The sequence below is a fragment of the Amycolatopsis alba DSM 44262 genome (genome assembly GCF_000384215.1).
GTDB classification, from domain to species: domain Bacteria; phylum Actinomycetota; class Actinomycetes; order Mycobacteriales; family Pseudonocardiaceae; genus Amycolatopsis; species Amycolatopsis alba.
In genome coordinates this window covers 7514642-8437387 of the sequence record NZ_KB913032.1, presented here as the reverse complement: position 1 = coordinate 8437387, position 922746 = coordinate 7514642, and the positions used below count along the sequence as shown (strand labels likewise).

Here is a 922746-nt window from a genome sequence, read left to right as displayed (position 1 = left end):
GCCGGGGACGGCACCAACCGGTGATCGCGGAGTTCGGCGACGTCGCCTGCCACGGCGCGGGCCAGTTCGAGGTCGTGGGTCAGGATCAGCAACGCCGTCCCGGCACCGGAAAGCGCCACCAGCCGGGCGGCCAGCACGGCTCGGTTCGCCGGGTCGAGACCGCTGGTCGGTTCGTCGAGGACGAGCACGCGGGGCCGGGTCACGAGCGTGGTCGCGAGGGCCATGCGCTGCTGCTGACCGCCGGACAGCTGATGCGGGAACCGTCGCCACAGATCCGGATCGAGGCCCGCTTCCACCAAGGCGGTCCGGGCCGCCGCCAGCCGTGCGGCACGGCCGCGATGACGGATCGCGGCCAGCTCGGCCAGCACGGGCCCGCACCGTCGGACCGGGTCCAGCACTGCCGACGGCTGCTGCGGCACGTGCCCGACGACCCCGGCCCGGACCCGGCGCAGCTCGGAAGCGGTGCGGCCGAGCAACGGGGACCCCGCCAGCCGGATCGAGCCGGACAGCTCGATCCCCGGCCGGGCGCGGCCGGTCGCCGCCAGGCCCAGGGTGGTCTTTCCCGCGCCGGACGCGCCGAGCACGACGAGTACCCGGCCCGGTTCGAGGGCCAGCGAGACGTCGTCGAGCAGAACGGTGTCCCCGGCGCGGGCGGACAGGCCGGTGATCTCCAAGACCGTCACGAGAACACCCGCCGGGCACCGAGCAGGCGGTCGGTGACGAGGTTCGTGCCCACGCACAACGCCATCAGCAGCGCGGCGGGCACGAGGACCACCGCGGGCGCGGTGTAGAGGGCTTCGCTGTTGCGTTCGATGACCACGGCCCAATCCGGGGAGTCGGACGGCAGGCCGAGACCGAGGAAATTCGCCGACGCCAGCAGGTAGAGCACGACGCCGAGCCGGGTGCCCGCGTCGGTCGCGACCGGGCCGGTGATCCGCCGGGCGACGTACCCCAGCTGGACGCGCCACCAGGATTGTCCTTGCAGGGTCAAGGCTTCCACCGCGGTGCGGCAGCCAGGCGCCAGCGCGGCGGCCCGTACGACGCGGGTGACCGCCGGCAGCTGGAGGGCGGCGACGGCCGGGACGAGCACGGCGGGTCCGCGGTGTCCGGTCGCGGCGAGCACCATGAGCACCAGCAGCGACGGGAACGCCAGCACGAGATCGAGAAAGCGCATCACCGCTTCGTCGGCCAGCCGCCCGCGACCGGCCGCGACGAGGCCGAGCGGGACTCCGATCAGGTACGCGAGCCCGAGCGCGGCGACCGTCATGCCGATCACGGGAAGCCCGCCCGCGAGGATCACCGCGAGCGCGTCGCGGCCGAGGACGTCGGTGCCGAGTGGATGGGCGGCGTCCGGTGGCTGCCACGGCGCGCCGACGGATCCGGCGGGTGCCGCGATGACCGGCCCGGCCACCGCGACCAGCAGCGGCACCGCGAGCAGGACCCACCCGAGCGGCCTGCTCACCACGTGACCAGCTCCCGGCGCGGGGTCAGCCGGTGCGAGACCAGGTCGGCGACGAGGTTCCCGGCCACGACGACGCCCGCGAACACCAGCACGTATCCCTGGACCTGCGGGATGTCCCTGTTCTGCACGGCCTCGACGAAACCGGTGCCCAGGCCGGTGATCGCGAACAGGGATTCGACGATCACCGCGCCGGTCAGCAGCCCTTCGACGGCGCGGGCGAGCTGCTGCACGGCGGGTGCCGCGGCGGCGGGCAGGAGATGCCGGAGCACGACGGTGCGTTCGGGCAGGCCGAGCAGGCGCAGATGCCCGGCGACCTGTCCCGCGGTCTGCTCGGCGATGCCGACTCGGACCTGCCGGGCGACGTCGCACAGCTGACGGCTGACGAGCACGATCACCGGCAGTACCAGCACGTCGGGACGCGTGGCCGGGTCCGTCCCGGCGGCGGTGGCCGGGAACAGTCCCAGGTGGACCGCGAATCCCGCGACCAGCAGGAGGCCCAGGACGAACTCGGGTATCGCGTGCAGGAACACCGTGACGGCCGTGAGTGCCCGGTCGGTCCGCGATCCCTCGCGCAGGCCGCATACCACCCCGGCACCCAGCGCGAGCGGCACGAGCACGAGCAGCGTGACACCCGCGAGCAGCGCGGTGGCGGCGAAGCGGCGGGTGATCTCGTCGGTCACCGGCGCGCCGGTCACGAGCGAGTGGCCGAGGTCGCCGGTGACCAGCCCCGAAACCCAGTGCCCGAACCGGTCGAGGAGCGGCTGATCGAGACCCAGCCTGCCGCGCACCGTCGCCACCTGCTCGGCGGTGGCCTGCTCGCCGAGCACGACCGAGGCGGCGTCACCGGGAAGCAGCGCGGTGACGGCGAACGTGGCGACCAGCACGACCATCGCCTCCAGTACCGCGAATCCCAGCCGGCGCAGGGCGTAACCGGACACGTCAGGACAGGCGGGCGCGGTCGAACCTCGCCCAGTCGAAGGTGTTCGGCGGCGCGGTGACCACCCCGGACACCCGCTTCGACGTCGCGATCGTCCAGGTGCTGAAGCCCCAGGCGAGCAGGCCGCCGGAGTCGTGCACGATCCGCTGCGCGTCGGCGAACAGCGCCAGCCGGGCCTGTTCGTCCGCGGTCGCGGCGGCGCGGTCCATGAGCGCGTCGAACTCCGGCGAGGCGAACCCGTTGACGTTGTTCGAGCCGCCCGTGCGGAAGCGCTGGTTGAGGAACGTCGGCACCGGCAGGGTGGCCGTGCGGGTCAGCGCGGCGACCCCCTTGGTCTTGGTTTCCCCGAAGTAGGTGCTCGACGCGCGGGTGTTCGGCGTGACGTTCAGGCCGATCTCCTTGAGCTGCTGGGAAATCAGCGTCGCCGCGGTGGGGAAACCCGGATCGACGTCGCTGGTCTCGACGGCGAAGGCCAGCCCTTCGGCGCCTGCCTGCCGCACGAGCGAACGAGCCAGCTCGACATCGCGCGGGCGCTGGGCGATCCCGGTGGCGTACCCGCGGAGGCCCTTGCCGAACAGGTCGTTGCCGATCTCGCCGCGTCCGGCCAGCGCGACGCGGTTCAACGCCTCCCTGTCCACTCCGGACAGCACGGCGCGCACCAGCCTCGGGTCGGTGAACGGTGGCTGGGTCAGGCGCAGGATCAAGCCTTGCATCGTCGTCCCCCTGGCTTCGAGCAGCGAGACCCGCCCGTCACCGGCCAGCCGTGCCGCGGTACCGGCCGCGAGATCGTGGGCGTAGTCGACCTGCCCGGACAGCAAGGCGTTGACGCGCGCGGTTTCGTCGTTGACCGGGACGAATTCCAGCTCGTCGATGCCCGGCGCGCCGTCCCAATGGGACTCGTTCTTGCGGAACACCGCCGGGCCGCCGGGGGTGAACGAAACGAAGCGGAACGGGCCGGAGCCGACCGGCGCCGTGAAGTCCGTCGTCCCGGCGGGCACGATCTCCGCGCCGGGCGCGCCCCAGCCCGCCGGGAACTCGAAGTCGGGCGCGGCCAGGACCAGCTCGACTTCGCCGGGCGACAGCGCTTTGCTGCGGCCGAAGTCCACCTTCGCGAAGTACTGCCGGGACGAGGAGGCCAGTGCGGGATCGGCGATACGCCGGAAAGTGTGGAGGACGTCGTCCGCGGTGACCGGGCGGCCGTCGTGGAAGGCCGCCTTCCGCAGCCGGATCCGCCAGCGCGTTCCCGACGGGTCGCTTTCCCAGGACTCGGCCAGCCGCGGGCGCAACGACGTGTCGGCGTTGTAGGCGACCAGCGTGTCGAAGAGCGCCTTGGCCCGTGCCTGGTCGACGAAAAGCGAAACCTGGGAGGGGTCCAGAGTCTCCTTCGACCCGCCCGCGGAGAACGCGACGCGCAACCGGCCCGTGTCGGCAGGCCCCGCTCCGCAGGCGGCCAGCGGCGTCAGAGCGGCCAAGGCGAGCAGCCGCCGACGGGTGAGCGGATGACGCGACATGTGCACCTCCGGGACGTCGAGCACTGTCCCTGGCGCGCGATCGCGCGTGAACGGGACCCCGCTCCGCGCTCCACGACAGTTGGGGTTGGCAGCGCCCGGCGGGCAGTCCGGCTCACGGCGTACGGCCGTTCACGGTTGCGGGTCAGCGCCGGATTCACACCGGCTTCCCCCGACGGGCGCCTTCTTACGTTGTGGCGCACACGGTAACCCATGGCCGGGGTGTGCTAGACAGGATCAAGATCACGAAGGGGAGCACGGTGGACGAGAAGCCGGCGGCGGACTGGGTACGACGGTGGGACGTCCAGCAGGAACGCTATGTCGCCGACCGCGAAGAACGCTTCACCGTGTTGATCGACGTCGTCGAGCACGTCTGCCGCGACGTCGCCGAGCCGCTGGTGCTGGACCTCGGCTGCGGCCCCGGTTCGCTGGCCACCCGGCTCGCCCGGCGGCTGCCGCACGCGCGGGTCGTCGGCGTCGACAACGATCCGTTCCTGCTCGCCCTCGCCCGCGCCACCCGGCCGGAGCACGCGGACATCGAGTACGTCCAGGCCGACCTCGCCGAGGACGGCAGGCTGACGGGGCAGGTGATCGACGCCGCGGTCTCGACGACCGCGTTGCACTGGCTGCGTCCCGACCGGCTCGCCGTCGTCTACCGCGAACTCGCCGTCGCGCTGCGGCCGGGCGGAGCACTCGTCAACGGCGACCACCTCTACGACGAACAACCGGCGATCCGCGACCTCGCCAAGGCGGTCAAGGACCGTCGTGCCGCCAGGGCCGGGGTCGAGGCCAACGAAGACTGGAAGAGCTGGTGGGCCGGGTCGCGGCCGATCCCGCGCTGCGGGAGGAGTTCACCGCGGCCGAGCTGGGCGGCAGCTCGACCGGCTACGGCAACCGGCTCAGCCCGCAGGAGCACACCAGGCTGCTGCGGGACGCGGGCTTCGCGGAGGTGGCGCCGGTGTGGCAGTCCGGCGACGACTACGTCCTGGCGGCGGTGCGCTAGCCGCCTTGGGTGTGGTCCGTGAAGGCCTCCTTGAGAGACTCTGAGTCCCTCAAGGAGGCCTTCACGGACTCTGGACCGCTATCGGGCGGTGGCCGGGCGGTAGCGCACGTTGAGGATGGTCGCTTCGCCGTGGTCGTTGAGCAGGACGAGTTCGACGGGTGCGCCACCGGCATTGTCGAACAGCCGGATCCCGTCGCCGAGCAGTACCGGCGCGATGTGGAGGTCGATCTCGTCGATCAGTCCACGTTCGAGGAGCTGGCGGCCGATGTCGGCGGAGAGGATCTCGAGGTTCTTGCCGCCGGCGGCGTCAAGCCCGATCCGGACGGCCTCCGCGACATCGCAGTTCAGGAAGGTCGTGCCGTCGGTGGGCGGGGCGTCTTCGGGATGGTGCGTGAGAATGAAGACCGGGCCCTGCCAGCCGCCGTAGGTGCCGCTGGGTTCGGGGAAGGCGTCGAAGCCGTCCCGTCCGCCCAGCACGGCGCCGGTCGTCTCGACGTATTCCTCGATGAGACCGGGCCGTCCGACGCCGGTCATCCAGTCCATCGCGTGGTTCGGTCCCGCGACGAAGCCGTCCAGTGACATCGTGAAGTGCCAGAGCACTTTGCCGTCGGCGGTTCGCGGTTTCGTGTCCGCTATCGCCGAGGTGCGCGAGACGACGCGGGATTCCCCGTCGGACATGCTTGGTCCTCTCCGTGATCGCGGTGTGAGAACAGGCTAGTCGCGCACGTTTCTCCGGGCGAGGCTCCTGGCTTGCCCTTCGTGGATGTCGCTCACCCACTCCCAGCCGGGCTCGGCCGACGGGCCGATGCGCGGGTCGTCGGGTGTCCGGCCGTCGCGCAGGGCATGCACGTACGCCCGGTCCTGGTCGATCCGTGCGCGTATCCGGTCACCTCTGCCGACGGATCCGTGACCGGGGACGAGGACATCGACCTCGTCCGCCACACCTTCGAGCATCCGCAGCCCGGCGAGGTACTCCTCGATCGGGTCATTGGTGTCGCCGAAGGTGTCGAGCATCGGGATGAAGACATCGGAGAGCATGTCGCCGCCGACGAGCACCCCGCGTTCTTCGATCACCAGCGCCGCGTGGCCAGGGGAATGCGCCGGATGCTCGATGATCCGGACGCGAGGGCCGTCCCAAGGAAGATGCGTGGTTCCGGCGGGAAGTCCCGTGATGAGGCCGAACAGGTCCAGCGGTGTCTCCTCGGCGATCTCCGGCGGCAACCCCTCGGCGGCGCGGACCATCCAGTCCGGGTCCGACCGCAGATCCCGCATGCGTGCCGCGCAGCGGGCTGTCCCGTAACGGGGTGCATCGCCGAGTTCGGCGTGCCAGAGCACGTGATCCCAATCGGGATGCGTCGAGAAGCCCGCCACGACGGGCTGGTCCGACTCGGACAGGTCGCCGGCGAGGCAGGCCATCTCTCCGGCCGTTATCCCAGGGTCGACGAGTAACACGCCGGCCTCGCCCTGCACGACAACGGTGTTGTTCCGCAGTAATTCGCTCTGGTGGATCAGCACACCCTCCGCGACCTGATTCAGCATGGGGACATCATCCAGGAACTGTGGCCGGTCGTCAGCCGTCGACTTCGATCTGCGAGGAAGTGATGATCTGTCCACCGAGGACGGTCAGGACCGAGCGGGCGGAGAGCAGTTCCCGCCCGCTCGCGGTGACCGGATCCCGGTCGAGGACGGCCAGGTCGGCGAGCCGGCCGGGCGCCAGCGTCCCTTTGCGGTCCTCGGCGTGTTCCAGCCACGCCGGTCCGGTCGTCCACAGGCGCAGCGCCTCTTCGCGGCTGAGCCATTTGTCTTGCGACAAAAGGGAAAACGGGTTGGGTCCCGGCTCGCCGGTGAAGGTGGCGACCCCGCGCCGCCAGTCCGGTTCGGTCACCGGGGCGTCCGAGCTGTCCGCGACCGCCACCCCGTGGTCGAGCAGCGTCCGCGCGGGGAACGCCTCGCTCCAGCGATCCTCGCCGACGATCCGGACCATCGACGGACCGCTGAACGTCCGCATGAGCGAGCTGGTGATCACGCCGGTTCCGGTCCTGGCCAGGCGTTCGTGCACTGCCGGCGACAGGAAGGTGCCGTGGATGAGCACGTGCCGCGCGTCCGGCCACGGGTCGGCGGCCGCGGCGGCCTCGATGGCGTCGACCACGGCGTCGGCCGCGCGATCGCCGGTCACGTGGACCTGAACGCGCACCCGGCGCCGATGGGCGGCGGCGATCAGCTCGTGCAGTTCCCGCACCCGGTCCGGATCGCCGGATCCGGCCGTGACGAGACCGCCGTGCCCGCCATCGGGATACGGCTGGTGCATCCAGGCCGTGCAATGCGTCGGGACGCCGTCGGCGAACAGCTTGATCCCGCCGATGCGCAGCAGATCGTCCCCGGTACCCAGGTCCGTGCTGTCCAGCGCCCGGATCAGGTCTGCCACCGGAGTCGTGGGAGACGGCCAGTTCCAATGCAGCAGCGCGGTGACCCGCAGCGTCATCCGGCCTGCCGCGTGCAGCTCCCGGTAGTCCTGCCACAACCCCGGCGGCACGATCGGATCGGTGACGCTGGTGACGCCCAGCCGGTTCAGCCGGGCCATCGTCCGCGCGGTCGCGTCCAGCCGTTCCTCCCGGCTCGGCTGCGGCACCAGCCCGGCCACGAGTTCCTGCGCGCTTTCCACGAGTATCCCGGTCGGCTCACCGGCGGCGTCCCGGACGATCTCTCCGGCCGTCGGATCCGGTATCGCCGCGGTGATCCCGGCGCGCTCCAGCGCGGCGCTGTTGACCCAGACCGAATGGGACGAGGCGTGGTGCAGCACCGTGGGCCGGTTCCCGGTCACGCCGTCGAGCCACGCCCGCGACGGTGTGGCGCGGCCGTCGGCGAACTCGGCGACGGTGGTCTCACGCCAGCCGCGGCCGACGATCCACTCGTCCGGCGGCGCGGCGTCCAGCGCCCGCCGGACCTCGTCGAGGCTCGCCGCGGCCGCCAGGTTCACGCAGAACTCCGGTCCGGCCGAGGCGTACCAGGCCAGATGCAGATGCGCGTCGTTGATCCCCGGCAGGACGGTCCGTCCCCGCAGGTCGATCGACGGCGTGCCGGGGGCGGCCGCGGCGGAGACCGTGTCGTCGTCCCCGACCGCGACCACGCGCCCGCCGGACAGCAGGATCGCCGTGGCATTCCCGAGTCCGGCGTCGAAGGTGCGCACGAGACCACCGCGCAAAAGCAGGTCGGAAGTCATACCGCTGTCCTTTCCGCGGCGGGAACGGCCGCCTGATGATCCGGATGCCACGCCACGGTCACGGCGTCACCGGGACGATGGTCGTGCGCCGCGCCCGCGGCCAGTACCGCGCAGCCGCGCGCGCCGTCGGCGTACCGCAGCCAGATCCGGCTGTGGTCGCCCACGTAGACGATGTCGGTGACCTGGGCGCCGACCCGCTGATGCCCGGACGGCACCGGATCGGCACGCGGGTACAGCGTCAATCGTTCCGGCCGCACGATCGTGACCTCGCCGGGCGTGAGGGACAGGGCGTTGGACTCGCCGACGAACTGCGCGACGAACAACGTTTCCGGGCGCTCGTAAAGGTCTTCGGGCGTGCCGACCTGCTCGATCCGGCCCTCGTTGAACACCGCGATCCGGTCGGACAGGGTGAGCGCCTCCTGCTGGTCGTGGGTGACGAACAGGAACGTCATGCCCAGCTCGCGGTGCATCCGGGCGATTTCGCGCTGCAACTGGTCGCGCAGCTTCTTGTCGAGAGCGCCCAGCGGCTCGTCCATCAGCAGCGCCCGAGGCTGGTAGACCACGGCGCGGGCCAGCGCGACCCGCTGCTGCTGACCGCCGGAAAGCTGACGGGGCAACCGGTCCCGCATCGCCGACAAGCCGACCAGTTCCAGCACCTCGGAGACCCGGCGGTCGATCTCCGCCTTCGGCCGTTTGCGCTGGATGAGCCCGAACGCGACGTTGCGGGCGACCGACATGTGCGGGAACAGGGCGTACTGCTGGAACACCACGCCGAGATCGCGCCGGTGTGGTTTGAGCCGGGAGATCTCCTGGCCGTCCAGGGTGATCGAACCCGCGGTGAGCGGGGTGAACCCGGCGATCATCGACAGCATCGTCGTCTTGCCCGAACCGGACGGGCCAAGGAAGGTCATGAACTCGCCGTCGGCGATGTGCAGCGAGACGTCGTCCACGGCGGGACGGCCGACGCCGGCGTACGCCTTGGTCACGTTGGCGGTGGTGATACCGCGGTGGTCGTCAGTCATGGTGGCTCCGTCGGCGCAGGAACGTGGGCACGAACAGCAGGATCGTGGTGAACACGACGATCAGGCTCGACGCCGCGGCGATGGTGGGGTCGATCTCCAGGACGATCGACTCGTACATCTTCACCGGCAAGGTCTTGATGGCGGGCGTCTGCAGGAAGAGGGCGACCACGACCTCGTCGAAGGAGGTCGCGAAGGCGAACACGAAACCCGACAGGACGCCGGGAGCGATGATCGGCAGCACGACCTTGCGCAGCGTCGTCAGCTTCGGCGCGCCGAGACTCGCCGCAGCCTTCTCCACCACCGGGTCGTAACCGGCGAGGCTGGTCTGCACGGAGGTCAGCACGAACGGCACGCCCAGCACGGCGTGCGCCAGCACGAAACCGAGCATCGTCCCGTTGAGCTGCCACCGCAGGAAGACCCCGTAGACGGCGACCGCGATGACGATCCCCGGCAGGATCATCGGCGCCATCAGCAGCTGCCGCACGACACCGCGGCCGCGGAACCGCGCGCGGTCGAGACCGAACGCGGCCGCCACCCCGACGACCGTCGCGAGCACCGCCGCCAGCAGGCCGACCTGGACCGAGTTGGCCAGGGCGGCGAGCCACTGCTTGCTGCCGAAGAACTCGCCGTACCAGCGCCACGACCAGTCGTCCGGCGGGAACTGGAAGGTCGAGCCCGCGCCGAAGCTCATCGGGATCACGACGAGGGTGGGGGCGACGAGCACGAACCCGACGACGGCGACCCACGCGCGCAGACCCCAGCCGAGGGTCCGCTGCCGGAGCGCGGCCCTGGTGATGGACGGGTTACCGGCCACGGTCGGCACCTCCCGTCGCGCCTGCGCCGAGCGGCGCGGCCACCCGGCTGAGCACGGCCAGCACCACGAGCGTGACGACCAGCAGGATCGCGCCGAGCGCACCGGCCCCGGCGAAGTTCAGCAGATCGTTGACCTGGGTGCCGATCACCTGCGCGGCCAGCGCCTGCTGCGGCGTGCCGAGCAGCGCCGGGGTGATGTAGAAGCCGAGCGACATGATGAACACCACCGACACCCCGGCCAGCACCCCTGGCATCGACAGCGGCATGTACACCCGCAGGAAGGCGACCGGGCGGGAGGCGCCGAGACTGCCGGCGGCGTGGAGCAGGCTCCGGTCGATCCCGGACATCGAACTGTGCAGCGGCAGCACCATGAACGGCAGCATCACCTGCACCATCGCGACGGTCACCCCGGCCACCGAACCCAGGAGTACCACCCCGTCGACACCGATCGCGGCGAGCGCCTTTTCGAGCACGCCGCCGCGCTGTTCGAGGACGTACCAGGCGAAGTTGCGGGCCATCACGCTGGTCCAGAACGGCATCAGGACCAGCAGCGTCAGCACCGTCCTGGCCCGGCGCCCGACCAAGGTCATCGCGTAGGCGTACGGATAGGCGACGATCAGCGTGGCGACGGTGATGATCAGCGCGGTCCGCAAGGTCCGGAGCACCACCCGGATCTGTACCTCGTCCCCGAGGACGGCCAGGTAGTTGCCGACGCCGAAACCAGGTTCGGTGAAGCTGCGCCAGAGGATCGCGGCGAGCGGGTAGAAGAAGAACACGAGCACCACCGCCGCGGCGGGGAACAGCAGCCAGGATGCGGAACCGGGCCGCCGCGTTCTCTGCAAGGTGGTCATCCGGTCCTCCAATCCGACCACGCCTTGACGAGCGCCGTCCGGTTCGCCGCCCACCAGCGCACGTCACTGAGCACGCGCAGGTTTTCCTTGCCGTCACCCCAGATGTCGAGCTCCCGCCCGATCGGGGTGTTCGGCGCGGGTGCGGCGGTGTTCGCCGGTCCGACGCCCGCGGCGGCGGCGAAGGCAGCGGCCTGACGCGGTTCCGAGGCGAACCGGATCAGCCGTTTGGCTTCCTCCGCACGTGGCGTTCCCTTGGGCACGACGAGCACGTCCCAGGTCACCGGCACGGGAATGCCGGGCACCACTTTCCAGTTCGTCGCGCCCGCTTTCAGCAGCGAGAACGCGCGGGCGCTGACGATGAGCGCCATGTCCGCCTGCCCGCCCGCCATCCGCTGCTGCTGGTCGCCGTAGGTGGTGGTGATGGTGAGTTCCGGCCGGATCCGGTCGTACAGTGACAGCGCGCGGGGGACGTCGAGCGGGTACAGCTTGTCCCGTGGGACGCCGTCGGCCAGCAGGGCGGCCTCGATCGTGCCCACACTCGGGTCGCCGCCGTAGATGATGCGCCGTCCGGGAAACGCCTTCGGATCGAAGAAGTCGGCCATTGTGGACGGTGGACGGGCCCCGTAGGCCTTGGTGTCGTACATCAGCATCATGCCGAAGAAGGCGTCCGGCACACCGCAGTCGGTCAGCGATCCTTTCGGGAAGCCGGCCGCCAGCGGTCCCATGTCGACGGGTTCCAGGAGGCTGCCGCAGACCGCGGCGGCCGCAGAGGCGTCGGTGTCCACGACGTCCCAGGTGACCTTCCCCGCCTCGACCATCGCCTTCAGCTTGGCGTTGCTCGACGGGCCGTCGATCGTGACCGCGGTCCCGGTCTGCTTCTCGTACGGGTCCAGCCATGCCGAGCGCTGACCCGCCTGGTACGCGCCCTGGCCGTAGGAGACGAACACGAGCGAATTCGGGCCGCCCTCGGAAATGGCGCATCCGGTGACGAAGAGGGGAACGGTCAGCGCGGCGGACAACAGCGTCGGTATCCGGCGTCTCATGGGCGTTCTCCGCTCAGCTCGCCGCGGCCGCGACGTGGCGGCACAGCACGTCGGCCAGGGTGTCGAGCTGGTCCTCGGTGATGACCAGCGGCGGCGACAGCACGATGCTGGTGCCGGAGGCCCGGACGACGACGCCGTCCGCGCGGCAGCCGGACTGCACCGACGCTGTCGGCACGCCGGTGAACTCGATGCCGAGCATCAGGCCGACCCCGCGGACCTCGCGCACGTGGGGGAGCGCGGTGAGCGGGTCGAGCCGCGCGCGCAGGCGGGCGCCGAGGACGCGGGCGCGTTCGAGGAGGTTCTCCCGCTCGATGATGTCGAGGTTCGCCAGCGCGACCGCGGCGCCGACGGGGTGACCGTTGTAGGTGAACCCGTGCAGGAACGTGGCCCCGTCGGCGAGTTCGAGCACCCGGTGGCCGATCAGCACCGCGCCCATCGGGACGTAGCCGCTGGTGATGCCCTTCGCGGTGACGATCATGTCCGGCTCGATGCCGAAGTGCCCGCTGCCGAACCAGTGCCCCGTCCGGCCGAAGGCGGTCACGATCTCGTCGACGATCAGCAGGATCCCGTTGCGGCGCAACACTTCCTGCACGCGGGGCCAGTACCCGTCCGGCGGTGGCACCATCCCGCCGACGCCCAGCACCGGTTCGCCGATGAACGCGGCGATGCGGTGCGCGCCGATCTCGGCGATACGCTGTTCCAGCTCCGCGACCAGCACGTCCGCCGCGTCCTGGTCGTATTCGATGGCGTGCGGCTTCCCGAGCCATTCGATGTCGGGCAGCAGCGGGCCGAACCCGGCGCGCAGGCCCTCGATCCCGGTCGCGGCGAGCGAGGCGCCGCCCATGCCGTGGTAACCGCCGGTCCGGGCCAGCACCACCGTCCGCTCCGGGGAACCGGCGTGGTGGAAGGCGAGCCGGGCGAGTTTGATCGCGGTCTCGTTGCCCTCCGAACCGCCGTTGGTGAGGAACACGCGTTCCAGGCCGGCGGGCGCGAGCGACAGCAGCCGTTCGGCGAGACGGATCGACGGGGTGTTCGAGTAGTCACCGAAGGACGAGTAGAACTCCAGGCGGCGGATCTGCTCGGCGGCGACGTCGGCGAGTTCCGCGCGGCCGTGGCCGACCGGGCATTGCCACAGGCCGCAGGTCCCGTCGATGTACCGGCGGCCTTCGGTGTCCCACAGCAGGGCGCCTTCGCCGCGGTCGAGGATGAGAGGTTCGGCCGGGGCGCCGATCGTGGTGTGCGGGTGCAGGAGGGTGCGCCGGTCGAGGGCGGCGAGATCGGTGGTGCTGGTCATGGAAGTCCTTCCTCTGCTCGGGGTGCTCAGAACCGCAGCGCGACGGCCTTCGTCTCGGTGTAGGCCTCGATTCCTTCGGCGCCGCCTTCGCGTTCCTGGCCTGAGTTCTTCTGGCCGCCGAACGGCAGTTCCGGGCGGACCGGAGCCGGGTCGTTGACCCCGATCACGCCGAAGTCCAGCCGGTCGAGCGCCCGCCAGACGCGGCGCAGGTCGCTGCCGAACAGGTAGGCGGCCAGTCCGTAGTCCGTGGCGTTGGCCAGGGCGATCGCTTCGTCGTCGCCGGTGAACGTGGTGACGGCCAGCACCGGGCCGAACGTCTCCTCGTGGCTGATGAGCATGTCCGCGGTGACGCCGGTGAGCACCGTCGGCCGGAAGTAGTGGCCGCGCAGCGCCGGATCGCCGGACTCCCAGCGGCTGCCGCCGATCAGGACCCTGGCGCCTTTGGCGACCGCGTCGGCGACCTGGTTCTCGACCTTCGCGAGTCCGGCCTTGTCGATCAGCGGACCGATCGTGGTGCCTTCGGCGTCTCCGCGCCCGAGGCGCAGCGCGGCCGTCTTCTTCTCGATCAGCGCGAGCAGGTCGTCTCGCACGCTCTCGTGGACGTAGAGCCGGTTCACGGCCGTGCAGCTTTGGCCGGCGTTGAAGAACTTCGCGGTGACCACGCCGGTGGCGGCCGCTTCGAGGTCGGCGTCGGCGAAGACGATCGCGGGGGAGTGCCCGCCCATTTCGAGCGATGTGCGGCGGAGCGTGTCGCCGGTCTGGCGGAGCAGGCCCAGGCCGACTTCGGTCGACCCGGTGAAGCTGACCTTGCGCAGCCTGCGATCGGCCAGCAGCGCCCCGACGAGTTCCGCGGGCCGGGTCGTGGTCAGCGACTGCAGCACGCCCGCCGGGAGGCCGGTCGCCTGCACGATGTCGAGCAGGGCGGTCGCGATGAGCGGTGTCTGCTCGGCCGGTTTGGCGATCACCGGGCAGCCAGCGGCCAGCGCGAGGCCGACCTTGCGCAGCAGCATGCTCGCCGGGAAGTTCCACGGCGTGATCGCGAGGACGGGGCCGACGGGGGAGCGCAGCACCAGGCCGGGACCCGCGGCCGAGGCCGGGGTGACACGGCCGTAGGCGCGCCGTCCCTCTTCCGCGGCCCACTCCAGCATCCGTGCCCCGCCGGTGAGTTCGCCGTTGGCCTCCGCGAGCGGTTTGCCGTTCTCGCGGCTCAGCAACAAGGCGAGTTCACCTTGGCGTGCGCGGATTTCCGCGGCCGCGGCGCGAAGGTGACCGCTGCGGGTTTCCGGGTCGGTGTCCGCCCAGCCGCGGGCGGCGGCGGCCGCGGCGTCGAGCGCGGCGAGAGCGTGGGTGACGTCCGCGTCGGCCGCCTGACCGAGGACGTCGAGGCTCGCGGGGTCCACGACGTCGAACGTCGCCGGGGCGGAATGCCGGCGACCGTCGATCAGCAAGGTCGCGGCAGCGGTGTCGGGCATCGGAAGGCCTTTCGCTTCAGGGATGCGCCGAGTCTGGCCCCCGAGTGTTGATTAAGTCAACACCTGAACCGGTTCTGAAAGTCTCAAAAGGACAGTGCGGAGTTGTTGCCCTGCAATGAAAAAAGGCAGTACTCGCTGCCCGATGGCACGCTGGGTGCGTGTCATCGGGCAACGGTACTGCCGTCTTAGTTGTGGTTCGCCAAGATGACGTGCAGGGCTTCGAGAGCCGGGCCCGGATCGACGTCCGGATCCGCCACCTGATGCAGGAACATCCCGTCGAGGGCGTAGAAAACGAGCTGCGTGAACCCGTCGTCGGCGGTCAGTTCCTTGCCGACGGCGGCGAGGTATCCGCGATAGAGCCGCCGGACGACCGGACGCAGCTCCGGGCGCCGGGCGGACTCCACGATCAGCTGATACTGGAAGATCTGGATCTCCGCGCTGTCCCGGTACCGTTTCCGGATCTCCTCGCCGTCGGCGAACACTCCGGTGCGAGCGCCGATCAAGCCGTTCTCCGCGCTCTCTTCGAGCACCCAGTCCAAAGAGGACTGGAGAAGGTCGTCGATCGAGGAGAAATGGTGCTGTACCGCGCCTGTGGTGCATCCGGCCGCTCTGGCGACCGCGCGATAGGTGAGACCGCGAAGTCCTTCTCGCGCCACGACTTCGACCGCCGCGCGCTGGAGCGCCCGCTTCATCTGGAACCTCCTTGTGCGAGGAGGCTACATTACAGATGTAATGTCGCGCCACTGCCTGGCGGGCCCAAGTCCGTGAAGGCCTCCTTCCCTACCCTGAAGGTAGGGAAGGAGGCCTTCACGGACTTCGTGATCGCCACATTCGCCACATCCGCCCCGGACGCAGCAGCGGTCACAGCGGCTGCGTAGGAAGGTCTCCTTGTCCGAGAGCGGAGTGGCCTGGCGGCGGTGGAGGAATCGGGACCACTCACGACCGCGCGTCAGGGGTGGAGCCGGGCGACGGCCGCGTCGTACTCCTCGGCGATCCGCCGCACGATGTCGGCCGCGGGCAGCACGTCGGTCACCAGCCCGGCCGACTGGCCCGCTTCGACCTTGCCGTTCGTCAGATCGCCGTCGAGCGCGGCGTCTCGCAGGGACGAGGCCGTGAACGTGTCACGTCGCCGTTCGAGGTCGGCCGCGGAGTTCTCGAGTTCGGCCATCCGGTCGGTGAAGTCGTTGGCCAGCGCGCGGATCAGGCCGAGGTCCCGGCCGACCGTGCGGGTCGAGCCGATCCCGGCGGCGACCACGGCGGCCTTGTAGTCCGGATGGACGGTGGCTTCGGTGCTGGCGAGGAACCGGGTGCCGAACTGGGCGGCACCCGCGCCGAGGGCGAGCATCGCGGCGAGGCCGGCGCCGTCGGCCAGGCCACCGGCCGCGACGATCGGCGTGTCCGGGACGGCGGTGGCGACAGCGCGGGTGAGGACCAGTGTCGTGACGAGGCCGGGCGGCGGATGCCCGCCGGCTTCGGCGCCGACGACGACGAGCCCGTCGACACCGGCGTCGACGGCCTTCTTCGCGTGCTCGGTGCTGGCGACCACGTGCAGGCAGGTCGTCCCGACGTCGTGGAAGCGGGCGAGATAGCGCCGCGGACCGCCTTGCGACGCGATCAGCACCGGTGGGCGGCGCGCGAGCAGTAATTCGATCACTTCCTCGGCGCCCGCCCGGTAGAGCGGCAGGTTCACCGCCCACGGTGACTCGGTGCCGTCGGCCATTTCGTCGAGGGCGCGGGTCAGGTCCGGCAGCCGCATCGGCCCGGCGGCGAGCACCCCGAGCCCGCCGGCGTTGCTGACCGCGAGCGGCAGCGCCGAGCACGACGAGGCCCACGACATCCCCGCCTGCACGATCGGCAGGTCGATGTCCAGCAGCGCGGTGACCGGGGTGCGGATCCGCCTCATCGGACGGACCCGAGCAGGGCACGGGCGTGCTCCGCGAGCTGGTTCTTCCGCACCTTCGAACTCGCCGTCATGCCGATCCCTTCGAAGCCGTCGACGATCCGGAGATGGTGCGGCACCTTGAAACCCGCCATGTTCGCCTTCGCCCAGCGCAGGAGTTCGTCCTCGGTCACCGCATCGGGCTCGCGGAGGACGACGAACGCGAACGGGACCTCGACAAGCCGCTCGTGCGGCACCCCGACCACGGCGGCCTGCCGGACCGCGGCATGACGGTGCAGCACGTCCTCGACGTCGGCCGGGGCGACGTTCTCGCCGCCGACGCGGATGATGTCCTTGGTGCGCCCGGCGAAATGGAGCCTGCCGGACCGGTCGAGCAGGCCGACGTCCCCGGTGGACAGCCAGCCGCCGGTGTCGATCGCGGCGGCGGTCTGCACGGGATCGTCGAGGTACCCCCGCATGACGTTCCAGCCGCGGACGAGGATCGCGCCAGGGGTGCCCGGCGCGCAGTCGTGGTCCCCGTCGAGCGCGCGGATACGGACCTTCACCCCTGGTTCGACGGCCATCGCGCCGGAAGCCCGGATCTCCTCGGGTTCCCACCAGCACGACTGCGCGACGTTCGGCGACGCCTCCGACAGGCCGTATCCCGCGACGCATTCACGAGCGCCGAGTTCGTCGATGACCCGACGGATCACCGTTGGTGACGCCGCGACCCAGGCGCCGCGCAGGCGGAGTTTCCGCGTCGCGCGGTCAGGATGGTTGAGCAGCATCATCGCGATGGTGTCGTTGCCCGAGAAATGCGTGCAGCGTTCCTCTTCCAGCAGGCGCAAAGCCTCTCCCGCCTCGAATTTGGGCATGGCCACCAACGTGACGGCGTGCTGGAGGCTGGCGAGCACTGAAAGAGTGCTTCCGGCGACGTGGAAGAACGGGCGTGCGCTGAGGAAGCGGTCGGCGGGGCGGAACCCGAGCCGGGCGCCGGAAAAGTACGCGTTGGCGCACATGTTCCGATGGGTGAGCAGGACACCCTTGGGCCGGGAAGTCGTGCCCGAGGTGTACTGCACGAGCAGCACGTCGTCCGGTTCCGCGGTGGCCGGGACGTCGCCGTCGGCGGCGGCGAGGAACGCCTTCCACGACGTCGTACCCTCCGGCACTTCCGTGCCCAGCACCACCACGGAGGTCAGGTCGGGCAGCGTGGCGCAGCGCCCGTCGGTCCCGAGACCCAGTTCGCGCAGCATCGCGACGAAGTCGACGCGCAGCACGCGGTCCGCGACGAAGAGCGTGGAAACCTTCGCCTTGGCCAGCATGTACCGCACCTCGTCGGCGGTGCACCGGGTGTTGACGGGCACGGCGACGGCGCCGAGCGAGCCGATCGCCACGAACAGCGCCACCCAGTCGGGACCGTTGCCGAGGCAGACACCGACGCGGTCACCCCGCCCGACGCCGTGTGCCGCGAGCGCGGCCCGGATCCGGACGACGTTCCCGGCGAGTTCGCCGTAGGTGACGCGGGACTCGGCGGTGACGACGGCCTCGACGTCCGGCGCGGTCAGCGCGGCACGCTCCAGCGCCTCGTGCGCGGTGAGCGGGCAGACGGTGCGCAGGTCCATCATTCGGCCTCCTTGGTACCGGCGCCGGTGAAGCGGTCGATGCCGTCACGCCAGTCGCCGGTCTCCAGATTCTGCTCGATCGCGGCCATCTCGATGCGGACGCCGCGGTCGAGGTCGGTTTCGGTGCCGAGATCGACCGCGCGTTTGGTCAGCGCGATGGCGCCCGGCGGCGCCTTGGCGATGTTCTGAGCCGTTTCGTCCCCGATGTCGGTCAGCTCCGCCGGGGGAACGACGCGGACGACGAGCCCGAGGTCGCGGGCCTCTTCCGCGCCGACCGGGCGATTGGTGAACAGCAGCTCCTTGGCGCGGCGCGGCCCGATCGCCCTCGGCAGCCGCTGGGTGGCACCGACCGTGCCCCAGTGCGGCTCGGGAAAGCGGAAGGTGGTGCCCTCGGCGGCGATGGCGAAATCGGCGGCGAGCGTGATCTCGCCGCCCGAGCCGACGACGGCCCCGTGCACCAGCGCGATCACCGGACGGCGACAGGCCGCGATCGCGGCGTAGGCGGCGAACGAGGCCGCGCGGCGGCGGCGCACCCACGACGCGTCCTTGCCGGTGCGCTCCTTGAGATCGGCCCCGGCACAGAACACCGGCCCCTGCCCGGAGAGCACGACGACCCGGACCGACTCGTCGGCGTCGATCTCGTCGAACGCCGCGCGCAGCTGAAGGCACAAGGGCAGGTCCACGGCGTTGCGCGCGGCCGGGCGGGCCAGTCGCAGCCGGGCGATCCCGGCGGTGACGTCGAGCTTGATCCGCTCGTCCACTCAGATCACTCCTTCGCCGCTCAGCGCGGCGATCTCGGCCGGGCCGAAGCCCGCGTCCGCGAGCACGCTCTCGGTGTCGGCGCCCAGCAACGGCGGGCTCTCCAGGTCTTCCGGCCGCGCCCCGGTTTCCCGCAGCGGCGTGCGGATCGCGGGGAACGTTCCCTCGGTGGGGTGGGAGAAGGTGCCGACGACACCGCGCGCCCGCGCGTGCGGATCGTCCAGTGCCTCGCGAACGCCGCGGACCTCGCCGACCGGCACGTCGGCCGCGCGCAGGTCCTCGACCAGCCCGCCGCTTTCGCGGGAAGCGATCGCCGTGCGCAGCGCGGTCATCACCCGGTCGCGGCGGGCGACCCGTCCGGAGTTGAGCCGGAGCGCGCTGTCGGAACCGAGTTCGTCGAGGCCGAGCACCCGGCACAGCGGCGCCCAGTGCTGGTCGCTGCAGCTGATGTGCACCCAGCGGCCGTCCGCGGCCTCGAAGGCGGCGGACGGGACACGGCCGGGGTGCTGGCTGCCGGTCCGCGCCGGATCCTCGTCGAGGGCGAACAGCCGGGCGGCGTTCAGCGCGTGCAGGCTGAGCTGGACGTCCATCATCGACACGTCCAGGTGGCGTCCGCGTCCGGTGGCGCTCCGTCCGGTCAGACCGGTCAGCGCGGCGATGACCACCCAGAGCCCCGAGGTCAGGTCCGCGGCCGGGATCCCGGTCTTGACCGGCGGGCCGTCCGGTTCGCCGGTCATCGCCATGACTCCGGACAGGGCCTGGAACACGGTGTCGTACCCCTTGCGGGAGCGGTCCGGGCCGGTCTGCCCGAACCCGGTGGCGGACACGTACACCAGACCGGGGTTGCCCGCGGCCAGCTCTTCGTAGCCGAGGCCGAGCCGGTCCATGGTGCCGGGCAGGAAGTTCTCGACGACGACGTCGGCACGGGCGGCGAGACGGCGGGCGACGTCGCGGCCGCGGGTGTCCTTCAAATCGAGGGTCACCGAGCGTTTGCCCCGGTTGACGGCGAAGAAGTAGGCGCTTTCCCCGGCGGGGAGCCGGGGCTCGAAACCACGGGTCTCGTCGCCCGAGCCCGGCCGTTCGACCTTGATCACCGTCGCGCCCAGTTCGCCGAGGATCTGCGTGGCCATCGGGGCGGCCAGCACACGGGAGAAGTCGAGCACGGTGATGCCTTCGAGCGGCGGCGTCACCGGCGGAACCCCCGCATCAGGGCGTTCACGTCCTGGCCCGCCCGCACGGCGGCGTCGGTCGGCAGGTCGCCGACCCGGTAGAACAGGTCCTTGGCGGCGCTCAGCGCCCGTGGCTCCACCGCCGCCCATCCCGCGGCGATCTCCAGCGCGCCGGAGAGGACGTTCTCGGCCTCGACGACCCGGTTGACCAGGCCGTGTTCGAACGCTTCGGCCGCCGTGAGCAGCCTGCCGGTGCTGATCAGCTCGAACGCGAGTTTGCGGCCCAGATGCCGGACCAGGCCGGTCATCACCAGGGCCGGGACGAGGGAGTGCCGCAGTTCCGGGTAGCCGAAGCGCAGGTCGGTGCCCGCGACGACCATGTCGGCGCCGATCGCGAGGCCCGCGCCGCCGCCGACCGCCGCGCCGCGGACCGCGGCGACGACCGGGACGCCCATCCGCTGCATCCGGGTCTGGAGCCCGGCGGTCAGCGCCGCCCGCTCCAGCACGGCGTCGGGCTGCTCCGGCGTGAGGGCGGAGAACTCGGAAAGGTCCGCGCCGGCGCAGAATCCGCGGCCGTTGCCGGTCAGCACCACGGCGCGGACGCCGGGGTCGCGGTCGGCGTCGTCGAGCGCGTCCCGCAGCGTGCGGGTGAGGGCGGTGTCGAGCGCGTTGAGCTTGTCCGGGCGGTTGAGGGTGAGGACGCGGACCCGGTCGTGGTCCTCGGTGAGCAGGATTCCGGTCATCGGCGGGTTTCTCCTTGTGTGCGGGCGAAACCGGCTCGCGCGACCATGCTGTGCAGCGGGCGGCCGAGCGCTTTCTCGCAGGCGGCGGACGACTCGGCGAGCGCGTCGGGGTCCAGCCCGGTCCGGACGCCCATCGCGTGGAAGAGATCGACGAGGTCTTCGGTGCAGACGTTCCCGGTCAGCCCGGCGCCGTAGCCGATCGACGCCGGATGGCCGCCGACCCCGCCCATCGCGCTGTCGAAATGGCGGCAGCCCGCGTCCAGCGCGGCCACCGCGTTGGCGATGCCCGCGCCCCGCGAGTTGTGGAAATGCGCGATTAGCGGCAGCCCCGGATGGGCCAGGGCGAGCCGCTCGAACAGGGCTTTCACGGTCTTCGGCGTCGCCACCCCGGTGGTGTCGCCCAGGGTGACCGCGTCGGCGCCCAGCTCGGCGAACCGCGCGACGTCCTCGGCCACCCGCCCCTGGTCGACGGCGCCTTCGAACGGGCAGCCGAACGCGACGGACACCACGCCGATCAGGCGGAAACGCTTGTCCGCCAACCGGATCATCTCCGCGACCCGCTCCCACTGCGCGGCGCGCGTGGTGCGCAGGTTCCGTTCGGTGTGGCTCTCGCTGGCCGAGACCAGCAGGCTCAGCTCCCCGGCCCCGGCGCCGCGATCCAGATCGGCCAGCGCCCGCGTCACCGCGCGGGGATTGGGGCAGGTCGCCTTGAACGCCACACCCGGCCGGTGGCCGAGGGAGGCGAGCACCTCGCTCGCGTCGGCGAACGCCGGGACCCGCTCCGGGTGGCTGTAGCTCGTGGCCTCGACGCGGGTGAACCCCGCGCGGGCGAAACCTTCCAGCAGGGCGACTTTCGTCGCGGTGGGGACGAACGCCGGCTCGTGCTGCAGCCCGTCCCTGGCGAAGCACTCACAAATCGTGACCCCGTCGGTCATCGAGTCACCTCCTGTCGGTGACTCCAGAACTACTCGCCGACAGTTGATAATGTCAACACTTAGGGTTTCGTGTCACGTTCGCGCTCCTCCTGTTCGATGACGAGCGCGGCGTCGGCCAGCTTGTCCAGTGCGCGTTCGAGGACCTCGGCCTCGGTGGAGGTCAGGATGCCGAGGAAGGCGGCGTCGCGCTCGTTCGCGGCGACGATGAGACCTCGGTACACGGTGAGGCCGTCCTCGGTCAGCGCCAGGCGGGAAGTGCGGCCGGAGGCGGCCGTGCGGTTCACCAGTCCGCGTTCGACCAGCTTCGCCACCACCCTGCTCATCTGCGCTTTGTCCAGGCCGGCCCGGCGGGCGAGCCGGTTGAGGGTGAGTGTCGGGTCCGCGGCGATGAGGGCGATCGCCCGCCATTCGCCGAGGCTCACGTCGAACTCCCGGCGGTAGCGCAGTGCCGCTGAACGCGACAGGGCGGCCGACGTGCGGGAGAGTCGGTAGGACAGCAGCTGGGAGATCGGGACGAGCTCGTGTCCGTCCGGGCGTTCGGTCATGCCGGGCATCCTACCCATCGGACGCCAAGTGTTGACAGTATCAACACTTGCGGCGCATGCTCGCGTCGTCCCCGCCGCAGACAAGGGAGTCGAAGAACGTGGCCGATCCCAGCCCAGCAATCGAACAGTCCGCCGCGCCGGTCGACCGGCAGGCCACCTACCGGGCGATCGCGCTGCGGATCATGCCCTTGCTCGTGATCTGCTACATCGTCAGCTTCATCGACCGGACGAACATCGGCATCGCGCAGGAGGGCCTCGAACGCGATCTCGGTTTCGGCCCCGCGGTCTACGGCCTCGGCGTGACGGTGTTCTTCGTCGGGTTCATCCTCTTCGAGGTGCCGAGCAACGCGCTGATGGCACGGATCGGGGCGCGCAAATCCCTGGTGCGCATCATGGCCTCCTGGGGTGCCGTGACCGTGGCGACGATGTTCGTCCAGGACGAGTACACCTTCTATGTGGCGAGGTTCCTGCTCGGCGTCGCCGAGGCCGGGTTCTTCCCAGGGGCGCTGTTCTATCTGTCCCGCTGGTTCCCGTCGGCGCGCCGGACCCGCATGACCGCGATCTTCTTCATCGGGGTGCCGGTTTCCGGGATCGTGGGTTCGGTGATCTCCGGCGGCATCATGCACAGCCTCGGCGGTGTCGCCGGGCTGGCGGACTGGCAATGGCTGTTCCTCGTCGAGGGGATCCCGCCGATCCTGCTCGCCCTCGCCGTGCTGTGCTGGCTCGCCGACGAACCCGAGCAGGTCCGCTGGCTCACTCCCGCGCAGAAGGCGGCGGTCCGCGCCGACCTCGACGCCGATCAGCGGCTCAAGGGAGGCGCCGGTGGCACAGCGACCCACATTGGGCTTCGTGCGGCACTGAGTGACCCCAAGGTTTGGATCCTCGGGGTGTGCGCGTGCGGCGCGTACACCCTCGCGAACGCGGTTTCCTTCTGGGCGCCCAGGATCATCGCCGACGCCGGCGTGGGGGACGTGCTGAACCTGGGCCTGTTCTCCGCCGTGCCGCCGCTGGCAGGGATCGTCGCCATGCTGATCGTCGGACGGCATTCCGACCGCACCCTCGAACGGCGCTGGCACGCCGCCACCGCGTGGATCGTCGCGGCGCTCGCGATGTTCGCGATTTCCCTTTTCCACGGCAATGTCCTCGCGGTCGTGGTGCTGCTCGCCGTCCTCGCGGCGGCGCACTACTCGGGGCTGACGGTGTTCTACTCGATTCCGTCGATCTATCTTTCGGACCGCGCGGCCGCGACCGGTATCGCCGTCGTGACGTCGATGGGCTCCTTCGCGGCCGCCGCGTCGCCTTCGCTGCTCGGGTTCATCCAATCCGCGACCGGGAGTCTCGGTCTCGGGCTGCAGATCAGCAGCGGGATGGTGCTGATCGCGGTGGTCGTCCTCCTTGTCGGTGTCCGGGCGGGGGACCTCAAGGAGAAGAAGTGAGGGTGGGCAAGGGTGCGCGGGTGGGGTTCAGGGCGATCGCCTGATGCCGGAGCGGGCGGCGGACAGCTGCCCGCTCCGGCGCGGGTCACGAGCAGCAACCTGCGGGCTGCGTGGCCTTGTCCGTCCGGCCGGTGCCGGAGGTGCAGCAGGTGGCCGGGGTGGTGAGGGTAGCGCTGTCGGTGCCGAAGGTCTGGGAGTCGGCCTTGACGGTGTAGACCTCCCAGGGTTCCTGGCCGGGGCCGTGGACCCAGACCTTGTCCTGGACGGCGTAGCAACAGGTGGCGTCGTCCTCGGTCAGCGTTTCGAGTCCTTCGCCGGTGAGGCGCTTGCTGGCTTCGCTGACCTGGTCGGTGGACTCGACTTCGACGCCGAGGTGGTCCATGACGGTCGCCTGGCCGGGCTCGCCTTCCAGGAGCACGAGCTTGAGCGCGGGTTCGGCGATGGCGAAGTTGGCGTAGCCGGGGCGAAGTTTGGCCGGTTCGGTGCCGAAGAGCTTGGAGTAGAAGTCGATCGAGCCTTCGAGGTCTCCGACCCGCAGTGCGAGCTGCACCCGTGACATCCCATCCTCCTTGGATAGACGTTCATCGAAACAGTGGATGCGACTTAGATTGGCTTCTACTTAGAAGTCTGTCAAGATAGACACATGTCGAAACAGCTGCCGATCGTCGCGATGGACGCCTGCTGCTCCCCATTGGCCCGCGAACCGCTGACCGAGGCCCAGGCCGTCGAGCTGGCCACGCTGTTCAAGGCGATGGCCGACCCCGTCCGTCTGCGGCTGCTGTCGCTGATCGCCTCCCACGACGGGGGCGAGGCGTGTGTGTGCGACCTGACCGACGCGTTCGACCTGACCGGCCCGACCATCTCCCACCACCTCAAGGTTCTGCGCGAGTCCGGGCTGATCACCGGGCAGCGGCGTGGGACCTGGGTCTACTACCGCGTCCACCCCGAGGTCCTGGCCCGCCTCTCGGCCGTGCTCGTCCCTGGCGACGCCACGGTCCCGGCATGACCGACCAGCACGGTGGGGTGGTCGGGAAGCTGTCCACCCTGGACCGGTTCCTGCCCGTGTGGATCGCGGCCGCCATGGTCGCCGGGCTCCTGGCCGGACGCTGGATCCCCGGCCTGAACACCGCGCTGTCCGCGGTACAGGTGGACGGGATCTCGCTGCCGATCGCGCTCGGGCTGCTGGTGATGATGTACCCGGTGCTCGCGAAGGTCCGCTACGACCGGCTCGGCACGGTCACCGGCGACCGGCGGCTGTTGTGGCCGTCGCTGGCGCTGAACTGGCTGATCGGCCCGGCGCTGATGTTCGCGCTCGCGTGGCTTTTGCTGCCCGATCTCCCGGAGTACCGGACCGGGCTGATCATCGTCGGCCTCGCCCGCTGCATCGCCATGGTCATCATCTGGAACGACCTCGCCCGCGGCGACCGCGAGGCCGCCGCCGTGCTCGTCGCCTTGAACTCGGTGTTCCAGGTGATCGCGTTCGGCCTGCTCGGCTGGTTCTATCTTTCGGTCCTGCCCGGCTGGCTCGGTCTCCCGCAAGCCGACCTCGCGGTGTCCGGCTGGCAGATCGCGAAAAGCGTGCTGATCTTCCTCGGCATCCCGCTCCTCGCGGGCTACCTCACCCGCCGCCTAGGGCGTGTCCTGTAAGTGATCTAGCTGGGGTTCGGTTGGATTGCGGTCGTGGTTGGTCGTGGTGAGTTGACGGATAAGGCATGGGCGGTGATCGAGCCGTTGCTGCCGCCTCAGCAAGGTGGTGGGCGGCGGTGGCGGGATCATCGCCAGGTCATCAACGCGATCCTGTGGAAGTTGCGCACTGGAGCGCCCTGGCGTGACCTGCCTGATCGTTACGGGCCTTGGAAGACGGCGCATGAACGGCTGCGGTTGTGGACCAAGGACGGCACCTGGGACCGGATTCTCGACCGGGTGATCGTCAAGGACGACGCCGTCGGCGACCTCGAGTGGATCGTTTCCGTCGACTCGAGCGTGGTTCGGGCGCATCAGCATTCCGCCGGCGCCCGGAAAAAGGGGGACGCAGCGACGGAATCGAAGCCCTCGCCCTCGATGGGGAAGGACTCGGGCGGTCCCGTGGCGGGCTGAGCACCAAGATCCATCTCGCCGTCGACGGACGAGGCCTGCCGATGCGGTTCCTGCTCACCCCCGGCCAAGCCGGAGACAACCCGGAGCTGGTTCCGCTGCTGGACGGCATCACCGTCGCCCGGATCGGTCCCGGCCGGCCACGCTGCCGACCGGAGACGGTGATCGCGGACAAGGCGTATTCGCATCCGTCAACCCGCCGGGCGATGCGAGACCGGCGGATCAGGTTCGTCAGTCCGGAACGGGACGACCAGGTCGCCCGCCGCGCAGCCAAAGGCCGCAGCGGCGGGCGACCACCAGCGTTCGACGCCGAGGTCTATAAGCAGCGCAACGTGGTCGAACGGTGCTTCAACCGGCTCAAACAGTTCCGCGACCTGGCCACCCGCTACGCCAAACGCGCCGCCTACTACCAGGCCGAACTCACCATCGCCGCGATCATGCTCTGGCTCCAATGACTTACAGGACACGCCCTAGGCGAACACACGAAAGGCCGCACCTGGTACGAAACCCGGTTCCTGCCCAGGATCGGCCCGGCCGCGCTCTACGGGCTGCTGTTCACCATCGTGGTTCTCTTCGCGCTGCAAGGAGAACAGATCACCGCGCGGCCGCTGGACGTCGTCCGGATCGCGGTCCCGCTGCTGGTCTACTTCGGACTGATGTGGGCCGGGTCCTATGCCTTCGGCCGCGCCGTCGGCCTCTCCTACGAGCGCACCACCACGCTGGCGTTCACCGCCGCGGGCAACAACTTCGAACTCGCCATCGCCGTCGCTATCGCCACCTTCGGCGCGACCAGCGGGCAAGCGCTCGCCGGGGTCGTCGGGCCGCTGATCGAAGTCCCCGTCCTCGTCGCGCTCGTCTACGTCTCCCTGGCGCTGCGCCGCCGCCACACCCGCGTGGAGGTCACACCGTGAACACCCCCGAAGTCCTGTTCGTCTGCGTCCACAACGCCGGACGCTCCCAGATGGCCGCAGCCCTGCTGCACCACCACGCCGCCGGACGCGTCACCGTCCGCTCCGCAGGATCAGCACCAGCGAACGAGATCAACCCCGCCGTCGTCGCGGTCATGGCCGAACTCGGCATCGACGTCTCCCGCGAATTCCCCGAAAAACTCACCACCGACGCGGTCGAGGCCGCCGATGTCGTGATCACCATGGGCTGTGGCGACGCCTGCCCGATCTTCCCCGGCAAGCGCTACCTCGACTGGCAACTTGACGACCCCACCGGCCAAACGCCCGAGCGGATCCGCCTGATCCGCGACGACATCGACCGCCGCGTCCGCACCCTGTTCGCCGAGTTGATCCCCGCCCTGCCCTGAGGTTCCCCACGGTCGGGAACTGCCACGTCAGGTGAAATCGCGATGCCAACTGTCAACTGTCGCCACTGAGTGAATGCGGCGGGAGTGAACCACGCGCGGAGATTCCCAGGATCTGTCAGGCGCCGGAAGTCCGGCGGTCCTGGACGCGGCGGGCGACCGCCAGCGCGATCGGCGCCGCGAGCCAGCACAGGTACGCGCCGGTGTCCTCGGTCAGGAACGCGACGGGAATGGAGACCCCGAAGACCGCGGCCAGGCAGACGCTGCGCGTGAGGCTTTGGGTGAACACCCGTGGCGGGCCGTCCGTTCCGTAGAGGTGTTCGCGCCGGATCTCCCGGATGATCAGGGCGAACGACGCGGACGCCAGGACCTGCACCACCGCGTACAGGCTGAACCGGACCGGGAAGGCGCCTTCGGCGGTGATCACCCGTGTCGCGAACGGCATCAGGACCTGCATGAACAGCCACAGCAGGGTGAGACTGACCAGGCGGCCGCTCAGCGAGCGGACATGCGGGAAGATCTCGTGGTGGGCGCGCCAGTGGGCGGCGATCACCATGAAGCTGAGCGCGAAGGCGAGATACTCCTTGCCGTGGGCCGCCGCCGAGCCGAGCATGGCGCCGTTGGTGTCCCCGTGGGGGATCGGGAGATCCAGGGCCAGCAAGGTGAGCGCGATCGCGATCACCGCGTCGACGAAGATGGTGAGCCGCTCGGCGGCGGCCTTGCTGATAGGCGTTGTCATGATGAGGATCAGCTCCCTTCGGTGTCAGACGGCGATTTTCGCGGCCGCGAGTCGCTGGGACCGCACGGCCAGGATGATCATGACCGCCGGGATCAGGATGTCGTTGGCGAGGACTCCGCCGGTGTTGCCGGGGGCGTGGTCACCGTTGAACCACTGGTAGACGTGGCCGATCACGGCTCCCCAGAGGAACATTCCGCCGCCGAGGCCGATGGTGATGCGTTCGCGCGCGGACGCCGAGGCGGCCCGGAAGCCCATGACGGCCAGGCCGAGGTTGGCGAAGGCGATCTCGAACATGAAGGGCGTCCGGTCGAAGCCGATCGCCGTGGCCATGACGTCCGGGAAGGCGAGGAAGGCGACCGTCATCCACAGGCTGCCGCAGCCGAAGGCGCCGATGGCCCACCAGCGCTGCCAGATCTCGAGCCGTTCTTCGGGCGAGGTGGCGCGGCGGGCCCGGATGGTGGCTCCGATGGCGGGCACCACGATCCAGACCAGCGGGAAGGCGGATTGGGCGAGGTAAGAGAAGTTGTCCATGGCTTCAGTCTTACCTAGTTAATATTAACTCGTCAACACTCTGGTATGGTGAGCATCGTGGATGACGGACTCGCAGACCTGTTGCACCGGGTGGTCATGCTGATGGGCGAAGCCGCCCGGCGGCGCACCGATGACCCCGGCGGTTTGACCTACAGCCAGATACGGCTTCTGGGCACGCTGGAGGAGATCGAGCCGGCGACGCAGCATCGGCTCGCGCAGGCGCTGTCTGTTTCGGACCCGGCGATCAGCCGGGCGCTGCGGCCGCTCGAAGCGGAGGGCCTGGTGCTGATCACCGTCGACCCCGAGCATGCGCGGCGGCGGCTCGTCCACCTCACCGAACTCGGCCGGAAAGCCTTTCATACCGCCGGAAAGCCGCTCTACGACGAGTTCCGTGCGGGACTCGAAGCGGCAGGCTTTCCTTACGAGCGCTACCTCGAGGACACCCTTCGGCTGGCTGAGATCCTCGCGTCCGACTGAGGACGGGTGCTGCCGCCGGTCGGGAACCGGCGGCAACACCCACGGGTCGTTCAGCAGCTGAGGTACGGATACACCCAGTCGCCCCAGTCCCCGGCGGAGCCGTCGCCCGCGTCGTCGACGGCGAGCGCGAGTACTTGCACTCCCTGTACCGGTACGACGAGATACTGCGTGGCGTCCCCGTGGTGCATGTCCCCGGTGGCCTCCAGTTCGACGCCGTCGCCGAGCACCCGGAATCCGAGTGTCCCGTTCGGTCCCCGGTCGTCGACGCCCACGGTCACGGTGAACTGTTTGCATTTACCGCCGAGGTAGTACTTCACGACCGACGGCGCGTGCGCGCCCAGTCCGCCGCGCGGGGAGACCTTGCCGTTGATCGTGAACGGGTGGCCGTTGTCGACGCTGTCCCGCTCGACCGGGCCGAGGCCGTTCTCCATGGAGATCCACGGCATGGTGTTGGGCGATCCGCCGGAGTCCGGTGCGAGCATGAGCGGTGCCTCGGCCGACGCGGTCACGGTCCGCGGGCCTCCCGTGCTGTCGTACGTCACGGTGGCAGGCATCTTGAACGGCTGGGTGGCGGTCCCGGTCGGGTGCAGTGTTGTCGTGGTCTTCCACGTTTCACCCGGTGGGAGGATCTCGATGTTCGCCTCGGTGGGGCCGTCGAACTGCCATTGCGCGGGCTCGGTCAACTGCAGGTGAGAATGGTAGACGGGCGTGGCCCCGTTGTTGGTGAGCTTGACCGTGGCGGTCACCGGCTGGGACGGCGGTACGGAGTCGGGCAGGTCGAAGGTCAGTGATGTCCGCGGTGCGATGGACGCGTACCTGGGCCATACGCGCAGCACGGTGGCGGCGTGCCGCCCGACGGTTCCGCCGAGCGCGCCCCTTGTCACGGTCTCGTCGCCCGTCCACAGGTCGCGTACGCGATATCCGGCCGAGTCGGGGAGTCCCGCGTCGGCAACGGAAGCGGTGATCGGCGCGGCCAGCTCACCGCGGTTGAGCAGTACCAGCACGGCGGATCCATCGGACATCGGTTTGGTCCAGACCTCGGTCCAGCCGGTGTCACGGACCTTGTGCCCGGCGACGCCGGCCCAGTCGCGCTGGACGGCGATGATGTCGGGGTTCTTCATCTCGGCGGCGGGGAGCGTGGTTTCGGCCGTCAGCGCCATGTCCGCCACCAGCGGCGCGTTGAGCACCGCCCACAGCCCGAGTTTGGCCTGGCGTTCCGCGGTGTTGAGGTAGCTGAAGGTGAACGAGCCCGGCATGTTCCAGCCGCCAGGGCCTGCGTATCCGTCGAGCCCGAACTGCTTGTCGAGACTCTTCATCGAGAAACCGAAGTCGGAGGTCGAGCCCGAGCCGTAGGTGCGCCACACCTGCGCTCCGGCGGCGCGTGCCCACAGCCATTGCTTCTGGTCGCGGTCGTAATCGTCGATCTCGAGCGTGATCGGACGGCCGGTGCGCTTGATCGCGTCCGCCATCTTCTTGACCCGTGCGGGCGCGTCGCCGTTGACGCTGTAACAGGTGTCGTAGCGCAGGTAGTCCGCGCCCCAGTCGGCCAAGGTCCGGGCGTCGAGGTCCTCGTTGCCGAGCGAGCCCGCCGCCTGGCCGCTGCAGGTCTTCGCGCCCGTGCCGCTGTAGAAACCGATCTTGAGCCCGCGCGAATGCACGTAGTCGACCAGCGCCGGGATGCCGGAAGGGAAACTGGCACGGGCGGTGAGCTTGCCGTCGGCGTCACGCTCGGCCGCCTGCCAGCAGTCGCCGAGCATGACGTACTCGTATCCGGCGTCACGCAGCCCGGAGTCGACCAGCTGGTCTGTCGCGGCTTTCACGACGTCCTCGCTGAACCGGTTGTAGATGCAGTAGGGATCCCCGGTCGCCCAGGTGATCCCCAGCGGGGGTCTCTCTCCCGGAACCGGATCGGATGGCGTATCGGCCGCCGCGGGGACGGCGGTGGCTGTCAGTAAAAGGGCGCAGAAGAGCACCAGGATTCGTCGCATTTTTCCCTCCAGCGAAAGACAAGACGCCCAGGATCGTCCTGCCGTGGGAGAACGGTCAAGCGTGCTGCAGTCTCGATTGCGTCCGCGTAGGCGGGACGGGTGACCTGGTGCCTGCTACCGGCCGACTTCGTCCGTCATACCCAGCTCGGCCGCCCGGCCTGGAGCGTCCCGATGTGGTGCGAACGGTCGATCAGGTGCGTGATGTCCGCGTACGGGTCGGCATCGAGTACCAGCGCGTCGGCGACGGAGCCGACGGTGATCGTCGCCTGCCTGCCGATCTTCTCGGCCGAATGCCGGGTGGCGGCCGCCAGGACCGCGTGCAGCGGCAGGCCCGCCTTCGCCAGCAATCGCAGTTCTCGCAGCAGGGCGACGGGCGGGGACGGCATCAACATGGCCACGTCGCTGCCTGCGGCGATCTTCACTCCCGCGTCGTGCATCAGCCCCAGTGTGCGCATCGCGTAGTCGAACCGGACGTGGGACTCCTGCGGGGAATGCCAGGGGAAGTGGTGCCCGTAGATCGGACGGCCGGTGATCTTCGGGATGTCCTCGTGGGTGGCGGTGCCGTCATCGACCAGCGTCTGCAGGTAGCCCGCGTCGCCGTTGTACGCGATCTGCTCCCAGGTGACCAGGGTGGGGCAGTAGTAGGTGTTCGTTTCCGCCAGCAGCGCGGCGACATCGCGGGCTTCCGCGGTACTGCCGGGATCCTGCGGCCGGAAAGCGTGTTCGATGCCGTCCGCGCCCGCTGCCACCGCCTCCTCCAGATCGACGCGTTCGTGGATGTGCACGAGTACTCTCTTGTTCTTCTCGTGTGCCGCCGTGACGATGGCTTCGAGGGCGTCGAAGGACAGCTTTTCCGGCGCGCCGGGCTCGCCGTCGTAGATGCACTTGATGAAGTCGACCTGGTCGGCCAGTTCGAGTGCTTGTTCGTAGGCGGTGTCGGGGTTGTCGGTCTGGTGGGCGATGGGGGCACGTTCCGGATCACTCAGGACCGGCCATCCTGCGATCCCGGTGAACACCGGTCCGGCGAAGAACAACCTGGCGGCGGCGCCGGTGATGGTGTCGCGGTGTTCGCGGGCCGCGAGTTCGACGTCCAGCGGACCGCCGAGATCGACGACGCTGGTCACCCCGAAATCCAGGAAATCGGTGAGCAGCCGGGAGATGTACGCCGCGCGTTCGTTCTCGGGCCTGGCGTACGCGTGCCCGCCAAGGTGGGTGTGGCTCTCCCACAGGCCCGGCACCAGGTAGCCGCCCCGCGCGTCGATCACGGGGCTGTCGGCGGCGTCGGTCACCGGGCGGATGGCGCTGAACCGTCCGTCGGTCACCACTACCTCGACCTCGGCGGCCTGCCCGTCGACGACGGTCACATTGCGGATGATCACGGGTGTTCCCCTGTCTGATGGTCCAACTGCATAGGAACCTATGCAGTTGGACCATATAGGTACCTATGCACTCAATCAATAGGACCCTATACACTTCTCGGCGTGACACTCCCCAGGTTCGACAACGCGCCCGCCGCGTGGATCAACATCGCCTCGCGCGCGTTGTCCCGGATCAACGACCAGCGACTGCGGCCGCTGGGGCTGACCTTCGCGCAGGTACCCGTGCTGGGGGCACTGAGCAAGGCGGACGCGCTCTCCCAGAAGGACTTGGCGGCGCTGGCCAAGGTCGAGCAGTCGTCCATGGCCCAGCTGCTGGCCAGGATGGACCGTGACGGCCTCATCCGGCGGACCCCCGCCGAGCATGATCGGCGGGTCAGCCTGATCTCCCTGACCGAGAACGGCCTGGCGAAGCTCGCGCAGGTGCATTCGGCGCTGCTCGAGACCAACGATCAGGCGTTGAAAGGCTTCAGCGCAGAAGAAGTCGACCGCCTGGTGGTTCAGCTGAAAAGGCTCGTCGCCAATCTCGAGGAAGATGCTCCATGACAGCCTGCGGCTAACGGTCACCCTCGCCGCCGTCATCGGGCAGCCGCCGGAACTTGATCCGGACGTACTCGCCACGGGCGATCACCGCTCCGCTCGCGGGTTCCTGCCCCACGACGCCCCAGGTTCCCGGCCAGGTCAACGCGCCCAGCGGTGGCCCGTCGATGTCCTTGGAGGCGACCACGAGCCCGCGCTCATGCGCCAGCGCCCGTGCTTCACGTACGGGCAACCCCACCAGCTGCGGAACTCGGACTCCCGTGGACGCCACCCACTCGACTATGCCCAAAGCGGGCCCTGCTGGCCATGCGGTGATCCGGTGACGAAGCTTTGAGGGTAAGACAGACATGCCGTTGGGGTGTGCGTTCGGGTTTCCGCGAAGGTCTCTCGGGTTCATGAGGTGGTTGCAACGCTCTGAGTTGCCGCGTGAGGTGAAGGTGGGGTCTGGGAGTTCGTGCAGTCTGGTGGAAAGTGGCTTTCGCGGTATCCGGGGCCGACTTTTGAGTGCCCTGGCTTTTCGATCGGTTGTTCACGTGTCTGGTGAGGCCACCGAGCGGTTCGAGGATTCCCGCCCAGCTTCGGGTGGTCTATCGCGGCATCGCTGATGATGGCGCGGCCATGGGAAGCTTCGAGAAAAGCGTAGGGGCTGCCACTGACTACAGCTGTCTGCTCGCCGAAGCGCAGGCTGTCGATCTTGAAGAGCGGTTGGCTTCGATGTTCGGGATCTGGTTCTTCTGGGTGTGGGCGTGCCGAGGGGCCCGTCGCCGGTGATGGTGGCGGGCTCCTCGGGTTTCAGCGGTGGTTACGGCGAGGCTTCTGTAGCGGGTCCAAATATTGCGGCGGGATGAATTCGGGCCTCCCATCGGTGGCTATGCGAACCTGCCAGCCGGATTGCCCGTGGACGACCATGTGGTGATAGCGGCACAGCAGGCACAGATTGGCCAGGTCGGTATCGCCGAGATGACCCCACGGAAGAATATGGTGAGCCTCGCAATGCTTGGGTCTGCGATGACAACCGGGGAAAGCACAGCCGTGATCCCGAAGGTTCAGCGCCCGGCGTTGCGCGGGGGTGACGGTACGGGCGGCACGGCCGATATCGAGCGGCTCACTCTCCGACCCGAGCACCGCAGGAATGATCTTCGCGTCACAGGCCAGCATCCGGGCATGACGTGCAGTGATCTGCGAGACCTCATCAACACACGCGTATCCCAGTCCCGACGTCAGGGTCTCCAGAGGAATGGTGACCACGATCGTGGTCCGGTCCCCGGACAGGGTCGGTGCCTTGTCGTTGGTCATGGCGTAGTGGATGGCGTCGAAGAGTGCGTCGCCGTGGCGTTCGCCGGGGGTGCGGGGGTCACGGTTGCCGTCCTCGTCGACAGGTCTTCGCTGCCCCCAGGTCTCGAACAGGGCGTTCGCACGAGCCCCGAACTCCGGATCCAGCAGACCGTTCAAGCGCCACCAGCCGTCGTCACGTTTGCGTAAGTGCACCTCACGCGACGGTGGTGTGAGGTCTTCGTCTTTCGGCTCGTTGCCATCGGGATCGAGGTGGCCCAGCAGTTCAGCCCCGCCGTTGACGATCTGCTGCGGACCAGCATGGCGGGCGAGGTTGACCAGGATCTGTTCCGCCCCTGATCGGTCTTCCGCGGACACGTCGGCCGGGATTTTCTTCAGTACCGCCAGAAGAGGATCCAGCTGTTGAGGGCCGAGGTCGCCCTCGGCCGCAGCCGCACCTGCGATGGGCGCGAAAGCCGGAGCGGGGGTGCCGTCCAGATTCCGTCCCTCGTTCACCGCCAACGCCCGCGCCACAGTGTCGCGGGCTTCCTTCGGGCTGATCCGGGCGGTTTCGGCGAACCAGCCCGCCGTCGAGCCATGCCCGAACAACTCCATCGGACCACGGGACTCGATCTCCACCAGGAACTGCCCGACCTCGGCCAAGGCTTGGCGTGCCAACGACATGCGCTCGACCACACCGTGCGCGAGTTCCCGCGCACCGGCACGCCACAGCTCGTGTGGCGGTTCGAGGATTCGTTGACTGGACACCCCACAAGAATACCAAGAATCGAACAGATGTGCGAATATGAAAAGGTTTCCAGGAAGTGGGTTGAAGGTGTTTCGCATTCATTGACTGTGCTTATCGGGGGTGAGGTGACGTGTTCTGTCGGGTGGTGAGGTGGCGGTAGGGTTCTGGTGCGGGAGTAGGCGTGGGTGGCGTTTCGGGCTGGGTGAAGGGGACTTTCGCCGCATGCCACGAGGGGAAGGCTCCCTTCGCGTCACGCCCGCAGAGGTTCCGGTGCCTCAGCGTCGAGTTGCCGATCCCGAGTAGCCGATCCCGACTGGCCCGAACACATTCGGCGCACATCTCAACGGCACGACCACGTTTGCCTTACCCCTCAAGAGAACCGTCCGTACCGCTCACGACGCAGCACCGAACCAGCGCCCGGCGGCCTCCCGCAGCCCCTCCTGGTCGGGACGCGCCTCGGAAGAGGCCCACGCCACATAGGAGTCCGGGCGGAGCAGGAGCGCGCGGACGTCGGTGTCCGCCGACGCCCGGACGATCTCGACGCCCTCGACGTGCAGGCCGCCGTCCTCGGTGAGGTCGATCAGCAGAGGTTTCGCGCCACGGGCCAGTTCGGCGAGGCGGATCGTGCCGCCGGGTGTGCGGAGATCCAGATCGGGCGCGAGCCGTCCGGCGAGCGGATGGGCGCCGTCGCCGACCGGGTGGCGGAGGTCCGCGCCCGCGACGAGGTCGGCGAGCACCCGCACGACGCCGGGTTGCGTCAGCAGCTCGCTGAAGAGCCAGCGCAGACCGGTCACGTCTTCGCCGGGGGAGAGCAACGCGGCCTGGGTCCGGGAGTAGGTGATCGCCCGGTCGGCGGCGGGGCGGCGTTCGGTTTCGTAGGTGTCGAGGACGTCGGCGCCGCCGGTGATCGCGGCCGCGAGTTTCCAGCCGAGGTTGATCGCGTCCTGCATGCCGACGTTGAGACCGGTGCCGCCCGCGGCGAAAACGTGCGCCGCGTCGCCGACGAGGAACACCCTGCCGTCCCGGTAGCGGTCCGCGACGCGGGTGTTGCCGCCGTTGATCCGGCGCAGTACGTGCGGGCCGTCGCCGGACGGCGGTCCGATCGGGACGGCGGCGCCCAGAACACGCTCGATGCTGGCCCGCATCTCGTCGAGCGTCATGGGCTCGGTGGTCGCGGGTTCGTCCCATTCGACGGTCGACACCAGCGGCGGGCGGCCGGGCAGCGGCGCGTAGGAGAAGCCACCGCGGGCGGTGCGGATGGGCAGGAACGGCAGGATCGGATCGTGCCCTGGCACGATCAGTGCGCCGGTCGCGGGGTCGACCTGGCCCGAAGGGATGGTCACCTGCGCGGCCCGGTTGGTCGACCGGTCGTGGGTGACACCGGGAAAGCCGATGCCGGCGGCCTTCCGGACGGGACTGTGCGCGCTGTCGGCGCCGACCACGTGCCGGGTGCGCAACTCGTAGAGACCCTCGGGACCGTCGACGGTGAGTGTGACGCCGTCGTCGTCCTGGATGAGGCCGGTGAACTCGTGCCCGCGGCGGACGTCGGCGCCGAGCGCGATCGCGCGTTCTTCCAGTACCTCCACGGTTTTCACCTCGGGCACCGCGAGGTTGTAGACGGGGCTGTCGTCGAGAAGGCTCAGTGCGAGCGGCATCGCCGCGAACATGAAGTAGCCGTCGTTGGGCCGCGGCGGGCCGGTCTGGCCACTGAGCGGTTCCCACAGTCCTCTGCGGTCCGTCAGCCGGACGATCTGTCCGACGAGGCCGTTCGACCTCGGCACTCGGCTGGGCTCCGTGAGCCGTTCCAGCACGATCGGCCGGACACCGCCGAGCGTGAGTTCGCACGCGAGCATCAGACCGTTGGGTCCACCACCGACGATGACCACGTCCATGGCCGTTCCTCCTCCGGGTTCGGGTTGTTCGGGCATGACGAACAGCCCGTCGAGCGGGCGTGGTTCAGGGAGCGGGGGTCAGCGAGGTTCGGGCAATCCGGCGCGGATCCCGTCGAAGACCTCGTCGAGCAGAGAGAGCAGCGGCCGGCCGGGGTCGCGTGCCCAGTGGGCCATCGCCGTACCGAGCCCGGCGGCGACCACCGCGGCCACGGTCTGCGGGTACAGCTCGTCCGCGCCGGTCCCCACGCGGTCGGCGATGGCGGCGGTCAGTTCGTCCTGCGCGGCGGCGTGGGCACGGAACACCTCGTACTGGACGGCGGGTTCCGCGAGCAGTTTCCGCAGTCCCGCCCCGTTGCCGCCAGATGCGGCGGCCGCGCCCGGCTGCGGCAAGAACTGCAGGACGACCGCCTGGGTGAGCGCGTGCCAGAGCGGTTCGCTCGCCGGACGTTTCCGCAGTTGCTCGCCGATGCGCCGCCCGCGCTCGACGTGTGCGGCGACGACGGCCTCGGCCTTGCTGGCGAAGTAGTTGCGGAAGGTGCGGTCGGAGACGTTCGCCGCCGCCGCGATGTCCTCGACCGAAACCGCGTCCAGCCCGTGCTCCAGGGCCAGCCGGATGGTCGCCTGGCTCAACGCGAGCCGGGTCTCGCGCTTCTTGCGCTCGCGCAGCCCGCCGTCTTCCGTCGTCATGTCACCGACCCTAGCCAAACTTTCCAGCTTTGCAAAGTTTCCGGTTTGGAAAGTTTTTGTCACCCGCCCGCGCACAGAACCTGCGCGGTGGGTTCGTCGCGTGGATCATGAAGGTGTCGCCGCCGGAATATCGAAGGGGTCTTTGATGGCCAAGCCCAACGTCGCCGAGCAGTTCGTCCAGGTCCTGGTGCAGGCCGGGGTGGAGCGGATCTACGGCGTGGTCGGTGACAGCCTGAACCCCGTCGTCGACGCCATCCGCCGGACGCCGGGCATCGAATGGGTGCACGTGCGCAACGAGGAGGCGGGCGCGTTCGCCGCGGCCGCCGAGGCCCAGCTGACCGGACGGCTCGCGGTGTGCGCGGGCAGCTGCGGCCCCGGAAACACCCACCTGGTGCAGGGTCTTTACGACGCGCACCGCACCGGCGCGTCGGTGCTCGCGCTCGCCTCGCATATCCCGTCCGGCCAGATCGGGACCGGGTTCTTCCAGGAGACCCATCCCGAACGGCTGTTCGTCGATTGCAGCGGTTACTGCGAGCAGATCAGCGGTCCCGCGCAGATGCCGAGGGTGCTGCGGATCGCCATGCAGCACGCGCTGGCCCGCGGCGAGGTGTCGGTGCTGGTGCTGCCTGGCGACGTCGCGCAACTCGAGGCCACCTCGCCCACCGGGACCGGAGCGCCGGTCACCGAGCGCGGGACCGTCGTGCCACCCGAGTCGCAGGTGACGCGGCTCGCCGAACTGATCAACGAAGCAGGAACCGTCACCGTGTTCGCCGGCGCCGGGGTGCGCGGCGCGCATGCCGAGGTGATGGAGCTCGCCGGGACGGTCCAGGCGCCGGTCGGCCACAGCCTGCGCGGCAAGGAATGGATCCAGTACGACAATCCCTACGACGTCGGCATGAGCGGCCTGCTCGGGTACGGCGCCTGCTACCGGGCCATGCAGGACGCGGAGCTGCTGCTCCTGCTGGGCACCGATTTCCCTTACGACTCCTTCCTTCCCCAGGCTCGGACGGTGCAGGTCGACCACGACGCGACCCGGCTGGGCAGGCGCACCCCGCTGGAGCTGGCCGTGCACGGCGACGTCGGGGAGACGCTGCGAGCCGTGCTGCCGCTCCTGCGGCGCAAGACCGACCGGGTGTTCCTGGACCGCATGCTGCGCGACCACTGCAAAGCACTGGAAAACGTCGTCGACGCCTACACCCGCAACGTGGACCGGCACGTTCCCATCCACCCCGAGTACGCCGCGGACATCCTGGACGAGCTGGCCGCGGACGACGCGATCTTCACCGTGGACACCGGTATGTGCAACGTGTGGGCCGCCCGGTATCTCACCCCCAACGGGCGCCGCCGGGTCATCGGCTCGTTCCTGCACGGCACCATGGCGAACGCGTTGCCGCACGCCATCGGCGCGCAGTTCGCCTACCCCGGACGGCAGGTCGTGTCGATGTCCGGCGACGGGGGACTGGGCATGCTGCTCGGTGAACTGCTCACCGTCGCCCTGCACGACCTCCCGGTCAAGATCGTGACCTTCAACAACTCCTCGCTGGGCATGGTCAAACTGGAGATGCTGGTCGACGGCCTGCCCGACTACCAGACGGATCACCGCCAGGTCGACTTCGCCGCCATCGCCCGCGGTGCCGGTCTCCGCTCCGAGCGGGTGACCGACCCGGCCCGGCTGCGCGCGGCCCTCAAGGAAGCGCTGAGTCACGACGGTCCCGCGCTGGTGGACGTCGTGACCGACGCGAACGCCCTGTCCGTCCCGCCGCACATCACCGCCGGGCAGCTCGGCGGCTTCGCCTTGGCCGCGAGCAAAGTCGTCCTCGAAGGCGGAGTCGGCCGGATGATCGACCTCGCCCGCGCCAACCTCCGCAACATCCCGCGGCCGTGACCAAGGCGCGGTGATCGGAACACCGGGAACTTTTTCCCGCGCTCGTACGACTTTTGGGGCATGTCCTTCTTTGACGGCGCGCGCCGCGCCGGGCGGCTGATCCCGCGCGTCCTGGTGGCAGGCGCGCTGGTGGCCGTCGCCGCGGCCTGCGGCATCGGTGCCGCCCCGCGTACCGACCGGCAGGCGGCGGCGAGCGCGTTGCCTCCCGCCACGGCGAAACCCACCACGTATCCGCTGACGATCGACAACTGCGGGCGCAAGATCACTTTCGACGCGCCGCCGAAGCGGGTGGTACTGCTCAACGGCACTTCGGTGGCCGAGGTGGAGAGCTTCGTCGTCCTCGGGATCCAGGACCACATCCTGGCCAACAGCCAGTCCTACGAAGTGTCGGACGACCCGTCCTTCGTGGACAGGATCAAGGCGATCCCGAAGGCGAACCTGAAGCTCAACGAGAACTTCGAGGTGCCGCGCGAACAGGTCCTCGCGCTCAAGCCGGATCTGGTGATCTCCACCTGGGCGGGCGGTTTCGACGACAAGGTCGGCTCGATCACCCGCGATCAGCTGGACTCGGCGGGGATCAAGAGTTTCGTCACTCCTGCCAATTGCGCGAACGGTGATCTCAACGCCCGGCCGGAAGACAAGGAACGGTACGAGAAACAGTCCGTGGAGTCGTCGCACGAGCTGCTCTTGAGCCTCGGCGAGATCTTCGACGTCCAGCAGCGCGCCGCCGACTACGTGAACAAGGCCCGCGCCGACATCGCGGCCATCCAGAACGAGGTGGCGGGCAAGGAACGCAAGCACGTCCTGGTCGTCTATCCGGGCATGTCGATGATGAACGACAACGGACTGCCCGCGGTGTTCGGCGGCGGGCTCTCCGACGACATCGTCGACCGTGCGGGCGGGGTGAATCCGTTCGCGGGCAAGACGAACACCCAGCTCGCCGAGATCAACGCCGAAGCCCTCGCCTCGGCTCAGGTCGACGTGCTGGTCGTCGGGTTGTTCCAGCCGGGGGAGAACGCGGAAGCGATGGCCAAGGACCTGTTCGCGAAGTTCCCTTACTGGCAGGCGTCGAAGACCAAGACCTTCACCAGTGTCTCCGACAGTTTCTACCTCGGCCCGCTCAACACGGTCGCGATCCGGAAGATCGCCGATGCCACGCATTGATCAGCGGCGCCCGCATCTGGTGCAGGGCAAGGGTTTCACGATTCTGCTGGCCGGGCTGGTCGTCGCGCTGGGACTGGCGATCGCCTTCTCCGTCGGCGTCGGCACCGTCGACGTCCCGGTCGGGCGGGTCGTCGGCGTGGTGTGGGCACACCTCACCGGTGACACGACGGGGCTGGATCCGTTGACCGATCAGATCGTGTGGACGTTCCGTACCCCACGGGTACTGCTCGCGGCGGTGGCGGGCGCCGGCCTGAGCCTGGCGGGTCTGTGCCTGCAGACCCTGGTCCGTAACCCGCTCGCCGACCCTTACACCTTCGGCGTGACAGCCGGCGCGTCGCTGGGCGCCGTCGTGGTGATGACGACCGGGATCGCCGCGGCGATCGGGGTGGCGGGCGGCGCGTTCGTCGGCTCCTCGGTGAGCTTGTTCGTGGTGTTCGCCATGGCGCAGCGCGGCGGCAGGCTCGTCGGCACCAGCCTGGTCCTGGCCGGGGTCGCGGTCGCCTATCTCGGCATGGCGGGCACCGGCCTGCTGCAGTTGCTGGTCGATCCATCGGAACTGCGCGGCGTCATGTTCTGGTTGCTCGGCTCGGTCGCCGGGGCGTCCTGGGCCGATCTCGCGATCCCGGCGGCCGCGACCGCGGTCACCGGGCTGTGGCTGATGAGCCGGGGCCGGATGATGAACGCGCTCGCCACCGGCGAAGACACCGCCGCCGGTCTGGGGGTCGACGTCAACCGCTTGCGGATCCTGTTGCTCGTGGCCGCGTCCCTGCTGACGGCGACCGTGGTGAGCGTCGCGGGCGGGATCGGCTTCGTGGGCTTGGTGGTCCCGCACGCGGTGCGGCTGGTCGTCGGCCCGGACCATCGCAAGGTGATCCCGGTGTCGCTGCTGGGCGGCGCGGTGTTCCTGGTGCTGGTCGACCTCGCCACCCGCACGGTGAACAAGCCGAACGAGATGCCGATCGGCATCTTCACCGCGGCGCTCGGCGCGCCGTTCTTCCTGATGTTGCTGCGTGGCCGGAGGAGAGCGCTGCGGTGAAGATCCAGATCCAGGACGTGTCCGTGCTGATCGACGACCTCCCGATCCTCGGCGACGTGAACGTGGCCGTCGAAACCGGGACCGTCACCGGGCTCATCGGCCCCAACGGTTCCGGGAAGAGCACCTTGCTGCGGTGCGTGTACCGCGCCTTGAAACCGGTGCGCGGGTCCGTCCACATCGGAGAGGCCGACGTCTGGCGTGGCACCGCGCGTGAAGCGGGGCGGCGCACGGCCGTCGTCGTCCAGGACCACGATCTCGACAACGGTTTCTCGGTCGAGGAGACCGTCCTGATGGGACGGACACCGCACAAGGGCATCCTGGAAAGGGACAACGCGGGCGATCGCGACATCGTGCTCGACGCGCTCGACCGGGTGGGGATGGCCTGGGCCGCCCGCCGGGTCTTCACCCGGCTTTCCGGCGGGGAGCGGCAACGGGTCCTCGTGGCGCGGGCGCTCGCGCAGAAGACCCCGGTCCTGCTGCTGGACGAACCGACCAACCATCTCGACATCGGCGCCCAGCTCGGCCTGCTCGATCTCGTCCGCGAGCTCGGCTTGACCACGGTGGTCGCCCTGCACGACCTCGACCACGCCACGACCTACTGCGATCACCTGGTGCTGCTTCAAGCGGGCCGGGTGCTGTCCGCCGGACTCCCCGCGGACGTGCTGGAACCCGATCGCGTGGCCGCGGTGTTCGGGGTGCGCAGCGCGATCGTGCCGCATCCGATCACCGGCCGCCCGCATTTCGTCACCGCGGCCACGGCGACCTAGGAGAGCTGCTCGTTGTAATCGGGCAGCTTGAAGCCCTTTTCGTAGTTGCCGCCGGTGAAGTCACCGGGACGGTTCCCGACGTTGGCGATGATGGTGTACCCGGCGGCGGCGTACTCCTTGCGGCAGCGCTGTTTCGTGTCGGTCGCGTGCGACTCCGAGCTCTTGCGCACGCAGACGCGGTCCACCGGGTAGCCGGCGTCGGTGAGCGCTTCCTTCGCGCTGCTCGCGCTGCTGCGGTAACTGGCCACCAGCACCGAGACACCCTTCGACTTGGCGTGCTTGATGAACGCCAGCACGTCCTCGGTCGGCTTGCCGGCGTGGTAGTAGGTCTCGAGCGCGGTGTTGTCGATGTCGGTGACGACGGCCAGTTTCGTGCCGCCCTTGGCGATCCGCTGGTCGAGGTACGCCGTGCCGCCCTGCATCGCCGTGTGCACATCGGACAGCCAGGTCTGGTAGCTCGGTACCGAGCTCGCGGAAGCCTGCGGAGTCACGAAACCGAACACCGCGCAGGCGAGGGCGGCGGCGGCCAGGACGCGGGTGCCTCTGCTGTTCACTGTGGACCTTCTTTCGTCGCGTTTTCCCTGTGCTGCGGGAACTGTGCGTCTCGAACATAACGAGACGGCTCCGCGTGGGAAACCTCCGGCGAAAGAATCCGTAAACAGAGAAACGCTATTCCCAGGTCCAGTGCAGACCATGGGTTCCGGGGGCCGCGTTCCGTCGCGAAACGCGGATGGTGTGCCCGTCGTCGGGGCGTACGGTGACCCATCCGGTGGTCCGGTTTTCGGGTGTCCGGATCCGCCACGTCCGGCACGCGACAGGCACCGCTGCAGGGGAGAAGACGACCTCGGCGTGGTAGCGACCCACGGCTTCCGCGATCCTGCGGTGGTGATTCTCGGCGACGATCGGCCTCGGGTACTCCTGGACGAAGCCGATGGCCAGCCGTTCGCCGCGCCGCAAGGTCTTGTCCAGCACCAATTCCGTCAGTGAGAACCCCTCTTCTTCGAGAGTGAGCACTGTGCCGGGGCGACACCCGCTGCCCTCGGCGACCAGCGGCGGCGGAACGCCCGGTTTACTCCTGGCCGCGAAGATCATCGTGTTCGTCCGGTCCTGCCTGGCCTCGATGAGTTCCCGCACCACGAGGCGGCCGGTGTAGCGGTCCGGCCGCACATGGAACGTCTCGTGCAGCTCGATCTTGCGGACCGGGTTCGTCAGGCTGTCCCGGAATTCTTCGAGCAGCGGCGGCAGAAAAGCCGGATGCCCCCATGCCCGATGCCGGCGTTGGAGCGGTAGCGCGGAAGGCACGCCGCGACCCCGCGGCCGCCGGGAACCGACCAGCCGCCGCAGGGAGCCCGCCTGCACCGCGAGCACCTCTTCCAGGATTTCCACCGCCCGAAGGGATTCCTCCCGTTCCGGCACGCTTCGGCCGCTCTGCCAGTGGCTCAGCGTCATCGCGCTCACCGAGGCGCCCCTGGCCTGGAGGCGGTAGTGCAGTTGCCGGAGGCTGAGGCCGCGGGCCTGCGCCGCCATCGACAACGCGCGGCAGAACGGTCCGGTCCGCAACGCCTCGGCGAATTCGTCGTTTCGGGTCATGGCTCACCTCGCCACGACAGTCTGCGACCAAGGCTCCGGGCACACCACCGTCTTTCGGATGGCGGAAATCGGTCACCGGATTCAGTCGATGAGGACGTTCTTGTAGAAAAGGTTCGCGTAGCGGTTGATGTCACCCATGCTGCTGCGCGACCCGAAGCCCAGGTACAGCCGGGTTTCCCCGGCAAGGCTCCGGTAGATCCCGAGGCCTTCCGGCTCGCGGTACACCAGCGACTGCCCCGCCTTGGTCAGCGCGCGGCTCTTCACCTTGCCGGTGTTCATGTCGATGCACGTGACGTAGGAGTTGATGTCCGCGGGGTTCTCGTGGCCGGTGCCGTCCAATGTGTACAGATATTGGCCGTGGATCGTGTATCCCTGGAACGTCACCGGCGTATCGGCCAGCGCGGGCTGCGCGAAGTGCGCCAGCGGTGCGCTGAAGTCACCGGCCGCGGCCGACGCGAGCGGGTAGACGCTGATGAACATCTTGCCGCCTTCCTTGCGGCGTACCGCGATCCGCTTGGTGATCGGATCGGTGGCGCAGGTGATGGTGTCGCTGCCGGTGAGGAACTTCTTCACCGAAGGCCTGCCACCGTTGACGAACTTGAACCTGGCCAGCGCCGTCCCGCGACCGTCACCGGTGGGGCCGTTCGAGTCGCATTCCATCCAGATGTAGGAGTCGGTGCCCACCGGTTCGACGCCGATCGACACGCCGTGCCCGGCGTTGTCGAGATGCATCGAGCCCAGGATCTCCCCGGAGAAGTTGACCTGGGTGACGCAGAGGTCGTCCCCGGTCCCGCCGTTGCGGGCGTTCACGATGAAGATGCGCACGTTCTGGTTGTCGAAGGCGAACCCCTGCATCACGTGGTGCGACTCGTGCAGGAGCTTGCTGCGGAACTCGTCGTAGGACGGCTCGGTGAGGTCGAACCGCTTGGACGCCGGCACCGCGGTGATCGCGGCCGACGCCGGTCCGGCGAACGTCGCGCCGGTGCCGAGCAGCGCCGTCGTCGCGGCGAGACCACCGCCGGCGCGCAGCAGCGAACGCCGGGAGAACGTGGATCCGACAAGGTCCTGGTGCACCTGCTCGGGCATGAGCGCTCGCCTTCGTCGAGGTTGGCCGTCCGGGCGAAGATTCTTCAAGCTCGTACAAGATCCGTACAAATCGGTCGTGAACCCGGCCGATCGGGCGATTGCCTGATCGGCTCGCCTCGGCTGGCCGATAGTCCCCGAAAGCGTCGGCGCCCGCCGGGGGAGCCGTAGTTTGGTGTTCGTCGCACAAAATGCGCGGTGTGGGGAGGAAACCTGATGGTGTCGGGCATTGCGAGCGCTCCGTCGATGTCACCGCGGCGGGCGCGGTTCGTGCGGAACTGGACCGGCAGGCTGGTCGCGTTCGGCGAGTTCATCGACGGCTACGACCTGCTCGTCATCGGCGCCGCCGTCCTGTTCCTCAAGCCGTCGTTCCACCTCACCGCGTCCGAGGTCGGGCTCGTGACCGCGGCGGCGTTCGTGGGCACGGCGCTCGGCCTGGTGGTTTTCGGTGATCTGTCCGACCGGTTCGGCCGCAGGCTGATCTTCATGATCAACCTGGTGGTCTTCGTGGTGGCGTCCCTGGCCGCCGCGTTCGTCCATGACGTGTGGCAGCTGGTCGCGGCCAGATTCGTGCTCGGGGTCGCGGTGGGCATGGACATCCCGACTTCGCACGCGTTCCTCGCCGAGATCGCGCCCAAAACCCGCCGAGGCCGGATCGCTGGCAGCTTGCCCAACATGATGTGGCTCAGTGGTGCCATCACGTCGGTGCTGCTCGCGCTGGCGCTGCGGCCGTTGTTCGGCGACGAGACGTGGCGGTGGCTGTTCGGCCTGGCCGCGCTGCCCGCGGCCGCCGTGCTGGTGGCGCGGCAGTTCCTGCCGGAGTCGCCCCGATGGCTGAGCGCGCGCGGCCGGGTGGAGGAGGCGCGGCGGATCTACGACGCGCTCGGGTTGGAACCGCCGGAACGCGAGGTCGTGGAGAAGCGGAGCTACCGGATGCTGCTGGCAGGCGGTGCGTGGCGGCGGCTGGCGACGGTCACGGCGTTCTTCGCGATCCAGGCGTTCGGCGGCGCGGTGGCGACGGTCGCGGGACCGCTGATCATCAGCAGTACCGGCATCGGCGTCTCCGACACCCTGTATTTCTCCCTGCTGGGTTTCGTGGTGGGGCTGATCGCCGTCGTGGCGGGCGCCGCGATCATCGACCGCGTCAACCGGCGCTGGCTGGGCGTGTGGACCTGTCTGGGCGTGTTCGCCGCAGGGCTGGGCATCGCGTTCACCGGCGAGCGGGCAGGCGTCGGACTGGTGGCCTTCTGGGTCGTGTACGCCATGCTGACCTGGTTCGGCCCCGGCGTGCTGTCCTGGGTGTGGAGCACCGAGGCGTTCCCCACTTCGCTGCGGGGCCTGGGATCCGGGATCGCCCAGTGCGTGACCCGGCTCGCGATCGCGCTCAACGTGTTCCTGGCGCCCATGCTGGCGCAGAAGCACGGCATCACCGTCGTCGCGTGGTACGCCTGCGCGTTCCTGGTCAGCGCGGTGATCGTGCTGGTGTCGCCGTGGCTGGCCACCACCGGTGCCGAACTCGAGGAAACCAACGGTGTCGAGTCCGGGAAGCCCGCGTGACGATGAACGACTCGGGCTTCAGCGGAACCCGGCCGCGCCAGGCCAGGCAGGCCAACACCGCCGCCGTGCTTCAGCTGCTGGCACAGCGCGGTCCGCTGGCGCGCGGTGACATCGCGAAGGAGCTGTCGCTCAACCACGGCAGTGTCAGCAGGATCATCGAGCCTTTGCTGTCCTCCGGAATCGTCCGTGAACTCGCCGAGCGGTCCACCCGGCTCGGCAGGCCACGGGTGCCGGTGGAGCTGGACCGGTCCGCCCGGTACGCGGTCGGCGTGCACCTCGGCCTGGAGCTGACCACGGTCGGGCTGACCGATCTGGCCGGTCGCGGCATCGGGACACGAGCCGAGAACCGCGATCCGGCGGACAGTGCCGCCACCTTGCGGCGCGCCGCCGAACTGGCCGCCGAGATGGCGGGCTCCGCGCCGGGCCCGGTGCTGGGCATCGGAGTGACCGTCGGCGGTGAGGTGAACCGGGCGGACGGCCGGGTCGTCCGCAACGACGTCCTGGGCTGGGCCGACGTCCAGGTCGCCGACCGGTTGCGGGCACGGACCGGGCTCGAAGTCGTGGTGGACGCCAACGTTCCCGCGCTGCTGGGCGCCGAGCTCACCTTCGGCGCAGGGCCGAGCCGACACAGCGTGCTGTACCTGTTCATCGGCAACGTCGCGGAGACAGGATTCCTCGGCAGGCCGACGACGAGCCCGGACAGTGTCATCCAGGGCAACTTCGGCCGGATCCTCGTACCCGATCTGACCGGCGGCGGTCACGCGCGCTTCGGTGAGTGCGGGACGGATGTGGCCCTGCTCGCCGCCGCTCGATCCGCCGGGCTCGCGGTGACCTCGCTGACGGACCTGATCCGGCTCGCGGACACGGATCCGGTCGCGATCGGGCTCCTCGAAGCGCGCAGTGCCCAGGTGGCCGTGGTGGCCGACACGGTGTACGACCTGATGCGCCCGAGCATGATCATCCTCGGCGGGAGCGGTGCGCCCTCGGAGCGATGGCTCGACGCGGTGCGCGACCGCGTCGAGACGGCTCCGCCGCGGTCGCTGGTCGTCCCGCGTTCCGGTGCGAATCCCCTCGTCACCGCGGCGGCGGGACTCGTCGTACGCGCCTTCCTCACCACCGGAATCACCGAATGAGAGGGATGTGGCCATGAGCGGAGTGGTGGTGCTCGGCGGCGCGGGCGGTATCGGCTCGGCGGTGGTGCGCGCGCTGTCGGCGGAGGGACGGCGGGTCGCGGTGGTGGACATCGCGCCACCACCGGCCGACCGGACCGGTGTGCCGTGGATCCGCGGCGACGCGACCGATCCCGCCGTGATCGGGGCCGCGTTCGACGCGCTCGGCAGCGTGACCGGGCTGGTGCACTGTCTGCTGAGTGAGCATCGTGCCCCCTTCGCCGAGCAGACCACGGACGCGCTGCGCAGGGTGCTGGACGTCGGCGCGGTGTCCGCGCTGGAGCCGTTGCAGCAGCTGGTGGCCCGTGCCGGGGGAAGGCCGTGCGCCGCGGTGCTGGTCAGTTCGATCCACGCGGGTCTGGCCTGGGGAGGGCAGGCGCCGTACGCGATGGCCAAGGCCGCGCTGGAGGCTCTCGGCCGCGCGGCCGCGGTGGAACTGGGACCGCGCGGGCTCCGGTGCAACGTCGTCCGGCCAGGGTTCGTCATGGTGCCGCGTAACGAGCATCGCTGGCGGGACGCGGCCACTCGCGACGCGCTGACCGGGGTGCAGCCGCTCGGCGAGCTCGCTCAGCCGGACGACATCGCGCGCGTGATCGCGTTCCTGCTCGGTGATCAGGCGCGTCTCGTCTCCGGTGAGACCGTCACCGTGGACGGCGCGATGACCGCCGCCCTGCCCGAACCGACCGGTTAGGCGTCCAGGGAATTGCCGATACCGTGCGGGAATGAGCGACGAGATCCTGCCCGCCATCGCGGGAGAGGTGCTGACCGACGACGCGGACCTCGACGGCGCCGGAAAAGACTGGGGAGATCTGGTGCACGCCAGGCCCAGGCTGGTCGTGCGGCCCGCGTCGGTCACCGACGTCGCCGTGGTGCTCCGGTTCGCCGTCGCGCGGGGCATACCGGTGGCCGCACGGGGCGCCGGGCACTCGCCGTACGGTCAAGGCCAGGCCTCCGGCGGGATCGTGCTGGACATGACCTCGCTCCCGCCCCGCCGGACGGTCACGGGTGACCTGGTTTCCGTCGACGCGGGAGCCCGCTGGCGCGACGTCCTCGACGCGACTCTCCCGCACGGCCTGACACCGCCTGCCCTCACCGACTACCTGGACGTGACCGTCGGCGGCACACTGGTGATCGGCGGGGTGGGCGGTGCCGCGCACCACCACGGCATGCAGACCGACACCGTGGCGGAACTGGAAGTGGTCACCGGTACCGGCGACGTGATCACCTGTTCCCGTGACGACAACCGGAAACTGTTCGACGCCATGCGCGGCGGGCTCGGTCAATGCGGGGTGATCACGCGGGCCACCCTGCGGTTGACACCGGCTCCGGCACGGGCACGGCGCTGGAAGCTGTTCTACGACTCCCTGCCCGCGTTCCTGGCGGACCAGCGTGAGGTGGTCCGGGACGGCCGGTTCGACTACGTGGAAGGCCAGCCCCTTCCCGTCGACGGCACCTGGCGGTACATGCTCGAGGCGGTGGCGTACTACACGCCGCCCGCTTCCCCCGACCAGGAAGCGCTCCTGAGCTCCCTGAGCTTCCTCGACGCGGAAACCTTGGACACCACCTACTTCGACTTCCTGAATCGCGTGGCGGACGGCGAGGCACTGCTGCGCGCGGAAGGCAGCTGGTTTCACCCGCATCCGTGGATCGACACCTTCCTCCCGGACAGCGCGGTCGAGCAGGTCGTGGCCGAAACACTCGCCGCCACCGGCGAAACCGAACTGGGGGCCCTGGGGCTGATCCTGCTCTACCCCGTGCGGACCGACCGGCTGAAGACACCGCTGTTCAAGGTGCCCGACGGTGAACTGGCATGGCTCTTCTCCTTGCTGCGCACCGGTTCCCCGATCGATCCGCTGCACAACGCACGGCTGATCGAGCTCAACGTGGACCTCCACCGCAAGGTGCGCGCGCTCGGCGGGAAGACCTATCCGTCGACCGCGATACCGAGATCCACCGCGGATTGGCGTGCACACTTCGGCTCGTCCTGGCCCCTCCTCGCCGAGGCCAAGGCGCAGTACTCGCCGACGAACCTGCTCAACCCAGGGCAGGGCTTGCGGCTCGTCGACGACGGCGCGTAGGAGCTGGTCGTCGCTCAGCCGGACCGCCGGTCCGTGGTGATCGGCCGGGTATCAGCCGCGGGTTTCGATCGACAGATCGCCGCTGTTGAACGCGCGGCCCCTGTCGCTGGCGAGCAGGTCGTGCGGGTAACCGAGTTCGATCGCGCTGGCCTGGTCGAGGCGGGCCAGCTGGGCGGCGGTGAAGCCGACCTCCAGCGCGCCCAGATTGTCCTCCAGCTGCGCGGGGGTGCGCGCGCCGATGATCGGTGCCGTCACGCCAGGGTTCTGCAGGGTCCAGGCCAGTCCGACCTGGCCGGGTGGGCGGCCCATCTCCGTGGCGACCTCCTTCAAGACGTCCGCGATCGCGAGGTTGCGTTCGGTGACGTCGCCGTTGGCGATGTTGAAGCCCTTGCGGGTGCCGTCGGCGTCGGCCTTCGCCGCGGTCAGGTCGTCACGGCTGTACTTGCCGGCGAGCACCCCGCCTGCCAGCGGTGAATACGGGATCACTCCCAGCCCCAGCTCGCGTGCCATGGGGATCAGGTCCCGTTCCGCGGTGCGCTGGACCAGGTTGTATTCGACCTGCAGCGCGACCAGCGGCGACCAGCCGCGCAGATCGGCGATCGCCTGCATACGCGACACCTGCCAGGCCGGGACGTTGGACATCGCCACGTACAGGACCTTGCCCTGGCGGACCAGGTCGTCCAGGCCGCGCAGGACCTCGTCGACCGACGTCGTGAAATCCCACACGTGCAGGTAGAGCAGATCGAGGTAGTCCGTGTTCAGCCGTCGCAGACTGGTTTCCACCGACGCGAACAAGGTCTTGCGGTGACTGCCCCCGGAATTCGGATCGCCCGGCCGGCTCAGCGTCGAGTATTTCGTTGCCAGCACCAGGCTCTCGCGGTTCTCGCGGGTGAATTCGCCCAGCAGCCGCTCGGAGCTGCCGTCGGTGTAGGTGTTCGCGGTGTCGATGAAGTTGCCGCCGCGCTCGACGTAGAGATCGAACAGCTTGCGCGCGTCGTCCTGCTCGGCGCCCCAGCCCCACTCGGTGCCGAAGGTCGCCGCGCCCAGCGCCAGCGGGGAGACCCGCAGCCCGGAGCGGCCCAGCAGCCGGTACGTGTCGAGGGTGAGCGACATCGTGGCCTCCTGTGCTCGTGATCGGTTGTCGAAAGCAAGTCTGCGATCACCGCGAGCCGGGGATAAGGGAAAGAACTTCCTGGGAAAGGCAGTCCTACCCTGCTGCGGATACGATCCAGGGGCCTGCCGTCGCGTCGGCAGGCCCCTGGATCGCGCCGCGAAGAGGTCGCCGAACCCGTTACGCACTCACGAGGCCGCACGGATGGCGAGCGTGCGGTTCATGGCATCGAAGTGGCGTTCTGTTTCCCACAGCGTACTTTCCGCGAAGGGGACGGCCACGCCGGTGAAACGCTCGGTCTGCACCAGACGGGTGCGGTCCTGCCCGAGCGCCAGAAGGGTGAACCCGTGCTCGCCGTCGGCGATCCAGCCCGGACCGAGTTTGCCGAGCCAGCGCCGACCGGCCAGGAGGTGTTCTTGTCGGACCCCTTCACTAGCATGCGTGGCTGTGACGACATCAGCGGGCGAAGCCTCTTTGGAACCCCTGCTCGTGGGCGATATTTCCGGGCGCTTCTACGTTCCCGCGTACCAGCGTGGCTACCGGTGGGGCGAGGTCGAGGTACGGCGGCTGCTCGACGACATCTGGGGAAGCCGTGACAGGCCGTACTACCTGCAGCCGGTGGTGGTGAAGCGGTATGGCGAGGAATGGGAGCTGGTCGACGGTCAGCAGCGGCTCACGACACTGTTCCTGATCTTCCAGTACATGAAGGCCGCGGGGCTGCAGAGTTCGGGCGCCGACTACAGCCTCCGATACGAGACGCGAGTGGACAGCGCCGCGTACCTGGAGGAGCTCGATCCTGGACGGAGCCAGGAGAACATCGATTTCTTCCACATCCACGAGGCCTATCGGTGTATCGCCGCCTGGTTCGACGACCGCGGGAGCCGGCGCCAGTATGTCGCCAACAAGTTCTATGGCGCGCTCTTCGAACACGTCCGGGTGATCTGGTACGAAGCCGTCGGCGATCTGGACGCGGCGACGCTCTTCACCCGGCTCAACGTCGGCCGCATCCCGCTGACCGATGCCGAGCTCGTGAAGGCCCTCCTGCTGTCACGCAGCCGCGGCAGCGTCGGCGTGACCGATCGCGCGCTCGAGATCGCGGCGCAGTGGGATGTCATCGAGCGAGATCTGCGCGATCCGGAGTTGTGGGCGTTCATCACCGGCAAGGGGGCGCAGGACCCGACGCACATCAGTCTGCTGCTGGACACGATCGCGGGCGGTCCCACCGGCCGGAGCCGTCCGCCGTTCCATACGTTCGAGACTCTTCGGGAGCGGATCGAGGCCGCCCCTCAGGAGGTCTGGAACGAAGTGGTCGACCTGCACTCTCTCGTGCTCGGATGGTTCGAGAGCCGGAGCCTCTTCCACAAGATCGGTTTCCTCATCACCCGGCGGACCTCGTTCAGGGACCTGATCGAGCTCTCCAAGGACAAGCCGAAGTCGCGGTTCGAGGCGGAGCTCGACAGGCTCATCCGCGAAGACCTGGCGCTCTCCGAGGCCGGCCTGCGGGACCTGAGCTACCACAGCGACAAGGCGCCTCGGGCGTTGCTGCTGATGAACATCGAGACCGTGCGACGGCGCAAGCACTCCTCGGAGCGGTATTCGTTCCGGGAACACGCGATCGGCGCCTGGTCCCTGGAGCACGTGCACGCGCAGAACGCGGAACGGCTCAACCGCGCGGAGCAGTGGAAGGAATGGCTTCGCTTGCATCGCCGGGCACTGGTGGCGCTCGACGAGATCGGCCAGGCCGAGAAGGAACCGATCCTGGGCAAAGTGGACGAGGTGCTCGCGAAGCCGGTCATCGCCGCGGCCGACTTCCGTCCGCTGGAACTCCGGCTCACCGAGCTGCTCTCGGTCGGGGCGGACTCGAGCGACGGTGGAATGGACTCGATCGCCAACCTCGCGTTGCTCGACGCGGGTGACAACAGCGCGCTGAGCAACTCGGTGTTCGCGGTCAAACGGGCTGCGGTTCTCGACCGCGACCGGAAGGGGTCCTACATCCCCGTCTGCACCAGGAATGTGTTCCTGAAGTACTACTCGCCTGCTGACGAGCATCAGATGTACTTCTGGAGCCCGCAGGACCGGGAACACTACCTCGACGAGATGGTCTCGGTTCTTCGCGACTATCTGCTGTCCGACAGGGAGGCCTTCCTGTGAAAGGGTTTCTGACTTCGTACGCCGGGATGTTCGAGGCGCACGCGCCGGGGATCGGCAGCATCGAGATACCGCTCATCCAGCGCGACTACGCGCAAGGACGCCCGAGTACCTGGGTGGGGGAGATCCGGGCCGACTTCCTCGAAGTCCTCCTCGACGCGGTGGCCGGGGGTGAGCCCGTCGGGCTCGACTTCGTGTACGGCAAGATCGAGGGCACCACGTTCCATCCCCTCGACGGGCAGCAGCGACTGACCACATTGTTCCTGCTGCACTGGTATCTCGCCTCCGCGGCGGGTGAACTTCGTCCGGAGGCGGCCTGGACTCGTTTCTCCTATGCGACACGCGCGAGCGCGCGGTTGTTCTGCGAGCGGCTGGCCCTCAATCCGCTGCCGCAGGACGAAGCCGTGCCGTCCGTGTGGATCATCGACCAGGCGTGGTATCTGCACGTGTGGCGGAACGACCCGACCATCCAGGCCATGCTCGTCATGATCGACGCGATCCACCGGGACATCGGGCGCCTCCATCCAGATCTGGACGCTCACGCCGCGTGGCAGCGTCTGACGCACGCCGAATCTCCCGCGGTCTCGTTCTACCTGCTGCCGTTGGACGACATGGAGTCCGACGAGGATCTGTACATCAAGATGAACTCCCGCGGGAAACCGCTCACCCCGTTCGAGACCTTCAAGGCACGGTTCGAACAGGACATCCGGCATTCGGACCGGGCCGACGAGTTCGCGCACAAGATCGACGGTTCATGGTCGGATCTCCTGTGGCCGTACCACGGCGGCGACAACATCGTCGACGATGAACTCGTCCACTACATCAGGTTCATCACCGAGCTCTGCGAGCTGCGTGAGAACCGGCCGGCGTCGGAGGACCGGCTCGTTCGCCGCGCACGCGCCGTTTTCGGGCGGGAGAACAAGCGGGCCGACGAGCATCTGAACTTCCTGTTCGGCGCCTTCGACAGCTGGCGGGACGGCGAGCACATCGAGGAAACCTTCGACAAGGTCCTGTCGACGGCGCTCCCCGGTCAACCGCGGTATGACTCGCGGAAGGTTCTCCTCTTCGGCGCCTCCGGCGTCAACTTGTTCGAGCAGTGCCTTCGACGAGGTGTCTTCCACCGCCCCTTCACCTTGCAACAGACCCTGTTCCTGTACGCGGTCCTGCTGCATGTCATCGAAGGCACCGAAGAGTTCCCGCGCAGATTGCGGGTTCTGCGGAATCTCATCGCGGCCTCCGAAGATGAAATGCGCCGGTCCAGCATGCCTGCGTTGATCGCGGACGTGGAGGAGGTCATCGTCCACGGCGATCTCGGCGCGGTGACCGGGTTCAGCGGTAACCAGGTCGAAGACGAACGCCGTAAGCAGAAATTCCTGAATGCCTGCCCCGAGTTCGAGGATGCGCTCTTCAGGCTGGAGGACCATCCGATCCTCCGCGGCACCCTCAGCGCGTTCGAGCTCGACAGTGACAGCTTCCGTCACCGGGCGGAAGCCTTCGAGACCGCGTTCGGCAAACCGTTGTATTGGCGGGACCTGACCGGTGCGCTGCTCGCCACCGGCAACTACCAGCGTCGACGGCCGAAATCATCGGCCTGGCAGTTCGGGACCGGCTCCACTGGTCAGGAGTGGGTGTGGCGCTATCTCCTCGCGGAGACCACGTTCGACGCCCTCGCCACGACTCGGGCCGTCCTGGGTGAGTTCCTCGACGGACTGGCGGCGTCCGGCAGCGGCGCGGCAGAGTATTTCGGGACGGTGACGGGTGAATGGCTCGCCGAGCGGGAAACGGCCGAGGTGTTCGACTGGCGCTACTACCTGGTCAAGTACTCGTCCATGCGGGAGGGCGCCACAGGCATCTACTACGGCGTCGACGGGGAGCTCGGCTACTCCCTGTGCATGCTGCGCACCAAGCAGCGCAACGGAAACTACCGTGACCCGATCCTCCTCGAGGTCTGGAAATCCAGTGGCGCCGGTGATCGGGTCGCCGACCCGTGGTTCACCGGATACGAGACCAACCCCCGTTGGCTGCGGCTTGAGCGCAGCAGCGTCGGCATGCGTAGTGTGAGCGACGGATTCGAGCTCCAGGCCCCCGAGGACGAGGCGCTGCGAGCGAAGTTCGACGACATCTGCAGGCGGCACGACGTGGAAGAAGCGGGCGATCGCCTCGTGGTGAAGGCACCCCAGCGCGACCACGGTGACGGCCCCGTCGACTCGGCGGACCGCGTGGTCCTCGGCGCGGCCTTCCTCCGTGACCTGGTGGCCGCCGGTCTCTAGCCGGTCATTGGCGCGAACAGCGTCCGGATGGTTTCGATGGCCAGTCCGCGCAGCCAGGCGTGGGCCCCGTCGTCGTCGTAGCGCTGGTGCCACAGCAGGTACAACGAGACCTCCGGCATCGGGAACGGCAAAGGCAGCGTGAGCAGGCCGAGCCGGTCCCTGGCCGCGCGGGTGACCATGTCGGGGAGGGTGACCGCCAGGTCGGTGCCGAGGGCGAGTTGCAGCGCGAAGGCGGCGGTTGGTCCGGCGGCGACGACACGTCGTTCGAGGCCGTGCGTGGCCAGGGCGTCGTCGATCGGGTCGCGCAGGCTTCCGCGACGCGAAATGGTGACGTGCTCGGTGGCCGCGTAGCGCTCGGGGCTCGGTGTGCCTTCGGCGAGCGGGTGGCCGGGCCGGACGGCGACGACCAGCCGGTCCGTGCCGACGAGACGGTGGCGGATGTCGGGGAACGCCGGACGGCCGGAGCTGGATTCGAGGTCGACCTCGCCTCGGCGCAGCTCGGCGTCGTCAGTGCCGGGTTCTGCGGAGAGCCGCAGTCGAACGCCAGGCGCCTGCCGGTGCACGGCGGTGGTCAAGGCGGTGCCGCAGGCCGCGGTCAGGGTGTCGTGCCAGCGCACGGTGAACACCCGGTCCAGCGCCGCCAGGTCGAGTTCTCGCTGCGCGGAAAGAAGGTGGTGGGCCTGCTGCACGAGCGTGTGGACCTCGGCCCGCATGGCCAGCGCGCGGCTGGTGGGGACCATGCTGCGGCCGGTGCGGACCAGGATCTGGTCGCCGGTCGCCTTGCGGATGCGGCCGAGGGAGCGGCTCATCGCCGGTGCGGTGACGTGCAGGCGGGCCGCCGCACCGGCGACGCTGCCCTCCTCCAGCAGGGCGTCCAGTGCCGTGAGCAGATTCAAATCCAATTGCATGAGAGTAACTCTACAAGTGAAAAGCATGCACTTGTCGTTAATCATCGGCGGGCTTAGTTTCGAAGGGCGGGGCCGAGAGAATCTCCCCGCTTCCACTCTTCCCAGGGAGCCCCCATGAACTCGCTTTTGCCCGCTGTGACGGCCGCGGTGAAGACCTCCGGTCTCACGCTGCGCGACCGCTTCACCTCGCACGCCCGTGGCGTGAGTTCGACCGAGATCGTCGACGAGATCCATGCCAACGACGACGCCGTACTGGACGTGCTGCGGGAACCGCTGCTGCGGGCCAGGGACGGATCGCAGTGGGCAGAGGACGAACTGGCGGGCGGCGCGCTCCCGCCGGGGGAGTGGTGGGTCGTCGATCCCGCCGAGGGCAACATCAACCACGTCCACGGCATGGGGGACTGGGCGGTCACCGCCACCCTGGTCCGCGACAACCGGCCGGTGCTCACCGTCGTCCATCTGCCGCTGACCGGCGACACCTACACCGCGGTCGCCGGCGCCGGTGCCCGCCTCAACGACCGGCCCCTGAAGGTGTCGGCCAAAACCGACCTGGGCGCCGCGCTCATCGGCACCGGACAGGCCAAACCAGGTGAGGACGAGCGCACTCTCCGGCGGATCGGCGACTCCGTCACCGCCATGCTCGTCAACGGCCTGGTCGTGCGCGTTTCCGTGCCCGCCACGATGCAGCTCATCCACGTCGCCGCCGGACGCATGGACGCGTTCTGGCAATTCTCCGACGTCCGCTCCGGCCTGGTCGCCGGCGCGCTACTGGTTTCCGAAGCCGGAGGCACCGTCACCGATCTGGCGGGGGAACCCTGGCACACGGGCAGCCGCGACTTCCTCGCCGCTGCCCCCGGCGTCCACACCGCCGCGCTGAAGGTCCTGTCGCCCCTCGTCTGATCGGACGCATACCGTAAGGAGCACCAACTCATGACCAGCATCGGCATCCTGGGCGCAGGCCGCGTCGGGACCACCCTGGCGGGCAAGCTCGCCGCTGCCGGACATCAGGTCACCCTGGGCGTCCGGAACGCAGATGGCGCCGCGGCGCTCGCCGGCCCGCGGATCACTTTCGCCGACCAGCGCACCACCGCCCGCACCACGGACATCGTGATCAACGCGACGCCCGGAGACAGCTCCCTGGACCGGCTCACCGGCCTGCGCGCGGAGCTCTCCGGAAAGATCCTCGTCGACGTCTCCAACGCCACCCTTGACGGTGACGACGGCCTGCCCGGCGACCTGTGCTACCCCGGCAGCAGCCTCGCCGAGAAGCTCCAGGCCGGGCTTCCCGCCACACAGGTGGTCAAGACGCTCAACACCATGAGCTTCATGGTCATGACCACGCCCGAAACCCTGGCCACGCCACCGACCGTCTATGTCTCAGGCAACGACGAGAAAGCGAAGAAGACCGTCACCGGTCTGCTCGGCGACCTGGGCTGGCAGCCCGCGTGGATCGAGGATCTCGGTGACATCATCACGGCTCGCGCGACCGAGGCCATGATCCTGGTGGTGCCCCACGTCCTGCGCCGACACGGTTTCCGGCCCTTCGCCGTCTCTCTCGCCCGCTGACCGGCGAGTCATCCGGTCTGTTCGAGACCGGTTCGATCGGCGGCGGCCACGTGTGCGGGGCTTCTGCCCACATGCCATTCCAGCACGGCGAAGGTCGCACAGATGGCCGCGCTCACGAGAATCACGGTGGTGCCGACCGGGTGCAGGGGCACCATTGCGGCCGCGGCGCCGCCCGCGACGGCGGCCGCCGCGTTGGCGATCGCGCCGGACTGGACGATCGTCGCGGTGCTGCGACCCCGAACGGCGCGAACCAGCAGTATCGAGAAGACGAAACAGCCGATTCCGATCAGGACAGCGAGAAACCACGGTTGTGGGAGCGGCAGGCCCAGTGCCGAGGCGAAATCCTGACTTGTGAGCAGACAGAACGCCAGCCCGAGCACACCGTCCCAGACTACATCCGCGGACAGGACGATTCGGGTTGTTCGAGACAGTTCATAAGTGGTCATTCCGCCTCCAGTTCCGGAAACATCGGTTTCGGTGACACATCAGTGATGTGACGAACCGAGTGCCATGGTGTCGAGGTCGACGGGAAAGTCGCGCAGAAGATCGGCTGCGCGCAACCATCGGTCGAGATCGGTGATCAGCGTCGTTTCCTGTTGGGCATTCTCGGAGTCTTCCAGCGGGGGCATGTGACGGTGCTCGGCGAGTTTGAGCACGATGCCGACGATCCGGTCGATCCGGTTTTCGAGAAAGCCCTCGGGAGTTTCGACGGCGTGCGGAACCCCGGCCCAGGCCGCAAGGACCACCGCGACGACGACGGCGCGTCGTTCGTTGTCGTCGATGTCCTTGCGATAAGCCTGATTGATCGTGTAGCGCGAAAGTGCCATGGGAACTTCTTGCTGAATGCGGAGGAGTGCGTCCTCGAAGTCGATCATCAGCTGGTACACCAAGATCATCGGGCGCCAATGGTGCAGGAGCAGTCGCTGCAGTCGTTGGATCGCCGTCAGGTGTTCGAGTGAAACCTGCGCCACCAGTAACCGCCTGATCGGTTCCAGGCGGCGCAGGAGACGCGTCCCGTCCAGGCGTTCTCGGTGCCAGGACTCGATCGCCGGAAGGACGGATCCGATGAAGATCAGTGTCGGCGCGGCGGTGATCAGCGGATCCGACACGGATTGTTGGGTCCACGCCGGTATCCAGCCCACCATCTCGGCGGTCTGATAGGCGGCACTGTGAAGGCAATACAAGACTCCGACGCCGAATCCCGCCGCACTGATTCGCAGGCCCGCACGCAGCCATGCCTTGGTGGGTTCGGGTGACTTGGCTGCCCAATGCCAGGCGCGCACCGCGTGGGTCATGGCGGAAGACGCCAGAGTCGCCATCACGACCACCCACGCCAAGCCGACGAGGATCGGTACGTGACCGGGCACCTCCAGCCGGCTTTGTGGTCCCAGTACGAAGTCGGGGTGGTCGGGGTCGGTGGAGAACAACGCGAACGCGACAAGGAACGCGGCACCCATCAGTGCGGTGATCCTGCGGGTGGCCAGCCTGGCCTGGTTCCGCGAGGTGGCCACGGCGCGGATCGCGAAGATGTGCACCATCAAGCAGCAGGCGATCGTCAGGGCCCATTGGGTGGGCCAGAACAGGTTCCAGCCCGCCTTGTAGGCCAGCACATCGTGCACCGGGGGGATCTGCAAAGCCACCGCGAGCGCCAAGAACAAGGACGAGAGCGACAACGCCGCCGAAGGCTTGGCCCGCCATGACTGCAACAGCCGTTGCCGGAAGAACAAGGCTGCGACTATTCCCATTCCGACTACGGCTGTCAACGCGAATGTCATGGGCAATCACCTGGTCAAAGCTTGCCGTGGTCGTCTTCTTCGACCTGGGTACCGTGATTCACGGTCCGGCTACCGGGTTTCACGGGCAGCCGTTGGACAGGAGGCGGTGGAGGCGGTCCGCTTCCGGCTTCGCATCGTTCTCTCCGTTCATCGGTACGGTCAGGCCGAGCCGGTAGGCCATGACCACCGCGAACCGTTCCGCGTCACGTTCGTGTTTGTCCTGGAATTCGCCCACCCGGCAGCTGCGTCCCACGAGGTGCCGGATCAGTTCGCTGCTCAGGTTGGGCAGATCGGGGCGCAGCAACTGCGCGAGGGCGTCTTTGATCACCGGGTCGCTCACCAGCATCCCCGGATGGTGCTCCATCGCGTGGAACAGCTCGTGGTGAATGACGTGCAACTGGTGGATCAGGCTGGTGTCGGCCCGGTAGAATATGTAGGCCGTGTTGTTCAGCCGTACGGTCATACCGGTCAGCATCGAGCCACTGCCCGGCAGTGCCGCGGGGAGCGGCAGCAGCCGGGTGGGCATGCCACTCACGTCGGTGAGCAGGACCTGGTAAGCGTCATGAGTGAACGGACGCGGGAGGACAATGCGGTCGGCAATTCGACCGGCATGTGCCTGTGGGCGGCGACTGGCCAATTGTCTGGGATACTTCATAGCGCTTCCGGCTGTGGCGCAAGAGTAATGGGTTCGCTTGAATGTTGTGCTTCGAGCCATTGCGCCAGCGCCAAGGCGACTTGCCGCTGCGCTTCGGCCGCTGTCGTCACGCCGAGAAGGCGGAGTTCGATGGCTATGCCGTTCTGATCCACGGTATCCGCGTTCGTGGTGTCGATGACGCTGATTCCGGCGGTGGAGATCCATTCGATGAGGTTGTCGCGCACGCCGGTGATCTTGTCCTGGTCGGCCTTCGTGGTCGCAGGCAACAGAAAAGTCGTGTCGACCTTGAAGAACTTCGCCAGGGCCAGCAGCACCGGAAGGCTGGGGTTGACCTTTTCGTCGTGGCGCAGCTTGCCGAGATAACTTGGCGTGATCCGCACCCCGTAGCGTTCATCGAGTTGCTGGGCGACCCAGGTGTTCGTGTATTGCGGGCGCCCTTGCGAATCCGTATCGCCGGAAGACGAACGCCGCTGGTCGGCGCTCGCCTTGCGCCATGCTTGCGGGTCTTCGTCCTTCAGTGGGCGAACCGCCATCCACAGCAGGTTCAGCCGCTCCCCGAAAGTCAGCTCGCTCGCCGGTTTGCCCGCGAGGGCAAGGACATCCTCGGGGGCGATCTCATCGTGATCCGCGCTCGACCGGTTATGCATGATTCCCTTTCGGAAGCCCCCAAACGCTAGAAATTCCCAGCCAGGATAGAGCATGCCAGCTCCCGCGCGGGTTCCTCAACCGACCCGGTGTGAAAACGGGGAGAAACCAGCTGATCTTGGGCCATCCAGGTGCATCCCGGATGCGGTGGTGTGCCGGACACTCGGCGTTGTAGTAGCCTGCGGGTCCATCGTTGCTCTGGACTGACAGTCCAGTGGCACCCGGCAGATCAGTGTCACATCGACGGTGGTGGGGGTTGCGATTGATCTTTCCTCTGATGCTGTCCCCCTGGTCAGGCACGTGATGTCGGATCGGGGAGTGCTGTGTGCGGCTCGATCGCCAGAGGTGTTCGTTCAGCTGTCGTCGACGGTGGAGGTGTGCGGGTTGCGACGGAGTGACCGGACCGCTCGTGGCCCGATCCGAACGCGGCGCGCGATGGTCGGCCCGGACACTGCCGATCCCGCTCCGGACCGGTCGGCGCTTGTACGTGAAGGCGAGTTTTCTGGGGTGGCAACCAAATTCCTAGGGGGGAATTGTGAGTTTCGAACTCGATTCCGGATCGGCCGGTAAACCTTTACGAAACGGTGTCCCCGTGTTGTGGCATCGATCGGACGGCGGACTGGACAAGATTCCGGTGGAGGTCGTTCCGATCGACTCCCTGCTGCCTGCGGATTCACCGCGAACGGCCGGTGAGAACTACGAGCACGCCCAGGTGCTGGCGGAATCGGATGCGATTCTGCCGCCGATCGTCGTGCACCGGCCGAGCATGCGGATAATCGACGGGATGCACCGGTGGCGTGCGGCGGTACTGCGGGGCCAGCGCGAGATCAGGGCTCAATTCTTCGAGGGCGACGAAAAAGACGCCTTCGTGATCGCCGTCGAGGTGAACGTCTCCCACGGGCTACCGCTTTCGCTGGCCGACCGCACGGTGGCCGCCGCGCGGATCATCGGTTCGCATCCACAGTGGTCGGATCGGGTCATCGCGGAGGCCACGGGGCTCGCCGCCAAGACGGTGGGGGCGATCCGCAGACGGTCGACTGAGGAAGTTCCTCAGTCGACCATCCGGGTCGGGCGGGACGGGCGGGTGCGACCGCTCAGCAGCGCCGAGGGCCGACGCCGGGCCGGTGAGCTGATGATGATCAATCCGGATGCCCCGATCCGGGAGATCGCCCGACAGGCAGGGGTGGCGCCGTCGACGGCGCGGGACGTCCGGGATCGCCTGCGTGCCGGGCAGGACCCGGTGCCGCCCAGGCAACGCGGTTTCGAGCGGCCGTCCGCCGAGCGGCGACAGGATCGGAGCGGTGACCGGATTACGTGGCCTGAGCGGCCGGTGGACCAGCTTTCCGTTCTCCGGACGCTGCGCAAGGATCCGTCGCTGCGGTTCAGTGAGGCGGGACGCATGCTGCTGCGCTGGCTGGACGCGCATATCAACGGGATGACCGAGTGGGAACGGGTCGCCGCCACGGTGCCGGCGCATTGTTCCGGCACCGTCGCCGAACTCGCCTATGCGAACGCCAAGGTCTGGCGTGAACTGGCGGTGCGGCTCGAGCGGCGCGGCGACGCGGTTCACGCCGACGTGGACGAAGCCTGAGTGCGTTTTCGATGAATTAGAGTGACGAGTACGGCACCAATGATTTCCATGATAAAAGGCACTTCGCCAAGAATGCGGTGGAGGTATTCGTGTCGAGCGACCACGCCGAACAACGTGCCCGGCCGCCGGATCGGCGCTTTTCGCTGCTGGGGTCCGTCGAACTCCGCCACGACGGTCGCGAGATCCGGCTTGGCGGAAAAGGGCTCGCGATCCTGGCAGGCCTTCTGCTGAAAGCGAATCAGCCGGTGAGCGCCGCGGAACTGATGCGGATCGTCTGGGACGACCCGGCGAACGGAAGCCGTACGGCACTGCACGCGCTCATCTCCCGGCTGCGTCAGACGCTGGGGGACCGGGTGTTCGTCCGCACCGTGGAAAGCGGCTACCTGGTCGAGGTCGCGGCAGGCGAGCTCGATCTACGGGACTTCCACGCCGAGGTCGAGCTCGCGGACCAGGCCGCACTGATCGGGGACTCGCTCGCCGAGCGCGGGCATCTGTCGGCGGCGCTGGCACTCTGGCGCGGGCCCGCGCTCGCGGGCGTGCCGTCCGAGCGGCTCCGGCAGGAGCACGTCGCGAGGCTGGACGAACAGCGGCTGTGGGTGCTGAGCAGGCGGATCGATCTGGACATCGAGGCGGGCCAGAGCGCGGCGGTCATCGGTGAGCTTCGCGCGCTCGCCGCCGAGCATCCCGCGGGGGAAGGGTTCGCGGCGCAGCTGATGACGGCGCTCTACGGCTGCGGGCGGCGGGCCGAAGCGCTGGACGTCTACCGGAGCCTGCGGTCGGTGCTGGTGGAGCAGGTCGGCATCGAACCCGGCGCCGCGGTGACCAGACTGCACCGGGAGATCCTGGCCGGTGAACCGGACCGGGTCCCGGCGGCCACGCGGTCGAACGGCGGGTTGCCCGCCTCTCGTGCGGAGCATCCGGTCGGGCCGCTGCCGATCGCGCCGGAGCGGATGATCGGCCGGGACAGCGAGATCCGTGAACTGGTCGATTGGCTGTCCCTCCGGCCCGAGGGTGCGGTGGCCGTCGTTTCCGGGCTGCCGGGCGTCGGCAAGAGCGCGGTCGCGATCGAGGTCGCGCATCGCCTGCGCCGGCATTATCCGGACGGGCAATGGTATTTCCGGCTCGGCGACGGTCCCGGCCACGAGCAGCCCGGCGACGCACTGGCAGGCCTGCTCCTGGCCTCCGGTGTCCGTCGCGAGCTGCTTCCCCCGAAGACGCCGGACCGGGCCGAGGTCTTGCGCCGACGGGTGGCTGGCCGCCGGATCCTGCTTGTCCTCGACGATGTGGCCGATGCCGCGCGAGTCGTGCGGGCGTTACCCGAGAGCCCCGGCTGCGCCGTGCTGGTCGTCTCCCGCGCTCCGGGCACCGAGGTACCGGACGCCTTGTGGCTGCGGCTGAAACCGCTCGCCAACGCCGCGGCCTGTGAGCTGCTCGAACCCGCGCTGGGCGCCGAGCGGATGGCCGCCGAGCCTGATGGCGCGTACCAGCTGGCGAGGGTGTGCGAGGGACTGCCGCTCGCGCTCGATGTCCTCCGCGAACGACTGCTGCGCCGGCCCGCGGAATCGCCGTCGGCGCTGGGCGGTCTGCTGCGCGATCCTCGTACCTGCTTGGGCGAGCTCAAAGTGCGGTCCGCGTTCGCGGCCAGAGTCTCCACTTTGGACAGTCCGACGCGACTGGCTTTCCGGCGGATGGGTTTGCTGCCACCGGGGGAGTTCGGCGCGTGGAGCCTGGGGCTGCTGAGCGACGGCGACGGAAGATGGCTGACCAGGCGGCTGGCCGAAGCGGGACTGGTGGAGCCGGTGGGGCCGGACGAAGAGGGAGAGCCGCGGTACCGCGCGCACGGGCTGGTCGCGTTGTACGCCCGCGAACTGGCCGAGGCCGAACCGGGGGAGGTCACCCGCCAAGCGGTGCGCAGGCTGATGAACCGGCTGCTCGCGGTCGGGGAGGCCGTGCGCAGGAGCAAGGAGACAACCCCGATCCGGCCGCAGGTTGACGGAATCACCGGAGATCCCGAATTGTGGGTGCACCGGAACGGAGTTCTCTTCTTGCACATCGTCCGGCAGGCGCGCGTGTTCGGCTGGAAGGCCGACGTGGAGAGCCTGATCGACGTGCTGGTCACCGTGCCGCAGCGGGCGGTGACGGATACCCCGTGGGAAGCGGGGTTGCCACAGTGACGCGGCGGTGGGAGAACCGGTTCTACGCGGCGGTGCTCCGGCGCGAGACGAACTCGTATCCGGTGAGCGCGGAATGGGATCCGGCCCGCTTCCACGGGCACAAGTACTGCCTGGTCGTGTCCTACCGGGCGAACGGGGAGCCGGTCGCCACCCCGGTGTGGTTCGCCCGCGCCGCGGATCGCCTGTACTTCCGCACCGATGCCGGCGCCGGGAAAGTGCGGCGCCTGCGCCGAAATCCCGAGGTGCTGGTCGGCCCCTGCGGTGCGCGCGGCGGTCTCCTCGGCCCGTTGGCGACGGGCCGGGCCCGCCTGCTCGATCCCGCCGAAGCCGAACGGGCCGAGCGGGAACTCCGGGACGCCTACGGATTCGGCAGGCGCCTGTACGAGCGCTTTTTCGCGAGCCGCGACGGAATCTACGTGGAGCTGGCGGCGCCTCCGGCGGCCGGGAAGCCGGTGGACTGGGCGACGGGTTCGAATTCAGCAGATGTCGAGGATGGGGAGCTTCTATGACTGAGGAATCGCAGCATCCAGGACGGGACGGCGTCGCCCACGGGCCGGTGATCGACTACGACCAGCTCCGGAGCCTGGTCGAGCAGGCCGTGCCGTTCAACCGGTTCACCGGGGTGGAACTCGTGGAACTCGCCGACGGGCGGGCGAAGGCCAGGCTCGGGCTGGTCGACGACCTCCGGAACCACGTCGGCACCATGCACGCCGCCGCGCTGTTCCAGGTGGCGGAGTTCGCCGCGGCGTCCGCGTTCGTCGGCGCCTTCGCGGTTCACATGAACAAGGTGACCTTCGTCGCGCGGAAAGCCGAGATCGACTACAGCGGACCGGCCCGTGGCGACGTCGAGGCGATCGGGAAACTGACCGGGGAGACCGCCGAGGTCCTGCGGGAGGTGTCCGAGCGCGGGCACACCCGGACCGGTGCGGTGGGCGAGGCACGGGATCCGGACGGCGTCGTCGTCGCGACCGTGCGGGTGACCTTCGACGTGCGGCCCCTGGACGAACCGCTCGCGGTCGACCTGCCCGTCCGGGAAGGCGCCCGATGATCCCGCTCGAACGACTGGAGCTAAGCCAGGACCGGCTGCCCGATCGCTGGTACAACGTGGCCCCGGATCTGCCGAGGGCCCAGGACGAAATGCTCGACCCGGCCACCGGGGAGCAGGCGAGCGACGACTACCTGGAACGCCTGCTGCCCAGCGCGCTGGTGGCCCAGGACCGGTCGATCGAACGCTGGATCGCCATTCCGGAAAAGGTCCGTGACGCGTACCGGGCCTGGCGGCCGACCCCGCTGATGCGGGCCCGCGCGCTGGAGAACTACCTGGACACGCCCGCTGAGATCTACTTCAAGTACGAGGGCGGCAGCCCTTCCGGCAGCCACAAGCTGAACTCGGCCCTCGCGCAGGCGTACTTCGCGAAGAACCAGGGCATCCGGCGGTTGGTCACCGACACCGGCGCCGGACAGTGGGGCAGCGCGCTCGCGCTGGCCGGGGCGCTTGCCGGGATCGAGGTCGGGGTGTACATGGTGCGCGCCTCCTACCATCAGAAGCCCTATCGGCGGCACCTGATGGAGTCCTTCGGGGCGCGGGTCGAGCCGAGCCCCGGCACGGGCACCGAGTTCGGCCGGAAGCTGCTGGAGCAGGACCCCGGCCATCCGGGGAACGAGGGGACGGCCGTGTCCGAGGCGCTCGAAGTCGTGCGCGCCGACCCGGACTCCCGGTTCTCCATGGGCGCGTTCGCCAATCACGTGCTGCTGCACCAAACCGTGGTCGGGCTGGAGGCACGCGAACAGCTCGACGAGCTGTGCCGCGAACCGGACTACCTGATCGCGTCGGTCGGCTGTGGCTCGAACATGGGCGGGTTCGCGCTGCCCTGGGTGCCGGACAAGCTGAGCGGTGCGGTGAACACGCAGATCATCGCGGCCGAGCCCGCCGCGTGCGCGACCCTCACCAAAGGCACCTACCGGTACGACTACCCGGACGCGGGAGGCACCGGGCCGATGGTCCGCACGTACACCCTCGGCCACGACTTCAGCCCACCGCCCATCCACGCAGGCGGGCTGCGGTACCACGGTGCCGCGCCGCTGATCGGGTTGCTCCGCCACGAGGGCGTGCTGGACGCTGTCGCGTATCAGCAGGTGGAGGTGTTCGAGGCGGCGCGGATCGCCGCCCGGCTCACCGGTCTGCTGCCCGCCCCGGAGACCGCGCACGCGATTCGCGCGGTGTTCGACGTGGCCCGGCGCTGCCGGGAGGAGCGGCGCAAGGCCACGATCGTGTTCTGCTGGAGCGGCCGGGGGGACCTGGACCTCGGGGCGTACGGGCGGTTCAACGCCGGTGAGCTGCGCGACGTCGAGTCGTTCGCCGAGGAACGGGCCGAACTGGCCAGGGGGCTGGCGTCATGAGGAGCTACGACCTGTTCATCGACGGCCGTGCCACCGCGGGCAGCGGCTGGACGTACGTCATCCGTGCCGCGGCCTTCCTGGACGATCCGGCCACCGCCTTCGATCTCAAACGCGGCCTCGAACTGGGTCTCCGCTCGCCGGAGGAGGCGGGGAAGGACCTGGTGGGGCGGTGCGCGCTCAGTTCGGACGAGCAGGTGGCGGCCGCGTTGCGAGCCGCCGCGCGGGCGAAGCCGCTGATGGCCGCCGTCCCGCTCGAGGTGCGACGGCAGGTCGGCGACGACTTCCACCGGTCCGTCGGTGAGCACGCGGAGGAGTTCGTGGATCTCCTGGTGGCGGAAGGGCATCCGCGCAGGCTCGCGGAATGGGAGACGAGCGGGGTCCTGCGGGGGACCGGCCCGGAGACCCTGGACTGGCAGTTCGGCCAGCTGCGACAGGAGGAGGAACGCGACGGCCGCCTGCTCGTCCTCGCCCGCAAACCGGACGGCGTGGTCTGCGTCAACCCGCCGCAGAACGCCGCGGGGTCGAACTCGGGGCTGGGGATCATGGCCCTGCTCGGCGGGAATTCGCTGGTGGTGAAGGCGCCACGGGCGACGCCGATGAGCGTGATGTTCCTGTACCAGGAGATCCTCGCGCCCATTCTGGACCGGCACGGCCTGCCGGGCGGAGCGATCAACCTGGTCAGCGGGGACAGCAGGAGGATCCTGCGGCAGTGGCTGAACAGCGAGCTGACCGACGACCTGATGTTCTTCGGGGACAGCGCCACCGGGCTGAAGCTCGGCCAGGACTGGGTGGCGAAGGGCAAGAAGGCCATTCTGGAGCTGTCCGGGAACGACGGGGTCGTGGTGTGGCACGACGCCGATCTGGACGCGGCCGCCGACGCGCTGAGCGAATGCTTCCACGGTTCCAGCCAGATCTGCATGGTGCCCAAGTACGCGGTCGCGCATCCGGCGATCGCCGAAGAACTGATCGAGCGGGTGGTCGACCGTGCGCGGTCGATCCGGCCGGGTTATCCGGACGATCCCGAGGTGCTGCTTTCACCGGTGCTGAAACAGGATCTGTTCTTCGACTTCCTCGCCGAGGCCCGGCAGGGCGGGGCGGAGGTGCGGTGCGGTGGGCGGCGCCTGGACGTGCACGGCCGTCCGGCGGACGGCGGGCTGTTCCTGGAACCCGCCGTGCTCCGCGTCCAGGGCCTCGCCAGGGCACGGGAACTCCGCTGTGTCGCGGAAGAGACGTTCTTCCCGATGCTCCCGATCGTCGTCCCCGAAGCGGGTGCGGACCACGACCTGCTCGACGACGTGATCGCCTTCGTCGACACGAACCGGTACGGGTTGCGGAACTCGCTGTGGACGGGGGACGACGCGGTGACGACGGCGTTCACCGAGCGGGTGGGCAACGGCGGTCTGTTGCGGGTCAACGACTCCCATATCGCGTTCGCGCCGGTCCTCGCCACCCACGGCGGGACCGGCCGGACCGGCGGGCCCTACGGTGAACTGCACTATCCGATCCTGCGCACCACGCACCTGCAGGGCATCAGCATCCGGAACAGTCCACGGTGAAGCCACCGGAACAAGGGGGGCGGCCCCCGGTCATCGGCCGGTCAGCCGGTCGACGACCGGGGCGAACCGCTCCATGTCTGGCTCGGGTACGACCCAGTAGGAGTAGCCGTACTCCGCCCGCCGTTCCTCCAGCGAGGTGCAGATCTCGTCCACCGTGCCGACCAGGAACGCGGGCGATTCGGTCAGCTCCTCCACGGTCAGCGGGGAATGGGCGGCGATGTTCCGGAAGGTCTCCGCGCGATCCGGGACCACCTGGCAGACGACGACCAGGCATTGGAGTTCGAGCGCGTCGAACCGGTCTCCGGCGGCCTTCCGGACCCAGCCGGATCGTTCCGCGTACGCCTTCGCCGTCATCGACTTCACCACATCCAGGTCGATGGTCCCGGAGGTGAGGCGCGCGTTGAAGCTCACGATGTCCGCCTCCCTGGCCGCCAGCGACAGCAGCCTCCGGCTGCCGCCACCGATGATCACCGGCGGATGCGGGGTGGATTTCGGCAGGGGCGGGCCGATTCGCGCGTCGACGGTGTAATGGTCGCCGTCGAATTTCGCCGCCCCGGTCGCCCAGAATTCCTTCATGATCGCGAGGGCTTCCGTCATCCGCTCGATACGCACGCCCGGCGGGTCGTAGGGAATGCCGAGGCTGTCGTAATCCTCCTTCTTCCAGCCCGCGCCGAGGCCGAATTCGACCCGGCCGTCGCTGGCGTTGTCCAGCGCGGCGATCTCCTTGGCGAGCAACAGGGGATTCCGGTAGTCGTTGCTGAGCACCAGGGAACCGACCTTGAGCGAACTGGTCGCCTCGGCGGCGATGGTCAGGGAGACCAGCGGCGCCCAGTGGTCGCTCAGATGATCCGGGATCAGCAGCGCCGAATAGCCCAGCTCCTCCATTCGGCGAGCCTTGGCCCGCCATTCCTTCCCGTGGCCGGCATTGCGAATCTGCACCGCGAAACGGAACTGTTTCATGGCGCGGATTTTAGCCGCCTCATTTGAGCCGCGCGACGGGCGAGCGACCACCGGCGGCGGTGAGCCGGAGGTCAGAGCACCTTGGCGAGGGCCTGACCCGCCTGCCTGCCGGAGAACAGGCAACCGCCGAGGAAAGTGCCTTCGAGCGAACGGTAGCCATGCACCCCGCCGCCCCCGAAACCGGCCGCCTCGCCCACGGCGTAGAGACCGGGAAGTGGTTCGCCGTCGGCTCGCAGAACCCGGCCGGACAGGTCGGTTTCCAAGCCGCCCAAGGTCTTCCGGCTGATGACGTTCAACCGGACGGCGACCAGCGGACCGGCCTTCGGGTCGAGCAGCCGATGCGGGGTGGCCACCCGCACGATCCGGTCACCGAGATAGCGGCGCGCGCCGTGGATCGCGGTGATCTGCAGGTCCTTGCTGTAACCGTTGGCGAGCTGGAGATCGCGTGCGATGATCTCGCGGCGTACCTCGGCGGCGTCCAGCAGCGGTTCGTCGGTGAGCCCGTTCATCTTGCCGATCAGCTGGTCGAGATCGTCCGCCTGCACGAAATCCTCGCCCCGGTCCAGGAATGCCTGTACCGGCGGCGTCGGGCCGGGCAGGGCCCGCTTCAGCGTCAGCTTGAGGTCCTTGCCGGTGAAGTCCGGGTTCTGCTCCGAGCCGGAAAGGGCGAACTCCCGTTCGATGATCTTGTGGGTGAGCACGAACCAGGAGTGGTCGTATCCGGTCCGGCGCAGATGTTCGAGCGTGTCCAGGGTGTCGAAGCCGGGGTACAACGGCGTCGGCAAGCGCTTGCCGGTGGCGTCCAGCCACAGGGACGACGGGCCCGGCAGGATGCGGATACCGTGCTGCGGCCAGATCGGATCGTGGTTGGTGATGCCCTCCACGTAGTGCCACATCCGGTCGCGGTTGACCAGGTTGGCGCCTGCCGCCTCGCTGATGCCCAGCATCCTGCCGTCGACGTGCGCGGGCACGCCGGACAGCATCTTCTGCGGCGGCTCGCCGAGCCGGGCGGGCCAGTTCTTGCGGATCAGCTCGTGGTTGCCCCCGATGCCGCCGGACGCGACCACCACCGCCTGCGCCCGCAGCTCGAACTGGCCGGTCTCGGTCCGGGAGCTCCGCTCGCCACGGGCCGCGGTGCTCGGCTCCAGGACGGCGCCGCGGACACCGTCGACGACGCCGCCGGTCTGGGTAAGCTCGTCGACGCGATGCCGGAACCGGAGCTCGATCCGGCCGCGGGCGGCGGCTTCCCGCACCCGCCGCTCGAACGGCGCGAGCACGCCCGGCCCGGTGCCCCAGGTGATGTGGAACCGGGGCACCGAGTTGCGCGCCCGTTCCGCCCAGCCGATCGCCGGGAAGAACCGGATTCCCTCGTCGTGCAGCCAGGAGCGCATCCCGCCCGCCGCGAATTCGACGTACGCGCGGGCCCACTGCCGCGGCCAGTTGTCCTCGGCGCGATCGAAACCGGCCGCGGTCACCCAGTCCTCCCAGGCCAGTTCGAAGGAGTCCCGCACCCCGACGCGGCGTTGTTCGGGGGTGTCGACGAGGAAGAGACCGCCAAGGGACCAGAAGGACTGACCGCCGAGGGAGGCTTCGGGCTCCTGGTCGACGATGGTCACGTGCCGTCCGGCGTCGGCGAGGGTGGCCGCCGCGACCAGCCCGGCCAGGCCCGCGCCCACCACGATCACGTCCGTGTCCATACGGTTCTCCCATCCGAGCCGATCAACGCAGATGAGGGTGGACGCTATCTGGTCGCCGGCCCCGCGGCGAGCGCGGGCTGCCGATGGGAGGCTTCGTTCAGCGCGGGGTTCCCCGGCTCAGAACTTGCACGGAAGGTGCTTGACGCCGTTGATGAAGCTGGACCGCAGCAGGTCGGGCTCGCCGTCGGCACGGATGTCGGGCAACCGGCCGAGCAGTTCCCGCAGCAGCACGGTGATCTCCGTCCTGGCCAGCTGGGCGCCCAGGCAGAAATGCACGCCCGCGCCGCCGTAGCCGACGTGGGGATTGGGACGGCGGGTGATGTCGAACTCCTCGGGGCGGTCGAAGACCTCGGCGTCCCGGTTGGCCGACCAGTAGAACAGCAGCACCTTGTCCCCGGTGCGGAACGGATGCCCGTTCAGCTCGTGGTCGCAGGTCAGCGTGCGGCGCATCCACATCACGGGGGAGGACAGCCGGACGATCTCCTCGGTCGCCCCCGGCAGGTGCTTTCCGAGGTCGCCGGTGAGCAGCGCGCGCTGCGCGGGGTTGTCGGTGAGCAGGATCAGGGCGTACGAGATCGCGTTGCGCGTGGTCTCGTTCCCCGCGACGGCCAGCAGGGTGAAGAACGCGCCCAGCTCCTGATCGGTGAGTGCCTCGCCGTCCACATTGGCGTTGACCAGTGCCGAGGTGAGATCGTCGGCCGGCGTCTTCCGGCGGAACTCCGCGAGCTCCCTGGCCAGGTCGTGCATGGCCTGACCGGCGCCGAGTACCCGGCCCACCCGCTCGGCCGCGTTCTCGGAGAGGAGTTCGGGATCGAATCCGCCGACGATGGTGTTCGTCAGCTCCAGCACCATCGGATGGTCACGTTCGGGGATGCCCATCATGTCGCAGATGAACTTCAGCGGCAGCCGCGCCGCGACCTGGGTGACGAAGTCTCCGGGGCCGGTGTCCAGGAGGTCGTCCACGATCCGGGTGCTGGTCTCCCGGATCTGGTCCTGGAACCGCTGGAGCATGCGCGGCGCGAACGCGCGGGAGACGATCCGCCGGATGGTCGCGTGCTTCGGATCGTCCATGTTGATCATCGAGCCGAAGTACTCGTTGTACTCGGTCGGCAGATCCTGTTTGGAGATCGCGCTGGGCGTCGAGGCGAACACCTTCGCGTCCCGGCTGGCTTCGACCACGTCGGCGTGCCGGACCAGCGCGTAGTAGCCAGGACCCGGCGGAATGGTGCCGTAGTCGACCTCTTCGAAGAACAGCGGACGCGCCTGCTCCCGGAGCCGGGCGAACGCGGCCGCCCGTTCCGGGAGCGGACGTTTCCAGAATTCCATTTCGGACAGCGAGAAGTCGATCGTGCCCCGCTCCGGCATTCGGTGCCTCCCTTGGCTCAGTGCTCAGCGCCGCTTCCGAAGGAGCGGTTCTCGATGTCCCCGACCACCAGGGTGAACGCGATCGCGAGGTCGGTGCGGCCGAGCCGGTCGCCGAGCTCGTCCCTGACCACCACCGAATCGGCCAGCTCGGGCGGGACCCGCCGGTCGCTGAGGAAATTCCGGTAGCAGAACCGGCCGCCCGGCTTCGCGGTGCGCGTGACCTCGCCGAGGATGTTCGCGAACTCCTCGGGGGAGGTCCAGCCGGCGATGTCGGAGAGCGAGTACTTGGAGTACGTCTCGGCGGGCGTCGCCGCGAGGACGGTGTCCAGCGAGCCGGTCACGATCTCCACCGCGTCCAGATTGGCGCGCACGGTGTCGTAGTGGTCCGGCGACAGATACGGCGGGACAGCGCGGTTGTCCAGGTACCGCCCCAGGATCAGCAACGCGAGCAGATGGTTTTCCGCCGCCAGGTGGTGACTCAGCACGTCCCGCAGGCAGGTGTTGAGATAGTCCGCCAAGGAGACGCCGCGTTCGATGAACGCGTAGTAGCTGGGATCGTGCAACAGCAGCCGGGTGAGCCTCGGCCGCGCCAGCAGTGCCAACGCGGCACGCCAGCGGGGCGTGTCCCATTCCTCGTCGAAGAACCGGAGCTGGTCTTCGAGCGAGGTGTGCGCGAACAGGCGGCGGGTCTTCCCAGGGCGCAGCGTGCGGATCAGCGGGCCGATGTAGCGGGCGTAGAACCGTTCGTGCGCCCCGCTGTAGAGCACCCCGCGACGGATCACGTGCGGGTTCCGGTCCCAGAAGTCACGTGCCCGATCGGACAGCGAGCCCCGCAGGTCCTGGTAGCGGTCCAGCCGCCGTTTGCTCGGGGCGAGCCCGATGAACTCGGCGAACCCGTGGCAGGGCAACGCGCGGATACCGGCCATCTTGAGTTCGAGCAGGTGGTTCTGCAGCGGGTTGGCGTCGATCGAGACGATCTTCTTCGGGCCGCCGAGCAGGAGGTTCAGCGTCCGGCAGCCGCTCCCGGTCACGGACAGCACGACGTCGTCGGGCTCCAGGCAGAGCCCCTTCAGCTCGGACCAGGAGTCCTCGTCGCAGGTGCTGTACAGGATGGCGCCCTGGGTCAGGAACTGCCGATCGGCGGGTGCGGCCCGGTAGTCACCGAGCGAGAGCGGCCGGAGGATCCGGTCGGCGGCGCTCATCGGGCCTGCCCGGACACGGTGGCGAGATAGGCGCGGGCGCGGGCCAGCGCGCGGTCGCGGACGTAGCGCGGTGCGCCGCCGCCCGCCGGGACGCAGGCCTGGATCGCGCGGTCGATCCGGTTCCGGAACTCGTCCGCCACTTTGTCCAAAGTGGACTCACCGGTGACCAGCAGGCCGAAGGTGACGGCCGAGCCCGCGTTGGCGATGAAGTCCGGCAGCACGGTGACTCCCCGGTCCTCGAGCGCCTGTTCCGCTTCGACGGTCAGCGGATCGTTGGCGCCCTCGACGACGAACCGCACGTCGGGATGCACCGAAGCCAGGTTGCCGGTGGTGATGCTCCCGGCCGTCGCGGCGGGGACCAGGACCGACGCCGGCAGGCTCAGCCAATCGTGGCCGGGGAGCAGGCGGGTGCCCGCCGGCAGCCGGTCCCGGTCGATCTCGCCCGAGCCGACACGGGCCGAGGCGAGGAACTCCGGGCTGAAGCCATCCGGATTGTGCACCACGCCGTGCACGTCCGACACGGTGACCACGGAGAGTCCCGCGTTGGCGAGCGCGACGGCGGCCGCGTGGCCGACACTGCCGAATCCCTGGACGGCTGCCCGTTTCCCGTGCAGGGTGGCACCGGTGACCGCGGCGGCCGCCTCGAGTGCGTGGACGGCGCCGCTGCCGGACAGGGTGCCGGCGAACTCTTCGTTGAGCAGATGCTCGACGGTGATCCCGTCGGGTACGTCGAGCACCTTTCCGCGTTCGGCCGCCTTGGCCACCACGAAGGAAATGAGATCGATCCCGAGGCCCCGGTAGATCGCGACCACATCGGACGCGGTGCTCCCGCTGTCCTCACCGAGCAGGTACTTGCTGCGCAGGAATGGTTCGAGCGCCAGCGCGGCCTGGTCGAGTGCCGCCTTCCGATCGGCGCCGGGTTTCAGCACCACGGCCGATTTGGCGCCGCCCAGCGGAATCCCGCCGGAGGCGAGTTTCAGTGTCATCAGGCGAGCGAGTTTCGCCACGTCGGCTTCCCCGACGTCCGGTGCGATGCGGATTCCCCCGGCGCACAGTCCTCCGATCACGGAGTCCGCGACAAGGTGGACGTCGACTTCGCCGGAAGACCACGTATATCTGAACATGCGTCACCCTGATTCGGTCGCGACGTTCACAAGTTTTCGGTCAACAACTTCGGGAAAGGCTAGCAGCGGAGCGCGAAACGCCGCTTACACGACGCTGACATCGTTCTCACAAATGGCTTTCATCGGACCGGTTTCCTTTCTGCTGATCAAGTGTGTCTTGACAGTTATCGGACGGTCTCGGCAAGCTGAGTGTCGTTCCGGAATTCGTCCCTGCGCACTGACGACCGGACCACTTTTCGCCGGTGTGTTCCACGCTTTCGGCGAGGCGACGAAAGACGGCGCTCGAATCGGGCGCGGAACAAGACTTCGTCAATGGGGGTATTGCGTCATGCCGTTGTTCGTCACGTCCACGGGAGCCCCGCTGTCGGGTGAGGTGCACATCCCGAGTTCGAAGTATCACGCACATCGGGCGCTCATCCTCGCGTCGCTCGCCGAGGGCACCAGTCATATCCGGGGACACAGCGATGCCCGGCATGTCGAGTTCACCCGGCGGCTGCTCCGCGGGCTGGGCACCGGCATCGTGTCCGGCGCGGACGGGGTCACGGTGACCGGCCGCGGGTACCGGCCACGCCGGGATCGGCTGTCCGTGGGCAGTTCCGGTACGACGCTGTACTTCATGACCGGGCTGGCCGCCCTCGCCGACCGGCCGGTGACCCTGGTGGGGCAGCGGTATTTCCAGCGCAGGCCGATCGGCCCGTTGCTCGCCGCGCTGCGCTCGCTCGGCGTCCGTCTCGAATCCGCCGACGACCGGCCGCCGATCACCGTGTTCCCCGGCAGGCCGCGGGGCGGGACGGTCCGCATTCCGGGGTTGCTCTCGCAGTGGGTGTCCGGCCTGCTGCTGCTCGCGCCGTTCGCGACCGGGCCGACCGTGATCGAGGTCGACGGAGAACTGAACGAACGGCCGTACCTCGACCTCACCCTGGACCTGATGGCGAAGTTCGGGCTGCACGTGGCGGCTTCGGCGGACCGGCGGCGGTTCGAGATCGAACCGGGCCAGACACCCCGGCCCGCCGACATCACGCTGCCTCCCGATCTGGGTTCCGCGGCCTTCGGGCTGGCCGCCGCCGCGATCCAGGAATCGGACGTGCGCTTCCGGGGCCTGTCCTCGGCCGACCCGGATCTGGTGGATCACCCGGAATCGGAGTTCCTTGGCGTCCTCGACGGGATGGGCCTGACGATGGAACCGGATCCGGCGGGCGGCGGGCTCCGGGTGCGCCACGACGGTTCGCCGCTGGCACCGTTCTCGGTGGACTGCCGGGACATGCCGGACATGCTGCCGATCCTGGCCACCCTCGCCACGTTCGCCGACGGGACGTCGACGCTGCGGAATCTGGAACACGTACGGCTGAAGGAATCCGACCGGGTCCAGGCGATGCTGCAGCTCAACCGGATGGGCGGACGGCTGCAGGTCGAGGAGGACCGGCTGCTGGTCACCGGGGTGGCCGGGCTGACCGGGGCCGAACTGTCCTCGTTCAACGACCATCGCGTGCTGATGGCGCTCGCGGTCGCCGCCTCCCGCGCCCGCGGCCGTACCTCGATCAAGAACGCCAACGCCTACCGGCTCTCCTATCCGGATTTCGTCCGGGACCTGGCAGGCATCGGTGTGCCGCTGTCGGCCGGGCCCGCGGACGGCCCCGTGCCCGCCGCGCCGGAACCCGATGAGACGACGATCGTGGCCAGGGTGGCCGAGCTGGCCCGCCGTCGCCCGCGCGATCGGGCGCTGGTGGAGGTGCGACCGGACGGCGAACGCGAGCTCAGCTGGGCGGAGCTCGACGACCAGGCCGCCAGGGTGGCCGCCTTCCTGCGCAAGCTGGGTGTCCGCACGGGGGACAAGGTCGCCTATCAGCTTCCGAACTGGAGCGAGTTCGTCGTCATCACCCTCGCCGTGCTCCGGACGGGGGCGATCTGCGCGCCGCTCATGCCCCTTTTCCGGGAACGTGAGCTGCGGCAGACCCTGGGCAGGGCCGGGGCGAAGGTGCTGTTCATCCCCGGCACTTTCCGCGGCCGGGACTACCGCACCGAGGTCCGCTCCGTGATGACCGAGGACCTGGCCCCCGGCGCGGGGCTGCCGCTCGAAGACGTCATCGTCGTGTCCCCGCCAGGGGGCCGGCCGCGGTTCGCCGACGACGGCGTCCTGCGCTGGCACGATTTCGCGAAAGTGATCGAGGAGACCGAACCGGACAAGACGGCCTCCCGGTGCTTGCCGGACCGGACCGCTCAGCTGCTGTTCACCTCGGGCACCACCGGCGAGCCCAAGGGAGTGCTGCACCGGCACCGGTCCCTCGACCTGGCGGCCGAGGCCCAGATCCGCCGGGCCGCCCTCGGGGACGGGGACGTGGTGTTCGTGCCTTCCCCGCTCGCGCACCAGACCGGCTTTCTCTACGGCATGTGGCTGGCCATCGCGCTCGGCGTCCCGCAGGTGCTCCAGGCCGAATGGGAGCCGGCGCTCGCGCTGGACGCGATCCACCGCTGGAAGGTGACCTTCGTCCAGGCCGCGACTCCGTTCCTCGCGGATCTGGTCGAGGAGTCCGGGCGGGGCCGGGGCCCGAGGTCCGGGCCGCGGACGTTCGTCGTCACCGGCGCGTCGGTGCCACGGGCCCTCGCCGAACGGGCACGGGCGAACTGGGGGACCGCCGTCGGGGGCGCGTGGGGGACCACGGAAACCTGCCTCGGCACCTCGTTCGCGCCGGACGATCCTCCCGCCGGGCAATGGGGAACGGACGGCCGGGCGGTCGACAAGGTGGAGATCCGGGTGACCGGTGACGACGGCCGGAACCTCGGGCCGGGCGTCGAAGGGAACTTCGAGGTCCGCGGCGAGACGATGTTCGAGGGCTATCTGGACCATCCGGAGTGGACGGCGGCCGCGTTCACCGCCGACGGCTGGTTCAAGACCGGCGACCTGGCCGTCATCGAGGACGGCTACCTCCGCATCACCGGCCGGGTCAAGGACGTGATCAACCGCGGCGGCGAGAAGGTCCCGGTCGCCGAGGTCGAGCAGATGCTGCACGACCATCCGTCGGTGGCGGAAGGCGCGGTGGTGGCCATGCCCGACGACCGGCTCGGGGAGCGCGCCTGCGCCTTCGTGGTGCTGCGGCCCGACTCCGAGCTGAGCTTCGCCGCGATGCGGAAGTTCCTGGACAGCCACCGGCTCGCGAAGACCTATTGGCCCGAGCGCCTGGAGATCATCGATTCCTTGCCGCGCAACGCCATCGGCAAGGTGCAGAAGACCGTGTTGCGGGATCGGGCCCGCGGCCTGCGGCCGCACGACGACAAGGAGACATCCGGTGAAACCGAAGACGTCCTCGGCCGTTGACGAGGCCTCGTTCTCCGCGGTGAAGGCGGGGATCGCCGAATTCGTGGCCGGGCAGGGGGAACGCTACGCGGACCAGATCGAACGGGACGGCCGGGTTCCCGAAGAACTGCGGGCCGATCTGTACGAACGAGGGTATTTCGGTCTCTGCGCCCCGAAGGAGTACGGCGGGCAGGCGATTCCGTTCGACCGGTACCTGGAGCTCATGGAGCTGTTCTCGATGTCCCACGGCTCGATCCGGATGATCGTGCACGTGGCCAACGGCGTCTGGCGGGCCATCGACCGGTTCGCCACCGCCGAGCAGCGACGGCGGTTCGTCGTTCCCGCCGTGACCGGTGATCTCCGGGTCGCCTTCGCGCTCACCGAGCCGACCGCCGGGACCGGCGCCGATCTGCGTTCCACGGTGACCAGGGTCGGTGACGACTACCTCCTCACCGGCGAGAAGCATCTGATCACCTTCGGCGTGGCCTGCGACTACTGGCTCCTGTTCGCCAGGATGGCCGGTTCCGAGGGCAAGGAGGGCACGATCGCCCTGATGGTGGACCGCCACACCCCAGGGGTGACGGTCACCGAGATGCCGCCGACGATGGGCGTGCGCGGCACCGACCACGCGCACCTGGTGTTCGACAACGCCCCCGTCCCGGTCGCGAACCGGCTGGGTGAAGAGGGGCGCGGCCTGGAGGTCGCCTTCGGGGGATTCCTCACCCCGAGCCGGATTTCGGTGGCCATGAGCTGTGTCGGGCTGGCCCGACGGGCGCACGAGCTCGCCGTCGACCACGCGCTCGGACGGGAGACCTTCGGCAGGAAACTCGCCGAACGGCAGGCCGTGCGGTTCATGATCGCGGAGAACGCCACCGATCTCGAGGCCACGCGTCAGCTCGTGCTGCACGCCGCCCGCCACTGGCAGTCGGGCGGCCCGGACGCGGAAGCCCTGTCGTCGATGGCGAAGCTGCACGCGGTCGACGCGCTGACCAGGGTCACCGACCGGTCACTGCAGATCCACGGCGGCATCGGGTACTGGGCGTCCAGCCCCATCGAGCGGGTGTACCGCGACGCCCGCGCACAGCGGTTCGAAGAAGGCACCAACGAGATCCAGAAGACCGTGATCGCGCGAGCGGAACTGGGGCGACGGAAATGAACGGATTCACCGACCGGGTCGCGCTGATCACCGGGAGCTCCCGCGGTATCGGCCGGTCGCTCGCCCTGAAGCTGGCGGGCGCGGGGGGCCGGGTGGTCGTCAACTACAAGAAGAACGCGGACCTGGCCGCCGAGACCCTGGCCGAGGTGGAGCGCCTCGGCGGCAAGGGGATCACGGTCCAGGCCGACGTCGAACGGCCGGAGGACATCACCAGGCTGTTCGACCGGATCGGCGACGAGTACGGCAGGCTCGACTTCTTCGTGTCGAACGCCGCCGCGAGCGTGTTCAAGAAGATCGAGGACCTCGGACCGCACCATCTGGACCGGTCCTACGCGATGAACGTCCGCGCGTTCGTGCTCGGCGCCCAGCGGGCGGTCCGGCTGATGGGCGACGGCGGCCGGATCGTCGCGCTCAGCAGCTACGGCAGCATCCGCGCCTATCCGACCTACGCCGCCCTCGGCTCGGCCAAGGCCGCGCTGGAGGCGTGGGTCCGGTACATGGCCGTCGAATTCGCCCCGCTCGGGGTGAACGTCAACGCGGTGAACGGCGGGATCATCGACACCGACTCGGCGAACTTCTTCTACCGCGTGCCGGGCATGCCGCCACTGGCGGACGTGCTGGCGAAGATCCCGAAGGGGCGGGCAGGCACCGCGCAGGAGATCGCCGACACGGTGGCGTTCCTGCTCTCGCCGGAGTCGGCGTACATCACCGGGCAGTCCCTGGTGGTCGACGGCGGCCTCAGCGTGATCGCACCGCCGTTCTACGCCGACGCGGCCCCGCCGCTGGCGTTGCCCGGTGGCGATCCGGACCGAACGCCGGCGTGACCGGCGTGTCGTTCGATTCGGTGTTCCGGCCGGGGAGGATCGGGACACTCTCGCTGCGGAACCGGATCGTGATGGGCTCGATGCACCTCGGGCGCGAGGCGGACGCCGACGACGGCCGGGCGCTCGCGGCGTTCTACGCGGAGCGGGCGGCCGGTGGCGCGGGTCTGGTGATCACCGGTGGCTGGGCGGTGAACCGGGCCGGGGCGGGCGGGCCGGATTACGGGTTCGTCAACGAACGGGCCGGTCGTTCGGCGCTGACCAGGGTCGCGTCGGCGGTGCGGGAAGCCCGCGGCAGGATCGCCCTGCAGCTGTTCCACGCCGGCCGGTACGCCCCGGCGGGCTCGGCGGGAGCGGAGCCGGTCGCGCCGTCGGCCGTGCCCTCCAGGTTCTCCGGGGTCACGCCGAGGGCGCTGACCGGACCGGAGATCCTGGCGACGATCGAGGATTTCGCCGAGGCGGCCGGAAACGCGCGAGCGGCCGGTTTCGACGCCGTCGAGATCATGGGTTCGGAGGGTTATCTCCTGAACCAGTTCTGCTCCCCGCTGACCAATCGCCGCGACGACGAGTGGGGCGGGGACGCCGATCGGCGCATGCGGTTCGGCCTGGCCGTGGTCCGGGCCGTCCGGGCGGGGGCAGGCCCCGGTTTCCCGATCATCTTCCGGCTCTCGGGCGACGATCTGATGGCAGGCTCCAGTACCGCGGCCGAGGTGGCCGAATACGCGCGGCGGCTCGTCGACGCGGGTGTGGACGCGCTCAATGTCGGGATCGGCTGGCACGAGTCCCCGGTGCCGACCGTGCAGGCGCTCGTCCCGGCTGGCGTCTGGATCCGGTACGCCGGGCCGATCAAGGCGGCGGCCGGTGCGGTGCCGGTGATCGCGGGCAATCGGATCAACCGGATCGAGCTGGCCGAGCCGGTGCTGCGGGCCGGGAGTGTCGACTTCGTCTCGATGGCACGGCCGTTCCTCGCCGATCCGGGGTTCCCGCGGAAGGCGCGGTCCGGGCGTCTGGACCTGGTCAACGTCTGCATCGCCTGCGACCAGGCGTGTATCGACCGGTCGTTGCGGGGCAGGCGGGTCTCCTGCCTGGTGAACCCGCGCGCCGCCAGGGAACTCGACCTCGAAGCCACCGCTCACCGGGCGGGCGCCGGCACGGTGGGCAGGCACCGGTTCGCGGTGATCGGCGGCGGGCCCGCCGGCTGCGAATCGGCACGGGCGCTCGCCGAACTCGGGCACGAGGTCGAGCTGTTCGAGGCCGCGCGCGAGCTGGGCGGGCAGTTCCGGCTGGCCCGGACCGTGCCGGGAAAGGCCGACTACGGCGGCACGATCGCTTACTACGCGGCGGAACTCGCCCGTCTCGGCGTCCGGGTGCGGCTGAACCGCCCGATCTCCGGACGCGAGGCCGGGCACCTCGCCGGATTCGACGGCGTCGTGCTCGCCACCGGCACCCGGCCGCGCCGGGCCCGTGTCCCGGACTCCGGGCATCCGCTGATCGTCGACTATCCGGCCGCGTTCCGCCGATGGCCATCCGGTACCCGGACCGCCATCGTCGGCGGCGGCGGGGTGGCGCTGGATCTGGCGCATTTCCTCAGCCACCGCGGGGAAACCGGCGACGGACACCGGGAATTCCTCGCCGACCACGGGCTCGTCCCGGACGACAGGCCGGAGTCCCGGAATCCTCGGGTGACCCTGCTGGGCCGCGGCCCCCGGTTCGCGCCGCGGATCAGCCCGTCCACCCGGTGGGCACTGCTCGACGCGGTCCGGCGGTCGGGCGTCGAACTGATGCCCGGCGTGGTCTGCGAGCGCACCGAGGCCGGTGGTGTCCGCGTCCGGGACGCGAATGGTGAGCAGCGGCTGGTCCCGGCCGATCTCGTGGTGTTCGCGACCGGCCAGGAGCCCGAGGACACGCTCGTCCCGGTGCTGGCCGGGCTCGGCGTGCCGTATCGCGTCGTCGGCGGCGCCCGTGCCGCCGGCGGGCTGGATGCCGTGCGCGCCACCGAAGAAGGGCTCCAGGCGGCCGGTGAACTGGCGGGCCTCGCCGGGGCCGCCCGGAAACGAACGATCAGGGTGCTGCCATGACGCGGCGATCGGAGGCTTCGGTGGAATCGGGTTCGGTCGCCGCTCAGCAACCGGATTGGCCGGATCCGGCGGAGGTGGCCCGTGCCTATTCGTGGCTGGTCGAGTCACCGCCGTTGACCTCCCCCGAGCGGATCAGGCGGCTTTCCGCGGCGCTGCGCCGGGTCGAATCGGGGCACGCTTTCCTGGTGCAGGCGGGCGATTGCGCCGAACCGTTCGGGCCGGAGGCGGTTGCGGCGGCCGGCGAGAAGTACCGGCTGCTCGGGGCGATGGCGACGATCCTCAGCGGACGGCTCGGGATACCGGTGGTGACGGTGGGCAGGATCGCCGGGCAGTTCGCCAAGCCGAGATCCCGGCCGACCGAGCTGGTCGACGGGGTCGAGCTGCCCGCGTTCCGCGGTCTGCTGGTCAACTCGCCGGAACCCGATCCGGCGGCCAGAGTCCCCGATCCGCGCCGCCTCCTGCGCGGCTATTCGACCGCCGCCCTGGTCCGGGCCGAGCTCGCGCGGCTCGCCGGAGACGCGCGTTCCGCGCCCTTCGGCGAGTCGTTCCGGCGGCCCGACGGGAGCTGGGCGCACCGGGGTCTCTGGACCAGCCATGAGGCGCTGGTGTTCGACTACGAGCGGCCGCTGATCCGCCGTGACCCGGAGTACGGGGAGCGTTTCCTGCAGACCACCGAGCTTCCGTGGCTCGGGGAACGCACCCGGCAGCTCGGCGGGGACCATGTCGCGATGCTGGCCGAGATCGCCAATCCGCTGGCCTGCAAGATCGGCCCGGCCATCGAGGAAGCGGAGCTGATCGCCCTCTGCGATCGGCTCGATCCGGCGCGCGAGCCGGGCAGGCTGACGCTCATCTGCCGGATGGGCGACCGGCAGGTCCGGGAAACGCTGCCCGCGCTGGTGCGCGCGGTACGCCGTTCCGCCCACCGGGTCGTCTGGGTCTGCGATCCGATGCACGGCAACACCCGGCCTGCGTCGGCAGGCGGCCGGAAAACCCGGTGGTGGTCCGAAATCGTCTCGGAGCTGGACGGCTTCCTCGACGTCATGGACGGCGAGGGAGCCCGGCCGGGCGGCGTGCATCTGGAGGTCACCGGCCGGGACGTCGCGGAGTGCTCCGGAGGTCCGGAAAGACCGCCGCGCCTTGGCTTCGAATCGCTCTGCGACCCGCGGCTGAACGGGGCGCAGTCCATCATGCTGGCCGAACGGCTTGCCGACCGCCTCGGGCACCGGGCCCCGGCGGCGGCACTCGATCTGATAACCGAGGAGTGAGCGTCGTGAGGCAGGTCGTCATCACCGGTATCGGGGCCCTGACCCCGGTGGGCAACGACGTGAAGTCCACCTGGGAGTCCCTTGTGGACGGAAAGTCCGGGATCGGCCCGATCACCTCGTTCGACGCTTCGGCCCTGCCGGTGCGGATCGCGGGCGAGGTGTCCGGGTTCGATCCGAGCACCCTGCTGCGGCACAAGATCCGGCGGCGGACCGATCGGTTCTCCCAATTCGCCGTCGCGGCGGCAAGGGAGGCTGTCGGCGACGCGGGGCTGGAGATCGGTGAAGAGAACGCGCACCGCGTCGGCGTGGTGCTGAACAACGCGGTGGCCGGGGTCACTTCGATCGAGCGCAACGTACTGGCGCTGGCCGAACGCGGGATGCGGGCGGTGAGCCCGACCTTCGTGCCCGGCATGATCCCGAACATGGCCGCCTGCGAGGTGGCGATCGACCTCGGGGTCCACGGCCCGGTCACCGCCAGCGTGCTGGCCTGTGCCAGCGGGAACTACGCCGTGCTGGAGGCCCGGCGGCTGATCCTGTCCGGCGAGGCCGACGTCGTCATCGCCGGTGGCACGGATTCCGCCATCGCCGAGGTGATGTTCGCCGGACTGTCCACCATGGGCGCACTGTCGCGCCGCAACGACGACCCCGCCGCGGCCAGCCGTCCGTTCGACGCCGATCGGGACGGATTCGTCTACGGCGAGGGGGCGGTGGTGCTGGTCGTGGAGACGCTCGAGCACGCACGGGCCCGCGGGGCCATGCCGTATGCCGAAATCGCCGGTGGCGCGCTGACCACGGACGCCTTCCACGTCAGCGCGCCCGAGCCCAGCGCGGCGTACGCGGCGGAGTCCATCCGGCAGAGCCTGGTGCGCAGCGACCTGGCCCCGGCCGACATCGACTACATCTGCGCGCACGGCACGTCGACGCGGGCCAACGACCGGGTGGAGACCCAGGCGATCCGTGCGGTCTTCGGCGCCGAGGCCGGCGAGGTGGCGGTCAGCTCACCGAAATCCATGGTGGGGCACCTGATCGGCGCCGCGGGCGCGCTCTCGGTGATGGTGTGCGCGCTGGCCGTCCGGGACGGGATCGTCCCGCCGACGATCAATCTCGAGAACCCCGACCCGGAATGCGAACTGGACCATGTGGCGCACCGGCCGCGCCCGGTCCCGGTGCGGGCCGCGCTGGCGAACGCCTTCGGTTTCGGCGGGCACAACTGCGTGGTGGCGATCCGCGCGGTCTGAGCCGCGGATGGGCCCGCCCGATCGGCGGGCCCATCCGGTGAACGTGGCCGTCAGCCTGCCGTCGGCGCCACGTCCTCGAAGGTGACCCCGCCGGATTCGAACCTCGGCCGCAGGTCGCCGAACGAGAACAGCTCTTCCACGCCGAACGCTCCCGTGGCGGGCGTGCTCGATTCCAGGAGGGCCTCGGCGAACGCGACGGTGCCCGCGACGGTGAGCCGGTAGTCGCCGATGCCCCGGACCAGCCGGGCGGCCAGCAGGCGGCCGTCCCGCCGGACCTCCACGCGGTCGCATTTGGCCTCGGTGGTGAGTTCCTCCGGCACCTTCAGCCCGGCGGTGAACAGGAACTTGGGCAGCAGTTTCAGCATTCCGGCGGAGTTCAGGCCGAGCAGGAACCGGTGGAACCAGTTCTCCAGGAAGCAGTACGACACGCTCGCCGTCCGCCCGGCCGCGGCCTCGCCGAACGCCCCCGACGCCGCGTCGCCGACCGCCATGCACCGCCGGACGCCGTAGGGCGCGGCCAGCGCGAAGGTGTCCGTCGGATGGCGGCCGCGGCTGGTCAGCATCGGGTAGGCGAACTCGCCGACCGCCTGCGGGCCACCGGACTCGTTCAGCGAGAACGTCATCACCAGGCGCACCTCGTCGGCGTCGGGATGCCGGGCGAGCAAATCGGCCGCGACCACCGAGTTGATTCCGGGGGTGAGGCCGCCGTGCAGGGCGACCAGCCCGCGAGCGTCCACATCGGACTCTTTCAGCCTGGCCCGGTCGGCGGCGCTAAGATTGGAGACGTTCACCAGCCGCCCGCCCTCGGCGAGCACCGTCCGCTCGGCCGCCAGCCGTTCGTCGCGGACACAGTTGATCACCAGTTTCGCGGAGGCGCAGGCGGCCGACACCGCGGCCTGGTCCCGCAGGTCGACCAACCGGAAGCCAGGGCCGTCCGACGGCCGCCGTCCGGCGCGCACGACTTCGTACTTGTCGGACAAGGCCTTCGCGACGAAGGTGCCGAGCACTCCCTGAGCGCCGAGCACGAGCACGTCGGGGCGTTCACTCATCGAGCAGCCTTTCTTTCCGTTGTCCTGATGCTCCGCTCAGGCGAGCTCGAGGTCGGAGCCGGCGTGGTAGGCGGCGAGCGGCCCGGCCACCGAGCGCCGCGACGGCGGGTGGAAGCCGAAAGCGTGCACGGCGGCGGCGAGATAGGAGATCTCCGAGGTGCCGATGAAGGCCATGCCGCCGAGCGCTTCGATCATGGTCGCCGCCGCCCTGGTCAGCGCGCCGTGCAGCGCGGTGCGGGTGAACAGCAGCCGGGCGGAGATGTCCTGGCCGCGCTCGCCGTCGTCCATCGCCCTGGCGATGCCCTCGATCGCCGACATCGCCGCCTCCAGCTCGCCTGCCGCGCCGGAATAGGTCGCGGGATCGGCTTTGCCACTGAGCAGGAGCCGTTCCAGCAACGCCGAGGCCGCGCCGAGATAGGTCGAGGAGATCATCAGCCCGAACCAGAGGAATCCGGTCAGCTCATGCTGTCCGGTCGGGTCTTCGACCTCGTTCAGCAGTACCAGATCGCCGGGCACCACGACGTCGTCGAGGACCACCTCGTCACTTTCCGCCCCGGCCAGGATCCAGCTTTCCCAGAACGGCCGCCGGGCGATCCCCGGTGTCCCGGCGGGAATCAGGGCTATCCCGCGCCTGGCGGCCCCGCCGTCCTCGACGGACACGGTGGCGAGCAGGAGGTCCATCGAACGGGACAGGCTGCACGGCTTCTTGCTGCCGTTGATCACGTAGTCGCCGCCGCGCCGTACCGCGCGCATGGTGGGCGCGAACACGCTTCCGCCGGTCCGTCCCTCGGCGAACCCGGAGGCGAGCAGCAGGCGTTCCCGCACCACACCGGCGATCAGCTCGCGTTCCGCCTCGGACGCCTCCTGGCAGTGTTCGAGGAGGGTGGCCAGGGACAGATGGTGCATGGTGGTCCCGGCGGCGAGCGAGGGCGAGGCGGTGCCCAGCGCCCGTTGCACCTGTACCGCGTCCAGCGCCCGTGCGCCCAGCCCGCCGAGTTCGACGGGCGCGAGCAGCGCGGTGCCGTCGGCTTCACGGAACAGGCGGATCGACTCGTTGCCGGGGCGTTCCAGATCGAGGAGCGGGACGCCTGCCAGCTTGTCGGCCAGGGCGGGCAGAAAGCGGCGGAGCGTGGCGCGTTCACGGGAGAGCAATTTCGTCTCCGGTTTCATCGATGTCTTGCCTGCCTCGGCCAAGGTCATTTCGACGGCCTCCTCTTCTCTCTGCCGATGGGACGCAGCCTACCCGGAATCTTGAATCGGCACGCTGTCGCGGAATGTGCCGCCATGCTAGCTTTACCGCATTGGCTCGGTATTGATCGGAAGAAATTTCGACAATTCACGTTCATCGGTGAATCGGTTTTGGGAGAGGTTCAACGTCATGCAGTCCCGCAAGCTGGCCGTCGAGGGTGCCGTCGAGTTCACCCCGCAGGTCTTCGCCGACGACCGCGGCGTCTTCGTCTCCCCGCTACAGGAGCCGTCCTTCGTCGCCGCGGTCGGGTTTCCGCCCTTTCCGTTGGCGCAAGCCAGTTGCAGCCGGTCGAAGCGGGGTGTCGTCCGTGGCGTGCACTTCACCACGACCCCGCCCGGCTGTGCCAGGTACGTCCACTGCCCGCGGGGCAGGGCGCTGGACTACGTGGTGGACATCAGGGTCGGCTCGCCGACGTTCGGCCGCTGGGAAGCGGTCGTCCTGGACGCGGAGAGTCTCCGGAGTGTCTATTTCCCGGTGGGCGTCGGGCACGCTTTCGTCGCCTTGGAGGAGGACACGACGATGTCCTATCTGATGTCCGCGAGCTATGTCGCGGAAAACGAGCTGGCGATTTCCGTGTTCGATCCGGAACTCGGGCTGGACATTCCGGACTGGGTGGACCCCATTCGATCCGCCCGTGATCTGGCCGCCCCCACGCTCGCCGAGGCCAGGGAAAAGGGACTGCTTCCCGAATATCGTGAATGTGTCCGGGCGGAGAACGGGTTCAGCCGGTGACAAGGCCTCTGGTGGTGGTGCTCGGTGCCTCCGGGTACATCGGCTCGGCGGTCACCGCGCGGCTGGCGGACCGGCCGATCCGGCTGCGGGTGGTGACCCGGCGGCCGGATCCGGTCCGCGTGGGCGGGCGGGCCCGGATCGAGGTGTGCGCCGCCGACCTCACCGACCCGGCCGGGCTGGCCGCGGCGGTCGCGGACGCCGAGGTCATCGTGCACCTCGTCCTCTACACCGGCGGCAAGACCTGGCGGGCGGCCGGGGAAGCGGACGGCGAGCGGGTCAACGTCGGCCTGGTCCGCGATCTCGTCCGGGTACTGGGGTCGGCGCCGCGGTCCCGGCAGGCACCGATCGTGCTGTTCGCCGGTTCGACCTCCCAGCCGGAGTCCGGCGGGGTGGCCCCGGACAATGTCTACGATCGGCAGAAACTGGCCGCGGAGCGGATCTTGGCCGAGGCCACCGCCCAAGGGGTGGCGCGCGGCATCACCCTGCGGCTGCCCATGGTCTTCGGGCATACCGCGGCCTCGGGCGGGGGCGGGGGAGTGCTGTCGGCGATGGTGCGGCGCGCACTCGCCGGCACGCCCCTCACCATGTGGCACGACGGGTCGGTCGAACGGGATCCGCTGCACGTCGACGACGCGGCGCGGGCCTTCGCCGCCGCGCTGGACCATGCCGACGCGCTGGCCGGACGGCACTGGGCGGTCGGCTCCGGCCGGGGCCGTCGCGTCGACGGGATCTTCCGGGGCATCGCCGGTCTGGTGGCCGAGCGGACCGGCCGTCCGGCGGTGCCGGTGCTGTCGGTGCCGCCGCCGGGGTGGGCCACCGCGGCCGATCTCCGGAGCGTGGTGGTCGACACCTCGCCGTTCACCTCGGTGACCGGCTGGTCGCCACGGATCTCCTTGCGGGACGGGCTGGCGCATACGGTCGCGGCCCTGGCCGCCGAGCCGGCGCCGGGTGGCACTGGTTCACACCAGCCGGGGCTTCGGCACGTAAAGGATCCATTTCCCGCCGGCGGCGCGGAAAGCCTGTTCCTTGGCCATGATCTCGTCCGCGTGATTCCAGGCGAAGAGTAGGGCGACGTCCGGGTACGGCTCGCCGAAGGTGTCGGCAGGCCGGACCGGGATATGCGATCCGGGCGTCACCCGGCCCTGTTTGGCCGGGGTGGTGTCCACAATGGACGAAACGAGCCCCGGTCCGATCCCGCAGTAGTTCAGCACGGTCGCGCTCTTGGCCGTCGCCCCGTAACCGACGACCGTCCGGCCCTGCGCGCGGAGCCCTTCCAGCAGGGCCACCAGTTCGTCGCGGATTTCGCGGACCCGGACGGCGAAGGCGTCCAAGGTCGCCGGTTCGTGCAGGCCGAGCGTCAGTTCCTCGTCCGCCAGTTCGGCGACCGACGGGGCCGGTTCCCGCCGCCCGGCCCGTGCGATGGTGTACCGCACCTCGCCGCCGTGCACCGGAAGGCGTTCGACGTCGACCAGTTCGAAGCCGAAGCGCCGCGCCAAAGCCTGGACGGAGCGCACGCTGAAGAAATAGAAGTGCTCGTCGTAGATCTGGTCGAACGAGGTCTGCTTGACGATGTCGCCGAGATAGGGATCCTCGAACACGAACACGCCGTCCTCCGCGAGCAGCGCGGCAACCCCTTCGAAGATCGATTCGGCGTACGGGATGTGGCACATCGTGTTCGCCGCGTAGATGACGTTCGCCGGGCCGTCCTCGCGGTGGATGTCCACGGCCACCGAGTGTTCGAAGAAGTCGGTCCGGACCCGGACCCCGTTCGCCCTGGCGATCTCGGCCACGCCTCCGGAAGGCTCGACGCCGAGGTGACGGCGTCCGGCGTCGCCGATCGTGCGGAGCATGATCCCGTCGTTGCAGCCCAGTTCGACCGCGAACGAGTCCGGCGCGGCCAGCTCGGTCTCCAGGAAATCCCGTGCGGTGCGCTCGAAATGCTTGCGCATCACGGAGGAGCCGGAGGAATGGTACGGGTAGTCGTGGTGGAACATGCGGTCTCGTGGCACTTCCTCCATCAGCTGCACCATCGAGCACGAGGTGCAGCTGCCGACGGCCAGCCGGAAGAAGAACTCGTCGCCCGGATCGGCGGGCCTCCGGAAGGCGTCCGACAGGGGCTGGCTTCCGAAGTCGAGGAATTCGCGCAGGTTTTCCCCGCAGACACGGCAATTCGGCATGGCGGTCAACGTACCTTCCGCACTCGGTGCGGCCCAAGTTTCCCGATTCCGGTGGTCGACTGGGGAAATTCCACACTCGACCAGCGGACTGGACGCGAATGCCCGCCCCGGCTTCGATGGGGCCATGCCGGTGCATCAGATCGATCCGAGCTCGTATCCGGACAGCGAGCTGTCCCAGCATCTGCTGACCGTTCGCGGGATTCAGTGGGCACATGGCGTGCACGGGGATCCCTACGCGCTGATTCTCCGGGACCAGGATCCCGATCTTCACCGGCTGTACGGGGAACTGCGGGCCGGGCCGTCGTTGCGGCAAAGTCAGCTCGGCGCCTGGGCGACCGTGAGTCACTCGGTGGCCCGCGCGATTCTCGGCGACCGGCGCCTCGGACTGTCGCATCCGGACACCGGGCCGGACGATCGGACGCTCTACGCGCTGGGCTCGCGGGTGCCCCCGCAACACGTCCTGACCCTCGACGGGGCGTTTCTCGGACTGAGCCATGCCGATCACGACCGGCTGCACGAGTTCGCCCGACCGGCCCTCGGCGTGGCCGCGGTGGATCGTCATCGCGACGCCGTGGCGGGGGAGACCGCCGCGATCGCCGGCCGCCTGGGCGGCGAGTTCGATCTGATGACCGGTTTCGCCCGTCCGGCCGCGGTCGCCGCGACCGCGGCGCTCTTCGGGCTGACCGCCGAAGAGCACGCACGGCTCGGCCTGCTGTGCCCGGACGCGGCCACCGCCCTCGACGCCCTGCTGTGCCCGCCGACGCTGGCCACCACCCGTGCGCTCGTGACGTCGATCGAGGGGATCCAGGAGCTGTTCTCCGGGCTGATCGAGCGCCGGTCGGGGAGCGCGGGCGACGACGCGCTGAGTGAACTGCTGCGCGGTGCCGAGGGGCCACCGTACGAGGATGTGCTGGCGGCGGCCGTGCTGACCGCGGTGGTGGGCGTCGAAGTGAGCGCGAACCTGGTCTGCGACGCGGTGCTGGCCCTGCTCGATCACCCGGAGCAGTGGACGTCACTGTGCGAAAGCCCGGAACTGGCCGTCGGCGCGGTGGAGGAGACCCTGCGCTACCACTCGCCGGTCCGGCTGGAAAGCCGGATCGCGCTCGAGGACCTCGAACTGGCCGGTCAGGTGATCCGGAAGTCCGAGCAGGTGGTCGTCCTCGTCGAGGCGGCCAACCGCGATCCGGAGGCCTTCGCCGATCCGGACGACTTCCTGATCACGCGGCCGGACGTGGCCGGTCACCTCACGCTGACCGGCGGCCTGCACACCACCTTCGTCGCACCGCAGGCCCGCCTGCAGGCCGTGGTGGCCCTGCGGACCCTCGCCGCCCGGTTCCCCCGGCTGCGCCGGACCGGCCCGGTGATCCGTCGCAGGAGATCCCCCGTCGTGCGAGGTGTCGCGCGATGCCCCGTGGCCGTCGGCCAGAGCTGAGATGAGAGGTGCCATGACCACCTTCGTGTGGGACTACTTGCCGGAATACGAGCGGGAACGGGACGACATCCTCGACGCGGTCGAGACCGTGTTCAGATCGGGACGCCTGGTGCTCGGCGAAAGTGTCCGGGGGTTCGAGACGGAGTTCGCCGCCTATCACGGTGTGCCGCACTGCGTGGGCGTCGACAACGGCACCAACGCGATCAAGCTGGGGCTGCAGGCGCTGGGCGTCGGCCCCGGTGACGAGGTGATCACGGTCGCGAACACCGCGGCGCCGACCGTGGTGGCCATCGACGCGGTGGGCGCCAAACCGGTCTTCGTCGACGTGCGGCCCGGCGACTACCTGATGGACACCGGCCAGGTGGCGGCCGCCATCACCGGCCGGACCCGGTGCCTGCTGCCGGTCCACCTGTACGGCCAGAGCGTGGAAATGGCCCCGCTGCGGGAACTCGCCGCCGCGCACGGGCTGGCGATCCTCGAGGACTGCGCACAGGCGCACGGCGCGCGGCATCACGGCGCGCTGGTGGGCTCCATGGGCGACGCGGCCGCGTTCTCCTTCTATCCGACCAAGGTGCTCGGCGCGTACGGCGACGGGGGCGCCACCGTCACCGGTCTCGACGAGGTCGAGCGCAACCTTCGACGGCTCCGGTACTACGGCATGGCCGAGCGCTACTACGTGGTGGAGACGCCGGGACACAACAGCAGGCTCGATGAGGTACAGGCCGAGATCCTGCGCCGCAAGCTGACCCGGCTGGACCGGTACGTCGCCGACCGGCGCGCGGTCGCGCGCAGGTACGCCGAGGGACTCGGTGACACCGAACTCGTCCTGCCCGCCACCGCGGAGGGCAACGATCACGTGTACTACCTGTACGTGGTCCGCCATCCCCGGCGTGACGCGATCATCGAGGCCCTCAAGGCCCACGGGATCGCGCTCAACATAAGCTACCCGTGGCCGGTGCACACCATGACCGGATTCGCCCACCTCGGCTACCGGAACGGCGCCCTGCCGGTCACCGAGGCGCTGGCCGGGGAGATCTTCTCGCTGCCGATGTACCCGGCGCTCGCGCCGAGCGTGCAGGACAAGGTGATCGGCGCCCTGCGCGAAGTGCTGGCCACCTGCTGATCTTTCCTTTGTGGTGGCGGGTCTCCCGCCTCGCTCAGCTCGCCGGGGGCGGGGCGGTGAGGCTGTGCAGGCAGGCCACCAGGCTCCTCGCCTGGATGTTGACATAGTGACTGTGCCGGAGCAGATGGACCAGCTGGTGCAGGGGCAGCCAGCGGAAATCGGGATGGTCGAGTTCCCGGTCCTCGTCCGTTTCGACCACGAGGTAACGGTTGCGCGCGTGGTAGAACCGCCCGCCCTCCTCGGAAAGCGTGGCGTCGAAACGGATCCGGTCCTCCGGCGCGGTCAGTACCTCGTCCAGGAAACGCGGCCGGGCGGCCGTCGGCAGATGGTCGTAGTTCTCCGGGACGCACTGCACGGTCGGGGCCAGTTCGGCGACGTCGAGGTAGCCGGGTTCGAGCCGCGCGTGCACCAGCGCGTGGAGCACTCCGTCGACGCGTTTGACCAGGAACGCCACCACACCCGTCCGGTACGCCCGGATCATCGGCTGCGTCCACTCGCCGACCTCGCGCCCTCCCGCCCGCACCCGCACCCCGATCACCTCGAAGAACCGGCCGTTCTCGTGCGTGATCGCGTCGTCGGTCCGGCGCCACCCCGCCAGCCCGGCGAGCGGCACGAGCCGGGTGTGCACTTCGGAATGGGTGCGGACCTCGGTGATCCAGCTCAGGATGTCCACTGTGGAATGACGGCTGCCCTCGTCCTCGCTGCAGGACCGGATGACCGAAGCGCGGAAGTCGTCACCGGCCGGGGCGAACGCCTCGAGCAGGCCCGCGCCGGAGAACGGCAGGCAGGACAGCACCGTCCGGGAGTCCATGTTCACCAGGTCCCCGGCGGTGAGCAGGCTGTGCAGCTGCCCCAGGGTCAGCCAGCAGAAGCCGTCGAGGACCTCGACTTCTTCGGTGACTTCGAGGACCACGTTGCGGTTGCGCTTCCGGTAGAACCAGGAACCCTGCTCGGACTGCCGCACGTCGGTGAGCACGCCGTGCCGGGCGGACCTGAGGAAATAGTCCAGATAGGGCACCGGTTTCCCGTGGTGTGCACGGGTGTAGTTGCTGCGCGTTGCCTGCACGGTCGGCGAGAGCTGCAATCCGTTGTGGTTGCCCGGTTCGACCTTCGCCTGCATCAGGAAGTGCAGGACGCCGCCGAACCGTTTCACCAGGATGCCGAGAATGCCGATCTCCGGCTGGTTGATGATCGGCTGGCTCCACCGCTCGACCGGGCCGCCGGGCACCCGGACCTCCAGTCCCTCGACGGTGAAGAAGCGGCCGTTGTCATGCCCCAGGTTTCCGGTGCCGGGATCCAGACGCCAGCCGGACAGTCCGGGTAGCGGGATCCGGTCCACCTCGGTGTAGAACCGCTGCCCCAGGTCGGCGAACCACCGATGGAAATCCGCGAGCCGATGGACGTCCCGTGTGCCGCTGAGCACGGATTCGGCGAGTTGCCATGGACGAGATCCGCCGGATCCGGCAGAGGACTTCTTGGCGAGCGCGGAAATATCCACCATCGGGAACTCCTAATCAGGGAAGTCCCGCTCACGCTAACAAAGCCGGGCCGGAATCGGGAATTTCGCGAACAGCCGGAGCCTGTACAGCCGAACACGGCTCTCGTTAGACTCTTCACGTCCTCTTCTCTCGATTGTCGTCACCTTAATCACAAGAATGGGAGAAATCTGTGCGGGTCCTGTTCACGGTGCTCGCGGTAAGGGCGCATCTGTACAATCTGGTCCCGCTGGCGTCGGCGTTGCGGGCGGCGGGGCACGAGGTCCGCGTCGCCAGTCAGCCCGATCTGGCTGCCGAGATCACCGGCGCAGGCCTGACCGCGGTACCCGTCGGCGACGAGCTCAATCTGGGCCCCGCTCTGCAGGGCTCCGGCGGCGCGAAGTTCAGCAGCGGGCAGTTCCAGAGCCTGAGTCAGGGGATGACCGAGGCCCGGCCGGAACGGCTGACCTGGGAACACGTGCTCGGGGAGTTCACCATTTCCTGCCTGCAGTACGAATACCTCGGGAATCTCTCCGTGTCGGACGATCTCGTGCGGTTCGCCCGTGCGTGGAAGCCGGACCTGGTGATCTGGGACGGGCTGTCGTTCACCGGCCCGGTGGCGGCCCGTGCCAGCGGCGCCGCGCACGCCCGGATGTCGTTCGGGCTGGACTACATCTCGCGCATGCGGGGCGTCTTCCTCGACCTCCTGGACCGGCAGCCGCCGGAGCACCGCGAGGATCCGGTGGCCGAATGGCTGTCCGGCAAGCTTTCCCGCTACGACTGCGAGTTCAGCGAGGAACTGCTCGTCGGCCAGTGGACGGTCGACCCGGTGCCCGCCTGGATGCGGCTCCCGCTCGACCTCGACTATCTGCCGGTGCGGTACGTGCCGTACAACGGCAAGTCCGGCCTGCCGGACTGGCTGCGCCGCCCGCCGGAGCGTCCCCGTGTCTGCCTGACCCTCGGCACCTCGGGACGGGAAGTGATCGGCGGAGACGGGGTCTCGGCCGCCGACCTGCTGCGCTCGGTGTCCGATCTGGACATCGAGGTCATCGCCACGCTCAACGAAGACCAGCTCGGGCCGCTGCCCGATGTGCCGGACAACGTCCGGGTCGTCGATTTCGTCCCGCTCGACGAACTCCTGCCCACCTGCTCGGCGATCATCCACCACGGCGGCGCGGGAACACTGAACAACGCCGTGGTGCACGGCGTGCCGCAGCTCGTCATCCCCAGCCTGGTGTGGGACGAGGTGGACATGGCGCGCAAGCTGGAGGAACGCGGAGCCGGCCTGGCTCTGGCGGTCGATTCGCTGTCCACGCAAGAGCTCAAGAGCCGACTGTCCAGGCTGCTGCGGGAGCCGTCGTTCCGGGACCAGGCCGAGGAGATCCGGCGGGAGATGCTGGCCACGCCGAGCCCGCGCGATCTCGTCCCCGAACTGGAGAAGCGAACCGCCCTGCACCGCATTTCCTGATCCCTTATCGGCCGGTTGTAAGTGATTTGTCAGTGCCATGCAAGAGTTCGCCGATGCGGCGATGCTAGTCTTCGAAACAACGCCCGCTCGAGAAATCATATTGTCCGAGTTGGACGGCATTTCCGATCGCATGCCCGATTTCAGGGAGAATGATTGTGAGCAGGTCGAATCATGTCATCGATCGCATTGGTGAGGACGAGTCGGTCGGCCGTTTGCGCGCGCTCGAATCCGAGAATCACGCGCCCTATTTCCGCGTCGTCGAATCCACCACCGCGCCGGTCGTGCACATCGAAGGCCACGAGGCGCTGATGCTCGGTTCGGCCAATTACCTCGGCCTCGCCGAGCATCCCGCGGTCATCCAGGGCGCACGCGACGCGCTGGACCGCTACGGCACCACGATCACCGGCAGCAGGCTGCTCAACGGCACGATCGATCTCCATCTCGCGCTCGAAGCGGAGATCGCGGACTGGTACCGGACCGAGGCCGCGATCGTGTTCACCACCGGCTATCAGGCCAATCTGGGCGCGATCGGCGCGCTGGTCGGCCCCGGCGACACGGTGGTGGTGGATGCCTCGGCACACGCGTCGATCCTGGACGGCTGCCGGTTGTCCAGGGCGAAGATCCGCATGTTCCGGCACAACCGGCTGGACAAGCTCGAGGACACCCTGAAGCGGGCCGCCGGTGACGGCGGCGGCGTACTCGTCGCGGTCGACGGCCTGTACTCGATGAAGGGGGATCTCGCTCCGCTCGACGGCATCGCCGCGCTGTGCCGCGAATACGGCGCGGCATTGCTGGTCGACGAGGCGCACAGCGCGGGCGTGCTCGGCGAGCGGCGCACCGGCGCCGCCGAGTTGTTCGGGGTCAACGCGGACGTCGATGTCCAGATGGGGGCGCTGTCCAAGGGACTCGGCTCCACCGGCGGGTTCGTCGCGGGCTCCCGTGACGTCATCGACGCGCTGCGGGCCGGAGCTCGGTCCTTCCTGTTCACCACCGCCGCCGTCCCGTCCTCGCTGGGCGCCGCTCTCGCGGCCGTCCGCCTGCAGCGCAGCGAAGAGGGCCGGGCGATCGCCGAGCGCACGCTCGCCAACGCCCGCCAGCTCTGGGAAGGGCTGCGGGACGCCGGTTTCGACGTCGGCGAGCCGTCGCGGCTCCCGAGCGGCGAGGAGATCGTGTCCCCGATCGTGCCGGTCCTGGTCGGCGACGATCTTCGTGCGGCGACCCTGTGGCGCCGGTTGTTCGACAGCGGGCTGTTCGCCAGCGCCGCGATGTTCCCCGCGGTCGCCCGGTCCGAGGCGTTGCTGCGGTTGTGCGTGATGGCGACGCACACCCGTGAGCAGATCGATCGCGCCGTGAAGACGTTCGCCGACGTCGCCGCGGAACTGCCTCGATGAAAGTTGCCGTCACCGGAGCGACCAGCGACTTCGGCGCGGCGATCCTGCCCGCCCTGTGCGCCGATCCCGAGATCGACGAGGTGATCGGGCTGGGGCGGCGGCCGCCGCGGCTGTGCCATCCGAAGCTCCGGTCGCGCCGGCTGGACGTGCGATCACCCGAACTGGCCGGGGTTTTCGACGGCTGTGAGGCCGTTCTGCACCTTGCCTTCGTGGTGGAGGAGATCCGGGACAAGGCCGAGATCCACGACATCAACCTGCGCGGCTCGCGCAATGTGATCGATTCGGCCGCCCGCGCGGGGGTCGAACGCCTCGTGGTCGCCTCCAGCGTCAACGCCTACGGCGTGGGGGACCTGCCCAAGCTCGTCGACGAGGACGTCTTTCCCAGCGGCAGCCCGGATCACTATTACTTCTACGACAAGGCCGAGGTCGAGCACTACGCGGAATGGTGGCTGCGCAGGCATCCCGGCGAGATGGCGATCGCCCTGCTCCGCTCGCCGTACGTCATCGGCCCGAGCTTCGGCAACGACGGCATCGACGCGCTGACCGCACCCGTCCTGATGCTTCCGGAGGCCGGCCGGGCGGGCTATCAGTTCCTGCACCAACGCGATCTCGCGGACGCCTTCCACCGGGCGGCCAAGCTTTCCCTCGTCGGCCCGTACAACCTCGGCACGCAGGACTGGATCAGCGCGCGGGACCTGGCCCGTATGCATGGCCAGCTGCTGGCGGGCGTGCCGGAGAAACCGGCAAGGCGGATCGCCGACGTGCTGTTCCGGCTCGGCCTGTTCCCGGCGTCCGGGCAGTGGGTGGTGCCAGGGGACACCTGCGTCGACGGCAGCAGGTTCCGGGCGGCCACGGGCTGGGCGCCCGCACTCACCTCGTCCGAAGCAGCCGCGATCATGGTGCTGCACAAGGGGCGTCCGGTACTGCCCGCCCGGTATGCCTTGTCCGGTAAAGCCGCTTGCGAGCGCGCACTCGAACCCGCGACGGAAATCCTTGCCGGATGGGTGGAAACCGTCGGCGGGATACGAGCCCTGGTCGAAGAGTCAGGTGGTCTCGAAAAGGCTCTCGGCCGTCTCGAACACGTGCAGCGGCCGGTGCCGTCAGGTTCGGTCCACCTGGAGGTGCATCCAGCCGAGGGGGTTCGCCTCGGCACCGTGGTCGTGTCCGCCGGGCCGGGGCTGCACGCGCGGTGGTGCACTCCGCTCGCGATGTCGCTCGCCCGGCACGGCGTCGAGGTGGTGCTCGTCGATCTGCCGGGGCACGGGCTCAGCACCGGGCGGCGTGGCCGCGCGGACCGCGAGGCCGTCGCCTCGGCGCTGGCGGCGGCGATCCGGTACGCGAGTACCCGGTCGTCGATGCCGCCCTATCTCGTCCGGCCCGAACCGGTGGCCCGGCGACGTCGATCAGGCGGGCTGCTCGCGGTGACCGGACAGCCGCCGCCCCCGCATGTGCTCGGGTGCCTTCACGGGAACGCCGATCCTCTCGTCGTCCGCCGGGCGATCGCGCGGACCGCGAAGGACCAGGCGGCAGGCGCCGTATTGCCGCCGGTGGCCGGAGTGATCCCGGTGGCCGGTCCCAGCGTGGCCCTGGCGCCCGGCGGTTTGACGCCGGTCCGGGACGCGGTGCTGCGGGTCGTGCGCGCGTCCGCCGGACGGCAGGCGCACGCGCGGGAGGAGGTCCAGTCATGATCGAGTTGTCGAAGGCGGCGGACTTGACGGCGGCGGAGGTGGGCGGCAAGGCCAGGATGCTCGGCCTCGCCATCCGGCAAGGCTTTTCGGTGCCTGCCGGGGTGGTCCTGCTGCCCGGCGAACCGCCGGATTCCGTGGAACTGGAACGCCTTCTCGGCCCCGGCCCGTTCGCGGTGCGCTCTTCCGCCCCTGACGAGGACGGCTCGGACGAGTCGCAGGCCGGTCGTTACGACACCCGGCTCGACGTCCGCACGACCGGGCTGGCCGCCGTGGTGGACGAGCTAGGGCGGATACCGCTGATCGTGCAGGCACTGGTCGCCGCGAAGACCGCCGGGGTCGCCTTCTCCCTCGATCCGCTCACCGGGGACGACAGCACCTGTGTCATCGAGTCCGTGCCGGGACGCGGGAACGCGCTGACCGACGGCGAGGTCACCCCGGCCACCCTGCGCGCTTCCCTGCTGACCGGTCGCTTGCGCGGCTCCCTGGCGGGGTCCGGGCTCGGCCAGGACGAGGCCACCGCGGTGATCGAGCTGGTGCGCGCGGTCGCAGGCTGGCTGGGCTACCCGTGCGACCTCGAGTGGGCCTTCGACGACGAACGGCTGTGGCTGCTCCAGGCCCGGCCGGTCACCGCCGCCCGCTGGCAGCCCCTGCCAGGACAATGGACCTCGGCGAACTTCCGGGAGACCATGCCCGGCCTGGTCACCCCGCTCAGCGCGTCGATCACCCTCGGCCGGGTGTTTCCGCAAGCCCTCACGGAATTCCTGCGGGACATCGGGCTCGAGGTGCCCGGCCGCCCGGTGGTCGAGGGACGGCGGTGCTACGGGCACGCCTACTGGCGGGTCGACGAGTTCAAGAAGACCCTGCTGCAGCTCCCCGGTTACATCGAGCGGTCGTTCGACGAGGGGCTCGGCCTGGTCCCCGGCTACCACGGGCAGGGCGAGCGGTGGTCTCCCGCACCCGCCACTATCCGGCGGGTGCCGAAGATCGTTCTCGCCGTGTGGCGGCAGCACCGGCGGATCCTGCGCGAGGCCATGGCGTACCAGGCCGGGGACGCAGGCCGCGATCGGCGCTGGCTCGCCGTCGCCTGGGCGGATCTGGCGGACCCGGAACTGCGCACCGAGTTCCACGGCGCGCTGCGGCTGCACGAGCGGACCTACCGGCAGTCGCTGAGAGTTTCGTTCATGGCCGAGCAGTTGCAGGAGCTGTTGCGCGCGTTGCTGGAGCAGGTCGGCGGCCGGCTGGACGAGCCGCCCCGTGAACTGCTCTTGATGGACGGCCTGGGGCCGCTGGCCACCGGCGCGGCGGGCCGGGCGCTGGAGGAGCTGGCCGGTCAGGCGGCCGACATGGCCGAGGAGGTGCTGGCGGCGGCCGAGACCGAGGCGCTGCCCGACGGCCTCGGCACCGGACTGGCGGCGTTGTCGCAGGAGTTCGGCTACCTGGCGGACGGCGACGACGAGCTCGCCCGTCCCCGATGGGACGAGGATCCGGGAACCGTCCTTTTGCTGTTGAAGGCCGCGGTGCGGGCGGCGCAGGCGGGTCCCAGGGCGGTCCCGCCGGAGCACGCCCGGTCCCGTGCCGAGGAGGAACGCCGGGTGTTGCGTGCCGCCGGGCCGTGGACCCCGGTTCTGCGGGGAGTGCTCGGCGCCGCCCGCGAGTACAGCCGTACCCGCGAGGTGCTCCGCGTCTCGGCGACACGGGCGAACCGGATCCTGCGCCGGGCCTGCCTGGGACTGGGCGGCCGCTGGGCGGAACTGGACCTGCTCGACGCGCCGGACGACGTCTTCTGGCTGACCCTCGACGAGGTCCTGCGTGCCCTCGACGACGATCTCGAGGGCGGTGACTTCAAGGCGCGCGTCCGGATGCGGCGCGAGCACGCGCGCTGCTTCCGCAACTGGGAGCCGCCGTCCGCGCTGGGCGCGATGCCCGTGCGGCCGTCTCCGGTGCGGGGGCGCACGTTGACCGGCATCGCCTGCTCGGCCGGGGTGGCCGAGGGGCCGGTCCGGATCCTGCGCAGCGTCGCCGAGATCGGCGACTTCGAGGCAGGCGGCATTCTCGTCGTCCAGAGCGTCAACCCTGGCTGGGCTCCCGCCTACCTGGCGGCGAGCGGTCTCGTCACCGAACAGGGCGGCCTGCTGTCCCACGGCTCGATCCTGGCCCGCGAGCGTTCGCTGCCGGCGGTCATCGCGGTGGGAGGCGTCCTCGAGCGACTGCGCGACGGGCAACTCGTGCGGGTGGACGGAACGGAGGGAACGGTGACCGTGCTGTCATGACCGGTTATTCGGGGGCGGACCACACCGCCGAGACTTTCACCTTGCTGGAACGGAATCTCTCACCGCATCGCGCCGCCGCGTACCGGGCCATGGGTGGGGTACCCGCTCAGGCGGGCGGCGCGGGTGCGGAAATCCATACCTACGACGGCCGTGTCCTGCTGGACTGCCGCAGCGCCGGCGGTGTCTTCGACTTCGGTCATCGCCCGCCGTCGATCACCGCGGCGTTGCGCGACGCGCTGGAGTCCCGTGACATCGGTGACTGGATGCTGCCGTCCCTGCCGCGTGGCCGGGCCGCGGCCGCCCTCGCCTGCCTGCTGCCGGAAACCCTGCCGTACAGCTTCTTCACCGCCAGTGGCAGCGAGGCGATCGAGTTCGCGGGCAAGCTGGCCCGGCTGGCCACCGGCCGTCGCGGAGTGGTCTGCGCCGAGCGCGCCTATCACGGCCAGGTCGGTCTCGCGCTGGCGATGAGCGAAGGCCCAGGGCCTTCGGCACGGGAACAAGACGTGGTCCGGGTTCCCTTCGGTGACATCGATGCCTTGCGTGCGGCGGTGGGGGAGGACACCGCGCTGGTCTGCCTCGAAACGATCCCGGCCTCGGCGGGCGTGGTGCTGCCGCCGGATGGCTACCTCGCCGAGGTACGGCGGCGCTGCGACGAGTCCGGCGCGCTGTTGCTGCTCGACGAGGTCCAGTCCGGCCTCGGGCGGACCGGCCGGATCTGGGCCGCCGAACACTGGGACGTGCGACCGGACCTGCTGGTGACCGGCAAAGGTCTGTCCGGCGGCGTCTATCCGGTGGCGGCGTGCAGCTTCACCGAGGAGATCCAGCGGTCGCTCGCGGACGATCCGTTCTTCCATCCGTCCAGCTTCGGCGGCGGGGAACTGGCCGCGGCCGTCGTCTGTGCGGTGGTCGAACAGGTCAGCAGGCCAGGGCTGCTCGACCAGGTTCGCGCGACCGCCGCCGTCCTGCGCACCGGGCTGGCGGAGGTGGTCGGTCGCCATCCGTCGGTGCTCGCGGAGGTGCGCGGGCTCGGGCTCATGCTGGCGCTGGAGACCCGTGACGAGCACGGGGGGCTCGCGCTGATGCGTGCGGCGATCGACCATGGCGTCCTGGCCACGGTCGCGCACAACGCGCCGAGCACGCTGCTCGTCATGCCGCCGCTGATCATCACCCCGGCTCAAGCCGGAGCGGTGATCGAGCGCTTGGACAGCGCCGCCCGCACGGTGGCGACCGGGTCCACCGGACCGGCCCTGCGCCTGCCGATTTAGCCAGGAGCCGCATGTCGATCTCCGTCGGAAAGGGAGGACAACGTGGTTACTCCGGTTTTTCAGTTGATCACCGGTCAGCTCTCGGATCAGTTCGGAATCCCGCCGGAGCTGGTCACACCCGAAGCGACCTTTGCGGAGATCGGCCTCGATTCACTCGCGCTCGCCGTGTTTTCCGTGGTCATCAGTGAGAAGTACGGTGTCGATCCCGGCGAGCTGGTTCTCGGCAGCAGGCTCGCCGAGGCCATCGCACTGATCGAAGCGGACCTGGCGCAGGAAGAGAAACCGGTGCGATGACATCGTCGCGCGTGAAGCGGCCGCGCAGGTATCCGCTTGCGCTGGTTCGGCGGGAACTCGGCACCGCTCGCGACATCAAGGTCTACCGGGAGGTCGGCTGAGCCACCGGTTGCGGTCCACGAAGGACAGTCGTGTCCAGCGTTCTCCCAATCCCCAGGTATTCCCGGAGGCGGTCGCGGCGAGCACGATCAGCACGAGCGCGTAGATGAGGTGGTAGTCGATGACCGGGTTCGTCGACATGGTCGGTTCGCCCGCGGTGTCGGTGCGGCCGGGTGGCCATGTTCGCTTCGCTTGACGAACCCGTACCGGGTACGACCGCCTGCTGCTTACCCGGCATCTCGGCCATCCGGGGCACGCTCGACGAGCAGGCCGAACGACGTCGGTTCCGGCGCAGGCGACGACGGTGGCAGGCTCGGCTCCGATGTTCGTGGTGCCGGAACGAGACGCCCGCCGGCATCGGGTTCCTGTCTGGGCAGCAAGCCGGAGGCGTAGCCGGCTTGGAAGTAGGCGACGGTGTCGGTCAGGATGCGGTTCATCAGAGCAGCTTTCGCGGGGTCGGGCTTCGGTTGCCTGGTCGCGGTGAGAAAGGCCGCCCACCACGGGACGAGGTTCCCGAGCTTCGAGGCTGCGTGGCCGTCCAACGGTGCCAGCACGTTCGCCACCCCGGTGCCGATATCGGCGGGGGTGGGGTTCTTCGCGGCCACTTCGTCCTGGACCAGTTCGATGAGCAACGGGTTGTCGGCCAGGTCGATCGCCCGCACGGGTTCGGGGGCGACGGTCTGGTCGGGATTCGTGTCGAACTGTGGTGGGACCCGGCTGACGTAGGTGACCCGGTGCAGCAGACGCCACGCGCCTTGCCCGGTGAACTGGACGTTGCGCAGGGCCACCGCGTCCGGGTCGCTGCTGGAGTTCAGCCATTCCTTGTCGATCACCTGGTGGTAAAAGGTGTCGCTGTTGTCGGCGGAAGGGGGCAGGTAGAACGACATGAATCGGTAGGCCTCGACTTTGCCGGGACAATAGCCGGGGGTGTAGCCGTCGCCGGGGCGATAGCCCTGCAGCATCGGATCGCCCGGACAGGTCACAGCCAGCGACAGACCTCGCGACCGGTTCTCCGATTTGCCGACCTGGACCTTGAGATGCCCGCCGAACAACGCGTCGATCGAACCGAACAGGCCGACCTGGGCGGTGAACGTGATTTCGCCGGACAGACCGGTCAGATGCGTGTAGTCGTCGAATCCCGTGTAGACGCGTTCGTGGACGGCGGAGAACTGCTCGGTCTCCGTGTGCAAGCCGCCCGACGCCGTCCAGACGTAGCGATTGGCGATTCCGCGCGTCGGGATGTCTTGGCCGAAGTCGTAGAACTGCTTGTGCTCGACCCGGTCCAGACCGGCTTCGCCCGCCTCGCCGCGGCTCTCCGCGTTGAACTGGTCGTACCTGCTCCGCATGGCTTTGTCGGACGCCGTTATCTTCGCGGCCAGGCGGTAGGCCTCGGCGGGCTTGAAGTAGCTGCCCCTGGTGACGTCGGCCTGCGGGTAGTCCGGGTCGTTGACCAGTCCCACTTTCCCGTCCAGGGTGCCGTTCTTCGCGTACCGCGGGTCGATCTGGAAGGTGATGATGTTGCGATCCGGCGGGATGCCCAGATTCGGCAGCACCATCTTGCCGATCATCGCGCCGGTGGAGCGCAGCCGCATCGCGTACAGGTCGGCGGTCATCGACTCGACGAGCGCGTAGCCGAGGTTCAGCGGCTGGTACCGGCGGCCGACCGCAGGGTTGAGATAGTCCGACCGGTCCGCCTGAGCCGGTTCCCACATTCCCCTCAGCCCCAGCGTGTCCGTCGTGGTGCGGGTCCACGCGGACAGGTACGTCTCGTCGTGCTGGTTGGCGATCTCCAGGTTCGATTTGTGCCGGACACCGACCTTCCCGGTGCCGCCGGTGAGCAGATGCGTCCACGCGAACACCGTCGCGCTGTCCGCCCATTTCGCCGCGACCCCGGCTTTCGCGTCGATTTCCATCTTCAGCCGGGTCCGGTAGTCGGACGAGGTGAAGTTGACGGATGTGCTCTCTTCGGACCGCAAGGTGACCGTGGAAGCGTCCTGATAGGAGTTGTAGCCGAAGGGGCTGTCGTAGAGCGGGCGCGACAGGTTTTCGCTCGGCACCGGCGGCGCGCCCTCGATGTAGCCGGTCAACGTGGGGCGGGTCTGTACCTGACCCAGGTACACCAGATCCGTCTCGCCCATGCCGTAGGCGGTGGACAGCCTGAGAGTGGTGTCCTTGAAGAAGTAGGCGCGGCGCATCACCGCGTACGGTGTGCCGTCGCCGTGTGTCTCCATCTCCGGGTACTCGACCACGGCGGCCCTGCCGGACAGCGGACGCTGGAACCGGGTCCGCGAGCCTTGGTAGACGTTGGTGACCTGGGGTCCTTCATCGGCGACCGGTGCGGTGGAACCGACATAGCGGGGCGCGCCGACGAGATGCCCGTTCGCGCCACGCCCGGTGAGGTCCGCGCTGGTGCCGTCCAGTGACCAGTAACCGACCAGGTCCGCCTCGTCACCCTTCAGCTTCCGGTACAGCGTGGACGTGATCTGGGAAGTGGTGCGTGCGGAGTCCCAAAGCCGTACCTCGGCCAGCGAACCGTTGATGCTGTCCTGGAACTTTCCCGCGGTGCGCGCGGAGGCGCCGACGGTGCACTGGTCGTAGCCGCGGTAGCCGACTACTTCGTCGGCGGGGGCGGGCATCACCAAGCCGACCAACCGGCCGTCGTGATAGCACCGGTAGCGGGCGATGTTCTGCATCACGCCCCACAGATCCGTGTCGGTGAGCCGGAAGTCGTTGTCGTTCACCGTATCCGCGGCGACGTCACCGGAACCTTCGGCGAACCACCACGCCGAGACCACGCCGTCATCGGCGTCGGCGGCTTGTTCGCGTCGCATCACCGACCGCACCTGGTCTGCCGACAAGCCTGTCGACCAGAAGCGCAGCCCGGTCAGAGAGCCCGCGAAGCGTGCTTGCGCTTCCGGGGCCACCCGGCCGGTGTTCGCGGGCGGGGTGCCGATGCCGACCGTCAGTGGCGCCGCGGAGTCGACCGACGTCACCGTGCTGGTCCCGCTCAGGGTTGTCTGCGCCGTTCCCCACGCGGCGCCGTCGACGTAGATCGTGAGGACGCACCGCAGGACTTGTTTGCCGCTCACCGTGACCTGAGCGGAGGTCAACGTCACCGCGAGGTGCAAGGGAGCCCAGTCCGGGAAACCGGCCCGGCTCCGCACGGTCAGCTGGGTCCGGCCGCCCGTCGCCGGATTGACGAGGCCGACGGTGCAGAAAGGACAGCCGTCGGCGGTCAGCGCGAGCCGGAAGGACTGGTCCTTTCCGGACTTGCCCCAGTGCGACAGGATGGTCCGCTGCAGTCCCGTGGAGTCGCTGGTCTGTACCCAGCCGTCGATACTGAACTCGCGGTCGAACGTGAGACCGCCGGGTTCGTCGCAGATCCCGTAGGCCGGCCGGGCCGATGCGGAGCCCGCGAGGTTCAGATTCAGGGCACCGGCGGCCTCATAGGCGACGGCGACATGGTTCCACTCGCGGGGACGCATATGCGCGAAGGCATGGACGGGCGCCGCGCCGCCGACGCCAGCGACGATGCCGACGAACGGGTTGTCGTCGCTCGAGCGGACCGCCTGATCCTTGGAGAGCTTGAGCTGCGCGTCGAGGGCCGACCCGGTCGCGGTCGCGTGGTTGGCGAAGACCGACTTGTCGGTGGTGTGCCCCTCGGCCAGTGACCAGGTCCCGGCCAGTCCCGGTTCGGACCCGCCGAGCGAGGCCGCCATCGTGTACCGCAGGTCCTCGGCCGTCCTGGGCAACGACCACAGGCGCACCGCCGAGAGCGCGCCGAACACACTGACGTGAGGGCCGATCCGCGCGCCGATGGCCAGTGACGGGGAAGTCGATTTCGACGGCGATCGCAGCTGGACGTTCTGCGCGGTGCCTGCCAGTACGGCGTTGACGTAGATCCGCAGCGTCCAGATCCCGTTGTGCCAGGACCCCGTCGCCGCGACATGTGTCCAAACTCCGGAGGGAAGCGGGGTCGCGGCTGTGAGGTAGACCGGTTTCGAACTGTGGCTTTGCCGTTGGTAGCCCAGCGAAAGGTGCCGTCCGGCGTCGAGGCCGAAATTGACCAAGGGCGCGTTCTTGCTCTTGGCGTCGCAGACCTGCAGGATGCTGCCGAGCCGGTTCGCCTCAGGGCAGGGCTTCGGGTCCGGCTTGACCCAGGCCTCCCAGGTGAAACCGGCCGGGCCGGGGGTGAACACCGGGTTCGACGGCACCGCGAGGTAGGAGCTTTTGGCGTTGTTCTTCTGTTTGAACGCACCGAATCGCACGGTGGGCAGCCCCGCGACGCCGAGGTAGTACGACCGCGAGAGCTCGCCCACGTCTTTCGCCGGACCGTTGTCGTAGGTGATGACCGTCGCCGGGTCGCTGCCCTCCGGCCGGATCCAGGATTCCATGGTCCAGGTTCGCCGTGGCGCCAGCTGGGCGTTGCTCAGCGCGACGCTCATCGCCTGGGAGCCGCTGAGCCTGAGCGCCTTCGCCTGGTGCGCCGCCAGCCACTTGCCGTTGTCGCCGGTCACCGTCCTGGTGCTCGTGCCGTCCACCGCCCGCGGTTCCCGGCCGAACAGCGGGGCTTCCGGCAGGACCGCGGTCAGGGCGAGCATCGCCCGGCCGGTGGTGTCGTCCGGCGGGGTGGGGGTGAGCGTACGTTTCCGCCAGCCGGCCGCGCTGACCTGCCCGACCGCCAGAGTGCCCACGGTGACCGGCTCGAGCACATCGAACAGCAGGGAACCGCCTCGCAGATCCAGCGCGGTGGTGAATTCCTGGTCGGCCACCGGCCCCGGTCTCGGGTCGGGGGAGATGTGGCCGAACACGGCTTGGGCGCTGCTCCACGACCGCAAGCGGGCGACGAAGCCCGCCTGGTCACGCGGAACGTCGTCGAGCTTGACCTCGGGTCCCGCGCCGATGACGAGGGACACCGCGCAGTGTGCCGGGTCACCCTCCGCCGGCGAGATCGTGAATGACAGGTTTTCGGTGGTCTTGCCTACGAGCAGGATGCTGCCGCCGGTGGTGCTCAACGCGTAGACGGGCGTGTCCGCGGGCGGGCGTTGATAACCGTAGGTCCCCGGATCCGCGTCACCGCCGAGAATCAGCGCCGCGTTGGCCGTGCCTGCCGGCACCGTCCGCCAGGTCTGCACCGCGGTGAAACCGGCGGCCGTGGTGTAGCTCAGGGTCAGATCCACGGTACCTCTCGCCGCCGCCGTGACCTCGACCCTGGACAAGGGCAGGTCGGGGCGATGGGAGATCAGTTCGAGCCTGCCCGCCGACGTCAAGGGCAGTCGTGCCGACGGCTGGTGGCCCAGGAAGTCGTAGAACGGCCGGGCCCCGGACAGGACGGCCTTGTCGGCGGGGTCGTCTGAGAACGACCCGTTGAGGATCGAGACCATGGTCCGGACGTCTCGCGGTAGCCCGCCCCAGTTCTCGCGCGGCAGGCCGGCGGCGGCGCCGTAGTCGATCGTCACGTCACAGAGATCCGGTGCGGTGATCCCACCGCGGACACAAGGCGCGACGGTCACCTCGACATCGTCGAAGGTGCTGCCACTGCGCCGGGCGATCATCGTGAACGTGCCGGTCCGGTCGTCGTCGGTCGTCCAGGGCAAGGTGATCTGGGTCCTGGTCACCGCGGGGTCGTAGTGGGCGACCGCGAACGCGTCGGTGCCGGATGAGCCCGTGCGTTCCGGGAAGTAGCAATGCACGAGCCCGTCGGCGCTGTCGAGGACGGCGGGTGCGGCGGCCGGCCTCGGCGTCCCCAGCAGAACGGCGCCGACCGTGCCGGATCCGGCCGAACGCACCGCTTTGCCGGGGACAGGGTGGTCGCCTGCGGCCGGAGTGAAACCGCCGTGGTCCAGCGTGCCGTCGATCAGGACGCAACCGATGCCCGCGGGGAACGCCGGGACGGTGCCGTCCGGCAGCACACCGAAGTCGTAGACGGCCAGCGCTCCCGGCAGTCCGGCGCCGGCGACCGGGACGGTGACACCCAGCCGGACGGCCCGGCGCAGGCTCGACGGCAGGTTCGGCGCCGCACCGGTCCGTTCCTGCTCGGCGTACAGGCTCGCGCTCACCCCGGCGGTCGGTGTCAGCGTGGTGCTCTTGCCCGAGTTCCACAGTGCGGGGGTGATCGTGAATCGGTGCGTGAGCGCCGGGTCGAGTTCGATCCCGCCCGTGCTGTCCTGGGGGTAGGACACGAAGGTGAGTACTTCGCCGGTGACCGCCACGATGTGCCAGCGGCTGACGTCGGCCTCCGACGTGGGCGCGAGCGCGACGTCGAACCCGCCGCCGGTGATGCCGGACAGGGCGGGAAGTTCGATGGTGGGTTCCTGGAACGGCTCGTCGTTCATGGTGCGGAAGCCGAGTTCGTCGCCGGGACCGGCAGGCGCGTCACGGCGTCCGCTGCGCCGGTAACGCACCTCCCACACCCGTCGCAGCTGCCACCCGCCCTGGTTCTCGCCGTCACGTGAGCCGCTGGTCCGCTGCCGCGGCGCCTGCACCAGCGCGAAGCGGTCCACGTAGAGACTGCCCGTGGCGGATTGCCGGAAGCACGAGATGTACCGGCCGTCGGTGACGGCGCGGAAAGGCGCGTCCGCCGGCCGGGGGACGGCGGCGGCCGCGCCGACGGTGATCAGGTCCATGCCCGCGATCCGCAGCAGTGGGCGGCTTTCCGCGGCCGGGAGGTCGTTTTCGGCCAGGCGTAGTTCGTTCCAGCCCGCCCATTCGTCCGGTGCGCCGGGATCCGCGCCGGAGATACGCACGTTGTAGTACAGCGTGTCCACCGCGGTGGCGGGTCTTCGGGCAAGGACCACCACCGTTCCCGCGATACTGAGCCCGACCGGATCCACGACCGGGATGCCGTTGCAGTCGGGCGAGGGCCAGGATTGTTCCGAGGACGTCATGACCATCCCTGAGCTAGCTGGGCGAAGGAATCTTTTATGGGAAGTGTCATGTTATTGCGCTCGAAACCAGGGGACATCTCCCCGCACTGATGAATGAGGAGTCACGCACCGTTTCCCCGATGAGGTAATTGAACCCATTCGGGGAGGTGGCTTGGCATCAGTGTGTTTCCCGAAAGCGCCCGCGGCAGTAAGAATGGGATCACACGGCTGAGAACGAGGAGAGCGCGCGATGAAACTTCGTACTTCGAGCAGTCTGGTCGTGCTGGTGGCGCTCGGCGCGGTCGTGCCCGCTCCCGGCGCTTCCGCGGTGATCGGCGGCTCGGTCAGCGACTACGCGCCATGGGCGGTCCGGATGGTGGTCGACGACACGCCCTTCTGCACCGCGACCGCGATCAGCCGTGAGTGGATCCTCAGTGCCTCGCATTGCTTCTTCGAGGCGGGCGAGCAGATCGACGATTCCCGCATCCGGTTCCGGGTGGGCGCCCTCGACCAGCGGAACGGTACGGTCGTCCGTCCGGTGCCCGGCAGCACTCATGGTGTCGGGATCGCGGACATGATGCTGATCAAGGTGCCGCCGATGGATGTCATGCCTGCCCGGCTGCCCGCCCCGGACTCCGTGCACCCCGGACAGATCGTGCGGCAGTACGGCTGGGGCGCGACATGCCGGGAGGACGAGACCACCTGCCAGTCCGACGTGCTCAAGGAGGCCGACCAGCAGGTGCTGGCTCCGGACCAGCCGCGCTGCGAACGGTTCACCCCGCCCGGCGGCGGGGACGGCCGGGACTTGTGCCTCGGCTGGGTCACCGGCATTCCCGGTGGAGGTGATTCCGGCGGACCGGTGATGGCCACCGGTCGGGGGGAGCGGGACACCATCGTCGCGGTGGAGAACGATTCGGACCGGGATCACACCGCGGGGGCGGGCAACGTTTCCCTCGTAGTGGCCGAGATCCACAAGGTGATCGGTACCTGATCCGGCGCCGGACGGCCGACGAGCGGTGTGTCCGCAGAGGTTCGGCGTGCGCGGTCATTCGGGCTTCTCGGGAAGGCGGCCACTCTTCCGCTTCCGGCGTTCGAGAGCGCTCATCAGCACTATCGCGCTCAGTTCGGCCGCGGGTGCCCCCGCGAGGTGCAGCAAATCGCGAACCGATCCGGGTTCGATCAGAAGATTGCCGGTCATGATGGTTACGCAGAGCATGATCAGGACGATGATTCGTTGTCGGCTCGTGTGGTCCATGTCTGTATGTGTGCGGAAGGCCGCTGGTCTGCCCGAAATCGGCGGCGCAATGCCGATGACACCCGAACGGGCTATGGATCAACCGATCGAGTGAAGTCTTGGGTAATCGGGGAAGGGAACCGGTTTTCGGCGCACCTACTCCGTGAACGCAGACCCGCTTGATGGAGGAATGCTGTGACGCATGTTCATGATCGGACGAGCGCGACACCGGCCGCGGCCGGTTCCCATGACGAGCACCGCGGGTTCGCCAGGGAGGTCATCGCTTTCAACGCCGCTCCAGAGGGTGGCCGTGCCCTTGCCTTCGAGCGGATCATGATGTCGCACGCGGATTACTTGATCAGATACGGCCGATCCACTTCGGGCTTGGACGCGGACTCGGTCCGGGACGTGGTCATGTCCACATTCCTCGACGCCTGGAAAGGGTTAAGTGCGATCGAGGACCCGCAAGCGATTCGACGCTGGCTGGTGACGATTCTCAAACGTAAGTTGCTCAAGGTTCACAAGCTGAGTTCGCGCGAGATCGTGGATGGGCTTGTACCGGAAAAGGCTTCTCGTGCAGCGTCGGCCGAGTCGTTTGAGGAGAAGTACGGGAACAGTCAAATCAGCCAGGAGATCCTTCGGCTCGTCGCTCTCATCGCGAAGACACTGCCGGAGAACGAGAGAAAACTTTACGACCTGCGTTTCCGTCAGGGGGTCGGCATTCGACAGCTGGAAAGCGAGCTGGGAGTACCTGCCCAGACGGTCTACAGCCGTACTCGTCGCATGGTGACCAGGCTGGCCAAGGCTGTCGAGGCAGAGGTGCTGGTCCGGGACCTCGGGAAGGGCTGGAACTGCAAAGGGCTGAAGACGATTCTCGAAGAAGCCCGTCATGTGGTCTCGGACTCCGAGGTCATGCCTGCCGACTTGTGCAAGAAAGTCACGAGCTTTCTCGATAACCACGCCACACGATGCGCGGAGTGCGCCGAGTACGACAAGGTTCGCGATCTGTTTCGCGCGCACTGGAAGCCGGCGCTGGTCGTGGCGCTCACGCTGGGGGGCTTCTGGCAGCTTCGCGATGCCGATCCGGACGTCGATGTCGAACTCGTTTCCGCCGAGCATGACATTGCCGCGCGTCCGCGCGATGTGCGCTCGGCAGGGCGTCGCGTCCTGAGCAGGTCGATCGCGGCCGTTCCTGCTGTCGCAGGCTTGGCGCTGCTCCTGGTGATTCCTTCGAAAGCCGGGATCGAGAGCCTTCTCGGCGGCGTTCCGTCGCCCCAGCCATCCGCGACCGCCGCGCCGGCCCTGGTCACGCCCACGACGCCGGGACAGCGGCCTGGCGCTGAGCCGTGGCACGGCGAACAGGGGGAAGTGCCGCCGGAGGTCCCCAGTTCCGGCGCGCTGCCGGGTGATGTCCCCGCCGCCCTGATTCCGGCCACGCCACCGCCTCCGGGAGCGCTGGTTCTCACCCCGCCGGTGATCGACCTCCCTCTCTACGCGACGACGGCGACCATGGGAATCACCGCGGGCAGCGATATGTCCTGGACGGCGATCGCCACCGACCCCGCGATTGCCATGGCGTCGGCCGGCGGCGCACTCGCCACGGGGCGCACCGTGCCCGTCAAGATCACCGTCACCCCGAACGCCGCGGCGTCTCCCGGCGCCGGGATCGTCGTCACGTCGTCGGCCGGGCAAAAGGTCACGGTACCCGTGCGCTGGCAGGTACCCGGCCGCATCGGGGTCACCGCGCCACGCATCGACTTCGGTGAGCAAGCCTCCAGCGCCACCTTCAGCGTCATCGCGACCAAGGGGAATCTGACGTGGTCGACGTCCTCCCCGCACCCGGCGCTGAGCGTCAGCCCGGCCCGCGGTTCCCTGACCGCCGGGAAGGGCTCGATCGTCACCGTCCGCTTGACCCGGCCGATCGGCACCGGTGGTGAAGTCCCGTTGCGCGTGACCACGCCGGACGGGCAACAGAGCACGGTGATGGTGCGCTGGCTCCCGAGTCCGGGAATGCTGCGCACCAGCACCGGCGCCGTTCACATCGGGTCATCGGAGTTTCAAGAACGGTTCACGGTCGATGTCACCGGTGGCGCGAACACCTGGACGGCGACGGTATCCGCACCCGGATGCACGACGCCCAGGTGCAGGCTCTACCTCGACCGGACGTCGGGATCGGGAAGCGGGGAGATCATCGTCCGGCTGGAACCACACCCGTCCCGTGACGACCCAGGTGCCTACAGCACGGGAACGATCACCCTGACCACCCCCGACGGGCAGCGGGCCACGGTCCGCGTGACATGGGACCCCTACGAGCCCGGATGAATCCCCTGATTCATCGCCAAGGAAGGGAGACCGTCACAGCTGCACGAGGCCCCATTGCTGGTGCCAGCCGCCGTGGCAGTCCCAGGTGAGGACCGGCGTGCCGGGCGCTGTCGAGGCGGCTTGGACTTCCAGGCAGAGGCTGCTGTGGCGGGCCTGGAACTGGTAGAACCCGTTGTGCAGGTCGATCACGCTCCATTGCTGGTGGGTGCCGCCGTGACAGGTCCACTGGAGTGCTCGCGCACCGTGTGAGCCCGCGTGGTCGACTTCGAGGCACTGGCCGGTGTGCTCCACCACGAGCCGGTAGTAGCCCTCGGTCACCGGGTAGAGGCGCCACCGCTGGTGGTTGGCACGGTGGCAGTGCCACTGGAGAGTCGGGGTGCCCGGCTGAAGGCCGGCGGCCTCGACCTCCAGGCACAGGCCGCTGTGCCGCACCCAGACCGAGTAGGGCCCCGGTGGAATCGCCTGTGCCACAGCGGGTGCGAAAAGCGCCACCAGCGCGGAAATCAGCATCGCCAGTCCGATGCCACGTCTGATTCTGGCCATTGTCCAGTCACCTTTCTGCAGATGTGGGAAAAGGCCGATCCGGACGCCGCTGACCGGCCGGTACAGGGGAAACGGTCAGCCTCGCGACGACTTACCCAACATGACATCGGCGGCGGTGACCGAGGAACAGGACGGTCCGGTGAGCGGACCCGACGCGTTCTCTCGACCGGGATCGCTGGAAGCCGCCCGTCCGCCGGATTCGGGTCAGCCGTTGGTTCAGCATAATTCTCCGTGTGGTGGCTTTGTTTCTGCCCGAGGACGGACTCGGCCGCACAGGGGGACCGTGATGCGGTACAGGCAAGAGGCAATTCGCGGTGACATCGACAAGACCGGCGGTCGCGGCGTTTTGGAGGGCGCTTTCCTGCTGTTGGACGAACTCGCCACGGTCGGCGAGGCAGGCCTGACCCGCCTCGCCGCTGGTGCGGGATTGCCGAAGAGCACGACTCACCGGCTGCTGAGCCAGCTGGTCGAGCTGGGCGCGGTTCAGCGCCGGTCCGGGCGTTACCGGATCGGGCCCCGGACGCTTCGGCTCGGCGCGGCCTGGCCACCTGGCCGGGTCCTGCGCACGGCCGCGCTGGGTCCGATGCGGCAACTGGCGGCGGCGACCGGCGCGAGCGTCCGGCTGAACGTGTTCCTGTCCGACGAGCACCGGGGGCTCCCCAACCTCTGGATGTACGGTGAGGCGGACCGGCCGTGGCCGGCTCCGGGACACCGGACGCACCCGGCCGGATCGCTTTCGACGGCACCCACCTCGAACCAGATCACCTCCGCCGCGTTCGCGCAGTTCGTCGCGGAGCTGCACGGCAACCACGTCGCCCTCGACAACCGGCAGCCCGATCGGCCGGTGTTCGCCGTGATAGCAACGGTTCGCGCGCCCTCGGGAAGGATCGTCGCCGCGATCAGCGCCGGCGTTCTCGACGACCGCCGGCTCTCCTCGCTGACTCCGGCCGTCCAGCGGGCCGCACGGCTGGCCAGCGCCAATCTGGCCCGGCATCCCGCGGTGCGGCCAGGCTGAGCCCGTTTGACATGCTGCCGGTGTGACACCAACGGAAACCCGGCCTGTCCAGGCCTACGCCGGCCAGGTGAGAGGGCTGGTCCTGGTGTGTCTGGCCGGTGTGCTCTGGGGCACGATCGGCCCGGCGATCCCGGTCGTGCACGACATGTCGGGTCTCTCGCCGGTGACCATCGGCGGGTACCGCGCTTTCGTCGCCGTTGTCGTCCTGGTGATCGCTGCTGCCCTGATGCGGCGGTTGCGCGACTGCGCGCGGCTCGGGCGGCGGCAGTGGCGGCGGGTGACCGCGGTCGGGGTGTCGACGGCGATCTTCCAGCTGTTCTTCTTCCTGGCCGTCCTGTGGGCCGGGGTGAGCGTCACCACCGTGGTGTGCCTCGGGTTCGCGCCGGTGCTATTGCTGATCACCGGCAGTGTCCGGCGTCGTCGCCGTCCTTCCGCCGGCCAGTTCCTCACGGTCACGGTCGCCGTGGCAGGGCTCCTGCTCGTCAGCGTCGCCGGCAGCCCTGACGGCGACGCGCCGCACCCGGTTCTTGGCGTGTTCGCCGCACTCGTCTCCGGAACTGCCTACGCTCTCTCCGCCGAAGCCGCCGCGCCGCTGTCGCTGCGGCTCGACACGCTCACCATGACCACGACGACCACCTGCGTCGCCGCGATGGTCCTGGTTCCCGCCGGACTGATCGTGCCTGCGACGAGCGGGGAGGGGGTCTGGACCACCGACCTCGGGTCGTGGGCGCTGATCGGCTACCTCGGAGCTGTGACGATGGCGCTCGCCTACGCGTTGCTGTTCACCGGCCTGCGGACCACGGCCAGCGGCGCGGCGGTGGTGGCGACCCTGCTCGAACCGGTCACCGCCGTCGTGATCGCCGTCGTCTTCCTCAGCGAGCGGCTGACGGTGGCCGGGGTCGTGGGTGTCGTGCTGATCATGGCCGCGATCGGCAGCCTGGGAAGCCGGTCGACGGAACCCGCGCCGCAGTGATCTGTCCACTTGGAACAGTCCGCCCTTGCTGGCCGTGGAGCACGTCGGCGACCACCGGCGGAGCGGGACTGGCCGTCGACACGGCGCGAAATCGCCCGCACCCGACTTTCGGGCCTACAAGCCGGTGCGAGAGGGCCCTTACCATGATGTGGTCTAGACCTCTCATGAGGAGGAACTTGCGATGAAGTTTTCCCGCTCCGCCGTCAAAGTGGCGATACTGACCGCCGTGCTCGGCACGGTCTCGGTGTTCACCGCCGTCCCCGCCCTCGCGCACGGCTCGATGGGCAAACCGATCAGCCGGATCATGCAATGTTTCCAGGAGGGTCCGGAGAACCCGCGGTCCGCCGCGTGCAAGGCCGCCATCGCGGTGGGTGACAGCTGGCCGATCTACGACTGGGACGAGGTCAACATCGGCGACGCCAGCGGTCACAGCCGCGAAATCATCCCGGACGGCAAGCTGTGCAGCGCCGGCCGTGGCAAGTACAAGGGGCTCGACCTGGCCCGCAACGACTGGCCGGCGACCACGCTGCCGGGCAGCGGCCCGTACACCTTCCAGTACCAGCTGACCGCCGCGCATCCGGGCACCTTCGAGCTGTACGTCACCAAGCCGAGCTACGACCCGACGAAACCGCTCAAGTGGTCCGACCTGGAAGCCACCCCGTTCTACAAGCAGGACAATCCGCCGATCGCCGGCAATGCCTACCAGCTCAAGGCGAACCTGCCCGGCGGGCGCACCGGCAGGCACCTGATCTACTCGATCTGGCAGCGCCACTGGCCCGACTCCGGCGAGGCCTTCTACTCCTGCTCGGACGTGATCTTCAACTGACCCCACGGCCCGGCCCGCCACTGCGATCGGCGTGGCATCCGGGTGGGACACGAAGGCCTCCGGTCGTGAAGCGGTCACTTCACAGCCGGAGGCCTTCATCTGTCAGCGGCGCTCCGCGGCCAGCAGATCGAGCAGGCCGGGGAGCCGTCGGTTGATTTCCGCCCGGCGCAACCGGATTCCCTTCCGGTTCCCGTAGTTGATCTCGTGGATGAGTCCGGCCTGGCGCAGAACCCGGAAGTGGTGCGTCTGCGTCTGCTTGGACACCGGGAGATCGAACGAGTTGCAGGTGTGCTCGCGGTCGCTCTCGTCCGCCGCCAGCTTCACGATCACGGTGCGGCGATGCTCGTCGGCGAGCGCGCGGAACACCGTGCCCAGATCGGCGTTTCCGGCGTCGTCCTCGGTCGGGCCTGACCCGGTCATCGCCTCACCCCCTTCAGGTACGTCTTGCATCGTACCTTACGGCCGTGTTTGACTGAAGGTACGACGAGTGACGTACCTGAGGCTTGCGCACGAAGCAGGACTGCGGGCGCTCGTCGCTTCCCTCCTCCGAAAGGTTGCGGCCATGACGCCTTCCCGCGTCCTGATCCAGGGCGCCGGTATCGCCGGCCCCGCTCTCGCCTACTGGCTGGCCCGGCACGGGTATCGGCCGACGGTCGTCGAGCAGGCCGAAGAGCTGAGATCAGGCGGCAGCGCCATCGTCGTCAAGGAACCGGCGCTGACGGTCGCCAGGAGCATGGGCATCCTCACGCGGTTGCGCGAGGTCGCCACCGGCTCGAGCGTCCTCTCGCTCCTCGATCCGGGCGGGCGGCAGCTCCTCCGGGTCCCGACGACTTCGCCGCGGTCGGTCGAAGTAACCCGATCCGACTTGTCCACGGTGCTCCACCAGGCGGCACGGGACGACGCGGAGTTCCTCTTCGACGACACGATCGCCGGCCTCCGGCAGGATCGAGCGGGGGTCGACGTCACCTTCCGCCGGTCACCGCCACGCCGTTTCGACCTGCTCGTCGGCGCGGATGGCATCCATTCCCCGGTGCGCGGCCTGGTCTTCGGACCGGCGGAGCGGTTCACGACCGGCCTGGGCATGTACGGCGCGACGGTGCCGGTGGAGCCCAGTGCGCTCGATGACCCGGAGGCGGCCGTGATGCTGACCGCGCCCGGCCGGATGCTCACCATCCACCCGTCACGGGGGAAGCCACTCGCGATGTTCACCTTCCGCGGAGGGCGGGTGCCCGGCTACGACCGTCACGACACCGCTCTCCACAAGCGCATGGTGGCCGAGGCGTACGCGGATATCGGCTGGCGAGGCCCCGAACTGGTCGAGGCGTACCAGAACCACCCCGCGCCCTTCTTCGATCCGCTCGCCAACGTGCGGATGGACAGGTGGTCGCGCGGCCGCGTGGCGCTGCTCGGCGACGCGGCCTCGGCGGTGGCCCTGCTCGGCGACGGGTCGAGTATGGCGATGGCAGGCGCGCACACACTGGCCGAAGCGCTCGCGGCACATCCCGGTGACCATGCGCGAGCCTTTCAGGCGTACGAGGCGAAGCACCGGCGGCAGGTGGACCCGAGGCACCGGCGCGTCGGCCTCGTCGCCACTCTGCTCGTCCCGCGAACTCGGCACGGGCTGGCGCTGCGCAATATCGCCGTCCGAGCCGTCGGCCTCGCCACCCGCACTCGAAACACCTTGCCCGCCAAGCAGAACAGCCGGGTCTGAGCGGTCGGTGCGGGAGCCGGGCTCCTCGGCCGTCTCAGGTGCCTGGAAGATCTTGACGTTCTGGTGCTTGAATCTCGGTCGCCGGTTTCTCCTGCTCGGCGGCCCATGACGCCAAGAGGGCCAGACCGTCCGCGGTCGCGGTGCCGGCGGGCGCGGTGTAGACGGTCAGGAGCAGGCCGGGGTCGGCGGGCAGCTCCATCGACTCGACGTCAAGGTCGAGCCTGCCCACCGCCGGATGGTGCAGGCGCTTGCGTCCGGACCGGTGGAGCCGGACGTCCTGAGATGCCCAACGCTGCCGGAAGAGGTCACTGCGTGTCGATAATTCACCGACGAGGGCGATCAGCTCCTCGTCGTGTGGATCGCGCCCGGCTTCCATGCGCAGCTTCGCGGCCACATCGCCGGCGATGCGGTCGTAGTCGACGAAGAAGGTTCCTGCTGCCGCGGGATCCAGATACACGAACCGTGCGGTGTTCGCCGTCCGGCGCGTGTCGGCCAGTACCGGTGAGTACAGCGCTCGGGCGAGGTGATTCGTGGCCAGCACGTCGTAACGGCCGTTGCAGATCCACGCCGGCGCATCGGTGATGGCATCGAGCACCTGCTGAAGCGCCGGACGCACCGTCACAGCGGGGCGACGGCGGCGTGGACCGCCGGGCGCCCTGGACTGCCGTGCGAGGTGGAAGAGGTGATCGCGCTCGGCCTCGTCAAGGTGCAAGGCGGAGGCCACCGCGTCGAGCACCCCGTCGGAGGTGCCGGCGAGGCTGCCGCGCTCCATTCGCACGTAGTAGTCGACCGATACCCCCGCCAGGAGAGCCACCTCTTCGCGACGCAGACCTTTGACCCGGCGGTTGCCGCCGTAGACCGGCAGTCCGGCCCGCTCGGGTGTGATCCGCGCGCGACGCGAGCGGAGGAATTCCTTGATCTCAGAGCGCAGATCGATCTTGGCCACCCGCTCACCATAGGCGCGGTACGCAGGCGGAGGGAGGCTCTGCCGGTACCCCCGACTCCTAGGTACCCGACGCGGTCGTGGCGATGCCGCCGTCGACCGGGATGACGGTACCTGTGAGATAGGCGCCGGCCCGGCTGGCGAGGAACACGGCGGTGCCTGCCATGTCGTCGTCGCGGCCGAGCCTGCGCAGAGGGGCCTTCGCCGCGATCGTGTCGCCGATGGCGTCGAGCGTTGACGCCATCATCTGCGACGGGAACGGCCCTGGGGCTACCGCGTTCACCGTGACGTGCTGGGGGCCCAGTTCCCTGGCCAGCACCCTGGTGAGTTGATGGAGTGCCGCTTTGCTGCTGGCATAGGAGTAGTTGGGCGACTCGGCGACGTGGACGGCGGCGATACTGCCGATGTTGACGACCCGCGCGGGATCATCGATGGTGCCCGCCCTGCGCAGTGCGGGGAGCAGCGCCTGCACCAGCCAGAACGGCGACTTGAGGTTGAGGTCGATCACCGCGTCCCAGGCCTCGTCCGGGAATGTCTCCAGCGGCTCGCGCCACATCGCTCCCGCGTTGTTGACGAGGATGTCCAGGCGTTCCGAGCCGTCCATGACGAGATCGGCGAGGCGCTGACATTCGTCGTGCCTGGACAGGTCGGCGGGGATTGCTCGAACGTCGCCGAATTCGGACAGCAGATGCTGTGCCTCCGCACACGCGTCCGCCTTGCGTGAGCTGATGACGACGCGCGCGCCCGCACACAGAAGGCCGCGCGCGATCATCATCCCGATGCCCCTGGTGCCGCCCGTGACAAGTGCGTACTTCCCACTCAGATCGAAAAGGCCCGAGTGAGGGATGGATTGGCTGTCCGCCATGGGTATTCGTTCTTTCTGTCGTGGGAGCATGCGGCTGAAGTGAACTGATGAGGTGAAGCCGCAGCGTGTTTCCCTGGAATGTTGCCGGCGCGTTTTCGTTCCGGAGCCGACTCAAACAGGTTGGCAGGTGTCTTGGACGTCCGGGAGACCCTGGTGATTCAGGTACTGCGAGGGCCCCCTTGCCAGGTCGACCTGGCATCCGCTGGTGCGCGTGCCGGTAGCCGCGATCAGGCGATCCTGCGCGCGGCAGCGCCGTTGTGGAGGAAGTGGGCGCGACCGTGTTCGTCGCGGCCGACCAGGGACAGGACTTGGTGGCCGTCGGACTTCGGTTCGGCGGTGATGATCGAGCTGTCGTGGAGCCGCACTACCTCGATGCGGTCCTCGGGCTTGCCGAGGAAAGACTTCGCGAGTTCGCTGCGAGGTCGGCGGATGAGGAACGCGCGGTCGTTCTCGACGGTGAGTGTGTGGTCGTACAGGCTGGTGCGGTAGGTGCCGCACCAGCGATTCACGTCGATGGGGGCGGGCCTCGCGGGCGGCACCGGCAGCGGCGTCGTTTCGACGCCGGCGAGGTCTCCGAGCACACGGCCGAAGATCTCGTAGGCCAGCGGATCAGCACCCGAACTGTTGGTCAGCACGACAACTGCCACACCGGCCGACGGGGCGACACGCAAGAAGGCCTTCTGTCCCTTGGAGACGCCGGTGTGGCCGACGACGCCGTCCCGGTAGAGCATCCAGCCGAGTCCCCAGCCGAGGATGCCGCCGCCGAAGTCCGGGACGGACTCGAGCTGGGGGTCACGCAGTGCCGCGAGCGCGGGGTCGGTCAGGTGCAGGCGGACGAACGTCAGCAGGTCTCGTGCGTTCATCGCGAGATGGGAGCCACTGGGCGTGGAGAAATAGCGGACCGCCCAGCTCTTGGTGGGCGCGAGCTCCCCGTCTGTCTGGACATGGCCGACCGCGGCGCGGTGCAGGATCGCCTCGTATGTGGTGGTGGCGACGGTGGGCAGGCCCAGCGGTGTCACGATGCGCTCGCGGAGCGCGTCGTGGAAAGGCTTGCCGCGCAACACCTCCACGAGCCTGCCAAGGACCACGTACCCGCTGTTGGAGTAGGAAAAGAGGGCGCCGGGCGGGAGAAGGTGGTCCGCGTCGGCGAGGGTGGCGACGAACTTCTCGATCGCGTCGTCGTTGCGTCCGGTATCGGTGATGTGCTGGCCGTCGATGCCGCCGGTGTGGGTGAGCAGGTGGCGGGCGGTCAGGCTCTCGGTGGCGGCCGGGTCGCTCAGCCGGAAGCCGGGCAGATAGTCGCGAACAGGCCGGTCGAGATCCAGGACGCCGTCGGACACCAGTTGCCGGATCAGCGTGGCCGTCCAGATCTTGGTGATCGAGCCGATCTTGAACACCGAGTCGGGCGTGGTCTCGACACGGGTGTGCAGGCTCAGCACGCCGGCGGCCTCGTCGTGAATCTCCCCGTCGGCGAGTACCGCGACCTGTGCGCCCGGTACGTCGTACTTCGCGATGAGCTCGCCCAGGTTCCACTCCACCCCTTCAACCTAGCTTCACCCGCTTGCCCAGTCAGGAGCGGCGGCAGAAGACCGCTGGCTGACGGCAGGTCCGCCGCGTGGTGTGTTCGGCGAGGAATTCGTCAGGAAGAACTCGAGGGCATCGCGGAATCGGCCGTCGACACGTTCGTGCGCGCGTACGGTCCGTAGGCGAAACGCCGCGCTTAGTCCAAAGAGGACTCACGGGTGCCGGATGGCTCATGGCCATCGCGGTGAAACCGGGTTCCGGCTCAGCTCGCCTGGTCCCGCCACGGCGCGGGGTCGACGCCGAAGGTCCGGCGCAGCCCGTCCGCCCCGGCCTCGGTCACGTGCACCATGCGCGGGGCCGTCCCGTGCCGGATCCAGCCGAGCGTGAACATGCGCTCGGTGACCGCCGCGGCCACCGAGCCCGCCAGATGGTGCCTGCGCTCGCTCCAGTCAACGCAGTAGCGGATGGGGGCGCGGCGCACCGGCAGCGTTTCCGGGTCGACGCCGAACGACCGCAGCGTGTCCTTGCCCGCGTCGGTCAGCTCGTAGTCCATGTCCCGGCCGTAGGAGGCCGGGCGGTCCTGTTTCGCCCCGACCTTGCGCCTGCCGGAGATCAGCTCGCCGTCGACCAGCGCCGCCATCAGCTCCACGCCGAGCTTGCCCGCCACATGGTCGTAGCAGGTCCGCGACCGGCGCAGGGCGTTCGTGCGGGTGCTCTGGCGCAGCGTGCTGATCGGCAGCGGCGGCGCGATCACCGCGAGCGCTTCGAGCGCCGTGGTGATCTCCGTGCTCGCCAGGCGGTAGTTGCGGTTGCGGCCGTCGCGCTCGACGACCACCATGCCCGCGTCGAGCAGCCTCGTCAGGTGCGCGCTGGCCGTCGGGCCGCGCACGCCGGCCTCCGCCGCGAGCACGGTGGCGCTCAGCGCGCGACCGCCGGAAAGCGCTTTGAGGATGCGGGCCCGTGAGCCGTCCGCGATGAGCGCGGCGGCACGGGCGATGTCCGGTTCGCCGTCCACGGGAGCAGCCTAGCGCGTGCACACTTCGATGGGGAGCGAAGCGTTTTGCGGCGACCCTGAGCGGTATGGATCTGCACACCGATGGGGTCGCCACGACTCGGCCGCCCCTCGTCGTCGCCCCGTTGCTCGCACTGAGCCTCGGCTACTTCCTCGTCATGCTCGACGTCACCGTCGTCACGGTCGCGGTGCCGGAGATCCAGCGCTCACTGGGCGCGACCCCGGCGGGGCTGCAGTGGGCCGTCGACGGCTACAGCACGATCTTCGCCGCGCTGCTGCTGCTCGGCGGCGGCCTCGGCGACCGGCTGGGGCACCGGCGGATCTTCCTCACCGGCATGGGGGTCTTCACCGCCGCTTCCGTGGTGTGCGCGGTCGCGCCGGACACCGCCCTGCTGATCACCGGCAGGCTCCTGCAGGGCGCCGGCGCGGCCCTGCTCGTGCCGACCTCGCTCGCCCTGCTCGCCGCCGCCTACCCGGATCGCACCGTCCGCGCGCGGGCGCTGGGGTTCTGGGCCGGCGTGGCCGGGGTGGCGTTCGCCGCCGGCCCGGTCGTGGGCGGCGTGCTGGTGTCCGGGCTGAGCTGGCGCGCGGTGTTCTGGATCAACCTGCCGATCGCCGTCCTCGGCGTCGTGCTCACGCGCCGCCACGTACCGGCCCCGCCGAAGCCGGACTCCGGGCGACGGGTGGACGTCGTGGGTCAGGTCCTCGCGATCGCCGGCCTCGGATGCGTCGCGGCCGCGTTGAACGAGGCCGGTTCGGCGGGCTGGACCTCCACACCGGTGCTCGGGGCGTTCGTGGTCGGGGCGCTCGCCTTGGTCACGTTCGTCGTCACCGGCCGGAATCTCGAACGCCGCGGCCGGTCGCCGCTGCTCCCGCCGTCCCTCTTCCGGCACGCCGGGTTCGCCGCCACCGCCGCCGTCGGGGTACTCCTCAACCTCGGCTACTACGGCATGCTCTACCTGAGCACGCTGTACTTCCAGAACCAGCGCGGTTTCGACGCCATGACCACCGGCCTGGTCCTGCTGCCGACGGTGTGCATGGCGCTGATCGCGGCCCCGCTCTCCGGCAGGCTGACGGCACGGTTCGGTCCGTACCGTCCCATGGCGGGCGCGCTCCTGCTCGGTGCTGCGGGCTTCGTCGGCTGGCTCGCCGCGGGCCCGGACACCCCGTACACGGCGCTGCTGTTCGCGCTCGTCGCCACCGGCCTCGCGACGCCGATGACCGTGCCCGCGGCGACCGCCGCGATCATCGAGTCGGCCCCCGCCGAACACGCCGGGGTCGCCTCCGCGGTCTTCAACGTGTCCCGGCAGATCGGCAACGCGGTCGGCGTCGCGTTGTTCGGCACGCTCGCGGTCACCCTGTCCGACCCGTACCTGGGGCTGCACATCTCCGCGGTCATCGCCGCCGTGGCGTTCGCGGCCGCGGCGGCGCTCGCGTTCCTCGCGGGCCGCATCCGCACCGTTTCCTGCTGAGAGAAGAGGACAGCGCAGGACAGTTCGAGTGGCGATCAACGGGTCCGGTCGCACGGGCCTGACCACCATCTGCCCACTCGCCTGCGGCGGCTCGCGGACTACGTGGTCCGTTTCACTCGCCGCCCCCTGAAGAACGGCTGGCTGCCCACACTTGGCTCCCGCAGCACCAACCGCGAAGCATGTCACGAAAACACGCCTGAGTATGACTACGAGAATCACTCAAGCGGGGGTCGCCGGAGGCATGCTTGTACTCTACCTAGGGGCTAGGTAGAGTACAAGCATGGGTAGTCCGCGTAAGCCTCGGATGACTTTGCCGACGCAGCTGGTTCTGCGAGCGTTGATGGGGGATCCGTCGAGAGAGTTGTACGGTCTGCAGATCTGCGCCGAGGCCGGGTTGCCCAGCGGGACTGTGCATCCGATCCTGGCTCGGCTGGAAGGCATCGGCTGGTTGTCCAGCCGATGGGAGGAGGCCGACACTCACGAGGAGGGAAGGCCTCGACGCCGGTACTACCGGATAGATCCGGTCGCTATGGGGCTGGTTCAAGCGGCGTTGCTGCGCTGTGAGAATTCGGCGACGAGGATCAGCCGCCTGCGGTCGAACTTGGCCGAGGGGGCGTCGTGAACAACGACGGCCGCTTCGGGTTCTTCGCCCGGACACTCGCGGGCGATCGCACGATCCTCGTGGAACTGGACAGAATTCTCGGTCAGGCGCACGCGGTCAACATCGACTTCCGAGGTGCCGCGCGGAGTCGGTTGCTCGATCGGGTCGGGCTGCTTCTGTACGGTATCGAGCGCGAGTTCTACTTGCTCGACGGGATCGACCCACGTGCGGCGAACGATCACGCGCGCGCGGGTGATCTCGTACTCGCTATCGGCCGCCTTCTCGCCCAAGCCCGTGAAGGTGCCTTCGCTTTTGGTCGAGCGCTGGAGCGAGCGAGTGCTCCTGACCTCGACAAAGGGTTCGAACTCGACGTTCGCGTGGCCCTCGGTCAGGCATTCGACGGTTGTGTGGCTCTCGTGGGCGAACTCGAAAGGAGTTTCGCGCAACCGTTCACTCAGGACTCTCCTGAGTGTGAGCAAAGCCGACGGCCGTCGGCTTGGATGTCGTGGCGCATCCTGAACCTGGCAGTCTGTGTCCTCCCCAGGGAGGAACGTCGGCGCTATCTCGACGAGTACGCCAGCGAACTCCATGACCTGACGCAAGTCGAAGGCCTCTCCGGGCGTACTCAAATCGGTTACGCGCTGCGGCTGCTGGCGCGCACACCGGCGCTGGTCTTCGTGTTGCGCTCCTCGGCTTCCCAGGCGTCGCAACGGCGAATCCATGCCGAGTCCAGCCCTTACCGGGTGGAGAACACATGAGGCGTACGCAAGTGGCCGTTCACCGGACAGTGCTCGTCGTGGACGTCGAGGAATATGGCCAGGAATGGCGGACGACCCGGCATCAGCTCGCCGTTCGTGAAGGTCTGTACCGAGCTTTGCGACGGGCGTTCGATGACGTTGGGCTTCCTTGGGAGGACTGTCGGGTGGAGGACCGCGGCGACGGCGCCTTCGTTCTGGTCCCGGCGCAAGTGCCCAAGGGGCCACTGGTCGAGGCGTTGCCGTACTCACTCGCGGATGCGCTGCGACAGCACAACAAAGCCCATCCGGCCGAAGAACAGATCCGGCTGAGAATGGCTCTGCATGCCGGCGAGGTGGCGTTCGACGACCAGGGTGTGACCGCGCCCTCGATCAACCGGGCATTCCGGCTGATCGAGGCGCGGCCGGTGAAGAAGGCACTGCGTGAGTCGCCGGGGGTGCTCGTGGTGATCACCTCCGAATGGTTCTTCGACGAGGTGGTGCGTCACAGTGGTGTCGTCGACCCTGCGACGTTCCGGCAGGTTCAGGTCGCGGTGAAGGAAACGTCGACGACCGGTTGGATCTTCCGACCTGATCATCCGTATCCCGTGGGCCACGACCTCGTCGGTCCACCCGTCGGCTTACTTCGGATCGCGCGAGCGACGTGAGTTTCTCTGTTACTGGCTGGTCGCGCGGTGAATAAGTTGTGGTCGTCTGCTCCATTTGTCGATTGCGCTCGCCGGTACGACCGGTCGGCCCCTGGCACGCATGGCGGGAAATGATTCCGAGTCGATCGTGCGATGGAGTGTCATGGGGTGATTGCAGATCCTTGGCGGATCCCCCAGTTTCCGGGAGGTAATGCGAGGCGTTTATCAGCCGCTTTCGTAATAGGCATCGCATAACACGTCGGGTCGTGGATCCACCCGCTGGAGAGCCTGCTCAGCTCGCGAAATGAGGCCTGTCGGCTCATGCGCCACAGGTGGCTGCCGGGCAAGGAGGTACTCAGGCGCGCGGGATTCGGGGGCGCCTGGTCCACCAGGACGTCCAAGTCCTTGTCGGGGGACTCGTAACCGAAGACCGCGCGCAGGTAGATGGGTGCGAGCACGACATCGAAGATGCGGGCGACTGTCGGCGGCTTGCCACCCGCCGCCTCGACCCGGTCGAGCGCCTGCTGCATCTGGGCGGTGCGCTGTTGCAGATACCGGTCGGAGCGGGCTTGCCGTCGGCGAACGGGGAGGTGGCCGCGGCGAGCGCGTGGAACAGCGCGAACCCCTCACGCGTCTTCACCTGCCCGGCGACCGCTTGTGCCCAGCCGAGCAGATCGCGGCGCAGGTCACCGCTGTCCGGGAACGGCGACTCCTCGTTGAGCTGCGTGACCGCGACATCGAGCACCAGCGATTCGATCCGCCCCCAGCGCCGGTAGATCGTCACCTCACGCACACCCGACCGTTCGGACACGTCCCGCACTGACGGCTGGTCATGCCCTTCGGCGAACAACTCGCGCACCGCGGTGTGCACCGCGGCGCGCGTACGGGCCGTGCGGCCTCCAGGGCGAGTGTCTGCCATGGAGTCAGGCTAACGTCCGCTTCGAAGATCGACAGCAAGCTCCCGCCTGCGCCAAGCGGTCATCGCCGCCGCCGAAGAGCTGCCGATGAACATCAGGCGCGGCAAGAATCGATGAGCATCGCGAGGTGTTTGCCCGCGACCGGCAACGGTGTCCGACGGATCCAGCATCGTCTCGAACGTGACCACGATGGACCACATCATCCACGCCGCCGCGAGCCGGGGCATGGACCCCGGCCCGCTCGGCGCAGTCCGCCCCTTCGCTCAGGCCGTCATCGACGCGGGCCACGGCGCCGACAACATCGCCCGCCTCACCCGGCACTACCTGGACAATCGATGAGCGCATCACCGAAATCCGAGGGGATCCGTCCGTCGTGAGCGCGACGCCGGAGTCATCCGGCCGTGCCCTCGAGGTGTGCCTTGATCAGTTCCAGGCCGGGCTGGATGCGGGCAGGGTCCTCGACCGGGTGCGGGCCGGGCGGCTCGGTGTCCGGGACCAGTCGTTCGAACAGGCGGCAGAACAGGGTCGTTCCATCGCCGAGGTCGAACGTGGTGAAGGTGGCGATCGCGTGCATCGACGGGGCCAGGGAGCCGTCTTCGAGCACGTCCCGGCCGACCACGGTCCACAGCTTGCCGGGGACCCGCGCCACCACGGTGTAGAGCTTCGGCTTCTCGTTCAGCTCCGGCCGGATGGTTTCGAGCAGTACGTCGCCCATCTCGGCGGGGACGCCTTCGGTGCCGCGTCGCACCTCGGTGCCGAGTGCCATCGGCAGCCATTTCGGCAGGTTCGACCAGGTGGTCACCCAGTCGTACACGTCCTGTACCGGGCGGTTGATGACGATGCGGTTCTCGACGAACCGGATGTTCAGGTTGTCCGGGATCTGGGGGACATACAGTTCCACTGGCATGACTTTCTCCTTTGTCTGATCAGGTGCGAGGTCTTCCGGCGCGGTCACCGGGAAGGTGCGTGCTGTCCGGTCATGAGCGCGGCGAGGTCGTCCGGTTCCAGGAACGACGGTGGCGGGGGCGGGCCCCAGCTGAACAGGCCTTGGGCGCCCTCGAAGACTTCCGGGGTCCAGATCTCGTCCTCGGGGATGCAGTCCATGTCGGCGTAGTACTCGCTGAAGTTCCCCGCCGGATCCTTGAGATACCAGAAGAAGTTGGAGCCCGCGTGGTGCCTGCCGAGGCCCCAGACATGTCGCTCGGGGTTGCCTGCCAGCATCGCCGCCGCGCCGCGCCCGACGTCGTCGATGTCGTCGACCTGCCAGGACGTGTGATGCAGGAAGTTCACCGGTGCCGCGAGCGCCAGCACGTTGTGGTGATCGACCGAGCAGCGCATGAAGGCGCCCTTGTTCCCGATGTAGTCGCTGACCTTGAAACCGAGTCCCTCGGTGAAGAACCCCATGGTGGCTTCGAGATCGGTCGTGCCCACCACGCAGTGGCCGAGCTTCTTGGGCCGGATCGGGTCCTCACGCAGCACTCCGGGCGCGCGGCCGAACCGCTCGATGCGACCGGGCCCGTTGTAGGGGGTGGCCGGGACTGGCCGCTGCACGATTCTCGGCGCGATCTCGACGCGGACGGTGAACCCGGAAACCGGCTCGATCGCGGTGACCGCGGTGCCGTCCGTGCCGCCCGCCACGCCGAGGCGACCAAGCCGTGACGCGGCCCGCGCGACGTCGTCGACATCGTCGACCCCCACCCCGAGTTCGAGCACCCGCCGGGACACGGCGTGCCGGACCCGCAGCTGCTCGCCGCCTTCGCGAGTACTGAAGGCCCCGCCGCCGAGGTGGGTGAGCCCGAACTCGGAGTAGTAGGCGATGGTTTCCGCGACGTTCGGGACACCCATGGTGACACGGGTGAGGCGGTGCATGCCCATGTCAGTCCTCCTGTGCGGCAACGAATTTCTGGCGCATCTCACCGATGCCTTCGATCCAGCTGACGAGGTGCTCGCCTGCCCGCAGGAACCGCTTCGGCGTGCGGCCCATGCCCACGCCCGCCGGGGTCCCGGTGAAGACGAGATCGCCCGGAAACAGGGTGATGGTCCGCGACAGTGCGGATACCAGCCTGGCGACCGGGTAGATCAGTTCGCGGGTGCGGCCGTCCTGCACGGTCTCGCCGTCGACCGCGCAGCCGAGCGCCAGGTCGTCCCGGTTCGCCAGATCGTCCGGCGTGACCAGCCACGGCCCGACCGGCGCGAAGTTCGGGAAGGACTTGCCCAGGCTGAACTGCGGGGCGGGGCCGGCCAGTTGCGAGACGCGCTCGGAGAGATCCTGCCCGATCGTCACCCCGGCGACGTGGTCCCACGCGTCGGATTCCGCGACGCGGCTGGCGGTCCGGCCGATGACGGCGACGAGTTCCACCTCCCAGTCCACGTCACCACCGGCCGGTAACGCGACCTCCGCGTCGGGGCCGGTCAGCGCGGAGACGAACTTGGTGAACGTCGGGGGAAGTCCTTCCGGTGCCTCGAAACCGGACTCGGCGGCGTGGGCGTCGTAGTTCAGGCCGATCGCGATGATCTGCCGCGGGGCCGGTGAGGGAGAGCCCAGCTGCGCGCGGGTGAAGACGACGCCGGGTTCGGCGGGCGGCTGTTGCGCCCAGGCCCGGAACCCTTCCCAGTTCTCGTAAACGGACTCGAGACCGGGGCCGAACTTGCCGCCCGACGCGGTTTCGACGTCGATTCCGGTGTCGTCGGCGGTCAGCAGGACCGCGCGTCCATCCACATTGGCCAGTTTCATGACTTCACCTTTCCGGGATCCGACCTGGAACAGCCGACCGCGGCGATCCGCCGCATCGGGCTTGAATTCGAAACTAGAGCCAAACTTTCGAAAGTTCAACCGAGATTCGTAAAGTGCTACGCTGGGGGCATGACCAAGAGCGGCGGAGCGACCCGCACCGACGGCATCCACCAGGCGTTGCGCGCCGACATCCTCGCCGGTCGGCTGATACCGGGCGACCGGCTCAAGTTCCCGGACCTGGCCGACCGCTACCAGGTGAGCGTCGGTGCCACCCGCGAGGCGCTGACGAGACTGGTCGCCGAAGGGCTGGTGGTGGCCAGGCCGCGTCAGGGTTATCTGGTCCGCCCGCTGTCCCATCAGGATCTGGCCGAACTGACACAGGCGCGGGCGGAGATCGAATCCCTGGTACTGGGGCTCTCGGTGCGGGAAGGCGACACCCGCTGGGAGGCCGATGCCGTTGCCGCGCACCACTTTCTGGAACGCGCGCCGTATCGCGACCCGGCCGATCCGGACCACCTGTCCGACGAATGGGTGCAGGCACACGCGGCCTTCCACCACACGCTGCTGGCAGGCTGCCGCAACCAGCGGCTGCTCGACGCGGCGCGGTCGTTGCGACAGGAGGCCGAGCTGTATCGGCAGTGGTCGGTATCCCTAGGCAACGAACCCGGCCGCGACGTCGCCGCCGAGCACCGAGCACTACTCGACGCCGTGCTCGCGCGCGACGCCGATCACGCGCAGGAGCTGCTGCGTGACCACATCGCGCACACCGCCCGGCTGTTGATCAGCTGCGCGCCCGATCAACCCAACCAGGTCGGGGGAGGAGCGGCCTAGAGGTCCTCAGCGGCGAATCACCTCTGGCCCGTCGCGACCGGCTGGTTTCCCGGTGACGGAGCGTGCGCCCGTGCGGCTGCCGAGGATGTTTTCACGACGACATTTGTCCAAGACCGGTCGTCGGCGACCGTGCACCATCGCCGCATGAGAGAGAACGGTGTCGAGCGTTCGCAGGGGATACACGTGGTGCGCGACGGTCCGCGGCAGGCGCCGCCGCTGTTGCTCATCCACGGATCGGGGGCTTCGGGTGCCTCGTGGAGCCCGGTGGTCCCGGCCCTTGCTGCTCACCACCACGTCATCCGGGTCGACCTCCCAGGCTGTGGCCAATCCCCACCTTCGCCGCCTTACGACGTGCCCACGCAGGCGAGCCGAGTAGCGGCGGTACTCGACGACCTCGGCCGAGGTCCCGTCACCGTCGTCGGGCACTCCAGCGGCGGCTACGTCGCCACCGCCCTCGCGGAACAGCGCCCCGACCTGGTGCGCTCAGTCGCGCTGATCAGCTGCGGCCCACGTCCCGGCGCGCTGCTTCCCCAGCCGTTGATCCTGCGGATCCTGCTGGGCCCGCCGTTCGGCCCGCTGATCTGGCCGAGGCGCTCGGATGCGGTGATTCGCAAGGGAATCGGGGCAGCGGCCGCTCGCCCGGTGGACGTACCCGACGATGTGGTCGCCGATCTCAAACACATCTCCTATGGCACGTTCAGGACGATATTGCGCCGCAACACCGAGTACATCGCCGAGCGTGGCGTGCCCGATCGTCTCGCCGCCCTCACCGTTGAGGTGCTGGCGGTCTTCGGTAGCGCCGACCCTCGCTGGGACCCGTCGTCGGTGCGCCAGTACGAGGTGGTGCCCAACGCTCGGATCGAACTGCTGTCCGGTGTCGGACATCTTCCCATGTTCGAGGCGCCTGAGGCGATCAGCGAGCTATTGCTGAGCTGGACCTCGCGGGAACGGGCCGTGGACGTCACTGATCTCTAGACTGGTCTTGTGCTGTCGACTGGAACACCGCCGGACTGGGACACGGTGGACATCGCGGTCCCGCGCCGGTCGGAGCGGCTGCCGGGGATCAGCATGGCCGGGTTCCGCCAGAGTCTCCCCGCCCCCGTGGACATCGCCATGGTCGCGCATCCCGGCGTCACGTTGCTTGTCGACCTGAGCGAGGGAGAAGGCATCGTCTGCGACAGCCGCGGCCGGCGCGAGCGCGGCAGTGTCGTCATCGGGCTCATGCCCGGCGATCTGCGGGCAGGTGGTCACGTGGGCGAATGTCTCCAGCTCCGGCTGGAGCCGGACGTCGCGGCCGCGGTGCTCGACGCGTCACCTGATCTCAGCGGGGCGATGGCACCCCTGGCAGACGTCTGGGGCCGCGACGCCGCGCGGTTCGAGGACCGGTTACGTGCCACCGCGTCCTGGGACGAACGGTTCAGGATCGCGGCTGAGGTCGTGGGTCAACGGATGCGCGCCCGCACGCCGGTCGAACCGGAAGTCGCCCACACCTGGCGGCGGACGCTCACGAGCCGAGGGCGGATGCAGGTCGACAGCCTGGCAGGCGAGGTCGGCTGGGATCGCAAGCACCTGTGGTCCCGCTTCCGGTCCCAGCTCGGAATCAGCCCCAAACGAGCCCTCCGACTGGTGCGGTTCGACCACGCCGCCCACCTCCTCGCGGCCGGTCACGCCGCCGCGAGCGTCGCCGCCGAGTGCGGTTACGTCGATCAGTCCCATCTCCATCGCGAGGTCAAGGCGTTCACCGGGCTCACTCCGTCGGCCGTGGCCGTCGCGCCGTGGCTCGCCATCGACGACGTCGCGTGGCCGACGTCATCACCAAACCGCAGCCCTGCGACAGCCGGCCGATACATCCCTGAGTGTCGTTAGAGCTGCCCGCTTCCGAAAAAATCGAGCCGACCATCACCGGAGACCAGCCAGAACGGTCGATCTACTCCTGTCCGGTACCCACCCGATCCACCACATGGCGACCGTCCGCTCATACCGCTGGTCGCGCGATCGCGAGAACGTCCAGTCGCGGCCGTGGTCCGGATGTCTTGGGTTGGCTTGTCGGAACGCGGCGGCCTTCGACGTCATCGACACGGCCGGGGCGAGCGCACCGGCGGCGCTCATCTCACGCCCCCGTCCCGGCAAGGCTCTGGCCGATCGGCAAACCAGGGGATGGGCGCGCCGAGCACCAGCGCGATCAGCACGGGTCGCGATCCCGCCGACTAGCAGCGAATCCATTCGGTTGGGCCAGCTCAGTCTCGGAAGGTGCCGATGGGGAGCAGCGGTGCCCAGTCGCGGATAGGATAGGCCCCAATTCCAGGTTCTGTCATAACCCGGTTGATCGCGGTGTGGACCGCGCGACTGACCGAGATGCCGGTCGTGCCGAGCGATGCGACAACCCACTGCGCGAACTGGTTGCCGACAGGTGTGTCTCCATACTCCCCAACCGTGGCCAGCACTTCCAGCGATCCCCGCACGAGGGCAAGAGTCGCCACTGTGACGGGGTCGGTCATGGCCTGACCGGGGACGCCGCCTCCCCAGCAGGTAATGAGGCACAGGCGCTCCGGTGGAGTACCTGTCAGGACGTCCACCGGCAATAGCCACGTGTTGATGTCGAGTTCGAGGTAGTGACCTATTCCGTCGGAAAGCCTGCCGTGACCGACACAGATGACCGTGTGCGCACCGTCCGTGAGCCGGGTCTTCGCTTCCTGTGCCGAACCGACTCGCTCTATCCTCCATTGTGGATCGACCAGTAAGCTTCCCAGCTTCAGCTCCGCCATCATCGGGTTGGCCCAGAAGTAGCTCGTTCCCCTAGACGCACGGGGAGCCCTCTCGCGCAAGATCCGTTGCACGCCGAGCGAGGGGCAGACCGCGTACTCGGAGGCCTGTCCTAGCGGTAAGCCGGGTCGGATCGGGACGGCACTCCAAGGGACCAGCCAGAGCTCGCCGACGGGGAGGATCAGCAGCCGTCCAGTCTGTTGTGACAGGCGTTCTCGCAGGCCGCTTGGAAGGAGCTCGGCGAGGCCGATCATCTCGTTCAGACGGAGGTCGCTGCGTTCCTGGCTGTCCTCCTGTAGCAACTCCAGCAGTTTTGTGCAGTCTTGAGGCAGCCTTACGGTGTCCAGGTGCGTCTCGCCTTTGTCGTTTCGCCAGAGCCGGTGAAGGAGCTCGGGGCACGCCGGGTCGAGGGCCAGCTGGAGTACATCGCACGTCGCCGGAAGGTGTGACAGCAGCTCGTCGCCGTCGTCCTCTTGCGGCGGGTAGACAGCGGCCAGAAGGTCATCGACGGCCGTTTTCGCTGGTTCGCGCGTGCCGCCCTTGATAGCGAGCGTGCCCATCAATCGGGCGATTCGTTCCGTGCGTGTGGTCTCGGGTGGCAGCTCCATCCCGCTGGTTCCTGTCGGACGGGAGAGCGAGAGCCACCGCTGGTCGGCGCTCACGAGCACGTGTTGCAGGATCGTCAGGTCGTCGGTAACGCCAGGCCTGATCTCGGCGCCCGCCAGCCCAGCGAGCCTGCGCCCGGCCAGCCCGTCCGCGACCACGGCGAACACGGGGGCGGAGCCGCGTGCCACGGCAGCCCGTAGTGCTTGCGCGTAAATCTCCGCGAAGCGGCGACGGTACTCGTGTTGTGCTGCTGGATCGTGGTTGGCGGCACGATACTGCTCGATGGCGTAGACTGCGGCGACCCGGTCGAGGAGACCGGAGTCCCCGCCCTCCTCTTGCGCGAGTCGCTCCCTGCTTTCCGCGAGCCTCGTCAGAGCGGTGCATACACCCAGTAGGTCACCTACAGCGCGGTATGCCGTCACCGCTTGCTCGAATAGTTCGACTGCCTGCGGCCAGGATTCGCGGGCGCGGGCGAGACGTCCGTAGTTCTGGATCGCGTGCGCCTTCGCGCCGGTCAGCCCATGCTGCGCCGCGATGTCGTGCGCGGCCCGAAACTGGATCTCGGCGGCATCTGGGTCGCCGAGCCCGAGCAGAAAGTCCCCGAGGTCTTCGAGTACGTTGACCGTGCCAACCTTGTCACCGTCCGCGGCGAACGATTCAGCGGCTCGCACCAACCATTTCCGGGCGTCGACGGGTCGTCCCACCCGGTTGTACAACGTGCCGAGGCGTTGTGCGGCGTGAGCTTGTCCGGTGGCCGTCCGGATCTCGGTGAACACGGCGAACGCCTTCTGGTAGTGCCGCATCGCAGTGGCGGTGTCACCGCGGCGGTCGGCGCATTCCGCGAGGCCCTGGATGGCGTTGCCCAGGTAGACCGGGTCGGCGAGGTCTTCGGCCAGCTTCTTGGCCTCTTCGAACAGATCAGTTGCGCGTACGGCCGAATGGTAGGTCAGTGTCAGGTATCCCAGTGGGATGAGGCTGCGAACGCGTCCGAAGCGGTACCCGGAAGCGTCGGCTCGGATAGTGGCCGCTTCGTAGTGTTCGAGTGCCCGGTCGGGGTCCTGGACCGAGCGCCGGGCATCCCCAAGTCCGATCATGGCGTTGACCACGGCGATCTCACCGAACGTGTCGTCGGCCAGTTGGCCGCACAGTTGTTCCGCTGATTTGAAATGGCCGGTACGCAGTTCTTGATCGATTTCCGTTTCGAGCAGGAGTGCACGTCGCCACTGTTCCGGTGGCACCGGGTCGATCCGGATCTCTGTGCTGAGCGAATCGAGAAGGTGCCGATACCGAGAACGCAGCGCGATCGCGCCAGGCGGGTTGAGGCTCTCGAGAAATTCCTTGCGTGCACCGGGTTCTGCGTGCCACGCTTGGAAGATCACGTCGGTTGCCGGATGCTCCGTCACGTCGCCTTCGTACGCGTCGCCGCCGGTCATTCAAGCCCCTTTCGCTCGCAGAGATCAGTCTGTCACGGGTCGTCTCTTCGCTGTGGATAGACTCCCGCGAAACGCGGAGGCTAGGGGAGACTGAGATGTCGGAAATTTCCGCCTGGGAATCGGACGCAGCCGGGACCGAGGAACTGTACGCAAGCGTTCCGGTCGCTGGGGCCGACACGCGTTACGAACTGGAAAGCCGAATCGGTTTCGGGAAAATCGAGGTGCACGTCCCAAGTGACGAGAGCGTCGGCGAGTTCGCGAGCCTGGTGGACCGGGACCGGTGGGAGTTCTCGCGGATCGAGCTCCCGGTCGCACTGGAGCCTCTTGAGCACGCCCGCTATCGGGAGGTCGAGGTCACGATCACCTTCACCGACCCGGAGACCGTCACACACAACCTTGAGCTGCGAGAGACCTCGGGCGTCGACTCGGTCGTGGCATTCACGCGGGGGGCGGGACGCGCACGGGCGACGTGGGCGATCACGCCGGTGGAGCCCAGCGGCAGACTCGGTTCCCTGAAGCTGATTTGCCTCGTTCAGCACCCGCAGGGGGTGGTCACGACCGATCTTCTCGTGGAAGCGGAAGCGAAGATCGTGAAGACCATTGTGGTGTCGCTGACCCGTCACGCGACCATGAAGGAGCCGCAGCGCTACCGGCTCTCCTTCGACCGAGCCACGCTCACCCGGCTGCCTGGAAGCGTGGGGGAGCGCGCTGCGGCTGCCTCGCCCAAGATCTACGCCGACGCCGAGCCCCAGGACCGCACGGTGATCGTGTTTCACGGCCGGAACCGCAAGGCGGTTGACGAGGTGTTTGCGTTCCTGCGCTCGATCGGCCTGGATCCGCAAGAATGGAACCACTTACTGGAGCGCGTGCCGCAGGGATCGCCGGCCATTGCCGACGTGCTGGACGCGGCAATGAAGGCCGGGTGGGCGTTTCTCATCCTGATGACGCCGGACGACGTCGTGTACCTCAAGCCCCAGTTCGCCGCCGGCGACCACGACGATGAGCTTGCGCCCATAGGGCAGGCCCGTCCCAACGTGCTGTACGAGGCAGGCCTCGCCATGGGCACCTACCCCAATCGCACGGTGCTGACCGAGTTCGGCCGGGTGCGGTCACTCACCAACCTCGACGGTCGTTATGTCATCCGGCTCACAAACTCAGTGCCGTCTCGTCAGAAGCTGGCCCAGGCACTACGGCGAGCAGGATGCACGGTCGACCTGACCGGCAACCGCTGGCAAACCGCCGGTGACCTCACCCCACCCGAGAGCGACATACCGCCGCCGGCTGGCGCGGGAACGGTGCAATCCGGTCACAGCGATGATCGCGGGGCACGGCCTGCTGAGCCCACAAGCCAGGACGAGCGACTTACGTTCGGAAACGTGACAGTCAAGGTCGGTAGCCTCGGCCGGAAGGTCGTCCACGGCGAAGTCACCTGCAACATCCCAACCCTGTCGTTTGCCACCTTGGACGCGGTCTTCTATGACGAGAAGGGTGGCATCGTCGGGGCCGCTTCGGGCACAATCAGTGCGATGTCCAAGGGACAGAAGAAGAGCTTCCACATCGACGTCATCGACGACATGACGGGCTACGCCGAAGTACGGATCCAAGCCGACACTGTCCTACCGTAGCGTCTGAGGATCGGCGACAATCGGGAGATGGCTGAGCGCGCGGAGGCGACGGGCTCGTCGTCTCGTTCGCCGGTCAGCAACCATGTCGACACGGTCCATGGCACGGTGGTGCAGATCGGTTCGGTGCACGGTGGCCTCCATCTCGGCCAGGCGCCGATGCCGCCTCGCCAGTTACCGCTGCCGGGAAGCAGGCTGATCGGACGGCGACCGCAGCTCGCCGAACTTGAAAAGATCGCGAACGGCGGCATCGTGTTGCTGACCGGCATGGCAGGAGTCGGCAAGACCGCGCTTGCGGTGCGCTGGGCACGCGATTCGATCGCGCAGTTCCCGGACGGCCAGCTGTACGTGGACCTTCGTGGCTACGGCCCCGGTGGCCCGCTGGACCCGCATGACGTCCTCGGCGAGTTCTTGCGCGCGTTCGGCTGGGTGCACGCCGATCAGGCTGTCACCACATCCGAGCGGATAGGGGCCTTCCGAACCTTGACCGCCGAAAGGCGTCTGCTGGTACTCCTCGATAATGCCAGCAGCATCTCGCAGATCTTGCCGTTGCTTCCTGGCGGAAACGCCTGCACTGTCCTGGTCACCAGCCGTGCGGTCTTGACCGAATTGGCTGTGCACCATGAGGTGAGTACGCTCCGGGTGAAGCCACTGACCGAAGCTCAGGGCTCCGAGTTGCTGACCGACACCGTGGCCGGGTCGAAGGTCGCGGACCGCACCAAACTGCTTCGTGCCTGCGGCGGTCTGCCGTTGGCGATTCGCATCGCCGGAGTCAGGCTGGCGGCGCGCCCCGGTGTCCCCGCCGACCAGGATCTCTTGAGTTTCCTAGACGCAGGTGGAGGCGAAAGTTCTGCGGTACGCAAAATATTCTCCTGGTCCTACCGTGGCCTGACCGAAGACGAGGCGGCTGCGTTCCGGGTGCTCGGTGTCCACCCCGGAAACCAGATCGAGCCATCTGCACTCGCTGCAGCTGTCGATCGTCCACTGAGTGACGGGGCGGACTTGCTGCAGGCGTTGGCAAGGGCAAACCTCATGTTCGAGACCAGTCCGAACCGCTATGAAACCCACGATCTGCTGCGCGCTTACGCTGCGGAACTAGCCTCGGACGACCGCATAGCCACGCTCACCCGCTTGTATGACTTCTATCTGCGGGTCGCCGATTACGCGGACGACCTTGTCTCGCCGTTGCGTTTCCGTATCGAAAGACGTCAGCCTCCTCTGTATGGGCCGCTTTTCGCCGATCGAGTGGCCGCGCTGTCCTGGTTGGATGCCAACTTGCCCACCTTGACGGCCCTGTGCGGACCCGGCGACCACGTCCACGATGAATACCGATGGCGTATGGCTTTCGCGGTCCGCGGCTACTTCTACTTTACCAAACGTCTCGATGTGTGGGTGGCCACCCACACATGTGCCGTCGCGGCGACGGAACGCCTGGGAGACCGCTGGGCCGAGGCTACGACACGCACCAATCTGGGGATGGCGCTGGTGATCAAGGATGATCTCGAGGCGGCGGAGAGCCACTACCGGTTCGCTCTCGGTGTCTTCACAGAACTGGGTGACAGTCGCAGCCAAGCCGGCTCGTTCGCCAATCTCGCCGCAGTGCTACGCCGTCGAGGCGAGCTCCAAGAGGCGTTGCGCCACCAACACGAGGCACTTACGCACTACCGGCGCATCGGAGCCGGTAGGCACGTCGCCATCACGCTGCGCGTGATGGCGAGTGTCGAAACAGACCTCCAGTTGTTCTCGCAAGCTCGCCGACATGTCGAAGAGGCAATTGACCTCGCCCTTGGGCACGAACTGCACTTCGAAGCCGCACAAGCGTTCAACAGCCTGGGCATCATCCAACTCAGAAAGGGTGAACTCGTCGGTGCGGAGATCGCTCACCGCACGGCCGTCGGCTACAGCATATTGGCGGCGAGCAAGCACGAGGAAGCGACAACGTACCACCGCCTCGGGGTCCTGGCCCGTGCCGACGGAGACAGCGATCGCGCGAAGCATTGGTGGCACAGCGCAGCGCGCCTGTTCCGTGAGATCGGATCGGCGAGCGCCGACATCGTGGCAGCCGACCTTGCAGCGATGACCGATGAACAACCGTGACGTTTGTGACTTTTATTGCTGGATTCACAGTGCCGTCCGGAAAACAGCGGCTGTGGGGTTGCCTAAGTATGTCGCCGGGGATGGCGGACCCGGCGCACAAAGGAGGAGGGGTGCGCTGGATCCAAGGACACCGTGCCACACGTCGAACAGGTGTTCATCTCGGCGGATCGTTCGTTTGCCCGCGATCTAGCGCAGGGTGAAGGACATCAGGGGATCAGGCTCCGACGATCAGCATCAAACGTGGGCAGGTGTATCGCCTGGAGGTCCCGGAACGCAGGGATCAGCGGTGAGACGCTCAGCGCTCACCGTGTCGCTCGAAGCCTTCGGGGCCGAATCCGTGCACCATCGCGACAACGAGAGCGATGAGCAGCATGAGCGCGCCGATCACCGCCGCCGCGATCACGATCCGGCGGAACCCGTCCCAAGAGGACAGAGGTATCAGCGGCGAGCTGGCGGCGGACCGACGTGAGGATCGCGAACCAGCCGCCGCCGGTCACCGTCGGTGCCGGTTCGGGGAGATCCACCGTGATGGCGGCGAGTTCGTCCCGGAATCGGACACCTTCGAGATCGACCAGGCGGGCTTCGATTTCGTCGATGGTCAGCCGTCCTTCACCGGCGGCGTCGTGCAGCGCCCGCCGCGCCTCCTCCCGCTCGGAGTCGGAGCACCGGATACGCGGCGGATCGCTTTGCACGGCAGGGGTTTCGAGGATCTCGGGCACGGCTTCCTCCGTCGATGAATTCCGGGACACGGTGATATCGAGATCAACCGCGTCCCGGAGCTCGCAAGGCCGATGCGGATTAACTTTCGATGAGAGTCCGGGCTCTCACGACCTGCTTCGGCTACAGTCACTCTGTGTCATGAAGCTGTACGGGAGGCACGGGTGCATTTGGTGATCGTCGACGACGAGACCGCGGTCCAGGACTCGCTGTCGCGGACACTGCGGTTCGAGGGCTACACCGTTTCCGTGGCCGGAGACGGTGCCGCCGGACTCGAACTGATCCGGGCCGAGCGCCCCGACGGGGTGCTGCTCGACGTCACCATGCCCGTGCTCGGCGGCCTCGACGTCTGCCGTGCGCTGCGCGCCGAAGGCGACACCGTGCCGATCCTGATGCTCACCGCCCGCACCGGCGTGACCGACCGGGTCGCCGGGCTGGACGCCGGCGCCGACGACTACCTGGTCAAGCCGTTCGCGTTGCAGGAACTGCTGGCCAGGGTGCGTGCCCTGCTGCGGAGGACCGACTACAACCACGCGACGGCACCGGCGGCGACACCGTCCGGGCTGAAGTTCGCGGACGTCACGCTTGATCCGGCGACCCGCGAGGTGTACCGCGGCGGGCGGCCGTTGCAGCTGACCAGGACCGAATTCGCGATGCTGGAGACGTTCCTGCGCAGCCCGCGGATCGTGCTGACCCGTACCGCGATGTTCGAGCAGGTCTGGGGCTACGACTTCGGCACCGCTTCGAACGGGCTCGACGTGTACGTGAGTTACCTGCGGCGGAAGCTGGAGGCCGACGGGGAACCGCGGCTGTTGCACACCGTGCGGGGGGTCGGCTACGTGATGCGCGAGGAGCCGCTGTGAGGCGGCCTCCTCGCTGGCGGGAGCTGTCGCTGAGGGGCAGGCTCGGCGTGCTCGTGGCCGCGGCGGTCGCGATCGCCGTCGTCGGTGTGTCGGCGATCGCCTGGAGCATCACCAAGGCCGACTTGTACCAGCAGTTCGACGCGCGGCTCGAGTCCTATGCCCAGCTGGCCGCCAAGTCGTCCACCCCCGAGGAAGCGCTGGCCACGCTCAGCTCGGCCGACCAAAGTCAGTCCGAGGACGGGCACGAACGAGCAGGTGGCGGACTGACCGTGCAGTTCCTGTCCGCCGCCAACGTCGGAACCGGCACGGCTGGCGCGAAGTCGCTCATCCCGGTCACAGACCTGGACCGATCGGTAGCGGCCGGGACGGTCGACCGGGTCTCCGACGTCCGGAGCATCGACGGCGACCGGTTCCGGGTGTGGACGGCCCAACGACCGGGCGGCGGCGCCGTCCAGGTCGCCCAGGACGCCGAAGAAATCGAGGACACGTTGGAGCGCCTGGGTTTCTGGCTCACCATCGTGTCGATGGCCGGTGTGCTCGGTGCGACCCTGGCCGGGCACCTGATCGCCAGATCGGCGTTGCGGCCGGTCGACGACCTGACCGCGGCTGCCGAAGATGTCGCTCGCACCCAGGAACTTTCCCCGGCCATCGACATCGGCGCGCGAGGCGAGATCGGCAGGCTGGCGAGGGCGTTCAACCAGATGCTGAGCGCGCTGAGCAACTCGCGGGCCGAGCAACGACGGCTGGTCGAGGACGTCGGCCACGAACTGCGCACGCCGTTGACCAGCCTGCGCAACAACATCGAACTCCTCATTCATGCCGAAGCACATCCCGAACGCAGCCTGCCCGCCGTGGACCGATCGAAACTGCTGGCCGACCTTGACTTCCAAGCCGTCGAACTGACCGCACTGATCGGGGAACTGGTCGATCTGTCCGGGGGAGAGCGGCCGAGTGAACCCGAGGTGCGGATCGACCTGGCCGACGTCGTGCGCTCGGCCGTCGACCGGACCAGGTCGCGGTGGCCGCGTATTCAGGTCATCGCGGAGTTCACCGATGCCGAGGTGCTGGCCCGCGAAGCAGGCCTGGAGCGGGCGGTGCTGAACGTGCTCGACAACGCAGCGAAGTGGTCGCCGAAGGGCGGCACGGTGACGGTGACCATGTCGCGCAGTGCGGAAAAGGTGCGGGTGCGCGTCGAGGACGAAGGTCCGGGCATCGCCGACGGAGACCTCCCGCACGTGTTCGAGCGCTTCTACCGGGCCGACGCGGCCCGCGCGCTGCCTGGCTCGGGGCTCGGCTTGGCCATCGTCGACCAGGTGCTCACTCAGCACGGCGGGCGCGCTGAAGCCGCGAACGCCCCGTCCGGTGGCGCCCGGTTCGACCTCTTTCTGCCGGACCCGCGCGCAGGTATCCGCTAGGAGAACCGGGGCACGGCCTGGTTCTTAGTAAAACTCAGTAAGACCTTCATGGAATTCTCATGGAGGTTCGGCAGCGTGGAAGGCATGACCTCCCGTGCCGCGATCATGCCCGACCGCCACGACCTGGCGTTGCTCAGGCTCTCCCGACCCGCACCGGCACTGGCCTGAGCGCCGGGAAAGCGATCACCTCCGGCATGAATCCCCTGAGCGCGACGTCGTGGCTGTCGAGCCTCGGCACCGCGGGCGTTTTCCTCGTCCTGTTCGCCGAAACAGGTCTCCTGATCGGGTTCTTCCTGCCCGGTGACTCCCTGTTGTTCACGGCGGGGCTGTTCTGCACCACCAGCGCCTCGGCCACCGTGCACCTGTCGTTGCCGATGGTGCTGATCGCCGCGATCGCCGGCGCCCTCCTCGGGGCGCAGACGGGATTCGTCCTTGGCCGCCGCGGTGGCCAAGCCCTGCTGGCCCGCACCGAGAACCGGCACCTGCATCGAGGGCTGAACAGAGGCGAGGAACTGTTCACCCGCTACGGCCACGCGAAGGCCATCGTGATCGCCCGGTTCATCCCGGTCGTCCGTACTGTGCTCAACCCGCTGGCCGGAATTCTCGCTGTGCCCACTCGTACCTTCACGCTGTGGCAGATCGCCGGAGGTCTGTTGTGGACAGTGGGCTTCCGCTCGCGGGCTACCTGCTCGGCTCCGGCGTTCCCGGCACCGACCGGAGGGCACGTGGGTAGTCAGGCCATGCCGACGACCTCCGCGACGCGGCGGGCGTACCTCATTCTGGCGGTCGCCGCGGTGGCGGTCTTCCTGCTCACCCTGCTCTCGGCGACCGGAGTACTGCCCTGGGCGGCGGGACTGGACCTCGATGTGCACCGGTGGCTGGTCACGCACCGCCCGCCCGCGCTCGCTTCCGCGGCCAGGGCGCTCACCGCGACGGCGTCTTCGGCCGTCACAGCGCCGCTGGTGCTCGTGGCCGCGCTCCTGCTGACCGAGGGCGGCGCGCCGGTTCGGCTGCGGCGCGCGGCGATCATGGCGGTGACGACGCTGATCGCGATGCTCTGTCGATTCGGCCTGTCCCAATGGGTCGGACGGTCCTGGCCACCGGTATGGTCGGCCGCCGCGGTCTACACCGTCCTGATCGCGTGGACACGGGTCGAACTCGGGGTGCACTGACCCACCGACGTCCTCGGAGGCATAGCGTTCGCCTCCGTGTGGCTGTGCCTGTTCTTCCACTCGACAAAGGAATCTACTTGAGCGTCATCGATATCGGACAGTCCGTGGTCCTGGGCATCGTCGAAGGCCTGACCGAATTCCTCCCGGTCTCCTCGACCGGGCATCTGAAGATCGCCGAGGGGCTGCTCGGCATCCCTGTCGGCGACCAGGCTGTCGTCGGCTTCACCGCGGTGATCCAGATGGGCGCGATCGCCGCTGTGCTGGTGTACTTCTTCCGCGACATCGTCCGGTTCGCGACGGCCTGGGGACGTGGTTTGGTCAACGCCCAGGCGAGGCAGGAGCGAGATTACAAGTTCGCCTGGTGGGTGATCTTCGCGACGCTGCCCATCGTCGCGGCGGGACTGCTGCTCCAGTCACTGGTCAAGGGCCCGCTCGCGTCATTGTGGGTCGTCGCTGTCTCGTTGATCGCCGGCAGCGGGATCATGTGGGCGGCGGACCGCTACGGAACCGGCAAACGCGCCGAAGCCGACACCACCCTGCCCGACGCGATGCTCGTCGGCGGCTCGCAGATCCTCGCCCTGCTGTTCCCTGGCTTCTCCCGGTCCGGGGCCACGATCTCGACGGGGCTCCTGCTCGGCCTCGACAGGGTCGCCGCGACACGGCTGTCGTTCTTCCTGTCGATCCCCGCTCTGACCGGCGCCGGACTGTACGAACTGAAGGACGCGCTCGGTGGCGGCCTGGACCCGGTACCGCTGCTGATCGGCACCATCGTCTCCTTCGCCGTCGCCTATGCCGCGATCGCGTGGCTGCTCAAGTTCGTGGCACGACACACGTTCACGGCCTTCATCGTCTACCGCGTCATCGCCGGACTCGTACTGCTCGGCCTGATCACCACCGGCGTGCTGAACGCCTGATCAGGCCAGTACCGATTCCCTGGTGTTCTCGACCCCAACACGGGGCAGCCGATCCCTGGGAAAGGCCCCGATCCGACCCGGAGTGCGGAACCATGAAAGATTATGTAGTCGGATGGCAGATCGAGGCTTTTCGCGAGTCGGATGAGCGCCTGGCCTGGTCCTTGGATCTACCTTTCGGGACCAGCCAGCATGCTCTGGAGACCTTGCTCGGCATGGACGACTTGTCCATGCCCGAGGGGTATCCCGTTACCCTGGAACAAGTTCGTGCCGTCCTGGACAACTTCGCTGCGCCGGCGGATACCGTTGGGCCGCTCGACGACGTCAAGTACTCGTACTTCCTCAGCGCCTTCGCCGACACGCGTACTGCCTAGGGCCAGACGGACGAGAGACCGGCCGGGAACGTCGATGGCTCGCGGCTGGGATGTGGCCGGTTCCGATCCGATCATGCCTGGCAGTCTCCCCTTCAGCGCCGGCAGCCAACCGAACACGCCGCTGACCGTCAGACTGTCAACAAGCGCGCCCAACTGGCTTCGGCTCAGGCTTCCATGAGGTGCACATTGGCTGCCGTGGCGGCTCCGGAACTACTGCTGGCGCTCGTTGTGCTCGACTGTGTTCCCGGCCGAGTCTTCCGGTCCGCTTCGGCTATCGCTGCGGAAGCGGTGGCTGCCGAAACGTGAGCGGCGATCGACTCCATTGGGCCGACAGGATCGTGTCCGCCAACGCCGCCGTCGAGCCCCGTGCCGTTCCCCCGTGACTCAGCACGAACGTCACCGATCCCGGATCGGGCAACCCGCTGATCGGGACCAGCCCGTCCGGGACCACGGACGCCGCGAACAGGCCGACGCCGAGCCCCGCTTCGAGTGCGGCCCGCAGGCCGTTGAGTCGTTCGCTGACGCAGCCGATCCGCCACTGGACACCGTTACGGCGCAACGCGTTCAGCGCGCGGGCCCTGGTGACGCTCGGCTCCGGGTAGAGGACCAGCGGCAGCGGCTCGCCAGGGATCAGGTCCAGACCGGGCGAGCGCACCCACACGAGCGGATCTCGTCGCACGCCCTGTCCGGAGTCGCGCTTGGCCAGCACCAGGTCGAGGTCTCCGTCGGCGAGCCGGGAGTGCAGCACCTCGCTCAGTTCGACCGACAGTTCGAGGTCGATCCCTGGATGCGCGCTGCGGAACCGGCCGAGGACGTCCGCGGCGTGGCCGAGCAGGAAGTCCTCGCACACCCCGAACCGGACCCGCCCGCGTGGGCCCGGCCGGGAGAAATATCGCAGTGCGCGGTCCTGCTGGTCGAGGATGCTACGGGCGAAGCCGGTCATCGTCTCGCCGTCGCCGGTGAGCCGCACGCTGTGCGTGTCGCGCTCGAACAGCACGCTGCCGAGCGCCGTCTCGAGGCGGCGGACGTGCTGGCTCACCGTCGACTGCCCGAGAGCCAGCCGGCGGGCGGCTTCGGAGAATCCGCCCGCCTCGGCCACGGTGAGAAAAGTGCGCAGCAGCACCGGATCGATCACTACTCCGGAGTACCACTGTCAGTGCGCGACCGTCTACCATGTGTGTGCGCTGCCACTACCGGCGGCGGGTGATCACCACCGGCTTGAGGTCCTTGGGGACCGCGGCGAACGCGGACACTGGAACCCCGAACGAGGCGGCGAGGATCTCCCTCGGTAGCGAGTTCAGCGTCCCGACAATGCCGATGTCGTCGTTCGGCTCCCCGGTACTGGTGTTGAACATGACGAGCACGTCCAGGCCTTCGGTGGTGCTGGAATTCGCGAAATAGTGAAAGAACCCCTGCGGGGCGAAGACGAGTTCCCCTGCACTCGCGCTGAAAACTTCGTTGTGGTAGCTGCCGTCCTCGTGCGTGCCGAGAATGCTCCAGTCCGCCTTGCCGGAAATGATGTAGGTCAGCTCCCACGCGGACGGGTGCCAGTGCGGTTCGCGGACCCCGCCGGGGTCGAGGTGCACCAGGTACACTGAGCCCTGCTGACCGGCCAGCACCGGGAAGTTCTTCTCGTGGGCTCCGCGCAACGTCCCGCCGTCATGGACGGCCGGCGCGGATTTGGCGAGTTGGAAAACATACACCGGCGTGGTCGTTTTGGCCGGTTCCACCGTGCTCGCCCCCGCCGTCCCGGTCGCCCCGAGCGCAGTCGCGGCGGCGATTCCCGCACCCGCGCCGAGCGCACCCCGCCTGCTGATTTCCGACATTCTCTCCGCCTTTCCCAAAACGAGGAAGATTAGCTTCCTGTGATTCTTCCGAAAATACGGAGAACGGAAAGTGCCTCGCGCGGATCACTGCTATCGCGCGCCGCGATGAGCGGCCGCGCTGCTGAAGCTGTGGAACAACGACATTTCCGGCGCGCCCGGTCTGAGGCCGCGGTGGCGGAGACGGACAACCCGCTGCGGCCAGGTCTGGAACCGACGGTCGGTGACGCGGCCGAGTTCGGGCGCCGCTGGTACCGGACACCCGCGGCGAGCACCTGCCTGCCGCTGCGTCGCACGGACGCCGAGCCGCTGTTCGGCCGCTGGACCGCCGCGCTGCTCGCCGCACTCGGCGGCCCCGATCCTCGACCCCGGCACCACGCTCACGCCGGCAAGGCGCTGGGCGGCGCCATTGTCGCGTTCGTCCGATCCGGTGATTGTCGATAGAAGCCTTCACCGAGCGTAACAATCAAAGGACTGGCTTCGACGACAACGGAAGCACGGGCCCGAGGTGGCCCCTTTCTGACAGTTGTTTCCGGAAGGCGGTCGCGGGTGAAGCGGTCTTTTGGCTGTGCTCTGTTCATAGTCCTGTCCCTGGTCGCCTCGTTGTTTGTCCCTACCCCGGCGACGGCGGATACGGTCGGGGTGACCGGCTGGACTTTTCCTTCGACATTCCGGGACGGGCGCTTCTTCGACCACGTCGAGAACGTCTATCAGCGGGACGAGGTCAGTGCCCGTGCCACGGAAGGATCTGGCCTGCTGGGCATGTCCGGCTTCGCGCCGGTATCCATTCCCGCTATGGCCACCGTCACCAAGGTCGAACTTCGCTTTCACATGGCAGCCGGGATCACGACCACCTACCGGTTTCAGCACCAGACGTCCGCCGGGTACTCGGACTGCGTCGATTCGGCCCATCCAGGTTATTACCGGAACTTCTCTCCGACATCCGCCGGCATGACTGACTACATCGGCGAGTACACCGACCGGGACTGCCGTCTCGACGCCAACGTGATCCGCTCCGGCGACTACTGGGTGGAGATGGTCCGGTCCAGCGGCGACGCCGACTACGCCATCGACGACGTCTCGGTGCGGTTCACCTACTCGGTCGCCTCCGCGCCGCCAGAACCGGCCCCTCGGTTCGTGTACGTCGCGCTCGGCGACTCGTACCAATCAGGCGAGGGTATCGGCAGCCAGGAACTCCCCACCGACCGCTACCTCGCCGAGGCATATGAGACGCCCGTCAACACCGTTGGCGGCAGCAACACCTACAGCAACGCCCTCGGCGGCGACTCCTGTCACCGGTCGACCGCTAACTACGCGAAGCTCAACCGCGACCTCTACGCACCGGGAGCCGACGTCGTCCTGATCGACGTTACCTGCAGCGGCGCGAAAATCGCCGCCGATGAAGCCAAACCGGGCATCGTCGGCGACGTCGGCGCCGGAGCTCCTGATCCGGCCGGACAGATCGGGCAGGCCGAGAGACGACTGCGAGCCATGGGACTGTCGCTCGCCGATGTCGACCTGGTCACCGTCGGCATGGGCGGCAACGACGCCGGTTTCGGCGACATCGTCCACGCTTGCCTCCTCGCCACCCTCGCATCCCGCCTCATCGACGCGGCCAGTCTCCCGGAACCCGTTCGCGTGCTTCTTCACGGCATGGCGAGTTGTGCAAACATCGACAGCCTCATCTTCCGGACCGGCAACCGCATCGATGCTCTGCCCGCGAAACTCAACTGGGCCGAAGAACAGATCTATCGTGAGTTCCCCGCCGCCAAGATCCTTCAGCTCAGCTACCCCGACCTGCTCCCCGATCCTGGGTACGCACCAGAATGGTGCGGAGGAATCACCCGCGGCGACCTCGCTTACGCCAAATCGCGCGTGCGCGCCATCAACAATACGATCCGCGACACCTCGCGGGATTACCGGCTGAGCGACCCACGCTACCGCTGGGTGGACCTCGGCGATTCCCTCGGGCCCAACACACTCTGCCCGACCAGCGGAGTCGTCACCGCGAACGGCATCAGCGAAACGCGATTCACTCAGGAACTCGGCCGGCTTCTCCACTTCGGCGCCGGTGAAATCACCACTCTCGGCCTGTTGGAGGCACTCCAGGCCGCGTACGACAACTGGCAATCCTGTCTGACCGGCAACCTTGGCGACTGCGGTGCCAGACCATGGCAACTCGTAGAGAACGCATTCCGCACGTTCATCCAGTACCTCGGAGACCAGGAAAAGGTCATCATCCGCAACCTCGTCGGCGGAGCCGGCAGCTCGGAAGCATCGGACGTCGTCCTCGACCGTGCCGCCGGCCTCTTCCATCCCAACGGCAACGGTGAGGCCATCATCGCCTGCAACGTCCATCGCACCTACCAGCGCTCAGGAACCGGTGGTTGCGCACCCGCTTGACCCACGTCCGACCTTGCCATGGCCGCCGCGAACCGCGCGAGCATGCCTCATGAAATGAAGACTGTCGGCTCACGCACGGCCGATTCGCCGATATCCGCTCATGCCGACGGGTGAATGTTAGGAGTGCGTCGCATGATCTGCCGCCGACTGAGTGACACGCGATGCTGAACGTAGCGCTGCGAGCTACCGTTGCGATCCCCGCAGCAGAGCTAGCCCGGTGTCGTCCGGGGAAGGACATCGACTGCAACCGCGTCTCCAGCGGCGACCGGGACAAGGACGAGGAACTGGCGGCAGGCTGGACCTCGGTCCGGGCTGCCGACCTCGGCTTCGTCCTCACCCGGTTGACGGATCTGGACCGCGCTGACGGCGCCGACCCGCTGGCCGGCCGCCTGGACACCGGCCGGGTCGCCGCGACCGGCCACTCCCTGGGAGGCGCCGCCGCCCTGCAGGCCGTCCGGAACGACCACCGGTTCGCGGCCGTCATCGATCTCGACGGCTACCCGCACGGCCCGGACTCACACTCACGCAGGCCATCACCAGGGGAATCGACCCGCGCTACCTGCCCCGCCTCACCGAAGTGCTCGAACGCGGCACCGCGCCGAGCTACCGGCTCACCATCTCCGGCGCGGCCCACCTCACCTTCACCGACGGCCCCCTGTACCTGCCGCCGGTGCCCTCGATAGTCGGCTCACTGGGCCGCACCGAAAGCCCGCGGGTCGTCGCCGCGGCCACTGACCGGAACGGCCACCCAACCGGCGGTCCGCTGGGTGAAGGTGCGCTTGTTAATGTCGGAAATCCGAGATGACGGCAAGGCAGCTTGGGGGACAGGTGCTCACTCGTCGACTGTTCGGTGCAGGGGCCGCGCTGGTGCTCGCTGGGGGTTTTCTCCTGACGGGCACGGGGGTAGCCGCCGCGGACTCGTGGATTTCCGTGGAATACCAGGACTCCGGCTCGTATCCATTCACCAGGGGCGACGCGCGGTTCTACCCCGACGTGCTGAACGAGCAGGTCGAGGTCTGCGACAGGATGGATGACGGGCTGACCGTGTCCGCTCAGCTCCGCTTCCACGGCGCGGTCCAGCTCGAGGTGACCGATCGCACCGGCGCGGACATCTTCTGCGCCAAGCAAAACCTGGACATACCCGAGGGCACCCCGGTGTCGCTGCGGGTATGCGTCCAGAACCTGGACTGCACCGCGTGGCACGACGGCGTCTCATAGGCCGTCTGGGGCCACAGGGACGATCTAGCGTGAGGCCGGAGTCGTGACGCGGGCATCGTCGAGAAGCAGTGGTTGCCAGTCGGCGGTACCTGTTCGGCCGTGTCCAGGGTCGATGCCGGTGAACACGCGTCCGCCCACGCGCACGCGAATGTGCCGGGCGTGCCAGTCGACAGCCGCGCGTTGCCGGACCCGCCCGGTGCAGCGCCAGGTCCGATCGGCGAACCGTACGACCGTGGAGTGGCCGTGGATCTGACCGAAGGGTACGACACCGCGATAGCCCATCCAGGGTTCGTGCAGCGCCGCGCCCGATTCCGCCCACAAAGGACCCGCGTTGCCGTCGCGGCCGTGTTCACCGACGTCCCAGATCAGCTCGGGACGCGCGTTGAGCAACTCCGCGGCCTCGGTCGCCGACGTCGGTTCTCCCAGTCGCTGCCAGCAGGCGAGTGTCAAACCGGCGTGAGTGACCAGCAGGTCCTCGCCGTCTGCGGTCCGGACGGCCTCGGCCACACGCAATCGCCCGTCAGCCCACCATCCTCGCAGCCGAGCGATGTCGCTTTCCGCGAGCGGCTCGCGCCAGAAGACGGCGCCGCCGGGTAAGTACTGAGCCTCGTGATTTCCGGCGAGCTGGATCCATCGTCCCCCGTCCAGCAGTTCCGCCACGATGTCGAGCACGCCGGCGCTGTCTGGGCCGCGATCGACGAGATCGCCCACCTGAATCACGGTGAGGTCCGATGGACATCCTCGTTCGGTGACACCGAGCCGGGCCAAAGCCCGGCGCAGCTGATCCGGATGTCCACCGACATCGCCGATTGCCGCGATTCTTCCCATGACCACCCCCAAACCAGCCGTCAAGAACAAGAGTACGGATTCTCGAGCCCGGACGGCCGTGTTCAGTCCAGCTGGCGGTCTTCGCGCGTCCTCTTGGTGAGGGACCTGCTGACGTAGATCAGTCCACCGGTCAGGACCACGATGTCGTCGAAGTAGACCGGGTCGGGCAGGAGATCGAACGGGAACACCGTGTAGATCAAGGAAAGCCAGTAGGCGACCTTGGTCGGGACCGGAGTGTCCGGCCGATGGACCTGGCGGTGTTTCCGAACCAGCTTGATCCCGAGGAAGAGTGCGATCAGCACGAAGACGATGATCAGCACAACGGCCACGACACCGAGCGTCGACCACAGAGACTCCACGCGATCCCCTCACATCACGACGACAATCGGAGCAGGGCACACGGTAGCCCACCGGCTCATCCGAAGGTGGACGCTACAGCCGTAGAAGTTGCCAGGTGTACCACGGCTTCTCGGTCGAGGTCACGGTCGGCGTCAATGTCGCTGTCGAAGCCAGTGAAGCGGTCGGTGCGCCCGTCGCTGCGGTGCGTCCCTTCGGGGAATCCGGCAATCGCCGCACCTGCGCTCGTCAGTACGAAGCAGGCGGATCCGAGCATCCGGATAGGCTACGCGCGAGGCCGTACAGCGGTGATCTTGCGGATTCAGCGGACACGAGGGGAAGCGCGACCTCGCGAGCCCTAGTGTATGACCGGTCCCGGCGATCGTGAAACCATGAGGTAGCCGACCTGGGAGGAGCCTGTCACGCAGGCTTAAGTGTCTGTGCTGGATGGCCAGGTCTGAATCAGCCATCGCTCGTGTCGGTAGTCGAGATCCGGGAAGTCTGCGTTCTCGGCGGGGGCGCTGGTGCGGAAGGCGCGTAGCTGGAAAGGGCCGGGAACGGGCAGTTCGATGATGACGTCCGCCGGCGAGCCGGTCACGGAGCCGAGGACGACGCGCCCCGTGTCCACGGTGAAGGACCCTTCGAAACGATCTCCATCCGGAGACGCGGGCGGGGTGGGTTCCCATGTCCAGAGTTCGAAGTCCACCTCGACGTCCGTCATATCACCCAAGGTGAAGAACTTGCCTCCCCCGTGGCCGCTGACAGCGATGGCCCCGTCAGTCTTCGGAGGCAGGTCTGAGGCCCGAGCCTCGGCGGACTCGACGTCGAACAGCACGAACTGGTGATAGTCGACCCAGGGGCTTCCGCTCTCGCGGAGAAGAAGGGTTGGTTCGATCATTGTGGTCCTTGCTGTGCGTGGGTGATGGCGAGAATATCCGCGGGCGGCGGGGCTGCACCGCATCGACACCAGCGAGAACGAGCCGCAGTACAAGGAGAACGGCAAGGTCAAGGACGGCGCCTGCTATCTCAAAGACAGCTACAAGGACGTGTTCGCCCTCACCGGACTTCCCGCACCCGGCGGGCCAGGCCGGCCGGAATCCGGGTGCAGGACTGCGACGAATACCCCTTCGTCAGCACCAGGGAAGGCGCCGCCGGCAGCTACTGGACCCAGGGCACCCACCGCTGGGACGGGCCGTGCCGTACGGGGAAAACCGTTCCGCCGGCGGCGCGCTGATCCAGTACTACGTCGACGACCGGATGCTGCGCTACGACGGCCAGTGCTCCGAACCTGAGAACGACCGCTTCTACGTGGCGATCAAGTAGGCCGCCCGCCGGGCTGCACACTCGGGAAGCCCGAGACCAGACGGTTCTCGGGCTTCCCGAGTTCCGCGCCGCGCTGCAGGACCGTGCGTACCTGTGGTGTGGAGCGGCTGTACGCAACAGCAGTTTCGCTCTGATTTCTTGCCGGTTAGTACTGCAACGGCACTCGATCGGCCACGGGCGAACAGTTCCACGGTGGCGTGACCGATGGCGCCGGTCGCGCCGGTGATTCAACGCGACTTTTGCCGGCGAGGCGTGCGGGCATGTGATGTCTCTGTTCTCTCTTGTGGTTGCCGGGGAGTCAGGCGGCGGTGTAGCCGCCGTCGGCGGCGACGACCGCGCCGGTGATGAAGCTGGAGCGGGGCGAGGCCAGGAAGCCGATCACCTCGGCGATCTCTTCGGGCTGCGCGACCCGGCCCAGGGGGTGGGCGTCGCCGAACGAGCGCAGATACTCCCGGCTGTCGGCCCGGAAGTTGTCGAGCATGTCGGTCTCGATCACCCCTGGCGCGACGACGTTGGCGCGGATGCCGTGCGGTCCGCCCTCCAGCGCGAGGACTTTGGTCAACTGCGCCAGCGCTCCTTTGGACGCGCTGTAGGCTGCGGCTTCGGCCAGGCCGGCAGTGCAGGTGAACGACCCGACGGTGACGATCACGCCCCCGTCGCGTTCGCGCATCGCCCGGAACGCCTCCCGTGTGTGCAGGAACGCCCCGCGGGCGTTGATCGACATCAGTTCGTCCCAGTCGGCCGCGGTGGTCTCGAGGATCGGCTTGTTCACCGATCGGCCGGCGTTGCTGACCAGGATGTCCACACTGCCGAACCGGTCGATCGCCGCGGTCACCGACCGCACCGCGGTGTCCTCCTTCGACACGTCGCCGACCAGGGTGGACACGCCGGTGAACCGGGTGGCGAGATCGTTCACCTCGGGGCGGAGGTCAGTGGCCAGCACTTGCGCGCCGTGGGCGTGTAACCAGGCGACCGTCGCCGCACCGACGCCGCGGGCGGCGCCGGTGACCAGCGCGACCTTGCCCGCCAGCTCATTGCCCACGCTCATCGCCGCGCCTGCTCGCGGTAGAGGACGAGATGCTCGTGGTGGAGCACGTCATCGCGGATGTCGCCCGTGGCGGTGAACCCGGTGTCGTCCACGTAGCCGAGGTGGCTCCCGGTCACCGTGTAGCGACCGGTGTAGGCGTTGCGGCGTGTGCCGCGCGCTTCGTCGTAGCGCCCGTCAGCGCGCAGTTCTTGCCGGATATGGCCGTCCGCGGTGACCCACATGCCGACCACGTCGATATCGTTCGTCATACCGACCAGCGTCGGTGACGGCGAAAAGCGATGGCAGGACGTGTGGTGGCCGGGTGTGCCGCACCCACCCAGCCGGACCGGCCGCGTGCCCGGACTACGCCACCCGCGCCGAACACCTGACCAGCAGGGAAATGGTGTTGTGCGCGTCCCCGCCGACTCTCCAGAGTGAACCGATACGGGCGACCCGCATGCTCGCGATCATGATCTGCCCGGCCCCGGAACGGCACGAGGCCGTCGTCAAGCACTGCGTGAATCCACTCCTTGGCGAGTACGTCAGCAACCTGACCAAACAACGACTCGAGGCGGCGCTACCAGACACCTGGTTGAGCTGATCGACAGCGCAACCCAGGGCTCGGCTCCGTTGCCGCACCGGGGTGTGCTCTACGCCGAGGTGGTGGTTGGGTCTCATAACCACCTTGTCAAGTTCACCCACCCGAGTTTCGGGATCGTGCTGCTCACACGGACGAAGGCATCCTCGTCGTCGGTGTCGCGGTCCTCGCGTTCGGTTGGGCACCTCGTGCGGTCGCGGCGTGGGCGTGCTCCCGGTTGCCGGCGGCTTTCGGGCCACCGTGACCCTGCAGAGCATCCGCTCACCTGAGCGGCTCAGGTATCTCTCGTCATACACCCACCTGGCCTGCGTGCCCCGCGAGCCACCCGACTGGGCTGAGGTCGGCCTACTCTTGCTTGTCATCGGGGTGGTGATAGCGCTTCGCTATCACCGTAGGGACTTGCGCACCTGATCTGCGCGTCGTGGACTGGAACAGATAGCCCGGCTCCGCCACTGTTAACGCCGCCAGGGCGCGAGTGCGACTTCGGTCGCGGTCCTCATCGCGGTCTGCAGGGCGACAGGGTCGGTTCCGTCGGCGTCGTCGAGCAGGGCCTGGAGAGCGCCGGCGACCGCGCCGACGAACGCCCCTGTCAGTGCCGCCGCCCTTATCGGGTCGATCTGGTCGGGGAAGGCGTCTGCAAGATGTTTCGCGATCTCACGTTGCGCGCGGAGCTGCTCCTGGAGCGCGCGGCCGCGGACGGCTGGCACGGTCTGGATCATCCGGAGTCGCAATGCCGCCAGGGGGCTGACCAGTTCGTCGCTGGTGGCCGTGACCTCGCTCAGGGCTCGCAGTAGCACGTCGGCAGGACCTTCGTCCGGTTCGCGAGTGGCGATGGCGTCGACGGCGGCTTGTACTCGCTCGTCGGCGTCCGGGAACAGCAGCTCTTCCTTGCCGGCGAAATAGCTGAAGAACGTCCGTGCGCCGATCTCCGCGGCCGCCGTGATGTCGGCGATCGTCGTCTCGTCGTAGCCCTTGCGCTCGAAGAGTTCCGTCGCCGCGTCGATCAGTGCCTGGCGGGTGCGTGCTCGCTTTCGATCACGGAGGGACATGCCGGGCAGCATACGCGTGGCGGCAGTGAGTGCAAACTTGCGGTCATTGCTGATCTGCACTCACTGCTGATAAGGTGGCTCGGTATGGATGACGTGCTGATCTGCGGCGCAGGGGTCGCAGGCTCGACTCTCGCCTACTGGCTGGCGCGTAACGGCTTGAAGGTCACTGTGGTGGAGCGGGCCCAGGGGATGCGCTCCAGCGGTAATCCCGTCGACGTTCGCGGGCCGGCTTTACCGGTTGTCGAAGCCATGGGCGTCGTAGGCCGCCTGCGAGATGTCGCGACAAGAACGAAAAGGGTTCGCCTGATCGGCGGTGATGGTCATCGGATCGCCACCGTCGGCCTGCCTGCGGCCAACGGGGATGAGTTCGAGATCCCTCGGTCCGATCTCGTCACCGAGCTATACGAGGCGGCCCGCGGCGAGGCCGAGTTCTTGTTCGACGACACGATCGTCGAACTGTGTCAGGACGAGCACGGTGTCGACGTCACCTTCGACAGGGCGGCACCCCGCCGCTTCGACTTCGTGATCGGCGCGGATGGACTGCACTCCGCCGTCCGACGCCTCGCCTTCGGGCCCGAGCGTGCCTTCGTCCGTCCCACCGGAATCTATGTCGCCACGACATCGTTCGGCGAGCCGGTCGATCACCCTGAAGATGTGCTTCTTCACAACACGCCAGGCAGGCTGGTCGCCATTCACCCGTGCCGTGACGAGGGCGGGGTCGCGTTCATCTTTCGTGCGCGGCTCGACGGTGTGGACTACCGCGACACCGCGCGCCACAAGCAGATCGTCACCACGACGTACGATGACGTCGGCTGGCGGGTACCAGCGCTGCTCCAACGCTTGCGAGACGCAGAGGACGTCTTCTTCGACGCGGTCAGCGTGGTCGACCTCCCATCATGGTCACGTGGCCGGATCGCTTTGGTCGGTGACGCGGCCTCGTGTGTTTCCCTGCTGGGCGAGGGCTCCAGCCTCGCGATCGCCGGCGCGCACACGCTCGCCACCGCGCTCACGGCCGCGTCGTCCGCCGGTTTCGGCCGGTACGAGGTCGAGCATCGTGCCCGAGTCGTACCCAAACAACGTGCCGTCAAGCTCGCTGCGGCCATGCTCGTGCCGAAGACCAAGGTGGGCTTAGCGGCCAGAAATCTCGCTGCTCGCGCCTGGCCTTGGGGTTTGTGATCCGAGGGCAGGCGCGGTGGCGATGACGCCCGGCTTCGTTCGTGACCGCTGCCGTAGACGCCACAATTCGTCGGCGCCCCAGACGACGAGCGGGAACAGAAGCAACAGTGCCATGTGCCCGGCGGGCGGCACCGCTGTCCCGAAGATTCGCTGCAGCGGCGGGAGACTGACCACAGCTGCGGCGAAGGCAATTTCGAAAGCTATGCCCCAGAGCAGCAAGCGGTTACTCAGGACGCCGATCGAGCGCAGAGAGGCGTACTGGGTCCGCGATGCGAAACACGTTCCGATCTGACAGGCGACTATGCCCAGGAAGGTCATCGTCGTCGCCTGCTCCCACACGGGGTGCAGAGAGGTTTCCGGGCCGACTGGATCACCAGGGCTCCACCCGCCGTCGGTGAGAGTGAGAAAGAAGCCGGACAGCACCAGAACGGCAGAGACACCGCCGAGAAGGCCCCATGCCCGGCCGAGCATGGGGGCGTTGATGACGTTGTCGGTGCGGCGGCGGGGCGGGCGCTCCATCAGGCCCGGTTCCGCCGGTTCGCGTCCCAGGGCGAGCGCGGGGAGAGTCTCGGTACCCAGATCGATGGCGAGAATCTGCAACACGGTCAGTGGTAGCGGGATCGCGCCACCCGACAGTGCGAAGACCAGGAACGGGACGACCTCGGGCGTGGCGTGGGCGAAGATGTAGACGATGAACTTGCGCACGTTGTCGTAGACCCGGCGACCCGCTTCGACGGCGGTGACAATGGTCGCGAAATTGTCGTCGATCAGTACCATGGTCGACGCCTCACGAGCGATGTCGGTACCCGCCACTCCCATCGCGACACCGATGTCCGCTCGCCGCAAAGCGGGCGCGTCGTTCACGCCGTCGCCGGTCATCGCCACGACGTTGCCCTGTGCGCGCAGCGCGTCGGCGATGCGAAGCTTCACTTCGGGAGAACTGCGCGCGAAGATCAACTCCTTCCCGTCGCGCAGTGTTCGGTCGAGGTCGGCTTCGCTCATCTTTTCCAGTTCCGCACCGGTCAAAACCGGGGTGTCGGCGTCGGCGATCCCGACCTGCCGGGCGATCTCGGCGGCGGTCAGGGCGTGGTCGCCGGTGACCACCACAAGCCGGATGCCGGCCGTGTGACAGCGCGCGACGGCTTCGGCCACCTCTGGCCGGGGAGGATCGAACATCGCCACGACGCCGAGCAGGACGAGATCCCGCTCCGCGTCCTCGCGTCGCTCAGGAACCGGAGCGTCGTCCGGCAACGCTCGTCGCGCCACGGCCAAGAGCCGCAGACCTCGGTGCGCGTAGGTGGCGATCGCGGCGTTCACGGCGGCCCTGTCGTCATCGGTAAGAGTGCGAGCTTCGCCTTCGGAATCGATGATCGCAGTGGTCTTGGCGAGCATCTCCTCGGGTGCCCCCTTGGCGTGGACGAACAGCCTGCCCTCCGCCTTGTCCACTGTGGACATCGTGCGCAGAGCCGGGTCGAAGTGAAACTGCCGCAGGCGATTCGCGGTACGCAGTCGCACCGCCACATCCGCTCCCAGTGAAGACGCGGCGCGCAGGAGCGCGACTTCTGTCGGGTCGCCGGCGCCGTCGTCAGGTTGCTGGGGATCGAACTCGGCGTTCGAGCATGCCGCCATCGCTTGCGCCAGCGCCACCGCGACCGGCCCTGGATCTCGGGAAGCGCCGGTGGGCAGCGAGCCGGTGGGAGTCCAAATATCGGTGACGGCCATGCGGTTGCGGGTCAGCGTCCCCGTTTTGTCCGTACAGATCACCGTGGTGGAACCGAGAGTCTCCACTGCCGAGAGGCGTTTGACCACGGCGCCGCCCCTGGCAAGGACGCGCACGCCGACGGCAAGCGCGAGGGTGATCGTGGGGAGCAGGCCTTCCGGTACGTTCGCGACCAGCAGGCCGATCGCGAAATTGAACGCTTCCGGAAGCGGCAGCCCGGCGACCAAAGCGCCCAGCGGCAGGAACACGGCACCTGCTCCCACCGCGACCGCGGCGATGAGCCAGGCCGCCCGCTTGACCTGACGCTCCAACGGGCTTTCCTCGTGCTCGACCCGCTGGGACAGGGCGGCGATCCGGCCCAGTTCGGTGTGCATGCCGGTGGTGAACACCACCGCCCGTGCTTCGCCGCCGGTGCAGTTGGTCCCGCTGAACACCAGATCACGGGCGTCGAGGAGAGGTCCTCGGAGATCGGTCAGTGCGGCTGAGCGATATGAGGGAAGCGACTCGCCGGTCAAGGTCGACAGGTCGACCTCGACACCGCCGTCGATCAATCGGGCGTCCGCCGATACTCGGTCGCCCTCCTCGACGAGCAGCACGTCACCCGGCACCAGCTCTCGCGCGGGCACCGTAGTGCGGACGGTGTCGCGAAGTACCGTCGCGGTGGCGGGAAGGTAGGCCGCGAGAGCCTCCACTGCTCGTTCCGCCTGTTGCTCCTGGACGAACGCCAATCCGGCGTTCACCACGATCACGGCGATGATCGCGTATCCGAGCACCGCGGTACCGGAAACGAAAGCCAGACCGGCTGCCAGCCACAGCAACAAGGCCAGCGGATGGGTGAACTGTCTCAGCAATTGCCGAGGCCAGTCACGATGGCCTCGGCGACTCAGTTCGTTCGGGCCGTACACCACCAGCCGCCGGGCGGCTTCCCGGCCGGACAGACCTTCCGGTTTCGTACGCAGATCTCGGAGCAGCCGCGTCAGCGGCTCGCGAGGATCGCGCGCTTCGACCGGCTCACTGTCCAGCGTCATACCGACAACCATCGTCAGGAGACCGGTTCGGGCATAGGGTCCAAGGCCCTGCCTGGCGAGCACCTCTGTCCCGCGGTCCTTCCAGGGCGATCGGGCCGTATCGGCCACGAAATCCGACGTTCTTGACCAGCGGCGACGAGTTTGTGCTCAAGTTGAAGCGGGCGTCAGGAATCTTCGTGTCCGTTGTGGTATCTGAGCTTCGCGAAGCGAACGGTGGCCAGCAGCGCGGCCACGCCGGTCATCCGAATCCGCCGCCGGTGTCGACCGACGCCGCTACGATGACCGCGGCTTCGTCGACCTCATAGGGTTCGCCTTAGACAGCTTGGTCTCGAGCCCGTCTTTGGCCTTTGCAGCAGTTCATCGACCTTCATGAGGATGTCTCCTGGAGGATCGGCCGGATTCGGTCTCGCCCGTCCGCGCCGGTACCGGCAGGCCGATTCCGTAGTTCCCCAGCGGTGTCAGGACATCGGCAGGCGGCCGCCGAGGGGTGGCGGGCAGCGGGACAGCACCGTCGGGAAGACGTCCGATCCGCACGATGGCCTGAGGCTCGAGCCCGTCGCCCAGGACACAGTCACGGACGAGCCCACGGGTGCTCGTCGGCTCCAGCGGTTCCGTGACCAGGCAGGACGCGAGGCCGAGCTCGGTCGCGGTCAGCAATACGGCGCTGGCGGCCTCGCCCGCTCGCAGCCTGCTCAGCGGTGTGTCGTCCTCGGTGGCCAGTACGGTCAGGGTGGCGCCGTCCTGAACTTCGGTGTCGGTGAGCAGGGCTTCGGAGAACTCCCTGACCAAGGGCGCAGCCGTGGTTGTCCGGACCGCGTTTCGCGCGGGTACTCCGTCAGCGGTGTAGTGCCGTCCGCTCCAGGTCGCGAGTTCGGTCCCGTAGTCCAGGTCGGCGCGGTGAAGACCCTGAGCTTCCATCGCGGCGATCGTCAAGGCCGAGAGCTGCGGTGCGTCGTCGATGAAACGCAACACGGCGTCGTGGTTCTTCGCACTGCGTAGCAGGAGATTCTTTTCCCGGTTCGGCAGCGACAGGCAAGCGAAGCAGCGGCGATCGGAACGTCGTCGCGGGATCGCCGTAGCCAGTGCGATGTCGTCGTCACTGGTCATTCGGGGAACCAGTTCGATCCGGGCCAGCAGGTCGGGTTCGGGCATCCGGTCGACACGGGCGGCCCAGCCGAGCGCGGCGGCCGCGACCGTGAAGTGGTGAAGTACGCACCCGCAACTGACGATCAGGTCGCGGCCCTCCGGGTCGGTGTGCCGCAGGTGACGGCCTGGATCCGCGCGCAGTTCGACCGTGCGACCGGTACACCGCCAATCCCAAGGCTGGCTGTTGTGCACCGACGGTGCGCGCACTGCCAGCGCGACGGCTGCCCTCACCGTGAACGCGTCAGGCAGGTTCTGGTCCATCGCTTTCCTCCTCGGATCGGGCCGCCTTCATTGTTTGCCACCTCTGTATCGCGATCGCAGAGCCGAAGGACTCCGATGCGCGGGACAGGGCCACGTGCCCTTCGGCCTTTTCCTGACAGCCGGGTGCGGAGGAAGACGTCTCTCACCGGCCATGACCAAAGGCCCCTCCGCTGTCGACGTATGGCCGAATCCTGATTCCGTTCCCGTTCGTACCGTCGAAGGATGGCGGGCAAGGAGAAGGCGCGAATCCCGCGCTCGGTGTACGACCGAGAACTGCTGCGGTTGCAGGCCGAACTGGTCAAGCTCCAGGAGTGGGTCCGGCACGAGCGCGCACGGGTGGTCGTGATGTTCGAGGGCAGGGACGCGGCGGGGAAAGGCAGCACGATCAAACGGGTCATCGAGCACCTGAACCCGCGCGTGGTGCGGATCGCGGCTCTGCCAGGGCCGACCGAACGGGAGCGGACGCAATGGTACTTCCAGCGCTACGTCGAGCATTTGCCCGCGGCGGGGGAGATCGTCCTGTTCGACCGCAGCTGGTACAACCGCGCCGGGGTCGAGCGGGTGATGGGTTTCTGCACTCCTGAGGAACATCGGCGGTTCCTTCAGCAGTGCCCGATCTTCGAACGGCTGCTTGTCGACGACGGCATCCTCCTGCGCAAGTACTGGTTCTCCGTCAGCAGGGACGAGCAGGAACGGCGGTTCCGAAGCCGGATCGACGATCCGATGCGCCGCTGGAAGCTCTCCACGATCGATCTGCGATCCGTGACGCAATGGGAGGACTACTCGCGGGCGAAGGGCGACATGTTCGTGCATACCGACATCACTGAATCTCCCTGGTATGTGGTCGAAAGCGATGAAAAACGGCGTGTACGGCTGAACATGATCGCACATCTTCTGGCGAGCGTGCCGTACTCCGAAGTCCCTCAAGAGGAGGTGTTCCTCCCTGCACGTCCGGAGTCGAACGGCTACCTCCGTCCGGACCGACTGTTGCAGACCTATGTTCCCGATCACGCGGCGACCTTGAAGGAGACAGGGCCATGAGCGCGACCGTCAAGACCGCGCGCGAATCCGTGTACTTCGACACGGCTTCCCTGCGTCTGCCGAACAACGGCCTGACGTTGAGGGTGAAAGAAGGCCGATGGTGCCTGGAGACGCCCGACGGTGTATCCGGATCCTGCTCGACAGGGCCCGATCCGGCCTGTGGCAAAAGGAATGGCGCGAGTTCGCGTCCCGCTAGCGGTGCCGAAGGTCCCGGCACGCCGGGCCAACGGCCACTGCCGCGCTCTCTCCGTACGCGAGACGCTGAATCCTGCGAAAGGCAGGTGAAGCACGATGCCCCTCACCCGGTCGACGATTGCCACGGCCGCGTTGCCGAACCCAGGGCCCGCCCACGACCGGCACACTGATGTCGCAGGGTGGGTGGTAGAGCGGCGATGACTACTTCTCTCAGCGGGATCTCCGCGCACGTGTGGTCAACGGAGGAGAAGAGGATCCTCGTGGCGGCGGCGCGCCAGGCGTCGAAGGGGTGGATCGGCGCCTCATGGACACTTTCATTCCACGAGGACTCGCTCGACCTGTACGAACGCCCGGTGAACAAGCACTGGCCGAGGGACCGGGGCGGACGCGCGCGACTGATCGCCTGCGGAGCGGTACTGGCCGACCTCGAATGTGCGGTCCGGGTGCTGGGCTGGGCGCCGTGGAGCGACTTGACTTCCGACGCCCTCGGGTTCGATCGGGTGGCCAGACTCAAATCCGTGCGTCGGATCCGGCCCACCGCCGCGGATTTCGCCCGTTTCGCCGCCCTGTCCGGACGGTGTACCAAGCCGCCCCCGTCTGTGATGGCCGCTTGGGGGCGAACGGTCGGCAAGGGGTGCGAGGCAGAAGGTGTCCGAAGCCGGCTGCTCCGCCCCTCACAAGTTCGTGACTTGCCCAGGGTCGGCGGGCAGATCATCCGGAAAGTGACTTCGGACGACTCGTGGGTCGCGTTCCTCGTCGGCACCGCGACGGAAGCGCGGGAACAGCTCGTCCGGGCCGGCCTGGTCGCGCAGCGCTTGGTGCTCGCGGCAGCTGAGTACGGCTTGGTGGGCAACGCGTTCACTGAACCTTTCGGCACCCCGTCGGTCCGCGGGACGCTCGCCGGCATCAGCCGCGCCGTTGGCTTCCCTCAAACGGTGGTCGTGGTCGAAGAACCTCGGGAAAAACCCGTAAGGAAAGGAAGTACGTCATGATGGAAAACGCGCCGGAGAACCGGATCGTCGTCGGCCTGGACGGTTCGGCGGGTTCCGCCGCGGCGGTGCGCTGGGCCGCCGGTCAAGCGGTCAGACAGGGGGCCGCGCTGCAGGTGGTCAACGTCTGGGTGCACGATTCGGCGTTGGACGACGCGTCCGCGAACCGGACCGTGGCCGAGGCGACAGATGTCCACTTGAAGGCCTTGGAAGCGGCGACCACCAAGATCCTCGGTGACCACAAAGGGCTCGAAATCACCTACGACGTCCCCCAGGGGGATCCCGGCGACACGCTGGTCGAGCGGTCTGAGAACGCCGCGTTGCTGGTCCTGGGCAGCCACGGCACGGGAAAGATCCGTGAACTGCTGGTCGGATCGGTCTGCAAGACCGCCCTGCACCACGCGACCTGTCCGGTCACGGTGATCCCGCCACCCGCCGTGGCCCCGGAAGGCAGGTTCGGCAGGCTCCTGGCCTCCATTTCGTACGAACCGGGTCCGATCCTCTGACGGGATCCGGGGACAGCGGATGGCGCAGGCCCGGCCCGCGGCCTGAGAAGAGAGAACGAACACCAGGAGGTTCCGATGCGCGCTTCGGAGATCATGACCAGCCCGGCGGTGGCGACCACCCCCACGACACCTCTTCGCGAAGCGGTGGCCGTGCTGACCGAGAAGGGTTTCGCCGGTTTGCCGGTCGTCGATGACGAAGGCCGGGTTTTGGGGACCTTCACCGAATTCGACGCACTGCGGGGAATCCGGGCCAGCGGCGAAGGGATCACGGTCGGGGAGCTGATGTCCGTGCCGGTCGAGGTGATCACGCCCTCCACCGAGGTCACGGAGATCGGCAGGCGGATGCTCGCCGACCGACTGCGCTGCCTGCCGGTCGTCGAGGAGGGCTTCCTGGTGGGTGTGGTCAGCAGACGCGACCTGCTCCGCCCGCTCGTCCGGCCCGACGACGCGATCGCCGCGCAGGTGCACAGCCTGATGAGCGACTACGCCGGGCACCGTCCGAAATGGACTGTCGAGGTCGATGGCGGATGCGTGCACGTATCCGGAGAGTTCCGGGACGAAGCCGAACGACGGGTGCTCGACGCACTCGCCAGGACGGTGCCGGGTGTGGTCGCCGTCGTACTGGCCGACCGGAACCCGGCTTCGACATGACAGCCGGAACAAACGCCTTGCCGGTGGACGGCGACTTGGTCACCGTCCGCCGCTTGTGTGCGGAGGACTTTCCCGTAAGTACAGTGAAGATCTGCTTGCTTCGGTATCCGGGTGGCCCATCGCCGATTCGGTGATCGCGAGCTGCACGTCCGGGCGCGGTCAACCTGCTCGTCCGGCAACGCCCGCTTGTCGATCGTTATCTTCGCCGCATGTGACAAAGGCGTACCCCGGCACTGGAAATGGCGCCGGGGTACGCCCGCAGGGGTCAGCTGAGCCAGTGATTGCGGTCCACGAAGGACAGTCGTGCCCAGCGTTCTCCCAAACCCCAGGTGTTCCCGGAGGCGGTCGCGGCGAGCGCGATCAGCACGAGCGCGTAGATCAGGTGGTAGTCGATGACCGGGTTCGTGGACATGGTCGGCGCGCCCGCGGCGTCGGTGCGGCCGGGCGGCCATTCCGCGATCCACATCAGCAGCATCATCACGGTGCCGGTCACGGCGGAGATCCGCAGCCCCACCCCCAGCGTGACGGCGAGGCCGATGCCGAACAGGCCCACCATGAACAACCAGTCCGCCCACCAGGTCCCGCCCCAGGAACGCAGGGTCTCGGCGAACGGGCCGACGTCGACTCGGCTCAAGAAGCCCTTCGTCGGCGACCCGCCGTTGATCCAGGCGTTGCCGGAAGTGGTGGCGTAGCCGAGACCGAAGGTCTTGTCCGCGAACGCCCACAGGAACAGCAGGCCGGTGGCGACACGGAGCACGGCGAGGCTCCAGGCTCCGGGCGATCGTCGATCGTGGGCTTCCGGATGCTGGCCGGGGATGCTGTGCCGGTGCTCGCTTTCGGTTGTGGCCATGGAATCCTCCTTGGTTCGGGCCTTCGTCGTGGATTCGATTCCGTTGTGACACCGTGTACGGCTCTGAGGCCGAAAGGCCCGGTCCGCCAGGATGCGCGGCGCGGATCAGGTACCGAGGTGAGCGGGCCGGACGACATCGTCGTCCCAGACGAAATCCAGCCGATTCCGGATGGTGACCACGCCAGGTACCTCTCTCGCGAGAGAACCCGCGCGTTCGACCGCGCCGCGGTTGTCGAGCCTGCCGAGAAGCGTCACGACACCGTCGACGACCGTGACGGATGCCTTTCCCGGAGCCACTCTGAGCGCCCCGGCGAGGACGTCGCGTTCGATTTCGCCACGGATGTCCTCGTCGGTGCGCCGGAAAGAGGACAGCAGATCCCGGCGTGACACGACGCCGACGAGTCTTCCGTCTTCGACGACGAACAGCCGCCGAACGGCCTTCTCGGCGAGCCGGGCCGCCGCAGCGGAGAGCGAGGTGCCTGCTTCGATCGTGACGGCCGGGGTGGTCATCAGATCTCCGGCGATCAAGGCTTTTGCTTTGCGTGACTCGTCTCTGGCGCGGCGACCGGCGAGCAAGGCGGGCCGCGGGCCGCGGAACCGGGCCAGGAGATCGGCTTCGGAGACCACTCCGATCGGTATCCCGGTGTCGTCGACGACGGGCACCGCGCTGATCCGGTGCGTCGTCATCAGTGCGGCGATCTGCTTGTAGCAGGCGTCCGGCGCGACCGCGATCGGGTCGGAGGTCATGACCTCCGAAACGGTGGTGCACATGGGAGGGCTCCTTCGTTCATGACTTCGCGGTGCGGGCGATCAGCACCGGGCAGGCCGCGTGATGGACCAGGCTCTGCCCGGTCGAGCCGAGCAAGAGGCCACTGAACCCGCCGCGGCCTCGACTGCCTACCACGACCAGTTGTGCCTCGGCGCTCCAGCGCAGCAGCTCCTGACGGGGTTCGTCGTGCACGACGACTTGGTGTACCTCGACGTCGGGGTAGCCGTCGCGGTACATCGACACCTGCTGGGTGAGCATCCGTTGAGCGGAATCGGTGAACGAACCCCAGCCGTACCTGCTCGCGGGATCGCCGAAGGAGCGGGTAGCCGATACGTCTTCCCACGCGTGCACCGCGACCAGATCGGCACCCCGTGCGCAAGCCTCGTCGAAGGCCGCCGCGATCGCGGGTTCAGCGGAGGGGCTTCCGTCGACGCCGACCACGACAGGTCGCTGCCAAGCGGCTGGCAGATCCCAGGTCCGGCCCCGCACCGACACGACGGGACAACGAGCGTGCCCGGCGAGCGCGGTCGTCACCGAGCCGCCGAACAGCGAGGTGAACCGGCTGTGCACGGTGGAACCGAGGACGATCATCCGGGCGGTGCCCGAGGTCTCGATCAGCGCGGGAGCCGCGGAGTCGTCGGCGATGTGCGTCTCGAGAGCGGGGCCGTGGGCATGTCCGGCGGTGTCGGCCGCTTCACGGAGAATCGCCTCCCCTCGGGTTCGGATCTTGCGCAAGAGGTCATCGGTCGGCGGGACGCCGCCCAGGTAGTAGTCGGGGATTCCGAGTGCATGCCACAGTTCGAGGGAGGTTTCGTGCCGTTCGGCGGCCTGAATACCCCAGGTGACGGCCGCCTGAGCACCGGTGGATCCGTCGGCGCCGACCACGATCGGCCCGGTCAGCCGGAGAGTTCGGGTCATCATCGGCTCTTTCCGCTCGCCACGACGCTACGAGGCCAAAGCTAAGCGGGCGGACGCGCGCGGTCCGGTGCCGTTGGTCCCGGATTCCAGGGACCTCGGGTGCGTCTCTGGTCACTGGTGTGTGGACGCGCGAAGCTGTGCACTCGGTCGATGACGATCCTCCGTCTCGTGGCGCATCTGGTGGCGCGGCCCGAGTCTCTGGGGCCGATCGTCGTCGTGGACAACGGGATCGTCGGTCTCGGCCGGTACAAGTATCACTTCGTCCGCGGCGACGATCTGGAGGCCGCGGTCACCAGGGAAGCCGCGAAACGAGACGAGGTCCACTTCCGCGGCGGGCGGGTCACCGAGATCCGGCAGGCGGGCCAGAGCGTCGAAGCCATTGTGGACGGTGAGATCCTGCGTGCCGACCGGGTGTTCGACAGCGTTCTTCGTCACGGTCCAGTCCGGATCGACGGCTGGCTCATCTTCCGCGGCTGGTATGTGCGCACGGCCGAGCCGGCGTTCGACTCGGCCGTGCCCACCTTCTTCGACTTCCGTACTTCCCAGAGCCGTGCCGCGAGCTTCGTGGGCTGTAGACCGCAGGCGTGGCTCGATTCTCACCATCGGGACCAAAACCTTCTGGATGCCGTAGCCGGCGATCCTGCGTTACTCGAACAGGTCTTTCCAACCTGTTCGACCGAACAGGTTCTGCACTTCCTCGACGAGGAGAATTCCCTGCCGCAGGAGGGGAAACTGTTCGCGCGCTTACCGCCTTCGCTGTACTCCGCGATGCGCCGGAGACATCGATGAAGCTCTTCTTCACAGGTTATCGGCGTTCCTGGCTCCGAGGTGACCTGCTGGCTGGAGCGACGGTCGCCGCGTATCTGATACCGCAGGTCATGGCGTACGCGGAGGTCGCGGGCCTGCCCCCGGAGGCCGGACTGTGGGCGGTGGCAGGACCTCTGGCCGTCTACGCGATGCTGGGATCGTCGAGGCTGCTTTCGGTAGGTCCGGAGTCGACGACCGCGTTGATGACCGCCGTCGCGCTGGGCCCGTTCGCCGCGGGAGATCCTCTCCGCTACGGCGCGCTCGCGGCCATGCTGGCCCTCTTGGTCGGGGCCTTGTGCCTGCTCGCCGGACTGGCCAGGCTCGGCGTGCTGGCGGATCTGCTGTCGAAACCGGTGCTGACCGGCTACATGGCCGGGATCGCGGTGCTGATGATCGTGAGCCAGCTGGGCAAGCTGACCGGTGTCCCCGTCACGGGCGACGGGATGATCGCGGAATTCCGCTCGTTCCTCGCGAACATCGAGCACCCGCACTGGCCGACCCTGGCCCTCGGCGGTCTGGTGCTGGCTTCCTTGCTGGTGCTCCAGCGCTGGCTCCCGCGATTCCCCGGACCGTTGGCAGCGGTACTGGCGGCCGCCGCCGTGGTCGCCGGCTTTTCGCTGACCGAAGAAGGAATCCGAGTGATCGGAACGATTCCGGAGTCGCTACCCGTACCTGGTCTTCCGGCGTTGGACGGAGCAGATCTGTGGAACCTGCTGTTGCCCGCGGTGGGGATCGCGCTCGTCGGCTTCTCCGACAACGTCCTGACCGCCCGTGCCTTCGCGGGTGAGCACGGCGATCGAGTCGATGCCGATCGTGAACTGCGTGCCCTGGCCGCGTCAAACCTCTCCTCGGGACTTCTGCACGGGTTTCCGGTCAGTTCGAGTGGCAGCCGGACCGCGCTGGCGTCCGCGATGGGTGCCAGGACCCAGCTTTACTCGATCACCGCGCTCGTCACGGTCCTGGTGGCGATTCTCTTCGCGGGGCCGCTACTGGCCGGCTTCCCCAAGGCCGCACTGGCGGCGATCGTCGTCTACGCGGCGTTGAAGCTGATCGACATCCGTGAGTTCCGGCGAATCGCCCGGTTCCGGCGAATCGCCCGGTTCCGGCGTAGCGAGTTCGTCCTGACGGTGTCGACCTTGCTCGCCGTGGTCGGCCTGGGTGTCCTCAACGGTGTGCTCGCCGCAGTCAGGTTGTCTATTTTGGACCTTCTGCGCAGGCTGGCGCGGCCGCACGGCGCCGTGCTCGGTTTCGTTTCCGGTGTCCCTGGAATGCACGACGTCGACGATTATCCCGACGCGACGACTGAGCCAGGGCTCGTGATCTACCGATACGACGCACCACTCTGCTTCGCCAACGCCGATGACTTCCGGCGGCGAGCACTCGCGGCGCTGGACGGCGAGGAGCGGGTCGAATGGTTCGTTCTCAACGCCGAAGCCAATGTCGAGATCGATGTCACGGCGGCTGATGCCCTGCGCGAGTTCTGCGAGGAGTTGCGACGTCGTGGGGTCACGTTCGCGCTCGCCAGAGTGAAGCAGGAGCTACGGGACGACCTCGACGCCGCTGGCCTTCTCGAGCTCATCGGCTCCGGATCGCTGTATCCGACGCTGCCCAGCGTGGTCGAGGCCTTCCGCCGGAGAGGGACGGCACCTGCCGGCGCTGGGTGATCGAGGGGGCCCGACAGCGGGTACTTGGTCCCGCTGAAGAAGACCGCGGGGATCACCCATCGGCGCCGTCCGGAAGGTCCGGGCGAGCTTGAGAGTGGGATCGGATCGGAGACGGGCCGGGTTTGGCCGTCCGTGACATCGCCTGTCCCTTCGTGGGCACGCCCGTTCACCCTCGAAGTGCGGCACGCCGCGCTTCGAACTCGTCCTTGTCGATCTCTCCACGGGCGAAGCGTTCGTTCAGGATCTTGATCGCGTCGTCGTGCCCGGTCGAGGTCTGGCCGGCGCGGCGCAACAGGATCGCCGAGACCGTGATGAGACCACCGACCAGGATGAGCACGGTGATCAGCATGAGCACCATGCCGATCCAGCCGCCGCCATCGTCGGTGTAGTAGTGCCAGTAAGGCATGGTGGCCCCTTTCGATCAGTGACTCTGATAGCGCACTTCTCCGCCCACCGGTGTCCCGAGCGGTGAGAGGACCTCGTCCAGGTTTCGGCGCGGGGTCGCGGGCAGCGGGTCTGCGTTGACCGGCGCCCAACCGGTCCGCAGCACCATCTGCGGGAAGGTGCCGCCGGCGACCAGGTCGCGCACCTTCGTCCGGGTGTCCGCCACTTCCAGTGGTTCGGTGAGCGGAGAGGTGGCGAGGCCGAGGCTGGTCGCGGCGAGCAGAACCGCGCTGGTGGCCTCGCCGGCACGAAGCCGCGACATGGGGTCATCCGAAGCGGTGCTCAGCACGAGGAGCACGGTTTCGTCCGCCTCACCTGACGCGCCTTCGGGCTGGTCCAGCTTGGGGTCGGCGAACGCGCGCGTCGGCAGGGCGCCTGGAGTGTCGTCCTGAGAGGGCGCGTTCGCCGACGGGACGCCGTCGGGCGCGGTGTGCCTGCCACTCCAGGCGGCGAGTTCGGTCCGGTATACGGGATCTGCCGCATGGGCCTCGGCGGCTTCGGAGATGGCGCGGGCGAGGTGGTAGCGGGCGGCGTCGAGCGCGAGGCGGAGGATCGTGCCTTCGTCGGCCGCGTGCCGGGCCAGGTCGTCGAGGTAACCGGTGGGCACGGTCCAGGAGCTGTGCCTGCGCCGGTCTGTCCGTCGCCGGGGGATCGTGGCGGCGAGGGTGATGTCCTCCTGGGTGGGCTCGTGCCGGTGCAGCTCGACGGACGCGAGGTGGCCCGGCTCGGCGGGGTTGGGTAGCCGGTGCACCTCGGCCCGCCAGCCCAAGGCCGCGAAGCCGACCCGGAGATGATGCAGGGCCGCACCGCAGCCGAGCATGAGATCGCGTCCGTCGGGATCGGTCCCGGCCAGCTGCCGGCTCCGATCTGCGTAGAGATGGAGGGTGCGGTCCCCGACGCGCCATTGCCAGGGCTGGGAGTTGTGCACTGAGGGAGCGCGGCAGGCCAGGGCCACCGCGGATTCGACGGTGAAGTCGTCGGGAAGGCCGTGATCCATCGCAAAACCTGCCTCTGTAGAGCGGGGAAGGGCCGCGTTTCAGGGTTCTCCGGGAGAGGTGTGCGGTGGAGGGCCGGAGGGCCTGGTTCGCCGGGCCGTTCGTTTCTGTTCTCCCGCGCGGCCACGCGGGACCGTCGAATCAGGCCGGATCCGGATGGCACCGAGCCGTGACCCGCGTCTTGAACGAGCCCGGCAAGGAGAATCATGATGCAGGTACTCGTGGTGTTCGAGTCGATGTTCGGTAACACCGAAATCGTCGCCAGGGCGATCGGCAAGGGATTGGCCACGTCCTGCGAGGTCGACGTCGTCAACGTCGACGGCGCCCGGTACCCGCAAGAGCGCGCAGCAGCAGGTCGAAGGCGGCGTGCGCTCGTCGACCGGTGTACGGGAATGGTTGAACGCCTTGCCGTCGGCGTCGCGACGAGTCCCCGTCGCTGCCTTCGACACGAGACTCCACCGTGCTCGATGGCTTACCGGCTCGGCCGCGGTCGGCGCGCGGAAGTTGCTGCTGAAGCGCCGCGGTGTGCCGCTTCTCCCGCCGGAGAGCTTTTCGTGGACGTGAGCAAGAACGCCACCATCCTGTGCGACGGCGTGCAGGAACGCGCCGAGGCCTGGGGCACCACGCTCGCCGCACGGCTGATGGAGACAGCGGCCGGATGACCCACCCATCCCGGCGGTGTTTCCTCCCGTTCTCGTTGCTCTTCGAGGGAAGGCGGACTCGGGGCACGAGACGTGGGGACCTTCGGCCCTCCACCGCCGATGACGTGAAGAGGACGGTGAGCGACGTGCGATCGAGACGGTCGTGAGTGACCACGTCGTGTGGCGGGGCGGAAGGGTGGGACCATGCGTGCGCAGCGAGGAGACTGGCTGGTCATCAGGGGACCGGCCGTCGGAAAACCGGACCTGCGGGGCCTCATCATCGAGGTCCGTTCCCCGGACGGCGCACCACCGTATGTCGTGCGCTGGCCGTAAGACGACCACGTGTCCACGGTCTTTCCCGGTCCCGACGGCGTGATCGTCACCGAGGCCGAGCAGAACGCCGCGGACGAGGCCGAGCGCTCGCGGCTCGTGGCGTTGCAGGAGGCGATCGTCATGCGGCGCCGGCCGTGACCGGCCTGCCGATAAGTCCGCAGGACAGGCCGGGCAGGACGCTTTGGGAATACGGCGAACGGGCAGGCTTGATCGTGATCGGAACCCGGTGGTCGGAGCGCGCTGACATCAGGCTGCGGAATCCGCAATCCAAGAAAGGAAGAAGGACATGAACGACGTCGACAACGCACGCGCGGCCAAGGAAGCAAGGGACGCGATCGCCGCCGGATCAGGTCCGACCCGTTCTTCGGCCGAGTTGGCCGAGGCGGGCATGAGGAGGTATTTCGCCGCAGAATCTTATCAGGCGCAGAAGCGTGAGGAACCGTCCGAAGAGGACGAAGGGTACCCGTCATGATCGGGATGGCCGTCCGTGACGTCATGACCCGAGAGGTCTGCTCGGTGCGGAAGAGCACTCCGATCGCGGACATCGCGCGAGTCCTCGCGGGCCGGGGGATCAGCGCGGTGCCCGTCGTGGACGACGACCGCGACGTGATCGGTGTCGTCTCCGAAGCCGATCTGTTGCTCAAGCAGGTCGAGGCGGCCACACCGGCGCCGCCGAGGATGCCGGGTATCCGGTCGAAGTCGGACGGACGCACGGCGGAGAGCGTGATGAGTGCCCCGGTGGTCACCGTCGAAGCCGACCGTCCGCTGACGGAAGCGGCCCGGCTGATGGTGGGCCATCGGATCAAGCGACTGCCGGTGGTCGACCATCACGGCAAGCTGGCAGGCATCGTCAGCCGAGCCGACCTTGTGCACGCCTTCGTCCGAACGGACGCGGAGATCAAGGACGAGGTCACACGCGACATCGCGGTACTGATCCGGCGCCCGTCGCTGGGTTCGGTCCAGGCCGAAGTGAACGACGGGGATCGTCACCCTGCGAGGTGAGGTCGAACGACGGAGCCAGGCTGTCCTGCTTGCGGCGATGGCCCGCCGTGCCGCCGGCGTCGTGGAGGTCGTCGACAGGGTTGGTCATGGATGGGACGACGAGGCGAACAGGCCGGCCGGATGACCAAGCCTCGGTGGCCTCCGTCCTTCGAAACGCTTCTCCTTGCCGGAGTTCCGACTTGGTCGAGACTGTCCGGCAACATCGGTGCTTCCCGGTGACGTGGTCGTCGTCCTGCCCGGTGAAGTCGTTCCGGTGGACGGTGTGGTCCGTGGTGAGGGGACGTTCGACGAGTCCGCCTTGACCGGGGAAGCGGAGCCTGTCGACCACGTGGGTGACGCGATTCGCAGCGGCGTCGTCTCCTGAGCGTGCGGTCGCGGTGCTGGTCACCGCCAGCTCCTTCACGCTTTGAAAGAAGGGGGAACCGGTTGCTCGACGCGGCGGCGACGGATATCGAGGGCGTCACCGACAACCCTGCCCGGCCGGACCGTTGAGCGGCTGAGGTCCGGTGTGGGACGAAGTCCCGCCGCGCCGGGACCTTGGGCAGCAGAGCGGGGCCGGCGCCTCCGGTGAGCATGGCTTCGTGGACGGCCAACCTCCGGAGGGAAAGCGATGAGCTACGTACGCGACTTGTCGGTGGTCAGTCTCGCCGACGCCGAATCGGCCGGCGGCAAAGGCGCGAACCTCGGCCAGCTGATCACCGCGGGATTCTCCGTCCCTCAGGGCTTCGTCGTGCTCCGCGAGGCATATCTCGCCTCACTCGACGAAGCCGGTGTACGCGGCGAGATCGCTGAACTGCACGAAAAGGCGCTCGCGTCCGCTGAGTCGCCGGATCAGCTTTCCGGGCTGTGTGACGAGCTGCGCGCTCTGGTTCATCGGGCGGGGATGCCCGCAGGGGTCTTGGCGGAGGTGATCGACGCATATCACGGGATCGGGCAGTCGACACCCATCGCCGTCCGGTCTTCGGCGACGGGGGAGGACGGCGCGGAAGCCTCGTTCGCCGGGATGAACGCCAGTTTCACGAACGTGTGGGGTGACAACACCGTCCGGGAGCGGATCGTCGATTGCTGGGCGTCGTTGTTCTCACCTCGGGTGATCGGGTATCGCGCCGGGCGCAGTTTCACCGGGGAGCCCGCGATCGCGGTGGTGGTGCAGAGGATGATCGCCGCGGATCGCTCCGGGGTCATCTTCACCGCGGATCCGCGGTCCGGCGATCGTGACCGCCTGGTCGTCGAAGCGGTCTTCGGCCAAGGCGAAGCGATCGTCTCCGGAGCGGTCGAACCGGACACCTACCTGGTCGCCAAGGAAGATCTGCGGCTGGTTTCGGCACGGGTGGGCAGCAAGACCCACAAGATCATCGCCGAAGTGGGCGGGGGAGACGTCAAGGTCGCCCTTCCTAGCCAGACGGCGGGACGCCGGGTGCTCGATGACGCGACCGTCCTTGAGCTGGCACGGCTCGCCACCAGGATCGAAGACCACTACGGGACGCCACAGGACATCGAGTTCGCTATGGCGGGCAAGGAGATCTGGGTCGTCCAGTCCCGGCCGGTCACCACGCTGCCGCCGGATCGTGAGCAGCCGCCGGACGTTCTCGTCACCGGACTGGCAGCGTCACCGGGCGTCGGTGACGGGAACGCACGAGTGCTGCGTGATCCCGGCGAAGGCGGGCAGCTGAGGGATGGCGAAGTGCTGGTCGCGCCGATGACCAACCCCGACTGGGTTCCCGCCATCCGGCGGGCCTCGGCGCTGGTCACCGACGGCGGCGGGATGACCTGCCATGCCGCCGTCGTCGCGCGGGAGCTGCGGGTGCCCTGCGTCGTCGGCACCGGCGACGCGACACGGGTGCTCGCGGGACGCGGGCCCGTCACCGTGGACGGAACCAGCGGTGAGGTGCGGTCCGGCTACGTCCAGCCGCCGGCGCGCACCGAACCGATCGCGGCGCCTGCCGCGCCGGAGACGATCGGGACCAGACTGTACGTCAATCTAGCCATGCCTGAACACGCCGAGGAAGTCGCCGCGCGTCAGGTCGACGGGGTCGGGTTGCTGCGAGCGGAGTTCCTGCTGACCGAAGCGCTCGGCGGACGTCATCCCCGCGACCTCATCGCCAGGGGCGAAGAGGAGTCCTTTGTGGACTCCATGACCGAGTCGCTGTTGCGGATCACCCGTCCCTTCGGCGCGCGACCGGTCATCTACCGGGCAACCGACCTGCGCAGCAACGAGTTCCGGGGTCTCGCCGGGGGCGAGGCCTACGAAGCCGCGGAGAGCAATCCGATGATCGGCTACCGCGGTTGCTTCCGCTACGTGCGGGAAAAGGACCTGTTCGACCTCGAACTCCGCACCCTCGCCCGAGTACGCGAACAGACGCCGAACCTTCACCTGATGATCCCATTCGTCCGTACCAAATGGGAACTGGAGGCCTGTCTGGACCTGATCGACGCGAGCCCGCTCGGAGGGCAGCGTGGACTGCACCGCTGGATCATGGCCGAGGTCCCGTCCGTGGTGCACTGGCTTCCCGAGTACGCCGGATTGGGCATCGACGGCGTGTCCATCGGGAGCAACGATCTCACCCAGCTGGTTCTCGGGGTGGACCGGGATTCGGCGGTCTGCGCGGAGCTGTTCGACGAAGCCGACCCCGCCGTGCTCGACACCATCGGACGTATCATCGGTGCTGCCCGTGACGCGGGGATCACCTCCTCGTTGTGCGGGCAGGCGCCTTCGGTGAAGCCCGGTTTCGCGGAGCATCTCGTGCGGTTCGGGATCACGTCCATCTCCGTGAACTCCGACGTCGTCGACGTGTCCCTGCGCGCGATCGCGGCCGCCGAACGCCGCGTCCTGCTGGACGGTGCCCGGTGAACGCGATCGAGATCCGTGGTCTGCGCAAGAACTTCGGCCACACGAAGGCCTGGTCTTTCCGCCGTTCTGGTTCTGCTCGCGGGCAGACTGAGTGACCGCCGTGACCTCGGGGCGGGCATGCTCGCCGAACATGCCGGTCCTGCCCATGCCGGACCTGGCCTGCGAGGCACCGCCGGCCTGCGGGGTTTGGCGACGCGGTGAGCGGGGCTTGCCGCGGCGGGGATGGGTCGTCGGCGATGGCGCGGTTGAAGATCGCGCGGGCGGCCGCGACGACGTGTTCGCTGGCATGTCGGCCGTTGCGGGTGTTGCGGCGGGTCCGGGCGTGGGTGGCGGCGTCGTGTTGCATCGCCTCGATGTCGGTGGCGGTGATCTGGTCGAGGCGCCGGTCGCCCCAGGCTGTGGCCATGCGTGTCCAGTAGTTGCCGTAGGTGCGGCTGGCTCCGGCGCCTGCGGCGGCGATGACATGGGGGAGGTAGCCGGCCAGGGTGGGGATACCGGGTGTCTCGGCTGGGTCGTCCTGGAGGTCTGCGAGGGTAACGCCCAGTTCGGCCAGTGTTTGGGGGGCGGCGCGGATCTGGGCGGGGTCAGGCGTCATGATCCAGCCCAGTTATCTCGCGGTAGTGCCCGGTCAGGAGGTGGGCGACGGTCGTGCCGGGGTGCACGATGAGCAGTTGTTCGTGGATCGAGGCGGCGAGGACGAGGGGCCGGTCGGGTTCGATGCCGCACAGGTGGCGGGCCGCGGCGGGAAGGGTGAGAGCTCCGCGGGCATCGACGGCGTGCGGGCCGGAGGGTTCGGGTGCGATCACGATCAGCCCGTGCAGCATGTCCAGTGAAAGTCGCTGGCCTGGGTTCCAGCCGAGTGCGCGGAATAGGAGACGTTCGTTGACGCGGCCGGTCCGGTCGATGCGGACGGCGCCGATCAGCAGGTCAGGGCCTGATTCCACCGGCAGACGCGGCTCGGGCAGAGTCGGTAGCCGGGCAGGTTGGGGATGGCGCTGGGTGCTGTCGGGCACCAGTGCCGCGATCAACTGCTCCTGGGGCCGGACTGCATGTGCGGTCCCAGGGACGCGTTGTCCCACCATCCCATGGTGGTGTCCGGAGTGATCGACGCAAACCCCGCGACCCCAGAACCACCCGTTCGTGAGGATGGGGAGGGGCTATGTGAACCTCGAGCTAGAGGAAGCCTCTACTCGTTGCACTCGTCGGCGGCAGTCGTGCCATGGTGGTCCATGTGTCAATAGTCGCCGCTCATGTGTCATCAAGCCTCAAATTTGGCTGGATACACATCGAGCTTCTGTCACCCGCATGCTTCACAGGTGATAACACCAGTCTCAGGATTAGCTCATAGCCACGTCATGTGTCGTATTAGGAGGACGACTAGTGCTACCCCGTCACTCGAGCGGCGGTCGTTTCCCCGCATAGGCGACCGCCACGATCGATGTGGGGAGGTATCCGTGGCAAAAGGACGTCGTCGTAAGACTCCGTTCAGGGCTTGGGGAGTAGTTCTCGCGGTCCTGGCATACTATTTTTATTCGGAACGGCTGTGGCGGCCTTTGCTTTTCGCAGTCGCAGCCTTGCTGCTCTACTTGACCGTAGTTAGGCTGACTCGTTGCAGAGTCGAGACGGTCAAGCATCGGCCGTGTCTCTGGCTTGTTCGGGGTATCGCCGGCACGTGCGACTTCCACGTCGGTTACAAGCGCGGGCTTCCTGTTCTTGTCCGCGGTAGGGGTTTTCTTGGGCTTCCGACCTTGATGTGGCCGCGTGACACCTTCGATCGTGGTGCCTTGCCAGAGCGGCAACCAAGCTCGGCTGTCCGCGGAGCGGCAGCCATGTCTTCGAGGGCGGACAGGCCGGGTTACGACTGGGCGATGATGTCCATCGCTGGGGCGAGTATGTTCGTAGCGATCGCCGCGTTCATCAGAGACCTGATCGCTGGCTGAAGTCATCGGCGAATCGGGCTTGTCGCTGGGCTTCGCCCGCCAGATGCAGTGCTTAGTGGAGCCGGATCAGGCCGCATGGAGACGCCAAGTTGCCCTTCAGTCAGGCGAACGCTCGACGGTTGCTTGACGAACGTCGGACGGAGCGGTTAGTGCAGCCAGGGCGTGTCCGATGATCGGAATGGTTGATCAGGGGAGCACGATGTTGGCGAGACGACGCGTAGACGGGGATTAACGTTAAGTATACTCGTGAGTTCGTCGCGCACATTTCCGGACATCGCTGGCAGCAAGAGGAATCCGGAAAGCCTGGCATTACGCCGCGACCAGGCGGACAGGAACTGGACAAGGTCCAGTAATCATCTCCGAGGACGCGGAGGTCGGGATCGGCCAAGAAGTTGATGCGGTCGGCCTCGCGTCTCCGCGACGGATTGTCACGTCAGGGGAGCAGGCGTATGGCGAGTACGGTTCCATCCGGGTGAATTGATACCGGGCCGCCCCATGAGCTGTCCCAGGAACCGCTCGGCCAGGCGGAGCGGTGCTCGTAGATCTTGTGGCGGTACTGCGTCACTCGTCCGTGAGCCAGGAGATCGAATAATGCGGCACCTACGCCAGAGAAGGCTTCCACGCGGGTGCCGTTCAGCCGGAAGACGTGGTCGGTGCCGACGAAGCGTTTGCCGAGGAGGGTGTGGTTCGCGTCCTGCACGCTACCAGTGGCCGCGTGCGTGAAGCCAATGAAGTGCTTCCGTCCCTGGCGCTCGGTCAGGTACTGGGCGGTCGCTTCGCCATTGCCGGCGAAGGCTGTCAGTCCCGCGGCGGCCGTTCGTGCGAGCACGCGCCCGAACCATTCGTAGTGATCCGGTGTGATATGGAAGCCGGGGATCGAGATACGGGCTTCGTCACCGTTGGACGGCAGGTGGATTTGGGGGAAGTGGTTGACGTCGCTGAGCTCGGCATCCTGATCGCTACCCTCAGCGCTGGGAGTGGCCAGCCAGCCGCCGCTTCCTTCGGAGCAGAGGGCGTGCACGGTGACGTGTCCGTCCAGGGGCAGCTCAGTGCTGAAGATCAGGCAGGGGGTCTCGTTCCATGGTCCGACGTGCACCGCCTCGACGTGAGCCGATGCAGACGCGAGTTGGACGTGGGAGTGTGCGGCGTTGCTGTGGTTGCCCTTGCAGGCGATCGGCAGTACTAGCGAAGGCGCTTCCGGCTTCCATAGCTCGGCGAAGAACTGTGGGCGGTACCGGTAGTTCTGTCGTTGTCCCTTGTCTCTGCTGGTCAAGGCCCAGCCTGCGCGCAGTGCCGTGTCCGCGGGCACGATGGAGATGACGCGATCAGGATATCGTTGCGTCAGGATCCGCCTGGCCAGTACCAGTGCGAAGCCGACACCGAGCTCGCTCGACTGGACGGCCTTGTAGTAGTCCGCCGTCTCCTTGCCCTCAGCGGATAGCTTCAGGAAGGAACCTGTGTCGCCGGTCAGCGCCTGGCTGTACTTCAGTGCGCCCCAGTGCTCGGCGAGTCCGCGCGCGGCGCCTCGTCTGGACAGTGCGATGGCTCGGCCGAGTACATGCAGCACGTCCCACGGTGTCAGCTGCGAGGATTTGTCTCCCCATGCGCGTATCGGATGGAGTTCAGGCTTCCGCCGTAGGACTTCGTCGTCGTCTTTAGCGCTGCTCTCATCATCCCGCTTCTTTGCGCGCCTTTCGTCGTCGTCGGCTGCGGCGGCAGCCACGGCGCCAACCAAACTGGAATCCGAATGGATGGAGACGTTCGAGCGTTGCGCGAGATCCCTTAGCACGTGCTTCGCCAGCTTCAACATCATTTTCCTTATGCGCCCTCTACGTCGACCTGGTCGCACTGCCGCGTGATCAACACCGACACACAACGATACGTTCTTGATCACGGGCGCGGTTCCGCTCAAGGAGTGAGGTATGTCGATGATCTTGGGGCGTAGTCGACGACCAGAGTTTGAACCTTGCCCAACCGTCGTGCCGAGCGTGCCTCCGTCTCGGGTCCGGAAACGAAAACTGGTGATCGTCATCGCGTTCTGCGCGGTTCTCGTAGTGGGCATGGCCACGTTCATCGTCATCAGGACCTTGTCGCCGACGTGTCCGTCGAGCGGCCACGAGCAGGTGAATCCAGCTACAAACTCGCGTTCCGGCAGGTCGCCGTCCGCCGGTAGCCGAGGTTTGTCCGCTGCCTGGGGGTGAAGGTGGCGACCGACCACGGCCAGACCGTCTACGGAGCCTGTCGTTCGATCGCGAGAGAGCCCACGTGCTGGCCGGATGTGTCGGGTGCGACCACGATCAGCCCGCGCAGCGTGTCCAGTGAGAGCCGGCGGCCTGGGTGCCAGCAGAGCGCGCGTAAGAGGAGGCGTTCGTTGACGCGGGGCCGGTCCGGTCAATGCGTACGGTGCGATCAGCAGATCGGGGCCTGATTCCACCGGCAGGCCCGGCTCGGGCAACGCCGGTAGCCGGGCAGGTTGGGAGTTGCGCTGGATGCTGTCTGGCGCCAGTTCCGCGATCAACTGCTCTCGCGGCCGGACGGCTCATGCGGTCCCAGGGACGCGTCGTCCCACCATGCCATGGTCTCGTTTGGTTCGGTCCGCGCAACGCCTGCGATGTCTGAATCACCCGTCTGTGACGGTGCAGCGCGATGTTTGTCTTCGGAGATGTCAGGCTGAGCGCATCGTGTCCATGTCCGGAGGTTCTTGTGCTGCTGACGGGGCTGATCGTCTCCAGGGAGGTGTCGCGTTGAGTGGTGGCGATCCCACCCAGTCCCCGGTCACTTTGTCTCTCGGGGCGGTCCCCAGTAAGGCGCGGAAGCCTGCTTCGGTGGCGCAGTCGCGGGCAAGCTTGGCGATGTAGGCTTCGGTGTAGCCGTAGTCGCGGTGTGGCTCGTCGTAGAGGCAGTACTTTTCTTCGGTCCTCTCGGGATGCGGATCTCCCACCTTCGGCCGGACACCGATCTTTTTCCAGGCGGTTGTGAAATGGTTGGTGTTGAATACGAACGGGATCCGGTCTTGAACTGCTTGCGCGGCCTGTGTCGGCCGGAGCAACCCGTGTCCGACGACGGGGCGTTTCTGTTCGCGGACGACTACGTAGCCTTTTCTGCCGATCGCCTCGACGGCGGCCCGCTGTTCGTCGGTCAGATCGTCATAGCGGGTGAACTGGATCGCGAGCGCGTCCGGGTCCTTGGGCGCGAGTTCCTGGAGCACTCGCAGCCGTAAGTCGTACCGAGGGTCCTGGGCGACGGATGCGTCGAGACCGGCGTCGTAGTCGGCGATGAAGGTTCGCAGCGGTACGGGTAGCTGTGCGCGCAGCCGCCGCAGCGTGCGTTCGCCCTCGTCGGTGAAGCTTCCGACGAAGACCGGGAACCGCAGGCGGGTGGCGAGGGACGATCCGGTTCCGAATTGGCCAGTGAGTTCCTGCTCGTAGTTGAGCAGGAACGCCTGGCTCTGGCCGCTCACGGCGACGGCGAGTGCTTGCTGCTCGCGGGCGTACCGGTGCTCGATCTTGTTGCGCAGCGCAACGAAGAACTCGAGATTGGCCCGCACCGCGGCGGCCTTGTCGGGCCAGCGATGCCGCACGCAAGTGGCCAGATCCCAGCGCTTCGGTTCACCGTCGACCCGTTCCAGCCGCCGTGCTCGTCCCCGAGTGCGCCAGTACCGGAAGTCGATGCTGTCCCGAGTGAGTTCGGCGTGCAGGAGGTAAAGCCAGGCAAGGTGCATGTGGACTACGAAGCCCTCGAAGGAACGAACCTCCGACGAGTCGTTGTACAAGCGCACGGCAAGCTGCGCTTCATCGCGAGAAGCGCCGACCATGTGCATAAATCGTGGTCGCGGTGGCATGAGATGAAGGTCGGGATCTTGTCACCGACTGTTACTGGCCCGTCCTGCTCGTGGCAGATGCCAAAGGCGGGGCGAGACCACGGTCTCGAGATGACGCTGGACGGGATAACCGTGGGTAAGACGTTCGAAGTGGCTCAAGCCGAACGCCTGAGCGTACTGCTGAGCCGACGGGATCAGGCGATCTGACGTCCGCTGGGTCGGTTGAGTTTCCAGTCGTCCGGGGTCGTGGTTGACCCAGACCGTGGTGTCCGGCCTGCTGGCGAGCAGTTTCAGCTTGCGCAGACCGTTCTCCTCGTCAGGGTTGGAGACGTCCAGCGGCATGCCAGTGGTCTGGTCGATGTTGCTGCGCAGGTGGGCGGCGTCGCTGCTGAGGACGATCTGCTTGCCGTCGGGCAACCGCACGTGGAGTCAGAGGGTGTGTCCGGGCAGGGACTCGGCGCGGACGAAGCGCCGGGTCGCTGCCCACTAGGTGCTGGACCTACGGCCACAGTTTTGTTTCGGTCGGAGAAGCTCGCGTAACAGGTTGACCCGCTCTACGACTTGTTGAGTCGTTCGACTGATTCGAGGGTGGGTGGCGTGTGAGCGACGTTGACGGGATGGAAGGCGTGGTAGGGGGCTCGGTCGCCTTGTCGGCTCCTGCGAGCGCTGTGGTGGTGATCGGTCCTGGAGTGGCAGGAGAGGAGTCAGTCGCGGTCTGGCATGTGAGTCCGCAAGGGATGCCGGTCGGAGCGTGGATCTACCAGCTCGATCGTTTGCTGGTGTCGCGGGACGAGGCGCGTCGCTTGTTGACCTTGGTGGAGCGACGGTCGATCGCCGCGGTCGTTCCGGGAGAGCTGGATGAAGTGCTCGACAGAGTCACGAAGGCCGCTGGTGTCGAGGCGGAGAAGTGGTGGACAGCGCAGTTGTTTTCGCCGCTTCAGTGTTTCGCGGATATCGTTAGCCGTCGGGTGGCGTACGACAGCACCGTGTCGGTGGCGAAGCGTGAGCTCAAGAACGTAGCGGACCTGGAATGGAGCCGCGACCTCACAGCCGAGCAGGTCGTCGGATTCGATGACCTACGGTCCTTGTCGAAGGTGTCTGCCGTCGTGGGATCGACAGTGGTCGGTTCCGCCGCGTTGACGGCGGTCGGGGTACTGCGATGGCTGGTCCGGCAATGGGTCGAGACCGAAGGCGTGAAGAGGCGAAGCTACGTCCGGGACGCGCACGGGGAAGCAGAGCCGTTGCCACCGTCCTGGCTTGCGTCGGTGCGGGCAGGCATGACTACTCGGCTGCCGCTATGACGTCGCTTCGTGGGTTCGCGGTCGTCGACACCGAGACAACGGGGATACGGCCTGGTTACCGACATCGAATCGCCGAGATCGCGGTCGTCCATGTCGATTTCTCCGGCGAGGTCACCGACGAGTGGTCGACCCTGGTGAACCCGGACCGTGATCTCGGCCCTCAGGCCATCCATGGCATCCGCGCCGCTGAGGTGCGTCGTGCTCCGAAGTTCGAGCAGTTCGCCGGCGACGTGCTCGAGCTCTTCCGAGGTCGTGTTCCTGTCGCGCACAACCTGCCGTTCGACGCCATGCACCTGCGTGCCGAATTCGCCCGCCTGGACGTGGACCTGTCCCGGTACCTGTCCGGTGGCGTGTGCACCATGAGGCTCGCAGGCGACGTTTTCCCTGGGATGCGAAGGTCGCTCGTCGAGTGCTGCAAGGCTGTCGGCGTGGACGGCGTGCGGTTCCATACTGCGCTCGGTGATGCCCTTGCCACGGCCCAGCTGTTCGGTCGACTGGTAGAAGGCGCCCCGGACCTAGCCTCATTTCGGCTTCGTGGCTTGCCGGATGTGTATGGGGACCTGCCTTCCATGCCTCAAGGTCTGGTCAAGCCGGTACACCGGCAGGCGGCCGGTCACGCCGAGCCGCACTTCCTTGCCCGGTTGGTGGATCGTGTCCCTCGTGAGGGGAAGCCCGAGGTCGACGCGTACCTCGCCGTCCTGGATAGAGCATTGCTTGATCGGCAGATCTCGGTTTCGGAAGCCGATGCGCTGATCGATGTCGCTCATGACCTCGGCCTGCACAAGGCGGAGGTCATCCAGTTGCACCACGGCTACTTACGCAGCCTCGCGCAAGCCGCTTGGGCGGACGGGCACGTGTCCGTGGGAGAGCGACGAGATCTGGAAGCGGTAGCTGCCCTTCTCGGCCTTGTTGCCGATGAGGTCGATCTCGTTCTCCGTGAGGAACAGCCCACGCGGGTGGAACGATCTCGGTCCCAGGTCGTAGAGGTCAATATCGGAGGGCTTGTGCTGCGCCCTGGTGACCGGATCGTTCTGACCGGAACGATGCGCCGTCAGCGCGGCGAACTCACCGCAGAAGCGCTGGCCCTCGGCCTTCAGGTGATCAGCTCAGTGAGCAGGAAGACCCGAGTCGTTGCCGCCGCGGACCCGGATTCGTTATCCGGCAAAGCAAAGGACGCGCGGGCTCTAGGAGTTCCCGTTGTTACCGAAGATGCCTTCGTGCGTGCGCTCGACGCGATGAAGAGGTAACTGGATCGATTCGGTCAGGAGGTGGGTCGAACGCGTCCTCGACATAGCCGGCCTCGACGAAATCAGCGAGCGCTTCGCGTACGTCATTCTCATTCTCAGAGCGCGCAGGGAACCGGCGGACCAGGTCGGCGACCACCTGATCCACCGTTCGCGTCCCGTCGAGGGTTTCCAGCAGCGCCCACACCCACCCGTCCGGATCCCGGACGTCTGCGGCGATACAGCGCACGATGCCGCCGATTCGCATCAGGTCCTCGCCATGGCGGAAGGGCTGGTGTCCAGATTTGATCTTAGGGCGACGCATGGAACCCTCCCTTCGCCGGAATTCTCTTTGTCGTCGGTCTGGCTGAACGTCATCTCCCGCTCCACCTTCAAGAACTCGATCATCGCGGCGCACCTCCCCTCGTCTGCGCTCGGCGGAGGAACCGGGTGGCCGTGACACAGCCTGTTCGCGGCGCGTCCGCATCGGACGGCTGTGTGTGAAACTCCAGCGGATCCATGCCGTTCCCTCCACGCTCTCGATCGTTGACAGCGCAGAGCATGACCGTTCGAACCGGACGGAAACCGGGACAAGAGCCGGTGCACGGAGCGGCCGGAACGCATCCAGACGGGTGAAAACCGTCAGCGGGGGCACCTGGCCCGGCCCTCAGCGGAGCCTTTGGCCGGTACTTGCCGTCTTCGTGGTCGAGAGTTCCCGCCTGAGCAATCGCTGACTGCTAATGTCGCCGCGAGGTGATTGCTGTGACCGAACTGGTGAACGTGGCGTCCGGGATCTCGGGATTCACCGTGCAGGCGCGCGACATCGAAGGCGGGGTCCACTTCCATTTCACCGTTCCTGATCGGGACGGGGTCGTCCGGTGCGGCGAGTTGAGCGAAGCTGCGGCGGCGGCGTTGGAAATCGCCCTGCACGATCTCGAAGCGCGACTGGACTCACTCGGCGTCGCCGATCCTCGGGAAAATGCCGAGGAGATCACCCGGTCAGTGCTGCTGGCCTTCCGGGAGGACCGCAATTCCCACCTGCCGGTCTTGTCCGAACCACGACTCGCGACGCTGGTCGGCGACATCACGGCGTTCGCGGAGCCTGCCCGGCTGCTGGCCCAGCGGTTCTACTTCAGCACTCGCAAGGTGGCCACCCTTCACCGGGCGTACCGCCACCTTCTCCCGGACATCGAGGAGCCAGAACAGCGCTTCCTCGCGCTGCATCGTCTGTTCTGTTCCCGTGAGCAGGTTTTGTTTCAGCCCGCCGACCTGCCTGGCGACGATCAGTGGGCCTACTTCACCGCCGACTTCATCCTGGCACCGGATGAAGTCGCGCTCGATCGCGTTCCCCAGGCGAGGGGAGTCCTGACCGGCCCGCGCGGGGCGGACACTTTTCACATGGTGAGCAGGATCTTCGGCGAGGTCGACCCGTTCTTCTATCCCTTCGTGCAGTTCCGCGGCCAGGTCAGCGGTCGCGACGCGGTGCTGTTGTGCTCGCGTAAGCACATCCCGTTGAACTCAAGCACTGTCTCCACGCTCGCCGACGCGATGCGTGGATCGCCCCTGCGGTTGCGCGGCTTCGGTTCTGTCGGCCACACGGCCGACGACGTGGTCGAGATCCAGCCGATCGTGCTCCGGACCGGATCGGCGACGAGCTGAGGTGCTGCGGGACAACCTGGTCGGCACGGTGCTCAAGTTGGACATGACCGGTGCGTGCAACTGGCCGGACGGGGAGCAACCGGTACTGCTCACCAAATTCGTCGGTGAGGGCGCGGAATCAGTGGTGTATTCGATCGCGCCGCTGAGCGAGCCGACACAAGACGACGTCGTGCTGAAGCTGCCCAAGACCGCGCCGTATTTCGAGATGGACACCTTGCATCACAGCTTCGCCGTGCACACCGAGCTGTATCCCGAGCACCCGTTGGCCATGTCGCCCCCGGACCGGCTGGAGATGCTCAAGAGCGAGATGCTGGCCAAAGTTGCCGACCCGCACCTGGTGTTCCGGATCGACAGCTACCGAGAGATCATCGATGCCTCCATCAGCATCCTGACCATGGCCTTCGCCGACGGACCGGTGCCACTGGACGATTCGCCGGTACGCGAATGGATCGACGACAACCTCGTTCACCGCGCCACCGAACTGCTCGACGAGGACCTCATCGTCGAACAGCACCGGGAAAATCTGGAGTGTGCCTTGGCCGAGGCCGAAGCGGCGATCGTACGTTGGCGTGCGTCGGAGAGTTACGTGCCGGTGTCAGCCAACCCTCTGGTCATGCTGGCTGGGTTGTTGTTCGAGGGGTTCATCAGCGAGCAGGAGATGTCCTGGCTGGCCCGCACGCAGGAACTCGGTGACCGCCTGGTTCCCGAGCACCTGCCCGGCGTGGTCGCGGCCGTCGCGACCATGTACCACCGGCGAGCAGGCGAAAAGGTGTCTGATCGGGTGCGACGCCCGAAGCGCCACGCACCAGACCTCGTGGCTGCCTGCGACCTTTTCGCTGCGGCAGGCACCCACTTCCCAGACCACGCTAACTGGTGCGAGGCGATGGCCGACGGCTGGCGCGGCCGCACCCTGTTACTCACAGGACACCCGCTCGCGGAAGTCACTGCCTCATTGGAGAACGCTCGGGCGATATGGCTGCGACTCGGTGAACTGGCCGAGTATCACGACACACTGCGTGACCTCGCCGAAGCGCACCTGAGGAATGATCCAGACTCGGCGGCCGAATACCTTGCCGAATTGCGGGCTGTGCGGCAAGCGCTCGGCCGCTGATCGCCGGGTTCAGGGAGCTGTCTTCCTGAACCCCGGCCAGACCGGACGCTAGACGCCCGTTTCGCGAAGTTTGGCCAGGATCACCGAGGCCGATTCGGCAGGGGTCTGCGTGGTGCTGTCCACGCGGACTTCGGGGTTCACCGAACCGGGCGAAGGAGGAGCGCGACGCCGCCGAGGAGGATCTGGCGCGTGCTCCGGCTGAGGAGTCGATCGGCAGAGCTGAACTCGAAGCGATGGTCGATGCGTTCGGTGAACTGGGAAGGCAGGTCGGGAACGCGAGTCCGGGGAGACTGCAGGCGCTCTACGGCGAGATCGGCCTGGAGATGGTCTATAACGCAAAAGGGCGGACGGTCGATGTGACCATCCGCCCACCCCGTAGGGTTAATGCGTGTGTCCGAGGGGGGACTTGAACCCCCACGTCCGTTAAGGACACTAGCACCTCAAGCTAGCGCGTCTGCCATTCCGCCACTCGGACTTGCTGATGAGAAGAGACTATACCCCGCCTGGAGGCCTGAATCAGGGGGGTACGTCTGGTCACGGAGACGCACATTGAGAGGATGAGCGGTTACCCTGCGGCATGACTCAGGCGTCCATGTGGGCGAACGCTGCACGCAAGGCTGCAGGTCGAGAGCCGGAAACGCGCAACGTGACAGCTAGTCACGTAGAGTCGTCGAGGGCTGGCTCTGTGAAGTGGGCGGCGGGGGAATCAAACCCGGTCATCGGACGCTTACAAGGGCGTGAAGAAGATTGGTTTTCTCTCGTTCGGCCACTGGTCGGCGAGTGCGCACTCCGAGACCCGGTCCGCCGCCGACTTTCTGCTTCAGTCGATCGACCTGGCCGTCGCGGCCGAGGAGCTCGGCGTGGACGGCGCGTACTTCCGTGTGCACCACTTCGCGCGTCAGGCGGGTAGTCCGTTCCCGTTGCTGTCGGCGATCGGGGCGCGGACCTCGAAGATCGAGATCGGGACCGGCGTGATCGACATGCGCTACGAGAACCCGATGTACATGGCCGAGGACGCGGGCGCCGCAGACCTCATTTCCGGTGGCAGGCTCCAGCTCGGTGTCAGCCGGGGATCCCCGGAGCAGGTGATCGACGGCTGGCGTTACTTCGGCTACGGGCCCGCGGAGGGGGAGACGGCCGCGGACATGGCCCGGCAGCGGACCGAGGTCTTCCTCAAGGTGCTCGACGGGGAGGGCTTCGCGCAGCCGAACCCGCGTCCGATGTTCGCCAATCCGCCGGGGCTGCTCCGGCTCGAGCCGTACTCCGAGGGGCTGCGCGACCGGATCTGGTGGGGATCCAGTTCGAACGCGACCGCGGTCTGGGCCGCGGAGCTGGGCATGAATCTGCAGAGTTCCACGCTCAAGGACGACGAGACGGGGGAGCCGCTGCACGTCCAGCAGCGTAAGCAGATCGAGGCCTATCGCGAAGCGTGGAAAGAGGCCGGTCACGAACGTGAGCCGCGGGTGTCGGTCAGCCGGAGCATCTTCGCGTTGACCAGCGACCTCGACCGCGCCTACTTCGGCCGCGACCGTGACTCGCGTGACCAGGTCGGCATGATCGACGAGACGACCAGGGCGATCTTCGGGCGGTCGTACGCGGCCGAGCCGGACGAGCTGGTGCGGGAGCTCAAGGCCGACGAGGCGATCCAGGCCGCGGACACCTTGCTGCTGACCATTCCGAATCAGCTCGGTGTCGAGTACAACGCGCACGTGCTGGAAAGCATTCTCACGCACGTGGCTCCGGAGCTCGGCTGGCGCTGAACGGGTTAGAATCGGGGCAATCCCCGGCCATCGGAGGGTCCCATGAGGCTGCCCCGATCCCGTTTCCTGCTCGGCCTGGTCCTTGTGCTCTGGGTGGCCTGGCCGCCGACCGCGCAAGCGGACGCTCCGGCCCCGCTCGGCGGCGGGAGCGTGCTGCAGAGCCGGTGCACGGCGGGATTCGCGGCTGTCGCAGGTAATACCGGCTACCTGATCGCGAGTTCCGCCTGCGGCAGGCCCGGCGACACGGTCCGCAGCGCGGGACGTGTCGTCGGGGTGGTCGTGGCGGACCAGGTTCCGCCGACCGGTGCGATCGTCATCCGGGTGACCAACACGACCGACTGGCGGCTGGTGGGATCCATTCCTCCCGTCGACAGCCGGGTGACGATCACCGGCTCGGCCGAAGCCCCGGTCGGCGCGTCGGTGTGCAGGTACGGCTCGACCACCGGCTGGCATTGCGGAACCATCCAGGGGAAGAACCAGACGATCACCTTCCCAGGGGGAACGTTGACCGGACTGACCAGGACCTCCGTCTGCGCCGAGCCTGGCGACGCCGGGGGGCCGTTCGTCAGCGGAACGCAGGCGCAGGGAGTGCTGGTGGGCGGCAGCGGGAACTGTTCCACCGGAGGCACCACGTACTTCCTCCCGGTCAACCGGGTCCTGTCGGCCTACGGGCTGACCATCCTGGCCGGGACTAGCTGAAGATCACCGAGCGCAGCAGGAGTCTGTCCGAGCCGCGGCCACCGTTGGGGCGTAGGGAAAAGTAGGCGTCGCTCGAGCAGTCGTCGTCCATGAACACAACCGCCGTCGAGTCGGTGTCGTTGCGCGGGCGGAACGCGTCGACGTCCCAGTCGGCGATTTCGGGGATTTCGATGCACTCGCCGCTGGGCGGATCCACCAGGACGCCCACCTGGATCTCTTCGTGTTCGTCGTAGTAGCGGTAGGTGAATTCGCCTTCGGCCGCGGAAGCCGTCGCCGGGATCGTGAGGAACAGGGCGACAACGCCTGTGACAGCGAGGAAAGCGCTACGTGCGCGCATGAACGAGTCCTTTCGGAGAGTCGGGATTCTTCGACGGTAGGACGAAGATCGACATCTCCGATAGGCCTCACGGTCACGTCCACCCGGCGGTGCGGGCGGGGGACCTGATCGGGGGCCCGCCGACCCCGATCGGTGACCGATGCTCGAGGAACTCCAGGTTTACGATCAGAATCATGCGATTCGCCATCAAGACTTCGCCCCAGGACACCGTTTGGTCCGACATGCTCGCGGTATGGCAGGCCGCCGACGAGATCGAACTCTTCGAATCCGGCTGGACCTTCGACCATTTCTATCCCATTTTCTCTGATTCGACCGGTCCGTGCCTGGAAGGGTGGGTGACCCTCACCGCGCTCGCCCAGGCCACGAAACGGCTCCGGCTGGGCACGCTGGTCAGCGGGATCCACTACCGCCACCCCGCGCTGCTCGCGAACATGGCCGCGACGCTCGACATCGTTTCCGGCGGCCGCCTGGAGATCGGGATCGGTGCGGGCTGGAACGAAGAGGAGTCCGGCGCGTACGGCATGGAACTGGGCACGATCAAGGAGCGCAGTGACCGGTTCGAGGAAGGCTGCGAGGTCCTCGTCGGGCTGCTGACCCAGGAGACCACCACTTTCCAGGGGGAGCACTACCAGCTGACCGACGCCCGTTGCGAGCCGAAGGGCGTGCAGAAGCCGCATCCGCCGATCTGCATCGGTGGCAGCGGCGAGAAGCGGACCTTGCGCACGGCCGCGAAGTACGCCCAGCACTGGAACTTCGTCGGCGGTACGCCGGAAGAGTTCGCGCACAAACGTGAAGTCCTGCACCGGCACTGCGCGGACATCGGCCGGGACCCGAGCGAGATCACGCTGTCCTCGCATGTCCGCCTCAGCGCCGACGGCGACTACGCCAAGGTCGCCGCGGACGCCGAAGCCCTCGGTGAAGCGGGTCTCGACCTGGCGATCATCTACCTGCCGCCGCCGCACACCCCCGCCGTTCTGGAGCCGCTGGCGAAGGCTCTCGAACCGCTGCGCTGAGTGAACAGGCCGGCCTGCACGCGGACCCATCCGTCCGCGTGCAGGCCGTTCGCGCGTTCAGGAGTCATCTCCTCCGCGCGAGACACGCCAGCACCAAGGCGGCGCAGGTGCTGAAGCCGAAGAGCAAGGCCCAGATTTCCACCGTCAGCACGACGTAGGCCACGGCAGTGCCCGCCGAGGCCACAAGTACGACCCCCCGCATCCGTCGACCCTCCCTGTCGAAGCGTTTGCGATTAATCACTTTAGAGATGTGCGATCACGCTGGCAATGGTCGTGACTACGGAAAGTGTGCAAGTTGCCGGAAATGGCTGTTCAGGAGGTTTTGTACTACGGATTCCGCAGGAAGTTGATCTCGCGTCTGACGAGTCAGATAATCGGAATGGGTCAAGTTTTCGACTCTGCGACTAGGCGGCCCGCACGTGCGGCGAGACGCGCCATTGCGTAACCGGGCGGTCTCGCTATACGGTGACGGAACTAGAACAGGTTATAGTTCTGCACGGCGGGCGGACCGAGGAGCGGAAATGGCGAACAGGGCTGCGCGCGGCGACGAGGCCGACTACGTGGTCGTCGGATCGGGCAGCTCGGGTGCCGCGATCGCCGGCAGGCTGGCGGAGTCCGGAGCCAGCGTGATCGTGCTCGAAGCAGGCAAGAGCGACGAGCGGATGCTCGTCAGGAAACCGGGACTGGTCGGCCCGATGCACGCGGTGCCCCAGCTCAAGAAACCCTTCGACTGGGGCTACTACTCGGTGCCGCAGAAACACGTTCTCGATCGCCGGATGCCGGTGCCGCGTGGCAAGGTGGTCGGCGGCTCCAGCTCCATCAACGGCATGGTCTACGTGCGCGGCAACCGCGCCAACTTCGACTCCTGGGCGGCCGAGGGCAACAAGGGCTGGGACGCCGACAGCGTCAACGCCGCGTACAAGCGGATGGAGGATTTCGAGGACGGCGAGAGCGAGTTCCGGGGCAAGGGCGGGCCGATCCGGGTCACCCGCAACAAGATCCCGCAGGAGGGCACGCTGCAGTTCGTCCAGGCGACCGCCGACGCGATCGGCTGCGAGATCCTCGACGACTACAACGCCGAGTCGCAAGAGGGCGTCAGCAGGATGCAGCAGAATGCCGCCGACGGCCTGCGCTACAGCGCCTCGCGCGGGTACATCCACGAGCTCGCGCCCGCCACGCTGCAGGTCCAGTCCGGTGTGCTGGCGAAGAAGGTCCTCGTCGAGAATGGCCGCGCGGTCGGCGTCGAGGTCGTCGACGCGGACGGGAGCAGGCGGACGCTGCGCGCGGGCAAGGAGGTCATCCTCTCGGCGGGCTTCGTCGGCTCCGCGCAACTGCTGATGCTGTCCGGGATCGGTCACGCCGAACACCTGAAGGAACACGGCATCGACGTCGTCGCGGACCTGCCGGTCGGCGACAACCTGCACGACCACATGTTCCACGCGCTGACCTTCCGCGCGTCGTCGAGCAAGAACAAGGGCACGCCGCCCTACTTCGCCACCGGCCTCGTGAAGGAGCTTATGCGGCCGGGCACGACCTTCCTGGCGAACTCGGTCTTCGAAGCGGTCGCGTTCCTCAAGACCTCCCAGGCCACCACGATCCCCGACCTCCAGCTGCACCTCCTGCCGTGGGCGTACGTGACGCCCAACCAGGACGCCCCGATCCGGCACGACGTCGACAAGCGGCCCGCGCTCACCGTGCTGACCACGCTGATCTACCCGAAGAGCCGCGGCACGCTGCGGCTCGCCTCGGCCGATCCCACGGCGGCGCCGCTCATCGACTTCCAGTACCTGTCCGATCCGGCAGACCTCGAAGTGCTCGGCGAGGGCTCGGAGATGGTCCGCGAGATCTTCTCTTCGAAGGCGTTCAACGGCTCGATCAAGGAAGAGCTCCACCCTGGCAAGGCGCTTCAGGGCCAGGAACTGCGCGACGCGATCCTGAACCGCGCGACCTCGGTCTACCACGGCGTCGGCACCTGCCGGATGGGCGTCGACGAACTCGCTGTCGTCGGTCCCGACCTCAAGGTCCGCGGCGTCGAGGGACTGCGGGTCTGCGACGCCTCGATCATGCCGTCGATCACCGGCGGCAACACCAACGCGCCCGCCATCATGATCGGTGAGATGGGCGCGCAGCTCGTCCTCTCGGACAACTGACGGAAAGAGGGCCATGACCGTCACACCGCTCGCGCTCACCCGTCCGGCGTCGGTGATCGACGCGTTCCTGCGCCGCCTCGCCGCCCGTGTGCCGGGCTCGTCCGGCGCGACCTGGAAGCTCGCCGAGGTCTACACCGGCGACGTGCTCGTCGAGCTGCCCCAGTCGACACCCGCCGACATCGAGCAGGCATTCACCACGGCGCGCTCCGCGCAAGCGAAGTGGGCTGCCACGCCGCTCAAGAAGCGCCTGGAGGTGTTCAAGCGGGCGCACACGCTCTTCGTCGACAACGCGCCGATCGTCACCGACCTCATCCAGGTCGAGAGCGGCAAGAACCGCCGGATGGCCATCGAGGAGACCTGTGACCCGGCGATGGTCATGAGCCATTACCTCACGAGGGCCGCGAAACTGCTGGCACCGACCAAACGCGGGGGACCGGTCCCGTTCGTGACGACGTCGACCGAGATCCGGCAGCCCAAGGGGGTCGTCGGCATCATCGCGCCCTGGAACTTCCCTTTCGCCACCGGCATTTCCGACGCCATCCCGGCGCTGATGGCCGGGAACGCGGTCGTGCTGAAGCCCGACAACAAGACGGCGCTCTCCCCGCTGTACGGCGTCGAGCTGCTGGAGCAGGCCGGATTGCCGAAGGGGCTGTTCCAGGTGGTGTGCGGTGAGGGCCCGGACGTCGGGCCCACGCTCATCGACCACGCGAACTACGTGATGTTCACCGGTTCCACGGCCACCGGCCGGGTGATCGGCGAGCGGGCGGGCCGCAACCTCATCGGCTGCTGTCTCGAACTCGGGGGCAAGAACCCGATGATCGTGCTCGAAGACGCCGACCTGGCCGAGGCCGCACAGGGCGCGATCTTCGGTGCTTTCGGCAACACCGGGCAGATCTGCATGCACATCGAGCGGATCTACCTGCCGGAGTCCCGCTACGACGAGTTCAAGAACGCGTACGTGGCCAAGACCAAGGCTCTCGACGTCCGCGCCGCCTACGACTTCGGACCCGACATGGGTTCGCTCGTCTCCGTCGACCACATGAACCGCGTCAAGTCACACGTCGAGGACGCCGTCGCGAAGGGCGCCACCGTCCTTTGCGGAGGAAAGCCCCGGCCCGATCTCGGCCCGGCGTTCTTCGAGCCGACGATTCTCGAAGGCGTCACGAAGGACATGCTCTGCGGTGTCACCGAAACCTTCGGACCCGTTGTCGCGCTGCACAAGTACGTCACGGTCGACGAGGCCGTCGCGCTGGCCAACGACACCGAATACGGCCTCAATGCCTCGGTCTGGGGCGGTGACGTCGACGCCGCCCGCGCCGTGGCCTCGCGGATCGAGTCCGGCAACGTCAACATCAACGACATCCTGGCCACCGCGTACGCCGCGAAGGGGACGCCGTCCGGCGGCGTCAAGAACTCGGGCGTCGGCGCCCGCCACGGGGACCAGGGCCTGCTCAAGTACACCGACGTCAAGAACGTGGCGGTGCTCAAGAAGCAGGTCATGGGTCCCCGCGGCGGCCAGACCTACGAGAAGTACGTCGAGGGGATGCTCTCCGGGCTGAAACTCATGCGGCGCCTGCGTATCCGCTAGATGTCGTCGGTGTGCTGCGGCGCGGCCAGCACACAGACGATACTGAGCACGCACATGCCGATCAGCAGGCCGATCGCCGGCCAGACACTGCCGGTCGCCTGGAACAGCAGGGTCGACGCCAGCGGCGAGAGTCCGCCGAAGAGCGCGCCCGCCAGCTGATACGACAGCGAGATGCTCGTGTACCGCGCCCGCGGGCGGAACATCTGCGACAGGACGGCGGCGATCGGGCTGTAGGTCGCCGTCATCGCCAGGCGCATCGCGACGAACGCCGCGATGATCAGCGCCGCGTTCTTGGTCGAGAGCACCAGGAACTGCGGGGCCGCGAGCACGGCGACGCCGGCAAGGCCGATCACGACCACCCGCACCCGGCCGAAGCGATCGCCGAGCCACGCCGCGCCGAAGCTCACGGCCAGTTCCACGAAAGCGGCGATGGTGAGCGCGTTGAGCACGAGCGATTCGGAGACGCCGACGGCCGGATCGGTCGCGTACGCCGTCGCGAACGTGGTGACGAGGTAGTAGCCGCCGACCGCGACGGGCAGCACGCAGATGCCCAGCAGGATCGGCCGCCAGTTCGTCCGCACCGCGTACAGGATGGGGACGCCGGTGTCTTCCGTGGTCTCCTCGAAGACCGGTGACTCCTCGACCTTCAGCCGCACGACGAGCCCGACGCCGATCAGCAACGCGGACGCGAAGAACGGGATCCGCCAGCCCCAGTCGGCGAGCATTTCGGGGCCGCCCATGCTCAGGAGACTGAACAGGCCGGTGGCCAGCAACGCGCCCGCGGGGTTTCCCGCCTGCGCGAAGGCGCCGTAGAAGGTCTTCTTGTCCGGTGGCGCGTGCTCGACGGCCATGAGCACGGCGCCGCCCCACTCGCCGCCGACGGCCAGCCCCTGGACGAACCTGAGTACCACGAGCAGGATGGGCGCCCACGTGCCGATCTGGGCGTATCCGGGCAGGCAGCCGACCAGGAAGGTCGCCGCTCCCATCATGGTCAGGGTGATCACGAGCGCGCTCTTGCGGCCGACGCGGTCGCCGATGTGCCCGAACACGATGCCGCCGAGAGGCCGCGCGAAGAAGCCGACCGCGTACGTGGCGAAGGCCGCCGCGACTCCTGTGAGCCTGTCGCCGGTTTCGGGGAAGAACACGGTGCCGAAGACGAGGCTCGCGGCCGTGGCGTAGATGTAAAAGTCGTACCACTCGATCGTGGTGCCGACGAAGGCGGCGAGCCCGGCCCGGCGGGCGCGCCGGAGTGACTGTGTGTCGGTTTGGACGGTCATCGGGCCACCTCGCCGTCGATCCAGGTCTCCAGCACCTCGATGCCCGCGATCCGGGCGGGATCGCAGGTGAGGGGATTCTCGCCGAGCAGCACGAAATCGGCGCGTTTGCCGGGGGTGATCGAGCCCAGGTCGCGCTCACGGCCGAGTACGCGGGCGCCGGCGATCGTATGCGCGGCGACGGCCGAGCGGACGTCGATCAAGAGGTCGCCGCCGCCGAGCCGGTGGCCGCGCCGGGTCGTCCTGGTGACCGCGGTCTGGATGGCTTCGAGCGGGTTCGGCTCCGCGACCGGGGCGTCCGAGCTGAGCGTGACCGGCACGCCCGCCGCCTGGAACTCGCCGAGCGGGTTGAACCGCTCGCCGGGGGTGCCGACGGCGTCGGTGACACCTTCGCCCCAGTTGAAGTAGTGCTGGGGCTGGTTGACCGGGTGGACGCCGAGTACGGCCATCCGCTCGATCTGTTCAGGGGACGGCAGTCCACAGTGCTCGATGCGGTGCCGGGCGTCGGGCCGGGGATTCCGCCGCTGCGCGTCCTCGATGGCGTCGAGCACCATGGCGATCGCGTCGGGGGACTGGGCGTGGGTCGCGGTCTGAAGCCCGGCTTCGTGCGCCTTGTCGATCAGCGCGGAGTAGTCCTTGGGATCGTGATAGAGCTGCCCGGTGCGGCACGGGTCGCCGACGTAGCCGTCCGGGAAGTACGCGGTCCACCCGCCGAGCGTGCCGTCGGCGTAGAACTTGATCCCAGCGAACGCGAGACGCGTGGTGCCGAAAGCGCCGTGCAGTCCCATTTCCAGTGCCTGGTCGAGCAGATGCGACAGCAGGTACATGTGCACCCGCGTCTTGAGCAGCCCGGCCTCGTCCAGCCTCAGGTACATGTCGAACTCGCGGCGCGTGACCTGGGCGTCGCCGATCGCGGTCACCCCGGCGGCGAGGAACTTCTCCTGCGCGGCCGCCAGTTGCCGCGCGTGCTCCTCCGGCTCGTCCTCGAGGTGGAAGTTCGGCCCGTGCCGCCCGACCTTCACGCCGGTGACCCCGGTGAGGATGTTGCACGCCGCGTCCGAGAGCTCCCCGGTGAGCTCGCCGTGCTCGTCGCGGAAGAACACCCCGCCGTCGGGGTCCGGGGTGTCACGGGTGACGCCGTTGCGCCGTAACGTGAAGCTGTTGACCACGCCGCCGTGCCCGCTGGCGTTCATGAGGTAGACCTCGCGGTCTTCGGCGACCGCGTCGAGCTCTCCGGAGCGGGGATGGCGTTTCTCGGCGAGGTTGCGGTGCTCGTAGCCGTAACCTCGGACGGGCCTGCCCGCCGGAGTGTTCTCGGCCGCCTCACGCAGCAGCGCGACGATCTCGGGGATGGTCGAAGCCCGCTCGGGACCGCAGTCCACCCAGGTCATCATCTGCCCGTACATCAGGGGATGCGCGTGCGGATCGACGAAGCCGGGCAGGAGCGTGCCCGGCAGGCGCCGGACCTCCGGCTCCGGACGGCCGAGACCGGCCGCGCGGGCCCGGCACTCGTCCACCGAGCCGACCGCGGCGATCTCTTCGCCGAACACGAGCACGGCGGCGGCGCCTTCGGTGGCGTCGTCGACGGTCACCAGTTCATCGGGAAGCAGGATCGTCGCGGTCGCGTCGAGGACTGAACGATCGAGGGGCAGCAAGCGCATCGCGCGGACTCCAGGGATTCGGCGGTGAAGTGGGGCGAAGGTAAGCGACGAAGACGGCGAGTGCAATCAGATCGGTCGTGTACGGACGGTGTTCACGATCGATATGCGCGTTGTCGGTCGCATAACGCTTTATCTCTGCTGTCCGGAGGGTATTAGTGCCGGTGATATGGTGCGGCTCGCCGTCGGAAACTCAGCAGAGGAGAATCGCCGTGGACGACGCGCTGGTCGCGGCCCTGCGCGCGGACGGCCGGATGAGCGTGGCCGATCTGGCCAAGCGCGTCGGCGCGTCACGTTCGGCCGTGTCGGCGCGGCTGGAGCAGTTGAAGGCCGACGGTTCGCTCAACGTGGTCGCGGCGGTCCACCCCGAGTTCCTCGGACTGACCGCGTACGCGCATCTCGCGATCCGTACCTCGGGCCGCTCCCAGGCGACGACGGACGCCATCGCGGCGCTGCCGGCCGCGGCGTTCGTCTCCGCGGTGAGCGGGGAGTATCAGACCGTCGCCGAGCTGCGCCTGCCCGATTCCCCGGAGCTGTACCGCACGGTGGCGGACATCCGAGGGCTGCCGGAAGTCGAACAGGTCAACACACTCGTCTACGTGGACGTGGTCAAAGGCCTGTTCATGCCCGGCCGTCCGCTGCCGTCCTGGTTGCGGCTGGACGACCGCGACCTCGCCATCATGCTGCGGCTGCAGGAAGACGGTCGGGAGAGTTTCGCGCGCACGGCCGAGCACGTCGGGCTGTCGCCGTCGGCCACCCGCACCCGTGTGCGCTACCTCGTGGAGCACGACGTCATCCGGATCGCGCCGGTGCTCAGCCGCGTCCGCCCGGACGCGGGCCTGGTCTGCGGGATCGGCCTGAACGTGCGGGGCGCCGGGGACGCCGTGACCGCGGCGCTCGCCGCGCGCGACGACACCGAGTTCCTCGCCAGGACCATCGGCCGGTTCGACGTCGTCGCCACCATCGCGGCGCAGTCGGCCCGAGACCTCGACCGGACGCTCGAAGAGATCAGCGGCAGGGCCGACGTGGTGACCGCGGAGACGTGGGTCCACCTCCGCATCGCCAAGGAGCGCTATGAGTGGCCTTTGCCGACCGCCGAAGAGCTCACGCGGCGCTAGCCGTTGTCCAGCAGGGTTTTCCGGATCTCGGTCTGGCTTCGCTCTGCCCGGACAACTGCCCGAAGACCGGGCCGATCCGGGTGATCGCTTCGGCGAGTTTGGTGGCCGACATCGGTGCGGCGCCATACCAAAGGCATTGCAGTGACGAAAGATCGGCGCCGTCCAGCGCCGGATTGTCGAGCAGGAGGTAGATCAGCGTCGGCGGCAGGAAGGTCCGCCGACCACTCGTCAAAACGATCCGAGTCCCCTGACCGAACCCGTCCGAACATACGCCATCACCCTCGCGACGGAATGACCTCGGCGATCTTCGGCGGCGCGCCTCCTGGCGTCCAGAGCAGCCGGACACGGTCGGTCACGACGTCCTGGGCGGGCAGTTCCGTGTAGCCGCCTGTCATCCGGCCGATCGTGCGCCAGCCGCCCGCCGCGTCCGCCACCTGGACGTCGGCACCCGCGCCGGCTTCGGTCGCCAGGACGACCACCTTGCTCAGCGGTTTCGGCGCCGCGGCCGTGACGACGAGCGCGTCGCCGGGTAGCGGCGCGGATGCCGCCGCGTACACCGAATCGGCGTTGTTGTCCGCAGCGGCGGCGAGGTTCGATCCAGCCGGAGTGCCGGTGACCGTGTACTTGGGACTGTCCGGTGTGGACACGGTGAACTCGCGGACCACGATCCAGAAAGTCTGGGTTCCGGTCACGCGTACGCGGACGTAACGCGCCTCGGCACCGTCCGGGAGGTTCGCCGAGATCACCGGCTCCGTGACCGTCTTCACCGCCGTCCACTTCGTACCGTCGGCGGAGTATTCGAGGACACCGTTGTGGACGAAGTCGTCCGGGCTGGTCGTCTTGCCCATGGTGATGTCCACATGGGACACGCGCTGCGCGGCGCCGAGGTCGACGCCGATGGTGTCACCGACGCGCGGTGCCCAGTCGGTCCAGTAATAGGTGCCGGGGTCGCCGTCGACCATCCGGGCGGGGACGTTGTCGGTGTAGGTGCCCATCGAGGTCGTCGGCTGCGGCCGGATCCCCGGCAGGCCGAACCAGCGATCGGCCGTCGCAAGCGCAGCGGCGAGGAACGGCACGCAGACCGCCGTGCACGTGCTCGGGTTGCGCGGTCCTCGCGCGGTCTGGACGCGGATCGCCTGCGCCTTGTCGAGCGCGGTGACGAGTTCCCCTCGCTCGGCCCATGCCTTCGCGCCGTCGCCGTCGACCTGTGCCAGCAGCATCTTCACCGCGTGCCCGCCCGCCTGACCGTAGAGGCCGACCTGGTCGAGCCACGGCCCCACTTCGGCGAGGAACTTCGGATTCGCGGCCATCCCGCGGCGCAGGTCTTCGGGGTCGGCGGCCATCGAGGAGAGATAGCGATCCAGCTTCGCCGCCGCGTCCCAGGGGTCCTTCTTCTCCAGCGCGGCCCAGAACGCCGCGAGCAGCGGGCGCAGCACCGGGGAGTCCAGATCCGGCTTCCCGGTTTCGAGCCGGACGAGCAGGCTCGAATAGTTGTTCTCCGCGAACACCTTCAGTGCCGGCGCGGCGGGACCGCCGAGATCGGCGATGGCGGCGACCCAGGATTTGTCGGGGTCGTACTTGTCGGGGTTCCACAGGAAGTCGCCCGAGGTGAACTCGGCGATCTTGGACGCCTCGGCCTGCACCATCGGATTCGCGGTGATCCCGGACAGGTACTTCGCGACCCCTGGTTCGCGGCCGATGTACGGGCCGAGCAGCAGACGTTCGGTGATGTAGTCGTTGACCGGGTAGTTGTCCCAGATCAGGATGTCGTGCCCGAAGACCTCTTTCGCCTGCCGGGCTTGCTTTTCGGTGATCTCGCCGGCGATGACGCCGACGCCGGTCCATTCGACGATCACCGCCTTGTCGAGCTGGGTGCGCAGCGCGGTCTTGTACGGGGAGTCGGCGAGGTCGTAGTACTCGGTCGGGACGGTCTGCAGCCGCTCGACTCCGGGATGTGTGGCGATGAAGTCCTGCTGTACCCGGTTGAGCAGGAACGACTGCGCCGCACCCGCGGCCGCGCCACCGGTGCCGAACTTGGCGGCGTCGGCATCGCAGTTCCAGTGGGTGTAGGAGATGTCGTCGAGCGGGATCGCGAACGACCGCACCCCGATGTCCCACAGCGACTGGAACTTCGTGACCAGCGCGGCCTTGTCGGCGTCCGAGGAGTAACACACCGAAAGACCGGGGGAGAGGGCGTAGGTGAACTCGACGTGGTTCGCGGTCGCCCGGCTCACCAGTTGCGCAAGCAGCGCGAGCTGTTCGGGCGGGTACTGATCGCGCCAGCGGGCGCGCAGGAACGGGTCGTCCTTGGGGGAGTAGACGTACATGTTCTGCTTGGTGCGGCCGTAGAAGTCCAGTTGCGCCAGCCGGTCGGCATGCGACCACGGCGCGCCGTAGAAGCCTTCGATCACCCCGCGCAACGGAGCCGCCGGCCAGTCACGCAGGCCGAACGCGCGGCTCTTGCCGGAAGCGAACAGCTGCCGGAAGGACTGCGCGGCGTAGAACGTCCCCGAAGTGTCCACACCGGACAGTGCGATCACGCCGCGGTCGGCGGCGAGAACGTATCCGCCGGGGGACAGGCCTTCGGGGCCGTCGATGCGCAGCGCGGCGAGCGCGAGGGCGGTCGCCCTGCTTTCGGTGGGACCGCCGACGAACACGACGAGCCCGCCGTTGTCGCGCTCCCTGGCGACGGCCGCCTGGTCACTGTCGGTGATCTTGACGAAGGTGCTCGCACCCGCCGAACGGAGGACCTGCTCCACGACGGCGAGCGCGGACGGATCGGTGTCCGCGCCGACGACCTCGACGACGGTGCGCGGGATGGTCACCTGCCCCGGCCGCGGCGTCAGCTGCTGGGGTGTCGGCCAGACCTGCGCGAGTGGCGGGGGAGCGGGCGCCGCGCTCGCCGGTGCGGGAACGGCCACCGCCACCGCGGTCACAAGCAGCGTCACCGGAATGAGGCGGAGTACCCATCGGAAGGACATCGGCTGGCCCCCAAAGCGTCGAGCGACGACGTTCTGTGAGCAAGGAAACACCCAATGCGATGACTGGGGCTAGGTCGGTCTGGGTGATTTTCCGACAGGGTGAGCTTTACCGTCCGTCGGTCAGCGCGGCCGCGGTGAGGGTGAGATGCCGGGTCAGTGCCTCGGCCGCCGCGTCGGCGTCACGGGCCAGCGCCGTTTCCTCCAGCAGGCGGTGTTCGGCGAGGTGGTCCCGGCCGGGAGCGCGGTGCGCCGCCCAGCGGCGGGCCAGTTCGCTCGCGGTCCACATCCGGTCGAAGGTCTCCAGCAGGACCGGGTTTCCACAGCCGTCCAGCAGGGTGCGGTGGAAAACGCGGTGGGCCTCGGACCACGCTCCGCTGACGTACTCGCCTTCGTCGGGGGTGAACGGCGGTGTGCGGCTCAGCCGGTGGTGCGCGGCGCGGACGCGGGCCTCCCAGTCGAGGTCGCCGCGTTCGAGGGAGAGGCGCAGCACGAGCGGTTCGATGGTCCGGCGGGCCTCTGTGATCTCCTGCCAGCGGTGGTCGGAGAAGGCGGGCACGGCGAAACCGCGGTTCGGCAGCCTGTCGGCGAGGCCGTCGCCGACCACCCGCACCAGGGCTTCGCGGACGACGGCGAGGCTCACGCCCTGCTCCTTGGCGAGATCCTGCGGTTTGAGCGCGGCGCCGGGGGCGTGGTCGCCGCGCATGATCGCGTCCCGCAGATGCGTGTACACCTGCTCGGAGAGCATCTGCTTGTCCGGTGAAGACATCCGCGAAGCATAGACGAACCGATAGATAATCGATTATTTGTGTTATGGTCGATTCATGAACGACCCCTTCGCCCGCCTGCCCGAGGCGGCTTCCTTCACTCTCACCAGCAGTTCTGTCACCGATGGGGCCGCCTGGTCACCCGATCAGTGGGCAGGCAAGGACATCTCCCCACAGCTGAGCTGGAGCGGTGCCCCGCTGGGCACCAAGAGCTACGCCGTCACCGTGTACGACCCCGACGCTCCCACCGGTTCCGGTTTCTGGCACTGGGCGGTCGCCGACATCCCCGCCGACGTCACCGAGCTACCCGAAGGCGCGGGTGACGACAGCGGCTCGGGGTTGCCCGAGGGCGCTTTCCAGCTGCCCAACGACGCCAGGGCGGCCCGTTTCCTCGGCGCCGCTCCGCCCGCCGGGCACGGCGTGCACCGCTACTTCGTCGTGGTGCACGCGCTCGACGTCGAGTCGCTCGGCGTCCCGGCCGACGCCACGCCCGCCCTCCTCGGCTTCACCATGACCTCGCACGTACTCGGCCGCGCGGTCCTGGTCGCCACCGCGGAGACACCAGGTGCCGAGCGCCTCGAAGTCTCCCGGCTTATTCCGGCAGCGGCCGACGACGTCTTCGCGGTCCTGAGCGACCCGAAAGGACATGTGGACATCGACGCGTCGGGAATGCTCATCGACGCCGAAGGAGACCGGGTCGAGAAGGAGGGCGACAGGTTCGTCGTCCACATGGACCGGGAGGCGCTCGGGGACGTGCCGCTGGGCAAGTACGACGTCGAGGTCGTGATCACCAGGTTCGTCCCGGACGAGGAGATCGCCTGGACCGTCGAAGGCCGGATCCGGCCGCCCGTCCGGCACATCTACGGCTACCGGCTGGAGCCCGCCGAGGGCGGCACTCTCGTCACGTCGTACTACGACTGGTCGGAGGTCGGCGAAGAGTGGAAGCGGCGCGTCACCTTCCCCGTGGTCCCCGGATCCGCGCTCAAGGCCACGCTCGGGATTCTCGAGCGGACGGTGCGGCGGCGGGCCGTTTCGCACCCATGAGGACGCCGAACACGACAGAATGATCCCGTGCGAATCCTCTGTGTCGCGGTCGTCCTCGTCCTGCTCGGTGTCACCGGGTGCCAGTCCGGGGTTTCCGGTCAACCCGAGCCCGAAGGTGACAGTTTCACGGTCAAGGACGGATCCCGGCTGCGGTTCCGGCCGGTCCTGGCCGAACTCCCGCCCGCTCCGGCGACAGGCTCGGCGGCGAACCGGCAGAGCACGGACCCCGCGGAACAGCAGGCCGCCGCGGCGGCGCTGGACTGCTCACCGGGGCAGGACCCCTTGGACGGCCGTGACGATCCGGCGCTCCCGCTGGTCGGCTGCGACCGGGTGCAGGGCACCAAATACCTGCTCGGCCCGGCCTTCCTCACCGGAGCCGACCTCAGCCGGACGAACGCCCGGCTCGATCCGCGTGCGGGCGGCTCGATCATCGGGCTCAGCTTCACCGACGCGGGTTCGCGGACGTGGGCCGACTGGACCGCGGGGAACATCGGCAAGCAGGTCGCGATGGTGCTGAAGAGCCGTGTGCTGACCGCGCCGATGATCCAGACCGCCATCACCGGCGGGGAAACCCAGATCACCGGCAAGTTCACCCTGCCCGAGGCGCGGCAACTGGCGCGCGACATCGCTGGCGTCTGACCTCGTCGCTGCGGAGTGGCTTGCGAACCCTGGCGCCCGCGTGCCCTGACGTCGCGCGGAATACAGCCGTCGTACCCGACGTTTGAGCGTTCAACTACTTGAGGAGTTGGACATGGGTTACGAGATCCTGGGCACCCGGCACGAGCCGACCTTCGGCCTGGACACCTTCGGCGACGTGGAGAACGGTCCGGACGGTCAGCCGGTGAGCCAGGCCGAGGCCATCCGCCAGGTCGTGGCCGAGGGCGTGCTCGCCGACCAGGTGGGCGTCGACTACTTCGGGGTCGGCGAACACCACCGCACGGAGATGGCGGTGTCGTCGCCGGACGTCGTCCTGGCCGCGATCGCGGGCCGGACCGAGCGGATCCGGCTGGGCACGGCGGTCACGGTGCTCAGCTCGGACGACCCGGTGCGCGTCTACGAGCGGTTCGCCACGCTGGACGCCGTCTCCCGCGGACGCGCCGAAGTCACCCTCGGCCGGGGTTCCTTCACTGAATCTTTCCCGCTGTTCGGGTACTCGCTGGACGACTACGAAGCGCTGTTCGCCGAGAAACTCGACCTGTTCACGCACCTGCAAAAGGAGAAGCCGGTCGACTGGTCCGGAACGGTCCGCCCCGCGCTGGAGGGCGCGCAGGCCTTCCCGGTCACCGAATCGGGCAGCCTGCCCGCCTGGGTCGGCGTCGGCGGCACCCCGCAGTCGGTGGTCCGCGCGGCCGCGTACGGCCTGCCGCTGGTGATGGCGGTGATCGGCGGATCACCGGAGCGGTTCACCCCGCTGGCCGACCTGTACCGCCGCGCGGTGAAGGAGTCGGGACACCAGGAGCTGCCGATCTCCATGCACAGCCCCGGTCACATCGCCGAGACCGACGAACTGGCGGTCGCGCAGCACTTCCAGCATCACCAGGCCGCCTTCGCCAAGATCGGCGCCGAACGCGGCTGGGGCCCGATGTCCCGTGCCGACTACGACGCCATGGCCGGGCCGCGCGGCGCGCTGTTCGTCGGTTCACCCGAGACCGTCGCGCAGAAGATCGCCTGGGCGGTGCGGACGCTCGGCCTGTCGCGCTTCCAGCTGAAGTACAGCGTCGGCGCCCTTTCGCACGAACAGCGCCTGAACTCGATCCGGCTGTACGGCGAGCAGGTCGTGCCGCGGGTGAAGGAGTTGCTGAAGGACTAGCCTCGAAGCCGTGGTGTTCGACTCCGAGCGATTCGACCTTCAGCCGTACACCGGTTTCGACATGTCCCGCTATGTCCGGCGGACCTATTGCAGCTGGGAGGATTCCGGCTGGGAATCCCTGCTCGTCCAGCGGTTCGACCACGTTCCCATCGCCGAGGACATACGGCTGCCCGCCACCGCGGATCTGCACCTGGTGCTGCCGCTGTCGGGAAAGGCGGTGATGGAGACCCGCGACGAAGGCCGGTGGAACCGTCACCACTGGGAGCCGGGGCGGCTCGAACTCGCCGTTCCCGGCAGACCGGTGTCGCGCCGCTACCGCGGGGACGAGTCGATGCGCAGCCTGCAGGTGCATCTCCCCGGCACCACGGTGGAGCCGATCGCGGAACGGCTGGGCGGCCGCGCGGTCGATCACGAGGCGATGGCGGCTTCGGTGGCCGGGGGAGACCCGCTGCTCGACGAACTGGTCCGGGCGGTCGGGAACGCGAGGGAGAACGACGACCTGTACGCCGAATCCGCGGCCGCCTTCCTCGCCGTGCATCTGCTCACCCGGCACGCGCGGAAGCCGGGGCCGCCGGACACGGGACGCGAGGACAGCCGTGTCCGCGCGGCCGTGGCGATGATGCGCGAACGGCTGGCCGATCCGCTCAGCCTGGCCGAAATCGCCGGGGAAGTGCACTTGAGCGTCTATCACTTCATCCGGGTCTTCAAGGAGAAGACCGGCGAGACACCGCACCGTTTCCTCGGCAGGCTCCGGATGGAGGAGGCGCGAAGACTGCTGCGCGACACCGATCTCCCGATCAGCCGGATCGCGAGCCGATGCGGGTTCGCCACTGCGGGCGCCCTGTCCGCCGCTTTCCTGCGGCACACCGGATCGAGGCCGTCCGAGTACCGCAATTCGTGATCACCGCGCCGCAATCTCACGCCTGGTGACCGAACCCGCCCGTTCCTAGGGTGACCTTGTGAGTAGTTCCCGAATGCAGTCGTACGACGTCACCGCCGAATCGCCGGCGCCGCCCGCCGCGGTGTGGGCACTGTTGCTGGACGCCCGCAGCTGGCCTGCCTGGTCAGGGGTCGGTTCCCTGGAAGTCGCTGCTTCGCAAGGGATTTCCGCCGACGGACGCGACGGCGTCGGTGCGATCCGTGCCTTCCGTACCGGCAAGACGGTCACCAAGGAGCGGATCACCGCACTCGACCCCGAACGCCGGTTCTCCTACGAAGGCGTGGACGTTCCGGTGATGGTCGGCTATCAGGCCGCCGTCGATCTGCGCGAGACACCCGGCGGCGGGACCCGGATCCGCTGGCACGGGACGTATCGCGTGGGCCGGGGCAAGGCGTTGATCTTCCGCTGGTACCTCCGCCGCTTCATGCAGGCCATGGCGACCGGGCTCGCCGACCACGCCGGCGGCCCGGCCAGGAGGCCATGACCGGGAATCAGTGCCGGGCGGCGGCTTCCCGGTGGAAGCCCGCGATCATCGCCTCGGTGCTCGGCGGGTTGAAGGGCTGCCCGAGTGTGCGCATGAGCGAGTTCACGCTGGGACGGTACATCCCGGTCTTGCAGTAGCGGGATCCCTCGAAAGCGCCGACCGTGCCGCCGTCGGGCGAGGGCTTGCCCAGCCAGGTGTACCACTTGGCGCGCCGGTCCCGCATCTGCGCCGCCGTGAGCGCGGACGCGTTGGGCTCGCGGGGTTCACGGGTTTCGCACGTGCCGTAGTCGTATTCGTCGGCCAGTCCGCCGATGGAATGCCCGAGTTCGTGGGCGACGATCTGGCTGGCCTGGATGTTGCCGCCCGAAGACGTCGCGACGCCGCCGCCCGCTCCGCCGTACTTCGTGGTGTTCGCCAGCATGATGACCTGATCCACGTCGGGCGCGGCCGCGGCGTACTGGTTCGCCTTGGTTTCGTTGACGCACAACAGCCGTTCGATGCCGCCGCACCAGAAGTACGAGCCCAGCGCGGTGTTGCGCCGGACCCCTTGGGTCGGGTCGTTGGTGACGCCGGACTGGGCGGAGACGACGTCGACCTGCCAGAGGTTGAACTGTTTGCGATAGCTCTTGTACGGCTCGATCGCGAACAGTGCCGCGATGCTGGAGCGGACGTGCTGCGAGTACGTGCCCAGCTGCGAGGAGGTGTAGCCGTCACCGACGAAGACCAGGTCGAAAGTGGTCTCGCTGGGGCCGTTGGTCTCGATCGGGGTCACCGTGGCGGAGTTCGCGATCTGCTGTGGTGCGGCGGTCCGGTCCGAGGCGGGCCGGGTGACGTCCACTCGGGTGATGGTTCCTCCGGGGTCGAAGGCCTCCATCGACGTCGTGAATCGGGGGGCCGCCGAAGCCGTCGCGGGCGTGAACCCGGCGACGAGGACGGCGGTCAGCGCGACCATGAGACAGGCACGTCGCATGCGTACTCCTTGCGGGGAGGGGGAGGAGAGGAGTACGAAAAACGATCCCGACTTTCGACGGCTTCCGGCACATCCCAAACGGCCATAAGGTCCGCGTGATGGACGTCGAGTTACGTCACCTGCGAGTGGTGTGCGCCGTGGCCGACGCGGGCAGCATCACGCGCGCGGCGATCGGCATCGGGAGCTCCCAGCCCGCGCTGACCGCTGCCGTGCAACGGATCGAGCGCGCGTTCGGCGGGACTTTGTTCGTGCGCGGCCGGGACGGGGTCTTTCCGACGGCGTTCGGGGAATGCGTGCTCGCCCGCGCGCGGGCCGTCCTCACCGCGGCGGACACGATGCACCGGGACGCGGCACGCTGGCTGGCGGACGGGGAGGAACGTCCTGTCGCGCTGGGCGGGATCGGCGGTTCGATGGTCGTCGAGCTGGCGGACCGGCTCGGTGATTCCGGCCGTGGGCAAGCGGTTTCGGTGACCACCGAGTTCTCGCCCTTGCGGCTGCTGGATCTCGTGGCGGGCGGGCAGCTCGACGCCGCCGTCGTCGCCGACTATCCCGGTCACGCCCTGCCGCCGGCCGCGGGGGTGGCGGCACGGCCACTGGCCACGCAGCCGGTGTTCGTGGCGATCGCCGCGGACCATCCGGCCGCCTGCCGCGCCGAGCTCGACCTGGCCGATCTCGCCGGGGAACGGTGGGTGCTCGGACCGTCCGACGGCGCCGGCTGGCCGGAATGCTTCGAGGAAGCCTGCGCGCTGGTGGGATTCCGGCCGCAGGTCGCGCACCGGAGCACGGAACTCCGGCCGCTGCAACGCCTGATCGCGGCAGGGCGGGCGATTTCCCCTTGCCAGGTCACCTTTCCCGCTTCGCCCGGAATCGTGATCCGTTCCCTCGCGGGGGATCCGCTGTGGATGCGGTACCTGATCGTCTGGAGCACCGGAGGAGCCTTCGGCGGGAACAGCGACGCCCTGATCGCCGCGGCCGAGGCGGCCTACCGGTCCGACACCGACAGCAGCCACACGTACCGCAGCTGGCTGGCGCGTCGTGAGGAACCCGCCCGGCGTGCCATCGGGTGACACCTGGTCGGGGAATTCCCCTTGTCGGCGCGGTGGTCTTAGCCTCGGAGACTCATCGACGAAGGGTAAGAAATTGCGTCTGCGCGCCCTGCTGGCCGCTGCTGTCCTGACCATCACCACCGCTCCGACCGCCCTCGCGGGCTCGGACGTCGCCCACGGCACCGACGTCCCACCGGGGCAGTTCGGGTTCGTCGCGAAGATCGCGATGACGAAGATCCCTCGTCCGGACGGCTCTACCTACGGCAGTTTCTGCACGGGCGCGCTGATCGCGCCGGGCTGGGTCGTCACCACCGGGCACTGCTTCCACGACGCGCACCGCAAGCGGGTTTCGGGCAAGGTGCCGTACCCGACGACGGTGACGTTGGGTCTCGTCGACGAGGCGACCGAATCAGGTGTGGCCCGCAAGGCGACCGAAGTGCTGCAGGCGAAGGAAAACGACGTCGCCCTCATCAAACTGGACACTCCGGTGACCACGGTGGTCCCGCTGACGGTGAACCGGGCTGTCCCGCAGGTCGGTCTGCAGCTGACCTTGGCGGGCTGGGGGAGCCTGACGGCCACGAATCCCGCTCCGGCGACAAGGATGCAGCAAGGAACGGTGCAGGTGGCGACGGTGGCCCCGACGACGATCGGTGTCCGCGGCGCGGCGCCGTCGATCACGACCAGCGCCTGCACGTACGACTCGGGCGCGCCGTACTTCGTCCCCGGAGGCAAGAGCGGCGCGCTGGTCTCCCTGGAGGCCACCGGGCCGGACTGCCCGCACGCCGGGATCGAGACGACGTCCCGCGCGGACGCCATCGCGGACTGGATCGCCACCCAGACGGGGTAGCGGGTCGTTTCGGCCGTAGGCGGAGCCGGGCTGACTCAGAGGGTGAACGCGAGCCAGAGCGCCAGCCAGGCGCAGGCCGCGACCGCGACGACGATCGCGACCACCCGCAGTCCGGCTCCGGCGATCCGGAGCGACGCTGTCCCGTTGTGCTGTCGGTGATTCCCCATGATGCCGCCCTCCTTTCAAGATCATCTTCCGCTTCTCCGGCCTTCTCCGCAGCGGGGACGATCTGCCAGGGTGACCCCATCCGGGTGAGAGCATCCCGCATTTCGTCCTCCGGGGGCGATGGTTCGTATCGCGGACGACCGCGTCCAGAGGACGAAACGCGTGGCCGGGCCGGTCAGAGCCAGCTGTTGTGCGCGGCGAAGACCCCCAGCTGGAACCGGCTGGAGACACCCGCGCGGTCCATCAGGGTTTCGAGATAGCGGAACAGGGTGCGCCTGCTGACGCCGAGTTCGGCGGCGATCTCGTCGTCCTTGCGCCCGGCGGCGAGCAGGATCAGCAGCTCTCGCTCGATCGGCCGGATCTGCCGCTCGGAGGTCTGTCCTCGCTGGTCGAGCGGGAGCGCCGCCGCCCACGAGGTTTCGAACAACCCCTCCAGCGCCGAGAAGAGGCTGCAGGGGCGCACGATCACGATGGACTGATTGCGGTCGGCCTCACGGATGGTCAGCGCGATGGTGGCCGCCCGGTCGTCGAACAGCGTCAGTTTCACCGGGAGTTCGGGCAGCAGCCTGCCCTGTTCACCGGCTCGCAGGCACGGCAGGATGTTCGCGGTGAGATAGCCGGGATCGCCCATCGACGCTCCACTGTAGACACACCGGTAGGTGATCCCGCGCCGCAATTGCTCTTCCTCGAGGAGATTCCGGCGGCCGCCGGTGAAATAGGGCGGGGAATCGAGACGGCGAACCTGGTATCGCACCAGGGACGCGAGGTGCTGCAACCGGGGGAGGATCGCGTCGCCGGTGACCACTTCGAGCAGGTCCTGCGCGTGCGGCATGCCCGAATGCGCTCGCCGGAAGGCACGGTACGCGGTCTGGACCGCGAGCCGCGCGTCGTGCAGTTCGGCCTGCCGTCGCGTGGTCAGCGCGGCCAGCGCCTCACCGGGATTCGCGGGGAGGAACTCGGCGCCGTCCACTCCGGACGACACCGCGAGCCCCGCGTCCGTCAGCTCCTTCAATGCCAGCTGAGCGGTCTCCGTGTCGTCCTCCTGCCAGGCCAGTTCCTCGGCGGTCACGGGCGCGCTTTCGAGCATCCGGCGGTAGATCCGGGCGGCGGGCTCCCCGAGACCGAGCCTGAGCAGCTGCGCGCCGAGCCCGTCACGGGGAGTCGCCGATGTCACGGCCTAGACGCCTGACGTGTCGCGGATCCAGGTGCGGTTCGCCGAGATGGCGGTATGCGTCGAGCTGTCCACCTTGTTCCCGGCAATGTGCACCCCGACCTGTTTGCCGCCGACGAAGACCGGCCCGCCCGAGTCGCCGCCGTTGGTCAGGCCGTCGCCCCGGCGCGCCTTGATCAGTCCGCTCCCGACACTGGTCACCTTCATCTGGGCGACCTTCAGGTACCGCTGCAGGTCGCCGTCTTCGTTGTAGCCCCAGCCATAAACGTTTTCGGTGTCACCGACGGCGACAGAAGTGCCGAGGGACGCGTATGTCGCGCTGACCGAACGGTCGAGCCGCAGCAGCGCGATGTCGGCACCGCTCGAGGGCGTGTAGATGCCGGCTGCCACGGCGTAGGTTCCGGCCCGATGGTCGACATCGCCGACACGGACCGAGTATTCGGCGCCGGGTTCGTCGATGCAGTGCCGGGCGGTGAGCACCCAGCGTGCGCCGATGATCGAACCGGAGCACCACTGCTCGCCGTTCTGCTCGATCATGGCGGCCCACGGCCCGGACCGGGCGTATTCGCCGTCGATGATGGGGGCCGCGCCGGCGGCGGGCGCGACCGTCGCGAGTCCGGCCGCGCAGAGCAACGCGGTGAGAAGACCTCGGATGCGCATGGTGCCTTCCAATGCAGGGAAATACCGGAAGAAACGGGAAATCGACGGGGCGCCCCTTTTTTCCGCGGCGGGATCGCCAGGGGTCACCCGGCCGGATCCGATGCCGGTTTTCCCATGCTAGGCAGGCTGATACGGCTGGTGATAGCGACTAAAGACGGGAGAAGGCCGCGCCGGGCGGCAGGGGGCCCGGACTTTCGGCACGGGAGTGCCGATGGCACCGCTGTGTCACGCGCGGGAAAACTCGCTAATCGCGCGTCGTTCGTTTCCCGGACGGCCGGGGGCAGTTCTTCGGCGAAGAGGATGGCCCGGTCCGGCCCTTTCACGTCCGGGGGCTCATACCCGCCACGGTCAGCCGGAACAGCCGGTCCGCCTGTGCGGCGGGGTCCGGGTAGTGCTCGGTGGCCAGGACGATGCCGACGATCAGCGTGATCAGGTCCGCGACGGTGGTTTCCGGCGCCACCGCACCGTCCCGCGCGGCCCGCCGCAGGAGCGAGTCCCCGGCTTCTTCGATGGCGGCGGCACAGGAGTTCTCGTGTACCGGGGGACCGTCGTAGGAGAGCGCGGCCGCCAGCCCGCGGGCGGAGACACAGTAGGTGACGACCTCGTCGAGCCAGGTCAGGAGCGCCTCGCGGCTGTCTTCCTCGCCGGTCAGTTCGACGGCGCGAGCGCACAGCGCCGCGATCCGTTTCGCGGAGACCGCCTCCAGGAGGGCCCGGCGCGTGGGGAAGTGGCGGCGCACGGTCGCCGAGCCGACGTCGGCGGTGCGGGCGATCTGCTCCAGTGAGGCGCCCGAGCCGTGGGCCGCGACTTCGTCCTCGGCCACCGCCAGGATGCGCGCGTAGTTGCGCCGTGCGTCGGCGCGTCGGCCGTCGGACATGTCTTCACCTCGGTGTTTGCGTAAGTGGCGGGCCCCGCCATATGGTAGCGGAGGATAAACGGCGGGCCCCGCCACTTATCTGCCCGAAGGAGTGAACATGTCTTCAGCACCCGTTTTGGTCACCGGAGCCACCGGCAGGCAGGGTGGTGCGACCGCCCGTGCCCTGCTCGCGGCGGGCGTTCCCGTCCGCGCGCTGGTGCGCGATCCGGCCAGGGCGAAGGCCGTCGAAGCACTCGGCGCCGAACTCGTCGTCGGCGATCTCCACGACGCCGATTCCGTGATCCGGGCCGCCAAGGGCGCTCGCGCCGTCTTTTCGGTGCAGATGCCCGGCGTGAGCGCGGAGGGATTCGACTTCGCCGGGGAGGTGACCCAAGGCGTCAACCTCATCGAGGGCGCGAAGGCGGCCAGAGTGCCGCAGTTCGTGCACACTTCCGTCTCCGGGGCGGGCCGGCATGTCGAGGCGGCCGGATGGGCCGAGGGCCGCTGGGCTTCGATGGAACCCACCCTGGGCGCCAAGGCTGCGATCCAGGACCGGCTCCGTGAAGCGGGCTTTCCGCGGTGGACGTTGCTCAAGCCGGGATTCTTCATGGAGAACTTCCTGCCCGACATGAAGTTCCTGTTCCCGCGCGGGGTCGAGGGCGGCCTGGTGAGCGTCATCAAGCCGTCGACGAGCCTTTCGCTGGCCGCCGTGGACGACATCGGCGCCGCGGCCGCCGCGGCCATCGCCGAACCGGAGCGGTTCAGCGGGCTCGAACTCGAGCTCGCGAGCGACTTCCTGACCATGACGGAGATCGCCGAGATCCTGTCCGGCGTGCTGGGCACCCGGCTGTCCGCCCCGGACATGACCGTGGAGCAGGCGGTCGCCGCCGGAATGCCGCCGATGGGTGCCTCGCACGAGTGGCTGAACGTGATCGGCCAGCCGGCGCGGCCGCGGTACGCGCGGGAATTCGGCGTCCCGCTCACCGGCTTCGCGGCCTGGGCGCGTGACCACCTCGCGTAGTGCGTGATCGTTTGACAAAGCGGAGCGCTGCTCCGTATGTTTGTGGAACAGTGCTCCGCTTAGTGCGGTGCCGACACACAAGGGAAGACTCGTCATGAGCACTACGACCTCCGCACCCGTCCACTCGGTCGCTCCGGTGGTGCTGCCGACGCCGGATCGGGCCGTGGACCTGCGGCTGCGTGTTTCCGCGCCGACGACCGGAAGCGAGCTGCCGATCATCTTGCTGTCACACGGTCAGGGCCCCTCGAACCATCTCTCGTCGCTGAACGGCTACGCCCCGCTCGTGAACTACTGGGCGGCGCACGGCTTCGTCGTCATCCAGCCCACTCATCTGAGCTCGCGGACGCTGAACCTGGCGTCCGGCGATCCGGAAGCGCCGCTGTACCAACGATCCAGGGCCGAGGACATGACCAGGATCCTCGACCGGCTCGACGAGATCGAGGACGCCGTTCCCCAGCTGCGCGGCAGGCTGGACCGGAGCAAGGTCGCCGTGGCCGGGCATTCGATGGGCGGGCACACCGCGAGTCTCCTGCTGGGCGCGCGCTACACCGATCCCCGCAGCGGTGCGGAAGTGGATCTCACCGAGTCCCGGATCTCCGCCGGTGTGCTGCTCGCCGCGCCCGGTCGCGGTGGCGACGCCGTCACCGGATTCGTGGCCGAGCACTATCCCTTCTTCCTCAGCACGGACTTCTCAGCGATGGCGACGCCCGCACTCGTCGTCGCCGGGGACAAGGACTCCTCCACCCACCTGACGGTCCGCGGCCCGGAATGGCACACCGACCCGTATTTCCTTTCCCCCGGCCGTAAAACGCTGCTCACCCTGTTCGGCGCGGAGCACGGGCTCGGCGGGATCTCCGGCTACGACGTCGCCGAGACGACGGACGAGAACCCGGACCGCGTGGCCGCGGTGCAGCGCCTCACCTGGGCCTACCTTCGTTCCGAGCTCAACCCCGGCGACACCGCCTGGCAGGTGGCGTGCGGAGAACTCGCGCTCGGCCGGGTCGAGGAGAAGTAGATCTCAGCGCACCACCGGTCCGACGGTGAGCGTTCCGGCGGCCGTGTCGAGGACGGCGGCCGGTCCCAGCGGCAGGGACAGGGGATCGGGGCCGTGCCCGACGTCGATCCCGCCGAGTACGGGGACGCCCAAGGAACCCAGCCGGTCCCTGAAGACGTCGACGAGGGTCCAGCCGCGATCGGTGTAGTCCTCGAAACCCGGAAACCGGCCGAGCACGACACCGCGTAAGCCTTGGAGCGCGCCGGACCGGATCAGCTGGGTCAACTGCCGGTCGACGTGCCCGAGGCCGATGGCCAGCTCGGCTTCGAGGAACAGGATGGTGCCCGCCAGTGACGGCAGCACGGTGCCGACGGCATGGGCGACGGTGCCGAGGTGCCCGCCGACGAGGTCACCGGTGGTGGTGCCGGGTACTTCGGCCGCGACGGTCATCGCCAGTGGGTCACGGTGCAGGACGGTGGGCTCGCCGCTCATCAGCAACCGCCGGGTGGCGGCCGAGGAACGGGAGCCCGTCAGGTAACCGTGGATTCCCGTCAGTCCGCAATGGCGCCACAGCGCGAGGTGCAGGGCGGTGATGTCGCTGAAACCGACCATCGGCTTGGGATCGGCCCGGACCGCCGCGAAGTCGATGTCGTCGGCGATGCGGTACGCCCCCGCGCCGCCGCGGCTGGCGATCACCGCCCGGACACCGGGATCGCGGAACGCGTCGTCGAGGTCGGCCAGGCGGTCTTCGTCCCGGCCCGCCATATAACCCCACTGATCGAGCGCGTGCGCGCCGATTTCGACCACCAGTCCCCAGCTTTCCAGGACCGTCACGCTCTCGGCGAGAAGCTCGGGGCTCGGATAACTGGCGGGGGAGACGAGGCGGACACGATCACCCGGCCGCAGCATCGGTGCCATCAGGGCGCTTCGTGAAGCTGTCACCGGATGATGTGAAGCTGTCACCGGATGATCGTGTCAGAGCACCGGGATCTCCGCCCACACCGTTTTGTATCCCTCGCCGGTGTCCACGCCCCATTCGGTGCTGATCGCCTCGACCAAGGCCAGCCCCCGCCCGTGCGGGCTCGTCGGATCCGGTTTCGCCGGTCGGCACGGGCGCAGGTGCGGGCGGCGGTCGTCGACTTCCACGCGGACGACGTCCCGGCCCGAGGGCAGGAACACCCTGAGTTCGGCGGCGCCGTCCGCGTGTTCGTGCGCGTTGGTGACCAGTTCCGTGGTCAGCAGTTCGGTGTCCGCGATGGTGATGCGCCCGGTCTCGCTCAGCTGCTCTCGCAGCCAGGCCCGGATCTGTCCCAAGGGCGGGGCGCAGCCCGTGGGGAATTCGTAAGCTTGCCGTGTTCCCGTAGTACCCACGCGTGTCTCCTTAGCGGGTTTCCCAGCTGGGCCAAGAGCATGGGCGCACTCGGGTAGTACCCAAGGGGCACGGCGTTCACACGCGGGAAGATTTGGCGATCGCGGTGACCTTGATCTCCACCCGCATTCCAGGGGCACCGAGGGCGGGGACGCCGAGCTCGGTCCAGATCGGCGCGCGGTCGCCCATGTGCTTGCGGAACTGTTCGACCATGACGCGGCCGTGGGTCTCGCCGATGAAACCGGGCGTTTCCGGGACGTGGTAAGACTCCACGGAGATGACGTCGCGCCAGGTGGCACCCGCGCCGGCGAGGGCCTTCCCGACGTTCTCGAAGGTCTGGACGATTTCGGCTTCGAGGTCCTCGGGGAAGGTGGGAAAGGGCAGGTCGTCGGCCCAGCCTCCCTGTCCCGAGATCTCGACGCGATCGCCGACGCGCACCGCTTGGCTGTAGCGCATCTCGGGCAGGAGCCGTTCGCCATGGCCGGGGGTGACGAAGAACCGGGGCTGGGGCTGGACAGTGTTCTCGTTGACTTCATGCATGAAGTCAACGTAGCACGATCTGACTTCACGCGTGAAGTCGCGCGGTTCTCGGTATGGTTCCGGCATGGCCGCCCCAGACCCGGACGAAGCGCTGTGGCTGACCTCTGCCGAAAAAGAGGCCTGGACCGGACTGGTCTCCCTGGTCCTCCTGTTGCCGGGACGGCTGGAGTCGCCACTGCAGCAGGACGCCGGGCTGACGCTGTTCGAGTACCTGACCCTCAGTCATATTTCGGAAGCCCCGGAACGGCGGCTGCGGATGAGTGAGCTGGCCTATCTCGCCAACGGTTCGCTCTCCCGACTGTCCAATGTGGTCAAACGCTTCGAGCAGCGAGGGTGGGTCCGGCGAATACCCGACCCCGAGGACGGCCGGTACACCCTCGCCGTGCTCACCGACGACGGGTACGACGTGGTCGTCGCGGCGGCGCCCACCCACGTCCGCTCGGTGCGGGATCTCGTACTCGACCCGCTGACCGAGGAGGACCAGGAGGCGCTGGCCCGCATCGCCGCCAAGCTGCGGACGCGGCCCGTCGACCTCGCCTAGGCGGCCACGGTATCGAGTGTCTCGTGCGCCTCGCCTGAGACGCTCAACGTCTCGAGCGTGGCGCTCGGGACAGTGCCCGGACGTCGGAGTCGACCCCTCGGTCCAGGTCTCGCCGAGGTTTCGGCGGGCGCCGACGTTGCGACATTCGGTGCGTATTCGCCGGGGAAGAACCCTGCGAAATCGGTTTTGGAGCGGCGAAGGGATCACGGAAACCGTGAGAAACGCTGTCTTTTCTCACGCTCGTGAGTGAGGGATATCGGAGATCTTTCCACTTCTTGGCGTAACGCGGACATGGTCCGAGTAGCCCGGATTCGCGGTAACAGCCCGTTGAGCAGCTTGACATGCGGCGCTCCGGGTGACGTTCGCGTCATGCGCTAACGAAATACGGATTGTTCCGTCTTTCTCAGGAAGCCCACAGGAATTCCGGCTCCAGCCGGGTCTCGAAAGGGAAATCCATGTCGCGAAGACCACTGATCGTCGTCATGACCGCCGTCGCGGCGATGCTCGCGTCCACCGCGGTCGCCGCCGCGGCCCCGCCGGGGGTGGACCCGGCCACGGTCGATCTCACCCTCACCGCCGGGCAGAGCACGAACATCACCAAGAACGTGACCACCTCGGCGGTGCCGCCGAACCCCGACCTCGTCCTGCTCGCCGACACCACCGGCAGCATGGGCGGACCGATCGGCAACGTCCGCTCGAACGCCAACGCCATCACCGGTGACGTGCTCGCCGCGCAGCCGACCGCGCAGTTCGGCGTCGCCGAGTACAAGGACTTCACCGACTCGGTGCCGTTCAAGGTCAACCAGGGCATCACCGGCGACCCGGCCGCCGTCCAGTCGGGGATCAACCAGTGGTTGGCCTCGGGCGGCGGGGACACGCCGGAAGCGAACCTGAACGCGCTTTACCAGCTGGCCACCGGTGCGGTCGACTTCCGGCCGGACGGCACCCGCATCATCGCGTGGTTCGGCGACGCGCCGTCGCACGATCCGAGCGGCGGGCACGACCTGGCCCAGACGATCGCGGCGCTTCAGGCGGCGAAGATCCGCGTGGTCGCCATCAACGTCGGGGCACTCGACTCCACCGGGCAGGCCACCGCGATCACCTCGGCCACGGGGGGCGTGCTGCTGAACAACGTCCCCGCCGGGCAGGTCTCCCAGGCGATCCTGGACGGCATCAAGTCCATCGAGGTCACGGTGACCCCGAAGGTCACCAGTTGCGACCCGCAGCTCACGGTCACCAACGACCCCGGCAGCATCAAGGTGACCAGTGGCGACGTCGCCTCGTTCACCGAGACGATCAAGGCTTCGGCCGGCGCCGCCCCCGGTACCTATCACTGTGTCGTCGACTACCAGGTCGACGGTGTTTCGCGGGGGTACATCGAGACCACGACCGTGCGCGTGCTCGGCTTGAGCATCAACGACGTGGTGGTCGACGAAGGCTCGGGTGGCGCGCAGGTCCCGGCGACGTTCACGGTGTCGCTGCTCGGCGGCCCCAGCCCGAATCCGGTGACGGTCAAGTACGCGACCGCCAACGGCACCGCGACCGCACCCGCCGATTACGCGGCGGCGAGTGGCACCGTCACGTTCTCCCCTGGCCAGACGGCCAAGCCGGTGACCGTGCTGGTCAATCCGGACACCGTCGACGAGCCGAACGAGACGTTCACGGTGACTCTCTCGGCCCCCTCGGGCGCCGGGCTGGTCGATCCGACCGGGGTCGGCACGATCGTCGACGACGACCGTGATGGCGTCTTCTCCTGCACGGGCACCGCGGCGAACGTCCTCGGGGTGACCGCGGCGCAGGCGAACCCGGCGAACCTGCCGTGTGCCGACGACAACCGCACCGTCGCCGCCGCGACGCTCAACGCGGGTCTGATCAAGGTGGAGACCCAGGTGCTGACCGCGTCGACCGATCTCACGCCGGACGACCAGTCGGCGGCTCCGGCCGCGGGCGATCGCGCGCTGGCGTCGGCCAAGATCGACAAGACGGTGATCAGCACGCTCGGGCTGAACATCGAACTCGGCGTGATCCAGTCGCAGGCCACGGCGACCTGCCAGCCGTCGCCGGGCGGGCTCGCCTCGGTTCTGGCAGGCAGTTCGAACGTCGCCTCGCTGAAGATCAACGGTGAGTCGATCACGGTGGGCTCGGCGCCGCTGACCATCCCGCTGGTCATCGGCTCGCTGAAGCTCAACGGCCAGACGGTGGCGAACGGCGTCGTGAAGCAGCAGGCCGTCGCACTGGACACCGCGCTCGCGAAGATCGTGCTCGCGGAATCCCAGGCCGACGTGCACGGCACCGCCGCGCATCCGGCGGGCAACCCCTGCCGGCGCTGAACCGGTGAACCGGCCGGGCGGACGGGACATCTCCCGTCCGCCCGATCGGTCAGGGGAGGACCTTGACGGCCGCCGCGGTGGCTTGCGCGAGCAGCTTGTTGTCGATCTTCGCGTCCTTGGCGGTCCGGTCGGTCAGGACCGAGATGACGATCGGCGCCCGGTTCGGCGGCCACACGACCCCGATGTCGTTGCGCGTTCCATAACCCGCCGTGCCGGTCTTGTCGGCGACCGGCCAGCCGGGAACCCCGGCGCGGATGTTCTCGTCGCCGGTGGTGTTGGCGCGCATCATGTCGACGAGGACCTTGCGTTTGTCCTCGGGCAGCGCGGTGCCGAGAGCGAAAGCACGCAGGCCCACGGCGAGGGCGCGCGGTGTGCTGGTGTCCCGCTGGTCGCCGGGGAAGGTGTCGTTGAGTTCGGGTTCGATCCGGTCGGCGTGGCTCGTGGTGTCGCCGATTCCCCGCAGCACGGCGTTGAGGCCCTCGGGTCCGCCGAGTTCGCGGAAGAGCAGGTTCCCGCCGGTGTTGTCGCTGTAGCGAAGGGTGGCGTCCATGACCGCGCGCAGCGGCATGCCCGTCGCGACGTGCTTCTCGGTGACCGGTGAGTTGGAGACCAGGTCCTTCTCGCTGTAGGTCACCGTCCGGTCCAGGTCGGCGAGCGGCGTTCGCTGCAGGACACCGCCGGCGGTGAACACCTTGTGCGTCGAGGCGTAGGCGAACCGTTCGTCGGCGCGGAAGGCGACCTCGCGGCCGGTCGCGGTGTCCACCGCGTACACCCCGATCCGGGCGCCGAAGGTGCGTTCGAGCTGCTCGAAGTCGGTTCGCGCGGCGGCCGCGACCGGGGTGGCTGAGGCAGGCGCCGACGCGGGAGCGGGCGTGGAACACGCGGCGAGTGACACGGCCGAGAGCGCCAGCAGGGCCGCCCACCGGCGAGAAGTGACGGACACGGTGATTCCTTTCGAGATCGTTCGATGCCCGAAGTCTCGCCATCGTCGTTCATGCTGTCCAAGACACTAATGTCCTCTTCCATGCGAAACCGGCATAGTATGTGGTCGTGGACCTGATCGGCAGCTGCCGGGCGTTCGTGAGCGTGAGTGAGGCCGGGACCTTCACCGCGGGAGCCGCGCTCGCCCGCATCCCCCAACCGGTGGCGAGCCGTCGGATCGCCGCGCTGGAACGGCATTTCGGCGAGCGGCTGTTCGACCGCTCCACCCGGCGCGCCCGGCTCACCCCGTTCGGGCAGGACATGCTGCCGTCGGCGAAACGGCTGGTGGCCTTGGCCGACGCCATGGAGCACGACGCGCACCGCGCCAGGCTGCGTCCGCTGCGGCTCGCGGTACCGGAAACCTGCACCACCCGCGAGCTCGCCGAACTCGACGCGGCGGCACGGGCGCTGGACGTCTTCCTCGAGTTCCGGCAGGCCCTGCCGAGGGAACGGGCGGAACTCGTGCGCACGCAGGAGGTTCGCGCGGCGCTGACGGCCGTCCCCGCCGAAGAAGGCACTTGGAAGGTCACCCTCGGCCTGGCCGGAACCGGCGGACCGCGAGCGGGTTCACTGCATCTGGAGACGCTGCGGGTCGGCCGCTCCGGCGGCGTGCCCCGCCGGGTCTGGGTCCAGCCCGAGGACGACGTCCCGCCGATCCGCGACCGCCTGTTCCGGATCCGCGACTCGGTGGGACTGCGGCCCGCGCAGGTCTCCGTCGCCGATTCGCTCACCGCCGCCGCGGCGGCCGTGTTCGGCTCGGACGATCTGCTGCTGTGTTCGACCGCCCAGGCCGCCGAACTCGGCTTGGCATGGAGGACCATCGGCGAGATCCAGCTCGCCCGCGGCTACGAGATCACGGCGGGGCTGGGTGAGGACGCGCAGCGGATCCGGGCACGATTGTGGTCCGACATCGCCCGGTGTCTCGGCGCGGAGGAGACGACATGAACCCGGAAACGCTGCTCCCTCGGTTGCGCGCCGAACTCGACGACGGCGGCCTGCGGGGCTCGTTCCTGGTGCGGGACCTGCGGACCGGAACCGAGATCGGCATCGATCCCGAGCTGGAGTTCCCGAGCGCCTCGCTGGTGAAGATCCCGCTCGCGACGGCCACCCTGGAGCGGATCCACCGGGGCGAACTGGACGGTTCGGCGCCGATCGACGTCCAGCCGGGCCGGGCCACCATGCCGGGGCCGACCGGGCTGACCCGGTTCCGGCATCCGGCCAGGGTGGCCGTCGACGACCTGCTCTACCTCACGATGGCCATCAGCGACGAAACCGCGGCGGACACGCTCTTCGCGCTGACACCTCCCGCCGAGGTCACCAGGATGACGCGGGCGTGGGGCGTTTCCGGGATCACCGCGCGGCATCCGGTCGCGGAACTCAGCGACACCCCGGCGGAACGCTTCGACCCCGCGGACGTCCATCTCGCGCACGCGCTCGCGATCAACGCCGGCACGGCAGGGCAAGGACATCCCGTTCCCCAGCTCGACATCACGCGCGCGAGTTCCGGTTCGGCCCGCGCGTTCGTGGACCTGCTCGAGGCGCTGTGGAAGCCGTCCAAAGTGGACGAAGAGGTGGCGGCGAGGGTGCGCGAGCTCATGGGACTCAACCTGCTGCGTCAACGGCTGAGCCCAGATTTCGTCTCCGACGCCACGAAATGGTCGTCGAAAACGGGCACCGTGCTGAACATGCGGCACGAGGTCGGGGTGGTCGAACACGCCGACGGCGGGATCTTCGCGATCGCCGCGCTGACCGCGTCGCGGGTGCCCGCCGCGATCCAGCCGGAAGCCGAGGTGCTGATGGCCCGCGTGGCACGGGAACTCCGCGATCACCTGCGGGTGTGACCGGGACCACCGCGCTTGTTGTCACGAACTTCGTTTCTGCTCGGTTCCTGGAGGAGAACCGGCGAAAGGGAGGACCGGCATGAAGGTCGTCATCGTGTGCGTCTCGGTGTCCCACGGCAACACGGCGCGGATCGCCGAAACCATGGCGGAGGTGCTCGAAGCGCGGGTCGTCAGCCCCGAGGAAGCCGACCCGGCCGAGCTCGACGCCTGTGATCTCGTGGGTTTCGGTTCGGGGATCTTCACCATGGACTACCACCCTCGTCTGCGCCGGTTCGTCCAGGAGCTGCCGGAGAAGCAGCGGCGGAAGGCGTTCGTGTTCACCACGAGCGGCCTGCCCGAGCCGCCCTTCCGGCGCTACACCCGTCGTCTGGCGCGGCTGCTCGGCCGGAAGGGGTTCGACGTGGTGGGGACGTTCTCCTGCCGGGGGTTCGACACCTGGGCGCCGTTCGCGCTCGTCGGCGGGATCCGCAAGGACTGTCCCGGAGCAGCGGATTTCGAGGCCGCGCGACGGTTCGCCGAAGGTACCGGTGGCTGATCGGGGCGCCGCGGTAAACGTGAGCAGCCAGGCTCGTGAGCCGAACTTCGCGCTGGTCCCGGCTGCCCCCGCGCGCTGGTGAAAGCGAGTACCCAAGAACTGAGGAAATGCTCATAATAGTGTCATGAGCTGCGAAAACACTGGATCCGTGAAGTGATCCCACGCCTTCGGACCCCGTCGTCACGCAAAATGATCACGCTGGAAGTGCGGAAGCGTGTCCTCCTGAGCCCGAGCTTCGCGTCGGTCACCCTCGGTGGCCCGGCGCTGAAAGATCTCATCGTCGCCGGTGCGGACCAGACGGTGCGGCTGTTCTTCCCCCGCGAGGGCCAGCAGGGGCTGCGGATGCCCACCTTCTCGAACGAGACGTGGATGGCCGAGGTGATGATGCTGCCCAAATCGGTCCGCCCGTGGGTGCGCACGCTCACCATCCGCCGGGCGAGGCCCGCCGATGACGAGATCGACATCGAGTTCGCCCTCCACGGGAATTCGCCGATGAGCGACTGGGCACGAGGCGCGGGGCCAGGGGATCCCGCCGGCATCTTCGACATGGGCACGACTTACCGGCCACCGGACGACGTCGGTGGTCAGCTCATCGTCGCCGACGAGAGCGCGTTGCCCGCGGCGTTGGCGATTCTCGACGACGCCCCGGAATCGCTTGCCGCGGAAGTCTTCCTGGAAGTGCCCACGGTCGCCGACATTCGGCGATACGAGACCAGCGACGGCGTCCGCATCCATTGGCTCAGCCGCGACGACCAGGGACGGCGTCCGGGAACTCTCGCCCTTGAGACAGTCCGGCAGGCTGAGTTGCCACCGGGTCGGTTTTACACCTGGGTCGCCGGGGAATCCCGGCTGGCGACGACGTTGCGCCGTCATCTGGTCTCCGAGCGGGGCGCGGCGAAGGCGGACATCTCCTTCGCCGGATATTGGCGGCACGGATGGTCCAGCCCCGGCTGATCTCCACAAAGGTGTCGAGAACCTGCCATGTCGGGTATCCGCCATCTCCGGGCCGTGCAGGAAAGCTGATCACCGGTCTTTACTTCTCGTACGGACGTCGGGGGGCTCCTTTCGAAAGGGATCATGGTGATCAGTAGTACGAGAATGACGCGGAGGGGCACGGCGGCCCTGATCGCCGGCGCCTTCCTGGCTTCGGGCCTGGTGCTGGCTCCGGCCGCGGGTGCGGCACCCGCGGCCAAGGCCGACCCGGACACCGCGGCGCTCGCGGGCGCGCTGACCAAGCAGGCCGTGGCGTGGGGCGAGTGCTCGTTCCCTTCCGTCGCCCCGGCGACGGAAGCCGAACTGAAGAAGGTCAAGGGCCTCGCCTGCGCCACGGTCCAGATGCCGCGTGACTGGCACAACCCGCAGGACGGCAACACCATCGGCGTCCGCGTCTCCAAGACCGCGACCGCCTACCCCGGCACCGGCAGGCAGGGCATCGCCCTGGTCAACCCCGGCGGACCCGGCGGCGAAGGCCTGCCGTGGGGCGCCGCGATGGCGAGGCGCAGCCCCGTGCTGGCCGCGCAGTACGACTTCGTCGGCTTCGATCCCCGCGGTGTCGGCCAGAGCACCCCGCTGACCTGCAGCTACACCGTCCCGGACAGCACGGATCAGAACGTGATCAGCCGGGCGAAGGTCGAAGGGTGCCTGAAGAACCCGCTGACGAAGTTCATCACCACCGAGCAGACCGCGTACGACATGGACTTCATCCGGGTACTGCTCGGCGAGAAGAAGACCAGCTACATCGGCTACTCCTACGGCACGTGGCTCGGCACCTGGTACGCCACCACGTTCCCCGGCAAGGCGCACCGCTTCCTGCTCGACTCGTCGACCGACGCGAGCCGCTCGACCCTGGAGAAGACCTGGGATCTGCAGCCGCGCAGCCGTGACCGCCAGTTCCAGGAGGCGCTGCTGCCCTACGTCGCGCGCAACGACGCCAAGTACAAGGCGGGCACCGACCCGCTCGAGATCCGCCGCGACTGGGAGAAGGCAGGCGGCACCCGTGAGTTCGCGGGCATGCTCTACGCCGCCTGGTTCATCATCCCGGCGATGTACGACACGACCCAGTACCCGTCGGCGGCTTCCATGGTGGCCGCGGTGGCGAAGGGACCGGCGCCCACCGGGACCGACGTGGAGAAGCTCGACCAGGTCGTCGCCAAGGCGCTGGCCACTCCCGGCCTGACCGACGCGAACAAGGCGTTCCTGACCAAGGCCAAGGGCAACGCGCTGGAGGCCATCGCGAAGAAGGACTCGGTCGAGCGCAAGGCTTCCTATCAGGGCGGCGCCGAGGTCGAGACCTGGGACGCGGCGTTCGAGGCCATCCGCTGCCAGGACGGCCAGTGGAACCAGAACCTGCACTACTGGAATTTCTGGCAGGCCGACCTGACCGTGAACGCGCCGTTCATCGCGCCGATCATGGCCCAGTCCGGCGCGCCGCTGTGCGCGTTCTGGCCGACCGCCAACGCCAAGCCTGCGCCGGAGGAGAAGACGTTCCCGAAGCTGCTGATCGCGCAGACCGAACTCGACGCGGCCACGCCGTACGAGGGCGGGCTCGCCACCGCGAACGGACTGCCGGGCGCCAAGATGATCAGCGTCGACAACGAAGGCAGCCACGGGATCTTCCCGTACAACACCGACTGCGTCGACGACCCGATCGTCGCCTACTTCCAGACCGGCCTCACGCCGAAGAAGAAGTTCACCGGCTGCCAGGGCCTGCCCCTGCCCGGTGAGGACAAGACGATCGAGGTCGGTGGAAACCTCGGGCACGACGGGAAGATCAAGATCAAGATGATCACGCCCGAAGTGCGCAAGGCGAACGAGATCGTCCGCGAGCTGCTCGAAGGCACCGCCACGCCGGAAGCCGACGAGAAGGGGATGCCCGCCAACGCCTAGCCGCTGCCGGGAACAGGGGCTCCCGCGGGCCGATCAGGTTCGCGGGAGCCCCTTCGGCGTGCCCGCCGGGATCTGTGATCCTTTCGTTATCGCTTCAGGCGCACGAGCGCGCCGGTTTCCCCCTCAAGACCAGTGAGCGGAAACAGCGGTACTGCGACGTCTGACATCGATGTCAGATGGGCGGGTCCTGTGATGGGTGAGGAGAAGCGTCATGCTCGCCGAGTCGCGGGGCCTTTCGGTGGAGGCCGAGCAGCTGTACCGGGCACTGCTGGACGGACGGCCGACCGAGCCCGGTGCCGAACTGGTCGAGCTGGAGCGATTCGGCCTGGTCCGGGCCGGCACGTCCGGGTTCGAGGTGTGCCCGCCGCGCGCGGCGCTGTCGGCGTTCGCCGCGCACCACGAAGCCGCGGCCGTCCGCGCGCGGGAAGCGGCCGAAGTGCTCGGCGCCGCCTACTCCCTGCGCACCGGCCGGGACGCGGACTTCGTCGAGGTGCTGCGCAGCCGGGACGAGGTGATCGCCACGTTCGAGTCCATGCAGACGCAGTCGGGTGTGGACATCGTCGCGCTGGACCCAGGGTCGTACATGAGCCCCAAAGCCGAGGTGAGCACGGAGCAGCCGGGATCGATGGCGCGCGGCATCGCCTACCGCGTCGTCTACGACTCGTCCGTGCTCCAGGACGACGACGGATTCACCCAGGTGCAATCGAGTATCGCCCTCGGGGAACAGGCCAGGGTGTTCCCAGGGCTGCCCTTGAAGCTGGTGATCGCCGACAGCAGGCGCGCGCTGATCGCCGTCCCGAACTCCGACGCGGGCGATGTGCTGGCGCTGCTGATCCATCCGTCGATGCTGCTGAGCGCGTTGATCGAGCTGTTCGAATCGTTCTGGCGGATGGCCGTGCCTGTCCGGGCCGGTGGTCCGGACGACGCGAAGGCGGCGCAGGAACCGACCGTCGCCACCCGCCGACTGCTCGCGTTGCTGAGCGGCGGCCTGACCGACGAGGCGATCGCGCGCGAACTCGGCGTCAGCGAACGCACGGTGCTCCGGCGCATCAGCCGCTTGCAGCAACTGCTGGGCGCGCAGACCCGGTTCCAGCTGGGAGCGCAGGCGTCGCGCCGAGGCTGGCTCTGATCGGCCCCTGCCGCGGTTGCCAAAGGGCGCGGAGGAAATTGTCACTTGAGTAAGGGGCAAGGATTCGCGAGTGGTAAGGACGGTGCCAACCGGAATCACCACTCGTGAGGGCGGAAAATGGTACGGACGCTGGTCATGATCGCGCTCGGGGCTTTCGTCACCACCCTCGACAACACGATCGTCGCGGCGGGCGCGCCGTCCATCGCCCGTGATCTCGCGCTCGATCTGCCCGCCCTGCAATGGGTGAGTATCGGGTACATGCTCCCGTTCGCCGGGCTCCTGCCGGTCGCGGGCGCACTGGTGGATCGCCGGGGCCAGGCCGCGACACTGCGGGCCGGGCTGCTCGCGTTCGGCGTCGGCGCGGCCGCCGGCGGGCTGGCCACGACGGCATGGCTCGTCATCTCCGCACGGGTGCTGCAAGGCGCCGCCGCGGCGTTCCTCGTCCCGGCCCTGCTCAGCCTGCTCCGCACCAACCTCGACGAGCGCGGGCGGGCAGTCGGCGCGACCGTGTGGACAGCCTGCCTCGCGGTCGCGCTGGCACTCGGCCCGACCCTCGGCGGCGTGCTGAGCGAGTATCTGAGCTGGGGCTGGATCTTTTTCGTCAATCTCCCGTTCGTGGCGGTGATGCTCGCCCTGCTGCCCAAGGTCGCCGTCGCGGGACGCGATCCGGCGGCGGGGCGGCCCGCCGCCGGATCGATGCTGGTGGTGACCACCGGGATGGTCCTGGTCACCGCCGCCGTGGTGGAACTGGGCGAGGGCGCCGCGCTGCTGCCCGCGGCGTTCGGGATCGCGGGAGCGGGTTTCGCGATCTGGTTCGTGCGCAGGGAAAGACGCGCGCGCGAACGGCTGGTACCCGTGGAACTGACCGGTCAGCGGGTCTTCACCGGCGCGCTCACCGTGCAGTTGCTGTGGGGACTGGGGGTTTCGGGGGTGTTCTTCTTCACCCCGTTGCTGCACCAGGAATCCCTCGGACTCGGACCGGTCCTCGCCGGGTTGCCGCTGGTCGTGGTGGCGATCGCGGTCGTCGCCGCGACACCGCTGGTGCCCTGGGCGGTGCCGCGATTCGGTCCACATCGGACTGTCGCGGCCGGGCTCGCCACGGTGGCCGCCGGCCTGGTCGCGGTCGCCGCGGTCAATCCTGTCCCGGAAGTCCTGCCACGGGTTCCGGGGCTGGTGCTGATCGGGGCGGGATCCGCCCTGACCACGCCGTTGACCTCGTACGCGCTGGAGGTGGTGGCGGAGCGGCACGCGGGCACCGCCTCCGGACTGCTCACCGCGTCCCGTGAACTGTCGAGCGCGCTGGGTGTCGCGTTGATCGGGGCCGTGCTGGCGGTGGTACGCACGGCACGGCTCGGCGAAGGTGCCAGGGCCGCGCTGGCGGGCGGCTACACGGCAGGCCTGCTGACCGCGGCGGGGCTGGAACTCCTCGGCGCGTTCCTCGCGCTCCGGCTGCTGAACCCCCGTGCGGGGCAAAGTTCGTCCGGAGGTGACAAGCGGGGTGCCCCCTTTCTCTCTTCACGGTGAGCACGGTCGCACCGCCGTGAGCGTTTCACGGTCCTTTCATTGACACTCTTCGACTGTGATCCATACAGTTCCGGGCAGAGGAAAAGAACGGTCTCCGGAATGGAATCCGCTTTCGGCAACGGCGCCGTTCCGCATTCACCCGCTCCTGCTCACGTCGTCAAACGAGGGGCCATGGAAACCATTTCGGAAACGGTCGTCGCCGCCCGCGGTCAGGACGAAGCATCCGCCGGTGAGTCCTTCGCGACACTGCTGGAGTACTGGGCGCGACGGCTCGGCGACGAGGTCGCCGTGACCTACCTCGACCATCGCGCCGGCGCGGACGGCCGGGCGGTCACCCTGTCCTGGCGCGAACTCGACGACCGTGTCGAGGCCCTCGCCACGCGGCTGGCCACCTTCGCCTGCCCCGGCGAGCGGGCGGCGATCCTGGCACGGCAGTCCACCGACTACGTCGTCGCGTTCCTCGGTGCGATCCGGGCCGGGCTGGTCGCGGTCCCGCTGTTCGCCCCGGATCTTCCAGGGCACGCGGGCAGGCTGGCCGCCGTACTCGGCGACTGCGCGCCGCGGGTCGTGCTCACGACCGCCGAAGGAATCGGCGCCGTCGCCGGTTTCCTCACCACAACGGAGATCGAGCGGCCCGCCGTGCTCGCCGTCGACAACCCTGCTCCGGTCGCGGCCGGTGACCGTTCCTGGCCGCGACCGGAACCGGACGCACTGGCGTATCTGCAGTACACGTCCGGTTCCACGCGGACCCCGGCCGGGGTGATGCTGACCCACCGCAACGCGCTCACCAACGCCCGGCAGGCCTGTGACGCCTATGCGATCGAAACCGGGACGACGTCCACCGTCAGCTGGCTGCCGCTGTTCCACGACATGGGCCTGATCCTCGGCATCGGCGCCCCGATGGCCGCCGGGGCGGCCTCGGTCCTGATGGATCCGCTCGCGTTCCTCGAACGTCCGTCACGCTGGCTGCGCGCGCTCTCGGCCAGTCCCGGCGCGATCAGCGCGGCACCCAATTTCGCCTACTCCTACGCCGCTTCCCGTGTGACCGAGGCCGAGAAGAGCTACCTCGAACTGAGCCGGGTCGTCTCGCTGATCAACGGCAGCGAGCCGGTCCTGCCCGCGACCATCGCGAAGTTCCACGCCGCTTTCGGGGAATGCGGGCTGCGCCCCGAGGTCCACCGTTCCTCCTACGGCCTGGCCGAGGCGACCGTGCTCGTCTCCGTCACCGAAGCGGGCAAAGCGCCGCGGCAAGTCACCTTCGACCGTGATCGGCTCGCCGCCGGGCTGGCGACGACCGCCGCCCCCGGCACCGCGGCCACCACCCTCGTCTCCTGCGGTTTCCCGGCAGGGCAGCGGATCCGCATCGCCGACCCGGTCACCGGCGCGCTGGTCGAACCCGGCCGGGTGGGGGAGATCCAGGTCAACGGCCCGAACGTCGGCGTGGGCTACTGGGGGCTGCCCGGTGTGTCCGCGGCCGTGTTCGGCCTGCCGCCGGTCGATCCGGACTCCGGCGCGGGCTGGCTGGCGACCGGGGATCTCGGCGTGCGCCACGACGGCGAGCTGTTCATCACCGGCAGGCTGAAGGACCTCGTCATCGTCGACGGCCGCAACCACTACCCGCAGGACATCGAACAGACCGTGGAGACGCATCCCGCGGTCCGGCCGCATTCCGCCGCGGCCTTCGCGATCGAGCGCGAAGACGGCGAAGCGGCGGTCGTGGTGGTGGAGCGGGCCAAGACGACCGAGGCCGACGTCGCCGTCGTGACCGCGGAGATCCGGCGAGCGGTCTCGGCCGCCCATGGCCTGCGCCCGCACGATGTCGTCTTCCTGGCGCCAGGAGAGGTGCCGCGCACCTCCAGCGGGAAGATCAGCAGGGCGCTGTGCCGGAAGTCCTATGTGGACGGCTCGCTGACCACGCGGCGGCTGGGATGACCGCGGAGCTCCGGACCTGGCTCGCCGCGTGGGTGGCGGACCGGACCGGGTTGCCCGCCGACCCGGATCGTCCACTGCACGAGAGCGGGCTTTCGTCGCGGGAGTCGATGGAGCTGGCCGCGGATCTGGGCCGGTACCTCGGCCGTCCGCTGGCGCCGACGCTGGTGTGGGAGTACCCGACGATCGCCGCGCTCGCCGATCATCTGTCCACAGTGGAACAAACTACCGCCGCGATCGGTTCAGGCCATGAGGAAGAACCGATCGCGATCGTCGGCGTCGGCTGCCGCCTGCCCGGCGGGGCCGACTCCCCGGAGCGGTACTGGCGCTTCCTGGACGCCGGACGCGACGGCATCCGCGACGTTCCCAAAGGGCGCTGGGAGGAAGAATCCGGCCGTGGCGGCTTCCTGGCCGACATCGCCGGTTTCGACGCCGAGTTCTTCGGCATCGCGCCGGGTGAGGCCGAGGCGATGGACCCCCAGCAGCGGATCCTGCTCGAAGTCGCCTGGGCGGCGCTGGAGCACGCCGGGATCCCGCCGTCCACGCTGCGGGGAAGCCGGACAGGGGTGTTCGTCGGGCTCTCGGCGGGCGAGTACGGCCACCTGACGATGACCGACCCCGCCGCCGTCGACGTCTGGTCCGCCACCGGGGCCGCGACGAGTATCGCCGCCAACCGGCTTTCGTACCTGTTCGACCTGCGCGGGCCCAGTCTCACCCTGGACACGGCCTGTTCGTCCTCACTGGTGGCGGTCCACCAGGCGGTACAGACCCTGCGCCGCGGCGAATGCGCGACGGCGCTCGCCGCCGGGGTCAACCTGATGCTCACGCCGGCCGTCACGGCGACCTTCCGGCGGGCGGGGGTGCTGGCCCCGGACGGGCACTGCAAACCGTTCGACGCCGCCGCCGACGGCATCGCCCGCGGTGAGGGCTGCGGGGTGGTCGTGCTCAAACCGCTGAAGGCCGCCCGCCGGGCGGGGGACCGGGTGCTCGCGGTGATCCGCGGCAGCGCGGTGAACTCCGACGGCCGGTCCAACGGTCTCGTCGCACCGAGCCCCGGCGCGCAGGCCGCCCTGTTGCGGGACGCGTACGCGGCGGCGGGTATCGAACCGTCCTCCGTGGACTACGTGGAGGCGCACGGGACCGGCACCGCGCTGGGGGATCCGATCGAGGCCGGTGCGCTCGGCGAGGTGCTCGGCGCCGGCCGCGAAGCCGCCCGTCCGCTCCTGATCGGCTCGGTCAAGGGGAATCTGGGGCATCTCGAAGGGGCGGCCGGGATCGCCGGGCTGATCAAGGTCGTCCTCGCGATGGTCCACCGGCGGCTGCCGCGGACCCCGCACCATCGCGAACCGAGTCCGCACATCGACTTCGCCGGTCTGGGCCTGCGAGTGGTCGGCACCGCGACGGACTGGCCGCGCTACTCGGGCGTCGCGCGCGCCGGGATCTCCGCGTTCGGCTTCGGCGGCACCAACGCCCACGTCGTCCTCGAAGAGTGGCCCGCCGCGTCGTTCCCCGCTCGCGGGACCGAAACCGAAGGCCCGCGGGTGTTCGCGCTGTCGGCCCGCTCGCCCGAGGTGCTCCGCGAACGGGCCGCCGATCTGGCGGACTGGCTCGAAGAACACCACGGGGTACCGCTGGACGCCGTCGCCGCGACGCTGGCGCGGGGCCGGGATCACCTGCCGTTCCGCGGCGCGGTGGTGGCCGGGGACCGTGGCCGGGCCGCCGCCGCGCTGCGCGAAATGCCCGCCGTCGAAGCCGGGCCCGTGCCCGACGTCGTGTTCGTCTTCTCCGGCTACGGCTCCCAATGGCCCGGCATGGGCCGCCTCCTGCTGCGCACCGAGCCCGCGTTCCGTGCCGAGGTGGAAGCACTCGATCCGGTGTTCCGAGCGGAAGCCGGGTTCTCCTTGCACGAGGTGTTCTCCGGCGAGAGCGAGCTGCCGGACCTCGGCGCGACGCAACTCGCGCTCTTCGGTATGCAACTCGCCCTCGCCGGGCTCTGGCGCGCGCACGGTGTCGTCCCGGACGCGGTGCTCGGGCATTCGATGGGCGAGGTCGCGGCCGCCGTCGTCGCGGGGGCCTTGGACGTCGCGGACGGCCTGCGCGTGATGAGCACGCGGGCCCGGCTGCTCGCGGAGGTCGACGCGAGCGGCGACGGTGCGATGGCGGTGGTCGAACTCTCCCCGGCCGAACTCGCGGACCTGGAAGCGGACTTCCCCGGCATCACCGTCGCCGTCTACGCCTCGCCGGTCCAGTGCACCGTCAGCGGCGGCGCCGAGCAGGTCGAAGCGCTGGTCTCGCATGTCGAGAGCCTCGGCAGGCTGGCGAGACGGCTGCCGGTCGGCGGCGCCGGGCATTCGGGAGCTGTCGACGCCGTCCTGGACCGGCTTCGTGCCGAGCTCGACGGGCTTTCCCCGCGACCGGCGGAGATTCCTTGCTACAGCAGTGTTCTCGACGATCCACAAGGGTCACCGGTCTTCGATGTCGAGTACTGGGCCGCGAACCTGCGCCGTCCCGTGCGGTTCAGTCAGGCGCTGGGCGCGGCGACCGCCGACGGATACGGCGTGTTCGTCGAGATCTCGCCGCATCCGGTGGCGCTGGCCGCGATCGAGCAGAGCACCGGCGCGCTCGCGCTGTCGTCGGCGAGCCGCAAGATCGACGAGCGGGTGGCGTTCCTGACCACGCTCGCCCGGCTCCACACCCTCGGACTGCCCGGTGTGCTCGATGCCCGTGGTCCTCGCCCGGTCCCGGTCGAGCTGCCCGGTCCGCGCTGGCGCCACGAACGGTTCTGGCCGCGGCGGCCGGCTGCCCGGCCCGGATCCGGTGGCGCGCATCCGTTGCTGGGGGTCCACATCGAACAGCCGACCGGTGACGGGCATCTGTGGTGCGCGGACGTCGGGACGGCGGTGCTGCCCTGGCTGGCCGATCACGCGGCGATGGGGGTCCCGCTGTTCCCCGCCGCGGGGTTCCTCGAACTGGCGCTCGCGGCGGCCAAGACGGTCCTGCGGTCCGGCGGGCAACTGCGCGTCGGCGGTCTCGAACTGCACCGGGTGCTCCCGCTCGCCGCGCACACCGAGGTGACGACCAGTCTCGGATCGTCCGAAGTGGACGTCTACGCGCGGTCCGCGGGCGGCGGCTGGGTCCGCCACGCCACCGCCCGTATCCGCGAAGGCGACACGGCGGTGGTGCCGTTCGGCGCCGTCTCCGGCGACACCCGGCCGGTCGACCTCTACCAGGTGCTCGCCGGGATGGGGCAGAGCTACGGCCCCGCCTTTCGCGGACTGAGCGGGGTCCTGGCCGCGGAGGGCCGGGCCTCGGCGTCGATCATCCTGCCCGCCGATGATCCGGCGTACGTCCTGCATCCGGTGATCGCCGACGCCTGCTTGCACGCGCTGGCCGCGGCGGCCGGGGACGCGCTGCGTGAAGCCGACGGCGTCTTCCTGCCGCTGACCTTGGGCGAGGTCGTCCTCGCCGGTGACCCGCGCCGCGGTGTCCGGGTCGACGCGGTGCTCGACTCGCTCGATCCCTCCGGTGACGGCCTGGTCGGTGGCGTGCAGCTGGTCGACGCCGACCACGTCGTGCTGGTCGAGTTCCGCGAGGTCTACTGCCGCCGGTTCCAGCGGTCGGCGCTGCCGGTGCCGATGACGGATCTGCTGTTCGAAACGGTCTGGCGGCAGGCCGGGCTGCCGCCGGAGGAACCGGGCCCCCGCACCTGGGTCGTGCTGCACGAGGACGTGCCCTGGCTGACGGCGTTGCGTGACCGGCTCGCCGAGTCCGGTGACGAGACGGCGACGGCGCCGCTCGGAGACCGGGCCGCGCTGGCGGAACTCCTGCGCTCTCGCGAGGTGACGGGTGTGCTCGTCGGTGTCCCGACCTCGGATCCGATGGGGGCGGCGCGGATGGTCGCGACACTGTCCGGTGTCGTCGCCGAACTGGCCGAAGCGGTGTCCTCGCCACGATTGTGGCTGGTCAGCGCCGGTGCGTCGGCCATCGAACCCGGTGAGCGCGGTGATCCCGGCCAGGCATGGCTGCGCGGACTGGTCCGGGTCCTCGCCTTCGAACATCCCGAGCTGCGGGCGAGCCAGGTCGACTTCGACGCCGAGCCGGATCCCGCCCGGCTGTGGATCGGCAGGCTGGTCGCGGAGATCCGCGCGGACGCGCCGGACGACGAGATCGCCTGGCGTGAAGGCGTCCGGTACACGCGGCTGCTGGCCCGTCCGGAACTCGGGAAACCGGTGAACGAAACCGTGGTGCGGGACGGTGCTTACGTCATCACCGGTGGACTGGGCGGCCTCGGCCTGGTCGCGGCGGACTGGCTCGCGAAACGTGGCGCGACCAGGCTGGTCCTTTCCGGTCGCCGTGGCGTGAGACCCGAGGTCGAACCGATGCTGGCGGACCTGGGCGCCGATGTCCGCGTCGTCGCGGGCGACATCGCCGAGCTGGGAACAGCCGAGGAACTGGTCGCGGCCGCCACGGAAGGCGGTGTGCCGTTGCGTGGCGTGCTGCACGCGGCCGGGGTGCTGGCCGACGGCGCCGCCGTCACCGTCGGAGCCGATGCCGTGGAGGCCGCCTGGCGGGCGAAAGCGCTGGGCGCGTGGCGGTTGCACGAGGCGACCGCCGGGCACGAACCCGACTGGTGGCTGACGTACTCGTCGGCGGCCGCGTTGTTCGGATCGCCGGGTCAGGTCGCGTACGCCACCGCCAACGCGTGGGTGGACGCGCTCGTCGCGTGGCGCCGGGCCGCCGGATTACCCGCGGCGACCATCGGCTGGGGAGCCTGGGGCGAGGCGGGAGCGGCCGTCGGCAGCCGCAACCCGGTGCTCGAACCGCTCGGCACGGAGGAGGCACTGGCGGCGATGGGCACGGTGCTGAGCCGTGATCGCGGATCGACCGGGATCGCGCGTGTCGACGCCGGGACCGTACTCGCCCTGTTCCCTGGTCTTGCCGGGCGGCCGTTCTTCGAGATCCTGGTGCCGCAGGAAGAACCGGAGGCCGGAAGGTCCACTTGGGACGGCTTGGACGCGCTCCGGGCGGTCCTGCCGGAAGCCGCCCGCGAGATGCTGGCCGACTACCTGGCCGGGCTGGTCGCCGGGATGCTGAGCCTCGCCGCGGACGACCTCGACAGGCATGTCTCGCTCACCTTGCTCGGCCTCGATTCGCTCACCGCCATGCGCGCCAAGGGTGTCGTGGAACGCGACTTCGGCCTGCCCCTGCCGATTCCCCTGCTGTTGCGCGGCGCCAGCCTCGCCGAACTCGCCGACCATCTCGCCGACCAGGCCGGATTCGGCGAAACAGGCCCGCGTCAGCCCGCGTCGGCCGTGGTGGTCGGGCCCCGTGACCCGGCCGAACGCTGGGTCGCCCGCCACTGGCAGGCGGAACTGGGCGGCGAAGAGCCCGGCGTTCACGACGACTTCTTCGCCGCCGGTGGCGACGCCGACGCGGCCGATCGGCTGCGCGCCGTGTTCGCCGGGGAGCTCGGCCCCGTCCCCGACCGGCTTTTCGCCACACCGACCATCGCCGCGATGGCCGATCTGCTGCGCGACCGGATCGAGGGTCGCGAAGGCTGCCCTGTCCGGCCGCTGCGCGAAGGCGGCACGGATCCGGTGTTCCTGTTCCATCCGGCCGGCGGGCCGACGAGTGTCTACGAAGGACTCGTCCGCCTGCTGCCGGAGGGCAGGTCCGTCTACGGGCTCGAACGGATCGACGAAGAGGACACCGTCGAAGGCAAGGCCGAGTGCTACCTCGAGCTGATCCGGGAGATCCAACCGCAAGGCCCGTACCGGCTGGGTGGCTGGTCGTTCGGCGGCTGCCTCGCCTACGAGACGGCACAGCGGTTGACCGCGGCGGGGGAGCGGGTCGACCTCGTCTTCATGATCGACAGCATCCTGCCGTTGCCCGCGCCGGGGATCCCGGCGCAGGAGATCCTGCTGGACCGGTTCGACCGGTTCGCCGAGCATGTCGAACGGACCTACGGTGTCCCGCTGGACATCCCGCGCGAGGACCTCGTCCGGCTCGGCGACGACGAGCAGATCCGGCTGGTGATCAGCAGGCTGGCCGCGCGCGTGCCGGGGATGGGCCAGGGAGCGCTGCGGCACCAGTACGAGTCCTATGTGGACGCACGGGTGGCCGAACGCTACGAACCGGAACCCTATGCCGGACCGGTGTTGCTGCTGAGGGCGCAGGAACCACATCCGCTGACCACCACCCTCGACCCGCGTTACCTGCGCACCGACGACACTCTCGGCTGGGACGCCTTCTGCGCCGACCTGGAGATCGTGCGCGTTCCGGGCGATCACCTGTCGATGATCGACCCGCCGCACGTCGAGGTGGTCGCCGAAGCACTGGCGGCGCGGCTCGCGGCACCGAGGGCGGCGCGGCCATGACCGACTTCCCGTTCGCCCCGACGACGGCGTTCCGGATCGCCGACCTCGCCGCCCGCCAGGACGAAGCCGTCCGCATCGCGGAGAAACGAGCCGTCGACCGGCAGCACGCCAAGGGCAAGCTGACCGCGCGCGAACGCGTCGACCTCTTGCTGGACCCTGGCTCCTTCGTCGAGCTCGACCAGTTCGCCCGGCACCGGTGCGCCGAGTTCGGGATGGACGCCAACCGGCCCTACGGCGACGGCGTGGTGACCGGGCACGGCACCGTCGACGGCAGGCAGATCTGCGTGTTCTCTCAGGACTTCACCGTGTTCGGCGGCAGCATGGGCGAGGTCTTCGGCGAGAAGGTCCTCAAGGTGATGGATCTGGCGATGACGCTGGGCTGCCCGGTCGTGGGGATCAACGACTCCGGCGGCGCCCGGATCCAGGAAGGCGTCGTCTCGCTTGCCTACTACGCCGAACTCGGGCGGCGCAACGCGCTCGCGTCCGGCGTCATCCCGCAGATCTCGCTGATCATGGGCCCCTGTGCGGGCGGCGCGGTCTACTCGCCGGCGATCACCGACTTCACCGTGATGGTCGACGAGACCTCGCATATGTTCGTCACCGGGCCGGACGTCGTGCACGCCGTCAGCGGCGAGCGGGTCACCGCCCAGCAGCTCGGCGGCGCCGCGGTGAACAGCGAGGTCTCCGGGAACGCGCACCACCGGGCCGACGGCGAACACGACGCGATCGACTGGGTGCAGACCCTGCTCGGCTACCTGCCGTCCAACAACCTCGACCCTGTCCCGGAGTACGCCGACGGGACCGCCCCCGATCTCACCGGCGCCGATCTCGAACTCGACCGGCTGGTGCCCGACTCGCTGAACCAGGCGTACGACATGACCGAGGTGATCGCCCGCCTCGTCGACGACGGCGAGTTCACCGAGGTGCACAGCGCCTTCGCGGCCAACATGATCTGCGCGTTCGGCCGGATCGAGGGGCGCACGGTCGGCGTCGTGGCCAACCAGCCGCGGCATCAGGCGGGCGTGATCGACATCGACGCGTCGGAGAAAGCCGCGCGGTTCGTGAGGTTCTGCGATGCCTTCAGCATCCCGATCCTGACCCTCGCCGACGTCCCCGGCTACCTGCCGGGGGAAACGCAGGAACGGCACGGGATCATCCGCCGCGGCGCCAAACTGATCTACGCCTACGCCGAGGCGACCGTGCCGAAGGTGACCGTGGTGATCCGCAAGGCCTACGGCGGCGGCTACGCGGTGATGGGGTCGAAACATCTCGGCGCGGACGTCAACCTGGCCTGGCCCACCGCGGAGATCGCGGTCATGGGCGCCGAGGGCGCGGTCCGGGTGCTGCACCGGCGCGAACTGGCCGCGATGCCGCCGGAGCAGCGGTCCGCCGAGCGAAGACGGCTGACCGAGGCCTACCGCGAACGGCATTCGAGTCCTTACCTGGCAGCGGAACGCGGCTACGTCGATCAGGTCATCGCGCCGTCACAGACCCGCCTGCAAGTGGCCAAGGCCCTGCGCGCGCTGCGGACCAAACGGCAGACCCTCCCGGCCAAGAAGCACGGAAACATCCCTTTGTGAACGAGGAGAAGCGATGAACCGAACGCGGTGGTGGGGTCTGCTGGTGTTGTCCATGGTCGCCCTGCTCGGCAGCTCGATCCCGGCGACCGCGGCGCCGGCGCAGGTCACCGCGGACGACGGGGCGAAGGTCGTCGAGGAGACCTGGCTGGACGCGCGCACGGTCGACCTCAAGATCAGCTCGCCCGCCCTCGGCACCACCGGCATGGTCCGCCTGCTGGTCCCGGCGGGCTGGTCCGCGCAGCCCGCGCGGACCTGGCCAACGCTGTACCTGCTGCACGGCTGCTGCGAACCGGTCGACTACCGCTCATGGGACCAGTTCACCGACGTCAAGGCGTTCACCGCGGACAAGGACGCCCTCGTCGTCATGCCGACCGGCGGACCGGCCGGGATGTACACGAAATGGTGGAACTTCGGCCTCAAGAGCACCCCGGACTGGGACACCTTCCACACCCTGGAGGTGCGGCAGATCGTCGAACGCGGCTACCGGGCAGGCACCCGCCGCGCGATCGCGGGGCTGTCGATCGGCGGGTACGGCGCGCTCGCGTATTCGTTCAAGCACAAGGGGATGTTCGCCGCGGCGGCGTCCTACAGCGGGGTGCCGAACACGTTGAACCAGGGAGCTCCTCTGTTCATCCAGGGAATCCTCGCCCGCGCGGGGATCTTCAACTACCTCGAACTCTGGGGTGACAGCTGGGGGATGCGTCCGCTGTGGACGGCGAACAACCCGTACGACCACGTCGACGACCTGCGCGGCACGGCGCTCTACGTCTCGTGCGGAAACGGGAAGACCGGGCCGCTCGACCCGCCGGGGCAGTCCGACTTCTTCGAACCGGCGGCGCTGACGTCCTCCACGAGCTTCACGGATCAGTTGAAGTCCAAGGGGATTCCGGTGACCGTCGACTACTACGGCGACGGCACGCACAGCTGGCCCTACTGGCAGCGGGCGCTGCGGAACTCGTGGCCCGTACTGGCAGCCGGCCTCGGTCTCTGACCAGCGCGTTCAGCGGACGAAACGCGTCAGACGGCGATCAGTTCGGCGAAGCGTTCCGGGCTGACGTTCCCGCCGCTGATGATCACCCCGACCCGCCCCGAAACGGGCACCTGACCGCTGAGCAGCGCCGCGAGGCCGGTCGCCCCGCTCGGCTCCATGACCAGCTTCAGCCGCTCGAACGCGAACCGCATCGCGTCCCGGACCTGGTCGTCGGTGACGAGCGCGATGTCGTCGACGAGCCGCTTGTTGATCGAGAAGGTCAGCTCGCCGGGGATCTCGGCCGCCTGGCCGTCGGCGATCGTGCGGGGCACCGGGATCGAGACGCGTTCCCCGGCTTCCAGCGAGCGTTTGGTGTCGTCGCCCGCGGCGGGTTCGACGCCGACGACCCGGATACCGGGCCGCACGGCCTTCGCGGCTGTCGAGCTGCCCGCGATCAGGCCACCGCCGCCGACCGGGACGACCAGGGTGTCGAGGGAATCGGTCTCCTCCAGCAGTTCCAGCGCCGCGGTGCCCTGACCGGCGATGACGTGCGGGTGCTCGTACGGCGGGATGAGCGCGAGGCCGCGTTCGGCCGCGAGCGCCTCGCCGATCGCGACGCGGTCGCCGGTGTACCGGTCGTAGGTGACGATCTCGGCGCCGTAGCCCGCGGTGGCGTCCTTTTTGGACTGCGGGGTGTCCTCCGGGATCAGGATCACCGCGCTGCTCCCGAGTTCCCGCGCGGCGAGCGCGACGGCCTGGGCGTGGTTGCCCGAGGAATACGCGGCGATGCCCTTGGCCAGCTGGTCCGGGGAGAGCCGGGAAGCGGCGTTGTACGCGCCGCGGAACTTGAAGGCCCCGACGCGCTGGAGGTTCTCGCACTTGATGAAGACCTCGGCGCCGACGAGGTCGTCGAGCGTCCGGGAACGCACGACCGGCGTCCGGTGTGCGACACCGGCCAGGCGGGCGGCGGCGTCGCGGATGTCGTCGATGGTCACGGGGGCGGTCATGATGCTCCTTGATCGCGGATTTCGGCGAGATAGTTGTAAGCGGAGGCTCGGGAGATCCCGATCCTGGCCGCGACCTGGGGTACGGCCCGGCGGACGGCGAAGACGCCCCGCGCGTGCAAGCTGCGGAACAGGTCGAGCCGTTCTTCGCGGCTGAGCGCGGTCCAGGGTTTGTTCAGCCGGAGCTGGTGTTCGTCGACGATCGCGTCCACGACGGCGTCGACGTCGTCGCCGAAGGTGGTGGTCGGCGTTTCGGCGACGGTGCCGACGTCGGCGAGTTCACCGACCAGGGTCTTGAGCTGGCCCAGCGCGGTGACGTCGAGGTTCACGCACAGCGCGCCGAACACCGAGCCGCCACTGTCGCGCAGCAGCATGGTCGAAGACTTCACCAGCTTCCCGGACGCCGTCCTGGTGACGTAGTTCAGCTGGTCTTCGGCCTCGTCGCCGCGGGCGAGCAGGCCCATGCCGATCTCACTCATCGACCCGCCGACGCTGCGGTCGGTGACCGAACCGGCGATCGCCACCACCGACCGCTCCGGGCGGCGGAAGTCGTGCACCACGACCTCGCAGAACGAGCCGAGCGTCGCCGCGATGCCGTCGGCCACCGGGGCGAGCGCGTCGAGGATCGCGTCCTGCTCAGACATCGCGTACCCGTGCGAGGGCCTCGACTTCGACGGCGCCGCCGTAGGGCAGTGACGCGACCCCGACGCACGTGCGGGCGGGCCGGGGCTCGGCGAAGAACTCCTCGTAGACGCGGTTGAGGCTGTCACGGTCGGCGATGTCGGTCAGGTAGACGACGACCTTCACCACGTCGGCCCGGCTCGCGCCCACCGAAAGCAGCGCGGCGTCGAGGTTGGCGAAGGCCCGCGGGCATTCGGCGTCGAATCCGCCGGGCACGAGTTCTCCGGTCCCGGTCACGCCGAGCCGTCCGGACACGGAAACCAGGTCGCCACTGCGGAAGGCCGGAGGATACGGATGCTCGTTGGTCACGAGACTGACTGTATAAGCACTGGACGGAAAGTCCAACCGAGTGGGAAGTGACGTACCGCTCATGCCGGGCGAAAGCAATTGATATACCGTATACAGAAAGGGAGGGGTCTGGATGACCACGAGTTCCGCGGGTGCCGTGCAGTACGAAGACGGCCGGATCGTCGCGCCGCCGAGCATGGCCGACCTGGCCACCCAAGCGCTGCGCGCGATGATACTTTCCGGCGAACTCCCGCCCGGCACACGTTTGGTCGAGGCCAAGCTCACCGAGCGGCTCGGGGTGTCCCGCCCGCCGCTGCGCGAAGCGTTGCAGGTCCTGGCGTTCGAAGGACTCGTCGTGCCCCATCCTCGGCGCGGTGTCATCGTCCGCCCCCTGACCCGCCATGACGTCTACGAGATCATCACCCTGCGCGAAGAGCTCGAGGCCTTCGCCGTCCGGATCGGGATCCCGGTCCGCTCGCCGGAGCGCTTACAGGCCTGCCGGAACGCCTTGGCCGCCTTCGAGCAAGCGGCCCTGGACGGCGACGAGGGTGTCTTCACACAGCGCAAATACGACTTCCATCAGTCGATCGTCGCGCTGGCCGGGCACGAGCGCGTCACCGAGGCTTATCGTGCGCTGTCCTTGCAGATGCAGCTGTGCATGGCGCTCAACCGCAGCGCCCGCCGCGACGGCGAATCGTTGCTGCAGAACGTCGAGCGGCACCGCGATCTGCTGACGATCATCGAGGGCGGCGATCCGGACGCGGTGCTGAAGGCGCTGGCCGATCACGGTCACGGCAGCTTCCTCGACGAGGTGGTGGACCAGCTCGACGGCGGCACTCCCGACTCCGAGCGCTGGCTGGCCGAACGCCGCTCGCGCTGAAGTCCACATCGGACGATCCCCCGTGGACCGTCCGATGTGGAGGGAATTCAGCCCCAGCCGGGCAGGATGAACAGCAGCCAGGTGGCGACGGGCGCGATGAGGCACATGCTGAAGCCCCAGACCATCAGGCCCCGGAACACGTTGTCGTTCTGGCCGGCGGGCGCGTTCGCCACCACCAGTGCGCCACTGGTGGAGAACGGCGACGAGTCGACGACCGAAGACGAGATCGCCAGCGCGATGATCATGCTGACCGCGCCGACCTCGCCCGCCAGCAGGAACGGCACGGCCAAGGGGATGAGCGCGCCGAGGATCCCGGTCGTCGACGCGAACGCCGAGACCACCGCGCCGATCGCGCAGATCAGGATCGCGGCCAGCAGGGGCGCACCGATCCGCGTCACCAGATTGCCGAGCCAGTCGATCGTGCCGACCCGCTCCATCAGCGAGACGAAGGTGACGATCCCGCAGATCAGCAGCACCGTCGGCCACGCCACCTCGCCGATGGCCGTCTTCGCCGAGCCTGGTGAGACCAGCGACAGCACCGTCGCCACGGTCAGCGCGGTGAACCCGACGTCGAGTTTGAACGCCAGGGCGCCCACCGCCAGCGCCGCCAGCCCGATCAGGGTGAACACGTGATCGCGGGTGAGCGGTAGACGTTCCTCGGGTTCGTCGCCACCGGAAGGCGCGGGCTCGCCGGTGATCGTCGTGCCCGCCGGTGAACCGGTCGGCGCCAGTGCCGCCGCGGCGGCCATCCGGGTCTTGGCGGCCGAAGTCCGGCGGATCAGTTCACGGCCGCCGAAGAGGAAGAACACCACGACACTCAGCACCAGGTTGAAAGCGAAGGAAGACGCGAACAGCAGCCCCGGATCGCTCGGCAGGTTGTCGCGGGCGACGACACCGTTGACGATGCTGCCGAAGATGCTGATGGGGGAGAAGCCGCCCGCGCTGGCGCCGTTGATGATCAGCAGGCCCATCAGCAGCGGATTGATCGCGTAGCGGCGGGCGAACCCCATGCCGATCGGCGCGATGATCGCCACCGCCGCCGGTACCACCGCGCCGACCGCGGTCAGTGCCGCGGTGACGACGAACATCACCCAGGGGATCAGGGCGATCCGCCCGCCGACGGCGCGCACCACCAGGTGCACGAGCCGGTCGACGGTGCCATTGCCTTTGGCTATCGCGAACAGCAGCGTCACCCCGACCAGGATGACGAAGAGATCGCCGGGGAAGCCCGAGACGATGTCGTCGGTGCTTTCCCCGGCGAACGCCGTGCCGATCACGAAGGCGGCGACGAACGCCAGTGCTCCCATGTGGACGGGGAGCACGGTCGCGATCAGGAAGACCAGGGCGAGCGCCACGACGGTGACGAGTTGTATGGACATCGGAATCCTCTGCGGTCGGCGCTGACACATTCAGGGAATCGGCACATTCAGGGAATCGGGTCGGGTTTGTTCCGGGTACCCCCTCGACGGAGTTCGGTACACGGTATACCTTTCAAGCAGCGAGACCAAGGTTTCGCTCTGTGGAACATCTCGAAGCCGAGCGTGGAGGCGCACATGACATACGCGGCCGGACGTCACTTCCTGCAGATTCCGGGCCCGACCAACGTTCCGGACGTGGTGCTCCGGGCGATGTCGGCGGCGACCATCGACCATCGCGGACCCGAGTTCCAGGAGCTGGCGAGCGGGCTGCTGCGCGACATCAAGCCCGTCTTCGGCACCACGAACCCGGTGGTCATCTATCCCGCCACCGGGACCGGCGCGTGGGAGGCGGCCCTGACCAACACCCTCAGCCCCGGCGACACCGTGCTGGCCTTCGAGACCGGTCACTTCGCCACGCTGTGGCAGGAGATGGCGCGCGGCCTGGGGCTGCACGTCGACTTCGTGCCGGGGGACTGGCGGCACGGCGCGGATCCCGAGGTGGTCGCCGACAGGCTCGCCGCGGACACCGCGCACCGGATCAAGGCGGTCTGCGTGGTGCACAACGAGACCTCGACCGGTGTCACCAGCCGGGTGCCGGAGATCCGCGCCGCGATCGACGCCGCCGGACATCCGGCGCTGCTGCTGGTCGACACCATCTCGTCGCTGGGCTCGATCGACTACCGGCACGACGAATGGGGTGTCGACGTCACCGTCGCGGGTTCGCAGAAGGGGCTCATGCTCCCGCCGGGCATGAGTTTCAACGCGATCAGCGACAAGGCGCTCAACGCCGCGAAGACCGCGTGCCTGCCGAAGGTGTTCTGGGACTGGGGCCCGATGCTCACCGCGAACGAACGCGGATTCTTCCCGTATACCCCCAACACCAACCTCATGTACGGCCTGCGGGAAGCCTTGCGCCTGCTGTCCGACGAGGGCCTGGGGAACGTGTTCGCGCGCCACGCCCGGCACGCCGCCGCCACGCGGGTCGCCGTACGCGGCTGGGGACTGGAGGTCCTCTGCCAGGACGAACGTGAGCACTCCGGCGCGCTGACCGCGGTCCTGATGCCCGAGGGCGTCGACGCCGACAAGGTCCGCGCGATCATCCTCGACCGGTTCGACCTGTCCCTGGGCGCGGGACTGGGCAAACTGGCCGGGAAGATCTTCCGCATCGGGCATCTCGGTGCGTTCAACGATCTCACGCTCGCCGGCACCCTCGCGGGAGTCCAAATGGGACTGGCACTCGCCGGCGCCCCCGCCGATCCACGCGGCCTTCAGGACGCCCTCGAACTGCTGCAGAACGACTGAGGGCCCGCCGATGACCGCCGAACTGACCCGCACCAGCCCGCTCGAAGACGCGCTGCACGCGCGGATCAAAGGCGAAGTCGCCTTCGACGACTACACGCGTCACCTGTTCTCCCGCGACGCGAGCATGTACGCGATCACGCCGCTGGGTGTCGTGTTCCCCCGCGATCACGAGGACGTCGCCGCGGCCGTCGCCACGGCGGCGGAGTTCGGCGTGCCCATCGTCCCGAGAGGGGCGGGCACGAGCCTGGCCGGGCAGACCGTCGGCCCCGGCCTGGTGCTCGACCTGTCCCGGCACCTGAACCGGATCATCGACCTCGACCCCGTCGCGCGCACCGCCGTCGTCGAACCCGGCGTCGTCCAGGATCAGCTGAACAAGGCGGCGGCCGCGCACGGGCTGATGTTCGGGCCGGACACCTCCACCAGCAACCGCGCCACCATCGGCGGGATGGCGGGCAACAACTCGGCGGGTTCCGGGTCGCTGACCTTCGGGATGACCATCGACCACATCCGCGCGCTGGACGTCGTCCTCGCCGACGGCTCCACCGCCCGCCTGGAACCGGTGAGCGAAACCGAACGCGTGCGCCGGGCCGAAGCGGACACCCTCGAAGGCCGCATCTACCGCGAACTGCCCGCACTCGTCACCGCGCACGAGGACGCCATCGCCAAAGGCATGCCGCTGTTCTGGCGACGCGCCTGCGGCTACCGGCTCGACCGCCTCGCCGGGTACGGCGACGACAAGCCCTTCGACCTGGCCAAATTCGTCATCGGTGCCGAAGGCACCCTCGTGCTGGCCACCCGGATCGAAGTCGATCTGGTGCCCAAGCCGAAGAAGACCGTCTACGCGGTCGGGCATTTCGAGACGACGCACGGCGCGATCTCGGCCACGCTCGACGCGCTCGGCTGCGGGCCGCATCAGGTCGAAATGATGGACAAGACCATCCTCGACCTCTCGCGGCGGAAGATCGAGTACGCCGACCTCGGCAACCATCTCGTCGGAGACCCGGCGGCGCTGCTGTTCGTGTCCTTCTCCGGTGACGACGAGGCCGAACTCGCGGTCAAGCTCGACGAGGTCGCCGGACTGTGGCAGCGCAACGGACACGGATACCACACGCTGAAGCTGGTCACGGCCGCCGAACAGGCGGCGCTGCTCAAGGTGCGCAAGTCCAGTCTCGGGCTGCTGATGGCGGCGGGCGAGGGCACCAAGCGGCCGCTGGCGTTCATCGAGGACACCGCCGTCGCGCCCGAACACCTCGCGGACTACACCGCGCGCTTCAAGGAGATCCTCGACGAGCACGGCCTCGAAGCCGGGTTCTACGGTCATTGTTCGGTCGGCTGCCTGCACATCCGGCCGTTCGTCGACCTCACCGATCCCGCGCAGGTCGACACCATGCGCGTGGTCGCGGAGAAGATCAAGGACCTGGTGGCCGAATTCGGCGGGGTGAACTCGTCGGAACACGGCGACGGCCTCGCCCGTTCGGAGTTCAACCGCGAGATCTTCGGTGACGAACTGTACGAAGCCATGCGCCAGGTCAAGAAGCTGTTCGACCCGGCGGGCACGATGAACCCCGGCAAGATCGTCGACGCGCCCCCGATGACGGAGAACCTGCGCGACCGCGACGCCCTGCCGCCCGCGCCGCCGCTGCGGACCATGCTGTCGTTCGAGGTCATCGGCGGGGGCGGGATGCGTGACGCCGCGGACCGCTGCATGAACATCGGGTTGTGCCGCAAGACCACCGGCGGCGTGATGTGCCCGTCGTACCAGGTCACCCTGCAGGAGGAGCATTCCACGCGCGGTCGCGCCAACGCCCTGGTCAAGGCGCTGTCGGAGCCGGATCCGAAGGCCGCGCTCGGCGGGGAACGGCTGCACGAGATCCTCGATCTGTGCCTGATGTGCAAGGCCTGCAAGAGCGAATGCCCGATGAGCGTCGACATGGCCTCGCTCAAGGCCGAAACCCTGCACCAGCACCACGAGGAGCACGGCACGCCGCTGCGGTCGCGGATCTTCGGCTCGATCCGGTTTCTCAACCGGCTCGGTTCGGCCACCGCGCCGCTGTCCAATGTGCCCGGCCGGATCGGGCCGCTGCGCAAGCTCATGGAACGGACCGTCGGTATCAAGGCCGAACGGCCGCTGCCGAAGTTCGTGCGGGACAACCTCGTGCGCTGGAACCGCCGCCGTGGCACGGTGCCGGGGACGGCGGGCACGGTGAACTGGCTGGCGGATTCCTTCACCACCTTCACCGAACCGCAGATCGGCAAGGCGGCCATCGAACTGCTCGAAAGCGCGGGCTGGGCGGTGGAACTCGCGTCAGGAGGTTGCTGCGGACGGTCGAGCCTGTCCAAAGGGCTGCTCGACGACGCCAAGAAGAAGGCCGCCGGACTGGTCACCTCCCTGGCCCGCGACACCGAGCCGGGATCGCCGATCGTCGGATGCGAACCGTCGTGCGTGTTCACGTTGCGGGACGAGACGCTGGCGCTGCTGCCGGAACTTCCCGAAGCGCGGCAGATCAAGGAACGAGTGCGGCAGGTCGAGGAGCTGCTCGTCGAGGCCATCGACGACGGCAGGCTGAAACTGGCGGAGCGATCATGGCTCAGCGGACGGCGGGTGGTCTTCCACGGACACTGCCACCAGAAAGCGGAGGTCGGCACCGCCGCCACCATGGCGCTCCTGCGCCGTATCCCAGGGCTGGAAGTCGCCGAGATCGACTCCGGATGTTGCGGGATGGCGGGCTCGTTCGGCTTCGAGGCCGAACACTACGAGACGTCGATGGCCGTCGGTCGCGACCGGCTTTTCCCCGCGCTGGAACAGGAACCGGCCGAGACACTGGTCGCCGCCACCGGGGTTTCGTGCCGCCAGCAGATCTTCCACGGGGCGGGCCGGACGGCGTGGCACCCGCTCGAACTGGTCCGCGAAGCGCTCGGTGGTCCGGCATGCGCCTGATCCGCTTCGACGTCGAGGGAACCGCCCGGACGGGGTGCGTCGACGACGACCTCGTCCGCGCGTACGACCCGGTCACCGGCCCCGGCGAGGTCGTCGGGCCGCTGTCCGGCATCCGGCTGCTCGCGCCGTGCGATCCGCGCACGATCGTCTGCGTGGGCAGCAACTATCCCTGTCAGCTGAAGGAAAAAGGCCGCCCGTGGCCGGAGCGGCCCGCCCTGTTCCTCAAGGCGCCCAACGCCATCACCGGCCCAGGGCGGCCGATCCTGCATCCGCCCGAGGTCGAACGCCTGGAGTACGAAGGGGAACTGGCCGTCGTCATCGGCAGGACCGCGCGGAACCTGACCGTCGAGAACGCGCTGTCTCATGTCCTCGGCTACACCTGCGCCAACGACGTCACCGCGCACGACTGGCGGGCCGACGGCCAATGGGCGCGGGCCAAGAGCGCCGACACGTTCCTGCCGCTCGGGCCCTGGATCACCACCGGCATCGAGAACGGAGACCTCGAGGTGACCACGCGGATCAACGACCGGACCGTCCAGCGAGCCACCACCGGGGAGATGATCTTCGGCGTGCCCGCGATCCTCGCGTGGGTGACCCGCTGGTTCACCTTGCGCCCCGGCGACGTCGTGCTCACCGGCAGCCCGGCCGGGGTCGGGCCGATGAAACCGGGGGACGAGGTCACCGTGGCGATCGAGGGGGTCGGCGAGCTGACCAACCCGGTCCGATCCCGTGATCAGGCGGCGAACTCACGTGATTGAACGGCGATCTCGCGTGATTGAAGGCGGAACTCACGTGATCAGAGCACCTCGAAGTTCGCCATCATCGCCATGTCCTCGTGTTCGGCGTTGTGGCAATGGAAGACGTAACGCCCGCGGTAGCCATCGAAGCGGGCGATGACCTCGACCGACTCACCAGGGGCCAGGTCCACGGTGTCCTTGATGCCGCCGTCGAACGGCCCCGGCTCCCGTCCACCGCGCGAAACGATCCGGAACCCGACCAGGTGGAGATGCACGGGGTGGTGGATGTCGGCGACGAACCGCCAGATCTCCACGTCGCCGAGGCGAGGGCTCGCCGACATCAGATCCGGCGAGAACGGCTCCCCGCCGATCACCCAGCCCGCGCGGCCGTGGACGGTACCGGCTCGGAACGAGAAGTCGCGGGTGGTCGTGGCCTGCGCACGAGTGAGCGGCGGGATCTCGCCGAGCTTCGCCGGGACCCGGCTGCCGTCCGGTGCCCGCCGGGCGACGACGAACCGCATGACCTGGGCGGTCGAGCCGGTGCCGAGCCGGTTCACCAGGGTGACCTCGGTGCCGACCGGGTACCGGCCGAAGTCGACGACGACGTCGTAGCGTTCCGCGGGCGCGATCGGCAGATGATCGTGTTCGCGTGGCACGTCGAGCAGGCCTTGGTCGGCGCCGATCTGGACGAAACCACCACCGCCGGGTGGCGGCGGATCGAGCGCCAGGTCGTAGCGGCGGGCGTTGGAACCGTTGAGGAGACGCAGCCGGTACCGCACGGCCGCCACTTCGTGCCTCGGCCACGGCGCGCCGTTCACCAGGATGACGTCACCGAAAACGCCCTCCACGTAAGCACTTTCCACGCCCGGAGTGGTCCGCAACGTCCGGTCGAGGGAGGGATAGGCGAAGGCGCCGTGCTCGTCGAAGGAGCGGTCGGCGATCATCAGCGGCAGCTCGCGCTCCCCGGACGGGAGCCCCAGCGCGTCCTCCTCGTCGTCGCGGACGAGATGGAAACCGGCCAGGCCCCGGTACACGGCCGGACCGGTGAAGTCCATGCGGTGATCGTGGTACCACAGGGTCGCGGCCCGTTGCCGCAACGGGAAGACGTAGTCGCGTTCGCCGCTGGTGACCCGCGCGCGGGCGTCGACCATGCCGTGCCCGGCGTGCCCGGCGTCCCAGCCGGACACCGGCAGGACGAGGTCGGTCGGGTAGCCGTCGGACTCGGCGGGGGTGTGGCCGCCGTGCAGGTGGACCACGGTCGGGACGGGAAGTTCGTTGCGGTGGTGCACCACCGTGGTCCGGTCCCGCCGTGATTCGATCGTCGGACCGGGGAAGATCCCGTCGTAGCCCCAGATCGGCGTCCGGACGCCGGGCAGGATCTCGGCCGTCGCGGCCCGCTGGACGATCGTGTGGTGATCGGCGTCGGCCGTCCTTTGTGGACGCAGGACCGGCGGGATCGGCAGTGGCACGCGGAACGGTTCCGGCAGCGGGAGCCCGCTGCGCAGCAGTTCCCCGGTCCCCGGCGCGCCCTGCGCGATCAGGCGGGGCGCGGCGATTCCCGCGGCGACGAGGACACCGGCCCCGCCGGCGAGCCCGAGGAAGGTCCTGCGGGGCAGACGGCGGCTCATCGGCTCCGCCAGTTCTGTGGCCGCCAGACGGCGATGGTCGTCAGCACCATTCCGGTGACGAGGGCGACGCCGAGCGGGACGTGCAGGTCGAGCGCGCCCGCCAGCCCGGCGAAGTACTGCGCGGTCTCGCCCGCCGCGAGCAGCAGGCTGACCCAGAACAGCCAGCGTGGCCCGCGCACCAGCCAGAGGGCCAGCGCTGTCAGGATCTGCGCGTACGCCACGAACGACACGGCGTCGGCACCCCAGCGATGCAGCCAGAGCATGTCGTAGTCGCCGCCGAGGTAGCCGCCGGCGAACACCGGCTGGCCGATGATCGCGACGGCGTGGGCGCTCACGAGCACCCGGTTCACCATCAGCGTCCCGTTCGCCTTCCGGCTCGGGCTGGTCAGGGTTTCACTCACGCGTCCGAACGTAGGAGCCGACGCCTTATGCTGTCCAAGACAAGATAGGTTATCTACTCATAACAAGTGAGGTATCAGTAGTGGATCTCCTGGCCCTCCGGTACTTCCAGGCGGTCGCCCGGCTCGAACACGTCGGCCGCGCCGCCGAGAAGCTCCGTGTCGCGCAGCCGTCGCTCAGCCGGACCTTGGCCAGGCTGGAAAGTGAGCTCGGCGTCCCGCTGTTCGACCGGCACGGCCGCCGGATCCGGCTCAACCGGTTCGGCGCCGCCTTCCTCCGTCGCGTCGACCGGGCACTGGCCGAACTCGACGACGCCCGGCAGGAACTCGACGACGCCGCCGGGCTGGAGCGCGGCACCGTCACCGTCGTGGCCGAAAGCCTGCTCGTCCTCACCGAACCGCTTCGCACCTTCGTTCCGGGCCATCCGCTGGTGGACGTGCGGCTGTCCCAGGCATCGGCGGAGGGCATGGCGGAGACACTGCGATCCGGCGACGTCGATCTGTGCATCACGTCGCAACCCCTGTCCGGCAACGACATCCGGAGCCGGGTGCTACTCGACGAACCGGTGATGCTCTGCGTTCCGGCCGGTCACCGGCTCGCCGGACGCGGTCGCGTCGGCCTCGCCGACCTCGCGGGCGAGCCGTTCCTCACCACTCGGCCCGGTTACTGGCAGCGCGCGCTCGTCGAGCGCCTCTTCGCGAAAGCGGGTCTCGACCTCCACATCGTCTGTGAGGGTGACGAAGCGGCTGTGCTGTTCCAGCTGATCGACGCGGGTCTCGGCATCGCGTTCGTGCCCTCTCTGGGACTGCGGGCCGACACGAGCACGTCGGTGGTCTGGCTCGAGGTCGACGACCCCGAGTGCCGTCGCGTGCTCAGCGTCGCGTGGCGCGAGGACACGTACCTTTCCGCTGCCGCCCAACGCTTTCGCGACCACACGGTCGAACACTTCCACGCACAGGCCGAAGCCGGATCCCGGTCGGCGTGACCAAGACCCGGCTTCGGTAAGAGACTACTTGTTGAGCGCGACGCCATAGGCGCTCAGCGCCTCACCGATCGGCTGGAAGTACGAGGTACCGCTGCCCTTGCCGGAGGTGATGCCCAGTCCGACGCTGCCGGCGAACAGGCAGCCGCCCGAGTCACCGGGGTTGACCAGCGCGCTGGTCTGGATCAGCTCGTAGACCGAGCCTTCCGAGTAGTTCACCGTGACGTTCAGCCGCTGCACCGAACCCGAGGTGAGGTGGGTGGTGCTGCCGCTCTTGCTGATCCGCTGCCCGACGGTGGCGGCCGCGGAGGAGGCGATCTTCTGGGTGGAGCCGTTCCACAGGCTGACCGCGCCGGGTCCGCTGCCGCTGGTGTTGCGGATCAGGCCGTAGTCGTTGGTCGGGAAGCTGGCGCCCTGCGACGGTCCGACGTTCCACTGCGACACCGCGCGGGTGCAGTGACCGGCGTCCAGGATGTAGTTCTGGCCGCCCTTGTTGGTGTTGAACCCGACCGAGCAGCGCGTGCCGCCGCCGGTGATGGCTTCGCCGTTGTAGATCGCGGTGTGCATCTCGCCGGTGGTCCGCTCCACCCGCACCCGGTCACCGAGCGCTTCCGCGGCCTTCACGAGGGCTTCGGAGCCCTTGGCCGCGTCGGACACGGTCAGCACGACCTGGTTGGTCTTCGGGTCGAGGCCGATCGACGTGTGCGTGACCGTGGGCAACGCCTGCAGGGCGTTCTGCGCGCTCGTCAGCGCCGCGCTGGAGTGCTTGACCACGCGGGCCTGTGCTCCGCTCGCGATCACCTGGTCCGCCGCGGCCTGGTCGAGCACGTTCACCACCGGTTTGGCGGAGTCGTCGAGGTAGCCGTCGGCGGCACGGGCGCCCAGGGACGCGGTGGCCTTCTGCAGCGTTTCGACGCCGGCCGTCTGGGCCCGGAGGAACTCGGTGGCGGCGGCCTGGCTGATCCCGGCGTCCGACGCGAGGGACGAGACCGCCTCGTCCTGCACGGTGGGGGAGTAGCCCTCGATCGTGGTGGCGGTAGCCGTCGACGGCGCGAGGAAGCCGATGACCGCGGCCGCGGCCACCAAGGTGGTGGCGGTACGGGCTAAGGGGTTTGTGCGCATACCGGTGACTCACTTTCGCGAGGAAGGAACCAGCGCGAGGGGTGGCCGCACTGGACACAGTGGGGTCGCCGGGCACGGCCAAGGTGACCCGGCACCGATTGATCCGGTGCCGATCATGGTGATCCGTGCCCGTCTGTGACGGATACCGACTTTCGTTGGACAGGAAGAAAGATAGGTACCCCGCCGTTCGGCCTACTGACGTATTCGCGCACAGCAAACGGAGTTCGCCCCTGCCGCGTTCACACCCCCGGCCTAGCCTCGTGGGTTCTGACCATCCTTACCGCTCACGACCCCCTGGACCCGGCGCGGTCCGGCGGGAAGGCGCGTTGCGAAAGCCACTTTCGCAACCTTCAGCGTTGCGAAAGTGGCTTTCGCAACGCGGCCGTGGGGACGACCCGCGACGGCGCAGGAATGGGGACGCTCAACGCTCCAGTAGCACCGCCCTCACGCAGGTCAGGTCCGCTCCAACAAGCCTGGCCACTCACGAGGCCCACGTACCCCCATCGCCGAAAGCGAGCCGCGCGAAACGCTCTCCCATGAGCCGGTGCGTGGCCGCGTCCGGATGGAGGTTGTCGGGCAATGGCAGGTCGACGTGGTCCGTCTCCCCGTAGAGTTCGAGGCCGTCGAGGTAGTGCAGGTTCGGATCGGTCGTGCTCCGTTCCTTGACGATGCGGGCGAGTTCGCCGCGGATCGTGGTCAGTGTCAGCTTCCCCGCCTTGGTCTCCGCCCGATCGCCGGTGGCGATGAACTTCACCTTGCCTTCGCTCAGGCCGTCCGGGTCGAACGCGCACGGGCCAGGGGTGTGTTCGTGGATGGGGCAATGGATCGGCGAGACGACCAGCAACGGCGTGGTGGGATGCCCGTCCCGGATGGTGTCGAGGAAACCGTGCACGGCCGGGCCGAACACCCGCAGCCGCATCCCGTCCGAGTTGACCAGGTTGATGCCGATCTTGACGCTGATCAGGTCCGCGGCGGTGTCCCGCATGGCGCGGGCGGTGAACGGGTCGAGCAGTGCGCTGCCGCCGAAGCCCAGATTGACCAGATCGACTCCGGCGAGGGCCGCGGCCGTGGCGGGCCAGGTCCCGGTCGGGGTCGCCGCGTTGGAGCCGTGACTGATGGAGCTGCCGTGGTGCAGCCAGGTCTTGCGCCCGTTCGACTGTGCGCTGTGGACGGTCGAATCGGTGCGCAAGGTGACCAGCCGGGTGGTTTCGTCGTGCGGCAGCCAGATCTCGACGTCCTTCTCGTCATCCGGCAGGCCGGTGAAGCGCAGGGTGCGGACAGGGCCGGGCTTGGCTTCGGCGGTGCCGCCTGCCATGTCGATGGTGAGGGTGTCGCCGTCGTCCACGCTCGCCTGTCCTGCGAGCCGCCCGTCGACGAGCAGGTCGTAGACGCCGTCGGGCCTGGCGGGCACGCCGACGTAAACCCGTTTGGTGGCGATGACGTCCAGTTCGACGATCGTGGCCGCGGTACGGAAGACCAGCCGCACACCGGACGGCTGCGCTTCGGTCATGGCCAGCTGCCCGTCGGGGATCTGCTGCCTGGCCTGCGGGGGAAGCCGATGGGGGAGTACGCCGCGTTCGGTGTACTCGAGGTCGAGGGCGCCGCGGACGAGGGCGGCGGTGATCGGGGTCGTGAACATTTCCTCTGTCATTTCCTTCGGGGCCAAGCGCGCAGCAGGACGTCCAGCGCGTCGAGGATTTCGGTCCAGCTCTCCTGCGAGCCGGGGGTGCTGTGGCTGAAGCCGCCCGCGGCCTCCAGGCCGACGAAGCCGCTGAAGACGCTGCCCAGCAGCCGTACCGCGTGCGTCTGGTGCGGCTCGGCCAGGTCGTAACCGCGCAGGATCGCGCGCATCAACCCGGCGTGCCGGACGCCGGCGCTGGTGGCGGCCTGCTCGGGCGCCAGCCGGAATCTCGCCGCGGTGAATCTGCCGGGGTGTTCGAGGGCGTAGTCGCGGTGGACGTTCGCCAACGCGATCAGCGCGTCCCTGCCTGCCAGGCCCGCCACCGCGGTCGCGGCCAGGTCGGCGAGCTCCGCCAAGGCCAGCAGGGCGATCCCGGTCTTCAGCTCGTGGGCGTTCTTCACGTGTGAGTACAGGCTCGCCGTTTTGACGCCGCACCGTTTCGCGAGCTCTGTCGGGGTCACCTGTTCGAAGCCGATCTCGTCGGCCATCTCCGCGCCCGCCAGGATCACGCGCTCCGTGGTCAGTCCCGCTCGTGCCATGCCTGCCACGCTAGCATAGTCCATTCTGGATTTGCCTAATTGTATTAGGAAGCAAAACCTGGGTTCGGTAGCACCGGGCACGGCGAAAGCTGAGTGCGGACCGAACGGAGGTGAACGTCATGAACACAGTGGACCCGGAGCGGGCCCGGTACGACCGCGTCGAACGCCTGCGGGGAGACCGCCGCCTGCTCGTGGGCGCGATCTTGGCTTCGGTGGTCGCCCTGGCCTGCGGCTTCGTCACCGGACACGGCTTCGGCGAACTCCTCGGGCAGCTCCGGACCATGGCGATCGACAGCGTCTTCGACGACCGCGGCGACGGCGAACCGCCGTACGGGCCGGTATGGGGAACTTTCGGCTTACTCGGGGCCCTCGCCGCGGGCAGTCTCGCCGGGGCGGCCGCGCGGCGCTACCAGGGACGGCCGTCGGGACCGGTGTTCCCGGCCGTGCTGGTCTTGGCGGCCAGTACGCTCGGCGTCTGGGACTCGTCGCGAGGGTGGCTTCCGCCGCTCGCCGTCGGCACCGCGGTCGACCCCGTCTTCCACCGGGACGAAAAGTGGGGGTTCTGGGCGTGGCTGCTGTACTACGCCGACCGGTGGGCGCCCGCGCTCCTGTTCGTCCTGACGTCGCTGGTGCTGTGGTACGCCGCCGGAGTTTCGCGCCGGTACGCCGAGATGGTCCGGACCAGGGACCGGCTGCTGCGGGAAGGGCGGCGGGTGCCCGCCGCGATCGTCGAAGTGAAAGTGCGCCTGTCGGGGGACGAGTCGGGCACCCGTGTCGTGGGCGCGGACGTGACGGTGTCCTTCCTGGACCTCGCGGGCGTCCGGCACTGGGTGACCCGCCGCACCAGGGACACCACGATCGCGACCGCCGTGGTGCTGTTCGATCCGGTTTCACCCGGCGACGACAAGAAGATCTTCGTGGCGCTGCGGCGCCATCCCACCCTCGGTGACTGGCTGCCCGCGGACTGAGCCCCGCCCCGAAAGTCTGGAGATACGTTCATGTCCGCTGTCCCAGGACCGCTTGCCCTCGCCCGCGGGTTTCTGACGGGGATCGTCGTCGGGACTACCCTGTCCGCCTTCGTGGTGGGCATCATCATCGAGTACGTCCCGCTGATCATCGTCGGCGTGGGACTTCCCTTCGTCTACGGGATCCTGCTCTACCTGGCCGGGGCGCCGCTGCGGGCTCGCGAGGCGAGGATCGCCCCGGTGGTCGCGCTCGCGAAGATCGAGAGTCTCCGGGCCAACGGCACCGAGACGGGAGACGTCCCGGTCCTTTTCGAGCTCACCGTCGCGCCCGACGGCGCGGCGACGCACCGCGTGAAGATCACCCACGGCGTGAACCTGGTCGACCTCCCGGACTATCGGCCGGGTGGCATCCTCGTCGTCCAGTACCCGCCGTCCCGGCCGTGGAAGGCGCGGATCGCGGAGCGGCTGTCCCCGGAATGGGAACGGCGCGTGGCCAAGGCGGAGATCGAATCCGCCCCGGAGTCCAGCCTGGTGCAGGATCCGCCGGAGGGCTGCGCGTTCGGTGCGCTCTCGGTCCTCGGGTTTCTGCTCGGCGCGGCGCTCGTGCTGGTCCTGTTCCGCGCCGAACTGTTCGCGCCGGGAGCGCCCGAACGAACGGAGGAAGACCAGTCCAGCGTGACCACCTCCTCGTCGGGATCCGCGACCGTCAACGTCGACAGGTCACTGCTGGGCGAGGGGGAGTTGCGCCGGGCGATCGACTCGCTGGCGCAGGCCGCGGACGTCTCCCAGGTGATCACCGTGGTCGTCGAGGACCGGCGGCTGACCGTGGTCTTCGCGCCGACAGGCGCCCAGGTACCGCGTTTCGACCTCCGGGCCCTGGCCGTCGATCGTGTCCCGCCCTTGGTCCGGCGGGCGACGACCACGATCGACGTCGGGTCGCCGCAGACGTGGCAGGTCACGATCGTCCCGTTCGGGACCGCCGTGAGCAGCCGGGTCATCGTGACCGGCCCCGACGGCAGCGGCTCACTCGCGGATGGCTGAAGCAAACTTGGCATGCCGTGCCAGGAGATGCGACGAGGTCAGGAGCCGTGCTTGCCGGGCGCGGCGCTGCCGGAGTACTCGCCGAGATCGGAGACCAGTTTGGTCAGTTCGGGGTCGTTGTCGTAGCGGCGCTGGTGGAGTGCGGCGATCTTCGCGGCCATCTCCGGGTCGGGATCGTCGGTGACGTCGTAGGACGCGAACTTGTCGACCAGCGGCAGCCCGACCCGGTCGGTGTTCCGGTGCGCCGGGTGGATGAGGTACTCCCAATAGCCGTCGAGATCTTCGAGCGCGAACACGGCGCCCCATTCGTACTCCCCGCCGAAATCGCGTCCGACGACGAAGGATTTCACCGAAGGGATGACCCGGCCCTGATTGCGGAGGCTTTCCAAGGCTTCCTCGATCTGCTCCGGGGAGGCTTCGGGGCGCAGGGTGAGCCGGTTGCAGTGGTAGATCATCGTGTTTCCTTTCGTTTCGGGAGAAGAGCGGCGAGTGCCGCCCCGGTCGCCATCGCGATGCCGGTCCAGGTGAAGGCGCCGCCGATGCCGAGGGTCTGGACGAGGGGCTGGACGACGAGCGGGGACAGGAACTGCCCGAGGAAGATCCCGGTGACCAGGCCGCTGAGCACGCGGCCGCGCTGCGCGGGACGGGCGGACTCGGCCAGGCGCAGGTTGAGATTCGGGACGACGAAACCGACGCCGAAGCCTCCGACGAGCAGTCCGGCCACGACCTGGACGACGGTGCCCGCCGTACCGATCAGCAGCCAGCCCGCGCCCATCAGCGCCACGCTGACGGTGGTGATCGCGGTGGCGCTCAGGCGTTGGCGCAGGCGAGGGAAGGCCAGCGCGCCGGCGACGCTGGTCAGCGTGCTCCCGGCGACCACGGCGCCGATGACGGCGGGGCCGCTGCCGAAACCTTCGAGCAGGAACGGCAACTGCGTCGGTGCCATGTAGAAGACCAGCGTCGCGACCAGCGCCAGCACGTACACGCCGAGGACGCGACCGGGCAGCCGGGCCCGCCGGTCCTCACTCTCCGTGGGTGCGCTCCGCCGCGGTTCACGCAGGGAGATGATCGCGAAGACGGCCACGATCGCCGAGGCCGAGTAGAGCCAGAACGGTGCCCGCCAGTTCACCGTGGCCAGCAGCCCGGCCAGCGGCAGGAAGACGACGCCGCCCAGGCTCGCGAACGCCTGCTGAAGCCCGAGGAAGGAGGCCCGGCCGGGTCCCTCGAACCAGTCCGTGATCAGCGTGCTGACCGCGGTCATGATCCCGCCGACGGCGAGCCCGAGCCCGGCCCTGGTGACCAGCAGCAGATGGAGATCGTCCGCGAGGAAGCCGGCCGTGCCGGTGATCGCGTAGAGCACGAGACCGGCCAGGAGCAGCGGACGGCGCCCGACGCGGTCGGCGACGATCCCGGACAGCGGCGCGCTGATCGCGATCGCGAGCGAGGTCACGGTCAGCGCCAGCCGCACGAGGAGCCCGGAGCCGGGCGTATCGGCGAAGACCTCCCGCATCGCGGGCAGACTGGGCGCGATGATCGCCGCGGCCATGATGGTCAGCGCCGCCGCGGCGAGCACGGTGCCACGGGCCAGGCGTGTCGGCGTCAAGGCGTCTGCTCGGTTCGTCACGCCACCAACCTCGCAGCGGCACCCGGCGGCTCGCGTCGGCGAAAATCGCCTATCTTCGTGGTATGCCGACGCAGCCGGTGGGCCGGACCAGTGAGATCAGCGCCCTCGGCGAGGTGATCGCCGCCGCCGGGAAAGGCAGCGGAGGCGCGCTGGTGCTCCAGGGCGAACCGGGCATCGGCAAGAGCACCTTGCTGGCCCAGGCGAAACAGGACGCGTCGGGCTTCCTGGTCGTCGAGGCGTCCGGAGCGGAGTTCGAGACCGAACTCCCGTTCGCGGCTCTGCACCAGCTGTGCGTGCCGGTGCTCGGGCACCTCGGCGAACTGTCCGCGCGGCATCGTGAGGCGCTCCAGGTCGCGTTCGGTCTCGTGACCGGGACACCGGACCTGTTCCGGATCGGTCTCGCGACGCTGGAGCTGCTGTCGTGCGCGTCGCGGAGAAGCCCGGTGTTGTGCGTGATCGACGACGCCCACTGGCTGGACGACGCCTCGTCGAGGGCGCTCGCGTTCCTCGCCAGGAGGATCGCCTCGGAGCCGATCGCGATGATCTTCGCCGTCCGCACGCCGGGTGGCGGGCTCGACGGGCTGCCGGGCATGGTGGTCGAAGGGCTGACCGACGCCGACGCGCGGAAGGTGCTGGAGGACGGTGTCTCCATGATCGACCCGCGAGTGCGCGACCGTGTCGTCGCCGAAGCGCGCGGGAATCCGCTGGCACTGCTCGAACTGCCCAAGTCGGGCGGGTTCGCGCTCCCCGACACGTCCTCGTTGCCGAATCGGATCGAGCGCGGTTTCGCGGCGAGGCTGGCCGGGCTGCCCGACGGCGCCCGGTTGCTGCTCACCGTCGCGAGCGCCGACCCGACCGGTGATCCGGGCCTGTTGTGGCCCGCCGCACGGGAACTGGGTGTCGCGGCGAGTGCGGTCGTGGCGGAGGAGTCCGGGCTGGTCGACTTCTCGACCAGGGTGCGGTTCTGTCATCCGCTCGCGCGCTCGGCCGTCTATCTGACCGCCCCGGCGGAGGACCGCAGGCGTGCCCATCGGGCCCTCGCGCACGTGACCGATCCCGCCGCCGATCCGGACCGGCGGGTCTGGCACCTCGCCCAGGCGGGCACCGGACCGGACGACGATCTCGCCGCGGAGCTGGCCCGTTCCGCCTCGCGCGCCCAGTCACGCGGCGGCGTCGCGGCGGCCGCGGCCTTTCTGGAGCGGGCGGCGGCACTGTCGCTGGACGCCGGCCTGCGGACCGAACACACCCTCGGCGCGGTGCTCGCGAAACTCGAAACCGGCGCCGTCGACGCGGCCGCCGGGCTGCTCACCACCGTGGAGACCGGCCCGCTGGACGAACTCACCCTGGCGAAGGTCGATCTGCTGCGCGGGCGGATCGCGTTCGCCCGGCACACCGACGCTGACGGCACGGATTTCATGCTCCGCGCGGCGCATCGCCTCGCCGGTCCGGATCCGGCGTGGTCCCGCGAGTGCTTCCTCGACGCGCTGGAAGTGAGCCTCGTCGTCGGACGGGCGAGCGGGGTGATGGACACCGTGGTGGACGAGGCGCGTTCGGCGCCGCCCGCGGCTTCGTCCCCCGACATCCTGGACTCGCTGATCCTGCTGACCACCGAGGGCCACCGGGCGGCCGTCCCGGTACTGCGCCGAATACTCGCGGACCGTTCGATGTGGACTGGACGGCCCGCGCTGGCCACGATGATCACGGCCGAGCTCTGGGATATCGAAACCCACGCGGGGATCGTCGACGGGTTGCTGGAGACCGCGCGGGAAACCGGTTCTCCGCACACGCTCAGACTCGCGCTCGCGCAGGTGGCGGTCGCCGCCGTGTTCACCGGCGACCTCGGCAAGGCGATGTCCGCGATCGCCGAAGAAGAGGCCATCGCGGACGCGCTCGGCGTCCCGTCGCTGCGGTATCCGCGACTGCATCTGACCGCGATGCGCGGGCGGCGCGCGGAAGCGGCCGGTTTGCCCAGCACCGCGGCCGCCCTGGGCAGCGGCCAGCTGATCGCCAACGTCCACTGGACCTCGGCCGTGCTGCACAACGGCTTGGCCGACTACCCGGCCGCGCTGGCCGCGGCACGGCGGGCGACCGAACCCGGTGACCTCTTCCTCGCCGGGGTCGCACTGCCCGAACTGATCGAGGCCGCGATCCGGTGCGGCGAGCACGATTCGGCCGCGGCGGCACTGGAATCGCTGACCGAGCGCACCACTCCCAGCGGGACCGCGTGGGGTCTCGGCGTCACCGCGTACGCGCGAGGGCTGGTCACCGGCGCCGAAGCCGACTACCGGGAAGCCGTCGAACGGCTCGCCGGAAGCCCGGTGGCCCCGTACCGGGCCAGGGCTCACCTGCTCTACGGGGAATGGCTGCGCCGCGAGGGCAGGCGGCGCGACGCTCGCGAACACCTCCGCATCGCCCACGAACTGCTGTCCGGCATGGGGATGGAGGCGTTCGCCCGGCGTGCCGCCGACGAACTGCGGGCCACCGGCGAGGTGGCCCGCGGCCGCTCCGGCTCCGGTGGCGACGAGCTCACCCTGCAGGAAGTGCACATCGCCCGGCTGGTCGCCACCGGGGCTACCTCGAAGGAGGTGGCCGCGCGCCTGTTCCTCAGCCCGCGCACGGTCGACGCGCATCTGCGCAACATCTTCCGGAAGCTCGGCATCACCTCGCGCCGTCAGCTGAGGGATCTGCCCGATCCGGAGATCATCCGTAGCGGACATCCCGGACACTGATAGAAAGGTCCGATGCGGGATTTCTTCAAGGGTTTCCGGATGTTCGGGCGTGGCCTGGGCATCCTGCTGCGGTCGCCGAAGCTGCTGCTGATCGGGGCGCTGCCCGCGGTGCTGACCACGGCGCTGCTGCTCGGCGGGGTGGTCGCGCTGGCGTTCCGGATCGACGATCTGTCCACTCTGGTCACTCCGTTCGCGGACGACTGGGACCAGGGGCTGCGGACGGCGGTGCGGGTGGCGGCCGGGGCCGCGGTGTTCGGGGTGGCGCTGGCCATCGCCATGATCGGGTTCACGGCGATCACCCTCGCCATCGGCGGGCCGTTCTACGAGCACATCGCGGAGAAGGTCGAGGACGACCTCGGCGGGGTGCCCGGCGCGGTGGACCTGTCGTGGTGGAAGTTGCTGGTGATGGGGTTGCGCGACGGTCTGCTGCTGGTCCTGCGCTCGCTGATGTTCACGATCCCGCTCCTGATCGCGGGATTCGTCCCGGTGGTGGGGCAGACCGTCGTACCGGTTCTGCTGGCCTTGGTCACGGCGTGGTTCCTGGCACTGGAACTGATCGCCGTGCCGTTCTACCGGCGCGGGATGGATCTGAAGCAGCGACGGCTGGTGCTGCGGAAACGCCGTGCGCTCGCGCTCGGGCTGGGTCTCCCCGTGTCGCTGCTCTGCCTGATCCCGTTCGCCGCGCTCGTCGTGATGCCGGTGGGCTTCGTCGGGGGCGTCCTCGTCGCCCGTGAAGCCCTCGCGGACCACTTGGTCGATCAGCCGGTCCGCTCCATGAGGGCCTCCTCCCCAGGAACTCTGTCGTGAAGATGGTCTGCATCGCGAATGATCAGGAAAACGTCAGAGGCGCGCTAACATGGGCCGGGTGACAGGATCGGCGATCGACGCGCTCCCGCAAGGGCTTGATGACAACCTCGGCTGGCTTCTCGGGCAGGCGTGCAGGGCACACGGAGCGGTCCTGGAACGCGCGGTTTCCGATCTCCCGCACGGCTTGCGTGGTTTCCAGGCGTTGTGCGGCGCGGTGTACGGGAGCGCGCGGAACCAGGCCCAGCTGGGCAGGCAGCTGGACATCGACCGCACCGTGATGGTGTACCTGGTCGACGATCTGGTGGCCGCCGGGCTGGTGGAACGCGTGGTCGATCCGGACGACAGGCGGAACAAGCTGATCCGGGGTACCGAGGCTGGCCGGAAGCTGCTGGACAAGACCAAGGCCGCGATCCTGGCGGCGGAGGCCGAGGTGCTGGCTCCCTTGGCGCCGAAGGAGCAGGACCGGTTCCGGGAGATGCTGCGCGCCGTCGTCGCGCACAACCTGGTGAATTCACGCATGTGAGGGAAACTCCTTCTTCGCCGGTATGAGGACGAGCGCGGCGAGGACGGCCAGCACGACGAAGGCCGTACTCCCGAGATAGGCGAACCTGAAGCCGGAAGCGGCGGCTTCCCGTTGTCCCATCACGGTTTCACCCAGCGATGAGGTGCGGGAAGCGGCGACCGCGGCCAGGACGGCGGTGCCCACCGCGGAGCCGATCTGCAGGGTGGTGTTCACCAGTCCCGATGCGACACCGGAGTCTTCCGGGGACCCGGCCGACATCGCGGTACCGATGACGGCGGGTACCGCGGCGCCCATCCCGATCCCGGCCAGCAGGAGCGGCGGAAGCACGTCGGTGAAGTAGTCGCCGTCGGCCGGGACCCTGGTCAGCAACGCGAGCCCCGCCGCCGCGACGAGGAGCCCGCCGGCGAGTACCGGGCGAGTGCCGAGACGGCCGATCAGCCGCGGTCCGAGCCAGAGCGCGACGACGGCGTTCGTGACCGGTGTCGGCAGGAAGGCGAATCCGGTGGTGAGCGCGTCGAGTTCGAGAACCTGCTGCAGGTACAGGGCGGTGAGGAACTGGAAGCCCATCATGCCGGCCACCATGAGGATCATGACGATGTTCCCGCCGGTCACCGGCCGGGACCGGAACAACCCCAGCGGCAGCAGCGGTATCGGCGCTTTCTGCTGGCGGAGGACGAAACCCGCCAGCAGGAGCACCGCGAGCGCGAGCAAGGACCAGCGCCGGACGGGCGCCCCGGTGTCGACGATGACGTAGACCAGCAGCATCGCGCCCGCCGTCACCAGTACCGCCCCGAGGACGTCGACGCCCGCTCGCAGGCCCGCGCCGCTGTCCCGTTCGATGATCGCGAACGTCGCGAGGACGACGACGATGCCGATGGGGACGTTCACCAGCATCGTCCAGTGCCAGCCGAGTCCTTGCGTGAGCACGCCTCCCAGGATCATGCCGAGGGACGCCCCACCCGCCTGCACGAAACCGAAGAGTCCCAGCGCTTTGCCCTGTTCGGGTTGTCCGGGGAAGAGCGTGACGATCATGCCGAGCACGACCGAGGTGGTGAGCGCGCCGCCGATCCCTTGCAGGCACCGGAATGCGATGAGCATCCCCTGGTCACCCGCCATGCCGCAGAGCAAGGACGCGACGGTGAAGACGCTCAGCCCGATCAGGAACACCCGTCGCCTGCCGATCAGGTCGCCCAGCCTGCCCGAGAACAGGAGAAGCCCGCCGAAGGGCACGAGGTAGGCGTTCACGATCCACGCCAGATTCGCCGGGGTGAAGCCGAGATCGGCCTGGATGGACGGCAGCGCCACCACCACGATCGTGCCGTCGAGCACCACCATCAGCGATGCCAGGCACAGCACGACGAGCGCGAGCTGCCGCGACCTGACGGGTCTTTCGGGCATCGTTCGGTCCACCTTCGCAATTAGTCTGTGAAACAGATTGTCTGTGGAACAGACTATATGGATGAAGGGTCGTGTTGCCAAGCCCCCTCCGGGCGGCGGTGTCTGTGTCAGATGACGCAGACACCGCCGGGCCCGCGACGTCATCGTCGAAGGGACACTGAGGGGAGCTTCCGATGAAGAGATCACTGGTTCTGGCCGCCGCGATCCCGATCGCCGCGCTGCTGACGGCCGTCCCGGCGGCGGCCGACGAGGGGGTCGTGTCCGGTGTGGTCAAGGCCGCGGACACCGGAGAGCCGGTGGCCGGAGCGTGCGTCACACTGTTCGATCCGGACTCGAACGAAACGGGTTCGGGGTGCGCCGGTCAGGACGGCCGCTACGAGATCGCGAACGTCGTTCCCGGCAAATACAAGGCACGCGCGACCGCGGCCGGATACGCCGAGCTTTGGTCGTACAACAAGGGAAGCGCGCTGGCCGCGGACGTCCTCGATCTGCCGCACGGCCTGGACTTCTCGCTACGGCAAGGAAACGCCACGGTCCGGGGGCAGATCACCGATCAGGGCAAGCCCGCAGCGGGCGCGTCGGTGAGCCTCACCGATCAGAACCAGCGGTGGTGGTCGACGGTCCTCACCGCGGCGGACGGCACGTACACGTTCAGCGGCGTCAAGGCGGACACCTACACGATGGCGGTCACGTTCGGCGATCGCACGCAATGGATCCGGCAGAAGGCGAGTTTCCCGGAGGCGGACACCTTCGCCGTCGAGGGTGATCAGGTCGCCGTCGTCGACGAAGCCATCGCGCCGTACGGGAAACTCCGGGTGGTCGCGACGGACGAGAAGACCGGCGCGCCCGTCGCGGGCGCGTGTTCGCAGGTCGAGCAGGGACATCCACCGCAGCTGCGGAAGTGTGCCGGTGCCGACGGCGTCATGGTCTACGAGGAGTTGCCGCCGTTCGGGTACTACACGCTGAGCGTGTGGGGGCCGGACGGTTCGTACCATCCGGTCTCCGGGCAGCGTGTCGATCTGACCCCTGGCGGGACCACCGAGTTCCGGGCGCCGATGAAGCCCGCCGCTTCGATCGTGACCACCGTGCGGGACGCGAAGACCAAGGCGCCGCTGGAGCGGATCTGCGTCGACACCTATGCCCTTCCGGTCGCCGGGGTCGTCGACGCCGATTACCGGTACTACTGCAGTGACGAGAACGGCAAGCTGGTGATCGGGCCGATCGAGCCCGGCGCGTACAAGCTGCTGGTCAAACCGCTGGACGAGCGCTACGGCATGCAGTGGGCGGGGGCGAAAGGCGGTACCGGCGACATCGGGCGCGCCCGAACGGTCACCGCCGAACTCGGCAAGGTCGTCTCGACCCCGGACATCACCATGGATCCCGCGGGGACGATCACCGGCAAGGTCACCGACCGTGCCACGGCCGCCCCGGTGAACGGCGTCTGCGTGTACCCGTACGCGGTCGATCCCCGGATCGGCTTCCGCTTCGAGGCGAACTGCAGCCGGAACGACGGGAGCTACACCATCAAGGGCCTCGGCCCGTACGACTGGCCGCTCGAGTTCGCTTCTTCGCGGGGCGACCGCGCGTGGCAGTGGTCGGGCGGCGCGGCGGACCGGTTCGCCGCCCGGCCGGTGCGGGTGCGGCCGAACGCCACCGTGACCGAGAACGCCGCGCTCGTCCCGAACGGCGCGGTCAGCGGAAGGATCCTCGGCAAGGACGGCAAACCCACGTTCGGCTACGTCTACACCTACAACGCCCGGACCGGCGACATCATCGACTGGGCGACACCGGATTCGAACGGGCAGTACGTCGTCAACGGCCTCGCGACGCAGAACGTCAAGATCAAGTACTACACCGACGCCGAGTGCTGGTACCGCGGCGCGGCCGATTTCGCTTCCGCGACACCGGTTTCGGTCACCGCCGGTCAGACGACGGGAGGCGTGGACCTCACTCCTTGCCGCCCCTGAACGTCCGGGGTCGAGTCCGTGCAGGCCTCCTTGAGGGACTCAGAGTCCCTCAAGGAGGCCTGCACGGACAAGGGAATGCGCGGCTAGCCGACGGGCTCGATCCAGATGTCGCGGAACCGCGGGTTCTCACCGGGGTCGCCGTGATCCTGCAGGCGGATCGCGCCCGGCCCGGCGTTCTCCGGGTTGCTGTCGCCCGTGCCGCCGTCGATCGCCACGTCGTTGTGGACGACGACTCCGTTCCAGACCACGGTCACACGGGCGTTGTCGGTCTTGTTCCCGGCGCCGTCGAACCGCGCGGCGCGGAAGGTGACGTCGTAGGTCTGCCAGGTCCCCGGCGCCGTCGCCATGTTCCGGTCAGGCGCCTTCTTCGAGTAGATCGCGCCCGCCTCGTTGTTCGCGAGCGTGGTGTCCCCGAACGATTCCAGCACCTGCAGTTCGTAGCGTTCCTGGAGGTAGATCCCGCTGTTGCCCCGCTGCTGCCCGGTCACCTCCGGCGGATAGTCCGGTTCGTTCCACTCGGCGTGCAACCGGAAATCGCCGAACTGCTGCTTCGTGCGGATGTCGCCGCCGTTCGACTCCATCGCGCCGCCGGACACGGGCCACGTCGCGGCGCCACCCGCGCGTTTCTCCCAGGCGTTCAGGTCGGTGCCTTTGAACAGCTGGATGCGCTGGGACTCGGTGAGAGTCAGGCTGTCGAGGTTGACGTTGCCCGCGTCACCCGTGTCATAGCGGTAGGAGATCGTGTTCGACCCGGCTTTGAGCGTGAGCGTGTCGGGCTGCGTGCCCCAGGTGTCCCAGTTGCCGGTACTGGCGAGCCTGACCTGTTTGACCTTGGCGCCGTTGACGTAGACGGTCACGGATTTGGTCCCCGGAGCCGGATCCGGGCCGTTCGAGTAGCGCAACGCCGCGTTGTAGGCGCCGGCCTTCGGCGCGTTCACGGTGAACGTCGTCGCGGCGCCCTGGTTCCAGTAGCCGTCGACGAAGCCGGTGCCCGCGTAGCCCGCGTGGTTCGTGTTCGTCGCGGCGCCACCGGTGAGCGCGGCCCGCTCCGCCTCGTAGGTCGTACTCGCCGGCGGCCCGCCGACCAGGGAGTTCAGCGTGTACCAGGCTTCCGTGCTCCACAGTGCCGCACCGGACTCCGCCGCGAACGGGCGCGGGGACCGGACGTGCACCACGTGCCCGGCCTTCAGGCCCGCCACCTGCAGCGTGACCTTCTTCCGGTCGGGGGACAGGCTCGCGGAGGTGACGGACAGGGTCTGCTCGTCGATCTTCGGCCCGCCGTACGCGGGGGTGGGCTGATAGCGCCACTGCTGCGCCTGGTACTTCGCCGCGAGGTTCTGCGCGGTCTCGGCCGACAGCGGCTGGGTGTACTCGAGTTCGAAGCCGCCCGCGACGGCCCGCATCGCGCGGATGTCGAAGGCGTTCGTGCCGTTGGGCGTCACCTTCTGGAGGCCGTAGGCGAGCTTGCCGGGCTGGCCCCAGTTGCCTCCGCCGTCGATCCCGCCGGTGTAGATCGCGCCGTCGGGCCCGAGGCTGATCCGGCTGACACCCGATTCGAGTCCCTGGGCGAGCCGGAAAACGGCGCCCTGGTACTCACCGTTGACCTTCTCCAGGAAGGCTCGCTGGAGCCCGCCGTAGGTCACGTCGCCGTACACCATCTGCCCGGCGAAGGGGCCCTGCGACAGCATGACCATGTTGCTCGGCGAGTTCGCGATCTCGTTGTGCGGCAACCACAACACGGGCGCGGTGACCGGTTTCGCGTCGAACGGGCCAGTGGGATTGGTGTAGTGGTTGAAGAAGCGGTCCTGCTTGATCCGCACGAGCTTGTTCGCCGGCAGCCAGCCGCCCTGGTTGTCCGTGACGAAGACGTCGCCTTCCGGTCCCCAGCCGATGCCGTGCGGCGTGCGCAGCCCGCCGGCGATGTAGGACACCTGACCGGTGGCCTTGTTGACCTTGATCGTCGTACCGCGGTTCGCGGACGGCTGCGGATCGGTGGTGGCGCCGCCGTAGTTGATGGCCACGGAAAGGTTGGTGTAGAAGAAGCCGTCCTTGTACAGCAGGCCGAACGCGAACTCGTGGAAGTTGCCGCCGAACGGCCAGGTGGCGACGGTGCGGTAGTCGTCGGTCACGCCGTCGCCGTTGGTGTCGTTCAGTTCGACGAGGCGCGTCTTCTCCGAGACGTACAGCTTGCCGTCGACGTACTTGACGCCCATCGGTTCCTTGAGCCCGCTGGCCACCCGCTTGGTCTGGACCTTGCTCGGGTCGGTGTTCCCGCTGACGTTGCTCAGCAGGTGGACCTCGCCGAGGACCTTGTCGGATCCGCCCCAGGTGGCGATGGCGAGCCGCCCGTCCGGCAGCCAGTCCATCCCGGTGACCTGCGGCTGGAAACCGTCGGGACGCAGGTTCGTCAGCGTGAAGCCGGGGTGGACGGCGTTCAGCGGCAGGCCGTCACCGGGCGAATCCGCGGTGCCCTCGCATTCCTTGCGTCCCGGTGAAGTCACCCGGACGACGTCGGCGTCGGTGCTGAGCACCGAATTCGGGACGAGCGCGAAGCCTGCCGCGCCCGGTGGCCGCCATTCGAGGGTGACATGCTGATCGTTGGTGTTGTCGAAATGGTCGATCCGCAGCGCGTGGTATCCCGTGCTCAACTGGACCGAACCGGTCGCCGGTGTCGCTCCGTGCAGGCCGTCGTGGTTGACGACCGGCTGGCCGTCGATGCTGAGGCGGGAGCCGTCGTCGCTGGTCAGCCGGAACTCGTACTGGCCGGCGGTCGCGACGTTGATGTTGCCGATGACTTCGGAGACGAATCGCTCGTCGAGGCCGAAGTCCGCCGTACTGGTCCAGTTGATCGTCGGCATCAGCTTGTCGACGTTGGGGGTCTGGCCGGATTTGATCGTGCAGAGCTTGGTGATCTCGCGCTGCAGGTCGTACGTGCGGAGCGTGACGCCCGGTTGCTGCGGTGGGATGGCCGCTTCGGCCGGGGCCGTCACCAGCCCTGACAGGCTCGTGACCAGCGCCAACGAGGCGACGATGGACCGGTTGAAGCGCTTGCGGACAGACGGAAGCATCGTTGCTCCTCGGGTCGGCGGCGGAGCACCTCTGTGACGTCGCTGAACCTAAGAGGACTTTCGTACGAAGTCAACGAAAGTATGTACAACTCGGACGAAAGTTACCCCGAACGGTCGTGCAGGATGTACGGCTAGAGTCGCGACGTGGGGAACCTTGATGATCTGATCCGGCTGGTGCCGCCGCCGGAAAAGCCTGTCGCTCTCGAAGAGGATTGGCGGTCGGTCGAGAAAGAGCTCGGGCTCGCGTTGCCGTCCGAATTCAAAGCGCTCGCCACGCGCTATGGAGCGGGAAGCTTCGACGACATCTCGCTGCTGAGCCCTGGCGAACTGGTCGTGAGCGCGCGCGATCTCCTCGGGACGGCAGGGGCGTTTCGTGACGACTGGCCGGACATGGTGCCCTTCGCGCTGTGGCCCGAGCCCGGTGGCTTGCTGGAATGGGCTCGCACCGGCAACGGCGATTCGCTGTACTGGCTCACCGAAGGCGAACCCGAAGACTGGACGACCGTGGTCTGGAACCCTCGGGCCGGTTCAGGTCGCCATGCCCTGGATGCGGTGGCCTTCCTCTACGCCTACTTCGAGGGACGGCTCGACGTTCCGTTGCTCGGTCCGCCCCCGTCGGAGCCGTGGTTCGATTCTCACCGCGACAGATCCCATGTGTACGTCAAGCTTTCCGAGGGCGAGCTGCCCTATGCGCAACGCCTCAAGATCCTTCGCGACACCCTGAGCCCCACCGCGGACCGCGGATCCCACGACGAGGGCGAAGGCAACCGCCAGTACCACTTCAAGGCCATCGACCGAGACTGGTTGCTGACCTATGAGGACTGCTACGGGCACCAGATCCGGGTCGCGTTCCCGCCGGAAGACGACGACGAGGCGCGTGCGGTGATCCTCGGCGCCGCGGAGGCGATGGGGTGTCAGGTGCTCAGAGCCATCACGATCGAAGGGAAACCCGCCTGGCTCGGATAGAGTCGTGAGCAACGCGAGGGGAGAGCGAGTGACGACGGGATCGGGCGAGCCCCGGCTGCGTTCGGCCGTCCTCGCGCAGGCGTGGGCGAACGTCCCCGGCGTGGAGGTCCTGTCGTCGGCCGACGGCGGACCACTGACCCGGACGATCAAGAAGATCATCGACCCGCTGGTGATCCGCACGGCGGCACGTCCCCGGCTGGGCCGTCCCGTACTGGACACGGTCGCGGCGGCGGAACTGACGGGGCTGTTGCTGGCCGACGCCGAAAGGCTGCGCGCGACGGCCGCGTGGTTCACCCACCTCAAACGGCAGCGCCGCGCCTTGCGGATCACGGCGGGCAACGTCCAGGACGTGTGCTTCCCGCTCGCGTACGAGCTGGCGACGGGTTTCGGCGCACCGGGTCCGGACGCGACGGTGACGGCCGCGGCGGCGTTGCGCGACCTGCACGGTGAGGGCGGCCCGGCGGGCGTCGATCAGCTCACCGGGTATCTCGCGGATCCCCGGCTGTCGGCGGAGCTGACCGCGGAGCTGCATCGCCGCTGGCAGGCCGAGCCCGCCGTGCCGCCGGACATCACCGCGCTCCAGGCGTTCGTCGAGAGTCTTTCCGACGCGACCTGGAGCACCCTCGCCGATTCGGCCACCGGTCACGCTCTCGGGCTCGCGCTGCGACGGCCCGGCGGGGCGCATGCCTTGAGCGAGGCCGTGCAAGAGATTTCCGGGTTGCCGGTACCGGATCTCGGCCTGCAGCGCGGGGAGCGCACCGCCGTCCCGCCCCTGAACCGGCGCGACGAGACCGGCGCAGAACTCCTCGAACGCAGCGTCGAACGGCGGGTCCGCGCGACCCTGCGCCGTGTTCCCCCGGATGAGCGGGCACCTGTTGCCGAGCTCGTCGACGACGAATTGGCCCGTGTCGCCGCGGGTTTCGGGCTCGGTGTGCCCGCGCTGGCCGCCTGCTTCGCGCTGGGTGTCGTTCTCGCGCCCGCGTTGCGGCCGCTCGACGGCGCCGCGCCCGCGGGGGTCCCCGAGTTCGCGCGACAGCTCAACGCCCAGGTCGCACGGGAGGGCTATGTCCTGCACGCGCGCCGCGCCCTGGCCGGGGCCACCCCGCTCACCCCGCGGCCCGACGGCGAACTCCTGCGTGATCTGCGCGAGTTCGCCAAGCAGTTCCTCAGCAGGCTGTGGGTGCGGCTGCACGGCTTCGACGTCCGCGGCGACCTGCCGGCCGACGCCGTCGACGTCCGTGACCTCGTCACCGGTGTCGTCCGTTCGACCTCGCTGGACCTGCGGACCAAGGTGCGCCGCGCGCTCGTGGCCCGGCTGCCCGATCTGGAGGCCGTGTCGTGACGCATCCGGTGCACACGCCCGTCGTCGCGGCGGACGGCGCCCTCATCCGGTTCGCCCTCGCCGATCTGCTCGACGGCCGGACGGCCTCGATGCGGGTCGAACTCAGTGATGCCGGGGCCGCCGAACCGTGGCTGACCCGGCTCGCGGGCGCGGAAACCAGCCTCACCGTCCTTGGTCACGGGCAGGCGGACCTCCCTGCCCGGCCGGAGCTGGGCAGGCTCGCTTTGCTGCTCTGGCTGCGCCGGTGGTGGCCCGCGAGCCCGTCGCTCGGAGTTCCTTCGCTCGATCCGGCGTTGCTGGACCTCGAAACAGCGGTCGCGACGGCCGACGTGGAGGACCTGGCGGAAGGCCTCCTCGACGGCTTCGAGGCTTCCCCGGCCGAGCTGTTCGACACGGCGATCGCGGCCGGAGCCCTGCTCGCCGCCGCGCCGCCGGTGGCCGCGGACGTCCGGGGACTGTGCGCTCGCCTCGCGGCCTGGTTCGACGACCAGGACGACGTCGTGCGTGCCGAAGCCGCGGCGGAAATGTCGGCACGCCTGGAAAACGCGGCACCGGGCAGGCGCTCGTACGCGCTGGCCGCGGGCACCGATCCGGCCGCGACCGGAGAAGGCGTACTGGCGAGCGGAAGGGCGAGCGTCGACTGGGCGCGGGTGCCGCCGGGGATCCTGGACGCCGCCGAAAACACGGTGGCCTGGAGAATCGTCACCACCGCGGCCACCGCCCGGCTCGAAGTCGATGTCGCGGGCGCGTTCGCCGACGCCGCCATCGCCGCGGTCGCCACCCACGACGGCGAGCCGTTCGCGGAGGTGCCGCTGGCGCTGGGCGCCGGCCGGTTCACCGGCACGGCCGATCTGGACGCCGCCGCCACCCGGCTCGCCGCCGGCGTCCACAGTGGACGGATCACGCTCGTCGTCGGCGTGGCGGGTGAAGGGGTCGCCGGGACCACTCCCGAAGACCGGGCTCAGGTCGTCGCGCTCGTGCGGGCGCGCCCGCCGGAGGCCGGGACACTCGCCGAACGGGCGGCGGACGCTTCCGCCGATGAGGAGTTCTGACGTGCTCGTCGGCATGCCGCCACCGCAGAACCCGCCGGACCGCCCGCTCCCGCCCGAACTGGGTCCGGCGAGTTCGCACGGGTACAACTGCCGCTGCGTCGCCGCGCATTTCGGTCTCGATCCGGCGCCGTACGGTGTCCTGCCCGCGTGCTCGCTGTCCGAACGCCAGTACCGCAAGCTGCTCCTCGAAGCCGCCCAGGTCCAGGACGAGGCCAAGCGGCTCGCCGCGGTGCGGAACGTCGCGGGCGCACACCGGAAGTACACCCGGATGCGCGAGATCGCGCACCGGCTGGACCGGACCGACCTCGACCTCGCCGCGGTCAGCGATCTGGCCACGGTCTTCTACTCCGCGGGCGATCTGCGCAACGCGAGACAATGCGCCGAGGCCGTACTCCAGGTCTTCAAGGTGAGCACCGCCGCCATCGTCCACTTCGGACAGTACGCCGAGGTGCGGATGATCGAAGGCTCGCGCGAGGTCGCCGATCGCGTGCTCATCTCCCTGGCCACGGAGGAAGGTGACGTCGCCAAGGCGCGTGAGCTGATCGCCGGACAGCGCCGCCGCGCGGCGTTCCGCAAGGAGGCGGGGCCGGAACAGTATCCGCCCGAGTTGCTCGACGTCCACGGCACCGACGAGATGGAACTGCGGATCTTCGACGTGCGCGTCCAGATCGCCGCCGGGGATCTGGCGGGCGCGCGGGCCGCGCTCGAGGAGATCCTGGCGGCGCTGGAGGTCCTCGCGGAAGTCGACGAGATCCGGGAGCGGGTCACGCACCAGCAGACCATGGCCAGGGCCGAACGGGCCCGGATCCGCCAGGCGGGCGGTGAGGACGCGGACGCCAGGGCCGACATGCTGAGGCTGAGCGCTCAGCATGAGGGCGGCCCGATGGCCGCGAAGGCAGGCATCGGGCTGGCCGAGGCCCGTGCCCTGGCAGGTGATCTCCCCGGTGCGGTCGCCACGATCGTCGCCGCCCGCGACGAACTCGCGACGGCGGGCCTGACCGGTGACGTCGCGGAGGCGAGCCACGCGCTGGGCATGCTGCTGCTGTACGCGGGAGACGTCGCGCAGGCCAGGGCACAGTTCGAGCACGCGAAAACGATCCGGACGGCCAACGGCGACGTTCCGGGCCTGCGCGTCACCGACACCGCACTGGCCCGCTGTGCCGCGGCGGAAGGCGACTGGGCGACGGCGGAGGACTACGCGACCCGCGCGCGGGAATCGGCGCGGGCGTCGGGGGACTGGTCGGACTGCCTGCATACGGATTTCGTCGCGGCCGCCGTGGGATTCGCCCGCGGGAAAGAGCCGCGAGCGGTGCTGGATCTGCTGCTCCCGCTGACCCTCGCGGCGGCGGAGTACCGGTTCGAGTTCGTCTCGCCGCAGGCGCGCACGGCGTGGGCGCGCGAGATCGCGGCTCCCACGATGGGGATGGCGCTGGCGCTGCTGTCCCAGCTTCAGGAGCCGAGACTGGCGGCGGAACTGATCGAGCGTACCTGCGCGGCCGGGGCGTACACGGGGGTCGAGGGTCCGTCGCTCGGCCTGACCGGGACACTGCCGTCCCTCGAGATACTTCCGTCCACAGAGGACACACGGCTTCCGCTGGCGGCACTCGGTTCCGTCACGTCCTCGCTTCCGCTCCGGCTCGCCCCGCCGCCCGCGCTGCGCTGGTCACCCGCGTCCTCCTCGGAGCTGGAGCCGTGGCTCCGCCTCGCCGCCGAGCGCTACGGGCTGCCGAGGCGCGCCACCGAAACCGTCGAGACCTGGCCCGCCGCGAAGCACGGGCGAGAGACCTTTCTCCTGCGCTTCGCCGATGCCGGGCACACGTTCCTCACCTGGCGGACCACCGAGGACCTCGACACCGTCCACACGCATCCGATCGACTTCGCCCTGGTCGGGACCGCCCGCCAGGTCCTGGACGCCGCCTCCCCGACACCGCACGAAGGCGAGAGCGTGGCCGACGCTGTCCGGCGGTCACTGGGCGAAGACGCGTTCGGCAGCTTCGCCGGTGAGCAACGGCTGGCCCGCGTTCTCGCCCTCAATCTCCTGCCCGCGGACCTGGTCGCGGCGCTCCGGAGGGCCGCCGACGGCGGAAACCGCCCGCTCCTGCGGATCCAGCCGTCACCGAGCCTGGCCGGAGTTCCGTGGGGGCTGCTGGCCCTGCCCGACCGGCGGGCCGATCACGTGCTCGAGATCGACGGGATCGGCACCTGTTTCGACGGCGACGAGCGCGTCCTCGACGTCGCCGACGTCTCGCTGCTCGCGCCCGCCGCGATCCCGCGCCGCCCGCCCGCCGCCGACGGCCCGCCGGTCTATCTGCTCGACCCGCGTATCCCCGGCCAGAGTGCCTTCGGCGAGCTGGGTTCCGTGCTCGGCAAGCAGGACGGGACATCGCCGCTGATCCGCCATCTGGACGCGCGGCTCGCCGAAGGCCCGGTCCTTCCCGCCGTCGGGCGCGGGCTCGATCTGGTCCGCCGCACCGACACCGACCGCCGTCTGCTCGCCGAACTCCTGTCGCGGCCCTGTTCGCGGCTGGTGTTCGTGGGACACGTCAGCCGCGTGCGCGACGAGTACGGCGCGCAGACCGCGCTGCACCTGTCCTGTTCGGCCGAGCTCCCCGGCACGGCCGCGCCGATCGGGCCGCACCGGCCGTTCACCGCCGCCGACCTCGTACTGTCCGATGTGGACACCATGCCCGCGCGGGTGGCGCTGATCGGCTGCGCCAGTGCGAGCGATTTCGGCCTGGCCGAACCGTTCGGCGTGCTGCTCGCCACCGTGGCGGCCGGAGCGGGACTGGTCGCCGCCACGGTCTGGGCCTTGCCGACGTCGGCCGCCGTGCCCGGTTCGGACCCGATGTCCGAACTGGTCATCGCCGTCGACACCGCGCTCGCCGGCGAAGACCCGGTCACCGAGCTGTGCGCGTGGCAGCGGTCCCGGCTCGCCCGCTGGCGTGAGAAACCCGAACCGGCGTCCTCACCGGTCTTCTGGGCGCCTCTGACCTGCCTCGACGCGACCGACGACGGCAAAACCTGGGTTCGGTAGCAGGACGGCCAGCCGAAGCTGTGTCCAGTACGAACGACACGGCGAAAGGCGGCACCCGATGTTCAAGAAGATCCGCGACAAGATCAACGACGCGACGCAGCAGGGCATGGCGCGGGGCCAGCAGGACTTCCAGCGGCACGCCGAGCAGTTCCGGCAGGCCGCCGCCGCGCAGGGACACGACATCACCCCGCAGCTGCCGACGCCGCAGCTGGCCGCGCAGGCGTTCCGGAACCTCAACGCCGACCCGGACATGGCGGCGTTCCTGGCGCTGCCGATGGACGAGCAGCTGCGCCAGCAGCAGGAACTGCAGGCCTACGGCACCGAACTGCGGCGGCTCTACGACACCTGCGAGCCCGCCACCCTGGTGATCCGCGAACTGGAGCCGACCGGCCGGAAGATCGCCGGGCAGGCGCAGTACACGGCGACGCTGGAGGTCACCCGCGCCGACGGCACCACCTACCGGACGGTGGTCCCGCTGATCGCGCCGCTGGCGACGATCCAGCAGTACGCGCCGGGTACCCGCCACGAGGCCCGCGTCGACCCCGCCGACCCGGCGAAGGTCGCCGTGTTCGGCCCGATCGGTTAGGCGGCGATGATGTTCGGGTCCTTCGAGTTCGGCCTGCCGGAAGACCCCCGGCGGGCCCGGCGTCCCGGCCTGCGCCTGTGGCTGCTCGGCGTTCCGACCACGCTCGCCTGGGCGGTCGCGGGCTGGTCGGGCGCCCTCGGGCTGCTGGACGGTTTCCGGTTGATGTCGCTGAATCGCGTCGACGCGTGGGGGGCCGACGCGGGTCCGGCGGTCTCTCTCGTCCTGCTCTTCAGCATCGCGATCACGATCGCGTCGTCGCTCGGGTTCGCGATGCTGTGGGGCGGCGGGATGTCGCTGCGCGGGATGGGCGTCGGCTTCCGGGCGAGCAGCCTGGCCGCGTCGCTCGGCATCGCGCTGGGCACCGGCTTCGCGATCCCGTCGTGGACGCCTCCCGAGTCGGTGGGGAAGCGGCTGCCGTTCGGCGGCGGCGCGGCCGAACCGTGGACCGACGTCGACTGGATCGTCTACTACGAACCGTATCTCGTGCCCGCGGTGGCGGGCGTGACGGCGCTGGTCATGATCATGGTGCTGGGCCGGGCGTTCGTCTCCAAGGCGGAGGCGGACGACCGCGCGCAGGCGCTGGCCCAGACCGGTCTTCAGGTGATGGGACAGGTCATCGGCGTCGAGTTCACGAACGTCTGGGTGATGGGGAACCCGCGGTTCACCGTGCAGGTCCGGTTCGCCACCGAAGCCGGGGAGCGGACCGTGGTCACGACGATGATCACGCCGCCGCTGCAGGCCCCCGCCCGCGGTTCGACGGTGAAGGTCACCTACGACCCGCGCAACCCCGACGTGGTGCAAGTGGATCCCGATCCGGCCGATCGGGCCGCGGGCGGGAACCTCGGTGCCTTCCTGCCCCCGCTGTTCTGAGCACCTCTACACTCCCGCGGATGGACGAACAGACGGCAGAGGTGTCCACCGCGCAAGCGGTCCGTAAAGCGATGATCCGGCTGGTCCCGTTCCTCGGGCTGCTCTATCTGCTCAACTACCTGGACCGGGTCAACGTCGGGTTCGCGGCACTCACCATGAACGCCGATCTCGGCATCAGCTCGGCCGCCTACGGGCTCGGCGCCGGCCTGTTCTTCGTCGGGTACTTCTTCTTCGAGGTGCCCAGCAACGTGATCCTGCACAAGGTCGGCGCCCGGATCTGGATCGCGCGGATCATGGTCACCTGGGGCATCGTCGCCTCGGCCACCGCGTTCATCCAAGGCGAGGTCAGCTTCTACATCGTCCGGGTGCTGCTCGGTATCGCCGAGGCCGGGTTCTTCCCCGGCATCATCCTGTACCTGACCTACTGGTTCCCGCGGAAGGTGCGGGCCAAGATCGTCGCGCTGTTCTTCCTCGCGGTCCCGCTGTCGTCGGTCCTCGGCAGCCCGATCTCCGCCCTGCTCATCCAGCATGGCGAGGGCGTCCTCGGCTTCGAGTCGGGCTGGCGCTTCATGTTCTTCGCGGAAGGCTTGCCTTCGATCCTGCTCGGCGTCGCGGTGTTCTTCCTGCTGCCGAACAAGCCGAAGGACGCGAAATGGCTGACACCGGGCCAGCGCACCGCGTTGCAGTCCACCCTGGACTCGGAAGACACCGCCACGGTCTCCCACGAGGTGAGCACCCGATCGGCGCTGACCGACCCCCGTGTGATCGCGCTGAGCGCCGTCTACTTCGGAATCATCTTCGGCCTCTACGTACTGGCGTTCTTCCTGCCGCAAGTGATCAAGGACTTCCAGCAGCAGTTCCAGACCAAATACAGCATCGTCGAGATCGGGCTCATCACGGCGGTTCCCTACGCGATCGCCGCCGTCGCCATGGTGCTGTGGGCACGGCATTCGGACCGCACCGGCGAACGGGCCGGGCACGTCGCCATCTCCGCGTTCGTCGGCGCGGTCTCGATCGCCGCCGCGTTGTACCTGGGGTCGCCGCTCCTGGTGATGGCCGCGGTGACCCTGTGCGCGATCGGTGTGTTCACCGCGGTCCCGGTGTTCTGGCAGCTGCCCAACGCGTTCCTCACCGGCGTCGGCGCCGCCGCCGGGATCGGCCTGATCAACTCCTTCGGCAACCTCTCCGGTTTCGTGGGGCCCTACCTCGTCGGCTGGCTGCAGGGGCTGACCGGCAGCTTCCGCCCCGGTATGTGGTCCGTCGCGTTCTTCATGGCGATGGCGGGTGTCATCGCCTTGTTCTTCCGCCGCAAGGAGAAGTCCGCGATCAAGTGAGGTGGTCGAAGTCGCCCGAGACCCACCGGATGTGGGTCTCGGCGCTTCGGCGCACGACGGCGCGGGCGTCCCGGTCGATGGTGTCGCCGCCGAGGGTGTAGAGCCGGTCGTAGGTGAAGTCGTCGAGCCGGTCGACGATACGGCGGACCACGGCCGCGGACATCGGGATGTGCTTGGGGAAGTTCCGCTGGAACGACACCCAGTCCGGCGCGAGCCCACCGGTGATCGTGTCCCCGGCCAGGATGCTGCCGTCCGGCGTCCTGGCCACGGCGCTGCCGCGCATGTGCCCGCCGAGCCGGACGAGTTCGAGGCCCGGCAAGGGTTCGGCGTGCTCGTCCCAGAACTCGAACGCCGGGTCCGGCGCGGGCAGCCATTCGCGGTTGCGTTCGTTGACCAGTACCGGGACCCCGCCCAGCGCACGGCTCCAGCCGAGCTGGGCGCCGAACATGTGCGGATGGCTGGTGGCGATGGCGGTGACGTCGCCGAGGCCGCGCACGACGTCGAGGACCTCGGTGTCCAACCAGGACGGCGGGTCCCACAGCAGGGTGCCCGCCGGGGTCACCGCGAGGAACGACCAGTGCCCGATCGCGAAATGCGGCTCTCGTTTGATGCTGTGCAGGCCGCGGCCGTGATCACGGTGCAAGGTCTTGTGCGGCGCGGAGATCAGTTCCTCGTGCGTCCACCAGCGTCCGGTGTGCGCGCCGAGGTCACCGGCTTCCTCCATACCGACCTCGCCGCGGTCGAGAACGCACCGGGGCGGCTCCGGGGTGGCTGGGTGTTCGATACCGCACCTGTCGCAAATCCACATGATCGGCAGCGTGCAACCTCCAGTGCGATGGAGGTCAAGACGCGTCTTCCCCCGGCTCGGCGAGCCGGGGGAAGACGGCTGGTCAGCTGACGGTCGTCTTGCCGAGAGTGGCGTCCTGGTCGGGCGGGTCGAGCGTGAGCTGGACGTCGAACTCGCCGAGCGAGCTGTCGGTCTTGATATGCGAGGTCGCCGCCGCGTCCACGCTGCTGGTCGCCTCGCCGGCGGGGGTTCCCGCCGGGATGGTGAAGTCGACCTTGCCCGCCGCGGTGAACTTCAGCGACCCTTCGGCGGGCACCTCGGTGTCCGGGATCGGCAGCTCGATCGGGATCGCCACCTTCTGCTCGCCGAGCGCGACGTTCACCTTCGAGCTGATCGTGCCGGAGAGCTTCTTGGCGCCGACCAGGCGGAGCCCGTCACCGGCGGCCTGGCCGGAATCGACGTCGAGGGTGAACGGCACGGAAATCGGCGTTCCGGCCTTGGCGGTCGCCGGGATTTCCGCCTTCACGACCACCGCGACCTGCTGATCGCCGATGATGGGGAAGCCGCCCTTGTACGTGAGGTTCTTTTCGACGGCGGCCGCGGTTCCCGCCGCGGTGAGCATTACGGTTCCGGCGACCACGGCCGCGATCCCGGCGGCGCAGAACCGGCGAACACCCTTTCGCACCAGGGTTTCCGTCATGTCAGGTCCTTTCGTCGTTGAATGGGCTCGACGCCGAATCTAGGTGGAAAGTCACCAACGGGGAAAGGGAAAGCGCGCTCGCTTTTTCTTTACGCGCTGATCTTGTCACGCTTATGCGGAATAGCCGGATCGCCGATTGTCATGCGAAAGCGGAAAGGGGAATCGGCGGCCGTATTGTTGTCACGCGGGTGACAGGTGCTCCGGTCGGATGGCGAACGGCTAAGGTCGTGATCGTGACCGAACGACCAGAGCCGTGGCACCTCCGGACCCGCAGGTTCCTGCGCGCGACGGACCAGCGTGGCGAACTGGTGCGCGGCGCGCGGTTCCTCCGCGGGCTCGTCCCCGGAAACGGCGCGCCCGGTGATCCGCTCGCGCCGTCGACCGGCCGTTCGTCCGACAGGCTCGCCCGGCTGCTCACCGAGGCGGGGGCCGCCCGGCCCAGCGCCACCCGTGAGCTGGGGCTGGCCGCGGTCCTGGCCTGGCAGGCCGTCCGGCGGACCGGCGACCGGCCGCCTGCCGCGAACGGCATCACGGTGCTGTTCACCGACCTCGTCGGCTTCTCGACCTGGGCGCTGCAGGCCGGCGACGAGCGTGTCCTCGATCTGCTTCGCGCCGTTTCCGACGTCACCGAGTCCGTCGTCACCGGACATCGGGGGAGTGTCGTGAAAGGTCTCGGTGACGGCGTGATGGCCGTGTTCGCCGACCCCGGCGAAGCGGTGAACGCCGCCTACGAGATCTGCTCGGCCGTGAGCGTGATCAAGGCCGAGGGCTACCTTCCGCACCTGCGCGCGGGGCTTCATCGGGGGAATCCGCAGCGGGTCGGCGACGACTACCTCGGCGTCGACGTGAACATCGCGGCCAGGATCATGGCCGCCGCGGACGGCGACGAGGTGCTGGCCAGCGCCAGTGTCGTCGAGGAACTCGACCAGGACGCCTTCACCGTGCGCCCGCGCCGGAATTTCCGGGCCAAGGGGACGCCGAGGGATCTCCGGGTGTTCCGGGTCGTTCCCCGCTACACGGCCGACGGCTGACTGTCCTCTGGATCACCTTCGCTTGCCCGGCCCTCTATGTCCATAGAGGCTGCCTCTATGGACATAGAGCTGGACCCCGGCCAGGCCGCCGTCGCGGCCCGGCTGGACGAGGTGACGCGCCGCCGTCGTGGCGTCTATCTGTGGGGTCCCGTCGGACGGGGCAAGACGATGCTGCTTGACTCCTTTCACTCCGCCGCGCCCGTCCGTAAGAGCAGGTGGCATCTGCATCACCTCCTCGCGCACCTCCAGTCCGCCGCGCACGAACTGGGCGGGATCGACCGGGCCGTCGCCGAGGTGCTCGACCGGCGCGCGCTGTTGTGCGTCGACGAGTTCCACCTGCACGACATCGGCGATGCCAAGCTCCTGGAACGACTCCTGAACGCGGTGTTCGCCCGCAAGATCATGCTGGTCGCGACGTCGAACTACCCGCCGGAGGGACTGCTGCCGGATCCGCTCTTCCACGACAAGATCGAGGCCGTCGTGACGGCTCTCCGGGCGCGGGTCGACGTGGTGCGCCTCGACGGCGAGATCGACTACCGCCGTCCGGGGAGCAGGCCGGGCCGGTTCGTCGTCGGCGGGCCGGTGGAGACGGCGGCGGGCGTGACGTTCGGTTTCGACCGGCTCTGCGCGACCACGGAGCTGTCCACCCGTGACTATCTCGAGCTGGCCGCGCGCCACCGCCGGTGGACCATCACCGGCGTACCGCCGCTGCGGACGGCGGGCGCCGACGCCACGATGCGGTTCCGGGTCCTGATCGACATCCTCGTCGACGCGGGCGTGGACCTGACCGTCTGCGCGCGGGCGCCGGTCGGCGAGCTCTTCCGTGATCCGCCGGAAGTCCCGGATCTGGACCGGATCCGGAGCAGGCTCACCGCGCTGTCCGAGGGGAAGGTCCACTGTGGAGCGAAGTGACCGGCGAGGCCTCATCGCCGAAGCCGCGACGGAAATCCTCGCCGCACAGGGAATCCGCGGCCTGACGCACAGCGCCGTCGACGTCCGGCTGGACCTTCCGCGCGGTTCGACGTCGTACTACTTCCGCACGCGCCAGGCGTTGCTGGAAGCGGTGGTCCGGCGCATCGCGGACACGTCGGCGCACCGCTTCCAGCTGACCGGCCTGGCGCTCGCGGCCGTCGCGGGCCACACCGCCGCGGCGAACGCGATGGCGGCCTGGCTCGACGATCTCCTGGTCGGCCGCCGCCATCACGTCACAGCCCGCTACGCGCTGACGATCGAACTCGCCGGCTTCCCCGAACTCCACGCGCTCCTCGCGCGAGCCTTGTTCTCCCGTGAGCACGCGACGCGGTTGTGCGAAGCCCTCGGCGCGTCCGATCCCGGCGCCGCGAGCGCGGACCTCGTCAGCCTGATCGAAGGCCTGCTGTTCGACCGGTTCGCCGGCGCGCGCTCGCTCGACGGCGTCGAAGCGGGCACGCCGGCCAGTGTCGGACAGTTCGCCAGGCCGCTGGAGGCCTACCTGCGGGGGATGTCCTAGCCGGGCATGTCCGATGGCTGCGAGTCCAGCCCTGCCCGAGGCTTCGACCAGCCGCCGCGGGTGAAGTCCGGCATCGGGACCGGTTTCCCGCCGCGGGCCAGCGAGACCACGCTCAGGGGCACGGGGGAGCACCAGGCCGCGGAGTCGTAGACGTCGATGTCCGGCACCAGCCCGGAGCGCATCTGCTGCACGATCCGCCACTGCAGCACGTAGTCCATGCCGCCGTGGCCACCGAGGTTCGGGTCGTCCTTGAGCTTCTTCCACAGCCAGTGATCGTGGCGCTCGCGGTACGGTTTGAAGTCCTTCCACGCGTGCCCGCTGTGGTCGGGCTCCAGGTAGATCCGCTCGGGGTAGTCCTCCACGATGCCGCGGCTGCCCGCGAGGCTGTTGATGCGGCTGTAGGGGCGCGGCGAGCTGACGTCGTGTTCGGCGCGGATGATCCGGCCCTGCTCGGTCTCGATCAGGCAGGTCACCAGGTCGCCGTTGATGTAGGTCTCTTTCCACGACGGGTGGCCCGGCGGCATGTGCCGCTTCCGGTAGTCGGCCAGCCCCTTCGGCTCGGTCGCCGTGGCGCGCAGCGTGGCGAACCGGTCGCCGCGGTTGACGTCCATGCAGGCGGCGATCGGGGCGAGACCGTGCATCGGGTAGAAGCTCGCGGTGCTGCGGGTGTGCCACTTCCGGCGCCACGCGTCGGTGTAGTACGTGTCGGAGAACAGCAGTTCGCGCAGGTCGTGCAGGTAGCCGCCGTGCCCGTTGGTGACCTCGCCGAAGACGCCTTCGTGCGCCATCTTCAGGATCGCCAGTTCGTTGCGGCCGTAGCTGCAGTTCTCGGCGAGGAACAGGTGCTTGCGGGTCTGCTCGCTGGTGTTGACCAGGTCCCACAGCTGGTCGAGCTCGGTCGCGATCGGCAGTTCGACGCCGACGTGCTTGCCGGACAGCAGCGCGGCCTTGCCCTGCGGGTAGTGGAACTCCCACGGGGTGGCGATGTAGACGAGGTCGATGTCGTCGCGGGCGAGCATCTTCCGGTAGGCGTCGGCGGATCCGCCGTACTCGGCCGGGCGCGGACGCCCGTCGGCGGCGAGTTTGTCCGCCGCGGCCTTCGCTCGCTCGGCCCGGATGTCGCAGACCGCGACGACCGCGGCGCCCGGTACGGCGCTCCACCCGCCGATCATGGACATACCGCGGTTGCCGAGACCGATCATCCCGATCCGGACGTTCTGGTGCCGTTCGAACGGCACCCCGATCATGCTGCGCTGACCAGGGCGGCGGGGCGCGCTTTCGGCCTCTTCCGCGGCGGAGGCCGTCGTCGGGATCGCGGCGAGCGCCCCGGCGGCGAGCGCGCCGCCGAACAGGGTCCGCCGGGAGACAGAGGGCAGGTCGGCCATGAAGAACACTCCTTCGTGTCGCCTTCGGTGCCCAGACTGTGTCCAATCGCCGCCGGATATGTCAAGAGATGCGTCAAAGTGAGCAGTAAACTGCACTAATGTGCAGTTTGACTGCTTGTTGATCCGTGGTTCGCGCAACCTGGGTGCGCGTACACACCCAGGTCGCGCGTGGGGTCAGCGGCGGATCAGGACCTGGTCGATCGACTTGCGCACCAGATTCGGCACCACACAGTCGTCCGCCGGGTAGCCGACCGGGATGACGGCGAACGCCTTCTCGTTCTGCGGCCGTTCGAGCAGTTCGCCGAGGAACCGCATCGGCGACGGCGTATGCGTCAACGCGGCCAGCCCGGACAGATGCAACGCCGTGAGCAGCATGCCGACCGCGATCCCCACCGACTCGTCGACGTAGTAGTGCTTGTGCTTGGTGCCGTCCTCGTCGAGGAAGTAGCGTTGCTGGAAGACCACGATGAGGTACGGGGCGTCGGTGAGGTGGGTCTTGACGGCGTCGGTGCCCAGCGGGCGCAGGGCGGACAGCCACTCTTCGCCGAGCCTGCCATCGTAGGAGACGCGTTCCTCCTCTTCGGCGGCCTCCCGGATCCGCCGTTTGGTCTCGGCGTCCTGGATGAGCGCGAAGGTCCACGGCTGCTGATGCGCGCCGCTCGGCGCCGTCGACGCCACCGCGATGGCGTCCACCAGCACCTGCTCGGGTACCGGGTCGGTCGAGAACATCCGCACGGTGCGGCGGGTGTCCATGCGGCGGCGCAGATCGGCGGCGGTGGCCAGCGATTCTTCCTCGGACACGCGGGCCGGGCGGTAGGGCACCGGCTCGAAGGGATCGCCGTAGGTCGGGGTCCACTGTGCTGTGGTCATGGCCCGATTCTGGCGTGCTCGGGGCCCCGACGGGAACCCCTCGGGCATCGGCGAGTTCGGGTTATGTCCCTAGGGTTATGCCGCCATCCGTCCCCAATGGACGGAGGCCGATCGGGTCATCTGCCTTCGGCCGACACCGACGGCATGACCCGGATACCCGGAGCAAACACCTAACGGTGGCCGAAACGGAAAGATAGGTACCTTCCACACGACTTTCGGCGGTGTCCGATTTCCCTTGCCGCGTCCCAGAATCAGCCCATCCTTCCCTCGGTACGCGGCAGTGTTCTCCGCCGCAGAAATGAGTCGGAACCATGCGACTGCGCTCATTCGCCCTGATCGCCGGTACCGCTTTCGCAGCGATGCTCGGCGTGACCGCCCCCGTGGCGTCGGCCACGGAACCGGCCTCCGATGTCCAGCCGATGATCATCGGCGGCCAGAACGCGTCGAGCGGCCCCTGGGCCGCCAGGCTCTTCGCCAATGGCCGCCAGACGTGTACCTCGACGATCATCGCGCCGCAGTACATCCTGACCGCGAAGCACTGTGTCGCCGGCGGTGGCACGTTCACCTTCCGGATCGGCAGCCTCGACCAGCAGTCCGGCGGCACCATGGCCACCGGCTCGACCGTCACCCGGCACGCGACCGCGGACCTCGCGATCGTGAAGCTCACCACCTCGGTCAGCGCCACCTACTCGCCGCTGGGCACCACCGCCAGTGTCTCGAACGGGCAGACCGTGCAGGTCTACGGCTGGGGCGCCACCAGCCAGTGCGGCTCGGAGATCAACTGCCAGTCGCGCTACCTGAAGGTCGCGAACGTCCGGGTCACGTCGGTTTCGTGCCGTGACTACAACGGCGGCGTCGCGGTGTGCGCGAGCCGCGGTGACGGCATCACCGCCGGCGGGGACTCGGGTGGCCCGATGTTCGCTTCCGGCAGCCAGGTCGGCGTCGCGTCGACGAGTGACCGGCAGACGACCACGGCGTACACGAACATCACGCGGTACCGGCCCTGGATCCAGCAGGTGGCAGGCGTCTGATCTTCTGGTTCGTGAGTGTTCGTGAGTGAGGCCCTTCCCCGCGTTTGCCGGGAAGGGCCTCACCTCGGTGTTCAGTCCTGAATCGCGTCTAGTCGGGACGGCCGACCTGGGTGTTCGACAGATCGAGACCGATCGCGAAGTCCGCCGTGTAGCCGGTTCCGGCCTGGGTCGGCCGCAGCAGCATTTGGGATCCGCCGCTGCGGTAGATCGAGTCCCGGCTGTTGGTCGTGTCGGCCGGGCCTTTCCGCCGATACGGGTCGGTCCGCAGATAAGCCGCGCCGAACTCGGGCGTGAAGTAAAGCTGCGAGGTGAACTCGTACGGACGTCCGTTGGTCCCTACGGTACGTATTTTGATGTGGATATGCAGCGTGCGACCCGTATACCAGCCCGGAAGAATGGTGGTGAACCGGGCCGATCCCGCTTGGTCGGTGTTCTGGTATCCGCGCAGGAATCGACGGCCGGAACTTCCCTGGGACGGAATGTCGGAGTACAACCCGTACGCGTCGCACTGCCAGATGTCGACCATGGCTTTCGGCAGTGGTGTGCACTGCTGCTGGCGAATCTGCTGGACGGTGAAATTGATTGCCAGCGCGGTGCCGGGAACCAGTTGCCCCGTGGCGGGCTCGCTGCGGATGTCGGAGCGGTTGAGCCGCTCGTCGACGAAATACGGGCCTTCCATCTGTTCTGGCTTGACTACGCAGTCCAGTGCGCAGACCTCGGGTGTGCCTGCCGTGGTGGTGGCGCTCGCCGTGGCGGACCCGGCGGCACTGAGCGTCACGCCGGCGGCGCCGAGCAGAATCAGCGCCTGCCGCCTGCCGAGTACCCGGCCTACCGGTTCGTCATCGTCATGCATGAGTTTCCTTTTCGCCAAATGATGGGAGAGGGGAACTGAGCGCAACAAGAGTTTTGCCTGAGGGGTGTCGCGCGCATCCGATTGTCCGCCATGACTCGTTCGTTGTCGAGACAATTCACTCTCGCGCATCATACTTCGAAGCGAGGCGCACCGTTTATGGGCCAAATTCTCGAACCGCTGCTACGGCATTCGACCCGAAGTTACTTTTCTCGCTGATTTCGCTGCATTTTTCGGCGATCCGGTGGTATTTCTGCACGCCACTGGACGACTTGTGCTTACCCGATATCGCCGCTTTTGCCCGCATTCAGGGATCGGGTGTCCCGGAGACGGAAGCCAGGCCGGTCTCATAGGCGATGATCACCAGCTGGGCCCGATCGCGCGCCCGCAGTTTCGACAGCAGCCGCCCGATGTACGTCTTCACCGTCGTCGGGCTCAGATGAAGCTCTTTCGCGATTTCGGAGTTCGCGAGCCCGGCGGCGATCAGCCGCAGCACGTCCACTTCACGGTTCGTGACCCCGTCCAGGCTCCTGGCCGGTGTCCGCCGCGGTGGGGGCTGCCGCGTGAACTCCGCGATGAGCCGCCGGGTCACGGTCGGCGCCAGGAGCGCCTCACCCGAAGCGATCACCCGGATGGCGGAGAGCAGCTCGGCGGGCCGGATGTCTTTGAGGACGAAACCGCTCGCGCCGGCTCGCAGCGCGGAGTACACGTACGAATCGTCGTCGAAGGTGGTGAGGATGAGGACGCGCGGCACGTCCGCGCCGCCGCAGATCAGGCGCGTCGCCTCGATACCGTCCATGTTCGGCATCCGGACGTCCATCAGGATGACGTCCGGCTCGAGTTCCCTGGCCGACCGCACGGCATCGGTCCCGGTTCCGGCCTCACCGACCACTTCGAGATCCGGGGCGCTGTCGACGAGCATCCGGAACGTGCCGCGGAGCAGGGCTTGATCGTCCACGATGAGCACGGTGATCCGGGACATCATCGCGTTCCGAAGACAGGCAGGGAGACCGCGACCCGGAAGCCGCCTTCCGCGGCCGGGCCCGCCGAGAAACTCCCTTGATAGAGGGCTACCCGTTCCCGCATGCCGATCAAGCCATGTCCTTTCGCGGCCGTCGCAAGAGCCCGGCGGCCGGGGCCGTCGTCGGTGATCACCACGCGCACGTCATCGCCATGGTGTCCGACGTGCACGTGGCACGTGGCGGGCGCGGCGTGTTTGACCACATTGGTCACGCCCTCTTGGATGATCCGGAAGATCGTGAGTTCAAGGCCCTCCGGCAGATCCTTCACCCGGATGTCCATCGTGGTCCGGACGCCTGCCAGCGCCGCGGTGTCGACGAGATCCGGCAGCCCGGCGAGCCCAGGGGGCGGGGCCAGATCGGAATCGAGGTCCGTACTCGAGCGGAGGACTTCGAGGATCCTCCGCATTTCGCCCAGGGCCGTCCTGGTGGTGCTTTCGATGACCCGCAACGCTTTCCCTGCCTCATCCGGGCGTTCCTCGCTGAGATGGGCGGCGACCGAGGCCTTGACCACGGTGAAGGCCATGCTGTGCGCGACGACGTCGTGGAGCTCCCGCGCGATCCGCAGGCGCTGGTCGATCAGCGCTTGAGCGGCCCGTTCCTCCGCGTCGCGGCGCAGCCAGGCTCGCCGCTGGCGCAGGCCCGCGCCGATCGCCCACGAAGTGCCCATCACCAGCCATACGACGGAGACGGTGGCGACCGTGTTGCCCCGGACCGGTTCGGCGACCACGATCGCGATCCCAGGGCCGACGAGGGCCGCGGCGAGGCCGGCTGCCGAGTACTTGAGGGGCTCGGCCAGCCCGACCAGGTACAACGCGCAGGCGGCGGCCAGATACGGCTCCAGCACCATATGGGTGAGGGTGGCCGCGATCAGGCCGAGCACGACAAGGGTCAGCACGGCCAGCGGACGGCGGCGGCGGACCGCCAGCGGTAACCCGACGGCGGCGGCGATCACCCAGCCGAGCCAGGCGGGCCCCGTGAATCCGGCCTGGGTGGCGGTGCTCTCGACGGACGAGAAGTGGACGTAGACGGCGGTCACGATGATCGCGACCGCCGCGTCGAGCAGGCGAAGCGGCCAAGGTGTCCGACGGACCGAGTCGATCACCGCGCCGACGTTACCGGGTGGGCCGGTGCGGGCGAGTCCTACCGTGGCCGTCATACCCGCGCAGTACGTGAACGGCCGAAGAGATCCCGCCGGTCCGATGTGCGCGCCTCGCCGAGTGGCGATCGTTGACGGCGTGATCGAAGTGAACGAGTTGTGCAAGAGCTACGGCCGGACGACGGCGCTGGACAGCCTGTCGTTCGTCGTGAAGCCCGGACAGGTGACCGGCTTCCTCGGGCCGAACGGCGCGGGAAAGTCCACGACCATGCGGATCGTGCTCGGCCTCGACCGGCAGGCTTCCGGGATCGCGGAGGTCGGCGGACGTCGTTACGCGTCCGTGTCCCGGCCGCTGCGCGAGGTCGGCGCGCTGCTGGACGCGGGGAGCGCGCATCCGGGGCGATCGGCGTTCAGCCATTTGCACTGCCTCGCGCGCAGCAACGGGATCGGCCGCGGCAGGGTTTCCGAGGTGATCGAACAGGTCGGGATCGCCGGAGTGGCGAACAAACGGGTCGGCGGGTTCTCGCTCGGGATGCGCCAGCGCCTGGGCATCGCCGCGGCCCTTCTCGGCGATCCGGCGACGTTCCTGTTCGACGAACCGGTGAACGGGCTTGATCCCGAAGGCATCCGGTGGATCCGGGAGCTGATGCGTTCGCTGGCCGCCCAGGGGCGGACGGTTCTCGTCTCGAGCCACCTCATGAGCGAGATGGCCTTGACGGCCGACCATGTCCTGATCATCGGGCGCGGCAAGCTCATCATGGAATCCTCGATGGACGCTCTGGCCCGCCGGTTCGCCCGCGACGTGTTCGTCCGTTCGCCGAGAGCGCGGGATCTCGCGGACCTGTTGTCGAAAGCGGGAGCGAAGGCGACGCTGCTGCCAGGGGACGCGCTCGAGGTCAGCGGGATCGATGCCCCGAAGATCGCCGGCCTCGCGGCCGGGCACCGCCTCCCTGTCCACGAACTCACTCCCCGCAGTGCTTCGCTCGAGGACGCGTACCTGCAGATGACCCGTGAGAGCGCCGAATACCTCGCCCCGAAGGCGGATGTTCGATGAGTGCCGACGTGCCGGTCATCCTGAAGGACGCGATCGCCGCGGAATTCCTCAAGCTGCGGACGGTCCGCGCCACCTATCTGGTGCTGGCGGGCGCGTTGTGCGCCGTCGCGCTCGGCTCGCTGGTCGTCCTGGTGGTGTCCGGTTCTTACGACGTCGCGTCCGAGGCCGACAAGAGCAGCTTCGAACCGGCGGATCCGACCGTGGTGGTGATGCCGTTCGTCGCGTTCTTCGTCGGCTGCCTCGGTGGTTTGGCGGTGACGACCGAGTACGGCACTCGGAGCGTCATCGGCAGCCTGATCGCCGTTCCCCGCCGCGGCGTTCTCGTCGCGGCGAAAGCGATCGTGGTGACGGCGGTGACTCTCGTCGTGGGGGTGGCGCTCGCGTTCCTGTCGTTCTTCGTCGCCAACGCGATCCTCGGTGACCGGCCGAGGCCCTTCAATCCTTGGACTTCGGTGGGTGACGCGATTCCGTCCGTCGTGGCGACCGGCGTCGCGGTCGTCGTCGCCGCCCTCATCGCAATGGGTCTCGGTCTGCTGCTGCGCTCGACGAGCGCCACGCTGGTCACCCTCGGCGCCGTCCTGCTGGTGATCCCGATCTTCGCGCACTTTCTCCCGTCGCCGCTCGGAGAACGCGTCGCGTCGTTCATGCCGTCGAATCTGCCGCCGCAGCTCACCGGGACAAACGACACGTACGTGCTTTCGCCCGCCGGGGCGGCGCTGGTGATGACGTCGTACATCGTGCTATCGCTGACCGCCGGGGTGATCGGCTTCAAGCGTCGCGACGCTTGAGGCGTGACCGGTGGTTGGCGACGTTGACGCGGTTTCCGCAGAGTCCCGGCATGCAGTAACGACGCCGTCCGGGGCGCGTGGTGTCGATGAACGCGCCCCGGCAAGCGGGCGCGCCACAGGCGCGGAACCGTTCCGTGCCGAGAGTCTGGACCACACCGAGAATCCCGACGCCGCAAATCAGGGACAGTACTTCCGGGGCCGTCGCGCCCGGTCGCGGCGAAACGGCCCATCGCGCGCTGTCCGCGAGGAGGGTGATGTGACCGGAGGTCGAGGTGAGCGCGGAGGCGCCGGCGATGAGGTGCGCCCGGTCCGCGTGATCGATCAGCTCCCGCACCGTGACGCGCAGCCGGTGGACGGCCCGCAGCTCACCGGGGCGGGCGGAGGTGGGTATCGAGTGAAGGCCGGCGAAGGCGGCGAGGTCGGGTAAGTGCTCTTCGCCGTGCCAGACCTCCGGAGCGGTGTTGACCAGGTCGGTAGCGATGCCTGCCGCCCAGACGTAATCGTCCAACGCTACTTGCATCCCTTACCGACCTCTCGTACGTTCACGGTTAACCGCTACTTTAACCCTTACCGGGAGGTTCTCCGTGGAGATCGAGGCCTTGGTGTTCGACATACTCGGCACGCTCGTCGACGAACCGGCCGGGCTGCGCGCGGCCATCCGGCGAGCCGCGCCGGACGCCGACGCGGACGTGCTGGTCGAGCAGTGGCTGGGCCACCTCGAAACCGAACAGCGCCGCATCGTCGAGGGGGAGCGGCCGTACGTCGCGAGTGACGTTCTCGACCGCGAGGCAGCTCAAACAGACGAGCTGGCGGCAGCGGGTCGCAGGATGCCGCCTTGGCCCGACACCGTCGACGGGCTCTCCCGGCTCGCCGAGCACTATCCGCTGATCGGGCTCTCCAACGCCAGTCGCACGACCCTGCTCCGGATGAACGCCCACGCGGGCCTCCGCTGGCACCAGGCGCTCTCCGCCGAAGAAGCGCAGTCCTACAAGCCCGACCCCGCCGTTTACGAACTGGCCGTCAAGGTGTCCGGCGCGCCGCCGGAGCGGCTGCTGATGGTCGCGGCCCACGCGTGGGATCTGAGGGGAGCGCAGGGCGTCGGCCTGCGCACCGCCTACGTCGCCAGGCCCGTCGGAGACCCTCCGTCAGCGACGGATCGGTTCGACTTCCACGCCGACGACCTCGCGGATCTGGCCGCTCAGCTCGACCGAACGCGGGTCTGATCGAAAACTGTCGGTGCCTCTCGCTAGGTTCATCCCAGTCCCCACCGAGGCACCCCGCAAGGAGAAGATGCGTTGTCAGACTGGGAAAGAGCGAGCACGGCCAGGGTGTTGCCACCTGCCCGCCCGCGCAAGCTCGCGAAGGTCCCGTTCGTCGAACTGGCCGACGGACGGGTGCAGGGCGTGGTGTCCAGCGGATCGGACATCGGGCGTGTGTACGTCTCGTCGGTCGCGGCGAGCACGTACGAATTCGCCTGCAGTACCAACAACAACCGGCCCTGTGGCGGGGCGCGGGGCATGTTCTGCAACCACATCCTCGCTCTGCTCAACGAATCCACGCTTCAGTACGGCGCCGGACGCGTCGCGCGGTACTTGCGAGTGGAGGTCGAGGAGCCGACCGCGCAGGCCATTTCGCAGACCATGAGCGCGACAAGGCCGTCGCAGGGCGACAACACCGCCGCCGCGTCCGTGTTCAGCCAGTTCTTGCGGCATCTGGCATACCTGGAATTCGCGGCGTCGACGGCGCCGGTGCCGGAACTGCACTGGTTCCCGCCGACCAAGGCGGTGGTGTGATGCGCACCGATCTGCTCACCGACCCCATCGCCGGTCTCGACGAGGCGTTGGCGGCAGCCGACGCCTTCGACGACGTGCTTGTCGCCGGGCTGCTTCGCCCGCAGAAGATCGCCGGGCTGACCGAACTGGCCGACGCGGTGGCGGGGTCGCCGCTGGCGGCACGGGTCGCCGAGGCGGCTGAGAAGACCGCGGCCGGAGCGGCGGGGGAGGAGCACTTCGTTTCCCTTGCCGCGGCGAGGATCGCGGTGTTCGGCTCAGTGCACGACGCCGTCCTCGCGCGCATCGCCGAGGCGACCGGCCGGCCACTGGGTGAGGAAGCCGTCAGGCAGCCTTCCGAGGCGGAGTCGCCGAATCTGCCGGCCGCCGCTCGGTCCTGGCTGTCGGATCTGGCCCGTGCCGGCTGGCAGGGCATCGACCACGACCTGATTTCCGCGTCCGCGCCGGTGATCTCCGCGCTGCTCGCCGAACCGGGAATGCGACGGTTGGCGGTCCTTCTCGACGGGTTCGCGGCCGAACTCGCGGCGTCCTGTCCTGGTGCGGCTATGGAGCGCGTACCCGTCCGGCGCTGGGGTGACCTGTGGTCGCGCGGGATGCTGCTGACCCTGCCCGGTGTGGCCGCGGCTCCCGCGATCGGCACCGTCACCGGTCGCCTGCTGCCGCTCGGTGTCGATCTGCTGGAACACGCGACGGCCGCGCAGGCCCAGGTCCACGCGGTGGTCGAACCCGAAGACGGCACCACGCCGCGTCTGGTGCGGGCGAGCGTGACGGTGCCGAAGCCGGACACGATCATCGGAGCCGGCATCTGGCAGTTGCTCCGCCCGCATCTTTCCCTGCTCACGGCGGTCAGCGAAGGACGCTCGATGAATCTCGCCGACATGCCGGTCACGGCCGAGGGCGATCTCCTCTGGCAGGACGAACATGCCCGCCTCGGCGAGCCCGCTGACGCCTTCGCCACCGCGCGTGTCGCCCTGGCGACGGCCACCGCACCGGCGGTCGCCCCCTTGGACCGGCATCCGGTGCGCGTCGCCGTCCCCGTCTTCCTCGAGGGCTACGGCATCGAAGGCGACGAAGACGCGCTCACCTTCACTTTCGCCGGGAGCCACCTCGCCGTCGAGACCGATCGCATTCCCGCCGCCGGTCCTTTGACCTCGAAGGCGGTCGCGGGTTCCAGCGCGTGCATCGGCCTGCTCCGGTGGGACGGCGGGTTCCGGCTCCAGCCGCTCGCCGTGGAGACCACCGTGCGCAAGAAGACCACGGCCGTGCACGCCGGAGCCTGGGCCGGTGGCACGACGGACAAGGCCGGGGTGAAAGCCGAGAAGGCGGCCACCGACGCCGCGGCCGTGCTGCGCGAACGCGCCGGAAGGCTGTTGCGGAAATGACCGACTCCGAGGACAACCGCCGCCAGGTCCTGTACTGGCGCCTGCTCGCCCGGCTCTTCGACGCCGACGAGCAAGCCTCGCTCGAGTCGGCGAGCGTGGCCGTGGTCGAGGACATCGGCCTGCCGTCCGCGTTGCTGGACCCGAACGTCGCCGTCGACTCGGTCGTCCAGCGGCATCCGGAGCTCGCCGCCGAGTTCGACGGGCTGATGGTTCCCGAAGCCGGGGACAGCCGGGACAAGGCCGCCGAGGTACGGCGTGCGGCGCTGGTGTCGAAGGTGCTGCTCAACGTCTTCGCCCCGGCGCCTCATACGGTGACAGCCGGGCGGCTGTCCTGCTGGCAGGCCGACGCGGGCTGGCTGGAGCGCGCGCTGGGATGCCGTCCGGGCGAACTGCGCGGCGGTCGCCCCGGCGGTGCCCCGACCGGGCAAGGCGGCACCGGAGGGGGCAGGGCTCCCGACCTGAGCACGCTGCTCCCGGCGATCGGACCGGACCTCAACACCATCGAGGCGGACCTGGTCAAGCGGATGCATCTGCGCGAGGTGCTCGCCGATCCCGCGCTCGCGGCGAAGCTGAGCCCGAGTATGTCCCTCATCGAACAGTTGTTGCGGGACAAGGACAACCTGTCGGGAGTGGCGCTGGCCAACGCGAAGTCGCTGATCCGCCGCTACGTCGACGAGATCGCGGAAGTCCTGCGCACCCAGGTCGAGAAGGCCTCGACGGGCAAGGTGGACCGCTCGGTCCCGCCCAAGCGCGTGTTCCGCAACCTCGACCTCGATCGCACCATCTGGAAGAACCTCACCAACTGGAGCCCCGAAGAGGAACGGCTCTACGTCGATCGCCTCTACTACAAGCAGACGGCGAAGAAGACCACGCCACAGCGGCTCATCGCGGTCGTCGACCAGTCCGGTTCCATGGTCGACTCGATGGTCAACTGCGCCGTGCTGGCCTCGATCTTCGCCGGACTGCCCAAAGTGGACGTTCACCTGATCGCCTACGACACCCAGGCGCTCGACCTCACCCCGTGGGTGCACGATCCGTTCGAAACCCTGCTGCGCACCAATCTCGGCGGCGGCAACGACGGCATGGTCGCGATGGGACTGACCCAGCCGAAGATCGCCGAACCCGCCAACACCGTGGTGGTGTGGATCTCCGACTTCTACGAGACCCGCGTGGAGCAGCTCTTCGAGAGCATGGCCGCGATCCACCGGTCCGGGGCGAAGTTCATCCCGGTCGGCTCGGTCACCAGCGCCGGCCGCGGCAGCGTCAACCCGTGGTTCCGCGAGCGCTTCAAGGATCTCGGCACACCGGTGATCTCCGGTCACATCACCAAGCTCGTCCACGAACTCAAGACTTTCCTCACCTCCTGAATCTTCCCCGAAAGGCAAGACATGTCCGACCTGCTGCGCGCCCCCGCCGAGATCAAGTACGCCGAAGAGCTGGACTGGCTGGAGTCGGTCGACGACAGCCCCAAGCCGTTCGCCTGGCGCCTGTCCCCGAAAATGCTGCGCCTGTTCGTGCTCGGTTCCGAACGTGCCGACGGCCTCGACCGCGAGATCTCGCAGAAGTGGTTCGGCGACCGGAGCATCGTCGAGCGGGCGATCGTCACCCTCGCTTCCGACCGCGGGCTGCTGCTGATCGGTGACCCCGGCACCGGCAAGAGCTGGCTCGCCGAACTGCTGGCCGCGGCGATCTCCCGGAACTCCACCCTCGTCGTGCAGGGCACCGCCGGCACCACCGAGGACCACATCAAGTACTCGTGGAACGTCTCCATGGTCATCGCGAAAGGCCAGTCCCGCGAGTCCATGATCCCGTCGCCGATCATGACCGCGATGGAGGCGGGTTCGATCGGCCGGTTCGAGGAGCTGACCCGGTCCACCAGCGATGTCCAGGACGCGCTGATCTCGATCCTGTCGGAGAAGTACATCTCGGTGCCGGAACTGGACAGCGACGGCATCGTCTTCGCGAAGCCCGGCTTCTCCGTGATCGCCACCGCCAACAGCCGCGACCGCGGCGTCAACGATCTGTCCTCCGCGCTCAAACGCCGCTTCAACTTCGTCCGGATCCCGGTGGTGACGAACAAGAAGAGCGAGGCGGAGATCGTCCGCTTCCGCACCGAGGAACTCCTGCGCCGCCATCAGATCGAGCTGGACGTGCCGCCGACCCTGCTCGACGTGCTGCTGCGCAGCTTCGGCGACCTGCGGGCCGCGGCCGCGTCGGCGGGCAGCGACGACGAGAAGCTGGAGTCGGCGCTGTCCACCGCCGAACAGATCGGCGTGCTCGAAGACGCGGTGCTGCACAGCAACTTCTTCGGCGAGCGCGCGTTGACCGCCCGCGCGCTCGCGTCCTCGTTGGTCGGCTCGCTCGCCCGCCGGGAGCCGGAGGACCTGGCGATCCTCAACAAGTACCTGCACGGCGTCGTCGAACCGCGCAGCAAGGACGAGGGCGGGGACTGGCCGGAGTTCCTCGACGGCGGCCGCGACGCGATCGCCACCCTCTCGTGAGCGGCGCCTTCGAGGCGTTACGCGGCCAGTTGCAGGAGGCCGCGGCCGCCTTCGCCGACGGGCCCGGTGCTTTGGAGGGCATCCTGCTCGGACTGGTCGACGACGTCGACCGCGCCGTGCGGGAACCTTTGGAGATCTTCCCGGTCTGCCATCATTCCCCGGCTTCGGCCGTGGCGATGGCCCGGCGGCTGCGGGAGAAACAGCCGAAGGTGGTCTTCCTCGAACTGTGCGAGGACATGGCACCGCTGCTGACCGAGCTGCGCAACTGCCGTCTTCCCGTGGCGGTGCAGGCTTTCGCGACGGACGTGAAGGGATTCCCCGCCGAGTGGGCGCCGCTGTCGGTGGTCGCGCCGATCACCGAGGCTTCGGCGGAGTACCAGGCGATCGCGTACGCCCTCGACACCCCTGGTGTCGAGCTCGTCCTCGTCGACCGGTCGGCGGATCACGTCTTCCAATGGGACGAGCGGGAGCCGTCGCCCGACCCGGACGCGCCGCCCGCCGAGGAGGAGGCCGCGCTGCACGGCGACGCGGTCGGTGTCGAGATCGGTGATCTGCGGCCGCGGTTCGCCGAGCTGGAGGAGCACCTGCTGCGGCACGGACGGGTACGGCACTGGTCGGAGTGGTGGCACCAGTACGTCGAACTGCCGCTCGGCGACAGCGACCACGACACCTATCGCCAGGTCATGTTCCTGATCGGCAGCCTGTTCCGCCGTCTCGCGCCCGGTGACACCCGCCGCGTGCGGGTGGACGAAGACCGCGAGCGCTACATGTGGACCCGGATGCGCGAGCACCTCGCGGCTTCGGGTGCCGATCCCGCGGACTGTCTCTACATCTGCGGTGCGTTCCACGCGGCCAGCCGGGTCGCGGAGTTCGGCGTCGAGGGTACGGACGGGTTCGTGATCAGCCCGCGCAGCGCGAGCACCTGGCAGTACGGGCTGATCCCGTCGAGCCACGCGTCGATCGAGGCGCAGTTCGGCCTCGCCGGGGGATCGGTGTCGATCGCGGCGACCGAGTGGGCGAAGAACCTCAAGCGGACCAAGGTCAAGCAGTTCCAGCTGGACGGGCAGATAGGCGGGCCGAAACGGAAGAAAGCCGCGGCGCTTCCCGCGCCCTCGGCGGATCCGGTGGCAGCGGATCCATCGGATCAGCTTTCCGGCTTCCTGCGACGACCTCCGGTCCTCGACAGGCTGGACGAGGACGAGTTGCTCGGCTGGTCGGTCGAGATCGTGCGGGCGGCGCGCCGCAACGGCTACCTGTCCTCGACGGCCGACGCCATCGCGGTGTTCGAGACTTCGATCCTGCTGGCGGGCCTGCGGGACAGGGCGAAGCCGACGCCGTACGACTTCCAGGACGCGGCGGTCACCTGCATCGAGAAGGACGTCGTGCCCGGAAGGCGCGACATCCGCCGCCTCGTCGAGATCATGATGGGCGGCGACCGGATCGGGCAGGTCGGCTACGACGCGTTGCCGCCGCTGGCGCGAGATGTGCACGACAGGCTCGAACCGCTGAACCTCAAGCTGCAGCAACGAGGTGTGCAGCGGGCGTTGCTCGACATCGCGTCGCGGCCGGAGCTGGAGCCGTGCTCCGACCTGCTGTGGATGCTGCGGTACCTGATGCCGCACGGCGCGGCGCGGCCGATCATGGGGGAGCGACGGCTCGGCGAACGGCCGATCCAGGAGTCATGGGACCTGGCACTGGGCACGCATCAGCGAGCCCTGATCGAGCTGGGTTACGAGGGCGTCAGCATCGAACAGGTGCTGGAGCAGCGGCTACGGCGCGCGGCCTACCACCCGCAGGCCACCGCGGCGAAGGTGCTCGGAACCGTCGAAGACGCGACGCTCTACTTGCGCAGCGCCCGGCTGGCGGGAGAACTGGGCACACGTGCCCTCGAGGTGCTGTCCACCGAACGCACCGTCGACGGCGCTCCGGAAGTGCTGCGGCGAGTACGGAGGCTGCTGGCGCACTACCGGACCACCGAGCCGGTACTGCCGAAGTGGATCGAGGATTTCGTCAGGACGGGGTACGCGCACTACTGCACCCTGCTCCCGGCGGCCTTCGCCGACGAGGAGGCCGGTGTCGAGCAGGTCGCCGCGATGCTGGGCTTCCTGTTCAGCATGGAGGCACTGGCACTGTCACTGGGCTGCGACCGGACCCAGCTGGAGCTGGCGATCGCCGGTTCGCATCCGCAGGAAGCGTCGAAGGTGGCGCTGCTGTGGGCGGCACAGGTCCAGCTCGGTCACCTTTCGCGCGCGGAGCTGCGTGAGCGGTGCGCCGGGCTCCTGGCCAACCCGATGGTGCTGCCCGCGTATCCGCGTTACCTCAGCGGGTTCGTCCACGCGTTGGAACCGGCGCCGGGGCTGGCCGACTTCGTCGTCGAGGCGGTGTCGAACGCCTTCGCCGAGCTCCCGGACAGGTTGCTGCTGCCGTGGTTGCCGACGTTGATCACCACGCTCCGGTCACGGGGCGCGGAGCTGGTGCCACTGCTCGTGCGCGAGGCCGGGCGGATCTTCCCCGGCAGGCTCGCGGCGCTCGACGAATGGGTCCCGCCCTGGAAAGACCAGCCGGAATCCCTCGCGGTGACGAGGAAGACCGGAGGGAGCGGCGGTCTCGCGTTGCTGGCGGCACATCCGGCGACCTGCGATGCCGTGGCCGGGTTGCTGGGCTGTGACGAACCCTGGGGGAGCACCGCGCCCGCCGGTTCGGCACTGCTGGAGCGGTATCCGGCCACCGCCGCCGCACTGGAGGAGGTGCTCACCGGGGTGTGAACCGAGGGGCGGTCGCCGGGCACCCGGCGACCGCCCGGCCACTCAGTCGGCGACCCAGCTGCCGTGGAAGCCCAGCGGCACCGGCCTCGGCAAGTGGATGCGGGCCAACGGTTTCGCGGTGAAGTCCTGCGCCGAGAGGATCACCAGATCCGAAGCGTTGCGGTCAGGGTTGTTCACGTAGGCGAGGGCGTAACCGTCGTCTTCGGACTTGCTGCGTGCCGATGGCACGAAGACTGCTTCGCTCGCGTCGGCGCCGCGGCCGAAGCGGTGCACCTCCGAACGTCCGCTCTGCAGGTCGTGCTTGAGCAACGCGTTGCCGAAGGTGTCGGCAGGCTTGTCCAGATAGACGTCGAACAGTTCACCCGGCGAGGCCGAGTAGCCGTACCGATGCCGTCGTGACACGAGGCTTTCGTTGACCCGCGGGAACTCCTGCGGCCGGTCGTCGAGGACACGGCGCCGCACCCGGCCCTGCGCGAGATCGATCGTCCAGCGCTCCAGCACCGGCGGACCCGAAGCCGACGGGCCGCCGAAGCCCTGCTTGCCCGCCACCTCGAACGGGGCAGGCATCGTGGTCAGGTCGACCACCACCGTCGAACCCTGTTCGTAGGCGTTGAGCGTATGCGAGTAGAACACCTGATCCACCCCGAACCAGCGGACCGGGCCACCGTCGCGTTTCATCACGCCCACCCTGGCCTGGTGCTCCGTGTTCCACTTGTAGGGCACGACCTTGCCTGGCCGCGGGTCGAAGGTGACCGGCACGTCGAAGACGACCACGTAGTTCTTGGTGAGCCCGAAGTCGTGCATCATCGGGCTGTCGGTGACCGGGATCCGGGTGGTCCGCACCACGCGGCCGGTCCGGTCGACCATCAGATGCCGCACGTGGTCCCAGGTCGGGTGATAGGTCACCGCGTGCAGCTCGTCCGCCTGGGCGTCGAACTTGGTGTGCGCGGTGTAGGAACCCTCCAGTGAGCCGCTGAAATCGAACGGCCCCACCGTGTTCAGCTCGCCGTCGAGTTCGTACGGCGGCGCGCCGGACTCCTGCAGGGTGAGGATGCGGCCGTGGTGGCTGATCACGTGCGTGTTCGGCGCGAAGTCCTCGGCGGGCACCGGCCATGGGTACCGCTCGCCCAGTTTCGCCGCGACACCGGACGAACGCACCCAGCGGTTGCGGTACCACTCGGCCTTCCCGTCCCGCAGCCGGACGCCGTGCACCATCCCCTCACCCAGCATCCAGTGGTGAGCGCGCGGATCTTCGAGCCCGAGGACGTTCGGTCCGGTGCGCAGGTACCGCCCGCAGAGGTCCTTCGGGATCCGGCCGGTGACGGGCAGGTCGAACGCGGTCACCTCCTCCTTCACCGGCGCGAAAGCACCCTCGATGAAAGGGAAGTGCTCCTTCGGCGTACCGAGCGAAGGGGACTGGGCGGCGAGGGCGGACCCGGTGCTCCCGTAGGTCGCGGCGACTCCGCTGATGGCCAGCGCGGCCGCCCCGCGGAGCACGTTCCGCCTGTTCGGTTCGGTCATGATCGATCCCCCAACTGGTCGCGTAACTGTGTATGCCATGAACAGTGTATGCCTTTACCTGTTTCGGATGCAACAATGCCCCGATGAACACTGCCCCGATGGACGACGTCGAGATCGAGTTGCTGCCGCCGGGCACCGCGCTGGCCTGGGGGCATGCCCCGGCGCCCCGGCGTGGGCCGAAACCGGGATACAGCCTCGAGCAGATCGTCGACGCGGCCATCGCGCAGGCTGACGCGGAGGGCTACGCCGCGCTGTCCATGCCTGCGATCGCCAAACGTCTCGGCGTCACGGCGAACGCGCTTTACCGTTATCTGAGTTCCAAAGAGGAACTGCTCGTCCTCGTCGCCGAAGCGGCCTGGGGTCCGCCGCCGGCGACGCTGACCGGTGACTGGCGCGCTGCGGTCACCGCCTGGGCTCGCGAGCTCCTCGAACGCTGCCGCCGCCACCCGTGGCTGATCGATCTGCCGGTGCGCAGCGCGCCGACCACGCCGAATCTGCTGGGGTGGCTGGAAAATTTCCTGGAGGGGATGGCGGATTCGGGTCTGGGCACCCAGGACGTGGTGGGCTGCGCCGTGTTGGTCGACGGCTGGGTGCGCAGCACGGCTTCGTTGCTTCGAGACGTGAACGCGAGTCCGCCTGAGCAGGCCCAGGCGCTGGGCGGGTTTCTGGGTCCGCGTCTCCGGGAGCGCGGCTACCCGCGCGTCGCCGCCGTGATCTCCGGCGAGGCGTACAGCGAAGAAGGTATCGAGGACGCCGACGTCGAGTTCGGTCTCGGTCGCATCCTGGACGGCATCGAGATGCTCATCGGCCGCCGGTGAACACTCCGTCGAGCCGGTAGTCGACGATCTCCGCCGCCTGTTCCGCGGTGTAGGCGTCGACCATGATCGCCGTGACGAGGCCTGCCGACATCGTCGCGAGCGAGTCCGCCTCCAGCCGGGGATCGACGCGGGCCGGGATGGCGCCCTTCTCCTGTGCTTTCCGAAGCAGTTCGGAGACCGCGCGGACCAGGTGGGGCAGCAGCGGTTCCTGGTCAGGATCCTGGCGGCCGCGCGTGACGTCGACGGCGAAGTACGCGATCTGGACGGCGGCCAGCATGCGGGCGCGTTCGCCTTCCGGCAGGACCGCGGTGAGATAGGCGCGCACGATGGTGCGCTCGTCTTCGGTCGCCATCGCCTCGCCGACGATCTTCCCGGCGTTCTCCATGGTCAGTTCGACCATCCGCCGCCATGCGAAGCGCAGCATCTCCTCCTTGGTCGGGAAGTAGTACTGGACCAGGTTCATGGAGATGCCCGCCTCCGCGGCGACCGCGCGCAGTGTGACCGCTTGCAGGCCCTGGGCGGCGGCGATCCGGAAGAGCGCCTCCGCGATCTCTCGCCTGCGCTCCTGGTGGTCGACACGTTTCGGCACGCGGTCACTCTGTCATGTCGTCGAGGGTTGGCTTGAGCGGCCGTCCGCTGTTATGGTGCAAGTGCACCATAAAAACTTCGAGGAGGTCCGATGCTGGGGGAGTTCACCGACAAGAAGGCCGCAGTGCGTTTCTCCGCGACCTACGACGCGATCCTGCGGAAATGGCCGGTTCCCGCCGAGGAGCTGGACGTCGAAACGAGATTCGGCCCGACCCGCGTCCGGCGTTGCGGTCCCGAAGACGGTCCGCCCATCGTGTTGCTTTCCGGCGCGATGGGCACGTCGCTGTCCTGGTATCCGCATATCGCCGAACTTGCCGCCCGGTACCGGATCCACGCCGTCGACACGATCGGCGAACCGGGGCGCACGATCCAGACCGCGCCCATCGAGTCCACCGCGGATTGCGCGGTCTGGCTCGCGGAGGTCATCGACGGGGTGCTCGCGGGTACCGGCAACGACAAGGTCTACCTCGCCGGTGTTTCGCGAGGCGGCTGGCTGGCCTTGAATCTCGCATCCCGGACGACCGGCCGGGTTGCGGGTGTCGTCACCTTCGAGGCCGCGGGGTTCGGCGTGATCGGCCGGAGCTTCATCTGGTGGAGCTTCCGGGAGATCTTTCGCTGGTTCCTGCCCCGCCCGCTCCTTCGGCTGGTGGCCTCGGGGGATCCGGACGTGCGGCATACGGTGCGGCCGCTGCTTTTCAGTGCCCTCAAGTACAAGCAGCACTTCCCGGAGATGCACCTGTTCAGCGACGACGAGTTGTCCTCGATCGACGTTCCCACTCGGATCGTCGTCGCCGAACGCAGTGTCATCCACGACAGTCGTGCGGTGGCGGCCCGGCTCGAGTCCCTGAGCCCGCACCTTCGCGTCGAGGTCGTACCCAAGACCACTCACGGACTCTCGCTGGAGAAACCGGAACTGGTCACCGCCCGGATTCTCGAAGCGGTGCCGGTCAAGCCTGGGGTGTGACCTCCGGCCACGACGGGGAGCGGCCGAGCAGGGCGACGATGGTGTCCAAATCGGACGGTCCCGTCGCGTCCACGGCCGGGCCGAAGGCGGCGCCGGGCGTGGTCCGGTTCTGCCCGTCCGGGATCGCTTCGGCGAACTTCAGGCCGACGTCGAGCACTTCCTGATCGAACTTCACCGGCAGGCCGAGGGTCTTGGCCACGTCCCAGGAGTGCACCAGGTAGTCCACGAAGTGGAAGCCGAGGGCCTGCTCCGCGGTGAAGGTGACTTCGGTGGAGAACTCGGGAAGCGAGAACTTCCGGTCGTCGAGGTCGTGGGGGGCGAAGGCGTTCAGCACTCGGTCGACCGACTCACGGTAGGTGGCGATCGGGTCGTCGCCCAGGGGGAGCAGCCGCCAGTGGTCGAGGTGGCCGTCGCCTCCGGCCGCGGCGGCGAAGCCGTGGTGCTGGGTGGTCATGTGGGCCAGCAGGCCGTGCAGGGTCCAGGCGCTGCACGGGGTCGGCTTGGTCAGGTCGGCGGGGGTGATCTTGGTGACCAGGTCCAGGCTGGTCCGGGTCACGAGGGCGTCGAGGATGCGGAGTTCATCGATAGGCATGCGCATATCATCTACATATGCGTACGAGTTCGTCAACGGGTTTCGCGACACCGGTCGGTATGGTCTGCACATGGCGGAGCAGGGGAGGCCGGATCTCGCGGCGATGCTCGGCGGGCTGATGCGCAGGCTGATGAACGCCGAGACGCCGGTGCTGGCGGAGCACGGGTTGACGATGTGGGGCTACGTGGTGCTGAGCGCCCTCGACGACGGGCCTGTCCGGACGCAGGCCGCGCTCGCCAAGGCGATCGGCGCGGACAAGACCCGGATCATCGGCACCCTCGACACGCTCCAGGACGACGGCCTGATCACCCGTGAACCGGATCCGAAGGACCGCCGGGTCCGGCTGCTGGGGATCACCGACGACGGCCGCGCCGCGCGGAGGTCGGCTCGGACTCAGATCCAGGAGCAGGAGGAACGTCTGCTCGGACAGCTTCCCGCCGCAGACCGCAAGGCGTTCCTCCGTGCCGCGCTCGCGCTTTCCGAAGCCCGCTGGCCGTAGCGGTCAGCGGCGCCGGCCCAGCACCTCGGCGACCATGCCCGGTGGGTAGTCCGACGGCGAGCGGCGCCACCACGCGCCGAAAGCCTGAGCCAGCCGCCGGGGTACCTCGACCTGCGCCCCGCCGCCGTGGAAGTCGATCGTCACCAGCACGCCGCCGATTTCCGTGGAGCCCCAAGGAATCCGCCGGACCAGTTTGGCGTAGTCGGCGCTGGCGGACACGAACGTGACCACGTTCGTCGCGCCGATCCGGCGCGCCTCCTCGATGACGGTGTCTTCGAGCACGCCGGGCGGCCAGTCGCCGAGCCTCAGTTTCCGGTCGTAGCAGGAGATCGGCTCGTCGGCCCGCAGGATTCCGTAGCCGCCGCTGAGGAGCAGCAATCGTCCGTGCCCGGCCGCATCGCCGAGCGCATCGCCGACGTTCCGGTAGAAGTTCCCGCTGTAGCGGAGCCACGCGGGCCGCAGCCCGCCACTGTCGACCTTGGACTTCGCCAGGACATCGGCCCGCGCGCGCAGCATCGGTTCGGGCCAGTTCGCGCTGGTCTTCGCGGAGGCGTCGCCGCCTCGGATCTTGGCCTTCGAAGGGCCGAGGATCGTCAGCGCTTCGCGCGGATCGATCGTGTCCAGGACGGTTTTCACCGGACGGACCGTATCAGTGGAACCAGGGTGAGCCGTTGCCGTTCGGCGTCGGGAGCATGCCGTGACTGGGCGGCCACAGCACCGCTGTCGGCACCTGCTTCAGCTGCGCGCGCAGGGAATTCACGGGCAGCGGCCGTTTCCGGGTGAGCATGGTCGTCGTCCGCGGATGCAGATCCACGAACGGGTAGGTGGCGTGGAGGGCGCCGAGCCTGCGTTCGAGGCGCAGGCTGCGTTCGGTCAGTTCCGCCGTTTCCAGCGCGGGCTGGACGAGCAGGAACTCGTCGGTGCCGAGCCGGACGGCCCGGTCCAGCGGGCGGAGATCCTCGCGGATCAGATCCGCGATGTTCTGCTCGGTGTGCATCTTGACCCGGTTGCCGTGCCGCCGTCCGACTTCCTCCAGATCGTCGACGGTGATCAGGATCAGGCCGAGCGGGACGGTGTCGGTCGACGCGCCCAGCCAGCCGGAGATCCCGGCCATGGTCGCCAGGCCGGTGTCGGGATCGGTCGCGAGGGCGGGTTCCGCGAGCTTCGTCGGCGCTTGCCGTTCCAGCCGGCCGGCGAGGTGCCGCAGAGCCGCTTCCGCGCGGTTCTCCACCGGCGCCGCCGCGGGGGTCGTGACGCTTCTCAGTACCTCGTCGATCTTGATCCGCGCGGTGGGCGGCAGACGGTCGCCGAGCGCGTCGCGCAGCCGGACGACCTCGGCGTAGGCCTCGTCGCGGCGGAAACCCCAGCGCCCCTGGAACCGCCGCGCCGCTTCGACGGATGTCGCCGACGGGTCGACGTCGTCGAGGTCCTGCGCGACCACCGAGCCGCCGAAGGTCGGGGTGAGGACCGCGACCGACCATTCACGGGCGAGGTTCTCGTTGGCGCGCAGCAGCACCGGGGTCACGCCGTGCGGCAGGTCCGGGCGGCCGGAGTCGACCATGCCGACGACGGTCACGGCCGCGCGCCGGGCGATCCTCGCGTAAACTTCGCGTTCCCGCTCGAAGTAGGGCAGCCGCTGGAAGAGCGCGAGAACGACCATGTTCTCGTCGGTGCCCTCGGCGAGCGCGGCTCTCTCCACCGCGTGGGAAGCGATCACGAGAGCGCGTTTCGACAGCACGCCGGCGCGTGCTTCTCCGTCGGTCATCAAGGATCGCTTCCGTGTGGGGACTAGCTCATCAGGCTAGAAGAGCGGGGGACCGCCGCCTAGCTACACGATGGTGTGACCCTCGCTGACCGGCCGCTGATCGGCGCCGGGCATGCTGGGAGCGACCGGACCGCGGAAGGGAGATCATGGTGCCACTCGTCGTGCACGGCCTGTGGTCCCGTGGCCGCGGGATCGTGCTGTGGGGTGAACACGGCGACCGCCCGGCGACGACGTCGATGCGGCCGTCGAGCTCGGCCCGGCCGCATCCGTTCGCCGCGTCGGTCGCGGATCTGACCGCCCTGCATCCCGGCAAACCGGCGTCGGCCGTCCTGCTGCTTCCGTCACGGCGCGGCGGTCCGGTCGCTTCGCCTGAACTGGGTTCCCGCGGCCGTCCGCAGCAGGAGCTGACGCTGGAACCCTGGTCGGTTCCGGCGCTCCTGATCGACCCTTCCGAGCTGGGGGACCTGGCGGGCACAGTCAGCTACGGCACCTCCGTCCGGCACCTCCGCGCGGTCGTCCGGCTGGCGGACGACCTGGTGCGCCGCGGCCGGGTGCTCCCCACGCTCGTGCGGAACGAGATCGTGGCGCGGGCGCGCTGGCGGCCGGTGGCCCGTGGCGGCGACGCGGTCGCGCTCCGGGCGCTGATCGCGGCCACCCCGCCGGTCGGCCGGGCCGAGCACCCCGGACCGTCCCCGGCGGCGCTGGTCACCGACGCGCTCCACACCCTGGTCGACGCCGCCGTCCGCGAACGGCTGGCCGCCGCCGGGCACGCCACGGAGAGCGACGGCCGCGAAGGCCCGTTCGGGTCATGGCTCCACGCGCTGAAGAGCGCCGACGACCGGATCGGCCAGGCGCCGGGGCGGATGGGGATCGTCGCCGAGGGCATCGCGGCCTGGGACGCCGTCGGCGACACCGACCTCACCGAGGGCACCGTCTGCCTCCGGCTCGACGAGGTCCCCACGCTGTACGGCCCCGAAGACGACCCGGACGACCAGACCGGCGACGGGACCAAGTGGCAGCTGCGTTTCCTGCTGCGCTCGGCGGCCGATCCCAGCCTCCTGCTCCCGGCCGAGGACGTCTGGTCCGGCAAGGCGGGCGCGAGGTTCACCGACCCCGAAGGCCTGTTCACCGCCGAGCTGGAACGAGCCGCCGGAGTGCTGCCGCTGCTCGGCCCGGCGGTCGAGGCCGCGAAGCCGGGCATCTACGACCTCACCGTCGCCGAGACCGTGGAATTCCTCGACGGCGGCGCGGAACAGCTGGTCGCGGCCGGATTCGACGTCCAGCTCCCGTCGAGCTGGGGCGGCAGGCGGAAGCTCGCGCTCAAGCTGTCTGTCCGCGGCGCGCCCGTCGACCAGGCCGCCGTGCACCGGCTCGGCCGCCACCAGCTGGCGTCCTACCGCTGGGCGCTCGCCGTCGGGGAGGACGCGCTGACCGACGAGGAACTCGCCGGGCTCGCCGCCGCGAAGTCGTCGCTGGTGCGGCTGCGCGGCCGCTGGGTGAGCGTGGATCCCGAGCTGCTGCGCGCCGGTCTCGAGTACCTCCGCCGCGAGCCGGACCGGGAGAAACCGCCGCTGCCCACCCCGGCGGACATGCTGGCCCTGCTCCGCGGAGGCTTCGAAGCGCCGCTGCCGGTCACCGAGGTCACGACCGACGGCTGGATCGACGACTTCCTCGCCGGGCGCGTCCAGCGCACCATCGAGCCGGTCGAGCCGCCGCCGACGTTTCTCGCGACCCTGCGGCCGTACCAGAGCCGTGGTGTCGCGTGGCTTTCGTTCATGGCGTCGATCGGTCTCGGCGCCTGCCTCGCCGACGACATGGGGCTCGGCAAGACCGTCCAGCTTCTCGCCCTCGAAGCGATCGAGCGGGCACAGGGCGACATCGGGCCGACGCTGCTCGTCTGCCCGATGTCGCTGCTCGGGACGTGGCAGCGCGAAGCGGCCAGGTTCGCGCCCGAGCTGCGCGTGCACATCCATCACGGTGCCGAGCGTGAGTACGCGCGCATCCAGGGCGCGGATCTCGTCGTCACCACCTACTCGACCGCCGCGCGCGACGCGGACGAGCTCGCGGGCACCCGGTGGCACCGGCTCGTGCTGGACGAGGCGCAGGCGGTCAAGAACCAGAACACCGCGCCGGCGCAGGCTTTGCGCCGGATCCAGGCCGGGCACCGGGTCGCGCTGACCGGGACACCGGTGGAGAACCGGCTCGCCGACCTGTGGGCGCTCTCGGATCTGCTCAACCCCGGTGTACTCGGTGGCAGGCAGGATTTCCGCGAGCGGTTCGAGGTGCCGATCGAACGCCGGGGCGACCTCGCCGCGGCCACCGAACTGCGCCGGCTGACCCGGCCGTTCCTGTTGCGGCGCCTCAAAACCGACCCCACCGTACTCGCCGACCTGCCCGAGAAGATCGAGATCCTCCAGGAATACCGCCTCACCCGCGAACAGGTGACGCTGTACCGCGCGACCGTCGACGAGATGATGACGAAGATCGCCGACAGCGCCGGGGTCAAACGACGCGGCAACATCCTCGCCGCGATCACCAAGCTCAAGCAGATCTGCAACCATCCCGCGCATCTGCTGCACGACGGCTCGCCGATCGGGACCCGTTCCGGCAAGGTCAACCGGCTCGAAGAACTCCTGGCGGAGATCCTCGACTCGGGTGACCGCGCGCTGTGCTTCACCCAGTTCGCCGAGTTCGGTCACCTGCTCGTTCCGCATCTTTCGAGCAGGCTGAACGTGAAGATCGCCTTCCTGCACGGCGGCTTGTCGCAGCGGCGCCGCGACTCGATAGTCGAGCACTTCCAGTCGGGTGAGGGCCCGTCGATCCTGCTCGCCTCGCTGAAGACCGGGGGAGCGGGGCTGACTCTCACCGCGGCCACCCACGTCCTGCATCTGGACCGGTGGTGGAATCCGGCGGTCGAGGAACAGGCCACCGACCGTGCTTTCCGCATCGGCCAGCGGAACAACGTCCAGGTGCGGAAGTTCGTCTGCCCCGGCACCATCGAGGAACGGATCGACGCCGTCATCACGAAGAAGGAAGCGCTGGCCGACCTCGTCGTCACCGACGGGGAGGACTGGCTCACGGAGCTGTCCACGGCCTCGCTGCGCGAGGTCTTCGCACTGGGACGGGAGGCGGCCGGTGACTGACGGATTCCGCCGGGCACTCGACGAGCTCGGCGTCCACAAAGGACTGGTGCCGCCGTGCCGGGTCGACACCCTCACGGTCGGGCCCGGCGCCGCCGTCGCACGGGTCCGGGTGACGCGGCAGCGGTTCTACGACGTCCGCGTCGGGCTACCGACGTTCGGCAAACAGGTGTGGACGGCGGTGATCGCCGCCGTCGTCGCGGACGAGACCACGACGACGGCCTTGCTCGACGGCCAGGTCCCGGACGACATCGAACGCTTCTTCGCCGCGGAACGGGTGCCGCTGTTCCCCGAAGCGGCGTGGGAACTGTCGCTGGACTGCACGTGTCCCGGCACTCGCGTTCCGTGCGATCACCTCGTCGCGGGGCTGATCGCACTCGAAGAAGACGCGGACCCGTTCTCGATCTTCGCCCTCCGCGGACGCGATCGCGCGACGCTGCTCGAAGAGATCGGGCGGCAGGCCGGTGCCCGCGTGACGGCTCCGTCGGCGGACGACGAGACGCCCGGCCTGGACGAAGTGATGGACGACTTCTTCGGCTGGGGCCCGGCCGGGGACGTCACGAACACGCGACGACCGCCGGCCGGGGATCCGCCGGTACTCCTGGACGAGGTCCCGCCGCTCAAGGCCACGGTGGACGGAACCTCGGTCACCACCCTGCTGCGACCGCTCTACCGGTCGCTCACCGGTCAGGAGTGAAGGAACTCCGGCTCGCGCTTCTCTGTGAACGCGGCCATCCCCTCCTTCTGGTCCTGGGTGGCGAAGGTGCCGTGGAACAGGCGCCGTTCGAACCGGAGACCGTCGGCCAGCCCGGACTCGAAAGCCTGGTTCACGGCCTCCTTGACCATCATCGCGGCGGGACGCGACATACTCGCGATCTTCGCCGCGACGGCGAGGGCGTCGTCGAGCAGGCTTTCCGCGGGGACGACACGGGAGACGAGGCCCGACCGCTCGGCCTCGGCGGCGTCGATCATCCGGCCGGTGAGGCAGAGGTCCATCGCCTTGGCCTTGCCGATCGCGCGGGTCAGCCGTTGCGAGCCGCCCATGCCGGGGATGACGCCGAGGGTGATCTCCGGCTGGCCGAACTTGGCGTTCTCGGCCGCGATCAGGACGTCGCACATCATGGCGAGTTCGCAGCCACCGCCGAGGGCGTACCCGGAGACCGCGGCGATCAGCGGGACGCGGACGCGGGAAAGCGCGTCCCAGCCCGCGAACCAGTCGGCCGCGTAGACGTCGCTGAACGACTGCGGCTGCATCTCCTTGATGTCCGCGCCCGCCGCGAAGGCCTTGGCGGAGCCGGTGAGCACGATGGCGCCGACGCCGGGATCCTGGCCGAGTTCTCCCGCCGCCCCGGTGATCTCCCGCATGGCCCGCAGGTTCAGCGCGTTGAGTGCCTTCGGCCGGTTGAGGGTGATCAGGGCGACGCGGTCACCCGCCCGCTCGACGGTGATGGTCTCGTACTCGCTCATGCGGTGGGTTCCTTGGTGAGAAGGCCGTCGCGGACGGCGGTGATGATGGCGGAGAAGTCCCGGCCGGGACCGTCCCGCTCGACGAACGCCGCGTAGAGTTCCGCGGCCCTCGTGCCGAGCAGGGTGGCGACGTCGTTGTCCCTGGCCGCCGATTCGGCCAGGCGCAGGTCCTTCAGCATCAGGCCGCTGGCGAACCCGCCGGAGTACTCCCGGTTGGCGGGGCTGGCCGGGACGGGGCCGGGCACCGGGCAGTTGGTGGTCAGCGCCCAGCACTGCCCGGACGCGGTCGAGGCGACGTCGAACAGGGCCTGGTGGGTGAGGCCGAGTTCCTCGCCGAGGGCGAACGCCTCCGAGATGGCGATCATCGAGACGCCGAGGATCATGTTGTTGCAGATCTTCGCCGCCTGACCGGCGCCGGAAGCGCCGCAGTGGATCGCCCTGGCGCCCAGGACGGCCAGGAACGGCTCGACGGCGGCGAACGCCTCAGTGGCGCCGCCGACCATGAACGTCAGCGTTCCGGCCTCGGCGCCGACCACACCGCCGGACACCGGCGCGTCGACCGCCCGGTGGCCGGCCGCCGTGACCAGTTCGGCCGCTTGCCGGGCATCGGCGACGTCGATGGTGGAGCAGTCGACGAACAGCGTCCCCGGCCTTGCGGACGGCAGGATCTCCCGGTAGCAGTCGAGGACGTGCTTGCCGCTGGGCAGCATCGTGATCACGACGTCCGCCGCCGCGACCGCCGCGATCGCGCTGTCGAACCTGGCCACGCCCTCGGACCGGGCCGTGGCGGCCGGGTCGTAGCCGTGGACGGTTTCACCGGACTTGACCAGGTTGGCGGCCATCGGCCCGCCCATGTTGCCCAGGCCGAGGAAGGCGATCGTCATCGGGCCACCCACTCGGCGTCGCCGAGACCGGCGAAGTAGGAGCCGACCAGCTTGTCGTCCACTTCGGACAGAGTGGCGGGAGACCACTTCGGGGAGCGGTCCTTGTCGATGATCTGCGCCCGGATGCCCTCGACGAACTCGGCCGAAGAGAGCGCGTGGGCCGAGATCCGGAACTCCTGTGCCAGCACGGCTTCCAGATCGGGCAGCGCCGCGGCCGAGCGCAGTGCCCGCAGGGTCACCTTCAGCGAGGTCGGCGACTTCGCCTCGATCTCCTTGGCGGCGGTCGCGGCCGCGTCACCGCTCGCGTGGAGCCGGGTCAGGATCTCCTCGACCGTGTCGGCCGCGTAGCACCGGTCGATCCAGCCGGCGTCCTCGGCCAGCGCGCTCGGCGGGGCGGGTTCGGCGATCAGCTCCAGCGCGGTGTCCGGGGTCCGCGACGCGAGCGCGTCGAGCAGGTCCGGGACCCGTTCGCTGGGCACGAAGTGATCGGCGAGTCCACAGTGGATCGCGTCGGGGCCCGAGATCGACCCGGCGGTGAGGGCGATATGCGTGCCGAGCTCACCGGGTGTCCTGGACAGCAGGTAGGTGCCGCCGACGTCCGGGACGAAGCCGATGCCGGTCTCGGGCATGCCGACACGGGAGCGTTCGGTGACGATCCGGTGGCTGCCGTGCGCCGAGACGCCGACCCCGCCGCCCATGACGAGCCCGTCCATGAGCGCCAGGTACGGCTTGGGGTAGCGCGAGATCAGCGCGTTGAGCCGGTACTCGTCGGCCCAGAACCCCAGTGACGCGGTGCCGCCGGTGCGGGCGTCGTCGTAGATGGCGCGGATGTCGCCACCCGCGCACAGCCCGCGGTCACCCGCGCCGTCGATCAGGACGGCGCGGACCGCCGGGTCGGAACGCCACGCTTCGAGCTGGTCGAGCATGGCGAGGACCATGCCGTGGTTCAGCGAGTTCAGTGCTCGCGGCCGGTTCAGGGTGATCCGGCCGATTCCACTGTGGACGAGGAATCCGACGTCGTTCACGAAGCCTCCTGCAGCATCCGGCGCGAGATGATCACGCGCATGATTTCGTTGGTCCCTTCGAGGATCTGGTGCACCCGCAGGTCGCGGACGATCTTCTCCAGTCCGTACTCGGCGAGGTAGCCGTAGCCGCCGTGCAGCTGCAGCGCCTGGTTGGCCACCTCGAACCCGGTGTCGGTGCAGAAGCGTTTCGCCATCGCCGAAAGCTGGGTCGCGGTGTCCTCGCCATGGTCGAGCGCGTCCGCGGCCCGCCAGAGCAGGGTGCGGGCGGCTTCGAGATCGGTGCGCATGTCCGCGAGCCGGAACTGCAGCGCCTGCTTCTCCGACAGCTTCTCGCCGAACGCCGAACGCTCCGACAGATGCCGGACGGCCATACCGAGCGCGGCCTCGGCGCCGCCGAGGGAGCAGGCCGAGATGTTGAGCCTGCCCCCGTCCAGCGCGGACATCGCGACGCGGAAACCGTTGCCCTCACCGCCGAGCAGCGCGGACGCCGGGACGCGGGCGCCGTCGAAGATGACCTGCCGGGTGGGCTGGGCGTTCCAGCCCATCTTGATCTCGTTGGGGCCGAAGGAAACGCCGGGGGTGTCCCGGTCGACGATGAACGCCGAGATGCCGCGCGCGCCGGGGCCGCCGGTGCGGGCGAGCACGACGTGGACGTCCGAGATACCCGCGCCGGAGATGAACTGCTTGACTCCGTCGAGGACGTACTCGTCACCCTCGCGGCGGGCGCGGGTGGAGAGCGCCGCCGCGTCGGAACCGGCGTCCGGCTCGGTGAGGCAATAGCTGCCGAAAGTATCCATAGTGGACATCCGCGGCAGGTACCGGTGCCGCTGGGCGTCGTCGCCGAACTTGTCGATCATGGTCGCGACCATGTTGTGGATGGAGATATACGCGGCCAGCGAAGGGCAGCCGGTGGCGAGCGCCTCGAAGACGAGGACGCCGTCGAGCCGTCCGAGCGCGGAGCCGCCGAGGTCTTCGGGCAGGTAGACGCCGCCCATGCCCAGCTGGGCGGCCTTGCGCAGGACGTCGACCGGGAAGTGCTTGGCCTGGTCCCATTCGATCGCGTGCGGGGCGAGGTGCTCCGCGGCGAACTCCGCCGCGGTCTCGCGAAGGGCCCGCTGTTCGTCGGTCAGTCTCATCGCGGCCTCAGCTCATCGTCGGGATGACGAAGCTGGCGCCTTCCTTGGTGCCGGAAGGCCAGCGCGAGGTGACCGTCTTGGTCTTGGTGTAGAAGCGGATCGAGTCCGGCCCGTGCTGGTTCAGATCGCCGAAACCGGAACGCTTCCAGCCGCCGAAGGTGTGGTAGGCGATCGGCACCGGGATGGGCACGTTGACTCCGACCATGCCGGTGTTCACCCGCGAGGTGAAGTCGCGGGCGGTGTCACCGTCGCGGGTGAAGATCGCGACGCCGTTGCCGTACTCGTGCTCGCTGGGCAGCCGGAGTGCTTCCTCGTAGTCGGCCGCGCGGACGATCGACAGCACCGGCCCGAAGATCTCTTCACGGTAGATCCGCATGTCGCTGGTGACGTGGTCGAACAGGCAGCCGCCGAGGAAGAAGCCGTTCTCGTGACCGTCCACAGTGGTCTCGCGACCGTCGACGAGCAGCTTCGCCCCTTCCGCGAGGCCGACGTCGATGTAGTCGCGGACGCGCTGGACGGCCTCGGCGGTCACCAGCGGCCCGAAGTCGGCCGTCTCGTCGAGCGAGGCGCCGACCTTCAGCGTCTTGACACGTTCGGTAAGCCGGGCGGCCAGCGCGTCGGCGGTGGCCTCGCCGACCGGGACGGCGACCGAGATCGCCATGCAGCGTTCGCCCGCGGAGCCGTACCCGGCGCCGATCAGCGCGTCGACGACCTGGTCGAGGTCCGCGTCCGGCATCACGATCATGTGGTTCTTGGCTCCGCCGAAGCACTGCGCGCGCTTTCCGTGCGCGGCCGCGGTGGTGTAGATGTACTCGGCGATCGACGACGAACCGACGAAGCCGACGGCCTCGACGCGGGGATCGGTCAGCAGCGCGTCGACGGCTTCCTTGTCGCCGTTGACCACGTTGAACACACCCGGCGGCAGACCGGCTTCCAGGAAGAGCTCGGCCAGCCGCAGGGGGACCGACGGGTCGCGTTCGGACGGTTTGAGCACGAAGGCGTTCCCGCAGGCGATCGCCGGGGCGGCCTTCCACAGCGGGATCATCGCGGGGAAGTTGAACGGCGTGATCCCGGCGACCACGCCGAGCGGCTGCCGCATCGAGTAGACGTCGATACCGGTGCCCGCGTTGTCGCTGTACTCGCCCTTGAGCAGATGCGGGATGCCGATGGCGAACTCGACCACTTCGAGCCCGCGCTGGATGTCGCCGCGCGCGTCGGGGACGGTCTTGCCGTGTTCGGAGGTGAGCAGCCGGGCGAGGGAGTCCTCCTCGGCGCGGACGAGGTCGACGAACTTCATCAGCACACGGGCCCGCCGCTGCGGGTTCCAGCGGGCCCACTCGAGCTGGGCCTGCGCCGCGTCCGCGACCACGGTGGCGACCTCGTCGGCCGAGGCGAGCGGGACACGGGCCTGGACGGCGCCGGTGCTGGGGTCGAAGACGTCGGCGAACCGGCCGGACGTCCCCGCGACCGGCTTGCCGCCGACGAAATGACTGAGTTCGGTGCTCATGGATGCCCTTTCCGAAAGTACGCAGGACGAAGCCGCCCGAAGACCGCGATCGGCGGCCGGGCAGGGGAGTACGGACGACTTACCGCCGGGGTGGTGGCGGGTCGGCGACTTTCGCGCAGGCAGGAAGAATCCGCATGCGTTCAGCTCCATCCTCGTGGACGAACGTGGACATCTGCGGCCGGTATCCTGGCTCCCGGATCCGCGGCGGCTCCGGCCTTCCCGGCTCGCGCCAGTGGCCTTCTCTGCGGGAGCGCCGCTCCCCGGTCACAGTGGCGGGACCGCACCGGATTTCCACCGGCTTCCCTGCACCGCAGACCTGTGGACACCATAAAGTAGGAAGTCCGACTATGTCGAGGTTGTGGCGTACGCCTCAGCGGCCCCGCTCCATCGAGCGGCGGGGTGGTAGCTGGTGTTGCGAAAGCCACTTTCGCAACGTTGAAGGTTGCGAAAGTGGCTTTCGCAACGCTTCCGGCGGGACCACCTGCCCGGCGGCGGTAGCGGTCGGGAGCGGTAGCGGTCGGCAGTGCCGAGTGTCGCGAAAGCCACTTTCGAGACATCAGACGTCCCGAAAGTGGCTTTCGCGACACCGGGGCCGGCGGCCCCGCTCCGAATCGCGACTCAGGCGAGGGGTGGGTAGGGCAGCAGGCTGGAGGAGTGCTCGTCCACCCGCATTGGCTTCCCGATCGCGGGGAAGGCACGCTGCGGGCAGGCGGGCCGCTCGCAGACCTTGCAGCCCATCCCGATCGGGGTGATCGCCGCGCCGGTGCCGAGTGCCAGGCCGTCGGAGTAGACGAGCCGCCGGGCATGCCGCAGTTCGCAGCCGAGCCCGATCGCGAACGTCTTCCCCGGATCGCCGTGCCCGCCCGCCGCGCGGGAAACGGTGCGCGCGAGCCAGAAGTACTTCTTCCCGTCCGGGAGTTCGGCGATCTGCGTGAGGATCCGGCCCGGCGAACCGAAGGCTTCGTAGACGATCCACAGTGGACACGAGCCGCCGACCCTGGAGAAGTGGAACCCGGTGGCGGACTGGCGTTTCGAGATGTTGCCCGCGCGATCGACGCGGACGAACGAGAACGGCACCCCGCGTGTGCCGGGACGCTGCAAAGTGGACAGCCGGTGGCAGATCGTCTCGAAGCCGACACCGAAATGGTCCGAGAGCCGCATGATGTCGTAGCGGTACCGTTCGGCCGCGCCGAGGAAGACGCGGTACGGCAGCACGACCGCGCCCGCGTAATAGTTGGCCAGGCCGATCCGGGCGAGCCGCCGGGCGGTGTCGCCGCCGAAGTTGCCGCCGTCCACCAGCCGGTCGATCACGTCTCCGGCTTCCAGCAGTGCCAGTTCGGACGCGAGCCGGAAGGCGGCTTGCCCTGGTCTCAGGGCGGGGGAGAGGCGCAGGGTCTTCTCGCGTGCGTCGAAGTGGTGCTGGTCGGCGCCCAGGGGTTCGGCGACGACCTTGACTCCGTGCCGCTCCAGGAGCCCGGCCGCCAGTCCATTGCGGACTTCGCCAGGGTGCAAGCGCAGTGCGGCGGCGAGCTTCTCCGCGGGAGCGTCGAGTTCGGCGACGTGGTTGCGGCGTGCGTAGAACCAGTCACGGATCTCCTCGTGCGGCTGCTGCGCGGTCGAGCGATCGAGTCCCTGTTCGGTCACCAGCGTCGCGATGTTCTCCACCGCGTCCCGGTAACGCCGGTGGAGCGCGACGAGTGTCCGTGCCACCTCGGGCAGGGTGGTGGTCAGGGCGTCGACCTCGCCGGCGGAGATCGCGCCGCTGACGGTGTTGTCGTCGAACACCTCGCGTACGTCCGCGACCAGCCGCGCGGTGTCCTGGGCGGCGAAGAACTCCGTGTCCACGCCGAAGGTCTCGGTGAGCTTCAGCAGGACCGGCAGCGTCAGTGGTCTGCCGTTGTGTTCGAGCTGGTTGACGTAGCTCGGCGAGATCTCCAGCAGCCGCGCCAGCTCGGACTGCGTCATCGACCGGCCTTCACGCAGTTGCCGCAGCCGCGCTCCCGCGTACATCTTCTCCACAAGCCGACTGTAACAACTTTTACAAGCGGTCCGCGAACGTTCACAAACCTTCACAGGGCTCTGGCCTGGTGAACGGTACGCGGTCGGTGTCACGCTCGGTCGAGAGCACCACAAGCTTCACAAGGGATCCGAACCCCGAAGGAACGTAATGACCGACCACACCGTCCGCACCTACCGTTCCGCCGAGCCGCTGCCCCGCGAGGAGCAACTGGCGTGGAAGCTCGCCGCCGTCGCCACCGACGACGTACCGGTGTCACCCGAGGCCGCTGACATGGTGATCAACCGCATGATCGACAACGCCGCCGTGGCCGCCGCGTCACTTACCCGGCGTCCCGTCGCGTCCGCTCGTGACCAGGCGCTGGCGCATCCCGGCACACCGGGTGCGACGGTGTTCGGCGTCGAAGGACGGTACTCCCCGGAATGGGCGGCCTGGGCCAACGGCGTCGCCGTCCGGGAACTGGACTACCACGACACCTTCCTCGCCGCGGACTACTCGCACCCCGGCGACAACATCCCGCCGATCCTCGCCGTCGCCCAGCACACCGGGCGCACCGGCGCGGATCTGCTCCGCGGCATCGTCACCGGATACGAACTCCAGGTGAACCTCGTGCGCGGGATCTGCCTGCACGAGCACAAGATCGACCATATCGCCCACCTCGGCCCGTCCGTCGCGGGTGGCCTGGGGGCGTTGCTGGGCCTGGACACCGAGACCGTGTACCAGGCCATCGGGCAGGCGTTGCACACCACGACGACGACGCGCCAATCCCGCAAGGGCGAGATCTCCTCGTGGAAGGCCTACGCGCCCGCCTTCGCCTGCAAGGCCGCGATCGAGGCCGTCGACAGGGTGATGCGCGGCGAAGGCGCGCCGAGCCCGATCTACGAAGGCGAAGACGGCTTCATCGCCTGGCTGCTCAGTGGCCCGGACGCCGAATACACCGTGCCGCTGCCCGCGCCCGGCGAGGCGAAGCGGTCCATTTTGGACACCTACACCAAAGAACATTCGGCCGAGTACCAGAGTCAGGCACTGATCGACCTCGCGCGACGCCTCGGTCCGAAGGTCGGCGAACTCGGCAAGGTGGAGCGGATCCTCATCCACACCAGCCACCACACGCACTACGTCATCGGTTCCGGCGCGGGCGACCCGCAGAAGTACGATCCCCAAGCCAGCCGCGAGACGCTCGACCACTCGATCCCGTACATCTTCGCGGTGGCCCTCCAAGACGGCGAGTGGCATCACGAGAAGTCCTACGACAGGGCCCGCGCGACCCGGCCGGACACGGTGGAACTCTGGCGGAAGGTCGCCACCGTCGAGGATCCCGAGTGGACTCGCCGGTACCACGCGCCCGAACCGGCGTTCGGCGGCCGCGTCGAGATCACCCTGGCCGACGGCACCGTGCTGGCCGACGAGATCGCCGTGGCCGACGCTCACCCCGCCGGGGCACGGCCGTTCGCCCGCGAGCAGTACGTCGCCAAGTTCCGTACGCTGGCCGACGGGGTGATCGCCCTCGCCGATCAGGACAGGTTCCTCGACACGGTCACCCGGCTCGGGGAACTGGACGCGGCCGAGGTCGCCGGGATCGCGCTCCCGGCCGGGCTCGGCGCCGCGCCGACGAGCAAGGGGATCTTCTGATGCTGCACGCCACTCCGTCCGCCCCGCAGAAGCGCGCCGCTTTCCGTGCGGGGCTGAACTCCGGGACGCTGCAACGCCTTCCCGGCGCGTTCAACCCGTTGAGCGCCAAACTGATCGAGCGTCGCGGCTTCGAAGGCGTCTACATCTCCGGCGCCGTCCTCGCGGCCGACCTCGGCCTTCCCGACATCGGGCTGACCACGCTCACCGAGGTCGCCGGGCGGTCCCAGCAGATCGCCCGTGTCACCGCGCTGCCCGCGCTGGTCGACGCCGACACCGGGTTCGGCGAGCCGATGAACGCAGCCCGCACCGCGCAGGTGCTGGAGGACGCCGGTGTCGCCGGGATGCACCTGGAAGACCAGGTCAACCCCAAGCGCTGCGGGCACCTCGACGGCAAGGACGTCGTCGAACGCGACGTCGCGGTCCGGCGGATCACCGCGGCCGTCGCCGCCCGGCGCGATCCGGGCTTCGTCATCGCCGCCCGCACCGACGCCGCCGGGGTGAACGGCATCGAGGACGCGATCGACCGGGCCAAAGCCTACGCCGACGCCGGGGCCGACCTCATTTTCCCCGAGGCGATGCGGAATCCCGCCGATTTCGAACGGCTGCGCGCCGCCGTCGACGTCCCGATCCTGGCGAACATGACCGAGTTCGGCAAAAGCGAACTGCTCGACGTGCAAACGCTGGAGTCGCTCGGCGTGAACATCGTGATCTATCCGGTCACCTTGCTGCGTCTCGCCATGCACGCCGCCGACGCCGGGCTGACCGCCATCACCGAACAGGGCACCCAGGCGGAGCTGCTCGACCGGATGCAGCACCGTCGCGATCTCTACGACCTGCTCGATTACGAGTCCTACAGCACTTTCGACGAGAACGTCTTCACTTTCCGCCTCTGAGGGGACGACCATGTCTGCACCCAGTATCCACAAAGGACTCACCGGGATCGTCGTCGACACCACCGAGGTCTCGATGGTCAATCCCGAAACCAACTCCCTAACCTACCGCGGTTATCCCGTCCAGGACCTGGCGGAGAAGTGCCGTTTCGAGGAGGTCGCGTACCTGCTCTGGTACGGCGAACTGCCCACGCCGGAACAGCTGGCCGTCCAGAGCGAGGCCGAACGCGCACACCGGGCGCTGCCCGCCGACCTGGTCCTGACCCTGTTGTCCTTGCCCGAGACCGCGCATCCGATGGACACCCTGCGGACCGCCGTGAGCATTCTCGGCGCGCACGATCCACACGAGGACGACAACAGCCTGGAAGCCAACCGTGCCAAGGCACTCCGGCTGTTCGCCGCGCTGCCTGCCGTCGTCGCGCTGACCCAGCGGCGGCGGCACGGCCTGCTCCCGCTGGCGCCGCGCGACGACCTCGGCTACGCGGAGAACTTCCTGTACATGACATTCGGCGAGGTTCCCGAGCCGGTCATCGTCCGCGCCTTCGAGACGTCCTTGGTCCTGTATGCCGAGCACAGCTTCAACGCCTCCACCTTCACCTCGCGTGTCGTCACCTCCACGCTGTCCGATCTCTACAGTGCCGTCACCGCGGCGATCGGCGCGCTCAAAGGACCACTGCACGGTGGTGCCAACGAAGCCGTCATGACGACGTTCGAAGAGATCGGCACCGCGGGCGGCACGGAAGCCTGGCTGGCCGGGGCACTGGCGGAAAAGCGCAAGATCATGGGCTTCGGGCACCGCGTCTACAAGAGGGGCGACTCCCGCGTCCCGACCATGCGCCGGGCGTTGCAGGAGATCGCGGAACTGCGCGACGGCCACCACCTGCTCGACCTCTACGAAGCCCTGGCCCGCGCGATGCACGACGCGAAGGGCCTGCACCCCAACCTCGACTACCCGGCGGGCCCGGCGTACCACTTGATCGGTTTCGACACTCCCGTGTTCACCCCGATCTTCGTGGCCGCCCGCATCACCGGCTGGACCGCGCACATCGCGGAGCAACTGGCGGACAACAGCCTCATCAGGCCGTCGAGTGCCTACACCGGACCCACCGAGCGGATGATCAGCGGTTCAGGACCCCGCTGATCCGGTGGTCTGGCCCAGTGGCGGGTCGGGGAAGAACCGGGTCAGCATGAGCGTCTCACCGGCGATCGTGAGGTAGAGGGTCCCGGCGGCCATCCAGCCGGTGAGTGGCTCGCCGGGCCAGAGGACCACGGCCGACAATGCCGTCAGTGACGCGGCCAGCAGCGCCGGGACCAGCGCCGTGAGCACCACGAACGTGAGGCGCCGCCAGAGTCCGGTCCGGATCCAGACGGCCGTCACGCCCCACAGGGAGACCAGGACGCTCAGGGCGCTGAACCCGCCGACGAAAGCGGCGCGCTGCCAGCGGCCGAGTGCGAACGGCGACTCAACCCCACGAAGGACCAGGCCGAGACCGAGCAGGAAGAGAAACGTCCCGACGGCGAACGCGGCCACTCTCCGGAACGGTGTCGTGCCGTCGTGATCGGGGAGGTAGTGCCAGCAGAAGTATCCGCCTGCGAAACCGACACCGATGGCCAGGAAGAGATGACCCGGCATGCTGAACCAGCTGTCCGTGCCGACCGACACGGCCGCCCACGCGAGCAGCCCGGCGACCGCGCTCCACAGTGGAGCGAGGAATCCGATCAGCAGGGGCGGCACGACCATCGGTTTCGTGACCGCGAACAGGGTCCGGCCGAACCGGGCGCCCTTGCTCTTGCCCGCGGGCTGGACCGCCCGCCAGGCCACCAGGCCGAGACGCAGTCCCGCCCGGCGGAGATGGGCGTGCTTGAACAGTTTCCGCACCGTTTCGGAGCCGACGTCACCCAGCACGTGAGCCTCGTTCACGAGGCGGGTGAACGGGGGATCGGACGCCTTCTTCAGCTGTTCGGAGGTGGGCGGGAGGTCGCCGTTGCTCTTCATCGCCGCGAGACCGGTGAGCAACGGGATCTCCTGTTGCAGGATGTTCCAGTGCAGCCAGGTGGTGAGCAGGATCGGGAGCTTGTGCCGGACGTTGGCGGTCGTCACGTTCAGCGCCTCCCACGGGCCGATGAGCCCGGCGAGTTCGGGGCGCGCTTCGAGGTCGTCCGAGGTCTTGCCGAACACGGCGACGTAGTGCTCGGTGTAAAGGTCCTTGAGCCATCGGACGAGATCGGCGTCGTCCTTGTGCAGGAGACGCTCGCTTCGAGCGACGACGTCCACCAGGGAGCAGGCAGCGTCGAGCCTGCCCCAGGTCCAGTCGTTGAGCCGCCAGCGTGAGGACAGGAAGCTCGCGAAGTTCATCAGCTGGTTGCCGCTGAGCTTGCGTTCGACGCGCTGGACGTCGTCGGCGAGTGGAGCGTCACCCAGCAGGAGCGGTTCCAGTGGGCTCTCGGCGACCGCGGACATCGCGTGCACGCGGATCCGGCTGGGCTCGGACAACGGGTCCGGACGGATCGGGCCGATGATCAGCTCCGCGATGGCGAACACTTCCAGGGTCTTGTCCGGGCGGCTCGTCGTCGCCTCGTAGAGCGCGGTGAATCCAGGGACCTTCGCGAGGCTGGTGAGCCTGGAGACCAGTAGCCTGGACAGCTCCGCCACTCGCTTCCAGATCGGTTCGAGGAACGTCTGCGGGAAGTCCCGTCCGACGGGGAGCAGATCGGCCTGGACCGCGTGCTCCGCGACCTCGGCGACGACACAGCACCAAGCCTTCTCGTCGGTGAGACCACCCGCCGCTTCGAGGAAGCAGGCGAGCCGCTGGCACGCGGCCAAAACCCAGGGGAGTACCTCGAAGTCCGGTGATCCGCCCCGCAGGAGCAGCCGGTCACGGGCGGCGAGCAGCACCTCGCAGACGAAGCGGGTTTCGTACAGCTTGTCGCGGATCTCGCTGATCTCCTTCTTCTGCTCCGGGCTCAGCTCGTGCTCGGCCTCGATCGCCTGAACCCAATCGAGGACGAGAGCCACCGCGCGCGCCGGCGCCAGCAGCGAGCGGAACCAGGAAACGGTCAGTGTTTCCGTGCACGGCATGCAGACCAGGTCGGCGACGGCGGGACCTCGCAGGTGCTCCAGGATCGGTGCGGTCGCCTGGCCGCCGGTGAACGCGCGGCTGTCGGGGATGGGCAGCGGATCCGGGCCGGTCAGGGAGATCGGGTCGTCGACCAGCCTCGCCAGCCGATCGGCCTCGACGGAGGCGACGGCGTCCGCGTACCGGGGCATCAGGCGCCGTCGGGCGTCCACGTCGGGCAGATGCGCGAGGTCCGGGTCGCCGGGGAGGCCACCGGCCGTGCCGTGCAGCCGCTGCGCGGACGTCCAGGCGTCACTCAGCTCGGCGGCGTCGTCCAGCAGGGTCTCGCTGTTCATCTTGGTGCGGATCAGCGCTTTGACCACGCGCGCCATCCGGGCGAGCGAACCTTGCTGTGTACTGGTGGGCGGGAGTTTCGGTGGTGTCGGGGGCACCGGCTGCAGGTAGAGCAGCCACCGGTCGACAGGTGCCTGCGCGGGCGCCCCGGCGACGGCACGGATGGCCCACGACAGCGGTATGTTGTCGAGCACGCCGCCGTCCATCAACTGCGCCTGTTTGCTCCCGACGTCCGGGACACCGGTCTCGCTGCAGGTGCCGACGGCGTTGCGCCACGGTTTGCGGTCGATGTTCTGCGGCCCGGTCACGGTCAGCCTCGCCGGTTCGAACGCGCCGGGGAACGACGACGTCGTCCGCGCGGCATACGCCAGCCGGTCGAGATGGCCCGTCGAACCCGCCGGGAAATCGCTGAAAATCGGATGGGCGACGTCGCATTCGGTCCGGTAATGCCGGAAGGCGAGGTGGGCCTGCGACCAACTGGCGAGCAAGGCCTGCCCGACCGAAGGCCGCAGATATTCGTTGCGCGGGAATAGTCTGGTGGCGGTCAGGATCAGGCGCACCAGACGCGGGGAATTCCCGGTGCCCAACGAGGTTTCACACGACGTGTCGAGCAAGTGGTGCAATTGGGACGTGAGCCGTTGGTAGAAACCGCCGTCACCGTCGAGCAGGGACGGGGGAATCTTGTCCTTGGGATGCCGGGTGAGCGACTCGAGGTCGCCGAGTTTGAGCCAGATGTCGCGGATTCCGTCGTCGAAACGCATTCCGTAGACGAGGTGACTGGCCAGCAAGGCGCCGTTGAGGCCACCCGCGCTGGTCCCGGCGATGACGTCGACCTCGACGTTGTCGTAACCCGCGATCGTCAGGATCTCGTGATAAATGGCGCGCTGGGTCCGGTCGCGCGCCGTCACCGCCGGTGGTTCGTCCACCACACCGCCCGCGGACCGGAGAGCCGTGATTTCCCGGCAGGCGCCGCCCATCCAGACCGCGAGACTCACGCCACCGCGCATGCACAGCGCCAGGCGCAGATCGTGCGGGAGAAGCGGCGGATTCTTGCCCCCGTTTTCGCACACCCGGCTGGTCTGGCATCTCGATTCGTGATTCTCGGTCTTCATGGCTGCCTCCCTGCGAAGAGGTCGGCAATCGGCGTAGCGGGGTTACCCGAATGCGTAAAAGATGAACGGTCGTGATGCACCTGACGCCACTCACGACCCCGAAGCCGTCATCGAATGGCCCGGCCAGGCGCTTTCGTACCCGACGGGCAGGCTGGAGATCCAGCGGCTGCGTGCCCTCGCCGAGGAGCGCCTGGGTGAGGCCTTCGACATCCGCGATTTCCACGACGTCGTGCTGAGACACGGGCAGGTGCCGTTGCCCGTGCTCGGCGACATCGTGGAGGAGTGGATCGAGTCAGAGGCGAAGTAGCTTTTCGACGTTCCCGTGCGCGATCTTCTCGCGATCCGCTTCGTCGATCGGAGCGGTCTTGAGCAGGTTCACCATGGGCTCGTTCGGGGTGTACGGATGATCGACCGAGAAGATGATCCGGTCGGCCCCGAGCACGGCCAGCGCGCACTGCAGCGGCGGGAACGTCGCGTAGCCGCTGGTGGTGATGTGCACGTTGGTCTTGAAGTAGTCCGCGACCGGCTGGCGCAGCTGCTCGTTGATCGGCGTCAGCACGACGTCGATCCGCGACAGCGCGAACGGGATCATCTCGCCCATGTGGCCGATGATGATCTGCAGATCCGGGTACTCGTCGAGGACACCGGAGACGATCAGCCGCAGCAGGTGCAGCGCGGTCTCCGAATGCCAGCCCCAGGCCGCGGTGGCGAGGTTGTCGGCCTGGAGGTCGGAAAGGCCCGAGAAGTAGGCGTCCAGCACGGGTTTCGGCGGAAGCGCCGGATGCAGGTAGAGCGGGACCCGGAGCGACTCGGCGGCGGCGAGCACCGGCTGGAACGCCGCGTCGTCGAGAAAACGGCCGGTGGTGAGGCCGTTGAGCATCGCGCCCTTCAGCCCGAGTTCTTCGACGGCGCGGCGGAGTTCGTCGGCCGCGGCGTCCGGCGCCTGCACCGGCAGGGCAGCGAAACCGGCGAACCGGTCGGGATGGTGGGAGATCGCGTCGGCGAGCGCGTCGTTCGCCTGGCTCGCCCGGTGCGCTTCCTCCGGCTTCAGCGCTTCCGCGCCGGGGACAGCGTGGGACAGGACCTGGACGTCGATGCCGGCCGCGTCCATGTCCGCGATCCGGCCGCGCCCGAGGTCGCGGAGCTTCTTGCGGATCCCCACCATGATCGGGTGATCGCCCAGTTCACCCTCGCCTTCCTCGTTGTACAAGGTCGGATGGGTGAAATGCTCTTCGATGGCGATGACCTTCAACTGGATCCCTCCACGCGGACGATCACGGAATTCGCCGCCCAGTCTTCTCTTTTCGCGCGGAGTCCGGATCTTCCTTCGTGCCGAACACGCGGCGCCGGGAGTCGCCCCGGCGCCGCGTGATCGGGCTCAGTCGCGCTTCGCCAGCGTCGCGACCTCGGCGTCGGACAGCGGCCGGTCGTAGAACCGGACGTCGTCCACGGCGCCCCGCAGGAAGTCGACCTGCTGGCCGCCGTACTGGCCGCGGCCGATCACCGTGTGGCCGGTGCTCGGGGCGGCGGAACAGGCGTTCTGCGACGCGACCTTCTTGCCGTCGACGTACAGCGACAGCGTGCCCGTCTTGGCGTCACGGACACCGGTCAGGTGGTACCAGCGGCCGACTTCCGGCTTCTCCGGCGACAGGGCGCGGAGACCGACGAAACTCATCGCCCACCGCTGGTCCTGCCCGGAGTACTGCAGGAAGAACGCGCTGTCGCGGCCGGTGTCCTGACTGGCGACGGTCTGGAACGCCCCGCCCGCCTCGTCCAGCTTCGCCCACGCCGAGACCGAGTAGCTGCCCGCCGTGTTGACGAGGCTCGCCCCGGTGTCGGCCTGGCCGTTGCCCGCGAAGGCCAGCGCACCGCCCTCGACACCGCCTGCCCACTGCGCGTTCGTCAGCGTCGCGTGCGCGGTGCCGGCCGAGTCCGCGGCGCTCGATCCGGTGCCCTCGTTGAACTTGTAGGCGTGCACTCCGGTGATCCCCGGCGTGCCGGGGCCGGGGTCGGGCGCGCCGGAACCGCTGCCGTCGGCGTTGCGGATGATCGCCTGATTGACCGCGCGCACCTGCGCGAAGTCCATCTTCTTCACCTGCCTGTCGTAGGTGAAGAAGCCGTTGACCTCGTGCTCGACATCGGTGATCTGCGTGTAGATCGAGCCGCTGATGCCGCAGCTCTGCGCGGAGGTGAGCACGTCGCGCTGGTTCTGGACGTAGCGGCTGTTCAGGGTCGCCTGGTCCTTCACCATCTCGTAGGCGTGGCCTTCGCCGAACCACATGTGGTCCTTGACTTCGAGGCCGTAACCGCCGTGTTCGCCGTCGATCGAGATCCGCTTGGCGTCGGGCATCGGCTTGGCGGGACCGGGGTAGGAGTGCCAGTCGAGGACGTCGCCCTTGCCGGAGTCGCCGAGGGAGTCGCAGCAGTTGACCCCGCTGTGCGCGTTGACCAGCCGGGTCGGATCCTGGGCCTTGACGCTCTCGGCGACCTTCCCGGTCTCCTCGCGCGACCACTCGGCCCAGCCCTCGTTGAACGGCACGTAGCCGACGATCGAGGTCCAGTTCTTCTTCTGCTCCACCAGTTCCTTCAGCTCGGTCTTGAACTGCCGCTGGGCGTCGACGGGCGGGCGGCCGCCGGTGCGCATCGACGGCATGTCCTGCCAGACGAGCAGGCCGAGTTTGTCGGCGTGGTGGTACCAGCGATCGGGTTCGGTCTTGATGTGCTTGCGGACCGTGTTGAACCCGAGGACCTTGTGCTGTTCGAGGTCGAAGCGCAGCGCCTGGTCGGTCGGCGCGGTGTAGATGCCGTCCGGCCAGTAGCCCTGGTCCAAAGTGGACTGAAGGAAGAGGATCTTGCCGTTGAGGGTGAACCGGAGCTTGCCGTCGGCGCCCTTCGTGGTGCCGAATTCGCGCATGCCGAAGTAGGACGACACCTTGTCCACGGTGCGGCGGCCGTCCTTCAGTTCGACGTCCAGGTCGTAGAGGAACGGCGAATCCGGCGACCAGAGCTTCGCCTTGGGCACCGGCAGAGAAAAAGTCCCGGAGGCGGCCGCCTTGCTGCGGCTGACCACCTTCTTGCCGTCGCGGACCACGGCCTCGACGGTCAGCCCGGAGCTGCCGCCGGTGTCGACGGTGAGCTTGAGCGTGGAGGACTTGAGATCGGGGACCATGCCGAGCGTGCCGACATGCTTGGCCGCGACGGGTTCCATCCACACCGTCTGCCAGATGCCCGAGGCGCCTTCGTAGAAGATCCCGCGGTCGGGGACCAGCCGCTGCTTGCCGACGGGCTGCCAGGTCGCGTCGGCACGGTCCTCGACGCCGACGATGATCTCCTGCTCTCCCTTGGCTTTCAGAGCGGAGGTGACGTCCGCGGAGAACGCGCCGTAGCCGCCCTGGTGCGCGGCCACCTCCTTGCCGTTGACGTAGACCTTCGCCTTGTAGTCGACGGCGCCGAAGTTGATCCGCAGGGTGTTGCCCTTGCCCACGTCCCAGTGCTTGGGCACGGTGAACGTGCGCCGGTACCACATGTAGTCCTCGTGCCGCTGGATCCCCGAAAGCGCCGATTCGGTGGGGTAGGGGACCAGGATCTTCTCGGCGAGCTTCTCGCCGAACGGCGGGACCTCGCCGGGGGCGGCGCCGGCGAACTCCCAGATCCCGTTGAGGTTCTGCCAGTTCTCGCGCACCAGTTGCGGCCGGGGGTACTCGGGCAGCGCGTTGGCGGGCGACACCTGGTTGGTCCACGGAGTGGTCAGGCGTGGCTTGCCCATCTTCCAGCCGCTGTCCGCGGCCGTGGCGGCTCCCGGCGTCAGCGCCAGGGCGGCTATGGCGACCACCGCGGCGGTCAGGGGCTTCCGGAAGCGTCTCGGCTTCCGGGGGCGGGGTGGTGACAACGTTGGCAGCATCTGTTCGACACCCTTCTCCGGGGGCGGCCGCCTCGGCGGAGGTGCGCCTCCCACTGGACCTGTGCAGGCGTGAAACCACGACCCCGTGGGCGGCGGGAACCGGTGTGAGCCGGGCCACGGCTGGCCGTCAGGACGTTTTTACATCGTTGATACAACGTTGTAAAGCGTCGAAGGCCGCTAATCGGTCCTGGGCGGCGGAGCTGTCCGGTGTGTCAGGCGGGAGTGGATCGGGGCAGTCACCCATTCGTCAGGCTCCAGGCCGAACGGAATGAGCGGGCCATCGACGTCCAGGAAGATCAATGGACGTCGCCCGGAATCCGAAGTCACGGCGGCACACTGATCTCGTTGACACGAGAACTGACCGATAAGTAACTTACTATCGAGTTAGATCGAAGGGAGGCATCGATGCCGACCGAGGAGCGATCCTGGTGGGGCTGGGGCACCACCGACGGCGAACTGTCCAAGGAGGAGTCCGAGGCGCTGGTCGCCCGCACGGCGGGAGTCCTGCCCGGTCACGACTTCACCGACCACGCCCCGCCGGAACTTGCGGAGCTCGACGTCCCGGCCTCGCGGATCCGCCCGCCCACGGCGCTGGCCGCGTTGTGCAGCGACGTTCCCGTCGACAGGTTGTCTCACGCCAGGGGCAAGGCTTTCCGTGACGTCGTCCGCAATCTGCACGGACAGCTCGACCACGTCCCGGACCTGGTCGCCCGCCCACGCTCGGAACAGGACGTCGTCGACCTCCTCGACTGGTGCACGGCCTCCGGTACCCCGCTGATTCCCTACGGCGGCGGCAGTTCCGTCGTCGGCGGGATCGAACCGCGGTTCGACGGTCCGGCGGTCTCGATGGACCTGGCAGGCCTGGACGCCGTGCTCGAAGTGGACACCATCAGCCGCGCGGCCCGGATCCAGGCCGGGATCTTCGGGCCGGCGCTGGAAGACCGGCTTCGCCCGCTGGGACTGACCTTGCGGCATTTTCCGCAGTCGTTCGCCCATTCGACGCTCGGCGGCTGGCTCGCCACCCGCGCGGGCGGGCATTTCGCCACGCTCGCCACGCATATCGACGATCTCACCGAGTCGCTGCGCGTCGTCACCCCGGCCGGGATCAGCGAATCGCGGCGCCTGCCGGGATCGGGCGCCGGACCGTCGCCGGATCGGCTGTTCCTCGGCTCCGAGGGGACACTCGGCGTGATCACCGAAGCCTGGATGCGCCTGCAGGACCGGCCGGTCTGGCAGGTCACCGCGTCGGTCGCCTTCGAACGGCAGGAGGACGCCGTCGCCGCGACCCGCGCGATCGCGCAGTCCGGGCTCCACCCGTCGAACTGCCGTCTTCTCGACCCGGCCGAGGCCTTCATCAACGCGGGCGCGAGCGTGGGCGGCGGACTGCTCCTGGTCGGGTTCGAGTCCGCCGATCATCCGGTCGACACCTGGCTGGAGCGCGCGCTCGAACTGACCGCGGGTCACGGTGGGATCGTGAAAGCCAGGCGAGGCAAGGATTCCCCCGGCCGGGACAGTGCCTCGACGTGGCGTTCGTCGTTCCTGCGGATGCCGTACCAGCGCGACGCACTGGCCCGCCGGTCGCTCATCGTGGAGACCTTCGAGACCGCCTGCACATGGGACGCTTTCGACGAGTTCCACGACGCGATCACCTCGGCGGCACGCGCCGCGATCGACGACGTGTGCGGCGGCGCCGGTGTCGTCACCTGCCGTTTCACCCACGTCTACCCCGACGGTCCCGCGCCCTATTACGGGATCTACGCCGCCGGGCGCTGGGGGAGCACGGTCGCGCAGTGGGACGAGATCAAGGCCGCCGTCTCCGAGGCGATCGTGGGCCACGGTGGCACGATCACCCATCACCACGCCGTCGGCCGCGACCACCGGCCCTGGTACGACCGGCAGCGTCCCGGCCCGTTCGCGGCCGCGCTCACCGCCGCCAAAGCCGCCCTCGATCCGGCAGGGATCCTCAATCCAGGGGTGCTGATCCGCTGACCAGCGCACGGACGAACTCGTACTCGGGGCTCAGTTCGCCGCACTTACGCTCCTCAGCGACACTCGACGAGCGAACCGGGAGACACCGTGGCAATATCCGCAGAACTGGTCTCGAAGGCCCAGGAACACGTCGATTCGGGAGCTTTCTTCGCCGAGCTCGCCGAGCTCGTCCGGTATCCGACCGTGAGTGATCATCCGAGCGGCCGCGTTGCCATCAAGGCATACCTGGACGAGGTCCTGACTCCGGCACTGACCGCACTCGGCTGTTCCGTGTCGACGTATCCCAATCCCGACCCGGCAGGCGGACCGTTCCTGATCGGCACCCGGATCGAGTCCCCCGAGCTGCCGACACTCCTCTGTTACGGCCATGCCGACGTCGTCGATGGGCACCAGGGCCGGTGGAGCGACGGCCGGGACCCGTGGACGCTGACCGCCGACGGCGAACGCTGGTACGGCCGCGGTTCCGCGGACAACAAGGGACAGCATCTGATCAACCTGACCGCGCTCAGGCTGATCCTCGCCGAGACGGGGTCGCTCGGCTTCAATCTGAAGTTTCTGTTCGAGACCGGCGAGGAGATCGGTTCGCCCGGTCTCGACGAGTTCGTCATGGCACACCGGGAGGACCTGAACGCCGACGTCCTCATCGCCTCCGACGGCCCGCGCCTGGACGCGGCGACACCGACGGTGTTCCTCGGCGCGCGGGGCAGTGTCCGGATCGCCCTCGACGTCGACCTCCGTCCCGACGCCTACCACTCGGGGAACTGGGGTGGCGTGCTGCGCAATCCCGCCACCACCCTCACCGGGGCGATCGCCTCTCTCGTCGACGGGCACGGTCGCGTCCTGGTACCGGAACTCCTGCCGCCCGGCCTCCCGGACAGCGTCCGCGCGGCGCTCGCCGACCTCGAAATCGGGACCACACCAGGAGATCCGGCGCTGGACGAGGGCTGGGGCGACACCGGGCTGACCGCGGCGGAGCGACTGTATGGCTGGAACACCCTCGAAGTCCTCTCACTCGGCGCGGCCGACATCGAGCGGCCCGTCAACGCCATCCCCGGACGCGCTCGCGCGATGCTGCAACTGCGGTACGTCGCGGGCACCGACGTCGACCGCGTGGGTGAGGTGATCACCGCACACCTTGCCGCGCAAGGGTTCTCGATGGTCGACGTCACCGCCGAAGCCAGCTTCGTCGCCAGCCGGACCCCTGTCGACGATCCCTGGGTGGGCTGGGCGAAGGACGTCCTCGACGAGGTTTCCGGCCATCCGGTGGCGATCCTGCCCAGTTTCGGCGGCGGCCTGCCGAACCATGTGTTCACCGACGTCCTCGGGCTGCCGACGCTGTGGCTTCCGCATTCCTACCCCGGCTGCCTGCAGCACGCGCCTGACGAACATCTCCTCGCGCCTATCGCCCGCGAAGGCGTCGTGCTCGCCACGGCGCTGTTCCATGCCCTCGGACGGCGTGGCGGGGAGACGCGATGAGCGACCGGACGGCCCATCGGCAAGACGTTCTTTCCCGGCGGGAACGCGGCCGTCCAGCTCGTGCGGGCGTACGCGGTCTTCGGGATCACGTTCCTCGTGCGTCCTCTCGGCGGTCTCGTGCCCGTCGGCGTGATCGTCGCGCGGCTGATCCACGGGTCGCCGCGGGCGGGGAATTCGGGCGGCCACGTCGTTCCTGATCGAGCAGGACAGCGGCCAGGGCTTCGCGACGCTGCCGTCCGCCGGATTCGCCGCCGTGCTGACCGCCTCGCTCACCGCCGACGCGATGATGTCGTGGGGCTGGCGGATCCCGTTCGTCTTCGGGCTGCTCGTCGGCCCGGTCGGCTACTGCATCCGGCGTCACATCGACGAACCCACAGGGGGCGCTGGTCGCCCTGATGATCACCGCCGCCTTCCTGCTCGTGGAACTGCTGAAGGCCACCTACTTCGGCGCGGCTCCCCTCGACGATGGCAGGGGTACTCCCGGCGCACACACGGGTGACAGGGCTTTCGTTCGCCTGCAACGCGACCGTCGGGGTCTTTCGGCGGATTCACGTCGACAATCGTGACCGCCATGATCGCGGCCAGGCGGCGTCGTGGGGTTCGGTGATATTCGGGAAAGTGCAGTCCGGGTTCGGCCCCTTGAGCATGCCGAGGGGCCCGTCGCCGGTGGTGGTGGCGGGCTCCTCAGGGTTCAGCGGTGGTTGCGGCGTGGCTTTTGTAGCGGGTCCAAATATTGGGGCGGGATGAATTCGGGCCGTCCGTCGGTGGCGATGTGGACTGTCCAGCCGGATTGCCCGTGGATGACCATGTGGTGGTAGCGGCAGAGCAGGCACAGATTGCCGAGGTCGGTATCGCCCAGGTGTCCCCACGGAAGAATGTGGTGGGCCTCGCAATGCTTGGGTTTGCGGTGACAGCCGGGGAAGGCACAGCCGTGATCCCGGAGGTTCAGGGCCCGGCGTTGTGCGGGGGTGACGGTACGGGCGGCACGGCCGATGTCGAGCGGTTCACTCTCCGACCCGAGCACCGCAGGAATGATCTTCGCGTCACAGGCCAGCATCCGGGCATGACGGGCGGTGATCTGGGAGACCTCATCCACACACGCGTATCCCAGTCCCGACGTCAGGGTCTCCAGAGGAATGGTGACCACGATCGTGGTCCGGTCCCCGGACAACGTCGGTGCCTTGTCATTGGTCATCGCATAGTGGATCGCATCGAACAACGCGTCGCCGTGGCGTTCGCCGGGGGTGCGGGGATCGCGGTTGCCGTCCTCATCGACAGGTCTTCGCTGTCCCCACGTCTCAAACAACGCGTTCGCTCTTGCACCGAATTCGGGGTCGAGAAGGCCGTTGAGCCGCCACCAGCCATCGTCACGTTTCCGCAGATGCACCTCGCGGGACGGTGGCGTGAGGTCTTCGTCCTTGGGTTCGTTGCCGTCGGGGTCGAGGTGGGCCAGCAGTTCCGCGCCGCCGTTGATGATCTGCTGCGGACCGGCGTTGCGGGCGAGGTTGACCAGGATCTGCTCCGCCCCCGACCGGTCCTCCTCCGACACCTCGGCCGGGATCTTCTTGAGCACCGCCAGCAGCGGGTCCAGCTGCTGGTGGCCGAGGTCGCCCTCGGCCGCAGCCGCACCCGCGAGCGGAGCGAAAGCCGGAGCGGGGGTCCCGTCCAGATTCCGGCCCTCGTTCAAGGCGATCGCCCGCGCCACAGTGGCACCCGCTTCTTTGGGGCTGATCCGGGCGGTTTCGGCGAACCAGCCTGCCGTCGAGCCGTGCCCGAACAGCTCCATCGGGCCACGGGACTCGATCTCTACCAGGAACTGCCCGACTTCAGCCAGCGCCTGGCGTGCCAACGACATGCGCTCGACCACGCCGTGCGCGAGTTCCCGCGCACCGGCACGCCACAGCTCGTGTGGCGGTTCGAGGATTCGTTGGCTGGACACCCCGCAAGAATACCAAGAATCGAACAAGTGTGCGAATGTGAAAAGTGTTCTAGTTGACGTCAAATGGTCAGTGTGCGTGTTGCATGCGATGGAGTGGGGTTTCCCCTTGGAGCCGGACATCCTGGTGTCGCGTTTGTCGAAATATCCGGAGCAGTTCCGTCGGGATGCGGTGGAGCTGTCGGCCACCGAGCACCCCACGAAACCTGAAGCAGCTACAGTCACTAACAAGCCGCGTGAAACCCCGTGTCCGGAATCCGGGGGAAACTCCAGGAGCGTGAGTTGATCGGGTGTTGTCATTCGATCGTGTCGCGTGAGGTGAACAACAAAGGTGGCCGTGACCAGTGCTGGCCGTTGAAGGTGGGGGGTGGTCACACGGTCGGCCGTCAATCGTCTACCACCGATCGGTGCTCAGGAGAGGTCAGGACGACGTTCACCGTGCCGCGTCGCCCGCTCGAACATGTGGGCCGCGCGAAGCAGGCTCAGCTCGCCTCGGTGCGGGCCGATCATCTGCAGCCCCACCGGGCTGCCGTCGGGCGTGAAGCCTGCGGGCACGGAAATCGCCGGGCACCGGGTGGCCGAGATGGCGGAGGACGACCGCATCCAGTCGATGTAGTCGCGCATTTCGTGCCCGGCGACGGTTTCCGGGTACTCCCACCGGATCGGGAACGGTGGCACTTGACTGACGGGAGCCAGCAGCAGGTCGTACTTCGAGAAGAACTCCCGTGTCGAGGCGACAAGCCGGGTCTGGAGGACGCTGGCCTTCTCCACCCGCTGCCCGCTGAGCGTGCCGCCGTACGCGATTTCGGCAGCGAGGGTCTCCTTGATCTGTCCGGGATGGGCTTCGGCCAGCGCGCCGAGGTTCAGGTGGAAGATCCGGGCCCGCAGGGTCCGGAAGACCTCGTCCGCGTCCGTGAGGTCGGGGGTGGCCTCTTCGACCTCGCAGCCGAGATCCCCGAACACCTTCACCGCCGGTTCGAGCACCTGGCTGACGGCGGGGTCGACAGGGAGTCCGCCGAGATCGGGGGACCAGGCCACGCGCAGCCCGGTGAGGTCGGTGTCCAGCGGCTCCGCGAACGGCGCAGCCGGTTCCCGGAGGCTGGACGGGCTGTGAGGGTCGTAGCCGGCGATCACCGACAGCAGGAGCGCGACGTCCTCGACGGTGCGGGCCATCGGGCCGTGCACGGCGAGCCACGACGCGGGGAGGCTGCCGGGTCCGCCAGGGACTCGGCCGGGAGACGGCCGCAGGCCGACCACGTTGCAGAACGACGCGGGATTGCGCAGCGACCCGCCCATGTCGTTGCCGTCGGCGAGCGGGTGCAGTCCGGCGGCCAGCGCCGCGGCCGCTCCGCCGCTGCTGCCACCGGCGGACAACAAGGGGCGGTACGGGTTGCGAGTCGCCCCGAAGACGGGGTTCATCGTGTGCGAACCCGCGCCGAACTCGGGGACGTTCGTCTTCCCCAGGGTGATCACGCCCGCGGCGCGCATCCGTTCCACGATGGGCGAATGCGCGGTCGGCACGTTGTCCGCGAGCAGCGGCGAACCATAGGTGGTGCGCACCCCGGCGACGTCGTGATTGTCCTTGTGGGCCACCGGGATCCCGTGCAGTGGGCCGACTTCCTCGCCGTGGGCCAGCCGTTCGTCGGCCGCGGCGGCGTCGGCGAGGGCCTGGTCCGCGGTCAGCGTGACGATCGCGTTGATCGCGGGATTGACCCGTTCGACACGGTCGAGATGGGCGGTCACCACTTCTCGCGCGCTGACTTCACGGGTGCGCAGGCGCTTCACCAGCTCCACTGCGGGGAGGTGGCAGAGTTCGTCTTCGATCACGTCCTCCATCGACTCGTGAGAATGGTCGAATTCTCGGCTGCGGTGACCAGGTCCGACAAGGTCTCCTCGACAACTGGCGGAATCGGCCACAATATGGGCGAATGGATCCACTCGACCTCCGCATCATCGGCGCGTTGCAGGTGGACGGCAGGGCGTCCTGGCGGCGGATCGCCGAGGTGCTCGGCGCCCCCGAACGTACCGTGGCCAGGCGCGGGGCCCGGCTGCTGGAGAACGGGATCGTCACCGTGATCGCGGTGACGCCGCACGGGGTGCCGATGCTGGTGCGCGCCCAAAGCCGCGCCGGTCTCGCCAGGACAGCCGGGACCGCGCTGGCGCGCCGCCCGGAGACGAGCTTCTGCTACCTGCTGACGGGGCAGGCCGAAGTGGCCGCGGAAGTGAGCTGCTCACGGGAGCGCCTCGCGGTCTACGTGTCGGAGGACCTCGCCGCCACGCCAGGGCTGCACGAGGCCACCGCCGATCCGATCACGAGGTACTACCGGACCGTGCACGAATGGCAGCCAGGGATCCTGACCCCGGAGGAAGCTGCCGCGCTGACCGAACTTCCGCAGCTGACCCCGCAACCCCGGCAGCCGGACGGCGACGTGTTCGCGCCGGACGAGCGCGCGCTGGTGCGGGCGCTGCGCGAAGACGGCAGGCGTACCCACGAGGAACTCGCCAGGCTCGCCGGGGTGTCGGAGTCGACCGTGCGACGCCGGGTGGAGTCACTGCGCCGCGGCGGGAAGATGTACATCCGCGCAGTGGTCGAACCCGCCCTGCTCGGCCTGCCGATCGAGGCCCTGCTGTGGATCCGCAGTCGTCCGTCCGATGTGGACGAACTCGGGCGGAAGCTGCTCACTTCGCCGTATGTCCGCTACGCCGCGGCCACCATGGGGGAACACCAGATGATGGCCGACGTGACGCTCCCCGACGTCGAGGCCCTGCACCGGTTCGTCGCCGACTCGGCCTGGTCGCGGCTCGCGGCGTCCGTGCACACCGGGCTGGTGACGAAGGGGCTGAAGCGCAGCAGCGTGCTGACGTCCGAACTGCGGGACTGGGAGCCGCTCATTCCCCGGTGACGCGTTCCAGCAGGACGACCGGGATTTGCCTGCCCGAGGCCGCCTCGAACTCGGCGAACTTCGGGACGAGCGCCACCTCTTTCGCCCAGAGCCGCTCGCGTTCCGCGCCCTGCGTGAGCCGGGCCACGACCGGCACCGTCTCCGTGCCCACTTCGACGGTGACCCGCGGGTTCGCCAGGAGATTGTGGTACCAGACCGGATGCCGCGGACTGCCGCCGTGGGTTCCGAAGACGGCCCAGTCGTCGCCGACCGGCTGGTAGAACAGCGGGCTGATCCGTTCGCGGCCGGTCTTGGCTCCGAAGTGGTGCACCAGGATCAACGGCATGCCCTGCTCGCCGAAACCGGGGAACCGGGGTGGGACGGGGCGCCCCGCCGCGAAGTCCTCTTCGCTGCTCCAAGGCACGTACCCGGCGTTCGCCCGGAACTCGGCGATGATCCGGTCGTTCCAGCCGGTGTTCGTGGTGATCATGGACGGGTCGGACATGACGTCCCCTTCGCTATCCGGAGCAGTTGCTCCTCAACGTAACACAGAGCGGAGCAACTGCTCCGCAAAGAAGGTAGGGTCGGCGCATGGCAGTGGCTGAACCGGAAAGCACCCGAAGGCGTCGCGCGCCGCGCGCGGACGCGCTCCGCAATCAGGAGGCGATCGTCGAGGCCGCCACCGAAGTGCTGGCCGAGCAGGGCACCGCGGTGGACGTGCGCGAGATCGCCCGCCGCAGCGGGGTGGGCATGGGCACCCTCTACCGGCACTTCCCGAAGAAGGAAGATCTCATCCGGACGGTCCTGCGCCAGGACTTCTCGAGGTGGGCGGAATCCGCGCGCCAGGCGGCGATCGGCGCCGAGGATCCCTGGGCGGCGCTCACCGACTTCTACGAGCAGGCTCTGGCAGGCTACGCACGTCACCGGGTGATCGTCGAGAACTTCGCGCTGACCTGGTCGGACCCCGATCTGGAAGGCATCCGGCAACTTCGGCTCGTCATCGAAGAACTGCGCGCGGGCGCCACGGACCTCCTGCGCGCCGGTGTGACCACCGAAGACCTGTTGCTCCTGCTCGTCTCCTTGGGCCATGCCGTCCAGCTCACCGACCAGTGTCATCCGCTGATGTGGAACCGGCTGCTGCGCATCTCCCTCGACGGACTGCGCGCCGACCACGGCGAACCGCTACCCGTCACTCACGGTTCCCGTAGCCGATAGCGCTGCAGCTTCCCGCTCGCGTTGCGCGGCAACGCCTCGACGAACCGGACACGGCGCGGATACTTGTACGGCGCCGCGGTCGTCTTCACGTGCTCCTGAAGCATCTTCGCGAACTCGGGACCTTGTTCGACGCCGGGGCGCGGTACGACGAAGGCCGTCACGACCGAACCGCGATCCGGGTCCGGGGTGCCGATCACCGCGCACTCCTCGACATCCGGATGCGTGAGCAGGACTTCCTCGACCTCGGGCGCGGCGATGTTGTAACCCGACGAGATGATCATGTCGTCGCTGCGCGCGACGAACCGGAAGTAGCCGTCGGCGTCGCGGACATAGGTGTCGCCGGTGATGTTCCAGCCGCCGCGGACGTAGTCCCGCTGTCGCGGGTCGTCGAGGTACCGGCAGCCCGTGGGGCCTTGTACGGCAAGGAATCCCGGCGTGCCGTCGGGGACGGGCGCGCCGTCGATGTCGAGCACGGCGGCGCGGTAGCCGGGTACGACCTTCCCGGTCGTGCCCGGACGTGCGTCGTCGTCGGCGGCGGAGATGAAGACGTGCAGCATTTCGGTGCTGCCGAGCCCGTCGATGAGCGGCCGTCCGACGACGTCGCGGTAGTGCTCGGCCACGGGAGCGGGCAGCGACTCGCCAGCCGAGACCGCCCGGCGCACTCCGGCCAGGAGCGCTCCGTCGCCGGCGTTCAGGATCGCCCGGTACGCGGTCGGGGCGGTGAAGAGGACCGTGACGCCTTTGCCTGCGACGATGGCGGCGAGTTCCGCCGGAGTCGCGCGTTCGACCAGCAGCGTGGCCGCCCCCGCGCGCAAGGGGAAGATCAGCAGCCCGCCGAGCCCGAAGGTGAAGGCCAGCGGTGGCGTGCCGCAGAAGAGGTCGTCCGGCGTCGGCCGCACGACGTGCCGGGAGAACGTGTCGGCGATCGCGAGCAGATCGCGGTGGAAATGCATCGTCGCCTTCGGGGATCCCGTCGTGCCGGAGGTGAAGGCGAGCAGGGCGACGTCGTCGGCCGCGGTCCGGACGTCGGCGAACGTCGCCGGATGCCGTTCCGCGCGGGCGGCGAGGTCCGTTCCGTAGGACACGACGGGCAGATCCGGCGGGAGTTCGTCCAGCAGGCGTTCGTCGCAGACGGCGATCGCGGGTTTCGCGCGGCCGACGATCTTGTCGAGCTCCGCGCGCCGCAGCATCGGCATGGTCGTGACGGCAACGGCGCCCGCCTTGAGCACGGCCAGCCACACCACCGCGAGCCACGGGGTGTTGGTGCCCCGCAACAGAACCCGGTTGCCGGGGACCACGCCGAAATCGGTGACCAGGACGTGGGCGACCCGGTTGGCGCGGGTCAGGACTTCGCCGTACGCCCACGTTTCGGTGAGGGATCGCAAGCAGGGCCTGTCCGGGCCCGACTTCGCGACGGTGTCGTCGAGCAGCGCGGTCGCGGCGTTCAGCCGGTCGGGATACCGCAGTTCCGGCAGGTCGAACACGAGCTCCGGCCACTGGTCGGCGGGCGGCAGCCGGTCACGGCAGAACGGGTCGGCGTGCGCGCTGGGAGAAAGCCTCATCGTCGCCGCTCCTCGCTCCGGCCTGCCCCCTCTCGCGAAGGTAGCACTTGTTACGACCGTCGAGAAGGCGCGATGTCTTGTCCGTGACGACAGCACTGGACAAGACATGAGCAAGGATTTGCGCTGAAGCTCAGTCCACGACGTCGGTGACCGCACGGCGCAAGGTCGCGCGCACGGTCTCGGCGTCGTCGAGGTTCCCGCCGTGCAGCGCCCCGTCGCGCAGGAGGACGAGGGTGCGGGCAGCGTGCTCGGGATCGGCATGACCCGCCTCGCGCGCCAGGTCGCGAAGGACGCCGAAGAACCAGTCCCGGTGATCGTCGATGACCTGGCGGACCTGGTGCGCGGGATCGGGGTACTCGGCGGCGGCGTTGAGGAACTGGCAACCGCGGAAGTCGTCGTCGATCGTCCGGTCACCGACGATGCCCAGCGCGGCGAGTAGCGCTTCGCGGGCCGATTTCCCGCTGGTCGCAGCGTCGACGCCCGCGCGGATCTGCTCGCTCGTGGTGCTCAGGTAGGCGGCGACGAGGTCGTCCTTGGTGGGGTAGTGGCGATAGAAGGTCGCCCTGGTCACGGCGGCTTCGGAGACCAGCCGCTCCACGCCGACGGCATGGATCCCCTCGGCGTAGAACAGCCGCGACGCGGTCTCGAGCAGGCGGACCTTCGGATGGACGTCCCGGTCGACAGTCGGCATCTCTCAACTCTAGAGAAAGAACGGTCATTCCACCAGGTCGTCTTCGTCACGTTGCGGAAGGCATCCCAGGCGAGCATTGTTCAGGCAGAAAGACCGATCGTTCTACATAGCTCTGAAGGAGCCATCATGAGCAACCAGAAGCCCACCATCGTCCTGGTCCACGGTGCTTTCGCCGACTCGTCCAGCTGGAACGGCGTCGTCCCGAAGCTGCGTGAGCAGGGCTACCGGGTGCTGGCCGCGTCGAACCCGCTGCGCGGGATCGAGTCCGACGCGGACTACGTCGCCGACGTCGTCAACGGAGTGGACGGCCCCGTGGTGCTGGCCGGGCACTCCTACGGCGGTGTGGTGATCAGCCGCGCGGCCACCACCGCGCCGAACGTCAAGGCGCTCGTCTACATCGCCGCCTTCCAGCCGGAAGCGGGGGAGAGCGTCTTCGAGCTGTCCGGCCGGTTCGAGGGAAGCAAGCTCGGCCCGGACACCACGAACGTCCTCGCCGCCCAGGGTGAGCTGTCGATCAAGCCCGAGAACTTCTCGGACGTGTTCGCCGCCGACGTCCCCGCGGAGACCGCCGACGTCATGGCCGTCACCCAGCGCCCGGTCACCGAGCGCGCGCTCGCCACCCCGTTCGACGGCGAGCCGGCGTGGAAGAACGTGCCGTCCTGGGCGCTGATCGCCGAGCAGGACCACGCGATCCCCGCCGCCGCGCAGGCGTTCATGTCCGAGCGCGCCGGTTCGGAGGTCACCAGGATCGAGGCCTCGCACGCGGTCTCGGTCTCGCGGCCGGACGTCGTCGCGGAGGTCATCCTCGCGGCGGCGGCCAAGGTCGCTTGACAGGTGAAACCTTCCCCGGAGAGACTGCAAAAGCGTTTTTGCAGTCTCTCCGGGGAGAACCACGTGAAGATCTTGGTGCTGGATTCGAGCCCGCGTCGTGAGGGCAATTCCTGGGCACTCGCCCAGGCGCTGGCCAAGGGGGCGGAAGAAGCGGGACACACGATCGACTTCGTCCGCCTCTCCGATTTCGTCGAGTCCCCGCTGGGGGACTGCCGCGACTGCCGGTTGAGCGACCGCTCCTGCGGTATCAAGGACGGCTACGAGCGGCTGCTGTTCGACCACGTGCTCCCGGCGGAGGCGATCGTCTACGCGACACCGCTGCACTGGTACGGCATGACCGGACGGCTCAAATCGTTCCTCGACAGGCTTTTCTGCTACACCTCCGGCAGCTCGCCGCATACCGCCGAGGTCGTGCCGGGGCTGATGAACAAACGCGCGGCGGTGCTGATCTCCTGCGAGGAGAGCTACCGCGGCGCGACACTCGGCCTCGAAGCCCAGTTCCAGGAACTCACCCGGTACCTGCGCCAGGACCTCGCCGGGATCGTGGTCGGCGTCGGCAACAGCCGGGGCGAGGTGGAACGCGATCCCGCCCGGCCACTGGAGGCCGCGGCGGACCTCGGACGTAGGCTGGGCGACGCCCACGTCACCGACTATCGGCTGGACACCGACCGGCCGAACCGCGTTTGGGGACCGCCCGTGGAGGCCTGAGTGTCGCCGACCATCCGTGACGTCGCCGCCGCGGCGGGGGTCTCGATCACCACCGTCTCGCACGTGCTCAGCGGACAGGGACGGATCTCCGAGGAGACCCGGCAGCGCGTCGCACGGGCGGCGGCCGACCTCGGCTACCAGGCCAGTGTGCACGCCCAGCAGCTGGTCACCCGGCGCAGCCGCACCCTGGCGATCCAGCTCGCGAACTCGGTCGACGCGAGCAGCGCGTGCGCGCTCGTGCCCAACTCGGACTACTTCCTCGAGGTCCTGAACGGGGCGGCCGAGGCCGCGTCGAAACGGTCCTACGCCCTGTTGCTGACTCCGGCGGACGCCGATCTCGACCGGCTGAACGCCTTCGCCGTCGACGGCGCGATCCTGGTCGATCCGCGTGGTGACGAGCCGTTCTTCGCGACCGGCTGGTGCCGTGACCGGCCGCTGGTGACCGTCGGACGCCCGATGGCGGCGCCGGGTCCGGTGCCGGTCGTCGTCGACAACGACCTGGTCGCGGCCGCTCGCCTGATGCTGGATCACCTGGTGGACAACGGTTACGAACGACCGGCGATGATCACCACCGACACCGGCCGCTCCTACGCGGCGGATCTGGTCGCGGGCTACACCGGCTGGGTGGAAGACCGGGGACTGGAGCCGGTGGTGGCCGAGATCGACGAGCCGCCGACCACCGAAGGCACGGCGGAGGCGCTGGGCGGGCTGCTCGACCGGCCGGTGCGCCCGGACGCCGTCTTCACGACGTCGGAGAACCTCGCTCTCGGCGTTCTCCACGAGGCCCGTCGCCGTCGGCTCGCGGTGCCCGGCGCGCTCGGGATCTGCAGCGCGGTGGACAGCGGTTCGCTCCGGCTCACGTCACCACAGGTGACCGGCATGTTCGTGCATCCCCGTGAGGTGGGCGGCCGCGCGGCCACGGCGTTGATGGACCTCGTCGAGGGGGTCGCCCCGGACGGCGGACCGCGCCGGATCGAAGTACCCGTGCGGCTGAACGCGCGCGAATCCACCAGCCGCTAGGAACTGTGGCACTCCGCGACCGGCACGTCCCCGCCGTCGTCGCCGGTGGTCGCGGTGAAGCCGAAGGTGGTCGACCCGCCGGCGGGCAGCACCGCGTTCCAGTCCAATTCGGACACTCGAACCCGGTCACCGTCCTGTGCCAGGGCACCGTTCCACAGATTGGCGATCCGGGTGCCGGGCGGCAGGGTCCAGCTGACCTCCCAGCCGGTGAGCCGGGTGCTCTGGGAATTCCGTACGGAGACACGGATCTCCGAGCCGCCCGGCCAGCGACTGGCCACCTCGTAGCGCGCTTCGCACACCGGTTTCGCGGCAGGAACGGCCGGAGCCGCCGCCGGAGCCGCCGGAGCGTCGGGTGAGTCCCCGTCGAACAGGAGGATTCCCGCCAGGACGCCACCCGCCACCACCACACCGCCCGCGATGGCGAACGGCAGCCGCGAACGGCGGGTGGGCGCGGGAAGCCGTTTCGTGCCCGCCAGGACCGCCGGGCGGCCGTCGGCGACGGCGCTGAGCATCCGCTCGGCCTCGGCCATGTCCGGCCGCTCCGCGGGATCCTGCCGGAGCAGGCGCAGCAGGACGTCGGTGAGCGGTCCGGTGGTCCGCGGCGCGGTGATCTCGCCGCGGGCGACCCGTTTCAGGAGCGCGATCTGGTTGCCGTCGGTGCCGAACGGCGGTGTGCCCTCCAACGCCGTGTAGAGCGTGGAGCCGAGCGAGAACACGTCCGATGGATAGCCGGGGTCCTCACCGTCCGCGACCTCGGGGGAGAGGAAGGCCGGGGTGCCGACGACGAGGCCGCCGCCGGTCATGGTCCCTTCACCGGCGGCGTGGGACAGGCCGAAGTCCGCGATCTTCGCCTGGCCGTCCCCGGTGATCAGGACGTTGTTGGGCGTGACGTCCCGGTGCAGGATCCCGTCTTCGTGGGCCGCGGCCAGCGCCGACGCGACCTGCGTGCCGAGTTCCGCCACCCTTCCCGCGGGGAGCGGGCCGTCGTCCGCGAGGAGTTCCGTCAGCGGCCGCGACGGCAGGAACTCCATGACCAGGAACGGGGTCCCGTCCTGCTCGGCGACGTCGTACACGGTGACGGCGTGCGGATGCTTGAGCCGCGCGGCGACCCGTGCTTCCCGCATCGCGCGCACGATCGAGCGGAACGGGGCGTCGTCCGGCGAGGTGTCCGGCAGCAGCTGCTTGACCGCGACCGTCCGGTCGAGCCGCTCGTCCCGCGCCCGCCACACCACGCCCATCGCGCCACGGCCGACCTTGCGCTCCAGCCGATAGCGCCCGGCGATGAGCTCACCACTCCGGTACACCGGGCAACTGTATCCGCTAAGACTGCGTGACTTCCCCGGCCGGCGCACCGGCCGCCGCGAGCCAGGCCTCGGCGAGCAGCCGGTGACCGAGCGGGCTGGGGTGGACGCCGTCCGGGGCCAGCGTCGCCGCCCCGTGTTCGGCCGCCGCTCGCGGCATGAACAGATCCGCGCGGATCAGCCGGGCGCCGAACTCGGTCGCCACGTCGATCGCGGCTTCGATCCGGGGTGCCAGATCGTCGGGCCAGGCATCCTGGTCCGGCTCGACCGGCAGCAGGAACGGGGTGATCACGTACAACTCGGCCGGGAGGTGCTGCCGCGCGGCGGCCAGCAGCCGGGTGTAGGCGGCGCGGAACTTCCCGATCGGGCTCGGCAGCCCGCGGTCGAAGGTCCGCCAGGTGTCGTTGATGCCGATCTTGACGGTCAGCACGGTGGGGCGCGCCGCGAGGACGTCGGTGGTCCACCGGGCCTCCAGATCGTAGATCCGGTTGCCGTTGATCCCCCGGTTGAGCACCTCCGGCCCGGCACCCAGGAGATCCGCGATCTGCCGGACGTAACCCTTGCCCAGCGACGCGGGATCGGTGCGGTCACGGCTGGAGTCGGTGATCGAGTCGCCGGCGAACAGCAGCCTGTCGGCTTCGGTGAACCTCACGCGCCCGCCTCGATCAGCTTGCGCAGGGAGTCGGCCTCGCCGGGGATCAGGTCGGGATCGTTGTCCGGGACGAACTCCAGCAGCGCGTCCAGCGGCCGCCCGGCCTTCGCGAGCAGCCCGAACGCACGTGTCCACAGCTCCGTCCTGGCGGTCAGCGGATGCCGTTCGTTGCTGGGCCACCACGAGAACACGTGCACCGCGCGGACCCGGTCGAGGACCAGTTCCAGCCCGGCCAGCGCCTGCTCGTCCGGCAAGTCCTGCGGTGGCTGCCAATAGGTGCCGAGGTTGTCGCGGCCGACCTCGTCGAGCAGCCGGACGGTGGATTCGGCGGTGTCGGTCAGCGTCCCGCCGTGGAATTCCAGCGCGACTTCCAGCCCGTGTTCGTTCGCGACGTCGGCGGCCTCGCGGAGACCGGTGACGACCTGCTCGCGTTCGTAGGAGTCGACGTCCTCGGAGCCGGCCTTGCCCGCCCACACGCGGATCCGCGAGGCGCCGAGCCGGACGGCGGTGGCGGCGATCTCGCCGAACTTCCCGGCTTCCATCGGGGTGGCGCGGAAGTAGGAGCCATAGGAGTCGCAGGTCAGGTCATGCCGTGCCATGGCTTCGAACGCGCGCTCGGCCGCCCAGTCGTCGCCGGGGCGCACGTGGACGTCGGCGCCCCATTCGATCACCTGCAGGCCGGCTTCCTCGGCACGGCTCGCGACCTCGTCGGCGTCCAGCCGCCGCAGCGTCACCGAACACAGTCCTGGGCGGATCAATTTCCCTCCAACGGTTGAGTGCTTTCCCGCAGCACGACCTCGCCGGTGATCGGCTTGACGCGAGGGGTGGCCGCGCGGTCGTCGAGAATGAAGTCGAGGGCCTGTTCACCCATGCGCTCGATCGGAACGCGCACGGTGGACAGTGAAGGCCTTATGTCGCGCAAGGTGATGATGTCGTCGAAGCCCGCGATCGCGACGTGCTCCGGGACGTCGAGGCCGTGGTCGCGGCAGGCGGCCATCGCGCCGACGGCCATCACGTCGTTGACCGCGAAGACACAGCCCCGGAAACCGCCCTGGATCGCTCGCACCATCGCCGCGTAGCCGCCGTCGCGGGTGAACTCCGCATGCAGGACATGGGTCGCGGGCAGGGAGACGCCGTGGTGGGCGAGGCCGTCTCGGAAGCCGAGGACGCGATCGCGTGAGGTCAGCAGTCCGGACGGCCCGGCGAGCACGCGGAAGTCGCGGTGCCCGAGTCCGGTGAGCCGTCCGGCCAGCGCCGCGGCGCCGGGCCCGTTCTCCAGCATGACGGTGTCGAAGGGCAGTTTCCGCTGCCCGATCACCACGACCCGGCCGTCGGCGGCCTCGAACGCCTTGAGCTCCTTGGTCAGATTCCGTTGCAGGGCACTGTCCTCGTTGCGTGACCCGGCCAGGATGACCGCTCGCGCCCGTTGCCCGCGCAAGGTCGTGACGTATTCGAGTTCCTTCTCCGGCCGGTTTTCCGTGCTCGCGATGGTGACCGTGAGGCCGTGCCGGGCGGCCACGCGCATGACCCCGGACGCGATCGAGGAGAAGTACGGGTCGACGATGTCGTGCACCAGCAGCCCGACGACGTTCCCGCGGCCGCGGGCCATCGCCTGCGCGGGCACGTTCGCCGTGTACTGCAGCCGTTCCGCGGCCCGCAGCACCGATTCGCGCAGGTTCCCGCTGACCTGTCTGGTCCCGCCGTTGAGCGCTCTCGACGCCGTCGCGAGCGACACTCCGGCCTCACGGGCGACGTCGGCAAGGGTGGCAGAACCGGCGGCGCGCTGCGGCATGGTTCCTCCTCGGTGGTGCGGTGGGCTCACGCCGGCGTGGGCTGACGCCGGCGTGAGCCCGGCTCTGTTTGTCGACCGCCTGGCTACGGAGCGCCGGGGCCGACGTCCGCGGTGGTGAGCGGCCGGTTGGTGATGGCGGCCGTCGAGTACTCGTCCGCCCCGACGTCACGCTTGCTGCCGCGAGACTGGCCGTCGATGTCCAGCGTGACCGGTGCGGCCGACAGGGTCGCCGCGTCGATCGCCGGGCTGCCCGCGGCGAGCCGCGAGACGCCGTCGGTGCCCTGCACGAGCTTCGGGTCGACCCGGCTGAAGGTGCCTGCCGGGATGTTCCCGTCGGCGCCGGAACCCCACAGGATGTTGCCGGACCAGGTGAAGTTGCCCGTGGTGCTCATCGCGACCAGATCGCCGTTGCTGCCGACGAAGAGGTTGTCCGAGATCGTGCAGTCGCGCGGTTCGATCGTCCGTTTGGTCTCGCCGGAGAGCGTGCTGCTGTTGTTCAGCAGCGTGTTGTGCGCGATGAGCACGCGGTCCGCCGCGTCGTTGCCGCGCCGCGATTCCTTGGATTCACCGGGGAAGTGGTCCCGGACGCTGCCGCTGCCGATGACCAGCGCGTTGCTGGACAGTCCGGCGAGGTAGTTGTTGAGGATCTTGTGGTCGTTGCCGTAGATCCGGATGCCTTCCTTGCCGCCGATGATGAAGTTGGATTCGACGACGGTCTTGTTCCCGTGGCGCAGCACGATGCCGCCCAGGCTGTTCCGGATGGTGTTGTTGCGGATGAAGTTGCCCGACGACTTGACCGAGATCGCTTCCGGGTCGCCGTTGGCGCGTTCGAACAGGTTGAACTCCACCGTGGCGCCGGCGGTGCTCAGCGCGCGCGGGCTGACGCCGAGCCGGATCGGCTCGCCGCCGTTGTCACCGGGGAAGGTGTGGTCGGAGAAGTAGTTCCGCAAGACGTGGACGCCGACCGCCATCTTGTCTTCGTCCGCGCCCTCGATGCAGAGCATGACGCCGAGCGTCGTCTTGTTGTGGAAGTGGTTGCGGTCGATCTTGCTGTAGTCGGCGCGGACCATCACCCAGTGCAGGCCTTCGATGTCGGCCAGCTGGAAGTCGTTGCGGGTCAGGCGGATCCGCGAACAGTTCGGCGGGATCTCCAGCGTGGTGCTCTGCCGGAAATTGAATCCGCTGAGCGTGACACCGGTGGAGTCGTCGAAGACGAAGCTCTGCTCACCGTTGAACGTCACCCCGCCGCCGGTCTGGGCGACGATGGTGATCGGCTGGTCCTTGGTGCCGCGCCTGCCGGTGATGGTGATCGGCTTGCCCGTCGGCACGGTGTAAGTGCCGTTGTTCACGGTGATGACCGCGCCCGCGGCGGCCGAGTTGATGGCGTTCTGGAGCTCGGTCAGCGAGCTGACGTTCAGAGCGCACAGACCGTTCGGCTTGGCCGACGCCGTTCCGGCGGTGACCCAGGGGACGGTGACCAGCGCGGCGCCGAGAGTGGCGCCGGTGAGGAACCTTCTGCGATCCATGATGCCTCCGTGCTCAATCGGTGGGGAGGGTTTCCGCGGCGGCGGGGCTGGTGAGGAACAGCTCGATCACCGGGACCGGGGTGTCCGGTTTCCGGATGGGGAGCTTGAGGGTGAGCGTGCCTTCCGGCGGCGCGCCCATCTGGGTGTTCTGCGCGGTCTGCCTCGGATCCGTGTGCAGCTGCAGGATTTCCGAGGCGTCGTCGAGTAATTGGGCGTAGCGCACGCGCCCGGCGAGGCCCGGCAGGTGGACGTGGTTCATCGGCCAGCTGAAGAGATGCAGGTACAGCCGGTCTCCGCGCTGGGTGTAGCGGCCGTCGGCGGGGGCGGTGAACTCCGAGGGACCGCAGCCGCGGATGGAGCGTTCGTGCCGGTCCATCCAGCGGCCGAGTCCGGCGAGCACCTCGTGCGCCCGCGGGTCGATCTCGCCCCGGCCGTTCGGCCCGACGTTGAGCAGCAGGTTACCGTCCTTGGACACGCCGTCGACGAGCATCCGGATGAGCAGTTCGGGGCTCTTGTAGTCGAGGTTGTCGCGGTCGTACCCCCAGCTGCCGTTGAGGGTCTGGCACGCCTCCCACACCACCGGGACACCGTCACGGGTCATCGGCCCGGACGGCTGGTACTGCTCCGGGGTGATGAAGTCGCCGGGGATGCCGGTGCGGTCGTTGATCAGGACACCGGGCTGGAGTTCGCGGATCATTTCGAGCAGGGCGGGGGAGTCCCAGTCGTCCGGTCCCTTGCCGCCCCACCATTCCCTGCGGCCCTTGTAGGAGAAGTCGAAGAACAGGTAGTCGATCTTGCCGTACCGGGTGAGCAGCTCGCGGACCTGGCCGTGCAGATAGAGCTGGTACTCGGCGATGTCGGCGTACTGGTGCGCCGCGATGTACTCCTGGTCGTCACGGCGGGGATGGGTGCCGTCGACGGGGAACGCGGGGTGGTGCCAGTCGATCAGCGAGTGGTAGAAGCCGACCTTCAGGCCTTCTTCGCGGCACGCGTCGACGAACGGTTCGAGCAGATCCTCGCCGTACGGGGTGTTCGTCACCTTGAAGTCGGTGAGATCGCTGTCCCACAGGCAGAAACCGTCGTGGTGCTTGGTGGTGAGCACGACGTAGGTCATGCCCGCGGCTTTGGCGGCCCGTGCCCACGAACGAGGGTCGTACTTGTCCGGTTCGAAGTGGTCGAAGTAGACGCGGTACTGCTCGTCGGTCAGCTTTTCGCGGTTCTGCACCCATTCGTGCCGGGCGGCCAGGGAATACAGTCCCCAGTGGACGAACATCCCGAACCGGTCGTGGGTGAACCAGGCGGTGGAACTCACTTCAGGATCGCTCCTTGGGAAATGGTGGGTCAGCCCTTCAGCGCGCCCGAGGCGAGGCCGCGGACGAACGAACGCTGGAAGAACAGGAACGCGGCGACCGAGGGCAGCAGCGCCAGCAGCGACGCGGCCATGATCACGCCGGGCGTCACGTCCGCGTCGATGCGCAGAGTGCGCAGGGCCAGCGGCAGGGTGTAGGTCGAGGCGTCGGACGAGACCAGCATCGGGAGCAGGTACTGGTCCCAGATCATCGTGAAGCCGAAGACACCGATCACGCCGAGCGCGGGCTTGCACATCGGCAGGATGATCTGCGCGAAGATCCGCAGGTCGCCCGCGCCGTCGATGCGCGCGGCCTCTTCGAGTTCGCGGGGCACGTCCTTCATGAACTCGGTCATCACCAGGATCGAGAACGCCCACGCGCCCAGCGGCACGATCATCCCGGCCAGGCTGCCGATCAGGTTGATGTGCACCACGGGCAGGTCGGACAGGATCAGCGACAGCGGGATCGCGAGGATCTCCTCCGGCAGCATCAGCGTCGCCAGGATCGCGACCAGCACGAAGGTCATGAAGCGGAACTTCTTGCGTGCCAGCGCGTATCCGGCCAGCACCGAGATGACGACCTGCAGCAGCAGGCCGAAGCCGACCACCAGGAACGAGTTCAGCAGGTAGAGCCCGACGCCGTGGTCGAACGCGATGCCGAAGTTGCCCAGGGTGGGGCTCGACGGGATGACGCTCAGCGCCGTCGGGTCGGACACGTCACTGAACGCGCTGACCAGCAGCGCCAGCAGCGGGCCGGCGAACACCACCAGCACCAGGGCGTACACGGCGTACTTCAGGATCCGTCCGCCCGGCGACTTGACGGCGTCGAGGCCGAGTGCCGAATCGTTGGCCGCGGTCATGCGTCTCGCCTCCGTCGGAGCACCTGGACGAACAGGGTCAGCACGAGCGTCGCGAGGAACAGCAGGACCGCTCCCGCCGCGCCGACACCCAGCCGGTTCTGTTCCAGTCCGAGTTTGTAGATCAAGGTCATCGCCACCTCGGTCGAGCCGTTCGGCCCGCCGTTGGTCAGCAGGAACACCTCGGTGAACACCCGCAGGCCGCGGATCGCCGCGAGGACGAACAGGATCGAGAACACCGACCGCAGCCCCGGCAGCGTCACGTGGAGGATCTTGCGCCAGCGCGAGGCACCGTCCACAGTGGCCGCTTCGTACAGTCCGCGGTCGATGCCCGCCAGACCCGCGAGGAAGATCATCATGTCGTACGGCGCGCCGCGCCAGATACCGGTGACGATGACCGAGATCATCGACGTGTCGGGATCGTTGATGAAGCCCGACGGTCCCAGCCCGACCAGGCCGAGGATGGAGTTCAGCATCCCGTCCCCGGTCGGGTGGTACATGATCCGCCAGAGTTCGGCGACCACCGCGATCGGCACGACCACCGGCAGGAACGCCGCCGACCGCAGGAACTTCAGCCGCTTGCTCTGGCCCTCCATCAGCAGGGCGAGCGCGAGGCCGATGACCATCGACCCCACGGTCTGCCCGATCGCGATCACGACGGTGTGCCAGATCGCGGAGTGGAACGCCTCGTCACCGAGGACGGTGCTGTAGTTCTCCCCGCCGACCCACTGGTTCCCCAGGTACGGCTGGACGTCCTGGAAGGACATCGTCACCGCGGTGATCATCGGGATGAACTTGAAGTACACGAACAGGATCAGGGCGGGGGCCAGGAACAGCCACGGCGTCCACCACTTCCCGTCGCGGTCGCTGCGCCTGCGGGCCTTCGGCGCGGGCGTCCGCTTGACGGCGGGACGGTCCGCGCCGACGGCCGCCGGCTTGGCGTGATCTACGGTCATGACGCGCTGATCCCCTGTTGCTGCAAGGTCGCGGTGAGTTTGGTGTCGAGTTTGGACAGTTCCGCCTTGGTGTCCAGCTTGCAGTCGGCGACGAGCGCGCTGATCGTGTCGGCGGTGTCCTGGCGGACCGGCGTCCAGTTCGGGATGGACGGCGCGTAGTGGCCGGACTTGGCGTAGATCTCGGCGTAGGTCTTCCAGCGCGGGTCCGAGCGGACCTGGCTGATGTCGACGTTCTTGTTCACCGGGAGCTGCACGATGAAGGCCGAATCGCCCTCCATGCCGATCTTCTGGCCGTCGGCCGAGATCGCGAAGTCACCGAAGGCGTCCTGCCCGGCCTGGTTCGGCGAACCGGCCATCATGTAGATCGAGAGTCCCTCGGCCAGGACGTCGGAGTTCTTGGCGCCCGCCGGCATCGGCACGACCTCGTACTTGTCCTTGCCGAGCGACTTGTCGAAACGCGGCAGCAGGTACGGGCCGACGACGTACATCCCGGCCTTGCCCGCTTCGAAGGTCTCGTTGGTCGCGGGGGTCGGCATGGTGACCGAACCGGGCTGGATGACGTTGTCCTTGCAGCCGAGGTCGCGGAAATACTGCACCGCGGCCACGGATTCGGGGGTGTTCATCGACGGCTTGTACTTGCCGCCACCGGCTTCGGTGATGAAGTCGCCGCCGCCCGCCCACAGGAAGTTGGAGAAGTACCAGGAGGCGTAGCCCCGCTTGGTCGACAGCGTCGCGGTCAGGCCCGCGGTGTCGTTCTTCCCGTTGCCGTCGGGGTCACCGGTGGTGAAGGCCTTGGCGAGGTCCGCCAGTTCGGCCCAGTTCTGCGGGACGCCCTTGCCGACTTTCTCGCGCCAGTCCTTGCGGATCAGCAGCGCCGAAGCCTGTGCGCTGTAAGGAAGGCCGTACAGCTTGCCGTCCGGCATCTGGTTCGACTTCAGCGCCTGCTCGGTGAGCTCCGAGGCGTGCTTGATCTTGCCCTGTTCGATCTCGCGCACGAGACCCTGGCTCTTCAGCGTCCCGACCTGGGTGACGTCGTTCATCACGATGTCCGGCAGGTCGCGCTGGGCGGCGCGCTGGGCCAGCTTCGTCTCGAAGTCGTCGAAGATCGCGGTGACCTGCACCTTGAATCCCGTGGCCTTCTCGAAAGCCTCGGCGAGCCGCTTGGTGGCCTGCTCCCCGGCGCCGCCGGGGGTCGTCCGGGTCCACAGCTCCAAGGGCGCCTTGGTGTCCTGCGCGACGTTCGTTCCGGCGGGGCCTGCCGAGCAGCCCGAAAGAACCAGCGCTGAGACGGTCAGTCCCACGCCGATCCACCGCGATTTCCGCATCGCTTCTCCTGTTCACTGTGGACCACGCTGTCTACTCCGGAGGGACGGTAAGCGCTTTCCCGGTGCCCGGTCAATGGTCCGATGATTACGAATTTCAATCAGCCGCGTTTGCCTGTGCGTGGGACTCGCCGTGCGTGGACCGGGGTAAGCATCCGATGTATGGTCGCCGACGGAGGTAGGGATGACCGAGCTGCAACACCGGCCGACAGCGCTTCTCGTGATGGAGGAACGCCGCCGTGACGACGTTTACCCCGAGGCGGTGCTGAAGGAGATCGGATCACTGGTGGACCTGCGTGAGCCGCTCACCCGCGAGCGGCTGGCGGAGGACCCGGCGGCCCTGGACGGTGTCGAGATCCTGCTGTCCGGCTGGGGTGCCCCGGTGCTGGACTCCGTCCTCTTGGGACACGCGCCGGACCTGCGCGCCGTGCTCGTCGCGGCAGGTTCGGTCCGGCCGCTGACCACGCCGGAGTTCTGGGCGCGCGAGCTGCCGATCGTGTCCGCCGCGGCCGCGAACGCCGTCCCGGTCGCCGAGTTCACCCTGGCCCAGGTCCTCTTAGGACTCAAGCAGGTGCACCGGATCTCCCGCGAGATCCGGGAGCGGAAGGCGTACCCGCCCGATCCGCGGGTCGCCGGGGCGTACCGATCCAGGGTCGGCCTGCTCGGACTCGGCGAGATCGGCGCTCTCGTCGCGTCGCATTTGCGTGGTTTCGAGGTGGAAGTCCTGGCGAGTGACCCGGTCGTCGACGCGGCCACCGCTGAGAGCCTGGGTGTGCGGCTGGTGGGTCTCGACGAACTGTTCGCCACTTGTCCCGTGGTCAGCCTGCACGCGCCGCTCCTCCCGGAGACCGAGGGGCTGGTGAACGGGGACCTGGTGGCCAGGATGGGCATCGGCGCGACCCTGATCAACACCGCCCGCGGCGCCGTGGTCGACGAGCCGTCGGTCGTCCCCGTGCTGAGCGAGCGCCCGGACCTCACCGCGATCCTGGACGTCACCTGGCCGGAACCGGCCGCGCCGGACTCGCCGCTCTACACGCTGCCGAACGTGGTGCTCACCCCGCATCTGGCCGGCGCGCTGGGCGCCGAGCGCGCGCGGATGGGCGAGCTGGTGGCGGCGGAGCTGCGGCGGTTCGTGCTCGGGGAGCCGCTCCAGTACGCCGTCGCGCCGGACCGGGCTCACCTGCGGGCCTAACCTGACGGGGTGACGCTCGCCTTTCGAGAGACCGGCCCCCGGACCGGGGTGCCGGTGGTCCTGCTGCACGCCCTGGGCAGCAAATCCGGCACTTGGGACGATTTCGCCGTCCGGCTGGACCGCCGTGTCCTGGCCGTCGACCTGCCGGGACACGGCGACAGCGCCCACTTGGAGAAGTACTCGCTCGACGCGATGGCCGACGAGGTGGCCGACCTTCTCGGGGACCGGGCGGACCTGGTCGGGCACTCGATGGGCGGCCGGGTCGCCGTGCTGCTCGCCCAGCGCCTGCCCGGACGCGTGCGGCGGCTGGTCGTCGAGGACAACCCGCCGCCTCCGGACTCGGCGAAGGAACCCCTGGTCCCGACGGTCGAGCCGTCCGGGCCGCTGCCGTTCGACTGGCGGCTGATCGACCCGATCATGACCGAACTCCGCACGCCGGACCCCGCCTGGTGGGAGCGGCTCGCCGCGATCACCGCGCCGACCCTGCTGATCAGCGGTGGGCCGTCGAGCCACGTCGCGCACGAATCGCTGGAGCGGATGCGCGGGCTGATCCCGGACTGCCGCCTGGTGACCATCGACGGCGCGGGACACCGGGTGCATTCCGCCAGGCCGGCGGAGTTCGCGGCGGTGGCAGGGGAGTTCCTCGGGGCGACCTAGAGAGTGTATAACGCCCTATACTCCGCGCCGGTGTCGGTCGGGTCCGTGAAGGCCTCCTTGCTTACCTTGAGGGTCTGGGTCTCGGCAGAGTCGGGATAGTGCGGCGGTGGGAGCGGGTGATTGTGAGTGGGGTTTCGTGTTCTAAGCCGAATCGTCACTCACGACCACCTGGACGGAGGTGTGAAGGTCGCGTTTCCTCGGCTGAGCCGTGGGAAGGGGGCCTTCACGCGCGGCCGGTGTGGCTGCTGGTGTGTCTGGGGCGAACGTGGCGATCGCGGTGTCCGTGAAGGCCTCCTTCCCTACTCTCAGGGTAGGGAAGGAGGCCTTCACGGAGTCCGATGCGGCCCGCGGTCACTGCTCGACCTTCAGAGGCGGCCGGGATCGGTCGCCAGCTCGCTCAGCGTGTGGTGCGGGTCTTCGGTCAGCCGCCGGGTCCGGTGGTCGAGCAGCCCCCAGGTCGATTCGATCCGCGCGGCGAGGACACCGTCGGAGCGGAGGAAGCGCTGGTGGACGCGCCAGGTCTTCCCGGCGCCGAAGTCGGGTTCGACGGAGACCGTGATCTCGTCGCCGAACCGGACTTCGTTGAGGTAGTTGATCCGCGCTTCGAGCAGGACCGGACCGAAGTCGCCCTGCACGAAGGTGACTCCGGCCCGCCGCAAGTAGGCGACACGGGCCCGGTCCGCCCAGTCGTGATAGGCGATCGCGGTGACATGGCCGTTGAAATCGGTTTCGGCCCGGCGTGGGGTCAGGGCGAAGGTGAAGGCCGTCATCTCAGTGGTGTCCACTTTGGACGGGGACGACGAAGTTCACGTTCTTCTCGTCGAGGATCTTGTGCGTCGGGTCGGCCAGGCCGACCCACACCTTGTGCGGACCCGCCGGGAGTGACTGGATGATGAGCGGCTCGCCGCTGCCGTCCGCCCAGTGCCACGCCGCGTCGTCGACGGTCACGTGGATGTGGCCGATCCGGGGTGAGACGTCGAGGGCGGCGGGGCCGTACACCGGCACGATCCGGAGGTTCTCCGCCCGGTAGCGCAGCACGACCAGGCCCATCGCGAGCTGCTCGGGCAGCGGCGCGTCCACGACCAGCGAGGGTGACGGCTGCGAGGGCAGCGGCACCACGGGAGCGGGCGACCAATCGGAGGCCGCGACGGCGGCGGGGGCGGCGGCCGCCGGTGGCGCGGGCGGGGGAGCGCTGCACGCGGCGGCCGCCAGGACGGCGGTGAACAGGGCGGAGGCGAGGGTGAACTTCCCAAGAGCGGGCATGAACTCGACGCTAGGACTGGTCTCGGGACCGCGGCGCCCGTCGGACGACGTCATCGCTGTACGTCGCCGTGACACTTTCCGGTGATCACCAGGTGAACCAGCGTGATCCGGGGAATATCAGGAACATCGAGCAGGGGGCGGAAGCAAGGGAGAGCACGATGAAGTCTCGTTTCGCCGCCCTGGCGGCCACCTTCACGCTCTTGGTCTTCGCGGGCGCCATCGCCGCATCGCCGGCTTCGGCTGATCCGGTGCCCGGCAGCCCGAACAAGTTCTACGCCTCGTGCGCCGTCGACCTTTCGGGAGTCCCGGTGGGCTGCCTGGAGACCGACGAGGTGCACGCGACGCACATCTGCCAGTACGTGATGACCGGGTTCGGGCTCGGTCTCGACTGCATCCAGCGGTGAACGGACGGGAACCGGGTGGGCGTCCCTGCGACGCACCCACCCGGCTCCCCTTCCCGGTGCGGTTCACCGGTCACCGCACCGGGAAGATCAGCCCCCGATGGTCGAGGAGATCCACTGACGGTGCGCGGTGACGTCGGTGTAGATGGTGTCGCCGGTACCGCACGTCGAACTCTGGTGGCCCGCACGGCTGGTCGCACCGGCCAGCGTGCCCTGGACGACCAGCGGTCCGCCGGAGTCGCCGTAGCAGGCTGTCTGGTTGGTCGTGCTGTACACACACAGTTCGGTGGCACCCTGAATCGTCTGGCAGCGGCTGTCCGGATCGATCCGGGTGTTGAGCTGCTTCAGGTTCGCCGGAGGCTGCTGCTCACAACCACGCTGCGGACAGGTCTGGCCCCAGCCGTAGAGCGTGACATTGGTCCCGGACGCGGGCGAGGTGCTCGCGATCTGGATCGGGGTGTTCTGCACGGGCTGGGAAAGCCGGATCAGCGCGATGTCGTTCGGTCCGGCCTGTCCGCTGTAGCGGGGGTGCTTGATCATGCGCGAGGCCGAGGCCAGGACTCCTCCGTATTGCCAGGTCTTCGAGCCGATGCGCAGCTGCAGGCCCTGTTGCTGGGGGATGCAGTGCGCCGCGGTCACCACCCACTGCGAAGCGATCAGGGATCCGCCGCAGCCGTGGCGGCCATTGGCCTGGAGCGAAGCGATCCACGGGAAGTCGCCGGACGCCTGTCCGCCGCCGACGATGGCCGGGCCGACCTGTCCCGGTTCCTGTGCCGCCACCGGCGATGACACCGACAGTGCCGCAGCGCCCGCGACCAGCGGGATCAGGGCGGCGCGCAGCAGGGTACGCAGTCTCATGGGGAGTCCTCCTCGACGTTGAAGGGGATATGTCTGATTCACCTTCGCCGCGCCGGGCCTTCCGGAGAACTCCCGGCTTTGTATAGCGTTCGTCTATGGAACTGGGGTTCCGGCAGTTGCGGGTGGTCCGCGCCATCGCCGAGACGGGGACGCTGTCCGCCGCCGCGGCCGCGCTCGGCCTGACCCAGCCCACCGTCACCGACTGCCTGCGCCGGGCCGAACGCGTCGCGGGCGGGCCGCTGTTCCATCGGGACCGGCGTGGCGCGCGGATCACCCCGCTCGGCGATCTGGTGGTGGCCCATGCCCGTGCCGTGCTGGGCGAGCTGGCGCGGCTCGAGTCCGCTTTGGACCGGAACCGGTACGGCACGCTTCCCGATCCCGTCCGGATCTGCGGGATCCCCGGCCAGCTGGTGGGGAATCTCGCGGTGGCCGTGCCGAGGGTGCTGTCCACCGGGGTCGAGGTCCGGGGCGCGCTCAGTGTCCCGGCGGCACTGGACCTGCTCGCCGACCTCCGGCTCGAAATGCTCGTCGTGGTCGATTTCCCCGGCTACGTCCATGATCCGCCGCCGGAGGTGGGCCGGGCGACGGTCGCGGTGGAACCGATGTTCGTGGCCGTCGCCGAGCATCACCGGCTCGCGGGCCGCGCCGAGATCGGGCTGGCGGAGCTCGCCGGTGAACGCTGGCTGAGCGTGGCCGACACCGCGGATCTCGACGACACGGTGTTCACCGGCTATCTCGGCGACGTGTGCCGGTCGGCCGGGTTCACCCCCGAGATCCGTACCCTGCCGCCGAGTGCCTGCGCGCAGTTGTGCGAACTCGGCGAGGCCGTCCTGCCGATGGTGCCCGCCGCCCGCCGCCGCAGCGGGATCGAGGTCATCCCGTTACGCGACAACCCGTTACGCATGACCACCCGGCTGTACTGGCACGAGCGCGGGCCGTTGGCCGGAGACGCCGTCCGCGCGCTGTGGGAAGAACTCGTGCGGGCGCAGCACGCGGTCATGGAGAGCCCGGACCGGTATCGCGCCTGGCTCGCCGGCAATCCACAGTGGACAACCACGGTGGACTCCTTCGAGGAAGCGAGATCAGGTGCCGAGCCAGCCGGGGTTGGCCGCGGCCCACTCGGGAAGCCGATGCCGGACAGCGGCCAGCTCGGTGATCGCGCGCACCAGCCCGCTCCGGACGGCGGGGACGTCGACCGGTGATCCGTCCCGCCACAGCAGGAGATGCCGTGTCCTGAGCGGCACTCCCCGCAGGGCCACCACCGAACCGGGCATGCCTGCCCCGGAATCGAGGGTCTGGGCCAGCGCCACCGCGCGCGGATCGCGCCGGACGGTCTGCCGCAGCACCATCGGTTCCAGCTCCTGCACGGTGATCGTGCCGAGGCCCGCCCGCGCGCACTGGTCGGTCAGGTGCTCGTGGAACTCGTCGTCCCCGCCCGACACCGCCAGCCAGGTCGAACCGGCGAGCTCGGCCAGCGACACCTCACCGCGCCCGGCGACGGGGTGTTCCGGGGACACGATCACGAAGACCGGTTCCGTCCCCACGGGAAGCACGTGGACGCCGTCCGGCGGGACGATCTCCTGATCGGGGTGATCGACGTACATCGCCAGCTCCACCGTGCCGTCGAGCAGCGCGGAGAACAACGCCGTCCGGCTGGTCACCGCGAGCAGTTCGACCGGCCGTCCTGGGGTGGCCGCGGCGACCACGCCGCTCAGCGTCTCGGCGAAGACCGTGGGGAGCGCGCCGATGCGGAGCAGACCGTCGGCGGGCGCGCGGTGGAACCGGCGGATCGCCTGGTCGAGGTCGTCCGCCGCGGCCAGGACACGCCGCGCGTGGTTCAGCAGCACCTCGCCCAGCGCGGTGGGCCGCACGCCGTGGCGGTCCCGTTCGAACACTGTCCGCTCCAGCGCCCGCTCGACCCGGTGGAGCTGCGCGCTCAGCGCGGGCTGGGAGAGCCCGAGCGCGGTCGCGGCCTTCGCGATGCTGCCCGCCGACGCGATCGCGTCGAGGAGGCGCAGATGCCGGACGTCGATTTCCACCGGCCAAGTATGGCCGTCCCCAGGGCCGATGAGGGGGCTGATCACAGGTCGTCCTCGCTGATGATCGTGCGGAGTTTGTGCAAGGCGCGATGCTGGGCGACCCGGACCATGCCGGGGCTCACCCGCAGGACCGCACCTGTTTCGGGCGCCGTCATGCCGACGGTGATCCGCAACCGGAGGATCTCCCGCTGGATGTCGGGCAGGCCGCTCATCAACCGGGTCAGCCGGTCGTGGCCGTCGGCGGCGAGGGCGTGCCACTCGGGTTCGTCGGGCTCGGGCGCCGCGCGGTCGGGCGGGTCGGGCGTGGGTTCGGATCTGTCCCGTGCCCGCCACCGGAAGGCAGCGGCGACCTTCCGGGCGGCGATCCCGAGGACGGCGGTGAGGAAGGAACCGCCGGTGGCACGGGTGGTGGGGAGGGTGGCGAGGACCGCGAGGCAGGTCTCCTGCGCGACGTCCTCCGCCGCGACCACGCGATCCGTCCCGCCCATCCGGCTTCGGCAGTAGTCCGCGACGACCGGCTGGACGATGGTCATCAACTCGTTCGTGGCCGCGGGGTCGCCGCGGCTGGCGCGGGGGACGAGGGATTCGAGATCCGCCGCCCACGCGTCGTCGTCAGGGGGAGGAACCGCCCCCGGCGAGGTGAGTTCGCCGGGGGCGGTCCAGGTCAGGCGAGTTCCCAAAGCGCGGGCACGTTCGGCGGTTCCCAGCCGGGCATGGAGGTGTGCGGCTGGATCACGCGGTAGTTGCTGCCGCCGTAGCTGGCGGTCGCGCCGGAGCCGTAGTAGGTGTACGGCGCCCAGGTGCCGCCCGGCGGGTTCGACGTCGTCGGACCGGTCGGGGTGGTGGTCGGCGGGGTGGTGGTGCTGGTCGGCGGGGCACCGCTGACCGTCAACCGCAGGCTGTAGACGCTCAGGATCTCCGAGATCGGCTGGAAGTAGGTCGTGCCACCGGAGGTGCAGTTGCCCGAACCACCGGAGGTGACGCCCTGCGCCTGGTCGCCGCTGATCCACGAACCGCCGGAGTCGCCGGGTTCGGCGCAGGCGTTGGTCCGGGTCAGGCCGGTGATGGTGCCTTCGGGGTAGGTGACCGAGGCGTTCTTCTGCAGGATGGTGCCGCAGTGCCAGCCCGTGGTGGAACCGGAACGGCAGACCGAGGCGTTGAGGGCGGCTTCGGTCGAACCGGCCACCGGCACGGTGCCGGGGTAGCGGTTGACCAGCGCGCGCGGGGTGTTGCCCGCGTCGGCGCGGACCCAGGCGTAGTCGTTGCCGGGGAAGCTCGAACCGGCGACGCTCCCGCTCGGGTTCGAGGTACGGGTCCCGGTGGTGCCGCAGTGGCCGGCGGTCACGAAACCGCCCTCGACGGCGAAGCCGATGGAGCAGCGGCCCGAGCCGAAGGTGTAGGCGTTGCCGCCGATGATGTCGATCAGCGCGCGCGGCTTCTCGGTGCTGGCCTCGATCCGGACCAGATCCGCCTGCACACCGGATTCGGCCGCCCAGGACTTCGCGGCGGCCTCGCCACCGGCGTTGGCCAGGACGACGACGGAGTTGGTGAGGACGTCGGTGTACCAGCCGGGCACGGTCTTCGGCGCCTTGGTGGACTTGGCGTCCAGCCGCAGCTTCGCCGCGTCGAGGTCGGCGGCGCTGCGGGCGACGGTCTTCGGGGTCGCGCCAGCGGCGCGCACCAGGTCGGCCTGCGCGGCGTCGGTGACCGCCACGGTGAGCGTGGTCCCGGTGGTGTCCAGCCACGATCCGCCATAGGACGTGCCGAGCTGCCGCTTCAGCGTGTCGTCGGCGATCGCGGCGCGCTGCTCGCTCGCGAGCCGGAGCTTGGCCTGCTCGGGGCTGATCTTGAGGTCGCGGGACAGGGCGGCCAGGACTTCGGCCTGTGTCTGGTCTCCCGAGGTGGCTTGCTGACCGGCACTCGCACTGGGGGTGAGTGCGATGGCGGTGATCAAGCCTGCCCCGGTGATGGCCGCGGCTGTCGCGGCGAGGATCTTTCTGTTCATGTCGACGCTTTCCTCGGGAACGGGCGGGGGAGAGGAGATGCGTTCCCGACCGTACGAGGCGTATCACTCGTCTGGTACATACCATTTGGGTCATATCGCCCGGCTCGAACGCGGGGTGATATGACGGTCTGGCGTGGTGATTCCGTTGCGGTGCAAAGAGTTTCGGTCACCGGGAACGGCGTCGTATCCAGTGTCCGAATTGCTCCGCCGCGCTGTCCCCCGTTGTGAATACCGTACTTTTGACGGGTAGGGCAAAGGTAACGACGGAAGTTCTCACAGAGTGAGGAAGTGCCCGTCGCACCGGAGGGGGCGGCCGGTACGACGGGCACGGGTGTGGTGGACCTCGGTGGGCCGGGCGGCGGTGGCTCGACGCCGTCTTGCCGTGCTCGACCCCTGGTGCATGGGACCGAAGCTAGGCCGGTCGTGTTGACACGCTGTCTACATCCTGTGGACGCCGCCGGGGAGTCCTGACCGGACAGTGTGGGTATCGTCGGACTAGGCCATCCGGCCGAGGGGAGGGACACCGCACCATGCCGCTTTTCGGACGGGAATCCGAGCTGAAGGACCTGAACGAGCTCGTCGACGGCCCTGCCTCGGGCTGCGCCGGGGTCCTCGTCCAGGGCGAACCCGGTATCGGCAAGTCCGCCGTCGTGGCGGAGGCCGTGGCCTCGGCGACCGTCGGGGGCCTGCGGGTGCTGCGCGCGACCGGTGTCGAGGCGGAACGGAACTTCGCCTACGCGGCCCTGCATCAGCTGCTCCATCCGCTGCGAGCCGGTGCGGACACCCTGCCCGCGCCGCAGCGGTCCGCGCTCTGGGCGGCGCTGGGGCTCGCCGATGGGGCCGAACCCGGCGCGTACCTGGTCGGCCTCGCCGCGCTGACCCTGCTTTCGGAGGAGGCGGCGGTCAAACCGCTGCTGATCGTCGCCGAGGACGTCCACTGGATGGACCGCGAGAGCGCCGACGTCCTCGCGTTCGTGGCCAGGCGGATCGACACGGAGCCGATCGTCCTGATCGCGACCCTCCGGGACGGGGAACCGTCGCCGCTGCGCGACGCGGGACTGTCCTCAATGGACCTCGAACCCCTGCCCGGCGAGGTGGCGGCCGAGCTGCTCGACTCCGTCGCCCCCTGGCTCACGTCCTCGGTCCGGTCCCGGCTGCTCGCCGAGGCGGCCGGGAATCCACTGGCCCTGACCGAACTGCCGTCGGCCGCGACCGAGGCGCCCGATCCCGTGCTGCCGCTCACCGAACGGCTCGAGCGCGCGTTCGGCGACCGGTTCACCGCCCTGCCGGAACCGGCGCGCACGACCCTGCTCGTGGCCGCGCTGAACGAGACCGGTTCGCTCACCGAAACTCTCGCGACGGCGAGCGCGCTGCTGGGCGACGAGGTCGAACTGTCGGCTCTGACGCCCGCCGTCGAGGCGCGGTTGATCGACCTCGAACCCCGGACGGTCGCCTTCCGGCACCCGCTGATGCGTTCGGCCATCCCCGCGTCGGTGCGGCTCGAGGAACGGCGGCGCGCGCATCTGAGCCTCGCCGAGACCTTCCGTGACCAGCCGGACCGTCGAGCCTGGCATCAGGCCGCGGCGGCGACCGGTGCCGACGAAGACGTGGCCGCCGAACTGGAGAACGCCGCCGACCGTGCCCGGCACCGCGGCGGAGCGGCAGCCGCCGTCGCCGCGCTGGAGCGGGCCGCCGCGCTGAGCTCCGATCCGGACCGGCGGGCGGACCGGTTGCTGCGCGCGGCCGAGCTGGCCGTCGAATCCGGTGGCCGGGAGACGGCGGAACGACTCGTCCGGGACGCCCGCGCGGGAGACCTCACCCCGCGGCAGCGATCGACGGCGAGCTGGTTGCTCAGCGGGTTCGAAGACGGCGTCCGCGAAGACCTCTCCCGGATCGCGGAGCTGGCGCGGCTGGCCCGGTCGGTCGCGGAAGACGGGCAGCCGGATCCGGCGATGCGTGTCCTGTGGGGTGCCGCCATGCGCTGCTTCTGGGCCGAACCCGGCGCGGACGCGCGGCGAACGCTGCTGGCCGTCGCGGACGGACTCCCGGTCGAGAACTCGGATCCGCGGCTGGTCGCCGTCGCCGCGTACGTGGCGCCGTTCGAACGGGCGGAGTCCGTGCTCGGCGAGCTGCGCGGACTCGCCGCCACCACCGGAGCCGATCCCGAGGTCGACCGCTTTCTGGGCAGTGCGTCGCTGCAGGTCGGCGCGGTCGACCTGGCCGCCCGGTTCTCCGCGGCCGCGGCGCCGGGACTGCGGGCGCAAGGACGACTCGGGTTGCTGCCGCGGGCCTTGGCGGTCCAGGCGTGGAGCCGGGTCCGGCTCGGCGACCTGGCCGCGGCCGTGCCGGTCGCGGCGGAGGCGGCCAAATTCGCCAAGGAGACCGGCCAGCCGTTCATGTACGGCTTCGCCACCGCGGTCCAGGCCGAGATCGCCGCGCTGCGGGGCGAGCACAAACAGGCCAAGGCGCTGGCCGACGAAGCGGAACGGATCGGGCTCGCGGCCGGCGCCCGGCCGGTACTGGCGACAGTGCAGCTCGCCAGGGGTATCGCGGCGTCGAGCGAGGGCCGTTTCGACGACGCTTTCGCCGATCTGCGGCGTCTGTTCGACCCCGCCGATCCCGCCTTCCAGCTGGCGCTGCGCGTCTACTTCGTCGCGGAGATCACCGAGGTCGCGATCCGGGCGGGCCAGGTCGAGGCACTGCGCGAGATCGTCGCGGAGATGGAGCGGCTGGCGCTGTCGACTCCGGCGCCCGCGTTGCACATCGGCTTGCGCTACGCCCGAGCGGTGCTCGACCCGAGTGACGAACTGTTCGAGGCCGCCTTGGGCGCGGACCTGGACGGCTGGCCCGCCGAACGCGGGCGGCTGCAGCTGGCCTACGGCGAGTGGCTGCGACGGCAGCGGCGAGCGGTGGACTCGCGGGGTCGTCTGCGCACCGCGCGGGAGACGTTCGACGCGCTCGGCATGACCGCCTGGGCCGAACGAGCGCGCCGTGAACTGCGCAGCGCGGGGGAGTCCAGTCCGAACCGCGGCCCGGACGCGAGCGAGAAACTGACCCCGCACGAGCTGAGCATCGTGGAACTGGCCGCGGAAGGACTGACGAACCGGGAGATCGGGCAGCGGCTGTACCTGTCCCACCGGACGGTCGGCACGCATCTGCACCGGATCTTCCCGAAGCTCGGGGTGAGTTCCAGGTCCGAGCTCAAGGGGGCATTGGGTCTCGTGAGTGGTTAGGACGGTTCTAACTGTCCTAACCACTCGACCACCGAGAGACCGCGCAGCCCGGACACAGGCCGCGTGTCGCGAAAGCCACTTTCGCGACGTCTGATGTCCCGAAAGTGGCTTTCGCGACACGATCGCCGGGACGGACGGCGCCGACGAAGCAGGACGCCCAGCCCCTGGGTGGGCGACGTACGCCGACGACGTCGTCCGACAGGCGCGGAGGCCGCCGGTACCCGCCTACCTTTTCGCTCATGTCCCACCTGCCGCAGGAAGTCCGGTACCGCTTCACCGTGCTCGGCCCGCCCGGTTTCACCAGCGGCGGCACCCGGCTGGACCTGGGCTCGCCGCAGCAGCAGGCCGTTCTGACGCTGTTGCTGGCCAACGCGGGCAATTTCGTCCGGACCGGCGAGCTGATCGACGGGCTCTGGGGCGAACGGGCACCCGCGACCGGTGAAGCCGTCATCCGCACCTACATCTCCCGTCTCCGGCGGCTTCTCTCCTTGCAGGGACTGGGGTCGGCGATCATCTCGCGGTCCGGCGGCTATCGGCTGGACCTGGATTCCTGCGAGGTGGACGCGGCCGAGTTCGCCGGGCTGATCGAGAGCGCGCGTCAGGCACACACCGTCCAGGAGGCGGCGCAGCTGCTGGAGCGGGCACTCGGTCTCTGGACCGGGACGGCGCTGGCCGGTGTCCCCGGCGAAGCGGCCGAACACGAGCGCTCACGGCTGGAGCGGCTGAAGCTGACCGCCACCCAGGAGTTACTCCGGCTGCGTCTGGAACTCGGGGAGCACGACGAGGTGATGGCCGAGATGCCCGTGCTGATCGAGCGGAACCGCCTCGAAGAGCCGCTGTACGAGATCTATCTGCTCGCCCTCCATCGCGGCGGGCGCCGGGCCGAGGCGCTCGAACTCTACCGGGCGGTCCACGACCTGTTCGACGAAGAACTCGGAGTCCGGCCAGGGGCGAAACTGCGGGCGCTGCACGAGAAGGTGCTTCGCGCGGACGACGAACGGGCACCGGTCCGCCGTGCGCCGGACTCGCTGTTCGTCGGCCGCGAGCGCGAACGCGCCGAATTCCGGCGGCTGCTCGCGAGAGATCCGGCCAAGGGCGCCGAGGTGCTGTTCTTCACCGGTGCCCCCGGTGTCGGGAAGTCGGCCTGCTGCGGAAGCTCGCCGACGACGCGGCCGCCATGGGCAAGCCGGTGCGGCTGGTCGACGCGTTCGAGGACCTCGACGAGCCCGCCGACGTCTTCCGCCGCCTGCCCGAAGGCGCCACCGTCGTGGTCGCCGGCCGCACCGGCCCGGACGCCACGATGCTGGTCGATCCGGCATGGTCGGGGAGGATCAGGCTCCGGAAACTCGAAGCCTTGAGCGAAAACGAGTCCGCGGCACTGCTCGAAGCGCGTGATGTCGACCCGCTCCTGCGGAAGTCCATTGTGGACTTCGCGGCGGGCAATCCGTTCGCGCTCTCCCTGGCCGCCGAGATCAGCAGGTCACCGCGGGCGGACGCGGAACGCTACGTCGTCGACACCGTTTACACGCATCTGGCCGGAAATCCGCCGTCGGAGGCACACCGGTGGGCCTTGTACGTGTGCGCGGAAGCGGACCACACCACCGAAGACCTCCTCCGATCCGTGCTGCCGGGAGGACGGTCTTCGGAGCTGTTCGACTGGCTCCGCGACCATCCCTGTGTCGAGACCGCCACCGAAGGCCTTGTGCTCGGAGGTGTGCTCCGCGAGGTGCTCGACAGGCACCTCCGGTGGCGTGACCCGGCGGGCCGCGCACGGATGCGCGGCCGGATCAGCCGGGTCACGACCGGCCGCTGACTTCGCAAGCAGCCGGCTAAGCGCGGGCGGTCGCGGCGGCCCGAAAGTCACGCGAAGAGGGAACGAGTGCCGCGGCGGCCGGCGCGGCGAAACAGACGACGGCGCACACCGCCAAGACCGGCGTCGCCCCGAAGCCGTCGATCGCGGGCGCGATGAACGCCAGCCCGGCGGGCGCCAGGCCGTAGGAGAACAGGAAGTCCAAAGAGGACACCCGCGCGAGCTTCCCCGGTTCGACCTCCCGCTGGGTCGCGGTGAACCACGGGACGTTGAACAGTTCGATGCCCAGCCCCGCGACGGCGTAGGCGGCGATGACGACGGCCGGGTGCACGGGGAACAGCAGGCTCAGTGGCGCGAAGCCGTAACAGCCGAGTCCGGTCAGCGCCGCCCAGCCCTGCCGCTTCGGCCGCCAGCGGGCGATGACGACGGCGCCCGCGAGCGCGCCGAGCGTGTACGCGGTGAGCCCGCCTGCCAAGACGGCTTCGGTGTCATAGCGGTCGCGGCTGACCAGCGGCAACACGACACCGGTGGCGGAGTAGCCGGTCGCGATCACGGCGGTCAGCGCGCCGAGCCCGGCGAGGAACCACGGGTGACGGCGGGCTTCGCGGAGACCGTCGGCGAACTCGCCGAAGAAGCGGGTCCTGGCGGCGGCCGGAGCCGGGGCGAAAGTGCCCCGCGGCGGGATCAGCGCGGTGCCCAGCCACAGCACCCCGGTGCCGAGCACCAGGGCCGTCGTCGAGGCGACCTGCGAGAGCAGGGCGGTGAGACCGGGCGCGACGAGCGTCGTGACCCGGACGGCCAGTGTCATCGCGGCATTGGCCTGCTGGCGCCGGTCTTCGGCGATCACCTCGGCGGTCAGCGCCTGGAACGCCGGGCGGCACGCGCCCTGCCCGATCCCGACGACGGCGGCAGCGGCGGCCGTCAGCAGGACGGACCGGCCCATGCCCGCCGCGATCAAGGGCGTGGCGAGACCCGCGATCATGCCCGCCCACAGCACGACCTGCCGGCGGGAGTGCCGGTCGGCGAGCACCCCCGCCACCGGGACGGCCACCAGGAATCCCACGGTGCGGGCGGCCAGCACGATGCCGAGGTCAACGGCCGAAAGCGAGCGTTCGAGCACGGCAAGGCCGAGGACGAACGGGAGGGCCCAGGTCGCCAGCCCGGAGGCGGTGTTCCCGGTCCAGAGCCGGAGGAACGACAGGCTGCGGAACACCGGGGGACGATATCAAGGAGAGACAGAAGGCCCGGTCGCGCTCTACTCTGCCTCCCGTGCGCACGCCGACCACGAGCCGAGGCCCGGCCAGGCGCCTCCGCGGCGGGGTCGTGGGGGTCCTGACCGGTACCTTGGCGACCGGTGCGCACGTCAGCACCAGCGGACGTGTTCCCGACCTCGGCGTGGTCGTCCTGCTCGTCGCCCTCCTGAGCTGGGTGGCCTACGCGTTCGCGGGACGACGGCGCGGTCCGCTCGCCATTCTCTGCCTGGTCGCCGGCGGGCAAGCGGCGATGCACGCCTCCCTCGGCTTCCTGACCTGGGAGTCGCATTCCCATCAGGCGGGACCGCCGGGCAGCGGCCCGCTCATGATGGCCGGGCACGGTGTCGCGACCCTCGTGGTGGTCACGGTGCTCGCCGGTGCCGAGCGCGTCCTGTTCGCCCTCACGACGTTGATCGCTTCGGTCCTCCCGCGCCGCTTGTCTCCCCGGCCCGCGACGGCGCCCCTGCGCATCCATGTCCCGCTCGCGGTGAAGTACCCCGCGACCGAGGCGCTCCTGCGAGACGTGCTTTCGCGGCGCGGTCCGCCGGTGACGTCCGCCTGATCCCCGAAACCCTGCCGGGACCCGTGTCCTGGCAGGGCTCAGCACGCGCGCCGTGACCACTCCGGCGCGCGGCGCAGGCGCACGCCTCCCCACCCACGCCTCAGGAGTTCCCCCATGGCAACGCGAATCGAATCGACCACGAGCCCGCCGCGCGCGACCGGCTGGCGCGGGCTGTTCCTCCGTCTTCACTTCTACGCCGGCGTTCTCGTCGGCCCGTTCGTCCTCATCGCCGCGCTCACCGGTGTCCTGTACGCGGCGACGCCGCAGATGGAGTCCTGGCTCTACGCCGACCAGCTGCGGGCACCCGTCGGGCTGAACCAGGTCTCGCTCGCCGATCAGGTCAAGGCGGCGCAAGTCAGTAACCCCGGTGGCGAGCTGGTCGCCGTCCGCCCCGCCCCCGAGCCGGGCGACACGACCCGCGTCCTGTTCGCCGAAAAGGGACTCGGCGAGTCCGAACGGCGCGCGGTCTTCGTCGACCCGGCCACCGCGCAGGTGCGCGGCGACCTCGTCGCGTACGGCTCTAGCGGCGCCTTGCCGCTCCGGACCACCCTCGACCAGCTGCACCGCAGCCTGCTGCTCGGCGAACCGGGCCGCCTCTACAGCGAACTCGCCGCGTCCTGGCTGTGGGTGGTCGCGCTGGGCGGTCTCGTGCTGTGGGTGAGCCGCCGCCGGGCCCGCCGGACCGAGAAGGCCGAGTCCGACCGCGGGAAGTCGGTGCGCCGTCACGGGTCCGTCGGGCTGTGGGTCCTGCTCGGCGCCTTGTTCCTGTCCGCGACAGGGCTGACGTGGTCGGCGTACGCGGGCGAGAACGTCTCCGCGCTGCGAGAGTCCCTCGGGTGGGCCACCCCGGCGCTGAAGGTGACGGGCGCCGACGAACACGCCGGGCACGCGGGTCACGGGGAGGCGCCCGCCCCCGCTCCCGCGAGCCCCGAGAGCGTGGACGCGATGCTGGCCTCGGCCCGCGCCGCCGGGATCGACGCGGCCTCGGTGGAGATCGGGCTGCCCGCGAAACCCGGCGCTCCTTGGCAGGTGGCGGAAGTCGAGCGGGGCTGGCCGACGCAGGTCGACGCCGTCGCGGTCGACGGGACCACCGGGCAGATCCTGGGTGAGGTGCGGTTCGCCGACTACCCGCTGATGGCGAAGCTCGCCCGCTGGGGGATCGACGCGCATATGGGCGTGCTCTTCGGCTGGCCCAACCAGATCCTGCTGCTCCTGCTCGGCGCCGGGCTGGTCACGCTGGTCGTGCTCGGCTACCGGATGTGGTGGCGGCGCAGGCCGACCAAGGCCACCGGGCTGACGTTCGGGCGGCCGATCCCGCGCGGTCAATGGCGGAAGGCGCCGCCCGCCCTGGTGGCGGGCCTTCTCGTCCTCGCCGCCGCGATCGGCTGGTTCGTGCCGCTGTTCGGCATCAGCCTGCTGGCGTTCCTGGTGATCGACCTGCTGCTGGGCCTGCGGTCCGGCCGTGGGGCGAAAACGGAATCCGGCGACGTCACCGTGTGACCGCGACGCCGGTGAGGCCGACGCTCGCCGCCCACAGCCGGGCGGCGAGCCCGGCGTCGGCCAGCTTGCCGCGAACGGGTTCTCGCCGGGGTTCACCGCGCAGGCCGAATACCCGCGGACCGTACATCTCACCGCCGCGCACGGCCGGGTCGAGCACGGCGCGGACGGCGGGCCAGGCCCCGGCTTCCTTGCCCTGCAACAAAAGCCCGGCCGGGAACTTCCGGCCCTCGGCCGCCGGGTGCACCGGCCGCGGCGGGGTCAGGGAGTCGAGCGCGCCACCGGGATGGTCGACGACGCTCAGCACCGTGCTCCCGGCGGCGCGCAGCCGCCTGTCGAGTTCGAAGGCGAACAGCATCTGAGCCAGCTTCGAGCGCGCGTAAGTGCGCTTGGGCTGGTGGTCCCGCTTGTTCTGGAGGTCGTCCAGATCGAGTTCGGCGGACTTGCCCACGAAGCTGCCCGTGGCGACCACGCGGCCTGCCTCCGCCGCTTCGAGCAACGGCATCAGGTGGTGCACCAGGACGAAATGCCCGAGATGGTTGGTGGCGAACGTCAGCTCGTGGCCATCCGGAGTCTCGCGCCTCGGCTGGTTCTCCAGGAGCACGCCCGCGTTGCAGACGACGGCGTCGAGCCTCTCGATCCCCAGACTGTCCACAGAGGACTTGATGGACGAGAGATCGGAGAGGTCGAGCCGCAGGTGCCCGAGTTTCGCGCCAGGGACCTGGCTTCGGATCGACGCCATCGCGGCGTCGGCCTTGGCAGCGTCCCGGCTGCCGAGGACCACGGTGGCGCCGGTCCCGGCGAGCTGCTCGGCGGCGAAGTAGCCGATTCCCGCGTTGCCGCCGGTGACCAGGAAGGCCTTGCCGTCGGCGCGCGGCAGGTGGTGGACATCCCAGTGCGTCATGATGGTCCTCTCAAAGTCGAAGTCACTTCGAATATACACTCATGTCGAATTCGGAGTGACTTCGATGTAAGGTGGTCGCATGGGACAGACCGAGCCGGGCAGACGCGAACGCAAGAAGGCGGCCACCCGTCAGGCCCTGTCGGGGGCGGCGCGAGACCTCTTCCTGGCGCGGGGCTTCGACAACGTCACCGTCGCGGAGATCGCGGACGCCGCGGACACGGCGGTGTCCACGCTGTTCGCGCACTTCCCCGGAGGCAAGGAGGCGCTGGTCCTCGGCCACGGGCGCGAACGCGAGGCGGCACTCGCCGCCGCGGTACGCACCCGCGCCGAGGGTGTCTCGATCCTGCGGGCGTTGCAGGACTTCCTCGCGACCCGCGGTCCGTTCGACCCGGATCCCGATCCGCTGGCCCGCCGCGTGGCGGATCTGGTGGTCGCCACCCCGGCACTGCGCGCCTACGCCAGGACACTGTGGACGGGGTGCGAGGACGCGCTCACGAAGGTCGTCGCCGAACAGAGCGGGCGGGACGATTTCTCCGTGCGGCTGCTGGCCCGCTACGTCCTCGAGGTCCCGGACCTGGCCGGTGTCGAACCGGATCCGGCCGCCGCGCTGGACGCCGCGTTCGTCTTCCTGCGGCGGGGCTGGCCGGGGTTCTAGTTGACGGACTCGTCGTCGAGTTCGGCGAGCTGCTGTGCGACGCGGTCGGCGTCGGCCGCGCGTTCCTGGGTCCGGTTGAGACGCAGGGCCTGCTGCCAGACCAGCCGGGCCTCGGCCCGGCGCTGGAGCGCGGCCAGTGACTGGCCGAGATGTTCGAGGGTGTCGGCCTCGTAGTAGGTCGCACCCAGGTCCCGGCACAGTTCCAGTGATTCGTGGAACTGGTCCAGTGCCTGGTCGTATTCGCCGCAATGGTGGGCGATGTAGCCCAGGGTGTCCAGGGTGACCGCCTGGCCTTGGCGGTTGCGGGCGTCCCGGAACAAGGCCAGTGCCTGCTCGCACGACGAGCGGGCGTCGTCGTACTGGCCCAGCCGTGCCTGGTGCCAGCCCATCCTGTCGAGCGCTTCGGCTTTCCAGACCAGGTTGTCCAGCGGCTCGAACAACCGGAACGCTTCCTTCGCGTGGTTGAGCGCGAGCCGGTCGTTGTTCTGCTGCCGCCAGACCATGATCAGGTCGTAGTAGGACCGGGCCTCGCCGTGCGTGTCGCCGGTCTGCTTGGCCAGTTCGCGGCCCCGGTACAGATGCTCCAGCGCTTCGGTGAGCCGCTGCGACCGGGCGTAGGCCTGACCCAGCAGCCGATGCGCCAGGCCTTCGATCGTGGCGTCGTCCAGGTCGCGCGCGGCGGCCAGCCCGGCTTCCCAGGTGGTCCGCTGTTCGTGCAGGTGGCCGCGTCGCCACAGGTAGCCGTGCAGGGTCCACGCCAGCTGCCAGACCTGCGTCTCCCAGCCGAGTCGTTCGGCGGTCGTCTGCGCGGCGATGAGGCACGGATGTTCCTGGTCGAACCAGGCCAGGATGGAACTGTCGTCGGTGAAGGAAGGCAGTTCGAACTCCATCGGCGCGTCGCCGATCTCGACCTTCTTCCGGTCGGGGTACAGCATCCGTTCGCCCGCGTAACCGGCGTGGATGTAGTACGAAATCAGCCCGTGCAGCTTGCCGAGTGCCTGATCGTCCTGTCTCGCCCATTCGGCCGCGTAGAGGCGGACCAGGTCGTGCATGCGATACCTGGTCGGCAAGTAGCGTTGCAGAAGATGTGCTTCCTCCAAGCGCCGCAACAGGGTGCGCGCCTGGTCGGGCTTCAGGTTCGTCAGCACCGCCGCGGCGGCCTCGCCGATGTCCGGACCAGGGGCCAGGCCCAGCACCCGGAACACCTCGGCCGTCTGCGCGTCGAGAGCTTGGTAGGACAAGGACAGGACGGTGCGCAGGTTCGCGGAGAGCCCGCCGCCGTCCAGCGCGTCCAGCCGGGCCGAGGCGTCACCCAGGTCCGCGGCCAGCGCCGCGAGCGGGAAGTCGTGGTGGGCGGCCGCGTGGGCGGCGACGATGCTCAGCGCCAGCGGCAACCCGGCGCAGTAGCTCACCAGATCGTTCACCGCGTCGGGCTCGGCGTCGACGCGGTGCGGCCCCAGGCGTTTCGCCAGCAGTTCACGGGCTTCGGTGTCGTTCAGGGTGCCCAGGCTCAGCGGACGGGCGCCGTGGGCGACGATCAGTTCGGTGGGCTGGTGCCGGGTCGTGATCAGCACGGTGCAGCTGGAACTCTGGGGGAGCAGCGGGACCACCTGCGCGCCGCCGCGGGCGTTGTCCAGCAGGATCAGCATGCGCCGGTCGGCGACCTTGCGCCGGTACAGCGCGGCCTGCGCGTCGGTGCCGACCGGGATGTCCCGTTGCGAGGGGCACAACGCCTCCAGGAAACTGCGGATCGCGACCTCGGCCGCCACCGGCGCACCGGACGGGTCGTAACCGCGCAGGTTCACGTAGAGCTGCCCGTCCGGGAAACGGTCGATGTTTTCGTGTGCCCATTCCAGCGCCAGCCAGGTTTTCCCGATTCCGCCCATGCCGCTGACCACCATGATGGGCGTGGTGCCTTTGAACTCGGCGTCGACAATCGACGACGCGGTCAGTTCGGCGAGTTCGCGGATGCGCCCGGTGAACAGTCCCGATCTGGCTGGCAACTGCCTCGGCGCCGAAATCTCCGTCAATTGTTCGGTTTCTCGCTGGTAGGGATGGTCGGGAAGACAGATCCAGGCGCGGGTTGTCGTCTCCTTCACCTTCACCGTTGTCGGCTGATAGCGGCTGGGATCGTCAATGGAGCTGTTCTGGACGACTTCTTCGAAGAACCAGTCGGAAACGATGAAGGCCAGTACGCCTGGCGACTGGGCCAGCGACGTTTTCAGCGCGGGCGCTTCGATCAGCCGGAACGCGCGAATGATCGACGGGCCGGTGACGCCTTGGGTGTCGTGTTTGATTTCGCCCGCGTGCAGCGCCATGCGCAACCTGATGCGTTCCTCGGGCCGCGGGGCGCTTTCGTTGTATTGCAACAGGGCCTTGATCAGCATCTGCGGCAACGATTCGATGAACGGCGCCTTGGGTACCTGGGGTGCTATCAAAACGAGCACGCCGTCGCCGCGATCTTCGTGGTAACAGTCGTCCCAGGAAATGTTCGCCGCATTGAGCGCCCAGCGCAAAACCTGATATAATCCGTCGCGAACCGCTTCTTGAATGGGATTGCGCTGACGTTCGGCGGCGCCGAATCCTTCCACGTCGAGGACCAGTAGCATGCGGTGGCCGGGCTGTGTGGAGTAGGCCATGCGATCAACCCCTCGTCGCGGTGTCGAGCCCATGCTACCGGACGATCAAGATATCGATTGGTGTTCCGGTCCGGTCCCGCTTAGCCGAGTGCCGGGCAGGGTGATAAACCCCGGTGGCGGGAAAGTGCCGCGGCGACTTCTGCCGATAAACCTCCGGGCACCGGGAGACTTTCACTGTCGCCGAAAAACGGCGACAGTGACCATCTCGGATCAGAACCCGATGGGCAGGCCCGCGTAGTTCTCCGCCAGTCCCGCGCGGCCCGCCTCGCTCCGCGCCAGCCAGCGTAACTGCGAAAGCTGCAGTTGGCGGTCGAATGGATCGCCCGATTGGTGCAGCATCGTCGTCATCCACCACGAAAAATGCGTACAGCGCCAAACCCGGCGCAGCGCGGTGTCGGAGTAGGCGTCGGCGAGCGCGGAGTCCTTGTCCCGCAGCAAAGCGGCCAGGGCGGGGGCGAGCAGCGCGACGTCGGCGACGGCGAGGTTGAGGCCTTTGGCGCCGGTGGGCGGCACGATATGGGCGGCGTCCCCGGCGAGGAACAGGCGTCCGTGCCGCATGGGCTGCTGTACAAAGCTGCGCATGGGCAGCACGCTCTTGTCGGTGATCGGTCCGGGCGTGAGCGTCCAGCCGTCCTGGCCGTGGCCGAGCCGGGCCGCGAGCGCCGCCCAGATCCGTTCGTCGGACCACGTGCCGATGTCGGTGCCGTTGGGCACCTGCAGGTACAGCCTGCTGACGGTGGCCGAACGCATCGAATGCATGGCGAAACCGTCGGGATGCCAGGCGTAGATGAGCTCGTCGGTCGACGGGGCGACGTCGGCGAGGACACCGAGCCAGGAGTACGGATAGGTACGTTCCCAGGTCTGTTTCGTGGCGTCCGGAATCGCGGTGCGGCAAGGCCCGAAGGAGCCGTCGCAGCCGACGACGACGTCGGCGTCGAGCCGCTGCGACGTGCCGTCCGCGTCGGTGAAGGTGACGTAGGGCCGGTCGGTCTCGATGTCGTGCACGGCGGTGTCGGTGACTTCGTAGCGGATCTCTTGCCCGGCCGCCGCGCGCGCCTTGCCGAGGTCCTTGGTCACCTCGGTCTGACCGTAGACGGTGACGCTTCGCCCGACCAGGTCCACGAAGTCGAGATGGTGCCTTTCCTCCGGCCACTGCAGATAGATGCCGCGATGCTCGTCGCCCTCGCGGTCGAGCCGGTCGCCGAGACCCGTCTCGCGCAGGAGGTCCACTGTGGACTGTTCGAGAATGCCCGCCCGGATCCGCGCCTCGACGTACTCGCGCGAGCGGGTTTCCACGATCACCGAGTCGATCCCGGCCAGATCGAGCAGATGCGACAGGAGCAGTCCGGCCGGGCCGGCGCCGACGATGGCGACTGGGGTTCGCATGACCGGAGTCTGGCCGCGTGGCGGTCGAACTCCTAGCGTTCGCTTCCACTCAGTGAAACTCGCAGGCTTCGGCCGATTCCGGCGGCCGCCACCTGGAGCGCGGAGACCAGCCGCGCCCGCCCGCGGCTCAGATCGGGAACGACCAGGCCGAGCGCCGCGACGACCTCACCACCGGCGGACGCCCGGATCGGGACGGCGACCGAGCAGGCGCCTCGGCTCATCTCTTCGACGGTCTGCGCGTAGCCCTCCCGCCGGACTCGCCTCAACTGCTCGCGAAGCCGTCCGGGCTGGGTGACGGTGTACGGCGTGACGCGGGTCAGCGAGGCGAGCACCTGCCGCTGGACGTCCTCCGGCGCCCAGGCCAGCAGGACCTTCCCGACGCCGGTGGCGTGCAGCGGCAACCGCCCGCCGATCCGGCTGACCACCGGCACGGACGCGTTCCCGGAGAGCCGGTCGAGGTAGAGCACCTGGTCACCGTCCCGTTCACCGAGATGCACGGTGGCACCTGTCGCGCCGTAGAGATCCTGGAGGAAGGGCGCGGCGACCTGGCGCAGTTCGAACTGGACTGGGGCGAGCAGCCCGAGATCCCACAGCCGCCTGCCGATGGCGTAGCGGTCATCGCGCCGCTCCAGCGCACCCAGCTCCACGAGTTCGCGCGCGATCCGGTGCGCGGTCGGCAGCGGCAGCCCGGCGCGGGCGGCGAGTTCGGTCAGTGACAGCTCGCGGTGATCGACGTCGAAGGCGCCGAGCAGCGCGAACGCCCGCGAGACGACACCGGCGCCGGGGGTGGACAGGTTGCCGGGCATGCGCCCAGCTTCTCACTGAGCGGAAGTGAGGGCGAGCCCGAGCCACAGCCCGGCGACGGCGAGCACGATGGACGCCGGAACGGTGAGCAACCCGAGCCGCGTGAACTCGCCGAGCTCGGGCCGGGTGTCGTGCCGGTGCAGGATCCGCCGCCACAACAGCGTGGCCAGCGAGCCGACGTAGGTGAGGTTCGGCCCGAGGTTGACCCCGATCAGCACGGCCAGCACCACCGGGGTCCCGCCCGCGGCGGCGAGCGGCAGCAGGACGAGCACCGCGGGCAGGTTGTTGATCAGGTTGGCGAGCACGGCCGCCACCGCGGCGGCGCCGAGCAGGGCGGGGAACGAGCTGGAGGTCGGCACCAGATGGCTGAGCGCCTCGTCCAGTCCGTTGTCGACGACGGCGCGGACCACGATCGCCAGCGCGAGCACGAAGGCGAGGAAGGGGATGCTCGCGGACCGGACGATCGCGGCGGGGGAGGTCCGCCGCTGCGCGAGGGCGCGGCACGCCAGGACGGCGGCGCCGGCGAACGCGGCCCACGCGGGACTGACGTCCAGCAGGGAGGTGACCACGAACCCGGCCAGCGTCAGGCCGAGGACGACCAGCACGAACGCCGGGACCTTCCCGGCCGGGACCGCTTTCCCGCCGCGGGGCCGGGCCGCCAGGTCGGCGGCGAAGAACCGGCGGAACACCAGGTACTCGGTGAGCACCGCCGCGAGCCAGGGCAGGGTCATCAGCGCGGTGAACCGGAGGAACGAGATACCGGTCGCGGCGACGGCGAGCAGATTGGTCAGATTGGACACCGGCAGCAGCAACGACGCCGAGTTCGCCAGATGCGTGCAGGCGTAGGCGTGCGGTTTGGCCCGCGCGCCCATCCGCGCGGCGGTGGCGAACACGACCGGCGTCAGGAGCACGACGGTGGCATCCAGGCTGAGCACCACGGTGACCGCCGCGGCGACGGCGAACACCGCGGGCAGCAGCCGTCGCGGCTTTCCCCGGCTGAACCGGGCCATGAGCGTCCCGGCCGCCTGGAACAGTCCTTCGTCGTCGCACAGCTTGGCCAGCACGAGCACCGCGGCGAGGAAACCGACGACCGGGGCGAGCCTGGCCACCTCGTCGAGGGCGTCGGGGAACGAGATCGCCCCGGCCGCCAGCACGATCGCGGCGGCGGGGACGGCGGCGACCGCCTCCGGCAGGCCGCGTGGCCGGATCACCGCGAAGGCCAGGACGACCAGCAAGAGCGCGATGGAGACCATCTCGCCGGGAATGCCCGTCAGGGGAATCCTCCTCCGTGTGAAGCCGACTCGGGCAATCTAAGCTGGGACTGGTGCGCGAGACGAACTGGGCGGGAAATCAGACCTTCACCGCCGAACGGATCCTGCGTCCGCGCACGGTCGAACAGGTCCAGGACGCGGTCGCCGGGGCGAGCGCGGTCAAGGCACTCGGCAGCGGGCATTGCTTCAACGACATCGCGGACTGTCCCGGCGGTGTCCAGCTCGATCTGTCCGCGCTCGACGTCGAGACCGAACTAGACGCTGAGTCCGCGACGGTCACGGTGCCGGCGGCGGCGCGATACGGCGACATCGCCGTCCAGGTGCACGCGGCCGGATTCGCGCTGGCCAACCTCGCTTCACTGCCTCATTGCACGGTCGCGGGCACCGTCGCGACGGCGACCCACGGTTCCGGACGGCGCAACCGGAGCCTCGCGTCGGCGGTGTCCGGGGTGGAGCTGGTCACCGCGGACGGTGAACTGAGGACCTACGAGAGGCACGACGGCGTGGTCGTCGGCCTCGGCGCGCTGGGCGTGGTGACCCGGCTGACCCTCGACCTGGTGCCGTCCTTCGACCTACGCCAGGACGTCTTCGACGGCTTGCCCTGGCAGTCGGCGTACGAGCACTTCGACGAGATCCAGGACGCGGGTTACAGCGTCAGCATGTTCACGAACTGGGCGCGCGACTCGATCGACCAGGTCTGGATCAAAGGGTCAGGACAGCCGGGCCCGGAGTTCTTCGGGGCGAGGGCGGCGGACGGGCCGCGGCATCCGGCCCACGCGGCGGGCGTCCGGGCGGACAACTGCACGCGGCAGCTCGGGGTCACGGGGCCGTGGCACGAGCGGATCCCGCATTTCCGCCTGGACTTCACCCCCAGTGTCGGGAACGAACTGCAGACCGAGTACTTCGTGCCCGTGCGGCACGCCGTTGCCGCGATAGAGGCCCTGCGCGGCATCGGGCACCGGCTGGCGCCCGTGCTGCTCACCTCGGAGATCCGCACCGTCGCGGGGGACGAGCTGTGGCTGAGCCCGTTCCACGGCGGTGACCGGATCGCGCTGCACTTCACCTGGCGCCCTGAGGAGGACGCGGTCCGCACGCTGCTTCCCCTGATCGAGGAACGCTTGGCGCCCTTCGGGGTCCGGCCGCACTGGGGGAAGCTCTTCCACCGTGCCGCGGACTACCCGAAGCTCGCCGATTTCCGCGCGCTGGCCGTCGAACTGGACCCGGACGGCAAGTTCCGGAGCCCGTTCGTGCGGCGGCACGTCTTCGGGGGCAGCTAGTCCGATTGCGACCACGCGGCGACGGGCAGTGAGAGATACACGCCGACGTCGTCGATCCCGGTCGCGGATTCGATGCTCGTCCGCAGCAGATCCACCCGCTCCTGGCGGTTGTCCGCCCGGCTCGGGAACCACTTCGACCGGACCTCGACCAGCAGGTCCAGCCCGAAGCGGTCGAACGGCCCCGGCCGACGGAAGCGCAGCTCGACGTCGCCCGGCTGAAGGTCGCCGTCGTAGGGCTCCTCGGGGCATTCCACCGCGACGGACACGAGATGCGGCAGCACCGAACCCAGTTCACGGAGCTTGGCTTCGGAAAGTTCGGGGGAGTAGGTGATTTCCACGAGCGGCACGTCCGCCAGCCTAGCTGCTATCGTGGCGGTAGTTGCTTGCTCGCACGGGAAGATCCCCGGCTGCTGCACCATCGGAGCCGCACGTTTCTCCCCGAGGAGCTTCCATGTCTCTTCCCCTGGCCCGTCGCATGGACGGCGTCACCAGTTCTCCCGTGCGCGACCTGCTCGCGCTCACCGCACGCCCTGGCGTGATCTCCTTCGCCGGTGGCATGCCCGCGCCGGAACTGTTCGATGTGGACGGCCTCCGCGCCGCCTTCGGCCGGGCACTCGCCGACGAGTTCGCCCCGCGCACCTTGCAGTACTCGCCCACCGAAGGGAATCCGCGGCTGCGCGAGCAGCTCGCGCAGCGGCTGTCCGGTCGCGGGCTCCCGACCACTGTGGACGATCTGCTGGTCACCACGGGTTCCCAGCAGGGCCTGCAGTTGCTGAGTTCCGCGTTGCTCGACCCCGGCGCCACCGTGCTGGTGGAGGAACCGGTGTACCTGTCCGCGCTGCAGTGTTTCCGGCTCGCGCAGGCGCGGATCGTGCCCGTTCCCGGTGACCCGGAGGGGATCGACCCGGCCGCGCTGGACGAGATCGCCGCCAGGGAACGGCCTTCGCTGCTCTACCTGGTGCCGACGTTCTCGAATCCGTCCGGCCGCACCACCGGCCCCGCGCGACGCCGTGCGCTCGCGGAAGTGATCGCGCGCCACGGGTTCTGGCTCGTCGAGGACGACCCGTACCACGAACTGCGGTATCGCGGTGAACGCGAAGAACCGATGTCGGCCCGTCCGGAACTCGCCGGCCGCGCGATCTACCTCGGCAGCTTCTCGAAGGTGATCGCCCCTGGCATGCGGCTGGGCTGGCTCCGCGCACCGAGCGAACTCCTGCGCCGCGTCGCGATCCTCAAGCAGGCGAACGATCTACACACCTCGACCATCGACCAGGCGGCCGCGGCCGAGTACCTGGCGACCGCGGATCTCGACGCGCAGGTGCGGAAACTGTGCGCGACCTACCGTGTGCGCCGGGACGCGATGCTGGCCGAACTGCCCGCGATCACCCCGCCGGGGACGACATGGACCGACCCGGACGGCGGGATGTTCGTCTGGGTCACCCTTCCCGCCGGGACGGACACGGACCGGCTGCTTCCCGAGGCGCTGCGGCATGACGTCGCCTTCGTGCCCGGCTCGGCGTTCCAGGTGGGGGAGCCGGACCGGTCGGCGTTGCGGCTCTCGTTCGCCACGCACGCGCCGGACACGATCGCGGAAGGGCTGCGGCGGCTCGGAAAGGCCCTTTGAGCGGCCTGTGGACGGCGGCTGTCGCGGGCTTGGTCACGTCGAGGATTCCTTGGCCGCGCGGAAGGTGCGGCGGTAAGTGTCCGGCGGCACCCCGACGGTCCGGTTGAAATGCCGCCGCAACGTGGCGGCGGTGCCCATCCCGGTGGCCTCCGCGATGGCCTCGACGCTGTCGTCGGTGCGCTCCAGGAGTTCCTGCGCGCGGCGGATGCGCTGGATCAGCAGCCAGCGCAGCGGGGTCGTCCCGGTCGCCGTCCGGAAATGCCTCGCCAGGTTGCGTGAGCTCATGTTGGCGTGCCTGGCGAGGTCCTCGACGGTCAGCGGCCGGTCCAGCCGCCCGGTGATCCAGGGGAGCAGGCCGCCGAGCGGATGGTCGTCCTGTTCGGGCACCGGTGCGGTGACGAACTGGGCCTGCCCGCCCGCGCGGTGCGGCGGGACGACCAGGCGGCGGGCGACGGTGTTCGCGACCGCCGAGCCGTGATCCGAGCGCACCAGATGCAGGCACAGATCCATCGCGGCGGCCTTGCCAGCCGAGGTGAGCACGCTGCCGTTGTCGACGTAGAGGACGTCCGGATCGACCTCGACCAGGGGATGGCGGGCGGCGAGTACGTCGGTGTGCGCCCAGTGCGTCGTCGCGCGGCGGCCGTCGAGGAGGCCGGCGGCCGCCAGCACGAACGCGCCCGTGCAGAGGGACGCGACCCGTGCGCCCGCTTCGTGGGCGGCGCGGACGGCGTCGACGAGGTCGGCGGGCGGAGGGACGTCGATGTCGGCCCAGCCGGGGACGATGACGGTGCCGGCGCACGCGAGGTGATCGAGTCCGTGGTCCGGTTCGAGCAGGAACCTGCCGACCTTCACCGGTGCCGGACCGCAGACACTGAGTTCGTATCGCAGGGGTGAGTCGAAGACCTCCTGGGCGATGGCCAGTTCGAACTGGAGCATCCCGTCCGTGGCGGCGAGGGCGACCGTGCTCATGTCCGAAAGTGTACGCATGATGGCGTTCCGGACACTGTCGGCAAGCGGTCCCCGGCGCCACGATAGTCCACAGTGGATCAGCCGAGGGCAGGAGAACCGATGGGTACGTACGACATCGCGGTGTTCGGGGCTTACGGGCACACCGGGCGGTTCGTGGTGGAGGAGTTGCGCGAGCGCGGGTTCGGCGTGCTGGCTGTGGGGCGGGACGAGGCCAGACTGCGCGACCTGCCGTGGCCTGATCTCGAAGTCCGGCAGGCGTCGGTCGGTGACCCGGCTTCGCTCGACCGCGCCTTCGCGGGCGCGGACGCGGTGATCAACGCCGCCGGGCCGTTCGCCGACACGGCCGCCCCGGTGATCGAGGCGGCGCTGCGGGCCGGTGTCCCGTACCTGGACGTGGCGGCGGAGCTCGAAGCGAACATCGACACCTTCGCGCAGTTCGGCGACCGTGCCGGGGGAGCGATCGTGATCCCGGCGATGGCGTTCTTCGGCGGCCTCGGCGACCTGATGGTCACCGCCGCCATGGGCGAGTGGACGTCCGCCGACGAAGCGCACATCGCCTACGGGCTGAGCAGCTGGCATCCGACGGAAGGCACCCGCGCGGCGGGCAGGGTCTCACGGGAGCGGCGCCAGGGGCAGCGGATCCGGTTCTCCGGCGGCCGGATCGAATATCGTGACGACGCGCTGCCCGCCTCGGACTGGGACTTCCCCGCGCCGCTCGGGACCCGCGCCGTGCTCGGCGAGTTCTCGATGGCCGACGTCGTCACCGTCCCGAGGCATCTCGCCATTCCCGAAGTGACCACGTACATGACCACGAACGCGGCCCGCGAAGTGGTGACCCCCGAGACGCCGTCGCCACCCGCCGGTGGCCCGTCCTCGCAGACGTTCGTGGTCGACGTCGTCGTGCGGTCCGGCGGCGCGGAACGGCGGATCACCGCACAGGGGCGGGACATCTACGCAATCACCGCTCCGCTGGTGGTGGAGGCCGTCCAGCGGGTGCTCGACGGGCGGACCAAGGCGACCGGGGTCGTCTCGGCGGGCGAGGTCTTCGACGCGGCGGACTTCCTGGCCGCGCTGGCGCCGCGGGTGACCGTCACCGGGTGACCCCCGCCTGCCAGCCGGGGTGAGGCAGCCGCGCGGGCGGTGCCTCACCGGGCCGGTACTCGAAATGCCACCATTCGTTGTCATAGATCCGGTAGAGCGCGAAGCGGGCACCGTTGTCCTCCAGCCACTGCGCGCCTTCGCGCGGCCGGACGTCCAGCGCGGTACCCCGGACGTGCGCCGAATCCTTCGGCGGCAGGACGCGCTTTCCGTTCCGTCCCGTCTCGTCGAGGAACAGGCGGTGCTGCTCGGCGGCGTCGCGGTGCCCGGAGGTGACGCCGAGCAGTGTGCGGTGCCGCCAGAACGCCTCGGTCCTGGCGTCGGTGAACGCGGCCAGGGTCCCGCCGGTCAGCCCGGCGAGGTTCTCGGCCGGGAACCGCAGCGACAGCGCCCAGCCACAGGCGAGCCGTCGGGCCCGGCCGGGGGAGCGCAGCCACGCCGGGATCAGCAGGAGCACCGCGAGGACGCGGGTGATCGCCGCGAGAACGATTTCCTTCATGCCGTTCACAGTCGCCGCCGCTTGTGAAGGCCCGATCGCGACCGAGTACGCGGACGCCGATGAAAATGTCACCGTTCCGCACGGATCACGTCGTGACAGAACGAAGACATTCCGCGGACGGTCCGCGGAAGCAACTTCGGCACCATGGCGTGTCATGGACGAGCGGATTCCGTCCGGCGCTGCGATAGTCGTCGGCATGCCCAGGGTGCTGCTCATCGAGGACGACCAAGCCGTGCGTGACGGGCTGAGCATGGCGCTGGGCGGGCGCGGCCACGCGGTCGACGCGGTGGCCACGGGCGAGGAAGGCCTTGCCCGGCTCGCGTCACGGCCGCCGGACATCGTCGTGCTGGACCTGATGCTGCCGGGGCTGGACGGCTTCGAGGTCTGCCGCCGCATCCGGGCCGCGGGCGACCTGCCGATCATCATGCTCACCGCGCGCAACGAGGACATCGACGTGGTGGCCGGGCTCGCCGCCGGCGCTGACGACTACGTGGTGAAGCCCGCGAGGGCCCAGGTGCTGGAGGCGCGGATCCGCGCGGTGCTGCGGCGGACCGGGCAGGCCTCGCCCCCGGCGCCCGCACGGTGCGAGATCGAGCGGCACGGCGACCTCGGCGTCGACCGCGCCGCGCTGACGGTGACCAAGGGCGGCGAACCCGTCGCCCTCGCCCCGACCGAACTACGGCTGCTGCTGGAGCTCACCCAGGTACCCGGCCGGGTCCTCAGCCGCCAGTACCTGCTGGAAAGCGTGTGGGAGCACGGGTACTTCGGCGACTCCCGTGTCGTCGACGCCTGTGTCCAACGGCTGCGCGCGAAGATCGAAGACGATTCGTCCGCGCCGGTGTACGTCCAGACGGTCCGCGGTTTCGGCTACCGCTTCGGGCCGCTGTGAAGCTCGGAGGACTGCGCACCCGGCTGTTGCTGGCCTTCAGCCTGCTGGTCGTGATCACCGCGGCGACGGTCGCCGGCGGCGCCTATGTCCAGTCCCGCACCGTGATCCTCCAGCAGGCGCAGGACGCCACCGCCCGCGTGCTGGTCGACAAGGCCACCAAGCTGTTCCCGCTCGGCCCGCTGCCGCCCGGCGACGGGACACTGAGCCGGATCAGCGGCGAACTGTCCGATCGTGACCTGAGTTCCCTGGTCCTCTACGCGGACAAGGCGAGCGGGAACGAGCAGCTCCGATCGCTGATCTCACCTGAGCTTCGCGAGCGGGTGAAGTCGGGAATCGTCGCGTGGCAACGTGTCGACGCCGCGGGGACACCGATGCTGGTGGTGGGCACCAGGTTCACCGTCGTGCTTCCCAGCGGGCAGCGGCAGGCGTCGGGGATCGAGGCCTACGTCGCCCGCAGCATGGAGGCGGAAGCGCGGAGCATCGACGAACTCGCCACCCGTGCCTGGCTGATCGGCGGGGCGGCGCTCGTTTTCGCCGTCGGGCTGGCCCTGCTGGCCGCACGCGGCGTCCTGCGGCCGGTGCGGGAACTGGGCGACGCGGCGCACCGGCTCGGCTCGGGTGACCTGCGGGCCCGGATCGACGTCCGCGGCTCGGACGAACTGGCCGGAGTGGCGCGCACGTTCAACGAGACGGCCGAAGCGCTGGAACGTCACGTCGGCGAGCTGGAGCGGATGGAAGCCGACGCGCGGCGGTTCGTCGCCGACGTCTCGCACGAACTGCGGACCCCGCTGGCCGCGATGACCGCGGTCGCGGACGTGCTCGAACAGGAGGCGCCGCGCCTGCACGGCGACGCCGGGCGGGCGGCGCGGATGACCATCGACGAGACACACAACCTGACCCGGCTGGTGAACGACCTCATCGAGGTGTCCCGGTTCGACGCGGGAGCCGCCGCTCTCGCGCCGGAAGAGGTCGACGTCGCCGAGGTGGTGACGGCGAGCCTGCGCATCCGCGGCTGGACGGGCGAGGTGGAGGGAGACCTGCCCGCCGGGGTCTTCGCCGGGCTGGATCCGCGGCGGCTGGACGTCATCGTGGCGAATCTGGTCGGGAACGCCTTGCGGCACGGGGAAAAGCCGGTCTCGCTCCGGCTTTCCGAAGCGGAGGAGTGGATCACGCTGGAGGTCGCGGACCGCGGTCCAGGGCTGGCGCCCGAGGTGCTGCCACACGTGTTCGACCGGTTCTTCAAGGCGGATTCGGCCAGGGCGCGGTCCGGCGGCAGCGGGCTCGGCCTGGCGATCGCCTGGGAGAACGCCCGTCTGCACGGCGGAACCCTGGTCGCGGCCAACGGTGTGGACGGGGGCGCGGTGTTCACGCTGCGCCTGCCGCGTGAAGAGGTGACGGCATGAGGAAGACCTGGTTCGCGCTGCTCCTGATCGTCGCGACGGTCGCGGCCTGCGGTATCCGGCCCAGCGGCGTGATCCCCGGTGCCTTCGCGCCTGCCGGGCCGACCAACGCGGCGGTGCTGTACTTCCTGTCCGACGGGCAGGCGATCCGGGTGCTGCGGCCGCTCGCCGGCGAACTGGCCCCGGCCAGCCCCGTCGACCTGCTCGCCGCCGGGCCGGACGAGACCGAGCAGGAACGGGGCTACCGCAGCGAAGTCCCGCCCGGCACCGCGGTACTCGACCAGGAACCCTCGCCGAACGGGGTCACGGTGACCCTCACGACCGCTGTCGCCGGGCTTTCGGCCAGGGCCGTCGACCAGATCGTGTGCACCGTCCGGGACTTTCACGGCGGGACCCCGCAGATCACCTTGCGGGGCGGGGGAACCGTTCGCGGACCGCTGTCGTGCCCCCTGCCCGGTTAGGGGGTGGCTCGTGAGTGGTAAGTGTCGTTAGCGCGGACCCGTATTTGCCTACCCACGCCTGACCTGCGCGAGGGTGGCGATTCCGGGCCTGTCGGCTCGACGGTGAAGGAATCAGGACGTTGAACGTCCTGATTCCTTCACCGTCACGGGGTCGCCCGGTCTCGGATCTTGATCAAGGTCATGCCGAACACACCCTGGGGCAGACGACGTGACGGGGGAAGATTCCGGACGTTCAACGGCCGGAATCTTCCCCGCTCGACCGCACCGCCATCCAACACAAGCTTCACCCAGCACCGAGACCGAGCGTGGAGGATTCAGGACGTTCAACGTCCCAAATCCTCCACACCCGACCACCAGTCACACCAGTGGGCAGGCAAATACGGGTCCGTGAGAACGACACTTACCACTCACGACCTGGGCGTGGGTGGCGGTTCGAGCGGGTCGCCCGGTCCCGGATCTTGATCAACGGAAGATCCGGGACGCTCACCGTCCCCGATCCTCCGTCGATCAAGGTCGCACCGGTCACGACCGGTGGCAGATACGCGACGGGGGAAGCATCCGGACGTTCAACGTCCCAGATCCTCCACACTCGACCGCCAGTCACACCAGCAGGTAGGCAAATACCGGTCCGTCAGGGAACGCGCCTTACCACTCACGAGACCTGGCCCCCTGTCCGGCGGGAGTGGTCTGAATCACCGGTGTCGGTCCCTCGCTTTGTCCGGATTCGCCCGCTAGCTTAGGCAAGGCTAAGCAAATGGGACGTGGGGTGGTTTGGCGTGGAAGGGATCGAGGGCAAGGTCGCGCTCGTCACCGGGGGTGCGCGCGGGATCGGGGCGGCCGTCGTGGACGGGCTGGCCAAGGCGGGCGCGATCGTGGCGGCGGTGGATCTCACTGAGGGGCCTTCGCGGGACGGGGTGACCTCGTTCGTCGCGGACGTCGGGGATCCCGCCGCCGTGGCGCGGGTGGTGGACGAGGTCGAACGCGGGCTCGGGCCGATCGGGATCGGGGTGTCCGTCGCGGGCGTGCTGAAACCGGGGTCGGTCTGCGAGACGAGCGACGAGGACTGGGCGGCGACCTTCGCGGTCAACTCCACGGGTGTCTTCACCGTGCTCCGCGAGATCTCCCGCCGGATGCTGCCCCGCCGGAGCGGCGTGCTGGTGACTGTCGGGTCGAACGCCGCAGGTGTCCCGCGCACCGGGATGGCCGCGTATGCCGCTTCGAAGGCCGCGGCGACGATGCTGACCCGCTGCCTCGGCCTCGAACTCGCCGGCTCCGGAATCCGCTGCAACATCGTCTCGCCTGGTTCGACCGACACTGACATGCAACGTCTACTGTGGACGGACGAGAACGGCGCGGACCGTGTCATCGCGGGAAATCAGGAGCAATACCGCGTCGGCATACCACTGGGCCGGATGGCGGAACCGGCCGACATCGCCGACGCGGTCCTGTTTCTCGCCTCCGAGCGCGCGCGGCACATCACGATGCAGAACCTCTACGTCGACGGCGGCGCCACGCTTCGCGCGTGATCTCGATGACGCAACGAAAACTTTTCGGGTCCGTATGATTAGGTTAGGCTAACCGAAAACTCGCGTCCGGCACTCTTCGTATCGCGACACCACAAGAGTGCCTACCTGGTCAGCAGTATTTGCGAAAGGGAATCCTGTCGTGTCCTCACCCGCACCGGCCCGACCAAGGCCGGTCCACCAGGCGGCCGATCTGCTGGCGGCGTACCTGCCCGGATCGTTCTACTACTCGTCCGCTCGAGGATCGCTGCTCGCCGACGGGGTGTACTCCCCGGTCCACGCGGCTCCTGGCCGTCGTGCCCGTGCCGCCGCCGAGGTCCTCGACGCCGCTCTCGTGGCGGGAGTGACCGAACCCGTCGTGGCCGGGGCGATCGGGTTCCGGCCCGACGCCCCGAGCAGCCTGGTGGTACCCGCCGTGGTGCGCCGGGCGGGCCCGCCGGGGGCAGGTGGGCCGGTGGCGCCGCTCGGCGGCGGGAACTGGGCGGTCTCGCCGCGGCCCGCGCCGGAGGTCTACACCACTGCGGTCGCCAAGGCACTGGACGAGATCCGCGACGGCGACCTGCGCAAGATCGTGCTGGCCCGCTGCCTCGACGTCACCGGTGGCGACCCCATCGCGGTGCCGCGGCTGCTGGCCCGCCTCGTCCACGCCGACCCGGCGGCCCACGCCTTCGCCGTCGACGTCAGCGCGCCGGGGGATCCCGCGCCGCGCACGTTGATCGGCGCGAGCCCGGAACTGCTGGTCTCCCGCCGTGGTCGCGTCGTCACGGCCAATCCGCTGGCCGGATCGCGGCCGCGCGTGGCCGACGACGCGGAGAACGTCCGCTGGATCGACGATCTGCTGGCGTCCGAAAAGGACCGTGACGAACACGCCCACGTCGCCGCGCAGGTGGCCGAGGTGCTGGGCCGGTTCTGCGTCGACCTCGACGTTCCCGCCGAACCCGAGGTGATCGGCACGCCCACGATGTGGCACCTCTCGACCAGGATCAGCGGGCGGCTCGCCGACGCGGGCGATGCCGGTTCGTCCGCGCTCGGGCTGGCCGAAGCGCTGCATCCGACGCCCGCCGTCTGCGGTGTCCCGACAGGGCTCGCCCGCGACACCATCGCCGCGCTCGAACCCGAGGATCGCGGCTATTACGCGGGTCTCGTCGGCTGGACCGATCAGGACGGTGACGGCGAATGGGTCGTCACCATCCGCTGCGCCGAGGTCCTTGACCGGACCGTGCGGCTGTTCGCCGGCGCCGGTGTGGTGGCGGGTTCCGATCCGGCCGCCGAGCTCACCGAGACCGGCGCGAAGTTCGGCACCATGCTGCGGGCCCTCGGCCTGGAGGGAGCGGCGTGAACCCGGATCACACGCCCTGGCCGCCCGGAACCGCCGCGCGCTACCGGGCTTCGGGATACTGGCGCGGCCAGACCTTCGGCAAGTTGCTGACCAGTCTCGCCGAGGCCTACGCCGAACGCCCCGCCGTGATCGGCGAGAACGCCCGCTGGACCTTCGCCGAACTCGACGAGCGCGCGCACCGGCTCGCCGCCGGATTCGCCGGAGCCGGGATCCAGGCGGGTGACCGGGTCGTCGTGCAGCTGCCGAACGTGCCCGAGTTCGCGTCCGTCGTCTTCGGACTGTGGCGCGCCGGGGCGCTGCCGGTGTTCGCGCTGCCCGCGCACCGGGCCAGCGAACTGCGGCACTTCGCCGAGCAGAGCGAGGCCGCGGCGATCCTGACCGTCGGCGAGCACGAACGCTTCGACCACGCGGCCATGGCCCGCTCGGTCGCGGCCGAAATCCCTTCGGTGCGTGAGGTCTTCGTCGTCGGCACGGAGGAATTCGCCGTACTCGAAGCGGCGACCCCGCGTGCCCTGCCGGATCCGGATCCCGCCGGTGTCGCGTTCCTGCAGCTGTCCGGTGGCAGCACCGGCTTGCCCAAGCTGATCCCGCGCACCCACGACGACTATCTCTACAGCGTCCGGGAAAGCGCCCGGATCTGCGGCCTGCGCCCGGAAAGCGTGTACCTGGCGGCACTGCCCGCCGCGCACAACTTCCCGCTCAGCTCGCCCGGTCTCCTCGGTGCCCTGCACGCGGGCGCGGCCACGGTGTTTGCGCCGCGTCCGGACGCGGACACCGCGTTCCGGCTGATCGAGGCCGAAGGCGTGACGATCACCGGGCTCGTACCGCCGCTGGCCGCCGCGTGGGCGCAGGCGGCCGCGAGGACCACTCGCGATCTGTCCACTTTGGACGTCCTGTTGGTCGGTGGCGCCAAATGCGCCCGCGAACTCGCCGAGAAGATCGGGCCCGCGCTGGGCTGCCGTCTGCAGCAGGTGTTCGGCATGGCCGAGGGCCTGGTCTGCTACACCCGGCTCGACGACCCGGACGAGTACGTCCTCGCCACGCAGGGACGGCCGATCTCGCCGGACGACGAGATCCGCGTCGTGAACCCGGACGACCCACTGTCCACTTCGGACGACGTCGTCGCGCCGGGCGAGATCGGCGCGCTGCTGACCCGCGGGCCGTACACGATCCGCGGCTACTACCGCGCCGCCGAGCACAACAAGACCGCGTTCACCGAGGACGGCTTCTACCGCACGGGAGACCTCGTGCGGCAGCATCCGTCGGGACATCTGGAAGTGGTCGGCCGGGCCAAGGAACAGATCAACCGCGGCGGCGAAAAGGTGGCCGCGGAAGAGGTCGAGAACCATCTGATGGCCCACCCCGGCGTCCTCGACGCCGCCGTCGTCGCGGTGCCGGACCCGTACCTGGGCGAGCGCACCTGCGCCTACGTCGTCCCCGCGGCCGGTGCCGAGCCCGCCCCGGCGGAGCTGCGCCGGTTCGTCCGCGAGCGCGGCGTGGCGGCGTTCAAGGTGCCCGATCTGGTCCAGGTGGTGCCGGAGTTCCCGGTGACCGGCGTCGGCAAGACCAGCAAACGCGAGCTGAGGGCGGCGCTGGCCGCCCTGGCGAAGGAGAAGTGAACGTGTCACTGCCCAAGATCCAGCCGTACGCCCTGCCGACGGAGGCCGAGCTGCCCGCCGGGCGGGTCGGCTGGAAGCCCGATCCCGCCCGCGCCGCGCTGCTGGTGCACGACACGCAGCGGTACTTCCTCGCGCCGTACGAGGGATCCCCGATCCCGGAGATGGTCGCGAACATCGCCGCGCTGGCCGACGCCGCCCGCGCGGCGGGGGTCCCGGTCTTCTACACCGCGCAGCCCGGTCACCAGGCCGCCGAGGATCGCGGCCTGCTCACCGAGTTCTGGGGCGACGGCATCGGCGCGGTCATCGAAGACGACCCCGCGGCCGCGGACGTCGTCAGTGAACTCGCCCCGAAACCGGGGGACGTCGTGCTGACGAAGTGGCGCTACAGCGCGTTCCAGCGCAGCACCTTCACCGAGCAGCTCGCCGAAGCGGGCCGGGACCAGCTGCTGATCACCGGCGTCTACGCGCATATCGGCTGCCAGGCCACCGCCGTCGAGGCGTTCATGCGCGACGTCCAGCCCTTCCTGGTCGGTGACGCGGTCGCGGACTTCTCCCGCGAACGCCACGACCAGGCCTGCGAGTACGTCGCCCAGCGTTGCGGCGCCCTGACCACCACGGCCGCCGCGCTCGCCGCGCTGGCCCCGATCCCCGCCGGAGCACCCCGATGAGCCTCACGACCGAAAAGATCCACGCCGACGTCGCGGAACTGCTCGGCTGCGACCCGGCCGAGCTGAAGCCGGACACCGACCTCAACGACCTCGGCCTCGACTCGATGCGGATCATGGGCCTGGTCGAGCAGTGGCGCACCGAAGGCGCGGAGAACCTGGAGTTCGCCGACCTCGCCGAGCAGCCGACCCTCGGTCACTGGACGCGGGTCCTCACCGGGAGCGCCGCGTGAGCCGCGCCGACCATCGCCACCGGCACCTCGAACGCATCGCCGAGGTTCGCGTCGGCGAGCACGCGGAGAAGGTGCCGTACCCGATCCGCGTCCGGCAGGCCGAAGTCGTGCGCACCGAGATGATCGGGTCCGGACTGCTCCGCGTCACCCTCGGCGGGCCGGGGACGGCGGGGTTCGAGGCGCATTCGCCGGACGAGCACGTCAAGATCCTGTTCCCCGAACTGGACGCCGAGCCGAGGTTGCCGGTGCAGGACGGCGACATGCTGCGCTGGCCGAAGCCGTCGCCGACGTCACGTGAGTACACGGTCCGCCGGTACGACCCGGAATCCGGCGAACTCGACCTCGACGTCGCGCTGCACCAAGGCGGACTTGGCTCGGACTGGGCCGAGAAGGTCACCGCCGGCACGCCGGTGCACGTCGCGGGCCCGCCCGGCGGGCTGATCGTGCCGCATACCTACGACCGCTACCTGCTCGCCGGTGACCTCACCGCGTTGCCCGCGATAGCGCGGTGGCTCGAAGAGCTGCCGCGCACCGCTGCGGGCTGGGCGTTCATCGAGGTCACCGACGCGAGCGAAGAGATCGAGCTGTCGGCGCCCGAAGACGTCGAAGTGCACTGGCTGCACCGGGGCGACGTCGCGCCGGGAGTCTCCGACGTGCTCGCCCGCGCGGTCCAGACGATCGAAGTCCCCGCCGGAGAACGGCTCTACGCCTGGGTCGCGGGGGAGGCGGGACAGATCAAACCGCTGCGCCGCTGGCTCAAGAACGACCTCGGGCTCGGCAAGGACGACCACGACGTGACCGGGTACTGGAAACGCGGGGTCTCGGACTTCGACGACGAGCACGACCACTGATCCCCACCCCACCGAAAAAACGAGGAAAACCCATGCGCACCACAAGAACTCGCCGACTCGCCGGAGCGGTCGCGCTCGCGCTGACCGTCGCGACCGCGGCCACCGCCTGTGGCTCCGGTGAAGACGGCAAGGCGGCCGAAGGCGGCCAGACCAGGGTGTTCGCGGCCGACAACGGCCAGATCACCATCCCGGTCTCGCCGAAGCGGGTCATCGCCACCGGCTACGCCGTGCCCGCGCTACTCGAAGCGGGCGCGCCGCTGGTCGGGGTGTCCAGCTGGAAGCGCGGTATCCCGCTGTTCAACGAGCAGGAGCGCAAGAAGTACGACGAGCTGGCGAAGGTCGCGGGCGAGGCGGCTTCGGAGACGAACTACGAGGCGATCGCGCAGGCGGATCCGGACCTCATCGTCATCGGCGTGCCGAAGCCGGTGCTCGCCGACATCGACATCAAGCGGCTCGAAGCGATCGCCCCGGTCGTGGCGATCGGCCCGTCGGTGCCGTCGATGTGGCGTGACCTTTCCCGCAAGCAGGCCGACGCCGCCGGTGCGGCCACCGGGTTCGACGCGATCAAGACCGCGTACGACACCAAGGCCAAGGGGCTGGCCGAGAAGTACAAGGCCGTGCTGCCGCAGCTGAAGCTGGGCCACGTCGGTGCCTACGGCGAGGTCGCCAAGGGCAATTTCCAGCGCGAGTTCAACGGTTCCTGGGGCACCAACATCGCACAGGACCTCGGCGCCACCTACTACGGCCAGGTCAAGGTCAAGGGCGGCGGCTCCAAGGACGTCAGCGAGTACCCGTCGATCGAAGAGCTGTCGACGGCGTTCGCGCAGGCCGACGCGATCACCTACTCGGTCAGCGCCGACGGTTCCGTGCCCGCGCCGGTCAAGTACGTCCTCGACTCGCCGCTGTGGAAGGAACTCCCCGCGGTGAAGGCGGGCAAGGTCTACCCGTTCCGCTACACCGAGGCAGCCACCTACCGGGCCGCGACGTCCACTTTGGACGCCGTCGACCAGGCGTTCGCGCCGCTGCTCAAGAAGTGACCACCACCGGGCGGTCCGCGCTGCTCGGCGCCGCACTGCTCGGGCTCGTCGTGGTCGCCGTGCTGAGCGTCGGCATCGGCGCGCACGCCATCGCCCCCGGCGAGGTCGTGCGCGCCCTGCTGGGCGACGGGAATCCGAGTGACCGGGCGGTGGTCCTGGACATCCGGATGCCGAGGGCGGTGCTCGCGATCGGGGTCGGCGCGGCGCTGGCCGTCGGCGGCGTGCTCGTGCAGGCCCTGTCGCGCAACGCCCTGGCCGAACCCGGAGTGCTCGGCGTGACCGCCGGGGCCGGGTTCGCCATCGCGGTGGGCTCGGCGTTCGGCTTGGCCGCGTCGGCGCCCGCCGAACTGGGCCTGGCGGTGGTGGGTGCGCTCGGCGCTTCGGCGCTGGTGTACGCGGTCGGCAGCCGGTCGCCGTTGCGGCTGGTCCTCGCCGGGACCGCGCTGAGCGCCGTGCTGCTGGGCCTCACCCTCGGCCTGCGGCTGCTGTTCCCGGACACCTTCGACGTCTACCGGTTCTGGTCGGTGGGTTCGCTCGCGGGCCGTGAACAGGCGCCGACGACGGTCCCGCTGATCATCATCGGCCTGTCCCTGCTGGGCGCGTTCGCGGTGAGCCGTCAGCTGAACGCGATCGCGCTCGGCGAGACGGTCGCGCACACGCTCGGCGCGAACGTCGCCCGCGTCCGGACGATCACCCTGCTGCTGATCACGCTGATGGCGGGCGCGGCCACCGCGCTGGCCGGGCCGATCCTGTTCGTCGGGCTGATCGTGCCGCATCTGGCACGGCGGGTCGCGGGTGCGTCGATCCCGTGGCTGATCGCGTTCGCCGCGCTGCTGGGCCCGGTGCTGATGCTGGCCGCGGACGTCGGCTCCCGTGTCCTGCTGCCGACCGGTGAGGTCCCGGTCGCGATCGTGACCGCGTTCCTCGGCGGCCCGGTGCTGATCTGGGCCGTCCGCAAATACGGGGCGGCGCCGCTGTGAGCACTGTGATCCTGCGGCGCGGGCGGTTCTCCGCCCGGCTCGAACGCCGCACCCTCTGGTTCCTCCTGGCGATGCTCGTTGTCATCGCCGGGCTGACCCTGCTCGGGCTCTGTTACGGCGCGGCGTGGGCGAGTCCCGCCCGCGTGTTCGCCGCGCTCACCGGTTCCGGTGGCGGCCCCGGTGTGGTCATCCGCGAATGGCGCCTGCCAAGGGTTCTCGCCGGGCTCGTGTTCGGCGCCGCGCTCGGGCTGGCCGGCGCGATCTTCCAGAACATCACCCGCAATCCGCTCGGCAGCCCGGACGTGATCGGCCTCGACGCCGGTGCCTACACCGGCGCGCTGTTCGCGATCACCGTGCTTTCGGGGACGTCGACGCAGCTGACGATCGGTTCGGTGCTGGGCGGGGTGATCACGGCGGCCGTCGTGTACGCGCTGTCGCTCGGCGGCGGACTGTCCGGGCTGCGGCTGATCGTCATCGGGATCGCGATCAACGCGATGCTGACCGCGTTCAACTCGTGGATCGTGCTGCGCGCCGAACTCGAGATCGCGATCGCGGCCGTCGGCTGGAACGCCGGTTCCCTCAACGGGGTCGGCTGGGACGACGTCGCCATCCCGTTCGGGGTGCTCGCGGTGCTGTTCATCGTGCTGTTCACCAGGGCACCGGCGCTGCACCAGGCCGCGCTCGGCGGCGAACTGGCGGTCACCACCGGTGTCCGCTGGGACCGGCTGCGGCTGGTGCTGGTGCTGATCGGGGTCGGCTGCACGGCCACGGTCACCGCCGTCGCCGGTCCGATCGCGTTCATCGCGCTGGCGGCCCCGCAGATCGGGCGGCGGCTGGCCCGCACGCCCGGTATCGCGCTGCTGCCCGCCGCCCTCACCGGCGCCGTCCTGCTGACCGGTGCCGACCTGGCCGCCCAGATGCTGCTCGCGCCGGAAGCGCTGCCGGTCGGTGTGGTCAGCACCGTGATCGGCGGCGGCTACCTGATCTGGCTGCTCACCAAGGAGGTGCGGCGCACATGAGTGCCCGCTTGACCGCTCGGGAACTGACCCTGCGCTACGGCGACCGGATCGTGTCGACCCGGCTGAGCCTCGACGTGCCCGACCGCGCGTTCACCGCCGTCGTCGGACCGAACGCCTGTGGCAAGTCCACCTTGCTGCGCGCGTTCGTCCGGCTGCTGCGGCCGTCCGGTGGCGAGGTGCTGCTCGACGGCAAGGACGTCGGTTCCTTCCACGGCAAGGGTCTGGCGCGGGAACTCGGTTTCCTGCCGCAGGATCCGGTCGCGCCGGAGGACGTCCGCGTGCGGCAGCTGATCGCGCGCGGCCGGTTCCCGCATCAGTCGCTGTTCGCGTCGTGGTCCGAAGAGGACGAACGCGCGGTGATCGAGGCGATGACCGCCGCCGGGGTGGCGGGGCTGGCCGACCGGCCGGTCCAGGAACTCTCCGGCGGACAGCGTCAGCGCGTGTGGGTGGCGCTGGTGCTGGCGCAGAAGACGCCGTACCTGCTGCTCGACGAACCGACGTCGTTCCTCGACATCGCGCACCAGTACCAGCTGCTGAACCTGCTGGCGCGGCTGCGCGACGAGGGCCGCACGGTGATCGCCGTCCTGCACGACATCAACCAGGCCTGTCGGTACGCCGACCACCTCGTCGCGCTGCGGGACGGCCGGATCGTCGCCGAAGGCGCGCCCGCCGACATCGTCGACGCGGAGCTGATGAAGGAGGTCTTCGATCTCCCCAGCGTCGTCGTGCCCGACCCGGTGACCGGAACCCCGATGGTGGTGCCTTCATGCTGAATCTCACCGGAGCCCAGCTGGGCATCTGGACCGCGCAGCGGCTCGAACCCGACTCGCCGTACTACGTCGTCGGTGACGTCGTCGAGATCGACGGAGACCGGCCGGTCGACCTCGCCGCGCTGGCCGAGGCGATCCGGGCGACCGCGGAGGAGGCCGACAGCCTGCGGCTGCGGGTCTTCGAGACCCCGGACGGCCCTCGTCAGCTGGTGTCCGAGGAACCGGTGCCCGCGCCGGACGTCGTGGATCTCCGTGGCGAGACCGATCCGGAGAGCGCGGCGCACGCGCGGGTGGCGGCCGAACGGCGCCGGGTCGCCGAGGCGTGCCGCGGCATGCTGGACCGGCCGTTGTTCGCCCATCTCGTGCTGCGGCTCTCGGAATCGCGGGTGTGGTTCACCCAGCTCGGGCACCATCTGGTGTTCGACGGCTACACCGCGGCGATGCTCGCGCGCCGGACCGCGGCCCGCTACACCGCCTCGGTCCATGGCAAGGATGTGCCGCCCTCGACGTTCGCCCGGTTCACCGATCTGGTCGAGGCCGACCGCGAATACCGTGAGAGCGACCGGTTCCGGCAGGACCGCGAGTACTGGCGGGAGCGGTTCACGCCGCTGCCGGACCTCGACGACGGCGGCAGCGCGTCAGGCCCGCCCGAGAGCACGGTGACCGCGCGCTCGGTCCTGCCCGCTTCGGACGTGGCACGCCTGCGTGAGCTGGGCAAACGCGCCGGGACGACCTGGGGCGACGCGCTGATCGCCTGCTACGCCGCGTTCCTGCACCGCGTGCTCGGCTGGACCGACGTCGTGTTCGCGATGCCGCTGATGTGCCGCGAAGGCGCGGCGCTGCGGACCCCGGCGATGGCGGTCAACGTGCTGCCGCTGCGGGTCACGGTGCTCCCGGAGGACTCGGGCGCCGGGCTGACCGCGCGGGTCGCGGGTGCGCTCAAGGAGATGCGCTCGCATCAGCGTTATCGCGGTGAGGATCTGCCGCAGGATCTCGCGGTGCCCGGCGCCGGGGCGCTGCTGCACGGCCGCGGCATCAACCTCAAGGCGTTCGACCTGAAGCTCGACTTCGCGGGCTCGCCCGGCGTCATGCGCAACGTCGCGGGCGGGCCGCCCGAGGACATGGGCCTGTCCGTGCTCCCGACCTCCGACGGCGGACTGCTGCTCGGCTTCGAGGTCGACGCACGGACCCACGACCAGGCCGCCGTCGACGCCAAGCTGACCGCGCTGCGCTGCCTGATCACCGCGCTGACCGAACCGGACGGTCCGGTCGTCGGCGGTGCGGATCTGGTCCCGGCGGGGGAGCGGGACACGCTCTTGGCGGCGTGGTCCACTCCGGCTCCGGACGGGGAACTCCTTGACGTGCCTGAACTTCTCGCTCGGCTCGATCCCGGACAGACCGCTCTGGTGTCCGGTGAGGACCGGCTGACCGGCGGTGAACTCGTCACGCGCGTGCACCGGCTCGCGCGGGCGCTGCGGGACCGCGGAATCGGGCCCGATGACGTCGTCGCGCTGGCTTTGCCGCGGTCGGCGGATCTCGTCGTCGCCCTGCTGGCGGTGCTCGACGCCGGGGCCGCGTTCTTGCCGCTGGATCTCGCCCATCCCGTCGAACGGCTGCGGGAACTCGCCGCCGAAGCCGGTGCCGTGCTCACCGTGGCCCATGACCCGGAGATCGTGCCGGGCCCGCAGTTGCTGCTCGGCGAAACCGACCTGTCCACACTGGACTCTTCGCCGCTGGAGATCTCCCGTCGTCCGGACCATCTCGCGTACGTCATCTTCACCTCCGGTTCGACAGGCCGTCCCAAGGGCGTCCTCGGCCGGGTCGGCGGGCTGGCCACGCTGCTGCGTCATCACCGCGCGACGACGGTCGCCGAGACCGAACGCGCGGCAGGCAGGCGGCTGCGGGTCGCGCACACGTACTCGTTCGCCTTCGATTCCGCGCTCGATCAGCTGATGTGGCTGCTGTTCGGGCACGAACTCCACGTCTACGGCACCGACGTCGCGCGTGACGCCGACGAACTGCTGGCCGCGTTCGCCCGCGACCGGATCGACGTCGTCGACACCACGCCTTCGATGGCCGCGCCGCTGGTTGACGCCGGACTGCTCGAAGGGCCGGATCGGCCCGCGTTGCTCGTCCTCGGCGGCGAAGCGACGCCGCCCGCGTTGTGGCGCCGCGTCGCCGGGTCCGGTGTCCGTGCCCGCAACATGTACGGCCCCACCGAGGCCACTGTGGACGGTGCCGGATCCTGGCTGGACGACGGGGAACCGACCATCGGGACCGCGGTACCCGGCACGGCGGTGCGGGTCCTCGACGCCGCTCTGCGGCCGGCGCCCGCAGGATCACCGGGTGAGCTGTACCTCGCCGGACCACATCTGGCGCGCGGCTACCTCGGCCGCCCCGCCGCGACCGCCGAGCGGTTCGTCGCCGACCCGTTCGGCGCGCCCGGCGACCGGATGTACCGCACCGGGGACCTCGTCCGCTGGGTGCCCGGCCGCGGGCTGGAGTATCTGGGCCGCCGCGACGGCCAGGTGAAGGTGCGCGGCCACCGCGTCGAACTCGGCGAGGTCGAGGCCGCGCTGGCCACTGTCCCCGGCGTGCGCGCGGCGGCCGCCGCCGTGCGCGGACCGAGGCTCGTCGGCTATGTCGTCGGGGAGGTCGTCCCGGAGGACGTCCGCGCGGAGCTCGCCGGGCGGGTGCCGGAGCATCTCGTGCCCGCCGCCGTGGTCGTGCTCGACGCGCTTCCCTTGACCTCCAACGGGAAGATCGACCGGGCCGCGCTGCCCGCCCCGCGCGCGGCGGCAGGCCGGACCGCGGCCACCGACCGCGAGCGACTGCTGTGCGCGACCATCGCCGAGGTGATCGGCGTCGACGAGGTCGCCGTCGACGACGACTTCTTCGCGCTCGGCGGCGACAGCATCACCGCGATCAGCGTCAGCAGCAGGCTGCGCGCCCACGGCCTCGACCTGCGGCCCCGTGATCTGCTGGCCCGCCGCAGTTTCGAGGCGCTGGCCGCGTCCAGCGCCGAGATCGGCGGTCCGGCGGCTCCGCCGGACGAGCCCGTCGGCGTGGTTCCGGCCCCGCCGATCGTCCGCGCCCTGCTCGACCCGCATCCGGACGTCGCGACGGTCGACGGCTACACGCAGTGGACCGCGATCCGCCTCGACGAGGATCTTCCGCCCCACCTGCTGATCGAGGGCGTCCAAACGCTGCTGGACCACCACGACGTCCTGCGCCTGCATTCAGAGGGCGAATTGCGTGTCCGTGAGCGCGGGGCCGTGAAGGCGTCCGACGTGGTCATCGAAACCACCGGGGACCCGGCCGGGGTCGCGGCGGAACTCGCGGCTTCGCTGGACCTCCGGGCCGGAGTGCTCAAGGTCGCGCTGCTCCCCGACCACCTCGTCCTCGTGATCCACCACCTGGCGATCGACGGCGTCTCCTGGCGGGTCCTCCTGCCGGACCTGCGCGCCGCCTGCGCGGGCGAACCGCTCGAACCGGTCGGGACGTCGTGGCGGCGGCACGCGCTTCTCCTTGCCGAGCAAGGGACTTCCGGCGCCCGTCGCGGCGAACTCGACCACTGGCGTGGCGCGCTCGCCGGTCCGCGTCTCGGCCACCGGCCGCTCGACCGGGCCATCGACACGGTCGCGACCGCGCGGCGTTCGACGACGATCGCCTCGCCGGAACAGACCGAAGCGGTGCTCACCGGCCTGCCCGCGGCTTACCGTGCCGGGCCGGACGACGTCCTGCTCGCCGCGCTCGTGCTCGCGCTGCGCTCGTGGCGGGACGCTCCGGTCGAGGCCGAAACCGTGTCGCTGGAAGGGCACGGCCGGGATCAGGACGGCCTGGACCTGTCCCGTACCGTCGGCTGGTTCACCGTCGAGCATCCGCTGCGCGTACCCGCCACGGCGGTCGCCGCGACCACGGACTTCGACAGCGCGCTCGCGGGCGGCGACGCGGCCGGGAAGCTGCTGCGGGCCGCCAAAGAGGCCAAACGTGCCGTGCCGGACGGTGTCGGCTTCGGAGTTCTGCGCTACCTCGATCCGTTGACCAGGGACGAACTCGGCGCGGTCCCGCCGCCGGACGTGGTCCTGAACTATCTCGGCCGGTTCGCGGCGCTGCCCGGCACCGGCTGGCGGCTCCCGGACGAGGACCCGTTCGCGGTCACCGAACCGGACGCCAAGTCCCTGGAGCAGGTGCTGGCGCTGAACTGCTTCGTCCGCGAGGACGGTCGTCCCCGGCTCGCCGTCGAGTGGACGGCGGCCAGTGCGGTTCTGCCCTCGGAAAGCGTCGAGGCGCTTCAGGAAGCGTGGTCCCGCGCGCTGGAGGCCCTGGCCGCGCACGCCGCCCGGATCGGACCGGACGGTGGCGGCCTCACGCCGTCGGATCTCCCGCTGGTCGGCCTCGGCCAGGCCGACATCGACGCGCTCGAACGCCAGGGCAGGGTCGAGGGCGTCCTGCCCGCGACCCCGCTGCAGACCGGGCTTTCCTTCCACACCCTGGCGCGCGGCACCGAAGACACCGACGTCTACGTGGTGCAGGCGGTCACCCTGCTCAGCGGCGCGCTCGACGCGGACCGCATGCGGGAGGCCGCGGCGGAAGTGCTGCGGCGGCATCCCGCGTTGCGCGTCCACCTGCACACCACGGACGCGGGCGAAGTCGTGCAGGTCGTGCCCGCCGACGTCACGCTGGACTGGCGATTCGCGCGCGTGTCACCGGAAGAAGTCGTTGCCGAGTGCCGCGCCGAACTGGCCAGTCCCTTCGACCCGGCGACCCCGCCGCTGATCCGGTTCCTGCTGCTGACCCTCGGTCCGGACGAGCACCGCCTGGTGCTCACCAACCATCACGCGCTGCTGGACGGCTGGTCGATGCCGCTGGTCGGCCGCACCCTGCTGGCCACTTACGCCGAACTCGGCGGCGGCCCGGCGGCCCCGGTCGCTCCACCGCTCTCGGAGTACCACCGGGTGCTCGGCGAACGTGACCCGGACGCGGCGCTGGAGGCGTGGCGCGAGGCCCTGTCCGGACTCGACGAGGGCACGCGGCTCGCCCCGGCGAGCCTGGAGTCCACTGTGGAGCGCCCGGAGCGCGTCACCGTGGCGCTGGGCGGGGAGTTCAGCGACCGGCTGCGCGCCTTCGCCCGAGAACGGGGGATCACCCCGACGACGGTGTTCCAGACCGCCTGGGGCGTCCTGCTCGCCAGGCTGACCGGCCGTCGCGATGTCGTCTTCGGCTGCCCGGTGTCCGGCCGCCCGGCCGACGTCACCGGCGTCGAGCGCATGATCGGGCAGCTCGGCAGCACGATCCCGGTGCGGGTGCGGTTCGACGCCGCCGACACCGCGGTCACCGTGCTGGAACGCGTGCACACCGAAAGCGTCCGGCTCACCGATCACCATCACGCCGGACTGCCGGACATCCAGCGCGCGGCAGGCGTCGGCGACCTGTTCGACACCATGCTGGTGATGGAGAACTTCCCGCTCTCCAGCCGCGCCCGCACCACCCTGGCGCCCGGCCTCGACCTCGTCGGGGTCGACATCACCGACGCCACGCACTACCCGCTCACGGTGATCGTGCTGCCCGGCGGCGAGTTCACCGTCGGCCTCGGTTACCAGCCGCAGGCCTTCACCCGCGACGAGGCCGAGTCCTACGGGCGGTGGCTGCGCGCCGTGCTGCACGAGATCGTCACCGACCCGGCGCGGCCGGTCTCCCGGCTGCGTGCGCTCGACGCAGAGGAAGAACGCGCCATGCTGCGCCTCGGCGAAGGACCGGAACCCCGTCGCGAACGCGGCGGCATGCTGGAGGAGTTCGGCCGCTGGGTCCGCGAGACCCCGGACGCCGAAGCCGTCGTGTGCCGTGACCGGAGCCTGACCTACGCGGAACTGGACCGCCGGGCCAACCGGCTCGCGAACACCCTGATCGACGCCGGGGTGAAGCCGCAGGACCCGGTCGCGGTCCTGTTGCGCCGCGACGTCGACCTCGTGGTCGCGCTGTTCGGCGTCATCAAGGCCGGTGCGGTCCATGTGCCGATGGACCCGGATTATCCGGCGGACCGGCTCGCCTACATGCTCGGTGACATCAAGCCCGCCGCCGTCGTGTCCACTTCGGACGTCGACGACCTGCCGGTGGTGGACCCGGACGATCTGTCTATTGAGGACACTGATCCGTCCGTCCGGCTCGGCGAGGACGCGCTCGCCTACGTCATCTACACCTCCGGCACCACCGGCAAGCCCAAGGGCGTGGCGGTGCCGCACCGCGGCGTCCCCAGCCTGATCGCGCTGCAGGAGGACATCGTCGGGATCGGGACCGCCGAGCGGTACCTGCATTTCGCCTCGACGAGTTTCGACGTCGCCTTCTGGCAGTTCATGCTGCCACTGCTGTCCGGCGGCACTTCGGTCATCGCGCCGGAGGAGGTGCGGGTCTCCGGCGACGACCTGCTGGCCTACGCCGCCGAACACCGCGTCACCGGGCTGAACCTGCTGCCGTCGTTCCTCTCCGCGATGCCCGACGACGCGACCGTCGACCCGGACGTGTTCTTCGTCGTCGGCGCCGAACGGCTCGACCCGGAACTGGCGCGGCGCTGGGGCAACCGGCGGGCGCTGTTCAACGCCTACGGCCCGACCGAGGTCACCATCAACTCGGTCACCTGGCACTACGACCCGGCCGACCCCGGACCGCTGCCGATCGGCCGCCCGGATCCGGAGGTCCGCGCGTATGTCCTCGACGGCGGCCTGCTCCCGGTCGGGACGAACGTCACCGGCGAGCTGTACCTGGCCGGCCCGAAGCTCGCCCAGGGCTACGTCGGCCGCGCCGCGCTGACCGCCGAACGGTTCGTCGCCGACCCGTTCGGGCCGCCGGGGGAGCGCATGTACCGTACCGGCGACCTGGTCCGCTGGCGGCCGGACGGGCAGATCGTCTTCCTCGGCCGCGCCGACCACCAGGTCAAACTGCGCGGGTTCCGGATCGAACTCGGCGAGATCGAGACCGCGCTGACCGCGCACGACGACGTCCGCGCCTCCGCGGTGATCGTCCGTGAAGACCGGCTGGTCGCCTACGTCGTCCCTGTGGACGGCGCCGAACCCGACCCGGTCACGCTGCGCGAGTACCTCGCCGCGGAGCTGCCCGCGTACATGGTGCCGACCGCGTTCGTGCCGCTGGACCGGCTGCCGCTCGGCCCGAGCGGCAAACTGGACCGGGCCGCGCTGCCCGTGCCGGAAGCCCGCTCCGACGGCGGGCGTGAGCCGGCCACCCCGGCCGAAACAGTCCTGCTGCGGGTGGTCCGCGAGCTGCTCGGTCCCGACGTCGGCCTGGACGACGGTTTCCTGGACGCGGGAGGCGACAGCATCGCGTCCCTGCGGGTCGTGTCCCGCGCCCGGCGCGAAGGGCTGCATCTGACCGCGCGCGACGTCTTCGAAGGCGGCACGGTCGCCGGGATCGCCGCGCGCTGCGGGGAACCCGAACGGTCCGAGGAGGTCCACGCCGTCGGGGACGCCCCGCTCACGCCGATCATGCGCGATCTGCTGGCGCGCGCGGGAAAGGCGGCCGACGGGTTCTGCCAGTGGGTCGAGATCTGCGTGCCTTCGGCCGACGACGTACCGCGCTGGCGTTCGGTGCTCGACGCGGTCCTCGCCCGCCATGACGTCCTGCGCGCCCATCTGGTCGAGGACGCGCTGCGCGTCCCGGACGTCGGCGCCGTGACCAGCGCCGACGTGCTCACGACCGTCCGGGTGTCGGACAACCCGCGTGCGGTGCTGGACGCGCAGGCCGAGCAGATCGTGGCCCGGATGGATCCGCGCACCGGGCCGTTGCTGCGGGCGGTGCTGGTGGAGGTGGGCGACGAGCGTCCCGGTCGGTTGCTGCTGGTGGCGCACCATCTGGTCGCCGACGCGGTGACCTGGCGCGTTCTGCTCGACGACGTCGAACAGGCCTTCCACGGCAACACCCTGCCCCGGCGCGGACAGTCCTTCCTCGGCTGGGCACGGTCGCTGCGCGCGGCCGCGTCGCATCGAGAGGACGAAATGCCGTACTGGCGGGGAGTCGCGGCCGCGCCGGTGACCACCCTCGGCCGTACCCGGCTCGATCCGGCACGGGACACCGTCGCGACCGCGCGGCACCACCGGATCGACCTCGGGGCGGACACCACCCACGCCGTGCTCACCGCGCTGCCCACGGCCTACCGGACCGGTCCGGACACCGTCCTGCTGACCGCGCTGTCCCGCGCGGTCGCCGCCTGGCGCGGGACCGGGGCCGACCTGCTCGTCGCCGTCGAGAGCCACGGGCGTCCTGGGCACACCCCGGACTTCGCGGGCACTGTCGACCTGGCGCAGACCGCGGGCTGGTTCACCGCCGTGCATCCGGCGCGGATCGTCCCGCCCGCCGGACCGCTGCCGGACGCGCTGCGAGCCGTGCGCGATCACCTGCGCGCGGCAGGCGACGGCCTCGGTCACGGAATCCTCGGCGCTCCGGGGCCGCGGCCCGAGATCGCCTGGAACTACCTCGGCCGGTTCCCGGCGGCACCGGTCACGGAAACCCCGTGGCAGCGGCCACCGGACGCCGATCCGCTCGGTTCCGGCGGCGGCGGGGGAATGCCGCTGCCCCACGCACTGACGGTGAACGCGATGGTCCCCGACGGCGGCACGCTCGGCGTCCGGTTCACCTGGCCGTCCGCGCTGTTCACCGAAGACGAGATCGCCGTGCTGGGCGAGCACTTCCGCCGTGAGTTGGACGAACTCGCCGCCGACGTGCCGGGACCCGGCGAGGTCCTGCCGCTGACCCCGTTGCAGGAGGTGATCCTGCGCGAGTCCCGTGCGGCGGAAGAAGATCCGTACCCGGTGCAGGCCGCGTTCACCCTGTCCGGCGACCTCGACATCGAGGCGCTGCGGGCGGCGGCGACCGCACTGGTGCGGCGGCAGCCGAACCTGGGCGCCGTGTTCCCGCCGTCGCACGAGGTCCAGGTCATCCCCGCGGAACCGCAGGCGGGATTCCGGGTCCGCGATGTGTCCGAAGTGGACAGCGCGCTCGACGAGGAGCTGGCGGAACCGTTCGACCTGGCCGGCGGACCGCTCTGGCGCGTCACCGTGCTGCGGCAAGGGCCCAGCCGCCAGACCCTGGTGCTGACCAGTCATCACCTGCTGTCCGACGGCTGGTCCGCGCCGCGCATCCTCGGCGAGTTGTTCGCGCTGTACGCGGGGAAGCCGTTGCCGGAGCCGGTCCCGCCGTCCCGGTACACCCGCCTGCTCGCCGCGGCCGACCACGCCGCCGACATCAGGGCCTGGCGGTCGGAACTCGATGGCCTGCCCGAAGGCGATCACCTGCCGCGCGCCGACGGCGGTACCGAACCCGCACTGTTCACCGTGGACGGTCCGCTGGTCGCCGAACTGACCAGGCTCGGCGTGGCGCGCGGGCTCACCGTCAACACCTTGCTGCAGGGTGCCTGGGCTGCCGTGCTCGCCGCTCACGCCGGACGCACGGACGTCAGTTTCGGGGTGATGACCTCGAACCGGACGTCCGATGTGGACGGTGTCGAAGAGATCATCGGGCTGCTCGCGAACAGCGTCCCGGTCCGGGCCAGGTTCACCGGAACTGTCGCCGGGATGCTCGCCGATCTCCAGTCCCGGCAGCGGGCGATGGCCGGGCATCACCGGATCGGCCTGCCGGAACTCGCGTCGCTCGCCGGCCGCGAGCGGCTCTTCGACAGCCTGCTCGTGTTCGAGACCTACCCGGTGGACCCGGCGAAGCTGCGCGAACCCGCGCCCGGCCTGACGGTCACCGGCACCCGGTTCCGGGAGCGGACACACCATCCGGTGAGCGTCACCGTCGTCCCCGGCGAAGACGGCTGGGAAGGGGTCCTGTACGCGGGGGACGCTCGGCCGCTGGCCGACGATCTGGTCCGGTTCCTCCGGGACCTGCCGTCCTGGCTGGACGGCGACGCGGCCGGATTCGTGGGGGAGCGGTGACCGCGCGCCCGATCGACGCCGCGCTGTGGCGCACGGCGGCCGTGCTGGTGCTCGGCACCTTCATGGCGACCTTGGACAGCACGATCGTCTCGGTCGGCGTCGACACGCTCGCCGAGGAGTTCGGCGCGCCCGTCACCGGCGTCCAGTGGGTGACCACGGCGTACCTGCTGGCCGTGGTCACCGCGGTGCCGGCGTCCGGCTGGCTCGCCGACCGGTTCGGCGGCCGCCGCGTCTGGCTCACCGCCGTCACCGTGTTCCTGCTGGCTTCCCTGCTGTGCGCGCTGGCGCCGACGTTGCCCGCGCTCATCGCTTTCCGTGTCCTGCAAGGGCTCGCGGGCGGTCTGCTGCCACCGACCGGGCAGGCGCTGCTGGCCCGCGCCGCCGGACCGGACCGGATCGGCCGCGTGATCAGCGTCGTCGGCCTGGTGCCGCTGCTGTCGCCGGTGCTCGGACCGTTGGCGAGCGGCACGATCCTCGCCGTCGCAGACTGGCCGTGGCTGTTCTACGTCAACCTCCCGGTCGGGGTGGTGGCGGTGATCCTGGCGCGGCGCTGGGTCCCGGCCGGTGAACCCGGTGGCCGGGGCGACAGGTTCGACTTCCGGGGCGCGCTGCTGCTTTCGCCGGGACTCGCGGTGCTGGTGTTCGGGCTGACCTGGTTCGAACAGGGGAACCCGGTGGTCGCCGGGATCGCGGTCGCGGCGGGGGCCGTGATGCTCGCGGCGTTCGTCCGGCACGGCCTGCGGGCCGAAGCGCCGCTGCTCGACCCGCGGCTGTTCACCAAACCGCCGTTCGGGGTCGCCGCACTCGCACTGGTGCTGCTCGGCGCGTCCGTGTTCGGCACGATGTTCCTGCTCCCGCTCTACCTTCAGCGTGGCGCCGGACTGTCCACTTGGGATACCGGCCTGCTGCTGGTGCCCCAGGGCCTCGGCGCGGCGGCCGGGTCGGTACTGGTGAACCGGCTCGTCGACCGGATCTCGCCGCGCACCCTGGTGCTGAGCGGGATCGGGCTGGTCGCCATCGGCACCGCGCCCTTCACCCAGCTCGGCCCCGGCCTTCCGGACTGGGTGATCGTGGTTTCCCTGCTGCTACGCGGTTTCGGCGCGGCACTGATCGGCGCGCCGGTGATGACGATCGTCTACCGCCGGGTCGAACCCGCCCGGTTGCCCCGCGCGGCCGGGGCGCTGAACCTGCTCAACACGCTCGGCGGCTCGATCGGCACCGCGGTGCTGGCCGTGGTGCTGCAGGCCCGGCTGGCCGCGCGCGGCCCGGACGTCGCCGCGGCCTTCGCCGACGCTTTCTGGTGTGTTCTCGGCCTCGCCGTCGTGGCGGTCGCCGGTGCGACGCGGCTGCCTCGTGCCGGGGTGGCCGCCCCCGACAAGAAGAAAGGTCACGCGGATGCCTGACCAGGACACCCTGCCCAGCCCGGCCGAGGTGGCCACGAGCGACGTCATGCCGGCCGAGATCGCCCGGCACCGCGAAACCGTCGCGGACGTCCTGGCGCGACGCGACTCGCGGCTGCTCGTCGTCGTGGGCCCGTGTTCGGTGCACGACACCGACGGCGCGCTCGAGTACGCGCAGCGGCTCGCCGAGGTGTCCGGGCGCTTCGCCGACGACCTCGTCGTCGTCCTGCGTGCTTACCTGGAGAAACCGCGGACGATCGCGGGCTGGACCGGCCTGGTGCCCGACCCCACCCTGGACGGCAAGGGCGATCTCGCGTCCGGTGTCCGCATCGGACGGCGGTTCCTTGCCGACGCCGCCGCGACCGGGCTGCCGCTGGCGTACGAGTTCGTCGACCCGTTCCTGGCGCCCTACTTCGCCGACACCATCAGCTGGGGCGCGATCGGCGCGCGGACGGTGGCCAGCCAGCCGCACCGGCACCTGGCGTCGTGGCTGCCGATGCCGGTGGGCATGAAAAACTGCGTCTCCGGGCGGCTGGACACGGCCGTCGCCGCGGTCCGGGCGGCCGCGCTGCCGCACGTGTTCCCCGGCGCCGCGGCCGACGGGCGGCCGCGGATCCAGCGCAGCACCGGTAACCCGGACGCCCACCTCGTCCTGCGTGGTGGCCCGAAACCGAACCACCACGCCCACGCCGTCGCGGACGCCCTCGACGCGCTGACCGCCGCCGCCCTGCCGCACCGGCTCGTCGTCGACGCCTCGCACGGCAACAGCGGCAAGGACCACAACCGGCAGCCCGTCGTCGTCGCGGACCTGGCCGATCAGATCTCGGCGGGCAACGACGCGCTGGCCGGGGTGATGATCGAGTCGTACCTCTCCGACGGCAGGCAGGACGTCGGAGCCACGCGGCCGCGGCCTGACCTGAGCATCACCGACGCCTGCCTCGGCTGGGACCGGACCTTGCCGCTGCTGGAGTCCCTCGCTTGCGCGAACGCTGTCCGACGCCTGAGCGCTCCGCGACGCGCCGGAGCCGCACGCAATTAGTCACCTGCTTGCGTTCGTGCCCATCGCTCGCGCCCGGCAGAATCGGGTGTCGCGAAAGCCACTTTCGCGACACTGGCCGCTGTCCGGCACGGGCCGGGTTGGGCGTGCGAGGCCCGCCGAGCGCTGAGCCGACCACCGCTGGGCCGGCCACTCAGCCTGCCGACTCGCTCCGGATGTCATGAACGACCCTTGCGTGACCTAAAGCGCTTCGAGAGCCTTCGTCATCTCCGGCACCAGCTCATCGCCCATTTTCTCGAACTGCCGCTTCAGGAAGGGGTCCGCGAGTTTCGCCAGCCCGTGGAACTCGATGGTGGCGTGGTAGCTGATGGTCGTCGTGCCGTCTTCTTCGGTCACCGTCAGATCGTCGGTGGAGGTGGCGGTCTTGTTGTCGCCGACGAACACGATCCGATCCGGCTCCAGCCGGTCGAGCCGATAGGTGAGCTCGGTCTTCTTGCCGCGGAACTCGGACACGTTGTGCCACCGGGCCCCGACGATGATCGGGCCGGTGTCGGCGCGGGTGCAGGACACGGTGCCGGGGTCCCACGCCTCCGCGTGCGCGAAGTCCTTCAGATAGTCGACGACGGTCTGGGCGGGGGTTCGGACGGTGATCGTCCGGTGCACGTGGACCACCCGGTCAACGGTACGCACGGGCCCCCGGCCCCGCAGCGCGACCGGCGCAGGCGGGGAAGGGGGCCTTCACAGGAACCTACTTCTTCCAGATGACCGGCTTGTCCTTGTACGCGTCACTGTCGGTGTAGGTCGCGCCGCCGACCTCGTCGCCGTCCTTGATGGCCTGGAGACCGCAGGTCTCGAAAGTCGCGCCGACGGTCTTGAAGTCCTTCTTCGCCGTCTCGGACTGGCACTTCGGGGTTTCGCCGGTGATGATCACGCCGGTGCTCTTGCCGTCCGCGCCGACCGCGCGCAGCCGCACCGAGCTGTAGGTGAGGTCGGTGCCGCCGACGTTCTCCACCGACATCCGGATGTACACCGGCGTCATGCCCTTGGCCTTGTCACCGTAGGCGGCGAGGTCTTCCTTCGCGCCCAGTTCGATCGACTTGACGGTGATCGCGATGGTGCCGGCCTTGTCGTTGCCGTACTTGAACGGCACGACGGCGCGGTCGCCGACCTTCAGTTCGCTGCCCGGAGCGGTGGCGTCGGCGTTCGAGACCGGGACGGTGCCGCTGGTCGCGGGCGAGGACGCGGGAGCCGACGACGTCGGAGCGGGCGCGGGCGCGGGAGCCGGGCTGCCCGCCTCCTCCTTGCCGCCGCACGCGGAAAGCAGCAGCACGGCGGCGCAACCGGTGGCGGACAGGGCGATGCGGTGGGACTTCATGGATCTCCTCGGACTTCTCGCCGAATCGGCTCCGGCGTGCTCGCCACGCACCGTAGTCGACACGGGAGTACGGCGGTGTGGGCCGTTCGCACCACAACCGATCACGAATCGATTGCGCTGATCAGCCCAGTCGTGGTCACTTCTTCCAGATGACCGGCTTGTCCTTGTACCCGTCACCGTCGCTGAACGTCACGCCGCCGACCTCGCCGCCGTCCTTGACGCCCTGGGTGTCGCAGGTCTCGAAGGTCGCGCCCGCGGTGGCGAAGTTCTCCGGCGCCTCGCCTTTGCAGGCCGGAGTGCCGCTTGCCATGATCACCTTGGTGCCCTTGCCGTTCGCGTCCACCGCGCGCAGGGACACGTCGGCACCGGAAAGGTCCGTGCCGCCGACGTTCTCGATCACCATCCGGACGTACACCGGGAGCGTGCCTTCGCCCTTGTCCTTGAACTTGGCGAGGTCTTCCTTCGGCCCGATGTCGATCGACTTGACGGTGATCGCGATGGTGCCGGACTCGAATGGGACGACCGCGCGTTCGCCGACCTTGAGTTCGCTGCCGGGCGCCATGGTGCCGTCGGCCTTGACGGTCTTCCCGCCCTCCTCACCGCACGCGGAAAGCAGCAGCGCGGCGGCACAGCCGGTGACGAACAGGGCGGTACGGGCGGACTTCATGGATCTCCTCGGACTTCTCGCCGGATCAGCTCCGGCGTGCTCGCCACGCAGGGTAATCACCGATGCGGTCCGGCGGTGTGGCCCGTTCGCACCACAGCCGATCACAAATCGCTCACGCCGATCAGCCCGTCCTGGATCGCCCGCGCGACGAGCGCGGCCTTGGTCGGGGCCTCCCGGCCGATCTGGGCGTATTTCACCCGGATCCGCTCGAGATGCGAGTTGACCGTGTTCGGCGAGATCCCCAGCCGGTGCGCGACGAAATCCTTCGACTCGGACTGGAACCACTCGATGAGCACCTCGGTCTCCCGCGCGGACAGGGCGGGACGCCGCTCCGAGCGGTCCCCGGCCAGCGCGCCCGCCAGCGACGGCGGCGTGTACGACCGGTCGGCCGCCGCCGCGCGCACGGCTTCGAGGAGGTGCTCCGCGCCCTCGGCCTTGGTGAGATAGCTGAGCGCGCCGAGTTCGAGGCACTGCAGGACGGTCTCGTCGTCGGCCCGCATCGAGTAGACGACGACGCGGCGGCCCGCCTCGGTGAGACGGCGCAGATCGCCCATCGCCGGGGTGGTGCTGTTGAGGTGCAGATCGAGGATGACGACGTCGGCCCGCGCGCCCTCGCCGATCCAGGCGGCCCGGACGTCCTCACCCTCGGCCACGACGGTGACCGGCGGGGTACCCGACGACAGCCAGTGCACGACCCCGGCCCGTACGGCCGGATGATCGTCGACGACCACCGCGGTCAGTTCGGTCGCGAACGCCATTTCGCCTCCATCCACGATCGTTCTCCGAGTGCGTGCCATTCGACGTCGACGCCACCCGATCCGTTCGCCTGCGCGCCGGGTTCACCGTCGGTGATCGCCGCGACCCGGATCTCGTCGCCGGTCCGCAGGACGCTGACCCTGGCCTGGGACCGGGCGGCGGCCAGCGCGGTCATCAGCGGGCCGGTCAGTTCGCGGCGGACCGCGGTCGGCACGGGCGCCGGTTCGCCGCTGACCGCCAGCGTCACCGTCAGGCCCCGCCGCTCGGCGAGGTCGACACACGCCGAAACCTCGTGCACCAGCGGGTCGCCGACGTCGTCGTTCTCCGCGAACAGCCGCCGCAGCTGCGTCGCGGCGAGCGTGCAGCGCTGCCGGACCGTCTCGTCACGCGGGTCCAGGGTGCGGTCGGCCAGTCCGGCGAGCAGCGGCAGGGTGGCGCCGAGCTGACCGGCGAACCGGCTCCGCTGGTCGGCCTCCCGCTGTTCGGCGAGCGCCTTGCGGTGGGCCTGCCGGTCCCGTTCGGCCGAGGCCTCCGCGGCTTCGCCCGCCCGCCGGTTGACGACCCTGATCAGCGTCAGTGTCGCGGCCTGGAAGGCGAGCACGCTGAGCCCGACGATCACCGCGCTGCCGATCTCGCCGCGATCGGCGGGCGCCGCGCCCTGCCGGACGAAGGTGAGTGTCATCTGGAGGACGAGCGCGGCCATCGCGAGCGCGGGGCGGTCCAGCAGCAGCACCAGCAGATGCCAGCCCGCGAGGCCGGACGCCCAGTCCCCGTCACCGAACAGCTGATCCGGGGGCAGCGCCCAGATCGCGGTCGCCGACGCGGCGAGGACGACCACCGCTCCGGGGAGCGCGACCGGCCAGGGGACCGGCTTCCAGCGCAGCACCCACCAGGCCGCCACGACGAGCACCGCGGCGAGCGCGGTGAACGCGATCCGGCTCGCGGGGCCGTCCAGCCGGATCAGGCTGAGCCCGACCTGGATCACCGCCGTCGCGAGCAGGACCGCGATCCGGCAGCCGCCGAGAACCCGGTCCGCGGTCTCATTCATGGGGCCACACCAGATCCACCGTGGTCCCCGCACCGGGCGCGGAGGTCACCTCGGCCCGGCCACCCGCCGCGGCCATGCGCTCGAGGAGCGAGCCCCGGACCCCTCGCCGCTGCGCCGGGGTCGCCGCCGGGTCGAAACCGCGGCCTTCGTCCCGGACGGTCACCCGGACCCCGTCCGTCACGGTCAGCCGGGCCTCGCCGACACCGGCGTGCCTGTCGACGTTCACCAGCGCCTCACGCACGGCCCGGACCAGCGCGAGCGCCGCCGACGCCGGGATCGGCGGGACCGGCGACCAGATCGTCTCGACCTTCACCGGGCTCTGCGCGAGGACGCCGCGCAACGAGGTCTCGAGGTCGACCACGCTGCCGGGACCGGATTCGCCGGTGAGGATCGCGAGATCCCGGCGGGCGTACTCGGCGACCGCCGCCGGGTCCGCGGTTTCGCCGCGCTGGGCCACCGTGAGGAAGGTGGCCGCCGCCGTGTCGTGCAGGACGGCCAGATACTCCCGTTCCTGACGTCGTCGTTCCACCGCAAGGGATTCCTCGCGTGCCAGGCGGGCCCGGCGTTCGCGGAGATGGTCGATCCGGCGCGTCGTGCGTGCCAGCAGGAGGAAGGCGCCCCTGGCGAGCGAGGCTTCGAGCAGCACCCGCAGCACCACCGAGAAGCCGTCCTCGAAACCGAGCGGCACCACCTCGATCGCCAGCAGGCAGGCGACGGCGGGCACGGTGATCTTCGGCGGCCACTCCCACTGGAGGGTGATCGCGGTGATCGTGAGGACATTCAGCGCCCACTGGTTAAGCTCGCCCGCTTCGGGCGCGGTGAGGAACTGCGTGCCGCAGATCGCCGCCGCGCGCACCAGCGTCAGCGCGAGCGCCACCGGCTTGCCGCGGCCGGTCTTCCCCGCCAGGTGCTCGGCCACCGCGGTGCCCAGTGCCAGCGCGAGCAGCCCGAAGGAGAGAGGGAGCGCGCCGGACGGCGTCGCGAGGACGCCGAAGACGCTGATCACCACCAGCCCGGCGCCCCGCGCCGGACCGGCGAACCGGCCGACGACCGTCAAGAACTCCGCTTCGACGGAGGTTTCACGATCTGACGGCACGGCAGCAGTCAAGCAGGCAAAGGGTCACCGCACCACCGCGGGGGAGGAGGCGGCCGGGCGGAGCAGGACGGGTGCGCCGGTCCCGTCGGCGGGCACCTGGTAGATCGCTTTGTCCCGTCCATAGGAGACGGTCCGGTCGTCGAGCCATTGTGGCTGGTCGTCCAGATGCGCCGGGTCGGCGAGCGGGACGTCGCGATCGTCCACGAGGGACAGGACGTGCAGCCGCCAGCGGTCGCCGTCGCGGAACTTGTAGGCGACGCGGGTGCCGTCCGGCGAGAGCGACGGGCATTCGACGTTGCGCCGCAGCGCGGTCAGCGTCCGGCCGCGGAGATCGCCCCGCACCAGCCAGGTACCGTCCGCCGACCTGGCGGTGGCGTAGAACGTCCGATCGTCCCTGGCGAAGGTCACTCCCCAGTAGTTCAGGTCCTGTCCCGTGTACGGCTTTCCGTCCACGATGAACGTGAAGTCCTCCAGTGAGCCGTAGTGGCTTCCGGTGCCGAGATCGAAGATCCCGGCGGTGGTGGAGAACGTGCCGACCCCGCCCAGATAGGAGTCGCCGGCGCGGAAGACCGTCCAGCTCACGAGCCGCCCGGAAGGGGAGACCCGGACTCGCGACGGCGTGCCCCATTCGGAGATCCGCCGCGGTTCCGCTCCCGGTTTCGTGACGATCAGCTCGGCCTGGTCGGGCACCGCCGTCGCACGCAGGCACGCCAGGGTTCCCGCCGCGACGTCCACGCGCCGGCAGGACGGCCCGACGCGGTCTTCCTGCCGGACCCGGCCCGCCTCGTCTACGTACAGCATTCCGCCATGGGCCAGGTCCAGCTGCTGTTCCGCGACCGCGTCGCCGGAACGCAGCCCGACGAAGGCAGCCCCGGCCGCCACCGCCACCACGATCGCCGCGATTCCCACCCTTGTCCGTTTCATTTCACCCTCGTTCCGGCCAGCACCGATACCAGCAGCACCACGGCGAAGATCGCGAACGCGGGCCGCACCGCCGTCTCCGCCGCCAGCGCGCCGAACACCACCGCTCCGGCGGCCCTGGCCAGGGTCTGTCCTGTTTGGACGAGGGCGAGGCCGGTGGCCCGCAGGGACTCCGGCACCAGCGGCGACGCGTGCGCCATCAGCACCCCGTCCGTGCACGCGTAGAACACGCCGTGCGCGGTCAGGACGACCGCCGCGACCGGCCACCCGCTCGCCGAAGCGGCCAGGACGACGTACGCGGCGAGCAGGACGACGTGGCCGCCGAGGAACACCTTCCACCGCCCGACCCGGTCGGCGAGACGTCCGATCGGCGACGCCAGTGCCATGAACGCGAGCGCCGTCGCCAGCGGTAGCAGGGGAAGCGCCGCCGACGGCAGCCCGGCGGACTGCTGCACACCCACGAACAGGAACATGTCGCCGACGGTGCAGACCCCGAGCAGCGCGGCGGCCAGGCACGTGCCGCGGAGACCGGGCTGACGCAGCAGCGCGAAACCCGCCCGCAACCGCACCCGTGACCGCTCCACCGTCCCGGCGGGAGCGCGGACGAACACGGCCAGCACGATCACCGCGATCACGGCGAGGCAGAAGCTCACCCCGAACACCGCCGGATAGTCGCCGACGAGGACGGTCAGGAGCCCGAAGGCGACGATCGGCCCGAGCAGCGCGCCGGCGGTGTCCATCGCGCGATGGACACCGAACGCGCGGCCCAGGCCGCCGTCGGGGGTGGCGAGGGTGATCATCGCGTCCCGCGGCGCGGTGCGGATGCCCTTGCCCGCGCGGTCGGCGCCGATCACCAGGCCGATCGCGCCGAGCGAGGACCCGGCGGCGGGGAAGGCGAGTTTGGTCGCCGCCGAAAGGCCGTAGCCCACCAGGGCGACGGCCTTCGGACGGCCGAGGCGGTCGGCGAACCAGCCGCCCGCCAGCCTCAGCAGCGCCGTCGCGCCCGTGTAGAGCCCGTCGATCGCGCCCAGCTGCAGATAGCCGACGCCGAGCCCGTAGACGAGGTACATCGGGAGGACGGCGGTGACCATCTCGGCGGACATGTCCGTGATCAGGCTGACCACGCCCAGGCCGAGCACGGTGGCGGGTACGGCGTGCTTCGCGCGTCCGGCGGGCCGGGCGGTGTCAGCGGAGCGAACGGTGGAGAGGTACATGTCCGGCCTTCCCGCGCTACGCGGTGACGCGGACGTCGTCGACCGCGGACTCCCACAGCGACGGCGTGCTCGCGTCGGCTGCCTCGACCACCAGCCGCACACTCCGCCCGGCGTACGACGACAGGTCCGCCGTGCCGCTCTGCCAGGCACCCGCGACCTCGGCCGCGGAGCCGAGCTTCTCGAACACCGTCGTCGGCGTGGTGCCGTCGAGCACGCGGAGCCGCAGATAGTCGTCGGCGGTCGCGTTGTCGCCGTGGGCGAAGGTGTAGGAGAAGGTCAGCTTCCCGCCCGCGGGCACGGTGAACGCCGGCGAGGTCATCGACGAGACCCCGCTGTCGAGGTCGTTGGCGCCGTATTCCGACCCGGCCGCCCGCCCGGTGACCAGGCAGTTCACGCCGCTGGTCGGGTCGCCACGCTGTTTGACCTGCTTGCTGTAGGTCGACGTCGTCTGCTCGGGAACCCCGCGCTCCCATTTGCCCGAGGTGGCGGTGTCCGTCCCGGCCGTGTCGACCTGCCAGCCCTGGTCGGTCTCGAAGTCGTCGGCGAACGCCTCGCCGCCGCCCGAGCCTACGCTGACCGCCACGTTCGCGGTCCGGCTGACCGAACCGGAGGACCCGGTGACCGTGGCGGTCGCCGATCCGCTCGCGGACGCCGACGCGCTCAAGGTCAGCGTCGCCGTCGCGGTGCCGTTGGCGGGCGGGGTGACCGACGAGGGCGAGATCGTGCCGGTCACCCCCGAGGGCAGACCGGACACCGACAGGGTGGTGGCCGAGGTGAAGCCGCCGGTGCTGCCGACGTTCACCGAAACCGACGCCGTCCCGCCCGGCTTCACCGATACCGACGACGGGCTGGTGCCGAGGGAGAACGCGGGGGAGGAGACGCCCTTCTTGCATTTGCCGGTCGCCGTGTCGGTGAAGGTCCGGCCGGACACCGGCACGAAGTCGCTGCGGTAGTCGCTCGCGGTCAGTGTCAGCTTGCTCAGGCCGAAGGTGTTGGTGCTGCCCGCTTCCTGTTCGGCGGCCGACGATTTGTCGAACTTGTAGTAGCCCCGGCCGCCGGTGCCGATCAGCAGCTGGCGGACACCGTTGACGTCGTCGCGTTTCCCGTCGGGCCGTGACGGCGCGAACCGCTGGTAGTTGTGGTCGTGACCGACGACGATCAGGTCCGCCTTCGCGTCGTAGAGCGTCTGGAAGAACGGGTTCACCGAGGTGTCGTCGCCGTGGGTGCCGCGGCTGAACCGCGGATGGTGGAAGAACGCGGCCGTGCACGGTTTGGTGCTCGCGGCGAGGTCGTTCTTCAGCCAGGTCACCTGGGTCGAACCGGTGCTGTGGGTGATGTTGGAGTTGAGCGCGACGAAATGCCAGTCACCGACGTCGAAGCTGTAATAGCCCTTGCCGCGTTCACCGGCCCGCGCGCCGAAGTAGTCGAAGTAGCCCGACGCGCCGGAGGTCTTGTACTCGTGGTTGCCCGGCGTCGGGTAGCTGATGGATTTGAACTGGCCGTAGTGCGGGTCGTAGTTGTTCTTGTAGTCCGACGCCGTGCCCGACTCGTAGGCGTTGTCCCCGGCGAGGATCAGCGCCTGCGGGTTCATGTTCTTGATCAGCGGGGCGGTCTGGTTGCACGAAGACCCGCAGACGTCGCCGACCGCGGCGACGGTCGTGGTCGCCTCGGCGAGCGGCCGGTCACCCGCCTGATAGGAGTCGATGGCGAACCGGCTGGCGGGGTCGGACAGCGCCGCCGTGACCCGCACGCAGTCACCCTCGAAGGCACGGGTGTGGAACGCCTTGCCAGGCCAGTGCCGTGCGGTGAGCGTGAACGAACCGGCGCGGCTGCCGGTGAGTGTCACGGAGTCGTTGCCGCGCAACGCGAGTTCGGTGAACCGGACGCGTAACCACTGCGCGCCGGTGGCACAGACGGACCGGGCCGAGGCGGCCTGGGCGGACACCGACGCGGGGCCGCCGGTGACACCCGCTTCGACCAGTTGCGGAACCTGATCGGCCACAGCGGGCACCGCCGGTGGCGCGGCTTCGCCCGGCTGTGCTTGCGCGGCGACCAGGAAGGCCCCGGCCGCGAGAGCGGAGGTCGCGATGGCGAGCGTCCGGCGCGGCCATCGTCGCTGTCTTGTCACTGAGCGCATGGGAATCCTCTTCCGGCTATGAAGGGAGGACGATCAATTCGGGAATCCGCAACGAATTCCGGGATTCCTCCGACCATAATCACGGCCGGTGCGGCGTCAACGAAAAGCCGTTCAGGACGCTGGACAACTCTGAACGGCCCAGGGTTCACCCGACGAAAGTCGGGCGTTTCGGGCGGTACGCTGCGCCTTCATGACGAGCACCCTTCCGGCGGAATTCGGGTCCGCTCTGCGCGCCGCGATCGAGCGAAGCGGCCTGAGTCTCAACGAGATCAGCCGCCGTCTGCGTGCGAGGGAGACGCCGGTGAGCATCAGTGCGCTCAGTTACTGGCAGAACGGGGAGAACCGGCCCGAACGGGCCAGTTCACTCGCCGCCGTCACCGCGCTGGAGGCGATTCTCGGCCAGCGGCCCGAAACGTTCACCGGGCTGCTGGGCCCGCGGCGGCCACGCGGCAAGGTGAACCATCGCGCGGTGGCCTACGACCAGGTGTGGGGCCGTCCCGAGACGATCGCGCGCGCACTGGCCAAAGTGGACGCGACCCCGGAGGAACTCGACACTCCGCATCGGCTTTCGCAGTACGTGTCGTTCCGTGTCGACGGAGATGGTCACGAAGAGTCGATGCGGGTCCGTCGGCTGGTCCGCGCCGATCACGACGGCACTTCCCGGTTCCTGTTCGTGATCCGCTGTTCCAGTCTCAGCAGGGAACCGGTGGTGCTGTTCACCGAGGGCTGCCGCCCGGCCCGGTTCCGCGCGGACGTCCCGTCGTCCACCTGCGCCTTCGAATTCGAGCTGGATCGGACGCTGTCGGCGGGAGAGCTGGCTTTCGTGGCGTTCGGCGTCCGGTTCCCGCCGGGACAGACCGGGGAGCACGCGCAGATGGCCATCTTCCGGCCAGCCAGGGATCTGGCGTTGAGCATCACGTTCGATCCGGACTGTCTGCCCCGGCGTTGCGTCGCGTTCTTTCAGCCGCGCAGCGCCGCGCCGCCGGAAGAACGCGGAGAAATGGCCTTCGACCAGGGGAGCCGCACTTTTCAGTTCATCACCCTCGACCCGCTTCCAGGGCAATACGGAATTCGGTGGAGCTGGACCTGAAACCACCCGGACGGGGGTATTTGGCCTTTCCGATTATGTTCATCCGGTCGATGGGCACAAGAATCGCCCCCATGCGTGCAAGGCGATTCGCCTCTGTTTCTGCCGGTGCCGCCGCCGCGGTGTGCGTGGCGGCTCTCGTGGTCACCGACGGCGCGGTCGCCGCCCCCTTGCCGGGCGGACTGGGACCGTGCGTCGGATCGTCCTGTCCTGGCAAATACCCGCCGGTGAACAATCAGGACTACCCCGGCCGCGACAACGGCATCAACGTCTTCGTCGGCGGGGAATTCCAGGTACGCGAAGCGGCGGCGGAAGCCGAAGGGCGAGTCGTCGTCCTCGGCAATTTCGACATGCAGAAACGATCAGGCGCCTCCGCCATCTACAACGTCGGCGTCGCCGGTGTCGGATCACGGGTCCCGCCGCCGGACGGCGCCGACTTCCTGACAACCGGGGGCAACGTCAGCGTCGCGGCGGAACAGCGGCTGCTCGCGGAAGACGGGGTCGTCCGGCACGCGGGAACCGTCACCGGGACGGTGACCGGCACGCTCGTGAAAGACCCCGACGCGGCGAAACCCTACGTGGGCCTGCGCGAGGATCTTCAGGTGGCGAGCAAGTGCTACGCGAGGGAAGGCACCACGCCGCGCCCGGCCACGGGCACGGCACGCAACGAGGGATACCGCACCCTGTTCACCGGGGACGGGAAATCCGCGTTGCAGGTGTTCACCGTCGACTTCGACCTGACCGGCGCCACCGGCGGCATGCAGGGGATCGAGTTCGAAGGCATCCCGGCCGGGGCGACGATCCTGGTCAACATGGTGGGTGCCGCCCGGACGATCAACACCTTCACCGGTGACCTGAACGACCAGGACCCGCTGAACAAGCTGCGGGAAAAGCTCCTGTGGAACTTCCCGGACGCCACCAGGGTGAAGATCGCCGGCGGCGCCCAGTTCCAGGGCAGCGTGCTGGTCGGCGAGCCGGGAAGCACCGCGACCGTCACCGCGGCGGGGATGAACGGCCGCTTCTTCACCACGGGCTCGCTGGTGCACAGCTCCGAGGCCACCGGTGGTGGCGGGCAGGAGTTCCACGCCTACCCGTTCACCGGTGACCTGCCCGAATGCGGCAGCACGCCGACGACCACGCCGAGCAGCTCCAGCTCCACGTCCACCTCGTCTTCGTCCAGCTCCACCAGCCCGACCACGACCAGCAGCTCGCCGACGAGCAGCAGCTCGACCACGACCAGCAGCAGCTCGACCACCACGAGCAGCAGCACGTCGACCAGCAGCTCGCCCACGTCGACCTCGACCTCCACCTCGCCGACCTCGACGACGTCCACCTCGACCGCGCCGACGTCGACCACGTCGTCGAGCCAGCCGAGCAGCACCACTTCCAGCAGCACGTCGTCCAGCGCGACGTCGTCGAGCCCGACCTCTTCTTCGAGTTCGAGCAGCAGCGCCACCACGTCGTCGAGCCCGACCAGCTCGAGCAGCGCGCCGTCGTCCAGCAGTACCTCGCCGACCACCAGCAGTTCCTCGAGCACGACGCCGGGGCCAGGGGTGACCACGTACACGACACCAGGTCAGCCCGGAGCGACCACGCCGGGCGGCGGACCGACCGACAGCGGCCCGCTGGCCTCGACCGGTAGCGACATCCGCGGTCTGCTGGTCTCCGGCGGATTCCTGCTGCTCCTCGGTGGCGCGCTGGTGGCGCTGACGATCCGGTCGAGGCGCCGCGAGTCCTAGGCGAGCGCGGTGTCGATGACGTCGCGGCGGTCCGCCAGCAGGGCCTCCGCGGCGGTGCGGCCCGTCGCGGCCAGGTAGGCGTCGACGAGCCGGTTGCCGACCGCGTACCCGGCGCCGGTCGGCAGGCCGACGGGAGTGCCGCCGTAGCGGGCGGCGGTCTCGTCGCCGTGCACCCAGGCGGTGAAGTTCCGCATCCCGGTGATCTCCAAACCGGAGACGACCTTCGCGAACACCGCGTCGTCGTGCAGATGCGGCACGCCGATGCGGGTGTAGCCGAGTTCGTCGCCGTACAACTGGCGGGCGAACGCGTCGGCCAGCCCTTCGGACACGATCTGCTCGCCGACGGTGACCGTCGCCGGAGCCCAGATCACCCCGCCGGGGCTGTAGCGGAGGTTGTGGTTCAGCTCGTGGACCGCCGTGGCCTCCAGCCGCGCCAGGTTCTCCGGATACGGCCAGAAGTTGAGGTGGAGGTAGCCGGAGACGCTCCCGTTCGCCGTCATCCCCAGGTTCGGGCCCATGAAGTGCCCGTCGCCCGGATCACCTAGCACGGTGAGGACGGTGATGTCCGGGACCGTGATCCCCGGCGTCGCCGCGAGCTGCGCGGTGACAGCGTCGTCGAGCGCCCGCTGGATCCGGGTCCAGGCGTCGGCTTCGTGCAGGGCTTCCAGCGCTTCGAGGCAGCGTTCTTCGTCGCGGTCGAGCGGGAAACCTGAGCTCATCGCGTGCATCGCCACGAGGTCGACGTCGCCGGGGAAGTAGCGGTACATGCCGGCGGCGGGCTCGGCCATCGCCTTGAACAGTGCGGCACGGTCGGCCCGCGGCGCGCGGAGGATCTCGCGGATCGCGGGATAGGTGTCGAGGACCTTGATCGTCATGGAAGTGACGGTAAAGCCTCCAGCGGGTGGAGACTCAAGTCCTCGAGACCGGCTCCCATCCGGGAGCACCGCCGGTCCGGCCGGGCGGATCCGGACCGGCGGGTATTCGGCCCGCTACCGCAGCGCGAGACCGTCCGTGACGGCCTTGACCCCGCTCAGACCGGGAATCTCGACCGGCACCGTCGTGTAGTACGGATAGCTCATGACGGCACCACCCAGGCCGAAACTGTCGTTACTGCCCCAGCCCAGGACCGTCCCGTCGGCGCGGACGGCATAACCGCCCCGGCCGATCGCCTTGGCATCGGTCACGTCACGCACCTGGACCGGGGTCGGCGACGCGCAGTTCGAGCTGCAGTCCGAGCCGTTGCCCAGTCCGCCGCTGCGGTTGTCGCCCCAGCCGAAGACGGTCCCGTCGGATTTCAGCGCGAAGGCGCGCGCCCAGGTACCGGTCACCGAGGTGACCCCGGTCAGCCCGGAAACCTGGACCGGGACACGGGAGAAGCAACCCGACGGGGCCGTGCACGTGACTCCGTTGCCCAGCTGGCCCTCGGCGTTGTCGCCCCAAGCAGTGACCGTGCCGTCCGTTTTCACGGCGTATCCGTTGCTGCCGGAGGTGGCGCCGAGCGTCTTGATCCCGCTGAGCCCGGAGACACGCACCGGGGTGGAGGAGCTCGCGGCGGTGGAGCCGTTCCCCAGCTCACCGCGGGTGTTGCCGCCCCACGACCACACCGTGCCGTCGGACTTCAGCGCGTACCCGGTTTCCCTGGCCGCCGCGATGGCGGTGATCCCGGTCAGCCCGGCGACCTGGACCGGCACGACGACGTTCTGGCCCCACTGCCACACGGTGCCGTCGGACTTCAGGGCGTAGCCCTTGGCGTCGCCGCTCGCGATGGCTTTGACGGAAGTGAGCCCCACGACGGGGACCGGCGATTGCGAGGTGGTGGCGCCACCCGCCCACCAGCCGTTGCCGAGCCGCCCGCTCCCGGTGTCGCCCCATGCCTTGACGGTGCCGTCGGCACGCAACGCGAATCCGCTGTCGGCCCCTCCGGCGAGCGCGACGACGTCACTCAAACCGCTGAACGGCTTCATCGTCACCGGGGACGCGTCGCCCTGCTCCCAGGAGTAGGAACCCCAGGTCGTCACGCAGCCGGCCAGGCAGTCGGCGGGCGGCAGGGTGAAGTAGCCGGACAGGTCGGCCGTCACGTCGATCGAGCCGGCGCGGTTGTGGATGTAGGTCGTGCGCATGACATCGCCCACGGTGCCGGGCGACCCGAAGATCGCACCGACGAGCGGGGCCACCGCCACCGAGATGGTCTGTCCCGGAACCACGTGCACGCTGGGCGGCGGCTCGCTGCTCGACCGGTTCTCCCAGGCGGTGATGGCGGTGTTCGTGGTCGCCGAGTACCCGGTCAGGTTGAGCGCCAGCGCGAGCGCGTTGGACGGAATCGACGGCTGGAGCCGGTAGGAGAGGTCGCTCTTCGGGCCGATCTTCTTGGGCTGCCCGTCGAACACGCCCAGACCGCTGCGGCTGTCGAGGACCCGTTCGGGCGCCACCGGGGTGAAGAGCGCGCCGTAGTCACTGGCGTAGAAACCGACCATGTCGGCTTCCACCTGCACCGTGCCCGCCAAGTTGTACAGGTCGATCGAGCGGTTGGCGCCGATCTTGACCGTGATCAGGTTCGAGCCCTGACCGCCTGGGTACGCGGAGACGCTCGACATGGTCGGTCGTGGCGTGGCGGCGGGAGAAGCGGTGACATACGTGGCCACGGTGGGCTGGCTCAGCGTCAAGCTGAAGGTGACCGCGGTGGCCGTGGCCGGGACCTTGTCGGTCAGGCTCACCCGTGTCGTGGCGTTGGGGCCGATCGAGGAGATCGGCAGCGGCATGGCGCTCACCGGCGTGTACCGCGAACCGGGCGCGGTCGTGTAGTAGCCCATGATGCTCGCGACCAGATGGGTCGACCCGGACTCGTTGTAGAAGTCCAGCGTCCGGTCGGCGCCGACCTGCACGGTGACCTGATTGGACCGTCGCTTGCCGTTCTGCACCAGCAGGTTCGGCAGACCCGGCCGCGCGGTGCCGTGCGGGAAGACTGTCACCGCGGTGTCCGCGGTCGGGCCTTCCGCCCAGAGGTTCAGCACGATCGCGGTGGTGCCTTCGGGCGCGAGGCCCGCGGCGCTGCCGGTGACTGTGGTGCGCGCGCCGACCGGTCCGACCGGGACCCCGACGCCGCGGACGGTGTCCAGGAACCGGGTCGGCTGGACGGCGGTGAAGCTCGACGCCGGTGAGCTGAGGGCCGTCGCGGGCGCGGCCTCGGCCGCGAAGCCCGTCACAGCCGAAGAAAGCGTGAGGATCCCTGCGGCCAAAGCCGCCACTCGGGATCTGAAAGTCGACAGTGGACGCGAAGTCTCCAGTGCAGGACTCATGTACCCCCCAGTAAAGCCCGGATCGGGCCTCAAGAATTTACCTTCGCGCCGGTATGTCCCGGTATCGGCCGTTCGGACCAGCGCGGCGACCCTGAGACCGGACCAGGGGAAAGCCCGGATGTCCTTGGCACCGCCCGGCCCTAACGTCGTGATCATGATCCGACGGATACTGCTGACGCTGCTCGCCGGCGCGGCGGTCTTGCTCGTGCCCTGGACCGTCTACCTCGCGCACACGCTGCCCGACCGGTACGACACCGGCCAGTGGCGCACGGCCTGGGTCGGATTCGACGTCGCCCTCCTTCTCTGCTTCGCCACCGGAGCGTGGCTCGGGCTGCGACGCCGCCGGGCGGCCGTGCCGCTGCTGTCCGCCACGGCCGCGATGCTGTGCTGCGACGCGTGGTTCGACGTCATGCTCGGCTGGACGTCGGCCGAACGGTGGACCAGCATCGCCCTCGCCGTCTTCGTGGAGATCCCGGTCGCCGTCCTGCTCGCCCTCGCCGCGCGGCGGCTGCTGAGCAGCGCGATGCCGCGGCGAACGGTGACCCTGCGCGACATCGAACTGCGGGAGGACCCGCGATATCAGCTGGTGACGCGGGAACTTCCCGCCGTCACCGAGGAGATCGCGCGCCGGACGGGCCTCGAACGAGCCGAAGTCGCCGACTGCCTGAAAACCCTGCGGGACAACGGTTTCGTGCGCAGGGAACGGAAAGGGAGCTGGGCCTCGATCCAGCAGGACCTGCGCGAGCCGAGGCCGGACGACTACGACGGCGCCGACCGGGAGCGGGTCACCGCCTTCCTCGACGCGAAATACGCGAACGAGGTCGCGCTGCTGTCCTGGGCCGCGGCGCACCGCGACGAGTTCGGCCCGTGGTCGACGGCCCAGCGGACCTCGACGCGGCTGACCGAGGAGGAGTTCCGTGAACTCGAGGCGGAGTACCACGAGCTGATCGCGCGGTACAGCCAGCGCAGACGGCGTCCGACGGCGGAAGAGAAGGAACTGTCGTTGCGCTTCTACGCCTTTCCGCCGCCGGAGGCCGCGACGGTTTAGGGATGCCGCCAGGCCCGGAACGTCTCCAAAGTGGTCAACCGGTGTTCGCGCACGGCCAGTTCGATCTCCCCGGCAGGCGCGTTCCTGTCGAACAGGTCGAGGATGTTCTGGTGCTCTTGCACGGATTCGTGCGCGCGGCCGGGCACGAAACTGAACGTCGAGGTGCGCAGCCCGGCCAGCCGGTTCCAGCCGCGGTTGACCAGTTCGAGCACCTGCGGGTTGGGGCAGGTGCCGAACAGGACACGGTGGAAGTCGCGGTTCAGCGCGGTGAACCGCGAGGGCTCGAAGTTGTCCAGGCAGGCCGTCAGCTCCGCGTTGAGCCCTTTGGCCTCGTCGAGCACCTCGCCGGGCAAGGACGGCGCCGCCAGCGCGGCGGCGTAGCCCTCGACCAGCGCGAGAGTCTGCATGGTGTGCTGGTAGTCGCTCTCGTCGACCATCGCGACCTGCGCCCCGATGTTGTGCTCGTAGGTCACCAGCCCTTCGGCCTCCAGCCGCCGGACCGCCTCGCGGACGGGCACGGTGCTGACCCCGAGTTCCTGCGCGATCTGCCCGAACACCAGCCGGTAGCCGGGGGAGAAGGTGCCGTCGTCGATCCGCGCCTTGATCCAGTGATAGGCGATCTGCGACTTGCTCTTCGGGGTCGAGTTCACCGCGTCGCCAGTGGTCACGAGTAGTGCAGCCAGACTGATTTGATCTCGGTGTACGCGTCGATCGCCCACGGCCCCATCTCACGGCCCCAGCCCGACGCCTTGTACCCGCCCCACGGCGCGGCCATGTCGGGGATCGGCGGCATGTTGACGAACACAGCGCCCGCCCGGATACCGTTCGCGAACCGCTGGGCGACCCCGAGATCGCGGGTCCACACGGTGGCCGCGAGCCCGTATTCGGTGTCGTTCGCGCGGGCCAGCAGCTCGTCCTGGTCGTCGTAGGCGGTGACGGCGAGGACCGGCCCGAAGATCTCTTCGCGCATGATCGTCATGTCGTCGGCGACCCCGGCGAACAGCGTCGGCTTGTAGAAGTAGCCGTCGCGGTCCAGGGGCTGGCCGCCGGTGACGAGGTCCGCGCCCTGTTCGCGACCGGTGGAGACGAGGAAGTCCACGTGCTCACGGTGCTTCGCGGACACCAGCGGCCCGAGCTGGGTGGACTCGTCCAAGCCCGGTCCGAGCTTGAGCCCCTCCAGCCCGGCGGCCAGTTTCGAGACGAACTCCTGTTCGCGCTTGCGGTCCACGAAGAACCGGGTGTACGCGGCGCAGACCTGCCCGCTGTTCAGCGTCGCGCCCGCGAGGTTGCCCGCGACGGCGGCGTCGATGTCGGCGTCACCGGCGATGATGCTGGGCGCCTTGCCGCCGAGTTCGAGGGTGAGCCGTTTGAGGTTCGACTCCGCGCTGGCCGCCGTGATCAGCTTCCCGACCGCGGTCGACCCGGTGTAGGACAGGTGGTCGACGTCGCCGTGCCCGCTCAGGAGCGCGCCCACCGCGCCGTCACCGGTGACCAGGTTGACCACCCCAGGCGGGAACCCGGCCTCGGCCACGAGTTCCACAAGCCGGATGCTGGTCAGCGGCGTGACCTCGCTGGGCTTGATCACCACGGTGTTGCCGGTGGCCAGAGCGGGCGCGAGCTTCCACACCAGGATCATCAGCGGGAAGTTCCACGGCGTGATCAGCGCGTTCACCCCGACCGGCTCGCGGCGGGTGTAGTGCAGCGTGTCCGGGAAGGACACCGGGTTGGTGGTGCCCTGGATCTTGGTCACCCAGCCCGCGAAGTACCGCAGGTGCTCGGCCGCGCCGGTGACGCTGACCTGGCGCGAGATGCCGATCGGCTGGCCCTGGTCGCGCGTTTCGAGCGCGGCGAGCTCCTCGTGGTGCTCGTCGACCAGGCTCGCGAGCTTGAACAGCAGCGCGGCCCGCTGGACCGGCAGCAGTCCCGCCCAGGCGGGGTCGTTCAGTGCCTTGCGGGCGGCTCCGACGGCGGCGTCCACGTCGGCGGCCGACGCGGTGCCGACGTCCTCGATCACCTGGCCGGTGGCCGGATCGTACGTCGGCAGCGATCCGCCTCCGGCGGCGGTCCACTGTCCGTCGATGAACAGGCGTGTGGCCATGGCTAGCTCCTCCTCGACCGGTGTGTGATCGAGTATCGGGCGCCGGGCGGCCCGCGGTCTTGCCCGCCAGGGCACGCCGATTGTCGGCCAGCGAACCGAATCCGCCGGAGGTCCCCGCGCCTTGCGAGGGTGGGGGCATGGACGTCATCGTGGTGGGAGCGGGTTCGGCCGGTTCGGTGGTCGCCAGGAGACTGGCCGACTCCGGAGCGTGGGTCACCCTGCTCGAAGCGGGCGGGCCGGACACCAACCCGGCAATCCACGACCCCTCGCGGGCCGGGGAGCTGTGGCACGGCCCGGAGGACTGGGACTACTACACCGTGCCGCAGCCGCATGCGGCGAACCGGCGGCTGCACCTGCCGCGCGGCAAGGTACTCGGCGGCTCGCATTCGCTCAACGCGATGATCTGGGTGCGCGGCGCCCCCGCCGACTACGACGGCTGGGACCTGCCCGGCTGGCGGTGGGACGACGTGCGCCCGGTGTTCGAACGGATCGAGAAGGATCTGCTCGACGTCGTGCCGAACGAGCCGCTGCACCCGATCCAACAGTCCATTGTGGACGCTGCCGTGCAGATCGGCCTGCCGTTCAACCCGGACTACAACGGCGACGAGCTCGACGGTGTCTCGGTGCAGCGCGTCACCACCCGCGACGGCAAACGGCTCAACACCTGGCTCGCCTACGGGCAGCCCGCGGCCGGGCGGATGACCGTCCACACGGGAGCGCTCGTGCATCAGTTGCTCTTCGAGGGCGACCGGGTGACCGGCGTGCTGGCCGAGGTCGACGGCGAGCTGCGCAAGGTCTTCGCCGACGAGGTCGTGCTCGCCGCCGGTGCGCTGGCCTCACCGGCGATCCTGCTGCGCAGCGGGGTCGGCCCGGTCGACGAACTGGAGGTGCACGGCATCGACGTCGTCGCCGAACTGCCGGGCGTCGGGATGAACCTGCACGACCATCTGCTCTCGCCGGTCATCTTCGCGACCGACCGGCGTCAGGTCGACCCGCCCGCGCCCGGCCGCTCGGTCACGCAGACGCATCTGTTCTGGCGCAGCCGTCCGGGGCTGGCGGTGCCCGACACCCAGCCGATCCACTTTAGCGTGCCGATGTACGAGTCGTGGATGACCGGCCCGGAGACCGGGTTCTCGCTGATGGCGGGGCTGGTCACGCCGCGCAGCCGGGGCACTCTCCGGCTATCGGGACCGAGTCCGCTCGACGAGCCGCTGATCGATCTCGCCGCGCTGGAGGATCCGGCCGACTTCGAGAGCCTGGTCGCGTCGGTGGAGCAGTGCCGGGAGATCGGCCGGGCGGCCGCGCTGGCCGACGGCTGGGGCGCCCGCGAGCTGTATCCGGGGCCGGGCACCGACGTCCGCGAATACGTCCGGCGGACCGCCATCACCTACCACCACCAGGTCGGGACCTGCCGGATGGGCACCGACGCCGAATCCGTTGTCGACCCGGAACTCGCCGTGCACGGCATCAGCGGGCTCCGGATCGCCGACGCGTCGGTGCTGCCGCGGGTGACCACGGGCAACACCAACGCGCCGGCGGTGCTGGTCGGCGAGCAGGCCGCTCGGTTCATGCTCGGCCGATAGTGCGGCGCAGCCAGGAGGCCCGTGCGGCGCGTGCGGCGCGGGCCACCTCGCTGTCCGGGGCGAACCGGTCGAAACCGTGGTACGCGCCCGCCCAGACATGCAGTTCGGTGGGCACGCCCGCCTGCCAGAGGCGCCGCGCGTAGTCGACGTCCTCGTCACGGAAGATCTCGGCCGCGCCGACCTCGATGAAAGCGGGCGGGAGCCCGGTGAGATCCTCCGCGGTCGCCGGGACCGCGTACGGCGAGGTCTGTCCATTCAGGAGGGATCGCCAGCCGAACTCGTTGGCCTCCCGGCCCCACACGCCGCGTTCGGCGAACTCCCTTGTGGACGCGGAGTCGTTGTCGCTGTCGATCATCGGGCACAGCAGCAGCTGACCCGCCAGCGCTGGTCCGCCGCGATCCCTGGCCAGCAATGCGATTCCCGCGCTGAGCCCGCCGCCCGCGCTGCCGCCACCGATGATCAGCCGGGCCGGGTCGAAGCCGAGCTCCGCGGCGTGCTCGACCATCCAGGTCAAGCCCGCGTAGCAGTCCTCCAGCGGTGCCGGATGCGGATGCTCGGGGGCGAGCCGGTAGTCCACGGTGACCGCGACGAAGCCGAATTCCTCGACCAGCGCGACCATCCGCGGCAGGTCGGCGAACCGGTTGTCCAGCACCATGCCGCCACCGTGGATGTTGTAGAACCCCGGCGCGCCCTGGGCACCCCGTGGCTTGACGACGGTGACGACGACGTCGGTGCCGGGGACCTCCCGGTCCTCCCAGACGAGATCCCGGTCGCCGATCGCCTCGGCGCAGCTCAAGTTCATCTCGGCCATGGCCTGCCGCATTCCCGGCAGTGACTCCGCGCTCAACGGCGGCCCGGAGGGCAGGCCTTTGAGGGCTTCGGCGAGTTCGGGATCGAAGGCCGTCACGGTCCCTCCGGATCGACGATGTCCTTGTCCGCCCAGTGCGGCTCGACGAGCTCGCGGAGTTCTGCCGCGCCGACGCGCTCGACGAGGTCGACAGCACCCAGGTTGTCCTTGAGCTGCTCGGTGCTCGTCGCGCCGAACAGCGTGGTCGTGTTGGCCGGGTGGGTGAGGGTGAACGCCAGGCACAGCTGGGCCGGTGTCGCACCCAGTTCGGTCGCGATCTTCGCCAGCTCCGGAGCGGAGGCGGCGATGCGCTCGCGGATGTCGCCGGGGTCGCGGCCGACCTGGCGGGCGCCGCTGTTCTTGCCCAGCAGGACCCCGCCTTCGAAGATGTCCGAAGACTGGAGCGTCACGCCGAGTTCACCGAACACCTTCTTGTAGGGTTCACCGTCCGGAATGGACCGCCGGGCGACGCTGTACTTCAGCTGGGCGATCGCGGGGCCGGGCACGTTCTCCGCCGCGGCGAAATCGTGCAGTGCCTGAATCGTGGTGGCGGACCAGTTGTTCACGCCCCACTGCCCGATGAGCCCGGCTTCGCGGAGTTCGTTCAGGTCCAGCACGAGCTGGTGCAGATCGGTGTCGTCGCGCCGGAGATCACCCAGCACCACCAGATCGGCGTGCTCGACGCCCGCGCGGAACAGCGCGTTGTCGAGCTGCTCACGGAGGCCGTACTCCGGGTAGCCCTCCAGCCACAGCTTGGCCGAAAGGAGGTAGTCCTCCCGGCGGATCCCGGCCGCGCGGACCATGGCGGAGAAGAGCACGTCGGTGTAGACCGCGGTGGCGCCGGGGAAACCGTAGACGCCGACGTCGAAAAGCGTGATCCCGGAATCGACCGCGGTGCGGACCAGGTTCACCGCCTCGCGGAAGTCCATCCGGTCGTAGGTGTGCCAGGAGCCGAGCGAGAGCACGCCGGTGAGCGGGCCGTCACGGCCGATGCGGCGCTGGGGGATGACGGACATTCAGGTCTCCTAGGGAAGACGGGGATCGATGACGGCTTTGAGCTCGCCGAGCCGCGACATCGACTCGACGCTCTTGGACGCTTCGGAAAGGCCGACGGGCGCGCTGAACAGGTCGTCCCACGGCATCCGGGTGGCGAACGTGCGGAAGAAGTCCACCGAGCGGTGGTAGTCGGCGATGTCGCCGTTGAGCGACCCGACGACCGTGAGTTCCTTGCCCATCACCGTGCCGAGAGCGACGGGGGAGGGCATGGGGCCAGTGGAACCGACGATGGCGATCGTGCCGCGCTGCGCCGCGAAGGCCACGGCCTCTTCACCGATGGTCGGGCCGCCCGCGAAATCGAAGACGTGATCGGCGCCCCGGCCACCGGTGAGTTCCTTTACCCGTTCGACGCGGTCTTCGGCGGTGCCGTCGACCGGGATCGTCGCTGTCGCCCCGAAACGCTCGGCGGTTTCCAGCCGGTCGGCGGGCCCGCCGATGGTGATCACGTCGCCCGCGCCGGAGATCCGCGCGACCGCGGTGGCGAATACGCCCAGCGCGCCGGCGCCCTGCACCACGACCGTCGCACCGGGACGGATCCCGCCCGAGCGGGAGACGGCCCGCAGCACGGTTTTGCCCGCGCAGCCGGACATCGAGGCCCAGGTGTCCTTCACGTCGTCCGGCAAGAGAAGCTTGGCCGCGCCGGGGGTCACATAGCAGTACCGGACGAGACCGCCGGTGGCGTACGGGAAGACGTCGGAACGCTGGAGGAAGCCGTAACCACGCTTCTCACAGGCGACCGGTTCGCGCAAGATCGTGCAGCCGTAACACTTTCCGCAGGTCGACTCGGACCAGCCGATGCGGTCGCCCTCGGCGATCTCCCGGCCGAGGGTGTCGGTGGTGCCCGGTCCGACGGCCACCACCTCGCCGACCATTTCGTGCCCCAGCACCATCGGGAGCATGCCGGGGAAGGTCATCTGGCCGGACCAGATGTGCACGTCGGTGCCGCACAGGGTGGTGCAGGTGATCCGGACCAGCGCGGCGCCCGGTTCCGGCTCCTCCGGCAGCGGTAGTTCCCGCAAGGTGAGCGCGGAGCCGTGTTCGGTGAGCACCGCCGCTTCGGTTCTGTTGACCATCTTTTTAGTCTACAGTCGTAGGAGAAAAAGTCCAGATCCTGGAGGAAACCATGCCGTCGCAACGTATTCGCCCCGCTTCACTCGTGGTTCGCGGCGGTCCCGTGCTCACTCTCGACCCGGCGGGCACCGTCGTGCGGGCGCTGGCCGTCCGCGACGACCGGATCGTCGCCGTCGGTGACGTCGCCCTGGACCACATCGGCCCGGAGACCGAGGTGATCGACCTGGCGGGGAGAACCGTCCTGCCCGGCGTCAACGACGCGCACCTGCACGCGACCTGGCTCGGGGCCCGGTGGCCGGACACGCTCATCGGTGGCGCCGGATTCACCGGCGGGGAAGAGAAAACGGTGCGGACAGCGGCCGAACGGCGGGCCGCGATCCTCCGTGCGGGCGACCTGTGCGCGTCGCTCGGCATCACGAGCTACACCGAGCCCGGCCTGGGCCCTGGGGAGACCGGGTGCTTCGGCGCCGAGGTGCTGGAGGAGTACGCGGCACTGGCCTCGGAGGGGCTCCTGCGCGCCAGGGTGACCGCGCTGCGGCTGTTCGGCCTCCTCGACGGCGCCAGTTCGCTGGCGGACTTCCAGCGTGGGCTGGCGACACCGTCACCGGCGGCGGATCCGTTGTGGCTCACCGTGCCAGGGGTGAAGATCTTCGCCGACGGCATCCCGCCGATGCGGTCCGCCTGGACGCATCACTGCTACGCCGACGGTTCGCACGGCGCGCTGCTGGTCGACGGCGACGACGACCCGGCTCGCGCGGGCAACCTCGCCGCGATGATCCGCCTCGCCCACGACGCGGGAATGGTGGTCGCCGTGCACGCCACGGGCGACCGCAGCATCGAGGCCGCGCTGGGTTCGCTTCGCAAGGGCGATCACCTGGTGCACGGGGATCTGGTGACGACCGACCAGCTGGCGCGGATGGCTTCGGCGGGGGTCGGGCTGACCACGCAGCCCGCGATCGCGGTGGCGATGCGGGGAATGCTGTCGGCCGCGCTCGGTGCCGAAGTCGGCGCCCGCGCCTGGCCGCTGGCGGAGATGCTAAGCTCCGGAGTCCCGCTGACCTTGAGCAGTGATGCGCCGGTGGTCACCCCGGACTGGCGGGTGCACATCGCCGCGGCCGCCAGGATGCTGGAAGTGTCCGGTGTGGACGCCGGGCTGATGGACCGGCTGCTGCGGTGTTACACGGTCGCGGCCGCCGAACAGGACGGCGCGGCGGAGTGGAAGGGCTCGCTGACCGTGGGCCGCGTCGCCGACTTCTGTGTGCTGGCGGCGAATCCGCTCGAGGTCGCGTTCGCGGACCTGCCGGACGCCGGTGTCGAACTCACCGTGTCCGGCGGCCGCGTCGTGTACTCAGGTGAGCAGTTGCCCGCCGTCGACCTGAAGGCTCACCCCGGTGAGATGGCCGGCGTCGGCGGAGGCGAGGAACAGGACTGACGGCACCACGTCGGCGACGGAAGCGATGGTTCCCAAGGGAATCCTCGCTTCCCACGCCGCGCGGGCCGCGGTGTCCGAGGCGAAACCGGCGGTCATCGGGGTCAGCACCGGGCCGGGGGCGACGGCGTTGACCCGGATGCCGTGCGGGGCCAATTCGAGCGCGGCCGAGCGGGTGAGCGCCTCGACCGCGGCCTTGGTGGCCTCGTAATGCCCGAGTCCGGGGGTCGGCTGCCGGGCGCCGATGGAGGTGATGTTGACGATGGCGCCACGGGTGCCCGCCTCGACCATATGTGCGCCGACCGCGCGCGTCATCAGGAACGTGCCGCGGAAATTCACCCGCATGCACAGGTCGAAGACGCCGATGTCCAGTCCCACCAGCGGGCCGCCGCCCCCGGCGAGGCCCGCGTTGTTGACCAGGACCTCGACCGGGCCGAACCGGTCGGTGATCAGCGCGAGGGCCGCGTCGACCGATCCCGGATCGGAGATGTCGAGTTCCACGTGCTCGGCGCCGAGTCCGGCGGCCAGCTCGTGGGCCGCGCGCGCGTCGACGTCGGCGATGACCACGCGGTCGCCCGCGGACTGGAAGGCTTCGGCGACACCACGGCCGATGCCACTGGCACCGCCGGTCACCACTACGAGTCTCTTGTTCATTCTACGATCGTAGACTAAAACTTGTTTCTGTTGCCAGAGAAAGGAAAACTCGTGCACGAGAAGCAGAACGGACTGGGCTTCGCCACTTCGGCGCTGAGCCTGGGATCCTGGAACACCTGGGACCGCATGGAGTTCGACGACGCGGCGCGCCTGATCCGGCACGCGATCGACGCCGGGGTCACGCTGTTCGACGTGGCCCACTACAACATGGGACCGCATGCCGAGCAGTCGCGAACAGATCTGATCTTCGGCGAGGCCGTCCGCGCGGCCGGGGTCGGCCGAGGCGAATACCAGCTGTGCGGGAAACTCTGGCTCTGGGACTACCCGAACACCGGTTTCGCCGAGCAGCTCGCGACTTCTTTCGACCGCGTCGGTGTCGACCGGGCGGAAGCCGTTGTCGTCGGCGATTATTTCGAGCGGCCGGACATCCCGCGGATCGTCACCGAGGTCGCCGAACAGATCCGACTCGGCCGCTTCGACGTCTGGGGCGTCAACAACTGGCAGGCGCCGGATCTCGACCGCGCGCTGGAGTTCGCTGCCGCCGAAGGACTTCCGGCGCCGGCCTTCGCCCAGCTGAAGTACAGCGTCGCCCGGCGTTCCATGGCGGAAGGTTCCTTCTACGGAAAGCATTTCGAGTCCGGACGGCTGACTTTGCAGGCCTCGGACGTGTTCGAGGGTGGCGTGCTGCTCGGCAAGACGCCGGAACGGAAGATCGGCGCGGACATGGGCGGGATCCGGGACGCGATCCGGGACGGAGCCTCGCGGGTCGCCGCCGTGGCCGGGGACTTCGGGGTGAGTCCTTCGCAGCTGTCTCTTGCGTTTTGTCTCGCTTACGAACCGGTGGCGAACGTCTTGTTCGGGGTGAGCCGGATGGCTCAGCTGGAGGACAACCTGGGCGCCGTCGCGCTGGCCGCTTCCCGCGGCGCGGACGTCCGGGCGGCGCTGGAGGATCTCTGGCTGGACCGTTCGGTCGCCGCCGATGGGACCTTCTGAACCTCGCAAGTCCGTGAAGGCCTCCTTCCCTACCTTGAGAGTAGGGAAGGAGGCCTTCACGGACCGCTCGGGTGGGTGGTCGGCGCGACCAGGTGACAACGTTGCGAAAGCCACTTTCGCAACCTTCAACGTTGCGAAAGTGGCTTTCGCACCATCGGCGGAAGCGGAGCGCGCGCCGGGAGGCAGAGCAAGGAGCCGTGTCGCGAAAGCCACTTTCGCGACACCAGACGTCCCGAAAGTGGCTTTCGCGACCCCGCCGCACAACCCCGCCGAACCCCACCGGATCGGGACTGGACCGCGTCAGGCGAGGAACTCCAGCACGGCGGCCTTGAACTCCGGGCTCCGCAGCGCCCCACCGTGATCCCCTGGCACCAGCACGAGATCCGCCCCCGGCACCAGTTCGACCAGCGTCTCGATGCCCTGGCTCACCGGATCGTCGCTACCCGCCACGAAGCGGGCCGGAACGGAGACAGCACCGGCGACCGGAGCGAAAGGCTCCCCGCGCAGGTCTTCGATGCACCGGGCGAGCGCGGCCGGGTTCCGCCCCGGCGCGGTGATCATGTGCGCGATCATGCCCGTCAGCGGATCCGAGGGGGCCTTGCCGCCGTCCGCGAACGCCAGCGCGGCCGCGACGTCGACGGCGCCGAACGGTTCGAACGGGCTCACCCCCGCGAGCACGAGCCGCCGGACCGGGGCCTGCGCGGGCAGTTCCCAGGACAGCCGGGCACCCAGCGAGTACCCGACGACGTCCACTTCGGACAGACCCGAGACGAGCCCGGTCAGCTCCGCGGTGATCGCGGCGGCGCCCAGCGAGCCGGGGAGCGCGGGGCTGGAACCGTGCGCCGGCAGATCGGGCACGAGGACCTCACGGCCCGCGGCGGTGAGCGCGGCGGGCCACCCCGTGGTGATCCAGTCGGTGTGCCCGTCGGAGGCGAATCCGTGCACCAGCAGCACAGGCGGTCCCGAGACGGTTTCGGGAGCGAAGCGGCGCACGGCCAAGGAAGTAGTGGCAGACAACGGAATCCTTTCTCAGCTGGCGGAGGGGCGGCGGGTGCGCAGGCGCTGCATCTCGCTCAGCGTCCGGGCGCGGGCATCGACGGCGATCCGCAGCGACGATCCGATGAGGTTCAGCAGGAACACGCACACCATGATCGTCACGCCGGGCGCGATCACCAGCCAGGGCGCCTGCACCAGATACGAGCGGCCTTCGGCAATCATGTTGCCCCAGGTCGGCGTCGGGGGAGCGATGCCGAGACCGAGGAAGCTCATCGCACCGTCCACCAGCATCGCCGCCGCGGACAGGATCACCACCTGCACCAGCGCCAGTGGCAGCACGTTCGGGAACACGTGCACGACGAGGATCTTCCACTTGCTCATCCCCGAGACCCGCGCCGCGCCGATGTAGGCCCGCCCGGCGATGCCGAGCACCCGGCTGCGGATGACGCGTGCGGTGAACGGGGTGAAGATCACCGTCAGCGCGATCAGTTCGGTCCAGATGCTCGCGCCGAGCGAGATCGCCAGCGCCATCGCGAGGATGATCGCCGGGAACGACATCCAGGCGTCCATCACCCGCATCAGCACCGCGTCGGCCGCCCGGAAGAAGCCGCTGATCAGCCCGATCACGAGGCCGGTGAAGGCCGCGCACAGGGTGATCAGGGCCGACAAGCCGAGCGACGCCCGCCCGCCGGAGACCAGCCGGGCGAGCACGTCACGGCCGAACGAGTCCGTGCCGAGCAGATGCGCGCCCGAAGGCGGCAGCAGCCGGTTCACCGGATCCGTCGCGCTGACACTCGGCAGGAAGAACGGCAGGACGATCACGACCAGCACGAGCACCGCCAGCAGCGCCGTGGTGATCACCAGCATCCGGTTACGCCGGAACACCTTGGCCGCGCGACCGGCCGGGGGCTTCTCGCGCACCGACGACGGTTTGTCCACCAGGGCCACGCTCACGACACACGCACCTTCGGGTCGAGCAGCGCGTACGACAGGTCCACCAGCAGGTTGACCAGGACGAACAGCACCGCGACGAACAGCGTCACACCCTGGATCAGCGGGAAGTCGCGAGTGGACACCGCGCCCATCAGCAGATGGCCCAGACCGGGTACGACGAAGATGGACTCGATGATCACGATCCCGCCGACCAGCATGGCGAAGTTGCTGCCCAGCTGGGTGATCAGCGGCATGAGCGCGTTCGGCAGGACATGTTTGGTCATGACCTGCCGCTCGGACAGCCCCTTGACCCGCGCGGTGCGCAGATACGCCAGCGGCAGCTCACCGAGCAGGCTTTCGCGCAGGGTGAGCACGAACAACGCGGTCTGCCCGATGACCAGCACGGTCAGCGGCAGCACCAGCGCGGGCACCGCCGTCGCCGGATCGGTGAACAGGTTTTCGTAGCCGCTGGAAGGGAACCAGCGCAGCGTCACCGAGAACACCAGCACGAGCATCAATGAGATCCAGAAGTCCGGCATCGCCATACCGAGCGCGGAAAGCCGGTCCAGCGCGCGGGCCACCGGATTGCGCGGCGACACCGCCTGCCAGGAGGTGATCGCGACCGAGAGGAAGAAGCTGATCACCGTGGACAGCACGGCCAGGGTCAGCGTCGGCAGGATGTGGTCGGCGACCACGCCGAGCACCGGCGCGTGATAGGTGATCGACGTGCCGAAATCGCCGTGCAGCACGTTCCCGGCCCAGCTGAGGTACTGCTCCCACAACGGCCCGTTGAGCCCCATGCTCTCCCGCAGTGCGTCCACATCGGACGGTCGCGCGGTCGGGCCGAGGATGGCCTGCGCCGGGTCGCCGGGGATCAGCCGGATGACGAAGAACATCATCGTCCCGACGATCACCAGGATGATCACCAGATCGCGCAGCCTGCGCAGCAGCAGACCGGTCATGACGCCAGCCAGGTGTTCCAGAAGACGCGGTAGAAGTCGCCGTAGCCCTTGAGCTTGGGGGAGTAGGCCGCGTACAGCTTGGACTGGCTCAGGGTGATCACCGAAAGCTGCTTCCAGGTGAACGCCTGCAGCTTGTCCACCACCGCTTTCGCCTGCTCCGGGGTCGTCGAGGCGTTGAACTCCGCCATGAGCCCGTCCAGCTCGGGGGAGGTCGAACCGTTCAGCGTGCCCAGGGTGAGCGCGGGCATCTGCGCGGGCGACGTCAGCGCCGAGTCGAAGAACAGCGTGGTGATGTCCCAGCCGCCCGGTTCCTTGGTCAGCGTGCCGAGCATGGTGGCGAAGTCGAAGGTGTCGATCTTGGTGTTGATACCGATCTTCGACAGGCTGTCCTGGATCAGCACGGCCCACTTGCCGAACTCCGGGTACGAGTTCGTGGTGACGATGCGGATCGTCGCGCCGGCGGTGATCCCGGCCTCGGCCAGCAGCTGCTTCGCCTTCTCCGGATCGTGCTTCTTGTAGACCTCTTCACCGGCTGTCGAATAGAACTGCTTGTTGTCCGGCGACGCGAAGGCGCCGGTCTCGATGGTGAGGTCCTTGCTGCCGCCGGTGGCCGCGTTGATCGCGGGCTTGTCGAGCAGCAGGTTGAGCGCCTCGCGGGCACGGGGATCGGCGAATTTCGAACCCTTGTTGAAGTTCGGGATCACGACGTTGTCGTTGCCACCGGGCAGGTTGTGCACGACCACGGCCGGGTTGTTGCGCAGCGTCTCGTACTGGTCGTTCGTGGGCATGATGTGATCCCACTGGCCGGTCTGCAGGCCGTTGATCAGCGCGTCCTGGTCGGAGACCACCTTGTAGGTCACGGTGTCCAGGTACGCGTGCTTGGCGCCCGCCTGGCCGCCCCAGTCCTCTTCGGACCGGGACTTGTAGCCGGTGTAGCGCTCCAGCACCAGTTCACGGCCGATGTCCCAGCTCTTCAGCTTGTACGGCCCGGTCCCGATCGCCTTGTCCTGGGCGAACCCGGTCGGCGCGACGCCGGTGAGGTTCTTCGCCTCGTAGATCTCCGTGCCCGCGCCGGCGAGCTCGTTGATCAGCGGGTACCGCGGCTGCTTGAGCTTGATGGTCACCGTCGCCGGGTCGGTCGGCGTGATCGCCTCGATGTCCGGGGTGACCAGCTGGCCGGTGCGGTGCACCTGCTGCCACCGCTTGAGGCTCGCCACGACGTCCTCGGACGTCAGCGGGTTGCCGTCGTGGAAGGTGACGCCCTGGCGCAGCTTGAAGGTGTAGGTGAGCCTGTCCGGGCTCGTGGTGTAGTCGTCGACCAGCATGGGCCGGGACGTGAAGCTCCGGTCCACCTCGAACAGCTTCTCGTACATCATGTTGCCGATGTGCGCGGTCACCTGGCCGGGGTTCGCGACCATGTCGAGCGACTGCGGGTCGGTGGGCACGGCGACGTTGAGGTTGCCGCCGGGCTTCGGCGGCCCGTCCGCGGCTCCACCGCCGGCCTGCCCTCCCATACACGAGCTGAGCAGCAGGACGGTCGCCATACCGAGGGCGGCCGAGGTCAGGGTTCGTCTCATGGGTTCCGCACTCCAGTGTGAGGGTGGGCGGGCAGTTCGGGGTTCGCCGCGAGCAGGCGGCGGGTGTAGTCGTGCCGGGCGTGGAGCCGGATCTCGTCCGGGTCGCCGATTTCGATCAGTTCGCCCCGGTACATCACGCCGACGCGGTCGGCGACCGAGAGCACCAGGCTGAGGTTGTGCGTGATGAACAGGAAACTGAGCGCGCGGGTGCGCCGCAATTCGAGCAGCAGGTTCATCACCTGGCCCTGCACCGAGACGTCGAGCGCCGAGGTGGGCTCGTCGGCGACGATGAGGTCGGGTTCCGCGGCGATCGCGCGGGCGATCGACACCCGCTGCCGTTGCCCGCCGGACAGCTGCGAGGGCAGCTTCTTCGCGGTGTCCGAGGGGAGACCGACCTCGTCGATCAGTTCGGTGACCCGGCGGTCCAGTTCGGCACCGCGCAGGCCGGTGAGCTCCCGCAGCGGTTCGGCGATGATCCGGGCGGCGGTGTGCCGGGGATCGAGCGAACTCTGCGGGTCCTGGAAGATGAGCTGCGCGCGGCGGCGGAACGCGCGTTCGTCGCCGTCGAGCCCGGTCGGCGTGCAGCGGTGCTCCCCGAAGGCGATGGTGCCCGAGGTGGGCGGCTCCAGCGCGCTCACCAGGCGGCCGAGGGTGGTCTTGCCCGAACCGGATTCCCCGACCAGGCCGAAGAACTCGCCGGGTGCGATCTCCAGCGAGACGTCCTTGACCGCGTGCACCTCGGGTTCGCGGTTCAGTGAGAACCGGCCGCGGCGTCCGTACACTTTGGACACCGAGTCGATGACGAGCGCGGTGCCTTCGCCCGCGTTCTCCGCTTTGGCGCGGTTGAGGGTCCTCGTCTCGGTCGCGATCGCCGAGTCGCCGTTCATCGCGGCTTCGAGCAGTGCCTCGGAGATGGTGGGGAACCCGTCGCGCCTGCTCACCCCGAGTTTCGGGACGCAGTCGAGCAACGCCTTGGTGTAGGGGTGCTTCGGCTTGTGCAGAATGTCCTCTTTGGAGCCGAGTTCGACCAGTTCGCCGCGGTACATCACCGCGATCCGGTCCGCCACCTGCGCGGCCACGCCCATGTCGTGCGTGATGAAGACGCACGCGGTGCCGTGGTCGCGGCGGACGCGGTCGAACAGGGTGAGGATCTCCGCCTGCGTGGTCACGTCCAGGGCCGTGGTCGGCTCGTCCGCGATCAGCAGGCTCGGGTCGGCCATCAGGGCCAGCGCGATCATCACGCGCTGCTGCATCCCGCCCGACATCTGGTGCGGGTACAGGGAAAGCACGCGGTCTGTGTCGGTGAGCCCGACTTCCTTCAGCAGCCCGCGTGCCTTCGCTTCGGCTTCGCGGTGCAACGGCGTGCCCTTGCGCGCGGCCTGCCGGGGCAGGGAACCGGGCTTCCGGTACGCCTCGATCAGCTGCTTGCCGACCCGTTGACTCGGGTTGAGTGAATCCAGCGCCTCCTGAAAGATCATCCCGATCCGCGGGCCGCGATAGGAGCGCATCTCGTCGGCGGAAAGCCGCGTCAGGTCCACGCCGTCGACGGTGATCTCACCGCGGGTGAACACCGGCGCGACGAATTCCAGCAACCGGATGATCGACAAGGCCGTCACCGTTTTACCGCTGCCGGATTCGCCGACCACGCAGAGTGTCCGGCCTTGGTCGAGGTCGAACGAAAGTTCGCGGACCAGTTCGCGTTCGGTTTCGTCGGCGATCACGCCGACGGTCAGTTCTCGTAATTCGAGCAGGGTCATGAATCCCCTTTCCCGTGCCCGCCCGAAGCGGACCGCACTGCCGGGGAACGGGCCTCCGGCGGGGGTAGTTCTACGCATGTTGACACTGGGCGAGTGCGCTGTCAATGGGTATATTCTACGAATGTAGGAAGTTGATATCCGGCAGGTTTTTCCTGGTGGTGGACGGAAACTTGCACTGGATTCTTTTGTCTACGTCTGTAGACTATCAGCCGAAACGAGCTAAGGAGGGCACCCGTGAGCGGGTCGACCAAGACTGCCGGTCCCGAGCGGATCGTGGACATCGCCGTGGGCTACATGGCGGCAAAGCAACTCTTCGCGGCGAGCCGGATCGGCCTGTTCACCGCGCTCGCCGACGGGCCGCTGTCGGCCGCGGAACTGGCGGGCAAGACCGGCAAACCGGAGAAGATCACCCGCATTCTCGGTGACGCCATGTCATCACTCGGTCTGCTGTCCCGTGTGGACGGACGGTACGGACTGGCCGACGACGCGGCGGAGTACCTGGGCGGCGGAGATCTCGATCTGGCCCCGTTCCTGACGTTCCTGGACTCGATCAGCTACCCGCATTGGTTGCAGTTCGGTCACACGGCCGACAGCGGCGAGCCCGGCAAGCTGGAAATGGACGACGCGCGCTGGGGCACCTTCATGTCCGGCGTGATGACGTACAACGCCTTGCACGCCAAGATGCTGGCCGGCGCGTTCGACTTCGGCCCGCACCGGAAGCTGCTTGACCTCGGCGGGCTGTCGAGCGCGTTCGCGGTCGAGGCGATGAAGACCAACGACGAACTGCACACCACGTTCGTCTTCGACCCCGGCTTCACCGAGTCGGTCACCACCGCGGCGGCCGAGGCGGGTCTCGCCGACCGGGCGACCGTCGTCGGGGCGGAGACGCCCACCGCGCGGCCCGAAGGTGAATTCGACCTGGTGATGGTCAACCACGTCGTCCACCGTTTCGACGCGAAGCAGAACGCGGAGATCCTGCGCAACGCCCGCGCGGCCGCGGCGCCGGGGGCCACCCTGCTGTTGCTCGACTTCTTCCTCGACGACGACGCGAACCAGCGGCCGATCGACGCCCTGCACGCGGGGGAGTACCTGGTGATCGACGGGACGGTCGTCTACCCGGAGGCCGAGGTCCGGGAATGGCTGACCGGGGCGGGCTGGCGGGTCACCGACCGCCTCGCGCTGCCGGGCAGCCCGCGGGTGCTGGTCGCGGAAGCGGTGTGACCGTGACCCTCGATCCCGCGGTCAAGGAGCTGCTGGCCCGCAGCGCTCCGTCAGAGGCTCCGACGGGACCCCTGACGGCTCCCGAACTGCGTGCCGCCTTCGCCGCTTCGTGGCAACCTCCCGCCTCGGTCGAAGAGGTCGCCTCGGTCGCCGACCACGTGCTGCCCTCCGGTGTCCGGGTGCGGGTCTACCTGCCCGACGTCGCGACGCCGGTGCCGGTGTTCGTCTGGATCCACGGTGGTGGCTGGACGCTCGGCTCGATCGACGAGAACGAGGTCGCTTCGCGGGCGGTGTGCAACGCGGCGAAGGTCGCGGTCGTCGCGGTCGACTACCGGCTCGCGCCCGAGCATCCGTACCCGGCTGCCCCGGACGACTGCTACGCCGTCGTCGAATGGCTCGCCTCGGGCGGTGCCGGGGAGGCTGTCGACGCCGGGCGGATCGCGATCGGCGGGGAGAGCGCGGGCGGCAACCTGTCCACGGTCATCTCGATGATGTCCCGCGACCGGAACGGCCCGCCGCTGGCCGCGCAGGTGCTGATCTGCCCGGTCTACGGTCATCCGGACGACGGCTTCCGGTCCTACGTGGACTACGCCGACGGATACGGCATGACGGCCGGGGCGATGCGGTTCTTCTTCGAGCAGTACGTGTCGGATCCGGCGCAGCTGAACGATCCGTACCTGCTGCCGCTGCGGGCCACGGATCTGACGGGGCTCCCGCCGGCGCTGGTGCTGACGGCCGAGTACGACGTCCTGCGGGACGAGGGGGAGGAGTTCGCACGCCGGCTGGCCGACGCGGGGACGCAGGTGGAGATGACGCGGTACTCGGGTCAGATCCACGGGTTCTACGGTCTGTTCACCGACCTGCCCGCTTCGCCGCGCTCGCACAAGCACGTCGCGAGCTTCCTGACGCGGGTGTTCGACCGCCGCGTCTAGTCCTCTGGACGCGCTCACCGTTGGCCGGCGTCGTCACGTTGTGAAAGCCACTTTCGCAACCCTCAAGGTTGCGAAAGTGTCTTTCACAACGCCCGCCTGCCGGGTGCGTGGTGACGGGTTGCGGCGCTGTCCGTGAAGGCCTCCTTGCCTACCCTCAAGGTAGTGAAGGAGGCCTTCACGACTTCCGCGGCACCACGGCGGCGCACGCACGCCGATCTCGCGTGATTGAACTCCGCACTCGCGTGATCAGAGGCGGATCTCGCGTGATTGGAGCCGCACACGCGAGATCCGCCTCTGAACACGCGAGTGCGGTTTGTGATCACGCTAGTCACGCCTTGAGCCCCCGGTGTCAGGGGCGGGTGAGGCGGGCGAAGAACGTCTCCAGATGCTGCCGCTGCAGGGCGATCGTCGAGAACTCCCCGGCGACCAGGCTCATCACGTTCGCCCCGGCGTTGAACAGCACGACCTCGTCGACCAGCTGCTCGTCGGGGGTCTCGGTGAGGATGTCGCCGTCCTCCCGGCCCTCGGTGAGGTACCGGTGCAGCAGGCCCCGCCACGAGCGGATGTGCTCGAGGTACTTGTCCTGCAGTTTCGGATTGGTCAGCGAAAGCTGCCAGAAGGTGAGCAGGACGCGCCCCGCGGCGATGCGGTCGTCGTCGATCGGCATCGACGAGACGCACAGCTCGCGGAGCGCGGTCAGGCCACGCAGCTCTTCCAGTTCCACGTACTCGCGCATCATGCCGAGCGCGCGTTCGTAGGTGGCCTGGATGATGTCTTCCTTGCTCGGGAAGTACAGCTTGAGCGCACCGTTGGCGAAGCCCGCGGCCGCCGCGATCTCGCGCATGGTGGCGGCCTCGATCCCGCCCTGGGTGATCAAATCCCAGGTGACGTCGACGATGTGACTGCGCCGTTCGTCGTGGTCGATGATCTTCGGCATCGGCAGACCTCCCGCACTGGTTCTTCTACCAGTGTAGGAGATCAGTCGTGCAGATACACGCGGTGCCCGGCGAACCACGTTTGCGTCACCTTTGTCTTGACGAGCGCGGACGGATCGGTTTTGAACGGATCGCGGTCAAGGACCACGAAATCGGCCGACTTCCCCGGCACCAGTGAGCCGGTGACGTCGCCGAGTCCCATCGCGCGGGCGGCGGCGAGGGTGAAGACCTCGACCGCCTCGGCCAGGGTGATCGCCTGTTCCGGCCACAGTGCACCGGGGAACGTCCCGGTCGGATCCTGACGGGTGACGAGGCCGTGGATGCCCTCCCATGCGTTCGGGGACTCGCTGACCGGCCAGTCCGAACCGCCCGCGACCAGCGCGCCCTCGTCCAGCAGCGACCGGTTCGGCTGCATCCGCCCGGCCCGTTCACCGGGCAGCACCTCGGCGATGGCCGCCGGGATGACCCCCGGGACCCACAGGAACGGCGAGATGTCCGCCGCTACGCCCAGCGAGGCGAACCGCGGCAGGTCGTCGGGGTGGACGAACTGGCCGTGCGCGACCTGGAACCGCGCGTCGGCGAACCCCTCGCCGCGGATCTTTTCGACGGCGTCCAGCGTCGCGCGCACCGACGCGTCCCCGGTGCAGTGCACCTTGGCCGAGAGCCCGGCCTCGGCCGCGGTCCGCAGCCAGCCCGTGAGCTCGTCACCGGGCATGGTCGTGGCGCCGTGGTGACAGGCACCGTGCGCGGCGTCCGGCAGGTACGGCTCCAGGAAGGCGGCGGTGCGCGTCGGCGGGACACCGTCGAGGAAGATCTTCACGAAGTCGGGCCGGTGGTGCTCGCTCCGGTACTGCCCGGCGACCTCCAGCAGCGGCGCGCCGATCGGGTCGAAGCCGAAGATCGGGTCGTTGATCAGCAACGACGACACGACCCACGCGTGCAGCTCACCCGCGTCGTCGAGCGACTTCAGCGCGCCGAGGATGTCCGCGGAGACGCCGGCGTCCTGGAACGCGGTGACCCCGTACGAGTGCAGCGTGCCGATACCGTGCCGCGACGCCGCCACGTGCTGCTCGGCGGTGAGTGTCCGGGTCTCGCTGAGCGCCCGCTCGACGGCGACGCCCGCCGCCTCCAGCAGGACCCCGACGGGTTCCCCGGTGGACGGGTCGCGGACGATCTCGCCGCCCGCCGGGTCGGGCGTCGAGGCGGTGACGCCTGCCAGTTCCAGCGCCCGGCTGCTCACCCAGCGGTTGTGCCTGCTGTCGTCGGAGAGCATGACCGGCCGCCCGCCCGCGGCCTCGTCGAGCGCGTGCCGCGCCGAGGTCTGCGAAAGGGTGCTGACCAAAGTGGACGCCCAAGCGCCACCGACCACCCATTCGTCCGGTCCGAGTGCCGCTGCCCGCGAGCGGACCGCGGCGAGGATGTCGTCCAGGCCCGCGTCGAGGCCGAAGGTCAGCTCGAACAGGGCGGCGCGCCCGGCGAGGGCGTGGTGATTGTGCACGTCGACGAGGCCGGGCATCACGAACGCGCCGTCGAGGTCGACGACCTCGGTGTTCGGCCCGCGTTCGATGTCCTCCAGGGACAGCACCCGGCCGTCCTTGATCGCCAGTGACGACGCCCAGGGCCGGGCGCCGTCCACCGTGTACACCGTGGCGTTGGTGAGGATGAGGTCGGCGGTCAAGGCTCAGCTCCCGGCGGGGTCGTAAGCCTCGGGGTGCACGGTGGTGCTCAGCAGCTTGCCGTGCGCGCCGAAGGTGAAGTGGGTCGGAGTGCTCCCGGAGGCGTCCAGTCCGAAAAGGACACCGTGGGAGCGCAGCCGCTTGGCGTCGCGGTGATCGGCGACGGTCACGGAGGCGCACGGGATCACCTTCTCCCGCCAGGCGAAGACGTAGATGCCCGGCCGCAGCTCGTAGACCGAGTTCTCGTCGGTGTCGGCGAGCCCCCGCTCCGGTCCGGCCAGGCACTGCCACGTGTACCAGTGCGGGCTGAGGTACACGTGCTCGTAGGCGTGCTCGGTGCTGTACACCCACAGCACCCGGCGCCCGACCAGGGACGTCGTCGGGGCGAGCGACTCCCCGCTGGGCTCGGTGCCGCCGATCGTGGCGGCCAGGAAGGTCTGCGTGACCCGCGGCGAGGTGTCGCCGATCTTGCTCAGCACGAGCAGCGCGCGGCCGCGGCGCAGGTCGAGCAGGAGGGTGAACGCCTCTTCCTGCCGTGCCTCCGGGTGGAACTGGACGTAGTACAGGTCGTCGTCGACCAGGAACGTCTCGCAGCGGTCGGTGCCGGTGCCGTGGTAGGTCCATTCGATCCGGGTGCCGGAGAAACCCGCGGTGAACTTCGTGCCGTCTTCGCAGGCGAGTTCGAAGGTGCGGCCGTGCAGGTCGCCGACCGTGGGGGCCTTGTTCGCGTCGAAACCGGGGGCGAGGCCGTCCAGCGGCAGCCAGGTGGACGTGTCGGACAGGGTCAGTTCGGGCATCGGGGCAGTCCTAGTGTCTGGGTGGTGAACCCGCGTCCGCGATCGACGTCGGCAGGGCGCGGGTCTGGCGTTCATCTCAAGTCGACGGGGTCAGGCGCCCTGCCACCGCGATAGCGGGGCCTTCGGCCGGGGCGGGTTCACGCGTTGGTCACTTTTCGGGTTACAACTTCAGCTCCGCCAACTGGCTCCTAGTGATCGTGGGCGGAACAGTGATCGTCGGCAGCGCCGGAAGGCAGGTCGAGGGCCGGGTTTCGGTCCAGGAAGCCATAGGGGCGCAGGGAGAAACCGGAGTAGTCGACCGGCATGACCGGCCAGTCCTCCGGGCGCGGGATGTGGGTCGGGCCGAACACGTGCCACAGCACGAGGTCGGTGTCGGTCAGGTCCCGGTCGGCGGCGGTCCAGGAGGGGAGACCGCCGCCGCCGGGATGGGCGTTCGGCCGCTCGCCCGCCGGGTAGCGTTCGCCGGAGCGGTACGGCGTGGCCCACAGGTGACGGGTGGCGAACGTCGCCCGCTGGTGAACGGTCGATTCCGGCTGCGCCATCAGGGTCGCGGACGGCCGGGGGACGAGCTGGTACGCCGTCGGGGTGCCGAGCCGGTTGGTCCGCTCCGCGCTGCGGATCTCCCAGACGCGCGCCTTGGCCGGATCCGCGAACCGCTGCGCCTCCTGTTCGGTCCGCAGCGGGGTTTCCTTCCAGGTGAAAGCGTTCCCGTACGGGTTCTGCTCACCCATCGGCACGCGTTCGACGTCGACCTCGACGAGCGAGTTGCGTTCGCCGTCGATCGCCACGTCCAAGCGCGCGCAGAACAGGTGCTGGTGCACCGGCGCGAACAGGCCGGGCGCGATCTCGTTGGCGTGCGGGTGTTTCGTGCCCGAGTGCGCGGCGCCGGCGAACACGATGCCGGTGGCCTTCGCCTCCAGCTCCACCGTGCCGTCGAGGTAGAGGTACCAGAAGAACCCGTAGTCGTAGTTGCCGATGGTGGAGATCGACGAGATCACCAGCCGCCGCGACCGGCGGACCTCGGCGCGGCCGTCGAGATCCGTGTGCTTCCACAGGATCCCGTAGTCCTCCTCGTGCATGCAGATCGCGCGCGGGATCTCGACCGGATGGCCGTGGTCGTCGGCGACATACGCGGGGAAGTAGTGGATGACGCCGAGGCAGTCGCAGCCCAGCCGCAGGTCGTTGGCATTCTTGCCGAGCAGGTACTCACCCGCGTCGAAGTAGCTGATCCAGAACCGGCCGGGCGCGGTGTCCCCGTACGGCACCACCATCTCCGGTACCGACGCACGGTGCAGCACCGACCGGTCCTGGAAGCTGATCTGGTGCAGCGTCAGTCCTTCGCGGGCGTTGAAGCCGACGCGGAGTTTCCAGCCTTCCCAGGTGACCTCGTTGCCGTCGATGGTGAAACTCGGCCCCTCGGGCTGGGTGATCTCGATCGGCTTGAGCGTGGTGCGGGCCGGGACGTCCCCGTAGCGGCCGTGCTCCGGAGGTACGGGGACGTCGCCTTCGTCCTGGACCCGGATGACCCGCTGCTCGGTCAGGTTGATGTGCACGATCAGGCCCTCGACCGGATGCGCCCACGGGCTGTCGGACTCGTCGTCGCGCAGGAACGTCAGCGAGCGGATGACCCGGCCGGTCTCGTCGGGCCTGCCGAAGAAACCGGGCGCCAGGGGAGCGCAGAAGGCGTGCTCGATCCGGTCGGCCAGCCCGCGCCGCTCCATCGCGGCCCGCCATTCCGGCGACGCCTTGGTGATCGACGCGGCGAGGTCGTACTCCTCGAACAGGTACGCGGGCTGGCCGTCACCGCAGTCCTCGGAGGAGACCACTTCGCGTTTCGCCAGCGAAACGACCACGTCGCGGGCCTGCCCGGTCGCGGTGTCCAGCAGCGTGTACTGGATACGGCGGTCGGGGGCGGCGTCGCCCTTGTCCGGTTCCACCGGCAGTACCGCCGGGAACCTCGTGGTCGTGGTCAGCTGGCCCTCATCGGCCAGGATCGCGCGGCCCGCGGTGAGTTCGTCGGCGGTCAGCGGATCGAGAGGATGCGGCCTGGTCATACTTCGCAGTCTTGCCGGTCCGCCCTTTCCTGAAAAGACCGCGAGGCCGTCATGCGGCTGTCGACAAGAAGGATGCGCGGATGGCCAACCGCCGCGAAAGGTCCAGACCGCAGGATGACGCCATGGGACTGGATCTCGCGGGCAAGGCCGTGCTGGTGACCGGCGCGGCGTCCGGTATCGGCCTTGCCTGCGTCCAGGCGTTCCTTGCGGAGGGCGCGCGGGTCGGCGCCCTCGACCGGGCACCCGTGCCCACCCTCGCGGACGGTCTCCTGGCGGTCCACGCCGACGTGACCGACGAGCCTTCGATGGTCGCCGCGATCGACGCCGTGGCGAGCCGGTTCGGCGGGCTCGACGTCGTGGTCGGCTGTGCCGGGATTTCCGGCCCGGTGGGGACACCGGTCACCGAAACCTCGGCGGAGGATTTCGCCGCGCTGATGGCGGTCAATGTCACCGGCCAGTTCCTGCTGGTCAAACACGCCGCGCCGTGGCTCGCCGCGGCGAACGGCTCGGTTGTCCTGCTGGCCAGCGACTCGGCCTTCACCAGCGCGCCCGGCATGGTGCCGTACTGCGCCTCGAAGGGCGCGGTGGTCGCGATGACCAGGGCGCTCGCGGTCGATCTCCCCGGTATCCGGGTGAACTGCGTCTGCCCGTCGGTGGTCGACACCCCGATGGCGCGCGGCGATCTCGGCGAGGTGCTCGACGATCCCGCGTTCCCGGTGCAGGCTCCGGAAGAAGTCGCCTGGCAGGTGCTCCATCTCGCGTCCGCTCGTTCGCGGGCGGTCAACGGCCAGGCCGTGCTCGCCGACTTCGGCGTCTCGGCCCGCTCCGGTTTTCCCGCTTAGAAAGGACTCCGCAAGTGAAGAAGGTAGTCGCGATCACGGGTGGCGGTACCGGTATCGGTGCCGCGGTCGCCCGCCGGTACGCCGACGAGGGCGCCCAGGTGGTGGTGCTCGGACGCCGGCTCGAACCGCTGGAGAAGGTGGCCGCCGAAACCGGCGCGCACGTCATCGCGTGCGACGCCAGCGATCGCGAAGCCGCCGAGAACGCGGCTGCGGAGATCGTCGGCAAGTTCGGCCGGATCGACGTCGTGGTGGCCAACGCCGGCGGGCACGGCCTGTCTTCGGTGGTCGACACCGGCGACGAGGAATGGGAACTGGCCCTGCGCTCGAACCTGTCAAGCGCCTTCGTGTTCTGCCGGGCCACCCTGCCCTCGCTGGTCGAATCCGGTGGCCAGGTGGTCATCGTGTCGTCGCTGGCCGGGCTGTTCGCCGGGCCGAACGTCGCCGGGTACACCGTCGCCAAGCACGCGCTGATCGGGCTGACCCGCTCGATCGCCCGCGACTACGGGCCGAAGGGCGTCCGCGCGAACGCGGTCTGCCCCGGCTGGGTGCGGACCCCGATGGCGGACGGCGAGATGGACCAGTTCGCCGAGGCCGCGGGCTTCGACGGCGGTCACGCCGAGGGGTATCGCCGCGTCACCGCCGAGGTCCCGCTGCGCCGTCCCGCCGAGCCGGAGGAGATCGCCTCGATCGTGCGGTTCCTGGGTTCTTCGGAGTCGTCGTACATCACCGGTGCGGTGATCGTGGCCGATGGTGGCGCGCACGCCGTCGACCTGCCGACCCTGGCCTTCGAACGCGCGGGCATGGGTTCTTAGCGCGGCCGGAGTCCGTGAAGGCCTCCTTCCCTACCCTGAGGGTAAGGAAGGAGGCCTTCACTACGTCGCCGACGTGATCCTCGCCGGTCCGTGAGGCCGAGTGCGTCGCGAAAGCCACTTTCGCGACGTCTGATGTCCCCAAGGTGGCTTTCGCGACGTGTTCGGGCGGTGGGGTGAAGTTGTCGCGCTTCAGGATTCCCCGAGGTAGGCGGTGTGCAGGGTGCCGGGGGAGTCCAGCAGGTCCTGAGCGGAACCCGCGTAGGTGACGCGCCCTGACGAGACCACCAGAGCGTCACTGGCCACCCCGAGCGCGAGGTGCGTGAACTGCTCGACCAGCAGGATCGCCGCCCCTTCCTCGGCGAACCGGGTCACCATCGGCAGCAGCCGGGTGAACACCACCGGCGCGAGTCCCAGCGACATCTCGTCGATCAGCAGGAACGACGGCCGCGCGGCGAAGGCGCGGGCCAGCACCACCATCTGCTGCTCGCCCCCGCTGAGCAGCGCCGCCGGGGAATCGCGGCGCTTCTCGAGTTCGGGGAACAGTTCGAACAGTTCGTCGGCCCGCGCGCGGGTGCGCGCGGTGAGCATCAGGTTCTCCAGCACCGTCAGCCCGCCGAACACCGCGCGCCCCTGCTCGATATGCGCCAGGCCCCGCCGGGCGCGGGAGACCCGCGACTGCTTCGTGATCTCGTCCGGTCCGATGTGGACGGTTCCGGCCGCGACGGGCACGACACCGGAAACGGCTTCGAGCAGACTGGTCTTCCCGGCGCCGTTGGGCCCGACGAGCGCGGTGATCCGGCCCGGTTCCAGCGTCAGGTCGACGCCGGAGATCACCGGCCCGGCACCGCGGGTGACCGTCAGCCCCGCTATCCGCAACGCGTTCACAGCATCTCCGTTTCACCCATGTACGCCTTGAGCACGGCCGGATCCGCGAGCACCTCGGCCTGCGGACCGGAGGCCAGCACGCGGCCGAAGTCGAGGACGGTGATCGTGTCGCAGACCGAGCGCACCAGGTCGAGGTCGTGCTCGATGAGCAGCACCGACACCCCGAACCGCGCCGGGACCTGCCGCAGCCGTTCCCCGAACGCGACGTGCTCCTCGTGCGGAAGCCCGGCGGCCGGCTCGTCGAGGAGCAGGACGCGCGGCTTGGCCAGCAGATGCCCGACGACCTCGACCAGCCTGCGCGCACCGACGTCCACTTGCGACAGCGGGGTGCGGGCGGCGGGGCAGCCGAAGAAGTCCAGTGCCTCGCCGATCTCGTCGGCGGTGAGCCGTCGCCGGGCGAGGAACTTCAGATACGCCCCGACCGTCAGCCCCGGCGGGACACGGTCCTGCTGGAACGTCCGGCGCAGCCCGGCGCGGGCCCGGTTCGACGGCGATCCGGCCAGCGGCTTGCCGCCGAGTTCCACCGAACCCTCGGCATTGGGCAGGAATCCGCTGATCGCGTCGACCAGCGTCGATTTGCCCGCGCCGTTCGGCCCGATGACGCCGAGCACCCCGTGTTCCGGCACCGCGATGTCCACTGAGGACAGTGCGGCCACGTGCCCGAAGCTCACGCTCAGCCCGCGCACGGTGAGCACCGGCGGACCGGGCGCCTTGGGCTCGATGGCCGCGGTCCCGGCGGCCAGGTCGAGTTTCGCGGGCTCCTTCTTGGACCGCCGGTACCACACCTGCCGCACCGTGGTGCCCAGGTTCCCGCCGCTCGCCAGCGCCTGGACCCCGAGCACGCCGAACACCACGAATCCCCAGTCCTGCGGGATTCCCCAGCGCTTCAGCAGTTCCGGCACGCCGACCCACAGCACCGCGCCGAAGACGGCCATGTCGATCAGATGCGCGCCCGACATGATCGCCAGCACGTACAGCGCCAGCGACTGGATCGCGGTGAAACTGGCCGGGAAGGCGAGCCCGACCTGCCCGGTGAGCAGTCCGCCGCTGATCCCGCCGAGGGTGGCGCTCACCGCGAACGCGGTCAGCTTCGACGTCCGCACGCTCGTGCCCGCGGCCGCCGTGCCGCGTTCGGAGAACGCCACCGCCTGCCACGCGCTGCCCCAGCGCCCGCGGCGCAGGAAGTACACGGCCAGGCAGCACAGCACCAGCACCACGACGGCGAGCTGGAAGTAGCTCCGGTCGTCGGAGAAGGCGTCCGGCCGTTCGACCGAGATCCCGCCGGAGACACCGGGGAACTGGAGCTGGACCAGCGCGAGGTCCGCCGCGGCGGCGAGCCCCAGCGTGACCACGGCGAGGTTGATCCCGCGCAGCCGCAACGCCGGAAGCCCGACGAGCACCCCGACCACGCCTGCGGCGAGACCGCCGAGGACCAGCCACGTCAGGAACCCGCCGGGCGCCTGCGCCTCGTTCAGCGCCGACACCACCCAGGCGCCGACGGCGCCGAAGGTCAGCTGGCACAGCGAGATCATCCCCGCGCTGCCGGTGACCACGCCCAGGCCGAGCAGCGAGATCCCGGCGACGACGGCGCTCATGCCGAGGTAGACGAAGTACCCGTCCAGCCCGACGCTCAGGCCGAAGCCCGCCGCGATCGCGACCAGGGCGATCACGAACGGCATCCCGCGTTCAGCGAGCCGCATCCCACACCTCCTTGCGCTGCGACCAGAGCAGCAGCGCCACGATCACCACGAACGGCAGGAAGTACCGCACCACCGAAAGCCCGTCGACCTGCGCGGCCGCGCCCTGGATCAGGCCGAGGCCCAGCCCGCCCGCGACCGCGAGGTCGAGACGGCGGAACCCGCCCAGCAGGGCCGCCGCGGCCGCGGGGACCACCAGCATCGCCAGCGAGGTCGCGTCGTTGGACTGCGACGGCGCGACGATCGAGATGACCAGCGTGCCGACCACCCCGGTGACCGCCCAGACCGCAACGCTGAGCCGTTTCGCCGGGATGCCCAGCAGCTCCGCCGTCGTCGGGCGTTCGGACAGGGCCCTGAGCTGGACCCCCGCCGGGGTCCGGCTCAGCACCAGCCTGCTGGCCACCGCCACCAGCACCGCCAGCGCGACGGTGACCACGGTGACCTGGCTGATCACCACGCCGCCGACGGTGACCGCCGGACCGTCGAGGATCGGGTGGAACGGCTGCGGTTTGTTGCCGAACAGGATGAACGACAACGAGATCAGCAGGAGCAGCACCGCGACGGTGACCGCCGAGCGGGTGCCGGTGTCCGCCTCGGCGAGCCAGGTGGACACGATCCAGCCGAGCAGCGCGCTGAGCAGCCCGCCGAGCAGGATCCCGACGACGGTGGCGAGCCACGTCGGCAGGCCCAGGTCGACGGACAGGAACACCGCCACGTAACAGCCGAACATTCCGGTGGCCGACTGGGCGAAGTTCACCACCCGCACCAACCGCGACATCAGCGTCAGGCACACCGCCAATACCGCGTACAGTCCGCCGGCGGCCAGGCCTGCCAGCGCTCCCTGCAGCATCGAATCCTCCTGTTACTTCTTGGGAATCCGCAGCCAGTCGTCGGCGACGAGCTCCCATTTGTTGGTGCCGGAGGCGAGCTTGATCGGCCAGCCCGCGGTGTTGTCGTGGTGGATCTGGCCGGGTCCGAAGACGTACGGCGTGCCGACCATCGGATCGGTGATCGGCTTCATCTCACGCAGCGCCTTGGTGACCGACTCGCGGGTGACGTCACCCTTGATCCCCTTGGCGACGTCGAGGAAGTACTTCGCCGCCAGATAGCCGCCCTGGCTGAACGAGGTCAGCGGGATGTTGTTCTTCGTCATCAGCTCGCGCCAGTCCTTGTTCTGCGGGCTGGTCGAGTCGGTGAACGGGTAGAACTCGGCGGGCACGTACACCCCGGCGCCGGCGTTGGTGATGGCCTTGGCGTAGTTCTCGCTGTAGACGCTGGTGAGCAGCAGCCACGTGACGTCGTTCCAGCCCTGCGCCGCGGCCGCCTTGAGCTGGCCGATGGAGTCCGGCTCGACCGGGTTCACCGTGATCGCCTTGCACCCGGCGTTGCGGGCCTTGACGATGTAGGAGGTGTAGTCGGAACCGCCGTAGGGCACGGTCGCGTCGAGGTACTTGAGCTTCTTGCCGGTGATGGCCGACCACTCGTCGATGGCCGCCTGATACGACGGCAGCGTGTTGCCCGCGATCTCCAGCAGCGCGCAGATGTCGTTCAGCTTCAGCGTTTCCGACCCGTAGAGCAGGGTCAGCGTCATGTCGTGGTACGGGCCGACGTTGGCCGGGGCGATGTTGGGGCTGGTGAAGCACGCCGGGTCGACGCCGATGCCCTGGATGGACAGGATCTTCTGCTGCTCGTAGTACTTGTTGTTGATCTCGCACTCGATGAGGCTGGACGAGCCGACCAGCGCCACCGCTTCGTCACGGCCGACGACCTCGCGGGCCGCTGCCGCCGCGGCCGCCGGGTCGCCCTTGTCGTCGAGGGCCTTGTACTGGATCTGTCTTCCGTTGACGCCACCGCTCGCGTTGGCCGCGTCGAAGACCGCCTTGGCCGCCTGTGACGCTTCGGGGAAGGTGGCCGCGCCGCTCAGCGCGTTGACCGAACCGACCACGATCGGCCCGCTCGAACCGCTGTCCGCCCCGGCGCAGCCCGCGGTGGCCAGCAGGACGGCGGCGGAGAGGGCGACCAGGCGCCGCGCGGGTTTCACCGGTTCTCCATGGCTTCGGCGACGGGCACGGAGTCGACGATCTGCTCGAACGAAGTGACCTTGCCGCCGTCGAATTTCCACACGTGCGCGACTCGGGCGGTGAACGAGCGACCGGTCTCGCGGTGCTTGCCCTGGTAGGTGCCGATGCCGATCACCGTGTCACCCGCGTCGGCGAGCTCGCCCAGGACGAAACCGTAGCCGTCCCAGTCGTTCGCGATCGCGCCGAAGACCTTTTCCTTGACCTCTTCCGGACCGGTGTAGGTGCCGGCGTAAGGGAAACCGGCCGCCTCCGTCCAGGTGGTCGCGGGACCGAGCGGGGCAAGCATGCCCGCCAGGTCGCCCCGGTCGCTCGCGGCGTAGTGCGCGGCGATGATGTCTAAATTGGACACTGAGACTCCTTAAACCGGTTGCGCGTCGGGATAGGCGACCGCGCCGAGTGGGTAGATGTGCCCGCCCGCGCGGGAATGTTCCGAGCGGCCGTCGCCGGTCAGACCGAGGAAGACGCCGGTGGTCTTCAGCGCGTAGCCGAGGTCGTGCAGCCACACGCTGGCCACGGCGATGCGGAACTCGCGGAAGCAGAACAGGTAGAGCCCGTCCTGGAACTTCCACACCGTCGACAGGTCCATGTCTCCGTGGCCGCGCTGCACGCCTTCGAGGCATTGCCAGGCATAGCGCTGCGAAGACACGTACACGTGCTCGTAGAGGTGTTCCGGGCTGTAGCGGTAGACGTTGCGCTTGCCGATCAGGTCGCGCGACGGCCCCGGTTCCTCGCCGGTCGGCGTGCCCGCGTCGGTGGTGCCGGACCAGAACGTCTGGGAGACACGGGGAACGCCTTCGACGTCCTCGGCGCCGATCACCGAGCGCACGGCGAGCGCGCGATGCGTCGTCGTGGAGAAGACGACGGTGAGCGCTTCACCTTCCACACTGGTAAGGGGGAGATTGACGAAGAAGACGTCTTCCCGGACGGCGACCGCGTCGTACGGATCCTTGATGCCGTTGCAGGTGACGGTTTCCGCGTCCTCGAACCGCAGCGCGAGCGTCGCACCGTCGTCGAGGGTGACGGTGAGCTCGCGTCCCGACAGGTCCGCGTTCGGCAGGCGGTAGGTGGCTATTCCGGCGGCGAACTCGTCATAGGTGCGCCACTGTTCCTCGGGTGCTTCGGACATGCGGTCATCGTTCAGGCGACCGCCCGTGAAGGGCCAGCTGTCACGCGCTGGGCGGCAACAACCGATCGCTCACGGTCAAGCCGCGGCGCAGTTCACTCGGCGAGCAGCCGAATTCCGTCTTGAACACGCGGCTGAAATGCGGCGCGTCGACGAATCCCCACTTCGCCGCGATGGCGGCGACTGGCCGCGAAGCGTGCACTGGGTCCAGTAATTCACGGCGGCAGTGTTCCAGGCGGCGAGTGCGGATCCAGCCCGAGACGGTCGTGCCCTGTTCGTGGAAGAGGCCGTGCAGATGCCGGGTGGAGATGTAGTGCTCGGCGGCGATCTGCGCCGGGCCGAGGTCGGTGGAGGACAGGTTCGTGTCGATGTAGGCGAGGACCCGGCGCATCAGCTCGTGATGCGGCCCGGCCGTCGCGCGGGCGAGGTCGAGCTCGCTGGCGAACAGGGTGGCGAGCAGATCGACCGCCGTATGCGCGAGCCGGACGCCCGCCGGTCCGCCGAGCTGGTCGAGGTTGCTGCCGAGCTGGGCGAGGAACGGCACGACCACGTTGCCCATGCCCCGCTTGCCCGACATCGGGACCGCGGTCAGCTGGCCGACCAGATCACGGGGGAGATCGATGAGCCGCTGCGGGAACATCACCACGAGCGTGCGGAAATCCTCTTCGAACGCCAGGGAATACGGGCGGTGCGTGTCGTACAACGCCACGTCACCGGGGCGCAGCATGGCCTCGCGGTTGTCCTGGATCAGCAGCCCGGTCCCGGACAGGATCAGGCTCAGCTTGTAGTAGTGCCTGTCCGCCCTGGCGATGAGCTCGGGCGTCCGCTCGACCACGTGCGCGGACGCGGTCACCTCGGTCAATTGGACGTCGTCGGCGCCGCATGAGCGGATGCGGCCGCGGAAGTGGTCACGGTGCTCGCTCGTCACGTGCAGCGGCACGAAGGATTGCGACACCACCGTGCGGAAATCCGTGAAATCTCGCGCGACCATGGTGGTGGTCGGGTCGGCGGTGGCGGTGGTCACGAGGTCACCTCGCAGCATCGGGGGGTGAATTTCATATACGATAAGCGATACGATGCTGCCGGGCAATGATCGCGGCAGGGTCAGTCGGCGAGGCGGAAGAGGAGGGTCCGCGGGTCCACGTCGACGGGTACCACCGTGCCCGTTTCGTAGCGGCCGACGTCCTCGGTGAGCACGCGCGCACTGAACGTGGTCACTCCTGGACCGGTGACGACGAGGTCGACGTCGTCCGTGGGAGTGCTCACCTCGTCGACCCAGATCCGCTTGCTGGAAACGACTTCCGCGGTCGCTCGGACACCCTTCCGGTCGAGCGCGCGGTGTGTCTCGCGGGCCCTGGCGTTCTGCCGGAGGTGTGAGCCGACGGTGCCCAGCCCGCCGATCGTGAACACCGCGCCCATCGCGACGATGACCAGGCCGTCGTCGTCGCCGGGCTCGAACCGGGTGCTGATCCAGAGCAGGGCCGGGCCGATCAGGACCAGCACGGTCATGAAGAAGCCCATCAGGCATCCGGTGACGGTGAGGGCGGGCAGCTCCGGAGCTTCCTTGCCTCGGCGCTCCGGAGTGGTCACGAGGGCGAGGTTACTGACCGGTTTCCGTAGCCGGTCCGGTAAAAATCCCCGCGAGTCGGTACTTTCGCGTGACTGAACAGACGGCACGTGTGATCAGACGGACGACACCCGTGCTTGGACGGACGACACGCGAGCTGCCCACCCAGTCAGATGAGGGTGGCGGGAAGCGTTTCGAAGCCGCGCAGGATCCGGGTCTGGCGCCGGCGCGCACCGCCCAGCAGCCGCAGGTCGGGGAATCGCTCGAAGATCGACCGCAGCCCGACCTCCCCCTCCATCCTCGCCAGCGAAGCGCCGAGGCAGTAATGCCGCCCGGCGCCGAACGACACGTGATCTCGCGCGTTCGCTCGCGCGACGTCGAAAACCGAAGGGGCGTCGAAGATCTCCGGGTCCCGGTTGGCGCCGGCGAGCACCGTGCTGACTATCGAACCCCGCTGGATCGGCACCCCGCCGATCTCGGTGTCACGCGCGCACAGCCTGCCGGTGAGCAGGACGGGCGGGTCGTAGCGGAGGATCTCGTCGACGGCGTTGCTCCACAGGTCCGGATTCCCCCGCAGTTTCCCGAGTTCGCCCGGATTCCGGGTGAGCAGGGCGATGCCGTTGCCGAGGAGGTTGACGGTCGTTTCGAACCCGGCCGCCAGCACCAGTCCCGCGGTGGCCTTGAGTTCCCGCTCGGTCAGGCCGACGCCGTCCTCGCGGGCGGCGATCAGCTTGCTGAGCAGGTTGTCGCCGGGATTCGCCCGCAGCTTCTCCAGGTGCACGGTGAGCCACGAGTCGAATTCGGCCAGCGTGGCTTCGACGGTCCGGAAGGTCCGCCACGGCAGGCCGAGGTCGAGGCTCGGGGCCGCGGCGCCGCCCAGCGCGAGCACCTTGTCGCGTTCCTCGGGCGGGACACCGAGGATCTGGCTGATCACGGTGACCGGCAGGAGTCCGCAGTACTGCTCGATGAGGTCGACGGGATTCGTCGGGTCGAGGCTTTCGAGCAGTTCGTCGGCGATCGCCTGGGTTCGCTGCCGCAGCTGCTCGACGGCGCGGGCGGTGAAGACGCGCGTGACCAGCTTCCGGTAGCGCGTGTGGTCGGGCGGCTCGCTCGCCAGCAGCGACGGCGGCTGGATCGGGTGGATCAGCCCGGACTCGGACCAGGCGACGAGCCGGTTGAGCACCGGGTTGTCCGGGACGAACCGCACGGTCTTGAACGCGTCGTCGGTGAGGATGTCCTTGCACGCCGAATGCCGTGTGGTCACGTGCCCGACCCTGGTGGTGGCGACGGCGCCGTGCGCGCGGATCTCGTCGAACAACCCGGTCAGGTCCGCGCCGCCGCCTGCCTCGATGGAGAGCCTGCCCTGGAGGTCGCCCCGGCGCGCCGCGGCCCGCAGGGCGACACGGGGGATGGCGTGGCCGATGCTCCAGCGGGTGACCGGTTTGGCGATCTCCTCCGCGCGGCGCAGGAAGGTCCGTGCGGGAGTGGTCTTGAGGGCGAACATCAGGACTCCGTCCGTGCGGGTTCCTTCGAAGGTATCGGAACTACCCGTCAGTAGCCAGCGCTCGCGACATCTGCGGACCCGCTTCGCCCTCGGTAATGTTCTGCACTTCGGGCGGGCCGGGGAGTGCTTGTGGGCGGCTACGGGTTCGACATCGCGCTGGTCGCGGTGCTGGTGGTGGTCAACGCGGTGTTCGCGGGCAGCGAGATGGCGCTGATCTCGTTGCGTGAGGGACAGCTGCGGGCGCTGGAACGGGACGGCCGCGCGGCGGCCCGGACGCTGGTGCGGCTGGCGCGCGACCCGAACCGCTTCCTGGCGACGATCCAGATCGGGATCACGCTCGCCGGGTTCCTCGCTTCGGCGACGGCGGCGGTCTCCCTCGCGCAGCCCCTGGTGCCGCTGCTGGACTTCCTCGGCGACGCCGCCGGAGCGGTGGCCGTCGCGCTGGTGACCATGGTCCTCACGTTCCTCACCCTGGTGCTCGGGGAACTGGCGCCGAAACGGCTGGCCATGCAGAACGCGCTGCGGTGGGCGTTGCTGGTGGCGCGACCGCTGAACCTGTTGTCGGCGATCTCCAGGCCGGTGGTGTGGGCGCTGAGCGCGTCGACGAACTTCGTCGTGCGCGCGCTGGGCGGCCGGGCGGAAGCCGATCCGGACCAGATGTCGCCCGAGGAGCTCCGGGAACTGGTCTCGGCGCAACGCGGCCTGAATGCCGAGCAGCGCATGATCATCAACGGCGCCTTGGAGATCCACGAACGACGGCTGCGGGAGGTGCTCGTCCCGCGCCGGGCCGTGCTGACGCTCGCGGCCGAGCAGGACCTCGGGTCGGCGCGCCGCCAGCTGGCCGAGTCGGGCTTCTCCCGTGCGCCGGTCGCCCGCGGCGGCCATCTGGACGACGTCGTCGGCGTCGTGCACCTGCGCGATCTGCTCGGCGACCACGAAGACCTCGCCGAGGTCGTCAGGCCGGCCGTGGTGTACCCCGATTCGCTGCGGGTCTCGGACGCGCTGCGGAGTTTCAAGGCAGAGCGGGAGCAGATGGCGCTGGTGGTCGACGAACACGGCGCCGTCGCGGGCATGGTCACCCTGGAGGATCTGCTGGAGGAGATCGTCGGCGAGATCTACGACGAGACCGACCGCGACGTACTGGCCGTCCGCGACGGCAAGGACGGCTCCCTGGTGCTGCCCGGCACCTTCCCGGTGCACGACCTCGTCGACGTCGGGGTCGAGCTGCGGGACGCGCCGCCGGGGGAGTACGCGACCATCGCCGGGCTGATCCTGGTGCTCCTCGGCCGGATCCCGGAGAAACCGGGTGACCGGGTGACGGTCTCCGGCTGGACCGCCGAAGTGCTCGGCGTCGAGCATCACGCGATCACGCGGGTGGCGCTGCACCGCGGCTTCAAACCGGAGCGATGAAGTTGCGCCGGGCGCGCCGGGTTGACAGCGTGCCCGGTGTCCCACCACGAAGGAAGGTGTCCCGATGCCGCAGGACCAGCCGGATTTGAAGCCTCGTTCACGCGACGTGACCGACGGACTGGAGCGCGCGGCGGCCCGCGGGATGCTCCGCGCGGTCGGGATGGGCGACGACGACTTCGCCAAACCGCAGATCGGGGTCGCCTCGTCGTGGAACGAGATCACCCCGTGCAACCTGTCGCTCGACCGGCTGGCCAAGGCGGTCAAGAATGGGGTGCACGCGGGCGGGGGCTACCCGCTCGAGTTCGGCACGATCTCGGTGTCCGACGGTATTTCCATGGGGCACGAGGGCATGCACTTCTCGCTCGTCTCGCGGGAGGTGATCGCCGATTCGGTCGAAACGGTGATGATGGCCGAGCGGCTGGACGGCTCCGTGCTGCTGGCGGGCTGCGACAAGTCGCTGCCGGGCATGCTGATGGCCGCGGCCCGGCTCGACCTCGCCTCCGTCTTCCTTTACGCGGGTTCGATCATGCCCGGTCAGGTCGACGGGCAGGACGTCACGATCATCGACGCCTTCGAGGCCGTCGGAGCCTGCCTGGCGGGCAAGATCACCCGTGCCGAAGTGGACCGGATCGAACGCGCGATCTGCCCCGGCGAAGGTGCCTGCGGCGGGATGTACACCGCCAACACGATGGCGTCGGTGGCCGAGGCGCTCGGCATGTCGCTGCCCGGCTCGGCCGCCCCGCCCGCCGTCGACCGGCGCCGTGACGGGTTCGCCCACCGCTCGGGGGAAGCCGTCGTCGGCATGCTCCGCCAGGGCATCACCGCGCGGCAGATCATGACCATGGAGGCGTTCGAGAACGCGATCGCGGTCGTGATGGCGCTGGGCGGTTCGACCAACGCCGTCCTCCACCTGCTCGCGATCGCGCGCGAGGCGGAGGTCGATCTGCGCATCGACGACTTCAACCGCATCGGCGACAAGGTCCCGCACCTCGGTGACCTCAAGCCGTTCGGGAAGTACGTGATGAACGACGTCGACAAGGTCGGCGGCATCCCCGTGGTGATGAAGGCGCTGCTCGACGCCGGGCTCATGCACGGAGACGTGCTCACCGTGACCGGCAAGACCATGGCCGAGAACCTCGAAGGCATCGCGCCCGCCGGGGTCGACGGCGAGATCATCCGCCCGCTCGACCGCCCGATCCACAAGACCGGCGGGCTGACCATCCTCAAGGGATCGCTGGCCCCGGAAGGCGCGGTCGTGAAGTCGGCGGGCTTCGACGAATCGACGTTCACCGGCACCGCGCGCGTGTTCGACGGCGAGCGAGCCGCCCTCGACGCGCTGGCCGAGGGCCGGATCGTCGCCGGGGACGTCGTCGTCATCCGCTACGAAGGCCCGAAGGGCGGGCCGGGAATGCGCGAGATGCTCGCCATCACCGGCGCGATCAAGGGCGCCGGGCTCGGGAAGGACGTCCTGCTCATCACCGACGGCCGGTTCAGCGGCGGCACGACCGGCCTCTGCGTCGGCCATATCGCGCCGGAAGCCGTCGATGCCGGGCCGATCGCGTTCGTGCGCGACGGGGACCCGATCACGCTCGACGTCGCGAACCGGACGCTCGAAGTCGACATCGACGACATCGAGGCACGCCGCGAGGGCTGGGCACCCAAGCCTCCGGCGTACACGCGCGGTGTCCTCGGCAAGTACGCCAAGGTCGTCCGGAGCGCCGCGCACGGGGCCGTCTGCGAGTGAGCCGACCAAGGAGGGTTCCGTGTTGAATCAAGTCGTGAATAAATAACCACATGCGACGGTTCAGCACGGTCCTCCTCGGCACGCTCGCCGCTCTGCTCTTCGTGACAGGAACAGCCTCGGCGGTCCCGCCGCAGGCATTGGACTGGTCGGCGCCCTGGCCCGACCGGACCTACGAACCCGCCTTCGACTACGACGGAGACGGTTGTTATCCCACCCCGGCCATCGGCCGTGACGGCACCCTCGCGCCAGGACTCGCACTGGGCGGCGACGTCAACGGCCAGTGCCGCGACCTGTCCGATCTGGACAACACCAACGCGTACTCGCGGGTGAAGTGCAACAACGGCTGGTGCGCCTACCTGTACGCGCTCTACTTCGAGAAGGACCAGGCCGCGCTGGGCCCAGGGAGCGCCGGTCACCGGCACGACTGGGAGCACGTCGTCGTCTGGGTCCAAGGCGAGTGGGGCAGGTACGTCTCGACTTCGGCGCACGGCAAGTACACGACCAAACAGCGCGACGAGGTCCCGTGGGACGAGACCGGCAAGCACCCCAAGGTGATCTACCATAAGGACGGGATCAGCACGCACTGCTTCCGGCACGCGGGCTTCGGCGAGGAGCCGGAGAACCACAAGAAGCAGTGGCAGTACCCGCCGCTGGTCGGCTGGGACGGCTACCCGCCGGGGCTGCGCGACAAGCTGACGGGGCACGACTTCGGCAGCGCGCAGCTGGGGATCCGGGATTCGTCGTTCAACGGCGAACTCGCCAAGGCGAAGCCGTCCGGGATCCCGTTCGACCCGGCTGCGTGATTCGGGTGGGCTGAGCGCGTCCCGAGCGCCACGTTCGAGACGGTGAGCGTCCCGAGCGTGGCGCTCGGGACACGTTCACCCACCTAGGTGGGATGGGCCCGAGTACGTAATTCACCCGATGTGCCCCGCTACCGAGGAGTAGCAGACTCGGCGCCCCGACGATTCCCGCTGCCCCGGAGGTCGACGATGACCGCGTCCCACGCTCCAGTCCGCCCCGCCCCGGCCCGCTCCGCCGCCCTCGTGATCGCCCGCGTGGTCGTCGAGGGCATCCGGCACGCGCTGCCCGAGCACGCGCCGTTGTTCGACGGGCGGGCCACCGAGTTCGTCGCCCTGGTGCTGGAGCACGACGGGATGGACTCCGCACCGGGGATCGCCGCCGGCGCGGACGCCTTCCGGCAGGTTGGTGCCGCCGAGTACGCCGCCGGAAAGGAACTGGCCCGGCTCTCCCGTACCTATCACTCGGCGGGCCGCGGCGCCCTGCCCGTGCTCGCCTCACTGTCGCGGCAGGCCGGGGCCGGATCGGCCTTGATGGACACCGGGGTGGAGGCGCTGCTCCGCTGCGCCGACGTCCTGATCCGGTTGTCCACCGCCGCCTACCGCGCCGCGCACACGCCTTCGCTGGCCGAAGTGCGCCGGAATCTGCTGAGGGAGATCTTGAGCGGCCGCCCGCCCGCGAAGTGGGCGGGACTCGCGGCCCAAGCGGGCTGGGTGCCGCCCGCGCGGGTGGTCGCCATCGCCGCGGAACCCGGCGCGGTCCGGGCCTCCTTCGGCCCGGAGGTGCTGGCCGACCTCACCGGTGAGTATCCGCACCTCCTCGTGCCCGACGACGTCGAGATCAGCGGCGTCCTGGCGGGTGCACGGGCGGCGGTCGGGCCCGCGGTGGCGCCTGCCGAAGCCGCGGCGTCACTGCGGTGGGCCCGCCGGACGCTGGAACTGGTCCGGCGCGAGGTGATCGAGGACGGGCCGCTCGTGCGCTGGTCGGATCACCTGACCACGCACTGGCTGTTCGCCGACGAGGTGCTCACCACCGCGCTCGTCACGCGCAGCCTGGCGCCGATCGCCGATCTGCCGCCGAACGAGCGCGCCAAACTCGCCGAAACTCTCGACGCGATGCTCTCCGCCCGCGGCGGGGCGCCCGAGATCGCGAACAACCTCGGCGTCCACCCGCAGACGGTCCGCAACCGCCTGCGCCGCCTCCGGGTCCTGTTCGGTGCCCGGCTCGACGATCCGAAGGAGCGGCTGGACCTGCGGATCGCCCTGCGCGCCGAACTGCTCGTCCCCGAGCAGACCGGGCAGGCCACCCCGATCAGGGCGGCGTGAGCGTCAGGCGGGATCGGCGGACCTGGTGACCCAGGTGGCGACCTGGACCCGGTTCGAGTAGCCGAGTTTGGTGAGGATGTGGTCGATGTGGGTGTCCACCGTGCGGCGGGCGATGCCGAGCCGGTCGGCGATCTCCTGGTTCGTCAGTCCCTCGGCGACCACGTGCGCGATCTCGGTCTCGCGTTTGGTGAGCACCTGCGCGGCTTGTTTCCGCGGCGCGGGGGACCGTTCCTCGAGGGCGTACGCGATGGCGTCGCCGGTGGGCATCGCGGCGCCGTCGGTGAACTCCTTGATCGCGACCTCCCAGCCCAGCGCGGCGGTCACCGTGTCGGTGTCGGTCTGGAGCGGTTCGGTGAACGCCTCGTACCGCGTCGGCCACGCGCCCACCGTGCGCCAGACGTTCATCGCGGCGCCCTGCAGGATCGCGGCCCGGTTGGGCCGTCCGGTGCGGGCCGCGCAACCCGCCAGGACGGTGAGCGTGAACCCGACGACGACGCGGTCGTCGACCCGCTCGTGCAGGCGCAGGACCTGCTCGCAGCACCGGCTCGCCACGGCGAGGTCGCCTTGCAGGTACTCGGCGGCGGCGCGCGACCACAGCGCCCAGCCCCGCCAGAAGACCTCGCCCCGCCGCTCGCAGCGCTCGACGGCTTCGGCGAGCACCGCCCGGCCACGGTCCATGTCGCCGTCCAGCCAGACGGCCAGTCCGTGGTTGTAGCTCGCCCAGAGGTCCGCGCCCTCGTCCCCGTGGGCGCGGAACAGGTCGATGGCCGTGCCGAACAGGCGCGACGCCTCGGGCATGTCGTCGCCGATCAGCGCGGCGTAGGCGCGGACGTGGAGCACGTACGCGGCGGCGAGTTCGTCGCCGCTCGTCTCGGCTTCGGCGGCCGCCCTGTCCAGCATGCACCGATAGGCGGGCATGTCTCCCTGCACCAGCGCCAGGAAACCGGACAGCCACAGCCCGTGTGCCCGCTCCGGGACTCCCGGCGCCGCGGCCTCGTCGAGCCGCCGGACCCACATCCGGCCTTCGGTGTTCAGCCCGCGGACGATCCAGAACTCCTTGACGTCGCGCAGCATCCGCAAGCCGACGATCGCGTCCTCGGGATCGCCGGTGCAGTGGTCGAGTGCGACGCGCAGGTTCGCGTGCTCACGCCGCAACCGGCCGATCCAGGCGAGCTGGTCGGTCTCCAGCCACTCGGTCGCGTACCGGCAGGCGAGTTCGGCGAACCAGTCCCGGTGCCGTTTCCGCAGGTCCGCGGTCCCGCCCGTCTCGCGGAGCCGGTCGACGCCGTACTCGCGCACCGACTCCAGCATGCGGTACCGCACGCCGCCCGGATACTCCTCGCGCAGCAGGATGGACTTGTCGAGCAGCCCGTCGACGACTTCGAGGACCCGTTCGCGGGGAAGTTCGCCGCCGGAACAGACCTGTTCGGCGGCGTCGAGGTCGAAGCTGCCGGAGAACACCGACGCGCGGGCCCACAGCAGCCGTTCGGGCCCGGTGCACAGGTCGTGGCTCCAGTCGATCAGGGCCCGCATGGTCTCGTGCCGCTCCGGCCGTCCGCGCCGGTCCTTCGTGAGAACGGAGAACTGCTTGTCGAGCCGGTCGGCGAGCTGGCGCAGGGACAGCGCCCGCGCGCGGACGGCGGCCAGCTCGATCGCCAGCGGCAGCCCGTCCAGCCTGCGGCACAGCCGGATCAGCGGTTCGGTGTCCTCTTCGGTGAGCCGGAACGACGGCGCGACTGCGGTCGCGCGGTCCACGAACAGCCGCACCGATTCGTCGTTCACCGCGCGTTCGAAGGAGTCGCCCTGCTCCGGTATCGCCAGCGGCGGCACGGGCAGGACCCGTTCGCCCGCCACGCCGAGGGACTGCCTGCTCGTGGCCAGCACTGTCACCTGGGGGCAGGCCCTGACCACGGTGTCGGCGAACCAGGCGCAGCTGTCGACCAGATGCTCACAGTTGTCCAGCACCAGCAGCAACCGGCTTGCCTGCAGCGCTTCGACGACGACCTCGATGGCCGGTTTCGCCGAGCGGTCGCCGAAACCGAGGGCGTTCGCCACGGTCGGCACCAGCAGCGCGGGTTCCCGCAGTTCGGCCAGCGACACGAACACGACCTCGTCGGCGGTCGCCTCCCGGTGGGCCGCCGCGAGCCGCCACGCCAGTCTCGTCTTGCCGACGCCGCCAGGTCCGGTCAGCGTGACCAGTGACGACATCTCCAACAGGCGCCGTGCCTCGTCGGTCTCGGCGTCGCGGCCCACGTAGCTGGTCACCTCGGTGGGGTCGGCCGACCACCCCGAAAGTGAGCCGACTCCGTCCGCCATGCACTCTCCCGCGATCGCCAGGACCCGCGACACTCCGTCCGATGTAGACGGGAATCGCCCGGCTGCGGATCCTAGCGGACCGGCGTTCTCCTAGCTGGCAGCTTGCTTGCCGCGGTCGTGGGCCCAGCCCGCCAGCACGAGTCCCGCCGCCGCGAGCAGCAGGAACACGAGCAGCCTGCCGCCCCACTCACCGGGTACCCAGTCGAACGCGCCCCATAACTGGGTCGCGGAATGGTCGAAAAGGCTGCGGATGGAGGCCTGCGCGAAGACGGCGACGATCACCATCCCGACGATCTGCAGCCCCTGCCAGCCACCCTTGCTCATGCTCTCTCTACCCCCTGTTTCCCGGTGATACGTCCAGCATCTCCCGGTCGCGCCGCGACCACATCGGCATCGCGTCTCGCGCCGCGTTCGACCAAAGTCGACCCCTGCCGCGACCGAGGTCGGGGCCGGAATCGTCCCGAGTCCGGCTGCGCCGTCCCCGGCGGGTCGACCATGATGGGCCCGTGCTCACCGACGTCGGCGCCCAGCCACCCCTCCGTCCGTGGGGGCAGGCCTGGCGCCTGCTCGCCGCGGCCGCGCTGGGCGTGTTGCTCTGGGTCATGACGGCGTCGCAACTGCCGGTGGGAGCGTCGGGGCCGAGGATCGACTGGATGATCACGGGTGATCCGGCGCTGGCGCTCCTCTGTTTGATCGCTCTGCTGTGGCGCCGTCGTTTCCCGGTCGCGATCACGCTCGGGGTCATCCTCGTCTCGACGGCTTCGGTCCTGTCCGGCGGCGCGTCGTTGCTGGCGCTCTGTTCGCTGGCCGCCCGGCGGCGACCGGCCGAAACGGCGGTCGCGGCGGTGTTGTCCCTGGTCACGGCGGTGCTGGGCAACGACCTCTACCCGCATCGCGAGCCGGCGGGACCGCTGTGGCTGGTGATCAGTCTTCCGCTTTTGATGGTGGGCATCGTGGTGGCCGTCGGCGCCGCGATCGGCGCGCGCCGGGAGGAGGTGCGCTCCCTGCGGGAACAGGTCGAAAGCGCGAAGCGGGAGCAGGCCGCGCGTGCGGCCGAGGCGCGGATCGTGGAGCGGCACCGGATCGCCCGCGAGATGCACGACGTCCTCGCGCACCGGGTCTCGCTGGTCGCCATGCAGGCAGGGGTGCTGGGGCATCGCCCGGACCTGCCCGCCGACCAGGTCGCGGAGCTGGCTCGCGGGATCGCCGACGGTTCGCATCAGGCGCTGGAGGAGTTGCGGGACGTCCTCGGCGTGCTGCGGGCGAGCCCGGACGAGCTGGAGCCGCCGCAACCCTCGCTCACCGATCTGCCAGCGCTCGTCGCGGACGCGCGGGCGCTGGGACTGGACGTCACCCTGGCGAACACGACGGAAGGCGAGCCACCGGACGCGATCGCGAGGACCGTCTACCGGGTCGTCCAGGAAGGGCTCACCAACGCGGGCAAACACGCGCCGGGAGCCAGCGTTGCGGTCGCCGTCGAGGGAGAGGCGGGCGACGGTCTGCGGGCGACGATCCGGGACTCCGGTGCGGCGCGGAAGACGGCGGGCCCGCCCGCTTCGGGGTACGGGCTGCTCGGCCTCTCCGAGCGAGTCGGACTGGCGGGCGGCGAACTGGACCATCGCGCGGAACCTGGCGGCGGGTTCGTCCTTGCCGCGCGGCTACCCTGGCCGGTCCGCGAAGGGAGCGAGTGAATGGGAAACGAGCGGGTCCGCGTCGTGCTCGTCGACGACGAGCATCTGGTGCGGATGGCGTTGCGGCTCATCGTCGACGGCGAACCCGACCTCGTCGTGGTCGGCGAGGCCGCGGACGGCGAGGCCGCGATCACCGTGGTGGGGGAGCAGCGGCCCGACGTCGTCTTGATGGACGTCCGGATGCCCGGCCGCGACGGGCTGAGCGCGACCGAGGAGATCCTCCGGTCCCCGGAACCGCCGCGGGTACTGGTGCTCACCACGTTCGACTCGGACGAGATGGTGCTGGGCGCGCTCCGGGTGGGCGCGCTCGGGTTCCTGCTCAAGGACACCCCGCCGCCGCGGATACTGGCGGCGATCCGGACGGTGGCGACCGGGGAACCCGCGCTGTCTCCCGCCGCCACGGCACGGCTGATCACCGCCGCCACCGGCCCGCGGTCCTCCGACGCGCGCCGGGCGTCCCGCGAGACGGCGGCCGGTCTGCTGGCCACCCTGACCGACCGCGAGCGCGAGACCGCGAACGCCATCGCGGAAGGGCTGTCCAACACCGACGTCGCGCGGAGGCTGGACATCACCGTCGCGACGGTCAAGGCCCACACCAGCAGCTTGCTCTCGAAACTCGGTGCGGAGAACCGGGTCCAGATCGCCCTGCTGGTCCGCGACGCGGAGGCCTGAAACTTTTTTCCGGCACGATGTCGAATCCGCCGGTCCCCGGTCGACGCAGTGTCGAAAGCAGTTCGGAACCATCAAGGAGAAACCAGATGCGCACCCTGATCGCCACCGCGTTCGTCTCGCTCGACGGCGTCGTCGAAGGGCCCGGCGGGGAGCCCGGCTACCGCAACTCCGGCTGGACCTTCAACGGCATCGAGTTCGACGAAGCGGCGTACGAGCTCAAGGGCCGCGAGCAGGGCGAGGCCACGGCGATGATGATGGGCCGGGCCAGCTACCAGGCGTTCTCGCCGGTGTGGCCGGACATGACCGTCGAATTCGCAGGCTACAACGCGATGCCGAAGTACGTCGTTTCGACCACGCTGCGGGACGAGGACCTCGTCGGCAACTGGGGCGAGACCACGATCCTGCGTTCGCTGGACGACGTCGCGAAGCTCAAGGAGACCGAGGGCGGCCCGATCATCGTCCACGGCAGCGCGGAGCTGAACCGGAACCTCGCCGACGCCGGTCTGATCGACCGCTACCACCTGCTGCTGTTCCCGGTCCTGCTCGGCGCGGGCAAGAAGCTGTTCAGCGACACCGACAAGGACAAGCAGAGCCTCAAGCTCGTCGAGAGCGAGGCCTACGGCAATGGGGTCCAGAAGCTGGTCTACGACGTCATCCGATGATCGGACCCCGGCCGGGACCCGGCCGCGTGCCCTGCGATCATGAACCGTGTGAACAAGCCCGTCTTCGTCCAGCCGAATCTCGACGGACCCGCGGTGGAGCTCGCCGGGGTCGAGGTGCACGTCGGCCGCGTGCCGCTGGTGTCGGAGGTGGACTGGCGGGTGGACTACGGCCAGCGCTGGGTCGTCCTCGGCCGCAACGGCGCCGGGAAGTCGACGATCCTCTCGGTGGCCTCGACCCAGCGGTTCCCCAGCGCGGGCACGGCCGTCGTGCTCGGCCACCGCATGGGCGCGGTCGACCTGCGTGACGTGCGGACGCACATCGGCTTCGTCGGGGCCAACCAGCGGCTGCCCGACGCGGAGAACCACGACGCGCACACCGTGGTGCTCACCGGGTTCAGCGGAAGTGTCCTCCCGCTGTGGGACCGCTACGACGACGCGATCCGGGACCGGGCGTCGAAACTGCTCGAACTGGTCGGCTGCACCGAACTGCGTGACCGGCCGGTGCGCGTGTGCTCGCAGGGCGAACGGGCCAGGGTCCGGCTCGCCAGGGCGCTGATGGCCGATCCGCTGCTGCTCCTGCTGGACGAGCCGTTCGCCGGTCTCGACCTGCCCGGCCGCGAGGACCTCCTGATGGCGCTGGAGAACCTGACGCTGGCTCAGCCCGAACTGGCCACGGTCACCGTGACGCACCACCTGGAGGAGATCCCGGCAACGGCCACGCACGCCCTGATGGTGCGGCGCGGCAAGGTCACCGGCGCGGGGCCGATCGACGAGGTCCTCACCGACGAGGGCCTTTCCGCCTGCTACGAACGGGACGTCGAGGTCCACCGCATCAACGGCCGCTGGGCCGCGCACGCGGTCAGGCGTTCTTAAAGACGCCTGTCACTCCTCCGGGTTGCTTTCGGGGGATCAACATCATCTTCACGCATCTTCGGGGCGCGTGTGGGCATCTTTCTCAGTGAGTTCGATCAACGTGAATCGATCACCGAGCAGAAGGAGATGTCATGAACGTCCCGATGAAGCGAGCGGCCGTGGCGATGACCGTCGGGGGACTGGTCACGGGCGGGGTGCTGGCCGCGGGCGGGGTCGCCGGGGCGATGCCGAGCGACAAACTCTGCGGCGCGTCCGACGTCGAGGTGACCGTGACACCGGATCCGTCGCACTCGGCGGGCCACGAGGCGTACGTCCTCACCTACACCGCCGCGTCGCCGACCACGAACTGCAAGCTCCAGGGCGCGCCCACCGCGCTGTCGTTCGTCGACGACGGTCAGCTCATCGACGACGTCACGGCCGTGCCGGACGCCACCGCGGCGAACGCGGCGCCGGTGAACCTTCGCGAGGGACATCCGGCCGTGTCGCGCATCGTGCAGGCCTCCGCCGAGGCGCCGAACCCGCACACGCCGACGACGATCACCTTCGACCTGCCGACCGGGCCGGGCGGGGTTCCCGTCGTCGCGGACTGGCCCGAGGGCGAGCCGCTGAAGGGCGCCGCCGTCCAGGTCACCGCCGTCACCGCCTGAATCCCGCCGAGCGAAGGAGGAAAACCATGTCCGGCAAGCGGATCAACCGTGTTTCCCTGGGTGTCGCGGTGCTGACCGGAACGCTCGCGATGACGGCCGTCCCGGCCGAAGCCGCCACTTCGCGGTGCGAGACGGCCGATCTCGCGGTCTCTCTGGGGGAGCCGAAGCAGCTCGAAGAGTCGACCGGCCAGTACGACGTTCCGCTGACTTTCAAGAACATCTCGTCGGAGGCCTGCGGCCTGCACGGGGTGCCCGGAGTCGATCTGGTCGGCCCGGATGACCCGAACGGATCCGTCTACCACCTGCCGCGGGTGGACAACGGCGTCCGCGTCAACGAGGTCCCGGCGGGTTCGACGGCGACCGCGACCGTCACCGTGCTGTCCTCGGCGCCGGGCTCGACCGGCAGTGGCGGCTCCACCTCCTGGACGCCGTCGAAGCTGGTGACCATCCCGCCGGGGCAGACCGAGGCGCTGAGCGCGGACTGGCCGTCCGGCCTGCCGGTGCTCCGCCAGGACGCCGCCACGCGTCCGGGCAGCTGGGTCAACGGGATCCTCGCCGACCCACTGGCGGGCTGAGCGCGAATCAGGCCGGGGGACAGGGCCAGGCGAGCCGGACGATGGTCCCGGTGGTCGTGCTCGTGACCGAAGCCTCCGGCGCGAAGGCGCGGATGATGGGCAAGCCACGGCCGCCGTCCGGGCGGCGGCCGTCGCGCCAGCGGCCCTCGTCGGCGACGGTGATCTTGATGTGACCGTTCTCGTGGGCGGCGGTGACCGTCATCCTGTTGTCGTCGGTGCCGTCCGGGTACGCGTGCTTCACGACGTTCGTCATCGCTTCGTATGCGGTGAGTTTGAGGTCCTCGGCCAGTTCGCGGGGAAGGCCCCGCTCGAGTGCCCAGTTCGCCAGGACGTCCCGCAACGCGGCCGCTTGGCCGGGGACGGCGGCGACATCGAGGGCCAGCTGGTCGGTGCCCTTGCGCACCGGCTCGTCGATCGGCATCACGGAGCTCTCCTCCTTGTCCGCCGCGGTCGACGACCGCCGGTTCCTCGGAACAGGCTAAGGCACCGCCGCGATCGGGACGCGAGTGCCGCGCAATCGAACGCCGTCATCCGATATGTTCGGGACTCTCGGACTGCCGATCGTGAGGGGTGGATGACGGTGACGAGCGGAGACGGCGACAACCGGGAAGTTCCGTTCTCGGTGACCGTCGCCAGGCCTGACGGCGCCCAGGTGGTCATCGCTGTGGCGGGCGAAATCGACCTGACGACGTCAGAAGATCTCAAGGAGACGTTCGAGGAGGCGCTGGAGCCCGTGCCCGGCAAGCTCGTCGTCGACCTCGAAGACGTGGACTTCTGTGATTCCACCGGGCTGGCGACGCTGGTCCGGATCAACGACCGGTGCGCCACCCACGGCGTCGACCTGAGTTTCCTGCCGTCGCCGACGATCCGGCGGCTGGCGCTGAAGACGGGCTTGTCCACGCTGCTGCCACTCGCCGGATCCTGAGCGTCACCGCGCCTCAGGGATTCGGCGCGGGCAAGGCTTTCGGCACTTCGCGGATAGCGTTGTCGAGGTACCGGTACACGGGGATGTGGGCCTCGACGCCGAACAGGTGCAGCAGCCGCAGTACCGGCCGGGTGTCGGCGACGACCCCGGTCGTGCGGCGTTCGGTGCGGGCGCGGGCGGCGGCGGATTCGATGACCCGCAGCCCGGCGACACCGAGGAAGCTGACCTCGGTGAGATCGAGCACCGTGGCGGAGGGAAGCTCGCCCCACAGTGCGCCTTCGAGACGTCCGGCCGTGGCGAGATCGATCTCGCCCGCCGCGGAGACGATGAGCAGATCTTCACTCCATCGGGTCCGCTGGACGCGCAGCAGGTGTTCGCCCGGCGGACGCGGCCTCGGAGCGGCGGGGTGGATGACGGTGCGGAGGGCGGGGCCGTCGCGGCTGCCTCGCGTGAACGGAATTCGGTCGGTCATGACGCTGGTCTCCCGGATAGCCGGGGACGAGACGGACAACGGGTAAGCCTGCACAACGGCTGCGCAAGTCAACTCGCCGCCGCGTCGCCCTGTGAAAGTTCGGGCCGCGGACATGCGGGTCGTTCGCGCGGGCTGGTGGACTCAACCTCACGTGCTTCTCACCGTACGCTGCTCGGCACACCTGGCAATACCGCCGGGGATGATTCACGGCCGCGCATGGTCACTCACTGCAAGGCCTTTTCCCCGGCGATACCCCGGTTTTCCAGCGGGTGCGTCGCGTCGGGAAGCAGTTCGGACACGGGGAATCGCCCGCGCCGGACCGGGAAATCGCCCTCGCACGGGTGACCGCACGATGCGGATGCCGCTGCGAACGGGGTGTCCGCGCGGCGGTTTTCGCACCGTCTGCCGGACTGACGGCGGAACAGGCCGAGGCGACCGTGCCCGCCGTCGGCGGACTCCGCGACACGTAAACGTGTATCCCGGCCGCTAGGGCTGACGCGTGTCTGCTTTCCTTGTATCGTCCCGTTCTCTTCTCGAGTCCTTCCAAGCGGCGAGAACGCACAGGAGTGCCGCCAGGAAGCCGATCGCGGTGAGGGTGCCTGCCCAGACGGCACCGGTGCTGGCGAGAAGGTAGAGCTGGACCATGGCGGTGCACGTGTAGACGACCGCCAGTCCCAGCCACAGCCGTTGCGTCATCATCTCCCCGTCTCCGTTCGCCGGTACGGGAGGTCAATCGCGGCGAGGCGGGATCGGGTTACAGGCTGTTCGAAAGCGATGGTTTCCCGGTGGTGAGAGGCGTTCGGTACAGGGCGACGGTCGCGCGGGCGCCGGAGTCACAGGGCCATCCGGAAGAAGTCCACCAGGCCGTCCCCGGACCCCGAACTCCGCCGTCGTTCCCACCACGTCCGGAACGGCGTCGACGCCATCGCGTGCCGCGTGTACGACGTCATCATCGCGCGGTACACGTTCTCCGCCTGGTCCCACGTCAGCCGTTCCTTGCGCCACGCCAGCACCAGCCGCATCCGCATGGGGTCGTCCTTCAGCGGCCGGACGACCATCCCCGGCAGTTCGGGAGCGGTGGGTTCCACGAGCTGCACCGCCTGCCCGGCGGCGATCAGGTTCCGGCCGCCGCCGTTGGGGCATTCGAAGCGGATCCGCGGGGTGAAGCCGGCCCGATGCGTCGCGGCGCGCAGCGACGTCAGCGAGCCGTCCTCGGGACCCGGCGGCCCGATCCACGCTTCGTCCGCGAGGTCGGCGAGGTCGACCTCGAAGCTGTCGGCGAGCCGGTGCCGGGCGGGAAGGCCGACGAAGACCGGGAGCCACGAGAACAGCACACGATGACCCAAATGCTTCGCCAGCGGTACTTCCTGGTCGTCGGACATGGCGATGACGGCGATGTCGAGGGTCGCGCGGGCCAGTGCCTGCGCCAGTACCGCGCTCGACGGTTCCACGTGGACGGTCACGTCCAGCCCCGGCAGCGCGTCGTCCAGCCGCTCGACGAAGGTGGGCAGACAGTCCATTTGAGACGATCCGAGCCGGACCGGGCCGTCGCCCACCGCGCCGAGGAGATCGCTTTCGAACCGGTCGAACTCCACCAGCAGGGTGAGCGCGCGGCGCAGCGTCTGCTCACCGACCGGGGTCGGGGTCACGCCGACGTGGCTGCGGACGAACAGCGGCGCGCCGATCTGCCGTTCGAGCCGCTGGAGCAGGGAGGTCAGCGACGGCTGTGACATGCCCAGCGCGGCGGCCGCCTGCGAGAGGCTGCCCGCTTCGGCGATGGCGCAGATCGCCCGCAGGTGCCGGATCTCCAGGGCCATAGGCGGAGTCTATCGCCGCCGGTCATTACGGCCCGGCCGTTCACGGTGTGAGGGTGCGACCAGTACTGCGACTACCTGAAGGGGGAGCCGATGACCGGCGACCGAACCCGGCCGGATCTGCGCGCGCTGCTGGCCGCCAAGGGGTTCCGGAACTGGATCAGCGACGGCTGGGAGCCCGCGGACACCAGTGTCGACGTGACGGCGGGGAGCGCCGAGGCCGCCGCCGCCCACCGCGGCAGGCTGTCGGCGGAACTGCCCGGTCAGCGGATCGCGCTCGCGGCGGGCCGCGCCGTGGTGCGGTCCAATGACACCTTCCACGGCTTCCGCGCCGACAGCGACTTCGTCTGGCTCACCGGCTGTCAGCGCGAGGGGGCGATCCTGGTGCTGACCCCGGCGGGGGACAGCCACCACGCCACGCTGTACGTCCCGCGCCCGGCCGAGCCGGACGAGCCCGACTTCGTCGGCGACGCCGACACCAGCCCGCTGTGGGTGGGCTCCGCCGCGGGCCCGGCCGCGTACGGTGACGCGCTCGGCATCGAATGCCGCCCGCTGGAAGACCTCCCGCACGGCTTGCGCGGGCGGAACCCGAGCTTCCTGGTCGGGGCCGGGGTCGATCCCGCGCTCGACGCGTACGGCTTCGGCCACAGCGAACGGCTCCGGACGGTCCTCGCGGATCTCCGCCGGATCAAGGACGACTGGGAGATCGGCCAGCTGCGCGACGCCGTCGAGGCCACCGCGCTCGGGTTCGCCGACGTGCTGTCCGCGTTGCCCGAGGCGGTCCGCGGCGGCGGGGAACGCTGGCTGCAGGGCACCTTCGACCGACGTGCCCGCACCGAAGGCACGGGGCCCGGCTACACCTCCATCGTCGCGGCCGGGCCGCACGCGCCGATCCTGCACTGGACGCGCTGCGACGGGCAGGTGACCGAGGACAGCCTCCTGCTGCTCGACGCCGGGGTCGAGCTGGATTCCTTGTACACGGCCGACATCACCCGCACCTTCCCGGTCGGCGGGGAGTTCACCACGGCCCAGCGCGACGTCTACGACCTGGTGCACAAGGCGCACCTCGCGGCGCTGGCGGAAGTACGCCCAGGGCAGGACTTCGCCGCCTTCCAGAAGACAGCGCTGGGCGTGCTCGCGTCGGGGTTGCACGATTGGGGTCTTCTCCCGGTTTCGGTGGACGAAGCGCTGTCGCCGGACGGGCAGCAGCATCGGCGGTACATCGTCTGCGGGACCGGCCATTTCCTCGGGCTGGACGTCCACGACTGCGCCTCCGCGAGTCCCGGTGCCTACCGCGAGGGCACCCTCGCCGAGGGCATGGCGCTGGCGGTGGAGCCCGGTCTGTACTTCCACGCCGGTGACCGCACGGTCCCGCCGGAACTGCGCGGCCTCGGCATCCGGATCGAGGACAACGTGGTGGTCACCGGATCGGGCCACGACCTGTTGTCCGGCGGTTTCCCCTCGACCGCCGACGAGATCACCGCCTGGGTCCGGGCGGCCAGGGGGTGAAGCGCCGGAGGGCCGGGACTGCTCCGGCCCTCCGGTGTCCCCGGTCGCCGTCGCCGTCGCCGTGTCATGATGTCCGCGAACTCGATCGGCAAAGCGAACGATTCGCTCCCCGGTCGTACGGTTTGACGAACGACAGGGGAGAAGCGGTGGAGGACGAGACGCCCTCGATCCGGGACATGCTGGCGGTCAACCTGCGCGCGGCGAGGGCGGCGCGGGGACTCTCGCTGTCGGAGCTCTCGCGGCGGTCGGGCATCGGCAAGGCGACGCTGTCGCAGCTGGAGTCCGGCGGCGGGAATCCGACCATCGAGACCGTGTTCAGCCTGTCCAGGGTCCTGGAGGTGGCGATCTCCGATCTGCTCGACCAGCGGGCGGGCGGCGCGCTCACCGTGGTGCGCGGCGCCGACGTCGAGGTGCTCAGCGGCGAGGGCGTCGATCTCCGGCCGCTGCGGCGGATCGACACCGGCGAGGGCGTCTTCGAGGTGTACGACCAGGTGGTGCGCGGCGACGCGCCGCAGCGTTCGCAGGGGCACGCCGGGATCGAGCACACGGTCGTGCAGTCGGGCTCGCTGCGGGTCGAGGTGGCGGGCCGGACCGTCGAGGTCGGCCCTGGGGACTACGTCGCTTTCGACGCCCGCGAACCGCATTGCTACACCGCCTCGGACGGGCCGGTGCACTCGGTCCTGCTGCTGCAGTACCGCGCCGACGAACGCCTCGACGGCAGGCCGCATCCGGTCCTGAAGGGCTGACCGCGCACGGGTATTGACACTCGTCCCGGAGGGAACTTACGCTCCGATCGTTCGCTTTACCGAACAGCGGAGGGTCGATGAACCGAACGCGCGTGGCCGTCCTCGGCGCGGGCATCGTCGGCGCCGCGTGCGCTCGCGAGCTGAGCCTGGCGGGCTTCGACGTCGTGGTCGTGGATCGCGGCCGTCCCGCCGGAGGCACCACGTCGCACGGCGAGGGCAACATTCTCGTCTCCGACAAGGGACCCGGCGCCGAACTCGAACTCGCGAAGCTTTCGGTCGCGCTGTGGCCGCGAGTGGTCGCCGAGATCGCCGACGAGGACGCGCGTGCCGCCGCGGCGATCGAGTACGACCCCAAGGGCGGCATCGTCGTCGCCACCACGGACGACGGCGCCCGCGCTCTCACCGCGTTCGCCGGGTCGCAATCCGGCGTTCGCGCGGAACAGTTGTCTCCCGAGGGACTCGCCGAAGCGGAGCCCGCGCTGACCCGCGAGGTGACCGCCGCGTTCCGCTATCCGGAGGACGCTCAGGTCCAGCCCGCGGGCGCGGCGCTGGCCCTCCTGGGTTCCGCGTTGCGGCACGGTGCCCGGCTGCGGTCCGGCGCCGAGGTCGTCGGCGCGTCCATCCACAAGGGACGAATAGTCGGAGTCCGTGTGCCCGGCGAGGTCATCGAGGCCGACGTCGTCGTGAACGCGGCAGGCCCTTGGGCCGGTGAGGTGTCGGCGCGCCTCGGCGCCCCGATCGCGATCCGCCCCCGCCGGGGCGAGGTACTGGTGACCACGCCGATGCCCGGCGTCATCCGGCACAAGGTGTACGACGCCGATTACGTCGGCGCGGTCGGTGCCGATTCGGGCGGACTGCAGACATCCGCCGTGGTCGAGTCGACCTGGGGCGGCACCGTGCTGATCGGCTCTTCGCGCCGCCGGGTGGATTTCGACGACGCCATCCGCCCGGACGTGCTGAGCGCCATCGCGGTCAAGGCACTGCGGCTGTTCCCGGCGCTCGCCGACGTCGCGGTGATGCGGGCGTACGGCGGATTCCGGCCCTACGTCGACGATCATCTCCCGGTGCTCGGTGCGGACCCGAGGCTGGGAAACCTCTGGCACGCCACCGGGCACGAAGGCGCCGGCATCGGGCTGAGCGTCGGTACCGCGCGCCTCCTGCGCGAGCTGCTCACCGGAACGGAGCCCGCGATGCCGGTCGAAGAGTTCACGCCCGCCCGTCCGGCGGTGCTGGCCACATGAGCGCCCGGCCGATCCGGATCACCGTCGACGGCGAGCCCCTGACCGGGATCGACGGCCAGAGCGTGGCGGGAGTGCTGCTCGCCGCGGGCCGGATCTCCTGGCGCACCACGCGGTCCGGTGCGCCGCGCGGCGTGTTCTGCGGGATCGGCGCGTGCTTCGACTGCCTGCTCACGGTCAACGGCGTGCCCGACGTCCGCGCCTGCCGCCGTCCGGCCGCCGACGGCGACGAGATCCGCACCCAGTCACGGGAGGAGAGCGCGTGAGCAGGCATGTGGTGATCGTCGGCGCCGGGCCCGCCGGGCTCGCGGCCGTCGAACACGCCTTGCTGGCCGGTGCCCGCGTCACGGTGCTGGACCAGGCGGAATCGCCCGGCGGCCAGTACCACCGCAGGCCGCTGGAGGGCCACCCGGCACGGCGCGGCGGATCGGAGTTCGACCGGCGCCGCCGCCTGCTCGCGCATCCGCGGTGCCGGTGGCTGCCCGGATCCACCGTCTGGGCGTTCGACCGGGTGGAGAATCGCCTGCAGGTGCTGCGAGGACAGGCCGACGGCAGCGGACGGCAGCGGCTGACGCTCGTCCCGGACGCGCTGATCCTGGCGACCGGCGCGCACGACCGCACCCTGCCGTTCCCCGGCTGGGAACTGCCCGGCGTATACACGGCGGGCGCGGCGCAAGCGCTGGCGAAAGGGGAACGGGTCGCGATCGGCGGGCGGGTCCTCGTCGCCGGGGCCGGGCCGTTCCTGCTGCCGGTCGCGGAATCGCTGCTGGATGCCGGGGCGGAGGTGGTCGCGGTCCTCGAGGCGAACCCGCTCGCGACCGTCCGGAAAGGATGGTCGGCCCGGCCGTGGCGCCTGGCCGCCCACGCGGGCAAGGCGGGCGAACTGGCGCGGTACGCCGCGGCGCTGGCCCGCCGTCGTGTTCCGTACCGGCTGGGCCGCGCCGTGATCGAAGCACGCGGCGCCGACCGCGTCCGCGAGGTCGTGACCGCGAAGGTCCGTGCGGACTGGTCGATCGTCCCCGGCACCGAGCGGACCTACGCGGTGGACGCGGTCTGCGTCGGGCACGGCTTCGTCCCGCAGCCGGAACTGGCCGTCGCCGCGGGCTGCGTCCTGGACGCCGGTTTCGTGCGGGTGGACGGTGCGCAACAGACCACCGTGGACGGTGTCTTCGCCGCGGGCGAGATCACCGGTATCGGCGGCGCGGTCACCGCTGCGGCCGAGGGTGCGGTGGCGGGATGCGCCGCCGCCGGGGGCAAGCCCGCTTCGGCGTTGATCCGGGCGCGCGACCGAGCCCTCACCTTCGCCGGCCGCCTCGCCACGGCTCACCCGATCGGCCCGGCCTGGCTCGGCTGGCTGCGCGAAGACACGATCGTCTGCCGCTGCGAGGAAACCACGTACGGCGAAGTGACGCGTGCGGCCGGGGACGCGGCCTGCCCCGGCTCGCACGCGCTGAAACTCGGCACCCGTGCGGGCCTCGGCCCGTGCCAGGGCCGGATGTGCGGCCCGGCCGTGGCCGAACTCTGCGGCGGCACCGAACGGCACCACCGCCCCATCGCCCAGCCGATCCGGCTCGGCGAGCTCGCCGCCCGAACCGAAGGAGAACCTGAATGAGCACCCCCGACCTCGGTGGCGTCGTCGTCGCGACAGCCCTCCCGTACCGGGCGGACGAAGCGGCGCCCGCCGGGCTGGCCGTGGACTACGACGCCTACGCCGCGCACTGCCGGTGGCTGATCGACAACGGCTGCCGGGGTGTCGGCCCGAACGGCTCCCTCGGCGAGTACTCGTCGCTGACCGACGAGGAACGCCGACGCGTCGCCCGCACCGCGATCGAAACCGTCGGCGAGGACGGGATCGTCGTCGTCGGCGTGCACGGCCCCGGTTCGCACCAGGCCAGGCACTGGGCCGAGGTCGCGGCCGAGGACGGCGCCGGTGGCCTGCTGTGCCTGCCGCCCACGATGTACCGGGCGAACCGCGGCGAGGTGCTCGCGCATTTCGAGGCCGTGGCGTCGGTCGGCCTGCCGGTGATGGTCTACAACAACCCGATCGACACCAAGGTCGACCTCACGCCCGCCTTGCTCGCCGAAATCGCGCAGATCGACAACGTGGTCGCGGTCAAGGAGTTCTCCGGTGACGTCCGGCGGGTGCTGGAGATCCGCGAGCAGGCGCCGGGCCTCGACGTGATCAGCGGCGCCGACGACGTCGTGCTGGAAAGCCTGCTGATGGGCGCGACGGGCTGGTTCGCGGGCTTCCCCAACGTGTTCCCGGCCGAGTCGGTGCGCCTGTTCGACCTGGCGAGGGCAGGCAAGCTCGACGAGGCAAGGGCGCTCTACGAACCGCTGGTGGCCGCGTTCCGCTGGGACTCACGCACCGAGTTCGTCCAGGCGATCAAACTCGGGATGGACCTCGTCGGCCGCTACGGCGGACCGTGCCGCCCGCCCCGTGGCCCGCTGACCGGCGACCACCACGAGCAGGTCACCGCCGACATGGGCCGCGCGCTCGCCTCGCTGGGGGTGGCGTAGGTGCGGTCGATCCGGTCGATCACCGCCGTCGACTCGCATACCGAGGGCATGCCGACCAGGGTGGTGACCGGCGGGGTCGGCGTCATCCCCGGCGACACCATGGCCGAACGCCGCCGGTACTTCATGGCGCACCTGGACCACCTGCGGCGGTTCCTGGTGAACGAGCCGCGCGGGCATTCCGCGATGAGCGGCGCGATCCTGCAGCCGCCGACGCGGCCGGACGCCGACTGGGGCGTGGTGTACATCGAGGTGTCCGGCTGCCTGCCGATGTGCGGGCACGGCACCATCGGCGTGGCGACCGTGCTGGTGGAGACCGGCATGGTCGAGGTGACCGAACCGAAGACCGTGGTACGGCTGGACACCCCGGCCGGGCTCGTGCTCGCCGAGGTCGACGTCCGGGACGGCCGCGCGGAACGCGTCAAGCTCCGCAACGTCGCGTCGTTTCTCGCCGAGCGTGACGCCGTCGTCGAGGTGCCCGGTCTCGGTGAGGTGCGCTACGACCTGGCCTACGGCGGCAACTTCTACGCCATCCTCGAACTGTCCCAAGTGGACATTCCGTTCGACAGGGCGGAGAAGGACCGGATCCTCGCCGCGGGGCTGGACATCATGGCCGCGATCAACGACCAGCGTCCGCCGAAGCATCCGGTCGACCCGCTGATCGGCGGCTGCAAGCACGTCCAGTTCCTCGCGCCGGGCGCGGACGCCCGCGTGTCGCGGCACGCGATGGCGATCCATCCCGGCTGGTTCGACCGGTCGCCGTGCGGCACCGGCACCTCGGCACGGATGGCCCAGCTGCACGCGCGCGGTGAGCTGCCGCTGCACACGCCGTTCGAGAACAGCTCGTTCATCGGCACCACGTTCACCGGCGAACTGGTCGCCGAGACCACCGTCGGTGGTGTTCCCGCCGTGGTCCCGGAGTTCTCCGGGCGGGCGTGGATCACCGGCAACGCCACCTACCTGCTCGATCCGGACGATCCGTTCCCCGAGGGTTTCGTCCTCTGACCCGCGTTTCGTCCTCTGGGTGCGACACGACCGCCGCAACCAGAGGACGAAACGGGTCAGGGGGAGACCACCGTCCCGGCCTGGACGACGTGCCGGAAGGACTTGGGCTCGGCCAGGACACCGATGTCCTCCAGCGGATCCCGGTCCACCACGAGCAGGTCCGCGTGGGCGCCGACGGCCAGGGTGCCGATCTCGCCGGTCAGGTTCAGCAGATCCGCCGCCGTCGACGTCGCGGAGCGGATCACCTCCAGCGGGGACTGGACTTCCGCGCGCAACCGGAACTCGTGGTTCTGGTGCCGGTGCATCCCGCCGAGCAGATCGGTGCCGTAGACCAGCTTCACCCCGCCCTTGGCGGCCCGTTCGAGCGCGGCCATGCCCGCTCCGAGGACGTCGTCGACCTTGCGCCAGCTGGATTCCGGCAGGCCGTGCTCGCGCCCTTCCTCCTTCAGCGCCCAGTACGTGACCAAGGTGGGCACGAGATACGCGTCGTGCCGGAGGAACAGTTCGACACTCAGGTCGTCGATCAGGTTGCCGTGCTCGATCGACCGCACGCCCAGTTCCAGCGCCCGGTTCACCGCGCGGGCGGTGTAGGCGTGCGCGGCGACGTAGCGGTTGGCGGACTCCGCCTCCTCGACGATCGCGCGCAGTTCCTCGGCGGAGTACTGCGTCGAGTCGATCCGGTCGGTGGGGGAGGCGACGCCGCCCGAAGCCATCACCTTGATGTGGTGCGCGCCCTTGCGCAGTTCGTCGCGCGCCGCCGCGCGGACCGCGTCGACGCCGTCGGCGACGCGGCCGAGACCCGCGCAGCACGGGTGGTCTTCGCTGACGTTGGCGCCGCGGGTCCGGCTGTCGCCGTGCCCGCCGGTCTGGCTCAGCGCGCGTCCGCAGAACAGCAGGCGCGGGCCCCGGAACAGGCCCTCGGCCTGCGCGTCGGCGAGACCGTAGTCGGCGCCGGAGGCATCCCGGACCGTCGTGAAGCCCCGGTCCAGCATCCGGCTCATGGTGCGGGCGCTGTGCGCGGCCACGTAGGACGGCGACGACGCGGGGAGCGACCCGAGATCCGCGGTCGACGCGGTCACGTGCACGTGGGCGTCGACGAGACCGGGCAGCACGAACGCGCCGCGCAGGTCTTCGGTCCTCGCTTCACCCGCGCCGAGACCCGTGCCGATCTCGACGATCCGGCCGTCGGCGCACCGGAGGTCTCCCTCGGTGTACTCGCCCGTGACCGGGTCGAGCAGTCGGGCGTTGCGCAGCAGCAGCGATCCGGTCATCGGGTTTCCTCCAGGAGTTCGCGCAGGGCCGGGACCGCCAACGGTGCCAGAGAACGGGCCGCCGCGACGGAATCGTCGTCGTAACTGCCTTCGGCGTCGAGGATGTTGAGGACGCCGAGCGTGCGTCCGTCGTCCACCACCGGCACGTTGATCACCGCGCCGCAGCCGAGCCTGTCGATGAGCTCGTGGTCGGCGAAGATCTCCCGCACGGCAGCGCTGTCCGGGCCGAAATACGGTTCCTGCCCGGTGATGCATCGCTCCAGCCAGCCCGCCGCCACTTCGACGGTCTTCTCACCGCCGACCGGGTAGTCGTGCGGGTGGCTGCTGTGCACGCGCCGCAGCGCCCGTCGTTCGGGCACCCACGCCAGCACGGTGAACAGCCGTACGCCGATGGTCGCGCGGGTCTTGTCCTCCACAGTGGACAGCGACACGGTCACTTCGTCATCTCCTTCGCGGTCTCCACGGGCTTGCCGTGTTCGGTCAGTTCTTCCAGGGAGCGGCCGGCGGTGGACAGGCCGAACACGACCACGCACACCACCCCGGCCGCCAGGACGGCGGTGGTCAGGCCGAAGACGCCCGCGAAACCGAGACTCGCCGCGGACAGCCCGATGATCGTCGGGGCCAGGATGCTGCCGACGCGGCCGAACGCGCTGGACAGCCCGGTCCCGCTGGCGCGGATCCAGGTCGGGAACACCTCGGGGGTGTAGGAGTACACGCCGGCGTAGGTGCCGTTGAGGAAGAACGACAGCACCGCCCCGGCGAGGGTGATCGACCACGGCGCGTCCATCTGGCTCAGCCAGAACGCGCTCACCGCCGAACCCGCGAGGTACAGCGCGATGGTGTGCTTGCGGTCGAGCCGCTCCGACAGCCATGCCGCGGAGAAGTATCCGGGGATCTGCGCCAGGTAGATGATGATGGAGAACTCGAAGCTCTTCGTCACCGTGATCCCGCGTTCGACGAGCAGCGTCGGGATCCAGGAGAAGAAGCCGTAGTAGGAGAACGTGATCACGAACCACACGGTCCAGATCACCGCGGTGCGGCGCGCCATCGCCGGGCTCCACAGGAACTTCAGCGCGCTGAAGAGGTTGACCTTGGGGGTTTCCGTCGCGGGCTGGGCGTCGGCTTGAGCGACGGCCGGAAGTTCTTGTCCGGTCGCCCTTTCGACGTCCCGCTCCAGTTTCGCGACGATCTTCTCCGCCTCGGCGTGCCGTCCGTTCGCGACCAGGAACCTCGGTGACTCCGGCAGCGAACGGCGCCACCACAGCAGCATGACGATCGGTAGCGCGGTGATCAGCTGCGCGACCCGCCAGCCTTCCGGCACCGTCGGGACGATGAACCGGCCGATCAGCGCGGCCATGACGAACCCGAACGAGAAGAATCCGGCGAGCGCGCCGACGAACCAGCCGCGTCGTTTGGCGGGGACGAACTCGGAAAGGAACGGCGCGATGATCGCGCTTTCGGCGCCCGCGCCCGCTCCGGCCAGCACGCGGGCGCCCAGGAAGATCTCGTAGTTGGGGGAGAAGGCGGCGAGCACCGAGAAGACCGCGTAGAAGGCCAGCGCGTACATCATGACCTTCTTGCGACCGATGCGGTCGCCCAGCAGGCCGGCGGCGATCGCGCCGAAGAGGAAGCCGAACGGCGTCGCCGAACCGATCAGCCCCAGATGCCCGTTGTCGAGGCCCCAGGCCGCTTTCGCGCTCGGCAGGAGGAAGGCGACCACGGCGGAGTCCATGCCGTCGAAGGTGTAACCGAGCCCGCCGATGAACAGGAGTTTGTAATGGGGACGGCTCAGCGGGAGCCGGTCCAGTCGTGCCAGAAGCGTCATGGGGAACGCCTTCCGTGGTTCGGGCGACGAGGAGTGCGGACAACGTATACTGCGTTTCGTCGAAACTGCAATGGTTGTTGCAAGTGGTCCGACGGGCACGATGCGTTACCGTGGCGCGGTCGAGGGAGGGCGTGCGTGACAGAGACGGGAATCGACGACGGTTTCGAGGCGTGGCTTCGGGATCGGACGCCGGAACGCGGCCTGCGGCCGAAGTCGGCCGCGGTACTCGAAGTGCTGGTCTCGCAACCGCGCCGGGCGTCGTTCGGCTCGACGGCCGAACTCGCCCAGCTCGCCGGGGTCAACGTCGCCACGGTCACCCGGACCGCGCAGGCGCTGGGTTTCGCCGGCTGGCCCGCGCTGCAACAGGAGTTGCGGGCGCGGTACATGTCGTCGCTGAGCGCGCCGCAGGTGGCCGAGGAGCACCGGGACGTCGGCTCGCCGGGATCGGCGTCACTGCGCCGCGACCTCGACAGCCTCGCTCTGCTCAACCGGCGGCTCGCCGAGGAGGAGATCCGCAACGTCGCCGAGGCCGTCGCCGCCGCGCGCCGCACGCTCGTCATCGCCGACGGCAGTTACGCGGCCGTCGGGATCGCCTTCGCGCACAACGCCCGGCTCGCCGGTTACGACGTCCACGCGATCACCGCCGGGGATGCCGAACTCGCCAACGCCACGGCGAAACTCACCGCCGAAGACGTGCTGATCGCGATCAGCTTCTGGCGCCTGTACGAGAGCACCGTGCTCGCGGCGAACGAGGCCAAAGCCAGGGGAGCGCGCGCGTTCGCGATCACCGACGCCGCGAGTCCCGCGCTGGCGGGCGCCGTCGAGCAGGTGCTGATGGTGCCTGCCGAGGGCGTCACCTTCTTCCCGTCGCTGACCGCGGGCATGAGCCTGGTGCAGGCCATCGTCGCGCAGCTCGCGACCGTCGACCCGGTCCGCACCGGGGAGTCCATCGAAGCGGCCGAGGCCATGTGGTCGCGGTTCGATCTGCTGCACCGCCGCCCTGGGTCGGCCGAACGGTCAGTGCCGAAAAGGCCGACCGGTCGAGGCGTCTCCGCCGGATGACCGATCCGCCTGCCCCGGTCGGCGGGCGATCCTGGTTCCAGGCCGCCGGAACAGGCGGTACGGGGATCGAGGAGGCAGACATGACGATCATCGCGACTTTGGGTGCTTACGCCGGGCTCGCACTGCTGGCGCTGATGGCGGCGACCCCGCTGCTGGTCGAACTCGACCAGCGCTTCCCGGTCACCCGGCGGGCCAAGGCGGCCGAACGGGAACACCGGGTGCCCGCCGGACTCGCTTCGGCGTGACGCAGAGCACAGGCGATTTTGCGGGACTACCTCACGTGAGTGATTCCAAACCCGTCAAGTCGTAACTTTGTGTCGCGTTATGGAACGCTGAGTGACGTGACCGTGGATTTCTGTATCAACGCCCAACCCGCCGACGCCTTCGCGGAGTTCCGGAGGAATGTCGACGACCTGACCCAGGCGTACATCGACGCCTGCCGTCAGGGCCGCACTCCGGGCGACGCCGCACTCGACCTTCTGCAGCGGGTCCACCGCGAGGACCGCAACTGGGTCGTCGTCCACTTGACCTTCGCCATCGCCGCGCTCGCGCATCAGCGGGCCCTCGCCCCGGCCGAAGTCACCCGGCCAGGTGGCGTGACAGGTGCTCCGGAGCGAGCGTTGTTAGCTTCCGCGAGTGACTGATCCGACCATCTCCGCGGTCATCGCGGTGTTCGCGGGTTTCGTGCTCGCGTGTCTCCTGGCCGTCCCGTACATCGCGGCGAGCTACCGGCGACGCGGAGAGCTCGGGTTCTGGCGGGTCCTGCTGGTGTTCGGTTTCCTGGTCTACGCCATGTCCTTGTGGACGTACACCTTGCTCCCCATCCCGGAGACGACGGCGGCGTGGTGCGCCGAGCACGCGAGCAGCCATCTGCAGCTCCGCCCGTTCCAGTTCGTCGCCGACATCCGCCGCGAGCAGACCGGCGCCGGCCTGCGGGCGGTCCTGCGCAACCCCGCCGTCCAGCAGGCGGTGTTCAACGTCGCCCTGTTCGTTCCGCTGGGCATGTTCGTGCGGCATCTCTTCCGGCGAGGCTTCCTGACCACCGTCGCCCTCGGGTTCGTGGTCTCCCTGTTCATCGAGTGCACTCAGCTCACCGGGGTCTGGTTCCTGTTCGAGTGCCCGTACCGGCTCGCCGACGTCGACGACCTGCTGACCAACACGCTCGGCGCCGCCGTCGGCTTCGGGCTCGCCCCGCTGCTGCCGCTGCTGCCGGGGAACGAGCCCTCCGCGCCGCCGGGAACACCGAGGCCGGTCACCGCGCGCCGCCGTCTTCTCGGGATGGCCATCGACGTCGTCTCGGTCATCTTGCTCGGCACCACCGTCGGGATCGTGACGACCCTGCTGGCGGGTGAGCCGAACACCGTGGTCAACGCGCTGATCGCCACCCTGCTGCCCGCGCTGCTCCTGCTGTTCGTCATCCCGGTCGCGGGCAACGGCGCCACCTTCGGGCAACGGATCGTCCTGCTGCGCCCGGCCGGGCCGGACGGCGGGAAACCCGCCGCCTGGCGGATGATCGTGCGCTTCCTCGCCGGTTCCGGCGGCTACTTCACCCTGCTCACCCTGGCGTCCGCGGTCAACGGCGGATTCGAGCCGCTCGCGAACCTGCTGTTCTTCGTCAGCGGCATCCTCGCGATCCGGCCGCAAGGCCACCAAGGACTGTCCGGTCTCGTCGCCGGCCTGCGGGTGGTCGACGCGCGCGCGATCGACGGCCCGGACGAGCCGCCCGCCACCGTCGACGCGCAGGGTGGCATCGGTCAGGCCCGAGGTGAGTGAAGGCGTGACTCGCGTGATCAGGAACGGAACTCGCGTGATCGCCTGTCCAGGTTCCGGGTAGTCCTGGTAACAGGATCCGCACGACCTGGTTGGGCCGGGGGACGGGCAGCAGGCTCGTTGACGACAAGCGAAAGGGAGGAATCGCAATGCGCTTACGTCAACGTCTGGTCCTGCCCGTCCTGCTGGCCGCCGTCGTCGCCGGGATCGGGACGGCGCCCGCGGAGGCCAGGGGAGCGGCGGTGGAGGTCACCGCGCCGTCCCTCTATCCGGAAGGGGTCGCCTGGGATCCGGGCAGACAGACCACTCTGGTGGGCTCCGTCCGCTTCGGCACTGTCGCGGTGGTCCAGCGCGACCGGACCGTCCGGACCCTGGTGAGCGATCCCGGCATGGTGTCGGTGTTCGGTATCGCCGTCGACGCGGCGCGAGGCCGGATCCTGGTCACCTACGGCGATCTCGGGCTCGGCGAGCGGTCGACGCCGTCGACGGTGAACCACCAGTCCGGGCTCGGGATCTTCGATCTGCGCACGGGGAAGCGGATCGCGCTGGTCGACCTGGCCGTCGGTGCGGGCGAACACGCCGCCAACGACGTCGCGATCGACCCGCGCGGCAACGCCTATGTCACCGACACCGTCGGCGACGCGCTGTACCGCGTCGATCCGCGAGGCCGGATCACCGCGCGCGTCACCAGTCCGGAGTTCACCGGCGAGGGGTTCGGGCTCAATGGCGTCGTCTGGCATCCGGACGGTTTCGTGCTCACCGTCCTGTACAGCTCGGGACGGCTGTTCAAGGTGGACATGGACTCGGGGAAGGCCGTCGCCGTCGCGCTGGAGCGTCCGCTGATCGGCGGGGACGGGCTCGTCCTGCGCCGTGACGGCTCGCTCGTCTCGGTCACCAACGACCTCGGCACGCCGGGGCTGACCGGGGTCCGGGTGCTGACCTCCGCCGATCACTGGCGTGCGGCGCGCGAGCGGCGGATCGTCACCCCGTGGCCGGACGGGAAACCGACCACCGCGGCGGAGACCCCGGCCGGTGTCGTGGTGCTGACCGGCCACCTCGACACGCTGCTCGCGGGTGACCCGTCCGCGCGGACGTTCGCGCTGCGCCGCTTCTGACACCGGCCACCCGATCGGGTCGATCCTGGCGCTCGGGCGAGTCATTACGCCTGGCAGCGGGCGCGGGCGGGAACACTCCGCGCGGTGGACGTGGAGTCGATGGACGACGTGGCCGACTGTCTGCTCTCGGTGGCCTGGAACATTTTCCCGTTGATGGGGAAACCGCCCGCGAGCCCGAGGAGCAGGCCGGAGGAGATCAGGGCCCTCCTCGTCGACGCGTGCCACGACGCCGGGATGCGGGCCCGTGAATGGGCGGCGGCGCATGGCGCGGGAACCGAGGAGGACCGTGTCCACTTCCTGCGGCTCGCGGAGGTCGGGACGGACGCGAACCTCTTCCTGGGCATGGTCTCCGGCACGCTGGTCACCGATCACGAGCGGGTCCGCCGCCGGTGGGCCGAGATCGAGGCGCTGGTCGAGGAGGCTGGCGAACTCGCCGGGCGGATCAGGGGGCGGCCGAGGGATCGGCCGCCCCTCCCGGCAGGGTGATCAGTCCTTCTCGAGGGTCAGGTCGTAGCGGTTGAGCACCTCCTTGACGGGCTGGAAGTAGGTGGTGCCACCCGAGTGGCAGTCACCGGAACCGCCTGAGGTCATGCCCTGCGCCTGCACCAGCTTCGTCCCGGAACCCGACGAAGGACGGCTGACGAACGAGCCGCCGGAGTCGCCCGGCTCGGCGCAGGCGTCGGTCTGGGTGAGCCCCCGCACGACGTTCCCGTTGCCGTAGTTGACCGTCTGATCGAGCGCTTCGACCCGGCCGCACTGCCAGTGGGTGGTGATCCCGGACCGGCAGATCCGCCCGCCGACGCCGACGACGTCCGAGCCCTCGATCCGCACGTCCGTACCGTCCTCGTACCGGTCGACCCGCGGCGGGTTCGAGACGTCGGAGTGGGTCACCTTGACGGTCCCGTAGTCGTTGCCGGGGAAGGACGACTTCGCGACCTTGCCGATCGTGCCGCCGACGCCGGTCACGGTGCCGCCGAGTTCGGTGCAATGGCCCGCTGTGATCACGTAGTCGTCGTCATCGTCGTGGGCGTTGAACCCGACCGAGCAGGCACCGCCGTTGAAGTAGAGACCTTGCCCGCCGACCACGCTCCAGAACGGTCGCGGCGCGTGCGCGACCTGGTCCACCCGGACCGGGACGCCTGCCGATTCCGCCCACGCCCGGCCCGCGGCGTCACCGCCCACCACGCTGACGACGACCTCGTTCGAGGGCGCGTCGACGTACCAGCCCGCGACCGAGCCGGGAAGGGCCGCGGTTCTCTCGTCCAATGTGGACTGAATCCGCTTCAGCTCGGCCGAACTGTGCCGCACCACCTTCGGGACGGCACCCGCCGCGCGGATCCTGGCCGACTGGCTCGCGTCGGTGGTGCCGACGACCAGTCCGCCGGTCGTCGTGTCCAGCCAGGACCCGGCGAACGCGGCACCGAGCGACGTGCCGAGCTTCTGCTGCGCGGCGGCCAACGTCGCCGGACCCGCCGCTTCGTTCAGCGCCGGCGCCGCCGAAGCGGGGGCCGCGAAAGCGGTGACGGCCGCGGTGGCGCCGATCAGGACGGTGAGTGTGCGCAGAGGACGTCGTATCACGAAAACCTCCAGATATCGTGGAAATTCGTTGCGGGGTGTGGATCGGGAATCGACGTTACGACAATGCGGTCCCGCGCGAATGCCGCCATTTGAGTAGCGCCGGTAATTCCCCTTTCCGGCGCAAGGCGAGGCGGTGACATCGGCTGCTGATCACTCTTGTGAGTGGAGCGTGCCCGATTTACCGTCCCCGATGTGTTGGCGGATCCACGACAATCCGCGACGGGAGTGTGGCATTCGGGAAAAGGCCTGTTCCGCGTTCATCACCTGATTGTGTGCGGCAGAACCCGTTTGCCCGATTTGATGACGAAAGGCTCACCAGCAGGAAACGAGTCCGCTCGCGAAAAGCAGTCCGACGGTGAAAGCGGACGGCGCCAGCAGCGCGACGGTCCCGCCCGCGACGGCCTTCGCCCACGCGGGGAAACGGGACGGCCCGGCGGTGTGCGAGGCCAGCACGCGCAGCCGGATCTCGGTGTCGCCTCCGGCCATGCCGAGCGCGCGGCGTGGCCCGTCCGCCGAGTGGATGGACAGCAGGGCCGAGCGCACGGTCTCGGGTCCGTGCCGGGTGGCGGCGGCCCGGTCCGCGGCAAGTTCGACCAGCAGCCGGATCGCGCCGGGAAGCTCGCGCATGAGCGGGACGAACCGCAGCGTGCGGCCCAGGACGTCGGCCGAGGCGGTCAAGAGGTGATGCCTGCCGCGCAGATGCGCCTGTTCGTGGGCGAGCACGGCGTTCAGTTCGTGGCGCGAGAGACGCGCGGCCAGTCCCTCGCTGGCGACGATCAGGCCGTCCCGTCCGCCGAGGCTGTAGGCGATCGGACGGTCGTCGGGCAGCCACAGCGTCGGCCCCGACCGGGCGCCGGACAGCCGGAGCACGTCGAGATGACGCCGGTGCAGCCGGGTGCTGCGCTTGCGGCGCCGCGCCGACGCCACGGCCAGCCGGGCCGCAGCGATCACGAGGGCGGCGCCCGCGAACGTGCCGGCGACCGGGTCGAGGGCGGGAACGTCACTGTGGCCGACCGCGGCCCAGCAGTCGTGGAGGACCCCCGTGATGGCCGTGGCGGGACCGTGGTCCGGCAGCACGAGGAGCAGGACGGTGCCCAAGGTGCCGCCGAGGACGCCGAGCGCGGTCAGCAGCCACCACGCCAGCGCCGTGCCGGGGGTGATCCCGCCCGCGGTGAGCCTGCCGAGCACGCGGGGTGAGAACCAGCCGATCAGCACGACGCCGAACAGGAGCACCGCCGCCAGGATCATCGCTTGCCGGGCTTCCGTCGCAGCGCCTTCCGCAGGATGTCCGACTCCTCTTCGGTGACCGAGCGCGCGAAATGCAGCAGCACCGATTCCCGGTCGTCGGAGGCGTCGAGCAGTTCGCGCAGGCTTTGCGCGGTGGCCTCTTCGCGGGTCGTCGCGGCACGATAGTGGTACGCGCGATTCTCCATCTCGCGGACGACCCATTCCTTGCGGTGCAGATTGTCCAGCACCGTCATCACCGTGGTGTAGGCGAGAGCGCGGTGCTGGTTGATCGCCTCGAGAACCTGGCGCACCCGCAGGGGTTCCGCCGAATTCCAGAGCACGTCCATCACCGACGCTTCGAGCTCGCCCAGCCGTTGCATGACACCTCCGCCCGGAAGGATACTGCTCAGCCGACGATGCGCCGGGCGCCCATCAGATGTCCGTCGCCCTTGACCGACCGGACGTCGACCAGCTGGCCCTCCGTCGGCGCGTCGACCATCTTGCCCGGCCCGACGTACATGCCGACGTGGTGGATCGCGCCGGGGTTTCCGGTGCCGTCGTCGTAGAACACGAGGTCGCCGGGGACGAGCCGGTCGAGCGGGACGGGCTTGCCGACGGTGTACTGCTGGCGGCTGGTCCGGGGAAGCGAGATGCCCGCCTGTTTGTACGCCCACGAGGTCAGTCCGGAGCAGTCGAATTCGCTCGGCCCGGTGGCGCCCCATTGGTATTGCGAGCCCCGTTTGGACAGCGCCGCCTGAAGCGCGTCGTTCGCGGCACCGGGCGGGCCGAGGTAGGAGCCCTTGTCCTGGACCTTGCCGAGTTTCGCCTTGTCAGCCGAGGGAAGGTCGCCGAGTGCCTCGCGGACCTTGGCGATCTGGGTGTCGAGGTCTTTCTTGCGCGTGCGGACCTGGTCCAGCGCCAAAGTGGCGTCGTTGGCGGCGAGCTGGGCCGTTTCCCGCGCGTTCGCGGCGGTGGCACGGGCGGTCTGCGCCTTCCCGAGCGCTTCACGCAGGCCGTTCAGTGCCTTCGCCTTCTCTCCGGCCAGTACCTCTAACGCCGAGGAACGGTCGAGGAACTCCTGCCTGCTTCCGCTGTCGAGCAGCAGGACGGCGTTGCCGAGCCGCTCGCCGCTCATCGCGGACCGTGCGATCGCCTCGACCTGCGGCCGGAAGCGATCGATCGCCGACCGCGCCTGCGTGAGGTCGCCGTCGGCGCGGCCGAGGGCGGCCGTGGCCTGGTCGCGTTCGGTCTCGCGGGTCTTCAGCCGGTCTTGTGATTCCTGCAGATCCTCGTCGGCCTTCGCCGCCTGAGCGCCGAGTTCCTGGTAGCGCCGCATCGGATCCTGGCCGTCCGGTGGGGCCGGTTGCGCGCTCGCGGGGAGCGTGCCGAGGCCGAGGACCATGAGGGCGGCGGTGGCGGCGAGGGGGTGCCGCAGCGAGCGCCGGTGTGGGGTCACGGGTGCCGAATCTCCTGTCGCACAGGTTCAACTATCGCGCTTAGTAGTACGGGGACGGTTGTGAGCGCGCGGTGAAGTCCTACTAAGTCAGTTAGTACTAGCGGCCATGGGAGATCGAGTCGATCTTTGCTACGGTGGGAACCGTGAGTGTCTCTCCGGCTACTCTTCGTCGCCTCCTGCTGGCTTTGCTGCTGGTGGTCGTGGCGGGAACGCAGGCCTACGACTGCCTCGACGGTCGCGACAGGTCAGCCGTCGTCGCGGCGGCTTCCCCTGACTCGTCGTGCCCGCCGAACGAAGGACATCTGCACTCCCGTCCGCTCTCCGCGGTCGTGGTGCGGAGCGACCACTCGCCGTCCACGCCGGACTCCTTGCCGCCGCTCATGCCAGGCCGGGTCTTTTCGGCTGTCACCGAGGAAAGCCCGCGTTCGCTCGCCTTCGCGCGAAGCGGTCCGCGGATACTCGCCGAGCTGTGCGTCTCGCGGACGTGACCGATCCCGCGTCGTCCCGGTCATGTCCGCACCGCACAGAAAGACGAATCCCCGATGAACGCTGTCCTGCCTCATTTCGCGCCGTCCCGTCTCTTGAGTACCGCCGCGCGCTGCGTGAACCCGGCGCTGGCCGTCGGCAACACGCCCGTGCTGTGGATCGACGAGCGCCTCACCGGTTCCGGCAAGGGTTTCTGGGCCAAACTGGAGGGCTTCAACCCCGGCGGCATGAAGGACCGTCCCGCGTTGCACATGGTGGGCGAGGCCAAGGCGCGCGGCGATCTCGCCGACGGCGCGACGATCGTCGAGTCGACCAGCGGGACCCTCGGGCTCGGGCTGGCACTGGCCGGGATCGTGCACGGCCATCCGGTCACCCTGGTCACCGATCCGGGCATGGAACCGATCGTGCGGCGGATGCTCACCGCGCACGGCACCAGGGTCGACCTCGTCACCGAGCCGCATCCGGACGGCGGCTGGCAGCAGGCGCGCCGAGACCGGGTCCGGCGGGTACTCGAAGAGAAACCCGGCGCGTGGTGCCCCGACCAGTACCACAACCCGGACAACGTGGCGGCGTATGCGGGCCTGGCCGACGAACTGGCCGCGCAACTGGGCCGGATCGACGTCCTGGTGTGCTCGGTCGGCACCGGCGGGCATTCGGCCGGGACCTTCCGCGCGCTGCGGCGGTACTTCCCGCATCTGCGCCTGATCGGGGTGGACACCGTCGGGTCGACGATCTTCGGGCAACCCGCCACCTCGCGGCTGATGCGCGGGCTCGGTTCGAGCATCCATCCCCGCAACGTCGACTACGACGCCTTCGAGGAGGTCCACTGGGTCGCCCCGGCCGAGGCCGTGTGGACCTGCCGCCGTCTCGCCGCCGCCCAGTACGCGACCGGCGGCTGGAGTGTCGGCGCGGTCGCCCTCGTCGCGGCCTGGCTGGCCCGGACGCACGATCCGGACGTGCGGATCGCGGCGATCTTCCCGGACGGCCCGCAGCGCTACTTCGACACCGTCTACAACGACGAATACTGCGCGGGACACGGTCTGCTCGACGTCGTCCCGCCACGGGAACCGGACGTCATCGGGCATCCCGGCGAACGCGTGGTGGAACGCTGGACCCGCTGCCGCACCGTCGTGGACCCCGCGCTGTGACGGGGTTCTTCGAGCGGTTCCGGTCCTTCGACCGGCCGAGCAAAGTGCTGATGGTCAACCAGTTCACCATCAACGTCGGCTTCTACATGCTGATGCCGTACCTCGCCGGTTACCTTTCCGGCCCGCTGGGGCTGGCGGGCTGGGCCGTCGGCCTGGTGCTGGGCATCCGCAACTTCTCGCAGCAGGGCATGTTCCTGGTCGGCGGCACGCTCGCCGACCGGTTCGGCTACAAGCCGCTCATCGTCGCCGGATGCGTGCTGCGGACGGCGGGCTTCGCGTTGTTGAGCGTGACGTCCTCGCTGCCGTCACTGATCGTCGCCTCCGCGGCCACCGGATTCGCCGGGGCCCTGTTCAACCCGGCTGTCCGCGCCTATCTGGCGGCGGACGCGGGGGAGCGGCGGTTGGAGGCGTTCTCCGTGTTCAACGTGTTCTACCAGGGCGGGATCCTCGTCGGTCCGGTGGTCGGGCTGGCGCTGACGGCCGTCGACTTCCGGCTGACCTGCCTGGTGGCGGCTGCGGTCTTCGGTGTCCTGACCGTGGTCCAGGTGCGTGCGCTGCCCGCGCACGAAAACGGAAAGGAACGTTCGTCGATCCGGGCGGACTGGCGGGTCGTGACGGCGAATCGTCCCTTCCTGCTCTTCGCGCTGGTCATGATCGGCTCGTACGTGCTGTCCTTCCAGACCTACCTCGCCCTGCCGATGGAGGCCCGCCGGATCACCGGCTCGGAGACGTCGGCCACCGTGCTCATCGCCGGGCTGTTCGTGATCTCGGGCGGCCTCGCGATCGCCGGGCAGCTCAAGATCACCGCCTGGGCCAAGGACCGGTGGTCGCCCGGCACCTGTCTGGCGGTGGGGATGGTGTTCATGGCGGTGGCGTTCGTCGCGCCGCTGACGGTCGCCCGTGCCGGACCGGTCGTGGCAGGCGCCGGGCTGCTCGTCTCGGCCGTGTTGCTGGCCGTCGGCACGGTGATCGTCTTCCCGTTCGAAATGGACACCGTCGTCCGGCTGTCCGGTGACCGCCTGGTCGCCACGCACTACGGCTTCTACAACACGATCGTCGGGGTGGGCATCCTCCTCGGGAATCTCTTCACCGGCACCGTGTTCGACCTCGCGCGCCGGGCGGGCCTGCCGGAAATCCCTTGGCTCGCCCTGACGGTGATCGGTGTCGTGTGCGCGGCCGGGTTACGTGCCCTCGACCGGAGCCGCCTTCAGACGAGCGTCTTCCAGTAGCTCCAGAAGGCCTGCAGGACCGCGGCGGCGATGACGGCGTACCAGACCACGAGCACCACGCTGTGGTAGCGGAGCACCGTCCGTCCTTTGTGGAGGTTGTGCAGGGTCGTGTACCAGAAGACGGCGATGGTGACCGCCCAGACGACCATGCAGTACGGGCAGAGCGCGCCGATGACGTACAGGCTCTGGAGCATCAGCCAATGCACGAAGACCACGCCGAGCGCCGAGCCCGCTTGCAGGCCCAGCCAGTACCAGCGGGGGAGCCGCGCGCCACTCAGCACCGCGACCCCGGTCGTCAGGACGACGGTGAACCCAGCGATCCCCAGCAGCGGATTAGGGAAGCCGAACAGCTCCGCCTGCGGCGTCTTCATGATCGACCCGCAGCTGAGGACCGGATTGACACTGCACGTGGGAATGTAGGAGAAGTCCTTGAGCAGCTTGATCTTCTCGACGGTGAGCACCAGCGCGGCCACCAGGCCGATCGCGCCGCCGATCAGCAGCACCCACGGCGTCACGCGGATCGCGAACGGCGCGCGCTCCTCCGTCATTTCGCCAGCTCCCGGTCGATGGTGGCCTTGAGCGCCTGATAGGACGGTGATCCCGAGAACTTGACGCCGTTGACGAAGAACGTCGGCGTCCCCTCGACGCCGACGTTCGCTCCGTCGGTGCGGTCGGCCAGGACGCGGCCCAGCGTGACCGGGTCGTCCAGTGCGATCTCGAAGGCGGCCGTGTCGAGCCCGAGCCGGCGGGCGAAGCCGACGAAGGTGTCGCGGTGGGAGACCTGCTGGTCACCCCATTCCGGCTGCTTCTCGAACATCAGGCGGTACATCGGTTCGAGCTTGCCCTGCTTGCCGGCGGCCTCCACGGCCCGCGCGGCGAGTTCGGCGTTCTGATGGCTGGGGATGGGGAAGTAGCGCATCACGAAGGTGACGCGGTCCCCGTACTCCGCGCGCAGGCGCTCGACGCCGGGAAACGCGGCGCCGCACGCTTCGCACTCCAGGTCGAGGAACTCCACGACGGTCACCTTGGCGCCGGCCGGATCGGACAGCCGATGACTGTCCGGCCGGACCAGGACCGACGCGGGCACCACCGGGGGCGCGTCCGCCTGGGCGGCCGGGGTGTCCTCACCCGGCTTGGTGAAGACGAGCAACGCGGCCACCACCGCGACGACGACGGCGACGACCGTCAGGGAAACCTTGCTGTTCTTGGTCATTCTGCTGAGTCCTTGGCTCGGGATCGGGCAACTGAAGACGGCATGGCCTGCCGGTCCGCCGCGGGGCGGACCGGTCACGACCGGGAGTGCCGATCAGGTGCGGGAAACGCAGAGCTGGACGAGCGGCGGTGTGGTCGCCAATCGCCTGGACAGCGAGGACAACGGCAGGCCGGATGGCAGGCCTGCGGTGTCGGGACGACGGCGGCGGACGAGCAGGAAGAGCGCGGCCAGCGCCACGCCGATCCCGATGGCGTCGTCGAGGTGGTTGTGCGGAGGCTCGGCCGGGACGAGCCAGGCGGCATGCCCGCCGGCGGGGCTTGCCTGCGGCGTCGCCGGTTCGCATTCGACGGCCGCGTCACGGGTGGTTTCCGTGGCGAACAGGGGAGCGCAAGGCGATCCGGCCGCCGCGGCGCCGTCACTGCACAGCGCGCCCTGGACCAGGGCGACGATGGTGAGCGCGGCCAGCACGGCGAACAGCCGCGCGGCCGTCGTCGCAGTCCTTTCGCCGGGCACGGACCGAAGAGTAAAGGCGTCTTTGTAAAGCCACGGCGAGGTGCCGTCCGGGCCAGGTGGTCGTGAGTGGCGATCTCGCGTGATCGGAGGCGGAACTCGCGTGATCAGACGACGTTCACGTCAGCGGCAGGGGGTCGCGGTGATCGCGGTCACCGCGCCGTCAGCAACCTAGCGTTTGCTTGGTAAGCTCGCCTCGTCGTCGAGAGGAGAGCGAAATGCCTGTCAGTTTCGACATGACCGGCCGGGTCGTCCTGGTCACCGGGGGAGCGCGCGGTGTCGGGGACGGCATCGTGGCGACCTTCCTCGAGGCGGGCGCGGAGGTCGAGATCTGCGGCCGCACGGTGCCCGACGGGCTTCGTGAGGCCGACGGCCGCCGTCCCCGGTTCGAGCGGGTGGACGTCCGCGAGGCCGAAGAGGTCCAGCGGTGGCTCGGGGTGGTCGGCGAACGGCACGGACGCGTCGACGTCGTGGTCAACAACGCCGGAGGCGCGCCTTTCGCGCAGTTCGCCGACGCGTCCCCGCGGTTCCACCAGAAGATCAGCGACCTCAACTTCATGGCGGCGGCTCACGTGCTCCACGCGGCACACCCGCTTCTGCGGGCGACGGCGGGCTCATCCGTCGTCAACATCACCTCGATCTCGGCGCGGCGGCCGAGTCCGGGGACCGCCGTGTACGGCGCGGCGAAGGCGGCGTTGGAGAGCCTGACCGGCAGCCTGGGAGTTGAGTGGGCTCCCGAGGTCCGGGTGAACGCGGTCAGCTGCGGGCTGGTGGAGACACCCGGTTCCACCGATCACTACGGCGACCCCGCGCAGCGCGAGTCGGTCGCGCGGACCATCCCGAGAGGACGGTTCGCGACTCCGGCCGAAATCGGCCAGGTCTGCCTCTTCCTCGCCTCACCCTTGGCGAGCCATGTGACCGGCGCGGTGCTGAACGTCGACGGCGGCGGGGAATGGCCTGCCTTCCTGCAGCACACCCCGAACGGCTAATCCCCGGCCCGGCGGAGAAGCGCCGGGGATTCCGGGCGTCCGTCGAGGACGCGGTTGGTGCGGACCGTGACCGCCCAGCCGCTTTCCTCGCGACGCAGGCGCCAGTGGTTGGCGGTGGCCCGGCGCACGACGAATCGCCCGTCCTCGTGCACGATCATCAGCGAATGGCAGACGGCGACGGCGTCGTCCCCCTTCAGCGTCACGTGGGGCGGGCCCACGAAATGCGCGCAGCCGCCCTGGATCCACCGTTGATGACCGGCCGAGCGCACCATGGCGGAGATCGCCGCCTGGCCGTCCAGGAAGATCTCGTCGACGTCGTAACACCCGTCCGATGTCCAGAGCGCGGCCACTTCGTCGGCGGCGCCGCTGTCCACGAGTGGCCCGTAGGAGGCGATCAGACGGCGGATTTCGGCTTCGTCCTCAAGCCTGCGCAGCCGCGTTTCGAGCGCTGCCAGTCGTTCCTCGGTCATCGGTCCGCCAATCCGGCCAGCTGCTCACGGTAGTGCTCGGCGTCGCGGGCCGCGACGCTCGTGCTGACGATCGTCGCGCCCGCCGCGGCGGCCCGATCGAGCCGCCGCGCGGTGCCGCCGGGATCGCCGAGCGGGTCGACCGGGCGGCCGGTGCCGAGCACGACGTCGAACCCCGGCGGACGTTCGACGGTGGCGAGGAACCGCGCCGCCTCGTCGAGACTCAGCCCGAACGGGACCCAGCCGTCGCCGAAGGTGATGGCCCGGCGCAGCGAACGAAGAGTCCGGCCGCCGACCCACAGCGGCACCCGTGGCTGCACCGCGTGCGGCTCCACCACGAAACCGGCGTAGTCGTAGTGCGTGCCGTGATGTTCGGGCAGGCGTTCGGACAAGCCGGCGCGAAGGGCGGCGATCGCGTCGTCGGCCCGTTCGCCGCGGGCGGCGAACGGTGCGCCCAGAAGGCCGAACTCCTCTTCGAGGCTGCCGACGCCGAGTCCGAGCACGAGACGGCCGCCGCTCACGACGTCGAGCGTGCCGTAGCGCTTGGCGATCGCGAGCGGGTGGTGGTAGCCGAGGACGAGGACCTGGGTCGCGAACCGGATCCGGCGGGTGCGCGCGGCGAGGTACCCGAAGGTGGCCAGCGGATCCCAGTAGGTCGCGCCGCGCACCGCCGCGACGTCGGCCGGGACGGCCACGTGTTCGCTGCAGGTGAGGTGGTGGAAGCCGAGTTCGTCGGCGGCCTCGGCGATCCGCGCCAGGTCCTCGATGCCCGCGTCCCGTTCCCACGCGGAGGCGGCTCCCGGAACTGCGGTGACCACCGGGCTGACGATGCCGATCTTCATGGGAGCGCAGTGAACCGCGCGGGACCGGGGCGCGGGGAGACGGTCTCGCTCAGCGGAAGAATGAATTTCAGTTCCGGTCTTCCGTTCGAGGTCGGGCGACTGCTAATCTCCATCTAGAATTCATTTCAGTTTTAGGAGGTTCGCGATGAGCGTCACCACCGTCGAAGCGCCCGGATCGGACCACCGCGACCCGCTCCCGCCGTCGATGGTCGAGCGGATGACGCTCATCCTCGACGCCTTCCCCGGCCGCTTCGCGCGGCTCACGCTGGAGGACGTCGCCCGTGCGACGCGGCTGCCGAGGTCGACCGCGCACCGGATCCTCGACCAGCTGGTCAACCTGAACTGGCTCGACCATTCCAGCCTCGGCTACTCGCTCGGCCGCCGGGCACTGCACCTCGGCGGGGACGAGTACGCGCACGGTGAGCTGCGGGCCTCGGCCGCGCCGCTGGTGCACGGGCTGATGGTGCGGACCGGGATGACCGTGCACCTCGCCGTCCTGGACGAAGGCCGGGTGCAGTACCTGGACAAGCTCGGCGGACGGCGGGCGACGACCGTGCCGTCACGGGTCGGCGGCCACGCCCCGGCGTCCTCGACGGCGCTGGGCAAGGCGATGCTCGCCGCGCTTCCCGCGGAGGACGTGGACGATCTCGTCGGCGCCCGGCCCGCCACCCGGACCCCGTGCAGCATCGCGGATCTCGGTGCGCTGCACCAGGAACTGAACCGGATCCGGGACCGGGGCGGGGTCGCCTACGAGCGGGGCGAATGCTTTCCCGACATCGCCTGTGTCGCCGCCGCCGTGCACGGTCCGGAAGGGCCGGTCGGCGCGATCTCCCTGGTGGGCGATCTGAAGGCGCCGTTGGAGCGGCTCGCCCCACTGGTCGCGCACGCCACGCACAGGGTCTCGGCGCTGCTGTTCCCCGGCCGGTCCTGACGTCGTGGCGGTGCCGTCCGGACCGCGTGCTGAGGCGGCTCAGCCCCAATGGTCGCCCCAGCCCCACCGGGCCGGGGCGACCCGTTCGTGTGCGCTGTGCACCCCGAAGCCGCCGCGGAAGAAGAGCATCGGCCGGTCGCCGTCGAGCGTCTCCAGTTCCAGCACCCGGCCGATCACGACGTCGTGGTCACCCGCCTCGTGCACGGCGTCGACCTCCGCGTGCACCCGGAGCAGCGCTCCGTACAGGGCCGGCGTGTCCCACTGCGAGACCGTCCACTCCAGACCGTCGTACTTCCGCCCGTTCCGGGAACCGAAGCGAGCGCACAGTTCGCTCTGGTCCTCGGCGAGCACGTGCACGGTGAACCGGCCCGAGTCGCGGATCTTCGGCCAGGCCCGGCCGCGATGGTCGGCGCAGAACAGGACCAGCGGCGGTTCGAGCGAAACCGACGCGAAGGACTGGCACGCGAACCCGACAGGCTCGGCTTCGTGCAGGCCGGTCACGACCGTGACACCGGTCGCGAAACCACCCATCGCGCGGCGCATCTCGGCCGGGGTGGGCTCACTCGTGCGGATTGTGCGGCTCATGCGCCGAAGGTAGGGCGGCTCGCCGCGTCCGTGCCGCCGTCGTCCCGCTCAGTGGCTCGCTCCCGGTCATCGGGATCGCGGCACCGTTGCCGCGCAAGGATTCCTACGGTGACCCGGTGAGTGAGCCGAGCTACGAGAGCACGCTGCGGGAGCTTTCGACCGAACAGGGGGTGCTGAGATACCACGAAGCCGGGGACGGTCCGCCGCTGCTGTTGCTGCACGGGTCCGGCCCAGGGGTGACCGGCTGGCGCAACTTCCGCGGCAACCTGCCGGCCCTGGCGGCGCGCTTTCGTTGCCTGGTACTGGAATTCCCCGGATTCGGGGTCAGTGACCCGACCGGGGAGCCGCCGATGTCCGCCGCGTCCGGCGCTGTCGGGCGTTTCCTGGACGGCCTCGACCTGTCCGAGGTCGACGTCATCGGCAACTCGATGGGCGGCATCGTGGCGACCCGGACGGCGATCGCGGAGCCGGACCGGGTGCGCCGGCTGGTGACCATCGGCGGGATGGGACGCGCGCTGTTCAGCCCCGGCCCCGCCGAAGGGATCAACCTGCTCGTCGAGTTCACCGAGAACCCGACGCGGGAACGGCTGGTGCAGTGGCTGCGGTCCATGGTGTACGACCAGTCGCTGATCACCGACGAACTCGTCGAGGAGCGCTGGGCACACGCCACCGAGCCGGGCACGCTCGCCGCCGCGAAGAAGATGTACGGGCGGGGAGTGCTGGAGGCGATGGCGGCGGCCGCCGACCGGTCCGATCAGCCGCCGTACTGGGCGATGCTGCACAAGATCCGGGCCAGGACGCTGATCACGTGGGGTCGGGACGACCGGGTGAGCCCGCTCGACATGGCGCTGGTCCCGATGCGCACCATCCCCGGCGCCGAACTCCATGTCTTCCCCGACTGCGGTCACTGGGCGATGATCGAGCAGAAGTCCGCCTGGGAGAGCACCGTTCTCGCGTTTCTGACCAGGAAGGACTGACCGGATGAGCCGGGTTTGGGAGCACACCTACGACTTCGTCATCGTCGGATCCGGAGGCGGCGGGATGACCGCCGCCCTGACCGCGCACGACGCCGGGCTCAGCTCCGTCGTCGTGGAAAAGGCCTCGCGGTACGGCGGCAGCACCGGCATCTCCGGGGGCGGCATCTGGATCCCGAACAATCCGACCCTGCGCGAGCGTGGGCACGACGACTCACGGCAGTCGATCCGCCGGTATCTCGACGTGCTCACCGAAGGGAAGGTGCCCGCGGCGCGGCTCGACGCCTATGTCGACCACGGCCCCGCGGCGATGGAACTGCTCGGCCGGAGCAAATGGTGGAAGCTCGTCTGGACCAAAGGTTATGCCGACTACCACCCCGAGTACGAAGGCGGCAGGCCGCTCGGACGGTCTGTCGAACCGAAGCCGTTCGACACCCGCAAACTCAAGGCCGACGAGGCTTTTCAACGTCCGAACAGCATGAAGGGCCCGCTCGGGCTCTGGATCACCGCCAAGGACTATCACGACCTGGCGATGGTCAAGCGGACCTGGCAGGGGCGTCGCGCGTCGCTGGTCGCGGCCTGGCGGGTGACCTCCAACCTGGTGCGGCGCAGGCATATGGCCACCGGCGGGCGGGCCTTGGTCGCCCGGCTGCGGATGGCGCTCAAGGACGCCGGAGTCCCGCTTTGGCTCAAGGCCCCGATGACCGAGCTCGTCGTCGAGGAAGGCCGTGTCGACGGCATCGCGATCACTCGCGAAGGGCGCACGGAGTACATCCGTGCCAGGCGTGGTGTCCTGCTCGCCTGCGGCGGGTTCGATCACAACCCGGTGATGCGCGAGCAGTACCTGCCCGACGGCGCCTCCGCCGATCACAGCCTCGGCGCCAAGGAGAACACCGGGGACGGCATCAAGGCAGGCGCGGCTCTCGGCGCGTCCCTCGGTTTCATGGACGACGCCTGGTGGATGCCGTCGGTCGAACATCCGAGTGGCGCGACCATCCCGCTGGTGTCCGAACGCGCGATCCCCGGCCAGATCATCGTGTCCCAGGACGGCAGGCGCTTCACGAACGAAGCCTCGCCGTACGTCAACTTCGTGCACGACCAGATCGAGGGCAAGCACTTCGAGACCTGGTGCGTCATGGACGCCAAGGCGCGCGCACGGTACCCGTTCGCGCAGATCCTGCCCGGAATGCCGTTCCCCGAAGCGTTCTACAAGTCGGGCCTGGTGCACCGGGCGGAGACGGTGGCGGCGCTGGCCCGCGAGATCGGGATCGCCGAGGACCGTCTCGTCGCCACTGTCGACCGCTTCAACGGTTTCGCCCGCGCGGGTGCCGACGAAGACTTCCACCGCGGCGAAAGCGCGCACGACCGGTACTACGGGGATCCGACGTTGAAGAACCCCAACCTCGACGTGATCGACAAGGCGCCGTTCTACGCCGTGCGCATCCAGCTCGGTGACCTGGGCACCAAGGGCGGGCTGGTCTGCGACGAGCACAGCCGCGTGCTCCGCGAAGACGGGACCGCGATCGCCGGGCTCTACGCGACCGGCAACGCGACCGCCTCGGTGATGGCGAACGAGTACGCCGGTCCGGGGGCGACGATCGGGCCGTCGATCGTCTTCGGGTACGTGGCGGCGCGGCACGCCGCGGCGGGCTGAGCCATGCCGCGGGTTCGGGTGCTGGAGGTGGTGCGCGAGACCGCCGACGCGTGTTCGCTCGTTCTCCGGCCCCTCGATTGCGAGGCGATGGACTACCGGCCGGGGCAGTTCCTCACCATCAAGCTGCCGGGCGGGGCGGCTCGGTGCTACTCGCTCAGCTCGTCGCCGGTGCGGGACGACGAGCTCAAGGTGACCGTCAAACGGACCCGTGGCGGCCACGCGTCGAACTGGATCTGCGACAACGCCGTCGAGGGTGCGGAGTTCGAGGTGCTGCGGCCGGCGGGCACGTTCGTCCCGGCGGGGCTGGACCGCGATCTCCTGCTGCTCGCCGGCGGCAGCGGGATCACGCCGGTGCTGTCGATCCTCAAGACCGTTTTGCACGCCGGCACCGGGAACGTGACGCTGGTGTACGCGAACCGGGACGAACAGTCGGTCATCTTCCGCGACGAGCTCGTCGCGCTCGCCGCCGAGTTCCCGGACCGCTTCACCGTGGTGCACTGGCTCGAATCTGTCCAGGGACTCCCGACGCGCGGCGGTCTTCTTGCCCTCGTCGAGAGGTACACCGCACGCGACGCGTTCGTCTGCGGTCCCGCCGCGCTGATGGACCTCGCCGTCGAAACCCTTCGGTCAGCGGGGTTCCCGGACGAGCGGATCAACCTGGAGCGGTTCACGTCGCTCACTCGTGACCCGTTCGCCGTCTTCGAAGCAGGAACCGGCGACAGGACCGAACTCGAGGTCCTGCTCGACGGCGTGACCACGACGGTCGAGTGGCCTTCCGGGGCGACCCTGCTCGAAGCGGCCATCGCGGGCGGGCTCGACGTGCCGTACTCCTGCCGGGAGGGTTCCTGCGGCGCCTGCGCGTGTTTCGTCCGGGGAGGGACCGTTTCCTTCGCGCACAACGAAGTGCTCGACGATGCCGACCTCGCCGACGGGATGGTGCTGTCCTGCCAGGCACGCCCGACCTCACCCACCGTCCAGGTCACTTTCGACGGCTGACGGTGATCCCGGTGAACGGGAGAGGGCCGGACCCGATCCCGGACCCGGTGACACCGTGACGCCATGCAGTCAGGAGGCAAGTCATGACGAACCCGGCACTGGCCGCCATCGAGGCGCGCGCCGAGGAGATCGCTTCGCTGGGCGAGTCCAACGAAAAGCTCGGCAGGCTGGACGACGCCGCGGCCGCGATCCTGCGCGACACCGGGGTGATCCGGATGTTGCAGCCGTCGAAGTACGGCGGCGCCGAGGCACATCCGCGGGAGTTCGCCGAGACGGTCATGCGGATCGCGTCCCTCGACGGTGCCACCGGCTGGGTGGCGGGCATCGTCGGGGTCCACCCGTGGGAGATGGCGATGTGCGATTCCCGCGTACAGCAAGAGATCTGGGGCGAGGACCAGGAGACCTGGATCGCCTCGCCGTACGCGCCGATGGGTGTTCTCCGCCCGGTCGACGGTGGCTACCTCTTCTCCGGGCGGTGGCAGTTCTCCTCCGGGACCGATCACTGTGACTGGATCTTCCTCGGCGGCTTCCTCGGCGACGCGGACGGCGCCCCGCTGACTCCCCGGCGGAGTTACCACGTGATCCTGCCGCGAGCGGACTACACGATCGTCGAGGACTCCTGGGACGTCGTCGGGCTGCGGGGAACCGGGTCGAAGGACATCGTCGTCGAGAACGCGTTCGTGCCGGACTACCGGGTGGTGCCGTTCTCTTCGATGCTCGACGGCTCGGCGCCCCGGAACGCCGGGCTGGTCAATCCCACCTACCACGTCCCGTTCACCACGATGTTCCCGCTCGGCATCACCAGCGCGGTGATCGGCATCGCGGAGGGCGCGCTCGCCGCCCACCTGGCCTATCAGAAGACCCGTGTCCAGATCACCGGCACGCAGGTGAAGGACGATCCGTATGTGCTGTACGCGATCAGCGCGGCGGCCGAGGAGATCAAGGCCTCGCGGACGGCGCTGCTGGACAACGCGAGCCGGTTCTACGACAAAGCCGCCGCTGCCGGGGAAGTGACGTTCGAGGAACGCGCCGCCTCCCGGCGCACCCAGGTCGCCGCCGCGTGGCGCGCGGTGCAGGCGATGGACGAGATCGTCGCGCGTTCGGGCGGCAACGGCCTGCGGATGGACAACCCGATCCAGCGTTTCTGGCGCGACGGTCACATGGGCCTCGCGCACGCGATCCACGTGCCAGGCGCGGTGTTCCACGTGGCCGCGCTGACCGGCATCGGCATCACCCCGCCGCCCGGTCCGATGCTCTCGATGATCTAGGAGGAAACTCGATGACGAACGACATCCGCGGACTCGGCTATCTCCGGGTGCAGGCCCGCGACGTCGCACGCTGGCGGGAACTCACCGTCGGCGCCCTCGGCTTCGGGGAGACCACCGGCCCGGTCGAGGACGGGCTCTACCTGCGCATGGACGAACGCGAAGCCCGCCTGATCGTGCTTCCCGGTGACAGCGACCGGGTGCTGGCCGTCGGCTGGGAAGTCCGTGACCAGTTCGCGCTCGCCCGCGTCGCCGAAGCCGTCGCCGCCGCCGGTGTCGCGGTGAAGGAGCTTTCCCAGGCACAGTGCGACGAACGCCGCGTCGAGTCGGCGATCCTGTTCGACGACCCGGCAGGCACGCCCGTCGAGGTCTTCTTCGGCCCGGTGCTCGACCACGACGTGGTGCACACCGGCTGGGGGCAGACCTTCGTGACGGGGGAGCAGGGCATGGGACATGTCGTGCTGCCGACCACGGCGATGGACGAGACGGTCACTTTCTACACCGAAGTGCTCGGCTTCCTGCCCCGCGGCGCTGTCCGCATCGGGGACAAGAAACCCAACGGGCAGCGACCGCGCCGCGTGCGGTTCCTCGGCGTGAACCGGCGCCACCACAGCCTGGCCGTCTGCCCGGCGCCGCACGGCGAACCGCCGGGCCTGGTGCACCTGATGGTGGAGGTCGACACCCTCGACGCGGTCGGGCGGGCGCTGGACGAGGTGAACAAACGCGGCTTCTCGGTGTCCTCGACGCTGGGCAGGCACACGAACGACAAGATGGTGTCTTTCTATGTGCGGGCCCCCGGTGGCTGGGATCTGGAGTACGGCACCGAAGGCATGCTCGTGGACGAGACCCATTACACGGCTGAGGAAATCACGGCCGATTCGTACTGGGGACATGACTGGTCGGGGTCCGAACCGTTGGCCGCGTTCGCTTCGCCTTCGTGACCGGGTCGGGCGCCGGGCCTTTGGCGCCGACGCTCACCTGGCCACTGAAGCTCACGATCACAGCGTTCAAAGGAACGCGGTGCGAGGGTGGCGGTGTCGTGTGTTCAGCGGGACGACACGCGTGACGGGATGGACGACACGTGTGTCTGGTGGGACGACTCGCGTGTCGTCCGTTCAATCACGTGAGGCGGCCGGCTTCACAGTGGAGTCGTGAGTGGTAGAGCGCGTTCTGTTGAGGCGAGGGCAGAGGTGTCGTGTTCGGGTGGGATGGGCGGTCGTGCGTAATCAAGGACGGATCACGCGAGTCACGCCTTAGACGCCTGCCCTGTGCCCTGGGCGCTACCCGGTGATCGTGTCGCGAAAGCCACTTTCGGGACATCAGACGTCGCGAAAGTGGCTTTCGCGACACGCGGCCTGTGTCCGGGCTGACCAGCCCTGCCGACGGTCACCAAGCACGCGCCCTGCTGATCGCGTTGCGAAAGCCACTTTCGCAACCTTCAACGTTGCGAAAGTGGCTTTCGCAACGCGACCTCCCCGCCAGACCGCAAGAACCAGCTTTACCACTCACGAGACTCAAGCCTTCGGTAGCAGCCGCATCATCGCCTCGTGCGCGCCCAAGGCCAGCCCGGCGCGGTCCGTGCCACTGCGATGCCGCACGGCGCCGGCGTTACCCCCGGCGATCCACACCGGACCGTCGGCCAGGTGCTGAAGCCCTTCGCGAGCCACCTCGGCGGGCTCGGCGACCTGCAGGCCGGGGAGGTCGAAGTTCAGTCCGGCTCGCTCCATCGACGGCGTGCGGGTCACGCCCAGGACGAGTTCGAGAACGTCGACGCCGTGGTCGCGCAGTTCCAGCCACAGCCCTTCGGCGAAGATCCGGCCGAACGCCTTCACCCCGCCGTACACGCTCTGCCGGGTCGCGCCCAGGTAGCCTGCCATCGAGCCGACCAGAAGGATGCCGCCGCGCCGTCGTTCCTTCATCCGCGCGCCGAAGTGGTGGGCCAGCGCCAGCGGCACCGTGATGTTGAGGTCGATGACGCCCTGAAATCCGGCCAGGTCGCCGTCGAGGAACTCATGTCCGTGGCTGTTCGCGCCGGCGTTGTGGACGAGCAAGCCGACGTCCACATCGGACACCGCAGCGATGATCTCCGCGGCGGCCCCGGACGCCAGCAGGTCCAGTGCGAGTGTGCGTACCTCGACGCCGAGGGCCCGCGCCTTGACCGCGGTTTCTTCGAGCGGACCGGGTTTCCTGGCGACCAGCATCAGGTTGACGCCGGCTTCGGCGAGTTGGAAGGCGAACTCGGCGCCCACTCCTTCCGAGCCGCCGGTGATGACCGCCCACGGTCCGTATTTGTCGAGCATCAGAGCGGACCTCCAGGGGAGTCGGAAGAATCGTGAACGGGCAATTCCCCGCACACGGCGGCGTCCGCGATCGCGGCGCGAAGGGCCTCGCAGCCGCGGAAGAAGGCGCCGTTAGGGCCGGGGCCCGGTGACGCCGCCTGTCGTTCGCGGCAGGCCTCCTGTGCCGAGGTCGTCCATTGGATGCTGGTTTGTTCCCAGCTCGACTTGCGCACTCGCACCTGAGCGCCGCAGTTTCCGCAGCCGATCTCCCGCAACGGGGTGTCGGCGAGCCGTTCGTCGGAGCGCGTCTTCATCGCGCGGCACGTGCGGCCAGGTTGGCCGCGACCTCGGCCCGCCACGCCTCGTTGGGGCGGGCCGTGTCGATCTCGAACTCGAACCGGTCGGTCATGTCGGGCGTCACGTCGGCGGCGTCGACGTAGAACTGCTCGTACCACCGGCGCAGCTGGTAGACCGGACCGTCCTCTTCGCACAGCAGCGGGTTGTCGATCCGGGTCTTGTTCTTCCAGATGGCGACGTCCTGTTCGAACCCGATCTTGATGAAGTCGCCCATTTTCGAGGCCATCGCGGCCGGGTCGGCCAGATGTGCGGCCTTCTCGACGATGATCCCGTACTGCAGCACGAACGAGTCGGCGCTGATCGGATAGTGACAGTTGATCAGCACGCTGCGCACGTCGCCGTCGGAATAGTGGTAGGTCAGATCGTCGATCATGAACGAAGGACCGTGATAGGCCGCGACGCTGGTGTTTCCCAGCAGCTGAGTGACACCGCTCTTGCTCGCTTGAGGCCGCGCGTCCTCCCGGCCGATCCCTTGCTGGAACTGCCATCCGACGTGGCCGTCGAAGACGTTCTTGAACTGCGTGGGAAAGGAGAAGTGGACGTAGAAGAAGTGGGCCATGTCCACCAGGTTGTCCACGATCTCGCGGCAGTTGGCGCCCTCGATGACGGTGGTGTACCAGTGCCAGTCGGTCCAGTCGTCCCGCTCGGCGCCTTCGATACGCGGGATCGTGACCCCCTCGGGAGCCGGTTTGCCCTCAGGATCGTTCCAGACGAACAGAAGACCGTCCTGGACGAGGGTGGGCCACGCCGCGGTCCTGGCCCTCAGCGGCACCCGCCGGGCGTAGGGGATCTTCTTGCATCGGCCGTCGCCGCCCCAGCGCCAGTCGTGGAACGGGCAAGCGATCTCGTCGCCTTTCACCGTGCCCATCGACAGATCGCCGCCCATGTGACGGCAGTAGCCGTCGAGCACGTTGACCCGGCCGTCCGTGCCCGCGAAGACGACGAGCTTCTGGCCGAAGGCGAGTACCTGATGCGGTTTACCGTCCGTGAAGTCCTTCGCGAGGCCCAGGCAATGCCAGCCGCGGGCGAAGCGGGTCGGGGTGGCGTCGGCTTCGATGCGGCGGATTTCGTCCGGTGCGGTCATGGCCCCGAGTGTCGGACTTCGCCGGGATCCGGGAGCCCGAAGTCCCGCTCATCGGAAGTGGACCAGCGCGACCGGCCGACGGGCGGAGCATCCTCGGCCGATGAACGTTCAGGTGCTCGAACTGCTGCCCGAGATCACGGCTCGTGCCGGGCGAACCGACGAACAGCGCGAAGTACCGGCCGAGACGATCGCGGAGCTGACCGAAGCCGGTGTCTTCCGCATGCTTCAGCCGAAACGCTACGGCGGCCATGAATGCGCACCCCGCCGGTTCTACGAGGTGATCCGGGAGATCGCGGGCGCCTGCGGCTCGACCGGCTGGGTCGCCTCGGTCCTCGGGGTGCATCCGTGGCAGCTCGCGTTGTTCCCCGAACCGGCGCAGGACGACGTGTGGGGAGCGGATCCCGACACCCTGCTGTGCTCCTCCTACAGCCCCATCGGGCGCCTGACCCCGGCCGACGGCGGCTGGTCGCTGTCGGGACGCTGGAGTTTCTCCTCCGGCTGCGCGCACGCCGGCTGGGCGCTGCTCGGCGCGACCGCCGAGGAAGGTGACTTCCTCACCGTGCTCGTACCGGCGGCGGACTTCACCGTGGCCGACACGTGGGACACCGTGGGACTGCGCGGGACCGGCAGCAACGACCTCGTGGTCGAGGACGCTTTCGTGCCAGGGCACCGGGTTCTGCGTAACCGAGAGCACGCGCTGCTGCGCGGTCCGGGACAGGAGGTGAACGACGGTCCGCTGTACCGGCTGCCGTTCGGTGCCGTCTTCACCTCGGCGATCACCGCGCCCGTGATCGGCGCGGTAAGCGGCTGTTTCGCCGCCTACACCGAGGAAATGCGGCACCGGGTGCGGGCCAGCCTGGGCGGCGGGCGCTTCGCGGAGGACCACTACGCGCAGGTCTCCGTCGCACGGGTGGCGTCCGAAGTGGACGCCGCGATCCTGCAGATGGACCGCAATCTCGACGAGCTGTACGCGACGGCGTCCGCAGGCCTTGAACTGCCGAAGGAACTGCGCCTGCGGGCCCGGCGGGACCAGGTGCTCGGAACCGAACGCGCGCTGACGGCGATCGACATCCTGTTCCGGACGGCGGGCGGGAATTCCCTGCGCCGGGGCAATCCGATCGAACGGGCCTGGCGCGACGCGCATGCCGGCTCGGTGCACGTCGCCAACGACGTCGAACGCGCGCTTGCCATGTACGGCAAGGGGATCTTCGGAATACCCGTCGAGGACAACCTCGTCTGACCAGGCCCGGTGAGTGGGACGGGTCACATCGGCGCCGGAAGTGCCGACTTACGCTCCCCGGCCACTGGTCCCTCCCAGCCCGAAGGAGCAAGGATGGCGCTGAACACCACCTCCGAGGAGGTTCCGGTCTCGAAGCTGAGGCTGTTCCTCCTGATCGTGCCGATCATCCTGCTCACGGAGGTCGCCACGTTCGAGATCCTGATGGTCTTCCCCGCCCTGCCCAAGATGGCCGCCCATTTCCAGACGCTGAACGTCGCGTGGGTGGCTTCGATCGTCACGCTCACCGGAGCGGTCGTCCTGCCACTGGCGGGGAAGGCGGGGGACCGCTTCGGCAAGAAGCGCGTGCTGACCGTGCTCGCGGTGGTCTTCCTGGCGGGCAGCGTGCTGTGCGCGGTGACGGATTCGTTCGCGCTGATGCTGCTCGGCCGGGCGTTGCAGGGGCCGCTGGTCGGCATCGTTTCGCTGTCCTACAGCCTGGTGCGCGACATCCTCCCGCGCAGCCAGGTCCCGGTGGCGCTGGGCACGGTGGTGACCGGGGTCGGGATGGGCGCGGTCGCCGGGCCGTTCGTGGCGGGCTGGCTCGTCGATTCGTTCGGCTACCGGGGCGTGTTCTGGTTCCTGATCGCCTACATCGCCCTGGTGCTGCCGGTGTTCCTGGTGACGGTGCCCGAAAGCCCGGTGCGGGTCCGGTCCCGGATGGACTACCTGGGCGCCTTGCTGCTCGGTGTCGGCCTGACCGCGTTGATGGTGGGCCTCGGCGGTGGCGCCAAACAGGGCTGGACCTCGCCCGCGACCCTCGGCCTGGTCGGCGTGGGTCTCGTGGTCATGGCCGTCTTCGTGCTCGTCGAGATGCGCTCAAAGGAGCCGCTGATCGATCTGCGCCTGCTCGTCGGCAGGAAGTTCGGGGCGACGGTGGTCGCCGTCGGGCTGATCTCGTACATGATGAACGCGCACGCGGTCAGCAGCCCGACCATCTTCCAGACCCCGCCCTTCCCCGGTAACGGCTACGGCGTCGGATTGTCGGCGGTCGAGCTCGCGGTGTGGACGTTCCCGCTCGGCGCGGTCGCGATGGTCGCCGGACCGCTCGGTGGTCACCTGTCGAGGCGGATCGGCGCCCGGAACGTGCTCCTGACCGCCGGTCTCCTGTTCCTGGTCGTGCAGTTCCTCGGCTCGCGGCTGTTCACCGTGCAGTGGCAGGTCGCCATCACCAGTGTGATCGCCGGTTTCGCGGTCGGTTTCCTGCACTCGTCCAACGCGAACCTGCTGCAGGACGCGTTGCCGAAGAGGGAAAGCGGCGTCGGCAACGGGATCGCCGGGGTGATCGCGCTGGTCGCCGCCGCGGCGGGCACGGCGGTCACGGGATCGGTGATGGCGCAGCACGTCCGGGCCGTGCTGCCCGGTTCGCATACGGTGATCTACGCGGATTCCGCGTTCACCAGCTCGTACCTGGTGTCCGGGGTCATCGGGGTCGTCGGCGTCCTGGTGGTGCTGGTGATGCGCCACGGCCGTCAGCCGGCGCAGGGTGGCCTGGACACCGAGGACGGCGCGGTGCGGGGCGAAGTGGTCAAGACCGCCTGATCAGGGTGGCGGGGCGGCCGTCGCTTCGTGGCGACGGCCGTCCCGGTCACCGGTAGCATGCGAGCGGGTTCGGCCCGCCGCGCGGACACTGGACGACGAACCGACCAAGGGGGACAGGTGCCACGTATCGCGGAGGTCAGGGCGCCCGCCCGGCCGAGCTCTGCGGAGCAGAAGGAGCGCTACCGCCGGATCTTGCAGGCCGCCGGGCGGCTCGGTGCCGAGCACGGGCTCGAACGCATGCAGATGCACGACGTGGCCAAGGAGTCCGGCGTCGCGATCGCGACGCTCTACCGGTACTTCCCGTCCAAGACCCATCTGTTCCTGGGCGTGATGCGAGCCCAGGTGGAGCGGCTGGCCGAGACGGCCAAACCTCCCGAGAACGGGACTCCCGCCGAGGCCGTCGCCGCGCTCCTGCTCGAGGCCGGGCGGCGGCTGTGCGAACGGCCCCGCCTGGCGCTGGCGATGATGCAGTCCAACAACGCGGCGCACGCCGACACGGTGACCGGCTCGACCCGGATCGACGACGTGTTCCAGGAGTTGTTGCTGCGCACCGCCGGGATCACCGACCCGACCGACGACCATCTGCGGATCATGCGGCTGGTCGAGCAGGGCTGGTACGGCGTGCTCATCGGCACGCTCAACGGCCACTGGTCGCTCGCGGAGGCGGAGGCCGACGTGCGCCGCCTGTGCGAGCTGCTGCTGGCGCCCTTGCCCCACAAGGCCCACTGAGCGGGATCATCGCGGTTCCGGATTCCCGGCGGCCCCTACCGTCGCTCGCACATTCTGAATCCGGAGGTCTCATGTCCCGCACCATCGTTGTCACCGGAGCCGGCTCGGGCATCGGCCAGGCCACCGCCCGGCTGTCGCGAGACCAGGGCGACCGTGTCCTCGGCGTCGATCTGCGCGGCACCGAAATCGAAGCCGATCTGTCCACCGCGGCTGGCCGCACCGAAGCGGCCGAACGGATCGCCGAGCAGAGCGGGGGAACGCTCGACGCACTGGTCGCCTGCGCCGGGGTCGCCACGCCCGGCGAAACCATGGTGCGGGTCAACTTCTTCGGGACCACCGAACTGGTGACCGCTCTCCAGCCGTTGCTCGCGAAGTCGGCCGCCGGGCGGATCGCGGTGACCGGATCGATCTCCGGCACCCAGCCGGTCGACGCGGACCTCGTCGCGGCGCTCCTGGCCGGTGACGAAGAGGCGGCGGTCGCACGCTGCACTCCGTTGCTCGAAACCGGCAACGGGCACCGGATCTACCCGTCGACGAAATCGGCTTTGGCACAGTGGGCCCGGCGGCTGGCGATCGCGCCCGGTTACGCCGACGCCGGGATCCCGCTGAACGTGGTGGCACCCGGAGTCGTGCTGACACCGATGAGCGCGCCGCTGTTCGAGGACGCGAGGATGCGCGAGGCGATGGCCACGGCGGTACCGATGCCGCTGAACGGCCACGCGACGCCCGAGGACGTCGCGGAGGTGTTGGGCTTCCTGATCTCGACGGCCAACACGCACGTCACCGGCCAGGTCGTCTACGTGGACGGCGGGGCAGAGGTGACGGTGCGCGGGCCGGCGGTCTTCTGATCAGGTGGCCAGGTTGGACACCCCCGTGGTGTCCAGCTCGGCCACCGAGTAGGCGGCGTAACCCTGCCACGGCTTGCGGTCTGCGAAGTGCGGGGTCACTTCGCTTGCCAGCTCTTCGGTGCTGAAGGTGCCGGAGGCGGCGGTGAATTTCCGCTCGACCGTGGGAGCGGCCATGAGCGCGACCATGTCGCCGTACACCACGAACACCTGCCCGTTGACCTCCTGCGAGGCGGGGGAGGCGAGCCAGGACACGAAGGTGCCGACCCGTTCGGGCGCGAGGATGTCCAGTTCCCTGGCCCCGTCGGGATCGGCGGAGAACACGTGCGCCGTCATGTCCGTGCGGGCGCGGGGGCAGAGGACGTTGGCGGTCACGCCGTACCGGCTCAGGCCCTGCGCGGCCGACAGCGTGAGCGCCGTGATGCCCGCCTTGGCGGCGGAGTAGTTGGGCTGGCCCGCGGCGCCGAAGAGGAACGCCTCGGACGAGGTGTTGATCAACCGGCCGTAGACGGGTTCACCAGAGGACTTGGCCGCCGCGCGCCAGTGCACGGCGGCGGCGCGCGACACCGACGCGTGGCCTTTCAGGTGCACGCGGATCACGTCGTCCCACGCCTGCTCGGTGAGATTGAAGAGCATCATGTCGCGCAGCACACCGGCGTTGTTGACCACGATGTCGAGAGAGCCGAAGGTGTCGACGGCGGCGGACACCAGGGTGTCGCCCAGCGCCCAGTCACCGACGTCGCCCCGCACGGCGACGGCGTCGCGGCCCAGCGCGCGGATCTCGGCGGCGACCGTCTCGGCGGCCTCGCCCATGTCGTTGACCACGACGTTCGCGCCGGCGGTGGCCAGCGCGAGCGCTTCGGCGCGGCCCAATCCTCCGCCTGCTCCGGTGACGATCGCGGTGCGGCCGGACAGGTCAGTACTGCTCATGCTGTGCACTCCTTCGGATACGGGTGGCCGCACGCTAAGGCGCGAGGCGGCGGAAGCGTCCGGCTCGTCCCGGTCAGCGGGCGTCGACCGGTGAGTGGGATCGCTCCGACGCCGCGAACCGGTGATCGGTCAAGGTCGGGCCCATGACCACTCGCACCACCGAAGCGGTGATTGTCGACGCCGCCCGAACCCCCGTGGGCAAGCGCAACGGCGCCCTCGCCGCGCTGCATCCGGCGGAACTGCTCGGCACTCTCCAACGCGGGCTCCTGTCCAGGTCCGGCCTCGATCCGGCCCGGATCGGCCAGGTCGTCGGCGGCTGTGTGACCCAAGCGGGCGAGCAGTCGAACAACGTGACGCGCAACGCCTGGCTGCACGCCGGTCTCCCGTACGCGACCGCGTGCACCACGATCGACTGTGCCTGCGGATCGTCGCAGCAGGCGGTGCACGTGGTCGCGGGCCTGATCGCCGCCGGGAGCATCGACGCCGGTATCGCCTGCGGGGTGGAGGCGATGAGCCGGGTGCCGCTCGGCGCGGCACTGGCAGGCGGCGGGTCGCCGGTGCCGGACGGCTGGACGATCGACCTGCCGGACCAGTTCGCGGCGGCCGAGCGGATCGCGGCGCGCCGGGGGATCACCCGTGCGGACGCGGACGCGTTCGGGCTGCGGTCGCAGCAGCGTGCCGCGCGTGCGTGGGCCGAAGGAAGGTTCGACGCGCAGATCGTCCCCGTCGAGGTACCAGGCGGGCCCCTGGTGCGGCAGGACGGTGGCTTGCGGGAGACGTCGGAGGAGAAACTGGCCGCGCTGCGCCCGGTGCTGACCGACGGCGTGCACACCGCCGGGAACTCGTCGCAGATCAGTGACGGAGCGGCCGGGGTGCTGCTGATGAGCCGCGCCGCCGCCGAGGCCGCGGGACTGCGCCCGCGCGCCCGCATCCTCGCCTCCGCCATGGTCGGCGCGGAGCCCTACTACCACCTCGACGGCCCGATCGACGCGACCCGCCACGTGCTCGACCGCACCGGGATGAAGCTCGGCGACCTCGATCTGGTCGAGGTCAACGAGGCGTTCGCGTCGATCGTGCTGAGCTGGGCACGGGTGCACGAGGCCGATCCGGACAAGGTCAACGTCAACGGCGGCGCGATCGCGCTCGGGCACGCGGTCGGCTCGACCGGCGCGCGGCTGCTCACCCAGGCGCTGCACGAGCTCGAACGCACGGGCCGCGGCACGGCGCTCGTCACCATGTGCGCCGGTGGCGCGCAGGCGACCGCGACGATCATCGAGCGGATCTGAGATGAGCCTCGGACTCGACCAGGAACACCTCGACCTGCGGGACACGGTGCGCGGGCTCGTTTCCCGCCACTGCGGCGAACCCGCCATCCGGCAAGCGATCGACGCCGGGAAGGACCAGCTTCCCGGCTGCTGGCCGGAATTCGCCGAACTCGGTCTTCTCGGGCTGCATCTGACGGAGGAGCACGGCGGCTCCGGCTACGGCATGCTCGAACTCGCCGTCGTGGTGGAAGAACTGGCCCGTGGACTGGTGCCGGGACCGTGGCTGCCCACCACCCTCGCGTCGGCGGTGCTGGAACGCGCGGGCCACACCGCGCATCTGGCCGGTCTGGCGGACGGCTCGGCTCTCGGCGCGGTGGCCCTCGACGAGGAGCTGACGTCCGACGGGTCGGTGGTGACCGGTGAGACGACGGTGCTGGGCGGTGTCCTGGCCGACGTCCTCGTGCTCCCGGTGACCTGTCAGGGCGTGAGCCGCTGGGCCGTCGTGGCCGGGGCTCACGCACAGGTCACCGAGCCGCCCAGTCATGACCTGACCCGCCGCCTCGCCAGCGTCACCCTGGACCACGTGCCGGCCGAGCTGCTCGACTGTGACGCGCGGTTGCCGCTCGATCTGGCGGCGACCCTGTTCGCCGCGGAGGCGGCGGGAATCGCCGACTACGCCACCTGGACCGCGGCGGACTACGCGCGGACCAGGATCCAGTTCGGCAGGCCGATCGGCCGGTTCCAAGCCGTGAAACACCGCGTCGCGCGGATGCTGGCGCGGGCCGAGCACGCGCGGGCTTGCGCCTGGGACGCGGCACGCGCGTGGGACGAGCCGACGGATCCGGACGAACGCTCGCTCGCCGCCGCGATCGCCGCGGCCACCTCGGTCGACGCCGGGTTCGGCACGGTCAAGGACCTGATCAACACGCTCGGCGGGATCGGCTTCACCTGGGAGCACCTCGCCGGGTTCTACCTGCGCCGCGCGCAGACGAACCGGATCGTGCTGGGATCCGCGCAACGCTGGCATCGCCGGGTGGGGGAGCTCTCGCGCGCCGGGGTGCGCCGACGGCTCGGGATCAGCCTGCCCGACTCCGCCACCGAAACCCGTGACCGGATCCGGGCAGAACTCGCCCCGGCGAAGGAGCTGGCGGGTCAGGAGCGGACCACCTACCTCGCCGACCGCGGCTACACCGCGGCGCATCTGCCCGGACCCTGGGGCAAGGGAGCCGACGCGATCACCCAGCTGGTGATCGCCGACGAGCTCGAAGCGGCGGAGCTGGAACCGCACGACATGGTGATCGGCGACTGGGTGGTGCCGACCCTGGTCGCGCACGGCAGCCCGGAACAGCAGCGGTCGTGGATCCCGCCTTCGCTGCGCGGAGACGTCGTGTGGTGCCAGCTCTTCAGCGAACCCGGCGCCGGTTCCGATCTCGCCGGGCTGAGCACCCGCGCGGAGAAGGTCGACGGCGGCTGGCGGATCACCGGGCAGAAGGTCTGGACTTCCGGTGCGCACGAGGCCGGGCTGGGCATCTTGCTCGCCCGGACCGATCCGGCCGCGCCCCGGCACCGCGGCCTGTCTTACTTCGTCCTCGACATGACCAGCCCCGGCATCGAGATCCGGCCGCTGCGGGAACTGACCGGGGAGGCGTTGTTCAACGAGGTCTTCCTCGACCAGGTCTTCATCCCCGACAGTGCTCTGGTCGGGCAGCCGGGCGACGGCTGGAAGCTCGCCAGGACGACGCTGGCCAACGAACGTGTCGCCATGACCAAGGGTTCCGCGTTCGGCGATCCGGGGGAGGAGCTGATCGCGCTCGCCGGTACCTCACCGGATCCGGCCAGGGAGGCGGCCCTCGGCAAGCTGCTGGGTGACGCGCAATGCGTGGCGCTGCTCGGTTTGCGGACGACGCTGCGCTCGCTCTCCGGTGCCCAGCCCGGCGCCGAGTCCAGTATCGCCAAACTGCTCGCGACCGAGCAGATCCAGACGCTGTGGGAGACCGCGATGGAGTGGCAGGGGGTCGCGTCGCTCACCACCGAGCCGCGGGTCCGGGACGCCACCTGGTGGTTCCTCAACAGCCGCTGCCTGTCGATCGCCGGCGGCACGACCGACATCCAGCTGAACATCATCGGAGAGCGGATCCTCGGGCTCCCTCGCGACGAGCACGGGAAGGCGTGACCATGCCGATCGACGTCGAGAAGGCGCTGGCGGCCGAGCCGTCCGTCCGCACGATCACCTGGACCCGGCGCGATGTGCTGCTGTACCACCTTTCGGTCGGCGTCCGCCCGGACGACCTGACCTACACCTACGAGCGCGACCTCCAGGTGCTGCCGACCTTCGCGATGGTGGCGGGCCAAGGGATTTCCGCCGGAACGCGGCAGGCCGCGTCGCTCGATCTGCCGGGGGTCGACGTGGACCTGCGCCGTGTCCTGCACGCCGGTCAGGCGCTGACCGTGCACGCGCCGCTGCCGCCGAGCGGGTCCGCGCGGCTCGTCAGCCGGATCGCGGACGTCTTCGACAAGGGCAAGGCGGCGGTCGTCGAGTACGAATCCGCCGCGGCCACCCCGGACGGGAGTCCTTTGTGGACATCGCGGATGCGCATCTGGTTGCGGGGCGAGGGTGGCTTCGGCGGCCCGGCTGGTCCCGCCGCGCCTTCCGGGCCGCCGTCCCGTGAGCCCGATCTGGTCGTCGACACGCCCACCGATCCGGGGCAGGCGCTGCTCTACCGACTCAACGGGGATCTGAACCCGATCCACGCGGACCCGGCCTTCGCCAAGGCGGCAGGTTTGGAAAGGCCGATTCTGCACGGGCTGGCCTCGTACGGGATCCTGGCGGGAACAGTGGTCGACAGGCTGCTCGACGGCGACTCCACCCGGTTGCGCGGGCTCGCGGTCCGCTTCGCCGGGGTACTGCACCCTGGGGAGACGATGCGGATCGCGGTGTGGCGTGACGGTTCCCGGCTGTCGCTGTCGGCGACCTGTCCCGAACGTGACGACGTCTCGGTGCTCGACCACGCGACCGCGGAGGTGACCTGGTGACCGCCACCCAGCCCGAACTGACCGCCTCGCCCGGAAACGGCGGTGTCGACGCGGCCGTCGCCGCCGCCCGCCGGGTGATCGCCGCCCTGCTGCACGCGGGGGACGGCACCCCGGCCGAGATGACCGAGATCGCCGGACGGCTGAACGCGGTCGCCGATCACCTCGAAGAGCACGCCCCCGCGGTGGCCGACAGGCTGGTCGACATGTGGGCGGGCGAAGGGGTGACCCGGCACGACCCGGTGACCGGGCCGGAGAACGCCATCGCGCCGCCGCTGCACCTGGTCGGCCTCGCCGACGGCGGAATCGAGGGCAAGGTGACGCTCGGGATGCCGTATCAGGGGCCGCCGGGCTGTGTCCACGGCGGGATTTCGGCCTTGCTGCTCGACCACACCCTCGGCGTCGCCAACCACTGGGCGGGGGAATCGGGTATGACCGGGACGCTCACCCTGCGGTATCACCGGACGACCCCGCTGTTCGAGGAGCTGACCGTGACCGCGCGCCAGGACTCGGTCGAGGGTCGGAAGATCTTCACGAGCGGCACCATCAGCGCGGGCGGGCAGGTCTGTGTCTCGGCTGAAGGCATCTTCGTGAACAAGCACCTCGCGCGACCTCGCTGAGCGGGCTGGACGCGTACCCGCGGTAGCGGCCGTGAAGGCCTCCTTCCCTACCCTGAGAGTAGGGAAGGAGGCCTTCACGGCCGGTCCGCTCAGAACTCGACCTTGGCCCGCATCACCTTCCCGGTCGCGTTGCGGGGCAACGGGTCCGGGGTGATCCGCCAGTGGGCGGGGACCTTGAAGTACGCGAGCCGTTCGGCGACGAACGCCCGCAGTTCGTCCTCCGAAGGTGCCGCCTCGTCGCGGGTCACCACGACGGCCGCGACCTCCTGGCCCAGATCCGGATGCGGGAGCCCGGTCACCAGCACCTCGGCGACTCCCGGATGTTCGGCGAGCACGGTCTCGATCTCGGCCGGATAGACGTTCTCGCCGCCCCGGATGATGAGATCCGACCGTCGCGCGGACAGCCGCAGCCTGCCGTGCTCGAAGACGCCGATGTCGCCGGTGTGCAGCCAGCGGTCCTCCCGGATCGCGGCTGCGGTCGCTTCTTCGTCGCCCCAGTAGCCGAGCATGGTGTACATGCTGCGCACGCAGACCTCGCCCTCGACGCCGTCCGGCACGGGCTTGCCGTGCGCGTCGCGGATCTCCAGCCGTACCCCGACGATCGGCCTGCCCAGCGTGCCGGGTTCCGCCTCCAGATCGAGCGGGCTCGCCGCCGAGATGGCCGTGCACGACTCCGTCAGGCCGTAGCTGTCCACCAGCGCGGAGGCGAACGGGAGCTTGTCCCGCAGCCGCGCCTTGAACTGGGGCGACGACGGCGCGGACGCGAGCGAAAAGCTGGTGAGCGACGAGGTGTCGTAGGACGTGAGGTCCTCGTGGTCGAGGAGCCGCCGCGCCATGGTCGGGACAGCGCCCCAGTGCGTCACGCGTTCCCGCTCGACCAGGCTCAGCAGCCTGTCGACGTCGAAAGCGCCCTGGTGCAGGACCACCTTGCTGCCGGTGGCGAGCCGGGGGACCGCCAGGTTGTGCAGGCTGGCGATGTGGAACAGCGGCAGCGTCAGGAGATACGCCCGGTCGCAGGGGTCCGCGGGGTCGCCGTGAGCGGCCATGAGCGCGTCGTTGAACCGGTGGTACTGCACCACGGCCAGCAGGTTGCGGTGGGAGTGGGTCGCGCCTTTGGGCCTGCCCGAGGTGCCCGAGGTGTACAGGATGACGGCCGGGGCGTCCTCCTCCACCGCGGCGGTGGGCAAGGGACTGTCCGGATGGGACGTGGCGAGCCGGGGGATGTCGGTCTCGATCGAGAGGACCGGGGTCGCCGACGGCAGCAGCGCCGCGCGTTTGGCGTCGGCGACCACCAGGACGGGGGTCGCGTGCGCCAGGCCGTATTCGAGTTCGCGGGCGGACCACCAGGCGTTGAAGCCCACCGACACCGCTCCGATCGCGACCGTTGCCCAGAAGGTGACGATCCATTCCGGACTGTTCGAGGCGGCGATGGCGACCCGGTCCCCGGCCCGCACCCCGTACTGCTCCCGCAGGGCCTTGGCGAGTGAGGCGACCTGCCTCGCGTGCTCGGCGTAGGTCATCCGGCGGTCCGCCGTGACGAGGTAGTCCCGTCCGGCGTGGGCGAGGCTGCCCGCGAGCAGTTCGTGCAGTGCGCGAGCGCGGGTGCCGAAGACGGGCAGGGGCCTGCCCAGCACCGTCTCCTCCACGAGCTCGAAGGGACCTCCGGGGCCTGTGAGGGTTTCCACCGCGGCGCGGGGGTCGAGCTCCTTGTGCATCCGCTCCTCCTCGACGACGTTGCCGACGGCGAACAGTGTCATTCTGCGCCGTCGGCCTGTGCGCCGATTCCGGTCAGCGGGATCGGCCCGGCCCGATCCGCGCGGGGCGCGCGAAAGTCGTCGCCATGCCCGAAACCGACGAGTACAGCGCGACCCGGCCGCTGTCCGGCAAGATCGCGATCATCACCGGGGCCGGCCAGGGGGTCGGGCTCGGGATCGCCCTCGCGCTCGCCGCGGACGGGGCCGCCGTCGCCGCGCTGGGACGGACCCCGGACCGGCTCGCGGACACCTGCGCGGCGATCCGTGCCCGCGGTGGCACCGCGAGCCCGTTCACCTGCGACGTCGCGGACACGGCCGCGATCCCCGGTGTCGTCGAGGACGTCGTCGCCGAGTTCGGCGGGGTCGACATCCTGGTCAACAACGCCTACACCGGCGCGTACGGCCCGTTGCTGTCCTTGTCCGAAGAGGACTTCCGGCTGGGTTTCCAGACGGCGCCGTTCGCCGCTTTCGCCTTCATGAAGGCGGTACATCCGCACTTCAAGGCGCGGGGCGGCGGGGACATCGTCAATCTCGTCACGTCGGCGATGGTCCGCTGGGACCCGACCACCTACGGCGGGTACGCGGCGGCGAAACAGGCGTTGCGCTCCCTCACCCGGACCGCGGCGGTCGAATGGGCGCCCGACGGGATCCGCGCGAACTCGATCGCCCCGCACGCGCTCTCCCCAGGACTCGAGCGATGGACGAAACGGAACCCGGAAGAGGCCGAAGCGTTCGTCGCGACCATCCCGATGCGGCGGATCGGCGACCCGGAACGGGACATCGGCCGCGCGGTGGCGGCGCTGGTCGGGCCGGATCTGCGGTATCTGACCGGCGCGACGCTCCCGCTCGACGGCGGACAGGCGTTCTTCGGGTGACCCGGAACGCGAAACAGGAACAGAAAGGCCGGACATGACACCGCCCGAGGTATTCGCCCCCGCCCAGCTCGGTCCCGTACGGCTGCGCAACCGCGTGCTCAAGGCCGCGACCTACGAGGGCCTGAGCCACCGCGGCCTGGTGACCCGCGATCTTGTCGATTTCCACGTCCGGGTGGCCGCGGGCGGCGCGGCCATGACGACGATCGGGGCGAGCATCGTGTCCGACGGCGGCTGCACGTCGCCGCATCAGATCGTGTGGCGGCCGAAAGCCGTGCCAGGGCTGAGCAAGCTGGCCGAAGAGGTGCACGCGGAGGGCGCCGCGATCGCGGCCCAGCTCGTGCACGGCGGACCGGTGGCGAGCCCGAAGCTCAACAAGCGGCCCGCGCTGGCACCGAGCCGTCATTTCCACGCGACGTCGCTCAGCTGGGCCCGCGAGGCCACGGTCGAGGAGCTCGCCGCGGTGGTCCGTGACTTCGGCGAGGCGGCCAAGCTCGTGGTCGAGGCCGGTTTCGACGCGATCGAGGTGCACCTCGGGCACAACTACCTGGCGAGTTCGTTCCTCAGCCCCAAGGTGAACCACCGCACCGACGCCTACGGCGGCAGCCTGGAGAACCGGGCGCGGCTGGCCAGGGAGATCTGCCGGTCGGTGCGCGACGCCGTCGGGAACCAGGTCGCGATCATCGCCAAGCTCAACATGGACGACGGCGTTCCCGGTGGCTTCTGGATCGACGAAGCGATCCCGGTCGCGCAGTGGCTCGAAGCCGACGGCGGTATCGACGCCCTCGAAATGACCGCCGGGAGCTCCTTGCTGAACCCGATGTACCTGTTCAAGGGTGACGTGCCGATGCAGGAGTTCGCGGCCGTGATGCCGCAGCCGGTCAAACTCGGCGTCCAGCTGTTCGGGAAGACGAAACTGAAGACCTACCCGTACCGCGACGGCTACCTGCTGGAGGACGCGCGGCAGATCCGGGCGGCGGTCGACCTGCCGATGGTGCTGCTGGGCGGGATCACCGACCGGCCGATGATGGATCGCGCGATGGCGGAGGGTTTCGAGTTCGTCGCGATGGCCCGAGCGCTCCTGCGTGAGCCGGATCTGCCGAACCGGATCATGAAGGATCCGGCCACCCCGTCGTTGTGCATCCACTGCAACAAATGCATGCCGACGAACTTCGTCGGGACCCGGTGCGTGCTGGTCGAACGGTCGGCGCCCCGCAGTGTCGAGTGGGGTACACCGGCGGGGTATGCCTCGTGACGTCCGGGCAGACGATCGCCGATCTCCTGCTGGCCCGCGCCGGAGACCCCCGCCCCGGATTGCGCACGCGTGATCGCGAGTGGACCTGGGACGAGGTGGTGCGGGAGAGCGCGGCCCGCGCCGCTCTCGCCCGGCGGCTGCGCCGGGACGGCCCGTTCCACATCGCCGTCCTGCTGGAGAACGTTCCGGAGTTCGTGTGGTGGCTCGGCGCCGCGGCGCTGGCCGGCGCGACCGTCGTGGGGGTCAATCCGACCCGGCGGGGCGCCTATCTCGAACAGGAGGTGCGGCATACCGAACCGCAGCTCGTGGTCACCGACCAGGCGGGACTCGCGCAGCTCGAAGGCTTGGATCTCGGGGTGCCACAGGACCGGTACCTGCTGGTCGACGACGCGGATTTCGCCGACCAGGAACCCTTCCGAGACCCGGAGATCGACCCCGGCACACCTCTGCTGTTGCTGTTCACCTCCGGTACCACCGGGATCTCCAAGGCCGCTCGATGCAGCCAGGGGAGACTCGCCGGGCTGGGCTATCAGAACGCGGCGAAATACCGCGTCACCCAGGACGACGTCTGCTACTGCTGCATGCCGCTCTTCCACGGCAACGCGGTGATGGGGCTGTGGGCGCCGGCGCTCGTCGCGGGGGCTTGTGTCGCGCTGACGCCGAAGTTCTCCGCGTCCGGGTTCCTGCCCGACGTCCGCGCCCTCGGCGCGACCTACTTCACGTATGTCGGCAAGGCGGTCAGCTACGTGCTCGCCACACCGGAACACCCTGACGACCGGGAGAACCCGCTCACCCACGGCTTCGGTACCGAGGCCTCGCCCGAGGACCGCGAGTTGTTCGCAGCCCGGTTCGGCGCGGAACTCCTCGAGGCCTATGGATCGAGCGAAGGGGCGGGCATGGTCACCCTCGCCCCGTCCGGCCCGCCGACCGCGCTCGGCCGCCCCGCGCACGACGGCGTCCGGGTGGTCGACCCGGAGACCCGGAAGACCTGCCCGCCCGCGGAACTCGACGAACACGGCCGGGTGCGCAATGCCGAGGAAGCGATCGGCGAACTGGTGAACACCCTCGGCGCGGCGAAGTTCGAGGGCTACTGGAACAACCCCGCCGCCGACGCGGAACGGGTCCGGCACGGCTGGTACTGGACGGGCGACCTCGGCTACCTCGATCGCGAGGGATACCTCTATTTCGCCGGGAGATCCGGCGACTGGATCCGGGTGGACGGCGAGAACACCTCGGCGGTGCACGTCGAGCGTGTCCTCCGCAGGCATCGGTCCGTCCTCGCGGCCGCGGTCTTCGGGGTGCCGGACCCGCGCTCCGGGGACCAGGTGATGGCCGCCCTCGAAGTCCCCGAAGGTGTCACTTTCGACGATCTGGAGCTGCCCGCGTTCTTGGCCGCCCAGACGGACCTCGGCACGAAGGGGGCGCCACGGTTCGTGCGGGTCTCTCACGGACTGCCGACCACCGGCTCGGGGAAGCTCCAGCGCAAGGCGTTGCAGCTGGAGGGCTGGCGCTGTCCCGAACCGGTGTACAGCCGGATCGGCCGCGACGACGGCTACACCCTGTTGGACCCGGCGGCGCGTGAGGCGCTCCGACGGGAATTCGAGTCCGCCGGGCGGCTGCGTTTCCTCGGGCCGCCGGAGCGAACGCATGTGAGGAGCAGGTAGTGGATCTGCGGGAAACGCCCGCCCAACAGCGGTTACGCCAGGAGTTGCGCGGTTATTTCGCGGGACTGCTGCCCGAGGACAAGCGCCGGGCGGCGAGCGAGGCGGGCGCCGGCGGGGACCTGTTCCGCGAGGTGGTGCGGATGCTGGGCAAGGACGGCTGGCTCGGGATCGGCTGGCCGGTGGAGTACGGCGGGCAGGGACGGCCGATCGAGGACCAGTACGTGTTCTTCGACGAGGTGCAGCGGGCCGGGCTGCCGTTCCCGTTCGTCACGGTGAACACGGTCGGCCCGACCCTCATGGAGTACGGGACCGAGGAGCAGAAGAGCGCCTATCTGCCGGGAATCCTGTCCGGCGACATCGTGTTCGCCATCGGCTACACCGAACCCGAAGCCGGAACCGACCTCGCTTCGCTGCGGACGCGCGCGGCGCGCGACGGCGACGAGTACGTGATCGACGGGAGCAAGATCTTCACCACCGGCGGGAACACCGCCGACTTCGTCTGGCTCGCCGCCCGCACGGATCCCGAAGCGCCGAAACACCGGGGGATCTCGATCCTGATCGTGCCGTGTGACGACCCCGGCTTCGGCTGGAGTCCGATCAGGACGGTCGGCGGCATGACCGTGACCGCCACCTACTACAGCGGCATCCGGGTCCCGGCCGCCAACGTGGTCGGTGAGGTCGACCGGGGCTGGAAACTCATCACGGCCCAGCTGAATCACGAGCGCGTCGGGCTGGCCGCGCTGGGCGGCAGGATGATCCAGCTCTGGGACGAAACCCTCGCCTGGGCAAAGGAAACCGGGGTGCTGGCGGAACCCTGGGTCCGGCACGAGCTGGCTCGCAGCCACGCCAAGCTCGAAGCGATGCGCCTGCTGAACTGGAAGATGACCGCGGCCGTCGCCGACGGCACGCTCACCGGAGCCATCGCGGGCGCGGCCAAGACGTACGGCACGGAAACCCATATCGAGGTGCAGCGCGGCCTCAGCCAGGTGATCGGCGCGGCGGGCCGGATCCGGCCCGGTTCGCCCGGCGCGGTCCTCGGCGGCCAGATCGAACAGCTTTCCCGGCACGGCATCGTGAACACCTTCGGCGGCGGGGTGAACGACATCCTGCGTGATCTCGTCGCCACCCAGGGACTCGGCCTGCCGAGGTCGCGCCGATGACGTCCTATGAGGACCGTCTGGCCGCTTTCGTCGGGAAGGTGCTGGTACCGGGGCGGGTCGCGCCGGATCCGGTCAACCGGCCGATGATCCGGCACTGGGCGGAGGCGATGGGCGACGGCAACCCCGTCTACGTGTCCGACGAAGCGGCTCGGGCCACCGGACGCGAGGGTGTCGTCGCGCCCGCCACGATGATGCAGGCCTGGACGATGCGAGGTTATGCCGCCCCGGTGGCCGACGGCCCGTTCGACGAGCTGGTCGCGCTGCTCGCGGAAGGCGGTTACACGTCCGTCGTGGCGACCGACTCCGACCTGAGGCTGGTCCGGGAGCTGGTGCCGGGGGACCGGGTGAGCGTCGAGGAGGTGGTCGAGTCCATCTCGCCGGAGAAGTCCACCGCGCTCGGCACCGGCCGGTTCGTGACCACGGTCAAGACCTACCGCGACGCCGACGGCGAAGTGGTGGCCACCCAGCAGTGGCGCACCTTGCGTTTCCGGCCGGCACCGCGGCAGGAACCGCGGCCGCGACCGGCGCTCAACCCTGACAACTCCTTCTGGTTCGAGGCGGCCCGTGACCGTCGGCTCGTCGTGCAGCGCTGTGCCGGCTGCGGGACCTTGCGTCATCCACCGGGCCCGTGCTGCCCGGAATGCCGGTCGTTCGACTGGGACACCGTCGAGGCCGCGGGGCGGGGAACGCTCTACTCGTACGTCGTGGCGCATCACCCGCGGCATCCCGCGTTCGAGTACCCGTTGCTGATCGCTCTCGTGGAACTCGGCGAAGAGACCCGGCTCATCACGAACCTGGTCGGTGTGACCGCCGACGAGGTGACCATCGGCATGGCGCTGGAGCTCGACTGGCACGAGGCAGGCGACGGCCTTGTCCTTCCCGTGTTCCGCCCAGTACCCGCGAAGGAACGGTAATGGATTTCACCCTGGACGAAGACCTGCTCGCGGTGCGGGAGCTCTCACGCACGATCTTCACCGACCAGGCCACGACAGCGCGGGTGCGTGCCGTCGAGGAGACACCCACCCGGATCGACGAAGATCTGTGGCAGGCCCTGGCGCAGGCCGACCTTCTCGGGCTCGCGCTGTCCGAAAAGGACGGTGGATCCGGGCTCGGGCTGGCCGGATTGGCCGTCCTGCTGGAGGAACAGGGCAGGCATGTCGCCCCCGTGCCTCTCTGGTCGCACAGTGTCGCAACCTGGGCGGTCGCCCGCTACGGGTCGCTGGTCCGGGAAACGGCCGAAGGGAAGGCGCGGCTCACCGTGGCCCTCGAAGAATACGGCCGCTCACCACAGGATCCTGGCTGCGTGGCCACCTGCTCCGCCGGCTCCTGGCGGTTGACCGGGACCAAGGCCGCCGTCCCGTCACCGGCAGGGGCGGCGCACGTCGTCGTCTCCGCGGCCGGCCTCGACGGTCCCGCGATCTTCCTCGTGCCGGGTGAGGGCGAGGGCGTCTCGTGGCACGAGTGTGAGACCACCGCCCACGAGCGAGCCGCCGAACTGTCCTTGACCGAGGCACCTGCCCAGCCGATGAGCTCCGCCGCGTTCGGCGGTGTGCTGCGGGCCGCGGCCGTCGCGATCGCCGCGGTCCAGCTCGGCGTCGCCGACGGCGCGCTGCACCTGGCCGCCTCCTATACCTCGGCGCGGGAGCAGTTCGGCCGCCCGTTGGCGACTTTCCAGTCCCTGCAGCATCAGCTGGCCGACTGCTTGATCGACCTCGACGCGATGCGCGTGACGTTGTGGCAGGCGATCCAGGCGATGGACACCGGCGACGCGGACGCGGAACGGGCGGTCCAAGTTGCCTCCTGGTGGCGGGCGCAAGGCGGGCTCGACGTCGTCTACCGGGTGCAGCACGTCCACGGAGGCATCGGGGTCGACGTCGACTATCCGGTGCACCGGCATTTCCTCTGGGGACGTCAGCTCGCAGGCACCTTGGGCGGGCCCACGGCGGTGCTGTCCCACCTCGGCGATCTTCTGGCGGCGAACGCATGACGGCCGCCGGCGACCGGCTGCCGCCGCTGGAGATCCCGGTGACCCGCACGATGATCGTGGCGGCCGCGATCGCCTCGCGCGACTACCAGGACGTGCACCACGATCCGGACCTCGCGATCGAACGCGGTTCACCGGACGTGTTCATGAACATCCTGACCACCAACGGACTCGTCGATCGCTTCGTGACCGCGTGGGCCGGGCCGTCGGCGAGGGTCAAGAGGGTCAAGATCCGCCTCGGCGCCCCCAATCACCCTGGGGACACGATGGTGCTCACGGGAACGGTGAGCGCCGTCGACGGGAGCCGGGTCGAGGTGGAGGTCCGCGGCGAGAACGGCCTGGGCACCCACGTCAGCGGCACGGTGGAAATCGAGGCCGGGCGATGAGGCGGACCGCGATCGCGGGTATCGGCGCGACGGAGTTCTCGAAGGCGTCCGGGCGGAGCGAGCTGCGGCTGGCGTGTGAGGCGGTATCGGCCGCGATCGAGGACGCCGGGCTCCAACCGTCCGATGTGGACGGTATGGTCACCTTCACCGCCGAGTCCAGCGCGGAGATCCACGTCACGCGCAACGTCGGCATCGGGGACCTGTCCTTCTTCTCACGGGTGCCGCACGGTGGCGGCGCGGCGTGTGGCACGGTCGCGCACGCGGTCGCGGCGATCACCGCCGGTCTCGCCGAGGTCGTGGTGTGCTGGCGCGCCTTCAACGAACGCTCCGGGGAACGCTACGGGCTCGGGCAGGCAGACCGGCCGATGGACGTGAGCGCGGACCGTGCCGCCTATTCCTGGATGACCCCGTTCGGCTTGTCCACCCCGGCACAGTGGGTGGCCATGTTCGCCCGGCGGTACATGCACGAATACGGGGCCACGTCGGAGGATTTCGGCCGCGTCGCGGTGATCGACCGGGCGCACGCCGCCACCAACCCGAAGGCCTGGTTCCACGGCAGGCCGATCACCCTCGCCGAGCACCAGGCGTCGCGGTGGATCGCCGAGCCGCTGCACCTGCTCGACTGCTGCCAGGAGACCGACGGCGGTCAGGCGCTCGTGGTCGTGTCCGCCGAACGCGCACGGGACCTTCCGCACGCACCGGCGTACATCCTCGGCGCGGCACAGGGCGCGGGCCGGGACCAGCACATGATGACGTCGTACTACCGCCCTTCGATCTCCGGTATCCCCGAACTCGGCCTGGTGGCGGAGCGGCTGTGGGCGCAGAGCGGGCTCGGGCCCACCGACATGGAGGCGCTCGTGCTCTATGACCACTTCACCCCGTTCGTGTTGCCCCAGCTGGAGGAATTCGGCTTCTGCGGGCGCGGAGAGGCCCGGCACTTCCTGGCGGACGGACATCTCGACCCCGGTGGCCGGATGCCGCTCAACACCCACGGCGGGCAACTGGGCGAGGCGTATCTGCACGGGATGAACGGCATCGCCGAAGCGGTCCGGCTGGTGCGCGGCACCTCGGTCAATCAACCGGCTTCGGCGGCGCACGTCCTCGTCACCGCCGGCACCGGCGTGCCGACCAGCGGCCTCGTCCTCGGCGGCGCCGCGTGAACGCGGGCGAGTGGGCGGGGCGCTCCCTGGGTGAGCGGACCGTCGACTACGCCGAGCGGGACGCGATCCTGTACGCCCTCGCGGTAGGAGCGAAGGCGGCTCAGCTGGACCTGGTGTTCGAAGAGCGTCTACGGGTCCTGCCCACCTTCGCGCTCACTCTCGCCCAGTGGGCGCCGGACGCGCTCGGGTCGGCAGGCGCGTTCGACACCCGCACGGCGGTGCACGGGGCGCAACGGCTGGAAGTGCTGCGGCCACTGCCGCGGTCGGGAGAACTCGCGATGAAGGCGCGGGTGCGTGACGTCTGGGACAAGGGGTCCGCGGCGATCTTCGACGTCGAGGTCGAAAGCGACTGTTTCGTGGCGGCGTGGTCGATCTATGCCCCTGGAGCCGGGGGATTCGGGGGCGATCGCGGTCCGTCCGCGCCGCGGCGCGCCTCGGAGCCCGCCCGCGTCACCGTGAACGTCCCGACCGGGGAGAACCAAGCCGCGCTCTACCGCCTGCTCGGCGATCGTCACCACATGCACGTCGACCCGGTCGCCGCGCGGGCGGCCGGTCAGCCCCGGCCGTTCCTGCACGGCCTCTGCACCTTGGCCGCCGTGCTGTTCCCGATCGCGGCCGGGGCGGGCGCCCATCCCGCGGATCTGCGGAGGCTCACCGGCCGGTTCGCCGGGCCGGTGTTCCCCGGCGACGTCGTGGCGGTCGCGATCCACCCCGGCGAGGCGGCGACGGGATTCGAGGCGTCGATCGGTGACCGGCCGGTCCTGACCGGAGGAGAGGTGAGTTTCCAGTGAGCGAACTCGACGCGATCGGTACCGCCGAGGCGATCCAAAAGGGCGACGTCAGCGCGCGGGAGGTCGTCGAGGCCGCGATCGACCGGATCGAGAAGCTCGATCCGGTGGTGAACGCGGTCGTGAGCTCACGGTTCGACCAGGCGCTCGCCGAGGTCGACGGCGGCTTGCCCGCCGGGCCGCTGCACGGTGTGCCCGTCCTGATCAAGGATCTGGGGGCGACGGTCGCCGGGCTGCCGTCGACCGGGGGGAGCCGGTTGTTCGCCGAGCGGATCGGCGGTCGCGACAGCGAACTGGTCGCCCGCTATCGCCGCGCCGGGATGGTCGTCCTCGGCATGACGAACACCGCGGAGCTGGGCAAGAACGCGAGTACCGAACCGGCCCTCTTCGGTCCCACCCGCAACCCGTGGCGCACCACGCATTCGGCGGGAGGATCGAGCGGCGGATCGGCGGCCGCCGTGGCCGCCGGACTGGTCCCGGCCGCGCACGGCAGCGACGGCGGCGGGTCCATCCGGATCCCGGCCGCGATGTGCGGGCTCTTCGGCCTCAAACCCAGCCGCGGCCGCGTATCGCCCGCACCGTCTCCCGCGTCGTTCGCCAACCTGGTCTCGGTCCACCACGCGCTGACCACCACGGTGCGCGACAGTGCCCTGCTCCTCGACATCGCCGCGGGCCCGCTTCCCGGCGACGCGTTTTCCGCCCCCGCGCTCGACGAGGCGGACTCCCGGCGCCCGCTCAGGATCGGGCTCGTCACCGCGCTCCCCGGAGTCACCCCGGATCCGTCGTGCGTCGCCGCGACCGAACGCGCCGCCGCGTTGTGCGAGTCGCTCGGCCACACCGTGGTTCCCCTCGATGCGGGCTACGACCCTGCCGAAGTCGCCCGCGTGTCGGGCGACGTGATGGGCGCCGACCTCGTCGTCACCGTCGAAGACCGCCTGGCGGAGCTGGAACGGGACCTGCGCGATGGCGATCTGGAGCCGCTCACCAGGGTGCTCTACGAGCACTATCGCACCCTTTCCGCCGCCGACCTGAATCGCACGCTGCGGCGCGCGCAGGGGATCGGCTGGGAGGTCGGACGGGCGTTCGGCGAGGTCGACCTGATGCTGACCCCGACTCTGGCCCGGCCGACGCCCCGGCTCGGCGAACTGGACACTTCCCGGCCCGAAACGATCTACCGGCACGCGGCGGTCTACGCGGCGTACACCTCGGTCTTCAACCTCACCGGGATGCCCGCGATGTCCGTGCCGTTCGGGTCCACTTCGGACGGACTGCCGCTGGGGGTGCAGTTCGCCGGTGACCTCGGCGCGGAGCCGCTGTTGCTCGGGCTGGCCGCGCGGCTCGAGGAAGCCGCGCCGTGGCAGAGGACGGTCCTGCCAAGGAGCGGAGGGGACGCCGTCAGCGTGGAGTGAGCACTACGACCGGGATCTCCCTTTCGGTCCACGCCTGGTACTTCGCGAAATCGGCATACAGGCCGACCAGAAGCGGCCAGAGATCGCGGCGCTCCTCCGCCGAGGCGACCCGCGCCGTGACGGGAAGGCCGCGGTGGCCTTTGAGGTGGACGCGGGTCTCGGGATGCGCGATCAGGTTGAAGTACCACTGCGGGTGCCGGGGCAGGCCGCCCTGGGAGGCCACGATGACGAGATCTTCGTGGTGACGCAGGTACAACAGGGGAGTGGTGAACCGGCGGCCGGACTTGCGTCCCCGGTGTTCCAGCAGCAACGTCGGGACCGGTTTGCGAAAGCCCGCCCCGACACGCCATGTGGCGCCGACGCGGCCGTTGGTCAGTTCGAAGATCTTCACCTGCGCCTTGGCCATGTACTTCATGGCGGCGGCGGTCACGGGCGAGTCCAGGCCTTGGGGGTGTTCTCGGGAAGACTGAAACGTCCCATCGTGAACTCCTGAAGCTGGGCGGGATCTAGCGCTCGCCGGATGGTCCGGCGAGTACGGACGTCACGACATCGACGAGATCGGCGACGACCTCGTCGAGCGGCCAGGTCCGGGGCGTGGTGTCCGGGCCGAGGAGCCGTCGGACGCGCTCGACGTCGCCCAGGACGTTCAGTGTCACGTGCATGGCCTGGGTCATCCGGAAGTCGAGCGTCCTTCGCGGGACGCCGGGGAACTTGCGTCGCAGCAGTTCGACGAACCTCGCGTTGCGCTGGAAGAACGAACCGGAAAGAGTGGTCAGCCCTTTCTCGTCGGTGGCGAGCAGATGGCCGACCAGGCGAATCCAATGCTCGCCGCCGGAGTCGAGCACCGAGACCACGGGTCGCAGGAACGCGACGGCCAGTTCGCGCGAGGTGACCTCGTCCCCGGTCAGTTCCGCCAGCGCCGCGTCCCGTTCGCCGGTCACCTGGTCGAGGCGGCTGCGCAGGACCGCGTCGAGCAATCCTTCCTTGGATCCAAAGTGATAGTGGATCGCCGCCACATTCGTTTCCGCCGCCTGCATCACGGTGCGCAGGGAAACCGCTCCGAGGCCCTGTTCGGCGAAAAGGCGTTCGGCGGCGGCGATGAGCCGCTGCTCGGTGCTGGTCACGGCAGCAGGCTATCACTCGTTTCAATCAGGTGATAGAGCGTTCGTCGTACGCTTCGCGTGCGGCATCGATCCGCGGCAGGTGCGTGATGCTCCATTCGAGCAGCGGCGCGGTGGCGTCGCGCCATGCAGGTGTAACCAAGCTTGCAACTCTCGCCGAGGACAGGTGCCGATGATGATCTTGCCGGGTCAGAACCTGATCCCACCCCGGCGGAGGCGCTCGCGGGCCTCATCCTCGGACAGTGAGGTGACGGGCCGCCCGACCGTGTGCTGATACTTGGCGTCGTAGGCCCTGGTCCACACTCCGGCCGCCCACGACCGCTCGAGTTCGTCGGCGCTGAACTCGCGGCCACGAGCGCGGCAGTACGCGTCGAGGAAACGCTCCGTGTCCTCGACGGTGGCCAACTCGTCCACGCTGACGGTCGAATAAAGCGCGGCCGCGAAGCCGACGAGGACGGCTTCGCTGTCAACGATCATGCTGTCCCAATCATGCACCACCAGCAGGGTGTCTCCGCTCCAGCACAAGTTGCCGGCAAGCCAGTCGCAGTGACCGAGCACGGCTTCGGACTCGCCCGCTCGCAGCCGATCACGGGCACGGCGCCCTGCGTCGTCGATCCACTCTGGGCCTGCCACCTCGTTGAGGTCGGTGTCAGGGTCCTCGGGACACGGCCAGAGGCCGTCCTCGGCGTGGTTCCAGGCCGCCCACGACGGTGCCGGGTCGAGCGTGGGCACCTCGGCCGGCCCCGGTGCGAGCCGGATCAGCCGCGCGAAGGCTTCGGCAAAGGCCCATGCGGCGTCGGCCGAGCTCGGGAGCATGGCGCCACCGGGGACGTAGGCCTCCGCGGTGGCGATTTCCTCGCCGAAGGGAGCGGCGCCGCTGAGTGGCCGGGGTCACGGATAACCGGCCTGGAACATGCGCCGCTGGACCTCGACGCAGGCTGCCGTCCGCGGCGTGTCCGGGCGCACCTTGATCACGACCTCACGGTCGTCGGCCAGCCGGAGACCTATGACGGCGGAGAGATGCCCGGATCTGAAGATCTCCTCCACCGGCGAACTACCGAGATGCTCCAAGCACCACTCGGCAAGGCGCGCCGGATCGTCGGCATGCGGGTGAGGTGACATCTGAGAATCCTTGCACGGGCAAGGCGCCGAAAACTGCCAGGCAACAAATGAGCCGAAAACGAACCGCACGCATGATCAAGACGAGGGTTCGTCGCCTGCCAGACCGTGCTCGTAGGCGTAGATCACCGCGTGGACACGGGTACGCAGCCCCAGTTTGCCGAGCACCCTGGCGACGTGGGTCTTCACCGTGCCGGGTTCGATCACCAGGGTGTCGGCGATTTCGGCGTTGCTCATCCCTCGTGCGATGCGCCGCAGCACTTCGTGCTCGCGTGGGGTGAGCAGCTCCAGTTCGCGTGTCGGTGCCCGTGGCGAGAGCGCGGCGAACCGGTCGATCAGCCGTCCGGTGACCTGGGGGTCGATCAACCCTTGACCGGTGTGCAGTGCGCGCACCCCGTCCAGCAGCAGCTCGGGTTCGCTGTCCTTCAGCAGGAAACCGGCGGCTCCCGCCTGCAACGCACCGAACAGGTAGTCGTCCAGGTCGAAGGTCGTCAGCGCGAGCACGCGTGGCGCCGGCTCGGTCTCGGTGAGCCGTCGGATGGCGGTGATCCCGTCGAGATGCGGCATGCGCAGATCCATGACCACGACGTCCGGCTGCCGCCACAGCGCTTTTCGCACGGCCTCGGCGCCGTTGGCCGCCTCGTCGACCACCTCGATGTCCGGCTCGCCGTCGAGCACCAGCCGTAACGCCTCACGCACGGGCGCCTGGTCGTCGGCGATCAGTACACGGATCATGCCGGGATCGTCGCCCGCACCGACCACCCGTGCCGGGGCCGGGGGCCGACCGACAGCGTGCCGCCGAGCACGTGCACCCGCTCACGCATGCCGCGGATGCCGTGTCCCTCGACGACTTGAGCGACGCCGGTGCCGTTGTCGGTGACCGTGACCTCGATGGCGTGCCGGTCGTGTCGCAGGCACACGTCGATCTCGGTGGCGTCGGTGTGCCGCACCGCGTTGGTCAGAGCTTCCTGCACGACACGGTAAGCAGCGTGGTCGACGACCGGTGACAAGGGGGCCGCCGTACCGCGCACCGTAATCCGGCGGTCTACAGTGGATAGTCGGCGGACCAGGCCGCCTACCTCCGCCAGCCCCGTGTCTCCGCGCGACGTGGTCAGCAGAGCACGCACCTCGCTCAGCGCGGACGAGGAGAGGTCATCGATGGTGCCGAGCACACGGTCGGCGAGCTCGGGTGTGCCGCCCAGTGCCCGGCGGGCGGCCATGGCCTGCAACCGGATCGCGGTCAGGTGGTGACCGACGCTGTCGTGCACCTCTCTGGCCAGGCGCGCGCGGTCCTCGGCCGCCACGCGGTCCGCCTCGGCGAGACGTAGCCGGACCGTCTGCCCGGCCCGGTCACGTTGCAGCCTCAGCGCGTATCCGACCACCGGGAGTGCGACGCCGAGAACGATCAGGTCGGCGGCCGGGCCCATCTTGCTGGACAGGATCCCGTAGCCGATGACCCACACCAGGGACACCGCCACGACCGATGACAGGCGCAGCGGCCGGTAGTAGGCGGCGCAGCACAACGCCGCCATGGCCACCAGCCGGCCCGGCCAGCCGGGGATCACGCTGCCGAGCAACGAGATCCCCGACGCCAGTATCGCCGCGGTCAGCGGCAATCTCTTACGCAGTGCCAGTGGCAGGCAGACGGCGAGGCTGATCGCGGCGAGCATCGGCAGGTCGGTCTCCGGGTTCTCCCAGCGCGTGAAACCGACCAGCAGGGCCGCGGTCCCCACCACGAGCAGCACGATCTTCATGACAGCGACACTAGGCACAGACCGTGTTCTCCGGCGGCAGCTGTCCAGTGGTCAGGTAGCGGTGCGCGCGGGCACGCGCACAGACGTTGCCGTCCACGTAGACCGCGTGGTCGCCGGCGGCCGCGAGGTACCGGGCGCCGGGAAGCTGGGCGGCGAGGTGCCGCCCCCACTCGGGCGGGGTGTTGTCGTCGTCCACGCCACCCACGACCAGGACCGGCGGGACTCCGGCGAAGTCGCGACGGTGCGGCGGGAACGTGCCGTTGCCCGGCAGCCGCGCACACGGCATGGCCCAGATCCACGCCTGACGCCAGCCCAGCCGCGGCGCCACCGTGCGCAGCGACGCTTCCACCTCCCGGACCGACCGGTAGTCGCCGGGGTAAGGGAAGTCGGCGCAGGTCGGGATCCGCATCACGTCAGGACCGGGTGGGAACACCGGCTTGGTGGCGAGTTTCGTCGCGTCACCCGCGTGCGCCTCGGCGAGGGCGGTGGCGAACGCCGGCCAGCGCCGTTCGGAACGGATGTCGGCGCGGGCGACGATCTGCTCCGCGCTGACCGTGGTGCCCCCGCCGGGGATCGGCTGCCGTTCGGCCCGTGCGATGAGCTCGTCCCAGACGGTCAGGACGTCGCGACCGTGCAGTGCGCAGCTGGGTTCAGCCGCACACCAGCCGGCGAACCGGTGCAGGGTGCGCTCGTTCGCGCGAGCTCGCTGGCCGAGCCAGTTCCGCAGCGAAGGGTTGGTGTGGTCCATGACGCTGTCCAGATACATCCGGCCGACACCGCCGGGGAAAAGATCGGCGTACGCCTGTGCGTACACGGTGCAGTAGGAGTTGCCGAAATAGTTGAGCTTCCGCTCACCGAGCGCTTTCCGTATCGCCTCCAGATCGTGCGCGACCTGCCAGGAGTCGAGCTTGCCTGCCAGCGGCGTAGCGGCGCACCCCCGGCCGAAGCGGGCGTTTCGTTCTGCGTGCGCGTCGAAGGCGGCCTGGTCCGGGAACACGTAGTCCGCCTCGGCCGGTGCCGGAAGCGGGCAGGAGACGCCGCTGCTCGCCTCGAACCCCCGAGGATCGAAGATGACGATGTCGAACCACTGCCGCAGCTCCGCGAACCGTTCCTGGAAGGCCGGTTGACGGAACGCGGAGATCTGCGCCTGCGGGCCGCCGAGGTTCATCAGCAGGACGCCATGGTCACCGGCCGCGTTCGTGGCAGGCAGTTTCGCCAGGCCGAGTGTGATCGGCGCCTGGTCCAGCCGTGCCCAGTCCGACGGCACGGCCAGCGAGCCACAGTGCAGGCCGTCCCCGCAGTCCTGCCAGGACAGAACGGGTTTCGGCGTGGCCGCGGCGGATGTCCCCGTCACTCCACTGAGCATGGCGAGCAGGCAGAGCCCACCGGCCGCGAACTCGCGTATCTTCTTCATGCTCACCAGGCTGCTCGACGACCGGCTCGCCGCGCGTCTGTCTTTCGGGAGATCTTCGCGCGTACGCCTTCGCTGTCGACGGAAACGAGGGAAAACCAGTGCTGAATCGCCGGTGGAGGTCGCGACACTCGGTCAAAGCAGTGGTCCACGATTTCGCAGTGCCGGGCTCTGCTCTCGTGCCGCTCTGGTCGACGAGGATGAAGTCGGCCTTTCCGTCACCGATCGCGTCCGCCGCCAGGTTCCCGTAATCGCGGCGATGCGGTTCTCCAGCCAGTGCGCGGGCTTTTGAAGCGTTTCACCTTCGCGACGAAGATGCCTTGCGGTGTCGTGGATGTGGGCAACGGACGGCGATGGCGTCGGCGCGGCCGTCGTTGTCCACGTCGCCGACGAAGTCGGCCTTCCCGGTGAAGCCGGTGTTCGAGAAGTCGCCCCGCCCCAGTTCCGCTGCGGCAGGAAGGCGGAACCGTTCGAGCGCATCGGTCGACCACTGTTCCGGTACGCCGGAGGCCGCAGCCGGTGGAGCGAGGGGCAGGGTGAGTGGTCCGGCAACGCCGGCAATCGTCAAAGCGCGCATCACGTCCCCTTAGTGTCGGCCTGCACTCATGTCATGGCGAGCCGGGAACGTTACGCGTGCGCGTGTTGACCTCTAGTAAACTTGAGATTTTAGAGTTTTTTCATGACAGTGCAACTGAATCACACGATCATCAACGCCACCGACCGGACCGCCACGGCGGATTTCCTGGTTTCGATCCTCGGGCTGCCCGAACCCGCGGAATTCGGCCCGTTCCTGGTGGTCCAGACCGGCAACGGGGTCTCGCTCGACGTCATGCACAGCACCGAGGAGTTCTCCAGGCAGCATTACGCGTTCCTGGTCGAGGAGGACGAGTTCGACACGATCTTCGGCCGGATCCGCGAGGGAGGCGTGCCGTACTGGGCGGGACCGAGGCACTACCGGCCCGGCGAGATCAACACCAAGGACGGTGGCCGGGGCGTCTACTTCGACGATCCCGACGGTCACATCCTGGAGGTCCTCACCCGCCCGTACGGATCGGGATCCTGATCGCCCGATTTCCTTCGCCGACGAGAACCACTTGAGAAATAAGGCAAAAGTATCCCGTCCGGTGCCAAGTCCGTGAAGGCCTCCTTGAGGGACTCAGAGTCCCTCAAGGAGGCCTTCACGGACTCGTGCAGTGCGGCGCCACTCGCGGGTCGTTCAGCAGCTGAGGTACGGATACACCCAGTCGCCCCAGTCCTCGGTGGCCTCCAGTTCGACGCCGTCGCCGAGTACTCGGAATCCGAGGGCGGCGCCACGTGCGGGTCTGCTACTGCCGGGTCATGACGCTGGGGTAACCCCCGCCTCCGGGTAGGCCCACTCGCTGGCCATGACTGTGCCGCAGAAGTAGGCGGGGCCGCCTGAAGATCAACGTGGTCCCCAAGCAAGCGCTTCGGTGTATCCGAAGAATAATTCTCGCCACAACGAAAAAACCGCCTGACCTGAACTTTCGTTCACATCAAGCGGTCTTTCTGTCCGTCGGGCTGACAGGATTCGAACCTGCGACCCCTTGACCCCCAGTATTAGGAGTCTGAACGCTGTGCTCATCAGCGTCGTTCCAGTTCGCAGCTGAGCATAGCATCATCAGTTTTCGGGTCGGTAGCAAGTGGCAATGTGAGCTAGATGGACCCCAATTAGTCAAGGGGGTTTCCCTGCAAAAGGGGTGTTCGCGGTTCTTGTAATTCTTGCTGGGAAGCTGATTGTCGTCGGGCGTGTTCGTACGAGGTGTGACCTGCGCGGCATGCATCGCAACGGCACGAGTGTTTGACGTACCTTGAGTTGTTGCCATGCGGGGGAAGTATGCGCAGGTGCTCATCCCCAGCCAGGCGATCGCGTTCGTCGGGAGACTGTCCTCCCCATATTCCCCATGGATCGCGCAGTGAAATTGCGGTATCGCCGCATGGTGCCCGTACTGTGCAGTTGCGGCAGATGGCCAGGCACCTTTGCCTGATGACGGGTTCGTCGGAGTGCCAGTCGAGGTTGGGTTTGTCGCGGCAGGCTGCGTGTCGATGCCAGTTGCGATCGTGTGGAGCGTTCGGATGCTTCATCCGAGATTACGGCTTCCTCGACGGCGCGCACGAGAGCTTAGGAGGGCGAGCCGTTGGAAGTGTGCCCTTCTGGCGTAGGCTGCTTTTTCGCGCCTGGTCTTGTCATCGAGTATGCCATCAGGATCGACTTGACGTTCGAAGCGCGTCAGGGCAGCTTTCCGCGCAGGAGCGGTCCGCTGTTGTCGGTCCGTAGTTTGCGCCCACGAAGTAAGTGCTGCCAAACGAGCTTGCATGGATCGTTGCGCTGGCGTGCGTCCCTCGTGGCGATCGGCTTGCTGATCCATATCGTTCCCTCCGCGCGCAGGACAGGGCGGGTCTGGAGGAGGGCTGATGCTCACAAGCATTTGATCAAGCTTGTTGCACTCCAGCATGTTGAACATCAATGGATGTGTCAAACGGCCGAGGGCGCTACCGTCCTGTGTTACGTCTGGCGCAGGGCGGGCTGATGCAATGAGCGAACGCCGCGTCGACAGTGATGCCATGACGGTAGGTGCATCGAGCTGCGCCCGGCCGCGACTTGGCCACGCCGAGCGAGAATTCGAACCTTTGACGCCCGCTTTAGGAGGGTGGTCGACAGGCGCTGCTAGGGCCTCTACCAGCGACTATAGCATCACTCGGAACCGCAGAGGCCTCAGAAATCCCACCAGGTCACTCGGGTTCGTGTCACGAACCATGTCATGAAATCTTGCCCAAAGTAGGAGTGCGAGAATCACCCTAATGGGGCAGTGAGAGGACATGCCCTGCGGGCTGCTGGTTCAGTCTTCCCGCGTCTGTTGTCGTGCATGTGCGACGTGAGGTTCGGCTACTCAATCGGCGGCGGATTCAGGCAGCCTGTCGTCTCCGGCCTGGCGCCAGGCGGCGTGCAGGGCAGTGATGAGTGCTTCGTCGTCGGCGTAGGTCGGCCTTTGCCCTACCGGCAGCCAGGTATCGGAGACGACGCGTCCGGACTGGCAGCGTGTGATGCGGATACCGGGATAGGTCATGGGCGCGGAGCCGCGGCCGTCAACGGTGACGGTGCGGATGTCCCAGTAGAGCTGGACGGCGCGGTGAGGGCCATGCGTTCCGGGCTTTCGCAACTATGGTGCGCAGGTCAAAGACTATGTCGCACGCAGGGGCGGCGGCGTTAGCTCTGACCTGCGCTCCGAGCGCAGCGGCAGGCCCGGAGTCGTGATCATCACGGTGACCTGCTGTCCGATGCTGACCAGGCGCTGCGCGGGTAAGCGGGCACGGTCCGCTCGCTAGGGCTATGGGCGCCCGGCTTCGAACTGGTCGATGAGAGGGAAGCGCGCGATACCGCCGAACTTCTGCGTGTGACCTCGCCGCGTCCGATACCTGCTGGCAGTAGCACCCAGCGCCGACATGACGTGTCCGCGGCGGCTGAAGCTGAGCGGGCGCGATCCGCGAGCCGCACAGCATGTCATAGCGAAGCGGGACCTGTCGCACAGGAACCCTGCCGCGACGTGTGTCGGTGACTCTGCCGCCGAAAGACTGTGCGTGGAGCCTGGTCCGGCGGGATTGCGGGGTGCTCACGCACGCCGTTGTATGCTTTGAAGGACAGTCTAGGCGCCTGTCTCTGGTGTTAGGACGTCGGCAGGGGCGGGCATTGTTGAAGTAAATTCGGCGGCATCGACGACTTCATTGCGATATAGAGCTGCCTTCTCCATTTTGTCAATTGCGCCTGCTGGCACGGTCAGGCGTCCTCTTACTCGGATGGCGGGAAAAGATCCGCTGTTTATTGCGCGATAGAGTGTCATGGGGGACATTCGAAGTATTCTCGCGGCCTCGTTGACGCTGAAGAAGCGCGGCTTCTCGGCTTTGTCGCCTAGGTTCCTCATCGTTTCCCCTGGATGCAATTGGTGTATGGAAGTAAACTTTGACTCAAAAATTAGTTTCAAAGTTTGTGCTATGGGCCGCGGATCTGGATCGAATAGCTATCATGGGTTCCGAAATAGCTTCGTGTCCGCCGAGGGTGGATCTTGTGGCATCTGCTTTTAGGTATGCCTTCGGGTAGGTGTCTCGTGCATATCATCTGCTCGCTACAATTCAGCTTGATGGCATTGGTGAAAATCTTATTGCTGTGTGCAAAGTTAGACTGCTGCAGGTTCTTCCAAAGTGATCTCCATGATTCTCGTTCCTGTACGTGGGTGCGTCGAAGGCGTTGGTAGTTCGCCGTGCCAACGCTGAGAATGTGGGGGGTGTACAGATTAGTGGGGGATTGGTTCAAGAGGGTGGATAGTCGTTCGGCCAGGTGTTTAGTGAGCTGCCAGCTGTCGCAGTCATTGGGGCCGCCTCGGTAGCTGTGTGTTCGATGAATAAGTCCGAACTGCTCGGCCGCGTCTCGTGCTCGCCGTACTGACTTGGGGTCAAGAAGTGACTTCTCGGCCCAGGATCGGACTGACAGTGATCCGGATCGCGTGACGATGGCTGTGGCGATGGCGTCGAGCACGGCGTACAGGGTCGAGGGTCTGACGGTGGCCCGTGTTGGTGTGGATCGACGCAGATGCATTGATGCAGTAATCCGCAGAAGCCGCTGCGTCATTGCGATCTGGTTGAGTTGATGGTGTTTGTCGTGTTCAGGAGGTGACGGCTGCGGCGGACCAAATTGCCGGCGGCGGGGACGTTCGGTGCGGGCTTCGTCGACTGCGGGGAGCCAGCGTTCCGCGCGCCAGCGTGTGCTGCCTAAGTAGCGCGCTTGCGCGGGGGAGGCTTGAGCGAAGTGTCGCCAGGCGGTGTCTTCTGAGAGGCCCCTCTCGGCGTCAACGATCGTTTGTGCGGCAGCCCAGAACCAGCGTTGCCAGGCGCGTTTGCCGATATCGGCGGCCTTGGTCCCAGGACGGCTTGCCGCTCGCCACGCTTGTTCGGTGGACCAGCCAGCGCGGGCCCAGGCGAGAGCGTCGCCGTATTCGCTCTCGGAGCGGCTTGTGGTGCGCGGGGCGCGTGGAGGGGGACAGTGGCGAGATCGGGTGCTGGATAGGGGCCGGTGTTGGCTGAATGCGGGGATGTGCTCAGCTTCCAGAGTGCCGTCGATGGCTGAACTGGGATAGCCAAGACGGTGTGGCGCTCTGGTGAGGCGGAGTGTGGCGCGGACCGTCGCCGAAATCGCGTGGTGTCGCGCGAGGTGAGCGCAGAGAGCGCGCAGTTCATGTCGAAGTTGCTGTGGTACGAGGGCGATGAGGTGGAGGTGACCCGGCCTGCCGGAGGAGCGTCGCAACCAGGGCAGGCCAAGGCGCTCGCACCACGAGACGAGAGCATCGCCGAAGGCGTGCCCGGCTTCGGCGGGAGCTTCGGTGTCGCCAGGGTCGACGTCGATACCGCACGCGGTTGGGTGCAAGGTGCCGACGGTGGTGACAGCGCGAGGAGGACGGAGGCTCGTGCGGGCGGGGCGCTGGTGAGCCACGGCGACAGCCGTGTTGTCGGCGGCGATGTGGATGTAAGGAGGCCCGAACAGTGCGTCGTCGAGGTCGGTAGCCGGCGTGTCCTGTGCAGTATCTGCTGGAAGTCTGTGGCTGGGCGAGTGCGGGAGGTTGTTCATGTGGTCACCAGTGCTGTGGTTGGGAGGCTTGGGCGCCAGCGAGTTCAGGTCGTGTTGAGCTCGCGCGAATCGGGCCGTTCGGTGCTAGCGCTGGTGACCGTGGTCGGCGTGATTCTCGGCAAGTCGCTGTGTTCCGGGCGTCCAGGGGTAGAGAGTCGGTAGCTGGTAGTTCCGCAGCCCGCTAGGGGCGGTGGCGACGCGGATGATGCTGGCGGTCCAGGTCATGCCGATGCCGATGCCGATGAGCGCGACGTGGTCGCCGGGTTGTACGGCCCGGCGGGTGAGCAGGTGGGTGAGGCCGATGAGTTGGTCGTTGGGGCCGACGTGGCCCCATTGGTCGCCGGCGTGGATCAGGCTGCGCTCTGGGGGGAGCCCGAGTGGCTGGAGGCACTGGCTGTGCAGGAGACGATGTCCGTAGTGCGGGAGAAGGACCCAACTCAGGTCGGCGGTGTCGAGTTGTGCGTGACTGAGCGCTTCGTCGACGACGTAGGTGAGTCCGGTCGCGTTGCGTTGATGGATGGATGCGGTGCCGACGGTGTCGGTGTAGTGGGCTTTGCGTTCGCGGATGGTTTCGATCCCGACTTCGGTGGTGCCGGGTGGCTGGAGCCGTGTCGCGCCGCGGTGGAGCTGTTCCAGGGTGGGGTCGCTCCACGAGCTGGTCGCGAGGACTTCGGCGAGGCCGGGCTCGCGGCCGATGATGAGGGCGGAGCCGCCGTCGCCGTAGGCGATGTCGCGGTCGGCTGTGAGGTGGTCGAAGGCGGGTGGCCCGAAGGTTTCGCCGCCGGTAAGCATTACAGTGCTGGCGTCCATGCTGCCAGCGAGGATGCGTGCGGAGAGGTCGAGGCCACCGACCAGTGAGTTGCTCATGGCGTTGATCTCGGTGGCGATGCCGGGGCCCGCGGGGAGGCCGAGGCGGGAGCGGACGTAGGCGGCGCGGGACCAGAAGTCGAGTCCGCGGGAGCCTCGCCAGATGGCGGCGTGGAAGTGCAGGTCAGGTACGGCGAGGGGGCCGTCGGTGGTCATGGCGAGGCTGGCGAGCGCGTTGCGTCCGGCTTGGACCGCGAGGTCCATGCCGGTTCGTCCGTGGGCGAGGGAGATGGATCGCTGCCCCGTGGGGGAGTCCGTGCGGCGCGCGGAGGTGCCGGTGAGTTCGTGGACCGGGACGAGGTCGCCGAGCGCGGCTCCGACGCCGCGGATGTGGATGTCAGTCCAGCGCATGTGTGCTCCTGGTGCTCGTGGAGTCGTGGCGGAGGTCGCGGACGATCGCGTCGGGAGAGGTGTAGTAGGCGCGCAGGTGGTGCCGGGACAGGCCGGAACAGGCTGCGACCTCGTCCAGGGACAGATCCGTCTCGTCTCTGTCTGAGGCGTGGTGGGTCAGCAGGTCCTGGGCTGTGGCGAGGATGATGGCTTGCATCGGAGTCTCCGGGCGGCGTCGTGGGGCTGCTAGCGGGTGCGGCGGACGTGGCCGGTCCGGCGGCTCATGAGCCGGTGCATGTGGTCGCTGCGGAGCTTGTCCACTTGCCGGAGCACCTGTGGTCCCAGATCGGGAAGGTGCTCGATGTCGGCGCTGAATCCTGGGTCGCCGCGGAAGCTGAGGATGAGCACTGAGGCGTTGAGGCTCAGATTCACGACGCAGTACGGGGTCGCCGGCGGGATGTAGATCATGTCGCCAGGGCGTGGGAGGGCGGTCTCGAGGTGGTGGCCGGACAGGATCGCGGAGTATCCGCTGATGATGGTGAGGATCGCCTCGGTGGTCCGGTGACGTTGTGGAGTGGTCGTCTTGCCACCAGGGATGTGCATGCGCCCGGCGGAGACGGCCCGGACGGGCACGGCCGGGGTGTAGATGACGGCGGTGTCGGCGCTGCCATCGTCGTGAATATGGGTGTCGGCTCCTGTGGGTGGCCGGTGGACGGCTGTGCTGGTGCTGCTCATGGCTTGCTCCTGAAAGTCGTGGATTTAGTGGAGGATGGGCGTGCGGGCGAGCCTTTGTGCGAGCCGTGCGTTGGCGGCGGCGGCCTCGGGTGAGCGTCGGCCGAGTCCGCACGCGGCGGCTAGCGCCCTGATTGGACGGTCGAGTTCGTCTTCGGCGAGCTGGAGGGCGATGCGAGACGCCGCGGCATGGTTCTCGTCGATGAGTCCGGCGATGATGTCGATGTTGCCGCGGAGGTGCCCGAGCGCGCGGTAGAAGGATCGGTCGGTCGGTGGTGCGCTGGTCCCGGTGCAAAAGGGAATGTGTGCGGTTGGCGTCGGGTAGCCGACTTTGGTCAGGCGGCGTTCGAGCGCGTTGAGGAAGAAGACGGCTGCGACCAGATCCGTGGGTTCGAACAGGGGCTGATGGGCCAGGTCGCCGTAGCAGAGGTGGACGATCCAGTTGATCTCCGGTGGCGCGGCGGTGATCAGTTCGGCGGCCTGTTTCGCGAGACCGAGGGCGAGCATCTTCCATAGCGGCCGCGGCGTGCGTTCGAACAGGGTGAGCACGGCGGGCGTCTCGAGCTGAAAGGTGACTTCGGTGTCCCAGCGATTGTGGATTTCGAGGACGTCGTCGATCAGCGCGTCCCGGAAGATCGGCAGGGCCGCGAGGGCGGGCCGGGGTGAGCCGAAACAGAAGTAGCTGAGGTCCAGGGCATTGGGGATCGACACCTGGTGCGGTGGCAGTTCTCCCGTGGCGTGCAGACGTGGACGTGCGGCCATGGCGACGGTGACGTCGCGGACCCGGCGCAGGGAAACATCTTCGGGAGCGAGGGACCGGCCCGGCGCCAGGCGGTAGGTCGGCATGTCGTCGTATCCGGTCGAGCGGCCGGTTCGGCGTGGTTGCAGCGTGGGGACGTTCGTGAGGTTGTCGAGCCAGTCGATGATCCAGCGCGGGTCGCGGTCGCTGGGAAGTGTGAGGAGGTTCGTGTCACCGGCGTGGTCGAGGAACCACTGCATGGTTTGCAGGTCGGTGCGAGATATCGCGGGCGGAAGTGATCCGACGAAGTGGACGGATCGTTCGGGGATCTCGCCCGTGTAGGGGCGGGTGTGCGGGGTGGTTTCGGAATGGATTGTCGTTGACATGGTTTCTCCCCGTGGTGGGTAGGAACTTCGGTGAGTGTGGGGCGTGAGTGCGGCGCGGGGAGGTTCGCCGGGGTGTCACGTTCGGTGGGCGGTCTGCCGGTGCTCGTGACCCGTCCTCGTGTGGAGGCGAGGACGGGTCACGGCGTCGCCAGGTGGCTGGGGTCAGCCGGTGACCGGAAGGGAACCGGGTTTCGGCTGAGGTGCAGGCGCGTGCCGGGTATCGCGGTCGTCGTGGTGGGTAGTGCGCTCACCAGGGCGTCCCGGTTGTGTCGCCTTGGGCGGCTCTCCGGGCTTGGTGGGCGCGGGGGTACCTGGCGGGGTGGTGCCAGGAGGTGTGCCAGCACTACAGGAAACCGTCGCGACGGTAATGGTGAGCGTCGTGTTCTTGCGTGGTTCGCTCGTGGGTGTGGTCGTGGCGCTGCCGGATCCGGCGGCGGAGACGGTGATGACGGCGGCGGTCGCCCTGCCCTGGCCGGATGTTCCGGGTCGGACGGTGAGGTTTCCCTTGCTGCCGCCGGAGCCGCTGACCGTGGTCTTGCCGTCGCGGCACCTGGCGGAGAACGGTCCTACTGTGGTTCCGCCGACGCGGACGCTGGCGACGGTCGCTTCGGCGATTCCGGCGCCGGCCTTGACGCTGATTCCGCTCGCGACGACGGCGCCGGATTTGGTGGAGACCGATCCGCCGCCGGTCTTGACCGCGCCGCCGCTGGACACAGTGGGTTGCGTAGCGAGGGATTCGGCGCCGCTGACGGAAATGCCGCTTGCGGCAGAGATGGTTTCGGCCTGCGCTGGCGTGAGGCACGAGGTCGTTCCGGCCGCCAGGAACGCGCCGATGCTCAGGCCGGTGAGCATGATGCGTGCGTTGACGCGCTGGAAGGTGGTTGTGGTCATGGTCGGCTCTTTCTGTAGGTAATGGTGGGACGTCAATCGATGAGGACGGGAGTGCCGAGGGGAACTTCGGTGCTCAGCAGCCGGAGGGCGTCCGCAGGCACGCGGATGCACCCGTCACTGGAGGGCTTGCCGAACACGTCTGAGCTGGGCCACCCATGGATTCCGGTAGTGCCAGGGCCACCGCCGTAGGTCTCCAGACTGGTGGAGTGCGTGCCTAGTGGAAGGATCACCGGACTGAACCGCTGGTGCGGATCCACGAGGGATGCGAGAACGAAGGTTCTGCCGCGAGGTGTCTCCGCGGACGGTTTCCCCACCCCGACCGTCCAGCGACCGAGGTGCTGGCCGTCGCGGTAGAGCGACAGCTGAAACGCTGCGCGGTCCACGGTCACCAGATACGGGCTCGTCGCGTGTTCAAGTGCGGCGTCCTGAGTGGAAAGCCAGCCAGTGGATCCATTGGGGCGAACGGGAAGCAGAACCTGCAGCCATCCTGGCTCGTCGACAATCACGGGCACCCACGTCTCGGAGCTGATCTGCATGGAAGGCAAAACGGCGAAGGCATCCGCTCCGGGGGCCGAATAGACAGGCACTGTCCTGGTGGGATGGACGACGTGCCCGCCCGGCGCCAGCTCGCGGTTGAGGTCAGGAGGCGCGCCGACGACAACGCCGAACGTCGTCGCGCTCGGCAGCCGTGCCAGATCGGAAACCGGCCGCGCTGCCACGGGGAGCGCCGACACCATCATCGTCGAGGTGTCGTCTGCGGGAGCGATCGCCGGGTCATCGGCCGGCACCAGGAGCGACGCCAGAAAGAGAAGACCGGCGCCGACAACCGACCAGACCAGAATGAACCTCGCAAGGCGCGACGTCCTGCGCATACGAGTCGGCGGGTGGTCGTCGCCGAACCGAGCTGCGGCGGTGCGGCTGGGAGATGGTCCTGTCACGAGGAGGCCTCCGACGTGAGTTGTGGATCCGTGGTTGGCCGTGCCCGCCCCCGACGAACGGGCACGGCGAACGTGGATCAGCGGGCAAGCGCGCGGACGAAGTCACGGGCCGGGGTGCCGACGCCGGTCACGGGGTCCCAGCCGCGGCCGCTGGCGAGGTTCTGCGGCCGGGCATCGAAGTCGACCAGGTAGCTGCCTTCCGCACCTGGGACCTTGGCACCAGGCAGTGCGTGCATGACCGGGGTCCACACGCCCGCCTTCTGCGGCACGACGTCGACGAGCGCGGAGGTGTCGCTCCGTAGGGCATAGAGCGCCGGAGTCAGCAGACCACCTCGCTGCGCACCACCGCGAGCCTGCTGCGCGTCGGCGGCAAGACCTGCCATCAGCGGCGCGGCCAGCGAAGTACCGCCCGAGGAGCTGAGGCCGTAGCGGCCCGACGCATCGGTGAAACCGATCAACAAGCCAGTATAGGAATCCGCGAGCGCCGACACGTCCGGGATCGCCCGCCGCCCACCGGCGATACTGGCGGGAACGACACCCTGCTGCCATTCCGGGGCATCGTAGAGGGCGGACGGCCCACCTCCGGCTCCGCCGGAGAACGGACCGTCCGCATCGGACTGCGGAACCCAGTGCTGCCCGGACAACGTGTTACCGCTGTTCTCCCACCCGGTGAGGACCTTGGGCTTGTTGTCCTGCCCGAGTCCCACCGTGGTGCCGCCGACCGCGGTGACGTACGGGCTCGTGGCGGGGAAACTCGCGGTTGGCGTACCAACAGCGCCGCTGTTGTTTCCAGCGTCGCCGCTGGACACCATGATCGACTGGCCCTGGATCGAGGCCTGCAACGCCATCTGGTTGAACAGGTCCCGTGTGGCGGGCGGCATACGCCGCTCACCATCGGCGTTGCCCCACGACGCGCTGATCACATCGACGACGTTGTCCTCGACCGCTTTGTTGAACGCCTCATACAAGCCGCCGATGCAGGACTTCCCGGCGTAGTAGCGCAGCTGCGCGGCCGGGGCGATGGTGTGCGCGGCCTGCACATCGAGCGTCTGCTCGAACTTCCAGCCGCCGGCGTCGCATTCCTTCTCGTCGGCGAAACCACCCTCGGGAAGAACCTTGCTGTATTGCCCTGCGGCCAGACCGGGTGTCTTGGTGTCCACCGCTGCCCGGTTCACATCCGCCGCCAGCGTCGTGGAGTCGTAGGCGCCGACGATGCCGATCGTGGTGCCCGTGCCGGACTGGCCTGCGTTCAGACCGTACATCGCACGTACCGACGGGCCCGTGTAGCCGCACAAGGAGTTCGACTGCGCTCCGGCCGGATACTTCTGTGGTACGTCGCGATTGTTCTGCTCGCCCCACCACCGTGCGCAGGTCTGCGCCTGGGTGGTCGCGTGCGGAATGGTGTGCTGTGGCCGGAGTGACTTCTCGCTGTCATCGAGGCCAAGCACCGCGGTGATCGACGCCTTGAGCCGTGCCGGGACGCTGATCGGCGCCACCGGCGCGACGAGAGTGGAGACCCGGCCGGCGACCTTGTCCCGGTAGGTGGCCAACTGTGTACCGAAGGTCTTCTCCAGGACCGAGGTCGGCGCGTGAGCCTTGACCATGAAGCGGTTGCCGCTGACTCCTTCGACCGAGACTCCCTGCCCGGTTAACCAATCGCGCACGGAGGCGACGGTGCTCTCGGCAGGAGCGAACCGGTCGACGAACTGTCGCGAAGTGAGAAAGCTGCCGCGCTCGGCGTTGTTTGGCGACGCCAGACCCGTGGCGAGAGCATGCGCGGAAGCGGGGTCGCGTAAGGACAAGGCGACCTGGATCTGCCGTACGGACTGATCTGGTGCGTCACCTGTACGGGATTGGGGCGTGGCCCACGACGGCACTGTCCCCGCGACGGTGGTGCGATCGTCGAGAGCGATCGGCTGGGCGGAGGCCGGTGCGACGGCGGTGAGCGTCGTGGCGGCCAAGCCCGCCACGACGGCGCCTAGCCAGGCGTTTTTCGGCATGGAAGTCCCCTCATGCGTGATCGCGGAATGCGAAATGAATAGATGCGGGCGTGAATTGACCCGAAACAAGATCCCCAGAACTCGGCCGCCCACGATTCGGACGGACGTGTCGTGCTGGCGTGGGCGGGCGAGGTGGTCGTGCGCGCCCTCACCGCTCAGGACGCCACGTTCACGGCGGTCCCCGGACGTGGCATCCGCCTTCAGCGGCTCCCGGACTCTCCATCGAAGCCTTCAATCTCAGACACTAGAAGTATGAAAAAGTGGACGATCTGAGATCAAGGTAGGCCAAAGTGGCTAAAGCGTCAACTTTTCGAGACGATTAGTGCAATGCGTGAACGCTGACGTGTAGGTCTGCGCGTGATGGCCCCGCGGGTGGATCTTGCGAGTGGCTCTACCTGTCCGAAGGTGAGTAGATCCACTCAGCTGATACGCCGACCGGGCGGATACACCTGAATGGACTATCTCCCGTGTCGGGAACACAGTGGACAACACGTCACCGTGTGGCACGATCCAATGTCGGGGAGTGAGGGGATCGATCGAATGACCGAAATGCGAGAGGTGGCGAGTCCGGGAAGCGCCGCACGGCCGTATTTGACGCTGGCTGAGAGGTTCCGCGCCGAGGTGATGTCGCTGTGTGACGGGCGCGACTGGGCGTTGCGAGAGTTGTCCCGGCGCGCCTTTCTCGACGTCGGGTTCCTGAGCAAGCTGGTTCGCGGTCAGGTTCCCGTCTCGGTCGACGTCGCGAGGGCTCTTGATGCTGCTTTCGGTACCGGAACCAGTTTGCAGAGCCTGGCCACCAGGATTCGGTCCGACCTCCATCCGCAGCTACCTGTCGGCGGGGCGTTCGTGGGAAGAGAGGCTCAGTGTGCCCGGCTCGACGGCCTGGCGGCCCAGATGACGGTGGACTCGCCTGCTGCGGTGGCAGTCCTCGCGGGCGCGGCGGGTGCGGGTAAGACGTCTCTCGCTGTCCACTGGGCGAACTCGCAGAAGTCGGCGTTCGATGTGATTCTGTGGGCCGATCTCTACGGATTCACCGCTGACAAGACCCAACAGGCTGAGCCTGGGGACATCCTTCGGGAACTGCTGAAAGGGCTCAGCGTCCCCGCCGCTCGTATTCCGGTTACCGACGACGAACGGCTGCAAGCCCTCCGTGGGAATCTACGATCTCGCGCTGCGCGGGTGTTGATCGTGCTCGACAATGCCGTGGACCTGGCCCAGGTGAAGCCGGTATTGCCAGGAACGCCTGGGACTTTGATTCTCATCACCAGCCGCACGCGGATCCGGGGATTGGCTCAGGTGGTGCGCACGGTCCATGTCCCTGTCCCGGCGATGACCGAGACCGACAGCGTCGACCTCATCAGTTCGATGATCGGGGCTGACCGAGCCGCGAGGGAATTCGGGGCCGTAGCACGGGTCGTCGACCTGTGTGCGTCCCTGCCGCTCGCGCTGTCCATCGCGGGGAACCTGATCGCAGCCGACCCGGCGACCAGCGTGCTCCAGCACGCCGAAGCGCTCGCGGATCGAGGGCGGCTGCACATGCTCGACGGTGACGACGCGGGAATCGGTGTGCGCGCGGCGATCAGCTGGAGTATCGCGTCCGCCCAGGCGGACGCAGCTCGGCTGTTCCGTCTCCTGGGCGTCCACCCCGGCCCGAGATTCACCGCGGGTGCCGCAGCCGCGCTGGCGGGGCTGACCGAACACGAGACGCTGCCCTTGTTGGACCAGCTCGTGGATGCGCACCTCGTCCAGCGGCACCAGGAACATCAAGGCGGTTACCGGCTTCACGATCTCCTCCGCGACTACGCCGCGGAAGAGATTCAGGACCCGCGTTGGGAAAATGAACGTCGCGACGCTACGGAACGGTTAATTCGGTGGTACGTCCACAGTTGCCACGCCGCGGACCGGGCTCTGACGCCGCTGCGTGACCACCACGAACCACTCGACGCACCTACACCCGGCATCCGGCCCGCGACGTTCGACCAGGCGAGCGTCGCTTTCGCCTGGTGTACTGCAGAGCTCCAGAATATCGCGCCGGTTGCGCAGCTGGCCCTGGATCAGCGGATGTTGTGGGACGCGTGGCGATTGCCGACCGTGCTCATCGATTACTATATCTTCGCCCGGCCATTTCACGTTTGGACCAGCAGCATGCAGATAGCGCTGGTCGCCGCCGAGACCGCCAGAAATGACCTCTGGGTGGCCGAGGTGGCCGACAAGCTCGCCGCGGCCTACCTGCGGATGCGGGACTACGACGCGGCGGACAATCTCAGCCGCCGGGCCATCTCGCTCATCGGAGACCGCGTTCCCGTCTTTCCGCGGCTGGGCTGGTCCTACACCAATCTCGGCGTCAGCGCTCACGTCCGCGGCGACATTGTGACAGCGGTCGACCTGATCGGACGGGGCGTGGACGCGTTCGTCGCCGGTGGATCGCGCATCGGCGAACTTGCCGCACGCATCGATTGGGGTGCCGCGCTACGTGACGCCGGCGATCGCGACCAGGCGCTGCATCAAGGCCGGTTGACACAGGCGGAGTTCCGGGCTGATGGGGATTCGCACGGGCTCGCGTCTGCACTGGCCTCCCTCGCACGAACCTGCCGCGCTTTCGGAGAACTTGACGAAGCGCTGGCGTGTAGCGAGGAAGCCGCCGAGAGGTTCCACGCGGTGGGCGACGCGTGGGGTAAGGCTGATGCACTTGAGATCAAGGGCCTGGTGCTCGCGGAACTCGGTCGGTGTGACGATGCCGTCGACGTCCTGTCAGCCGCGCTGAAGCTGGTGGACGCTATGGACGAGGTCAAAGCTGAGCAGCTGCGTCAGACGATCGAGGCGTATGACACCGCCGGCGGCAGGACATGACGCGGCGCCACCGGAATTCGCTTACCGACCACGATGTACCCGACGCCGCTATGCCAACGTCCTACCCGTCTGCGGCTGAGCAGTACGGTCAGAGACTCTTCGAGTTGAGAAACGGCCGGGGGCTCAACGTGCGGGACCTCGAAGAGCGGACTCGTGACATCGTTGATTCCCGAATCGGCGAACTGCGTGCGCGGCCCGAAAACGCCAGCCTGACACCAGCCGAACTCGACGATCTCGCGGGGAAGCCGGTCAGCAAATCCGCGATCTCCCGCATCGAGAAAGGAAAGCCCCCGAGTGTCGACGCGGGTAGACTTCTCGACGAAGCCCTCGGCGCCCACGGCACGCTGGAGGTCCTCGCAGGCGCTGCGCGTGCGGAACCCTCCGGCCACCTGCCGATCAGCCCGCCGTATTTCGTCGGCAGGGAATCCGAACTCGGTCAGTTGAGCAGGCTCAGTTCTCAACCGCCCGATCCTGAGACGCCGACGGTGATCGTCGTCGGCGGGCTGCCGGGCGTCGGTAAAAGCGCGCTCGCGCTGTACTGGGCACATGGCATGTACGCTCGTTTCGATCTCGTGCTCTACGCCGCGCTGGGCGGGTACGCCTCCGGCAATCCGGCGACCCACGCGGAAATCCTCGCTGATTTGATCCGTGGCCTGGGTATCCAGCGTGACCAGGTCCCGGCGTCCGAGCGCCAGTTGGAAGCCGTCCTTCGTGAGCAACTTCGCCGCCGCGAGCAGCGAGTGCTGGTGCTGTTGGACAACGCCCGCGACTCCCAGCAGGTCGCACCTCTGCTGGCAAGTCTTGCGGGCACGACTGTTCTGGTCACCAGCCGTACGGAACTGTCCGGGCTGGTGATCAACTACGCCGCCCGTACCGTCCGTCTCGACACTCTCACCGATCACGAGGCCTGCGCGCTCGCGGCGGACGTCATCGCCGACGAACGCGTTGAGGCCGAACCCGACGCCGTTGCGCAACTGGTGGACATGTGCGGGTCGTTGCCGCTCGCAATCCTCGTTGCCGCAGAACGAATAGCCACTGATCCCGAGACAAGCATCGGCGAGCATGTCGCTGCGCTGACCGACGTCGAACGGCGCCTGCAGCTGCTCGACATCGACGACACCGCCGGTGTACGCGCTGCGTTCGAATGGTCCTACCGGACATTACGTCCCGACACGGCAAACATGTTCCGACTGCTTAGCCTGTATCCGCGGCCCTGGTTCACTGCCCAGGCGGCATCAGCGCTCGCGGGCGTCACTGTCGACAAGGGGCTCCGCCTGCTGGACGACCTGGCGCAAGCTCACCTGCTGCACCAGGTCACCACCGACAGCTTCCACTTCCACGACCTCCTCCGCGTCTACGCTGCCGAGCAAGCCGCTCGGCAGCCGGAGGAGGTACGGCGCAACGCGATCGTGCGACTGGTGACCTGGTTCCACCACACTGCGAACGCGGCGTCCTGGGCGCTGACGCCGATGCGTGACCACCACGTCCACCTTCCTCCGACTCCGCACCGCGTGACACCGCTGACCTTCGATGACTTCGCTGCCGCCTTCGGCTGGTGCTCGGCAGAACTGTCCAGTCTGCCTGCCGTCGCACGCCTGGGCGTCGATCACGGTCTGTACTTCGAGACGTGGCGGCTGGCGATCGATCTGTTCGAGTACCTGGTCCACAGCCGGCCGACCGAACTGTGGATCACTCTACTGGAGATCGCTGTCGAGGCCGCGGAGAAGGACGGCCACACAGCCCGGCTGGCGGAAGCCCAGGAGAAGTTGGCTGAAGGCTACCGTCGGGCTGGCCGCCTTGACGACGCCTACGAGTTCGACCAGCGTGCCGTGCGCGCATCCAGCCCGTACGGCCCGAGTCGTACGCTCGGATTCGCCCTGCTGGGCTTGGGTAGTACAGCGCGCACGGCAGGTGATCTGACGGAAGCGTTTGCGCTCATGCGACGCGCGCAGGACGTCTTCGTTGAGGCGAGATCGAGGATCGGTGAGGCAATGGGGCACATCGCGCTCGGCGGCGTGTATCGCGACCTCGGGACTCGCGACCTGGCCATCAGCCACGGTGAGACGGCAGTCGCCATGTTCACAGCTGTGGATGATCAGCACGGTGTGGCTGTCGCACTGCTGCCCCTAGCCCGGACCTATGTAGCTTTCGGACAGTTCGGGCGAGCGTTGCGTGCATGTATCGATGCTCAGGCAGCCTACTCCGCGACCGCGGACAGATGGGGGCGTGCGGACGCACTCGGAATCAAGGCACAGGTACTCGACCAGTTCGGCGATGGTGAATCGGCGGCGCAATGCCTGGGTGAGGCCCTCCCGCTCCTACGTGGGCACGACGACGATATGGCTGCCCGTTTCGACACCTATCTCGCCGAGATCGAGAACCGCTAGACCGATCGTCCTGGTGCGCGGTGTCTACGTGCGGGGTGCTCGCCGGGTAGGTGTGGGCCGTCACCGAAGAACTTCTCGCGGAGAGTTCCGGGTAGGTATTCACGTTGCATGAGTCCGCGCTTCTGAAGAAGTGGGACGACGTGCTCGATGAACTCACCAAAGCTTCCTGGTGAGGTGACGTATTCGAGGTTGATGCCGTCGACGCCCGCCTCATGCCAGCGTTCGATGGTGTCGGCGATCTGCTCGGGAGTGCCCACGATTCTCCTGTTTCCCCAACGGAGAAGGAGTTCCCCGAGCGTCCAGTCGTCGCGGGTGGACCAGTCGAGCAGTTTCCGAACGGGGGCCGATACGTCGCGGTGCCGGAGATCGGCGACTTTCGCGGTGAGGTCCTCGGTGCCCCAATCGTGAAACAGGAACACACTCATCCTCGCGGCGTTCCCCTCGATGGTTTGTCGTTCGAGGAGCTCCTTGTCGCGGCGGTGTGCTTCCTGTTCGGTGGCGGCAAGCAGGAAACTCTGCGGGACAAAGATCTTCACGTTGTGCGGATCGCGCCCGGCGTTGACAGCCGCTTGCCGGACGTCGGCGACGACGGGTGCAGCGGCGTCGGGGTCGAGGGAGTTGATGAACAGTGCTTCGGCATGGCGGCCCGCGAAGGCCCGGCCAGTGGGGCTCATGCCGGCTTGAAAGAGCAGGGGCGTGCGCTGTGGCGACGGTTCACACAGATGGGGGCCGTCGAGGTCGTAGAACTCGCCGCGGTGTCTGACGGCGTGGACCTTCGCGGGATCGGCGAAGATCCTGGTGGCGGTGTCGCGGATCGCTGCGCCGTCCTCCCAGCTGTGCTCCCAGAGTTTGTACACCGCTGCGGTGTATTCCTCGGCTCGGGCATAGCGTTCAGGGTGCTCGGGCAGCCCGCCGAATCCCAGATTCCGTCCTGCGCCGGGAAGGAACGATGTGACGATGTTCCAGCCGACCCGGCCACTGGTGAGATGGTCCAGTGTGGACACGCGACGCGCGAACTCGTACGGGTGGGCCTGGAGAATGTTCGACGTGAAAACAAAGGCGAGGTTCTGAGTATGGTAGGCCAGCAAGGGGATCAGGACGGAGGGATCGCCGGTGGGGAACTGCATTCCCTCGGCGACGGTCGCGTGGCGGTTGCCGCGGAAAACCTCGTATGGCGCCAGGACGTCGGCGAAGAAGATGGTGTCGAAGAGTCCTCTTTCGAGCAGGATGGCCAGGTCGATCCAGGGCTGCGGCAGGTGGTAATCCAGCTGCCGGCTGCCGGGTTCGAACGCTAACCCAGGCCCGTGGTGCGACGGGGTGATCATCGTGAACGCGTTGAACTTCATGTACGGGCGGTGTTCAGCCATGGGGACCGTCCTACGGGGTGGTGGGGGAGAGAACGCTGGCGCCGATGGTGTCCTGGCAGATTTCGCCGGAGTACGCCATGAGCCATCCGGCCGGAGCATCCCGGAATGCGCGTTCGATGTCGCCGCGGGTGTACCCCGAGCCGCCGCCGATGCGGACACCGAGGTCCGCGGCGTCGCGGGCGATCGTGTTGGCCTGGAGCTTGGCGTGCATGGTCGCGGGAAGGAAGCCGGTGTCGTTCTGATCAGCGAGCCAGGTCATGTGCTGCGCGTACATCGCGGCGGCCTCCAGCCGCGAGGCGATGTCTCCAACGGCGAAACGCACCCACTGCATGCTCGCCAGTGGCTCACCGGTGGTGGGGATGGCGCGGTCGCGCGCGTGAGCGGTCAGGGCGGCGAGTGCCGCGTCCGCGATCCCGAGCGAGAGGAAGGCGAGACCGGCGCCGATGTGGTTGGGCCGCGGCCCGGTCGACGGCGGGCACCGTCGATCCTCGGGGAGCAGGGTGCCAGCGAACTCGATGAGCTGTGACCGGCTCGCGCGCAGGCCCATGGTGTCCCAGATCGGCACGAAGGTCATGGTCGTGGGGTCGAGGTCGAGACCGAAGAACGCGGGTTGGCCGTCGACGAGCGCGTTGATCAGGAAGTGGTCGGCGACCTCGCATCCCGAGGAGAAGCGTTTCGCGCCGGACAGCCGATGCCCGCCTTCGGCAGGCTCGGCGTGCTGGAGGGGCTGGAGGAACAGGTTCCCGCTGGCCGGCTCGGACAATGCGTTGGCGAACCGTGCTCCGTCGACGAGTTCGTCGGCCCAGAATCTGGCGGTGTCCGGAGTGGACATCTCGACGAGGCCGACCGCCGCGCCGATGTGCATGACCCAGATGCACGCGGTCGACGGGCATGCGGCGCTCAGAGTGCGGACGATGGCGCCGTAACTGCGGTAGCTCAGCCCCTCTCCTCCGAGTGCGACGGGAACGAAGGCGGCGTCGATCCCGCTGTCGTGCAGAGCACGCAGGTTCTCGATCGGCAATTCCGCCGTTCGGTCGCGTTCGGCCGCGCTCTTGGCGAATTCACGCGCCAGCTCTGAGGCGGCGGTGACCCAGTGCTGCTCGTGTGCTGGTGGCGCGAACGGGTGTCCGGTGGTCATATCGGCTCCTTCTGTGGTGGGAGATGGTGCACACGTCGAATTCGGCGGTGTCCGTCGATGTAGAGCATCAGGAAGGCTCCGATCCACGGCAGCACTTGATATGCCTCGACCGGTAGCCTGAGAGTCCGTGTTTGCGCGAGAAGGGCAAGGCTGTCGAAGACGCCGATCAGTAACGCCGCCGCCGCGACGCCGACCGGGTGGCGCCGCGCGAGGATCACGATGGTGAGCGCGATGAACCCTCGGCCCGTGGTCATCATCGGGGCGAAGGTGCCGATCGAACCCAGCGACAACGCGGCCCCGGCGATGCCCCCGAACCCGCCGGCGATCAGAGCTGCCGCCGTGCGATGACCAGGGACGGAGATCCCAAGAACGGTGGCAGATTCGGGATCGTCGCCGACGGTGCGCAGCCGGAGCCCGAACCTGGTGAAACGGAACATCCACCACATGAGCGCGGTCGCGACGATTGCGAGGTAGACCGCGACGCTCGTGCCGGTGAACAGTGGTGCCACCACGGGGACCCGGTCCAGCCACGGCAGGGAGATGGTCGGTAGCGTCGGGGCGCTCAGCGCGGTCTGGTCGGCAGGGTCGGTGGCCTGCGCGATATAGGTGCTCAGACCCGTGCCGAGCAAGGTCAGCGTGATTCCGACCAGCACGCCGTCCGCTCCGCACCCCAGCCCAGCCGCGTACAAGCCCCCGAAGGCCAGACCGGCTAAAACCCCAGAGCCGAGCCCCGCCCAGGGACCGCCGACCGCGGAACCGAGCACGCCGGCCAGCGCCCCGCACACCATCGTTCCCTCCAGCCCGAGACCGATCCCTGCGCCGGAACGCTCCAGCACCGTCTCGCCGAGTCCAGCCAGGATGAGAGGCGTCGCCGCGCTGACGGCACCGATAAGGACCAGAACGACGAACTCAGCCATCGTGGTCACCCTGAGGACCAGCTTCGTCACCTGCGGCCCGGCGGGCTGCTCGGCGCCGGACGATGGCGATCGCGAGCACCGCCGCGCCGAGCATTACCGCTTGTGCGACGGTGCCAATGGACGAAGGGACCCCCGTGCGCACCTGGACACCGCCCGCGCCGGTGGCGATGGCTGCGAAGACAACGCCGGCCACCAGGATCGGTACGGGCCTGTACCTGCCCAGGACAGCTACGATCAGGCCGCCGAAGCCGATACCTCCGGTGATCGCGGGTGTGAGCCGCTCGTCGACGGCTGCGAGCTGGATCCAGCCCGCCAGCCCGGCGGTTGCTCCGGATACGGCGGTCGTCGCGAGGATCGCGCCTGTCGGTGTGACCCCTGATCGTTCGGCAAGCCAGCGGCGCTCGCCGTAGATCTCAAGCAGGGTGGCTCCGCGGCTGCGATGCCACCACATCGCCACCGCGAGCAGAATGAGAACTCCGAAGATTGCCGTGCTGACCCTGCCAGGCCCCGGAAGCCAGGGAATGAGCGCGGAGCCCGGAAGGCTTGCGCTGCGCGCTGTGGCAGCTCCGGCGGGGTCTCGCAAGTAGGTTCGGAGCAGATACGCCAGAACCTGTACGGCGATGAACGTCGCCAGCAGCGCGGACAGAATCTCCGACGCCCGCCACCGCAGTAGTGCGACACCGGGAAGCAGCGACCATACGGCTCCGCCGCCCGCGCCGGCCACCGCGCCGAGCGGTAAGGACACCACGGGTGGCACCGAATTCCCGACAGACAGGAGCACAGCAGCGGCGGTGATCGCGCCGACGATCATTTGCCCCTCTGCGCCGACGACGATCACACCGGTTCGTAGCGGTACCGCCGCCCCGAGCGCGACGACGACGAGCGGAACAGCGGAAGTCAGGGTTTGTGACAAGTTGTAGGGCAGCCCGAACGCGCCGTCGGCCCAGCCGATTGCCGTGTCGAGGGGGTCGCCGCCGACCGAGACGACGAGAAGGACGACCAGGCCGAAACCCGCGCCGACGATCGCTGCCCCCATCAGGTAATCGCGGTGCCTCGGAGGTATCACTTGGCATTGCCCGCAGCAGTGCGGCCGGGTGCGACTTCGGCGGAGGGCAGCCCGGACGTCAGTCGCCAGAGCACTGTGTCGTCGAGTTCCCCGGCGGGGACGTCCGCGATGATCCGGCCCTTCGACAGTACGACGAGGCGATCGGCGAGCTGGCGGGCCTCGTCGAGGTCCGCAGAGATCACCAGGAGCGCGGTACCTGCATCGGCTGCTCGCCGGATCTCGTCAAGGATCGCGCGGGTTGCCACCAGGTCCAGGCCCTGTGTCGGCCCATGGAGGATCGCGACGTCTGGTCTGTTGTCGAGTTCGCGGCCAACAAGGAGCTTCTGCTGGTTTCCGCCTGACAGTGCCGTCACCGCGACGTCCGGGTTTCGGGGGCGCACGTCGTGCCGGTCGAACAACGCGCTGGCGGCCCCGACGAGAGCCACGGCATCGAGGCCGCCCCGGCGGGAAAACGCGGGTTCGCGCAGACGCGTCACCATCGCCGACCACCACGCCGCCCGCTCTGGAAGCAGCGCGTCGACCCGATGCTCGGGTACGTAGGCCACCCGCTGCCCACTGGACACTGTGCCGGTCACGGGAGCGATGCGGCATGCGGCGACTTCGGCCAAGGCGCGCTGGCCGTTGCCAGCGACGCCGACAACGGCCACGACTTCGCCCGCACGTACCCGAAGGCTGACATCGCGGACGGGAACGGGATCGCCGCATGTCGCGCTGACCCCTGAGAGCACAAGGACGTCCTCACCGGGTTCGCGGCCGGTACGTGGAGGCGGTGTCCTCACCTCGTCACCGACGATGGTGCGGGCCAGGGTCCGGTCGTCGATGTCGGCGACCGGACCGGTGTGGATGACCCGGCCGTGCGCGAGCACTGTCGCGGTGTCCGCGACCTGGCGAACATCACCCAGGTGATGGGAAATGAGGAGAACCGCCACGCCCGAATCGGCCACCGTGCGCAGATGATCGAACAAGGTCTCGACCTCGCGTGGACCAAGCGCTGAGGTGGGCTCGTCGAGCAGCAGGACACGAGCCCCCTGTGCCAGCGCGATTACCAGCTCGCCGAGTTGGCGTTCGCCTCGGCTGAGATGCCGCGCTGGGGTGTCCAAGGCGACTGGAACGCCTGCCTGCGAGGCCGTGGTTCGCAGCCTGGCGGTGAGTTTTCTGCGGCGCACGACCCGGTGAGTTTGGCTTAACGCCAGGGTTTCCACGAGCGTGAGGTCGTCGACGAGGCTGTCGGCCTGTGGAATGTATCCCACCCCGTGCGCGATCGCGTCAGCACGACCGCCAAACAGGACCGGGGAACCGGCGACCTCGACGTGGCCTTCGTCAGGCGTGTCCAGCCCAGCGGCGATCTGCGCGGCTGTGGACTTCCCGGCTCCGTTCTGACCAAGGAGCGCATGAATCTGTCCGCCGTTCACGGCCACAGTGACGGTGTCGAGCGCCTGGACGGCGGGAAACTTCTTGGAGACCGACCGCAGCGCCAGCAGAGGCGCCGTGGTCATCTGCCCGGCTGCCAGGGTGTGATGGTGACCGTGCCCGCTCGCAGGCGCTCCGCAAGATCGGCGATGCGTTTGTCCAGGTCCGATGGCATTCCCGGCGCGGCGGCCACACTAGTGAGGTCAGCGGGTACGAGAGAGCGATTCGCGATGGTCGACGTCGTGCCTCGGCTCCCGAACGTGCCGTTCTTGAGCCTCGTAATCCATTCGGTCAGGATCGGCGTCAGGTCGGTTTTCACCTGACCTACGTTGACCGACGCTGCGGCTGCGCTGGTCAACGTCGCCAGGCCGACTGTCGCGATACCACCGGCTTGGGCAGCGCTGGCCACTCCTGGGCTGTACCCCTCCGCGTTGGTCGCGACGAGCCTGGCGCCGGCCGCGATCTGCGCGGCGGTGGCCTGACTTGCCCGCGCGGCGTCTTCCCAGGAACCGGTGTAGACCGGTGGAAGTTGCCGCGCCGCCGGGTTCGTGGCGGCGAGTCCCTGGCTGAAACCGAACCATTGGGCTTGGACGAACGGGGCCTGTTCGCCGTCGACGATGCCGACCGGCGACAGCTGCGTCGATCCGGCGATGATCCCCATCAGGTACCCGAGTTGCTCCGCGGCGTAGGTCCAGGTCTCGACGGAAGGTGTGGCCTTGTTCAGGATGTCCACCCCGCCTGTAGCGACAAACCGCGCGGTGGGGATCTGCGTAGCGACTTTGAAGACCGTGTCCGAGAACCCCAGTCCCCAGCCGACGACCAGGTCGTAGCCCGAGGTCGCGTACTGTCTCATCTTGGACTCGGCCTCGGCATTCGTGACGTTCTCCGAGACTTGAAAGCTGATCGCGCCGCGTTTCTGAAGTTCACTCGCGGCATCCGCGGCGACCTGGTTGAACCCGCGGTCGGTCGCGCTTCCGCCCAGAACGAGCGCCACCTTTGGCGTCGCGCCGACCGGATGCGGCTGGCCGCCACCTGCACTACAGGCCGTCAGTTGCACAGCTACCACCGCCGCCAACACAGCGACGACCCCACGCAGTTTGGTGCCTTTCACCCGTGCGTTCCTCCCAAGATCTCTTGGGCAGACCCTGCCAGAGTCCGTCCTGTCCCACAGAAAGAGGCAACACCCCCTGACAGCGGAGTGGGTGACTTTGTGCAGGTCAGCGTTGTCCCTGCATGATCGGCAACGACACGCCCTATCCAGTGCTGTTGGTTTTCAACAGACTGACAAACAACTTGGTAGGCGGCTTGAGTCGCGATGGCTGCGCCGGAGTCGGCATGGGAATGAGGCTCAGCTTTGTCCGGCACCGAACAGATGTGCGGGCTGCGAGACGTAGCGAGGGAGAGGGAACATCATGGCTTTCGGGGCCAGCAGGAGAGAACTCAGGCGGCGTTGCGACGAGCTGATCGAGACGCTGCCGATCCGGCCAGGGTTCGAAGTGACAGCGTTCCTGGAGGAGTTGGGCGCGCAGCGGAAGACCCCGCTCGCGTTATGGCGGATGAACGCCACCGGAGCGACACCCAGCGGCATGCTGGTGACCACCGAGGCGATGGACTACCTGTTCGTGGTGCGCGGGACCCCGTGGGCGCACGTCCTGCATATCGTCGCGCACGAACTCGGCCACCTGCTTCTCGGTCACAAGTGCTCGCGTAGCGTGCACGCCTCCGGTGACCGGCGGCAGCCGTGGGGGGAGGTCGAGGCGGAGGAGTTCGCGTACCGCTTCGCGGCCCGAGTGCGGCTGGTGGAACGGCGCCATCGGATGCGCGGGTCCTGTCATGAGGTGCTCGCGGCGTTCGGGTCCCGGAACCATGGGTATCAGTACGGTGTTTGACCTCCACAGTGCAGTGGCATATTTCGCCGCGCTGGTCGCTCTCGGTGAGTGCGTGCGCAAGCTGATCTCCGACCGGCATGTACCTTCCGCACTCAGCCGCGACTACCTCGCGGGCGGGCTGCTGTTCAGTGGAGTCTCGCTTGTGGCCGGCGCCCCGGCCACGATGCGCTGGGGCGACCAGTGCACGGGATTGCCGCACTTCACGTACCTGATTCACTGCCTCGTCACCATGGCCGCCATGGTCTGCATGGCGGGCTTCCTGCGCGCGGTGACCATGACGACGGTCCGGATGCGGACAACTGGTGCTCTGTTCGCTGGATGCGCTGGTGCTCTCGCCGCGTTGTACGTGTCGTCCGGGCCGGCTGATCCGCTGTTCGGGATCTCCGCTCGGCAGCCGGCGTCGCTGGCGTTCACGCTGATCTACCTGGTGTTCATGATCACGTGGATTGTGGCGTTCATCCGGGGAGCTTGGCGAATCTCCCGCGGCACAGACATGGTCGTGCGGTTCGGGATCTTTCTTGCGGTTCTGGGCATGGGGGTCGGGCTGATCGGTCTGGTGTGGAAGGCGATCACGCTGCTGGACACACTCGTTCGCTCTGAGCAGGTGATCCGGAATCCGGGCTTCACACTTCTTGCCGAAGCGTGCGGGGCTGTCCTGTTCGCGGCGGGTTCAGGGTTCGCGTCGGCAGTACGCCGGATCGACGAGTCCAGGGCGAGGAGGCGCACGGAGTCGATCAAGTGCCTCTGGGAACGCCTTCGTCCGGTCTGGTCGCAGTCAGGGCTGTATAACGGCCTAGACGAGTCCGATTTCCGCAGACAGATTGTCCAGGTCTTCGACGCGTGGCTTCTGCTGCGAAGCTATGTCCACCCGGCGCTGCAACACATGATCGCCATCGTGATCGCGGAGCGGCGACTGGGCGCCAGAAGAGGGGCGCGAGTGACCGCCGCGGCGGAACTGCGGGGTGCCTTGGCCGCGTTCGAGAACGGACTGGACGCGGCGGCGCCCGCGCAGAGCGTCGATCCTGCGCCACAACCCACCATGCTGATGGCGGACGAACGACGGGAACTCGACTGGATAGCCGAGGTGGCGCAGGCGTGGACCGACGACGCGGTCACGGAGATCATGGAGCGCGTGCGCCGACGCGGCTACCGGGAGATGCCGCCGATGACCTGTGCCAGTCGGCCACCGCTCCGCCGCGGTGGCTCCGTTCACGAAGACGGCGGCTGATCAGAGGATCGGCTACGGTCGATGGCTTGCAGGATCTCCAGGAAAGCCCTGCGGTGCACGACGTCGTCCTGTCCGAGCGTCTCGACCTCGCGGGGACGGACTCCGGTGAACCCGATCTTGTTCATCAGCTCGTAGGTCCGCCGATTCAGATCGTCGAGCTCGTTGGGATCGTCCAGCAGGTCCTCGAGTTGGCTTGCAGGAACGGAGGGGTCCAGGAGGCGGGCGTCGATGCGCCAGAAGGCGGCCAGCGCGAGCGCTACAGGAGCGCGCAGGTTCCGGGCCTTTCCGGCGGCGTAGTTATAGATCATCGTTCTGCTGAAGCTCGACGTCCCGGTGCGCTGTTCGACCCATGACGCGATCTTCGGGGGATAGATCCGCTTCTGCTTCAAGCCGCGCGGCTTCTCGGCAATCACTTCCGGGTCGAACACAAGCTCGCCGCGCCGCAGGTAGCAGAACGACTCGTTGTCGATCAGGTGCGACAGGCGCTCCGCCAGCGTGTCCAGCGACAGCAGCGTGCTCGTCAGCTCAATTTGCGCTGCCCGTGTACGCAGCGGCAGTGGCGACTCGGCGGGTTCGTCGTTGAGCTCCTCGGCCCGTGTCGCGTTCGCGTCGTCGGCCATCGACATTCCCCCTTTCATTTAGGTGCACACCGTACTCAGGCGATCGTCCCTCGTGCCGACCGGTCGTCTCAGATGCTCACTTTAGTTGACAATTTCGACTGATCGCCTACTGTTGAGGCAGAATAGTCAACAAAGTGAGACGATCTAGTTCTGGTTGATGTGCGCTCGTCCTGGCGTCGACCGGGACTTTCTGTCGCTGGTTCCCGTACCGGCGGCGTGCGTCGTCTCGCGAAAAGTTACCCCGCCTGGGCGATCGCCCAGGCGGGTCCGGTCACTCTCCACCGGATCTCGTCGCCGACAACCCGTCCGGGCCGTCGGCAGGTCCCAGCTGGAGAGGAGGCGGAACTGTGAACCGACAGCGACCGCCGGACGGGCCACCCGCGCGCCGCCCTGCTGAAGGCGTCCAAAGTCAGCCCGACCTCCAAGCGGCCGTCGACGCGGAGATCCTGGTCCGAGGCCGGGCGGCAGGCCAGAACGGCCCGCAGGAGTCGCAGACGGCTCATGGAGCAGACCGTGGTTCCCTGGTCGCCGAGGCGACGGCGCGCGCGGTAGCCGCGACTGTCTGGCAAGGCGCGTTATCGCAGGCCCTGGCCGTCGACTGGACGGAGTTCGGGCGCGTGGTCCCCGTGCTCGCCGCGTCGCCCGGCGCCGGAGCCAGTGTTACGGCCGCGACCGTCGCCGATGCGTTGCAGCTGGCGGGCCAGTCCGTGCTGATGATCGACACCGCCGACCCGAATCGATCCGGCTTGGCGCGAGCCTCGGCCGTTGATGGCCCGCAGGTGCCGGGCCCCCACCCGGCAATCCGAATCCGGTTCTCCTGGCGCGCCCAAGCCCTGCTGGCGCGGACGGAGACAACTCTTCCGGTCCTGGCACCGGGAATGCTTCCCGCTCCGCGGTTCTGGCGCCCAGGACCGCGCAGGATCGATGTCACGGTTGTCGACATCGGCCACGACCCCTGGCGCGTAGGCGCGCATCCTCTCGCGGGTGCCGGGGCGTGGCTGCACGCAGGAAACCCTGCCCCTGTTCCGATTCTCGCTGTCCGTCCGAGCGCCCCGTCACTGGCCCACGCTGAACAAGTCCTCGCCCGCTTCGAGACCTGGACTCGGCTCGGCACCATCGCACCCCCGGCACAGTTGGTGGTGGTGGGGGCTCGCCGATGGCCCGCCACCGTTACGGCTACTGCGGGAATACGGGTACAGAAGCTTCTCGACAACGCCATCTTCCTTCGGCCCGATCCCGAGCTGGCCGCTCACGGTGTGACCGCCGACGTCACACCTTCCCGCGTTCGCGCCGCCGCGCTCCCGATGCTGCGGCGGCTCGAACTGCTACCCACCGACAAGCCCTCCCGGCTCCGTACGCCCGGTCCGAAAGACCAGGCCCGTGACAAGGGAGGGCGCGCACATGAACGCCCACACCATCGTGGAATGGCTGAACCAGCAACCGACACCACCACCTAGTCCGTCTCCTCTTCCCAACCCTGTTCCTGAGGAACCACCGGGCGCCAAGGCGATCCTCGGCCTCCTCAACAACGTCAAGTGGGCTGCAGGAGTCGCTTTGATGGCGGCGTTCTTCATCGGCCTCACCGTCTGGGCCGGCGGCCGCTGGGTCGACCACCACCGCGCGGGGAAGGTGGGCCTGGTCATGATGCTCTGTGCCATCGGCGGAGCCATCCTGTATGGGATCGGCTACTCGCTGATCGACGGATTCTCCAAGGGGTGAGCGACATGTTCACCCATGACGCCGATCGGCGCCCCCGCCGCGCTCGCATGATGATTCTCGCCCTCCTCCTGGGTTTGCTGTCCGCGGTGGGGCTAGCCGCCGGGCTGGTCATCGCGAACTCCAGGTCGACCTCACCAACACCAGCGGATCCCAGGCGCCCTTCTGCGCCTGGCAAAGTCACGACACTGGAGCCCGAGCCCAGCCCGGAACCCGGCTGGGACGTTGTGGCGCAGAAGAAACTGGCGCTGCGCCCGATGCTGCGCCTGCCCGGAGAGGCGGCACAACCTCATCCGCTCAGCCCGCAGGCCGGGCCGGAACTCCGGATCCCGGAACCGACCTACACGACCGGAGCGTGGATCCCCGGTGGATTCCCGGGAACAGCTGAGGGAGCCCTCGCCCAGCTGAAAGCAGCGGACGAGATCGGCCTCCGAGGAGGAGACCCGGCGGTCTACGACCGGGCGTACGCCGATATCGCGCTATCCGGGGCTCCCGTCGTCGACCGAACGGGGCTGCACACCCTGCTGAAGACCTTCCGCATGCGCGCCGGAATCGCGCCCGGTGAGTCGAAACCCGGCTTGACGGTCACCTACGACGTGACCCACGGGCAAATCAAGGGAACGACAGACCAAGGTCGATACGCCGTCGTCTGTGTGCTCGGAATCCTTACCTTCGACTACAAAGGACAGTCCAGGTCCATGGGAGTCGGTGACTGCCAAGCGATGCGCTGGACCGGCGACACCTGGCGGATCAGCACCGGCAACCAAGCCGCGATGGCATCAAACGCCTGGCCAGGGAGCACCGAGTCCGTACAGGCTGGCTATCGCAGCCTTGGCGGTGCTCCGCGATGACTCCGGAAGACATCTTCGTCTGGCTGGGACAGGCAGCCGGCGATCTGGTCGGCGGTCTCGCGTCCACGGTCTTCGAAGGAGCCATGCAGGGAATCTGGATCGCGGCACTGTGGTTGCTGCGCGAAGCGTTCACGCTGGTCGACTGGCTCTCGACGTTCACGGTGTCGACCACCGACGGTCCTGTCGGGATGTTGTGGCCGATGATGCTGTGGTTCGGGGGCGTCATCGCGCTTGGCCTGTTCTTCTGGCAGATCACCGTGTCGGTCTTGCGCGGAGGCCGCGGTTTCACCCGCGTGATGTCCGGACCCTTCCAGTACGGTGCTGCTTTGGCGGTGACCGTCGGCGCCATCGCCGGATTTCTCGCTGCGGCGGACGGAGCCACGACCGGAATCTTGAATGTCCTGCACGTGGGGAACTTCAGTGACGCGCTGAAGGTGCTGGGTCTGGTCGACGCTGGAACCGACACGGTGAAAGCTGTCGTGCTCGGGCTGACCGCGATCTTCGGCCTCGTGCCCGCGGTGCTGGGCTTCGCGATGGAGATGGTCTTCCGCGAAGCCGCCATCTATCTGCTGACGGCGACCGTGCCGATCATCGCGGCCGGGCTCATCGCGAACACGACCGCCGTGTGGTTCTGGCGCGGCACGCGCTGGGTACTGGCGATCGTCTTCATCAAGCCAGGCATCGCTGTGGTCCTGGTGATCGGCGTCGGAGCGACCGGTGAGGCGAAGGGGCTGTCGGGTCTGCTCGCCGGGATCGCGATCCTGTGGATGTCCGTGTGGGTTCCGCTCGTGCTGTTCAAGCTGTTCGCCTTTATCGACCCCAACACCGAAGCCGGCGCGGCGGTGCGCGGAGCGTTCTCCGATGCCGGGATGGACTCCTACGGGCCCGACAGCCCAGGGGCCAAAGCGAACTCAGCTGCCATCAACGCGGCCAAGAAGAAACTGTTCGGCGGTTCTGACGACGCCGATGAAACCGGCACCACCGACGACTCGGAGTCGGCGAACACCGACCGCTTCGACTCCGCCACGGACGACGCCGATCCGGACGAGTCGGACGATCCCGGTAGCCCGGCGGCGGAAGAGAGCGACAGCGAGTCCGACCGAAGTGGACCTGACGAAGGCTCGATCAGCACCGGGGACAATGATTCCCCATCGACGCCCGATCCGGACATCGACGCCGGCGAGACCATCGAGCCAGGGGGCGGAACCAGGGACGAACCCTCGGAAGCCGAGGCGGCGGACGCGGCTGCCGGGGTGCTGCCTGAGGCGGCTGCCGCGTCCGCCGTCGAGATCGCGGTCGAGGACGGGAGCGACGACGAGGGCGGCGACCCGAACGCGGGGAAGGTCCTCGAATGACCAGCCGCGTGTACCGGGGGCTGTCACGACGCGAACACGACGGCTGGATACTCGGCCTCACCCCGGCGCAGGCTCTCACGTGCGTCCTGCTCGCCGTGCCGGTGGTGATCACCCTGTCCGCAGGCGAGATCACCAAGTCACTGGTCATCGCCTGCGTCAGCTGCCCGCTCGCGGCGCTGGTCGTTGTGCCTGTACGCGGACGGACAGCCGCGCGCTGGCTCGCTCATCTGCTGCTGTTCCAGGTCGGTGCCGCCTTCGGCTGGACGCGCTGGCAAACGCGCGCCACCACCGGTCAGGTCGATCCCGACGAGCCGGACCTGCCCGGCACGCTGGCCCGGGTGCGATTCCCGGACGGGCCACCGCTGCGCGACCAAGGACGTGTCTGCCTGATCCACGACACCGGCGAAGGACGGTGGGGCGCGACAGCGCGCCTGTCCCACTCCGGAGTGGGGATGCTGTCGGACCACGAATGCGAGCTGCTGGCGGCGCGGCTGGGCAACCTGCTCGAAGCCCTCGGACAGCGTGAAGTCATCGACCGCATGTCGCTGCTCGTGCGGACCGTCCCCGACGACGGCGCCGACTACCGCGCTTGGCGGGCACGCAACGAAATCACACCAGCGCCACGACTCGCGGCCGAGACGACCAGGGAACTGGACCGCACCATCGGCCTGCCCTCGGTGCGCCACGAGATCTTCGTGACGATCAGCGGGCGCGAAGACACCCTCCGGCGGCCCGCCATCGCCGCAGGCGGCGGAGCCAACGGCCGTGCCCTCGTGCTCTATCGCGTCCTGGACAGCCTCGACGAACGGTTCCGCGCCCTCGGCGCCCACAGCGTTCGCTGGCTGTCCGGTGGTCACTTGGCCGAAGCGATCCGCACTGGGTTCAACCCGGCGACAGCGGCGATCCTGAACGCGAGCCACAACCAGGGCGACGCTAGGGCCGCGCTACCGTGGGCGGCCGCCGGGCCGGCCCACGCACCCGTGCCGTCCGCGCGGGCCTATCACCACGATGGCTTCTCCACCGTGTCTTACGCGGTACTGATGCCACACCGCGGCACGACATTCGGCTCGCTCAGCTCCCTGCTCGCAGTGAAGACACCAGGCGAACGCCGCAGTCTCGCTGTGCACTACGAGATCATGCCCGCAGGCCGCGCGCATCGCGCCGTGCGCGGCACCCGATTCCGCACGCGCGTCATGCGGGACTGGAAGGCATCCAAAGGATTCGCCGCCAGCGCCGAGGACCGCCATGAAGCCCGGCGCGCGAGCCTCCAGGAGGACGCGATCGCGTCCGGCCACGGCATGGTCCGGTTCGCGGTCACGACCGCGGTCACAGTGCCCGCGACCTGGCCGGTCGAAGACCACGCAGCCCGGCTGGAAAGTGCTATCGCGGGACGATTTCGGCTGCTGCGCATGGAACTCGCACAGGATGCCGGGTTCGTCGCTGCAGTTCTTCCGCTCGGCATCGGGCTGCCCAGGCTGCGCGGAGGTGGGTGGTGACCCGCGATCACGCAGCCTCCGAACGGTCGGTGCGAGACCTGCTCTCCACCTTCGGCACGCCCCCCGTAGTGAAAAGGCCCGACCAGCAGCACACACGGCGCCGTGAGGCGGTCAATCGAGCGATCGCGCCCCGGCGCGGCCGCCGCCGTCCAGGGCACGGATGGTCACCTGTACCGCCGCCTCTCGCCGTGTACCAGGCCAGCACACACGAAGTCGGAGGCGTGTTTCCGCTCCTGGTGTCCAGCCCAATGCCCGCTGTCGGAGCGCGGATCGGCTACGACGTCACCGCCGGCGGAGCCTTCTACTTTCACCCCGTCGACGCCGTCCTCAACGGAACGTGCACGAACCCGAACGTCGTCGTCTTCGGCGAGCCTGGCACCGGGAAGAGCTCCACCGTCGTCGCCGCCATGCTGCGCATGATGCCCTTCGGCGTCAAGACCTTGATCAGCGGCGACGTGAAGGGCGAGTACACGCCAGTCCTGAAAGCACTGGGAGCCACGCCGATCGTGCTCGGCCCCGGCAGCCCGGCTCGCGTGAACGCTCTTGACCTAGGCCCGCTCACGGCGCGCTGGGACACCTGGACCGCAAGGCGACAGCGCAGCGAGCTCACCTGGATCCTCGGCCGCTGGGTACAACTGCTCACCGCGCTCGCCGAAGCCCAAGGGTACGCCGCTACCGTGACCGACGAAGCCGTCCTGGCCGCCGTGTTGCGCCGCGCCGTCGGCGCCGCGGACGCCAACACCCGGCTCCGCCCGATCACCATCCCCGACGTACACCGCGCCCTGGCCGACCCTCCCGACGAACTCTGGCGCGAGAGCAGGTTCGCCGACCGGCGACAGTTCCTCGACCACTTGCGCCCCATCACCGACGCACTGAACAACCTGGTCTCCGGACCGCTCGCCGGAATGTTCGACGCCGCGACCAACGTGGAACTCGACTGGGACGCCCCCGCGCAATCGATGGACCTGTCCCGGCTGGACAGCCGCGGAGACAAAGCAGTCGCCGTCGCCCTGACCTGCCTCGGATCATGGTCGGCCATCGCCACCGACCTCCAGGACGACGGCGAGATCCGCATCGTCGTCCGCGACGAGGTATGGCGCCAGATGCGCCTAGGAGTCCGCGCACTGATGTCCTTCGACAGCGAACTGCGCCTCTCCCGCAAACACAAGATCATCCAGATCGCGCTCGTGCACAAACCCGCAGACTTCCTCACCGTCGGCGACGCCGGCTCCCAGGCGGCGTCGATCGCCCGCGACATGCTCAGCCTGTTCAGCACACGAGTCCTCTTCGGGCAGACAACGCGTGTCGCTACCGAACTTGGCGACGCGCTATCACTGGCGGAGAAGGAACGATTAGCAATTTCCGGATGGGCCAACCACCGCCGCGGGCGCGCACTGTGGAAGACGGAAAACCAGACCGGACGCAAAGTGCAGACCGTGCTCAGTGCCGTCGAACGGCGTCACTTCGACACCAATATCCAACTGCGAAGCACTTACCGAAATAGTCGCCGCGAGACCTCCCGGAATTCTGGCGCCGCCGACGTAGCGTCCGGGAGTATAGGCGCCCGCGACAATCAATCTGTTGAGACGTAGAGGGTGGGCCAATGGGCAACGCAAGGATTCGACTTCAGCCTCTTTCGAACCTGCATGAAGCCAGAGAGGTTCACGTGGGATGGGATCACGCGCTTCAGACCTACTATGCGCACGTGTACAACGGCATCGACGCCGCTGGGCACGAGAACTTCGCCTTGAAACTCGGAACCAGGTTCGAGGAGATCACTAGTCCTCACGTGGTAGTCGAAGCAGTCGGTCCCTACGCCGACGTGCCCACTGAACTTGATCACATCCTCGACGTCGGGCGAAGGCTTCCTAGCTCAACCTTTACAGACCTGCGTGAAGACTCCCGGATATACCAGAACGAACAGCGATACAACGACAAGATGAGTGAACTGTATCGACCCGGAGGTTTCGCCACGCAACTGTCGCACGAACAAGTGAACCCCATTCTGGCCGAGCACGGCTGGACCAGAAGCGAAGTCGGCCTGATCAACGACGGGCATGTGGAGACCTATGTCAGAAACGGGCACGAACTTACGATCCCGTGGGGATGGCCAGATTCGCGCCACGACACCGAGCAATTACTGAGCCCGATCACAATCGACGGCCAAAGATATGGCGTATCAACGCCAGAAGCGCTAGCCAAGACCCTTGCGCATGTCCGAAACAACCCGGTCCCCGTACGGCGTGATGCCGCGGCAGAGCGCGATACTGTCGACGAAAACGATCTGATGGAACTCGACACCGTGCTACGCGAAGAGCCGCCCGACGACGACCTCAGCACTGGTACCGGATTGAGCTACTGATGGCCCAAGGAGGACGCTACGCCAGCGGAGAACGCAAAGGCTTTGGTGCCTGCATTCTCCTTGCCATCGTGATGCAGATTATGGCACCGATCGCGACACTCAGCCTCGCGATCATCGTCGGCGGCGCCGCCGCACCGGTCTGCGAGCCGCCGGAAACCGGTATCGGCCGGATCGTCAAAGACCCCACCCCCACGCCGTCAGCCGAACAACTGGACATCGCCCGCACGATCGTTACAGTCGTCCGGCAGCGTGGCCTGCCTCGCAGAGCAGCCGTTCTGGCCATCTCGACCGGTCTCGTGGAATCCAAACTGGCCAACCTGACCCACGGAGACCGTGACTCCCTCGGCGTCTTCCAACAGCGCCCCTCCCAGGGCTGGGGCACACCGGCACAGATCCTCAACCCGGTCTACGCCACAAACGCGTTCCTCAACCGGCTGGTCGCCATCCCCGGCTGGGACACCCTGCCGCCAGGGCAAGCACAGCAACGCGTCCAACGTTCCGGATTCCCGGATCGGTACGCGCCGCGCGAATCCGAGGCAGCGCGCATCACCGACGCGGTGTGGAAGGGCACCGTGCCGCCGGGTGTCCCTGCTCGGCAGCCGACCGAGATCGCGGACCTGCCTGCAGGCTGCGCCGATGACGGTGGATCGGACATCCCGATCAGCCCGAACGAGGCAGACCGGACCAAACTGCCCACAGGCTTCCAATACCCGGCCGATCCCCGCCAGCGCGCCGCAGTCACCTATGCCATCGCGCAGCTGGGAAAACCCTACGTGTGGGGCGGAAAAGGCCCCAGCGGATTCGATTGCTCCGGGCTCATGCTCGCCGCGTGGGCGTCCGCCGGTGTCGCGATCCCGGCCGGAACGGTCAGCCAAGTCCACGCCGGACACGCTGTCCCCGGCCTGAACCAGGTCCAACCCGGCGACCTGCTGTTCATTCCCGGATCCCTTGGCACACCAGCCAATCCGCGCCATGTCGGCATGTACGCCGGTCACGGCCTGATCGTGAACGCCTACGACTCCAGCACCGGCGTGATCCTCGAACCGCTGTCCGCGTGGAGCGGAAAGATCGTGATGATCCGCCGCGTCACGGACCCCAGCACGCCCTCCCCGAACTCGGGAGGGAGACCGCCAGATGGGCAACAACCCGGCCCGCGTCAGCGGCATGGACCGCGACGCAGTCCTCATGGGCCTGATCATCGCCGCGCTCACGCTGATTGTGACCATTGCGGCCGCGATCAACACCGCCGCAGCCATGACATGCGGCATTGCCGGTAGCGGCTGGTCCTGGCCACCGTTTCTGTCATGGGTGCCGAACGCGAGCCGCATCATCGCAGCGCCCGCCAGCCCCGGAACGCACCTGCGAGAACCGTGGGCCTCGGCCCTCGACGATCACGTTGTCGTGTTCTGGTCAGTCACCGCACTGCTGGTAGGACTGATCGCGGCAGCCGGCGTGACACTCGCGGTGGTCGGGCGACGACGCTGGCGGCCGGTGAAACCCGGTCACGCCACCCGCCGGGACATGCGCAAGACCCTGTCACCACGCCGCGCCCGCGCCACCGCCGTCTGGACCCGCGGCGACCTCACCACGCAACAGCGTAAGGCCGCCGACCTCACGGAGGTCGCCGTTCCACTGCACCGCGGACCGAACCACCAGCTGCTCGTGACCTCCCTGGAGAACCCGACCGGGGTGATCGCGCCAACCCGCTCCGGGAAAAGCCGCACCGACCTCATCCACAAGGTGCTCGCCGCACCCGGTGCCCTGTACGCCTCCACCACGAAACCCGATCTCGCCGAATGGGCGATGCTCGCACGCACACGACGGCCCAACGCCGGGCCGGTACTGCTGTGCGACGCGACCGGCACCGTCAACTGGCCCGCTCGCGTGCGCTGGTCACCGATCACCGGCTGCCACGACCCATCCGTAGCGCTGCGCCGCGCCGAAACGCTCATCGAAGCGTCATCGCTCGACCTGCGAGAGACCGGCGGCAACGACAAGGTCTTCCGCGGCCGCGCCTCGATCGTCCTTCAGGCTTACCTGCTCGCCGCCGCACTACACCAGCGGACCGTCACCGATCTCGTCAGCTGGGCGATCACCAAACCCGCCGACCAAGAGCCCGTCGAACTGCTCAGCACCCGCTACCCGGACTTCGCCTACAACCTCCGCTCGGAGATAGGCATGGTTGCCGAGACCTCCGACGCGGTCTGGATGTCGGTCCGCCGTGCGCTCGAACCCTTCATGAACCCCGCGATCCGCGCGTTCGCCACACCACCTCCAGGCGAAGAACTCGACATCCGGGACTTCCTGCTGCGCAAAGGATCCATGTTCGTCATCGCAGGCGAACACCAAGCACCGCAAGCCCGGCCCGTGCTGACCGCGCTCGGGGAACAGCTAATCACCACAGGGCAGGACCTCGCACTCGAGCAAGACCGCCGGCGGCTGGAACCCGCCGCCAGCATGATCTTTGACGAACTCTTCGACGGAACACCGGTACCGCGACTTCCCGGACTGCTCGCCGACACCTCCGGACGCGGCGTGCTCATCCACTGGTCCGCGCAGTCCCGCTCCCAGCTCGACGAACTCTACGGCGAGCACGGCCGACGACAGCTGATCGACAACACCCTGACCCTGACGGCCTTCGACAGCATCAAGGACGACAAGACACTCGAATGGCTGTCCACCCTCGCGGGCCACCACCGACGCAAGACCTACCAGCAGCACAGCGACGGCTGGCTCGGCGCCGGCCGCACCGCCACCGGCGCGGAAGACGCCTTGACCTACCGGCCAGGCGCCATCCGAACGCTCGACAAAGGCCGCGTCCTGATCATCCACGCCAATCTGCGCCCCATCCTCGGCCGCACTGTCGACGTATCCCAACGACCGGACTGGGACCAGCTCAGCGCCGACGTCGACACCATCCGTTCAGGCACCGCCCAGATCACCACCGACGGCTACACCTACCAGCGGGCCCAGCAACTGCGTACCGCCGCCGCGATCGGCGGATTGTGATGAGCGACGACGACATCCCACAGCCCGCGCCGCGACACCCGTACGACAGCAACGGTGATGAAGCCAATCGCCGCGATCTTGCTGAAGAGGACACATTAGAGCAACAGATCACGGCACTCCAGGCCGCAGTCGGCTACCTCAAACGACAGGTCGCACAGCAGCACGACCTCGCCAAGGATCTTGCGATACAACTGCAGAAACTCGTCGCCGAGGACGAGGTGGACCCGGACCAGAGAAAGAACCGGCCAGCTCCATGGGTCCCTTTCGATCCACCTGGGACCGTCCACCCCGCGGGAGCCCGCGACCCTCTGGTCGGTATCGCACTGTTCGTCGACTTCTACAACTCGACCTACGTCGGCCTGCCCGGCTCCCGGGCGATCGCCATCCCCGACTGCTGGCTGAGCCATCCGGGCCTCGTGGCCGAGATCGCCACGCTCGCCTACTTCTGGCGCGCGGCAAACACCGGCCCCAGAGCAAACGTCAAAGAAGCCCAGTACTGGCACCACACCTTCCGGCCCGGATTCGCGGCACGCCTGGCCGGCGAATGGACCCACGCGCACTGCCGTGCCAACAGCCACAAAGACGCAGGCGCGCCAGCACGACCTGACCGCTACACCACGCCCGGAAACAGCAACGTCGACAACGCCGCGGTGGACGGCCAAGGCCCCCAGGCCGAGAGCGCCTCTTAGCGCGCGCGAGCGAGCGGCACCAGCGATTGGCAGGTGCGGAAGGAGGAACAAACGATGGCGTACCAGGGCAACCGTGTCTCCCTCACGCCACGGGACACGGCAGCGAACCCAGACATGGAAGTCGTCGTGGGTTGGGACCGTGGAATGCAAACCTACTTCGCCCAAGTCTTCAACGGCGTCAACGAATACGGCGAAGACGTCATGCCCGTCGACATGGGCAATCGGACCGGTGAGATCACCTACCCCGGCGCCGTCATCGACGCCGTCCGACCGTTCGCGGAGGTGCCTGACGACCTCGGGCGAGTGCTCGCCGCTCAACGAGAAGCCGACACCTCAACCTACGGCCAGCTTCGACAGGAAGCCGGACACGTGGCACGAACCGCTGATCTCGCGGGGATAGACATCAGCGTCGCGTTGCACATGACCCCGCGAGCGGAGACACGCACACAGGCGTTCGAGCCTGAGGACGACGATCTCGACGGAGGTGAGGACGTTGGACACCGCATGGGCTACTGACCCCAGATTAGGCCAGCTCGGACGCAGGACCGCGGAGATCACAAGAGAGACGAGTGCTGGCCAGAACACCACGGGGACATGGCAAGCCTGCGCCTCGAGAGGCTGTATCGGAGTCGCCGTTACGCCACGTTCTGCGTTGGCTCCCCAGAAGCGGGACAGCCGGCCATGACGGAAAGCATGCGGGACAAAGAGAATGAGTTCGTTCGACACGAGGCAGGCAACGCCATCGGCGAGTACGAAGCACTGACCGCCGCCGGTGTGGCCGACCCGATCGCTCGTCAGCAAGCGACGATCGGCAGCCCCTTGACCTATGACGGCAGGACGGTCGCTGAACACGCGATCAGCCGGTACACCCACCTGCTTGACCAGCCCATCGGACGCGACGACGCCAGGGAACATGCCGCCGCAGCGACCAGCGGCGCACTGACAGACTTCCACGACCATGACGTCACTGCGGGCGCGTACATCGACGAGGAGCTGCTCTCCGACCTCGAAGACCCCTTGATTCCTGGGGCCGACGAGGAGCTTGGTGGCGGGCTCAGCTGCTCCTAATCCCTTTGGCTGTGGCGAACGGCCCGTGGTTGGTGTGGTCGGCGTACAAGAACCGTTGGCGGTACAGGCGCGGGCCCGGCGCGCTGAGGGGGAGGGAGTGCGCCGGGCCCGCGACCTTGAGGCTACCGCCCGTCAGAAGCCCAGGCCGTTTCGCAGATCGGCGGCTTCGGTGTCGCTCGCATCCATGTCTTCGTCGTGGTGCTGGTACCGCTCGTCGTCGGTTTGGTCTCGCTCAGCTGCGGCGTTGTCGCTGAGGGCCGCCGTCTCGACGCCGTCGCGTGTGTCTCTCGCGGTTTCGACACTGAGCAACGCGTCAGACCGCTGGTCTTCCGGATCGTGCGGTATGGCCATGATGTCCCTCCATGTGTGGGTGATGGTGTTCCAGGCCTGGGCCTTGGTTCCCAGGTGGCCGGGTTCCGGGCCCAGGGGCGCGTGCGGGCTATTGCCTGTGACGTGGAAGTGTTCGCGGTAGGCGGCAGCGAGTCCGATAGCCTCATCCCAACGCTGGGCAGCGGAAGGATCTGCCGGCCGTGGACCGATGTGGGAGGCCCACGCGGGGCGTTGACTCAGCACCTGTTCGCGCAGTTGGTGGATACGTTCGGCGATCTCCCCGTTGAGCGCGTCGAGGCGCTCGATCCGGCTTGAGGGACCGCTGGTGTGGCCGTGGTCCGCCACGGCTTGCCATGGAAGCGGGAGATGATATCCGCTGCCGGAGTCGAACTGCGTCGCCAGCGCGGCCACCAGTGCTTCTCCCACCTGACGTGGTGTGACTGCGCCAGTGTGCTGGGCGGTCTCAGCGACCTGTGCTGCTGCGTCTGCCAGCGCCGAGTCGGCGGTGAGTCCACGGTTTTCGCCGCCTGCCGCGTGGCGCCACACGATCCCCCATCGCTCGTCGTCGACGTCTGCCTCGGGCAGGTGCTCGACGACGAGGGATCGCCACCGCGAGACCTGGTTGTCGTCCGGCACTCCGACTACTGCGGGCGGAGCGTGGGTGGCGACGTGAGCGGAGATGCGCTTCGCGATGACGGCGGCCGGATCGTTCGCCCAGCCGAATCCGGTCCGATCGGCGACGGCGCGGACCAGGCGCTCGGCCTGCCAGCCGAGATCCTGGGCGCGGGCCAGAGCGGCGAGTGCAGCCGGTTCTGCGCCAGCGTTGATTGCGCCTGGGACGTAGCGGGCGAGGGCATCGAGGTATCGATCCTCGTCGCCGTCGCGAGCGTGCAGGTCGTACTTGCGCACGAGGACGTCAAGCGTCTCGGTCACGTACCTGTTCTCGACAGGCTCGAACTCGATGAGGGTGTCTTCCTGCGCGGCAGATTCGACCACAGCGGGAGCATCCTGGTCGGGAGCCGTGGTAGTTGTTCCCTGGACCAGGGCGTCCCATTGGGAGGTCAGTGTGTGCCACGCGTGAGCGCGAGCACCGTGGCTGCCGGGGGCAGGACCGAGCGGCTCGCCGGGGTCGGCGCCCGAGATACGGAAGGTTTCGCGGTAGCCCGCAGCGAGCCCCACCAGGTCATCCCACTGTTCTGCCGCGATCGGGCTGTCCGGGCGCGGTCCGAGCTGGGCCGCCCAGGCAGGTGCTGCGCGGATGGCGGCGGCACGAAGCTCGTCAACGCGGGACGCGATCGCGGCGTTCGTCTCGGTGAGGTACTGGGCGTGGCCGGGAACGTGGCGGACGAAGCCGAAGTCAGGCCGCGCCAGCCAGGGGACCGCGGGTCGATGGGCTTCGCCGAACTCGGCTCGGCGCTCGAGCTCGGTGATCAAGACCGCGTCGGCGTACTGGTCGTCGGACATCGGATCTGGGCAGGAAGGGCGGCCTGCGAGCCGGTGCGCGACCATCGTGAGCGCCGCGTCTGTGTCGAACCCGGCTGCCAGCGCACCGGCGGCGCGCCGCCAGACCCGGTTCCACTGGGGGTCTTCGACAGCTACGTGCGGAGCGATCGCGTCGATGAGGCCGCGCCATCGCACAATGTCCTCGTGCGAGGCAGGAGCTGTCGGCTGTGGTGGAGGCTGCTGCTTGACGTGCGTGGCGATGCGCAGGGAAAGCACCGCGCCAGGGTCATTGACCTTGTGCAGCGGGCCGCCACGCAGTGCTTCGCGGACCAGCGGGTCGGGTTGCCAGCCGAGGTCGTGAGCGTTGCGCAGGGTCTGGATCAGGGCGGGTTCGCTGTCCAGATCGACGGTCATGGGGGCGTGCCGGGTCAGCACCGCACGGTAGCGCTCTTCGTCGCGGTAGGTCGCGGTGTAGTTGTAGCGCAGCACGAGGGTGCCCAGGGAGACTTCGACGTCCTGCGCCTCACGCAGCGTTTCGGTGGCCGAGACTTCGGCGCCGGAGTGGTGCAGGACGCCGGTGAGCACCGCTTCCGGGGTTTGCGCCTCAGGGGTCTCCTGGTGCTGATCGATCACGTGATGGACCGTGATCACGTACATGAAGTTCTGCCACATGGCGCGGGTGATGCCGGGATAGAACTGCTCGCGAGTCATCGTCGGAGGTACCAGCAGATGAGCGTTCCCGGTACTGGTCATGCCCTGAACGCGGTTCACGGTCGCCGCGTACGCAAGCTCGACATGCGCCTTGACGTAGTCCGCGGGCAGGGTGATGGTTCCCTTGTGGGACCGGTGAGTGACCGTGATGCGGCCGTCCCTGCGCACTGACTTCACGGTCCAGACGTCACCGTTCTTCACGAAGTCCTGGCCGCCGTACAAGCTCAGCAGGCGCTGGTTGTGCCGGGTAACGACCCAGTCGCCGACGCTGGCGGTCGTGGTGTCGTGCAGATCGACTTCGCGGCCGCGGACGAGGTCGCCGCGCTGGAGCCGAACATTACGTGCTTCGGTGTTGAGCACGACGGTGTCCGCGTTCGTCGGGACGATCAACAGCGACTGCACGCCGCGGTCAAGGTCAGCCCGCCAGTTCGTGTGCGCGGCGTCGCGCATGGTCTCCAGGGAACCGTCGAGCACCCGGCCGGTGTCGAAGTAGTACTTGAGTCCCTTCGGGTTGGCGTTACGGATCTGGAGCGACGCGGCCGCTTGATCGAGGCGGTCCTCGCCCTGGAATCGCACGATCTCCCGGAACCGCACCGCGCCGACGTCGTGCGCGATCAGCCGGATCGCGCCCCCTGCCTCGACCGCGGCGAGCTGCGCGTCGTCACCGATCAAGCGGACATCTGCGCCGCGTCGCAGCGCGTACTTGACCACTGAGTGCAGCGTGTGGGTGCCCGCCATAGCCGCCTCGTCGATGATGACCAGGTCCCCGGCCGCGATCGGGAACGCGCGCTCAACGAACCCCAAGCGCTGTGCCGTGGTCAGCTGGTGCAGAGTGTGCGGCCGTGCGCCGATCGAGGCTCCGAGTTCTTGCGCGGCACGCGCGGACGGGCCGAAGGCGTACACGCGATGCCCGGTCCGGCGCCAGGCCGTGGCGAGCACCTTCATGGCGGTAGTCTTCCCCGCGCCGGCCGGAGCCAGCGCGAGTTGCAGGCGACGGCCGGAACGGGCGAACTCGGCCACCATCCGCCGCTGTCCGGAGTTGAGTTTCTGGCCCGCCATCGCCTTGTCGACGGTGCCGGGGAGCAGACGGTGACCGCCGCCGCGGCGAGCCCAGGCGACCAAGTCGCCCTCGGCGGCGAGCGTGGCGGTGGTGGTGTAACGCGGCGAGCGATGCTCGACGAAGACCGAACCGCCGTCCCGGCGACAGAGCGACACTGGTTCCGCGACCGCCACGGGTCCGGTCAGCGCGAGCGTGTCCGGACGGGCCAGGACTGTGGCGACGACGTCGTCCACAAGCTTTTCCCGTGCCGCGGCGGGCAGTGTGAGATGCGCGGACTGGCGGTGGGCCTCGGCGGCGAGGTTCCACCACGAGAAGTGGCTGTAGTGGTCGGAGACGACCTGGCGGGTGACGCGGGCCAGCTTCGCGACGTCGACGTCCGGCGCGTCGTTCGTTCCGGTGAGGAACACGCGTCGCCCGAGGACGTCCAGGATGCTCGCGGGGACGATGGTGATCGCGTGTTCCCGCCACACGCGCAGGTGTTCCGCCAGAGTTCGGGGAGGCTGTTTCCCTGGCCGGTTGTCGTACTGCGCGGCCCGGTTGATCGCGAAGATCTCTTTCGGCTTCGGTTCGCGGCCGTGAGCCTTGGTGAACTCCACGATTCGCTTCGCACGTGCCGCCTCGAACTGAGTGTGCCGCTGCGAGAACGCCTTCACCAGCGACACCAGTATCCCGGCCAGCTGCCATACCGGTCGCGTCATGTCGACGCCGTGCGCGGCCCGCTGCGTCCACGACGCACCCTGTTCCCGGAAAAGGTCACGCACGCGGCTGTCGAAGTACTCGCTCGCGGTGACCGTGGCGGCCAGAATGGTGCGCCCGTCCAGCGCAGTCCACTCCCCGTCGTCGCTGCGCTGGACCTTCGAGGAGATCAACGCGTGAATGTGCAGATGCGGGTCCGAGGCACGGGAATCCCAGTGCTCGAACAGCGCGGCAGTGATGCCGTTGACGTCCACCTGGGCCTCGCCCAGGTTACCGCGGCGTGTGAACACGGCGTTTCGTTCCACATAGGACAGCGTGTCACGGGCTGCCTGGCGCACGATGCCGGCGATCAGGTCGCGCTCGATCGGCTTCGCATTGGCCCACGCGAGGGACACCGACTTGTCCGGAGCGAACACCATCTCGAACCCGGACACCGCGTTCTTCAAGCTTCGCTTCTGTTCAGCTAGCCACTTCTGAAGTTCCTTCTCGCCTTCAGGTCCGACACCATCATGCGCCTTCGTGAAAGCGGCGACCTGGAAGGCGTGACGTAGCTTGGCGCGCTTCGCCGCGGGAATCGGTGCCCCTACGGGACGACCGTTCTCGCGGTTGTAGTCCTTGTAGGCCTGCGAAACCTGGCCTCGCATATGGTCGAGGGAGGAGTAGTGCGGGAACCGGCGTCCCAGCCGCGTCGCTCGCAGTGCCTCTTCGGCCGTGGCGCCGTCGGCGATCATCTCGTTCTCGATGGCGTCGGCGTGCGGATGCCGGCCCTCACCGAACAGGGCGTCCAGTTGCGCAGCGCTGACTTCGCCGGACAGTCCTAATCGGTCTGCTCCGGCGCCGAACCATTCGCCTGCCGGGTAACCACGGGAGAGGTAGTAATCACTCAACAGCTCGCCGGGTTCGAGCTCCCGGTCGCGATCAGCGCATGCGACCGAGTTCGTGAGGTACTCGTGACCACCAGGGCTCAGTTTGCGTAAGCCCATCATCATCTTCCACCGTACGCGCGAAATCCGGCGATGCCCACCCGGTTACTGGTAGGGACGCGTATTCGATCGGCGCGTGTTCGTCTGCGGAAGTCGCGCCTGGCGCGGGATCTGCTGTGTAGGTAGACGGCGGAGACGGGTAGGATCGCGGCGAGTGTGGCGACGAAAACGATCTCGGAAGGAGCGCCCACAGGCCCCACTGAGGAGCATTCGTAACGACGGAGGCGTAGCGCTCCAGCGCGCGGAGTCGGACGCCATCAAACCGGCGCCCGCGAAACCCTGGTCCGGTGGATCGCTGGATTGCCCGACATTGGTTCACGGAGTTGAACGCCTGCACATGGGTAGAAGCGGACGTTCGACGAACGTACTCGCCCGGTGACATGCGCAGACGTTCGCAAGTGATCAGACCTTGCCGGTCTCGGATACGTCGTTGGTGATCCGATCGACGAGTGCGGCAAGCTGTCCTTGTGCCGACAGCAATGATCACCGCAAGCGCGAGCGTACTGGTCGCGGTTCTCGTGTTTGTTCTCAACCAGCGTGCTCAGATCCGGCAAGAGCGGCGTCAGGCTCGGCTGGCAAGGGTGAACAGCCAACTCCGCGAGTTATGTGGGCCTCTCAACGCGCTTGTGGAGGTCAACGAGCGCGTCTGGAAGGCCCTGCGCGATTCGGGGCTGCCCGGTAAGGCGAAACGGAGCCCTTCGGGTGCCGACAGGGACTGGCGGCGGTGGAGAAGCCAGGCGTTACAGCCGGTCAACCTGCAGATGCGTGACCTGATCGTCGAACATGCCGACCTCCTGATCGAGCCCGAGCTTCCGCAGGCTCTGCGCGACTTCTGCGCCCACGCGACCGCAGTGGAGATCGTATTAGCGGCAGAGGCCGACGGCGCGCACGAGCGGGCCCTCATCGCCCATCCCGGCGCTCCGTTCGCTACGTACGTGCGCGAGGCTTTTCTCCGTCTCAAGCACGAGCAGCAGCATCTGCTGGCTGCGGTGAACCGGCCTTGTGAAGTCCGGGCCGAGTAGCGCACGATCCCCGGCTTCCCGGCGCCCTGTGGTAGCGTCCAGTAATCAGACTTTATTACGACGAATCCCGACAATTGTACTGCGGGAGGCGAGCATGAGCACCAACAACGCCGAGATGCTCCTTGGGGCGGGGCCATCGGGCAAACCGCTGGTCCGGGTGTTCCTCAGCTTCGCAGGGCGGGACGAGGCACTGGTTCTGCGTTTATGGGACCTGCTGGCCGAGGCGTTGATCATCGATCGCGTCTACGAGTTCCAACTCTGGCGATCCGATGATGCAATCCTTGTTGGCGAGAACTGGGACGACCGGATTCACGGCGCGTTGTCGGCGGCTGAGATCGGCGTTGTCGCGTTGAGCAACGCCTTCCTCGGCAGCGAGTACATAACTGGAGTGGAACTGCCCGCTCTCGTCGACGTCCCTGGCAAGCGTGTGGTTCCGTTGCTGCTCCGGAAGGTCAGCAAGCAGGCGGACTGGCACGGGTTGAAGAGCAAGCAAATCTACGGCTACGAACGACCGTTCAGCGACGCGCGCGGTATGTCGGCGCGGGACGCGTGGGTGAACGGCCTTGTCGCGGAGGTGCATCGAGTACTTGCGCGCTACGCGATACGCGCCGACAGAGAGTAGCAGTCGCACCATGCAACGGATATCTCCCGCCACGGCTAGAGCCCGGCTGCTCAGGGTCCCCTTGAGCGCTGTCGACCGCACTGCGATGAGTGTACTGCTGGACGCGATGGGCACGGCGGACGAGTTGACTGTGGAGCAGGTGCAGCATCTCCTGTTCGCCGAGCGGACTCCGGCGGCCGGGACAAAAGCGTTGGAGCGCTTGGTCAAACAGGTGAACACCGACGCGGTAGACAAGGGGGCGGATCTCCAAATACAGGTCCACGGGGCGAAGAAATTGGGTGCGCGGGGCCGGACGCTGAGCTTCTGGGCTGAGCGTGACGACGTGGTTGGCGCACCTCTGCGTGAGCACGAGGCGGTTCGTGATGTGCTCATCGAGGACCGGAAGGCGACTGTGCTCGGGCCGAGACGGCTTGTGTTGTGCAACGCCCCGGCGGACGACGCAACAGCCGGACCTCTGTGGGACCTGTTGTTCGAGGCTTTGGTCGGTGAGCAGCACGGAATCGCTGTGTGGCGGTCCGATAAGGACGTGCTGGCCGGTGACGACCGGGAAAGGCAATTCCGCATGGAGGTGGCGGGCAGCGAACTGGTGGTGGTCGCGGTAAGTAACGCTTGGTATGCGCAACCTGCGCTCGGCGAGCCCCTGCGCACCTATAGCGGTTCCTTTGGCCCGACGGTGATGCCGGTACTGTTACGGCCGACGAGCTCACGTGCGGGTGGCTTTGAGACCAAGACTATCTATCCCAGTGGGTCTCAGGCTGTCCCGTTCATTGGGCTGAGGAACCCGGCCCGGGACAAGTGGGTGAATGGCCTCGTCGAGCACATCCACCGCCAGCTAGACCGCGCGAGCGCGAAGCCGCTGGACATGGGCACGAAAGACCGGCGCATACTCAAGGAGACATGCGGGGACCAGTTCTTCGACCTGCACGGCCGTCCCGGAGGCATGGATCCGAACACGGTTGACGGTGCGCATGACCAAGAGCGGCGGGTCGAGGACGTCGTGGCATACCTCATGGAGTGGGCACGTGACCCGGACAGCGCTCCGCTTGCCGCGCTGCTGGGAGAGTACGGAACCGGCAAGACCATCACCTGCCAGGAGTTGACCGAACGGCTGCAGGCCCAGCCAGCACCATTACGCCCCGAGCCGCTGTACTTCGACCTCCGACGTCTCGGAAACCTGAGCAACATTGTGCCGCCCCTGCCCGCCATTCTGACCGAGTGCATCAATCACGGTTGGGCGGCCAACAACATGCGGCTCCCTTCAGGGGAGGAGGTCATCGCACGGGCCCAGAACGTACCCACCCTGTTCATCATCGATGGTTTGGACGAGGTCCTTGTCCGGCTCGACGCCGCTCAAGGTGCAGACTTTACCCACGAGTTACTAAAGCTCCGCCCGATCCGAGTGAAGAGCAAGGGCACGGTCTACGCCCCCTTCGCCGGGGTGGACACGAAGGTGCTGCTGTCCTGCCGGACTCACTATTTTAGATCGCTCCGGGAACAGTCCAGGCACTTCCTTGAGTATGACCGTGATCTCGCAACCGCCGAGGACTACGTCGCGCTGCTGTTGTTGCCGCTCACCGACATGCAGATCCGCGGGTACCTGAACAAGGCGCTGCCGGACCAGGACGTCGCACAAGTGATGGACATGCTGGGAGCGGTTCACGACCTGTCCGACCTGGCAACGCGCCCGTACACGTTGACCAAGGTCGCCGCGCAGATCCCGTTCATCGAAGACCGCCTCTCACAGCAACGGCCGGTGCACGCGGCCACGATCTACCGGCAGGTTCTACGCGATTGGCTCGAACGAGACCGCGGCAAGCACCGCCTGCGTTCCGATCACAAACTCACCTTGATGGCTCGACTGGCCGCGTGGTCGTGGAGGCGTGGTGCCCGGCGGGTCGACAGCGCCGACCTGGACGACTGGCTCGACGAGCAGCTCGCCACGGATCCCGCGCTTGGCAGGCGCTACGGGAACATCTCCCGCGATCAACTCGAGGAGGACCTGCGCACCGCCACGTTCGTGGTTCGCAACGACCACAGCGGGCCTGACCGCCCCGACTTTCAGTTCGCACACAGCTCCATCCACGAGTACTTCCTCGCCCAATACTTATGTGACGCGATACACAACGATCGCCGGGAGGACTGGTGCCTTCCCCACCCGTCGGTGGAGACATTAGACTTCCTGGGCCAGCTGATCGCCGACGACGACGATCAAGAGGCACTCCGGGCAACTCTGAACCGATGGCGTACGTCGTACTTGGAAGGAGCCAGTGAGCTGTGGCTCCGGTACGCGCTACACGCCAGAGCGCACGAGCGACCACACCCCACCCTGGCTGGCTGCGATCTCAGCGGCGCGCGGCTTCGGGGTTGGGAATTCATCGGTACAAGAGCCGCCCCGCTTATATTCACCGCCGCCAACCTGGCCGGAGCAGATCTGCGCGAAACCCGCTGGGGCCACGTCGATCTCACCCGAACGCGCCTTGAGGCCGCCCGCCTCGAACGATCCGTGCTGCACGAGACCGCAATCGTCAACGGAACCCTACGCAATGCCGACCTCACCGGTGCGTTCCTCCACCGCTGCCGCCTGGATAACACCGACTTGACCGGCGTGAACACCAACCAACTCCGTCACGTCCATAGCGGTGACTACCTACCGACCCCGCAGCCGCCCGTCCGGACCCAACTCCGGTCAGTCACCAGACACAGTGGCTCGGTCCGGGGTGTCGTGTTTAGTCCTGATGGGGCCCGGCTTGCCGCCGCCAGCAGCGACGGCACTGTGCTGATCTGGGATGTCAGCACCGGTGAGAACTTGCATACTCTCACCGCTGGCGACGGCTTGCTCCGGGGTGTCGTGTTTAGTCCTGATGGGGCCCGGCTTGCCGCCGCCGGCACCGACGGCACTGTGCTGATCTGGGATGTCAGCACCGGTGAGAACTTGCATACTCTCACTGCACACGCTGGCCCGGTCCATGATGTCGTGTTCAGTCCTGATGGGAGGCGGCTTGCCGCCGCTGGCCGTCATGCTGCGCGGATCTGGGATGTCAGCACCGGTGAAACCCTGCACACCTTCACCGCACACGCCGGCCCGGTCCGGGGTGTCGTGTTCAGTCCTGATGGGACCCGGCTTGCCGCCGCTGGCGACGGCACTGTGCTGATCTGGGATGTCAGCACCGGTGAAACCCTGCACACCTTCACCGCACACGCCGGCCCGGTCGAGGGTGTCGTGTTCAGTCCTGATGGGACCCGGCTTGCCGCCGCTGGCGACGGCACTGTGCTGATCTGGGATGTCAGCACCGGTGAAACCCTGCACACCCCTACGGCACAGGACGGCCGGGTCGAGGGTGTCGTGTTCAGTCCTGATGGGAGGCGGCTTGCCGTCGCTGGCCGCCGTGTTGTGCTGATCTGGGATGTCAGCACCGGTGAAACCCTGCACACCTTCACCGCACACGCAGGCCCGGTCCGGGGTGTCGCGTTCAGTCCTGACGGGACCCGGCTCGCCACCGCCAGCAGCGGAACTGCGCGGATCTGGGACCTCAGCACCGGTGAAACCCTGCACACCTTCACCGCACACATTGCCATGGGCCAGGATGTGGCGTTCAGTCCTGACGGGACCCGGCTCGCCACCGCCAGCAGCGGAACTGCGCGGATCTGGGACCTCAGCACCGGCGAGAACTTGCACACTCTCACTGCACATACCGACTGGGTTTGGGGTGTCGCGTTCAGTCCTGATGGGAGGCGGCTTGCCGCCGCTGGCCGCCGTGTTGTGGTGATCTGGGATGTCAGCACCGGTGAAACCCTGCACACCTTCACCGCACACGCAGGCCCGGTCCGGGGTGTCGTGTTCAGTCCTGACGGGACCCGGCTTGCCGCCGCTGGCCGCCATGCTGTGGTGATCTGGGATGTCAGCACCGGTGAAACCCTGCACACCTTCACCGCACACGCCGGCCTGGTCCATGATGTCGCGTTCAGTCCTGACGGGACCCGGCTCGCCACCGCCAGCGGCGACGGCACTGTGCTGATCTGGGATGTCAGCACCGGTGAAACCCTGCACACCTTCACCGCACACGCAGGCCCGGTCCGGGGTGTCGTGTTCAGTCCTGACGGGAGGCGGCTCGGCACCGTCGGCCGCCGTACTGCGCGGATCTGGGATGTCAGCACCGGTGAAACCCTGCACACCTTCACCGCACACGCAGGCCCGGTCCGGGGTGTCGTGTTCAGTCCTGACGGGACCCGGCTTGCCGCCGCTGGCGGCCGTACTGTGGTGATCTGGGATGTCAGCACCGGTGAAACCCTGCACACCTTCACCGCACACGCCGGCCTGGTCTATGATGTCGCGTTCAGTCCTGACGGGACCCGGCTCGCCACCGCCAGCGACGACAACACCACGCGGATCTGGGATACGAGCACAGGACAGCTAGATCTGCTGTTGGCTTCGTTCAGCAGAACCTCGACGGCGTCATGGTCACCAGGCAGGGACACGTTGCTGTCCACGACTGGCGATGCCTGGCTGTTTCTGCGAGCAGCATGCTTCGACAGCCAGAACCGCTTGGTGGGCCTTCAGCCGTACGAGCTCTACTACAACGAGTCAGGTTCGACCGCTGCCTCCTAATGAAGAGTGCAGATCCGACTCGGGCGTGGAGCGCCGACGGGCTGGCGGCATCGGAACCTCTAGCACGCACCGCGCCTGTACGAAGTTAACCAAGCACGCTGACATCGGCATTTCCGAAGGTTCGATTGCCTTTGCCGTGATCGCTGCATCACCTGCTGTCCCGCCCCCGCGACAGGCTCGGAAGACCCAGCTATTCGTTAGGCGCGCTTCGTACCGCGGTACCTGCTGCGGGTCTGCGTTGAGCTCATGCGCCCACAATGAGCAGGTTCGACCTGCGCCGGGCCTCCGGTGCTGGGTGCGCCTTCGGCGGTCAGCGCGCCCCTGGCCGTTGCGGTCGCTGGTGATCACCCGCTGCGTAGCGAGTCCAGGTGGAGCCGGCTTGGATGGCGAGGGTTTCGGCGGTGCCGGCGTGGTAGTCGAGCATTCCGGCGATGACCGCAGCTGGTGCTTCGAGCAGGAGTTGGCGGATCGTGGCGGTGCGGGCGTCGAGGCTGGGCAACCCGAGGTTGCGCAGCCTCAGGCGTAGTGAGGTGGTGTGCATCGGTTGCCCGGCCCGGCGTCCGGGGAACAGGTGGCGGCTGGTGGGGTTGCTGGCGGAGAGCATGTTGGGGCGGTTGTCGATGTAGTCAATGAGCACCTCGGCGAAGGGGAGTGGCACCGGGATTGGCGGGTCGCCGAGCCGGAGCAAGACTTGGTCGTCCTCTTGCAGGACGTCGTCGATGGTCAGCTGCGCGATCTTTACGAGTGGTTGCGCATAGAGAAGGATCAGCAGCGCGAGGACCCGGTCGGCGGCGGGAATGGTGTGGTCGGTTAGAACGCGGCGGATGTAGGCCAGCCGTTGTCGCTGGCTGAGCCGGGCTCCAGCGTTTTTGGCGACGGCAGGGAGCCGCAAGTGCCGTAGTTCATGGTGGGTGATGCACCAGCGCAGGAACGCGCGGGAGTGACCGCGTCGGCCGAGATCAGTGGCGAACCAGCGGTCGATATCAGCCTGGCGGCAGGTTTCGAGGGTCCGGCCGTGCCCGGTGAGGTGGTTCAGGAACTGTTCGGAGATCCGCATTAGGTGCCGGGCGCTGTTCGCGCGGCCGGAGTTGTTGGGCTCCTTTTCCGCGGTCTTGCGCAGTTGCCGGAGGACGTGCCAGGTCGCGAAGCGTTCGAGTACAGCGCGGTGTTGAGGGTTCTCGACCGTGGCCAGCCAGCCGGGAAGCCACTGTTCGAGAAGGAACAGGAACCGGTCCACCGGTGGCAGAACGTCGGCGTCGACGAGCAGGTCCCGCAGGTGGATCACGGCCCGCCACGGCTGGAGCGTGGCCAGTCCTTCGTGGGTGAGCGGCACCTGACCGCAGGCCAGCGCGCGCAGGAGCGGCGGAATGTGCGGTTTGGACAGCCACAGCAGCCCGGCTCGGGGGCGAGGCATCGTACGGAAGGACTTGTAGAACGGAGAAAGCTCGGGCCGGATCCGGCCGGTCCCGTCGTCCAGCAGAGCCGCGAGCCGTTCGGAGAGTACGCAGCGCGCGCACGCGCCGACCTGGTAGCGCGGACCCTCCTGGCCGCAGCGGCTGCAGGTAAAATCGCCAAGCCCGCCCGCGCAGTCGGTGCACAATCGCGTGCCTGCCGCGCTGATCCCGGGCAGCAGCCGCTCGACGCCGCAGCCGCCGCAACGCCCCCGTGTGTGCACGGCATCGTCGTAGCACTTCACGCACACCGGGCCTTCGGGCCAGCGAATCCGGGTCCTCAGCCGCGGATCCCGCAGCCTGGTTTTCTCCACGTCAGTGCACACTTCCCGGCCGCAGCGGCCGCAGACCTCGCTGAGAAGGGTCATTCGGTGGTGGTGATCCGGGCGCGTGCGGGCCGCAGCTCGGCGGCACCGGCCGACCGGGGACGGTCGGCGGTGCCGGTCTTTCGGATCCCGACGTTCTCCGCGCCGGTGACGATCAAGTCCGCTGGAGTGGTTCCGAAGATGTCGCACAAGGCGGCCAGTACCTGAAGCGATAACCGTTCCGGTGTGCCGGTCGCCAGCCGGTGTACCTGCGAGACCGACAGGTAGATGCCGCGCTCGTGCAGCGGGTCCACCAGCTCGGTGGTCTGGTACATGCCGTGTTCGGCCATGATCTCCCGCAGTCGCCAGCTGTAGCTGATCGACCGCTTCTTGTCCGTCATGGAATCTCCTCAGTCCCAGCCCAGGGCCTTGTTTATCGTTCCGTCCAGCACGCGGCGCAGCGTGCGCGTGCGGAAGTCCGAGGACACGCACGTGTAGATCGAGGTCGTGCTCGCGTGGTCATGACCGACCTGTTCCTGCACAAACCGTGGATCCCAGCCGTCCTCGATCAGGTGCGTGACGTATGAGCGGCGCAGCGAGTGGAAGTCCAGTGCGAGATCAAACCCGAGCGCGTCTCGGTAGGTCGCCAGCTGCCGGTTGAGCGGGCTGGTGCCGATCCGCAGGCCCCGCTCCGACGGCCACAGGGCCGGATTGTCGTCCACGCCGAGCAGTGGGCGCACCTCGGTCGACCATTGCTCGACGACCTCGGGCACCCAGTCCCAGACACACAGCACGCCGCGCCGCTTCGGCGGTGACCCCTTCCGAGCCTTGCCATGCCGGACTTGCAGCACACCGAACTCGCCGAACTCCGGCCCATGAGGGTTCCGGCCGAAGTCGGTGACGTCGAGCATCCGCGCCTCGTTGCGGCGCAGCCCGAAGCCATAGGCGATTTTGAGACACGTCGCGTCCCGGAACGCCGGCAGCCAGCCCTTGCGCCCCGACGCCCGCTTCCGGGCCACCTCCTCGTCGGCGTAGTCGAACAGCTCCTGCAGCTCCACGCGGGTAAAGGCGCGCTTACTCGCCTCCGCTTCAGAGTCCTCGACATGTGCCGCGGCGTTGATCTCGGTGATTACCTGTATCGGATGCGTGCCGAACCGGCGCTCGCACTCGGCCGCCCATTCGTACGCCGGATCGGTGAGGAACGCGCAGAACCTGCGCAGTGCTCCCTGGTAATTGCGTACAGTGGACCGCGCCAGGTGCCGGACTGCACGCAGGTCGGCGAACCATTCGTCAGCCAGCTGCGGCGTCCACAACCACGGATAGGTCCCGCAGTGCTCGGCGAAAGCTCGCACCACCCGACGGTCGCTGTCCGCTGTTGAACGCGCCAGGTTCCTGGCCAGAAGCTGGTTCTGCCAGCCGTCCAGCATTGCGGCGAACAGCTGCTCCTCCGGATGCAGAAGCGGCACCCCGGCGACCAGGTACAGCCCAGCAGCGCCCGCCGGCAGGTCATCCAGTCCCAAGAAGCCCACCTCCACCAGGTCGCATTCAGTGCGACAATATCGCATTAGATGCGATCGCGCCTGGTGGCGACCTTCGGCGGGCTCACCGCAAGGCGCTGCTTAGACCGCCGCTGTGTGCATTATTCTCGGACTCGCAAAGCCGCGTTGACGCCCACTCAAAGGGTTCCACGACCGCCCGTTACCGGCCGCGTTAAGCGTGGTGCGTGTTTGCATCAGATGCGATTCGCCCCGGATTCAGATGATCTGCAAGACGTGCTGTGTGCGGTGGTGGGCTGGGCGGCTGGTGAGGTGGCGGCGGTGGGGGTGTGGTCGGCGGTGGAGTGGTGGTGTCGGGCGGGTGTGGCGTGCGGGAGGTGAGTGGGCGGGTAGGTGAGCGGGGGTCGGTAGGTGAGCGTGTCACGTGGCGTGCTGGCCGCCGGGCGGGTTGGCCTCGGCGCCGCCTGCCGGAGTGAAGCGTAGGCCGGTGGCGCCGAGGCCAACCCTGGTGACCAACACAAGAAAGCGGCCCGTCAGCCTGTGGCTGACGGGCCGCTTCACTTCGGTGATGGTGGGTCTACCGGTTCGCGAGTTCCGTTCGTAGCTGCGTCAGGTAGCGGCCGAGGAAGTTCCTGCCGGGGCGTGCGCACCTAGCCTGACCACAGCGGCAGTCTCCCCAGAAGTCGTCATGCCAGCGGTTTCCCTCCACCAGGCGGGCGGCACCGGTCGCGAGAAGCTGACGGGACAGGTTGGGATCGGCGAACTTGGCACGCAGTACGGCGCGCATCACGATGTGACGGCCGCTGTCGTCCCAGTCGGGACGCAAGGTGATGAGTCGCCCGCGTCGCTTCGCCTCCTCGGGCCTCGGAGCTGCGGCGATGAGGCACCGCTCTAGCAGGTTTGTTGTCTTAGCTGCTTGGAACGCTGCTTCGTTCGTGGTGTAGGGGATTCCGCCCGCGCCGACAATGGTGTGCCGGTAGAAGTTGCTCAGGAACTCGTACCGTCCCCGAAAATTCTCGATGCTGTCCATCGGGTTCTCCTCGTGGTCGGGCTAGTGCTGGGTGAGGTGGGCGATTTCGTGTCGTATGGTGTCGGCGGTGACCACTTCGGACACGGTTCCCTGCGTGGTGGCCCATTGGGTGTGTCGGGTGATTAGTTCGCGGAGGTAGGCGGCGACTGATGCGGGCGCGTTGGTCGGGATGTGGTCGGCGTCGGTGAGCTGCTGGTCTATCTCGCTGAGAATGTCGTGAAAGGAACGCACGGTTTCGGCTCCCGCCGGGTAGGGCCTGGCACCTGCATGCAGGTGCCAGGCCGTTCGGGTGTCAGGCTGCGGCGAGTGCTGGCGCGGTGCGCGGGCGTGCTTGCAGGCTGCGCAGAACGTCTACGGCGTCGAGTCCGTACAGGGTGTCGATGATCGCGTTACCAGGGTTCGGGCGCTGGGCGGCGATCGCCACTTCCTGCCGGATGACGTGAAGCGGCACCCGGTCCCGCTCATAGCATTCAAGGCATCGGCCGTCGCTGCTGTCGGCGGTATGCGTTTCCAGGACAGGGCGTTCGAGGTTGCACGCGGAACACTCCGCGCTCGTCGCGATCGGGACTAGCGCCATGACGTCGTAGTCGTTGTCGGTCACGCGGCGGCCGGTGAGATCGTCGACACCGTCCCGGCTGTCGTCACGGTCGCGCGTGCGCTGCCGTTCGTCCTCGTACCGGTCGACGGTGCCTTCGTTCTTGCGGACCACTCCGGCGCTGGGGATCGCGCGGACAACGGCGCGGAAGTGCTCGTCGTATTGCTGTTCGAGTTCGCCGACAACGGTTTTCGCTTGCGCGCGTTTCTCGGCGGTCTGCCGCTTCCGCTTGGTTGCTTTGGCTTCCGGTCGTTCTGGCGCGGGCGTGGTGTGCTGCTCGGGTGTGGGGCGTTCGACGGCTTCGGCGTTGCGTCGGCAATTCTCGGAACAGTAGTTCATGTCTTCGGGGAGTACGCCGTCACAGTTGCCGCACCGGTGCGGCTCGTCGGGTGTTTCGGTTTCGATCCGTGCCTGTCGCTTGGCGGTGCGGGCGCGCGCGACGTCGGCGCGTGCTTTGCTGGCGTACACGCATGCCATGAACAGTGTCCGGTTCTGTTCGTCGAGCTTCGGCCATACCCGGTAGCCGGTCTGGATGGCGTCGACAACGGCGAGGTGGTCCGCGCTGGGGTTGGACAGCAGGACTGAGCACGCCATGTACGCCTCACGGTGCGCGCCTTGGGTGACGGCGTTGAGCCACTGCAACGCGGTAGCGGCGTCCTTGACGCGCGGCGGGGTCGCGCGCAGCATGACGGTAATGTCGTTCGGCTCTGTCGCCGTGATCGCGTTGCGGGACTGTGTGGAGTAGACACACGCGCTGTAGAGTTTGCGCTCTAGTTCGCCGTAGCTGTCCCATTCGGCGTGTGCGGTGCGCACTCCGGCCAGAATGTCGGCGGTGATCTGGTGGTCGGTCTTGAGCGCTGCGGCGCACGCGGTGAGGATCGCGGGCGGCTGCTCGGAGCTGCTGACAAAGATGCGCTGTAGTTCCGTCAGTGCCGAACGGACGCGCGGCGGCTGGGACTGCAACGCGGTCACGATCTTTTCCACGCTCGACCGGTGCGTTTCATGAATGGTTGAAATCATGATAAGTGATCCTTAATTGCGTTTCTTGTTGCGCTCGGGTTTGGCGTCCCGATTGCCTTGCATGATCAATGCTACTGGGTGTTTCCGCTGGTCACAAGCAAAGGTAGGCCTATCCGAGTACTCCTTTTCGGTGAATTCATAAATCGTGATCTCTAATTTTCACGGGGTTGACGAGACGGCTTTTCTATCGTGTGAAACTGGGTGTCGCTCGTGTATGTCTGCGGGTGGAGTGGTCGCGTTGCGGTAGAGGTGACCGGGTGCTGAGTGGGTGGTGGGTGGCCCCGGCGCACCTGGGAGCAGGCCTCCGGCCTGCCCCTTAATGCCTGTCCAAGGGAGCAAGGGGACCCGAATGCAAGGGTGGGGCCTCAAGATGTTTTTTGGCCACGCTTTTCGGTCAAAAAACATCTTGGGGTGCCCTTGCATTTGGGGCAGCGACCGGCACAATGCCGGGGCCACCCACCACCCGCGGACGGGACATTCACGATGAACCGTGCCATCGTCAGGATGCCGACAAGGCGGCCGTATGCCAGCTGGATCGGAACGCTGGCCGGCTCCGTCGCCCCGGCCGGCGACGGCTACCCTGGAGCGAGCGCTCCGTAGGCCTGATTGCGCCTCTTGGCGGAGCGTCAGCGGGACCGCCGCGGCTTTGGCGAGCCGCCGCTTGCGGTGGTAGTCCTCCGGGGCTGTCGCGGCGGACCCGCGCCTGACCTGACCGGGGGAGTGTCCGAACAGAACTCGGCGCCACTGTGCCCGCTCCGCGCCGACGGCGTCACGGCAGCGGCGGCGGTAGCCTCGGAGGTATGACCGCAGCCCTCCCCAGCGGGAGGTTCGGCATGGCGAAGAACACGGCGAGGCGGCGACGGTCCACGGCGGCGCTGGAGCGCTTGGAGTCCGCGCGGCTGCGCCGCGCGGCGCAGCTGGAACGCGAGCGGGAGAACGAGCGCCGGATCGATGAAGCTCTTGGGCCGTTCGCGGAGGCAGCGGCAGCGGTCGAGGCCATCGAACGCAAGCGCGACGGCCGGATCTCCGCACTGGAGGACCAGCTGGACCGCAAACTAGTGGAACTGGACCGGCAGAAGGACGTCAAGGCCGGCGAGCACCATCGCCGGTGTGACGAAGTCCGCGCGGACGCGGAGATGGAAATCGCCGAATGGCGTCAGACGATGAGCGCGTCGGTGCGGCAGATCCGTGCGGCCGAGGTGACGCTCAGCGCGACGGCGGCGATGCTGGGCCTGTCTGTCAAAGCCGTGACGGCCCTTCTGCGCGATAGCGCCCACGACGAGGCGGAGGCAACCTCCCAGGGGGACGCTGCCTCGGCGCCGGCGTCGAGCTTGGCCAGCTCGTCTGCAGTGGACTCCCGGACGCTTCGGACTGACGGGAGCCCCACAGACGAAGGACAAGGTGGGGAGCCGCCGTACCCGGACGACGGCGTCGACGGCGTCGACGACGGCACATGGAGCCGCGAGGAGTCGGACTAGGCGGCGAGCCGATAGTCGTGGCGACGGTGGAGACCTATGAGGGGGGGTGGTCAGCACCTTTGTCCGGTGCTGACCACCACCCGGTGTTCGTTCAGGGAGCCGTGACGTGGTGACGCGCGCGGTACTCGGCGCCGCGGCGGGCGTGCTGTTCGAGCGTGCGCTGCTTGCGCCAGCGGTAGTGGACGACGACCCCGGCGAGGCCGCAGCAGAGGATGAACCCGATCGCCCATCGGCTGGGGGCGGGGCTGGCGGTGAGATCCTCGAGCCCGCCGATGAAGAAGAACCCAGGCATCATGATCAGCCCGGCGATGACGAAACGCCGGGACCGCTGGTTCAGTCTGGGGCGGATCGTCTTGCGGGTGCCGTGGGCGACCACGAGCCCGGCGAGCGCGCCGAGGACGAGCGCACCGGGCAACACGGCCAGCTGTGCCGGGTTGGTGAAGACGGTCGCGAGCATGGCGGCGTACCCGACGGGGACGGTGCCGCAGAACACTCCGGCGCCGGCGGCGAGGGTCAGGCCCGAGACGGTGATCCCGTAGCGTGTGCTCATCATTCGAGCGTAAAGCACCCGGAGCACGCTTGAGGGTGATCTTCCAGCCGGTGGCCGCCGGGACGATCGCGTCGGTCTGCCCGGTTGGTCAGCCACAGTTGAGCCTCATCGCGCGTACTCCCGCTGGTCGGGCGGCAGTCGTTCTGCCGGATGTTTGCCAGGGCGTAGCCACAGTTCGGCCCAGCCGTCGACGGGGCCGCGTCCGGCGTGGCGCAACAGGTACGTGGCGAGACAGCCGAGTGCCCGCCGCGCGGCGGGGGTGGTGGCGTCGGGATCGGGTTCGAGCTGGCTCCACAGCCGCACCGGGTTGTCGGGGATCGAGCCGGTGGACACGAAGGTGTAGGACTCGTTGTCGGCCCCGGAGTAGAAGTGTGCGGCGATTGTGCGCGCGAAGGCATGGCTGGCTTGGCCTTTAAGGCCGGTCTGTGATGCGTTGTGTGTAAAGGGCGGCTTCGATGAGGTTGGCGGTATTCACGTAGTTCTCCAGGGCGGTGGGAGCGGGGTGATATGAGGCGAGGCTGGTGGCCAGCCGGTCTGGCTGGCCACCAGCCTCGGGGTGAGCTTGGGTCCGGGCGTTGGTGTAGTCCTGGCGGGGGGCGCGAATCGGCTCTGTCGCTGCGGCAGACTCACACGAATTGAAGATGAAGCCAAACCAGGCGCTCGTTGCGGAACGTTTGAGGTGGAGGGCGCCCTGCTAGGCCAGCGGTTGCTGTCGGTGCCGCGTCGCTCAGGATGCGCGCGAGTTCACGAGCGAGTACGACGTCGCACCTTCTCGCGTTCTGCGTCGACGATGTTGACGACGCGAGCTGCGAAGGCAGCGATGGCGTCGAGGCTGCCTTCGATGACGTAAGCCGATGATTCCGGCTCGCCGATGACGAGACCATGATTTCCATCGTCGAGGGTTTCCATCCCCAACTCACTACCCGGCTGGGCGAGCTTGACGTCAACGCTCGGTGGGTTGAGCTCGTACCTGTCAGTCATCAGAGAATCTCCCGAGGGAACGAACGACAGTTGCGTCGGTGCCGGTGGGCCAGCTGGTACGGCTGGCCCACCGGCACCTGGGTGGGTTAGTTGTCCGGCCGGTGGGGAAGTCCCGGCCGGACAACTAACCCGGCCTAGAACGGGAGGTCGCTACCGCCACCGGCACCGGCACCGGCACCGACGAGTTCCTGCTCCGGGGCAGGACCCCACACGTCGTCGACGGGAGCGGCCGCAGCCGCGGGTGCGGCGGAGGTGGTGGGCTGGGCGCTCTGCGTCCTGGTCACCTTGTTCACCGTCGCGGTCGCGTAGCGCAGGGACGGGCCGATCTCGTCGACGTCGAGCTCCACCACGGTCCGCTTCTCACCTTCGCGGGTTTCGAACGAGCGCTGCTTCAACCGGCCCTGGACGATGACGCGCGCGCCTCGAGTCAGGGACTCGGCCACGTTCTCACCCGGCTGCTGCCAGATGGTGCAGCGCAGGAAAAGTGCCTCTCCGTCCTCCCATTCGCCGGTGACGTTGTTGCGCTTGCGCGGGGTGGACGCGACGGTGAAGTTCGCGACCGCCTTCCCAGAGGGGGTGAAACGCAGCTCCGGGTCGGCGGTGAGGTTGCCGATGACGGTGATGACGGGTTCGCCAGCCATGGTGTTCTCCCTGGTTGCTGGGTGAGTGGAACGCGGCGCAGCCCTAGCGCGGCCGGGGCGGGGGTCGTTCCCGGACCGGCTCGTCCGTCCGGTGTGGACCGGCCTGTACGGAGCGGGCACGGGCGGACGATGGGTGAGCGGCTGGTTCACCTGGGCGGATCGGGCCGGAACTCCGGGAACGTTGCCCCCGCCCTGGGTGTGCTGGACTTTGTGCGGTCCACACATCCAGGACCAGGGAAACATCAGACAGATGATGTGGGTGTGGCGGTTGGGGGCTGGGGAAACGCCCATCGGGCGTTTCCCCAGCCCCCAAACGAGTAGGCAGTGTCCCGGCCTTCTCGTCATCTGCCGTCAGTGGAGAGCCGGTGTCCGAGAGCACAGATCTCATCGGATGAGGGCCAGTTCAGGGACCACGCGCTGTCCCCGCGGCCTTCTCGGTGCAAGCGTCACGTTGTCGCCTCAACAGTGGGAGGCTGGCTCGCTGCACGAGGCGGAGCGAGCGCCGGCCGAGTAGCGCCGTGGGCATCAGAGAGGAACCAGGTAGACCTAAGCGGTCGACGGAGCCGTGTCGGCGGGTTCTGCTGGATCGTTGTGCGGGAACGCGGTGGCGTCGAGGACGTCGTCCGCGGAGGTCACCAGGATGGCCTCGCTTTCGCGGATCAGCGCGTGGCAGCCGGCGGACATCCCTGACGACACCGGTCCCGGCATCGCCATCACCACCTTGCCTAGCTCTCCGGCGGTAGAGGCGGTGTTCCGTGCGCCGCTGCGCCGTCCCGCCTCGACGACGACCGTCGCTGCGGTGAGGGCCGCGAGGAGCCTGTTCCGGACGAGAAACCGGTGCCTCGATGGTGCGGTGCCGGGCGGATACTCACTCACGAGTGCTCCGGTGGCTGCGATGCGGTCCAGCAGGGTTCCGTGCCCCAGCGGATACTTGACGTCGATGCCACAGGGCAGCACAGCGACCGTCGTGCCGTCCGCGCTCAGCGCGCCCCGGTGCGCCGCGCCGTCAATGCCGTACGCCGCCCCCGAGAACACAGGGATCCCCCGGCTCGCCAGGTGATATCCCAGCTCGGCCGCGTTGTGCTCGCCGTACGCGGTCGCCGCGCGGGCGCCGACGATCGCGATCGCCTGGTCGACCGCCTCACCGAGCCTTGCCTGACCGCGTACCCACAGCGCCAGCGGTGCTGCAAGTCCGGAACCGCTTCTGCTGCCGGCGGCCGCTAGCGAAAGCAGTTGCCGCGCCGGCCATTCGTCGTCTTCCGGGATGACCAGCCTGGTCTCGTCTGCGGCGGCTCGCTCCAGATCACGCCCGGCGCGGTCGTGGTCACGGCGCCCCGTGGTCTCCTCCCGGACTGCCCGTGGGCATTCGGCGCGTTTGACCCGGTCCGCGGCCTCAACGGGCCCATGCTCGTTGACAAAAGCAAGCAACGCGGGCGCAGGCGGCTCCGCCGCCCGTATCAGGTACGCGCGTGCGATCCTCTCGTCCTCGAAAGTCATCTCGGTTTCCTTTCGGGCTGTCAGAGGGGAAGTTCCGCTATGGGCGAATCAGTTACGGCTGAGGCGATCGATGGGCTCGCAGGGGCCTGCCGCGGCTTCGTTCGGTTCAGCTCCCTGGGGCCCTTCTGCTGGTCCGAAAGCGTCGAGTTCTGCGCGGGCTTCACTGCCCGCCAGAATGGCCACTACCTTCAGTTCGCGCGGCGACAGTTGGCGGTCGAGAACTTCACGGAGAAGACTCAGCAGCGGCAGCCGAGCAGTGCCAGCGTCAGCGGCGATCCGGGCAATGGTGCTTCCGCCCAGCATGTAGGCGTGCAGACCCGCAATCGCAGCGAGGTTGCTCGCGCACGGCTCGGGGGCGACCCGCCACAGATAGGTAGTCAGCGCCTTAACTCCGTGCAGGGCCTTGGTCGACCTGTCATTGAACATTGCGCTGCGAAACGGTTCGACGCTGAAGGTGGCGATCAGGTCAGCGATCTCGTGGTCCTCTGCTGGCAGGGTGCCAGTCGTTGCGGCGGTGATCGCGCCCTCGGCGCGAGCGAGTCGTTCGCGTGCAACGTCAGGCTGCGTTCGGTCGGCGCGAGTCTGCTCAAGAGCAGAGAAGATCAGCGGTGCCACGCGAGCCCGAAGAGCGGGACCGGCCGGGGTGAAGACGGCCGCGAGGTCGTCACGAGAGCGTGCTGTGACAAGCCCTTCGGCGACGACGGTGGCGGCGACTGGCGTGGCGAACGGGTCAGGGAGCCGTCCTGTTCGATCCTCGGCCAGGTAGGACTGCCAGGTGGCGCCTTCGGTGAAGTCGGGAACATGCCCGACTTCGTCGATGCGGAGACCGTGCTGCCGGATCTCGTGGGTGAGGGTGAGCAGTTCTGTCCGATAGGGCAGAGCGGAGCCTGGCTCGGGCGATGACGGACACACGGCGAGGCCAATGACAGCGGCTATCGGATGGTCCATCGCGCTTCGGGTCAGGTGACGTGCGAGTGCGGCGGGATCCTGTCCGACATCGTCGAGTGAGACCCTCGCGATCATTTCACTGCGGTTGGGGCGGAGAGGGTCATTGCCGATAAAAATGAGTACAAAGGACTTGTGGGGGACGAACCCGAGTAGGTGCGGGATCGCCGCGAACACGTCGCTCGTAGTTTTTACTTTAACGGTGCGAGGCGCGATAGTAGTCCTTTCGGGACAGAAAATAGTGATGGGCGATGGGATCACCGGCCGCGGTGGATAATTCGCGGTGTGCTGGGTGGTAGTCCGCGCGACGGCGCCTGACAAGGCCAGATGGTCCATAGGTGGCCCGGACAATGATCTCGCTTCCGGAATGTGCGCGATGTGAGTGGAAGGCGCTGGCGCTGGTTATCTGTGTGGGTGTCAGGTTGTGACGTATCCGTCGGGGAGAGGGCAGGGGCAATACCGGATGTCTGAACCGCATTCACCGCATGGAAGGGTCAGGAGTCTGCGGTAGCAGCCCTGGGCGCAGTCTCTTTCGTCGGCGCCGCATACGGGGCATGATCCGCAGGCGAGGCAGAGGCCCGCTTCGGGGTCAATACTGTCGGCGATGCCGCAGCACGCGCAGCCTTCGTCGAGTCCCCGCCACGCTGCGTGCCCCGGCGATGAATAGGAACTGTGGTGTTCGAAGTCGTAGTTGGAGTACCAGGTATCGCCGTCCCAGACACCCGCGCGTTCGTTGAAGATGTAGCCGCTCCTGCGATAGCGGGGATCGACGGTGAGAATGACGACCTTGTTGACTCGGCCGAGCCACCGTTCGATGAGCTTGCGAGTCTTCGGATCGTCGAAGGAGGAGAACTGTGGGCTGGGGAAGATGTCGTCCGCGGCGATGCGGGTGTCCGACCGGTCGTCGCCCTTGGCTGGCTGTGCTGCCGCGGGAAGAACCCCGTTGTGAGCCAGGACTGTCCGCTCGTCCGCGCCCACAGGGAACGGGTGATTGTTGGACTCATTGACCGATCCGTGCGTGGCGAACCGGCTGTGGAACAGCGCGGGGCCTTCGGGATGGAGACGGCGAAAGGCGGCGAATTCGTCGATGACGGCTGAGGCGTGCATGCCGCGGCCCGAGATGATGTGCGCGTTCGCCACGATGGCGTAGCCGTGACCGTGGTCGTTGAGGATCGCTCCGTTGCTGAGAGCGTCGATGTCGGGCTGGATTCCCTCAGGAAGGTAGGTCAGCATGCACATGCGAGGCTCTCCAGTTCGCGGGTCAGAGGCGAGTACTTCGGATGTGTGAGGAGCCATCGTGTGAAGCTGTCCCAGTTCCAGCCTCCACGCTGAGCGAGGTCGGAGATGGTCAGGTCACGTGTGTAGCTGACGGAGGCATCCGCAAAGGCGAGAGCGGCCTGGACCTGGCCGATGTCGAGACTGGAGGCGAAGACGCGCAGTTCGAGTGTGTCTTCCGGTTGCGTGTTGATGGCAAGGGATCGCGGGGGGTTCCGCTCGCCTTTGCAGGTCTCTTTGACCATAACTCGCTCATAGTCGTTGAACGCGGCATAGCTGGAGTGCCGCCTGGCAAGCAGTTGGACATCGGAAGCGTTGCGGTAGACGAACTTCATCCATCGATAGACGTGGAATGAGTCGGCGAAGGCGGCGCGGCTGATGTGGACGTGCATACCGATGCCGTCTCCGGTGCAGCCTTTGGCTTGCAGGTCGTCGAGGAGATGCCAGGGGAATGAGTCGAGTGCCCACAGGTAGGACATCGGATGTGTGACGAGTTCGAAGCCGCGGGCGATGGATCCGTCCTCTTTGAGGTATCCGAGCTCGCCGAGTGCGTTGGTCGCGTCGTCGACGCAGTCAGTGAGTTGGCCGCGGGGGACGTTGATCTCCAGTTCCATGCCGAGGTAGCGAGGGCCGATTCCGTGGAAGATCGGTTCGGGTTTGAAATAGTAGTCGTGAATTGCGTAGTAGCCTGCCCGGTCGATGTGGTTAATGCAGTAGTCGCCGTGGTAGATGAGCCGTTCGCAGGTCAGGCACTCGTAATAGCCGTGTTCGAGAGCGCAGGAGTAGCAGAATGCATGCGTAGAGTCGCTGTTCTCGACAGCCGTGTTGTACTCGTCGAACAGATTGCAGTCATCGCACAGGTGATAGCGATCCACGCAACGGATGCACAGTTCGCGTTCGTCTGTCGCGCGTGATGCCGTCTCGCCGGTTCGGCGAATGCGACAGTTGCTGCAAATGAATGAGCGCGGCCGCAGTGCGGAATGAACACTGCACGTGTCACCATGGTTGATGAGGGTCGGGCACTCGTCGCAGGGGTAGAGGCCGATGGAGTTGGCGCACGTGACACAGACGTCGCCGTGGTCGTCCGTTGGTGACGCAGATGTGGTGGGCAGGTCGCAGTGGTCGCAGGACGGCATGGCTTTGACGCAGGTGCTACATACTTTTTTCCCGGAGGCAGTGCGGCGCCGCTGCCAGGTGGTGCTGGAACAGTGATCGCATCGCAGGGCGAGCTGATCAGCGAAGAGTGTCAACGTTATTTCCCTTCGGGTATAGGAAAAATGCCCTCGCGGACCGAGTCCGCGAGGGCAAATGGGAATGACGTGATCGAAGTTTGTGCGCAACCGTGGTTGCTGCGTTGAATACGCGGCGAATACCACTTCCCGCTGTTGATGGGCGACTAGATGTGGTCGCGCGCCGTATTCACGAAAGGCGCGAGTTCTCGGACCTTCGGCCAGGCCTACACGGCCTCCCATACCCATTCTCGCCAGCCGATGGCGTACCGGCCGTCGGGCCTGGGTTCGACGTGGTCGGGGTGATACCCCGGCATGGAGGCGGCGTTGCTTTCGACGACGATGAGGGTGTCGCCTTCCCAGTAGGTGCGGGCGTAGGTGTCGTCGAGTGTCAGGTGGGCGTAGTTCAGCCAGGCGCCAAGGATCTTTGCGACCTCCGGACGGAAGTACGGTACTGCCGCGCCAATCCAGCTTTCGTTATCGACGATCGCGGGGAACGAGACCTGGGCGTCCGCCAGGTTGACGAGTGCCTCTCCTGGTTCTGGTCGTAGGTTCGCTGGCTTGACGAGTTCACGGTGGAGCGACCTGATGGTGTCGGCAGTCGTTGTCGGCACCGAGATCTGAAGGAACCAGGTCGTGTCACCGCTGAGCTCGTAGAGGCCGTCGTCGGGCCAGACGATGAGAGTGCGTTGCCAGAGTGCGCCGGTCGTGTCGATCTTGAGGGGCAGGTCGTTCGAGCGGTGCTTGTCGGCAGGTAGCAGTTGTAGCCCCATGCCGAGTTGTGGGTTCTTGGTGATCCATTGCTGTACCGAGGGGAGGACTTCGGCGCGCAGACGTGCGTGTGCTCCGAAGCGTGAGGTCGTCAGCGGGATGTCGACGACGCGAGCGGGGAAGCTGGGATGGTCGTTGGGATTGAGTCCGTCGGCGACGAATTCGACGTAGTGTTCATCGGGAATTGCGTGCAGCATGGTGTGCTCCAGGGGTTCGCGGTCGCGTGACTGGATGACCCGAATGAGAGATCGAGTGATGCGGGGCAGGTGCAGCCGTTGCCTCGTCAGGTATCGAGCCCAACTTTGAGGGCTTCGCGCGCGAGGCGGGCGATCGTCCGCGGCGGAGGGCGTGTGAGGTCCATGCGCGAGATGGGAATCAACCCGTTGACAGCGAGGGACCATCGCCCGCCAGAGGTGCCGGTGTGGGGGGATTCGCTGCGGTAGATGACGATCGTGTCGTTCCCGTACGGCGGACGCGCACGTGCTGTGATTCTCAAGCCGATGAAGTCTCGGTTCCGTTGACCGGTGAGTTCTTGATAGAGCACCGAGATCGGCGACGCGTGGAGTTCACGACACAGTTCGCGCAGGATTCCTCGTGCTATCGACCATGCCGCTGGGTCGGCGTGGTTCCATGTGCGCGGGATGTTGCTGTCGACGGTGACCGGCAGGTTGTACGGCGGCAACGCATCGAGGTGTGCCCGGTCGCCGGAGTCGTGTTCATCCATGGTCAGGCCGCCTTCGCGTCGAGGACCGCGGCGATGGCGTTGGTCAGCAGGGAACGCGCCTCGTCGCGAAGCATCGCTTGTGTCGCGGGCCGGTAGTGGTGGAGGCCGCCGTAGAGCGGTCCGCAGGCGGCGAGCACGGCGGCGTCGGTGCAGTGTCCGTGCGCGGTGAGGTCGGGGTACGCGGCGTCGACGACACGGAAGGCCTCGGTGAGTCCGTGAACGTGCGCGGACCGATGTACCTGCGTGATGAGTGCGGCTTTGAATGCGTTGGTGAGCTGCGGGTTTTTCTGTGTGTCTGTGGGGAGGTCGGTGAGCGGGATGGCGTTGAGTTCGACCATGAACAGGCGGCAGGCGTGATCGAACGCGTCGTCGTCCGGCGCTCCGGCGAGTGTTGCCGTAGTCACGATGGCTCCTCCGGGGTCGTGCGGGTGAACGCGGCCCGGCAGCGCGCCTGGGGCCGGGCGCCCGCCGGCGCTCAGGTGAGGTGTCTGCGGGATGCCGGGCGCTCGGGCCCAGGGGTGCTTTGATGCGGCGATGTCTCCGGCACGGCGTCGGAGGACCAGCTGAATCCGTGGATTTGGGATTCTCAATCCTGCTGTGGTGCGTCAGCGTTGCTAGTGTTGCTCGCCGCTGCAGCGGCTCGGCGTGGGCAGCGGGAGGCCGCACACGTAGCAGGCCTCGCCGGGCGCACCGCTGTGGGAGGCGATTCCCCGGTCGAAAGGCTCGGCCGGGCATCCGCGTTCGAGTGCCTCGGTGAGCGCGGTGGTTCGGTCGGTGGGGAGACAGGTTGTGCAGTGGCCGTAGGTGTCGGTGATCTCGCCGCGGATCCGGAAGGAGCATTCCCGGCAGGCCAGACCGGCCTGTTTGAGAGCGAGTTCGAAGTCGATTCCGACTCCGTCTGCCTGGCGCTGTTCAACGTGTCGGGGAAACTCTTGGATCTCCGGAGTGTTGGTGAAGCGGCGCCATTCTGCCTCGGTGAGTTCGCCGACGCTGAGATGCTTGGCGAGCCACCAGTGCTCTTCGGTCCACATGAACAGGGGGATCCCGTAGCGGTTCGCGATGGTTCTGATTGCTTTCGCGGCGTCGAGGTGGGTGAGTGTCTCGTCGGCGTTGAGGCGCAGGCCGGTGAGCGTGGCCGGCAGGTCGGGGTTGGCGATGTCGAGGGCGGCGATCAGTGTCTGCTGCCGGACGGAAACGTCCTCTTGGTCGAGAGCTTCTTTCAGTTCTCGGAGGACCGGGTAGTAGCTGTTCTGGGCGTCGTCTTCGATCTTCCTGTTCGTCCAGTCTCGGAGGTTGTCTACGGTCGTCGTTCCGCTGCGATTGGCGAGGACGGCGTGTGTGGCGACGGCATGGGCGTCGTCCAGGACGGCGGCCAGGGTGAGGAGTGCGCGGCCCCAGCGCGTGGCCAGGGCCGGCGTCAGTTCCCAGGTGTAGTTCTCGGTGTCGAGAGTGGCGTCGAAGGGCGCGTCGTAGTGCAGGGCCAGTCCGGTCCCGAGTGACCATGTGGAGGTGGTGGCGTTGTGGTTGGTGGGATCGAGTAGGTCGACGGGCAGGCTGGGCGGGAGGGATTGCTGGGTGTAGAACTGCCAGGCGTAGCCGAGTAGTTGTGCGGCTGTGTCGCGGGCGGTGTGGCTGTCGTAGGTGACCGGCAGGCTGAATTCTTTGGCGCGGACCAGTTCGATGCTCGGGTGCTGGTCCGTGGGCGACAGTTGTTCGCGCCTGAGTAGAAGCCCATTGGGCGCGAGAGAATAGCGGGCTGTGGTCAACGGTCGCGGCTGTATCTCAGTGGCGCGGGTGTCTATCGTGGACACGGTGATCCTTTGCGGATTGAGGTCGGCGGCGTGTGCCGGAACTGAGGTCTGAGTTTGGGGCGGCACGGTGGCGGAGGTGGTGCCCTATGGCGGTGGTGCAGGTGTGGGCTGCGGAGGTCGAGAAGGATGGGGGTCAGCGACGCGAGATGCAGGGACGTTCGCGGAGGACGCGGCGGGTACGACGGCCTTTGGCGATGCCGTCGCGGATGGTGGTGGTGAGTTCGTTCCAGCTGAAGTCGGCGACGCCGAGGTGGCGGCGGGCTGCCTCGGTGAGGTGGTGGGTGATCGCGGGCTCGGTGATCCAGTCGTTGGCGAGCAGTTCACCGAGCGCGGCCGCTGCGGCGTAGAGGGTGATGTGGCGCTGTCCCTGCTCGGCGGAGGCGACGTTGCGTGACTCGGCGGAGACGGCGGCATTGACGTAGGCGACCACCCGTCGGCTGGTTTCCGGGAGCACCGGAGCGTGCAGTGGACGCGGTGGTGGCGGTGGTGGTGTGAGGGCCGTGACGAGCCAGCCGGGGAGTTCGGCGATGGGGAGGTCGCGGACGATGGTGTAGGGGATCCCGTTGCGGCCGATGGAGCCTGGAGCGGTGACCGCGGCGCCGGGGCCTCGGGTGTCGGCGCGCCAGCCGAGGCCGCGTCCGCGGTTACCGATCGTGCTTCGAAGCGTGGTTCCCGGTGGGCGGCGGAAGTACCGGTGCTGGCCGTCGCGCGACGTGGCGACGATGAGGGTATCGACGGGATCGGGTTCGCGGGCGCGTGCGGCGAGCAGGGCGATGACGTCGCGGCCGTGTGCGACGCCGAGGTTCGCCCAGGGAGTGGGGACGGGTCCGTGCGCCGCGTCGAGGTCGAGCACCAGCAGGCCGGATGGGCCGCACGCGATCCCGACATTGCTGTCGGGGAAGCGGTTCCACCAGCGGTTGACCGTGTCGGGGTCCAGGGTCGCGCGCTGTTCCCATCGCGTGATGGCTGGTCGTTTGCTTCTCGGCGCCTGCGGGAAGACCCGCCAGCCGCGTTGGATGGCGTCGAGCGCGGAGTCGTGAAGTGTCAGGGCGCTGGGAAGGAGCAGAGAGCTGACCTCGGGCGTGGTTGTCACGGTCACGGGTAGATGTCCTCGGGGGCGGGGTCGATGACCATGGCGGTGGCGTTGTCGGTGCCGCCGAAGTACCTGGCGGCGACGGTGAGCTTGTGTGCGCAGGTACGGGAGTCGGTGAAGGTCCGGGCCGCGCGGGTGATGGAGCGCAGCGGGACCGGTTTGTGGATGCCGTCGCTGGTGAGGATGAGCCGCTGCCGGGGCCAGCGGGTGGTGGTGTGACCGACTGCGGTGAGCGCGGCGATGCCGACCGAGCTGGTGACGATGTGATCGGATCGCCGTGCGTAGGCCTCGAGTTCGTCAGGCCGGTCTGGGTACGAGCCGGCCAGGGCGGTGCGCAGTTCCTGTCCGCGGGTGTGGTCGACGGTCAGCTGTACGCACTGGTCGGTGTCGGCGCGGTACTCGTAGGCGCGGCAGTCGCCGACCCAGGCGATGTCCCAGCCGACGCCGTCCGCGGTCGACAGGGGTGAGTCCACGACCATGACAGTGTCCTCGTCGGGCAGACCGGGGAGAACGTCCGTGGCGGCGAGCAGACCGGCGACAGCTCCGTCACGGGCTGCGACGCGGGCGGCGGTCGCGGCCGCCCTGGCCGCGGCGTCGGCGGGCAGCGGGTGATCGCCGATGCCGTCGGCTAGCGCCCACGCGTGGTCTTCGCTGTTGAGGGAGACGTGCACAGCGGTCGCATCCGCTTGGTAGCGGCGGTTGCCGATGCGGGATGCCCAGCCCGGATAGAAGACGTCGGTGTAGGCGGTGCGGCGGTGCCGACGGGCCAGGACCCGTGCGTCGTGCAGCGATTCGGCGCAGTCGGTCCAGCCGCAGCGGCAGACCGCGTGCGCCCACTGCGGGCCTGCCGGTAGTTCGGTGTGTGGCCAGAGCGGATGGTGCTGGGCGGAGAACGTCGATGTCGGATGGGCCTGTGTCGGTGAGGTTGTTCGAGGGAAGTGCATGACGGGCTCCGTTCGGCGGTCCACAGCGCGTTGCGCTGAGGGGCAGAGGTGGGTCAGGCCGAAGCGGGGTGTGGACGTGACAGACGTCCACACCCCGCAGGGAACGCGGCGACGAGGAGGCCGCTACGCGGTGGCCTCGCCGTCGGCGGACTCCGAGTCCTCCGTGGACGGGGCCGGGGGCGAATCAGCGACGTCGGCGGACAGCTCGATCGCGGACGGGTCGACGACCTCGTCGTCGGAATCGCTGTCCCCGTCGTCATCGCCGCCGCCGGCGGCGGCGGTACGGGTGGTCTCGGAGTCCTCGCCATCCCGGCCGTTGGAGACGTCTTCGTCCTCTGCCTCGGGATCGGGACCGAGCTTCTCCGTGATGACGTCTTCCACACGCTCGGGCTTCAGAACCCTCAGCTCGATCGAGGAGGCTTCGTAGCCCCAGCCCTTCAGCGCGGTCAGGTACTCCTGGTTCTCCGGGTACGGGGTGCGCCACGCGTCGCGGTGCAGGTCTTCCTCCATCGCGCAGAGCGTGAGGAACACGTCGTAGCGGGTCGCCTTCGCGGCCTTCGCCGTGCTGATCAGCTCGGCGAGCGGCCTCCGGCCGGAGTCGCCGGTCTTCAGCAGCGTGTTCGCCAGCTTGTGGTTGCGCTCCATGGAACGGCGCAGAGCACGCCCGCCCTTGAGCTTCTGCGTCGCGAGGAACACCTGGGCGCCCTTGAGGGCTGCGGACTTCGCGGCGAACCCCGCCAGCCACTTGTGGCGCTTCTCGCTGGAGCCGTCCCACTTTTCGTTGCTGTCGCGGACCCAGTTGTACCTGATGGAGTTGGCGCGACGCTGCCACTCGGCGGCGGCGTGAGCGGCTCGGGCCACATCGAAAGCCGCGACGTCGGCTTCGTCCTCGTCGTCGGTGGCGTACGGAGTGAAGTCGGAACGTCCGGCGGGCGCTTCGGACAGGGCGTGGTCGTGTTCAAGGAAGTCCGCGCAGCCGTACCGCGCGGCGATGACGGTGCGCCCTTCCTGGTAGTCCTCGTACAGCCAGGCGGCGTGTCCGGGGCAGCTGCTGTGCTGTTCGATGGTGATCTCGCTGCCGGGCTCGCTGTCGGGGGTGAGGCGGAGACGGTCGAGCGACCGCGCCGGTCCGGTGTCCGCGTCGATCGTGTCGTCGAGGATCGTGACCTTCGCGTCGACCAGCTCACGGGTGAGCTGCTCGGTCAGGGCTCGGACACGCTCCGCTTCGGCGTGCTTGCGGCGCTGGACGTCGGCGAAGACCTGGAAGTTGTTCGGCTCGGCGACGGCGAGCCGGATCAGTTCCTTCGCGTTGACGAGGTCGCCGCGGGCCTCGAACTCCGCGACGACGGCTGCCTGGTCGAGCGTCAGGTCGTAGCGTTCGGTCGCGGCGCGGGCCAGGTCGCTGGCACCGGCCTGGAGGACGTTCTCCACGTACGCCTTGCCGCCTTTGCCGCGGCCGAGTTTCCGGGCGATGCCGGCGGGCTTGAGGTCGAAGGCGACCAGCTGCTGGAAGGCGCTGTACCGGTCACCGAGTGTCAGTCCCACCCTGAGATCGTTCTCGTTGACCTGGCCGATGATGCGGTCGATGGTGGCCTTGCGCTCGTCATCGGACGGGGGCGCCTGAATCCAGACCGGAACTTCGCACTGCGCTTCACGGGCGTTGAGCACCCGGCGCTGGCCCATTGTGATGACCACTGTGCCGTCGTCGTCGCGGTAGCCCTTGACGGCCATGTCGACGCCCCGCTGCGTCATGTCCTGAACGGTGGTGGGATCGGTGTCGGCGTTCTCGGTCCGCACGTTGACGCCGATGACCACGTCGGCCGGATCGCAATAGACGATGGTGTCGTACTCGGCCTCCCGCTCCGCGCGCCGGACGCGCAACTCCTCCTCCGTCAGCGCCTCGGTGCAGGAGGACTCGTCGAAGTCGACGGTCTCGGGACCGACGACGTCACTGGACATGGTCATGGCCTCGTCGGCCTGGCCGTTGTCCTCGTCGCGCTGGGCCGGGATTTCCACAGTGCTAGTCACTGAGGCTCCTTCACGGAATCCGGCCGGAGACCGCACGCAGCGGCCACCGGCCCTTTCTCCCGCGTGTCTCTGACCTGATCCGTACTGGGGAGGATCGGGACGCGGGTGTCCCGGTCGGGACGCACTCGAACCAGCGGCGCCGCCTGCCGCGGGAGGAAGCCCGCCTTCCTGCGAATGACGCTGCTTCCTCGGCGTGTGCGGGCTTCCACCCGTGCCAGGCGCCGCTAGAGTGCGGCGTTCCGACCCGGGATCACCGGCGTGCCGGACTCATCGGCCCCTCCGCTTGCTCATCTCGTAGTTCGTCGGAACCGCGGTTGGTTCCTGCCTCGACATAGCCGCATGGCCCTCGTGGGCGCCGGTGCGTCGCGGCGCTCACCGGGAAAGCAAGCAGGCCGGACCGCTCGCTCACGGGCGATCCAGCAGAGGTCGGGCAGGCTCACCAGTGGTTTCTCGTCGAGAGCGTGGACGGCCCGGCTGCGGAGTGCTTTCGGCGGGATTGACCGCTGTCTGGATCTTCTGGTACCAATCCAGCGCGAAGTGCAGGCAGTTGGACTCCGTGCGATGGCTCGGACCACAACCGGGGACGTACCGGCCGCGTCTGCTCCACGCCATCGAGTCGGAGCTGGTGAGCGCGGTGGCGTAGCGGGTAAGCCCGGTGATCTTGATGCCGAAGCCGTGAAGATTAAGTTGGCGTGCGGCGAAGGTGCGCACGATGTGTTCGACATCGGCGCTGCTCTGGCGTCGACACACTGAGCCGATTCCCACTAGCGGCTCGGCGGCCAGTGCGATCCCGGCTTGCTCGTAGAGGTCGACGCATCGCTGGTAGTCCGACGGAGTCCAGCCTTGCAGTGTGGGAAGCCACGGGAGTTCGGGAGCGAGTTCGCGGAGACGGATGAAGTTGTCCACCGTGCGACGCTGATGCCCGTGGACTGTCAGGCCGGTCCGCTGGAGGATGTGTTGTTCACACATCCAGTCCTGGGCTGCGGCCAAGCTGAGCATGCCGATCTCGTCCGCGTAGCGGCGGACGGCCCGGACGTAGTCCTTGGCGTTGATCTGCCAGCGCCCGTGGAGTTGCAGTTCGGTGAATCCACCGGAGTCGAGCGCCCATTCGGTGACGGCGCGCGGCAACGTGCGGCGGTGGCCGAGGCGGCGGTGCGACACCAGCAGCGGGACGTCCGGTACGCGAGTGAGCCAGATGGGCTGATGCGCGCCGAGATAGAACTTCACGAAGGCGCCGGTCTCCGGCGCGCGAGGGAGAGCAGGAGCACCGCGAGGACGGTGGTGCCGCCTTTCCCGGCGAGTTGTCCGGAGAGCTGCTCCAGCGAGCCGAAGGCCAGCGGAAGGAACAGCACGGTGTCGACAAGCAGACCGGTTGCGTTCGACAGGCCCACGGCGGCGAGCTGGTTCCGTCGCCGAATCGGGGTGTAGACGGCGAGGTCGGCGAACTCGGAGACGGCGAAGGCCACGGCGCTGGCTAATGCGATACGAGGTTCCGCAGTCACGCTAGATAGCGCCGCGCCCAGAGCGACAGCGAGAAGTGTCGACCGGGTACCGACGGCATCCTGCAGTAGGTCACGCGTGGTGAAGACGAGACCGGCCATGAGTGCGCCTACAGGAATCCGCAGGCCGACGATCACGAGGGCGGGCCAGAGTGAGGTGGCCCCGTTCGCGGCGGCGATCATCGTCGCGTACGCGACGAACAGAACTATCCCGGCGAGGGGCGGCCTGCCGGTTCTCACGCCGAGCTCGCTGAGAACTCGGTTGGCGTCGTAGTCACATGCGGAGAGACGTTGTGGCCCGCACTCGCACGGCCGACACGGGCATCGCATAGCTGGATCGACGTTGGCGTACTGTGCGCGACTGGGACCAATGAGGACGGGGAGACGGTGGCCCGTGCGCTATTCGATGACAGCTGCCGCGCTGTAGTCACTGGCGGTCTTCGCGGCCTGTGCGGCGAGCAGATCGGCGAGGGCTAGCGCGATGTCGGGACGGGTGTCGATACTCCACCGGACGACGTGCTCGTCTTTGCGCCACAACGGCTGGATGACTTGAGCTGTGGCGAACAGCGGCTGCCCGAACTTGCCGATGCCGGTGGACGTCCCGTTCGGCTTGACGTCTGTTCCGAGCTTGGCCGCCACCGACTCAAGGACGCTGTGGAGATCGGTGGCATCGCGGCGGCGCCGGTCGGCGAGGTCGCGCGCGTCGCCGAAGAAGCGGATCACCCTAGGCACCAGCCGCCGCAGTAGATCCTTTCCCACGTCCTGCGGCGGCCGTGCCGGGGACACGGTGACGAGAGGACGGACTGTTCCTTCGGGCTGGTGCGCACGCAGGTCGCTGGAAAGCCACGTCTCGAAAACGAGCCGGTTCCCGCGCTGTTCGAGGTAGATGGCCACTGACCCGCCGTCAGGACCTGATAGCGTGGCGACCTCGTCGGTGAGCTGTGGAGGCGAGATGTGCCAGGGTGGCCCGAGAACACCGGCGACGCTGCGCAGATACTCGTTGAGCGCCAAGGCGCTACTACCGTTTCGGTTGCTCATGTCTCGTCCTTCGATGGCTGTAGTGGCGATAGCGACTGCTATCGGGAGGCCGGTAAATGATGCGCGGCGACGCCGAGGACCAGGTCCCGCCTACACGGCTCGTTGTCAGGTATTCGGTCCTGACTCGATTCGAGGTGGTGTTGCGCCTCATCAGGATCGCCGTGGGCGAGCGAACGCCGACTTGCCAAGTCCGCGGAAGACGGCTAGCCAGGCTCAGCTGTCGACTTTTCGGGTACCTGAGGGATATCGCCACTTCGGGAGAGCGCGTAGATCGTCTCAGCGAGGCTGAAGGCCAGTTCCTTGGTGGTGTAAACCGTCCACTCCACCTGGGAGTTGGATAGGACGCGTAGCCGGCCGCCGATCGGCAGTGAATTGCGCCCTCCTCCGAAGTCCATCGAGTCTTGGTCGTGTGTGGAGTGATCGGTCTTCGGCAGGATGCCTAGCAAGGTCGTGATCGTGTGCGACTTCTCGGCCTCGCGGAGTTCGTGGTGCACCTTCGCCTCAGCGGCGAAGACCATGCCCTCGCGGTACGCGGGAAGCAGGCGTCGGGTGATGTCGCCCGCGATCCGCGTGGCGGTCTTGTCGGGGCTGACGGTGATGAGGTGCCGAGGTTCGTTATGGCGCGTGAACTGGTAGGGGAGAGGACCGTAGATCTCGATTCGATGCCGTGTCGTTGTCGTGGTTCCCGGCCGGATCTGTAGCTTCTCTCCGTCAGGGCCGTGCAGGTAAGCGTCGGTTCCGTTGTCGTGCACGCCTCTTCCTGCTTTCCAGTCTCCTTCCAGGTGCTGGGCGATTTCGCGGGTCAGGATGATCATGTCTGTCATCGTTTCCTCTTGTCGTGTCGGGATCTCGCGTCAGGATGTGAGGAAGGTGACGACGAGGTCCGCCACTCCGTCCGCGTCACGCCTTACGTTCAGCAGGGACGTCGCGCCCTGGCGGAGTGTGCAGAGGTAGTGGTCGTCGTCCGGGACGATGTCGAGGTCGAAAAGGCCTCCGGCGGTGAGGTTCTGTCGGGTCCAGGTGTCGTTCTTGCGGGTGAATCCGTTGGCGCGCAGGAGAAGGTCGAGCATGGTAGCTCCAGACGAGCGGAAGGGTGGCCGCCGCAGCTGGCGGGGCCTACCTGGGTTGGGTGCTGGTAGTGCCCGGACTCGTGGTGTCGCGGGCACGCGCGCGGCGCTGGGCGCGCGCAGCGTCAACGCTGGCCTGCCAGTCGCTCCAGCGGCGACCGGCCTGCCTGGCTTTGAAGTGCGTGATGTTGTTGGCCGGGATCCCGACCGGTGCGGGACCGATGACGGCACGTAGGTCCGATTCGGATTGCGAGTGCCAGCCGGCTTCGTCGATGGCGGCCTCGTCGGCGAAAACGTCAGCGACCCGGTCGACGTCGGGATCCAGGCTGTGATCCTGGGTGCCACCATAGGAATAGACCCACCAGAAGTTGCGTGGCGGGCTGGGTTCGACGAGCTTCCGGAACATCGCTACTTCCTTGGTGTAGGCGTAGAAGCGAGTTCGGGGGCGCTCGTGCATGACCTCAAGCCAGGCGGTGAGGTAGGAGCGGGAGAAGAAGTCTCCGCTGTCGTGGATCCTGACCCACGCGTCGTCGAACTTGTTGCGGGACAACTCTTCCAGCATTGCGCTCTTCCAGCCGGGGAGGTCGTCGAGGACCAGTGTGAGGTTCTTCTGGTGGCGTGCTTTGACTTGCGGGAAGAGGTAGGTGCCGTTACGCGCGTAACATGCCTGTGCGCACACGCCGGCCGATGGACACGTGTTGTAGTTGCGGCCGTCAGGGAGTTTTCCCGCGAAGGCGGGTAGTGACCAGTTCCAGATTCCGAGCTTCTTCAGCTCACGATTCTGCCGCAGCAACGTCATTTCGGCCTCCGTCCTCATGCGACTCGATGCATGGGGAGGCCACACCAAGATTTTCACTTCCCACCGTACACCCCATCGGGCGGGAGGCCGGGGTGCTGAACGTCGGATGGGCCCTATGGCTGCTCTGCGGCGGACGCGACGTGCACGATACTGGCGACCTGATCGCCTGCGAGGTCGAAAACGGCAACGCTGGAGTGCTCGCCCAGTTCGTGAACCATGTCGGCCAGGTAAGGGCGAACACGAGCAACGGGCCGAGGATGGTCGGTGCGGAGGTGAATGACCACGGTCGGAGCGTCGGCGCGAGGAGCGTTGAGCGAGCGGGTGAGCCAGGCTGGCACCCGTAGCGCGCTGGCCGCGGATGCTTCGTCGGCGTCCTCGTGGATGCCGAACTCGTTGAGCCACGCGGTGAAGGTGTTGACGAGGTCGCCGCCGTTCCAGCCGTCTCCACTGTCGATCTTTGCGATCCGTCCGAAAAGGTCAAGGACGATGGCGGAGACGACGCGTTTGCTCATGTCGGCTGTCAGGGGTTCCGCGGCGCGCGCGGGCGCGAGGTTGTCCTCTGTGGAGCTGGCGTTGACGCCGGCGAGTTCGTCGTAGATCGGAGTGCCGAGATCTTCGTGCGGAGTGGTCGGGTCACCGTCGTGGTAGGTCACGTGTTGTCTCCAATCAGTGTGACGCAGCGTTTGGGCGCTGGGACTGTTCCTGCGTTGGCATTCTGGCTCCAGGCCGCGGGAAGGTCGGGGCATCGCGGTGTCGGGGCTGCCAGCGGCAGGACGCGGGGAAGCTGTCCGTGCTGCTCCTCGTAGCACGTGAGGCGCTCGAACACTGCTTCCCAGCTGTTGGTGCGATCTGACCGGCGCACCTCGGTAAACACGTAGGACGGGTCGTCACGCAGCTCTGGGCACACAGCCCGCGCCAGGTGCATGCACTTCTCGTGCATCGCTCCACCGGTGGCCACCTCCCCCTGCGAGACAGCGATCCATGCCGTCGGGGCCGGGTCGAGGTCGCGGCCGCAGACCTGGCATAGCCAGCCCTGCTCGACTTCGTGGAGCCTGGCGGCATTGAGAGCGGTCCACGCGACACGGTCGCCGATGACCGGCGCGAGCCACGGAACAGGAAGACCGTCGACGATCTGACGCGGCCACCCACGGCTGGGCTGGCCGAGGTCGCCCACGATCTCCCCGGCGGGGACACCGTCGTTCGGGCAGTCGAGAGTGCTGCAATAGACATACTTCGTGTCGTAGTGGCCCGTGTCGTACTGGAGTGTCAGAGGACCTTGGCAGTCGGGACAGGAAGGAAACGGAGCCCCGCCGGTCACGGTTCCGGCATCGTTTCATCCGGAGTCTGACCAGTGTTTGGTGTGAGCACTGGGACGCATTCGAGGACGTGTTCCGCGTCGGAGATCAGCGTGGCGCGCCCGGCGCGGATCAGGTCGTGAGCCTGCCGGAACATCAAGGTGCTGACGGGGCCGGGGAACGCCAAGATCGGGACACCGTAGGTTTCGGCGTGCGTGACTACCGGCATCGCGCCGTGGCTGGTGCCGGGCTCGATGACGATGCACGCACGAGTCAGCGCGGCCAGGAGCCGGTTGTGGGCGCTGGCGTTCGGTGCCGGTGGCATCGTCAGCGGGTTGTACTCGCTGACAACAAGGGTGTTCGGGGAGCGCCCGAGGAGGATCTCGTGATCGGCGGGGTAGTCATTCCGGATGCCGGTGCCGAGGACGGCAACGGATGCCCCTTGGGCGTTATAGGCTCCGCGGTGAGCCTGGCTAGCGACGCCGGCGGTGCCGCCGCTCCAGATCGTGATCCCGTGCCTGGCCAGCCCGGCGGCGATGTCCATCGAGTAGATCTGCGCGTAGGTCGTGGGATGGCGGGTGCCGACGATCGCGACGGAGCGGCGCGCGAGATCGTTGAGGTGTCCGTCTCCGTGGGCCCAGAGGGCGAGGGGCGGGCAGAACCCGGATGTGTGAGCGAGCTGCCCGGCGGGCCACTCGTTGTCGAGCGGGGTGATGAGACGATGCTGGTGTAGCGCCGCGGCCGCAAGCGCGTCTCGCGCTGCGTCGTGGTGATCGCCTGGCCGTTGTTCGGTCAGCACCGCGAGAGGTGCGCGGTCGGTGGAGATCTGCCGGACTGCCTCGATGGCGCCGACGTCCTGAACGAACATGACGGTGGCGGGCGCGGGCGGCGCCGCGGACGAGAGCAGATAGGCGTAGGCGCTGGGGATGGTCGTGGGACGCATAGTGCACTCCTGACAAGGAAAGGAGGCGTGAAGGAATCCGGCGGGTGCGCTTGGTTCGCGCGGACGACGCGGGGTCTGGCCCCGCGACGATTGCGTCCGCGGCCTAGCGCCAGAAGGTGATGAAGGCGTATTCGAGCCGTGCCGGCCGGGGAGGTGGCGACGTCGTGGCGCCTGACCTGACCGAACGAGTGAACGCGGGCAGCGGGTGGATGGTGCAAGCGAGGGTCACGCCGCGTCGAAGAGGGTCTCTCCGGTGAAGGCCGCCCAGTGTTTGGCGAAGTTCCGACGTTCTTTGTCGGCGGTCCCGGCGAGTGATGCTCCGATGAAGTGTTCGGTGCGAGGGTATGGCCCGTCCGTTGCCTGCCTGCGGATCCATACCCGGCCGGTGTCGTCGGGGGATCCGATGTTGTCTCGGATCCAGGCAAGCGCTTGATCTCGGGTGCCGGTGAACCTCACGCGCGTCGAGCGCCAGCCAGGCCCTTTCCTGGTGGGGTCTGCCGCTTGCGGGAAGAACAGGCGGCGGACTTCGTAGACGCTCCAAGGTGATCGTTCGAGTTCCTGCTCGAATTGCGACAGCGCGACGAGGTTGCCGTCCTCAGCGAGACGGTCGTAGAGACTGTGCCTGCCGAACATGCGGCTGCGGGGATTGAAGAACAACGCGCGAAACTCGGTGACGAGCGCTTCGACCGCCTTGTCCGGGAAGAGACGCATCCGCTGCTTCAGCTCGGGCAGGGAGGCTTGTGAGCCGGCGAATGGACAGAACGAGCAAGCCGACTTCTTCCAGGTGATGCGAAACGCCTTACGCAGGCGGGCCAGGCAGCGGGCACGGGACCAATCCCACTCGATGAGCGGATGAAACGGCTCGCGGGTTTGGGTTGCGTACACGTCGTCCTTCTCCGCGCGGCCTCGTTCGTCGCGGTTGTAGCCGATCGCGTGTCGGTACTCGCGGCCGGGAAACTCCGTGAGAATGAAGCGATCGAGAACGAATCCCTTGAATTGCAGAGAACAGCGGCGGTCAGAGAGCTGGGGAGTGATGCCGTTAGTCTTGTTATGTTGTGCGAGGGACCATGGTCCCTTGCTGTGCATGACTGTGGGCGCGTGTGTGTCATCGAGGATCTCGATACCATCAGCCTCAACTGGGCCTCGGCGCGACAACTGGACCAGACGGACACCTCGGTCGCGGAGTAGCGGCAGGATGAAGCGCTCGGAGTCGCGGAGTGTGTCGTTGAACTCCGAACCGACGACGGCGTGCAGCACGACCATTTTCGAGGGGTCGATCCCGCGTTCTTCAGGTTCCTCCAGAACTTCGGTCAGATAGGCGGAGCTTTCCACACCGGCTCCCCACGACACGATGTCCAGAGGCGGCCCGGAGGTCGGCAGCGGGAATAGCGCCGCTGCGGTCATGACCGATGCTGGACTTGCGGACGGGTTCGCCGGGCCGTGTCCGAGGTGGAAGAACGGGCGCCAGCGGAGGGATCGGTCGGAGGCGGCGTCTCGGAGGCGGGGTGCCCAGGCGGAATCCGCACGGTGAGGTCCGGCTCAGACGGCGCCAGTGGGGACGTCGCTGGGGCCTCGGTGTGGGATAGGCCTTGGAAGATGCCTACGTGGTAGGCGATCGCCACGGCGTGTGTGCGGTTTCGCGCCTTGAACTTGTAGAGAATGCTCTTCACATGAGTGCGGATCGTCTCGGTGGACCGGAAGGTCTTGCCCGCGATCTCACGGTTCTCAAACCCCTGAGCGATGTACCGGAGGACCTCCAGTTCGGTCGGTGAGAGTGGCAGTCGCTTGCTCATCGTCAGGCCTTTCGCTGGAGGGGGCTGGCTGGTCGTCGCGGCGCGGTGCGACGACCAGCCAGCCGAGCCGGGGCGCGGCACGTTGGGGGTGACGTGCGCGGCTTGGGATCCCGACTCATTCGGGTGGTTTGTGGCAGATAGGTTCGAGGTGTGCCAAGCCGGAGTGGCAAAGCCACGAGGTCTGCGGCCACTTGAGGAACACATTGTGCGCAAGTGGTTGCGATAGGTTCACGAGAGCGACGCGCTGCTGTCGGAGCACGATCCAGCGCCTCAGTGAAGCGGCCGTTCGATCAAGGTCGATCCCCAGCGCTGACGACGTCGTCTACGTCGGTGAGGTGCCTGTGGTTGGCCCGTCGGCGAAAGGACATCGGGGCAAGGTGGGCCGGGACATCCAGGCCACGACCGTTCGTACGCCGGTGCCCGACGAGATGAACGAATCGGCAGGGAGGTCGCGGTAGTCGCCCTGAGACTTCACCAGTTCACGGAGCTCGCGATGCCTTCGGTCCTGGCGGAAGGTGAGGCCGTTCGGCAGGATCGCGACCAATCGGCCGCCCGGTGCGAGCAGGCGCCAGGCGATGTGGAGGCGGTCGATCCAGAGCGTGCGGTTCTCGCTGGTCGAGTACGGCGGGTTCATGATGATCGAGGCGAAGCTGGCGGCCCTGGTTTCCGCATAGCGCTCGAAGGTATCGACGTGGACAGTAGCCGACGGATGTCGAGGGATGGTCTGGGCACGCTCCCGGTTGGGTTCGATCGCTACCACCTGAGCTGCGGGGCGTAGCCCAGTACCGCCTTAACCAGAGACCCATTCCCTGCTGAGGGTTCGAGGACGCGGGTGTCCGATGTCGTCGACAGACCGCTGTACGTTCGCACGATCTCCTGTGCCAGGCTTTCGGGAGTTGCCACGAAGCCCTCGCGGCTGCGAGAGGAGGCTGGGACACCGTCGCCTTCCAGTACTTGGGCTATTGCTCGGCGGGGATCTGAGTCGAAGACGTGCGCACGGCGTTGTCGACTCCATCGACCTCCGAGCGCTTGGAGCGTCTGGTCGACGGCGAGGTAGTCCGCCCGGTCGAGTTGCCTCGGTAAGCGCAGCAGAGAGCCATCTATCTCTGCATCGACGAGATGGCCTTCACTCGATCGTCGGGATATCGAACCGCGTGATTGGAACTAGTGTTTCGGCGTGACACCACGGAACCGCCTTGGTGGGTGTGCGAGGTGGACGAAGCGGTCCAGAAGCAGGCCCGCCCGCGGCGGCTCGTCTTCGCAAGGGACCGTCACTCCGTAGTCGGCCGCTGCGGGCGGGTCTGCTTGAATGCCGTGTCCACCTCGTACACGCACTAGGCGTGATCCCACTCATTCACCCTGCTCACAGGCGTATTCCGAAAGGTGTCTCGCTTCTTAGCGGGTCGCGAACGTGGCACGAGCGCAGGGTCGACGGTATCGGCGCTTCTAGGACGTGCGGGATCGGTGCGACTGGCGGAATTGGTGTCTGTTGTTGGTAGTAACTGCGAGTCTGCGGCGGAGGTCTTGCGGAAGTTCGCCCAGCCCTAGAATCCGCATGCAATGTGCAAGGTCGCGTTCGTTGACGAGTGCGCCGTCACGGTGGTCGGTGCTGTCGGTGTCAGTTCGTAGTTGCTGCAAGGAAAGTGGCGTTGTGCGGCCTTGGTGCTGGTGCTGGTGCTGGTGCTTGAGTGTTGCGACATCGCCGTGTTCGGCACGGAACTGTTGCTCCTGCTTTTCGTACCAGCGAAATCGGTCGGGAAACTCTCGCAAGGTTCGGCGCCAGTGAGCTTGCCCTCCGCGCACACACAAGCCGCCGCAGTTGTTATGCGAGAAGCCGAGACGATACAACCTGGGTGGGGTCAGCCCGCATGCTCGACACCATGCGAGAAGATCGTCCTTGGTGGCGGAAGTGTTATGTAGCAGGGGGAACTCCACGCGCCATGGTTGCCATCCGGCGACGATGCCCGGCTCCCGGCGGAGTTCGGATGGTTCGAGTCCCACGTAGAGAACGGTCTGGTGTGGATCGAGGTTGTCCTCTAGCCAGCGTCTGCACGGAGTTTGCTTAAGCACGCTTGAGCATGGCGCTATCCGAGAGTTTCCCAGGAACCTGCGGCTCCTGAACAACTCGAATGGCGTTCGGCCGTCGCAAACAAATTCAGGAAATCTGAAGAATGATCATCCGAACGAGTCATGCGAGTTGTCACACGAAGCCGCAGGTCCTGGAAGCCGCAGTGCCTTTGCAGCTTCCGCAGGACCGAATGAACTGCCGTGCTATCTGGTAACAGCAGGGTGACCTCGTCGTCAGGGTGTTCTCGCAGCACGAGTTCTGCTGTCGCCCATGAACCGATCCCGCCTGACCATTGGATGACGCGATGCATGAGGGTGCCGCCCTTCGTCTGGGTGCAGTGCCGGTCGACGGCGTGTCCGCAAGTTCGTGAACACTTAAGGTGATCACGCCGACGCGTTGAGTAATAATGTGGATAATCGGCCCAAAAAGTTGACGATCTGCACACTTTTGGGCAAGCTGGTGTTAGAAGGTCGCGACGGAGTTACTCGTTCGGGACGGTGCTCCGGACCTTCGAATCGGTGCCGCCTCTACCCCCTGGTGGACGCCGTGGTTCGGGAGACGGTTCCAGGGGAGGGCGCCGTCTCCCGAGCCCCCTCTTGATGTTTGCGTGCCCATGTGCGGTATCTGAACTGCTTGCGGACGCACTCATCTGTACGTCGTCCCTCCCCGGTCTATTGATTTCTATTTGGGAGGAACCCGGCATGGTCATCGGCTCTCGTTATTCTCGCGCGGCTCGAATTGCCGCGACCGTTTCTGCGGTGGGCGCACTGGCGTCTGGCGTCAGTGCTGTCACCGCACCGGCGGCGATCGCGGGAACGCGCGTGACGTCATCGGAGGCGGCGTCGTCGTGGGCTGCCCCCGGCGTCGAGAACCAGATTGCGGCGTCGGCGGCCGCGACGAAGGGGAAGTCCACGCGGGCGCTCTACCAGTGCATCACGCGAAATAACACGCCGCTGTGGTTCAACGGCGCGATTCTGAGGTGGACGAACGCAGGGCAAGGTTTGTATGACGTGTGGGACTTCGGTGGGCAACGCCTCCATGCCAGGCTCTGGGGTGGGGGTGGCACCTCGTATCAGATCGATCGGTGGAATGTCGGCTGGTGCAGCTGATCCTGCGGCGGGTCTATTGTGGATGGAATTGGTACCTCGATGCAGCCGTTGCAAGCCTTGTCGAGTTCGTGGTGAGGAGGCCATTAGCGCGGTAGTTCGAGGGTGCTCTCCGTGCGTGGGTTGACCGGTATTGCACTAGGGCACGGTCGTGGTGGAGGGCGTGGAGGATGAGCCTTAGCGAGGACTTTGCGGTTTGGCTTCACGTGCTGCCAGGTTCGATGGCTCGCCCTGGTGCTTGCGCCTGGCTCCTACCAGTTCGTTGGATGGGGCCAGCCATGCTTTTCGGCTGCCCCGTCCAAGGAACTGGTGCAGAATGTCCCGCGTCCGCGGCAGGGCTCAGCGCGTCCGCCTGTGGCTGTCGGACGATCTGCACCGCAGCGGGCGAGCCGGTGATGTGTTGGCGCTGATCGTGACCTCGGCCGGACGGGCCGCGTCCTTCGGGGTGATCGTCATGCCGCCGCGTGCTGCGGGTTGATGCGGTGCAGCCGGGCCTGGAAGCGGCGCTTCTCGACGGGGTCGCGCTGCACGGGAACGTGGCAGCCGGTGTGCAGGTCGAGGTGTCCCCAGACACCCTGGTGGGCCTCATCGTGGATCCAGCGGCCGCACACGATCACCGAGACCGTCCGGCCAGGATCGGCGATGGAGGTGACCTCGTGATAGTCCCTCGCGAAGATGCGGTTCACACTGCCGGGCAGGTTCAGCGTGCTGCCTTGCTACACCAGCAGGCCGGTGGCGCTAACTGGGGAAGAGCAGCTATTCCAACCTTGCGCAATTCCCCTGTCTGGCTGGCGACGTCGCCTGATCGTGGCGGTTCTCGCGTCGTAAGGTCTGGCCATGGAAGCTGTCTGCGGTCACTGGATGCGCGCCGCTGGAGTGCCGTGCGGCCGTCCGGCCGGGCACAAGCCGCCGCATCGACATGCGACCCACGAGACCGAGCCAGGTCGCCGCGTGCGTGGGCTGACGGCCCAGGACCTGGCCTATCGTGAGCAGCTCGGCGTCGAGCTGGACCAGACCTTGCCTGCTGTGGCGGGTGCGACCCACGTCGGAGCGGGCGAGACACCGACGCCGCGTGTCCGGACTCGCCGCGGCCGTGGACCGGGACCGGGAGCGGGAGCGGGAGCGGGAGCGGGAGCGGTGAAGACCAGCTCCGGAGAGCCTGCTCGCAAGCAAGCCGCGGAACGACAGAAAGAGAAGCCACCCGGTGCTGCGGCTGCGAAAATCGCAGCACGATACCCCGGAATCTGTTGCGCGTGCGACCGTTCCTACCCGAAAGGTGAGCTGTTGGGTCGGGTTGGCAGCGGCTGGGGACATGAAGCGTGCGCCAAGATCGCGGCCGAAACGGAGAAGATCCGGACTGGGGAGACGTTCCGGAGGCAGCGCCCCTCGACCTGGCGACGTGGCGCTGGCCCTGGGAAAACGCGCGATCGGTTCTGATCGTTATCGAACACTCCCTTGCCCTGCGCGCTGAACCCGCTGGGATCGGCGTTGTCTGGATCGCAGGAGGTGCACGAGACCGCTTACCTCGCTATCTCTACACATCTAGACACGCGAAAGGCTTCTGGTGGAGACGGCGAAGTCCGTGGCCGCGGTGTCCCCTTAGCGCAGCGAACAGTTCGCCAGGTCGAACGGGCGCGGGCCAGCTGTCCAGGGTCGACGAACGGGGATGGCGTTCGCGCCGCCTGCTCGCGCTGCCTGAGCTGGCTGTCGGTAAGAGCGGTGGGGGTCGTGGTGGTCATCGCTGCGTTGCCATGCCGAAGGCCTCCGTGGTGTCGGGATAGGGGACGTCGTCGGACTGCTTGGCCGCGCGTGAGGGCGCCCCGCACAGGGGGGCGGATGATCGCTGACGGTCGGGGGCGGTCTCCCGCAGAGTGCGGAGCTCTGCGGGAGACCAAAAATTGAACATAGACCGTTCCCGGCGAATATCTGCCGTTAATGTACAGCTTATCGCCCGAACTAGCTTATTGCCGCACTGCCTTTGTTGCCAGTCCAGAAGAAAGTGCCGCAAGGCGTTTTCCTGGTCTGGGACGGGATCATATTTCACGATTCCCTCTTCGAGACGTGCGTTCACGCACGCCTGGAATCGGATGTCTCGGGGGTCCTCTTCCGACATCTCCAGGCCCTGCTCTTCCGCGTGGTCGACCATCAGGCCGTAGGCCTGTTCCGGGTCGTTGACGCCGATCGTGTGCAGTCCGGCCTCGTCGTGAAAGACGAACACAGTCATGAATTCCTCCAGGGATGCAAGGTGCGGGAATGTGTTCCCAGGATTGAGGCTGACCGATAATCGGCTCGCCGAGGGAATTATCACGATAATAACCGACAGCCGGGTCCGCAGTGCGCTGTTATTCCCCAGTTCGGCATTTCGAGTACAGAAATGCGACTACGTCCGGAAACGTGGGCGGCGTTCATGTGGCGCCCATCATATTCGTGTCGTTTCCGTGGCCAGCGAGAGGTCGCCAGATCGATCGGTTGCCGCAGCTCGGCCCAGCGCCGGGTGTTGTGGTGCGGGATAGCGGCGGCACGTTCGTGTCCGCTGAATCCCGGCTGCGGGGTTCGTCAGGCGCCGACGGGGGACGGTTCCGCCGTGGCGGCGAGATCGAGCAAGTTCAGCGCCCGCTTCCCTCGATGAGCAGGATGCCGTCAGGCGTGATCCCGATGAGGCGGTAGGTGATGCGCAGGCAGGCCTTGCAGGTCGGGATCCGGTCGCGGTCGGCCGGATCGTCGAGATGGGAGAAGAACAGGCGCCGGGCGCGCGACGGTGTCCAGCAAAGCGAGCGTCCGGCGTCGCGGTGCAGGCGGCCTGCGTGTAGTGGTTCTCGCACGATGATGTGCTCGGCACCGGACACGTAGGACTCCAGGTGGCGAGGACCGGAGTAGTTGTAGGCCACCGATACCCGGACCGGGAGTGCCTGCGCGAGCTGCCGCCACACTGTCGCCGCGGCCGCGCGCCGGATATCGGCGGCGCACTGGCTCGCGTCGACCGGCGGTGTCCGGGGCTGCTCGGGCGGGAACGGCTCGGCGCGTGCGGCGAGGTCGAGTAGCACCAGGTCGCGGCAGGTCATCCCTCGCAGGGCGAACCGCTTGCCGAGGATCGCTTCGGCCCAGGCGTGCCGCCCGGTCACGAACTGCTGGACGCGGGCCAGTTGCGCGGGGTCGACGAACGGCGTTGACGTTCGTGCGGCTTGCTCGCGCAGGTGCCTGAGCTGACTGGCGGTGAGGGCGGTGGTCATCCTCTCGCTGCCTCCTCGCCGGTGTCGAGAAGGGGGTCGTGGATCGGCGTCCTCGTCGGGTGCTCGAACGCGCGGGACTGGTGCTCGGGTCCGAGCGCGCGGTGGCAGCGTGCGCAGAGCCGTTGGTCGTCGAAGGTCTCGAGGAGCTGGTCTCCGCAGCCGACGCCGCCGACGTTCTGGACGGCGCGGTAGCCGCAGAGCGTGGGGGTGTCGCCGAGCGCCATGGCGATCGGCTCGGTCGGTCACGATGCTGCTCCTTCTGCAGTAGAGGAGGTTGAGCGGTCAGTGTGGTCGGCCGCAAGTGTGGTTTGGTGACCGTAAGCAGGGTCAGAGAATAAGCTGCAGCGTGTCGGGTGGTCGCCGGTGGGCGTTCGTACTTTCCTGTCATGCAACGGTTCTGCTGCCAGAGGGGGCCGGGCTGCAGAACGAGGGGCAGGGCGTGTCGAGCAGGCGGGCGCGCCGGGCGGCGAGGTCGTCGAGTGGCGCCGGCGAGCAGGTGGTGGGCACGAAGGACGAGATGGCTGTCTACGACGAACTGAGTGGACACGGTCGTTCGCGTGTCGGCCAGCGGACGACGGCACGTCAGGTCGTCCCCGGCTACGTCGGACAGCCGCTGTCTCGCGAGCGCGAGTCCGGACTCGCCCAGCAGGTCGGGTCAGTTCCGGCGACGGAGCGGAATCTTTGGTGGGAATCGCGGACTACAGCCCGACGTCGTCGAGCATCAGCTGCAAAGTGGCCACCGCCGCGGCGTGGTGCTCGTGGTGGGCGGGTTCGTTCGGCGATCTGCGGACGACTCCGAGCTGCCCGTAGGTCTCGGCTTCGCCGTCCAGCAGCATGATGCGCCGCTCGGCGACCTCGATCCGTCTCTGTTCCTTGTCCGCGTCGCGATCGGTTGCGGGCAGGTGCGCGAGGGCTTTGGCCCGCGCCACGGTACGGGTACCGACCAGGTGTTCCAGCCGCTCGTGCAGGCGCCGGCGCATCCCGCCCGTCAGGTGCGGGAGCTCCCGCACGAGGACCTCGGCGAGACGCTCCTGGGACTCCAGGGAGGCATAAGTCAGGGGACGGACGTCGCGGTCATCAAGGTCGTAGCGCAAGGTGCTCAGGCAAGCGAGCAGCGCGGTCCGGATCGAGGCCTTCGCGGCGTGGCGGCGTTTCCCGTGTTCCAGGCGGTCCCCGATCAGCGGGGCGACGAGCACGCTGCCCAGCGAGCCGCCGAAGAGCCCCGATGCCACGCTGATCCCGATCGATACCCAGTCGGCCACGAACGCACCGTAGCGGGTGGCACCGACAGAACCCGGTGCGCGACCCGCCGCCACTTCGGGGGCATTCCCGCCTCGCACGACGTCGACCGCTTCTGGCCATGGCAGCCTCGACCGGACGGGCTTCTGGCCTGACACGAGCACGGTGAGTCTCGGAGAAGCCTCGCGGCCGATGGTGTCAGCAGGCGTGGCGCGTCGGACGGCTCCTCTACGCTGCTGCCATGACTCTGCGAGACCGGGCCGGTCAGGAGATCAGCCGCCAGCGCTGGGAAGAACTGCGTCGCTCCCAGGGTGACTCCCTCGTCGCCGAAGAGGATCTGGGCGTGTGCATCGTCCGGACGGTGTGGGAGGGCGTGGCCACCTACCCCGGTGATCCCTACGCCACCGGAGTCGCCCTCGCGGGCACGGAGGCTTTCACGACGGTCGCCACCGCCGACACCGAGCAGGACGCGCAGCGGACCCATCAGCGGGTCGTGGAGCTGGTCCGGCGCGACACCGCTGGCTTGCTGGGGCGGCTCACCGCGGCGATCGCGGCAGACGCGACTCACCGCCGAGAGACCGCAAACGAGGCACGGGTGTCATGACGAAGAGCGGGAGCGTGACGACTGGCCGGAAGAAGCGGGCGACCTCGGCCGAGATCGGTCTCGATGTCGCGGTGCGGGACAGGTTGCAGGCCGTCGTGTTCGACGCGAACTGCTTCGGGTACGGCCGCCCGGACCTCGGCCTGCTGACATCCTTCGCCGGGCACCTGGCGCGCATCGGCATCCCGGCTTGGATACCCGAACCGGTCGCCTGGGAACGGGCAGAACACCTTGCGCAGGACTGGACCACAGCGTCCACCGCTGTGAGCACGCCGAACCGGAGGCTGGGCAAGGCCCACCTCGGCCGATTCCAGACAGAGTTCGCCGACAAGGACGCGGTGGCCGAAACGTTCCTGCGCCAGCTCGGCACGGTTCCCAACGTGGAAGTCATTCCGCTGTGGCCCCAGCACGCGCTGGCCGGGTTGAAGGACCAGGTGCTGCAGCTGCCGCCGGCGAAACGCAAAGGCCCCGAAGACGAGCGAGTGAAAACCGGGGCGTCCGACAGCGCATGGCTGCGCGAGGTTCTGGCGCGAGTGGACAACGCCCCGGAACGGCTGTTGTTCGTTACCCAGGACCACGACATCACGGACGCATTGACCGCGTGGAAGCACACGACCACGCTGCTGTGCACGCTCAGGAACCTTCTTCCGACGCTGTTCACCGTCAAGGTCGACTCCGGCGACGCCGCGGGGATCGTGCTGCGGCACGTGGCCGAGCACCTTCCTGCCGAGCAGGGAACGGGCCTGCTCGGCCTCGGCGCGGTGGACGATCTCGCGCAGGCGGTGATGTCGTATCTGCCGCCGGACGTCGATCGCGTGGATTCGGTCGCCGTGACCCGCATCCTCGGGATGGCGGGAATCTTCTCCGTCCTGGTGGAAGAAGACCACGACACCGGTACCGCTCCCGCACCGGACACGACCCCGCCCGAATCCGAAAGCCCAGCACAGCGCACGCGGGCCGCCGCGACAACGAGGTCGGCCGGGAGACCCCGCATCTGGCGGTGGCGACGCTGATGCTGCTCGCCGAAGCACGCGCTACCACCGTCACCGACCTGCACCACCAGCGGCAGTTGACCGATATCCACATCGTGCCCGAGTTGCTGCTGCGCGCCGAGGTGTTCGTCGACCTGTCCGCAGGAAAGGTCGTCGGCATCCAGCCCGACAGCACGATTGCGCTGCATCCCGGAGACGCCTACGACGATGAGGATGACGCGCTCACCAGCGTCGTGGAGGAGCTCGGGGGCGTCATCCCTGCTCTCGAGTTCCCTGACGGCTGGCCCTTCGACGACGATGGCGGCTTTCAACGGGAGATCAACGGTCACACGGTCGAGGTGGAGTACCGCGCCGACGACGACGGCGAATGGTCGATCCAGGTCACCATCGACGGCGCGAACACCGCGGAACTCAGCTGCTGGTACGACGTCGGGGCCCAGGTGTGGGACGGCCGGGAAGGGTTCGACATGCCCGGCGCCTACCCGATCCGCACCGACATCGCCCACTCGCAGAATCCGATTTGGACGTTGTCCTGGTGGATCATCCGCCAGCTCTACGGTCGTCCCGTCGCCGAATAGACGGCCCGTCCAGCCCTCCAAGGGCCGCGATAGCTCACCTCCCAGCAGCCCTGATGATCCGGAGCGCACATGGCACCCACCTCTCTCCCGCTCTCACCTCAGCTTCAGACGTGCGTGGAGAGGTATGCGAAATCACTGGTCGTGCCGTCGAAACTGATGGCGCTTCATCCGAGGAAGCGAGGCAACCCGGGCAACGCCGGTGCTCTGGCCCCTGCCATTTCACTCGGCGTCATCTCGGCGTTCGAAGGCTTCACCGAGGACTTTCTGGCGACTGCCCTCTACCTGCAGGGGCAGAGCTTCGGCCAGATCGCGCAGAAGGTCAACATCAACAACCCCGACATCGACACCGCCGAAACACTGGTCGTCAACAACTTCCACCACCTGAAGGCGGCGATCGGAGTCGGCGTGTCCGTCGACATCCGAAAAATTCCCACCCACCCCGGCAAGCAAGGCTGGACACAACACAACCTGAATTGGGTGACGCTCAAGCAGGAAGCCGCGGGCTGGATGCAAGTCCGGCACTGCCTGACCCACGGCCTGGTCACCGGAGCGGGCACCGAAGTATGGCCGGGACCAGTAAAGCAGGGTAAGCCTCCCGCTTCCACGGTGCTGAGGCCTAAAGCGAACGGCCAGCACTCCCTGAACCTCTACGGCGCCATCAGCTGCGCGCGTGTCTACTTCACTGGCGCCCAGCACCTCGCCGATCTTGTCGCGACCACCCTGAACCAGCAGCTGGACTGGAGAGGCTGCCCCGAATTCCCCCTGATTGCCAACCCGGCATAGTGCGCCACTGGCGGATGAACCGCTCGAGTCCGGGCCAGCCACGAGCCGTGGCGGTGATGTTTGCGGTGGGAAGTGGTGGCACTTGTATTGATGTGACCGTGACCAACGTTCCCGAAGGGAGACGCGCTATGAAGGAGGCTGTAGCTGAGTTGGCCACCTTATTGGGGAAACCTGAATTTGTGCCTAGTTTAGTTGATTGGAAGGGCGTGGAGCGTAGACTTGGAACCACACTTCCGCTTGACTACAAGGAGTTCTGTGCGCTTTATCCCGCGTTTATCGCGGACGACTTCATTCGTGTCGACCATCCGTCCTGTCGTAATGAAAATATGAACCTCGTGAAGGATGGCTGGGAACGAACGAGTGAGCTAAAGGGGTTAGTCGAGGACTTTCCCGAGCAGTATGCCTTCGGTGCATTTCCGGATATTGGTGGCTTGCTTTGCTGGGGTAGTAGCACCTCGTCGGAGCAATTATATTGGTTGACCGTTGGTCAAGCGGATGACTGGAATGTTGTTGCGGGAGACTATCAGGATGATCACCTCGTCTTTGATGGCGGTTTTGCTGAATTCTTGGTCGAAATATTCAAGGGGCGTTTGAATACGCCAGTTCTTGGCGACTATAGTACTCCCTTGCGTAAAATTAAATACATCAGATAATCGGAAGGAAAAATGAAGACATTGCGACGTGCGGCCCTGGTAGCCGCCACCATGTCCTTGGCGGTGAGTGGCTTCACGTTGCCGGCCAGCTGTAGTCGCGGTTTGAGTCACCGTGCCGAGGGCGCCGGGAGCTACAACGGCTTTGAGCAGCTCACTGCCGTGGTCCGAATCTGCTAGGCGGTTTCGAGGTTGATCAGCTAGCCACTGATCTTCGAGGGTTGAGGGTGGTGTGTCAGGTGGTCCTGGAATTCGCGGTGGCGGAACTGGTAGCCGACGCCTGCCTGCCGGACCAGCCCGGCGTGGTAGCACCAACGCAGGAACCGCCCAAGCCGCCAGGGCAGCGCCGGGGTCTTGAACCACGCACGTGTGAACAACAGTAGCGCGAGGTAGCGGATGCTGACCTCCCCGCATGTGAGCACGACCGCGAGCATGAGGATGAGTCCGAATGTAAGTCCGGACGTGAGGCCATACGCGTTTACGGCCACGAACCCGAACGCGAACCCGAATGTGAGCCCGGCGCCGAGGCCGGCCGCGAGGTCGTGCTTGATGATTCGTTGGGGATCCCACGGGACGAACACAGCGGCATACTCCCGCGGCTTTTTGTCCTCGTCCCGGCCACTGAGCCCGAAAACGAGCCCGGCTGCTAGCCCCACCGCTAGCCCGACCGCAGGTTCGAACAAGGTACCGGCCGCATATCCGATCGTGAGCGCGAACACGATGCTGACCGCAAGGTCTCGGAGTCCTTCCCGGTTGCGGAATTGGGCTGTGTCGATACGAGATGGCTCGCGCCAGACGTCCTTCCAGTTAAGCCCCGTCCACAGGAAGACACTGACGGCAGGAAGAGTGAAGGTGGCTATCTGACGGGTGCTGAGTCCGAACCCGCTGTCGATCAGCAAGATGGCGGCGGCCATGAGCGAGAACAGGGCGATTGCCGCCGGAACAGTGGCGCGGACACGGTAGATGCCGGCGAGTGGCCACAGTTCGTGGAGGACAAGGTCGGTGCCGGACAGGGGAACGCCGCCCAGGACGCGTCCGGTGGTCGCGTTGTCGTGCAGGTACCCGGCCAGAACCGCGAGCCCTCGGTGGGTCTGGGCGGCGGTGTAGGGCGGCGGCTGGTCAGACTGCGCGGTGTGGGCGGCGGTGATGAAGTGGGTGAGCAGGTGCTCGCGGATCGCGTGGTTGCTGGTGGCGGCCACGCGGATCAGGTCGGCTGGGGCGCGGGTGTAGCTGTTGTCGGGGTCGCGCTGCTCGTAGACGGTGGTGGCCAGCGATAGCCGCCATGGTGTGGACAGTCCCACGGCCAGTGGGCCGCCGGGGTGGTGGTCGATGGTGGATAGGACCGCCTGCCACCGGGCGGGATTGTCCACGCGTGACGTGATGAACTCTCGGGCTTTGGCGGAGTCGACCGGGTCGATGGTGATCAGGGCCGCGTCGTGGATCCAGGCGTCGGCGTCGGTGAGCGCCTGATAGTGGCCGGTGCGGCAGGTCAGCACCATCGGTGCCGCGTGCCGCCCGCGCTGGTAGGTGTTCAACGCCCGCACCACGTCCGCGGCGCGAGACCTGTGGTCGGGGGTGTCGTCGGTGTCTACCTCGTCGAGGCCATCGATGACGGGGAGGATCAGGCCGGCGTTGACGAGGGCTTGTGCGATGCGCGGGTGCTGCTGGTAGGCGGTCACCAGGTACTGGACCAGCCACTCGGGTAACGGGTGGCTGGTGTCCCAGAGGGTGGCCGGGATCCGCACCGGTACCGGCTGCTCGGGGCCGCGGGTCTCCAGCAGTCCCAGTAGCAGTTCCAGCGCGAGCACGGTCTTGCCTGCCCCCGGAGGGCCGGTGATCACCAGGCGTTGCGGGTGCAGGGTCTGGTAGTAGTCCACGACTTTGGTGAGCCGGCCTGTCGGCCTGGCGTGCTGTGCGGGGTGGGCGGGGGCCGGACGTAGCGCGAAGTCCACATCGATCGCGCGGGTCTGTTGTCCCAGTAGCTGTGTCCTGGCCAGGCCTTCCCGCGACCGCACGTCGTCCGCCAGCCCGGCGGCCATCTCCGCCACCGGTACCGGCGCCATCCGCGTCGTCCGCACCGCGTGGCGGCCAGCCCACAACGCCGATGCGAGCGCCAGCAGGGCCACCACCGCCGACACCGGGTCCACGTCGCCGACTTTCACCCCCGGTATGAGCCGCAGCCCCACTACGACGGCCACACCCGTGCACGCCACAGCACCGAGCCCGTACAGCAACCCCGATCTGCCTCCACCGGTCATAGCCGCTAATCATCCACACCACCGCGCAACTGGGGTACTGGCATCCTCCGGGGACTGTTCCAAGATCGGTGTTTCCGGCCCGACACGCCGGGCCGAGGTCCGGCGGGATGGGCACTGTGAGTGATGACATCAGACCTTGTGAGTCCACGCAAGAGTGAGTCCAAGCCGGCGCGGGAGCTGTCGCCGGAGCAGGCTGCTGCGGCGGCGATGGTGGCCGAAGCGAAGGCGCGGGGGCTGGCGTTGACCGGCCCGGATGGCTTGCTGAAGCTGTTCACCAAGAACGTGCTGGAAACCGCGCTGAACGAGGAGATGACCGAGCACCTCGGGCATGAGAAGAACCAGGCGGAGTCGGACCGCGAGTCGACGAATGTCCGGAACGGCACTCGGCCTAAAACGGTGGTTTCGGATGCTGCGGGCGAGGTCGACATCAACGTGCCACGGGATCGGGAAAGCACGTTCGAGCCGCAGATCGTGAAGAATCGGCAACGACGGCTTACCGAGGTCGATGAGATCGTGTTTTCGTTGTATGCGAAGGGAATGACGACCGGGGACATTTCGGCACCTTTTGCCGAGATCTATGGATCGTCGGTCAGTAAAGAGACGGTCTCGCGGATCACCGACAAGGTCGTCGCTGAGATGCAGGACTGGGCTGGACGGCCGCTCGACGCGGTATACGTGGCCGTGTTCATCGACGCGATCCACGTCAAGGTCCGCGACGGGCAGGTCGCCAACCGGCCCGTCTATGCCGCTATCGGCGTCACCGTGGACGGACGGAAGGACGTGCTCGGACTGTGGATGGGCGTCGGCGGCGAAGGCGCGAAGTTCTGGATGAGCGTGCTGATCGATCTGAAGAACCGCGGCATCCGGGACGTGTTCTTCCTCGTCTGCGACGGCCTCAAGGGGCTACCGGAATTCGTGACAAACGTGTGGCCGCAAACTGTCGTGCAGACCTGCATCGTGCACTTGATTCGCAACACCTTCCGGCTCGTGTCCCGTCGGGACTGGGACGCGGTGAAACGCGATATCAAACCCATCTACACCGCACCGAGCCCGGATGCCGCGGTGGCCGCTCTCGACGAATTCGAAGAGAAATGGGGTGCGAAGCATGGAGCAGTGATTCGTTTGTGGCGCAACGCCTGGGGCGAGTTCACGCCGTTTCTCGACTACGACGTCGAGATCCGGACGATGATCTGTTCCACGAACGCGATCGAGTCGCTGAACGCCCGCTATCGGCGGGCGATTCGCGCGCGTGGACATTTCCCGACCGAGCAGGCCGCGATGAAGTGCCTGTACCTTGTGACCCGCAGCCTGGACCCCACCGGCACAGGCCGCGCCCGATGGACGATGCGCTGGAAACCAGTGATCAACGCCTTCGCCATCACGTTCGGTGACCGCTGGCCGGGAGCCGAAACCTACTGATCAACAACGCCGGAAACACCGATCATGGGATAGACCCCCGCGACGACGACCAGCGCCGCATGCTACGGCGCTTTCTCGATCGCGGGGCCGTGCTGGGTTCCGGACTGGCCGATGGCCGCGGCCTTGGCCGCTCCGCAGATCTCGGAGCAACGAGCGACGGCAGTGTTCCTGGGTGAGACAGTGGTCGCTTCTTCAGACCGAGCGCGCAGCTTCGGCGTTGTGTGCGCGATGCGACGGCGGGAGGTGAAGTCGCGATGTCCGGAGCTGCTCGTTCTGGCTCACGATGCCGGCAGGATGCGAGTCTGTTCGAGGTCGTCATGGCGACGGAGGAAACTCACGCGCCAGACATCGTCACCGCTGCGCTTCACTGGCAAATCTGCTTCCGCAGACGGAAGGGTGGACCACCATATAGACGAAGATGAACATGTTAGCGGGAGCAGTCAGCTACGAACCCCATCCGCTGGAGCGTTTGCGGTTCGTCGGCTGAGTATCTGACCACAAGATCCCTGCCATGTCTTGTTTTTGTTACAATTGTATCGCCAACGCTTCTGATGTGTAACGGGCGTTTTTTCTTATGTTTCGAAAGACGATCTCGTCCTCGAACCTTTCGACCTCCGAGTTGAAAAGGACATCAAATGACTCAGGTGCGACACCATTCATCAGGCCCCGAGGCGAGCTCAGAACGCGACCACCGCCGGGTCCTTCTCGATCGGCAGTGTCGTCCAGCTGAAGTCGTGGCCACGGGCAAGCACGGCTGCCGCCAACACGCAGGCGACATTCGATTTCACCGAGGAGCGTGTGCACCAGGTGAAGCCGAACGGCTCCGATGCCGGCCGGAGTGCGACAACGCCGCCATGTGGTGATTGAACAGGTCTGTTGCTGACGCAAGTTTCGTGTCGCGGACGATGGTGTGTGTTGTATGCCAGCGGTGTCGATGTGACGTGGTTCACGGGGTCCGCTGGTCAGCTGGCAGGGGTGAATTCCTGCGATTGGTCGAGCAGCAAGGGTGATCCGGGCTGCTCGGGTGTCCAGCCTTTGAGCCGAGCTGCGCGGATGGCCTCGGCGACGTGCGCGGGCAGGACTGGCCTGGCCTGGATTCCCCGCCAGTTGCTCGGATGCGGCTGGTCGGTGATGACCACCAGCGTGGTGCCTGGCGCGTCGGCCAGTTCGACTGCATAAGCCAGAGGGCTCCAGCCCAGCCCCTGATCGTAGGTTGGCCGTCCGCGAACTCTCCATCGATAGGCGGCACCGTCGACGGTGATGCTTCGCGAGCCCTTCTTGACCAGTGCCAACGCCATCCTCCGTTCTGTCCGTCGGACAGTAGTCACGAGCCACTGCTGTGTCGCGTGGATTCCAGCTGGTGAGCCTTGGCGGGGCAGCCATTTCCCATGTCAACTGCAGCTGCCGATCACTGTGGTTCGAGGTGCGGGAAGTCGACTGACTCGGCTTCCCGTGGCGGCGGTGTCGCGAAGCCGGACGATTTCCTCGTGCTGGGGCGGCGAGCCGGGCCAGAGCTTGCGTGCGGAAGTCGGCGAGTTCTTCGACCGTCTGCTGTGACTGGGCCAGTCGTTCCCGACGTTTGGCGTTCTCTGTCTCGAGGCGGGTGATCTGGGCCTGTCGCGGATCGGTGATCTCGCCAGTCTCGTGCAGAGCGTTCAGGCATCGTTCGAGCTCCGTGCGCAGGTGAGTGTAGGGCGGTTGCCGTAGAAGGCGGCTCGGTCGACGCGCCCTCGCGGGCCAGGGTTTGATGTCGCACTTGCTGCCGGGCGGGCCGCGGCGAGCATCGGCCGCAGCACTTGGGCAGGGACGGCAGGGGCCTTGTTTCCTCCACGACCAGATAGCACTTCGGCGACGGCGGATGCTATTGCGCCGCCCCAGGGACGCAGACTTGCTGGTACCCGCTCGGCGGTGAACAGGTCCCGGTAGTCGACCAGATCGAGGATCAACTGTGCTGCTGCGCGCCGGACGCCGGGGCTCTGCTCTCCGATGACGACGCCCCTCGGGATCGATCACGTAGCGTCGAAACGCCAGGTGATAGACGCAACTCGGCTCATTCTACTGGTGCAGTGCACATGTTCGTATGTGCGATATTCGACTTCGCCCGCCAACGCCGACGTTGACGCAAGGTCGTTTGTCGGGGCGTCACAGCAGTCCGGCCTGCTGCAGGTGGATCACCGCGGCGATCAGGCCGCTGCTGCCGAGGATGGCGCCGAGCAGGATCTTGAGCAGGGTGAGCGCCCGCAGGGCGCGCCGGTGGTCAGTGGTCGTGAGCGCCACCGCTGCGGCGGCGCCGACGGCGGTGAGCAGCACCAGCGCGATGAGAGTGATCAACGGCGTCCACATGATCGTGTCCTGTTCTCGGGGTTCGCGAGCCCTGCCAGTCCGTGCTCGCCGATGGCAGTCGACCAGCCGGGAAGTGGGTCCGGCACGGGCTTCGTACCGACCCGAACGACGGGATCGCGTTGGTCGGCTCGTTATTGCGGGCTGATTAGGCCGGACTTTGGAGCGCCGCGGGTGGGAGTACGGTGTCCGGAAGTGTCCGGTGGCCGTCCCGCCGGACACGGGGTCGGGCGGGCACCGGGGTGGTGGACATGGATCCGACAGAGATCAGCACGCTGTCCGAGCTGGCTGGGGCTCTCGAGCAACTACGTCGTGAGCGGTCACTGTCACTTCGCGGGCTGGCTGACGCCGCCGCGAAGCTACCGAAGCAAGAGGAGCGGCAACCAGCGCTTCCAAAGGCCACCGCCAGTGACCTACTCAACGCCAGATCCGTGCCCGAGGCCGAGACGGTGGTGACGTTCCTAGCCGCCTGCGGCATTCACGAGAAGCAGGCGCTGCGGCCGTGGCTGCAGGCGCTGGAGCGAGTGGCCACTCAGCACCAACGACGCCCGCCGGGGACGGTGCGGGTCCGCGACTCGCGGCCACGGATGCTGGGGGTCCACGCTGCGATCCAGACCACCCAGCTACCCGAGTGCGCGCAGTCAGGGCAGTCCGGACAGGGTGAGAGTGCGCTGCCGCTGTACGTGCCCCGTGACTTCGACGCCGGTCTGCGCACGAAGCTCACACTGGCCAGGCAACAAGGCGGTTTCGTGCTGCTGTCCGGAGACTCGTCGGTCGGAAAGACACGCGCCCTGTTCGAGGCGGTGCAGGCTGTGTTGCCGGACTGGTGGCTGCTGCACCCCTGCGACGCGGAGGCGCTGCGGGAGTTCACCGCGCATCCGTCGGGCCGGACCGTGGTGTGGCTGGACGAGCTCCAGGACTACCTCGACTTTGCCGGGGGTGTGCCGGCGGGCCGGGTCCGTGAGCTGATCGCGGCGGGGTTGGTGCTGGTCGCGACGTGCTGGCCCGGCGAGCACAGCAAGCGCGTGGCGCTGCCCGAGGAGGGGCGGCCGGATCGGTATGCCAACGACCGGCGCCTGCTCCGCCTGGCCGATGTGCTGCACGTGCCTCCCACGTTCAGCGTGCACGAGCGGCGCCGCGCCGAGGATCTCGCTGGCACCGATCGGCGGATCCGGCTCGCGCTCGATACCCCCGACGCCGGCTTCACCCAGGTGATGGCCGCAGGCCCGGAACTGATCCGCCACTGGGAACAAGCACCCGCCTACGCCAAAGCGGTCATCACAGCCGCACTCGACGCACGTCGCGTCGGCGCCCACGCACCCCTCACCTGCGGCTACCTCGAAGCCGCCGCTCCTGGCTACCTCACCGGCCAGCAGCAAGCCACCGCACCTCCCACCTGGCTGGACGAAGCGTTGCGTTACGCCTCCGAACAGCTGCACGGTGCCACCTCTGCCCTCATCCACGCTCCCGGAGGTATGGGACAAGTTATCGGCTACCGCGTCGCTGACTACCTGCATCAGCATGCCCTCCGCGTCCGCCGCTTTGAATACCTTCCCGATGCCGCCTGGCACGCCCTGATCGACCATCACCATCCCGACGACACCCAACGCATCGCCGAGAACGCCGACGCTCGCGGCTGCGGACACGAGGCCGTGATCCTGTATCGACAGCTCGCCGACAACGGCGGCCGGAAAGAGGGCTCCACTGTCTCGCTGGCCCACCTGCTGGCTGAACATGGGTACGAAGAGGAGCTACGCACCCGCGCCGACAACGGCGACCGGGCCGCAGCCTTACGGCTGGCCCACCTGCTGGCCGAACACGGGCACGAAGAGGAGTTACTCACCCGCGCCAACAACAGCGACCAGTACGCCAGCATTTCATTGGCTGGGCTGCTGGTCGAACAGGGGCGTGTCGAGGCCGCCCTCCCGCTGCTACGTACTTGGGCCGACGACGACTACCGTGCCAGCATCAAGTTGGCTGAGCTGCTAGTCGAGTGCGGGCGCGAAGAGGAGCTACGCACCCGCGCCGACAACGGCAACTGGTACGCCAGCATCCAGCTGGCGGAGCTGCTGGCCGGCCGCGGACACGAAGAAGAACTGCGCTCCCGCGCCGAACGCGGCGACCGGGCCGCGGCGCACCGGCTGGCCGGGCTGCTAGCCGAACAGGGGCGTATCGAGACCGCCATCCCACTACTACGCCCTTACGCCGACGACGGCGACTGGTACGCCGCCTCCCGATTGGCAGAGCTGCTGGCCAAACGCGGACATGAAGAGGAGCTACGCACCCGCGCCGGCAACGGCAACTGGTACGCAGCCAACCATCTAGTCCAACTACTGGTCGAAGAGGGGCGTGTCGAGGCCGCCATCCTGCTGCTAAGCTCCCGCGCCGACAGAGGCGACCGGTACGCCGCGTCCCGGTTGGCGGAGCTATTGGCCGAACATGGGCACGGCGAAGAGTTACGCGCTCGCGCCGACAACGGTGACCAGACCGCGGCCCTCCGGCTGGCGGACCTATTGGCCGAACATGGGCACGGCGAAGAGTTACGCGCTCGCGCCGACAACGGCGACGAGCATGCCGTGTCCCGGTTGGCTAAGCTACTGGCCGTACACGGGCACGAAGAGGAGCTACGCACCCGCGCCGACAATGGCGACGAGTATGCCGCCTTCTGGTTGGCTGAGCTGCTGGCCATACGCGGCCGCGAAGAGGCCGCCATCCCGCTGCTACGCACCCATGCTTACAGCGGCGACCCGCGCGCCGCCAACCTGTTGATTCAGCTGCTGGCCAAACGGAAACTGCTAAAAGAGTTGGAACGGGAGGTGACGGCCGGAACGCCTGGTGCGGTCGACGCTCTGCGTCACGTACGAAGATATGCATCGAACGAGCAGGTTGCGGACGACAGCTCCAGCTAAAGTTCGCGACATGGTCGGCCTTCAGGCTTGATTCCGCTCACTGTGCCGGTGCAGTTCCCGCTCGACCGCTACCGGACGGGACGTCGGGCCATGGGCTCGGCCGTTGCGGTCCACTCTGCTCCATGCGGGTGGAGTCGCCGGCCGGAACGATGACGCCGCCCGAAGCTCCGGCAAGCTTGCGGCGTGCCGAATGGCGATATCGATCGCGAGGACAGGGGCGCCGACGGACCGGCGCTGGGCGAAGTGCCACGTCAACTGCCGTTGTCGATCCGGGAGTTCACCGGCCGAACTGATCAGCTGGCGGCCTTGGACAAGCTCATCGACAGGGAAGCCAACTTCCCGACGAATGCAGTGGTGATCACGGCAGTCGACGGCGCCGCAGGAATCGGAAAGACCGCTCTCGCCGTCCATTGGGCGCATCGGGTGCAGACCCAATTCCCCGACGGAACCTTGTACATGAACCTGCGCGGTTACGGGCCTGGCGTTCCGGCTGCTCCCGCGGAGGTTCTCGACAGCTTCTTGCAAGCGCTGGGGATCAGGGCGGACGCGATGCCACAGAGCGTCGATGCGTTGTCGGCGCGTCAGGCGACGGGCCAGGGGAGACCGTGGCCAGTGATGATGCCGCCGGCGATGTCGTGGAAGGCGTCGCGGGCGTGTTCGCCGGTGACGCGGCGGCCGAGCAGGCGGTCGGCGAGCTCGTCTACGGGCCAGGTGACCAGGATGCCGTGACGGCCGAGCAGCAGGCCCGCGCGCCGGATCCGGTAGAGGTCTGCGGTGTCCAGCCAGGCGGAGGCCTCGGAGAGACCGCATGGTAATGCCTGAACAAACGCGGCGCACAAGCACTCACGGGCCTGGTCGTGCTGTTATGGTTAGCCGATGGGGGCGGACGTCGTTATGCGATCAACCGTTGTGCCCCGCGGGTCAGGGGATCTGCGTGCCACCGTGCACCAGCCGACGTCCGACTATCTGGTTCCCGGACTGGTGTTCGTCTACGGCAGTGGGTGCGGGAGCATCGAGGAGTGGGATGACTGGCCCCAATGGATCAGTGAGTGCGGTGTCGCCGTGCTGGTACACGACAAGCCCGGTTGCGGACAGTCGCCCGGCGACTGGCGGACGCAATCCTTCGCCGATCGGGCAACCGAAGCGCTGGCCGCGGCCGAGGTGCTGCGCGGCTTCCACGGTGTTGACCGCGACCGGATCGGCCTGCTCGGGTTGAGCCAAGGCGGATGGGTCTCGCTGCTGGCAGCAGAAACGGCACCGGAAGCGATCGACCGGGTCGTGACGATCAGTGGTCCCGGCGTGAGCATGGCCGAGCAGGAGCGCATGCGCATAGCCAGCTGGCTCCATCGTGACGGCGTGACTGCCGAGGACCACGCCGAGGGTATGGCCTGGGTGGACGAACGAACCAGCAGGCTCCGCGCCGGCGAACCGGCCGTCCAGGTGATCGACGCCCAGCGGCACTACGCCGACAAGCCCTGGTACGAAATCGCGACCCAGGCCACCGCGACCCAGGCCAGGATGGAATTCTTCGCCCGCAGCATGGACGTCGACCCCGCAGAACTGCTCCCCGCGCTGGCCTGTCCTGTGCTCGCGGTCTTCGGCGGGGACGACGACTCGGTGCCCATCGCCGCCAGCGTGGCCAGAATCGCCGCAGCCCTGCCGGACGTCGAGCGACAGCGACACGGGATCGCCGTGTTTCCCGGTGCCGACCACTTCCTGTTCACGGGAGAACCGCATCCCGGAACCGCCCGGCGCGATCAAATCGCCGCGGGATTCCTTCCCATGCTCACCGCCTTCCTCAACCGGTAGACGCCGCTCGAACGAGAAGGGGAAGAGAACGAGATCATTCCAGCGGGCTGGGGTCAGTGATCGCGGTCGAGGAGGGCGCCGGTCAGCGCCGCGAGAGCAGCACTTGCCAGAGCCAGCGGCCGACTTTGCCGGTGTCGCGGGCGCTGACGACGGTTTTGACGTCGACGAGCGTCCCGCCGCGGGCGTCGATCCCATGTTCGGGGTCGATGGCGCCGAGGAGCAGGTCGGCGTCGGCCCAGTGCGGCACGATCGTCGGCCCGGCGATCCCGAGCGGTGTACCGGGGCCGGGGTTGCCGGCGAGTTTCCGGAGTTCCCAGAGGGTTCCGCGTTCGTGCAGCCGCCGGGCCAATGCGACCAGCTCGTCGACCAGGCCGCGCAGCTGGTCAACGGTGGGTTGCCCGGCGTCGAAGAGCCGGGCCAGGCGGTCGTCGACGAGCCCGCTGCGGTACACGTCCTCGCATGCGGTGAGCAGCCAGGACAGGCGGGCCAGCCCGGCTTCGGCGCCGGGCGAGCCGAGCGTTCCGGCGGGGCGTGCCGGGCGAGGTAGGCGCGGCCGCGATCGAGGAAGTCCGCCCACGCTGCTTCGGCGACCGGGTTACCGGGCCGGCGCGGCTCGCCTGCGCAGCCGAGGTCCAGCCATGAGGCCGCGGCGGGTCGGAGATGCAGTGCGCGGGCACGGTGGTCGCCGGTGAGTTCCCGGTGGCTCGGATACAGCGCTGCCTGACCGTGGGCCCACGCTGGGGAGACCCACGTGGCGTGGATCATGCCGAGCAGCGCGTAATACGGCGGCGCGGGCTGCACCAGGTCCGCGACACGCTGCCCGAACGCGCCGCCGGTCTCCGCCCACCAGCGTGGCGGGACCTCGCCTGCCGGGCGGACAGGACGGACCTCCCGCGCTGTGGTCGCGATCTGCTCGACCATCGCAGCGGTCCCGGTGAAGGTGCGCTCGCACCACCCGGCGAGCGGGCTCCCGCGGCTCGCGAGCTCACTGGTCAAGGACACGGCGCCACCGCCCCAACGATCGCGGAGACAGCACCGCCAGATCAGCATCCATGGACACCGTTTATCACGCCGGTCCGACAACCTGGGAACCACACCGCTCCCGCCGTCGTACACCGGGCGGCTATCCCGGTCGGTATGCGACCGCGCACGGCCGCCGATCAGTCGCCGGGGAGGTAGTGCCGTCGCCTGATCAGGTGATCCCGCACCTGGGACGTCATATCGTCCGGAGTCCGGCCTCTCGATCGATGGTGCGGTGGCCAGGCGGTACGCCCCCCGACCGGCTGGCCACCGCATGCAGCGTCGCAGGTTGACACGGGCTGCCCAGTTGGAGCCATAAAGTGTCCGGCGCCGAACAGAATCTAAGTCGACCCTCGGTCTGATTGCGGCGGGAGCGGAGCGCATACTCCGGTCATGCTCGCTGCGCCCACTCATGACCCCTTCGCGCGCGGCGACTATGCCGTGCGGTCAGCCAGGCGGCACGAGCGGTGCCTCAACGGGCATGACCTCGACATCGCCGGACGTGGCAGCGGCTGGGACCCGATCCTGGATCTGTCGATCGGCAGCTGCGAATTGTGCGTCCGGTTGTGGCTTCCGCGCGCGCAGTGGCTGGACGTCGATCTCCAGTTTCGGGATGAGGCGGCAGCGTCGTCGTCGGCGCTGGTGCTGGCTGGGCGGCCGCCGATGGTGCGCGGCGGGGTCGGGCAGATCATCCTGCAGCTGTGGGGCGCCGCCATCGCGGATCTCGACGTCCAGATGTGCGACAGGTGCCAAGCCGGGGTCGTGGAACAAATCCGGGTCGACCCTGGCTACCTGCGTCGGGGGATCGGGACCGTTCTCGTGGACGCAGCGTTGATCCGGGGCCGCGGCTACCGGTGGTCGACCACCTCGATCGCCTACACGATGACGGCGAAGGCTTTCTGGGCCGCGCAGCACCTGCCGCGGGGGACGGTGCTCGGGGAGCCGAGACGGTGCCCGCACATGCTGGCCATCGACGAATACTCCGTCTAGTGGATGTGTGGCGCTTCGACGCTGTCAGTATCCGAAGGGGCCATGTCGCTGCGTCCGCTGCGCGGAGGCGGTGCTGGGTGTCGTGGAGTCAGGCGGCGCTGGGCGGGGGCATCCCGGCGCGCCGGCCGAAGGTGTCCTGGGAACGCTTGGTGTGCGGATAGGGCCCGCTGCCAGTCTCGTCCGGCTGCCACGCTGCAGTTCCGGTAATGCTTCCGCAGGTGTACTCGTCTGTGATCGCTGCCGCCAGTGAACGCCGACGGCGCCGCCACGTCTCGCTCAGCGTGTCCAGCGATACCGCGTCGGAATAGCCGGTACTGATGATCTCTTCTGCCCAGGCGCGCAGTATCGACCTCACCGCATCCGGTGCGGGCTCATGTCCTGCTGGAGGCCTGGCCATACCAGATTTATCGCAGTTGAACCGCGAAACGCAACACTCATGTCGAACGTTGAGGGGGCGGCCGAGTATGACGCCTGCTTTCGAGGCCGATAGTTGCGATCGTGGCATCGGCCCCGAAGGGCCGATGCCACTAGTCGACGGTGACCGATGCGGGCCACGCCCCGAAGAGGTTGCGATCCTCATCGGCCCCGAAGGCCGATGCCACGCGACCAGCAGGGCCACGATCGCGAACAGCGGCGAGTTGCGATCCTCATTGGCCCCGAAGGGCCGATGCCACCACGCGGGACGGGCGTCACTTCGAGGTGCTGAGCGACGTTGCGATCCTCATCGGCCCCGAAGGGCCGATGCCACCTGGAGGAGGTGACGTGGTTCTCGCCAGTCAGCGCGGGTTGCGATCCTCATCGGCCCCGAAGGGCCGATGCCACCCGCCGCTGGCTTCAAGGACGTTGCCGAGGCTGTCGGTGTTGCGATCCTCATCGGCCCCGAAGGGCCGATGCCACCACCCTTGGGTTCCCGCTGACAGACCTTCAGTTTTCCTGTTGCGATCCTCATCGGCCCCGAAGGGCCGATGCCACCGCAGGTGGAACCCCGCTCCAGTGAGCAGCACCTCCAGGTTGCGATCCTCATCGGCCCCGAAGGGCCGATGCCACCCATCCTCTACGCCCGCACCATGCGCGAGCACCCGGTGTTGCGATCCTCATCGGCCCCGAAGGGCCGATGCCACTGAGGCAATCAACGCCTACTGGCGAGGGGACATCGCCGTTGCGATCCTCATCGGCCCCGAAGGGCCGATGCCACTCTCCGGGGCCGCACGTGTCGCGGGCAGGGCAGGCCTGGTGTTGCGATCCTCATCGGCCCCGAAGGGCCGATGCCACCCTGCTTATGCTGGGGTTTTGTTTTCAATGTGCAGGCATTGTGTCCTAGTTGAAGCCGACACGCCAGGGTATCGGTTCGGTGTGCCGTGGCGTGTCGTCCTACGCTCCCTGCTCCGAAGTTGTGGCTGGGGAGTGCTTGGCCCTGACTTTCCCGTGTGTGGCGGATCGGTCTGGGATGGCGTGGTGCCCGTAGGGTGTGGCGTGTTTTCACGGTGGCCGGTCGTGCGGCGGGGGATGTATGTGGGCGCATAGTGCGAATGTGTTGGGGCGGCGTCAGTTGCTGTCGGGGCATGCTCGGTCGACGGCGGTGTTGGCTGGTCGGTTCGCGGCGGAGTTCGGCGCGAGGGAGCTCGGTTCCGCGTTGGGGTTGTTTCATGACGCCGGTAAGGCGTGCGGGTTGTGGCAGCAGGGGTTGCTGGCTGCGGAGAAGCACGGTGGGCGTGTGGGGGTCCCGCATAAGGAACTTGGCGCGAATCTTCTGCGGGGAGTGGCGGGCGCTGCCGCGATGGCGGTCCAGGGCCATCATGGTGGCCTGACCTGTCTCGACGAGTTGCGGGCTCTGGATGCTGGGGACGCGGTTCGCGGCGTGGACGTGGTGGAGTCGTTTCTTGGTGTGCTGCCGGAGGCGGAGCGGGTTCTGGCCGGGGCGCGGATGTCCTTGGTGCCGCAGCGGTGGCGGCAGGGGAACACGGTCGCGGAGATGGGGGTGCGGCTGGCGTTCTCGGCGCTGGTGGATGCAGACCATCTGGACACGGCCGCTCACGCGCAGGGGTGGACGGGGCCGTGGGTTCGTGACGACGAGGACATGATGGTGCTGCGTGATCGGTTCGAAGCCGCGCGCGGGAAGAGGCTCGAGGGCCGGGATGGTTCCCCGGTCGACGTGATCCGGGAGCGGGTGTACGGGCAGGCGGTGGCTGGCGCGGCGGCGGCGCCGGGGATGTTCCGGTTGCCGGCGCCGACGGGGTCGGGCAAGACGTGGGCGTCGGCGGGTTTCGCGTTGCATCATGCAGCCCGGTATGGGAAGCGGCGGGTGATCGTCGCGGTCCCGTTCATCACGGTCACGGAGCAGAACGCCGCCGAGTACCGGGCGATGCTCGGTGCGGACGCGGTGCTGGAGCATCACTCGGCGGTCAGTGTGCCCGAGTCGGGGGCGGCGCGGTGGGCCGCGCGCGCGGCGGCGGAGAATTGGGACAGTCCGTTCGTGGTGACCACGACGGTGCAGCTGTTCGATTCGTTGTTCGCGCGGAAGCCGTCGCGCATGCGGAAACTGCATCGGCTGGCGAACGCGGTGATCGTGCTGGATGAGGTGCAGGCGCTGCCGTTGCGGGTGCTGACGCCGATCCTGGACGCGCTGCGTGTCCTGACCGAGCACTTCGGTACGACGGTGCTGCTGGCGTCGGCGACGCAGCCCTCGTTCCCGGAGTTCGACGTGTGGCGGGATCTGCGGGTGCGCGACCTGGTCGACGCTCCGCGTGAGCTGTTCGCGGTGATGCGGCGGGTGCGGTACGAGTGGTGGCTGGAGCCGAAACCGACGCTGGCCGAGGTGGGGAAGCGGGCATGCTCATACGAGCAGGTGTTGATCGTGGTCAACACGACCGCGGACGCCCGGTCGGTGTTCCAGGGCTGGCAGCAGGACGGTGTGGAGGGGATTTTTCATCTGTCGACCCGGATGACACCGGCGCACCGCCGGGCCGTGCTCCGCGAGGTGCGTGAGCGTCTGGCCGAGGGGCGGCCGGTTCGGCTGGTGTCCACCCAGCTGATCGAGGCCGGCGTGGATATCGACTTCCCGGTGGTGTTCCGGGCGTTCGCTCCGGCCGAGGCGATTCAGCAGGCCGCCGGGCGGGCGAACCGGGAAGGCAGGCTCGGCACCGACGGCCTGGTGGTGGTGTTCGCCGCGCGGGACATGTCCAGTCCTGCCGGGTACGTCCTCGGATCCGCGGTGACCGCGGAGATTTTCGGGCCGCACGGTGATGACGTGGTCCGGCCGGACGACATCGAGGCGCTGGACCGCTACTACCGGACGCTGTACCGGCGCGCGAACGCGGAATACGGCACCCGTGCCGCCGAGATCCAGCGCAATCGGGGGCGTCTGGATTTCCAGTCGGTGGCCGAGGGGCCGGAGCGCGCTATGGGGGAGGTCAACGGCCGCGACCCCGCTCTGGCGTTCCGGATGCTCGACGACGACACCGTCCCGGTCGCGGTCACCGACCACAACGGTGAGACCCCGGCCGCCGCGCTGATCGCCTGTCTGCGCCGTGAACCCGAGCAGGCCGGGCCGGTGCTGCGGCAGCTGCAGCCCTATCTGGTGGCGCTGCCCCGGCGGCTGCTGCAGGATCCGGCGATCGCGGCCCTGTGCGCGCCGGTGTTCGGTGACCTGTACGAGTGGACCGGACCGTACGACCCGGATTACGGCATCGACACCACCAGCGGGCGCGAACGCGAAGTGTGGTGACCGCGGGCAGCGGGGTCTGGCGGACGCCATCTCACCGCACGTGGAGGCAGGCTATTCGCCATGCGTGCGCGGTAGCGCGCCGGTGCATCAGCTCAGGGAACCTCGGGAACGAGGTCATTCGAATGGGTGAATCAGCTGGGGTGTCATAAAATCTGAATCAGTGGTGGATACCGGTCGGTCGCGACCTCGGCACCTGCGTATTTCGAATTTGATCGTAGATGATTTCGTGTTCTGGGTGGACTGTGCCCGGAGGCGTCGCGCCGGCTGCCCGACGGGAATTGTCGGGGCTTCCTGGTAAGTACTCGTCGGCACAGCAGAGCGACGAAAGGACCGTTGTGGGCGAGGGGTTACCGCTGTCACCGGAGGGCGCTGTTCCGGTGGGGGTGCAGGTGTGGGGCCCGGGCGCGTTGTTCACGCGACCGGAATTGAAAGTGGAGCGGGTGTCGTACCCGGTGATGACGCCGACGGCGGCGATCGGTGTCCTGGAATCGATTTTCTGGAAACCGGAGTTCAGCTGGGTGCCGGTCGCGATCGATGTGCTCGCGCCGATCGCGCAGTTCACGCAGCGCCGTAACGAGTCCACCGACATCGCGTCGGTGGACGCGGCGCTGGCGGGGCGTACGGTGGACACGGCCGAGCATCGGACACAGCGGAACGCGGTGTGCCTGAAAGACGTCTGCTACCGGATCCACGCCCATGTCGAACTGCGCGACCACGCGACCAAACCGGCTGCGGCGTACCGGGACCAGTTCCGGAAGCGGGTGAAGCGGGGGCAGTGCTTCCATCAGCCCTATCTGGGAACACGGGAGTTCAGCGCCTACTTCGGCACGGTGGACGACCGGGAACCGGTTCCGCTGACCATGGCTTTCGGGACGATGCTGCACAGCGTCCACCACGACCCGGCCGGTGTGCGGTTCTCCTGGTTCGACGCCTGGCTGCAGGCCGGGCGGATGATGATCCCGCGTACCGGCAAGACCGCGGCACTGGCGGAGGCGTGAATGCTGCTGCAGCGCCTGGTCGGCTACGCCGAGGACCATGTGACCACGCCGCCGTTCCACCGGGAACGGGAGTTCCTGTGGCGGCTGGACCTGTTCACCGACGGCCGCGAGACCCGGCTGACCGGGCTCCGTGAGCCGGACGGGAAACGACGCGGGCAGTACCGGGTCGCCCCGGCGGTGACGCGCACGGTCGGTGTGGCGCCGCAGCTCGGCGCCGACGACGTCCAGTACGTCTTCGGCTGGGGTGACGACACCACGAAACCGGTGCGTGTCGCCGAGTGCCACACACGGTTCGCCGATCTGATCCGGGCGTGGGCCGAGGACGACCCACACGACGCGGCCGCGTCGCGTGTGGTCCGGTTCTACGGGGATGAGGACCTGCCGGTGCGTCCGGAGGGCATGGGGGCGAAGGATGGTGTCCTGATCGCGGTGGACGACGAACTGGTTATCCGTCGGCCCTCGCTGATCAGATTCTGGACCGCGGAAGTCACCCGCCGGAAAGGCGGCAGCACGCCGAGGGCTGGGCTGTGCCTGGTGTGCGGGCAGGCAAGGCCGCTGGTGAAGTCGATGCCGGGCACGGTTCCCAAGCGCTTGGTCCCCGGCGCCGGTAACGACGCGGCGCTGGTGAGCGTGAACGCCTCGGTCTTCGGGTACGGCCTGACCGACGACCTGACCCACACGCCGATCTGTTTCACCTGCGGCAACGCCGTCGGCAGCGGCCTGACCCATTTGCTCGGGTCCCGGCACGCGATCAACCTGCCCGGACAGGACAGCCGCATGGTGTGGTGGGTCCTGGGTGCCGAGGAACCCGATGTGCTCAGCGGATTCGCCACCGGCCCCGACCCCGGCCAGGTCAACGCGCTGCTGACACGGCTCCGGTCCGGCGATCTCGCGCGCGCGGAGCAGCACGCGGAGAGGCTGGGCAGCGATGAGCGATTCTGCTCGCTGACCGTGGGCGGCAACGCCTCGCGGATCATGGTCCGCGACTGGATCGACATGCCCCTTCCGGCCTTGCTGCTGTCCTTGGCGCGCTGGTACCGCGACACGCTCATGGTCACGACCGGCCGCGGCGACGAGCCGGTCACGTTCGGGCTGTGGCAGCTCGTGCTGGCCACCGGCCGCTGGGAAGCACGATCCGGTGAGCCCGGCCGCTACACCGACATCGGCAGCACGAGCGGCCGCCGGCGCGAGCACGTGCAGCGTGACCTGCTCGCCCGCGCGTTACGCGGCCTGCCGCTGCCGCTGTCGGTCCTGCATCACGTCCTGCACCGTATCGCCTCCGACGGCCACATCGACGCCGCACGCGCGGCGCTGCTGCGACTGGCGTTGTGCGACCCCCGAGAGAAGGAGTCCCGCGTGTCCGCTGGCCTCGACGAGAACAACACCGACACCGCCTACCTGTACGGCCGCGTTTTCGCGCACCTGGAGAACATTCAGCGCAAAGCCCACGGAAACGACGTCAACGCGACCTTCGGCGACAAGTTCAGGGGCTCCGCTCAACGCAACCCCGTCCCGGCGGTGATGACCGGCACCAATTTGGCCACGGCCTGGCTCAGCAAGATCCGTCGCAGGCCGGAAACCCGGGCCGCGGCAACGGCCTTGAGCGCCACGCTTGACACGCTCATGGACAAGATCGATTCGGCGGAACCGCTCACCGGGTTCCTGCCACCGCAGCGCCAAGCGCAGTTCGTACTCGGTTACCACCAGCAGCGCGCCGACGACAGTCGCCAAGCCCGCGCCCACCGCGAGAAAACCGACGCCGAACAAGACGTAAGCGTGGACTGACCCCCCGTCCGCCGACTCCCGATTCGCCACCACAACGAAAGGCTTCCCAGTGAGCACCGCACCGCATCTCAACCCCGCTGTCCGCCATGACATGGTCCTGTTGTTCGATGTCGCCGACGGCAACCCCAACGGTGACCCGGACTTCGGCAACCGGCCACGCATGGACGAGGAGACCGGACACGGGCTGGTCACCGACGTCGCGATCAAACGGAAAATCCGCAACACACTGCCCCTGGCGGCGGACGGCGACCCCCGGTACGGGATCTTCGTCGAGGCCGGGCACGCGTTGAACACCCGGCTCGCGGAATCCCTGACAGCCGGCAACATCACTGACAAGAAGAAAAAGCCCACCACCGAGCAGAGGGACGCGGCGCGGTCCTGGCTGACCGAGCGGTACGCCGACATCCGCCTGTTCGGCGCGGTCCTGTCCACAGGGGACACGAAGTCCCTGGGCCAGATCTACGGCCCGCTTCAGGTCACCAACGCCCGCAGCTACCACCCGGTCGCGCCCCAGCAGCACACGATCACCAGGGTCACCCAGACCAAACAAGAGCACATCGACAAAGGCGAGAGCACCGAAATGGGTTCCAAGTGGACGGTCCCGTACGGGCTCTACAAAGCCGAGATCTACTACTCCGCCGCCCGCGGCAGGCAAACCGGGGTCGACAGCCGTGACCTGGAACTGCTCTACCGCACCCTGGAGATGATGTTCGACCACGACCGCTCCGCCGCACGGGGAACGATGACCACCCGCGGTCTGTACGTCTTCAGCCACGACAACGCGTTCGGCAACGCCCCAGCGCACAAACTCACCGAACGCGTCACCGTCGACCTCGACGACCACGTCACCGGCCCGCCGCGGTCCTACCGCGACTACGTGGTCAACGCCGCGGACGACACCCTGCCCGACGGCGTGACGCTCGCCAAGCTGCTGACCTGACCGTCATGGAGGACATATCACCTGCTGGGGATCTCTGGACCAGTGTCCCGATCTCTGCCATCGAGCACTACGCCTACTGTCCCCGGCAGGCTGCGCTGATCCACCTGGACCGCGACTTCGCCGACAACGTCGACACCCAGCGCGGCCAGCTGGCCCACGAAATCGTCGACGCCGGTGGTCCCGGCGTGTCACGTGCGGGCGTCCGCACGTGGACCGCGCTGCGGGTGGTTCACGACGAACTCGGAATGCACGGTGTCTGCGACGTCGTGGAATCTCCCGGAGGGGAGCCGGTGCCGGTCGAGCACAAATCCGGCTCGTACCGGCCGGGCGGTGCGGCCGATCTGCAAGTGGCGGCGCAAGTGCTGTGCCTGCGCCGCATGTTCGACGCCGCGGTACCCCGCGGCGTCATCTTCGGAGGACGGCGCCGCCGCCGGTACGACGTCACCGTCGACGAGGCCCTGGAAACCAGACTGCGGCATGTGCTCTGCGCCCTGCGCCGCTGCCTGGTCGTGGGCGCACTGCCCGCACCGGTCAACGACACGCGCTGCGATCGCTGTTCGCTGAAGGAGAGCTGCATGCCAACCGTCCGGGTCGACACCACATCGCTGTTCGCTTCCCGCGTACTGGGGGAGTGGGATGACTGAACTTCTCCGCACGCTTTTCGTGACGACCCCGGGCACGAGCCTGCACCTCGAGCGCGACACGGTGCGGATCTACCATCCTGATCGGCCCGGCCGGCACGTGCTGCCTCTCGTGCGGATAGAGCAACTCGTGGTGTGGAAGGGCGTCGAGGTCACCAATGATCTGCTGCTGCGATGCGCCTCGGACAATCGAGCGGTGACGTGGTTGTCACGCAACGGACGGTTCCTCGGGCGCGTCGGTGGAAACCAGGTGGGCAACCCGCTCCTGCGACTCGAGCAGGTCCGCGCGCACGATGACCCCCGCCGTCGGCTCGAGATCGCCAAGGCGGTCGTGGCGGGAAAGCTGCAGAACTGCTGGCAGCTATTGCTGCGCGTCGCACGCGATGCCGAGGACACCAGGCAGGACAAGATCCGGGCGGTCGCCGCCGCGCATGCCGAGGCGCTGGTGGCGGCGGCGAACGCTGCCACTCTGACCGAACTGCTCGGCGTCGAAGGCGCCGCCGCGCGGTCGTACTTCCAAGCCATGCCCCTGCTGGCGAAAGGGGTTCCGCCTGGCCGCACCCGGCGCCCGCCCGAAGACCAGTTCAATTGTGTGCTGTCCTTCGGCTACGGCATGCTTCGCGTGGCGGTGGTGGGTGCCCTCGAACAGGTCGGGCTGGACCCCTGCATCGGCTACCTGCACACAGTGCGGTCCGGGAAGCCTTCGCTCGCACTCGACGTGATGGAGGAGTTCCGTCCTCTGCTCGTCGACCGCTTCGTCCTGACGCTGTTCAACCGGAAGGAGATCACGCCCAAGCACACCATCCAGGACCCCGCGGGCGGGGTGACACTCACCGATGAGGGAAGAGCGTTCATCCTCGACCGGTGGTCGAGGGCACGCGAACGGAGCTGGCGGCACTCCGTGCTCCACCGCGACATACCTGCCGCTCTGCTCCCCAACGTGCAGGCTCGGCTGCTCGCACGGAACCTGAGAGCAGATCAGCCTGTATACCAACCGTGGATCGCGAGCTGACGTGGAACTGTTGATCACCTACGACGTCGAAACCACCACACCCGCTGGACGCAGGCGACTACGTCACGTCGCGCAAGCCTGCGAAACCTACGGAGTCCGGGTGCAGAAGTCGGTGTTCGAGATCGTGATGAGCGAGGCACAGCTGCTGCTCCTGCGCCACCGTCTCCTCGACATCATTCACCCCCGCTTCGACAGCATCCGTGTCTACCGCCTCCCCGCCGGATCCTTCGCCAACGCCGCCCATCTCGGACACTCGCCGCCGGCGGGTCACGACACCCCACTCATCTTCTGACACAAGGTGAGAGCAGGAAGCGTGGCCAGACACGCCAGCAGGTTCCGAAGCGAAACCCGGGCGTGTCGATAACAGCAAAGGCACCATGAACCACTGGAATGACAGAATTCCCAGCTTGAGCAGGGTGGCATCGGCCCTCCGGGGCCGATGAGGATCGCAACAGCATCTCGACGGTCTGCTTCAGCGTGGCGGACCGCGTGGCATCGGCCCTCCGGGGCCGATGAGGATCGCAACTCGAAGGTGTCGACGACGGTCACCGCACCGGCGCTGTGTGGCATCGGCCCTCCGGGGCCGATGAGGATCGCAACGCCCTGCTGCTGACCGGACTGCGCGAACTGGGACGCGTGGCATCGGCCCTCCGGGGCCGATGAGGATCGCAACCCAGAATGGGACCGTGGGCCGATTTCCTTACCTGCAGTGGCATCGGCCCTCCGGGGCCGATGAGGATCGCAACGCCACCGTGTCCGAACTCAACTCGCAGCGCAGGAAGTGGCATCGGCCCTCCGGGGCCGATGAGGATCGCAACCCGAGCGGGCATGGGATCGCGATGGACGCTCGGCAGGTGGCATCGGCCCTTCGGGGCCGATGAGGATCGCAACCGAGCCGAACGCTGAACAGTCCGCTTCGTCAGCTGGGGTGGCATCGGCCCTTCGGGGCCGATGAGGATCGCAACACCTGGAGCCGGTCCCAGTAGCGGCCCGAGGCGACCTGTGGCATCAGCCCTTCGGGGCCGATGAGGATCGCAACTTCCCGGTGGGCAGCGAGCGCACGTCCGAGACCAAGGTGGCATCGGCCCTTCGGGGCCGATGAGGGTCGCAACCACGGGATCCGCGGGTAGCCGCCGGCGGCGGACACGACGGTGGCATCGGCCCTTCGGGGCCGATGAGGATCGCAACCGGGAATGGAGGTGGTGCCCGCCCCGCGGCGGTTTCAAGTGGCATCGGCTCTCCGGGGTCGAGGTGGGGCCGGTGGGAGTCGCTTCCGGGTGGCCACGGCCGGACTACGGCCGTGGCCACCTCATTGCCTCATTACTCGGCGGCTACCGCATCGTGGTGCTAGTCGAGCGTGACGGCGAGGTAGTCGGTGAGCCAGCCGGTGAAGGTCTTGCTGCCGTCGAGTTTCTTGGTGGCGTAGCCGGTGTGGGCGGCTTGGCCGAGCAGTGCGGCGGTGAGTGGTGCGGCGTAGGGCGGGGCGGCGTTGCAGACCGGGTCGAAGTCGGTGCACAGCCCGATCACGACCTTGGTGGTGTCGCCGAAGCCGGCGCGGGCTCCGGCGGCGCCGATGCTGGGGAAGGAGGTGCCGAGGGTGTTGTCGCCGGGGTTGCGGGCCGGGTCGGCGAGCAGCGCGACCGCGCTGAGCCGCCGCGCGGGGATGGGGCTGGATTCCTTGCCGATGGTGGCGGCCAGGTCACCGGCGATGTGCGCGCCCTGGGAGTACCCGAGCAGCGCGAATGTGCTCGTCGGGCAGGCGGCGGCGTAGGTGTTGAGCGCGGACCACGCGGCGCGGTATCCGGCGTCCTTGCTGGCGAAGTAGCCGCCGTCGAGTTTGGCGGGGTAGTTGGCGTAGTGCACGCGCAGCTTCCTGCCGAGGCGTTCGGTGAGTGGGCGGGTGACGTGGGCGAGCAGGCCGCGGTGCTGGTCGCTGCGGGCGCTGGTGCTGGTTTCGGAGCTGCCGGGGACTACCAGCAGGATGGTGGGGGCGCAGGCCGCGCCGAACGGCCGCGGCTGGGTGGGCTGGGGTTGCGGGTTCTGCGGTCGGGCGGGCGGGGCGTCGCAGCGGGGGAGGGTCGGGACGAAGCCGTCGACGCCGGTGTAGGTGAAGTAGTCGGGCAGGTAGGTGTCGTCGGCGAGCCGGTTGTAGATCGCGTTGCCGTGCACCGGGTCGCCGGTGGTCTGGCAGGCGATGGTGACCGGGGTGCCGTCGGCGAGCGCGGTGCCGGCGCGGGCCGTGGGGTTCATGGTGGGTGTTGTGCGCGGGTAGATCCCGATGCCGGTGTTGAACACGTGGTAGCCGGTGGTGGCGTTCGCGGTGGAGCCTGGGATCACGGCCAGCGCCGTGACGGCGGCGGCCGCGAGCGCGGTGAGGAGCAAGGTCGCCCTGGTCATGGTTCTCCTTGGAAGGTGAAGGGCGTGGTGCCCGCCGCGCTTGTGCGGGCGGGCACCACGGCGGAGACGGCTAGTTGACGCAGCGCCAGGAGTAGGCGTCGCGCGGGTTCAGCGGCTTGGCGGTCGTACCCGGGTGCTGCTCGGCGCACGCGGCGTTGACGTTGATGCCGACCTTGTAGCCCCACGGCGCCCGGCAGACCCAGCTGTAGGCGTTGCCGCGGTCTTCCGGGACGGCCGACAGGCCCATGCCGGGGTTCTGCTTGGTGCAGGCACGCTGCATGTCGACGCCGTACACGCCGTTGGTGGTCGCGGCCGCGGGCGCGGCGGTGGCGACCGCGCCGCCGAGCATCAGTCCGAGCGCGCTGACCGCGACCGTCAGCGCGTGACGACGCGCGGTGCGGGGGCCGGTGTTCCTGCCTGGGATGGTGGACATGGATGATCCTCCGTCGTCGAAAGTGCTGTCACCGACGCTCTCGGACTCGATGGGAGAGGGCCGGGACACGCTGCCGGATGGCGGCGCCCTTTCGGTGTAGCGACAAAGGTTCCACGCTAAAAAGCCTGTTCAGAGAAGTTAAACAAACCACTAAACCCTGTGGGAGTGATAGTGGCTCGTCAAGCTGGACGTCCGCGTCGAGAACTTGGGGACACTCCGACCGACCTGTTCGCCCACCGGCTGCGTGTGCTCACCGAGCGCGCCGGGATGCGCGGGCAGGCCGACATCGCGCGGCGGGCCAACATCAGCGGCTCGACCGCTGCATCGGCCATCCGGGGAGAGCGGCTTCCCACGTGGGACACCACCAAGGCGATCGTCGAGGCCTGTGGTGAGTCGGTGCCGGAATGGCAGAACGACTGGGTGACCACCTGGGAGAAGGCCGAACGGGCTGGCCAGTCGCCCCCCAAATGCCCACTGGAACTGCTCGACGCGGCCCAGGATCCTCGACAAGCCCCGATCACCGCACCGGTGCCGCCCCGCGTGCTCACCCTCGAGGAGCCCGTTCCGGCGGACGAACCGCATGCTCCTGACGAACACGAGAAAGAATCAAGGACACGACAGCGGTCCCGGCTGAGACCCACGCTCCGGCGCATTGGCCAGATCGCGACCGCGATCGCGGTCGTAGTGACCGCCGGTGTGGCGATTCGTGTGATGGCCGAGCAGAGAACCCAGCCGCCGGCGCCGGACTGCGACGCCATCGGCGTGGCTTACACCGGTGTCGCGGCTCATCGGGTCCACCGGCAGGCCTGGCTCGACGCCTACGCCGCGCACGGTGGTCGCTCCACTCTGGGGTGCCCGGACCCGCGGCCGGAACAAGGCCTGGTGCACGACTGGGGCCCAGGACTGAGCCAGGACCTGGAACTCAACGGCACTCCGGCCCGGCTGATGTCCATCGACCCGGACACCGTGATCGTGGTGTCCGGCGACTTCTACCGTGGCTACACCGAGCCGCACTGGAATCTCGCCGCCAGAAGGCTCGGCTACCCGCAAGCCCCTCCCTTCCCGTGCGGGGACGCCCGCGTGGTGCTGCTGACCCGCGGCGAGTACGAGCCCGGCGCGCTGGTCACCACCCCGAACGGCCGCTACGTGTGGTTCCCGCGCGCCGCCTGGCGCGTCTACCTCCAGCGCGGGGGACCGGCTGGGCCGCTGGGCAGGCCTCTCAATGACCTCGGCGCCGACATCGACGGCGAGATCGGGTTCGAGCACGGTGGCACGATCGTGGTGGAAGCCGGTACAGCGCGATTCGTGCCCGTCACCGGCGCCTCATCCGTTCCCGCGCAGCACACCGACACCGATCTTCGATGCCACTAGGGCTGGCCGCTGGCGGAATCTTCGGCACCACAGCCTTACTGCTCGAGGGCAGGGGGACGCCTCCCGCCACCGTCGCGGCCGAGCCCTCACCACACTGCGGGACCGCTAAGACGGCGGCGATCCCGTCTACGCCTGCTCGCCGAAACCGCTCGCCTGCCCACCAGCGCCCGGCCAGCTCCTGCCAACGCCACCAGTGGCTCTTGAGCTCATGCCGTGTCGGTGGCGCCTGGTTTGACCGTCGTGAGCCGGGCTTGGACTTCACGGTGACGGAACTGCGTTGCTGTCCCTGCAAGGCGCAGGAGACCGGCGTCATAGGCCCAATCGAGGAAGAGCTCCGGTTTCCGCGCTTGTGCACCATTTCACGGAGGGCGAGCTTGCGACGGAGTCGAGGAACTGGACCGCCACCGAAGTATGTTGCGAGCCCCGCCGCGAGACCTACGACCACGCTGTCGCCGGTCGCCATGAAGAATTTGCCGAGTGTTAGAATTGCCAGTCCTATGACAAGAGTGCTGAACAGCTCGTAGCTGCGAATCTTGCGCTCCGGATCGCTCGGCCGCTTCGCGGCTTGAAGGCGCGAGGTAGTACCGATCACTCCCGTGACACCACCTATCAAGAAGCCGCCTACCGCGCCTATCACCAAGCCGCCGAAAACTATATCGGGAGGAACGCCAGTTCCTTCCAGGAGACTGGCAGCCGCACCTAGCAGGATTCCGACTACGCAGCCAAGTGGAATCAACTTGAAGGCGGTGCGCAGAATCTTTCGGAGTCCCGCTCCTGAAAGGAACATTCGAGGATCGATCTGCACGACTGTGCGAGTCCAGGTAATTGCCGTGAAACGAAAACTCATAAGGCCAAGCGGAAGCAGTGTGGCGCCGATAAGGAACCATCGCCCTGGATGGTCGCGAAAGCTGGTTCTTTCACCGAAGAACCACGCGTGAAGGAACACCAAGATTACGATGAGAATCGTAAGCGCAGAGTAGAGCGCCGCTGCCAGCAGGCGGACACGTCGGCCTTGGCTGCCTTGCGTCCCGGTCGTGCGCCAGAGTTCGTAGAGGTGGATATCGACACCGGAATAGCCGTAGGCGCGCATCCAGGCGAGATGATTCGCGAAGGTGCTGAGCCAGCGGTTGACCTCGTCGGCTTGGTAACGGTGACGGTCTGGGCCGGGGCGGTGTTCGGTGGCGGCGGGGATGAGCCTGGCGTAGAGGAACTGCTTGAGTTGCGGTTCATGGAGTGCGCAGAGTGCCTTTGGTTCCGACGTGCCGCCGGGATCCTGGAAGACGCTCACCGCCAGATAAAGATGAAGAGGTGAAGACAAGAACCTGGCGAGCCTGCCCGCGGGGTTCGTCCTGATGCGCGTGAGGACTGGCCGCCAGCGGGCTTGGACCCGGTCCGGTTGCTTCGGATCGGGGAAGCGGTGTGTGAGCCAGCCGATGATCTGCTCGACCTCGAGTGCCCCCATCGTCACGACGGGAGCATCCTGCAGCCGGGTGCTCGCGGGTAGATTCCGGTAGCTTTCTTCCCGGCAGGCGACCACTACCGGCCATCCGCGCGGTCCTCCTGCGGTGTTGAGCGCCGTGATGACCTCAACGGCTCGGCGCGGGTCAGCTGTGTCGCCGTCCATCTCGTCCAAGCCGTCGAGAAGCGGAAGGATCCATCCACCGCGGACCAGGGCCTCGGCAACGGAACGCGGCACGCCGTGGACGCTCGTGAGCTGGTCGGCGATCCAGGCGTCCAGCCGTTCGCGGACGTCGCGGGTCTGCTGAGGAGAATCGGAAAACGACGGCAGGCTCAGCCGGACGGGAACCTTGAACTGCTCGCCGTGCGCCTTGTGTGCGAGGTCCAGCAGGAGGCGGATCATGAGGACGGTCTTGCCCGAGCCTGGTTCGCCGAGCACGACCAGCCTGCCCAGCTCCAGACTCTCGTAGAACTCCGCGACGGTGTTGAGGGATCCACTGTCGGGACCACCATAAGCACGCCATGTTCCGGCGGCGATGTCGGGCGGCGTGCGGGTGAAGCCGATGTCGGCCGGTTCGGGGCGGCCGGTGTCTCCGAGCAGTTGCTGCAATGCCCTGGTCTCGGCCGTGATGATCTGGTCGAGCAGCGCCGAGGCGCGGGCTCGCAGCCTGACCGGATCGTCGGCCTCAGGGCCTGATCGGAGACCGTAGAACGCGGCCACGCTGCCGAGAACCGCGACCGGCAACGCCAGCACGTTGGCGATCCCCGCGCCGTCGTTGCCCTTTCCGAGCAGCCAGGACGTGAGCTAGAACAACCCGGCCGCCCCGGACGCGACGGCGACGGCGAACCAGAGCCTGCGAGGGAACCGCGAACGCATTCGACCATCTTGCCCACATCGAGTCCGTTCTGGTGGAGGCGCGCGCCGGGTCTCGGGACCTGCGCCTCATCAACGGCCGGGTGCCTGGCTATCGGTACACGATTGTCGGGTGGGAGGTGCGTGAGCGGAGGTCAGCAGGTTCAGCACTCCAGGATCCACACTGACGTCTCCATGCCGATTGCTCGCCGGGGCAGAGGATGGATCCCGGTTGAGAAACACAAGGCGTCTTCTGCGGGAACAGTTGCGGGGCGGGCCCCAGGATGGGCCTCGGCAACCTGCCGCCGGGCACCTTGGAGGGCCTGGCCGACGACGAGCGCGCCGTGCTGGGGCGCGCGACGTCCGTCACCGAGGCGGCCCGCCACGGTCAGGACTGACCACGACCTCTCGTGGTGACCGGCTCCGGTGCTAGGCCGCGGTGGGAGCGTCCGCTGGCCATGTGCGCACCACGTTGCCGGGCTCGTCCAGCCAGATTTCCTGGCCTGTAGTGGAAATCGTCAGCCCGAAGCGCGTGTGTTCCGGCTCGCCGTGGTTGCGCCACCAGGCATGCGCGGTTTCGGCCTCGGTCCACAGTTGCCGTGGGCCGAGCTGCCGTATCCGGTATTTCCCCGTCGCGGCGGCGTCGGTGGTGACGTGGACGGTGGCCACCGAATCGCTGGGCACGTGATAGAGCAGCAGCTCGTCGGTGCCTTCGCCGTCGATGTCGTGGGCCATGGATTGCTGCACGTCGGCGAGCTGCACACCGACGGCGAACGCCGCCGGGCCGACGCGGACCGAGTCGGGGCTGAGACTGGTGGTTTCGGTGGCCACGTCGGCGGAGTCGATCAGATCGGACAGGCGGCTGGCGTGGCCGAACGGGCTGCGCTGGGCCCGCAGCCGCATGAACGAGGCGGAATCGACCACCCGGCCCTGCGCCCGGCCTCGGCCGTCGGCGGTGAGGTGGACCTGGACGCCGTTGTGGAACGCGGTGCCCCACGGGGACAGGATCGTGCCGTGCTCGGCGGCCTGGGCGACCCAGGCGTGGGGGATGTGCCCGGCGGTGACCGCGCAGGTGGCGATGATCCTGTCGAACGGTGCCCGCTCCTGGTGCCCGGCCGCGCCGTCTCCGGTGATGACCGTGGGCCTGTAGCCGGCGGCGTGCAGGCTCGCTCGCGCACCGTCGGCCAGCACCGGGTCGACTTCGATGCTGGTCACGTTCTCCTCGTCGGCCAGCGCGCACAGCAACGCGGTGTTGTAGCCGGTTCCGGTGCCGATCTCCAGCACGCGATGCCCCGGCCGGACGTCGAGCCGGTCGAGCATGCCCCGCACCAGCGACGGTTCGGACGCCGAACTGGTGGCGTTCATGCTCGTCGCGGGCCATACGGTGGCGCCGTCGTCGAGCTGGGTGACGATCGGGGCGTCCTGCTCCACCGCGGCCCACCACCGCGCGGGCTCGGTCGCGCGGTTGATCGGCTGCGGGCGGCCGTTCTCGTCGTCGGCCCAGATCCGGGCGGGGATGAACGCGGCCCGGTCCACCCGCTCGAACGCCGCGTCACTTCCCACTGCGGTGCCGTCCTTGAGGATCGTCGTCGCCACCGCCGCCCTGGGTGCCTTTCTTCTCGTCTGGATCCTTCGAGTCCTGGTTGGCCTTCTCCTCGTGCTTCGCCACGTCGAGACCTCCCCTTCCGCCGGTCCGTTTCTCAACGGTAGCCGTCGGTGACCCGGCATCTTCAGAACGCACGCATCTCCGAGAGGATCCCACCCGATCAGCTCACAGTGGTGTTCCCGCAGCCGAGTATCCGGCGCGATCCGCTTTCACAGCAGGAGGGCCACCACATCGGCGAGCATGGCGGGCCCGGTCGTTATCGCTGCTACGGAGCGCGCGGGAGAGTGCCGCGACATAGTGCTCAGGGCGTGCCGGGCCACGGCGTCCACCGCGCCGATCTGATTTGCCGCCTCTGATCGCCGCAGAGTTAGTCGCCGTCCGGTTCCGACGCGCGGTCGCCGGGCTTGGTGTCCTCGATGAGCAGTTCCTTCAGCTCCTTCCGCAGGTCGCGCCTGATCAGGTTGCGCTCGCCGAGCTTGAGCGCCCTCACGATCCGGTCCACGTCCTTGGCCGAGTAGCCGCGCACGATCTTCAGCTTGCCGTGGACGTCGAACTCCACAGTCTTGTCCTGATGCCGGGTAAACAGCTTTCCCAGAGTGGCGGCCAGGACCGTGCCCGCGCCGCCCGCTGCGACGACGACGTCGACCCATATCCCGGACCCGGAAGCGAGGTGGGGGATGTAGCCATGCTTGACGGACCACCGCACATCAGACCGGCCGTCCAGCAAGGCCCGCATGTACTTGCCCCCATCGGGGTCCGGATCATCGTGGCTGGGCCGCTTGGCTCCCCGGCTCAGCGTGACCTCGCCGCCGGCAGTCGACAGGATCAGGCCGTCGCCGTCCCCGCAGCTGATCTGAACCACAACGCGTCCCTTGCCAGGGTGCGGAAATACACACTGATGGCACGGTCGCCGGCGTCGGTAGTCATCCCGCCAGTGTGGCCCGATGAAGGGCAGCGCGGGCGAAGGGATCGCGGGAGCGCCGACCGTGTCGCGGACCTGGAACAGCAGCACAGCCACCGCCCCGGCTTCACCGTCGACGCCTGACCGGCCCCAGTGCGCGGTCAGCACGAGGCCGGCACTGGCGGAGTTCTCGCAGGCTGTCCTCAGCCTGCGAGTGCACGTGCCCGCGATCAACGTGGCCTCCACCGGCAGCCACGACCCGCGAGCGCCCTACGTGCCCGCCTCGCTGGCGTGTGGGTCTGCCGTGGGCTGAGTGCGGGTCGAGCCGTTCGCACCACCACTACCGTGGGCCATAGTGAAGGTCGTGAGCGATAAGGGGCCCGGACGATGACGCTGTATGGACCGCATTGTTCACATGACGAGTGCTCGTGGATGGAATGCGAGGATCCCGCGAGTGAGCATTCGTGCCGGGAACAGGACACCTGTCCTCGGTGCGGGCCAGTTGTCGGAGTCCCAATGCTCGTCTCCCACCGCGTTGTCGGCGTACTCGCGGGCCCTGACATCCACCCGAATCTGGCCCGCGTGTAACACGGCTTCGCCTGCCAACTGGACCAGCGTCCACAACGGACAATCGGACGGGCTCGCTGTCCGCGCGACCGGGGCGCCCGCAGGCGGGCTGCGTCGGCGCCGGAGTTCGATCCAGCCCCGAGTCGACAGGCTTGAACCGGCGCGGAACACGATGAGCGCAGCAAGTACGACGAGAAAGGGGAAAGCAGTGAATCAGCCACACATCGTGGCCGACCACGAGGACTACGTACGCGCGGTGATCGAGGAGCTGGCGGAACGCGACGTGCGGGTGTCCGACGTCCATTTCGACGTGGCTCCGGACCGGCGCGCCACGATGAAGGTCTCGCCACTCGAAACCGACGACGATGAAAGCGCCACAAACTGGGGCGCCGCCGAGTGGATCACACTGCGGTGGAGCCCGGCCGAGGGCTGGGTCTGGCAGGTGAAGTATCACGGCGATGTCTCGCCGCGCGCGGCGATCTACTTCGGAATGTCGGCTGTTCCGAAGCCGGCCGCCGTCGCTGAGTGGCTCCACCTCGGACTCGCCCAGCCGATGGTGATCCCGAGTCGCGAGGACGACTTGCCGTTCACCACGCCCGACCTGGACGAGGCGCTGCGCGCCTACTCCATAACCACCGAGCAGCCCGGCTGACACCGGCCATCGCGGCCAGGGGCCGCCGGCATCGCCAGGGGCAGTCGCAGGTCACGCCAGGTGATCGGCGGTATCCGTTAGTGCTGGTCAGGCCGTCTCAGCGGTGACAGATACCGTGGTCCGTTACACCCACGCCCACTACCTCGACGTGCAGGACCGCTGACCAGCACGCACGCGAGGGTGCTCGCCGTCGGATGACGACGGGCACTCCCGCATGGGCTTCCCGGACGATCGTGAGAACGGGGCCGGTCTGATCGAGGATGTCCTGCAGAGACCGGGGACGAGCTACCTAACCCAAGCAGACCTCTTCCTGGGCTGTAACTGCCGCCTCCTCGTCACACCAAGGCGATGGGCTGCGGGCTACTGACCCGGTTCGATGAGCTGCCGTACCACGGACGGTCCGGTGAAATCCTCGGGTACCGCGTCCATCAAGGTCTCGTTGGTGGGCTGGCCGAGCCAGTAGCCGGAGTTGCGCTTCTCGCCGATGATTCGGAATCCGGCGCGTTCGTAGGCGGCGATAGCGCTCTTGTTCGGGGAGAGCACCGTGAGGTAGACGCAGCGCAGCGCGGTGACGTGGAAGGCGTAGTCCAGGGTGAGCCGGGTGGCGTCGGTGCCCAGGCCCTTGCCGCGGTGGTCGGGGCCGAGCTGGATGATGAACTCGCCGGTCCGGACGTGGTGGTCGATCAGCACGGCGGTGGTGCCGACCGGGGTCGCCGGGGTGGTGGTGATGTCGTAGACGGTGAAGCGGAGCTGGTCGTCGGTGCCGCGGGCTTGGTGCTGGAAGCCTTCGCGCCGGTTGTTGAGTGAGTCGGGGGTCTGTCGGCCGTAGCCGACGAGCGTGCTGGGGTCCTGTTCCCACTGCCAGTACTGGTCGACGAGGTCTTCGGTGAACGGGCCGAGCCCGGCCTTCTCACCGCGGATCCACACGATCGGTTCGGTCTGCTCGCTAATCGCTCTCGCCTCCATCGTCACGGGCCGGGATGGTGCGGAGCACCGCGAACCGCGCCGTGGACGGTGGTTCGGCTACCGGCTGTCGGTCGTCAGTCTCCACCCACGCGTGCAGCCGCACGGGATCGGCCGCCGCGCCGTGGCACCACGTCACCCGTTGGCGCGACGCGGCCAGCAGCACCAGCACGGCCGCCGATTCCTCCAGGCAGGCGACCCGGCCCGGCGCGAGCAGCCCGGCTCGCCGAACGGCGTGAGCGGCGCGGCGCGCGTGCTCGATGGTGGCCGGGTGCCTGGCTCGGCGGGTAGCCCGGTTCAGCAGCCGGGTCAGCCGAGCCAGGCGCCGACGGCGAGGACCGGCGGCCAGCGTGGCGAGCACGATGGCCAGTGCCATACCGGCGATCACCGTCGTGGTGAGCGGGACGGAGACGGGCTCGGGTCGTCCGGCGGCGAGTTCGTGGGTGCCCCAGCTTGGTTTCCATGCCGGTCCGGCTGTCGGTGCGGGCCACGGCTGGGGTCGTGCCGTTGGGGCGAGCAGCCCGGCGGCGAGGAGCTGCCCGCGCAGGGTCTGTGCCGATGCCGGGTCCAGCGCGGCCGTTTTCTCCGTGTCGCCGGTGGTGGCGAGTTCGGCCCACCACCGGGCTGCGGGGCCGATCAGGGTTTCGGCCTGGCCGCCGCGGTAGTTCACGATCACCGTGGTGGGTCCGACGTCGACGGCCCGGACATGCGCCGCCGCGGTGAGGTATTGGTGGTTCATGCGACGCCCGCTCGGGTGCCGGTGGCCGTCCACGCCACGCGGGGTGCGTTGGCGAGCGCGCGTAGCCAGACCTCGGCGGCGATCGCGGGTTCGACAGTGGAGAACGCGACCGGCAGCCCGGCGGCGGTCATGGTCAGCGTGCGGCGCAGCGCGGCCGGGTCGATGAGCCCGAGCGCGGCGAGCCGTCCGTCGGCGAGGGCGTGCAGCGCGGGCAGGTTGGCGCGCATGCCGCCGTAGTGGTCGGGATTGAAGTCGCCTTTCGTGGTGCGCGCGGCCAGCTTCGCGGGGAACAGGTCGGCGAGCGCGGCCGCCAGCACGGGTTTGTAGTCGGCCGGGCCAGGCCGGGCGTCCAGCGGCACCGACAGGTAGGTGTCGATGACGCGGGAGTCGGTGAACGGGTTCGCCAGCAGCACGCCGGCTTGTTCGGCGAGCTGGATGTCAGCGCGGGCGGACCGGCCGACCTCGGCCATGTTCTCGGCCGCGACGGTGACGGCGAACGTGCCTCCCGCCAGGTCGGCGAGCCGCGCGGCTGCGCCGTGGGCGAGGGCAGCGGCGCGACCGCGCGCCGATTGGGTCGCCCACGGGGGCACGGGTTCCGTGGTGTACCAGCCGATGTGCCCATCCGGCTTCGTCGTCGGCGTTCCGGTCTGCAGGTCGTTCGCCAGGGTTGTCAGGGCGTCGACGCGGCTGGTGCGGGCAGTCCGGATCGTCGCGGTCAGCAACGGCCAGGTGGGCAGCCGCCGCAACCGCGCCCATCGCATGGTTTCGGTGATGGCGCGCTTGTGGTGGCTTGTGGCGATGAGGTCGGCGAGCATGATCGGCGGCGTGCACAGCAGGCTGTCGCCGCCGTCTCCGGTGAGGTGGCAGTCGGTGCCGAGGGTGTCGTGGATCCAGTGGAGCTGTCCGGCGAAGCGGGCGTGCGCGATCGTGGACGGTGCGGGCTCGTCGGTCACCGGGACCTCGTCCAGCGCGGTGTACGGGGCGTGCTTACGGGTCAGGGACATCAGGCGGTGCGCGAGGCCGGGCCGCTGCGCGGCCAGCCGCGCGTAGTCCAGGTCCCCGCCCGAGAGACATCCGGCCGGGTGCACGGTCACCCCGGTCACGATCCTGCCGGGTCCGGCCTGCTCAGCCGCTAGTAGCGCCAGAGCGGTGGAGTCGAACCCGCCGGACAGATCGCTGGTCAACATAGCTGCGGTGGCCAGACGTTCGGCCACGGCTGCCGCCAGCTCGGCACGCAACCGCCGGGGCGGCGAGCCTGGCCGGGGTCGGGGCCACCACACACGATTGACTCGGCTGTTGTCGCCGTCGATGGTCAACCGGTGTCCCGGCGGGACGAGAGTGACGTCCTCGAACGCGGATCGTTCGGCCAGCAGCACCGGCACTGACGGGGCGAGCAGCCATCCGGCGAGCCGGTCCAGATCCGGTCCGGCGCCGGTGAGCCCGGCGAGTGCTCGGGAGCTGGAGGCCCAGTAGACGCCGCCGTCGGCAGAGGTGGTGTAGATCGGCCAGGTGCCGCCGAGGTCGGTCCAGATCCGGGTGGCCGCGCGGGTGACCTCGACGGTCGTGTAGCTGCCCGACCAGCACCAGGCCACGTCATCGGGAACCCCGTCGGTGCCTAGCCGGGCCAGTTCGGCGGCCGTGATGCCGGAGGTTCCCACGACTGCGACGAACCGGGTACCGGCCCAGGTGGTGCGCACCTCGTTCCCCGACCACGTCCCGACCGTCCAGCACCCAGGCATCGTGGGCCACAGTCGCGCGCTACCGATCGGGCTGCGCGGCGGCGACGCAGGTGTGGCGAACCCTCCGAACCAGCGCATGACTTCCCTTTCCTTGACCGTGGTGGTGATCCGGTGCTCAGCCCCCAGGGCGGGCTGGGCACCGGATCGGTGGCCTAGTTGTAGGCCCGTCGCTTGTCCTCCGAGCTGCCTTTGCCCTGCCCCAAGGTCACCGCCGACGCCTCGCCGAGGCTGACCAGCAACACCGGCGCGTCAGTCGTCTGACCGCTCTCTGGTTGGTCGTTCACGGTTTCCATGTCTGCCCTCCCTTCCTTTTGCTCACACGGCTTTCGCCGCACTCAGTTGTTCCTTGCACACCCCGCTGGACGGCTGATAGCCGCGCTGGGGTGAACCTGCGGGGCCGTTCGGGAACGGCCTGCGGTTGCGGAATGTCAGGACGAGGTCGGCGTCGCTGGCCGGAAGTGGTGCCGTCCCGTGGCTTTGCCGGTCGCGGCGGGGCGTTCGGCGGCGTCGGTGATCAGGTGGCGGTGGGCGGTCCGCCACACCGTGCAGTCCGCACGACCGAGCAGCCGCCACGGCGAGCAGGCGCGGCAGCGGCCGCGCTCGTCGGGTTCGTGCGCCTCCAGCAGTTCCCGCCACGCACCGGTCATCTGGGTGATGACGGTGTCGGCCAGCGCCGACTTGGACTCCTTGTCGGCCTCGCCGACGATCGTGTCGAGATAGTTGAGGCGGCCATAGACCGCTGTCCGCAGAGTGGAGTTCAGGACTTCATCCACGATCGGTCTCCTCATCGGTATCGGACGGCCACGCCCGCGGGTCTTGCGGAGCAGACGGTGACCACAAGCGGGGATGCAGGTCCAGCGGGACGATGTCGCCGACCCGCAGCCGGGCGGTGTGCACGCGGTAGGCCGCGTCATCGAAGTACTCGCACGGCCAGAACCGGCCCGCACACGTCGGGCAGGCGTTCGGCTCGCCGGGCTCCGGCAAATGCCGGGTCAGGTCGTTGATGGCCTCGGCGGCGCGTCCGGCCGGGCTGTCCGCCGCCACGACCAGACCCTCCACCGGGCGGATAGCTGCCCCCTCCACCGGCTCACGCCATTCCGGCGGGGCCGGTCGGTGTCTGCAGCCTCGGAAGACGGCGCCGCCCGAGACGCAGATCCGTGACCAGGTCGTCGTAGGCGCGGCCCAGCTCGCCTAGCTGCGCCGAAGCGACCCGCACCTCCGGGTCGCTCGCATCGAGGCGGGCGTCGGCCAGGAGCTGCCCGCGCATCCAGACCGTCACCATCCGGTCGATGAGCTGCCCGAGCGACTCCGTATGCAGCACCCCCGCGCGGCCTTCGGCGAGTTCGGTGGTGGCCCAGCGGTCGATCCGGTCGATCAGTACCGCGCAGGCGGCATCGCGGGAACGCGCCGTCCGCGCGGCGGCGGCCACCACCGGATCGTCGGCCTGGTGATCGCCGACAATCCGGTGGACCCCGGCACGTAAGCGGTGCTCGGCGGCCAGCGCCGCCGCGGCCTCCAGCACGGGATGCCGGTAGCCGCCGGGCGGGACTGTGGTGAACGCGCGGACCACAGCGGCCGCGCGTGGCGGAGCGGGCGCGATGCCCGCCGACGTGGCCATTGAGACTTCGGTCGCGAGCGTCACGAGGCCGATCCGATCGGCCCGGAGGTGGCTGGGACGGGGCGTCCGGTCATCTCCCATCGGGTGAAGAGGGCGACGATGCGGTCCCACAGACCGGGTTCGCCGGTTTCGGCGACGTGCATCCGGACGCGGTGCGCGCTGTCGTCCCAGCAGGCCAGGACCCGCACGCCCGTCCGGGCGGTCGTGTCGAGGAACAGGTGCTCGTCGATGCGCCGCTGCAGCGTGCGGCGCTGGTGCTCCACGGTCGGCAGGCCGGTGCGCACGATCGCGGCGGCGGCCTGGTGCTCGATGCCGGGCACGAAGCACGCGGGCGTGAGCCGGGCGGTCGCCAGCTCGGCGATCAGCTCCGCGCGGTGGTCCCCGCGGCGGGTCACCCGCACGAGGGCGGTGGCGAGGCAGGACAGGGACGTCCTCGGCACGGTCAGGGTCGCGGTCATCGCGCGGGTGCTCCTTCGCTGGTGGTGGCAGCGGCCCCGGACGGGTCGGGGGTCAGCGCCGGGGCCGCTGCCGATCGGATGGCCCAGGGGTGGCGCTCGACGGCGGCGGGATCGCCGGAGCACCACCCCGAGACGGGGACGCGCCGCCCAGGTACCGTGTTCGCAACCTGAGTGACGTAGGTCATGATGACGACGGTACATCTGACGATCGTCAAAACAGATACTCCGATCGGGTGTGCTCGCGCGTGCGAAAATTCGATCACTGCGAGGGCGCTACCAGGCAGAAGAGGAGCAGTGCGTGGCCACGAACAGCCCGACCGCGCTGAGGTGGTGGTTCGCCGTCGCGATGCGACGCTTGCGCGAAGCTGCCGGGATCAGCCGCGAGGCCGCCGCCCAGGCGATCCGGGGCAGTGTCTCGGCGATCGCCCACATCGAGAACGGCCGCTCGCTGCCGAAGCCGCTGGAACTCGAGAGCCTGCTCGCCCTCTACGGCGTTGTGGAGCGAGCCGAGGCATTCCAGCGGCTTCGCGAGCGGGCACGTAAAGGCAAGGACTGGTTCGTCGGATTCGAGCAGCACGACGTGCCCGAGGATTTCGGGCTGTTCCTGGGCATGGAGTCCTCGGCCAGCCAGCTGGAAGGCTGGGACGCCCAGGTCGTCGCGGGTGCCTTCCAGACCCGCCGCTACGCGGAGGCCACGATTCGCGGCGCCGAGCCGGACCTGTCCGAGGACGAGGTCGCCCGCCGTGTCGACCTGCGGATGGCGCGTCAGCGCATGATCTTCGAGGAAGGTGAGCCGCCGCTGGTGTGGCGGGTCGTGGCCTCCACCGCTCTGGAGTGGGAAGTCGGCGGCAAGGACGTCCTGCGCGAACAGCTGCTCCACCTGGCCGATCTCGCCGACCGGCCCGGTATCAAATTGCAGGTGCTGCCGACCACGGTCGGCGCGCACACTGGTGTGGAAGGGACCTTCACCATCCTCTCGGCGCCGCCGGAACTTGAGGACTACCCCGGCTGCGTGTACGCGGAGACACTGGTCAAGCCCTACTACTACGAGGAACTGGAGCAGATCAGGAAGTACCGCAACGCCTTGACCGAACTTCGGATCAAGGCCAGCAAGCCGGAGAAAACTTCGGCGCTGTTCCGTCAGCTAGCAAAGGAACTGTGAGCACCATGAACAACGAGGACGCCGTTGCCGCCCTCGCCGACGCGACCAACTGGCACAAAGCCTCCTACAGCAAGGAGAACGGCGGCTGCGTCGAAGTCGGGTCCGTTCCCGGAGTGATCGGGGTCCGCGACACCAAACTCGGTGCCGCAAGCCCGATCCTCGCGTTCGACCCCACCGAATGGGCCGCGTTCATCCATAGCGCCAAGGACGGCGAGTTCGACCAGCTGTAACTGGAATCCGCGAGCGGGAATGCCCCTGACCACCGTTGCTGGCCAGGGGCATTTCCTTCATCGGCAATGCCGTCCCTTCCCCTCACCTACGTGTCGAGCTTGCTTCTCGGACATGGCCGTTCAGTCAGCCGCCAGCTACGTGCGCAGGCCGATACGCATGGTTGGAAGTCGCGCTAGTCGGTGTCGCCGAGCAGGTGGTGGCTCATGTCATCGCGCTGCATGGCCTCTCTAAGGAACTGTTGTGTTCGAAACCGTTCGTCTGCGGTCCCCATCGCATGATCGGTCAACACCTCCCGTGCGAGGGGTACCCAGCTTGTCGCGGCTGTTCCGTCGTAGCTGACGGACAGCGCCGCTGTCGAGATCGACTTTGGCGCGAGATAAGCGTCCGGCACACCGCAGGACACCAAGCGGTGGTGAAGGTCGGCGGGCGCGTAGCGGCCACTCGAAGCGCTAACTGGGGGCGCCGACCCAGTGGACCCGGTGGTCACCCCGGCCGTACAGCGCGGGAAGCGCCGGAGAGCGCGGTGGTGTCAGAGGTGGGCGAGGTCCTCGGGTGTGGCGGTGCGCAGGGTGAGTGTGTCGAGGATGTCGTGTGGGCCGGCGCAGAGCACGGTGTGTTTGTCGTGCCAGGGCAGTTCGATGACGGCGTGTTCGAGCACGGTGACGCGCTGGCCGGTGACGGGGTGCCCGTCGCAGAGCACGGTCACCGTGGTGCGGGGGGCCTGGTCGGTGGTGTGCTGGATGTTCCGGTCGTGCTCGAGCCGGGCGGCGGGGTCCTCGGGGGTGGTGTGGACGGCGGCGCGGGTGAGGAAGTTGATCAGCTGGATCGCGGGGGTCTCGATGGGCAGGCCGCGTGGGTCGATGCCGTGGGTGGAGCGGACGGTGGTGATCGCCAGGGCCAGGCGGGTGCCGTGTGCGTAGAGCACCTCCAGCGCTGTGGTCAGGTCGTCGGCTCCGTGGCTGGACCAGCTGGTGATCGTGCCGAGCCCGAGGCCGGTGCCGGCCACCGCGAGCGGGGCGGGGAAGCCGGTGAGGTAGTCGGTGAGGGCGGGGCCCCGCGCCTGCGGGGCCCCGTTGTCGTCAGTGTCCATGCGGGGTATCGCAATCGTGGTCAGGACGGGGCGATGCCCCGCTGGGTGGTTCAGTAGATTGTAGTTTTGGCTGAGGGGCCGCCGGAGAAGCAGACAGCCCCGTCGGTCAGGATCGCGAAGTTCGAGCCGTTGCTCCTGACCACGGCGTAGCCGGTTCCCCTGGTCAAGCCGGGGACGACGCGGATCTCTTCCCAGTAGGGGCCACTGGAGCCGCCCGAGAACTGCTGGGTGCTCGTCCCGCCGTCGTCATTCAGCTGGACGCGCCAGCTCCGGGCGACAACGTCCCTGCGGACGTGGAAACCAGTCCTCAGGACTACGGACGCGTTGCCGATCCCGTCCTCCCACACCCAGGAACGACCACAGGTCCCGTCGACCTCGTTCATCGGGACAGCGTCGGCCGGAGCGCCTTTGCGCACCGAGTACTGGGTGCCGTCCGGGCTGGTCCGGATCTCGTACCCGTGCGCCTCGGCGACCGCCGCGTCGAACCGGCCGATGTGCATCTCGCCCTCGACCACGCGCGCCGAACCGGCAGCGCCGGCGGGCACGGCCCCTGCAACGCACAGCCCGGCCGCAGCCACGATTGTCGAGCACACAGCGAAAAACCGTCTCATGCTCATGATTGAATCCCCTCCTCTGAAGTCCGCACATTTAGCGCGGATGAATAAAACGAGATATGATGGGTCACAAAAGGACGGCAAGTGGCCGCCGGGTGTTCGGCTCAAGTTGAAACGCGATGAAACCCGGCTGACGTTTATCTTTGCGCTTCGATTCACGTCAAGGCGCGCCCGCGGCCCATCACCCAAAGATGACCCGGAATCACCTGCTCCACTCACCGCAAGGCCTGGCAGTCATGACAGTCAGAAAACAGGTTAGGGACGTACGCCTCGTCGGGTCCAGGCGTCATCTTACCTGCTTGGATCACCTCGTCGGGGTTGCTGTGCGGCATGGATTCTTCTCTTGAGATCGAAGCAGAAACCCCCTCGTTTCACGCGTCATAAACGATTCCAGGGCAGAGCTGAACGCATCGCATTGCCCCATTTGACTATCGGAAGTTGATTCGAAGCAGTTAATTCAAGAAACAATGGCAAGGATTGACTGAAATCGTGTGGCCCCCACTTCGCTTTGCGGCTGCCGGTCGGCGCGACTTCTCCCCTGTCCGATCGGTCTGACCGCAATACCGTAGCGATAAATTCCCAGGGCTCGTAATCCGCCAAGCGGGTGACTGGCATGAACTTTCACCATTATAGATATAAGTGCCACTTGCTTCGAAAGTCTGTACGACGCATCCTATTCCGCGCGAATTCGGAAGCAGGTTCCCCCAGGTGCGCCGCGTTCCGCCATCGAGAGCCGCGTCGTGTGAGCTGCCATGGACGAACCGACCACGGCTGACGGGTCCCCGATGGCGACGAGTTCGCCGCAGCCGCGGCCGCGGCCGGCTGCATGCGCGTGCTGCGGCTCAAGCAACTCAGCTGATCGCCTCAGAATACGTCCTCGTCGGGGGAGGCAGTGTGAATGTCCGAACCCGCCTGCACCGATGAGCTGGGCTGCTGTCCGCGCGTGCAGAGAGCTTCGGGTTCTCGTGCTGTTCCGGAGTTCCCCGCACACTACGGTCGCTGTCGACTCGTACTCGTGTGCACGACCGTGATGGGGTTGTCGGATGGTCGACAGTCCGGTGGTCGAACGCGGTGTGCTGACCGCGCCGGCGCAGACCTGGGATGCCGCCGCGCGGCGGCCCGAGGTGATCAAGCAGATGGCCGGCCATGCGACGGTGGGCCTGGACGCGGCCGCCGAATTGGATACCTCCCGGCGCCAGGTGTTTGTGCTGCTGCCTGGCCAGTCCAGCGGCGGCCGGGGCGGCGCTCGGCTCACTTGACGAGGTCGAGGCGATCGTGCGCGAGATCACGCGTGAATGCCGTGTCCGGGGATTCCCGGCACCGTCACGCGGAACTGTGCTGTGCCGGATCGCCCGGCTCGACCCGGTGTCGGCGGCCACCGCCCGCGAAGGCGCCGACGCGGCCCGGTCACTGCGCTCGGCCCGGCGGGACGCCACCGGAGATCACCGGGCTGCTCGAACAGGTCCAGATCGACCACACCCCGGTCGACGTGATCGTGGTCGACTAGCGGCACCGGCTGCCGATCGGGCGCCCGTATCTCACCGCGGCGATCGACGTCTGCTCCCGCAGCGCGGTCGGGATGGTGGTGACGCTGGACTTGCTTGGTGACACGCGGCGCAGCACAGTACATACTGTTCGTATGCGTCCGCCCGGTCGAGCCCAATGTGCGAAAAAGCACCGCAGGTCTCGGCTTTGAGATGTCCACATCTTGTCGATGTTCGTGACGATCGTGCGCGCGATGGTGCCTTGCCTGCGTGAGGCATCTCTTCTTGCAAGGGCATGGGGTTTCCGGCCGCCCTTGCGCGACCGTGCTATTCGGCAGTTCGTAAGCAGCCCGGACCATCCACTGGTCACGGCCTAATCGCGGATCGGCGTCATTCGTCATCCGCGGTGAGCTTATGTAGGCGGCAGACCTAGTGCGCTGCCTCCGGCTCCCGCTTAACTTCGGCAGGGAGTTGGAATGGACCCTCAGACTTTTATCGTGCTCGGTAAGTTGGCGGCTTATGGCCCAGGGGCCGCCGTCGTTGGTCTTTTGATCATGAACTTGCACCGCTTCACCGACGCATACGAGGCGGTCTCAGCGACGCGATTGCGTAACAAGGCGGCGAGGCAGACGCTTAATTGCGAACTTAGTGAGTCCCAACGGGACCACGCAGTGGTCGTCTTTAAAGGGCTGGCCCGTTCAAGGCGGGCAGGCGATGACGAGGTAGCTCCACTCGATCGCGCCGATGCCTCTCCCGCGAAGACGGCGACCAGAGTTCGGCGTAAGAAACCGTCCTAGCGCGTCACGAGAAGAGGAAGGCCCCGCCGGGCGCTCAACTCCGGGTAACAGACGGAGGAGTGCACTCGGCGGGGAAGCGGTCGGCTACGGAGATATTTCGTACTGCCGATCGCCGAGCCTCCGGACCGGTCCTCGGCGCCCCCAAGGGCTCGCGTCGGCGGGACCCAGAAGGTCCGGGCTCTCTACCTAGGAGATCGGCGAACGCGGTGACTCAGTCGCCGTGCCTCCAGGCCCGGACGATGGCGGCGATACCGGTGAGGACGGCGCCGAACGCTCCGGCCGCCGCGAGGTAGGGGGACACGATGGCTGTGAGGCGAAGACGGAACGAGGTGTCATCCCCGTTGGAGTCGAGGCCCTTCGTGTCGAGGAGCCGGGCGGGAGTACGGATGACCTTCCCGGTGACAGGGTCCTTACCCTCGACCGCGTCGAGGATGAGCGCGGCGACGTTTACACCCTCTCGGGTGAGTTGACGAAGAAGGCGGGCGCGTACGGTCCCCACTGCCCCGGCAGCGTGCAGAGGAGCGGGGGTGTAGGCCGGGCTACCGGCCTCGCGCACGGCGGCGGCCGCATCCCATTTCCCTTCGCCGCAGTCGCAGCCGTAGCGTTCGGCTTCGCCGATAACGAGGATGTCGGGCCAGGACGGACGCCGTCGCATACCGCGCGCCAAGGCGTCGAACTGGTAGTTCCCGTCACCGGCGTCCCGCGCCGCCTTGGGTCCCGGCGGCCGCCGTTGGCGTAGTTCCAGTAGCACAGCCCGACCCGGTCATGCGTCGTCTGTCCTCGTGGTGCCTTGGGGTCGTGGTCGTGGTCGTGGTCGTGGTCGTCGTTGACGGCGCCGAGCGCGGGAGGCCGGCGTGTCGCGCCCGGTATCGGTGATGCGGCCGGAGGCGAGGTGAAGGTACGGGGCGGCTCTGTGCCGGCCCCGTGCCTCCAGCGGGCCGAGCCAGCTGTCGACGACCTCCGGTGCGCGGGCGGTGAGCGGTATGCCTGCGTCCTGGTAGGCCCGCAGGAGGCTGGTCAGTGCAGCGTGCCCGTCAGAACCGTCCGGGTCGTCGTAGGGCGTGAGGTGGGAGAGGGCCAGATGGCTTCCTGGAGCGAGTGCGCCGCGATAGGCGGCGAGTACCTCGCCGGGCCGGTCGTCGTCGAGCAGGTGGTCCAGGACCCCGGTCGCTTGCAGCAGGATCGGCTGGGTGAGGTCGAGTACTTGCCGTGCGGTGTCGAGGACTGTGCAGATGTCCCTGATGTCGATACAGGCCGGGGTCGAGCCGCGGAGTCGTTCTCGCTGCGCCTGCCGGTGTCGGATCCCGATCACGACGGGGTCGGCGTCGACGGCCAGTTCGCGGATCCCGCCTGGGAACATGGTGTGTTCCCAGGCGGGTGCGGTGGGCATTCCGCAGCCGAGGTGGAGAATCTGCGTGACCCCGCCGGTGATCGCGTCATGGCGGACGCCGGCCGCGAAGGACAGGGTGGCCGCCGCGACCCGCCACAGCGGAAATGCCTGGTCCGCCCGCTCGCCGAACACGCGGTCGATGCCGAGATTGAAGCTCCCTCCGGCGGCCCGGTCGAAAACACCTGCCGCGCTGACAGCCTCCAGGTCGCTGCGCTGCAGCGCGATCACGCGTCCTCGCCGGGGTCGCGCTGGTAGTAGACGGAGAACGACGCGCGGGTCAGGCTCGGGCAGTCGTCGTCACAAGGCTCGTCGACATGGTCCGAGCAGGGCTCGCGGGTGCGCAGGAATCCGGCGTGCCACAGGTCGATGTCGGTTTGGTCGGGATGATCGAGCCACGCCGCAGCCTTGCGGAGCGCGTCGGCGGGTGTGACGCCGTCGACGATCACCGATCGCTGCCCATGCTCAGATCGGAAGTTGTGTGTCAAGGACGATTCCTTTCTTGTCGGCTGGTGCGCTGCCGCGGGCTGATCAAGGGCGGCGCGTGTCACCCGTGGTAGGCCGGATTCTGGGGGCAGTGCGGTCCTCTGCCGTGATCACGAAGCGGGTGCGGTAGCGCTGGACCTGCATCGTGTGCCGGTCCAGAGCATGGGAGCGCGGGTAGCCGAGGACAGGTGAGGCCACGATCCGTGTGGCCTTGTCCCCGGTCATCGACCATTGCCTGATGCAGTCGGCGAAACGGGCGCTGAGCCTGCCGGCGCCGGGGCCATATGCGGCCACGCCGAGTTCGGTTCGGCCGCTGTCGAGGGATGCCCCGGACTGCGGCACGCGCCGCGTCAGGTAGGCGATGGTGGTCCCGTCGACGAGTGCAGGGGTTCCCGCCGGGGTCGCGAGGGACGCTATCCGGGCGCCTGTGCCGCCGGAGAGCCCGCAGGCCCCGAGATGGCTGGCGGCCAGGATCAGCCACAGACCGGCGAGGTCGTCGCTTTCCCCGGCGGTGACCTCGGTCCACAGGCGGGCGCCGGGGAACCGGTCGAGGTCCTGGCCGAGCCCGGCCGGGTCGATCGGCTGGTCCCGGTCCCACGTGAGCACGGGCCGCTCTCCGGCGAGGTCGAAGGCGACGCTGCGCTCGCCGGGGTGCCGGCGTCCGCCCCGCTCGCCTGCGGCGAGGTAGAGGCGGCTCCCGCGCGCGGACAGGTACCTCCCGTCGCGTTCGAAGCGGAGGAAATGGGTGGCGCCCCGAAGCCGGAGCGCGACGTCGAGCAACCCCTCGGCGGCGAGTTGCGGCCTCCATTCAGGCGAGAGGTCCCAGCGCTGCGTGGTGACCACGATCCGGTCGTAGGGAGGGCGGTCTTTGCCCACCCTGCCGCCCGCACCGCCGACGTCAGCGGCGGTCCGGCTGGCGTGACGGGCGCGGCGGGCGACCTGTTGCGCGAGCTGGCCGCGGCCGACAGCGAGGAGGGACCCGCTGGGTTCGATGACGAGGTGGTCGAGGAGCCGGTCGAGGAGCCGTTTGTCCGCGTCGAGCGAGTGTCCGGCCGGTCGCGCGTTGGCCATGAGTGTTTGTCCATTCAGGCGTGGCCGGTGATTCGGAGATGGGATCACCGGCGGGAAGGTTCCGTTGTGGTGCAGGCGAAGGTTTGCTGTGTCCGGCGGGCCGGAGAAAGGTGGCGGGGCCGCCGTCGCCGGGGCTCGGGTGCGGAGCTCCACTCCTGGCCGTGGGCGGGCTACGACGGTCTGTGCGGGGTAGGTGCTGGTCGCCGCGGGCATCCGTGCACGGATCACCCGCGAGAACCGACGCGGGCAGTGGACCGGTCACCTTCGGCGCTCCGGCATACGGCAGCGCCGATCGGTCATCAAGTTCCGGGGGTGCTGGGCTTTGACATCCAGCCCATGAACGCCAGGGTCGACAGTGCGGCAGCTTTCTGCTTGTCGAGAACGTGGTGTATCCAGGCCCGGAGCGCGATCATCACCACGAACAGGCAGGCCCCGGTCGCATACGACACCCAGCTGGCCATGACGAGGCCGCCGCACGCCGCGTACCCACTATGAACGATCCAGGCGAGCCACCACCACGGTGTCCGTGCCTGATTCGTCGTTAGCGCATCCTGCCGGACGACCGCGTCGAGCTGAAAGGGTCTGCGGCCGTCGGTGACGCAATTCCATACAGCGCCGACAAACCACAACTGGGGGGATCGTGCGGCACCCCGCGCGAGGAGCACGCAGTCGGTCACGAGCAACAGCGTCAAGGGAATCAGCGTCCATACCGTCAGGTGCGTCACGGCGATCACCCCGCACAGGCGCGCGATCAGTCCGTTCAGGAGTGCGGCGAGCGCCGCCAACCCGGCTGTGGTGGCGGTGCCGATCAGCTGCCGGTCGAATGCGCGTGCCGCCTCACGCGCGGCGTGCCCCTGTGGGGTCGAATGCCCATTGTGGTCGGCGTCGTCCATGCTGGCTTTTGCACTTTCGTTCGGTGGTGTACATGTGGTCGTCCGGTAGTGCGGTCCTGAGCCGGGAATCCCCGACGTGCCGTGCCGTGCCGCGGGAGTATGGATCGGTGACTGCGGAGCGAGGCAGGGCTGGTGCACCTGCCGGGCCCGGTGCCGAAGCGGGCATACGGCCCCGCATCGATCCGGGACTGTATGCACCGCCGCACGGGACTAAGCAGATTCGGGTTCGTACTGGCCGTCGAGGTGCTCGGCCAGGAACCGCTCCGCCCTGGCGTAGAACCTCATCCTGTTTCCGGGTCTCGCCAGCCCATGGCCTTCGTCGTCGAACAGCAGGTACTCGGGAGGTAGGCCCTTGCCCCGCAGCGCGGCGACGATCTGGTCGCTCTCGGCTTGCGGGACCCTGGGGTCGTTGGCGCCCTGCACGATCAACAACGGGATCGTGATGTCGTTGACGTGCCAGAATGGCGATCGCTTCCGCAGGCGGTCGGGCTCGGTGTCCGGGTTGCCCACCGTCCTGTACATCTCGGCGATCATCGGGGTCCAGTACGGGGGTATCGCACGCAGGAGGGTCTCGATGTTGCTCGGCCCGCACAGGGAGATGGCGCAGCGAAACACGCCGGGGCTGAAGGCCGCGCCGGCCAGGGCCGCGTATCCACCGTAGGAGGCGCCGTAGATGCCGATCCGGTCCGGGTCCGCATACCCGGACTCCACGGCGAACGCGATGGCGTCCAGGAGGTCGGTGTGCATCTTGCCGCCCCATTCGCGGTTACCGGCGGCGGTGAACGCCTTGCCGTAGCCGGTCGAGCCACGGAAATTAACCTGAATGCAGAGGTAGCCACGATCGGCCAGCCACTGGACTTCCGGGTTCAGCCGCCACGTGTCCCGCGCCCCCGGTCCTCCGTGCACCAGGAGCACGGTCGGCAGCGGCTTCTCGGGGATCCCGGCCGGGAACGTCAGGTACCCGTGGACCTCCAGCCCATCGCGAGCGGTGAAGCGAAACGGCTTGACCTCCTGCAGCCTGCCGGCGAGACGGGGGTGGTCATGGAACAGAAACCGTGCCCGGCCGGTGGCCCGGTCGTACACGTAGCTGGCGGTCGGTCCGTCGGCATGGATATAGGACACGACCCAGGTGGCGTTCGCGCGGTCAGCCGAGACGACGTGAAGGTCTCCGTCATCGAGAGCGGCCAGCGTGTCCAGGTCGCGCTTGATCTCGGGGTCAAGGGCTTGCGTGTGCAGGCGGTCACGCTGGAATGACGCCATGAGCGGCAGCTTTGTCGCGGCGTCGGTGAGGACCGACTCGACGTCGTAGGTCGGGTCTTCGGCGACGACCTCGTGCTCGCCGGAGTCCACGTCGATCCAGACCAACCGCGTGGCGTTGACGTCCGCTGACGTCATCACGAGCAGCCGGAGACCGTCTCCGTCGAACCCGAGCGGCACGGTGCTCAGAGCGTCGATCGGGTCAACCGTCAGCACGGGACGCCACTCGCCGCCGGCCTCGCGCACCATGATCGTCCGGCCGCCATCCTGGTTCGGCCGGACGCCGGCCCGCAGATTCAGCTGGCTGTCGGCCACGAACCCGAGAAACCCAGGGTTGTCGAGGACCTTGACCAGTTCGCCGGTCGCCACGTGCAGCTCGTAGACATCGTGCAGGTGGGGATTGGCCTTGTTGAGTCCGACCAGCACACGTTCGGTGATCTGGAGGTCCTGGGCAATCACTACTGCTTTGACACCGTCGAACGGTGTCAGGTCCCGGACATCGCCGCTGGCCACTGACACGGCGTAGAGGTGCGAGTTTTCGTCGCCGCCCTGATCCCGCGGGTAGAGGAGGTGGTCGCTGTCCGGCGCCCACGTGCACTCGCGGATGCCTCGGTCGCGGTCGGCGGTGAGTGGCCGGGCGTCGTCGTCGGTGTCGACTGGCCGCACCCACAGGTTGAGCACGCCCTCGTGCGGGGCGACCCAGGCCAGCCACCGGCCATCCGGCGAAATCGACGGCGTTGTGTGCTCAGGGTTGCCGAACAGATCGGCACGCGGAATGACGCTTGGAATGACGTTTCCTGCACCCATTTTCAGGTGCTGGGCTGTACTGGTCACGTGACGAAATCTCCTATCTTGGTTGGATACTTGGGTTTGCGTCGCGGCAGATCAGCTCGACCAGCCGCGGACGAGGAGAGCGCCGCCGCACGTGTGGCGCGCCTCGGTGACAAGCCAATCTGCCCGTAGCGGGCGCGGCGTTCGGTCCTCAGCATGCTGGCGGCGCGTGGTCGCCTTGGTCAGTGGATCGCTGGTGATCAGGGGAGAGTGCCGGTGCACGACCGGTGGCGAGCGTCGTCGTGATGGCGAGCAGGGCGAGCATGACGCGAACGGTCCGGCGAGGCAGGTTGAGCATGATCAGCGATCCTTTCGTGGTCGGGAATCAGTGGCCGGGTTCGTGATAGGCGTTGCGCGTTAGAGCGGATTGGACGGTCGACGTGCCTGGTGCGGGTCGGTGCCGAGCGGGCGCTGCTGCGGTATCGGGGCCTGGTCATGAATCCGGGTGAAGGTGCGTTGTGAACGACGCTCGGCATCAGCGATGTACCAGACGAGGATTCCGGCGACGATCACGACAGCGACGACACAGACGGCCAGAAGCACAATGACGGCAACGATCAGCGTGTCGACCACGGTCATCTGATCGGCTTGTCTCGGGAGCTCGCGTGCCGGTGGTTCGGACTGCCTGGGACCCCGGTGCTGAATACCCCGGCCAAGGTCGCTGTGCCGGTGTTTCCCAGGCACCCCAGCACAGGCCGCTTCCGCGAACTCCTCTCGCGCCTGGCCGTGGGCATCGCCTCGATGAGCGCGGTGCCGGGAAACCAGGTCACGGTGGCGTGCACCACATTACTCCGCACCTTGAGTGTCCACAGTGGTCTGTGGGGAAGCAGGAACTGGTCCGTGGTCATGTCTACCGTCAGCGGGGAGTGCGGCGGGTGTCGTGGCGGTTTCGGTTTTCGATGTAGCGGACGGCCCATTCGAACAGCTGCTCGCGCGGTATTCGTAGCGCGTCAGCCAGCTTGATGATGCTGGCTACGCCGTTGATTCCGTTATCGCCGCGCTCGATCTTCGACAGTGTCGATGCCTTCATGCCCGCACGTTGTTGCACCGCGACTTGCGATAAGCCGCGCATGTTCCGGACCCGTGCTACCAGGGCGCCCAGCGGTACATACTGTCCGGCGTCGAGGTCAGGAAAACTCACCCGCGCCGGGGTTTTCTCGTGGTCTGTCATGGACAGTGTCACGTCCTTCTGTGGCAGTTTTCGTGGTGTCGTTCCCGGTTGTCCGGGGTGGAGTGCCGCGCCCGCCTCTGCGGGTTCGTCGAGCTTGGGCGCGGGAACGTGGTCCGTGCTGGTGACCAGCGCGTGGGCCGCGTTGGTGGCGGGGTAGCCGGATCCCCGGTCGATCCCGTGCGCTAGTGCGTCGCTGACGACCCGTGTGGTGAACGTGTTCCGTGTCCGCAACGCCTGCGCGGTGCAGGGGGCGGTGCGGGTCTGCTCGTCAGCGATCCGGCGGGCGCCGGGCTCAGCGGGCTCACCGTCGCGGAGGGCGTTCTCGATCTGCGCGGTCCGCGGATGACAACGACAGCGCCGCGGCGGCGGGTTCCATCGCCGTTGCGCCGCGCGCCTCCCACTCGTGGTGTGCAGCACGGCGCGGCCGCAGGCACCCTGGGGCGCGTCGACGGCGTGTGGAACAGGTACCGGTGACGACCCCGGCGTTGCGGGCGTCACGCGGGGCTTCCTGACATCGCGGTGATGTCACCGGCGTGGTCGTCACCCGTCTCGAGCGCCGGGGACCAGCAGGAGTGCGCCGTGCCCGGTCCCAGCAGACGGTGCCGGCCGGTTCAGGCTGACGGGCAGGCAAGTCCGAGGAAGCCTTGCGGTGCCGAGCGGACGTGCTGGCGAGGACAGCGTTGCGGCGAGTGTGGAGCACAGTAGGTCCTTGATGGTGTCGCAGGGATCATGAACGCGGCGCCGGAGACCCGACGGTCACGGCAGGGGACTGCCGCCGGCGTCAGGGGCAGCCGACGGCGGCCAGGGCGAGGCGTGTCGGGCGGTCGGCGGGAGTGATGCCGGAGCCCCAGATCTCGGCGCGGGCCGGGGACGGCCATTGCTGGCCGGTTCTGGTGAACTGCAGTCGCCCGCCCAGGGATCCGGTGATGGTCACGGTGTCGGTGGTGATACTGAGCGCGGAGCCGGGGGCGGTGTATTCGGTTCCCGACAGGCACCCGCCGCGGTAGTCCCGGATCCCGGCCCAGGTGTCCGGGACGAAACCGGTGTCCGCGGGCGTGCCGGCATCGAACAACACGACTGCGGCTACCAGCGGGATCACGAGGGCGCTTCCTCGGATCCATGGGCGGCGGTGGAACGTCGAGCCCACCAGCCGACCCAGGACGGCCCCGGCGACTCCCGCCGACGCGACCAACCCGACCAACGCCGGCATCGGCTGGTAGAACCTGCCGCTCCAGATCGCGAGGCCGGTACCGATGGCGATCGTGCCGCCCCACCACGCCATGTCCGCGATGAGACTCGGGTCCTGCTGGCCGCCGCAGAGGTTCCGGTGTGTGGCGAGGTCGGAGCGTGGCACGACCGTTCGTGTACCGCGGCGGCGGACGGGACGATTCGCCCGGCGAGGAGCCAGCGCACGTCTGGCCCCGGTCGCGGGAGGCCGCAGCCGGGGCCCGCGGTACCGGCGGGCTCCGGGCGGGGTAGCGCGGGGCTGATCGGGTTCGTTCATGCGGTATCTCCTTCGGGTTCGTGCTCGTCCGTGGCGGCGGGCCGGGGGCGCGGGCGCGGCGCCAGGCGTGGGAGGTGAGGGCTGTGTAGCCGGTGGTAGTGCAGGGCGGTCCCGAACCCGGGTCTTGGACCTGGTGATCCCGCGGTCGAGGGGGTGTTCGGCGCGCACGGTGACGGTGTGTCGTCGGCCAGCGTGGGTGAGGGCGCCTGGTGCACCGGGCCGGTATGGCGGTCCGGGCGATCGGCCACAGCGGTCACGATCGGCATGGCGCCACCCGGTTGAAGGTGTCCGGGGCGAGAAGCCGGGCCGTGGATTCGGTGTCCGGCAGGGCGGCGGCCGCCAGCTGGGCGATGGCCTGCCGGTAGGTCGCGAGATTGCCGGGGTCGTCGAGGACCAGCTGCGCGGTCGGGGTGCGGACGGTGATGACCTCGTTGCCGTGGTCGTCCTGGAACAGGGCGAAGCCTGGCCAGGCGGTGACCGGCGCGGTAGCGGGGATGATTCTGACGTGCCAGCGCAGGCGCTGGACCATGGTGTGAAGGTGGCGGCGCTGTCCGGCCGCGACCCTGCCCGGCAACGGCTGGTTCAGGACGTGCTCGCCGATGTAGGACGTCATGACCGGTCCTGTGTCTGCGCACAGGACCGATTGGCGTTCCTGGCGTGCGGCGGCACCTTCGGTCACGGTCTCGTCGGTGAGGAGCTCGGTGCCGCGCAGCATGGTTTCGGTGCAATCGGTCGTCTGCAGCAGCAGTGGCAGCTGGTGCGGGTCATAGGACGTGATCGACACGGCGGTGGTCTCGAGGAAACGAAGTGTCGGCAGCATGTCGGGCACGTCGGCCGGATGGGCCTGGACGCTGTGCGCCCGTGGGGACAGACCGGCCAAGGTGGACAGCCGGCCGATCTCGTGGGTGCTCGCGTTGGCGGCGAGCAGAAACTTCCCCACGTCCAGCCTGGTCGCGGCGATGTGCCCGTTGATCAAGCGGCCGGGTCTTCCCACGGTCCAGCCGAGAGTCTCCGCGATTCTTGATTTCGTGCGGCCCGAACGCCGCAGGACGCCGCGCAGCGCGGCGCCGAGTTCACGGCTCTGCGCCGACGATCCCGTGGCGGAAGCGGACGGTTCGCCGGACGAGAGGAACGAAGACACGATGGATCACTTTCTACGGTGCACAGGACAAGTGGCGGGTGAGGCACGTGGCGTCTTGGTGACGCAGGCGCGGCAGGATCTGGGCGATCTGTCAGCAGGTCACAGACCGGGCGATCGAGGTCGAGGATCCCCGCATTGCCGAGATCGTTGAGCATCGTGGCGACCGCGAAACAGTTCCCGCGCACCGCGTGCGCCGACAGGTGATCGCGGCGAGGGGACCGGTCGAGCCAGGCACGGTTGCGGTCGAGTACTTCGGCATCGTTGTCGACCAGCACCAGGCTGAGCGTGCCGCCCGCGGACCGCGTGCCGGCCAGCGCGCTGTAGGCGGCGCTGCTGTCGGCGAGCCCGCAACCCAGGTCCAGGAACTGCGTGATCCCCCCGGCGAGCGCGTCCTCGACGACACGCGTGGTGAAGCGGTCCCGTTCCTTGACCGCCACGGCCGCGGCAGGGGAGATACGCGACAGCTCAGCGGCCAGCCACCGGTCTTGCGGGGAGGCGAGCGTGCCGTTGCGGAACGCGTCGTCGACCCTGGCGGGGTGCGGGCGTTGTTCACACGGGGCCGGGAGCGAACCCCAGTGCTTCTGGTTGTTGGCGCGCTGAACGGGGGTGTGGAGCCCTTTGCAGCAGTTGAGCGGGCGCGGGCAGGGGCCGCCCCAATGTGACACCTGCTCGCCCCGCCACCGCGGGGTGGCCGGGATCATGACCGATCTCCCGCTGTCGCGACGGTGTCCGGCCGGTTCAGTCCGGGTTCGCGGGCGGCGGCGTTGTCGGCGGTGGCCTTCCGGAAAAGCGAGTACAACAAGGATCCTTTGATACGTCGAATGTCGAATCGAGGTCACGAGAACGCGGCCAGCGACCGCGTGTCCCGCAGAGCCGCGGGCGGGTTCTTGGTGAAGGAGCGAGGGAGACGGAACGGTGACGGTCCGGAAAGGACGGTCACCGATCCGTCCATCTATTAGCCCGCCAACATCAGATCCGCCTGCGTGACCCGCGTCTGCGCATCACGCTCGTGCATGGTGCGGACGATCCACAGCAGGAATCGCGGTTCCGCGACCTGCGTGTAGATCGTCGAGGCGACGCAGGCCTGCGTGAGCGAGCGCGACCCGAGCCCGATCAGGACCCAGTCCCGCCCGTACCGCTGCAGCGCGCCACCGCCACTGTCCCCGGCGCACGCGGTGCCGCCGTTCGGGGCGGTGCCCAGACAGACCTCGCCGCGCCCGATCCCGGCCTTGGCGCAGTCGTCCTTCGGGGAGATCGGGACGTCGAGCTGCCGCAACCAGCGGGGTGCCGGTGCACCCCAGTGGGACGGATCCGGGTCGGTCACGCCCCACCCGATGATCCGGGTCTGCTTGCCCGCCTTGGGATAGGCGAGTTTCGCGGGCTTGACCAGCCAGCCGGGGACCGGGTGGTCCAGCTGGATCAGGGCCAGGTCCCAGACGTAGCCGTCCTCGCCCGGCGTGCCCCATTCCCAGTATTTCGGGAGCGAGATCGACGCGACCTTGCGGACGGCGCCACCTTGGTGCCGGTTGGTGGACCCGATCCGCAGCGTGTACTGCGAGGGATCCTGCGGATCGGCTGTCGTGCCGACTCCGGCCCGCTGCGGGGGCGGTGCCTGTTTGAACGCCTGCCATGCCAGTTCGCCTGCCTTGTCCGCACGTTGCGGCGCGGGAGGCATCACGGACAGGCAATGTCCCACGGTGAGCACGAAACTCGGGGCGATCAGCGCACCGTTGCAGGTGTGCCAATCCTTCACGCCGTTCTTGAGCAGCTGGATCGACCCGGCGCCGGCGTAGGCCTCCCGTGCCCGTTCGCCGCCGACGATCATCGGCGACACATCGTCGCCTCCGGGGTCGACCGCGGCCGGGCTGGTGGTGCTGGCGGCTACGGCCGGGGCCGCGCCGTGGATCCCGCCGTCGGCGGCAGCGACCGGCGCGCCACCAAGCCCGGTGGCGACGAACGCCGCCAGGGCGGCCACGGCGACGCGCAACCCGCCACGGCGGCGGGGTCTTGTCGTGTTCTTCACTGTTTCCCTTCTGTGCCAGTACTTTCCGACGCTCGCGCGAATGCGCGAGCGCGACTGTGGGCCACCGGTAACACCGGTGGCGGTGTGCGGCGACATCGACGGCCGAGCGCGACGTTCGCCGCACCTGTCGCGGTCCAGCTGGAGTCCCTGTCAGGACGCGACGGCTTTGGGCCCCGCATGCGGTGGCCTGTCGTGCCGGGCGGTGGACTCAGTTGCGGCCGGGGCCGCGCCGGATCGGGCGGCGTCGACGAGCTGCCGGTAGAGGTCCGGCTCGCTACCGGGGCTGGGGGACTGGGCCATGTAGGCCACCGGGTGGCCGGGGTCGGAGCGGTCAACCACCAGCCGGACCGCCGTACCTGCCTGGACGTCGACGAACCAATGCTCCGTAGGCGAGCAGCGGTGCACGATGTGCCGGCCGAGGGCATCGGACAACAGTGGTCCCGCGTCCTCGCGATCGAGCACCAGGCCGTCGTCGACCCTGGTCGCCCGCACCTCGGACACCTTGACGGCGGCCTTGTCGACGAGATCCGCCAGCGGAACGACCCGTTCCGACGTGTGGTGGGCGGCGCCCGGCACGGCCGCGGTCGTGGTCGTCACGACGCGGTCGTTGCGATCGCGCACCACACCGGAAGCTCCGGCCCCGTGAGCCCTTCGGGTGGCGGCTCGGCCCAGTGCGACACCGGGGCCACGCCAGGATCGTGGAGTTTCCAGCCTGGTCCGGTGAACCAGTCCTCGATCTCCGCGCGGTCTCGCAGCGTGAGTTCTGGCTCGGGTGTCTTACGCAGATGCCGGGCCAGGGCCTCGAGCGCGGCGGCCGCCGGGGTCCCCGCGGGGGCGGGGCCGAGGGCGCTGACCGCGACCATACTGCCGGGGGCGAGGGCGCGGTGGTAGGCGCGGAGCAGCTCGTAGACGTCGCCGGGCCAGTGCGACGGGTCGCCGGCCATCGTGAGCCCCAACGGGGTCCCGAGGTCCAGCGACCAGTTCCCCGGCTCGTGCACCGCGTGCAGTGGCCAGTGGACCTCGTGGACCGCGGCATGCACGGCCGCCGCTCGCTTCTGTCCCTGCTTCTCCAGCACGATGCCCTGATGAGCGGACGGGAAGGTTTCGCGGGCCACCAGCACCGTGGTGGGGTCGGCGACGTGGCCCCGGACCAGGGTGTGCTCGGTCTCCTCGGCGACGCCGAGCGGCAGCCCCGCGCGCAGGACGACGAACTGGCTGATCTGTCGTTCGGTGGCCGCGAAGGCGATGGCCTTGGTGAGGAACTGCCGTTGCGCGACCAGGGCCTGGCGATAGCCGGGCACGTCGTTGTCGATGTGGCGGGCCAGGTGCAGGTCGGCCTGGTAGATACCCATCTCCGTGTGCTCCTCGAATGCCTTGTCGAGAAGGACTCCGTTGACGCGGGCGACGGTCGGGTGGTTGGTCTCTGCTTCCTGATCGGGCACGGTCCCGTGTGGTGTCAGGGAATGCGGGTCAGGCGATGTCGTCATGGCCGGGCCCTTCCGTGTGCGGTGTGGTTGCGTTCGGCGGAACCGGTGCCGCGCTGCCTGGGCGGCGGGCGGTCAGCGTGAGCAGCTCCGACACCGCGTGCACTGTGGACGGTGGCGCAACATCCCCTGGCGGGGCTGGGTTCTCGGCCCGGAGCTCGACACCGCCGCACTGCTCCAGGTGCCATTCGTGGGGATCGGTGAAGAGCTCCACCAGCTCGGAGGCGCTGCGCAGGACCAGCGGCGACCGGACGCTGTTCCGGAACTGGATCTGGGCGGGAGAAAGTCCTGCATCCGCGGTCGGGGCCGGTTCCCCGGCCGGTAGCTGGGTGACCGACACCCAGCTACCGGCCGGCAGGACGTGCCAGAGCCCGGCGAGCAGAGCGCGCGGGTCCTGGGTGTGCTGGAGCGCGGGGGAGAGCAGGACACAGACGGGTTTGGCGAGGGTGATATCGCCGGTGAGACCGGCGACACGCAGGCACGACGCGATGTCGGGATACGACGACCTCCACCGCACGTTCGTGTCGCCCTGGAACGACCTGACCATCCACGACCGGACGGCGGGCTCGTCGTCGTCGAGCAGGTACAGCACGCGGCAGCCGGAACCGGCCGGGAGCCGCTGGTGCACGGGCGTCCACGGCGGGAGGTCGGGGTCGAGGACGACGTAGTGCCGGAACCCGGCTTCGTAGGCCTGGGCGAGGACACGGTCCCGGACGTCGTGCTCGGCCTCGAGCGCCGCGGCGAAAGCAGGCATGCAGGCGCGGATCCGTTCCGCGGCCGCGTGGGCGCTCGGGTCGCCGGTGCGGCCGCCGAGTGCGGCCCGAACGCGGGCGCGGGTCGCGATCCAGTGCGGATCGCCGTGATCGGACACCAGCGTGGTGCCTGGGGTGCTGGGGTGGTCAGTCATCGTTGTGCACTCTCGTGTTCGCGGGATAGGGGCAGGCCGACGTGGGGACAGCACACTGCCGTTCAGCAAGCGAGGGGCCGTGACTACTGGTTCGGTGGCGGCGCGATGATCAGGTCGGCCATCCGGATCGGCCGGTCGATGACGCCGTAGCGGCGCATCAGGTCCGGGACACGCTGCAGCTCGGTCATGATCGGGTCGCTGCGGTACACCGGCAGCGCCATCAGGGCGGCTGTGTCGGCGTCGATCCCTTTCAGGTGCTTGACCGCGGTGTCCTCGACCAGCTTCCGGTTCGCCATCGCCGCTGCCGCCGCGTCGCGCATGGCGAGCTGGAAACCGGTGATCGCCGCCGGGTTGGCGGCGGCGAACTTGTCGATGGCGCCATACAGCCCGATCGGGAAGTCCTGCGCGGAGCCGGTCGCCGGATCCGCGATCGGGCGCAGCCCCTGTTTCTCCGCCGCGGTCGCGAACGGCTCGGGGAACAACGCGGCCGCGATGTCGTCCCGCAGCACCGCGGCCGCCATGGCCCCGAATTCCAGGTTGGCCCAGGTCACCGATGTCGGGTCGGCGCCGTGGTCGGCCATCAGCGATTTGGTCAGCGTGTCACTCACGCCGCCTTCGGCGTTGCGGCCGAGTTTCTTCCCGGCCAGGTCCGTGACCGATTGCACCGGTCCGTCCGTGCGGGCGAGGACTCTCATGGTTTTCTTGCCGGCGACGGCGGCCTCGGCGACGATCTTGAGCGGGAGACCGCCGTTGACGGCGTTGACGGCGGCGATGTCGCCCGCGTAGGCGATGTCGGCGTCACCGCTGTGGAGTTTGGTGATCGCGTCCTGCCCGCTCGCGGCCGGGACCAGCGTGACCGCGATGCCCCGCTGGGCGAAAAGCCCGTGGTCGATCGCGATGTGCAGCGGTGCCACATCCGCCAGCGCCAGCGCGGCGACCTTGACCGGAATACCCGGACCAGGAGCGGGCTGATCGCCGCCGAGGAGCCCGCAACCGGCCGTGGCGGCGAGCAGAGCGGCAGTGACTGTGGCACGGATGCCGGTGCGGGCGAGCCTGTGACGAAGGAGAGTAGGTCTCATCGGGAGTTCTCCGGGATCAGGGGATGACGAATGCGGCGCCGGGTCAGCGGCGCAGGCGCCGTCGCGACGACGCCCGGTGGTGGGGCGCGTCGCCGCGCAGGAGCAGGCCGGTCAGCGACTCCGGGCATGGGCTGCGCGGTTGCAACCCCGGCTTGTCCAGCTGGTCGCGGTGCAGGCCCGCCTCGTCCAGAATCGTCCAGAGCGCAGCGGCCCGGCCGTCGTCCGGGGTGCCGCCCTGGTGAGCGGCGGCGAGCATGCGATGCCAGAAAAACGTGAACTCCGGACTCTTCAGGACCCAGCCCCGGAAGAGACCCTTGCGTGCGGCATGCCCCCGCTGCACCGCCGTCCACGCGACCGTGTACGCCGGTCCCTCGATCGCAGCGAGCATGTCCTCGACACCGAGATCTCGAGACAGGGTCGCGAGGATCGCGCGACCACACGGCGCGGCCAGACACTCGACCGCCGCAGGGTCGAGAACCTCGACACGTCCACTGCGGACGCTCACCGCGCCGCCGAGGACGAGCTCGGCGACAAGACCGCGCGCTACCGCTGATCTGTCTCGATGAATCTGACGCGGGACCACGTGATCGCGGTGATACTCCTCGGTCGCGGACAGCACCAGCGCCGGAAGAAACGTCGGTCTCGCGTCCACAGTCGTCGTGGAATGCGATGGTTCAGGCACTGTGTTCTCCCCTGGGGGCGAGAAGGCTGGCCGGGGCAGCCCTCCCAGTGATGTGGATGGCTAGGCGATCGGCGTGGGTTTTCCTTTGCGGGCGAGGCCCGCGAGGTTGAACTGATCGATGGCGTAGCGCTCGCGGAACGGGCCGGGTGGATACCACTCCGAGCACGGAACAGGTTCCCGACTTTGTGTCAGTGCGTTGGGAACGAACAGTTCGAGGTCGCCGAACAGCGCCTCGATGTCTTTTCGCGGCAGGAAAGGGCGTGTCCCGAGGCCTTGCGCCGCGAGTTCTTCGCCTGCCCGCTGTGCCGCCTTGGCTCGGTGGGGTTCCTCGGGTGCGCACAGATGCGTGAGCGCGAGGAACGAACCGTCCGGGAGCGTGTCGATCAGCCCAGTGGTGATGTCCGCCGTGGTCCCTTCCTCCCTGGCGGGTGCGAACGGCAGAGTGGCGCAGTGCAGAACCGCTATGGGTTCCCCGGAATAGAGCGGAACGTGCGGCGTCTCATAGAGTTCGCGGAGAAAACCGGGATCGTAGATGTCGGCCTCGACGACACGGACCATGGACGAGCGTGCGTTGATGGCCGTGTCGTAGACACCGAGTGCGTGGGCAAGGATGACGGGTTCCGGCTCGGCATAGATCACGGCAGCATCGGGGCGCGTTCGGTGAATACGGTCGTGCAGCGGATCTCCGTCCACGGACCATTGATCGGCTCCGCAGACCACGAACGTCGTCACCGGCGTGCGCCGGAGCATCATCTCGCAGACCCGCAGCTGAAAGCGGCGATCCTCCACGAACAAGCGACCCGCGGCATCGGCCCCATCGGGAAGGGCCCGGCGGACCTTGCCCGCTAGCTCCCGGTCCAGTTCGTAGTGGTCCTTACCGCCCACCAGCGCGTCGATAAACCGCGCACGGCTGTAATCCTCGTGATGAGCCAGGTGCTCTGACGGAATCAACCGCGGAACGGCGGCACCGGAAGCCACGTGCATCAACCCCTCGAAAATGTGATGGGGTGATCTTCATGACGAGGTGGTGTGGCGACCAGGAAGGTCAACCGGGCGGTGACCGGAAGCAACCGGAAGGTCAGATATATTGACCAGCGGAAACAACGTTGCGTAATCAGTAAATTCTGGGCGGGTCACCCATTCGGTGTACAGACCCGGATCGCTGTCTATTGAGCGTGCCTGATCGCCCTGCGGCAAGCCGTCAACGTGTTCCGCCTTCTGGACGTCTGGGTGCGCCCGATAGGGTCAGGTCCACGGTGTAGGCCGGTATTGCGAGGCTTGCTTCGGGCGCGTAGACGGCACATGGCAGGCCAGGTAGTCGCCTGTGGACCAGGAGAGAAAGGGTAGACGCTTCGTGATCCGCTCCGTGGTGTTCGACGTCGGCGAAACCTTGATCAAAGACGACCGGGAGTGGGGAGCGTGGGCCGATCGGCTCGGCGTGCCCTTGAACACGCTGTCCGGTCTCGTCGGCGCGGTTACCGCGGCTGGTCGCAACAACGCAGAAGCGTTTCAGCTCATTCGCCCCGGCTTTGATCTGGTCGCCGAGCGTCGGCTTCGGGAGGAGGCTGGGGTTGGCGAACGGATCGAGGAGTCGGATCTCTATCCCGACGTACGGCATGCGCTCGAAGTCCTGAAGGCGGCGGGCTATTGGCTCGGGATCGCCGGCAACCAGACGGACAATGCCGCCGGGTTGCTCCGACGGCTCGCCTTGCCCGTCGACGTCATCGCCACGTCCGGGGAGTGGGGTGTCGCGAAACCGGATGCCGGGTTCTTCCGCAAAGTGATCGAGTTTGCTCCTGGGGGCCCGCACGAGATCCTTTACGTCGGGGATCATCGGGACAACGACATCGTGCCCGCCCGCTCGGCTGGCTTGCGATGTGCGCTGATCCGCCGAGGCCCGCTCGGATACTTGTGGGCGGATGACCCGGTCGTGCGCGAGAACGCGGACTGGGTGATCGACTCGCTCGCAGACCTTCCTGGTCTGCTCGCGTCGTGACTACGGCCCGAAGGAGCTTCGGCCTTGCGGCTTGGCCAGGGTGGCTGCGAAATCGCTGAAGGCGTCACGCAAGTCACCGCGCGTTGTGAGCTCAAGGTGGTCGATCACCTCGATGACCTGCGGATGCTCACGAACGTGCTCGGGAGCGATGCGCTTGGCCTCCCTGAACGCGCTCAACACCCGCGCGGGCTGATCAGCCAGGTGAAACGCGCGTCCCAGATCGATGTAGAAGTGCGAGCGGCGCTCGGCTGGCATCCTGGTCGGCGGCGCCCAGCCGCTAGCGAGGCGCAATGCGGCGCCGACGTCGCCAAGTTCCACCGAGAGCGCCAGCCAATGGATACGTACTGACGGTGGCCCGAACGCTGTTCCCAGGTGGACACCCTCGTCGACCTGCCGCGCTGCCTGCTGTGCCTCCTCGATGTGGTCACGCGCTCGAAGTGCGCGTCCCGCCCGCGCGGCCATCACGGCCGCCCTCATGTGCAACGTCCCGTACGTCGCCGCTGCGGTCTCGGAGGCATTGACGTCGATCCTGTCGGCGGCAGTCGTCAGCATCAGCCTGCCAGCTTCCAGATCCTCGGATGCGAAGAAGACTTCGCCCCGCACATATGCGGCGCTGCCGACGAGAAGGTCATCTCCGGACAGCTGCGCCGCATCCTTCATCAAATCGATAATCCGCGCCGAGAGGTCGTAGTACCCGTGCTTGTCCGCGATCGCGTCAGCGGCCCGATAGACACGAGCAAGCAGGCCGGCATATTCCGCCTCAAGCCCAGACGGCGCCGTGAGGACGGCCCTGTGCAGTTCCGGGAGCAGGTCAACGACGGCAGCAGCCAGAACGGCATAGTCCGATTGCAGCCTCAGCCCGACTACTGCACGAACGGCGAGCGTCAGCTCGTGCAGCGGGCGAATAGGGCCGTCCACAGGCTGGTCCCGTGTGTCCAGAACCCGACGAAGCTGCGGAATATCGTTGTGCACCAGACTCAGGGCACCGACCGCCGGCCAGGACGTGTCCTCCCGCGAGTCTGCGAGGCTCTCACGAGTGCGTATCAGCCCGTCAGCGTCAGCGGTTCGATCCTGGACCAGAGGTCCGCTACCTGATCGTTCATCGTCGTGATGTTGATCGGATGAGGCGGACACGTTGGCGGCGGAAGGGTCGAGGCGAAGGGTGAGCTGGCGGCGAGTGATGCGCAATTCACTCGCGAGGCGCCGATGGAGATCGGGAGTTCTGGGTTTGTAGGTTCCGTTCTCCCAGTTGCGGACGGTCTTCACGTCAACGCCGAGTGCGGCAGCCAGGCTTTCCTGCGTGTGACCTGCGCGCTCACGATCAGCAATCAGGCCGCGCCGTGGAGTCTTCATCAAAGTCCTCTCGGCCGCCCTGCGACGCGCATCGCCGCAGGTCAAGGCTACCAAACTTTCGATTCGCCCTTTGGATCGCTCTGGCCGGAGCTGACCAATGGCGACTCACCCTGCGCCGGCAAGTTCGCGTCGTCGCGCCGCCCACTCTGACTCAGACCAGTCCGGTGGCATCTCGGCCAGACAGTCAACCGCAGCCTGTCTTGCACCCGAATAGTCTCCGAGTGCGCGCAGCACAAACGCCTTTTGCCCAAGAAAGAAGGGCGGCGTATACCAATAGCCCGAAGACGGAAGGTCCGTGTCATCAGGCAAATGCTCAACGAGACCGTCAGCGGACAGAAGGAGAGCTACGCTTGCTTTTCGCAAGGCCGAACGCGCCAAAATCTCAGCTCGCTGAAACAGCTCATAAGCACGAAGACCTGCATGCACTCGTTTATCTCGTAGTGCCGCCTCCGAGAGGGCATCCGCAGAACTCAAATCGAATCGCCTCAAAGCTGAGTAGGCGGAAAAGCTGAGCGCCGTCGACAAACGGAGCGGGTCATCCGATTCTAGTGCTACCACTGTTGCTCGATCGAGGTGCCGCTGCGCTGTGTGCCAGTCCCTGCTGGGTATCGCCAGCCAGCCTCGATACTGTTCGACCTCGGACAATAGTCCAGTTGCGTGGCGACGGATGCTTGCGCGAGATGCATTAGCGAAGCTGTTTGCAATCCTTTGAACTTCGCCGACGACAGGAATCACGGCAGATGAAGATGTATCGTCTTCTGCGTGTCTAATGTATGTAAGGCATCTTTGGAGGATGTCCAGAGTGCTGTGGTCGACGGATTCTGGCCAGTGTAATGAGTAGGACAGCCGGTCGGCTTCCTCGCTGTCGAGCGCCTCTTCGAGGACCGACGCCAAGCGAGGCGGGCGTGCCTGATGTTCCGCAAGTTGATCTGGGGGATCGATTTCGTTGTGGGCTGTGTGATCAAAGCGGAGGGTAAGTTGGCGGCGCGTGATGCGCAGTTCTTCTGCGAGGCGCCGATGGAGATCGGGAGTTCTGGGTTTGTAGGTTCCGTTCTCCCAGTTGCGGACGGTCTTTACGTCAACGCCGAGTGCGGTGGCCAGGCTTTCCTGCGTGTGACCTGCGCGCTCACGATCAGTGACGAGCGCACGCCGTGGCTCTTTCATCAAGATCCTCCCGTCAGCCTGATGCACGCATTGCCACTGGTCAAGCGTAGCAAGCTTCCGGTGAGCTTCCGGTTACGGATGGGCGGGCGCCCTGGTGGGGCTAGCTGAAGGAGCGCAAGATCATGTGCCGGTGGAAGTTCGGTCTGGCTAGTCCTCGACTGGGGATCGCCTGAGCAGGTCCAGTGCCTACCAGGGCAATTCGCCCCCATCGTATTGAGAAGGAATTACAGTGAAAGTCGCCCGATGCTTGGCACATCACGCTTCAACAGGTAGAAGCGAAGCGCCATCTGAGTATTGACACCGCAATCGCAGGTCGGGACGACGTTGGTCGGTTGCGATGGACACCGCCTCATCGGCGGGATGTCCTGCGGTAATACCGGTGTGTCAGCGGCTCATTCGAGCATCGTGCACGCGCTGGATCTCGACGCAACGCGCCAGTGCCAGATCATTCTCCCGCTGTGCCTGCCGGCATCTATTCGCGCTGAGCATGTCAGCCGAGGGCGTCGCGGCGTACCGCAGTTTCGTACGCGACCGTCTCCGGTGGACTGTTTCAGGTGTCTGGACGAGCTTGACAGAGTCGCCACGACGTGGCTGTCGGCCGCTGTCTCCGACAGCTCTATCTCTGCAAGTGCTCGGATTTGGTGGGCGCAGGTACGTGACCGGCCACTGTCGACCTACCGGTGCGATTCAGATGCGTACCTGGCCGGGCGTCGTGACCGGCACGTTGCGTTGACCTTCACACCGATGGTGATCCTGCCGTCGGCGTTGATCAGCGCTGATGGTGACGTGGTGTCTCACAGCGGTGATCTGTTCGAGTCCGGTTCTGAAGAAGGCGATCTCGCGGCGGTACTCCGCCGCGTCCTAGCAGGCCTTTCGGGGCTGTAGAGGGGAATTCGTGTTGCGTGGGTCCGTGGTGATGTCTGGTCAGCGGCGACATCATCGTCGAGGCGGCGGCATGACCCTGCGGTCCGGGCCCGCGTTGCGGTGGGGAGCGTGCTTGTCGGCGGTCGCGGTGATGTTGGGCGGGTGCGGCCCGTACCCGTCGCCACCTGTGCCGTCGCCGACGACGACCCGGACGATCGGGGCCACGACATTGGTGCCGCCGTACGCGGGTGCGCCAGCGGTGCGGGATCCGCTGCCGTTCTCGGTGCTGTCCGGTGATCCGTGCACGACGGCCCTCGCACCCGCGCAGGTTCGGCAGGTGCTGGGCGCCGAGGTCAGGGGGAAGATCGACCGCGATGAGTCGCGGGGACCGGCGTGCTTGTGGGAGAACCCGGTGACCGCGCGGGTTGTCAGGGTGGCCTTCGCGACGAAGTACCGTCAAGGGTTGAGCGCGGTCTACCCCTCACGTCCGCCTGGCGAGGAGCGGATGTGGCGGGAGTTGCGGGTTGGGGGATTCCCCGCGGTCGCGGCGAGGCAGGAGCGGCTCTCGGTCTGCACGGTCACGGGCGGGTTGGCCGACGACGTGGCGGTGGGGGTCTCCCTGGTCGACGATGCCGTGGCCAGCGGTGATCTGTGCGCGATGACGGGGCAGGCTGCCGAGCTGGTCGTGGCCACGTTGCGGAACCGGGTCGGCCGGTGACCGCTGGGACGGCGTCGGCTCGTGAGTGGCGGGATGGGGCGGGGCGGCGGCCGCGGGTGATGGCCGACCATCCTGGCTGGCGGGTTGATGACGACGGGCGGTTGCGGAGACTGGTGTGGTCTTCGGAGTCGGTGTGGCTGGTGGTCGCCTCCCCGTCGCCGGACGGCGGGCACGAGATCAGCCTGGAGTGGGTCGCCGGGCGGCTGGACACCGAACCGCGGGTCGACGTCATCGACCCGGCCGTGCTCACCGCAACCGGCTTCCGGTTGCGGGAGGTGCTGCTCGCGGCGGGCCCGGTGGCGCGGGCCCGGTCGGGCGATCTGTGGGACGCGCTGGTCGGCGCGGTCTTCCGGTGCACCATCCCGCTCGGGTGCGCGCGCACCCTGTACCGGGACGCCGCGGTCGGGCTCGGCGCGGGGTATGACACGCCGGTGGGCCGGGAGTGGGTGTTTCCAGCACCCGCGCAGATTCTCGCCCTGCCCGAGGACGTGTTCGACGCGTACGGGCTGACGCGGGTCCGTGATCGGCTGCGCAGCGCGGCGTCGATCGTGCGGGGTATGCGGTCCGGGTGGCGTCACCTGTCGTGGAATGTGCTCTATTCCTGCCTCGCGCAGATGCCGCGGGACGGTTCACTGATCGCCGGTGCCGCCGTCGCCGATCTGTCCGGGGACTACCGGTTCGTCGTGAGCAGTGACTTCCTGATCAGGAAACAGGTCCACGCTGGGGATCCAGGGTCGTCCTGGCCGGAGAACGCGCTGCGTTTCAGCTTCCGGTGGCAGGCGATGACCGGCATCCAGAGATCGGACTGGACCCTGCTGCTGCTCGCCCACGGGACCCGCCACGCACTGAAAACGGTGCCCTGAACGAGCTGGCCCGGCCTGGCCGTCTGATCGCGGTGGACTGCCGTGCCAGGTCAGGAAGTCAGTGTTGCCGAGGAAAGGAATGTGACTGTTGTGGACACTGTGGACACTGCCGCTCTTCGTGCCACCGTGTTGGATCGCTGCCGTGCGGAAGAGGAGGCGGTGACGATCCGGTCTGTCAGCGGGTTCAATCTTCCGGAGCAGCTGATGATCCCGGCGTTCGCGCAGCTGGTGTGGGAATGCCGTGCCAGTTACCTGCCGGCGTTCGCGGCGATAGGCGCGGCCCTGCTGCCGCGGCGCCGGGCGGTGCTGGATCGCCCGTCGCCGGCCCGCGCGGTTTTCGTGATGGGAGAGGAGGCGGTGTGCCGGCTCGAGCGCGGACAGCCCGATCCGGAGATCGCGGCCGCGCAGCTCAGGGCTCTTCAGGATCGTGCTGGTGCACCGCACGTCAGTGTCGTGATCCATCCTCGGGCCGCGCCCGCGCTTCCCTTCCCGGCGGGCCGTTTCGTGATCACCACCGATATCGGCGGCCGACACACCGCGTACGAGGAAGCGGCGCCGGAGCCGAGCGGACTGCTGATCACCAGCGCCCCGCGGCGCGTCCAGGTCTACCAGGACATCTTCGACCGGTTGTGCGCTGACAGCCTGGATGAGAGCGGCAGCCAGGCCCGGATCGAGGAGGCACTGCGACGACGTCACCGCGCGGTGACCACGGTGCCGGATACCCGCTGATTCCGGCGGATGAGCCGGATCTGCTGTCCGAGGCAGGAGCGTTCGGTGCGGGGATCGGCGATTCTCCGAAGCGGTGCTCAGTTTCGCGAGCGTAGCGCGTGACGGCCGGTGGCGGGAGCGAGGTGCGCAGGGTCGGTGAGGAGAACACTGAGATGGTGGGGCACCAGGCATCGGGTCCGGTTCGGCGGGAGGGCGGTGTCCGGGTCGGCGGCGGTGTCGGCGTGCTGTCGGTTGCCGCCGACCCGGGTATGGGATGGGGCGGTTACCAGGTGAGGGCTACCCTCCCAGGGGAGCCGGTACCGCCTCTGCCCATGTTGATCCGTATTGCGGTGTCGCCGTCTTCACCCTGGTCGGTTCCGGCTCCGCCCTTGCCGCCGAAGCCGTCGTTGGTTCCGGCTCCGCCGCCTCCGCCTCCTCCGCCGCCCACGCCGCCGAAGCCGGTACCGCCGGTACCGCCTGCGCCGCCGTTGCCGCGAGACCCGGTGGTGCCTTTTCCACCCGTGCTGCCGTTGCCACCGGAGACCGTATTGACCACAGTCGCAGTGACATCGTGGGCACCGGTACACGTCGGCGCGTTGGCACCGGTCGCGCCGGTCCCGCCCGAGCCGCCGGTCTTTCTCAGGGCTTGGCCCCCGTTGGCTGCGGGGTTGCCGCCCGGGGCGCGAACTGCGGTGGCGGGGTCGCCGGCACCGACCATGGCGCTGCCGCCGCCCGTCACATTCCCACCGTCCACGACGAACGCGACGAGCAGGGCGAGGACACCATCGATATCGCCGCTCAGTGCGAGGTTCAGAGCCCGTCGGACAACAGGGAACGCACTGGGCAGAATCGATATGAGCTCGCCAACGGCGTCGTTGATTTCGCCGGACTGGAGAAGACTGATGATCCGCTTGATGTCGTCGGTCAGCTCACGCGAGCCGGGAGCGCCGACGGTCACGATGTAGCGCTGCCCTGGGTTGACCCCGGTCAGCGCGCATTCGAGGTAGCTGCCGCCACCGCCACCGCCGCCACCTCCGCCGCTGGCCCGCTCGGAGTGAACGGCTATGCCTTCGTCGTAGTCGCCCCCGCCGTTGCCGCCGGCACCTCCGCCTCCCCACACGCGTACGGTGAGCGCGGTGACCCCGTCGGGCACGGTGAAGGTGTATCGCCCGGGTTCGTCGTAGATCCGAGTCTCCGCGGCGCGGGCTGTCGGCGGGACTGCGACCACGCCGGCGGTCGTCACCGCCGCGGCTGCAGCGAGCAGCGCCCACCGCCGCCCGGCGGAACAGCTGCGAACCGGCGGGGAATCAGTGTCTTGAGTCATCCGGCACTCTCCTGCTCTGGCCGCCCGGCACCGCGCGAACACCACGACGCCGCGGCCGTTTACGGATCGGCTCGGACCCGCACCCTGGGACAAACGGACACCCACGCCACCGCGACCAGGCGATACCGCCGACCCCGTCCGCACCGGTAACAGGCCCGGACCGAACTGACAAAAGAGGCGCGCACCTCGACTGCAGCCCAGTACAACACGGCCAATCCACGACAACACCGCACCGCCGCCGCGATCACCCTTTCGTGTCCCGCCACCCCCGAGCCACTTCACACGCCACCGCGGCCCAGGGCGGCCGCACCGGTCGTGGTCAGAAGACTTCGTTGTCCGGGTAGCGCAGGACCTTGGTTTCGGTGCGGGTCCACCAGAGCCCGTCGGCGTGGTCGAAGAGGTGTGTGGTGGCGGGCAGTCTGACGGTACGCATGGTGCCGTCGGCCACGTGCAGTATGCGCTGGCGGCCGCCGGACTTGAAGACAGGAGTGAGAATCAGGTACTCGCCGCTGTGAGTGAAGCGCCCGTCCATGCGGTGTTTGCCGGGCTGGTCGTACAACCCCGTTTCTTCCCAGATCCGGTCGGTGACCCGGCCGTCCGGACCCAGCCGGTAGCAGCCGTAGAAGTCCACGCCGTGCTTGCGGCGGGCCCACAACTCGCGCTCCACGACGAAAACCAGGCGCTCGTCGCCGTTGCTCCACACGTCGCCGAGGTCGGGCAGTTGGTTCGGGTTGGCCGATGAATACCGGGGCTTCGTCGGCGTCGAAGGCCAGACCGGCTACCACTCCACTAGAATCAGACAAGAAATCATCCGTGGCTTACACGGAAATCATGACAGGGCTCGCCGAACCGGTGAACGTGATCTCCGCAGGCGAGATTCCAGCACCAACGGCTGCTCCTCCGGGTCGGTCCACTCCCACATGGTGGGTGCACACTGCGGCAACACCGGCATCGGCGCCCGGTCTGAGGTCACCTGCACCGTGACCCCTGACCACCCGGCAGCCGAAGCTACCTGCGTCCACACCTGCTTCCGAGTTTCGACCGCACCGTTGAAGGGCCGCCACTGCAACGCCTGCTCGCACCACCATGAAGCCGCGGATCCGCCCCCGCGGCCAGGCGCTCGATCTGCGCGAGCGCCGCCGCGCTCACATCGGCCCCACCCCACAGATTCGCCGCGGCGATGGCGTTGCCCGCGGAGCGGCCACTCCGGGTGAGGGCCGCGTTCGAGGGGCGTGTAGAGCTCGCCGCCGTAAACAGTCCTTACGACGTGACGGTGGCGGGCCTGGAGACTGACTCATGGGTACTGGTTGGTGCTGGTAGGGCGGTTGTCCAGCCCGGGCGGCGGTGGGCCGTAGGGGTGATGGCGGTTCCTCGTTCGGGTGGAGGTGGCGAGCCGAGGGTGTTGTGCGGGTGCGGGGGTGGGGGGAGGCGCGGATAGTCCGGTGGGTCGTGTCCGGTTGCCGGTTCCGCGCCCGCGCAGCGGGTGGCCGGCGGCTGCGGGACCCCGGCCGGCGGTGGGGGCCCGTGCCCGAGATGGGCACGGCGGAAGGAGCTGGTCGCGATGAACACCACCACCACAAACGAGCCCGCGTTCCACCGCTCTCGGTCCGCCCGGCGTCGCGCGTCGCAGCGGCCTGTCACCGCAGTCGTCGCGGTCGCGGTCGGGTTGCTCGCGCTGCCCGCCACGCCCGCCTGGGCGGCGACGTCCACCTGCCAGGTCAACGGCACCTCGGTCACCGGCACCGTCATCAACGGCACGGCGAACGACGACGTGATCGAGTGCCCCGGCGGGGTGGCCGCCGGCACCACCGTCAACGGCGGCACCGGCGACGATCAGATCGTTGGCGGTGCCGGCGCGGCCGTTGCAGGCACTGTCAACGGTGGCACTGGCGACGACATCATCAGCTTCGACGGCCGGTTGTCGGGTGTCGTCAACGGTGGTGGGGGCAAGGACACCATCTTCTTCGACGGTCAGCTCCCCGGCACCGTCAACGGCGGCACCGTCAACGGTGGCCCGGACAGTGACAGCATCCGCCTCGGCGGTCAGCTGTCCGGCACCATCAACGGCGGCGGGGACAAGGACGCGATCACCATCTCGAGCGGGGTCACCGACACTGGCGTCGTCAACGGCGGTGGGGGCCCGGACACCATCGACGTCGAGGGTGACGGGCCTGTGCACGCCGGCATCATTCGCGGCGGCGACGCCTTCCTCAGCAACCTCCTCGACGGCGACGACGTCATCACCCTGACCCTGAGGACGGGCAATGACTTCACCACAGCCGACAGCGCCGTCCACGGCGGCCTCGGCAACGACACCCTGAACTTCGCGACCGACCAGCCGCGCCTCCGAGGGACGATCCGCGGGAACGTGCAGGGCGGAGCCGGCGCGGACGAGATCCGACTCAACGGCAATATCGTCGAGGGCATGGTGCGCGGCGGCGGCGACCTGGGCGGTCTGCTCGACGGAGTCGACAGGTTCCCCACGGGCGACTCCGGCATCCTTGTCGGTGCCTCGGGATCGCTCTTGGGCGACGACGGCGACGAGACCATCACCGTCGACATCAACGCGGGGACCGTGGCTGGCAACTTGGGCAACGACACCCTCGCCGTCCGCGTGAACAACGGGACCACGGACGGCAACCCGGGCAACGACACCCTCACCGTCGACATCAACGAAGGGACCGTGAACGGCGGTCTGGGCAACGACACCTGCACGGTCAACTCCGGGAAACGGCCGATCAACTGCTGACACCGGCACCCGCGACCGCGAGCCGGCGGCGGCCCGGGCACCTCGGCCCCGCTGCCTCGCCGGGAGACCGGCCCCGCGGACCACACGTTGACCGGGGACCCCGAGGGGCACGGTCGGCCACCGGTTCCGAGCACCGGACGGGTCAGGCTGAACGGGTGGCGACGGCTCCACGAAAGGGTGGAAGTGGTGAACCGGGCGTCGCTGGGGGTGCGGGCGAAGGGGGTGGCGCGGATAGTCCAGTGGGTCGTGTCCGGTTGCCGGTTCCGCGCCCGCGCAGCGGGTGGCCTGGAGACATGGGCTCTCGGCCGGAGGCCGCAGGGGCTGCCCCGGCGAGGGCACGGCGGAAGGAGCCCTGGTCCCGATGAACACCACTACCGGCCGGTCCCGCTTCACCCGCCACGGGGCACGGTGGACGGTCCTCGCGGTGGCGGCCGTCGCGCTCGCGGCCGGCTTGCTCGTACCGGCCGCGACTCCGGCGTGGGCGGCGGGGTCGACCTGCACCGTCAACGGCCGGTCGGTCTCCGGCACGGTCATCAGCGGCACCGCGGGTGACGACGTCATCGAGTGCCTCGGCGGGCTGGCGGCCAGCGCCACCGTCAACGGATTTGCCGGGAAGGACACCCTCGATTTCGGTGGGCAGGTCGCCGGCACCGTCAACGGCGGCACGGGCGGAGACACCATCACGGTCAGGCCCGACCGCGAAGACCCGGCGCCCGCGCTCTCCGGCACCATTCGCGGTGGCGGCCCCCTCCTCGGCGATCTCCTCGACGGCGACGACGACATCGCACTGATCGCGACGTTCGGCGACGTATTCACCACGGCCGGCAGTTACCTCACCGGCGATGCCGGCAACGACACCCTGCAGTTCAGACGCGAGGCTGGACTGGCGCAGTTCAGCGGGAAGGTGGAAGGCGGAGCCGGCGCGGACGAGTTCCAGATCACCGACGACACGCTCGTCTTCGGCACGGTGCGGGGCGGTGGCGGCCTGGCGGGACTGGGCGACGGAGACGACAGGTTCCCCAATATCGTCATGGTCGGGGAAGGGGGCTCCATCCTGGGCGACGCCGGTGACGAGACCATCACCGTCAGGGAGAACCGCGGGACCGTGGACGGCGGCGCGGGCGCCGACACCATCACCGTCAACGAGCGCAACTTCGGGGCGGTAACGGGCGGGTCGGGCGCCGATACCATCACCGTCAACCAGCTCAACATTGGGACCGTGACGGGCGGCCCGGGGATGGACACCATCACCCTCATCGAGTCCAACTTCGGGGCGGTGATGGGCGGCTTGGGTGAGGACATCATCGCCGTGCGAGTGAACGTGCCCACCCACATCGTGGGTGGTGGCCCGGGCGACGACACCCTCACCGTCAACCAGAACTACGGGATCGCGGACGGCGGGCCGGGCACCGACACCTGCACCGTGAACCGCGGGGACCCCCCGGTCAACTGCCCCTGACACCACACCCGCCACCCGCAACACCGCCGTAGGTCAATGACCAGGCTGAGGATGGGTCCGACACGGGGTGCCCACGCTGTTGCGGCTGTTCACCTGTGCCAGCCGGCGCCGATGACCCGGACGAACCACGAGTAGACCGCGAACGGCGTGGGCGGGGCCGCGTGTGTGAGGACCCACAGTGCTCGCGATGTCGCGGTGCTGTCGCGAGCCGCTCACTCGGAAGTCGGCGCGTAAGCGCGGGCAAGCCGCGTGGGCAATATGGATTACCAGCACGTCTCACGAGCTGAGCTTCCCCGGTTGTCCGGAGACAAGGGCAACGCCACCGTGTCCGGTGAACCGGGGGAACCTCATAAAGCAGCGGCATTGGGGTCGCCCCGGCCACCAGGCCAGCAGTGTCCGAACAACGGTCGATGCCCGAGTTCAGCTGTGATTCGACACGATCGCGCTGCCGCCGTCGACCAAACGCCCGAACGGGTTGAGCCCGCTAAGTTCGACGGCACTGGTAACTACTCCGAAGAAGGCCCGCCGGATGGTCAGTCCTTCGGCCGGTGCCAGCGTGTAGGTACGCCGGATGGTTCGGTCGGTGTCCAGGAACAACCGCTCGTCCGAGTGGGTTGTCGCATCGGTGGAACCATCGACGACGATGGTGTGTTGCCAGATTCGGTTGATCAGATCGCGGAGCTCCTGCCGGATGGCCTGGCTGCCCGCGCTGACTGTGGATGAGGCGACCAGAACTGTGTCGAAGAACAGGCACCATTCTTCGGCCACGGCACGTAGCGCGGTGGAGTCGTCGAGAACATCGCAGTGGGCGAGTACGGACTTCGCGGCCGCTTCACAGGCCCGCGGGTCGGTGAGCGTTGTCCCAGCGGGAACACTGCGCCTGACCGCACGCCTGGCGAGTTCAGCGACCCACGGCATCTCTGGCTCGCTGGGGGTGGCTTCGGCGAGTGTCCACAATGGTCGCCAGTCGGTCGAGTGCAGGGCGTAGCCTGGTTGGAGGGTTATGCGGGCTACCGTTTCCAGCCGCGTACCGGGGGACCGCCACCGGTAAAACTCGTTCAGGGTCTCGTTGGCGCTGAAGGCGATGAGCTGCTTACGGCTGGAGTAGCGGGGCGTCAGCAGGGCCCACATACAGCCGCCCATGGCGAGTTCGGCTGCTTCGTCGTGGCCCTGTTTGCTGCATTCACAGGCGAGCACATCGCCGATGATCTGTGCGGTGGCATTGGCGAAGCCGCGCACCGCGCGCTCACCGCCCATCGCCAGCGCCAGGAGGACTTCATTGAAGCATTCCTGACTGTCAAGGTCGGGAGCAAAATCGACCATTTCATTGTAACGGAAGAGGCCATCGGGTGCGCGCCGCACGCCTCGCATTCTTGCCATGGCAATGCAGGCGCCGAGTTCGTCGGTAAGATGCCGGTGCTCGGCCGTACCCATGACCAAGCGGTGAATAGGGCGTCATACCTGCATCCCACGAACGGGCCCAGAGAAATTCCTGGGGAGCCACGGGCTCGCCGCTCGCGTCCAGAAACGCGGCGAGATCGGCGATCCGTGCGGACGCCCGCGTTACCTCGTTCCGGTGGCCGATCACAGCGAGCATGGTCACCAGTTCGCGCAATGCCTGTGTCGCAGCAGGGCCGTCGAGGCAGGCGAGGGCTTCGCTGGCCGCGGCGATGTAGGCGTCGGAGGTACCGTGATGGTCGAAGAACATCGCAAGGCAGAGCACCGAACCACACAGTTCGGAAATTTGCCCGTCTGAGCGAATGAATTCCCAGGCCGCGAAGGCGCCGATAAAGTTACGCACCGCCATGTGGGCCGCGTCCTGCGCTGTTTCTGCGTTGTGATCTCGATACTCGCGAAGCGTTCGATCCACTTCATTGCCTTTGGCTGGGAGTATCTCGATGAGTGTCGCCACCCCTCGGCCGGCACGGGTCGCGGGACCACCCCAGAACGCTTGGCGTACAATTGCCGCGACTACCGGGGCCGTGGCCATTATCGGGCTGGACAGGATGGCGGCGTGTGCTTCGGGTGAGCAGACCAAGTCCAGTACTTCCCGGCAGCGGTTGTCACTTGATTCATAGCGGAGCACTGCTGTCGATAGGTAGGGGACGTAGGACGGTTCCCGGACGAGGTAGGTGGCGGCTTCGCTCTCGGCTGATCCCCCGTTTGCGCGGACGCCCTCGGTTCCCATTCGCAGTCGTGCCATGTGTGTCTCGAGGCCGCTGATCTCCAGCCCGCACGCGGCCACATCCCATATATCGGGCATGGCGGCTATGCTGATCCGCCTGCGACGAATCTGATCGGCATCAGGAATCGCAGAGGCAGGAACGTGCGTTGTCATGGCCACTCCATCTCGTAGTGTCATGCAGGGAAGAGTTGTTCGATCCGTGCCAGTGCGGTGCGGTGTGGGACGGGTACAAGTGTGCCTACGCAGTAGAGTGTCTGCCCAGCCCCAGCGGGATCTCGCGGGGCGGGCCTCGCATCGAGGTTGCGATGTGCGTGCCGGAGAGCGTCGGGGACGGAGCCAGTGGAATCGGTGCGGCGGCTAGGCCAAGGACGGCATAACCGGTCTCTTCGGCCGTGGAACCGTGTGCTCCCCAACCGCCGTCGGTGTTGTGCAGTGCCAAGAGCTGGGCGGTAGCCATCGAGTGGAGGCCGGTCGCAAGTGGGTGACTGATAGTGGCTGTGACACGGGCCAGTTCACCCATCGCGTAGATCGGTGACAGGTGCCACTTGCACAGTGGGGTGCCCTCACGGGTCATCGCATCGGTGAGCCATTCCAGCACCAGGGCCAGTACGGCGTCCACGTGGATGTTGGTGCTCAGCGACCCGTTGTGCTCGAACAGGAGTGTTCGGTAGCAGCCCTGGTCGGGGTCGTAGAGCTGGTCGATTTTGGTCGATGACGGTGGGGCGGGCAGGCCCAGTATCCGGGCGGCCAAAATCGCGCAGGCGGTGCTGTCCGTATCGCCGGGGATGGTGGTGTCGCCGACCGTGCCCATCAGGCCGGATGGGTGGTTCAGGTCGGTGTGGAGCAGTTCCGCTGCCGCTGTGGGGATGTCCGGGACACCAGCCAGTGCGTGTTCGACCATGACGGTCCACGAGGTGGTGAGGTTGTTGCCGTCTGACTTTGACGGAGTTGAATGAAGAATGGGTCGGTTTCTCTGGTGTGGCAGGCGAGGTTCTCGACGGTCGTGAATTATTCGGTCCCTCGTCCGTGAGTCGTCGAAAGTGCTCGTGGCACTGAGGTAAGGCCGTTCTGTGGCCGCAGGTGGGTGTCCGGTGCGACATGATGATCGACGGTACCGATGGACCTCCTGTTCGCTTCAAGTAGAGCCGCTGACCGCTTCGTTCGGCTAGTAGTGCGTATGCACGTCCTGTTGAATGCTGGTCGTTGTTGAATTCCTGAAGTGCCGCGCTGGTGCGGCGCTTCAGGGACTTGGGGAGATGATGATCAAGGGCGGAGTGGTGTCGCGGAGGGCGGCCTCGGTGCGGTGGAGTTCGTTGTCTTCGGCTATCCGCTAGGTCCGCCGTGACCGGCCTTCGGTGTCAGGAGCCGTGTTCTTCCGATGACGTCGGTCGTGGTTCCATCGAGGGTGTCGCGGTACAACCGGCGGGGTTGGGCGCGGCCGAGCTGCTGGGGTGTTGTCGTTCCGGTGGGAGTCAGCTCGATGATCAGGCGTGATGCGGTGTCCAGGAGAGCGGGGGGTAGTGTCCGCTTCGGGGCATCGTGCTCGGCGCGATCATGCACTGGTTGACCCGCCGCCAGCGACAGTGAGGTAAGCGCGTGGGCCGTCCGCAGGCGACTGCGGGCGGCCCACGCCACGTCGGTGTCGCTTGCGTGTTTCTTCCTCCGCTTGGCTTTCAACATGGCACCTCATTCAACGAGGCGGTTACTGATCAGTCTGGTCCGCCTCGCCCGGCGACGTGTCTACTGGTGGTGGAAGCAAGCCGAAATGGTGTAGGCCACGCGCGTGAGGGAGGTGTGCCCCAGAATGGACGGCGATGAAAACGGAGGGGTCCCGATGGGCGGCGTGCCTGGGGTCGCTGGTGTCCCGATGCGGTGGGTGGGCCCGTTAAGGATTTCGGGGAACGTCGCGGTCACCCAGACCGAAGTCCCCATCGCCACCTACGAATCCCCGCTCTGGCCGTCCGTCGGCCGCGGCGCGAAGATCTCGATGCTGACCGAGCCGGGAATTGTTGCCACACTCGTTGACGAGCGCATGACTCGATCCGTGCTGGTGGAAGCTACGGACGCACAGACCGCGTATGCCACGGCCCGGCAGCTTCAGGAGCGGCGCGGGGAACTGGGAGAAGTTTCCGGCACGGTGAGCAGGTTCATCGAGCTGGTCGGCGTTCGCCACGAGATCACCGCCAACCTGCTGTTCATCCGGTTCGAGTTCACCACCGGTGACGCGGCCGGGCACAACATGGTGACCCTGGCCGCCGACGCGCTCCTGAACCACCTTCTGCGCACCATGCCGGGGATCTCCTACGGCTCGATCTCGGGCAACTACTGCACCGACAAGAAAGCGACCGCCGTCAACGGAATCCTCGGCCGTGGCAAGAACGTCGTCACCGAACTACTCGTTCCGGCACGGATCGTCGCCGACCAGCTCCGAACCACGGCGGCAAAGATCGCACGCTTGAACGTGCGGAAGAACATGCTCGGCACCCTTCTCGCCGGGGGGATCCGGACCGCGAACGCGCACTACGCGAACATGCTGCTCGGCTTCTATCTGGCGACAGGGCAAGACGCGGCGAACATCGTCGAAGGGTCTCAAGGCATCACCGTCGCCGAAGATCGAGACGGCGACCTCTACTTCTCCTGCACGCTGCCGAATCTGATCGTGGGCTCGGTGGGCAACGGAAAGAGCCTCGACTTCGTCGAAACCAACCTGACCCGCCTCGGCTGCCGTGAACGACGGCCCTCCGGTGACAACGCACGACGGCTCGCCGTCATCGCCGCTGCCACCGTGCTCTGCGGTGAACTTTCGCTACTCGCGGCCCAGACCAATCCCGGCGAGCTCATGCACGCACACGTCCAGCTGGAACGCGGAGACCAACCGACAAAAGCCGAGGTCTGAGCCATGCCGCCTGAAGACACAGTCGGGATCCACGACCTGTCGTTCGCGACCACTCAATTCGTTCTGCCGCATACCGAACTGGCCCGGCACACCGGCACCGACGTCGACAAATACCATGTGGGGCTCGGCCAGCGCGCGATGAGTGTCCCGGCGGCGGACGAGGACGTCGTGACGATGGGAGCGGCCGCGGCCGCTCCCATTCTCGAGCGGCACGGGCACAGCCGGATCCGCACGGTCCTGTTCGCCACCGAGACTTCCGTCGACCAGTCGAAAGCCGCGGGCATCTACGTCCACCACTTGCTGGGCCTGCCTGAATCCACCAGGGTCGTGGAACTGAAACAGGCTTGCTACAGCGGCGCGGCCGCACTGCAGTTCGCCGCCGCCCTGGTACGAGGTGACCGGCGGCAGCAGGTGCTCGTCATCGCCGGCGAGACATCTCGAAGTACCCGCTGGACAGCCCTGGCGAACCGACTCAGGGCGCGGCGGCGGTCGCCATGCTGGTCTCCGCGGAGCCCGCCCTGCTCCGGATCGACGAGCCATCCGGCCTGTTCACCAGCGACGTGATGGACTTCTGGAGGCCGAACTATCGCACCACCGCCATCGTCGACGGAAAGTTGTCCCTCGAAGCCTACCTCCGCGCGGTGGAAGGGACCTGGAAGGACTACACCGAGCAGGGCGGCCGTGCGCTCAGCGAGATCGCCGCGTTCTGTTATCACCAGCCTTTCACGAGAATGGCCCACAAGGCGCACCGGCATCTCCTGAGTTGTTACGGACAGACGACCGAGCGGCAGAGCGTCGACGAGGCCGTCGGGCGCACTACGGCCTACAACTCCGAGATCGGAAACAGCTACACAGCTTCCATGTATATCGGACTGGCCGCACTACTCGAAAGCCCCGGCGATCTGACCGAGCGGTCCATCGGATTCCTCAGCTACGGATCCGGCAGCGTCGCCGAATTCTTCACCGGAACCGTCACTTCGGGCTACAGTGAACACCTCCGGACAGACGAACATCGTCACGCTGTCGCACGGCGTACGCCCATCGGCTACGACACCTACCGCGAATTGCGCGAGTACGTACTGCCATCCTGCGGAGAGGACCACGTCTCACCGAGGCAAACCTCCGGACCCTATCGTCTCGATGCGCTCAGGTGTCACAAACGCCTATACTAGAAGCAGTAATCAAGATCCTGCCGGAGGTCCCGCTCAGGGGCGATGGTCGTCATCGAGCCTGCTGCCGTCTTGTCACGGACAGTATGAGGTCGCTGCGAGGATCACTCTGATCGCGTAATCAGTATTCCGGAGCGAAGGTCATCGCGTTTTCCGTGCCGATACGGCATCGCAGCCTTGGTGAACGTATTCTTCAAGCAGCTTTTCTGGAGATCGCCCACGGGGTACAAGGTGTGCAGAGGTAATTCGATTTGCTGTAGGGCACTTACCGGCTTTCACCAAAAGTAGTCGATAAGCCGGTCGCACTATACACGATTGGCCCCGAATGAGGCGACGTCGACCGGGTAAAAGTCAAGTATGATTCTCTCAGTGAATCTATTCGGCGATCGAGGACCTTCCAAGCAGGTTGTCTGGTTAGTACCGAGTCGACGTGCCCTGGATCGCCGGGCGATCGGCGCGGAGAAGGGGAGAAGGGGTGGTGCCGAACCACTTGTTACGGGACCTGCTCACCGAATCCGGGTGGACCGGTCAGAAGCTGGCGAATCGGACCAACGCGCTGGGCGCCGAGCTGGGACTACAGCTCCATTACGACCGCACCGCTGTGGCGCATTGGTTGTCCGGCTCCAGGCCCCGCACACCGGTACCCGAGTTGGTGGCCGAAGCGTTCACCCGCCACCTCGGCCGACGCCTCACGGTCTCGGAGGTCGGTTTCGCGCCCATCACGACCGTGAGCGTCCCCCCTGGTTGGGGTGCCAGCATCGTCGCCGAGCTGACGAAGCTGTGCCAGGACGGCGCGGCAAGCCGCAGTGCGGTCTCCGGAAGTTTGTACAGTCTCGCGGCGCTGTCGATTCCCGATTGGGCCGAGCTGGCCGCCGCGGCGACCGTTTCCCTGCCCACTGACCGGCGGAGCAAGGTCGGGCGTACGGAAGTCGAGGCTGCCCGTGCGATGCTGCGCTTGTTCTCGGCCGCGGATCTGTCGTTCGGCGGAGGCCACGCGCGCCCCGCTCTGGCGCATTATCTGCGCTCCACGATCGGGCCGTGGCTTCGGGCGAACGCGGCACCCTCGGTGCGTACGGACCTGCTCACCGCGGCCGCTCAGCTCTGCTACCTGTGCGGGTTTCTGTGTTTCGACGACGAACTACACGGCACCGCCCAACGGTATTACCTGGCCGCCCTCCGGCTAGCTCATGAGGCCGGCGACGCCACGCAGTACGCCATCTCCTTGCGGGCCCTCAGCGTGCAGGCTCGGATGCTCGGCCACCGAAGGCACGCGGTGAATCTCGCACTCAACGCCGTCCGCGCGCTTCCGGCGCACGCACCGGCACGAACCCGCGCGTTCCTGACCGGCCAGGTCGCCGTCGCCAAGGCCGCGGCGGACGAGCAGCATCAAGCGGTGAGGCACTTGCTGGACGCGGAGAACTACCTCAGTCGCGACGATGCCCTCGCTGCACCCGTCGGTACTTACCATTGCGCTGCCCTGTCGCACCATCACGCGGCGGTCCGTGCCTGCCTCGGCGAACGCGACGCGGCGATCAGCGCGCTCACCCGCTCGCTGCACAGACGGCCCAGCGGTGAGCGCCGTGCTCGCGCGATTACCTCGGCCCGACTGGCTGAACTGTATTTTGCCGCCGGCGAACTGGAGCGCGCCTGTCATACGTGGGGACAGTTCCTTGACGACTATCCTCATCTGTGCTCCGGGCGTGCGGACGTCGCATTGACCAGTTTGCGGTCCCGGCTGCGTCCGTACGCCGGGCGTCACCCGGCACTCACGGTGGCCCGCAGAGCGACCGAGCTTCGCCGAAGCCGACCTGCCGGGCGACCGTGAATATCTCTTTGATTCCTCGCGCCTGCAGGTCGGCACTGGACTATGGCTGGCCTCTAAGTCCTGTATCGAAGTCGTCTGGGCTGGTCGGGCTGGGTTCGGTGTTGTCGGGTGGCGTTACTCCCCGGTAGCGGACTCGGGTTTCCGGAGTCGATGGTTTGTCGTCTGGAAGGCTGTCGATCATGCCGAAGGCCTATCCTGCCGAGTCCGGGCTCGAGCGGTCGCTCTGGTCCGGGCTGGTAAGTCCGTGCGGGAGGCCGCTGAAACAGGCCTGCGACCTGGTCGCGCTGGCAGGGGAATGGTTCACCGTGCGGTGTACTTGCTCTTCATGGGTGACTTCGTCCCACAGCCTGGCGATGTCATGACAGCCCGTTGAAACGGGAAAGCGTCAAAGCTGTTCAAGGCGCTGTGTGGCCACGGTGCGGAGGATCGGGACGAGCGGTTGCACGCAGTAGAGGGTCTTGCCAAGCCATAGAGGTGTCAGTTCCGGGTTTCGAGTGGTGAGGAACATGTGGGCCTGTGCTAATGCGGGCGAGATGTCGGGCGTCACGAGCCCGTGGCGCATCACGGAGGCGACGCCGAGGACGCTATAGGCGGTTTCTTCGGTCGTCGATCCGTGGTGACCCCACCCGCCGTCACCGTTCTGTGTGTTCAGCAGGCGTCGTGCCGCCACCGCGGCTAGTGAACGAGCAACAGGGTGATCGACACTGGCCAGCACCCGTGCCATCTCGCCCATTGTGTAGACGGGAGAAAGATGCCACTTGCAGGTGGTGTTCTCGTGAGCGGTTTGACGGTCCAGCCAGGCCAACAACATGGCGAGCCGGTCGCGGTCTCCATCGAGGTCGAGGAGTCCTGCCATGTGAATGTTGGTGGTGAGCGACAGGTCGTGCTCGAAGTAGAAGGTCCGGTAGGCGCCTTCGCTGGCGTCGAACATTCTGTCCAGCGAGCTGGTCGCGGGGGTGGGCCGTTCCATGATTCTCGCGGCAATCATGGCGCATGCCGTGCTGTCGGTGTCACCGGGAATCGTGGTCGCGCCCACCGTGCACAGCAACCCTGACGGATGGGCGAGTTCGCGGCACAGCTCGGCGATGGCGGGGTGACTGTGGGCCAGTGGATGTTCGACCTCGTTTTCGAACATTACCGACCACGCGGTGACGAAGTGGGGAACGTGATCCAGGTATCCGATCGACTCAGGGGTTCGGGAGTGGATGTACTGCCGCAACCGTGCTCCGCGCTCCGGCACTATTGCCTGCCCGCGTCGTTCAGTCTCCAGCAGGAAGAAAGCTGACGCGGCGGGAGAGTTCGCTATCGAGCCATTCGGCGCCTGAAACTGGTCGAGGAATCTGTCAAGATCGACTTCCTCGTCCCGGTAGACGCGCTCGGCGCAGTAGCCGGCGATGGACAGCCAAGGGTTGTAGAACTCGGGCCACGAGCGCATCCGCTGCCACTTCACGCGTTCGCGGCCAACGATCGCCAGGACAGGAGCCGGGTGAGCCGCCGCAGGCCACCCTCGCTCATTGCATACCTGGTCTAGCGCCTCCACGAGGCCACCGAATGTCAGTGTTTCCGGGGCCTGAGAAGGACGGGCCGGCACGATGTCTGCAAGAGCGGCGAGTGCATTGTCCGCGACCTTGTGCTCACCGGCATTATATAGCGCTACGGCGACGGCGTTCGTGGACAAGTAGGCGTCGTACCAGCAGGAAGTGGCGGCAGCTCCCCAAATCCAGGGGCCGGTGGAGTGATCCATCAGCCACCTCAGACAAGGATCCTGCTGTGAGCCTGGCACCAGGGAGACCGCTGCGATGTCGTATACGGAAGGCGACAGATCAAGCAGCTGTGAAGTGTTGGCCGGGCCCGGTTAGAGTGCTCATGATGGTGGTCTCGCCGGGTCAACAGCTGCGCTAGCACAGCCAACAGGGTGGCGGTGACGCCGATGGTGTGCAGGCGGTCTTCTCCGCACGATTCCGCTCGCGGGTATCCCTTGCCCTTCACCGCTATCACGGGCGCCACCACCGGTCCGTCCAGTTGCGTGGCGCACGACTGCCTCCACAGCGGGCAGGGAATGGCACGCCTTTGGCAGCGAGTTCGGCGATGATGTGGGAGTCGTGCACGATCTGCTTGCGGACGTACACCGTCGCGTCCGGCCACCGGCCCAGTGCGTGGTCGACGACGGCTATCGCCCGTCCCGCGCTGGCGCACCATGATCGGAGCGCAGCCAGAAGAATGGTACGGGTGGGTGTGGTCACAGAGACCCTTTAACAGCGTGATCACTGTGGTGTGAGCTGTGGTGTGTCCCGTCATCGAACGCGGTGGGCCAGAGTCCCGGCCAATGTGGACAACGCCGTAGCCCCGACCGGGGCCGGATCGGCCTGGCGCAGTGATCGCAGTGCCTGGTCCAGGTGGTATTCGGCCCGTTGTTGGGCCCATGATCGCCCGCCGGCCTGTTCGACCAGATCGGTGGCGCGTGCAATCTCCTTGGCAGACAGGGGACGGTCGAGCCGATACAGCGCGGCCAGCTCTTCGCCGGCGTCGGTGGCGGAGTCCAATGCCGCCACCACCGGCAGGGACTTCCTACGCACGGCCAAATCCGCACCGACAGGCTTGCCGGTCACAGCCGGATCCGCCCAGATCCCGAGCAAGTCATCGACCAGTTGGAAGGCCATCCCCAGGTGTTCCCCCGACTGATGCAGGCACTGGACCTGAGCGGGGGTGCCCCCGCCGAGCAATGCTCCCAAACCACAGGCGGCGTTGAGCAGGGCCGCTGTCTTGCCGGCGGCCATCTCCTGGCACTCGACCAGATTCACCCGGTCGCGATGGGGGAAATCGGTGTCGCGTTCTGGCCGTCCATCAACCGTCCCAGTGCCGCGGCCAGTATTTGGATGCCCAGGGCATCACCGGGGCGGTGGTCGTCGGACACTACTTGCAGAGCTAGAGCCAGCAGCGCGTCCCCCGCGAGAAGCGCGGCGGGAATGCCGAACACCGTCCAGGCAGTGGGATGATGCCGACGCAGACGGTCGCCGTCCATGATGTCGTCGTGCAGTAGCGAGAAGTTGTGCACCAGTTCCACCGCCACCGCCGCCGATAGCGCGTGGGCGGACAGCAGGGTAAGAGCGGAGCGGATCATCTTCCCACCCCCCACCGCCATTGGCGCCGAGGGTGGTGGGCTGGCCATGGGTGTCGTACCAGCCGAGGTGGTAGCCGGCGACGTATCGGATCGGGGCGGGCAGGCTGTCCACAGTCGCGCGTAACGCGGGACGGGTGATCTCCTGACAGTCGGCCAGCGTACAGGGGGTGTCGTCCTCATGGCGGCTACGGATCAGTGCGATGCTCATCGTCCTCATGCCTTCCACTACCGAGCGACAATGCGGGCGTGAGGCGACCTCAGCCACGCTGAGCCCACGGTGGAAGTGCTGGTTGTGCGTGCCGGGATCCGATGAGCGGTGCCGCCGCGGCCGGAGCCTTCGTTGAGGAGGCGAGCCGTGGCTGGCACCTCACCAAGTGCCTCAGCGAGGACGTTGACCTGCCGGGTCTCCATGCGGTGCAGTTCGAGGTTGATGGCCTCCTCACGGGCGTCGCCGTCCAGTGTGAGGACGGTGCGATCGACATCGCCCACGGCGAAGTGGTGGTGGTAGCCGTCGGTGCTGCCGAGATCGAGGTTGAGGGGATCGTCGCGTTTGTCGTCGTAGTACTCGAAGGCGGCCTTCTCGAGGTCGGCGCGCACCGTGGGGCCGTGATCGATCGTCATGATCCTGCCTTTGAGTCGGTCTGCGAGCACAGATGAGAAATACGGACGTTCCTGACCCGTTATCAGAGCAAGAGGAGTACGGGGGCAGTCATCAAGCTGCGGATGCTGTCCGCTGATGAGCCTTGATCTAGTTAAGCCATTGATCAGCATTCGGTGGAAGTACTGACGAGGTCTGTGCTTGTTGAAAGCAGTAGCATGTTGAACCGGTGCCTTCCCAATCAAATCCAGGGTGTCCGCGCCCAGCGAACGTAGGAACGTCAGCTTCGTGGACCTCCGCCTTTACCGCCGTCGGCGAGGCCTCCACCGGGCCGGTCGCTAGCCACCGTAACCGCGACGTCTCGATCTCCGGATCCACCGCCGGCAGCCCATCCGGCGCGGCGCACCGCGCGTCGGTGAACTCGGGCGCCAGCCGGTCATACGTTCCCGCGGCGCTTCGGCGCGGGCGCGCGACCCGCTCGACCACCGTCACCGGGCCCGGCCGGATCACCCGCGCCGAGATCGGGGTACTCACACGCCAACCGGAACAGCGACGTCGGCGAGTCGTGCTCCAACGCCCGCGCCAGCAGGAACTCGTCCAGCTCCTTCAGTTCCAACGTCGTCGGCAGCCGCCACCCAGATATTTCGTGACGAGCCGTAAATGCTCAGTCCGGGTCTTCGTCCGCCGACCATAGGGCCGCAGGACGTTCGGATCGACACCGAGCTGATCAGCCAGCCGCGCCACCACCACCGGCGGCACCGACGACACCTTGTCCGGCACGAACCCCAGCCACGGCAACGAACACAGCGCGACAGACAAACCGAGTCGATCAGCCTGACCACGACCCCGGCCTGGATCGACGAACGCGACATCCGCCGAAGTAAGGGTGAAGAACCTGAACAGCTCGTCCCGGTCGATCTCCGGAAAGCCCTGCGGACGCTCCAGCTCCTCGTCGCGAACACCAGCGTCGCCAACCACGGACTCCAGGGCCTGCCCCCACAGATCTCCAGCTCAGAAGCCTACCCACTCATGTCCGCCCGATTTCGGCGGATACTACGGCGCCCCCGAGGCCGCCGTGGGTTCAGCGCAAGTGAGGGTTCCTCGGCGGGAACCCAAGGGTCCGTTCCGCCCAGGACCAGGGCTCGACCCGTGAGTTCGGCTCAACCCGGAGTGTCGCACTCGATCACGGTTTCCAACAGTTGCCGGGCCGAGTCGGCGTAGCGGATGGCGGTTTTCGGGTCGAGGCCGAAGACGACGGCCAGGTGCAGAGGGTCCGGCCCGTGGGTGAGGGCTTCCTCGAGTTGCCGGTCGACGCGCATCCGCTCGATGGTGGCTGCCTGTCCGCGGAATCCGAGGTGGATCCAATGTCCGCTGACCGGGCCTGTCTCCGAGGCGGTTCGTTGGTTGATCAGCAGGTGCGGGTTGGCGGTGTTGGGCCATCGTGCGCGGCGGTAGTTCAGCCAGGTCAAGAGAGCTTGGCGGGTGAGGTCATCGAGCGGCCGGGTGCGGCCTGCGATGGTGAGTCGGCGGTCGCCGATGTCGACGTCGTCCAGCTGCATGGCGCGGATCGCGCCGGCGCGGGCGGCCTGGATGGCTGCCAGGGCGATGATCAGCCGGTCGGCGGGCCGGGTGGCGACGGTGACCGTCCGCTCAATCTGGTCGTCACCGAGCGGCTGGATGAGCCTGGAGAGTCGCTGGCCGACCCGGATGTGTGCGGTCGGATTGCGGAAGACCACCCCGTTCTTCTTCAGCAGGCCGAACAGCGACCGCAACGCGATCAGGAGGTGTTGGCGGGACGAGCCTTGGGCTGTGTCGAGGGCAGCGAGGACATCGTCTCGGGTGACCTCGCGGAGGTGGTCGTAGCGACCCGACCACTCCAGCAGGGCCGGGCGCAGACAGCCGCCGTAGTGACGAACGGTGTTGATGTCGCGGGCGCGGCTGCGGGGGCCGCCTTTGTGCAGTGTCCGCAGCCAGGACTCGACTTCGCGAGCGATGCCGGGCGCGAGCCCGGCGAGCTTGCCCTGCAACCAGTCCTCGAAGGAGCACCGTCGATCGTCGACGAGGACACCCATCTCGGCCAGCACGTCGGCGGCGCGTTCCGTGGTGAGCTTGCGCGTGCGCATGGCGGCGGTCATGCATGTCGGAGTGGCGAACCACGTCGCCGTCGCGGTGGCGGGACAGCAGGATGGTGAGGACCCGATCGGCATCCGCGCGAACCGTCGCGCCCCAGCCGCGACTCTCGCCGAGCTGGTAGGCGAGGTGCAAACCCCAAGCCAGCCAAGGGTTGTTGCGGTTCACATCGGTCTGTTCGTTGAATCGGGTGTAGTCCCGTCGAAGGTTGTCGAACAGGAAGGGCTGAACCCACCCGGCCGCCGGACGGGCCGCTGGACGCGGTGGCTATTTGCGCGGCCGGCCGCGCCGTCCGCGCGTTCGTGGCGGTGTCGTCGACGCGCCGCGTGTGGAGAGCATGTTGGCGAAGAACAGCTGATGGTGCTGGACGCGCCGCAGGTGACTGCTGGGTTTCGCCAGCCCGACTGGCTCATCGCTCTCGCGGGCCAGCAGCCGTGCCTGGCACCAGCACAACCGGCAGTACTGCGTGCGCAATGGCTCCCGGCGGCCGCATCCAGCGCACTCGCCGACGGTGTGTTTCCGGCCGAACAGGTAGCAGGCCAAGCAGAGCTCACGTGTCATGGTGCGGCCCCAAGCCAAGCAGCTCGCGCAAGTGCGCACCGCACCGCGGATGCAGCTCCTCGTCGTCATTCCGGTGGCAGCGAGCGGCCGTCGCGGCGCTTCGGTGTCACGACGGCCCCGTCGCTGCCGGTCGCAGTGGCCGTCGTCTCCTGGGCGCCGGGTTGGGGAACCTTCTCCGGCTCGGGGATGAGCACGTCGCTGATCGGACAGCCGAGGACGGCGCAGATCACGTCGAGGTCGTCGAGTTTGATGCTGGCCGGGTTGCCGGACCACAGGCCGGACATCTTCCCTGCGGAGATCACCAGGCCGCGTTCGGCGAGCATGCGCTGCAGCTCGCTGGCCTTCCAGATGCCGCGGTTCGCCGCGGCCAGGCGCAGGTTCCACTTCATGACAGCAGTCCTCCCAGCCGCTGCGCGGCGCGTTGCTGGCCGGCGAGCCAGGCTTCTTCGATCCGGCTGCGGTGCACGTGAACGTAATTCAGAGTCGAGGCGATCCAAGCGTGCCCGAGGAGCTCCTGGATGGAGATCAAGTCCAACCCGGACAGATAGAGATCGCTGGCGCAGAAATGCCGCAATACATGCGGCGTCAGCAATCCCGCCCAGTTCGGCAGGTGAGCCTCGGTCGCTTCGGCGAGCCCGGCGCGCAGGGCATCGTCGCCGATCCGTTTGCAGCTGCCGTCGGCGTTCTTGCGCTCCGAGGGCAGCAGCGGCGCGTCCGGGCGGGTGTGGTCGTCGCCGAAGTGGCCCCAGACGTCTTCGATGAACCAGCGCAGCAGCCGATCGGCGCCGTTGATCAGCGGGACCATCCGCTCGCGCGGCCCGCTGCCGCGGGCGCCCTTGCCGACGCGGACGTGCAGCTTGCCGAACTTGCCGAGGTGCCACTTCACGTCCGCCAGGTCCAGGTTGCGGGCCTCGTTGATCCGCAGCCCGACCAGGGACATCAGCTTCGCCGCGACATAGTTGCGGGCGGACGGCGCGAACTTCCGGCAGGTGATCAGCTCCTCGCGCCACCCGCTGAACAGGGTGGTGACCTCGGCGTCGGTGGGCGGGATCCGCAGCGCGGCCTGCTTTCGGCCGCGGGGTTTGTTCATCTCGTCGATCGGGCACTCGACGATCCGGCCGGTGGCCGCGTGGATCTCGACCTTGTGCCGCAACTCGAGGTAGGCGAAGAACGTGGTCATCGCCTGCGACCGGGCCAGCCGGGCGCCCTTTGCGGCCTGGCGCAGCGTCTTGCCGAAGTAGGCGTCGGCGTCGGTGGGTTCCATGTCCCACAACGGTTTCCCGAACCAGGTGCGCACCTGTTCCAGATGCCCGACGTCCGAGCTGATCGTGCCGTCCGCCAGTCCGGCCGAGGCGCGGGCGAGCACGAATCCGGCCAGCACGTCGGTCTCCAGCTGCGCCAGCTCGTCCGGATTCGCCGGCGGCCGCAGCTCACGCAGGTCCCGAACCACCGCCAGGGTCAACCGCGTCTCCTCGTCTTCAGTCCAGATGCGTGATACTCGACCTCTCCGAGATCGGTTCACCTAGGCTGAAGTTGAGTCAGAACCGCAGATGATCACCCAAAGGAGTGGGAACGCCCTGGTCCTGGGCGGAACAGACCCTCGCGTCCCCACCGAGGAACCCCGGAACTCACGGGATATCTCTTACGTTCGGGGCGCTGGACGGCCGCCAGGTTTCGGGGCGGGAGGGCGGTGTCCGGATCGGCGGTGCGGCGTGCTGCCGGGCACCGCCGACCCGGGTAGGGGATGGGCGGTTACCAGGTGAGGACTACCCGCCCAGGGGATCCGGCGGCGCCTTTGGCCTGCTCAGTCTGCGTTCCGGCGTAGCCGTCTTCACCCTGGTCGGTTCCGGCTCCGCCCCTTCCGCCGAAGCCGTCGTGGGTGCCGGCTCCGCCGCCTCCGCCGCCTCCGCCGCCCACGCCGTCGAAGCCGGTACCGCCGGTTCCGCCTGCGCCGCCGTTGCCACGGGACCCGGCGGTGCCGTTTCCGCCCGTGCCGCCGTTGCCACCGGAGACCGTGTTGACCACAGTCGCGATGGCCTCGCCGGCACCGGTGCACGTCGGCGCGGTGGCACCGGTCCCGCCGGGTCCGCCCGGTCCGCCGGTCTTGTTCGCGGCTTGGTGCCCGTTGGCTGCGGGGTGGCCGCCCGGGGCGCGGACCGCGGTGGCGGGGTTACCGGCATCGACCACGGCGCTGCCGCCGCCCGCCAGGTCCCCGCCCACGACGAACGCGGTGAGCAGGGCGACAGCACGATCGATATCGCCACTTAGTACGAGTGTCAGAGCCTGTCGGGCAATGGGAAGCGCACTGGGAAGCGCACTGCGCAGAATCAATAGAAGGTCCTTGACGGCACGAGTGATGGCGCCGGACCGGAGCGAATCGATGATACGGCGAAGGCGCTCCTGCACGCCATTGGCCAGCTCAGGTGTGCCGGGGGCGCCGACGGTCACGGTGTAGCGCTGTCCGGGGTTGATCCCGGTCAGCGTGCATTCGAGGTAGCTGCCGCCGCCGCCTCCGCCGCCTCCGCCGCCGGCGGCTCGCTCGGAGTGAACGGCTGTGCCTTCGTCGTAATCGGGCCCGCCGGTGCCTCCGGCGCCTCCGCCTCCCCATACGCGCACGGTGAGCGCGGTGACCCCGGCGGGCACAGTGAAGGTGTATTGCCCGGGCCGGTTGTAGGTCCGGGCGTCCGCGGCGTGGGCTGTCGGCGGGACGGCGACGACGCCGGCGGTGGTCACCGCCGCGGCGACGGCGAGCAGCGCCCACCGCCGCCCGGCGGAACGACCGCTGACCGGCGGGGAATCGGTGTCTGGTGTCATCCGGCACTCTCCTGGTCTGGCCGACCAGCATCGCGCGAACGCGAGGATGCTGCGGCCGTCTACGGATCGGCTCGGACCCGTACCCCGGAACAACGGACGCCGACGCCACCGCGACCAGGCGATACCACCGACCCGCCCGCACCGGTAACGGACCCGGACCGAACTGACGAAGAGGCGCGCACCTCGACTGCGGCCCCAGTACAACACGGCCGATCCGCGACAACACCGGACCGCCGCCGCGAACCACCCTTTCGTGTCCCGCCCCCGAACCACTCCGCACGCCACCGCAGCCGAGGGCAGCGTCCGCGCCAACCAGCACCTCTCGTCGCAACAACGGAATCGAGGTGTGATGACCAACCTGGACCGCGAAGGACGCGACGAACTCCATTACGCGGCACAAAAAGGCGATATCGGCACCTTCGAGCGTCGCTTGGCCGACGGGTGTCGATGTGAACATCACCGTGCACCGCAGCCGCTACACGCCGCTGTATTTCGCGGTCCAGGAAGGCCAGGCCGAGGCCGCCCGCACGCTGCTCGACGCCGGCGCGGACTTCCAGACCGTCTACACGCCGGGCGTGACACCGCTGCGCCTCGCGGTCATCCGATGGCGTAGTCGCCCGCCGGCGCGATGACCAAGCTCTTGCTCGACCACGGTGCGGACACAAGACCGCGACCGAGAGCAACAGGAACACTCCGGCCGAGATCGCCACGGGCCAGTACGGGTCCCCATCGATCTGACGGAGCTGCTGCAACCATGAACGACCGGTGCCCGCGCGGGGATCTGCATCACCGCGGTCCCCACGTCCACCCGGCGGGTGCGCGCCGCGATCCAGGACACGATGCTCACCGCGTCCGAGCTGAAGACCTCTGAAACCCACACCGACGAGAACCCGAGATCGTCGGCGACCGTCGCCAAGTCGAGGTACTCCACCTGTACCCTGTTCGCCAATACCCCAGATTCAGTCCGAGCCGCATGAATCCCCTGTCCGCCAGGTCAATTCGAACGAACAGCCGAGGACACGGGACCGGACTGATCTCGACGGCGACCTCACGAGATCGAGCGGAAAGTCCCGATGCGGTTCACCTCGTTGCTTGGACGCCCTTCTCCTGACCACACAGTTATGCGGTCAGGAGAAGGATTCCTGCGTGAATGGCGGGAACCTTCAGCGATCATTGGCTGGGCCGGGCTCGGTGTCCTGGTCGGCTAAGTCGGCGATTCTGTTGATGGCTTTCGACACCGCGAGGGTCGCGTGGACCTGAGCGACCGCGTTGAGGTTCTTTTCGACGGCCTCGATGGCCCGCTTCTCGTGTCCCGCTGATTCACTGCGTATGTCGTTCATGTCGGCCCCTCCTTCGGACGCGATAACTCTTCAGAGATTCCCTGCCACGCAGGGAGAAGAACCTGATCCTCGGGTTTTCACACGAACGTGGCGATACGTCAGCTGTGTGGACCCGCCCGGACGAATCATCTGACTTTGCGTCAACGCTGTCCGCGCCCGATGTCAGCACGAATCACCTCTGTCACTGGCGATAGAGGTGTAATGGTGGGCACGTCCGTCCGCCACAGCCTCTGCTGGCAAGGTAACCACCCATCGGTGGCTACGCCGGCAAGTCAGCCGTCCGTGGCCGCTGTGCTCGGACGAGGACACCTGCCGGCACCGCATTCGCGGCGGAACCCCCGCGATCCAGGGCGTTCCGCGCCTGCTCTCCACCGTGGTTCCCGCCCGCACGGGCGGGAACCACGGCACGTCAAGAACCCGACGCCTGTTGAGCCATTCGGCTTAAGATGCTGCGACTTATACAGTAATTATGGTTGCATCGTTGATCTACAGGGTCCGGCAAGCGCCCGCCAGGGAAGCGATCCGCGGGGATGGAGATCCCGTCGTTCAGTGCCAGGTCGCCGTCGGCGCGTCCCTTCCGGGAGTGGACATGTCGCCGGGCCGCGGGCTCAGCCCGCGTCTGCAGGAATCTGCTGATCGCGTCAGCCGCGCGTCCCGGACAGGGCAGAGCGGCGCGACTGGGAAGGAGCAACCATGATGACTACCTCTCGCCCGGCACCCGCCGGGCCTCCGGGGCGGCGGCTGGGCCGGATCGGCGTGACCCTTGTGGCGCTGTCGGCCGGGATAGCCGGCGCGGTCGTCTCCGCCCCAGCCGCGCACGCTGCGGAAGCGCAGGTCGTGTTCGGCTGGCCCGGCGTGTACACGTTCACCGCCCCCTCCGACGCGGACATCACCGTGCAGGTGTGGGGGGCCGGTGGAGGCGGCGGCCGCGGCGGCACGGGAGGCGCTGGCGGCTCGGTACCTTGGCAGCTGGCCGGCGTGGGGGGCGGTGGTGGCGGGGGCGGCGCAGGTGGTGGAGGCGCGTCCGGCAAGTACGGCAAATGCCGGGTGTCGCGCTTCGACAAAGGTCAGACTTTCACGGTCGTGGTCGGTTTCGGGGGCCGCGGTGTCAATGCCGACAGCCTGCCCGGCCGCGGGCGAGGCGAGGAGAGCGGCATCTGGCTGGGCACAGGCCGGCCCACCTTCGCGACCTTGCTCGCCGCCGCCGAGGGTGGCGCCGGCGGCCGCCCCGGGGAGACCGGCCGACGCGGCGGTAATGGCGGCGTCAGGGACGGTTCGGACGGTCCCGGCGGTCCCGGTGGCGACGGTGCCCGGGGCAGCGCCCACACCGGCTGTGGCAACGTGGGTTTCGTCCGCGGCCGCCGCCTCGACGACAAACCCGGTGCCGCCGGTGCCGACGGTGCCGCCGGACAGTCCGGCCAGGGCCCGGAGGTCCCAGGCAGCTCTCGCAGGGGTGGCGAGGGCGGCACAGGCGGAGTCGGCGGTACCGGTTTCGAGCAGTTCGGCTCCGGCGGCGATGGAGGCGATGGCGGTCCCGGAGGATTGGGCGGGCTCGGGGACAGCCCCGTCGGCGGCACGGGCTTTCACGGGAGCCGGGGTGCATTCGGCGACTGGGGTCGCGTGGTGCTCAGCTGGCAAACCGACTGATCCGACACCCCGCGACCCGACACCACCCGTCGCAGCTCTGCGGCAATCGGGTACTTCGGCGGTCAGGAGCTCTGATCGTCTCGGCCCTTTCGTCGGGGTTGTCGAAGATTGTCAACGCCTTCCTGGAGCCTGGTAGGAGTTGTTTCGACCGAGATCGGCATCTGTGCCGCGGGGCTTCACGTGGCCACCACGTGTGATGTACGGCCTGGCATGTGGACATGGTCGTGCTCGCAGGGGAATGGTTCACCGTGCGATGCCTTGCTCTTCATGGGGTGACGTGGTCCCACGGTCAGGTGGGGTCCTTGTACGGCGGGGGTGTCAGATTGTTTGGACTCCACACGGTTGGCTTGTCCGTCATGATGACGGTAGGTGGGGCGATCTGCTCGGTGGCGCGGATGTCTGTCAGGTCGTGGTAGTGGGCACTGTTTATGCTGAAGTCGATGGTGGCCGGAAGCCAATGTGGAAGTTCCGTGGCGTAGCGGGCAACGGCGGGGCGAGGGTCGGCCAGGAGTTGCCGTTGCAGGCGAAGCATGAGGCAGATTAGCCGTTCGTACAGTTCCCAGGCTTTGGCCTGGGCCGAGGTAGGGTCGAGGTCGTGCTCGTGAGCCGGAACTGAATTGATGTTCAGCGATACCTGGCCGAATTGTTGTTCTCTTGCCGAGGAGAGCAGGTCGTCGAGGAACAGGCAGGGGTAGAGGGTGGCCTGAGTGAAGGCTCGCACAACAGGGTCGTAGAGTTCTGCGGTACTCATCGCATAGTCGGCTCCTGGAGCGGCGAAGGCGGCCGCGTGGCCTGCTCCGCCTTTTTGCCACCGCAACCGCAGGTATTGGCCGATCGTGGGTGTGTCGTTGCTGCGGTGAAGCGCGAGCTTCCAGGCCTCTCCGCTGAGCCAGGCCAGGTTTTCAGCGCGGAATATCTGTAGGCTGTCCGGGGGCACGGCTCGCTCGAGAGCGAGTAGTGCTTCCCTCAGCCCTGACAGCCACTTGTTGCCGGACAGCGCTACCCATTCCTTGAACGGCAGCGAGATGATCTCGCGGCCGCAATGGCGGGTGAGCAGGTCGAAGTACTCGGTGAAGGTGACGGCCTGTTCGGGTGAGGGGACGAGGTTGAAGTGCTGTCCCGGGGCCTGTGGGCGCCGGGACATTGCGGCGATGCCTGGGCCATGTAATCGACGGTGGTCAGGCCCTCACGCGGTTCCCGCAGGTCGGGGATGGCCCGCAGAGAGTGGCGCACGTCTGCACGAGCCGTCCGCACCATTGATAGCCCGCGCACGCCTCGGTACGGCTGTTACAGGTGGCGTAGTCCAGTCTGAAGGTCATCAGCGGCAGCCGACGTCGTGGTCACTCTGCCGTGTGGTCACTCGCGCTACTGTCGCCTAACTCGACCTGACCGCGCTGTCGCTCCCGCTCCAGCGCCCGATATGCCTCTACGTTCGCTCCGGTGTCTACACCGTCAAAGCTGACTCCTGGACCTGGCGTTGAACTCGTGTCGTAACTCGAGGCTAGATCCTCGAAGGAAGTTGCCAATCCGCAAACCCGGGAACCCGACGTTCCTGCCTGAGCTGACAACGGCTCGCGGGAGTGCCAGGACAGGAAACGCGATCGGCTTTTTCAGGACCGACGAAAAGCCACAGTGCGCGTCTTCCAGCATGTGCCCCAGAAGGTCAAGGATGATCCCGAGGCCAAAACGGATCCCGCGGCGTTCGGATTCGAGGGAAGCGCGTGCCAGCTCGCCTGCTTCGGAGGCCCGATCATATGTCTCCTCGAGCATTTTTCGGATGCCTGGAGTGTCGCGCTGTTCCCACAGATCCTGCCATGTTACGCCGTGTCGCTGGAGAGAATCGTAGGCTAGGTTCAGACGGCCGTTCTGCATGTCGGAGGATAAGTCGGCAAGGAAGTCCACACGTTGTGTGAATTGAGCAAAATGTCGCCAGAATCGTAGGCTGTCCTTCTCTGGGCCGCCTTCGTACAACATGCCGACACAGCACATGCCACCTGGGAGTGTGTAGCTCTCCACGTAGTCACTGATGGCCTGGTCGTCCGCGAATCCGCGGAAGTCGAACTCCGACTCGGTGGAGCGCAGCAGTCCAAGTGGCCAGTCGTGCGAAAGTCTTCGCGTCGCCGCAGCGTGCAAGTATGCACGGATGAGCGGGTGTGAGGACTTTCCGGATTCGATGCTCCTTGCAGTCGACGCTACCCAGTCGTCGAGCCGGGCTCGGGAGAATCGGGTGGGCGGACGTTCCGCCAGGTCGTCCGTGTAGCCAAAGAACGCTGCTCCGGCCAGCACCTGTGGCTGGATGCGTGCGGGAGTGATAATCCGCAGAGCCAAGTGCAAGGGTAGATCGCGCCGCCGGGAGTAGTGGGCGCACCAGGTGTAGTCACGGCGAAGTAGGGGGTCCACGATGCCGGCTGAATCCAGGGTCTGCGACCACGGAAGTGGGGTCCTCATGACGTCAGGACTCTCTCCACGCGCAGGCGAGGGTGAGGTCGCGCAACGCGGACGCGGCTGACCTCTCGACAGGAGCTTCGGCAAGTATGCGAAGAGCACTGTCGGTCCTCTCGCTGATCATTGCTTCGACTGCGTCGGCGGCACCGGTTGCAGCAAGAACCTCCCGAAGTGTCTCCGCATCGGCATCTCCAAGGTCGGGTTTTCCGTAGAGCCGAGTGATGACTTTGGCCTGTGCCGGGTTGGCGCGCTCTACAGCCAAGGCGATCAGTGCGGTTTCCTTTCCTGCGCGGAAGTCGTCGAGATTGGGCTTTCCGGTCACCCTCGGGTCGCCGAAGGCGCCGAACAGGTCATCGCGCAGCTGGAACGCTTCTCCGAAGGGTAGGCCGAATTCCGAATATGTGTCGAGTAGTTTGGATGGGGCGCCGGCGAGTGTTCCCCCTAGTAGTAATGGGAACTTGATTGTGTATCCGACACTTTTGTATCGTATTGCCTTTAAAGCTTGCGAAAGTCGCGGCGGTGCCGCGGGATCACGGGTAACACTGGCGACGTCCAAGTATTGGCCGATAAGTGCTTCGCGACGCATGCTTTGGTATATCGGCCACGCGGTGAAAAGCCGCTCCGGTGGCAGTCCGCAGTTGTGGAATAAATCATCCGCCCAGGTTAGGCATAGGTCACCGAGGATGATCGCGATCGATGCCCCGAACTTGTCACTGTCGCCCATCCAGTCAGACTTGGAATGCAGGTCGGCTAGCGTGCGGTGGAGAGTGGGTCGACCCCAGCGAAAGGCGCTTTCGTCCATTACGTCGTCTTGCGAGGCTGCGAAGTGATGAAAGAGTTCGATCGTCGACGCGACGCGAACTATCTGGTCGTTGTCCTCGCCGCCGGCACCACGCCAACCCCAATAGCAGAAAATTGGCCGCAATCTCTTACCGCCTTCGAGGAGGTAAGGCCTGAGTAAACCGAACAAAGTTTCTTTCTCGTAGGTGTCGATAACCTGTATCTGCTCTTCGATGAATTTTTCGAGTGACTGTTCGATCCTTGCCTTCAGTACCTGGACGTTCGGTGCGTAGTCCGCAGGTCCTGTCGTCGACGTCAAGCCGAACGTGATCGACGGTACTGGCGGATCACCGGCTGCACCGGCTGGCGGCACGGAGTCGGCGTGACGGATGAGGCTGCCGGCGAACATCTTCGCCAGATTTGTCAACTCGTGACACGCTTCGCCCGGGTCGGGTAGCTCACGGAGAGTCTCCAGTGCTGTTGCCAGACGCTGGCGGTGCATCTCTTCCATTGCGGTTCGGGCGCCAGTCGCGATAATGACCTGTTGAAGCTCGGCGGCACCCGCCTCGTCGAGATAGGGGTCTCCGTAGAGACGCGCTATTCGAGCGGCCTGATGAGGTTGTGCGCGTTCGGTGGCCGCCAGGATTAACGAGGACGGTTTCGGTTGTCGCAGCTCCGCGATAACCTCTGGCGTGACCCGCGTCGAGTCTTCGATTCCCGAGAAGGCGTCTACGACGTCGTCAAGAAGTTGTATTGCTTCACCTAGCCCTCGTCCGAATCTCTGGTACACGTCGAGAACTTCCGGTGCCGCGCCCGCTAGAACTCCGCCGAGGGCTAATGGTCCTTCTATGCTGTAGCTGGAGGTCTTAAGCCTGCTGATCTCCAATGCGTCGGCCAGGGAACTCCCTTGGACGGGGGTGAATGCCTCGGTCAGCTGGCCGAGGGTGACTGCATTGCACATCTGGTAGAAGTGCGCCATCATGGCGTCTTTGCGGCTATGGGATGTGTCGATGGAGTGGAGCAGTTCAGCAGACCAAGTCAGCAGAACGTCTCCGGCGAGCAGCGCTGCGTCGTCGCCTGTCCGCTGTTGCCGGTTCGCGTTCGCCGGGTGCGGCGAGATGTCTGCAAAGGAGCGGCGCACCGTAGGCTGTCCACGTCGGGTGTCGTCGCCGTCAACGATGTCGTCGTGGACGAGAAGGCCGGCGTGCAGTAGTTCTAAAGCGGCGCATGTTGAGATCAGCTCTCGGTCAGGTTCGCTCGGGCCAGGTCTCGCGCCGCGCCATCCCCAATAGCAGAACAGGGACCGGATGTGTTTGCTCGCCAGCGTGAAATTGCACAGCACCGGGAGTACCGACCGCAGACGGCGATCACCGAATTCTCTGCGCTTGTGCGCGAAGAATCTCTCCAATTCTTCCGCAACTCGACGTTGCACGTGTTCGTTTGTTTCCGTCGGCATGTCTTGTCCTCCAAGTGCCCGCTCGCGCAGTACGGCAGCAACTCCAGCTATGCGCCCGGTTGGTACTCGGCGATGACGAATAGATAGTTCATGATTCGCTTCCCGAGGGCGGACAGGAAGTAAGGTTCCACGCCACTGCGATGGGATGACTCGGAGCGCAACTGCCAGTAAGGTATCGCTGCTTCGGTGAGATCATCCAGTCGGATCGGGATCAGGGAGTGGTTGACCATGGCCCGCAAGTAGGTCGCTCGAGTGTGAATTCGGGTTCGATAGTGGGAGTCGATCGCTGTGACTTCTTCCGACTGTTGCGTTTTCCAGCTGTCGGCGACCCACGTCGCGACAGCGAACCGGCCGCCAGGCTTCAGCACCCGTGAATTTTCGCGGCACAGCGCGTCCATACTTTCCAGGTGCTCCTGTGATTCGTTGTTGATCACCACATCGAAGGTGTCGTCCGCGAACGGGGTGCCAGTCATATTGCTCTGGTGGAACGTGACCCGATCCTCGACCTTGCGCTGGCTGGCGATCTTCCCTGCGAATTCGAGGCGGTACGGTGAGAAGTCGACACCACGAACGAAACAGTGATGTCTGTCGTATACGATAAAAGACGTGCCGCCTCGTCCGCAACCGGAGTCCATGACGTGCTGGTCGGCATCGACGGGGCCCAGGAAGTCAAGTAGTGCTTCAACCTGCAAGTTTTCGATCCTGTGCAGTTCGCGAAGAATCTCTTCTTCCCGCCGGTCGTCGGGCGCGTCTAGTACTCGGTGGTCGAAATCGGTCACCGCGAAATGCGAATGAACAAAACCATCGTCGCCGGGTAGCAGGTTGATCAAATCGTTTCGTTTGCCCTCGTAGAACTCGAAGCAGGCTTGCTCATGGAGACTGTCGATCTTGGCGATGGGCTGATTCAAGGGTGAACCTCCACTCGACACTCGTCCGGAGTGCATCCTGTGAACGCCGAACGACCGTGATCGCCGTCTTTCGCAGCGTGCACCTCAAGAACTCTAAGGGCCTGTCGAGGCTCCTCGACAGGGGATACTTGTATCTGCTTGTTGAAGATTTCGGCGTGTTGCACGCACACTCTTGCCTGGTGCTTGGGGGACCAGCGTGTAGCGATCAGTGCGTTCACCTGCCCCTTGCGTCATCGTCCGAGCGCGGAACGTCGGGCACGCGCGATCACGATGGCCCGTCCCGGACCCGCGCCGACAAGACTTCGGCCGTCGAATAGGGTTCATTCGACGGCCTGCCCGGCGATGTGATGCCACATCTGCTCGTCGCCATCCGCATCTGCCTCACCTGTCCCGTTCAGCTCGCCCGGCCGTGCCGATCAGCCTCAGCTGTGAGCATCGGAGACACGGTCTCAACGAGCCCCATCCGCCACAGGAAATGTCCTGCCTAGGGCTCGCCCAGTCACCACACAGCGACGATGTCGCCTTCGTGGCCACGCTGGCGGCGGGCGGCGCGGTAAAGGTTATGAAGGTCCACCTTGCGGTACGCGCCTGCTGTGAGCACTCGGATCACAGCAGAGTAGCTCCGACGCCCTGCCACGTGTCTCGACGTTCTTTGTTCTGTCCAGCTGAACTCTGCGGATGCTCACCGCGTCGAGTTGCGGTCCGAAAGGTAGTTTCTGGTGAAGCGCGGAAAATATTCCGGCCTGCCGTTGAAGAGAGCGGGTGTGGTCACTGTTGTCGGCGGAGTGCTGGCCGCGGTGACCACGCAGCTGTTGCTGATCCCGGATCAGCCCGCGGCGGCCGCCCCCGGCGACGGCACGGTGACCGTCCGGGTCGTGCGTGAGATCAACGGCAACGGCGCCCATGACGCCGTGCTGGAACCGGGGATGCCGAATGTCGTGGTCCGGCTCATCGATGACGCGGGTGCCCCGATCGAGGCGCGCACGACGGTGGACGGGACCGCGATGCTCGCTCCCGCGGACACGGCGCTGGTCGGTGGGAAGTACCGGATTGAGGTGATCAATCCGCAGCCCGGTGTGCTGCACTCGGCTTTCGCGGACCGGGCTGGTTTGGACGAGGCGCCCGGCAAGCTCAGCAGTACCGAGGAGTCCGTGGATCTCCCGGTGGCAAGTCGGTCTCCTACCCCACGGCGCTGTGGAATCCTGGTGACTATTGCCAGCAGAACGCGCCGGTGGCGACCACGTGTATCCGCAGCGACGTCCCCGGGCCGGACACCGAGTCGCGCACGCTGCTGACGTTCCCGTACAACGCCGACGGCACCAATGCTCAGGTGACGAACCTGTCCGACCGGGCGACCACCGGGGCACTGTACGGCATCGGTTACCGCGAGCAGGACCGCGCCATCTTCAGTGGCGCGTTCGCCAAGCGAGTCGCCAACTACAGCCCTGGTGGATCGGGCGCGATCTACCGCACCGATCGCACCACCGGCCAGACGGCGCTGTTCACCACCGTTCCCGGTACCGGGACCACCGCGCACGACCAGACGGTGGACATGGACCTGGGCTTCGCCCGGCGGTGGGGAAGGAGGGCCTCGGGGACGTCGACGTCCCCGAGGACGGGTCGACCGTGCTCGCGGTGAACCTCGCCGGCCGGTCGCTCTACCGCTACGACGCCTCACAGCCCACGGCGAGCGCGCCGATCGGTGTCCATCCCATCCCGGATCCGGCTTGTCCGTCGGCGGATGACTGGCGCCCGTTCGGCTTGGGGACGCAGGACGAGGGTGGTGTTCGTCGGTGGTGTGTGTTCCGGTCAGTCGACCGATGACAAGGCCGACATGCGTGCCGTGGTGTACAAGTTCGACCCTGTGGCGGAAGCTTCGGCCCCATCGTGATGAACCAGCCGCCGAACTTCCCGCGGGGTTTGGCGTTCAACCTCGAGCCCTGCAAGGGCAACGGCTGGTACACCTGGTCGGACACCTACCGCACCACCCAGGACGGCATCACCTGCACCACCCCGGTCGGGTACCCGCAGCCGATGCTGACCGACATCGTGCAGGACACCAACGGGGACCTGATCCTGGGTTTCCGTGACCGTTTCGCCGACCAGTACGGACTCAACCAGGACAGGGCTCCCGGACCGCCGCAGATCCTGGTCAACCCCGGCTCCGGGAGTGACCTCAACCGCGCCTGCCCGGACGCCTCGGATGCCTATGTGATGGACGGCAACGATGGCTGCGTCAACAACGCCACCCGCGCCAATGTCGGGATCCAGCGGGCAGAGGTTCGCGAGTACTACCCCGGAGACTGGCTCACCGGCTTCCACCAGGAAGCGGCTTACGGTGGTATCACGTTGTCGAAGGTGGAGACGACGCTGCTGTCGCAGTTCGTGAACCCGATCGACGTCACCTACTCCAGCGGCCCTGGCAGGGTGAACCGCACGACCGGCCAGCGCGTCGACGGCCAGCTCTGCAACCTGCTGACCTGTAGTTTCGGCAAGGGCGGCGGGATGGCCGACCTGGAGGTCCTGTGCGACCTCGCGCCGCCGCAGATCGGCAACCGCGTCTAGTACGACGGCGTCCAGGACCCGACCGAGAAACCGGACTCCGGCGCCATCGTCCGTCTCTACGGCAAGGACGGGACCTTGGTGGCCACCACCAAGACCAGTTCGCGCGGCGAGTACTACTTCGACAACAGCAACGTTTGCAAAATGAAGTGATCTCTCGCCTCGAGGTGACGGACTTCGAATATATGCTGTTCGGGCGCGCTGAGAGTATATTCCATTGCCTGTGTGGCTGATATTTACTTCTCCTTCATGGTGATCGATAAAAATTCTCCAGGTTGACCTCGTTGTTTTGCGTAAAAGATTCGATGTCATTTCTCGGTATAGTATATCGAGTGATGTGCTGACGCATTGTGGTCAAAAGGCTTGCGTGCCAGGCGTCGGCAGGAACTTCACGATTGCCTGCGCGAGACCGTTGTGGGTGAATTCACGGGCGCGATGGATCACGTCTGTGAGGCATGGAAGGGCGGAGGCGTCGGCCGCGGTCATGTTCGCTGTCCTTCCGGTTGGTGTGCGGTGTGGTCGGGTGGCCCCGTCAGTGGTCGCCGGACGCGCGACGGGAGGCGATGCGGATGTAGTTCACGCGGTCGCTGCGGTAGCCGTCGAGGTACGGCTTTTCGATTCCCGTTGCGAGGTCGGAGTGGGACCGGAGTTCCCAATAGGGGATAGCGGGTTCAGTGAGGTCGTCGACCTCGTAAGGAACCAGGCCGGCGTCCAGGAGTGCCCTCAGGTAGGTGGTGCGGCGGTGGGTGTGGCAGTGATAGTGCTCGTCGATCGCGGTCGCTTCCGGGGGGTGCGGATCGATGGCGTCGTTGTTGCACCAGGTGACCAGCACGTAGCGACCGCCCGGTTTGAGAATGCGGGCGAACTCCGCGAACGTCTCGTACGTGTCGATGTACATGGTGGTTTCGTTGGTGACCACGTAGTCGAAGGAAGCGTCTGGGAAGCCTGTCGAGGCCATGTTGCAGTCGTGGAACTGAACGCTGTCGGCACATTTGTGTGCCTGGGCCTGATTGCGTGCAAAGGAATTCTGATAAGTGGAGATGTTCACGCCATCCACTCGGCATCCGAAAGCCTTGTGAAGCAGAAGGGCGGTGCCCCCGCGGCCGGAACCTCCGTCGAGGATGCGAGCCGTGGCCGGCACCTCGCCAAGCGCTTCGGTGAGGACGTCGACCTGCCTGGTTTCCATACGGTGCAGTTCGACATTGATGGCCTCCTCACGGGCATCGCCGTCCAGAGCGAGGACTGTGCGATCGAAATCGCCCACGGCGAAGTGGTGATGGTAATAGCCGTCGGTGCTTCCGAGGTCGAGGTTGATGCGGTCGTCGCGTTTGTTGTCGTAGTAGTCGAAGGCAGCCTTCTCGAGGTCGGTGCGTACCGTGGAGCTATGTTCGATTGTCATGATCCTGCCTTTGCGTCGGTCTGCGAACAAAGATGGGGATACGGAAGTTTCCCGACCGGTCCACAGAGCTGGAGGAGAACCAGGTTTGCGGTCATCGAGCCGTGGATGCTGTCGGTTGATGAGCCTCGATCTAGTTAAGCCATTGATCGGGCTTCGCCGGAAGGACTGCAGAGTGCTGTCGTTGTTGAAAGCAGGCTCGTGTTGAACCAGCGCCTTTCCGCGCAACGGAGCGTTGATCGTTGCGGCTGCTGCGGAGGCAGGGGCAGCGTGCCGGGATCTGTCCGATGGAAAGGGTATTGCTGTGGCAAAGCTGTCTTGGTCGGCAAGCGGTCCGCCTCGGGTTTCTCCCATGAGGAGTGTTGCGAGTAGGGCTGCCCGCGCATGGGGCGAGAACTCTTGTGCCGATCAAGAGTGTTTCGCAGCAAGGGAAGGGTTGTTATCGCGACGGCAGGGCCAGGCCGCCTGCGCTCCCGGGCGTGCGGGTTATTGCCTGGACCAGTCTCAGCTCTTGGTTTACGTCCGCACGCCCGGCACTAGGGCGTGTTTCTTGGATCATGGAACGGGGTCGCGGAGCCAAATCTTGATCGAGGCGACGTCGATGGTACCCTGATAGATGATGTCGAGCTTGTCGTATCGAGTGGCCACGGCCCGGAACGCCTTGAGCTTGTTGAAGGCACGCTCGACGGTGTTGCGGTCCCTATAGCGCTCGGCGTCGAAGGACGGTTGTCTGCCACCGGCCGAGCCGCGCTTGCGGCGGTTGGCTTTCTGGTCTTCTTTGACCGGGACCACCGCTTTGATCCCGCGCCCGCGCAGGTAAGCCCGGTTGGCTTTGGAGGAGCAACCCTTGTCCGCCATTACCCGAGCAGGCCGGACCCGGGACCGGCCCAGACCACGACGCCGGATCCGGATCCGGATCCGGATCCGCAGCGGGGTAAAGCGGGGCGAATCACCGTGCTGACCCGGGCTGGTCAACCGGGCGATCGGCCGGCACCGCCGGTGGGCGACCAGACAAATCTTGGTGGACAGCCCACCACGCGAGCGCCCCAGAGCCTGACGGCCAACCCGGGATTTCGTGTCATTCGCCCCAGCCCCCTGTGTCAGCCGCGGCGGCCCGGTCGTGGCGGGCTCCGGCGGCGTGCTGATGCGCGCGGACCACGGTGGAGTCCGCACCGACCGTCCACTCCATCCCTTCGGCCTCGTCGCACCCAGCCCGCAACCGGTCCAGAATCATCGCCCACGTCCCATCCTGCGACCACCGGTTGTGGCATTTGTAGACCGTGACCCAGTTTCCGTACTCGGCGGGCATATCCCGCCAAGGGCACCCGGTGCGGGCCCGCCAGAACACCCCGTTGATCGTGGCCCGGTGATCAGCCCACCGACCACCACGGCCAGGATTCGACGGCAGCAACGACCGCAACCGCTCCCACTCCTCATGACGCAGATCGTGCCGATCAAATACCCACCACGATCTACCGGATCTATAGATCGAGATCCAGGAAACACGCCCTAATGGTGGTCGGCAGAGCGACCGAACTCCGCCCGGGGCTGGATCATCCCCAGCCGATTGTGAACATCCCGTCCTGTCCGGTGCCGGCTGTCTGGGAAATGCAACCGTGGCCGGCTCCGAGACTGTGTTCGGTGATGACGCGGCGGCGTACCACCGCGAGGGGGCCGAGTCCGGATAGTGCTGTCGTGAGCTGATCCCCGCCTCGTCGGCCGCCGCGATGCCGACCGTGGACGCCTCGACCAACCATTCGCTCTTCAGGTCTCCGAGTCGGCTCACGTGGTGGGCTGGGCAGCCGGTGCGTGCCACCCAGTCGTCCAGTTCCGGTCCGGAACGAGCGGCGTGCAATCCACAGACGAGTAGAACGTCGCTGGCGGCGGCCACCGAGCGCAGCGCTTCACGACGATCTGACGCTTGGTAGGCGAATTCGCGCGGGTGGGGCCTCGCAACCGTGGGAATCGACCGTACAACGCGCGCACGATGTCTGCGGTGTCCTCCAGGGGAGTTCCTGGTGCCACGAGGTAGGAGACATGCTGGGGATAGACGTCGCCGAGAGAGTTGAGATCGCTGACCGCGGTGATCGGTACCGAAGCGCGCGGCGCGTACGACGTCACGGAGCTGGCGGCGGACTTCGATGCAGTGATCACCAGCACGGTGTCGCTCCTGGCCGCGAGTTGTCGTACCCGCGTCCCCGCCGACGTGCTCGGTTTCGCTCCGGAATCGGATATCGTGAGCAGAGCGCGGCTAGTGCGCACCATCGACGACCACCGCTGCACCAGCCGCCTCGTCAGGGCCGGCGCGTGGGCGTCGTTTTCGTCGCCATGCCCATCCCGATGACTTCGCCGTCGAAGTCGAGGTTGGAGGCGGCCGGAGCGTCACGCTCCGCTCGAACGAGTTCCCCGTCTGACCGTGGGTGACATCGGCGATTGTGGCGAGGAAACCGGCGCCCCGCGCTTGTTCGGCGAGAAGAGCAGCTGCCTGGCAGCGCACCTTTCCTCGTTGAGGATGGTGGAAACTGCTCGCTACAACGACTTCGTCCGACGCGTTACCTCCGATGGGGAAGGATCTGTGCTCCAGGGATCTGCGGCCCATGATCCCAACTCCAGGGGTCAGAACGGGACAGGCTGCTGCGCGTCGATGATCGTCGGGAAGGACACTCGGAACATCCCGATATCGAACGCAATATCGCGTTCATACGCTGTGACTTACGTCGAGTGCGAACGGGTGAGCTTGCCTGGTCTTCAACACGATGCGTCGTTCAACGGATCCGCTGCCCATCTGGCTGGTCCCGGTGCCCGGTGACGCATCTACTGGATGAACGGGACCAGGACGCACAGTGGAAGCTGAGCGCGCGGAGGTGGATTCGTTGGCTGAGCCGATGTCGGCGTCCTGCGGGGCGGTCGCTGGGAAGAGCTCGGTTGGGACCGGCCGTGCCCACGGCAAGGTCATCCTGCTGGGAGAGCACGCGGTCGTCTACGGGGCTCCGGCGCTGGCCGTTCCCGTTCCGGGGCTGCGTGTCACAGCGTCGGCAGACGGTTCCAGTGCGGAGCGGGACACGATCTCGTTCGTGTTGCCGCCAGTCGCCGATGTGGTGGCGGTGAATCAGGCTGAGGGCGGCTTGCCGGGCCTGATCGCACGGTTGAGGGACCGGTTCGGTGTGCCGGGCACCATGTGGGTGGATGTGCGTGTCGCCTGCTCGATTCCTCTGGGGCGTGGGTTGGGTGCGAGTGCGGCCTATGCCAGGGCGGTCGTGCTCGCGGTGGCGGACCTCTTCGGTCGCCGGTTGGATGCCGAGGAGGTGTTCGAACTCGTACAGGCCGCGGAATCCGTTGTGCACGGGCGCGCGAGCGGCGTCGACGCGCACGCGGTGGGTTCGTCGGTGCCGATCTTGTTCTCCGGCGGTGCCGTCGAGCGCCTGCGGATCGGGTTCGACGGCGTGGTGGTCATCGCCGACAGCGGGGTCGCGGGGAGGACCAGGGACGCTGTCGAACTGCTCCGGGGACGGTTCGCGAGGGAACCGCTTTATCAGGCGAGGTTCGTGGACATGGTCGAGAGTGAAACCTGGGCGAGCATGGGCGACTTGGCCGACGGCCGAGCCAAGGAGTTCGGCGCAAGGCTGACGACAGCTCACGGACTGTTGCGCGAGGCGGGTTTGAGCACGGACCAGATCGACGACTTGGTCGAGGTTGCGTTGCGCGCCGGAGCTCTCGGCGCCAAGATCACGGGCGGTGGCCTTGGGGGGTGTCTGATCGCGGTGACCGACAATGCGGGAACGGCATCGACGGTCGCGAGGCGCTTGGAGGAGGCGGGAGCCGTCAAGACCTGGCGTGCGCCGTTGAGGAGGGTATGCCGGTGTTGGCAGCTGACCAGGGCGTGACTGCGGTGGCGTATCCCAACATCGCGTTGATCAAGTACTGGGGCAAACGCGACGAAGACCAGGTCATCCCGTGGGCGGACAGCCTTTCGCTCACCTTGGACGTCTTTCCCACCACTACGACTCTCCACGTGGGACAGACAGGGGACGTCGACCGGGTGACTGTCGACGGGGTACCCGCGAGTGGAACCGTGTCGCGGCGTGTGGTCGGTTTCCTGGAGTTGGTACGGAAGCGGGCAGGCCGTACCGAGTCGGCCGTGGTGAGCACGCACAACGACGGCCCGATGGGGGCAGGGTTGGCGTCCTCGGCGAGTGCTTTCGCCGCATTGGCCCTGGCCGCCGCCGAAGCCTACGGCCTGGAACTCGACGCCACCGACCTGTCACGCCTGGCACGCCGCGGGTCCGGATCGGCCGCGCGATCGGTCTTCGGCGGGTTCGTGCTCTGGCACGCCGGCGAGGACGATCCCGGCTCATTCGCCGAGCAAATCGGTGTCGAATTCGACCCCGCGATGGTGATCACACTGATCGACACGGCACCGAAAGCGCTGTCCAGCCGGACGGCCATGAGAAGCACTGTCGAGACCTCGCCGCTGTATCGAGCGTGGATCGAGTCCAGCCGCGCCGATCTGACTGACATGAGGACCGCGCTGGAACGCGGCGACCTCGACATGGTCGGCGAGATCGCCGAACGTAACGCGCTGGGCATGCACGCCACCATGCTCGCGGCCCGACCGGCGGTGCGCTATCTGGCTGCGCCGACACTCAACGTACTCGACAACGTGACGGCGCTACGAGACGAGGGTACGTCCGCTTACGCGACGATGGACGCGGGACCGAACGTCAAAGTGCTGTGCAGCCCCGGAGACGCCGATCGGGTGGCGGCGAGAATGCGGGAAGCGGTACCTGGCTGCACGACGGTCGTCGCCCGCCGCGGCACTGGAGCCGCCCTGCTAACCGAGGAGCCAGGATGACCTCCACCAGGACGATCGTCCGGCGGTCGCCAGGAAAGCTGTTCATCATCGGGGAATACGCGGTGGTCGAGCCGGGCTATCCGGCGATTGTGGTCAGTGTGGACCGGCAGGTAAGCGTGACGGTGTCCGGTGCTTCTTCCGGCGATGTCGTCCTGACCTCGGATCTGTGCCCGCGTGGGGCCCGGCTGCGGCGGGACGGCCGCCTGCTGACCGGGAGCACCCCGGATGACGAGCGAAGCGCCCGCCAGAACATGGCGCATGTCGTGTCCGCGATCGAGATAGTGGACGAACTGCTGGGCGAGCGCGGCTTGCCAGTGCTCCCGCTCGAAGTCTCGATCACCAGCGACCTGCACGAGCACGGGACAAAACTCGGACTCGGCTCCAGCGGCGCGGTGACGGTGGCGACCATCGCGGCCGTGGCCGAGTACAGCGGCCTGCCTCTTTCCTATGACACCTGGTTCCGGCTCGCCCTGCTCGCGACGGCCCGAATCGACCCCGGGCCATCCGGCGCCGACCTCGCGGCCGGCATCTGGGGAGGCTGGCTGGCGTACTACGCGCCCGATCGAGTCGCGGTACTCGACATGGCCCGACACCGGGGGATCGAAGAAACACTGTGCGCGACGTGGCCGGGTTTCGGACTCCGGCGGTTACCTCCCCCCGAGAAGCTCGCCTTGGAAGTGGGATGGACCGGTGAACCGGCCAGTACCACGTCGCTGCTCTCGGCACTGACAACGAACCGAAGCTGGTCAGAAAAGCGAGTGTACAAGGCCTTTCTGGCGGACAGCGCCGAATGTGTCCGGGCATCGATGCGCGCGCTGGTCCTGGGAGACGACCGTGAATTGTTGCGGCAGATCCGCTCTGCCCGGAACCTGCTGGGCCGACTCGACAAGGAACTCGGACTGGGCATTTTCACCGACCGGCTGACAGCGTTGTGTGACGCCGCGGAGTCGGTCGGCGGCGCAGGTAAGCCCTCCGGTGCCGGAGGCGGTGACTGCGGCATCGCCATCCTGGACGCCGATGAGGCCCCGAACATCGAGCGGCTACACCAGCAGTGGGCGTCGGCGAAGGTACTGCCCGCCCCGATTCGTGTACCACCGCTGCCGCAGGAGGCGCGATGACCGGTAACCGCAAGGATGACCATGTCCGGCTGGCCTCTGAGCAGCAGCGTCAGACGTCGGGATACAACCATTTCGACGACGTGTCGTTCGTCCACCATGCCTTGGCAGGTATCGACAGGTCCGAGGTCTCCCTGACTACCCGGTTCGCGGGGATGGAATGGCCGGTTCCGCTCTACGTCAACGCGATGACCGGCGGCAGCGTCAACACCGGTGCCATCAACCGGGAACTAGCCATCGCCGCCCAGCAGACCGGCGTGCCCATCGCCACCGGCTCGATGAGCGCATACCTCAAGGACGAAACGACCGCGGACACCTTCAGCGTGATGCGCCGCGAAAACCCGGACGGCTTCGTCATGGCGAACATCAATGCGACGACCTCGGCAGGGCAGGCGCGCCGGATCATCGATCTCCTGCATGCCGATGCCCTGCAAATACATCTCAACGCCATCCAGGAGACGATAATGCCGGAGGGAGACCGGTCGTTCGGGTCCTGGACCAGGAACATCGAAGACATCGTGCGGGGGGTCGAGGTTCCCGTGATCGTGAAGGAGGTCGGATTCGGCCTCAGCCGCGAGACCGTCTCGACCCTGCGCAACACGGGAGTGCACGTGGCGGACGTCGGTGGCCGCGGTGGCACGAACTTCGCTCGCGTCGAAAACCACAGGCGCCCCCGGGGCGATTACGACTTCCTCGACACCTGGGGGCAGTCGACACCGGCCTGTCTCCTGGACACGCAAGGACTCGGGATCGCCGTGCTGGCCTCCGGCGGCGTCCGGCACCCTCTCGACGTCGCACGGGCGCTCGCCCTCGGTGCCTCCGCGGCAGGCGTCTCCGGTCGCTTCCTCAAGACTGTGCTCGAAGGCGGCGCTGCGGCATTGGTGGCGCAGATCATGGACTGGCTCGATCAACTCGGCGCGCTGATGACCGCGCTCGGCGCACCCGACATCGAGGCCCTGACCCATCGAGATGTCCTGATTCAAGGCGAGCTTCGAGCGTTCTGCGCTGATCGCGGGGTCGACACCGGGCGCCTGGCGACCCGCAGCGGATCCGCCTACGCGGGCGGACCGGACGGCTAGTTCCACATCGCGTCGGAAGAGAAACGGTCCTGGCCGACGCCATCGTGCGCGCCTGCGAGGACCGCCGACTATCTCATCGAGGCCTCGACGTTGACGATTGGCTAAGGACACCGTGACGATGAGTTCGTGGACCGGCTCTGGACCCATGACCGCTGGCCTGGCGAGCAAGCTGTAGACGAGTATCGACGAACAAGATCGCCGCATCCGATGGCGATCTTCACGAAGTTCGACGAGCCGCTGCCTTTGGCGCAAACCGGTACCCGATTCCCTGAAGCCGCCGACCGGGTCGGCGACATACGGGTGGATCATGGCTTCCGTCGTGTTTCGGCGAAGTGCTCGGCGATGGCGGTCACCGTGGGGTGCTCCCACATGAGGGTGGGTGCCACAGGAACGCGGAGCCGTTTCGCCAGCGCACGGCGCAGCCCAGTGGACATGACGGAGTCGAAACCCATCTCGGTGAGGGGCATTCCGGCATCGACCTGTGTCGGTTCGACGCCGATCGCCGCGGCGACGGCCGCGGTGACTTCGCGATACAGATGCTTTCGTAGTTCGTCTCCGTCGAGCCGAGCCCAGTCTCCGCGTCCGGTCGACGCCGCCGGGGCTTCGGCAGGCGGGGCCAGGTCTCGCAGCACGGCCGGGCGAGCCACACTCGGGTCGTCCGGCAGGACCCGTAATACCGCTAGGTTGGCCGTGCGGTCGTTGATCCGCGCCAGGACCTTCAGCGCTCCGGCCGTGGTGATGTCCGCGGTGCCGCGCTCGTCGAGTTCGACATCGATCGCGGCGGAGGATGTCGACATGCCGGCGCCTCGCCAGCTTGTCCACGCGATGCTGACTGTGTCGTTGTGGCCTTCGGCCCGGCGGTGTGACGCCATCGCGTCGAGGAATGAGTTGGCCGCAGCGTAAGAGGACTGTCCAGGTAGTCCCAGCAGCTGTCCAGCGGAGGAGAAAAGTACAAGGAAGTCCAGCGTGCCCGGCGGGAACATTTCGTGCAGAGCGAGGGCTCCGGCGACCTTCGGGCGCAGAACGTCGTGGATCGAGGCGTCGGTCATGTCGTGCAGCATCTCGTTCCGTACCACTCCGGCGGCGTGCACGATTCCGAGTATCGGAGGCAGTTGCAGGTTGCTCGTCAGCAGTTCGTTCTTCAACCGGCCAGTGTCGGCGACGTCGCCGGATACCGTCCGGACCGTGATGCCGCGCTCTTCCAGTCGCCTGATTCGCGTGATGAGGCCACTGGTCGTGGGATCGAGCTTGTCACTCCAACGATCCCTTGCGGGCAGCGCTCGTCGGCTGAGCAAGACCAAACGGCGCGCCCCCTGCTTTCCCAGCCAGTGCGCGATTCGCATGCCCAAGGCCCCCAGACCGCCAGTGATCAGGTAGGTCCCTTCCGGGCGGCAGGAGATCAGTGGAGCCGAGCTACAGCCAGCATCGGCCGGTACGAGCCGTGTGCCCCATACCTTGCCGTCTCGGATGTGCAGTACAGGTTCGTCCGAAGGGGAGCGCAGGACTCTGGTCAGGATGGACAGATCCTCCGCGGTGGGGTGATCGGGCAGGTCGATGAGTCCGCCCCACAGGTCACCGTGTTCGGTCCTGGCGACCCGGGCGAGCCCGGACAAGGGAGCGTGTGCCAGGCCTGTGGCGGTACAGGCTTCGCCCATTCCCCGGGTCACACACCAGAGTCGGACTTTCCCGCGACCCAGCCGGTGGATCAGTCGGGTGACCGCCTGAGTGTTGGCGATGGCTTGATCGGCGACTGGTTCCGTGGTGTCGGGTGCGACAAAGACGATCGTTTCCGGGGCATGGTCGCCGGTCTCGTCGAGTCTGCCGAAAGCACGGACGTCCACGATTTCCTGACGAAGACGAGACGATAAGGCTTCGGCAAGCGGGGTGGTGCCGAGCACGCCGACCGAGCGCAGATGCTTGCCGGTTCTTCCGAGGTCGCAGGGGCGACGGGTCACATTGTGGATCAGCCTTTGCGGACAGACCGGTTCATGGGAGTCGTCAGACTCGAACTCGCCGTATCGCAGACCTGACAGTCGTGCCACCACCACCTGCTCGGTGGTATGGACGAGCACATCGACTGTGTCCGGTTCCTGTTCGGCCGGACGCAGGGATACTTCGATGAGTGCCACGTCCGGAGGCGGCCCAACCACCATGACTTCGTCGATGTGGGCGGGCATGCGCAGCCGTGGTGGATCCGGGAAGACCACCGAAGCGACGGAGAACGCCGAATCAAGCAACGCGGCCCAGGTCAGGGCCGGCAGTACGTTCCCGGGGTCGACGGTGATCTCGGCGCGGAGAGTTCCTTTTCCTCGGCGGAGGTCCTTGATATGCCAGGGAAAGCCCAACGCGGCGACTCCGAGTGAGGCCAGCCGGTTGATGACGAATCCGGGGTCCTCGGCTCGTTCAGGCGAGCGGGAGTGAGGCGCTGGTGGGCAAGCCTCGTCGGGTACTGGAGTGTGCAAGACAGCTTCTGTGTGAGTGAGCCAGGCAGTGCTCTTCTCGTCCTCGTTCGAGGTGTCCTCGGAGCGTGAGCTCAATCGCACGACTCGATCTTGCAGGACTACCTGGATCACACGAGGCGCCCCCACTGGAACCGGAGTGAGCAGTCGTACGTCACGGAGGATCGGTGCGGCGGTTTCTGTGGCTAAGAAGGTGTTCAGCAGTACGGCTGCGGGGATGATTTCGGTGCCCTGCACTGGGTGACTGCCAGGGTAAGGGCGGCTGGTCTCGTCCAGCCGAGTGCTCCACATCCGGCCCCGGGTGGTGCCGAATACGTCGGCGTGGACTCCCAGCAAGGTGTGCGAATCGGGATCGTGGCCGCTGGTCACGCCGATCGTCGGGACGGACGGCTCGGCCAGGTGGGGGCGGTGATTCCACGCTGTGACGGGTAGTTCGGCCAGGGGCGCGGCGGGGAATACGCGGTTCCAGTCGACACGGACACCGTGACAATGCAGGGACCCGAGGTTGGCCAGGAGAGTGGGTCGGTCGGGTTTGCCGCGTCGCAGGGTGTGTGCCGTGGCGCCACCGGCTTCCCCTGCCGCTTCGATGATTTCCTCCACGGAATGGGTGACCACGGGATGTGCCGAGACTTCCAGGAAGACCCGGTGCCCGTCGTCAAGGGCCGCCGTGACCGCTGCTTCGAATCGGACCGGTTCGCGCAGGTTGGTCGCCCAGTACCGGGCATCGCGAGGAGACTTGCTTCTGGGGTCCTCGAGAGCCGTGGAATAGAGCGGAACGAGTGCCGGCCTCGGCCTCAGGTGCGCCACGGCGCAGGCCAACTCGGCGGCGGGCGCGGACATGTGGTGGCTGTGGAACGCGACGTCGGAGTCGATTCGTCGGACGGAGATCCCTTCGGATCGCCAGATCTCGAGTAGCTCGTCCAATGCCGCCTGATCACCTGAGATCACCGAAGTGCTCGGTGATGTGGCGATCGCGGCAGCGATCTGTGGCGAGCCGGCGAGCCGCTGGGCGGCCTTGTCGAACGGCAGGCTCACCATCGCCATCGCGCCTTTGCCCGCCACCTGCGGCAGGCGCCGTGATCGGCGGGCAGCCAATACGGCACCTTCCTCGGCGCTGAGGACCCCGGCCGTGACCGCGGCGGCGATCTCGCCGACCGAATGGCCGATGACCGCCGCGGGGCGCAGCCCATAGGAGCGCCACACGGCGGCGAGGCCGAGTTGCACCGCGAAGATCGTCGCCTGGACACGGTCGACGCCGCCCAGGTCCGGTTGCCGCAGCACCTCGCGGGGTGACAGACCCATTTCTCGCAGGAACACAGCGTCGATCTCGTCGAGGGCCTCGGCGAAAGCGGGCTCGCTGCCGAGCAGTCCTGCGCCCATTCGGGGCCACTGGGCTCCGTGGCCGGAGAACACCCAGACAGCGTTCGTGTCGGGTGCCGGCCGCCCCAGGGGCCCGGCCAGCACGTCGTTCGACGGCCGCCCTTCGGCCAGCGCACGCCAGCCGCGGAGCAGCTCATCCCTGTTTCGCGCCATGACGACCGCTCGTGCCGGCATGTGCGTCCGGTTCATGGCGAGTGTGCGTCCTGTCGCGAGGAGATTGTCGTCCTCGGCATTTTCGAGCCAGCCGGCGAGCCGGGTGGCTTGGGCCGCGACGCCGTCGGGCGTGGCGTGGGAAACCGGATAGGGGCGGATTTCGGTGTCCAGGTGGGGGTGCTCACGTGGTGGTCGTCGAGGCGGCTCTTCCAGAACGAGGTGGGCGATGGTTCCGCCGTAGCCGTAGCTTGCCACTCCCGCTCGGCGGGGGTGGTCAGTCGTGGGCCAGTTGGTGAGACGATCGACGAGCCTGAGGCTCAAACCCGCCCAGTCGATCCTGGGACTTGGTCCGGTGGTCAGACAGGTGGCCGGTATCCGCCCACGGTTCAGCGCGAGGACTGTCTTGATCACTCCGGCCACCCCTGCGGCGGCTTCCAAATGCCCGATGTTGCTCTTGACCGACCCGATCAGGCAAGGTCGTGCCTCCGGGCGCCCCACGCCCAAAACCGTTCCGATGGCGGAAGCCTCGACGGGATCTCCGGCCGGAGTGCCCGTGCCGTGCGCTTCCACGTAGTCGACCGTCTCCGGGGCCACACCGCAATGTCGGTAGGTACGCCGCAGCAGACTTTCCTGCGCCTCGCGGCTCGGGGCCATGATGCCGTCGGTCCGGCCTTCCTGCGCAACGGCACTGCCCCGGATCACGGCGAGGACGCGGTGGTCGTCACGGTAGGCGTCCGACAGCCGCTTGAGAACGAGGACACCGCAGCCTTCGCCACGCCCGTAGCCGTCCGCGGCCGCGTCGAATGGTTTCGACCTGCCGTCCGGGGCAGTCGCGCCCGCGGCGTCCAGCACCACCGACAAGGCCGGGCCAGCCATGAGCATGACACCTCCGGCGAGTGCCATGGGAGCTTCTCCGAGCCGGAGCGTCTGGCATGCCTGATGAATAGCCACCAGGGAGGAGGAACACGCGGTGTCGACCGCGACACTGGGCCCATGAAGGTCCAAGGCGTGCGAAGTCCGGTTTGCCACGCCGCACAGTGCCGCGCCGATCCCGGTCCACGCCTCGATACCGGGCAGATCCTCCAGGAGACGCCGCCCGTAGTCGTTGGACCCGACCCCGACGAAGACCCCGGAGTCGGTGTGCGCGTCGGCCGGGGGTATCCCGGCGTTTTCCAGCGCCTCCCAGGCGACTTCCAGCATCATGCGCTGTTGCGGATCCATCTGCCGGGCTTCTCGCGGGGTGATCCGGAAGAACTCCGCGTCGAATCCGGCGATGTCTGCGATGAAGTGGCCGACATTGGTCGTTCCGCGCAGGACCGCCGCGCTATCGGGGTTCTGCGTGGCGTACCTATCCCAACGACCCTCGGGGACCGGGCCAACCGATTCACGTCCGGCGACCATGAAGTCCCAGTATGTGGCCGGTGAGTCGATCCCGGCGGCGAACCGGCAGCTCATGCCGATGATGGCGATCGGCTCGAGGAAAGCTCCGTTGTCGTCAGGAGTGGCTTGTTCAGGCACGATCTGCTCCCCTCGAAGGCGAAATTCGGTCGCCGGCCTGCCTCACAGGCGGGGCGATGGGATCTGGATCGGCCTGAAATCTCCACGGATTTCGGTAACTCTCAGCTCCACACTCTCGACGCAGCCGCCATGATCGCCACTTCAGCAAGCAATCAGAAGTCCCGTTGTGGCCCATTACACGGAATCGTAACGGAATGGGGTGGCCGCTGCTGTCATCGTACTTCTGTACGGGCGCGGTCTGCGAGCTGCTGCTCCGTGAGGGGGGACAGCGCGTCGCGGAATTCATGCCGGTGGCCTACCTTCGGCGCCGACCGACGAAAGAAAATGACCCTGGTCGGAAAACGGCACCCACGTCGGATCGAAGGACAGGGTTCGGATGTCGGGGGAGGGACGTGCTGAGGACGTACCCGGCCTGATTGCGAGCGACGAAGTCGGGGCGGTCTCGACGTCCAAGGGGTTTCTGGTGGTAGTGCCCAGGAGGTGGTGACACGATGGTGAACACGCGTGGGACGGACAGCAGGGGAGTGAGTGCTACTGCGCTTACGGCTGCGGCGGCCCGATGGGCGGAGTCGCATCGGAAGGATCGAATGCTCGACGATCCCCTGGCGGGTGACTTCCTGGCCGCTGCGGGCTGGAAGACGTCTGAGCGGGGACCGCTGGCTGGCGTATTGGGAGATATGTTCGCGGTGCGCACTCGGTTCCTGGACAAGCGGTTGCTGCGTTTTGTCCGGCACGGAGGTCGGCAGGTAGTGGTTCTGGGTGCAGGGCTGGATACCCGCGCGTTCCGGCTGGACTGGCCGACAGGGGTGACCGTGTTCGAACTGGACCGGCCCACGTTGCTGCGCTTCAAAGAGGCGACGCTCGCCAAGGGCGGGCGGGTACCGGGGTGCCGCCGGGTGGTGATGGATGCCGACCTCGCCGAGGACTGGGTTCCCGCGCTGGTGGATGCGGGGCTGGACCCGGGTGAACCGGTGGCATGGCTGGTCGAAGGGGTGCTGCTGTACCTTTCCGGCGAGCAGGGCGACCGCTTGATCGGTGCGCTGAGTGAACTCGGCGGTCACGGCACCGTGCTGTTGGTCGAACACATGAACCGGATCACCCAGATCGAGCAGCCGGGCTGTGAGGTTGCTGATCAGGTGGCGTCGCTGGGGGAGCCGTGGCTTTCCCATCTCGATGATCCGGCCGGCTGGCTGTCCCGGTTCGGATGGGAGTCCGAGGTGCGCGATATTCGGGAATTGGCGGTTTCCTACGGCCGGCCCGTCCCGCCGATCGTGGACGACGAAGATCTGCGCGGCCGGATGATCTGGTGCGTGGCGGCGGCTCACCAAGGTGGGTGATGATGAGACCCGCGACAACATCAACGGCATGGGCGCTCACAAGCTGCCCCGCCCTCTTCGGCGGCGCGTTACAGCCGTGGTCGGCGGCGTCTGGGGCGTGGCCCGGACAGCCCCGGAGCACCTGCTGTGCTCGATGCTCTCGAGGCAGTCGGAGCCGAAGCCACCGCACTCGCAGTGACGTCGCCAACGCCTCCGCACTGCGTCGCGTCCTGCAGCATCTCCGCGCCGATGGCCGACCCATCAAGGGCGTCATCCATGTCGCCATGGTGCTCAGCGATGCCGAACTGGCGGAACTCGACGAGACGGGCATCCGCGCCGCCCTCGCTCCCAAGATGCACGGGGCCTGGTCGCTCGACGCGCTCACCCGCGACGACCCCCTCGACTTCTTCGTCAGCTACTCCTCGATGACCGCCACCGTGGGAAACGCCAAACAAGCCAACTATGCCGCGGGCAACCTCGCCCTGGAAGCGCTCGCCCGCGCCCAGCGTCGCGCCGGCCGCCGTTGTGTCGCCATCGGCTGGGGCGCCATCGGCGAGACCGGGTACGTCGTACGCAACGACCTGTACGGCGCCGTGCGGCACGCAGGGCTGAAACCTGTACATCCGGACGAAGCGTTCGAAGTACTCGATCGCAACCTGACCGGCGATAGTCCGGTGCTCGTCGCCGGACGATTCGACTGGAACCGTCTGCAACGCGTACTGCCGATTGTGTCCAAGCCCCGCTTCGAGGCCGTCAACCCCGACGGCAGTCACGACGACGTCGGCCCGGGCAGCCTGAGAGAGCGCATCGCCGCCGCAGCACCCGAACAGGCGCTGCCTCTCGTCGCCGACGTCGTAGCCGAGGTCATCGCCAAAGCACTGCAAACCGACCTCGGACGCCTGCGTCGCGATCGCGGGCTCGACCAACTCGGCCTCGACTCTCTCATGGCCGCCGAAGTCGTCGTCGCCATCCGAGATCGCCTCGCCTACAACGCGACTACCTTGGAGATCACCAACGCCGCCGGTATCACCGACCTCGCCCGCCACATCTTGGACAGGATGCACTCCGCGCAGCCCACTGTGCCCGCTCCTCGCGCTGAACCGAACGCCGCATACGCGAGTCAGACACCGGACTTCGACCCTCACGTCCGAGGTAAGTGAGGGGAGAACACGAACGGCCTTGTTCGGCAGTACTTCCCGAAGTTCACCGACCTGTCGGGCTACTACCCGGACTACCTCGAGTTCGTCGCAGTCGAACTCAACAACCGGCCACGCAAACGCCTCGGATGGCGCAGCCTGGGCGAAGCACTCGATCAACTACTCTCTCAGTCAGACAGCAATCCACCCGGCGTTGCGTCGACCAGTTGAATCCGCCCACAATTGCCCGCCGGAAAACCGGTCCTGAGCTCGATGTGCCCAGTGGAGGTCACTGACATCGCGCCCAGTCGCCAGCACGCGCGGTCGTGGAGATTCCCTCAGTTCCAGCTCGACACCCCGATGGCAGCGTTCAGTCGTGCTACGAGGCCCCGGGTTCGGGTGGGGGCACGGGTTTAACGGCAGCCGGCTTGCTGGGCCCTGCCGGATGCGGCGAGTAACTGGTTCTGATAGGCAGAACTGCCAAAATTCCCTGGGTGGGTGACTCGCGTTCTCCCCCATGTCGGTGTCCATTGAGTGCGGCCGGTAGCGAACGACCGGTCGCCTGCGACATTCAGTGACTTTTGCACAAACAAGGTCGCTTGCATGTCCGGGTGGACGTTATGGTCAGGTGCGACAGCCGCATTCACCATCTTCGATCCCCATTTCGTTATCGCCACCGAGGCAATTAGCGCGAAAGTGGCTGACCGTTATCGCCGCTGGGGTAATTACCACGGGAATGGAGGGCTAGGTGCGCCACACGCTACGAGGTCAAGGGGCGGATGCCGCGGCGGGCGGGACCGGCCGCGGTACCGCGCCTGGCGCGGGTGGGGTGCGGATTCCGGTGCCCAGGTCGGAGCCGGCGATTTTGACTCAGGTTCGTGGAGTGCTGGATCCGGGTTTGCGTGCCGCGGTGGATCGGCTGCCAGAGCCGGTTCGCACGGTCGCCGGCTACCACTTTGGCTGGTGGGACGAACGCGGTGAGCAGGCTGATGCCAGTGGTGGCAAGGCGTTACGCCCGGCACTGGTGTTCGGCTGCGCTCAGGCTGTCGGGGGCGATGTCACAGATGCGGTTGCCGGAGCCGTGGCGGTGGAATTGGTGCACAACTTCTCGTTGCTGCACGACGACATCATGGACGGTGATCACACTCGCAGGCACCGCCGGAGCGCGTGGGTGGTGTTCGGCAGCCCGCACGCGGTCCTGGCGGGAGACGCGTTGGTGTCGCTGGCTCTGGAAGTGCTGGCCGAGGCTCCGCATCCGGCGGCAGGCCAGGGGCTGCGGATGGTCTCGGGCGCGATCGCCGCACTGATCCAGGGCCAGAGCATGGATCTGGACTTCGAGACCCGGGCGGCGGTCGATCTCGCGCAGTGCCTGTCGATGGCGCATGGCAAGACCGCCGCGCTGCTGGGCTGCGCCTGTGGGCTGGGTGCGCTGCTCGGCGGAGGCACCGGACGGCAGATCGAGTGCCTCTCGGAGTTCGGTCGCCACCTCGGTATGGCCTTCCAGCTGATCGATGACCTGCTGGGCATCTGGGGTGATTCACAGGTCACGGGCAAGCCGGTCTTCGCCGATCTGCAGCGCCGCAAGAAGTCCCTGCCGGTGGTCGCCGCCCTGAACTCACACAGCACGGCGGGCGCGGAGCTGGCCGAGTTCTACTCGCTTGACCGGCCGCTCACAGCACCGGAGTTGACGCACGTGGCCCACCTGATCGAGGCCGGCGGCGGGCGGGAGTGGGCTCGTGTTGAAGCCGATCGGCAGGTCCACGAGGCGCTGGCCCGCCTGGACCAAGCCGAGCCCGCTCCGGGGCCCGCCGATGAGTTCGCGGCCCTGGCCGGCCTGATCCTCCGTCGCGATCACTGAAGGGAAGGCAGATGAGCCTGCACGACAGGTTCGCCGAGGTGCGGTCCGGGCTACAGCTGAGGATGCGCGGCGCGCGCAGTGAGATCGTCACCGATCCGGAACCGGAGTGGGCCACCGGTTTCCATCGCATCCAGGACGACCTGCGCCAGCGTCGCCCAGTCGCGCGCACCGAGCGGTTCGGCGGTGCGTGGCTGGGCACCCGGTACGAGGACGTCTCGGCGACAGCGCACGACGCCGAGTGTTTCTCCTCCCGCGCGTTCGTGGTCGGCAACGTGCGCCCGCCACTGGGGGCGGCACCGGTCGGGGTGCTGCCCCCGGCGTCGTCCGACCTGCCGTTCCATCGCGGCGCACGACGGCTGCTCTCGTCCGCGTTCTCCCGGGCCTCCGTCGCCCGCCTGGAGCCGGTGACGCGCGCGTACTGTCACGGGCTGATCGACGCGCTCGCCGGCCGGGATCAGGTTGAGGCCGTCAGTGAGTACACCCAGCTGATCCCCACCCACCTGATGGTGACACTGCTCGGGTTTCCCGAGCAGGACGCGCCGCGGGTGCAGCATTTCGCGACCAGTACGTTGCAGGACGTCAATGTCTCGGCCGAGACACGCAGCGACCGCGCGGGCGAGCGCCTGACCTACCTGCCGGCCCAGATCCACGACCACCTCGACCACCCGAGGGACGATCTGACCACCCGTGTCCTGGAAGCTGAACTGAACGGGCGCGAGCTCGATCCGCTGCATGTCTACGGCACGTTAGCGGCGCTGCTGGTCGCCGATATCGACACCACGGCCAGCGCTATCGGCGCGGCACTGTTGCACCTGGCCACGACCCCGGCCGACCGGGCCCGCCTGGTGGCGGAGTCCGCGTTGCTGCCGACCGCCGAGGAGGAGTTGCTGCGGGCGCACGCGCCGGTGATGACGGCCCGGCCGGTGACCCGGGACATGCGCTGGCGGGACGCGGACATGAAGGCCGAGGACTGGGTCCTGATGTCCTTTCCCTCGGCCAATCGTGACCCGGCGGAGTTCGACCGGGCGGACAACCGGCACGTCGCGTTCGGCCTCGGTATCCACCGCTGTATCGGAGCCCACCTTGGCCAGATGGAATTGCGGGTGGCACTGGAAGTGCGGCTCGAGCGGTTCCCGGAATTCAGCCTGCCCGATCCGTCCACAGTGACCTGGACAGCGGGACAGGTCCGCGGCCCCAAGACCCTGCCCATCCACATCGGACCGGCTGCCCCCGCGGGTGGGCAGGCATGACCCTTTCCCCCGACACCGGGTCGTATCGGGCGCTGATCTTCGATTTCGACGGAACCCTCGTGGACACCGGTGACGTCAACGTGATCGCCGTCCAGGCCGCGCTGACCGAGCACGGCTGCCCCGGAATATCACTGGACTGGCTGCGCACAGTCAACCTGGGCGATCTGTCGGAGCTGCGCTACCGCCTGAGGCACGAGCAGGCGACCGAACTGCGCTGCACCGATGACCAGCTGTGCACCAGCGCCAGCGCGCAGTGGCGGCCTCGCGCCGGCATGGTGCGTGAGATCGCCATCGTGGCAAAAGTCCTGCGTGCCGCCACCATTCCGGTCGCCGTCGCATCCGTCAACGACATCCGGAATGTCCGCGCCGGCCTGGCGGCCACCGGCCTGCTACCGCTGATCAACACCATCGTGACGCGAGCAGACGTAGCCCGGCTCAAACCCGCACCGGACGCCTACCTGCTCGCGGCCGAACGGCTGGCCGTGCCACCGCGGGACTGTCTGGCCTTCGAGGACACCGAGCACGGCATCCGCGCCGCCCGCGACGCGGGAATGGACGTCGTGGATGTCCGGCCATACCTGGCCGATGATCACCGGGAGGTACCGCATGCGTTGTGAACCCGCCACCGGCACCCGCTACCACGACATACCCCTCGACCCCGGCGCCTTCTCCACCGGCCTGGCCGCGCTGGCCCGGTCGGTCGCGGGCCGTGTCGACAACGAGGGCGCACTGCGTGATCACTGCCGCAGCAGGGTGCTCGAATCGGCGTTGGCGCTGCGCCTGCTCGAACGCGTCCCCGCCGCCACCGAACCGGTGAACCTCCACGCCCTGCGGGCATTCCTGACCGACCACACCACCAGCCCAGATGGGCTGGACCGCGTGCTGGCCGACCTGGCACTGGGCACGCACGCCGCGCTGCCCGACGAAGCCATCGAGGCCGTACTCGACCACGCCCCCGAATTCACCCGGGGACGGAAACGAGCCCTGCTGCACGGGCTCGTGCGGCTGCTGGCCGCCACCACGGACGACTCGCGCGCCGAACTCGAATCCTCGCCCGGGGCATTTGACCTGCGTGGCCTGCATCCCTGGGCCAAGACACAGGTCACCGCCGTCAAAGTCGTCCTGGCCGCCACCTCCGGCAGGATCGACCTGGTCACCGAGACCGACGTGAACCGGCTGAAGCGAACCCAGCGGCACCGGGGAATCTGGGAAGGCAACGTGCTGATCCACCTCTGGGTACTGCACGCCCTGGCTTATCTGCCCGGCACCGAGCCGGAGATCGCCGACGGCATCACCCGGCTCGCGCCGCACCAGCGCCCGGACGGTGGTATCCCGTTCATCACCGACACCGACACCTGGACGACCGTCACCGGAGGCATCGCACTGGCCACCGTCGGCGGCCTGGAATCGACCTGCGCTGCCCTGCGCGAGCACGTCCTGCGACAGCAGAAACCCGACGGTGGCTGGTCTGTCACCGACACCGCCGAGGTCACCGACGTCGACGACATCTCGGTGGCGTTGCAGTTCCTGCACCTAACCGGCGATCCGGCCGTCCGCGGCGCCGTCGAGTCCGGCTGGCGGGCGCTGGCCGACGTGGCCGGCGAGGAAGGCGGCTACCCGACCTACGTCAAGGGTGCACCCTCGGAGGCGAGCATGACCGTGGCCGCACTGGACGCCCTCACCCTCCAACCGCTACGCCACCGCGAAGCCCTCCGTCGTGGCCTGAACTTCGTGGTCGAGCAGCAACGCCCGGACGGCTCGTTCCCACCGGACTGGAGCAGCAGCCGCTGGCACACGATCTTCCGCGCCGTACTCATGGCCACCCGCCCTGGGCTGCCCCCGGTACCCGGAACAGACCAGATGGTCCGCAAAGCGGTCGACCTGGCTCTGAGCACTCAGCACCCGGACGGCGGCTGGGGACAGCAAGACGGGGACCGCAGCGATCCGGTGAGCACCGCCTACGGCCTGATCACCGTATGTGGCACGCAACCGGACCCCCAGCCTGCCGCCGCCGCCGCGAGTTACCTGCTGGCCCACCAGCGCCCCGACGGTACGTTACCGACGAAACCCGACGTCATCGGACCACGCCCCTTCGTCTTCTACGTGCCGCTGGTCGCTGACATCTTCTGCCTGCTCTCCCTCGCCCACCTCCACCAGCGCACCAACCATCACCACACCGTCCCGGCGCAGGCCGGCCATCCGCAGACCAGGACCGACCGGATGGACAGGCGGGGTCCGTAACACGAACGGCACCTCTCGAATAAAGCGGAAAAGACTTCGAGGCCTGCTCCCAAAGCGATGATTTCAACCACGACAATCCACAATAATGTTGCGCGGAAACTGGGTGCCGCGAACGCGTCGTCAGCTTAGATGTCAGTCGTTTCACACGCGAGAGGCAAGTGATGAGGAGAACAAAGTCGTGGGGCAGTGCCATAGTATTGGGCGGCGGCTTCGCTGGCCTGCCGACTGCTCGCGTGCTGTCCGACCATTTTCGCCAGGTCGCCGTAGTGGAGCAGGATGGCGAACCCGGTCCTGAACACCACCCAGGGTTCCGCAGTCCCATTATCCACACGCCCTGCTGGCGCGTGGCGCGAATCAGATGGAGGAATTCTTTCCCGGACTTCGAGCCGAGTTGCTCGCCGAGGGGTGCCCGGTCACGTCGAGGTCCGGCTGGACGGCCGGGGTCTGACCCTGCTGCCGTCGGTCTTCTGGACCGGTCCTCCGCTGGCTGGCCCATACCCGGACGGGAACGTCCTCGTCTACCCGGCCCTGACACCTCTGCCACTGATAGACCATGCCACCACGAGTACACCTCTGGCTGACCTTCTCGGCCGCGGTCGCGCGGCAGTCCTCGAACACCTCACCCAACCCCGGACCACCACCATCCTCGCCCGCGACCTAGGCATGGCCAAATCGACGATCTCCGAACACGCCAAAACTCTGCGGCACTCTCATCTGATCACCACCCGCCGCGACGGCAAGGCCGTCTGGCACACGTGCACCCAGCTCGGGCTCAACCTCCTGCGGCAGTGCAACGGATACCAATAACCGACGCACCGGGTCCAGGTTCATTCTGCCGCGCGTCGCCACATGGTGGCCTGTTCGGTGCCAGCGCAGGACGGGGGCAGGGCTGTGCTCAGAAACAGGGCGGGTGGTTCCACCAGGGCGAGGTCCGGGTGTCGGTGTACCGCAGTTGGTAGGCGGGGCGTTCACCGCGCCAGCATGCGGCGAGTTCGCTGAACAGGCTCACGCACGCTGCGAAGCTGCGTTGATCGTCCCATGTGGCCGCTGTCTCGGCTGTGGTACGAGCGAGGGGTTCCGCGGTGTGGGCGAAGTCGAGGATCGCCTGGACGACGATGGCTGCCCATGTGGTTCCGCGGGCTTCGGTGGCTGCGGTTGTGCTCCGATGTGAGAGGGGCCGGCTGGTGGCTGCCGCGGTCCGGGCCAGTTCACGCGCGAGGAGGTATTCGACGGTTTCGGCGTTGCGCTGCCTGCTGTTCCACTCGGCCGGTGCGGTTCGCGCGGCTGCCAGTCCGCACGCGCGTGCGAGCCCGAGACCGTCCCACAGGGCGTGCAGAACGAGCTGCGGTACCGAGGGCGAGAGCCCCGGCAAGGAGGTCGTCAGGCGTGCCAATGCCGAGGGCAGTTCGTCGGGGGTGGTGGGGGAGGCGTCGGGCACCGCCTGATTGTTCACCTAGGGCGACCGATTCGACCACGCAGGGCTACCTCGCGGGAGGGGGGAGAGAGAATGACCCATTGCGAGGGCTGAATGGCAGCTCCGGGGGGGGGGCGACCCCACGGGTGGTGGTGGTGCACAGTTGGCCCCACTAGGTTTGCGACCGTGCGGTCGTCAAGGCGGCTAGACGACGCAGCCCCTCGTCGATGTCGTCGAGGGTGAGATCGCTGCACGAGAGCCGGAGCTGTGCTTGCCCACCCTCCCCGTCATAGAAGTAGCTCATGGGGGTCCAGAGCACTCCGAACTCACGGGCCGACTTCTCGAGCAGCGTGTCGTCCGCTGGGAAGGGCATGCTGACGACGACGAAGAAACCGCCATCGGGTGCCTTCCACCCTACACCTGGCACATCCCCAAAGTGGTGATCCAGACCTTTCAGCAACCGCTCGAGGTTCCGGCGGTAGAGCGAGATCTCGGCGGTGTTGGATCGCAGCAGGCTGCCGTCGTTTTCCAGCAGTTTTCCGGCTACGATCGCTTGGCCCATCGACGACGTGTTCACGGTGAGCGCGCCCTTGAGCTTCGCCAGCTCGTCCGCGAGCAGCGAGTTCCCGCCGCGATCGTGAAACACGGGCTGATCCGCCACGATGTAGCCGACCCTGGCCGCGGGGAACACCGTCTTCGCCATCGAACCGAGGTACACCACCTGGTGCTCCGGGTCCAGGGCCTTGAGCGTCGGCGGTCGTCTGCCGGTGGTGCGGAACAGGCCGTAAGGATTGTCTTCGAGCAACAGGATGTTCTCCGCGTCCGCGACTTCCAGCAGTTCGTGGCGCAACGCGGTCGGCATCGTCACTCCCGCTGGGTTGGCGAAGTCCGGAATGATGTAGAGCGCCCGAGGGCGCAGCCCCTCGCTCCGGGCGGAACGCACTCGTTCTCGGAGCGCGGCCACATCGACGCCGTCCACGCCGCCGTCGACCGACAGCACCGGCATGTCCAACAGCCTTGCCGCTCCGGTCAGCCCCATGTAGGTCGGCGAGATCGCCAGGACCGCATCGCGCCGGTCCCGTGACAGCGTTCGCAGCACCAGGAAGAGCGCCTCTTGACAGCCCACCGTGACCACGATCGACTCCGGGGCGACCTCGATCCCCTCATCCACGTGAAGGTTGCGCGCGATGAGGTGCTGTATGAAGCCTTTGGGGCTGCCGTACTGGAAAAGTACGTCCCGGACGCCGGCTTCGCCGTAGTGGAGATCGTCGATCAAGTGACTGACGAACCGGCTCAGGTAGCGGTGCAACGCGGGGACCTCGAAAGACACGTCCGACGGACGGCCCAGCGCGAACGAGATCGCCTCCGGATAGCGGCCGGCGACCTCGGTGAGGAACCCCATCGAGGTGACGGCTGGATCGGATAACGACCGGTGCAGGGTGTCTGACCGCAGCACCTGGTTCTTTGGTTCCCTGCTCATATGCTTGCCCCCGCGTGGGTGGTTCGGAAGATCAGTGCTCAGGAGGACCAGAGCGGCGCTGGCTTGCGACAAGCGTGAACGGTCCCGTACCGTAAGTGAACGCGACCTTCGGCTTGCTCAGCCGCCCGCCGTGCTGTGGAGACAGCCGCCACCGTTGAAGAAAGATGGCGAGCGTCGTCATCAGCTCCGCCAAGGCGAATTCGTTGCCGATGCACTTACGGGTGCCCATGCCGAAAGGTATGTAGGCGCCTCTGCCGGGGGTCGGCGCCCCGGGCAGCCACCTGGTGACGTCGAAGACCTCGGGACTCGGGAAGAGCTCGGCGTCGTGATGATTGGCGAATGCGCTGATGTACACCTCACTGCCGGCCCGGAGCAGGACACCACCTAGCTCGGTCTCATTCGGGACGTAACGGGACACGAGCCACAGGGGTGGGTACAGGCGCAACGTCTCGGACACGACTGCGCTGAGCAGCGGCAGTTCCTGGAGGTCCTGATGCCTGGGGGCCCGATTCGCCAGTACGCCCTGCAGTTCCGCCGCCACCCGCCGATCGAGTTCGGTGTCCTTCGCGAGGACACGCAGAGCCCACGACAGCGTCTGCGCCGTCGTTTCGCTGGCCGCGCTGATGAGAGTGACCACCTCGTCGTGAACCTGAGACTCCGACATGGTCTTGCCGGTGTCGTCGTCCCTGGCCTCGAGAAGGGCGGACAGGATGTCGTCATAGGTCTCGTCACCGGCGGCGTGATCGGCGATGAGCTGGTCAGTCACCCGATGAATGGTCGCGAGGTCGCGGGTGTACCGACGGTTGGCGGCCGTGGGCAGCCGATGCAACCAGGGCATCGGCAGCGTTGCTCGCCTACCGATGCCCCCGACGACGCTGGGGTAAAGAGTCATGAAGTCTCTCGTGGCGTTTGAGCCCAGCTTCCCCGAGAACAGGCATCGCGACAGAACCGCGGACGAAATCTGGTACGCGACACTGTCGATGCGAACCTTTTCACCTTCTCGCCATGACGACGTGATCTCTTCGACCGTCTCGCGCATGGCGGCGATGTAGGCCGGGAACCGTGAATGATGGAACAGCGGTTGCATCAATCGACGTTGCCGATGATGAAGACTTTCGTCGGTCGTGGTGGACAAGCCGTTTCTGCCCAGGGCTCGGGCGGCATTGATGACCGGGCCCCCCTTGGGGAAATTGGCGCGCTGGCCAGTGAGGACCTCGTGTGCCAGCACAGGGTCGTTGACGAAGTAGACCCGCCGGTTGCCATGGCGAAACTCCACGATGTCACCGAGTTCGCGCTGCTGCCGGAGAAACGTCAACGGATGGACAAGAAGGTGCCAAGCATTCCCCACCAAAGGTAGCCGCCAGGGCGACACTCCCAACTTGGCGACGTGGTTTCCTCTATGTGATGACCTCACAAAACAGCTCCCCGAAGGTCGACCTGCGACGTGGCTTCTGTTGCGATTCCCCTGGTGGGGCCACCCGTACTGGGTCTGCGGTGGCCCCGAAGGGTCAGACTCCCTGTCCTTCCCGCAAGTTACGGACGTCGTCACATCCTGTCACCGAAGCGGGTAGCGCTGGTCCGCGCTGCCGGAAGGACCGGGAGGTCACCGATCTTCCGCGGCGACTCGCCAGATCTCGGCGACGAAGTATTCGGTCAGCTTCGCGGTGCCGATTGCCTGCTGAAGATTCACTCCGGCCTCGACGGCCTCCTCGGCGATGGCGATCAACCTGTCAAGTGTGGCCGGACGCTCCACGTACTTGGCGAAGTAGTCCACCACGGGCCGAGGCAGTCCGCCGGGATGGTTCTCCAGCGCCGGCGTCAGCAATACGCAAGTTTGGTGCCATAGTGAGATGTCAAGGTACGCCATGAGCGCGAACTCCGCGGCATTGCGATAGCCCGCCATCCACGTGATGAACCCCACGTACGAGTACGGGATCGCGTTGACGTTGAGGTGTTCGCCGGGAAAGCGCTCCGGCGGGGTGCCGTAAGACAAGGCCGCGGCATGGGCCAATTGCTGATCGGCGCGAAGAAGCTTGACCAGGTCCAGCAGGGCATCCGCGGTTTCGGGACGGTCGGCGTACTTGATCGCGGCGGCGGTGACCGGTCCCAGCAGCCCGGCCAAGCCTTTGTCTTCGATCTGAAGCAGGGTGTGAATATTGGCTTCGGTCAGCTTGCCTTCCTGAGCCTTGACGAGGAAGTCATTTTTGACGGCAACGTCTTTCAACGACGCGACGAGTTCGTCGGCCGCCAGCCGAACGTCGCTTTTGCTCTTCTGCGACTGCTCCACTTTATCGGGTACGTCCAGGGTTGCCATGTTCGCTTCCTCCACGTCCTGACGATGGTCCCTACGGGTATTGAAGGTGTCGATGATCGCTTCCGCGACCTCAAGAACACCGATTTCACCCTGACTTGACTGTTCCGTGTCGTCGTACTTGTGCGGGCGGGTCATCGCTCCCCGTTTCCCTGTCGGTACATCGCCTATGCCGTTCGGCTGGCCGGGACCAGCCGTTTCGAGTAAGGCGCCGTACTCGTGCCGGGCTAAGATCCGAGCCTCGCTTCCTGCGTAGGGGTCGATTCTCCTTGTCCAGTATGAGTGAACCACGTCGCCGATCAACCCGTTGTTCCGCGAGACGAAACACAGGAACTTCATGTCCCGTGGCGCGGAACAACGGCCGGACGAAGCGTGGAGGGATGTCTAGTATCAGCAATGGTTCGAATGAAGGGGTTACGTGACTATGGTGGCCGAGTATGGCAAAGACCTTCGAGAGCAGATTTCCGAATGGAACGACACGAAGACTTGCTATCCACGACACGCGACTCTGCACAGACTGTTTGAGGAGCAGGTGAAGCAGGTCCCGGATCTCCCTGCGATCACCGGTGACGACTTCACCGTCTCGTATCGGCACTTGAATCGCATGGCGAATGCCATTTCGTCGCGGTTGATCGCCGCGGGGATCACGGTCGGCGATCACGTCGGGGTCGCTGCGCGCACGTCAATCGCGGCCATCGCCGCGATTCTGGGGACACTCAAGGCCGGTGCGGTCTACGTGCCGCTCGACCCCGCGTTGCCGCGCTCTCGCCTCGCGAGCATGTGTGAGCAGGCCCGAGTGCGAGTGGTACTCGATGAGCCAGGCAAGGCACTCCGGGGCAGTGAGGAGTGCAGGAAGGTTTCCTGGCGAGTGCCTCCCGCGGATGAGCGGGAAGTGAATCCACAGGTGGCGGGCCCGGATGGCGGAACGACCGCCTACGTCATGTTCACCTCCGGCACCACCGGGCAGCCGAAGGCGGTGAGCGTGCCTCACCGGGTTCCGGCTCGTCTGGTGGTCGGCTGGGATGGGCTGGCAGTCGGACCTGACGACGTGTGGCTGGGGACGTCGAGTCTGGCATTCGACGTGTCCTGCATGGAAGTCTTCGGCGCACTGCTCAACGGGGCTCGTTTGGTGTTGATCGATCCGCATGTCCTGCTGTCACCGAACTTGTTCGCACAGAAGCTCGAAGCCGAGCGAGCCACGATTCTGGTGCTCAGCGCCGGTGTGTTCAATGAGATCGGCTCGCACCGGCCGGACATGTTCGCCCGGTTGCGCTACCTGATCTCGTGCGCCGATGTGATCAACCCGGCGGTCGTTCGAGCGGTACTCGACCGGGGGAGGCCTCAATGTCTCGTCAACTCATGCGGCCCGACCGAGACCGGGATCGTGTGCACGTGGCAGGTCGTCGAACACGTGGAGGCGGGAACCACGGTGCCGATCGGACGGCCGACCGCGAACTCCACCAGCTACGTCGTCCGGCCGGACGGAAGTCTGGCAGGTACCGGAGAGCCCGGCGAACTGTGGTCCGGCGGAGATGGCCTGGCCGTCGGATATCATGGAGATCCCGAGCGGACGGCGGAGCGGTTCGTCACCAACCCGTTCGTCGACCTGATGAGATCTGATCAACGGCTCTTCCGTACCGGCGACAAGGTCAAATGGCTGCCTGACGGCTCCCTCGAGTTCCTCGGCCGCATCGACCGGCAAGTCAAGATCAACGGCTATCGCATCGAACTTGGCGAAGTCGAGGCGGTCTTGTCGACCCATCCGCAGGTCAGCGGTGTCGTCGCCGACATCAGGCCGTCGGCGTCCGGGCATGACCGGCTTGTCGCGTGGGTCGCATCGGTGCGTGAACCGGTCTTCGACGAACCTCCCTGTGGCGATCACGCACCCTTCACCGACATGCTTTCCGAGTATGTCCGGGACCGGCTGCCGGGATTCATGGTCCCGGCCCAGATACTGGTTTTGGACGAACTGCCGTTGAACAGCAACGGCAAGGTGGACCGATCCAGGCTGCCGTCGCCGGAGCCCGCGACACTCTCTGTCAGGTCGGCTGCGGAGTTCGCCTCGAGCACCGAGCGCACGGTTGCCGAGGTGTGGGGGGATCTGCTCACGGTGGGGCCGCTGGGGCCACACGACGACTTCTTCGCCCGTGGCGGGCAGTCGATGCAGTTGGTGCAAGCCGTCGCTTCCATACAGGAGAGGCTCGGCATACGAGCCGAGCAAGGGCCGGCCCTGGTCGGAGCGATGCTTGAAGGACCCTCGGTGCGGAACTTCGCGCACGCGGTCGATCGTGCCGCCATCGGCACCTCCGCTCTTACCAATGGACGGCACCGGCCGGATCTGTGGGCCGAGGCGCGCCTGCGCGACGATCTCGACTTCGGGCTGCCGGTGGTCGCGGACCTCATGAGTCCTCGAAATATCTTTCTCACCGGCCCCACCGGGTTCCTCGGTCCTTTTCTCCTCGATCGGCTCATCCGGGACACGAACGCCACGATCCACTGCCTGGTTCGCGCGCAGGACGCATCGGCCGCGAGAACTCGCCTCGTAGCCGGGCTTCGCCGCTACGGTCTCTCTGGCGACATCGTCGGAAGTCGGGTTGTCGCGTTGCCCGGCGATCTTTCCCAGGCTGACTTCGGCCTGCCTCGGCGCGTGTTCGACAAGTTGTGCGGAAACGTTCAAGTGATCGTCCACAACGGAGCGCACGTCAACTTCGCCTATCCGTACACAGCCTTGCGGCCGGCGAACGTCGACAGTATGCACACGGTGCTTCGGTTGGCCACTACTCACAGGCGCAAGGCCGTGCACCTGGTGTCCAGTATCAGTGCCCTGTCCGGAAAACGCTTCGTCTCCGAGGATGAACCTCTGCCGGATCCCAGCGGGCTCGAGACGGGATACACACAGACCAAGTGGGTTGCCGAGCGCCTTCTCAGCCAGGCCTTCACCCACGGATTGCCCGGCAGCATTTACCGTCCGCACGAGATCAGCGGCACGACAGGTCGCGGGATTTGGAGTACCGGCACGCAACTGACCGCCCTTATGAAGACGGCTGCGGAATCAGAGATCGCACCCGCGGTGCGTTATCCACTGAATCTCGTACCGGTTGACTTCGTCGCAGACGCACTGATGCATCTTGTTCGCTGCGAGCACCCCCGAGGCCGCGTGTTCCACGTGACCAACGGACAGCCCGCCGACTCCGCCCTGCTCATCGAACGACTGCGTGCCAGGGGTCGTTCGGTGACCGAGCTGCCCTACGAGGAGTGGGCTCGTCGTTGCGTGGACGAATCACTCGCTGATCCGACGTTCCCCTTGACCCCGTTTCTCCCCTATCTGACGGCCAGACCGGAGAATCTCTCCAATCCGGTGCCGGCCCACGGTCGAACCAATTTTGAGGCCGCGCTGTCCGAGGGAGGGCCGGAATGCCCACCCGTCGACACCGGCATGATCGATCGTTACCTCGACTATCTCGAGGGCTGCGGCTACATCACCTGATCCATGACCCGCGACGGAGGATTCGAGTGACAACGAGGAACAGAGAGCGTGCCCGGCCCACTCCGGTTCGCATCGGAATAGTCGGCACGGGTGCGTTGGGGACGGACCTGCTGTGCAAGGTACTGGGTTCGAGATTCCTGCGGTGCGTGTTGTTCGCGGGTCGTCGACCTGACTCTCCTGGGCTGTTGGAGGCGACCCGCCGCGGTGTCCCCACGAGTATCGAGGGAATCGACGCCGTCCTCGACCACATCGACGAGATAGACATGGTGCTCGACGTGTCGACCGCTGACGGCGCTGCCCGGCACTGGCGGGCTCTCGAGCCGACGGGAAAGTCGTTCATAGACCTCACGCCTGCGAAGCTCGGCAAATTCTGCATCCCAGTGCTGAACCTGGCCGAGTGCCTGGAGCTCCAGTACGCGAGCATGGTCACCTGTGGTGGCCAGGCCGCGGTCCCCATGGCTCGAGCCATATGCGACGCGACGGACGGCCTCGACTACCTGGAGATCGTTTCCACCACCTCGTCGGCCAGCGTGGGACCCGCCACGAGGGCCAACATCGACGAGTACGTCGTCGCGACCGAGAACGCGACCCGCCAGTTCTGCCACACGAACGAAACCAAGACGATACTGGTCTTGAATCCGGCCAAGCCAGGTGTGGTGATGCGCAACGCCGTGGCGGCGACGACATCGAAGAAGATCGACCTTGACCTGCTGCGCAAGCGCGTCTCCGAGATGGAGACCAAGATCCGGTCGTACGTGCCCGGATACCAGGTCGTCGTCCCACCCGTGTCCTCAGGCAACACGGTGCAGTTGACCTTGCGAGTGGAGGGTCTCGGGGACTGGCTGCCCGACTACGCGGGAAACCTGGATGTGATCTCCTGCGCCGCCGTCGCGTTGGCGGAGGAGCGAGCGAGGGAGCTGACATGGTGAAGCATGGTGAGGTACCGGTCACCATCTGCGACTCGACCCTGCGGGACGGAAGTCACGCGGTCGCTCACCAGTTATCGATCGAGGACATCAGAACGTACTCACAGGCCGCCGATCGCGCCGGTGTCGACGTCGTCGAGGTAGGCCACGGGAACGGACTCGGAGCCTCGTCGATCCAGATCGGCCTGGCGGCCGTGGACGACCTGACGATGCTTCGTACGGCCAAAGCACAGCTGCGAAACGCACGGCTCGGAGTGATGTCACTCCCGGGGTTCTCCTGTATCGAGCGGCATCTCAAACCGGCGATCGACTGCGGCGTCGACGAAGTCCGGGTGGGTGCTCACTGTACCGAGGCGAACGTCACCCAGCAGCAGATGACGCTTCTCGATTCCATGGGGGTGGAGGTCAAAGGCATCCTGCTGATGACACACATGATTTCCGCCGACGAATTGCTCGCGCAGGCGAAGCTGATGCAGGGCTACGGCGCGAAGGCGGTGATCCTTATGGATTCGGCCGGCGCCTACACGCGTTACGACGTGCAGGAGAAGGTCGGTACACTGGTCGACCGGTTGAACATCGAGGTCGGGTTTCACGCGCACAACAACCGCGGTCTCGCCGTAGCCAACGCCTTGACCGCGATCGAGTCGGGGGCGTCGATCATCGACGTCACCGCTCGCGGGTTCGGCGCGGGTGCGGGCAACGCGGCACTGGAGTTGCTGGCGGCGAACGTTCGCAACTCGGCGATCAAAACCCGGCTGAGGTTCTTCGAATCTCTCGACGCGGCGGAGTTGGCGCATTCCACGTTCGTGAAGCGGGTCCCCACGAACGACGCGATCACCATCACCAGCGGGATAGCCGGTGTCTTCTCGGGATTCGCCGGTCCGACGAGGAAGGCGGCCGCGAAGTTCAAAGTGGATCCTCGTCAGATCTTGATGAAGCTGGGTGAGCGCAGAGTGGTGGCAGGCCAAGAGGACGTCATCCTCGAAGTCGCCACATCGATTTCCGCCGGACAGGAGCAGTGATTCCATGTCGATCCACCGTGAACTGGCAGGTGAACTCCGCGGAGCGCGGCTGAACCGGACGCCGGTCAGCCCGATATCCAGCAGGTATCCGGACATGACCGGGCAGGACGGGTACTTGATTCAGCGAATCCTTCGGGAGATGGATGAAGACGAAGGTGATGTACTGGTCGGATTCAAAGTGGGCGGGGCAAGTGCGGCAATTCGGCGAGAATTCAACTTGACAGCCCCTCATTTCGGCTACGTCACCGAGGACATGATACTGGCCAGCCAGGCGGAGTTGTCCGTCGGGAAGCTGATGCTCCCGCTCGTGGAAGGAGAGGTCGGCTTCATCTTGAACGCGGAGTTGCCGGGTCACGGCACGACGCCGGAGGATGTCTGGGCCGCCACCACTCACCTCGTACCGACTCTGGAAGTTCTCGACTCCTGTACCGCCGACTGGGCTATCGAAGAAGTCGACATCATCGCGGACAACTCGGTCTCCCGGTACATGGTCCTGGGTGATCCCGTCAGACGGGAACTCGTGCAACTGGAAAACGAAGAGATGATCCTGACGGTGGACGGAGAAACTCGTCGTGGTCGCAGCACGGCTGTGCTCGGCGACCCCGCGGAATCTGTGGCGTGGCTGGCGCGAGCCCTCGCGGAACAGGACGAGCGCCTTGGCGCGGACAACATGGTGTTCGCAGGCGCGTGGGCGGAGGCCCTGAAATTCGGCGAGGGAAGTTCAATCGAAGCGACGTTCACGACACTCGGAAAAGTCGTGATGAAGGCCGTATAGGGACCCGAGATCGAGTTCATCCGAGAGGTGAGCAAGTGGGCATGAAACGGAATCTTGACGAGCCAGGCGAGCAGGCGTCACTGGCGGACCTGTTCGCCGCTCAGGTGGCACAGCGTCCGGATGAGGTCGCGATCGAACTGGGCACACGGCACCTGTCCTATGCCGAAGTCGACGCACGCGCCGGCCGGCTGGCGGAGCGGTTGACGAGCCACGGCGTGGGGCCCGAAGACATCGTCGCTGTCGCGCTACCGCGCTCGTTGGAACTTGTTGTCTCTGTTCTGGCGATCAGCAAGGCCGGTGCGGCGTTCCTCTCGATCGACCTTCGTCTTCCGTTTCGGCGGATCGAAGCGATGCTCACCGACGCGTCGGCGACGATGCTGATCGCGGATGAAGACAACTTCCCTGTACGACCGAAATGCCCTGTCATCACTCCCGAATCGATACTCGCCGAGCCGTCCGCGGCGGATGTACAGCAGGAAGCGCCTGGTGTACGCCGATCTGTCGCCATCGACATCGGAAGTGTGGCCTACGTCTTCTACACGTCCGGATCGACCGGCAGGCCCAAGGGCGTCGCCGTCACCCATGCCGGACTTGCCGGTGTCGCGCGAACAGTGCGCAGGCAGTTGGGGGTGGAGCCGGGCCGCAGGGTCTTGCAGTACGCGTCGCCTAGCTTCGACGTTTTCGTGCTGGAACTCATGGCGCTGGTGCTGGGAGCCACACTCGTCGTAGCGGACACGGACGACCTGCAACCGGGACCGGCCCTGGCCAGGACGTTGCGAGACCGCAGGATCAGCAACGTTGTGCTACCACCGGCCGTACTAGCGCTGCTCGAAGGATACGAGGTGCCCTCGCCGGAACTCACCGTCGTACTGGCGGGGGAAGCCTGGTCGGGCGAACTCGTCCGGGAGTGGTCTCACCGGGTGAGGATCGTCAATGGTTACGGTCTGACTGAGACGACCATCGCGACGACCCTGTCCGACGTCTTCTCCGGCGCGGGCGACCCACCGTTGGGGCCACCGGTCGACGGAGCACGGATGTACTTGCTCGACTCGGCTTTGGCTCCAGTGAACCCGGATACCGTGGGGGAACTGTACATCGCTGGGCCGGTGGTCGCTCGAGGCTATCTCGGGCAACCGGCGATGACGGCGGAGCGCTTCGTCGCGTGCCCCTTCGGCTCACCCGGTGAACGCATGTACCGAACCGGGGACCTGGTCCGGCGCGGCGAGGATGACGACCTGTTCTACGTCGGACGAGCGGACAGCCAGGTCGAACTGCACGGGGTCCGCATCGAATTGTCCGAGATCGAGGCGACGCTCGGCGCGCATCCGGCGGTGAAGCTCTGCGCGGCCATGGTGAGAGAGAACTCCGCAGGAATACAACGACTGGTTGCCTACGTGGTCGAGGCCGGTGACGAGCACCTGCAGGTCGCTGAGCTTCGATCGTACCTCCAGGAGCGCCTGCCGAGAGCAATGCTTCCGTCACTCTACGTTCCGGTACCGGAGATCCCGCTGACCCCGCTCGGATACATGGACCGCAGTGCCCTGCCGGTGCCCGCCGATCTCGGGACGCCGGCTGAAAGAGAGCGGGAATCGAACGAGGTCAAGGAACAGCGCGAGCCCGTCACGGTCGAGACTCTGCAGAGCTTGTGGGCTGAGGTACTGGATACTTCGCCGATCGACATCGACGTACCCTTCTTCGAGCTGGGCGGAACCTCACTCATCGCGTTACGTCTCCACAAGCTGTTGGCCGACAGGCACGGCGTGGAACTCGACGTCACCGCCCTGTTCGAGCACCCGACGCTCCGGCAGTTCGCCGAGCACATCGGGACGATCGAGTCCCCGAAGCCGACGGACGCTCAAGACGACGATCCGAACGGCTCCGACACGACGGGGATCGCGATCGTCGGCATGGCCGGCCGGTTCCCCGGTGCGGCCGACGTCGGTGAACTGTGGGAGATGCTCGAGCAATGCCAGGAAGGCCTCGAACACTCCACGGACACATCCGGCACGACCGCTGAGCAGTCGGGGGTCCGTGAGGTGGGCACCCACGGATGGCCACCAGGAGCCGGAGAGTTCGACGCGGCCCTGTTCGGCTTCACCTCGGCGGACGCCCGGGAGTTCGATCCACAGCAGGGGCTTTTCCTGGAGACGGTATGGGAAGCCCTCGAGAACGCGGGCTACGCGCCGAACTCGATCACGGCGTCCGTCGGCGTGTTCGGGGGTACCGGAGTGCCCTACCACTGGCTGGACGTCATCCGAGCCACCGAAGGTGACGGCGCGGCCCGGCAACGCGCCGAGTTCGCGAACCCCATGCAGATGCTCTGCGCGCACACCGCTCATCGCCTGGGGCTGCGTGGCCCGGCGGTGACCATCAACACGACGTGCTCCACGTCGCTGGTGGCGGTGCACATGGCCTGCCGGAGCCTCCTGGCAGGCGACTGCGAGATGGCGCTTGCCGGCGGCGTCAGTCTGCCCGCGCCCGGTACGAAGTCCTACACCTACGAAGAGGGCGGAGCGCTGTCCCCCGATGGCCACTGCCGTCCGTTTGACTCCGACAGCCAGGGCACAGTGCCCGCGGCAGGTGCGGGCGTCGTAGTTCTCAAACGACTCCACAACGCGCTCGCAGACGGCGACATGATCCACGCCGTGATCAGCGGGTCGGCCGTCAACAACGACGGCTCTCGCAAAGCCGGCTTCACCGCGCCGAGTGTGGAGGGACAGATCGAGGTCATCGAAGCCGCGCACCGCGCGGCTCGAGTGAACCCCGGCTCCATCGAGTATGTCCAGGCGCATGGAACGGCCACTGCCTTGGGTGACGCCATCGAAGTAAGGGCGCTCACGCGCGTCTTTGGCGACTCCGGGCCCCGGAAGACCAAATGCGTTCTCGGCTCCGTCAAGAGCAACCTGGGGCACCTGGACGTCGCGTCAGGCGTCACCGGCCTGATCACCGCAGTCTTGGCCCTCCGGCACCGGAGAATACCCGGCGTGGTGCACTTCCGGCACCCCAATCCGCATCTGGAACTCGACCAGAGCCCCTTCGAGGTCAACTCGCGGACGATCGACTGGCCCGAGTCGGACGGGCCCCGTCGAGCCGGTATCAGTTCGTTCGGACTCGGTGGAACCAACGCGCACCTCGTTGTCGAGGAAGCACCCCGCCCCAGGAGGGACACGCCAGCCCGTCGTGCGCGGACTCAGGTTCTGCCCGTATCGGCCCGCGAATCCTCGGCGCTGGATCGTACCTGCGCCCGGTTGGCCGAGCACCTCTCGACCCAGGCCGACGACACGGCCCTGGCTGACGTCGCCTTCACACTCCAACGAGGCCGCGCTGTATTCGACCACCGACGAGCCGCCGTGTGCAAAACCCGCCAGGACGCGTCCGAGCTGCTGACGACTCCAGGACACCAGGACGTCTTCACCGCTCAGGTCCGTACCGGGAAAGTGGCCTTCCTCTTCCCTGGCGGAGGTTCACAGCACCCGTTCATGGGGCGCGAACTCTACGAAAGCGAGGCAGCGTTTCGCCACGCGTTCGACGCCAGTGCGGAGCTTTTCGATGCAGAGCTCGACTGTGACTTGCGGGCCCTCACGTTCTCGTCGACCGATAGCGCGTCCGAAGCACTCCTGCGCCCATCCCTGAACTTGTCGAGTATCGCCGCTACCGAAGTGGCGCTCACGGCGTTGTTGCGTTCTTGGGGTATCGCCCCGGCGGCCTTGCTCGGACACAGCCTCGGCGAATGCGTCGCCGCTCACGTCGCCGGGATCCTCACCCTGCCCGAAATGGTCGGTTTGATAGCCCTCCGCGGCCGCCTGATCGACGAACTCCCACCCGCGGCGTCACTGGTCGTCGGACTGGGAGAAGACGAGCTGCGCTCCCGCCTCGGCGAGAAACTTTCGCTCGCCTGCGTCAACAGTGCCAAGAACTGCGTGGTTTCCGGCCCTGTCGACGATGTTTCGCGGCTGGAGGAGAAGCTTCGCCAGGACGACGTCAACGTGCGGCGACTGGCGGTCGCGGCGGGAGCCCATTCCGCGACGATGCTGCCCGCCCTCGGCAAACTCGAAGAATACGGCGCCACGCTGGCGCACCGCAGGCCGAAGATCCCGATGATTTCCGGGCTCACCGGAAGCTGGCTGGACCCCGCGGAAGCGCCGGATCCCGGATACTGGGCGCGACACCTTCGCAACACCGCGCGCCTCGCCGACAGTTTGACGACCTTGCTCAAAGACCCTGAGCTAACGCTGGTCCACGTCGGCCCGGGGAAATCGCTCGTCCAGTCAGCAGAGCTTCACCCCGACTACGGAGACGAACGACTAGCGATCGCGCCCCTCCTCGCCGACACCTCGGAATCTCATCAGATGGCCTGCCTGGCAGCCCGCCTATGGTGCCATGGCGTCCGGATCGACTGGAACGCCGTCCACCATGACCCGCCCCACAAGGTCGCCCTTCCCGGCACCGTGTTCACCAGAACAGCTCAACAACCTCCGGACCTGCGCCGGGACAATGTCACATCGACGTCGGTGGACCGGCGACAGGCTCCAACGGCGGAACCACTGGCCGAACTGTGGTGTGAGTTGCTCGGTGTGGACGACGTCGACCCCGCGGACGACTTCTTCCGCTCCGGAGGTGACTCGCATCTGGCCATCGTCTTCCGCCGCCGCATCCAGGAACAACTCGGAACTCAGCTGTCCACACACACCCTGCTGGAGCACTCGACCTTCGGAGCACTCGCCGAGTCGATCAAAGCCGCGGAACCCACGTCGCCGCTGATGACGACACTGCGAACCGGACCGGCGACACGGACGTCCCTGTACCTCCTCCCGCCGCTCGGCGGAACGGTCTTTTCGTACCGCGAACTGGTCAACTGCCTCCAGCAAAGCCGCACAGTGCAAGGCTTCCGCGCTCACGGACTCGAACCCGGCGAGTCCATCCCGTCCACGATCGAGGACATAGCGGAGCGCAACGTCACTGAACTCCTTGATGCAGATCCGCGAGGCCCGTACGTGCTCGGGGGCCATTCCGCAGGTGGCCTCATCGCCCAGGAAATGGCACGCCAACTCTTCGACCGCGGTCACGAAGTGAGCTTGATCGTCATGATCGACACTCCATCGCCAGAGGAGCGTCACGGCCTGCCGGACCCTGCCGATGTCCTGAGCGTGTTCGACGGATACCGCTCCGCTGCACCGCGGGCTTGGCAGGCGATGCGTAGCGCGATGGACCACGACCCGCGTGCGCGCGAGGTCATGGCGGCAACCGTCGAAGCGATCCGCCACCATCAGCCCTCGGCGATACCGGTCGACCTGCTCTATTTGCGCGCGAACGACGAGATCGACGGCGAAGTGAAATCACACGAGACTGCGTGGAAGCATTTTTGCACCGGTGATGTCGCCGTCCACACCGTGCCGGGGAACCACTTGACCGTCGTGGAGGAGCCTCACGTACGTGAAGTCGCCGAAATCATCGAGTACTCGCTGGCCGACACCGACTCTTCGAGCGGCCCGCGTGAGCCTCGCGCAGAGGGCGCGGCGCGGCCAGAGATCGGTCTGCGAACACCGTCCGGGTTGCTCGTCAACGGTCTGACTCTCGTACAGACTGCGGAACTCATCACCATGGTCGGCGGAATCACCACCGATCCGGCCGTGCCCGGTGGCACGGATGACGCCGGCGGGGCAGTTCGATGAAACAATCGACGATCACCGAGGAGTTTAAGGCACGAGCGAACGATCGTCCCAGCGCTGTAGCAGTTCGCCAACGCGGTTCCTGTCTGACGTACGCGGAACTGGACCACGAGTCCGACATGCTCGCCATCGCACTCCGTGACGCCGGGGTAGCGCAGGAGACGCCGGTTGGTCTCCAGCAGAACCTTTCAGCCGATTTCGTGATCTCGGTGCTCGCGGTTCTCAAAGCGGGAGGGTGCTACGTTCCGGTGAACCCGGCCGATCCTGCTGCGCGCAGGACTGCCGTGCTCGCGGGAGTCGACGCTCAGATCGTGCTGACCGACGGCGCGAACGCGCTGCACGCGGCGGAATCGGGGCTTCCAACCCTGCTCGCCGAAGACAAAGGGCACGCGGCTCAGAGCCCGGACCCGACACCGGTGACGACGGAGTCACTCGCCTACATCATGCACACCTCCGGCTCCACCGGGAAACCCAAGCCGGTCGGCATCACCCATCGCGCCGTGGTCAGCTTCGGACGCTGCGCCGTGTGGCGAAATAAGGCGCACCGCCGTGTGCTGCTGCATTCGCCCACGTCCTTCGATGCCTCGACCTACGAACTATGGGTACCGTTGCTCAACGGCTGGGAGATCGTCGTCCCCGGCGATTCCTTCGACACGATGGACCCGGAAGCCCTGACACGCGTTATCGCCGAATTCGACGTGACAGGGGTCTTTCTCACGTCGGCACTCTTCGCCGCGCTTGCTGAGGTTCAACCGGATTGTCTCTCCGGCGCCAAAGAGGTCTGGTTTGGTGGCGAGGCCGCTTCAGCCTTCGCAGTACGCGAAGTACTGAAAAGGTGTCCAAATCTGGTGCTGGTCAACGGTTACGGACCCACCGAGACGACTACCTTCGCCACTTTCCACAGGCTCTCGTCCGAACGACCCGTACCGGAACGAATCCCCATCGGGACGGCGATGCCTGACATGAGCACCATGGTCCTCGACGATACCTTGAGCCCCGTGGGGGAAGGAGCCGATGGGGAACTTTATCTCTCGGGGTCCGGTTTGGCGCGCGGCTACTTGGGTCGTAGCGGGATCACTGCGGAACGTTTCGTCGCAAACCCCTTCGGACCTCCGGGCTCCCGCATGTATCGCACAGGAGACAGGGTGCGCAGCGGACCTGGCGGGCTGGAGTTCCTCGGCAGAAGTGACGACATGGTCAAGATACGCGGTTTTCGAATCGAACTGGGCGAAATTGACAACGCGTTGACGCGGATCCCGAAAGTCGCACAAGCTGTCACGGTGGTGAAAGTCGAAAAGAATGGGTACACGCGACTCGTCTCCTACGTGACGCGAAACAACGCGGTCCGCTTGGACATCGACGACGTTCGTACCTCCGTCGAGAAGTACCTTCCCAGTTATATGCTTCCCGGAAGGATCGTCGAGGTAGACAAACTGCCGCTCACGTCAAACGGCAAGGTGGATCGTGGCGCGCTGGCGGAGTGGGAGGTGTGCCACACGGATAAGAGTACGACAACCAAGCCTTGGACTGACTTGGAAAAGAACGTCGCCGAGATCTGGGAGGAGATCCTGGGCTGCCCGCCCGCCGGAGTGGAATCCCGGTTCTTGGAAGACGGTGGCGACTCACTCAAGGCAATGCTGCTGACGCATCGAATACGCCAGCGATGTCATTCGACCCTGTCAGTGCGTACAGTCCTGGAGGCCCAAACGCTCAAGGAACTTCTCGCCTGCGTGGAGGCGGGCCGTCAGGCTGCGACAGGCGTTCCGGTACCGGTACCCGACCGTGACTCCACCCCGGAACCCAGTGTCGGGCAACAGGGAATACTTCTATTCGGTAAGATTGCACCGACGAGCGTCCTCTACAATGTTCCCCTTGTTCTCGACGTGCCCCAGAAGCTGGATGCCGTCACTCTGCAAGAGGCTTTGAATGACGTCGCGCAACGCCACGAGCCGTTGCGAACCACGCACCCGATGAGCCCTGAAGGGAAATTCCGATCGGTCATCAACGCATCTATTGTTCCGCTCAGAAGTGACACCATCCCCGCCTCCGAACTCGAATCAGAGATCCGGAAAGCCGTTCGATCCGAGTTCGACCTAGCTCACGAGTTGCCCGTCCGCGCTCTGCTGCTGCACATCGGGAGACGTCGGAGCGTCTTACTTCTGCTGGTGCATCACGTCGCGTGCGACGGAGCATCGATAGTTCCGCTCTTCCATGATCTCGGCGTGGCCTACCGGGCTCGCCATGTGGGACGTGCACCGGGGCTACCACTCCCGGTGTTGCGCTACAACGACTTCACTCGGTGGGAAAAGCTGAATCTGGCCCAGACGGCCGGCCTGTTCAAGGAGCAGCTCGCCTTCTGGCGACATTCCCTGGCTGGCCTGCGCGAAGAGTTGCCCCTGCCTGCCGACTCGCCGCGCCCTGCGTGGCCTGCCTACGGTGGCGGGCTTGTGTCGATGGAGTTACCGCAGCAGAGCCATCAGGCGGCCAGCGCGCTGGCGCGCGAGGAACGCTGCAGCCTGTTCGTGATTCTGCAGGCTGCGCTCGCCGTCGTGCTGACGGGATATGGCGCGGGGCACGACATACCGATCGGTACCGTCACGGCTCGCCGCCCGGACGCAGCCTGGATCGACCTGGTTGGCTTCTTCGCCAATACGCTCGTCCTGCGTGTCGATACTTCCGGAGCACCGACCTTTCGTGGACTTGTACGCCGTACCCGAGATGTAGTCCTTGGCGCACTCGAGAATCAAGATGTTCCTTTCGGGGCGGTAGTGGAAATGATTAATCCACCTCGGCATATCGGTCGCCACCCCTTGTTTCAGGTTGCGGCCAACCTGCACGATCGCAGTTGGTCTAATATAGAGTTCAACGGCGATAGGTCCGAAATAAGCGTTGCCGATAATGGAACCGCAAAGTTTGATCTGCAATTCGACTTCATTGTCACCGAACTCGGGCGATTATGTTGCAAGCTTGAATACAGTGAAAGCCTCTTCAATAAAGGCACCGCGCGGCGCATTCTCGATAGCTTCAGGGGAGTTCTAGGCGCAGCGGTGCGCTACCCTGAGGTAAAAATAGAGAATCTTTTTCTTGATGAAGGAGTGTGATGAATCCCTTCGAAGACGACCGTGGAATTTATCATGTTTTGTTAAATGAAGAGGGACAATATTCGCTGTGGCCGAAGGAGATCGCAGCGCCGGTCGGATGGAACGTGGTCCTAGAAGCGCGATCGCGAAGCATATGTCTTAGCTACATTAGCAAGCATTGGACTGATCTGCGCCCACGGTCAGTGCGCCGCGCAGAATTATGATGCCGCGATCCGCGGGAACGGTGTAGCGCTTCCGCAACCAGATGTTCTAGGTAAAATATTCCAGCCGCGGCGGGCATAGAATTTTCTCTAAGCATCAGCATGGAGGGATTCTATCCGTCGAAACGGCGCGTGGCGGATGCTGAGCGACTAGTGTCCGGTTGGGCCAAGCTTGGCGAGGACGCCTTCGATGTCACCTCGGTGGCGTCGAAGAGGTTGATGTTCTCCGAGCGGGCAGGGGAGATGTTGACGAGGATCCTCTCATCGATCCAGGAGTCGGCCGCGCGCATCTAGTCGACTGCCGGGCTGTAGCACTCGGTCGTTCACGTGATCACAGTGTTGGTTTCGACAGTTAGGCACCAGGCCTGCTCGGCCTGGCCCTAAAAATGGCGGGCCGAGACCATGCCTTCGTGGGCGTCGAGCAGATATCACTCGAGTTCGTGCAGCGAGCCATCCTGATTTTGGCCGTCGGGAGATCTTAGCGCCGGCAGGCGGGTCGGACAGGAACCGAGCGGCATAGACGGTCTGTGGAGTACGCGGTAGTCCGTGAGCATTGTGGCGAGCGCGTTCTGCCTCCCGGAGGCAGGAGCCTGCCGACCAGCAGAGACGCGGTGGCGTGCCCGAACTTTCAATGGCCCTACCAGGCACAGTAGGTCACCCCGATGCTCGGCGATCAGACCGGTGTAGAGCTTGCGGGTTAGCAGTGGTCCGGTCAGTGGAGAACGCCGACTCGGCCGCTGATTTCGAGCCGGCCCGAAAAGGGGGTAATCGTGCCCGGATCGTGGATCCGCGATGACAGTGCCACCAGAGCAGGTCGAACAGCCCGACACCGTAGGACGGTCGCGTGCTCGATGATCGGGTGTCGGCGGCGTTGTCGAGGATCTCGTCGAAGCCGTAGTGCGCTTCGCGCTTCGTGGCGACAATGATCTTCGTACCTTGGGTGATGTGCTGGTCAGTCACCTGACTATACGTCGAGAGCCCAACTGCGCCAAGCGCCTGCTCAAGACCTGCGCGGTAATGGACCGGCCGCAGGCGAGGGACCACTGTCTGTCCGAAGAGGACGGAGTGCTTGTGTCGAGCAGTAACATCAGCGGCAAGCAGCTGATGTTAGCCTGGACTGCTTCACTCAAGCCGGCGACAAGCAGGACCTCATCCCAGAGTCGAAGCGGAACCTGATAGCGGTGCTGTTCGCGCAATCGACCAACCGCGAGCTCCCGCAGGTGGCCGACGTCCGAGGGATCTCCTAGGCAGACCGTGGATCTAGCTTTGACAAGGTTGAGCGGCGTGACGTCGTGTTAGTAAAGCCACGTGGTCGACCGCCTTGCGTAACATGACACGAGCTAAGGCAAGCTGAAAACAATCATTGTATGCGCCAAGGGTCAGGGCTGCCACTGCCCGTTGCTCAGCGTCGAATATCGGAACCGCGGCAGCCGCTATGTCTGTCGATGCGGAAGCTGCGACCGTGGACATCCGCTGCTCCCTAATTCTAAAAAGTTCCTCTGCAAAATCTGGTGGAATAGCGATGGTATTATTTTTTTGCGCGGACCCTCGGTGTCCGGGAACTATGCAAGTCGTGAGATTTGAATCATAGGCAAGTAGGATTTTTCCCGCCGCACTGGTTGACAAGGGGTAGTTGCTTTCGAGTTTCTGAATGGTGGGAATATACGTTTCATTGTAGACGGTGTCAATAAATCTGATTGATGAACTATTTGGCACTGCAAGGCCGACAATGTAACCCGTTCTTGAGTGGAGCTGAAGTAATACTGGCTTGATTGCGCGGCGTAGAACTTCGCGCTCAGAGCCGCGTTTCTCTGCTAGTCGTAAAACTGAAGGACCAAGGGTGTAGTAATTTCCGTGACGACGCACCATGTCATGCTCCACCAGTTCGACGAGCAGGCGATGAGTGGTGGTTTTTGGAATTCTTGTCTCCTGCGCTATTAGTGATAGGCGCGTAGGTTTGTCGACACTTTGAATAAAAGAAAGAATAGCAAGAATCCTGCTGATAAACTGGCTGGTTTGCGGATTTTGAGTGTCCGCATTTCCTGGATTCCTGCCTGGTGGCATCGCGGAAACCTTTCGAAAGAGCTGGGCTGAGTATTTGAGCTTCAGTCGGCTTGGGTGTCTGAAGTCGCAAACAATTGAATCGCATGCTGTCATCAGTTCGGTACCGCCAACCGGTCAATTGCGAGGCTGTGCACACTTCTGTGTAGTTGATCTACCTCTCGCGGACCTGAGGATAAATTGTCCATTTCTAATGTGGGTCATCGGCCACTGTGTCTCGTGCAGTTGCAGGTGCACAATGATAAAACCGCACTCGATGTTGGCAGATTGACAAGAAAAGATTCTTTGGTCTTATTTCAGCTACGATTTCAGTGTTTCGCGGGCGCTTCAGGCTAGGTGAAAGGTGTGATGAAAGCGGTAAAGGTTCGGCGAGTGCATGGCATGGGCTCTTTGTGAGAGGCGTGTCTCGCCTGTGTTACTCTGAGCAATCGCGGCTGGTCGCTTAGGGGAATACGCCGCACATGACTCACGCGGGAGCTACGGAACGGAGTCGTGGTTCTAGTCTCGGTCGTGAGACCGACTGTCTCGCCGATGAGCTGTGTCCTGGCTCGCCTTCGTGTGAGCTGCTGCTGGGGAAGTAGCTGTTCTTCGAGGAGGTCGATCCGCGCGTCTGGAGCTTATTTGCTTCCTCTTCCTCCTCAACGCGTTGCACCTGCGATGCGAGACACCGGAAGATGTCTTGCTTATGGTGTAGCCAGCGACTGAATCAGAGCAATCCTATTTTGGCGGCTTTCAGTACTTCGTATGGACGGCGCGCGTCTGGCCAGATCTGAAGGAGGTGACGTTCGCGCGGATCGCTTGGAGCTCCGCAGGAGCCCTTGTGAGCTACTGAGTCTCGAACGCGGAAGATGGTTCCCCGAGCAGTCGGCAAGATGATGGGGATGTCGGTGGCGTTGGCGTTAGTAGACAACAACAGACAGATAAGCGGGAAGTATCGCCTCGGAGGCGATTTAAGTAAAAATAATGAGCGTGGTCGAGGATTCCGGCGCGACAAAATTTTTCAAATAGAAAACGCCCGCGTTAAACCCTAGTAATGCTTATCGTTGAAAATAAAGTCAACGTGTCCGATTGTGCCGCTTGTCAAGCTGCATGGCATCTGGATGTTTCCGCAGCTAGCCTGGTGAGGACATATAGAGTCTACCTGCGTGAAACCTGAATATATATCCTCCGAAAGATGGACGACATGTTACTGTAAAAGTGGGGAAAAGCGAGACCTTCACGCAGGAGGCATGTTCCGTATGTGTTCAATGTCGATTCGTGCGCGTCCGATCGGGGAGGGGGCCGCACGACTGGCGGCACAGTCTGCTCGACGGTAGCGAAACTGCTACCGGCACCGCCAGGGTTTAGCTCTGTAGCGAGGGTATCTTGGAGAACAGGTGGGGGTGGCACGATGTACCGCAGCGGCAAGGTGTAGAGACGGTCCTGGGTACGACTGAGTCCGAAGTGATCCTGGCTTAGTTCAATGCCTTCCTTGACCAGTCGGCACAGGAAGCAGGCCAACTGGACAGAGCCGTCAGCGTGATCGTTCGCGCTCTCAGGCTGTTTGTGGCCGACCGTTCCTGGCTCAGGACCAGGGGTAGGCACGTTCGGTCGGCGGGAGAAGTGAGCCGGTATGTCCCTTTTCTCTGATTGATCCGGCTATGTGTTGGCAGCCGTTGGGCGCGCCGGTGGATGTTGTTGAGGATCCCGGCTGACGGTTAGACTGGAGCGAGTCGTGGGGCGTCGAGAGGGGACCCGATGTCAGGGGTGGTCCGGGCCGACGGCTGGTCAGGTGTGTCCCTGGATTGATGCACTCCCTGACGACTAGTGCTGCGTCCTGATCTCGAAATTTTCCTGTGTCAATGGGCGTGATCACGGTTGGCGGTATGACGACACTCGGCTGATCTGTTGTTCCCTCTGTTGCCTCGGTCGTCGCTGCGATCGGGTTGCGGGTGCGATTGTTGATCATGTGGCTGCGCTCGGAGGCGCACCGCTCGTGGATGTCAAGGCTTCGATGGTGTCCAGGATCGCAGAGTGCGCAGGACGACGTACGACGCTGGGGTGACTACCGCACGCGTTTTCTGCCTGGCTTTCGCGAATTCGTGAATAGTGTTCGACTTTCGTGAACTGCAACTCTTTATTCGGTGTCATGCTTGCCGGCGCATGCTTCTTGTTTTGCATTTGCTCGTGCAGATGCACATCAGAAGGGTGGTATCCCGTTCGTTTCGTTGTGGGCCGTGTCGGGCGCTTGCCATAGTCGTCTCGCTTGATGATCACTATGGTCGCGCCAAAAGGAGCGGCCAGGCGCGAGCTTTGGAGTTGGCATGGTTGGCAGATCCTTGGAAAGAACGTCCTTTGGTAGCGGCGGTGCCGAGACCGGTGAAGTCGTCGTGGCAGCGCGGTTCGACCATCCGACCCGGGGCGTGGTGAGTTGCCCGGCGGCGCCGCTGATCGCCGAACTCGCCCGGGAAATGGGCTTCCAGGTATGCATCGATTACCTGCGACCCGTGACGGCAGGGGATTCCGTCGCCCACACGATGTCGTATCTGGATCACGACGGGAGGCCGGTGGGATTGGGGGTGGCGATCGGAATCACCGATGAGTCCGGGGGTGTCCTGGTGCACGAGCTGATCGAGCGGTGGTCGTCCGTGGTCCGAACGCGGCGTGTTCTTGTCGCGGCGTCCGATAGCACGATTGGTGGCGGGGAGGCGGTCGCGGCGGTGGCGGCGAGGGCGCTGGAGTACGTCCAGCGAGGTGACACCGTCCTGGTGATCGGTCCGGCGTGGTCGGCGGAGGCGGTCGCATCCTGTGCGGGGCAAGCCGCAGTGCGGGTGATAGCGCCAGATCAGACTTTTCCTGTGGAGGGAATCGATCCTGACCGGGTCTCGTATGTGGTGGCGCCAGAGGCGCCGGTCGAGGACGCCGCCGAGGTGGTGAAGGTGTTGCGGCACCGGTTTCCCCGGTTGCGGGGACCGCACCCCCGCGGGTTCGGTTATGCGGCTTCGGACCGGCGTGAGGCGTTGTGGTCGGTCGCGGCGGCCGCTGACGTACTGCTGGTCTGTGGTCCGGAGGGGGAGCGTGCCGGTGAGGAACTGATCGGATGGGCACGTGGGAGATCTTGTCCGTCACATCGGGTCGGCAAGCTCGCGGACCTACGTCTCGAGTGGCTGGCAGGGGCTGCCACCGTGGGGTTGGCCGTGGCAGGCCCTGCCGGGACGTCGGTGGCCGAGGAGGTGATGACGGTTGTCTCCGGCCTCGGGCCGCTGGCAGTCATGCGCCGCCGGGTCGTCACCGAGCCTTACCGTCAAGTCCGGACGACACGGAACGGATCCGGCACGGTCGTGTTTCACGACACGGCACTTCACGCCGCCTTGGCGAGGGATACCTCGGCCGCCTTGTGCGTCACCGAGAGCGCCGGGGGATAGGCGAGGTGTGGCCGCAGACGTGCCCGTAGCGTTCCCAGTGCGGTGTCGGCACGCTGGGAACGCAGGTGGGAATAGTCGTCGAGGAACTGGTTCCACGTCTGGCACGCACGGTCGAGCTCACCGGCGTCGAGGTGTAGCTCGGCCAGCCGGGCCAGGGTGATCGCGCGGGCGCGGCGCTCGCATGGGGGCCGACAGCGTAACGAGCGGGTCAGTGCGGAGACCGCGGCGGGGCGTTCGCCGAGGCAGGCGCGGACGGCCGCGTGGTGGTGGGAGAGGGCGGCAGGATGGTAGGTACCCACTGGGGACACGGTGTCGCGGGAGTGATCGAGGTGGTTTTCGGCGGCGCGCAGGTGGATCACCGCGTGGCGTTGGTCGTTCGCGGCGGCTTCGGCGGCGGCGACCTGGCCGATCAGGAACGCGCGGGTGAGCGCGGGCGCGCTTCGGGGGAGTGCGCGGGCCGCCGTGGTGGCCAGATCGACCGCCGCTGTCCGGTGCCCGAGCATCCGGGCCTGCACGCTCAAGGCCCGCAACGAGATGGCGTAGTGCAGGGCGTCCCCGGCGGCACGGGACAGGCGGGCGGCGATGAGGTAGTACCGTTGCGCGATCCCGTGCAGCTCATCGTCGAAGCACAGGAAACCGCAGAGGTAGCACAGCTGCGCCGCCGTGACGAACAGGTCGGCCCGCACGGCCGGTGCCGCTCCCCAACGCAGCCATGGGGCGATCGTGGTGTGCAGGTAGCGAGCGAGCGCTGGTCGGACATACCCGCCGCCGAAGCTCAGGTCCGCGGTGGAGAACAGTTCGAGCATCGCCTTGGCGGCGTCGAGTTCGGAGCGCTCGACCTTGCCCGTGTCTTCTGCCGGGCATTCCGCGCCCGCGATGCTCGCCAGATCGGCCCAGCCGGGAACGGACAAGGCGGCCAGGCTGTAGACACATCCGGAGAGCGCGCGCCGGGTGGCGGCGCCGTCGCGGCATAGGTTCGTCAGTTCGGCGGTGACGTCGGTCCGCCACCGCGGCGGGGCCGTGGTGGCGCCACGCTCCAGGCCGGTGGCCGCCGCCGTGACTCGCCGGCCCAGCCGGCGCGTGAACGCTTCGGCCACCAACTCCGGGACCGGCGGGCGCGGGCATCTGCCGGTCAACCAGTGTGCGACGCCGGTACGGTCGTAACGCAGTCGCAGTCCCGCCTCTGCGCCCAGCCTGTTGGTGTGATCCGCCAGTTTCTGGCCGGTCCAGCCGGATTCGGTGAGCAGGTTCCGCAGCAAATGGTTCGGTGCCACCCGGATCTCCCTCCTCGGCGGGCTCTGGTCAAAGAACTACCCATTGGCGCGTCGGTTGAATTGCGCCAATCGGGTGCGAGTCGCCGGACTGGTACCAGCTGCCGCGGAAGAGGACCGCCGCGTTCAACGGTGCCCCGATCCGCAACAACCCGGACGTCACACACACCTTGGCCAGCGAGACCGGTGCGGGCTTACTGGAAGAGGAACGACCCGCACCGAGAACTCGGTGCCGTACAACGCACGGCAATGGAGGAGCTCTCATGACGACGATTCTGCTGGCCGGGGGCAGGCTTCGCTCGCCACGACACCAGCGCCGTGGACGGTACACACCTTTCCATGATCGAAGACCACGCACCGGAAACCGCCCGAAGCATCTGTCACTGGCTCTCCGGCCGATAACCCGGCTGTGCGAACAGGAAGAGGAGCATCTCGTGAAAACGGTTGACCCCGCGCAACACCATCGCGGTTTCTCCATGACATCGGAAGACCTGGTAGGTGCTTGGCTACTGGACGAAGTGTTCCTTGCACACAGCGGTCGGAGCGTGCGACCTCGCTGCCGGGGAACGCTGCTCTGCACGCCAGCGGGCACTTCTCGGCCACCGTCCACGTGGCCTCCCGGCGAATGCCTAGGCTCGGGAAATCCTTGGGCTACACCGGCACCTACACAGTGGAGCGAGAAGTAATCACGCACCACACGCTGGTCGCGACCTGGCCGTTCGGCGCGGGAAGCAGGCAAACACGATGGGCCACGCTGATCGCGGGCAACGACTCGGCCGATGTGCTGCGGCTCAGCGGCCCTCCCGACCGCTCGGCGCAGTTCCTGCTGACCTGGCACAGAACCACATAAACCTAGGCAACAGCCCCCCGGTGAATACCATCACCTGCCCATTTGCGTCCGTCTTTTTGCAGGGATCGAAAACTGATCTCGACCTCAGCGTGAGGCGCCGTCGCGGACGGGCAGCGGCACCACATCAGATCGGTTCCCGAACGAGATGGCGTGGTCGGGCTGGTTCCCTTTGTGAGAGGACGCCATGGATATCGTTGCCACCGCTGCCGACCAGCGGACATCCGGTTCGGCAGGGCCACTCAGTGCGGACGAGCGGCGGTTGTGGGCGCTGGAAGCGCTCTGCGATCCGCTCACGATCGGCGTCCTGGCACGGCTCCGCCTGCCCCGGCAGTGCAACTGCCTCGAACTGGGCGCCGGCCGCGGCTCCATCGCACGATGGCTGGCCACCCAGTGCCTGCACGGGTCAGTGCTGGCCACGGACACCGACATTCACCATCTGCGAAGACTGCGGGAGCCGAACCTCACGGTCGTGCAACACGACGTGGTCGACGGGCCTGAGTTCCGGCAGGGGGCGTTCGGCCTCATCCACAGCCGGGCCTTGTTCACGCACTTGCCCGATCGCGATGCGGTGTTGTCCCGTGTCGCCGGATGGCTGGCACCGGGCGGATGGCTGGTCGTTGAAGAACCGATCCTGCTTCCCACGGGAGCGTTGCTCGATCCTGCGGTCGGTGACGCCCTGACCGCGTTCGAGCACCTCATGGCCGACGCTCTGGGCAGTGATTTCCAGTGGGCGCGGAACTTGCCTGCCGCGTTGCGCGCCGCGGGCCTGGCCGAGGTCGACGTCTCCGGGGCACTGGCCGCCACCAGCGGCGGCGGCGCCATCAACGAGTTCTGGCGAGTCACCCTCGCCCACCTGAGCACCGACATGGTCGACGCCGGCCTCATCGACCACATAACGCTGCGACACGCCCTCGACCGGTTCAACGACCCGGACTACCGCGATTTCACCATGGCATTCGTCTGCGCCTGGGGCCGATCTACGTCCTGACAGCATCGACGGGTGCGGCTGGTCGCTAGACATGCTGAAGCGGGAGCGCCATGCGGCGCAGGGGGTTCCCAGGGGCGATCATCGAGCAGTGCGCGTTCGACGTCGCAGGGCGACTCACGCGCGGTTCGAGATGACGTCCTCACTGCCCACCCGTCGCTGCAGCAGCGGCTTGCGGCGCCTCGGCTGCAGCCCGCCGATCGCCCGATCCCACAACGAACACGGTCGCGACGCGACGTGGTGATCAGGTGATAACTGGCATCAGAAACAGGTGATTGTCGACATGGGACGAGGCCGGGCGGTGTCCGGGGTCGGCGGTGTCGGCATGCTGGCGGGCGCCGCCGACCCGGGTATGGACGGGAGCGGCTACCAGCTGAGGGCTACCCGCCCAGGGGATCCGGCACCGCCGCTGGCAGGGGCATACCGCTCTCCGTTGCCGCCATATCCACCCTTGTCGGTCCCGGCTCCGCCCCTGCCGCCGAAGCTGTCGGCCGTGCCGGCTCCGCCGCCTCCGCCTCCTCCGCCGCCCACGCCGTTGAAGCCGGTACCGCCGGTCCCGCCTGCGCCTCCGTTGCCGCGAGACCCGGCGGTGCCGTCTGCGCCCGTGCTGCCGTTGCCACCGGAGACCATGTTGAGAACAGTCGCGGTGGCATCGCCGGAACCGGTGCACGTCGGCGCAGTGGCACCGGTTCCGCCGGGGCCGCCCGGTCCGCCGGTCTTCTTCTGAGCTTGGCCCCCCTCGGTTGCGGAGTCGCCACCCGGGGCGCGGACCGCGGTGGCCGGGTCACCGGCACCGACCACGGCGCTGCCTCCACCCGCCAGGTCCCCTCCGCGCTCGACGACCGCGATAAGCCGGACGACGGCACCGTCGACATCGCCACTCAGCACGAGGTTCAGAGCCTCTCGGGCAACGGGAAGCCCACTGGGCAGAATCGATACGAGGCCGGCGACGGCGTAGTTGATATTCCCGGACTGGAGAAATCCGATGACAAGGCGGAGGCGCTGCCGCATGCTGTCGGCCAGCTTACGCACGCCGGGGGCGCCGACGGTCACGATGTAGCGCTGACCGGGGGTGACCCCGGTCAGCGCGCATTCGAGGTAGCCGCCTCCGCCGCCCCCTCCGCCCCCACCTCCGCCGGCTCGCTCAGAGTGAACGGCTATGCCTGGGTCGTAGCCATTCCCGCCGTTGCCGCCGGCGCCTCCGCCACCCCATACGCGCACGGTGAGCGCCGTGACTCCGTTAGGCACAGTGAAGATGTATAGCCCGGGCCGGTCGTAGGTCCGGCCGGCCACGGCGCGAGCTGTCGGCGGGACGGCGACGACGCCGGCGGTGGTCACCGCCGCAGCCACGGCGAGCAGCGCCCACCGCCGCCCGGCGGAACAGCTGCGAACCGGCGGGGAATCAGTGTCTTGAGTCATCCGGCACTCTCCTGGTCTGGCCGTACAGCACCGCACGAATGCCACGATGCTGCGGCCGTCTACGGATCGGCTCGGACCCGTACCCCGGGACAAACGGACACCCACGCCACCGCGACCAGGCGATACCGCCGACCCTGTCCGCACCGGCAACGGGCCTGGACCGAACTGACGAAGAGGTGCGCACCTCGACTGCGATCTCAGTAAAACACGACCAATCCGCGACAAAACCCGACCGTCGCCGCGAACCACCCCTTCGTGTCCCGCCACCCCCGAACCGCTCCGCACGCCACCGCAACCGAGGGCAGCGGTGGCGCCGATCATCACCTCTCGTCACAACTGGCGGTCAGACCGTGTACCCGTAACACTTGTGACGAGCAGAACGCCAGTTCGACAATCAGGCGAAGAGATACTTGCACCGACCTGGAGCCTGCCCGTTCGCCCGGAGTGACGGTACGAGCACTGCCTGAATGGAGATCTGCTCGACTTCGGCAGGCGAAACTGTTCGTTCGACCCTGCCCTGTGGATGCACCGCCACTACTGCTGTCTCTGCGGCGAGCTAGGAATGCGGTGGGCGGCGTGGTTGGAAGTCGACCTCGCGCTCGCGCACGAACGTCAGGGCAACGGTCAGGTCATGCTGATCCTGACGGCGTGCCCGCCGGCGACTCGGGCCGGCCTGGAACGGATCGTCCTCGACCTGCGCGACCGGCCGATCGCGAACATTCGCTTGTGCTTGCGCGGGGCCGACCCGACCGGAGTGACCGAGCAGATCCCGGTCGACCCGGAACACAGGCGACACAGGATCGGTACTGTCCTTCGCCGCGTTCAACACCTGGAATCACTACGACGGCCGGCGACTACCGCGGGCGGCCTGGGCTCGCTACGGCGAACTTCCGAATGGCTGGATCAGCAGCCCTTCCTTGCTGAGAACGCGTCCGCGGTCGCCGGGCCGATCAACCGCGACACCGTGAAGACCCATTTCGGCGCGGCGGGCCGGACCAGGCCGAACGGCTCCAGCCTGTCGAAGTATTCGCTGGCCACCGATTACGGCGAAATGCCCGAGGGAACGTTGGGCGTCCTGACGGTCGCCTAACGTCGGGCGCCTTTCGTTCATCTGTTCAGTTCGTCTGTGCTGCGCACTGGGTTGCACAGTATGAACCTCGAAGACAGGAGTGCAAAGTTCTGTCCCGCAACACGGAATCCAACGCGTGTTTTTGTGTTATGGAATCGTCGCTCGCTCTCCTGTGGTGGCCGGGTATAGTTATGCGGCGCACAGGGCCACGCTGACAGATCTCGGCGCGGACCGCTGTCGAGCTGTCCGCTCACAGCGCGAGATCAGTGATAAGAAACCTTCGAGCGCTCGGTCACTTGGTGTTGGGAGAAAGGAGTCCGGATGCCGAAAGTGCGCCGAGTCGTTAATTGATGTCTTGGTCGCTGAGTTCGATGCGCAGCCGTGCAAGGTGAGTGACCACGTCACAGTGGAAGCTCGGTTTGGACTCGCTCGATCAAGTGGAACTGAGCGGCCGTCTCGCGGAGTTGCTCGGTGTCCCGCTCGCGGAGGACGAGGCGAGCGGCCTGGCCGCAGGCGGAAAGCTGTGAGTGGGGCACGCTACCGGCTCCAGGACAGCAGTACCCACGACCCTTGTGATCTCACAGATGTCGCCGACGTGCTGACCTCCGCCACCAGAACAGCCAACGCGGTGTCTCCAGCGAGACTGGAAGAAATCCGGACAAGAGGCGGCTTCCTGAGCCGGCGACAGGTCCGCGCGACGGACCAGGTAGGCAGACGGCGCCCACTGCTCGGCCAAACGGGCGGACATGAACGAAACCGCTCGGTCGCGAGCACGCGGCCACACAGGGTGTGCCCCGAAACGACGAGTTCATGACGAATCCGACGGGCGGGAGAGAGGCGTGACATCGAGCTACCACCGCATTTGCGAACTGCTGGTGAGCAACTTCGACCTGCCCAGGTCGGAACTCGACCCGGGTATCACCTTCACGCAACTGGATCTCGACTCTCTCTCGCTGGTCGAGATGACAGTGCTCTTCGAGGACGAGTTCGGCCTCGACATCGATCCGGCGACCGATCTCGATCGGACGCTGGCCGAGGCCGCCGCCGCAGTGGACGAGAACGGCGCTGGAAGGCAGGCGCGGCCGTGACGCCGACGACAGGGGAAGCCGGGATCCGCGTCACCGCGGGGTCGCCCGCGGATCACCGGGCACTGGTCGACGCGATCTACGACCGGTCCTACGACACCGTGCACCGCGCTGTGCAGGAAGCGTTGCGGGACAAGCTGTTCGAGCCCCGGGAGGGGCTTACCCACGCTCAGCGGGCCGGGCTGGCCTACCGGAGGGCAGGGTTTCTCGGTGAGCGGTTCCCGGTGTGGGACGGCCACACACTCGACCACACCAGGATCATGGCGCTGCTGGACTGGTCCGCGGTGGCGGACTGCACCGCCTCCACGATCCTGCTGATCCACTACACCCTGTTCATGTGCACAGTGGCGGCGAACGGGCGTGGTCGTGCCGACCTTGACCCGATCCTGTCGGAGGCTGCCTCGATGCGGTCGACGGGTGTGTTCCTGGCGACCGAGCTCGGTCACGGCAACGACCTGGCGCATCTGGAGACCGAGGCGGTCTACGACCCGGCGACGGACGAGTTCGTGCTCAACACGCCGACGAACGCGGCCCAGAAGTTCATGCCGAACACCGTGCCCGCCGCGACGCCGAAGATCGCGGTCGTGCTCGCCCGGCTGGTGGTGTCGGACGAGGATCACGGGGTGTTCCCGTTTCTGGTCCCGCTCGGGGACCGGAGCGGATCGCGACCTGGTGTGCGGGTGGTCCCGCTGCCGGAGAAGCCCACTTTGTCGCTGGACAACGGCCTGACGGCGTTCGATAACGTGCGAGTGCCACGCGGGCATCTGCTTTCCGGCCGCGCTGGGACGGTGACCGACGACGGCCGCTTCGTCAGTGACGTGCCCGGCAAGTCGACGCGGTTCGCCCTGGCGACCAGCGCGCTGATCGCCGGCCGGGTCGGCATCCCCTCGGGACTGGCGGCGTGCGCCCGCGCCGCGCTGTACATCACCGTGCGCTACAGCCTGCGGCGGACGACCTCCGGTGTCGGCCGCAAGCGCGTGGCGATCATCTCCTACCGCAACCATCAACTGGCGCTGTTCCGCGGGATGGCCGAGACCTACGCTCTGTCGTTCCTGGCCAACCACGCCAAACGGCGGTTCGTGGCCGCACAGGAGGAGCAGGACCCAGAGCTGACGGTTCTTGTCGGTATCACGAAGGCGCTGGTCGGCTGGAGCGCCCGGGATGTGGTCGAGATGTGCCGGGAGCGTTGCGGCGCACCGGGGATGTTCGGGGTGAACCGGATCGCCGAGTACGTCGGCCTGGTCCAGGCGGGTATCCCGGCCGAGGGAGACAACCAGGTGGTCCTCGCGGCAGCGGCGGGCCGGATGCTCGGCAGACCGGGACCCACTCCTGAGGTGCCGGATCCCGCGGGGCGGTCGTTGACCGACTTGCTCTTCTTGCGTGCCGTGCTCGACTTCCGGGCGGACGCGCTGCATGCGGAGACCAGGGCCCGGCTCATGAGGGCGGCGCGCGATTCGGGTTCGGGTTTGGACGCGTGGAACGCGGTCGCCGACGCCGCGCTCGCCGTGGCGACGGCTCGCGGTGTCGCCACCGCTATGGAGCTTTTCGCCGAGGAGATCGACCGTGCTGGGTCGGAGACCGCGAGATCGGGGCTGACCTTGCTGGCGACGATGTTCGGCGTCACCTGGATCGGCAGGGAATCGGGGTGGTTGCTCGCCTCCCACGCGCTCACCGCCGAGCAGGTGCTCGAAGTCCCGGAGGTGGCGAACCGGCTGTGCGCGGAGATCCTGCCGCTGGCGGGGTTGCTGGTAGACGGTTTCGCGGTCACCAACGCGGAACTGCGCGCACCCTTGGCCGAGCCGGACTATCAGGATTTCTACCGGGGTGACGAAGTGGGCGTAGCCGCCCGTGAACGGCTGGGCGTGGCACGGGGGATCCGGGGCAACGGTCACCGCGCGTCGAGTCCATCGCAGGGAGGCCCGCCTGGTTGAGCCGGCCCGCCCGGCACCGGTCCGACGACGCGAAGGGACGACTACAGCGTGAACCACAGCCTCGACGCCCGCGTGCGCAGCCTCAGCCCCGGGGCGACCGGTCCGACGATCGCACTCGTGCACGGCATGGCGGGTACGTGGCGAAGCTGGCTGCCGCTGCGCGAGCGGTTCGACCCGTCATGGCGGGTGTTCGCCTTCGACCTGCCATGGAGGTCGGCGACCGACGTGGGGTGGCGGCGCCTCGGCACGCCCGCGTGGTGGATCGCGCGGGCTGTCGACGAGCTCGGTGTCGAGCCCGACCTCATCGTGGCCCACTCGTTCGGCGCCAACGCCCTGCTCCAACTCCTGGCGACCAGTCCCGACCCGCCGACTGGCGCGGCGGTGCTGCTGGCGCCCGGGCTCCTCGGTGCGCCCGACGGACCGGAATCCGATCAGCGCGAGCGTGTGCGGGACCTGGTGTCCGCGACATTGCGACAGGTGGTCTCGGGGACCGACGGAGCCTCGTCCGGTCTCGAGGACGAACCGCGCGTGATGGGGGACATCCCCTTCGGCGATTTCTGGCGGGACTGTTCGGAACCGATCGTCGAACTCGTCGGGAACGTTCACCGTCTGCCGCTGGCCTCGGTAGGGGTGCCGGTCACCGTTCTGTGCGACCCGGGGGAGTCCGGCGGGGGAGCGCAACGGCTCACCGAAGCGCTCCCGGACGCACACGCGGTGTTCCTCGACCACGCCGGGCACCTGCCGCACTTCAGCCGTACGGACGAGGTCCTCCGGGAGGTCGTGGAACTGGTCGACGGCAGGGCGTGCGAGCGGCCACGGCGGGAGGACCGGTCCGACCCGGACGCGAATGTCACCGTCGACCTGGCGATCGGCAACGCCCATACCTACTTCGAGTCGCTGGTCGACTTGGTCGGCCACGCGGATCTCGGGGAGCAGGCGCTGGTCGGCTGGCACTCGGCGAACGGATTCGCCCCGGAGGTCCTGCGACACGACCATCGTCTGTCGATGCGGGTGGTGTCGTCGTCGTTGGTGATCAAGCGTTTCGTGCGGGCCGGCGAGAACGCCGTGGCGCGGGTCCGGTTCGGAGAACACGGGCGACTCGCAGCACAGGTCGAGGTCACTACTCCGGATGGCCCGGCCCCGGTGTCGCACGCCACCTACGAGGTCGTGCACGTGGGGCTGGATGGCCGGGGCGCGGACCGTGCGCCCGCTGTGCCGGGGATCCCGGTCGCGGAGGTGTCCGCCCTGCGGGATCGTGTGCCCGGCAGCGCCGACATCGTCGTCCCGGAGGGCGGCAGCGCCGAGGACGCACTGGCCGCAGACAGTCCCCGAGCGTTCACCTGGTCCTTGCGCGTGCCGTTATATCTGTGTTCGGAGAAGAAGTGGCTCTCGCACTACGGGCTGGTCGAGATCTGGCGTGACACCGACGACAGGTTCCGGTTCGACCGGGTGGTCCCGGTCGCCGAGGACGCCCGAAAGTCGCTGTACTACCCGATTACTTCGTTGCGCCTGCGGCTCGGCCCGGTCGCGACGGCGGACGAGACACTGTACGTCCGTTACGGCGTGAAGGACGTGTACCGCCGGCGAGCTTACGACGCGCGGATCGAGTACTTCGTGGTGCGCGACGGGGTGCTGGTGCGTGTTGCCGCCGGTCTGGTCACGCACGCGTGCGCGGTGGCCCGGCCCGGCAGGCCGCCGGAAGTGATCGACCTCGGCGACGACGTACTCCGAGCGCTGAAGTGTCATCGACTGGACCGGGGCGGCAAGCCCGCCGTCCCGGCGGAACACCTGTGACTGGAGGGTTCGCCGTGCCTCTCGATGTGGAGACCTCGGTCGGGCTGTTCCCCGGCCAAGGCGGATACCGTCAAGGATTCCTGGCGGCCGAGTACCGGCGGGGTGACGAGCCGGTCCGCGAGACGTTCGACATCGTCGACGAAGCGGCCCAGGATCTGTTGCGCACCAGCGTGATCGACCAGGTGTTCCGACCGGACCCGCCCGACCCCGCGGAGCTGTTCCGGGCGGATGCGGCGATCCTGCAACTGGCCGTGTTCGCGTCTTCGGTGAGCGTCCACCGCATGCTGCGCGCGCGGGGAGCCACGCCGGACGTGCTGGTGGGGCACAGCCTTGGCGAAATCGCCGCGCTGACGTGCGGCGGCGCCCTCGAACTCACCGACGCCGCGCGGATCGTCTGCCACCGGGTGATCGCGGTGGCACAGGACGACGAAGGCGGTGTCGCGGGAGGCATGACGTCACTGTCGTGCACCGTCGACACGGCGGCCGCGATCGTGCGGCTGGCCGGCGACGACCGCGTCGCGGTCGCCGTCGACAACGGGCCTCACCAGTGTGTGGTTTCCGGCCCGACGGCGACATTGGGCACGATCGAGGCGGTCGCCAGCGCCCTCGGCATCAGCGCCGCCCGCCTGTACGCGCCAGTGGCGTTCCACAGTCCGGCGGTGTCCGCCGCGAGCAGCGCGCTCGTCGCCGCGATCCTCGACTACCCGCGCGCCCCGTTCATCTCGCCGGTCTACTCTCCGATCCTCGGCCGGTACTACCGCGACGGGGACGACCTGCCGCGTCTGCTCGGGCTGCACCTGCTCGCCCCGGTGCCCTTCGGCCCGGCCGTCGGCCTGCTGCGCCGTGCGGGGGCGGGGGTCTTCGTGGAAGTCGGTGCCGGCGGCACGCTCACCGGGGCTGTCCGCGCCGCCTTCCCAGAGGTGACGACGTTCGCTTTCGGAGGCGACGCCGTGGAGCGGCAATTAGCGGAGGCGGTCGCGTTCCTCGCGGCACGCCCGGACACGGCCGAGCACACCACATCCGGCCCGACGTCGTCTCCGGAGCACGACGCCGAACCGGCTCTCCCACCCGACGCGCTTCCGGCACCATCCGGGCAGGAGGCGGACGGCGTCACCCATGAGGCGGTCCTCGCCGAGGTACGCGCCATCTACGCGGACGCGATGGAGTACCCCGAGGAGGTCCTCACCCCGGACGCGCACCTCGAAGCCGACCTTGGCGTCGATTCGATGAAGCGCACCGAGTTGCTGGTGCGCGTGTTGGCGCGGTATGGCCTGGAGGACCTTCCCGACGACCTCCAGCCAGCCCGGCACGAGACGCTCGGCGCGGTGAGCGACGCGATCTACGGCATCCTCTCCGCGCGCGCGGACGCGTCCCGAGGAGACGCGCGGTGACCACCGGCGCACGCGTCGACGCCGCCGCCGATGTCGCCGTCGTCGGCATGGGGCTCAAAGTGCCCGGCGCGGACTCCCCGGAGGAGTTCTGGACCCTGCTCGACAAGGGTGCCGAACTCTTCGTCGAGGCACCCGCGCAGCGGTGGCACGCCCCGGACTTCGTCCATGCCGACCCGAACGCCACCGACAAGACCTACCAGGACCGTGCCGGGTACATCGTGTCCGCTCACCCCGATCACGCCGAGGACTACTGCCGGACGTGGTTGCGACACAGTGTCCGGCAGGCACTCGACGGTGTCACCCGGACCAACTCCGACCGCGTGGACCTCTGGCTGGGGCACACCGCCGACAACAGTCTCCACCAGGACGAGGCCAGCGTGCGCAGTTCCGCGCTGGCAGACGGACTCGGTGAGGTGGCGGAGCATTTCGCTCGGGCGCGACAGGCCGGGCGCTACCTCCCGCACCGGATCGTCCGGGACGCGGTGCGCGGGCTGCTGCCCGAGCACCACACCACGCACGTCCTGGACACCGCGTGCTCGTCGTCGCTGTACGCACTGGATCTGGGCGTCCGCAGGCTGCGCTCGGGCGATACCGACTTGGCCCTGTGCGGCGGTATGAGCCTGGTGACCCCCACCAACGTCGTGCTGTTCTCCAAGAACAGGGGCCTGTCGCGGGGAGGTGTGGTCCGCGCGCTCGACGCCGGCGCCGACGGCACCCTGTTCGCCGACGCCGCGGCGGTCCTCGTGCTCAAGCGCCTGGACCGCGCTGTCACCGACGGGGACACCGTGCACGGCGTCATCTCGGGGATCGGGCTGTCGGCCGACGGGCGGGGTACCGCGATCTACGCTCCCTCCGAAACCGCCCAGCGCCGCGCGATCGAGTCCGCGCTGGCCGACGCGGACATCGCGGCCGACGAGGTCGCGTTCGTGGTAGCCCACGCGACCGGGACCCCCGCCGGTGATTCGGTGGAGCTCCGCGCGCTGCGGGAGTCCTACCGACACCCGATCACGGTGGTCTCGAACAAGTCCCTGATCGGCCACACCGGGTGGGCCGCGGGTGCGGTCTCGGTGGTCCACCTGGCGCTGGCGCTGCGCCACGGCCAGATCCCGCCGCAGTACCGTTTCGACGCCCCACCGCTCGATCTGGGGACCATCACCGTCCCGACCACGCCGAGGGCGTGGCCCGCCTCGGCCGACGGACCCGCGCGGACCGGCGCGGTCTGCGGATTCGGGTTCGGCGGTACGAACGCCCACCTCATCCTCCGCGAGCACCGTCCCGGCCGCGGACCGCGACGCGCCTGCCTCGTCGCTCCCGCGACCGCGCGCGACCGCGAGCCGGTCGTCGTGGCCTGGTCCTCGCGGCTGCCGCCGGCGGGAGCCGCGACATTCGGCGACCACTATCCGCAGCCGCCGCTCACTCAGCTGAGGTTGCCCGCCACCACGGTGCGGAGGATGGACCGCACCCAGATCATGCTGGTGGAATGCGTGAACGCGCTGCCGGACGGCGTGCGGGGGGTCTGCGCCGCGCAGCGGGCCCGGGTCGGCGTGGTCATCGGCCACTGCGGACCGACACGCAACGCACAGCTGTACCGCAGCCGGGTCCACCTCGATCAGGTGCGGAGGGCGGTCACCGCGATCGCTCCCCGGTCCGGCCCTGCCTTGGCCGCGCATCAGGAAAGGGTGAGAGGTCTGGTGCCGCACGCCACCGAGGACTCCTTCCCCGGTGAGATGGCGAACATCATCGCGGCGCGCCTGTCGAACTACTTCGACCTGCGTGGTCTCAGCCTCACCGTGGACACCGGGGAAGCGTCGCTGATCGACGCCTTCGCCATCGGCACCCGGTATCTGGCCGAGGGTGTTCTCGACGTCGTGCTGGTCGGGGCGGCGAACGGCAACACCCTCCCGGCCTGGGAGGAACTGCTCAGCCACGAGTCGGAGCCCGTGCGGCCTCGGGAGGGTGCGTTCCTGTTCGCGGTCACCGCCCGGAAGACCGCCGAGGAGAACGGGTTGCCCGTGCTGGCGGTGGTCGAGCCGCCGACGGTGGCCGTGCCCGACGACGGGGCGACGCGGCCCTGCTCGACCTACTGCGGCGCGGAAGGCGGGCCGGAACTGGTCTCCTTCCTGTCGGGCCGCGCCGGAAAGGAAGCCGCACTGCTGGTGCGGCGCGCACCGGACCGGGGGGAACCCGCGAGGACGCTCAGGCTGTCGCGGGACGGCGCACGCGCCACGCCCGCCGTCCGCCGTTACGCGTACACCCTGGGCGTGCCCGTTTGCCCACCACAGAACGGAGACTCTCCGCGAGCGGACGCCCAGTCGCCGCTACCGGATCCCTGTGTCGTGCTCACCAACAACCTCGACGTCCTGACCGGCACCACGCTTCCCGACGGCGTGCGGGTCGTCGACGTGGGTGCCGAGCTCCCGTTCGACCCGCACCGGATCGACCAGGCTCTCAGCGGGCCGCAAGCCCACCATCTGCGGATACTGGTCGATCCGGCGACTTCCCCCTTGCGCGTCGCCCGGCTGCTCGAAGCGGTGTACCTGGCCGCGCGGGGACGCAACGCCGGAAGTGGGTCGTTCGTCGTGGTCGTGCTGGGCGGTGTCGATTCCCGGCGGCGCCCGCACCCGCGTACCGGGGCGTTCACCGGCCTCGCGGCAGGGCTGGCGACGGACACGACCGTTGCGCCCCGGGTCGTCGTCCACGAGGCGACCCGGTTCGACGAGGCACGAGCGGACCTCGAACGGGAACTGCGCGCGGGCGGCCCCGCGCCGGTGACCTTCCACGTCTCCGGCGAACGCCTCGTCGGAGTGCTGGAGGACCGGCCCGTTGTCACCGGCCCGATCCCGCTGACCCGGGATTCCGTCGTCGTCTGCGCGGGCGGCGCACGCGGTATCGGCGCGCTGGCCGTCACCGCGCTCGCCGAGGCGGTCGCACCTCGGATCTTCCTCATCGGTTCCACCCGGCTCGACCCTCAGCGTCCTGCTCTGCCGGGCAAGCTGACCTTCCTGCGCGCCCGAACTTCGGGACCCGACGCGGTGTCACCCAAGAACGCCCTCGCCGAGTACGAGCGCCTGCTCCGGGAGGACGAGGCAGCCTCGACACTGGCAGCGCTCCGGGAATACTGCGGAGCCGACCGGGTCACTTACCTCACGTGCGATCTGCGCGACAGCGCCGCCGTGCACGACACGATCCGCCACGTACTCGATGTGGCTCCGTCGATCGACTTGTTGCTCAACGTCGCGGGCATCAGCCGTCCGGCCTCCCTCGACAACAAGACCTTGGCCGAGTTCAAGGCGGTCCGCGACACCAAACTCGCCGCTCACGCCAACCTGTCCAGTGCGCTGCGGGACAACCGGCCCCGGCTGTGGTGCAACTTCGGGTCGGCAACCGCGCTGGCCCCGGTTCCGGGGGAAGCCGACTACTGTGCGGCGAACGGCTTCCTGCTCACCGCGGCGCTGTCCCAGCGGCACCTGGGAGAATTCTCCATCGCCTGGGGATGGTGGGCAGACAGCGGTTTGGCGGCGGACCCGATCACCCGGTCGCGCCTGGCCGAGCACTTCACCCCGATCACGACTGACGAGGGCGTCCGGGCCTTTCTCGCAGACCTTGCCGACACGCGGCGACCAGAGGTGATCGCCTATCTCGGCGATGCCGAAATCGAGCAGGGGACGCGCTACGGCTCGTTCGCCGCCCAGACCGCGCCAGCGCGAACCCGGCCGCCCGCCTCCTTCTACGTCGACGGGACCGAACGCCCCGATTCGGAGGTCGTGGTCGTCAGCCGGGTGCTCGACCTCGACCGGGACGGCTACCTCGACGGCCACCGGATCGACCGCTACGCGACCATGCCCGGGCTGTTCCAGGTCGAACTCGCCGCCGAAGCGGCGCTACGACTCGTCCCAGGTCGGGTGGCGACTGTCTTCGAGGACCTCGATCTGGTGTCGTTCCTGCGCGTCTATTCCGCTGACCGCCCGCGCCCGGTCCGGGTCACCGCGCGCCTGCGGTCGCACGACCGGTACCAGTCCACAGTGGACGTCCAAGTCGCGGGCGACGTGGTCGGACCTCAAGGCATCGTAGTGGCCGACAAGGTCTACGCCACCGTCGTGGTGACGCTGCACGACCGGCTTCCCGAAGCACCGCTGTGGTCCGGGCCGGACGATCCCGGAACGCCGGAAGCCGAGGCAAGCCGCTCTCACGACTCCGGCTGGACTCTCACGGGCGTCTTCGCCTCCCTCGCAGACCTGCGCCGGACACCGCGCGGGCACCGGGCACGGCTGCGCTTGGCGAAGACGGAACTCGAGCGCTGGTTCACCGACGTCACCACACCGATGGTGACGCTCGACGCACTGGCCCAACTCGGCGTCCTGTCACGCGCAGCCGCCCCGGACGGCACCATCCCCGTGCCGCGGCACGTGCGCAGGATCGAGCTGTACGGACCGGCCAAAGACGTCGACCTGGCTCGAGTGGCCGGGGGGATCGACCTTCACTGCGTGTGCGACAACGACAGGTTCGACCGCGACGAGAGCGTCGCCGTAGCACCCGGCGGCAGGGTCGTCGCCCGGGTCATCGGCCTCACCTCCGTCCGGCCGGGCGAGGGATGACCCGCGCGGCCGCGAGTCCGACGGCACGTCACGCCAGTCCGGCGGACTCGAACGCCTCCGCGGCGGTCCGCATCGCGCGAGCACACCGTGCCACGCCCTGATCGGTTTTCATCACCGCGAGGTTCAACGTGGTCACCCCCGCCTCGGCGAATGCCTGCATCCGCTCCGCGATCCGGCCGGGCGGCCCCAGCAGGGAAGTCGCGTCGACGAACTCCGGCGGCACCAGGGCCATCGCCTCGTCGTGGCGCCCCGCCAAGAAGCGCTCCTGCACCCTGGCAGCCTCGGCGCCGAATCCCATCTCGGCGGCCAGCCTGCCATAGAAGTTCACCCTCCGGTTGCCCATACCGCCGAGGTAGAGCGCGGCGAAGGGGCGCACCGCGTCCACGCATGCCCGGACGTCATCGCCGACGACCAGCGGCGTGGTGGCCGCGACGTCGAACCCTTCGAGCGTCCCGCCGACGCGCGCGCGGCCCGCGAGGATGCGGTCGACCTGCCTGACGACGAACTCCGGAGACGTGAACAAGCCCAGCCAGCCGTCGGCGATCTCCCCGGCCAACTCCAGGCTTCGAGGTCCGATCGCGGCGAGGTAGACCGGGACGCGTTCCCGCACCGAAGGCACGCCCAGCACGAACGGCACGCCCGCGCCGTCGGGCAGCGGCAGGCGATAGTGCGGACCGGCGTGGACGGAGGGGGAGTGGTCCAAAGTCGCCCGCACGACCGCCACATACTCCCTGGTCCGTGCCAGCGGCTGGTCGAAGCCGACCCCGTACCACCCTTCGGAGACCTGTGGACCGGACACACCGAGCCCCAACCGGAATCGCCCCGACGACAACGCGTCCACCGTCGCCGCGGACATCGCCGTCATCACCGGTGCCCGCGCCGGGATCTGCATCACCGCGGTCCCCACGTCCACCCGGCGGGTGCGCGCCGCGATCCAGGACACGACGCTCACCGCGTCCGAGCTGAAGACCTCTGAAACCCACACCGACGAGAACCCGAGATCGTCGGCGACCGTCGCCAAGTCGAGGTACTCCACCCCGTACCCTGTTCGCCAATACCCCAGATTGAGCCCGAGCCGCATGGAATCCCCTGTCCGCCAGGTCAGTCGGAACGAGCGGTCGAAGATACAGGACCGGCCTGATCTCGACGGCGACCTCACGAGATCGAGCGGAAGTCCCGTTTCGGACATCATACGTCTGCACGAGCAGTGGGCCGCGGCGAAGGTAATGCCCGTCCCCATGCGCGTACCACCGTTGCCGCAAGAGGTGTGACGACCACGTCCGGCTCGATGGCGGCGGGGCGCTGATCAGCCGGGCAGGCGCAGGACGGAGCCGTCGCCGGTGCCTGGCAGCATCAGGAACACCGCTGAGCCGGTGTGCCGGATGAAGGCGTTGAGGGCGTCCTGTTCGGCGAGCCGGGTCTGGACCCTGGTGAACAGGGCTGGGTCCTTCATGAAGGCCAGGAACAGCAGTCCGGTCTCGTCGTTTCCCGACGAGTAGGTGAATCCTCGCCGCAGCATCTGGCGGCCGCCGTCGAACCGGGCGTGCGCCCGGCGGCTGTGCGCGTCGACGGGCAGTACGTAGGTGCCGTCGGGGTGTTTGGCGAACAGGTCGATCTCGTCGAATTCGTCGCGCCCGGTCAACGGTGCGCCGGTGTCCCGCCTGCTGCCGATCACCGCTTCCTGCTGGTGCGTCGGCAAGGCGGCGAAACGCTGGACGTCCATCGGGATCCGGCGTACGGCCAGAAAGGTGCCGTGCCGCCACGGGCCGTCCGTGATCCACACGGCGTCGCCGATTTCGGCGGCGGTGCGCGGGTTCCCTGTCCCGTCTTTGAACCCGAACGCGTTGCGCGGCGTCGCCGGTCCCGGCTGGGTGAATCCGGGTAGTCGCCAGCGGGTGGTCAGGACGCCTTGACCCAGCCGGGTGAGTGCCTGTGCGGTCTGCAGCGACACCAGCGGGTCGTTCGAGCAGATCTGGACCGCGAGGTCGCCGCCGCAGAAGTCGGGTTGCAGCCGGTCGCCGGGCAGGGCGGGGATCGGTGCCAGTTCCTTGGGGGCGGTCAGGCCGATCCGGTCGGGCAGTCCCGGTCCTACGCCGATTGTCACGGTCAGCCCCAGGGTGTCCAGGCCTGCCAGTTCCGGTGCGTCCGGGTTGCCTCGTGTCGCGGGCTCGATGGCGTGTGACCAGTCTTCGAGCACCCGGTCGACGCTTCGCCGGTCCGCCCCGCCGGACAGGTCGAGAGCCACGAACAGGAGGCTGCGTGGCGCCGGGTCGAGGATGCCCGCCTGGTGCAGGCCCCGGAAGGAAGGCAGCGTGTGCGGGGGCGTACGCGACTCACCCGAGGAGCAGGCACTTAGACCCAAGCCCGCGGCCGACGCTGTCGCGCCGAGCAGAAAAGCCCGGCGTCCTGTCGTCATCCTGTTCGGTGAAGCCTCTGACATGAAGGAATTTCCTGAAATCGGGCCGGGGATTCGCGCCGGTCGAACATTATCCTGCGGGGGAGCACTTGCCGAATCGAGACCGATGTGGCAGGCCAGTCTTACCCATTCGGGTGTTCGTCTCCCGTTTCACCTCAACTCGAGGACATCGCGGACCGATTCGGGGAATGGGGGCCGAGCATGGCCTCTTTCAGATGCCTTTGTCCGGATTCGTGGCGAGAGCAACGGGAAGTTTTGGTCGACATGGTCAGGTCTGGTCGACGATGGCGACGTCCGGCGGGGATCGTTCTCGCCGCACTTGTCGCGGTGTCGTCCGCGGGGTGCGCCGGCGACGGCACGACGCCCGTCGCGCACTCGAGTCCGGGAGTCATCCGTGTTCCGGAGGATGCCAAGACGATCCAGCAGGGATTGGATGCCGCACAGCCGGGTGACCTGGTCCTGGTCGGGCCGGGGGAGTACCACGAGAGCATCACCATGACCACGCCGCGGGTGGTCCTGCGGGGCGTCGATCGCAACGCCGTCGTCGTGGACGGGGACTTCACGAAGGTCAACGGCATCACCGTCACGGGAGCCCAGTCGGTGGTGGAGAACCTGACAGTGCGACGGTTCCTGGCCAACGGCGTGCTGTTCACCGGCGTGACCGACCGGAAGCTGCAGGGACCCGGTGCCGGGGGCACTCACTACGACCCGCTCGACCCGCAGCGTTTCCCGCCACTGCAAGGTTTTCGCGCCTCCTTCGTGACGGCTTACAACAACGCGTTGTACGGGATCTACTCCTTCGACGCCCGCGACGGGATCATCGAGAACTCCTACGCCTCGGGCCAGGCCGACTCGGGGATCTACGTCGGCCAGTGCCGTCCCTGCAACACTGTCGTGCGCGACAACCTGGTCGAGCACAACGCGGTGGGCATCGAGGTCACCAACGCGTCGGAGAACCTGTGGTTCCTCGGCAATCGCGCGGTCCGCAACCGGGTCGGCGTCACCGTCAACTCCAACGACTTCGAATCCCTGGCGCCGCAGCACGGCGCGGTGCTGGCGGGCAACACCGTCACCGACAACAACGATCCACACAGCCCGGCGCAAGCCGACGGCGGGTTCGGCGTCGGCATCGGGATCGGTGGCGGGAGTGCGAACACCGTGGTCCGCAACCTGGTCAAGGGCAATACGGCGGCGGGGATCATCATCAGCGACGTTCAGGGCTATGCCGCCGACGGCAACACCGTCACCGACAGCCTGGTGACCGGCAACGGCACCGATCTGGTCCTCGCCGCGGCGGGCAAGGCGAACCGGCTCGGCGGCCCGGCAGGCCCGGCACCGGCCGCAGTCACGGCACCGCCGGGTGCCGATTTCCGCGGCTTGCCGCAGCCTCCCGCGCAGCCACGCCTGCCTGGCGGTCCCGATGCCCCGCGGCGGGCGGCGGTGGATCTGCCGGGTCCGGTGGATCCGGGTGCCTACCCGTTGCCCGCCACGCGGTGACATCGCCGATCGGAATGAGGTGCGCATGAACTGGCGGTCTCGACGACTCCGGTGGCTGGCCGGCGCCTTGGTGGCCGTCGCCGTCGTGGGGGGCGGTGTGTGGGCGCTGACGCCGCGTGCGGAACCGGCGCCGCGGCCGGTCACTCTCGACGAAGCCGCGCGGTTGGCGATGGCGCGGTACACCACCTTCCAGAGCAGCCCCGTGCGAGTGCGCGTGCAGGCCCCGATGGCGGGGAACACGGTCGTGGTCGAAGGAGTCGTGGACTACCGCCGGCACCGCGCTGTCGGTTCCTACGAGTTCGCCGGCTCGTCAGCGGGTCTGGTGGCGTGGGACGACAGGGGGCTGGCGGTCGCTCCGGGCAAAAAGGCCGATCCGCTCGTCGCCGCGGGAACCATGCGTCCCACGGAATGGTCGCCACGCTCGTTCACGACCGATCCTCTGGACTCCGCCCTGCGGTTGTCCATGCTCATGGGACAGGATCGGCCGGACAACGCGCAGGTCCTGGCCGAGCAGGGACCTCAGTGGCTGCGTGGTGAAGTGATCGACGGCAAGCCCTACGGGGTGTTCGCCGGTCCTCGGCCGAGGTCGGCGGCCGATTCCGGGCAATCCCCGCTGACCTATTGGATTGACGACATCGGCGGGCTGCGCCGGGTCACCAGGCAGCTGGCGGATCTCGACGGTGCGTTGGTGATCGATTTCCCCGGCGGGCGGGGCAGGTCCCGGCGAATCCCTGGCAATCCAGGTGACGCCGGCCTGGTATCGGGCCGAGCACTAGAGTCCTTTTCGCGTTTTCGGGGATGAAAGGGCCTGTTTTCCGACCCGAAAATCATTCGTTTCAGTCCGGCGCGGACGGTTCTTTCGAAATAGTGTTCGAGCTGACTCGATAGGGTGGGATTGTTCGATAAGAGGCCTGTTCGAATGGCGTGTTGATCTTGCCTGGGGGCATGCTCTTCACGCGTGGCATACGTCCAGGCAGTAGTCAAGCCTGCGGATGCGCCGGCTTTGCCTTGCCGAAGTCAGACCTCTGACCCGACATCGGATGTGATGCGATGACCTACTCCGTCCCTGCGTCGCGAAACACGGGATCGCGCCGAAAACCGCGCGCGCTGTCGTGGCTTCAGCGGCTGGCGATCGTGACTTTGTCCCTCGCGTCGGCCGCCGCGCCGGGGCTGGTCGGCGGGGTCACCGCCGCCCAGGCGGTAGCGGGCCCCAGGGCGGACGGCGACGGAACCGTGACCGTGCGGGTGGTCCGGGCGGTGGACGACTCCGGCAAGTACACCCCCGTGCTCGAGCCGGGGATGTCCGGTGTCACGGTCAACCTGACCGACGACGCGGGCGCCACGATCTCCGGGACGACCGCCGCGGACGGCACGGTCACCCTGTCACCCGCCGGCAGCCCGCTGGCCGGGGGCAAGTATCGCGTCCAGGTGATGAACCCGAAACCGGACCTGTTCTTCTCGGCGTTCGCGGACCGCGCAGGCCTGGACAACGCACCGGGCAACCTGAGCAGCACCGAAGAGTTCGTGGACCTCTCGGGCGGCAAGAACGTCTCCTACACCACAGGATTCTGGAACCCAGGCGACTACTGCCAGAAGAACGCGACGCTGGTCACCGCCTGTATCCGCAACGACGTGACCCCCGAACCCGCGACGTCGCGGACGCTGGTGTCCTTCCCCTACAACGCCAGGGGAGTGAACAATCAGACGACCGACCTCGCCACACACGCCGACACCGGCGCGCTGTACGGGATCGGATACAGCAAACAGAAGAAATGGATCTTCAGTGGCGCCACCGCGCACCGGGGATCGGCCTACGGGCCCTCCGGCGCCGGTGCGATCTACCGCACCGACACCAAGACCAACGCCACGTCGCTGTTCACCACGGTCCCCGGCGCCGGGGGCACGCCACACGACTTCGCCACGGACATGGACCTCGCGTTCGCGCCTCATGTGGCCAAGGAGTCCCTCGGCGACGTCGAGGTCAGCGAGGACGGCAAGGACCTGTACGTGGTCAATCTCGCCGACCGCAAGCTGTACCGGTACGACGCGACACAGCCGACCGCTTCGGCTCCGAAGGCCAGCTACGCCATTCCGGGCCCGGACACCCCGTGCGCGGCCGCCGGTGACTGGCGGCCTTACGGGCTGGGAGTGCAGGACGGCGTCGTCTATGTCGGCGGTGTGTGCTCGGCCGAATCGAGCCAGCAGCGCGCGGACCTGCGCGCGGTCGTGCGTACCTTCGATCCCGCCGCGGAGGCCTTCGGCTCGGTCGTGATGGATCAGAAGCTGGACTACCCCCGCCCCGTCACCTACACCGTGGCCCCGTGCAAGGGCGACGCCTGGTTCCCCTGGTCGGACACGATTCCGCTGAAGCAGGGGAACGTGACCTGCGGCAACACGTACTCGTCCAACCCGGAACCCATGCTCGCCGACGTCGTGGTCGACACCGACGGTTCGCTGATCCTCGGCTTCCGTGACCGCTACGCCGACCAGATCGGGCAGGGCCAGCGCGCGGTCGCCGGCGGCGGCCTGCTCACCCCGTCCGCGGGCGGCGCCCTGAGCCGGGCGTGCCCCGACTCGACCGGCAAGTTCGTGATGGCCGAGAACATGGGGTGCGGCAAGACGACCCGCGGCGCCGGCTTCTACGACCAGCAGCGCACGGGCTTCCACTTCAACGCCCTGTTCTCCGGTATCGCGCTGTCCAAGGTCGAGACCACGATCGCCAGCTCGGCCATCGACCCGATCGGGACCACCTTCACCGGTGGCACGGCTTGGACGAACCGGGACGGCAGCCGTCCCCCGGAGGCCAGGTCGGGCAACCAGTTGAGCAGCAGCTTCGGCAAGGGCGCCTCGATGGCGGACCTGGAGGTGCTGTGCGACGAGGCGCCGCTGCAGATCGGCAACCGGGTCTGGTACGACGTCGACAAGGACGGAATCCAGGATCCCGGCGAACCGCCGGTGCCAGGGGCGACGGTGCGGCTCTACGACGCGACCGGCAAGCTGGTCAGCACCACAGTGACCACCAGCCGCGGCGAGTACTACTTCGACAACACCAACGTCCCCGGCGGCCTCCTGCCCCGCACCCAGTACACGATCAAGGTGGACAAGCCGGAGGACTACGAGCCGGGTGGCCCGCTCCACCAGTGGTACGTGACCAAGAACGACGCCGGCCCGAACCGGTTCATCGACAGTGACGGCGTGGTACCCGCAGGGGGAAGGTTCCCCGAGAAAGCCGTCACGACCGGCGGGCCAGGGGAGAACAACCACACCTACGACTTCGGGTTCAACCAACCCGAAGGCAAAGTCAGCGTGCTGAAGCAGGATCAGGACGGCAAACCCTTGCCGGGCGCGGTGTTCCAGCTGTGGCGAGAGACCAACACCACACCCGGTCTCCAGTCCGATGGCGCGACACCGGACACGAAGGTCGGCTCGGCCTGTACCACGGGGCCGGATGGCTTGTGCGGCGCGACGGTTCCGCTCGGCACGTACTACTGGCAGGAGACCGCGGCACCGGACGGATATCTGCTACCGGACCCGGCGGTCTTCGGTCCCCTCGAGCTGACCGCCGACAACTACGTCGAGGGCGTCAAAGCGACCGCTGTCAACCGGATGATGATGGGTGACGTCAGTGTCCTGAAGCAGGACAAGGACGGCAAACCTTTGCCTGGTGCGGTGTTCCAGCTGTGGCGGAAGACCAACGGTGACGGTGGTGGCCTCAAGATCGACGGCCCGAACCCGGACACGAAGATCGGCGACCCGTGCACCACGGGCGCGGACGGCATCTGCAGCTCGCACCAGCCGCTCGGTGAGTACTTCTGGCAAGAGACCAAAGCACCGGACGGCTATCTGCTGCCGGACCCCGCGGTCTTCGGACCGTTGACGCTCACCAAGGACAACTACACCCAAGGTGTCCGGGTGACAGCGGTCAACACCCTCGCCACCGGCGCGGTGACCGTCCTGAAGCAGGACAAGGACGGCAAGCCGTTGCCTGGTGCGGTGTTCCAGCTGTGGCGGAAGACCAACGGCGACGGCGGCGGCCTGAAGATCGACGGCCCGAACCCGGACACGAAGATCGGCGACCCGTGCACGACTCCGGAGTCGGGCGTGTGCTCGGAGACGGTGCCGGTGGGCACCTACTTCTGGCAGGAGACCAAGGCACCGGACGGCTACCTGCTGCCCGAGCCGGCGATCTTCGGGCCGCTGGAGCTCACGACCGAGAACCACGCGAAGGGCGTCAGCGTCACAGCGGTCAACCAGCCTATGACCGGCGCGGTCAGTGTCCTGAAGCAGGACAAGGACGGGAAGCCGTTGCCTGGCGCGGTGTTCCAGCTGTGGAAGAAGACCAACGGCGATGGTGGTGGCCTGAAGGTCGAGGGCCCGAACCCGGACACGAAGGTCGGCGACCCGTGCACCACGGCCGCGGACGGTGTCTGCACCTCGAACCAACCGCTCGGCACCTACTTCTGGCAGGAGACCAAGGCTCCGGACGGCTACCTGCTGCCGGACCCGGCGATCTTCGGACCGCTCACCCTGACCGCGGAGAACCACACGGAGGGTGTGCGGGTCACCGCTGTCAACACGCTCGCCACCGGCGCGGTGACTGTCCTGAAGCAGGACAAGGACGGGAAGCCGTTGGCCGGTGCGGTGTTCCAGCTGTGGCGGAAGACCAACGGTGACGGTGGCGGACTCAAGGTCGACGGTCCGAACCCGGACACGAAGATCGGCGACCCGTGCACGACACCGGCCAACGGCGTCTGCACCGAGACCGTGCCGCTGGGCACCTACTACTGGCAAGAGACCAAGGCCCCCGAGGGGTACGCACTGGCGGAACCGACGATTCTCGGACCGCTCACGCTCACCAAGGACAACTTCGCCAAGGGCGTCAGCGTCACCGTCGTCAACAATCCGAAGGTCGGCGAGATCCGCCTCCTGAAGAAGAGCGAAGGTGACGGCAAGCCGTTGCCTGGTGCGGTGTTCCAGCTGTGGAAGAAGACCAACGGTGACGGTGGCGGGCTCAAGGTCGACGGCCCGGCTCCGGACACGAAGGTCGGTGACCCGTGCAAGACCGACGCGCAAGGTGTGTGCGACTTCCGCAATCTGCAGTTGGGTGACTACTACCTCCAGGAGGTGTCCGCACCTGCCGGGTACCTTCTGCCCGCCGAAGCGATCAGCGGTCCGCACACGCTGACCGACGCCAACTCCGGCAAGGCACTGGAAGTGACCCGGCTGAACCAGAAGACACCGCCGCCACCTCCTCCGACACCTCCGGTGACGCCGCCGGCACCGCACCCTCCGGTGAAGCCGCTGGCCAACACCGGGTTGCCCATGTCGGTGTACGGCCTCGCCGGAGTGTGCCTGTGGTTCCTGAGCGGAGGCGCGCTGATGCTGCTCGTCGCCCGCCGCCGCCGACGACGCACCTGACCGGCCGAGTGTGTTCTCCCCGCCTGCCCTGGCGGGGAGAACACACTCGCTCACCGCGCCAAAGGTTTCACCAGCACGGCTTCCTAGCGAAACGGAGAGATCGGCAATGACAAGCACACGGTCGCGAACCGCTGGCAAGTACCGGCAGCGAACGGCAGGCGCCTGCGCGGTGGCCGCGGTGCTCATCGCCGGCGCTGTCACCTCAGGCCCGCCCAGCCGGATCGACCACGTCGACAACAGCGCCGCCCCCAGCCACCCGCTGGGAGCCGACCGGGTACCGGTCGTTCCGGAACCCGACCTCGCCACGCAACCGCCGCCTGCCGGGATGCCCGACCCCGTCGCACCCCGGATCCAGCTGGTCGCGGCCCACCAATCCGGTTCCTCCGCGCCTTCGACCGTGTCGGCGACAGGTATCCCCGACACCGCGCTGGCCGCCTACACCAACGCCGCCTCGCTGATGGCCCGCCGCGACCCGTCCTGCGGGCTGCCGTGGTCGATGCTGGCCGGCATCGGGCGAGTCGAGTCCAACCACGGCCGGTTCGGCGGCGCGACGCTGGGGGCCGACGGGTATCCCAGCCCACCCATCCGCGGTATACCCCTGGACGGCAGGCCCGGCGTCGCACTGATCCGGGCCACCGACGGCGGCAAGTGGACCGGTGACCCGGTGTACGAACGGGCAGTCGGGCCCATGCAGTTCCTTCCCTCGACCTGGCGGGCAGCCGGCGCCGACGGCAACGGTGACGGGACAGCGAACCCGAACAACATCCACGACGCCGCCCTGGCCGCGGCAGGCTACCTGTGCGCCGGTGGCGGCGACTTGCGCACCGATGCCGGGGCCCGCGCCGCGGTGTTCCGCTACAACCACTCCGCCTCCTACGTCGCGACCGTGCTGTCGCTCGCCCACGGCTATGAACACGGCATCGCCGCTCAACTGCCGTCGAACCCCGTCGGCACGGTGTCCGAGCCCGATCGAGTCCAGGACCTGCCTCCGGCGTCGATGACCGCCGTCGATCCGCAACCCGCCGCCGCAGCGGTCGCGGTGCCGTCCGCGGGAGATTCCGCGCGACCGCACGCCGCACCCGCACAGCCCGTGACACGACCGGCCGGGGACACGCCGCTGGCGGAAGCCACCGCACCCCTGACAGCGGCCTCACCGGCACCAGCGGCTGACACACCCCTTCCCCTGGACATCAAGGACACTGTTCACGCGGCGATCTGCGAGATGGCCGCCAAACTTCCAGGGAACGCCCAGAAAGCTGTCAAACGTGCCACGGCCATAGTGCTTCGCCGCCACGGGATGAAACCGATGGAGCCGGCGGCCATTCCGGCCTGCCAGGGCGTCACCCAACCGTCGAACGCACTTCCGGACGCTGAGGCCGCCCCCTCGGACCTGCCTGAAAGTTCTTCGGCAAAGCGGAAACCCGCCGACGTGCCGAAGAAGAAGGAGAAGCGGTGCACCAGCCGCCGCGAGTGCTGAACGAGTCTTGGGGATGAACACCGGAGCTGGATTGTCCTGATCGGCGACGCTCACTGTCGCCTCGACGACGGCAGTGAGCGGGCCAGGGCCGGTGGGCAGTGCCCCAGCCGATCACTCGAAGCGCCCGCGCGCCATCCCAGGTACAGCCGAGCCGCTGGAAGCGGGAACGCGGTGATCGGCTGGATGCTGAACGGCCGTCGTCACGTTCGGGTTGGTCTCTCGGTCGGTGCGGGTAGGCAGTGATGCGCAGAGTCGTCAGCGCGCTGTATGCCGTACGTGATGTAGGTGGCGAAATGGTCACCGGATGTGGCGGCGACGAACGTGATTCATTCGGTTCTGTGCAAATCCGTGGAATGGCCTGCAGGTTTCATCGACGATCGTCCCGAAAGCACCCGGCAAGTGCGCCGTAGGGACCGCGCACGCGATCTCACGATTGCGGTCACGCGACGACTAATGCCGACCGGGCTCCTCCGGCGCTGATCTCGCGACGGCATCTGGGGCGGCGGCGGAGATGAAACGGAGCTGGTCGGACCACCAAGCGAGTCAAGGGCTCCCGGCATGGCACCACTTGTGCCGTGCCGCAAATGGTGGGCTTCGTGAGCAAGCCTTGAGCGAGGGAGGCGACGACCGGGCATCGCGTTGCCGAACGCCGACATCAGGCTGGACGCACACGGACGGGTGCCAGCGAACCACCGGTAGCGGAAACCGTACCGGCAGAAGCGGGTCCCACTGCGGCGGCGGCACACTCGCAGGTGGTTCATTTTCGTGTGTGGATCGGCCTTGCGAGAGCTCGGTGTCATGCAAACCGTGTAATCGGGACAAAGTTATTCCTGTCATCAGTCATCATTTGCCGGATGAGCTGGTATTGCCATCCGGGTCGGCTGAGTCCGCGAGCCGGTTAATGGCCTCCGTCACTGCGAGTGTCGCGTGTACCTGGGCGACTGCGTTCAGGTTCTTGCTGACGGCTTCAGCGACCGTTCTTCATACTGCTCGGATTCGTTCTGAATGTTGTTCATGTTAATCAATCTCCTGTGGCAGGGCCTGTTCCTTGTTTCTCTCATTTTCCCCGACGGACGCAATGGTGAACCTTGCTCTGTGTGAACATCATCCACCTGTTGTGTCGGCTCGACTCCGGATGGCCGCACTGGCAAGGCTGCACCTGTAGCGGTGAAGCCTCGCCGCTACAGGTGCAGCCTTGCCTGGCCATGTGCCGCTGCTGATGTCGATGGCGGGTGAAGCGCGCACGGGTGGTAGGCACGGACGGGTCAATTCCTCGAGAGAAGCCTCGGCGATATGTACGCGGATTTCTTGGCGCGACGTCACAAAAGAGTGGTGTTCCGGCCGGTGTGTTGTGGCAACAGCTCACCGCTTGTCATAGTCGTCCCGCTGGATGAACAACGTGGTCCGTTCGAGAATCGGAGTCCTTGTGGTCGGCAGATCTTTGGAACGCGTGTCTTTTCAGTGTGACGGGATCGCGGCGGGCGAGGTGGTTGTGGCAGGCAGGTTCGACCATCCTCGCCGAGGAATAGTGGATTGCCCCGCAGCGTCACTTCTCGCCGAGATTTTCCGGGAACATGGTTTCCGGGTTCGTATCGCGGACCTGCACACTACGGCGGCGGAAATCGGCAACGGTGAGTCCGTCGTGTGCACGATGTCGTATTTGGACCACGATGGTGGGCCGGTGGGGTTGGGTGTGGCGACCCGAACCCCGGCGGAGCCCGCGGCCGCGCTCGGCCGGGACCTGATCGAGCGCTGGTCGTCGGTCGTGCGCACCCGGCGCGTTCTGGTCGCGGTGTCCGAGACCGACGTCGACGACGGGTGGACGGTGGCATCGGTGGCGGCCGCGGTGCGGGCGTTCGCCCAGCGAGGTGACACCGTGCTGGTGATCGGCTCGCCGGGATCCGCGGCATCGGTGATCTCCTGTGCCGGCCAGGCCACGGTGCGGGTGATCGCACCGGGGCGGACCTGGCCGTTGACTGGCATCGATCCCGATCGGGTCTCGTACGTGGTGGCGCCGGGGACGCCGATCGAGGACGCTGCCGAGGTGGTGAAGCTTCTGCGCCACCGGTTTCCGCGGCTGCGGGGGCCGCATCCCCGCGAATTCTGCTACGCGGCGTCGGACCGGCGGGAGACGGTGCGATCCGTGGCCGCGGCCGGCAACGTGGTGCTGGTCTGCGATCCCGAGGGCGAGCAGGCCGGTGACGAGCTGCTCGGCTGGGCTGGTGAGAGGGCCTGTCCGGCGCATCGGGTCAGTCGGCTCTCGGATCTGCGTTCCGAGTGGCTGGGCGGCGCGGCGACGGTCGGCGTCGCCGTGGCGAGTCCGGCCGGGATGCCGTTGGCCGGAGAACTGGTGACCATGTTGTCAGGTCTCGGGCCGCTCGCGGCCGTGCGCAGGAGAGTCGTCACCGAACCTTTCCCGCATGCCAGGACAGCGCTGCATCATGTCGATGACGGCGTCATGGCAAGCCGGGACAGAATGGGGCACGCCGCTCTCGTACGGCACGGTTCGGTGGCCTTGTGCGTGACTGACCGCGCGAGGGCGTAGGCGTGGGTTAAGGCGGAGTCCTGGCCGGTCGTCGCAGGCGACCCTTGGTCACCGGTGGGGTTTTCGGGTCGCGGCCACACACCAGATCCGTCTGTCGGACGAGTCCCGGTCGTCGGCGATGGGGGGAACAGGGCGCGCGTAAGCCTTCGCCAGCTCGCGGATGTCGTGTACGTCCGCTTGCCAGCCGGCACTGTCGAGCCATCGCGCGGGGTCATCGAGGTGAGAAACCCACGGTTCTCCATGAGAAGACACCAGGCGCGTGACGTCGTTACCGGGCGGGGTGTTCTGCGCGACACGATTGAGATGCTCGATCAGCAACAGGCTGCCGTTCGAGCCCAACGTGGTCACCGTCTCGACGAGTTTTCCACCCTGGTCTTCGGTCAGATAAAGCAACAGACCTTCGGCGAGCCACGCCACCGGCTGATCCGTGGCGATCCCGGCAGCGAGAAGGTCTGTCCTCCAATCGCCGGCCAGGTCAGTCGCGACAGGTACTCGGCGACTCGCAGGACGATACGCGTTCCGATCCAGCACCGATTCCTTGAAACCCAGCACACCGGGGCGATCCACTTCGAATACGGTCGTGCCTTGAGGCCACTCCAAGCGAAGAGAGCGACTGTCCAGGCCTGCTCCCAGGATGACCAACTGCCTGCCGCCGCGACGAGCGAAATCGGTGAGCCGATCATCGAAGAACTTGGTTCGGATCGCGAACATGTCACCCAGTGCCTCGGCTGATGGGTGGGACTGCGATGAACACCACCCGGCGCCGGTCAGGAAAGCGGAGGCCACGTTGTCATCGAACAAACGATCCGTGCGGCGGGACTCCGCCGCACGGGCCGACGCGGCGATGAGCGCCGTGGTACCGACCTGGGACAGGTCTGGGTCCAGCCCGTTGGCCACGCTCGTACCCTTCTGCATCGGTCAGATGTGTTTCGATCGGGTGCGCACTGGATTCCTGGCGGTCTCGTTCCGGAATGGGTGCGCCGCGGCGACTGAATGATACCCGGCCGCGGTCAGACCGAACCACCCGGAAACTGGTCCGCGCGCTCAATCCAACCTACGCCCAAGGCGTGAGCTTCGGCGCTCGGTGTGGACTGATTTGGCCGTCTGATTTTTTCTCAACATGGCTTTGATTTCAACAGCGAACTTTCCGCAGGGACTGGCGCGTGGGCAAGGGCAGGCGTCTACTGGACCTGCGGTAGCCGATCGTATGATTGCCTGGCACGCAGCCTGTGAGGTGAGGTCATTGCCGAAGCCGACTCTGGGCTCTGCCACATGGCAGCGCGAGGTCTTTCCCGTGGCGATTAGTCCAGCCGATTGCTGACACCTGCTAGCCAAGTACACCCGGCCGCCGCAACGTCCATCCATGCCGCTGGATGGTGCGGTGTCGCAGCGTCCGCCCGTCCGTGCGGCATGATTTTGGAAGGTGACGAAATGCGCTTCGTCGATGGGATTGTTGATCGGCTGGTCAACCCGCCGCGCGGCTGCTCCTCCGAGCGGTTGCGCGCTGAGGTCGAGGGTAAGACGATCCTGGTGACTGGTGCCTCGTATGGGCTTGGTGAGGCCACCGCACGGTTGTTGGGTGCGGCGGGCGCGACGGTGTTGTTGGCCGCGCGCACGACGGAGAAGCTCGATGAAGTGTTCGCGTCGATCACCGTCGGTGGTGGCCGGGCGTGGGCCTATCCCGTCGATCTCGCTGATCGGGATGCGATTTCGTTGCTGGCGCGGCGAATCACTGAGACGCACGGTCCCCTCGATGTCATGGTGAACAACGCGGGCAAGTCGATCCGGCGGTCGCTCGACCTTCAGCAGGACCGTCCGCAGGACTTCGAGCGCACCATCGACATCAACTATCTCGGGCCGGTCCGGTTGCTGCTCGAGCTGCTGCCGCCGATGCGCGCGGCCGGGGCCGGGCATGTCATCAACGTGTCCACGATCGGCACGCGGATCACTCCGATTCCGCGGTGGGGGTCGTACCAGGCGTCCAAGGGCGCCTTCGACGTCTGGCTGCGCAGCGTCGCTCCAGAACTCCATCACGACGGGGTTCGGGTCAGCTCTTTGTATATGTGGTTGATCCACACTCGGATGAGCGCACCGACCGCGATCATGCACCGGCTGCCGGGGCTGCACCCGAACGAGGCGGCCGATATCGTCGCCAAAGCAATCGTCGAACGTCCGGCCACTCTTCAGCCGTGGTGGCTGCGGCCTGCGGGCCTGCTCTCGGCGCTGGCGCCGGGCGTGATCGAAGCGGGAATGCGCGCGATGTTCCGCCGGTCCTCTGATTCTGACAGCGCTCGTGGAGTCCGGCCATAACCGTGGTACAGAGCGATTCACGCTGCCTGCGGGCGGGTTCTGACCAGTAGGCCGAGTCGACCCTCCTGAGTGATCTCGCCGTACTGGTTGACCAACTCGAAGTGGCGTTGGACGACGCCGCTGTCGCCACGGCTTGTCAGGCGTGTGCTGACGATCCGCGCTCGGGCGTGTAGCGTGTCGCCGATCCTGATGGGTGCGCGGAACAGCCACTGGTCGATGCCAAGCAGAGCGAGCGCCGAGCCGTCGAAGTCCCATACTCGCGTGCTTAACCCAAAGCACAGCGCCATTCCCAACGCCCCGTGAGCGATCCGTTCTCCGTAACGGCTCTCCGCAGCGGCGACCGAGTCGGTGTGCAGAGCGTTGTAATCGCCGCTCCATGCGGCGAACAGCACCACGTCGGTTTCGGTGACGGTTCGGGCAGGCGAGACCATCTCCTCGTCAATGCCCATGGCTTGGCAGTCTTCGAACCACAACGGCATGGGATGCCCTCTCAGTCGATGTCGCTGTGCCTGGGTCCAAGCCAGTCCTTGATGACCTCGGCCGTGTGCGTCCCTGGTATCGGGGGTTTCCGCGGGGCGGCGGTGGCAGTTCGCGAGAAGCGCGGCGACGATGCGGGCTGGGTGACGCCGTCGATCGTCACGAACGAGCCGCGTTCTTGCAGGTGTGGGTGCTCGGGGGCCTCGGTCATACTGAGTACGGGGGCGACGCAGGCGTCGCTGCCCTCGAATCGTTCCATCCACTCGGCTCGTGTTCGTTGCTGGAACCTGGTCGCGATGGTTTCGCGTAGTTCTTCCCACTGGCCCCGGTCGAGGTGGTCGACGTCGCCGTCGATGCCCAGGCGTTCGGCGAATTCGTGGAAGAACTCCGCTTCCACCGCGCCGACGGCCATGTACTCGCCGTCCCGTGTCTCATATACGCCGTAGAAGGGGGCTCCTCCGTCGAACAGGTTGGTCCCTCGTCTGTCCTCCCATGCACCGCTGCCGAGAAGGCCGTAGAACATGGTCATGAGGTGGGCGGCTCCATCGCACATTGCCGCGTCGACCACCTGTCCTTGGCCGTTCCTGGCCTCGTGCAGTCCCGAGAGGAGGCCCACCGCCAGGTACAGTCCGCCGGCGAAGTCCCCGATCAGGCCCAACGGGATCTGCGGTGGCCCGTCGTGACTGCCGATGGCGTGGAGGACACCGGTCGGAGCGATGTAGGTGATGTCGTGGCCCGCAGTACCCGCGAGAGGACCAGCCTGACCCCAGCCGGTGACCCTGCCGTACACCAGGGTGGGGTTGCGGCGCAGACACTCCTCCGGGCCGACGCCCAGTTTTTCGACCACGCCCGGACGGAAACCCTCGATGAACAGGTCGGCATGATCTGCCAGTGAGAGCACCAGATTTTTGCCCTCAGTGGTTTTGAGGTCTGCCAAGACCGAGCGTTTCCCCCTGTTGAGCAGTTCGCGTCCGTACGGATGGAAGGTTGTCACGCCGCCGGGGCGGTCCACGCGCACGACGTCGGCCCCGAGGTCAGCCAAGAGCATTCCGCAGAACGGTCCCGGCCCGAGGCCGCCGAGTTCGATCACACGCAGTCCCGCCAGTGGACCTCCGGTCATCGTCGCCTCCTTGTCCGGCCGCCGGGTTTACTGGCCACGGGCCAGTTCGATCACGGGTGCCAGCGCGTCGAGGTTGAACTCCTCTACCGTGATGTAAGAGAAGCCGAAGAGTTCGCGATACTCGATCAACTGGTCGATGATCTGCCGCGCGGTGCCGATCAGGACGGTGGGGACGTCCAGCATCCGTTCCGCGCTCAGCGTGCGCAGTGGTGCCAGGCGTTCCGCTTCCCGTTCCCGGTGGTCGGTGACGACCACGCGCCACACGTAGATGTTGAGTTCCACTCGGGAAAGTCGTGTCCCCAGCGACTTCTTCACATAGGCCACGCGCTCGGCGACCCCTTCCCTGTCGGTCAGGTAGGCGATGTCGCCGTCGTTGCCCGGCGCGAAGCCGGTGAAGCCCACGATGTCGGCCTCGCGAGCCGCCAGGGCCAGCAGACGGTCGCCGCGTCCGGGTATCCACAGCGGCGGGCCCGTACGCTGCTTCTGATCATCGACGGGCCTCGGGAAGTGCCGTCTGATCTCCTCGACGGTGCGCGCGAGGTGGTCGACTCGGGCGCGTGGCGTGGGGAAGACCAATCCGGCACGGTCGAAATCCCGTCGGTCGTAGCCCGTCCCCAGGCCGAGTTCGAGCCGTCCGTCGGTCAGCTCGTCAGTGGTCGTGATGTCCCGGACGAGCAGGGCTGGTTGGTAGAAGCCGGCGTTGAGCACGAACGTGGCCAGCCGGCACCGCTGCGTCGTTTCGGCGGCCAGTACGAGCGACGGGAACGGGGCGGGTCTGCCCAGGTGGTCGGCGACCCCGAGGACGTCATAGCCTAGTTCCTCCGCCTTCCGGCACTTGTCGACCCATTCCCGTTTGGATCCTCCCTGCTTGAGGCCGACGCCGAACCTGAACGGTCGCTTGCCGGGATCGGTGGCCTGCGGGTTCACCATGTCAGCATCACTCCGCCGAGGGTAAGTCCCGCGCCGAACGAGATGAGCATGACGAGGTCGCCGCGTGCGAGCTTTCCGGTCCGGGAGGCATGATCCAGAGCGATGGGGACCGAGGCGGCCCCGGTGTTGCCCGACCAGGCGGCGATGTTGTGGATGAGATCAGGTGGCACTTCGAGAAGGTCCGACCATTGCCGCAGGATGACCCCGTTGACCTGGTGGGGAATGATGTGGTGCACGTCCTCGATCGAGTGTCCTGCTTGGTCGAGCAGTGCCGCCACCAGTTTGGGCAGGGTGGAGGTGACGGTCGTGCGGATGTCGTAGCCGTTCATGCGGACGTAGTGCTGCTCCGCCGCGACGGTGTCCGCGCTGGCCGGGAGGCGGGCCCCTCCGGCCTCGATGTAGGCGAGGTCGGCCTTGGCCCCGTCAGAGGCGAGGAGCGTCGTTATCAGTCCGTTCCCCGACGGGGTTTTCCGCAAGACGATCGCGCCGGCGCCGTCGCCGAACAGCGTGGAGGTCTTCTTGTCGGTGTAGTCCATGACCCTGGAGAAGACTTCCGCTCCGATCACCACGGCGGTGTTGCGCTGTGGGTTCGACACGAGCATGTCGTGGGCCATGGCCAGGCCGAACACCGACCCGGAGCAGCCGGCGGCGACGTCGAAGGCCACGGCATGCACGGCACCGATTTTGTGCTGCACGAAGCACGCCGTGGCGGGAATCGGCTGATCCGGCGTTACCGTGGCGACGATGAGAACGTCAACCTCGGACGCAGGAACACCGGCGTCGGCCAACGCAAGGCGCGCAGCGCGCGCGGCCAGGTCGGAGGTGACCTCCTCGGCACGGGCGACGCGACGTTCGTCGATCCCGGTCTTCTCCAGGATCCACTTCTCGTCGATGCCCAGCTGCGCCGCCAGTCGGTCGTTCGTCAACTTACCGGCGGGCAGGTACGACCCGGTTCCCGCGATTTCCACGGTGACAGTCATGGCGAGCTCCTCCGAATCGGGGCGGGTGTGGCGACGGGCGCGGGGTTTCGGGCGCGGTCACAGCGGGATGTTCCCGTGCTTCTTGGGCGGCAGTGTTTCCCGTTTGCCCTGGAGCAGTGAGAGCGCCTTGGCGATGTGGCCGCGGGTGTGTGCGGGCACGATCACTGAGTCGACGTAGCCGCGTTCGGCTGCCGCGTACGGGTTCAGGAGCGTGTCCTCGTATTCCTGGATGAGCTCCGCGCGCAGCGCGTCGACGTCCTTGCCGTCGGCGGCGGCCGCGGCGAGGGTCTTGCGGTGCACGATGTTCGCCGCGCCCTGGGCGCCCATGACGGCGACCTGCGCGGTCGGCCAGGCCAGGTTGACGTCCGCGCCGAGGTGTTTCGATCCCATGACGTCGTACGCGCCGCCGTAGGCCTTGCGGGTGATGACGGTGACGAGCGGGACGGTCGCTTCGGCGTAGGCGTAGATCAGTTTCGCGCCGCGGCGGATGATGCCGTTCCATTCCTGGTCGGTGCCGGGCAGGAAGCCGGGGACGTCGACGAAGGTCAGTACCGGGATGTTGAACGCGTCGCAGGTGCGCACGAACCGGGCGGCCTTCTCGGACGCGTCGATGTCGAGGCAGCCGGCGAACTGGGTCGGCTGGTTCGCCACGACGCCGACGCTGCGCCCGTCCACCCGGCCGAAGCCGACCAGGATGTTGGGTGCGAACAGTTCGTGTACCTCGAGGAAGTCACCGTCGTCGACGACGCGGTTGATGACCTCGTGCATGTCGTACGGCTGGTTCGGCGAGTCCGGGATCAGCGTGTCGAGCTCGCGGTCGGTCTCGGTGACGTCGTCGAAGAAGCCGCCCGGCGCCGCGTCGGTCTCGAACAGCGGTGCTTCGGACAGGTTGTTCGCCGGGAGGAACGAGAGCAGTTCCTGGACATAGGCGATCGCGTCCTCCTCGTCCTCGGCGAAGTAGTGGGCGTTCCCCGATCGGATGCCGTTTGTGCTCGCACCGTCCAACTGTTCGAGCGTGACCTCCTCGCCGGTCACGGTCCTCACCACCTCAGGGCCGGTGATGAACATGTGCGAGGTCTTGTCGACCATCACCACGAAGTCGGTCAGCGCGGGGGAGTAGCACGCCCCTCCCGCGCAAGCGCCCATGATCAGCGAGATCTGCGGCAAGACCCCGGAAGCCCGCACGTTCCGTCGGAAGATCTCCCCATAGGCGGCCTGCGCGGCCACGCCTTCCTGCAGGCGTCCGCCCGCACCGTCGTTGATGCCGATGACCGGACGCCCGGTCTTGATCGCCAGATCCATCACCTTGACGATCTTCTCGCCATGCGCCTCACCCAGCGAGCCGCCGAAGACAGTGGCGTCCTGGCTGAACACGCACACGCCGCGCCCACCGACTGTGCCATAGCCGGTCACCACGCCATCCCCATAGGGGCGATTGCGCTGCTGGCCGAAGTTGTACGACTGGTGCCGGACGAACTCATCCATTTCGACGAACGAGCCCGGATCGAGCAGCAGAGCGATGCGCTCGCGTGCAGGCAGGCTTCCCGGCTCGCGCTGCCTCCCTGTTGCGGATGGCGAAACGGCCTGCGTCGCCTCTGTGGAACGTCGGTAAAGATCTGCCAGTTTACTGTGGGTTCCCGACTCCACCTGCACCATCGTGCCCTTCCGTTCTCGTGGCAAGTCAAGGCCAGACAGCAACAGCACGCTTACTTGCGGCTAGAAGCGGTTCGACGTCGAACTCGACACTGGTCGGCTCGATTCCACGATCCGGCCAAGCGGTGACGACAGTCATCGAACCCGGCGATGGCAGACTTGTCATGTAGATCTTGCGCGTATGATGAAATCGGCCCGATTTCACGGACTCGGAGAAAAGACGAAGAGGATCAGTGTCACGCTGACTCGAAATCAGATACGTCGAAGTGGATATTCCGAATACTTTCCGGCCATCCGACAAGATTACGCCGAAAAGCAGGCTGCCGCATGTGTCAGTTTCTCCGTCTTCCCTGGCCGGACTGCTGAACGGAACATTCCACCGGCTTCTTGTCATAGACTGGTGTCGTGTGAAGCACGTGACTTCGAAGCTCGCGCCGTCGGGCCAGGCCTGCAAGCCGGACAAGGTGATGCACGCGTCGTCCCCACTGGCGAGGATGCGCTCGCATGGCAACTGGACCGCGAGGAAGGTGTCGGCGGGTGGGGTGGCTCTCGTTCGGGACGAGGTGACGGACTCCTTGACCTCGTCTTCACGTCGATCATCCAAAAGAAGTTCGTCCTGATAAAACATCGCCACCTCCACGGTTCATGCGAGTGCGCCGGGCGTGCAGATCCGTTCCTGAACTTTCCCGGCGAGGGCCTGGGCGTGTTCCTGTCTGGCTCGGCCCGTCATGTCGCTTTGCCTACGCTCGCATCCAAGTGCTCCTTTCGCTATTCCTTACGACAAGCGCGGCTGGTGCGGGTGAACTGCCTGGGTGGCAAGGCCGATCGAGTCATGAGCGGCGCGATCGAACCTATGACGGACGAAGCGAATTTAACTTCCGTCCGCAGCCTGAAGTAATCTGATCCCGTTTCTTCTGCGCTGTCGGTAAGATCATTAGACGTCATCTGGCTAACGGAGGCCAGTACCGGGTGATGACCGCGTTGTTGAACAACCCGCCATGTTGAATACGACGCGCGCGGAGATCGGCGCCAGGCTGCTGGGGGAGATCGGTGACGACCCCAGCCGGTTCACCACCACGCCGGGCAGCGCCCCGATGAGAGCCCGATCCTGTCTGTCAGGCGGCGCACTGGCCGCTGTTCCCGACCAGATCGAGACGGCTGACTCGCAAAGATCCGGGAAGGAGGGAGATGAGTATGGCCCAGTCCACGCCACGCTCACCCGCGGTCGGTGACATCCCCGTCGCCGATTTGCTGCGCACCCTGCTCGACCGCACCACGGTCGACATCCTCGGCGCCGCGATCAGCGTCGCCCACCATGGGGCGCCGCTCACTGTCCTGCTCGCCACCGGCATCGCCGACCGGCTCGCCGAGGTACGTTCCGCATGGTTGGCCGACGCGGCGACCGTGGCCGTGGCGGTGGCGAGCCCGGCGGGGATGCTGTTGGCCGAAGACCTGGTGACCGTGCTGTCCGGTCTTGGACCGCTCGCGGCCATGCGCTGAAGTGTTGCGACCGAACCGTTTGAGGGCGCACTGACAGACCAGGGCAGGCTGAGTCAGGCCGCTCTCGCGCGGTACAGTTCGGCGGCCTTGTGCGTCACCGAGCGAGCGGGGGCATAAGCGGTGTGCGGCCGCAGGCAGGAGCGCAGTGTGGCCAGCGCGGTCTCGGCACGCTGGGACCGCAGGTAGGGATACTCGTCGAGGAACTTGCTCCACGCGTCGCACGCACGGTCCAGCTCGCCGGCATCCAGATGTAGCTCGGCCAGCCTGGCCAGCGTGATCGCGCGAGCCCGGCGCTCGGCCTCCGGGCGGTGGCGCAACGACTGGGTCAGCGCGGAGACCGCGGCACCGCGGTCGCCCAGGCAGGCGTGGACGGCCGCGTGATGGTGGGACAGGGCGGCAGGATGGTAGGTCCCCACCGGGGGCGTGGTATCACAAGCGCGTTCGAGGTAGGCCTCGGCGGCCCGCAGATGAGTCACCGCATGGTGTTGCTCGGCGGCGGCGGCCTCGGCGGCGGCGACCTGCCCGGTCAGGAACGCACGGGTGAGCGGGGGTGCGTGCACGGGAAGCGCGCGCGCCGCGGTGGTGGCCAGGTCGACCGCTTGCGTGCGGTGGCCGAGCATCCGGGCCTGCACACTCAAGGCCCGCAACGAAATGGCGTAGTGCAGGGCGTCGCCGGCGTCGTGGGACAGGCGGGCCGCGATGAGGTAATACCGCTGGGCGACACCGTGTAGTTCGTCGTCGAAGCACAGGAAGCCGCAGAGGTAGGACAACTGCGCCGCCGTGATCAACGCGTCTGTGCGTACCGCCGGCGCCGCGTCCAGGCGCAGCCACGGTGCGATCGTGGTCTGCAGATAGCGCGCCAGAGCCGGGCGGACGTATCCGCCGCCGAACGTCAGGTCGGCGGCGGAGAACAGTTCGAGCATCGTCTGGGCGGCGTCGACGTCGGCGCGTTCGAGTCTGCCCCCATGATCGGCCGGGCGTGCCGTGACACCGGCGGTGGCCAGATCACCCCAGCCGGGAAGGGACAGGGCCGCCAGGCTGTAGACGCAGCCGGAGATCGTGCGACGGTGGGCCGCGCCGTCCCGGCACAGCTTCCTCAGCTCGGTGACGATGTCGGCCCGCCAGGACGGCGGCGGCGCGACGGCTGTGGCGGGCGTGAGTCCGGCGTCCGCCGTCGTGATCCGCCTGCCCAGGCAGCGGGTGAACGCTTCGGCCACCAGTTCCGGGACCGGCGGGCGAGGGCGTGCGCCGGACAGCCAATGCGCGATGCTGGTGCGGTCGTAACGCAATCGCAGGCCGGCCTCGGCGCCCACGTCGTTGGTGTGGTTCGCCAGTTTCTGGCCGGTCCATCCGGATTCGGTGAGCAGGTTCCGCAGCAAGTGGTTCGGCGCCACCCAGGTCTCCTTTGCCGATGTCGTCCAGTCGCCGAGGCACGCTCCCGCAGTCGGGGAGCGGGGTCCGAAACGGCTCTCTCCGGAGAATTACCCACTGGTGTCCCGGCTGAATTGCGCCAACCGGGTCGTACTGGCCCGAGGCCACCACCGTTCGCGCCGTGAGCGTTCAACAACGCCGTACGTGCAACAGCTCGCCAGGCGCCCGCACCTTGGCTTGCGCCGCCGTCGCGGGCTTACTGGGAAACGACGCCGCCCCACCACATCGCGAGAGCGAAAGCGTCACACCCCGGTTGTTGCCACACATCCGCGCTGTACTCGAGGAGGTCTCATGACGACGATCCTGTTGGCTGGGGGACCGGCCGCGCTGGACCCGGTCCGCACGCTGCCCGAGGGGGACTTCCCGGCGCAGCTGTCCGTGGATCACGGCAGGTGGCACGAGCATTTCGTCCGCACCGACGGGCATGACGTCGTCCGCGGCAGCCTGGTCCGCGTTTTCCGCTGGAGCTACCGCACGGCGATCGCCGAATAGGTCCGCACGTCCGCGACCACGAGGAGGAGTGAAACGCTGTGGCCACTCAACCACGGCACGGCCCGGACGACGTGCGGCCCGACCAGCCGGATTCGACTCCCTCGCCTCTGTCGAACTCCGCACCAGGCTCACCAACACCCTCGGCACCCCGGCTCGCGGCCACCGCGCTGCTCGATCACCCCACACCCGCGACGCTGGCCCGGCACGTCGACTCCGTCCTGCCCGGATCCACGGAGCCGCGAAAAGACGACGGAGGGGCACCTCCCTCGTCACCACCGTCCTCACCGCCTGGCGCGACGGCGACGCGGACCGGGCGCGCCCTTTCCGAAGACTGCCTCTGTTCGGCAAGTCCTTGAGTTACACCGGGTCCTACACCCTGGATCGAGAAGTGATCACCCACCACACCTTGGTCGCGACCTGGCCCTTCGGCGCGGGAAGCAGGCAAAGGCGATGGGCCACCCTGACCGCGGGTGAAGGCTCGGCCGATCTGCTGCGGCTCACTGGCAACCCCGGCAGCCCGGTCCAGTTCGTGCTGACGTGGCACAGGGCCCCCCATCGGCCGGACGAGCGAAATCGGCTCAGCCCGACCCAGCCGCCGATCCACGACGACGGGTGGATGGGTGCGCCTGATTCGTAGAGTTCCCAAGGGAGGGCCTTGATCGCCTACGCCTGCGGATCGAGGTAGCGGCAAGAGATACCGGGCACATGGATCCGCTTGCCGACGATCCGGACGGCCGCCGCCGGTCGGCGCCGAACACGAACCGCACGTGCTCGGGCAGGTCGCAGGCCTCGTCCGCGGAGGCCCGTCAGCGCGTCTCGGAACGGCGGCGGAAGTTGTCCAGGACGTTGGCGACCAGCCGCGAGACGTTGTTCCGGTATCCGTGCCGCGAGAGGCTGCCCAGGAACGCGATCGACCCGGCCGAGAACACCGCGCCGCCGGAGGGCTGTTCCAGCAGCACCAGGTCCGACCGGACGGCGGGGTTGGCCGGGCCGCTCAGGCCCGGCCGGATCTCCAGGACGTCTTCCACCGCCTGGTGGTAGTGCTCGTCGTGTGGCTGGGACGTGGCCAGCACCGCGGTCTGCGGCGGGCTGCCCAGCGCGGCGTCGAACCGGTCCAGTTCGTCGCCGCTCGCGCCGCCCATCACCAGGCCGAAGTCGCCGAGCACGTCGTCGGCGATGCCCTCGAACACCCACGCCCAGCGCGGATCGCGGGACTCGGCGGTGCGCACGTAGCCGCGGCCTCGTTCGCTCCAGCCGTGCGCCGCCATGCCGATTCCGGTCAGTGCGTTGGGGGAGCGGCCGCGCTCGCGCCACAGGCCGCCTGGTTCGCCGGTGCTCGCGTGGTGTCCCTCGCCAGGGGCGGTTTCCCAGCTGCGGACGCCGCGCGAACGTCGTACCTCGATGATCTCCGGCCGGCGCGGGTGCTGCGAGGTCACCCAGTAGAAACCGTTGCCGCCCAGGTACATGAGGCACCGCCCGGCACGGACGTGCCCGTGCAGCGCGTCGAGCGTCTCGGTGCTGTGGTACTCAGGGTGTGATCCGGTGAGCACCACCTGGTAGCCCTCCAGCGCCGTCGTGCCCTCGGCGTGCAGGTCGTGGTCGGTGAGGACGTCGAACGCGACGCCGGTGTGCTCGAGCCAGTCCGCGAGATAGAGGTCGGCGCCGAAATGCCGTGGCGCGTCGTAGTGCCAGTGCCGGTAGTCCGGGCGCAGCGTGAGGATCGGCCGCAGTGCTGTCGAATGGCAGATGCCGGAGCCGTCCCGGTGCCGGTCGTAGAGGCTTTTGCCGAAGCCCGGATGCGTCCGCAGCGCGACGTCCAGCGGGTCCGTCATGACGGCCGGGCCGCCGGTCTGCTCGTTGGCGTAGGCGAGGTAGGTGAACGTGGGCAGCAGGAACACGACGTCGGCCCGTGCGCCGGGCGCGCGGACGGCGAACGGGACATGGTCGGTGTGCCCGTCGCAGCGCAGCCGGACCGCGTAGATCCCGCTGCGCAGATCAGGCGGAAGCCGCATCCGCGCACCAGCCGTCCAGTTCGAGTCGGCCAGGTCGTCGTCGTGGAAATGGACGGCGCCGTACTGCTCCGGCGCCGTCCGCCAGTCGAGCGTTCCGCCGGTCCAGCCCGCGCCGGTCATCGCGCGGGCGGGCGCGTTCACCAGCAGCCCGTGCCGCCCGCGGCCGGACACGTCGACCGCCCGGTCGCCGGTCATGTCCCGCTCGAGCGCCCAGTCCGCCAGTAAGATACCGGTTCCGTCGCGCACCTCGGGACGTTCGAGTTTCCCGTTGTAGCAGCCATAAGGGCGCGCGGTCACGGCGGCGGCGACCACGCCGGACGCGCCGCTGAGGTCCACTCCGGGTCCGGTGGCGTGCGCCGGTTCCTCTTCCCCCGGCACCGGGTCGAGCGCGACGGCGGCGAGCGTGACGCTGTCCGGTCCCGCCGCGGCGGTAAGCCGGTACCACCGGCGTTCCCGCAGCGGCCGGTCGAGCCGCGCCCGCACCGTCCCGTCACTCAGGCACGGGCGACCGGTTTCGTCCAGTGCCAGGAAGAAGACCGCTGAACCGTCCACAGCGGTCAGACTGAGCAAGCCCTGTGCGGTCCCCGCCGCGGGCAGGGTCGGCCAGACGAGCGCCGAAAACCGGATCGCGGCGGTCCCGCGCGGCACCACCGCGTCGGCGCGCAGGAACGATCCGGTACGGATCGGCTGCTCGCCGCCGGGAGCGGTGACCGCCGGGACCGCACCGATCTCCTCGCTGCGGAAACCCGGCCCTTCCGGCGAGGTGTCGCCGTGGATCAGCCGGACCAGGTCGACGCGCACCGGCGCGGTCGAGGTGAACCGGCACGCGATCTCCTCACCGGGACGGAAGGAAAACCGGTCCAGATAACCGAAAACGCTCATGCGCTCGCCTGACGCCCGGCCCACCGCGACGCCGCCAGGGCGAGCACGCCGAGGACGGCGATCGTGAGCGGGACAGCCGCGGGCCGCGTTCCCGTCGCGATCCAGCCGATCAGCAGCGGATGTGTCACGCTGCCCGCCATTTCCGCCACCAGCAGCATCGCGTTCGCTTGCCGTACCGCGGAGAGGAGAGTCGCCAGCCACGCGATCACGGTCGGGAACACCGCTGCGAGCGCGAACCCGGCGGCCACGTAGGCGTACGGCGCGGCTACCGCCCACATGGCGACGGCGGTCGCGGCCGTCGCGGCGAGCAAACACCATCCGACGATCCGTCGAGGCCCGCGCGCGAACAAGGGAACGACGAACCGGCCGGCCGTGATGCCGAGCCAGTACAGCGAAACCCACTGTGCGGCAGCGGCCGGAGAGAGCCCGGTCCACGTCAGATGCGTCGCCGCCCAGGCCCCGATCCCGGTCTCCAGCCCGGCGTAGCAGAACGCGAGCACCAGGAACGGCGTCAACGTCGCGAACGCCGGTTTCCCTTCGCGGACACCGGATTCGCGCACAGCGCACCGGCACGCGGGCAAGGACAGCAGGGCGAGCACGCCGACGCCGAGGAACACGGTGCGCGCGTCCGGGAGAAGCCCGACCACGAACGGACCCGCGACGGCGCCGAGGCCGAACGTGGCGTTCACCAGGTTGAGCAGGAGCACCGCGCGATGGCCGGACCCGCGTGCGAAGGCGGTGTTCACGTGCAGCACAGCGCCGCCGTAACCGCAGCCCGCCACCGTCGCCGAGATCAGCAGCACCGGCCACGACGGCGCGAGCCCTGCCCCCGCGCATCCCGCCGCGAACAGCCCGATCATGACGGCCAGTTCCCCGCGGGGAGCCACTGACCGTTTGCCCACCCCGCAGGCGACGATCGCCACCAGCGCACCCGCGTTGTAGAGGCTGACGAGCAGCCCGCCCGAATCGGCCGCACGAGCGAACCGCTCGGTTACGGCGGGCAGCGCTGCACCGAGGCCCGCCGTTGCCGCGCCGAGAGTCAGGAACAGCGGGAACGCGGCCGCTGTGCCGAGCCGGGCACCGCGCCCGTGCCGGACTTCGGTCGCCGTCACGGCTTCACGCCGACCGCCGCCAAGTCCGGCACGGTGTGCTCGACGTCCAGCTGAGCGACCGTGCCCAGCACTCCGACGACCTGCATCCCGCCCGCCCGTGCGGCCGCGATCCCGGCGGGCGCGTCCTCGAACACCACGCACTCTCGCGGATCGACCCCGAGACCGGCCGCCGCGGCGAGATACCCCTCGGGATCCGGTTTGCTCTTGCGGACGTCGTCCGCGGAGACGAGCACACCGGGCACCGGCAGGTTCGTGACCCGCAGCCGGGCCCGAGCGACCCGGTTGTTCCCCGACGTCACCACCGCCCACGCCGACGGCGGCAACGCGTCGAGCGCGGCGCGGGCTCCGGGCCGGGCGGTGATGCCGTCGACGTCGTCGACCTCTCGCTCCTCCATGAGCCGGGCTTCCCGCTCGGCATCGAGATCCGGCGCCACGAGCCGGACCAGGTCGAGGTTGCCGCGCCCGTGCGACTGCTCCACGACCCGGTCCGGCTCGAGCCCCCTCCCGGTCGCCCATTCCCGCAGCTGCGCGACGATCGTCGGCATCGAGTCCACGAGCACGCCGTCGAGATCGAACAGCACGGCGCGGCAGGACAGGAACGCGCCGTCCGGCAGCGTCAGGGTGATGGGCATGAGCACTCCAAACGGTGGGAAAAGCGGTCAGCTTGAGAAGAACTCCCGCACCCCGGCGCAGACGAGGTCGACCTGGTCCGCGGTCATCGACGGGTACAGCGGCAGGCACAGCGTGGTGCCCGCGAGGTCCTCGGCCACCGGGAAATCGCCTCGGCGGCGCCCGAGGGACGCGAACGCCTCTTGCAGGTGGATCGGGTGCGGATAGCGGACCACAGCGTCGACGCCCGAGCCCCGCAGATGCGAGACCAGTTCGTCCCGCCGTTCGGTGCGCAGCTGGAACAGGTGGTACACGTGCTCGCCAGGGCCCGCACCGTCCTGAAAGGACACTGGCAGCCCGGCGAGCCGCTCGCGGTACCCGGCCGCGATCGCGACGCGCTGCCGCGTCCACGCGTCGAGGTGCGGGAGCTTGTGGCCGAGCACGAGCGCCTGCACCGTGTCGAGCCGCGAGTTGAAGCCGACTACCTGGTGCTCGTTCTGCTTGTCCTGTCCGAAATGGCGCAACCGCCGCAACGCCGCGGCGATCTGGTCGTCGCCGAGCGAGATGGCCCCGGCGTCGCCCGCCGCGGCAAGGTTTTTCGACGGCGCGAAGCTCCAGCACCCCGCGTCGCTCGTCGTCCCCACCCGCGCCCCGCCGGAGTACGCGCCGACCGCCTGCGCGCAGTCCTCCAGCACGAGCAGGTCGTGGCGCCGCGCGAGCCGGTGCACCTCGGTCATGTCCACGGACTGCCCGAACAGGTGGACCACGATGATCGCCCGCGTGCGGGGGGTGACCGCCGCTTCGGCTTGTTCGAGGTCCAGGAGGTAGTTGTCGGGACGGCAGTCGGCGAGCACCGGTGTCGCGCCGACCCGCACCACGGCTTGCGCGCTCGCGTGGAACGTGTTGGCCACGGTGATCACCTCGTCGCCGGGGCCGACGCCCAGTGCGTGCAGCGCGAGGATCAACGCGTCGGTCCCGGAGTTGACCCCGACCGCGTGCCGTGCGCCGAGGTAGCCCGCGAACGCGCGCTCGAACCGGTCCACCGCCGCGCCGAGCACGTAATCGCCGCGCAGCAGCGTTTCCCGCAGCGCGGGCAGGAGCTCCTCGTCCAGGCCGGGAAGCTGGCCGGGGTAGTCGTAGCGGCCGACCCGGTACTCGGCCATGTCAGGCCCGCCCTTCGTGCTCGGCCTCGATGCGCCCGTCGCCGCGCCCGTAGTCGTCGGACAGCCGGACGACGTCGTCCAGTTCCGGCGTCGAAACCTCGACCAGGGTGATGTCGGTGGCGGCCTCGATCCGGTGCACTGCCAGCGGCCGTACGTGCACGATGTCGCCAGGGGCCAGCGCGCGGGTCGCGAGTTCTTCGCCCGCGCGGTCGGCGTACCGGAGAAGTCCCTCGCCGCGCACGATGAGGTTCGCCTCCTCCTTGCGCTCGTGGTACTGCAGGCTGGTGCGCTCGCCTGCCTTGAGGTGGATGACCTTGAACCCGAACGGCGCGCCCTCGGCGACGAGCCACCGCTCTTCGCCCCAGCCCTTGCGCACGACTTTCGCCGCGTTCAGCGACGTCATGGTGAGGCCGTCGGTGGTGTGCCCAGGGCCGGTCTCGTTTGCCGCCGGGAAGATCTCGTTCAGGTAATCGCTGGAGACAGTCATGCCGTGCGGACACTTTCTGCGAGGACGGGCGCCGGGATGGCGTCGGCGGTGGTGGTGTGGACGAGGTAGTGCAGCTGGGCGTCGTAGATCGCGGCACGCAGCCGGTGGTCGACATCGGGCGCCTGCCTGGCGATCCGGTCCTTCAGTTCGCGGAACTCGTCGGTCGCGAACACGTAGTGCCCGGCGATGACGGCGCGCTCGTGATCGGTCGCGGCGGTGCCGGGCTTCAGCCATTTCCGCCACGAGCCCGAATCGTGGGCGAGCCGCAGGAATTCGTCGCGCTCGGCGGCGAGGCCCAGTTCGTCGAGCAGCGCGAGCAGCGCACGGGTCTCCACGACCCCGAACTCCGGCGCGACGTTGACCGCCGCCACCCCGCGCTGCATGAGCCGCCGCAGCGAGTCCGCGGTGAGGTAGTCGGCGTTGTGCGCTTTGAGGGAACTGCCGACCTCCTCGCAGACCCGTGCCAGCTGCGCCACCGCGAAGCCCACTGCGGAGGGGGCGGTGAGCAGCGCGCCGGTGTTCTCCGTTTCCAGTACTTTCGTCCCGGTCTGGGCGACGACGAACGCAGGTGCCGGCAGCCCGCCGGCGGCCAGCCGCGAGCACACCTCGGTAACCTGGTCGCGGAACTCGGCCGGGTCGTTCGTGTCGACGCCCTGGTCCTCGAACCCGATCTCGAACCGCACCTCGCGGCCGAGTTCGCGGGCCGCCTCGTGGCATTCGCCGTACAGCTTCACCAGCCGGTCGATCGCCCGGTCGAGCGCGGCGGCGCCGTCGAGATCGAGACAGGTGTCGATGTGCAGCAGGTCGAATCCGGCTTCGATGTCCGCGCGGAACGAGGCGAGGCTGGCGGCCATCGCCTGGTCTTCGGAGTAGTTCCCGGCGCGCTCGCCAGGGTGCTGCCACGGCCCGCCGTGGTCGCGGCACAGCAACAGGAGTCCGGCTTCGTCGCGGCCGCGCACGTACTCGGCGAACTGGGCCGTGCTCCAGCGCTCGACGTACCCGCCGCCCAGTTCGGCGGACTCGACCTGCCTGCGGCTGGGGATGAGCATGATCCGGCGGCCGCGGTCCCGTGCCAGTTCGACGGCGGCGTCCACGGCGTTCTTCGACATCGGCCCGATGCCGAGCGTCGGCATCCGGGTTGATCCGTTCGTGGTCATCTGACCCTCTTTCATGCCTGAACCAGCTGGAAGTTTTGGCTGGTCGCGAGCACGCCGATGGGCTTGCGACGCGGATGGGCGGGGAGGCGGCGGGGGGTCCCCGCCCCGGCGAAGCACTGGCAGGGTCTGTCACAACCAGTTATGTTCGCACGATGAACAAATTAGTGGTTCAGACCACGGCGGCATACCCCCAACCGAGCGAGAGTGCCGCCGCACGGCTGCTGCAACTGGTCCACCTGACCGGCAGCGTGCCCCGCGCCGAGGCGACCGCGAAGCTGGGTCTGCCGCGCAGCACCGCGAGCGAGGCGGTCTCGGAACTGGTCGCATTAGGACTTATCGCCCAGGGTCCGCCCGCACGCCGGGCCGGAGCACCGCGCGGCCGTCCATCCCCGCAGCTGTACCCGGATCCGGCGGGCCCGGTGGTCGTCGTCGCGCGGCTGGACTCCAGCGAAGCCGAACTGGCCGTTGTCGAACTGGGCGGTTCTGTCGCGCAGCGGCGGCGGATCCCGTTGCCCGCCTGGGGAAGCGACCCCCGGACGACCTTGTCGGCGCTGGCCGGGCTGATGCGCGAGGCGGTCGCGGAGAGCGGCCGCCCCTGCGCGGGCGCGGCCGTCGGGTTGGCCGGCATGGTCCGGGCGACCGACGGGCTGGTCCATTCGGCCCTGCACCTGGACTGGAAATCCGTCCCCGCGGCGGAAATCCTCGCCGCCGAGCTGCCGGAAATCCCACGGGTCGAGGTCGGCAAGGACGCGTCGTACGCGGCGCTCGCGGAACACTGCCGGGGCGCCGGCCGCGGGGCGCGCACCTTGCTGACGCTGACGTGCGAGCACCTCGGAATCGGCGGAGCCGTGCTGCAGCAAGGGGTTCCGTTCACCGGGGCCGGACACGCGGTCGAAGCGGGACACGTCGTGGTCGACCCGGCGGGTCAGCCATGCCCCTGCGGGATGCGGGGCTGCCTCGAGGTCTCGGCGGACGGCCGCGCCCTGCTGAAGGGAACGCCCAGCGACCCTGGCGACCCCGCTGAGGTCGAGGATCTGCTCCGCCGCGCCGCGGCGGGCGAGCCACCCGCGGCCGCCCGGATCGCCGCGGCCGCGGCGAACCTGGGACGGGCGCTGGCGAGCTTGACGAACCTGTTCGACCCGGACCGCGTGGCGCTGAGCGGGCTGCTGGGGGAGTACCTGCGGATCGCGCCGGACCGGATCCACGCGGAGCTCGAGGCTTCCGTGGTGGCGCGGACACAGAGCCCGGAGGTGGTGGTGGGCAGCGTGGCGAGCCCGGTGCTGATCGGGGCGGCCGAGCAGGCGTTCGGCAGGCTGCTGGCGACGCCCTGTTTGATGGCGACGGCTTCGCCGACGCGATCCCGCGTGGTGGTCCGGTGAGGGAGGTGCCTAGTGAGGCGCCGTGGTGGGGCGTGTGGGTTACGCCGCGGAGCGGCGTCGTTTGTCACGGATGTAAGTCGCCCCGGTGACAGGCCTACGACCAGATCAATGCGCCCTCGTCAGCGATCGCCGGATCACCTGGCTGTGGTGGGGTCGCGGGTGCGGGGCGGCAGCAGTCCTCGTCGGGATACCGGGTCAGGCGGGCCCATCCCTCTCGGACACGTGCCACCGCAACGGTTGCGCTCGGCGCGGGCTCGGAAGTCCTCGCTGTGGGCGGACGCCGGCCGGTGCAGCGAGTCTGCTGGAGCCGACGACCTGCCCGGCTCGGTGAATTCGCTGGGAAGCAGCCGTTCGATCACTCGGCGGCCGGGTCGTGTCCACCCCAGAAGCGTCCCGGCGTTCCACTGTGGTCGCGAAGCTGAACCCCGCATGCCCCCCTGTCTTTCCGCTATTCGATTGAGACACCGGGCTTCCCGCATCGAGGATCGGGCTCCGTTCGACACCTTACGAAGGAGCCACTCGGCGTGGATCGTTCGAACCCTGTCCCAGCTGTCCGTTCTGGTCAGCGTCCGGTTGAGCTTGACCAGATCAGCTTCTGGGTGGCGTACCTGCTCAGTGTCGCCATCGCCACGCACGCCGCCGGCTCGACCGAACCCTGGATCGGCTCGGGAACCGGCTTCGGCAAAGGAGGAGAGGACAATCCGCGGCTGAGGCATCCCGGTCCTGCTCGGCGAATCGTAAATCGTTCCTCGGTGCGTCATCGGCCGCGCCGTCGAAGGTCAGCTCCGTGTCACTGGTTGTCGACAGTCGTCTGGGATCGGATCTTCCGGAAAATCGGAACGATTCCGATGCGATCGGCTGATGGTAAGTGTGCGCACGAGTACTGGGACGCCGTTGCTTTCTCGAACCCGATTCGAGCGTAGCCGTGTCGAGTGCGTTCTCCTCGATGTACCTGACGACTGACCGGCTATCCAGGCTCTGGTGTGCTTACACCGACGGAGTCAGGTGTGCGTCACTCGTCATTGCCCCACATCGACGACGCTGCGTCGGAACTGCGGTGCATAGCCCGCCTCCGGCGAGCCGGCACCGGCCTGCCGGACTCGCCTGGTTCGTCTTTCTTGAGGCTGTTCGAAGGTCACACACCCTCGTGAGCGGCGTGGTCTGGACCATGTCGACCGCGCGGGGTGCGCATTTACCAAGAGGGGCCGGTGCGGGCAACCGACGATCGTCGGGTGAACGGCGACACCGATTCCGTTACAGGCAACCGGGTGAAGGTGCTGATTTCCGTCTTTCCCGGCCGCCGGAGACGAGCGGCGGGGAAGGTGATCCGGGCTCGTCCCTGGGTTTGCACGATACGGTGCACGTGCGCACGACCGTGCTACTCGCATGGTGAGAACCCACTTCGAGAAGATCATCTTGTCGTTTTCGCAGTTAACTGGCGTCGGAAGCGATGGGAAGTCGATCTTCGTCGACGCTTCTCCCTTTTTTCGCGTTTGAGTCGGGGCTTCGACGGGAACCAGTGGGCGTCGTCGTGGCGCGTCCCGTGGTGGGAAGTGCTCTGAACTGGATAAATGCAAAGAAGGGAGGTTTCGACGATTGTTCCGTCGGGCGTCGAGGTCTGACCGGTGAAACAAAGTCTCCATTCCTTGTTCACGCATCCGTCGGTAGGTGGATGTGTTGCCCGACTATGCCTTCCGTGGGGTGTGCCGCCGTCTGTGATTCCAGGATGTGCCGCGAATTGACAATGATTCAAGAGAATGATGGGCGGCTATTGCCACCCTGTGTAGTGTCGGGAGCTTTTCGGGCGATCCCGCTTTCCCACCATTGGCGGTACAGACGATCTACCCTGCCGGGCAGCGTGTTGTTTCTGGCCCGATGTGGACTGACAAGTCCCACGGGTGGGGGACAAGGAACGTGACGCGGCGATGAACCGCGGCCATCAACTCGTGTTCTTCAGCTTACAGGGGAGGAATCGGTCATGAGTCCTGCGCGAGGCCTGCAAGGCCATACTGGACGGCACCCGGTGCCGGAGAAGGGGTTTCAGGAAGTACTGAGGAGCTTGGCGGGCCGGCATGGCGTTCCGGGTGCGCAGCTCGCGGTGTTCGAGGACGGTCAGACGACAGTGGTCCAGACCGGTGTCGAACATCAGGACAGACGGAGACCGATGTGCGCCACTTCGGCCGTGCCGAGCGGATCCGTGACCAAAGTGGTCACCGCCACGGTCGTGATGGCGCTCATCGCCGACGACGACCTCGAACTGGACCAGCCCGCGGGCGAGATACTGGGTGTTCACGGTCTCGACGAGAGGTTGACGCCACGGCACCTGCTGAGCCACACCAGCGGCCTGCCGTCCGACCCGGCCGACGTCACCGGTAGCTGTCTGAGCGAGATCCGCGCGGCGGTTCCCGTCGCCACGCCTGGGACCGCCTTCTCGTACTCGAATCTGGGCTACGCCTTGGTGGGATCGCTGATCGAAGCGGTCACCGGCATGACCTGGCGTGAAGCAGTCGAAGCGATACTCCTGAGGCCACTGAAGATAGAGCCCGCCTACGCCGAAAGCCCGCGAACCGTGTCCGGGCACGGACGCTCCACCGGACCAGCGGGTGCCCGCCCGGTCGCGCAGGCCTTGCCCCCGATGCTCGAACCCGCCGGCGCACTGGCGCTGAGCGCCGCGGACCTCGTCGAACTGGGCCGTGTCCATCTGGGAAAGCCGGGATTGCTCGACGTCGTGACCGCCGCGGACATGCACCGGCGGGTGCCCGACGCCGAGCCATTCGGCCTCGCCGACGGCTGGGGCCTCGGGATCGCGCACTACGAAGACGACGAAGTCTGGCTGGGCCACGACGGCACAGCCGACGGCACCGCCTGCCACCTGCGGATCGATCAGGCGGGGGCCTGCGTGGTCGCGTTCACGGCGAACGGCGCCGCGGGCACGGAAATGTGGGACGACCTCGTCACCGAACTCCGCGGGCTCGGTATCGCGCTGCCGAAGCGGCGCCTCCCCGAAGCCGCCCGCCCGATCCCGATCGCGGCCGGTGACTTCGGTACCTACCGCAACGGCGCTCTCGACTACACGATCCGCCCCGGCAAACACGGCGGAGCCGAACTCGTCGTCGATGGCGAGATCTTCCCCGAGCTCACCCTCCACGACGACGCTGCCTTCACGGTGCGCGACCCCGCCACCGGTCGCGCGACGCCGTGCGGACGGCTGCGCGGAACGCCCGGCGAGGCGACCGCGATCGAAATCGGCGGCCGCCTCGCGCGGCGGCTCTGACCTTCACTTCCTCCTCCCGTCCCCTCGCCCACCTCGGTGGGATCGCTTGTTGTGCCTGGAAGGTGCCCAAAACCATGACCGTGCTGGACGCGACGGCCACCCCCGAGTCCGAAAGAACCGCCACCCTGCCCGAATTGTTCGCCGCGATGGTGCGGTCGGCCCCGCACGCGGTCGCGGTGGACGGCCATGGTGGACGGCTGACCTACGCGGAACTGGCCGACCGGGCTGCGCGCCTCGCCTTCCGGCTGACCCGGCTCGGGGTCCGCGCAGAGGACCGGGTCGGGGTGCTGGTCGGGAGATCCGCCGAACTCGTCGTCGCCGAACTGGCGATCGTGCTCGCGGGCGGGGTCTACGTGCCGCTCGACCGGCGTGCTCCCGACAGCCGCGCCCGGCTGCTGCTGGCCTCGGCAGAGGTGTCCGTGCTGATCACCGACGAGCCGGAGCGGGCCGCCGGGATCCACAGTGGACAGATCATCGCCGCCGGACAAGCGCTTCCGGCGCCGGATTCGGTGCCACCGTCGGCCGACGCGGATCAGCTGGCCTATCTCATGCACACGTCGGGCTCGACCGGCACACCGAAGGGCGTGGCGGTGCGGCACCGGGATGTCGCGGCGCTGGCGGCCGACAGCCGGTTCACCGGCGGCGCACACCGTCGTGTCCTGCTGCATTCCCCGGCGGCGTTCGACGCGTCGACCTACGAGCTGTGGGTCCCGCTGCTCACCGGGGGAACGGTGGTGATCGCGCCGCCGGGCGACCTGGACGTGGAGGCGCTGCGCGACGTCGTCGGCCGGTACGAGGTCACCTCGCTCTGGCTCACCGCGGGCCTGTTCCGCGTCGTGGCGCAGGAAGCACCGGACTGTTTCCGTGGCGTGGAAGAAGTGTGGACGGGCGGAGACGTGGTCCCGGCAGCGGCCGTCCGCCGCGTGCTGGCCGCCTGCCCCGGCCTCACCGTGACCGACGGCTACGGCCCCACCGAGACCACCACCTTCGCGACGTCGCGGCCGATGTCCTCCGTGGACGGCGTCCCCGACGTCGTGCCGATCGGCCGCCCATTGGACGGTGTCCGCGCCCAGGTCCTCGACGAGGCGGGGAACGCCGTCCCGGCCGGGCAGCCGGGGGAGTTGTACCTCGCCGGCGCGGGGCTGGCCCGCGGTTACTGGGGCAGTCCCGGCGCGACCGCGGACCGCTTCGTCGCCGATCCCGGCGTGCCCGGCGGCCGCAGGTACCGGACCGGGGACCTGGTGCGGTACAACGACGACGGCGAACTGGAGTTCCTCGGCCGCACCGACGATCAGGTCAAGGTCCGCGGTTTCCGGGTCGAACTCGGCGAGATCGAATCGGTGCTCGCAGCCACCCACGGGGTGGGCGAGGTCGTGGTCGTCGCCCGCGAGGAACGTGCGGGCGCCAAGAAACTGATCGCCTACGTCGTCGCGCGGCCTGATGAGGAGCTCGGTGACCTCACGGCGGCCGCCGCGGTGGCGCTGCCGGACTACATGGTGCCGTCGGCGTTCGTCCTCCTCGACGAGTTGCCTCTGAGCGCCAACGGAAAGGTCGACCGCCGTGCGCTTCCGGCGCCGCCGGAATCGAGGCAGGCGGACATCGCGCCGCGGACCGACACCGAACACGCCGTCGCCGCGATCCTGGCCGACCTGCTCGGGACGGACCACGTCGCGATCGACGAGGACTTCTTCGCCCTCGGCGGTGACTCGATCCTCGCGGTGCAGGCGTTGTCCCGGCTGCGCCGCACGTTCGGCGTGGTGTTGCCTGCCCGCGCGGTGTTCGACACACCCACCGTCGCAGGGCTGGCCCGGTCGGTGGACGCCGCGGATCCCGGCGCGGAAAGCACGATCCCGGCCGCGCCGACGGCGCAGGTGATCCCGCTTTCGCCCGCCCAGCGGCGCCTGTGGTTCCTCGACGAGCTGACCGGGGACAGCGCGGAGTACAACACTGCCGTCGGCCTCCTGCTTTCCGGCGCGTTGGATCTGCCCGCCCTGCGCGGCGCACTCGCCGCGCTCTGCGCGCGTCACGAGTCCCTGCGCACCACCTTCGAGGCCGGTGACGGCGAAGGCGTCCAGCGCATCGCCGACACGGCCGAGATCCCGCTGCGGATCGCGGACACCGCCGCGGACGACGCCCTCCTGTCAGCGGAGCTGCGGGTGCCGTTCGATCTGCGCACCGGCCCGCTGACCAGGGCCACGCTCTATCCTCAGGGGCCGGACGAGCATCTGCTCGTCCTGTGCCAGCATCACATCGTCACAGACGGCAGTTCGATCGGCATCCTGACCGGCGAGCTGCTGGACTTCTACGCCGGAGCCGTTCCGCCGCCGCAGGACCGGGGCTACCGCGACTACACCCACTGGCGCCGTCAGGCCGACGACGACGCCCAGCTCGGTTACTGGCGGGACAAGCTCGCGGGGCTCGAACCGCTCGCCGTCCCGACCGACCGGCCGAGGCCGTCCCAACGCGGCACCGCGGGCGCGGTGCACCGGCACGATCTGTCTTCGGACCTGATCCGCGATCTCACCGCCGCCGGACGTCCGCAGGGCGCGACGTTGTTCATGACCCTGACCGCGGCCGTGCAACTGCTTCTGTCGGCCTACGGCGGTCAGCGTGACATCGCCGTCGGCACCGCGGTCGCCGGTCGTGACCGGGCCGAATGGGAGACGCTGACGGGGTTCTTCGTCAACACCCTGGTCCTGCGCTCGCAGGTCGACCGAACGCGGCCGTTCGCGGACTTCCTCGCCGGATTCCGGGAGACCGCGCTGGAGGCGTTCGCGCACGCCGACGTCCCCTTCGACCGCGTCGTCGACGAGGTGCAGCCCGAGCGTGATCCGTCGCGGACGCCGCTGGTGCAGGCGGTCGTGGTCCTGCAGAGCCCGCTGGTCCGCCCGCGTGAGGCCGCCGGCCTGCGGGTCTCGGAGTACGACCTGCCCCGGCCGTCGGCCCGGTTCGACCTGGTCGTGGAGTTCTGGCCGCGCGCGGACGGGCTGCGGGTCACCGTCGAGTACGCCACCGAGCTCTTCGACCGGGCGACGATCGAGCGGTTGACGGCGAGCCTGGACACCCTCCTCACCGGGATCGCCGCCGACCCCGCCCGTCCGGTGGGTGACCTTCCGCTTCTCACCGAGGGCGACCGCTTGGCCCTGTCGTCGCCGGGCGCAGCTCCGTCGATGACCATCACGCGTCTGTTCGATCAGCACGCCGAGCGGCACCCGGACGTTCCCGCTGTGCTCTTCGGTGAGGAACGCCTGGACTACGGCGAGCTGCGGGTGCGGGCCGCCCGGCTCGCGGGCAGGCTGATCGAGCTCGGCGTACGCCGGGAAGACCGGGTCGGTGTGCTGATGGACCGCTCGGCCGACCTGGTGGTGGCGCTGCTGGCGATCCTCAAGGCCGGTGCCGCGTACCTGCCGCTGGATCTGCGCGCCCCGGAGGACCGCCTGCGACTGCTCCTCGACGGCACCTCGGTACTGCTCACCGACGACGCTTGGCACGGCACCGCCATGACCGTCCACAACGGACAGATCGTGAAGCTGCCCGCGACCGGGGACACGGCCGCGGTCGCGGTCGAGCCCGCGAACCTGGCCTACGTCGAGTACACCTCCGGTTCCACCGGGGTACCGAAGGGCGTGGCCGTCCGGCATGCCGACGTGGTCGCGCTGGCCACGGATCCTCGCTTCACCGGCGGCGCCCACGAACGCGTGCTTCTGCACTCGCCGCTGGCGTTCGACGCCTCCACCTACGAGCTGTGGGTCCCGCTCCTGAACGGCGGCACCGTCGTCGTCGCGCCACCGGGGGACGTCGACGCCGACGTCGTCCGGGAGCTGACCGCGCGGCACGGTGTCACCGCGCTCTGGCTCACCGCCGGTCTTTTCCGGCTCTTCGCCGGTGACGCGCCCGAGTGCTTCCGTGGCCTGCGGGAAGTCTGGACCGGCGGTGACGTCGTCCCGCCCGAAGCCGTCCGCCGCGTCCTGGACAGCTGCCCCGGTGTCGCGGTCGTCGACGGCTACGGGCCGACCGAGACCACCACGTTCGCGACCTCGTTCCGCATGGCGTCCGCCGGCGCGGTCCCCGAGGTCGTCCCCATCGGGACCCCGCTGACCGGGATGCGCGTCTACGTGCTCGACGAAGGATTGCGCGCGGTCCCGCGCGGCGCGCTGGGCGAGATCTGCGTCGCGGGTCCAGGACTCGCCCGTGGTTACGCCGCCCGGCCGGGCGCGACGGCCGACCGGTTCGTCGCCTGCCCGTACGGTGCTCCCGGCGAACGCATGTACCGCACCGGTGACCGGGGGCGGTGGCGCGCCGACGGGACACTCGAGTTCGCCGGCCGCGCCGACGATCAGCTCAAGATCCGCGGCTTCCGGGTCGAACCCGGCGAGGTGGAACGCGCTCTCACCGCCGAACCCGTGGTGGCGCAGGCGGTGGTGACCGCGCGGACCGGCGCCGGCCGCAAACACCTGGTCGCCTACGTCGTGGCGGCCTCGGAGTCCACAGTGGACACCGAGGCGCTGCGCGGCGCCCTCGGCCGCACCCTGCCGGACTATCTCGTACCGTCGGCGTTCGTCGTCCTCGACGTGCTTCCCCTCAACGCCAACGGGAAGGTCGACCGGCGTGCCCTGCCGGAACCGCGCTTCCAACCCGCCGTGAGCGGGGGAGCGGCGCCGCGAACCGAACGTGAGGCCGTGCTCGCGGGGATCTGGGCCGAGGTGCTCGGCCTCGACCGGGTCGGTGTCGAGGACAACTTCTTCGCGCTCGGCGGCGACTCGATCCTCAGCATCCAGGTCAGCGCGCGGGCCAGGAAGGCGGGGTTGGCGATCACCACGGCGGACCTGTTCCGGCACCAGACCATCGCCGCTCTCGCGCCCACCTTGACCGACGCCTCCGCGGCCCCGGATCAGGGGCCCGTGTCCGGTGACGTCGTGCCGACCCCGATCCAGCGCTGGTTCTTCGACACGATCTCCGAACCCGATCGCTTCGACCAGGCCATCGCCGTCGAACTGACCGAGGGCACCGACGAAACCGCGCTCGCCGTCGCCGTCGCCGTCGCCGCGGTGACCGAGCACCACGACGCGCTGCGCACGACGTTCACCCATGACGGCGACCACTGGCGGCTGCGCATCACCGGCGTCGAAGACGGGCACTCGCTTCTGCGCTGGTCGCTGTCCGGTCCTCCCGCGCGGCGCGTGCTGCACCTGTCCGCGCACCACCTCGCCGTCGACGGGGTGTCCTGGCGGATCCTGCTCGACGACCTCGACCAGGCCTACCGGCAGGTCGATCTCGGGCCGAGGACGACATCGTTCCGCGAGTGGGCGGCCCGCGTCGCCGCGCATACGGAAGCCGGTGGGTTCGACGACGAACTGGCGCACTGGCGCGCGATCCCCGAGATCGTGCCGATCCCCGTCGACGGGACCGGCGCCAACACGGTCGACCGGGCCCGCGCGGTGACGGTCCGGCTGACCGCGGACGAGACGCGAGCACTGCTGCGGCAGGTACCCGACGTCTACCGGACGCGGGTCAACGACGTCCTGCTGACCGCGCTCGGCCGGACGCTGCGGGAGTGGACCGGGCGGGTCCCGGTGATCGATCTGGAGGGCCACGGCCGCGAGGATCTGTTCGACGGCGTGGATCTTTCGCGCACGGTGGGCTGGTTCACCAGTCTGTTCCCGGTGGCGCTGGACGTCCCGGACGAGTGGGGCGCGGCGATCAAAGCCGTGAAGGAGCGGCTGCGCGCGGTCCCGCGACGCGGCATCGGCTACGGAGCCCTGCGCTATCTCTCCGGCGCGGCTCCGGCCATCGACCCCCAGATCAGCTTCAACTACCTCGGACAGTTCGACCTGCACGGCGAGCTCTACACCGGCTCACACGGCGAACTGTCCCTGGCCGCCGATCCCGGCGGCGTCCGTCCTCATCTGCTCGACGTGGTCGGCCAGGTCACCGGCGACACGCTGGAATTCACCTGGCACTACGCGGAAGGCGTGCACGAGGAGGCCACCGTGACCCGGCTGGCCGACGGCATGCTGGAAAACCTGCGTGGATTGCTCGGGCACTGCGCCGAACCCGGCGCTGGCGGGCGGACGCCGTCGGACTTTCCCCTGGCGGGTCTCGATCAGTCCACTGTGGACGAACTCGTCGGTGACGGCCGGGACGTCGAGGACGTCTATCCGCTGACCCCGATGCAGGCGGGCATGGTGTTCCACGGCCTGGCCCAGCCCGGCGACCGCAACTACTTCGAACAGGTTTCCTTCACCGTCGACGACGTTCCCGGCCCCTGGGCGCTCGGCGCCGCCTGGCAGCGGGTGGTCGAGCGGACGCCGGTCCTGCGTAGCCGGATCGTCTGGGAGGGCGTGCCGAGGCCACTGCAGGTCGTGCGGCGCTCGGCCGGGATCCCGGTGTGCTATCCGGACTGGTCCACAGAGGACGCCGAGGAGGCGATGCGGCGGCGCTTGGCCGAAGACCTCGCGGAAGGGCTCGATCTGACCAGCTCGCCGCTGATGCGGCTGGTCATCGCCAAGGAGTCGGAGACCTCGGTCCGGGTGATCTGGACCTTCCACCACGTGCTGCTCGACGGCTGGAGCGTCTTCGGTGTCCTGTCCGACGTCCTCGCCGTGCTGCGCGGGGAAGAGCCGCGGGCGCGGCGGCCGTTCCGCGACTACGCCGGCTGGCTCGCCGAGCAGGACGACGAGGCGGCCGAAACCCACTGGCGGGCCGAACTCGCCGGTGTGACCCCGACGCCGCTGCCCGGTGACCGCGGCGCCCGCGCGCATACGGCCAGCTCGTCCGCTCGTGTCCCGGTGGAGTTCGACGACGCCACGACCGCCCGGATCCACGCGTTCGCGCGACGGCACCACCTGACGCTCAACACGATCGTCCAAGGCGCCTGGGCGGCCCTGCTGTCCCGCTACAGCGGCGAATCCGAGGTGTGTTTCGGCGCGACGGTGTCCGGCAGGCCCGTCGAACTGCCCGGAGCGGACGACATCTCCGGTCTGTTCATCAACACCCTTCCCGTGCGGGTCAGGCTCGACGCCGGGCGCGGCCTCGTCGACTGGCTGCGGGAACTGCAGGCGGCGCAGGCGGAATCGCGCCGGTTCGGCCATGTCGGCCTGCCGCGGTTGCAGTCGTGGAGCGACACCGGCGGCAGCCTGTTCGACAGCATCATCGTCTTCGAGAACTACCCGGTCGCGGACGTCGCGGGACTGCGGGACGTCCGCGCGGCCGAACGCACGAACTACGCCCTCGGCGTCGTCGCGTATCCAGGGCAGCGGTTGTCGCTGATGCTGACCCACGACCCCGAGCTGATCGGGCCGGACCTGGCCCGGCAGCTCGCCGGGCACCTCGAAACGCTGATCCGCGTCTTCACGGAGACACCGCACGCGCCTGTGACGCGGATTCCGATGCTGTCGGAGCCGGAGATCGGGCACCTGCTCCGTGAGCGGAACGCCACCGCGCGGGAGGTATCGGAGGGGGCTGTGCCCGAGCTGTTCGAGGCTCGCGCGCGCCGGGCTCCCGATGCCGTCGCGCTGGTCTCCGACGTGGAGACCGTCACCTACGGCGAACTCGACGTCCGGGCCAACCGCCTGGCGAATCGGCTGCGCGACCTCGGAGTCCGTGCCGAAGACCGGGTCGCGCTCCTGATGGACCGTTCGCCCGCCCTCGTCGTCGCCGAGCTCGCGATCCTGAAGACGGGCGGTGCCTATCTGCCCTTGGACCTGCGCGCCCCCGCCGAACGACTGAGGCTGCTGCTGAGCGAAGCCGAGGCCGACGTCCTCGTCACCGACCAGGCCTGGCTGGCCACCGCCGAAGAGATCCACGACGGCGTGATCGTCACGGACGCGGGCGACGCTCCGGAGACGCCGCCCGTGGTGCCGGTCGACGCCGAGCAGCTTGCTTACGTCATCTACACCTCGGGCTCGACCGGGAAACCGAAGGGCGTCGCCGCCCGGCATCGGGACGTCCTCGCGCTGGCGGCCGACCAGCGCTTCGCGGCCCACGACCGGGTGCTGCTGCACTCGCCGCAGGCCTTCGACGCCTCCACGTACGAGCTGTGGGTGCCGTTGCTGAACGGCGGCACGGTCGTCCTGGCCCCTCCGGGGGAACTCGACGTCCACACGCTCGGCCGCGTGATCACCACGCACGACGTGACCGGTGTCTTCATGACGACCGGGCTGTTCCGGCTCGTCGCGCAGGAAGCGCCGGAGATGTTCGCCGGGGTACGGGAGGTCTGGACCGGCGGCGACGCCGTGCCCGCCGTCGCGTTGCGCCGGGTGCGAGCCGCGTGCCCGCGAACCCTGGTCGCCGACGTCTACGGCCCCACCGAGACCACCACCTTCGCCACCGTGCACCCGCTGCCGGACGAAGTACCCGACGTCGTGCCGATCGGCGCGCCACTGGACAACACCCGCGGTTACGTCCTCGACGACGACCTCCGGCTCGCCCCGCCGGGGGCGCCCGGCGAACTGCATCTCGCCGGGGCCGGGCTCGCGCGTGGCTATCTCGGGCGTCCCGGTTTGACCGCCGACAAGTTCGTCGCGGACCCGTTCGGGCCGCCGGGGGAGCGGATGTACCGCACCGGCGACGTCGTGCGCTGGAATGACGAGGACGCCCTCGAATTCGTCGGCCGGGTGGACGAACAGGTCAAGATCCGCGGCTTCCGCGTCGAACCGAGCGAGATCGAGGCCGCGCTGGGCGAACACCCCGGCGTCGAGCAGGCGGCCGTGCTGGCCCGCGCGGACGGCGGAGTGAAACGGCTGGTCGCCTACGTCGTCGGCGAGACCGGGGGGCTCGGGGAGTTCCTGGGCCGGACCCTGCCGGACTACATGATCCCGGCCGCGTTCGTCCGGCTGGAGAGGTTCCCGGTCAACGTCAACGGCAAGCTCGACCGCACCGCTTTGCCCACCCCCGATTTCGGGTCCCGTGACCACGTCGCGCCGCGCACCGACCGCGAACGCGTGCTCACCGGGATCTGGGCCGAGGTGCTGGGCGTCGACAGCGTCGGCGCGACCGACGATTTCTTCGAACTCGGCGGCGACTCGATCCTCAGCATCCAGGTGGTGTCCAGGGCCCGGCGCGCCGGACTGGAACTGCTGCCCGGAGACCTGTTCGCGCACCGGACCCCGGCGGCGCTCGCGGCCGCGGCCCGAACCGCCACGGAGGCCGTCGTCCGCGGCCCGGTGAGCGGCGAGGTGCCGCTCACCCCGATCCAGCGCTGGTTCTTCGCGACCCAGACCGCCGACCCGGACCACTTCCACCAGTTCGTCCACTTAGGACCTGAACGGATCGACACCGCCGCGGCGCGCAAGGCCGTGGACGCGCTGCTGGAACACCACGACGCGCTGCGGATGCGGTTCACCGGCGACGGCCGGAAGCAGGAGAACGGTCCGGTCGGCGCCGAGACGCCGTTGATCCGCCTCGACATCTCCGACCACGACGTCACCCTCGCCGTGCATCATCTCGTGGTCGACGGCGTCTCGTGGCGGGTCCTCGGCGAGGACTTCGACCGCGGTTACGCCCAGGCGCTCCGGGGCGAGCCGATCGACCTCGGACCGCGCACCACGTCCTTCCGGGAGTGGGCGATCAGGCTCGCCGAGCACACCGCCGGCGGCGGGTTCGACGACGAACTGCCGCACTGGCGCGCGATTCCCGAAGACATCTCGATCCCGGTCGACGGCGAAGGCGAGGCCACGGTCGCCTCGATGCGCGAAGTCACCGTCCGGCTTCCCGAAGCGGAGACCGACGCGCTGCTGCGGGAAGTGCCCGCCGCCTATCGCACGCAGGTCAACGACGTCCTGCTGACCGCGCTGGGCCGGGTGCTGCGGGAGTGGACGGGCCGGGTTCCAGTCATCGACCTCGAAGGCCACGGTCGTGAGGACCTGTTCGACGACGTCGACCTGTCCCGCACGGTCGGCTGGTTCACCAGCGTCTTCCCGGTCGCGCTGGACGTCCCGGACGACTGGGGCACGGCACTGAAGTCGGTGAAAGAGCAGCTCCGGGCGGTGCCACGGCGCGGAATCGGCTACGGCGCGCTGCGTCACCTGGCCGGGTCCGCGCCGGCGATCGACCCGGCGGTGAGTTTCAACTATCTCGGGCGGTTCACCTCGGGCAGGCTGGAATCCGACGAGAGCGAGCTTTCGGCGCGAGCGCATCTGCTCGACGTCGTCGGCCGCGTCGAGTCCGGCGAACTCGAACTGACCTGGTATTACACCGAGGGCGTCCACCACGAGTCCACAGTGGACAGACTCGCCGAGGCGATGCTGACGGCGCTGCGGGAGATCATCGGGCATTGCGCCACGCCGGGTGCCGGTGGGCGGACCCCGTCCGACTTCCCGTTGATCGCCCTCGATCAAGCCACAGTGGACACCCTGGTCGGCGACGGCCGCGACGTCGAGGACGTCTACCCGCTGACGCCGATGCAGGCGGGCATGGTGTTCCATTCCCTTTCCCAGCGGGAGGAACGGCTCTACTTCCAGCAGGTCGGGTTCGTCCTCGAAGGCGTCGACGACGTCGACGCGCTGGCTCAGGCCTGGCAGCAGGTCGTCGACCGCACGCCCGTGCTGCGCACACGGATCGCCTGGGAGGGCGTGCCGGAACCGGTGCAGGTGGTGCGGCGGCAGGTGACCGTCCCGGTCACCCGGCTCGACTGGCGCGCCCACACGCCGGCGGTACAGGAGCGGTTCTGGCAGGAAGTCCTGGCCTCGGACCGGGCCGAGGGACTCGACCTGGACGGGGAAACCCTGCTGCGGTTGACCCTCGCGCGGTTGTCGGACACGGAAGCCCGCGTGCTGTGGACTTTCCACCACGTGCTGCTCGACGGCTGGAGCGTCTTCGGGGTGCTGTCCGACGTCTTCGCCGCCTACGCCGGGGACGAACCGGCCGAGCGACCGCCCTTCCGTGACTACGTCGCGTGGCTGGGCAGCCAGGACGACGCCGAGGCGGAACGGCACTGGCGTCGCGAACTCGGCGATTTCACCGCCCCCGCCCGGCTCACGGCGCGGGACCATACGAGCCGGTCGGCCGAGTGGGCGCGGGTGCCGGTCGATAGCTCCGCGCGGCTCGGGGAAGCCGCGCGCAAGGCGGGGCTCACGATGAACACCGTCCTGCAGGGCGCGTGGGCGCTGGTGTTGTCCCGGCTGACCGGGGAACGCGACGTCTGTTTCGGCACCACCGTGTCCGGCCGTCCGGTCGAGTTGGCAGGCGCCGACGACATCACCGGCATCTTCATCAACACACTTCCGGTGCGCGTCACCACCGATCGCTCGCCGGTGGCGAAGTGGCTGGCCGAGTTGCAGGAGCGGCAAGTGGAATCCCGCAAGTACGGGCATCTGCCGCTGACGAAGCTGCAGGCGTGGAGCGGAGCCGACGGCGGTCTCTTCGACAGCATCGTCGTCTTCGAGAACTACCCGATCGACGCGGCGACGCATGACGGGCTCCGGTTGCGCGACGTCGATGCCGCGGAGACGACGAACTACCCGATCAGTGTCGTCGCGTCGCCGGGGGAGCGGCTAGTCCTCGACGTCGGCTACGACCCTGATCTGTTCGACGCCGCGACGGCCGAGCGGATCACGGGCCGGCTGGTCAGCGTGCTCGACGCGTTCGCGGAGGACCTGAACCGGCCACTCGACGGGATCGACCTGCTCACCGACGCCGAACGCCTCCAGATCCTCGGCGACTGGAACGACACCGCGCACCCGCTGCCGGAAGGAAGCCTCGCCGGGCTCTTCGCCCGGCAGGTCGCGCGCGCTCCCGGCGCGATCGCCCTCATCGGTGACGACGCCCGCCTGACGTACGCGGAACTGGACGTGCGCGCGGACCGCCTCGCGCGGTATCTGGTGTCGCTCGGCGCCGGACCGGAAACCGTCGTCGGCGTGCTCATGGACCGCTCCGCGGATCTGGTCGTCACCGAACTCGCCGTCGTCAAGGCAGGCGCCGCGTATCTGCCGCTCGACACCCGCGCGCCCGCGCCGCGGCTGAAGACACTGCTGGACGGTGTGCCGATCCTGGTCACGGACCGGACCCGCGCCCGCTCCGTCGTTCACAAGGGACAGATCGTCGTCCCCGACGGCCGGACAGCGAAGGTCGCGCTTCCCGAGGCGGCGCCGGACAACCTCGCGTACGTGATGTACACGTCGGGTTCGACGGGCAGGCCGAAAGGCGTGGCCGTGCGCCAGCGTGACGTGGTCGCCCTGGCGGCCGACCGGCGGTTCGCCGCGCACAAGCGGGTGCTGCTGCACGCGTCGCCCGCCTTCGACGCCTCCACCTACGAGCTCTGGGTCCCGCTGCTCAACGGGGGCACCGTCGTCTTGGCGCCGCCCGGCGATCTCGACGTCGAGGTCCTCCGGCGCGTCATCGACGGCTACGACGTCCACGGCGCCTTCTTCACGGCGGGCCTGTTCCGGCTGATCGCCCAGGAGGCGCCGGAGACCTTCCGCGGGATGCGTGAGGTCTGGGCGGGCGGCGACGTCGTCCCGGCCGCCGCGGTCCGGCGGGTACGGGAGGCGTGCCAGGGCACGGTCGTCGTCGACGGCTACGGGCCGACCGAGACGACGACCTTCGCCACCTCGTATCCCATCCCCGACGGCGTTCCCGGTGCCGTGCCGATCGGGAAACCGCTCGACAACATGCGGACGTACGTCCTCGACACCGATCTGCGGCTCGTGCCGCAGGGCACGCCTGGCGAGCTGTACATCGCCGGCGCCGGACTCGCTCGCGGGTACTTCGGCGACCCGGCGTTGACCGCCGACCGATTCGGACCCGACCCGTTCGGCCCGCCGGGAGAGCGGATGTACCGCACCGGCGACCTCGTCCGCTGGAACGCGCGAGGAGAACTGGAGTACACCGGCCGCGCCGACGAACAGGTGAAGGTCCGCGGCTTCCGGATCGAACCGGCGGAGATCGAGACCGCGCTGACCGCGCATCCCGGTGTCGGCCAGGCCGCGGTCCTGACCAGGGAGGACCACGGGATCAAACGGCTCGTCGCCTACCACACCGGCGACGCGGACGGCCTGGCCGAGTTCCTTCGCCGGACGCTGCCCGATTACCTGGTCCCGGCCGCGTTCGTCCGGCTCGGCCGCTTCCCGTTGAACGCCAACGGGAAGATCGACCGGCAGGCCCTGCCCGCACCGGACTTCGGCGACAACGCCGCCAGGACGGCGCCCGCGACGGAGGCCGAACGGGCGCTCGCCGGGATCTGGTCGGACGTCCTCGGCGTCGCGGACGTCGGAGCCGAGGCCAACTTCTTCGAACTGGGCGGCGACTCGATCCTCAGCATCCAGGTCGTGTCGCGGGCCCGCCGTGCCGGGCTGATCCTGTTGCCCCACGACGTCTTCCGGCATCCGACCCTCGCCGCGCTGGCCGCCCACGCCGGTGGCGGCACCGGTCCGCGTGCCGAACAGGGGCCGGTCACCGGAACGGCGCCGCTCACCCCGATCCAGCGCTGGTACTTCGCCACCCAGCCGGACCGGTTCGACCAGCGGGTGGTCCTGGACTTCGCCGAGGAGGTCGACGAAGCCGCGCTGCGCCGCGCGCTGGAGACGGTCTGGGCGCATCACGACGGGCTGCGGCTGCGGTTCGAGCGCGACGACGTCCAGCACGGTGAACCGGTCCGGCCCGCCGACCTGCTCACCGACGAGATCGCCTTCGACCTCGAACGAGGTCCGCTGCTGGCGGCGGTGCTCGACGGGCGGCGGCTGACCCTGGCCGCGCACCACCTCGTCGTCGACGGTGTCTCCTGGCGGATCCTGCTGGAGGACCTGGAAACCGCCTACCTCGGTGGTGAACTCGGGCCGAAGACGACGTCCTTCCTGGCCTGGGCGGAGCGGCTGGCCGAACACGCCCAGAGCGGCGGATTCGACGACGAACTGGCGCACTGGCGCGGGATCCCGTCGCCGCCCGCCACCGAACCGGCCACGATCGCCGACACCGGCGAGGTGACCGTCCGGCTCACCGCCGAGGAAACCCGCGCGCTTCTCCAGGACGTTCCCGAGGTCTACCGCACGCAGGTCAACGACGTCCTGCTGACCGCGCTCGGCCGGGTCCTGCGGGACTGGACCGGGCAGACGCCGGTGATCGACCTGGAAGGCCACGGGCGTGAGGACCTGTTCGACGACGTCGACCTGTCCCGCACGGTCGGGTGGTTCACCAGCGTGTTCCCCGTGGCGCTGGACGTCCCGGACGACTGGGGCACGGCACTGAAGTCGGTGAAGGAACAGCTCCGGGCGGTGCCCCGGCGGGGCATCGGCTACGGCGCCCTGCGGTATCTCACCGGTGCCGCGCCGGACATCGACCCCCAGGTGGGCTTCAACTATCTCGGCCGTTTCGACGAGGCCGAGGCGGGCGTGTTCCGGACCGGCGCCCTCGACGCGGACGTCGATCCAGCCGCTCCGGTGAGCCACTCGCTCGACATCGTGGGCCGTGTCGTGGCCGGGGTGCTGGAGCTGACGTGGGCACACGTCACCACCCTGCACCCGCTCGACATCGTCGAAGACCTGGCGGGAAAGACACTGGCCGCGCTGCGCGAGATCATCGCGCACTGCGCCGCTCCGGAGTCGGGTGGGCGCACGCCGTCGGACTTTCCGCTGGCCGCCCTCGATCAATCCACAGTGGACATACTGGTCGGCGACGGGCGCGCGGTCGAGGACGTCTACCCGGCGACGCCGATGCAGGGCGGGATGGTCTTCCACGGGCTGTCCCAGACCGCGCAAGGCATGTACGTCGAGCAGGCGACGTTCGTCCTCGAAGGTGTCACCGACCTCGACCGGCTCGCCGCGGCGTGGCAGCGGGTCGTGGACCGGACACCGGTCCTGCGGACGGCGTTCGTCTGGGCCGGGGTCGAGGAGCCGCTGCAAGTGGTGCGCCGCGAGGTGCGGCTCCCGGTCCGCGTCGTCGAGCCGGGTCACGATCTCCAGCGGCTACTGGCCGAGGACCGCGCACAAGGGCTCGACCTCGCGGAGGCACCGCTGATGCGCGTGGCGCTCGCGCGGTCGTCGGCGACCGAGGTCCAGGTCCTGTGGACGTTCCACCACGCGCTGCTCGACGGCTGGAGCGTCTTCCACGTCCTCTCCGATGTCTGTTCCGCCTACGCCGGGGAAGCCCTGCCCGTCAGGCCGCCGTTCCGCGACTACCTCGGCTGGCTGGGCGGCCTGGACCGGACCGACGCCGAACGCTTCTGGCGCCACACCCTGGCCGGGATCGACGGGCCGACGCCCGTCGCCGGTGACCGGGCGCCCGCGGCCGGGCACATCGCCTGCTCGTCCGACTGGCTGCCCGTCCGCATGGACGAAGCGGCGACGGCCAGGCTCGACCGGTTCGTCAAACGCCACGGCCTCACTCCGAACGCGGTTCTGCAAGGAGCGTGGGCACTGCTGCTCTCGGCCTACAGCGGGCACGACGACGTCGTGTTCGGATCCACCGTCTCCGGCCGCCCGCCCGAGGTGACGGGGGTGGACGAGATCACCGGCATCTTCATCAACACGCTGCCCGTCCGGGTCGGGGTCGATCGGGACAGCCGCGTCGCGGAGTGGCTCGTGGGTCTCCAGGCCGGCCAGGCGGAGGCACGCCGGCACGGGCACCTGCCGCTCGCGCTCGTCCAGGGCTGGGCGGAGCTGCCCGCCGGAGTGAACCTCTGCGAAAGCCTGGTCGTGTTCGAGAACTACCCGATCACCGACGCCGAGGCCGGGCACGGCCTGACCGTGCGCGACCTTTCGGCCCGCGAGACGACGAACTTCCCGCTCACCGTCGTCGCGTCGCCGGGCCGCGAGCTGCACGTCGATCTGGGCTACGACCCTGCCCTGTTCGACGCCCCGACGGTGACCCGCTTGGCCGGGCACCTCCTCACGCTGCTCCAGGAACTGACCAAGGACGGCGACCGGGTGCTCTCCCGAGTGTCGATGCTGACCCTGGAAGAGGAACTTCAGCTGGCGGAATGGACCGACTCCGGCACGGAAGCCCCGGCCCGGTCACTGCCCGAGCTGTTCGCCGGGCAGGTCGGTGCCAGGCCGGACGCCGTCGCGGCCGTCCTCGACGGCGAACAGGTCACCTACGCCGAGCTGAACCGGCGGGCGAACCGGCTCGCCCACCGGCTGATCGGGCTCGGCCTGCGACCGGAGGAACCGGTCGGCCTCGCCACGACCAGGGCGGGCACCGTGGTGGCGGAACTGGCCGTGGCCAAGGCGGGCGGTGCCTACCTCCCGATCGACACCAGGGCCCCGGCGGAACGGCGACAGGCGCTGCTCGACGGTGTCCGGTTCGTCGTCTCCGACACGGAGTACCCGCACAGCATCCGACTGTCCTCAGTGGACGACGAGCCGGACGGCGATCCCGCCGTCGTCGTCGATCCCGACCGGCTGGCGTACGTCATGTACACCTCCGGGTCCACCGGCACCCCCAAGGGCGTCGCCGTGCGGCACCGTGACGTCGCCGCCCTGGCCGGGGACGGCCGGTTCCGCGGTGGGGCCCACGAACGGGTGCTGCTGCATTCCCCGGCGGCCTTCGACGCCACGACCTACGAACTGTGGGTCCCGCTGCTCACCGGCGGGTGTGTGGTCACGGCGCCGGACGGCGACCTCGACGCGCACCGGCTGCGGACCTTGGTCCGCGAGCACGGCCTGACCGGGATGTGGGTCACCGCGGGCCTGTTCCGGGTGCTGGCGCAGGAAAGCCCGGACTGCTTCACCGGACTGCGGGAAGTGTGGACCGGCGGCGACGTCGTGCCGGCCGAGGCGGTGCGGCGTGTGCTGGACGCCTGTCCGGGGCTGCGCGTCGTCGACGGTTACGGGCCGACCGAGACGACCACTTTCGCCACCGCCCATCCGATGGACCGGACGGTCCCGGACCGGATCCCCATCGGCAGGCCGCTGGACGGGACCGTCGCCCGTGTCCTGGATCCGGAACTGCGGCCGGTCCCGCCGGGGGTGCCCGGCGAGCTGTATCTCGCCGGAGCCGGACTCGCCCGCGGGTACCGGAACCGGCCCGGTCTGACCGCCGACCGGTTCCTCGCCGCACCGGGCGGGCAGCGGATGTACCGCACCGGCGACCTCGTCCGCTGGACCGGAGAGGGCAGTCTCGAATTCCTCGGCCGGGTGGACGATCAGGTGAAGCTGCGGGGATTCCGCGTCGAACCCGGCGAGGTCGAAGCCGTGCTGGCCCGGCATCCCGCCGTGGCGCAGGCCGCGGTCGTCGTCCGTGAGGACCAGCCCGGTCTGAAGCAGCTCGTCGCCTACGTCGTCGCCGAAGCCGAGGAAGACGTCCTGCGGGACTTCCTCGCTGTGAGGCTGCCGGACTATCTGGTGCCGTCGGCGTTCGTCACGCTGGACCGGATCCCGGTCAGCGCCAACGGAAAACTCGACCGGAAGGCACTGCCCGCGCCCGCCGCGCCGGAGACCGGGCACGTCGAGCCGGAAACCGAAACCGAGCTGGCGCTGGCCGCGATCTGGGCCGATGTGCTCGGCGTGGAGCGGATCGGTGCCGAGGACAGCTTCTTCGCCCTCGGCGGCGATTCGCTGCGGAGCCTGCACATCGCGGCCAAGGCCAGCGCGCTGTTCGCCGTCCGGCTGACCCCGGCCGACGTCCTGACCGCGCGCACCGTCGCCGGGCTGGCCGGAACGGTCGAAGAACTCATCCTGGGCGAGCTCGAAAGCCTCGCCGCCGAAACGGAAGCGTGAGGACACCACCATGACCTCGTCCCGACAGGACCGCATCGCGGCACTGCCCGCCCACCTGCGGGAGGTGCTGCGCGCGCGGATGGCGGGAACGGCCGGGACCGCGCCGGAGATCCCGGCCGCCGCCGACCGTTCCCGCCCGATCCCGCTTTCGTCCGCCCAGCGGCGGTTGTGGTTCCTCAGCAGGCTGCGGCCGGACGACCCCGAGTACAACAGCGCGTTCGCCCTGCGCCTGACCGGCACGCTCGACCGCGCCGCCCTGGCCGCCGCGCTGCGCCTGCTGGTCGCTCGCCACGAGCCGTTGCGCACCACCTTCGAGGAGATCGACGGTGAGGGCTTCCAGAACGTGCGTCCGCCCTGCGACGTCGCGCTCCCCGTCGTGGACGTCGCCCGCGACGACCTGGAGGACGTCCTGCGCGCCGAGTACACCCGGCCGTTCGACCTGAGCCGCGGGCCACTGCTGCGCGCGGTACTGGCGCGCGTCACCGAAACCGAGCACGTGCTGCTGGTCTGCGTGCACCACATCGCCACCGACGGCGCGTCGATGGGGGTGCTGACCGAGGAACTCGGCCTGCTGTACCGCGACGGCGAACGCGCGTCGCTGCCCGCTCAGCCGGTGCAGTACGCGGACTTCGCCGTATGGCAACGGAATCGGCCACTCCGGGGTGCGGGTCTCGACTACTGGAAGGCGCACCTCGCCGACGTCGCCCAGCTGGAACTGCCCACCGACAGGCCCCGTCCGCCCGTCCGTGGCACCGACGGCGCGACACGGGAATTCACCGTGCCCGCAGAGGTCGCCGGGCGCCTCTCGGAACTGGCGCGCTGTTCGGAAACGACGCTGTTCACGGTGTTGCTCGCCGCGTGCCAGGCGCTGTTCGCCCGCTACACCGGGCAGGAGGACATCGCGCTCGGCACCGTCGTGCAAGGCCGCGAACGGCCGGAACTCGAACGCGTCGTCGGGTTCTTCGTCAACACCGTCGTGCTGCGCTCGGCCGTCGACCGGTCCGTGTTCTTCACCGAGCACCTCACTCGCACCCGTCAGACCGTTCTCGACGCCTTCGCTCACGACGACGTTCCGTTCGACGCCGTCGTCGACGCCGTGCAGGCGGGGCGCGACGCCGGTCGCAACCCGCTGTTCGACGTCATGGTGCTGCTGCATTCCGCTTCCGGCGGCGGGCCCGAGTTCCCAGGGCTGACCGTGGAACCGGCGGACGTGGCGCGCGACGCGGCGAACTTCGACCTCTCGGTGGAGTTCGAGGAATCCGGCGGTGAGCTCGCCGGGCTCGTCGAGTACAGCACCGAACTGTTCGACGCCGCCACGGTCGACGGCTTGATCGGCCACCTGCTGCGGCTGCTGGCCGGGATCGCGGCCGAGCCCGGCCGCCGGATCGCCGACCTGCCGTTGACCGACCGCGACGAAGAGCGCCGCCTGCTGTTCTGGGGGAGCAACGGGCTGGAGGTGCCGACCACGACGACCATCGTCGACCTCCTGGACCACCAGGCGAAGACGCGGCCCGGCGAGACCGCGCTCGTCTGCGGCGACACCCGCCTGACCTTCGCCGAACTCGCCACTCGCACCGACCGCGTCGCCGCCGAGCTGGCCGCCCGCGGCGCCGGCCCGGATCAGGTCGTCGCGGTACTGCTGCCGCGCTCGGCCGACGCGATCGTCGCGCTGTTCGCCGTGCTCAAAGCGGGAGCCGTGCACCTGTCCCTCGATCCGGGGCTGCCGCCCGACCGGATCCGGACCCTGCTGGACGACACCCGGCCGGTGGTCGTCCTCGACGACTCCTTCGAGAGCACCACCGACGGTCCTCGACCGGCGTCGCCACGACCTTCGGACGCCGCCTACGTCATCCACACCTCGGGCTCGACCGGCACGCCGAAGGGCGTCGTCGTCGGCCACGCGGCCCTGGTCAACCTGCTCGCCAACCACCGCACCGTGTTCGGCCGCGACAGGATGCGCGTCGCGCTGACCGCGACCCTGTCTTTCGACACCTCCTGGGAAGGGCCGCTGCTGCTGGCGGACGGCCACGAACTGCACGTCATCACCGAGGAGACCCGGCTCGACCCGGACGCGCTGACCCGCTACGTCCGGGACGAGCGCGTCGACTTCCTCGACGTCACGCCGTCGTACCTGCGGCAGCTGCTGCCCGCCGGACTACTCGAAGGGGAGCACCGGCCGAGGTTCCTGATGGTCGGCGGCGAAGCCCTCGACCGCGACCTCTGGCGTGAACTGGCCGCGTCCGGATCGGAGGTCCACAACTACTACGGGCCCACAGAGTCCACAGTGGACGCCACCCGCGCGCCGGTGACAGGCGACCGGCCCGTGATCGGCAGGCCACTCGGGAACGTGACCGCCTACGTCCTCGACGAGTGGTCACGGCTCGTGCCCGCCGGGGTCCCCGGCGAACTGTGTCTCGCCGGTGCCCAGCTCGCCCGCGGTTACCTCGGCAGGCCGGGGCTGACCGCCGACCGCTTCACCGCCGACCCGTTCGGCCCGCCCGGCGCCCGGCTCTACCGCACGGGCGACCGTGTCCGCTGGACCGCCGATGGGCAGCTGGAACACCTCGGCCGCCTCGACGAGCAGATCAAGGTCCGCGGTTTCCGGATCGAGCCCGGCGAGGTCGAGGCGGTCCTGCGTGTCCAGCCGTCGGTCACGGACGCCGCCGTGGACGCGCGGGGCGGCAAGCTGGTCGCCTACGTCGTCGGCGACGCCGACCCCGCCCGGCTGCGGACCGCCTTGAACCGTGTCCTGCCAGGCCATCTGGTCCCGTCGGTGTTCGTCGGCCTGGACAGGCTGCCGCTGACCAGGCACGGGAAGCTGGACCGGCGGGCTCTGCCCGATCCCGAACACAGCGCCGCGAGGCCGTACGTCGCGCCCCGGAACGACCGTGAGCGGCTGGTGACCGGCATCTGGTCCGAAGTCCTCGGCGTCGAACGCGTCGGTGTCGACGACGACTTCTTCGAGCTCGGCGGCGACTCTCTCCTCGGCATCCGGGTCCTCGCGCGGCTTCGGGACGCGCTCGGCGCCGAGGTGCCCGCCCGGCTCGTCTTCACCGCGCCCACTCCCGCCCTGCTCGCCCTGCGGCTGCCCGACGTCACCGGGCCGCGGGCGGCGATCCCGCTGCTGTCCCGTGACGGCGGCCGGTTCGTGGCCCCGCTCTCCTTCGCCCAGCAGCGATTGTGGTTCCTCGACGAATTCGAACCGGGCAGCACCGAGTACGTGTCACCGACGGCCTTGCGGCTGCGCGGTGAGCTGGACACGGGCGCGCTGAACCGCGCGCTGACCGCACTGGTGGCCCGGCACGAGTCCTTGCGGACGACCTTCGCGACCGTCGACGGCCGCGGCGTCCAGGTGATCCATCCGCCGTACGCCGTGGACGTTCCCGTCACCGACGGGGACCTGGACACCGCGCTCGCTGCCGCGACCGGCCCCGTCGACCTGCACACGGGACCGTCGCTGCGGGTCGCGCTGACCCGGCTCGCGCCCGATCAGCACGTGCTCACCCTGGTGCTGCACCACATCGTCACCGACGGCTGGTCCTCCGGCGTGCTGCTGGCCGAGCTGGCCACGTGCTACAGCGCGTTCGTCCACGACGAGGAGCCGGTTCTTCCTGCACTGCCGGCGCAGTACGCGGACTACGCCGTCTGGCAGCGGGAACGTCTGCGGGGCACCGATTTCGACGCTCAGCTCAGCTACTGGCGCAACCGGCTCGACGGCGTGCCCGCGCTCGACCTGCCCGCCGACCGGCCCCGTCCGGCCGTGCGGACGAAGAACGGGGCCGTGCACGAGTTCAGCGTGCCCGCCGGGACCACGGCCCGGCTCAGGGAACTGTCCCGGCATCAGGGCGGCACCCTGTTCATGACACTGCTCGCCGCGAGCAAGCTGCTGTTCGCCCGCTGGTCGGGGCAGGACGACATCGCCGTCGGCACGGTCGTCTCCGGCCGCGAGCGCACCGATCTCGAAGGCCTGATCGGGTTCTTCGTCAACACCCTCGTCCTCCGATCCACAGTGGACTTGAAGCTCGGGTTCGACGTCTTCCTGGACGACGTGCGCGACACCGTCCTGGACGCGTTCGCCCATCAGGACGTGCCTTTCGACCGGGTCGTCGACGACCTGCAGCCCGAACGGGACACCAGCCGGACGCCGCTGTGCCAGGTGCTGGTGGTCCTGCACAACACCCCGGACACCCGCCCGTCGATGGCGGGCCTGGACGTCGAAGAGCTGGCACCGCCCGTCGTGACCGCCGGTTTCGATCTCACGCTCCACTTCCAGGAGACCGCCGGGCGGCTCGACGCGCTCGTCAACTACAACACCGATCTGTTCGACGACGGCACGATCGAGCGGCTGACCGGCTGGCTCCGCCGGATGCTCGACGGCATCGCGACGGCCCCGGAACTGCCGCTCGGCAGGCAGCCCTGGATCAGCCCGGCCGAACGTGACCGGGTGCTGCTGGACTGGAACGGCAAGGCGGACGCGGAGCCGTCGCCGGTGCTGCACGAACTCTTCGCCGCCCGCGCGGCGCGCACTCCGGACGCCGTCGCGGTGACGAGCGGGAGCACCGAGCTGACCTATGACGAACTGGACAGGCGCGCCAACCGCCTCGCCCACCGGCTGATCGAGGAGGGCGCGGGACCGGAGCGGCTGGTGGCGTTGCGGTTGCCGCGTTCGGCCGATCTCGTCGTCGCGGTCCTCGCGGTCCTGAAGACGGGCGCCGCGTATCTGCCGATCGACCCGGCCTATCCGGCGGCGCGGATCGAGGCGACGCTGGCGGACGCGCGGCCGGTGTACGTCGTCGACTCGATCGAGGCCGACGGGCGGCCGGACACCGCTCCGCAAGTGCGGGTGGAACCGGAGAACACCGCATACGTCATCTACACCTCGGGTTCGACCGGTGCGCCCAAGGGAGTGCTGGTCCCGCACGCCAACGTGACCCGCCTGTTCTCTTCGACCGGCCACTGGTTCGGTTTCGACGAGAACGACGTCTGGACGCTCTTCCACTCCTACGCCTTCGACTTCTCGGTCTGGGAACTGTGGGGCGCGCTGCTGCACGGCGGCAGGCTCGTGGTCGTCCCGCAGGACGCGGTCCGCGAACCGGAGGACTTCCTGGCGCTGCTCGCCGAGCATCGGGTGACGGTGCTCAACCAGACGCCGTCGGCGTTCTACCGGTTGAGCACGCTGTCTTCGCCGGAGCTCAACCTGCGGTACGTGATCTTCGGCGGCGAGGCACTGGATCCCGCGCGGCTGGCGGAGTGGTACCGGCGGCATCCGGACGGGCCGCGGCTGGTGAACATGTACGGCATCACCGAGACCACGGTGCACGTCACGCACCGGGCGCTGGAGCCGGACGGCACGGCCACCGTCGGGGTGCCGATCCCGGACCTGCGGACCTACGTGCTCGACGCCGAACTCGCTCCCGTGCCGCCCGGTGTGACCGGTGAGCTGTACGTCGCCGGCGCCGGTCTGGCCCGCGGCTACCTCAACCGCCCTGGCCTGACCGCGTCACGTTTCGTCGCGGATCCCTTCGGCGGGCCCGGCACGCGGATGTACCGCACCGGAGACCTGCTGCGGTGGACCGGCGACGGCGAGCTGGACTACCGGGGCCGCGCCGACCACCAGGTCAAGATCCGCGGCTTCCGCATCGAACCAGGCGAGATCGAAGCGGCGCTGATCGCCCATCCCGACGTCGAGACGGCGGCCGTCGTCGCCCGCGGCACCGGGGACGCCCGGCGGCTCGTCGCATACCTGACCGGTGCGGTGCCGGGGACGTCGGCGCTGCGGGAGTTCCTCGGCCGTTCCCTGCCGGCGCACATGGTGCCCGCGGTGTTCGTCCCGCTGGAGCGGTTGCCGCTCAACGCCAACGGGAAGCTCGACACCCGTGCGCTGCCGGAGCCGGGTGCGCGGACGGAGAACCGTTACGTGGCCCCGCGTACCGGCGTCGAGACCGTGCTGGCCGCGGTCTGGTCGGAGGTACTCGGGGTCGACAGGGTCGGCGTCGAGGACAACTTCTTCGGGCTCGGCGGCGACTCGATCCTCAGCATCCAGGTCGTCGCGGCGGCCCGGCAGGCGGGGCTGACGCTGTCGTCCAAGGACCTCTTCCGCAACCAGACGATCGCCGAACTCGCGCTTGTTGCCTCGCCGGAAGCCCCTGCCGCGCACGTCGAGGCGGAAGACCTGGGACCGGCTCCGCTCGGCCCGATCCAGTCCTGGCTGTTCGAACGGCTGGAAGAGCCGTGGCGGCTGACCATGTCCGTGCACGTCGTGCTGTCCTCAGTGGACGTACCGAAGCTGATCTCCGCCTTGAACCGTGTCGCCGAAAGGCACGACGCGCTGCGCATGCGGTTCTCCCGTGGGGACGGGCGCTGGAACCAGGAGTCCGCCCCGGTCGATGCGGACGGCGTCCTCAGGCACGTCGATCTGTCCGATGTGGACTCCGCAGAGGACGTGGCGACGGCCATGCGCGCGGAGGCGGTGCGGGCGCAGACCTCGCTCGACGTCATCACCGGGCCGCTGTGGCGCGCGGTGGTGTTCACCTTCCGTGACCGGGCGCCGCAGCTGTTCCTCACCGCCCACCACCTCGTCATGGACGGGGTCTCGTGGCGGATCCTGCTGTCCGACCTCGAACGTGCCTACCGGGGCGAGACCCTGGCACCGGTGCGGACATCGTTCACGTACTGGGCGCGTTCGCTCGCCGAAAACGTGAAAATGGGACGACTCGACAAGGAAATCGGGTACTGGGAAGCTTCGCTTCGCGGAGCTCGGACGGACATTCCGGTTGACCGCCTGGGCCGCAACACCGCGAAGTCGGAGCGCGGTGTCTCGGTGTCACTTGGCCGGGCCGAGACCACCGCGCTCCTCCGCGACGTGCCCGACGCGTACCGCACCGAGGTCAACGACGTCCTGGTGAGCGCCCTCGGCCGGGCGCTGGCCGCCTGGACGGGCCTGCCGCGGGTCGTGATCGCCATGGAGGGACACGGCCGAGAGGAAATCGCCGGGCCCTTCGATCTTTCGCGCACGATCGGCTGGTTCACCGCGCAATACCCGCTCTCGCTCGCTGTTCCCGAAGGCGACTGGGGTGACGTGCTCAAAGCCGTCAAGGAACAACTGCGCGCGGTTCCGGCCAAAGGCGCGGGCTTCGAAGCTTTGCGCTATTTGAGCGCCGAAGAAACGCCGGGTTCCGCTTTACGCGAGACCCCCGAACCGCGGATTTCCTTCAATTACCACGGCCGCTGGGACATGGGGAGCCCCGCCGAAGGATGGATCCGGGGCAGAGGCGAAGCCCTCGGCCACGACAGCGACCCGGAAAGCGTCCGTCCGTATCTGCTCGACGTCATCGGTGTCGTCGAAAGCGGCGAATTGCATCTCACCTGGCAGTATTCCGACGAGGTGCACGAAGAAGCCACTGTGCGCGCGCTCGCCGAAGCCACCCTCGACGCCCTGCGCGGGATCATCGCCCATTGTGCCGAGAGCGGTGGACGCACACCGTCGGACTTCCCGCTGGCCCGGCTCGCGCAGGCGGACGTCGACCGCTTCGCCGGTGACGGCCGGGACGTCGAGGACATCTATCCGCTCACGCCGTTGCAGACGGGCATGCTGTTCCACAGCCTGGTCGACACCGGTTCCACCGCCTACTTCGACCAGTTCCGGCTCCGGCTCGCCGGGGTGAGCCGTCCGGAGGCGCTCGCCGAGGCCTGGCAGCGCGTGGTCGACCGCACGCCGATCCTGCGCAGCAGCACCGTTTGGGAAGGTATCGAGAAGCCGGTCCAGCGGGTCCATCGCGAGGTCCGGGTCCCGGTCCGGCAGCACGACTGGCGCTCGCTCACGCCGGACGAGCAGGACCGGGAACTGAAGAAGCTGCTGGCGGACGACGTGGCGGCGGGGATGGACCTGGCCGCGCCGCCGCTGATGCGCCTGGCGATCGCCAGGATCGCCGACGACGAAGTGCAGCTTGTCTGGACCTCGCATCACGTCCTGCTCGACGGCTGGAGCACGGCGCAGGTCTTCGGTGAGGTGTGCGAGCAGTACGCGGCGATCGTGGAGGGCCGCGCCGCGCGGCTGGTCCCGCGTCGTCCGTTCCGCGACTACCTGGCATGGCTCGCCGGACAGGACCACGCCGAGGCGGAGGACCATTGGCGCGCGGTGCTGGACGGGTTCACCACCCCGACGCCGTTGCCCTTCGACCGGCGGCCGCAGGAAGCGCACCGCGCCGAATCCGCGGACGCGGTCCTGGTCGAACTGGCACCCGAGGAGTCCGCGCGGCTGCACGAGACCGCGAAGTCCGCCGCGCTCACGGTCAACACCATCGTGCAAGGCGCCTGGGCGCTACTGCTCGCGCGGTACAGCGGGGAAACCGACATCCTGTTCGGCACGACCGTGTCGGGCAGGCCGGAGGGCATGCCTGGTGTCGAGTCGATGATCGGCATGTTCATCAACACGGTCCCGGCACGCGTGGAGGTCCGAGGCGAGGACTCCGCTCTCGACTGGCTGCGGGAAACGCAGACGGCACAGGCCGACGCGCGCCGGTACGACTTCCTCGCCCTCTCGCGGCTGCAGGCGTTCACGGACGTTCCCGCCGGAACTGCCCTGTTCGACAGTGTGGTGGTGTTCGAGAACTACCCGATCGAGGACAGCGGGCAGGCCGACGTGCGCGTGCTGGACGTCGAATCGCTGGACACGACGAACTTCCCGCTGAACCTCACCGCCTACCTGCACGACAAACTCGGGCTGGAGCTGTCGTACGACCCGCGGTTGTTCGACGCGGCCACGGTCCGCCGCCTCGCGGATCAGCTCGCCGGGTTCATCCGTGCCATCGTCGCGGACCCGCGATGCCGGCTCGACGCGCTGTCCCCGCTGTCGTCGTCCGAACGGCGCGAACTGGCGGCCTTGGGCAGCGGTCCGCAGATCGACGTGCCGTCCGGCACGGTGCTGGACGTCTTCGAGGCGACAGTCGCCCGTGTGCCGCACGAGACCGCCCTGGTCTTCCGCGACACGGCCTTGGACTTCGCCGAGGTCGACGCCCGCGCCACGCGGCTGGCGGGCGAACTGGCCGCCCGTGGGGCCGGCCCGGAGACGGTGGTGGCCGTCGCCCTGCCCCGCTCGGCCGAAGCCGTGATCGCTATCCTGGCGATCTTCAAGGCGGGTGCGGTGTACCTGCCGATCGATCCCGGCCTGCCGGAGGAACGGAAACGGTTCCTGCTGGAGGACGCGAGGCCGGTGGTGGTGCTGGGTGAGCCGGAAGCCGTTGCCTCGACCTCCGTCGTGACCAGGGCGAGCGTCGACACCGCGGCGTACGTCATCTACACCTCCGGTTCGACGGGGACGCCGAAGGGCGTCGTCATCGAGCACCGCGGCCTGATGAACATGCTCGCCGCGCATCGCCGCGTCTTCCTCACCGAGGAGCGCCGACGGGTGGCTCTCACCGCGTCGCTGTCGTTCGACACTTCCTGGGAAGCGCTCCTGGCCCTGATCGACGGCCACGAGCTGCACGTGCTGGACGACGACACCCGGCTCGATCCCCGTGCCGCCGTCGGCTACGTCCGCGACCACCGGATCGACCTGCTCGACCTGACGCCGACGTATCTCCAGCAGCTTCTCGAAGCCGGCCTGTTGACCGGGGACCACCGGCCCGGCACGGTGCTCGTCGGCGGCGAGGCGACCGGTGAACGACTGTGGCGTGAGCTGGTGGCGTCCGGTGTCACCTCGCACAACTATTACGGGCCCACCGAAGTGACGGTCGATTCCGTCCACGCACCGGTGGCGGGGGACCGGCCGCTGATCGGCCGTCCGCTGGCCAACCTGCGCGCCTACGTCCTCGACGCGACCGGGACACCGGTTCCGGCCGGGATACCGGGAGAGCTGTTCCTCGCCGGCGTCCAGCTCGCCCGTGGTTACCTCGGGCGTGCGGGGCTGACCGCGGACCGGTTCGTCGCCGACCCGTTCGGCCCGCCGGGCGCCCGCATGTACCGCACCGGCGACCGGGTCCGCTGGACCGCCGACGGACGGCTCGACTATCTCGGCCGCGTCGACGACCAGGTCAAGATCCGCGGTTTCCGGGTCGAGCCCGGCGAGGTGGAAGCCGTGCTCCGCCGGCACGCGGCGGTGACCGACACGACGGTCGTCGCACGCGAAGGACGTCTCGTCGCCTACGTCGTCGGTGACCCGCGAGGACTGCGGGACTGGCTGCGGGATCGCCTGCCGGATCACCTCGTCCCTTCGGCGGTCGTCGCGCTCGACGCTCTTCCCCTGACCCGCAACGGAAAGATCGACAAGCGAGCGCTTCCGGCGCCGGGCCGTGACACCACCGCCGAGTACGTCGCGCCGCGGACCGACGTCGAACGCCGTCTCGCCGTCATCTGGGCGGAAGTCCTCAAAATCGACCGGGTCAGCGTGACGGACAGCTTCTTCGAACTCGGCGGGGACTCGATCCTGAGCATGCGGATCACCTCCCGCGTGCGCGCCGAACTGGGCGTCGACATCTCGCCGCGCGCGTTGTTCACCGCACCGACCCTCGACAGGTTCGCCGCGGCTCTGCCGGACCAGCGGGCCGACACCCCGCCGATTCCGGCCGTGGCCCGCGACGGGGCCCTGCCGCTGTCGTTCTCCCAGCAGCGGCTGTGGTTCCTGGACGAGTTCGAGCCGGGTGGCAGCGAGTACCTGTCGCCCACCGCGTTGCTGCTGCGCGGTGAGGTCGACGTCGTCGCCCTGAACCGGTCGCTGGACTTCCTGGTGGCCCGCCACGAGTCGCTGCGCACCACGTTCGACGCGATCGACGGCCGCGGCGTCCAGCACGTGCACGAGCCCTATCGCGTCGACCTCCCCATCGAGGAATTCGACGAGGACAGGATGGCGCGGGAAGCGTCGCGAGCGTTCGACCTGCGAACCGGACCGCTCTTGCGGGCACGGCTGTTCCGGCGGACGTCCGAGGACCATGTCCTGCTGCTGGTGCTGCACCACATCGTCACCGACGGCTGGTCCTCGGGCGTGCTGGCCGCCGAACTCGACGAGACGTACGCCGCGTTCGTCCGGGGCGAGGAACCGTCGCTCTCCGAGCTTCCCGTGCAGTACGCGGACTTCGCGGCCTGGCAGCGCGACCTCCTCGACGGCCCTGAGCTCGCCGGGCAGCTGGACCACTGGCGGGACCGTCTCGCCGACTTGGAGCCCCTCGAGCTGCCGACGGATCGGTCCCGGCCGGCGGTGCGCATGACGGAGGGGGAGTGGATCGGATTCGACCTCCCCGCCGACGTCGTCACGAAACTCCGTGAGCTGGCCAACGCCCAGCAGGGAACTCTGTTCATGACGCTGGTGGCCGCTTGCCAGGTACTGCTTGCCGGGTGGACAGGCCAGGAAGACGTCGCCGTCGGCACCGTGACCGCCGGGCGGGAGCGCGCCGAACTGCAACGCCTCGTCGGGTTCTTCGTGAACACCCTCACTCTGAGGTCCACTGTGGACACCAGGTGGTCCTTCCGGGAATTCCTGGCTCAGGTGCGGACCGTGGTGCTCGACGCGTTCGCGCATCAGGACGTTCCGTTCGAGCGGGTGGTGGACGCCGTGCAACCGGTCCGCGACCCGAGCCGGACACCGCTGTTCCAGGCCATGGTCGTCCTGCAGAACACCGGCGACCGGCCCGGTTCCGGCACGCTCGTCGCGGGTGAGGTCGCGCTGCCCGCCGTGTCGGCCCCCTTCGACCTCCTCGTGCAGTTCGAGCAGGACGGCGACGTGGTGCACGGGGCGATCAACTACAGCGCCGGGCTGTTCGACGCCGCGACCATCGAACGGTTGATCGCGCGGCTGCGGGCACTCCTGACCACGCTCGTCACCGAACCGGACCGCCCGATGGCCGCCCTGCCGTCGCTGCCCCGGAGCGAACTCGACCGGCTGCGGGCCTGGAACGACACCGCACGCGACATTCCGGCGGCGTCTCTGGCCGAACTCTTCGAAGCGCAGGCCCGGCGGACACCCACCGCGATCGCGCTGGTGTCCGACACCGGCTCGCTGGCCTTCGCGGACCTGAACGCGCGCGCGAACAGGCTGGCGCGCTTGCTCGCGGAGCGGGGTGCCGGCCCCGAGCGGATCGTCGCCGTCCGCCTGCCGCGTTCGGTGGCGCTCGTGGTCACCGAACTGGCCGTGGCCAAGACCGGTGCCGCTTTCCTGCCGGTGGACCCCGGCTATCCCGCCGAGCGCGTCGACTTCATGCTGCGTGACGCCGACCCCGTCCTGGTGGTGGACGGCGAACTCGACGCGGACGGGTACGACGACACCGACCTGAATGTGCCGGTCGACCCGGCACAGCCCGCGTATGTGATCTACACGTCCGGCTCGACCGGGCGGCCCAAGGGCGTCGTCGTCACCCATGCCGGGCTCGCGTCGTTCTCCGCCGCCGAGATCGAGCACTGCGAGGTGCGGCCAGGAGATCGTGTGCTGGCCTTCAGCTCGCCCAGCTTCGACGCCTCGATCCTGGAGCTGTGCCTGTCCCTGCCCGCCGGGGCCGCGCTCGTCGTGCCGCCGGAGGGACCGCTGCTCGGCACCCATCTCGCCGACGTCCTGCGACGGCGGCGGGTCACCCACGCGCTGATCCCGCCGATCGCGCTGGCCACCGTGCCCGAGGTGGATCTCCCGGACTTCCGCACCGTGATCGTCGGCGGGGACTCGTGTCCGGCGGCGCTGGTGGACCGATGGGCGCCCGGCAGGCGGATGATCAACGCCTACGGGCCCACGGAGTCCACCGTCGTCACCTCGTGGAGCGAGCCGCTGACGCCGGGCGGCCAGCCGCCGATCGGCACACCGATCCCGAACACCGAGGTCCACGTCCTGGACACCGCACTGCGGCCGGTACCGATCGGGACGACCGGCGAGCTGTTCGTCTCCGGTGCCGGACTGGCCCGCGGCTATCTGGACCGGCCGGGCCTGACCGCCGACAGGTTCGTGGCGAACCCCTTCGGCGGCCGGGGAAACCGGATGTACCGGACCGGCGACCTGGTCCGCTGGACCACCTCGGGCGCGCTGGAATTCGTGGGGCGTGTGGACGAGCAGGTCAAGGTCCGCGGCTTCCGGGTGGAACTCGGCGAGATCGAGACGGCGCTGCGACGCCATCCGGAGGTACGGGAGGCCGTCGTGGTTGCCCGCGAGATCGGGGGTCACAAGCGTCTCGTCGCCTACGTCGTCGGCGAGACGGCGGATCTGCGGGCCTTCCTCGGCGAGACGCTGCCGGACTACCTTGTGCCGTCGATCTTCGTGCCGGTGGACTCGATCCCGATCACGGCCAACGGCAAGGTGGACCGCGCGGCGCTCCCGGCTCCGGACCCGAGCTTGGCGCAGGGCGCGGACTACGTGGAGCCGCGCACCGAAACGGAAGGGGCGCTGGCGAGCCTCTGGGCCGACGTCCTCGGCCTGGACCGTGTCGGGGCCACGGACAACTTCTTCGACCTCGGCGGTGACTCGATCCTGAGCATCCAGGTCGTCCACCGCGCCCGGCAGGCCGGGCTGGCGATGCGGTCGAAGGATCTGTTCACCCACCAGACGGTCGCCGAGCTGGCGACGGTGGTGAAACCGGTGGACACGGCGGCCGCGGATCGCGAGATCGTCGTCGGCGACGTTCCGCTGACGCCGATCCAGCAGTGGTTCCTGGCCTCCGAACCGGCGAATCCGGCGCACTTCAACCAATCGGTGCTCGTCGAACTCGGCGCACCGGTGGAGGAGGAGTCGCTGCGCCTCGCGCTCGACGCCGTCATCGCCCAGCACGACGCGTTGCGCCTGCGCTTCGAGCGGACCGAGGCCGGGTGGACGCAATACAACGAACCGCCCGAGCCGCGGCCGGTGCTGAAGACGGTGCCCGCCGCCGAGCTGGAGGCCGAGGCCGAGTACGCGCAGGCGGATTTCGATCTCGCGCGGCCGCCACATCTGCGCGCCGTGCTGACGGAACCGGACGGCGCGGAGAATCCCCGGCTGCTGCTCGCCGCGCATCACCTGGTCGTCGACGCCGTGTCGTGGGGCATCCTGCTCGAAGACCTCGAACGCGCGTACCGGCAGATAGAGGCAGGGGAGAAGTCCGACCTCGGTACCAAGACGACGTCGTTCCGCGAGTGGGCGCACCGGCTGCGCGAGTTCGTCCGAGCCGGCGGACTGGACGGTGAACACGGCCATTGGGCGCGTGAGTTGCCCGGTCGTACTCTCCCGCGCGACCGGACCGGCGCGCCGCCCGCGCCACCGGAATCGGTGACCGTCGAGGTCGGCGAGCGGGACACCGACGCCCTGCTGCACCTGGCACCAGGGGCCTACCGGACCCGGATCAACGACGTCCTGCTGGCCGCGCTGGCCAGGGCGCTCACTCGCTGGACGGGGGAGCGAGCCGTCGCCCTCGACCTGGAGGGCCACGGGCGCGAAGAGATCCTCGACGACGTCGACCTTTCCCGCACCGTCGGCTGGTTCACCACCTTGTTCCCCGTCGGGCTCACCGTCGATGACTCGACCGGGTGGCGGGGGCTCGTCAAGGCGACCCGGAAGCAGCTGCGTTCGGTGCCCGGCAACGGTTTCGGTTACGGTGCCCTACGGTACTTCCGGTTCCCGGAGCTCGGTGACACCGCGCCGGAAGTCGCGTTCAACTACCTGGGGCAGGGTGATCACGGGAGTGAGGGGAGCGGGTTCTACCGGCGGGCCCACGCGCCCCTCGGGCGCGAACAGGATCCCGAGAACCGCCCGCCGCATGTGCTGGAGGTGGTCGGCGGTGTCCGGGACGGCCGCCTCGAGTTCTCCTGGTACTACCAGCCTCACCTGAACACACGGGACACAGTGGCGGCCGTCGCCGCGGACTTCGCCGATGCCTTGCGCGCCATCGCGTCCGACTGCCGGGGTGACGAGACGTGACCGGCCTGCGGACCAATCGCGACTACCGTCTCCTGTGGACCGGACAGGTCGTTTCCGAGGCCGGGTTCAGCACCACGATGATCGCCTTTCCCCTGGTGGTACTGGCGATCACCGGCTCCGGCGTCCAATCGGGACTCGTCGTCGGCGCGGTCGCGATCGCCCAGCTGGTCGCCGGTCTGCCGGCGGGCGCGCTGGCGGACCGCTGGCCCCGCAAGCGGATCATGCTCGGTTGCGAGGCCGTGCAGGCGTTCGCGGCCGCTGTGCTCGTCCTCGCGCTGTGGTGGGACGTGGCCGGAGTCGGCCTCCTGGTCGTCGTCGCCGTGGTGATGGGGGTGTGCCGTGCCTTGTTCGAACCGGCGGAGGAGGCGAGCCTGCCGCTCCTGGTCCCGGCAGGCCAAGTAGCGTCGGCGGTCTCACTGAACGCCGCGAGAACCAGCGCCGGGCAGTTGTCGGGCACCGCGCTCGGCGGGTTCCTGTTCGCCCTCGGCCGGTTCGTGCCGTTCGTTCTCGACGTCGTGACACACCTTTTCGCCTTCGCGTCGCTACTGTTCGTCCGGCTGCCCGCCCGGTCCGTCACCGTCCGGCCACCCGCGCATCTGGGCCGGGAAATCGCGGAAGGCCTGCGGTGGGTGTGGCGGCAACCGCGACTGCGGATCACGACGTTCTGCGTGGTCAGCCTCAACCTGTTCTTCTCGGCCTACTACCTGGTGATCATCGTGCTGGCCGACGGTCGCGGCATGCCTTCCGGGGAGATCGGCGTCATGGCGGCGATGCTCGGTGGCGGCGGGGTGCTCGGTGCCCTGGCCGCACCGGTCCTGTACCGCAAGATCAGCCCGTACCTGTTGATCACCGGCGTGTTCTGGGCGTTGACGGTCTTGGCGCCGCTCGCGATCTTCGTGCGCAGCGGCTACGTCATGGGGCTGTTGTTCGCGGCGATCGCCTTCCTGCCGCCCGCGGCCAACACCGTCATCGGCACCTATCAGCTGCTGAACACACCTGACGAGTTACGCGGTCGTCTCGGCGGAGTGCTGGGCGTGACCGGTGGACTGGCCGCCGCGCTCGGTCCCGCGCTGGGCGGCTGGCTGGTCGAGGTCCTGCCCGGCTCCGCCGCGGTGCTCGCGTGCGCGGGCGCCATCGCCGTCGTCACCGTCGCCACCACACTCAACCGCACCCTGCGCGGGCTTCCTGCCACGTCTGAACCACTCGAAGCGGAAACCACCGGAAAATAAGGAGAGAGAACCCGATGGACGACAACACCACCTTCCAGGTCCTGATCAACGACGAAGAGCAGTACTCCCTTTGGCCCGCGGACAAAGAGATCCCCGAAGGCTGGCGGCCCGACGGCAAGACGGGCACCCGCCAGGAGTGCATGGACCACGTGGATGAGGTCTGGACGGACATGCGCCCCCGAAGCCTCCGTGAGCGCATGGCCGCACAGTGACCCGATCGGTCAGCTGAGGCGGGCGTCGGGGATCGCTCTCTTCGGGCAGGTGGCGACCTTGCCCGCACACAGGGGCGATCCCCGGAGCGCCGTAACAGAAACCGATGCCGGTTTGGGGTGGGCTGCTGGATGTCAGACGAATCTCGAACCTGCAGAGGGCCGGGAACAGTCAGATGCAAAGAGTGCTTGCCACTCTCGAACCGCCAGGTCGAGTCCTGGTGCTTGGCGACCCGGCTGGTACCGGAAGGGTTCGTCGGCGTGATCGGCTCGGCGGATTGATTCACGAGTATCGCCAAGTCGCGTGAGGTGACACAGTTTTCGGCACCTACACGCTCCCGGACGGCGGACCCGACCCTGGACGGTCGAGTCGGGTCAGGTCTGCCAACGCGCCGTCAGCAGGCGTTGCGCGGGGGGCGGCCCTGGGAGGTCGACGTTCGCCCTGGCGGCGAGTCCGCCCAGGGCGATCGCGATCAGGCGGCGCCGGGCGGCCCGCGCTTCGGCGGTGAGCGCGGCGCGTCCAGGTCCTGGATCTGCTCGGAGGAGGAACTGGCCACCGAGGTCCGCCGCGGGATCGCCCTGGCCGACGCCGCCCGGACCGCGGATGCCGCGCACCTGGTCTACAGCTCGGTCGACGGTGCCGAGCGCGCCACCGGCATCGACCACTTCGAGTCCAAGACCCGCATCGAGGAGCACATCGCCGGCACCTTCCCGTCGGCGACGATCCTGCGGCCGGTGTTCTTCATGGACAATCTGCTCTGGTACGCAGACGCCACCGACGAACGCGTCCTGGAACTACCGGTGGTCCCCGACCGCCCGATGCAGATGATCGCGGCCTCGGACATCGGCCGGATCGCCGCCGCCGCGTTCGCCGAGCCCGAGGCCTACCTCGGCACCAGGCTGGCGATCGCCGGGGACGCCGTGAGCTTCGAGCAGGTGGCGGCGACGTACCAACAGGTGACCGGCGTCCGCACGCGGCTGGCGCCCAAGCCGATCGAGGAACGGATGTACCAGTGGTTCGCCGAGGACGGCTACCAGGCCGACATCCCCACCTTGCGCACCGACTTCCCCTGGCTTCAGCGCTTCGACGCCTTCCTGCGTAAAGCACTCTCCGCCCGCTGATCAGCGACCTACTCCGCACTCGGAAAGCGAACTCGTCATTTTGGCGGTGGTGACGGGGTGGTAGCCGAGGGCGTCAGCGACCGCGGGGGCCGTCATGGTCAGGACGTGGTGTTCGATGGCCGCCGTGCGTGCGGTGGTGATGGGGATGCCGAGCCCGGTCATCAGCGTGCCGAGTGATCTGGGGTGCATCGGTAGTCCTGAGCGTCGGCCGGGGAACAGCCAGCGGGAGTTCGGGTTGGTGGCGGTGTTCATGTTGTCCCGCTGGACCGCACCCTTGACGCCGGGCGGCCGGATCGCCCTACTGGTGGGCGGTGCGCGCCGCCAAAGTAGTTCGGCCACCCGCCGAACCCCTCCGCCGCCCCTGGCCTCACCCCATCCAATGGGCTTGAGAGGTGTGCGAGCGATCCCACGACACGTTCGGCGAGCCCAATTGGATCACCCCGTGGCCCGGATGGTCAGTGCCGGTTGGCCCGGAAGAAGTTCAGCAGCACGGGGTTGACCACGTCCGACCGCTCCCAGTGGACGTTGTGCCCGCACTCGTTGGCCACCATCGTGCTCACCCTGCGGAAGTGCCCGGCCAGCAGACGCTGCACCGGCGGTGACGTGTGCGGGTCGGCGTCCCCCCACAGCAGCAGGGTGGGCACGGCGAGCCGTCCGATCACGGCCCAGCTCAGCGAGGTCGCCCTGGGCTGGACGATCCCGTTGGGCCCGGCCCGGTGATGGATGTCCAGCCACCTGGCGACACCGTCCGGGTCGATCGCGCGGTAGGACGGGCCCAACTCCCGAAAGTGGATGGGCAGCGCGTCGACCTCGGGCGACCGCAACCGCTCCACCATGTCCTGGTAGTCCCGCTCCTGGACCTGAAGCACACACGCGCCGATCACCAGGCTGTGCAACCGGTCCGGGTGGTTGAGCGCGTAGTCCATCGCGTACCAGCCGCCACCGGCAACGCCGACGACGTGAAACTTCCCGATCCCCAGGAACTCCACGAGGTCGTGCAGATCCTCGATGCCGCTCCTCGGGTTGTTCGGGTCCTGCACCGGCGAGTTGGCGTACCCCCGACGCGAGTAGCCGATGACCCGGTACCCCGCACGGGCGAGGTACGGCTGCTGGTACGGCCAGCTTTCGCCACTGCCGCTCAGAGCGTGCAGCAGAACCACCGGCTCACCGGGCCCGCCGGTGTCCCAGTACCACAGCCGCGCCCCTGGCACCTGGAACCAGCCCTGGGTAGCCGGAACCTGCTCGGGCACCGGGATCGGGTGCACCGGGCTGCCGGGGCCTGGGACCGGAACGCCCGGTGGGTGCGCGTCGGCGGTCCCGTTGACCAGTGCCGTGCCGCCGAGGGCGAGCCCGGTTCCCTGCAACAGGGTCCGGCGGGATATCGGAAGCGACAGGTTCGGGTTGGCCTCGGCGTTGCCCATGTGACCTCATTTCGGGTGACCGGTTCCCGTCGACGTGCCGAGGAGCCGAACCACTGGCGCATCGGTGAATCACGTGCCGAGTCGGGCGGATATGGCGGCCGTCCGGAGCGTAGCGACGGTCCGCACCCGACTCCAAGTCTCCCACTGGCGGGCCCGGAACCACCACCATCGCAGCAAATCGGAGTCACCGACTGGTGAGATCGCGTATTCAACTGTCGCGAGTTCGTCGTGGTCATGGTGGTGAGTGATCGCCTGGGGCGTAGCGACTCCAGGTGGTTCCTGCTCGTGTGGCGATCTTGGTGGTGGTGCCCGCGTGGTAGCCGAGGGCGTCGGCGACCACGGATGAGGGCATGGTGAGCACGTGCTGCTGGATGGCTGCGGTGCGCCCGGACGTGGTGGGGGACGCCGAGCCTGTGGCTTTGGCGGTCAACCCCGGTGGCCAGGACGAATTCTTCATTGAATCAACGCGGATGCGTGCCTCGGATACAACAACCACACCTTGGATAGTCGCCCTGACGAACATGGTGCCGCCGTTGAAGGTCGCCTGGGCGAAGTTGGCGTCGCCGATGAAGGCCGCCCCGTGGAACCTGGCGTCGCCTTCGAAGGTTGCCTTGCTAAACCTAGCTTCGTTGATCTCGCAATCATGCAGGTCGAGGTCGATGAGTGTGGCTAACGCCAGCAACGCGGCCATGGTTGGGTACGTCGACCGCCGGTGTCCGCTCGGGATGTGTGGTGCGCTGTCGTGCAGGTTTGCCCGTGAGGGTTCAGATGTGTGGCTGAAAGGCCTTTCCTTCGCTGGCTTCACCGATGTGCGGGGTAGCGTCGGGCAGGTAGTTGATCATTGTTAGGTGCTGCAGGAACGGAAGGGGGCGTGGTGGATGTCCAGGGTTCGCAGGGGCGGGGCGGTTGGTGTGCTCACCGCTGTAGTGATCGGTGCTGTCGTATCGATGGCTGGAACGGCCGACGCGCAGTCGCAGCGGCCCCACAAGCAGGAGCGCACGGGACAGGTCGCGCCGGTCAGCTACCAGTGGCAGCACAAGGGCACCAGCGCCCAACGAGTCATGGATCGCGGTAACTGGGCGCCGGTCAGCACAGTGGACGCATGGAAGGGTCCTGGCTCGTGCGGGTGTGGTGGGTGAAGTGCGCCACGTTTCCGCCGTTTACCGACGCAGGGCAGACAGCACTCTGAGGTGCGGTAAGTGCGGTCAGAACACGCGCGCATCTGCGGTCACTTCATACCTTCATAGCCAGCGCGGCCTGATCGCCGCGAGATCTCAGGAGCGAAAGATGTCCCCGGTTCGTCGGATTTCCTCAGCAAGCGTGCTTGCCGCGACGGTGGTAGGTGCCGTCCTGTCACTGGCCGGAGCGGCCGGCGCGGAGACCGGCTGGAAGGCTGCTGGAGCGGACAGCACTCCGCCCGGCATCACCTGTTGCGCAAACGGCCATCCGTCCGTCGCCTCGCCGGACACCAGCTACCCCGGCCCCGAAGACCGGAGCCTGAGCTCCACCCTTCCCGGCAACGAAAACATGTGACCTTGACGGCCATGCCGCGCGGTCGTCGTCAGCTCCGAGTACGCCCTCGCGGTCCCGTGAGAGATCGCGCCTGGACCACCTCCGCCACCGACATCGTGAGCCTGAGCGGTGGATAGCTGAGCTCGACGGTTGGCTATCGGTTCCTTCAGACAGCCAGTGTCGTCGAGTGATGGCCGATCGTGGTCGAGGAGCGCGCTGTCACACAACGGTCGTCACCGTTGTCGCGCCGGCCTCGACGGCGGGCCCTCGTCGGCTGGAACCGCCGTGGGGTGCCTTTTCGCCCCACGGCGGTGTTCCGTGCTCTGGTTAGCCGTGGCCGATTTCGGTTCGGTGCCACACGACCGGTGCGCCGCCTTCGTCGAGCGGCCCGTTCGCGGCGATTCCGGCGATCGCGCCGTCGTCGCCGATCGCGTAGGCCCTCCCCACGGCGAAACCGTCAGGCAACGGGAGTTTGGCGACTGAACCGGGTCCTTGCCAGACCGCGGGGTGACCGTAGGACACCGACGGTTCGGAGGTCAGCGCTCCGGCGATCAGCCCTGATCCGTTGACCCGGAATCCGGCGCTGGAATCGGCCAGGCGCTCGGGTGCGGCGGCGGATGTCCACCGGAAACCGGTCGATCCGTTGACCCCGGCTGCGTCGGCGCTGCCGACGACGGTCCCGTTCCTGATCGAACGAGGCAGCGCGAAGGTGTACCCGGCCGGGACGGCCAGCTTCTCCACCGTCCCGTTCCGCCACGTGTAGGGACCCCTGGTCGAGCCGAACAGCACGGTCCCGTCGATGTCGAGATCGGTGGGCCAGGTCTCTCCATCGGTCGGGATCACGACCGGACCGACGCCCCGCACGGGCCACACGACGGTCACCTGCTCGGCCGTTTTCTCCGCCGAAGCCGTGCCGAGGACGTCACCGCGCTCGTTGAGCGCCAGGCCGTGTGCTTTCGTATACCCGGCGGGTGCCGGGACCTCGTGGAACCCTTGATCGTCCAGCAGGAAGATGCCCGTCATGCTCGCTTCGGCGCCGTAGGCCTGCAGGAGCACGGTTCCGGCGCCGTTCTGGTCGAGCACGTGCGCGTTCTCGTAGCCGGACGGGACGCCTCGTACCGATGGCTTTCCGTCCCGCCAGGTGACCACCTGACTGCGATCGTCGATAGCGAGTTCGCCGGCGTAACCGCCCTTCCCGTCAGTGCCGAACACGAAGCCCGACGTGCCAGGGTGCCCTGCGGGCAACGGCAGGAGCGTCGCCTGCCAGCCCGGTGTCGCTTCCGCCGACGCCACCCCCAGCGTTGTGGTCATGACCGCGACCGTGACCAGGACACCCGTTCGAAGCGTTGTCCGAATACTCATGAATCTCCCTATTCTTCCCCATCCTGCGAATCTCACGCAGTCGCGGCCGGATAGGTTGCCCAGTGCCCGCGCCTTTCCGGGAAGGCCTCTCCCCATGCGGGGAAACTTCGGTGCTGCGGCCTGCTCCGGCGCTACTGATCCCTCGGCCGAGGGCCAGCTGAGCGATCACTGATCGTTTCATCCGGATTTCATCGACTGTCACTACCGTTCCTGATCAGGTTGCGGTCCGCTCGGTTGAAGAGGATCTCGTTGGGGTGCTGATGTTTGCTGGGGGAAGAGCACGCGCGCGAGCGCTCGTGCTGACGGTACTGATCGCGTTGTGCGCGTCTCTGACGCAGACCGTGGTGACGCCACAACGATCGGAGGCGGCAGAGGTGCCACGGGATCTGCCGATGATGCCGCCGTTGGCGCCGAGGGATGATTCGGCGAAAGCGGCGACTCCTGGGCAGGCACCGGTTATGCAGGAGCCGGCGGCCGATTTCACTCCGCTGGCTGGCGGGCGTGCGCCCCGTGCACGGGACGGTTCGGCGCCGGAGACGAGTCTGGTCAGTCCGGTCGACCAGGCCGTGGTCGCCACCGAGACGCCGACATTGCAGGTCGTCGCGGTGGGCAGCGGCGTCCTGTATTGCTTCAAGGTGTCGACCGGGGTCGACGGTCGATCGGGCAGTGTGGTGGATTCGGGATGTCTGTCGACCCCACAGTGGACGGTTCCACTCCATGTGCTGCACGACGGCGGCAAGTACAGCTGGACGGTTGGCACGGCCACACCGGGTGGCCGCCCGGAAACAGTCACGCCGCCGAAATGGGTGGGGCACTTCACGGTCAATCAGCGGGTAGGTGATCCTGGACCGTCGCCGACCGACGTGCTGGGGCCCGCGACAGTGAATTTGTTCAATGGCAATGTCCATGTCGAAGCCGCCGGGCCGAAGTTCGAGTCGGTGGGCGGCGCCGCCGGGGTGACGTTCACGTACAACTCCCGCCAGGGTGAGCCTCGAGGGGTGCGGGCGTCGTATTTCAACGATTCGCGGCACGCCGGGGTGCCGGACGACGTTCCGGTGATGGTGCGAGGCGAACCTCAGGTCAATCTGGACTGGGGCAACATGTGGAGCGATGTGCCGGAGAACTTCCCGTGGCGGGAAGATCCGATGCCGCCCGCTTTGAACAAGGACTGGTTCGTCATCCGCTGGGAGGGTTACTTCCGGGCTTCCGCGACCGGGGACTTTCGCTTCGCCGGTGGACACGCGGACGGCGCGAAGATGTGGGTGGGCGACAAGCTGGTCTACGACAATCCGAATCCCGCGGCGATCGGCGACGATTTTCTTCAGCCGGGTCCCAGGCAGGAAAGGGAGGTGGCGTTGACCGCGGGCCAGCGGGTTCCGATCAAGATCGAGCTGTACCACCGTTCGAAGGAACGTCCCAGGATGGTGTTGTGGGCCAAGAGCACCACAGGCCCCGACAATCAGCGTAGCCACAGCCTGCCACCCAAGATCGTGCCGACGGAATGGCTGTACTCGGCCGATCCGCCGCAGCTGCCGGGGGGCTGGACGCTGGGATTAGCGGGCAGCGGGTACAGCAAAGCCGAGATGTTGGACGGGTCAGTGGTGCTCACCGACAACGCGGGCGGAAAGCACACGTGGGGCAAGGTCTCCACTGGCGGTTACCAGCCGCCCGCGGGTGAAGACGGGGTGCTCGCCTTCGACGCGGGCGGCCGGATCTCAGTGACCCAGGCCGGCTCGATGTCGGTGTTCAACGTCGACGGCACCCTGGCCACGGTGGCGTCGGTGCAGGACAGCAAGAAACCGGCTGCTTTGCAGTACCTGTACAGCGGTTCGATACCTCGGCTGACGCAGATCAAGGATCCGGTGTCCGACAGGGCGCACGAGCTGTTCTACAACACCGACGGCAGTGACCGTTGTTACGGCGGTGTGCCCCGTCCGAAAGGCGCGGACGCGGCCCCGGCGCAGCAGCTCTGTCGAATCCGGTATTGGGACGGTACCGAAACCCGGCTGTGGTATGTGCTGGACTCCCTTGGACGCATCGAAAATCCGGGTGCAGACATCCGGGACATGAACTACACGAACGAACTGCGGGCCAAGCAGGCCTTCGACTACGCGCGCAATGACGAGGAGCGCCAGAAAGCCAAGGACAGTCTTGGCCCCCTGGCCGAGTTCCGCGACGGTGTGGCCTATGACTGGGTGGCACGACAACCGTCTCTCGAGAACTGGGGTACCGAACGCACAGTGATCGACTACGGCGCCTTCGTCGAACGACCGTGGCAGCCGGCGAGGGCACGAGTGGTGCGAATCCTGGCGCCGTTCGCCGATGGCCGCCTGGCGGCGGGGCCGCGACCTGGGCGAACGTACAGCCACGACCTCGACAACAGACGGGCGTTCGTCGGAGTGTCCGGAGTGGAGGACTTCCAGCGCTCTCGCACGGTGACCTACGACGACGCCGGTCGTGCTCTGACGGTGACCGATGCGGACGGGGTGACCGCGAAGATGGAATGGAACGCCAAGGACAAGTCCGTCGCGAGCGCCGACGGGAAAGGCAGGCGCATCAGCAACGTCTACGATCACGCCGACCGATTGACGGACAGTTACGGTCCCGGCCCGGCGTCGTGTTTCGCCGGCGAGGTCCCGACGCCGACGTGCGCGGCGACGCTGCCGCACCGGCGCCTCGGCTACGACGGGGGCATGGCAGGGTTGCAGGCGGAGCTGTATGACAACCCGTTCTTGGCCGGGCCGCCCGTTGTGTGGCAGACAGGGATCGGCACCGGCGATGGATCGCTGGTCGGTAACTGGGGCGGTACAAGGCCCGTGGCCACCACCGGTGGCTGGTCCGGTCGGTTCACCGGTGAGATGCGGTTCCCGGCCGCCGGTACTTACGAAGTGGGCTTCACCGCGACTGACGGCGTGCGGTTGTGGATCGACGACTTCCTGGTAGTGGACAGCTGGACAGACAAACCCGGCGCCGCCGTCTCAGGCAGCTACCGGAACACGACGGCGGGTAGCCTGCACCGGATCCGGGTCGACTACTACAACCGCGCCGGCGACACCGGGGCCTTGAACTTCACCTGGACCCCACCTGGGGCCCAGACACCGGTGACGGTGCCAGGTACGAACCTGGCACCCCGCTACGGGCATGAGACCAGCAAGATCACCGACAGTAGCTCAGGAGGCAGTGTCGAACGCGCACCGGCGACGAAGACGGTGGCCGGGTACTCGGATCCGGAGCACGGAATCGACCCGGTGTTCGGGCTGCAGGTGTCGACGACCGCAGACCCCAGCGGACTCGCCCTGACCAAACGCAACACTTTCGAACAGCCTGGCACCGGATATCTGCGGCGGCTGGCCGAAGCGCTGCCTGGCGGCGACCTCGCCGACCCCGGCAAACGAGGAACGTCCAGCTACTACAACGGGAGCGAGACCCGCGCCAACCCGTGTGACGCGAAATCCGCCGCAGTCAGCCAGGGCGGCATGGCGAAGACTCTCACCGCGGCCAAGAACGCGGACGGCTCGGCCAACACTGCCGAGCAGGTGTACAACGCGGCCGGTCAGACGGTCGCCACCCGTGTCAACAGTGAGCCGTGGCTGTGTATCACCTACGACAGTCGTGGTCGGGTTGCGAAGAAGGCGTTCCCGGCGATGGATGGGCAGCAGCCGCGGACCATCACCTACGACTACGCGGTGGGCGGCGACCCGCTGGTCAAGAAGATCAGCGACGCCGGCGGATCCACCACCAGCGTGATCGACCTGCTTGGGCAGGTCGTGTCCTACACCGACGCGAACGGCGTGGTGTCGACCAGCAAGTACGACATCGCCGGACGCAAGCTCAGTGAGACCAGCACGGTCAAAGGTGTCACCTCGAGCCTGAACTACCGGTGGAGCAACGCGTCCCGGCTGACCCGCCTCGACCTGGACGGAGTCGCCGTCGCGACGCCAGGGTATGACGCCGGGGTGTTGCGGAACGTGGGTTACGGCAACACCTCGAAGCTCGCGATCGACCACAACGACGCGGGCGCGCTGACCGCAGTCTCCTGGGCCGTGTCCGGTTCCACGGTCACGGACACGGTCGTCCGGTCCCGCGACCAGCGCATCACCGATGACACCGTCACCGACACCGCCGCTCCGAACACCTCCTATCGTTCCGCCTACACCTACGACGGTGTCGGCCGCCTGGTCGCGGCCATCGTGCCGCACCACCAGTTGACCTACGCCTACGACGGCGACGGTGGCTGCGGACCCAACCCGAGAGCGGGGTCGAACACCAACCGCACCCGCTTCACCGACAGCAGGGGTGGCGCGCTCGCGGTCAGCACCGGCTACTGCTATGACAACGCCGACCGGCTCCTGTCCACCAGCGGCGGGACCGCCCTCGCCTTCGCCTACGACGTCTACGGCAACGCGACCAAGGTCGGAACCGACACCCTCGGGTACGACTCGACCCGCCGCCACGTGTCCACCACCACCGCCGCGGGGCGCTCGGTCACCTACACCCGCGACGTCACCGACCGCATCACGGCACGCACGGTGAAGGACGGTGCCAAAGCCGCACAGGTCACCCGCTACGGCTACGCCGCCGACACTGGCGGCCCAGATCTCGTCCTCGACAGTGCAGGGAACCTGCGGCAACGAGTGCTGAAACTGCCTGGCGGTGTGGTACTCACCAAGAACTACGACCAGGCCAAGGCCACGAACTGGTCCTATCCCAACATTCACGGCGACATCCTGTTCACCGCGGACGGCACCGCCGCCCGCACCGGAACAATCCACCTGTACGACCCGTTCGGCCAGAACATCGACCCGGTGACCGGGGCGTTCGGCGACATCCCGATCTCGGCCACCGCCGAGGGCGGCATGGACTTCGGATGGCTCGGCCGGCACACCGTTCCGGTCGAACACGTCGGCAGCCAGCAGGCCCTGGAAATGGGTGCTCGCACCTATCTCCCGGTGCTTGGCCGGTTCCTGCAGACCGACCCCATCTCCGGTGGATCGGCGAACAACTACGACTACGTCAACGGCGACCCCGTCAACTCTTTCGACCTCACAGGCGAAATGCCGGGGGTGAACGCTCTCGAAGTCCTAGGTCTGGCACTTCCGGTCGTGCCAACCGGAAGGACGGACTTCTTCGGGAAGGTCGAGTGGCTCCCACCTGGCCATCCGAACGCGCATGAGGGCGGCACGATCTTGATCGTGCCGACGGATACGGGACGGCAAGTAGCATTGCTCACCACCAACCCGTTGCTTGAAGCCATCAACACTCCACGTCAACTGCAGGCTGCGGCGTTTGCGTCCTTCGCGCCAGGTCTGAGCGGTGCCATGACGGCCTGGCAAGCGTGGAGTGAATTCAAGGACAAAGCACTCGCGGCAGGTGCCCCCAAGGACCTAGTCGAGTCAGATTCGACGTTCCAACAATTCCTGTGCCATTGGCTCGCGGCAGAGTGGATGGACAACGGCAGGTCGTCTTGGAATCTCGACCCTGCCCGCAACGACATCGGGACAGGGAGATGCATAACAGCCGGGTGCAATCCGGAATAACCCTCATCCGGTGAGCGGCGAGCTTCGGGCCTATGTCGCTACAAGGGCGCGAGGAGCACGGGTCCGAGTGACCCGTGCTCCTCGGCGTTTCGCGGGATCAGCCGTTGGGGTCGCTGGTGTTGACGTCGCCGTTGACGCCCCTGGGGAAGAAGCCGCCGGAGGTCACGGCTTTCGGGTTGAGGTAGACGATGTTGAGGACCTGGCCGGGGGAGCGGCTGTAGGCGATGCCGTTGCCGTCGGTCGGCACGATGTTCGCGCGTCCTTGGCCGTCGATGACGCCCTGGTCGAGGTCGTTCTTCCCGTCGAGGCTGTCGCGGGCGTTGGAGAGTTTGACGCTGGCTTCGCGGAGGTCTCGGCCCAGGAGGCCGAGCCCGAGGATGCCGCCGGTGTGCTGGTAGAGGGCGCTGCGGATGTTGGCCGCGTGGTAGGCCTCGACGGCGAGGATCCCGGCCGCGGCTTCGAGGTAGGCCTTGTTGGTGATCAGGGGCGCGGCGCCTTTGTAGGCGGTGACGCCGACGTCTTCGAACAGGTAGGCGGCGAGGAGGAAGTTCTCCTCGCACGCGAAGGCGTCGAAGCTCTGTCCTTTCCGGACCAGGCCGGCTGCTTGGGCGGCGGCGGTGAAACTGGCCTGCAGGTCGATCGCCGGGCGGCTGACCGCGACGGAGCCGAGCGCGGACCGCAGGAATTCGACGTGTGCTTTCTCGTCGGAGGCGATTTCCTGGGCGTACTGTTTGGCGGCCTTGGTCTTGAATTTCACTGCTCGCCCGCCGGCCACTCCGCCGCGGGTCCCGGTTCCGGTGGTTGACGAGTCGGCGAGTCCCTTTCCGGTGACGGCGTGCAGGTAGAACTCGGCTTCCAGGTATTCCAGATTGAGCGCGAAGTTGAGGACGGCGGCGTCACTGACACCCTCGGCCGCGGCTTCGGCGGCGGCCTGTCGGGTGGTGGCGGCGGCCGTCCCGGCGGCGAGCCCGCCGAGGGCGCCGGCGCCGACGACACCGAGTCCGGTCACTCCGGCGGCACGCAGGAAGCGGCGGCGATCCGGCTCGTTCTCGGCACTGCGGTTGATCATCGAGGCGGCGAAGCGCTTGCCGAACACGGGCGATCTCCTTCCCGCCCAGGGTGACATCGCACGGCACCGGGCGTATCCCGCGCGTCACGAAGCGCGCGGGCTGGATCTTTCGTTGACCGATCATTTCGTGCCCGCTCCGACAATGGATTGGTCCGGATCACCGGATCAGGCGAACACTCCTGATGCATCCGGGCCGGGGCCAGTGCCCACGGTGTCTTTCCACTCTGCACTTCGGTTTTCGACGTCGTTCACTCACAGGGCTGGTTCCGGCTTCGCGACCAGTCCGGCGCGCCCTCCCGCTCGAAACACCCGTGATCCGTTTCGGACGAGCCTCCTGGCCATCCGCGGGTCGCGTCCGATGTTCGTTCGAGGAGAAGGAGAAAAACCGTGAGCACCATTCGCCGTCGCATGATCGTCGTAGCCGCGCTGCCCTTCGCGGCACTCGGATTCCTGCTCGCCGCCCCCGGCGCGGCATCGGCCGCACCCGTAGCCACGGCCGCGGTCGCCGACCACGACCCTGGACATCATCACCACCACGGCATCGGTCTCCACCTGAATCTCAACCTCTTGCTCAATCTCAGCGGCCATCACCATCACTGCGACGACGACCACGGGACGATCCTCGGCCTCGGCTGATCTCGAACGGGCGAGGCGCCGGACCACCTCCTCCGGCGCCTTGCTCTCGCATATTCAAGACCCTGAAAGAACGTTTCGTGCTCAGCTGAATCATCGGTCGCCCTCTTGTTGCCCTGTCCCGCGCGCTGGCAGGTTGGACTTCGTGATCATGACGGTTCCGAACGGAGCCGCGGATCATCTGGGTGGAACTCGTTCCACTGTCGTCCGGTCATTTGGGGCTCTTCTGGAAGCGAAGGAAGAATTGACCATGTCGAAAACCGTCAAAGCGTTGCTGGTGGGCGCGGCTACCGTGGGTTGCGTCCTGACCGCGGGTGCGCCCGCGTCGGCTTCGGTGTCCGCGGCGCCTTCGTGCGTCATCGACGTCTCGGCCAATCACAACTCGATCGCCGCTCGCTGTTCGAGCGGTCCGGGGACGCAGTTCGCCGCCGCGATCAAGTGTGACAACGCGTCCGCGGTGCGGCTCGGCCCGTGGAGGAACTACGGCAGCACCTATTCCGCGGTCGGTTGCCTGGGCAACGGCAAGATCGTCGGAAGCCAGTACGGAGTAGCGACTCGCTAGTCTCGCTGTCCGCCGCCCGGTGTCGTGCCGGGCGGCGTATGTCTCTCAGCAGGCACGGATGATCATCCCGCCCAATGTGGTGATCGTATGGTGCCGGGCCCGGCCTCGCCGGGTCGTGTCGATGAGCCCGCTTTCGCGCAGCACCGTCAGGTGTTGGCTGGCCGAGGTCGCCGAGATTCCGGTCCCGGCGGCGACTTCACTGGTGTTCCAGGAACCGCCCGCGACCTTCATCAGTACGCGGGCTCGTGTCGGTCCGAGCAGCGCTTCCAATGAGTTCGGGGGCTCGGCGTCGCGCGATGCAAGCCCGGTGACAGTGCGTTACCGTCACTAGCTGAAAGTCGACCGGGCTGGCAGCGTGGCGTGAGGACATCGACAGCGTTCCGGTGCCGGCCATGCTTGTGTTGGAAGCCGCGCTCACGCTCCACGCCGACTCGCTTGTTCTGTCCGCGGTTCCTCCTTTGAGGTGCTCCCACCGGTTCCGGGCGAAGCGCTCGCGTCGCCTGTGCTCTGCTAGCCGCCGCTGTGCTTGGCCCTCTCGTCTTCCACGGCGACGCTGACTGCCAACCCCGCTCGGGGGACCGGCTTCACAGGTTGGGCAACGGTCTGGCGTGCGGTCAGGACTGGTCCAGGGCCCGTTCGATGGCGCGGCGGGCTCGCCCTGCGGCAGTCTGGTCGTGCTCCAGTTGCATGGCCGCGTTCAGTGCCAGCCCGGCGGCGATGATCTCGAACAGTGCCTGGTCGATGTCGAGCCCGGCGGGTAGTTCGCCGTTGTCCACGGCCGCGGCCAGGTCCGCCCGCAGTTGTTCCCGCCAGCGTGACCACACCTCGGCCACCGCGTCGCGGACCCGGCCGGGGCGGCCGTCGTACTCGCTGAGGGCCGCGGTCATCAGACAACCGCCGGGGAGCAGCGGCGTCTCCAGGTAGCTCACGGAGTTGGCGCATACCGTGCGCAGCCGACGCAGTCCCGGTGGCTCGGCCAGTGCGGGTTCGACCACTCGGTGCCAGAAGTCGACGAACGCCTTGTCCAATGTGGAGATCTGCAGTGTCTCCTTGGTGCCGAAATGCTTGTGCACCCCGGACTTGCTCATCTCCAGCTCGTCGGCGAGTCGGCCGATGGTGATGCCGTCCAGCCCTTCCTCGGAGGCGACCGCGGCGGCGCGGTCGAGGATCCGGCCACGGGTGGCCAGGGCTTCGGCCGCTGAGCGTCGAGGTGACATGTGGCCAGGATAGCGTACGCACGTTCGCTATTGATTTGGAGAACGTGCGTACGCTAAGTTTCGCGGCATCCACCGGAGGCGAAGGAGTGCGAGATGCGGGTGCGACGGCTGGGCTGGGCCGGACTGGAGATCGAGGCGGGCGACCAGCGTCTGGTGATCGACTACGTGCGGGATCTGTCACCGCTGTTCACCGGGTGGAAGCCCGGTGAGGGGCTGGCGACGCCGAGTGGGACGGTCACCGCCGCGCTGGTCACCCATCTGCATCGCGACCACACCGACGCGGCCGCGCTCGCGGACGTGCTGGTGCCGGGGGCGCCGGTGTTGCGACCGGCGCCCGGTCACGGCGACGACGTGGACAACGTGACGACGCTGCTGGCCGAGCGTGAACTGGAGGTGCGCCGGCTGACGATCGAGGTCGTGGATGCCTGGTCCACCCGCGAGATCGGGCCGTTCCGAGCCACCGCGGTCCCTGCCGTCGACGGGCTGGGCGATCCGCAGGTGAACTGGGTGGTGCAAGCCGATGGGCAGCGGGTTTTCCACGGTGGGGACACGATGTTCCACGGCTACTGGTGGCTCGTCGCGCGTCGGTTCAGCCCGTTAGACGCGGTGTTCCTGCCCGCCAACGGCGCCGTGGTCGACGCGCCGCACCTGCAGCCGCCGAGCCCGCTGCCCGCCGCGATGGACCCGAGACAGTCCGCCGCGGCCGCGGAGATCCTCGACGCCCGGTACGCGGTACCGATGCACTACGAGGCGGAGCAGCCGGACAAGATCGCGGGCTACGTCGAGGTCGCCGACCCTGAGAAGGAGTTCCGCGCGCACGCGGGAACACGCGCGCGCGTGCTGCCCGTCGGCGAGTGGCTGGACCTGACCACATAAGGCCGAAACTCCGCCATGTGGATCTGGCATCGACACAGTCGGCTCAGGACAAGGGAAAGGACTTCAGGTGAGTACAGGGAGCAGGGTCGTCGCGGTCACCGGCGGGGGTACGGGCATTGGTGCGGCGGTGGCCCGCCGCTACGCGGCCGAGGGTGCGAACGTGGTGGTCCTCGGACGGCGGCGCGAACCGCTGGAGAAGGTGGCGAAGGAGACCGGTGCGCACGTCATCGCGTGTGATGCCAGCGTGTCCCCGGACGCGGAGAACGCGGTCGCGGAGATCGTCGGTCGGTTCGGGCGGCTGGATGTTGTCGTCGCGAACGCCGGCGGGCACGGGCTGTCGTCGGTGACTGACACCGACGACGAGGAGTGGGAGTTGGCATTGCGCTCGAACCTCTCAAGCGCGTTCGTGTTCTGCCGGGCTTCGCTGCCCGCGCTGGTGCAAGCCGGGGGACAGGTGGTGGTCGTGTCCTCGTTGGCCGGTCTGTTCGCGGGTCCCAACGTCGCGGGGTACACCGTCGCGAAACACGCGCTGATCGGTCTCACCCGGTCGATCGCCCGAGACTACGGGCCCCGCGGTGTCCGCGCGAACGCGGTCTGCCCCGGCTGGGTTCGCACTCCGATGGCCGACGGCGAAATGGACCAGTTCGCCGAAGCGGCAGGGTTTGCCGGCGGGCGCGACGAAGGCTACCGCCGGGCCACCGCCGAGGTCCCGCTCCGGCGCCCCGCCGAACCGGACGAGATTGCCTCCATCGTTTGGTTCCTCGGCTCGCCGGAATCGTCGTACATCACCGGCGCGGTACTGGTCGCCGATGGCGGCGCGCACGCGGTCGACCTGCCCACCCTGGCCTTCGAACGCGTCGGCACGGACATCTGACGCCAGCCTCCCTGACGTAAACTTCGCCGTCACGGCGCGGTCCTCGGTTTCGAGCCGCACCCCCGCGGCACTGCACAACCCCGAACTGCGCGTCCTGGCCCAGAGGTGGACCAGGAGCAGCCAAGAGGTACTGGTCCGCTTCACCGACGCGGACGACGCCGCACGCCTGGATGCGCTGCTCGAAGGGATGATCACGCACGCACTGCTGGCGACCGGACCGCGGTCACAGGAGGCGGCACGGGCCGCGATCGCCAAGACTGCCGAGCAGCCCGGCAAGGACAACGTTCCGCGAGTGCAAGGAGAAAACCATTAGGCTCACTAAGCCCGTACTCGAGGTCACCGATGCCGAACTCGGCGAGCTGCGAGCTCGTCTGGCCGCCACGCGATGGCCGGTTGCGTGGCCGGTGACCGGCTGGTCAGCCGGAACCGAACCCGGTGAGCTGCGGCGACTGGCCGACTACTGGGCAACCGGCTACGACTGGCGTGCTCACGAAGCCGCCATCAACGCTCTTCCCCACCACGTCGCGGACATCGCCGGGACACCGGTGCACTACCTGCGTTTCGACGGCGAGGCTCCGGACGCCCTGCCGATCGTCCTGACCAACGGGTGGCCCAGCTCGTTCCTGGAGTTGACCGACTTCGCCCAGCGACTGGCCACCCCGTCCAAGCACGGTGGTCGCGCGGCGGACTCGTTCACCGTCATCGTCCCGTCGCTGCCGGGATTCGCCTTCTCCCCGCAACGGCCTTCGCTCACGGATCCCGTGCAGACCCACGAACTGTGGCACTTGCTCATGCGAGAGGAACTGGGTCTTGCCCGGTACGGGGCGCACGGCTCAGACCTGGGCGCGGGCATCACCTCCCGGCTGGCCGAAGCCCATCCCGACGCTCTGGTGGGTATCCACTTGACGGCCGTCGCCGGTCCGGTCGCCTACGACGAGGAGAGCATCACCGCGCAGGAGCGCGCCCACCTCGACTCGGTGACGACCTGGTCGGCGAAGGAAGGCGCGTATCAGCATCAGCAGAGCACCCGACCTGTCACCTTGAGCTACGGGCTGGCCGACTCGCCGACCGGGCTGCTCGCATGGATGATCGAGAAATACCGCGCGTGGAGCGACTGCGGAGGTGACCTGTCGTCGCGGTTCAGCGACGACTTCCTCCTGACGCAGGCGTCGCTCTACTGGTTCACCAACACCATTTCGACCTCGTTCCGGCCCTACTACGAGTACAGCGAGAACATGACGCGCAGAGTCGAGCGGATCGATGTGCCCACCGCCGTCGCGCTGTTCCCGGCCGATCTCACCCGGCCGCCGCGCAGCTGGGCCGAGCGCACCTACAACGTAACGAGGTATACGGAGATGCCCCGCGGCGGTCACTTCCCCGCACACGAAGAACCCGAGCTGCTCGCTCACGACCTCACCGACTTCTTCCGGCCGCTGCGGTGAGAACCGGGTGGGCGAGTGCGCGGTCACCAATCACCAAGCAGCAGCTTGTCGTGCGGACGGTGGTTATACACCACCCGGTCACTCGCCGTGCTCAAGGCTCGGACGTCCGGCGGCTCATGTCGAGAACGCCCGACTCACCCGCGACCTCGCCGCCCGCAGCGGCGTCACCGACCTCACCGCGCACCGGCCACGAAGCAACGTTGGGAAGTGATCACCGGCCGAAGTGTTCGTCATCGGCGTCCGCGTCGGCCGAGCGCGGGTCTGCCGTGAACACGACCGCCCTCAGGTCGCCGTCGGGAATGTGGACGGTGTCGCAGTCCAGTGCGATCTGCCCCAGGTCCTCATGCTGCAGCAGCATCCGGCTGTCGTGCTGCCCGGCGGTGGGCGTGTTGGCCCAGAGCTCGGCGAACACGGCGCTGGCGCGCTGGAGGTCGGTGATCAAAGACGCCAGGTCTTCGTCTTCGGGGTAGCGGGTCGATGCCGCACGCAGTTCGGCCACCAGCAGGCGCCGGAAGCGCGCGTCGTCACCTGGCGACCGCATCACCCGGCCGCCCTGGCCGACGAACACCCGCCAGGGGATGTTGCCCTCGCGCGGGTGGAGCGAGGGCGCCCCGCAGGCCAGTGCTTCCCAAGCCCGGTTCCAGCCGACGACCGTCCACGTGGCGTCGAGCACGCACACCGCCGTGCTCTCTATCCGCTCCACGAGTCGGCGCGCGCCAGGACTGAGCCGCCGTGGCACCTGCCCTTCTACTGGCGCGTAACCGGCCAGCGTGCACAGGTGCTCGTACTCCGCCCTGCTCACCCGGAGTGCTCGGGCCAAGGCGTTCAACACGCCAGGCGAGGGATGCCGACGGCCCTGCTCCATGCGTTTCAGATGATCTGTCGACACGCCGGCCAGTTCGGCGAGCTCTTCCCGGCGTAAGCCGCCCGTGCGCCTGCGGCCGTGACCGACGACACCCACTTGTTCGGGGCGGGTGCGTTCACGTCGCTCCCGCAACGCCATTCCCAGAGTGCTCGCGTCCGGCATGACCGAAGAATATCAGCGGCATCCGCCAGGAGGGGACATCCTGGCCCCTGCTACGGCAGCCGAAATCCGGAAGAATGACCACCAGGAAGGCGGAGACAGCGCGCGCGAATCTGTGTTGACACGCGCCCCTCCCGATATTTTATCGATGGTGTTCTCGATGAAGGAATTTCATGACTGATGTCAATCGTCTCGCCGACCGGGTCGCTGTCACCGAGACCGTGGCTCGTTTCGCTTGGTCGCAGGATCTCAAGGACTGGGATGGTCTGCGTGCGATCGTTGCCGACACCGTCACGATGGATGTTTCCGAGCACTTGGGTACGCCGTCGCAAGAATTGAGTGCCGATGATTTCGTGGCCGCCAGCCGGGCGGTGCTGGAAGGGTTTCAGAGTACGCACCATTCGACCTCCAACGTCATCGTCGAGCTCAAGGGCGACCACGCTACCTACCGGAGTTTCGTGGTGGCCTACCACCACGTTCCCGCCGACGAGGTCGACTGGCTCGTCGTGCGGGCTTTCTGGCACATCGACCTTCAGCGGGTCGATAACGAATGGCGGCTGAGGTACATCCGCGTCGTGCGGAAGGCGCCTTTCGCAGGCAACCCCGAGCTTTACGCGATCGCTGCGGGGTCTGCGGATAAAGGCGGGCGAGAAGCGAGTAAATCGACTGACAACGTGCGCGCCGTTCCGTTTCGAATGGCTGCGGCGATGTCCGATCGTGACGTCGACAAGCTGGTGGCCAATTACACCGACGACTTCGACTGCGTGATGCCGGTGCACCCCGATCGTTCCTTCCGCGGTGTCGAGCAGGTTCGCGCGAACTACACGACGATTTTCGCCCGGTATTCACACGGCCTGGACGCCAGGGTCATCGATTCCGTGGTGGACGGTGACCGGGTGTGGACGGAGTGGGAGATGATCGGCACGCGGGCCGACGGGGTCGTCGAGACCATCCGCGGCACAGTCATCATCCGGGTCGAGGACGGTCGCGCCAGAGCGGTCCGCTTCTACCTCGATCCGGTCGATGCCCCGGATACATCGGCACAGCTGAACATCCTCGACTGAAATCCGGCTCGTCAGATTACGCCCGGTGCTCTGCTGGACGATGGGGAGTTGCCGGAGTGGGACATCCGCACGTTCATCCCGCTGTTCGAGGACTCACGCGTCGACCAGGACCTCACAGTACTGACGCGTTGGGTCGTCGGGGACAGGCTGTGGATAGGCGTCGGCCGCATCGAACCCTTGGACTCGGACGCGGAGCTGATCGCAGTGGCGAGTGGTCGGGGAAACCGGTCGTGCGTCTCGCCTGATGGAGGGCGCGGGGCCGGAAAGCAGGGGACAAACCGGCCCCCGCACGGCGTCGCGCGAACTGGAAACATCGTTCACATCGACCCCCAGGAGTAGATTTTCATGCACCTCACCGTTCTCGCCGCGTCCGGCCCGACCGGACTCTCCCTTACCCGGCAGGCACTCGAACGTGGCCACATCGTCAGGGCCGTTGCCCGCAATCCCGACCGGATCACCGTTCCGGACGCCCCTGGGCTGACCAAGATCGTCGCGGACGTGTTCCACACTGACGAGATTGACTCGGCGCTCGAAGGCAGCGAACTGGTGCTGTCCGGACTGGGTGTGCCCAAGGGGACGAAGCCGGGCGTGCTGACCGCGGGCGCCCGGTCGGCGGTGGCGTCGGGCGCCCGCGTCATTTGGCTGGGTGCTTACGGCACAGGCCCCTCGGCCACGGTGGCAAGCGCGCTCAACCGGCTGGTCCTCAAGGGACTCGGAGCGGAGGTCGCCGACAAGGTCGAGTCGGACGCCATGGTCACCGAAGCCGGCGGGACGGTTTTCCACGCCGGACCCCTGACGAACAAACCGATCAGCCCGCACCGGCGCGCCGTCGGGCTCGATGCCTCCCCAAGAGCATCTTCCGCATCATGGTCAGCCGGGACACCGTTGCCGCCGCGATGCTCGACGAAGCGGAGAACCCGCAGTTCCCCGGCCGGGTAGCTGTCCCACTCACACGCTGACTTGAAGGCCCATGGGCGGCTTGCCCGCGGGTCGCCCACGCCGCTCGCCGGATTCGGAGACCCAAGGCGGCGGCCGGCCACCTGGGGAAGCTGTGCGGTGCCGTCGGCCGGTTCTTCGCTAGCCGCCCGGTCATTGCCCGTGCGCTGTCCCGCTGGGGCCACATCCTGCTACCCATCGTCCTGATCAGGATTGGGCGTCTGGTCCTCATCGAAGGCGACGCGTTCGGACTCTGACGTCGGAACGATCCGAGGAAGAGTGTGGACAGATAACAAACCCACAACATAAGCCGAGTTCGTAGCCATGACGTGCCGGTACGGCCGGCCCTGGGTCAGTTCGGCGATGACGGTGTCCAGCGGCCACGCCTTGAAATGCTGGCTGCGGAGCCTGTCTCCGACGGTTTGCGAGAGGGTGCCGCCGTCGAATCTCGTGCGCGAGGGTCCACGCACCGACCAGGTGCAGCCGGTCCGGACGGCGGGAGTCCGACAGGATGTCGAACCCGCGGCTGCCTCCTGGGGCCGCTGGTCGCTCTGCACTTCGACGTCGGGTTCGTCGAGGTTCGCAAAGACCGTGTGGCGTCCAGCGACAGTGATGTCTGGCTGCAGCGAACCACGCCACCGGACTACCAGGACCGCCACCTCACCCTCGGTTTCCGCAAGAGCCTGGTCACCAGTGGCGATCGCGTGCTGTTCGTCGACGACTGGATCGAAACCGGCGGCCAGGCCAACGCCGCCCACCTCCTCGTCGAGGACGCGGAGGCGACCTGGATCGGTGCCGCGACGGTGGTCGACGCACTGCACAGCAACCAGGTTCGGCGACAGCTGAACGTTCGGTCATTGCTGCACGTCCGGGAGCTCTGACCTCTTCGGCCGCCTTTTGGGTCTGCGATTCATCCCGGAAACTGTGTCGGTGACCTGACCATCCGCACAGCGGCATGAGCGGACGTCGGGCCGTCAGTAGCCGTGGGAATGAACGGACAGCCAATCGATGTGTCGGCGCTTCACGGTGTCGCGTTCGGCGGTCGTGGGCAGCAGGACGTCGGCGCCTCCGTCGTAGGGTGCGTGTATCCGGTCGACGGACAGATTGGTGATCATCACATCGGCGACAACTTCGTCGGCCACGTCGCGGAGTAGGTCATCCAGCAAACCGGGCTGCCAGGTCGTGCGGTCGACGTACAGGTGGGCGTAGTGGGGTCGGTGTCGTCTTCGTCGTCGAGCAGGGATCTCCAGTGGCGAGCGCCTGGAAGCTGACGTGCGCGCCGTGGCGACATCGCCTGCGGCTCCGGATCGTCGGACCAGTGGGTTGTGATGATTCGTATGTCTTGCCCTTGGAACAGCTCGTCGAGAATCGAGTTGTGGCGATGCAGTACGACGTCGTACTCGGCGTCGTGGTCGGGATAACGCTTGGACTCCGGCAGGCTGTGGAAACGTACCCACCGATCAGGGAAAGCGCGGTTCACCATGTGGGACAAAGGAGGGCACCCGGCCACTGCTGCCGCCACAGCGCTGACAGGTCGTCGTCCGACACACGGTCACCCTTCTCCAACTGCCAGCCGGCTGAGGCTCCGCCTGCCACCGGATCGCCGAGCCCGATGAACCTACGCGCGGAGCCCGCTCTACGCAGTTTCTTATCCGCTATTCGGCATGAGCGGACGTTTCGTCGCTGAATCTGTGAACCGGGTCATCGCCCTGGCCGATCACGACTGGTACGCACCGTGCCCGACGGCGTCCACGGTCACCAACCGGATCGGTCTCAGGTGCGTTTTGTCTTCCCGGTGGTACAGGCGGGTTCCGATCGTGCGGATGGCAACCATTCGGGGCGGCGCGACAACGACTGATGGCTGTGCGCCTGGCCGATATGATCGACGTCGGAAAGCTATGCGGTTCGCGGCGACCTGTTTAACGGTCGTCTATGACGCCGTCGCGGGCGTAGCTCCCGCAGCGAAGGTGATTCGCGACCGGTCAGGGCCGCAGGCCGTTAGCGGAGATCGGCCAGGAGCGGCGCGAAGTAGCCTCCGTCACCCTCGGCGAACGCTCTAAGCATCGCGGCGGACGCCGTGAGGCCGGCTTCGTCGGCGTCGTCGCCTGCGGCCAGTTCCGTTTCAAGCAGCCACGTCTCGAGCATGATCGAGTAGCCGAGGAGAACGTCCGGCCCGCCTGCGGTGGTCAGTGCGGATCCGGCGATCCGGGTCACCACGTCCCGCAGTGGCAGGCGCTCGTCGGAGGCACCCGGCGCGAAGGCGATCTTCACGATCTCGTTGAGGTCGATCGCGGTGGCCGCGACGACGGCGAACTCGAAGTCGAGCAGGGCCACGACCTCGCCGTCGTGCCACAGTGTGTTCGGCAAGCAGAGATCGCCGTGGTTCAACGCCCGCGGTGCGTCCGGCAACACGGCCCAGAAACGGTCGAGCACCCGGCCGAGCCCCGCGGCCTGGGACGTGGTGAGTTCTCCTGCTTTGACAAGTCGGACGAGGGACGTCGTCACCTCCTCCGCCTTCTGCGGGAAGAACGGTGAGCGGGCGCGGGCGTGCGGTACGGCCGCGGCCGTTTCCACACGATGGACATGGAGCGCCCGTTCCCACATCTGTTCGACCGCTCGCGCCCTGGCAGCATGATCCAGCGACGGCCAGACGTCCTCGAGGTTCTCCCCGACCGTCCGCCGGGTCAGTACCCATTCGTGCCTGTGCCGGACACCGGCGTCGATGATCGCGGGGTAACCGACCTCGGCCGGGAGAAGTGTGGCCAGCCGTTTCTCCCGGAGCAGGTCCGACGGACCCGGCTCGCGCGCGACACGGACGACGAACTCGTCAGCCAGCCAGGTGGCGTTGGTCCAACCTCGGCCGCGTGTTGCGCCATCGAATTCCGCTCCGTGCAGCTCGAGGATCTCTTCCGCCACTTGCGTGGGGCCGGAATTGATGGGGCTACCGTGCGACATGACCGCGATGCTATCCGGATCATGAACCGTCAGGGCCAGGCCTGGTTTCCAGGAGTGTGGCCCCGCCGAGAGCGAGCGGTGGTTCTCCTCACCCCGGCCCCTGCACGCAGAGAGACACGTCCTCTCGTCGGCATGTGCGGACCACGTGCGTCCGAAACCCATTTGCGCCACACGACAACGGTCGTAGTCTGGCCTGTTCCGCGCCAGGCGGACCCGCGACCGCGGCGACCGGACCGGAGTGTGGAGTGGACGAACGAACCCGAGACATCGTGCTCGGCCTGACGGCGAACCCGGCTTTGCCCGATCACCTGCGCACCCGCCTGCCCGCCCAGCCCGCGGTACCACCGCGCGACACCACCTGGCACGTCGACAGTGACATCGAACAGGCAGCTGATCCGGCCACCTCGCCAAACGACGTGACCGCCCTGCTGGACCACGACAACATGGCGATTCGATGGACACTCGCTGAGCGGCCGGATCTGCCTCGTGACGTCCAGCAGCGGCTGGCGGCCGATCACATCCCCGGTGTCCGTGCAGGTCTAGCCGGCAACCCCGTTGTGGTGAAGCCGATCCTGCGCCAACTGGCGAACGACGAATCCGCGGACGTACGGGGAGGCGTAGCGCACAACCCCTCGGTTCCGCTGGACGTGCTCATGCTCGTGGTCGAGTCGACCAGGATCGGGCCAGTCCGGTTGCCCCGCGTCATGGCGGCAACCGACGAGGAGCTGCGTCTTCTCGCAGGGGCACCGTCTCCGCGAGTCCGGATGCTGGTCGCTCAGCGCACGGCGCTGCCCTCAGACGTCTTCGAACTGCTCGTGGCAGACGACAACATCCAGGTCGTCAAAGGGATCGCCCCGCATCCCGCACTGTCCGCGAACCGGCTACGGGCACTTGCCGCGCGGCACGGCCCGAGCCTGTTCCGGAGGTTGGCGACGAACCCCAACTGCGACCCCGAACTGCTGCACAACATGGCGTGCCACGCCACCGCACGGCGGGTGTACCGAGCGGTCGCCGCACACCCGAACACCCGCGCTGAGACCCTCCTGCTGTGCCTCGGAGACGACACCGCGCGACGGTGGGCCGCGGAACACCCGAACCTGCCGACCGACATTCTGATCGACCTTGTGAACGACCCGAACCTGGCCCGACACGCGGCCGCCAACCCGGCACTACCCATCGAAGCGATGGAGTCCTTGATCGCTGCGTATCCCAGGAATCTCCCGGAGAGCTGATTCCCCGAAGGCTCTTCGGCATGAGCGATCGTCCGCCGTCGGCGGACTGGCTGCGGGGTGGGTGTGCTGGGCTGCGCTGGGTTCGGCTGGTTGGTGATCAGCTGGGCAGCGCGGACGCGGCGGTCCTGAGCTGTTCGTCCTCGGTGAAGACGCGCCAGCCGCCGAAGTAGGTGATCCGGTGCGGGTTGGCTGTGATCGCGCGAGCCGCTGTCCTCACGTGATCGTCGATCGCGATGTCGGCGAGGTGGCGCGGGGCGGCGATGCGGACGGGCAGGCACCCGCTCCGGGCCAGTGGTTGGGCCAGGGCGGTCAGAACGGCCGTTGGCTCGGTCGGGTCGCCGGTGGCCCGCCGCAGCACATCGGTGCACGCGGCGAGCTCTATTTCACCGTCCGGTACCGGCACTCTCCCGGATCCTTCGGTTTCTGGAAGACGCCCGCCCCGGCATGACCTCAGGACGGTGGGGCCGCTCTACCAGTTCCGCCACGCCACACTGCAAGACCACCTCGCCGTCGAGACTCGGCCGGCGTGATCGCGACCGGGAGAGTTCCCGGTGGTCGGGACGAACCAGGAGTCGATCTTCCCCGGCGGACACAGTTCTCTGAACCGAAGGGCATTTGACTGTTTGGCTCGACCTGCTCGCCGGTTTACTTGACCCGTGAGTAGGTCTGATCGCGCGCTGGGCGCGGTCGGCGTCCTGGGGCGTCGGAACGCGGGAGAGTCTGTATGCGAGCGACCTTGTGCTGTGCGGACGATTCCTCCGCCGGGCGAAACCGGATCCGGAAGTAACCCTCTTTCTTGAGCGAATGCCGTGAATGACACGGCTCGCACTTTTGTCTTCGCGTCACCGTCGAGTGTCGATTCCCGGAACAGCGCCGTGACCGACGCTGCCCGGATCTTTTCGCTGCGCTGATGCCGGCGATTCAGTGATTTTGGAGGACTTGTGCTACCTGCTCCTGCGCAGAGACGAAGAGTCTCCGTGGTTCTCGCTCTGTCCCTGATCGCGGGCCTGCTCCCCGCTCTGGTGTCCGCGGCGGCACCGGCGGTTGCCGCGGTGACCGATCTCCGGGTGGCCACCTGGAACATGCGCGGCAGTGTCAGCGGCGTCAACAAGTGGGGAAGCATCATTCCGGGAATGATGCGCGCGCACGGACTGCGCGTGATGGCACTGCAGGAACACTCGGACAACTGGGATAAATCGCTGGAGAACACCGGCGCGAAAGTCACTGACGTCGAAGGCAACGGTGCTGCCGACGACGGTACCGGTGACTTGACCACCTCGGCCGATCCCAAGGATCAGTACGCCGACTCGCCTCGCGGGTGCATGGACGCCTTCGCCTCCGACAAGTACAAGACCAGCGAGTTCGGCAAGACCCGGTACGCGCACCTCAAGATCGAGTTCCCGGCGCCGCACAACGACACATTCCACGTGTACCTGCTGAAGACCAAAAGCAGCGAGCGGACGCTGGCGATGATCTCCGATCAGCCTGCCAGCGCGTGCCGGATCCAGCCCGCCTTGGTCGAGCCGAGGAAACTGGACGAGGACGCCAAGAAGTACCCAGAGCTCAAGACCCGTGGCGATTGGCGGCTGATGTTCGCCGCCAAGCCCCTGTTCGGCTTGAAGTTCGGGGACACCTGGGTCTACAACCTGCACGCGGAGTCCAAGGGCGACAAAGAGAACGACGTGGACAAGCTGGTCGCCCCGGTCTCCACGCGGCTCGGTGAGCGCTACGCCGTCGTCGGGGACTACAACCGGGAAATGGAAACCCTCGTCCTCGGGGATCTCGACGAGAACGGGAATCGCCTCGAACCGGATCTCCCGTTGGACCCCGGTGAGGCCGCGGTCGGCTCGACGAAGAACACCTTCAAGGTGGGCAGGGAACAACGCAGCAAGTACGACTACATGATCGCCAACGGGTTCCCCGCCACCACTCCGCACATGCCTTCCCCCGAGCGGGACAGGCAGGAGTACACCGGATTCCGCCAGAGCTACATCACCTCGACGGACTCGGATCACTACCCGGTCGTGTTCCGCAAGGAGACCGACAAGGCCCTCCGCAAAGCCGGAGAGGACAAGTGTCTCCCGGCGCCCGCCTCGAACCTCCGGGTGGCGGCCGACGACTACTCGTGCTCGCTGAGGTCCCCGGCGATCGTGTCCATGGGCGACTCGTACATCTCCGGTGAGGCAGGACGCTGGGCGGGCAACGCGAACACCCCGGAGAAGGACTCGGTCTGGGGGACCGACCGGGGGATGGGCGCCTATGTGGACAACACCGGCTACCAGAGCGGCAACAAATGCGACCGGTCCGATGTCGCCGAGATCAAGGGCGCCGACGTCGCCGGGGTGCCACCGGAACGACGGATCAACCTCGCGTGCTCCGGGGCGCTGACGCAGCATGTGCTCGCGGAGACGTTCAAGGGTGAGATCCCGCAGGTCCAGCAGCTGGAGAAGGTGGCGGCGGACAACGACGTCAAGCTGATCACGGTGTCGGTCGGCGGCAACGATCTCGGCTTCTCCGACATCGTGACGACCTGCGCGACCAACTATCTCAACCCGGCCACCTCCGCGAGGTGCAACAAGACCCAGCAGGAAAAGCTGGACTCGGGCCTGCGGGCAACCCAGCCGAAGATCCACGCCACCCTGCAGAAGATCATCGACACCATGGCGGACCTCGGCTACCCGCGCGATTCCTACCGGCTGGTGTTGCAGTCCTATCCGGCGCCGATGCCGGTGGGCTCCCGGTTCCGGGAGAAAGAGGAGAACTATCAGCGCTACACCAGGGACGGCTGCCCGTTCTACAACGACGACGCGACCTGGGCGCACGACAAGGTGATCCCCGCCATCGGCGGGATGCTCCGCGGCGCGGCTTCCTCGGTCGGCGCGGACTTCCTGGATCTGCGGGACGCGTTCGACGGCCACGAACTGTGCGCGGACAGGGCGAGCCAGGCGACAGCCGCGAACAGCGCCGCGAATCCGCAGCCCGCGGAGAAGGCGGAATGGGTGCGCTGGGTACCCGGCATCGACAAGCCGTGGCTGCCGCAACCGAACTTCCAGGGCGCGGCGCAGGAGGCCATCCACCCGAACGCGTTCGGACAGCGCGCGCTCAGCGCCTGCCTCACCCAGTTCGCCCGCACACCCAAGGGCAGTTCCCTGAAGTGTGTCGGCACACCGGGTAAGGGACCGGACAGTGTGCGCCTCGGCTCGATCACCGATCCCGGCCCGACACCGGGACGGCCGATCGACGCCGCGCTCACGCTGGACCACAACGACGTGTACGTGTTCCACGGTCCCGCGTACGCGAAGGTCGAGGGCAGCACCCACATCGACGGCGGTGTCAAGGGCATCTACGAAACCTGGCCCGCTCTCCGGGGAACCAGGTTCGCGAACAGGATCGACGGCGGCTTCGTCATCCCCGGCGAGAACCGGCAGGCGTACCTGTTCAGCGGTGACCAGTACCTCGTTCTCGGCCTGGGCGGGGACCGCGGCTCCGACTGGTTGCGGGAGGGCCCGGCGCCCATCGCGGAACGCTGGCCTTCGTTGCGTGGTACCGGCTTCGACACCGGGGTCGATGCCGCGTTCGCCGATGGCCAGTCGCTGGACACCGCCTACCTGATCAAGGGTGACAAGGTGGTGGACGTCCGGTTCGGCGGGTTCCCGCTCCAGACGGTGGCGGGCACCGTCCGCGGCACCGGCGAGATGTGGCACACGCTCAAGCAGGCCGATCCCGCCGGGACGACGTTCCGGAAGAAGGTCGACGCGGCCTTCGGTATCGGGATCCCTGGCGGCTGCCGCCGTCCAGTGCCCAATCAGTGGGCGTGCTCCTCGGGGTGGAGCGAATTCGTCCTGATCAGCGACGGGAAGCTCGCCCGCTTCGGCAAACACGGGTACCAGGCTCAGCCGGGCAGCGAGACGCTGGAGTCGGGGCCGAGTTCGGTGTGCGAAACCTGGCAGGTGCTCTGCGGCACGATCTTCGCGCCGAACACCCCGGCCAGGGGAGAGGACGGCAAGACTCCAGGGCAACTGGCCGACGCGCCGGTGAAGGACGGGCAGTCGGGCAAGCTGAAGTCGGCCACCGGGCTGCTCGCCGCCCCTGGTTCGAGCGCGGGGGCTCCGGTCACCGGCGCGGGCGCGACGACGCTCGCCGGTGACGACAAGAGCTGGGCGTTCCACGACGCGGGCAACGGCAACTGGCTGATCGAAACCCAGGCCACGAACTCGGGCAACCCGGACGGGAAAGACCTGATGCTGGACAGTTCGGCCTCGCACCAGGCGAATCTGGTCGACTACGTGCCGGGCGGCGGCTACCAGGGCTGGATGTTCCGTCCGGCCGGTGCCGGTTGGTACAACCTGATGGACAACACCGACGGGACCTGCCTGACCGCGGGCAACGCGGGGGCGGGACTGGTCGCCGCGGAATGCGACGGCCGCGCCGCGCAGCGGTGGCAGCCCGCGGAGCTGAGCGCCGTCCTGCCGCCGACGAAGCAACCGACCGAGGCCCTGGTCTCGAGTGATGGTTTCGCCGTCGACCTCGACTTCGGCGACCGCACCCCAGGCACGAAGATCCAGGCACGCCAACCCAAACCCTGGTGGCCGCAGCCCCAGCAATGGCTCATGCGGGAACAGGGCACGGGAAGCTGGGTGATCGAGACCGGCTACGGCGGCTCCAAGGTGCTCGGCAGGGGGCCGGGCGATCAGGCACAACTGGTCGCCTATTCCGAAGGCGCCGCCGGTCAGCGGTGGTCGCTGGCCGACGCCGGCGGAGGCTGGCTGAGCCTGTCCAACGGCGCGGGCGGCTGCCTGACCTCGGCCGCGGTCGGTGAAGCGCTGCGGATCTCGGCATGCACGGGATCGGCCCAGCAGAAATGGCGCCGGGTCCCGGACGCCGCGCAGGTCCGGTAACTCCACGCCTGACTACGGACAAGGACTATGCGAATGCGTAACGACAACACGTCATCACGCGCCGGGTACGCGTGGCTGTCGAGATTCGGGCTGGGGGCCGCGAGAGCCGTCATCGGGACGCTCGCCGGTCTCGGGGCGACCTGGCTCGGCTTGCTGATCGCGGCCACCGGCTCCGGGTTCGACGCCTCGGCGGCCGACCAGCTTCGCCGCGGTGCCGGGGGAGTGTTCACCGCCTTCGGCGCGGGGCTCGGTGCTCCGGTCGACTGGCGGTTCACGGGCACCGGCTGGACGGGGCGGATCTGGCCGGTCGAACTGCTGGGCCAGGCCTCGCCGTTGCTGTGGGTCCTGCTCGGCCCCGCGGCGGCCCTGCTGGTCACGGCGTTCCTCGCCCGGTGGCGCGGATCCGGTCTCGTCGGAGTGCTCGGCATCGGCCTCGGATACGTCCTCACGGTCGGCGGCGGTCTGCTGATCGTCGAGATCACGAGGACCGAGGCGAGCCCGGCGTTGCTGGCCCTGAGCACGCCGTGGCTGGTGGCGGCGGGTTTCGCCGGAGCGTGGGTACTGGTGATCGCGTCGCTGGGCAAGCTCTGCGCGGTCGCGGTCACCCGGATCCCGCAGGCGGGGCCGAGGCACAGGTTCGCCGTGCTCGCGATGGTGATCGCGCTCGTGGCGAGCACGACGGTGGCGGCGGGAGGCAGACCGGCGATGGGCGGCTACCCGTCCGCGACCGCGGCCACCATCGACCGGCTGCGCCAGGAATCGGGCAGCGACTTCCTGCTGGCCATGGACACCCAGCTCGACGTGCCGTCCCTGATCGGGGTCAACAGTCCCTTGAGGAACGGAACCGGCGGCTGGCTGAACGATCACGCCGCCCTGTTCGGCCTGCCCGACCCGGCCCGGCAGCTCCAGCGGATCCAGGAGGACACCGACCGGCTGGGTCAGAAGCACATCCGTTACCAGCAGACGGTCGACGGCGTCCCGGTGCACAACGCCGTGGTCCTCATGCATCTGAACGCGGGCGGCGAAAGCGTGCGGGCGATCAGCAGCAGTGCCCGGCCCGATCTCACCCCGGTGTCCACCACCCCGGACGTCGGCGCGGACAAGGCGCTCGCGGTCGCCCGCAAGGCCTTGCCCAAGGGCAAGCTGATCGCGCCGATCCAGCTGTTCGTCCGGGGTGAGCGTCCGGCGAAGGACAGGAAGACCGACACCAGGCTGGTCTGGCGGGTGTGGCTGTCCGACCCGTCGAGCAACACCTCGAACGACTACTACGTCGACGCGCACAACGGTCACCTGCGGTGGTCGGACAACAAGTTCGAGACCGGCCGCGACATCAAGGTCCTCGACGACCAGCACCAGGGGACCGACAGCGAGGAGGCGCCGAACCCGGAGACGGTGTGGGCGGGCGGCCACCACGTCGGCCCGAACGACGTGCTCGACGCGGACAAGGCCTACGACTGGACCGGCGCCACCTACACCTACTACCGGGACAAGTTCGGCCGCGACGGGATCGACGGCAAGGGCATGACCATCCTCTCGCACGTCCGTCACGCGGTCGACTGGGTCAACGCGGGCTGGGGCGGGGACGCGATGTACTTCGGCGACAACATGGTGACCCCGGACGTGACGGGGCACGAACTCACGCACGGCGTCATCCAGCACACCGCCAATCTCGACTACCTCGGATCACCCGGCGCGCTCAACGAAAGCTACGCCGACATCTTCGGCAAAATGGTGCAGCGGCACGCGACCGGGAAAGTCGTCACCACCGACTGGACGATCGGAGCCGGAAGCGCTGCGGGCGTCATCCGGAACATGGCCGATCCGAACAACGGCAACGACGGGAACGACGAAACCAAGTTCTGGCAACCGGATCACATGGACGAGTACGTGTACACCTGTATGGACAACGGTGGTGTGCACTACAACAGCGGGATCGCCAACCGCGCCTACGTCATCATGGCGCAGGCCATCGGCGAGGACCGGGCCGAGCAGATCGCCTTCCGCGCGCTGACCACCTACCTCGTCCCCACGTCGGCGTTCTTCAGCGCCGCGCAGGCCACCGTGCTGGCGGCACGGGATCTGTACGGGCAGAACACACCGGAAACCCTGGCGGCACAACAATCCTGGCAACAGGTCGGCGTGCTCGGCCGTGAACACGAGTACGTGTTCCTGCTGTGCATCTGCTTCATCCCGATCATCATCAGCGACACCGACATGGACCAGTTCCCCGACATCGACGTCCCCGCCGACGACATCCTCGCGGGGGCCGGGCACGTCCGCGACCTGATGCAGCGCAACGCCAGTCCCGCGCTGACGCACTACGGGCGGGTGATCATGGACACCGGGAAAGACATCATGGACATCTTCAACAAAGACAGGGCACTGCGCGATCAATTCATCAGGACGATGACCACCCTGTCACCAGCACTCGTCTCCGTGCTGACCGACGAAGGCGACACGGTCGTCGTCACCAAGCAGATGGTCGACCAGAGCAACGCGCTCTTCGACGCCATGGTCGCCTACGGCACCAAGAACGAACGGCCCGACGTCGTGAAGACCGTCACCGAGGAACGCGCCGACGTCACACCTGCCCTGGTCGGCAAGACCGCGAACCAGGCGATGGACGAACTGGACAAGCACACGCGATAGCCACTCCGAGCACGCGTCGGACGACTGCGCGAAACCCGGCATCACTCGTACGCGTACGAGTGATGCCGGGTTTCGCGCAGTCGACTCCGCCACCGCCAGCGCGATCACCGTCACCGGAGCCCACACGAACAATCTCCAGGACGTCCGCATCGAGGTGCCCGCCAGAGCACGGCGATGGTCGACGTCGCCGGTCACAGTCCCGGCAGGAGGCCCCACGCGGTCGCGGCGGAGGTCTGGTAGCCGCGTTCGTGGTCGAGCGTGGCTACCGGACCTCCGGGCCCCGTTCGCCGCCAGCCTGACGGGGGGTGTGCCGATCCCCGCAGAAGCGGTGGTGCCCCGGCGCGGCACCCAGATCTCGCCGCTGGCGTCGCCTGGCTCGGGCGCAGGTCACGCTGCACAGCGTGGGGAGCGGTGAGCATGGCAGATCCGGTAGAGCTGCAGAGGAAAGTTGCGCTGTTCGCCAGTCACGCCAAAGTCTGGGTTCCCGTTTACTGCTCCCTGTAGGTGCATGAGGTGGGTCTTGTTGGGGAGGAAGCAGCGTGGTCGGCGAGAGACAGGCTGTCTGGCTGACGTTCCTGCGGGCGGGAATCGGAGCGGTACTGTTCGCTTCGGTGGCGTCGTGCGAGGTACCTCGCGCCACACCGGCGGCTCCGGAGCGCAGTTCGGTGGTCGGGGCGGAGCAGGCGGTTCCCGTGGCCGAGGCACGGAAGCTGCTGGGCACGTTGCGGGTCGCGGTCCGCGGGGTGTTGGACGGGTATGACCGGGACAAGTTTCCGCACTGGAAGACCGTGTCCGGCAGTTGCAACGTGCGCGAGGAAGTGCTGAAACGCGCCGGGGAGAACGTCGAGGTCGACGCGGAGTGCGCTCCGGTGTCGGGGTTCTGGCGCAGCCCTTATGACGGTGAGACGTGGCGGAAAGCGTCCGATGTCGACGTGGATCACGTGGTGCCGTTGGCCCATGCGTGGGTCAGTGGCGCGAAGTCGTGGGACCAGGCCAGGCGGGAGCAGTTCGCCAATGATCTGACCCGTCCGCAGCTGCTGGTGGTGACCGACAACATCAACCAGGAGAAGAGCGACAAGGCACCGGACGAGTGGAAGCCGCCGCTGGTGTCGTTCTGGTGTACCTACGCGACCGACTGGATCGTCGTCAAAGCCGGGTACGGGCTGTCGATCACCGTGCCGGAACGGACCGCGCTGTCGGGCATGCTCGACCGGTGCCGATGACACGATCCACGTCTGCCGTCCACCAATTCCGTCACACTGCAAGACCACCTCGCTGCGGAGACCCGACCCGCGCCGCCCACACCCGCCGCCTCAGCTGGTCGCCGGAAGTCATTGATCGATTGATGTCGGAGCACCTCGAGCAGGGATGGCATTGTCTCGTAACCTCAAGGGAAGAATCGGCTGGCTGGCCGTGGCGTTCGCCGGGATGCCGTTGCTGTACGGACTGGCGTGGGGGCTGGCCTGGCTGACCGGTCTTCTGCCTGGTGTGCCGTGGCTGTACCCGGTGCTCGTGGTCTTGGTTTGCGCGTTGCCCGCCGCCGGGAACGTCGTGCCGTCGACGGTGGCCGTAGTCGGGTCCGACCGGCATCCGACGGTCATCCTCTCGGCAGTGGCCGTCCTGATCGCGGCGATCGGCTTCGTCATCATCGCGCCGGGCCACGCCCTCGCGGCCAGGGGCGACGTCGAGACCTGTGCCGTGGAGCGGTTCGACCGGCAGTCGACGTGGGACGGGGGTCGTGACTCTTTCGCTGTGCTGGCCTGCCCGAGCGGACGGTCGTCGACGACTTCCACCACGTTCGACCTCGATGTCGGTGAGCGGATCGAGGTCGCGTTCCACCCGGATGACGCGGGTCTCTCGCTGCTTGTACGCCGTCCGCTTCTCGACGTGGTGCAGCGAGTGGCGTGGGCGAGCGCTCTGGTCGTGATGGTGAGTCATGTGGCGAGTGGTCTGTGGTGGCTGCGGGGCCGTCGTCGGGCATCCCCGCGGTGACCGCCCTCCCGAACACGGCCACAAATGGCGGCAGTTTCCGCTTCCGTGGACGTTGATCGCAAGCGCCGTCGGCATCCCGTCATTGAGGCGTGTGCGGTAACGCATCCGATCCGCGCACCGACTCCGACGGTGATCGGAGGACAGGCGTTCGGGCGAGGAGGCGTGAGGATGAAGCGCGCACGGCCCAGCGCCCGCATGACGAACCGCGTCGACGGCCTGGTGTCGGGACTCGTGGTCCAGGCAGGTGTGATCAAAGGGGGAGTTCACCTACACCAGGGGAATCCGCGCGCGGATGGCGACCCGGAGGCCCTGGCCGCGCGGCTGGCCGACGCTGTCAGCTTGCTGTGGGCACACGAGCTGGCGGTCAGGGGGCTCAACAACCCGTATCCACTGCCGGTGGACCTGCGGCTCGCCGACGCGGAACTCTTCCCCGCTTGGACGACGCTGGTCCGCCTCGCGACCGGAGACGGCCGCCGGCGATCCCGATCGAACAACGCCTGGGCGAATTCTCCTCGGGAACTGGTCGAGGGGGAGCACATGCTTGCCACCGTGTTCCCGAAGGTGCCGAGCGGGCGCTTGGTCGTGCTCGGCGACGCCGGATCAGGGAAGACCACGCTGGGGGTGCGGTTCATGCTCGATCTGCTCGCCGAGCGTCGCGCTGGCGATCCCGTTCCCGTGATGGTGACGGCAGCCGGGTGGGCCCCTGAGCGGGAGAGCCTGGCCGAGTGGCTGCGGCAGTCGCTCTACCGTGCGCACCCATTCCTCGGGGTCAAGACCGTCGAAGGCAAGACTCGGTTCGACGTCCTGCTCGCCGCCGGTCTGCTCTTGCCGATCGTTGACGGCCTCGACGAAATGGCCGAACGGCTGCGCCCCGACACGATCCGGTCGATGAACCAGTTCCTGCAAGCGCCGGGACAACGGATCGTTGTGACCTGCCGGACGGAGGAGTTCCGGGCGGCGTGCCGGCCAGGCGATCGCGAGGTGACGCTCGTGGCGTCGGCCGGGGTCGAGCTGTGTCCACTCGAACCCGGCGAGGTGGCCGACTACCTGGAGAGCTCGTCGGAAGGACCAGCCAGGGCAGGCCAGTGGGGTCCCGTGCGTAAGGCCCTACAAGAGTTTCCTGAGGTGCCGGTCGTGCAAGCGTTGCGGACGCCTTTGCTGGCGAGCATGGCGCGAGAGCTCTACAACCCGGCCGCCGGGGACCTGGACGCGGCGCTGCCCGATCCGGCGTCGCTGCTGGCGTTCCCGGACGTTGCCGCCGTCGAGGAGCACCTCTTCGACGCCTATGTGCAACACGCGTACCGGGGCCTCGACGGTGAGCGCGCCGAACGATGGCTGATCAACTTGGCGCACTTTCAGCAGACCACGCTGAACGGATCGCCAGACATCGAGTGGTGGAGGTTCGACCAGGCAATTCCGCACGCCTTGCGAGCCGGGCTGGGCGCGTTCGTGGGAGGCATCAACGTCGGGCTCCTCGGCGACTCGCAGAGCCCCGCGCGCGGCCTGGCCTGGTCCTGGCAGGCCTTTCTTCGCAGGTTCACTCAGCTCATCGGGTTCTGGGTGACCATCGCCGCGGTGGTGTACCTCGGGGGCGACCACACCACTGCTTACGCGTGCATGGCGATCGGACTGGCGGTCGGTGTCGTGTCGGGAGTTGTGGTCGGGACCAGTGGTGACCCCGTGGAACTGCCATCTGCAGTGAGTCCCACGGGCGTTCTCGCCATCGACAGGGAGGTTTTCCTGGTGTCGGGTGCTGGGCTGGCCGTGCTGGCCGGAGGACTCTTCGGAACGGTCGGGTTCTTCTTCGGTGCGACCGCTGGAATGGTGGTCGGCTCACTCGGCGCGTTCTACGCCGGTGCCGCCGTGGCGATGGGCAAGGCAGCCTGGGGATGGTTCGGCTACGCCCGGCTCTGGTGGTTCCTCGGCCGCAGAATGCCCCTCCGGTCCATTCGTTTCTTGACGGACGCGCACCGTCGCGGCGTTCTGCGCCAGGCGGGCGCGGCGTGGCAGTTCCGGCATCTGGGCCTGCAGCGCAGGCTGGCTGCCCGCCATCCGGCTTATGTCGATGTCAACCGATCGGCTTGAATGGTCATTCACCTCGTCGGTCCACGACCTGAAGTCGATGCGGACAGGGGTATCACCACGACCACCATGTGAGTTACAGATGCACGTGTCTTCAACTCACCGAAGCGCACAATGCGGCATCCGATCATCGGTACGAAGGAGTGCACCGGATCATGGGCGATCGCCCATGACATACCATCTGGATGATGGCGTACGCGGGCTCCCGGACCATGAATGTCGGAACCTGGTTGCTGCCCGAGGATGAAGGCGCGTTCGACCTGGCGTTGCACGACACGTTCCCGGACGCCGGATGGCAGTGCTCGCAGCCAGGACCGCTGGGGCTTCACCCCATCCACTTCCACTGCTCGCTGACAAACGCGATGGCCTGCGGCAGCCGTGGAGTTCAAGCATTTCTGCACCTGCCGATCGGCGCAAGCCTGCCATCGACCGTCACGCTCGCCGATGGCGTCCCGCTTCCGGACGGGCCACCAGTCGCGGCCATCATGCAGCTGCTGCGCTCGACGCGCCGACATGATCCCGGAGGCACGTACTGCGATCACGACGCTCAGTACCAGCACCCGGAAGGCGGCGCGTATTTCGATGCCGGGAGACTGGCCGTACGCTGGTTCTCGGACGAAGTCGGTGCCTCCGTACACGACATCCTCCTGCAGCAAACGCGAGCGGTCCGGTCGGCGTTGATCGCCACCACTCGTCCGGCCCGCATCAAAGATCAGAATGGCCGACGGCTGACTGGCTACCGCATCGGTCCGGCCGCTCAAGCCATGGTCGAAACAACGGGCATCCTTCTCGGCCGCGCCGGACTACAACGGTTCCAGCTCGGCTGAACTGCTGCGATCTCGACCTCCGGCAACGCACTCAACTCGGCATGACCATGCCCAGGATCATAGGGCTTCCCGTGGCTGGTTTTCTGGTGGCGCTGTCCTGTAAGTCATCGGAGCCAGAGGGCTGAATCAGCCGAAGCCCTCATGTGCGTCACGTTGCGGCATGCTTGGTGGATGGGCGACGAACAGCACTGCGAAGAGTTCGAGGGCGAGCAGATCGGTCCGCTGATCTATTGGGTCCGTTATGTTTTGATACCGATGGACCAGGTGCCTCGCGAGTTGCCTTGGCACGAGTACTGCATGCGCGATGTGGCGGGTGGAAAGACGTCCACTCGGGAGCGATCCGACGTTGCCGTCATGCCGGATTGCTGTTGGTATCACAGTGGGGATTGGGGCGCAGTCACGATGGCAGCGGTCCGGTTGATCGCTCAAGCCGAGGCGACCGGCCTAGAGCAGAACTACCAGCTCTGCCAGGAAGTACTCGACCTTGCTCGTGCGGACGGGATGTCCGGATGGGCTTTGCAGGCACTGGAGAGCCTGGTCAAGAACCCGATCCTGATTCGCGAATACAGCAACTCGCGGTTCGTCATCGACGGTGGCCAGCACCGCATACGAGCCATGCGCGACGCCAACCTTACTGAAATCCTTATCGGTAAACCAAGCTGGCGATGACCTGCTGGGGCGACTTGCTGCGCTGGCCTGCGTCGTCAAACGCAATCGGGATCATGAACGCCCGACGGAGTCTCGAAGTATCCGCTCATCGGCATGAGCGGACGTTCGCCGAGACGCGCGGTCAGCGGCATGACAGCGCGTACCCCGCTCCTGTCCACCCACCGCGGGCCGTGGCCGCCCGCACGGTCCGGGTGTCACGGTGTGAGGTTCAGCAGGAGGGCGATGGTGCCGAAGGTCTGCAGGAGAAAGGTCAGGCCGGCGTGCATTCCGATCGACACCCGCAGGTCCTTTTTTCGCCAGGCGATCCAGGGACCAGGGAGGAAGAAGATGATCCTGGACAGGAACACCCAGGGCGACCACAGGTGGTACAGCGAGAACAGCGCCGTGCTGACAACCGGCGCCCATCGGCCCAGCCGGGACAGGCGGCCCATCAGGAAACCGCGGAAGTACAGTTCCTCGATGACCGGAAAGGCCAGCCCGGTCAGGGGGATGCAGACCGCCAACGCGATGACCATGACCGAGTGCGGGTATCCGGAGAGGACGTCGGTGACGCCGCCGCCCGCGCCTTCGAACGGAACCCATCGGAACAGCTGCTCGTAGAAGAAGTTGTCCATGGGCGTCAACGCGAATGACACCACAAGGAACCACACGATCAGGGGGATGACGATGGCGACGAGTTTCCCGCGAGATAGTGGCTTGTCCAGGTAGTGCACCACTCCACGTAGCGCGAACCGGCCGTTGCGCCGGCGGCCCAGCCACAGCAGCAGGCCGAGCTCGAACGGCAGGAGGGCCAGGAGCATGGCGATGGCCCAGCCCAGGAACGGTGGATAGCCGATGGACTCGGCCAGAGGTTCGCCGATGAGCAGGTAAGCGGCGACGATCAGGACGCCGGGGGCGAGGTGCAGCGTGATGGACAGCGGCAAGGAGTGCCTGTCGGCCAGTAACCGCTCGGTGATTCGGCTCTGTCGAGCCTCTTCTGTGGCGGACACAGGCTTCCGCGTGTTTTCGTTCTCCATTCCGGGGATGGTCGTCCGGCCCGATGACATGGCGCTGACACGGTTCACAGACGGATCGAGAGCCGCCAGGCCGAGGCGCCGCGAACACTCAACTCGGCAGGACTGACCGGACGCGTCGACCTTCTGCTGACCACACTGCGGCTCGTCGGCTCAAACCGCGACCTCGACGGTGCGCTGGACCGGCTGCAGGGCCTTCTCTCGCTGGCGCGCTCTGTTCAAACGTCCCGATGGGACATGGGGGAGCAGGTCGGGTTTCAACAGCGACAAGGCCGCCGAAGCCTGGGGTGTGGAGCAGGAGGCGCTGATCCGGCGCAACCTGTGGCTGGACCCTCGGGAAGCGGAGATGTTGTTCGGCGTGTTCGCCGAGGAGCTCATGGACGCGGTCGGTCCGCGGCTGGAACCGACGACGCTGGCGAAGTACCGGTCCTTCCTGGACAACCACCTACTGCCGCAGTGGTCGTCCTGGCCGCTGGCCGGAATCTTCAACAGCTACGTCGAGATCGAGAAGTGGCTCTCGGAGTTGCACGAGGACTACGCGTACTCGTCGGTGGCGTCGATCTTCTCGTTGTTCTCCACGATCTTGGGTGCGGCGGTGAAGGCGAGGAAGATCCCGGCGAACCCGTGTGCCGGGATCCGGGTCACCTCGGGTGATTTCGAGGTCGAGAACCTCGTCGCTACACCGGTGCAGGCACTCCGTGCCTCGATGTGGCTGGATGAGAGCGGGCTCGGGTTGCTCGACTTCTACACCGGTTACCGCTGGGGCGAGCTGGTCGGTCAGCAACGCCAAGAGTACGACAACGAAGCGCGGGCAATTCAGACCCGTGAGCCGTTGAAGGAGATCGGCGGGCGGCTCTTCAAAGGCGGCCGCAGGGTCGACACGTCGAGGTTGGCCGGTCTCGGGCCGCGGCTGACTCGTCCGGTGACGCCGAGACGACAGGGTGGCCGGGCGAAGAAGGGCCGGACCAAGACTCCGGCTGGTACGCGAAGCGTGGAGCTGCCGCCGAGTATCGCGGTCTTCTATGAGGAGTTGATGGACAGTCACAGCTTCCCGTTCGTGCTCTGCAGCGCCGAAGGTGCGCCGTTGCGGCGGTCGAACTTCCGCAACCGCTACTGGCGCCCAGTGTGGGATGGCAGTGATGCTGAACACACGCGGTCTGCGGAAGTGGTTCAGCCGATCCTGCCGACCTTCACCTTCCACGAAGGGCGGCACAGCCACAGCACCTGGCTGGCCGAGGACGGTATCCCCGAGGTCGCCAGGCGAGCACGGCTAGGGCAGAAGATGAAGGGCATCGCGCGGGTCTACGACCACGTGACGCCGCTCATGCGCCGTCAGATCCTGCAAGCGCTCGAGACCCGGTGGATCGGCTCGCTGGTCGCACTGACGCCGAGCGAGCGGACGAGGCTGGGGGAGTGATTCCCGCACCTGCACGCCACTTTCCGTGACGGGCAGCTGGAGACCACTCCGAGGGTCATCGCCATTGAACGACTGAAGCCCTGCCCCTCCGAGGAGGAGCAGGGCTTCAGACCTGCGAAAACAGATGGTGCGCGATACTGGGATTGAACCAGTGACCTCTTCCGTGTCAGGGAAGCGCTCTCCCGCTGAGCTAATCGCGCGAGGTGGAGACGGGATTCGAACCCGTGTACACGGCTTTGCAGGCCGTTGCCTCGCCTCTCGGCCACTCCACCGTGACAGGCCCGAGGGGCCTTCCGAGCGGATGACGGGATTCGAACCCGCGACCCTCACCTTGGCAAGGTGATGCGCTACCAGCTGCGCTACATCCGCACATCCTCGGTCTGGTTGGAGGTCAGACCCTCGCGGTTCTGTGCCTCACCCCGTCGCCGTGGTGTGTGTGAACACTATCCGACCCCGAAAACGGCTCTGCAACCGGGGTGCCACTTGCTGTTCGCAAGCCCGTCATCAGGCCAGATCGTTGGGGATCAGGTGGGTCAGGGCGTCGTCGACGTCGACCCACAGATGCTCGTTGCCGGGGAGCACGACGTCGTAGGTCCGGTCGAGGAAGTCGGCCAGTTCTTGCGCGGACGCCTCGAACATGGCGTGCCCGGACGGCGAGTTCAGTTCGATGAGGACGGACTCGGGGTCTTCGACGGAGGGGCGGATGCGTACGTCTCCGTCGCCCGCGTCGGCCAGGAGGCCGTCGGCGAGGAGGTCGCGCGCGTAAACCCACTCGACCCAGCCGGCGCGGCCGGTGCGGAAGGCGGCGACGACCGCATAGGGGTCGCGTGTGTCGTATCGCAGTTCCACCTTGACCGGAACCGCGGGTGTCCGCGGCGCCAGGAGGTCGAACACCGCCGTCGAGCGGAGCGTCACGTGATCGTTGCGCATCGTCCTACCCTTCGTCTCCTTCCCGGCCCGGTCGAACCGAGTGGCGATGATGTGACGTTTCGGCCGGTCGATCGGAACGCGGTTTTGCCGCAGATCACCCGGATGGGGTCATCGGACCCCGAATCCCTACTCCGTCACCCCATCATCACCCGCGCGACGCGCAGCCCTACATGCGCCCTGCAGGCAGTCCACATGTACATACTGCGCGGTTTAGTCGTCACGCGATAGCACCGTCGCACGAATGTCGAAACGCGTCGCAGGCGCCCCCTGGTCGGAACAACCCCGGCTAGCTCGTGGTTGTTCGCTCCGTATTTGCTGGTGAGCGGAGTGTGGTCATCGTGAACCACCCGTTTGCAGGCCCCCTAAAGTTGTGAGGTAGAGTCTGCCGAACACCGCGAGCGGGCGATTAGCTCAGCGGGAGAGCGCTTCGTTCACACCGAAGAGGTCACTGGTTCGATCCCAGTATCGCCCACCGGATGAAGGCCCTGGACCATCGGTCCGGGGCCTTGATTCATTCTCGGACACGGTTGGCGGGAGGCCGTCCGGACGCATTCGATCCCCAGGTCGGACGCGGGTTATGTGGGGACGGTACTTCTGCCGTCGCGGACAGGGCCGCCGATGCGGCGGAATGCATCCGGCGCGGCGGTGGCGGTGGGGTGCCGCCGGTTCGAAGATCCCCGAAGCCGATGGTTCCGGCCGATGTGGACATTCGCCGGAGACCCGCCGTCGCGCTGTGAAAACGTCACATGATGGGACTGTCGAGACGGCATTGTGATCCTCGGCACGGTGACGTCCGGTGAAAGGTCCAGACCAGGGGGAAAGTTGCTGCAGGGCATGGAGGGACGGCTCACCCGTCCGGCTCCGGCGGAGGGTCCGCCGTGACGCTGACGTGATGTGACGAAACGCCACTCCGGTGACCGCTTGACAAGGTAGATCCGCTCGCGGTGAACGTGGACGGCTCGCCGCGGTGCTCCGGGGGCATGAAATCCACAGTGGACCGGTCGGAGATCGACTCGCGCGGATCGTCCACTGTGGAGTTTTCCGGGCTGTTCGGCCGATCGTGGACGCGGTGCCCCGAGTGGCCGGAAGGGCTGCGAATTCGTGACTACTTTGAGTAGTTGTGCGGGGGATACGGTCTATTACCCATCGTCATCATCTTGTTATCAACGTGGCATTCATTTGCCGGATCCCCGTGCAGGATGTGGCTGGAAATCCTTGTAACGAAGGCTGGAGAGCGGCCGATACCTTGGCGTGTGTCGCCCCATCAACCGCTGAGTGATCATGAGAATCGATCACTCTTCGAAATCGCTCTCATTTACTCAGCGTGTTGATCTGGCGTTCGGGAATCCCCACTCCGGGAGGTCTGATGGAAGAGTCGGTGCGGCCGTCGTCCACCGTTAACGGGACGCCGCAGCACATCGACCTTCAGTCGATCCCGCTTCCCCCGCAAAGGGGTGCGGGCAACGCCGCGGCGGTCGACAACGTGTCGGCGCGGCCGCCTTACGCGGCTTGGGAATCGCGCTACCGTGCCTGGGTCATCGGTAGTGACGTTTTCACGGCCTTCGTGCTCATCATGATGAGCGCCTTCTTGATCGATCGATCCGATCCGCACGACATGCACGCGCTCGGTACGGCGGCGGCCTTCTTGTTCGGGTTGTCTGTCTGCCGCGCCTGGAGCCCGCGGGTGCTGGGCGAAGGCGCAGAGGAGTACCGGACGCTGGGCCGGGGCCTGGTGGCCACCGCGGTTCTCGTCGCGCTGGGCGGGCTGCTCTTCGGCGCCCTCGCCGTCCAGCCGTGGGTCTTCATCGTCGTCCCGATGATCTCGGTCTTCATGTTCCTGCAGCGGTACGCGCTGAGGCAGGTGCTGCACCGGCGCAGACGGCTCGGCGAGTGCCTGCTCCCGGTGCTCGCGGCGGGAAGCCCCGACACGGTCGCCGATCTCATCGCCCGCACCAAGGCCGATCCGCATGTCGGCTGGCGCGTGGAGGCGGTCTGCACCTACTCCGGCGCCGGCGCGGAGCGGGGGAGCGGCGAGGTGGAAGGCGTCCCGGTCGTCGGGAAGCTCGACGAACTCGCGGGCCACGTCCGCCGTGGCGGCTACCGGGTGGTGGCCGTGACCGCGGATCAGCACTGGAACCCGAAGCGCCTCCAGAGGCTCGCTTGGGACCTCGAAGGGACCTCCGCCGAGATGGTGGTCGCCCCGATGCTGATGGAGGTCGCCGGTCCCCGGCTGAACGTCTCCGGCGTACTCGGCATGCCGCTGCTGCGGGTCAGCGCGCCGATGTTCACCGGCGGCCGCCGCCTGGTCAAGGAGGTGCTCGACCGCTGCGGTTCCGCGCTGCTGCTCACCCTGGTTTCCCCGCTGCTGCTGGCGATCGCGGTCGCGATCAAGTTCGACGACCGGGGCCCGGTGATCTACCGGCAGCGCCGCGTCGGCCGCGACGGCCACACCTTCACCATGCTCAAGTTCCGCACCATGGTCACGAACGCCGACAAGCTCAAGCAGGACCTCCAGGCGGACAACGAGGGCGCGGGACCGCTGTTCAAGATGCGCAAGGATCCGCGGGTCACGCGGGTCGGCACGATGCTTCGCCGGTACTCGCTCGATGAGCTGCCACAGTTGCTCAACGTCGTGAGCGGCCGGATGTCGCTCGTCGGTCCCCGTCCGCCGTTGCCGGAGGAGACCGCGAAGTACGCTCCCGACGCGCGCCGCCGTCTGCTGGTCAAGCCGGGGCTGACCGGGCTCTGGCAGGTCAGCGGCCGCAGCGACCTCAGCTGGGCCGAGAGCATCCGCCTCGACCTGCGTTATGTCGAGGACTGGTCCCTCGCCCTCGACCTGGTGATCCTCTGGAAGACCTTCCGGGCCGTGGTGCAGGGACGAGGGGCTTACTGACCTTTCGCCGCATCGGCCCGACGGCCGCCGTCCTCCGGGACGGCGGCCGTTCGTTGTGATCGACCGCACACGCAGAGGTAGTTGAGCGAGAAATAGTTCAGCGCTCAACTAGGTTGAGGCGAGTACAGGACGCGAACGGAAGGAAGATCCACCCATGACCACCAGCGTTGAGCCGACCGAAGCCTTGAACCTCCCGCAGGACGTTCAGGACCTGCTGTTCCGCGAGGCCCGCACCGCGAACAGCTTCAGCGACGAGCCGGTGACCGACGAGCAGATCCGCGCGATCTACGAACTGGTCAAGTGGGCCCCGACGTCGATGAACAACCAGCCGCTGCGCGCGCTGGTGATCCGCACCGAAGAGGGCAAGAAGCGCCTCGCCCCGCTGATGGCCGAGGGCAACCGCGCCAAGACCGAGGCCGCGCCGGTGACCGTGGTGCTGGCCGCCGACACCGAGTTCCACGAGAACCTCCCGCGCACCTTCCCGCACTTCCCCGGCGCCAAGGATCTGTTCGCCGAGGAGGCTGCCCGCGTCGAGACCGCCAAGCTCAACGCGCTGCTGCAGGTCGGCTACTTCATCATCGGCGTCCGCGCCGCGGGGCTGGCCGCCGGCCCGATGACCGGCTTCGACGCCGAAGGCATCGACAAGGAGTTCTTCGCGGACAAGGCGTGGAAGTCCCTCGTCGTGATCAACGTCGGCAAGCCGGGCGACAACCCCTGGTTCGACCGCCTGCCGCGGCTGGACTTCGACGAGGTCGTCGAGACCGTCTGACCTCGCCGCTCGATACGCGAAGGCCTTCTTCCGATGGGAAGGAGGCCTTCGTGGTGTTAGGGGTAATGCGCGTGAGCCGCGCCGCACCTGACGACTAACATCACGGGAACCATCCGCTTTCACCGCGAGGAGTCCATCGTGTCCCAGCCGTCGTCAGTAGCAGCCGCAACCGCCTCGCGCGTGGTGGTACCGGCGGGCACTACGGCGGGCTCCGCGGTCCGCGAAGCCGGGCTGCCGACGAAGGGGCCGGACACGATCGTCGTCGTGCGCGACGCCGAGGGCAACCTCCGTGACCTTTCCTGGGCTCCGGAGACCGACGTCGAGGTCGAAGCCGTCGCGGCGAACACCGACGACGGCCGCAGCGTCATCCGCCACTCGGCCGCCCACGTGCTCGCCCAGGCGGTGCAGCAGCAGTTCCCGCAGGCGAAGCTCGGCATCGGGCCGCCGGTCAAGGACGGCTTCTACTACGACTTCGCCGTCGACACCCCGTTCACCCCGGAAGACCTGCAGGCGCTCGAAAAGCGCATGAAGCAGATCGTGAAGGGCGCGCAGCAGTTCTCCCGCCGCGTCTTCGACTCGGTCGACGAGGCCAAGAAGGAACTGGCCGACGAGCCGTTCAAGCTCGAACTGGTCGACATCAAGTCCGATGTGGACACTTCCGAGGTGATGGAGGTCGGCGGCGGCGAGCTGACCATCTACGACAACCTCGACCCGCGCACCAAGGAGCGCGTGTGGAGCGACCTCTGCCGCGGCCCGCACGTGCCGACCACCAAGTTCATCCCGGCGTTCAAGCTGACCCGTGTCGCGGCGGCGTACTGGCGCGGTGACGACAAGAACCCGCAGCTGCAGCGGATCTACGGCACCGCGTGGGAGTCCTCCGAGGCACAGGACGTCTACCTGGAGCGCCTCGCCGAGGCCGAGCGGCGCGACCACCGCAAGCTCGGTGTCGAGCTGGACCTGTTCTCCTTCCCCGACGAGATCGGCTCGGGGCTGCCCGTGTTCCACCCCAAGGGCGGGATCATCCGGCAGGAGATGGAGAACTACTCGCGTCAGCGGCACGTGGAGGCGGGGTACGACTTCGTCTACTCGCCGCACATCACCAAGGGCGCGCTCTTCGAGACCTCCGGGCACCTCGACTGGTACCGCGACGGCATGTACCCGGCGATGCACCTCGACGCCGAGCACAACGAGGACGGCACGGTCCGCAAGCCCGGCCAGGACTACTACCTCAAGCCGATGAACTGCCCGTTCCACGACCTGATCTTCCGTTCGCGCGGGCGTTCCTACCGGGAACTGCCGCTGCGGATGTTCGAGTTCGGCTCGGTGTACCGCTACGAGAAGTCCGGCGTGATCCACGGGCTGACCCGCGTGCGCGGCATGACGCAGGACGACGCGCACATCTTCTGCACCCTGGAGCAGGTCCCCGGTGAGCTGAAGTCCCTTTTGGACTTCGTGCTGAACCTGTTGCGCGACTACGGCCTCGACGACTTCTACCTCGAACTGTCCACTCGCAACGACGAGAAGTACATCGGTTCGGACGAGGTGTGGGACGAGGCGACCGAGGTGCTGCGCACCGCCGCCGTCGACTCCGGACTGGAACTGGTGCCGGACCCTGGCGGCGCGGCGTTCTACGGGCCGAAGATCTCCGTGCAGGCGAAGGACGCGCTGGGCCGCACCTGGCAGATGTCGACCATCCAGCTGGACTTCATGCTGCCCGAGAAGTTCGAGCTGGAGTACACCGCGGGCGACGGCAGCCGCCGGCGCCCGGTGATGATCCACCGTGCGCTGTTCGGCTCGATCGAGCGGTTCTTCGGCGTGCTGACCGAGCACTACGCGGGCGCGTTCCCGGCGTGGCTGTCGCCGGTCCAGGTGGTCGGCATCCCGATCACCGAGGGCCAGGTGGACCACCTGCGCGAGGTCGAGAAGGCGCTGCGGGCCAAGGGAATCCGGGTCAACGTCGACGCGAGCGACGACCGGATGCAGAAGAAGATCCGCACCCACACCACGCAGAAGGTGCCCTTCATGCTCCTGGCGGGCGCGAAGGACGTCGAGGCGGGCGCGGTGTCGTTCCGGTTCCGTGACGGCGGCCAGATCAACGGTGTTTCGGTGGCCGACGCGGTCGAGGCGATCGCCGGCTGGGTCCAGCGCCGTGAGAACTCCTCGCCGACGGTGGCGGGCTTGGAGACGGTTCTCCGGTGACGGGCCCCGATGGCCCTGAAGTAGTCGGACAGGACGGAGTGGGGGTCCCGGACGCGTTGCAGCGTCTGTGGACCCCGCATCGGCTCGCCTACGTGCAGGGGTCGAAGAAACCTGACGAGGGCTGCCCGTTCTGTCATCTTCCGGAGAAGAGCGACGAGGACGCGCTGATCATCGCGCGCGGGAAGACCGTGTACGCGGTGCTGAACCTGTACCCGTACAACCCCGGTCACCTGATGGCCGTGCCGTACCGCCATGTCGCGGACTACACGGATCTGACGGCGGAGGAGACCGTCGAGGTGGCGGAGTTCACCCAGCACGCGATGCGGGTGATCCGTGAGGTGTCCTCGGCGCACGGGTTCAACATCGGGATGAACCAGGGTGTGATCGCCGGCGCGGGAATCGCCGCGCATCTGCACCAGCACGTGGTGCCGCGGTGGGGTGGCGACGCGAACTTCATGCCGGTGATCGGGCATACGAAGGTGCTGCCGCAGCTGCTGGGGGAGACCCGGCAGCTGCTGGCGGACGCCTGGTAACTCGGGCTGACACTTGAAGTACGTGAAGGCCCCCTTCATTGCGCCTAGCGCAATGAAGGGGGCCTTCACGTACTTCGGGGAGCGGGGCCTCAGGCGTTGAGCGCGGCCTGCAGCTCGATGTCGATCTTGACCTTCTCGGACAGGAAGGCGTTGCCCTCCGGGCCGATGCCGAAGTCGCGGCGGTTCACGGTCGCGCTGGCCGAGACGCCGAGGGTGGTGGCGTTGTTGTTCGACGGGTTGGTGCCGATGCCGTTGAACTCGGCTTCGAGCGAGACCTGGACGGTCTTGCCGCGCCAGGTGAGCTCACCGTCGATGACGTAGTCGCCGCCGTCCTCGCGGATGCCGGTCGAGCGGAAGGTGATGACCGGGTGCTCGTCGACGTGGAAGAAGTCCTCGGACTTGAGGTGCGTGTCACGCCCGTCGACACCGCTGGCGACCGACGAGGCGTCGATCTCGACGGTCACCGAGGAGTCGAGGATGTTGTCGGCGGTGACGACCTCACCGGTGAAGGCGGTGAAGTTGCCCCGTGACTTCGCCAGGCCGAGGTGCTTCACGGTGTAGGCGATGTCGGAGTGGGCGGTGTCGATCGTCCACTTGCCTGCGACGTAGCCAGGGATCTCGGTGGTGGTCATGAGAGTCGGTCTCCAAAGTCTGTGTGAGTCTGTGGTGAACCCTCGTCTGGTTGAGCGCTCAACAATGACTGTAGCGCAGTTTGGTTGAGCGTTCAACCAGGGGTAGTATGGGTCTCATGTCCGAACCCCGATGGCTCTCCGACGAGGAGCAAAAAGTCTGGCGTGACTTCTCCGCGGCCACGCGGATGCTGCAAGCGCATCTGGAGGGCCAGCTTCAGCACGAGGCGGGCATGCCCCACACCTACTACGAAGTGCTCGTCGCCCTGTCCGAAGCACCGGACCGCAAGCTGCGGATGAGCGAACTGGCCGACGCGCGCAAGGCGTCGCGCAGCAGGCTCTCGCACGCGGTCGCGCGGCTCGAGGCGAACGGCTGGGTGCGTCGTGAGTCCTGTCCCACCGACAAACGCGGTTCCTGGGCGGTGCTCACCGCCGAGGGTTTCGCCGCGCTGGAGGAAGCCGCGCCAGGGCACGTCGAGGCGGTCCGCGAGAGTCTTTTCGATCCGCTGACCCCCGAACAGGTGACGGCGCTGGGGGAGATCAGTGCCGCCGTGCTGGGGCGGCTGTCGCCGAAATGCGCTGCCGCGGAGGCGGAACTGGCGCTGCGCGAAGAGTCATTCGCGGACATCGGGGAGACGGCCGAACTGGCCAAAGCGGACTGACCGGGAGCCGCTCCAGGGGCGGGCGCGACGACGGGTGTCGGTGCGGGTGGATAGGCTTCGAGCGGCCACCCGACCCTGCTGCTTAGGTGCACCTGAAGAACCGATGCTCAACATTTTCGCGCGCGCCTCCGTTTCCCGCGTCACCGACCCGATGGGGAAGGTGCTCGTGCGCGCCGGTCTGACCCCGAACGCGATGACCGTCATCGGCACGGCCGGGGCGGTTCTCTGCGCACTCGGGTTCTTTCCCAACGACATGCTGCTGTGGGGCACCTTCACCGTCTGGGGCTTCGCGATGCTGGACCTGCTCGACGGCGCGATGGCCCGCGCCCGCGGGTACGGCACGGCGTTCGGGGCCGTCCTCGACGCGACCTGCGACAGACTGGTCGACGGCGCGTTGTTCGCCGCGATCGCGTGGTGGTGCTTCGTCCACGACGACAACCGCCCGGCCGCGGCCGCCGCGTTGATCTGCCTGGTGCTGGCGCAGGTCATCTCGTACGTCAAGGCCAGGGCCGAGGCTTCCGGGCTCGAAGCGGACGGCGGGCTCGTCGAACGAGCCGAACGGCTGATCATCGCCCTGGTGGGAACCGGACTGCATGGTCTGGGCGTTCCGTACACCGTGGACATCACGCTCTGGCTGCTCGCGGTGCTCTCGGCGATCACCCTGCTGCAGCGGACGGCCGCGGTGGCCAAGGCGGCGCGGGCGGCCAAGGCGGCCGCGCCACCCGCCGCGGAGGGCGGGGCATGAGCGGGTTCTCCCAGCGGCTCGGCGACTTCGGCTACGCGGCGGGCTGGCGGCTCGCGCGCTGGCTGCCGGAGTCGGCCGGCGCGGTGACCTTCGGACTGGGCGCCGATCTCGCCGTCCGGCGTGACGGCGGCGGCGTGCGTCAGTTGCGGAGCAACCTCGCCAGGGTCGTACCGCAGGCCGACGGCGTCGAACTCGACGAACTGACCCGCCGCGCGATGCGCTCCTACGCGCGCTATTGGCACGAGATGTTCAGGCTGCCCTCGATGGACCACAAGGAGGTCAGCCGCAAGGTCGCCCAGTCGATCACCGGGGTGGAGAACCTCGACGCGGCCCTCGCCGAGGGCAACGGCGCGGTGATGGCGCTGCCGCACAGCGGGAACTGGGACGCCGCCGGCGTCTGGCTCGCGGACTATCTCGGCGGTTTCACCACGGTCGCGGAGCGGCTGAAACCCGAGTCGCTGTACCAGCGGTTCGTGTCCTACCGGGAATCTCTCGGTTTCGAGATCGTGCCGCTGACCGGCGACAGCTCCGCGATGCGCGTGCTGCTGAAGCGGCTGCGGGAGAACAAGGCGATCTGCCTGGTGGGGGACAGGGACCTGACGAACTCCGGGGTACCGGTCAAGTTCTTCGGCGAGCAGACCCGGATGCCGGGCGGACCGGCCCGGCTGGCCGCCACCACCGGTGCCGCGCTGATCCCCGCGGGCTGCTGGTTCACCGAGGACGGCTGGCAGATCCGGCTGCATCCGCGGATCCGCGTCACGAACCGGTCCGAGGTCCCGGCGGCCACCCAGGCGCTGGCGGACATCTTCGCCGGTGACATCGCCGCGCATCCGGCCGACTGGCACATGATGCAGAAGTTCTGGCTCTCCGACTTCGAAGCCGGGGAACAAGCCGCCCTCGGCGAAGCGAGTTGAGCCGATGGCTCAGGCGCGGGTCATGAAGATCGGGATCGTCTGCCCGTACTCGTTCGACGTGCCGGGCGGTGTGCAGGGCCATGTCATCGATCTCGCGAAGGCGCTTCTCGCGCGCGGGCACGAGGTCTCGGTCCTCGCTCCGGCGGACGAAGACTCCGACGTGCCGGATTTCGTGGTCCCCGCGGGGAAGGCGCTAGGGATCCCGTACAACGGCTCGGTCGCGCGGCTGCAGTTCGGCCCGGTGTCCTACGCCCGCGTGCGGCGGTGGATTCGCGACGGCGACTTCGACGTCCTGCACCTGCACGAACCCGCCGCACCGAGCCTTTCCCTGCTGGCGCTGAAGGTCGCGGACGGGCCGATCGTCGCGACCTTCCACACCGCGACGACCCGTTCGCGCACGCTCGCCGCGTTCCAGCCGGTGCTGCGGCCGCTGCTGGAGAAGATCACCGCGCGGATCGCGGTGTCGGCGCTGGCCCGCCGGGTCCAGGTCGAGCACGCCGGCGGTGACGCGGTCGAGGTGCCCAACGGCGTCGACGTCGACTTCTTCTCCCGCGCGCTCCCGCTGGACGGCTATCCGCGAGCGGGCGGCACCGTCGGGTTCGTCGGGCGGTACACCGAGTCCCGCAAGGGGATGAGTGTGCTGCTGGAGGCGTTGCGGATGCTGCTGCCGGAGTTCGAGGAGCTGCGGCTGCTGGTCGTCGGCCGTGGCGACGCCGACCAGTTGCGCCGCGAGGCGGGCCCGGAACTGGCGCCGCATATCGACCTGCTCGGCCAGGTCGACGACGCGACGAAGGCGCGTGCGTTGCGCAGCGTCGACGTCTACTGCGCGCCGAACACGGGCGGCGAGAGTTTCGGGATGATCCTCACCGAGGCGATGGCGGCGGGCACCCCGGTGCTGGCGAGCGGGCTGGACTCGTTCCGCCGGGTCCTCGACGACGGCAAGGCCGGGATGCTGACCGAAACCGGCGACGCGGCGGCGCTGGCCGACGGGCTGCGCGAGCTGCTCGGCGACCCGGCACGCCGGGCCTCGCTGGCAGCGGCCGCGGGGGAACGGGTCGCGATGTTCGACTGGTCCGTGGTCACCACGCAGGTCCTGCGGGTGTACGAGACGGCGATCGCCGCCGATCCCCGGCGGGTCGGCGCGGGGGAACGCGAGTTCAGCCGATGACGACCTGGGTGTGGATCGGCGGTCTGGCGGCCGCGATCGTGGTGCTGGGCGGGTTGTTCCTGCTCGCCACGGCGAACCGGCTGGACCGGCTGCACGTCCGCACGGACGCGGGCTGGGCGGCGCTGGACGCGGCTCTCGCGCGGCGCGCCGTCGTCGCCAGGGCGGCCGCCGCGATCCTGGGAGACGAGGAACTGCGCGCGCTGGCCGAGCGTGCCGAGCGGGCGAAGAGGCCGGATCGCGAAGCCGAAGAGAGCGAGCTGACGCTGAGGCTGGCGCGTGTCGACCGCACGACCTTGCCGCCGCCACTGGCCGAAGAGCTCACCGACGCCGAGCACCGGGTCGTCATCGCGCGGCGCGTGCACAACGACGCCGTCCGGGACACGCTGCACCTGCGGCGTCGCCGGAAGGTCCGCTACTTCGGCCTCGCCGGTACCGCCCGGCTCCCGGAATACTTCGAAATCGCCGAGCCCGACCTTTAGGAGGACGAAACCGTGAGCGATCGCGTTCTGCTGGCCGTGTTCGCGACGCCGGTGGCGTCGTTCCTTCTGCGCTACGGCAAGGATCTCGGCTACACGCCGGTGTTGTTCGATCCGGACGGCGCACGGGTGACGGACGTCGACGGCGACTTCGAGTCCCTCACGACGGTGCCGGAACTCGGACCGGACACCGACGTGGTCGTCACCGATCACAACCGGCCCGAGCTCGGCGAAGCACTCAAGGCCGTACTCGACCGCCCGACCCGGTGGGTCGGGGTGCTGGGGAACCCGCGTCACGCCGGTCCGCATGTGGCCGCGCTCGAGGCGCTGGGGGTTCCGGACGACGAGATCGCCCGCGTGCATCGCCCGGTCGGGCTCAACATCGGCTCCCGCACGCCGCCCGAAATCGCCGTCGCCACCCTGGCCGGCCTGGTGGCGGACCGGAACGGCCGGCCAGGCGGCTTCGAGTTCTAGGTCGCGATCGCTCCTTCCGGCATCGGCTCGAACCGGGCGTGCCTGCGGGTGAACGTCGCCGTGCCCGAGGTCAGTGAACGCAGGTCGATGGCGTAGCGCAGGAGCTCCACCGCGGGGACCTCGGCGTGGATGATCGTGCGGCCGCCCTCGTCCGATTCGGTGCCGAGCACGCGGCCCCGCCGGGACGAGAGGTCACCCAGCACGGTGCCCAGATGCTCGTCCGGAAGCCGCACGGCCACTTCTTCGAGCGGTTCGAGCAACGCGATCTTGCCCGCGGCGGCGGCCTCCTTCAGCGCCAGCGCGCCTGCCGTCTGGAAAGCGGCGTCCGACGAGTCGACACTGTGCGCTTTCCCGTCGACGAGCGTCACGCGGATGTCGATCAGCGGATGGCCGTCGAGGAGCCCTCGCTGAGCCTGGGCCCGGACCCCCTTCTCGACGCTCGGGATGAACTGGTGGGGCACCGAACCGCCGACGACCTTGTCCACGAATTCGAAACCCGAACCCCTCGGCAGCGGCTGGACTTCGATGTCGCAGACGGCGAACTGGCCGTGCCCGCCGGACTGCTTGACGTGCCGCCCGTGCCCACGCCCCGGTCCGGCGAAGGTCGAACGCAGGCTGATGCGGACGGGTTCGGTGTCCACGTCGGCGCCTCCCGCGCGCAGCCGCGACAGCACGACGTCGGCGTGGGCCTCGCCCATGCACCACAGCACGAGCTGGTTGGTCTCGGCGTTGCGGTCCAGCCGCAGCGTCGGATCGCCCGCGACGAGCCGGGAAAGGTTGCGTGCCAGCGTGTCCTCGTCGCTGCGCGTCTTCGCGATGACGGCGACCGGCAGCAGCGGTTCCGGCATGGTCCACGGTTTCATGATCAGCGGTTCTTCGGGTGAGGAGACGGTGTCGCCCGTCTCGGCCGAGCCGACCTTGGTGAGCGCGCAGAGGTCGCCCGCGACGCAGTACGGCACTTCGCGCAGGTTCGCGCCGAGCGGTGAGTACAGATGCGCGACCCGTTCGTCAGCGTCGTGGTCTTCGTGCCCGCGTTCGGTGAGACCGTGGCCCGAGACGTGCACAGGCCGCTCCGGGCGGAGCGTCCCGGAGAACACCCGCACCAGCGACACCCGGCCGACGTAGGAGTCGACCGCGGTCCGGACCACCTCGGCCGCCAAGGGACCGTCGGGGTCGGCGCGGAGACCCGCGTGCGGCTCACCGTTGGGTGAGGTGACTTCCGGCGGGACGTGCTCCAGCGGTGAGGGGAACGCGCGCACGATCCCGTCGAGGACTTCGGCGATCCCGATCCCGGTCGTCGCGCACACCGGGATCACCGGATGGAAGGAGCCGCGGGCGACGGCGGTCTCGAGGTCCGCGATCAGGGTGTCTTCGGGGATCTCCTCGCCGGAGAGGTACCGGTCCATCAGGGACTCGTCCTCGCTCTCGGCGATGACACCTTCGATCAATTCGTTGCGTGCCTCGGTCATCCGGGCGAGATCGTCCCCGTCCGGCTCGCCGATCTCTGGCGGGAAGCCCTTCGAGTAGTCGAAGTAGCGGCGCGTGATGAGCCCGACGAGCCCGTCGCGCGCGGGCAGGTACAGCGGAAGGACACCGGAACCGAAGGCGGCCTGGCAGGCCGCGATCTCGCCTTCGAGGTCGGCGCGATGATGGTCCAGCCGGGAGACGACCACCGCCCGCGGCATTCCGACGGCGGCGCACTCTTCCCAGACCGCGACCGTGGCCGCGTCGACGCCTTCCGCCGCGCAGACCACGAACAGCGCCGCGTCGGCGGCGCGGAGCCCGGCACGTAGTTCGCCGACGAAATCGGCGTAGCCGGGGGTGTCGATGAGGTTGATCTTGTGGTCCTGGTGCAGCACCGGCGCGACCGAAAGGCCGACCGACCGTTGCTGCCGGACCGCGGCGGGGTCGTGGTCGCAGACCGTGGTCCCCTCCACGACGGAGCCCGCCCGCGTCACCGTGCCGGACGCGGCGAGCAGTGCTTCGGCGAGTGTCGTCTTGCCTGATCCTGACGGGCCGACCAGGACGACGTTGCGTACTTTCGCCGGGTCGTCCACAGCGACGGCGGCCCCGGAGTCTCCGTTCTTGCTCTGTTTGTCGGCCATGCCGGTCTCCTCACCACGCGATGACGCGTACAAGTGTGTCCTCGATCACACACCCGCGACGGCCATCGCGGCAAGGTGACCGGCGAGGGACCCCCCGAATGTCGACGCGCCGTTATGCTCGATGGCGGACACCCGGAGGCGAATCCGAACCGAATCCGACGGTGGGGGATGAGCGATGGAGCTCGACAGGCGAACGGTGTTACGGCTGGCAGGCGCGGTCCCGGTGCTCGCGGCGGTGCCCTTGCCCGACGGCGGGGACGAATGGGAGCGGCTGCGCGCCAGATTGGCGGGCACGCTGTTCCGGCCGGGAGACCCCGGCTACGACAAGGCGAGGCTCGGATTTTTTTCGCTGTACGACCATCGGCTGCCTGCCGGTGTCGCAGTATGTGCGAACGAGGACGACGTCCGGCGCTGTGTGGATTTCGCGGCCAGGCTGCGGATTCCGATCGCGGCCCGCTCCGGCGGGCACAGTTACGTCGGCTATTCCATAGTGGACAGAGGGCTCATCGTCGATCTGTCGCGGCTTTCGCGCGTCGAGATCCTGCCCGGTGGACGGGCGGCGATCGGCGCGGGCGCGGTACTCGGCCGGGTGTACGAGGCGCTGGCGGCGGCGGGCCGCGCACTGCCCGCGGGCAGTTGCCCGCAGGTCGGCATCGCGGGCCTGACCCTCGGCGGCGGGATCGGCGTCCTGGGCCGTAAATACGGGCTGACCTGCGACAGGGTCGAGTCCGTGCGCTTCGTCGGCGCGGACGGGAAGCTGCGCCTGGTGTCGGCGGAGACCGCGCCGGACCTGCTGTGGGCGTTGCGTGGTGGCGGCGGTGGCAACTTCGGCATCGTCACGTCGTTCGTTTTCAAGACCGAGCCCGCGCGCACGCTGACGAACTTCACGCTGACCTTCCCGCCCGCCGTACTCGCCGACCTGGTCGCGGCGTGGCAGGAATGGCAGCCCGCGATGCCGGACGAACTGTGGTCCGGGATGGGCCTCGGATCGGCCGCGGTGAACTGCGGTGGCTGTTTCGTGGGGCGAGCCGTGCAGCTGAATCCGCTGCTCGACGACCTCGTCCGCCGGGTCGGCACCGAGCCGCTCACCCGCGAGGTGAAGGAACAAGGCCACCTCGCCACCATGCGTTCCTTCGCCGAGGAGGTCCAGTTTCCCGCCGCTGTCGATCAGCGCGGGGAGTACGTGGCCACTTCGAGGATGCTGACCCATCCGGTGCCCGACCCCGGCGCGCTGGCGGCGTTGCTGACGAGTGATCCGCAGCTGTACTCGATCGTGGACACGTACGGCGGCGCGATCGCGCGGGTGCCGTCGGGCGAGTCGTGCTTCCCGCACCGGTCGGCACTGGGCAGCATCCAGATCACCCGCGGCCTGGACGGTGGCGTCGCGAAGGCGCGGCAGGAGATCGGCCGGGTGCGGGACGAGCTCGGCCGGGAGTACGGGCAGGCCGGGTACGTCAACTACATCGACCCGGAGATGCCGGACTGGGCGAAGGCGTACTACGGCGAAAGCCTGCCGCGGCTGCGGCGGGTGGCGCGCAAGTACGACCCGGACGGCCTGTTCGCCTTCGAACAGGGACTGGCTCGCTGATCCCTGGCGGGGTCGGGTGCGCGCCAGATCACCCAGTGGACTGCTGAAATCGCCGCGAACTGGCCTGCTTCAGAGGTCCAAAAGCGGCCTACTCTCGGAGGTGTCATCCCACTTCGCGCGCTTTCCGAAAGGTCCAGCAGTGTCTGACGACTCCACGAACACGGCCACCATCTCGCTCACCGGCACCGCCAGGGTCAAGCGCGGCATGGCGGAGATGCTCAAGGGCGGTGTGATCATGGACGTGGTCACCGCCGAGCAGGCGAAGATCGCCGAAGACGCCGGCGCCGTCGCGGTGATGGCGCTCGAGCGGGTCCCCGCGGACATCCGCGCGCAGGGCGGCGTCGCCCGGATGAGCGACCCGGATCTGATCGACGGCATCATCGAGGCCGTCTCGATCCCCGTCATGGCGAAGGCCCGCATCGGCCACTTCGTCGAGGCGCAGCTGCTGCAGTCGCTCGGCGTCGACTACATCGACGAGTCCGAGGTGCTGACCCCGGCCGACTACGAGAACCACATCGACAAGTGGGCCTTCACCGTGCCCTTCGTCTGTGGTGCGACCAACCTCGGTGAGGCGCTGCGCCGGATCAACGAGGGCGCGGCGATGATCCGTTCGAAGGGCGAGGCCGGCACCGGCGACGTCTCGAACGCGACCACGCACATGCGCAAGATCCGCGCGGAGCTGCGTCGCCTCTCCTCGCTGCCCGAGGACGAGCTTTATGTTGCGGCGAAAGAACTTCAGGCCCCGTACGACCTCGTCAAGGAGGTCGCGGAGAAGGGCAAGCTCCCCGTCGTGCTGTTCACCGCGGGCGGTATCGCGACCCCGGCCGACGCCGCGATGATGATGCAGCTCGGCGCCGAAGGCGTGTTCGTCGGTTCCGGCATCTTCAAGGCGGGCAACCCGGCGCAGCGCGCCGAGGCGATCGTCAAGGCCACCACGTTCCACGACGACCCGGACGTCATCGCGAAGGTCTCGCGCGGCCTCGGGGAAGCGATGGTCGGCATCAACGTTTCGGATGTGCCCGAGCCGCACCGGCTGGCCGAGCGCGGCTGGTAGCCGTCTGCCCGCTCGGACGGCCCAGGGCTCTCTAGAGTCCCTGGGCCGTCCTGCGTCAGAGCCACGCTTTCAGATCAGCCATATCCACCACAGGCATTCCCCAGCGCAGCGCCGCCACTTCGAGGTCGGCGCTGCCCGCCATCGTGCCGTCGGGGTTCATCACTTCGCAGCAGACGCCGACCGGCGGAAGGCCTGCGGCGGCGCACAACGCGACGGTCGCTTCGGTGTGCCCGGACCGGTCTGCGAGCAAGCCCGGCCGGGCGGCGAGCGGGAACACGTGCCCTGGACGCAGAAAGTCCTTGGCCGTCGCGTCCGGATCGGCCAGTTTCCGCACCGTGGCGGCGCGTTCGGCCGCGGAGACGCCGGTGCCCGTGCCCGCGGCCAGGTCGACCGGTATCGACCATGCCGTTCCCTGCCGGTCGCCTTCACCGGGCATCGCCGCGATTTCGAGGCGCCGCAGCACTTCCGGCGCGCACGGCACCGCGGGAAAGCCGCAGACCTCGGTCAGCAGGAAGGTGAACGATTCGGGCCGGAGCCGGGCGCCGGCGAAGATGACGTCTCCCTCGCCTTCGGTTTCCGGGTCCCAGACGATGACACCGCCACCGGCGGCGAGCTGGCGCAGTACCTTCTCCACACCGGAGCGCCCGTCGACGCGACCGGCCCACGGTAGCCGGGGCAATGCCTTGCCCACCGCCGAAGGATGGGCCTTCTCCGCCAGACGGCCGACCAGGTCGAGTTCCAGATTCACCCGGTCTCCGGCCTTCAGATCGCCGAGTGTGGTGGCCGAGCGGGTCATCGGGAGCAGCACGACCGAAATCCGGTCACGCAGTACCTCGGCGATGGTCACGCTGACGCCGTCGAGGGCGATCGGGGACTTCGCGAGCAGCCTGTCCAGCAAACGCTGCGGCGGCCGGAGCCAGATCCGGCGGGCACCGCCTTCGTCGTCGATCCGGATCACCTTGCCGACGGCGTCGACGTAGCCCTGGACCAGGTGGCCGTCCAGCGGGTCGCCGACCTGAAGCGGCGTCTCGACGTTGACGGGGTCCCCGGCGGCAAGCGCGTCGAACGTCGACCGGCGCCGGGTTTCCGTGGAGAGCACCGCCTCCAGGAGACCGTCGACCGGCCGTACGGTGAGCCGTACTCCGTTGACACACGCCGATCCGCCGTCGTGGACGCGGTCCGCGCTCTTCGGCGCCCGCACATGCAGCACGTCGCCCTTGATCTGTTCGATGGCTCCAAGCTCGCCGATTCGCCCAGTGAACATGATTCAACACCCCGCTTTGACGCGTACCCAGGAAGCCCGGCGACGGCCGGACACAGGGACGCGGGGTCTCACCGCCTGGCCCCGGAATCACACCGGGTCGTTCCACCCCCTCGGCGGAACCGGCCGACTATACGGCCACACCGTGGAATCGCACCACGAGCCGATCATAGCCACATCGTGCAGGTGCTCGGTAGCCGTCCGAGGGTGTGTTCGAACCCTATAGGCGGTGTCGTCACCGCCTATAGGGTTCGCGGCATGAGCAAGTCGATCCAGTTCTGCGACCGCAACTTCAAGATCGCCGTGGTCCAGGAGCTGATGTACAACCAGGAACTCCTGCCGAGGTTCAGCCTGCGGGAGTACGCCGCCGAGCAGGGTTTCAGCTACGACGACGGGAGCGTCGAGGCGGTATCCGAGGCTCTGGCTTACTTCGACGCGCTCGAGGTTCCCGTCGAGCTCGCGGAGAACGTCACTGAGCTCGAGATGGACGGCGGCAACGAGATCTACCTGGAGATCGCGCCGAACTGGGATGGCGAGGACGGGCTGTTCGACGTCGACGAGTTCGCCGACCTCGAGCACTTTCCCAAGCTGAAGTCGATGACGCTGCTCTACACGGGCAACGACGAGGCGCTGGAGACGTTGCGGGCGCGCGGCATCGAGGCGGACTGGCTCTGACCTGGCGACCCCTTACGGCTTCCGAACAGGCGGTGAGCAAGGGTAAGGGGTCGATCCGCGCCGGTATGTAGGTGATCACCCGATGCCGGAGGCCACCCCTCAGGACGAATCTGGTCACTACCGAAAGAGGTAGTGAGTTCCTGAGGGGAAACGATGATGAACAGCAACGACGCTCTGCTCGCCGAAGTACTGGCCGAGGCGGACTACCGGACCGAGCAGATGCTGAAAGCCGGTCGCAGCGTGTGGGTCGAGCGGGCCCGCCGGGCGGGCAGGCGGATCCGCGCGCACCGTACCGAGGTCCGGGTATCGGCTCAGTAGCGCTCCCGGCTGTGGGCGAACAGGGCTCGGGCGGCGGATACGACGGCATCGGGCCGCTGCTCGGGAATGAGATGCCCGCAGTCTTCGAGTACGCGGACGCGCAGGTCGTCCGCGTACCGCTCGCCGCCGCGCAGGAAGGCCTCCGGCACGAGGACGTCCCGGCCGCCGACGAGGATTTCGGTCGGCACGCTCAGCCGAAGCCCACGGCTGCTCCGCAGCCGGCGCAGATCGTGGACGACGAACTGCCAGTTCAGTGCCTGGCCCGCTCGCGCGTGGGCGGGCAGTGCTCGGACCGCTCCTGCGCCTGGCCGATAGGTCTCGAATGCCGGTGGAAGAAGAGGGCTATTTCCATCGTCT

At 68.4% G+C, this 922746-nt stretch carries 776 protein-coding genes, 5 tRNA genes, 15 pseudogenes, 2 CRISPR repeat arrays and 2 riboswitches (1 of these 800 running past the window's edge); of the genes and pseudogenes, 395 read left to right on the top strand and 401 right to left on the bottom strand.

The window, feature by feature from the left end; genetic code table 11:
- The 4 genes in view from AMYAL_RS47340 to AMYAL_RS0139225 are tightly spaced (at most 1 nt apart) and all read right to left on the bottom strand, a layout consistent with a single transcriptional unit that may run on beyond the window.
- Nucleotides 1-683, bottom strand: the beginning of a protein-coding gene (locus AMYAL_RS47340) for an ABC transporter ATP-binding protein (protein WP_020636776.1). 718 nt of this gene lie to the left of the window's left edge; the window shows 683 of its 1401 coding nt (coding positions 1-683); its start codon is at nt 681-683; the stop codon falls past the left edge of the window.
- Nucleotides 680-1465, bottom strand: coding sequence for an ABC transporter permease (locus tag AMYAL_RS0139235; RefSeq protein WP_020636775.1), 786 nt, complete (start codon nt 1463-1465; stop codon nt 680-682). Before AMYAL_RS0139235 ends, AMYAL_RS47340 begins: the two co-directional genes overlap by 4 nt.
- The gene (locus AMYAL_RS0139230; protein WP_020636774.1) at nt 1459-2400 is read right to left on the bottom strand and encodes an ABC transporter permease; all 942 of its coding nucleotides are present in this window, start codon (nt 2398-2400) and stop codon (nt 1459-1461) included. The genes AMYAL_RS0139235 and AMYAL_RS0139230 overlap by 7 nt, the downstream gene beginning before the upstream one ends.
- 1 nt (nt 2401) lies before the next feature.
- Nucleotides 2402-3910, bottom strand: coding sequence for an ABC transporter substrate-binding protein (locus AMYAL_RS0139225; RefSeq protein ID WP_020636773.1), 1509 nt, complete (start codon nt 3908-3910; stop codon nt 2402-2404).
- A 60-nt stretch (nt 3911-3970) separates the two neighbouring features.
- A riboswitch (cobalamin riboswitch) is annotated at nt 3971-4077 on the bottom strand.
- A 90-nt stretch (nt 4078-4167) separates the two neighbouring features.
- On the opposite strand from AMYAL_RS0139225, the gene AMYAL_RS47335 reads away from it, so the two are divergent.
- Nucleotides 4168-4932, top strand: a complete 765-nt coding sequence (locus AMYAL_RS47335; RefSeq protein WP_245193309.1) for a class I SAM-dependent methyltransferase — start codon at nt 4168-4170, stop codon at nt 4930-4932.
- Between the two features lie 56 nt (nt 4933-4988).
- Here AMYAL_RS47335 and AMYAL_RS0139210 read toward each other — a convergent pair whose 3' ends face one another.
- From AMYAL_RS0139210 to AMYAL_RS0139130, 17 genes are all read right to left on the bottom strand, one after another.
- Nucleotides 4989-5588, bottom strand: a complete 600-nt coding sequence (locus tag AMYAL_RS0139210; RefSeq protein ID WP_020636770.1) for a dihydrofolate reductase family protein — start codon at nt 5586-5588, stop codon at nt 4989-4991.
- A gap of 36 nt (nt 5589-5624) precedes the next feature.
- On the bottom strand, nt 5625-6449 hold the full coding sequence (locus AMYAL_RS0139205; RefSeq protein WP_020636769.1) for an MBL fold metallo-hydrolase: 825 nt from the start codon (nt 6447-6449) through the stop codon (nt 5625-5627).
- A 31-nt stretch (nt 6450-6480) separates the two neighbouring features.
- Nucleotides 6481-8130 carry an amidohydrolase gene (locus tag AMYAL_RS0139200; RefSeq protein WP_020636768.1) on the bottom strand — a complete coding sequence of 550 codons (1650 nt, stop codon included), beginning with the start codon at nt 8128-8130 and terminating at the stop codon, nt 6481-6483.
- Nucleotides 8127-9152: an ABC transporter ATP-binding protein gene (locus AMYAL_RS0139195; protein ID WP_020636767.1), complete on the bottom strand. Its 1026-nt coding sequence runs from the start codon at nt 9150-9152 to the stop codon at nt 8127-8129. Before AMYAL_RS0139195 ends, AMYAL_RS0139200 begins: the two co-directional genes overlap by 4 nt.
- Nucleotides 9145-9966, bottom strand: a complete 822-nt coding sequence (locus AMYAL_RS0139190; protein ID WP_020636766.1) for an ABC transporter permease — start codon at nt 9964-9966, stop codon at nt 9145-9147. The genes AMYAL_RS0139195 and AMYAL_RS0139190 overlap by 8 nt, the downstream gene beginning before the upstream one ends.
- On the bottom strand, nt 9956-10816 hold the full coding sequence (locus tag AMYAL_RS0139185; RefSeq protein WP_039796075.1) for an ABC transporter permease: 861 nt from the start codon (nt 10814-10816) through the stop codon (nt 9956-9958). The genes AMYAL_RS0139190 and AMYAL_RS0139185 overlap by 11 nt, the downstream gene beginning before the upstream one ends.
- On the bottom strand, nt 10813-11859 hold the full coding sequence (locus AMYAL_RS0139180) for an extracellular solute-binding protein (protein WP_020636764.1): 1047 nt from the start codon (nt 11857-11859) through the stop codon (nt 10813-10815). Before AMYAL_RS0139180 ends, AMYAL_RS0139185 begins: the two co-directional genes overlap by 4 nt.
- A 13-nt stretch (nt 11860-11872) precedes the next feature.
- Complete coding sequence (locus AMYAL_RS0139175; protein WP_020636763.1) at nt 11873-13153, bottom strand: aminotransferase family protein; 1281 nt, start codon at nt 13151-13153, stop codon at nt 11873-11875.
- Nucleotides 13154-13179: 26 nt separating this feature from the next.
- The gene (locus AMYAL_RS0139170) at nt 13180-14625 is read right to left on the bottom strand and encodes an NAD-dependent succinate-semialdehyde dehydrogenase (protein ID WP_020636762.1); all 1446 of its coding nucleotides are present in this window, start codon (nt 14623-14625) and stop codon (nt 13180-13182) included.
- Between the two features lie 185 nt (nt 14626-14810).
- Entirely contained in the window at nt 14811-15317 is a 507-nt protein-coding gene (locus AMYAL_RS0139165) for a TetR/AcrR family transcriptional regulator (RefSeq protein ID WP_020636761.1), read from the bottom strand.
- Nucleotides 15318-15574: 257 nt separating this feature from the next.
- Nucleotides 15575-16528, bottom strand: a complete 954-nt coding sequence (locus AMYAL_RS0139160) for an NAD(P)H-dependent flavin oxidoreductase (RefSeq protein ID WP_020636760.1) — start codon at nt 16526-16528, stop codon at nt 15575-15577.
- Nucleotides 16525-18129: an AMP-binding protein gene (locus AMYAL_RS0139155; RefSeq protein WP_245193307.1), complete on the bottom strand. Its 1605-nt coding sequence runs from the start codon at nt 18127-18129 to the stop codon at nt 16525-16527. The genes AMYAL_RS0139160 and AMYAL_RS0139155 overlap by 4 nt, the downstream gene beginning before the upstream one ends.
- Nucleotides 18126-18887: an enoyl-CoA hydratase/isomerase family protein gene (locus tag AMYAL_RS0139150; RefSeq protein ID WP_020636758.1), complete on the bottom strand. Its 762-nt coding sequence runs from the start codon at nt 18885-18887 to the stop codon at nt 18126-18128. The genes AMYAL_RS0139155 and AMYAL_RS0139150 overlap by 4 nt, the downstream gene beginning before the upstream one ends.
- Nucleotides 18888-20075 (bottom strand): CaiB/BaiF CoA transferase family protein, encoded by a 1188-nt coding sequence (locus AMYAL_RS0139145; RefSeq protein ID WP_020636757.1) that lies wholly within the window; start codon nt 20073-20075, stop codon nt 18888-18890.
- Nucleotides 20072-20797, bottom strand: a complete 726-nt coding sequence (locus AMYAL_RS0139140) for an enoyl-CoA hydratase/isomerase family protein (RefSeq protein ID WP_020636756.1) — start codon at nt 20795-20797, stop codon at nt 20072-20074. Before AMYAL_RS0139140 ends, AMYAL_RS0139145 begins: the two co-directional genes overlap by 4 nt.
- Nucleotides 20794-21732, bottom strand: coding sequence for a hydroxymethylglutaryl-CoA lyase (locus tag AMYAL_RS0139135; protein ID WP_020636755.1), 939 nt, complete (start codon nt 21730-21732; stop codon nt 20794-20796). The genes AMYAL_RS0139140 and AMYAL_RS0139135 overlap by 4 nt, the downstream gene beginning before the upstream one ends.
- Before the next feature lie 59 nt (nt 21733-21791).
- Nucleotides 21792-22277: a MarR family winged helix-turn-helix transcriptional regulator gene (locus AMYAL_RS0139130; RefSeq protein ID WP_020636754.1), complete on the bottom strand. Its 486-nt coding sequence runs from the start codon at nt 22275-22277 to the stop codon at nt 21792-21794.
- 56 nt (nt 22278-22333) lie between these two features.
- Here AMYAL_RS0139130 and AMYAL_RS0139125 point away from each other — a divergent pair, with 56 nt between their 5' ends.
- Nucleotides 22334-23713, top strand: coding sequence for an MFS transporter (locus AMYAL_RS0139125; RefSeq protein ID WP_245193305.1), 1380 nt, complete (start codon nt 22334-22336; stop codon nt 23711-23713).
- An 85-nt stretch (nt 23714-23798) separates the two neighbouring features.
- Here AMYAL_RS0139125 and AMYAL_RS0139120 read toward each other — a convergent pair whose 3' ends face one another.
- Nucleotides 23799-24272: an ArsI/CadI family heavy metal resistance metalloenzyme gene (locus AMYAL_RS0139120; protein WP_020636752.1), complete on the bottom strand. Its 474-nt coding sequence runs from the start codon at nt 24270-24272 to the stop codon at nt 23799-23801.
- Between the two features lie 84 nt (nt 24273-24356).
- Here AMYAL_RS0139120 and AMYAL_RS0139115 point away from each other — a divergent pair, with 84 nt between their 5' ends.
- From AMYAL_RS0139115 to AMYAL_RS0139090, 5 genes and pseudogenes are all read left to right on the top strand, one after another.
- Nucleotides 24357-24719, top strand: a complete 363-nt coding sequence (locus AMYAL_RS0139115) for an ArsR/SmtB family transcription factor (RefSeq protein ID WP_020636751.1) — start codon at nt 24357-24359, stop codon at nt 24717-24719.
- A pseudogene (locus AMYAL_RS47330) lies at nt 24716-25348 on the top strand (arsenic resistance protein); the annotation flags it as partial. The gene AMYAL_RS0139115 and the pseudogene AMYAL_RS47330, both read left to right, overlap by 4 nt.
- Before the next feature lie 45 nt (nt 25349-25393).
- A pseudogene (locus AMYAL_RS49680) lies at nt 25394-26262 on the top strand (IS5 family transposase).
- A 15-nt stretch (nt 26263-26277) separates the two neighbouring features.
- Nucleotides 26278-26718: pseudogene (locus tag AMYAL_RS49675) on the top strand (arsenic resistance protein); the annotation flags it as partial.
- Nucleotides 26715-27122 carry an arsenate reductase ArsC gene (locus tag AMYAL_RS0139090; protein ID WP_020636750.1) on the top strand — a complete coding sequence of 136 codons (408 nt, stop codon included), beginning with the start codon at nt 26715-26717 and terminating at the stop codon, nt 27120-27122. The pseudogene AMYAL_RS49675 and the gene AMYAL_RS0139090, both read left to right, overlap by 4 nt.
- A 115-nt stretch (nt 27123-27237) precedes the next feature.
- On the opposite strand, the gene AMYAL_RS0139085 is transcribed toward AMYAL_RS0139090, so the two are convergent.
- Together AMYAL_RS0139085 and AMYAL_RS0139080 are read right to left on the bottom strand one after the other, a co-directional pair.
- Nucleotides 27238-27858, bottom strand: a complete 621-nt coding sequence (locus AMYAL_RS0139085) for a TMEM175 family protein (protein WP_020636749.1) — start codon at nt 27856-27858, stop codon at nt 27238-27240.
- A gap of 24 nt (nt 27859-27882) precedes the next feature.
- Nucleotides 27883-28389, bottom strand: a complete 507-nt coding sequence (locus AMYAL_RS0139080; RefSeq protein ID WP_020636748.1) for a DUF6790 family protein — start codon at nt 28387-28389, stop codon at nt 27883-27885.
- A gap of 57 nt (nt 28390-28446) precedes the next feature.
- Between AMYAL_RS0139080 and AMYAL_RS0139075 the strand changes: the two genes are divergently transcribed.
- The gene (locus tag AMYAL_RS0139075) at nt 28447-28866 is read left to right on the top strand and encodes a MarR family winged helix-turn-helix transcriptional regulator (RefSeq protein WP_026467803.1); all 420 of its coding nucleotides are present in this window, start codon (nt 28447-28449) and stop codon (nt 28864-28866) included.
- A 50-nt stretch (nt 28867-28916) separates the two neighbouring features.
- On the opposite strand, the gene AMYAL_RS0139070 is transcribed toward AMYAL_RS0139075, so the two are convergent.
- Nucleotides 28917-30854 carry an NPCBM/NEW2 domain-containing protein gene (locus AMYAL_RS0139070; protein WP_026467802.1) on the bottom strand — a complete coding sequence of 646 codons (1938 nt, stop codon included), beginning with the start codon at nt 30852-30854 and terminating at the stop codon, nt 28917-28919.
- A gap of 134 nt (nt 30855-30988) precedes the next feature.
- Nucleotides 30989-32233, bottom strand: coding sequence for an amidohydrolase family protein (locus AMYAL_RS0139065; RefSeq protein WP_020636745.1), 1245 nt, complete (start codon nt 32231-32233; stop codon nt 30989-30991).
- Between the two features lie 102 nt (nt 32234-32335).
- Here AMYAL_RS0139065 and AMYAL_RS47320 point away from each other — a divergent pair, with 102 nt between their 5' ends.
- Nucleotides 32336-32776: a MarR family winged helix-turn-helix transcriptional regulator gene (locus AMYAL_RS47320; protein WP_020636744.1), complete on the top strand. Its 441-nt coding sequence runs from the start codon at nt 32336-32338 to the stop codon at nt 32774-32776.
- Between the two features lie 10 nt (nt 32777-32786).
- Here AMYAL_RS47320 and AMYAL_RS0139055 read toward each other — a convergent pair whose 3' ends face one another.
- The 4 genes from AMYAL_RS0139055 to AMYAL_RS0139035 all read right to left on the bottom strand — a co-directional run bounded on the left by AMYAL_RS0139055 (nt 32787) and on the right by AMYAL_RS0139035 (nt 37369).
- Nucleotides 32787-33041, bottom strand: coding sequence for a PASTA domain-containing protein (locus AMYAL_RS0139055; RefSeq protein ID WP_039794819.1), 255 nt, complete (start codon nt 33039-33041; stop codon nt 32787-32789).
- A gap of 521 nt (nt 33042-33562) precedes the next feature.
- Nucleotides 33563-34810, bottom strand: a complete 1248-nt coding sequence (locus tag AMYAL_RS0139045; RefSeq protein WP_020636741.1) for an HNH endonuclease signature motif containing protein — start codon at nt 34808-34810, stop codon at nt 33563-33565.
- Between the two features lie 372 nt (nt 34811-35182).
- The gene (locus AMYAL_RS0139040) at nt 35183-36682 is read right to left on the bottom strand and encodes an FAD-dependent monooxygenase (protein ID WP_020636740.1); all 1500 of its coding nucleotides are present in this window, start codon (nt 36680-36682) and stop codon (nt 35183-35185) included.
- A 78-nt stretch (nt 36683-36760) separates the two neighbouring features.
- The gene (locus AMYAL_RS0139035; RefSeq protein ID WP_020636739.1) at nt 36761-37369 is read right to left on the bottom strand and encodes an acyl-CoA-like ligand-binding transcription factor; all 609 of its coding nucleotides are present in this window, start codon (nt 37367-37369) and stop codon (nt 36761-36763) included.
- A 145-nt stretch (nt 37370-37514) separates the two neighbouring features.
- On the opposite strand from AMYAL_RS0139035, the gene AMYAL_RS0139030 reads away from it, so the two are divergent.
- The 4 genes from AMYAL_RS0139030 to AMYAL_RS0139015 are packed head-to-tail and all read left to right on the top strand — an operon-like array spanning nt 37515 to nt 42221.
- Nucleotides 37515-39254 carry a pyruvate dehydrogenase gene (locus AMYAL_RS0139030; protein ID WP_020636738.1) on the top strand — a complete coding sequence of 580 codons (1740 nt, stop codon included), beginning with the start codon at nt 37515-37517 and terminating at the stop codon, nt 39252-39254.
- A 60-nt stretch (nt 39255-39314) separates the two neighbouring features.
- Nucleotides 39315-40418, top strand: coding sequence for an ABC transporter substrate-binding protein (locus tag AMYAL_RS0139025; RefSeq protein WP_020636737.1), 1104 nt, complete (start codon nt 39315-39317; stop codon nt 40416-40418).
- On the top strand, nt 40405-41454 hold the full coding sequence (locus AMYAL_RS0139020; RefSeq protein ID WP_020636736.1) for a FecCD family ABC transporter permease: 1050 nt from the start codon (nt 40405-40407) through the stop codon (nt 41452-41454). Before AMYAL_RS0139025 ends, AMYAL_RS0139020 begins: the two co-directional genes overlap by 14 nt.
- A complete protein-coding gene (locus tag AMYAL_RS0139015; RefSeq protein ID WP_020636735.1) occupies nt 41451-42221 on the top strand; it encodes an ABC transporter ATP-binding protein in 771 nt (256 codons plus the stop codon). Before AMYAL_RS0139020 ends, AMYAL_RS0139015 begins: the two co-directional genes overlap by 4 nt.
- Here AMYAL_RS0139015 and AMYAL_RS0139010 read toward each other — a convergent pair.
- The 3 genes from AMYAL_RS0139010 to AMYAL_RS0139000 form a co-directional block, all read right to left on the bottom strand.
- Nucleotides 42218-42775, bottom strand: coding sequence for an HAD family acid phosphatase (locus AMYAL_RS0139010; RefSeq protein ID WP_020636734.1), 558 nt, complete (start codon nt 42773-42775; stop codon nt 42218-42220). The two genes, AMYAL_RS0139015 and AMYAL_RS0139010, sit on opposite strands and share 4 nt — an antisense overlap.
- 115 nt (nt 42776-42890) lie before the next feature.
- Nucleotides 42891-43811, bottom strand: coding sequence for a hypothetical protein (locus AMYAL_RS0139005; protein ID WP_020636733.1), 921 nt, complete (start codon nt 43809-43811; stop codon nt 42891-42893).
- A gap of 81 nt (nt 43812-43892) precedes the next feature.
- Nucleotides 43893-44897 (bottom strand): phage baseplate protein, encoded by a 1005-nt coding sequence (locus AMYAL_RS0139000; protein WP_020636732.1) that lies wholly within the window; start codon nt 44895-44897, stop codon nt 43893-43895.
- 213 nt (nt 44898-45110) lie between these two features.
- Here AMYAL_RS0139000 and AMYAL_RS0138995 point away from each other — a divergent pair, with 213 nt between their 5' ends.
- Genes AMYAL_RS0138995 through AMYAL_RS0138980 form a run of 4 tightly spaced genes read left to right on the top strand, consistent with a single transcriptional unit; the run spans nt 45111 to nt 49698 of the window.
- Nucleotides 45111-46451: an MFS transporter gene (locus tag AMYAL_RS0138995; protein WP_026467800.1), complete on the top strand. Its 1341-nt coding sequence runs from the start codon at nt 45111-45113 to the stop codon at nt 46449-46451.
- A gap of 2 nt (nt 46452-46453) precedes the next feature.
- The gene (locus AMYAL_RS0138990) at nt 46454-47584 is read left to right on the top strand and encodes an ROK family transcriptional regulator (RefSeq protein ID WP_245193419.1); all 1131 of its coding nucleotides are present in this window, start codon (nt 46454-46456) and stop codon (nt 47582-47584) included.
- Nucleotides 47585-47597: 13 nt separating this feature from the next.
- Nucleotides 47598-48311: an SDR family NAD(P)-dependent oxidoreductase gene (locus AMYAL_RS0138985; protein WP_020636729.1), complete on the top strand. Its 714-nt coding sequence runs from the start codon at nt 47598-47600 to the stop codon at nt 48309-48311.
- 31 nt (nt 48312-48342) lie between these two features.
- Nucleotides 48343-49698: an FAD-binding protein gene (locus AMYAL_RS0138980; RefSeq protein WP_020636728.1), complete on the top strand. Its 1356-nt coding sequence runs from the start codon at nt 48343-48345 to the stop codon at nt 49696-49698.
- A 51-nt stretch (nt 49699-49749) separates the two neighbouring features.
- Here AMYAL_RS0138980 and AMYAL_RS0138975 read toward each other — a convergent pair whose 3' ends face one another.
- Nucleotides 49750-50811 carry an aldo/keto reductase gene (locus AMYAL_RS0138975; protein WP_020636727.1) on the bottom strand — a complete coding sequence of 354 codons (1062 nt, stop codon included), beginning with the start codon at nt 50809-50811 and terminating at the stop codon, nt 49750-49752.
- Between the two features lie 445 nt (nt 50812-51256).
- On the opposite strand from AMYAL_RS0138975, the gene AMYAL_RS0138965 reads away from it, so the two are divergent.
- Both AMYAL_RS0138965 and AMYAL_RS0138960 read left to right on the top strand, forming a co-directional pair.
- On the top strand, nt 51257-52960 hold the full coding sequence (locus AMYAL_RS0138965) for a GmrSD restriction endonuclease domain-containing protein (RefSeq protein WP_209447281.1): 1704 nt from the start codon (nt 51257-51259) through the stop codon (nt 52958-52960).
- On the top strand, nt 52957-55227 hold the full coding sequence (locus AMYAL_RS0138960) for a DUF262 domain-containing protein (protein ID WP_020636724.1): 2271 nt from the start codon (nt 52957-52959) through the stop codon (nt 55225-55227). Before AMYAL_RS0138965 ends, AMYAL_RS0138960 begins: the two co-directional genes overlap by 4 nt.
- Here AMYAL_RS0138960 and AMYAL_RS0138955 read toward each other — a convergent pair.
- Nucleotides 55224-56135, bottom strand: a complete 912-nt coding sequence (locus tag AMYAL_RS0138955; RefSeq protein ID WP_020636723.1) for a LysR family transcriptional regulator — start codon at nt 56133-56135, stop codon at nt 55224-55226. The two genes, AMYAL_RS0138960 and AMYAL_RS0138955, sit on opposite strands and share 4 nt — an antisense overlap.
- A gap of 114 nt (nt 56136-56249) precedes the next feature.
- Here AMYAL_RS0138955 and AMYAL_RS0138950 point away from each other — a divergent pair, with 114 nt between their 5' ends.
- Together AMYAL_RS0138950 and AMYAL_RS0138945 are read left to right on the top strand one after the other, a co-directional pair.
- Nucleotides 56250-57035, top strand: a complete 786-nt coding sequence (locus tag AMYAL_RS0138950) for an inositol monophosphatase family protein (protein WP_020636722.1) — start codon at nt 56250-56252, stop codon at nt 57033-57035.
- Nucleotides 57036-57065: 30 nt separating this feature from the next.
- Nucleotides 57066-57701 (top strand): NADPH-dependent F420 reductase, encoded by a 636-nt coding sequence (locus AMYAL_RS0138945; RefSeq protein WP_020636721.1) that lies wholly within the window; start codon nt 57066-57068, stop codon nt 57699-57701.
- An 8-nt stretch (nt 57702-57709) separates the two neighbouring features.
- Here the strand turns inward: AMYAL_RS0138945 and AMYAL_RS0138940 are convergent, their stop codons facing one another.
- From AMYAL_RS0138940 to AMYAL_RS0138925, 4 genes are all read right to left on the bottom strand, one after another.
- A complete protein-coding gene (locus AMYAL_RS0138940) occupies nt 57710-58147 on the bottom strand; it encodes a hypothetical protein (RefSeq protein WP_157358233.1) in 438 nt (145 codons plus the stop codon).
- A 39-nt stretch (nt 58148-58186) separates the two neighbouring features.
- Complete coding sequence (locus AMYAL_RS0138935) at nt 58187-59476, bottom strand: hypothetical protein (RefSeq protein WP_143267870.1); 1290 nt, start codon at nt 59474-59476, stop codon at nt 58187-58189.
- Nucleotides 59477-59555: 79 nt separating this feature from the next.
- Nucleotides 59556-60002: a hypothetical protein gene (locus AMYAL_RS48130; protein WP_020636718.1), complete on the bottom strand. Its 447-nt coding sequence runs from the start codon at nt 60000-60002 to the stop codon at nt 59556-59558.
- A 125-nt stretch (nt 60003-60127) separates the two neighbouring features.
- Entirely contained in the window at nt 60128-60832 is a 705-nt protein-coding gene (locus tag AMYAL_RS0138925) for a hypothetical protein (protein ID WP_143267872.1), read from the bottom strand.
- Nucleotides 60833-61368: 536 nt separating this feature from the next.
- On the opposite strand from AMYAL_RS0138925, the gene AMYAL_RS0138920 reads away from it, so the two are divergent.
- From AMYAL_RS0138920 to AMYAL_RS0138895, 6 genes are all read left to right on the top strand, one after another.
- Complete coding sequence (locus AMYAL_RS0138920) at nt 61369-62367, top strand: ParB/RepB/Spo0J family partition protein (protein ID WP_020636716.1); 999 nt, start codon at nt 61369-61371, stop codon at nt 62365-62367.
- Between the two features lie 89 nt (nt 62368-62456).
- Complete coding sequence (locus AMYAL_RS47305; RefSeq protein WP_020636715.1) at nt 62457-64541, top strand: AfsR/SARP family transcriptional regulator; 2085 nt, start codon at nt 62457-62459, stop codon at nt 64539-64541.
- On the top strand, nt 64538-65050 hold the full coding sequence (locus tag AMYAL_RS48125) for a PPOX class F420-dependent oxidoreductase (protein ID WP_020636714.1): 513 nt from the start codon (nt 64538-64540) through the stop codon (nt 65048-65050). The genes AMYAL_RS47305 and AMYAL_RS48125 overlap by 4 nt, the downstream gene beginning before the upstream one ends.
- Nucleotides 65047-65589 (top strand): PaaI family thioesterase, encoded by a 543-nt coding sequence (locus AMYAL_RS48120; RefSeq protein ID WP_020636713.1) that lies wholly within the window; start codon nt 65047-65049, stop codon nt 65587-65589. Before AMYAL_RS48125 ends, AMYAL_RS48120 begins: the two co-directional genes overlap by 4 nt.
- Nucleotides 65586-66941, top strand: coding sequence for a TrpB-like pyridoxal phosphate-dependent enzyme (locus AMYAL_RS0138900; protein WP_020636712.1), 1356 nt, complete (start codon nt 65586-65588; stop codon nt 66939-66941). Before AMYAL_RS48120 ends, AMYAL_RS0138900 begins: the two co-directional genes overlap by 4 nt.
- Nucleotides 66938-68497: an aldehyde dehydrogenase family protein gene (locus AMYAL_RS0138895; RefSeq protein WP_020636711.1), complete on the top strand. Its 1560-nt coding sequence runs from the start codon at nt 66938-66940 to the stop codon at nt 68495-68497. Before AMYAL_RS0138900 ends, AMYAL_RS0138895 begins: the two co-directional genes overlap by 4 nt.
- Nucleotides 68498-68527: 30 nt before the next feature.
- Here AMYAL_RS0138895 and AMYAL_RS0138890 read toward each other — a convergent pair whose 3' ends face one another.
- The 5 genes from AMYAL_RS0138890 to AMYAL_RS0138870 all read right to left on the bottom strand — a co-directional run bounded on the left by AMYAL_RS0138890 (nt 68528) and on the right by AMYAL_RS0138870 (nt 74845).
- Entirely contained in the window at nt 68528-69457 is a 930-nt protein-coding gene (locus AMYAL_RS0138890) for a TIGR03621 family F420-dependent LLM class oxidoreductase (RefSeq protein WP_039794812.1), read from the bottom strand.
- A gap of 71 nt (nt 69458-69528) precedes the next feature.
- Complete coding sequence (locus tag AMYAL_RS0138885; RefSeq protein WP_020636709.1) at nt 69529-71154, bottom strand: FAD-binding dehydrogenase; 1626 nt, start codon at nt 71152-71154, stop codon at nt 69529-69531.
- Nucleotides 71155-71271: 117 nt separating this feature from the next.
- Entirely contained in the window at nt 71272-72519 is a 1248-nt protein-coding gene (locus AMYAL_RS0138880) for a cytochrome P450 (RefSeq protein ID WP_020636708.1), read from the bottom strand.
- A gap of 17 nt (nt 72520-72536) precedes the next feature.
- Nucleotides 72537-73721 (bottom strand): DUF3419 family protein, encoded by a 1185-nt coding sequence (locus tag AMYAL_RS0138875; protein ID WP_020636707.1) that lies wholly within the window; start codon nt 73719-73721, stop codon nt 72537-72539.
- Complete coding sequence (locus tag AMYAL_RS0138870) at nt 73718-74845, bottom strand: Glu/Leu/Phe/Val dehydrogenase dimerization domain-containing protein (RefSeq protein WP_020636706.1); 1128 nt, start codon at nt 74843-74845, stop codon at nt 73718-73720. The genes AMYAL_RS0138875 and AMYAL_RS0138870 overlap by 4 nt, the downstream gene beginning before the upstream one ends.
- A gap of 328 nt (nt 74846-75173) precedes the next feature.
- On the opposite strand from AMYAL_RS0138870, the gene aroA reads away from it, so the two are divergent.
- From aroA to fabF, 6 genes are read left to right on the top strand one after another with little or no spacing between them, the layout of a single operon-like run.
- Complete coding sequence (aroA, locus tag AMYAL_RS0138865) at nt 75174-78158, top strand: 3-phosphoshikimate 1-carboxyvinyltransferase (protein ID WP_020636705.1); 2985 nt, start codon at nt 75174-75176, stop codon at nt 78156-78158.
- The gene (locus AMYAL_RS0138860) at nt 78130-79293 is read left to right on the top strand and encodes an acyl-CoA dehydrogenase family protein (RefSeq protein WP_020636704.1); all 1164 of its coding nucleotides are present in this window, start codon (nt 78130-78132) and stop codon (nt 79291-79293) included. Before aroA ends, AMYAL_RS0138860 begins: the two co-directional genes overlap by 29 nt.
- On the top strand, nt 79290-80117 hold the full coding sequence (locus tag AMYAL_RS0138855) for an SDR family oxidoreductase (RefSeq protein WP_020636703.1): 828 nt from the start codon (nt 79290-79292) through the stop codon (nt 80115-80117). The genes AMYAL_RS0138860 and AMYAL_RS0138855 overlap by 4 nt, the downstream gene beginning before the upstream one ends.
- Nucleotides 80114-82192: an oxidoreductase gene (locus AMYAL_RS0138850; protein WP_020636702.1), complete on the top strand. Its 2079-nt coding sequence runs from the start codon at nt 80114-80116 to the stop codon at nt 82190-82192. The genes AMYAL_RS0138855 and AMYAL_RS0138850 overlap by 4 nt, the downstream gene beginning before the upstream one ends.
- Entirely contained in the window at nt 82189-83457 is a 1269-nt protein-coding gene (locus AMYAL_RS0138845; RefSeq protein ID WP_020636701.1) for a 3-deoxy-7-phosphoheptulonate synthase, read from the top strand. Before AMYAL_RS0138850 ends, AMYAL_RS0138845 begins: the two co-directional genes overlap by 4 nt.
- 5 nt (nt 83458-83462) lie before the next feature.
- Complete coding sequence (gene fabF / locus AMYAL_RS0138840) at nt 83463-84695, top strand: beta-ketoacyl-ACP synthase II (RefSeq protein ID WP_039794807.1); 1233 nt, start codon at nt 83463-83465, stop codon at nt 84693-84695.
- Nucleotides 84696-84745: 50 nt separating this feature from the next.
- Here fabF and AMYAL_RS47290 read toward each other — a convergent pair whose 3' ends face one another.
- Together AMYAL_RS47290 and AMYAL_RS0138830 are read right to left on the bottom strand one after the other, a co-directional pair.
- Nucleotides 84746-85744, bottom strand: a complete 999-nt coding sequence (locus AMYAL_RS47290; RefSeq protein WP_020636699.1) for an NAD-dependent epimerase/dehydratase family protein — start codon at nt 85742-85744, stop codon at nt 84746-84748.
- 36 nt (nt 85745-85780) lie between these two features.
- On the bottom strand, nt 85781-86944 hold the full coding sequence (locus AMYAL_RS0138830) for an acyl-CoA dehydrogenase family protein (RefSeq protein WP_020636698.1): 1164 nt from the start codon (nt 86942-86944) through the stop codon (nt 85781-85783).
- 178 nt (nt 86945-87122) lie between these two features.
- Between AMYAL_RS0138830 and AMYAL_RS0138825 the strand changes: the two genes are divergently transcribed.
- Nucleotides 87123-87725 carry a dTDP-4-dehydrorhamnose 3,5-epimerase family protein gene (locus AMYAL_RS0138825; protein WP_020636697.1) on the top strand — a complete coding sequence of 201 codons (603 nt, stop codon included), beginning with the start codon at nt 87123-87125 and terminating at the stop codon, nt 87723-87725.
- Nucleotides 87722-88792 (top strand): NAD-dependent epimerase/dehydratase family protein, encoded by a 1071-nt coding sequence (locus AMYAL_RS47285; RefSeq protein WP_245193301.1) that lies wholly within the window; start codon nt 87722-87724, stop codon nt 88790-88792. The genes AMYAL_RS0138825 and AMYAL_RS47285 overlap by 4 nt, the downstream gene beginning before the upstream one ends.
- On the opposite strand, the gene AMYAL_RS0138815 is transcribed toward AMYAL_RS47285, so the two are convergent.
- On the bottom strand, nt 88685-89911 hold the full coding sequence (locus tag AMYAL_RS0138815; protein ID WP_425332227.1) for a methyltransferase domain-containing protein: 1227 nt from the start codon (nt 89909-89911) through the stop codon (nt 88685-88687). The genes AMYAL_RS47285 and AMYAL_RS0138815 overlap by 108 nt on opposite strands.
- Nucleotides 89912-90026: 115 nt before the next feature.
- Between AMYAL_RS0138815 and AMYAL_RS0138810 the strand changes: the two genes are divergently transcribed.
- Both AMYAL_RS0138810 and AMYAL_RS0138805 read left to right on the top strand, forming a co-directional pair.
- Nucleotides 90027-91334 carry a cytochrome P450 family protein gene (locus tag AMYAL_RS0138810; protein ID WP_020636694.1) on the top strand — a complete coding sequence of 436 codons (1308 nt, stop codon included), beginning with the start codon at nt 90027-90029 and terminating at the stop codon, nt 91332-91334.
- Nucleotides 91335-91347: 13 nt separating this feature from the next.
- The gene (locus AMYAL_RS0138805; RefSeq protein WP_020636693.1) at nt 91348-92457 is read left to right on the top strand and encodes a DegT/DnrJ/EryC1/StrS family aminotransferase; all 1110 of its coding nucleotides are present in this window, start codon (nt 91348-91350) and stop codon (nt 92455-92457) included.
- Nucleotides 92458-92491: 34 nt separating this feature from the next.
- Here the strand turns inward: AMYAL_RS0138805 and AMYAL_RS0138800 are convergent, their stop codons facing one another.
- Nucleotides 92492-93958, bottom strand: coding sequence for an NDP-hexose 2,3-dehydratase family protein (locus AMYAL_RS0138800; RefSeq protein WP_020636692.1), 1467 nt, complete (start codon nt 93956-93958; stop codon nt 92492-92494).
- Nucleotides 93959-94125: 167 nt separating this feature from the next.
- On the opposite strand from AMYAL_RS0138800, the gene AMYAL_RS0138795 reads away from it, so the two are divergent.
- From AMYAL_RS0138795 to AMYAL_RS47270, 6 genes are all read left to right on the top strand, one after another.
- On the top strand, nt 94126-95400 hold the full coding sequence (locus AMYAL_RS0138795; protein WP_020636691.1) for an activator-dependent family glycosyltransferase: 1275 nt from the start codon (nt 94126-94128) through the stop codon (nt 95398-95400).
- A gap of 155 nt (nt 95401-95555) precedes the next feature.
- Nucleotides 95556-96791 (top strand): aminotransferase class I/II-fold pyridoxal phosphate-dependent enzyme, encoded by a 1236-nt coding sequence (locus tag AMYAL_RS0138790; protein WP_020636690.1) that lies wholly within the window; start codon nt 95556-95558, stop codon nt 96789-96791.
- Nucleotides 96788-98479 carry an NAD-dependent epimerase/dehydratase family protein gene (locus AMYAL_RS47280; RefSeq protein ID WP_020636689.1) on the top strand — a complete coding sequence of 564 codons (1692 nt, stop codon included), beginning with the start codon at nt 96788-96790 and terminating at the stop codon, nt 98477-98479. The genes AMYAL_RS0138790 and AMYAL_RS47280 overlap by 4 nt, the downstream gene beginning before the upstream one ends.
- Entirely contained in the window at nt 98476-100749 is a 2274-nt protein-coding gene (locus tag AMYAL_RS0138780) for a PEP/pyruvate-binding domain-containing protein (RefSeq protein WP_020636688.1), read from the top strand. Before AMYAL_RS47280 ends, AMYAL_RS0138780 begins: the two co-directional genes overlap by 4 nt.
- Nucleotides 100746-102014, top strand: a complete 1269-nt coding sequence (locus AMYAL_RS47275) for an aspartate aminotransferase family protein (protein ID WP_020636687.1) — start codon at nt 100746-100748, stop codon at nt 102012-102014. Before AMYAL_RS0138780 ends, AMYAL_RS47275 begins: the two co-directional genes overlap by 4 nt.
- 42 nt (nt 102015-102056) lie before the next feature.
- A complete protein-coding gene (locus AMYAL_RS47270) occupies nt 102057-102308 on the top strand; it encodes an acyl carrier protein (protein WP_084702263.1) in 252 nt (83 codons plus the stop codon).
- 75 nt (nt 102309-102383) lie between these two features.
- Here AMYAL_RS47270 and AMYAL_RS48885 read toward each other — a convergent pair.
- Nucleotides 102384-102587: pseudogene (locus AMYAL_RS48885) on the bottom strand (hypothetical protein); the annotation flags it as partial.
- Nucleotides 102588-102634: 47 nt separating this feature from the next.
- Complete coding sequence (locus tag AMYAL_RS0138760; protein ID WP_020636684.1) at nt 102635-109294, bottom strand: LamG domain-containing protein; 6660 nt, start codon at nt 109292-109294, stop codon at nt 102635-102637.
- A gap of 229 nt (nt 109295-109523) precedes the next feature.
- On the opposite strand from AMYAL_RS0138760, the gene AMYAL_RS0138755 reads away from it, so the two are divergent.
- Complete coding sequence (locus tag AMYAL_RS0138755) at nt 109524-110264, top strand: trypsin-like serine protease (RefSeq protein ID WP_020636683.1); 741 nt, start codon at nt 109524-109526, stop codon at nt 110262-110264.
- Between the two features lie 54 nt (nt 110265-110318).
- Here AMYAL_RS0138755 and AMYAL_RS49670 read toward each other — a convergent pair whose 3' ends face one another.
- A complete protein-coding gene (locus AMYAL_RS49670) occupies nt 110319-110471 on the bottom strand; it encodes a hypothetical protein (RefSeq protein ID WP_167336194.1) in 153 nt (50 codons plus the stop codon).
- Between the two features lie 231 nt (nt 110472-110702).
- Between AMYAL_RS49670 and AMYAL_RS48115 the strand changes: the two genes are divergently transcribed.
- Entirely contained in the window at nt 110703-112829 is a 2127-nt protein-coding gene (locus AMYAL_RS48115) for a sigma-70 family RNA polymerase sigma factor (RefSeq protein WP_020636681.1), read from the top strand.
- A 33-nt stretch (nt 112830-112862) separates the two neighbouring features.
- On the opposite strand, the gene AMYAL_RS47260 is transcribed toward AMYAL_RS48115, so the two are convergent.
- The gene (locus tag AMYAL_RS47260) at nt 112863-113372 is read right to left on the bottom strand and encodes an RICIN domain-containing protein (protein ID WP_051137604.1); all 510 of its coding nucleotides are present in this window, start codon (nt 113370-113372) and stop codon (nt 112863-112865) included.
- A 286-nt stretch (nt 113373-113658) separates the two neighbouring features.
- On the opposite strand from AMYAL_RS47260, the gene AMYAL_RS47255 reads away from it, so the two are divergent.
- The 3 genes from AMYAL_RS47255 to AMYAL_RS0138725 all read left to right on the top strand — a co-directional run bounded on the left by AMYAL_RS47255 (nt 113659) and on the right by AMYAL_RS0138725 (nt 116186).
- Nucleotides 113659-114387 carry a helix-turn-helix domain-containing protein gene (locus AMYAL_RS47255; RefSeq protein ID WP_020636679.1) on the top strand — a complete coding sequence of 243 codons (729 nt, stop codon included), beginning with the start codon at nt 113659-113661 and terminating at the stop codon, nt 114385-114387.
- A 22-nt stretch (nt 114388-114409) separates the two neighbouring features.
- Nucleotides 114410-115360: a DMT family transporter gene (locus AMYAL_RS0138730; RefSeq protein ID WP_245193299.1), complete on the top strand. Its 951-nt coding sequence runs from the start codon at nt 114410-114412 to the stop codon at nt 115358-115360.
- Nucleotides 115361-115541: 181 nt separating this feature from the next.
- Nucleotides 115542-116186 (top strand): lytic polysaccharide monooxygenase auxiliary activity family 9 protein, encoded by a 645-nt coding sequence (locus AMYAL_RS0138725; protein ID WP_020636677.1) that lies wholly within the window; start codon nt 115542-115544, stop codon nt 116184-116186.
- A 102-nt stretch (nt 116187-116288) separates the two neighbouring features.
- Here AMYAL_RS0138725 and AMYAL_RS0138720 read toward each other — a convergent pair whose 3' ends face one another.
- A complete protein-coding gene (locus AMYAL_RS0138720) occupies nt 116289-116606 on the bottom strand; it encodes an ArsR/SmtB family transcription factor (RefSeq protein WP_020636676.1) in 318 nt (105 codons plus the stop codon).
- Nucleotides 116607-116748: 142 nt separating this feature from the next.
- Here AMYAL_RS0138720 and AMYAL_RS0138715 point away from each other — a divergent pair, with 142 nt between their 5' ends.
- The gene (locus AMYAL_RS0138715) at nt 116749-117897 is read left to right on the top strand and encodes an FAD-dependent monooxygenase (RefSeq protein WP_020636675.1); all 1149 of its coding nucleotides are present in this window, start codon (nt 116749-116751) and stop codon (nt 117895-117897) included.
- A gap of 34 nt (nt 117898-117931) precedes the next feature.
- Here AMYAL_RS0138715 and AMYAL_RS0138710 read toward each other — a convergent pair whose 3' ends face one another.
- The 4 genes from AMYAL_RS0138710 to AMYAL_RS0138695 form a co-directional block, all read right to left on the bottom strand.
- Nucleotides 117932-118843: a helix-turn-helix transcriptional regulator gene (locus tag AMYAL_RS0138710; protein WP_020636674.1), complete on the bottom strand. Its 912-nt coding sequence runs from the start codon at nt 118841-118843 to the stop codon at nt 117932-117934.
- A gap of 58 nt (nt 118844-118901) precedes the next feature.
- Entirely contained in the window at nt 118902-119705 is an 804-nt protein-coding gene (locus AMYAL_RS0138705) for an SDR family oxidoreductase (protein ID WP_020636673.1), read from the bottom strand.
- A gap of 227 nt (nt 119706-119932) precedes the next feature.
- Nucleotides 119933-121243 (bottom strand): serine hydrolase domain-containing protein, encoded by a 1311-nt coding sequence (locus AMYAL_RS0138700; RefSeq protein ID WP_020636672.1) that lies wholly within the window; start codon nt 121241-121243, stop codon nt 119933-119935.
- 248 nt (nt 121244-121491) lie between these two features.
- Complete coding sequence (locus tag AMYAL_RS0138695) at nt 121492-122244, bottom strand: ArsR/SmtB family transcription factor (RefSeq protein ID WP_020636671.1); 753 nt, start codon at nt 122242-122244, stop codon at nt 121492-121494.
- Nucleotides 122245-122309: 65 nt separating this feature from the next.
- Between AMYAL_RS0138695 and AMYAL_RS0138690 the strand changes: the two genes are divergently transcribed.
- Nucleotides 122310-123713 carry a DHA2 family efflux MFS transporter permease subunit gene (locus AMYAL_RS0138690; protein ID WP_020636670.1) on the top strand — a complete coding sequence of 468 codons (1404 nt, stop codon included), beginning with the start codon at nt 122310-122312 and terminating at the stop codon, nt 123711-123713.
- Between the two features lie 540 nt (nt 123714-124253).
- Here the strand turns inward: AMYAL_RS0138690 and AMYAL_RS50050 are convergent.
- Entirely contained in the window at nt 124254-124760 is a 507-nt protein-coding gene (locus tag AMYAL_RS50050) for a hypothetical protein (RefSeq protein WP_020636669.1), read from the bottom strand.
- 54 nt (nt 124761-124814) lie between these two features.
- Here AMYAL_RS50050 and AMYAL_RS50045 point away from each other — a divergent pair, with 54 nt between their 5' ends.
- Both AMYAL_RS50045 and AMYAL_RS47250 read left to right on the top strand, forming a co-directional pair.
- Nucleotides 124815-125072, top strand: coding sequence for a hypothetical protein (locus AMYAL_RS50045; protein ID WP_020636668.1), 258 nt, complete (start codon nt 124815-124817; stop codon nt 125070-125072).
- 38 nt (nt 125073-125110) lie between these two features.
- Nucleotides 125111-125716 carry a hypothetical protein gene (locus AMYAL_RS47250; protein ID WP_143267874.1) on the top strand — a complete coding sequence of 202 codons (606 nt, stop codon included), beginning with the start codon at nt 125111-125113 and terminating at the stop codon, nt 125714-125716.
- Between the two features lie 334 nt (nt 125717-126050).
- Here the strand turns inward: AMYAL_RS47250 and AMYAL_RS48870 are convergent, their stop codons facing one another.
- Nucleotides 126051-126614 (bottom strand): TetR/AcrR family transcriptional regulator, encoded by a 564-nt coding sequence (locus AMYAL_RS48870; RefSeq protein WP_209447280.1) that lies wholly within the window; start codon nt 126612-126614, stop codon nt 126051-126053.
- Between the two features lie 148 nt (nt 126615-126762).
- Between AMYAL_RS48870 and AMYAL_RS0138665 the strand changes: the two genes are divergently transcribed.
- Complete coding sequence (locus AMYAL_RS0138665) at nt 126763-126951, top strand: imine reductase family protein (protein WP_020636665.1); 189 nt, start codon at nt 126763-126765, stop codon at nt 126949-126951.
- 52 nt (nt 126952-127003) lie between these two features.
- Here the strand turns inward: AMYAL_RS0138665 and AMYAL_RS0138660 are convergent, their stop codons facing one another.
- The 3 genes from AMYAL_RS0138660 to AMYAL_RS0138650 are packed head-to-tail and all read right to left on the bottom strand — an operon-like array spanning nt 127004 to nt 129346.
- Nucleotides 127004-127519, bottom strand: coding sequence for an SRPBCC family protein (locus AMYAL_RS0138660; RefSeq protein WP_026467794.1), 516 nt, complete (start codon nt 127517-127519; stop codon nt 127004-127006).
- A gap of 44 nt (nt 127520-127563) precedes the next feature.
- Nucleotides 127564-128487 carry a VOC family protein gene (locus AMYAL_RS0138655; RefSeq protein ID WP_020636663.1) on the bottom strand — a complete coding sequence of 308 codons (924 nt, stop codon included), beginning with the start codon at nt 128485-128487 and terminating at the stop codon, nt 127564-127566.
- A gap of 1 nt (nt 128488) precedes the next feature.
- Nucleotides 128489-129346, bottom strand: coding sequence for a fumarylacetoacetate hydrolase family protein (locus tag AMYAL_RS0138650; RefSeq protein ID WP_020636662.1), 858 nt, complete (start codon nt 129344-129346; stop codon nt 128489-128491).
- A gap of 129 nt (nt 129347-129475) precedes the next feature.
- On the opposite strand from AMYAL_RS0138650, the gene AMYAL_RS0138645 reads away from it, so the two are divergent.
- From AMYAL_RS0138645 to AMYAL_RS0138635, 3 genes are all read left to right on the top strand, one after another.
- On the top strand, nt 129476-130177 hold the full coding sequence (locus AMYAL_RS0138645) for a GntR family transcriptional regulator (protein WP_020636661.1): 702 nt from the start codon (nt 129476-129478) through the stop codon (nt 130175-130177).
- 144 nt (nt 130178-130321) lie between these two features.
- A complete protein-coding gene (locus AMYAL_RS47240; RefSeq protein ID WP_039794804.1) occupies nt 130322-131152 on the top strand; it encodes an alpha/beta fold hydrolase in 831 nt (276 codons plus the stop codon).
- A 9-nt stretch (nt 131153-131161) separates the two neighbouring features.
- Complete coding sequence (locus AMYAL_RS0138635) at nt 131162-132043, top strand: helix-turn-helix domain-containing protein (RefSeq protein WP_245193296.1); 882 nt, start codon at nt 131162-131164, stop codon at nt 132041-132043.
- A gap of 371 nt (nt 132044-132414) precedes the next feature.
- Here AMYAL_RS0138635 and AMYAL_RS0138630 read toward each other — a convergent pair whose 3' ends face one another.
- Nucleotides 132415-134979, bottom strand: a complete 2565-nt coding sequence (locus AMYAL_RS0138630) for a tetratricopeptide repeat protein (RefSeq protein WP_020636658.1) — start codon at nt 134977-134979, stop codon at nt 132415-132417.
- Nucleotides 134980-135074: 95 nt separating this feature from the next.
- Here AMYAL_RS0138630 and AMYAL_RS48110 point away from each other — a divergent pair, with 95 nt between their 5' ends.
- Together AMYAL_RS48110 and AMYAL_RS48105 are read left to right on the top strand one after the other, a co-directional pair.
- Nucleotides 135075-136604 (top strand): TIR domain-containing protein, encoded by a 1530-nt coding sequence (locus AMYAL_RS48110; RefSeq protein ID WP_020636657.1) that lies wholly within the window; start codon nt 135075-135077, stop codon nt 136602-136604.
- Between the two features lie 27 nt (nt 136605-136631).
- Complete coding sequence (locus AMYAL_RS48105; protein ID WP_020636656.1) at nt 136632-138698, top strand: ATP-binding protein; 2067 nt, start codon at nt 136632-136634, stop codon at nt 138696-138698.
- 302 nt (nt 138699-139000) lie between these two features.
- On the opposite strand, the gene AMYAL_RS48865 is transcribed toward AMYAL_RS48105, so the two are convergent.
- Nucleotides 139001-139390 carry a DUF1707 SHOCT-like domain-containing protein gene (locus tag AMYAL_RS48865; protein ID WP_245193416.1) on the bottom strand — a complete coding sequence of 130 codons (390 nt, stop codon included), beginning with the start codon at nt 139388-139390 and terminating at the stop codon, nt 139001-139003.
- A 189-nt stretch (nt 139391-139579) separates the two neighbouring features.
- On the opposite strand from AMYAL_RS48865, the gene AMYAL_RS0138610 reads away from it, so the two are divergent.
- The 6 genes and pseudogenes from AMYAL_RS0138610 to AMYAL_RS0138580 all read left to right on the top strand — a co-directional run bounded on the left by AMYAL_RS0138610 (nt 139580) and on the right by AMYAL_RS0138580 (nt 144150).
- Nucleotides 139580-140278 carry a response regulator transcription factor gene (locus tag AMYAL_RS0138610; RefSeq protein WP_020636654.1) on the top strand — a complete coding sequence of 233 codons (699 nt, stop codon included), beginning with the start codon at nt 139580-139582 and terminating at the stop codon, nt 140276-140278.
- Nucleotides 140275-141693, top strand: coding sequence for a HAMP domain-containing sensor histidine kinase (locus AMYAL_RS0138605; RefSeq protein WP_039794795.1), 1419 nt, complete (start codon nt 140275-140277; stop codon nt 141691-141693). Before AMYAL_RS0138610 ends, AMYAL_RS0138605 begins: the two co-directional genes overlap by 4 nt.
- Before the next feature lie 194 nt (nt 141694-141887).
- A pseudogene (locus AMYAL_RS47225) lies at nt 141888-142411 on the top strand (DedA family protein); the annotation flags it as partial.
- 22 nt (nt 142412-142433) lie between these two features.
- Entirely contained in the window at nt 142434-142865 is a 432-nt protein-coding gene (locus AMYAL_RS48100; RefSeq protein WP_026467792.1) for a hypothetical protein, read from the top strand.
- Between the two features lie 77 nt (nt 142866-142942).
- Nucleotides 142943-143779 carry an undecaprenyl-diphosphate phosphatase gene (locus AMYAL_RS0138585; protein ID WP_020636651.1) on the top strand — a complete coding sequence of 279 codons (837 nt, stop codon included), beginning with the start codon at nt 142943-142945 and terminating at the stop codon, nt 143777-143779.
- A 92-nt stretch (nt 143780-143871) separates the two neighbouring features.
- Complete coding sequence (locus AMYAL_RS0138580) at nt 143872-144150, top strand: hypothetical protein (RefSeq protein WP_020636650.1); 279 nt, start codon at nt 143872-143874, stop codon at nt 144148-144150.
- Between the two features lie 271 nt (nt 144151-144421).
- Here AMYAL_RS0138580 and AMYAL_RS0138575 read toward each other — a convergent pair whose 3' ends face one another.
- Both AMYAL_RS0138575 and AMYAL_RS0138570 read right to left on the bottom strand, forming a co-directional pair.
- Nucleotides 144422-145285, bottom strand: a complete 864-nt coding sequence (locus AMYAL_RS0138575; protein ID WP_020636649.1) for a LysR family transcriptional regulator — start codon at nt 145283-145285, stop codon at nt 144422-144424.
- A 55-nt stretch (nt 145286-145340) separates the two neighbouring features.
- Nucleotides 145341-145976, bottom strand: a complete 636-nt coding sequence (locus tag AMYAL_RS0138570; RefSeq protein WP_020636648.1) for a cupin domain-containing protein — start codon at nt 145974-145976, stop codon at nt 145341-145343.
- Between the two features lie 171 nt (nt 145977-146147).
- Here AMYAL_RS0138570 and AMYAL_RS0138565 point away from each other — a divergent pair, with 171 nt between their 5' ends.
- Together AMYAL_RS0138565 and AMYAL_RS0138560 are read left to right on the top strand one after the other, a co-directional pair.
- Entirely contained in the window at nt 146148-146417 is a 270-nt protein-coding gene (locus AMYAL_RS0138565; RefSeq protein WP_020636647.1) for a hypothetical protein, read from the top strand.
- Between the two features lie 198 nt (nt 146418-146615).
- On the top strand, nt 146616-148376 hold the full coding sequence (locus AMYAL_RS0138560) for an SGNH/GDSL hydrolase family protein (protein ID WP_020636646.1): 1761 nt from the start codon (nt 146616-146618) through the stop codon (nt 148374-148376).
- Nucleotides 148377-148585: 209 nt separating this feature from the next.
- Here the strand turns inward: AMYAL_RS0138560 and AMYAL_RS50630 are convergent, their stop codons facing one another.
- Nucleotides 148586-148882 carry a hypothetical protein gene (locus AMYAL_RS50630; RefSeq protein ID WP_020636645.1) on the bottom strand — a complete coding sequence of 99 codons (297 nt, stop codon included), beginning with the start codon at nt 148880-148882 and terminating at the stop codon, nt 148586-148588.
- Between AMYAL_RS50630 and AMYAL_RS50625 the strand changes: the two genes are divergently transcribed.
- On the top strand, nt 148766-149059 hold the full coding sequence (locus tag AMYAL_RS50625; protein WP_245193415.1) for an alpha/beta hydrolase: 294 nt from the start codon (nt 148766-148768) through the stop codon (nt 149057-149059). The two genes, AMYAL_RS50630 and AMYAL_RS50625, sit on opposite strands and share 117 nt — an antisense overlap.
- A gap of 247 nt (nt 149060-149306) precedes the next feature.
- Complete coding sequence (locus AMYAL_RS0138545) at nt 149307-149594, top strand: hypothetical protein (RefSeq protein WP_143267711.1); 288 nt, start codon at nt 149307-149309, stop codon at nt 149592-149594.
- Between the two features lie 24 nt (nt 149595-149618).
- Here AMYAL_RS0138545 and AMYAL_RS0138540 read toward each other — a convergent pair whose 3' ends face one another.
- The 4 genes from AMYAL_RS0138540 to AMYAL_RS0138530 form a co-directional block, all read right to left on the bottom strand.
- A complete protein-coding gene (locus tag AMYAL_RS0138540) occupies nt 149619-150422 on the bottom strand; it encodes a metallophosphoesterase (RefSeq protein ID WP_039794792.1) in 804 nt (267 codons plus the stop codon).
- A 62-nt stretch (nt 150423-150484) separates the two neighbouring features.
- Nucleotides 150485-150781, bottom strand: coding sequence for a DUF1232 domain-containing protein (locus AMYAL_RS0138535; protein ID WP_020636641.1), 297 nt, complete (start codon nt 150779-150781; stop codon nt 150485-150487).
- Between the two features lie 56 nt (nt 150782-150837).
- Entirely contained in the window at nt 150838-151035 is a 198-nt protein-coding gene (locus tag AMYAL_RS49665; protein ID WP_143267712.1) for a hypothetical protein, read from the bottom strand.
- A gap of 153 nt (nt 151036-151188) precedes the next feature.
- Entirely contained in the window at nt 151189-151656 is a 468-nt protein-coding gene (locus AMYAL_RS0138530) for a hypothetical protein (protein ID WP_020636640.1), read from the bottom strand.
- Between the two features lie 296 nt (nt 151657-151952).
- Between AMYAL_RS0138530 and AMYAL_RS50910 the strand changes: the two genes are divergently transcribed.
- A complete protein-coding gene (locus AMYAL_RS50910; RefSeq protein ID WP_020636639.1) occupies nt 151953-152081 on the top strand; it encodes a hypothetical protein in 129 nt (42 codons plus the stop codon).
- Between the two features lie 298 nt (nt 152082-152379).
- Here the strand turns inward: AMYAL_RS50910 and AMYAL_RS0138520 are convergent, their stop codons facing one another.
- Together AMYAL_RS0138520 and AMYAL_RS0138515 are read right to left on the bottom strand one after the other, a co-directional pair.
- Nucleotides 152380-153129 (bottom strand): SDR family NAD(P)-dependent oxidoreductase, encoded by a 750-nt coding sequence (locus tag AMYAL_RS0138520; protein ID WP_020636638.1) that lies wholly within the window; start codon nt 153127-153129, stop codon nt 152380-152382.
- Nucleotides 153126-153377 (bottom strand): Atu4866 domain-containing protein, encoded by a 252-nt coding sequence (locus AMYAL_RS0138515; protein ID WP_020636637.1) that lies wholly within the window; start codon nt 153375-153377, stop codon nt 153126-153128. Before AMYAL_RS0138515 ends, AMYAL_RS0138520 begins: the two co-directional genes overlap by 4 nt.
- Nucleotides 153378-153430: 53 nt before the next feature.
- Here AMYAL_RS0138515 and AMYAL_RS49660 point away from each other — a divergent pair, with 53 nt between their 5' ends.
- A complete protein-coding gene (locus AMYAL_RS49660) occupies nt 153431-153709 on the top strand; it encodes a hypothetical protein (RefSeq protein ID WP_020636636.1) in 279 nt (92 codons plus the stop codon).
- Nucleotides 153710-154161: 452 nt separating this feature from the next.
- On the opposite strand, the gene AMYAL_RS0138500 is transcribed toward AMYAL_RS49660, so the two are convergent.
- Complete coding sequence (locus tag AMYAL_RS0138500; protein WP_143267713.1) at nt 154162-154755, bottom strand: TetR/AcrR family transcriptional regulator; 594 nt, start codon at nt 154753-154755, stop codon at nt 154162-154164.
- Between the two features lie 84 nt (nt 154756-154839).
- On the opposite strand from AMYAL_RS0138500, the gene AMYAL_RS0138495 reads away from it, so the two are divergent.
- Nucleotides 154840-155931: an FAD-dependent oxidoreductase gene (locus AMYAL_RS0138495; RefSeq protein WP_020636633.1), complete on the top strand. Its 1092-nt coding sequence runs from the start codon at nt 154840-154842 to the stop codon at nt 155929-155931.
- Here AMYAL_RS0138495 and AMYAL_RS47220 read toward each other — a convergent pair.
- Nucleotides 155884-158679 (bottom strand): cation-translocating P-type ATPase, encoded by a 2796-nt coding sequence (locus AMYAL_RS47220; RefSeq protein WP_020636632.1) that lies wholly within the window; start codon nt 158677-158679, stop codon nt 155884-155886. The genes AMYAL_RS0138495 and AMYAL_RS47220 overlap by 48 nt on opposite strands.
- A gap of 357 nt (nt 158680-159036) precedes the next feature.
- Nucleotides 159037-160086 carry an Acg family FMN-binding oxidoreductase gene (locus tag AMYAL_RS47215; protein ID WP_020636631.1) on the bottom strand — a complete coding sequence of 350 codons (1050 nt, stop codon included), beginning with the start codon at nt 160084-160086 and terminating at the stop codon, nt 159037-159039.
- Nucleotides 160087-160308: 222 nt separating this feature from the next.
- On the opposite strand from AMYAL_RS47215, the gene ppk2 reads away from it, so the two are divergent.
- From ppk2 to AMYAL_RS0138465, 4 genes are all read left to right on the top strand, one after another.
- Nucleotides 160309-161127 carry a polyphosphate kinase 2 gene (gene ppk2, locus AMYAL_RS0138480; protein ID WP_020636630.1) on the top strand — a complete coding sequence of 273 codons (819 nt, stop codon included), beginning with the start codon at nt 160309-160311 and terminating at the stop codon, nt 161125-161127.
- A 917-nt stretch (nt 161128-162044) separates the two neighbouring features.
- On the top strand, nt 162045-162314 hold the full coding sequence (locus AMYAL_RS50620; protein WP_245193293.1) for a hypothetical protein: 270 nt from the start codon (nt 162045-162047) through the stop codon (nt 162312-162314).
- Complete coding sequence (locus AMYAL_RS0138470) at nt 162311-162817, top strand: universal stress protein (protein WP_026467790.1); 507 nt, start codon at nt 162311-162313, stop codon at nt 162815-162817. The genes AMYAL_RS50620 and AMYAL_RS0138470 overlap by 4 nt, the downstream gene beginning before the upstream one ends.
- A 75-nt stretch (nt 162818-162892) precedes the next feature.
- On the top strand, nt 162893-163468 hold the full coding sequence (locus tag AMYAL_RS0138465; RefSeq protein WP_020636627.1) for a CBS domain-containing protein: 576 nt from the start codon (nt 162893-162895) through the stop codon (nt 163466-163468).
- A 265-nt stretch (nt 163469-163733) separates the two neighbouring features.
- Here the strand turns inward: AMYAL_RS0138465 and AMYAL_RS0138460 are convergent, their stop codons facing one another.
- The 3 genes from AMYAL_RS0138460 to AMYAL_RS0138450 all read right to left on the bottom strand — a co-directional run bounded on the left by AMYAL_RS0138460 (nt 163734) and on the right by AMYAL_RS0138450 (nt 166005).
- Complete coding sequence (locus tag AMYAL_RS0138460) at nt 163734-164318, bottom strand: DoxX family membrane protein (RefSeq protein WP_020636626.1); 585 nt, start codon at nt 164316-164318, stop codon at nt 163734-163736.
- A 105-nt stretch (nt 164319-164423) separates the two neighbouring features.
- A complete protein-coding gene (locus tag AMYAL_RS0138455) occupies nt 164424-165089 on the bottom strand; it encodes a CBS domain-containing protein (protein WP_020636625.1) in 666 nt (221 codons plus the stop codon).
- A 16-nt stretch (nt 165090-165105) separates the two neighbouring features.
- Entirely contained in the window at nt 165106-166005 is a 900-nt protein-coding gene (locus tag AMYAL_RS0138450) for a universal stress protein (protein ID WP_245193291.1), read from the bottom strand.
- Between the two features lie 150 nt (nt 166006-166155).
- On the opposite strand from AMYAL_RS0138450, the gene AMYAL_RS0138445 reads away from it, so the two are divergent.
- Both AMYAL_RS0138445 and AMYAL_RS0138440 read left to right on the top strand, forming a co-directional pair.
- Complete coding sequence (locus AMYAL_RS0138445; protein ID WP_039794787.1) at nt 166156-166794, top strand: lycopene cyclase family protein; 639 nt, start codon at nt 166156-166158, stop codon at nt 166792-166794.
- Nucleotides 166791-168476, top strand: a complete 1686-nt coding sequence (locus AMYAL_RS0138440) for a SulP family inorganic anion transporter (RefSeq protein WP_020636623.1) — start codon at nt 166791-166793, stop codon at nt 168474-168476. Before AMYAL_RS0138445 ends, AMYAL_RS0138440 begins: the two co-directional genes overlap by 4 nt.
- A 166-nt stretch (nt 168477-168642) precedes the next feature.
- Here AMYAL_RS0138440 and AMYAL_RS0138435 read toward each other — a convergent pair whose 3' ends face one another.
- On the bottom strand, nt 168643-168882 hold the full coding sequence (locus AMYAL_RS0138435) for an SHOCT domain-containing protein (RefSeq protein ID WP_020636622.1): 240 nt from the start codon (nt 168880-168882) through the stop codon (nt 168643-168645).
- A 15-nt stretch (nt 168883-168897) separates the two neighbouring features.
- On the bottom strand, nt 168898-169917 hold the full coding sequence (locus AMYAL_RS0138430; RefSeq protein WP_020636621.1) for an Acg family FMN-binding oxidoreductase: 1020 nt from the start codon (nt 169915-169917) through the stop codon (nt 168898-168900).
- A gap of 219 nt (nt 169918-170136) precedes the next feature.
- Here AMYAL_RS0138430 and AMYAL_RS48860 point away from each other — a divergent pair, with 219 nt between their 5' ends.
- From AMYAL_RS48860 to ppsA, 6 genes and pseudogenes are all read left to right on the top strand, one after another.
- Nucleotides 170137-170577 carry a flavodoxin gene (locus AMYAL_RS48860; protein WP_245193289.1) on the top strand — a complete coding sequence of 147 codons (441 nt, stop codon included), beginning with the start codon at nt 170137-170139 and terminating at the stop codon, nt 170575-170577.
- 183 nt (nt 170578-170760) lie between these two features.
- Nucleotides 170761-171027 (top strand): annotated as a pseudogene (locus AMYAL_RS51175) (DUF1918 domain-containing protein).
- A gap of 148 nt (nt 171028-171175) precedes the next feature.
- Nucleotides 171176-171361, top strand: coding sequence for a hypothetical protein (locus AMYAL_RS0138415; protein WP_020636617.1), 186 nt, complete (start codon nt 171176-171178; stop codon nt 171359-171361).
- Complete coding sequence (locus tag AMYAL_RS47205; RefSeq protein WP_245193287.1) at nt 171358-171891, top strand: CBS domain-containing protein; 534 nt, start codon at nt 171358-171360, stop codon at nt 171889-171891. The genes AMYAL_RS0138415 and AMYAL_RS47205 overlap by 4 nt, the downstream gene beginning before the upstream one ends.
- Before the next feature lie 205 nt (nt 171892-172096).
- Nucleotides 172097-172255 (top strand): P-type ATPase actuator domain-containing protein, encoded by a 159-nt coding sequence (locus AMYAL_RS50615; protein WP_020636616.1) that lies wholly within the window; start codon nt 172097-172099, stop codon nt 172253-172255.
- 246 nt (nt 172256-172501) lie between these two features.
- Nucleotides 172502-174742 carry a phosphoenolpyruvate synthase gene (gene ppsA / locus AMYAL_RS0138400; protein ID WP_020636615.1) on the top strand — a complete coding sequence of 747 codons (2241 nt, stop codon included), beginning with the start codon at nt 172502-172504 and terminating at the stop codon, nt 174740-174742.
- 584 nt (nt 174743-175326) lie between these two features.
- Here ppsA and AMYAL_RS47200 read toward each other — a convergent pair.
- The 4 genes from AMYAL_RS47200 to AMYAL_RS0138370 form a co-directional block, all read right to left on the bottom strand.
- A complete protein-coding gene (locus AMYAL_RS47200; RefSeq protein ID WP_020636613.1) occupies nt 175327-175686 on the bottom strand; it encodes a hypothetical protein in 360 nt (119 codons plus the stop codon).
- Between the two features lie 1429 nt (nt 175687-177115).
- Complete coding sequence (locus AMYAL_RS0138380) at nt 177116-178495, bottom strand: hypothetical protein (protein ID WP_026467788.1); 1380 nt, start codon at nt 178493-178495, stop codon at nt 177116-177118.
- A gap of 852 nt (nt 178496-179347) precedes the next feature.
- On the bottom strand, nt 179348-180502 hold the full coding sequence (locus AMYAL_RS0138375) for a DUF3644 domain-containing protein (RefSeq protein WP_209447278.1): 1155 nt from the start codon (nt 180500-180502) through the stop codon (nt 179348-179350).
- Nucleotides 180503-180544: 42 nt separating this feature from the next.
- Nucleotides 180545-180925 (bottom strand): hypothetical protein, encoded by a 381-nt coding sequence (locus AMYAL_RS0138370; protein ID WP_020636609.1) that lies wholly within the window; start codon nt 180923-180925, stop codon nt 180545-180547.
- A 176-nt stretch (nt 180926-181101) separates the two neighbouring features.
- On the opposite strand from AMYAL_RS0138370, the gene AMYAL_RS47195 reads away from it, so the two are divergent.
- Entirely contained in the window at nt 181102-181803 is a 702-nt protein-coding gene (locus tag AMYAL_RS47195) for a DUF6218 family protein (protein WP_020636608.1), read from the top strand.
- Nucleotides 181800-183050 carry an exonuclease domain-containing protein gene (locus AMYAL_RS0138360; protein WP_020636607.1) on the top strand — a complete coding sequence of 417 codons (1251 nt, stop codon included), beginning with the start codon at nt 181800-181802 and terminating at the stop codon, nt 183048-183050. The genes AMYAL_RS47195 and AMYAL_RS0138360 overlap by 4 nt, the downstream gene beginning before the upstream one ends.
- Here AMYAL_RS0138360 and AMYAL_RS50610 read toward each other — a convergent pair.
- Nucleotides 183004-183294: a PqqD family peptide modification chaperone gene (locus tag AMYAL_RS50610; RefSeq protein WP_245193414.1), complete on the bottom strand. Its 291-nt coding sequence runs from the start codon at nt 183292-183294 to the stop codon at nt 183004-183006. The genes AMYAL_RS0138360 and AMYAL_RS50610 overlap by 47 nt on opposite strands.
- A gap of 494 nt (nt 183295-183788) precedes the next feature.
- On the opposite strand from AMYAL_RS50610, the gene AMYAL_RS0138350 reads away from it, so the two are divergent.
- Nucleotides 183789-184685 carry a hypothetical protein gene (locus tag AMYAL_RS0138350; RefSeq protein ID WP_020636605.1) on the top strand — a complete coding sequence of 299 codons (897 nt, stop codon included), beginning with the start codon at nt 183789-183791 and terminating at the stop codon, nt 184683-184685.
- Nucleotide 184686: 1 nt separating this feature from the next.
- The gene (locus AMYAL_RS0138345) at nt 184687-185796 is read left to right on the top strand and encodes a hypothetical protein (RefSeq protein WP_020636604.1); all 1110 of its coding nucleotides are present in this window, start codon (nt 184687-184689) and stop codon (nt 185794-185796) included.
- A 391-nt stretch (nt 185797-186187) separates the two neighbouring features.
- Here the strand turns inward: AMYAL_RS0138345 and AMYAL_RS0138340 are convergent.
- Nucleotides 186188-186271, bottom strand: a tRNA-Leu gene (locus AMYAL_RS0138340).
- Nucleotides 186272-186533: 262 nt separating this feature from the next.
- Between AMYAL_RS0138340 and AMYAL_RS0138335 the strand changes: the two genes are divergently transcribed.
- Nucleotides 186534-187556, top strand: coding sequence for an LLM class flavin-dependent oxidoreductase (locus tag AMYAL_RS0138335; protein WP_020636603.1), 1023 nt, complete (start codon nt 186534-186536; stop codon nt 187554-187556).
- 42 nt (nt 187557-187598) lie between these two features.
- Entirely contained in the window at nt 187599-188255 is a 657-nt protein-coding gene (locus AMYAL_RS0138330; RefSeq protein WP_020636602.1) for a S1 family peptidase, read from the top strand.
- Here AMYAL_RS0138330 and AMYAL_RS0138325 read toward each other — a convergent pair.
- Nucleotides 188248-188592 carry a hypothetical protein gene (locus AMYAL_RS0138325; protein WP_020636601.1) on the bottom strand — a complete coding sequence of 115 codons (345 nt, stop codon included), beginning with the start codon at nt 188590-188592 and terminating at the stop codon, nt 188248-188250. The genes AMYAL_RS0138330 and AMYAL_RS0138325 overlap by 8 nt on opposite strands.
- 173 nt (nt 188593-188765) lie before the next feature.
- Between AMYAL_RS0138325 and AMYAL_RS0138320 the strand changes: the two genes are divergently transcribed.
- Nucleotides 188766-189605, top strand: coding sequence for an LLM class F420-dependent oxidoreductase (locus AMYAL_RS0138320; RefSeq protein WP_020636600.1), 840 nt, complete (start codon nt 188766-188768; stop codon nt 189603-189605).
- Nucleotides 189606-189669: 64 nt separating this feature from the next.
- Here the strand turns inward: AMYAL_RS0138320 and AMYAL_RS50040 are convergent, their stop codons facing one another.
- The gene (locus AMYAL_RS50040; protein WP_020636599.1) at nt 189670-189807 is read right to left on the bottom strand and encodes a hypothetical protein; all 138 of its coding nucleotides are present in this window, start codon (nt 189805-189807) and stop codon (nt 189670-189672) included.
- Nucleotides 189808-190126: 319 nt separating this feature from the next.
- Between AMYAL_RS50040 and AMYAL_RS0138310 the strand changes: the two genes are divergently transcribed.
- Nucleotides 190127-191755 (top strand): GMC family oxidoreductase, encoded by a 1629-nt coding sequence (locus AMYAL_RS0138310; RefSeq protein WP_020636598.1) that lies wholly within the window; start codon nt 190127-190129, stop codon nt 191753-191755.
- 13 nt (nt 191756-191768) lie between these two features.
- Nucleotides 191769-193343, top strand: a complete 1575-nt coding sequence (locus tag AMYAL_RS0138305; protein WP_020636597.1) for a succinic semialdehyde dehydrogenase — start codon at nt 191769-191771, stop codon at nt 193341-193343.
- Here AMYAL_RS0138305 and AMYAL_RS0138300 read toward each other — a convergent pair.
- Both AMYAL_RS0138300 and AMYAL_RS0138295 read right to left on the bottom strand, forming a co-directional pair.
- Complete coding sequence (locus tag AMYAL_RS0138300) at nt 193340-194620, bottom strand: MFS transporter (protein ID WP_020636596.1); 1281 nt, start codon at nt 194618-194620, stop codon at nt 193340-193342. The genes AMYAL_RS0138305 and AMYAL_RS0138300 overlap by 4 nt on opposite strands.
- Nucleotides 194617-196278, bottom strand: coding sequence for an amidohydrolase (locus tag AMYAL_RS0138295; RefSeq protein WP_020636595.1), 1662 nt, complete (start codon nt 196276-196278; stop codon nt 194617-194619). The genes AMYAL_RS0138300 and AMYAL_RS0138295 overlap by 4 nt, the downstream gene beginning before the upstream one ends.
- A 209-nt stretch (nt 196279-196487) precedes the next feature.
- Between AMYAL_RS0138295 and AMYAL_RS0138290 the strand changes: the two genes are divergently transcribed.
- Nucleotides 196488-197393, top strand: a complete 906-nt coding sequence (locus AMYAL_RS0138290; RefSeq protein WP_020636594.1) for an Lrp/AsnC family transcriptional regulator — start codon at nt 196488-196490, stop codon at nt 197391-197393.
- 34 nt (nt 197394-197427) lie between these two features.
- Here the strand turns inward: AMYAL_RS0138290 and AMYAL_RS0138285 are convergent.
- From AMYAL_RS0138285 to AMYAL_RS0138275, 3 genes and pseudogenes are all read right to left on the bottom strand, one after another.
- A pseudogene (locus AMYAL_RS0138285) lies at nt 197428-197607 on the bottom strand (AMP-dependent acyl-CoA synthetase); the annotation flags it as partial.
- Nucleotides 197608-197668: 61 nt separating this feature from the next.
- Complete coding sequence (locus tag AMYAL_RS0138280) at nt 197669-200341, bottom strand: glycoside hydrolase family 84 protein (RefSeq protein WP_020636592.1); 2673 nt, start codon at nt 200339-200341, stop codon at nt 197669-197671.
- Between the two features lie 139 nt (nt 200342-200480).
- A complete protein-coding gene (locus AMYAL_RS0138275; protein WP_020636591.1) occupies nt 200481-201119 on the bottom strand; it encodes a GntR family transcriptional regulator in 639 nt (212 codons plus the stop codon).
- Nucleotides 201120-201195: 76 nt separating this feature from the next.
- On the opposite strand from AMYAL_RS0138275, the gene AMYAL_RS0138270 reads away from it, so the two are divergent.
- From AMYAL_RS0138270 to AMYAL_RS0138250, 5 genes are all read left to right on the top strand, one after another.
- Entirely contained in the window at nt 201196-202182 is a 987-nt protein-coding gene (locus AMYAL_RS0138270; protein ID WP_020636590.1) for a YbhB/YbcL family Raf kinase inhibitor-like protein, read from the top strand.
- 27 nt (nt 202183-202209) lie between these two features.
- Nucleotides 202210-202821 carry a SecDF P1 head subdomain-containing protein gene (locus AMYAL_RS0138265; protein WP_026467785.1) on the top strand — a complete coding sequence of 204 codons (612 nt, stop codon included), beginning with the start codon at nt 202210-202212 and terminating at the stop codon, nt 202819-202821.
- Nucleotides 202822-202933: 112 nt separating this feature from the next.
- On the top strand, nt 202934-203992 hold the full coding sequence (locus AMYAL_RS0138260) for an LLM class flavin-dependent oxidoreductase (RefSeq protein WP_020636589.1): 1059 nt from the start codon (nt 202934-202936) through the stop codon (nt 203990-203992).
- A gap of 10 nt (nt 203993-204002) precedes the next feature.
- The gene (locus tag AMYAL_RS0138255; RefSeq protein WP_020636588.1) at nt 204003-204893 is read left to right on the top strand and encodes an AraC family transcriptional regulator; all 891 of its coding nucleotides are present in this window, start codon (nt 204003-204005) and stop codon (nt 204891-204893) included.
- Between the two features lie 73 nt (nt 204894-204966).
- The gene (locus AMYAL_RS0138250; protein WP_020636587.1) at nt 204967-205416 is read left to right on the top strand and encodes an SRPBCC family protein; all 450 of its coding nucleotides are present in this window, start codon (nt 204967-204969) and stop codon (nt 205414-205416) included.
- A gap of 7 nt (nt 205417-205423) precedes the next feature.
- Here the strand turns inward: AMYAL_RS0138250 and AMYAL_RS0138245 are convergent, their stop codons facing one another.
- Nucleotides 205424-206386, bottom strand: coding sequence for a M64 family metallopeptidase (locus AMYAL_RS0138245; protein ID WP_026467784.1), 963 nt, complete (start codon nt 206384-206386; stop codon nt 205424-205426).
- 98 nt (nt 206387-206484) lie between these two features.
- On the opposite strand from AMYAL_RS0138245, the gene AMYAL_RS0138240 reads away from it, so the two are divergent.
- On the top strand, nt 206485-207453 hold the full coding sequence (locus AMYAL_RS0138240; protein WP_026467783.1) for a LysR family transcriptional regulator: 969 nt from the start codon (nt 206485-206487) through the stop codon (nt 207451-207453).
- Nucleotides 207454-207526: 73 nt separating this feature from the next.
- The gene (locus AMYAL_RS0138235) at nt 207527-208279 is read left to right on the top strand and encodes a S1 family peptidase (RefSeq protein WP_020636584.1); all 753 of its coding nucleotides are present in this window, start codon (nt 207527-207529) and stop codon (nt 208277-208279) included.
- A gap of 35 nt (nt 208280-208314) precedes the next feature.
- Here AMYAL_RS0138235 and AMYAL_RS50905 read toward each other — a convergent pair whose 3' ends face one another.
- The 4 genes from AMYAL_RS50905 to AMYAL_RS0138215 form a co-directional block, all read right to left on the bottom strand.
- Nucleotides 208315-208446: a hypothetical protein gene (locus tag AMYAL_RS50905; RefSeq protein WP_020636583.1), complete on the bottom strand. Its 132-nt coding sequence runs from the start codon at nt 208444-208446 to the stop codon at nt 208315-208317.
- Between the two features lie 173 nt (nt 208447-208619).
- Nucleotides 208620-209618, bottom strand: coding sequence for a helix-turn-helix transcriptional regulator (locus AMYAL_RS0138225; protein ID WP_020636582.1), 999 nt, complete (start codon nt 209616-209618; stop codon nt 208620-208622).
- A gap of 3 nt (nt 209619-209621) precedes the next feature.
- Entirely contained in the window at nt 209622-210275 is a 654-nt protein-coding gene (locus AMYAL_RS0138220) for a S1 family peptidase (RefSeq protein WP_020636581.1), read from the bottom strand.
- Between the two features lie 319 nt (nt 210276-210594).
- Entirely contained in the window at nt 210595-211152 is a 558-nt protein-coding gene (locus tag AMYAL_RS0138215; RefSeq protein ID WP_020636580.1) for a TetR/AcrR family transcriptional regulator, read from the bottom strand.
- Nucleotides 211153-211249: 97 nt separating this feature from the next.
- Between AMYAL_RS0138215 and AMYAL_RS0138210 the strand changes: the two genes are divergently transcribed.
- Both AMYAL_RS0138210 and AMYAL_RS0138205 read left to right on the top strand, forming a co-directional pair.
- On the top strand, nt 211250-212152 hold the full coding sequence (locus AMYAL_RS0138210; RefSeq protein ID WP_026467782.1) for an NmrA family NAD(P)-binding protein: 903 nt from the start codon (nt 211250-211252) through the stop codon (nt 212150-212152).
- 94 nt (nt 212153-212246) lie between these two features.
- Nucleotides 212247-213167, top strand: coding sequence for an alpha/beta hydrolase family protein (locus tag AMYAL_RS0138205; protein WP_020636578.1), 921 nt, complete (start codon nt 212247-212249; stop codon nt 213165-213167).
- 3 nt (nt 213168-213170) lie between these two features.
- Here AMYAL_RS0138205 and AMYAL_RS0138200 read toward each other — a convergent pair whose 3' ends face one another.
- From AMYAL_RS0138200 to AMYAL_RS0138190, 3 genes are all read right to left on the bottom strand, one after another.
- Entirely contained in the window at nt 213171-214088 is a 918-nt protein-coding gene (locus tag AMYAL_RS0138200) for a S66 peptidase family protein (RefSeq protein WP_245193278.1), read from the bottom strand.
- A 33-nt stretch (nt 214089-214121) separates the two neighbouring features.
- Nucleotides 214122-214517, bottom strand: a complete 396-nt coding sequence (locus AMYAL_RS0138195; RefSeq protein WP_026467781.1) for an ATP-binding protein — start codon at nt 214515-214517, stop codon at nt 214122-214124.
- A 76-nt stretch (nt 214518-214593) separates the two neighbouring features.
- The gene (locus AMYAL_RS0138190; RefSeq protein ID WP_020636575.1) at nt 214594-215055 is read right to left on the bottom strand and encodes a Rid family hydrolase; all 462 of its coding nucleotides are present in this window, start codon (nt 215053-215055) and stop codon (nt 214594-214596) included.
- Nucleotides 215056-215119: 64 nt separating this feature from the next.
- Here AMYAL_RS0138190 and AMYAL_RS0138185 point away from each other — a divergent pair, with 64 nt between their 5' ends.
- Both AMYAL_RS0138185 and AMYAL_RS0138180 read left to right on the top strand, forming a co-directional pair.
- A complete protein-coding gene (locus AMYAL_RS0138185; RefSeq protein WP_020636574.1) occupies nt 215120-215596 on the top strand; it encodes a MarR family winged helix-turn-helix transcriptional regulator in 477 nt (158 codons plus the stop codon).
- Nucleotides 215597-216051: 455 nt separating this feature from the next.
- Nucleotides 216052-217926, top strand: coding sequence for a Calx-beta domain-containing protein (locus AMYAL_RS0138180; RefSeq protein WP_026467780.1), 1875 nt, complete (start codon nt 216052-216054; stop codon nt 217924-217926).
- A gap of 49 nt (nt 217927-217975) precedes the next feature.
- Here the strand turns inward: AMYAL_RS0138180 and bla are convergent, their stop codons facing one another.
- Nucleotides 217976-218869: a class A beta-lactamase gene (gene bla, locus AMYAL_RS0138175; protein ID WP_020636572.1), complete on the bottom strand. Its 894-nt coding sequence runs from the start codon at nt 218867-218869 to the stop codon at nt 217976-217978.
- Between the two features lie 101 nt (nt 218870-218970).
- Between bla and AMYAL_RS0138170 the strand changes: the two genes are divergently transcribed.
- The 11 genes from AMYAL_RS0138170 (at nt 218971) to AMYAL_RS0138120 (ending at nt 237699) form a co-directional block, all read left to right on the top strand.
- Nucleotides 218971-219852: a LysR family transcriptional regulator gene (locus AMYAL_RS0138170; RefSeq protein ID WP_020636571.1), complete on the top strand. Its 882-nt coding sequence runs from the start codon at nt 218971-218973 to the stop codon at nt 219850-219852.
- Nucleotides 219849-220748, top strand: a complete 900-nt coding sequence (locus tag AMYAL_RS0138165; RefSeq protein ID WP_020636570.1) for a serine hydrolase — start codon at nt 219849-219851, stop codon at nt 220746-220748. Before AMYAL_RS0138170 ends, AMYAL_RS0138165 begins: the two co-directional genes overlap by 4 nt.
- 79 nt (nt 220749-220827) lie before the next feature.
- Entirely contained in the window at nt 220828-221283 is a 456-nt protein-coding gene (locus AMYAL_RS0138160) for a flavodoxin family protein (protein WP_020636569.1), read from the top strand.
- Between the two features lie 189 nt (nt 221284-221472).
- Entirely contained in the window at nt 221473-222237 is a 765-nt protein-coding gene (locus AMYAL_RS0138155) for a siderophore-interacting protein (RefSeq protein ID WP_020636568.1), read from the top strand.
- Nucleotides 222238-222381: 144 nt separating this feature from the next.
- Entirely contained in the window at nt 222382-224169 is a 1788-nt protein-coding gene (locus AMYAL_RS0138150) for an alpha/beta hydrolase (protein WP_020636567.1), read from the top strand.
- 211 nt (nt 224170-224380) lie between these two features.
- Nucleotides 224381-225298 carry a helix-turn-helix transcriptional regulator gene (locus AMYAL_RS0138145; protein ID WP_020636566.1) on the top strand — a complete coding sequence of 306 codons (918 nt, stop codon included), beginning with the start codon at nt 224381-224383 and terminating at the stop codon, nt 225296-225298.
- Nucleotides 225299-225415: 117 nt separating this feature from the next.
- Nucleotides 225416-226822 (top strand): MFS transporter, encoded by a 1407-nt coding sequence (locus AMYAL_RS0138140; RefSeq protein ID WP_020636565.1) that lies wholly within the window; start codon nt 225416-225418, stop codon nt 226820-226822.
- A 171-nt stretch (nt 226823-226993) separates the two neighbouring features.
- Nucleotides 226994-228754 (top strand): fatty acyl-AMP ligase, encoded by a 1761-nt coding sequence (locus tag AMYAL_RS0138135; RefSeq protein ID WP_026467777.1) that lies wholly within the window; start codon nt 226994-226996, stop codon nt 228752-228754.
- A complete protein-coding gene (locus AMYAL_RS0138130; protein WP_020636563.1) occupies nt 228751-235128 on the top strand; it encodes a type I polyketide synthase in 6378 nt (2125 codons plus the stop codon). Before AMYAL_RS0138135 ends, AMYAL_RS0138130 begins: the two co-directional genes overlap by 4 nt.
- Nucleotides 235125-236708, top strand: a complete 1584-nt coding sequence (locus AMYAL_RS0138125) for an acyl-CoA carboxylase subunit beta (protein ID WP_020636562.1) — start codon at nt 235125-235127, stop codon at nt 236706-236708. Before AMYAL_RS0138130 ends, AMYAL_RS0138125 begins: the two co-directional genes overlap by 4 nt.
- A 13-nt stretch (nt 236709-236721) precedes the next feature.
- Nucleotides 236722-237699, top strand: coding sequence for an alpha/beta hydrolase (locus AMYAL_RS0138120; protein WP_020636561.1), 978 nt, complete (start codon nt 236722-236724; stop codon nt 237697-237699).
- A gap of 26 nt (nt 237700-237725) precedes the next feature.
- On the opposite strand, the gene AMYAL_RS0138115 is transcribed toward AMYAL_RS0138120, so the two are convergent.
- The 3 genes from AMYAL_RS0138115 to AMYAL_RS0138105 are packed head-to-tail and all read right to left on the bottom strand — an operon-like array spanning nt 237726 to nt 239672.
- Entirely contained in the window at nt 237726-238685 is a 960-nt protein-coding gene (locus tag AMYAL_RS0138115; protein WP_020636560.1) for a pyridoxal-phosphate dependent enzyme, read from the bottom strand.
- Nucleotides 238682-239326 carry a helix-turn-helix transcriptional regulator gene (locus tag AMYAL_RS0138110; RefSeq protein WP_020636559.1) on the bottom strand — a complete coding sequence of 215 codons (645 nt, stop codon included), beginning with the start codon at nt 239324-239326 and terminating at the stop codon, nt 238682-238684. The genes AMYAL_RS0138115 and AMYAL_RS0138110 overlap by 4 nt, the downstream gene beginning before the upstream one ends.
- Nucleotides 239319-239672 carry a RidA family protein gene (locus tag AMYAL_RS0138105; RefSeq protein WP_020636558.1) on the bottom strand — a complete coding sequence of 118 codons (354 nt, stop codon included), beginning with the start codon at nt 239670-239672 and terminating at the stop codon, nt 239319-239321. Before AMYAL_RS0138105 ends, AMYAL_RS0138110 begins: the two co-directional genes overlap by 8 nt.
- 112 nt (nt 239673-239784) lie before the next feature.
- Between AMYAL_RS0138105 and AMYAL_RS0138100 the strand changes: the two genes are divergently transcribed.
- Complete coding sequence (locus AMYAL_RS0138100; protein ID WP_020636557.1) at nt 239785-240531, top strand: GntR family transcriptional regulator; 747 nt, start codon at nt 239785-239787, stop codon at nt 240529-240531.
- A 47-nt stretch (nt 240532-240578) separates the two neighbouring features.
- Here the strand turns inward: AMYAL_RS0138100 and AMYAL_RS0138095 are convergent, their stop codons facing one another.
- Nucleotides 240579-241910: an SLC13 family permease gene (locus tag AMYAL_RS0138095; protein WP_020636556.1), complete on the bottom strand. Its 1332-nt coding sequence runs from the start codon at nt 241908-241910 to the stop codon at nt 240579-240581.
- Nucleotides 241911-242084: 174 nt separating this feature from the next.
- Here AMYAL_RS0138095 and AMYAL_RS0138090 point away from each other — a divergent pair, with 174 nt between their 5' ends.
- From AMYAL_RS0138090 to AMYAL_RS0138080, 3 genes are read left to right on the top strand one after another with little or no spacing between them, the layout of a single operon-like run.
- Entirely contained in the window at nt 242085-243251 is a 1167-nt protein-coding gene (locus tag AMYAL_RS0138090; RefSeq protein ID WP_020636555.1) for a pyridoxal-phosphate-dependent aminotransferase family protein, read from the top strand.
- A 10-nt stretch (nt 243252-243261) separates the two neighbouring features.
- On the top strand, nt 243262-246189 hold the full coding sequence (locus tag AMYAL_RS0138085; protein WP_020636554.1) for an FAD-binding and (Fe-S)-binding domain-containing protein: 2928 nt from the start codon (nt 243262-243264) through the stop codon (nt 246187-246189).
- A complete protein-coding gene (locus tag AMYAL_RS0138080) occupies nt 246180-246947 on the top strand; it encodes a fumarylacetoacetate hydrolase family protein (RefSeq protein WP_020636553.1) in 768 nt (255 codons plus the stop codon). Before AMYAL_RS0138085 ends, AMYAL_RS0138080 begins: the two co-directional genes overlap by 10 nt.
- 38 nt (nt 246948-246985) lie before the next feature.
- Here the strand turns inward: AMYAL_RS0138080 and AMYAL_RS0138075 are convergent, their stop codons facing one another.
- On the bottom strand, nt 246986-248554 hold the full coding sequence (locus tag AMYAL_RS0138075; protein WP_020636552.1) for a multicopper oxidase family protein: 1569 nt from the start codon (nt 248552-248554) through the stop codon (nt 246986-246988).
- On the bottom strand, nt 248551-248955 hold the full coding sequence (locus AMYAL_RS0138070; RefSeq protein WP_020636551.1) for a hypothetical protein: 405 nt from the start codon (nt 248953-248955) through the stop codon (nt 248551-248553). Before AMYAL_RS0138070 ends, AMYAL_RS0138075 begins: the two co-directional genes overlap by 4 nt.
- 80 nt (nt 248956-249035) lie before the next feature.
- On the opposite strand from AMYAL_RS0138070, the gene AMYAL_RS0138065 reads away from it, so the two are divergent.
- Nucleotides 249036-249938 carry a LysR family transcriptional regulator gene (locus AMYAL_RS0138065; protein ID WP_020636550.1) on the top strand — a complete coding sequence of 301 codons (903 nt, stop codon included), beginning with the start codon at nt 249036-249038 and terminating at the stop codon, nt 249936-249938.
- A gap of 24 nt (nt 249939-249962) precedes the next feature.
- Here AMYAL_RS0138065 and AMYAL_RS0138060 read toward each other — a convergent pair whose 3' ends face one another.
- The 3 genes from AMYAL_RS0138060 to AMYAL_RS0138050 all read right to left on the bottom strand — a co-directional run bounded on the left by AMYAL_RS0138060 (nt 249963) and on the right by AMYAL_RS0138050 (nt 253277).
- A complete protein-coding gene (locus tag AMYAL_RS0138060; RefSeq protein WP_039794780.1) occupies nt 249963-251057 on the bottom strand; it encodes a S1 family peptidase in 1095 nt (364 codons plus the stop codon).
- A gap of 481 nt (nt 251058-251538) precedes the next feature.
- Nucleotides 251539-252696, bottom strand: a complete 1158-nt coding sequence (locus tag AMYAL_RS0138055; protein ID WP_020636548.1) for a GDSL-type esterase/lipase family protein — start codon at nt 252694-252696, stop codon at nt 251539-251541.
- A gap of 8 nt (nt 252697-252704) precedes the next feature.
- Nucleotides 252705-253277: a TetR/AcrR family transcriptional regulator gene (locus AMYAL_RS0138050; RefSeq protein WP_020636547.1), complete on the bottom strand. Its 573-nt coding sequence runs from the start codon at nt 253275-253277 to the stop codon at nt 252705-252707.
- Nucleotides 253278-253396: 119 nt separating this feature from the next.
- On the opposite strand from AMYAL_RS0138050, the gene AMYAL_RS0138045 reads away from it, so the two are divergent.
- Together AMYAL_RS0138045 and AMYAL_RS0138040 are read left to right on the top strand one after the other, a co-directional pair.
- The gene (locus AMYAL_RS0138045) at nt 253397-254245 is read left to right on the top strand and encodes a hypothetical protein (protein WP_020636546.1); all 849 of its coding nucleotides are present in this window, start codon (nt 253397-253399) and stop codon (nt 254243-254245) included.
- 30 nt (nt 254246-254275) lie between these two features.
- Complete coding sequence (locus AMYAL_RS0138040) at nt 254276-255283, top strand: hypothetical protein (protein ID WP_020636545.1); 1008 nt, start codon at nt 254276-254278, stop codon at nt 255281-255283.
- Nucleotides 255284-255321: 38 nt separating this feature from the next.
- Here AMYAL_RS0138040 and AMYAL_RS0138035 read toward each other — a convergent pair whose 3' ends face one another.
- Both AMYAL_RS0138035 and AMYAL_RS0138030 read right to left on the bottom strand, forming a co-directional pair.
- On the bottom strand, nt 255322-255738 hold the full coding sequence (locus tag AMYAL_RS0138035; RefSeq protein WP_020636544.1) for a Dabb family protein: 417 nt from the start codon (nt 255736-255738) through the stop codon (nt 255322-255324).
- A complete protein-coding gene (locus AMYAL_RS0138030; protein ID WP_020636543.1) occupies nt 255735-256907 on the bottom strand; it encodes an MFS transporter in 1173 nt (390 codons plus the stop codon). Before AMYAL_RS0138030 ends, AMYAL_RS0138035 begins: the two co-directional genes overlap by 4 nt.
- Nucleotides 256908-256969: 62 nt before the next feature.
- On the opposite strand from AMYAL_RS0138030, the gene AMYAL_RS0138025 reads away from it, so the two are divergent.
- Genes AMYAL_RS0138025 through AMYAL_RS0138015 form a run of 3 tightly spaced genes read left to right on the top strand, consistent with a single transcriptional unit; the run spans nt 256970 to nt 260966 of the window.
- Nucleotides 256970-259636, top strand: coding sequence for an AAA family ATPase (locus AMYAL_RS0138025; RefSeq protein ID WP_020636542.1), 2667 nt, complete (start codon nt 256970-256972; stop codon nt 259634-259636).
- Nucleotides 259637-259648: 12 nt separating this feature from the next.
- Nucleotides 259649-260443, top strand: a complete 795-nt coding sequence (locus AMYAL_RS0138020) for an EI24 domain-containing protein (RefSeq protein WP_020636541.1) — start codon at nt 259649-259651, stop codon at nt 260441-260443.
- Between the two features lie 49 nt (nt 260444-260492).
- Nucleotides 260493-260966 (top strand): MarR family winged helix-turn-helix transcriptional regulator, encoded by a 474-nt coding sequence (locus tag AMYAL_RS0138015; RefSeq protein ID WP_020636540.1) that lies wholly within the window; start codon nt 260493-260495, stop codon nt 260964-260966.
- Here AMYAL_RS0138015 and AMYAL_RS0138010 read toward each other — a convergent pair.
- A complete protein-coding gene (locus tag AMYAL_RS0138010; protein ID WP_020636539.1) occupies nt 260955-262364 on the bottom strand; it encodes an MFS transporter in 1410 nt (469 codons plus the stop codon). The genes AMYAL_RS0138015 and AMYAL_RS0138010 overlap by 12 nt on opposite strands.
- Before the next feature lie 173 nt (nt 262365-262537).
- On the opposite strand from AMYAL_RS0138010, the gene AMYAL_RS0138005 reads away from it, so the two are divergent.
- Nucleotides 262538-264331: an MSCRAMM family protein gene (locus AMYAL_RS0138005; RefSeq protein ID WP_020636538.1), complete on the top strand. Its 1794-nt coding sequence runs from the start codon at nt 262538-262540 to the stop codon at nt 264329-264331.
- A gap of 83 nt (nt 264332-264414) precedes the next feature.
- On the opposite strand, the gene AMYAL_RS0138000 is transcribed toward AMYAL_RS0138005, so the two are convergent.
- Complete coding sequence (locus AMYAL_RS0138000; RefSeq protein WP_020636537.1) at nt 264415-267399, bottom strand: 3-keto-alpha-glucoside-1,2-lyase-like domain-containing protein; 2985 nt, start codon at nt 267397-267399, stop codon at nt 264415-264417.
- Nucleotides 267400-267543: 144 nt separating this feature from the next.
- Between AMYAL_RS0138000 and AMYAL_RS0137995 the strand changes: the two genes are divergently transcribed.
- Genes AMYAL_RS0137995 through AMYAL_RS0137965 form a run of 7 tightly spaced genes read left to right on the top strand, consistent with a single transcriptional unit; the run spans nt 267544 to nt 276583 of the window.
- A complete protein-coding gene (locus AMYAL_RS0137995) occupies nt 267544-268365 on the top strand; it encodes an SMI1/KNR4 family protein (RefSeq protein ID WP_020636536.1) in 822 nt (273 codons plus the stop codon).
- Nucleotides 268366-268393: 28 nt separating this feature from the next.
- Entirely contained in the window at nt 268394-269707 is a 1314-nt protein-coding gene (locus AMYAL_RS0137990; RefSeq protein ID WP_020636535.1) for a hypothetical protein, read from the top strand.
- On the top strand, nt 269704-270759 hold the full coding sequence (locus tag AMYAL_RS0137985) for a hypothetical protein (protein ID WP_020636534.1): 1056 nt from the start codon (nt 269704-269706) through the stop codon (nt 270757-270759). The genes AMYAL_RS0137990 and AMYAL_RS0137985 overlap by 4 nt, the downstream gene beginning before the upstream one ends.
- On the top strand, nt 270746-273793 hold the full coding sequence (locus AMYAL_RS0137980; protein WP_245193276.1) for a tetratricopeptide repeat protein: 3048 nt from the start codon (nt 270746-270748) through the stop codon (nt 273791-273793). Before AMYAL_RS0137985 ends, AMYAL_RS0137980 begins: the two co-directional genes overlap by 14 nt.
- Before the next feature lie 58 nt (nt 273794-273851).
- On the top strand, nt 273852-274379 hold the full coding sequence (locus AMYAL_RS0137975) for a hypothetical protein (protein ID WP_020636532.1): 528 nt from the start codon (nt 273852-273854) through the stop codon (nt 274377-274379).
- Nucleotides 274380-274385: 6 nt separating this feature from the next.
- Entirely contained in the window at nt 274386-275249 is an 864-nt protein-coding gene (locus AMYAL_RS0137970) for a DUF3592 domain-containing protein (protein ID WP_020636531.1), read from the top strand.
- 20 nt (nt 275250-275269) lie between these two features.
- Nucleotides 275270-276583 carry an MFS transporter gene (locus tag AMYAL_RS0137965; protein WP_020636530.1) on the top strand — a complete coding sequence of 438 codons (1314 nt, stop codon included), beginning with the start codon at nt 275270-275272 and terminating at the stop codon, nt 276581-276583.
- Here AMYAL_RS0137965 and AMYAL_RS0137960 read toward each other — a convergent pair.
- Complete coding sequence (locus tag AMYAL_RS0137960) at nt 276576-277307, bottom strand: MBL fold metallo-hydrolase (protein WP_020636529.1); 732 nt, start codon at nt 277305-277307, stop codon at nt 276576-276578. The genes AMYAL_RS0137965 and AMYAL_RS0137960 overlap by 8 nt on opposite strands.
- 166 nt (nt 277308-277473) lie before the next feature.
- A complete protein-coding gene (locus AMYAL_RS0137955) occupies nt 277474-278070 on the bottom strand; it encodes a DUF6801 domain-containing protein (protein ID WP_020636528.1) in 597 nt (198 codons plus the stop codon).
- A gap of 227 nt (nt 278071-278297) precedes the next feature.
- Between AMYAL_RS0137955 and AMYAL_RS0137950 the strand changes: the two genes are divergently transcribed.
- The 3 genes from AMYAL_RS0137950 to AMYAL_RS0137940 are packed head-to-tail and all read left to right on the top strand — an operon-like array spanning nt 278298 to nt 280590.
- Nucleotides 278298-279101, top strand: coding sequence for an adenylate/guanylate cyclase domain-containing protein (locus AMYAL_RS0137950; RefSeq protein WP_020636527.1), 804 nt, complete (start codon nt 278298-278300; stop codon nt 279099-279101).
- 57 nt (nt 279102-279158) lie between these two features.
- A complete protein-coding gene (zapE, locus tag AMYAL_RS0137945) occupies nt 279159-280013 on the top strand; it encodes a cell division protein ZapE (RefSeq protein WP_020636526.1) in 855 nt (284 codons plus the stop codon).
- Nucleotides 280000-280590 (top strand): TetR/AcrR family transcriptional regulator, encoded by a 591-nt coding sequence (locus tag AMYAL_RS0137940; RefSeq protein ID WP_020636525.1) that lies wholly within the window; start codon nt 280000-280002, stop codon nt 280588-280590. The genes zapE and AMYAL_RS0137940 overlap by 14 nt, the downstream gene beginning before the upstream one ends.
- On the opposite strand, the gene AMYAL_RS0137935 is transcribed toward AMYAL_RS0137940, so the two are convergent.
- Both AMYAL_RS0137935 and AMYAL_RS0137930 read right to left on the bottom strand, forming a co-directional pair.
- Complete coding sequence (locus AMYAL_RS0137935) at nt 280587-281975, bottom strand: Gfo/Idh/MocA family protein (RefSeq protein ID WP_026467774.1); 1389 nt, start codon at nt 281973-281975, stop codon at nt 280587-280589. The genes AMYAL_RS0137940 and AMYAL_RS0137935 overlap by 4 nt on opposite strands.
- Before the next feature lie 174 nt (nt 281976-282149).
- Complete coding sequence (locus tag AMYAL_RS0137930; protein ID WP_020636523.1) at nt 282150-282845, bottom strand: nitroreductase family protein; 696 nt, start codon at nt 282843-282845, stop codon at nt 282150-282152.
- A gap of 311 nt (nt 282846-283156) precedes the next feature.
- Between AMYAL_RS0137930 and AMYAL_RS0137925 the strand changes: the two genes are divergently transcribed.
- Nucleotides 283157-283876, top strand: a complete 720-nt coding sequence (locus AMYAL_RS0137925; protein WP_020636522.1) for a S1 family peptidase — start codon at nt 283157-283159, stop codon at nt 283874-283876.
- 88 nt (nt 283877-283964) lie between these two features.
- Here AMYAL_RS0137925 and AMYAL_RS0137920 read toward each other — a convergent pair whose 3' ends face one another.
- From AMYAL_RS0137920 to AMYAL_RS0137910, 3 genes are all read right to left on the bottom strand, one after another.
- Nucleotides 283965-284729, bottom strand: a complete 765-nt coding sequence (locus AMYAL_RS0137920) for a dioxygenase family protein (RefSeq protein WP_020636521.1) — start codon at nt 284727-284729, stop codon at nt 283965-283967.
- A 304-nt stretch (nt 284730-285033) separates the two neighbouring features.
- On the bottom strand, nt 285034-285708 hold the full coding sequence (locus AMYAL_RS0137915) for a response regulator (RefSeq protein ID WP_020636520.1): 675 nt from the start codon (nt 285706-285708) through the stop codon (nt 285034-285036).
- Nucleotides 285708-286904, bottom strand: a complete 1197-nt coding sequence (locus tag AMYAL_RS0137910; RefSeq protein ID WP_026467773.1) for a sensor histidine kinase — start codon at nt 286902-286904, stop codon at nt 285708-285710. The genes AMYAL_RS0137915 and AMYAL_RS0137910 overlap by 1 nt, the downstream gene beginning before the upstream one ends.
- Nucleotides 286905-286983: 79 nt before the next feature.
- Here AMYAL_RS0137910 and AMYAL_RS0137905 point away from each other — a divergent pair, with 79 nt between their 5' ends.
- A complete protein-coding gene (locus AMYAL_RS0137905) occupies nt 286984-287898 on the top strand; it encodes an ABC transporter ATP-binding protein (RefSeq protein ID WP_039796052.1) in 915 nt (304 codons plus the stop codon).
- A complete protein-coding gene (locus tag AMYAL_RS0137900) occupies nt 287895-288686 on the top strand; it encodes an ABC transporter permease (RefSeq protein WP_020636517.1) in 792 nt (263 codons plus the stop codon). The genes AMYAL_RS0137905 and AMYAL_RS0137900 overlap by 4 nt, the downstream gene beginning before the upstream one ends.
- Here AMYAL_RS0137900 and AMYAL_RS0137895 read toward each other — a convergent pair.
- Nucleotides 288667-289206, bottom strand: coding sequence for a CGNR zinc finger domain-containing protein (locus tag AMYAL_RS0137895; RefSeq protein ID WP_026467772.1), 540 nt, complete (start codon nt 289204-289206; stop codon nt 288667-288669). The two genes, AMYAL_RS0137900 and AMYAL_RS0137895, sit on opposite strands and share 20 nt — an antisense overlap.
- A 64-nt stretch (nt 289207-289270) precedes the next feature.
- On the opposite strand from AMYAL_RS0137895, the gene AMYAL_RS0137890 reads away from it, so the two are divergent.
- The 6 genes from AMYAL_RS0137890 to AMYAL_RS0137865 all read left to right on the top strand — a co-directional run bounded on the left by AMYAL_RS0137890 (nt 289271) and on the right by AMYAL_RS0137865 (nt 297124).
- A complete protein-coding gene (locus AMYAL_RS0137890) occupies nt 289271-289909 on the top strand; it encodes a haloacid dehalogenase type II (RefSeq protein WP_020636515.1) in 639 nt (212 codons plus the stop codon).
- A 72-nt stretch (nt 289910-289981) separates the two neighbouring features.
- Complete coding sequence (locus AMYAL_RS0137885; protein ID WP_051137601.1) at nt 289982-290479, top strand: hypothetical protein; 498 nt, start codon at nt 289982-289984, stop codon at nt 290477-290479.
- A complete protein-coding gene (locus AMYAL_RS0137880) occupies nt 290479-291858 on the top strand; it encodes a hypothetical protein (protein ID WP_020636513.1) in 1380 nt (459 codons plus the stop codon). The genes AMYAL_RS0137885 and AMYAL_RS0137880 overlap by 1 nt, the downstream gene beginning before the upstream one ends.
- Nucleotides 291855-293225: a VWA domain-containing protein gene (locus AMYAL_RS0137875; RefSeq protein WP_020636512.1), complete on the top strand. Its 1371-nt coding sequence runs from the start codon at nt 291855-291857 to the stop codon at nt 293223-293225. Before AMYAL_RS0137880 ends, AMYAL_RS0137875 begins: the two co-directional genes overlap by 4 nt.
- 21 nt (nt 293226-293246) lie before the next feature.
- The gene (locus tag AMYAL_RS0137870) at nt 293247-294359 is read left to right on the top strand and encodes an ATP-binding protein (RefSeq protein ID WP_020636511.1); all 1113 of its coding nucleotides are present in this window, start codon (nt 293247-293249) and stop codon (nt 294357-294359) included.
- Nucleotides 294356-297124, top strand: coding sequence for a DUF5682 family protein (locus tag AMYAL_RS0137865; protein ID WP_020636510.1), 2769 nt, complete (start codon nt 294356-294358; stop codon nt 297122-297124). Before AMYAL_RS0137870 ends, AMYAL_RS0137865 begins: the two co-directional genes overlap by 4 nt.
- A gap of 42 nt (nt 297125-297166) precedes the next feature.
- On the opposite strand, the gene AMYAL_RS0137860 is transcribed toward AMYAL_RS0137865, so the two are convergent.
- Nucleotides 297167-298645 (bottom strand): carotenoid oxygenase family protein, encoded by a 1479-nt coding sequence (locus tag AMYAL_RS0137860; RefSeq protein WP_020636509.1) that lies wholly within the window; start codon nt 298643-298645, stop codon nt 297167-297169.
- 83 nt (nt 298646-298728) lie between these two features.
- Between AMYAL_RS0137860 and AMYAL_RS0137855 the strand changes: the two genes are divergently transcribed.
- Entirely contained in the window at nt 298729-299463 is a 735-nt protein-coding gene (locus AMYAL_RS0137855) for a TetR/AcrR family transcriptional regulator (protein ID WP_245193273.1), read from the top strand.
- Here AMYAL_RS0137855 and AMYAL_RS0137850 read toward each other — a convergent pair.
- Nucleotides 299447-300052, bottom strand: a complete 606-nt coding sequence (locus AMYAL_RS0137850) for a TetR/AcrR family transcriptional regulator (protein ID WP_020636507.1) — start codon at nt 300050-300052, stop codon at nt 299447-299449. The genes AMYAL_RS0137855 and AMYAL_RS0137850 overlap by 17 nt on opposite strands.
- A gap of 90 nt (nt 300053-300142) precedes the next feature.
- On the opposite strand from AMYAL_RS0137850, the gene AMYAL_RS0137845 reads away from it, so the two are divergent.
- Nucleotides 300143-301015, top strand: a complete 873-nt coding sequence (locus AMYAL_RS0137845) for an alpha/beta fold hydrolase (RefSeq protein ID WP_020636506.1) — start codon at nt 300143-300145, stop codon at nt 301013-301015.
- Here AMYAL_RS0137845 and AMYAL_RS0137840 read toward each other — a convergent pair.
- Nucleotides 300999-301607: a TIGR03086 family metal-binding protein gene (locus tag AMYAL_RS0137840; RefSeq protein WP_039796051.1), complete on the bottom strand. Its 609-nt coding sequence runs from the start codon at nt 301605-301607 to the stop codon at nt 300999-301001. The two genes, AMYAL_RS0137845 and AMYAL_RS0137840, sit on opposite strands and share 17 nt — an antisense overlap.
- Nucleotides 301608-301677: 70 nt before the next feature.
- Here AMYAL_RS0137840 and AMYAL_RS0137835 point away from each other — a divergent pair, with 70 nt between their 5' ends.
- A complete protein-coding gene (locus tag AMYAL_RS0137835; RefSeq protein ID WP_020636504.1) occupies nt 301678-302106 on the top strand; it encodes a MarR family winged helix-turn-helix transcriptional regulator in 429 nt (142 codons plus the stop codon).
- 3 nt (nt 302107-302109) lie between these two features.
- Here the strand turns inward: AMYAL_RS0137835 and AMYAL_RS0137830 are convergent, their stop codons facing one another.
- On the bottom strand, nt 302110-302742 hold the full coding sequence (locus AMYAL_RS0137830) for a YaaA family protein (protein ID WP_020636503.1): 633 nt from the start codon (nt 302740-302742) through the stop codon (nt 302110-302112).
- 13 nt (nt 302743-302755) lie between these two features.
- Nucleotides 302756-303871 carry a DICT sensory domain-containing protein gene (locus tag AMYAL_RS0137825; RefSeq protein WP_026467771.1) on the bottom strand — a complete coding sequence of 372 codons (1116 nt, stop codon included), beginning with the start codon at nt 303869-303871 and terminating at the stop codon, nt 302756-302758.
- 146 nt (nt 303872-304017) lie between these two features.
- On the opposite strand from AMYAL_RS0137825, the gene AMYAL_RS0137820 reads away from it, so the two are divergent.
- Together AMYAL_RS0137820 and AMYAL_RS0137815 are read left to right on the top strand one after the other, a co-directional pair.
- Nucleotides 304018-307014, top strand: coding sequence for a DEAD/DEAH box helicase (locus AMYAL_RS0137820; RefSeq protein ID WP_020636502.1), 2997 nt, complete (start codon nt 304018-304020; stop codon nt 307012-307014).
- Nucleotides 307007-307708, top strand: coding sequence for an SWIM zinc finger family protein (locus tag AMYAL_RS0137815; protein WP_020636501.1), 702 nt, complete (start codon nt 307007-307009; stop codon nt 307706-307708). The genes AMYAL_RS0137820 and AMYAL_RS0137815 overlap by 8 nt, the downstream gene beginning before the upstream one ends.
- Here the strand turns inward: AMYAL_RS0137815 and AMYAL_RS0137810 are convergent.
- The 6 genes from AMYAL_RS0137810 to AMYAL_RS0137785 form a co-directional block, all read right to left on the bottom strand.
- Nucleotides 307699-308478 (bottom strand): enoyl-CoA hydratase, encoded by a 780-nt coding sequence (locus AMYAL_RS0137810; protein WP_020636500.1) that lies wholly within the window; start codon nt 308476-308478, stop codon nt 307699-307701. The two genes, AMYAL_RS0137815 and AMYAL_RS0137810, sit on opposite strands and share 10 nt — an antisense overlap.
- Nucleotides 308475-309362, bottom strand: coding sequence for a 3-hydroxyisobutyrate dehydrogenase (gene mmsB, locus AMYAL_RS0137805; protein WP_020636499.1), 888 nt, complete (start codon nt 309360-309362; stop codon nt 308475-308477). The genes AMYAL_RS0137810 and mmsB overlap by 4 nt, the downstream gene beginning before the upstream one ends.
- Nucleotides 309359-310387, bottom strand: coding sequence for an enoyl-CoA hydratase/isomerase family protein (locus AMYAL_RS0137800; protein WP_020636498.1), 1029 nt, complete (start codon nt 310385-310387; stop codon nt 309359-309361). Before AMYAL_RS0137800 ends, mmsB begins: the two co-directional genes overlap by 4 nt.
- Nucleotides 310384-311523 carry an acyl-CoA dehydrogenase family protein gene (locus tag AMYAL_RS0137795; protein ID WP_020636497.1) on the bottom strand — a complete coding sequence of 380 codons (1140 nt, stop codon included), beginning with the start codon at nt 311521-311523 and terminating at the stop codon, nt 310384-310386. The genes AMYAL_RS0137800 and AMYAL_RS0137795 overlap by 4 nt, the downstream gene beginning before the upstream one ends.
- Nucleotides 311524-311530: 7 nt before the next feature.
- On the bottom strand, nt 311531-313030 hold the full coding sequence (locus tag AMYAL_RS0137790) for a CoA-acylating methylmalonate-semialdehyde dehydrogenase (RefSeq protein ID WP_020636496.1): 1500 nt from the start codon (nt 313028-313030) through the stop codon (nt 311531-311533).
- A 159-nt stretch (nt 313031-313189) separates the two neighbouring features.
- Nucleotides 313190-313375: riboswitch (cobalamin riboswitch) on the bottom strand.
- Nucleotides 313376-313648: 273 nt separating this feature from the next.
- The gene (locus tag AMYAL_RS0137785; protein WP_020636495.1) at nt 313649-315049 is read right to left on the bottom strand and encodes a short-chain fatty acyl-CoA regulator family protein; all 1401 of its coding nucleotides are present in this window, start codon (nt 315047-315049) and stop codon (nt 313649-313651) included.
- A gap of 148 nt (nt 315050-315197) precedes the next feature.
- Between AMYAL_RS0137785 and AMYAL_RS0137780 the strand changes: the two genes are divergently transcribed.
- The 3 genes from AMYAL_RS0137780 to AMYAL_RS0137770 are packed head-to-tail and all read left to right on the top strand — an operon-like array spanning nt 315198 to nt 318710.
- Nucleotides 315198-316679, top strand: coding sequence for an MmgE/PrpD family protein (locus AMYAL_RS0137780; RefSeq protein ID WP_020636494.1), 1482 nt, complete (start codon nt 315198-315200; stop codon nt 316677-316679).
- Entirely contained in the window at nt 316679-317572 is an 894-nt protein-coding gene (gene prpB, locus AMYAL_RS0137775) for a methylisocitrate lyase (protein WP_020636493.1), read from the top strand. The genes AMYAL_RS0137780 and prpB overlap by 1 nt, the downstream gene beginning before the upstream one ends.
- A 10-nt stretch (nt 317573-317582) precedes the next feature.
- Complete coding sequence (locus tag AMYAL_RS0137770; RefSeq protein WP_020636492.1) at nt 317583-318710, top strand: bifunctional 2-methylcitrate synthase/citrate synthase; 1128 nt, start codon at nt 317583-317585, stop codon at nt 318708-318710.
- Here the strand turns inward: AMYAL_RS0137770 and AMYAL_RS0137765 are convergent.
- Nucleotides 318696-322091: a DUF3376 domain-containing protein gene (locus AMYAL_RS0137765; protein WP_020636491.1), complete on the bottom strand. Its 3396-nt coding sequence runs from the start codon at nt 322089-322091 to the stop codon at nt 318696-318698. The genes AMYAL_RS0137770 and AMYAL_RS0137765 overlap by 15 nt on opposite strands.
- 97 nt (nt 322092-322188) lie before the next feature.
- On the opposite strand from AMYAL_RS0137765, the pseudogene AMYAL_RS0137760 reads away from it, so the two are divergent.
- Nucleotides 322189-322398, top strand: a pseudogene (locus AMYAL_RS0137760) (DUF885 family protein); the annotation flags it as partial.
- Here the strand turns inward: AMYAL_RS0137760 and AMYAL_RS0137755 are convergent.
- Nucleotides 322384-323343 carry an amidohydrolase family protein gene (locus AMYAL_RS0137755; RefSeq protein WP_020636489.1) on the bottom strand — a complete coding sequence of 320 codons (960 nt, stop codon included), beginning with the start codon at nt 323341-323343 and terminating at the stop codon, nt 322384-322386. The pseudogene AMYAL_RS0137760 and the gene AMYAL_RS0137755 sit on opposite strands and share 15 nt — an antisense overlap.
- Nucleotides 323344-323469: 126 nt before the next feature.
- Entirely contained in the window at nt 323470-325992 is a 2523-nt protein-coding gene (locus AMYAL_RS0137750; RefSeq protein ID WP_425332226.1) for a LamG-like jellyroll fold domain-containing protein, read from the bottom strand.
- A gap of 405 nt (nt 325993-326397) precedes the next feature.
- On the opposite strand from AMYAL_RS0137750, the gene AMYAL_RS0137745 reads away from it, so the two are divergent.
- Together AMYAL_RS0137745 and AMYAL_RS0137740 are read left to right on the top strand one after the other, a co-directional pair.
- Nucleotides 326398-327981 carry an FAD-binding oxidoreductase gene (locus AMYAL_RS0137745; RefSeq protein ID WP_020636487.1) on the top strand — a complete coding sequence of 528 codons (1584 nt, stop codon included), beginning with the start codon at nt 326398-326400 and terminating at the stop codon, nt 327979-327981.
- 87 nt (nt 327982-328068) lie between these two features.
- Complete coding sequence (locus AMYAL_RS0137740; RefSeq protein WP_020636486.1) at nt 328069-329457, top strand: M20 family metallopeptidase; 1389 nt, start codon at nt 328069-328071, stop codon at nt 329455-329457.
- A 691-nt stretch (nt 329458-330148) separates the two neighbouring features.
- Here the strand turns inward: AMYAL_RS0137740 and AMYAL_RS0137735 are convergent.
- Both AMYAL_RS0137735 and AMYAL_RS0137730 read right to left on the bottom strand, forming a co-directional pair.
- Nucleotides 330149-331396, bottom strand: a complete 1248-nt coding sequence (locus tag AMYAL_RS0137735) for an HNH endonuclease signature motif containing protein (RefSeq protein WP_020636485.1) — start codon at nt 331394-331396, stop codon at nt 330149-330151.
- 408 nt (nt 331397-331804) lie between these two features.
- Nucleotides 331805-333229, bottom strand: coding sequence for an amidase (locus AMYAL_RS0137730; protein ID WP_020636484.1), 1425 nt, complete (start codon nt 333227-333229; stop codon nt 331805-331807).
- Between the two features lie 92 nt (nt 333230-333321).
- Between AMYAL_RS0137730 and AMYAL_RS0137725 the strand changes: the two genes are divergently transcribed.
- Nucleotides 333322-334296 (top strand): Lrp/AsnC family transcriptional regulator, encoded by a 975-nt coding sequence (locus tag AMYAL_RS0137725; RefSeq protein ID WP_020636483.1) that lies wholly within the window; start codon nt 333322-333324, stop codon nt 334294-334296.
- Here AMYAL_RS0137725 and AMYAL_RS0137720 read toward each other — a convergent pair.
- On the bottom strand, nt 334283-334780 hold the full coding sequence (locus AMYAL_RS0137720; protein WP_020636482.1) for a nitroreductase family deazaflavin-dependent oxidoreductase: 498 nt from the start codon (nt 334778-334780) through the stop codon (nt 334283-334285). The two genes, AMYAL_RS0137725 and AMYAL_RS0137720, sit on opposite strands and share 14 nt — an antisense overlap.
- A gap of 86 nt (nt 334781-334866) precedes the next feature.
- Here AMYAL_RS0137720 and AMYAL_RS0137715 point away from each other — a divergent pair, with 86 nt between their 5' ends.
- The gene (locus AMYAL_RS0137715; protein WP_020636481.1) at nt 334867-335490 is read left to right on the top strand and encodes a TetR/AcrR family transcriptional regulator; all 624 of its coding nucleotides are present in this window, start codon (nt 334867-334869) and stop codon (nt 335488-335490) included.
- Here AMYAL_RS0137715 and AMYAL_RS0137710 read toward each other — a convergent pair.
- Nucleotides 335469-337052 carry an AMP-binding protein gene (locus AMYAL_RS0137710; protein WP_020636480.1) on the bottom strand — a complete coding sequence of 528 codons (1584 nt, stop codon included), beginning with the start codon at nt 337050-337052 and terminating at the stop codon, nt 335469-335471. The genes AMYAL_RS0137715 and AMYAL_RS0137710 overlap by 22 nt on opposite strands.
- A 130-nt stretch (nt 337053-337182) precedes the next feature.
- Complete coding sequence (locus tag AMYAL_RS0137705; RefSeq protein WP_020636479.1) at nt 337183-337743, bottom strand: TetR/AcrR family transcriptional regulator; 561 nt, start codon at nt 337741-337743, stop codon at nt 337183-337185.
- Between the two features lie 126 nt (nt 337744-337869).
- Here AMYAL_RS0137705 and AMYAL_RS0137700 point away from each other — a divergent pair, with 126 nt between their 5' ends.
- The 3 genes from AMYAL_RS0137700 (at nt 337870) to AMYAL_RS0137690 (ending at nt 340302) form a co-directional block, all read left to right on the top strand.
- Nucleotides 337870-338574 (top strand): alpha/beta fold hydrolase, encoded by a 705-nt coding sequence (locus AMYAL_RS0137700; protein ID WP_020636478.1) that lies wholly within the window; start codon nt 337870-337872, stop codon nt 338572-338574.
- 63 nt (nt 338575-338637) lie between these two features.
- Nucleotides 338638-339282: a flavodoxin family protein gene (locus AMYAL_RS0137695; protein ID WP_020636477.1), complete on the top strand. Its 645-nt coding sequence runs from the start codon at nt 338638-338640 to the stop codon at nt 339280-339282.
- A complete protein-coding gene (locus AMYAL_RS0137690; RefSeq protein ID WP_020636476.1) occupies nt 339283-340302 on the top strand; it encodes a LacI family DNA-binding transcriptional regulator in 1020 nt (339 codons plus the stop codon). It begins immediately after the preceding gene.
- Here the strand turns inward: AMYAL_RS0137690 and AMYAL_RS0137685 are convergent.
- The 9 genes from AMYAL_RS0137685 to AMYAL_RS0137645 form a co-directional block, all read right to left on the bottom strand.
- Nucleotides 340299-341606, bottom strand: a complete 1308-nt coding sequence (locus AMYAL_RS0137685; protein ID WP_020636475.1) for a serine/threonine-protein kinase — start codon at nt 341604-341606, stop codon at nt 340299-340301. The two genes, AMYAL_RS0137690 and AMYAL_RS0137685, sit on opposite strands and share 4 nt — an antisense overlap.
- A 16-nt stretch (nt 341607-341622) precedes the next feature.
- A complete protein-coding gene (locus tag AMYAL_RS0137680) occupies nt 341623-342255 on the bottom strand; it encodes a GDSL-type esterase/lipase family protein (RefSeq protein WP_020636474.1) in 633 nt (210 codons plus the stop codon).
- Nucleotides 342252-343013 carry a sugar phosphate isomerase/epimerase family protein gene (locus AMYAL_RS0137675; protein WP_026467770.1) on the bottom strand — a complete coding sequence of 254 codons (762 nt, stop codon included), beginning with the start codon at nt 343011-343013 and terminating at the stop codon, nt 342252-342254. Before AMYAL_RS0137675 ends, AMYAL_RS0137680 begins: the two co-directional genes overlap by 4 nt.
- Nucleotides 343010-344047: a LacI family DNA-binding transcriptional regulator gene (locus tag AMYAL_RS0137670; RefSeq protein ID WP_020636472.1), complete on the bottom strand. Its 1038-nt coding sequence runs from the start codon at nt 344045-344047 to the stop codon at nt 343010-343012. Before AMYAL_RS0137670 ends, AMYAL_RS0137675 begins: the two co-directional genes overlap by 4 nt.
- A gap of 83 nt (nt 344048-344130) precedes the next feature.
- Nucleotides 344131-345573 (bottom strand): polysaccharide lyase 6 family protein, encoded by a 1443-nt coding sequence (locus AMYAL_RS0137665; RefSeq protein ID WP_020636471.1) that lies wholly within the window; start codon nt 345571-345573, stop codon nt 344131-344133.
- Between the two features lie 13 nt (nt 345574-345586).
- On the bottom strand, nt 345587-346885 hold the full coding sequence (locus tag AMYAL_RS0137660) for an alpha-L-fucosidase (protein WP_020636470.1): 1299 nt from the start codon (nt 346883-346885) through the stop codon (nt 345587-345589).
- Between the two features lie 29 nt (nt 346886-346914).
- Nucleotides 346915-347781, bottom strand: coding sequence for a carbohydrate ABC transporter permease (locus AMYAL_RS0137655; protein ID WP_020636469.1), 867 nt, complete (start codon nt 347779-347781; stop codon nt 346915-346917).
- Nucleotides 347778-348734 carry a carbohydrate ABC transporter permease gene (locus AMYAL_RS0137650; protein ID WP_020636468.1) on the bottom strand — a complete coding sequence of 319 codons (957 nt, stop codon included), beginning with the start codon at nt 348732-348734 and terminating at the stop codon, nt 347778-347780. The genes AMYAL_RS0137655 and AMYAL_RS0137650 overlap by 4 nt, the downstream gene beginning before the upstream one ends.
- Nucleotides 348731-350059: a sugar ABC transporter substrate-binding protein gene (locus AMYAL_RS0137645; RefSeq protein ID WP_020636467.1), complete on the bottom strand. Its 1329-nt coding sequence runs from the start codon at nt 350057-350059 to the stop codon at nt 348731-348733. Before AMYAL_RS0137645 ends, AMYAL_RS0137650 begins: the two co-directional genes overlap by 4 nt.
- A gap of 181 nt (nt 350060-350240) precedes the next feature.
- Between AMYAL_RS0137645 and AMYAL_RS0137640 the strand changes: the two genes are divergently transcribed.
- Both AMYAL_RS0137640 and AMYAL_RS0137635 read left to right on the top strand, forming a co-directional pair.
- On the top strand, nt 350241-351248 hold the full coding sequence (locus tag AMYAL_RS0137640; protein WP_020636466.1) for a hydroxyacid dehydrogenase: 1008 nt from the start codon (nt 350241-350243) through the stop codon (nt 351246-351248).
- A gap of 9 nt (nt 351249-351257) precedes the next feature.
- Nucleotides 351258-351905, top strand: coding sequence for an alpha/beta fold hydrolase (locus AMYAL_RS0137635; RefSeq protein ID WP_063712274.1), 648 nt, complete (start codon nt 351258-351260; stop codon nt 351903-351905).
- A 365-nt stretch (nt 351906-352270) separates the two neighbouring features.
- On the opposite strand, the gene AMYAL_RS0137630 is transcribed toward AMYAL_RS0137635, so the two are convergent.
- Nucleotides 352271-352675, bottom strand: coding sequence for an acyl-CoA thioesterase (locus tag AMYAL_RS0137630; RefSeq protein WP_026467769.1), 405 nt, complete (start codon nt 352673-352675; stop codon nt 352271-352273).
- A gap of 1 nt (nt 352676) precedes the next feature.
- Nucleotides 352677-353168, bottom strand: a complete 492-nt coding sequence (locus AMYAL_RS0137625) for a DUF6130 family protein (protein WP_245193269.1) — start codon at nt 353166-353168, stop codon at nt 352677-352679.
- A gap of 158 nt (nt 353169-353326) precedes the next feature.
- On the opposite strand from AMYAL_RS0137625, the gene AMYAL_RS0137620 reads away from it, so the two are divergent.
- The gene (locus AMYAL_RS0137620) at nt 353327-353572 is read left to right on the top strand and encodes a hypothetical protein (RefSeq protein ID WP_020636462.1); all 246 of its coding nucleotides are present in this window, start codon (nt 353327-353329) and stop codon (nt 353570-353572) included.
- Between the two features lie 87 nt (nt 353573-353659).
- Here the strand turns inward: AMYAL_RS0137620 and AMYAL_RS0137615 are convergent, their stop codons facing one another.
- Nucleotides 353660-354427, bottom strand: coding sequence for a S1 family peptidase (locus AMYAL_RS0137615; RefSeq protein WP_020636461.1), 768 nt, complete (start codon nt 354425-354427; stop codon nt 353660-353662).
- Between the two features lie 95 nt (nt 354428-354522).
- Here AMYAL_RS0137615 and AMYAL_RS48090 point away from each other — a divergent pair, with 95 nt between their 5' ends.
- On the top strand, nt 354523-355629 hold the full coding sequence (locus AMYAL_RS48090; protein WP_020636460.1) for a LysR family transcriptional regulator: 1107 nt from the start codon (nt 354523-354525) through the stop codon (nt 355627-355629).
- Here AMYAL_RS48090 and AMYAL_RS47185 read toward each other — a convergent pair.
- From AMYAL_RS47185 to AMYAL_RS0137595, 3 genes are read right to left on the bottom strand one after another with little or no spacing between them, the layout of a single operon-like run.
- On the bottom strand, nt 355510-356466 hold the full coding sequence (locus AMYAL_RS47185; protein ID WP_020636459.1) for a LysR family transcriptional regulator: 957 nt from the start codon (nt 356464-356466) through the stop codon (nt 355510-355512). The genes AMYAL_RS48090 and AMYAL_RS47185 overlap by 120 nt on opposite strands.
- A gap of 41 nt (nt 356467-356507) precedes the next feature.
- Entirely contained in the window at nt 356508-357146 is a 639-nt protein-coding gene (locus AMYAL_RS47180; RefSeq protein WP_020636458.1) for a sigma-70 family RNA polymerase sigma factor, read from the bottom strand.
- Entirely contained in the window at nt 357131-358471 is a 1341-nt protein-coding gene (locus AMYAL_RS0137595; protein WP_020636457.1) for an alpha-lytic protease prodomain-containing protein, read from the bottom strand. Before AMYAL_RS0137595 ends, AMYAL_RS47180 begins: the two co-directional genes overlap by 16 nt.
- Nucleotides 358472-359001: 530 nt before the next feature.
- Between AMYAL_RS0137595 and AMYAL_RS0137590 the strand changes: the two genes are divergently transcribed.
- The 3 genes from AMYAL_RS0137590 to AMYAL_RS50605 all read left to right on the top strand — a co-directional run bounded on the left by AMYAL_RS0137590 (nt 359002) and on the right by AMYAL_RS50605 (nt 363517).
- The gene (locus AMYAL_RS0137590; protein WP_020636456.1) at nt 359002-361704 is read left to right on the top strand and encodes a helix-turn-helix transcriptional regulator; all 2703 of its coding nucleotides are present in this window, start codon (nt 359002-359004) and stop codon (nt 361702-361704) included.
- A gap of 239 nt (nt 361705-361943) precedes the next feature.
- Entirely contained in the window at nt 361944-363062 is a 1119-nt protein-coding gene (locus tag AMYAL_RS47175; RefSeq protein WP_245193268.1) for an AfsR/SARP family transcriptional regulator, read from the top strand.
- Nucleotides 363059-363517: a hypothetical protein gene (locus AMYAL_RS50605; protein ID WP_245193266.1), complete on the top strand. Its 459-nt coding sequence runs from the start codon at nt 363059-363061 to the stop codon at nt 363515-363517. Before AMYAL_RS47175 ends, AMYAL_RS50605 begins: the two co-directional genes overlap by 4 nt.
- A 16-nt stretch (nt 363518-363533) precedes the next feature.
- Here AMYAL_RS50605 and AMYAL_RS0137580 read toward each other — a convergent pair whose 3' ends face one another.
- Nucleotides 363534-364727 (bottom strand): MFS transporter, encoded by a 1194-nt coding sequence (locus AMYAL_RS0137580; protein WP_020636454.1) that lies wholly within the window; start codon nt 364725-364727, stop codon nt 363534-363536.
- A gap of 56 nt (nt 364728-364783) precedes the next feature.
- Between AMYAL_RS0137580 and AMYAL_RS0137575 the strand changes: the two genes are divergently transcribed.
- Complete coding sequence (locus AMYAL_RS0137575; protein WP_245193264.1) at nt 364784-365329, top strand: hypothetical protein; 546 nt, start codon at nt 364784-364786, stop codon at nt 365327-365329.
- 114 nt (nt 365330-365443) lie between these two features.
- The gene (locus AMYAL_RS0137570) at nt 365444-366829 is read left to right on the top strand and encodes a PepSY-associated TM helix domain-containing protein (RefSeq protein ID WP_020636452.1); all 1386 of its coding nucleotides are present in this window, start codon (nt 365444-365446) and stop codon (nt 366827-366829) included.
- Here AMYAL_RS0137570 and AMYAL_RS0137565 read toward each other — a convergent pair.
- Complete coding sequence (locus AMYAL_RS0137565) at nt 366819-367730, bottom strand: SDR family NAD(P)-dependent oxidoreductase (RefSeq protein WP_020636451.1); 912 nt, start codon at nt 367728-367730, stop codon at nt 366819-366821. The genes AMYAL_RS0137570 and AMYAL_RS0137565 overlap by 11 nt on opposite strands.
- 79 nt (nt 367731-367809) lie before the next feature.
- On the opposite strand from AMYAL_RS0137565, the gene AMYAL_RS0137560 reads away from it, so the two are divergent.
- Nucleotides 367810-368385, top strand: a complete 576-nt coding sequence (locus AMYAL_RS0137560; RefSeq protein WP_020636450.1) for a TetR/AcrR family transcriptional regulator — start codon at nt 367810-367812, stop codon at nt 368383-368385.
- On the opposite strand, the gene AMYAL_RS0137555 is transcribed toward AMYAL_RS0137560, so the two are convergent.
- The 4 genes from AMYAL_RS0137555 to AMYAL_RS0137540 all read right to left on the bottom strand — a co-directional run bounded on the left by AMYAL_RS0137555 (nt 368382) and on the right by AMYAL_RS0137540 (nt 374467).
- Nucleotides 368382-371024, bottom strand: a complete 2643-nt coding sequence (locus tag AMYAL_RS0137555; RefSeq protein ID WP_026467767.1) for an ATP-binding protein — start codon at nt 371022-371024, stop codon at nt 368382-368384. The genes AMYAL_RS0137560 and AMYAL_RS0137555 overlap by 4 nt on opposite strands.
- 210 nt (nt 371025-371234) lie before the next feature.
- Nucleotides 371235-372410, bottom strand: a complete 1176-nt coding sequence (locus tag AMYAL_RS0137550) for a 4-hydroxybenzoate 3-monooxygenase (RefSeq protein WP_020636449.1) — start codon at nt 372408-372410, stop codon at nt 371235-371237.
- 32 nt (nt 372411-372442) lie between these two features.
- Nucleotides 372443-373216 carry an IclR family transcriptional regulator gene (locus AMYAL_RS0137545; RefSeq protein WP_020636448.1) on the bottom strand — a complete coding sequence of 258 codons (774 nt, stop codon included), beginning with the start codon at nt 373214-373216 and terminating at the stop codon, nt 372443-372445.
- A gap of 12 nt (nt 373217-373228) precedes the next feature.
- Nucleotides 373229-374467 carry an SLC13 family permease gene (locus AMYAL_RS0137540; RefSeq protein ID WP_020636447.1) on the bottom strand — a complete coding sequence of 413 codons (1239 nt, stop codon included), beginning with the start codon at nt 374465-374467 and terminating at the stop codon, nt 373229-373231.
- 71 nt (nt 374468-374538) lie between these two features.
- Here AMYAL_RS0137540 and AMYAL_RS0137535 point away from each other — a divergent pair, with 71 nt between their 5' ends.
- Nucleotides 374539-375762 carry an FAD-binding protein gene (locus AMYAL_RS0137535; RefSeq protein WP_020636446.1) on the top strand — a complete coding sequence of 408 codons (1224 nt, stop codon included), beginning with the start codon at nt 374539-374541 and terminating at the stop codon, nt 375760-375762.
- On the opposite strand, the gene AMYAL_RS0137530 is transcribed toward AMYAL_RS0137535, so the two are convergent.
- On the bottom strand, nt 375759-376109 hold the full coding sequence (locus AMYAL_RS0137530; RefSeq protein WP_020636445.1) for a hypothetical protein: 351 nt from the start codon (nt 376107-376109) through the stop codon (nt 375759-375761). The genes AMYAL_RS0137535 and AMYAL_RS0137530 overlap by 4 nt on opposite strands.
- 104 nt (nt 376110-376213) lie before the next feature.
- Here AMYAL_RS0137530 and AMYAL_RS0137525 point away from each other — a divergent pair, with 104 nt between their 5' ends.
- Nucleotides 376214-377386, top strand: coding sequence for an aminotransferase-like domain-containing protein (locus tag AMYAL_RS0137525; RefSeq protein WP_143267700.1), 1173 nt, complete (start codon nt 376214-376216; stop codon nt 377384-377386).
- Between the two features lie 33 nt (nt 377387-377419).
- Here the strand turns inward: AMYAL_RS0137525 and AMYAL_RS0137520 are convergent, their stop codons facing one another.
- Entirely contained in the window at nt 377420-378355 is a 936-nt protein-coding gene (locus AMYAL_RS0137520) for a helix-turn-helix domain-containing protein (protein WP_020636443.1), read from the bottom strand.
- A gap of 99 nt (nt 378356-378454) precedes the next feature.
- Here AMYAL_RS0137520 and AMYAL_RS0137515 point away from each other — a divergent pair, with 99 nt between their 5' ends.
- Nucleotides 378455-379456 carry a saccharopine dehydrogenase family protein gene (locus AMYAL_RS0137515; protein WP_020636442.1) on the top strand — a complete coding sequence of 334 codons (1002 nt, stop codon included), beginning with the start codon at nt 378455-378457 and terminating at the stop codon, nt 379454-379456.
- Here AMYAL_RS0137515 and AMYAL_RS0137510 read toward each other — a convergent pair.
- Nucleotides 379446-379952: a M15 family metallopeptidase gene (locus AMYAL_RS0137510; protein WP_020636441.1), complete on the bottom strand. Its 507-nt coding sequence runs from the start codon at nt 379950-379952 to the stop codon at nt 379446-379448. The genes AMYAL_RS0137515 and AMYAL_RS0137510 overlap by 11 nt on opposite strands.
- A 154-nt stretch (nt 379953-380106) precedes the next feature.
- Between AMYAL_RS0137510 and AMYAL_RS0137505 the strand changes: the two genes are divergently transcribed.
- The 16 genes from AMYAL_RS0137505 to AMYAL_RS0137430 all read left to right on the top strand — a co-directional run bounded on the left by AMYAL_RS0137505 (nt 380107) and on the right by AMYAL_RS0137430 (nt 405121).
- Nucleotides 380107-380841 (top strand): response regulator transcription factor, encoded by a 735-nt coding sequence (locus AMYAL_RS0137505; protein ID WP_020636440.1) that lies wholly within the window; start codon nt 380107-380109, stop codon nt 380839-380841.
- Nucleotides 380838-382244, top strand: coding sequence for an ATP-binding protein (locus AMYAL_RS0137500; RefSeq protein ID WP_020636439.1), 1407 nt, complete (start codon nt 380838-380840; stop codon nt 382242-382244). Before AMYAL_RS0137505 ends, AMYAL_RS0137500 begins: the two co-directional genes overlap by 4 nt.
- Nucleotides 382241-382702 (top strand): GerMN domain-containing protein, encoded by a 462-nt coding sequence (locus tag AMYAL_RS0137495; protein ID WP_020636438.1) that lies wholly within the window; start codon nt 382241-382243, stop codon nt 382700-382702. Before AMYAL_RS0137500 ends, AMYAL_RS0137495 begins: the two co-directional genes overlap by 4 nt.
- Before the next feature lie 776 nt (nt 382703-383478).
- On the top strand, nt 383479-384228 hold the full coding sequence (gene dhbA / locus AMYAL_RS0137490) for a 2,3-dihydro-2,3-dihydroxybenzoate dehydrogenase (protein WP_020636437.1): 750 nt from the start codon (nt 383479-383481) through the stop codon (nt 384226-384228).
- 139 nt (nt 384229-384367) lie between these two features.
- Nucleotides 384368-385564, top strand: coding sequence for an isochorismate synthase (locus tag AMYAL_RS0137485; protein WP_020636436.1), 1197 nt, complete (start codon nt 384368-384370; stop codon nt 385562-385564).
- Nucleotides 385561-387183, top strand: coding sequence for a (2,3-dihydroxybenzoyl)adenylate synthase (locus tag AMYAL_RS0137480; RefSeq protein ID WP_020636435.1), 1623 nt, complete (start codon nt 385561-385563; stop codon nt 387181-387183). The genes AMYAL_RS0137485 and AMYAL_RS0137480 overlap by 4 nt, the downstream gene beginning before the upstream one ends.
- Nucleotides 387180-387851, top strand: coding sequence for an isochorismatase family protein (locus tag AMYAL_RS0137475; RefSeq protein WP_020636434.1), 672 nt, complete (start codon nt 387180-387182; stop codon nt 387849-387851). The genes AMYAL_RS0137480 and AMYAL_RS0137475 overlap by 4 nt, the downstream gene beginning before the upstream one ends.
- On the top strand, nt 387848-388081 hold the full coding sequence (locus AMYAL_RS0137470) for a phosphopantetheine-binding protein (protein ID WP_020636433.1): 234 nt from the start codon (nt 387848-387850) through the stop codon (nt 388079-388081). The genes AMYAL_RS0137475 and AMYAL_RS0137470 overlap by 4 nt, the downstream gene beginning before the upstream one ends.
- Complete coding sequence (locus AMYAL_RS0137465; protein WP_020636432.1) at nt 388078-388932, top strand: siderophore-interacting protein; 855 nt, start codon at nt 388078-388080, stop codon at nt 388930-388932. Before AMYAL_RS0137470 ends, AMYAL_RS0137465 begins: the two co-directional genes overlap by 4 nt.
- A gap of 32 nt (nt 388933-388964) precedes the next feature.
- Nucleotides 388965-389969, top strand: coding sequence for an ABC transporter substrate-binding protein (locus tag AMYAL_RS0137460; RefSeq protein ID WP_020636431.1), 1005 nt, complete (start codon nt 388965-388967; stop codon nt 389967-389969).
- Nucleotides 389966-390949 carry a FecCD family ABC transporter permease gene (locus AMYAL_RS0137455; RefSeq protein WP_020636430.1) on the top strand — a complete coding sequence of 328 codons (984 nt, stop codon included), beginning with the start codon at nt 389966-389968 and terminating at the stop codon, nt 390947-390949. The genes AMYAL_RS0137460 and AMYAL_RS0137455 overlap by 4 nt, the downstream gene beginning before the upstream one ends.
- On the top strand, nt 390946-391968 hold the full coding sequence (locus tag AMYAL_RS0137450) for a FecCD family ABC transporter permease (protein ID WP_209447277.1): 1023 nt from the start codon (nt 390946-390948) through the stop codon (nt 391966-391968). Before AMYAL_RS0137455 ends, AMYAL_RS0137450 begins: the two co-directional genes overlap by 4 nt.
- Nucleotides 391965-392741 carry an ABC transporter ATP-binding protein gene (locus AMYAL_RS0137445; protein ID WP_020636428.1) on the top strand — a complete coding sequence of 259 codons (777 nt, stop codon included), beginning with the start codon at nt 391965-391967 and terminating at the stop codon, nt 392739-392741. Before AMYAL_RS0137450 ends, AMYAL_RS0137445 begins: the two co-directional genes overlap by 4 nt.
- Nucleotides 392735-402682 carry a non-ribosomal peptide synthetase gene (locus AMYAL_RS0137440; RefSeq protein ID WP_020636427.1) on the top strand — a complete coding sequence of 3316 codons (9948 nt, stop codon included), beginning with the start codon at nt 392735-392737 and terminating at the stop codon, nt 402680-402682. Before AMYAL_RS0137445 ends, AMYAL_RS0137440 begins: the two co-directional genes overlap by 7 nt.
- On the top strand, nt 402679-404085 hold the full coding sequence (locus AMYAL_RS0137435) for a DHA2 family efflux MFS transporter permease subunit (protein WP_020636426.1): 1407 nt from the start codon (nt 402679-402681) through the stop codon (nt 404083-404085). The genes AMYAL_RS0137440 and AMYAL_RS0137435 overlap by 4 nt, the downstream gene beginning before the upstream one ends.
- Entirely contained in the window at nt 404078-405121 is a 1044-nt protein-coding gene (locus tag AMYAL_RS0137430) for a 3-deoxy-7-phosphoheptulonate synthase (RefSeq protein WP_020636425.1), read from the top strand. Before AMYAL_RS0137435 ends, AMYAL_RS0137430 begins: the two co-directional genes overlap by 8 nt.
- 198 nt (nt 405122-405319) lie before the next feature.
- Here the strand turns inward: AMYAL_RS0137430 and AMYAL_RS0137425 are convergent, their stop codons facing one another.
- The 9 genes from AMYAL_RS0137425 to AMYAL_RS0137385 all read right to left on the bottom strand — a co-directional run bounded on the left by AMYAL_RS0137425 (nt 405320) and on the right by AMYAL_RS0137385 (nt 414293).
- Nucleotides 405320-405751: an SRPBCC family protein gene (locus AMYAL_RS0137425; RefSeq protein ID WP_020636424.1), complete on the bottom strand. Its 432-nt coding sequence runs from the start codon at nt 405749-405751 to the stop codon at nt 405320-405322.
- 76 nt (nt 405752-405827) lie between these two features.
- Complete coding sequence (locus AMYAL_RS0137420; RefSeq protein WP_020636423.1) at nt 405828-406454, bottom strand: hypothetical protein; 627 nt, start codon at nt 406452-406454, stop codon at nt 405828-405830.
- A 136-nt stretch (nt 406455-406590) separates the two neighbouring features.
- Nucleotides 406591-407121, bottom strand: coding sequence for a hypothetical protein (locus tag AMYAL_RS0137415; protein WP_020636422.1), 531 nt, complete (start codon nt 407119-407121; stop codon nt 406591-406593).
- 101 nt (nt 407122-407222) lie between these two features.
- A complete protein-coding gene (locus tag AMYAL_RS0137410; protein ID WP_020636421.1) occupies nt 407223-407879 on the bottom strand; it encodes a response regulator transcription factor in 657 nt (218 codons plus the stop codon).
- Nucleotides 407858-408925, bottom strand: coding sequence for a hypothetical protein (locus AMYAL_RS0137405; RefSeq protein ID WP_020636420.1), 1068 nt, complete (start codon nt 408923-408925; stop codon nt 407858-407860). The genes AMYAL_RS0137410 and AMYAL_RS0137405 overlap by 22 nt, the downstream gene beginning before the upstream one ends.
- Entirely contained in the window at nt 408918-410021 is a 1104-nt protein-coding gene (locus tag AMYAL_RS0137400; RefSeq protein WP_020636419.1) for a sensor histidine kinase, read from the bottom strand. The genes AMYAL_RS0137405 and AMYAL_RS0137400 overlap by 8 nt, the downstream gene beginning before the upstream one ends.
- A 24-nt stretch (nt 410022-410045) precedes the next feature.
- Entirely contained in the window at nt 410046-410945 is a 900-nt protein-coding gene (locus AMYAL_RS0137395; protein WP_026467764.1) for a TolB family protein, read from the bottom strand.
- A complete protein-coding gene (locus AMYAL_RS0137390; protein WP_020636417.1) occupies nt 410942-412156 on the bottom strand; it encodes an MFS transporter in 1215 nt (404 codons plus the stop codon). Before AMYAL_RS0137390 ends, AMYAL_RS0137395 begins: the two co-directional genes overlap by 4 nt.
- Before the next feature lie 16 nt (nt 412157-412172).
- Nucleotides 412173-414293 carry a metallophosphoesterase gene (locus AMYAL_RS0137385; RefSeq protein ID WP_020636416.1) on the bottom strand — a complete coding sequence of 707 codons (2121 nt, stop codon included), beginning with the start codon at nt 414291-414293 and terminating at the stop codon, nt 412173-412175.
- A 190-nt stretch (nt 414294-414483) separates the two neighbouring features.
- Here AMYAL_RS0137385 and AMYAL_RS0137380 point away from each other — a divergent pair, with 190 nt between their 5' ends.
- Complete coding sequence (locus AMYAL_RS0137380) at nt 414484-415383, top strand: helix-turn-helix domain-containing protein (protein ID WP_020636415.1); 900 nt, start codon at nt 414484-414486, stop codon at nt 415381-415383.
- Between the two features lie 71 nt (nt 415384-415454).
- Complete coding sequence (locus AMYAL_RS47170; protein ID WP_051137600.1) at nt 415455-417119, top strand: choice-of-anchor A family protein; 1665 nt, start codon at nt 415455-415457, stop codon at nt 417117-417119.
- Here AMYAL_RS47170 and AMYAL_RS0137360 read toward each other — a convergent pair.
- Nucleotides 417116-417994 carry a DUF2268 domain-containing putative Zn-dependent protease gene (locus AMYAL_RS0137360; RefSeq protein WP_020636411.1) on the bottom strand — a complete coding sequence of 293 codons (879 nt, stop codon included), beginning with the start codon at nt 417992-417994 and terminating at the stop codon, nt 417116-417118. The two genes, AMYAL_RS47170 and AMYAL_RS0137360, sit on opposite strands and share 4 nt — an antisense overlap.
- A 114-nt stretch (nt 417995-418108) precedes the next feature.
- Nucleotides 418109-420322, bottom strand: a complete 2214-nt coding sequence (locus tag AMYAL_RS48085) for an RCC1 domain-containing protein (RefSeq protein WP_051137599.1) — start codon at nt 420320-420322, stop codon at nt 418109-418111.
- 247 nt (nt 420323-420569) lie between these two features.
- On the opposite strand from AMYAL_RS48085, the gene AMYAL_RS0137350 reads away from it, so the two are divergent.
- Complete coding sequence (locus AMYAL_RS0137350) at nt 420570-421463, top strand: helix-turn-helix domain-containing protein (protein WP_039796042.1); 894 nt, start codon at nt 420570-420572, stop codon at nt 421461-421463.
- Here the strand turns inward: AMYAL_RS0137350 and AMYAL_RS0137345 are convergent.
- The gene (locus AMYAL_RS0137345) at nt 421460-422131 is read right to left on the bottom strand and encodes a GntR family transcriptional regulator (protein WP_020636409.1); all 672 of its coding nucleotides are present in this window, start codon (nt 422129-422131) and stop codon (nt 421460-421462) included. The two genes, AMYAL_RS0137350 and AMYAL_RS0137345, sit on opposite strands and share 4 nt — an antisense overlap.
- On the bottom strand, nt 422128-423561 hold the full coding sequence (locus AMYAL_RS0137340) for an aldehyde dehydrogenase family protein (protein ID WP_020636408.1): 1434 nt from the start codon (nt 423559-423561) through the stop codon (nt 422128-422130). Before AMYAL_RS0137340 ends, AMYAL_RS0137345 begins: the two co-directional genes overlap by 4 nt.
- Before the next feature lie 137 nt (nt 423562-423698).
- On the opposite strand from AMYAL_RS0137340, the gene AMYAL_RS0137335 reads away from it, so the two are divergent.
- The gene (locus tag AMYAL_RS0137335; RefSeq protein ID WP_020636407.1) at nt 423699-425144 is read left to right on the top strand and encodes a GMC family oxidoreductase; all 1446 of its coding nucleotides are present in this window, start codon (nt 423699-423701) and stop codon (nt 425142-425144) included.
- Here the strand turns inward: AMYAL_RS0137335 and AMYAL_RS0137330 are convergent.
- From AMYAL_RS0137330 to AMYAL_RS0137320, 3 genes are read right to left on the bottom strand one after another with little or no spacing between them, the layout of a single operon-like run.
- Nucleotides 425128-426051 (bottom strand): alpha/beta hydrolase, encoded by a 924-nt coding sequence (locus AMYAL_RS0137330; RefSeq protein WP_020636406.1) that lies wholly within the window; start codon nt 426049-426051, stop codon nt 425128-425130. The genes AMYAL_RS0137335 and AMYAL_RS0137330 overlap by 17 nt on opposite strands.
- Nucleotides 426048-427007 (bottom strand): aldo/keto reductase, encoded by a 960-nt coding sequence (locus tag AMYAL_RS0137325; RefSeq protein WP_020636405.1) that lies wholly within the window; start codon nt 427005-427007, stop codon nt 426048-426050. Before AMYAL_RS0137325 ends, AMYAL_RS0137330 begins: the two co-directional genes overlap by 4 nt.
- Before the next feature lie 9 nt (nt 427008-427016).
- Nucleotides 427017-428120, bottom strand: a complete 1104-nt coding sequence (locus tag AMYAL_RS0137320) for a zinc-binding dehydrogenase (RefSeq protein WP_020636404.1) — start codon at nt 428118-428120, stop codon at nt 427017-427019.
- 50 nt (nt 428121-428170) lie between these two features.
- Here AMYAL_RS0137320 and AMYAL_RS0137315 point away from each other — a divergent pair, with 50 nt between their 5' ends.
- Entirely contained in the window at nt 428171-429550 is a 1380-nt protein-coding gene (locus tag AMYAL_RS0137315; protein WP_026467762.1) for an amidohydrolase, read from the top strand.
- On the opposite strand, the gene AMYAL_RS0137310 is transcribed toward AMYAL_RS0137315, so the two are convergent.
- A complete protein-coding gene (locus AMYAL_RS0137310) occupies nt 429467-430183 on the bottom strand; it encodes an SDR family NAD(P)-dependent oxidoreductase (protein WP_020636402.1) in 717 nt (238 codons plus the stop codon). The genes AMYAL_RS0137315 and AMYAL_RS0137310 overlap by 84 nt on opposite strands.
- A gap of 69 nt (nt 430184-430252) precedes the next feature.
- Here AMYAL_RS0137310 and AMYAL_RS0137305 point away from each other — a divergent pair, with 69 nt between their 5' ends.
- Nucleotides 430253-431194, top strand: a complete 942-nt coding sequence (locus tag AMYAL_RS0137305; RefSeq protein WP_020636401.1) for an aldo/keto reductase — start codon at nt 430253-430255, stop codon at nt 431192-431194.
- 300 nt (nt 431195-431494) lie between these two features.
- Here AMYAL_RS0137305 and AMYAL_RS0137300 read toward each other — a convergent pair whose 3' ends face one another.
- The 5 genes from AMYAL_RS0137300 to AMYAL_RS0137280 all read right to left on the bottom strand — a co-directional run bounded on the left by AMYAL_RS0137300 (nt 431495) and on the right by AMYAL_RS0137280 (nt 437497).
- Complete coding sequence (locus AMYAL_RS0137300) at nt 431495-432148, bottom strand: alpha/beta fold hydrolase (RefSeq protein ID WP_051137732.1); 654 nt, start codon at nt 432146-432148, stop codon at nt 431495-431497.
- A gap of 75 nt (nt 432149-432223) precedes the next feature.
- The gene (locus tag AMYAL_RS0137295) at nt 432224-433144 is read right to left on the bottom strand and encodes an ABC transporter permease (protein WP_020636399.1); all 921 of its coding nucleotides are present in this window, start codon (nt 433142-433144) and stop codon (nt 432224-432226) included.
- Nucleotides 433141-434085, bottom strand: coding sequence for an ABC transporter permease (locus AMYAL_RS0137290; protein WP_020636398.1), 945 nt, complete (start codon nt 434083-434085; stop codon nt 433141-433143). Before AMYAL_RS0137290 ends, AMYAL_RS0137295 begins: the two co-directional genes overlap by 4 nt.
- Nucleotides 434082-435662 (bottom strand): ABC transporter substrate-binding protein, encoded by a 1581-nt coding sequence (locus AMYAL_RS0137285; protein ID WP_026467760.1) that lies wholly within the window; start codon nt 435660-435662, stop codon nt 434082-434084. Before AMYAL_RS0137285 ends, AMYAL_RS0137290 begins: the two co-directional genes overlap by 4 nt.
- Nucleotides 435659-437497, bottom strand: coding sequence for a dipeptide ABC transporter ATP-binding protein (locus AMYAL_RS0137280; protein WP_245193262.1), 1839 nt, complete (start codon nt 437495-437497; stop codon nt 435659-435661). The genes AMYAL_RS0137285 and AMYAL_RS0137280 overlap by 4 nt, the downstream gene beginning before the upstream one ends.
- Nucleotides 437498-437653: 156 nt before the next feature.
- Between AMYAL_RS0137280 and AMYAL_RS0137275 the strand changes: the two genes are divergently transcribed.
- Both AMYAL_RS0137275 and AMYAL_RS0137270 read left to right on the top strand, forming a co-directional pair.
- A complete protein-coding gene (locus AMYAL_RS0137275; protein WP_020636395.1) occupies nt 437654-438640 on the top strand; it encodes a methyltransferase in 987 nt (328 codons plus the stop codon).
- Nucleotides 438637-439572, top strand: a complete 936-nt coding sequence (locus tag AMYAL_RS0137270) for an alpha/beta hydrolase (protein ID WP_020636394.1) — start codon at nt 438637-438639, stop codon at nt 439570-439572. Before AMYAL_RS0137275 ends, AMYAL_RS0137270 begins: the two co-directional genes overlap by 4 nt.
- A gap of 349 nt (nt 439573-439921) precedes the next feature.
- Here AMYAL_RS0137270 and AMYAL_RS0137265 read toward each other — a convergent pair whose 3' ends face one another.
- The 4 genes from AMYAL_RS0137265 to AMYAL_RS0137250 all read right to left on the bottom strand — a co-directional run bounded on the left by AMYAL_RS0137265 (nt 439922) and on the right by AMYAL_RS0137250 (nt 445034).
- Nucleotides 439922-440509, bottom strand: coding sequence for a TetR/AcrR family transcriptional regulator (locus AMYAL_RS0137265; RefSeq protein ID WP_020636393.1), 588 nt, complete (start codon nt 440507-440509; stop codon nt 439922-439924).
- A gap of 41 nt (nt 440510-440550) precedes the next feature.
- A complete protein-coding gene (locus AMYAL_RS0137260; RefSeq protein ID WP_020636392.1) occupies nt 440551-442185 on the bottom strand; it encodes an amidohydrolase in 1635 nt (544 codons plus the stop codon).
- Between the two features lie 3 nt (nt 442186-442188).
- Nucleotides 442189-442980, bottom strand: coding sequence for a molybdenum cofactor biosynthesis F family protein (locus tag AMYAL_RS0137255; RefSeq protein ID WP_020636391.1), 792 nt, complete (start codon nt 442978-442980; stop codon nt 442189-442191).
- Nucleotides 442981-443168: 188 nt separating this feature from the next.
- Entirely contained in the window at nt 443169-445034 is a 1866-nt protein-coding gene (locus AMYAL_RS0137250; protein WP_020636390.1) for a primary-amine oxidase, read from the bottom strand.
- Nucleotides 445035-445156: 122 nt separating this feature from the next.
- Here AMYAL_RS0137250 and AMYAL_RS0137245 point away from each other — a divergent pair, with 122 nt between their 5' ends.
- Both AMYAL_RS0137245 and AMYAL_RS0137240 read left to right on the top strand, forming a co-directional pair.
- Entirely contained in the window at nt 445157-445876 is a 720-nt protein-coding gene (locus AMYAL_RS0137245) for an SDR family NAD(P)-dependent oxidoreductase (RefSeq protein ID WP_020636389.1), read from the top strand.
- A 14-nt stretch (nt 445877-445890) separates the two neighbouring features.
- Nucleotides 445891-446688 carry an SDR family NAD(P)-dependent oxidoreductase gene (locus AMYAL_RS0137240; RefSeq protein ID WP_020636388.1) on the top strand — a complete coding sequence of 266 codons (798 nt, stop codon included), beginning with the start codon at nt 445891-445893 and terminating at the stop codon, nt 446686-446688.
- Nucleotides 446689-446877: 189 nt separating this feature from the next.
- On the opposite strand, the gene AMYAL_RS0137235 is transcribed toward AMYAL_RS0137240, so the two are convergent.
- The 9 genes from AMYAL_RS0137235 to AMYAL_RS0137195 all read right to left on the bottom strand — a co-directional run bounded on the left by AMYAL_RS0137235 (nt 446878) and on the right by AMYAL_RS0137195 (nt 455545).
- Complete coding sequence (locus AMYAL_RS0137235) at nt 446878-447573, bottom strand: ABC transporter ATP-binding protein (RefSeq protein ID WP_020636387.1); 696 nt, start codon at nt 447571-447573, stop codon at nt 446878-446880.
- Nucleotides 447570-449273 (bottom strand): branched-chain amino acid ABC transporter ATP-binding protein/permease, encoded by a 1704-nt coding sequence (locus AMYAL_RS0137230; protein WP_020636386.1) that lies wholly within the window; start codon nt 449271-449273, stop codon nt 447570-447572. The genes AMYAL_RS0137235 and AMYAL_RS0137230 overlap by 4 nt, the downstream gene beginning before the upstream one ends.
- Nucleotides 449260-450120, bottom strand: coding sequence for an ABC transporter permease subunit (locus tag AMYAL_RS0137225; protein WP_020636385.1), 861 nt, complete (start codon nt 450118-450120; stop codon nt 449260-449262). The genes AMYAL_RS0137230 and AMYAL_RS0137225 overlap by 14 nt, the downstream gene beginning before the upstream one ends.
- 12 nt (nt 450121-450132) lie before the next feature.
- On the bottom strand, nt 450133-451311 hold the full coding sequence (locus tag AMYAL_RS0137220) for an ABC transporter substrate-binding protein (RefSeq protein ID WP_020636384.1): 1179 nt from the start codon (nt 451309-451311) through the stop codon (nt 450133-450135).
- Nucleotides 451308-451700: a nuclear transport factor 2 family protein gene (locus AMYAL_RS0137215; RefSeq protein WP_020636383.1), complete on the bottom strand. Its 393-nt coding sequence runs from the start codon at nt 451698-451700 to the stop codon at nt 451308-451310. The genes AMYAL_RS0137220 and AMYAL_RS0137215 overlap by 4 nt, the downstream gene beginning before the upstream one ends.
- A 9-nt stretch (nt 451701-451709) precedes the next feature.
- A complete protein-coding gene (locus AMYAL_RS0137210; RefSeq protein ID WP_020636382.1) occupies nt 451710-452477 on the bottom strand; it encodes a MoaF C-terminal domain-containing protein in 768 nt (255 codons plus the stop codon).
- 40 nt (nt 452478-452517) lie between these two features.
- Complete coding sequence (locus AMYAL_RS0137205; RefSeq protein WP_020636381.1) at nt 452518-453516, bottom strand: AraC-like ligand-binding domain-containing protein; 999 nt, start codon at nt 453514-453516, stop codon at nt 452518-452520.
- 62 nt (nt 453517-453578) lie between these two features.
- Nucleotides 453579-454064 carry a hypothetical protein gene (locus AMYAL_RS0137200; RefSeq protein WP_020636380.1) on the bottom strand — a complete coding sequence of 162 codons (486 nt, stop codon included), beginning with the start codon at nt 454062-454064 and terminating at the stop codon, nt 453579-453581.
- Between the two features lie 146 nt (nt 454065-454210).
- On the bottom strand, nt 454211-455545 hold the full coding sequence (locus AMYAL_RS0137195; protein WP_020636379.1) for a cytochrome P450: 1335 nt from the start codon (nt 455543-455545) through the stop codon (nt 454211-454213).
- A 129-nt stretch (nt 455546-455674) separates the two neighbouring features.
- On the opposite strand from AMYAL_RS0137195, the gene AMYAL_RS0137190 reads away from it, so the two are divergent.
- From AMYAL_RS0137190 to AMYAL_RS0137175, 4 genes are all read left to right on the top strand, one after another.
- Nucleotides 455675-456955, top strand: coding sequence for a hemolysin family protein (locus tag AMYAL_RS0137190; protein ID WP_020636378.1), 1281 nt, complete (start codon nt 455675-455677; stop codon nt 456953-456955).
- 64 nt (nt 456956-457019) lie between these two features.
- Nucleotides 457020-458699, top strand: a complete 1680-nt coding sequence (gene ilvD, locus AMYAL_RS0137185) for a dihydroxy-acid dehydratase (protein WP_020636377.1) — start codon at nt 457020-457022, stop codon at nt 458697-458699.
- A gap of 50 nt (nt 458700-458749) precedes the next feature.
- Nucleotides 458750-459502: an NPP1 family protein gene (locus tag AMYAL_RS0137180; RefSeq protein WP_020636376.1), complete on the top strand. Its 753-nt coding sequence runs from the start codon at nt 458750-458752 to the stop codon at nt 459500-459502.
- 186 nt (nt 459503-459688) lie between these two features.
- Complete coding sequence (locus AMYAL_RS0137175) at nt 459689-460822, top strand: helix-turn-helix domain-containing protein (RefSeq protein WP_020636375.1); 1134 nt, start codon at nt 459689-459691, stop codon at nt 460820-460822.
- Nucleotides 460823-460825: 3 nt separating this feature from the next.
- Here the strand turns inward: AMYAL_RS0137175 and AMYAL_RS0137170 are convergent, their stop codons facing one another.
- Both AMYAL_RS0137170 and AMYAL_RS0137165 read right to left on the bottom strand, forming a co-directional pair.
- A complete protein-coding gene (locus AMYAL_RS0137170; protein ID WP_020636374.1) occupies nt 460826-463138 on the bottom strand; it encodes an ATP-binding protein in 2313 nt (770 codons plus the stop codon).
- A 90-nt stretch (nt 463139-463228) separates the two neighbouring features.
- Complete coding sequence (locus AMYAL_RS0137165; protein WP_020636373.1) at nt 463229-463462, bottom strand: hypothetical protein; 234 nt, start codon at nt 463460-463462, stop codon at nt 463229-463231.
- A 182-nt stretch (nt 463463-463644) separates the two neighbouring features.
- Between AMYAL_RS0137165 and AMYAL_RS0137160 the strand changes: the two genes are divergently transcribed.
- The 6 genes from AMYAL_RS0137160 (at nt 463645) to AMYAL_RS0137135 (ending at nt 468258) form a co-directional block, all read left to right on the top strand.
- Nucleotides 463645-464829, top strand: a complete 1185-nt coding sequence (locus tag AMYAL_RS0137160) for a sensor histidine kinase (protein WP_020636372.1) — start codon at nt 463645-463647, stop codon at nt 464827-464829.
- Entirely contained in the window at nt 464830-465501 is a 672-nt protein-coding gene (locus AMYAL_RS0137155) for a response regulator (protein ID WP_020636371.1), read from the top strand. It abuts the gene before it with no gap.
- A gap of 86 nt (nt 465502-465587) precedes the next feature.
- A complete protein-coding gene (locus AMYAL_RS0137150) occupies nt 465588-466163 on the top strand; it encodes a dihydrofolate reductase family protein (protein WP_020636370.1) in 576 nt (191 codons plus the stop codon).
- A 39-nt stretch (nt 466164-466202) separates the two neighbouring features.
- Nucleotides 466203-467036 carry an ABC transporter ATP-binding protein gene (locus AMYAL_RS0137145; protein ID WP_020636369.1) on the top strand — a complete coding sequence of 278 codons (834 nt, stop codon included), beginning with the start codon at nt 466203-466205 and terminating at the stop codon, nt 467034-467036.
- A gap of 131 nt (nt 467037-467167) precedes the next feature.
- Nucleotides 467168-467683, top strand: a complete 516-nt coding sequence (locus AMYAL_RS0137140) for a DUF4232 domain-containing protein (RefSeq protein ID WP_020636368.1) — start codon at nt 467168-467170, stop codon at nt 467681-467683.
- 26 nt (nt 467684-467709) lie between these two features.
- Nucleotides 467710-468258, top strand: coding sequence for a DUF4232 domain-containing protein (locus tag AMYAL_RS0137135; RefSeq protein WP_020636367.1), 549 nt, complete (start codon nt 467710-467712; stop codon nt 468256-468258).
- 7 nt (nt 468259-468265) lie between these two features.
- Here the strand turns inward: AMYAL_RS0137135 and AMYAL_RS0137130 are convergent, their stop codons facing one another.
- On the bottom strand, nt 468266-468679 hold the full coding sequence (locus AMYAL_RS0137130; protein ID WP_020636366.1) for an ATP-binding protein: 414 nt from the start codon (nt 468677-468679) through the stop codon (nt 468266-468268).
- A 153-nt stretch (nt 468680-468832) separates the two neighbouring features.
- On the opposite strand from AMYAL_RS0137130, the gene AMYAL_RS0137125 reads away from it, so the two are divergent.
- Nucleotides 468833-469183 carry an STAS domain-containing protein gene (locus tag AMYAL_RS0137125; RefSeq protein WP_020636365.1) on the top strand — a complete coding sequence of 117 codons (351 nt, stop codon included), beginning with the start codon at nt 468833-468835 and terminating at the stop codon, nt 469181-469183.
- A 13-nt stretch (nt 469184-469196) separates the two neighbouring features.
- On the opposite strand, the gene AMYAL_RS0137120 is transcribed toward AMYAL_RS0137125, so the two are convergent.
- The 3 genes from AMYAL_RS0137120 to AMYAL_RS0137105 form a co-directional block, all read right to left on the bottom strand.
- Nucleotides 469197-469655: an STAS domain-containing protein gene (locus tag AMYAL_RS0137120; protein WP_020636364.1), complete on the bottom strand. Its 459-nt coding sequence runs from the start codon at nt 469653-469655 to the stop codon at nt 469197-469199.
- A gap of 486 nt (nt 469656-470141) precedes the next feature.
- Nucleotides 470142-470354, bottom strand: coding sequence for a hypothetical protein (locus AMYAL_RS0137110; RefSeq protein ID WP_020636362.1), 213 nt, complete (start codon nt 470352-470354; stop codon nt 470142-470144).
- 134 nt (nt 470355-470488) lie between these two features.
- Complete coding sequence (locus tag AMYAL_RS0137105; protein ID WP_020636361.1) at nt 470489-471472, bottom strand: LysR family transcriptional regulator; 984 nt, start codon at nt 471470-471472, stop codon at nt 470489-470491.
- A 90-nt stretch (nt 471473-471562) separates the two neighbouring features.
- On the opposite strand from AMYAL_RS0137105, the gene AMYAL_RS0137100 reads away from it, so the two are divergent.
- From AMYAL_RS0137100 to AMYAL_RS0137070, 7 genes are all read left to right on the top strand, one after another.
- Nucleotides 471563-472978, top strand: a complete 1416-nt coding sequence (locus AMYAL_RS0137100; protein WP_020636360.1) for an aminopeptidase P family protein — start codon at nt 471563-471565, stop codon at nt 472976-472978.
- Nucleotides 472979-473124: 146 nt separating this feature from the next.
- Nucleotides 473125-473724, top strand: a complete 600-nt coding sequence (locus tag AMYAL_RS0137095; protein WP_020636359.1) for a helix-turn-helix domain-containing protein — start codon at nt 473125-473127, stop codon at nt 473722-473724.
- 77 nt (nt 473725-473801) lie between these two features.
- A complete protein-coding gene (locus AMYAL_RS0137090) occupies nt 473802-474965 on the top strand; it encodes an NAD(P)/FAD-dependent oxidoreductase (protein ID WP_020636358.1) in 1164 nt (387 codons plus the stop codon).
- The gene (locus AMYAL_RS0137085; protein ID WP_020636357.1) at nt 474962-475228 is read left to right on the top strand and encodes a (2Fe-2S)-binding protein; all 267 of its coding nucleotides are present in this window, start codon (nt 474962-474964) and stop codon (nt 475226-475228) included. The genes AMYAL_RS0137090 and AMYAL_RS0137085 overlap by 4 nt, the downstream gene beginning before the upstream one ends.
- Nucleotides 475225-476574, top strand: coding sequence for an FAD-dependent oxidoreductase (locus tag AMYAL_RS0137080; protein WP_020636356.1), 1350 nt, complete (start codon nt 475225-475227; stop codon nt 476572-476574). Before AMYAL_RS0137085 ends, AMYAL_RS0137080 begins: the two co-directional genes overlap by 4 nt.
- On the top strand, nt 476571-477482 hold the full coding sequence (locus AMYAL_RS0137075) for a dihydrodipicolinate synthase family protein (protein WP_020636355.1): 912 nt from the start codon (nt 476571-476573) through the stop codon (nt 477480-477482). Before AMYAL_RS0137080 ends, AMYAL_RS0137075 begins: the two co-directional genes overlap by 4 nt.
- On the top strand, nt 477483-478484 hold the full coding sequence (locus AMYAL_RS0137070) for a proline racemase family protein (RefSeq protein WP_020636354.1): 1002 nt from the start codon (nt 477483-477485) through the stop codon (nt 478482-478484).
- Nucleotides 478485-478540: 56 nt separating this feature from the next.
- Here the strand turns inward: AMYAL_RS0137070 and AMYAL_RS0137065 are convergent, their stop codons facing one another.
- The 3 genes from AMYAL_RS0137065 to AMYAL_RS0137055 are packed head-to-tail and all read right to left on the bottom strand — an operon-like array spanning nt 478541 to nt 481580.
- On the bottom strand, nt 478541-479755 hold the full coding sequence (locus tag AMYAL_RS0137065) for a metal-dependent hydrolase family protein (RefSeq protein WP_020636353.1): 1215 nt from the start codon (nt 479753-479755) through the stop codon (nt 478541-478543).
- A complete protein-coding gene (locus AMYAL_RS0137060) occupies nt 479752-480192 on the bottom strand; it encodes a GAF domain-containing protein (RefSeq protein WP_020636352.1) in 441 nt (146 codons plus the stop codon). Before AMYAL_RS0137060 ends, AMYAL_RS0137065 begins: the two co-directional genes overlap by 4 nt.
- Nucleotides 480189-481580, bottom strand: coding sequence for an MFS transporter (locus tag AMYAL_RS0137055; RefSeq protein WP_020636351.1), 1392 nt, complete (start codon nt 481578-481580; stop codon nt 480189-480191). Before AMYAL_RS0137055 ends, AMYAL_RS0137060 begins: the two co-directional genes overlap by 4 nt.
- 135 nt (nt 481581-481715) lie before the next feature.
- On the opposite strand from AMYAL_RS0137055, the gene AMYAL_RS0137050 reads away from it, so the two are divergent.
- The 6 genes from AMYAL_RS0137050 (at nt 481716) to AMYAL_RS47150 (ending at nt 486013) form a co-directional block, all read left to right on the top strand.
- Nucleotides 481716-482642 carry a MurR/RpiR family transcriptional regulator gene (locus AMYAL_RS0137050; protein ID WP_020636350.1) on the top strand — a complete coding sequence of 309 codons (927 nt, stop codon included), beginning with the start codon at nt 481716-481718 and terminating at the stop codon, nt 482640-482642.
- 80 nt (nt 482643-482722) lie between these two features.
- Nucleotides 482723-482887, top strand: coding sequence for a hypothetical protein (locus AMYAL_RS47160; protein ID WP_157358230.1), 165 nt, complete (start codon nt 482723-482725; stop codon nt 482885-482887).
- Between the two features lie 96 nt (nt 482888-482983).
- Nucleotides 482984-483286, top strand: coding sequence for a hypothetical protein (locus AMYAL_RS0137040; RefSeq protein WP_020636348.1), 303 nt, complete (start codon nt 482984-482986; stop codon nt 483284-483286).
- Nucleotides 483279-484415: a VanZ family protein gene (locus AMYAL_RS0137035; protein WP_020636347.1), complete on the top strand. Its 1137-nt coding sequence runs from the start codon at nt 483279-483281 to the stop codon at nt 484413-484415. Before AMYAL_RS0137040 ends, AMYAL_RS0137035 begins: the two co-directional genes overlap by 8 nt.
- A gap of 146 nt (nt 484416-484561) precedes the next feature.
- Nucleotides 484562-485527: an SMP-30/gluconolactonase/LRE family protein gene (locus tag AMYAL_RS47155; RefSeq protein ID WP_020636346.1), complete on the top strand. Its 966-nt coding sequence runs from the start codon at nt 484562-484564 to the stop codon at nt 485525-485527.
- 84 nt (nt 485528-485611) lie between these two features.
- Nucleotides 485612-486013: a hypothetical protein gene (locus AMYAL_RS47150; protein WP_020636345.1), complete on the top strand. Its 402-nt coding sequence runs from the start codon at nt 485612-485614 to the stop codon at nt 486011-486013.
- Here the strand turns inward: AMYAL_RS47150 and AMYAL_RS0137020 are convergent, their stop codons facing one another.
- From AMYAL_RS0137020 to AMYAL_RS0137005, 4 genes are all read right to left on the bottom strand, one after another.
- A complete protein-coding gene (locus AMYAL_RS0137020) occupies nt 486014-487105 on the bottom strand; it encodes a S1 family peptidase (protein WP_020636344.1) in 1092 nt (363 codons plus the stop codon).
- 312 nt (nt 487106-487417) lie between these two features.
- A complete protein-coding gene (locus AMYAL_RS0137015; RefSeq protein WP_020636343.1) occupies nt 487418-488353 on the bottom strand; it encodes a M56 family metallopeptidase in 936 nt (311 codons plus the stop codon).
- Complete coding sequence (locus AMYAL_RS0137010) at nt 488350-488712, bottom strand: BlaI/MecI/CopY family transcriptional regulator (RefSeq protein WP_020636342.1); 363 nt, start codon at nt 488710-488712, stop codon at nt 488350-488352. Before AMYAL_RS0137010 ends, AMYAL_RS0137015 begins: the two co-directional genes overlap by 4 nt.
- Nucleotides 488713-488738: 26 nt before the next feature.
- The gene (locus tag AMYAL_RS0137005; protein WP_020636341.1) at nt 488739-489788 is read right to left on the bottom strand and encodes a C40 family peptidase; all 1050 of its coding nucleotides are present in this window, start codon (nt 489786-489788) and stop codon (nt 488739-488741) included.
- Nucleotides 489789-489931: 143 nt separating this feature from the next.
- Between AMYAL_RS0137005 and AMYAL_RS0137000 the strand changes: the two genes are divergently transcribed.
- Genes AMYAL_RS0137000 through AMYAL_RS0136990 form a run of 3 tightly spaced genes read left to right on the top strand, consistent with a single transcriptional unit; the run spans nt 489932 to nt 492651 of the window.
- Nucleotides 489932-490276, top strand: a complete 345-nt coding sequence (locus tag AMYAL_RS0137000; protein ID WP_245193258.1) for a hypothetical protein — start codon at nt 489932-489934, stop codon at nt 490274-490276.
- 54 nt (nt 490277-490330) lie between these two features.
- Nucleotides 490331-491422: a PLP-dependent cysteine synthase family protein gene (locus tag AMYAL_RS0136995; RefSeq protein WP_026467756.1), complete on the top strand. Its 1092-nt coding sequence runs from the start codon at nt 490331-490333 to the stop codon at nt 491420-491422.
- Entirely contained in the window at nt 491419-492651 is a 1233-nt protein-coding gene (locus AMYAL_RS0136990) for an MDR family MFS transporter (RefSeq protein WP_020636338.1), read from the top strand. Before AMYAL_RS0136995 ends, AMYAL_RS0136990 begins: the two co-directional genes overlap by 4 nt.
- Here AMYAL_RS0136990 and AMYAL_RS0136985 read toward each other — a convergent pair.
- From AMYAL_RS0136985 to AMYAL_RS0136975, 3 genes are all read right to left on the bottom strand, one after another.
- Nucleotides 492630-493199: a vitamin K epoxide reductase family protein gene (locus AMYAL_RS0136985; RefSeq protein ID WP_020636337.1), complete on the bottom strand. Its 570-nt coding sequence runs from the start codon at nt 493197-493199 to the stop codon at nt 492630-492632. The two genes, AMYAL_RS0136990 and AMYAL_RS0136985, sit on opposite strands and share 22 nt — an antisense overlap.
- Nucleotides 493196-493864, bottom strand: a complete 669-nt coding sequence (locus AMYAL_RS0136980) for a DsbA family protein (protein ID WP_020636336.1) — start codon at nt 493862-493864, stop codon at nt 493196-493198. Before AMYAL_RS0136980 ends, AMYAL_RS0136985 begins: the two co-directional genes overlap by 4 nt.
- 93 nt (nt 493865-493957) lie before the next feature.
- Nucleotides 493958-494377 (bottom strand): hypothetical protein, encoded by a 420-nt coding sequence (locus AMYAL_RS0136975; RefSeq protein ID WP_020636335.1) that lies wholly within the window; start codon nt 494375-494377, stop codon nt 493958-493960.
- 215 nt (nt 494378-494592) lie between these two features.
- Between AMYAL_RS0136975 and AMYAL_RS0136970 the strand changes: the two genes are divergently transcribed.
- Nucleotides 494593-495363, top strand: coding sequence for an SDR family oxidoreductase (locus tag AMYAL_RS0136970; RefSeq protein ID WP_020636334.1), 771 nt, complete (start codon nt 494593-494595; stop codon nt 495361-495363).
- Here AMYAL_RS0136970 and AMYAL_RS0136965 read toward each other — a convergent pair.
- Nucleotides 495360-495833: a nuclear transport factor 2 family protein gene (locus AMYAL_RS0136965; RefSeq protein WP_020636333.1), complete on the bottom strand. Its 474-nt coding sequence runs from the start codon at nt 495831-495833 to the stop codon at nt 495360-495362. The two genes, AMYAL_RS0136970 and AMYAL_RS0136965, sit on opposite strands and share 4 nt — an antisense overlap.
- On the bottom strand, nt 495830-496672 hold the full coding sequence (locus AMYAL_RS0136960) for a TIGR03619 family F420-dependent LLM class oxidoreductase (protein WP_020636332.1): 843 nt from the start codon (nt 496670-496672) through the stop codon (nt 495830-495832). The genes AMYAL_RS0136965 and AMYAL_RS0136960 overlap by 4 nt, the downstream gene beginning before the upstream one ends.
- Before the next feature lie 145 nt (nt 496673-496817).
- On the opposite strand from AMYAL_RS0136960, the gene AMYAL_RS0136955 reads away from it, so the two are divergent.
- Nucleotides 496818-497603, top strand: a complete 786-nt coding sequence (locus AMYAL_RS0136955) for an IclR family transcriptional regulator (RefSeq protein WP_020636331.1) — start codon at nt 496818-496820, stop codon at nt 497601-497603.
- Nucleotides 497604-497642: 39 nt separating this feature from the next.
- Here AMYAL_RS0136955 and AMYAL_RS47145 read toward each other — a convergent pair whose 3' ends face one another.
- Nucleotides 497643-498188: a flavin reductase family protein gene (locus AMYAL_RS47145; RefSeq protein WP_039794732.1), complete on the bottom strand. Its 546-nt coding sequence runs from the start codon at nt 498186-498188 to the stop codon at nt 497643-497645.
- A 116-nt stretch (nt 498189-498304) separates the two neighbouring features.
- Between AMYAL_RS47145 and AMYAL_RS0136945 the strand changes: the two genes are divergently transcribed.
- The 5 genes from AMYAL_RS0136945 (at nt 498305) to AMYAL_RS0136925 (ending at nt 504018) form a co-directional block, all read left to right on the top strand.
- On the top strand, nt 498305-499165 hold the full coding sequence (locus AMYAL_RS0136945; protein ID WP_026467755.1) for an alpha/beta fold hydrolase: 861 nt from the start codon (nt 498305-498307) through the stop codon (nt 499163-499165).
- A 4-nt stretch (nt 499166-499169) separates the two neighbouring features.
- Nucleotides 499170-500816 (top strand): FAD-binding protein, encoded by a 1647-nt coding sequence (locus AMYAL_RS0136940; RefSeq protein ID WP_020636328.1) that lies wholly within the window; start codon nt 499170-499172, stop codon nt 500814-500816.
- Nucleotides 500817-500819: 3 nt separating this feature from the next.
- Nucleotides 500820-501812, top strand: coding sequence for a ferredoxin--NADP reductase (locus tag AMYAL_RS0136935; protein ID WP_020636327.1), 993 nt, complete (start codon nt 500820-500822; stop codon nt 501810-501812).
- An 83-nt stretch (nt 501813-501895) separates the two neighbouring features.
- Nucleotides 501896-503080, top strand: coding sequence for an acyl-CoA dehydrogenase family protein (locus AMYAL_RS0136930; RefSeq protein ID WP_020636326.1), 1185 nt, complete (start codon nt 501896-501898; stop codon nt 503078-503080).
- A gap of 11 nt (nt 503081-503091) precedes the next feature.
- A complete protein-coding gene (locus AMYAL_RS0136925) occupies nt 503092-504018 on the top strand; it encodes a VOC family protein (RefSeq protein WP_020636325.1) in 927 nt (308 codons plus the stop codon).
- Nucleotides 504019-504591: 573 nt separating this feature from the next.
- On the opposite strand, the gene AMYAL_RS0136920 is transcribed toward AMYAL_RS0136925, so the two are convergent.
- The 3 genes from AMYAL_RS0136920 to AMYAL_RS0136910 are packed head-to-tail and all read right to left on the bottom strand — an operon-like array spanning nt 504592 to nt 506797.
- The gene (locus tag AMYAL_RS0136920; protein ID WP_020636324.1) at nt 504592-505377 is read right to left on the bottom strand and encodes an SDR family NAD(P)-dependent oxidoreductase; all 786 of its coding nucleotides are present in this window, start codon (nt 505375-505377) and stop codon (nt 504592-504594) included.
- Nucleotides 505377-505670 (bottom strand): hypothetical protein, encoded by a 294-nt coding sequence (locus AMYAL_RS0136915; RefSeq protein ID WP_020636323.1) that lies wholly within the window; start codon nt 505668-505670, stop codon nt 505377-505379. The genes AMYAL_RS0136920 and AMYAL_RS0136915 overlap by 1 nt, the downstream gene beginning before the upstream one ends.
- On the bottom strand, nt 505667-506797 hold the full coding sequence (locus AMYAL_RS0136910) for a 3-ketosteroid-9-alpha-monooxygenase, oxygenase component (protein ID WP_020636322.1): 1131 nt from the start codon (nt 506795-506797) through the stop codon (nt 505667-505669). The genes AMYAL_RS0136915 and AMYAL_RS0136910 overlap by 4 nt, the downstream gene beginning before the upstream one ends.
- A gap of 100 nt (nt 506798-506897) precedes the next feature.
- Between AMYAL_RS0136910 and hsaA the strand changes: the two genes are divergently transcribed.
- The 4 genes from hsaA (at nt 506898) to AMYAL_RS0136890 (ending at nt 511192) form a co-directional block, all read left to right on the top strand.
- Nucleotides 506898-508037: a 3-hydroxy-9,10-secoandrosta-1,3,5(10)-triene-9,17-dione monooxygenase oxygenase subunit gene (gene hsaA, locus AMYAL_RS0136905; RefSeq protein ID WP_020636321.1), complete on the top strand. Its 1140-nt coding sequence runs from the start codon at nt 506898-506900 to the stop codon at nt 508035-508037.
- 93 nt (nt 508038-508130) lie between these two features.
- Nucleotides 508131-509615, top strand: coding sequence for an MFS transporter (locus AMYAL_RS0136900; RefSeq protein WP_020636320.1), 1485 nt, complete (start codon nt 508131-508133; stop codon nt 509613-509615).
- A gap of 117 nt (nt 509616-509732) precedes the next feature.
- Complete coding sequence (locus AMYAL_RS0136895; RefSeq protein WP_020636319.1) at nt 509733-510344, top strand: TetR/AcrR family transcriptional regulator; 612 nt, start codon at nt 509733-509735, stop codon at nt 510342-510344.
- A gap of 71 nt (nt 510345-510415) precedes the next feature.
- Complete coding sequence (locus tag AMYAL_RS0136890) at nt 510416-511192, top strand: SDR family oxidoreductase (protein WP_020636318.1); 777 nt, start codon at nt 510416-510418, stop codon at nt 511190-511192.
- Here AMYAL_RS0136890 and AMYAL_RS0136885 read toward each other — a convergent pair whose 3' ends face one another.
- On the bottom strand, nt 511193-512119 hold the full coding sequence (locus tag AMYAL_RS0136885) for a 3-oxoacyl-ACP reductase (protein WP_020636317.1): 927 nt from the start codon (nt 512117-512119) through the stop codon (nt 511193-511195). It abuts the gene before it with no gap.
- 143 nt (nt 512120-512262) lie between these two features.
- On the opposite strand from AMYAL_RS0136885, the gene AMYAL_RS0136880 reads away from it, so the two are divergent.
- From AMYAL_RS0136880 to AMYAL_RS0136865, 4 genes are read left to right on the top strand one after another with little or no spacing between them, the layout of a single operon-like run.
- The gene (locus tag AMYAL_RS0136880) at nt 512263-513405 is read left to right on the top strand and encodes a steroid 3-ketoacyl-CoA thiolase (protein ID WP_020636316.1); all 1143 of its coding nucleotides are present in this window, start codon (nt 512263-512265) and stop codon (nt 513403-513405) included.
- A gap of 1 nt (nt 513406) precedes the next feature.
- The gene (locus AMYAL_RS0136875) at nt 513407-515557 is read left to right on the top strand and encodes an acyl-CoA dehydrogenase family protein (protein ID WP_020636315.1); all 2151 of its coding nucleotides are present in this window, start codon (nt 513407-513409) and stop codon (nt 515555-515557) included.
- Nucleotides 515558-515559: 2 nt separating this feature from the next.
- On the top strand, nt 515560-516417 hold the full coding sequence (locus tag AMYAL_RS0136870; protein WP_026467754.1) for a MaoC/PaaZ C-terminal domain-containing protein: 858 nt from the start codon (nt 515560-515562) through the stop codon (nt 516415-516417).
- The gene (locus AMYAL_RS0136865) at nt 516414-517034 is read left to right on the top strand and encodes a PaaI family thioesterase (protein WP_020636313.1); all 621 of its coding nucleotides are present in this window, start codon (nt 516414-516416) and stop codon (nt 517032-517034) included. Before AMYAL_RS0136870 ends, AMYAL_RS0136865 begins: the two co-directional genes overlap by 4 nt.
- Nucleotides 517035-517123: 89 nt before the next feature.
- On the opposite strand, the gene casG is transcribed toward AMYAL_RS0136865, so the two are convergent.
- Nucleotides 517124-518791, bottom strand: a complete 1668-nt coding sequence (casG, locus tag AMYAL_RS0136860; protein ID WP_020636312.1) for a steroid-24-oyl-CoA synthetase — start codon at nt 518789-518791, stop codon at nt 517124-517126.
- An 83-nt stretch (nt 518792-518874) separates the two neighbouring features.
- On the opposite strand from casG, the gene AMYAL_RS0136855 reads away from it, so the two are divergent.
- The 10 genes from AMYAL_RS0136855 to AMYAL_RS0136810 are packed head-to-tail and all read left to right on the top strand — an operon-like array spanning nt 518875 to nt 529466.
- Nucleotides 518875-519663, top strand: coding sequence for an SDR family NAD(P)-dependent oxidoreductase (locus tag AMYAL_RS0136855; protein ID WP_051137730.1), 789 nt, complete (start codon nt 518875-518877; stop codon nt 519661-519663).
- 34 nt (nt 519664-519697) lie between these two features.
- On the top strand, nt 519698-520915 hold the full coding sequence (locus AMYAL_RS0136850; RefSeq protein ID WP_020636310.1) for an NADH:flavin oxidoreductase: 1218 nt from the start codon (nt 519698-519700) through the stop codon (nt 520913-520915).
- The gene (gene casI / locus AMYAL_RS0136845) at nt 520912-522579 is read left to right on the top strand and encodes a steroid-22-oyl-CoA synthetase (RefSeq protein WP_020636309.1); all 1668 of its coding nucleotides are present in this window, start codon (nt 520912-520914) and stop codon (nt 522577-522579) included. The genes AMYAL_RS0136850 and casI overlap by 4 nt, the downstream gene beginning before the upstream one ends.
- Nucleotides 522579-523739 carry an acyl-CoA dehydrogenase family protein gene (locus tag AMYAL_RS0136840; RefSeq protein ID WP_020636308.1) on the top strand — a complete coding sequence of 387 codons (1161 nt, stop codon included), beginning with the start codon at nt 522579-522581 and terminating at the stop codon, nt 523737-523739. The genes casI and AMYAL_RS0136840 overlap by 1 nt, the downstream gene beginning before the upstream one ends.
- Nucleotides 523736-524653 (top strand): bifunctional MaoC family dehydratase N-terminal/OB-fold nucleic acid binding domain-containing protein, encoded by a 918-nt coding sequence (locus AMYAL_RS0136835; protein ID WP_020636307.1) that lies wholly within the window; start codon nt 523736-523738, stop codon nt 524651-524653. The genes AMYAL_RS0136840 and AMYAL_RS0136835 overlap by 4 nt, the downstream gene beginning before the upstream one ends.
- A complete protein-coding gene (locus tag AMYAL_RS0136830) occupies nt 524653-525726 on the top strand; it encodes an acyl-CoA dehydrogenase family protein (protein ID WP_020636306.1) in 1074 nt (357 codons plus the stop codon). Before AMYAL_RS0136835 ends, AMYAL_RS0136830 begins: the two co-directional genes overlap by 1 nt.
- Entirely contained in the window at nt 525723-526109 is a 387-nt protein-coding gene (locus AMYAL_RS0136825) for a MaoC family dehydratase (RefSeq protein WP_020636305.1), read from the top strand. Before AMYAL_RS0136830 ends, AMYAL_RS0136825 begins: the two co-directional genes overlap by 4 nt.
- Entirely contained in the window at nt 526106-527269 is a 1164-nt protein-coding gene (locus AMYAL_RS0136820; protein WP_020636304.1) for a lipid-transfer protein, read from the top strand. Before AMYAL_RS0136825 ends, AMYAL_RS0136820 begins: the two co-directional genes overlap by 4 nt.
- On the top strand, nt 527266-528060 hold the full coding sequence (locus AMYAL_RS0136815) for a MaoC/PaaZ C-terminal domain-containing protein (RefSeq protein ID WP_020636303.1): 795 nt from the start codon (nt 527266-527268) through the stop codon (nt 528058-528060). The genes AMYAL_RS0136820 and AMYAL_RS0136815 overlap by 4 nt, the downstream gene beginning before the upstream one ends.
- Nucleotides 528057-529466, top strand: a complete 1410-nt coding sequence (locus AMYAL_RS0136810) for an amidase (RefSeq protein WP_020636302.1) — start codon at nt 528057-528059, stop codon at nt 529464-529466. The genes AMYAL_RS0136815 and AMYAL_RS0136810 overlap by 4 nt, the downstream gene beginning before the upstream one ends.
- On the opposite strand, the gene AMYAL_RS0136805 is transcribed toward AMYAL_RS0136810, so the two are convergent.
- The 7 genes from AMYAL_RS0136805 to AMYAL_RS0136780 form a co-directional block, all read right to left on the bottom strand.
- Entirely contained in the window at nt 529453-529896 is a 444-nt protein-coding gene (locus tag AMYAL_RS0136805; protein WP_020636301.1) for a nitroreductase family deazaflavin-dependent oxidoreductase, read from the bottom strand. The genes AMYAL_RS0136810 and AMYAL_RS0136805 overlap by 14 nt on opposite strands.
- 76 nt (nt 529897-529972) lie before the next feature.
- Nucleotides 529973-530590 carry a TetR/AcrR family transcriptional regulator gene (locus tag AMYAL_RS0136800; protein ID WP_020636300.1) on the bottom strand — a complete coding sequence of 206 codons (618 nt, stop codon included), beginning with the start codon at nt 530588-530590 and terminating at the stop codon, nt 529973-529975.
- Nucleotides 530591-530776: 186 nt separating this feature from the next.
- Nucleotides 530777-531403: a hypothetical protein gene (locus AMYAL_RS50230; RefSeq protein ID WP_020636299.1), complete on the bottom strand. Its 627-nt coding sequence runs from the start codon at nt 531401-531403 to the stop codon at nt 530777-530779.
- Between the two features lie 75 nt (nt 531404-531478).
- Nucleotides 531479-531709, bottom strand: a complete 231-nt coding sequence (locus tag AMYAL_RS50600; protein WP_143267965.1) for a hypothetical protein — start codon at nt 531707-531709, stop codon at nt 531479-531481.
- Nucleotides 531710-531784: 75 nt separating this feature from the next.
- The gene (locus AMYAL_RS0136790; RefSeq protein ID WP_039794722.1) at nt 531785-532441 is read right to left on the bottom strand and encodes a response regulator; all 657 of its coding nucleotides are present in this window, start codon (nt 532439-532441) and stop codon (nt 531785-531787) included.
- Nucleotides 532438-533460 (bottom strand): sensor histidine kinase, encoded by a 1023-nt coding sequence (locus tag AMYAL_RS48080; protein ID WP_020636296.1) that lies wholly within the window; start codon nt 533458-533460, stop codon nt 532438-532440. The genes AMYAL_RS0136790 and AMYAL_RS48080 overlap by 4 nt, the downstream gene beginning before the upstream one ends.
- A 10-nt stretch (nt 533461-533470) precedes the next feature.
- On the bottom strand, nt 533471-534874 hold the full coding sequence (locus AMYAL_RS0136780; protein ID WP_026467751.1) for an alpha/beta fold hydrolase: 1404 nt from the start codon (nt 534872-534874) through the stop codon (nt 533471-533473).
- Nucleotides 534875-535550: 676 nt separating this feature from the next.
- On the opposite strand from AMYAL_RS0136780, the gene AMYAL_RS0136770 reads away from it, so the two are divergent.
- Entirely contained in the window at nt 535551-535934 is a 384-nt protein-coding gene (locus AMYAL_RS0136770; RefSeq protein WP_020636293.1) for a VOC family protein, read from the top strand.
- A 626-nt stretch (nt 535935-536560) separates the two neighbouring features.
- On the opposite strand, the gene AMYAL_RS51170 is transcribed toward AMYAL_RS0136770, so the two are convergent.
- The 10 genes from AMYAL_RS51170 to AMYAL_RS0136725 all read right to left on the bottom strand — a co-directional run bounded on the left by AMYAL_RS51170 (nt 536561) and on the right by AMYAL_RS0136725 (nt 547389).
- Nucleotides 536561-536974 carry a WhiB family transcriptional regulator gene (locus AMYAL_RS51170; protein WP_084702253.1) on the bottom strand — a complete coding sequence of 138 codons (414 nt, stop codon included), beginning with the start codon at nt 536972-536974 and terminating at the stop codon, nt 536561-536563.
- Nucleotides 536975-537780: 806 nt separating this feature from the next.
- The gene (locus AMYAL_RS50030; RefSeq protein WP_020636292.1) at nt 537781-537957 is read right to left on the bottom strand and encodes a hypothetical protein; all 177 of its coding nucleotides are present in this window, start codon (nt 537955-537957) and stop codon (nt 537781-537783) included.
- Nucleotides 537958-538533: 576 nt separating this feature from the next.
- Nucleotides 538534-538809: a helix-turn-helix domain-containing protein gene (locus AMYAL_RS48830; RefSeq protein ID WP_026467749.1), complete on the bottom strand. Its 276-nt coding sequence runs from the start codon at nt 538807-538809 to the stop codon at nt 538534-538536.
- 1781 nt (nt 538810-540590) lie between these two features.
- Nucleotides 540591-541724, bottom strand: a complete 1134-nt coding sequence (locus AMYAL_RS0136755) for a 3-oxoacyl-[acyl-carrier-protein] synthase III C-terminal domain-containing protein (RefSeq protein ID WP_020636291.1) — start codon at nt 541722-541724, stop codon at nt 540591-540593.
- Nucleotides 541711-541920 (bottom strand): hypothetical protein, encoded by a 210-nt coding sequence (locus AMYAL_RS0136750; protein WP_020636290.1) that lies wholly within the window; start codon nt 541918-541920, stop codon nt 541711-541713. The genes AMYAL_RS0136755 and AMYAL_RS0136750 overlap by 14 nt, the downstream gene beginning before the upstream one ends.
- A 29-nt stretch (nt 541921-541949) precedes the next feature.
- On the bottom strand, nt 541950-542438 hold the full coding sequence (locus AMYAL_RS0136745) for a cupin domain-containing protein (protein WP_020636289.1): 489 nt from the start codon (nt 542436-542438) through the stop codon (nt 541950-541952).
- A gap of 24 nt (nt 542439-542462) precedes the next feature.
- Nucleotides 542463-543560, bottom strand: coding sequence for a hypothetical protein (locus AMYAL_RS0136740; RefSeq protein WP_020636288.1), 1098 nt, complete (start codon nt 543558-543560; stop codon nt 542463-542465).
- A 162-nt stretch (nt 543561-543722) separates the two neighbouring features.
- Nucleotides 543723-544451 carry a hypothetical protein gene (locus AMYAL_RS49650; protein ID WP_143267964.1) on the bottom strand — a complete coding sequence of 243 codons (729 nt, stop codon included), beginning with the start codon at nt 544449-544451 and terminating at the stop codon, nt 543723-543725.
- A 32-nt stretch (nt 544452-544483) separates the two neighbouring features.
- On the bottom strand, nt 544484-545323 hold the full coding sequence (locus AMYAL_RS47130; protein WP_020636286.1) for a L,D-transpeptidase: 840 nt from the start codon (nt 545321-545323) through the stop codon (nt 544484-544486).
- A gap of 143 nt (nt 545324-545466) precedes the next feature.
- Nucleotides 545467-547389, bottom strand: a complete 1923-nt coding sequence (locus tag AMYAL_RS0136725) for a S53 family peptidase (protein WP_143267963.1) — start codon at nt 547387-547389, stop codon at nt 545467-545469.
- A gap of 540 nt (nt 547390-547929) precedes the next feature.
- Between AMYAL_RS0136725 and AMYAL_RS47125 the strand changes: the two genes are divergently transcribed.
- Together AMYAL_RS47125 and AMYAL_RS47120 are read left to right on the top strand one after the other, a co-directional pair.
- On the top strand, nt 547930-550239 hold the full coding sequence (locus AMYAL_RS47125; protein ID WP_167336193.1) for a tetratricopeptide repeat protein: 2310 nt from the start codon (nt 547930-547932) through the stop codon (nt 550237-550239).
- 128 nt (nt 550240-550367) lie between these two features.
- On the top strand, nt 550368-552626 hold the full coding sequence (locus AMYAL_RS47120; RefSeq protein ID WP_020636283.1) for a tetratricopeptide repeat protein: 2259 nt from the start codon (nt 550368-550370) through the stop codon (nt 552624-552626).
- Here the strand turns inward: AMYAL_RS47120 and AMYAL_RS0136710 are convergent.
- Genes AMYAL_RS0136710 through AMYAL_RS0136685 form a run of 6 tightly spaced genes read right to left on the bottom strand, consistent with a single transcriptional unit; the run spans nt 552623 to nt 559635 of the window.
- The gene (locus AMYAL_RS0136710) at nt 552623-553993 is read right to left on the bottom strand and encodes an NtaA/DmoA family FMN-dependent monooxygenase (protein ID WP_020636282.1); all 1371 of its coding nucleotides are present in this window, start codon (nt 553991-553993) and stop codon (nt 552623-552625) included. The genes AMYAL_RS47120 and AMYAL_RS0136710 overlap by 4 nt on opposite strands.
- Nucleotides 553994-554003: 10 nt before the next feature.
- The gene (locus AMYAL_RS0136705; RefSeq protein ID WP_020636281.1) at nt 554004-555131 is read right to left on the bottom strand and encodes an acyl-CoA dehydrogenase family protein; all 1128 of its coding nucleotides are present in this window, start codon (nt 555129-555131) and stop codon (nt 554004-554006) included.
- Nucleotides 555128-556048, bottom strand: coding sequence for an ABC transporter permease (locus AMYAL_RS47115; protein WP_063712324.1), 921 nt, complete (start codon nt 556046-556048; stop codon nt 555128-555130). Before AMYAL_RS47115 ends, AMYAL_RS0136705 begins: the two co-directional genes overlap by 4 nt.
- Nucleotides 556041-557084, bottom strand: a complete 1044-nt coding sequence (locus AMYAL_RS0136695) for an ABC transporter permease (RefSeq protein ID WP_020636279.1) — start codon at nt 557082-557084, stop codon at nt 556041-556043. The genes AMYAL_RS47115 and AMYAL_RS0136695 overlap by 8 nt, the downstream gene beginning before the upstream one ends.
- 26 nt (nt 557085-557110) lie before the next feature.
- Entirely contained in the window at nt 557111-558610 is a 1500-nt protein-coding gene (locus AMYAL_RS0136690; RefSeq protein WP_020636278.1) for an ATP-binding cassette domain-containing protein, read from the bottom strand.
- Complete coding sequence (locus AMYAL_RS0136685) at nt 558607-559635, bottom strand: BMP family ABC transporter substrate-binding protein (RefSeq protein ID WP_020636277.1); 1029 nt, start codon at nt 559633-559635, stop codon at nt 558607-558609. The genes AMYAL_RS0136690 and AMYAL_RS0136685 overlap by 4 nt, the downstream gene beginning before the upstream one ends.
- Nucleotides 559636-559936: 301 nt before the next feature.
- Here AMYAL_RS0136685 and AMYAL_RS48075 point away from each other — a divergent pair, with 301 nt between their 5' ends.
- Together AMYAL_RS48075 and AMYAL_RS0136675 are read left to right on the top strand one after the other, a co-directional pair.
- Complete coding sequence (locus tag AMYAL_RS48075; RefSeq protein ID WP_020636276.1) at nt 559937-560413, top strand: ImmA/IrrE family metallo-endopeptidase; 477 nt, start codon at nt 559937-559939, stop codon at nt 560411-560413.
- Between the two features lie 52 nt (nt 560414-560465).
- The gene (locus AMYAL_RS0136675) at nt 560466-561641 is read left to right on the top strand and encodes a DUF6545 domain-containing protein (RefSeq protein ID WP_143267962.1); all 1176 of its coding nucleotides are present in this window, start codon (nt 560466-560468) and stop codon (nt 561639-561641) included.
- Here AMYAL_RS0136675 and AMYAL_RS0136670 read toward each other — a convergent pair.
- Nucleotides 561623-562261: a hypothetical protein gene (locus AMYAL_RS0136670; RefSeq protein WP_143267961.1), complete on the bottom strand. Its 639-nt coding sequence runs from the start codon at nt 562259-562261 to the stop codon at nt 561623-561625. The genes AMYAL_RS0136675 and AMYAL_RS0136670 overlap by 19 nt on opposite strands.
- A gap of 1401 nt (nt 562262-563662) precedes the next feature.
- On the opposite strand from AMYAL_RS0136670, the gene AMYAL_RS49645 reads away from it, so the two are divergent.
- The 11 genes from AMYAL_RS49645 to AMYAL_RS0136610 all read left to right on the top strand — a co-directional run bounded on the left by AMYAL_RS49645 (nt 563663) and on the right by AMYAL_RS0136610 (nt 574807).
- On the top strand, nt 563663-563980 hold the full coding sequence (locus tag AMYAL_RS49645) for a hypothetical protein (RefSeq protein WP_143267960.1): 318 nt from the start codon (nt 563663-563665) through the stop codon (nt 563978-563980).
- A gap of 224 nt (nt 563981-564204) precedes the next feature.
- Nucleotides 564205-564828: a hypothetical protein gene (locus tag AMYAL_RS0136655; protein WP_020636271.1), complete on the top strand. Its 624-nt coding sequence runs from the start codon at nt 564205-564207 to the stop codon at nt 564826-564828.
- Nucleotides 564825-566183, top strand: coding sequence for a hypothetical protein (locus tag AMYAL_RS0136650; protein WP_020636270.1), 1359 nt, complete (start codon nt 564825-564827; stop codon nt 566181-566183). The genes AMYAL_RS0136655 and AMYAL_RS0136650 overlap by 4 nt, the downstream gene beginning before the upstream one ends.
- Nucleotides 566180-567679 carry an SCO6880 family protein gene (locus AMYAL_RS0136645; protein WP_020636269.1) on the top strand — a complete coding sequence of 500 codons (1500 nt, stop codon included), beginning with the start codon at nt 566180-566182 and terminating at the stop codon, nt 567677-567679. Before AMYAL_RS0136650 ends, AMYAL_RS0136645 begins: the two co-directional genes overlap by 4 nt.
- A 407-nt stretch (nt 567680-568086) precedes the next feature.
- Nucleotides 568087-569271 (top strand): ATP-binding protein, encoded by a 1185-nt coding sequence (locus AMYAL_RS0136640; protein ID WP_209447275.1) that lies wholly within the window; start codon nt 568087-568089, stop codon nt 569269-569271.
- A gap of 113 nt (nt 569272-569384) precedes the next feature.
- Nucleotides 569385-570041 (top strand): hypothetical protein, encoded by a 657-nt coding sequence (locus AMYAL_RS0136635; protein ID WP_143267959.1) that lies wholly within the window; start codon nt 569385-569387, stop codon nt 570039-570041.
- Complete coding sequence (locus tag AMYAL_RS50595) at nt 570041-571318, top strand: C40 family peptidase (RefSeq protein ID WP_245193254.1); 1278 nt, start codon at nt 570041-570043, stop codon at nt 571316-571318. Before AMYAL_RS0136635 ends, AMYAL_RS50595 begins: the two co-directional genes overlap by 1 nt.
- On the top strand, nt 571206-573050 hold the full coding sequence (locus tag AMYAL_RS0136625; RefSeq protein WP_245193412.1) for a type IV secretory system conjugative DNA transfer family protein: 1845 nt from the start codon (nt 571206-571208) through the stop codon (nt 573048-573050). Before AMYAL_RS50595 ends, AMYAL_RS0136625 begins: the two co-directional genes overlap by 113 nt.
- The gene (locus tag AMYAL_RS0136620) at nt 573050-573739 is read left to right on the top strand and encodes a hypothetical protein (RefSeq protein ID WP_020636264.1); all 690 of its coding nucleotides are present in this window, start codon (nt 573050-573052) and stop codon (nt 573737-573739) included. The genes AMYAL_RS0136625 and AMYAL_RS0136620 overlap by 1 nt, the downstream gene beginning before the upstream one ends.
- Before the next feature lie 54 nt (nt 573740-573793).
- Nucleotides 573794-574255, top strand: coding sequence for a hypothetical protein (locus AMYAL_RS48070; RefSeq protein WP_020636263.1), 462 nt, complete (start codon nt 573794-573796; stop codon nt 574253-574255).
- Nucleotides 574256-574420: 165 nt separating this feature from the next.
- On the top strand, nt 574421-574807 hold the full coding sequence (locus AMYAL_RS0136610) for a hypothetical protein (protein WP_020636262.1): 387 nt from the start codon (nt 574421-574423) through the stop codon (nt 574805-574807).
- 132 nt (nt 574808-574939) lie between these two features.
- Here AMYAL_RS0136610 and mobF read toward each other — a convergent pair whose 3' ends face one another.
- On the bottom strand, nt 574940-580036 hold the full coding sequence (gene mobF, locus AMYAL_RS0136605) for a MobF family relaxase (RefSeq protein WP_084702247.1): 5097 nt from the start codon (nt 580034-580036) through the stop codon (nt 574940-574942).
- Between the two features lie 461 nt (nt 580037-580497).
- On the opposite strand from mobF, the gene AMYAL_RS0136600 reads away from it, so the two are divergent.
- The 3 genes from AMYAL_RS0136600 (at nt 580498) to AMYAL_RS48065 (ending at nt 586280) form a co-directional block, all read left to right on the top strand.
- Nucleotides 580498-581052 carry a hypothetical protein gene (locus tag AMYAL_RS0136600; RefSeq protein ID WP_143267958.1) on the top strand — a complete coding sequence of 185 codons (555 nt, stop codon included), beginning with the start codon at nt 580498-580500 and terminating at the stop codon, nt 581050-581052.
- 94 nt (nt 581053-581146) lie between these two features.
- Nucleotides 581147-581674, top strand: coding sequence for a toll/interleukin-1 receptor domain-containing protein (locus tag AMYAL_RS0136595; protein WP_020636260.1), 528 nt, complete (start codon nt 581147-581149; stop codon nt 581672-581674).
- Between the two features lie 10 nt (nt 581675-581684).
- Nucleotides 581685-586280, top strand: coding sequence for a WD40 domain-containing protein (locus tag AMYAL_RS48065; protein WP_020636259.1), 4596 nt, complete (start codon nt 581685-581687; stop codon nt 586278-586280).
- Nucleotides 586281-586590: 310 nt separating this feature from the next.
- Here the strand turns inward: AMYAL_RS48065 and AMYAL_RS0136585 are convergent, their stop codons facing one another.
- From AMYAL_RS0136585 to AMYAL_RS0136560, 6 genes are all read right to left on the bottom strand, one after another.
- Nucleotides 586591-588045 carry a site-specific integrase gene (locus tag AMYAL_RS0136585; protein ID WP_020636258.1) on the bottom strand — a complete coding sequence of 485 codons (1455 nt, stop codon included), beginning with the start codon at nt 588043-588045 and terminating at the stop codon, nt 586591-586593.
- A 50-nt stretch (nt 588046-588095) separates the two neighbouring features.
- Nucleotides 588096-588437, bottom strand: coding sequence for a helix-turn-helix domain-containing protein (locus AMYAL_RS0136580; protein WP_020636257.1), 342 nt, complete (start codon nt 588435-588437; stop codon nt 588096-588098).
- A gap of 9 nt (nt 588438-588446) precedes the next feature.
- Nucleotides 588447-589565 (bottom strand): tyrosine-type recombinase/integrase, encoded by a 1119-nt coding sequence (locus AMYAL_RS0136575; RefSeq protein WP_425332243.1) that lies wholly within the window; start codon nt 589563-589565, stop codon nt 588447-588449.
- Between the two features lie 544 nt (nt 589566-590109).
- Complete coding sequence (locus AMYAL_RS0136570; RefSeq protein WP_020636255.1) at nt 590110-590562, bottom strand: NADAR family protein; 453 nt, start codon at nt 590560-590562, stop codon at nt 590110-590112.
- Nucleotides 590563-590583: 21 nt separating this feature from the next.
- A complete protein-coding gene (locus tag AMYAL_RS0136565; protein WP_020636254.1) occupies nt 590584-590793 on the bottom strand; it encodes a hypothetical protein in 210 nt (69 codons plus the stop codon).
- 61 nt (nt 590794-590854) lie between these two features.
- Nucleotides 590855-592177, bottom strand: a complete 1323-nt coding sequence (locus AMYAL_RS0136560; RefSeq protein WP_143267957.1) for a hypothetical protein — start codon at nt 592175-592177, stop codon at nt 590855-590857.
- Between the two features lie 800 nt (nt 592178-592977).
- Between AMYAL_RS0136560 and AMYAL_RS0136555 the strand changes: the two genes are divergently transcribed.
- A complete protein-coding gene (locus AMYAL_RS0136555) occupies nt 592978-593655 on the top strand; it encodes a hypothetical protein (protein WP_020636252.1) in 678 nt (225 codons plus the stop codon).
- A gap of 91 nt (nt 593656-593746) precedes the next feature.
- Here AMYAL_RS0136555 and AMYAL_RS0136550 read toward each other — a convergent pair whose 3' ends face one another.
- The 27 genes from AMYAL_RS0136550 to AMYAL_RS47050 form a co-directional block, all read right to left on the bottom strand.
- The gene (locus tag AMYAL_RS0136550; protein ID WP_039794709.1) at nt 593747-594205 is read right to left on the bottom strand and encodes a hypothetical protein; all 459 of its coding nucleotides are present in this window, start codon (nt 594203-594205) and stop codon (nt 593747-593749) included.
- 105 nt (nt 594206-594310) lie between these two features.
- Nucleotides 594311-594538 (bottom strand): hypothetical protein, encoded by a 228-nt coding sequence (locus AMYAL_RS0136545; RefSeq protein ID WP_020636250.1) that lies wholly within the window; start codon nt 594536-594538, stop codon nt 594311-594313.
- A gap of 411 nt (nt 594539-594949) precedes the next feature.
- Nucleotides 594950-595186 (bottom strand): hypothetical protein, encoded by a 237-nt coding sequence (locus tag AMYAL_RS0136540; RefSeq protein WP_020636249.1) that lies wholly within the window; start codon nt 595184-595186, stop codon nt 594950-594952.
- Between the two features lie 134 nt (nt 595187-595320).
- Nucleotides 595321-595827 carry a single-stranded DNA-binding protein gene (locus AMYAL_RS0136535; RefSeq protein ID WP_020636248.1) on the bottom strand — a complete coding sequence of 169 codons (507 nt, stop codon included), beginning with the start codon at nt 595825-595827 and terminating at the stop codon, nt 595321-595323.
- A gap of 546 nt (nt 595828-596373) precedes the next feature.
- On the bottom strand, nt 596374-597324 hold the full coding sequence (gene dprA, locus AMYAL_RS47085; RefSeq protein WP_020636247.1) for a DNA-processing protein DprA: 951 nt from the start codon (nt 597322-597324) through the stop codon (nt 596374-596376).
- A gap of 48 nt (nt 597325-597372) precedes the next feature.
- A complete protein-coding gene (locus AMYAL_RS0136525) occupies nt 597373-598446 on the bottom strand; it encodes a DUF4192 domain-containing protein (RefSeq protein WP_020636246.1) in 1074 nt (357 codons plus the stop codon).
- 240 nt (nt 598447-598686) lie between these two features.
- A complete protein-coding gene (locus AMYAL_RS47080; protein ID WP_143267780.1) occupies nt 598687-599508 on the bottom strand; it encodes a class II glutamine amidotransferase domain-containing protein in 822 nt (273 codons plus the stop codon).
- Nucleotides 599496-600794 (bottom strand): hypothetical protein, encoded by a 1299-nt coding sequence (locus AMYAL_RS50225; RefSeq protein WP_209447274.1) that lies wholly within the window; start codon nt 600792-600794, stop codon nt 599496-599498. The genes AMYAL_RS47080 and AMYAL_RS50225 overlap by 13 nt, the downstream gene beginning before the upstream one ends.
- A 206-nt stretch (nt 600795-601000) precedes the next feature.
- On the bottom strand, nt 601001-601741 hold the full coding sequence (locus AMYAL_RS48060) for a hypothetical protein (RefSeq protein WP_020636242.1): 741 nt from the start codon (nt 601739-601741) through the stop codon (nt 601001-601003).
- Between the two features lie 86 nt (nt 601742-601827).
- Nucleotides 601828-602268 carry a hypothetical protein gene (locus AMYAL_RS0136500; protein ID WP_020636241.1) on the bottom strand — a complete coding sequence of 147 codons (441 nt, stop codon included), beginning with the start codon at nt 602266-602268 and terminating at the stop codon, nt 601828-601830.
- Nucleotides 602269-602270: 2 nt separating this feature from the next.
- Nucleotides 602271-602672, bottom strand: a complete 402-nt coding sequence (locus tag AMYAL_RS0136495) for a hypothetical protein (RefSeq protein ID WP_020636240.1) — start codon at nt 602670-602672, stop codon at nt 602271-602273.
- 210 nt (nt 602673-602882) lie between these two features.
- Nucleotides 602883-604079, bottom strand: a complete 1197-nt coding sequence (locus AMYAL_RS0136490) for a hypothetical protein (RefSeq protein ID WP_143267781.1) — start codon at nt 604077-604079, stop codon at nt 602883-602885.
- A 133-nt stretch (nt 604080-604212) separates the two neighbouring features.
- Complete coding sequence (locus AMYAL_RS47075) at nt 604213-605178, bottom strand: bifunctional DNA primase/polymerase (RefSeq protein WP_020636238.1); 966 nt, start codon at nt 605176-605178, stop codon at nt 604213-604215.
- Nucleotides 605175-606116: a PP2C family protein-serine/threonine phosphatase gene (locus AMYAL_RS47070; RefSeq protein ID WP_020636237.1), complete on the bottom strand. Its 942-nt coding sequence runs from the start codon at nt 606114-606116 to the stop codon at nt 605175-605177. The genes AMYAL_RS47075 and AMYAL_RS47070 overlap by 4 nt, the downstream gene beginning before the upstream one ends.
- Nucleotides 606117-606239: 123 nt before the next feature.
- Nucleotides 606240-608144 (bottom strand): ParB N-terminal domain-containing protein, encoded by a 1905-nt coding sequence (locus AMYAL_RS0136475; RefSeq protein WP_143267782.1) that lies wholly within the window; start codon nt 608142-608144, stop codon nt 606240-606242.
- Between the two features lie 405 nt (nt 608145-608549).
- On the bottom strand, nt 608550-609371 hold the full coding sequence (locus tag AMYAL_RS47065; RefSeq protein WP_020636235.1) for a deazapurine DNA modification protein DpdA family protein: 822 nt from the start codon (nt 609369-609371) through the stop codon (nt 608550-608552).
- A complete protein-coding gene (locus tag AMYAL_RS0136465) occupies nt 609368-609883 on the bottom strand; it encodes a VUT family protein (protein ID WP_026467746.1) in 516 nt (171 codons plus the stop codon). The genes AMYAL_RS47065 and AMYAL_RS0136465 overlap by 4 nt, the downstream gene beginning before the upstream one ends.
- Before the next feature lie 159 nt (nt 609884-610042).
- Nucleotides 610043-610681 carry a hypothetical protein gene (locus AMYAL_RS0136460; RefSeq protein ID WP_143267783.1) on the bottom strand — a complete coding sequence of 213 codons (639 nt, stop codon included), beginning with the start codon at nt 610679-610681 and terminating at the stop codon, nt 610043-610045.
- 203 nt (nt 610682-610884) lie between these two features.
- The gene (locus AMYAL_RS0136455; protein ID WP_020636232.1) at nt 610885-611496 is read right to left on the bottom strand and encodes a hypothetical protein; all 612 of its coding nucleotides are present in this window, start codon (nt 611494-611496) and stop codon (nt 610885-610887) included.
- A 39-nt stretch (nt 611497-611535) separates the two neighbouring features.
- Nucleotides 611536-611751, bottom strand: a complete 216-nt coding sequence (locus tag AMYAL_RS0136450; RefSeq protein ID WP_020636231.1) for a hypothetical protein — start codon at nt 611749-611751, stop codon at nt 611536-611538.
- 46 nt (nt 611752-611797) lie between these two features.
- Nucleotides 611798-612547 (bottom strand): GP88 family protein, encoded by a 750-nt coding sequence (locus tag AMYAL_RS0136445; RefSeq protein WP_167336192.1) that lies wholly within the window; start codon nt 612545-612547, stop codon nt 611798-611800.
- Nucleotides 612548-612660: 113 nt separating this feature from the next.
- Nucleotides 612661-613200, bottom strand: a complete 540-nt coding sequence (locus AMYAL_RS0136440; protein WP_020636229.1) for a hypothetical protein — start codon at nt 613198-613200, stop codon at nt 612661-612663.
- Nucleotides 613197-613721, bottom strand: a complete 525-nt coding sequence (locus AMYAL_RS0136435) for a hypothetical protein (RefSeq protein WP_143267784.1) — start codon at nt 613719-613721, stop codon at nt 613197-613199. Before AMYAL_RS0136435 ends, AMYAL_RS0136440 begins: the two co-directional genes overlap by 4 nt.
- Before the next feature lie 140 nt (nt 613722-613861).
- On the bottom strand, nt 613862-614785 hold the full coding sequence (locus tag AMYAL_RS47060) for a DNA processing protein DprA (protein ID WP_020636227.1): 924 nt from the start codon (nt 614783-614785) through the stop codon (nt 613862-613864).
- A 225-nt stretch (nt 614786-615010) separates the two neighbouring features.
- Nucleotides 615011-616189 (bottom strand): hypothetical protein, encoded by a 1179-nt coding sequence (locus tag AMYAL_RS47055; RefSeq protein ID WP_020636226.1) that lies wholly within the window; start codon nt 616187-616189, stop codon nt 615011-615013.
- Nucleotides 616186-616578 carry a response regulator transcription factor gene (locus AMYAL_RS51165; protein WP_020636225.1) on the bottom strand — a complete coding sequence of 131 codons (393 nt, stop codon included), beginning with the start codon at nt 616576-616578 and terminating at the stop codon, nt 616186-616188. Before AMYAL_RS51165 ends, AMYAL_RS47055 begins: the two co-directional genes overlap by 4 nt.
- 322 nt (nt 616579-616900) lie before the next feature.
- A complete protein-coding gene (locus tag AMYAL_RS47050) occupies nt 616901-617338 on the bottom strand; it encodes a class I SAM-dependent methyltransferase (RefSeq protein WP_020636224.1) in 438 nt (145 codons plus the stop codon).
- Between the two features lie 2009 nt (nt 617339-619347).
- On the opposite strand from AMYAL_RS47050, the gene AMYAL_RS47040 reads away from it, so the two are divergent.
- The gene (locus AMYAL_RS47040) at nt 619348-619755 is read left to right on the top strand and encodes a hypothetical protein (protein WP_093976561.1); all 408 of its coding nucleotides are present in this window, start codon (nt 619348-619350) and stop codon (nt 619753-619755) included.
- Nucleotides 619756-620204: 449 nt separating this feature from the next.
- On the opposite strand, the gene AMYAL_RS0136405 is transcribed toward AMYAL_RS47040, so the two are convergent.
- The 5 genes from AMYAL_RS0136405 to AMYAL_RS0136385 all read right to left on the bottom strand — a co-directional run bounded on the left by AMYAL_RS0136405 (nt 620205) and on the right by AMYAL_RS0136385 (nt 624244).
- Nucleotides 620205-620438 (bottom strand): hypothetical protein, encoded by a 234-nt coding sequence (locus AMYAL_RS0136405; protein WP_020636222.1) that lies wholly within the window; start codon nt 620436-620438, stop codon nt 620205-620207.
- A gap of 1049 nt (nt 620439-621487) precedes the next feature.
- Complete coding sequence (locus AMYAL_RS0136400; RefSeq protein ID WP_020636221.1) at nt 621488-621976, bottom strand: hypothetical protein; 489 nt, start codon at nt 621974-621976, stop codon at nt 621488-621490.
- 382 nt (nt 621977-622358) lie between these two features.
- Entirely contained in the window at nt 622359-622982 is a 624-nt protein-coding gene (locus AMYAL_RS0136395; RefSeq protein ID WP_020636220.1) for a hypothetical protein, read from the bottom strand.
- Complete coding sequence (locus AMYAL_RS0136390) at nt 622979-623206, bottom strand: hypothetical protein (RefSeq protein ID WP_020636219.1); 228 nt, start codon at nt 623204-623206, stop codon at nt 622979-622981. Before AMYAL_RS0136390 ends, AMYAL_RS0136395 begins: the two co-directional genes overlap by 4 nt.
- Before the next feature lie 474 nt (nt 623207-623680).
- Nucleotides 623681-624244 carry a hypothetical protein gene (locus AMYAL_RS0136385; RefSeq protein ID WP_143267786.1) on the bottom strand — a complete coding sequence of 188 codons (564 nt, stop codon included), beginning with the start codon at nt 624242-624244 and terminating at the stop codon, nt 623681-623683.
- A gap of 218 nt (nt 624245-624462) precedes the next feature.
- Here AMYAL_RS0136385 and AMYAL_RS0136380 point away from each other — a divergent pair, with 218 nt between their 5' ends.
- The 5 genes from AMYAL_RS0136380 to AMYAL_RS49640 all read left to right on the top strand — a co-directional run bounded on the left by AMYAL_RS0136380 (nt 624463) and on the right by AMYAL_RS49640 (nt 627828).
- Entirely contained in the window at nt 624463-624825 is a 363-nt protein-coding gene (locus tag AMYAL_RS0136380; protein ID WP_020636217.1) for a hypothetical protein, read from the top strand.
- 14 nt (nt 624826-624839) lie between these two features.
- Nucleotides 624840-625835, top strand: coding sequence for a hypothetical protein (locus AMYAL_RS0136375; RefSeq protein ID WP_143267787.1), 996 nt, complete (start codon nt 624840-624842; stop codon nt 625833-625835).
- Entirely contained in the window at nt 625823-626392 is a 570-nt protein-coding gene (locus AMYAL_RS0136370; protein WP_020636215.1) for a hypothetical protein, read from the top strand. Before AMYAL_RS0136375 ends, AMYAL_RS0136370 begins: the two co-directional genes overlap by 13 nt.
- Nucleotides 626393-626533: 141 nt before the next feature.
- Entirely contained in the window at nt 626534-627175 is a 642-nt protein-coding gene (locus tag AMYAL_RS0136365; RefSeq protein WP_020636214.1) for a hypothetical protein, read from the top strand.
- A 47-nt stretch (nt 627176-627222) separates the two neighbouring features.
- On the top strand, nt 627223-627828 hold the full coding sequence (locus AMYAL_RS49640) for an SMI1/KNR4 family protein (RefSeq protein ID WP_143267788.1): 606 nt from the start codon (nt 627223-627225) through the stop codon (nt 627826-627828).
- 197 nt (nt 627829-628025) lie between these two features.
- Here the strand turns inward: AMYAL_RS49640 and AMYAL_RS0136360 are convergent, their stop codons facing one another.
- Nucleotides 628026-630023 (bottom strand): NACHT domain-containing protein, encoded by a 1998-nt coding sequence (locus AMYAL_RS0136360; protein ID WP_143267789.1) that lies wholly within the window; start codon nt 630021-630023, stop codon nt 628026-628028.
- Between the two features lie 183 nt (nt 630024-630206).
- Here AMYAL_RS0136360 and AMYAL_RS0136355 point away from each other — a divergent pair, with 183 nt between their 5' ends.
- Both AMYAL_RS0136355 and AMYAL_RS51160 read left to right on the top strand, forming a co-directional pair.
- Nucleotides 630207-631502 carry an IS256 family transposase gene (locus tag AMYAL_RS0136355; RefSeq protein WP_039794695.1) on the top strand — a complete coding sequence of 432 codons (1296 nt, stop codon included), beginning with the start codon at nt 630207-630209 and terminating at the stop codon, nt 631500-631502.
- Nucleotides 631503-631613: 111 nt separating this feature from the next.
- Nucleotides 631614-631997, top strand: coding sequence for a Y-family DNA polymerase (locus tag AMYAL_RS51160; protein WP_084702240.1), 384 nt, complete (start codon nt 631614-631616; stop codon nt 631995-631997).
- A gap of 467 nt (nt 631998-632464) precedes the next feature.
- On the opposite strand, the gene AMYAL_RS0136345 is transcribed toward AMYAL_RS51160, so the two are convergent.
- On the bottom strand, nt 632465-632800 hold the full coding sequence (locus AMYAL_RS0136345; protein WP_209447273.1) for a hypothetical protein: 336 nt from the start codon (nt 632798-632800) through the stop codon (nt 632465-632467).
- A gap of 844 nt (nt 632801-633644) precedes the next feature.
- The gene (locus tag AMYAL_RS0136335) at nt 633645-633845 is read right to left on the bottom strand and encodes a hypothetical protein (RefSeq protein ID WP_020636209.1); all 201 of its coding nucleotides are present in this window, start codon (nt 633843-633845) and stop codon (nt 633645-633647) included.
- A 248-nt stretch (nt 633846-634093) separates the two neighbouring features.
- Here AMYAL_RS0136335 and AMYAL_RS48055 point away from each other — a divergent pair, with 248 nt between their 5' ends.
- Nucleotides 634094-636751, top strand: a complete 2658-nt coding sequence (locus AMYAL_RS48055; protein WP_093976563.1) for a hypothetical protein — start codon at nt 634094-634096, stop codon at nt 636749-636751.
- 581 nt (nt 636752-637332) lie between these two features.
- Here the strand turns inward: AMYAL_RS48055 and AMYAL_RS49635 are convergent.
- Complete coding sequence (locus tag AMYAL_RS49635) at nt 637333-637590, bottom strand: hypothetical protein (protein ID WP_143267790.1); 258 nt, start codon at nt 637588-637590, stop codon at nt 637333-637335.
- A gap of 55 nt (nt 637591-637645) precedes the next feature.
- Between AMYAL_RS49635 and AMYAL_RS0136320 the strand changes: the two genes are divergently transcribed.
- Nucleotides 637646-638560 carry an alpha/beta hydrolase family protein gene (locus AMYAL_RS0136320; protein WP_167336190.1) on the top strand — a complete coding sequence of 305 codons (915 nt, stop codon included), beginning with the start codon at nt 637646-637648 and terminating at the stop codon, nt 638558-638560.
- Between the two features lie 82 nt (nt 638561-638642).
- On the opposite strand, the gene AMYAL_RS48045 is transcribed toward AMYAL_RS0136320, so the two are convergent.
- Entirely contained in the window at nt 638643-639137 is a 495-nt protein-coding gene (locus AMYAL_RS48045) for a hypothetical protein (protein ID WP_143267791.1), read from the bottom strand.
- An 836-nt stretch (nt 639138-639973) separates the two neighbouring features.
- Between AMYAL_RS48045 and AMYAL_RS47020 the strand changes: the two genes are divergently transcribed.
- The 8 genes from AMYAL_RS47020 (at nt 639974) to cas2 (ending at nt 649962) form a co-directional block, all read left to right on the top strand.
- Complete coding sequence (locus AMYAL_RS47020; protein WP_020636204.1) at nt 639974-640570, top strand: GNAT family N-acetyltransferase; 597 nt, start codon at nt 639974-639976, stop codon at nt 640568-640570.
- A gap of 637 nt (nt 640571-641207) precedes the next feature.
- A CRISPR array of direct repeats spans nt 641208-641843; the repeat unit is 38 nt; unit sequence GTTGCGATCCTCATCGGCCCCGAAGGGCCGATGCCACC.
- Between the two features lie 237 nt (nt 641844-642080).
- Nucleotides 642081-644294 carry a CRISPR-associated helicase/endonuclease Cas3 gene (locus tag AMYAL_RS0136305; protein ID WP_026467744.1) on the top strand — a complete coding sequence of 738 codons (2214 nt, stop codon included), beginning with the start codon at nt 642081-642083 and terminating at the stop codon, nt 644292-644294.
- 335 nt (nt 644295-644629) lie between these two features.
- A complete protein-coding gene (cas5c, locus tag AMYAL_RS0136300) occupies nt 644630-645292 on the top strand; it encodes a type I-C CRISPR-associated protein Cas5c (protein ID WP_039794692.1) in 663 nt (220 codons plus the stop codon).
- Nucleotides 645293-647077, top strand: coding sequence for a type I-C CRISPR-associated protein Cas8c/Csd1 (gene cas8c / locus AMYAL_RS0136295; RefSeq protein WP_020636201.1), 1785 nt, complete (start codon nt 645293-645295; stop codon nt 647075-647077). It abuts the gene before it with no gap.
- 49 nt (nt 647078-647126) lie between these two features.
- Nucleotides 647127-648017 (top strand): type I-C CRISPR-associated protein Cas7/Csd2, encoded by an 891-nt coding sequence (cas7c, locus tag AMYAL_RS0136290; RefSeq protein ID WP_020636200.1) that lies wholly within the window; start codon nt 647127-647129, stop codon nt 648015-648017.
- 5 nt (nt 648018-648022) lie between these two features.
- Nucleotides 648023-648661, top strand: coding sequence for a CRISPR-associated protein Cas4 (cas4, locus tag AMYAL_RS0136285; protein ID WP_020636199.1), 639 nt, complete (start codon nt 648023-648025; stop codon nt 648659-648661).
- On the top strand, nt 648654-649670 hold the full coding sequence (gene cas1 / locus AMYAL_RS0136280) for a CRISPR-associated endonuclease Cas1 (protein WP_020636198.1): 1017 nt from the start codon (nt 648654-648656) through the stop codon (nt 649668-649670). The genes cas4 and cas1 overlap by 8 nt, the downstream gene beginning before the upstream one ends.
- A gap of 1 nt (nt 649671) precedes the next feature.
- On the top strand, nt 649672-649962 hold the full coding sequence (gene cas2 / locus AMYAL_RS0136275) for a CRISPR-associated endonuclease Cas2 (protein ID WP_020636197.1): 291 nt from the start codon (nt 649672-649674) through the stop codon (nt 649960-649962).
- Nucleotides 649963-650086: 124 nt separating this feature from the next.
- Nucleotides 650087-650858: a CRISPR direct-repeat array (repeat unit 37 nt; unit sequence GTGGCATCGGCCCTCCGGGGCCGATGAGGATCGCAAC).
- 159 nt (nt 650859-651017) lie between these two features.
- Here the strand turns inward: cas2 and AMYAL_RS48040 are convergent.
- Nucleotides 651018-652067, bottom strand: coding sequence for a cutinase family protein (locus tag AMYAL_RS48040; protein ID WP_020636196.1), 1050 nt, complete (start codon nt 652065-652067; stop codon nt 651018-651020).
- Between the two features lie 70 nt (nt 652068-652137).
- A complete protein-coding gene (locus tag AMYAL_RS0136265) occupies nt 652138-652500 on the bottom strand; it encodes a hypothetical protein (protein ID WP_020636195.1) in 363 nt (120 codons plus the stop codon).
- A gap of 171 nt (nt 652501-652671) precedes the next feature.
- Between AMYAL_RS0136265 and AMYAL_RS0136260 the strand changes: the two genes are divergently transcribed.
- Complete coding sequence (locus tag AMYAL_RS0136260) at nt 652672-653871, top strand: helix-turn-helix domain-containing protein (RefSeq protein ID WP_143267981.1); 1200 nt, start codon at nt 652672-652674, stop codon at nt 653869-653871.
- Here AMYAL_RS0136260 and AMYAL_RS48790 read toward each other — a convergent pair.
- From AMYAL_RS48790 to AMYAL_RS0136235, 3 genes are all read right to left on the bottom strand, one after another.
- The gene (locus tag AMYAL_RS48790; protein ID WP_084702237.1) at nt 653813-656083 is read right to left on the bottom strand and encodes an NACHT domain-containing protein; all 2271 of its coding nucleotides are present in this window, start codon (nt 656081-656083) and stop codon (nt 653813-653815) included. The genes AMYAL_RS0136260 and AMYAL_RS48790 overlap by 59 nt on opposite strands.
- Nucleotides 656084-656611: 528 nt before the next feature.
- A complete protein-coding gene (locus AMYAL_RS47005) occupies nt 656612-657778 on the bottom strand; it encodes a methyltransferase domain-containing protein (RefSeq protein WP_020636190.1) in 1167 nt (388 codons plus the stop codon).
- A gap of 377 nt (nt 657779-658155) precedes the next feature.
- A complete protein-coding gene (locus tag AMYAL_RS0136235; RefSeq protein WP_143267982.1) occupies nt 658156-658650 on the bottom strand; it encodes a hypothetical protein in 495 nt (164 codons plus the stop codon).
- Nucleotides 658651-658732: 82 nt separating this feature from the next.
- Here AMYAL_RS0136235 and AMYAL_RS49630 point away from each other — a divergent pair, with 82 nt between their 5' ends.
- Complete coding sequence (locus AMYAL_RS49630) at nt 658733-659002, top strand: hypothetical protein (RefSeq protein ID WP_143267983.1); 270 nt, start codon at nt 658733-658735, stop codon at nt 659000-659002.
- A 510-nt stretch (nt 659003-659512) separates the two neighbouring features.
- Complete coding sequence (locus AMYAL_RS0136230) at nt 659513-659908, top strand: hypothetical protein (RefSeq protein ID WP_167336189.1); 396 nt, start codon at nt 659513-659515, stop codon at nt 659906-659908.
- Between the two features lie 360 nt (nt 659909-660268).
- Here the strand turns inward: AMYAL_RS0136230 and AMYAL_RS0136225 are convergent, their stop codons facing one another.
- The 8 genes from AMYAL_RS0136225 to AMYAL_RS0136190 all read right to left on the bottom strand — a co-directional run bounded on the left by AMYAL_RS0136225 (nt 660269) and on the right by AMYAL_RS0136190 (nt 665425).
- Nucleotides 660269-660874, bottom strand: coding sequence for a GNAT family N-acetyltransferase (locus AMYAL_RS0136225; protein WP_026467742.1), 606 nt, complete (start codon nt 660872-660874; stop codon nt 660269-660271).
- A complete protein-coding gene (locus AMYAL_RS0136220) occupies nt 660855-661610 on the bottom strand; it encodes a lasso peptide biosynthesis B2 protein (RefSeq protein WP_020636186.1) in 756 nt (251 codons plus the stop codon). Before AMYAL_RS0136220 ends, AMYAL_RS0136225 begins: the two co-directional genes overlap by 20 nt.
- Nucleotides 661607-663427 carry an albusnodin/ikarugamycin family macrolactam cyclase gene (locus AMYAL_RS0136215; protein ID WP_020636185.1) on the bottom strand — a complete coding sequence of 607 codons (1821 nt, stop codon included), beginning with the start codon at nt 663425-663427 and terminating at the stop codon, nt 661607-661609. The genes AMYAL_RS0136220 and AMYAL_RS0136215 overlap by 4 nt, the downstream gene beginning before the upstream one ends.
- Nucleotides 663428-663501: 74 nt before the next feature.
- The gene (locus AMYAL_RS49625) at nt 663502-663642 is read right to left on the bottom strand and encodes an albusnodin family lasso peptide (RefSeq protein ID WP_020636184.1); all 141 of its coding nucleotides are present in this window, start codon (nt 663640-663642) and stop codon (nt 663502-663504) included.
- Between the two features lie 135 nt (nt 663643-663777).
- On the bottom strand, nt 663778-664122 hold the full coding sequence (locus tag AMYAL_RS47000) for a hypothetical protein (RefSeq protein WP_020636183.1): 345 nt from the start codon (nt 664120-664122) through the stop codon (nt 663778-663780).
- Nucleotides 664115-664432, bottom strand: coding sequence for a hypothetical protein (locus AMYAL_RS0136200; protein ID WP_143267984.1), 318 nt, complete (start codon nt 664430-664432; stop codon nt 664115-664117). The genes AMYAL_RS47000 and AMYAL_RS0136200 overlap by 8 nt, the downstream gene beginning before the upstream one ends.
- Nucleotides 664433-664436: 4 nt before the next feature.
- Nucleotides 664437-664991 (bottom strand): DUF4254 domain-containing protein, encoded by a 555-nt coding sequence (locus AMYAL_RS48035; protein ID WP_051137595.1) that lies wholly within the window; start codon nt 664989-664991, stop codon nt 664437-664439.
- Nucleotides 664988-665425 (bottom strand): hypothetical protein, encoded by a 438-nt coding sequence (locus AMYAL_RS0136190; RefSeq protein WP_020636180.1) that lies wholly within the window; start codon nt 665423-665425, stop codon nt 664988-664990. Before AMYAL_RS0136190 ends, AMYAL_RS48035 begins: the two co-directional genes overlap by 4 nt.
- Before the next feature lie 298 nt (nt 665426-665723).
- On the opposite strand from AMYAL_RS0136190, the gene AMYAL_RS0136185 reads away from it, so the two are divergent.
- Together AMYAL_RS0136185 and AMYAL_RS0136180 are read left to right on the top strand one after the other, a co-directional pair.
- Nucleotides 665724-666587: a helix-turn-helix domain-containing protein gene (locus AMYAL_RS0136185; RefSeq protein WP_020636179.1), complete on the top strand. Its 864-nt coding sequence runs from the start codon at nt 665724-665726 to the stop codon at nt 666585-666587.
- Between the two features lie 5 nt (nt 666588-666592).
- Nucleotides 666593-666817 carry a DUF397 domain-containing protein gene (locus AMYAL_RS0136180; RefSeq protein WP_020636178.1) on the top strand — a complete coding sequence of 75 codons (225 nt, stop codon included), beginning with the start codon at nt 666593-666595 and terminating at the stop codon, nt 666815-666817.
- A gap of 530 nt (nt 666818-667347) precedes the next feature.
- Here AMYAL_RS0136180 and AMYAL_RS0136170 read toward each other — a convergent pair.
- The gene (locus AMYAL_RS0136170; protein WP_020636176.1) at nt 667348-667908 is read right to left on the bottom strand and encodes a hypothetical protein; all 561 of its coding nucleotides are present in this window, start codon (nt 667906-667908) and stop codon (nt 667348-667350) included.
- Between the two features lie 50 nt (nt 667909-667958).
- Complete coding sequence (locus tag AMYAL_RS0136165; protein WP_143267985.1) at nt 667959-668453, bottom strand: hypothetical protein; 495 nt, start codon at nt 668451-668453, stop codon at nt 667959-667961.
- Nucleotides 668454-669565: 1112 nt separating this feature from the next.
- Here AMYAL_RS0136165 and AMYAL_RS50020 point away from each other — a divergent pair.
- Together AMYAL_RS50020 and AMYAL_RS50015 are read left to right on the top strand one after the other, a co-directional pair.
- Entirely contained in the window at nt 669566-669781 is a 216-nt protein-coding gene (locus AMYAL_RS50020; protein WP_026467740.1) for a hypothetical protein, read from the top strand.
- A gap of 41 nt (nt 669782-669822) precedes the next feature.
- Nucleotides 669823-670029 carry a hypothetical protein gene (locus AMYAL_RS50015; protein WP_026467739.1) on the top strand — a complete coding sequence of 69 codons (207 nt, stop codon included), beginning with the start codon at nt 669823-669825 and terminating at the stop codon, nt 670027-670029.
- On the opposite strand, the gene AMYAL_RS50590 is transcribed toward AMYAL_RS50015, so the two are convergent.
- From AMYAL_RS50590 to AMYAL_RS0136060, 20 genes and pseudogenes are all read right to left on the bottom strand, one after another.
- Complete coding sequence (locus tag AMYAL_RS50590) at nt 670026-670133, bottom strand: valine--tRNA ligase (protein ID WP_167336188.1); 108 nt, start codon at nt 670131-670133, stop codon at nt 670026-670028. The genes AMYAL_RS50015 and AMYAL_RS50590 overlap by 4 nt on opposite strands.
- 881 nt (nt 670134-671014) lie before the next feature.
- A complete protein-coding gene (locus tag AMYAL_RS0136150) occupies nt 671015-671554 on the bottom strand; it encodes a hypothetical protein (RefSeq protein ID WP_020636174.1) in 540 nt (179 codons plus the stop codon).
- Nucleotides 671555-671566: 12 nt separating this feature from the next.
- On the bottom strand, nt 671567-672421 hold the full coding sequence (locus AMYAL_RS48030) for an SAM-dependent methyltransferase (RefSeq protein WP_051137594.1): 855 nt from the start codon (nt 672419-672421) through the stop codon (nt 671567-671569).
- Nucleotides 672418-672678, bottom strand: a complete 261-nt coding sequence (locus tag AMYAL_RS0136140; RefSeq protein WP_143267986.1) for a hypothetical protein — start codon at nt 672676-672678, stop codon at nt 672418-672420. Before AMYAL_RS0136140 ends, AMYAL_RS48030 begins: the two co-directional genes overlap by 4 nt.
- Nucleotides 672679-672721: 43 nt before the next feature.
- Nucleotides 672722-673747 (bottom strand): class I SAM-dependent methyltransferase, encoded by a 1026-nt coding sequence (locus AMYAL_RS0136135; protein ID WP_020636172.1) that lies wholly within the window; start codon nt 673745-673747, stop codon nt 672722-672724.
- 299 nt (nt 673748-674046) lie between these two features.
- Nucleotides 674047-674640: a hypothetical protein gene (locus AMYAL_RS0136130; RefSeq protein WP_020636171.1), complete on the bottom strand. Its 594-nt coding sequence runs from the start codon at nt 674638-674640 to the stop codon at nt 674047-674049.
- Between the two features lie 210 nt (nt 674641-674850).
- Complete coding sequence (locus AMYAL_RS0136125) at nt 674851-676731, bottom strand: S9 family peptidase (protein WP_209447271.1); 1881 nt, start codon at nt 676729-676731, stop codon at nt 674851-674853.
- Between the two features lie 148 nt (nt 676732-676879).
- A complete protein-coding gene (locus AMYAL_RS49615) occupies nt 676880-677026 on the bottom strand; it encodes a hypothetical protein (RefSeq protein ID WP_157358229.1) in 147 nt (48 codons plus the stop codon).
- A gap of 59 nt (nt 677027-677085) precedes the next feature.
- Nucleotides 677086-677307, bottom strand: a complete 222-nt coding sequence (locus tag AMYAL_RS0136120; RefSeq protein ID WP_020636169.1) for a hypothetical protein — start codon at nt 677305-677307, stop codon at nt 677086-677088.
- 277 nt (nt 677308-677584) lie between these two features.
- Complete coding sequence (locus AMYAL_RS0136115) at nt 677585-678316, bottom strand: helix-turn-helix domain-containing protein (protein ID WP_020636168.1); 732 nt, start codon at nt 678314-678316, stop codon at nt 677585-677587.
- A 364-nt stretch (nt 678317-678680) separates the two neighbouring features.
- Nucleotides 678681-679253 carry a hypothetical protein gene (locus tag AMYAL_RS0136110; RefSeq protein ID WP_020636167.1) on the bottom strand — a complete coding sequence of 191 codons (573 nt, stop codon included), beginning with the start codon at nt 679251-679253 and terminating at the stop codon, nt 678681-678683.
- A gap of 403 nt (nt 679254-679656) precedes the next feature.
- A complete protein-coding gene (locus tag AMYAL_RS50585) occupies nt 679657-680544 on the bottom strand; it encodes a DUF5753 domain-containing protein (RefSeq protein ID WP_039794678.1) in 888 nt (295 codons plus the stop codon).
- Nucleotides 680545-680657: 113 nt separating this feature from the next.
- Nucleotides 680658-681245 (bottom strand): annotated as a pseudogene (locus AMYAL_RS51155) (SAM-dependent methyltransferase); the annotation flags it as partial.
- 254 nt (nt 681246-681499) lie between these two features.
- On the bottom strand, nt 681500-682567 hold the full coding sequence (locus AMYAL_RS0136090; RefSeq protein WP_143267988.1) for a S1 family peptidase: 1068 nt from the start codon (nt 682565-682567) through the stop codon (nt 681500-681502).
- A 150-nt stretch (nt 682568-682717) separates the two neighbouring features.
- The gene (locus tag AMYAL_RS0136085) at nt 682718-683164 is read right to left on the bottom strand and encodes a hypothetical protein (protein WP_143267989.1); all 447 of its coding nucleotides are present in this window, start codon (nt 683162-683164) and stop codon (nt 682718-682720) included.
- Entirely contained in the window at nt 683161-684054 is an 894-nt protein-coding gene (locus tag AMYAL_RS0136080) for an SAM-dependent methyltransferase (protein ID WP_020636162.1), read from the bottom strand. Before AMYAL_RS0136080 ends, AMYAL_RS0136085 begins: the two co-directional genes overlap by 4 nt.
- The gene (locus tag AMYAL_RS0136075) at nt 684038-684958 is read right to left on the bottom strand and encodes an SAM-dependent methyltransferase (protein ID WP_084702232.1); all 921 of its coding nucleotides are present in this window, start codon (nt 684956-684958) and stop codon (nt 684038-684040) included. Before AMYAL_RS0136075 ends, AMYAL_RS0136080 begins: the two co-directional genes overlap by 17 nt.
- An 83-nt stretch (nt 684959-685041) precedes the next feature.
- On the bottom strand, nt 685042-686037 hold the full coding sequence (locus AMYAL_RS0136070; RefSeq protein ID WP_020636160.1) for an ABC transporter substrate-binding protein: 996 nt from the start codon (nt 686035-686037) through the stop codon (nt 685042-685044).
- A 43-nt stretch (nt 686038-686080) separates the two neighbouring features.
- Nucleotides 686081-686719: a hypothetical protein gene (locus tag AMYAL_RS0136065; protein WP_143267990.1), complete on the bottom strand. Its 639-nt coding sequence runs from the start codon at nt 686717-686719 to the stop codon at nt 686081-686083.
- Between the two features lie 60 nt (nt 686720-686779).
- Nucleotides 686780-687697, bottom strand: coding sequence for an SAM-dependent methyltransferase (locus tag AMYAL_RS0136060; RefSeq protein ID WP_167336187.1), 918 nt, complete (start codon nt 687695-687697; stop codon nt 686780-686782).
- 376 nt (nt 687698-688073) lie between these two features.
- On the opposite strand from AMYAL_RS0136060, the gene AMYAL_RS0136055 reads away from it, so the two are divergent.
- Nucleotides 688074-688715: an HAD family hydrolase gene (locus AMYAL_RS0136055; RefSeq protein ID WP_020636157.1), complete on the top strand. Its 642-nt coding sequence runs from the start codon at nt 688074-688076 to the stop codon at nt 688713-688715.
- Here the strand turns inward: AMYAL_RS0136055 and AMYAL_RS46985 are convergent, their stop codons facing one another.
- Both AMYAL_RS46985 and AMYAL_RS48780 read right to left on the bottom strand, forming a co-directional pair.
- Nucleotides 688716-690068: a helix-turn-helix transcriptional regulator gene (locus tag AMYAL_RS46985; protein WP_093976681.1), complete on the bottom strand. Its 1353-nt coding sequence runs from the start codon at nt 690066-690068 to the stop codon at nt 688716-688718.
- Between the two features lie 105 nt (nt 690069-690173).
- Nucleotides 690174-691232: a helix-turn-helix transcriptional regulator gene (locus tag AMYAL_RS48780; protein ID WP_093976682.1), complete on the bottom strand. Its 1059-nt coding sequence runs from the start codon at nt 691230-691232 to the stop codon at nt 690174-690176.
- A 744-nt stretch (nt 691233-691976) separates the two neighbouring features.
- Here AMYAL_RS48780 and AMYAL_RS49610 point away from each other — a divergent pair.
- The 4 genes from AMYAL_RS49610 (at nt 691977) to AMYAL_RS0136015 (ending at nt 694406) form a co-directional block, all read left to right on the top strand.
- Nucleotides 691977-692117, top strand: a complete 141-nt coding sequence (locus tag AMYAL_RS49610) for a hypothetical protein (RefSeq protein WP_020636153.1) — start codon at nt 691977-691979, stop codon at nt 692115-692117.
- Nucleotides 692118-692187: 70 nt separating this feature from the next.
- Nucleotides 692188-692814, top strand: a complete 627-nt coding sequence (locus AMYAL_RS48775; RefSeq protein ID WP_167336186.1) for a DUF3558 domain-containing protein — start codon at nt 692188-692190, stop codon at nt 692812-692814.
- A gap of 113 nt (nt 692815-692927) precedes the next feature.
- Nucleotides 692928-693677: a DNA glycosylase family protein gene (locus tag AMYAL_RS46975; RefSeq protein ID WP_020636150.1), complete on the top strand. Its 750-nt coding sequence runs from the start codon at nt 692928-692930 to the stop codon at nt 693675-693677.
- 90 nt (nt 693678-693767) lie between these two features.
- Entirely contained in the window at nt 693768-694406 is a 639-nt protein-coding gene (locus AMYAL_RS0136015) for a Scr1 family TA system antitoxin-like transcriptional regulator (protein ID WP_039794673.1), read from the top strand.
- A 262-nt stretch (nt 694407-694668) separates the two neighbouring features.
- Here AMYAL_RS0136015 and AMYAL_RS0136010 read toward each other — a convergent pair whose 3' ends face one another.
- Both AMYAL_RS0136010 and AMYAL_RS0136005 read right to left on the bottom strand, forming a co-directional pair.
- Complete coding sequence (locus AMYAL_RS0136010) at nt 694669-695628, bottom strand: hypothetical protein (RefSeq protein ID WP_020636148.1); 960 nt, start codon at nt 695626-695628, stop codon at nt 694669-694671.
- A 400-nt stretch (nt 695629-696028) separates the two neighbouring features.
- Complete coding sequence (locus AMYAL_RS0136005; RefSeq protein ID WP_020636147.1) at nt 696029-696412, bottom strand: hypothetical protein; 384 nt, start codon at nt 696410-696412, stop codon at nt 696029-696031.
- Between the two features lie 858 nt (nt 696413-697270).
- Between AMYAL_RS0136005 and AMYAL_RS0136000 the strand changes: the two genes are divergently transcribed.
- Nucleotides 697271-698458: a hypothetical protein gene (locus AMYAL_RS0136000; protein ID WP_026467736.1), complete on the top strand. Its 1188-nt coding sequence runs from the start codon at nt 697271-697273 to the stop codon at nt 698456-698458.
- 361 nt (nt 698459-698819) lie between these two features.
- Nucleotides 698820-699917: a hypothetical protein gene (locus tag AMYAL_RS48020; protein ID WP_051137592.1), complete on the top strand. Its 1098-nt coding sequence runs from the start codon at nt 698820-698822 to the stop codon at nt 699915-699917.
- A gap of 420 nt (nt 699918-700337) precedes the next feature.
- On the opposite strand, the gene AMYAL_RS0135990 is transcribed toward AMYAL_RS48020, so the two are convergent.
- The 3 genes from AMYAL_RS0135990 to AMYAL_RS0135985 form a co-directional block, all read right to left on the bottom strand.
- A complete protein-coding gene (locus AMYAL_RS0135990; protein WP_093976684.1) occupies nt 700338-701279 on the bottom strand; it encodes a hypothetical protein in 942 nt (313 codons plus the stop codon).
- Complete coding sequence (locus AMYAL_RS49605) at nt 701242-702255, bottom strand: hypothetical protein (RefSeq protein WP_143267992.1); 1014 nt, start codon at nt 702253-702255, stop codon at nt 701242-701244. The genes AMYAL_RS0135990 and AMYAL_RS49605 overlap by 38 nt, the downstream gene beginning before the upstream one ends.
- 85 nt (nt 702256-702340) lie before the next feature.
- On the bottom strand, nt 702341-703003 hold the full coding sequence (locus tag AMYAL_RS0135985) for a hypothetical protein (protein ID WP_020636145.1): 663 nt from the start codon (nt 703001-703003) through the stop codon (nt 702341-702343).
- Between the two features lie 903 nt (nt 703004-703906).
- Between AMYAL_RS0135985 and AMYAL_RS0135980 the strand changes: the two genes are divergently transcribed.
- From AMYAL_RS0135980 to AMYAL_RS0135970, 4 genes are all read left to right on the top strand, one after another.
- On the top strand, nt 703907-704998 hold the full coding sequence (locus AMYAL_RS0135980) for a hypothetical protein (RefSeq protein WP_020636144.1): 1092 nt from the start codon (nt 703907-703909) through the stop codon (nt 704996-704998).
- A gap of 3 nt (nt 704999-705001) precedes the next feature.
- Complete coding sequence (locus AMYAL_RS50220) at nt 705002-705562, top strand: hypothetical protein (protein WP_209447270.1); 561 nt, start codon at nt 705002-705004, stop codon at nt 705560-705562.
- Nucleotides 705493-706170 carry a hydroxymethylglutaryl-CoA synthase gene (locus AMYAL_RS50215; protein WP_209447269.1) on the top strand — a complete coding sequence of 226 codons (678 nt, stop codon included), beginning with the start codon at nt 705493-705495 and terminating at the stop codon, nt 706168-706170. The genes AMYAL_RS50220 and AMYAL_RS50215 overlap by 70 nt, the downstream gene beginning before the upstream one ends.
- A gap of 472 nt (nt 706171-706642) precedes the next feature.
- Nucleotides 706643-707992, top strand: coding sequence for an NsdA family TPR-like regulatory protein (locus AMYAL_RS0135970; RefSeq protein ID WP_020636143.1), 1350 nt, complete (start codon nt 706643-706645; stop codon nt 707990-707992).
- Between the two features lie 385 nt (nt 707993-708377).
- Here the strand turns inward: AMYAL_RS0135970 and AMYAL_RS0135965 are convergent, their stop codons facing one another.
- The 4 genes from AMYAL_RS0135965 to AMYAL_RS50895 all read right to left on the bottom strand — a co-directional run bounded on the left by AMYAL_RS0135965 (nt 708378) and on the right by AMYAL_RS50895 (nt 711113).
- Nucleotides 708378-709736, bottom strand: a complete 1359-nt coding sequence (locus AMYAL_RS0135965) for a prenyltransferase/squalene oxidase repeat-containing protein (protein ID WP_143267993.1) — start codon at nt 709734-709736, stop codon at nt 708378-708380.
- A gap of 250 nt (nt 709737-709986) precedes the next feature.
- Nucleotides 709987-710235, bottom strand: coding sequence for a hypothetical protein (locus AMYAL_RS51150; protein WP_143267994.1), 249 nt, complete (start codon nt 710233-710235; stop codon nt 709987-709989).
- 51 nt (nt 710236-710286) lie between these two features.
- Complete coding sequence (locus tag AMYAL_RS50900; RefSeq protein WP_020636141.1) at nt 710287-710793, bottom strand: polyprenyl synthetase family protein; 507 nt, start codon at nt 710791-710793, stop codon at nt 710287-710289.
- A complete protein-coding gene (locus AMYAL_RS50895; protein WP_280632819.1) occupies nt 710790-711113 on the bottom strand; it encodes a polyprenyl synthetase family protein in 324 nt (107 codons plus the stop codon). Before AMYAL_RS50895 ends, AMYAL_RS50900 begins: the two co-directional genes overlap by 4 nt.
- Nucleotides 711114-711422: 309 nt before the next feature.
- Between AMYAL_RS50895 and AMYAL_RS50005 the strand changes: the two genes are divergently transcribed.
- Nucleotides 711423-711770: a hypothetical protein gene (locus AMYAL_RS50005; RefSeq protein WP_167336135.1), complete on the top strand. Its 348-nt coding sequence runs from the start codon at nt 711423-711425 to the stop codon at nt 711768-711770.
- Nucleotides 711771-712147: 377 nt separating this feature from the next.
- Here AMYAL_RS50005 and AMYAL_RS50210 read toward each other — a convergent pair whose 3' ends face one another.
- The 7 genes from AMYAL_RS50210 to AMYAL_RS0135925 all read right to left on the bottom strand — a co-directional run bounded on the left by AMYAL_RS50210 (nt 712148) and on the right by AMYAL_RS0135925 (nt 717216).
- Nucleotides 712148-712327, bottom strand: coding sequence for a hypothetical protein (locus tag AMYAL_RS50210; RefSeq protein ID WP_026467734.1), 180 nt, complete (start codon nt 712325-712327; stop codon nt 712148-712150).
- A complete protein-coding gene (locus AMYAL_RS50205; RefSeq protein ID WP_026467733.1) occupies nt 712318-712689 on the bottom strand; it encodes a DUF4158 domain-containing protein in 372 nt (123 codons plus the stop codon). The genes AMYAL_RS50210 and AMYAL_RS50205 overlap by 10 nt, the downstream gene beginning before the upstream one ends.
- 182 nt (nt 712690-712871) lie before the next feature.
- Nucleotides 712872-713846: a site-specific integrase gene (locus AMYAL_RS50200; RefSeq protein ID WP_020636139.1), complete on the bottom strand. Its 975-nt coding sequence runs from the start codon at nt 713844-713846 to the stop codon at nt 712872-712874.
- Nucleotides 713847-714108: 262 nt separating this feature from the next.
- Nucleotides 714109-714402 (bottom strand): hypothetical protein, encoded by a 294-nt coding sequence (locus AMYAL_RS50195; protein WP_209447268.1) that lies wholly within the window; start codon nt 714400-714402, stop codon nt 714109-714111.
- A 65-nt stretch (nt 714403-714467) separates the two neighbouring features.
- A complete protein-coding gene (locus AMYAL_RS0135935; protein ID WP_020636138.1) occupies nt 714468-714791 on the bottom strand; it encodes a helix-turn-helix domain-containing protein in 324 nt (107 codons plus the stop codon).
- The gene (locus AMYAL_RS0135930; RefSeq protein WP_020636137.1) at nt 714788-715864 is read right to left on the bottom strand and encodes a tyrosine-type recombinase/integrase; all 1077 of its coding nucleotides are present in this window, start codon (nt 715862-715864) and stop codon (nt 714788-714790) included. The genes AMYAL_RS0135935 and AMYAL_RS0135930 overlap by 4 nt, the downstream gene beginning before the upstream one ends.
- A gap of 290 nt (nt 715865-716154) precedes the next feature.
- Nucleotides 716155-717216, bottom strand: coding sequence for a glycine-rich domain-containing protein (locus AMYAL_RS0135925; protein ID WP_020636136.1), 1062 nt, complete (start codon nt 717214-717216; stop codon nt 716155-716157).
- A 449-nt stretch (nt 717217-717665) separates the two neighbouring features.
- Here AMYAL_RS0135925 and AMYAL_RS50580 point away from each other — a divergent pair, with 449 nt between their 5' ends.
- On the top strand, nt 717666-717848 hold the full coding sequence (locus tag AMYAL_RS50580; protein ID WP_020636135.1) for a hypothetical protein: 183 nt from the start codon (nt 717666-717668) through the stop codon (nt 717846-717848).
- Here AMYAL_RS50580 and AMYAL_RS50575 read toward each other — a convergent pair.
- Nucleotides 717779-718096: an LLM class flavin-dependent oxidoreductase gene (locus AMYAL_RS50575; protein ID WP_245193411.1), complete on the bottom strand. Its 318-nt coding sequence runs from the start codon at nt 718094-718096 to the stop codon at nt 717779-717781. The genes AMYAL_RS50580 and AMYAL_RS50575 overlap by 70 nt on opposite strands.
- Nucleotides 718097-718379: 283 nt before the next feature.
- Nucleotides 718380-718556 carry a hypothetical protein gene (locus AMYAL_RS50000; RefSeq protein WP_020636134.1) on the bottom strand — a complete coding sequence of 59 codons (177 nt, stop codon included), beginning with the start codon at nt 718554-718556 and terminating at the stop codon, nt 718380-718382.
- A gap of 693 nt (nt 718557-719249) precedes the next feature.
- On the opposite strand from AMYAL_RS50000, the gene AMYAL_RS49590 reads away from it, so the two are divergent.
- On the top strand, nt 719250-720203 hold the full coding sequence (locus tag AMYAL_RS49590) for a hypothetical protein (RefSeq protein ID WP_143267804.1): 954 nt from the start codon (nt 719250-719252) through the stop codon (nt 720201-720203).
- A 289-nt stretch (nt 720204-720492) separates the two neighbouring features.
- Here AMYAL_RS49590 and AMYAL_RS50190 read toward each other — a convergent pair whose 3' ends face one another.
- The 4 genes from AMYAL_RS50190 to AMYAL_RS0135890 all read right to left on the bottom strand — a co-directional run bounded on the left by AMYAL_RS50190 (nt 720493) and on the right by AMYAL_RS0135890 (nt 725792).
- A complete protein-coding gene (locus tag AMYAL_RS50190) occupies nt 720493-721347 on the bottom strand; it encodes a terpene synthase family protein (RefSeq protein ID WP_020636132.1) in 855 nt (284 codons plus the stop codon).
- A 308-nt stretch (nt 721348-721655) separates the two neighbouring features.
- Complete coding sequence (locus AMYAL_RS0135900; RefSeq protein ID WP_020636131.1) at nt 721656-722651, bottom strand: phytoene/squalene synthase family protein; 996 nt, start codon at nt 722649-722651, stop codon at nt 721656-721658.
- Nucleotides 722652-722655: 4 nt separating this feature from the next.
- The gene (locus AMYAL_RS48755) at nt 722656-724884 is read right to left on the bottom strand and encodes a polyprenyl synthetase family protein (protein WP_084702225.1); all 2229 of its coding nucleotides are present in this window, start codon (nt 724882-724884) and stop codon (nt 722656-722658) included.
- A gap of 47 nt (nt 724885-724931) precedes the next feature.
- The gene (locus tag AMYAL_RS0135890) at nt 724932-725792 is read right to left on the bottom strand and encodes a class I SAM-dependent methyltransferase (RefSeq protein WP_020636129.1); all 861 of its coding nucleotides are present in this window, start codon (nt 725790-725792) and stop codon (nt 724932-724934) included.
- A gap of 719 nt (nt 725793-726511) precedes the next feature.
- Here AMYAL_RS0135890 and AMYAL_RS48010 point away from each other — a divergent pair.
- The 4 genes and pseudogenes from AMYAL_RS48010 to AMYAL_RS51145 all read left to right on the top strand — a co-directional run.
- The gene (locus tag AMYAL_RS48010; RefSeq protein WP_143267802.1) at nt 726512-727087 is read left to right on the top strand and encodes a hypothetical protein; all 576 of its coding nucleotides are present in this window, start codon (nt 726512-726514) and stop codon (nt 727085-727087) included.
- A gap of 35 nt (nt 727088-727122) precedes the next feature.
- The gene (locus AMYAL_RS48005; protein ID WP_167336184.1) at nt 727123-727431 is read left to right on the top strand and encodes a hypothetical protein; all 309 of its coding nucleotides are present in this window, start codon (nt 727123-727125) and stop codon (nt 727429-727431) included.
- Nucleotides 727432-727679: 248 nt separating this feature from the next.
- Nucleotides 727680-728357: a hypothetical protein gene (locus tag AMYAL_RS48000; RefSeq protein WP_143267801.1), complete on the top strand. Its 678-nt coding sequence runs from the start codon at nt 727680-727682 to the stop codon at nt 728355-728357.
- 15 nt (nt 728358-728372) lie between these two features.
- Nucleotides 728373-728507 (top strand): annotated as a pseudogene (locus tag AMYAL_RS51145) (hypothetical protein); the annotation flags it as partial.
- A gap of 201 nt (nt 728508-728708) precedes the next feature.
- On the opposite strand, the gene AMYAL_RS50890 reads toward AMYAL_RS51145, so the two are convergent.
- The 4 genes and pseudogenes from AMYAL_RS50890 to AMYAL_RS51140 all read right to left on the bottom strand — a co-directional run.
- The gene (locus tag AMYAL_RS50890; protein ID WP_280632818.1) at nt 728709-728840 is read right to left on the bottom strand and encodes a hypothetical protein; all 132 of its coding nucleotides are present in this window, start codon (nt 728838-728840) and stop codon (nt 728709-728711) included.
- Nucleotides 728841-728886: 46 nt separating this feature from the next.
- Nucleotides 728887-729753 (bottom strand): SAM-dependent methyltransferase, encoded by an 867-nt coding sequence (locus AMYAL_RS0135860; protein WP_039794662.1) that lies wholly within the window; start codon nt 729751-729753, stop codon nt 728887-728889.
- A 552-nt stretch (nt 729754-730305) separates the two neighbouring features.
- Nucleotides 730306-731239: pseudogene (locus AMYAL_RS50885) on the bottom strand (IS5 family transposase).
- 240 nt (nt 731240-731479) lie between these two features.
- Nucleotides 731480-731716: pseudogene (locus tag AMYAL_RS51140) on the bottom strand (hypothetical protein); the annotation flags it as partial.
- Nucleotides 731717-731833: 117 nt separating this feature from the next.
- On the opposite strand from AMYAL_RS51140, the gene AMYAL_RS50180 reads away from it, so the two are divergent.
- From AMYAL_RS50180 to fni, 5 genes are all read left to right on the top strand, one after another.
- The gene (locus AMYAL_RS50180; RefSeq protein ID WP_020636124.1) at nt 731834-732094 is read left to right on the top strand and encodes a hypothetical protein; all 261 of its coding nucleotides are present in this window, start codon (nt 731834-731836) and stop codon (nt 732092-732094) included.
- Between the two features lie 520 nt (nt 732095-732614).
- Nucleotides 732615-733634 (top strand): mevalonate kinase, encoded by a 1020-nt coding sequence (mvk, locus tag AMYAL_RS0135840; RefSeq protein ID WP_425332242.1) that lies wholly within the window; start codon nt 732615-732617, stop codon nt 733632-733634.
- The gene (gene mvaD / locus AMYAL_RS0135835; RefSeq protein WP_245193241.1) at nt 733610-734602 is read left to right on the top strand and encodes a diphosphomevalonate decarboxylase; all 993 of its coding nucleotides are present in this window, start codon (nt 733610-733612) and stop codon (nt 734600-734602) included. The genes mvk and mvaD overlap by 25 nt, the downstream gene beginning before the upstream one ends.
- Nucleotides 734599-735720 carry a phosphomevalonate kinase gene (locus AMYAL_RS0135830; RefSeq protein WP_020636121.1) on the top strand — a complete coding sequence of 374 codons (1122 nt, stop codon included), beginning with the start codon at nt 734599-734601 and terminating at the stop codon, nt 735718-735720. The genes mvaD and AMYAL_RS0135830 overlap by 4 nt, the downstream gene beginning before the upstream one ends.
- The gene (fni, locus tag AMYAL_RS0135825; protein ID WP_020636120.1) at nt 735717-736796 is read left to right on the top strand and encodes a type 2 isopentenyl-diphosphate Delta-isomerase; all 1080 of its coding nucleotides are present in this window, start codon (nt 735717-735719) and stop codon (nt 736794-736796) included. Before AMYAL_RS0135830 ends, fni begins: the two co-directional genes overlap by 4 nt.
- A 305-nt stretch (nt 736797-737101) precedes the next feature.
- Here the strand turns inward: fni and AMYAL_RS0135820 are convergent, their stop codons facing one another.
- Complete coding sequence (locus AMYAL_RS0135820; RefSeq protein ID WP_020636119.1) at nt 737102-742306, bottom strand: type I polyketide synthase; 5205 nt, start codon at nt 742304-742306, stop codon at nt 737102-737104.
- Between the two features lie 491 nt (nt 742307-742797).
- On the opposite strand from AMYAL_RS0135820, the gene AMYAL_RS46925 reads away from it, so the two are divergent.
- The 8 genes and pseudogenes from AMYAL_RS46925 (at nt 742798) to AMYAL_RS46920 (ending at nt 750914) form a co-directional block, all read left to right on the top strand.
- Nucleotides 742798-743643, top strand: a complete 846-nt coding sequence (locus tag AMYAL_RS46925; protein ID WP_039794658.1) for an SAM-dependent methyltransferase — start codon at nt 742798-742800, stop codon at nt 743641-743643.
- A complete protein-coding gene (locus tag AMYAL_RS0135805) occupies nt 743643-744782 on the top strand; it encodes a beta-ketoacyl reductase (RefSeq protein ID WP_084702224.1) in 1140 nt (379 codons plus the stop codon). Before AMYAL_RS46925 ends, AMYAL_RS0135805 begins: the two co-directional genes overlap by 1 nt.
- Nucleotides 744783-744785: 3 nt before the next feature.
- Nucleotides 744786-744989, top strand: a pseudogene (locus tag AMYAL_RS50565) (IS30 family transposase); the annotation flags it as partial.
- Nucleotides 744990-745587: 598 nt separating this feature from the next.
- Nucleotides 745588-746616 (top strand): family 2 encapsulin nanocompartment cargo protein polyprenyl transferase, encoded by a 1029-nt coding sequence (locus AMYAL_RS0135800; RefSeq protein ID WP_039794656.1) that lies wholly within the window; start codon nt 745588-745590, stop codon nt 746614-746616.
- A gap of 11 nt (nt 746617-746627) precedes the next feature.
- Entirely contained in the window at nt 746628-747866 is a 1239-nt protein-coding gene (locus AMYAL_RS0135795; RefSeq protein WP_020636114.1) for a cytochrome P450, read from the top strand.
- Complete coding sequence (locus AMYAL_RS0135790) at nt 747863-748483, top strand: HAD family hydrolase (RefSeq protein ID WP_020636113.1); 621 nt, start codon at nt 747863-747865, stop codon at nt 748481-748483. Before AMYAL_RS0135795 ends, AMYAL_RS0135790 begins: the two co-directional genes overlap by 4 nt.
- Entirely contained in the window at nt 748473-750107 is a 1635-nt protein-coding gene (locus AMYAL_RS0135785) for a prenyltransferase/squalene oxidase repeat-containing protein (protein WP_020636112.1), read from the top strand. Before AMYAL_RS0135790 ends, AMYAL_RS0135785 begins: the two co-directional genes overlap by 11 nt.
- Nucleotides 750108-750512: 405 nt before the next feature.
- Nucleotides 750513-750914, top strand: a complete 402-nt coding sequence (locus AMYAL_RS46920; RefSeq protein WP_020636111.1) for an ArsR/SmtB family transcription factor — start codon at nt 750513-750515, stop codon at nt 750912-750914.
- A gap of 88 nt (nt 750915-751002) precedes the next feature.
- Here AMYAL_RS46920 and AMYAL_RS0135775 read toward each other — a convergent pair whose 3' ends face one another.
- The 4 genes from AMYAL_RS0135775 to AMYAL_RS0135760 form a co-directional block, all read right to left on the bottom strand.
- Entirely contained in the window at nt 751003-751545 is a 543-nt protein-coding gene (locus tag AMYAL_RS0135775) for a hypothetical protein (RefSeq protein ID WP_093976570.1), read from the bottom strand.
- 148 nt (nt 751546-751693) lie between these two features.
- Nucleotides 751694-753001 (bottom strand): aminotransferase-like domain-containing protein, encoded by a 1308-nt coding sequence (locus AMYAL_RS0135770; RefSeq protein ID WP_051137590.1) that lies wholly within the window; start codon nt 752999-753001, stop codon nt 751694-751696.
- A 31-nt stretch (nt 753002-753032) separates the two neighbouring features.
- Nucleotides 753033-754373, bottom strand: a complete 1341-nt coding sequence (locus AMYAL_RS46915) for a cytochrome P450 (protein ID WP_342364866.1) — start codon at nt 754371-754373, stop codon at nt 753033-753035.
- Nucleotides 754374-754604: 231 nt separating this feature from the next.
- Nucleotides 754605-755450, bottom strand: a complete 846-nt coding sequence (locus AMYAL_RS0135760) for a hypothetical protein (protein WP_020636106.1) — start codon at nt 755448-755450, stop codon at nt 754605-754607.
- A 286-nt stretch (nt 755451-755736) separates the two neighbouring features.
- Here AMYAL_RS0135760 and AMYAL_RS46910 point away from each other — a divergent pair, with 286 nt between their 5' ends.
- From AMYAL_RS46910 to AMYAL_RS48740, 7 genes are read left to right on the top strand one after another with little or no spacing between them, the layout of a single operon-like run.
- A complete protein-coding gene (locus tag AMYAL_RS46910; RefSeq protein ID WP_051137589.1) occupies nt 755737-758799 on the top strand; it encodes an amino acid adenylation domain-containing protein in 3063 nt (1020 codons plus the stop codon).
- Nucleotides 758800-758825: 26 nt separating this feature from the next.
- Nucleotides 758826-759728, top strand: coding sequence for an acetaldehyde dehydrogenase (acetylating) (locus AMYAL_RS0135750; protein WP_209447265.1), 903 nt, complete (start codon nt 758826-758828; stop codon nt 759726-759728).
- Nucleotides 759722-760747, top strand: a complete 1026-nt coding sequence (gene dmpG, locus AMYAL_RS0135745) for a 4-hydroxy-2-oxovalerate aldolase (protein ID WP_020636103.1) — start codon at nt 759722-759724, stop codon at nt 760745-760747. Before AMYAL_RS0135750 ends, dmpG begins: the two co-directional genes overlap by 7 nt.
- A gap of 4 nt (nt 760748-760751) precedes the next feature.
- A complete protein-coding gene (locus AMYAL_RS0135740; protein ID WP_020636102.1) occupies nt 760752-761522 on the top strand; it encodes a 2-keto-4-pentenoate hydratase in 771 nt (256 codons plus the stop codon).
- Complete coding sequence (locus AMYAL_RS0135735; protein ID WP_143267797.1) at nt 761435-767194, top strand: polyketide synthase; 5760 nt, start codon at nt 761435-761437, stop codon at nt 767192-767194. The genes AMYAL_RS0135740 and AMYAL_RS0135735 overlap by 88 nt, the downstream gene beginning before the upstream one ends.
- Nucleotides 767191-770292: a non-ribosomal peptide synthetase gene (locus tag AMYAL_RS0135730; RefSeq protein ID WP_084702220.1), complete on the top strand. Its 3102-nt coding sequence runs from the start codon at nt 767191-767193 to the stop codon at nt 770290-770292. Before AMYAL_RS0135735 ends, AMYAL_RS0135730 begins: the two co-directional genes overlap by 4 nt.
- The gene (locus AMYAL_RS48740) at nt 770292-770495 is read left to right on the top strand and encodes an MbtH family NRPS accessory protein (protein ID WP_084702341.1); all 204 of its coding nucleotides are present in this window, start codon (nt 770292-770294) and stop codon (nt 770493-770495) included. Before AMYAL_RS0135730 ends, AMYAL_RS48740 begins: the two co-directional genes overlap by 1 nt.
- Nucleotides 770496-771146: 651 nt before the next feature.
- Here the strand turns inward: AMYAL_RS48740 and AMYAL_RS49570 are convergent.
- Both AMYAL_RS49570 and AMYAL_RS48735 read right to left on the bottom strand, forming a co-directional pair.
- Nucleotides 771147-771452, bottom strand: coding sequence for a hypothetical protein (locus tag AMYAL_RS49570; protein WP_167336182.1), 306 nt, complete (start codon nt 771450-771452; stop codon nt 771147-771149).
- A 300-nt stretch (nt 771453-771752) separates the two neighbouring features.
- Nucleotides 771753-772556 (bottom strand): IclR family transcriptional regulator, encoded by an 804-nt coding sequence (locus tag AMYAL_RS48735; RefSeq protein ID WP_167336181.1) that lies wholly within the window; start codon nt 772554-772556, stop codon nt 771753-771755.
- Between the two features lie 2300 nt (nt 772557-774856).
- Between AMYAL_RS48735 and AMYAL_RS0135720 the strand changes: the two genes are divergently transcribed.
- Nucleotides 774857-775957, top strand: a complete 1101-nt coding sequence (locus AMYAL_RS0135720) for a hypothetical protein (protein ID WP_039794650.1) — start codon at nt 774857-774859, stop codon at nt 775955-775957.
- On the opposite strand, the gene AMYAL_RS0135715 is transcribed toward AMYAL_RS0135720, so the two are convergent.
- On the bottom strand, nt 775894-777231 hold the full coding sequence (locus AMYAL_RS0135715; protein ID WP_020636097.1) for an NsdA family TPR-like regulatory protein: 1338 nt from the start codon (nt 777229-777231) through the stop codon (nt 775894-775896). The two genes, AMYAL_RS0135720 and AMYAL_RS0135715, sit on opposite strands and share 64 nt — an antisense overlap.
- 622 nt (nt 777232-777853) lie before the next feature.
- On the opposite strand from AMYAL_RS0135715, the gene AMYAL_RS0135705 reads away from it, so the two are divergent.
- Complete coding sequence (locus tag AMYAL_RS0135705) at nt 777854-778078, top strand: lipocalin-like domain-containing protein (protein WP_039794647.1); 225 nt, start codon at nt 777854-777856, stop codon at nt 778076-778078.
- Between the two features lie 184 nt (nt 778079-778262).
- Complete coding sequence (locus AMYAL_RS0135700) at nt 778263-779066, top strand: class I SAM-dependent methyltransferase (RefSeq protein ID WP_063712264.1); 804 nt, start codon at nt 778263-778265, stop codon at nt 779064-779066.
- A 363-nt stretch (nt 779067-779429) separates the two neighbouring features.
- On the opposite strand, the gene AMYAL_RS48730 is transcribed toward AMYAL_RS0135700, so the two are convergent.
- Complete coding sequence (locus tag AMYAL_RS48730) at nt 779430-780401, bottom strand: hypothetical protein (RefSeq protein ID WP_245193428.1); 972 nt, start codon at nt 780399-780401, stop codon at nt 779430-779432.
- A gap of 661 nt (nt 780402-781062) precedes the next feature.
- Between AMYAL_RS48730 and AMYAL_RS0135690 the strand changes: the two genes are divergently transcribed.
- The 7 genes from AMYAL_RS0135690 to AMYAL_RS0135660 all read left to right on the top strand — a co-directional run bounded on the left by AMYAL_RS0135690 (nt 781063) and on the right by AMYAL_RS0135660 (nt 792347).
- Nucleotides 781063-781572 (top strand): hypothetical protein, encoded by a 510-nt coding sequence (locus tag AMYAL_RS0135690; RefSeq protein WP_143267795.1) that lies wholly within the window; start codon nt 781063-781065, stop codon nt 781570-781572.
- A gap of 371 nt (nt 781573-781943) precedes the next feature.
- On the top strand, nt 781944-782078 hold the full coding sequence (locus tag AMYAL_RS49565; protein ID WP_020636092.1) for an acyl carrier protein: 135 nt from the start codon (nt 781944-781946) through the stop codon (nt 782076-782078).
- A 312-nt stretch (nt 782079-782390) separates the two neighbouring features.
- Complete coding sequence (locus tag AMYAL_RS0135680; protein WP_020636091.1) at nt 782391-782639, top strand: acyl carrier protein; 249 nt, start codon at nt 782391-782393, stop codon at nt 782637-782639.
- The gene (locus tag AMYAL_RS46905) at nt 782636-784567 is read left to right on the top strand and encodes an acyl-CoA dehydrogenase family protein (protein WP_020636090.1); all 1932 of its coding nucleotides are present in this window, start codon (nt 782636-782638) and stop codon (nt 784565-784567) included. The genes AMYAL_RS0135680 and AMYAL_RS46905 overlap by 4 nt, the downstream gene beginning before the upstream one ends.
- Nucleotides 784568-784615: 48 nt before the next feature.
- Nucleotides 784616-786361, top strand: a complete 1746-nt coding sequence (locus AMYAL_RS47985; protein WP_020636089.1) for an alpha/beta fold hydrolase — start codon at nt 784616-784618, stop codon at nt 786359-786361.
- Nucleotides 786362-786375: 14 nt separating this feature from the next.
- A complete protein-coding gene (locus tag AMYAL_RS0135665) occupies nt 786376-787752 on the top strand; it encodes an acyltransferase domain-containing protein (RefSeq protein ID WP_167336180.1) in 1377 nt (458 codons plus the stop codon).
- Nucleotides 787749-792347, top strand: coding sequence for an SDR family NAD(P)-dependent oxidoreductase (locus tag AMYAL_RS0135660; RefSeq protein WP_020636087.1), 4599 nt, complete (start codon nt 787749-787751; stop codon nt 792345-792347). Before AMYAL_RS0135665 ends, AMYAL_RS0135660 begins: the two co-directional genes overlap by 4 nt.
- 28 nt (nt 792348-792375) lie before the next feature.
- Here AMYAL_RS0135660 and AMYAL_RS0135655 read toward each other — a convergent pair whose 3' ends face one another.
- Together AMYAL_RS0135655 and AMYAL_RS0135650 are read right to left on the bottom strand one after the other, a co-directional pair.
- Nucleotides 792376-793428, bottom strand: a complete 1053-nt coding sequence (locus AMYAL_RS0135655; RefSeq protein ID WP_026467723.1) for an LLM class F420-dependent oxidoreductase — start codon at nt 793426-793428, stop codon at nt 792376-792378.
- A gap of 225 nt (nt 793429-793653) precedes the next feature.
- Nucleotides 793654-794763, bottom strand: coding sequence for a Dyp-type peroxidase (locus tag AMYAL_RS0135650; RefSeq protein ID WP_020636085.1), 1110 nt, complete (start codon nt 794761-794763; stop codon nt 793654-793656).
- A gap of 327 nt (nt 794764-795090) precedes the next feature.
- Between AMYAL_RS0135650 and AMYAL_RS0135645 the strand changes: the two genes are divergently transcribed.
- From AMYAL_RS0135645 to AMYAL_RS47980, 5 genes are all read left to right on the top strand, one after another.
- Nucleotides 795091-796260, top strand: coding sequence for a right-handed parallel beta-helix repeat-containing protein (locus tag AMYAL_RS0135645; RefSeq protein WP_020636084.1), 1170 nt, complete (start codon nt 795091-795093; stop codon nt 796258-796260).
- A 25-nt stretch (nt 796261-796285) separates the two neighbouring features.
- A complete protein-coding gene (locus AMYAL_RS0135640) occupies nt 796286-797062 on the top strand; it encodes a hypothetical protein (protein WP_020636083.1) in 777 nt (258 codons plus the stop codon).
- Nucleotides 797063-797394: 332 nt separating this feature from the next.
- Nucleotides 797395-801678 carry a SpaA isopeptide-forming pilin-related protein gene (locus AMYAL_RS0135635; protein WP_167336179.1) on the top strand — a complete coding sequence of 1428 codons (4284 nt, stop codon included), beginning with the start codon at nt 797395-797397 and terminating at the stop codon, nt 801676-801678.
- 106 nt (nt 801679-801784) lie between these two features.
- Entirely contained in the window at nt 801785-803155 is a 1371-nt protein-coding gene (locus AMYAL_RS0135630) for a lytic murein transglycosylase (protein ID WP_039794645.1), read from the top strand.
- A gap of 1693 nt (nt 803156-804848) precedes the next feature.
- Nucleotides 804849-805700, top strand: coding sequence for a hypothetical protein (locus AMYAL_RS47980; protein ID WP_245193234.1), 852 nt, complete (start codon nt 804849-804851; stop codon nt 805698-805700).
- Between the two features lie 48 nt (nt 805701-805748).
- Here the strand turns inward: AMYAL_RS47980 and AMYAL_RS0135620 are convergent, their stop codons facing one another.
- Nucleotides 805749-806597, bottom strand: a complete 849-nt coding sequence (locus AMYAL_RS0135620; RefSeq protein WP_245193231.1) for an SAM-dependent methyltransferase — start codon at nt 806595-806597, stop codon at nt 805749-805751.
- A gap of 534 nt (nt 806598-807131) precedes the next feature.
- Here AMYAL_RS0135620 and AMYAL_RS0135615 point away from each other — a divergent pair.
- Nucleotides 807132-808010: an SDR family NAD(P)-dependent oxidoreductase gene (locus AMYAL_RS0135615; protein ID WP_026467721.1), complete on the top strand. Its 879-nt coding sequence runs from the start codon at nt 807132-807134 to the stop codon at nt 808008-808010.
- Nucleotides 808011-808027: 17 nt separating this feature from the next.
- Here the strand turns inward: AMYAL_RS0135615 and AMYAL_RS0135610 are convergent, their stop codons facing one another.
- Genes AMYAL_RS0135610 through AMYAL_RS0135590 form a run of 5 tightly spaced genes read right to left on the bottom strand, consistent with a single transcriptional unit; the run spans nt 808028 to nt 813173 of the window.
- Nucleotides 808028-808489: a MaoC/PaaZ C-terminal domain-containing protein gene (locus AMYAL_RS0135610; RefSeq protein ID WP_020636077.1), complete on the bottom strand. Its 462-nt coding sequence runs from the start codon at nt 808487-808489 to the stop codon at nt 808028-808030.
- Between the two features lie 11 nt (nt 808490-808500).
- Nucleotides 808501-809607: a CaiB/BaiF CoA transferase family protein gene (locus AMYAL_RS46890; RefSeq protein WP_020636076.1), complete on the bottom strand. Its 1107-nt coding sequence runs from the start codon at nt 809605-809607 to the stop codon at nt 808501-808503.
- A gap of 27 nt (nt 809608-809634) precedes the next feature.
- A complete protein-coding gene (locus AMYAL_RS0135600) occupies nt 809635-810537 on the bottom strand; it encodes a TIGR03621 family F420-dependent LLM class oxidoreductase (RefSeq protein WP_020636075.1) in 903 nt (300 codons plus the stop codon).
- Nucleotides 810531-811517 (bottom strand): 3-oxoacyl-ACP synthase III family protein, encoded by a 987-nt coding sequence (locus tag AMYAL_RS0135595; protein WP_020636074.1) that lies wholly within the window; start codon nt 811515-811517, stop codon nt 810531-810533. Before AMYAL_RS0135595 ends, AMYAL_RS0135600 begins: the two co-directional genes overlap by 7 nt.
- Nucleotides 811518-811574: 57 nt before the next feature.
- Nucleotides 811575-813173: an acyl-CoA carboxylase subunit beta gene (locus AMYAL_RS0135590; protein WP_026467720.1), complete on the bottom strand. Its 1599-nt coding sequence runs from the start codon at nt 813171-813173 to the stop codon at nt 811575-811577.
- A gap of 178 nt (nt 813174-813351) precedes the next feature.
- Here AMYAL_RS0135590 and AMYAL_RS49560 point away from each other — a divergent pair, with 178 nt between their 5' ends.
- Nucleotides 813352-814068 carry a hypothetical protein gene (locus AMYAL_RS49560; protein WP_143267746.1) on the top strand — a complete coding sequence of 239 codons (717 nt, stop codon included), beginning with the start codon at nt 813352-813354 and terminating at the stop codon, nt 814066-814068.
- A 290-nt stretch (nt 814069-814358) separates the two neighbouring features.
- On the top strand, nt 814359-814670 hold the full coding sequence (locus AMYAL_RS0135585; protein WP_143267747.1) for a hypothetical protein: 312 nt from the start codon (nt 814359-814361) through the stop codon (nt 814668-814670).
- A gap of 53 nt (nt 814671-814723) precedes the next feature.
- Here the strand turns inward: AMYAL_RS0135585 and AMYAL_RS0135580 are convergent, their stop codons facing one another.
- Nucleotides 814724-816064 carry a tetratricopeptide repeat protein gene (locus AMYAL_RS0135580; RefSeq protein ID WP_020636071.1) on the bottom strand — a complete coding sequence of 447 codons (1341 nt, stop codon included), beginning with the start codon at nt 816062-816064 and terminating at the stop codon, nt 814724-814726.
- 328 nt (nt 816065-816392) lie between these two features.
- Here AMYAL_RS0135580 and AMYAL_RS0135575 point away from each other — a divergent pair, with 328 nt between their 5' ends.
- The gene (locus AMYAL_RS0135575; RefSeq protein ID WP_020636070.1) at nt 816393-816593 is read left to right on the top strand and encodes a DUF5988 family protein; all 201 of its coding nucleotides are present in this window, start codon (nt 816393-816395) and stop codon (nt 816591-816593) included.
- Between the two features lie 806 nt (nt 816594-817399).
- On the opposite strand, the gene AMYAL_RS0135565 is transcribed toward AMYAL_RS0135575, so the two are convergent.
- From AMYAL_RS0135565 to AMYAL_RS0135540, 6 genes are read right to left on the bottom strand one after another with little or no spacing between them, the layout of a single operon-like run.
- On the bottom strand, nt 817400-819487 hold the full coding sequence (locus tag AMYAL_RS0135565; protein WP_020636068.1) for a N,N-dimethylformamidase beta subunit family domain-containing protein: 2088 nt from the start codon (nt 819485-819487) through the stop codon (nt 817400-817402).
- Nucleotides 819484-820599 (bottom strand): MFS transporter, encoded by a 1116-nt coding sequence (locus tag AMYAL_RS46880; RefSeq protein WP_020636067.1) that lies wholly within the window; start codon nt 820597-820599, stop codon nt 819484-819486. The genes AMYAL_RS0135565 and AMYAL_RS46880 overlap by 4 nt, the downstream gene beginning before the upstream one ends.
- Nucleotides 820596-821231 (bottom strand): HAD-IA family hydrolase, encoded by a 636-nt coding sequence (locus tag AMYAL_RS0135555; RefSeq protein ID WP_020636066.1) that lies wholly within the window; start codon nt 821229-821231, stop codon nt 820596-820598. Before AMYAL_RS0135555 ends, AMYAL_RS46880 begins: the two co-directional genes overlap by 4 nt.
- A 27-nt stretch (nt 821232-821258) precedes the next feature.
- Nucleotides 821259-822371 carry a DegT/DnrJ/EryC1/StrS family aminotransferase gene (locus AMYAL_RS0135550; RefSeq protein ID WP_020636065.1) on the bottom strand — a complete coding sequence of 371 codons (1113 nt, stop codon included), beginning with the start codon at nt 822369-822371 and terminating at the stop codon, nt 821259-821261.
- A gap of 1 nt (nt 822372) precedes the next feature.
- On the bottom strand, nt 822373-822858 hold the full coding sequence (locus tag AMYAL_RS46875; RefSeq protein WP_020636064.1) for a cupin domain-containing protein: 486 nt from the start codon (nt 822856-822858) through the stop codon (nt 822373-822375).
- A complete protein-coding gene (locus AMYAL_RS0135540) occupies nt 822855-824015 on the bottom strand; it encodes a hypothetical protein (RefSeq protein WP_020636063.1) in 1161 nt (386 codons plus the stop codon). The genes AMYAL_RS46875 and AMYAL_RS0135540 overlap by 4 nt, the downstream gene beginning before the upstream one ends.
- Before the next feature lie 152 nt (nt 824016-824167).
- Between AMYAL_RS0135540 and AMYAL_RS46870 the strand changes: the two genes are divergently transcribed.
- From AMYAL_RS46870 to AMYAL_RS0135500, 7 genes are all read left to right on the top strand, one after another.
- Nucleotides 824168-825394 (top strand): ROK family protein, encoded by a 1227-nt coding sequence (locus AMYAL_RS46870; RefSeq protein WP_167336178.1) that lies wholly within the window; start codon nt 824168-824170, stop codon nt 825392-825394.
- Nucleotides 825395-827417: 2023 nt separating this feature from the next.
- Nucleotides 827418-828668, top strand: coding sequence for a serine hydrolase domain-containing protein (locus AMYAL_RS0135530; RefSeq protein WP_039794641.1), 1251 nt, complete (start codon nt 827418-827420; stop codon nt 828666-828668).
- Between the two features lie 74 nt (nt 828669-828742).
- Entirely contained in the window at nt 828743-846316 is a 17574-nt protein-coding gene (locus tag AMYAL_RS0135525; RefSeq protein ID WP_020636060.1) for a non-ribosomal peptide synthetase, read from the top strand.
- Between the two features lie 10 nt (nt 846317-846326).
- Nucleotides 846327-861173 (top strand): non-ribosomal peptide synthase/polyketide synthase, encoded by a 14847-nt coding sequence (locus AMYAL_RS0135520; RefSeq protein ID WP_020636059.1) that lies wholly within the window; start codon nt 846327-846329, stop codon nt 861171-861173.
- Nucleotides 861170-862402 (top strand): MFS transporter, encoded by a 1233-nt coding sequence (locus AMYAL_RS0135515; protein ID WP_020636058.1) that lies wholly within the window; start codon nt 861170-861172, stop codon nt 862400-862402. Before AMYAL_RS0135520 ends, AMYAL_RS0135515 begins: the two co-directional genes overlap by 4 nt.
- A gap of 14 nt (nt 862403-862416) precedes the next feature.
- On the top strand, nt 862417-862614 hold the full coding sequence (locus AMYAL_RS0135510) for an MbtH family protein (RefSeq protein WP_020636057.1): 198 nt from the start codon (nt 862417-862419) through the stop codon (nt 862612-862614).
- Between the two features lie 402 nt (nt 862615-863016).
- Nucleotides 863017-863733 carry an NmrA family NAD(P)-binding protein gene (locus AMYAL_RS0135500; RefSeq protein ID WP_020636055.1) on the top strand — a complete coding sequence of 239 codons (717 nt, stop codon included), beginning with the start codon at nt 863017-863019 and terminating at the stop codon, nt 863731-863733.
- Here AMYAL_RS0135500 and AMYAL_RS46865 read toward each other — a convergent pair whose 3' ends face one another.
- The 4 genes from AMYAL_RS46865 to AMYAL_RS0135480 all read right to left on the bottom strand — a co-directional run bounded on the left by AMYAL_RS46865 (nt 863734) and on the right by AMYAL_RS0135480 (nt 867977).
- Nucleotides 863734-864072, bottom strand: a complete 339-nt coding sequence (locus AMYAL_RS46865) for a hypothetical protein (protein ID WP_020636054.1) — start codon at nt 864070-864072, stop codon at nt 863734-863736.
- 116 nt (nt 864073-864188) lie between these two features.
- On the bottom strand, nt 864189-865154 hold the full coding sequence (locus AMYAL_RS0135490) for an alpha/beta fold hydrolase (protein ID WP_020636053.1): 966 nt from the start codon (nt 865152-865154) through the stop codon (nt 864189-864191).
- Nucleotides 865155-865386: 232 nt separating this feature from the next.
- Nucleotides 865387-865845 carry a pentapeptide repeat-containing protein gene (locus AMYAL_RS46860; RefSeq protein WP_020636052.1) on the bottom strand — a complete coding sequence of 153 codons (459 nt, stop codon included), beginning with the start codon at nt 865843-865845 and terminating at the stop codon, nt 865387-865389.
- A 1148-nt stretch (nt 865846-866993) separates the two neighbouring features.
- Nucleotides 866994-867977 carry a hypothetical protein gene (locus AMYAL_RS0135480; RefSeq protein ID WP_039794638.1) on the bottom strand — a complete coding sequence of 328 codons (984 nt, stop codon included), beginning with the start codon at nt 867975-867977 and terminating at the stop codon, nt 866994-866996.
- A 509-nt stretch (nt 867978-868486) separates the two neighbouring features.
- On the opposite strand from AMYAL_RS0135480, the gene AMYAL_RS46855 reads away from it, so the two are divergent.
- Complete coding sequence (locus AMYAL_RS46855; RefSeq protein ID WP_051137588.1) at nt 868487-873565, top strand: DUF2599 domain-containing protein; 5079 nt, start codon at nt 868487-868489, stop codon at nt 873563-873565.
- 97 nt (nt 873566-873662) lie between these two features.
- On the opposite strand, the gene AMYAL_RS0135470 is transcribed toward AMYAL_RS46855, so the two are convergent.
- On the bottom strand, nt 873663-874661 hold the full coding sequence (locus AMYAL_RS0135470; RefSeq protein ID WP_020636050.1) for a ferritin-like domain-containing protein: 999 nt from the start codon (nt 874659-874661) through the stop codon (nt 873663-873665).
- 360 nt (nt 874662-875021) lie between these two features.
- Here AMYAL_RS0135470 and AMYAL_RS0135465 point away from each other — a divergent pair, with 360 nt between their 5' ends.
- Together AMYAL_RS0135465 and AMYAL_RS0135460 are read left to right on the top strand one after the other, a co-directional pair.
- Complete coding sequence (locus tag AMYAL_RS0135465) at nt 875022-875270, top strand: hypothetical protein (protein WP_026467718.1); 249 nt, start codon at nt 875022-875024, stop codon at nt 875268-875270.
- Nucleotides 875271-875517: 247 nt separating this feature from the next.
- Nucleotides 875518-875829: a hypothetical protein gene (locus tag AMYAL_RS0135460; protein ID WP_020636048.1), complete on the top strand. Its 312-nt coding sequence runs from the start codon at nt 875518-875520 to the stop codon at nt 875827-875829.
- Nucleotides 875830-875874: 45 nt separating this feature from the next.
- Here the strand turns inward: AMYAL_RS0135460 and AMYAL_RS0135455 are convergent, their stop codons facing one another.
- Nucleotides 875875-876099 (bottom strand): ArsR/SmtB family transcription factor, encoded by a 225-nt coding sequence (locus AMYAL_RS0135455; protein ID WP_280632815.1) that lies wholly within the window; start codon nt 876097-876099, stop codon nt 875875-875877.
- 344 nt (nt 876100-876443) lie between these two features.
- Nucleotides 876444-877046 (bottom strand): TetR/AcrR family transcriptional regulator, encoded by a 603-nt coding sequence (locus AMYAL_RS0135450; RefSeq protein ID WP_020636046.1) that lies wholly within the window; start codon nt 877044-877046, stop codon nt 876444-876446.
- 93 nt (nt 877047-877139) lie between these two features.
- Here AMYAL_RS0135450 and AMYAL_RS0135445 point away from each other — a divergent pair, with 93 nt between their 5' ends.
- The 3 genes from AMYAL_RS0135445 to AMYAL_RS0135430 all read left to right on the top strand — a co-directional run bounded on the left by AMYAL_RS0135445 (nt 877140) and on the right by AMYAL_RS0135430 (nt 880238).
- Complete coding sequence (locus AMYAL_RS0135445; protein ID WP_020636045.1) at nt 877140-877922, top strand: MBL fold metallo-hydrolase; 783 nt, start codon at nt 877140-877142, stop codon at nt 877920-877922.
- A gap of 67 nt (nt 877923-877989) precedes the next feature.
- Complete coding sequence (locus AMYAL_RS0135440) at nt 877990-878796, top strand: SDR family NAD(P)-dependent oxidoreductase (RefSeq protein ID WP_026467717.1); 807 nt, start codon at nt 877990-877992, stop codon at nt 878794-878796.
- Nucleotides 878797-879104: 308 nt separating this feature from the next.
- Entirely contained in the window at nt 879105-880238 is a 1134-nt protein-coding gene (locus AMYAL_RS0135430) for an epoxide hydrolase family protein (RefSeq protein WP_026467716.1), read from the top strand.
- Between the two features lie 211 nt (nt 880239-880449).
- Here the strand turns inward: AMYAL_RS0135430 and AMYAL_RS48225 are convergent, their stop codons facing one another.
- Nucleotides 880450-881265, bottom strand: a complete 816-nt coding sequence (locus tag AMYAL_RS48225) for a helix-turn-helix domain-containing protein (RefSeq protein WP_039794636.1) — start codon at nt 881263-881265, stop codon at nt 880450-880452.
- Between AMYAL_RS48225 and AMYAL_RS49995 the strand changes: the two genes are divergently transcribed.
- The 4 genes from AMYAL_RS49995 to AMYAL_RS46840 all read left to right on the top strand — a co-directional run bounded on the left by AMYAL_RS49995 (nt 881264) and on the right by AMYAL_RS46840 (nt 884143).
- Nucleotides 881264-881443: a hypothetical protein gene (locus AMYAL_RS49995; RefSeq protein ID WP_143267748.1), complete on the top strand. Its 180-nt coding sequence runs from the start codon at nt 881264-881266 to the stop codon at nt 881441-881443. The genes AMYAL_RS48225 and AMYAL_RS49995 overlap by 2 nt on opposite strands.
- Nucleotides 881436-882326: a nuclear transport factor 2 family protein gene (locus tag AMYAL_RS0135420; protein WP_020636040.1), complete on the top strand. Its 891-nt coding sequence runs from the start codon at nt 881436-881438 to the stop codon at nt 882324-882326. Before AMYAL_RS49995 ends, AMYAL_RS0135420 begins: the two co-directional genes overlap by 8 nt.
- Nucleotides 882327-882671: 345 nt before the next feature.
- Entirely contained in the window at nt 882672-883265 is a 594-nt protein-coding gene (locus AMYAL_RS46845; protein WP_245193229.1) for an NAD(P)-dependent oxidoreductase, read from the top strand.
- Nucleotides 883266-883654: 389 nt separating this feature from the next.
- Nucleotides 883655-884143, top strand: coding sequence for a phosphoribosyltransferase family protein (locus tag AMYAL_RS46840; protein WP_084702209.1), 489 nt, complete (start codon nt 883655-883657; stop codon nt 884141-884143).
- 93 nt (nt 884144-884236) lie between these two features.
- Here the strand turns inward: AMYAL_RS46840 and AMYAL_RS51135 are convergent.
- Both AMYAL_RS51135 and AMYAL_RS0135390 read right to left on the bottom strand, forming a co-directional pair.
- Nucleotides 884237-884745 (bottom strand): annotated as a pseudogene (locus AMYAL_RS51135) (DUF3885 domain-containing protein).
- 515 nt (nt 884746-885260) lie between these two features.
- On the bottom strand, nt 885261-886217 hold the full coding sequence (locus tag AMYAL_RS0135390) for a phosphotransferase family protein (protein WP_026467714.1): 957 nt from the start codon (nt 886215-886217) through the stop codon (nt 885261-885263).
- Nucleotides 886218-886462: 245 nt separating this feature from the next.
- Between AMYAL_RS0135390 and AMYAL_RS46835 the strand changes: the two genes are divergently transcribed.
- Nucleotides 886463-887449, top strand: coding sequence for a hypothetical protein (locus AMYAL_RS46835; RefSeq protein WP_020636033.1), 987 nt, complete (start codon nt 886463-886465; stop codon nt 887447-887449).
- 97 nt (nt 887450-887546) lie between these two features.
- Here AMYAL_RS46835 and AMYAL_RS0135380 read toward each other — a convergent pair whose 3' ends face one another.
- A complete protein-coding gene (locus tag AMYAL_RS0135380) occupies nt 887547-887852 on the bottom strand; it encodes a hypothetical protein (protein ID WP_039794632.1) in 306 nt (101 codons plus the stop codon).
- Between the two features lie 574 nt (nt 887853-888426).
- On the opposite strand from AMYAL_RS0135380, the gene AMYAL_RS47970 reads away from it, so the two are divergent.
- From AMYAL_RS47970 to AMYAL_RS0135345, 7 genes are all read left to right on the top strand, one after another.
- Nucleotides 888427-892347 carry a GDSL-type esterase/lipase family protein gene (locus tag AMYAL_RS47970; RefSeq protein ID WP_020636031.1) on the top strand — a complete coding sequence of 1307 codons (3921 nt, stop codon included), beginning with the start codon at nt 888427-888429 and terminating at the stop codon, nt 892345-892347.
- Nucleotides 892348-892380: 33 nt separating this feature from the next.
- Nucleotides 892381-894996 carry a M4 family metallopeptidase gene (locus AMYAL_RS47965; protein ID WP_020636030.1) on the top strand — a complete coding sequence of 872 codons (2616 nt, stop codon included), beginning with the start codon at nt 892381-892383 and terminating at the stop codon, nt 894994-894996.
- Between the two features lie 539 nt (nt 894997-895535).
- Nucleotides 895536-896219 carry an HNH endonuclease family protein gene (locus AMYAL_RS0135365; protein ID WP_020636029.1) on the top strand — a complete coding sequence of 228 codons (684 nt, stop codon included), beginning with the start codon at nt 895536-895538 and terminating at the stop codon, nt 896217-896219.
- Nucleotides 896220-896364: 145 nt separating this feature from the next.
- On the top strand, nt 896365-896988 hold the full coding sequence (locus AMYAL_RS0135360; RefSeq protein ID WP_143267829.1) for a hypothetical protein: 624 nt from the start codon (nt 896365-896367) through the stop codon (nt 896986-896988).
- 168 nt (nt 896989-897156) lie between these two features.
- Nucleotides 897157-899073, top strand: coding sequence for an NACHT domain-containing protein (locus tag AMYAL_RS47960; protein ID WP_167336177.1), 1917 nt, complete (start codon nt 897157-897159; stop codon nt 899071-899073).
- A gap of 185 nt (nt 899074-899258) precedes the next feature.
- Entirely contained in the window at nt 899259-899897 is a 639-nt protein-coding gene (locus tag AMYAL_RS0135350; RefSeq protein WP_039795978.1) for a hypothetical protein, read from the top strand.
- A gap of 171 nt (nt 899898-900068) precedes the next feature.
- Nucleotides 900069-900566 carry a ParB/Srx family N-terminal domain-containing protein gene (locus AMYAL_RS0135345; RefSeq protein ID WP_143267831.1) on the top strand — a complete coding sequence of 166 codons (498 nt, stop codon included), beginning with the start codon at nt 900069-900071 and terminating at the stop codon, nt 900564-900566.
- A 194-nt stretch (nt 900567-900760) separates the two neighbouring features.
- Here AMYAL_RS0135345 and AMYAL_RS0135340 read toward each other — a convergent pair whose 3' ends face one another.
- On the bottom strand, nt 900761-901582 hold the full coding sequence (locus AMYAL_RS0135340) for a CPBP family intramembrane glutamic endopeptidase (protein WP_020636024.1): 822 nt from the start codon (nt 901580-901582) through the stop codon (nt 900761-900763).
- Between the two features lie 286 nt (nt 901583-901868).
- Between AMYAL_RS0135340 and AMYAL_RS50560 the strand changes: the two genes are divergently transcribed.
- Nucleotides 901869-902996 (top strand): site-specific integrase, encoded by a 1128-nt coding sequence (locus tag AMYAL_RS50560; RefSeq protein WP_020636023.1) that lies wholly within the window; start codon nt 901869-901871, stop codon nt 902994-902996.
- A 125-nt stretch (nt 902997-903121) separates the two neighbouring features.
- Here AMYAL_RS50560 and AMYAL_RS0135330 read toward each other — a convergent pair.
- From AMYAL_RS0135330 to AMYAL_RS0135315, 4 genes are all read right to left on the bottom strand, one after another.
- Nucleotides 903122-903196 (bottom strand) — tRNA-Val (locus AMYAL_RS0135330).
- 1 nt (nt 903197) lies between these two features.
- Nucleotides 903198-903268: transfer RNA gene (locus AMYAL_RS0135325), tRNA-Cys, on the bottom strand.
- Between the two features lie 24 nt (nt 903269-903292).
- Nucleotides 903293-903365: transfer RNA gene (locus tag AMYAL_RS0135320), tRNA-Gly, on the bottom strand.
- Between the two features lie 135 nt (nt 903366-903500).
- Nucleotides 903501-903926, bottom strand: a complete 426-nt coding sequence (locus AMYAL_RS0135315) for an SsgA family sporulation/cell division regulator (RefSeq protein ID WP_005159130.1) — start codon at nt 903924-903926, stop codon at nt 903501-903503.
- A 400-nt stretch (nt 903927-904326) separates the two neighbouring features.
- Between AMYAL_RS0135315 and AMYAL_RS0135310 the strand changes: the two genes are divergently transcribed.
- The 5 genes from AMYAL_RS0135310 to AMYAL_RS0135290 all read left to right on the top strand — a co-directional run bounded on the left by AMYAL_RS0135310 (nt 904327) and on the right by AMYAL_RS0135290 (nt 910320).
- Nucleotides 904327-904398: transfer RNA gene (locus AMYAL_RS0135310), tRNA-Val, on the top strand.
- 894 nt (nt 904399-905292) lie between these two features.
- On the top strand, nt 905293-906819 hold the full coding sequence (locus AMYAL_RS0135305) for a sugar transferase (protein ID WP_020636022.1): 1527 nt from the start codon (nt 905293-905295) through the stop codon (nt 906817-906819).
- A 154-nt stretch (nt 906820-906973) separates the two neighbouring features.
- Nucleotides 906974-907588, top strand: a complete 615-nt coding sequence (locus AMYAL_RS0135300; RefSeq protein WP_020636021.1) for a malonic semialdehyde reductase — start codon at nt 906974-906976, stop codon at nt 907586-907588.
- A 180-nt stretch (nt 907589-907768) separates the two neighbouring features.
- Nucleotides 907769-909787: a threonine--tRNA ligase gene (gene thrS, locus AMYAL_RS0135295; RefSeq protein WP_020636020.1), complete on the top strand. Its 2019-nt coding sequence runs from the start codon at nt 907769-907771 to the stop codon at nt 909785-909787.
- A complete protein-coding gene (locus tag AMYAL_RS0135290; RefSeq protein ID WP_026467712.1) occupies nt 909784-910320 on the top strand; it encodes an HIT family protein in 537 nt (178 codons plus the stop codon). Before thrS ends, AMYAL_RS0135290 begins: the two co-directional genes overlap by 4 nt.
- A gap of 89 nt (nt 910321-910409) precedes the next feature.
- Here the strand turns inward: AMYAL_RS0135290 and AMYAL_RS0135285 are convergent, their stop codons facing one another.
- A complete protein-coding gene (locus AMYAL_RS0135285) occupies nt 910410-910952 on the bottom strand; it encodes a YceI family protein (protein WP_020636018.1) in 543 nt (180 codons plus the stop codon).
- Between the two features lie 116 nt (nt 910953-911068).
- Between AMYAL_RS0135285 and AMYAL_RS0135280 the strand changes: the two genes are divergently transcribed.
- From AMYAL_RS0135280 to AMYAL_RS0135255, 6 genes are all read left to right on the top strand, one after another.
- Entirely contained in the window at nt 911069-911611 is a 543-nt protein-coding gene (locus tag AMYAL_RS0135280) for a MarR family winged helix-turn-helix transcriptional regulator (protein WP_020636017.1), read from the top strand.
- Nucleotides 911612-911714: 103 nt separating this feature from the next.
- Nucleotides 911715-912356, top strand: coding sequence for a phosphatidylinositol phosphate synthase (gene pgsA, locus AMYAL_RS0135275; RefSeq protein ID WP_020636016.1), 642 nt, complete (start codon nt 911715-911717; stop codon nt 912354-912356).
- Nucleotides 912353-913270, top strand: a complete 918-nt coding sequence (locus AMYAL_RS0135270) for a phosphatidylinositol mannoside acyltransferase (protein WP_020636015.1) — start codon at nt 912353-912355, stop codon at nt 913268-913270. The genes pgsA and AMYAL_RS0135270 overlap by 4 nt, the downstream gene beginning before the upstream one ends.
- 22 nt (nt 913271-913292) lie before the next feature.
- Entirely contained in the window at nt 913293-914438 is a 1146-nt protein-coding gene (locus tag AMYAL_RS0135265) for a glycosyltransferase family 4 protein (RefSeq protein ID WP_026467711.1), read from the top strand.
- Nucleotides 914435-914917, top strand: a complete 483-nt coding sequence (locus AMYAL_RS0135260) for a hypothetical protein (protein ID WP_020636013.1) — start codon at nt 914435-914437, stop codon at nt 914915-914917. Before AMYAL_RS0135265 ends, AMYAL_RS0135260 begins: the two co-directional genes overlap by 4 nt.
- Before the next feature lie 12 nt (nt 914918-914929).
- On the top strand, nt 914930-915388 hold the full coding sequence (locus tag AMYAL_RS0135255; protein WP_020636012.1) for an XdhC family protein: 459 nt from the start codon (nt 914930-914932) through the stop codon (nt 915386-915388).
- On the opposite strand, the gene AMYAL_RS0135250 is transcribed toward AMYAL_RS0135255, so the two are convergent.
- Complete coding sequence (locus tag AMYAL_RS0135250) at nt 915385-917493, bottom strand: elongation factor G-like protein EF-G2 (RefSeq protein ID WP_020636011.1); 2109 nt, start codon at nt 917491-917493, stop codon at nt 915385-915387. The two genes, AMYAL_RS0135255 and AMYAL_RS0135250, sit on opposite strands and share 4 nt — an antisense overlap.
- A gap of 175 nt (nt 917494-917668) precedes the next feature.
- Here AMYAL_RS0135250 and AMYAL_RS0135245 point away from each other — a divergent pair, with 175 nt between their 5' ends.
- Complete coding sequence (locus AMYAL_RS0135245) at nt 917669-919081, top strand: FAD-binding oxidoreductase (RefSeq protein WP_020636010.1); 1413 nt, start codon at nt 917669-917671, stop codon at nt 919079-919081.
- Nucleotides 919082-919220: 139 nt separating this feature from the next.
- Nucleotides 919221-920135, top strand: a complete 915-nt coding sequence (gene pdxS, locus AMYAL_RS0135240; RefSeq protein WP_020636009.1) for a pyridoxal 5'-phosphate synthase lyase subunit PdxS — start codon at nt 919221-919223, stop codon at nt 920133-920135.
- Nucleotides 920136-920190: 55 nt separating this feature from the next.
- On the opposite strand, the gene AMYAL_RS0135235 is transcribed toward pdxS, so the two are convergent.
- The gene (locus AMYAL_RS0135235; RefSeq protein ID WP_020636008.1) at nt 920191-921399 is read right to left on the bottom strand and encodes a 3,4-dihydroxy-2-butanone-4-phosphate synthase; all 1209 of its coding nucleotides are present in this window, start codon (nt 921397-921399) and stop codon (nt 920191-920193) included.
- 255 nt (nt 921400-921654) lie between these two features.
- On the opposite strand from AMYAL_RS0135235, the gene AMYAL_RS0135230 reads away from it, so the two are divergent.
- Together AMYAL_RS0135230 and AMYAL_RS49545 are read left to right on the top strand one after the other, a co-directional pair.
- On the top strand, nt 921655-922071 hold the full coding sequence (locus AMYAL_RS0135230; RefSeq protein ID WP_020636007.1) for a DUF6892 domain-containing protein: 417 nt from the start codon (nt 921655-921657) through the stop codon (nt 922069-922071).
- Nucleotides 922072-922224: 153 nt separating this feature from the next.
- Entirely contained in the window at nt 922225-922389 is a 165-nt protein-coding gene (locus AMYAL_RS49545) for a hypothetical protein (protein WP_157358226.1), read from the top strand.
- Here the strand turns inward: AMYAL_RS49545 and AMYAL_RS0135220 are convergent.
- Nucleotides 922383-922724 (bottom strand): annotated as a pseudogene (locus tag AMYAL_RS0135220) (alpha/beta fold hydrolase); the annotation flags it as partial. The gene AMYAL_RS49545 and the pseudogene AMYAL_RS0135220 sit on opposite strands and share 7 nt — an antisense overlap.
- Between the last annotated feature and the right edge of the window lie 22 nt (nt 922725-922746).

What these genes read in the sequence shown, in the direction of transcription:
- AMYAL_RS0139225 (WP_020636773.1), bottom strand. Translation starts at nt 3,910, where the DNA reads ATGTCGCGTCATCCGCTCACCCGTCGGCGGCTGCTCGCCTTGGCCGCT.
- AMYAL_RS0139210 (WP_020636770.1), bottom strand. Translation starts at nt 5,588, where the DNA reads ATGTCCGACGGGGAATCCCGCGTCGTCTCGCGCACCTCGGCGATAGCG.
- AMYAL_RS0139205 (WP_020636769.1), bottom strand. Translation starts at nt 6,449, where the DNA reads ATGCTGAATCAGGTCGCGGAGGGTGTGCTGATCCACCAGAGCGAATTA.
- AMYAL_RS0139200 (WP_020636768.1), bottom strand. Translation starts at nt 8,130, where the DNA reads ATGACTTCCGACCTGCTTTTGCGCGGTGGTCTCGTGCGCACCTTCGAC.
- AMYAL_RS0139195 (WP_020636767.1), bottom strand. Translation starts at nt 9,152, where the DNA reads ATGACTGACGACCACCGCGGTATCACCACCGCCAACGTGACCAAGGCG.
- AMYAL_RS0139185 (WP_039796075.1), bottom strand. Translation starts at nt 10,816, where the DNA reads ATGACCACCTTGCAGAGAACGCGGCGGCCCGGTTCCGCATCCTGGCTG.
- AMYAL_RS0139180 (WP_020636764.1), bottom strand. Translation starts at nt 11,859, where the DNA reads ATGAGACGCCGGATACCGACGCTGTTGTCCGCCGCGCTGACCGTTCCC.
- AMYAL_RS0139175 (WP_020636763.1), bottom strand. Translation starts at nt 13,153, where the DNA reads ATGACCAGCACCACCGATCTCGCCGCCCTCGACCGGCGCACCCTCCTG.
- AMYAL_RS0139170 (WP_020636762.1), bottom strand. Translation starts at nt 14,625, where the DNA reads ATGCCCGACACCGCTGCCGCGACCTTGCTGATCGACGGTCGCCGGCAT.
- AMYAL_RS0139165 (WP_020636761.1), bottom strand. Translation starts at nt 15,317, where the DNA reads ATGAAGCGGGCGCTCCAGCGCGCGGCGGTCGAAGTCGTGGCGCGAGAA.
- AMYAL_RS0139160 (WP_020636760.1), bottom strand. Translation starts at nt 16,528, where the DNA reads ATGAGGCGGATCCGCACCCCGGTCACCGCGCTGCTGGACATCGACCTG.
- AMYAL_RS0139155 (WP_245193307.1), bottom strand. Translation starts at nt 18,129, where the DNA reads ATGATGGACCTGCGCACCGTCTGCCCGCTCACCGCGCACGAGGCGCTG.
- AMYAL_RS0139140 (WP_020636756.1), bottom strand. Translation starts at nt 20,797, where the DNA reads ATGACCGGAATCCTGCTCACCGAGGACCACGACCGGGTCCGCGTCCTC.
- AMYAL_RS0139135 (WP_020636755.1), bottom strand. Translation starts at nt 21,732, where the DNA reads ATGACCGACGGGGTCACGATTTGTGAGTGCTTCGCCAGGGACGGGCTG.
- AMYAL_RS0139130 (WP_020636754.1), bottom strand. Translation starts at nt 22,277, where the DNA reads ATGACCGAACGCCCGGACGGACACGAGCTCGTCCCGATCTCCCAGCTG.
- AMYAL_RS0139125 (WP_245193305.1), top strand. Translation starts at nt 22,334, where the DNA reads ATGCTCGCGTCGTCCCCGCCGCAGACAAGGGAGTCGAAGAACGTGGCC.
- AMYAL_RS0139120 (WP_020636752.1), bottom strand. Translation starts at nt 24,272, where the DNA reads ATGTCACGGGTGCAGCTCGCACTGCGGGTCGGAGACCTCGAAGGCTCG.
- AMYAL_RS0139115 (WP_020636751.1), top strand. Translation starts at nt 24,357, where the DNA reads ATGTCGAAACAGCTGCCGATCGTCGCGATGGACGCCTGCTGCTCCCCA.
- AMYAL_RS0139085 (WP_020636749.1), bottom strand. Translation starts at nt 27,858, where the DNA reads ATGACAACGCCTATCAGCAAGGCCGCCGCCGAGCGGCTCACCATCTTC.
- AMYAL_RS0139080 (WP_020636748.1), bottom strand. Translation starts at nt 28,389, where the DNA reads ATGGACAACTTCTCTTACCTCGCCCAATCCGCCTTCCCGCTGGTCTGG.
- AMYAL_RS0139070 (WP_026467802.1), bottom strand. Translation starts at nt 30,854, where the DNA reads ATGCGACGAATCCTGGTGCTCTTCTGCGCCCTTTTACTGACAGCCACC.
- AMYAL_RS0139040 (WP_020636740.1), bottom strand. Translation starts at nt 36,682, where the DNA reads ATGGACGTGGTCATCGTCGGTGGTGGACCCAACGGTCTGATGCTCGCG.
- AMYAL_RS0139035 (WP_020636739.1), bottom strand. Translation starts at nt 37,369, where the DNA reads ATGACGACGGAAGACGGCGGGCTGCGCGAGCGCAAGAAGCGCGAGACC.
- AMYAL_RS0139030 (WP_020636738.1), top strand. Translation starts at nt 37,515, where the DNA reads ATGGCCAAGCCCAACGTCGCCGAGCAGTTCGTCCAGGTCCTGGTGCAG.
- AMYAL_RS0139025 (WP_020636737.1), top strand. Translation starts at nt 39,315, where the DNA reads ATGTCCTTCTTTGACGGCGCGCGCCGCGCCGGGCGGCTGATCCCGCGC.
- AMYAL_RS0139020 (WP_020636736.1), top strand. Translation starts at nt 40,405, where the DNA reads ATGCCACGCATTGATCAGCGGCGCCCGCATCTGGTGCAGGGCAAGGGT.
- AMYAL_RS0139005 (WP_020636733.1), bottom strand. Translation starts at nt 43,811, where the DNA reads ATGACCCGAAACGACGAATTCGCCGAGGCGTTGCGGACCGGACCGTTC.
- AMYAL_RS0139000 (WP_020636732.1), bottom strand. Translation starts at nt 44,897, where the DNA reads ATGCCCGAGCAGGTGCACCAGGACCTTGTCGGATCCACGTTCTCCCGG.
- AMYAL_RS0138995 (WP_026467800.1), top strand. Translation starts at nt 45,111, where the DNA reads ATGGTGTCGGGCATTGCGAGCGCTCCGTCGATGTCACCGCGGCGGGCG.
- AMYAL_RS0138990 (WP_245193419.1), top strand. Translation starts at nt 46,454, where the DNA reads ATGAACGACTCGGGCTTCAGCGGAACCCGGCCGCGCCAGGCCAGGCAG.
- AMYAL_RS0138985 (WP_020636729.1), top strand. Translation starts at nt 47,598, where the DNA reads ATGAGCGGAGTGGTGGTGCTCGGCGGCGCGGGCGGTATCGGCTCGGCG.
- AMYAL_RS0138980 (WP_020636728.1), top strand. Translation starts at nt 48,343, where the DNA reads ATGAGCGACGAGATCCTGCCCGCCATCGCGGGAGAGGTGCTGACCGAC.
- AMYAL_RS0138975 (WP_020636727.1), bottom strand. Translation starts at nt 50,811, where the DNA reads ATGTCGCTCACCCTCGACACGTACCGGCTGCTGGGCCGCTCCGGGCTG.
- AMYAL_RS0138955 (WP_020636723.1), bottom strand. Translation starts at nt 56,135, where the DNA reads ATGCAATTGGATTTGAATCTGCTCACGGCACTGGACGCCCTGCTGGAG.
- AMYAL_RS0138950 (WP_020636722.1), top strand. Translation starts at nt 56,250, where the DNA reads ATGAACTCGCTTTTGCCCGCTGTGACGGCCGCGGTGAAGACCTCCGGT.
- AMYAL_RS0138945 (WP_020636721.1), top strand. Translation starts at nt 57,066, where the DNA reads ATGACCAGCATCGGCATCCTGGGCGCAGGCCGCGTCGGGACCACCCTG.
- AMYAL_RS0138940 (WP_157358233.1), bottom strand. Translation starts at nt 58,147, where the DNA reads ATGACCACTTATGAACTGTCTCGAACAACCCGAATCGTCCTGTCCGCG.
- AMYAL_RS0138935 (WP_143267870.1), bottom strand. Translation starts at nt 59,476, where the DNA reads ATGACATTCGCGTTGACAGCCGTAGTCGGAATGGGAATAGTCGCAGCC.
- AMYAL_RS48130 (WP_020636718.1), bottom strand. Translation starts at nt 60,002, where the DNA reads ATGCCCACCCGGCTGCTGCCGCTCCCCGCGGCACTGCCGGGCAGTGGC.
- AMYAL_RS0138925 (WP_143267872.1), bottom strand. Translation starts at nt 60,832, where the DNA reads ATGCTCTATCCTGGCTGGGAATTTCTAGCGTTTGGGGGCTTCCGAAAG.
- AMYAL_RS48120 (WP_020636713.1), top strand. Translation starts at nt 65,047, where the DNA reads ATGACTGAGGAATCGCAGCATCCAGGACGGGACGGCGTCGCCCACGGG.
- AMYAL_RS0138900 (WP_020636712.1), top strand. Translation starts at nt 65,586, where the DNA reads ATGATCCCGCTCGAACGACTGGAGCTAAGCCAGGACCGGCTGCCCGAT.
- AMYAL_RS0138895 (WP_020636711.1), top strand. Translation starts at nt 66,938, where the DNA reads ATGAGGAGCTACGACCTGTTCATCGACGGCCGTGCCACCGCGGGCAGC.
- AMYAL_RS0138890 (WP_039794812.1), bottom strand. Translation starts at nt 69,457, where the DNA reads ATGAAACAGTTCCGTTTCGCGGTGCAGATTCGCAATGCCGGCCACGGG.
- AMYAL_RS0138885 (WP_020636709.1), bottom strand. Translation starts at nt 71,154, where the DNA reads ATGGACACGGACGTGATCGTGGTGGGCGCGGGCCTGGCCGGGCTGGTC.
- AMYAL_RS0138880 (WP_020636708.1), bottom strand. Translation starts at nt 72,519, where the DNA reads ATGCCGGAGCGGGGCACGATCGACTTCTCGCTGTCCGAAATGGAATTC.
- AMYAL_RS0138875 (WP_020636707.1), bottom strand. Translation starts at nt 73,721, where the DNA reads ATGAGCGCCGCCGACCGGATCCTCCGGCCGCTCTCGCTCGGTGACTAC.
- AMYAL_RS0138870 (WP_020636706.1), bottom strand. Translation starts at nt 74,845, where the DNA reads ATGTTCAGATATACGTGGTCTTCCGGCGAAGTCGACGTCCACCTTGTC.
- aroA (WP_020636705.1), top strand. Translation starts at nt 75,174, where the DNA reads ATGCCGTTGTTCGTCACGTCCACGGGAGCCCCGCTGTCGGGTGAGGTG.
- AMYAL_RS0138855 (WP_020636703.1), top strand. Translation starts at nt 79,290, where the DNA reads ATGAACGGATTCACCGACCGGGTCGCGCTGATCACCGGGAGCTCCCGC.
- AMYAL_RS0138845 (WP_020636701.1), top strand. Translation starts at nt 82,189, where the DNA reads ATGACGCGGCGATCGGAGGCTTCGGTGGAATCGGGTTCGGTCGCCGCT.
- AMYAL_RS47290 (WP_020636699.1), bottom strand. Translation starts at nt 85,744, where the DNA reads ATGAGTGAACGCCCCGACGTGCTCGTGCTCGGCGCTCAGGGAGTGCTC.
- AMYAL_RS0138830 (WP_020636698.1), bottom strand. Translation starts at nt 86,944, where the DNA reads ATGACCTTGGCCGAGGCAGGCAAGACATCGATGAAACCGGAGACGAAA.
- AMYAL_RS0138825 (WP_020636697.1), top strand. Translation starts at nt 87,123, where the DNA reads ATGCAGTCCCGCAAGCTGGCCGTCGAGGGTGCCGTCGAGTTCACCCCG.
- AMYAL_RS0138810 (WP_020636694.1), top strand. Translation starts at nt 90,027, where the DNA reads ATGCCGGTGCATCAGATCGATCCGAGCTCGTATCCGGACAGCGAGCTG.
- AMYAL_RS0138805 (WP_020636693.1), top strand. Translation starts at nt 91,348, where the DNA reads ATGACCACCTTCGTGTGGGACTACTTGCCGGAATACGAGCGGGAACGG.
- AMYAL_RS0138800 (WP_020636692.1), bottom strand. Translation starts at nt 93,958, where the DNA reads ATGGTGGATATTTCCGCGCTCGCCAAGAAGTCCTCTGCCGGATCCGGC.
- AMYAL_RS47280 (WP_020636689.1), top strand. Translation starts at nt 96,788, where the DNA reads ATGAAAGTTGCCGTCACCGGAGCGACCAGCGACTTCGGCGCGGCGATC.
- AMYAL_RS0138780 (WP_020636688.1), top strand. Translation starts at nt 98,476, where the DNA reads ATGATCGAGTTGTCGAAGGCGGCGGACTTGACGGCGGCGGAGGTGGGC.
- AMYAL_RS47275 (WP_020636687.1), top strand. Translation starts at nt 100,746, where the DNA reads ATGACCGGTTATTCGGGGGCGGACCACACCGCCGAGACTTTCACCTTG.
- AMYAL_RS0138760 (WP_020636684.1), bottom strand. Translation starts at nt 109,294, where the DNA reads ATGACGTCCTCGGAACAATCCTGGCCCTCGCCCGACTGCAACGGCATC.
- AMYAL_RS0138755 (WP_020636683.1), top strand. Translation starts at nt 109,524, where the DNA reads ATGAAACTTCGTACTTCGAGCAGTCTGGTCGTGCTGGTGGCGCTCGGC.
- AMYAL_RS49670 (WP_167336194.1), bottom strand. Translation starts at nt 110,471, where the DNA reads ATGACCGGCAATCTTCTGATCGAACCCGGATCGGTTCGCGATTTGCTG.
- AMYAL_RS47260 (WP_051137604.1), bottom strand. Translation starts at nt 113,372, where the DNA reads ATGGCCAGAATCAGACGTGGCATCGGACTGGCGATGCTGATTTCCGCG.
- AMYAL_RS47255 (WP_020636679.1), top strand. Translation starts at nt 113,659, where the DNA reads ATGCGGTACAGGCAAGAGGCAATTCGCGGTGACATCGACAAGACCGGC.
- AMYAL_RS0138725 (WP_020636677.1), top strand. Translation starts at nt 115,542, where the DNA reads ATGAAGTTTTCCCGCTCCGCCGTCAAAGTGGCGATACTGACCGCCGTG.
- AMYAL_RS0138720 (WP_020636676.1), bottom strand. Translation starts at nt 116,606, where the DNA reads ATGACCGGGTCAGGCCCGACCGAGGACGACGCCGGAAACGCCGATCTG.
- AMYAL_RS0138715 (WP_020636675.1), top strand. Translation starts at nt 116,749, where the DNA reads ATGACGCCTTCCCGCGTCCTGATCCAGGGCGCCGGTATCGCCGGCCCC.
- AMYAL_RS0138705 (WP_020636673.1), bottom strand. Translation starts at nt 119,705, where the DNA reads ATGGCGGACAGCCAATCCATCCCTCACTCGGGCCTTTTCGATCTGAGT.
- AMYAL_RS0138690 (WP_020636670.1), top strand. Translation starts at nt 122,310, where the DNA reads ATGGATCTGCACACCGATGGGGTCGCCACGACTCGGCCGCCCCTCGTC.
- AMYAL_RS50045 (WP_020636668.1), top strand. Translation starts at nt 124,815, where the DNA reads ATGTCGTGGCGCATCCTGAACCTGGCAGTCTGTGTCCTCCCCAGGGAG.
- AMYAL_RS48870 (WP_209447280.1), bottom strand. Translation starts at nt 126,614, where the DNA reads ATGGCAGACACTCGCCCTGGAGGCCGCACGGCCCGTACGCGCGCCGCG.
- AMYAL_RS0138660 (WP_026467794.1), bottom strand. Translation starts at nt 127,519, where the DNA reads ATGCCAGTGGAACTGTATGTCCCCCAGATCCCGGACAACCTGAACATC.
- AMYAL_RS0138655 (WP_020636663.1), bottom strand. Translation starts at nt 128,487, where the DNA reads ATGGGCATGCACCGCCTCACCCGTGTCACCATGGGTGTCCCGAACGTC.
- AMYAL_RS0138650 (WP_020636662.1), bottom strand. Translation starts at nt 129,346, where the DNA reads ATGAAACTGGCCAATGTGGATGGACGCGCGGTCCTGCTGACCGCCGAC.
- AMYAL_RS0138645 (WP_020636661.1), top strand. Translation starts at nt 129,476, where the DNA reads ATGACCAAGAGCGGCGGAGCGACCCGCACCGACGGCATCCACCAGGCG.
- AMYAL_RS47240 (WP_039794804.1), top strand. Translation starts at nt 130,322, where the DNA reads ATGAGAGAGAACGGTGTCGAGCGTTCGCAGGGGATACACGTGGTGCGC.
- AMYAL_RS0138630 (WP_020636658.1), bottom strand. Translation starts at nt 134,979, where the DNA reads ATGACCGGCGGCGACGCGTACGAAGGCGACGTGACGGAGCATCCGGCA.
- AMYAL_RS48110 (WP_020636657.1), top strand. Translation starts at nt 135,075, where the DNA reads ATGTCGGAAATTTCCGCCTGGGAATCGGACGCAGCCGGGACCGAGGAA.
- AMYAL_RS48105 (WP_020636656.1), top strand. Translation starts at nt 136,632, where the DNA reads ATGGCTGAGCGCGCGGAGGCGACGGGCTCGTCGTCTCGTTCGCCGGTC.
- AMYAL_RS48100 (WP_026467792.1), top strand. Translation starts at nt 142,434, where the DNA reads ATGCCGACGACCTCCGCGACGCGGCGGGCGTACCTCATTCTGGCGGTC.
- AMYAL_RS0138580 (WP_020636650.1), top strand. Translation starts at nt 143,872, where the DNA reads ATGAAAGATTATGTAGTCGGATGGCAGATCGAGGCTTTTCGCGAGTCG.
- AMYAL_RS0138570 (WP_020636648.1), bottom strand. Translation starts at nt 145,976, where the DNA reads ATGTCGGAAATCAGCAGGCGGGGTGCGCTCGGCGCGGGTGCGGGAATC.
- AMYAL_RS0138540 (WP_039794792.1), bottom strand. Translation starts at nt 150,422, where the DNA reads ATGGGAAGAATCGCGGCAATCGGCGATGTCGGTGGACATCCGGATCAG.
- AMYAL_RS49665 (WP_143267712.1), bottom strand. Translation starts at nt 151,035, where the DNA reads ATGCTCGGATCCGCCTGCTTCGTACTGACGAGCGCAGGTGCGGCGATT.
- AMYAL_RS0138530 (WP_020636640.1), bottom strand. Translation starts at nt 151,656, where the DNA reads ATGATCGAACCAACCCTTCTTCTCCGCGAGAGCGGAAGCCCCTGGGTC.
- AMYAL_RS0138520 (WP_020636638.1), bottom strand. Translation starts at nt 153,129, where the DNA reads ATGAGCGTGGGCAATGAGCTGGCGGGCAAGGTCGCGCTGGTCACCGGC.
- AMYAL_RS0138515 (WP_020636637.1), bottom strand. Translation starts at nt 153,377, where the DNA reads ATGACGAACGATATCGACGTGGTCGGCATGTGGGTCACCGCGGACGGC.
- AMYAL_RS0138500 (WP_143267713.1), bottom strand. Translation starts at nt 154,755, where the DNA reads ATGTCCCTCCGTGATCGAAAGCGAGCACGCACCCGCCAGGCACTGATC.
- AMYAL_RS0138495 (WP_020636633.1), top strand. Translation starts at nt 154,840, where the DNA reads ATGGATGACGTGCTGATCTGCGGCGCAGGGGTCGCAGGCTCGACTCTC.
- AMYAL_RS47220 (WP_020636632.1), bottom strand. Translation starts at nt 158,679, where the DNA reads ATGACGCTGGACAGTGAGCCGGTCGAAGCGCGCGATCCTCGCGAGCCG.
- AMYAL_RS47215 (WP_020636631.1), bottom strand. Translation starts at nt 160,086, where the DNA reads ATGGACCAGAACCTGCCTGACGCGTTCACGGTGAGGGCAGCCGTCGCG.
- ppk2 (WP_020636630.1), top strand. Translation starts at nt 160,309, where the DNA reads ATGGCGGGCAAGGAGAAGGCGCGAATCCCGCGCTCGGTGTACGACCGA.
- AMYAL_RS0138470 (WP_026467790.1), top strand. Translation starts at nt 162,311, where the DNA reads ATGATGGAAAACGCGCCGGAGAACCGGATCGTCGTCGGCCTGGACGGT.
- AMYAL_RS0138465 (WP_020636627.1), top strand. Translation starts at nt 162,893, where the DNA reads ATGCGCGCTTCGGAGATCATGACCAGCCCGGCGGTGGCGACCACCCCC.
- AMYAL_RS0138460 (WP_020636626.1), bottom strand. Translation starts at nt 164,318, where the DNA reads ATGGCCACAACCGAAAGCGAGCACCGGCACAGCATCCCCGGCCAGCAT.
- AMYAL_RS0138455 (WP_020636625.1), bottom strand. Translation starts at nt 165,089, where the DNA reads ATGTGCACCACCGTTTCGGAGGTCATGACCTCCGACCCGATCGCGGTC.
- AMYAL_RS0138450 (WP_245193291.1), bottom strand. Translation starts at nt 166,005, where the DNA reads ATGACCCGAACTCTCCGGCTGACCGGGCCGATCGTGGTCGGCGCCGAC.
- AMYAL_RS0138445 (WP_039794787.1), top strand. Translation starts at nt 166,156, where the DNA reads ATGACGATCCTCCGTCTCGTGGCGCATCTGGTGGCGCGGCCCGAGTCT.
- AMYAL_RS0138440 (WP_020636623.1), top strand. Translation starts at nt 166,791, where the DNA reads ATGAAGCTCTTCTTCACAGGTTATCGGCGTTCCTGGCTCCGAGGTGAC.
- AMYAL_RS0138435 (WP_020636622.1), bottom strand. Translation starts at nt 168,882, where the DNA reads ATGCCTTACTGGCACTACTACACCGACGATGGCGGCGGCTGGATCGGC.
- AMYAL_RS0138430 (WP_020636621.1), bottom strand. Translation starts at nt 169,917, where the DNA reads ATGGATCACGGCCTTCCCGACGACTTCACCGTCGAATCCGCGGTGGCC.
- AMYAL_RS0138415 (WP_020636617.1), top strand. Translation starts at nt 171,176, where the DNA reads ATGAACGACGTCGACAACGCACGCGCGGCCAAGGAAGCAAGGGACGCG.
- AMYAL_RS47205 (WP_245193287.1), top strand. Translation starts at nt 171,358, where the DNA reads ATGATCGGGATGGCCGTCCGTGACGTCATGACCCGAGAGGTCTGCTCG.
- ppsA (WP_020636615.1), top strand. Translation starts at nt 172,502, where the DNA reads ATGAGCTACGTACGCGACTTGTCGGTGGTCAGTCTCGCCGACGCCGAA.
- AMYAL_RS0138380 (WP_026467788.1), bottom strand. Translation starts at nt 178,495, where the DNA reads ATGATGTTGAAGCTGGCGAAGCACGTGCTAAGGGATCTCGCGCAACGC.
- AMYAL_RS0138375 (WP_209447278.1), bottom strand. Translation starts at nt 180,502, where the DNA reads ATGCACATGGTCGGCGCTTCTCGCGATGAAGCGCAGCTTGCCGTGCGC.
- AMYAL_RS0138360 (WP_020636607.1), top strand. Translation starts at nt 181,800, where the DNA reads ATGACGTCGCTTCGTGGGTTCGCGGTCGTCGACACCGAGACAACGGGG.
- AMYAL_RS50610 (WP_245193414.1), bottom strand. Translation starts at nt 183,294, where the DNA reads ATGCGAATCGGCGGCATCGTGCGCTGTATCGCCGCAGACGTCCGGGAT.
- AMYAL_RS0138330 (WP_020636602.1), top strand. Translation starts at nt 187,599, where the DNA reads ATGAGGCTGCCCCGATCCCGTTTCCTGCTCGGCCTGGTCCTTGTGCTC.
- AMYAL_RS0138325 (WP_020636601.1), bottom strand. Translation starts at nt 188,592, where the DNA reads ATGCGCGCACGTAGCGCTTTCCTCGCTGTCACAGGCGTTGTCGCCCTG.
- AMYAL_RS0138320 (WP_020636600.1), top strand. Translation starts at nt 188,766, where the DNA reads ATGCGATTCGCCATCAAGACTTCGCCCCAGGACACCGTTTGGTCCGAC.
- AMYAL_RS50040 (WP_020636599.1), bottom strand. Translation starts at nt 189,807, where the DNA reads ATGCGGGGGGTCGTACTTGTGGCCTCGGCGGGCACTGCCGTGGCCTAC.
- AMYAL_RS0138310 (WP_020636598.1), top strand. Translation starts at nt 190,127, where the DNA reads ATGGCGAACAGGGCTGCGCGCGGCGACGAGGCCGACTACGTGGTCGTC.
- AMYAL_RS0138305 (WP_020636597.1), top strand. Translation starts at nt 191,769, where the DNA reads ATGACCGTCACACCGCTCGCGCTCACCCGTCCGGCGTCGGTGATCGAC.
- AMYAL_RS0138300 (WP_020636596.1), bottom strand. Translation starts at nt 194,620, where the DNA reads ATGACCGTCCAAACCGACACACAGTCACTCCGGCGCGCCCGCCGGGCC.
- AMYAL_RS0138295 (WP_020636595.1), bottom strand. Translation starts at nt 196,278, where the DNA reads ATGCGCTTGCTGCCCCTCGATCGTTCAGTCCTCGACGCGACCGCGACG.
- AMYAL_RS0138275 (WP_020636591.1), bottom strand. Translation starts at nt 201,119, where the DNA reads ATGCTCTCCGAGCAGGTGTACACGCATCTGCGGGACGCGATCATGCGC.
- AMYAL_RS0138270 (WP_020636590.1), top strand. Translation starts at nt 201,196, where the DNA reads ATGAACGACCCCTTCGCCCGCCTGCCCGAGGCGGCTTCCTTCACTCTC.
- AMYAL_RS0138260 (WP_020636589.1), top strand. Translation starts at nt 202,934, where the DNA reads ATGGGTTACGAGATCCTGGGCACCCGGCACGAGCCGACCTTCGGCCTG.
- AMYAL_RS0138250 (WP_020636587.1), top strand. Translation starts at nt 204,967, where the DNA reads ATGCAGTCGTACGACGTCACCGCCGAATCGCCGGCGCCGCCCGCCGCG.
- AMYAL_RS0138245 (WP_026467784.1), bottom strand. Translation starts at nt 206,386, where the DNA reads ATGCGACGTGCCTGTCTCATGGTCGCGCTGACCGCCGTCCTCGTCGCC.
- AMYAL_RS0138240 (WP_026467783.1), top strand. Translation starts at nt 206,485, where the DNA reads ATGGACGTCGAGTTACGTCACCTGCGAGTGGTGTGCGCCGTGGCCGAC.
- AMYAL_RS50905 (WP_020636583.1), bottom strand. Translation starts at nt 208,446, where the DNA reads ATGGGGAATCACCGACAGCACAACGGGACAGCGTCGCTCCGGATCGCC.
- AMYAL_RS0138220 (WP_020636581.1), bottom strand. Translation starts at nt 210,275, where the DNA reads ATGCGCATCCGAGGTCTTCTCACCGCGTTGCTCTGCGCGGCCGGACTC.
- AMYAL_RS0138215 (WP_020636580.1), bottom strand. Translation starts at nt 211,152, where the DNA reads ATGTCCGACGGCCGACGCGCCGACGCACGGCGCAACTACGCGCGCATC.
- AMYAL_RS0138210 (WP_026467782.1), top strand. Translation starts at nt 211,250, where the DNA reads ATGTCTTCAGCACCCGTTTTGGTCACCGGAGCCACCGGCAGGCAGGGT.
- AMYAL_RS0138205 (WP_020636578.1), top strand. Translation starts at nt 212,247, where the DNA reads ATGAGCACTACGACCTCCGCACCCGTCCACTCGGTCGCTCCGGTGGTG.
- AMYAL_RS0138190 (WP_020636575.1), bottom strand. Translation starts at nt 215,055, where the DNA reads ATGCATGAAGTCAACGAGAACACTGTCCAGCCCCAGCCCCGGTTCTTC.
- AMYAL_RS0138185 (WP_020636574.1), top strand. Translation starts at nt 215,120, where the DNA reads ATGGCCGCCCCAGACCCGGACGAAGCGCTGTGGCTGACCTCTGCCGAA.
- AMYAL_RS0138180 (WP_026467780.1), top strand. Translation starts at nt 216,052, where the DNA reads ATGTCGCGAAGACCACTGATCGTCGTCATGACCGCCGTCGCGGCGATG.
- AMYAL_RS0138165 (WP_020636570.1), top strand. Translation starts at nt 219,849, where the DNA reads ATGAACCCGGAAACGCTGCTCCCTCGGTTGCGCGCCGAACTCGACGAC.
- AMYAL_RS0138160 (WP_020636569.1), top strand. Translation starts at nt 220,828, where the DNA reads ATGAAGGTCGTCATCGTGTGCGTCTCGGTGTCCCACGGCAACACGGCG.
- AMYAL_RS0138155 (WP_020636568.1), top strand. Translation starts at nt 221,473, where the DNA reads ATGATCACGCTGGAAGTGCGGAAGCGTGTCCTCCTGAGCCCGAGCTTC.
- AMYAL_RS0138150 (WP_020636567.1), top strand. Translation starts at nt 222,382, where the DNA reads ATGACGCGGAGGGGCACGGCGGCCCTGATCGCCGGCGCCTTCCTGGCT.
- AMYAL_RS0138145 (WP_020636566.1), top strand. Translation starts at nt 224,381, where the DNA reads ATGCTCGCCGAGTCGCGGGGCCTTTCGGTGGAGGCCGAGCAGCTGTAC.
- AMYAL_RS0138140 (WP_020636565.1), top strand. Translation starts at nt 225,416, where the DNA reads ATGGTACGGACGCTGGTCATGATCGCGCTCGGGGCTTTCGTCACCACC.
- AMYAL_RS0138135 (WP_026467777.1), top strand. Translation starts at nt 226,994, where the DNA reads ATGGAAACCATTTCGGAAACGGTCGTCGCCGCCCGCGGTCAGGACGAA.
- AMYAL_RS0138130 (WP_020636563.1), top strand. Translation starts at nt 228,751, where the DNA reads ATGACCGCGGAGCTCCGGACCTGGCTCGCCGCGTGGGTGGCGGACCGG.
- AMYAL_RS0138125 (WP_020636562.1), top strand. Translation starts at nt 235,125, where the DNA reads ATGACCGACTTCCCGTTCGCCCCGACGACGGCGTTCCGGATCGCCGAC.
- AMYAL_RS0138120 (WP_020636561.1), top strand. Translation starts at nt 236,722, where the DNA reads ATGAACCGAACGCGGTGGTGGGGTCTGCTGGTGTTGTCCATGGTCGCC.
- AMYAL_RS0138115 (WP_020636560.1), bottom strand. Translation starts at nt 238,685, where the DNA reads ATGACCGCCCCCGTGACCATCGACGACATCCGCGACGCCGCCGCCCGC.
- AMYAL_RS0138110 (WP_020636559.1), bottom strand. Translation starts at nt 239,326, where the DNA reads ATGTCTGAGCAGGACGCGATCCTCGACGCGCTCGCCCCGGTGGCCGAC.
- AMYAL_RS0138100 (WP_020636557.1), top strand. Translation starts at nt 239,785, where the DNA reads ATGACCACGAGTTCCGCGGGTGCCGTGCAGTACGAAGACGGCCGGATC.
- AMYAL_RS0138095 (WP_020636556.1), bottom strand. Translation starts at nt 241,910, where the DNA reads ATGTCCATACAACTCGTCACCGTCGTGGCGCTCGCCCTGGTCTTCCTG.
- AMYAL_RS0138090 (WP_020636555.1), top strand. Translation starts at nt 242,085, where the DNA reads ATGACATACGCGGCCGGACGTCACTTCCTGCAGATTCCGGGCCCGACC.
- AMYAL_RS0138085 (WP_020636554.1), top strand. Translation starts at nt 243,262, where the DNA reads ATGACCGCCGAACTGACCCGCACCAGCCCGCTCGAAGACGCGCTGCAC.
- AMYAL_RS0138080 (WP_020636553.1), top strand. Translation starts at nt 246,180, where the DNA reads ATGCGCCTGATCCGCTTCGACGTCGAGGGAACCGCCCGGACGGGGTGC.
- AMYAL_RS0138075 (WP_020636552.1), bottom strand. Translation starts at nt 248,554, where the DNA reads ATGAGCCGCCGTCTGCCCCGCAGGACCTTCCTCGGGCTCGCCGGCGGG.
- AMYAL_RS0138060 (WP_039794780.1), bottom strand. Translation starts at nt 251,057, where the DNA reads ATGCGCACAAACCCCTTAGCCCGTACCGCCACCACCTTGGTGGCCGCG.
- AMYAL_RS0138055 (WP_020636548.1), bottom strand. Translation starts at nt 252,696, where the DNA reads ATGTTCACGACCCCGATCACCGCCGCCCTCGTCCGCGGCGCCCTCGAC.
- AMYAL_RS0138050 (WP_020636547.1), bottom strand. Translation starts at nt 253,277, where the DNA reads ATGGCACGAGCGGGACTGACCACGGAGCGCGTGATCCTGGCGGGCGCG.
- AMYAL_RS0138045 (WP_020636546.1), top strand. Translation starts at nt 253,397, where the DNA reads ATGAACACAGTGGACCCGGAGCGGGCCCGGTACGACCGCGTCGAACGC.
- AMYAL_RS0138040 (WP_020636545.1), top strand. Translation starts at nt 254,276, where the DNA reads ATGTCCGCTGTCCCAGGACCGCTTGCCCTCGCCCGCGGGTTTCTGACG.
- AMYAL_RS0138035 (WP_020636544.1), bottom strand. Translation starts at nt 255,738, where the DNA reads ATGATCTACCACTGCAACCGGCTCACCCTGCGCCCCGAAGCCTCCCCG.
- AMYAL_RS0138025 (WP_020636542.1), top strand. Translation starts at nt 256,970, where the DNA reads ATGCCGACGCAGCCGGTGGGCCGGACCAGTGAGATCAGCGCCCTCGGC.
- AMYAL_RS0138020 (WP_020636541.1), top strand. Translation starts at nt 259,649, where the DNA reads ATGCGGGATTTCTTCAAGGGTTTCCGGATGTTCGGGCGTGGCCTGGGC.
- AMYAL_RS0138015 (WP_020636540.1), top strand. Translation starts at nt 260,493, where the DNA reads ATGGGCCGGGTGACAGGATCGGCGATCGACGCGCTCCCGCAAGGGCTT.
- AMYAL_RS0138010 (WP_020636539.1), bottom strand. Translation starts at nt 262,364, where the DNA reads ATGCCCGAAAGACCCGTCAGGTCGCGGCAGCTCGCGCTCGTCGTGCTG.
- AMYAL_RS0138005 (WP_020636538.1), top strand. Translation starts at nt 262,538, where the DNA reads ATGAAGAGATCACTGGTTCTGGCCGCCGCGATCCCGATCGCCGCGCTG.
- AMYAL_RS0138000 (WP_020636537.1), bottom strand. Translation starts at nt 267,399, where the DNA reads ATGCTTCCGTCTGTCCGCAAGCGCTTCAACCGGTCCATCGTCGCCTCG.
- AMYAL_RS0137980 (WP_245193276.1), top strand. Translation starts at nt 270,746, where the DNA reads ATGAGGAGTTCTGACGTGCTCGTCGGCATGCCGCCACCGCAGAACCCG.
- AMYAL_RS0137975 (WP_020636532.1), top strand. Translation starts at nt 273,852, where the DNA reads ATGTTCAAGAAGATCCGCGACAAGATCAACGACGCGACGCAGCAGGGC.
- AMYAL_RS0137970 (WP_020636531.1), top strand. Translation starts at nt 274,386, where the DNA reads ATGATGTTCGGGTCCTTCGAGTTCGGCCTGCCGGAAGACCCCCGGCGG.
- AMYAL_RS0137965 (WP_020636530.1), top strand. Translation starts at nt 275,270, where the DNA reads ATGGACGAACAGACGGCAGAGGTGTCCACCGCGCAAGCGGTCCGTAAA.
- AMYAL_RS0137960 (WP_020636529.1), bottom strand. Translation starts at nt 277,307, where the DNA reads ATGGAGGAAGCCGGTGACCTCGGCGCGCACACCGGACGCTGGTGGACG.
- AMYAL_RS0137955 (WP_020636528.1), bottom strand. Translation starts at nt 278,070, where the DNA reads ATGACGGAAACCCTGGTGCGAAAGGGTGTTCGCCGGTTCTGCGCCGCC.
- zapE (WP_020636526.1), top strand. Translation starts at nt 279,159, where the DNA reads ATGGACATAGAGCTGGACCCCGGCCAGGCCGCCGTCGCGGCCCGGCTG.
- AMYAL_RS0137935 (WP_026467774.1), bottom strand. Translation starts at nt 281,975, where the DNA reads ATGGCCGACCTGCCCTCTGTCTCCCGGCGGACCCTGTTCGGCGGCGCG.
- AMYAL_RS0137930 (WP_020636523.1), bottom strand. Translation starts at nt 282,845, where the DNA reads ATGACCACAGCACAGTGGACCCCGACCTACGGCGATCCCTTCGAGCCG.
- AMYAL_RS0137925 (WP_020636522.1), top strand. Translation starts at nt 283,157, where the DNA reads ATGCGACTGCGCTCATTCGCCCTGATCGCCGGTACCGCTTTCGCAGCG.
- AMYAL_RS0137920 (WP_020636521.1), bottom strand. Translation starts at nt 284,729, where the DNA reads ATGCATGACGATGACGAACCGGTAGGCCGGGTACTCGGCAGGCGGCAG.
- AMYAL_RS0137915 (WP_020636520.1), bottom strand. Translation starts at nt 285,708, where the DNA reads ATGTCCCGGATCACCGTGCTCATCGTGGACGATCAAGCCCTGCTCCGC.
- AMYAL_RS0137910 (WP_026467773.1), bottom strand. Translation starts at nt 286,904, where the DNA reads ATGACGGCCACGGTAGGACTCGCCCGCACCGGCCCACCCGGTAACGTC.
- AMYAL_RS0137900 (WP_020636517.1), top strand. Translation starts at nt 287,895, where the DNA reads ATGAGTGCCGACGTGCCGGTCATCCTGAAGGACGCGATCGCCGCGGAA.
- AMYAL_RS0137895 (WP_026467772.1), bottom strand. Translation starts at nt 289,206, where the DNA reads ATGCAAGTAGCGTTGGACGATTACGTCTGGGCGGCAGGCATCGCTACC.
- AMYAL_RS0137880 (WP_020636513.1), top strand. Translation starts at nt 290,479, where the DNA reads ATGCGCACCGATCTGCTCACCGACCCCATCGCCGGTCTCGACGAGGCG.
- AMYAL_RS0137875 (WP_020636512.1), top strand. Translation starts at nt 291,855, where the DNA reads ATGACCGACTCCGAGGACAACCGCCGCCAGGTCCTGTACTGGCGCCTG.
- AMYAL_RS0137870 (WP_020636511.1), top strand. Translation starts at nt 293,247, where the DNA reads ATGTCCGACCTGCTGCGCGCCCCCGCCGAGATCAAGTACGCCGAAGAG.
- AMYAL_RS0137860 (WP_020636509.1), bottom strand. Translation starts at nt 298,645, where the DNA reads ATGACCGAACCGAACAGGCGGAACGTGCTCCGCGGGGCGGCCGCGCTG.
- AMYAL_RS0137855 (WP_245193273.1), top strand. Translation starts at nt 298,729, where the DNA reads ATGAACACTGCCCCGATGGACGACGTCGAGATCGAGTTGCTGCCGCCG.
- AMYAL_RS0137845 (WP_020636506.1), top strand. Translation starts at nt 300,143, where the DNA reads ATGCTGGGGGAGTTCACCGACAAGAAGGCCGCAGTGCGTTTCTCCGCG.
- AMYAL_RS0137840 (WP_039796051.1), bottom strand. Translation starts at nt 301,607, where the DNA reads ATGCCTATCGATGAACTCCGCATCCTCGACGCCCTCGTGACCCGGACC.
- AMYAL_RS0137835 (WP_020636504.1), top strand. Translation starts at nt 301,678, where the DNA reads ATGGCGGAGCAGGGGAGGCCGGATCTCGCGGCGATGCTCGGCGGGCTG.
- AMYAL_RS0137825 (WP_026467771.1), bottom strand. Translation starts at nt 303,871, where the DNA reads ATGACCGACGGAGAAGCACGCGCCGGCGTGCTGTCGAAACGCGCTCTC.
- AMYAL_RS0137820 (WP_020636502.1), top strand. Translation starts at nt 304,018, where the DNA reads ATGGTGCCACTCGTCGTGCACGGCCTGTGGTCCCGTGGCCGCGGGATC.
- AMYAL_RS0137810 (WP_020636500.1), bottom strand. Translation starts at nt 308,478, where the DNA reads ATGAGCGAGTACGAGACCATCACCGTCGAGCGGGCGGGTGACCGCGTC.
- mmsB (WP_020636499.1), bottom strand. Translation starts at nt 309,362, where the DNA reads ATGACGATCGCCTTCCTCGGCCTGGGCAACATGGGCGGGCCGATGGCC.
- AMYAL_RS0137795 (WP_020636497.1), bottom strand. Translation starts at nt 311,523, where the DNA reads ATGAGACTGACCGACGAACAGCGGGCCCTTCGCGAGACCGCGGCGGAG.
- AMYAL_RS0137790 (WP_020636496.1), bottom strand. Translation starts at nt 313,030, where the DNA reads ATGAGCACCGAACTCAGTCATTTCGTCGGCGGCAAGCCGGTCGCGGGG.
- AMYAL_RS0137780 (WP_020636494.1), top strand. Translation starts at nt 315,198, where the DNA reads ATGACCGACCACACCGTCCGCACCTACCGTTCCGCCGAGCCGCTGCCC.
- prpB (WP_020636493.1), top strand. Translation starts at nt 316,679, where the DNA reads ATGCTGCACGCCACTCCGTCCGCCCCGCAGAAGCGCGCCGCTTTCCGT.
- AMYAL_RS0137770 (WP_020636492.1), top strand. Translation starts at nt 317,583, where the DNA reads ATGTCTGCACCCAGTATCCACAAAGGACTCACCGGGATCGTCGTCGAC.
- AMYAL_RS0137765 (WP_020636491.1), bottom strand. Translation starts at nt 322,091, where the DNA reads ATGAAGACCGAGAATCACGAATCGAGATGCCAGACCAGCCGGGTGTGC.
- AMYAL_RS0137750 (WP_425332226.1), bottom strand. Translation starts at nt 325,992, where the DNA reads ATGCTGCCAACGTTGTCACCACCCCGCCCCCGGAAGCCGAGACGCTTC.
- AMYAL_RS0137745 (WP_020636487.1), top strand. Translation starts at nt 326,398, where the DNA reads ATGCCGACCGAGGAGCGATCCTGGTGGGGCTGGGGCACCACCGACGGC.
- AMYAL_RS0137730 (WP_020636484.1), bottom strand. Translation starts at nt 333,229, where the DNA reads ATGGAGGACGTGATCGAAGACGAACTCTGCCACCTCCCCGCAGTGGAG.
- AMYAL_RS0137725 (WP_020636483.1), top strand. Translation starts at nt 333,322, where the DNA reads ATGGATCCACTCGACCTCCGCATCATCGGCGCGTTGCAGGTGGACGGC.
- AMYAL_RS0137720 (WP_020636482.1), bottom strand. Translation starts at nt 334,780, where the DNA reads ATGTCCGACCCGTCCATGATCACCACGAACACCGGCTGGAACGACCGG.
- AMYAL_RS0137715 (WP_020636481.1), top strand. Translation starts at nt 334,867, where the DNA reads ATGGCAGTGGCTGAACCGGAAAGCACCCGAAGGCGTCGCGCGCCGCGC.
- AMYAL_RS0137710 (WP_020636480.1), bottom strand. Translation starts at nt 337,052, where the DNA reads ATGAGGCTTTCTCCCAGCGCGCACGCCGACCCGTTCTGCCGTGACCGG.
- AMYAL_RS0137705 (WP_020636479.1), bottom strand. Translation starts at nt 337,743, where the DNA reads ATGCCGACTGTCGACCGGGACGTCCATCCGAAGGTCCGCCTGCTCGAG.
- AMYAL_RS0137700 (WP_020636478.1), top strand. Translation starts at nt 337,870, where the DNA reads ATGAGCAACCAGAAGCCCACCATCGTCCTGGTCCACGGTGCTTTCGCC.
- AMYAL_RS0137670 (WP_020636472.1), bottom strand. Translation starts at nt 344,047, where the DNA reads ATGCCGCAGCGCGCCGCCGGTTCTGCCACCCTTGCCGACGTCGCCCGT.
- AMYAL_RS0137665 (WP_020636471.1), bottom strand. Translation starts at nt 345,573, where the DNA reads ATGGATCGCAGAAGGTTCCTCACCGGCGCCACTCTCGGCGCCGCGCTG.
- AMYAL_RS0137655 (WP_020636469.1), bottom strand. Translation starts at nt 347,781, where the DNA reads ATGACCGCGGCCAACGATTCGGCACTCGGCCTCGACGCCGTCAAGTCG.
- AMYAL_RS0137650 (WP_020636468.1), bottom strand. Translation starts at nt 348,734, where the DNA reads ATGACCGTAGATCACGCCAAGCCGGCGGCCGTCGGCGCGGACCGTCCC.
- AMYAL_RS0137645 (WP_020636467.1), bottom strand. Translation starts at nt 350,059, where the DNA reads ATGCGGAAATCGCGGTGGATCGGCGTGGGACTGACCGTCTCAGCGCTG.
- AMYAL_RS0137640 (WP_020636466.1), top strand. Translation starts at nt 350,241, where the DNA reads ATGACCGAGCTGCAACACCGGCCGACAGCGCTTCTCGTGATGGAGGAA.
- AMYAL_RS0137630 (WP_026467769.1), bottom strand. Translation starts at nt 352,675, where the DNA reads ATGACGGCCTTCACCTTCGCCCTGACCCCACGCCGGGCCGAAACCGAT.
- AMYAL_RS0137625 (WP_245193269.1), bottom strand. Translation starts at nt 353,168, where the DNA reads ATGCCCGCTCTTGGGAAGTTCACCCTCGCCTCCGCCCTGTTCACCGCC.
- AMYAL_RS0137620 (WP_020636462.1), top strand. Translation starts at nt 353,327, where the DNA reads ATGAAGTCTCGTTTCGCCGCCCTGGCGGCCACCTTCACGCTCTTGGTC.
- AMYAL_RS0137615 (WP_020636461.1), bottom strand. Translation starts at nt 354,427, where the DNA reads ATGAGACTGCGTACCCTGCTGCGCGCCGCCCTGATCCCGCTGGTCGCG.
- AMYAL_RS48090 (WP_020636460.1), top strand. Translation starts at nt 354,523, where the DNA reads ATGGAACTGGGGTTCCGGCAGTTGCGGGTGGTCCGCGCCATCGCCGAG.
- AMYAL_RS0137595 (WP_020636457.1), bottom strand. Translation starts at nt 358,471, where the DNA reads ATGAACAGAAAGATCCTCGCCGCGACAGCCGCGGCCATCACCGGGGCA.
- AMYAL_RS0137590 (WP_020636456.1), top strand. Translation starts at nt 359,002, where the DNA reads ATGCCGCTTTTCGGACGGGAATCCGAGCTGAAGGACCTGAACGAGCTC.
- AMYAL_RS47175 (WP_245193268.1), top strand. Translation starts at nt 361,944, where the DNA reads ATGTCCCACCTGCCGCAGGAAGTCCGGTACCGCTTCACCGTGCTCGGC.
- AMYAL_RS0137570 (WP_020636452.1), top strand. Translation starts at nt 365,444, where the DNA reads ATGGCAACGCGAATCGAATCGACCACGAGCCCGCCGCGCGCGACCGGC.
- AMYAL_RS0137565 (WP_020636451.1), bottom strand. Translation starts at nt 367,730, where the DNA reads ATGACGCACTGGGATGTCCACCACCTGCCGCGCGCCGACGGCAAGGCC.
- AMYAL_RS0137560 (WP_020636450.1), top strand. Translation starts at nt 367,810, where the DNA reads ATGGGACAGACCGAGCCGGGCAGACGCGAACGCAAGAAGGCGGCCACC.
- AMYAL_RS0137555 (WP_026467767.1), bottom strand. Translation starts at nt 371,024, where the DNA reads ATGGCCTACTCCACACAGCCCGGCCACCGCATGCTACTGGTCCTCGAC.
- AMYAL_RS0137550 (WP_020636449.1), bottom strand. Translation starts at nt 372,410, where the DNA reads ATGCGAACCCCAGTCGCCATCGTCGGCGCCGGCCCGGCCGGACTGCTC.
- AMYAL_RS0137545 (WP_020636448.1), bottom strand. Translation starts at nt 373,216, where the DNA reads ATGCCCGGCAACCTGTCCACCCCCGGCGCCGGTGTCGTCTCGCGGGCG.
- AMYAL_RS0137540 (WP_020636447.1), bottom strand. Translation starts at nt 374,467, where the DNA reads ATGGTCTCCATCGCGCTCTTGCTGGTCGTCCTGGCCTTCGCGGTGATC.
- AMYAL_RS0137525 (WP_143267700.1), top strand. Translation starts at nt 376,214, where the DNA reads ATGTCTCTTCCCCTGGCCCGTCGCATGGACGGCGTCACCAGTTCTCCC.
- AMYAL_RS0137520 (WP_020636443.1), bottom strand. Translation starts at nt 378,355, where the DNA reads ATGAGCACGGTCGCCCTCGCCGCCACGGACGGGATGCTCCAGTTCGAA.
- AMYAL_RS0137515 (WP_020636442.1), top strand. Translation starts at nt 378,455, where the DNA reads ATGGGTACGTACGACATCGCGGTGTTCGGGGCTTACGGGCACACCGGG.
- AMYAL_RS0137510 (WP_020636441.1), bottom strand. Translation starts at nt 379,952, where the DNA reads ATGAAGGAAATCGTTCTCGCGGCGATCACCCGCGTCCTCGCGGTGCTC.
- AMYAL_RS0137505 (WP_020636440.1), top strand. Translation starts at nt 380,107, where the DNA reads ATGGACGAGCGGATTCCGTCCGGCGCTGCGATAGTCGTCGGCATGCCC.
- AMYAL_RS0137495 (WP_020636438.1), top strand. Translation starts at nt 382,241, where the DNA reads ATGAGGAAGACCTGGTTCGCGCTGCTCCTGATCGTCGCGACGGTCGCG.
- AMYAL_RS0137470 (WP_020636433.1), top strand. Translation starts at nt 387,848, where the DNA reads ATGAGCCTCACGACCGAAAAGATCCACGCCGACGTCGCGGAACTGCTC.
- AMYAL_RS0137460 (WP_020636431.1), top strand. Translation starts at nt 388,965, where the DNA reads ATGCGCACCACAAGAACTCGCCGACTCGCCGGAGCGGTCGCGCTCGCG.
- AMYAL_RS0137445 (WP_020636428.1), top strand. Translation starts at nt 391,965, where the DNA reads ATGAGTGCCCGCTTGACCGCTCGGGAACTGACCCTGCGCTACGGCGAC.
- AMYAL_RS0137440 (WP_020636427.1), top strand. Translation starts at nt 392,735, where the DNA reads ATGCTGAATCTCACCGGAGCCCAGCTGGGCATCTGGACCGCGCAGCGG.
- AMYAL_RS0137430 (WP_020636425.1), top strand. Translation starts at nt 404,078, where the DNA reads ATGCCTGACCAGGACACCCTGCCCAGCCCGGCCGAGGTGGCCACGAGC.
- AMYAL_RS0137420 (WP_020636423.1), bottom strand. Translation starts at nt 406,454, where the DNA reads ATGAAGTCCCACCGCATCGCCCTGTCCGCCACCGGTTGCGCCGCCGTG.
- AMYAL_RS0137415 (WP_020636422.1), bottom strand. Translation starts at nt 407,121, where the DNA reads ATGAAGTCCGCCCGTACCGCCCTGTTCGTCACCGGCTGTGCCGCCGCG.
- AMYAL_RS0137410 (WP_020636421.1), bottom strand. Translation starts at nt 407,879, where the DNA reads ATGGCGTTCGCGACCGAACTGACCGCGGTGGTCGTCGACGATCATCCG.
- AMYAL_RS0137405 (WP_020636420.1), bottom strand. Translation starts at nt 408,925, where the DNA reads ATGAATGAGACCGCGGACCGGGTTCTCGGCGGCTGCCGGATCGCGGTC.
- AMYAL_RS0137395 (WP_026467764.1), bottom strand. Translation starts at nt 410,945, where the DNA reads ATGAAACGGACAAGGGTGGGAATCGCGGCGATCGTGGTGGCGGTGGCG.
- AMYAL_RS0137390 (WP_020636417.1), bottom strand. Translation starts at nt 412,156, where the DNA reads ATGTACCTCTCCACCGTTCGCTCCGCTGACACCGCCCGGCCCGCCGGA.
- AMYAL_RS0137385 (WP_020636416.1), bottom strand. Translation starts at nt 414,293, where the DNA reads ATGCGCTCAGTGACAAGACAGCGACGATGGCCGCGCCGGACGCTCGCC.
- AMYAL_RS0137380 (WP_020636415.1), top strand. Translation starts at nt 414,484, where the DNA reads ATGACGAGCACCCTTCCGGCGGAATTCGGGTCCGCTCTGCGCGCCGCG.
- AMYAL_RS47170 (WP_051137600.1), top strand. Translation starts at nt 415,455, where the DNA reads ATGCGTGCAAGGCGATTCGCCTCTGTTTCTGCCGGTGCCGCCGCCGCG.
- AMYAL_RS0137360 (WP_020636411.1), bottom strand. Translation starts at nt 417,994, where the DNA reads ATGACGATCAAGGTCCTCGACACCTATCCCGCGATCCGCGAGATCCTC.
- AMYAL_RS0137350 (WP_039796042.1), top strand. Translation starts at nt 420,570, where the DNA reads ATGATCCGACGGATACTGCTGACGCTGCTCGCCGGCGCGGCGGTCTTG.
- AMYAL_RS0137340 (WP_020636408.1), bottom strand. Translation starts at nt 423,561, where the DNA reads ATGGCCACACGCCTGTTCATCGACGGACAGTGGACCGCCGCCGGAGGC.
- AMYAL_RS0137335 (WP_020636407.1), top strand. Translation starts at nt 423,699, where the DNA reads ATGGACGTCATCGTGGTGGGAGCGGGTTCGGCCGGTTCGGTGGTCGCC.
- AMYAL_RS0137325 (WP_020636405.1), bottom strand. Translation starts at nt 427,007, where the DNA reads ATGTCCGTCATCCCCCAGCGCCGCATCGGCCGTGACGGCCCGCTCACC.
- AMYAL_RS0137320 (WP_020636404.1), bottom strand. Translation starts at nt 428,120, where the DNA reads ATGGTCAACAGAACCGAAGCGGCGGTGCTCACCGAACACGGCTCCGCG.
- AMYAL_RS0137315 (WP_026467762.1), top strand. Translation starts at nt 428,171, where the DNA reads ATGCCGTCGCAACGTATTCGCCCCGCTTCACTCGTGGTTCGCGGCGGT.
- AMYAL_RS0137290 (WP_020636398.1), bottom strand. Translation starts at nt 434,085, where the DNA reads ATGACCGGTCTGCTGCTGCGCAGGCTGCGCGATCTGGTGATCATCCTG.
- AMYAL_RS0137285 (WP_026467760.1), bottom strand. Translation starts at nt 435,662, where the DNA reads ATGAGACGAACCCTGACCTCGGCCGCCCTCGGTATGGCGACCGTCCTG.
- AMYAL_RS0137280 (WP_245193262.1), bottom strand. Translation starts at nt 437,497, where the DNA reads ATGCGTAGAACTACCCCCGCCGGAGGCCCGTTCCCCGGCAGTGCGGTC.
- AMYAL_RS0137265 (WP_020636393.1), bottom strand. Translation starts at nt 440,509, where the DNA reads ATGCCGAAGATCATCGACCACGACGAACGGCGCAGTCACATCGTCGAC.
- AMYAL_RS0137255 (WP_020636391.1), bottom strand. Translation starts at nt 442,980, where the DNA reads ATGCCCGAACTGACCCTGTCCGACACGTCCACCTGGCTGCCGCTGGAC.
- AMYAL_RS0137250 (WP_020636390.1), bottom strand. Translation starts at nt 445,034, where the DNA reads ATGACCAGGCCGCATCCTCTCGATCCGCTGACCGCCGACGAACTCACC.
- AMYAL_RS0137245 (WP_020636389.1), top strand. Translation starts at nt 445,157, where the DNA reads ATGGGACTGGATCTCGCGGGCAAGGCCGTGCTGGTGACCGGCGCGGCG.
- AMYAL_RS0137230 (WP_020636386.1), bottom strand. Translation starts at nt 449,273, where the DNA reads ATGCGGCTCGCTGAACGCGGGATGCCGTTCGTGATCGCCCTGGTCGCG.
- AMYAL_RS0137225 (WP_020636385.1), bottom strand. Translation starts at nt 450,120, where the DNA reads ATGCTGCAGGGAGCGCTGGCAGGCCTGGCCGCCGGCGGACTGTACGCG.
- AMYAL_RS0137210 (WP_020636382.1), bottom strand. Translation starts at nt 452,477, where the DNA reads ATGTCCGAAGCACCCGAGGAACAGTGGCGCACCTATGACGAGTTCGCC.
- AMYAL_RS0137205 (WP_020636381.1), bottom strand. Translation starts at nt 453,516, where the DNA reads ATGCTGCGAGGTGACCTCGTGACCACCGCCACCGCCGACCCGACCACC.
- AMYAL_RS0137195 (WP_020636379.1), bottom strand. Translation starts at nt 455,545, where the DNA reads ATGTTCGCCCTCAAGACCACTCCCGCACGGACCTTCCTGCGCCGCGCG.
- ilvD (WP_020636377.1), top strand. Translation starts at nt 457,020, where the DNA reads ATGCCGCAGGACCAGCCGGATTTGAAGCCTCGTTCACGCGACGTGACC.
- AMYAL_RS0137180 (WP_020636376.1), top strand. Translation starts at nt 458,750, where the DNA reads ATGCGACGGTTCAGCACGGTCCTCCTCGGCACGCTCGCCGCTCTGCTC.
- AMYAL_RS0137175 (WP_020636375.1), top strand. Translation starts at nt 459,689, where the DNA reads ATGACCGCGTCCCACGCTCCAGTCCGCCCCGCCCCGGCCCGCTCCGCC.
- AMYAL_RS0137170 (WP_020636374.1), bottom strand. Translation starts at nt 463,138, where the DNA reads ATGGCGGACGGAGTCGGCTCACTTTCGGGGTGGTCGGCCGACCCCACC.
- AMYAL_RS0137165 (WP_020636373.1), bottom strand. Translation starts at nt 463,462, where the DNA reads ATGAGCAAGGGTGGCTGGCAGGGGCTGCAGATCGTCGGGATGGTGATC.
- AMYAL_RS0137155 (WP_020636371.1), top strand. Translation starts at nt 464,830, where the DNA reads ATGGGAAACGAGCGGGTCCGCGTCGTGCTCGTCGACGACGAGCATCTG.
- AMYAL_RS0137150 (WP_020636370.1), top strand. Translation starts at nt 465,588, where the DNA reads ATGCGCACCCTGATCGCCACCGCGTTCGTCTCGCTCGACGGCGTCGTC.
- AMYAL_RS0137145 (WP_020636369.1), top strand. Translation starts at nt 466,203, where the DNA reads ATGAACCGTGTGAACAAGCCCGTCTTCGTCCAGCCGAATCTCGACGGA.
- AMYAL_RS0137140 (WP_020636368.1), top strand. Translation starts at nt 467,168, where the DNA reads ATGAACGTCCCGATGAAGCGAGCGGCCGTGGCGATGACCGTCGGGGGA.
- AMYAL_RS0137135 (WP_020636367.1), top strand. Translation starts at nt 467,710, where the DNA reads ATGTCCGGCAAGCGGATCAACCGTGTTTCCCTGGGTGTCGCGGTGCTG.
- AMYAL_RS0137130 (WP_020636366.1), bottom strand. Translation starts at nt 468,679, where the DNA reads ATGCCGATCGACGAGCCGGTGCGCAAGGGCACCGACCAGCTGGCCCTC.
- AMYAL_RS0137125 (WP_020636365.1), top strand. Translation starts at nt 468,833, where the DNA reads ATGACGGTGACGAGCGGAGACGGCGACAACCGGGAAGTTCCGTTCTCG.
- AMYAL_RS0137120 (WP_020636364.1), bottom strand. Translation starts at nt 469,655, where the DNA reads ATGACCGACCGAATTCCGTTCACGCGAGGCAGCCGCGACGGCCCCGCC.
- AMYAL_RS0137110 (WP_020636362.1), bottom strand. Translation starts at nt 470,354, where the DNA reads ATGATGACGCAACGGCTGTGGCTGGGACTGGCGGTCGTCTACACGTGC.
- AMYAL_RS0137105 (WP_020636361.1), bottom strand. Translation starts at nt 471,472, where the DNA reads ATGGCCCTGGAGATCCGGCACCTGCGGGCGATCTGCGCCATCGCCGAA.
- AMYAL_RS0137100 (WP_020636360.1), top strand. Translation starts at nt 471,563, where the DNA reads ATGACCGGCGACCGAACCCGGCCGGATCTGCGCGCGCTGCTGGCCGCC.
- AMYAL_RS0137090 (WP_020636358.1), top strand. Translation starts at nt 473,802, where the DNA reads ATGAACCGAACGCGCGTGGCCGTCCTCGGCGCGGGCATCGTCGGCGCC.
- AMYAL_RS0137085 (WP_020636357.1), top strand. Translation starts at nt 474,962, where the DNA reads ATGAGCGCCCGGCCGATCCGGATCACCGTCGACGGCGAGCCCCTGACC.
- AMYAL_RS0137075 (WP_020636355.1), top strand. Translation starts at nt 476,571, where the DNA reads ATGAGCACCCCCGACCTCGGTGGCGTCGTCGTCGCGACAGCCCTCCCG.
- AMYAL_RS0137065 (WP_020636353.1), bottom strand. Translation starts at nt 479,755, where the DNA reads ATGACCGGATCGCTGCTGCTGCGCAACGCCCGACTGCTCGACCCGGTC.
- AMYAL_RS0137055 (WP_020636351.1), bottom strand. Translation starts at nt 481,580, where the DNA reads ATGACGCTTCTGGCACGACTGGACCGGCTCCCGCTGAGCCGTCCCCAT.
- AMYAL_RS47160 (WP_157358230.1), top strand. Translation starts at nt 482,723, where the DNA reads ATGACGATCATCGCGACTTTGGGTGCTTACGCCGGGCTCGCACTGCTG.
- AMYAL_RS47155 (WP_020636346.1), top strand. Translation starts at nt 484,562, where the DNA reads ATGCGCTTACGTCAACGTCTGGTCCTGCCCGTCCTGCTGGCCGCCGTC.
- AMYAL_RS0137015 (WP_020636343.1), bottom strand. Translation starts at nt 488,353, where the DNA reads ATGATCCTGGCGGCGGTGCTCCTGTTCGGCGTCGTGCTGATCGGCTGG.
- AMYAL_RS0137010 (WP_020636342.1), bottom strand. Translation starts at nt 488,712, where the DNA reads ATGCAACGGCTGGGCGAGCTCGAAGCGTCGGTGATGGACGTGCTCTGG.
- AMYAL_RS0136995 (WP_026467756.1), top strand. Translation starts at nt 490,331, where the DNA reads ATGAACGCTGTCCTGCCTCATTTCGCGCCGTCCCGTCTCTTGAGTACC.
- AMYAL_RS0136985 (WP_020636337.1), bottom strand. Translation starts at nt 493,199, where the DNA reads ATGACGGAGGAGCGCGCGCCGTTCGCGATCCGCGTGACGCCGTGGGTG.
- AMYAL_RS0136980 (WP_020636336.1), bottom strand. Translation starts at nt 493,864, where the DNA reads ATGACCAAGAACAGCAAGGTTTCCCTGACGGTCGTCGCCGTCGTCGTC.
- AMYAL_RS0136970 (WP_020636334.1), top strand. Translation starts at nt 494,593, where the DNA reads ATGCCTGTCAGTTTCGACATGACCGGCCGGGTCGTCCTGGTCACCGGG.
- AMYAL_RS0136965 (WP_020636333.1), bottom strand. Translation starts at nt 495,833, where the DNA reads ATGACCGAGGAACGACTGGCAGCGCTCGAAACGCGGCTGCGCAGGCTT.
- AMYAL_RS0136960 (WP_020636332.1), bottom strand. Translation starts at nt 496,672, where the DNA reads ATGAAGATCGGCATCGTCAGCCCGGTGGTCACCGCAGTTCCGGGAGCC.
- AMYAL_RS0136955 (WP_020636331.1), top strand. Translation starts at nt 496,818, where the DNA reads ATGAGCGTCACCACCGTCGAAGCGCCCGGATCGGACCACCGCGACCCG.
- AMYAL_RS47145 (WP_039794732.1), bottom strand. Translation starts at nt 498,188, where the DNA reads ATGAGCCGCACAATCCGCACGAGTGAGCCCACCCCGGCCGAGATGCGC.
- AMYAL_RS0136940 (WP_020636328.1), top strand. Translation starts at nt 499,170, where the DNA reads ATGAGCCGGGTTTGGGAGCACACCTACGACTTCGTCATCGTCGGATCC.
- AMYAL_RS0136935 (WP_020636327.1), top strand. Translation starts at nt 500,820, where the DNA reads ATGCCGCGGGTTCGGGTGCTGGAGGTGGTGCGCGAGACCGCCGACGCG.
- AMYAL_RS0136930 (WP_020636326.1), top strand. Translation starts at nt 501,896, where the DNA reads ATGACGAACCCGGCACTGGCCGCCATCGAGGCGCGCGCCGAGGAGATC.
- AMYAL_RS0136925 (WP_020636325.1), top strand. Translation starts at nt 503,092, where the DNA reads ATGACGAACGACATCCGCGGACTCGGCTATCTCCGGGTGCAGGCCCGC.
- AMYAL_RS0136920 (WP_020636324.1), bottom strand. Translation starts at nt 505,377, where the DNA reads ATGCTCGACAAATACGGACCGTGGGCGGTCATCACCGGCGGCTCGGAA.
- AMYAL_RS0136915 (WP_020636323.1), bottom strand. Translation starts at nt 505,670, where the DNA reads ATGAAGACGCGCTCCGACGAACGGCTCGCCGACACCCCGTTGCGGGAG.
- AMYAL_RS0136910 (WP_020636322.1), bottom strand. Translation starts at nt 506,797, where the DNA reads ATGACCGCACCGGACGAAATCCGCCGCATCGAAGCCGACGCCACCCCG.
- hsaA (WP_020636321.1), top strand. Translation starts at nt 506,898, where the DNA reads ATGAACGTTCAGGTGCTCGAACTGCTGCCCGAGATCACGGCTCGTGCC.
- AMYAL_RS0136900 (WP_020636320.1), top strand. Translation starts at nt 508,131, where the DNA reads ATGGCGCTGAACACCACCTCCGAGGAGGTTCCGGTCTCGAAGCTGAGG.
- AMYAL_RS0136890 (WP_020636318.1), top strand. Translation starts at nt 510,416, where the DNA reads ATGTCCCGCACCATCGTTGTCACCGGAGCCGGCTCGGGCATCGGCCAG.
- AMYAL_RS0136885 (WP_020636317.1), bottom strand. Translation starts at nt 512,119, where the DNA reads ATGAGCAGTACTGACCTGTCCGGCCGCACCGCGATCGTCACCGGAGCA.
- AMYAL_RS0136880 (WP_020636316.1), top strand. Translation starts at nt 512,263, where the DNA reads ATGACCACTCGCACCACCGAAGCGGTGATTGTCGACGCCGCCCGAACC.
- AMYAL_RS0136875 (WP_020636315.1), top strand. Translation starts at nt 513,407, where the DNA reads ATGAGCCTCGGACTCGACCAGGAACACCTCGACCTGCGGGACACGGTG.
- AMYAL_RS0136870 (WP_026467754.1), top strand. Translation starts at nt 515,560, where the DNA reads ATGCCGATCGACGTCGAGAAGGCGCTGGCGGCCGAGCCGTCCGTCCGC.
- casG (WP_020636312.1), bottom strand. Translation starts at nt 518,791, where the DNA reads ATGACACTGTTCGCCGTCGGCAACGTCGTCGAGGAGGAGCGGATGCAC.
- AMYAL_RS0136855 (WP_051137730.1), top strand. Translation starts at nt 518,875, where the DNA reads ATGCCCGAAACCGACGAGTACAGCGCGACCCGGCCGCTGTCCGGCAAG.
- AMYAL_RS0136850 (WP_020636310.1), top strand. Translation starts at nt 519,698, where the DNA reads ATGACACCGCCCGAGGTATTCGCCCCCGCCCAGCTCGGTCCCGTACGG.
- AMYAL_RS0136835 (WP_020636307.1), top strand. Translation starts at nt 523,736, where the DNA reads ATGACGTCCTATGAGGACCGTCTGGCCGCTTTCGTCGGGAAGGTGCTG.
- AMYAL_RS0136830 (WP_020636306.1), top strand. Translation starts at nt 524,653, where the DNA reads ATGGATTTCACCCTGGACGAAGACCTGCTCGCGGTGCGGGAGCTCTCA.
- AMYAL_RS0136825 (WP_020636305.1), top strand. Translation starts at nt 525,723, where the DNA reads ATGACGGCCGCCGGCGACCGGCTGCCGCCGCTGGAGATCCCGGTGACC.
- AMYAL_RS0136820 (WP_020636304.1), top strand. Translation starts at nt 526,106, where the DNA reads ATGAGGCGGACCGCGATCGCGGGTATCGGCGCGACGGAGTTCTCGAAG.
- AMYAL_RS50230 (WP_020636299.1), bottom strand. Translation starts at nt 531,403, where the DNA reads ATGCTCCCGAGCTCGGCCGACGCCGCATGGGCCTTTGCCGAAGCCTTC.
- AMYAL_RS50600 (WP_143267965.1), bottom strand. Translation starts at nt 531,709, where the DNA reads ATGTCACCTCACCCGCATGCCGACGATCCGGCGCGCCTTGCCGAGTGG.
- AMYAL_RS0136790 (WP_039794722.1), bottom strand. Translation starts at nt 532,441, where the DNA reads ATGATCCGTGTACTGATCGCCGACGACCAGGCGCCCGTGCGTGAGGCG.
- AMYAL_RS48080 (WP_020636296.1), bottom strand. Translation starts at nt 533,460, where the DNA reads ATGAAGATCGTGCTGCTCGTGGTGGGGACCGCGGCCCTGCTGGTCGGT.
- AMYAL_RS0136780 (WP_026467751.1), bottom strand. Translation starts at nt 534,874, where the DNA reads ATGAAGAAGATACGCGAGTTCGCGGCCGGTGGGCTCTGCCTGCTCGCC.
- AMYAL_RS0136770 (WP_020636293.1), top strand. Translation starts at nt 535,551, where the DNA reads ATGACAGTGCAACTGAATCACACGATCATCAACGCCACCGACCGGACC.
- AMYAL_RS51170 (WP_084702253.1), bottom strand. Translation starts at nt 536,974, where the DNA reads ATGAAGCATCCGAACGCTCCACACGATCGCAACTGGCATCGACACGCA.
- AMYAL_RS50030 (WP_020636292.1), bottom strand. Translation starts at nt 537,957, where the DNA reads ATGACCTATCCCGGTATCCGCATCACACGCTGCCAGTCCGGACGCGTC.
- AMYAL_RS48830 (WP_026467749.1), bottom strand. Translation starts at nt 538,809, where the DNA reads ATGAGGAACCTAGGCGACAAAGCCGAGAAGCCGCGCTTCTTCAGCGTC.
- AMYAL_RS0136755 (WP_020636291.1), bottom strand. Translation starts at nt 541,724, where the DNA reads ATGCGCTGGACTGACATCCACATCCGCGGCGTCGGAGCCGCGCTCGGC.
- AMYAL_RS0136750 (WP_020636290.1), bottom strand. Translation starts at nt 541,920, where the DNA reads ATGCAAGCCATCATCCTCGCCACAGCCCAGGACCTGCTGACCCACCAC.
- AMYAL_RS0136745 (WP_020636289.1), bottom strand. Translation starts at nt 542,438, where the DNA reads ATGAGCAGCACCAGCACAGCCGTCCACCGGCCACCCACAGGAGCCGAC.
- AMYAL_RS0136740 (WP_020636288.1), bottom strand. Translation starts at nt 543,560, where the DNA reads ATGTCAACGACAATCCATTCCGAAACCACCCCGCACACCCGCCCCTAC.
- AMYAL_RS49650 (WP_143267964.1), bottom strand. Translation starts at nt 544,451, where the DNA reads ATGACCACAACCACCTTCCAGCGCGTCAACGCACGCATCATGCTCACC.
- AMYAL_RS47130 (WP_020636286.1), bottom strand. Translation starts at nt 545,323, where the DNA reads ATGCGCAGGACGTCGCGCCTTGCGAGGTTCATTCTGGTCTGGTCGGTT.
- AMYAL_RS0136725 (WP_143267963.1), bottom strand. Translation starts at nt 547,389, where the DNA reads ATGCCGAAAAACGCCTGGCTAGGCGCCGTCGTGGCGGGCTTGGCCGCC.
- AMYAL_RS47125 (WP_167336193.1), top strand. Translation starts at nt 547,930, where the DNA reads ATGACCGAAATGCGAGAGGTGGCGAGTCCGGGAAGCGCCGCACGGCCG.
- AMYAL_RS0136710 (WP_020636282.1), bottom strand. Translation starts at nt 553,993, where the DNA reads ATGGCTGAACACCGCCCGTACATGAAGTTCAACGCGTTCACGATGATC.
- AMYAL_RS0136705 (WP_020636281.1), bottom strand. Translation starts at nt 555,131, where the DNA reads ATGACCACCGGACACCCGTTCGCGCCACCAGCACACGAGCAGCACTGG.
- AMYAL_RS47115 (WP_063712324.1), bottom strand. Translation starts at nt 556,048, where the DNA reads ATGGCTGAGTTCGTCGTTCTGGTCCTTATCGGTGCCGTCAGCGCGGCG.
- AMYAL_RS0136695 (WP_020636279.1), bottom strand. Translation starts at nt 557,084, where the DNA reads ATGGGGGCAGCGATCGTCGGCGCGGGTTTCGGCCTGGTCGTCCTTCTC.
- AMYAL_RS0136690 (WP_020636278.1), bottom strand. Translation starts at nt 558,610, where the DNA reads ATGACCACGGCGCCTCTGCTGGCGCTGCGGTCGGTCTCCAAGAAGTTT.
- AMYAL_RS48075 (WP_020636276.1), top strand. Translation starts at nt 559,937, where the DNA reads ATGGCTTTCGGGGCCAGCAGGAGAGAACTCAGGCGGCGTTGCGACGAG.
- AMYAL_RS0136670 (WP_143267961.1), bottom strand. Translation starts at nt 562,261, where the DNA reads ATGGCCGACGACGCGAACGCGACACGGGCCGAGGAGCTCAACGACGAA.
- AMYAL_RS49645 (WP_143267960.1), top strand. Translation starts at nt 563,663, where the DNA reads ATGAACGCCCACACCATCGTGGAATGGCTGAACCAGCAACCGACACCA.
- AMYAL_RS0136650 (WP_020636270.1), top strand. Translation starts at nt 564,825, where the DNA reads ATGACTCCGGAAGACATCTTCGTCTGGCTGGGACAGGCAGCCGGCGAT.
- AMYAL_RS0136645 (WP_020636269.1), top strand. Translation starts at nt 566,180, where the DNA reads ATGACCAGCCGCGTGTACCGGGGGCTGTCACGACGCGAACACGACGGC.
- AMYAL_RS0136640 (WP_209447275.1), top strand. Translation starts at nt 568,087, where the DNA reads ATGCTGCGCATGATGCCCTTCGGCGTCAAGACCTTGATCAGCGGCGAC.
- AMYAL_RS50595 (WP_245193254.1), top strand. Translation starts at nt 570,041, where the DNA reads ATGGCCCAAGGAGGACGCTACGCCAGCGGAGAACGCAAAGGCTTTGGT.
- AMYAL_RS0136625 (WP_245193412.1), top strand. Translation starts at nt 571,206, where the DNA reads ATGGACCGCGACGCAGTCCTCATGGGCCTGATCATCGCCGCGCTCACG.
- AMYAL_RS0136620 (WP_020636264.1), top strand. Translation starts at nt 573,050, where the DNA reads ATGAGCGACGACGACATCCCACAGCCCGCGCCGCGACACCCGTACGAC.
- AMYAL_RS48070 (WP_020636263.1), top strand. Translation starts at nt 573,794, where the DNA reads ATGGCGTACCAGGGCAACCGTGTCTCCCTCACGCCACGGGACACGGCA.
- AMYAL_RS0136610 (WP_020636262.1), top strand. Translation starts at nt 574,421, where the DNA reads ATGACGGAAAGCATGCGGGACAAAGAGAATGAGTTCGTTCGACACGAG.
- mobF (WP_084702247.1), bottom strand. Translation starts at nt 580,036, where the DNA reads ATGATGATGGGCTTACGCAAACTGAGCCCTGGTGGTCACGAGTACCTC.
- AMYAL_RS0136595 (WP_020636260.1), top strand. Translation starts at nt 581,147, where the DNA reads ATGAGCACCAACAACGCCGAGATGCTCCTTGGGGCGGGGCCATCGGGC.
- AMYAL_RS48065 (WP_020636259.1), top strand. Translation starts at nt 581,685, where the DNA reads ATGCAACGGATATCTCCCGCCACGGCTAGAGCCCGGCTGCTCAGGGTC.
- AMYAL_RS0136580 (WP_020636257.1), bottom strand. Translation starts at nt 588,437, where the DNA reads ATGACGGACAAGAAGCGGTCGATCAGCTACAGCTGGCGACTGCGGGAG.
- AMYAL_RS0136570 (WP_020636255.1), bottom strand. Translation starts at nt 590,562, where the DNA reads ATGGACAGCATCGAGAATTTTCGGGGACGGTACGAGTTCCTGAGCAAC.
- AMYAL_RS0136560 (WP_143267957.1), bottom strand. Translation starts at nt 592,177, where the DNA reads ATGATTTCAACCATTCATGAAACGCACCGGTCGAGCGTGGAAAAGATC.
- AMYAL_RS0136555 (WP_020636252.1), top strand. Translation starts at nt 592,978, where the DNA reads ATGACCGCAGCCCTCCCCAGCGGGAGGTTCGGCATGGCGAAGAACACG.
- AMYAL_RS0136550 (WP_039794709.1), bottom strand. Translation starts at nt 594,205, where the DNA reads ATGAGCACACGCTACGGGATCACCGTCTCGGGCCTGACCCTCGCCGCC.
- AMYAL_RS0136540 (WP_020636249.1), bottom strand. Translation starts at nt 595,186, where the DNA reads ATGACTGACAGGTACGAGCTCAACCCACCGAGCGTTGACGTCAAGCTC.
- AMYAL_RS0136535 (WP_020636248.1), bottom strand. Translation starts at nt 595,827, where the DNA reads ATGGCTGGCGAACCCGTCATCACCGTCATCGGCAACCTCACCGCCGAC.
- dprA (WP_020636247.1), bottom strand. Translation starts at nt 597,324, where the DNA reads ATGACTTTCGAGGACGAGAGGATCGCACGCGCGTACCTGATACGGGCG.
- AMYAL_RS47080 (WP_143267780.1), bottom strand. Translation starts at nt 599,508, where the DNA reads ATGTGCATGCTGACCTACCTTCCTGAGGGAATCCAGCCCGACATCGAC.
- AMYAL_RS48060 (WP_020636242.1), bottom strand. Translation starts at nt 601,741, where the DNA reads ATGCTGCACGCAATTCCCGATGAACACTACGTCGAATTCGTCGCCGAC.
- AMYAL_RS0136500 (WP_020636241.1), bottom strand. Translation starts at nt 602,268, where the DNA reads ATGGATGAACACGACTCCGGCGACCGGGCACACCTCGATGCGTTGCCG.
- AMYAL_RS47070 (WP_020636237.1), bottom strand. Translation starts at nt 606,116, where the DNA reads ATGCACTTCCCTCGAACAACCTCACCGACACAGGCCCATCCGACATCG.
- AMYAL_RS0136460 (WP_143267783.1), bottom strand. Translation starts at nt 610,681, where the DNA reads ATGAGCAACCGAAACGGTAGTAGCGCCTTGGCGCTCAACGAGTATCTG.
- AMYAL_RS0136455 (WP_020636232.1), bottom strand. Translation starts at nt 611,496, where the DNA reads ATGATCATCCTGACCCGCGAAATCGCCCAGCACCTGGAAGGAGACTGG.
- AMYAL_RS0136450 (WP_020636231.1), bottom strand. Translation starts at nt 611,751, where the DNA reads ATGCTCGACCTTCTCCTGCGCGCCAACGGATTCACCCGCAAGAACGAC.
- AMYAL_RS0136445 (WP_167336192.1), bottom strand. Translation starts at nt 612,547, where the DNA reads ATGACGTTGCTGCGGCAGAATCGTGAGCTGAAGAAGCTCGGAATCTGG.
- AMYAL_RS47060 (WP_020636227.1), bottom strand. Translation starts at nt 614,785, where the DNA reads ATGCGTCCCACGACCATCCCCAGCGCCTACGCCTATCTGCTCTCGTCC.
- AMYAL_RS47055 (WP_020636226.1), bottom strand. Translation starts at nt 616,189, where the DNA reads ATGACCGCAGCGGCGCTATTCCCGCTGCCGACCTCCGGGCCGCCTCTG.
- AMYAL_RS51165 (WP_020636225.1), bottom strand. Translation starts at nt 616,578, where the DNA reads ATGAGCAAGCGACTGCCACTCTCACCGACCGAACTGGAGGTCCTCCGG.
- AMYAL_RS47040 (WP_093976561.1), top strand. Translation starts at nt 619,348, where the DNA reads ATGGTCATCGGCTCTCGTTATTCTCGCGCGGCTCGAATTGCCGCGACC.
- AMYAL_RS0136400 (WP_020636221.1), bottom strand. Translation starts at nt 621,976, where the DNA reads ATGACTGTGTTCGTCTTTCACGACGAGGCCGGACTGCACACGATCGGC.
- AMYAL_RS0136395 (WP_020636220.1), bottom strand. Translation starts at nt 622,982, where the DNA reads ATGACCACCGCCCTCACCGCCAGTCAGCTCAGGCACCTGCGCGAGCAA.
- AMYAL_RS0136390 (WP_020636219.1), bottom strand. Translation starts at nt 623,206, where the DNA reads ATGGCGCTCGGCGACACCCCCACGCTCTGCGGCTACCGCGCCGTCCAG.
- AMYAL_RS0136380 (WP_020636217.1), top strand. Translation starts at nt 624,463, where the DNA reads ATGACTCTGCGAGACCGGGCCGGTCAGGAGATCAGCCGCCAGCGCTGG.
- AMYAL_RS0136355 (WP_039794695.1), top strand. Translation starts at nt 630,207, where the DNA reads ATGACATCAGACCTTGTGAGTCCACGCAAGAGTGAGTCCAAGCCGGCG.
- AMYAL_RS51160 (WP_084702240.1), top strand. Translation starts at nt 631,614, where the DNA reads ATGGCCGCGGCCTTGGCCGCTCCGCAGATCTCGGAGCAACGAGCGACG.
- AMYAL_RS0136345 (WP_209447273.1), bottom strand. Translation starts at nt 632,800, where the DNA reads ATGGCGTTGGCACTGGTCAAGAAGGGCTCGCGAAGCATCACCGTCGAC.
- AMYAL_RS0136335 (WP_020636209.1), bottom strand. Translation starts at nt 633,845, where the DNA reads ATGTGGACGCCGTTGATCACTCTCATCGCGCTGGTGCTGCTCACCGCC.
- AMYAL_RS48055 (WP_093976563.1), top strand. Translation starts at nt 634,094, where the DNA reads ATGGATCCGACAGAGATCAGCACGCTGTCCGAGCTGGCTGGGGCTCTC.
- AMYAL_RS0136320 (WP_167336190.1), top strand. Translation starts at nt 637,646, where the DNA reads ATGCGATCAACCGTTGTGCCCCGCGGGTCAGGGGATCTGCGTGCCACC.
- AMYAL_RS47020 (WP_020636204.1), top strand. Translation starts at nt 639,974, where the DNA reads ATGCTCGCTGCGCCCACTCATGACCCCTTCGCGCGCGGCGACTATGCC.
- AMYAL_RS0136305 (WP_026467744.1), top strand. Translation starts at nt 642,081, where the DNA reads ATGTGGGCGCATAGTGCGAATGTGTTGGGGCGGCGTCAGTTGCTGTCG.
- cas8c (WP_020636201.1), top strand. Translation starts at nt 645,293, where the DNA reads ATGCTGCTGCAGCGCCTGGTCGGCTACGCCGAGGACCATGTGACCACG.
- cas4 (WP_020636199.1), top strand. Translation starts at nt 648,023, where the DNA reads ATGGAGGACATATCACCTGCTGGGGATCTCTGGACCAGTGTCCCGATC.
- cas1 (WP_020636198.1), top strand. Translation starts at nt 648,654, where the DNA reads ATGACTGAACTTCTCCGCACGCTTTTCGTGACGACCCCGGGCACGAGC.
- AMYAL_RS48040 (WP_020636196.1), bottom strand. Translation starts at nt 652,067, where the DNA reads ATGACCAGGGCGACCTTGCTCCTCACCGCGCTCGCGGCCGCCGCCGTC.
- AMYAL_RS0136265 (WP_020636195.1), bottom strand. Translation starts at nt 652,500, where the DNA reads ATGTCCACCATCCCAGGCAGGAACACCGGCCCCCGCACCGCGCGTCGT.
- AMYAL_RS49630 (WP_143267983.1), top strand. Translation starts at nt 658,733, where the DNA reads ATGAAGGGCAGCGCGGGCGAAGGGATCGCGGGAGCGCCGACCGTGTCG.
- AMYAL_RS0136225 (WP_026467742.1), bottom strand. Translation starts at nt 660,874, where the DNA reads ATGGAGGCGAGAGCGATTAGCGAGCAGACCGAACCGATCGTGTGGATC.
- AMYAL_RS0136220 (WP_020636186.1), bottom strand. Translation starts at nt 661,610, where the DNA reads ATGAACCACCAATACCTCACCGCGGCGGCGCATGTCCGGGCCGTCGAC.
- AMYAL_RS0136215 (WP_020636185.1), bottom strand. Translation starts at nt 663,427, where the DNA reads ATGCGCTGGTTCGGAGGGTTCGCCACACCTGCGTCGCCGCCGCGCAGC.
- AMYAL_RS49625 (WP_020636184.1), bottom strand. Translation starts at nt 663,642, where the DNA reads ATGGAAACCGTGAACGACCAACCAGAGAGCGGTCAGACGACTGACGCG.
- AMYAL_RS0136190 (WP_020636180.1), bottom strand. Translation starts at nt 665,425, where the DNA reads ATGACCGCGACCCTGACCGTGCCGAGGACGTCCCTGTCCTGCCTCGCC.
- AMYAL_RS0136180 (WP_020636178.1), top strand. Translation starts at nt 666,593, where the DNA reads ATGAACAACGAGGACGCCGTTGCCGCCCTCGCCGACGCGACCAACTGG.
- AMYAL_RS0136170 (WP_020636176.1), bottom strand. Translation starts at nt 667,908, where the DNA reads ATGGACACTGACGACAACGGGGCCCCGCAGGCGCGGGGCCCCGCCCTC.
- AMYAL_RS50020 (WP_026467740.1), top strand. Translation starts at nt 669,566, where the DNA reads ATGGTCGACAGTCCGGTGGTCGAACGCGGTGTGCTGACCGCGCCGGCG.
- AMYAL_RS0136135 (WP_020636172.1), bottom strand. Translation starts at nt 673,747, where the DNA reads ATGGCCAACGCGCGACCGGCCGGACACTCGCTCGACGCGGACAAACGG.
- AMYAL_RS0136130 (WP_020636171.1), bottom strand. Translation starts at nt 674,640, where the DNA reads ATGGACGACGCCGACCACAATGGGCATTCGACCCCACAGGGGCACGCC.
- AMYAL_RS49615 (WP_157358229.1), bottom strand. Translation starts at nt 677,026, where the DNA reads ATGCTCAACCTGCCTCGCCGGACCGTTCGCGTCATGCTCGCCCTGCTC.
- AMYAL_RS0136120 (WP_020636169.1), bottom strand. Translation starts at nt 677,307, where the DNA reads ATGACCGTGGTCGACACGCTGATCGTTGCCGTCATTGTGCTTCTGGCC.
- AMYAL_RS0136080 (WP_020636162.1), bottom strand. Translation starts at nt 684,054, where the DNA reads ATGACGACATCGCCTGACCCGCATTCCCTGACACCACACGGGACCGTG.
- AMYAL_RS0136075 (WP_084702232.1), bottom strand. Translation starts at nt 684,958, where the DNA reads ATGACTGACCACCCCAGCACCCCAGGCACCACGCTGGTGTCCGATCAC.
- AMYAL_RS0136070 (WP_020636160.1), bottom strand. Translation starts at nt 686,037, where the DNA reads ATGAGACCTACTCTCCTTCGTCACAGGCTCGCCCGCACCGGCATCCGT.
- AMYAL_RS46985 (WP_093976681.1), bottom strand. Translation starts at nt 690,068, where the DNA reads ATGAAGACTCCACGGCGCGGCCTGATTGCTGATCGTGAGCGCGCAGGT.
- AMYAL_RS48780 (WP_093976682.1), bottom strand. Translation starts at nt 691,232, where the DNA reads ATGAAAGAGCCACGGCGTGCGCTCGTCACTGATCGTGAGCGCGCAGGT.
- AMYAL_RS49610 (WP_020636153.1), top strand. Translation starts at nt 691,977, where the DNA reads ATGGTGATCCTGCCGTCGGCGTTGATCAGCGCTGATGGTGACGTGGTG.
- AMYAL_RS48775 (WP_167336186.1), top strand. Translation starts at nt 692,188, where the DNA reads ATGACCCTGCGGTCCGGGCCCGCGTTGCGGTGGGGAGCGTGCTTGTCG.
- AMYAL_RS0136000 (WP_026467736.1), top strand. Translation starts at nt 697,271, where the DNA reads ATGAACACCACCACCACAAACGAGCCCGCGTTCCACCGCTCTCGGTCC.
- AMYAL_RS48020 (WP_051137592.1), top strand. Translation starts at nt 698,820, where the DNA reads ATGAACACCACTACCGGCCGGTCCCGCTTCACCCGCCACGGGGCACGG.
- AMYAL_RS49605 (WP_143267992.1), bottom strand. Translation starts at nt 702,255, where the DNA reads ATGACAACGCACGTTCCTGCCTCTGCGATTCCTGATGCCGATCAGATT.
- AMYAL_RS0135985 (WP_020636145.1), bottom strand. Translation starts at nt 703,003, where the DNA reads ATGGTCGAACACGCACTGGCTGGTGTCCCGGACATCCCCACAGCGGCA.
- AMYAL_RS0135980 (WP_020636144.1), top strand. Translation starts at nt 703,907, where the DNA reads ATGGACGGCGATGAAAACGGAGGGGTCCCGATGGGCGGCGTGCCTGGG.
- AMYAL_RS50220 (WP_209447270.1), top strand. Translation starts at nt 705,002, where the DNA reads ATGCCGCCTGAAGACACAGTCGGGATCCACGACCTGTCGTTCGCGACC.
- AMYAL_RS50215 (WP_209447269.1), top strand. Translation starts at nt 705,493, where the DNA reads ATGCTGGTCTCCGCGGAGCCCGCCCTGCTCCGGATCGACGAGCCATCC.
- AMYAL_RS0135965 (WP_143267993.1), bottom strand. Translation starts at nt 709,736, where the DNA reads ATGGATCACTCCACCGGCCCCTGGATTTGGGGAGCTGCCGCCACTTCC.
- AMYAL_RS50895 (WP_280632819.1), bottom strand. Translation starts at nt 711,113, where the DNA reads ATGATCCGCTCCGCTCTTACCCTGCTGTCCGCCCACGCGCTATCGGCG.
- AMYAL_RS50005 (WP_167336135.1), top strand. Translation starts at nt 711,423, where the DNA reads ATGAGCGGTGCCGCCGCGGCCGGAGCCTTCGTTGAGGAGGCGAGCCGT.
- AMYAL_RS50200 (WP_020636139.1), bottom strand. Translation starts at nt 713,846, where the DNA reads ATGACCGCCGCCATGCGCACGCGCAAGCTCACCACGGAACGCGCCGCC.
- AMYAL_RS50195 (WP_209447268.1), bottom strand. Translation starts at nt 714,402, where the DNA reads ATGACACGTGAGCTCTGCTTGGCCTGCTACCTGTTCGGCCGGAAACAC.
- AMYAL_RS0135935 (WP_020636138.1), bottom strand. Translation starts at nt 714,791, where the DNA reads ATGAAGTGGAACCTGCGCCTGGCCGCGGCGAACCGCGGCATCTGGAAG.
- AMYAL_RS0135925 (WP_020636136.1), bottom strand. Translation starts at nt 717,216, where the DNA reads ATGACACCAGACACCGATTCCCCGCCGGTCAGCGGTCGTTCCGCCGGG.
- AMYAL_RS50000 (WP_020636134.1), bottom strand. Translation starts at nt 718,556, where the DNA reads ATGAACGACATACGCAGTGAATCAGCGGGACACGAGAAGCGGGCCATC.
- AMYAL_RS49590 (WP_143267804.1), top strand. Translation starts at nt 719,250, where the DNA reads ATGATGACTACCTCTCGCCCGGCACCCGCCGGGCCTCCGGGGCGGCGG.
- AMYAL_RS50190 (WP_020636132.1), bottom strand. Translation starts at nt 721,347, where the DNA reads ATGTCCCGGCGCCCACAGGCCCCGGGACAGCACTTCAACCTCGTCCCC.
- AMYAL_RS0135900 (WP_020636131.1), bottom strand. Translation starts at nt 722,651, where the DNA reads ATGAGGACCCCACTTCCGTGGTCGCAGACCCTGGATTCAGCCGGCATC.
- AMYAL_RS48755 (WP_084702225.1), bottom strand. Translation starts at nt 724,884, where the DNA reads ATGCCGACGGAAACAAACGAACACGTGCAACGTCGAGTTGCGGAAGAA.
- AMYAL_RS50890 (WP_280632818.1), bottom strand. Translation starts at nt 728,840, where the DNA reads ATGACCGCGGCCGACGCCTCCGCCCTTCCATGCCTCACAGACGTGATC.
- AMYAL_RS0135860 (WP_039794662.1), bottom strand. Translation starts at nt 729,753, where the DNA reads ATGACAATCGAACATAGCTCCACGGTACGCACCGACCTCGAGAAGGCT.
- AMYAL_RS0135830 (WP_020636121.1), top strand. Translation starts at nt 734,599, where the DNA reads ATGACCTCCACCAGGACGATCGTCCGGCGGTCGCCAGGAAAGCTGTTC.
- fni (WP_020636120.1), top strand. Translation starts at nt 735,717, where the DNA reads ATGACCGGTAACCGCAAGGATGACCATGTCCGGCTGGCCTCTGAGCAG.
- AMYAL_RS46925 (WP_039794658.1), top strand. Translation starts at nt 742,798, where the DNA reads ATGGTGAACACGCGTGGGACGGACAGCAGGGGAGTGAGTGCTACTGCG.
- AMYAL_RS0135805 (WP_084702224.1), top strand. Translation starts at nt 743,643, where the DNA reads ATGATGAGACCCGCGACAACATCAACGGCATGGGCGCTCACAAGCTGC.
- AMYAL_RS0135795 (WP_020636114.1), top strand. Translation starts at nt 746,628, where the DNA reads ATGAGCCTGCACGACAGGTTCGCCGAGGTGCGGTCCGGGCTACAGCTG.
- AMYAL_RS0135790 (WP_020636113.1), top strand. Translation starts at nt 747,863, where the DNA reads ATGACCCTTTCCCCCGACACCGGGTCGTATCGGGCGCTGATCTTCGAT.
- AMYAL_RS0135785 (WP_020636112.1), top strand. Translation starts at nt 748,473, where the DNA reads ATGCGTTGTGAACCCGCCACCGGCACCCGCTACCACGACATACCCCTC.
- AMYAL_RS0135770 (WP_051137590.1), bottom strand. Translation starts at nt 753,001, where the DNA reads ATGAGCAGGGAACCAAAGAACCAGGTGCTGCGGTCAGACACCCTGCAC.
- AMYAL_RS0135760 (WP_020636106.1), bottom strand. Translation starts at nt 755,450, where the DNA reads ATGACCCGCCCGCACAAGTACGACGACACGGAACAGTCAAGTCAGGGT.
- AMYAL_RS46910 (WP_051137589.1), top strand. Translation starts at nt 755,737, where the DNA reads ATGGTGGCCGAGTATGGCAAAGACCTTCGAGAGCAGATTTCCGAATGG.
- dmpG (WP_020636103.1), top strand. Translation starts at nt 759,722, where the DNA reads ATGGTGAAGCATGGTGAGGTACCGGTCACCATCTGCGACTCGACCCTG.
- AMYAL_RS0135740 (WP_020636102.1), top strand. Translation starts at nt 760,752, where the DNA reads ATGTCGATCCACCGTGAACTGGCAGGTGAACTCCGCGGAGCGCGGCTG.
- AMYAL_RS0135730 (WP_084702220.1), top strand. Translation starts at nt 767,191, where the DNA reads ATGAAACAATCGACGATCACCGAGGAGTTTAAGGCACGAGCGAACGAT.
- AMYAL_RS48740 (WP_084702341.1), top strand. Translation starts at nt 770,292, where the DNA reads ATGAATCCCTTCGAAGACGACCGTGGAATTTATCATGTTTTGTTAAAT.
- AMYAL_RS48735 (WP_167336181.1), bottom strand. Translation starts at nt 772,556, where the DNA reads ATGCCACCAGGCAGGAATCCAGGAAATGCGGACACTCAAAATCCGCAA.
- AMYAL_RS0135720 (WP_039794650.1), top strand. Translation starts at nt 774,857, where the DNA reads ATGGTTGGCAGATCCTTGGAAAGAACGTCCTTTGGTAGCGGCGGTGCC.
- AMYAL_RS0135705 (WP_039794647.1), top strand. Translation starts at nt 777,854, where the DNA reads ATGCCTAGGCTCGGGAAATCCTTGGGCTACACCGGCACCTACACAGTG.
- AMYAL_RS0135700 (WP_063712264.1), top strand. Translation starts at nt 778,263, where the DNA reads ATGGATATCGTTGCCACCGCTGCCGACCAGCGGACATCCGGTTCGGCA.
- AMYAL_RS0135655 (WP_026467723.1), bottom strand. Translation starts at nt 793,428, where the DNA reads ATGCGGCTCGGGCTCAATCTGGGGTATTGGCGAACAGGGTACGGGGTG.
- AMYAL_RS0135650 (WP_020636085.1), bottom strand. Translation starts at nt 794,763, where the DNA reads ATGACGACAGGACGCCGGGCTTTTCTGCTCGGCGCGACAGCGTCGGCC.
- AMYAL_RS0135640 (WP_020636083.1), top strand. Translation starts at nt 796,286, where the DNA reads ATGAACTGGCGGTCTCGACGACTCCGGTGGCTGGCCGGCGCCTTGGTG.
- AMYAL_RS0135630 (WP_039794645.1), top strand. Translation starts at nt 801,785, where the DNA reads ATGACAAGCACACGGTCGCGAACCGCTGGCAAGTACCGGCAGCGAACG.
- AMYAL_RS0135615 (WP_026467721.1), top strand. Translation starts at nt 807,132, where the DNA reads ATGCGCTTCGTCGATGGGATTGTTGATCGGCTGGTCAACCCGCCGCGC.
- AMYAL_RS0135610 (WP_020636077.1), bottom strand. Translation starts at nt 808,489, where the DNA reads ATGCCGTTGTGGTTCGAAGACTGCCAAGCCATGGGCATTGACGAGGAG.
- AMYAL_RS46890 (WP_020636076.1), bottom strand. Translation starts at nt 809,607, where the DNA reads ATGACCGGAGGTCCACTGGCGGGACTGCGTGTGATCGAACTCGGCGGC.
- AMYAL_RS0135600 (WP_020636075.1), bottom strand. Translation starts at nt 810,537, where the DNA reads ATGGTGAACCCGCAGGCCACCGATCCCGGCAAGCGACCGTTCAGGTTC.
- AMYAL_RS0135595 (WP_020636074.1), bottom strand. Translation starts at nt 811,517, where the DNA reads ATGACTGTCACCGTGGAAATCGCGGGAACCGGGTCGTACCTGCCCGCC.
- AMYAL_RS0135590 (WP_026467720.1), bottom strand. Translation starts at nt 813,173, where the DNA reads ATGGTGCAGGTGGAGTCGGGAACCCACAGTAAACTGGCAGATCTTTAC.
- AMYAL_RS49560 (WP_143267746.1), top strand. Translation starts at nt 813,352, where the DNA reads ATGATGAAATCGGCCCGATTTCACGGACTCGGAGAAAAGACGAAGAGG.
- AMYAL_RS0135585 (WP_143267747.1), top strand. Translation starts at nt 814,359, where the DNA reads ATGAGTATGGCCCAGTCCACGCCACGCTCACCCGCGGTCGGTGACATC.
- AMYAL_RS0135575 (WP_020636070.1), top strand. Translation starts at nt 816,393, where the DNA reads ATGACGACGATCCTGTTGGCTGGGGGACCGGCCGCGCTGGACCCGGTC.
- AMYAL_RS0135565 (WP_020636068.1), bottom strand. Translation starts at nt 819,487, where the DNA reads ATGAGCGTTTTCGGTTATCTGGACCGGTTTTCCTTCCGTCCCGGTGAG.
- AMYAL_RS0135555 (WP_020636066.1), bottom strand. Translation starts at nt 821,231, where the DNA reads ATGCCCATCACCCTGACGCTGCCGGACGGCGCGTTCCTGTCCTGCCGC.
- AMYAL_RS0135550 (WP_020636065.1), bottom strand. Translation starts at nt 822,371, where the DNA reads ATGGCCGAGTACCGGGTCGGCCGCTACGACTACCCCGGCCAGCTTCCC.
- AMYAL_RS46875 (WP_020636064.1), bottom strand. Translation starts at nt 822,858, where the DNA reads ATGACTGTCTCCAGCGATTACCTGAACGAGATCTTCCCGGCGGCAAAC.
- AMYAL_RS0135540 (WP_020636063.1), bottom strand. Translation starts at nt 824,015, where the DNA reads ATGACCACGAACGGATCAACCCGGATGCCGACGCTCGGCATCGGGCCG.
- AMYAL_RS46870 (WP_167336178.1), top strand. Translation starts at nt 824,168, where the DNA reads ATGAACAAATTAGTGGTTCAGACCACGGCGGCATACCCCCAACCGAGC.
- AMYAL_RS0135525 (WP_020636060.1), top strand. Translation starts at nt 828,743, where the DNA reads ATGACCGTGCTGGACGCGACGGCCACCCCCGAGTCCGAAAGAACCGCC.
- AMYAL_RS0135520 (WP_020636059.1), top strand. Translation starts at nt 846,327, where the DNA reads ATGACCTCGTCCCGACAGGACCGCATCGCGGCACTGCCCGCCCACCTG.
- AMYAL_RS0135510 (WP_020636057.1), top strand. Translation starts at nt 862,417, where the DNA reads ATGGACGACAACACCACCTTCCAGGTCCTGATCAACGACGAAGAGCAG.
- AMYAL_RS0135490 (WP_020636053.1), bottom strand. Translation starts at nt 865,154, where the DNA reads ATGGGCAACGCCGAGGCCAACCCGAACCTGTCGCTTCCGATATCCCGC.
- AMYAL_RS46860 (WP_020636052.1), bottom strand. Translation starts at nt 865,845, where the DNA reads ATGGCCGCGTTGCTGGCGTTAGCCACACTCATCGACCTCGACCTGCAT.
- AMYAL_RS0135480 (WP_039794638.1), bottom strand. Translation starts at nt 867,977, where the DNA reads ATGACCACAACGCTGGGGGTGGCGTCGGCGGAAGCGACACCGGGCTGG.
- AMYAL_RS46855 (WP_051137588.1), top strand. Translation starts at nt 868,487, where the DNA reads ATGCAGGAGCCGGCGGCCGATTTCACTCCGCTGGCTGGCGGGCGTGCG.
- AMYAL_RS0135460 (WP_020636048.1), top strand. Translation starts at nt 875,518, where the DNA reads ATGTCGAAAACCGTCAAAGCGTTGCTGGTGGGCGCGGCTACCGTGGGT.
- AMYAL_RS0135450 (WP_020636046.1), bottom strand. Translation starts at nt 877,046, where the DNA reads ATGTCACCTCGACGCTCAGCGGCCGAAGCCCTGGCCACCCGTGGCCGG.
- AMYAL_RS0135445 (WP_020636045.1), top strand. Translation starts at nt 877,140, where the DNA reads ATGCGGGTGCGACGGCTGGGCTGGGCCGGACTGGAGATCGAGGCGGGC.
- AMYAL_RS49995 (WP_143267748.1), top strand. Translation starts at nt 881,264, where the DNA reads ATGACCGAAGAATATCAGCGGCATCCGCCAGGAGGGGACATCCTGGCC.
- AMYAL_RS48225 (WP_039794636.1), bottom strand. Translation starts at nt 881,265, where the DNA reads ATGCCGGACGCGAGCACTCTGGGAATGGCGTTGCGGGAGCGACGTGAA.
- AMYAL_RS0135420 (WP_020636040.1), top strand. Translation starts at nt 881,436, where the DNA reads ATGACTGATGTCAATCGTCTCGCCGACCGGGTCGCTGTCACCGAGACC.
- AMYAL_RS46845 (WP_245193229.1), top strand. Translation starts at nt 882,672, where the DNA reads ATGCACCTCACCGTTCTCGCCGCGTCCGGCCCGACCGGACTCTCCCTT.
- AMYAL_RS46840 (WP_084702209.1), top strand. Translation starts at nt 883,655, where the DNA reads ATGCTGGCTGCGGAGCCTGTCTCCGACGGTTTGCGAGAGGGTGCCGCC.
- AMYAL_RS0135390 (WP_026467714.1), bottom strand. Translation starts at nt 886,217, where the DNA reads ATGTCGCACGGTAGCCCCATCAATTCCGGCCCCACGCAAGTGGCGGAA.
- AMYAL_RS47965 (WP_020636030.1), top strand. Translation starts at nt 892,381, where the DNA reads ATGCGTAACGACAACACGTCATCACGCGCCGGGTACGCGTGGCTGTCG.
- AMYAL_RS0135360 (WP_143267829.1), top strand. Translation starts at nt 896,365, where the DNA reads ATGGCATTGTCTCGTAACCTCAAGGGAAGAATCGGCTGGCTGGCCGTG.
- AMYAL_RS47960 (WP_167336177.1), top strand. Translation starts at nt 897,157, where the DNA reads ATGAAGCGCGCACGGCCCAGCGCCCGCATGACGAACCGCGTCGACGGC.
- AMYAL_RS0135350 (WP_039795978.1), top strand. Translation starts at nt 899,259, where the DNA reads ATGGCGTACGCGGGCTCCCGGACCATGAATGTCGGAACCTGGTTGCTG.
- AMYAL_RS0135345 (WP_143267831.1), top strand. Translation starts at nt 900,069, where the DNA reads ATGGGCGACGAACAGCACTGCGAAGAGTTCGAGGGCGAGCAGATCGGT.
- AMYAL_RS0135340 (WP_020636024.1), bottom strand. Translation starts at nt 901,582, where the DNA reads ATGGAGAACGAAAACACGCGGAAGCCTGTGTCCGCCACAGAAGAGGCT.
- AMYAL_RS0135315 (WP_005159130.1), bottom strand. Translation starts at nt 903,926, where the DNA reads ATGCGCAACGATCACGTGACGCTCCGCTCGACGGCGGTGTTCGACCTC.
- AMYAL_RS0135305 (WP_020636022.1), top strand. Translation starts at nt 905,293, where the DNA reads ATGGAAGAGTCGGTGCGGCCGTCGTCCACCGTTAACGGGACGCCGCAG.
- AMYAL_RS0135300 (WP_020636021.1), top strand. Translation starts at nt 906,974, where the DNA reads ATGACCACCAGCGTTGAGCCGACCGAAGCCTTGAACCTCCCGCAGGAC.
- AMYAL_RS0135285 (WP_020636018.1), bottom strand. Translation starts at nt 910,952, where the DNA reads ATGACCACCACCGAGATCCCTGGCTACGTCGCAGGCAAGTGGACGATC.
- AMYAL_RS0135280 (WP_020636017.1), top strand. Translation starts at nt 911,069, where the DNA reads ATGTCCGAACCCCGATGGCTCTCCGACGAGGAGCAAAAAGTCTGGCGT.
- pgsA (WP_020636016.1), top strand. Translation starts at nt 911,715, where the DNA reads ATGCTCAACATTTTCGCGCGCGCCTCCGTTTCCCGCGTCACCGACCCG.
- AMYAL_RS0135270 (WP_020636015.1), top strand. Translation starts at nt 912,353, where the DNA reads ATGAGCGGGTTCTCCCAGCGGCTCGGCGACTTCGGCTACGCGGCGGGC.
- AMYAL_RS0135265 (WP_026467711.1), top strand. Translation starts at nt 913,293, where the DNA reads ATGAAGATCGGGATCGTCTGCCCGTACTCGTTCGACGTGCCGGGCGGT.
- AMYAL_RS0135260 (WP_020636013.1), top strand. Translation starts at nt 914,435, where the DNA reads ATGACGACCTGGGTGTGGATCGGCGGTCTGGCGGCCGCGATCGTGGTG.
- AMYAL_RS0135250 (WP_020636011.1), bottom strand. Translation starts at nt 917,493, where the DNA reads ATGGCCGACAAACAGAGCAAGAACGGAGACTCCGGGGCCGCCGTCGCT.
- AMYAL_RS0135245 (WP_020636010.1), top strand. Translation starts at nt 917,669, where the DNA reads ATGGAGCTCGACAGGCGAACGGTGTTACGGCTGGCAGGCGCGGTCCCG.
- AMYAL_RS0135235 (WP_020636008.1), bottom strand. Translation starts at nt 921,399, where the DNA reads ATGTTCACTGGGCGAATCGGCGAGCTTGGAGCCATCGAACAGATCAAG.
- AMYAL_RS0135230 (WP_020636007.1), top strand. Translation starts at nt 921,655, where the DNA reads ATGAGCAAGTCGATCCAGTTCTGCGACCGCAACTTCAAGATCGCCGTG.
- AMYAL_RS49545 (WP_157358226.1), top strand. Translation starts at nt 922,225, where the DNA reads ATGATGAACAGCAACGACGCTCTGCTCGCCGAAGTACTGGCCGAGGCG.